The sequence below is a fragment of the Bradyrhizobium sp. 27S5 genome, assembly GCF_037217225.1.
In the GTDB taxonomy this organism is placed as follows: domain Bacteria; phylum Pseudomonadota; class Alphaproteobacteria; order Rhizobiales; family Xanthobacteraceae; genus Bradyrhizobium; species Bradyrhizobium septentrionale.
The window spans coordinates 2,053,864-2,976,609 of sequence record NZ_CP147714.1; the positions used below are offsets into that span (position 1 = coordinate 2,053,864).

Here is a 922,746-nt window from a genome sequence, read left to right on the forward strand (position 1 = left end):
CAAATTTGGCTTGCTGTCGTTTTGATGCCGAGAACCTAGGACCGGTTCAAAACCCGGTATGTGACATAAGTCACAGTTGGATGTGCAGGACCTGGCTTGTGCCAGCCAGGGCAGCGGAGAGGGTGAGCACCATGGCCCAAATCAATCGCGTCCTCCGCTCGATCAATGACGAGCATGCCGCGCGCTGCGTCGATATCTTCCTTCGCCCTGAAGGGACCACCGGCTTCGAAGAATACCGGCGGGACGTCGAAGACATCAGCGGCTGGTTTCCGGTTGGCGGTCATGCGTCCCGGGTGTTTCAAGAGGAGAGCGCCGCACTCGAGGCAGCGATGCGGGACGTTCCCTGGTTGCGGCGGGTCGTCGGATCGGCGTAGCCGGTCCTGCTCGCCCGCAAACACCGAAGCCTGCATGATTGTGCGCGAGCAGATTTCCGTCGCCCGGCTCTCCACAGCGGCGCGAATCTCACTACATTGCTGGCGCAATGCCCCGCGCCGAAGAACCCCTTTCGCTGAACAATGCCGCCGCCCGCCATATCTGGCTGCGCGCGCAGCGGCTCGATACCCAAGCGCCGTTCGGGCAGGGGGCTTCAGCCGTGGCGGCCGCCGTCGACCACCTCGGCTATGTGCAGATCGACACCATCAACGTGATCGAGCGCTGCCATCACCACATCCTGTTCACCCGGATTCCAGACTATCGCCGCGCCGACCTCAAGCAGGCGCAGAGCACCGACAAGAGCGTGTTCGAATACTGGACGCACGCGCTGTCCTACATTCCGTCCAAGGACATCGGAATCTTCCTGCCGGCGATGAAGGCGCACAAGCGCGACGGCCACAAATGGTTCGCATCGGTGACGCCGGCCGATACGCGCAAGGTGTTGCGGCTGTTGCGGGCCGGTCCGCTGACCATTCGCGACATCGAAGACGACGTGCTGACCGAGAAGGAGCATCTCTGGCAGAGCCGAAAACCCTCCAAGCGTGCGCTGCAGCTCGCCTTCTATGGCGGCGTGGTCACGATCAGCGAGCGCGCCGGCATGCTGAAGACCTATGAGCTGATGAGCAGGCACTTCGGCTGGGACAAGCCGCCGAAGCCGGCCCCGGTCTCGGCCAGAACAGCCTATCTGCTCGACCGCGCGCTGCGCTCGCAGGGCATCGTCAGCCTGGATTCGATCTGCCATCTGGACGCGCCGAGCAAGAAGGCGGTGCGCAGCCTGATCGAGGCGAGGGTGCGCCGCAAGGAATTGGTCCGGATCGCGCTCGACGGCGCCGGCAAGCAGGAGCATTGGGCGCGCCCCGAGGTGCTGGAGCAGACCGGCGAGGGGGATCCCGCCCTGGTCCACATCCTGTCGCCGTTCGATCCCCTGATCATCCAGCGCAAGCGCACCGAGCTGTTCTTCGGCTATGGCCACCGCTTCGAGGCCTATGTGCCGAAGCAGAAGCGTCTGTTCGGCTATTTCGCGCTGCCCGTGCTGGTCGGCGACGACATCGTCGCCGCCCTCGACCTCAAGACCAACCGCCAGAACAAGAAACTCCTGATGCAGAAATGGAGCTGGGTCGGCAACGGCAAGAAACAGGCGTCGCGCAAGGAGCTCAAGCGCCGCATCGAGGAGGAGCTCGACCGCTTCGAGCGCTTTCAGCTGGCCGAATAAGTCCAGCTCGATCCGTCGTCACCCGCCGCCGGCCGCCGCGTCGGTTCCCGTTTGACGCTGTGTGCTATGAGTTTTTGCCATTGCTCAATGCGGAGCCAGCCAATAATCCTCTGGGCAAGCAACACCCTGGGGGAACTGATGAGCCAGACCGCAACCATTGCGCCAAGCACCGGCGCCCGCAGCGAGATCGAGACGACGACGATCCGCGCGATTTCCTGGCGGCTGATTCCGTTCCTGATCCTAGCCTACTTCTTCTCCTATCTCGACCGCGTCAATCTCGGCTTCGCCGCGCTCACCATGAACGCGGAGCTGAAATTCTCGCCGGTGGTGTTCTCGTTCGGGGCCGGCATCTTCTTCATCGGCTATTTCATCTTCGAGGTGCCGAGCAACCTCGCGCTGGAGAGGTTCGGTGCCAGCAAGTGGATCGCCCGCATCATGGTGAGCTGGGGCATTCTCTCGGCCCTGATGGCGGCGGTCTATGACGAGCACAGCTTCTACGCGCTGCGCTTCTTCCTCGGCGTTGCCGAGGCCGGCTTCTTCCCCGGCATCATCCTCTATCTCACCTACTGGTTTCCGGCCGAATACCGTGCCCGCTTCCTCGCCGCCTTCGCGCTCGCAGTTCCGATCTCCACCGTGATCGGCGCGCCAATCTCCGGCCTGCTGCTCGGGCTGGACGGCGTCATGGGGATGCAGGGCTGGCAGTGGCTGTTCATCATCGAGGGCGTGCCCTCGGTGCTGCTTGGTATCGTCACCTGGTTCTATCTCACCGACCGGCCGGAGAAGGCCGATTGGCTCTCGGCCGAACAGAAGGCGTGGCTGAAGGCGAAGCTCGACGCCGAGGTCGCGGCCAAGCAGGCGGCGAAGCATTTCAGGCTCGGCGAGGCGCTGTCTTCGCCGAGGGTGCTGGCGCTCAGCGCGATCTATTTCGGCTTCGTCGCCTCGCTCTACGGCATGCAGTTCTGGCTGCCGCAGATCGTCAAGGCGTTCGGTCTGACCAATGCGCAGACCGGCTTCGTCACCGCGATCCCCTATGCATTCGGCGCCGCCGCGATGATCCTGTGGGCGCGGCATTCGGATGCCACGCGCGAGCGTGTGTTCCATGTCGGCGCGCCGCTGTTGCTGACGGCGCTGGCGCTCGGGGTCTCCAGCTACATCACCGATCCGACCATGACCATGGTGGTGCTGACCGTCGCCGCGATCGGCGTGTTCTGCACCTTCGCGGTGTTCTGGACGCTGCCGACCGCCTGGCTGTCCGGCACCGCCGCCGCCGGCGCGATCGCGCTGATCAACTCGATCGGCAACCTCGCTGGTTTCGGCGGGCCCTATCTGATCGGCTGGGTCAAGGAGGCCACCGGCAGCACATCGACCGGCCTGCTGGTGCTGTCGCTGTTGCCACTCGCGGCGGGCCTCTTGGTTTTCCTCGGCAGCCACGAGACCAAGACCGAGTTCGCCGACGCGAAGTAAGGATAACGCCAGCGTAGCCGAGCCTTCGCCGCAAACATAGCTGTCATCGCCCGGCTTGACCGGGCGATCCAGTACGCCGCGGCGTCTCGTTTCAGGTACGACTGTCTCTGGAATACTGGATCGCCCGCTTTCTCGGGCGATGACAGTTTTGGGCGCAGCGATCGCCCTAGCCCGGATGGAGCGCAGCGCAATCCGGGGACTGTCCCTCGATTCGCGAGATCCCGGATTTCGCTGCGCTTCATCCGGGCTTCTGTAACGGGCCTTTGTAAGTCAATCCCTTTTTGCGTGATCCACTCGCCGGGCACTTGCTTCTGTACGGGATCGGCGCGAAGGCCGTCGCCTGATGGGGTGCATTGAGGAGCCGGCCGGCCAATCTACGGAAGCGTGGTTGTGAGCCACTTCCCGGATGGCGGCCTGACCGGATCCATCGTCCCGGCGCAGGGACCTCGCTCAGGGAGAGCCTGGTGTCGTGGCCCGCCCAGAACCGATTGCTGCTCCTTGCTTAGGTTGCCGAGGCCTTGGCCATCGGGTTGAACGGTTTGGCGTCGGCGAGCATGCGATGCAGAACGACGGCGAGCTTGCGTGCGAGCGCCACCTTGGCCTTGCGCAGGCCTGCGCGCCGGGCGATCCGCATCGCCCAGCCTTTCAGCGCCGAGCAGTTCCTGACCGGCTTGGTCAGCATGACGTGAGCCGCCTGATAGAGCGCCTCGCGCACGGAGGCATCGCCGATCTTGCTGATGCGGCCGGTATAGTCGGTTTCGCCCGATTGGTACTTCTTCGGGGTGAGGCCAAAATGCGCTCCCGTCGCCTTCGAGGACCGGAAGCGCTTCGGGTCGTCGACCGCCGAGGCGTAGGTAAGCGCCACGATCGGGCCGACGGACGGTGTCGTCATCAGGAGGCGGGCTTGAGGGTGCGACCTGGCGAGCTTTTGGGTGTGCTTATCCAGGCCATTGAACTCGCGCCGCAGCACGGCGTGGGCTTCGAGCAGCGCCTGTGCCACGATCTCAAGTCCGGGATGGCCCGCTACGAGCTCCCGGATGCGTTCGGCGAACGTGCGCTCGGTGGTCGTGCCGACCTTCAGACCGAAGCCACGGAGCACGCCGCGCAGGCTGTTCTCGATGTCGCGCAGCTTGGACTGCAGCAGCTTGCGTGCCGTCAGAACCGCCCGCGTCTCCTGCGCTTCGATCGACTTGCAGTGCACCGGCCGGAACCAGCCCAGCCGCATCAGTTGCGCGATCCCGCGGGCATCGTTGCGGTCCGACTTCACCGGCATCGCCTTGAAGGCATCGCGGACGTGCCGCGTCTCCAACAGTTCGACTGCCAGGCCCGCATCCCGCATCGCTGCGTAGAGCCATTGCGACAGCGGACCAGCCTCCAGCCCGATCCGTTCCAGCACCAACCCCAGCGACCGCAACCAGGTGATCAAGGCCTCCGGCTCACTCGCAACCCTCGCCTCGCGCAAAATCTTACCTGTCCCATCGACAAGGCAGACGCTCGAGCATTCCAAAGACACGTCGATTCCTGCATAGTGGTACATGGTCGTCCCTTAATGATGCTTGGAGCGGGCTTGCCCGACTCCGTTTATTGACACCATCAGTTTGAGGGACGACCGCCTTCCAACCAACAGGCCGCTCGCGAGCGCGCTTCCAAATCGCGCCGTAGCGAGCGGGCGGCCGGCCCGTTACCCCATCTACGCATCTTGAGCTGCTGCCGGTTTGATGGACACCGAGATTAGGTGTTTCATGAAGCCGGAGGTGGCGATGAAAAGACGGAAGTTCAGCCGCGAGTTCAAGGTCGAGGCGGTCAAGCTGGTGCGGGAACGTGGGGTGTCGGTGGCGCAAGCTGGCCGTGACCTGGATGTTCATGAGAATGTTCTCCGCAAATGGGTGAAGGAGTTGGGCTCCGACCCGGCGCAAGCCTTTCCCGGCCACGGGCAGATGAAGCCGGAGCAGCAGGAGATCGAGCGGCTGCGCCGTGAGGTCGCCAAGCTGAAGGCCGAGCGGGATATCCTAAAAAAGGCCGCAGCCTACTTCGCGAAGGAAGCGACATGAAGTTCGCCTTCGTCGCGAAGCACCGGACGATCTGGCCGGTGGCATGGCTATGCGATGCGCTGGGAGTGTCGCGGTCGGGCTTCCATGCCTGGCTGAACCGCTCTCCCAGCGCCAGATCCCGCAGCGACGAGGAGCTCGGCGGCAAGGTCAAGGCCAGCTTCGCCGCCAGCGACCGCACCTATGGCGCACGCCGGGTGTGGCGTGACCTGCTCGCCGACGGGGCGGATTGCGGCCTGCACCGGATTGAGCGGCTGATGCGCCTGCAAGGCTTGCGGGCGCGGCCGCGACGTCGGCGCTTACCGAAGGACAGCGGCGATCGACAGCTCGAGACCGTACCGGCGAACCTCCTTGACCGGCAGTTCGCCGCCGAGCGGCCGAACCAGAAGTGGATCGCCGACTTCACCTATCTCTGGACGGCCGAAGGCTGGCTCTATGTCGCAGCGGTGATCGACCTGTTCTCACGCCGCGTGGTGGGCTGGTCGATGAGTGCCGCCATGACGGCACAGCTCGTGACGGACGCATTGTTGATGGCCGTCTGGCGGCGCGGCAAGCCGGATGCGCTGTTGCATCACTCCGACCAGGGCAGCCAGTACACCAGCGAGCAGTTCCAGCGCCTGATGGCCGACCACGGCATCGTTTGCAGCATGAGCCGCTCCGGCAACGTCTGGGACAACGCGGCGATGGAGAGCTTCTTCTCCTCGCTCAAGACCGAGCGTACGGCCAACAAGATTTATCAAACCAGAGATGAGGCACGCGCCGATGTGTTCGACTACATCGAACGATTTTACAACACGACCCGCAGGCACTCGACCATCGGCTATCTCAGCCCGGTTGAGTTCGAGCGCAAGGTGGGATTAGCTTAAGCGGGTGTCCATCAAACCGGCAGCAGCTCATCTTCCACGTTCCAACTCCAACTCCAACTCCAACTCCAACTCCAACTCCAACTCCAACTCCAACTCCAACTCCAACTCCAACTCCAACTCGAACATCGCCGATCCCGCGCCCGACTCCGGCCCGTCCTCACGAATTGGTTATCGCTGACGAATATTGACATTTATCAGTGATAAATCGATACTCTTCATCAGTCGTCAGCCCGATGGAGATTCCCGATGTTCGCCCGTTCCATTTTCTCGAGCTATTACAGGCTCTTGACGGGAGCCACGTTGGCTTTTGCGGTGTTCGCGCTGACCGGCTGCAACGAAAAGGCGGCCGAAAAGGCCGATCCGGGACGCCCCGTTCTGGTGGCGACCGTCCATTACGAAGCCGAAACCCCTGAGCGCAGTTTTGTCGGCACGGTGAAGCCCCGTATCGAGGCCGATATGGGCTTTCGGGTTGCCGGCAAGGTGGCCAAGCGGCTGGTCGAGGTCGGACAGACAGTCGACGTCGATCAGCCCTTGGCCACCCTCGATGAGATCGACCTGAAGCTGCAGGCCGAGCAGGCCGAGGCCGAGTTCCGCGCCGCCACCGGCGTGCTGGCCCAGGCCGCAGCTGCCGAGCAGCGCGCCAAGGATCTGAAGGCCAAGGGCTGGACCACCGATGCGCAGCTCGATTCCGCCAAGGCTGCCGGCGACGAGGCCCGCGCCCGGCTCAACCGCGCCGAGCGTTCGGTCGAGCTGACCAAGAATTCTCTCTCCTATGCAACGCTGGTGGCCGACACCCGGGGTGTCGTCACAGCGACCATGATCGAGCCCGGCCAGGTGGTTGCCGCGGGCCAGGCATCGATCCGTGTCGCCCGACTTGGCGAGAAGGAAGCTGTCGTCGCGATCCCAGAGACGCTTCTTGCTCGTGCCAGGTCGGGCGTTGCCACGGTGACGCTGTGGTCGGATGCGAAGAAGACCTATGCCGCCAAGCTGCGCGAGGTCGCGCCGCAGGCCGATCCCGCCACCCGCACCTATCTCGCAAAATTCTCGCTGCCGGACGCCGACGAGGCCGTCTCGCTCGGCATGACCGCAACGCTGACGCTGGCCGACAAGGCGAGCGAGCGCGTGGCGAAGCTGCCGCTGTCGGCGCTGTACAGCCAGGGCGGCGATCCCTCGCTCTACATCGTCGACGACAAGGGCGAGGTCGCGCTGAAGCCGGTCAAGGTGAAGGCCTATGAGAGCAACAACGTCGTCATCTCTGATGGCGTCGACGAGGGCGCCAAGGTTGTCGCCCTCGGTGTGCAGAAACTCGATCCGACCCAGAAGGTGCGGGTCGTGTCGTCGCTGTCGTTCTAACCCTCGCAATATCAGCGCAAACGGTTCTGGGACTTGGTCTAGAACTTGGAGAGTTCGATGAAGCGCTTCAACCTTTCGGCCTGGGCGGTCAGCCATCCGACGCTGGTCCTGTTCCTGATGCTCGTGCTCGGCGTCGCCGGCTTCTTCTCCTACGAGAAGCTCGGCCGCGCCGAGGACCCGTTCTTCACCGTCAAGGTGGTGAACGTCTCGGTGATGTGGCCGGGCGCGACCTCGCAGGAAATGCAGATGCAGGTCGCCGATCCGATCGAGAAGAAGCTGCAGGAGCTGCCGTTCTTCGAGAAGGTGCAGACCTATTCCAAGCCGGGCTTCACGGCGATGCAGGTCACCTTCCGCGACTCGACCCCGCCGAAGGACGTGCCCTATCTGTTCTATCTCTTGCGCAAGAAGCTGGTCGACGTGCAGGGCCAGCTGCCGTCGGGCATCCTCGGCCCCGTCGTCAACGACGAATTCTCCGACGTCGATTCGATCCTCTACATGATGACCGGCGACGGCGCCGATTACGCGCAGCTCAAGAAGGTCGCCGAAGGCTTCCGCCAGCGCCTGCTGAAGGTGCCCGGCGTAACCAAGGTCGACCTCTACGGCACCCAGGACGAGCGCATCTATGTCGAGTTCTCGCATGCCAAGCTTGCGACGCTCGGCATCACGCCGCAGGCGCTGTTCGACTCGCTCGCCAAGCAGAACAACGTCACGCCGGCCGGCACCGTCGAGACCTCGTCGCAGCGCGTGCCGCTGCGCGTCACCGGCGCGCTTGACGGCGTCAAGGCGGTTGCCGAGACGCCGGTCGAGAGCAACGGCCGCGTGTTCCGGCTCGGCGATATAGCGACCGTCAGCCACGGCTATGTCGATCCGCCGAGCTTCACCGTGCGCCAGGAAGGCAAGCCCGCGCTCGGCATCGGCGTCGTCACCGCCAAGGGCGCCAACATCCTCGATCTCGGCAAGGAGGTCGAGAAGGCCACCGCCGACTTCATGAAGGCGGTGCCGCAGGGCGTCGAGGTCGAGCAGATCGCGGACCAGCCCAAGGTGGTCGAGCACGCCGTCGGCGAGTTCGTGCACTCCTTCGTCGAGGCGCTCGCGATCGTGCTGTTCGTCTCGTTCGTCGCGCTCGGCTGGCGCACCGGCATTGTGGTGGCGCTGTCGGTGCCGCTGGTGCTCGGCATCGTCTTCATCGTGATGAATGCGATGTCGCTCGATTTGCACCGCATCACGCTCGGCGCGCTGATCATCGCGCTCGGCCTCTTGGTCGATGACGCCATCATCGCGGTCGAGATGATGGTGGTGAAAATGGAGCAGGGCTGGGACCGCTTCAAGGCCGCATCCTTTGCCTGGGAATCTACTGCGTTTCCGATGCTCACGGGGACGCTGGTCACAGCCGCTGGCTTCCTCCCCATCGGCTTTGCCAATTCGGCGGTCGGCGAATATGCCGGCGGCATCTTCTGGATCGTGGCGATCTCGCTGGTCGCCTCCTGGTTCGTCGCGGTGATCTTCACGCCCTATATCGGCGTCAAGCTGCTGCCCAACATCAAGGTGCACCAGAACCACGATCCGCACGCGATCTACGAGACGCGGATGTATCGCGGCCTGCGCAGCGTGGTGCAGTGGTGCGTCGATCACCGCGTCAAGGTGGTGGTCGCGACCGTCGGCGTCTTTGTCGCCTCGATCGTCGCGTTCGGTCACGTCCAGCAGCAGTTCTTCCCGCTGTCGGAGCGGCCCGAACTGTTCCTGCAGCTCCGGCTGCCCGAGGGCACCGCCTTCGGCACCACCGAGAAGGCAGTCAAGAAGGCCGAGGGCTTGCTGAAGGACGACAAGGACATCGAGACCTACACCGCCTATGTCGGCCAGGGTTCGCCGCGCTTCTGGCTCGGCCTCAACCCGCAGCTGCCGAACGAGGCGTTTGCCGAGATCGTGATCCTCGCCAAGAACGTCGATGCGCGCGAGCGCGTCAAGGCGAAGCTCGAGCAGGCCGCCGCCGACGGCGCGCTGAACGAGGCGCGGGTCCGGGTCGACCGCTTCAACTTCGGTCCGCCGGTCGGCTTCCCGGTTCAGTTCCGCGTGATCGGGCCCGACGCCAACAAGGTGCGCGACATCGCCTACCAGGTGCGCGACGTCATGCGCCAGAACCCCAACGTCAAGGACGTCCAGCTCGACTGGAACGAGCAGTCGCCCTACCTGAAGCTCGCCGTCGACCAGGATCGGGCGCGGGCGCTCGGCCTCACCCCGCAGGAGGTCTCGCAGGCGCTGGCGATGCTGATCTCGGGCGCGCCGGTCACCACGATCCGCGACGGCATCGAAAAGGTCGGCGTGGTCGCCCGCGCGGTGCCGTCGGAGCGGCTCGATCTCGGCCGGGTCGGCGATCTCACCATCACGTCACGCAATGGTGTAGCCGTGCCGCTGCAGCAGATTGCCAAGATCGAGTACGCGCATGAGGAGCCGATCCTGTGGCGGCGCAACCGCGACATGGCGATCACCGTGCGGTCCGACGTCGTCGACGGCGTGCAGGCGCCCGACGTCACCAACCAGATCTCGCCGAAGCTGAAGGACATCCAGTCCCATCTCGAGCCGGCCTACCGGATCGAGCCCGGCGGCGCGTTCGAGGAATCGGCCAAGGGCAATGCGTCGATCTTCATCCTCTTCCCCGTGATGGTGATGGTGATGCTGACGCTCCTGATGATCCAGCTGCAGAGCTTCTCGCGTCTGTTCCTGGTGTTCCTGACCGCGCCGCTCGGCATCGTCGGCGCCTCGCTCGGGTTGAACGTCGCCAACCAGCCGTTCGGCTTCGTGGCGCTGCTCGGCCTGATCGCGCTCGCCGGCATGATCATGCGCAACGCGGTGATCCTGGTCGATCAGATCGAGAGCGATGTGTCCTCCGGCCTGACCCGGCGCGAGGCGATCGTCGAGGCCACCGTCCGGCGCGCCCGGCCGGTGGTGCTGACCGCGCTCGCCGCGATCCTCGCCATGATCCCGCTGTCGCGTTCGGCGTTCTGGGGCCCGATGGCGATCACCATCATGGGCGGTTTGTTTGTTGCGACTTTCCTGACCTTGCTGTATCTGCCGGGCCTTTACGCCCTCTGGTTCCGCAAGACCCTCGAGGAGAGCGGCCCTGAGCAAACCGATACTGCGCCGCAGCATGCAGGAAAGGGACAACTCGCATTTCCGCTTGCTGAGGCTGCCGAATAATTGAAGATTGAGCAGGCCAACATGACGCTGATCCAGGAACATAGCGAAACCGACACCCGCGAACGGATTCTCGTGGTGGCGGAGCGCTTGTTCCGGCAGATCGGCTACCAGAAGACCACGGTGGCCGACATCGCCAAAGAGCTGCGGATGAGCCCCGCCAACGTGTATCGCTTCTTCGATTCGAAGAAGTCGATCCACGAAGGCGTGGCGCGCGGCCTGATGGGCGAGGTCGAGATCGAGGCGCAGCGCATCGCGCGCTCGGAAGGGCCGGCCGCGCCGCGCTTGCGCCAGATGATGACGACCATCAATCGCATGAACACCGAACGTTATGTCGGTGATTCCAAGCTGCATGAGATGGTCGAGGTCGCGATGCAGGAGGACTGGGACGTCTGTGTCGCCCATATGGAGTGTATCGCCGCTATTATCGGCGAGGTGATCGCGCAGGGAGCCGCGTCGGGCGAGTTCGAGGCCCCGGACCTGCAACTCGCCTCGCTGTGCGCCTGCACCGCGATGATGCGCTTCTTCCACCCCCAGATGATCGCCCAATGTGCGACCAAGCCGGGCCCGACCATCGACCAGATGATCGATTTCGTGATCGCCGGCCTGTCGCCGCGCGTCCGCGCCAATTGAGCGCCAGCACTGACGTTTTCGTCAGTTGACTTCCTTGTCATTCCGGGGCGATGCGTAAGCATCGAACCCGGAATCTCGAGATTCCGGATCTGGTGCTCACGCACCATCCCGGAACGACGAGGCCCCACCGTGACCGCAAAAGACCTGCACTTCTACGAGCCGAAGAACGGCCACGGCCTGAAGCACGACCCGTTCAACGCCATCGTGGCGCCGCGGCCGATCGGCTGGATCTCCTCGCGCGACAAGGGCGGCAACGTCAACCTCGCGCCCTACAGCTTCTTCAACGCCTTCTGCTACGTGCCGCCGATCATCGGCTTCTCCTCAACCACCTGGAAGGACAGCGTCGCCAACATCCAGGACACCGGCGAGTTCGTCTGGAATCTGGCGACCATGGATCTGGCCAAGCACATGAACGCGACTGCGGCGCATGTCGCCCGCGACGTCGACGAGTTCAAGCTCGCAGGCCTCACGCCGGTCGCCGGCAAGCTCGTCAACGTGCCGCGCGTCGCCGAAAGCCCGGTGTCGTTCGAATGCAAGGTCAGCCAGATCGTCCAGCTCCAGGGCGCCGACGGCAAGAAGGCCGAGGCCTGGCTGACGCTCGGCGAGGTCGTCGCCGTCCACATCGACAAGGCCTTCATCAAGGACGGCGTCTATCAGACCGGTCTCGCGCACCCGATCGTTCGTGCCGGCCGCCGCGGCGACTATTTCGAGATCAAGCCGGAAAACATGTTCGAGATGATCCGGCCGGATTAAGTGCTGCTCTATCCTCTCCCTCTCCCGTTCTTCACGGGGAGAGGGCTTGGGTGAGGGGCCGTCTCCGCGAGCCGTGAGCGTCGTGAGACCTGTACCCCCTCACCCGGAACGCATCTGGCGATGCGTTCCGACCTCTTCCCGCAAGCCGGGAGAGGTAAGGAACGTCGCTCTCTGCGGTGCATTCGCACGCTCCGCGACGACGGCCCGGACCACAACAATGTGAAATTTCAGCTTGCAGTGATGAAAAACCGTCACTCGCAACCTCCAAGCGAGCAGTCTAACCTCCCGCGCGCCAGGCCGGATCAACGGCCGGCCAACAGAGTGGGAGGATGTGATGACACATCAAGAGCGGCGCGATCCGAACGTGTCACGTCGAACGCTTGTCCAGGGTTTGGCGGTTGGGGCAGCCGCCGTCGCAACCGGCGTCAATAGTGCGCTGGCCCAGAACGCCCCCGCGCCGGTCGGGCCGCCGACCACGATCACAACCCCGCCGCGCGACTTCAGTCCGCGCGGTGCGCCGACCACCTATTTCTGGGACCCCGACATTATCGCGGTCGATCCGTCCTTCAACGACCTCGCCCAGCCCAACACCTCGATCAAGCGGCTTCATACCGGTCTGTTGTGGGCGGAAGGCCCGGCCTGGAGCGCGCAGGGCCGCTATCTGCTGTGGAGCGACATCCCCAACAACCGGCAGATGCGCTGGTCGGAGGATGACGGCCATGTCAGCGTCTTCCGCACGCCGTCGAACTACTCGAACGGCAATTCGTTCGACTTCCAGGGCCGCCAGCTGTCCTGCGAGCATCTCACCCGCCGCGTAACGCGTTACGAGAATGACGGCACCGCGACGGTGCTCGCCGATTCCTATCAAGGCAAGCGGTTGAACTCGCCGAACGACGTCGTCGCGCATCCCGACGGCAGCTACTGGTTCACCGATCCGCCCTATGGCGGCCAGCTCTATGAGGGCGAGCCTGATGCCGCCGGCGGACCAGGCAATCCGGCCGGCAAGCTCAATCCGCGGATCGGCCAGCCGGCGGGCTTCGTGCCGGCCAAGCGCGAACTGCCGACCAATTGCTATCGCATCGATCCCTCCGGGCGTATCGATCTTGTGGTCAGCGAGGACCAGGTGCCGGATCCGAACGGTCTCTGCTTCTCGCCGGACTTCAAGAAGCTCTATGTGGTCTCGACCGGCAAGGGACCGGGCGACACCGGCCCCGGCGGCAACGGTGACGTCTTCGTGTTCGATGTCGGCGCCGACAACAAGCTCGCCAACGGCAAGCGGTTCAGCGATTTCACGATCGACGGCGTGAAGTGCGGACCGGACGGCATCCGCTGCGACGTCAACGGCAATGTCTGGTGCTCGAGCAATGCCGGCCGCGCGGTCGGCTACAGCGGCGTGACGGTATGGTCGCCGGAAGGTAAGCTGCTCGGCCGCATCCGGCTGCCCGAGGTCTGCGGCAACATCACCTTCGGCGGCCCCAAGCGCAATCGCCTGTTCATGGCCGCAAGCCAGTCGCTCTACGCGGTCTACACCGCGACCCAGGGCGCCGGGCCTGCCTAAAGTATCCGCGTAGGAAACTGCGCTCCCTCTCCCGCTTGCGGGGGAGGGCTGGGGTGGGGCTCTTTCCACGAGTCGCATTGTGGAGAGAGCCCCCACCCGCATCGCATCTTCGATGCGATGCGACCTCCCCCGCAAGCGGGAGAGGTGCAGGGAGTCTGCCGCGAGACCGATCGAACTTGGTTTCACCCGCCGGCGCCATCTCCCGCTACCTGATTGTCGTACCTCAGCTTTCGGAACTGAACGCGTGGCGTGCCGTTAACAAAACGGCGCCTTGGCCGCGTCAATTTCGCTTTATCTGCAAGGCGAAGTGTTCACCCGTGACCGGCACTTTCGGATAACATGGAGCATGATCCGAAAAAGTGGAGACCGGTTTTTCGAGAAGATCATGCTCCCAACATAAATCCTATCCGCGCCGCCGATCCATGAGGGCCCCACCATGAGCTTCCGCCGCGACTTCATCACCAAGCCGATCTTCTCCTGGGCGCGTGGCGTGCTGCCGACGATGTCGGACACCGAGCGCGAGGCACTGGAAGCCGGCGACATCTGGTGGGATGCCGATCTCTTCACCGGCAATCCCGATTGGTCGAAATTGCTGGCGTTCGCGCCGGCCAAACTGACCGACGAGGAGAACGCCTTCCTGCACGGTCCAGTCGACGAGCTCTGCGGGATGCTCGACGAGTGGAAGATCAACTGGGAATGGCGCGATCTGCCGCCCGAGGTCTGGGCCTTCATCAAGGCCAAGAAATTCTTCGGCATGATCATCCCGAAGGAATTCGGCGGGCTCGGCTTCTCGCCCTATGCGCATTCCGAAGTGGTGCGCAAGATCTCCTCGCGCTCGCTGACCGCGGCCGTCACCGTGATGGTGCCGAACTCGCTCGGGCCGGGCGAACTCCTGATGCGCTTCGGCACCAGGGAGCAGCAGGACAAATGGCTGCCGCGGCTGGCTTCCGGCCAGGACATTCCGTGCTTCGGCCTGACCAGCCCGGAGGCCGGCTCGGATGCCGCCTCGATGATCGACACCGGCATCATCTGCAAGGGCAATTTCGAGGGCAACGAGGTGCTGGGCTTGAGGCTGAACTGGCACAAGCGCTACATCACGCTCGGCCCGGTCTCAACGCTGCTCGGCCTCGCCTTCAAGGCCTATGATCCCGATCACCTGGTCGGCAGCGAGGAAGAGCTCGGCATCACCGTTGCGCTGATCCCGACCCATCTGCCCGGCGTCTCGATCGGCCAGCGCCATCTGCCGGCGATGCAGGTGTTCCAGAACGGCCCGAACTGGGGCCGCGATGTCTTCATCCCGCTCGACTACATCATCGGCGGTCAAGAGCGGCTCGGCCAAGGCTGGAAGATGCTGATGACGGCGCTCGCCGCCGGCCGCGGCATCTCGCTGCCGTCGCTGTCGGCCGCCGGCGCCGCCTACGCCGCGCGCACTACCGGCGCCTATGCCCGGATCCGCGAGCAGTTCGGCATCTCGATCTCGAAATTCGAGGGCATCGAGGAGCCGCTGGCGCGCATCGCCGGCACCGCCTATCTGCTCGACGCCGCGCGGCGGCTGACCTGCGCCGCATTGAACGAGGGGCATCATCCCGCCGTCATCTCCGGCATCATGAAGCTGCACGCCACCGAGCGGATGCGGATCGCGATCGACGACGCCATGGACATCCATGGCGGCAAGGCCGTGATCGACGGGCCGCAAAACTATCTCGGCGGGCTCTACCGATCGGTGCCGGTCGGCATCACGGTCGAGGGCGCCAATATCCTGACCCGCAATCTGATCGTGTTCGGGCAGGGCGCGATCCGTGCGCATCCTTATCTTTTGCAGGAGATGAACGCGCTCGGCGAGGCCGATCGCGACAAGGGCCTCACTGCGTTCGACGCCGCGTTCTGGAAGCATGTCGGCCACAGCTTTGCGACCATGTTCCGCGCCTGGGGCCGCAGCTGGAGCTTTGGTCTGTTCGCACCGGCGCCTGACGCCGGCGAGGCCACCGAATTCTATCGCCAGCTCTCGCGCTATTCGTCGGCGTTCGCGCTGTGCGCCGACATGGCGCTGCTGACGCTCGGCGGCGCGCTGAAGCGCAAGGAGATGCTCTCCGCGCGCTTCGGCGACATCCTGTCCGAACTGTACTTGCTCTCTGCCGCGCTAAAACGCTGGCAGGACGAGGGCCGGCAGGAGGAGGATCTTCCGGCGCTGCAATGGTGCATGGCGTCGGGCTTCAAGACCATCGAGAACCGCTTTGCGGAAATCCTCGCCAATTTGCCGAACCGCTTTGTCGGCTGGATGCTGAAATTCCTGATCCAGCCGTTCGGCGCTCGCGTCACCGGTCCGTCTGATCGTGTCGTGCATCTCTGTGCGCAGCTCGTGCTGTCGCCGTCGGCGGCGCGCGACCGCCTGACGCCCGACCTCGCCTTTGTCGAGGATGACGGCGGTATCGCGCGGCTGGAGAAGGCCTTCCGCCTCGTCACCGAGGCCGACGATGCGGCCAAGCAGCTGCGTGCGGCGCGGCTGCATGACTGGAAGGAGGGCGTCAAGAAGGGCGTCATCACCGAGGCCGACGGCGAGAAGCTCGCGGCCGCCCATGAGGCCGTCGCAAAAGTCATCGAGGTCGATGATTTTGCGCCGGAGGCGCTGTCCCCGATTTACAAGAAAACCGCCGACGTGCATCAGTTCTTCCAGGAGCTGGGTGAGCAGAGGGCGGCGAGCTGATGGCGCGGCAGGTCTTTATCGTCGACGGCAGCCGGACGCCGTTCCTGAAGGCGCGCTCCGGTCCCGGCCCGTTCACCCCGGTCGATCTCGCCGTGCAATGCGGCCGGCCGCTGCTGGCGCGACAGCCTTTCGCGCCCACCACCTTTGATCAAGTCATCCTCGGCTGCGTCAACGTGATCGCCGACGAGATGAACCCGGCGCGGGTCGCGGCGCTCCGGCTCGGCATGGGCGAGAAGATGGTCGCCTTCACGGTGCAGATCAATTGCGGCTCCGGCATGCAGTCGATCGACACCGGCTACCGCTATATCCGAGAGGGCATCTCCGATCTGATCCTCGCCGGCGGCGCCGAGGCGTTGAGCCACGCGCCGCTGGTCTGGCCCAATTCAGGCGTGCGCTGGTTTGCCGGCTTTGCCGGCGCCAAGGGCATCGGCGCCAAGATCGCCGCCGCGCTGAAGGTCAAGCCGAGCTACTTCAAGCCGATCATCGGCCTCGAGCGCGGGCTCACCGACCCGATCACCGAGCTCAACATGGGGCAGACCGCCGAGAAGGTCGGGCACCTCTTCGGCATCACCCGCGCCCAGTCCGACGCTTACGCCGCCGAGAGCCACCAGCGGCTGGCCAACGCGCAAAAGGAAGGCTTCCTCAAGGGCGAGGTCGAGACCGCATTCGCCCGCGACGGCAAGTTCTACGACCATGACGACGGTGTCCGCCCGGACTCCACAGCGGAGACGCTGGCGAAGCTGAAGCCGGTGTTCGAGCGTCCCTGGGGCCAGGTCACCGCCGGCAATTCCTCGCAGATCACGGACGGCGCCTCCTGGGTGATCCTGGCGTCCGAGGCGGCGGTGGCGAAGTATGGGCTGACGCCAAAGGCCGTCATTCTCGACAGCCAGTGGGCGGCGCTCGATCCCTCGATCATGGGCTTGGGTCCGGTGCTGTCGGCAACCGCGCTGCTCAAACGCAACGAGCTGACGTTGCAGGACGTCGAGACCTGGGAGTTGAACGAGGCCTTTGCGACCCAGGTGCTCGGCTGTCTCGCGGCCTGGAACGACGACAAATTCTGTCGCGAGATTTTGGGACTTGACGGCGCGGCCGGCGAGATCGACCGCGCCAAGCTGAACGTCGATGGCGGCGCGATCAGCCTCGGCCATCCCGTAGGCTGCAGCGGCAACCGCATCGTGCTGCATCTGGTCAATGCGATGAAGCGGCTCGGCACCAGGCGCGGCGTCGCCACCGAATGCATCGGTGGCGGGCAGGGCGGCGCGATGTTGATAGAGACGGTGTGATCATGGATTCACGGATCATGGACGTTCTCGCCGACCGCGTGCTCGAACTCGGGCCGACCCCGGCCGCCGACAGCCCGTACAGGAACTTCAAGCTGACGCGTGACGAGGACGGCATCGCCTGGCTGCTGTTCGATCGCGCCGGCGCCAGCGCCAACACATTGTCCGCCGATCTGCTCGAGGAGCTCGATGCCATCGTTACGGCGCTGGAGAGCCAGCGGCCGGCCGGCCTCGTGGTGCGCTCGGCGAAAAAGAGCGGCTTCATCGCCGGCGCCGACGTCAACGAGTTTCGCGGCGCCAGCGACCCGCGCGCGGTCGAGACCGAGATCGGCAGGGCGCATGCCGTGATCGACCGGCTAGAGGCGCTGCGCGTGCCGTCGGTCGCCGTCATCCACGGCTTCTGCCTCGGCGGCGGCCTCGAGGTCGCGCTGGCCTGCCAGATGCGGATCGCGATCGATGATGCGCGGTTCGGCTTCCCCGAGGTGATGCTCGGGCTGCATCCCGGCCTCGGCGGCACGGTGCGCTTCACCGAGCTGGTCAATCCGATGCAGGCGATGACCTTGATGTTGACCGGCAAGACGATCGACGCGCGCCGCGCCAAGTCGCTCGGTCTGGTCGATGCCGTCACCCAGGAGCGCCATGTCCGCAACGCGGTGAAGGACGCGGTGTTCGGCCGGCTGAAGCGCGCCAAGCCGGGCGCGCTCAATACCATCCTCAATTTCGGTCCGGTCAGGGGCTTCCTGGCCTCGCGAATGCGCAGCGAGGCCGAGAAGGCCGCGCCGCGCAAGCACTATCCGGCGCCCTCAGCGCTGATCGATCTCTGGGAGAAGCACGCCGGCAACCGCGCGGCGATGCTGAATGCGGAGAAGGCCTCGTTCGCCAATCTGATGGTGACGCCGACCGCGCAGAATCTGATCCGCGTCTTCTTCCTGCGCGAGCAGATGAAGAAGGCGGCGGGCGGCGGCAACAAGGTTGCGTACGTCCATGTCATCGGCGCCGGCGCGATGGGCGGCGATATCGCGGCCTGGTGCGCCAACCAGGACATGCGCGTCACGCTCGCCGACATGAAGGCCGAACCGATTGCGGGCGCGATGAAGCGGGCGTCGGAGCTCTTCGGCAAGATCATGCGCAGGAAGATCGACCAGCGCGACGCGCTCGACCGGCTGATCCCCGACGTGGACGGCGAGGGCGTCCGCAACGCCGATGTGATCATCGAGGCGGTGCCGGAAAAGCTCGAGCTGAAGCAGAAGGTCTATGCCTCGCTCGAACCGAAGATGAAGCAGGGCGCGATCCTCGCCACCAACACGTCGAGCATTCCGCTGCGGGATCTGCGCACCACGCTGGCACGGCCGGAGCGGCTGCTCGGCCTGCACTTCTTCAACCCGGTGTCGCGGCTGCAACTCGTCGAGGTCGTCAGCCATGATGGCACCGATGCGGCCATGCTCAAGGAGGCGCTGGCCTTTGTCGGCGCCATCGACCGCCTGCCGCTGCCGGTGAAGAGCTCGCCGGGCTTTCTCGTCAACCGCGCGCTGACACCCTACATGCTGGAAGCGATGATGATGCTGGACGAAAAGACCGACCAGCGCCTGATCGATGCGGCGGCCGTCGAGTTCGGCATGCCGATGGGCCCGATCGAGCTCGCCGACCAGGTCGGCCTCGATATCTGCCTCGATGTCGGCGACATGCTGCGCTCGAAGTTCGGCGATACGCTGCCGCCGACGCCTGCGTGGCTGCGCGAAAAAGTCGCCAAGGGCGAGCTCGGCCGCAAGACCGGCAAGGGTTTCTACACCTGGAAGGACGGCAAGGCGGAGAAGGCGCCGTTGCCGGAGACCGGTCCGAAGGTGACGGACGAGATGATCGACCGTCTGGTGCTGCCGATCTCGAACGTCTGCGTCGCCGCCTTGCGCGAGGGCATTGTCGACAATGCCGACATGGTCGACGGCGCGATGATCTTCGGCACCGGCTATGCGCCGTTCCGCGGCGGCCCGCTCAATTATGCGCGCAGTCGCGGCGTCGACAATGTGGTGTCGACGATGCAGGCGCTGATGCGTAAGTTTGGCGGACGGTTTGCACCGGATACCGGCTGGGAGGCCTTCAAGTGACCGAGACCCAAGCGCCCGAAACTCATCTCCGCGCGCCGCCGATCAACGGCAACGAGCCGCAGGGCGATCTCTGCATCCGCACGCTGGCGATGCCGGCCGACACCAACGCCAATGGCGATATCTTCGGCGGCTGGCTGCTCAGCCAGATGGACGTCGGCGGCGGCGTGTTCGCTTCCAAGCTGGCGAAGTCGCGCACCGTGACGGTTGCGATCGAGGCGATGAATTTCCGCAAGGCGGTCTATGTCGGCGATCTCGTCTCGGTGCACGCCAACCTCGTGCGCGTCGGCCGCACCTCGATCACGGTGCATCTCGAAGCCTGGGTGCTGCGCCGCCGCGAGCAGCAGTCGATCCTCGTGACCGACGGCAATTTCACCTACGTCTCGATCGACGAGCAGGGCCATCCGCAACCGATCCAGCGCGACGGCGCGACGATCGAGACCTGAACTCTACGCGCGCCTGTGTCGCTGATTCGGCGCGAGAGCAAACGCGACGAAACTGAGTCCGGAGCGTGGTTTGATTGCAAAGGACCGGAGCTGCGGCGCTTCGCCTCGCAAAAATACCCGAGGAACAAACAGCCAGTCTCTCCGTTGTCGGCCCGAGTCAAATCGAGGCCGACAATGTCCGACAGTTACGTGATCGAAGTGAGTTCTCAGACAGCGGGTATCGTGGTGCGCGATACGCGGGGTTATCAGTTCTTTGCTGCGTCGCAACTTTTCCAGCGCCTGGAAGGCCAGATCTTCCGCAACGCCCGCGAGGCTGAGCGCGCGGCGCGCCGGCTCCTCACCGGTCAGCCCGTGCTGATGGCGTCGTAACTGACCTTGGCGCGTCATTTGCGCGTGCCGCAATTGCCTGCATTGATGCATCCGGGCTCACGGAAACATCTCTCGGATGTCGCAGGCACATGGCAGAGCGTCGCAGACACAAGGCAAGGCGCTGCTGTTCGATATCGACGGCACGCTCGCCGATACCGATCCGCTCCATCTGGCAGCGTTCAACCGCGTGCTCGGTCCTCACGGGCATGTGTTCGATCACGCGCGCTTCGGCAAGGAGCTGCAGGGCTTCTCCAACGCCTCGATCGGCGATCGCTTCCTCGCACATGAGCCGCCGGATCGCCGCGCAATCATCCTTGGCGAGAAGGAGCGGACATTCCGCGAACTGGTCAGCGGCCAGATCGTGCCGGTGCCGGGATTGATGACGCTGCTCGACCGGGCTGATCACGCCGGCGTGCCCATGGTAGCGGTGACCAATGCGCCGCGCCCGAATGCTGAGCTGCTGCTCTCGGGACTGGGCATCGCGCATCGCTTCAAGGCTGTCGTGATCGGTGACGAATTGGCACACGGCAAGCCGCATCCATTGCCCTATCTCGAAGGACTGCGCCTCGCAGGCGCGTCGGCATCGGCCTCGCTGGCGTTCGAGGATTCGCGGTCCGGCGTGCAGTCCGCGACGGCCGCAGGCATCGCGACGATCGGGATGCGAACCGGGCTCAGTCATGCCGATCTGCTCGCGGCCGGCGCGGTCGCGAGCGCGGCGGCGTTCGACGATCCCGAATTGATCCGCCGGGTTGCATTGGCCATGTCTTGGTAGGGGCTGCGTGGTGAGGAATCGCGCAGGCACCCACCGCCTCGACATTGCTGCAACGCAGTTCTTAACCCCACTGATGCTTGCTCGTTGACCTCGGTGCCGAACGGTCGCAACATGGGAGACTCGCCGTTTCAAGGGGGCCGCCGTGGCCGGACTCTCCCATCGCCAGACTGAAATCCTCAACATCGCGCGCGCATTCGGCCGGGTCATGGTCGAGGATCTTGCCAGGCGATTCGAGGTGTCGGCGCAGACCATCCGCAAGGATCTCAACGACCTCTGCGACCAGCGCTCGCTGACCCGCATCCATGGCGGCGCGATCATCGCCTCCGGCGTCGAGAACCTTGCCTATGAGGCGCGCCGCTTCGTCGCCGCCGAGGAGAAGAAGGCGATCGGCGCCGCCGCGGCCGCGCGGATTCCGAACGGCTGCTCGCTGTTCATCAACATCGGCACCACCACGGAGGAGGTCGCGAGCGCGCTGACCTCGCATGAGGACCTGCTGGTCATCACCAACAACCTCAACGTCGCGATGCTGCTGTACCGCCATCCGCGCATCGAGGTGGTCGTCGCCGGCGGCACGGTGCGCCGCGCCGACGGCGCGGTGGTCGGCTCCACCGCGACGCAGCTGATCGGCCAGTTCAAGGTCGATTACGCCATCATCGGCGCATCCGCGATCGACGAGGAGGGCGCGCTGCTCGACTTCGATTATCGCGAGGTGCAGGTCGCGCAGGCGATCATCGCCAACGCGCGCAACGTCATGCTGGTCTCGGATTCGACCAAGCTTCGCCGCAGCGCGCCGGTGCGCATCGCGCATATGAGCCAGATCCAGACCTTCGTGACCGACTCGCCGCTCCCCGCGGGCCTCGCCAACATCTGCCACAGCCGCGGCATCGAAGTCGTCGTCGCGATGGACAAGCCGCAGAGCGATCTCGACGACAATGCTGAGCCCGCACCGGCGACGCTGCGCAGCGCGTAAGCCGAGGCCGTCCTCTCCGCTTAGGCGAATTAGCCGCGCCTTCTATTTTAATCCCGTCACCCTGAGGAGCGCGTAGCGCGTCTCGAAGGGTCGACGGCCACCAGCGGGGCCGTGCACCCTTCGAGGCTCGCTCCGCTCGCACCTCAGGGTGACGGGGTGCTGTCGTCGCATGGGGTAACGGCGAGAGGTTTGTGGACTCGCTGCCCCAGCCGCGATCACCTCGCCCAAAAAATCCACAGCCGAAGTTCCCTGTTTTCACTTTGCTTTCGTTTTTGGTTATGATCTACTCCAATCCGAAAGTAAAACCGTCAAAGCGAAAACGGTTGCCGGGGGAAGCGTTCTTTGGACCAGATTTACGACCTCGCCATCATTGGAGGCGGCGTTAATGGCTGCGGCATCGCGCGCGATGCGGCGGGCCGGGGTAACTCTGTTTTCCTCTGTGAAATGAATGACTTGGCCAGCGGGACGTCGTCCTGGTCGACCAAGCTCGTGCATGGCGGTCTGCGCTATCTCGAATATTACGAGTTTCGTTTGGTGCGCGAGGCGCTGATCGAGCGCGAGATTCTCTGGCAGATCGCGCCCCATATCATTCGTCCGCTGCGTTTCGTTTTGCCGCACCACGCCGGCCTGCGCCCGGCCTGGCTACTGCGGCTCGGCCTGTTCCTTTACGACCACATTGGCGGCCGTCACTTGCTGCCGGCGACGCGCTCGGTCGATCTGACGCGCGACGTGGTCGGCAAGCCGCTGATCCCGGGCCGCTACACCAAGGGCTTTGAATATTCCGACTGCTTCGTCGACGACGCGCGGCTGGTTGCGCTGACCGCGCGCGATGCCGCCGATCGCGGCGCCGAGATCCGCACCCGCACCCGCGCGGTCGAGATCAGGCAGGTCGACGGCGTCTGGCATCTCACGGTCGAGGACAGCGTCAGCGGTGCGCGCAACACCATCAAGGCACGCGTGCTGGTCAATGCCGGCGGTCCCTGGGTCGAGCAGGTGCTGGCGTCGGGCGCCGGTGTCAACGCGCGCGCCAAGGTGCGGCTGGTGCAGGGCTCGCACATCGTGGTGCCGAAGCTCTACGACCACGACCGTGCCTACATCTTCCAGAACGCCGACGGCCGCATCATCTTCGTCATTCCCTATCAGGACGATTTCTCGCTGATCGGCACAACCGATCGCGACTATGACGGCGATCCGGCCAAGGTGAAGGCGTCGCAGGAGGAGATCGAATATCTCTGCGCCTCCGCCAGCGCCTATCTTGCCAAGCCGGTGAAGCCCGAGGACGTGGTCTGGAATTACTCCGGCGTGCGTCCGCTGTATGACGACGGCGCCAGCGATGCCAAGGCGGCGACCCGCGATTACGTGTTCGAGCTCGATACGCCCGGCGGTGCGCCGCTACTGTCGATCTATGGCGGCAAGATCACGACCTATCGCCGTCTCTCCGAGGAGGCGCTGGAGCGGCTGTCGCCTTACCTCCGCGGCACAAAGGCGCAGGAGGGTTGGACCGGCAAGGCGCCGCTGCCCGGCGGCGACATGGATGTCTCCGCGGTCGCGGCGCTATCGGCCGAATTGGTTCGCAACTACCCGTTCCTTACGCAACAGCACGCCAATCGTCTCGCGCATGCCTACGGCACGCGCGCCAGCAAAGTCTTGGGCAATGCAGCATCGGCCGAAGATCTCGGCCGCTCGTTCGGCGCCACCTTGACGGAGAGCGAAGTCAGGTACCTGATGGCAAACGAATGGGCTCGGACTGCAGACGATGTCGTCTGGCGACGATCCAAGCTGGGCTTGCGGATGACGGCGGGTGAAATCGCCGCGCTCGACGAGTGGATGCTCGCCAACCGCGTGTCCGGTGAACGTCCCCTCCGCGAAGCGGGAGGACGGGCATGAGCGTCACACTGCAGAATGTCACGCGGACCGTGGATGGCATTGCGACCATCCGCGACGTGTCGCTGACGCTGGAGCGCGGCACGCTCAGTGTGTTGCTCGGGCCGACGTTGTCGGGCAAGACCTCGATCATGCGGCTGCTCGCCGGCCTCGACAAGCCGACCACCGGCCGCGTGCTGGTCGACGGCAAGGACGTCACCGGGGCGGACGTGCGCCAGCGTTCGGTCGCGATGGTCTATCAGCAGTTCATCAACTATCCCTCGCTCACGGTTTACGAGAACATCGCCTCGCCGCTGCGGGTGCAGGGCAAGCCGCGCGCCGAGATCGAGAAGCGGGTGGCGGAAGCCGCCGGCCTGCTGCGGCTCGAGCCGTTCCTAAAGCGCACGCCGCTGCAGCTCTCCGGCGGCCAGCAGCAGCGCACCGCGATTGCCCGCGCGCTGGTCAAGGGCGCCGATCTCGTGCTGCTCGACGAGCCCTTGGCCAATCTCGATTACAAGCTGCGCGAGGAGCTGCGCGCCGAGCTGCCGCGCATCTTCGAGGCCTCCGGCGCGATCTTCGTCTACGCCACCACCGAGCCGTCGGAAGCGCTGCTGCTCGGCGGCGACACCGTGTGCATGTGGGAAGGAGAGGTGCTGCAAATCGGCGCGACGCCGAAGGTCTACCGCCATCCCGACACGCTGCGCGTCGCCCAGGTGTTCTCCGATCCGCCGCTCAACATCATCGGCATCGAGAAGAAGGGCGCCCAGGTGATCTATGCCGGCGGCGAGCAGGCGCCCGCGGCCGGCCTTTACGCCACGCTGCCCGACGGCATCTACAAGATCGGCTTCCGTGCGCACCAGCTCGAGGTCGGTAGCTCCGCAGCCGGCCGCCACAAATTCTCCGCCACCGTGACGGTGACCGAGATCACCGGCTCGGAGAGTTTTGTGCACGTCCATGTCCACGATTCGAACTGGGTCGCGGTGCTGCACGGCGTGCATGAATATGAACCCGGGCAGGTGCTTGAAGCCGCGCTCGATCCCGAAAACATCTTTGTGTTTGACGCCGCTGACCGCCTGGTCGCGTCGCCCGCGACCGCGTTTGCAAGCGAATTGTATGGCGATTCGCTTGCGGCACGCGCGTCGGCCAGCAAGAGCAATTGAGGGAGATGCCCGATGGCCCGCATTGACCTCGTCGATCTCGCGCAGTCCTACAGCGGCAATGATGCGCCGCCGGAATCCTTTGCGCTGAAGCCGGTGACGATGACCTGGCGGCAGGGCGGCGCCTATGCGCTGCTCGGGCCGTCCGGCTGCGGCAAGACCACGCTGCTCAACCTGATCTCCGGCATCGTGATCCCGTCGCGCGGCAAGATCCTGTTCGACGGCCAGGACATCACGCCGCTGTCGACGCAGAAGCGCAACATCGCGCAGGTGTTCCAGTTCCCTGTGATCTACGACACCATGACGGTCGGCGAGAACCTGGCCTTCCCGCTGAAGAACCGCGGCGTCGCCAAGGCCGAGGTCGATACGCGGGTCAGGCAGATCGCCGATCTGCTCGACCTCACGCCGTACCTGAACCGCAAGGCGACCCGGCTCACCGCCGACGCCAAGCAGAAGATCTCGCTCGGCCGCGGGCTGGTGCGCTCCGACGTCGCCGCGGTGCTGTTCGACGAGCCGCTGACCGTGATCGATCCCGAGCTGAAGTGGCAGCTGCGCTCGAAGCTGAAGGCGCTGCATCGCGAGCTCGACCTCACGATGATCTACGTCACCCACGACCAGACCGAGGCGCTGACCTTTGCCGACACCGTCGTCGTGATGCATGACGGCCGTGTGGTGCAGAGCGGCACGCCGGCCGAATTGTTCGACAAGCCGGCGCATACCTTCGTCGGCTATTTCATCGGCTCACCCGGCATGAACATCGTGCCCGCCGAGGTCAGTGGCCACGAGGCGCGGGTCGACGGCCATGTCATCGGCCTGAATCGAAACTATGGTGTGCTGCCGGCGGGCAAGAAAATCGAGATCGGCGTGCGGCCCGAATTCGTCGACGTCGCGGCGCCGGCACCTGGCCTGCTGTCGGCCACGATCGAGCGGATCGACGATCTCGGCCGCATCCAGTTTGCCCGTGTTCGCGTCGGCAACACCAAATTCGCCGCGCGCGTGCCGCCGGGCTTCTCGGTCTCCGGCGATACCGCCGGGCTGATCTTCAATCCCGCGCATGTCCACGTCTATGCCGACAGCCATTTGGTGGAAGGGGTCGCCTGATGGACAAGACGATCAACCAAAAAGCCTGGTTCCTGGTGCTGCCGGTGTTCCTGGTGGTGGCGTTCTCGGCGGTGCTGCCGCTGATGACCGTCGTGAACTATTCGATGCAGGACACCTTCGGCAACAACCAGTTCTTCTGGAACGGCGTCGGCTGGTTCAAGGAGCTGCTCGATCCCTCGACCGATCTCGGCGGCCGCTTCCTGGCCTCGCTCGGTCGCAATTTGTTGTTCTCGGCGATCATCCTCGCGATCGAGGTGCCGCTCGGCATCATCGTCGCGCTGTCGATGCCGCGCGAGGGCTGGAGCGTCGCGGCCTGTCTCGTCATCCTCGCGCTGCCGCTGCTGATTCCGTGGAACGTGGTCGGCACCATCTGGCAGATCTTCGGCCGGCCCGACATCGGCCTGCTGGGCTATACGCTGAACCATCTCGGTATCAACTACAATTACGTCTCCAATGACCTCGACGCCTGGGTCACGGTGATCGTGATGGACGTCTGGCACTGGACCAGCCTCGTCGCGCTGCTGTGCTACGCCGGCCTGAAGTCGATCCCCGACGCCTATTACCAGGCGGCGCAGATCGACGGCGCCTCGCGCTGGGCGGTGTTCAAGGCGATCCAGCTGCCGAAGATGAACCGCGTGCTGCTGATCGCGGTGCTGCTGCGCTTCATGGATAGTTTCATGATCTACACCGAGCCGTTCGTGGTCACCGGCGGCGGCCCGGGCAACTCCACCACCTTCGTCTCGATCGAGCTCGTCAAGATCGCGCTCGGCCAGTTCGACCTCGGCAAGGCCGCGGCGCTGTCGCTGGCCTACAATCTCATCATCCTGATCGTGTGCTGGGTGTTCTACACCGTGATGACCAATGCCGGCGCCGAGCGTCCGGTCAAGGGAGGAGCGGCATGATGCATTCGATCCCCGGCCGCCGCCTCATCATGGCGCTGTTCCTGATCTTCCTGCTGTTGCCGATCTACTGGCTCGTCAACATGAGCTTCAAGACCAACGCCGAGATCGTCTCGACGATGACGCTGTGGCCGCATACGCCGACGCTGCAGCACTACAAGCGCATCTTCACCGACGAGAGCTGGTATTCGGGCTATATCAATTCGCTCGAATATGTCGTGCTCAACACCATCATCTCGATCGCGGTGGCATTGCCGGCGGCCTATGCGTTCTCGCGCTACCGCTTCCTCGGCGACAAGCATTTGTTCTTCTGGCTGCTGTCGAACCGCATGGCGCCGGCGGCGGTCTACGCGCTGCCGTTCTTCAACCTGTATTCGGCGATAGGCCTGTTCGATACGCCGTGGGCGGTTGCGCTCGCGCACTGCATCTTCAACGTGCCGCTGGCGGTGTGGATCCTCGAAGGCTTCGTCTCCGGCGTGCCGCGCGAGATCGACGAGACCGCCTTCCTCGACGGCTATTCGTTCCCGCGCTTCTTCATCAAGATCCTGGTGCCGCTGATCGCGAGCGGCATCGGCGTCGCCGCCTTCTTCTGCTTCATGTTCTCCTGGGTCGAGCTCCTGCTGGCGCGCACGCTGACCTCGGTGCAGACCAAGCCGATCGCGGCGATCATGACGCGCACGGTCTCCGCCGCCGGCATGGACTGGGGGCTGCTTGCCGCCGCCGGCGTGCTCACCATCATTCCGGGCGCGCTGGTGATCTGGTTCGTCCGCAACTACATCGCGCGCGGCTTCGCGCTCGGCCGGGTCTAGGATGATGATGAAGCAATCAGGCAGCATCTCAACGCCGGACTTCACCTCTCCCATGGGGAGAGGTCGGATTTGGCGCGGAGCGGCAAATCCGGGTGAGGGGTTTCGCTCGATCGATAGACCGTACCCCCTCACCCCAACCCTCTCCCCATGGGAGAGCGGGCGCAGCGCATCGTGTGGAGGGATTTGAGTCATGGAATCCATCGCATGGATGGCCTGGACGCTGCCGACCGCGATCTTCTTCGCGCTGTTGGCCTCGACGCTCGGCGCCATGACCTGGCTCGCGGCGGTCTATCCGGAGGCCGAGCGGGTCGGCGTGCTGCGCATCCCGACCACGCGCGGCGATCGCTTGTTCATTTCGCTGGTGCTGGCGGCGGTGATCCACCTTTTGTGGATCGGCCTCGTCGGCACCGATACGATCTTCACGCTGCCGATCGGGGAGGGCGTGGAGATTTCGAGCCTGTGGCTCGCAACGCTGATTTCGCTTCTTTCAGCCGTCGCGATTTTTCGCACCGTCTGACGAAAGCGAAGAAGAGCAGATCCGGGGTCTACCCGGGCCTGAGGTTTTGGTTTGTCGCTGCAACCGGAGGAAACTATATGCCACATTTGAGAACGACAAAGGATAGTCTTTTGACTATGACCAGCGCCGCCGCGCTGATCGCAGCTTCGCTCGCGGTCGCCGCGCCGGCGCGTGCGGCCGATGAAGCCGTGATCCAGAAGTGGATCGCGGAATTCCAGCCCTCGACGCTGTCGAAGGCAGACCAGAAGAAGGAGCTCGATTGGTTCGCCAGGGCCGCCGAACCCTTCAAGGGCATGGAGATCAACGTCGTGTCGGAAACGATCACGACGCACGAATATGAATCGCAGACGCTGGCCAAGGCGTTCTCCGAACTCACCGGCATCAAGCTCAAGCACGACATCATCCAGGAAGGTGACGTGGTCGAGAAGCTGCAGACCCAGATGCAGTCCGGCAAGAATGTCTATGACGGCTGGATCAACGACTCCGACCTGATCGGCACGCACTTCCGCTACGGCCAGACCATCGTGCTCTCGGACTACATGAAGGGTGAGGGCAAGGACGTCACCGACCCGATGCTCGACGTCGACGACTTCATCGGCAAGTCGTTCACGACCTCGCCGGACGGCAAGCTCTATCAGCTTCCCGACCAGCAGTTCGCGAACCTCTATTGGTTCCGCTACGACTGGTTCACCAACCCCGACTACAAGGCCAAGTTCAAGGCCAAGTATGGCTACGAGCTCGGCGTGCCCGTGAACTGGTCGGCCTATGAAGACATCGCCGAGTTCTTCACCAACGACATCAAGGAGATCAACGGCGTCAAGGTCTATGGCCACATGGACTATGGCAAGAAGGATCCCTCGCTCGGCTGGCGGTTCACCGACGCCTGGCTGTCGATGGCCGGCAACGGCGACAAGGGTATCCCGAACGGCCTGCCGGTCGACGAGTGGGGCATCCGCATGGAAGGCTGCCGTCCGGTCGGCTCCTCGGTCGACCGTGGTGGCGACACCAACGGCCCGGCCGCGGTCTACTCGATCACCAAGTACCTCGACTGGCTGAAGAAGTATGCCCCGCCGCAAGCCCAGGGCATGACGTTCTCGGAAGCCGGCCCGGTGCCTGCGCAGGGCAACATCGCCCAGCAGATCTTCTGGTACACCGCCTTCACCGCCGACATGGTGAAGCCGGGCATCGCCGTGATGAACGCGGACGGTACGCCGAAGTGGCGTATGGCTCCGTCGCCGCACGGCTCGTACTGGAAGGAAGGCATGAAGCTCGGCTATCAGGACGCCGGTTCTGCCACGCTCTTGAAGTCGACTCCGCCGGATCGCCGCAAGGCAGCCTGGCTCTATCTGCAGTTCATCGTCTCCAAGTCGGTGTCGCTGAAGAAGAGCCATGTCGGTCTCACCTTCATCCGTGAATCCGACATCTGGGACAAGTCGTTCACCGAGCGTGCGCCGAAGCTCGGCGGCCTGATCGAGTTCTACCGCTCGCCCGCGCGCGTGCAGTGGACCCCGACCGGCAACAACGTGCCCGACTATCCGAAGCTCGCGCAGCTGTGGTGGCAGAACATCGGCGATGCGTCGTCCGGTACCAAGACGCCGCAGCAGGCGATGGACGCGCTCGCCGCGGCCCAGGATTCGGTGATGGAACGTCTTGAGAAGTCCGGTGTGCAGGGTGCCTGCGGACCGAAGCTGAACAAGAAGGAATCCGCCGAGTTCTGGTTCAAGAAGGCCGAGAAGGACGGCACCATCGCTCCGCAGCGCAAGCTCGCGAACGAGAAGCCGAAGGGCGAAACCGTCGACTACGACGCGCTGATCAAGTCGTGGCCGGCCACCCCGCCCAAGCGCGCCGAAGCCAAGTAAGGCAGGCGTACCAGCCCACGCCATCCGAAGACGACGAAAGGCCGGGAGCGATCCCGGCCTTTTTTGTTTTCTCCGTTGTCATCGCCCGGCTTGACCGGGCGATCCAGTACGCCGCGGCGTTTCGATCAATCGCTGGCGTCTCTGGAATACTGGATGCCCCGCCCTCGCGGGGCATGACAGTCTTTGGTCCACTCTACTCCGCCGCCTCGGTCGCCTTCAGCGTCGGGTAATCCGTGTAGCCCTTGGCGCCGCCGCCATAGAAGGTCGTCTTGTCCCACTCGTTGAGCGGAGCGCCGGCCTTGAGCCGCTCGACCAGGTCGGGGTTGGAGATGAACGGCTTGCCGAACGCGATGAGGTCGGCGGCGCCGGCTTCCAGCACCTTCTCGGCCAGCGGGAAGTCGTAGCCGTTGTTGGCGACATAGGCCTGCTTGAAGCGCTTGCGCAGCGAAGCGTAGTCGAACGGCGCGATGTCCCGCGGGCCGCCGGTCGCGCCTTCGATGACGTGAATATAGGTCAGCTTCAGCGCGTTGAGCTGATCGACAATGTAGTCGAACAGCAGCTGCGGATTGGAGTCGGAGACGTCATTGGCCGGCGTCACCGGCGAGATGCGGATGCCGGTGCGATCGGCGCCGGCCTCGGCGGCGACCACCTTGGAAACCTCAAGCATCAGCTTTGCGCGGTTCTCGATAGAGCCGCCGTAAGCGTCGGTGCGCTTGTTGGTGCTGTCCCTCGCGAACTGGTCGAGCAGATAACCATTGGCGCCGTGGATCTCGACGCCGTCGAAGCCGGCAGCCAGCGCATTCGCGGTGCCGCGCTTGAAGTCCTCGATGATCCCGGGGATTTCCGACAGCTCGAGCGCGCGCGGCTCGGAGACGTCGGCAAAGGTGCCATTGACGAAGGTCTTGGTCTTGGCCTTGAGCGCGCTCGGCGCCACCGGCGCACCGCCGTTCGGCTGCAACGCGACATGCGAGATGCGGCCAACATGCCAGATCTGGATGAAGATGCGGCCGCCGCGCTCATGCACGCGGTCGGTGACCTTGCGCCAGGCCGCGACCTGCTCCTTCGAATAGATGCCGGGCGTGTCCTGATAGCCCTGGCCCTGCTGCGAGACCTGGCTCGCCTCGGATATCAGCAGGCCGGCGGAGGCGCGCTGGCCGTAATAGTCCACCGCGAGCGGGCTCGGCACCATACCAGGCGGCACCGCGCGGTTGCGCGTCAGCGGCGCCATTACCAGGCGGTTCGGCAGCGTCAGCGCGCCGAGCTTGAAGGGTTCGAGGAGTTTGGTCGGTTGGCTCATGGATATGTCCCAGGGAGTGACGAATGGAGAAGACTTGTGCATTGCGGCGACATGCGCAATGGCCGAGGCATTCGCGCACCGCAGGTTAGCTGCGCACAATCCCGCCCATGTGGCCGGCATCGAGGAACAGGGTGTGCGCGTTCACATAGGAGGATTCATTCGAAATCAGGAACAGCGCAGTATAGGCGACCTCCCAGCCGGTGCCCTGGCGGCCGAAAGGCACCGTCACGGCGCGGTCGGTCCGCCTTCGGCTGGCGTCGCGGCCCATCGGCGTATCCATGAAGCCGGGCGCGATCACATTGCAGCGAATGCCCTTGTCCTCGCCGGCTCGCGCGATCGCCCGTCCCAGCGCGATCTGCGCCGCCTTGGAGGATTCATAGGCCGGGTTGCGGCCACCGGCGCGCTGGCTTGCCATCGAGGAGATCAGGATGATCGCGCCACCGAACGCCATCACCTCGAGCGCCTTCTGCGCGAACAGCATGTGGCTGCGCACATTGACCGCATAGTCGCGGTCCCAGGCTTCTGCCGTCATTTTGGGCAGCGACAGGCCGGAGGAAATGCCGACATTCAGCGCCAGCCCGTCGAGCCCGCCGAGCGTTTGCGCGCAGCGCTCGACCGAAGGCGCGATCGCTACAACGTCGGAGACATCGACCACATCGGTGAAGGCCTTGCCGCCTTCCTTGCTGATCTGCGCGACGGTGTCGTCGGCGGCTTCCTTGTTGACGTCGAGGCAGGCGACCGAGGCGCCCTCGCGCGCGAACAGCACGCTCATCGCGCGGCCGTTGCCGATCGGCGGCTCAGCGTCCACGGTAGTGCGCTGTCCCGCGCCGACCACGATGATGCGCCGGCCGTTGAGGCGGCCATGGTTCTTTGCCAGTCCCAGCGCTTCCGCATGCAGCGAGGCGGACGGGTCGATGGCTTTCGGTGCGTGGGTTGTGGTCGACATGGCGTGCTCCCTGACGTCTTGTTGTTGTCAGGGAGCAGTAGCACGGCCGTGCGTGCGAGGCTAAAATCCCGCGGCGGGGAATATGTTTGTGCCACGTCATTCCGGGGCGATGCGAAGCATCGAACCCGGAATCCAGAAGTTGTGTGGCTCGAGATTCCCCGGTGCGCAATTGCGCACCTGAGGTTCTCGCTTCGCGAGCCCCGGAATGACGCGCGAAGCGCGTCAGCTCACGCCGAGGAAATCGCGCTTGCCGATCTCGACGCCGTTGTGGCGCAAGATGCCGTGCGCGGTGACGGCGTGGAAATAGAAGTTCGGGAACGAAAACGCGTTGAGGAATTGCTGGCCCTTCAGGGTCATAGTGCGGCCGGGGCCGACCGGGAAGGTGACGTCCTTGGCGTCGCCGCCGTCGAACTGCTCCGGCTTGAACGACTTCACATAGTCGATCGTGTTGGCGAGCCGCTGCTTCAATTCGGCGAAGGTGGTCTCGGTGTCGGGCGTCGACGGCACCTCGCTATGCGTCAGCCGCGCGCAGCCCCTTGCGGCGTGATCGCAGACCAGCTGCACCTGCTTGGTCAGCGGCAGCATGTCCGGATAGAGCCGCGATCCCAACAGCACCTCGGGCGCAATCTTCTTCGCCTCGCAATGCGCTTCGGCCTTGCTGAGCAGGCCAGTGAGGCTGTTGAGGATCTGAAGATAGGCGGGGACGACGGCGTCATAAAAGGACATGTGTTGCTCTTCTTGGTTCTGATGAAATCCAAATCTGCCGAACGGCGATGCTGCAAATGGGGCCGCGAAGGGAAGAATACAACCGCGGAAGGCTGTAACACTTGGTCAAATATTTCCCGAGGGGCCCTCGTAATCCGTCATCCTGAGGAGCCGCGAAGCGGCGTCTCGAAGGATGCACGGCCCCACTGGTGGCCGTCGACCCTTCGAGACGCGCTACGCGCTCCTCAGGGTGACGGGATTACCAATGCGCGCGCGGCTGAATGGTGCGTCCTACCGCATCCCCGGCATCGCGGCTTCCGCCGGCTGCGCCCGGGGCCCGCGCATCCGGGCCAAGAGCTCCGCGGTCGGCCAGGAATCCGCCGGCAGGCCGTACTTGATCTGCATCGCCTTGACCGCGCTGCGGCTCGCCTGTCCGAGCACGCCGTCGACCTTGCCGACGTCGTAGCCGGCGCGCGCCAGCAGCGACTGCAGCTCCTTGATCTCGTTGAACGGCAGCTGCGCGACCGGCGCGTGCGGGCGCTGCATCGGCGGCGCGCCCGCGATGCGGCCGGCGAGATAGCCGGCGGTGGTCGAATAGATCAGCGAGTTGTTCCACTCGGTGTAGGCGGCGAAATTCGCGTAGGCGAGGAATGCCGGGCCCATCCGGCCCATCGGCAGCAACAGCGAGGCCGGCATCTCGTCATTGGCAAGCGGCTTGCCGTCGGTGGTGGTGACGCCGAGCGCAGCCCATTTCGCGCGCGGCAGCTTGATGGTGAGGTCGGCCTGGTCCCAAGGGAAGTTTGCGGCCTGCGGCACGCGCACCTCCTGAAGCCACGGCTCGCCGCGCCGCCACTTCAATCCGTTGGCGATGTAGTTTGCGGTTGAGCCGATCACGTCGGGGCCGCTGGCAAGCAGATTGCGATGGCCGTCGCCGTCATAGTCGACGGCGTAGTTGAAATAGTGCGTCGGCAAGAATTGCGTCTGGCCGAGCTCGCCGGCCCACGAGCCGATCATCTCGTCGGGCGTCAGGTCGCCGCGCTCGATGATCTTGAGCGCCGCGATGGTCTCGCCCTGGAACATCTCCGAGCGGCGGCAATCATAGGCCAGCGACACCAGCGATTTCAGCGTCGGCAGATTGCCCATCTGGACGCCGAAGTCGCTCTCCAGTCCCCAGAACGCGGCGATCACCGCCGGCGGCACGCCATACTCCTTCTCGGCGCGCGCGAACGCGGCCGCATATGTCTTGATGTATTGCTGGCCCTGCTGCATCCGATAATTCGCGGCCATGCGGCCGGCGAACTGGGTGAAGATCTGCCCGAACACGCGCTGGCCGCGGTCGCGGTTGACGATGCCCTGGTCATAGATCAGGTACGGCGCGCTCTCCGCGATCGTGCGTTGCGAGACGCCGGCGGCCACCGCCTTCTGCTTCAGCTCAGTGAGGAAGCGATCAAAGCTCTGCCCGGCATGGCAGGACGCAGCCCGCGGCGAGGCAGCGACCGCCGGGCGTGGCCTGACGGGCGCGGGACCCGCAGGGTTGGGCAGCGGCTGCTGCGCCGAGGCGGCCGTCGAGAGCGCCAGCGCCGCCGCTGCTACAGCGATCATGATCGGGGCGCGGAGGGGAGATGCTGGCATCGATGTCACCGGCTGGATCGGGGATAGGGCCCGCCCTGCATACACCAGGGCGACACCGGGCAACAACGGGGGTGCCGCCGCTAGACCAATTGGCCTTCGGCAGTGTGAAGTGCCGCCGCTATGATCGGCCGGTGATTCGCGGGCAGGAGTGTCGGCGGATCGATCACGCCCGGAGGGAGCCATGAGGAGTTTTCTCGAGCGTCTTTTGGATTCGTCGACGTTTTCGCCGCACGGCATCTGCCTGCTGTGGGAGCCGGAGCTGATCTGGCTCCACGTGATTTCCGACGCACTGATTGCCGCTTCGTATTTCTCGATCCCGTTTGCGCTGGCGATCCTGGTCTCCAAGCGGCGCGATTTCCAGTTCGGCTGGATGGCCTGGCCGTTCGCCGCCTTCATCCTCGCCTGCGGGCTGACCCATGTGTTCTCGATCTACACGCTGTGGGTGCCGATCTACGGTCTCGAAGGCCTGCTCAAGGCGCTGACCGCGATTGCCTCGATCTTCACCGCGGTCCTGCTCTGGCCGCTGATCCCGAAAATCCTGGCGATCCCGACCGAGGCGCAGCTGCGCGAGGCGCATGTCGCGCTCGCCGAGGAGGGACGGCAACGCCAGCGCTCGGAAGTCCTGCTTGAGCGCTTCCGCGAGGCCGAAGCCAATGAGAGCAAGATCCGCCAGGCGCAGAAGATGGAGGCGGTCGGCCAGCTCACCGGCGGCATCGCCCACGACTTCAACAACATCCTCACCGTCATCACCGGCACCATCGACATTTTGTCCGAAGCGGTCACCCATAACCGGCAGCTGGTCGAGATCACCTCGCTGATCCGCGACGCCGCAGACCGCGGTGCTTCGCTGACGCGGCATCTGCTCGCGTTTGCGCGCAAGCAGCCGCTGCAGCCGAGCGACGTCGACGTCAATGCGCTGATGGTCGATACCATCGAGCTGCTGCAGCCGACCATCGGCGACCATGTCGACATCGATTTTCGCGCCGCACTCGATCTGCCGCGTGCGCTGGTCGATTCCAACCAGCTCGTCACCGCGATCATCAACCTCGCGCTGAACGCGCGCGACGCGATGCCGAAGGGCGGCCGGCTCACGATCGAGACCCGCACCGCCGAGCTCAAGCCTTCAGACGTGCACGGCCATGACGGGCTCGCCGCCGGCGACTATGTCGCGATCGCGCTGACCGACAACGGCCAGGGCATCGCGGAAGCCGATCTGGCAAAAGTGTTCGAGCCGTTCTTCACCACCAAGGATGTCGGCAAGGGCACCGGACTCGGGCTTTCCATGGTCTATGGCTTCGTCAAGCAGTCCAACGGCCACATCGTGCTCGACAGCGAGGTCGGCCGCGGCACCCGCGTCATGCTCTATCTGCCGCGTGCGGCAGTGGTCTCGCCGGCCGCGGCGCCGGAGCGGCGGCAGCCGGATGTTCGCGGCGCGCAGGAAATCGTGCTCGTGGTCGAGGACGACAAGCTGGTGCGCTCCTACGTGCTGACCCAGATCGAGAGCCTCGGCTACACCACGCTGTCGGCCAACAGTGGCTCTGAAGCGCTCGCCGTGCTCGACAGCGGCGCGCCGGTCGATTTGCTGTTCACCGACGTCATCATGCCCGGCGCGATGAACGGGCGCGAGCTCGCCACCGAGGCGCAGAAGCGGCGGCCCGGCCTGTGCGTGCTGTTCACGTCGGGCTACACCGAGAATGCCATCGACCAGGACGGCAAGCTCGAGCAGGGCATCCTGTTCCTCGGAAAGCCCTACAGCCGGGCCCAGCTCGCCCGCATGCTGCAGGTGGCGCTGCGCGAGGGGGAGCGGCAGCTCGCGCGGCAGGAGCCGGCGGAGTAGGCGCGATCCCGCAGCCCGGATGAAGCGAAGCGATATCCGCGGCGGTGGTCCCGCATGTCGCTTTCGCTCATGCGGGTTACAATCTGCCGCAGATGACCGATCGTTAATCCCCGCCGCGTCGCTGCGACGCACTGGTTCCCCTTGCGGCGCGCGCAGCAAAATCCCTACCTCAGCGGCGTCAGTTGTGGCAGCATTCCGCTCGCCGTGAGGGAACCACGATGAACTATTTCCGCACCGCGCTCCTGCTTGCCGGCCTCACCGCCCTGTTCATGGGCGTCGGCTATCTGATCGGCGGCGGCACCGGCGCCGTGATCGCGCTGATCGTCGCGGCTGCGACAAACCTGTTCGCCTACTGGAATTCCGATCGCATGGTGCTGTCGATGTACGGCGCCCATCAGGTCGATGCGCGTTCCGCGCCCGAACTCTATGACCTCGTCGCTGAGCTCGCGCAACGCGCAAGCCTGCCGATGCCGCGCGTGTTCCTGATGGACGAAGCGCAGCCCAATGCATTTGCGACCGGCCGCAATCCGGAGAACGCCGCCGTCGCCGTCACCACGGGTCTGATGCAGCAGCTCAGCCGCGAGGAGCTCGCCGGCGTGATCGCGCACGAGCTTGCGCATATCAAGCATCACGACACGCTGACCATGACCATCACGGCGACGATCGCCGGCGCGATCTCGATGCTGGCGCAGTTCGGCATGTTCTTCGGCGGCAACCGCAACAACAACGGCCCCGGCATCATCGGCTCGATCGCGATGATGATCCTGGCGCCGCTCGGCGCTGCGCTGGTGCAGATGGCGATCAGCCGCACCCGCGAATATGCCGCCGACAATTATGGCGCGCGCATCGTCGGGCAGCCGATGTGGCTGGCGTCCGCGCTTGCGAAGATCGAGAACGCCGCGCATCAGATGCCAAACATGGAGGCCGAGCGCAATCCGGCCACCGCGCATATGTTCATCATCAACCCGCTGTCGGGCCACGGCGTCGACAATCTGTTCAGCACCCACCCCTCGACCGCGAACCGCATCGCGGCGCTGCAGCAACTCGCCGCCGAGCTCGGCACCCAGACCGCGCCGCTTTCCACCGGCGCAAGCTATCCGCCGCGCAGCCCGTGGGGCGGATCACAGGGCCAGCGCGGCCCGTGGGGCTGAAGGTTCTGGGCTGAATATCCTGGCGCTGAAGATTCTGGGCTGAAGATGGCAGGCGAGGTCACGCCTTTGCCGTCAGCACCACATCGTCCATGAACAGCGCGTCGATGCCGGACTTGCGGAACGTGACGATTGCGTCGGTCGGGGCGCAGACGATCGGCTCGCTGTCATTGAAGGACGTGTTGACGACAAGGGGCACGCCGGTCTTGGCAAAGAAGCAGGAGATCAGCTCGTGAAAGCGCGGATTTGATCTGCGGCTGACGATCTGGACCCGGGCGCTGCCGTCGCGGTGCAAAACCGCCGGGATGAGATCGCGCCGATCAGGCTTGACGGGACATGCAAACAGCATGAAGGCGTGACTGGCCGTCGGCGCGCCGACCTCGAACCATTCCTCGGCGTGCTCGGCCAGTACGCTCGGCGCAAAGGGGCGGAAATCTTCCCGGTGCTTGACCTTTTGATTGAGGATATCGCGCATGTCCGGCCGCCGCGGGTCGGCGAGCAGGGAACGGTTGCCCAGCGCGCGCGGCCCGAACTCCATGCGGCCCTGGAACCAGGCGACGATCTTGCCGTCGGCGATCATGTCGGCGGCATCGCGCGCCGGCGATGTGCTGCGCCGTGCCTTGAGCCCGGCCGACTTGACCGCGGCCAGAATCTCGCGCCGCTTGAAGGCGGGCCCGAGATACGGCGTGTCGTTGCCGCGTTCGGGAGGACGCTTGTGCTTTGCGCAATGCACGGCGAAGGCGGCGCCGATCGCCGTGCCCGCGTCGTGCGGCGCGGAAGGGATGAACACGTTGGTGAATTCGCCGGATCGCCTGACCAGTTCATTGGTCACGCAATTGAGCGCGACGCCTCCGGCAAGACACAGATTGTCTGATGGCACCCTGCGCTTGAGGCGGCGGGCGGCCGCGACGACCGCGGCATCCGTCGCCGCCTGCAACGCGGCCGCCATGTCGGCATGCCGCGGCAGGATTTCGCCGTCCTCGTAGCGCGGCGGCCCGAACACTGCTTCCATTCTGGCGTGACGCTCCGGGCTGTTGCCGAGATACTCCGGCGACACCCCGTAGTTCACCTCATCGGCACGCATGATCGACTGGAATTGCTGACGGAAAACCTCGGGATCGCCGTAAGCCGCGAGGCCCATGACTTTCGACGCGTCGTAATGCGAGAAGCCGAGATAGCCGCTGAACACCTCCCACAGGAAACCGATCGAATGCGGATATTCGAATGTCTCGACGGTCTGGATGCGGGTGCCGGCGGCCTTCGCCAGCGAGGTGCCCGCGGTCTCGCCGATTCCATCGATGGTGAGGATGGCCGCGTGATCAAAGCCGGACGGGAAGTAGGCGGATGCGGCGTGCGCCATATGGTGAGGCACGAAATGCAGCCGCTGCCGCAGTGAGCGTCCGAGCAGGTCGTCGATGGCGCCGGGCACCTGACCAAGCCGGAGCCGAAAGGTCTCCTCCAGCCGCGGATCCCACCACTCGGCGCGATATCGCTTGCGGCGCTGCCTCGGATCGAACGAGTATGCGACGTGATCGATATCGCGCGCGGTGAGCCCGGCATGGTTCAGGCAAAAGCGGATTGCGCGTTCGGGGAGTTGATGCGGGTTGTCGAACTCGGCTGGCTTGCCGTGCTTGATGCGGTTGAACCGCTCCTCCTCGGCGGCCACCACGAGCCGGCCGTCAACCAGCAGCGCGGCGGCGGACTCGTGATACACCGAGTTGATCCCAAGGATATTCACCTGCGTCCCCCCATACGCCTGACCGTCACGGCAGACTAGAGCGTTTTCGAGCGAAGTGGATACCGGTTCGCGTGAAGAAAACGCGTCAAACAAAAATCTAGAGCCCCGTTCCGATTTTATCGGAACGGAAATGGCTCTAGTCAAGCTGTCCGGAACAGTAAGGCAGTATCGAGGCTGCGCACTGAAGACCAAAAGCCGCAGTTCGCGCCGCTTGAAAACGCGCTATGTGCTCGCTGCGTTGAGCCGCTCGACCTGGCCCTTGGTCAGCTCGAGTTTGGTTGCAGCGACCAGCGTCGCGACCTGCTCGGGCCTGGTTGCGCTGGCAATCGGCGCGGTGATCGAGGGCTTTGCCATCAGCCAGGCCAGCGCGACCGCGGCCGGCTCGGCGCCGGTTTCCGCGGCGACCTCATCGAGGCCGGCCAGGATGCGCATGCCGCGCGGGTTCATGTATTTTGGAATGCTGCGCGAGCCGCGCGGGCTCTTGGCGAAGTCGCTCTCCGAGCGGTACTTGCCGGTCAAAAATCCCGCGGCGAGCGAGAAGAACGTGATCACGCCGACGTCGTTCTCTTCGCACACCCGTTGCAGCGCGCCTTCGTAGCTCGAGCGCTCCATCAGGCTGTATTCGGGCTGCATGCTCTCGTAGCGCGGAAGCCCGTTCGCCATGGAGATATCGAGGGCGTTCTTGAGCCGCTCCGCCGAGAAATTCGAGGCGCCGATCGCCCTGACCTTGCCAGCCTTGATCAGTTTGTCGTAGGCCGCCAGCGTCTCTTCCTGCGGGGTCGTCTCATCGTCCTTGTGGGACTGGTAGAGATCGATGAAATCGGTCTGCAGCCGCCGCAGCGAGTCCTCGACGGCGCGCGCGATATAGTCCGGCTTCAGCCCGACATTGTCGTTGCCCATGTCCATACCGACCTTGGTGGCGAGGATGACGCGGTTGCGGTTGCCGCGCGCCTTCATCCATTTGCCGATGATCGTCTCGGATTCGCCGCCGCTATGGCCCGGCGCCCAGCGCGAATAGACGTCCGCCGTATCCAGGAACGTCAGCCCGTGCTCCAGCACGGTGTCGAGCAGGCGGAACGACGACGTCTCGTCGACGGTCCAGCCGAACACATTGCAGCCGAAGCACAGGGGAGGAACGGTGAGGCCGGAGCGGCCGAGCGCGCGATGCTTCATGAGTTTTCTTTCGCTTGTTCTTGAGGGCAGGCACCGGACACTGAGGCAGATCGCCTTTGTTTGCAAGGCGCTGAGCGACGCCCACACCGCTCTGGTTGCATCACAAACGTCGTGCTCGCTCGTGCGTCAGGTCAGGCAGGCTGCCCCTCGGCGCCGCGTCGATCACGGCGCGACTTTCGCAACGCGCAGGAACGCGATTTCATTTGTCGGGCGCTTGATGTAGATTGCCCGGCGAGCTGCCACCGGTCGCGCCGAATTCCGGAGAATGAGCGGCAGCGCACATGGCCATCGGCAGGCCACCTCTTCTCATTTCAGTACGAAATCTGCTGCTGCCCGGGTCACGCCCGGGTGAAACGCTTTTCTCATTTCAGCCAAATGGAGCGATTGCCATGCATTTCTGCTTCTCAGGTGAATACACCCCGCGTGCTCTCAACAACATCATGGAGAACCCGGCGACCAATCGCTATGAGGCCGCCAGGAAGTTGATCGAAGCGGCCGGCGGCAAACTGATTTCGATGTACAGCACGTCGGTCGATGGCCCCGGCGTGATGGTGATCTTCGACGTGCCGGATCCGACCGTCGCGCCTGCCATCAGCGGCGTGGTCGTGGCAGCCGGCACCATGCAGAATGTGAAGCTGACCCGGCTGTTTACCCAGGACGAGATCAAGGTGGTGCGGCAGCACGCGAGCAAGCTGAAGGCTGCCTACACCCCGCCCGGCGGCTAGCAGGCCGGAGGATCAAGCACCGCTGATCGTCTGACGTCCGGTGTCACTCTCGCGCGGCGGCGCTACCCGGCGCTCCGCGCGAAGGCGAGGGCCGTTGCGCGCGTCGCTGATCCGGGGCGCGTCAGCGGATGGGCAACACGCTCAGGCGGATGTCGCGGGCACGTGCATGCCGGTTCGCAAGCCCCGGCCGGTTGTGCCGTCGCCTGACGTCCGCCGCCTCGTGTTTCAGCATTCGGCATCAGCGTCGCAGCCGCCCCTCAAGCAGGCGGCGCGTCCAGGTAGACGTAGAGCGCCGCGATCTTGCCATCCCGCGCGATGATGAAGTCGACGCCGGTGTACGCAGGCTTCTCGCCTTGCGGCCCGGAGCCCCATGCCAGGCGTCCCGAATTGTGCAGGACCTGCGGCGCGCCATGAGGCGTGTAAGCAAAGTGCGGATGCGTCGATCGGAGATCGCCGGCGAACTTGTCGAGTGCATCGTGGCCTACCAGAATGCCTGATGGCGCGTAGAGCACACAATCCTCAGTGTAGAGTTGTTGAATTGCGGCCCTTCGGCGCACCGGATCGCCTTCGCCGAAAACCTCCGGAAGGTTGCGGGTGAGCAGCGTTTCGATGCCGCTCACATCTGCGCCCACCGAGGGCGGTGCGCCTGTCTTGCTGGCATGCTGGTTCATTGGGGACCTCCTTGCCTGTCCCTACATCATGTGGTCGCAGCCGCCGTTGCGGAACGGCAATGGCGGAAAGTCATCGTTTCCCGTTTTGATGCATCGGCATGGCGGACGCGGGTGCTCTAGCTAGCGCGCCTCGTGCCGATCGCACCCATGCGCGTCCTCACCACATCTGTCATCGCCCGGCTTGACCGGGCGATCCAGTACGCCGCGGCCTCTCGGCTCAACAACGGGTGTCTCTGGAATACTGGATCACCCGCATGCGCGGGTGATGACAGCGGTGGCGATGGCGAAAACGATCCATTGTTGTGCAGGCGGCGAAATGGATTGCTTCGCGTCGCTTGCAATGACGGCTACTATGACGATAGGCAACAAATGGAGAAACAACTCCAATGACCAACCAAGGCCGCCGTTCGCGCCGTACCTTCATCAGCGCCGCCACCGCAGGACTTCCCGCAGCGTTCTTCCTGCGGCCCGCCTCTGCGTCCGACAAGATGACCAAACCCCAAGCCGAATATCAGGACACGCCGAACGGCATCTACTCCTGCGGCGCGTGCACGCTGTTCGTCGAACCCGACGGCTGCAAGGTGGTTGAGGGCGCAATCAGCAAGGACGGCTGGTGCAAGGCCTTTGCGGCAGTGGATTGAGCTCACAGCTCCCGCGCATTCGAGAATGCGAACGACGACACCCGCCGCGTGGTCTCGTCGAGGATCAGGGTGCGCGTGATCGGCGGCTCGGCGCGCTGGCTGCAGTTCTCGCGCTCGCAGAGCCGGCAGTTGACGCCGATCGGGGTGCCTTCGACCTTCTCCAGATCCATGCCGGTCGCATAGACGAGCTTGGCCGCATGACGGATTTCGCAGCCGAGCCCGATCGCAAAGCGCGGCTGCGGCTGCGGATAGGGCGCGACCGGCCGGCGCACCGTCTGCGCGATCGAGAAGTAGCGCGTGCCGTCGGGCAGCTCGATCACCTGGCTGAGCAGGCGGTCCGGCATGTCGAAGGTCGAGTGCACGTTCCAGAGCGGACAGGTGCCGCCGAATTTGGAGAACGGGAAGGTGCCGGAGGAAAACCGCTTCGATACGTTGCCGGCATTGTCGACGCGGAGCAGGAAGAACGGCACGCCGCGCGCATTCGGCCGCTGCAGCGTGGTGAGGCGGTGACAGACCTGCTCGAAACCGGCGTTGAAGCGCTGCGCCAGCACGTGGACATCGTAGCTCAAGGCTTCGGCGGCGGAATGAAACGCCTGATAGGGCATCATCGCCGCCGCGGCGAAATAATTGGCGAGCGTGATGCGGTAGAGCCTGCGCGCGGTGTCGTCGAGCGGACCGGCGCGGCTGACGATCGCGTCGATCGCTGTGCCGCATTCGACAAAGCCGATCTGCAGCGCGAGCTGGAAGCTGCGGCCGGCACTGTCGACCAGCTCGGAGATCAGGAGCTGCCGGCGATGCCGGTCGAAGCGGCGCAGCGTCTCGCGCATCACGTCGACCGGCATCACGCGGGTGACGGTCGAATGTTTTTCGCGCAAGCGCGCGCTGAGTGCCGTGAACAGGCCTTCGGTCGGCACGTTGAGCTCGTCGCGCAGATTTTCCGCCGCGGTCTCGAGCTCCGGAAAATAGTTGCGGTTGGCCTCGATCAGGTCGCGCACCCGCTCGATCGGGTTGGCGTCGAACTGCGAGCCCTCGCGATCGGCCATCTGCGCCGCCACCAGCGTCTCGCCGCGGCGCGCCTCGGTATAGGCGGCATAGAGCCGCTGCAGCGCGTGGGTCACGCCGGGGCAGAGCTCGGCGAGGTCGCGCAGCTCCTGCTTCGGCAGGTCGATCTGGCGGAACAAGGGATCGGAGAAGATCTCGTTGAGCTCCGCGAAGAAGCGGTCCTCGTCGGCGGTGGCGAGGTCGCGCAGATCGAGATCGTAGGTCTCGGCCAGCCGCAGCAGGATCTGCGCCGTCACCGGGCGCTGGTTGCGCTCGATCAGATTGATGTAGGAGGGCGAGATGCCGAGCCCCTCGGCGATCTGGGTTTGCGACAGTCCCAGTTGCTGGCGGATCCGCCGGAACCGCGGACCGACGAACAGTTTTTTTCCGGATTCGCCAGGCATGACAGCCTTCCTGACCTATTATGTGACAAAATTTACAAATCGACATTTATTACAAGTTCAGATGTTACATGACATCACCAATAAAAAACAAGGCATCTATACGAGCTTCCTGTTTTCGCGTTTAGCTCTTGGCAGGCGGTTCGCAACACGCTGTCAAGAATGTCGATTGGAGGGAGAGCAGGCAGCACGCCGGCCTGCCCACGATCGACCTCTCTGACGGCAGGGTGCGGCGATCAAGGTTTCGGCGGCTCGGCAAAGGCAGGCCGATTTTTTAGAGGAGACTGACGATGAGCAAGGGCAGCAATTTCTGGGTGATCGGCGGCGAGTTCGGCTCGATGAACTTCCACAAGCTCGTCGAAGGCTCGGCCCAGGTGCAGGGTCCGTTCAAGACCCGCAAGGAAGCCGAGGATGCGTGGCGCGTGGTCTCGGAAGAGAACCGCCACAAGGCCGGCGTGCGCTTCTCCATCGTCGAGGAGCCGTCGCGGGTTTCGGCCTGAGCGAGCATGATCCGGAAAAGTGGGAACCGGTTTTCCGAAAAGATCATGCTCAAACAAGAGATGAAGTCACGATACGCAATCGCATTGTGACGCAGCTAAGAAACGTCCAAGGACGGCAGCCCCATCCGGTTCATCCGGGTGGGGCTGTCCGCTTTCGGAACACTGCCGGGGTCTTTGATCTGGGGATAAGCGGCCGCCTAAGTGCTTGGGAACCAACGTGCTTTGCGGACGGCATGGTTGCTGATAGGTTAATGGATAAGGCAACCCGTCACTACGAGGCCGCAAGGCATGTCCGATCCGCACAACACCGGCAGCGAGGCGCGCGAGATGCGGCCGACGCTGCGAGAGGCGCTGCGGCGGGCGCGGATCGAGGCGGCCGATCGCACCGGCGTCGTCGTCGAGTTACGCGACGCCGAGGTGGCGCGGCTCGAGATCCTCAACGATGCGCTCGATCCCTTGTTCGCGCAGGTGCCGGAGAAGGTCGATCTGTTCGACCGCGGCATCAGCCAGGGCGAGACGCCGCGGCTGTGGATCGACGTCGTCGCCCATGTGCTGATGGGGCGCGACAAGCGCATCTACCGCTTCGTGCAGGACACCCGCTTCGGCCGCATCGTGCTCGCCGAATCGCACGACGTGCCCGTGATCGTCGACGCCGTCACCGATTATGTCGCGCGCCGCATGATCGAGCGCGAGCATGCGATGGTGGCAACGCCGCTTCCGGCTGCCGAGCCGGCGCCGCCGCCGCCCGTGCCGGTGGTGGCGCCGAAGCGCCGCGGCGGGTTCGGCATGTTCGTGCTCGGCTTCATCATGGGCGCGCTGGCGCTGTTCGGCTACGCGCTGTTTGCGAGCTGGCAGAATTTCTAAAGCATGATCCGGAAAAGTGCGAAGCGGTTTTCCCTCGCGACAAACGCGGAACGCGTTTGCGCGGAGATCATGCTCAAATAAGGGAAGGGCGGGGGGCATCGTGGTCGTAACACCCGCCTCGGCATTCCTGGGCGTCCTGGCGGCGGCTGCGGTGGTCGGCAGCGCCGTGCTGTTCGGCAAATGGCAGAGGCTGCGGCGCGCCGAATATGTCCGCACCTTCAAATGGCCGGCGGGCCTGCTGGCGCGGCTCGAGAAGCGTCACCCGGGTTTCATGCGCAAGGACAGCGCGCTGGTCTCGCGCGGGCTACGGCAGTTTTTCCTTGCCTATCTGATGAGCGGCAAGCGCTACGTCTCGATGCCGTCGCAGGCCGCCGACGATCTCTGGCACGAATTCATTCTCTACACCCGCGAATACGATGCGTTCTGCCGCCGCGCCTTCGGCGGCTTCCTGCATCACACGCCGGCCGTCGTGCTGGTGAAGGAGCGACGCCGGAGCAATGAGGGACTGCGGCGGGTGTGGTGGTATTGCTGCAAATACGAGAACATCGATCCGGTCAGGCCGACGCGGCTGCCGCTGTTGTTCGCGCTCGACGCCAAACTGAACATCGCCAACGGCTTCGTCTATCACACCGATTGCGAGGCGCTGCGCCGCAGCGGCATTGCCGGCGATAGCCCCTATTGCGGCGGCGATTTCTCCGACTCTTCGATCGATGGATCGTCTGCCGGCTTCGGCGATGCCGGCAGCGATGGAGGTGGCGGCGGGGATGGTGGCGACGCTGGCGGCGGCGATGGTGGAGGTGGTGGCGACAGCGGAGGCGGCTGCGGCGGTGGTTGTGGTGGCGGCGGAGGTGGGGATTAACGTCAGGACAATCGCGTTTGCTTCAACTCGTGAATGCCATCGTGCTTGCCGAAGCCGCGCACGGTCTGCTCGCAGCGCCAGGCGTTGCCGTCGCGCTCGATCGAGAACAGGTTGTAGGCCGCCGCCGGATAATGCTTGCGCGCCAGCGCCGATGCCGACGGCACGCCGATCGCGGGAATCTTGCGCTCGGGGCCGTCGAACCACATCGTCGAGTGGATGTGGTCGTGGCCATGCAGCACCAGCTCGACGCCGTGCCGCTTGAGCAGCGCCAGCAGCTGATGCGAATCGGTCAGCCGCTTGGCGCGCCCGTCGGAGTGCAGCGGATGATGCACCAGCAGCACGCGGAAGGCGTCCTCCCGCGACAGCTGCGCGAGGATCGTCTCCAACGCGCCAAGCTGGGCATGGCCGAGCCAGCCAGTTGCCATCAGCGGCGGCGTCGGCACCGCCGAGGAGACGCCGATCAGCGCCACCGGCCCGCGGCGGCGCACGAACGGAAAATGCGTCGCTGCGCCATCGGCGTCGCCGCGCAGATAGTCGTCGAAGTGACTGACGAAGCGATGCCGCGTCGCGCGCACATAGGCATCATGATTGCCGGGGACCACGGTCACACCGGAGGGATCGCCGACGCCCTCCAGCCATTGCCGCGCCGGATTGAACTCGGCATCCAGCGCCAGATTGACGAGATCGCCGGTCACGGCGACATGGTCCGGCTGCTGCGCCTGCATGTCGGACACCAGCGCATCGAGCACGTCGCGGCGATGATATTTGTGACGGTTGCGCGTCCAGTTCAAATAGCCGAAGGCGCGCTTGCCGGCGAGATCGCGCAGCCGCGCCGCCGGCAGCGGCGGCAGATGCGGATCCGACAGATGCGCGAGGCGGAATGCCGCCATCATGCGATTCCCTTAGGATTGTCCGTGAAAAGTGGCCGGCAACCGGTCATGTCATGCTATCCCGAACGTCCTGCCCTGTATTGGCAAGAGCTGCGCGGGCGCGCAAGGATCAAAGCACGGATCAAACACCATGATGTCGAGGGTTCAGTGACGATCCTTGAGGATTTACGCAAGCGCTACGAGCCGCAGATCAGGTGGGTGTTTCATTTCTACTGGCGGTTGGCCCGCAGCATGACGCTCGGCGTCCGCGCCGTCGTACTCGACGCCGACAACAAGGTGTTCCTGGTCAAGCACAGCTATGTCCATGGCTGGTATCTGCCGGGCGGCGGGGTCGAGGTCGGCGAGAGCTTTCTCGAGGCGCTGCGGCGCGAGCTGGAGGAGGAGGGCCGGATCGAGCTCGCCGGCGAGCCGGTGCTGCACGGCATCTTCCACAACAGCCACGTCTCGCCGCGCGATCATGTCGCGGTCTATGTCGTTAGAAACTACCGGCAGGACCGGCTGCCGGAACCGAATCGCGAGATCGTGGCCTGCGGCTTCTTCGATCCGGCTGATCTGCCCGAGGAGGCCACCCCCGGGACGCGGCTGCGGATCGCGGAGGTGCTCGACGGCAAGCCGCCGACGGCCACATGGCGGTGATGGACCGCGCCCACGCCAGATGCTATCCCGCGCTCCACAATGACTGAACTGTCCCTGACCATCCTGCCCGAGACCCCGAAAGACGCCCAGGCGATCGAGCGCCTGCATGAGCGCACCTTCGGGCCCGGCCGCTTCGTGCTCAGCGCCTACCGGCTGCGCGAGCATGTCGATCATCTGCTCGATGTCTCCTTCACGGCACGGATCGGCACGCTGCTGGTCGGCTCGGTGCGCCAACTGCCGGTCACGATTGGCGATACGCCGGCCCTGATGCTCGGGCCGTTGACTGTCGAGCCGCCGTTCCGCAGCCGCGGCGTCGGCCGTGCGCTGCTCGAACGCGCGATCAACGACGCACGCGCCAAGGGCCACCGGCTCATCGTGCTGGTCGGCGACGAACCGTACTATGCACGCGTCGGCTTCAAGCCGGTCCCGAAGGGGCGGATGACGATGCCCGGACCGGTCGACTACAGTCGCGTACTTGTCATGGAACTGGTCGATGGCGCGTTCGAGGGCGTGTCGGGGCCGATCCAGCCGGATTGGAGCAAGGCGATCTGACATTCCCGCGAGCGACGCCGGAACGGTTGCGCACCTTCGGAAACTGAAGCACAGTTGAGCCAAGCGCCGGGACAAGACCGGCGCATGTCATATCAACAGGGAGAGTGCGCGCCATGATCAAGGTCAGTGTGATGTATCCGAACAATCCAGGCGCACGCTTTGATCACGATTACTATCGCGACAAGCACATGCCGCTGGTGAAAGCGCGGCTGGGCGACGCCTGCAAATATTACACCGTCGACAAGGGCCTCGCCGGCGGCGCACCGGGGACGCCAGCAACTTATGTCGGGATGTGCCACATCTTCTGCGACTCGGTTGAGGCCTTCGCGGCCGGCATGGGGAAGCACGCTCAGGAGATCATGGGCGACATTCCGAATTACACCGATCTGCAGCCAGTGATACAGATCAGCGAAGTCGTCGTCGGCCACTGACGAGGCGGGTTCTCGAGGCATGATCCCTCTGCCGCAGCGGCGGAGGGATACGCTTGTCTCAGAACTTCAAATTGGCGAACGCCCGCACGCCGATGCCCGGCATCAGCACCTCGTCCTTGGTGTAGGAGACCGAGTTGCGGATGTTCTGGTTGAGCAGATTGTTGCCGACCAGGCCAAGCGTCATCTCGCGCGCCCCGATCCATGATTGATTGAGCTTGGTGTTGTAGGTGATCTCCGCGTTCAAGAGATTGTAGCCCGCGGTCGGGGTCTCGCCGATCACAGCGATGTCGTTCTGCGCGAAGGCGTGCACCAGATTGATGCGGGTGAACCAGTTGCTGTCGCGCCAGTACACGCCGCCGCCGAGCCGCACCGGCGGAATCCGCGGCACGTTGGTGCCGTCGGTGAAGGTGGCGCGCACCACATCGAACTGGTCCTCGATACCCCAGATGCCGCCGTTGAGCGGGCCGATGTCGAGCTGGCTCTGGAACTCGGCGCCGCGGAAGGTGGCGTCGCGCTGCGCGTATCTCGCCTGGTTCAGCTCAAGCTGGTCCGGATTGGCTATATCCACGCAAGCCGCACTGTCGCACGTGTTGCCAGTCAATTGGCGGTAGATAAAGCCGTTGAACTTCGTGTAGTAGCCGGTGAGTTCGAATCGCAACGGCCCCGTTGCCCGCCTTAATCCCACCTCGATCGATTTTGCCGTCTCGATGCCGAGATTGGGATTGCCGATGTCGAAGGTGGCGGTCGCATCATGGGCGCCGCGCGAAAACAGCTCTGCCGGTTTCGGCGCGCGTTCGACGTATTGACCGGTAATGCTCGCAACCAGATCCCACGGCAGGTTCTGGATCAGGCCAATGCTCGCACTTTTCGGCGTGAAGTGCAGATTGCGCGGCGTGGCGGGACCAATACTGGCAGGGTCGATGTTGACGTCGAACACGTCAGGTATGAATGCCGGCGTTGTCCCGAAGAGGTTGAGGTGTTCGATGCGTCCGGCGATCTGCGCCTTGGTGGTCTCGCTGAATTTCAGCTCGTTGAAGACGTAACCGGCGACCCTGTTGTTGTTGTTAGGGTCCCACAATCCGTTGAGCGGGCTGCCTGGATCGTCCGGACTTGGGGCCGTCAATTCCTGATGGCCGGCCTGCAGGCCGAACGCCGTCGTCACGGCCGCGAAGCGCGCGTTGAACGGCATCATTTGCACTTCGAGCCGGGCTTCTTGCTCCTTGTTGGTAAAAGTCTGCCGCACGCCGTCGCTTGAGAGATCAACCGGATCGGCAAGACCGATTTCGTTGTGGCGATAGTCGGTCGCGCCGACCCAGAACCGCACGGCGTCGATCGCCGCAGCATCGGGCCGGTACTCGCCCTTGACGGCGATCTTGGTCTGGTGCGCGTCGATCCGGGTCTGGTGATCGGCACCGTCGATGCCGGGGATATGGTAGAGCGAGTCGTTCTGGGTGATCGATGCGCCGATATAGCCGCCCTGGAAGAAATACGAGCCACCGACCGAGGCGCCGTCCGACTGCGTCGCGGAGTTCGGCTGGCGGCTGCCCACCGGCCGCGTCTGGTCGAACAGATACGGATAGCTCGGGATGCTGTAGTCGCTGGTGGTGCGGCCATAGACGTCGGCGTGCACGGCGACATTGTTGCCGCCAGCGTCCAGCAGCATGCCGCCCTCGACGCCGCGATTGACCGAACTGACCGATGTGCGGGTCTCGACGTTGAGGCAGCCCGGCGAACCGGCATCGGCCAGCGGCGCCTTCACCGGCAAACCGTAGGTCTGGAACGGCGCTGCCGCGCAGGTCGGCATCGCGTCGGGAATTCGATTGTTGCTGGCGCTGACGACGCCACCGATCGAGGTCGAGCCGTAGCGCAGCGCGGCAGGTCCCCGCACCACCTCGATCTGGTTGGTCGAAAGCGGATCGATTGGCACGAAATGATCCTCGCCGAGATCCGACACGCCGCCGCCGCCGAGACCGTTCTCGACGATGCCGACGCGGTTGACGTCGAGGCCGCGGATGATCGGCCGGCTCGATGCGCCGGGCGCGAAGCTCGAACCGGTGATGCCGGGCTTCGAGAACAAGAGATCGCCAAGCGTGGCGCCGCCGGAGCGCCGCAGCTCCTCGTTCGGTATCACGGTGACGGTCGCGAACTGGTCGGTGACGACGGGCAGCACGCCTTGCTGCAGTGCCGGCGCTGGCGCCGCGGGCGCCGGCTGCACTGCTGTGGCGCGTTCGCGGTTCCGGCTCGGCGCAGCCCGGACAACGTGTGTCGGGGTGCGTGCTGGCGCTGTGCGGTGCCGCTGGATCGGGCTTGGTGCCGTCACGGTGATGTCAGGGAGTTGCGTCGGCGTGTCATCGGCGAGCGCGCCGCTATTCATTGCGCCCAGCAACAGCCAGCTCGCGCCCCCGATGTGGAGTGCTCGTTTCTTCTGAAGTGTCATTGTCCCGATCCAGCCCCGTCGAAAATGACGGATCGATTCCGATTTGCCCCGCTGGCGCAGCCGCAAATGTGACGCGGCTGTCCGCTCAGGGCGTGCGGCAATCAGTCGATGTCAGGACAGGGGAGGTGCGCGGGAGTGAAACGCGGCAGGCGCCGACTTCAGATGGACGAATTCGGCATTGGTGGTGCGGAACAGAAGCTCGACGGCTTCCGGCAGCAACAGCACCGGCGGGGCCGTGAACAGCATGCTGCTCGCGAGCGAGATGACGGCGCAGATCGCGCAATTATCGGCCGGATGCCGGTCGTTGTCGTGCCTGGCGGGCGGCTCGGTCCCGGTCACCTGGACCGCGAGGTCCGGGGTTGCGGAGGTCCCGATATAGGCGAGATCGACCAGCGACAGGCCGGTCTGGGACGCGGGCGCGGCTTGCGCGGCCGCTATCGGATGGAAGTGCCCGAACGACAGCACGAACTGGACGGCGAGCGCGAACAGCGCCAGCCGCGAGCCAGTCTTGATGTGTCTCCGGAACCACTTCATGCGATAACGCCCACCCCATCGGGAGCGCGCCATCACCCCAGCGGCCCGATGTTACATTATAACATCGGACGGCAATCGCGGTGTCAACCACAGTTGGGGCGAACTGTGTCGATCCGTTGCCGGTGTGTGTTTGAAGCAACGGAGCGCCGAGCCACCAGGCTCAGCGTCCCTCGCGCAGCCAGGTTGCCGCGAATGCGCCGAGCAGCAGCAGCAGGCCGACCAGGCCGGCGAACATCGGCAGCACGCCGACGCCCTTCACGACGCTGGCGTCGCGCATCTTGACGCCGAGCCAGCCGTCGCCGCGGAAGATCGAGGAGGCGCGTATCGGCACGATGCGCGGCATGTCGAGGCTCGATCCGTCGACGATGCGCCGCGCGTCGCCGCCGGTTGCCTGCGCCAGCGGCTTCAGCGTGTCGGTGGTCGAGGTGACCTCCGAGAATTCCTTCGGATTGGTCGGGCCGACATTGATCAGCGCCTTCAGCGTGCCGTCGGTGGCCTGCCACAGGCCGAGCTCGCTCGCGGGCAGCGTGGCGCGCCACTCGCCGGGATCGCCGGCGGCGAGCGTCAGTTCGCGCGTGGTGCCGCTCGGCGACGTCACGGTAACAGGCGCGACGGTATCGGCCATGGTCTGCCGCACCACGATCAGGTCCTTGCCCTGCACCTGCATGCGCAGCGCCTCTTCGTCGAGGTCGGGCTGCTTCATCAGCCAGTGCGACACCCGCCGCAACAAATCGAGATGCGGGCCGCCGCCTTCATAGCCGCGCGCCCAGAGCCAGATGTGGTCGGAGAGCAAGAGCGCGACGCGGCCTTCGCCGAAGCGCGACAGCAGCAGCAGCGGCTTGCCGTCGGCGCCGGTCATGACCGGCGGGTTGATCGCGTTGCGGGTGTCGACGGTGCGGAAGAACCGGCTCCAATGCGGCGGCTCGGCATTCGAGCCTTCCAGCCCGCGCGTCACCGGATGGCGTTTCCCGGCATCGCTTAAGTGCGCATAGAACGGCTTCTCGGTGACGCCGACCGGCTCGGCCGGCAGCACCGAATCCAGCGGCGTGCGCCAGATGCTGGTGGTCGAGGCGTAGTCGGGACCGGCGGAGACCAGCACCGCGCCGCCGGAGCGGACATAGCGCGCGATGTTGTCGAAATAGGCGATCGGCAGCACGCCCTGGCGGGCGTAGCGGTCGAAGATGATCAGCTGGAATTCGTTGATCTTCTGCTGGAACAGCTCGCGGGTCGGAAACGCGATCAGCGACAGCTCGTTGATCGGCGTGCCATCCTGCTTCTCCGGTGGACGCAGGATGGTGAAGTGCACGAGATCGACGCTGGGATCTGACTTCAACAGGTTGCGCCAGGTGCGCTCGCCGGCATGCGGTTCGCCTGACACCAGCAGCACGCGCAGCTTGTCGCGCACGCCGTCGATCGCGACCACGGCGCGGTTGTTGACCGGGGTCAGCTCGTTCTCGAGCGGCGAGGCCTCGATCTCGACGATGTTGGGCCCGGCATGCTTGATGTCGATGTCGATGCTTGAGGTCTGGCCGCTGCTCAGCATGCGCTCGTTGATCACCTCGCCGTCGCGGCGGATCGTGACCTTGGCGCGCTCGCCGGTGACGCCCTGGTCGTCGAGCCGGTAGGTGATGGTCTGGGTCTGGCCGACAATGCCGAAGCGCGGCGCGGCGGTGATCGCGATGCGGCGGTCGCGCTCGTCCTTGCGGCCGGTAATCAACGTATGCAGCGGCGCCTGGAAGCCGAGCGCCTGGGCGTTGGCGGGAATATCGTGCACGCGGCCGTCGGTGATCATGAACGCGCCGGCGACGCGTTCGACCGGAACGTCCGACAGTGCCGACGTCAGCGCGCCGAACAGCTTTGTGCCGTCGGTTTCGCCGTCGGCCTGGCCGGCCTCGACGACGCGGACCTCAAGGCCCTTGATCTGCTTCAGGCTGTCGACCAGCGCTTGCCGCGCCTTGTCGGTCTCCTGGTTGCGCGTGCCAAAGTTCTGGCTCGGGCTCTTGTCGACCACGACGGCGGCGACCGAGGACAACGGCTCGCGGTCCTCGCGGGTGAAGGAGGGGTTGGCCAGCGCGAGCAGGATCAGCGCCAGCGCGGCGACGCGCACCGCGGCGCCGCGCGCGCGCGACAGCAACAACAGCGCGGCGATGACGACGATCGCGCCGAGCCCGATCCACAGCACGAGCGAAGGAACCAGCGGTGTGAACGCGATACCGTAGTTCATGACGCAGACCTATCTGCATCGTCATGCCCGGCCTGGTGCCGGGCATCCACGTCTTCCTTGCCTTCGAAAGAAAGGCAGACGTGGATGGCCGGGCCAAGCCCGGCCATGACGGGGAGAATGAACGGAACGCTAGCGGACGTCATGTTCATGCTCATTGTCCCAGCCGCTCGATTAGCGCAGGCGCGTGCACCTGGTCGGCCTTGTAGTTGCCGGTCAGGGTGTACATTACGATGTTGACGCCGGCGCGGAACGCGAATTCGCGCTGCCGCGGCTCGCCCGGTGTCAGCGGCAGCATCGGCTGGCCGTCGGGACGGATCGCCCAGGCGCCGGCGAGGTCGTTCGACGTGATGATGATCGGCGAGACGCCGTCGCCGCCGCGCGCCGGGCGCTGTGCGGTCTCCTCGTCGTCCTCGCGCGGCAACGTCTCGACCCAGGTCTGGCCGGAGTTGAAGCGGCCGGGGAAGTCGCGCAGCAGATAGAACGTCTTGGTCAGCACGTGCTCGCGCGGCACCGGCTCGAGCTCGGGAACGTCGAGGGTCGACAGCAATTCGCGCAGCGTCTGCATGCCCGGCGTCTGCGAGGCGCCATTGTCGCCCGGCGGCGCCTCGACGGCGTCGCGGGTGTCGAAAATCACGGTGCCGCCCTGCTTCATGTAGGCGTCGATCTTGTTGATGGCGTCCTGCGGCGGCTTCGGCGCGCCCGGCACGATCGGCCAGTAGATCAGCGGGAAGAACGCCAACTCGTCGCGCGCGGGGTCGATGCCGACGGGATCGCCGGCTTCGAGCGCAGTGCGCTGCCCGAGGAACAGCGTCAGTCCGGACATCCCGGCCTTGACGATGGAATCGACGTCGGCGTTGCCGGTGACGACATAGGCCAGCCGCGTCTGCGACACCGACTTGATGGCGAAGTCGTCGTTGCTCTCGGCGCGTGTCGACGACGGCGCGAACGTCAGGAGGATGAAGGCGAAGGCGAGCACCGCCGGCGCGGCGCGGCGCCGGATCAGCGCGGCGAGGCCGCCGCCCAGCATCGCGACCACGATGGCATCGAGCAGGAACAGCGCCAGCGCCGTCGACAGCATGATGCCGCGCAGGTCACGCGGTTCGGTGTTGGTGTAACTCGCATGTTTCGCGCGGAGGCCGGAAGTGTCGAGCGGCGCGATGCGGTCGGCGGAGGCAAGCGTGTTGACCGCGATCGGGCTCTCGGCGGTGCCGTAGAAGCCGGGCGGATGATCCGCCGTGCCGCGGTCGCGATAGTCCGCCGACATCGGCTTGGCAGTCGCAGGCGGCGGGCCGAAGGCGCCGAAGCCGTCGAGGGTGCGCAGCGGCGCAACCGTCTCCGCGGTGGGATCGCTGGCGACGCCGGGGCCGGGCTTCGAGGTGTAGCCGGACATATCGATCAGCCGGCGCAGCATCTCGACGAAGGTGCCGGACATCGGCAGGTCCGACCAGCGCATGTCGGCACCGACGTGGAACAGGCTGACCACGCCCTTGCCGCGATGCTCGCCGGTGACGAGCGGGGTGCCGTCTTCAAGAGATGCCCAGCTCTTGGTCGCGAGCACGGCGTCGGGCTCGGCCAGCACCTGGCGGCTGACGGTGATGTCCTTCGGCACGGTGAGGCTTGCGAATGGACCATCTGCGGCGAACGAGGCCATGTGTTGTGGCTTCTCCCAGGTCAGGCTGCCGCCGAGCGTGCGGCCGCCGCGGCGCAGCTTGACCGGAACGAGGTCGTCGTCGGCCTGCGCGAGGCGCGGGCCGGCGAAGCGCACCAGCACGCCGCCCTGCTCGATCCAGGCGTTGAGCCGGTCGCGGATATCCGGCGACAGCGTGCCGACATCGGCCATCACGATCATCGGCAGCCTCTGGTCGAGGAATTGCCCGATCACCTGCTGCGGCGCGCCGCGATCGCCGAGCCGGACGTCGGCGAACGGCGACAGCGCGCGGGACAGATAGAAGGTCGACGCCAGCAGCGGCTGCGCGGTGTCGTTGCTCGCACCCGAGACCACGCCGATGGCGCGGCGGCGCCAGCGCCGGTCGAGCAGTTGCACGGCGCCGGCCGAATGCTCGCCGGAGATTTCGAGCCGCGAGATGTCGTTGCGCAGTTCGACCGGAAGATCGAAGGCGGCTTCGGTCTCGCGCTCCTGCGGGCCGAACGTGTAGCGGGCCTCGCCGATCGGCGAGCCCTTGGCATCGACCGCGCGCACCGTGCCGGCCGCGAAGCCGCTTTCGGTGCGCAACACCTTCACGGTCATCTTGGCGGCGGCGTTCTCGGCCGCGACCAGCGCCTGCGCGGACTGCGCGCCGCCCGAATAGATCGTCAGGTTGCGGCTCTCGATCACCTTGCCGAGACCTTCGGTGAACTCGCTGCCGCGGCCGGTGTCGACGCCGTCGGACAGCCAGGCGATGTCGCAGTCGCCGGTCGATTTGAGGAAACGTCCAAGCGAGGTCAGGGTTTCAACGCGATCGATCGAGTAGGGTTTTGGCGCGATCTGGCGCAACGCGACGCGCGCGGTGCCGGCCGGCATCAGCGTGATGTCACGCGTAGGCTCCGACAGCGGCACCAGCGCGACGCCGCGGCGGTCGCTGTCGGCATCGGCGATTAGCTCGTCCGCGGCCTTGACCCGCGCATCCCAGCTCGAGGCCGCGCTCCAGCCGTCGTCGAGCAGGATCACCAGCGGGAATTTGCCCGCGGCGACGCCGGTCTGCGGATTCCAGATCGGGCCGGCGGCGGCAAGGATGACGAGCGCGGCGGCAGCGAGCCGCAGCAGCGTCAGCCACCACGGTGTGCGCGCCGGCGTCTCTTCCTTGGGCGCGATGTCGAACAACAGCCGCGTCGGCGGGAATTCGATGCGCCGCGGCCGCGGCGGCATCACGCGCAACAGCCACCACAGCACCGGCAGGCTGACCAGCCCCAGCAGCAGCAGCGGTTCGGCAAAGGAGAGGGGGAGACCTGCGATCATGCGCTGCGTCCCGCCTTGACGGTTGAGCGGCCGCCGCCCTTGCTCACCATCATGCCGGCATGCAGGAACAGTAGCAGCTCGGCCGCGGAGCGGCTGGTGGTGTGGGTCGAGAACAGCCAGTCGAGCCGGTTGGTCTCGGCGCGGATCTGGTCGCGATGCAGCGCGACGCGGGCGACGTAATCGGTGGCCCAGCTTTCGGCGCGGCCGGCGGTGATGACGCTGCCGGCCTCCGGCTCGACGAACTCGACCCGGCCGGAATAGGGGAAAGTCTCCTCGGCAGGATCGACGACCTGGATCATGGTGCCGTGCGCGCCCGACGAGGCGAGCCCGGCCAGCATGGTCGTGATCTCGGCCATCGGCGACCAGAAGTCCGACAGCACCACGATCTCGGCGAGCGACGACGGCACGAAGGAGGGCGGCAGGCTGGCGCGTGTCGCCTCGTCATGCAGCATCGCCTGCGCCATCTTGTCGATCACGGCGCGGCGGCCGGTCGGGTTCATCAGGCCGGGAACGCCGACGCGCTCGCCGCCGGCAACCAGCAGCTCGGCCAGCGCAAAGGCAACGATCAGTCCGCGCTCGAGCTTGGAGTCGCGCGCCTCGCGTGAGGCAAAGGCCATCGACGGCGAGCGATCGGGCCAGATCCACACGGTGTGCGCGGCCTCCCACTCCTGCTCGCGGACATAGAGGTGGTCGTCGCGTCCCGAGCGGCGCCAGTCGACGCGCTGCGACGGTTCGCCCGACACGAAGCGGCGATATTGCCAGAAGCTCTCGCCGGTGCCGGCGCGGCGGCGACCATGCATGCCATGGATGACGTTGGCAGCGATGCGGCGAGCCTCAAGCACCAGGCGCGGCAGCGATGCGGCGAGCGTTCGGCTTTCGCCATCTGCACGTCGAACCGCAAGGAGCTCCTCGTTCTGGTGCCTGTTGTCAGCCGCCATCAACCGATCCGGGTTTTCAATTGCTTGATCACGTCGGGAATGGTGCGGCCCTCGGCGCGCGCCGAGAAGGTCAGCGCCATGCGGTGCTTGAGCACGGGCTCGGCGAGATCGAGCACGTCGTCGATCGACGGCGCGAGCCTTCCGTCGAGCAGCGCGCGGGCGCGGACTGCGAGCATCAGCGACTGGCTGGCGCGGGGACCCGGTCCCCAGGCGATCAGCTTGCCGGCCTCGCCACCCTCGGGACCGGGACGCGCGGCGCGCACCAGCGTCAGGATCGCCTCGACCACGGAATCGCCGACCGGCAGCCGCCGCACCAGCCGTTGCGCGGTGATCAGCGTCTCTGCGTCCATCGACGCCTTGGCAAGCGTCTCTTCGGCGCCGGTGGTTTCGAACAGGATGCGCCGCTCGGCGTCGCGATCGGGGTAGTCGACGTCGATTTCCATCAGGAAGCGGTCGAGTTGCGCCTCGGGCAGCGGATAGGTGCCTTCCTGCTCGAGCGGGTTCTGCGTCGCCAGCACGTGGAACGGCTTCGGCAGGTCATGCCGCGCGCCGGCAATGGTGATGTGCTGCTCCTGCATGGCTTGCAGCAGCGCCGACTGGGTGCGCGGGCTGGCGCGGTTGATCTCGTCGGCCATCAAGAGCTGCGCGAACACCGGACCCGAGATGAAGCGGAACGAGCGCTTGCCGGCCGAGCTCTCGTCGAGCACTTCGGCGCCGAGAATGTCCGACGGCATCAAGTCGGGCGTGAACTGGATGCGCTTGGCGTCGAGCCCGAGCGTAACGCCGAGCGTTTCGACCAGCTTGGTCTTGGCGAGGCCGGGCACGCCGATCAACAGCGCGTGGCCGCCGGACAGGATCGTCACCAAAGTGTTTTCGATCACCTGGTCCTGGCCGAAAATGACAGTGGAAACCGCTTCCTTGGCGGCCTTGATCTGGCCCGCGACCTGCTCGGCCGAGCGGACGATCACATCCTCCAGTTTCTCGACGCTGTCTGCACCAGCCATTCGGTCCGCTCCTTCTCGACGATCCCGGTGATTCCCGCGTCGTCATCTGTCGTCATCTCTTGGCCCTCATGCTAAACCTGCGCGAAAGCCATGTATTCGTTGAATTAAACTATCCCCACCTTATCGGTATTTCAGGGTATGAACGGCATCACGATGTGGCGAGAAAGACACCCCGACCACATCTCAGGATACGTGCACCAAATGTGCCAGATTGAGGGTCGGAAGCTTTAAGGTAAACAATGGCGAAGCAAGGGCAGAGCGAATCCGGCAGTGAAACTACGGGCCTAGGAAGCAAGGGCCTCGAAGGGCTGACCACCGCCGCCAATCGAGCTGCGACATCAGGGCCGGCCGGACGCAAGGGCCTGCCGCCGGTTCACCTCTGGAATCCGCCATTCTGCGGCGATCTCGACATGCGAATCGCGCCCGACGGCACCTGGTTCTACATGGGAACACCGATCGGCCGTCCCGCGCTGGTGCGGCTGTTCTCCACCATCCTGAAGCGCGAGGACGGCAAGCACTTTCTCGTGACACCGGTGGAGAAGGTCGGCATTCGCGTCGATGACGCGCCGTTCCTTGCCGTGGAAATGCAGACCGACGAAGACGCGCGCGGCCGCTTGCTCAGATTCCGCACCAATGTCGACGATTGGGTCGATTGCGAAAAGGGCCACGGTCTCAGATTCGAGGCCGCCGAGGACGGCGGATTGACGCCCTATCTGCATGTCCGCGCCGACCTGTGGGCCAAGGTCACCCGCGCGCTCTACTACGATCTGGTTGACATGGGCGAGGCGCGGATGGTCGATGGTCAGGAGATGTTCGGCATCGAGTCCGGCGGCGAGTTCTTCGCGATGGCCGACGCCAGCCAGGTGAGGGACGCACTTTGAACGAGCCGTTGCTGAAGGTGAGGCCGGCGACGATCAGCTCGACGGAATTCTTCGCGCGGGCCCGCACGCGGCTCGATTTCGAAGTGCCGCCAGGGCTGGTCGATCCGCATATCATTCCGCGCACCGGAGACTCCGGCAACGATCGCATGCTGGAGATCGTGGCGCAGGAGCAGCCGGTGCGGCCGGCCGCGGTGCTGATCCCGGTGGTCGATCATCCCGAGCCGACCGTGCTCTTGACGCAGCGTTCGCCCAATCTGTCGAGCCACGCCGGTCAGATCTCGTTCCCCGGCGGCAAGATCGACGCCACCGATGCCTCGCCGCTCGATGCCGCGCTGCGCGAGGCCTGCGAAGAAGTCGGGCTGAAGCGGGAATTCATCGACCCGGTCGGCTATCTCGACCTCTATGGCACCGCATTCGGCTTCCGTATCCTGCCGACGGTCGCCAAGGTGAAGCCGGGATTCACACTTGAGATCAATGAAGCCGAGGTCGTCGATGCGTTCGAAGTGCCGCTCGCTTTCCTGATGAATCCCGAGAATCATCAGATCCACGTCAAGGAATTCCGCGGCATCGACCGGCACTATTATGCGATGCCGTTCGCCGAGCGCTACATCTGGGGCGCGACCGCGGGCATCCTGCGTGTGCTGTATGAGCGGATCTATCTGTCATGATCCGCACGGTGTTGACCGAGATCGGAATCTTTCTTGTTCCTTTCGCGGTCTATGCCATCTTCCTCATCGCGACGCGGTCCGGCGTGACGCTGCCGGCGTCATGGCCGCTCGACATGCTCGCGAAGCTGACGCTGGTGGCGCTGGTGCTGGTCATCGTGAGCTTCGTGCTGCTCGCCGAACTGACCGGCGCGCCGCCGAACTCGACCTACGTTCCCGCCCATATCGAGGACGGCAGGCTGGTGCCGGGAGTTGAGAGATGAGCGAGGTGCGCCTGTTGTCCGACGCGCCATGGCTCACTGAGGGGCCAGCGGCACGGGTGCTCGGCCTGCTCAATGCCGATGGCGAGGAAGCGCGGGCGATCGGCGGCGCGGTGCGCAACGCGCTGATGAAAATTCCGCTCGCCGACATCGACATCGCGACGACGGCATTGCCGGACGAGGTGGTGCGGCGCGCCAGGCGCGCGGGCATCAAGAGCGTGCCGACCGGCATCGAACACGGCACCGTAACCCTGGTCGTCGACAGCCAGCCCATCGAGGTGACGACGCTGCGCGAGGACACCGAGACCTATGGCCGCAAGGCCAAGGTCGCGTTCGGGCGCGACTGGGTGCGCGACGCCGAGCGGCGCGACTTCACCATCAACGGCCTGTCGGTCGATGCCGACGGCATCGTGCATGATCACGTCGGCGGCCTCGCCGATATCGCGGCGCGGCGGGTGCGCTTCATCGGCGATCCGGCGCAGCGGATTGCCGAGGATTATTTGCGCATCCTGCGCTTCTTCCGTTTCCACGCCGCCTACGCCGCAGGCGAGGTCGATCGCGCCGGCTATCTCGCTTGCATCTCCGGACGCGCCGGACTTGCCGGCCTGTCGGCCGAGCGGATCCGCATGGAGATGCTCAAGCTCGTGGTCGCGAACGGCGCCGCGGGCGCGGTGGTCGCGATGGGGGATGGCGGGTTGCTGCTGCCGCTGTTCGGCGGCCTCGCCTATACCGGACCGTTCGCGGCGATGATCGAGATCGAGAGGCTGATGGAGCTTAAGCCGAGCGCGACGCGCCGGCTCGCCGCGCTGACGGTCGCCGTGACCGAGGATGCGCGGCGCATCGCGAGCCGGCTGCGGCTCTCCAATGCCGAGGCCAAGGCGCTCGACTCGATGGGCCATCGCTGGTGGCGGTTGCCCGGCATGGACGAGGCGCGTGCCAAGCGCAGGCTCTACCGGCTCGATGAGGAGCCCTATCGCGACCGGCTGCTGCTGGCCTGGGCGCGAACCGGCGCGAACCGTGATGTCGATCAGTGGCGCGCGCTCGCCACGCTGCCGCAGCGCTGGCGCGCGCCTCACTTTCCCTTGAGGGCGTCGGATTTCATCGCGCGCGGGATTGCCGAGGGACCGGCGTTGGGGCATGTACTGACCCTGGCCGAGGATGCTTGGCTTGCCGCGGATTTTCCGCTCGATCCGCAGGTGTTGTCTGGCATCGCCGACCAGACCGTTTCCCGTTTCACCCGCGACCATCGGCTGTGAATTTTCTCTCGGGCATCGAAGACATCTCGCTCCTTCAAATTTGTCTCGTCGCCGGCGTTGCCCTGTTTGCGTCCGTGATCGGCGGCCTTGCCGGCTATGGCACCGGCGCCTTGATGCCGCTGGTGCTGGTGCCCATGGTCGGCGCCGAGCCGGTCGTGCCGATCATCGCGATCTCGTCGATCTTCACCAATTCCAGCCGCTTCATCGCCTTTGTCAGGTTTGCCGACCGCCGCAAGGCGATCATCGTGATCGCGGCGGCGCTGCTCTCCACCGCGCTCGGCGCCTACGGCTACACGCGGCTGACCAGCGCCGGCGCCTCGCTGGTGATCGGGAGCATGCTGATCCTGAGCGTGCCGGTCAGGCGGCTGTTGCGCAAGCACAGCGTCAGGATCGGTGAACGCGGGCTTGCGGCAGGCGCTGTCGGCTATGGCGTGCTGGTCGGCGGCACCGCGGGCTCCGGCGTCATCCTGCTCTCGCTGTTGATGGCGGCGGGGCTCGAAGGCGCTGCGGTGGTCGCAACCGATGCGGTGATTTCGCTCACGAGTGCCGCGGTCAAGATTTCGGTGTTTGGTCTCGCCGGCGTCATCACTGCGCAGGTGCTGGCCCTTGCGCTGCTGATCGGCCTGGTCGCCATTCCCGGCGCGTTCCTGGCCAAGGCCTTTGTCGAGCGGATGCCGGTGCACATCCACACCGCGATCCTCGACGCCGCGGTGATCGTCGGCGGCGCGGTCATGATCGTCACCGCGATGCGCGCCTTCTGACGCGAAGCGGAGGCGATGCTGCCGGCGGCTCGCCGGGCAGCATCGCCTGAGAAAACTTATGCAGCCTCTTCTTACGCAGCCTTGCGCTTCTTGCGGCTGCCGTGCTCCTTGTCGTCGTCCTCTTCTTCCTCGTCATCCTCTTCTTCGTCGTCGTCTTCCTCGTCATCTTCCGGATCGATTTCGGTCGATTCGAGCGCGACGAGCGGCAAGGTTTCGCGAAACAAATCGCCGTCCGTGCCCATCCACAGGCACTCGACCTTGTCCTCGTCGACTTCAACGACCGTGATCGGATGGCCGCCGGATTTCAGCATGACGACATCGCCTGGCTTCAGTTCCATGATTTTCCCTCCGCGCTTGATGACGCGGACGGCAGGCTAGCGACCTGTGATGACAGTCAAATCACGGCCGACGCTCGGTGCTGTGGATTTGCTGTGAAAACAGCCGTTGCGGCTATTAGCGCGCTGCAGGAACCAGTTCGGTCAGCGAACGGATGATGCGGTCGGGCTTGATTGTCGATCCCGGCGGCAGTCCGACACCATGCACGTCCATCCAGATCGCATAGATGCCAAGCCGCTGTGGCGCCACGACTTCCCACTCGAGATTGTCGCCGATCATCCAGGTATCAGGTGCGCTGACGCCGAGCGCTTCCATCGCGTGCAGATAGGCGCGCTCCTCCGGCTTGCCGAAGCCGTGCTCGCCCTCGATCTGGATGTGATCGAAGCGATGGCCCAGCGCGAAGCGCTCGACCTTGGCGCGTTGCATCTCGGCGGCGCCGTTGGTGACCAGCGCGAGCTTGATGCCGAGCGCCTTGAACGCATCGATCGCCTCATGCGCGCCGGGGAAGACGAACATCTCCTCTTCGCGATAGGCGGTGAAACGATCTGCGATGCGGTCCGCGAGATCGTCCGGCAGCGCGCGGTGGCCGGCCGCCGCGAGCGCCGCGAAGCCGCCCTTCACGGTCAGCCGCCGCGCCTCGCCGAGCTTGATCCGCCAGATCGGCTCGGCGGTCGACCAGAATTGCCGTGCATAGGCCAACAGCGCGGTCGCGACCATGTCCGAGGGCAGGGGAGCCAGCTCCTCGGCGAATTCGGCGGTGATCGTGTTCCAGGCGATCTCGGGGCGGCCATAGGCCGACAGGATGGTGTCATCCATGTCGATCAGCATTGCACGCGGCAGTTTGGTCACGGCCATTTCACCTCCGGCGGCAGCGACGACAGGATCGAATCCACATTGCCGCCGGTCTTCAGGCCGAAGATGGTGCCGCGATCGTAGAGCAGGTTGAACTCGACATAGCGTCCGCGGCGGATCAGCTGCTCATCGCGATCCTCGGCGCTCCAGGCGGCCGCGAAATTACGCCGCACCAGGTCGGGATAGATTTTCAGGAAGCTGCGCCCGACGTCCTGGGTGAAGGCGAGGTCGGCATCCCAGTCGCCGCTGTCGTGCCAGTCGTAGAAGATGCCGCCGATGCCGCGGGCTTCCTTGCGGTGTGGCAGATAGAAATAGTCGTCGCACCATTTCTTGTACTTGTCGTAGTCGGCGACGCCGTTCGGCCCGCTGCACGCCTCTTTCATCGCGGTATGGAAGGCGACCGTGTCGGGGTCCTCCTGGGTGCGCCGCCGGTTCAGCACCGGCGTCAAATCGGCGCCGCCGCCGAACCAGGCCTTGGTGGTGACGACGAAGCGGGTGTTCATATGCACCGCGGGCACGTTCGGATTGCGCAAATGTGCGATCAGCGAAATGCCCGAAGCCCAAAACCTGGGATCATCGGCGGCACCGGGAATCTGCGCGCGGAATTCGGGGGCGAACTCGCCATGCACGGTCGAGCAGTGCACGCCGACCTTCTCGAACAGCCGGCCCTTCATGATCGACATCACACCGCCGCCGCCGGGCTTTCCGGTGTGGTCGGTGCGGTCCCAGGGGGTGCGCACGAACCGGCCGGCGTCGCCGGGATAGAGTGCTGCGGGGGCATCGTCCTCGAGCGTCTCGAAGGCCGCGCAGATGTCGCTGCGCAGCGCCTCGAACCAGCTGCGCGCACGCGCCTTGCGGTCTTCGATGATGGCGGGGTCTGTGGGCAGCATGATTAGCCTTGCGGTCCGAAATAGGTGCAGCTCTCGTTGCAGCTGTCGCGATGGACGGCGACGCGCGTCAGCTTGCCGGTGTGTTGCAGCCGCTCCCAGATGAAGCGCGAGAGATTCTCCAGCGTCGGCACGCCGATGGCCTCGATCTTGTTCAGGAACTTGTGGTCGAGCGTTTTCTGCACCTCGGCCATGGCGCGCTCCAGCAGGCCGAGATCGATCACCATCCCGGTTTTCGGGTCGGGCGTGCCGCGCACCGTGACTTCGGCGCGGAAGGAGTGACCGTGAATCTCCTCGCTGTTCACACCAAACGTCGTTCCGGAAAGCGCATGCGCAGCCTCGAACCGAAACGCTTTCGTCAATTCCCACATCTCGTTCAACAATCCAGTTCTGCCAGAGTAGTTATCTGATACCGAGCGTCTTGTGCGTCTGCACGCTGAGGCGCCATTGCGGGTGCTTCAGGCAGTAGTCGATCGCCCGCTCGGTATTCGCGATCACGTCGGGGCCGTCCATCGGCTGCAGCGAGAAGCGCTCGAAGGCGAGCCCGGCGAAATCCTCCGGTGCGTTTTCCACCTGCGGATAGACCAGCTTGAGCTCATGCCCCCTGCGCACCACGAGCTCGGCCGCGGCCTTCGGGCTGACGCAAATCCAGTCGAGCCCGTCGGGCGGGGCGATAGTGCCGTTGGTCTCGATCGCGATCGCAAAGCCGTGCCCGTGCAGGGCCTCGATCAGGGCGGTGTCGACCTGCAGCAGCGGCTCGCCGCCGGTCAAGACCACGTAGCGGTCGGCCGCGCCGGCGGTCCATTGCGCGGCGATGGTGCCGGCGAGCTCGGCCGCGTCGGCATAGCGGCCGCCAAGCGTTCCGTGGGTGCCAACGAAATCGGTGTCGCAGAACCGGCAGACGGCGCCGGCGCGGTCCTGTTCGCGGCCGCTCCAGAGGTTGCAGCCGGCGAAGCGGCAGAACACGGAGGCGCGGCCTGCATGGGCGCCTTCGCCCTGCAGGGTGAGAAATATCTCCTTGACCGCGTAGCTCACCAAAAATCCCTTAAGTTACCGAACCGGCAGTTGCAAAACCGGTCTGCCGCAGCGCCTCGCCGACGGCCATGGCCGCCGTGACCGCCACATTGAGCGAGCGCAGGGGCGGCTTGATCGGAATCACCAGCCGCGCGTCCGCGGCGGCCGCCACCGCGTCGGTTACCCCCGCCGTCTCGCGCCCGAACAGCAGGACATCGGAGGCCGTGTACTCGAAATCAAGATAGGATTTCGCTGCCCTGGTCGTGAACAGGACCAGCCGGCAGGCGGCCTCGGCCCGCCATTCCTCGAATTTCGACCATGAGTCGTGACGCTTCAACCGCACATGGTCGAGATAGTCCATACCCGCCCGGCGGAAATTCCGGTCCGAGGCGTCGAATCCCGCCGGTTCGATGATATGGGCTGCCACGTCCAGGCAGGCGCAGAGGCGCAGAATCGTTCCCGTATTCTGGGGAATGTCGGGCTGGAACAGCGCGATCTGCATGGTGCTGACGACCTGTGAAAACCGGATGAAATTGTCTCAATAAAACATCGCCCGGCGCGGATTTCGTGCATTGCACGTTTGCGAGCCGATAGCGGGCTTGCGCTCGTCCGGCAAGGGTGCCAATAGAACGATTCTGGACTGCTGTTCCGCCATTTGGGGTGGGGAATAGCGGTTTTCTGCCGCCGCGGGGGCCGCGGGCGCCGGCAGCCTTTCTCGGGACGCGTTCCGCGTCTTTGGGGCGGTTCCACCGGCTGCAGAAAAGAAAGGGCTAGGAATCGTGACGACAGCGTCTTCGGCGGACCATCCGACACGCCGTGATTTTCTTTTTGTTGCAACCGGAGCTGCCGCCGTGGTCGGCGCAGCCGCCACCGTGTGGCCGATGGTTGCCCAGATGAACCCGGATGCCGCGACGATCGCGGCCGGCGCGCCGATCCAGGTCGACCTGGCGCCGATCGCCGAGGGCCAGGACATCAAGGTGTTCTGGCGCGGCAAGCCGATCTACATCAGCCACCGCACCAAGAAGCAGATTCAGGAGGCCCAGAGCGTGCCGCTCTCGAGCCTGCCCGATCCGCAGCCCGACTCGGCCCGCGTCAAGGCTGGCCACGACCAGTGGCTGGTCGTGATCGGCATCTGCACCCATCTCGGCTGTATCCCGATCGCCCATGAGGGCAATTACGACGGCTTCTTCTGCCCCTGCCACGGCTCGCAGTACGACTCCTCCGGTCGTATCCGCCAGGGGCCGGCGCCCGCCAACCTGGCGGTGCCGCCCTACGCCTTCCTTTCCGACACCAAAATCCAGATCGGCTAAGTCCCGGACCCTCCGGGACTTCGGCTTCCCCTTGGACCCATCGCGTCGTTTTTCTTCTTCAGGATCGCATCAATGAGCGGACCATCTGATTTTCAACCAAGCAACCCCGCCTTGAAGTGGATCGAACGGCGCCTTCCGATCTTCGGCCTGGTCCACTCTTCCTTCGTGGCCTACCCGACGCCGCGCAACCTGAACTACTGGTGGACCTTCGGCGCCATCCTTTCGCTGATGCTGGGTCTGCAGATCCTGACCGGTGTGATCCTGGCGATGCACTACACGCCGCACGCCGACCTCGCCTTCAAGTCGGTTGAACTGATCGTCCGCGACGTCAATTACGGCTGGCTGCTGCGCAACATGCATGCCTGCGGCGCGTCGATGTTCTTCTTCGCGGTCTACATCCACATGTTCCGCGGTCTCTATTACGGGTCGTACAAGGAACCGCGCGAGGTGCTGTGGATCCTCGGCGTCATCATCTACCTCTTGATGATGGCGACCGGCTTCATGGGCTACGTGCTGCCGTGGGGCCAGATGAGCTTCTGGGGCGCGACCGTCATCACCAATTTGTTCTCGGCCGTGCCCTATTTCGGCGAGAGCATCGTGACCCTGCTGTGGGGCGGCTATTCGGTCGGCAACCCGACGCTGAACCGCTTCTTCTCGCTGCACTATCTGCTGCCGTTCGTGATCGCCGGCGTGGTCGTGCTGCACGTCTGGGCGTTGCACGTCGCGGGCCAGAACAACCCGGCCGGCGTCGAGGCCAAGACCGAGAAGGACACCGTCCCGTTCACGCCCTATGCGACGATCAAGGACGCGTTCGGCGTGTCCTGCTTCCTGATCTTCTTCGCCTGGTTCATCTTCTACATGCCGAACTATCTCGGCGACGCCGACAACTACATTCCGGCGAACCCCGGCGTGACCCCGGCGCACATCGTGCCTGAATGGTACTACCTGCCGTTCTACGCGATCCTGCGTTCGATCCCGAACAAGCTCGCCGGCGTGGTGGCAATGTTCGGTGCGATCGTCATCCTGGCGTTCCTGCCCTGGCTCGACAACGCGCGGACCCGTTCGTCGAAGTATCGTCCGCTGGCCAAGCAGTTCTTCTGGATCTTCGTGGTGGTCTGCATCCTGCTCGGCTATCTCGGCTCGCAGCCGCCGGAAGGCATCTATGTGATCGCCGGCCGCATCCTGACGGTTTGCTACTTCGCCTACTTCCTGATCGTGCTGCCGCTGCTCTCGCGCATCGAGACGCCGCGTCCGGTGCCGAACTCGATCGCCGACGACGTGCTGGCAAAGAGCAAGGGCAGGGTCGTGACCGCAGCCTCCGTGATGCTTGCGCTGGTGGTGGCTGGCGGCCTGTTCGCCGGCAGCACCCAGAACGCCAGGGCCGAGGAGGGTGGCAATGCGCCGCCGGCACAGAGCTGGTCGTTCTCCGGCCCTTTCGGCAAGTATGACCGCGGCTCGCTGCAGCGTGGCCTCAAGGTCTACAAGGAAGTCTGCTCGGCCTGTCACGGCCTGTCCTATGTCGCGTTCCGCAACCTCGCCGATGCCGGCGGCCCCGGCTATTCGGTGGCGCAGGCGGCGGCGTTCGCGTCGGAGTACAAGATCAAGGACGGCCCGAACGACCAGGGCGAGATGTTCGAACGTCCGGGCCGCCCGGCGGATTACTTCCCGTCGCCGTTCCCGAACGAGCAGGCCGCGCGTGTGGCCAATGGCGGCGCGGCACCGCCCGATCTCTCGCTGATCACCAAGGCGCGGTCCTACAAGCGCGGCTTCCCGCAGTTCGTGATCGACTTCTTCAGCCAGTACCAGGAGCAGGGCCCCGACTACGTCGATGCCATCCTGCAGGGCTTCGAGGACAAGGCCCCGGCCGGCGTCACGATCCCGGAAGGCTCGTACTACAACACGTACTTCCCGGGCCACTCGATCAAGATGCCGAAGCCGCTGTCCGACGGTCAGGTGACCTTCGATGACGGTTCGCCGGCGACGGTGAAGCAGTATGCGCACGACGTCACCACGTTCCTGATGTGGGCCGCCGAGCCGCGCATGGAGGAGCGCAAGCGGATCGGCATGCAGGTGTTCTTCTTCCTGATCGTGTTCGCGATCCTGATGTACTTCACCAAGCGCAAGGTCTGGGCCGACGCCCACTGATCGCGGCTACGGCAGCGAGTTTGAAAAAGCCCCTTCGGGGGCTTTTTTGTTGTGCGGGACGCACGCGGCGCCAACGCGCGGAGATGACGAGTGCGCGAGCCCGCCGCAGGGCGATTGCGTCCGTCACCGAGTGCGGACAAGATGCCGGCCAATCAGCCGGCAAACATTGCGGAGGAACTCATGGGTACCAGCATCAGCTTCAAGCGTCCGGACGGCAAGGAAGCGTCGGGCTATCTTGCCAATGCCGCGCGCGGCAACGCGCCGGGCGTCGTCGTGATCCAGGAATGGTGGGGCCTTCAGGACCAGATCAAGGGCATGTGCGACCGCTTCGCGCTGGCCGGCTTCGATGCGCTGGCGCCCGATCTCTACAAGGGCAAGGTGGTGCCGTATCACGACACCGACGCGGCCGGCAAAGAGATGAACTCGCTCGACTTCATGGATGCCACCACGCAGACCGTGCGCGGCGCCGCGCAATACCTTGCCAAGAGCGGCACCAAGGTCGGCCTGACTGGCTTCTGCCTCGGCGGCGCGGTGACCATCATCGGCGCCACCAAGATCCCGGAGCTGACGGCCGGTGTGGTGTTCTACGGCATTCCGCCGGAGCAGGCGGCCAAGCCGGCGGACGTCAAGATTCCGCTGCAGGGGCATTTTGCGACCAAGGACGACTGGTGCACGCCGGCGCTGGTCGATGGTTTTGAGAAAGCGATGAAGGCCGCCGGCAAATCGCTGGAGCTGTTCCGCTATGACGCCGAGCACGGTTTCGGCAACGAGCAGCGCCTGTCGGTGCACGACCGGCATTGTGCAGAACTGGCCTGGGGCCGGGCGACGGAGTTTTTCAGGAAGCATTTGGGGTAGCGCGTTTGCGAAAACCACCGGCGTCGTCCCGGCCTAGGTGGTGTGGACACTTATCGCATCCATAAGACGATGGCTGCGAGAGTGACGACGGCCAGGTAATTTCGGGCGGTCTTTTCGAAGCGGGTTGCAACGCGGCGGAACTGCTTGAGCTTTGAGAAGCAGCATTCGACGAGATGACGCTGGGCATAGAAATGCTTGTCGAGTGGATATTTGAGCGCCCGTGACGGGTTGTTGGGGATCACGGCGAGCGCGCCTTTGGCGGCGATGGCTTGGCGCAAGTGATCGGCGTCATAGGCCGTATCGGCCATGACGACCTCGGCGGATAAGCCTTCGATCAATGCGGCGGCTTGCGGTGCATCGCCCTTCTGACCTGCGGTAAGCGTGAACCGCACCGGACATCCCAAGCCTCGAACGGCCATATGTATCTTGGTGCTCAGGCCGCCGCGCGAGCGGCCGATCGCTTGATCTTCCGCTTGATCTTCAGCCCCCCCTTTTTGGCGCCGGCGGCGTGCTGATGCGCCCGAACAATGGTGGAATCGACGATCAGATATTCGAAGTCCGGATCATCGGACATCGCCTCGAAGATCCGCCACCAAACACCCTTGATGCTCCATCGACTGAAGCGCCGGAACACGCTGTTCCAGTCCCCAAACACCTCCGGAAGATCGCGCCAGGGAGACCCCGTACGCACGATCCACAGCACACCTTCCACGAACATCCGGTTGTCGCGCCCGGTGGAGCCCTTCTGATCGGGGCGCCCTATGATCAGCGGCGCTATCCGCTCCCACGCCGCGTCGCTCAATACCAAACGGTCCATCACACCCAAGGCGGCCTCCCCAAAAGCAGCCTTGAATCTGATTTGCTCCTAAAAGGGAATCCTTAGAGTCCACACCACCTAGTGCGCAATTGCGCACGGGGGCCGGGACCCATACGCCGCGGCAGTCGTGATTAGAGGAAGCTGGTCGACGGCTTTGCCAAACAACTACGCCCTGTGGTTATGGGTCCCGGCCTTCGCCGGGACGACGGCGAGACTTAACTCTCCGCCTTCACCCCGTCCCACCACGGGCAGGTCCCCGACATCAGCTTGAAATTGCCTTCCAGCACCTGCACCGGTGCGCGCTTGCCCTCGGCGGCGGCGCGCATGCGCATCTCGCGCGCAACGGCGCGGTCCTCGGCTGACAGCCAGACGCGCTCGTGGCCCCACAAGCTCGGACCATCAACCATCTCGAACGGCGTCCAGTTTGCTGGGTCGATTTCGCGGCCGCCCCAGCCGCACTCGACCATGAAGGCCGACGGCGACTTGGCGTAGAACGACGTCATCAAATCGTTGGTGTGACGGCCGAGCGTGACGTTGACGCGGTCTTCCTTCATCGCGACGTCGTAGGCCTGGCCGACATCGTCGAGCGAGAACAGCTCGACCATCAGATGGTGCATGCCGTTCGTCCCGGTCTCGATCAGCGCGAGCGAGTGGTGGCGAGCATTGACGTGGAAGAAATACGCGCGGAACGGTTTTTCGATGTAGTCGCTCAGGGCGAAGCCGAGCACGTCGACATAGAAGCTCATGACCGGCGCGATGTTCTCGACGGTCAGCACCGCGTGGCCGAGGCCGAGCGCGCCGGTGCGGAAGCCGGAGATCGAGCGCCCCGGCTTGAACGGCGTGTCGTCGATCTCCGGGCCGTGGAACGCTTCGAGCCGGTTGCCGGCCGGGTCCTGGAACGAGATCAGGCCGCGCACCCGCCTGGCATCGGCGAGCGCCTGCGGCTCGGCGGTCACGGCAACGCCGGCATGCTCGAGCCGCGCCGCCAGCGCGTCGAGCGTTGCGGCGTCCGCCACCTCCCAGCCGAAGAACCTGGTGCCTTCGCCCTGCGCGCGGTCGATCACAATGCGTTGCTTGCGGTCGTCCATCCGGAACGCGAGCAGCGAATTGCCGCGCTCGATTGCCTGCAGCCCGACCAGGCCGGTGCCGAATTGCCGCCAGTCGTCGAGCGCGTTGGAGCCGAAGCCGGCATATCCGAGACCCAAAATCGCCATCTGCGCCTCCGCCATCTGTCTGTTTTTTGGGCGGCCGATCGGCCGCCATTTCCACAAATCCTACGCGGATTCCCCGCCGTGCGAACTGGAAAAAGGCCGTCCCGCCTTGGGGCAGGGGCAGGAGCAAGGGGACCGGCCATCCCTTGACACGGCCCGCGCCGGGTGGTGTGTAACGGCCATGCGCACCGTTGCCAGCCCATCCCGTCGTTGGTGGCCCACCTTCTCATAGGTGGCCGGTGCGATTTCATTTCCAAAAGTCGTCGAAGGTCGCCATCGCAGTGCGACGGCCCTTCGTTTGTCCTGTGTGGCGCTCTCTTCCCAAGTCTCGTAAGAGGATCACATGAACAGGACAGTCTTCTCCCTGCCGGCCAAGAGCGAATACCTGACCAATGGCGGCCTTGCCGTCGCACGCGTGGTCGAGCAGTTCACCGGCGGCGCCAACCGTCTCGACGATCTGATCGCGCTGTTGGACCGCCGCCGCGGCGTGGTGCTGTCCTCGGGCACAACCGTGCCGGGCCGCTACGAGAGCTTTGACCTCGGCTTCGCCGACCCGCCGCTGGTGCTGGAAACGTCGGGCACCGATTTCTCATTGCAGGCGCTGAACCCGCGCGGTCAGGTCTTGATCGCCTTCCTCGGCGACGTGCTGCGCGAGCCCTGCGTCGTGATCTCCGAGCGCAGCGCGACGAAGCTCGCCGGCCATATCATCCGCGGCGCCGCGCCGGTCGAGGAAGACCAGCGCACCCGCCGCGCCAGCGTGATGTCGCTGGTGCGCGACATGGTGGCGGCGTTCACCTCCAATGCCGATCCGCTGCTCGGTCTGTTCGGCGCCTTCGCCTACGACCTCGTGTTCCAGATCGAGGATATCGTGCAGAAGCGCGCCCGCGAGGCCGACCAGCGCGACATCGTGCTCTACGTGCCGGATCGCCTGCTCGCCTACGACCGCGCCACCGGCCGCGGCGTGGCGCTGAACTACGAATTCTCCTGGAAGGGCAAATCCACCGCCGGCCAGTCGCACGAGACCGCGCCGAGCCTTTACGCCAAGGCCGGGCGGCAGGGCTTTGCCGATCACGCCCCGGGCGAATACCAGGCCACGGTCGAAGTCGCGCGTGCTGCGTTCGCCCGCGGTGACCTGTTCGAGGCGGTGCCCGGGCAATTGTTCGCCGAGCCCTGCGAGCGTTCGCCGGCGGAAGTGTTCCAGCGGCTCTGCCGCATCAACCCGTCGCCCTATGGCGCGCTGATGAATCTCGGCGACGGCGAATTCCTGGTCTCCGCCTCGCCCGAGATGTTCGTGCGCTCCGACGGCCGCCGGGTCGAGACCTGCCCGATCTCGGGTACCATCGCGCGCGGCTCGGACTCGATCGGCGATGCCGAGCAGATCCGCAAGCTGTTGAACTCGGAGAAGGACGAGTTCGAGCTCAACATGTGCACCGACGTCGACCGCAACGACAAGGCGCGCGTCTGCGTGCCCGGCACCATCAAGGTGCTGGCGCGGCGGCAGATCGAGACCTACTCAAAGCTGTTCCACACCGTCGATCACGTCGAGGGCATGCTGCGGCCTGGCTTTGACTCGCTTGACGCCTTCCTGACCCACGCCTGGGCCGTCACGGTGACCGGCGCGCCGAAATTGTGGGCGATGCAGTTCGTCGAGGACCACGAGCGCTCGCCGCGGCGCTGGTATGCCGGCGCGATCGGCTGCGTCAATTTCGACGGCAGCATCAACACCGGGCTCACCATCCGCACCATCCGCATGAAGGATGGTCTCGCCGAGGTGCGGGTCGGTGCGACCTGCCTGTTCGACTCGGACCCGGCCGCCGAGGACCGCGAGTGCCAGGTCAAGGCGGCGGCGCTGTTCCAGGCGCTGCGCGGCGATCCGCCGAAGCCGCTGTCCGACTTCGCGCCTGATGCCACCGGCTCCGGCAAGAACGTGCTTCTGATCGATCACGACGACAGCTTCGTGCACATGCTGGCCGATTATTTCCGCCAGGTCGGCGCCAACGTCACCGTGGTCAGGCATATCCATGCCCAGGACATGCTGAAGCAGCGGGGCTGGGACCTGCTGGTGCTGTCGCCCGGGCCGGGTCGCCCTGAGGATTTCGGCATCGCGAAGACCATCCGCACTGCGCTCGAGAAGAAGCTGCCGATCTTCGGCGTCTGCCTCGGCGTGCAGGCGATCGGCGAATACTTCGGCGGCCAGCTCGGCCAGCTCGGCCAGCCCGCGCATGGCCGTCCCTCGCGCGTCCAGGTGCGCGGCGGGCGGTTGATGCATAATCTGCCCAATGAGATCGTAATCGGCCGCTATCACTCGCTCTATGTCGAGCGTGACAGCGTGCCCGAGGTGCTGGCGGTGACCGCGACCACCGAGGACGGCGTCGCGATGGTGATCGAGCACAAGACCCTGCCGGTCGGCGGCGTGCAATTCCATCCGGAGTCGCTGATGTCGCTCGGCAATGAGGTGGGCCTGCGCATCGTCGAGAATGCATTCCGGCTTAATCCGCCGGCCAAATGAGGATTGCGAGACCAATGACCTTCGACCACGACATCAAGGCGACCGTTCGCAACATCCCGGACTACCCGAAGAAGGGCATCCTGTTTCACGATATCACGACGCTGCTCGCGGATGCCCGTGCCTTCCGCCGGGCGGTCGATGAACTGGTGCATCCCTGGGCGGGAGCGAAAGTCGACAAGGTCGCAGGCATCGAGGCCCGCGGCTTCATCCTCGGCGGCGCGGTGGCGCACCAGCTCTCGGCCGGCTTCGTGCCGATCCGCAAGAAAGGCAAGCTGCCGCACACCACGGTGCGGATCGCCTATTCGCTGGAATACGGCATCGACGAGATGGAGATGCATGCCGACGCCGTGCTGCCCGGCGAGCGCGTGATCCTGGTCGACGATCTGATCGCGACCGGCGGCACCGCGGAGGGCGCGGTGAAGCTGCTGCGCCAGATCGGCGCCAATGTGGTCGCCGCCTGCTTCATCATCGACCTGCCCGATCTCGGCGGCGCCGCAAAACTGCGCGCGATGGACGTCCCGGTGCGCACGCTGATGGCGTTCGAGGGGCATTAAGAGTCACCTCGCCCCGCTCTTCGCGGGGAGAGGTCGGCGCGAAGCGCCGGGTGAGGGGAGTCTCCGCGCACTCCAATCCCGATTGAATTTGCGGGGTACAGACCGGATAGATACCCGACAGTTTAGACCGGCATGATTGCCGACAGGTTTCTAGAAGCATCGGCGGGAGGGCCCGACGATGCCGTTCAGAGAGACCAGTCGGATGGAAGAGCGTATCCGGATGCTTATGGAGTACGAGAGCGGGAACTGGAGCGTGTCGGAGTTGTGCCGCCGTCACGGTATCTGCCGCGACACGTTTTACGCATGGCGCCAGCGGAAGCAGAGCGGCGATCCGGAGTGGTTCAGGGACCGTTCGCACGCGCCGCAGCAATGCCGACAAACGACCGATGCGGCGATTGCAGAGAAGGTGATCGCGGCTCGGCAGCGCTTTCCCTATCTGGGACCGCGCAAGCTGCTCGCCCTGCTTGACCGCCAGGCGCCGGAGATCGATTGGCCGGCGGCGTCGACGATTGGGAGCATTCTCAAGCGCGCGGGGCTGATCTCGCCGGTGAAGCGCCGCCGCCGTCCGCTCGACCAGCGGCGTCCCTGCACGCCGGTGCAGGAGCCGAACGACGAGTGGAGCGTGGACTTCAAGGGTTGGTTCCGCACCCGCGACCAGTGCCGGATTGATCCGTTGACGGTGGCTGACAGCCACAGTCGCTTCCTGATCGAACTGCAGATCGTCGCACCGACGACCGAGGGCGTCCGCCCCCGCTTCGAGAGGGCTTTCCGCGAGCATGGCCTGCCGCGGGCAATCCGCTGCGACAATGGTTCGCCGTTCGGCTCGCGCGGCGCCGGCGGTCTCACCACATTGTCGGTCTGGTGGCTGAAGCTCGGCATTACGCCGCACTTCATCCGTCCGGCCTCGCCGCAGGAGAACGGTCGCCATGAGCGCATGCATCGCACCTTGAAGGCGCAAACATCGAGCCCACCGGCAGATAATGCGTCCGAGCAACAGGCCCGCTTTGACGCCTTCCGAGAGCATTACAATAAGGAACGTCCTCACGAAGCGCTGGGCCAACGGCCGCCGGAGGACGCCTATCGAGCATCTCAACGCACCATGCCGGATCGCGAGCAAGACCCCTGGTATGACGCCGATCACCAGGCCCGCCGTGTTCGCGGCAATGGGGAGATTAAATGGAAAGGCAAGTTCGTCTTTATCGGTCAGGCGCTGGTGAACGAACTTGTCGGCATCGCCGAACTCGATACCGGTGACCACGTCGTCCGCTTCTGCGACCTCGACGTCGGTCTCATCGACCGCCGCGGCCTGTTCACCCGGTTCGCTCCGCCTCGTGAGGGGCTGCGCGAACCGGGCGAACAGACCGCTTAACCCAAACTGTCGGGGATCATGCCGGTCCAAAATGTCGGGAATCATGCCGGTTGAACACGGAGAAAGCCCCTCACCCCAACCCTCTCCCCGTAAGAACGGGGAGAGGGGGGCAGCTACATCCGCTGCAGCAGCATGCTCAGTTCGAGATCGCGGAAGGTGGTGTAGTTCTTCCGGATCCATTGATGCAGCTCGGTCGATGAGTCCCTCTCCTGGCGCAGATAGCCGGTGAAAGAGAAATTCAGCCGGTCGATATAGGTCTTCAGGAACACCGGCAGCGCACGGAAGCGCAGCACCCGGCTGGCGGTCATCACAGGCGGCAGCTCGCCACGCACCACGAACTCATTGTCGATGACGACGAGCCCGTTCGGCGGGATCTGGCCCTGGAGCATCTGGTAGCCGCGCACCGAGGCGCGGTCGGTATCCGCCACGTAGAGGATGACGGGCGCGACGCGGCGGCGCAGCGCCTCCTTCATCAGCCCGATCTGGTCGGCCATTTTGAAGAATTCGTCGAAGGCGTGGTAGCCGAGGTCGATCACCTTGGCGATGCCGTCATTGACGATGACGCGGTCCATCAGCTGCATCTTGCCGTAGGTGTCGATCACGTCGGCGGTTTCCGTGATCCGCGGCAGATAATCGAGCAGTGACGGCTCCTTCAGATTGATGTCGAAGCAGACCACGTCGCCGTTCTTGAGCAGCAGGAATTCGCCGAGCAGCCGTGCGATCAGCGTCTTGCCGACCTGCGGGCGGGGCGAGCAGATGATGTAAACGGGCGTGGACGACATCGCCCGCTATATCAGGCCAAATTTTCGCCTAATCCAGCCCCATCGCCGCCCCGGGCGCGACTTTTTTCGCTGCCCCGGGCGCGATCTTTCGCTGCCCCTGGCGCGACCTTTCGCTGCCTTGGACGCGACTATTTTTCGCCCTTGCCCGACTTGCCGCCGACCAGGTCGGTCAGCTTGATCCGGTCGAACTCGCTCCAGACATTGGCCAGCCAATGCCGGACATAGCCGCGCAGCACGAAGGAGTAGTTCGCGGCGTCGTCGTTGATGCCCTTGTTGGCGACGAATTTCAGGAACGGAACCGAGGAGACCTCGACCTGCTCATAGGCCATTTCGTTGAGCTTCGGGATGGTGAGGTCGACGGCATCCTTGATGCGGTGGAAGTAGGAATTGTAGGTCGCCTGGTCCCACTGGAAGAACTGGGTGTCGTTGATGAAGTTCTTCACCAGGAAATATTTCGCGCCGCTCATGAAGTTGGCGGTCTCGGCGATCTCGTCCAGCGAGGCGATCGAGGGGCCGAGGATATGGAACACGGCGAAGGTGATCTGGCCGGAGCGCGCCGCGTCGAGGAAGCCGATGTCGCGCAGCGAGGCCAGCGCGGGCGACAGCAGGCCGGCGCGGACGTCGATCACGGTGACCGAGGAACCGGCGTTCAGCGTATCGAAGATCTTCATCTGGTCCGCGGTCGTCGTCATGTCGACGATCTCGGTGATGTCGGGGTGGAAGCGCTTCAGCGTGCCGCGCGGCGACTCGGTGTCGAACGCCCGGGTCTGCACATTGTTGGCGCTGAAATAGTCCAGGAGCGTCCGCGAGACGGTGGTCTTGCCGACCCCGCCCTTGTCGGCGCCCACCACGATCACAACCGGCTTTGCCATGGAAATCCCTTGAAGCGCGCTCCCGACCGCGATGGCGATCGGCAAGTCCCCACACTGCTTTGGGCGCGAACATGGCAGAAACGAGGGAGAATTCAATTCCTTAAGGTGCCCGCGAACGGTTTGGTGGGGATTTCCTTAATGGACTGAGTAAGCTAGGGGCATGATCCGGAAAAGTGCGAAGCGGTTTTCCGAAGAGATCATGCCCAAATCAAAGAGCTGGCGGGATCAGCGGTGCCGGCCCCAAGGTCCCTGAAGAGGTCCCTGGAGCGGGCCCAGCGGTCCCTGTGCGGGGCTGGTGCCCGGCAGCGCCGGCGGGTTGTTCGCCGGTGCAGGCGGCGTATCACCCCACGGGCCGTGGGTGACCGGCGGCGGCTGGTCGCCCGCCAGAGGCGCCTCATCCTGCGTCTCCGTCTGGTCCGATGTCTCGTCCGGCAGCGCCAGCGGTCCGGGGTCGTGGCCGCCGGCATATTTCACCAGCGCATCGACCCGGGACTTCACCGACGGGTGGGTGGCGAACAGGTCGGCAAAACCCTCGCGCGGATTGTCGACGCAGAGTTCCATCACCGCCGAGGTGGCGTCCGGCAGCTCGCCGCGGTTCTCGATCTTGCGCAGCGCGGTGATCATCGCGTCGGGATTCTTGGTCAGCTCGACCGATCCGGCATCGGCCAAGAATTCGCGCGAGCGCGACAGCGCGAGCTTGACCACCTGCGACAGCAGCCAGGCCAGCACGATCAGCGCGACCGCGATGATGATCACGACGATCGCGCCGCCGCCCGAGCCCTTGCTGTCACGGTCAGAGGACGAAGATCGAGAGGATGACGAGGACGACCAGCCGCCTCCGCCGCCGCTCGAGTTCCACGACAGGTTCGTGAACAGGCGGAAGAACAGCTCGCCGAAGAAGCCGACCGCGCCGGCGATGATCACGGCGACCACCATCAGCTGCACGTCGCCGTTCTTGATATGGGTGAGCTCGTGGCCGAGCACGGCCTCGATCTCCTGGTCATCAAGCGCGTTCAGCAGACCCGTGGTGACGGTGATGGCGTATTGGCGCGGGTTCAATCCGGTCGCAAACGCATTCAGCGCCGGGCTGTCCATCACCTTCAGCTTCGGCATCGGGATGCCGCGCGAGATGCAGAGATTTTCCAAGAGATTGTAGAGCCGCGGCTGTTGCTGCCGCGTGACGCTTTCGCCGCCGGTGACGGCGTCGATCATCTTCTGGTGGAAGAAATAGGCGATCACGATCCAGGCCACTGCAGCGATCGTCGCCCATGGGAAGGCGGAGACGAGATCGCGCGAGGCGTGGGTCAGGTAATAGTCGACCGAGCGGCCGCTATCGATCATCACTTCCGCAATCAGCGCGCCGGCATAGACCAGCACGTAGATCAGCAGGAACAGCCCGCCAAGCAGCAGCATCGAACGAAACTTGTTCGATGCGATGTGCGTGTAGAGACCGTAGGCGGCCATGATGCGCTTCCGCTAACCACTGTCATTCCGGGGCGCGCGACACGCGCGAACCCGGAATCTCGAGATGAGTGTCCGTAACGAGATTCCGGGTTCGATGCTTCGCATCGCCCCGGAATGACAGGGAAAGCGGAGCGCGACCACGGCGGGAGCTGTCAGAACTTCACGCTCGGTGCCGCCTCGACCTCCGTGCGGCTGGCGCCGAGGTCGAAGAAATCCTTGCGGGTGAAGCCGAACATGCCGGCGAACAAGGCGGCCGGCATCTGCTGTATGCCGGTGTTGTATTCCTGGACCGCGTTGTTGAAGAAGCGGCGGCTGGCGGCGATCTTGTTCTCGAGATCGGAAAGCTCGGAGGCGAGCTGCTGGAAATTGGCGTTGGCCTTGAGATCCGGATAGGCCTCCGACAGCGCGATCAGCCGGCCGAGCGCGCCGGAGAGCTGGTTCTCTGCCGCCGAGACCTGCGTCGGTCCCTGCGCCGACATCGCCGAATTGCGCGCCTTGATGACGTCGTCGAGCGTGCCGCGCTCGTGGGAGGCGTAGCCCTTCACGGTCTCGACCAGGTTCGGGATCAGGTCGTGGCGCTGCTTGAGCTGCACGTCGATGTCGGCAAAGGCCTGGCCGACCCGCTGGCTGAGCGCAACGAGGCGGTTGTAGGCGCCGAACGCAAACAGCACGAGAAGAACGATGACGCCGATAACGATCCAACTGGTCGACATGACGAGGCGGCTCCTGATGGGACGAAACGGCGGCACCGTAGCCCAAGATCGGGGCGCAGGGCAGCCCGCCGCGGAAAGGTGAGCATTGCCTTGGTCGGTGGCGGACGCGAACTGGTTCAACATCGTCGATGCCGTCGTCCCGGCGAAGGCCAGGACCCATACGCCGCGGCCCGCGGAAGCGGCACGTGGGGCGTCGGCTTCGCTTCACAACCGGGATCGGTGGTTATGGGTCCCGGCCTTCGCCGGGACGACGCAAGGATCTAGATTGCATCACCCCAGCGCCATCGCCGGGCGCTGGCGTAATCGGCCTTGGCGCGGCGGGGCACCTTCGTGACAACGACCCCATCGGGTGTGCAGAGCTTGGCCGCAATCTCGACCTTGCCGACGTCAGGCTGCGCCAGCACGCGGGACGGGCGCGCCGCGACCTTCGTGCGGCTCAGCGCGACATAGGCGAAACGCTCATCCTCGAACGGCAGCTCGGCGCCCTTGACCTGCTTGTGCGCGCGCGAGCGTTGCAGGCGCTGTGAGAAATGGCACCAGTCGGGCGCAACCAGCGGACAGGCGCCGTCATGCGGGCAGGGGGCTGCGACATGGGCACCAGCTGCGATCAGTCGTGCGCGGAGTGCGATGATCCGCGCGTAGCCCGCAGGTGTGCCGGGTTCGACCACCAGCAGCGTATCCCTGGTCTTGTCCCACATCGCATCGGTGAGCGCGGCGCGCTCGGCATCGCCGATCTCGTTGATCACGTAGCTTGCGATCACGAGGTCGGCTGTATCGGCATGCGTGACGTAGGTGCGCGCCTGTCCGAGCTCGTATCTGACGCCGCGCAGCCGGCTGCTCTTGCGGGTGAGGTCCAGTGCCAGTGTACGCAGGGCCTCATTGGCGTCCAGCAGGGCGAAATCCTGGAGCGACGGGAATGTCTCAGCCGCGGCCCAGCTTGCCGTACCCGGCCCGGCGCCGACATCGAGCAGGCTTGTGGGCGCGAAGTCCGGTCGGATCTCGGTCAGCGCGTTGAGGCTCGCGACAACGGCCGCATAGGTCGCCGGCATCCGCGCCAGCGCATAGGCCAGCGCATCGCTCTCGGACTTGATCGTGCCGCCGGAGCCGCCGCCGGCGCGATAGGTCTCCGAAATCGCGGCGGCGCGGCCGGCCGCCTCGTTGCGCGACAGGCCTTCGAGCCTGGCGTTGAGTGCCGTTCTGAGCTCGGCGGGGAGGTCGGGCGAGGTCATCGTCTGCCGTCATCCTGAGGTGCGAGCGTTTGCGAGCCTCGAAGGATGACGATCGCATATTGTGGCCCATCCTTCGAGACGCCGCGCGAACGCGCGGCTCCTCAGGATGACGCCAAGATACCCTACGCCACGTTCTGGTCGAGGATATCAACCGCGCCCTGCAGGTCGACCGAGACCAGCTGCGAGACGCCGCGCTCGGCCATGGTGACGCCGAACAGCCGGTTCATCCGCGCCATCGTGATCGGGTTGTGCGTGATGATGATGAAGCGCGTCTCGGTCGAAGCGGTCATCTCGTTCAGCAGGGTGCAGAACCGTTCGACGTTGTGGTCGTCGAGCGGCGCGTCGACTTCGTCCAGCACGCAGATCGGCGACGGGTTGGTGAGGAACACCGCGAAGATCAGCGCGAGCGCCGTCAGCGCCTGCTCGCCGCCCGACAGCAGCGACAGCGTCTGCGGCTTCTTGCCGGGCGGCTTGGCGATGATCTCGAGACCGGCTTCGAGCGGATCGTCGCTCTCGATCAGATGCAGCGCCGCCTCGCCGCCGCCGAACAGCTCGGTGAACAGCCGCTTGAAGTGAGCGTTGACGGTCTCGAACGAGGTCAGCAGGCGCTCGCGGGCTTCGCGGTTGAGGCTCTGGATGCCCTGCCGCAGCCGCTTGATCGCCTCGACCAGGTCGTCGCGCTCGGTGGTCAGCGCGGTGTGCTGGGTCTCGACTTCCTTCAGCTCTTCCTCGGCGCGCAGATTGACGGCACCGAGCCGCTCCCGGTCGCGGCGCAGCTTTTCGAGCTCCTCCTCGACCTGGGCGACCGGCGGCAGCTCCGCGCCGGGCTCGATCTCTGCCATGCCGACGACCGCGCTCGGCTCGACCTCGAGCATGTCGTGGATCTCGCGCTCGATGTCGGCGAGGCGGCGGCGGGTGCCTTCCATGCGCTCTTCCGCGCGCGCGGTGGCTTCACGGGATGACGACAGCGCTTCGAGCGAGGCCTTGGCGAGGCGATCGGTTTCCGCCATCGCGGCCTCCGCAGTCGCCAGCGCATCGGCGGCGATCCGGCGATCACCCTCGGCGTGCTCGATCTCCGTGATCAGCGCGCTGCGCTTCTCGGCGAACACTTCCGGCGCGTTGGCCAGTTCCTCGCGCTCGATCGACACTTCGGCGATGCGCGCCTCGATGGTCTCGACCTGTGAGGAGGCGCTGGTCTTGCGGTTCTGCCACTCGCTGCGCTCGGCAAGGATCGCCTGCACGCGGCGGTCGGCGAGCTCGGCCTCGCGGGCGAGCGCCTGCGCCTCGGCGCGAACTTGCGCAGCGGCACGGCGTTGATTGTCGATCTCGGAACGAACCGCAGCGAGCTGGGCCTCGGTCTCGACGCCCGGCGGAAGTTCGGCGAGCGCAGCAGCAGCGCTCTCATGCGCGGCTTCGGCCTCAGCGCGGTCGGCGGCGACGCGGCTGTGCGCCTCGGTCAGCGCCGATTTGCGGGCGGCATGGCGGTTGATCTCGCGCTCGGTCGCGGCATGGCGTTCGCGCGCGGCATCAGTCTCGCGGCGGGCGGCACGCACGGCTTCACGGGAGGCACCCTCGGCGGCGGACGCCGACCGCAGTTCCTCTTCGGCAGTCTCCAGCGCCTGGCGCTTGGCGGCGGCATCGATGCGGGCCTGTTCCAGCTCGTGCTCGATGTCGACCAGGCGCGCTCGTTCGGCGAGACGGCGCGCCGCGCCGGTCGGGGCATGCGCGTCGGCGACGAAGCCGTCCCAGCGCCAGACGTCGCCTTCGAGCGACACCAGCCGCTGGCCGGTCTTGAGCTGCGACACCAGTGCGGCGCCGCGGTCCTTCGCCACCACGCCGATCTGGGCGAGACGGCGCGCCAGTTCCGGCGGCGCCTGCACGTGATCGGCCAGCCGCTCGACGCCGTCGGGCAGGGCAGGGTCGCCGGCGGCTTCACCGACATTGGTCCAGCGCATCGGCGCGGACGAATCCACGGGCGCGTCGAGGTCGTCGCCAAGCACGGCGCCGATCGCCTTCTCATAGCCCTTGGCGACGGTGATGCCGTCGATGATCGGCGGCCACAGATTCTTGGTCTCGCTGGTGACGAGCTTGGAGATGGTACGGGCTTCGGTCTCAAGCCGCTGCACGCGCTTCTCGGCTTCGGCAAGCGGATTGCGGGAGGCTTCCAGCGTTTGCCGCGCGGCAGCGTGATGCGCCTCGCTGGATTGCACCGCGGCCTCGGATTCGGCGAGCGCCTGCTGTGCCATCTCCATGGCGGCGGCGAGCGCGTCGATGTCGCCGAGATTGCCGGTCTCCTGCGCGAGCTTGGTTTCCTCGGCCTGAACGTTGGCGATTTCGTGATCGAGCCGCGCCAAGCGGTCGCGATGCGTGCGGACGCCGGCCTCGAGCTGGTTGCGCTTGGCGGTGAGGTCGGCGAGCTGCGTGGTCAGCTCGGAGAACTGGCGCTCGGTCGCAGCCAGGATCTCCTCGGCCTCGGAGACGCGCTCGTCGACGCCAGAGCGCTTCTCGACCCGCGACTTGATCTCTTCCTTCAGCTCAGCGTCTTCGGTGTCGAGCCGCTGCAGCGCGACGTCGGCATCCGAGGTCTGCTGCTGCTCGCGCGCGATGTCCTGGGCGAACTGGGTGAGACGGCGATCGAGCTCGCCGACGCGCTCCTTGGCGCGCTGCTCCTCGCGGTCGAGCATCTCGCGCGCATTGGTCAGGCGCTGCAGGCCGGCGGCGGCGCGAGCCTCGGCATCGCGCAGCGCCGGCAATTCGGCGGCGCGGATCGCCTGGATGCGGGCGGATTCGGCCTGCTCGCGGGTGCGCTCGGCCATCTCGCGCACGGACAGATCATGGTTATGCGCGGCGTCGTTGACGTCGGCATTGGCCTCGATCCAGCGCAGATGGAACAGCATGGCCTCGGACTTGCGCACCTTGGCCGCGACCTCGCGGTAGCGGATCGCCTGGCGCGCCTGCTTCTTCAGGCCTTCCATCTGGCCGCTGAGCTGGCCGATCACGTCCTCGACGCGGGTGAGGTTGGTTTCGGCCGCCTTGAGCCGCAGTTCCGCCTCGTGACGGCGGGCATGCAGGCCAGCAACGCCCGCGGCGTCTTCCAGCACGCGGCGGCGCTGCTCGGGCTTGGCCTGGATGATCTCGCCGATCTTGCCTTGGTGGACCAGCGCCGGCGAACGCGCGCCGGTGGCGGCGTCGGCGAACAGGATCTGCACGTCGCGGGCACGCACGTCGCGGCCGTTGATGCGGTAGACCGAGCCGGCCTCGCGCTCGATGCGGCGGGAGATTTCGAGCAGCTGGCTGTCGTTCACCGCGGCCGGCGCCGAGCGATCGGAATTGTCGATCGTCATCACGACTTCGGCGTGATTGCGCGCCGGACGGTTGCCGGAACCGGCGAAGATCACCGCATCCATGTCGGCCGCGCGCAGCGACTTGTGCGAGGTCTCGCCCATCGCCCAGCGCAGCGCTTCGACGAGATTGGATTTGCCGCAGCCGTTCGGTCCGACGACGCCGGTCAGGCCCGGCTCGATCATGAAATCGGTGGGTTCAACGAACGACTTGAAACCGTGCAGGCGGAGGCGCGTGAGCTTCATGTACACAAATCTCGTTTGGCCGGGCGCGAATCTCCCTGCCGTGACAGTACCATGGAAGGCAGTGTCGTGTTTGGGGCGAATAGCTGCGTGCAGCTCTCATGAGCGGCGACAATGGCGATGCCCGTGCGTCAGGGCAACCGCTTGACCTAGCTTTTCCCAAGGGATTTGCAGGGTTTTATGACCTCTGCATGTCCTGGAAGATTCGCATCACGCGAATCAGGTTTTCAACAAGCAAATATTGCGACGGCCGCGCGCCGTGATCGCAAATCATCCACAATTATCGTGCCCGGCGCGATGCGGGCACGAACGACGTCAGGTTTGTCGACTCGCGATCAGCTCTTCAGCAGTGGATCGATGCGCTTGCTGAACTCCTCGAACGAGGTCTCGCCCTTCACCATCTCGCCATTGACGAAGAAGGTCGGCGTCGAGTTCACCTTCAGCACTTCGTTGGCGTATTTCTGGTCGGCGGCGATCTTGTCGAGCAGCTTCTGATCCTTCAGGCAGTCCTCGACCTGCTGCTGGCTGAGGCCGGCCTGCTTGCCGATCCGCGTCAGCGTCTCGGTGGTGTTCTTGACTACCCAGTCGTTCTGCTGACGGAACAGCAGGTCGATCACGGCAAAGAACTTCGGCGCGTCGTCCTTGGCGATGCAGCGTGCCAGCATCGAGCCGGCGGCGGCCTTGATGTCGAGCGGGAATTCGCGGAACACGTAGCGGACCTTGCCGGAGTCGATGTAGGTCGACTTGATCTGCGGGAACACGGTCTCGTTGAAATTGGCGCAATGCGGGCAGGTCATCGAGGCGTATTCGACGATCGTCACCTTGGCGCCCTGCGGGCCGAGCCCCATGTCCGGCAGCGACTGCGGCTTGGCGACCTCTGCAGCGGTCTGCGCGAACGCCTCCGTGATCAGGCGCAGCGGCGACAGGCCGGCGAGCCCGGTCAGCGAGAGAGCGGTGGTGAAAGCGCGGCGCGTGATGATCAAGGTCAGCTCCCGGATTGGCGCATTCTCGCCAGCATGAAGGGGTCCCGAAAAGAAGCCTTCGCTAGCTTGAAACGACCATTGTGGCAATGCCGGGGTCTCGCGGCCGACCCCGCGAAAAGCGTCAATTTCGCTTGATCGTGGCACCCAGCCGGGCCAGCGCCGCGCGCAGATCGTCGTCCTCGACGGCGGCGAGGTTTGCCGCCTCCCGGGCCACGGTTTTGGGGTCGGGCGGGCGCGGCCGGGTGGGGCGGCTGCGGCGCGAAAGCGGCGCCTGCCGGATGGTCAGGCGGCCCACCGCATGCCAGCCGAAGAAGCGGTTCACCCGTTCCAGGATGACATCGGAGGAATGCTGGATCTCCAGCGCCATCGGTCCTTCGACCCGCAGCACCAGCGTCGCCGGCTCCTGCGGCTGCCCCTCCACCGGCCGCGGCCACTGCATCTTCAGCGGCTCGCAATAGGCCGCGATCCGCTCGCCCGCGATTTCGGTCCAGCGCGTCACCAGTTCGCGCGCGGCGAAGCCCTGCTTGGCATAGGCGTCGTTGAAGACGTCGCTGAGCAGGATCGACAGGGGTTTTGCGCTGATCGGACCGGGTTTTGCCATGGGAGGGGTTATAGCAGTGGAGCCGATGCGGCTGAAACCGTGTTCATCATTATGGCGGCGTTTCCGTCCCGGAGGAAGAAAGACGTGGATGCCCGGGTCAAGCCCGGGCATGACTTGGAGATATCTGTCTTAAAGTAACGCCATGAGCTCTCGCGCGGCCGCCAAGACCAAATTGACCGACCAGCAGGCCGACCGCCCGGCACGGCTGCTGGCCTGGTATGACCGGCATCGCCGCAAGCTGCCGTGGCGCGCGGCGGCAGGGGAGCAGGCTGATCCATACCGTGTGTGGCTGTCGGAGATCATGCTGCAGCAGACCACGGTGCGGGCGGTCGGACCTTATTTCGAAAAGTTCCTGTCGCGCTGGCCTGATGTGACGGCGCTCGGCCGCGCCTCGCTCGACGACGTCCTGAGGATGTGGGCCGGGCTCGGCTATTATTCGCGCGCGCGCAACCTGCATGCCTGCGCGGTCGCGGTGCTCAATGACCATGGTGGGGTGTTTCCGGACACCGAGGACGGCCTGCGCGCGCTGCCCGGCGTCGGGCCCTACACCGCCGCGGCGATCGCCGCGATCGCGTTCGACCGCCGCACCATGCCGGTGGACGGCAATATCGAGCGGGTGGTGTCGCGGCTCTACGCCGTCGAGGCGGCGCTGCCGCAGGCCAAGCCGCTGATCCAGCAAATGGCCGCGACGTTGCTCGGCCCGTCTCGCGCCGGCGACAGCGCGCAGGCCCTGATGGACCTCGGTGCCACGATCTGTACGCCGAAGAAGCCGGCCTGTGCGCTGTGTCCCCTGAACGACGATTGCGCGGCCCGCGTCCGCGGCGACCAGGAAAGCTTCCCGCGCAAGGCGCCGAAGAAGAGCGGCACCTTGCGCCGCGGCGCCGCCTTCGTGGTGACGCGGGGCGGCGAACTCCTGGTGCGCTCGCGCCCGGAGAAGGGCCTGCTCGGCGGCATGACCGAGGTGCCGGGGTCGCAATGGCTTGCCGGGCAGGAGGATGCGGCCGCGCTCACGCAGGCGCCGGAACTCAAGGGCGTCACGCGCTGGCACCGCAAGGCCGGTGTCGTCACCCACGTCTTCACGCACTTTCCGCTCGAGCTCGTGGTCTATACCGCCAGCGTTCCGCCGCGGACCCGCGCGCCGGAGGGCATGCGCTGGGTGCCGGTCGCGACCCTGGATGGCGAGGCGTTCCCCAATGTGATGCGCAAGGTCATCACGCACGGGCTGGATCTCTAGAAGATGACGGCCTGCTGACACCATGCTGGCAGCAGGGCTTCGCTATCACCTCCGGCACACGGAGGCCGCCATGATCGCAACCGCACTCGACCGCATCCCGATGCCGCCAGTCGCAAAACTGCTGGGGTGGCGCGTGGTTGACGCGCGTCCGCAGGAGGGCTGGATCAGGATCGTGTTCGACGGCAAGCAGGAGTTCTGCAATCCGGCCGGCTTCATCCAGGGCGGTATGCTCTCGGCGATGCTCGACGACACGATGGGACCTGCGGTGTTCGTGATGACCGAGGGCAGGCTGTTCACCACCACCATCACGATGAATGTGAATTTCCTGGCGCCCGCAAAGCCCGGGCCGATCACCGGCGAGGCCACCGTGACGCAGCTCGGCAAAACCATCGCCTTCGTCGAGGGCCGGCTGACTGCCGCCGACGGCACGCTGCTCGCTACGGCGACGAGCAGCATCCGCCTGGTGGAGGCGGCGCGGGCGCTGCGGTAGCGCCGCGCGCACCACTGTTGGAGCCGTCACCCTGAGGTGCGAGCAGAGCGAGCCTCGAAGGGGCGACGGCCACTGGCGTTCCGCGCTCTCCAGCGACAACGGCAAAGCCGTTGCGCGGGCATGACGGGGATAGGCCTCGCGTTCAGCCCGTCCGCTGCACGATCGGCGGCTTGGCGTTCAGCCCTTCGACCTGGAAGCCGGCGACGCGCTTGTAGTTGGCGGCGATGTCTTCCAGCTCCTGCTGCGACAGCACGTCGGTGACGACCTTGAAGCCATCGGGCGCGCGCTCCTCGACCAGCTGCATCACCTGCTCCGGCCCGTTGCGGCGGTTCAGCATTACGAGATCCGTTGTCGCCGGCCGCCGCTCGGCCTCATAGGCACTGAGCGCAGCCTGCGTCGCGCCATGCGCCAAAATCTCGCGCGTCAGCACGCGCGCATCCAAAATCGCCTGCGACGCGCCATTGGAGCCGATCGGGTACATCGGATGCGCGGCGTCGCCCATCAGCGTGACGCGGCCGAAGGTCCATTGCGCGATCGGATCGCGGTCGACCAGCGGATATTCATAGGCGTGCGGGCAGTTGCGGATCAGGCCCGGCACGTCGAGCCAGTCGAAATTCCAGCTCTCGAACCACGGCAGGAACTCATCGAGCTTGGCGGTGCGGTTATAATCCTCGCGGCGCCACTGATAGGTCGGCGGCATGTGCCGCTCGGCGACCCAGTTGATGTCGAACTTGCCGTCGGCGCCGGCCTGCTTCGAGATCGGGTAGCAGACGAATTTCAGGATCTCGTGGCCGGCCATGATCATGGTACGGCCGGTCAGGAAAGCGTCGCCGCGGGTGATGCCGCGCCACAGGATGCGGCCGTTCCAGATCGGCGGTCCTTCCTGCGGATAGAGCTTTTCGCGCACCGCCGAATGGATGCCGTCGGCGGCGATCAGCACCACGCCGTCGAAGCTGCCGGCGGGCTTGCCGGTGGCGCGGTCGATGAAATCGGCGCGCACGCCATCCGCGGTCTCGGTCCAGCCGGTGAGGTGATGGCTGGTCAGGATGTTTTCACGTCCCAGCCGTTCGGTCGCGGCGTCGAGCAGCAACTGTTGCAGCCGGCCGCGATGGATCGAGAATTGCGGCCATTTGTAGCCGGCCTCGAGCCCGCGCGGCTCGCTCCAGATCGGCTTGCCGTGCTTGGAGAAATAGGCGAGCTCGCGGGTCCGCACCGCCGATGCGTCGAGCACGTCGTGCAGGCCGAGCTCGATCAATTCGCGCACCGCATGCGGCAGCACGTTGATGCCGACGCCGAGCGGCCGCAGTTCGGGCACGCTCTCGAACACGCGACAGGGAACGCCGATCTGGTGCAGGCTGAGCGCCAAGGTCAGCCCGCCAATTCCGCCACCTGCAATGAGGACAGTCATGAAAATCCCCTCTCGATCGGCATGGTCATCGCACGGCGGCCCCGCTGCGGGCAAGCTCCGCGGTACCGCGGGGTGGACGGCAGGGGGAGGTGCCGCTAACGTCCGCCGCATCTGATAAAAAGGGCCGGGTTCAGAGCGAACCGACAAGGCCCGGAGAGGACATCGACATGCTCAAGCTCTATTTCGCGCCCGGCACCTGCGCGCTCGCCTCCCACATCGCCCTGGCCGAGGCCGGCGCGCCCTACACGACCGAGAAGCTCGACTTCAAGATCAACCAGCAGAACAGCCCGGAGTATCTCAAGATCAATCCGAAGGGCCGGGTGCCGACGCTCGTCACCGAGCGCGGCGTGTTGACCGAGACGCCGGCGATGCTCGCCTACATCGCGCAGACTTATCCGCGGGCGAAGCTCGCGCCGCTCGACGACGCCTTCGAGTTCGCGAAGCTCCAGTCCTTCAATTCCTATCTCTGCTCGACGGTGCATATCTGCCACGCCCACAAGATGCGCGGTGCGCGCTGGGCGACGCAGGAGACTTCGTTCACCGACATGAAGGCGATGATCCCGAAGACCATGGGCGCCTGCTTCAATTTGATCGAGCGCGACATGCTGAAGGGCCCGTGGGTGATGGGCGAGAACTACAGTGTCGGCGACGCCTATCTCTACACGCTGACCCTCTGGCTCGATGGCGACGGCGTCGACATCGCGACCCTGCCCAAGGTGAAGGCGCATCGCGCCGCAATGGAGAGCCGCCCGGCGGTGCAGAAGGTGCTCGCCGAGCAGAAGGCATAGGGCCAAAAATTCGGTGTCGTACCGGCTTCCGCCGGGACGACGCGGGGAAACAGCGGGCGCTTACCCCGCCCTCCCTTTCTCCAACTCCCGTCCCGTCTCCAGCATCAGCCTCCGCAGCCACAGCGAGCCCGGGTCCATTTGGGCCCGCGTCGGATAGAACATGTGCTGCTCGTCGATCCCGGGATCGAGCGGCGGCGTCACCGTCACCAGCGACAATTGTTTCGACAGCGCGGCGATCAGCCGGCGCGGAACGAAGGCGACGAGGTCGGTGCGCGCGGTGACGTGCAGCGCCTCGATATAGCCCGGCACCACCAGTGCGATCCGCCGCTCGATGCCCTTGGCGCGCAGCCAGGTGTCGATCAGATCCTCATTCTGGCCGCGGATGATCACGGCGACATGCCGCGCGGCGAGAAACGTCTCGCGCTTATTCAAATTGGTGCCGCGGGATGGCCGCGCCGCACCGCGAGCGCATCGCTGTCGGTGTAGAGCCGCTGGCGGTGAAAGCCTTTGAAGGCGTCGCCGATCGAGATCACGAGATCGATGGTGCGGGCGAACTCCGGCGTGAAGATCGCAGGTCCCCGCCACGGCACCACATCGATCGTGACGTTCGGCGCCAGCCGGGTCACCTTCTCCATCAGCGGCGGCATCAAGAGCTCGACCGCGAGGTCGGGCATCATCAGGCGGAAATGCCGTTCGCTGCGCGCCGCGTCGAAATCGTCGGAGACGAACAGCGTGCGCACCTGGTCGAGCGCCTGTGCCAGCGGCGAACGCAGCGCCTGCGCCCGCGGCGTGAGCTCCATCCGCGCGCCGTTGCGCACCAGGAGCGGATCGCCGATCAGGTCGCGCAGCCGCTGCGGCGCGTGGCTGGTCGCCGGCTGCGACAAATTGAGCCGCATCGCTGCACGGCTGACATTGGCTTCGCGCAGCAGCGCGTCGAGCGCGACCAGGAGATTGAGGTCCAGCGAATTCAAATTCATCAAGTGAATATACATCATAGCAGCTATCGATTGGAAGAATGCGCGCCGGTGCCGCAGGGTGGGAAGCAAGCGTTTTCGAGCGAAGTGGGTACCGGTTCGCGTGAAGAAAACGCGTCAAATCAGAGCAACCCATCGCAAGGAGACGCGCCATGAGCGCAGCCGACAACAAGAAACTGGTGCAGGAGATGTTCGTGATCGCGGGCAGTCCAGATCCGGCGGTGCGCGAGAATTCGCTGTTCATGGCGATGCTCGCCGACGACGCGATCTGGACCGTGACCGGGCAATATTCCTGGTCGCGCACCTTCACCGGCAAGCCATCGATCATGAATGACCTGCACGGCCATGTCCGCTCGAAACTGGTCGAGCGCGGCCGCACCGTCGCCCATCGCATCATCGCCGACGGCGACATCGTCGTGGTCGAGGCCAAGGGCAACAACCTCACCAAGCAAGGTCAGCGCTACGACAATGATTATTGCCTGGTGTTCCGCTTCGACGGCGGCCGGATCAAGGAGGTGCGGGAATATTGCGACTCGGTTCTGACCGAGAAGGCGCTCGGCGCGTTTCCGGCATAGAGCGTTTTCGAGCGAAGTGGACGCCGATTCGCGTGAAGAAAACGCGTCAAGACAAAAAGCTGGAGCTTCGGTTCTGATTCAATCAGAACCGAAGCTCTAGCCGCGCGCGGCACAAACGAGAACGGCGCCCGTGAGGGCGCCGTTCTGTTGTCGATGGCCGGTCGGCTCACGCCACCTTGGTCGTCATGTGCTTGAACATGTTGCGGCGGGCTTCGTCGTCCATCTCGGCCTTGAAGGTGAATTGGTCCTTCAGCGCGATCGCCCGCGCGGCCGCGGGACGCGCCGAGATCTCGTCGACCAGGCGCTTGACATGCGGGTAGTTCGCATAGGCGCCGTCACCGAGCTTGAAGGGCACCATCCGCGCCCAGCCCCACAGCGCCATGTCGACGATCGAGTAGCTGTCGCCCGCCATGTAGCGGCGGCCCGCGAGATGGCCGTCGAGGATCTTGTAGTGGCGGTCGGTCTCGTACTGGTAGCGGTTATGGGCGTAATCGTGGTTCTGGTCCTTCGGCGCAAAATGCTTGAAGTGCACGGCCTGCCCCGAATACGGCCCGACGCCGGTTGCGATGAACATCAGCCAGGACAGCAATTCGGCGCGGTTGGTCGGCAGGAATTTGCCGGTCTTCTCGGCGAGATAGAGCAGGATGGCATTGGAATCGAACACCGTCGTCCCGTTGTCGTCGATCGCCGGCACCTTGGCGTTCGGGTTGATCTTCAAATAGTCCGGCGTGAACTGGTCGCCCTTGCGGGTGTCGACCGCGATCGGCTCGAACGGCAGTCCGGACTCCTCGAGAAAGAGCGCGACCTTGGTCGGGTTCGGCGAGCCGTTGAAATAGAATTTGAGCATGAAAGGGGTCTCCTTTGGGGTGTGACCGGCACGCAGCCTGCGAGGACCGCGGACGGCCCCTCATGCGCAAATTTCACCGCGCTTCGCAACCGACGAGTTTGTGAGGCAGCTGCGCGCGGCGCGCCGGTCAGCCGAACCAGCAGAAGCCGACGATGCCCGCTGCGACCAGGGCTGCGCCCGCGATCTCCAGCACGACGGCGGAGCGCATCGCGGCGTGCAGGTGAGAGAGCTGGGTCGCGCGCTCGGAGCCGCGAGCATAGCCGTGGACGATGACCTCCTGGTTGAACTCGCCATGCGCCTCGAGCCCGAGCGTCAGCCCGACAGAGACCAGCAGGATGCCGAAAATGATCAGGCCGAAAGATCCGAGCAGGCCGATCAGCAGCATCGGAAACATGCTGAGCAGGAAGACCGGCAGCAGCGGCACCAGCAGCAATGTCTCGGATTGTCTTCGCATCGGACGACCAATCGAAACGGCAAGTGACTGACACAAATGTAGGCCCGCCGCTGCGGCGTCACAAGGTGGCCGCGTTCAAGACGACGTCATCTTTCTCCACTCGTCATTCCGGGGCGCCGCAACGCGGCGAGCCCGGAATCCATCAGGCCGCCGCTGATGTGGTCCGATGGATTCCGGGCTCTCGCTTCGCGAGCCCCGGAATGACGGGAGAAAATCGTTTTGGATTGCGGCGGGGCGCTCAGGAACCGTAGCAACCATTAGCTCTTTCGGTTGTGTGCGATTGAATTGTCCGATCGCCGTTGATGCTGACGCCGTGCTCGCGGCCATCAAGGCGTGGCCTGTTGAGGGTGAGGATGTGGTGGCATTTGAGCGACGGCCATCCTTGACGGCCGCTGTGCGCGACGTCCTGGTGACGGCAGGTCGGGACGAAGAAACGGCGCCCCGGTCGAACAAAGAAACGCTTCAGGCTGCTGGAACAGCTGACATGTCAGCTTGCCAAGGGGTGCCTCGGGCCACTACGGCGTTGATGAAGACGAGCAGCTTCCTGGCGCAGGCGATTAGCGCGCGCTTGTGACCCTTACCGGCGGCGATCAGTCGCTTGTAAAGGGCGATGAGCTGCGGATTCCAGCGGAACGACGCCGCCAGCGCTGCAGCATAGAGCGCCTCTCGCAGGCGCTTGCGTCCACCGATGATGTGACGAGCGCCAATATGCTCTCCGCTGTCGTCATCATAAGGCGCAAGGCCCGCAAGAGCTGCGGCCTGCTCGCGGCTGATTTGGCCGATCTCCGGCATGCGCACCAGAATGGCGACCGCAGTCGGCAGCCCGGCCCCGCCGACGCTGTAGATCAGATCGAGCCGGGCAGCGAGATCGTGATGTTCGCGGATCGCTGCCACCAAAGCCTTGAACTCGACGCGTTCGCGCTTGGCCAGGCGGACGATATCTTCCTTCCAGAGCTTTTGGATACGCGCATCGCGACAGCTCTCGAGCCGGTTCTTGAACCGCGTGATATCCTCTCCGATCTGATCGATCAGTGTCAGCTGCCCGGCCAAGGGCGATAATCTTGCGTCAGGGGCCGGGTGGATCTTGTTGACCGCAGCGGCGCAGGCGGCGATCAGAGCCGCGTCGATCCGATCGTTCTTGGCACGTTGCCCGCGGTATTTGGCATAGGCACGCACTTGCGCCGGCTGGAACACCACGACGACAAACCGCATGCGCCGTAACTCGGCGACGACGGCTTGCTCATAGCCACCGCTCGCCTCGATCCCAACCCGCTTGACCTTGCGCCGCCCAAGCCACTCCAGCAGCGCCTTGTGACCTTCTGCCGTGTTCTCCACCTGCAGCTGCTCCGAGTTGCCGTCGAGCGCCACGTCGAGCTTGCGCTTGCCGGTATCGATCCCGGCACAGATTGTGGTACGCTTGGCCATCTTCCTCGACCCTCCCTTGTGATGCGAACCTAAAGTTCGTTCAACCATGCGGGTCCCGATGAAGTGCCGATCGCGATCTTGCTACGAACGACAGCCCTCAAGGCTTCGATGGGTAACGATCCGATCGATCAGCGGCCCAGCCCGGGCGGCTACCCGAGCTGGGCCATTCCTCACGGAACGAGGCCAGTCTAACCCAGCGCGCTAATACAAGGATGGGTGGAGCGAAGCGATACCCATCATTCGTGCCGCGGATCCGAGGTGATGGGTTTCGCTTCCGCCTTCGCTCTTCGAGCTACGGCGGACAAGTCGCTCTACGCATCCTACGACGCCGCAATCGCGAAAGGATCGCGGGCTCAGCCCGCCGCCATCCCGGAGCGGATCTCGGCGCGTAGCTCGTCGATCAGCCTGAGCCCGGTCTTGGTCTCGACGTGCCAGAAGGTCCAGCCGTTGCAGGCGCCGGAGCCCTGCGCGACCGCGCCGATGCGGTGGATCGAGCCGACCTTGTCGCCGAGCATGATGGCGCCGTCGGCGCGCACCAGGGCGCCATGGCGCTTCTTGGCGTCGACCAACTTGGCGCCGGGCACGATCATGCCGCGCTCGATCAGTTCGGAGAATGCGACGCGGGGCGCCTCGCGCGCGGTCATGAACGGCGCCAGCGTTGCTTCCGGCAGCGGTTCGATCGCGGCGATCCGCGCTTCGGCGGCGGCCGCATAGGTCTTGTCGCGCTCGAAGCCGATATAGCTACGGCCGAGCCGCTTGGCGACGGCGCCGGTGGTGCCGGTGCCGTTGAATGGATCGATCACGAGATCGCCGGGCTTCGACGACGACAGCAGCACGCGGGCGAGCAGCTGCTCCGGCTTCTGCGTCGGGTGCACCTTCTTGCCGTCATCGCCCTTGAGGCGCTCCTCGCCGGTGCACAGCGGGATCAGCCAGTCGGAGCGCGCCTGCACGTCCTCGTTGGACGCCTTCAGCGCTTCATAGTTGAAGGTGTAGCCCTTGGCCTTCTCGTCGCGCGCGGCCCAGATCATGGTCTCGTGCGCATTGGTGAAGCGGCGGCCGCGGAAGTTAGGCATCGGATTCGACTTGCGCCACACGATGTCGTTCAGCAGCCAGAAGCCGAGGTCCTGCATGATGGCGCCGACGCGGAAGATGTTGTGATAGGAGCCGATCACCCACAGCGTCGCCGACGGCTTCATCACGCGGCGGCAGGCCAGGAGCCAGGCGCGGGTGAAATCGTCATAGGCGGCGAACGACGAGAACTTGTCCCAGTCGTCGTTGACGGCATCGACATGCGACTCATCGGGGCGCTTGAGATCGCCCTTGAGCTGCAGATTGTAGGGAGGATCTGCGAACACCAGATCGACCGAGCCGGACGGAAGCTTCGACAATTCGGCGACGCAATCGCCAATGACGATTCGGCTCGACGGGGCATTCTCAAATTTAGTGCGGGGCGCCCTTGCAGACGCCCCGCGACGCGACACTACCATGACTCAAGAACTCTGACTCAGGCGACGCTGTCGGCGACGCGGGACTAAACAACCGACTGGCGCCACATTGACCCGGCAAAGTAAAAATCGACTTAATTGGAAATCTTCATGCAAAAGATTGCAGCATCTTTCGAACGCTGTGGCGCAATGCCATCAGCGTTGTGCTGCAACATCAGCGCGTTCTGCGAAAAAATTTGCGGATCATCAAACCGGCACGATTCGACCGGTAAATTGCCCGCTGCCTGCGGCCGTTCGCACTGCAAACGATGCGCGTCTTGGACTAGGCAATTTTTGCCGGGCAGGATATTGATTAACAGAATGGAAATTTTAGGTTGGAGTGTCCCGCATTGGGGCGCCGACTGGATAAAGGGAAACCGCCATGCGCTACGATGATTTCCGCCGCAGCGATGACATCGAAGACCGTCGCGACGACAGCGGAGGAGGCGGCGGAGGTGGCGGCTTCGGGATTCCAATGGGCGGCGGCGGGCTCGGCATCGGCACTGTCATCGTGCTCGGGCTGCTCGGCTACGCCTTCGGCATCGATCCGCGCATCCTGATCGGCGGCGCCGAGATTCTCACCGGCGGCGGCCAGGCGCCGACCTATCAGACCGACCGGCAGTCGTCCGGCGCGCAGACCAAGCGCGGCGCGCCGACCGACGAGATGGGCAGCATGATCGCCGGCATCCTCGGTGAAATCGACGATCGCTGGAGCGAGATCTTCCAGGCCTCGGGCCAGACCTACACCGGTCCGAAGATCGTGCTGTTCCGCAACGCCACCAATGGCGGCCGCTGCGGCATGGCGCAGTCGGCGATGGGGCCGTTCTACTGCCCGCCGGACAAGACCATCTTCCTCGACACCGGCTTCTTCCGCGAGGTCGAGACCCGCTTCCGCGGCTGCTCGGGCAACGCCTGCAAGTTCACCGCGGCCTATATCATCGCGCATGAGGCCGGCCACCACATCCAGAACCTGCTCGGCATTATCCCGCGCGTGAACCGGCTGCAGCAGCAGGCCGGCAGCAAGGCCGAGGCCAACGCGTTGCAGGTCAAGGTCGAGTTGCAGGCCGATTGTCTCGCCGGCGTCTGGGTCAATCGCGAGGAGAAGAAGCGGCCGGGCTTCCTTGAAGCCGGCGACATCGACGCCGCGCTGACCACCGCGAATGCGATCGGCGACGACACGCTGCAACGGCAGGCGACGGGCAGGGTGGTGCCTGACTCCTTCACCCACGGCTCCGCCGCGCAGCGCAAGCAATGGTTCATGACCGGCTACCAGCAGGGCACCGTGCAGGCCTGCAACACGTTTGGCGGCGGGTAGCCTTGATGCTCTCGTGCCCCGGATGCTGTGCAGCATGAAATGCTGCGCTGCTGTTCCGGGGCCTGCCGCAAAGCAAGATGGGTTCCGGCTCTGCGGTGCAGCGCTGATGCTGCACCGCGTCCGGGACACGAAGGTGATCGACATGTCCTCAATCGACGAATCCAAATCATTCATCCCGCTCAACATCGCGGTGCTGACGATTTCCGACAGCCGCACGCTGGCGGATGACAAGTCGGGCACCACGCTCGCCGATCGGTTGACCGCGGCCGGCCACAAGCTCGCGGCACGCGAGATCGTCACCGACGATGTCGAAGCGATCAGGGCGGTGATCCGGCGCTGGATCGCGGATGACGGCGTCGATGCCGTCATCACCACCGGCGGCACCGGCTTCACCGGCCGCGACGTGACGCCTGAGGCGGTCGAGCCGCTGTTCGAGAAGCGGATGGACGGTTTTTCGATCGCCTTCCACATGCTGAGCCACGCCAAGATCGGCGCCTCGACGATCCAGAGCCGCGCCACCGCCGGCGTGGCCGGCGCGACCTTCATCTTCTGCTTGCCCGGCTCGCCCGGCGCCTGCCGCGACGGCTGGGACGGCATTCTGTCCGCACAGCTCGACTACCGCACGCGGCCCTGCAATTTCGTCGAGATCATGCCGCGGCTGGACGAACATCTGCGCCGTCCGAAGGCGAAGGGGGCGAGCGCGTAGCGAATCTCCTCGTCATTCCAGGGCGCGCGAAGCGCGAACCCGGAATCTCGCGCCGCATCTTCGAGATTCCGGGTTCATCGCTGACGCGATGCCCCGGAATGACGGGGTCACAAATCCAGCTCCCAGGTCTCGCCGACCAGGTCGACGCCAAAGCTGTGGTGCTTCTCTTCCTTCACCCGCTGGAAGCCGGCGCGGACGTAGATGCTGCGCGCGGCGAGCAGGATGCTCTGGGTCCACAGCGTCATCCTTGTGTAGCCCATCTCACGTGCAGAGCGGATGCATTGCTCGACCAGCGCGCCGCCGACGCCGAGCCCGCGCGCTTTCTCCTCCACCAGCAGCAGCCGCAGCTTGGCGAGGCCGTCGCCGCCGTTGACCAGGAAGACCGAGCCGACCGGCTCGCCGTCGACCTCCGCGATCCAGCAATGCTCGCGAGCCGGATCGAACGATCGCAGGAATTGCGCACAGATCTCGGCTACCAATGCCTCGTAGCTGATGTCCCAGCCATATTCCTCCGCGTAGGCGCGTCCCTGTCGCGAGATCACCCAGCCGATGTCGCCGACGCGATGGCTGCGCAGCAGGAAGCCGGCCGGCTTTTCGGCCGGCGGCTCCAGCGACTGCTCGATCGTGCCCATCGCGCGCACCACGGCGGCGCGGCGGTCGCCGTCGATCTGCTTCAGCAGCGCCCCGACCTCGTTGCGCGAGCGGCGGTCGAGGTCCGCGGCAGCAGTGCGGCCCTTGGCGGTCAGCGCCACCTCATTGACGCGCTTGTCGGCCTTCGACGGCTTGCGCGTCACGATCTGGCGGCGCTGCAGCGCAGCCAGCGTGCGGCTGACGAAGCCGGCATCGAGGTCGAGCTCGCGCACCAGATCGGTCGCGGTGCAGTTCTCGCGATGCGCGAGCTCGTAGATGATCCGCGCTTCCTGCAGCGTGAACGGGGAGTGCAGCAGCTTCGGCTCGATGATGCCGAGCTTGCGGGTGTAGAACCGGCTGAAGCCGCGGATCGCGGCGACCTGGCTCTCGAGGGTCGTGTCATGGGAATTTGATTTCATCAAACATATTATTTGATGGAATCAAATAAATGGCAAGGCCGATTTGCACGGCCGGTCAGGGCATCTCGAAGCTCACCGCGGGTCGGAAACCCTACGCCACCATGATCCGGCTGCGCAGCATGGTGCGGGAGGAGCGGCCGAGCCGGCGCAGCAACCGTGCCTCGGAGCGTCGGGCGTCCGGCCGGTAGCCGCCGATCCGCTCGTAATGGTCGCGCGCGATCAGAAGGCCCTGTTCGGCCGAAGGGCCCACGATCATCCGGGCGACGAATTTGATGCCGTCGCGCAGGCCGGGGTCGGTGTAGGGCGCGCGGGCGTAGCGGAAGATGCCGGCGCGGTCCTTGCCGCTTGCCGCCACCATCTGGATGAACTGGGTGGTCTCCTCGATCCAGCCGGCGTCGAGCACCGCGCCCGGATGCAGGAACATCAGCCACGGCGAGCGCGCCTGCTTTGCACCGGCGGCAAGTGCCGCGGCGCGCGTGCCTTCAAACCGCAGGAAACCGCAGCCCGCAATGTCGGCAACCCGCTCCATCACATCGCTGTTGGTGCGGTCGACCAGCAGCACCTCGCGGATGACGCCGGCGGCTGCGCCGGGCACCAGCGCCGCCAATGTCGCGACCGCGGTGCGCTCGACGCCGTCGGTTGGAATGATCACGCTCAGCATGATTTGAGGCTTCGGTGGCCCAAGCGGTTGAAAAACTCCGGCCGTGTTATCACCTTGTCATATTCAAAGCAGCCTGTTCGCCTGCAGAATTTTACGCCATCAGTTTGTGGATTTTCTCAGGTGATGTTCTTGATTTGTTCTCAGGCTGTGTTAGCTTCACAGCATGAGCCGAGCATCCTCTCATGCCCTCAAGCACCCGCCGGTAACGGCGCCCTCCGATAACCCGGCGGGTGCACCCACCCCTTTTCCTGAGGTCGCGATCGAGCGCGAGCGGCGGCGCGGCCGCGGCGCACAGTCCAATGCGAGCGGTCGCTACGAGGCCGAGGCGCGGACAGCCTTCGACGACGGCTGGCAGAGCCTCGACGACCTGCCGCCGTTCCAGACCAGCGTGGCGCTCGACACCTCGCGCAAGGTGATCACCCGCAACGACTCGCCCGACATCGGCTTCGACCGCTCGATCAATCCCTATCGCGGCTGCGAGCATGGTTGTGTCTATTGCTTCGCGCGGCCGACCCACGCCTATCTCGGCCTCTCGCCGGGGCTGGACTTCGAATCCAAGCTGTTCGCCAAGCCGGACGCGCCCGCGCTGCTCGAGAAGGAGCTCGCGGCGCCGGACTACGAGGCGCGGATGATCGCGATCGGCACCAACACCGATCCCTATCAACCGATCGAGCGCGAGCGGAAAATCATGCGCGGCATTCTCGAGGTGCTGGAACGCGCCGGCCATCCGGTCGGCATCGTCACCAAGTCGGCGCTGGTGACCCGCGACATCGATATTCTGGCGCGGATGGCCAAGCGCAATCTCGCCAAGGTCGCGCTGTCGGTGACGACGCTCGACCCAAAACTCGCCCGCACCATGGAGCCGCGCGCGTCGACGCCGCCGAAGCGGCTCGAAGCGATCAAGCGGCTTGCCGACGCCGGCATCCCGACCACTGTGATGGTCGCGCCCGTGATCCCGGCGCTGAACGATTCCGAGATCGAGCGCATCCTCGATGCCGCCGTGCATGCCGGCGCCAAGGAGGCGAGCTACGTGCTGCTGCGGCTGCCGCTCGAGGTCCGCGATCTCTTTCGCGAATGGCTGATGGCGAACTATCCCGACCGCTACCGCCACGTCTTCACGCTGATCCGCGACATGCGCGGCGGCCGCGATTACGACTCGCAATGGGGCACGCGGATGAAGGGCACCGGCCCGATGGCCTGGATGATCGGCCGTCGCTTCGAGATCGCCTGCGAAAAGCTCGGCCTCAACAAGCGGCGCACCAAGCTGACCACCGATCATTTTGCCAAGCCGAAGCGCAACGGCGAGCAGTTGAGCTTGTTCTAGATGAGGTCCGTAGCCCGGATGAAGCGCAGCGCAATCCGGGACGCTTCGTCCGCGGCCAAACTTTACCAGATTGCGCTACGCTCCATCCGGGCTACGAAGAAGTAACCAAGGGCGTCATTGCGAGCGAAGCGAAGCAATCCATCTTTCTGCATATGCGGAGCGATGGATTGCTTCGTCGCTTCGCTCCTCGCAATGACGGGAAAGGTAAACATGAGTAACGCGCCCGCCGCCCCGACCCCACGCTTCACCGTCCTCACGCTTGGCGTCAGCGACATGCGCGCCAGCATCGCCTTCTATGAATCGCTCGGCTTCACCAGGAAGATGCGCGTGACCGGCGAGGAGGTCGCCTTCTTTGACACCGGCGGCACTGTGCTCGGGCTGTTCCCGTGGCATCTGCTCGCCGCCGATGCCGGGCTGCCCGATCAGCCGCGGCCTTCAGCGTTCCGCGGCGTTGCGATCGCCTGGAACTGCAACGACGATGCCGAGGTCGATTGTGTGATGGCGTTCGCGCTGTCGAAGGGCGGCAAATTGCTGAACCCCGCGCAGCCCACCAGCTATGGCGGCTACTGCGGCTATTTCGCCGATCCCGACGGCCATGCCTGGGAAGTGGTGCGCGCGCCGGGGTTTGAGGTGCTCGATAACAGGCGCGTGTCGATTCCCGACTAAAGCCGGCCGGATTGAATTGCGGGGAAGGGCGCCAGGTTCCCGGTTGCGCCGCGGGGCTGGCTTGATCACCATCCCCGCATGATTCGGGACAAATCCAAGAGCACGTCGAAGAAGGCGCCGGCCAAGTCAGCCAAGCCGGAGAAGCGCATCGTGACGCGGCCGAGCTTCCGGCGCGAGCGGACGCTGATCAAGCGCGGTGTCTGGCCGGTCGCCGGCTGCGACGAGGCCGGGCGCGGTCCGCTGGCAGGTCCCGTCGTCGCCGCCGCCGTGGTGTTGGACCCCGATCGCGTTCCAAAAGGCCTCGACGATTCGAAGCGGCTGACCGCCGAGCGGCGCGAGGAACTGTTCGAGGAGATTTGCGCCACCGCCGCGTTCTCAGTCGCGGTGGCGTCGCCGGCGCGAATCGACCGCGACAACATCCTGCGCGCCTCGCTGTGGGCGCTTGCGCGCGCGGTGCATGCGCTGCCGGAAATGCCAAAACACGTCTTCGTCGACGGTCGCGACAAGCTCGCCACGCCCTGCGAGTGCGACGCCGTGATCGGCGGCGACGGCATCGTGGCCTCGATCGCGGCGGCCTCGATCATCGCCAAGGTGACGCGCGACCGCCTGATGTGTGCGCTGGCGCTGGACTGCCCCGGCTACGGGTTCGAGCAGCACAAGGGCTATGGCGTGCCCGAGCACCTCGAGGCGCTGGACCGGCTCGGGCCCACCACCCATCACCGCAGCTTCTTCGCCCCCGTCGTCGCCGCGCGGCTGAAGCATTTTCCGGTCCCGGCCGAGCCCGACCTGTTCACAGTGGACGCGACAAGCGAAGCCGCGTCAGCTGCTGCTTAGCGCGCGACTGCGCCAACCCACCCAACGCTGTCATCGCCCGGCTCGACCGGGCGATCCAGTATTCCAGAGGCAGCTGTGCTTGAGCCCAACCGCCGCGGCGTACTGGATGCCCCGCCTTCGCGGGGCATGACACCTGAGTTTGACTTTGCAGCGCTGGCCCACCAACGCCGGTTGCCTCCACCGCCGCCGCCCGTTATCAAAACCACCGGGATCAGATGGCGCCGCTGACGGGTGGCTGGGGCATTTCAGGCGTTTCATGCGGTTTACCTCCCTGGTTGTCGAACTGATTCGCGCCCGGCCGCGCCTCGTGGTCTGGGTGGTGGTGCTGGTGCAGGCCGCGATCTGGCTGTTGCTGCCGCTGATCTTCTACGGCAGCCCGCCCGGCAATCTCGCCGCCATCCTCGCCTTCGGCCGCGAATATCAGGTCGGCACCGACATGGGGCCGCCGCTGGCGTTCTGGCTCGCCGACATCGCCTTCCGTGCCGCCGGCAATCATGTGTTCGGCGTCTATCTCCTGGCGCAGGCCTGCGAGATCGCCACCTTCATCGCGTTCTACCAGCTGGCGCGTGCCATCGTCGGTGGCCCGCAGGGCGTGCTGGCGGTGCTGCTGTCGATGACGGTCGTGGTGTTCTCCTCGCCGAGCGTCGAGTTCGGCCCGCTGATCCTGGCGCGTCCGCTCTGGGCGCTGCTGCTGCTGCACTCCTGGCAGCTGATCGGCCAGAACCGGCGTGCCGCCTGGTTCGCCTGGTCGATCGATTGCGGCCTGTTGCTGCTGACGACGCCGGCGGCCCTCGGCATGATCCTGCTCGTGATCGGCTTCGCCCTTGCAACCGAGCGCGGGCGGCGCGCGCTCAAGGCGGTCGATCCGCTCTATGCGGTGCTGGTCATCATCGTGCTGGCGCTGCCTTATCTGATCTGGCTGATCCGCGCCGACGTGCTGGCGCTGCCGGCCTTGCCCGCGCTCGCCGATGTCAAGGCGCGCGCGCTGCACTGGGGCGTCGTGCTCGGCGGGCTGATCGTGGCGACCGCCGCAATCGCACTGCTGGCGATCCTCAATTCGCGCTGGTTCGCCCGCGAGGCCGAGGACGCGCCGATCATCTATCGTCCGTCGGTCAGTCCGCTGGCGCAGCAGTTCGTCTATTTCTTCGCCTTCGCGCCGGCGATTGCGGGCAGCTTCGTCTCAGGCCTGTTCGATCTCGATCGCGCCTTCGGCGGCGCCGGCGTCGCGCTGCTGATGTCGGGGCTCGCCGTCGTCGTCGCGACCGGTGATCTCATTCCGCTCAGGCGGCAACGGCTGTTGCGCTCGGTCTGGGCGTTCGCGGTCGCGGCGCCGGCGGCCGTGGCGCTGGCGGCGGCGCTGTTCCTGCCCTGGACCAGCACCACCGAGGTGCCGACCTCGCTGCCGGCAGCCGCGATGGGCCGCTTCTTCGACGACAGCTATGAGCGCCGCACCAACCAGCGCCTGCGCGCGGTGGCCGGCGACCCTGAAATCGCCAGCCTGGTTGCGATGAACGGCCGCCGTCCGCATCTACTGCTTGACGCCGCGCCGCAGCGGACGCCGTGGCTGTCGATCCCGAAGTTCAACGAGACCGGCGGCGTCGTGGTCTGGCGCGCGCAGGACACCGCCGGCACGCCGCCGCCCGAACTCGCGCAGCGCTTTCCCGGCCTGGTGCCGGAAGTGCCGCGCTCGTTCGACCGGCTGGTCAATGGGCGGCAGCCGGTGCTGCGGATCGGCTGGGCGATCGTGCGGCCGAAGTAGTGTGAGATCTGTAAGGTGGGTAGAGCGAAGCGAAACCCACCATTCTCTCCGCGGCGGGAGAAGCGATGGGTTTGGCTTCGTTCTACCCATCCTTGTATTAGCGCGCTGGGTTAGACTGGCCTCGTTCCGTGAGGAATGGCCCAGCTCGGGTAGCCGCCCGGGCTGGGCCGCTGATCGATCGGATCGTTACCCATCGAAGCCTTGAGGGCTGTCGTTCGTAGCAAGATCGCGATCGGCACTTCATCGGGACCCGCATGGTTGAACGAACTTTAGGTTCGCATCACAAGGGAGGGTCGAGGAAGATGGCCAAGCGTACCACAATCTGTGCCGGGATCGATACCGGCAAGCGCAAGCTCGACGTGGCGCTCGACGGCAACTCGGAGCAGCTGCAGGTGGAGAACACGGCAGAAGGTCACAAGGCGCTGCTGGAGTGGCTTGGGCGGCGCAAGGTCAAGCGGGTTGGGATCGAGGCGAGCGGTGGCTATGAGCAAGCCGTCGTCGCCGAGTTACGGCGCATGCGGTTTGTCGTCGTGGTGTTCCAGCCGGCGCAAGTGCGTGCCTATGCCAAATACCGCGGGCAACGTGCCAAGAACGATCGGATCGACGCGGCTCTGATCGCCGCCTGCGCCGCTGCGGTCAACAAGATCCACCCGGCCCCTGACGCAAGATTATCGCCCTTGGCCGGGCAGCTGACACTGATCGATCAGATCGGAGAGGATATCACGCGGTTCAAGAACCGGCTCGAGAGCTGTCGCGATGCGCGTATCCAAAAGCTCTGGAAGGAAGATATCGTCCGCCTGGCCAAGCGCGAACGCGTCGAGTTCAAGGCTTTGGTGGCAGCGATCCGCGAACATCACGATCTCGCTGCCCGGCTCGATCTGATCTACAGCGTCGGCGGGGCCGGGCTGCCGACTGCGGTCGCCATTCTGGTGCGCATGCCGGAGATCGGCCAAATCAGCCGCGAGCAGGCCGCAGCTCTTGCGGGCCTTGCGCCTTATGATGACGACAGCGGAGAGCATATTGGCGCTCGTCACATCATCGGTGGACGCAAGCGCCTGCGAGAGGCGCTCTATGCTGCAGCGCTGGCGGCGTCGTTCCGCTGGAATCCGCAGCTCATCGCCCTTTACAAGCGACTGATCGCCGCCGGTAAGGGTCACAAGCGCGCGCTAATCGCCTGCGCCAGGAAGCTGCTCGTCTTCATCAACGCCGTAGTGGCCCGAGGCACCCCTTGGCAAGCTGACATGTCAGCTGTTCCAGCAGCCTGAAGCGTTTCTTTGTTCGACCGGGGCGCCGTTTCTTCGTCCCGACCTGCCGTCACCAGGACGTCGCGCACAGCGGCCGTCAAGGATGGCCGTCGCTCAAATGCCACCACATCCTCACCCTCAACAGGCCACGCCTTGATGGCCGCGAGCACGGCGTCAGCATCAACGGCGATCGGACAATTCAATCGCACACAACCGAAAGAGCTAATGGTTGCTACGAAGCTACGAAGCTACGAAGTTGCGAAGCCGCTACGCCGTCGCTGGCTGCAACACCTTCGCGATCGCGCGCAAATCCTGCCAGGACAGCCTTTTGTAGGACGGCGAGCGCAGCAGATAGGCCGGATGGAACGTAGCGACGGCGCGGATCGTGCGGGTGCCGGTGTCGTAGTCGATCCATTTGCCGCGCGTGCGCATGATGCCCTCGCGCGTGCCGAGCAGCGCCTGGGTCGAGGGATTGCCGAGCGTCACCAGCACGTCCGGATTCACCAGCTCGATATGGCGCTGGATGAAGGGCAGGCACACCTGGGTCTCCTGCGGCGTCGGCGTGCGGTTGCCCGGCGGCCGCCACGGAATGACGTTGGCGATATAGGCCTTGCTGCGATCGAGCCCGATCGCCGCGATCATGCGGTCGAGCAGTTTTCCCGAGCGGCCGACGAACGGCAGGCCCTCGATGTCCTCGTCGCGGCCCGGTGCCTCGCCGACGAACATCACCCGTGCCTCTGGATTGCCGTCGGCAAACACCAGCCGGGTCGCGGTGTGTTTCAGCGCGCAGCCGTCGAATGTCTCCATCAGCGCGCGCAAGGCTTCCAGCGTCGGCGCGGTGCGCGCGGCCTCGCGCGCCGATGCAATCGCGGCGTCCGGCGCGACGGTGATTTCGCTGCGCGGAACTGAAGGCATCGCCAGCGGCGGGGGACGTAGCGGATTGAGCGCAGCAAGCGGCCGCGGCGCGGCGGGCGCGGGAACTGGCTCGGGCTCCTCCAGCCGGTTGATCGGCGCATCGCCAAGCGCGCAATCGACCCCGGCCTCGAGGTAAAAGGCAAGCAATTGCTGCAGTGTAGGGGCGGGCTCGGGCGTCAGGGCCATGATGGCTGCAATCTAGAGCATGATCGGGAAAAGTGGAGGCCGGTTTCTGGAAAAGATTATTCTCTTAAGGTATCCGGGCCGTGCAACCCCATGGAAGTGCGATTCCATGGTTGTTCTTCGGTCAAAAATCGGAAACAACGACTTTTGAAAAGCTTAGAAGCGTTCTCAATGGGCTGAGACCAGGATCATGAGTGCTGAAGACCTTCCTCCGCGCGAGTCTATGGAATTCGATGTCGTCATCGTCGGCGCCGGCCCCTCGGGCCTGTCGGCCGCGATCCGGCTGAAGCAGCTCAATCCGGAGCTCTCGATCGTCGTGGTGGAGAAGGGCTCCGAGGTCGGCGCGCACATCCTGTCCGGTGCGGTGATCGATCCGGTGTCGCTCGACAAGCTCGTGCCGGACTGGCGCGACGACGCCGATTGTCCGCTGAAGACGCAGGTCAAGGAGGACCGCTTCTACTGGACGACGTCGCAGGGCTGGTTCCGCCTGCCGAACTTCATCATGCCGCCGTTGATGTACAATCATCATTGCTACATCGGCTCGCTCGGCAATGTCTGCCGCTGGCTGGCGCCGAAGGCGGAAGCGCTCGGCGTCGAGATCTATCCGGGCTTTGCCGCCACTGAGGTGCTCTATGACGACAGGGGCGCGGTGCGGGGCATCGCGACCGGCGACATGGGCATCGCCAGGGACGGTAGCCACAAGGATTCCTACACCCGCGGCATGGAGCTGCTCGGCAAGTACACGCTGTTCGCCGAAGGCGCGCGCGGCTCGCTGTCGAAGCAGCTGATCGCGAAGTTCAAGCTCGACGCCAACAGTGAGCCGCCGAAATTCGGCATCGGGCTGAAGGAGGTCTGGCAGATCGATCCGGCGAAGCACCGCAAGGGACGCGTTCAGCATACGCTGGGATGGCCGCTGAACGACAAGACCGGCGGCGGCTCGTTCCTCTATCACTACGACGACAACCGCGTCGCGGTCGGCTTCGTCGTGCATCTGAACTACACCGACCCGTATCTGTCGCCGTTCGACGAATTCCAGCGCTTCAAGACTCATCCTGATGTCCGCGAGCTGTTCGAGGGCGGCAAGCGGCTGGCCTATGGTGCACGCGCCATCACCGAGGGCGGCTATCAGTCGGTGCCGCGGCTGTCTTTCCCGGGCGGCGCGCTGATCGGCTGCGCGGCGGGCTTCGTCAACGTCCCGCGCATCAAGGGCGTCCACAATGCGATGGGTTCCGGCATGCTCGCCGCAGAGCACGTCGCGGCCGCGCTCGGCGCCGGACGCACCAATGACGAACTCGTCGACTACGAGAATGCCTGGCGTTCGTCTGCGATCGGCAAGGACCTGTTCAAGGTCCGCAACGCCAAGCCGCTGTTGTCGAAGTTCGGCAACATGCTCGGAATGGTGCTGTCCGGCTTTGACATGTGGTGCAATACGCTCGGCTTCTCGCTGTTCGGCACCCAATCGCACGCCAAGCCGGACCGCAAGACGCTCGATCCGTCCAAGCAGCACCAGCCGATCGCCTATCCGAAGCCGGACGGCAAGATCTCGTTCGACAAGCTGTCCTCGGTGTTCCTGTCCAACACCAACCATGAGGAGGACCAGCCGGTCCATCTCAGGGTCGCCGACATGAACCTGCAGAAGACGTCGGAGCACGATGTGTTCGCCGGTCCCTCCAACCGCTATTGCCCGGCCGGCGTCTATGAATGGGTCGAGGAGGGCGCCACACCGCGCTACCAGATCAACGCCCAGAACTGCGTCCACTGCAAAACCTGCGACGTGAAGGACCCCAACGGCAACATCACCTGGGTTCCTCCGGAGGGCGGCGGCGGTCCGAACTACGAGGCGATGTAAGGCACGGCGGCCGGCCACATTTGCGTGAGGTAGATCCCCCTTTGCCGCAACTTCTACTTCGCCTCTCCCCCTGTGGGAGAGGTCGGATTGCATCGCTAGATGCAATCCGGGTGAGGGGTACCGGTCCATCGAGGGACTTCGATCGACGGGGTAGACCTGGACCCCTCACCCGGAATTCAAGCTGGCGCTTGAATTCCGACCTCTCCCACAAGGGGAGAGGTGGAACTGGCTATGCGTTGCCAGCATCCCGCGGCTTTTTGCGTCTGCACGCGAATGTGCCCGGCCCGGTCACGATACCGCCATAGTGGGAGGCTTTTGCGGTGGTGCTGGCTGGATCGGCGGGCGTAAAGGCCTAATCTGCCAATTGATTCGTCATGGGCTATCCTTGCGGTAGAGCGCCAAAAGCGGCATTGTCCGCTCGCCGTGATGCCGCCGCTTGGGTTCGCATTTTGAGACTGATCGCAAGATCTTGTCGCGAGGATCTTGGCCGTAAATCCTTCGTGGCCTTAAACCCCTGGAGCAAGGCGACCGTGATGCTGTCCACCCGTTTCAACCGCCTGACGATTGCCCTTCTTGCTGCGGCGGCGCTTGCCGTTCCTGCGCAGCTGTCGGCGCAAACGCCGGACCATCCGACCGACAATACCGCGCAATTCCCGAGCAAGACCGACCTGAAATCGCTGACCACCGCCGGCAGCTATCTGGCGGCTCGCCACGCCAGCGTCGAGCGCGACGCGACCTCGGCTGCGGCGTTCTACCGCTCGGCGCTGCGCACCGATCCGAAGAACTCCGAGCTGCTCGACCGCGCCTTCATTTCCTCGCTCGCCGACGGCGACATCGAGGAGGCGGTCAAGCTCGCCGACCGCATCCTGACCCAGGACAAGGCCAACCGCGTCGCCCGCCTCGTGGTTGGCGTGCGCGACCTCAAGCAGAAGAAATACGCCGCCGCGCAGTCCAACATCAACCAGTCGGTCCGCGGCCCGATCACCGACCTGGTCGCGACGCTGCTGTCGGCCTGGGCCGCCCAAGGCGCTGGCGACAGCAAGGGTGCGGTTGCCTCGATCGACAAGCTAACCGGCCCGGAATGGTATCCGATCTTCAAGGACCTGCATGCCGGCATGATTTACGAGCTCGCCGGCAAGGACAAGGATGCCGGCGCCCGCTTCGAGCGCGTCTACAAGCTCGACGATTCGATGCTGCGCACGGTCGACGAATATGCGCGCTGGACCTCGCGCAACAAGGATGCGGCCGCTGCGACTGCGATGTACGAGGCCTTCGACAAGAAGCTGCCGCGCCATCCGCTGGTGCTGGAAGGCATCAAGGAGACCAAGGCCGGCAAGAAGCTGCCGCCGCTGGTCGATTCACCGCAGGCCGGCGCCGCCGAGGCGCTGTACGGCATCGGCGCCACGCTGACCCGCCGCGGCGGCGAGGACCTCGCGCTGGTCTATCTGCAGCTTGCGCTCTATCTGCAGCCGAACCATCCGCTGGCGCTGCTGTCGCTTGCCGATCTCTATGAATCGGTGAAGAAGCCGCAGATGGCGATCAAGGTCTATGAGCGGATGCCGGCGTCGTCGCCGCTGAAGCGCAACGCCCAGATCCAGCTCGCGACCAATCTCGACGCCGCCGACCGCAGCGACGAGGCGATCAAGATCCTGAAGGAAGTCACCACCGAGCAGCCGAAGGACGTCGAGGCGATCCTGGCGCTCGGCAATATCGAGCGCGGCCGCAAGAAGTTCGGCGACTGCGCCACCACCTATTCGCAGGCGATCGACGCGCTGCCCGCCGGCGGCGACAAGAACGCCTGGGTCACCTATTACTACCGCGGCATCTGCGAGGAGCGTTCCAAGCAGTGGAACAAGGCCGAGGCCGACATGCGCAAGGCGCTCGAGCTACAGCCCGAGCAGCCGCATGTGCTGAACTATCTCGGCTATTCCTGGATCGACCAGGGCATCAACCTCGACGAAGGCATGAAGATGATCAAGCGTGCCGTCGATCAGCGCCCTGACGACGGCTACATCGTCGATTCTCTCGGCTGGGCCTATTACCGGATCGGCAATTTCGAGGAGGCGGTGAAGAACCTCGAGCGCGCGATCGATCTGAAGCCGGAAGATCCGACCATCAACGACCATCTCGGCGACGCCTACTGGCGCGTCGGCCGCACGCTGGAAGCCAAGTTCCAGTGGGCGCATGCGCGCGACCTCAAGCCCGAGCCGGACGAGCTGCCGAAGATCCAGGCCAAGATCGACAACGGCCTGCCGGACGATGCCAACTCCTCCGCCGCTTCCGCCGACAAGAAGAAGGACGACGACGGCAAGGGCGGCTAGGCGCATAAGTCGCCAGCGTTGCATTTTCAGTTGAAGCGTCATGCCCGGGCTTGTCCCGGGCATTTTCGCCTCTTCACTCCGTCATTCCGGGGCGCCCGAAGGGCGAGCCCGGAATCTCGAGATTCCGGGTTCGATGCTGCGCATCGCCCCGGAATGACGGTAAGAGTGTCTCAGGCGTGTCCCAGACCCGGAATTTCCGCGCCAACAAAGGGATAGGATCATGGTGCGATTTACGCTAATCGCATCAAGATGTTTGTTCCTTTAGGGGTTTATCGCCGTGCCGGCGCTGATTGAAGAAGGGCGTGCCAAGGTCAACCTGACGCTGAAGGTTGTCGGGCGGCGCGTCGATGGGTTTCACGACCTGGAGAGCGTCGTCGCATTTGCCGATTGCGCCGATCGTCTCACGCTCGAGCCGGGCTCGGCGCTGTCGCTGGCGATGTCAGGACCGCTCGCCGATGCCTGCGGCGATACGTCGGACAATCTGGTGCTGAAGGCGGCGCGCCTGCTCGGCGAGCAGGTCGTCGACCTCAAGGTCGGCCACTTCACGCTGGAAAAGGTGTTGCCGGTGGCTGCCGGCATCGGCGGCGGTTCGGCGGACGCCGCGGCCGCGCTGCGGCTCTTGGCGCGGCTCAACGAGCTCTCGCTCGACGATAGCAGGATCATGGCGGTCGCGCTGCAGACCGGCGCCGACGTGCCGGTCTGCGTCGCCTCGCGCGCCTGCGACATGACCGGCGTCGGCGAAGGGCTGCTGCCGCTCGACCTGCCGAAAATGCCCTGCGTGCTGGTCAATCCGCGCGTGCCGGTTGCGACCAAGAACGTCTTCAATGCGCTCGGCCTGCGTCACGGCGAACTCCTGATCGGCGCCACCGACGTCATGATGCAGGCGCCGTCCTGGCCGGAGGGCCACGCGGTCGACGACTGGATCGCGGCGCTCAAGCGCGGCACCAACGATCTCGAAGCCCCCGCCGCGCGGATCGAGCCCGTCATCAGCGAGGTGCTGTCCGCCTTGCGCGCGGCGAAGGCCGTTCGTCTCGCCCGCATGTCGGGCTCCGGCGCGACCTGCTTTGCGATCTTCGAAACCGACGCCGACGCCGAGGCCGCCGGCGAAAAGCTCCGCGCCGATCACCCCCGCTGGTGGGTGCACGCGGGCACGCTGAGCTAGCGCGTCGTCTCTCCATCGTCATTCCGGGGCGCGCCTCTTGGCGCGAGCCCGGAATCCATTTTGCCACCCGTGATGTTGCCTGATGGATTCCGGGCTCTCGCTTCGCGAGCCTCGGAATGACGGCTGGGGTGCGACAAAACAACCCGACGGGCAACTCAGTAAAACCTGTCAATGCTCGCGCGAAAATATTTCGCTTTATCAGAAATGCAACTCCGTGTATGAATTGCCCATCTCACCCGATCGAGGGGGGCGCTTCGCGATCGTCACGAACGCGGTGTGAGATGCGGTGGACGCTGACGTCACGACTGACGAGTGTGACGGATGCGGACGGCGAAGTCGCGTGGTCCTGACGCCCTAGCGGCCGGTGTCCCCTCCTAAAGAAGCTAGCGCTTCTCAGGGAAGGCGGTGACAAACAAGCCCAGTCTCACCGGGGAGAGCGCGAAGTAAGCCGTAACCCGTCGCGCAGGGAAAGCCGGGATGTTTCCGGTTACACCTGTGGTCCTACCTCCCGTGCTTTTTGTTGCACGGGACCCATGGGTGCAATCGGCACCCGGCTTTCCCTGCGCCCTCTGATCGAGAGAGGGTGGAACGAAAGAGCAAAGCTCGGGCAAATCATGTCGCGAGAATATGAAGCTGCGTCCCCATCCGCCCCTGTCATCGCCCGGCTCGACCGGGCGATCCAGTACGCCGCGGCCTCTCGGCTCAAGCACTGGCGTCTCTGGAATACTGGATCACCCGCATGCGTGGGTGATGACGCCGAACAAGCTGTTTGGCAGGATGAATCGAGAACCATCTTCATCGTCGTCCTGGCGAAAGCCAGGACCCATTGCCCCAAATGAGAATTGCTGCGCGATGCCGGGGCAACGATCCCGTTCATCATCAAATTCGGTTGGTATGGGTCCTGGCTTTCGCCAGGACGACGCCGTTGGTGTGGTCATGATGGAGCCCGCCACCTCAACGCCGGGCAGCGTTGCGCCGCTGATTGCTTGGCAAGCCAAACCCACTTTGCCATAACAGGATGAACAACAACGTTGCGCGTGCGGGGCCGTTCGGAGTCCGCCTGCAGCCCAAGAGCCGGGAGGATGCCATGGCCAATATCCGAGTTCTCGCCACCGATCTGGAGTTTCCCGAAGGTCCGGTCGTCATGCCGGACGGTTCGGTCGTGCTGGTCGAAATCCGCGGCCAGCGGCTGACGCGAGTCTATCCCGACGGGCGCAAGGAGATCGTCGCCAAGGTGCCGGGCGGCCCGAACGGTGCCGCGCTCGGTCCCGACGGCAAGATGTACATCTGCAACAATGGCGGCTTCTCCTGGATCCCGACAAAGAACATGATCATGCCGGGTCCGCAGCCCGAGGATTATCTCGGCGGCTCGATCCAGCGCGTCGATCTGCAATCCGGCAAGGTCGAGACCGTGGTGACGAAATGCGGCGAGCATGAGCTGCGCGGGCCGAACGATCTGGTGTTCGACAGGCAGGGCGGCCTGTGGTTCTCCGATCTCGGCAAGCGCCGCGCCCGCGACATGGATGTCGGCGCGTTCTACTATCTGAAGCCGGGCATGAACGAGATCGTCGAGGCCGTGCACGGCATCCTGCCGGCCAACGGCATCGGCCTGTCGCCGGACGAGAAGACCGTCTACATCGCGGAGACGCCGACCGCGCGGCTGTGGGCCTATGAGGTGTCCGAGCCCGGCACCGTCAAGCCGCGCGACATCATCTATCGCGGCGAGCGCGGCAAGCCGATCGCGGGCCTCGGCGGCTATCAGATGTTCGACTCGCTCGCGGTGGAAGCATCAGGCAATGTCTGTGTCGCGACGCTGGTCTCGGGCTGCATCTCGGTGATCGCGCCCGATGGCACCGTGGTCGAGCAGGTGCCGACCGGCGATCGCGTCACCACCAACATCGCCTTCGGCGGCCCCGATCTGAAGACCGCGTACATCACGCTGTCGGGCAAGGGCGAGCTGATCGCGATGGACTGGCCGCGGCCGGGATTGCCGCTGAATTTTCTGAACAAGTGATGATTGCGCAAAAGCGCAATCGTCATCCCGGGGCATCGCGCAGCGATGAACCACAGATGCGCAATTGCGCATCGGGTGATCTCGAGATTCCGGGTTCGATGCTGCGTATCGCCCCGGAATGACAAAGGATGGAGTTGCTAATATGCCCTGGCTTGAACCTGTCACCCTTCGCGGCACGCATGCGCGGCTTGAACCGCTGTCGCACGCTCACGTCGATGGACTGACGGAAGCCGTGAAAGACGGCGGTCTCTCGAACCTCTGGTACACCGCGATTCCGCAGCCGGAGAACATGACGAAGGAGATCGACCGCCGGCTCGGCCTGCAGACCGCGGGCACCATGCTGCCGTTCACGGTGTTCGATGCCGACGGCAAGATTTCCGGCATGACGACCTACATGAATGTCGACACGCCGAACCGCCGCGTCGAGATCGGCTCGACCTGGTACGCCAAGCGTGTGCAGCGCAGCGCGGTCAACACGCAGTGCAAGCTGCTGCTGCTGCAACATGCCTTCGAGAAGATCGATTGCATCGCGGTCGAGTTCCGCACGCACTTCTTCAATCACCAGAGCCGGCGCGGCATCGAGCGTCTCGGCGCCAAGCAGGACGGCATCCTGCGCAGCCATCAGATCGCGCCCAACGGCACGTTGCGCGATACCGTGGTTTACAGCATCATCGCCAGCGAATGGCCGACGGTGAAGGCCCATCTCAACTATCAACTCAACGAAAAGCCGCGCTGACAGTTTGGTCGGCGCCAGAAACGAGACGATGGAAACGTTCGATTATGTGATCATCGGCGCAGGCTCCGCCGGGAGCGTGCTGACCAACCGGTTGAGCGAGGACGCAGGCAGCAGGGTATGCGTGCTCGAAGCGGGACCGAGCGACTGGCATCCCTACATCCATCTGCCGGCCGGCTTCATCAAGACCTTCCACATGAAGAGCGTGAACTGGGCCTATCAGCAGGAGGTGGGTCCCTACACCGGCGGCCGCAGCATCTATGCGCCGCGCGGCAAGACGCTCGGCGGCTCGTCGTCGATCAACGGCCACATCTACAACCGCGGCCAGCGCCAGGATTTCGACACCTGGGCGCAGCTCGGCAATCGCGGCTGGGGCTATCCCGACGTGCTGCCGTATTTCCGGCGTATGGAGCGAAGGATCGGCGAGGGCGACGATACCTATCGCGGCCGTGACGGCAATCTCACCGTCACCACGATGGACTGGCAGGATCCGCTCTGCGAGGCCTTCATGGCGGGCGCGGTCAGCCTCGGCATTCCGCGCAACCCTGATTACAACGGCCAGATCCAGGAGGGCGTGTCGTACTGCCAGCGCACCATCCTGAACGGCCTGCGCGTCAGTGCGGCGACCGCCTATCTGCATCCGGCGCGCAAGCGGCCGAATGTCGACGTGCGCACCCATGCCCATGTCACCGGCATCATCTTCGAGGGCAAGCGCGCGGTCGGCGTGCGCTACAACCGCGGCGGCAAACACGGCGATCCGCTCGAGATCCGCGCCACCAAGGAGGTCATCCTCTCCGGCGGCGCCTACAACTCGCCGCAACTGCTGCAGCTCTCCGGCGTCGGCTCGCCCGAGCTGTTGCAGGCGCACGGCATCGAGGTGCGTCACGCGCTGCCCGGTGTCGGTGAAGGCCTGCAGGATCACTACGCGCCGCGCTCGGTGGCGCGGGTCAAGAACATCCGGACCATCAACGAAATGCGCCGCGGCCTCAGCCTGTGGGGCGAAGCAATCAAATGGGCAACGACGCGGCGCGGTCTGCTGTCGCTGTCGCCGACCATGGTCTACTGCTTCTGGCATTCCGGCGAGACCACCGAGAGCTCCGATTTGCAGCTCACCTTCACGCCGGCGAGCTACAAGGAAGGCGTGCAAGGCCAGCTCGAGGACGAGCCCGGCATGACGGTGGCGTCATGGCAGCAGCGGCCGGAGAGCCGCGGCTATGTCCGGATCCGCTCCGCCGATCCGTTCGCGCCGCCGATCATCCAGACCAACTATCTCGCCGAGGAGATCGACCGCCGCGTCGTCGTCGCCGGCATGAAGCTGGCGCGGCGCCTGCTCGCCTCCGAGCCGCTCGCGCCGTATTATGCCTATGAGGATTTTCCGGGTCCCAAGGTGACGAGCGACGACGAACTGCTCGCGGCTGCGACCCAGCGCGGCACCACCACCTTCCATCCCGGCTGTACCTGCCGGATGGGTCCGGCGGACGCGCCGTGGGCCGTGGTCGACGACCAGCTCCGGGTCCACGGCATGGAAGGCCTGCGCGTGATCGACGCCTCGATCATGCCGCGGATGATCTCCGCCAATCTCAACGCCTCGACCTTGATGATCGCCGACAAGGCCTCCGACATGATCCGCGGCAAGACCCCCGAGGTGGCGGCGAAACTGCCGGAGTATGCGTGAGGAAGGAGAGGTGCGATGATCTTTCTTGATCAGCGCGCTCTTTCTCACATCGTCACCCTGAGGAGCCGCGAAGCGGCGTCTCGAAGGGTCGACGGCCCCGCTGGTGGCCGTGCATCCTTCGAGGCCCGCTTCGCGGGCACCTCAGGATGACGGAACAAGCATGAGGGAGCTCAGCCGTAGACGAACGCCTTGTCCTTGAGATCGATCGCCGGGAATTCGTCCTTCTCGGCCCAATAGTCCTGGTTGTGCTGCCACTCGGGCTTGTCACCGCGCTTCGGCAACAGGTGCATGCCGCGCATCATGTAGCCGGGGTTGAAGTTCTCTGGATCGATCCACGGCTGCAGCGGCATGTTGTGGTCTTCGGGGCGCAGCGCCGGCGTCACCTTGTTCGCGCCGGTTGCCTTCATGTGCTGCAGCAGGCGGCACACGAAGTCGGCGACCAGGTCGACGCGCAAGGTCCAGCTCGCGCGGAAATAGCCGAACACCCAGACCAGGTTCGGCACGCCGGTGAACATCATGCCGCGATAGGTCACGGTGTCCTTGAACTCGAGCGGCTTGCCGTCGATCTCGAAGTCGATGCCGCCGTTGGCGGAGAGGTGGAAGCCGGTCGCGGTGATGATGATGTCGGCCTCGAGCTCCTTGCCGGACTTGAGCAGGATGCCGTTCTCGGTGAAGCGGTCGATCTCGTCGGTGACGACGGAGGCCTTGCCGCCCTTGATGGCCTGGAACAGGTCGCCGTCCGGAATGAAGGCGATGCGCTGCCGCCACGGACGGTAGCGCGGCGTGAAGTGGGTGGCGATGTCGTAGTCCTTGCCGAGATAGGCTTCGACCGCCGACAGCAGATCCTTCTTGGCAGCCTCGGGCTCCGCAAAGGTCTTGCGGGTAAAGGTGTCCTGGTCGAGCAGGATCTTGCGGCGGGTGATCTCGTGGATCCAGCTCTCGTCGACCTGCAGCTTGCGCAGTTCCTCGGCGATCTCGATCGCGTTGCGGCCGGTGCGGAAATAGGTCGGCGAACGCTGCAGCATTGTGACATGGCCGGCATCCTTGGCCATCGCCGGGATCAGGGTCGCAGCCGTAGCGCCAGAGCCGATCACGACCACGCGCTTGCCCTTGTAGTCGAGGTCATCGGGCCAGGTCTGCGGATGGACGATCGGACCCTTGAACTTCGCCATGTCGGTCCACTCGGGGGTGTAGCCCTCGGTGTGGCTGTAATAGCCCTGGCACATCCAGAAGAAGTTGGTGGTGAAGCGCAGCCTCTCGCCGGTGTCGATGCGGACCGCATCGACGGTCCAGAGGTTGGTCTCGTTCGACCACTTCGCCGCCGTGATGGTGTGGCGATAGCGGATGTGGCGCGCGAGATCGTTCTCCTCGATCACCTCGCCCATGTATTTCAGGATCTCGGCCGCGCTGGCGATCGGTGCGCTGGTCCACGGCTTGAAGCGATAGCCGAAAGTGTGCAGATCGCTGTCGGAGCGGATGCCGGGATAACGGTGGGTCGACCAGGTGCCGCCGAAGGTCTTCTGCGTCTCCAGCACCACGAAGCTGGTGCCCCTGCATTGCGTGGTGAGGTGGTAGGCGGCGCCGACGCCGGAGATGCCGGCGCCTGCGATCAGGACGTCGAAATGCTCGGTCGTGACAGGCTCGGCAGCGCGGATTTGGGTCTGGACGTTCATCTTCCCTGGTCTTCTTTTTGTTTGAGCTGTGGAAGCAAAACGCCGGAGCGAATGCCCCGGCGGCTGCCGATATCGGAACTAGACTTCGCGGCGGCTGAGGAACGCCAGCCGCTCGAACAAATGGACGTCCTGCTCGTTCTTGAGCAGCGCGCCGTGCAGCGGCGGGATCAGCTTGCGCGGGTCGCGCTCCCTCAGCATCTCCGGCGTGATGTCCTCGTTCAGCAGCAGCTTGAGCCAGTCGAGCAGCTCGGAGGTCGAGGGCTTCTTCTTCAGGCCGGGCACCTCGCGCACCTCGAAGAATATCCGCAGCGCCTCTTCCACCAGCCGCTTCTTGATGTTGGGGAAGTGCACGTCGACGATCCTGCCCATGGTGTCGGCGTCGGGGAACTTGATGTAGTGGAAGAAGCAGCGGCGCAGGAAGGCGTCCGGCAGTTCCTTCTCGTTGTTCGACGTGATCATCACGATCGGGCGCAGCTTCGCCTTGATGGTCTCGCCGGTCTCGTAGACATGGAACTCCATCCGGTCGAGCTCGAGCAAGAGGTCGTTGGGGAATTCGATGTCGGCCTTGTCGATCTCGTCGATCAGGAGCACCGGGCGCTTCCCGTGGGTGAAGGCATCCCACAGCTTGCCGCGCTTGATGTAGTTCTTGATGTCGGACACGCGGGCGTCGCCAAGCTGGCTGTCGCGCAGCCGCGACACCGCGTCGTATTCGTAGAGGCCCTGCTGCGCCTTGGTGGTCGACTTGATGTGCCAGGTCAAAAGCGGCGCGTCGATCGCCTTGGCGACTTCCTCGGCCAGCACGGTCTTGCCGGTGCCGGGCTCGCCCTTCACCAGCAGCGGGCGCTCGAGCACGATGGCGGCATTGACGGCGACCTTGAGGTCATCGGTGGCGACGTAGTCCTTGGTACCCGTGAATTTCATCGATCTCTTTGCCTTGCTTGGTTCGTTGGCCGCATGAGCCGCCACTTGGGCCTCAACATGAAACGACCGCTCTCGCAGCGGTCGTTGGGAATGCAAATTTTCTGGTCACGCGCGTCTGATCAGCGACACGATCACCAGCACGACCACCGCGCCGATCGTCGCGTTCACGATGTCGCGGATCGCGCCGCCGCCGAGGCTGATGCCGAGTTGCGGCAACAGCCAGCTCGCCACCAGCGCGCCGACGATGCCGACGACGATGTTGCCGATCAGCCCGAAGCCCGCGCCGCGCACGATCAGCCCAGCGAGCCAGCCGGCAATCGCACCGATCACCAGTGCCGCAATGATGCCCATTCAAACGTCCTGCCCAATGTCTTGTCAGGCGCAATTGTAATTGAAAAAGCCGGACGGTCTAGGGCGGATTCCGCAGCGCAGCGGTACCCTGAACGGCACCGGGCGCATGGAATGTCGGGCATCATGTTTCCGCCCTGCGGAATGACTGCGGCACAGATGCGCGGCGGCGACGTCGTTGGGGTGCCCCCGGCAAGATATGGCTGCAGGCGGCCAGATCAAAGCGGATCGCCGGTCCCGGCATGGCTGTGCCCCTTGACGTCACCGGTCCAGCGGGCGATCTAGGTAAGTATGTTCCTGCAGTTCTTCACATCGCTGCGCGACGCCCAGGTCCCCGTGACGCTACGGGAATATCTGACCTTGATGGAAGCGCTCGACGCCGATCTCGCCGAACAGACGGTCGAGAACTTCTACTATTTGTCGCGCGCCGCCCTGGTGAAGGACGAGCGCAATCTCGACAAGTTCGACCGCGTGTTCGGCACCGTGTTCAAGGGGCTCGAGAGCCTGCTCGACGCCATGGGCAAGGCGGAGATCCCCGAGGAGTGGCTGAAGAAGCTCGCGGAGAAATATCTCACCGAGGAAGAGAAGAAGCAGATCGAGGCCATGGGCTGGGACAAGCTCATGGAGACCTTGAAGAAGCGGCTCGAGGAACAGAAGGGCCGCCACCAGGGCGGCAGCAAGTGGATCGGCACCGCCGGCACCTCGCCGTTCGGTGCCCATGGCTACAATCCCGAAGGCGTCCGCATCGGGCAGGAGAAGAACCGCAACAACCGCGCCGTGAAGGTGTGGGACAAGCGCGAGTTCAAGGATCTCGACGGCAATGTCGAGCTCGGCATCCGCAACATCAAGGTCGCGCTGCGGCGCTTACGCAAGTTCGCCCGCACCGGCGCGCCCGACGAGCTCGACCTCGACACCACGATCAAGGAGACCGCCAACCACGGCTACCTCGACGTGCACATGCGGCCCGAGCGGCGCAACGCGGTCAAGGTGCTGGTGTTTTTCGATATCGGCGGCTCGATGGATTCGCATATCGAGCAGGTCGAGGAACTGTTCTCGGCCGCCAAGAGCGAATTCAAGCACATGGAATATTTCTACTTCCACAACTGCCTCTATGAAGGCGTCTGGAAGCAGAACAAGCGGCGCTTCACCGATCGCACGCCGACCTGGGACGTGCTGCATAAATATCCGCACGACTACAAGGTGGTGTTCGTCGGCGACGCCTCGATGTCGCCGTACGAGATCATGGTTCCCGGCGGTTCGGTCGAGCATGTCAACGAGGAGGCCGGTTCGGTCTGGCTCGACCGCATCACCCGCACCTATCCGCACGCGGTGTGGCTCAATCCGGTGGCGCAGAAGCACTGGGACTATTCGGAATCGACCACCATCATCCGCCGCCTGTTCTCCGAGCGCATGTATCCGATCACGATCGAGGGTCTGGAGCATGCGATGCGGGAGTTGGTGCGGTAAAACGCGCAATGCGTCGCGCGCCTGTGGGCGCGCCAATAACGTCAGGGAGAGCGCCATGCCCCAGAACATCCACCGCGGCATCAAGGTGATGATCGACGAGGCCAATGCCGAGATCGAGACCATCAGCGCGGCCGATGCGATCACGCTGATCGGCAAGAACGACGTCGTGATCGTCGACATCCGCGACCCCCGCGAGATCGAGCGCGACGGCAAGATCCCCGGCGCGTTCTCCTGCACCCGCGGCATGCTGGAATTCTGGATCGATCCGAACAGCCCCTACGCCAAGCCGATCTTCCAGGAAGACAAGAAGTTCATCTTCCACTGCGCCGGCGGCCTGCGCTCGGCGCTCGCCGCCAAGACCGCGAAAGACATGGGTCTGAAGCCGGTCGCGCATATGGGCGGCGGCTTCGCCGCCTGGCGCGAAGCCGGCGGGCCGATCGAGGCGTGGGAGCCGAAGAAGAAGGGCTAGTGGATGTCACACGCGGGCTTGACCCGCGTGTCCATCGTTTCAAAAAGAAGATGGATTGCCGGATCAAGTCCGGCAATGACGATGGAGAGATATGTAAGATGACGACCACCGACGATCCGCTCGTTTCGACCGAATGGCTGGCTGCGCATCTCGGCGATGCCAACGTCAAGGTGCTCGACGCGACCTTCAAGCTGCCGGGCGTGCTGCCGCTGCCGAAGGACGATTACCTCGCCGCGCATCTGCCGGGCGCGGTGTTCTTCGACGTCGACGCGGTGTCCGACCATTCGAATCCGCTGCCGCATATGTTTCCGAGCGCCGAGCAGTTCGGCCGCGACATCGGCGGGCTCGGCATCGGCAATGCCGACACCGTCGTGATCTACGACGCCGGCGGCTGGGTCGCGGCGCCGCGCGCCTGGTGGATGTTCCTGTCCTATGGCCATCGCAACGTGCGCATCCTCAACGGCGGTCTGAAGAAGTGGCGCGCCGAGGGCAGGGCGGTCGAGAGCGGCGAGGTGAAGCCGAAGGCTGCGGCGTTCAAAGCAAGCTATGATCCAAAGCGCGTGCGCGGTATCGAGCAGATGATCGCCAATGTCGAAAGCCGCAAGGAGCAGGTGATCGATGCGCGCGCTGCAGATCGGTTCGAGGGCCGCGCGCCGGAGCCGCGGCCGGGCATCCGCGCCGGCCACATCCCGGGCGCGCGCAACGTGCCCTACAACAACCTGTTCGATGCTGCGACCGGCGAGATGAAGCCGCTCGACGATCTGCGCAAGTCGTTCACCGGCGCCGGCGTGAAGCTCGACGCGCCGATCGTGACGAGCTGCGGCTCGGGCGTCTCGGCCGGCGTGCTGACGCTCGCGCTCTACCGGATCGGCGTCACCGACACCGCGCTCTATGACGGCTCGTGGTCGGAATGGGGACAGGCCAGCGGCCCGCCGATCGCGACCGGACCTGCCTGATTGCCAATCCCTAACGCCGGGTGAGCGGCACCGGCTGGCCGAACGGATCGAGCTGCTGAACGACCTGCCGGGCGGGAGGCGTGCGGACAATCCGGCGTCGCTGCTTCCGGTGCTCCGGCTTGCTGGCCGCGCTGCGCTCCGGCTTCTTCGCCTCAATGGCCTTCGGCGCCGCCGGCTGTGCGACGACGACCTCCGGTCCACCCAGCGTTGCGATCTTGGTCGCGGCCGCGATCGCCTCGGGTGAGGGCGGCGGTGCCGGCTCGGGCTGAGCCATCGCCGGGGTCGGTGTCGCAGGCGCGGGCTCGCTGGTTGCAGCGGGCGGATCGGCCACTGCGGCGACCTTGGTCTCGGTGCTGGCCGGCGCCGCTTCGGTGGGTGCGGGCTGGGATGTCGGCGAAGGATCCGCGGCAGGGGCTTGCGAGGCCGTCTCGGCGGATTGCGCTGGCGCTGACGTCTCCACCGCCGCCGCTTCCGGCTTGGGCGGGGACGGATCGTCCGCTTTCACGGCGGCGAGCTTCTCCGGCTCGGCCGGAGGCGCGGTCTCGGCGGGAGTGGCAGGTTCGGACGCGGCCAGGGTCGCGGGGGGCGCAATATCGGCCGTCACCTTTTCGGCGGCGGGCGGCTCGACGCGCACCATGGCGAGCACCGGTGATGGTTCCGGCTGCTGCGCGAACTGCGGCTCGGGCGGCGCCCGGCGGGCCGGAATGCTGGCGAATTCCTCATGTGCGGCGCGCAGCAGCGCGGCCGCACCTAACCCGAACACCAGAAGCGACGTCGCCAGCACGATCGCAGCGAACAGGAAACGAAGGCCGGGGAGCATGGGCGCGGGTTCCCCCTTCTGCGGGAGGGTCTTTGATGTCGAGGGAACGCGGTGACCACACGAGAAAGCCGGCGTCGCGAGCGCGAATCAGGCCGATTCGAGGATATCGCAACGCCCGGAGACTGTTTGTTACAAAATACGGGTGATTGATGACTTTGGGCACGTGGACAAACATTCCCGACCCATGAGACATCTTTGCCGCAACGATAACGCGACGTCACAAAAGGCCCGAAACAGCCCGGGTTTCGCGGATTTGTCTTGAATGCGCCGCTATCTTCCTGCATTGGCCGTTAACGGTCCGGTGTGGCTTGGGGACTATACAAGAGCAATGATGATCAACCGCATTCTGACGATTTGCGCTGCCGCGGCTCTCGGCGTGGCAGGAACTTCGCTTGCGCATGCGCAGCAGGGTTATCCGGCGCCCCAGGGCCCGGCCTATTCGGCCGCGCCGCAACCCTACTCGCAGGGCAGCATGCCGGACTTCGATGGGCTCGACGATGAAGACGCGCCGCGCAATTCGGCTGGGCTGCCGCCGCCCGGCCCGGTGATCTCGCCGGACGACCCGCGCTATGGCCGCCCGATGAACGCTCCGCCGGTTTATTCCGACCGTGGCGCACCGACCGGTCCGGTGATGTCGCCTGACGATCCGCGCTACGGCCGTCCGATGAACGCTCCGGTCTATTCCGACCGTGGTGCGCCGACTGGCCCGGTGATGTCGCCCGATGATCCGCGCTATGGCCGGCCGATGGGACCGCCCCCGGTGATCTATGGCGATCGCTCGCCAAACGCGCCGCCGCAGGGCTATCGCGACAACGGCGTTCCGGCCGCCGGCGTTGCCTATGGCGACGACCGCAACGGCATGCGTCCGCCCGAGGCGGTTGGTGCCGCCGGTGTCACCGGAACGGTGCCGCAGCAGCAGGCGCCGGTCGATGCCAATGGCAAGCCGCTGCGGATCGCGTCGCTGCCGGCGGACGAGCAGCCGGAAGACGGGCCGGCGCAACTGGCGCCGAACCTGCGTCGGCAGGAAGTGGCGTTCGCGACCAAGGAGCCGGCTGGCACCATCGTCGTCGATACGCCGAACACCTACCTCTATTACATCCTCGGCAATGGCCGGGCGATCCGTTATGGCGTCCGCGTCGGCCGCGACGGTTTCACCTGGACCGGCGTGCAGAAGATCACCCGCAAGGCCGAATGGCCGGATTGGCATCCGCCGACGGAGATGATCGAGCGTCAGCCCTATCTGCCGCGCTTCATGGCCGGTGGACCCGGCAATCCGCTCGGCGCTCGCGCGATGTATCTCGGCTCGACGGTGTATCGCATCCACGGCACCAACCAACCGTCGACCATTGGCAAGTTCGTCTCGTCGGGCTGCATCGGCATGCTGAACGAGGACGTCTCGGACCTGTTCGAGCGCACCAAGGTCGGCACCCGCGTGGTTGTGCTGCCTGGCGGTGCCGCCCCGGGAACAGCGACGGCCTCCGCCGCGCCGATGCCCGCCAACCCGATGGCGCCGACCCAGGCCCAGGCCGCGCCGCTGCCCGGCACGCAGCCGACTTCGGTGCAGCCGCTGCCCGCGCCGGTGACGGTGCGCTAGGCCCATCTGCAATTCATCATGAAAAAGGCGCGCGAACAGCGCGCCTTTTTTGTTGCTGATAAACGCCTGGTCTCAGCCCAGTCGCCGCGGCGGCTCGGCGCCCGTGGTGAAGGCGTCGATGCATTCGACCATCTGCTGATAGTGCATCTGCAGGCTCTCGCGCGTCGCGTAGCCGAGATGCGGCGTGATCACGACGTTGTCGAGCTTGCGCAGCGGGTGATCTGACGGCAGCGGCTCGACCGAGAACACGTCGATGCCGGCGCCGGCGATCTTCTTCTCACGGAGAGCGACAAGGAGTGCGTCTTCGTCGACGATCGGCCCGCGCGCGGTGTTGACGAGATAGGCTGACGGCTTCATGCGCGCGAGATCGGCGGCGCCGACCAGTCCGCGTGAGCGCGGGCTCAGCACCACATGGATGGTGATGATGTCGGCGGTCGCGAACAGCTCGTCCTTGCTCGCGTAGCCGACGCCGGCCTCCTTGCACTTCTCCGGCGTGAGGTTGGGGCTCCAGGCGATGACGTTCATGCCGAACGCCATGGCCATGCCGGCGACCTTGCTGCCGAGCTTGCCGAGGCCGATGACACCGAGCGTCTTGCCCTCGATCTCGGTGCCGGCAAAGGTCTGCCAAGGCTCGCCGGCGTGCATGCGCGCATTCTCGCGGCCGATGCCGCGCGTCAATTCCAGGATCAGGCCCATGGTCAGGGGCGCGGTGGGATCGTGGCTATATTGCGTGCCGCACAGCACCACCTTGCGGTCCTTGGCGGCCTCCATGTCGATTGCGGCGTTGCGCATGCCCGAGGTGATTAGGAGCTTGAGCTTGGGCAGCGCGTCGAGCAGGCTGCGCGGGAACGCCGTGCGTTCGCGCATCGCGCAGACGATCTCGAAATCCTTCAGCTTCGCTGCGGCATCCGCCTCGCTCGTGAACGGCTTGTCGAACACGGTGACGTCGACCCGGTCCTTGATCGCCGGCCAGTCGGCCACCGAAAGCGCGATGTCAAAATAGTCGTCGAGGATTGCACAGCGCAGCCGCGTCATCGGGGAGATCCATTCAGGGTGAGGGCGACGGCAAGGACATCAACCGCCGGGGATCCCTGATGGTCGCGCGCAATCGGCAGGCGCGCAAGCGGGTGCGGTTTCAAAAAGCGGCGATTGTCACACCGGCCGAGACGGCCTCTCGGCCTTGGTGGAGCGGATGTCGGCCAGCATCGTCCGGACCACCGGCGACAATGCCATCTGCTTGGCGCGGCAGGCCGGACCCGGACCACGCATATAGTGCAGTTCCGGCCGGTAGGGGTTGAAGGCCTTGGCGACGAAGGCGCGCAAAAAGGCGCGGAATTCGGCGAACGGCGTCGCGTCGCCCTTGATCGCCGGACGCGAAAGAGGTGCTGAAATGATGGTAGCCATGACGCGGCCTCTGCTGTCTTGCTCGCGGTTCTGCCGCGAAAAACGCCATTTTTCGGCGTTGAGAACGAGTTTTCGCCTGATTTATTAAAAGATGGTTTCAATTGTCATGATCGGGCGCACACATGGTGGCGAACCCGTAGTCACCCGTGGTGAACAGACGAAACGTGGTGAACGGACGGAAAACAGAGGACCCGCGGTTGCGCTTTCGGGGGCCGGCCGCTACATCGGCGGCAGCAAAATTTCCACAAATCGGATCAATTCCAGGGACAGCGGATGGCTCGCCAGTTCATCTATTTCATGCAGGGTCTGACCAAGGCTTATCCGACCCGAAAAGTGCTCGATAACGTCCATCTGAGCTTCTACCCGGACGCCAAGATCGGCGTGCTCGGCGTCAACGGCTCGGGCAAGTCGACGCTGCTCAAGATCATGGCCGGCCTCGACAAGGAATATAACGGCGAGGCCTGGGTCGCCGAGGGCGCCCGCGTCGGCTATCTTGAGCAGGAGCCGCACCTCGATCCCGCGCTCAACGTCCGTGAAAACGTCATGCTCGGCGTTGCCAAGCAGAAGGCGATCCTCGACCGCTACAACGAGCTCGCCGTCAACTATTCGGACGAGACCGCCGACGAGATGACCAAACTGCAGGACGAGATCGAGGCGCAGGGCCTGTGGGATCTCGACAGCAAGGTCGATCAGGCGATGGACGCGCTGCGCTGCCCGCCCGACGATGCCGACGTCACCAAGCTTTCGGGCGGTGAGCGCCGCCGCGTCGCGCTGTGCCGCCTGCTGCTCGACCAGCCGGAATTGCTGCTGCTCGACGAACCGACCAACCATCTCGACGCCGAGTCGGTGTCGTGGCTGGAAGGCCATCTACGGAATTATCCGGGCGCGATCCTGATCGTGACCCACGACCGCTACTTCCTCGACAACGTCACCGGCTGGATCCTCGAGCTCGACCGCGGCCGCGGCATCCCCTACGAGGGCAACTATTCGTCCTGGCTGCAGCAGAAGCAGAAGCGGCTGGAGCAGGAAGGCCGCGAAGACGCCGCCCACCAGAAGACGTTGGCCCGCGAGCAGGAGTGGATCGCGTCCTCGCCAAAGGCGCGTCAGGCCAAGTCCAAGGCGCGCTACCAGCGCTACGAAGAGCTGCTGAAACAGGCCAGTGAAAAGCAGACCCAGACCGCGCAGATCACGATCCCAGTCGCCGAACGGCTGGGCCAGAACGTCGTCGACTTCGAAGGCCTCAGCAAGGGGTTTGGCGACCGCATGCTGATCGACGACCTTACCTTCAAGCTGCCGCCCGGCGGCATCGTCGGTGTGATCGGTGCCAACGGCGCCGGCAAGACCACGCTGTTCAGGATGATCACCAAGCAGGAAGAGCCGGACAAGGGCTCCATCACGGTCGGCGAAAGCGTTCATCTCGGCTATGTCGACCAGTCGCGCGACGCGCTCGACGGCAAGAAGACAGTGTGGGAGGAGATTTCAGGCAACAACGAGCTGATCCTGCTCGGCAAGAAGGAAGTCAACTCGCGCGGCTATTGCTCGTCGTTCAACTTCAAGGGCGCCGACCAGCAGAAGAAGGTCGGCGCGCTGTCCGGCGGTGAGCGCAACCGCGTGCATCTCGCCAAGATGCTGAAGTCGGGCGCCAACGTGCTGCTGCTCGACGAACCGACCAACGACCTCGACGTCGACACGCTGCGCGCGCTGGAAGAGGCGCTGGAGGATTTTGCCGGCTGCGCCGTCATCATCAGCCACGATCGCTGGTTCCTCGACCGCATCGCGACCCACATCCTAGCCTTCGAAGGCGACAGCCATGTCGAATGGTTCGAGGGCAACTTCCAGGACTACGAAAAGGACAAGATGCGCCGGCTCGGCCAGGACAGCATCATTCCGCATCGCGTAAAGTACAAGAAGCTGACGCGCTGATCGGTTCGAGCGGTCGAGCGCGGCCATCGCGCCGCGTTCGTCCGCTCTTCGTTTGCAGGATCGTGACGGCATCGCGGCGCAATCTGCGGCCAGTTGTCGCTTTTCAACGGCGCGGGATTGCGTAGATAAAGCGTTCCGCAAATCGAATCCCGCGAGCACTCCAACATGTCCGCTATCTCAGACGCGCGCGCGCCCGCGAAGGGCCGGTCGCTGCGTCCCGTTCCCATGCTGATCTTCGGGTCGCGCTGGCTGCAATTGCCGCTCTATGTCGGCTTGATCATCGCCCAGGGCGTCTATGTCGTGCTGTTCCTGAAGGAACTCTGGCACCTGTTCGCCCATGCCTTCGATTTCAGCGAACAGCAGATCATGCTGGCCGTGCTCGGCTTGATCGACGTCGTCATGATCTCGAACCTGTTGGTGATGGTGATCGTCGGCGGCTACGAAACCTTCGTGTCGCGGCTCAATCTGCAGGGGCATCCCGACGAGCCGGAATGGCTCAGCCACGTCAACGCCAGCGTGCTGAAGATCAAGCTGGCGATGGCGATCATTGGCATCTCCTCGATCCATCTGCTGCGCACCTTCATCGAGGCCGGCGCGCTGTCGTCGGGCAAGGGCAACTACACCGAAACCGGCGTGATGTGGCAGACCATCATCCACTGCGTCTTCATCCTGTCGGCCATCGGCATCGCCATCGTCGACAAGCTGTCGAACGACTCGATCGAAGGTGCCAAGCAGCAGGTCACGCACTAGCTAACGGCGGCGCGGCGTCACCGCGCCGCGCGTGAGCCGAACAATGCCGGCGCGGATTTGCCGAGCCATTCGGGGATCTGCGCCGCGCCGCGCGGAAATCCGCGGGCCATGGCGAGGATGAACGCGGTCTGCCAGACGCCGAACAGCACCAGCCAACCCAGCAAGGTCGGCAGCCTGACGATCGCGCCGTAAATGATTCCGGCAGCGATGGCCGCGATCCATGTCACCACGACGCTGTCGATCCGCCTGAACGCCGGGTTGGTCAGCAGCACGCCGAGAATGGTGATGGCTCCGCCGACGGCGCCGCCGATGCCGCCGATCAGATAACCCATGTAGGGATTGTTGCCGAGCGTCCCGGTGATCTGCGCCGAGTTGGCGGCATTGCCGTCGATCGGGACGGTCCTCGCATACTGGCCGAGCGCCTGAAGCGTGACGGCGCTGGCATCGTAAGCCGCGATCCATGCCGTCGTCGTGATTGCGACCACCAGCGCCAGCTGAAACCGGTCCCTGGCGCCAAACATGACGTTGCACGTTGCAACCGCCATGCCGAAGACCACGCCGGGCAGGATCGTGATCCCGCCGGCGTCGGAGACGACGAACGAATATTGCAGGACGTTGAGCGCATAGGTCGCGATTAGGCTGCAGATGACGGCGGATGCAAGCGCCAGCACGACGAAGGGCAGACTGGGCCGGCCGCGCGACTGCGCGCTTTCGGCCGCCAGCATCCGGTCCACCGCGGCCCGCGTCTCGGCGGCGGCGCTGCCCTGCGGTTCGAGGATCGTGACCGCCTTGAGATAGGTCGGAACCTGGTCGAGCGGGGTCGGCGCCATCATCACCGGCAGCACGCGGTTGCTCGGGTTCGGCCATTTGGTCCGGGCAAAGGCGAGTTCGCTCAGCGTGTAGCGCCCCTTGGTCACCGATTCCGGACTGATCAGGAACACCATAAAATCGCTGCTTTCGATGGCTTTCTCGACGCGCGCATCGAAACTGTCGCCCGGCGGAAGATCGTCGTGCGAAAAGAAAACGTCATGATCGCAATTGCGCAGCGACTGGGCGATGCTGTCAGCCTGCGATTCCAATTCGGAGGGAAACGACAGAAATATGCGCATGGCAAAACTTACCACCCAGAATTGAATTCTGACAATTGCCGAGTTCACATTGCAATGCCTGTTTCCGCGGGATGAGATCGATCATGAAATGGCCAGCAACCATTGCCGCATTCGCGCTGCTGCTGTGTGCGCCGCTGCAGCGGCCCACCTACGCCGCCGATGCCGCGTTCACCCAGTTCATCGCCTCGCTGTGGCCGGAGGCCAAGGAGGCCGGCGTGTCGCGCGAAACCTTTGATCGCGAGACGCGCGCGCTCGAGCCCGACTACAAGCTGCCCGATCTGATCCTGCCCGGACGTCCCAAGACCGGCGCGCCGGCGCAGGCCGAGTTCGTGCAGGTGCCGGCCGATTACGTCAAGGAAGCCTCGATCGCGCGGCTCGCGGCGGAGGGGCAGAGGCTGTTGCAGAAGTATCGTCCCTCGCTCGATGCGATCGAGAAGCGGTTCGGCGTTCCCTCGACCATCGTGCTGGCGATCTGGGGCCGCGAGACCGACTACGGCCGCTATTCGCTGCCCTACGACACGCTGCGCGTGGTGGCGACGCAGGCCTATGTCGGCCGCCGCAAGGATCAGTACCGCACCGAGTTCATCCTCGCGCTGAAGATCCTCGGCGAGGGCGCGGTGACGCGCAAGGAGCTGCGCTCGTCCTGGGCGGGTGCGACCGGCTACACCCAGTTCCTGCCGTCGGAATACTACAAGCACGGCGTCGATCTCGACGGCGACGGCCGCGTCGACATCTGGCACTCGGTGCCGGACGCGCTCGCCTCCGCCGCGCAGCAGCTTGTCAACAAGGGCTGGCAGCCCGGCGTGCGCTGGGCTTACGAGGTGCAGGCGCCGGCCAGTGCCGATTGCACGATGGGCGTGCCTGAAGTGACCAAGCCGATCAGCCAGTGGCTGCGGGCAGGCTTCGTGCCGGTACGCGGGCAGAAGCTCAACGCCGCGGAGCAGGCGCAATCGGCCTCGCTGCTGCAGCCCGAAGGCATCTACGGTCCGGCCTTCCTGACCACGCCGAACTACTTCGTGATCAAGGAGTACAATTTCTCCGATCTCTACGTGCTGTTCGTCGGCCATCTCGCCGACCGCATGACGAGCCCGCAGCCCTTCGCGACGCCATGGGCGGCCTCCAAGCAGCTGCGCTCGGCCGATGTCGAGGCGATGCAGCAGCAGCTGACGCGGATCGGCCTCTACAAGGACAAGCTCGACGGCAAAGCCGGGATGCAGACCCGCGCGGCGCTCGGCGCCTATCAGAAGCAGGCCGGGCTGAAGGTCGATTGCTGGCCGAGCGAGGCGGTGCTGCGCGCGATGAACGGAGCGCGCTGAGGCTCTAGCTTTTTGTTTTGACGCGTTTTCTTCACGCGAACCGGTGTCCATCCCGCATCAAGTGCGGGACAGGCTTCGCTCGAAAACGCTCCAGAAAACAAAAACCCGGCCGTGAGGCCGGGTTTTCGAGGGGGATGCAGATAGCCTGTCGAACGATCAGTCGCAAACCTGGATGCGACGGAAGCGCCAGCCGTAGCCGTCCCAGAACCGCTCGCGAACCCAGCGGCAGGGAGCTTCTTCGACGTAGGTCGGCGCCGGTGCAACATAGACCGGGGCCGGACGGGCGCCTGCAATCGCGCCGCCCAGCAGGGCGCCGCCGATCAGGCCGCCGGCAACGCCGGCAGCGACGGCGCCGCCGTCACCAGCCTTGGCAGCCGGAGCAACCGCCAGCGAACCGGCAATCGTGGTAACGGCAACGAGGGCAGCTAAAGTCTTCTTCATGTCTTTGGCTCTCCTGGAAAGGTGGTGGCGTCTTGGTTCGACGCCGGGCTTGGGTGACTCAGCACGCTGATCTCGAACTGCTGTCTTGCTAAACAGCGCAGAACAGTCAACCGAAAGTAAACGTCCGCAGGCTCATCGCGTAGAAAAGCGGTTTTTTCTGGCCTTCAACAGCAGATGTCCCGGAGAACAGTCGGTTTTCCGGGACATCTGGTTCGATTTAATCGAGATGAACGGCGATCAGTCGCAAACGCGAACCCTGCGCACGCGCCAGGAGTAGCCGTCCCAGAATCGTTGGCGCTGCCAGACACAATCGGCACCGTAGCCGGGCTCGGCGACATAGGCCGGACCGGGCGCGTAACCGGGCGCGTAGTAGCCGGGAGCGTATCCCGGACCATAGTAGCCGTTCTGCGATGCGATCGCGCCGCCGACGATGGCGCCACCGATCAATCCCGCGGCGACGCCGGCGGCGACTCCGCGTTGTGCCTGGGCCGGGGCGGGCATCGCCACAGCCGAAATCGCCAGAGTGGCGGCGGCGCCGAGCGCCAGCAATGTCTTCTTCATGGCATGACCTTTCTCACGGGAGCCGAGGACAGCGTATGCAAGCAATCTGTCGAGCTCAAGGGTTCCATATTCTGCTTGAATGATCAATGAACGAGGCTGCCGCAATCGCGACCGAATCCCTGCAGTCACTTGACTACCTTGCAGCGCACAAACCGAGCCAGGCGGTGGAGCCGGGAATTGAGCCGCAAACTGCCCGGAATCCGCGGCGAGTCCGCTTTCGATTTAGACTCGTTCCAATATGAATCCCGCATCAGTTTGGAATTGCTACAAGAACTGGTTTTTCCTTTTGCATCCCGCCGGGGGCGACAATATCCATATTGCCAAGCATCACCGATGGACCCGCCTTTCTCCGATGATTGTCTGTTCCTGTAACGTCCTCAGCGACCACGATGTCCGCAATGCCGTGAGTGCCGGCGGGCCCGTGACACGAAATGCCAAGCAGGTGTACGGCTGCCTCGGCTGCAGTGCAGAATGCGGCCGCTGCGCGCGCACGATCAAGGCGATCATCGACGAGGCGCTCGGTCCCTGCGCCAAGGCCTGCTGCGCCGGCTGTCCCCATGCCGGCCATCCGCATGCTGACAATGAGGACGACGCCGAGTCGACCGAATTCGCGCTCGCGGCCTGCTAAAGCTGCTTTTTTCGACGCTTTTTCTTCACGCGAACCGGCTTCCGCTTCGCGCGAAAACGCACGGCAAATCCACCCGAATCCGGCTATCCACGCGCCGTTTCTGCGCAGGGTTGCTCTTGCCGTGAATCTGATTTAGAAACATTCTAAATTCAAACCGGCCAGCGTTGGCCGCGACAGGTGGAGTGGATCATGCAAGGCGACCCGAAGGTCATTGATTATCTGAACAAGGGGCTGCGCAGCGAACTGACCGCCATCAATCAGTACTGGCTGCACTACCGGATGCTCAACAATTGGGGCCTCCTGGAGATGGCCAAGGTCTGGCGCAAGGAATCCATCGAGGAGATGGAGCATGCCGACAAGTTCGTCGATCGCATCCTGTTCCTCGACGGCTTCCCGAACCTGCAGGTACTCGATCCCTTGAAGATCGGCCAGGACGTCAAGGAGATCATCGAGTGCGACCTGGCCGCCGAGATCGGCGCCCGCACGCTCTATCAGGAGGCGGCGACCTACTGCCACGGCGTCAAGGATTACGTCAGCCGCGACCTGTTCGAGAAGCTGATGAAGGACGAGGAAGACCACATCGACTTCCTCGAGACCCAGCTCGACCTGATCAAGCGCATCGGTCTTGAGCTCTACACCCAGAAGCACGTCGGTCATCTGAAGGGCGAGGAGTCCTGATCGCCTCCGTCGCTCGGAGAGCGGCTCCCAAACTGCGAGAGGCCGTCCTTGCGGGCGGCCTCTTTTGCTTTCGCGCTTCCGATTGCAGCGGCGCGGGTCAGTAGCACCTGATGATGTTGATGGTGCGGTCGCCACCGCGCCCGGGCACCGTGACGCTCTCCGTCGGGCAGCTCGACACATAGGGGCGATCCGACGGCACCACGGCCGGCGGATATCGATGCGCCCAATCCCAGGGCACGTCCTGGGTGTAGGTGTAGCGAACGTCGTTCGAGACCGGAGGGGGGACGTCGGCGGCGAAGGGCACGCCGGCGGCGCCATCATAATATCCGCCCGCATCCGGCAGGACGATGCCGGGCACGCGCAGGTGATGGCGGAAGGCCGGATGGTGCGAGCTAAACGTGCCGCGCGGCGCCGTCCCGGATCTCGCATAGGTCTCAGTCGAGGAAGCAAGCAGCAGCGCTGCAACGCCAAAGGACGCAATCAGCGCCCCACAAGTTCGATACGCCGTTGTTCGACAAGCCATGGCACGCACCAATCGGTTACGGAGCATTGTGCGGACGCTAGGACGGGCCGCGTTGCGCCCGCAAACTCATCCTTAATTATTGGTTAAAAAGTAAGGTTAACAGGAGGTAAATGTTTCAAATTGGCGCGATCTGATCGCGCCGTCGCGCGGCGCAGCCGGCGGGGGCTGTCAGACCGCATCGGCAGGAACGAAGCAACTGATGATGATGCCGCCGCGGTGATGCACGTACCACACCACGGCTTCGCCGACCGGATTGCCGCGATCGCGGATCACGGCGCGTTCCGGCACCATCATCCATTCGCCCTCGATCGGCACCCAATAGGCGCCGCCCCGAACGTCGTAGCTGGTGCGATGGCCGTCGGAGATGTCGCAGCACGGCACGCCATTCGGTGCGATCACGCTCTTGAACCAGGCGCGGATATCCGGCGGCACGTTCTCGTATTGACCGTTGTCGAAAGCCAGCGCAGCGCCCGCCATCATGGCGAGCCACCCAAGCACCGCGAGATGCGTGCGCCTTCGCATTGCCTTCCTCCGGCGAAAACTTCTGCGTCACCCGCGCGGGTCGTGCGCGAATCCGGTGTTTGCGCGATTAGGCACGAACCGCGCGCGAGATGCATGCTCAAAGAATGAGCGAAGCAACGCGGTACGGCTTGATGCGGTGCGAGATCGATGCGTTCAGGATGCCGTCTTCGCGCGTGCCTTCTTCGCGGGCTTCACCGCGATATTGTCCCGAGCCATGCTGAGCGCGCTGCGCAGCGTGACCTGATCGGCTTTCGCGAGACGGACGTTGGTGCTGCCGCTTTTGCCCCAGCCGCCCGGCACCGGCCGGAAGATCTCCGGCTCGGCCTCGACCACCATCGCTTGTTGCTCCGGCGTCAGCTTCACCATGCCCCAATCCTGGTCGGGATAGCCGAGCGTTGCGAAGATGCGTTTGCCGACACGGAAATCGGCGTGGCCGTGATGCGCGCCTTCGACCACCTCGGGCAGGCTCAGCGCAACGCGACGGAAGCCATTTGCCGACATCGCCTGACCTCGATCGCTACGTCGCGTGTTGCGGCGCGGTCTGCAGCAATTCCAGCAATTGCCTGGAATAGAATTTGGCGTCGCCGGTCGTGAGGTGGCCGCGCGTCTCGGTGCTCGCCGGGATCAGATAGATCTTGCCGTTCCCGATCCGCTTCACCGCGGCCTCGGTGACGCCGGTCTCCGGTGGATTGCGTTCATCGTCGGCAGCGTTGATCGCGAGCAGGGTGGCATCGATCTTCTCCATCCCGGTGGACGGATCATAATCGTGCGAGGCCTCCCACTGGTAGATGTAGTCGTTGGCGTCAGCCGTGACCGGCAGGGCCAGCTGGTCATCGACCATCTTGTCGGCCTGCGGTGCCGATGGCGCCAGCGTCTGATAGCCGAGCGTGCCGCCGGCGCTCGCGAAGCGATAGGCCGCGATGGCGTATTTCATCATCCGCGGCTGGCTGGTGTAGTTGCCGCCATTGTAGTCGGGATCGCTGCGGATTGTTTCCAGCATGGTCCGCCGCAGGATCCAGTTGCGCGCGGCCATCGCTGATGGCTGCGAGGCCATCGGTACCAGAATGTCCATCATCTGCGGATAGCGCACGCCCCAGATCCAGGTGTGCATGCCGCCCATCGAGTTGCCGATCACGAGCCGCAGATGCTTGATGCCGAGCCCCTCGGTGACGAGCCGGTACTGCGCATCGACCATGTCGTTGTAGTCGTATTTCGGAAAGCTGGTCCGCATCGCATCCGACGGCTTCGAGGATTTGCCGTGCCCGATGCCGTCCGGAATGATGATGTAGTATTTCGACGCATCGAGCGGCTGGCCCGGGCCGAACAGCTGGCCGGCAAAGGTCGGCGTCAGCATGCTGGCGGCCGAGCCGCCGGAACCGTGCAGCACCAGCACCGGCTGTCCGGTCGGTGCGCCGAGCGTGGTGTAGTGCAGCCGCAGTTCCGGCATCACCTCGCCGCTGTGAAACCTGAAGTCCTTCGCGATCCACTCGCCATCCTGCGGGGCGGGATAATCTGCAGCCATGGCCATTACCGACATCGAGACGAAAGCGGCCACAAGCGCCGCGCACCAACGGAACATCATGCTTCTTCCCACCCGCGGCGCGTTTGTCCAGCCGCTTGGCCGCAAGCCTAGCATGACGGCAAGCGATGTCCGAGAGCTGCCCGGCGCGGCTGGCGAAGAAGTGTTCGGCTAGCTCTCCCTGAGCACGTTCAGCGCATACCATCCCCAGTAGACGCGGTGACGCTGGATCAGGCCGTCCTCGATCTCCATGATCTCGACGAGATCCATCTGATCGCCGTCGGGCGATTGCCGCGGATATTCCCAGGTGAGGATCCGGCCGTCGCTGAAGAAGCCCTGCTTGAAGCGGCGGCGCTGCGGCGGGTTGGTTCGGAACACGCGCGTGATGAACTCGCGCAGCGCGTCCCGGCCGCGGACGATCCCATCCCTGGTCTGCATCAGGTGCTGGACCAAGGGGCTCTCGATCGAGGCGTCGGATGCGTAAAGCGCTAGTGCCGCCTCGAGGTCCTTGTTGCCGAGGGCTTCGTCCCAGAGCTTGTAGATGCGTTCCGCGTCGGTGCTGTTGGCCGTCATGATTGTTCCCTTGGGCTTCGTTGAACGGCGCCGATCTGACCGGATCAGGCGGCCGCGACGTTTCAGGAAAATCTGAAATGAGTTTCGCGGCCTTGCGAATGCTTGTAGGACGTTCCGGTCCGATACGGAGGACGATGCGGTGGGATCATCCCAATCGGTGCAGACGGGATTTTCGCGGATCGCCGAGGCACTGGGCGATCCGGTGCGGGAGGCGATGGTCAGTGCGCTGGCCGACGGCAAGGCGCTGCCGGCGGGCGAGCTTGCTGCGGTCGCCGGCATTTCGCCGCAAGGCGCCAGCGCGCATCTGCAGAAGCTGGTGGACGCGCGCGTGCTCTCGGTGTGGGCACAGGGCAGGTTCAGATATTACCGGATCAGGGACGACGATGTCGCGGCGCTGATTGAGAGCCTGGTCGATCTCGCCGCCAAGAGCGCTGCCAAGACTTCCGCCGGGCGCCGGCGTGCGATGCCGGCCGAGCAGCTCAGGCAATCGCGCACCTGCTACCATCACCTTGCGGGCCAGCTCGGGGTGCTGCTGTCCAATGCGCTGATCCGCCGCCGGCTTGTCGTCATCGACGGCCGCGATGGTCGCGTGACGGAGCAGGGGCTGGCCTGGTGCCGGGCCGAAGGGATCGATTTCGATCCGGCGCGGCAGCCGCATCTGCGGCTCTGCAATGACTGGACCGAGCGCGTGCCGCATCTCGCCGGTCCCTTCGCCAATGCCGTGCTGACGCGGCTGGTCGAGATGCGCGGCGTTGCGTTGCATCGCATTCCGCGCGCGTTGCGGATCACCGACCGGGGACGGGCGTTCTTCGATCGGCTTGGCGTGCAGGTTCCGTTCTGAGCCGCGGAAGCAAATTAGCGTCCGTCTTCAACCTCGGTCTCCGGGCGGTCGTTGCCGGCGGCGGTTTCGGTCAGCCATTTGCCGTCCGACGTCTCATACTGAATCGCCTCGGTGCGCCCGGGAACACGTTGCTCATTGGCGGCGCGCCGGGCGGCGGCAAGCGCCGCGGCATGGGTTGGAAACGGTTCCGAGAACACCCCGTTGACGGTATAGGCCCAGCCGCCATCGTGCTGGACGACCTTGTAGATCACGTGGCTCATCCGGAACCTCGCTGCGCCGTGGGACGATGAGGGTGCCAGAATAGCCCACGATGTCGTATTTTGCAGCAGCCGATCGTCTTTGAGAGAGCCGCCCCGCTGCTGCGGGCGAGGGAGACCGACATGTGCCGCAATATCAAGACGCTGTTCAACTTCGAGCCGCCCGCCACCGAGGACGAGATCCGAGCTTCCGCGCTGCAGTTCGTGCGCAAGTTGTCCGGCTTTAACAGGCCGTCGCAGTCCAATGAAGCCGCCTTCAATCTTGCGGTGACCGAGGTCTCGGACGCCGCGCGCAAGCTCCTGATCTCGTTGCAGACCGCGGCGCCCACCCGCGATCGCGAGGTGGAGGCGGAGAAGGCGAGGGAGCGTTCGCGCCTGCGGTTCGGCTGAGGCCACAGCCAGTCCGTGACGCAGGTCACGGTAAGGCGTCCTACCCCGGGGCATGATTTGCCGTTCATCCCGGCCCCGGAGCAACACGATGAAGCCTGCCGTCCTGCTCGCCCTCTGCTCGATCGCGTTCGCCGTCCTGTGGACGAGCGGCATGCTGTGGTCGAGCGGGACGATCGACCTTGCCAACGTCATCATCCTGTCGGTCTGCGGGGCGTTCGCCGGCGTTGCCTCGTACTACGCGATGCGCTGGGTTTTCCAGCTCGTGCACCCCGTCCGGCCCCCCGATCCTCCGGCCAATCCGGACCCGGAGCGATAAACAGGGCGTCACACAGGGCGTCACCCTTGCAAACCGGCTGCAACGGGCGTTGTTTGTTGCGACCTGAGGGGGCACCATGCGCATCATCATCGCGCTCGTCGTCGCGCTGACGTCGTCAGCGGCTTTTGCCGGCACGTCCGAAGGCTACGGCATGGGCGGCTGGATCGCGAAATTCCAGCCCGAGATCGATCGCGCCAACGCCTCCGGCGAGCTGTTCCGCATCAAGGGGCATTGCCAGTCGAACTGCACGCTGTTCCTGGGGCTGCGCAATGTCTGCGTCGAGCGCAGCGCGACGCTGTTGTTTCATGCCGGCCATGACCGTCAGCGCAACATCAATGCGATGTCGACCCAGCGGATGCTGGACGCCTACAAGCCTGCACTGCGACAATACGTTCTCGCGCACCACTACATGGACACGCTGGAATTCCACGCGATCCCGGGCGCGATGATCATCGACCGCTTCGGTTACAAGGAGTGCCCGCGCGGATAAGAGAGACAGGAACGATTACTTCTTGTCCTTCTTGCGGTGCTTCTTCTTTTTCTTGTGATCGTCGTCTTCGTCGTCATCTTCCGCGAAGTCGATCGCATCGACATCGAGCGCGATCGCCTCCGCGGCGGCGCGCTCGGCGGCATCGCGCTCGGCGAGCTCAGCGGCTTCGTGCTCCCTGGTGCGCTTGTAGTCTTCCCAGGCGTCGAAGATCATGTGCAGCCACGGCATCACCTGCTCGATCGACGGCAATTGTCCGGGCGGGCCGGCTTCACCACGCGGGCCGGCCGGACCCTGCGGCCCCTGCGGACCGGCTTCGCCACGCGGACCCTGCACGCCCGCCTTGCCCTGCGCTCCCGGCTTGCCCTGCGGGCCTGGCTTTCCGACCGCTCCGGCCTTGCCCTGCGGACCAGGCTTGCCGCGCACACCTTCCGGCCCCGGCCGGCCCGGATGTCCTTGCGGACCGGGCCGTCCCGGCTCGCCCTGACGACCCTGCGGCCCCTGCGCTCCTCGTGACCCCTGGCGGGAAGTTGTTTCGTCAGCCACTGATATGCTCCGTCGCGATGTGAAGCCGCTTGTAACAGAGGTTGGACGACGGCTTCAATTCTGCCCGTCCGCACGGATGGAAGCGATCAACAGTCATAATTCCATGTGCATATGACAACGGAGGGCGGGTTGCGGTTTCCGAACGACAGGCACGGCGAGGCCGCGGGCGAAGGACCGCAACCGCTCGACATTGTCGTAACGCGACGCGATGTGCTTGACGAAGCGAGCTTTCGCAGCACGGGCGTGCTCGATCTCTATGAGGAGCTGTTTCCCGCAAGTGAGCGCGACAGCGCTGACGACATTGTGCGCTGGCTGCTGTCGGATGATGTCGGCGAGCGGCGGCATTTCAGCGTCGGCGGCCGCAAGATGTCCTATCGGCTCGACTCGCGCTGCTTCATCCTCCGCGCCGCCGGGCGTGCGATCGGGCTCGGCTTCTTCACTTATGATCATGCAAGCGATTTGATCTATTGCAACCATGTCGGCATCGGGACGGCGTGGCGCGGCGGCGGCCTGGCGCACGCGTTCTATCGCCAGATGGTCGGCATGCTCGATGCGCTGTTTCCGCGCAACATCGGCGTGGTGCTCGAAGTCGAGCCGTTCGATCGTGACCGCCTGCAAACGATCATCGCCGATCTCGAACGAGCGGGCAGGCGGCAACTCGAGGCGGATGAACAGGCCGAGCTCCGCAGATTGCTACGCGTCAGCTGGTATGATAGGCTCGGCTATTCCGTGTTCTGCGACGCGCGCACGATGCGGCCGCTTGAATGCTGCTCGCCGTGCCTCTATCCGTCCCTGCCGTCATCGGATTGGGCAGCAGGAGAGGAGAGCTACTGGCTGATGTGGCAGGCACGGACCGGCGCGCCCTCTGCGGAGATGCGCGCAGGTCTGCTGTGGCACCAGGCCACGACCGCGATCTATGTCGAGATCCTCGCAAAATCCCTGGTCGCGGCGGACCCGATCGGCCGCCGCTTCTATTGGGACTATGCGACCGCACTGGTCGCCCGGACGCTGCAACTGACAGCGACGACCGACGTGCATCTCGCACGCTGTCTCGGTGACGATGACCGCCAGCTGTTGTCGCGCTGGCGGCGCCTTGTGATCGACCTGATCTAAAGTCCACTCAGGCTGCGGCGTGCTCGCTCAACGGCACGTCGATGCCTTCGGCGGAATATTCGCGGATCTTGTTCCGCAAGGTCCGGACCGATAGCCCGAGCACGCGGGCGGCGCGGGTGCGGTTGCCGTCGCAGCGCGCGAGCGTCTGCAGCACGAGTTCCCGCTCGACTTCATCGACGGTCGCGCCGATCAGAAGTGGAACGATTTCATTTGGAGCCAGCGACGGCAGCATAACTTCCGGCGACGGCACGGTGGACGCGTAGGACATGTACTCCTCCCGATCAACGCCCGCTTCGTCGGTGAAGCGAAGACATCGAGAAACAACTACCCCGTATATCCACGGTGTGCCGGTTTGGTTAACAAGTCCTTAATATCCACCTAACTCCCTGCTCTGTAAGCAAAATACCTAGAAATCGCCACGATTGCGGTTCCATCCGTCACAATGTCCGGTAACCGCCATCGACCATCACGATCGATCCCGAGACGTAGGCCGACAGGTCCGAGGCGAGGAAGATCGCTGGGCCGACGATGTCCTCCGGCTTGCCGGCGCGGCCGAGCGGGGTGTGGTCGATGAAGACCTTGACCAGGTCGGGATTGGTGGCGCGCACCTTCTCGTTGAGCGGCGTCTCGATGAAGCCGGGGCCGATCGCATTGACGCGCACGCCATCCTTGCCGAGCTCGGCGGCCAGCGCCTTGGTGAAGCCGAGCACGCCATGCTTGGAGGCGGTATAGGCCGGCGAGCTCGGCGTGCGCAGATGCACGAAGGACTGGATCGAACCGATATTGACGATGCGTCCCTTGTTCTTGCGCAGCGGCGCAAGGAACGAATGCGTCACGTTGAAGACGCCGGTGAGATTGATCGAGATGATGTCTTCCCAATCCTTGATCACGGCCTCCTCAGTGCCGAGCATGCCGTTGCGGCGCGCGATGCCGGCATTGTTGACCAGGATCGAGACGGCTCCGACCTTGTCGGCCACCTGCTTCGCCATCGCGATGCAGGCGTCGCGATCGGTCACGTCGAGCACAAAGCTCTCCGCCTTACCGCCGGCGCTGCGGATCTCCCTGGCCGCCTCCGCCGCCGCATCGCCGTTCATGTCGAGCAGCACGACCCGCGCACCCTCGCGGCCGTAGCCCAGCGCGATGGCGCGTCCGATGCCCGAGCCTGCACCGGTGATGACGGCGATGTGATTGTCGAGAAGGGCCATGGCGTTTCCTCGTTCTGATTTTTGAGCGTTGTCGACAACACTATTCAAAACTGCGCCAAGCGAAACGCCAAGCCGCGTTTGCGCGTTGCTGTTATCCGGATTCGGATGACAGGACGGACGGCGGAGATGGACCCGCATATCAGACACTGGAAAGTTGCGATCGAGCGCTTCTGCGCGGCGCCGGACCCCGACTATCGCGAGATGGCCAGGATGATCGCCGAGATCGCCGCGACCGACCTCGACGAGACGCTGCGGCATGCGGCCGCACAGGTGCTGCCGATCCTGCGCCAGGCGGCGCTGAAATCGGCCGACCGCCGCACCAGGTCGATGGCGCTGCGCCGTCTCGGCATCGTCAGCGATGCGCTGCACACGCTGTCCGCGCCGCGGTTCGGCCGGCGTGGCCTGACACCGAAGGTGCTGACTCAGGAAGAGCGGTACCGGCAATTGCTCGGCCTGCCGTTTGGCCGCCACCTTGCAGCGAACGAAATCCATCAGGCTTTCAAGCGCGCCGCCAAGACGGTGCATCCCGACGGTGGCGGCAACGGTCCGGCATTCCTCGAACTCGCCGCCGCCCGCGACGCCTTGATCAAGCATCACTAGAGAATGCTCTGGCCGTCAGGCGCTCACGGCGGAATGGATGGCGCGGCAATGCTGCACGATGTTGTCGTGGGCGACGACGAACTGCTTCAGCGGCGTCTCGATATCGTAGAAATAGATGTTAGCGATGAAACCATAGAGTCCGGCATCGATCGCGGTCGGCGTGTCGCCGTGCACATAGCCTTGCTGCGGGATCAGCGCAGCGATCGCGGCAAGATCTGCAAGGCCGCGCGCCATCGCCGCATCGGGATCGAAGCGGCCGATGCCCTGGTAGTAGTAGCGCTGGGCATTGTATTCTTTCGCCTTGAGCAGACCCTCGTCCGTCAGCGCCGGGTGCTCTTGCTTCAACGCATCGCGGAACAAGTGCCAGTAGCGCTCGTCCTTCCAGCGCGAATACGACATCACCCAATAGAGGTCGTCGAGCATTCGTGTGATCAGCAAGTTCTGCGTTCGCTGTTGCGGCGTCAGCGAGGCATCAATCGAAAGGCGATATTTCCGGGTGAGCCAGGCGAGGATGGTCTCGCTGTCGCCGACCGTGTCAGTGCCGTCGACGATATAGGGCAGCTGGCCGCGCGGCGCCTTCGAGGCGTCGAAGATGTGCTCGTGGCGGAACGGCACGCCGGCGAGCCTTAGGAAGGCAAACACCTTCAAGCCGTAGCCGTTGTTGTCGGCGACGCCGAACAGCGGCGGGTAGGAATAGAGTGTGAGCATGTCGCACCGTCCCAAAGGTTGAACAGGGGGCTCTACGACAGGATAACGCAGTGTGGGCAAATCGCCAGCGTGCCTACCATCTCACGTTCGAACGGGAATGGTGGGCACGGCGCGAGCGCGCCTTTGCCCACCCCGCAGTTCGAATACGGCTCAGAACGCGCAGGTGCCGTTGTTCAGGAGGCCGGTCTTGTAGACGAACGCGGCATCGAAGGTCGGCAATTCCTCGCTGACGACCGAGAAGTTCGCCGGCCACGGCGTGGTCGGGATGCTCTGGTCCCAGATCTGGCAGAAGCCGGTGTCCTGCCAGCGGATCAGGTGATAGGGGTTGGCGCTGGCCGGGCTTGCCGCGGCAAGCACGGTGGCGGCAATGGCGGCACAGGCAATCGCAAGACGACGCATGGGGAAATCTCCGGTGTGAAAAAATGCACGCTCCGCAAGGCAATTGTGGAGCTCTGGGGCCGATCGCCCCGGACATGCAGTGAGTGTTACAACCCCGGGAACAGGTTCAACGCCGATTGCGCGGAAATATCCGGCCGGCGCTGTGCCAAATTGCGCCGGATGATGCGCTTGCTACAGTCGGCGCGTTGCGATTCGCACCGTCGTCGCGACGCGTGCAAATCGATTTGAGCAAATCGGCTGAGTAACTCCTGGGGAGACCGTACATGAAACTTTCATCCACCTTTCGCGCCGCGCTGGTCGCGCTGATGGCGTTCATCGGCCTTGCCTTCTCTTCGGCGGCCCGTGCCGACAGCGGCTTCGTGACGCTGACGATCTACAAGGCGGGATGGATCATCGGCGGCTCCGGCGGCAGTGGTGTCCTGACCTTCCGCGGCCGCTCCTATGCGCTCTCGACCGGCGGTCTCGACTACGGTCTGGTGTTCGGCGGCTCCAAGACCGTGCTGCGCGGCCGCGTCAGCAACATCAACCGTCCGTCCGACGTTGCCGGCGTCTACGGCGCAGCGGGCGCGGGGCTTGCGGTCGGCCGCGGCGCCCGCGCGATCGTGCTGACCAATCAGAAAGGCGCGGTGCTCGAATTGACCGGCCACCAGGTCGGTCTGATGGCCAATGCCGATCTGAGCGGCCTTGCGATCACGATGCGGTAGAGCATTGAGTGCACGCGCGATGCCGTCCCGGCAACAGGCCGGGACGGAGGGCGTTTCACCTGAACAGATGCAGCGCCGCGTATTGCAGCAGCATGATGGTCTTGGCATCGACGATGCGGCCGTCGCCGATCATGGCGAGCGCGTCGTCGATCGGGAGTTCGAGCACCTCGATGTCCTCGCCCTCGTCGGCGAGTCCGCCGCCTTCGCCAATGCGCATCGCGGCGTCGTATTCGGCGACGAAGAAATGCAGCTTCTCGGTCACCGCGCCCGGCGTCATGAAGGCTTCGAACACCTTCCGCACGTGGTCGAGCCGGTAGCCGATCTCTTCCTCCGCCTCGGCGCGAATGCGTGCCTCCGGCGCGGCGTCGTCGAGCATGCCGGCGGCGGCCTCGATCAGGAGATCGTCATAGCCGTTGGCGAAAGCGGGATAGCGGAACTGGCGCACCAGCACGACGCTGCGGGTCTTCAAATTGTAGGGCAACAGCACCGCGCCGTTGCCGCGGTCATAGCTTTCGCGGACCTGGGTCTGCCACTCGCCATTGCGGCGGCGATAGTCGAAGGTGGTGCTGGTGAGCAGGTATCGGGCCTTGGAGAGGACGCGGACGTCCTTGACGCGAACGCGGTCGGCGATGCTCATGCGTAACCCTTCAACTCCCTCACGGCGTCGCTTCGCGGCCGTCGAGCCATTTCGCCAGCATGACCGAGGTCGACTCCTCGTAGCCGAGCGTCTGGTAGAACGCGCTGGCCTTGGCGTTCTCGCGGCGGATCAGCAATTGCAGCTTCGGCACGCCGGCCTGGCGTAGCCAGTCCTCGACCGCCTGCATCATGGTGCGGCCAAGCCCCTTGCCCTGGCGGCGAGGGTCGACCGCGACGTAATAGACCCAGCCGCGATGGCCGTCATGGCCGACCATCGCGGTTGCGACGATCGCGCCGGCGTCGCGGCCGACCAGTACGGCCGAGTTCGGTCCGCGGCGCGCCAGCGCGATGTCGGCTGAGGGATCGTTCCACGGCCGCGTCAGACCGCACGCCAGCCACAGTGCGACGACATCGGCGACGTCGGCATCGGCAATCGGAGCAATGGCGAGGGAGGGCATCGTCGCCTGCGCGGTCACAGCACCTTGCCCGGATTCATGATGCCGAGCGGATCGAGCATCGCCTTGACCTGCCGCATCAGTTCGATCGCGACCTTGTCCTTGACGTCGGGCAGTTCGTCGCGCTTGAGCACGCCGATGCCGTGCTCGGCCGAGATCGAGCCGCCCATCCGCAGCACGATCTCGAACACCACGGCGTTGACGTCGTGCCAGCGCGCCAGGAAGTCGGCCGTATTGGCGCCGACCGGCTGGCTGACATTGTAGTGGATGTTGCCGTCGCCGAGATGGCCGAACGGCACCGGCCGCGCGCCCGGGATCAGCTTCACCGCCGCCGCATTGGCCTCCTCGATGAAGGCGGGCACGGCTGCGACCGGCACCGAGATGTCGTGCTTGATCGAGCCGCCCTCCGGCTTCTGCGCCGCCGACATCTCGTCGCGCAGTTTCCAGAACGCCTGGCGCTGGCTCAAATTGGCCGCGATGACGGCGTCATCGACGATGCCGTCCTCCATGCCCTGGGCGAGGATCGCCTCCAGCGTGTCGCGCGCGTCGTCGCGCGACGACGACAATTCCATCAGCACGTACCAGGGGTGCTTGCTCTCGAGCGGATCGCGGATATCGATGCCGTGGCGGATCGAGAAATCGACCGCGACGTCGGCGAGCAGTTCGAAGCTCGTCAGGCTGCCTGCCGCCTCGTTGCGCGAGATCGACAGCAATTTGAGCGCCGCCGCCGGCGACTTCAGGCCGACATAGGCGGTCTCGATCGCGCGCGGCCGCGGAAACAGTTTCAGCGTCGCCGCGGTGATGATGCCGAGCGTGCCCTCGGCGCCGATGAACAGGTTGCGCAGGTCGTAGCCGGTGTTGTCCTTCTTCAGCTTCGACAGCGCGTTCAGCACGCGGCCGTCGGCCAGCACGACTTCGAGCCCGAGCGCCATTTCGCGGGCCACGCCATAGGCGAGCGCCGTGGTGCCGCCGGCATTGGTCGAGAGGTTGCCGCCGATCGTGCAGCTGCCTTCGGCGCCGAGCGACAGCGGAAACAGCCGATCGACTTCGCTGGCTTTCTGCTGCGCGATTTGCAGCACCACGCCGGCCTCGCAGGTCATGGTGTTCGATTCGACGTCGATGTCGCGGATCTTGTCGAGGCGCCGCAGCGACACCACGACCTCGCCATTATGCGGTGTCTGGCCGCCGACCAGGCCGGTGTTGCCGCCCTGCGGCACCAGCGCGATCTTGTGTTCGGTCGCAAGCTTGCAGATCGCAGCGACCTCGGCGGTCGAGCCGGGGCGCAGCACCAGCGGTGAGCGGCCCTGGAACAGGTCGCGCTCCTCGGTGACGTAAGGCTTGATGTCGGCGGCGTCGGTCACCGCATATTTCTCACCGACGATGGCGCGGAATTTTGCAAGCAATTCGGGCGGAAGCGGCGGCACCGCTGATTGGACGATGTTCATTTTTTCTTGGTCTTTCACGTGTGTCGGGATTTACCGCCCAACCGCTGCACGGCGCAGCCGGTCATTGATGGCTTCGCCCAGCCCGTCCTCGGGAATGGGCATCACCGCGATTGCGTCCGCGTTTCTCTTGTCGAGGGTGCGGAGGTAACCGAACAGATTGGCGGCGGCCTCGGCGAGATCGCCGCGCTCGGACAGGTTCATCTCCACCGAGGCGCATTCGCGCCGCGCTACCTTGGCCGGCCCGAACGCCAGCAGGGCTTCGCCGACATGGACGTCGCTGGCATTGAGCCGGACCGGCGTCCGCGGCGCGTAGTGCGAGGCGAGCATGCCGGGGGCGATCGGCTGGGCGTCGGTCTCGGCGTCCGGCGGCGGCGACTGCAACGGGTGGCCGAGCACGCGCTCGATCTCGGCGCGGGTCAGCCCGCCCGGCCGCAGCAGCACCGGATCGGAGAAGCAGCCGACGATGGTGGATTCAACGCCGACCTCGACCGGCCCGCCGTCGACGATCAGGTCGATGCGGCCCGCGAGATCGCCGTTCACATGCTCGGCGGTGGTTGGCGAGACATGGCCGGAGAGATTGGCCGACGGCGCTACCACGGCACCGCCGAACGCCTTGATGATGTCGCGCGCCACCTTGTGGGCCGGGATGCGGATCGCGACCGTATCGAGCCCGGCGGTCGCGAGTTCCGCGACCGGGCAGGAGAGGGCCTTCGGCAGCACCAGGGTGAGCGGACCGGGCCAGAACGCTTCCGCGAGCCGCAGGGCCTGGCCGTCGAACAGGGCGATCCGGCGGGCGGCGCCGAGATCGGCGACATGGGCAATCAGCGGATTGAAGGCCGGCCGGCCCTTGGCCTCATACAGCCGGGCGATCGCGGCGGCGTTGCCGGCATCGGCGCCAAGGCCATAAACCGTCTCGGTCGGGAAGGCCACCAGACCGCCCTCGGCCAAAACCCCGGCGGCGGTCGCGGTGGCGGCTGCGCCGGCCGGCAGAACGTGTGTTTTCAGGCCTGTTTCCACTGTGACTAGATTCCTCAATTCGGTGCCTTGTCGTCCCTTGCGGTCCCTGAAGCCCGACGCTATAAGCCGGCCTCTTAGTCGGAGTGTGGCTCAGCCCGGTAGAGCACTGCGTTCGGGACGCAGGGGTCGCAGGTTCGAATCCTGCCACTCCGACCATTCTTCCAAGCACTTATAGTTTCTGTGTTTTTCGCGTGCAACGAAATGCGCGATGATTTCGGGCGCGGCAGCCATGTCCGCCGATTTCCGGACCCAAGTCCTGGAGGTCGGCGAGTCGCAAGACAGAGCCGCTACGATCTTGCGCCGCTCGGAACCGGAGACGGGGCGATTGGGGAGCGCAAGGGAAACGGCCCCTGGCGCGACGTTGCGCGGGACATCGCCAAGCACCACACGTCCTCCCTTGGACCTTGAGCTGATTTTCGGTTCGCATCAAAGCACGAATACCTCGCGGCGAGTAGTGCTCAACTTCAGGCGCCTGTCTCCCCGCCCGGCGAGCGAGTCCATTTTTAGCGTCGGCCGCACCGCCACCGGAACTGCCGGGCGCAACCGAAGCGCTTCCAGCCGCAGAACCCTCGTGCTCGCCGGACCGTATCGGATGGATACTGGCCAAATGCGGACCGGTACGACGCCGCAAAGCGGCCCATGTGGGTAAAGCCCCACTTCAGTGCAACTTCGCTGATCGGAAGCAGGGTCTCCGGTCGCGACAGCTCATCATGGATCGCTTCAAGTCGAAGTGGCCTCATCGGCGGCGTCATCGCGGCCGGTGCAGCCAACGCCGCCGCGCAGCAGGAAGCCGCTGCGGCCCAGCAGCACGCGGCGTCTTGCGCGCAACGCTATCGCTCGTACGATCCAGCGTCGAACACGTTCGCGGCAAAGGAAGGCCGGCGGTATCCCTGCCAGTAAGTGTTTCGGATATAGCCGCGGCTGTATCCGCTGTGGGGCTGCGGTGTGACAACCGCAGCCCTTTTGATTGCCAGGGTGATTGCCGGGGCTCGCGCGCACTTTACGTTGGCCGATCGGCCCTTGCCATGGGCGTCAATCCCCGTCGGACAAGTCACGAAACCAACCAGACACTGACAGTCACGCCGAGTTCGCCTGCGGGGTCGCCCTAGATGTAAAGATCGTAATGAATCGAACCGCTCGCGTGCCGATGCCAACACACCTGCATCGGCAACTGCTCCGAGCGTACGACAATGACAAACTACAACTTCTACAAGATCGATATTCCCGGCGGGTACGGCAGCAACGGCTTTGTCTATATCAGCGTCGATGGTGTCGATGCCTCAGGGCTTGCGGTCGGTAACGTCGGCGATATGGACGGCGATTGGCACGGCATTACCGCCGCCCATAACGGTTCGGTCACCCTCTACGATCCCCCGGCATCAAGCAACCAGACGGATGTTGTCGGTGTCACGTCGTCCGGCGAGCTTTATGGCGATTTCACCGACTGGTCGAACATACAACACGGCTTTATCGAGAGTGGCGGCGTCACGACGACGATCGACTTTCCCTTTGCCGCCACCACCGTTATCTCGGGCATCACCGCAGCCGGCGAGCTATTCGGCAGCTATGTCGGCACGTTCACCGGCGTTCACGGATTCCTCGACGACAACGGCTCGTTCGAGACGATCGACGATCCCCTGGCAACGTCAACGTCGGTCTTCGGCGTCAATGCATCAGGCGTCATCGTCGGAGCGATCACCGATGCCAGCGGGACGCATGCCTTCTTCAACAACAACGGCACCTTCACCGCGCTCTATCCGCCCGGATCCTATTCGAGCAGCGCAGTCGGCGTCACCGCCTCCGGCGAGGTGGTGGGCACCTATGAGACCAGCTCCAACGCCCAATACGGGTTCGTCTACAATAACGGTGCTTACACAACGATAGCCGGTCCCGGCTCGACCTACACTTCCATTTCCTATGTCGGCGACAACGGCGAGATCGCCGGCTATTACGCCCAAGCCAGCGGCCATCTGGATGGTTTCCTGGATCAGGGCGGGGTATTCACGACCGTCGATGTCCCGGGCGCCACCGACACCGAAATCCTCGGGGTCAACGCCGCCGGCGAGATCTATGGCGACTACAATGATTCCACCGGTCAGCACGGCTTCGTCGGCATTCCAGGACCGCAAGTCGTCGCCTCCAATGTGACCGCGACCCACGGCGAGACGTTTGCGATGTCGAGCCTGTTCAGCGCCAGCGATCCGACCGGCGCAGGGATCACGGAATATGTAGTGTACGACACTGGCAGCGGCGGCGCGCAGATTCTCGTGAATGGAATTGCGCAGCCGAGCCAGACCGATCTCTATCTGACGCCGGCGCAGCTCGCGCAGACCACGTACCGATCCGGCTCCGGCCCCGATGTGATCTGGGTCGAGGCTTCTAATGGCTCGGAGTGGAGCCCTTGGACGATCTTTCAGGTCTCGGCTCCGGTCGATGCCGGGCCGGTGGTGACGGTCTCGAACCTGGCCTGGACGTCCGGCGAAACCTTCGCCGCAACATCACTGTTCTCTTACAGCGATCCGTTCGGCAGCCCGGCCACCGAATACGAAGTTTGGAATGCAGCGACCAATGACGGGGAGTTCGAGCTCAATGGCACACCACTGCCTGCAAACCAGGACAACACCGTCACGCCAGCGCAGCTTTCGCAGCTGAGCTATGTCGCGGATTCAGCCAGCGACATCGTGTGGGTGCGCGCCAATGACGGCACCGTCTGGGGGCCGTGGACGCAGGCCGGTGGCAACGCCAACGACGTCTTCTATGCAGGATCGGCCAGCGACCTCATCGAGGCCGGCAACGGCAACGACACCTTCTATGGTGGCTCCGGCAATTCGACGATGTATGGCGGCACGGGCAATGACGTCTATGTCGGCGGCAGCGGCGAGAGTCTCGAGGTCGGCCGCGGGACGGCAACATCGCTGGACTATTTCTATCTTTCCAGCGCTGCGGGTTCGGAGGCCTTCGGCGGGCCTGCCGGCGAAGACGTCTTCGTCGCGGGCCCGAACGGCTCGGTGATGATCGGCGAAGGCGCCACCAACTTCATGTACGGCGCCGCGGGCGGCAACAACTACTTCTACGGCGGTTCCGGCGATAGCGAGTTCTTCGGCGGCAGCGGCGTCGACGTCATGATCGGCGATTCCGGCAGAGACTATTTCGATGGCGGCACCGGCGTGAACTATTACTTCGGCGGCGCCGGCGGTGGTCCGAGCAGTGGCATCGGCGTCGACACGTTCAACATCAGCCAAGGCGGCATCGACGTCGTGCAGGACTGGACCGAAGGCAAGGACACCGTGCAGTTGAACGGCTCGGGCTTTCACTCCTTCTCCGACGTCCTGTCGCATTCGTACCAGAACGGCGCCTATTTCGTGGTTCAGGTCGATGCCGACACGGCGGTGTGGCTGAACGGAGCGACCGCCGCGACCGTGACGGCGAGCGATTTCAGGATCGGAAGCTAGACCGCTTTCGAAGGAAATGGATACCGTCAATCCGCCGAGAAACCGAACGGGACGCTCGAGGTCCTGAAATCGTCGGGAAGAATCTCGCGTCCGATTGGTGGCGCCGAGCGCGCCGCGCATCTTGGGCGATGGCAGACACGGCATGCGACGCCGATCGGCGTCGGCTCATCTGCGTTCGGCCCCTGTCCGTCGCGGGTGTAGATCAGCTGGCCCGCATATTCGGCCGCGCAGCCGATCGCGATGGCGCGCTCGACGCGGATTGCGCCGAACGCGCCGCCGCCGGCGGTCACCGTGCGGGCGATCGAGAAGAACCGCTGTCCGTCGGGCAATTCCAGCCATTGCGTGACGATCTGGCGTGGCGTCTTGAAGATGCCGTGGACCGACCACAGCGGACACGCGCCGCCGTGCTTCGCGAACGGGAAGCCGGCGCCATCGAGCAGCTTGGAAATGTTGCCGGCGGGATCGACGCGGATCAGGAAGAACGGAACCTTCTCGAGCCCCGGCCGCTGCAAGGTCGTGGCGCGGTGCGCGGTCTGCTCGAAGCTGGTGCCGAATTGACGCGCCAGCGCCTCCAGATCGTAGCGGCGCGTTTCGACCGCCTTCGCAAACACCGAGTAGGGCATGATGAGCGCGGCGGCAGCGTAGGCTCCAAGCGCGCGGCGGGCCAGCAGCTCGGCGCTTTTGGAGGTAAACTTGCCGGCTTCCACCGCGGCGCTGATCTCGTCTTCCAGTTCGAGATAGGCTAGTTGCTTGGCCAACTGAAAATTGAGGCCGGCGGTATCGAGCGAGTCCTCGATCAGCAATTGCCGGCGATGAAGGTCCAGCCGCCTGACCGAGCCGAGCATGACGTTGGGCGGCAGATAGCGAACCTGGAGGTTATGGCGCTGGCGAAGCCGTTCGATAAATCCGGCAGGTCCGGCCGGTTCATGGACGAGGCGCTCGGCTGCGTCGTCGAGGCTGGCGAAATTGTTGCGGCGTGCGGCGAGAAAGCGCCTGACCTCCGCGACCGGATCGTTGGCGTCAAAATTCTCCTGACCCGGAAATGATGCGGCGCCTGCCAGGTCCGGCGCGCTGCGCTCCGCCAACGCCAGCTGCTCCTCGCGGTAAGCGGTGTAGAGACGCAGGAACGCTTCCGTCATTCCGGGATAACTGACCGCGAGGTCGCTCACTTCGAGCGTGGGGATGTCGATGTCGGCAAACATCGGTTCCTTCAGGACGGACTGCATGCGCGCGGTGTGGTCGGCGCCGCCATCGCCGGCGAGATCGGCCAGATCGATCTTGTAGGTGCGGGCCAGGCGAAGCAGCATGTCCGCCGTCACCGGCCGCTGATTGCGCTCCAAAAGCGCGACATAGGGGGCGGAGATTTCGAGATCGGCCGCCATGTCGGCCTGGGTCAGCCCCAGGTCGCGCCGGAGCCGACGCAATCGTGGTCCCATGAAGACGGAACGGGCGCTCGACGTTGCCATCGCCTAATCCATTGTAATATTCTTACAACAATACATCGGTTTCTTGTAAGTTATGACAAGTTTTCCGCGCTAGGTCTAGCTCCCGGTGAGGCCGGGCTTACAAAGAGACCAGTTATTTCGTCACCGAAGGGATCATGGACATGAACTTCCAACCGCGCGGGATCAGCGACCGGGTCATCCAGGGACCGGCTTCGTATCAGAGCGAGATCGAGGCGGCCGAAGCGCTGCTCAAGGACAAGGACACCTGGAACGGCGTGACCGCCGAAGCTGTGGCGCGCATGCGCTTGCAGAACCGCTTCAAGACTGGTCTGGACGTCGCCCGCTACACGGCTGCGCTGATGCGCGCCGACATGGCCGCCTATGACGCCGACAGCACCAAGTACACCCAGTCGCTCGGCTGCTGGCACGGCTTCATCGCCCAGCAGAAGCTGATCTCGGTCAAGAAGCACTTCGGCAATACCGATCGCCGCTATCTGTACCTCTCCGGCTGGATGATCGCGGCGCTGCGCTCCGAGTTCGGACCGCTGCCCGACCAGTCGATGCACGAGAAGACCTCGGTGCCGGCCCTGATCGAGGAGCTCTACACCTTCCTGCGTCAGGCCGACTCCCGTGAGCTGAACGACATTTTCCGCAGCCTCGATGCTGCCCGCAAGGAAGGCGACAAGGCGAAGGAAAAGGCGCTGATCGAGAAGATCGACAACTTCCAGACCCACGTCGTGCCCGTCATCGCCGACATCGACGCCGGCTTCGGCAATGCCGAGGCGACCTATCTGCTCGCCAAGAAGATGATCGAGGCGGGTGCCTGCGCCCTGCAGATCGAGAACCAGGTCTCCGACGAGAAGCAGTGCGGCCACCAGGACGGCAAGGTGACCGTGCCGCACGAGGTGTTCATCGCGAAGATCCGCGCCTGCCGCCACGCCTTCCTCGAGCTCGGCGTCGAGGATGGCGTCATCGTGACCCGCACCGACTCGCTCGGTGCCGGCCTGACGCAGCAGATCGCCGTGAGCCACAAGCCCGGCGACCTCGGCGACCAGTACAACAGCTTCCTTGATTGCGAGGAAGTGACGGCCGCCAATGCGCGCAATGGCGATGTCATCATCAACCAAAACGGCAAGATGATGCGTCCGAAGCGGCTGCCCAGCAACCTCTACCAGTTCCGTCCCGGTACTGGTGCGGATCGCTGCGTGCTCGACAGCATCACCTCGCTGCAGAACGGCGCCGATCTGCTGTGGATCGAGACCGAGAAGCCGCATATCGAGCAGATCGCCAGCATGGTCGATCGCATTCGCAAGGTCATTCCGAACGCGAAGCTGGCGTACAACAACTCACCGTCCTTCAACTGGACCCTCAACTTCCGTTGGCAGGTCTACGACGCCATGAAGGAAGCCGGCAAGGACGTCAGCAAGTACAATCGCGCCGAACTGATGAAGGCGGAATACGACGGCACGCCGCTGGGGATCGAAGCCGACGAGCGTATCCGCACCTTCCAGGCCGATTCAGCCAAGCGCGCCGGCATTTTCCACCATCTGATCACACTGCCGACCTATCACACGGCTGCGCTGTCGACCGACAATCTCGCGAGGGAGTATTTCGGCGAGCAGGGCATGCTTGGATACGTCAAGAACGTGCAGCGTGCGGAAATCCGTCAGGGCATCGCCTGCGCGAAGCATCAGAACATGGCGGGCTCCGACATCGGCGACGATCACAAGGAGTACTTCGCTGGTGAGGCTGCCCTCAAGGCGGGCGGCGCCCACAACACGATGAACCAGTTCGGCTAATCGATCGAACGGATCATTCAAAATATCGGCTGGACGGGCTGGCTTGCGAGCAGCCTCCCTGTCCGCCGGCGGCGGGGCGATTTTTGACCACGGTGACGCGGTCGAGATCGCCCCGCAACGTTTTGCAAAGACGTTTCCCGCCAGGCGGAGCTCCCGCATTCCGCGCGAGCGTGGTATTTGCATTGCCGCGATCTCGAGGGCATGCCACGCGATGAGTGTCGGGCACTACGCATCCGCCGTCACCAACTCTGCTGTGATGGAACTGCTCAGGCCGTTCGATCCGCGCATCGTCGGAACGCTGCCGCTCGGGCTTGCCGTGCCGGGCAGCGACATCGATATCGTCTGCCATGCGCCCGATCCGAACGCTTTCGCGGAAATCGTCTGGAGCCACTATCAATCGGCCGATGATTTCGTCCTTTACCGATGGACCTCGGGATCGCGGCCGGCGATTGCCCGCTTTGTGTGGGACGGCTGGCCGTTCGAACTGTTCGGTGAGCAGCGTCCCGTGCACCAGCAGCAGGGCTGGATCCATTTCGAGGTCGAGCGGCGGCTACTCGCGCTTGATGACGGACGGCTGCGGCGCGCCGTCGGCAGGTTGAGGGCACATGGCCTCAAGACTGAGCCTGCCTTTGCCGCCGTGCTCGGGATCTCGGGCGATCCCTATCGCGGATTGCTCGAGCTCGCGGCCGAGACGGACGCCGAATTGCGCGTCCGGCTCGCGACGTGCGGCCTCGGCTGATCGCGGTTCATTCGCCCGGAACGAGGTGACCGACCGGCTGCCGCGCGAGGCGGCGGTGTCTGCGACGCGACAGATAGAGCAGGAGACCGGTCACGGCGAATAGCGGCATCATGGCGGCGGCCAGCATGAAGGCGAGCTTGCCGGGCCACCCCAGGATGGCGCCGCGGTGGATGTCGAGCACGCTGGCTAGGATGCGCTCGCCAAACGTCTTGTCGCCGTAGCGATCCGACGAGATCACGCGTCCGGTGAGGGCATCGATGCGGAATTCGTCACGCACGCTCTCGAGCGACGAATTCCGCGGCCATGACCGTACGCGCACCGACGTACCGGCACCGGCCGGCATCGTCAGCAGAGCCCTGCCGTACTGGTCGCCCTCCTGCGCCAGGAATGCCGTCCAGACACGATCGAAGGTGAGCGGCCTCGCGTCGGCGTTTGCATCCGCTTTGCCGTCGGCTGCGGCGGCGCGCGACGGCTTGGGCTGCATCGCAGCCGTCGTCGTTGCGGGCCGCGCCAGCAGCCAGTTGGCGCCGGCCTTGTACCATTCGAACGAGTACCACAGGCCGGTCAGCGTCATCACCAGATAGACCGGCAGTACCCAGGTGCCGATCACGGCGTGCAGCGAGCGGTGCAGGCCGCGCCCGCGCAGTGCGAGGTTTGGCTTCAGCCACATCTTCACGCTGCGCGCACGATGCGGCCAGCGCAGCACGAGGCCTGATATCAGCATCACGATCAGGCAGATCGCGGCGGACCCGGTGATCTTGCGGCCGATGCCATTGCCGTCGCCGGGCAGCAGCAGCCAGCGATGCAGCTTGCGGACGGTAGCGAAAAAGTCCTCGCCGCGCGGCGACCCGAGCAGATGTCCGTCATAGGGGTCGACATAGACCGAGGACGGCCGCGACCCGCCTTCGCTGCCCGCGAAGCGGATGCGTGCGGCCGCTGACGGGTCGCTCGACATCGTCACGGCGGAAGCCCGGCCGAAGTCGCCAGCCGCCTGCAGCCGTGCGACCAGCTCATCCGGCGTCAGCCGCCGCGTCGTGCTGGCGTCCACGCGCATGATGTGGCTGTTCAGGCTGGCCTCGATCTCGTCCTCGAAGGCCATCGTCGCGCCGGTGATGCCGACCACGGCCCAGAGCAGCGCCAGCGCAAGGCCGGCGAGGGAATGGACCTGCAGCAGCGCGGCCTTGATCGGGCGTCGGACATCACTCATCAGAACTTCACCGTCGCCGACAGCGAGAAGCGCCGCGCGTCGCCCATCGCGACTGTCAGAATGCTGTTGGCGGAAGGATAATAGATGGTGTCGAACAGGTTCTTGACATTGAACTGGTAGATCACCGGGAAGGTCTGGACCTTGGTCTCGTAGGTCGCAAAGACGTCCGCCACCGTATAGGCCGGCAGCACGAAACTGTTGGCGGCGTCGCCCGGCCGGTCGCCGACATAGCGCGCGCCGCCGCCGAGACGCAGCCGGCCGGGCAGCGCCGTGCCGAAATCATAGACGAGGTAGAGCGAGGCGGTGTTGAGCGCAACGTTCTGCAGCGCCTTGCCGGCGAGCATCGGATCCTCGGTCACGCGCGCATCGGTGTAGCCGTAGCTGCCGATCATGCTCCAGTTGTCGGTGAGCCGGCCGGTGACGTCGAGCTCGACGCCGCGCGAGCGGACCTTGCCGGCCGTGCGGTACTCGACGATGCCAGTCGCGGGATTGAGCTGCGAGACCAGCACGTTCTTCTTGTTGATGTCGTAGAGCGCAAGTGTGCCGGAGATCCGCTTGTTGTAGTCGAACTTGACGCCGGTCTCCCACTGGGTGCCCTCTTCGGGGGCGATGTTGGAGCCGATCACGACGCCTCCGGTGAGCGGCGCGATGGTCGAAGTCGGTTTCAGCGACTGCGTATAGCTCGCATAGAGCGAGACCTCGTCGGTGAGCTTGAGGATCGCGCCGCCGAGCGGCAGCGCCTTGTCTTGCGAGACATTGGTGTTGGTGATGAACGGGCGTCCCTTGCCCGCGATCTGGTCGTAGTCCGTGTAGCGCACGCCGCCGACCAGCACGAAGCGTTCGGTCAGATGCAGCGTGTCCTGGAAGAACAGCGACCACTGGCCGAGCTTGTCGGTTTGCGCGCTGTCGACGGCGGACACTGTGGTGCCCGGCGTGATCAGCCCGTAGACAGGATTGTAGAAGTTGAAGCTCGGCGTCGCCTGCCGGATCAGATTGTCGCGGTAGATCGTGCGGTACTGGCCATCGCCGCCGAACAATATCTCGTTGCGGAAATTGCCGAGCCAGACATTGCCCTGCAGATAGGAGGTGCCGTAGCTCGCATTGCTGAGCGAGCCCTGCGTGCCGTCATTGCTGCGGGTCTCGACGCCGGTCGTGGCATTGACGCCGGTGATGCGGAGCTGGTTGGCGCTGAAGGTCTCGGTGTTGTAGCTGTAGGCGGCGAACAACTTCCAGTCCTGGTTCAGGCGGTGCTCGACCGACGCCTGCATCAGGTCGGAGGTTCCCCACATGTTGTTGAAGGGCTCGTCGAGCCGGCGCGTCGCGGGGATCGCCAGCGGGGCATTGTTGACGAACGCCGTGCCGCGGTCGAACGGCGTGATGAACTCACGGTGCTCGTAGTTGAGTTGAACAGTGGTGTTCTCGCCGTACCAGGCCAGCGACGGTGCGACCAGCATCTCGCGGTGGCGTCCGAAATTGCGCCAATAGTCCTCGCTCACGCCATAGCCGATGAAGCGATAGGCGAGGCCGCCATTACCGATCGGGCCGGTGACGTCGATGGTGCCGTCGGCGCCGGTCTTCGAGTTGGCGTAGGTCGAGCCGAGCAGGGTCACCGAGCCGTGCTGATAGAGCTCGGGGCGCTTGCTGATCGTGTTGACGATACCGCCGGGATCCATGATGCCGTAAAGCAGCGACGCCGGACCCTTCAGCACCTCGACGCTCTCGACCGACGCATTGAGGCTGCGGCCCTGCACCAGCGGCATGCCGTTGCGCATGATCGAGCCGTCGCGATTGTCGCCGAAGCCGCGGCGCATCACCGCGTCCTGGGTGCCGGCCAGTGTGTTGGCCTGGGTGACGCCGCTGACATTGGCGAGCGCATCATCGAGGTTCCGCGGCAGCTGATCCCTGAGCACCTGCTCCGGCACGACGTTGACGGTTTGCGAGGTGTCGAGCGGCGAGGCGCCGCTGCGGAGCGTGGTCGCGCTCGGCATCGCGCGATAGTGCAGCTTGGCTTCGTTGAGCACTGCGGCGGCAGCCGCTGCCCGCTCCGACGGCGTCGGTGGCGCTGGCTGGGCATTCCGCATGCGCTGGCGTGCCGCGGCGGCTGCCTGCGTCCGCTGCGCCGATCTCGCAGGTTTGCGCTTCAGCGTCGGCTGGTCGACCGTAACAGGCGGCAACGGGACGCTCGATTGTGCGTTTGCCGGCGTCACCACGGCGGAGATATCGGTGAGCAGGAATGCCGCCCCAATCAACAGATGGGTGCGGCCCTTGTCGGCGGCATTTCGACGGTCGTCGACAACGCGGCCATCAGCATTCACAGGCACTCTGGTACTTCCGATTCACGCGAGCATATTCACGCCGCGCCTCTAGCAGTCGCCGCGCGCGAAAAGAACCGGAGCAGACTTGAATCTCTCTAACTGGATTGGATTTGAATCGTTCTAAGAAACAGCAAGGCTCGCGTGTCTGCGCGAGCCTTGCACCTCATGACTTGATTGTCGCGTCCGCGCGTTAAATGGTTGCGCGAGCTGAGGCCGCGGTCGTTGTCCTGTCACACCTCAAGCGTAAGCGATGGAGCGCGCGATGCGCCTCACGACATCGCCAGGCTGACGGGCGCCGAGCCGACCACTCCCGTGCTCACGCCGTCGCGCGCCATCGATTCGATTGCGCTCCAGTTCTCGCGAAAGATCCGCGCCGCCTCGTTGGCGCTTTCCGCCTGGATCGTCAGACTGCACGCGCGTCTGGTGCCGTTGCTGGCAAGCTGGAAGTAGAGAACATATCCAGACGAATCCGCGCTCCGTGCGCCCGACGGTGCCTGCTGCATGTCAGTTTTCCCCGATAGTGTTTTTGTTGCGCCACCCGCAGGCAGGATTTGACAGAGATGCGGCACAGTCGTGATTCAAGACGTGCAATCTGCACGATCGCGCATTTTGTTTGCGTGTGTTGCCGGGATTCAACAGACGATGGAACCGATGACGCGCGGCGGCTGCAACCCGGCCGCGATCACGGCGTGCGCTCAACTGTCCCGGCGCGACCTACGCATCGCCGTCCGGATACACCATCAGGGTTTCCTGGATCGAGGTCGCGAGCATCGATCCATCGCGGTCATGGACGCGCGCAATCGACAGTCCACGGCCGCCATCGGCGCAGGGGCTCTCGGTTTCGACATGCATCCAGGCGTCGGGTGAAAATGCACGATGAAACCAGATGCAATGGTTGAGGCTCGACAAATAGAGCGGGGCGCGCGACTGCAAATCGCGGAGATGTCCGCCGACGCTGGAGAAGTTGAGCCACCAGTCCGAGAGATAGGCGAACACCGCGGCCTGGGCGCGGGAACCTGCCGTGAGTGGCTGCCTGCATCTGATCCAGAAGCGCAGGCGCGGCTCAGCCGTCGCAGCCGAGAGCTGACGTTCGATCTCGGGGATCCGGAAATCCATGCTGGGCTTGATGTGCGGAGAGTAGGGACCGAGCGGCCGCAGCTGCTCCATCAGCGCGTCGGGGATCATGGTCAGATCGGGCAGGCTCTCCGGATCCTCCGATGGTGCGAACGGCATCGCGTGCCGCGGACCCGGCTGCGGTGCACAGAATGTGGCCTGTGCGCTCAGCACCGTCCGTCCGTCGCCCTGGCTGCCGACGATATGGCGCGAGGAGAACCGCTTGCCGTCCTGCAGCACTTCGGCGTCAAAGGTGATGCGCCTGATAGGATCGGCGCCGCGCAGGAACACCAGCTGCAGCATCGCCGCCGGGCGATCCTCCGGCGCGCTGAGGGTCGCTGCCATCATCGCCTGCCCGAGGATCTGGCCGCCATAGGAGCGGCCGTTGAGATTGCCGTCGCCGAAGCGGCTGCGATAGCGCAGCGGTGCGACGGTCTCGAGCGAGACCAGCGCCTCGGCCGCCTTGCCGTCCCACGGATCGCACGCGGCTTCGTTACCCTCCGCGACGCGGATGCCTTGCCCGTCCATCACATCGCCGGGAATTTCTGCGGTCCCGGATAGAGCGGATAGCCGGCGGCCACGCCGTATTCGCTGATGCCAAATCCGGTCTCGTTGCCGCTTTCGAGCCGGACGACATGATCCGACAGCGTGCGCGCGACGGCGCGGGTTGCCGCGTCGTCGAGATTCCAGACGTCGTGCGCGGCATGGTTCTCGCCGCGGTCGTCGCCATGGGTCCACCCCTGCAGGCCGCCATACATGCCGGCCTTGAGATAAAATCGCGTCGGCAGTCCATGCATCCTGACGCGGCGCGGCTCGCCGCGCTCGAAGGCGAAGGTAAAGTCGGCTACCGCGATGGTCTGGCCAAGCGGATCGTCGGCCCATTCGATCCTGTGCTCGACCGAGGTGACCTCGCGATGCGACACCGATCCGTCGGTCTCGCGGCGGAACTCGGTGCCCGAGAGGTAATGCGGCTTGCCCGGTGTGCGCTCCTTGATGAAGATCGACAGCGCCGACTGCTCGAACTGGAACATCGACCAGGTCCAGAAGAAATTGCGATGGGTCGCAACCGGTGGCCTGGTCTCGTCGGTGCGCATCTCGGAGCGCAGGCCCCAGGAGCGGTCACGCTGTCCCCACCACAGCTCGGGTTCGATGTTGGTGCGCTTGCCGTCGACCACGATCCACCCGCGCCAGCGGCCGAATTGCGAGACGCGTGCGAGATCCTCTTCGACCACGCCGTTGCGCTCGCGGAAATTCTGCTTCTCCTGCGCCGCCGGGAAGCTCGCCTTGAACTCGAGCTGAAAGCTGATCCCGGACGGGTTGTCGGCGAGTGAGACCGGTGCAGGCCCATGCCCTCCACGATCTCGATTCTGAGCCCGCCGACCTCCGTCTCCAGCGGGCGCGTCCCGAGCCGGCGCGAGGCGCGGAAATTGTGCTGGCGGCGGCCGACGGTGATGCCGGCAAAACCGTCCATCACGTTGCGGTTCGGATAATAGCCGAGCCCGATATCGATCAGCAGCTCGGCGCCGTCGATCGGGTGCGCGGTGTACCAGTAACGCTCGGTAAACCTGGCATCGCCGCCGCCTGCCTTGGCAAACGGTTCGGGCGTCTGGTGGCCGATGAGATCGTCCTGGGTTGTCAGCATTGTTCTTGTCCTTGGTGTTTGAGCCGGTTCGGTCGGCCGGATGAGTAGCGCAGGTCAGTCCTTGGCCGCGCCCGCACCCACGATGTCGCCGAACAGCACCCAGGTCTTGCCGTCGAAGCGGGCGAAGCGGCGTTCGATGATCGCCGCGTAATCCTGCGGCGTGGTCTGGATGGTGATGCCCGGCAGCAGCATCGGCAGCTCGATGCCGCTCAGATTGGTAGCTTGCTTCAACACGTCCTCCCGCGTGAGGTTGTCGCCGCAGCGCTGCAGGATGATCGCGCCGAGTTGCGCCGTGGTGTAGCCGGTCACCGCGATCACGTCGTTGGGATCGATGCCTGGCATATAGTTCGCGGCGAAGGCGAGATAGTCGATCATGCCCTTGTCGCTGGCCCAGGCCGGATCGTTCGGCGTCTTGTAGGAGGTCGTGGTCAGGATGCCGGTCGATGCCTCGATCCCGGCGGGCACCAGCACGCCGGCGATCGAATTCGCGGTCGAGCCGAGGAAGATCAGCGGCTTCCAGCCGAGCTCGTGGATCTTGCGGATCGCCATCGAGGCGAACTTGTTCTGCGCGGCGATCAGGATGGTATCGGCGCCGGAGGCCTTCAGGTTGACGATCTGCGAGTCGATCGTCGGCTCGGTCGATTGATACATCGCCTCCTTGACGATCATCGTGTCAGCTTTCGGGCCGAGCCCCTCCTTGAGGCCGAGCACAAAGTCCTTGCCGATGTCGTCGGCCTGCAGCAGCACGCCGATTTTTGCGTCCGGCTTCTCGCGCAGCACGTAGCGCGCGATGATCCGGGATTCGTTGACGTAGGTCGGCGAGTAGGGTGTCGTCCAGGGAAAATGCTTCGGATCGTTCCAGCGGGTGCCGCCGCTCTGCACCAGCAGATGCGGGACGCCGTTGCTGTTGAGATATTTCTGGATCGCGGCGTTGGTCGGCGTGCCGAACGGCGCCATGATCGCGAGCACCTTGTCGTTCTCGACCAGCGCGCGCGTCACCTCGACGGTCTTGGGCGGGCTATAGGCGTCGTCGCGTGTCACGAAGTTGATATGGCGGCCGTTGATGCCGCCTTTCTCGTTCAGCATCGCGAAATAGGCGAGCATGGTTTTCGGGAAGCTCGCATAGATCGACGCCGGGCCGCTGTAGGGCGCATTGGCGCCGAGCATGATCTCGGTGTCGGTGACGCCCGGCCCATAGGCCTTCTGGGCGTTAGCCGTTCCGAGCGCACCGGTGAGCGCGAACGCCCACACTGCAAGCGTGACCACTGGCTTTCGCATCTTCCCCTCCCATGACGCCCTCTTTTGCGGGGCTGGTTGATCCGGCGGTGGAAGCCTTCAAAGGCTTTACCCGTCGCGTCGGTTGTGTAATAATAGACCGTCTGTCCGGATTATCAACTTAAATCTCCGGGCGGCATATCGGCTTCACGTGCGACGGAAACATCCGCGCGCGTACGCGGCCGCATGACGGCGAGGAGGAAACATGAAGCTGACGCAGGCGCTGATCTCGGCGGTGCAGTTGCGCAAGGATGCGCCCGGCACCATCCATGCCGGACGGTCGCGGAGCTGGAAGGAGATCGGCCGGCGCGTCGCCTGTGCCGCGGGCGGGCTGCGGCGGCTCGGCATCGAGGCCGGCGACCGCGTCGCGATCCTCGCGCACAACAGCGATCTCTACATCGAGGCGCTCTATGCCATCGCCTGGGCCGGCGCGGTCGCGGTGCCGCTCAACACGCGCTGGGCGGTCGCCGAGAATGCCTATGCGATCGACGATTCCACGCCAAAACTTCTGCTCGTCGACAACGCGTTCGCCGACATCGCGTCCGCCCTGCGTGGCGCAAAATCACTCACCGCAATGATCTATCTCGACGAGGGGCCGGTTCCCGACGGCATGCAGAGCTTTGACGAGCTCATTGCGCACGCGCCGGTCGAGGACGCTTCCGGCGCCTACAACGATCTTGCGGGAATCTTCTACACCGGCGGCACCACCGGCTTTCCCAAGGGCGTGATGCTGTCGCACGCCAACATCATCTATGAATCGCTGGTCTGGATCTACGCGCTCCGCTTCCGCGAAGACACCAGATATCTGCACTCGGCCGGTATGTTCCATCTCGCCGGGACCTCGCCGATGATCGCGCTGACCTTGGTCGGCGGCACCCATGTGACGATCCCCAAGTTCGAGCCCGAGCTCGCGATGAAGACGATCGCCGAGCACAAGGTCGATTACTGCCTGTTCGTGCCGACCATGCTCAACATGATGCTCAATCAGCCGTCCTTCGGCAGCTATGATCTGGGCAGCGTCAGGGATTGCGAATATGGCGCCTCGCCGATGCCGGACGCGCTGCTGGTTAAGCTGATGCGCGTGCTGCCGAGCTGGCGCTTTCACCAGGGCTACGGGATGACCGAGAGCGCGGCGCTGGCGACGATCCTGCCCTGGGAATATCACGCGCTGGAAGGGCCGCTGGCGGCAAAGCGCAAATCGGCGGGCCGGGCGGCGCCGGGTGTCGAAATCCGCATCGTCGATGCGGCGGGCAACGAGGTGCCGCGCGGCACGGTCGGCGAGATCGCGATCCGCGGCGCCGGCGTGATGCTCGGCTATTGGCGCAAGCCCGAGGAAAGCGCGCGCGTGCTGCGCAACGGCTGGCTGCACACCGGCGACGGCGCCTGGATGGACGAAGACGGTTTTGTCTATATCGTCGACCGCCTGAAGGACATGATCGTTTCCGGCGGCGAGAACGTCTATTCCGGCGAGGTGGAGAACGCCATCTTCCAGCATGAGCATGTCAGGGAATGCGCCGTGATCGCGGTGCCCGATCCGCAATGGGGCGAGGCGGTGCACGCGATCGTGGTGCCGAAGGACGGCGCGCGGCTCGATCCGGAGACCGTGATCGCGCACTGCCGCACCCTGATCGCGGGCTACAAATGCCCGCGCTCGGTCGACATCCGTCTTGAGCCATTGCCATTGACCGGCTCCGGCAAGATCATGAAGTCGGCGCTGCGCGAGGAAAAGTGGCAGGGCTACACGAGGTCGGTGAATTGAAGCAAGAGGCGACCAAACGATTCGACGATGTGCCGGGTGCCGGACCGGAGCCGGTTCGTCCGGTCGAGGTGAATGACGATGCGGTGCGGTCGGCGCTTGCGCAGCATCTGTCGCGGATATCCGGACAGCAGACGGAGATCACGAGCTTCGGGCGAAAATCGTCGGGCTTCTCCTGGATCACCTACGCCTTCGTGGCCCGCTCAGCCGCCGATGGGGACCGCAAGCTGATCCTCCGCGTCGGCCCGCCGAACGGGCTGTTTGCGCCTTACTCGGTGCTGCCGCAGGTCACTGCGCTGCAGTCGCTGGCCGGCACCGGCGTTCCGGTTCCGGCGCTGGTGTCCTCGGCGCAGGATGGCGCCGAGATCGGCTTTCCATTCTTCATCTGCACGCATGTCGAGGGCGACGTTCCCGCGCCCTGGGCGGCGAGCGAGCTCGATCCGGACCACAAGCGCGCGATCGCCCGGCAGTTCGTCGAGATCCTCGCCTCGCTGCACCGGATCGACGCAAGCACAACGCCCTTCGCGTCGCTGCAGCAAAGCGGGGAACGCGCGGAGTTGCGCGCGATCGCCGGTTGGCGCGCCTCGCTCGCCCGCCCGACCGGGCGCTATTATCCGCTGCTCGATTGGGGCGGTCGCTGGCTGCACGACAACTGTCCGCCGCCGCCGCGCCGCACCATCGTGCATGGCGACTACCGGATCGGAAACTTCATCGAGCACCAGGGACGGATCACGGCCATTCTCGATTGGGAGCTCACCCATCTCGGCGATCCTCACGAAGACCTGGCCTGGGCGATGATGCCGACCTTCAACGCCAGGAGCCGGAAGCTCTATGGCGTGCTCGAGCGCGCCGAGGTGATCGATCTCTATCAGCGCGCCTCCGGCATTCCGGTTTCGGACAAGAGCCTTGCCTTCTACGAGGCCTATGCGCTGTACCAGGCGGCAGCGATCCAGATGTGCGCGGTGCGCGCCTTCGAGGTCGATCGCTTCAACGACATGCGGCTTGCGGTGATGGCAAGCCAGATGCCCTCGATCGTGCGGGCGTTCGAGCGCACATTGGAGGCCGCGGCATGAGCGCATCTTTCGAGCGGCTGATCGACGGCATCATCGATGCCCTGCAAAGCCATGTTGTGCCGAACAGCAGCGATGATTTCGTCCGCGGGCAGGTGTTCTCCGCGATCTATGCCCTGAACGGCATCAAGCTCGCGGCCGACTGGAAGGCCGGGCCGCTGCTCGAGCAGGTGCGGCTACAGGACGATACTTTCGCGGCGGTCGCGCGATTGGCCGATGGCATGACGCATCCGGAGATTCCGGCGACGCCCCGCATCCAGGGCGAGATGTCCGACCCTGCCGCGATCGAGGCGTTGCGCGACGATGGCGACCGGCGGCTCGGACAGCTTCTGCTCTGGGCGAGCGGCGCGGATGCGCGTGCGGCGGACCGCGACATCGCGACAGGAATCGAGCGCCTGCTGCGGCGGGCGATCTGCGACCAGCTCAAGATCGAGCTTGCGACGACGCCGAAGTCGATGCTGCAGCAGATCGCAGGCGGCGAACGCGACGGCGGCGCGGCGCAGGGCTGACGCTGCCGCACAGCTGGCTACCGGGAATTGCTCTTTGTGTGCCGCCCCGGGGATAAGCGGCAGCGTTCGCAAAGACGCTTGCCGGCCCGCGGCGACCGTGTTATTAATTGACCGAACGGTCGTTCGGATTATTATTGACGGCCGGCGAAGGCATCCGCGGCAAGCGGCCGGCGAGGGAGACGGAGCGATGAACATGATGACCGGCGTCCCGCCGTGGGAACGGCTGATCCGGCCCGACCGGGTCCATGGATCGCTCTACACCGATCCCGAGATCTTCGAGGCCGAACTCAAGAGCATCTGGTACCGGACCTGGGTCTATGTCGGCCACGAGAGCGAGGTCCCGAACGCCAACGACTACGTCGTCAAGTCGATCGGCCCGCAATCGGTGATCATGACGCGCGACGAGCAGGGCAAGGTCAATCTGCTGCTGAATCGCTGCTCGCATCGCGGCAACCAGGTTTGTTCCTTTGAGCGCGGCAATGCGCGCTCGTTCACCTGTCCGTTCCATTCCTGGACCTTCGCCAATGACGGCCGCTTGGTAGGCTATGCCTTCCCTGATGGTTACGAGGGACAGGACAAGTCGCAACTCGCGCTCGGGCGGGTGACGCGGGTCGAGTCCTATCGCGGCTTTGTGTTCGGCTCGTTCGCGGCCGATGGGCCGACTTTGAAGGAGCATCTCGGCGCCGCCGCCGAGACCATCGACCGCCTGGTGCGCACCTCGCCGGAGGGCGAGGTCGAGATCACCGCGGGCTTCCTCAAGCATCGCGTCAAGGCGAACTGGAAGTTCATCCTGGAGAACGAGTGCGACGGCTATCACCCGGCCTTCGTGCACACCTCGATCTTCGGCGTTGCCGACAGCATGATCGGCAAGCTCTATGGCGGCGCCTCGACCGCGCTGACGCGCGACTACGGCAATGGCCACACCGAGATCGACCTGCGGCCCGAGTTTCGCAAGCGCGACGCGCCGATGAGCTGGTTCGGCACCAGCGAGGAGCGGTTGCCCGACTACACGGCGCGGATGAAGGCCGCCTATGGCGACACCGCGGCGCGCCAGATCATGATCGACGGCACGCCGCATGTGATGATCTTCCCGAACCTGTTCATCGCCGAGATCCAGATGTTCGTGATCCAGCCGCTCGGCGTCGACGACAGCGTGCAGCATGTCACCGCGCTGCAATTCAAGGGCGCGCCCGATCTGAACCGAAGGCTGCGCCAGCAGACCATGGGCTCGGTCGGCCCGGCCGGTTTCCTGCTCGCGGATGACTCTGAGATGTACGAGCGCTGCCACCGCGGCGTGCTGGCGCGCAACCCGGAATGGATCTTCCTCGGCCGCGGCGAGAAGCGCCAGCGGCAGGACGAGCTCGGCTTCACGGTCGGCCACGTCACCGATGAGGTGCCGTCGCGCGGGATCTGGACCCACTATCGCAAGCTGATGGAGCCTGCCTGATGCTGTCGCGCGAGAGCAGCGCCACGTTGATGAGCGCCATCACCGCCTTCCTCTATCGCGAGGCGCGGCTGCAGGACGAGCATCAATACGAGGCCTGGGAAAAGCTCTGGACCGACGACGGCGTCTATTGGGTGCCGGCCAATGGCGCCGACATCGATCCGGAACGGCAGATGTCGATCATCTACGACAACCGCTCGCGGATCGCGCTGCGGGTCCGCCAGCTGATGACCGGCAAGCACTTCACCCAGACGCCGCAGTCGAACCTGCGCCGGCTGATCTCCAACATCGAACTGATGGACGAGCAGCCGGACGACGGCGACATCGCGGTCGCCAGCAACAGCCTGATCTTCGAATCGAGCCTGCGCGACGACACGCTATGGGCGGCGCGCAATGAATACCGCTTGCGCCATGTCGATGGCGAATTGCGGATGGCCTCCAAGAAGGTCATCCTCGTCAACAACGACAAGGCGATCTACACGCTCTCGTTCCTGGTCTAGGGCAAGATGAATTTGAATCCCATCGAGCAACGGATCCCACTTCACCTCGCCCCGCCTGCGGGGAGAGGTCGGAACGCATCGCAAGATGCGTTCCGGGTGAGGGGGAGTCTCCGCGAATCTATCTGTCACCGTTTACGAGGAGGCGGCCCCTCACCCCAACCCTCTCCCCGTAAGAACGGGGAGAGGGAGCACACCAGCGCAATTCGCCTCAATCTGACCTCGCTCTAGGGAAGGTCTCGCCATGATCGACAAGGGTCCCGTTCTGCTCGACATCACCGACGGCATCGCGCGGTTGCGGCTCAACCGTCCTGATGCGGCCAACGGCATGAGCGCCGAGCTGTTGAGCGCGCTGTGCGACGCCATCATGGTCTGCCACGGCCATCCGGATCTGCGCGTCGTGCTGCTGAGCGGCGAGGGCACGAACTTTTGCGCGGGCGGCGATGTCCGCGCCTTTGCGTCCAAGGGCGAGAAGCTGCCGGACTATATCCGCCAGGCCACCGCGTATCTGCAGAACGCGGTGACCGGCCTGCTGCGGCTGGAGGCGCCCGTCATCGCCTCGGTGCAGGGCTTTGCCGCGGGCGGCGGCGGCTTTGGCCTGGTCTGTGCGTCTGACATCGTGATCGCGGCGGAATCGGCGAAATTTCTGGCGGGCGCCACGCGGGTGGCGATGGCGCCGGATGCGGGCGTCTCCGTGACGCTGTCGCGGCTGGTCGGCCTGCGGCGGGCGATGTCGATCCTGCTGACCAACCCTGTGATCCCGGCGGCGGAAGCGTTGCAGATGGGCATCGTCACCAAGGTCGTGCCCGATGCCGAGCTTGCCGACGCATCGCTGGCGCTGGCACGCGAGCTCGCGGCCGGCGCGCCGAAGGCGCTGGCGGCGACCAAGCGGCTGGTCTGGGCCGGCACCGGCACCAGCATCGAGCAGTGCCTGTCGGAAGAGGCGCGCACGGTTGCCGAGCTCTCGGGCATGGCCGATGCCCGCGAAGGGCTCGCCGCCGTGATCGAGCGGCGCAAGCCTGTCTTCACGGGGCGCTGAGGTGGCGACCTTGCCATTCGGGCGTCTCGATGGCCGCCGTGCCTTCGTCTCCGGCGGCGCGCGTGGCATTGGCGCGGCGATTGTCCGCAGCTTTGCCGGGGCCGGCGCCAGGGTCGTGATCGCCGATCTCGACGTCGCTGCGGCCTCGGAGCTCGCGCGTGAGACCGGCGCTGACGTTGCTGGGCTTGACGTCAGCGATGCAACGGCGGTGCAGGCCGTGATGGCGCAGGACGGCCCGTTCGACATTGTCGTCAACAACGCCGGCGTCGATCAGCACGCTTTCTTCACCGACACCACGGCGGAGGATTGGGCGCGGCTGATCGCGGTCAATCTCACCTCGGTGCTGGCCTGCACCCACGCCGCGTTGCCGGCGATGCAGGCGGCGAGATTCGGCCGCATCATCAATGTCACCTCGGAGGCGGCAAGGCTGGGCTCCAAGGGCGGCGCGGTCTATTCTGCGGCCAAGGGCGGCGTGATCTCGTTTACCCGGAGCATTGCGCGGGAGAATGCGCGCTTTGGCATCACCGCGAACGCGATCGCGCCGGGGCCGATCCGGACGCCGATGCTGGAGCAGGCGGTGGCGAAGGGCGGCGACAAGATCCTGCAGGCGATGACCGGCGCGACGCTGCTCGGCCGGCTCGGCGAGCCGGAGGAGGTTGCGGCTGCGGCGCTGTTCCTGGCCTCCGACCAGGCCGCCTATATCACCGGCGAGACGCTCGGCGTGTCGGGCGGCATGGGTATCGGCGGCTGAGATGAGTAGTGCGGGCGACGATATTGCAATCACGCCGGTCGATCGTGCGATCGTGCGCCTGCACGCGATCTATCGCAACTGGACCCGCGAGACGTCAGTGGCGCAGATGCGCAGCGATTGGGACGTGGCCTTCGCAGGCTGCTCGGTGCCGGTGATCTGCCGGCAGGTCTCCGCCGGCGGCGTCGATGGCGAATGGATCGTGCCGGCGGATGCGCCGCGCGACAAGGCGATGCTCTATTTTCACGGCGGCGGCTTCCGGATCGGTTCGGTCGCCTCGCATCGCGATCTCGCCGCGCTGATCGCCGATGCATCCGGCTGCCGTGTACTTACCATCAACTATCGTCTTGCGCCGGAGCATCGCTTTCCCGCCGCGCTGGATGATGCGCTGATCGCCTATCGGTATCTGCGAGATCAGGGATTGCGTCCGGCGGACATTGCCTTCGCCGGGGACTCTGCCGGCGGCAATCTCGTGCTTTCCGCGATGCTGGCGGCGCGCGACCGAGGCTTGCCGCTACCAGCCGCCGGCGCGCTGATGTCGCCCTGGACCGATCTCACTGCTGCCGGCGCGAGCTATCAGAGCAGGGCCGAGGTCGATCCGATCCACCAGCGCGCGATGATCCTGGCGCTGGCGAAGAACTATCTCGGCAAGGACGGCGATCCCCGTGATCCGCTGGCCTCGCCGCTTTACGCCGATCTCGCCGGCCTGCCGCCGTTGCTGGTGCAAGTCGGCGACCGCGAGACCGTACGTGATGACGCAACGGAACTGGCCGCAAAAGCGAAGGCCGCCGGCGTCGACGTCGAGCTGCAGATCTGGGACGGCATGATCCACGTATTCCAGATGTTCCCGGAGATTCCGCAGGCGGGCCAGGCGATCGCATCCCTCGCGAAATTTCTGCGCAAGCATCTTCACATCGGCCATCAGAGGGCGCCACAATGAACGTCATGACCTCGGACCCGCGCCAGCTCACCGAAGCCGAGTTCCATTTCTCGGAGCAGCCCAATCTGCCCGAGGAGCTGCGCATGCTGCGCGAGCAGGTTCGTCGCTTTGTCGAGAAGGAGGTGGTGCCGCATGCCGAGGCGTGGGAGCGCGACGGCAAGATCCCGCGCGAGATCTATCGCCGCATGGGCGCGCTCGGCTTTCTCGGCATGCGCCACGCCGCCGAATATGGCGGCACCGACATGGGGCCGCTGGCCTCGATGGTGTTCGCCGAGGAGCTGGGACGCTCGAGCTTTGGCGGCTTCACCTCCTCGATCCTGGTGCACACCGACATGTCGGCGGTGCACATCTCCTTGCGCGGCACGCCGGAGCAGAAGCAGAAGTATTTGCCGGCGATCATCCGCGGCGAGACGGTTTGTTCGATCGCGGTGACCGAACCGGACGCCGGCTCCGACGTCGCCGGCCTGAAGACGCGTGCGCGGCGCGATGGCGATAGTTGGGTGATCAACGGCGCCAAGATGTTCATCACCAACGCGGTCTATGGCGACATCCTGATCGTCGCCGCGCGAACCGATCCGCATGCCAAGGGCAGCCGCGGCATCTCGCTGTTCATCGTCGAGCGCAACACGCCGGGTATCACGGCAACCAAGCTCGACAAGCACGGCTGGCTCTGCTCGGACACCGCCGAAATCGCATTTCAGGACGTGCGCGTGCCAGCGGAAAACCTGCTCGGCGAGGAGAACAAGGGCTTCTATGGCATCATGGAGACCTTCCAGAACGAGCGCATTTGCATCGGCGGCATCTGCGCCGGCGAATCCGCTAAGGCGATCGAGCTGACGGCGAACTATGTAAAGACGCGGCAGGCGTTCGGCGGTCCGCTCTGGAATCAGCAGGCGGTGCGATTGAAGCTCGCCCAGCTTGCCGCCAAGGCAGCGGCGGCGCGGGCGCTGGCCTATCAGGCCGCCGAACTCGCTGCGGCCGGACAGGAGTGTCTGCGCGAAGTGTCGATGGTCAAGGCGCTGTCGCCGGAGGTGCTGCACGAGGTCGTGCATGGCTGCCTGCAACTGCACGGCGGCTCAGGCTTCATGCGCGGCACTCCGATCGAGCGCATGGTGCGCGACGCCCGCGTGCTGACCATCGGCGGCGGCGCCACCGAGGTGATGCTGGAGGAAGTCGCGAAGCGGATGTGAATGGGCGCGCGCAGGCGTACCTAAAATGCGTGCACGGCAGTGTGACGCGCTATCCTTGCGAAGCGTGGATAGCACGAGTCTCAAGGCACATCGCTGGCAGCCGTTGCCTGCGGTCCGGCATTTTGTTGTACTACGGCTTTTTCGAGCCGCTCGATATTTTCCAGCAGGCGCCGGCTGGTCAGGATGAGGAAATAATAGCCGAATTGCGGATTCTGAAAGTAGAGTTCAAGCAGCCTGTCATAGGTGATAGTGAGAACTTGTCCGTCGTCTATGCATTCGACCGTCCCGGTCCGTCGGTTATTGGGCGTAAGGAAGCCAAGTTCTCCCATGAGACGTCCCGGCGGAAGCTCGACGTTGATCTCCTTGACCAGAAACCTCCCCGTGACGGTGAGAAACATTTCGGTCGCCGCATCACCCTTCTTGAATAATCTGTCGCCCCGCCGGTATTTGCGTTCGGTCATGAACGGTTTGAGCCATTCCATCGACATGTCACCCTGCGCCGCGTCACGTGCCTTTCTGACGAGCCTGAGCATTTGACGGAGGCGAACGGCATTGATCGGCACCATCAGGAGATACAGGAGAAAAGTGCCGACGTTTCCGGAGAGCGCGCCAAAGGTCGCGAAGAATGAACAGCCTGCCATATTCGCGATGCGCAGCGGCACCATTGTCTGCATCAGCAAGGTGGCGACAAAGAAGATGGCGCCGACCAGTGCAAACATGTTGGCAAGCGTTATGTTGGCCAGCACAATTTCGAGCAGCCGATTGAACAACGCATCATAGGTGATGTTGTTGGGATCGAGACCCAGTTGAACCAAGATCTTTGCGACCCTGAGATTGTCCGCGGCCGTATCCAGCAGGCGGTTCAGGATTGTCGAAAGATCTGCGCTGTTGAGCTCCATTGGATGATCTCTTTGCGAAGCTGATGTTAGATTTCTCAATTCGGCAGAAACGCGTAGGCGGCGATCAGGGCCACCATGGCTGCGAAAATCAGCAGGGCCGGTACGGATATCCGGGCGGCCGGTCTATCGGAAGCGCCGGCGGCCAGCCGAGCCGCCGGAGGCCTACGCGGTCTCTGGGACTGCACGGTGTCGTTATCCCCGGATTTGGCGGGGGCATCCAGTTCTGGCGCCGCGCCACAGCCCCCCATCTCGCCATAATAACTGACGTAGACTTCTTGAAGTGCCACTACTTTCGACTCGGCCTCGCTCATCCGCTCGAGCCTGGCTCGATAGCTGAGCAAGAACCCCTGCGCATTTGGCGGCAAGTCATCGAAACTGCCGAGCTTGGCCATCATAAGCCAGGTGGCAAAATCCACCTCAGCTTTGGAGCGGGCTTTTCGAGCGATCCGGGTGCCCGAGCGTGAGGCCATGACTATCTGACCGATTTGCAATGCAAAATCAAAATCGCGGGCATTGAAGGCGTCGTTGGTCCGCCTGGGTGTGCGGGTTATCCAAGCGGACGTCAAGCACCTCGCGTCGACTTGCTTCCTGCCTGAGCTCAGGTCAACGCTCCCGACGCCTATTACTTTCCTATAATAATGCCGTAACGCCCGTCTCGAAAGCATATATGTGACGCACCGCCAGCCAGCGGGCCCTCTCTGGATGGCTGCAATACGCTGCCGTCGGGTGGAAAGAGGAGGTCGCAGCGCTTTTGCGCGTCACAGATTCGGGAATACACGCTTAGCTGGCAGGCCTGCCCTGACCGACCGCCTTCGCCATCACGCCCGGCTCGAGGCGCCAATTCGGGCCAAAGTCCTGTAGCGGATGGAAGAACAGCGGCTCGGTGGCCTCGAGCTGCCGCAGCCGCGCGGCGTACTCATCGAGATAGCGGTGCCGCGTCGCCTCGTCGACGAAATTCACTGAATACGACACGAAGGGCGGCAGCACCTTGCAGCCGGCATAGGCCAGTGTGCCGTTCTGGATCGGCCATAGCACCACATCGAGCGCGCCGACCAGTCCGTCCGGCGCGCACATGCCGGGGTAGGCGGCGGTCGAGGTCACGACCATGGCGCGGCGGCCGGCCAGGCCGCCGGTGTCGTAGCGGCGGCCGGCGCCATAGATCGCGCCGTTGACGAACACACGGTCGATCCAGCCCTTCATGATGGCGGGGACGGAGAACCACCACAGCGGAAACTGCAGGATCAGGAGGTCGCACCATAGCAGCTTCTCGATCTCGGCCGTGATATCGCCGCTGAGTGACTCCTGTTGCAGATTATACTTCTGCTCGCGGTCATATTGCAGCCGGTCGGGAAACCGCCGTTCGCCAAAATCGTCGGCGGTTGCCACCGGGTTGAACCGCATGGCGTAGAGATCGGAGATCCTGACCGTGTGCCCGAGCGCGGTCAGCTCCGCCACCGACCGCGCCAGCAGTGCCGCGTTGAAGGACTGCGCCTCCTGATGGGCAAAGACGATCAGGACCTTCATCGTTCTAGTTCACCGGCTTGAAGCTGAGGGTCGCTGCATCGGCCTGCATGATCTGCAGCTTCTGGTTGGAGAAGCGGACGCCGGGGCCAAAGCTGATCGGCGCCATCACGCCGGTCTCGACATTCTTGGTCTTCTCCAGCTCCGAAATGGTGCAGGCCCAGGTCGGCTGCTTGCCGCAGCGCTCGATCGCCGCGATCAGGACCTTCGCCGCGGCATAGCCGGTCATCGTGTAGCGGTTGATGCCCTTGAACTCGGCTTCCGAGACCAGCGGCTTGGCTTTCTCCAGGAACGCCTTGCCGGCCGCGCCCGCGAACGGCTCGACATAGTCGACCGCGTAGATGCCGTCGCCCGCCGGGCCCATCAGTTTCAGCACCGGTTCGATGCGGCCGGGCCAGAAGATGCCGGTCACCGGCTTGATGCTGAGCTTCTCCAGCTCCTTCATCATCGCGATGTTCTCCGCGATGATGCCGCCGGCCAGGAATACCTCGGCGCCGGAATCCTTCAGCTGCAGCATGTCGGACGAGAAGTCCTGCTGGCCCTTCTTGTAATTGCCGCTGTAGACGACGTTCAGCTTCTTGGCCTTCACCACGGAATCGAAGCCGTCGCGCACGGTGATGCCGTAATCGTCGTCCTGGGTGATCAGGCCCCATTTCTTGCCGGCATTCTTGTCGGCGAGGAAGTTGACGAGGTGGACGATGCCTTCCTCGTAGGACTGGCCGACCACGAACACGTTCTTGCGCGGCGGCTCCCATAAGAATTTCACCGGCGCGACGTCGATCACGGTCGGGATACCGGATTTCTCCAGCACCGGCATCACCGCGATCGACTGGCCCGAGCCCGAGATGCCGATCATCGCGAACACCTTGTCGACATCGATCACCTTCTTGACGCCGTGGATGGTGCGCGCGGTGACGTAGCCGTCGTCCTCCAGCACATATTTGATCTTGCGGCCGTTGATGCCGCCGGCGGCGTTGGCCTCGGCGATCGCTATTCTGTGGCCGATCGAGGCGGCGACACCGAGCAGCGCCGGCGGGCCGGTCAAGGGCTCGACGTCGCCGATCAGGATCTCGGTGTCGGTGATGCCGGGGTCCGCGGCACGGGCCGGGCCGATGGCAAGACACGCCGTGGAAAGCAGCAGCGCAGCCGCCGCCAGATGTTTGATCATTGTCTCCTCCTCAGGTGTTGCGTCTTTTTTTGATTAGTAGCGCAGCGGCCAGTGCACCCAGGTCCGCCTGATGTCGTGCCAGGCGCCGACCAGCCCGCGAGGCTGGAAGCGCAGGAACAGGATGATGACGAGGCCGTAGAGCATGCTCTTCAGCTCCTGCGCGCCGGTCGTGAAGCTCGCGTCCAACTGTGCGCTGAACAGGCTAAAGACGAGCCTTGTCGCCTCCGGCAGCAGCACGATCAGGATGGTGCCGAGCACCGCGCCGAGCGCGGAGCCGAGCCCGCCGACGATCAGGATCGCCAGCGCCTCGATCGAGAGCAGGAACGGAAAGCCCTCGACGCTGACGAAGGAGAGATAAATGCCGTAGAGCGCGCCGGCGATGCCGGTGATGAAGGCTGACGTGACGAAGGCGAACAGCTTGTAGGCGTGCAGATTGATGCCCATGACGCGCGCCGCGGTGTCGTTGTCCCGGATCGCGACAAAGGCGCGGCCGACCCGGCTGCGGCGGATGTTGAGGGTCGCGAGCAGCGTCAGAACGGCGATGCCGAGGCAGAGATAGGTAAAGGCGGCCTCGCTATCGAAGGTGATGCCGAAGATCTCCGGCCGCTGCACCTGGATGCCGCGGGCGCCGTTGGTGAGCCAGCGCATCTCCAGGATCACGGTGTTGATGATGAAGGAGAAGGCCAGCGTGGTGATGGCGAGATAGAGCCCCTTGAGCCGCAGCGACGGCGCGCCGACGATCAGGCTGGCCAGCGCCGGCACCAGCCCGGCCCCGAGGAAGCCGACCAGCGGCGGCATGTGGTACTTCGAGACCAGCACGGCATAGGCATAGGCGCCGGTGACCAGGAAGCCGACATGGCCGAGCGAGATCAGGCCGGTGTAGCCGGTCAGGATGTTAAGGCCGAGCGCGCCGGTCACCGTGATCAGGATGATCATCAGGAACGACAGCGCGTAGGAGTTCAGCAAATGTGGCGCCGCGATCAACGCCAGCAGCAGCACCGCCGACCACAGCCAGACCGGCGGGGAATCGATCAGCGCAACCAGCTCGCCATAGCTCTGCTTGTAATCGCCGGTGCGCATCAAACCCTCTCGATGTCGCGTTCGCCGAAGATGCCGAACGGGCGGACCATCAGCACGACGATGATCATGGCAAAGCCCGCTACCTCCTTCATGCCGGAGCCGACATAGCCGCCGGCGAGATTTTCGGTGATGCCGATCAGCAGGCCGCCGAGGCCGGAGCCGAGCACGGCGTCGAGGCCGCCCAGGATGGTGGCCGGAAACGCCTTCAGCCCGAGCTGAAACATCGCCGGCGACAGATCGTAGGACAGTGCGAAGAACACACCACCGATCCCGGCGATCACCGAGGACGCGGCCCAGGCCAGCGCATGCACCCGCGTGGCGCTGATACCCATCAACAGCGCGGTGCGGTCGTCGGCCGCGACCGCGCGCATCGCCACCCCGACCTTGCTGTAGCGAAAGAACGCCCAGATCGCGGCCAGCAGCAAAAGCAGCGTCGCAATGACGGCAAGCTGGCCGGTGCGTGCGCCGATGCCGCCGAGATGCACGATGCCGCGGCCCATGCCGATATCGAGCCCGTGCGGATAGGCGTCCCAGATGAAGTTGATCGCCGAGCGCAGGATCACCGCGAGCCCGATCGTCACCATCACGGTCGCGAACACCGGCTCGCCCAGCATCGGCCGCATCACGAAGCGCTCGATGATCAGGCCGAGCAGGATCGCGGCGAAGATCGCGCCCAATGCGACGACGAACACATTGCCGCTGACCGTGGTCGAGATGGTCCAGGCGATATAGGCCGTGATCATGGTCATCTCGCCCTGCGCGAAATTGACCAGCCCGGTGGACTTGTAGATCACTGCAAAGCCCATCGCGATCAGGCCGTAGATCGCACCGATCGCGAGCCCCGAGATCAGGAGCTGGATGAGATACTGCATTCAGCCCTCCGCCCGGTAGATGATGGCGAGCTCGCGCGCGAACTTCTTCTCGATCATGGCGCGGCGCACCTTCTGCGTGGCGGTCAGCTCGCCGTCGTCGTGGTCGAGCTCCTTTTCGAGGATGGCGAAGCGCCTGACGTTCTCGACCCGGGCGAAGCGCTTGTTGGTCTCGTTGACGATACGCTCGACCAGCTCGTGCACCTCCGGCAGTTGCGACAGCGACTTGTAGTTGGTGTAGGCCAGCGCGCGGTCACGCGCCCAGCGGCCGACATTGTCGTAGTCGACCTGGACGATGGCGCCGAGATACTTCTTGGCTTCACCGACCACGATCGCTTCCTTGATGAACTCGGAATCCTTCAGCGCGTTCTCGATCTCCGAGGGCGCAATGTTCTTGCCGCCGGCGGTGATGATGATCGCCTTCTTGCGGTCGACCACGGCGATCTCGCCATTGTCGAGGACGTCAATGATGTCGCCGGTACGCAGCCAGCCGCCTTGTTCCAGCGAAGCCGTCGAGGCCTTCTCGTCGAGGAAGTAGCCCTTGAAGACGCCGGGATTGCGCAACAGGATCTCGCCGTCGGCGTCACACTTCCATTCGGTCTGCGGCAAGGGCACGCCGCAGCCGCCGATCCGGTGGTGGCTTCCGGTCTGGATGAAGGCAACGCCGCCGCTTTCGGTGAGGCCATAGCCCTGTGACACCGGGCGGCCGATGATGTCGAAGAAGCGCAGCGTCTCCGGCGAGATCGAGGCGCCGGCACAGAGCCGATGCCGGCTGGTGGCGAAGCCGAGATGGCGCTGAAGGTTGCGGAACATCAGGAGATAGAGCAGGCCGTAAGCGATGTGATCGAGCCAGTTGTCCTTGCCGGCCTGCCGGCGATCCGACAGTGTGCGGCCCCAGGCGAGGCAGGCCCTGGTAAAGCCCTGCCGCAGCCGGCCGCTCTCGCCGAGCCGGAACAGGAAGCCCTGCTGCAGTTTTTCGTAGATGCGGGGCACGCCGACGAAGAAGGTCGGCGCAATCTCGCGGATGTTGATCGCTACGGTGTCGATCGATTCGGCAAAGGAGACGGTGCCGCCGAGCACGAGATGCGTCACCGTGCCGTAGCAGCGCTCTGCGACATGGCACAGCGGCAGATAGCTGACCGCCTCGAACGGCTTGTCGGCAATGCCGACGGTCGTCGCGTAGGCATAGGCCGCATAGACCAGATTGCGGTGGGTCAGCATCGCGCCCTTGGGCGGACCCGTCGTGCCCGAGGTGTAGACCAGGATGCAGACATCGTCGGGCGCGCCTTGGCTGATCAGCCGGTCGAGCGTGGCGTTGGCCTCCGGGTTCGCCTCGGCGTAGGCCTTGCCGCGCTCGCAGAGTGCCGCGAACGACATCAGTTCCGACTGCCGGTAGTGCCGCAGGCCCTTCATGTCGATGCAGACGATGGCCTCGAGATCCGGCAGGCCGCCATTGTTGGCCATCGCGTCGAGCACCTTGTCGGTCTGTTCCTGATCGCCGGTGACGACGATCCGCGCGCCCGAATGCTTGACGATATACTGCAGCTCGACCCAGGGGTTGGTCGGATAGATGCCGACTGCGACCGCGCCGATCATCTGGACGCCGAGATCGGCATAAAACCATTCCGGTGTGTTTTCGCCGGCGATGGCGACGCGGTCGCCCGGCTTGATGCCGAGCGAGAGCAGGCCAAGCGCGACCGCGCGCGCGGTCTCGTAGTAATGCCGCCAGGAATAGGGATTCCAGATCCCAAAATCCTTCTCGTGCAGCGCCAGCGCCTCGCCATGCATGGCGGCACGCTGCCGCAGCAATTGCGGGATGGTGATGGCGGCGTCCGTAAGCGCCGCCTGGAACGGATCGGCGCTCGTTGCCGGCGGGTTGCGAGTGGCGCTCGCCTGCATCGGCGGGTGAGCGGTGCGCAGGCTGTCCATCGTCGACATCACGCGCCCACCTTCATCGCCTCAGTGCGCTGGCCGCCAAGATAGGCCTCCGCGACCGCAGGATCACGCCTGACCTCGTCGGGCGTGCCTTCGGCGATCTTGCGGCCGAAATTTAGCACATGGATGCGGTCAGAGATGTCCATCACGATGCGCATCTCATGCTCGATCATCACGACGGTGATGCCGAGCTCGTCGCGGATGTCGAGCACGAAGCGAGCGATGTCCTCGGTCTCTTCCTGGTTCATGCCGGAGACCATCTCGTCGAGCAGCAGCAGTTTCGGCTCGCAGGCGAGTGCGCGGGCGAGCTCGACGCGCTTCTGCTGGCCATAGGACAGCGTGCCGACCACGGCGTCCCTGATATGCTCGATCTCGAGGAATTCGATGATGTGCTCGACCCGCTGCCGCGCCGCGATCTCCTCCTTGCGGGTGCGGCCGAAGAACACCACGGCATCGAGTACGGTCGAGCGGAGATGGGTGTGGCGGCCGGTCAGGATGTTCTCGACCACGGTGCCGTGCTTGAACAGCGCAAGGTTCTGGAAGGTGCGGCCGATGCCGACGGCCGCAAATTTCCACGGCGAAATGGTCGAGAGGTCAATGCGATCGAAGGTGATGCGGCCGCCGCTCGGCCGCAATACGCCCGAGATCATGTTGAACAGCGTGGTCTTGCCGGCGCCGTTCGGGCCGATCACGCTGCAGATCTCGCCCGAGCTGACTTGAAAGCTGACATCGGCGACCGCCTGCAGGCCGCCGAAGCGTTTTGACAGGTTCTCGATCGCAAGCAGCGCGGTCACGACAGCCACCGCTTGCGGCGCTTGTAGTGCTTGACATCGCGCAGGCTCTTGCGGCCGGCGGAGGAGACCCCGAGATAAAACTCCTGGACGTCCTCGTTGGCACTGAGCTTTTTTGCCGTACCGTCGAGCACGACGCGGCCGGTCTCCAGGATGTAGCCGTAGTCGGCGATATCGAGCGCGCGCTGTGCGTTCTGCTCGACCAGCAGCACCGTCATCTTCAGCTCGTCGCGCAGCCGAACGATCACCTCATAGATGCGGTCGATGATCAAGGGCGCGAGGCCGAGCGACGGCTCGTCGAGCGCCAGCAGCACAGGATCGGTCATCAGCGCGCGGCCGATCGCGAGCATCTGCTGTTCACCGCCGGACATGTAGCCCGCGATCTGGTCGCGCCGTTCATGCAGCCGCGGAAACAGCTCAAACACCTTGTCGCGCCGCTCGCGGGCCTCGGCGCCGGTCCTGGTATAGCCGCCCATCTGCAGATTTTCGTCGATTGTCAGCGCCGCGAACACGCGGCGGCCCTCCGGCACCTGCACGATGCCGCGGCGGACCAGCTCGTCCGGCGCAAGATGATGCACTTCATCATTGCGGAAGCGGATGCTGCCGTTCTCGATCACGCTCTCCTCGGTGTAGAGGATGCCGGACATCGCCTTCAGCAGCGTCGACTTGCCGGCACCGTTGGAGCCGAGCAGGGCGACGATGTTGCCCTCGGGCACCGCGATCGAGACGTCGCGGATCGCCTCGATCGCGTTGTCGTAGACGATCCGGATGTTGCGGAATTCGAGCAGGCCGTCCCGCGCCGGCGCAGTGAGCGGCGCTGCTTGCGGCCTCGGATGCGGGATGGTCGTCGGCATCTTGCTCAGACCCGGGCGGCCGCGAGGTGCGGCCGTGCGGCGAGGATCGCATCGGTGACGATCTTGGCGGTCTCGGCGCAGGCCTGGGTGCCGCCATTGCCATATTGCTTCACCGCGTCGCCGACGCACCACAGGCCTTCGATTCCGGTCTCGCGCGGCAAATCGTAACCGGCGCAGCTGCGTTGTGCCGGCCAGTCGTCGCGCATCACGCGGATCGACAGGATTTTGGCCTGGTCGAAATTCGCGAACTGCTCGCGCAGATCCTCGAGCGCCAACGCGACCTCGGCATCCGAGTCGAAATCGCCGAGCGCCGGCACCGGCACGGCATAGGCGACATAGAGGTGCCAGCCGGGTGGTGCCAGTTCCGGACAGGTCGCGGAAAGGTTCGCCATGTTGCAGAGCCGGCGCGTCTTGCCGAAGGTGACGATGCCGGGATGGTTGATCAGCGGCTCGCTGCTCGCGACGTTGATGACGATGTTGGCGGCCGGGCGAAGGTCGTTCTTCACCTTGGCGAGATAATCCGCCGGGAAAGCTTCCCTGCCGGCCAGCGCGACGGTGGCCTTCGGGCCGGCATTGCTGATGACGAGATCGGTGTCGATCCGCACCTTCTCGCCGTTCCTGAGGACGGTGACGCCTTCGACCTTGCCATTGGATGTGTGGATCGTGGTCGCCGGCGTGCCGAGCCAGATGTCGCCGTTGCGCCTGATCGCGGTACCCAGGCTGTTCCAGACGCCGATCGTGCCCCGCGGGCAGAAGCCGAACTTCTTGAAGGCGCCCTTGCTGGTGAAATAGGTCAGGAAGGCGCGGGCCGGCAGCTCGGCGGCGTTGCAGGCGAAGATCGCCGCGCAGAGATTGCGGAACAGCGCGTGCACCGTGGCGTTGCTGGTGTAGCCCTTCAGCCAGTCCTCGGTGGATTGCCGCCCGTCGGGTAGATTGCCGGAGCGGGCATCGGCAAATTTCTCCAGGATGCGCGAGGCCTGTTTCGTGAGTTGCCCGAGCAGCAGCGACCAGCCGCCGCGGCCGACGTCGATCACCTTGCCGTCGAGGAAGAACGAGCTCGCGGGCTCCGGCGCGCGGATCTCGAGCGGCGCGCCGACGGTGTGGAAGGTTTCCTCGAACACGCCGCCGAACTCGATCGCGATCGCGCCGATATTGACCTTGAAGCCGTCGATCTCCTCTGTCGAGGCGCGTCCGCCGAGCCGGTCCTTGTCGTCGACGACGAGCGTATGCAGCCCGCCATGGGCGAGCCGCGCCGCGGCGCACAGCCCGCCGGCACCGGCACCGATCACGACAGCATCGACCTTCTGAGAATCCACGCGCAACCTCCCTCGATGCCGCCGGGTTGGTCCCGGCGTGCGCAATCTGCTTGCTTGATGACGGGCACGATAATATAATCCGACCGGTCGTTCAAATTATTTTTTGACGCAGGTCGCCGATGCCGCGAGCGATGGAAGAGTTCTGGTGGATGGCGCCCGCAAGGGGGAGGAGCGCGCGGGGCGGCGGTAGTATAGAGAGACGGCGGCCGCCCGATTCCGGCGGCGCCGATGGTGCACGAGAGAGACTGTAATGGCGCGGACGCGCTCGGAAAACTATGACGAGATCCAGCAGGGCATCCTCACCACCGCCTGCGGCCTGTTCGCGCGGCAGGGCTATATGCGTGCCTCGATCGCCGACCTTGCGGATGCCTGCAAGCTGTCGCGCGGCGCGCTGTACCATTATTTCGACTCGAAGGAAGCGATCCTGTTCGCGATCCTCGATGCGCATATTCGCGAGATGATTGCCGATGTCGAGGTTGCGATGGCCGGCAAGGCGACGACGCTGGAGCAGTTCCGCGCCGCGATCCAGGCCATCGTCGCGCTGAACGCGCGCTCGAGCGACGAGCAGCGCGTGATCCTCAACGACCTCTCGTTCCTCGGTGAGACCGAGCAGGATGCGATCAAGGCGCTGGAGCGCCAGCTGGTCGATACTGTCTCGGATCTTCTGGTCAAGCTCGACAAGGAAGGCAAGATCGTCAAGCGGACCAAGAAAATCTACAGCATGATGCTGTTCGGCATCCTGAACTTCAGCCACACCTGGTACGACCCGAAGGGCGGGATCGACCCTACGGAATTCGCCGACATGGTGGTGGACCTGTTTCTGTACGGTTTCACCATGCCGGTGCCGGCCAAAGACGCTGCGCGGGCGCTGCGCCAGCGCGCCTGAGTTTGTCGCGGCTGGCGACGATCTTCATCACCTCGTCTGCACATCATCGTGAAGGCGCGCCCCTGTCCCGCGCGTAACACACGCGCGACGCGCTGCGTAGTTTGCCACGAACGCCGCAACAGCGGCCGATGGTGGCATCGCAGCGAGGGAAGAAACATCCGTATGAATCTGTCGTTCAACATCGCCGAACAAGGCGAGGGGTCTTATCGTCTGCTTGCGATCCTGCGCTGGGTCATGGTCGTGATCTTCGTGTCGTTCGGCATGCAGAAGTTCACGCTGCAGTCCGCCCAGGGCATCGCGCAGTTCATCAGCAACAGCCCGTTCATCTCGTGGCTCTCGGTGTTCGGCCTTCGGGGCGAGGCCTATGTGCTTGGCGTGGCCGAGTTCGGCATCGCTGTGCTGCTTGCCGCCGGTGCGTTCAGCCCGCTCCTGTCCGCGATCGGTTCGCTGATGGGCGTCATCACCTTCGCCGTCACGTGGTCGTTCTTCTTCACGACACCGGGGGTGGTCAAATGGAGCCTGTCGACCGACCCGATGGCCTGGAACCTGGCCGGCGAGTTCCTGTTCAAGGACATCGTGCTGCTCTGCGTCTGCCTCGTGCTGCTGTTGGCGTCGTTGCCGCGGTCGATCGTCCGATCACGCGCCGCATAGTCTCGCGCCGCGCGATCAATGGTTAAGCCATGCTTAATCAGGCAGCGCGTGCATCCGGCATCTGGAACCGGACAATTCGCCGCAGGCCGCCATGTCTTGTCACTCGAATCCAATAGGCCTATGCAACCGTTGATTGACGAATTGTTGCTAGTAAGAAACGGTCCCGGTTGGGAGCGGAATGTGACGAAGTCAGACATATCGACGGTCGGCCCGGCACGCGCTGGTTCCATCTTCCCGTCGAATCACGCTCCCGACATTTTCAAACGTCCCGCATTTTTTAGTTCGATTGCAGTTCCCGCGCCGTGGCTGGAGTGGGAGGGCGGTCGCGGGCGCGGTTTCCGGCACTGATCGCCGGAACTGCAATCGCGCCGCCCCTTCCCCGGCGGGGCGGGGCACGGCACAACACGCGCAATCGTGAATTCGGACGCACAGGTTCCATCGCTTAAGATCGCGATGTCGCCATCTCGCGATGGCTGAACAGATCCGCCCGCGGGTCGAATCGCAACATCGTCCCGATTTCGTTCTTCATGAGACGTCTTCGTTCCTTATGAGACCATCGCCCTCCGTCCGGATCGCGGCCGTCCTCTTCGCCGTCGCTGCTGGCGTGGTTGCGGCGGCGCGCGCGGATTCGGACATGGATGCGCAGATCAGGGACATCGTCACTTCAGAGCTTGCGCCGACCGCGACCGCGGCGGATCCGGGCGGTCTCGCCGCGGCGGTCTATGCCGGTGGCCAGGTCACGTTCTTCACCTACGGTTTCGCTGACGCGGCGGCGAAGCGGCCGGTCACCCCGGACACGCTGTTCAACCTCGCCTCGCTGCGCAAGCTGTTCGAGGCGACGCTGGTCGCGCTCGGCACCGAGCGCGGCGAATTGCGGCTGGACGATCCCGTTGCGAAGTATCTGCCCGAGCTCAACGGCGACTACATCAGCCGCGTCACGGTCGGCGACCTCGTCACCCATACGTCCGGGCTGCTGCTGCCGACCGACCATCCGCCATGGCCGAACGAGACTTTCAGCCGCGATCAGTTCATCGCGATGCTCAACGCATGGACGCCGCCGGCGGGGGAGCAGCCGGGCAAGCAGCGGATCTACAGCCATGCCGGCTATGTGCTGCTGCAGCTGGTGCTGGAGCAGCGCTATCGCATGCCGATTGCGACGTTGATCGAGAGCCGCATCCTCAAGCCGCTCGGCATGACATCGACCTTCGTTCCGGATCGCGGCGAAGACGACCGCGCGTCAATTGTGCCCGCGATCATGCAGCGCATGGTGCAGGGATACGCCCATAACGGCACGCCGATCGGCCCGCCAGGCAATCAGCAGAGCTATTACGATTTCCCGGGTACCGGCCAGATGTTCTCGTCGGCGCGCGATCTCGGCATCCTGCTGCGCGCCTGCCTCGACAACGCGGTGATCGATCCCGAACTGCGTGCGGCATTGCAGATGACCGAGCGCGAGAGCTTTCGCGTCGATGCGAAGTTCGGCCAGGCGATGGCGTGGGAGCATGTGCGCCTCGATGACGTCACCGTCATCGACAAGCCCGGCGGGCTCAACAATGCCTCGGCCTATATCGGCCTGGTGCCCGCGCGCAGGCTCGGTATCGTGCTGCTCGCCAATCGCGGCGACTATCCGCACGAGATCGCGCGCTACAAAATCCTTCCGGCACTCGCGCGACTCTAACGCGTTTTCGAGCGAAGTGGACACCGGTTCGCGTGAAGAAAACGCGTCAAAGAAGGAAGCTGGAGCTTCGGTTCTGATTTTGATCAGAACCGAAACTCCAGCTGCTCGGTGTGCCACTCCGACGACACGGCTCGCGCGGCCGCGGCAGAGGAAGCATGCGAAATTGTGATGGCGCGGCATCCTGATCGGCTGTATAAGCCAGTAGCTTCTTCTCCAATTTGAAGAGGCTGATATGACCGACCTGAATCCTGATCTGCACACAGATCCTGATCTGCATAGTTGGCTTTCGCAGCAGCCGCACGGCCTGCGAACCTTCAGGACCTTCCAGCAAAAACTCGAGACTCTGAGCAAGGACGACCCGCAGCAACGCGGCGTTTGCCGGCTGCTGAGCGGTCTCGTCGGCAATTACGTCGAAACCTTCGACGAGGAGCCGCTGCCGGTGGCGGTCGCCGACCGCGCCTATGGCCGGCTGCTCGACCTCGTCGCAAGCCTTGATCTCAAAGGAAATTCCGACCGGCGGCTGGCCGACATCAACCGCATCGCGGCCTGCGATCTGCTGAACTGATTGCGCCTTGTCTTGAGCATGATCTCCGCGCAAACGCTCCGCGTTTGTCGCGAGGGAAAACCGCTTCACACTTTTCCGGATCATGCTCTAGCGCCGCGCCGCGGCGAGCTCGCGATAGAGCGCGGCGTAGCGGCCGGCGCGGTTGTGCCAGGAGACGTCGGCGGCCATGCCGGCCTGCTGCAGTCGGCGCCAGGTCACCTTGTCGTTGAACAAGAGGTTTGCCTTGCGCAAGCCGCGCGCGAGCGCGTCCGAGGTGACGGGCGCGAACTTGACGCCGGTCGCCGCATCGCCGGTGATCGCGGCTTCGTCGAAGTCGAGCACGGTGTCGGCAAGGCCGCCAACATTGGCAACGATCGGGACCGCGCCGTAGCGGAGCGCACACAACTGGGTAAGGCCGCACGGCTCGAAGCGCGACGGCACCGCGAGCGCATCGGCGCCGGCCTGGATCAGATGCGCCAGCGTCTCGTCATAGCCGATCACGACCCCGATCCGCCGGGGATTGTCCTGCGCCAGCGCGGCGTAGCGATCCTGCAGATCGCGGTCGCCGCTGCCGAGCAGCGCGAGCTGGATGCCTTCGCCGAGCAGCGCTGGAATATTCTCGAGGAGCAGGTCGAGGCCCTTCTGCCACGACAGCCGGCTGATCACGCCGAGCAGCATCGCATCCGGCGCGGGATCAAGGCCGAAGCGCTGCTGCAGCGCCGCCTTGTTGGCCGCGCGCGCCGCCGGCTGCCCGGCGCTGTAACGCGCAACGATGTTCGGATCGGTGGCCGGATTCCACACCGTGATGTCGATGCCGTTGAGGATGCCGCTCAGCACGTCGGCGCGTTCGCGCAACAGGCCGCCGAACCCCATGCCGCCTTCATCGCTCTGGATCTCCTGCGCATAGGTCGGCGACACCGTGGTGATGCGGTCGGCGAATTGCAGGCCGGCCTTCAGGAGACTGATGGTGCCGTAATATTCGACGCCGTGCAGCGCATAGGCCTCGCCCGGCAGGCCGAACGTCGTCAGCATGTCCGGCGAGAACTGTCCCTGATAGGCGAGGTTGTGCACGGTCATCACCGTGCCCGGCCGCGGTCGTCCACCATAGTGCAGATAGGCCGGCGCGAGGCCCGCCTGCCAGTCATGGGCATGCACGATGTCGGGCACGAAGGTCTCGATTGCGCCCTGGCCGATCTCGGCCGCCATCCGCGACAGCGCCGCAAAGCGGACGCCGTTGTCCGGCCAGTCGCGTCCGTCGGGACCGACATAGGGATTGCCGGGGCGGGCATAGAGATGCGGTGCGTCGAGCGCAAGGAGATCGAGGCCGTCATGCGTACCGCCGAGCACGCGGATTGGCCCGCCATAAAATTCCGGCCAGTGCAGCAGCGTCTCCGCCGAGGCCAGCGCCTTGAGCACATCGGGATAGCCGGGCACCAGCGTTCGCGTTGCGACGCCGTGCTCGTTGAGCGCCGACGGCAGCGCGCCGACGACGTCGGCGAGGCCGCCGGTCTTGACGATTGGGTAGACTTCCGAGGCGACCGCGAGGACGCGGATGGGCGTCATGTCCCGAGCCTGTCGATCATCGACTGGGTGATCAAGGTAACGCCCTGCTCGGTGGTGCGGAAGCGCTTGCCGTCGAACGCGGGATCCTCGCCGACCACAAGCCCCTCCGGAATCCGCACCCCGCGATCGATCACGACGTTCCTCAGCCGCGCGCCGCGGCCGACATTCACATAGGGCATGATCACCGCGTTCTCGATACTGGCGTAGGAATTGACGTGGACGCCGGTGAACAGCAGCGAGCGGCGTAGCGCCGCGCCGGAGATGATGCAGGCGCCCGAGACCAGCGAGGTCACCGCCTGTCCGCGCCGTCCGTCCTCGTCATGCACGAACTTGGCGGGCGGGGTGATCTCGGCATAGGTCCAGATCGGCCACGTGCGGTCGTACAGATCGAGCTCCGGCACGACATCGGTGAGATCGAGGTTGGCGCCCCAATAGGCATCGACGGTGCCGACGTCGCGCCAGTAGGAGCGGGGATCGTCGCCGGAGCGGACGCAGGAATCGTTGAACTGATGCGCCACGGCGCGGCCGTGCTTGACGATATAGGGAATGATGTCCTTGCCGAAATCGTGGTTGGAATTCGGGTCGGCGGCATCGCGGCGCAATTCGTCGAACAGGAATTGCGAGTCGAACACGTAGATGCCCATGCTGGCGAGCGACTTGTCGGGCTTGCCGGGCATCGGCGGCGGATCGGCCGGCTTCTCGAGGAAGGACTGGATCAGGCCGTTGTCGTCGACATGCATGATGCCGAAGCCGCTGGATTCCGCGCGCGGCATCTCGAGGCAGCCGACCGTGACGTCGGCGCCGCTCTCGACATGCTGCTTCAGCATCACCTCGTAGTCCATCTTGTAGATGTGGTCGCCGGCCAGCACCAGAATGTACTTGGTGCCGTGCGCCTCGAGGATGTCGATATTCTGGTAGACCGCATCGGCCGTGCCGAGATACCAGTTGGTCTCCGAAACGCGCTGGCTCGCGGGCAGGATATCAAAACTCTCGTTGCGTTCCGGGCGGAAGAAGTTCCAGCCCATCTGCAGATGCCGGATCAGGCTGTGCGCCTTGTACTGGGTCGCCACCGCGATGCGGCGGATGCCGGAATTCACCGCGTTCGAGAGCGCGAAATCGATGATGCGCGACTTGCCGCCGAAATAGACCGCCGGCTTGGCGCGCCTGTCGGTCAGCTCCTGGAGTCGGCTGCCGCGCCCGCCGGCCAGCACATAGGCGAGGGCGTGACGCGACAATGGTTCATTTCCGACTGCTCTCATGGACATCCTCCCAGAACTTCAGGCCGCCAAGTCTTCAGCTGTCAAGGCTTCAGACTGTCAAGGCCTCAGGCGCGGCCCCGCTGCCTTCTCTTGTCCGGAAGGCCTGATCGGGCGCCAGCGGGGCCGATGGGGAACGTAGCAAGGCGCCCCGGTTGAGCAAAGCGGGATGGCGGGTTTTCGTTCCTTGGATCTCAGCTCCCGGGCAGCGGGGTTGCGACTTGGTTAAGCCTATTGACGACGCGCGAATTCGGCCTAGAGCAGGCCTGCCGATTTTCCTGCCCAGGCCAGCATTCCATGACCCTTGCTTCCGTCACGCCCCAGACCATCCGCACAACACTGCTGCTGCGCCAGGAGATTGCGCTGCTCGACGTCAGGCATGAAGCGCAATTCGCCACCGGCCATCCGCTGTTCGCCGCCAATATGGCGGCCGGCCGGATCGCGCTCGAAGCCGAGCTGCGATTGCCGCGAAAGGACGTGCCCATCGTGCTTTATGATAATGGCGAGGGGCTGGTCGCTGCTGCGGCCGACCAGTTGCGGGCGTTGGGCTACAGCAACGTCGCTGCGCTCGCGGGCGGCCTCGAGGCCTGGAAGGCGGCCGGCTACGAGGTGTTCGAGGACGTCAATTCCTACGCCAAGGCGTTCGGCGAGCTGGTCGAGTCGCGCAGGCATACGCCCTCGCTGAGCGCCGACGAAGTCGCCGCGCTGATATCTGACAGGGCCAACATCGCGATCCTCGACGTCCGCCGCTTCGACGAATATGCCACCATGAACATCCCGGGCTCGGTCAGCGTGCCCGGTGCGGAGCTGGTGCTGCGCGCCGGCGGCGCGGCGCCCGATCCCGACACCACCATCATCGTCAACTGCGCCGGCCGCACCCGTTCGATCATCGGGACGCAGTCGTTGATCAATGCCGGGCTGCCCAACAAGGTGCGGGCGCTGCGCAACGGCACGATCGGCTGGACCCTCGCCAGGCACGATCTCGAGCACGGCGCCGGCACGCGCGGTGGCATCGGGCCGTTCGAGGGCGCCGCCGACAATGCGCGTGATGTTGCCTATCGCGCCGGCGTCCGTCACATCGGCACGCATGAACTCGCCGCGCTGGAGAACGACAGGCAGCGCACGCTGTACCGCTTCGATGTGCGCGACGCCGAGGAATATGCCGCCGGCCATTTGGTCGGCTTCCGCCATTATGCCGGCGGTCAGCTGGTGCAGGAGATCGACATGGCCGCCCCGGTGCGCGACGCGCGCATCGTGCTGAGCGACGACAAGAGCATCCGCGCCGACATGACGGCGTCCTGGCTCGCGCAGATGGGCTGGGAAGTTTACGCGCTCGAGGGCGGCTATGACGGCCCGCTGGAAAAGGAACCGCCGCGCGTCGTGCCAAGGCCCGATCCCGCGCACCGCTACCGTCGCCCCTATGAAGGCACCGACGTCGCTGAAAAGGCGATGCAGGCCTATCTCGATTGGGAGTACGGCCTGGTCGAGCAGCTGCGCCGCGACGGCACGCACGGGTTTTATGTGATCTAGCGCATGGTGTGAGAGAGTTTCCGTCATGCCCGGGCTTGGCCCGGGCATCCACGTCTTGGCTTCCGAACAAGAAAGATGTGGATGGCCGGGCGCAGGCGAGCGGAAGCGACGCCGTTCTTCGAACGGCTATGCCCGGCCATGACGAGTCACGCGGTCACTTCGGCAGCGCCACCGGCGTCAGCGTGAACGGGCCGGGGTCCTTCCCCTTGTTGTCGCCGATGATGTAGGACAGCTTGCCCTCGGCGATCCAGCCAGTGCCGCCGACCGCGGTCACCGAGACCGGCTCGGCAAGCCCGTCCTTGATGGTGTCGATCTCGGCCTGGTCGCCCTTGACCGTGACCTTGTCGAGTTTGCCGTTGCCCTCGATCAGCAGCAGGCTGCTGCCATGGGCGCGCAGCGCGTCGGCATGGTCGAGCGGCCGCGACGGCTTCAGCTCGGTCACCGCGCCGGCCTTGCCGTCCTTCATCTCGATCTTGAACAGTTTTGCCGAATGAAGGTCGTGACATAGAGGTTGCCGTCGGCGCCGATCGCGATGCCGTCGAGCCCGACGCCGTCCTTGGCCGGCGCGAGCTGCGGGTCGGTGGCGAAGGTCGCGAGCGCGGTGCCGCCCGGCTTCAGGCTATAGACGATCGGCGTGAAGGAATCGCTGACATAGGCGGTGCCGTCGGCGCCGACCACGATGTCGTTGCAAAGCGATTTCGGATCGCTCAGGGCGAAACTGCCCTTCGGCGCACCGCTCTTGAGGTCGAAGGTCTTCAGCCAGGCGCCCTTGGTTTCGCTGGGACCTGCGACGCCGAAGCCAGAAATGTCGTTGGAGCAGACATAGAGCGTGCCGCTCTTCTCGTCGGCGAGCACGCCAAGCGTCGAGCGGCTGTCGCCGGCACCGGGCTTGACCAGCTGCTCGGCCTTGCCGCCCGCGATCTTCGTCACACCGCCCTGATTGAAGCTGCCGACGTAAAGCGTGCCGTCGGAGGTCGAGGTCACGCTCTCCGGGAAACTCTTGTCGGGAACGCCGACCGGAGCCGTTTCGGCGCTGGCTGCGCCGGCCGTGCCGAGCGCGAGGATGATGACCGTCGCGCTCAGCGATGCGCGGCGGATATTGAGCGAGCCTCCCTTCGCGCGCGGGCATGCCGCGTCGCCATTGTTCTTTATCATGATCTCGTTTCCTCAATGAGCCTGGTTGGACCAAGCAGGAGTTCTTTAGGCGATCGTCTCCGGTCGATGCTTATTGTCTGCAGGGTTCCCGACCGGATTGTTCACCCGCCTGCCTTGTCGCGATCGATATATACGATAGTATATAGCGGAAGGGAAGCTGCGGAGAGGGAAGCCGCGATGACGGGAGGGCGCGTCATGGAACGAGAGCTCGCAGCGCAGCACCGGTGCTTGTGTTGCGGCGGCGTTATCGACGGTCTCGCCGACGATGCCGCCGTTGGATTCGATGCACGGATCGGCCTATTCACCGATGAGTGTGCGTTCGTCTGCGACGAATGCACCACAAGCCTGATCGCGGCCGCAGCACGTCGCAGGCAGGAGGCGGTTCGGCGCAAGACGTAAGGCGAGATACTTCCAATCCGTCATTGCGAGCCACCGGGTCGCGCGAATGCGCGCCCGATGACAGGCTCCACGAAGCAATCCATCTCTCCGCGTGCGCGTGGATAGGTGGATTGCTTCGTCGTTTCACCCCTCGCAATGACGGAGCAACAATGGGAACTCAGTCCGCGGCGAACGCGTCGTAGACCAGCTTCCGGAACGCCGGCGTGATGCGCTGGCGCTCGTTCTGGGTCTGCTCGAGCATGATGTAGATCATGTCGAGCTTTGGATCGACGCCGAAATAGGTGCCGCTGCCGCTGTCCCATTTCAATTCGCCGATCGAGCCCGGCGGCGGCGGTTTTGCGATGCCGGGATCGGTGCGCACGGCGATGCCGTAGCCATAGCCAAAACCGTCGCCGGGAAAGTACCAGTAATCGCGGCCGACGCCGGAGCCCGGCCCGATATGGTCCGTCGTCATGGTCTTGAAGGCTCTGGGGCTGAGATAGCGCTTGCCGTCGAGCTCGCCGCCGTTGAGCAGCATTTGCGCGAAACGCGCATAGTCGAGAATGGTCGAGACCAGGCCGCCGCCGCCGGATTCCCACTCCGGATGCGCGCGCCGATCGCGCTCGCCCTCGATCAGGATCGTATCCGTCGGCAGCGGCTCGGCGAGCCGCGTCCGTTCGGTCTCCGCATCGAGCACGTATCTGGTGTCGTTCATCTTCATTGGATCGAAGATGCGCTCCTTCTCGAATTGATAGAGCGTCTTGCCCGAGACGATCTCGATGACGCGGCCGAGCACGTCGGTGGAATGGCCATAGCGCCACAGCGTGCCGGGCTGCCGCGACAGCGGCAGCTTGGCCAGCCGCGCGGCGAATTCCTTGTTGTCGAATTGCCCGTCGAACAGATGTCCTTCGTGGTAGATTTTCTGGATCCAGTCGGCGCCGATATATTCGTAGGTGATGCCCGAGGTATGCCGCATCAGGTCCTCGATCGTGACCGGGCGGATCGGCGGCACCAGCTCCACCTTGGCCGGATCGTTTCCGCCGTCCGGTTCGATGGCGACCTTCACATCGGCGAACGCCGGGATGTATTTCGACAACGGGTCCTGCGGCGACAATTTGCCTTCGTCGACCAGCATCATCGCGGCGGTGTTGGTGATCGGCTTGGTCATCGAATGCAGTGCGAACATCGTATCCGGCCGCATCGGCGACCTGGTCGTGACGTCACGATAGCCAAACGTCTTGAGATAGACCTGCTTGCCGCGCTGCTGGATCAGGATGACCGCGCCGGGAATTTTTCCTGTCGCAACCTCGTTGTTGAAGAACGCGGTGATGCGTTCGAGCCTCTCCGGCGACGGGGCAGGGGCTTCAGCGGCGCGCGCTGCGCCTGATGTGACAAGCGCAAGGCACCCGATTGCAAGACACAAGATCGCGGTCATTGCCTCACGAAAGGTCCGCACAGCAATGTGGACTGCCCGATCATACCCGCACGACATTGAAAGCCTGCCCCTGCCTGATGCCTGGAACGCCCGCGTTTTGACACGAGCGCTCCCGCGCACAATAATCATTTTCGGGCGATATTATTCCCTGACGACGGTCGAAATTTACACAATTTGCGTGGCGCCGGCCGGCGTGCGCACCGCATGCGACAGCACCTGCAGCGCCTGGCTCAGTTCGGCGCGGTTACGCGCGGCGCCCAGCGACACGCGAAGGCCGCGCGGCGCCGCATCGCCCACCGCAAAGGCATCTTCGCCGACCACGGCGAGGCCGTTGCGCATCAGATGCGACAGCAGGTCGGTGCCGTCGAAATGCTTTGACAGCGGCATCCAGAGATGATGGCTCGCCGGCCGCGCCGCATAGGCGACGCCCTTGAGGAAGCGACCCGCAAGCTGCTGGCGCGCCGCCGCCTCGTTGCGGATGGCGCGGATGACGTCAGTGGCAACGCCCGAGCGCAGCCATTGCGTGACCAGCGCGACCATCAGCGATGGCGGCATCTGCATGGTGGCCTGCATGCTGGCACGCATGCGCTGCTCGGCGCTCGCATCGGGCGCCAGCAGATAGGCGACGCGCAATGCGGGCGCGATGCATTTCGCGATGCTTGCGGCGAGGTAGGTGCGCTCCGGAATCAGTGTAGCGATCGGCGCGACCTGCGGCTCTAGTGGACCGTAGACGTCGTCCTCGATCAGGACGCAGCCGCGCTTGCTGATGATGTCGGCGATCGCCTTGCGCCTGACAGCGCTCATCGTCGCCGTGGTCGGGTTCTGCTGCGTCGGCACCAGATAGACCGCCTTCGGTCTGTGCTTGCGGCAGGCGTCGTCGAGCGCGTCGGGCCTCGCGCCCTCCGCGTCCATCGCAACGCCGACCAGGCGGACATCGAGCCGCGCCGCCGCGGCCTTGATGCCGGGAAACGTCAACGCCTCGGTCAGCACGACATCGCCAGGCGAGGTCAGCGCCAGCAAGGCGTTGAAGATGATGGCCTGCGATCCCGGATAGATCACGATCCGCTCGGCTGATGCCTGCGGCACCCGCGGTTGCAGCCACGCGGCGCCGGCGTCGCGCTCCTCAGTCGTGCCGCCGGGACGCGTATAGCCGAGATAGGCGGAAAACCCGGCCTCGGAGCGGATGGTCGCAAGTCCCTGTGCGATGCGCAGGTCGAGATTGGCCTCGACCGGCTGCGGCGGCAGGTTCATCGACAGGTCGATGTTGACGGGTGCGGGCAGGTCGGACGCCGCGCGCGCGGTGGTCTCCGAGACGAAGGTGCCTTGGCCGACGCGGGCGTCGAGCAGTCCGCGCCGCCGCGCCTCGCCATAGGCGCGCGTCACCGTGGTGAGGTCGATGTCGAGCGCGGTCGCCAGCGCGCGGTGGGTCGGCAGGCGCTGACCGCGCACCAGCCGGCCGCTGGCAATATCGGCGGCCAGCGCATCGACGATGCGCAGGAACATCGGGCCGTGCCATTCCGAAACTGTAGGGATCCAATCCATGCAATCCAACGCTTTGTCTTTGATTGTATGCCTTCTAGTTCATATTGTATGGATCATCAGATCAGGTCAAGGACGACGACAATGACCGAGACGGTTTCCCTGCCAAAGGCGATGTGGCGCGGCTTCACCATGAAGTGCCCGAACTGCGGGCGCGGCCATCTGTTCGGCCGCTTCCTCAAGGTGGCCGATCATTGCGAGGTGTGCGGCGAGGACTTCACCCCGCAGCGCGCGGATGATTTCCCGGCCTATCTCGTGATCGTGGTGGTCGGCCACGTCGTGGTGCCGGCGCTGCTGTGGCTCGAGATGAACTACGCGCCACCGGCCTGGCTGCAACTCGCAATCTGGCTGCCGTTCACGCTGTTCAGCGCGCTCGGGCTGCTGCAGCCGACCAAGGGCGCGATCGTCGGTTTGCAGTGGCAGCTGGGGATGGAGGGATTTGCAGCGACGCGGCAGCGTGTGGCTCCGGCGCGGGCCAACGTCGGACGGACCCGGCAAGCCTGACGAGGTCGCAAGACTTGTAGCCCGGATGGAGCGAAGCGTAATCCGGGACGGTTGTGCCAGTACGACGAACCCCGGATTTTGCTTCGCTGCATCCGGGCTACGGATTATCACACCGGATGGTGATGCGGCCGGAACATGCGGCCCTTCTCCGTCACCAGCACGACGGCGAGCGCGGCCAGCGTGCAGAGGAAGAAGCCGGTGGCGAACGGCAGCAAGGTGCCGTCGTAATCCTGTCCGATCGTGGTGCCGATGCCGATCCCGAGCAGGGTGGTGATCGTGCCGTAGAGCGAGGAGGCGGTGCCGGCGATCTTGCCCTGCGGCTCCATCGCGAGCGCGGTGAAGTTCGCCATCATCAGCCCGAACGCGAACATCATCAGGCCCGCCAGCACCATGAACAGCGGCAGCGACAGCGTGTCGGTCTTCACCGCGAGCAGCAGCGCGCCGGCGACGACGGCAAAGCCGGTCAGCGCGGCGTGCGAGATCACGCGCATGCCGATGCGGCCGACGATGCGCGAATTGAGGAAGCCGGCGATCGCGACGCCGACCGCGCAAGCCGCGAAGGCGACCGGGAAGTAATGGCCGAGCTTGAAGACCTCGGTAAAGATCTGCTGCGAGGAGAACACGAAGGCAAACAGCGAGCCCTGCACGCCGCCGGCGGCGAGCGCATAGCCGAGCGTGGTGCGGTTCGTGATGGTCTGGCGGAATGCTGCGAGCACGTCGGGGATCGCGAGCGACTTGCGCAGCTCCAGCGGCAGCGTCTCCGGCATCCGCAGCGCGCTCCAGGCCAGCGCGATGACGCCATAGATCATCAACAGCACGAAGATGCCGCGCCAGTGCGTCAGCAGCATCACCGCCTGGCCGAATGACGGCGCGATCACGGGGACTGCGATGAACACCATCATCGCGAGCGACATCACGCTCGCCATCCGCCGGCCGGCGTAGCAGTCGCGCACGATCGAGGTCGCGATCACGCGGGTTGCCGCGGTGCCGAGCCCTTGCAGCGCGCGCGCCAAGAGCAGCGTCTCGAACGAGGGCGCCATGATCGCGAGCAGGCCGGCGATGGTGTAGACGGTCATGCCGCCGAGTAGCACCGGGCGACGGCCGAAGCGGTCCGATAGCGGGCCCATCACGAACTGGCCGACGCCGAAGCCGAGCAGGAAGATCGACAGCACCATCTGCGGCCGGTTGGCGTCGGCGATCTGGAACGCAGAGCGGATGTTCGGCAGCGCCGGCAGCATCATGTCCATCGCCAGCGGGTTCAGCGCCATGATGGATGCGATGACGACGACGAATTCGGGAAAGCCCATCGGGCGGTGGCCTGAAGAAACCCAGGCATCGGCATTGATATCGGACACTTAGCAACCTCTTGGGAATCCGCGCATCGTAGCAATCTTGCTGCGGTGCACAATCGGCGTTTCGGGATGGCTGCCCGCCGATCGCGGGTGAGGTAGCTAGGTCCGGGACCGGTGGCATACGTCATACCGTTGCATGTGCAACTATTTTACTCGCGCCATGCGCGAAGTTCTGCTATCGCGGCGACCAGCATCGTGCGGGGGTGTGCCGTGGCGGCAGTTGAAGCGCCCCCTCACAGACAAAACGGATACAGGGGAGGCCACATGTCCATCGAACTGTCCGCGCGCTCGCGCGGCGCTGAACTGTCGGATGAGGAGCGCAAGGTCCTCACCGCAACGCTCGTCGGCACCACCATCGAGTGGTACGACTTCTTCGTCTACGCCCAGGCGGCGGGCCTGGTGTTCGGCGCGCTGTTCTTCGCGCCGATGAACGCGAACAATCCGCTGCTGGCGCAGATCGTGTCGTTTGCGACGCTCGGCCTGTCATTCCTGTTCCGCCCGTTGGGGGCCATCGTCTGCGGCCATCTCGGCGATCGCTTCGGGCGCAAGAACATGCTCGTGGTCACGCTGCTGTTGATGGGGGCGGCGACCGCGCTGGTCGGCCTGCTGCCGACCTACGCGCAGATCGGTGCCTGGGCGCCGGCGCTCCTAATTCTTCTCCGCATCCTGCAAGGCTTCTCGGCCGGCGGCGAGTGGGGCGGCGCGGCGCTGATGTCGGTGGAATCCGCGCCCGTCGACCGGCGCAGCTTCTTCGGCTCGTTCCCGCAGATCGGCACGCCGCTCGGCATGATCCTGGCGACCGGCGTGCTCTGGGTGCTGACCGCGACGCTCGGCAAGCAGGCGATGATCGAATGGGGCTGGCGGATTCCGTTCCTGCTGTCGATCCTCCTGATCGTTGTCGGCATCGTGATCCGCCGCACTGTCGAGGAATCCCCGGTGTTCAAGGCGATGCAGCGCCGGCACAAGGAATCCTCGGCGCCGCTCAAGGATCTGATGCGCAATCACAGCAGGGAAATCCTGCGCACCGCGTTGATCTTCATGGCTAACAATGCGGCCGGCTACATCCTGATCGCGTTTCTGATAAGCTACGGCACCAACACGCTGAAGATGCCGTCCGAGCAGCTGCTGCTGATCGGCACGCTGGCCGCGGTGAGCTGGTTCATCTTCACGCTGGTCGGCGGCATCCTCGGCGACAGAATCGGCCGCGTGCGCTGCTTCCAGATCGGCTACACCCTGATGGTGCTGTGGGCGGTGCCGATGTGGTTCTTGATCGACAGCAAGAATTTGCTGCTGTTCTTCGTCAGCGCGGTCGGCCTCACCATCGCGCTGGGTCTATCCTACGGCCCGCAGGCGGCGCTTTATGCCGAGCTGTTTCCGGCCAAGGTGCGCTACTCCGGCGTCTCGATCGGCTACGCGCTCGGCGCCATCTTCGGCGGCGCCTTCGCGCCGATGATCGCGCAATGGATCATCGGCACCTACGGCCAATCCTGGCGCGTCGGCGTCTATATCGGGGTGCTGGCACTGATCTCGCTGATCACGGTGTCGACGATCAAGGATCCGCAGGGCGTCGATTTGAACGTCCACGATGCAGGGACGTAGGCGCCGTGGCTCAGGGGCGGATTAGCCGGCCGAGTGGGTGAAGGGTGAAAGCCGACTATGTGTTGGAGTTCTCCGCGATAAAGTCACAGCTTTCAATCACGTAGCCTTCTCGTCTTGCGGGCCGCGCGCTGTGCGGGGAGCCGATGCTTCCCTTTCGTGTTGGCTGAGGCCGGCTCCGTCGGGCGCGTGATCGGAAACGTCTCGCGCATATGCTCTGCGAGCATTGCACAATAGTCGGTCGCGAAACGAGGCAAGGGGCGCCGCTTGTCCCAAGAGATGGTCAGGGGCTCCTGCAACACCCGGCGCCTGTGCGTGAGACCGACAATCCTCAATTCGTAGCGCTGGCACTTCAGCTGGGAAGGAACGATCGCTATGCCGTGCCCTGCCTCGGCGAGTGCCAGCAAGGTGTGCGGGTTCCGGCTCTCGAATGCGATCGCAGGCTTCAGTCCCGCCATGCGGGCTGCCGCGTCGAAAGCACGCCGAAATCCGAATCCGCTGTCCATCAGCAGCAGCGGAAACTCGCCAAGGTCGGCTACCTCGATCGTCGTTTGAGGGCCAAGCGGCATCGAGGGATGGCAGGCAGCCAGCAGCTCTACAGATCCAAGCGGAAGGCTGCCGTAGTGCTGTTCGCTCAACTTGACTGCGTGCAGCAGGTTTTGGCCGAGATGAATTTCACCGCGTTCGAGCATCGTCAATATTTCGTTGCCCGTCCCCTCCCTGATCCTTACTTCAACGCGGGGATAGCGCTTCGCATATCGGTGCAGAAATTGCGATAGGACACTCTCGATGTGTTGCGGCGACCCGGCTATCTTTAGAACTCCCGTGTCTCCCTGGCGGAGCAACTGAGCCTGCTCTTTCAGTGAGCTGGCGCTGTTGAGCAGCAGTCGGCAGCCTGCAATCAACTGCTCGCCTTCACCGGTCAGCAAAAGGCGGCGCCCGACCCGATCGAACAGCCGAAGGCCGAGCTCCTGCTCAAGTCCGATGATTTGCCTGGACAGGGCCGGCTGAGCGACCCGCAACCGCAACGCAGCTTTCGAGACGGTGCCGAGCTCGGCCACGGTCAGGAACGTGAGGGCCTGTCGAAGGTTCATGCCCGCTTATACCATTACGGCATGAACTTTCAGAGAATATATGCATTGGACACGTTTTGGGCCCGGGCGGACAGTCCTGTCGGCTGCTGCTCGTGGGGGCGGCGACATCGAGGGAGGCCCGCATGAATGCTCGAAGCAAGATCGGTCTCGTCATGCTCACATGCGCCACTTTGGGTGCTCTAGGCAGGGAAGCACTCCATGGCGAACCGGGGCCACCCGCCTATCTGATCGGGCAAATCGACGTCATCAATCCCGATGGCTATGCCAAGGAATATCTGCCCAAGGCGAGGGAGATTATCAAGGCGCACGGCGGGAAGCTGGTTGCGGCCGCAGGCGCGGCGGCGACCGGTTCGCAGGTCGTTGCCGTTGACGGAGAGCCACCCAAACGCGTGGTCATCTACATGTATCCAAGCATGGCGGCGCTTCGGGCTTGGCGAAACGATCCGGCCTACGTGCAGGTCCGAGCCGTCGGCGAAAAATACGCCACGTATCACACATTCGCTGTCGAGGGCTCTGTCGCCAACTAGAGCATTTTCCGACCGGAAAGAATCGGGTGGGGATTCCCAAAACGGCGCGAGTCAGATTCAAGCTGCATGCTGGCGAGGGAGGCCAGCATGTATGGCCAGGGCGCTTTCGGTTGATCTTCGCCAAAGGGTGGTAGCCGCGATTGACGGTGGCATGTCCTGTCGACAGGCTGCTGAGCGCTTTGGTGTCAGCGCGGCCAGTGCGATCCGCTGGCGCGGTCGCCTCAAGAAAGTTGGCGACATCGTTCCTAAACGCCAGGGCGGTGACCGCAAATCGCAGCGCATCGAAGCGCATTCGCAATTGATTCTGGAGGCGGTGACAGCGAGGCCGGATATCACGCTTGCCGAGTTGCGAGAACTGTTGAAACGTCGTGGAATATCGACTGGCATCGCGTCGCTCTGGCGTTTTTTCCAGCGCAGAAAGATCACACTTAAAAAAAGACAGCGCACGCCGCCGAGCAACGGCGCGGCGATATAAATGCCGCACGTGAGGAGTGGTTCGAAGGGCAAATCGACCTTGACCCTGAGCGTCTCGTCTTCATCGACGAAACCAGCGCCAACACCAAAATGGCGCGGCGTTACGGGCGCTCGCCACGCGGCGAGCGATGTCGTGCAGCTATCCCACACGGACATTGGAAGACGACGACGTTCACCGCTGGATTGCGCTCCGACGGTCTGATCGCGCCGCTTGTTCTGGACGGTCCAATGGATGGCGACGCTTTCCTGGCCTACGTCGAGCAATTGCTCGCCCCATCGCTGCGGCCGGGCGATACCGTTATCATGGACAACTTGCCCGCTCACAAGGTCCATGGCGTTCGAGAGGCCATCCAGGCGGTCGGAGCTAGCCTGCTCTATCTTCCGCCCTACAGTCCAGACTTCAACCCGATTGAAATGGCCTTCTCCAAACTGAAAGCGCTGTTGCGGGCCGCCGCAGCGCGCACCATGCCCGATCTCTGGCAAGCAATCGCCAACGCTCTCAAACGCTTCTCACCCGAGGAATGTCAAAATTATCTCGTCGCGGCTGGTTACGACGCAACGTGATCGGAAAACGCTCTAGTCCCGATCGTCTCGAACACAGGGATCAGGAAAGCAACGGTCCTGCGCGGTGGACGGGACAGCATTCCTGGTGATGTCGCGCGCAAGTGGTCCACGCGGCGAACGTCTGTGAGTGCCGGCCTAGCTAATCCCCAGCATCGCCTTCAGCTTCAGCACGGCACTGTCGGGTGTCGTCAGCACCTCGCGGCCGGTGGCTTCAGCGACGCGTTCGGCCGCGGGGGCCATGCTGTACTGCGCGAGCGCGATCAGATCGCAGTCGCGCAAATCCCTCGACGCCTCGACCACGATGCGGTCGTGCTCGGCGCGGTCGCCGCGGTCGAGCGCCGCCAGCGCGCCCTCGGCGAGTTTTGGCACCAGCGTGACCGACGATCGAAATTCCGGCGGCATCGACACCAGCGTCGGCGGGAAGGTCGAGAGCAGGCCGATGCGTTGTCCCTTCGCCACCGCCTGCTCGATCATCGCCTCGTTCGGCTTCAGCACCGGGATCGGCGCGTGCTCGCGCGCCACCGCCTCGATGCAGGGACCGAACGCCGAGCAGGTGAACAGGATGCCGTTGGCGCCGGTGCTCACCGCGTAGCGGCCGATGGTGAGAAAGCGCTCGGTCATGCGCTCGTTAAGCTTGCCGTCGCGCGCGAGGTCGGCCGACAGGCTGTCGTCGAGCAGGTTCATCAGCCGCGCCTCCGGCCAATGCTTTGCGAACGACGCCTCGATCGGGACGATCGAGTGCTTCAGGGCGTGAATCAGGGTGATGCGCATCGGGTCGCTTGTTCTACTCCCTCTCCCCGTTCTTCACGGAGAGAGGGTTGGAGTGAGGGGCCCTCTCCCCGTAAACGGGGGCGAGGAAAAGTCATTACTTAAACGGGATCGCGTACATCAACCCGCCCTTGCTCCAGGTGGCGTTCAGCCCACGCTCGAGCTTCAGCGGACTTGCCTTGCCGACATTGCGCTCGAAAATCTCGCCGTAATTGCCGCCGGCCTTGATCGCCGCGACCAGCCATTTGTTGTCGAGGCCGAGCCGCGACCCGAGATCGCCGGAGACGCCGAGCAGGCGCTGGATAGCAGGGGTCTGCGACTTCGTCATCTCGTCGGTATTGGCCTGGGTGACGCCGAGCTCCTCGGCCTCGACCAGGCCGTAATGCAGCCAGGTGATGATGTCGCTCCAGACCTCGTCGCCGTTGCGGGTGAACGGGCCGAGCGGCTCCTTGCTGATGGTCTGCGGCAGCACGACGTAATCGTCGGCCTTCGGCGCGGCGGTTGCGACCGCGCCGGCGAGCGCGGAGGCGTCCTGGGTCATGGCATCGCAGCGGCCGCCGAAGAAGGCCTGGTACATGGTGTCGGGGCGGTCGAACACCAACGGCTTCCAGTCGATGCCGTTGGCGCGGCCGTAGTCGCCGAGCGTCACCTCATGCGTGGTGCCCTGCGCGACGCAGACCGTGGCGCCCTTGAGGTCCTTCACTTCCTTGACGCCGAGGTCCTTCTTCACCACAAAACCCTGGCCGTCGTAGAAATTGACCGGGCCCTGGCGCAGCCCAAGCGTGGTGCCGCGCAGATAGGTCTGCGTCGAGTTGCGGTAGAGCACGTCGATCTCGCCGGACTGCAGCGCGGTGAAGCGGTTCTGCGCGGTCAGCGCCACAAAGCGCACCTTGGCAGGATCGCCGAGCAGGCCGGCGGCCAGCGCACGGCAATAGTCGACGTCGAGGCCCTTGAAGTTGCCCTGCGAGTCCGGCGCCGAAAAACCGGCAAAGCCGGTCGAGACGCCGCACACCAGCGTGCCGCGCTGCTTGACGGTGTCGAGCGTCGCCGCGCTTGCGCCCGCGATGCTTGCGGCGAGAACGGTTGCAGTGATCAATCCTCTGTACATATTACTCCTCCCTCCTGTTTGAGCATGATCCATGCGCAAACGCTTCGCGTTTGTCGCGGAAAACCGGTGCCCACTTTTCCGGATCATGCTCCGTGACCAACATCTTTCAAGGCGCTGTCCACTGCAGCCCCGAGCCTTTCGACGATCATGTCGATGTCGCCGGGCGTTGCGATATAGGGCGGAGCGAGCAGCACGTGGTCGCCGCGCTGGCCGTCGGCAGTGCCGCCCGAGGGATAGCAGCCGAGGCCGCCGGCGAAGGCCGCGGATTTGATCCGCTGATGCAGCTTCAGCTTGGGATCGAACGGCTGCCTTGTGCCGCGGTCGGCGACCAGCTCGATCGCCCAGAACAGGCCGCGGCCCCTGATGTCGCCGACATGGCGGTGATTGCCGAAGCGTTCGACGAGGCGCTGCTCGAGCTGCCTGCCGCGCTCCTTGACCTGATCGAGCAGCTTTTCCTCAGCGATCGTCTTCTGCACCTCGAGCGCCGCGGCGCAGGCGAGCGGATGCGCCAGATAAGTGTGGCCATGCTGGAACGCGCCGGAGCCGTCGCGCACGGTGTCGACGATGGTGCCGCTCGCGAGCATCGCGCCGATCGGCTGATAGCCGCCGCCGAGGCCCTTGGCGACCGCCTGGATGTCGGGCGCGATGCCTTCCTGCTCCCACGCATGCAGCGTGCCGGTGCGGCCCATGCCGCACATCACCTCGTCAAGGATCAACAGCGCGCCGTGGCGGTTACAGATCTCGCGCACCGCCTTGAAGTAGCCGTCCGGCGCCGGCACGCAGCCCGCGGTGGCGCCGACCACGGGCTCGGCGATGAAGGCCGCGACGGTGTCGGGGCCGAGCCGCTGGAATTCGGCTTCGAGCTCGGCGGCGAGGCGGCTGACGAACGCAGCCTCGGATTCATCGTCGCGCTTCTCGTGATAGGCGAAGGCGGGCGTGACATGGCTGAACGACGGCGACAGCAGCGGCGCGTAGGGCTCGCGGCGCCAGGCGTTGCCGCCGGCCGACAGCGCGCCCAGCGTGTTGCCGTGATAGCTCTGGCGGCGTGCGATGAAGCGCGCGCGCTTCGGCTCGCCGCGCTCGATGAAATATTGCCGCGCCAGCTTGATCGAGGCCTCGATCGCCTCCGATCCGCCGCTGACGAAGTAGACATAAGAGAGACCGCCGGGCTCATGGCCGACCAGCCGCTCGGCGAGCTCTTCCGCCGGCGCGGAGGAGAAGAAGCCGGTATGGGCATAGGCGAGGGTCGAGGCCTGCTTGGCGATCGCGGCGAGAATCCGCGGATGCTGATGGCCGAGGCAGGAGACCGCGGCGCCGCCGGAGGAATCCAGGATGCGGCGGCCATCCTCCGCGATCAGAAACACGCCGTCGCCGCCGATTGCTTTCGGCGGAGTTTCGCGCAGGCTGCGATGCATCACGCGGCTCTTGGGGGCTGCCATGACACTCATCCTTTCTCGGAAAAATATTGCGACATTTCGGCAAGCCGGCCCTCGGTCTCCTCCAGCTTGCGTTTTGCACCCGCGCCACCCAGCGTGAAGCTGACGGCGGCGAGCGACTGCGCTACCGCGATCGCGCCGGTGAGGCTCGGGAAGAAACCGGGCGAGGCGGCGGCCTCGAACAGCAGCAGATGATCAGCGCCCTCGGCCATCGGCGCGCTGATGGTGTCGGCGATCGCGATCAGCGTGGCGCGCGCCTGATGCGCCGCGCGCGCGGTCTCGACGCTGACCAGCGTGTAGGGCGCAAAGCCGATCACGACCACGGCGTCATCGGCGCGGAAGGCGCCGTGATCGAGATCGAACGGGCCGGAACCGCCGACCAGCTGCACGGCGTCGGGGCGGAACAGGCGAAGCTGATAGGTCAGGAGTTCCGCGACGCTGCGGCAGCTGCGAAAGCCCGTGATCCAGATCCGGTTGGCCGCATGCAGCGCACGCGCGGCTTCCGCAATCGCACTCGCGGAAATGCGCGCAAGTCCCGCAGCTTCCGCCTCCAACTTGTCGTGCACCAGCCTGACATCGGCATTCGGCCCGGCGCGGCGGCTCTTGGCGCGGCCGGAAAAGGGCGAGCCCTGCGCCGGCCTTCGCGCCTCGGTGAGCGCGGCGCGCAATTCGTCCCAGCCGGAATAGCCGAGCGCCTTGGCAAGACGGGTGAAGGAGGCGGGGTCGGCGCCGGCGACCGAGGCTAGCTCGCGCATCGAGCGGGTGGTGGCGTCGTAGTCGTTGGCTGCGACAAACCGCCCGACCTCCTGCAACCGCATTGGCAGCGATGGCAGCGCGCTGCACAATTCGTTCAGGGGCGATGGTTTCGGCTGAGCCTGGGCCATGAAACATATGTTGCATGAATCCAGATTTGGTGCAACATATGAAGTGCGCAGCCGCGAATACGCTCTTGCGCATGGCAGAAGATCGCTTCTCAGAGGATCCTGTGCTGTGACGACATCGACGCCGAAACGCCCTCCCACACGTCCCTGGCAGCTTTCGCTCGGCGATCCCCGCGTCGCCGGCCTGTTCTGGCAGATCCTGGTGGTCGCCATCGCGGTCGCCATCGTCGCCTTCCTGTGGTCGAACGCGCTGCATAATCTCTCGGTGCGCCGCATCTCGACCGGCTTCGCCTTCCTCGGCCGCGAAGCCGGCATGCCGATCGCCGACAGCTGGATCGACTACACGCCGAAGAACAATTATCTGCGCGCCTTCATCGTCGGCGTCGTCAACACGCTGCGCGTCGCCGTGATCGGCATCGTGCTGGCGACCGTGATCGGCACGCTGGTCGGCATCGCACGGCTGTCGTCGAACTGGCTGCTGGCGCGGCTCGCCGCCGTCTATGTCGAGGTGCTGCGCGACCTGCCGCTCTTGCTGCAGCTGCTGTTCTGGTACGTGCTGATGCAGGGCCTGCCGGCGGCGCGCCAGGCGTGGAAGCCGGTCGAGGGCGTCTATCTCTCCAATCGCGGACTGATCCTGCCGTCGATCCCGCTGCATGAGGCCAATCTGTGGACGATCCTCGCGGTGGTCGCCGGCCTGGTCGTGTTCTATCTCGTCAGGCGCCGCCTGATCGCGCAGCAGATGCTCGACGGCAAGGCGCGGCCGGCCTGGCCTTACGCGCTTGGCCTCGTTTTTGCGCTGCCCGCGATGGTGTCGTGGCTTCTGGGCGCGAGCTGGAGCATCACGCTGCCCGAGCTGCGCGGCTTCAACTTCGTCGGCGGGCTGACCCTGGCGCCGGAATATTTTGCGCTGCTGATCGCGCTCGTCACCTACACCTCGGCCTTCATCGCCGAGATCGTGCGCAGCGGCATCCAGGCGGTGCCGCGCGGGCAGTCGGATGCCGCCAAGGCGCTCGGGCTGAAGCGCAGTTTTGTCTTGCAACACATCGTGCTGCCGCAGGCGCTGCGCGTCATCATCCCGCCGATGACGAGCCAGTATCTCAACCTGACCAAGAATTCCTCGCTGGCGGTCGCGGTCGGCTACCAGGACATCGTCTCGATCGCCAACACCACGCTGAACCAGACCGGGCAGGCGATCGAGTCGATCGCGCTGATCATGATGGTGTTCCTCACCATCAGCCTCGGCATCAGCCTGTTCATGAACTGGTACAATGCGCGGATCGCGCTGGTGGAGCGCTGACATGAGCTCGGTCGCCCACCTTCCGCAGGATCCGCTGCCGATCGGTCCGCGCCCCGCGCCACGGGCGCTTGGCGGTCAGTTCACCGCGTGGCTGCGCGCCAATCTGTTCCCCTCTATCCCGTCTGGTATCGTGACCTTGCTGCTGCTGCTCGTGCTCGGCAAGGCTTGCATCAGCCTCTGGCAGTGGGGCATCGCCAACGCGGTGTGGATCGTCCCCGGCAGCGACAGCAGTGCCTGCCGCGCGCTGCGCGGCGTCGGCGCCTGCTGGGCGGTGATCCCCGAGAAATACCGCTTCATCCTGTTCGGCACCTATCCGTTCGACGAGCAGTGGCGGCCGGCGCTCGCGGTTTTGATCTTCATCGCGCTGTTCGTGGTCTCGAGCCGCCGCAGTTTTTGGCGCAAGGAGCTGTTCCTGCTCTGGGCCGCGGCCCTGATCGTGATCGGATGCCTGATGTGGGGCGGCTTCCTTGGTCTCAGCTTTGTCACGCAGGACCGCTGGGGCGGGCTGCCGGTGACGCTGATCCTCGCCACCTTCGGGCTCGCCTTCGGCTTCCCGCTCGGCATTCTGGTCGCGCTCGGCCGCCGCTCGAAACTGCCGGCGATCCGTTCGCTTTGCGTGCTCTATGTCGAGCTGATCCGCGGCGTGCCGTTGATCAGCCTGTTGTTCATGGCGAGCGTGATGTTCCCGCTGTTCATGCCCGACGGCGTCAACATCGACAAATTGCTGCGCGCGCAGATCGCCTTCATCCTCTATGCCGGCGCCTATCTTGCCGAAGTGGTGCGCGGCGGATTGCAGGCGGTGCCGCGCGGGCAGTATGAGGCGGCTGATGCGCTCGGCCTGTCCTATTGGGAGAAGAACGCGCTGATCGTGCTGCCGCAGGCGATCCGCCACGTCATCCCGCCGCTGGTCAACACCTTCATCGCCTTCTTCAAGGACACCAGCCTAGTCCTGATCATCGGCATCTTCGACCTGCTGACCACCGCCAAGACCGCGATCGTCGATCCCGCCTGGCAGGCGTTCAGCGTCGAGGTCTATGTGTTCGTAGGCGTGATCTACTTCGTGTTCTGCTTTGCGATGTCGCGCTACAGCCGCGGCCTCGAGGCGCAGCGCACGTCCGGCTGAGGTGGAGCCTGCCGTGATGGATCGATCCGCCTTGCGCGGAACCTGATATGCCCATTTGGATAAGCTTGAGAAAGTGGAAAACATCTCCGTGAGTGCGTGAACCCCGGCAGCGGCAACTTGCACTCATGTGGTGCGATCACGCAGCTCATGAGGAGATCGATGCCATGGCGCCCCCGAAACGCTCGCCTCATCCAATCGAGCGACCGCCGAAGGGCATGGCCGTCCCGCGCAATTGGGGATTGATGCAAGGCGGCATTCCCTACCGGCCGCACGGCCCTGTCCGACCGGGAGATACCCGGCCTCAGGAAGACTGGTACACCGTCGCTGAGAAGTTCAGTGTCGGAGTCAAGGAGCTGATCTATTTCAACTTCATGACCGACGACCCCGATGTCGTGAACTGGTACCTCAGCCACTATGTGGGATGCGTCAAGGTCAGCCCCAGCGGCAACAACTGGATGTTCAGCAATTCGGCCAACCCCGGGATCATCTACATCCCGCCCGTCGATCATGATCCAATCGATTTCGAGGCCGAGGATATCTGCGTCTGGACTCCAAACGATGCGAAGACGTTTCTGATGCGCCTGTTTGCGCTTGCGCAGGGCATGAAGGGCTACAAGGGGCAGCGCATCAAGAAGCTCGTGCAAGTGATCCTGAACGCTGGGTATCCGGCGTGCCTGGACCTCTGGTACTACAACGATATGGTCATATCGGTGTATGTCGACATCAAGGAAGGCAACGCCAAGCGCCGCGAGATGATCAAGGCGACGCGCGGCGCGTTTCCGTTCAGTGGAGAGTCGGGGGTCTACGGGCAGCAGGGCAGCGAAGAGCGCCATCGCGGCATGTGGCAAATCCATCCGGTCAGAAGCCTGTTCACCGACTCTTGCGGCGCTTTCAATGCTCAGGCCATGAAGGACCGCCTGGAAAGCATCGACGAGGAAATGTACAGGGGCTGGCACGAGCTTGATATGGTATCCGCCAAGTCAAGCCAGGGCGGCGGCAGTGCCTTCGGAGAGATGGTCTGGGACTTTATCAACCATGTGAGACTGTTGTCGGAAGACGAGAAGCACCTTTACTGGGCGTTTTCACAATAGCGGCCCATCGCTCGCCTGCCGCAACCATGCCGGCGCTTGTCTCACCGAAGTCGTGCGCGGCGGATTGCAAGCCGTGCCGCGCGCGGACCAAGCGAGGCGGGAGACGCGCTCGGGCTGTCCTGCCGCGAGAAGCACGCGCTGATCGACACGCCCAGAGTATGCAGGGCGATCGCACAGACATCAGAGCGCTGGCGTGCTGTTCCGCATCCGTCATGGCCGGGCATAGCCGTCCGAGGGACGACGTCGCTTCCGCTCGCCTATTTCCCGGCCATCCACGTCTTTTCCCGCTGCGGTCGCCAAGATGCCCGGGCCGAGCCCGGGCATGACGAGACGAAGGGCGGATCGAAACGCCTTGCCAAGCCGTCCCGGACCTATTTATGATCATAAAATGGATAAATCGGCTTTACCCTCCCTCGACCCCTCCCGGCGCGCCTCGATCAAGCGCAAGCGCTCGGACGCCGTCGCCGACCTGATCCGCAGCCACATCTTCCAGGCCGGGTTGCAGCCCAACGACCGGCTGCCGCAGGAGGGTGAGCTGATCGAGATGTTCGGCTGCAGCCGCTCGACCATCCGCGAGGCGCTGAAATCGCTCGAAGTGCAGGGGCTGGTGCAGAACACCACCGGGCCCGGCGGCGGGGCGCGGGTGGCGCCGGTGTCGATCAACCGGATCGTCGGCCTGCTCAGCAACTACTTCTATTTCCAGTCAGTCTCTACCGCGCAGATCTACCAGATCCGCCGGCTGATCGAGCCGGAACTCGCCTTCAGCGTGGTCGGCCACCTCACCGCAGAGCATTTCACGGCGCTCGACAAGGCGATCGCGGTTCAGGAGCATCATCCTGGCGGCATCGCGGATTGGGAGCACCACCGCCATGCCGAGATCGATTTCCACGACATCCTGATCGAGGCCTGCCCCAATCCGCTGCTCGGCCTGGTGGCCCGGTTCGTCAACGAGGCGATCCGCCATTTGATCGGCAGGCTCGGCGTGCAGGAATTCGCATCGAGCTTCACCTGCGAGAACATCGAGTTTCACAAGCGCCTGATGGCTGCGTTCCGCTCCGGCAACGCCGCGCGCGCGAAGCGCGTGATGCTCGACCATGTGCTGAGCGCCGAGGCGGTGGTCGTCCCCAAGGAGGACCACCGCACGGATCAGCCGGTGTTTTATGAGCCGTTGCGGCTCGACTGAACCAACCAGCAAAAACAAGCGGAGGAACGACACGTGACGAACGCACCCATTTGGCAATGGTCGGCCGTGGAGACGGCTGCGGCGATCAGGAACGGCGAGGCGACCTCGGAGCAGGTGGTCCGCGCCCATCTCGACCGCATGCACGAGGCCAACCCGGCGCTCAACGCCGTCGTCGTCGACCTCGGCGCGTCAGCGCTGCAGGCGGCGAAGGCCGCGGACGCGACGCTGGCCGCGAGCAAGCGTCAGGGTGGAAGCGTCGGGCCGCTGCACGGCGTGCCGGTCACGATCAAGATCAACATCGACGTCGAGGGCCAGGCCAATTCGAACGGCGTGGTGGCGTTCAAGGACAATATCGCGCCGGGCGACTCGCCGGTGACGGTCAATCTCAGGAAGGCCGGCGCTGTGATCATCGGCCTGACCAATACGCCGGAATTCTCGCTGCGGGGCTTCACCGACAATCCGTTGCACGGCCTGACGCGCAATCCCTGGAACGCGGATGTGACCTGTGGCGGATCCTCGGGCGGCGCCGGCGCCTCGATTGCGGCCGGCATCGGCACCATCGCGCATGGCAACGACATCGGCGGCTCGTTGCGCTGGCCGGCGCATTGCAACGGCATCGCCACCATCAAGCCGACCCAGGGCCGCATCCCCGCGTTCAATCCGAGCGCGACCGCGGAGCGGCCGCTGATGGCGCAGTTCATGTCGTCGCAGGGACCCTTGGCGCGCCACGTCGCGGACGTGCGACTCGGCCTCGAGGTGATGGCGCAGCGCGATCCGCGCGATCCCTGGTTCGTGCCGGCGCCGCTGACGGGGCCGAAGCCTGCGGCGCCGGTCAAGGTCGCGCTCGCAAAGATCCCTGAAGACATGGCGACCGATCGCGGCGTGATCGCGCTTCAGCGCAAGGCCGCCGATCATCTGGCCAATGCCGGCTATGCGGTCAGCGAGGTCGAGCTCCCCGACCTCAACAAGGTCTGGCAGCTCTGGTGCGATCTGATCATGACCGAAGTCCGCGTCCTGCAGCAGGACCAGATGCTGGCGACCACCAGCGCCGACTTCCAGAAGTCGTTCCGCGGCTTCATCGCGATGGCCAACCCGCTCGACCAAGCCGGCTACATGAAGGCGATCGCCGAGCGCTCGCGCCACATCAGGAACTGGATGACGTTCCTCGAACAATATCCGCTGGTGCTGATGCCGACCACGGTGCGCAAGACGCCGGAGGTCAATGCCGATCTCGGTGGCGATCAGCGCGTCAAGGAGCTGTTCTGGAACGACCTCCGCTTCATCTCGTCGATGAACGTGCTCGGTCTGCCGGCGGCTGTGGTGCCGGTCGGCCTGCATGAGGGATTGCCGGTCGGCGTCCAGATCGTCGGCTCGCGCTATCGCGAGGACATGTGTCTCGACGCCGCCGAGGCGATCGAGCGCAAGGCCGGCATTCTCGCACGGCAATTGTGGGAGCGGCGATGAGGCGATCTCGACGCCACCTCGCATAATCCAATCGTGTGATTCACGGCACGCCGCGGCGAAATCTCGTCGCGGCGTTTGCATGATCGGCGACGCGCGCGTGTCGGCACTGCGGTCGTGTTCCTCCTCCCGGAATTTCTGCGCGGAATCGCAGAGCGCCATGTCGGCGATGGGGTTGTCGGCGATCCCTGATTCCTTCAGGAGATCGTCCGAAACATCCGAACCGTTGGGAAAGAAATGTCCATTACCAAACGCTCGCATTTCCTGGTCGCAATTGCTGCCGTGTGCCTCTCATTTGCGGCCGGCGCTGCCCGAGCGGAGGATGGCGTGCTGCGCGTCGGCATCATCACCGACATGAGCGGGCAATATTCCGACGGCAACGGCCCCGGATCGGTGATCGCAGCGCAGATGGCCGCCGAGCAAATCGGCGGCACGGTCGCCGGACGCAAGATCGAGATCATCTCGGCCGATCACCAGAACAAGCCGGACGTGGCGACCGGCATCGTGCGCAACTGGATCGACAACAAGGGCGTCGACGTGATCGCCGAGGGCGTCAACTCGGCGGTGGCGCTGGCGATCCAGACCGTGACGCGCGAACGTAAGAAGCTGTTTCTGATCTCGGGATCCGGCTCGTCCGATCTCACCGGCAAGCAATGCTCGCCGACCAGCGTGCAGTGGACCTATGACACCTACGCATCCTCGAACGCGACGGCCAAGGCCGTGGTTGCGCGGGGCGGCACGCCCTGGTTCTTCCTCACCGCGGATTATGCGTTCGGCCAGGCGCTGGAGCGCGACGCCAGCAAGGCGGTGACATCAGCCGGCGGCAAGGTGCTGGGCGCGGTCCGCCATCCGTTCGACACCGCGGATTTTTCGTCGTTCCTGCTGCAGGCGCAGTCCTCCGGCGCCAAGATTCTCGCCCTCGCCAATGCCGGCTCCGACTTCCGCAACGCGGTGTCGCAGGCCGACGAGTTCAACATCCGCGCCAGCATGCAGCTCGTCGCGCTGCAGGTGACGCTCACCGACGTGCCTGCGCTTGGGCTGGCGCATGCGCACGATCTGCTCTTTACCGATTCCTTCTATTGGGACCGTACGCCGGAGACGCGCGTGTTCGCCCAGGAGTTCTTCAAGCGGCACGGCGCGATGCCGACCGCCTACCAGGCAGGCGTCAACTCGGCGCTGCGGCACTATTTCAAGGCGGTCGCCGCCACCAATTCGGTGGATTCGGAGACCGTGATCGCGCAGATGCGGAAGACCCCGGTCAATGATTTCTTTGCCCAGAATGGCGTCGTGCGCGAGGACGGCCGCATGGTGCATGACATGTATCTGATGCGTATCAAGAAGCCGGAAGAGTCCAAGGGCAAGTGGGATCTCTACGAGTATCTCGCGACGGTGCCGGGCGACCAGGCCTTCCGTCCGCTCGACGAAGGCGGATGCCCCTACGTCGCCAAGGCGCATTAGGGCGCGGCGATCGAGGACAGGGCAGGCGCTCCGGTACGGAAATCGCGGAGCGGGGGTGAGGTGAGCACGCTCCCCCGGCTCCCTCCCCCCTTGCGGGGGAGGGTTGGGGAGAGGGGTGGCCCCGGGCGCGATGCAAGAGATCAGCGTCGTTGCATTAACTCCGCGCGCTTGCGGGAAGAGAGTCCCTTCAACAGCAACGGAGCAAGCGGCACCCCTCTCCCTAACCCTCCCCCGCAAGGGGAGAGGGAACCCTGCCGCTGTGCGTCCCTTACGCGCGCGTGACACTGAGTTGCCCGACGTGGCAAGCCCCCGCAGTAAAAATATTTCGCTTTATCAGAAGTGCAACTCGGTGTATGGTCCGCCCGTCTCACCCGATACGGGTGGGCGCTTCGCGGTCGTCACGAACGCGGTGTGAGATGCGGTGGACGCTGATTGCGCAACTGACGAGTGCGCATGAAGCGGACGGTGAAGTCGTGTGGTCCTGACGCCCTAGTGGCCGGTGTCCCCTTGTAAGACGCAGTTGCGTTTTGCGAAGGCGGTGACAAACAAGCCCAGTCTCGCCGGGGAGAGCACGAAGTAAACCGTAAAACCATCGCGCAGGGGAAGCCGGGTTGTTCCCGGTTACACCTGTGGTCCTACCTCCGGTGCTTTTTGTTGCACCGGACCCATGGGTGCGATCGGCACCCGGCTTTCCCTGCGCCCTCTGCTAGAGGAGAGGGCGGAACGAGAAGCAAAGCTCGGGCAATCATGTCGCGAGAATGCGAAGCTGTATCCCCACCCACACTGTCATCGCCCGGCTTGACCGGGCGATCCAGTACGCCGCGGCCTCTCGGCTCAAGCACAGGCGTCTCTGGAATACTGGATCACCCGCTTTCGCGGGTGATGACACCGTGTTGTTTGACATCCTTAATCGAGAGTATTCTCCATTGCGAGACACAGCGACGACCGCATCCACCTCACGTCACGAGGCAACATGACCAGCACCATCGAGGCTCCCGACGGCGGCTACCGCTTCATGCCCGGCGTCAGCCAGTATTCCTGCGGCATCGGCGCGCTGCCCGGCTTTGCGATCGAGCGCGTCAGGTTCTCGGAGCCGGTGCCGTTGAGCGCGGGCTTTAACAGGATCGCGGATATCCTCAAAGCCGCGGGTCGTCCGCTCACCGCGTTCGGCGCCTGCGAACTGCGCTCGCCGGCGCCGTTCACCGAAGACGGGTTCAAGGCCTTCAACGCGATCTACATCAAGACCTTGATCGAATGGGGCGTGATGCGCGACGGCGTCAATCCGGTGGCGCGCAGCAACGTCTGTCCAAAACTCGATCCGCCCGGCGAGCCGTCGTTCCACGCCTTCTCCTACACGGTGCCGGCTGCCAAGAACGCAGCGACGAGCTTCGTCGTGGCCGGCAGCGGCGAGTCGGTCGAGGGCAAGGCCAATTATCGCGATCACACTGTGGCCCTCGGCGACACCAGTCCGGCCGGCATCCTGGCGAAGGCGAAATTCGTGGCTAGCGAGATGGAACGCCGGATGAGCGCGTTCGGCGGCACCTGGCAGGACACCACCGCAGTGCAGCTCTACACCGTCCACGACGCCTATCCGGTGCTCGAAAGCGAGCTCGGCCGCCGCGGCGTGCTGCGCAACGGCTTAACCTGGCATTTCGACCGGCCGCCGGTGATTGGGCTTGACTTTGAAATGGATTGCCGGCGCGTGCATCGCGAGCGCGTGGTGTGATGCATCGATCAGGTGGCGCATCAAAAGCGCGTGTGGGTGCATGGCGAAGCGTGTGGCTTTCCTTGACACGGATCGCGTCAACCGTTTCCCTTCGCCATCGAAATCAGCGGCTGGGTGAACGCGGGTGCAGAACGAATCTGTGATCAGGCGGCGGGATCTGCTCGCGCTGATCGGCACCATCGCCGGCAGTTCGGCGATGTATCACGCGATGACGAGCCTCGGCTTTGCATCCGAGTCCGCCTACAAGGGGCCGCTCAAGCTCGCCGGCGACGTGAAGAGCACCTCGGTGCTGATCCTCGGCGCGGGGCTTGCCGGCATGACGGCGGCGCTGGAACTGCGCAAGGCCGGCTACAAAGTCCAGATCCTCGAATTCAACAACCGCCCCGGCGGCCGCAACTGGTCGATCCGCGGCGGCGACAGCTTTACCGAGCTCGGCGGCTTCAAGCAGACCTGCCAGTTCGAGCAGGGGCTCTATCTCAATCCCGGCCCGTGGCGGATTCCCTATCATCACCGTGCGCTGCTCGATTACTGCCGCCGGCTCAACGTGACGCTGGAACCTTTCCTCCAGCTCAACCACAACGCCTATCTGCACGCGACGCGCGCATTCGACGGCAAGCCGCAGCGCTTCCGCAGCATCAAGGCGGATTTCCAGGGCCAGGTGTCGGAGCTGCTCGCGAAAGTCACCCAGCAGGGCAGGCTCGACGAGGTCGTCACCAAGGAAGATCAGGAGATATTGCTGCAGGCGATGCGCGACTGGGGCGCGCTGGACCGCGACTACAAGTACAACGCCAACCTGGTCTCCGCCGAGTTCCGCGGCTATACGCGCGATCCCGGCGGCGGCCTGATGGACGATCCGCTGCCGAGCGACCCGATCTCGCTGCAGGAGCTCTTGCGGTCACGGATGTGGCGCTATCTGCAGAGCTATGCGCGCTACGACTTCCAGACCACCATGTTCCAGCCGGTCGGCGGCATGGACATGATCGGCAAGGCGTTCGCGCGCGAGGTCGGCGATCTCATCCGCTACAACGCCAAGGTGACGCAGATCCAGCAGAACGGCTCCGGCGTCACCGTGAGCTATGTCGATACAGCCAGTCCATCCACGGTGCAGCAGGCGACCGCCGACTGGTGCATCTGCACCATCCCGCTGCCGATCCTGAGCCAATTACCGGTCGACGTCAGCGGGCCGATGAAGAATGCGATCGATTCCGTGCCCTATGCCGCCTCGGTGAAGATCGGGTTGCAGTTCAAGCGGCGGTTCTGGGAGGAGGACGAGGCGATCTATGGCGGCATCAGCTACACTGACCTGCCGATCCGGCAGATCGCCTATCCGAACTATGGCTTCAACCGCGGCGGACGCGGTGTCCTGCTCGGCGGCTACATGTATGGTGGCGCCAATTCCTTCGAGTTCACGGCGATGACGCCGGCCGAGCGGGTCGCCAGTGCCGTCGAGTTCGGCGCCAAGATCCACCCGCAGTACAAAAGCGAATTCGAGAACGGCGTCGCGGTGGCCTGGCATCGCGTGCCGTTCACGCTCGGCTGCGCCGGCGAATGGACCGACGCCGGGCGCGCGCAGCATTACCGAAATCTCTGCCAGATCGATGGCCGCATCGCGCTGGCGGGCGAGCACGCCTCGCAACTGCCGGCTTGGCAGGAGGGCGCGATCCTGTCCGCGCTTGACGCCATCTCTCGGCTGCACGAACGCGTGGTGAAGACGTGATGATGCGTACCAGCATATCAGCGGTTGCAGCGTTGACGCTGCTGTCCGCCACCACGGCGGTCGGCCAGGACAACGCGACCGGCAAGCGCACCTTCTCCTCGGGCTACCGCTTCGTGGAGATGACCGGCGAGGAGCTGTTCGGCAACGTCTGTCAGGGCTGCCACATGCCGGATGCCACAGGCGCGAGCGGCGCCGGCACCTATCCGGCGCTCGCCAGCAACAAGAATCTCGAATCCGCCAGCTATCCGATCTTCCTTGTCATCAATGGCCGCCGCGGCATGCCGGGGTTCGGCGACATGATGACCGATGGTCAGGTCGCTGCCGTTGTGAATTATTTGCGGACGCACTTCGGCAACACCTATCAGGACGCGGTGACGGCCAAGGACGTCCAGGACGCCCGCCGCTAGAAGCGTTTTCGAGCGAAGTGGGTACCGGTTCGCGTGAAGAAAACGCGTCAAAACAAGAGTTATTCTGGGGAGAGTTTGATGAAATTCATCGGTATCGTGCTGGGCGCCGCGCTGTCGGTGGTGGCAAGCGCTGCCTCGGCTGACGTGATCAGGCATCCGATTCCCAATTCGACATTCCCGATCGCGCAGGCGGTCACCGTCACCGGCAACACCACGACCGTCTATGTCAGCGGCCAGGTACCGCCGGTCGCCAACAAGGATGCCGATCCGTCGAGCCCGCAGGCCTATGGCGATACCAAGACCCAGACCGTCGGCGTGCTCAATCGCATCAAGAGCATCCTGGAGGGCCAGGGGCTTGGCATGGGCGACGTCGTCAAGATGCAGGTGTTCTTGGTGCACAACGCGTCAGCGCCGATGGACTTCAAGGCCTTCATGGAGGGCTACACCCAGTTCTTCGGCGGCAGCCAGCCGAACCTGCCGGCGCGCTCGGTGGTCGGCGTCGCCGCACTCGCCAATCCCGGCTTCCTGGTCGAGATCGAGGTGATCGCGGCCAAGGATGCCAAATAAGGACTCCAAATAGCGTGCGCGAAACTGCGGAGCATGCGCGCGGAAATTGAAGGGCTCGCCGTCTTGCCAAAGCGCGTGTCGCCTGTCTGAATTCGCTCCTGAGACGATGGAATTCCGGGAGAGTACGATGTCGCACAAGGCCCGAAACATGGTTCGATCGCTGCGGCTCGCAGCAGCACTTGGTCCGGTCCTGCTCGCCACCGGCGCCGCGGCGCAGGGGCTGACCGAGCAGCAGCAGTTTGCCCGTGGCATCTACCAGGAACTGATCGAGATCAACACCACCACCGCGACCGGCGATACCCAGAAGGCGGCGGAGGCGATGGGCGCGCGGCTCCGCGCGGCGGGCTTCTCTGAGGCCGACGTGCACGTGTTCTCGCCGGCGCCGCACAAGGGCAATCTGGTGACGCGGCTGCCCGGCTCTGGCGCGCGCAAGCCGATCCTTCTGGTTGCCCATCTCGACGTCGTCCCTGCCCTCCGTGAGGACTGGACGGTCGATCCGTTCAAGCTCACCGAGCAGGACGGCTATTTCTACGGCCGCGGCTCCAGCGACGACAAGTTCATGGCGTCGGCCTTCATCACCAACCTGATCCGCTACAAGAAGGAGGGCTACAAGCCCGACCGCGACATCATCGTCGCGCTCGAGACCGACGAGGAGATCCTCGATGCCAACGGCCTCGGCATGCAGTGGCTGATCAAGAACCACCGTGACCTGATCGATGCCGAGTTCGCGCTGAACGAAGGCGGCGGCGTCGGCCTCAAGAATGGCAAGGCGATCCGCAACAGCGTGCAGACCAGCGAAAAGGTTTCGGTCGGCTACCAGCTCACGGTGAAGGATCGCGGCGGCCACTCATCGCTGCCGCGCAAGGACAACGCGATCTACCACCTCGCCGAAGGCCTCGTCCGGCTCTCCAATTACAGCTTCCCGATGAATCTCAACGAGACCACGCGAATCTATTTTGCGAAGATCGCCGAGGTCGACAAATCGCATGCCGACGACATCAAGGCGATCCTGGCGCCGCAGCCCGACCCGGCGGCGCTGGCGCGCTTGTCGGAAAATCCCGGCTATAATGCGCAGCTCCGCACCACCTGCGTCGCGACCATGCTCGAGGGCGGCCACGCCATCAACGCGCTGCCGCAGCTTGCGACCGCCAAGGTGAATTGCCGGATCCTGCCCGGCGAGCCGGTCGACGGTGTCCAGGCCACGATCGAGCGCGTGCTCGCCGACAAGCAGATCGAGGTGACCCCGACCGGCAAGGCCGTACTGAGCCCACCGTCGCCGCTGAACGAGGAGGTGATGGGATCGATCGAGAAGCTGTCGAAGGAGTTTTGGCCGAACGCCGAAATCGTCCCCACCATGAGCACCGGCGCGACCGACGGCAGCTATCTGCGCAATGCGGGGATTCCGACCTATGGTCATTCCGGGCTCGGCGCCGATGTCGATGACAATCGGAACCATGGCAAGGACGAGCGCGTGCTGGTCAAGTCGTTCTACGAGGGCGAGGAGTATCTCTATCGCCTGGTCAAGATGCTCGCCGGCGGAAAATGATGGCTGACGGCAAGACAAGGCTGCGAGTGGCGGTCGCCGGCCTCGGCGCGATCGGCACTGACGTCGTCAAGGCGCTCGATCAGGGCATCGAGGGCCTGACCTTGGTTGCAGCGTCGGCGAACAGTCCGGACAAGCACCGCGGCTGGATTGCAGAGCTCAACTCTGCGCCGAAGCTGGTGCCGATCGATGCGCTCGCCGATGTCGCGGACATCGTGGTCGAGTGCGCGCCGAGCAAGCTGGTGCGCTCGATCGTGGCACCGGTGGTCGAGCGCGGCAAGACCGCGGTCGTGCTCAGCGTCGGCGCACTGTTGCAGAACGAGGACCTGGTCGATCTCGCTCGCGCGCATGGCGGCCAGATCATCGTGCCGACCGGTGCGCTGATCGGGCTCGATGCGGTGACTGCGGCGGCGATCGGGACCATTCATTCGGCCAGGCTGGTGACCCGGAAGCCGGTCGCGGGCCTCGTCGGCGCGCCGCATCTGCTCGAGAACAACATTCACATCGAAGGGATCACCGAGCCGCTGCGCATCTTCGAGGGCAGCGCGCGCGACGCCGCCAAGGGCTTTCCGGCCAATCTCAACGTCGCGGTGGCGCTGTCGCTCGCCGGCATCGGCCCCGATCGCACCCGGGTCGAGATCTGGGCCGATCCGACGGTGACGCGCAACACCCACCGCATCGAGGTCGATTCCGACTCTGCGCGGTTCTCGATGATGATCGAGAACATCCCCTCGGAGAACCCGAAGACCGGCCGCATCACCGCACTGTCGGTGATCGCCTGCCTGCGCAAGCTGCGCGCGTCATTGCGGATCGGGACATAATGAAGATTTTGCCCGACGATCTCTTCCTGATCATCGACGTGCAGAGCGATTTCTGCCCGGGCGGCGCGCTCGCGGTCGCCGACGGCGACGCCGTCGTGCCGGTGGTCAACCGGCTCGCCAGCCGCTTTGACCATGTCGTGCTGACCCAGGACTGGCACCCGGCGGGCCACAGCTCGTTTGCGACCTCGCACCCGGGCGCGGCGCCGTTTTCCTCGATCGCCATGCCCTATGGGCCGCAGACGCTGTGGCCGGATCATTGCATCCAGGGCACCGCGGGCGCCCGGTTTCACCCCGACCTCGCAACCGACCGCGCCGAGCTCGTGATCCGCAAGGGCTTCCGCGGCGCGATCGATTCCTATTCGGCGTTCTTCGAGAACGACCGGACAACGCCGACCGGGCTCGCCGGCTATCTGCGCGAGCGTGGCCTCAAGCGCGTCGTGATGGCGGGGCTCGCGACCGATTTTTGCGTGCAATATTCGGCGCTCGATGCGCGGCGGCTCGGTTTCGAGACCGCGGTCGTGCTGTCGGGCTGCCGTGCCATCGATCTTGGCGGCTCGCTGGCCGCCGCCACCGCGGCGATGCGCGAGGCCGGCGTCACGCTTGTCGAGGAGATTGCCTGAGCGGAGCCGGCTAAGGGCAAAAACCGTTGTTTTGACTAGCCTTTTGTTCTAATCCCAAGCCGTTGATGTTGACGCGCAGCGGAGATTTCGTGTCGGGACAGGTTTTGCGGATAGGGACGCGCAAGAGCGCGATGGCGCTCGCGCAGACGGACGAGGTCGCGCGGCTGCTGCGCGCCTCGGCGCCGGACCTTGCCGTCGACATCGTCAAGTTCGAGACCCGCGGCGACCAGGACCAGACCAGCAAGCTGTTGCGTCACGGCGGCAAGGGTGGCGCCTTCGTCGCCGAGATCCGCGAAGCCATGCGCGCCGGCAGGCTGCAGGCTGCGATGCATTCGCTGAAGGACGTGCCGGGCAATGAGGAGACGCCGGGTCTGGTCCTCGCCGCGATGCTGGCGCGCGATGCGGCCAATGATTCGCTGGTGTTGCGGCCGGGTCTGACGCTGGATGCGTTTCGCGCCTCGCGCGGCAAGGGCTTCATGATCGGCACCAACGCCGTGCGCCGCGCCGCCTATCTGCGCCGACTGTTTCCGGAAGCGACCGTGATCCATTATCGCGGCGCCGCCGACACGCGAATTGCAAAACTCGATCGCGGCGCCAAGCAGCGGCTGCCCGATGGCGGCGAGGTGGGGCCGGCGGACGCGCTGGTGATGGCGCGCTCCGGTCTCGAGCGCATCGGCATGACCGCGCGCATCGCGCATGACTTCTCGGTCGATGAGATGCTGCCCGCGGTCGGCCAGGGCGTCGTCGCGGTCGAATGCGTCGAGACCGACTGGGCGACGCGTGCGCGGCTCGGGCGGATCGACAACGCGCCGTCGCGGCTCGCCGCCGAGGCCGAGCGCGAGGTGCTGTGGGTGCTCAACGGCCACTGCAATTCGCCGATCGCCGGCCACGCCACGCTTGCGGGGGCTGAGATGACGCTGCGCGCCTCGGTGCTCGACGAGGCCGGCGCCGGCTTCATCGAGGTGACGCGGAGCGGACCGGCGGACCGCCCGCGCGAGCTCGGCCGCGCCGTCGGCATGGAGCTATTGGAAAAGGGCGCCGCCGAGATCATCGCCCGCACCCGGGTCGAGGAATAGCGCCGCCGCTATGCCCGCAGCGGCCAGTTGCCGATGATGCGGAAGCGGGATGCGCTGTCGTCCTGCTTGAACAGCGCGATGCGGTCGACTGCGAGTGTCGCAAGCTCGATCGCGGCGAACCGCTCGCGCAGCCGTGCCACGATCGGGCCGCGCCGCTCGTCGCTCAGCCGCCCGGTCAACGTCATGTGGAAGCGGAATTCCTCCATGACGTAGGGATAGCCCCAGCGGTCGAGATAGTCGCGCTGCCGTTCCGTGAGCCGTTCGGGCTTGCGCCGCGCGCGATCGTCCGGGGTGAGCGGCGCGCGGAAGGCGTCGAACTCGGTGACGCAATCGGCGGCGAGCTGCTGGAGTTCGTCGGAGCGCTTCGCCGGGATCACGGCGATGAAACCGCTGATGGCATCGACAACAGGCTCGATCACCGGTATGCGCCGCGCGCGGCCTGCGAAGGCGGCGCAGGCGCCGAGAAGCTCGGCCTCGCTCCTGCCGTCGGCAAGCGCGGTCGGCGCCTTCAGCGTGGCGTGGAAGCCGTATTTGCGCGGGTCCTCCGTGACCTCGCGCCAATCGGGCGTGACGCCATCGGGAAACGGCAGATCGTCGCCAGACACGGCGTCACAGCCGAGCAGCCTCGAGCCGAAGCGGTGCAGGGCGCTGTCGGGTGACGGCGCATAGTAGATCGCGTAGCGCGGAGTGGGGGCCATGGCAGCAGAATAGAGCCTGACTATGCCGCCGCAACCGTCTTGCGCGGCGCGAGCGAGTGAACGAGGCAGCTTGCATCCGCCAGATGCACCAGCCGTCCAGCTGATATCACGGCGACGATGCGCGGCCGCAGCGGCACCTTGTCGTCGACGACGATGATGTCTGCGCGGCGGCCTGCGGCGAGCATGCCGCGATCGGTGAGCCCTGCGGCGCGCGCCGGCGCCGACGAGATCAGGTCCCACGCCCTGGCGAGTGGCAGGATGCCGTCGGCAACGAGGCGGAACGCTGCGAGCAGCTGCGCCGGATAGTAATAATCCGACGCCAGCACCGAGCAGAGGCCCTTGGCGATCATGTCGGACGCCTTGGTCCAGCCGGTGTGGCTGCCGCCGCGCACCACATTGGGCGCGCCGAACACGATGAAGTCATCAGCATCAGCGGCATCGCGCGCGGTCTCCTCGTTGACGGGGAATTCGGCGATCGCCGCGCCCAGCGCGCGAAACTCCTGACGCATCGCCGGGCTGTTGTCGTCATGCGACAGCATGCGGATATCAGCCGCGCGCGCCGCGGAGGCCAGCCTTGCGATCGAGGCCGGCACCTCGGGGCGGCGAGCCACGACCCGGTCGAGCATGTCGTTGACGGCCTCGACGGAGAGCCCGGTGCGTTCGGCCAGCTGGTTGCGCTTCTTCGGCTTGACGTTGCTGTGGTCGTTGAAGGCGAACAGGTCGATGCGGCTTTCGGTGAGCCATTGGATGATCTCGGCCTCGGCGTCGAGATTGTGGGTCTCGTGACGCAAATGGAAGCGCGTGTCGGCGGCGAGAAGCGGCCGCAGCGCCTCGATCGCATCGAGCAGCTTGCGAGCGTTCTCCGCGCTGCGCAGGCCGGGCTCCCACGACCAGGTCGTGCCGTGGAACACGGTGGTGATGCCGTTGGCGATCGCCTGCCGGTCGCTGTCAACAAGCGCGACGTCGGTCGGGAAGTCGACGCCCGGGCGCGGCATCATCTGCCGCTCGAACGCATCGCCGTGCAGATCGATGATGCCGGGCAATACCAAGAGCCCGCCGGCATTGATGTGAAGCGCGGCGCGGCCTTGCTCGGCGCCGAGCGCGCCGATATCGCGGCCTGCGGTCCGCAGCGAGGTTTCGACCAATCCGCCGTCAACCAGCGTGCGTCCGCCCTCGATGAAAATGTCCGTCACGATGCGGCACTCCGTTGTTTGGCCTGTGCTTGGGATACGGCCTCGGCCTCATACTTGTCGAGGAATTCCTCCACCGCGAGCTTGCGAAAGTCGGGCAGGACACGGCGGAGTGTTTCGTGATCCCAGTCCCACCACGCCAGCGCAGCGAGACGATTCGCGACCGCTTCCGAGAAGCGCCGCTTCACCGGGCGCGCCGGATTACCGGCAACGATGGTGTAGGCGGGCACATCCTTGGTCACGATCGCGCCGGCGGCAACAACAGCGCCGGTTCCAATGTTGCGGCCCGGCAGCAGGATCGCGCCGTGACCGATCCAGACGTCATGGCCGATATGCACGTGATGCGCACGTCGCCAGTTGAAGAAGTCGGTGTCGTCGCTCTCGCCGGGAAAATAGGCGCTGGCGCGGTAGGTGAAATGCGCCTGCGTCGCGCGATGCATCGGGTGGTTGCCGGGATTGATCCGGGTCATCGCCGCGATCGAGCAGAACTTGCCGATCGAAGTGTAGGTGATCTGGCTGTCGTTCACGACGTAGGAATAGTCGTCCATGCTGACTTCAAGCAGGATCGTGCGCGCACCGACCTCGGTATATTTGCCGAGCTTGCTCTCGCGGACCGACGCAGTCGGGTCGATGGTCGGCACAACCGAGAGTGTTTTTCCGGCCATCAGGGCCTCCGCAATTCATGTAAATCGTTGGCGTTCAGGGAGATGCGCGCTCGTCATCGGGATGCTTGATGACAACATCATGACGTCACGATGACGGCAAAAGAGCGGGTGTGGACGATCGCCGCACCGCAACGTCGCGTCACATAACTGTAAAACACCGGGGATAGCGATGGCCCAACACGGCGCGGTTGGAGCATTACATGCTGGTGGTGGAAGGTTTGACGTGCCGGTTCGGCACAAAAGCCGCAGTCGACAACGCATCCTTCTCGATCGCGCCGGGCAGCTTTGTCGGTGTGATCGGCCGCTCCGGTGCCGGCAAGTCGACCCTGTTGCGGATGATCAACCGTCTCGCCGATCCGACCTCCGGCCGCATCCTGTTCGAAGGAACCGACGTGACTGCATTGCGCGGCAAGGCGCTGCGGCAGTGGCGGGCGCGCTCGGCGATGATCTTCCAGCAGTTCAACCTTGTCGGCCGTCTCGACGTGCTGACCAACGTGCTGATGGGCCGGCTGGCCCAGATCCCGTCCTGGCGCTCACTGGCGCAAGCCTGGCCGGAGCAGGACAGGGCGCTCGCGATGTCCGCGCTCGATCAATTCGACATCGCCCAACTCGCGGCGCAGCGCGCTGACCAGCTTTCGGGCGGCCAGCAGCAACGTGTCGCGATCGCCCGCGCGCTGGTGCAGGAGCCCGACATCATCCTCGCCGACGAGCCGATCGCCTCGCTCGATCCGCGCAACACCAAGATCGTGATGGATGCCCTGCTGCGCATCAACAAGCATTTCGGCATCACCGTGCTCTGCAACCTGCACTCGCTCGACCTGGCGCGGACCTATTGCGATCGCCTGGTCGGCATGGCGGCGGGTCGCGTGGTGTTCGACGGCGCCCCGGCGGCGCTGACCGATCATATCGCCCGCGAGCTCTACGACCTCGAGGCCAACGACGTCATGGGCGGCGCGCCAATGCCCGCGCCCGACGGCGCGTCCGTTCCGGCACTCGGCACCGCAGCGGCGGCTTGAGCGTCGCGCGTTTTCCGATCTGAATGGCCGGGCATTTTGCCCGGCCAACAGGTGCAACCATAATAAAGAGGGGTAGCCATGTTCACTCGTCGCATCATTCTGGCCGGCGTCGCCGCGCTGGCGCTCACCGGTTCCGCATCCGCACAGGACTGGAAGGCAAAATATCCGGAGCTCACCTTCGCGGTGGTGCCGGCGGAGAACGCCTCGGGCGTCACCGAGCGCTGGACGCCGTTCGTTGCGTATCTGTCGAAGGAGCTCGGCGTGAAGGTCACGCTGCGCATCGCCAATGACTACGCCGCCGTCATCGAAGGCCAGCGCGCCGGCAACATCCAGATCGCCAGCTACGGCTCGGCCTCGTTCGCGCGCGCGCGCCTGACCGGCGTCAAGACCGACGCGTTCGCCAACGACATCAACGCCGACGGTTCGACCGGCTACTACTCGGTGTTCTTCGTCAAGGCTTCGAGCCCCTACAAGAGCGTCGACGATCTGAAGGGCAAGAACCTCGGCCTGGTCGATCCGAACTCGACCTCGGGCAACAACGTGCCGCGCTTCGAGCTCGACAAGATGGGCATCGCCGACGCCGACACCTATTTCGGCAAGGTCGTGTTTACCGGCAGCCACGAGAACGCGGTTCTGGCGCTGGCGCAGGGCACCGTCGACATGGCCGCCAACCAGTGGACCAGCGACGACGATTCGACGCTGGCGCAGATGCTGACCAAGGGCATGCTGAAGAACGCCGACGGCTCGGCGATGAAGAAGGACGATTTCCGCATCATCCACAAGTCGGCGCCGATCATCAACGGACCCTATGCGTACAACGCCGATCTGCCCGAGGACCTGAAGGCTGCGATCGCGAAGGCCTTCTTCGAAGCCCCGACCAAGGACAAGGCCGCGTTCGACCGTCTCTCCGACGGCCAGAAGAAGGGCTTCCATCCCGCCACCACCAAGGACTGGGATGGCACGATCGAGCTGATCAAGTTCGTCGACGCTCTGCGCAAGAAGAAGGCGAGCTGATCGTTCGCCTGACGTCACGAGGCCGGGCCTGACAGCCCGGCCTTTGTTCTCAACTCCGAACCGGACTGGCACGCGTCGATGGCGACCGCCGTATCCATTCTTCCGGCGCAGCAACTGGCAATGCTGGAAGAGGCCTACCGCAGGTCGGTCTCGCGCAAGCGGCTGAAGGCCGCGCTGGCGGCGGCAGTATTCTGCGCGGCCCTGGTGATCGCCGCGTTCGGCGCGGAAGTGAACCTGCGCACGCTGTTCACCTATTTCGGCAACTTCGTCAGCTATTTCGACCGCATCCTGACGCTCGAATCGGGCGCACGGGTGTGGACCGATTTTCCCGAATGGTTCTGGGGCTGGAAGAAATGGCTGAGGATGCTCGGAGAGACCGTGCTGATCAGCTATGTCGGCACGCTGACCGGCGCGGTGTTTGCCTTCGCTCTGAATTTCTTCGCGGCCCAGAACACCTCGCCGGCGCCGTGGCTGCGCTTCACGGTACGCCGGCTGCTTGAATTCGCCCGCACGGTGCCCGGCATCGTGTTCGCGCTGATCTTCGTGATCGCGTTCGGCCTCGGACCGATGGCCGGCGTGCTGGCGATTGCGATCCACTCGACCGGCGCGCTGGGAAAACTGTTCGCCGAGATCGTCGAGAACGCCGACATGAAGCCGGTCGAGGGCATCCGCTCCACCGGCGCGAGCTGGCTGTCCTGCATGCGCTTTGCCGTCCTGCCCCAGGTGTCGGCGGGCTATGCCAGCTACGCGCTGCTGCGCTTCGAGATCAACGTCCGCGAAGCCTCGGTGATGGGCTTTGTCGGGGCCGGCGGCATCGGCCAGGAGCTCGTGGTCGCGATCCGCAAGTTCTACTATTCCGACGTCAGCGCCATCCTGGTCACCATCATCATCACCGTCTTCATCATCGACATCTCGACCGGCTGGCTGCGCGGCCGGCTGTTCGGCAAGGAGACGCGGCGATGAGCCAGCTGCCGAAGCCGGACACCGGCGCGCTGCGCACCAAATATCCCGACGCATTCAACCGGCCCGCCGCGGCGCGGCTGGCGTTGCCGGCCATGATCGTGGCGGCGTTTGCGGTCTTTGTGTACGGCCTGGTCGATCTCGACTTCTCGCCGTCCAGGCTGATCGCGGGCCTCAGCCAGCTCGGTTGGATCACCATGCTGATGATCCCGCCGAATCCCGGCGCGTCGTTCTCGCTCTACATGCAGGCGCTCGGCGAGACGCTGTCGATCGCGCTGCTCGGCACCACGCTTGCGGCGGTGCTGGCGCTGCCGGTCAGCCTGCTGGCGGCGCGCAACATCATCCCCTCGAACCTGATCCGTTTCCCGGTGCGCCGCTTCCTGGATTCGATCCGCGGCGTCGACACGCTGATCTGGGCGCTGGTCTGGATCAATGTCGTCGGACTCGGCCCGTTTGCCGGCGTGCTCGCGATCATGGTCTCCGACTTCGGTGCGTTCGGAAAGCTGTTCTCCGAGGCGATCGAGGCGGCTGACCGCAAGCAGGTCGAGGGTATCCGCGCCTCCGGCGGCAATAGCTTGCATGAAATCCGCTTCGGCCTGTTGCCGCAGGTGCTGCCCGTGATCGCCGGCCAAGTGCTCTATTTCATCGAGTCGAACACGCGTTCGGCCACCATCATCGGCATCGTCGGCGCCGGCGGCATCGGGCTACAACTCGCCGAGCAGATCCGGGTGCTGGAATGGCAGAAGGTGTCGTTCCTGATCCTGATGATCCTGATCGCAGTCGCGGCGATCGACTTCATCTCGAGCAAGCTACGCTTTGCGATTATTGGTCAAAGGGCGGTGGCCTAGCTCGCCGCGCGCTCAATCATCCTTCTCCCCTTGTGGGAGAAGGTGGCGTAGGCGGCCTTTGGCCGCCGTCTTCTAGAAGGACGCCGATGCCTTGGCATCGGCTACGGCGCCGGATGAGGGGTATCTCTCAGCGAAATCAGAAGCCGATGTGTTCGCGGAGAGATACCCCTCACCCGGATCGCATCTGGCGATGCGATCCGACCTCTCCCACAAGGGGAGAGGTGCACCGCCAGTGTGGCGGCACATTCAACCGTTCTCGACCAGAAACTCCACGCGCTCGGCGGCGAAGCGCGAGCGTTTGGTCACCAGCGGCTGGTCCAGCATATCGACGTCGGTTGCGTCGACTACCAGCACCGGCCGTCCCAGCGGCAGATCGAGTCGCGCGGCATCAGTGGCATCGGCGATTGCCGCGGTGATCCGGGTCGAGGCGCGGTGGTAATCCCTGACGCCGTAATGCCCGAGCAGCTTCGTCATCGAGTGCACGTTGGCGAACACGCTGCCGGCATCGGGAAACCGCTCGGCCGACAGCCATGTGGTGGAGACGCAGATCGGCGTCCGGTCGGCGAGGCGCACCGCTTCGATCCGGATCAGCCGCGCACCGATCTTCAGGCCGAGCTCACGCGCGATCTCGCGGTTGGCGATATCCTCGCCGGCCTCGATCAGCTGGCCGCGCGGTTCGTGGCCGCCGGCGCCGACGATCTCCGAAAATCTTGTGCGTGAGCGCAGGGGATAGGCGAGGCGCTGGGCCTCGACATAGGTGCCGCTGCCGCGCTCGGCGCGCACCAGGCCGCGCTCGGCCAATGCGGCGAGCGCCCGCCGCACGGTGTGGCGGTTGACCCGGTAAGTCTCGGCGATCTCCATCTCGCCGGGCAGCTTTTCGCCCGCGGCAAAGCGGCCGTCAGCGATGCCGCGCTCGATGCCGTCGGCGACCTGCCGCCACAAGGCGACGCCGGAACTTTCCTGCATGCTCATGGCGCGGTGATACCAGAAATCGTCGGTTTGTCACGAAGCAGTCATGGCGCTCGGCTATCAAGTTGTCTAGTATCATAGACAACTTGATGCAAGCAAGGTTGCCCATGAGTTCGACCGGACCAAACAGCAAACAGGCCCAGCGCAAGGCCGCGATGACGGTGCTGGCGCACGCCGCCGCTGCCGAGATCGCAGGCCGGCTCGCGGCGATCGCGGTGCCCGCGCATGAGAACCTGCGCGAGCCGGAGAACGGCCTTGTGATGCTGCGCGGGCGGATCGGCGGCGACGGCGCGCCGTTCAATCTCGGCGAGGCGACGGTGTCGCGCGCGGCGGTGCGGCTTGCGACCGGCGAGGTCGGCTTCGGCTACACGCTCGGCCGCGATGCGCAGAAGGCGCAGATGATCGCGCTGTGTGACGCCATGGTGCAGTCGACGGAGTTGTCCGGCGAGGTGGAGGCGAAGGTGATCGCGCCGCTGCGTGCGGTCATGAACGCCGAACGCGCCCGCAAGGCCGCCGAGACCGCGGCGACGCGGGTCGATTTCTACACGATGGTGCGCGGTGAGGGGTGATGCAATGACGACGATTGCCGAAATGCCCGCAGGCTTTGCCGACAAGGTGCTGTCGGCGCAATCAACCTTCCGTTCCGTGATGGAGGCGATGGCGCGTCCGGGCAGCGTGCAGCGCGTTGCGGCGAGCGCAGGCACGCCCGCCGGCATGATGCGCGGCGCGGCTGCGATCGCGCTGACGCTGTTCGATCACGACACGCCGATCTGGCTCGACGCGGCGATGTCGGCGGCGCCGGATGTCGCCCGCTGGCTGAAGTTTCACGCCAGCGCGCCGGTTGTCACGGACTCCTCGATCGCGAGCTTCGCGCTGATCGGCGATGCCGCGAATCTGCCGGCGCTCGAGCGTTTCGCGTTCGGCAGCAGCGAATATCCGGATCGTTCGACCACGCTGATCCTGCAGGTCGACAGCCTGACGCAGGGCCCGGCCTTCGAGCTGAAGGGGCCCGGCATCGACGGCAGCGCGCTGTTGCAGGCGATGATCAGGCCGAGCGACCTGTTTGAGCGGCTGTCGATCAACGAGGTCCTGTTCCCGCGCGGCATCGATGTCGCGCTGGTCCATGAAGATGCCATTGTCGCGATCCCGCGCACCACGCGGCTGATCGCAAGCGGAGTGTGAGCGATGTATGTAGCGGTCAAGGGAGGCGAGCGCGCCATCGAGAACGCCCATCGCCTGCTCGCGCATGAGCGGCGCGGCGATCGCGACGTGCCCGAGGTGACGCTGGCGCAGATATCCGAACAGCTCGCGCTCGGCGTCGATCGGGTGATGACCGAGGGTTCGCTTTACGACCGCGAGCTCGCGGCGCTGGCGATCAAGCAGGCGCGCGGCGACATGATCGAAGCGATCTTCCTGGTCCGTGCGTTCCGCGCCACGCTGCCGCGTTTCGGTGCCACCGAGCCGGTCAACACCGGCGAGATGCTGGTGCGGCGGCGCATCTCCTCGACCTTCAAGGACGTTCCGGGCGGCCAGATCCTCGGCCCGACCTTCGACTACACCCATCGCCTGCTCGACCCGCAGCTTGCGGAAGGCTTTGTGCCGGAGCAACCGGCGACGTCGGAAGCCTCGCAGGCGGCAACGCCGCGGGTCACCGACATTCTCGGCCGCGACGGCCTGATCGAGTCTTCGCCGCAGGCCGAGGCCGACGCGCCGGTCGGCGACCTCACGCGCGAGCCGTTGAGCTTTCCGGCCGATCGCGATCTGCGGCTGCAGAATCTCGCGCGCGGCGACGAGGGTTTCCTGCTCGCGCTCGGCTACTCGACGCAGCGCGGCTACGGCCGCAACCATCCCTTCGCCGGCGAGATCCGCTTTGGCGAGGTCGAGGTCGAGTTCTCAGCCGAGGACGTCGGCTTTGCCGTGCCGCTGGGTTCGATCGCATTGACCGAATGCCAGATGGTCAACCAGTTCAAGGGCTCGACCACCGAGGCGCCGTGCTTCACCCGCGGCTATGGGCTGGCCTTCGGCCAGAGCGAACGCAAGACCATGTCGATGGCGCTGGTCGACCGCGCGCTGCGCGCGCGCGAGTTCGGCGAGGAAGCCGCTGCACCGGCGCAGGACGAGGAGTTCGTGATGTCGCACTCCGACAACGTGCAGTCGACCGGCTTCGTCGAGCATCTCAAGCTGCCGCATTATGTCGACTTCCAGTCCGAGCTCGGCCTGCTGCGCAAGCTGCGGCAAGAATTCGCCGAGGCCAATCAAGAGACGGCACTGCAGGAGGCCGCGGAATGAACGCGCCGACGTACAACTTTGCCTATCTCGACGAGCAGACCAAGCGGATGATCCGCCGCGCGATCCTGAAGGCGATCGCGATCCCCGGCTATCAGGTGCCGTTCGCGAGCCGCGAGATGCCGATGCCCTATGGCTGGGGCACCGGCGGCGTGCAGGTGACGGCCGCGATCCTCGGTCCCGACGACGTGCTGAAGGTGATCGACCAGGGCTCGGACGACACCACCAACGCGATCTCGATCCGCAAATTCTTCGGCAAGACCGCGGGCGTCGCGACCACGACCTCGACGACGGATGCGACCGTGATCCAGACCCGGCACCGCATCCCCGAAGCGTCGCTGCACGCCGGACAGGTGCTGGTCTATCAGGTGCCGATCCCCGAGCCGCTGCGTTTCCTCGAGCCGCGCGAGACCGAGACGCGGCGGATGCACGCGCTTGCCGAATACGGGCTGATGCATGTCAAGCTGTACGAGGACATCGCGCGCTTCGGGCACATCGCGACCGCCTACGCCTATCCGGTGAAGGTGAACGCGCGCTATGTGATGGACCCGTCGCCGACCCCGAAATTCGACAATCCGAAGATGGACAATTGCGCGGCGCTGCAGCTGTTCGGCGCCGGCCGCGAGAAGCGCATCTACGCGATCCCGCCCTACACCACGGTGGTCTCGCTGGATTTCGAGGATCACCCGTTCACGCGCTACCGCTTCAATGCGCCCTGCGCGCTGTGCGGCGCCGACTCCTCCTATCTCGACGAGATCGTCACCGACGACAAGGGCGGGCGGATGTTCGTCTGCTCCGACACCGACTTCTGCGAGCAGCGCCAGGCGGCCGGCCATCACGGCACCGAGAGCGCAGCGCCGCACAAGGAGAAGGCGCATGTCTGAGCTCGCAAGCCTCGACACCGACCAGCCGCTGCTGGTGGCCGAGGAGCTCGGCAAGAATTACGGCCGGCTTCCGGCCTGCCGCGATGTCTCGTTCGCGCTCTATCCCGGCGAAGTGCTGGCGATCGTCGGCGAGTCCGGTTCGGGCAAGTCGACGTTGCTGCAGCTGCTGTCGGCGCAGCTTGCGCCGAGCGCGGGGCGGGTGTCCTACCGGATGCGCGACGGCGTGCTGCGCGATCTTGCCGAGCTCGGCGAGGCGGAGCGGCGCTTCCTGTTCCGCACCGACTGGGGCTTTGTGCACCAGGATCCGGCGCAGGGACTGCGCATGGGCGTTTCGGCCGGCGCCAATGTCGGCGAGCGGCTGATGGCGGTCGGCTGGAATCACTACGGCCGGATCCGCGACACCGCCTCGACCTGGCTGGAGCGGGTCGAGATCGATGTCGGCCGCATCGACGATGCGCCAAAAACCTATTCCGGCGGCATGCGGCAGCGGCTGCAGATCGCGCGCAACCTCGTGACCGAGCCGCGGCTGGTGTTCATGGATGAGCCGACCGGCGGCCTCGACGTCTCGGTGCAGGCGCGCCTGCTCGACCTGATGCGCAACCTCGTCAGCGAGCTTGGCCTTGCCGCCATCGTCGTGACCCATGATCTCGCGGTGGCGCGGCTATTGTCGCATCGCGTGATGGTGATGAAGGGCGGTCGCGTCATCGAGACCGGCCTCACCGACCAGGTGCTCGACGATCCCCGCGAGCCGTACACGCAGCTGCTCGTCTCCTCGATTCTCCCGCCATGAGCTTGCCAATGACCGCGATGATCGAACTCACCAACGCCGAGAAGACCTTCACCATGCATCTGCAGGGTGGCGTCGAGCTGCCCGTGGTGCACGGCGTCTCGTTCCACGTCGTATCAGGCGAATGCGTGGTGCTGTCGGGCCCGTCGGGCGCTGGCAAATCCTCGATCCTGAAGATGATCTTCGGCAATTATCGCTGCGACAGCGGCCGGATCGGCATCCGCCACCACGGCAAGGTGATCGACCTCGCCACCGCCGAGCCGCGCCAGGTGCTGAGCATCCGCCGCTCGACGATCGGCTATGTCAGCCAGTTCCTGCGTGCGGTGCCGCGGGTGGCGACGATCGACGTCGTCGCCGAGCCGCTGATCGTCAACGGCGTGGCGCGCGAGGAGGCCCGCGAGCGTGCCGGCCGTCTGCTGCGCCGGCTGAATATCCCGGAGCGCCTCTGGACCTTGCCGCCCTCGACCTTCTCCGGCGGCGAGCAGCAGCGCGTCAATATCGCGCGCGGCTTCATCTCGGAGCTGCCGATCCTGCTGCTCGACGAGCCGACCGCTTCGCTCGATGCGGCGAATCGCGCAGTGGTGGTCGAGCTGATTGCGGAGAAAAAGACCAGGGGCGTCGCGATGGTCGCGATTGTCCATGACGACGAAATCCGTCATCTGATTGCCGATCGCATCGTCGACGTGACCTCGTTTGGCGCTGCTGCCTGAAGGACCGTTTGAAATGACCGCCAAGCAAGACACCATCATCGGCAACGCCCGGCTGGTCCTCGCCGACCGCGTGATCGAGCAGGGCTGGGTCGCGATAGCGGACGGCAGGATCGCGGAATTCGGCGAGGGCAGGGCGCCCGAGGCAGCCGAGGACGCCGGCGGCGATCTCCTGATGCCCGGGCTGATCGAGCTGCACACCGACCATCTCGAAATGCACTACGTGCCGCGGCCAAAAGTGTTCTGGAACCCGATCGCGGCCGTGATCTCCTATGACGGGCAGCTCGCGACCTCGGGCATCACCACGGTGCTGGATTCGCTGCGGGTCTGGCGCGAGGACGGCGCCGAGGATGTCGACGGCCGTGCCGGCGTGCTGGCGGCGGCGATTTCGGCCGCGCGCGAGGAAAATCTGCTGCGTGCCGATCACTTCTTGCATCTGCGCTGCGAAGTCCCGATGCCGGATGTCGTCGCCGAGGCCAAGGAGCTGATCGACCGGCCGGACGTGCGGCTGATGTCGCTGATGGACCACACGCCGGGGCAGCGCCAGTTCCGCGACGAGGTAAAGCTGCGCGACTACTACCGCGGCAAGGGCGGCGGCATGACCGACGCCCAGCTCGACGTGCTGTTCGCGCGGCGCTTCGCCTATCAGAAGGAATATGCCGTACCCAACACCCGCGCGATCGTCGCGCTGGCGCATCAATACAAGATTCCGCTGGCGAGCCACGACGACACCACGGATGAAAACGTGGCCGACGCCGTCAACGACAAGGTCGCGGTCGCGGAATTCCCGACCACGATGGAAGCCGCGCGCGGGCTGCACGCCGCCGGCATCGACATCCTGATGGGGGCACCGAACGTGGTGCGCGGCGGCTCGCACTCCGGCAATATCGCCGCCGTCGATCTCGCCAATGAGGGCATGCTCGATATCCTGTCGTCGGACTACATCCCGTCCAGCCTCTTGATGGCGGCGCTGCAGCTGCCGCTTCATGTGCCGGCGATCGATCTCGCCTCCGCCGTCCGCACCGTGACCAAGACGCCGGCCGAGGCGGTTGGCCTTTCCGATCGCGGCGAGATCGCGGTCGGCAGGCGGGCCGATCTGATCCGTGTGCATGTCGCGCGCGACCTGCCGGTTGTGCGCAGCGTCTGGCGCGAAGGAGCCAGGGTCGCATGAACGAACTCCCTGCCGTGGCCGCCCAACACGCCACCACGATCGGTCCCGGCCGGTTGATCCTGGTGGTCGGCCCGAGCGGCGCCGGCAAGGATACGCTGCTTGGCCTGGCGAAGGTGGCCTGTGCCGACGATCGCGACATTGTCTTTGCGCGCCGGCTGATCACCCGCCAGGCCTCAGTGTCGGAAGACAATGAGGAGGTCAGCGCGGACACCTTCCAGCGCGCGGCTGCCGCCGGCGACTACGTCATGCACTGGGATGCGCACGGCCATCGCTACGCGCTGTCGCGGACGATCGACGACGATATCAGGGCCGGGCACACCGTGATCGCGAACGTCTCGCGCACGGTGATCGCAGCCGCCCGCCGCAACTATGCCAATGCCATTGTGGTGTCGGTCACGGCGCCGCCGGACGTGCTGGCTGCGCGACTGGCGGCGCGGGGGCGTGCCAGCGACGGCGGGCTCGCGCAGCGGCTGGGGCGCACCGTCGACGAGAGCGCGGCGACGCCTGATTTCACCATCATCAATTCCGGCACCGCCGAATATCACGCGCGACAGCTTGTCCGCATCATCAAGGGCGAACGCTGGGACGGTTAACACCAAAGGAGAACAGCACGAATGTCGGTGATCTCTACGATCGAGCAGCTTGAGGCGATCTACGGCTTCCCGAACGACGCGTCGACCGTGAAGGTCGCCGATCACGTGACGCCGCTCTATCGTGTGCTCATCGAGAAATCGCCGTTCGTGTCGCTTGCGACCTCGGGCCCCGAGGGGCTCGACTGCTCGCCGCGCGGTGACCTGCCGGGCTTCGTGCGCATCCATGATGCGAAGACGCTGATGATGCCGGATCGCCGCGGCAACAATCGCTGCGATTCGCTGCGCAACATCGTTCGCGATCCCCGCGTCGGGCTATTGTTCCTGATCCCGGGCTCGGGCAGCACGCTGCGTGTCAACGGCCGCGCCTATGTCTCGGCCGAGCCGGAGCTGCTCGCCTCCTTCAAGATGGAAGGCAGGGCGCCGCGCACGGTGATCGTGATGAATGTGGACGAGATCTACTTCCAGTGCGCCCGCGCGATCGTGCGCTCCGACCTCTGGAACCCGGACAAGCAGGTCGATCCGAAGGCCTTGCCGACGCCGGGGCAGATCCTCGCCGAAATGAGCGAGCACACGGTCGGCGGCGAAAAATACGATCGCGAGTGGCCGGAGCGCGCACGCCAGACGATGTGGTGATACCCGTGACGGCCTGGATTGAACCTAGGACATAGCCCGGTCTTCCCAGTCTTCCCAAGTCACGTCGTCATTGATCTCGAGGTAGCGCGAAACGGCGACGCCGATGGTCGGGAAGAAGTTGTTCTCGCCAAGCTGCGCCAACAAGCCGAATTTCTTCAGCTTGTCCTTGACGGGATCCTTGAGCTCGGCAAAACACAGCTCGATCCCTTGTGCGTGCAATGCCTCGTCCAGTTCGGCGAGAATGTCGCCGGCGGTAACGTCCACGCTGGTGACCGGCTCGGCCGCAACGACCAGCCAGCGCACCGGCGTCGAAGATTTCGCCACGGCATCCAGCGCACGTTCCTTGAAGAACTCGGCATTGGCAAAGAACAGCGGCGCATCCCACCGGAACAGGACCAGCCCGGGGATTTGGCGCGCGTCCGGATATCGCGTAATGTCGTGATAACCCTTCACGCCGGAGGCGCGACCCAGCACGGCGGAATGGGGCCGCCAGCCATCCCACAAGAACTCGATGATCGCGATCACGATGGCGAGGCCGATTCCCGGAATCACCCCGAGTACGGCAACGCCGACGAAGCAGACCACCGATAGCCAGAACTCCCACTGCTGAATGGCGTAGATTCGCTTGAGATTGCCGACCTCGAACAGGCTGAGCGCGGCGGCGATGACGACGGCGGCCAATGCGGCGTTGGGCAAGTGCTGAAGCAGGTTCGGCGCCATCAGCAGCAGAAGGGCAATGGCAAGCGCGCCGATGACGCTGGTGAGTTGGGTGCGCGCTCCGGCGGCTTCCGCAACGGGCGTGCGCGATCCGCTGCTGCTGATCGGAAAGCCCTGGAAGAAGCCGGCCGCCAGATTGGCCGCGCCGAGCCCCACCATCTCCTGGTTGGGATCAACGCGATCGCCCAATCGTCCCGCATAGGCCCGCGAGAGCACGCTGGTGTCGGCGAATGACACCAGCGCGACGGCGCAACCGCCGATCAGCACCTGCACGATATCGCCATAGCCGATCCAGGGAATCGCGAATCCCGGCAGGCCCTGGGGAAGCGAACCCAAAACTGTCACGTTAAAGCGCGCTCCAAGATCGAGCACGCCGGTGACGACCGTCGCCGCAACGACGGCAATCAGGATGCTGGGAAGCCGCTTGTTCCGCGCGAGCAGCAGGATCACCGCCAATGTGGCAAGGCCGATCCCGAGCGCGATCCAATTCGTCTTTCCGTCAAGAACCGCTCCGACGACCGCCCAGAGGCTGCGCAGAGGTCCATCGCTTTCGATGGAGAAGCCGAACAGCTTTGGCAGCTGGCTGATCAGCACGGTCAGGGCAATTCCATTCATGTAGCCGTAGCGGATCGGCTTGGAGAGAAGCTCTGTCAGGAATCCCAACCGCGCGATGCCCGCCACGATGCATATCGTTCCGGAGACGATAGCCATCATCGCGGCGAGGGCCACCGCGCGCATGGGATCGCCGCCCGACAGCGGAACGACAACGCCGAGGATGATGGCTGCAAGCGCCGAGTCCGGTCCCAGGACGAGGATGCGGCTCGGCCCGAACAACGCGTAGACGAGCAGCGGGATGATCGTCGCGTAAAGTCCGTAGATGCCCGGCAAGCCGGACGCTTCCGCATAGGCGATGCCGACCGGGACCAGCATGGTCGCGAGCAGAAGCCCCGCGACGATGTCGTGTGGAAACCACGCCGCTTGGTATCGACGGAGCGTGTTGAGACCTGGCAGCCAGCTGGTCCAGTGATGCATTGCCGGTCACTCCCAACTGCGTTGGGGCTCGCGTGCGCATGACTTGAACCGCTCTAGCCCTTCGCCTGTTCATCAAACGCCTTCAGCGACACCGCCGCAATCTCGCGCAGCGCGTTGCGGTCGGCGCCCGAGGAGGCCATCACGCACATGCCTGATGTGACCGCGGAGAGATAGCGGGCGAGCATGGCCGGATCGGCGCTTTCGTCCAGGTCGCGTTCGGCCTTGGCCCGGACAAAGCGTTCGCGCAACTGGTCTTCGGTGTGGGTGCGGCGCGCCGCCAGTTCGAATGGAACATTTTCCGAGCCGGTGCCGCAGGCAAGGCCGCCCTGGACCAGCAGACAGCCGGGCGGGTTGGCGGGATCGGTCTGGGCGTCCGCGTGCTCCATCAGAAATCGTTCGGCCACCTCGCGGGCGGTGGCGGCGCCCAAAACCGTTTCCATCCAGGCGTCACGGCGCTCGGTGTAGCGGTCGAGGGCGGCCTTCAGCAGGCCTTCCTTGCTGCCGAAGGCGGCATAGAGGCTCGGCGGATTGATGTTCATCGCCTCGGTGAGCTGCGCAATCGTCGCACCCTCGTAACCATGGCGCCAGAACACGTCCATCGCCTGGTCCAAAGCGGCATCCGCGTCGAAAGCGCGGGGGCGTCCCATACCCATTTTCGTTACTCCGTAAGCCGGGTGCCGTTTCTGTGACGGATTGTCCCTGGCTTATCCTCTTGTTGCACGTGATGTTTTTCCGCGGCTTCTCATTTCCCCACGAATGCGCTAAGAAAATCATAGTGCTCGATACATAAGTATCTTGCGAACCGGCGTCCAGCTCCACATCTGTAGTGAACACTACAGATATCTGGAGCGCGTGAATGCCCTCGTCAACCCAAAATCCCCGTTCCGGCCGTTTCCGACGCGTCGTCGGCGGTATTGTGATCCTCGGCGCCCTCGCTGTCGCCGGTTCGATCGCGACCGGCCACTATTTTCATGCCGCCCAGGCGACCGCCACAGCGGCCGCGCCCGAACCGGCGGTGCCGGTGACCGTGGCCGTGATCCAGCCGCGCCCGACCACGCTGTTTGATGACTTTTCGGGCCGGCTCGAGGCGGTCGACCGCGTCCAACTCCGGCCGCGGGTGGCGGGCGCGATCCTGGCGACCAACTTCACCGAAGGCGCGCTGGTGAAGTCCGGCGACATCCTGTTCAAGATCGACCCCGCGCCCTACGCCGCCGAGGTCGACCGCGCGCAGGCGCAGCTCGAGGCCGCCAAGGCCCGCGCCGTATTCACCGCGAGCGAGGTCGAGCGCGGCGCACAGCTGGTCGGCAACAACATCGTCACCAAGCGCGACTTCGACCAGCGCGACAACACCAATCGCGAGGCGATCGCCAACGTCAAGGCGGCCGAAGCCGCGCTGCAAACCGCAAAACTCAATCTCGATTACACCGAGGTCCGCGCACCGGTCGACGGCCGGGTCGGCAGGATCGAGATCACGGTCGGCAACCTGGTCGCGGCGGGCACCTCGTCGCCGGTGCTGACCTCGCTGGTCTCGGTCAATCCGATCTATGCGAGCTTCGATGCGGATGAGGAGGTCGTGCTGCGTGCGCTGAACTCGATCGCAGACGCCTCTGGCAAGCGCGGCAATCTCGATCAGATCCCGGTCGACATGGTGACGTCAGGCGGCCTCAGCGCCAAGGGCCACATCCAGCTGATCGACAACCAGGTCAACGGGCAGAGCGGCACCATCCGCGTCCGCGCCGTGTTCCGGAACGACGACGGCCGGCTGATCCCCGGGCAGTTCGCCCGCGTGCGCATGGGCCAGCCGAAAGAGCAGACGATGGTGCTGATCGACGAGCGCGCCGTCGGCACCGACCAGGACAAGAAGTTCGTCATGCTGGTCGGCGACGACAGCCGCGCGGTCTATCGCCCGGTCACGCTCGGCGGTGCGGTCGACGGCCTGCGGATCGTGACCGCCGGCCTGAAATCCGGCGACCGTATCGTCGTCAACGGCCTGCAGCGCGTGCGTCCCGGTGCGCTTCTGAAGATGGAAGTCGCCGAAATGGGCGCGCGCGGCATGCAGCAGGCATCCACTGAAACCAACCAGCACGTCGTGCAGCGCTAGGCGCTGCGCGCGGGGGCGGAGCCATGAATCTCTCAAAATTCTTCATCGACCGGCCGATCTTCGCCGGCGTGTTATCGATCCTGATCTTCCTGGCCGGCCTGATTTCGCTGCTGGCGATGCCGATCTCGGAATATCCCGACGTGGTGCCGCCGTCGGTCGTGGTGCGCGCAACCTATCCCGGCGCCAATCCGAAGGTGATCGCCGAGACGGTGGCAACGCCGATCGAGGAACAGATCAACGGCGTCGAGGGCATGCTCTATATGTCGAGCCAGGCGACCACCGACGGCGCGATGACGCTGACGGTGACGTTCCGGCTCGGCACCGACCCCGACAAGGCGACCCAGCTGGTGCAGAACCGCGTGCAGCAGGCCGAACCGCGCCTGCCGGCCGTGGTGCGCCAGCTCGGCATCATCACCAAGAAGAGCTCGCCCGACCTCACCATGGTCGTGCATCTGCTGTCGCCGAACAACCGCTACGACATGACGTATCTGCGCAACTACGCGGTGCTCAACGTCAAGGACCGGCTGGCGCGGATCGACGGCGTCGGCGACGTCCAGCTCTATGGCGCCGGCGACTATTCGATGCGGGTCTGGGTCGATCCCCAGAAGGCTGCCGAGCACGCCCTGACCGCAAGCGACGTCGTCCGCGCGATCCAGGCACAGAACGTCGAGGCCGCCGCCGGCGTGGTCGGATCATCGCCCAGCGTCAAGGGCCTCGACCTCCAGCTCTCGGTCAACGCCGAGGGACGGCTGTCGACGGAAGAGCAGTTCGGCGACATCGTGGTCAAGACCGGCGCGAATGGCGAGGTGGTGCGGCTGCGCGACGTTGCCCGGATCGAACTCGGCGCCTCCGAATACGGCCTGCGCTCGCTGCTCGACAACAAGCAGGCGGTCGCGATCCCGATCTTCCAGGCGCCGGGATCGAACGCGCTGGAGATCTCCGACCACGTCCGCGCCACCATGGCCGAGATCAAGAAGAACATGCCGGAAGGCGTGTCGTACCAGATCGTCTACGATCCCACCCAGTTCGTGCGCTCGTCGATCGAGGCCGTCATCCACACCCTGCTCGAGGCGATCGCGCTCGTCGTGTTGGTCGTGATCCTGTTCCTGCAGACCTGGCGCGCTTCGATCATTCCGCTGATCGCGGTTCCGGTGTCGATTGTCGGCACCTTCGCGGTGATGCATGTGTTCGGCTTCTCGATCAACGCGCTCAGCCTGTTCGGCCTGGTGCTGGCGATCGGCATCGTGGTCGACGACGCCATCGTCGTGGTCGAGAATGTCGAGCGCAACATCGGATCCGGCCTGTCGCCGCGCGACGCCACCAATCAGGCGATGCGCGAAGTGTCGGGCCCGATCATTGCGATCGCGCTGGTGCTGATCGCAGTGTTCGTGCCGCTCGCCTTCATCTCCGGCCTCACCGGACAGTTCTACAAGCAGTTCGCGCTGACGATCGCGATCTCGACCGTGATATCAGCGATCAACTCGCTGACGCTGTCGCCGGCGCTGTCGGCGCTGCTCTTGAAGGGCCATCACGAGCCGAAGGACTGGCTGACCCGGATCATGGAGAAGTCGCTGGGCTGGTTCTTCCGCGGCTTCAACAAGGTCTTCACGAAATCCTCCGAGAACTACGGCCGGACCGTCACCAAGGTCATCTACGGCAAGGCTGCGGTGATCGGCCTCTATGTGCTGCTGGTCGGTCTCGCCGGCGTGCTGTTCAAGCAGGTGCCGAGCGGCTTCGTGCCGGGCCAGGACAAGCAGTACCTGGTCGGCTTTGCCCGGCTGCCCGACGGCGCCACGCTCGACCGCACCGAGGAGGTGATCCGCAAGATGAGCGACATCGCGCTGACGCAGCCGGGTGTCGAGAGCTCGGTGGCGTTTCCCGGCCTGTCGATCTCCGGCTTCACCAACTCCTCCAACGCCGGCATCGTGTTCTCGACGCTGAAGCCATTCGACGAGCGCAAGGATCCGTCGCTCAGCGGTCCGGCGATCGCGGCGGCGCTGAACAAGAAATATGCCGGCATCCAGGATGCCTTCATCGCGATGTTCCCGCCGCCGCCGGTCAACGGCCTCGGCACCATCGGCGGCTTCAAGCTGCAGATCGAGGACCGCGCGGGCCTCGGCTATGAGGCGCTAAACGACGCGACCAAGGCCTTCATGACGGCGATGCAGAAGGCGCCAGAAATTGCCGGCGTGTTCTCGAGCTTCCAGGTCAACGTGCCGCAGCTGTTCGCCGACATCGACCGCACCAAGGCGCTGCAGCTCGGCGTGCCGGTCACCGAGGTTTTCAACACGCTGCAGATCTATCTCGGCTCCTACTATGTCAACGACTTCAACAAATTCGGCCGCACCTATTCGGTCTATGTGCAGGCGGACGCGCCGTTCCGCGCGCGTGCCGACGACATCAGGCAGCTGAAGGTGCGTTCGTCGTCCGGCGACATGGTGCCGCTGTCGGCCTTGCTGAAGGTCCGCCAGAGCGCTGGGCCGGAGCGTGCGATCCGCTACAACGGCTTCCTGTCATCGGACATCAACGCCGCCGCCGCGCCCGGCTATTCCTCCGGCCAGGCGCAAGAGGCGGCAACGCGAATCGCCGCGGAAACGCTGCCGCCAGGCTTTGCCTTCGAATGGACCGACCTGACCTATCAGGAGTTCATTGCCGGCAATTCCGGGCTCTGGGTGTTTCCGTTGGCGATCCTTCTGGTGTTCCTGGTGCTCGCCGCGCTCTACGAGAGCCTGGCGCTGCCGCTCTCGATCATCATGATCGTGCCGATGGGCCTGTTGGCCGCGATGTTCGGGGTCTGGCTGTCGAAGGGTGACAACAACGTCTTCACCCAGATCGGCCTGATCGTGCTGGTCGGATTGTCGGCCAAGAACGCCATCCTGATCGTCGAATTCGCGCGCGAGCTCGAATTCGCCGGACGCTCGCCGATCCGCGCCGCGATCGAGGCGAGCCGGTTGCGCCTGCGGCCGATCCTGATGACGTCGATGGCGTTCATCATGGGCGTGCTGCCGCTGGTGCTGTCGACCGGCGCGGGCTCGGAGATGCGGCGCGCGATGGGCGTCGCGGTGTTCTCCGGCATGATCGGCGTCACGATCTTCGGCCTGTTCCTGACGCCGGTGTTCTATGTGCTGCTACGGAGCCTCACCGGCATGAAGCCGCTGACGCAGCATGGCGAGGCGACCATTCCCGGAAAAGCACACGCGGCATGATGCCGCGTGTGTAAACTTCTTGTCAGCTTCGAAAGGATCAGGCTGCGATATCGAGCAGCAGAAGTGACGAGCCGCGGACCAGCACCTTGCGGCCCGCGGGGGTCAAGGCAAACGCATCTCCACGCACTGCGACATAACCGAGCGTGATCAGGCTTTCGACGGCAAACCGGTTCAGCCTCGAAGGGTTTGCTGCGGGAGCCCGCAACGCTTTCAGCGCATCCCACTGATCGGGTCTGAATTCGAATTCTTCGCTCATGGTCTTGGCACTCCAGAAATCTTGGGGTGCGAGATACAGAGCGCAGATGAATTTCGTGCGACCAGAACGAGTCAGGATTTCGATTTATGTGGACGCGCCGTCACATCGCCGTGTCATTGGAATACTTCAAGTTTTTCGAATCATTGCGGCGCATTGACGCGTGATTTCGTCACAGTGATTAACCGCACGCCGTCACACAGGTTAATCACCTGGATTAACCGGGTTAATCATCTCGATTAGCCGCGTCGCACGCTTGCACCGCCATCGACCGGCAACGTCACACCGGTGATGAAATTGGCTTCATCCGATGCAAGAAACAGCGCGGCATTGGCGACATCCCAGCCGGTCCCCATCTTGTGACGCAGCGGCACCTTGCTGTCGCGTTCCGCCTCGACCTCGGCGCGGCTCTTCTTGAATTCGCGGGCGCGCGTGTCCACCGCCATTGGTGTGTTCATCAGCCCGGGCAGGATCACGTTGGCGCGAATGCCATATTGCGCATTCTGGTAGGCGATCTGCTCGGTGAAGGCGATCATTGCCGACTTGGTTGCCTTGTAGGCGACGTAAGGATAGGTCGTGATTGCGGCCATCGACGAGATGTTGATGATCACGCCGCCTCGCTGGCGCCGCATGATGGGGATCACATGCTTGGTGGCCAGGACGCAGCTCTTCAGATTGATCGCCACGCAGCGGTCGAATGCCTCCTCGGTGATGTCGAGCAGTTCGGCATCGCCGCCGGAGAGGCTGACGCCGACATTGTTGTGCAGGATGTCGACGCTGCCCCAGTGGGCGTGCGCGGCGACCACCATTCTCTCGATGTCGACGCTTTTGGTGACGTCGGCCTTGAAGGCTATCGCAGTGCCGCCCTTAGCCGCGATCAGGTCGACTGTTTCCTGCGCCGATGCCAGATTGTGATCGACGCACAGCACCTTGGCGCCTTCGCGGGCGAAGGTCAGCGCGGTGGCGCGGCCGTTGCCGATGCCCTCGCCGGGGCTCTGGCCGGCGCCGACGACGATGGCGACGCGATCTTGCAGGCGCATCTCACTTCACTCCCTGTAACGGTACTGTTGCAGTACGTCTTTGTAATAAGGTTCGTTGTCGATCTGCATGGTGGCGAGCACCCGCACCACGGCGCAATAGAACGCAATCGTCAGCACCAGGTCGGTCATGTGCTCGTCGGACAGCTCTCGCTTGATCTCGGCGAAGGTCGCATCCGACATCGCAAGCTCGCGCACCATCTCGCGGGCGCCCCTGAGGATCGCTTTCGCCAGCGGCTCGAGTGTCGACGGCCTGCCGTCGGTTTCCGCAATCAGGCCCTTTATGTCCTCATCGGTGACGCCGAACTCCTTGCCGATCTTCACATGGTGGGTGAACTCGTATTCGGACTTCTCGAGCCAGCCGACCTGCAGGATCGCAAGCTCGCGCAACCGCGGATCGAGCTTGCTCTTGAAGCGGATATAGCTGCCGATGCCGTTGAAGGCGCGCGCCATCTCCGGCGAATTGACCAGGAGCTTGTGCAAATTGGTATTGCGCTTGAGCATGTCGCGATATTCGGGTGCGACCTGATCGGCTTCGAGATAGGGCAGGCGGGCCATTGTTGTTGTCCTTGGTTCGGCGGCTTGCGGAACAGGCGGCTGTCGCTTCAGCCGTAGAGGGCTTTGTGCTCGCTTTCGTAGTTGGCGTAGGAGTCCTTCATGCTGGCGCCGTTGAGCAGCATGGTCGCAACCACAGCATTGTCGGCATCGAACACGGTCGAGCGCACCCACATGCTCTCGGTGCGCTTGCTGCCCGAGAGCGCGACGACCTCGCGCTCGACCCAATAGGTCTCGCCCGGGAATAGCGGCCCGCGCACCAGCCGAATCTCCTGGTCGGCGAACAGCCCGACGGCGGGACCGCGGACCGGCAGCCGATCTTCGCGCGCGCGGTACTGGAACAGCACGCTCAGCATCTCCATCGGGATGATGACGCGGCCCCAGGGATTATGCTCCAGCGAATAATAGTCTGATGGTTCGGTGATCACCTTGAGCTTGTCGGCCAGCGAAAACGGATAGAGGTCACCCATGTTCTGGTCGAAATCCATCTTGATCGCCTGCCGCGGCGTCTTCATGCCGACCTTGATGTCGGCGAGGATGACGGAATCGGTCAGCGGCTTCAATTCGCCGAGCCTGTGGGAGAGCGCGGTCTCCGTGCCGTCGCCATCTATGGAGGCGGTGCCGCGTAAAATCTCGGTGCCGTCGCGCTTGATCATCCCGATTGTGCAAACGGTCTGGCCCGGCTTCGGCTTCTCGATCTGGGCCTGCACCTCTTCGCCTTCGAACACCGGATTGCGGTAATGCGCCGACAGGCATCCGGTCATGAACCAGGCCCGGCCCCAGATCCGCTCGCATAATGGCGCGAACTGGCTGAAATGGGTCGGTCCCTCGATCGTGCCGCCGCGGAAGCCGAGCTTCTGCGCGGTTGCATCGTCGTGGATCGACGCGTGCGAGTCGTAGGTCTGGGCCTGCAGCATCTGCTTCGGGCTGCGCCACGGACCCACCAGCAGATTGCCGTTCTCCACGATTTCCGTCGTGAACGCGGATTCGACTGTAATCATCCTTGGTCTCCCTTTGCGCGCCACCGTTTCAAAGAAGCCGGGGTTCGGCAAGACCTCGCATGTGCAACATCGAGTTATGTGCTGCGGCCATGGAACGGGGCTGTTCATGCATAACAAAACCGGTGCATGCTGATGCATGATCATTCGGAAGATAATGAGACCGGTTCGGACCGGCGCGACTAACCGGCGGGGAGCCTGAGACTGATGGCGTTGATGGACGTTGGACTGGACGACAAGTACCGGTTGGACACGAAACGAATCTTCCTCTCCGGTACCCAGGCTCTGGTCCGATTGCCCATGTTGCAGCGCGAACGCGACCGCGCGCACGGGCTGAACACCGCGGGTTTCATTTCCGGATATCGCGGCTCGCCGCTCGGCATGTACGACCACGCGCTATGGCGCGCGAAATCGTTCCTCAGAGAGCACGACATCGCCTTCGTTCCCGGCCTCAACGAGGATCTGGCGGCGACCGCGGTGTGGGGCAGCCAGCAGGTCGGCATGTTCCCGGCGCCAAGGTCGATGGCGTGTTCGGCATCTGGTACGGCAAGGGCCCCGGCGTCGACCGCTCGCTCGATGCGCTCAAGCATGCCAATTCGGCCGGCACCTCGCCGAATGGCGGCGTGATTGCGCTCGCCGGCGATGACCATGGCTGCCAGTCCTCCACCCTCGCGCACCAGAGCGAGCAGGTGTTCGCCTCGGCGCTGATGCCGGTGGTCAATCCGGCGACGCTGCAGGACTATCTCGACCTCGGCATCCTCGGCTTTGCGCTGTCGCGCTATTCCGGCTGCTGGGTCGGCTTCAAGGCGATCTCGGAAACCGTCGAAAGCTCGGCCTCGATCGTCAGTGATCCCGATCGCATCAGGATCATCACACCGGATGATTTCGAGATGCCGCCGGACGGGCTCTCGATCCGCTGGCCGGATCCGCCGCTGGAAGCCGAGCGCAGGCTGCACGGGCCCAAGATGGAGGCAGTCGCGGCCTTCGCGCGCGTCAACCGGTTCGACCGCATCGTGCTGGATTCGAAGCCGGCGCGGCTCGGCATCATGGCGACCGGCAAGGCCTATCTCGATCTGCGCCAGGCGCTCGCCGATCTCGGCATCACCGATGCCGACGCGCAGGCGCTGGGCCTGCGCATCTACAAGGTGGCGCTGACCTGGCCGCTCGAAGCACGCGGCGCGCGCGCCTTCGCCGAAGGCTTGCAGGACGTGCTTGTCGTCGAGGAGAAGCGCGGCTTCATCGAGGACCAGCTGGTCCGCATCCTCTACAACATGGACGCCTCCAAGCGTCCCTCCGTGGTCGGCAAGCGCGACGAGAGCGGCGCGCCTCTCTTGCCGAGCGAGGGCGAGCTGACGCCGACCATGGTGGCGGCGGCCGTCGTCGCGCGTCTGCGCAAGCTCGGCCACCGTAGTCCGTTACTGGAGCAGCGCCTGGCAAAGCTCGAGGCGTTCGATCGCCCAGTCGAGGGCACGGGCACCGCGAAGCTGCAGCGCACGCCGTATTTCTGCTCGGGCTGTCCGCACAACTCGTCGACCAAGATCCCCGAGGGCAGCCGCGCCATGGCCGGCATCGGCTGTCACGGCATGGCGCTGTCGGTGCCGAACCGCAACACCCAGACCATCTCGCATATGGGCGCGGAGGGCGTGAGCTGGATCGGGCAGGCGCCGTTCACCAGCGAACAGCACGTGTTCCAGAATCTCGGCGACGGCACCTACACCCATTCCGGGCTTTTAGCTCTACGGGCCGCTGCTGCGGCCGGCGTCAACATCACCTACAAGATTCTCTACAACGACGCGGTCGCGATGACCGGCGGCCAGCCGGCCGAGGGCGGCTTCACGGTGTCGCAGATCGCGCACCAGGTCGCGGCCGAAGGCACCAAGCGGCTTGCGATCGTCTCCGACGATCCGGACAAATATCCCGCCAACTATTTCCCGTCCGGCGCCACCATCCACCATCGCCGCGAGCTCGATGCCGTGCAGCGGACCTTGCGCGAGATCGAGGGCCTCACCGTCCTGATCTACGACCAGACCTGCGCCGCCGAGAAGCGCCGCCGCCGCAAGCGCGGGCTGTTCCCCGATCCGGCCAAGCGCGTCTTCATCAATGAGCGCGTCTGCGAAGGCTGTGGCGACTGCTCGGTGGCGTCGAACTGCGTCTCGGTGCAGCCGCTGGAGACCGAGCTCGGCCGCAAGCGCCGCATCGACCAGTCGAACTGCAACAAGGATTTCTCCTGCATCGAGGGATTTTGCCCGAGCTTCGTGATGGTGCAGGATCCCAAGCTGCGCAAGGCGGACCGCACCGCCGCCGATCCGAAGGCGCTGTTCGCCGACCTGCCGACGCCGCCTGCGGCTGCGCTTGCCGCCCCCTACAACATCCTGATCACCGGCATCGGCGGCACCGGCGTCATCACCATCGGCGCGCTGCTCGGCATGGCCGCGCATGTCGAGGGTCTCGCCTGCTCGACGCTCGACTTCACCGGCCTGTCGCAGAAGAACGGTGCAGTCATGAGCCACGTCCGCCTCGCGCCGGCGTCCGACATGCTGACCACGGTCCGCATCGCGCCCGGCAATGCCAATCTCATCCTCGGCTGCGACCTTGTCGTGGCCACCAGCGTGCCGGCGCTGAGCCGCGCCGAGCGCGGCGTCACCCGGGCCGTCGTCAACGCCGATCTGTTGCCGACCGCGAGCTTCGTGATCGATCCCGATATCGATTTCGAGGCTGGTGCGATGCGCGACGCGCTGAACGGCGCGGTGCGGCCCGATGATCTCGACATCCTCGACGCCACCGGGCTTGCGACCGCCCTGATGGGCGACAGCATCGCGACCAACGCCTTCATGCTCGGTTTTGCGTTCCAGCGCGGCGCGATCCCGCTGTCGCTCGATGCGATCCTGAAGGCGATCGAGCTCAACGGCGCCGCGATCGAGATGAACAAGACCGCGTTCTCTTGGGGTCGGCTTGCCGCGCATGATCTGCAACGCGTGGTCAGCGCCGCGCGCTTCAAGAGCGCAGGCACAGCGCCGGCAAAGAAGACGCTCGACGAAGCGATCGCGTTCCGCGCCAAATTCCTCACCGACTATCAGGACGCGGCCTATGCAAAACGCTATCTCGACGACGTCGCGCGCGTCCGCACCGCTGAGGCCGCGGCCGCGCCGGGCTCGCAGGACCTGACCGAGGCCTTTGCAAAGGGCCTGTTCAAGCTGATGGCGTACAAGGACGAATACGAGGTCGCGCGGCTCTATTCGGACGGCGAGTTCGGCAAGGCCTTGAAGGAGCAGTTCGAGGGCAATTCCGGTTTGAAGGTCCTGCTGGCGCCGCCGCTGCTGGCGCAGCGCGATCCCGTCACCGGGCGTTTGCAGAAGCGCGAGTTCGGCCCGTGGATCTTCAAGGCGTTCGGCCTGCTGGCCGGGCTGAAGGGCCTGCGCGGCACCGCGTTCGACATCTTCGGCTATACCGCGGAGCGCAAGATGGAGCGTGCCCTGCCGATCGAGTATTCGGCGATGATCCTGCGTCATCTCGACGGCACGAAGCCGCTCGACCTGCCGCGGCTGGTGGCGCTGGCCAAGGCTGCAGACCTCGTGCGCGGCTACGGCCACATCAAGGAGGGCAACGTCGCCCGCTACCGCACCGAATGCGCGCGGCTGGAGCGCGCGATCGGCCAGCCGCTGGCGCAGGCGGCCGAGTAGGGCAGGCGGCGGGCCGCGGGAACTTTCCACGGCCGCCTCGGTTGATCGGTAACCCTGCCCGCAACAGCGGGGTGGATTCGCGCGGCCGGGCTCCTACATGATGGCTGTTCTATTCGAGTGATTTCAGGAGGCCCTTTGATGGTCCTGAAAAGCGCTTTGGTTGCAATCGTTTGTACCGCGTGCCTGGCTGTGGGTGGCGTGGCGCTGGCTGACGAGTACCGCCCCAGCGAGTTCTTCAGCCTCGATCTTTCCCAGGCAGTGCTGTCGCCGAAGCGACTCGGGCCGCCGGCGCAGTTCGAGCCGGTTCCGGTCGAGGCGAAGACCGACCACGGTCCGGATCAGCGTGCCAATGTCGAGCCGATGGTCGAGCAGCCGAAGGTCGCATCACAGAAGGCCGCCCGGACGGCCAGGGTAACGGCGCAGCCTGAGCGGAAGCGCGCGGCGGCGCCTGCGCCAGCCCGCGCCAGGCTCGCGCGGCGGCACGCGAACCCGCTCGATGCGGAAGCGCGCGACACACGGATCCAGACCTGGCCGTGCCGCACCGGCGGCATCTGCAACTGGCGGCGGTGAGAGGCGCCACTTCCTCGTTTTGATCCACGCGCCAACATCCAAACCCGTCAGCCTGAGGAGGCCGCGAAGCGGCCGTCTCGAAGGATGAATCGGCGCCGTCCTTGGCCGATTCATCCTTCGAGGCTCGCTCCGCTCGCACCTCAGGATGACGGGTTTGGATTTGGCTCTGAAGCGCCGGTGTTTCCATCTCCCCCGAGTCATCCCGCCGTCGCAAAACCGTCGGCGGAGAGTCAAGAAACCGTAAGGGCGGAGTCAAACGGCGCAGGCAAAACCTTCGTTGCGATTCGACGAAGGTTATTCGATGCCGACAGCGATCTCCGCGAGGGGACGAGGCCCTACAAGGCGTCAGCTTCTGGTGCGCTCGGCCTCGACGGCTGCGCTGGCGGGATTGGGCTCGCTCGCAAAACCCTATCTGAGCCGTGCTGCGGATCGTCCCGCGATCGCGGGTATCCAGTCCGGCGATGTGGCGAGCGATTCCGCTGTCATCTGGGCCCGCGCCGATCGCGCCGCGCGGATGCAGATCGAATGCGCTAGCGTCGAGAGCTTTGCCACGATCCTGCGCACCGCATCCGCCGATGCGCTGCCCGAGCGCGACTTCACCGCAAAGCTGCTGCTTGACGGGCTGCCGCCGGGCCAGGACCTGTTCTATCGCATCAGCTTCGCGGATCGCGACGGCACCGCCGGCGAAAGCCGTGTCGGGCATTTCCGCACCGCGCCGGTCGACCGGCGCTCGATCTCGTTCGTGTGGTCCGGCGACGTTGTCGGGCAGGGCTGGGGCATCGACCCCGCGCGCGGCGGCTTGCGCAGCTACCGCACCATGCTCAACGAGCGCCCGGATTTCTTCATCCATTCCGGCGACCACATCTATGCGGATTGCACGGTGCCGCCGCAGCAGACGCTGCCGAACGGCGAGATCTGGCGCAACATCGTCACTGAGGAGAAATCCGTCGTCGCGCACAGCCTCGACCAGTTTCGCGGCAACTACAGATACGACTGGCTCGACGAGAATTTTCGCGCATTCCACGCCGACGTGCCGATGTTCGCGCAGTGGGACGACCACGAGGTGGCCGACGACTGGTCGCCGGTCGGCACCGCCGACGCCACCGGCTATGATACCGACGGTACCTCGCGTCTGGTGGCGCGGGCGCGCCGCGCTTTCCATGAATTCATGCCGATGCGGTTGATGCCGGAGCGCGACGGCCGCGTCTATCGCAAGATCCCCTATGGGCCGCTACTCGACGTCTTCATCATCGACATGCGCTCCTATCGCGATTCCAGCTGGAACAGGCAGGGCGATCCGGACCAGGCATTCATCCTCGGCGAGAGCCAGCTCGCCTGGCTGAAGCGCGAACTGGTGGCGTCGGATGCTGTCTGGAAGGTGATCGCGGCGGATCTGCCGATCGGCCTGGTCAGCCTGGATGCGGTCGCGCTCGGCGACGGCCCGCCCGCGCGGCGCGAGCACGAGATCGCCGATTTGTTGTCATTCATGAAGCGCGCCGGTGTCCGCAACACGGTGTGGCTCACCGCCGACATGCACTACACCGCCGCGCATCACTACGATCCGAACCGCGCGGTGTTTCAGGAATTCGAGCCGTTCTGGGAGTTCGTCTCCGGTCCGCTGCATGCCGGCACCTGGTCGCCGGGCGAGCTCGACAACACCTTTGGCCCCAAGGCGATGTACCAGAAGGGCTGCTCGGCCGAGCAGGGCGACAATCTCGCGCCGTGCTTCGGCCTGCAATTCTTCGGCCGCGTCGACATCGACGGCACGACCTCTGTGATGACGGTGACGCTGAAGGACGTCGACAACCACGACCTCTGGTCAGTCGACATCGAACCACGGTCGGACGCGCGGCCCGGCCAGATCATGGCGGAACACATTTAGACCCATCGCGACATCTTGATGATGGGTGCCTTGCCGGAGAGGGCAATTTGCGGGCACACTGTGGCTTGGCAGTTCTGCCAATTTCATTCCTTCCAGACAATTTGCTGGCGTGACGTCGTCGATGGCATCGGCGCCCCACGCGTCAGGAGCTATCCATGGAAAATCTGCAGACACAGGGCATCCACCTGCCGCAGCTCGGGCTCGGCACCTTCCGCATGCAGGGCGACGCCTGCCGTGCGGCGGTCGAGAGCGCGCTCGGGCTCGGTTACCGGCATATCGACACCGCCGAAATGTACGCCAATGAAGAGGCGATTGGAGCGGCGATCGCGGCCGCGAACGTCGCGCGCAAGGACCTGCACGTCACCGCCAAGGTCTGGCACGAGAACCTGGCGCCGGACGCGATCCGCAAGGCGTTCGACACCAGCCTGAACAAGCTGCGGCTCGATCATGTCGATCTCTATCTGGTGCACTGGCCGTCGCGGAGCATGAAGCTGCCGGCGGTGTTTGAAACGCTGATGCAGCTGAAGGAGGAGGGCCGCACCCGGGCGATTGGCGTCGCCAATTTCAACACCGCGTTGCTCAAGACCGTGGTCGAGGACATCAAGGCGCCGATCGCCTGCAACCAGATCGAATACCACGCGATGCTGGATCAGACGCCGGTGCGCAAATATCTCGCCGCGAAATCGATCCCGCTGGTGGCCTATTGTCCGCTGGCCCAGGGCCGCTTCGCCACCGACGAGACCCTTGCAAAGATCGGCAAGAAGCATGATGCGACCGCAGCGCAGGTGGCGCTGAAATGGCTGCTCGACCAGGACGGCGTTGCGGCAATCCCGAAAGCCTCGCGCGCCGAAAGCCAAAAGGCCAATCTCGATGCGCTGAAGGTCAGGCTCGACGACGACGACCGCAAGGCGATCGCTGCGTTGCGCAAGGACATGCGCTGCGTCAATCCAGGATTTGCGCCGGCGTGGGATTGAGCCCGGCGGATATTTGATGAGAACGTAGAAAGAGAAAATGGCTCCGCGAGGAGCCATTTTCCGTCTGTCGATTTAGTAGCGATCCCGCCTGATGACCACCGTGCGGTCATGGTCGTGGTGCCAGCCGCGATGCCAGCCACGGTCATGGCGCATTCCGCGGTCATGGCGCATCTCGGCGCGCGCGCCCCAGCCACGATCCCAGTGATGGTGGCCGCCGCGCTTGATCACGACGGTCTCGGCGCTCGCGATCGACGGAACGGCCACTGCAAGCGCACCGACAGCCGCAAGAACAAAGCCAAATTTTTTCATTTCATCCTCCTCAATGATGCGTGGAGGAAACCGTACAGGCATCGAAACGTTCCTGAGGAAACGGAGGAGTTTTCTGAACGGTTGTTCAGGCAATTGCAGTTGCTGCTGTGCGTCGCGTGTTGTCGCGCACAATCGATGGATGAGCGCTGCGCGTCGCTTCGATGGCCTTGCCTAAGGGCCGCGTCCGACGCATCATCGCGCCATAAAAATCATACTGGGGGGCGTCGCCGTGAGCGGATTTTCGCGCCGGGATTTTTTGAAAGTTTCAGGATCGGCCGCTGCCGCCGTCATCGCAGGGCCGGCCTTTGCGGCGATGGGGCCGGACGACAAGTTCGACCTCGTGATCAAGAGCGGCGACGTGATTGATCCCAGCCAGTCGCTGCGCGGCAAGCGCGACATCGGCATCCGCTGGGGCATCATCGAGGCAATCGAAGACGAGATCACGGCCGCTCGTGCCGCCAAAACCATCGACGCCTCGGGCAAGCTCGTGATGCCGGGCCTCGTCGACCTGCACTGTCACGTCTATCCGTACGGGTCGGCGATCGGCATTCCCGCCGACGAGCTGGTGCAATTCCAGGGCACCACGACGGTGGTCTCGGCCGGCGATGCCGGCGTCAACAACCTCGCGGCGCTGCGGCGCTTCATCGTGGCGCAGTCGCGGGCGCGGATCTACGCTTTCCTCCATATCGCCAACAACGGCCTGTCGGCCTTCCCGGTGGCCGAGCTCTACAATATCGACAACGCCCAGGTCGAAGCCTGCGCGATGGCGCTTGCCGAGAACCCGGACTTCCTGATCGGGGTCAAGGTGCGGATGTCGGAGAACGTCATCTTCAAGCACGGCATCGAGCCGTTGAAGCGCGCCATCCAGGCCTGCGAAATGTGCGGCTGGCCGGCGCGGATGATGGTGCATATCGGCGGCGTCGAGACCAAGGAGCTAATGTCCGACATTCTCGATCTGCTGCGGCCGGGCGACATCCTCACCCACGCCTATTCCGGCGCGCCGAACATGTCCGGCGCCTTCACCAATATCGTGCAGGACGGCAAGCTGCTGCCGGCGGCGCTCGAAGCCAAGCAGCGCGGCGTGCTGTTCGATGTCGGCCATGGCGGCGGCAGCTTCGATTTCACGGTGGCGGAGATCGCCATTCCGGCGGGCTGCACGCCCGACACGATCTCCTCCGACATCCACGTCTTCTCGGGCAACTCGCCCGGCATCCCGTTCCTGCCGAACGTGATGAGCAAGTTCCTGGCGATGGGCTCTTCGCTGGATCAGGTGGTGGCGATGGCAACCTCGGTGCCGGCGCGGATCATCAAACGCGCCCCCAAGATCGGCACGCTGCAGCGCGGCGCGCCCGGCGACGTCGCGATCATGGACCTCGTCGAAGGCCCGGTCACCTTCGTCGACACCCGCAACAACAAGCGCGACGGCAATCTGCAGCTGAAGCCCGTGCAGACCGTGGTCAACGGTGTCCCGTTCGGCCGGCCGTATCAGGCGCCGTTTTCGGTGCGGTGACTCGGTCTCTCGATCACCTCTCCTCGTTGGGGAGAGGTGAACCGATAGCGCGGCTGCAGCCTGACGCGTTCAATTAGCCGCGCTTCTCCACATTGCTGCTCCGCGCCGGCACGCCGAACTCCTTGCGGCACACCTCGGCCAGCACCGCGACGCCCTCGCGGATCTGCTCGTGCGAGGGGCTGGCGAAGCAGAGGCGGAGCCGGCTGCCGGAGTGCGCCTTGCTGGTCGACCATTCCGGTCCAGGATTGATCGAGACGCCGGCGGCGAGCGCCGCCTGATAGAGCTTCAACGTGTCGACATTGTCGGGCAGCTTGACCCAGAGGAAGATGCCGCCCTTGGGGGCCTCGAATTCGGCCGCGGTGCCGAATTGCTCGTTCAGCGCCTCCATCAGCGTGTCGAGTTTTGCGCGCAGTCCTCGCGTCAGTTTGGGCACGTGGGTCGCAAAATGCGGCGCGCAATATTCTGAGAGTACCATCTGTTCCAGCGCGCCGGAGCCGGCGTCGGTCTTCAGCGGCATCATCCGCGACATGATCTCCCACGGCGCGACGATGAAGCCGACCCGCAGCGCCGGCGCGATCGACTTGGAGAACGAGCCGATATGGATCACGCCGCCATGCTTGCTCATGGCGTAGATCGCGGGCGGCCGTTCACCGCTCCAGATCAAATCGGCGTAGCAATCGTCCTCGAAGATCGGCACGCCGTATTCTTTTGACAGCTTCAGCATCTCGGCGCGCCGGCTCTCGGGCAGGATCGAGCCGGTCGGGTTCTGCACGGTCGGGATGGTATAGATGTATTTCGGCGTGATGCCGCGTCGCTTGTGATCGGCGAGCGCTGCGGCCAGCGCATCGATCCTGATGCCCTCGCCATCGAGGGGAATGCCGATCGTGTTGACGCCGAGCCGCGTCAGCCGGTTCAGCGAGCCCTGATAGGTTTCCTGCTCGATCAGCACGGTGTCGCCCTTGGCGAGCAGGGTCTGGTTGACCAGATCGAGCGCCTGCAGCGAGCCGGAGACGATCATGATCTCATCCGGCGTGCAGGCAATCCCCGCGTCGCGCTTCAGCTTCTCGGTCAGGAATTGGCGCAGCGGCAGATAGCCCTGCGGCCCGTGCGCGAGGTTGTAGGTCGCGAGATTCCTGCCTTCGCGCTTCAGCACGGCATTGACCGCCTCCAGCAGTCCGTCGACCGGGACCTGGTCGGGATCATTGTTGCCGCCGACGAAGCTGTATTTGGCGAGCCCGGTCCATCGCGCCGCCGGCGCAGGCAGGCCGGCCGGGAGCAGCGGTGCAAAGTCGAACTGGGCTGAGGTGGACATGGACGTTTCGCTCCGTGTTGTTGTCGTTGAGAAGGCCGCGCGTAAGCGGCCCTCTATGCAGTCAGTTCTATGCAGTCAGTTCTTGCCGGGCAGCCTGATCGGCCGGCCCTGGCTGATGAAGGCGTAGTGCCCGGGGCCGACGCTGCCGACCATCAGGGCCTCGACCGCCGGTTCCGCGATCTCGCCCGCGGCCGCCCAATCGACCACGAAGTTCGCGCCGGTGCCGCCGCGGGTATCGGTCGTGGCGATAGCGACCTCGACGGTGGCAAACGGTTTTAGCGCGATCGGCGATTTGAGGTAGCTCTCCACCATCTTGCCTGATGTGTCGAAATAGGCGATCCGCTTCAGCACCAGCGGCCTCGTTTCGGAGGCGTTGTGCACGCTCAGCGTCACCGAGAAATCCGCCCTCAGCTTGCCCTGGCTCATCGACACGCTGGAATAGACCGGCACGTAGAACGCACCGGAGGCCGTGAGCCCTTCCGTTGGCACCGCGGTCAGCGAATTCGCAAAGTTTTGTTCAATACTTCCGGGGGATTGTGCTAGCGCCTTTGACATGCGCACGGTGAGCAGGCAGAGCAAAACTGCCAGAAAAATGCCGCCTGCGCGGATGTGACACATTGCTCGGTTGATCCTCACGCCCGGCCCTCTAGGTTGCGGCAACAGGAAGTCTTTGACGCATGCATGAACTGATCCCCGACATCACGCTCTGTATCCTGTTTGCCTGGGGGCTCGGGCTGCTCGCCCATTTCTCCCGGCAACCGCTGATACTGGCGTACCTTATCGCCGGCTTTTTCATTGGTCCATTCGGCATGGGCTGGGTCAAGTCCCAGGAGTCGATCAGCATCATCTCCGAGCTCGGTCTGATCTTCATGCTGTTCATGATCGGGCTGGAAATCGACCTCAAGAAGATCATCCGCGCCGGCAAGGTCATCCTGTTCGCCGGCGCCGGCGAGCTGCTGGGCGGCTGCCTGATCGGCGTCGCGTTCTTTGCAGCCATCGGGCTTGCGATCGGCGGCGGCAAGTTCGACGCGGTCTATCTCTGCGTCGCCTGTGCGCTGTCCTCGACCGTGATCATCGTCAAGGTGCTCTACGAGAAGCGCGAGCTGGATACGCTGCCGGGCCGGATTACGCTGGGCGTGCTGGTGTTGCAGGACATCTTCGCGATCCTGTTCCTGGCGGTGCAGCCGAGCCTGGACAATCTGCAGATCAGCGTCGTGTTGCTGTCGATCGCCCGCGTTGCGGTGCTGGTCGCGACCGCGCTGGTGCTGAGCCGTTACGTGCTGCCACGGCTGTTCCACCAGATCGCGCGGCGGCCCGAGCTGGTGCTGCTCGGCGCGCTGGCCTGGTGCTTCCTGATCGGCGAGATCGCCGAACGGCTGCATTTGTCGCGCGAGATGGGCTCGCTGGTCGCCGGTGTCTCGATCTCGACCTTCCGCTACGCGCTCGACGTCACCGCCAAGGTCACGACGCTGCGGGATTTCTTCATCACGCTGTTCTTCGTTGCGCTCGGCATGACGATCCCTGTTCCGGGCTTACAGGTGATCGGGCTGGCGCTGGTGATCGCGGCCTTCACGGTCGCAAGCCGCCTGGTCACGACGTTCACGCCGCTCTATCTGATGAAGCAGGGCCTGCGCGCCAGCCTGCTGCCGGCGATCAATTTGGCGCAGGTATCCGAGTTCTCGCTGGTGGTGATCCAGACCGGCGTCGCCGCCAACCATATCGCGACCCAAACCGCGAATGCAGTCTCGTTCGCGTTCGTGGTGCTGGCGGTGCTCTCGACCTTCGCGATGGGCCGCAGCGACCAGATCGTGCGCGGCCTGATCGGTCCCTTGAAGCGGATCGGGCTGCGCGACCTCGACCAGGAGGGCGAGGGCCGCGGCGAGGCCGGGCAAGAGGGCGAACATGGCGAGATCCGCCGCATCGTCATCCTCGGTTTTTTCCGCGCCGCGAGCGCGCTGATCAGCCAGATCGAGCGGCAGAACCAGTCGCTGCTCGAGCAGATCAGCGTCGTCGACTTCAATCCGCTGGTGTTCCGCACGCTGACCGATCGCGGCATGCACGTGATCTATGGCGACATCAGCAATGTCGATACCCTGGTCCATGCCGGCATCGGCAAGGCCGAGATTATCATCCTGAGCGTGCCGGATTTCCTGCTGGTCGGCGCCGACAACGAGAAGCTGGTGCGTCATGTCCGCGCCCTGAACCCGACCGCGAAGGTTGTCGCCACCGCGGACCTCTTGTCCGGCGTCGACGACCTCTACGCCGCCGGCGCCGATTACGTAACGGTGACCCGCCTCAGCGACGCCGGCGAGCTCTATGCGGTGATCGAGGCCACCGATGCCGGCCTGCTCGACGACAAGCGCGCCGAGCTGGACGCCCAGTTGAGCGACCGGCGCGAGGTGTTGCCGTAGGCGAGCATGATCCGTTGGAATGCGGTACCGGTCACCGTCCTGGTATGCCTGCCGGACGCATGGCGGGTTGCATAATGATACTGGCGCTGACATCGGAACCCGGCTAATCCACTGCCTGCATATAACGAGATGTCAGGACAATGGCCGATACGATCCAGGAAGTGCTGCAAGCCTTTGCGAAGGGCGAACTTGTCGTCGTCACCGACGATGACGATCGGGAAGGCGAGGGCGACCTGATCGTCGCGGCGTCGTTCTGCACGGCGGAGAAGATGGCCTTCATCATCCGCCACACCTCCGGCATCGTCTGCGCGCCGATCACCACCGAGGACGCCCGTAGGCTTCGGCTCGACCCGATGGTGGCGCACAACGAGTCCAACCACACCACCGCCTTCACCGTCTCGATCGACTACAAGCCCGACGGCGGCACCGGCATCTCGGCCGAGGAACGCGCCTCCTGCTGCCGCGCGCTCGCCAATCCCAATGCCGGTGCCAACGACTTTGCCCGCCCGGGCCATATTTTCCCGCTGATCGCGCGTGACGGCGGCGTGCTGCTGCGCTCCGGCCATACCGAGGCCGCGGTCGATCTGTGCCGGCTCTCGGGCCTGCCGCCGGTCGGCGTCATCAGCGAACTGATGAACGACGATGGAACCGTGATGAAGGGCGAGCAGGTCGCGAAATTCGCAACCGCCCACAAGCTCAAGCATGTCACGATCGCGGACATGATCGCCTATCGCCAGGCGCGCGAGAAGCTGATCGAGCGGGTCGCGACCTTCACCACCGAAAGCCCGATCGGGCCGCTCCAGGGCTATGCCTATCGCTCGCCGTTCGACGAGATCATGCACGCCGCCTTCGTCTATAACGGCATCGGCGACGGCCGGGACGTGCTGACGCGGCTGCACAAGCCCAACATCGTCAAAGACCTCTTCACCGGGCCGGCGCGCATGGAAGCCGTGCTGCGGCACTTCAAGGCTGCCGGCCGCGGCGTTCTGGTCTATCTGCGCGATGGTGCCGCCGGAGTTCCGGTGCAGCCGGTCGAAGAGTCGAAAACCGCGGAGGCCGATCGCCACAAGCAGTGGCGCGAGGTCGGCGTCGGCGCGCAGATCCTGCGCGATCTCGGCGTCACCTCGATCCGGCACCTCACTTCGTCGGTCCACGACTACAAGGGGCTGTCCGGTTTCGGCATCGAGATCGTGTCGAACGAGAAGCTGGAGACCTGACGTTCGTCATTCCGGGATGGTCCGAAGGACCAGACCGCAGGGGCGCAACGGCGCCCCGGGGAATCTCGAGATTCCGGGTTCGATGCTCACGCATCGCCCCGGAATGACAATGATCCCAATTCAATTGCGCTTCGCAGCATAGCGCTTTAATTTATCCGCCAATTTCCGAGTGACGATGCGAAAGGATGTTTCATGAGCGTGCGCCCCCAGGCCAAGGACAAGCCGGCTGCCGCCAGCTTCCAGTGGGATGATCCGTTCCTGCTCGACGAGCAGCTCACCGAAGACGAGCGCCTGATCCGCGACACCGCGCGGGCCTATGCGCAGGACAAGCTGGCTCCACGGGTCACCAAGGCCTATCTGGAAGAGAAGACCGATCGCGAGATCTTCAACGAGATGGGTGAGCTTGGCCTGATCGGCGTCACGCTGCCCGAGGAATACGGCTGCGCCAATGCGAGCTACGTGGCCTACGGCCTCGTCGCGCGCGAGATCGAGCGCGTCGATAGCGGCTATCGCTCGATGAACTCGGTGCAAACGTCGCTGGTGATGTATCCGATCTACGCCTATGGCGACGAAAACCAGCGCAAGAAATATCTGCCCAAGCTCGCGACCGGCGAATGGGTCGGCTGCTTCGGCCTGACCGAGCCGGATGCCGGTTCCGATCCCGGCGGCATGAAGACCCGGGCCGAGAAGGTGGCCGACGGCTACAAGCTCAACGGCGCCAAGATGTGGATCTCGAATGCGCCGATCGCCGACGTCTTCGTGGTGTGGGCCAAGTCGGCCGCGCATGACAACCAGATCCGCGGCTTCATCCTCGAGAAGGGCATGAAGGGCCTGTCGGCGCCGAAGATCGGCGGCAAGCTGTCGCTGCGCGCCTCGATCACCGGCGAGATCGTGCTCGACAATGTGGTGGTGCCGGAAAGCGCGCTGCTGCCCAACGTCTCCGGCCTCAAGGGTCCGTTCGGCTGCCTCAACCGCGCCCGCTACGGCATCTCCTGGGGCGCGCTGGGCGCCGCCGAGGACTGCATGCACCGCGCGCGGCAATACACGCTCGACCGCAAGCAGTTCAACCGGCCGCTCGCCGCCACGCAGCTGGTGCAGAAGAAGCTCGCCGACATGGAGACCGAGATCGCGCTCGGCCTGCAGGCCTCGTTGCGCGTCGGCCGCCTGATGGACGAGGGCAAGATGGCCCCGGAGATGATCTCGATCGTCAAGCGCAACAATTGCGGCAAGGCGCTCGACATCGCCCGCATGGCGCGCGACATGCACGGCGGCAACGGCATCCAGATCGAGTATCACGTGATGCGCCACGCCGCGAACCTCGAGACCGTGAACACCTATGAGGGCACGCACGACGTCCACGCCCTGATCCTCGGCCGCGCGATCACCGGCATTCAGGCGTTCTCGTAAGGAGCGCTCACCCAAACGCCGTCATGGCCGGGCTTGTCCCGGCCATCCACGTCTTGGGGCTCGCAACGGAAGACGTGGATGCCCGGGACAAGCCCGGGCATGACGAGGTCAAAGAGAAGCCGGACATCACGGACAAGAGCCATGGCCGACAACGACGACATCCCGTTCAACCGCGATTTTCCGCTGCAGCCCGGCGTGGTCGAACAGGTCCGCCCCGGCGTGCGCCGCGTCCTCTGCAACAATCCGAGCCCGTTCACCTTCACCGGCACGGTCAGCTACATCATAGGCCAGGGCAAGGTCGCGATCATCGATCCCGGTCCCGATGACGAGGCGCATGCGAAGGCGCTGCTCGATGCGGTCAAAGGCGAGACCGTGACCCACATCCTGGTCACCCACACCCATCGCGACCATTCGCCGAACACGCCGCGGATCAAGGCTGCGACCGGCGCACCGGTTTACGCGGAGGGGCCGCACCGCGCCTCGCGCCCGCGCTTCGAGAGCGAGAAGCACAATCCGGAGTCCGGCGCGGACCGCGATTTCCGGCCCGACGTCGAGGTCAAGCACGGCGACGTCATCGAGGGCACAGGCTTTGCGCTGGAGGCGGTCGCCACCCCCGGCCACACCGCCAACCATCTGGCGTTCGCATGGGCCGAGCGCAGCATCAATTTCGTCGGCGACCATGTGATGGGCTGGTCGACCTCGATCGTGGCGCCGCCCGACGGCTCGATGATCGACTACATGGCCTCGCTGGAGCGGCTGGAGCAGCGGCCCGAGCAGCTCTATTTCTCCGGTCACGGCCCGGAGATTCCGGAGGGCCCGCGCTATGTCCGCTTCCTGGCGCGGCACCGCCGGGCTCGTGAGGCGTCGATCCTGCATCGCCTCGGCAAGGGCGAGGCCGACATCCCGACCATGGTGCGGGCGATCTATATCGGGCTCGATCCGCGCCTCGCCAACGCCGCCGGCTATTCGGTGCTGGCGCATCTGGAGGATCTGGTCGCGCGCGGCATCGTGGCGACCGATGGCGATCCGGTGATCGGCGGCACGTACAGAGTGGCCTAGCCTGTCATTCCGGGGCGTGCGAAGCACGAACCCGGAATCCATTTCACCATGGAGTCTGCGGCCCGATGGATTCCGGGCTCGCGCGGAGCCTGTCATCGGGCCGCGCTTTGCGCGGACCCGTTGGCGCGCCCCGGAATGACGAGAAGATTACTTCTTCACCGTCTTCGCCGGCGGCGTCTTCGGCGGCGCGGCAGGGACCGCCTTCTTGGCCGGTTTGGCGTTGTCGTTGTCGGCGGCGGTGTTGAGGTCCTCGATCAGCCTCTTAACCCGCGCAGCGTTGCTGCCGAGATCGGCGTCGAAATAGCGCGAAGCCGATCGGATATCGACACGCGAGTCCTCGTCGTCGGGCGTGATCCGGATCGAGACGTCCTCGCGGAAACCCATGATCGGGGTGCGCGCCACCGCCTCGATCCGGCCGATGTGGCGCGGCGGCTGCGGCGCGCGGGCGTCGATGACGAGCCATTTGCGGCGGTTCACCAGCCGCAAGGTCATCTCATAGGCGCGGTCGACCGGGGCCTCGAGCTCGACGGTTTCGATATCGGGCCAGGCCGCGCGCTGCTGCTCGGCCGAATAGAGGCCGGCATAGGCGGCCGGGTTGGTGCCTTCCCCGGTGCGCAGCCGGGCCAGCGCCTCGAATTTCGGCGGGTCGATCGCGTCGGTGGTGATGTCGTAGATCCGCGGCAGCTTGCGGTACTGGTAGGTGAGGTAGGCCGGGTAGGCGAGGATCGCGGCGTTGATCACGAGCGCGAGCAGGATCCGGCCCATGCCGCGGGTGCCGTTCTGCCAGATCGCGGCGAAGGCGGCGAGCCCGAGCAGGATCGACAGGCCGGCCAAGCCCAGCGCGCCGAAGAAGGTCATAAGCGCCGGTTTGACCTCCAGGAACCCGAAGCGGACGATGAGGATCGAGACCACCACCGCGACGACGGCAAAGATGGCGAGGTTGCGCGACCAGGTGGCGAGACCGGACACGGGCTCCTGCTGGTAGGGAGCGGAAAACCTGCGCGCCATCGTCGAAAAATCTGCCGGTTGAGATGTCCTTGGGCGACCTCAGCCGCCGCCAATGATCGTGTGAGACCACGGACCTGCGGCGAATTCAAGGGATTTGGGCATCACCCCCAGATCGTCATGGCCGGGCTTGACCCGGCCATCCATGTCTTGCGGCACACGAAGGCGTGGATGCCCGGGTCAAGCCCGGGCATGACGAGCGTTAGCTTCACGCCGCGGCGGTCGGGAAGGTGTAGTCCTTGAACTGGTCGCGCAGCGCGGTCTTCAGGATCTTGCCGGTCGCGGTGTGGGGAATGCCGTCGACGAAGGCGACGTCGTCGGGCATCCACCATTTGGCGATCTTGCCGTCCATGAACTTCAGGATGTCCTCACGCGTGGCGCTCTCGCCCTGCTTGAGCTGCACGATCAACAGCGGCCGCTCATCCCATTTGGGATGATGGACGCCGATCACGGCGGCTTCGGCGACCGCCGGATGGCCGACCGCGAGGTTCTCCAGATCGATCGAGGAAATCCATTCGCCGCCGGACTTGATCACGTCCTTGGAGCGGTCGGTGATCCGCATATAGCCGTGCTCGTCCATCGTCGAGACGTCGCCGGTGTCGAAAAAGCCCGCATCGTCGAGGATGTTGCTGTCGACCCGGAAATAGGCCTTCGCGATCGCGGGACCGGAGACCTTGAGGCGGCCGAAGGTCTTGCCGTCCCACGGCAGCTCCTTGCCGGCATCGTCGGTGATCTTCATCTCGACGCCGAACGGCGGGTAGCCCTGGGTCTGCAGGATGTCTAGCCGCTCCTCGCCGCCGCGATCGTTGAAGGGCGGCTTCAGCGTGGCCAGCGTGCCGAGCGGGCTCATCTCGGTCATGCCCCAGGCGTGGCGCACCTGGCTGCCCATGTCGAGGAAGGCCTTGATCATCGAGCGCGGCATCGCCGAACCGCCGCAGATCACCATCTGCAGATCCGGCAGCTTGAGATTGTTGGCGGCCATGTATTGCAGCAGCATCAGCCACACCGTCGGCACACCCGCGGTGTGGGTTACCTTCTCGGTCGACAGCAACTCGTAGACCGAGGCGCCGTCGAGCTTCGGGCCGGGCATCACGAGCTTGGTGCCCATCGACGGGGCGGAGAAGGCAATGCCCCAGCTGTTGGCATGGAACAAGGGGACCACCGGAAGCATTGTGTCCGACGCGGAGGTGCCGAGCGCGTCCTTCGAGTTGGCCATCAGCGCGTGCAACACGTTGGAGCGGTGCGAATAAAGGACACCTTTGGGATCGCCCGTCGTGCCGGAGGTGTAGCACATCGCCGCGGCGGTGTTCTCGTCGAAGGTCTTCCATTCGAACTTGCCGTCGGACGCCGCGATCCAGTCCTCATAGGCGACCGCGTTCTTCAGCGTGGTCTGCGGCATGTGCGCCTTGTCGGTCAGCACCACGTAGCGTTCGACGCTCGGCAGCTGGCCGGCGATCTTCTCCAGCACCGGAACAAAGGTGAGGTCGGTGATGACGATGCGGTCCTGGGCGTGGTTGACGATCCAGGCGATCTGTTCCGGAAACAGCCGCGGATTGACCGTGTGGCAGATCGCGCCGATCCCCATGACGCCGTACCAGACCTCGAGGTGGCGCCAGGTGTTCCAGGCGATGGTGGCAACGCGGTCGCCGAGCTTGATGCCGTCGCGCTCCAGGCTCTGCGAAACTTTCAGCGCGCGGGCATGGATTTCGGCGTAAGTGGTGCGATGAATCGGGCCTTCGACCGACCGCGTCACGACTTCCTGCGTGCCGTGATATTTGGCGGCGTGCTCAATAATCTTGTGGCACAGCAAGGGCCAATCTTGCATCAAACCAAGCATACGCAAATCCCTCCTCGATCCTCACGCATGATCCACCGGCATCTTGGGCGGCCGGCAGTAAAATCATGGAATTGACATGAACTGTAGCGCGGAGAAAGCAAGCCGAAAATGGCCTGATGGTGCGTTTCGTCGCGCCAGCGCGGCAATGGTTACCGCTGCCGCTGCGCTAATTTGCCTTGGCATGCAAGCAGGATCCGCCGAAGCTGCCCGCCGCGCCCCAGGCTTTCCGTGGGACGATCTGTTCGGCACCAGGCCGCTGCGGCCGCACAAGACGGCCCGCCGCGCAGCAGTGCCGCTGCCGAAGCCGCGCCCGGCCGAGGCGCCAGCAGTTGACACGCCTGCGGCAGCCGAGCCGCCTGCCGCCGCGCCGCAGCCTCCAGCGGCGCCTGCCGAGGCCGCCAGGCCCAGCGAGACGGCGAAGCCGGCCGAAGTCGCAAAACCGGCCGGGCCCGCCGCGCCGCAACTGTCGGCCTGCCGGCAGGCCCTCACCGAGGAGATCGCGATCGCGCCGAGCATTCCCGACATCCACGGCGCCGGGGGCTGCGGCGGCGAGGATCTGGTGCGGCTGGAGGCGATCGTGCTGCCCGACAGGCGCAAGGTCGCGGTCAAGCCCGCGGCGATCCTTCGCTGCAAGATGGCCGCCGCTGTCGCCGACTGGGTCCGCACCGATATCGCGCCGCTGGCGCAGAGCCTTGGCGGCGGGATCAGCAATCTCGACAATTTCGACTCGTTCGAGTGCCGCGGCCGCAATCGCATCGCCGGTGCCCAGCTCTCCGAACACGGCCGCGCCAATGCGCTCGATGTGCGCGCGTTCGGTCTCGCCAACGGCAAGTCGATCTCGCTGACCGACCGCAGCGTTGCGCGCGACCTGCGCGAGACCGTGCTGCATTCGGTCTGCGCCCGCTTCTCCACCGTGCTCGGTCCGGGCTCGGACTGGTACCACGAGGACCATGTCCATCTCGACCTGATTGAGCGTCGCAACAATTACCGGATCTGCCAGTGGAATGTGTACGACCCGCTGCCTCAGACAGCGCCGCTATTGCCGGCCGAGCGCCCCGAAGAGGCGCCGCCGCGCGAAGTCGCGTCCAAATCCGATGCGTCCAAATCGGACAAGACTGACGACGCCAAGGCCGATGCCGCGAAATCAGATGATGCGGCCGCCCCCGACGGCGCTGCCGAGACCAAACCGCAGCCAACAAAAAAGCGCCGGCAAAGCCGGCGCCTTTGATCGCGATTGCGGTGTGATCGGGATCAGTAGGGGACGTTGCCGCCGCCCTGCAGCGCCATCTGCGGCTTGTAGGGCGAGTCGCCGTGCTTCGGCTCCAGCACCACGACGATGGTGCCGAGTTTGACCCGGCCGTAGAGGTCGATGACGTCCTCATTGGTCATGCGGATGCAGCCCGAGGAGATCGACGAGCCGATGTATTCCGGCTGGTTGGTGCCGTGGATGCGGAACAGCGTGTCCTTGCCGCCCGAATAGAGATACATCGCGCGCGAGCCCATCGGATTGTCCGGGCCGGGTGCCACGAAGGTCGGAACGCCGAGGCGCGAGATTTCGCCGGGGGTCGGGTGCCAGGCCGGCCATTCGGTCATGCTGCCGACCTTGGCGATGCCGGACCAGGCCATCGCCTCTTCGCCGACGGTGATGCCGTAGCGGATCGCCTTGCCGTCGTTCATCACGTAGTAGAGGTAATGGTTGTCGGAATCGACCACGATGGAGCCGGGCGCTTCCTTGCGGTGATACTCGACGATGGCGCGGCGGAACGGCTCGGCCACCGGGGTCTTGACGTAGGTGGTCTTGGCCAGGAGTTCCTTGTCACGCGGTTTGAAGTTCGCGGTGTTGGTTGCCTCAAAGGTCGTGGCCTGCATGCAACCCGACAACATCAGGCCCGCGGCCAGGATTCCAAAGGTAACTTTGAACGACATGATTACATTCCAATCGAAAACCCGCGTCTCAAAGCGTCAAAAGTGCGCCCAAAACGCCACGATTCCATGAAGGGCATTATTGCCGAAACCTGCCATTATTCCCAGACTTTAGATGCCTTTCCCGCATCGCGGGACGTCGTCTGTGGCTTTTTTGCCGCAAGTGTTCTGGCGCGAGGCTGGTTTTTGTGCAAACAGGCAACGGTCACCGAGTCGAAGCCGCGTCGCGTCACATTCACCGCCACTTGGCTGCCACAAAGATGGACGCCCGGTTAATGCCCCGGTCATGAAGCGCCAGCCAGAATCGCGCTAAGTCGGCGGGTCCTGCCAGCCCTGTTTGTCGGCCCTGTTTCTTGGAGTTCCTGATGCTGTCGGCGTTCGTTCCTTCGGATTTCTCCCTCAAGAAGGCCGCCATCACCGACCTGGCGTCGCTGCCCGAGGGCGCGGTCTGGGTCGATCTGGTGAATCCGACCGTGGAGGAGGACCGGGCCGTCGAGAAGCTGGCGGGGATCGCGGTTCCGACCCGGGAAGACATGCAGGAGATCGAGATCTCCAGCCGTCTCTATATCGAGAACAGCGCGCGCTACATGACCGCGACGCTGATGTGCCAATCCGACACCGACATGCCGCGCACCACGGCGGTCACCTTCATCCTGACCGGCCATCGCCTGGTCACCGTGCGCTACGACCTGCCGAAGCCGTTCGCGCTGGTCGAGAACAAGCTGGCGCGCGCCTGCGCCCCCAGCATCACCGGCGAGCAGGTGCTGATGGAACTACTGGACGCGGTGATCGACCGTTGCGCCGACATCCTGGAGCGCTGCGGGGCCGACATCGACCAGGTCTCCCACGACATCTTCGAGCCGGAGAGCGAGCGCCACGGCCACGCCAAGCAATATTCGCAGATTCTGATCACGATCGGCCGCAAGGGCGACCTGACCTCGAAGGTCCGCGAAAGCCTGGTCTCGATCGGCCGCCTCGTCACCTTCCTCTCCGCAATCGTGGAAGGGGTGAAATGGTCCAAGGACATGCGCGAGCAGCTCAAGACCATGCAGCGTGACGTCGCCTCACTGACCGACCACGCGTCCTATCTTTCCAACAAGATCACCTTCGTGCTCGACGCCATGCTCGGCGTGGTCAATCTGGAACAGAACAACATCATCAAGTTGTTCTCGGTGATGGCTGTTGTCCTGATGCCGCCGACGCTGATTGCCTCGATCTACGGCATGAATTTCAAGCTGATGCCGGAACTCGAGTGGACGCACGGCTATCCGTACGCGCTGGTGCTGATGCTGATTGCGGCGATCGTGCCGTACTGGATCTTCAAGTGGAAGAAGTGGCTGTAGGGCCTGTTTTTCAGGGCACGCGTCGCATTTTGGGATTCGGGCAACTGCCTTATTTCCTCTGCTAAAATTTGAGTGTTGCGCTGAACGTTTGGGCGAAACTTGTCTGCGATAACGCCCGCCTCGAAGCCGGAGGACAGCAATGGTTGAGAAGATCATAACGCCACGGCGTAACGTCATCGACTTTGCGCGCTATCAACAGGACCGCGCAGCAGGCAAGGTGCAGGCGATCTCGCCGAGACTTTGCCGTTACTGTGGCGCGGCGCTGCTTGATGGCGAGGACGAAGACGATTGCTCCAGCGCGTTGAACGACATCGCGCTGCAGCCTGAGAAGAAGTCGCGCCGGTTTTACGCCGACTAGAGGCCGAAGCCTCGGAGGCAGAAGCCTCGTTTGCCTTGTTACGCCTGCAAGTGAAGCTATCCCAAAGTGACGGCCGCGGCGGCGGCCGGGATCGCCTCGAAACTTCCTTCGCCAAAATAACGGCTCATCCCAAGCTCAGACGTGCTGACCACCGTTAATGTGGATTTCCGCACCGTTCACGTAAGAGCTGGTCTCCGTACAGAGAACGTAAATGATCTTGGCGACCTCGTCCGGCGTGCCGAGGCGATGCATCGGGATTTGCTGGTCGACGATCTTCTCGGTGCCCGGTGACAGGATCGAGGTGTCGATCTCGCCCGGTGCGATCGAATTGACGCGGACGCCGACGCGGCCGAAATCGGATGCCATTTCCCGCGTCAATGATGCCAGTGCGGCTTTCGAGGTCGCATAGGCTACGCCGGCGAACGGATGCACGCGCGAGCCTGCGATCGAGGTGACGTTCACCACCGCGCCCCTGGCGTGCTTGAGCTCGTCGATCAGTCCACGGGCCAGCATAATCGGCGCGAAGAAGTTGACGCGGAACACGTGCAGCCATGTCTCGATATCGGTGTCCATGGTCCCGAGCCGCGCGCCGCCCGCCCCCTTTGGCGAGATCGCGGCGTTGTTGACGAGCGCGTGCAACTCGTCGTTCACCAACCGCTTGCGGATCTCGGAGATGGCGCGAACCGTGTCGTCATGATCGCCGAAATCGACCTCGATGTGATCTTCCGGTCCCGCGCCCCAGGGGCAGACTTCCGGAAATGCATGCCGTGAGCAGGTGATGACGCGCCAGCCGGCGGAAGCAAACCGGATCGCGGTGGCGTGGCCGATGCCGCGGCTGGCACCGGTAAGGAGCAGGGTACGGCGCGGCGCGTTGGAAGGAGGGGACATGGTGTCTTTCAGGCTGTCGTATCAAGGATAGAGCCGCACCTTCGACCAGGCGCTGCCGGCGCCGTCGCGGCGGAATTCGATGCGGTCGTGCAGGCGGAACGGGCGGTCGTGCCAGAACTCGAAGCGCTGCGGCGTGATCCGCCAGCCGCTCCAGCCCGGCGGACGCGGCACCTCGCCGATCACGTATTTCGCGCCGGTCTTGGCGATCGCCTGCTCGAAGGCGAAGCGGCTCTCCAGGGGCTGCGACTGCTTGCTGGCCCAAGCGCCGATCTGCGCCTGTTTCGGCCTTGTGGCGAAATAGGCGTCGGCCTCGGCATCGGTCACCGGCGCGACCGGCCCCCGTATGCGCACCTGACGGCGCAAAGATTTCCAGTGGAATAGTAAAGCGGCCTTAGGATTTGCGGCCAATTCGCGGCCCTTGGCGCTCGCAATGTGGCTGTAGAACACGAAACCGTCGGCGTCGAAGCCCTTCATCAGCACCATCCGCACGTCCGGCAGTCCGTCGGCGTCGACGGTCGCGAGCGCCATCGCGTTCGGATCGTTCGGCTCGGACTTGACCGCTTCCGCAAACCATTCGCCGAACAGGGCAAACGGCTCCTCCGCCGCGGTGAAATCACCCGATGTTAACGGTGTCGGGTGTTTGATGGAGGTCGTGTCGGTCATGTCAGGAGTCCCGATTTGCATCCGCCCGCGTCCGAGAGCGCGCTACTGGCCCTATATAGGGCATGGGGGCGCGTTGGCCTATCGGCGATCCACCCCGCGGGCGCGGCGGTGACATTGATTCTGATCGGCGTTGGCGCCAGCGGCTGCAGCCTGTCGCGCAGCGATGCTTTCGCCAAGATGGACGACAAGGATGTGACTGGCTCGATCAACCCGACCCAGGTCAGCGCGGCGATGCCGACCGAGAGCGATCTTGCCTTCGCCCGCAATGCGGCTTCCGACGTGCTGACCAAGGGCGACAAGGATTCCAGCCAGTCCTGGGAAAACCCTGAGACGGGTGCGCGCGGCTCGGTGACGCCGCTGGCCCAGGCCTATTCGGGCGAGGACGGCAAGACGTGCCGGGACTTCCTCGCGAGCTATGTCAATGGAGTCACCGAGAGCTGGCTACAGGGTGCCGCCTGCAAGGGTGGACAAGGACGGTGGGAAATCCATAACCTGAAGCCGTGGAGAAAGTCCTGAGAGGTCCGGCAGAAGCCGGCCGATAATGGACGGGCGCTAGTTGCAAAAATGCCACTGAGCCCCCACATGAAGGTAAAGTGGGCCCCGATGGGTTCCATCCAGGACTGATTTTTCCCGTGAAGGAGACGTGACGGATGCGCGACCCCTATGAGGTCTTGGGGGTGCAGCGGAGCGCCAGCGCTGCGACGATCAAGAGCGCCTATCGCAAGCTCGCCAAGAAGCATCACCCTGACAACAACAAGAACGACCCGAAGGCGGCCGCCCGCTTTGCGGAGATCAACACGGCCAATGAGATCGTCGGCGACGAGGACAAGCGCAAGCAGTTCGACCGCGGCGAGATCGATGCCGAAGGCAAGCCGCGCTTCCAGGGTTTCCCAGGCGGCGGCGCCGGTGGCCGTACCGGTCCGGGCGGCTTCGAATACAGCTTCCGCGGCGGACCCGGCGGCGGCGTGGGTGGCGGCAGCTTCGAGGACATCCTCAACAGCATGTTCGGCAACGCCGCGCGCGGCGGCGGTGGCGGCCGTGCGGGGCGGTCCAGTCCGTTCGAGTTTGAGGGCGGCGGGGTCGGGGTCGACCTCGATCTTTCGGTCGCCATGACGGTGTCGCTGGAGGAGTCGGTCAGGGGCGGCGACAAGCGCGTCCGCCTGCCGACCGGCCGCGAGCTCAACGTCAAGATTCCGCCGGGCGTGACCGCCGGGCAGCAGATCCGGCTGAAGGGCCAGGGCGAGACCGCACAGGGCCACCCGCCCGGCGATCTGCTGATCACGATCTCGATCGCGCCGCATCCGTTCTTCAAGATCGACGGCAACGATCTCAGGATCGATCTGCCGGTGACGCTCTACGAGGCGGTGCTGGGCGGCAAGGTCCGGGTGCCGACGCTCGGCAGCGCGGTCGAACTGTCGATCCCGAAAAACACCTCCAGCGGCCGCACCTTCCGCCTCAAGGGCAAGGGGCTGTCGAAGGCGGGTGTATCAGGCGATCTCTACGTCACGACCCGGATCATACTTCCCGACGGGAACGATGCCGAGCTTGAGGCATTGATGCAGACGTGGCGGGATCGAAACCCCTATAATCCGCGCAGCGATCTCGGCTGACCGCCGATAACGCGCCCCAACGACGCGACGAAGACGCGAAACTGCACCTACCCCGGACTCTATCGGGGTAGACGCGGGCGTTGCGAGCGGGTCAAACAATGACCGGCCGCCGGAGGTCCGGGTTCTGCGGCGTGCAGACCGGATGGCGGAAAAGGAGTGCGGCCTCGAGAGGGGGACCAGCGCGGTACCAAACCCCAATCGAGGCCGCGTGCGCCGATCGGCGGATCGGGCGCAGATCATCTTCGCGTGAATATCCGGTGCGATAATGAGACGCCGCAATGACGCGAATCGAAATTTTCAATGTCGGAATTGGGACGCCGAGTGAGGCCGGATTCACTTTCCCGCCATGACGCAGTTTGCGCGGAAATTTCTTCCGTAGAATTACGGAAGATCAGCCGCCGCTCTTCTCCATCTGATCGTAGACGGCCTGCGCGACCTGGGTCAGGCGGCTGCGGTCGGTGCCGCCGCTGACGACATAGGCGACGCCGCGATCGGCCCAGAACAGCGCGCCGTCGCTGCCCTGGACGGCATAGCGCATCTGGGTCGCATCGGTCTTCGCCTTGGCGGTGTAGACCGTGAAGCGCTCGCCGGACGTGCTCTCGTACATCAGGAACGACGCCGGCCCGCTCGGCCCGGGCAGCAGGCGGCCGCCGACCAGCTTCAGCCCAGTGAGCTCCGGCGCGCGGACGTCCCAGCCGCAGCGCTTGGTCAGCCATTGCTGCAGGTGGTCGCGTTCGCTGCCGGGCACCTCGACCGGGTGACGGACCTCGACCACGTAGAGCCGGTGCGCATCGAGCGCATCGACCGTGAAGCTCTGGAAGGCCGACGGCGTCGCCGCGGCGCCGTGCGCGATCCAGCCGACGCCGCCGCCGGCGATGAAGGCGGCCAGCGTTGCCGCCACCGCGCCATAGACCCAGCGGCGCGGCTGGCGCACCAGCCGCTCGAGCTCGAGCCGATTCGGCACCGCCTCGTCCAGCACGGTGTCGTAGCGCGCATGCAGCCTCTCGGCCATCGCGCGCCATGACTGCACCCGCGCCGCGTCGTCAGGATGCGTGGCGAGCCACGCCTCGACATCCCCGCGGCGTTCGGCCGGCAGCTCGTTGTCGACGTAAGCGTGCAGCTCGTCTTCGGTGACGGGGATGTTCGGGTCGGTCATATCATTCGTCTCTGCCAAATCTTGTTCGAAAATCGTTCATCGTAACACCTGCTGTTGCGCAGCCTATCATTTCACCCGCCTGAGCGTCGGGCGCTGGCCCTCGATCGATGCCCGGACATGGGCGCGGGCGCGGGCGAGGCGGGACATCACCGTGCCGATCGGCACGCCCTGGATGTCGGCGACCTCCCGGTAGCTCATCCCCTCCAGCATCACGAGCAGCAGTACCGAGCGCTGCTCCTCGACCAGCGTCGACAGCGCGCGCTCGATGTCGCGTCCCTCGGCCTCGGTGCCGCTGGCGTCGGCATTGTTGTCGAGCAGCGGCATGAAGGCCGGCCGCCGCGCGAGCGAGCGCCGGCGGTTCTTGTTCAAATTGGTCAGGATCGTGTAGAGCCAGCTCCTGACGTCGCCGCCAAGAAACAGCCGCTCCGAGCGCAGCGCCCGCACCAGCGTGTCCTGCACCAGATCGTCGGCGATATCCGAGTCACGCACCAGCGCGCGCGCATAGCGGCGGAGCGCCGGGATCATGGCTTCGACACTTTGACGAAACGCGGTCATGCATCCCAGTCTTCGATGGTCGCGGCGCTAGCCGCCTCATCAAATATAACACCCTAACGTCGCGGCTATTCCGGTTGCGCCGATCTGCATGCATAGCGCCTCAGCTGCGGCCGATTTGGGCTTGTCGCCAGCCGAAGTGCTGGTGTACCTCCGGACCGGAAATATTCGAAGCGAATGCCGGTGCCAACGATCTACTACATCCGCCACGGCGAGACCGCATGGAATGCCGAAGGCCGGCTTCAGGGCGTGCAGGACATCGGCCTCAACGAGCGCGGCCGTGCCCAGGCGGCGCATGCCGGGCGCATCCTCGCCGATCTGCTGGCACGCGACGGCCGTGACAAGACGACGCTGCCGTTCGTCGCAAGCCCGCTGATCCGGGCGCGCGCGACCATGGAGCTGGTCCGCGCCGAGCTCGGCCTGCCGCCCGGCGACTACGCCCTCGACGCGCGGCTGCGCGAGATCGGCTACGGGACATGGGAAGGCTCGACGCTGGCGCAGGCGCAGGCCGCCGACCCCGCCGTGTATGCCCGCCGCCTGGCCGAGAAGTGGACGGTGTCGCCATCCGGCGGCGAGAGCTATGTCGACGTGCAGGTGCGGATGACCGAGTGGTACCGCTCGGTGACCTCAGACACGGTCGCGGTTGCCCATGGCGGCACGGCGCGGGCGCTGATGGTGGCGCTCGGCTTCGAGACCCCGGCCTCGGCCGCGGACCTCGCTATCGAGCAGGGCGCGGTCTACGTGTTCGGCGCAGCGGGCCTGCAGAAGTATAGTTAAGGTAGGCCGTCATTCCGGGGCGGTCCGCAGGACCGAACCTCAGATGCGCAATTGCGCATCGGGGAATCTCGAGATTCCGGGTTCGATGCTTTGCATCGCCCCGGAATGACGGCTTAGCTGTTTGACCCCGCTGCCTGCGCGCGTTACGACACGCCATGTCCTTCAATACGTTCGGCCATATGTTCCGCGTCACGACCTTCGGCGAGAGCCATGGGGTTGCGATCGGCTGCGTGGTGGATGGCTGCCCGCCGCTGATCCCTCTCACGGTGGAGGAGATCCAGCACGACCTCGACCGCCGCCGGCCCGGCCAGTCGCGCTTCACCACCCAGCGCCAGGAGCCGGATGCGGTGAGGATCCTGTCCGGCGTGATGGCGCATCCGGAGAGCGGGGTGCAGGTCACGACCGGCACGCCGATCGCGCTGTTGATCGAGAACACCGACCAGCGCTCCAAGGACTATTCCGAGATCAAGGACAAGTTCCGGCCAGGGCACGCCGACTTCACCTATGAAGCGAAATACGGCCTGCGCGACTATCGCGGCGGCGGCCGCTCTTCCGCGCGCGAGACCGCGACCCGCGTCGCCGCCGGCGCGATCGCGCGAAAAGTCCTGCCCGAGGTCAAGGTGCGCGGCGCGCTGGTGCAGATGGGCCCGCACAAGATCGACCGCGAGAAGTGGGACTGGGACGAGATCGCCAACAACCCGTTCTTCTGTCCCGACAAGGACAAGGCGGCGTTCTTCGAAAGCTATCTCGACGGCATCAGGAAAAGCGGGTCCTCGATCGGCGCCGTCATCGAGGTCGTTGCCGAGGGCGTGCCGGCGGGCCTCGGCGCGCCGATCTATGCCAAGCTCGACAGCGACCTGGCATCCGCGATGATGAGCATCAACGCGGTTAAGGGCGTCGAGATCGGTGCCGGCTTCGGCGCCGCCGAGCTCACTGGCGAAGAGAACGCCGACGAGATGCGGACCGGCAACAACGGCACGCGTTTCCTGTCCAACCATGCCGGCGGCGTGCTCGGCGGCATCTCGACCGGCCAGCCGGTGGTGGTGCGCTTTGCGGTCAAGCCGACCTCCTCGATCCTGACCACGCGCCGCACCGTGGACCGCAAGGGCGCCGATACCGACATCCTGACCAAGGGCCGCCACGACCCCTGCGTCGGCATCCGCGCGGTGCCGGTCGGCGAGGCCATGATGGCCTGCGTACTGGCCGATCATTTTCTGCGCGACCGCGGGCAGACCGGGCGCTGATCCCCTATATAGTGGCGGTCGCCAGATCGCCCCGGGGAATTGCCAATGAATGCGTCGGAGCTACGGGACATCATCGAATGGATGATCGGTGGCGCGCGGTCGGCGCCGACCCCGCCGCAGATGATGGCGGAATGCTGCGAACGCCTGGTGCGCGCCGGCCTGCCGTTGTGGCGGGTCGGCGTCTTCGTGCGCACGCTGCATCCCGAAATCTACGGCCGCCATTTCTTCTGGACGCCTGGCGCGGAGGTCGAAACCGGCACCGTCGATCACAACATTCTGGACTCCCCGGAATTTGCCGTCAGCCCGCTGTCGATCGTGTTCAGGCAGGGACTTGAAGTGCGCGCGCGGCTCGACGACCCCGCCAGCGCACGCTTTCCGATCGTCGTGGACCTGCAGGCGGAGGGCGTCACCGACTATGTCGCGATGCCGCTGGTTTACACCGACGGCTTCGTCAATGCGTCGAGCTGGACCACCAGGCAGCCGGGCGGCTTCACCGAGGAGCAGCTCGATGCGATCCGCTCGATCACCGTGCCGCTGGCGCGCTACATCGAGATTGTGACGCTGCGCCGCACCGCCACGCTGTTGCTCGACACCTATGTCGGCAACCGGGCCGGCGAGCGCATCATGGGCGGCCAGATCCGGCGCGGCCACGCCGACACGATGGACGCCGCGATCTGGCTGTCCGACCTGCGCGGCTTCACAGCGCTGTCGGACCGCTTGCCGTCCGAGACGGTGGTGGAGATCCTCAACCTCTACTTCGACTGCCAGGTCACCGCGATCCGCGACCATGGCGGCGAAGTGCTCAAATTCATGGGCGACGGCCTGCTCGCGGTGTTCCCGGTCGATGAATATCTCGGCGACGAGGTGCAGGTCTGCTCGCGCGTGCTGGACGCCGCGCGCGCATCCCGCGCCGGCGTCGAGGCGCTGCAATTCGCCAACGGCGATGCGGTCGAGCGCTTCCGCTTCGGCGTCGCACTGCATCTCGGCCGCGTGCTCTACGGCAATATCGGCGGCGGCAACCGGCTCGACTTCACCTGCATCGGTCCGGCGGTCAATCTCGCCGCGCGGCTGGAGAAGATTGCCGGCCGTCTCGGCCGCACCGTCGTGGCCTCCGAGCGCTTCGCTGGCATCTGCGACGGCGGCTGGAGCGATCTCGGCGAGTTTCCGATTTCGGGATTTGCCAAGGCCGAACGGGTCTACGGCCTGTTCGACGAGGCGCCACGCGCGGCCGCCGGCTAATGCATGATCCGGAAAAGTGCGACGCGGTTTTCCCTCGCGACAAACGCGGGACGCGTTTGCGCGGAGATCATGCGCAAAGAAGGAGCTAAGGCGCGATGATGATTCAATCTTGTCTCATCGCGCTTTAGCGGCAGTGCGACGTGACTGACAACGACGCGCAGCATCGCACCGGGATTGCGCTGGTCGTTGCTGCCGCGGCGGCCTGGAGCACCGCGCCGTTCTTCACCCGGCTGCTGCACTTCGATTCCTGGACCATCCTGTTCTGGCGCGGGCTGTTCGGCGGCGGCGCGATCGCGCTGTTCCTGCTCGCCACGCAGGGCTGGCGCGGCGCGCGCGATCTCGTCGTGATGCCCGCGCGCGGATGGCTGGTGGCCGGCCTCTCAACCCTGGGCATGGTGACGTTCATTCCGGCGCTGCAACTGACCAGCGTCGCCAATGTCGCGATCATTGTCGCGATGCAGCCGTTTGCGGCGGCCGCGATCGCCTGGCTGTGGCTCGGCGAGCGGGCGCGCCCCGGCACATTGCTGGCAAGCCTCGTCGCCCTCGCGGGCGTTGCCGTCACCGTCAGCGGCGCCGGGGATATCACGGACTACCGGGGCATCGGCCTTGCATGCATCATGGCGCTGGCGATCGCGCTGATGACGGTGACGATCCGCCGGCACAAGGGCACCCCGATGGTCGCCGCCGCGGCGCTCTCGAATGTTCTCGGTAGCGTCGTGAGCCTTCCATTCGCGCAGGGCATCGGCGCGGTCACCGGCGCCGATCTCGACGTGCTTGCGATGTTCGGGGCATGCCAGGTGGGTCTCGGTCTCACCCTGTTTACGATCGGCTCCAGATTCCTGCCATCCGGGCAGGCCTCGCTGATCGCCACCCTCGAAACCCCGCTGATGCCGTTCTGGGTGTGGCTGGCGTTTGCCGAGGTGCCGTCGCTCCGCGCCCTCATTGGCGGCGCGCTGGTGATGGGAGCCGTCGTCGCCGATATTGTGGCTAGCCAGCGGACGTAGCTCGCGCGGCCGGCGGAACGGTGATTACAGCTACTCTTCCGGCTCGGTGGTGAACAGCAGTGGATAGCCCTTGGCGCGGCCGGCGTCGGTGGCGCGCGTCGCCTTGGTCTCGGCGACGTCCCTGGTGAACACAGCGACCACGCAGACGCCGCGCTGATGCGCGGTCAGCATCACCTTGTAGGCCTGGTCGTCGGTCATCCGGAATTCGCCCTTCAGGATGGTGACGACGAATTCGCGCGGCGTGTAGTCGTCGTTGACCAGGATCACCTTGTGCAGGCGTGGCCGCTCGACCTTGGTCTTTGTCCTGGTTTTCGGCTTGACGACGGTATCGGGCATCGCCCGGCACTCCCTCGCGATTACTCCGTAAGAATACCGTCTTCCGGCGCGCCTTGGAACCGGTCGAATTGCACGGCGTCATTGCGGCAACGGCACGGCGCGTTTTGTCTCATTCGAGATAGGTGATGTCTAACCTGCAAGTGACTAACCTGAATGTGAAGGACAAATGATATCAGCGCTTTTCGCCGCCGGATTTGCGTGTCACCATGACACCCATACGACGGGAGGGCCGCAATGCGCTGGTATGTCTCGATCGGAGCGGTGCTTGTCGCGGGCATGCTGGCCAGCGGCGATGTGGCCGGTGTTGCCGCGCCGGGCCCGGGACCACAGACCGGCCGGCTGGCCGAAAAGGAATCCACACCGAGCGTCGACATCGAGCTGATCATCGCGGTCGACGTCTCCTATTCGATGGACATGGACGAACTCGCGATCCAGCGCGAGGGCTATGCGCAGGCGATCGTCTCCAAGGATTTCCTGCAGGCGCTGAAGGCCGGGCCGAACGGCAAGATCTCGATCACCTATTTCGAATGGGCCGCTTCCAATGACCAGAAGGTCATCATTCCCTGGCGGGTGATCGACGGCCCTGAATCCGCCGATGCGGTCGCCGCCGAGATCATGAAGACGCCGGTGCGCCGCGCCTCGCGCACCTCGATCTCGGGCGCGATCTATTTCGCAATCCCGATGTTCGACGAGAATCCGCATCGCGGCCTGCGCCGCGTGATCGATATTTCCGGCGACGGGCCCAACAACAACGGCGCGCCGATCACGCCCGCGCGCGATGCGGCGCTTGACAAGGGCATCGTCATCAACGGGTTGCCGATCATGGTGAAGGAGCCGTCCTACTCGACGATGGATATCGAGAATCTCGACCTGTACTACGAGGATTGCGTGATCGGCGGGCCGGGCTCTTTCGTGGTGACGATCAAGGACCGCGAGAAGTTCAAGGAGGCGATCCGCACCAAGCTGCTGCTCGAAGTCGCCGGCCGCACCCCGGAGCGCCCGATCGTGCGGACCGCCGAGAAGGAGCCGCGGGTCAGTTGCACGATCGGCGAGAAGATCTGGCAGGACCGCTGGGGGCGGTGAGGGCTCGTTTTGTGATCTCGTAGGATGAGTTAGCGACCTGTTCGCCGAAGCTCGAAGAGCGAAGGCGGAAGCGAAACCCATCATTCTCGTTCCGCTGCGATGGGTTTCGCTGCGCTCTACCCATCCTTGTATTAGCGCGCTGGGTTAGACTGGCCTCGTTCCGTGAGGAATGGCCCAGCTCGGGTGGCCGCCCGGGCTGGGCCGCTGATCGATCGGATCGATACCCATCGAAGCCTTGAAGGCTGTTATTCGTAGCAAGATCGCGATCGGCACTTCATCGGGACCCGCATGGTTGAACGAACTTTAGGTTCGCATCACAAGGGAGGGTCGAGGAAGATGGCCAAGCGTATCACAATCTGTGCCGGAATCGATATTGGCAAACGGAAGCTCGACGTGGCGCTCGACGACGGCTCGGAGCAGCTGCAGGTGGAGAACACGGCGGAAGGTTACAAGACGCTGTTGGAGTGGCTTGGGCGCCATAAGGTCAGGCGAATTGGGATCGAGGCGAGCGGTGGCTATGAGCAGCCGGTCGTCGTCGAGCTGCGGCGCAAGCGGTTTGTCGTCGTGGTGTTCCAGCCGGCGCAAGTGCGTGCCTATGCCAAATACCGCGGGCAGCGTGCCAAGAACGATCGGATCGATGCCGCGCTGATCGCCGCATGCACCGCTGCGGTCAAGAAGATCCACCCGGCACCCGATGCAAGATTGCCGCCCTTGGCCGGGCATCTGACGCTGATCGATCAGATCGGAGAAGATATCGCGCGGTTCAAGAACCGGCTCGAGAGCTGCCGCGACGCGCGTATCCAAAAGCTCTGGAAGGACGACATCGCCCGTCTGGCCAAGCGCGAACGAGTCGAGTTCAAGGCTCTGGTGGCAGCGATCCGCAAGCAGCACGATCTCGCCGCTCGGCTCGACCTGATCTACAGCGTCGGTGGGGCCGGGCTGCCGACTGCGGTCTCCGTCCTGGTCCGGATGCCCGAGATCGGCCAGGTCAGCCGCGAGCAGGCCGCAGCACTTGCGGGCCTTGCGCCTTATGACGACGACAGCGGCGAACACATCGGCGCTCGTCACATCGACGGTGGACGCAAACGTCTGCGCCATGCGCTCTATGCTGCGGCGCTGGCGGCGTCTTTCCGCTGGAATCCGCAGCTCATGGCCCTGTACAAACGATTGATCGCCGCCGGCAAAGGCCACAAGCGTGCCCTGATCGCCTGCGCCAGGAAGTTGCTCATCTTCATCAACACCGTGGTGGCCCGAGCGACCCCTTGGCAAGCTCACTTGCCAGTCGTCGCCCCGGCGACCTGAAGCGTTTCTTTGTTCGATCGGGGCACCGTTTCTTCGTCCCGACCTGCCGTCACAAGGACGCCGCGCACAGCGGCCGTCAAGGATGGCCGTCGCTCAAATGCTGCCACATCCCACCCTCGACAGGCCACGCCTTGATGGCCGCGAGCACGGCGTCAGTCTCAACGGCGATCGGGCAATTCAATCGCACACAACCGAAAGAGCTAATGGTTGCTACGGTTCTGCCGATATCTCGCCTCTCGTTCGCAGATCAGCGCGCAAACCGCGCCACCAACTCGACATGCGGCGTATGGCGGAACTGATCGACCGGGGTGACGGCCGTCATCTTGTAACCGCCATCGATCAGGATCTTCGCGTCGCGCGCAAAGGTTGCGGCATTGCAGGAGACCGCGACGATCACCGGCACCTTGCTCGCTGCCAGCTGGGTGACCTGCGCCTGCGCGCCCTGCCGCGGTGGATCGAACACCAGGGCATCGAAGTCGCGCAATTCCTGCGGCATCAAAGGGCGGCGGAACAGGTCGCGCGCCTCGGCCTTGAGCGGCTTCAACCCCGATGTGGATTGCGCGGCCTTCTGCAGCGCGGTGATCGCGCCGGCATCGTTGTCGAAGGCCGCGATCCGCGCCTTCTCCGCGAGGCGAAGCGCGAACGGGCCGACGCCGCAGAACAGATCGGCGATGTGCTTGGCGCGTCCGCAATGCTCGCGAATCAGCGCCGCAAGCGTCTCCTCGCCCTTGACGGTCGCCTGAAGGAACGAGCCCGGCGGCAGCACCACCTTCACCTTGCCGATTGCAACCTCCGGCGAGCCGCGCTGCAGCACCAGCTCGCTTTGCCGCGTCAGCCGCGCCAGCCGATGTTTCTCCGCGACGCGCGACAGCGTGGTGATCAGGCTCGTCGGCAGCGCGCCGGAGCCGCGCACGTCGATGTCGAGGCCGTTTAGCGTTGCGGTGACCTGGATGTCGAGCGGTTTGCCAATCGAGATCAGCGGCTCGGCGACCGCCCAGGCCGCCTCGAGCGCGCCATCGAGCGCCGGATCGAGGATCGGACAGCGATCCACCGGGATGATGTCGTGCGAACCGGAAGCGGCGAAGCCGACCTTCAGCCCCCCATGGGTGCCCATCCGCCCGTGCAGCGTGATGCGGCGGCGGCCCGCGCCATAGGCATCGAGCAGCGGCGCGACCTCGGCCGAAACTCTCGCCTGCGCCAGCGTCTCGACCACGATGTTGCGCTTCCAGGCCTGGTAGGGCGCGTCGTTCCAGTGCTGGATCGCGCAGCCGCCGCAGACGCCGAAATGCGGACAGAACGGCGCGATGCGCTCGGGGCTTGCGCGCGCCACCCGCAGCAGCCGCCGCCGGTCGGGATGCTGACCGGGGACGTCCTCGACTTCGACCGTTTCGCCGCCGAGCGTGTAGGGCACGAAGATCGACTGCGAGCCGTCGATCGCGACGCCGTCGCCGCGGTGGCCGACATGGTCGATGGTGATGAGCTCAGCCACGGCGCGCGCCGAGGAAGAATTCGATATTGCCGTCGCCACCGGTGATCGAGGACGGAAACACCTGGATGTCGGTGCAGCCGAGCGAAGCGGCAAAGGCTGCGATATCGTCGCAGATCTCCTGGTGCACCATCGCGTTGCGGATGACGCCGCGCTTGGCGTGTTTGCGCGCTGCCTCGAATTGCGGCTTGATCAGCGCCAGGAGATGCATTGGTGCTGCCGCCAGCGACAGCGCCACCGGCAGCACCAGCTTCAGCGAGATGAAGCTGACATCGATCACGACGATGTCGGGCCGCGCCGGCAGGCGCTTGCCCTCGAAGCTCCTGATGTCGGTCGCCTCCATGGAGACGATCTTCGGATGGCCCTGCAGCGAGGGATGCAGCTGGCCGTGGCCGACGTCGATGGCGAACACCAGGCTCGCGCCATTGGCGAGCAGCACTTCGGTGAAGCCGCCGGTCGAGGCGCCGACATCGAGGCAGACATGGCCCTCGATATCGATCGGATAATGCTCGAGCGCGCCGGCGAGCTTGACGCCGCCGCGCGAGACATAGGGATGCGCCGGCTCGGCCGTGAGTGTGGCACCGGGCGCGACGATCTCGGACGCTTTTGCAATCGGCTTGCCGTCGGCGGTGACGAGGCCGGCGTCGATCGCGGCGCGCGCCCGCGCCCGGCTTTCGAACAGGCCGCGTTCGACCAGCAGCACGTCGATGCGCTTGCCGGCGGATGCGTCGTTGTCGTTGTCGCCCGGCTTGGTCACTTGTTTGGTCACTTGGCGCCCTGACGGCGCTGCGTGGCGGCAAGCCGCACGCAGGCCTCGAAGGAGGTGAGGTCGTGCCAGAGATCGGCCGACGGCTCGCGCGGCGTCACCAGCGGACTGCCGTGCAGATCGAGCGCGTGCATCATCATCAGATTATCAGGCAATCCAAACTCTTCCACCGTCAGCCCCTCCGTGTCGATCAGGCGTCCGTCGGATGCCGGCACGACCTGGCTCAGCCGCGCCACGCGATTGGCGTAGGACGTGGGATCGTTCGAATAGGCGAGACACAGTTTGCCGCGTCCCGCCATGTAGCCGAGTTCGTAGACGGTGCCTGCGTCGGCACTGGGGCCGCGAAACGGCGTCAAATTGGCGATGATGGCGTCGGCAGACTCCATCATCGCCTCGTTGCTCTTGAAGATGGTGAGAGAGGCGCCGGCGGCAGTGGGATCGATGCTGTTGTCGAGCGGATACAGCCCGGTCAGCCCGTGATAGGCGCAAACCTCCGCCTTGCGGCGGCCGATCTCCACGGCATCCGGCAGGAACACGTCAGGACCTGCCAGATAGATTTTCATGGACTTGCCGGGGATGAGATCGACTTGAAACCTCTCCCATAGGGAGAGGTCGCGCCGGAGGCGCGGGTGAGGGGTTATGCTCGTTCATGGGACCTCACCCCCTCACCCGGATCGCTCACGCGATCCGACCTCTCCCTGCGGGGAGAGGTGGAACGATTACGCGAGCTTGACGGTCTCGGTCTTGTAGTCCTTGCCGAGGGTTTCGAACACCTTGGCAACGATGCTCTTGGCGTCGAGACCCGCGCGGGCATACATCGCCGCCGGCGAGTCGTGGTCGAGGAACACGTCGGGCAAAATCATCGAGCGGAACTTCAGCATGCCGCTATCGAGCATGGCGTTGTCAGACAGGAACTGCATGACATGCGAGCCGAAGCCGCCGATCGAGCCTTCCTCGATGGTGATCAGGATATCATGCTCGCGCGCGAGCTTCATGATCATCTCCTCATCGAGCGGCTTCATGAAGCGCGCGTCCGCGATCGTGGCGGAGAGGCCGTGGGCGGCGAGCTCGTCGGCCGCCTTCTCGCACTCGGCGAGGCGGGTGCCGAACGACAGCAGCGCGACCTTCTTGCCTTCGCGGATGATGCGGCCCTTGCCGATCGGCAGGGGAACGCCGACTTCCGGCATCTCGACGCCGCGGCCTTCGCCGCGCGGATAGCGCAGCGCGCTCGGACGATCGTTGATCGCAACCTGCGTCGCCACCATGTGGACCATTTCCGCCTCGTCGGAGGCGGCCATGATCACGAAGTTCGGAAGGCAGCCGAGATAGGCATTGTCGAACGAGCCGGCGTGGGTCGCGCCGTCGGCGCCGACCAGGCCGGCGCGGTCGATCGCGAAGCGGACCGGCAGGCTCTGGATCGCGACGTCGTGGACCACCTGGTCATAGCCGCGCTGCAGGAAGGTCGAGTAGATCGCGCAGAACGGCTTGTAGCCTTCGGTGGCGAGGCCGGCGGCGAAGGTCACCGCGTGCTGCTCGGCGATGCCGACGTCGAAGGTGCGGTCCGGGAACGCCTTGTTGAAGATGTCGACGCCGGTGCCGGACGGCATCGCCGCGGTGATGGCGACGATCTTGTCGTCCTTCTGCGCTTCCTTGACGAGGCTCTGGCCGAACACGTTCTGGTAGGCCGGCGCATTCGGCTTGGCCTTGGCCTGGGTGCCGGTGGCGACGTCGAACTTGACGACGGCGTGGTACTTGTCGGCGGAGGCCTCGGCCGGGCCGTAGCCCTTGCCCTTCTGGGTCACGACGTGAACCAGGATCGGCCCGGTCTCCATGTCGCGGACGTTCTTCAGAACCGGCAGCAGATGGTCGAGATTGTGACCGTCGATCGGGCCGACATAATAGAAGCCGAGCTCCTCGAACAGCGTGCCGCCGTCCATCATGAAGCCGCGGGAATATTCCTCGACGCGGTTGGCGCGGTTGGCGAGGATCTTGGGCAGGCGCTTGTTGATTTGCTTGGCCGCCTCGCGCAGCGAGCGGTAGGTCTTGCCGGAATAGAGCCGCGACAGATAGGCGCTCATCGCGCCGACCGGCGGGGCGATCGACATGTCGTTGTCGTTGAGGATCACGATCAGGCGCGAATTCATCGCACCCGCATTGTTCATGGCTTCATAGGCCATGCCCGCCGACATCGCGCCGTCGCCGATCACCGCGATCACGTTGTTCTTGCCGCCCGAGAGATCGCGCGCCACGGCCATGCCGAGGCCGGCCGAAATCGAGGTCGAGGAGTGTGCGGCGCCGAACGGATCGTAGTCGCTCTCGGTGCGCTTGGTGAAGCCGGAGAGGCCGCCGCCGGTGCGCAGCGTGCGGATGCGGTCGCGGCGTCCGGTCAGGATCTTGTGCGGGTAGGCCTGGTGGCCGACGTCCCAGATCAGGCGGTCGCGCGGGGTGTCGAAGATGTAGTGGATGGCGGTGGTCAGCTCGACCACGCCGAGGCCTGCGCCGAAATGGCCGCCGGTCACCGACACCGCGTCGATGGTTTCCTGGCGCAGCTCGTCGGCGACTTGCCGCACCTGCTCGACCTTCAGCTTGCGCAGGTCATCCGGCGTGTGAATCGTGTCAAGAAGCGGCGTTTTACTAAATGTGGTCACAGCGAATTTCCAATTTTTGCCTGTCGGAACGAACGGCCCGACGCGAGATGGGTTGGCGCGCTCACCGCGCAGCGAATGCCAGACACTGGGTGCCGCCCCGGCAGGCCGTGCCTGGTTGTCAGCCTAGATTCACTCCGGATTGGACCACGTGATATGCATCACCTTGGTCGCTGTTCACCCGTCCCGGTTCAGTTTTATCGAACCATTTGAGTTGCTTGCCGCCCGAATAATTCGGGCCGCCCGCCACCCTCAAATGCCCATAGAACTGGAAGCATTACACCAAAGCCGCGGTCAAAGCCAACCCGCTAGGGGCGCTGGGTTCCTATGCCTTCTACCGAAAAAGCCAGACTTTTCAATGCTAGAGGCCGCAGGCGGGTTCCAATCCGCCCATTTTTGCGGCAGCCGGCCGGCCCGGATCGGGCAGATTCGTGACAGCACCGGACCGCTGCGGTCGTCCCGCGGCGGGGTCAATTGCCGGAAATACGGAGCAACAATTGTCCGCTGTCGCGGACATCCTGTCGCAGGATCGCGATGGGCGGCGCTACTGCACGTCGAGCGGCTCGGTGCCGGTCGGCTGGCCCGAGGCGTCGGTGGTGATCTTGTCGACGCGGGCTTCGGCCTGGCGCAGCAACTCCTCGCAGCGCCGCTTCAGCTGTTCGCCGCGCTCATAGATCGCGACCGATTCCTCAAGCGGGACCTTGCCGTCCTCGAGCCGCTTGACGATCGATTCGAGTTCCTCGATCGCGCGCTCAAAGGAGAGTTTCTTGACGTCCGCCTGGGTGTTTTCGGCCATTCTTTGCGTTCCTGATTGCGCCGATCAGATCGCAACCTGATCTTGTTCGTCCGGGCATGACCTGTCGCAGGCATGCTCGCCCCGGCGCAGAATCAATCGAATTTTTGCGGGCGTATTGTGGCGGGTATTTAGACGCCCATCAATGCGGTGACGTGAGATGCCACCGACTCTTTCAGGCCCTGCAGGTCGTAGCCGCCCTCCAGCACCGAGACCACGCGGCCGCCGGCGCTCTTGTCGGCCACATCCATCAGCTTGCGCGTGACCCAGCCGAAATCCTCGCCGGTCAGGTTGATCGAGGCCAAGGGATCGCGGTGATGCGCGTCGAAGCCCGCCGAGATGACGACGAGTTCGGGGGAAAACTTCTCGAGCTGCGGCAGGATCAGGTTCTCGAAGGCTGCGCGGAACCTGGCACCGCCGTCGCCGGGCGCCAGCGGCGCGTTGACAACGGTGTCGTGCTCGCCGCGCTCGCCGGCGGCGCCAGTGCCGGGGAACAGCGGCATCTGGTGCGTCGAGCAATACATCACGGTGGGATCGGCCCAGAAGATGTCCTGCGTGCCGTTGCCGTGATGGACGTCGAAATCGATGATCGCGGCGCGCTTGATGCCGTATTTGCGCTGCGCGTGGCGCGCGGCGATCGCGACATTGTCGAAGAAGCAGAACCCCATCGGCGTCGATTTCTCGGCGTGATGGCCGGGCGGGCGCACCGCGACGAAGGCGTTCTGGTGGGCGCCGGTCATCACCGCATCGGTGGCGGCGACCGCCCCGCCGACGCCGCGCATCACGGCTTCCCAGGTGCCGGGCGACATCGAGGTGTCGCCGTCGATATAAATCATGCCCGAGGTCGGCGCGATGTGGCGCAGCTCGCCGACATAATGCTCGCCATGACAGAGCAGCACGGTGTCGAGGTCGCCTTCGGGCGCGAGATCGCGCACCAGCGCCTTGAAGCGGTCTTCGCCGAGCACCTCGGCCACCGCGCGCAGCCGGTCGGGGCGTTCCGGATGTCCTGGAGGGGTCAAATGGTCGAAGCAGGCGGTGTGCGTCAGAAGCAGTGTCATGCAAATTCCCGGCGCAATGGAGGCGCGTGCGAGGAGGGTCTAATTTAGGCGGTTACCGGCTCGCCGGAAAGGGCCGCGTTTGATCTTGCGGTTCCGTTGCTCGTTCTTCGAGAATCCTGCCAAGGCTTCCTATTAGAGGCCGCTCGGCTGATCCCCGGACTCGTCATGCCCGGCCTTGTGCCGGGCATCCACGTCGTTGCTCCGAGTGCGCAAGAAAGACGTGGATGGCAGGGACATAGGCGAGCGAAAGCGACGCCGTCCTTCGGACGGCTATGACGAGGGCTGAACTCACCCCGCTCAATTGATCCGCTCGATCCGCTTTCCGGCGGTCGGGCCGACCGGGCTGTTGGCCTTGAAATAGGCATAGAGCGCATCGACGTCGTAGATGCCGAACTGCTGCGCCGTTCCCTCCTTGAACACCGTGAAGCCGTCGCCGCCTTCGGCGAGATAGTTGTTCACGGTGACGCGATAGCTCGCGGCGGGGTCGATCGGCCTGCCGTCGAGCGACATCCGCGCGGCGATGATGCGCGCGCCGTCGGGCTTGCTCGCATCCCATGCATACGCAAAGCCCTTCGAGACCTGCAGGGCGCGCGGCCGTTTCGGGTCGGCCCATTGCTGCTCCAGCACGTCCTTGAGCTGCTTGCCGGTCAGCGTCATCGTCACCAGCTGGTTGCGGAACGGTTGGCTCGCGAAGATGTCGGCATAGGTGACCGCGCCGTCCTCGCGCCTGGTGATATCGGTGCGCACGCCACCGGGATTGGTGAAGGCGATCACCGCGCCGCCATTCGGCTCCGAGCTGGTCGCGCGCAGTTGCGCGTCGGCGACGATGTCGCCGAGCGGGCTCTCGCCGGAATCATTGGGCACGCGCGACAGCGTTTCGATGACCGAGCCGGCCGGGCGGTTGGCGATCGGCGCCGCCAGCCGGTCGTAGGATTCCAGCAGCGCGCTCTGCTCGGGATCCTTGGCCGTGCCGGCGATCTTCACGATGGTGTTGTCGGCCCTGGCGCTGGTCACGTCATGAGTCTTCGGATCGAGCTCAAGATCGATCGCGGTGACCAGCGTGCCGTATTTGTCGCCTGAGGTGACGAGACGTCCGTCGATCTCGCAGACATAGGCCTGGTGGGTGTGGCCGGAGATCACGACGTCGACCGCCTTGTCGAATTTCTTGACGATATCGACGATCGGCCCGGAGATGCCGGGGCATTCATTATAGTCGCCGGTCGGAAAGCCGCCTTCATGGATCAAGACCACGATCGCCTCGACGCCGCGTGCCTTTAGCTCGGGGATCAGCGCATTGACGGTCTCGGCCTCGTCGCGGAAGTCGAGGCTCGCGACGCCGGCCGGCGACACCAGATTCGGAGTGTTCTTCAGCGTCAGCCCGATGAAGCCGACCGGGATGCCGTCGAATTCCTTGATCTCGTAGGGCGGAAACACCGGCTTGCCGGTGGCCCTGTCGATCGTGGAGGCGGCGAGATAGCGGAATTTGGCGCCCAGGAACGGGTGCGGCCCCTGGCACTTGTCGACCGGGTGGCAACCGCCATTCTGCATCCGCAGCAGTTCGTCCTTGCCCTCGTCGAATTCGTGATTGCCGACCGAGGAGATCGCAAGCCCCATCATCGACAGCGACTCGATGGTTGGCTCGTCATGAAACATCGCCGACAGGAACGGGCTCGCGCCGATCAGGTCGCCGGCCGCAACGAAGATGTTGTTCTTGTGTCCTTCGCGCAGCTGCTTGACGACGGTCGCCATCCGCTCGGCACCGCCGGCCGGCACCATGATCTTCTTGCTGGCGTCGGCGGGATCGGTGATGCGGATGCCGCCCGGCGGCGGCCGCAGATAGCCGTGGAAGTCGTTGATCGCGAGGATGCGCAAGTTCACCGGCGCCGCGGTCTGTGCCCGACCGGGGCTTGCCGCGACCAGACCGAGTGCGCAAAGCGCGGCGAGAGGCGCAAGAGGCTTAAGGCGGGGGCGGGGTTGTCTCATGACCTGTCCATGGAGCGCATAATCATGGCGTGCACGATCATGGAACACACGATCATGGCCCGGCGCCACTACAATTTTGCGACGCTTCGTTTCAATCCTTCGTGCGCGCCATGAAGGCCCTGAAGGCGTCGACCGCTTCGCTGGAGCGCATCCGTTCGCTGAACAGATGGTTCTCCTGTTCGATGCGGCGGGTGACGTCCTCCGGCGGCAGCCGGATCAGACGCCGCGAGATCGCCACCGCCTCGGCCGGCAGCGCGCAGATCTCGCGCGCCACCTTGTGCGCCTCGACCTCGGCATGGCCCGGCGCCACCACGGTGTTGACGAAGCCGGCGACGCGGGCGTCGTCGGCCGACATGGTGCGGCCCATCACCAGCATCGCGAAGGCGCGCTGGTGGCCCATCGTGCGCGGCATCAGCAGGCTGGAGGCGCCTTCCGGCACCAGGCCGAAATTGGAGAACGGCGTCGAGAACGACGCGGCCTTGCTGGCCAGCACATAGTCGCAGTGGAACAGCATGGTGGTGCCGATGCCGATAGCGACGCCGTCGACCGCGGCGATGATCGGCTTCACATTGTGGGCCAGCGAATACAGGAACTTGACCAGGTCGGAGGCGGGTGGCATCTCGCCGGTTGAGGTGCCCTGTGCGAGCAGGTCCTCGACGTCGTTGCCCGCGGTGAACACACCGGAGCCGCCGGTGATGATCAGGCAGCGGATTTTCGGATTGTTCTGCGCCTTGTCGATCGCGTCGCTGATCGCGCGAAACATCTCCTGGGTGATCGCGTTCTTCTTCTCGGGCCTGCGCAGCCGGATCACGCGTGTGGCGGCTTCGTCGGTCACTATGACATGCGCGGTCATCAAGCGGTCCCAGGGTCGGCCGGCATCGTCGCCGGCGGGGTCGTGCCGCTATCCTACATGATCCCGCGCAAGCCCCAAGTGTTCGCGGAGGCTTTTCCTCTTCTGCGAGCATGAGGACGGCGCAATGCAGTTAACCGGAATTCACCTTTCCTGCGCAGGGGACCTTGGTCGTAGGAAAGGGCCGCGCGATGATGGCACGCAGTGATCGCGCGCCCGGTTCGGGGATGCGGTCGATCGTCACGGCGCATTGCGCTTTCGTTCGGCGCTCGATGCGATGGAGATACGCGCGCTCGAGATCGCTCTAGCCGCGACCGACGAACGAGCGGATGCCGCGGCCGATTGCGGCGCCGTGCTCCAGCAGCGCGCCGAGATGGTCGCCGGGGACCGACATCGCGTACAGGCCGTTCTCCGCGGCGAAGCGCTGCATCGGCGCATGCGGGCCGTCGTCCTGTCCGTTCCACAGCAGCACCGGCACGCGCGAGGAGAGCACGGCATCCTTTGCGCCATCGAGCTGGCCAAGCGCGTCGAAGCAGGCGCGCACGCCGCCTTCGAGATCGGGCGTCACCCATTCGGCGAGCTGCGGCGCGGTGCGGCGGGCAAAGGTGATGAAGGCGCCATAGGTCAGCGGGCCGGCATTGCCGCGCGGCAAGCCGGTGAGAAAGTCCCAGCCGCCGATCGCCAGCGATGCCAGCCGCGCCGGGAAGAATCTGGCGACGCCGACCGCAACCCAGCCGCCCATCGAATGTCCCACCACATGGGCGCGCTCGCCGCCGAGATCGTCGATCACGGCAACGATGTCGCCGGCGCGCTGCGCCTGGTTGTAGAGCGCCGGATCGGCCGGCTTGTCGCTCAAGCCATGCCCGAGTGAATCGACGCAGACGACGCGAAAGCGATCGGCGAGCGCATCGACCACGCCGCATTGCTTCCAGCTCGCCGCGTCGAGCAGCAGGCCGTGCTGCAGCACGATCAGCGGCCCCGTTCCCTCGACAGTGTAATGGATGCGCTGGCCCCGATGATTGGCGAATGGCATTGATAGAATTCCCCACGTTTCACCGACAGGTGAGCGCGGAGATGGCGGTATTCAAGACCCTTGTTCCGAATCGGGAACCGGTTCGTGCAGCCCGGCAGCGGGCGAAACTTCGGCTCAGCCGCCCCACACGGTGGTTTCGCTCCAGCCGAGCTCCTTGAACTCGGCTTCTCGGAGCGGGGCTTCGCCGGCGGCGAAGAATTCGTCGAGCTGCGGCGGCTTGACCGTGGTTTCGGAAAGCATCGCATGGGCCTGGCCGCGATGATGGATCTGGTGCTGGAACAGATGCATCAACAAGCGGTCGCGCCGCTCGGTCTGCACGGAGGTGTCGCGATTGACCTTGACGTCTTCATCGAGCCGCGCAGGCGTCAGCGCGTCGCAGTGAGCGATCAGGCGCTGGTCGATCGCGCGCTGCGCAGCTTTCAGCGCGGCGACCGCCGGGTAGGGCACCTCGTCGGCCCACGCTTTCGGCCCGAGCCAGCCGCCTTCGAGCGCGTCGACATAGAAGAGATCGATGACATGGATGTGGTTCAGCGTCGCCTGCAGGCTCGGAAAGAACCCGGTTCGCGCGGCGGCAAATTCCGCCTGGCTGAGACCGGCGCAGGCCGTGAGCAGGCGATGATTGGCCCAGGCGTTGTTGTAGGCAAAAGCGCGAAGAGTCTGAACGAGGCTCGCCGGCATATCGGTCCTCACTGTGCTTGGTCTGTGAAAAGCTTCACAATCTCGCATGTCCTTCGATGGTAGCATTGTGTCGATTTACAACTTCCATTGAATAGCTGCCATTTTAGGGAGTCATTTCATGCGCGCCACTTTCGCAGCTGCCTTCTTGCTCGCAACCGTGTTGCCGTGCCACGCCCAGCAAGCGGTTTCCGGAACGCTGACCCAGGTCCGGACCGGCTGGAACGACGACTCTTTCGGCATCATGCTCAACGTCCCGCAGATAAATCCGGCGCATTGCACGGAAAATACCTTGGGGTATATCAGCACGATCAACAACGCCGGATATCATACGTATTATTCGGCGGCTCTCACCGCATACGTTGCTCGAAAGCCGGTCACGGTCACTGTCCACAACACCGAGTGCGTCGGCGGATTTCCGAAGATCATCGGAATAAACATGCCCTGAAACTCGGCGAGCCCGGTTCATCGCTTCCGATCTGAACTCGATTGACCTCAAGGAGCATGCTTGTGTCTCCGATCAATTCATCGCGATTGTGCGCCAGACTAGCGCTACTGTTGTTGATTGTCGCTTGCTCGCCGACGATAGCAACGTCGGCCCGGGCGCAGGACATTCAGGGCGTTGTGGTTCTTCCAGCTGCGCCGGATCTTAACGTGGTGACGTCCACCACGCCGGACGCCGTTGCGGCCACGGCTGCACCTGCGCTGCCGTTGGTCATCGTTCCCATCCTGTCGGACTACGTCTTTCCAGTCCCGCAGTCGGAAGATGTCCTGACGCAACGCAATGACAACAATCGCACCGGCACCTCGCACGTGCCGGGCATCAATCAGAACACGGTTCAAAGGTTCAAGCGGCTCGGGTCCTTTGCGGTCCATGGCACCGTGCTCTCACAGCCACTTTTTGTGAAGAATGCCATGGTCGGGAACGTGCGGCAGCCCGTGCTGATCGTCGCGACATCTCACAATGATGTTTACGCATTCTCGCCGTCGGAAGCGCGACCCGACTTTCTGTGGCATACGTTCCTGGGGCGGCCGGTGGTGAGCAAGACGACTACTGCTCCTCCACCCCAAGAGCCGCCCCCAGCCGAAGGAGCAGCTTGTGCGCCAAACGCCCTGGCTGCCTGGCAGGAGGGAGCAACCCTTGACGGGATCGAGACTGGCCTGGTCGGGGTCGAGTCGACGCCGGTGGTCGATCCGGCGCTTGGCCGCGTCTTCGTGAGCTACAAGACCTTCGAGGGCCTGCAGCATATTGCGGCGATATCGCTGAACGACGGCACAGTGGTCAAATCCGTTGTTGTGCCGGCGCCAAATCAGGAGTGGCACAAGCTGCATCGCAACCGCGCCAGTCTGGTGCTGGCCGATGGCGTCGTCTTCGTTGGTTTCTCGAGCCTGTGCGAGGGCTCGCAGATCCGGATGCACGGCTCGATCAGCGCATTCGACGCCGCCACGCTGGAGCCGGTCGGCCGCTACCAGGTGACGGACGACAACACCGACGGCGGTGGCATCTGGCAGGGATCAACCGGTCTCGCGGCCGATACCGCGGGCAATCTCTATTTCACGACCGGTAATCGCCGGCTCTGCTTCGGTGTTCCGCCGGGAGAACTGGATCACCCGGACAAGGCTAGTCTCGCCGATAGCGTGATCCGTGTTCATACCGAACGCGCCGCGCCGCACGGCAGCGAACCCTATCATCTGAATATGGAGGCGGCCGACTACTTCACGCCCTATCGTCGAACCATGGAGGATTGCTTTGATCTCGACATGTCGGCCGCAGGCGTGTTGCTTATTCCGGGCACGCGCTATCTGGGTGCGGGCGGAAAGGAGGGCATCTTCTATGTTCTCGATCGTGCCGACATGGGCGGGCCGGACACTTCGGATCCGCTGTGGATTTTCAACAGCGTAACCACCGTTCAGGAGCGGGTGAAGCACAAGGACTCTCTCGATGATCCGGCGCGCGATCATGTGCATCAGAAATTTCAAGCGACCGAGGTTCGTTGGCCGGGCGGTCAAAACTACCTGTTGAACAGCTGGATGGAATGGCCGCACATCCACGGCACACCTGCGTTCGCCAGTTTCGGAAATGACCAGTTCATGTTCCTGTGGGGCGAGAAGGACAAGCCGAAGCGGTATCGCTGGCGTGACGGCAAGTTCGAGCTATCTCCCCTGGAAGGCGAGCCGATCGCGCCTCCTTATGTGAACATGGGATTGAACGGGATGCCTGGCGGCTTCATCTCGGTCAACGTCGATCCGACCGGCAGCGGTTTGGGCGTCGTGTTCGCATCGGCCCAAATCTGCGACGAACCCGGATACCCGGCCTGCAACAAGAGCCAGGATAACGGTGTGCTCAGGGCCTACGATCCCTTTACGATGCGACAAGTGTGGAATGATACCGGTGAAGCGCAGAAGTATTGGTTCGCAAAGCTGGTGCCGCCCACCGTCGCCGGCAATCGGGTCTTTCTCGCGACGAGGTCCGGTAAGGTCCTGATCTACGGCGTGCCGCAGTAGACCACGACAAGGTACAGGCGCAGACCTTTCATTAGCTAGGCAGGCGCTGCGGCCAGCCGGCCGACCCGCGACAGCAACAGCTTCAGGATCGGGGATTTGTTGGCCTTGTGATAGGCGATCACGAGGTCGAGCGTCGGCGCCTCTCCCTGCACCGGCCGTGTGGTGATGGTGTCAGGTAGATAACGCGCCGTGTAGGCCGGCAGCAGCATCACCGCATGCGTCGAGGTGATCATCGATATCGCGTGCACGACATTATGCACCTCGTGGTCCGGCCTGAGATCGATGCCGGCGCGGCTGAAATACTCCAGCACGACACGGCGCACCGCCGGCGCCGATTTGGACGGCAGATAGAAGGTCTCGTTGACGATGTCTTCGGGGGCGACGGCAGCCTGCGCGGCCAGGCGATGGTTGCTCGGAAACACGAACACCAGCGGGTCGGTGCGCACGCGCTTGCAGGCGAGATCCTCCGTGTTGTCGTCGGCGCGAATGAAGGCGGCATCGAGCTTGCGCCGCATCAGTGCTTTGGCGAGCACCGGCGAGTAGTCGCTCGACAGGCGGATGTCGATGCCGGGAAATTCGTCGCGCAACACGCGGGTCACCTCGGGCAGCAGATCGATCTCGGCACCGGACAGGAAACCGAGCGCGAAGCTCGGCTTCGGTGGCTGCGCCGCGCGCAGCGCCGCCTCCTTGGCGGCCTCCGCCTGCAGCAGCGCCATTCTGGCGTGATCCAGAAAGGCCTTGCCGGCCGCGGTCAGCTCGATGCCCTGCGCGCCGCGGTTCAACAGTTGAACGCCGACCTCCTGTTCGAGATCGCGGATCTGCCGGCTCAGCGAAGGTTGCGAGGTGTGGAGTTTTTGCTCGGCGGCGACCGTCAGGCTGCCTGCATCGGCCACGGCAACGAAGTAGCGCAGATGCCGGAGCTCCATCACCGTCTCCCGATCACGGCCTGTCATATCCGGCAGGCATGGGGCCAGCCTACAAAGTCTTTTTCGCGCCGGCCAGCGCTCTCTATAGCAGTACGCATTCTGCGCGGGGTCTGCCTGGCAGGCAGAGGACGTTCCTTCTGCCCGGCACGAAGGCCTGCGCGTCGCCCGCCGGAGCCTGCGCATGTGGAGAAGCATCGGAGCGTCGCTGTTCTTGCTGGCGGCGGTGACGGGATGCGGCGGCGCCGCGGCCCAATCTCCCGGCAATCAACCGAAGGCAAGCGCCATGGAACAGGACGTCGCGACCATCAAGCAGGCCCTCGCCGGAAACTGGGAGAGCATCGCGCCCGAGATCCGGCCGAGCAAGAATCCCGACGGCTCGATCAAGCCGTTCTATCTGAAGCGCGCCTTCATTTATCAATCCTCCGACCGGTTCGAGCTCGTGGTCGTCAACTCGGCCGATCCGTATGGCAAGGTGCCGCTGGCGCGGATCAGGATCGTCGGGCACATGCAGTGGCAGGGCGCGCATCCGATCGCGCCGGGCGCGCAGAAGGTCGATTTCGTCGCCGACGAGGCCTATGAGGTGACGCCGTTGGCGCAGGGCTTTGTCGACGTGCTCAACAAGGTCGCCGCGGTCGGCTACGCGCCGTGGGCGGTCGATGCACCGCAGAGCATCTTCGGCAAGTCGTTCCTCCCCTTCGGCCTCAAGGAAGGGACCCACTTCATGGAGTACGACCTGGTCTATCTCAGGGGCGACCTCTTGTTCTGGGGCGCCCGCAATGTCGACGGCCGCGGCTTCGACACCGAGCAGAACCGGCCGACCAATCTGCAGATCCCGCTGGTGCGGAAGTGATCGTGGTGCTTGCGCGAGGACCTGATCCTCGCATAGCTAGTCCAGTCCATCGCGGGCACCTGATCTAAGGGCGACAGCACATGCAGCTTGCGAAGAACGTGATCGACGTCGGCCTTTCCACGAACAATCGCGAGCCGATGCTGCGGTTCTGGCAGCAAGATGCCGGGCTTCGCTTCGATCATGTGCAGCCGATCCGCCGCGGGCAGAAGCAGTACAGGCACGACGCGCATGGTTCGGTGATCAAGCTCAACCATCATTTCGAGCCGCTGGGCGACGCCGCGCCGAGCGGCTATCGCGAGCTGATCATCGCGCGCGAGGGCATCGAGACGCCGCGGCACATGGTCGATCCCGACGGCAACAGCGTTTGCCTGGTGGCGCCGGGACATGACGGCATCACCCAGATCGCCGTCGCGATGGCGGTGCGCGACCTCGCCGCGCATTGCAGGTTCTACGGCGACATTCTCGGCTTCCCCAAGCAATCCTGGTCGGGCGGTCCGGCCTTTCGCCTTGGCGACAGCCTGATCCTGCTCACGGAAGATCGCGCCGCGACCGTCGATCCCATCAGGCAGGCGCGCGGCTGGCGCTACATCACGCTCCAGGTCGCCGACATCGACGCCGTGCATGACGAGCTGCGCGCCAAAGGCGTGCGCGAGGGCCTCGCGCCGGTGACGCTTGGCGAGGTCGCGCGGATTTCCATGATCCTCGATCCCGACGGCAACTGGATCGAATTGTCCCGCCGGGCATCGATCGTCGGCAGCCTGTCCGACCACAAGGCGTGATCGACCGGCGCGGGGTGCCGTCCTGGGGTGTCACAAAGCTGAGGCATATTTCGTGGCAATCTGGCGCTTGCCGGGGGATTTCAGGGGCCCGGTGCCGAACCAACGCCGCCAAGCGATCCATATTCCGCTTGGGCGGCGTTGTGCTTTCGATGGGTCGAAGGGTGCCTAGCCTCGATATTGACGTCTGCCACGACAAGACGGAGTGCCGACCTCTCAGGAACATTCGCCCGCCAAGTGTGGCGTTCCGTGGTCTGTGAGAGCGGGCATCTCGCATCATCGGGGCCGGTCGCTGCTCTGTGCCCTCGCCAGGAACGATCGACAGTTCGGCCTCTTATCAGTGATGACACGCTACTATTTCGATCTTCGTGACGGCGGTGGCTTGGCGATCGACGAAGAGGCCTGGTGATGCCCGATCTCGCGGCGGTTCAAGAAGAGGCCGCGCGCGCTTTAGCCGACATGGTGCGCGATTCCGTCCGCGGTCACAGTCTCGATCAGATTGCGATCGAAGTCCGGGATGGCGACGGGCTCGTGCTTGAAGTGGGCATCGCGTGGCGCATTCGCCGGTCGAATTCTTGAGTTTGGCGCCGACGTGCCTAGCGTCTCGTTATGCCCAGATCGAGACTGACCTGAAACAATGGCCCTTCGTCGGTGCGGACCTCAAACGCCAGCAGCTTGTGTTTGTCTGGAGGCGGATTGTCTTTCGCCATGCCGAGCAATGACTGCATCGCTTCGTGCGCGGCAGTCTCCTCGTCGCGCAGCTCGATGCCCTGCCTGTCGGCATATAGTTCCTCGCCGTTGCGGATATCGAAATAATAGCGGGTTGCCATTTGCGGCTCCCTTTTGTCGCGGGAGCTGCCCAGGCTCTCGAGTGCCGGCGCCCTGAAATCACCCGGCAGCGCCGTAGTCTGCGTCAGACGGTCCTAATTTGCCACTCTACAATGACATTGATGCAGGGAACCGCGCGGGCCAGGCGCTGTCGTCTTCGCCGACGATCTCGAACGCGCTTGATCCGTCAGAGATAATTCCCGGGATTTGCAATTGCGCCTTGCATAGCTGGGATAAGTGTATACTTGTGGTGTATCGACTGGCCTTGAGCCTTGTAGATCGGTCCCACTGGACCCTTTTCCAAAGACATCGTCGGATGAAAGTGAGGACGCGTGCTTGCAGCACTGCGGCTAAAGCTTTCGTCATGCTGTTGATCGGCTGCCGTTTCACGGATGTACTGGAATGGCAGTGCGGCCCGCTCTGTCACCGATAGAGCGGGCTTTCGTATTTGCTCGTCAACGTGCCCAAAGCGTTTTCGAGCGAAGCCTGTCCCGCACTTGATGCGGGATGGATACCGGTTCGCGTGAAGAAAACGCGTCAGAACAAGAAGCTAGAGCTTCGGTTCTGATTCAATCGGAACCGAAGTGCTCTAGTGACGCGAGAGGTGATCCGTTTGCAGGTTCTTGTCAGGGACAACAACATCGACCAGGCGCTGCGCGTTCTGAAGAAGAGGCTGCAGCGCGAGGGCGTGTTCAGAGAGATGAAGCGCCGCCGATCGTTCGAAAAGCCTTCGGAGAAAAGGATTCGAGAGAAGGCCGAGGCCGTGCGGCGCGCGCGCAAGCTTGCCCGCAAGCAGGCGATCCGCGAGGGATTGATTGCAGCTCCGCCGAAGAAGCCCAGATTGTCGGCGCCAAAATTTCCGGCACCAGGGCAATCGCCGGCGCGAACAAACGGCTCGCCGGAGCGTTAGTCCGTACGCAATCCTGTTGGAGGGAGCGTGCAAGATGAAGCAGCGACCTTATCGAGGCAACGGATGCCTCCAGGAACGTCTCTCCGATGAAATCTGTCGTCGGCGAGACCAAGATCGGGATGTTCGATCGAGGGACGAGCGACGGCAACGTGCGCAGAACCTGGCCGGCACGGCCATCAACGCAATGGCAGATCATTCGGCCAGCCGGATCGAACAGTCTGCCCGCAAGCATGATCTGCTGGACGGCCCCAGGGAGTTTCGTTCGTTGCGCCGGGATCGCTGACAAGCGGTCGCGCGACGGCTGGGCGGCTTTGCCGTGACCGCGAAACAGGTTGCATGCGACGAGAGTCTCGCAAAACATTCATCGTCGTCCCGGCGAAGGCCGGGACCCATTACCCCAAATGCTTATTGTTGCGCGTCGCTGGAACGACAGTCCCTTTCACAACATCCGCTGCGGCGTATGGGTCCCGGCCCTTCGCCGGGACGACGTTGCGATGAGGACGGCGGAAAGTGTCCTAACCCGCCAACACGGCGTCCGCGCCGGTCACGGCCTCGGCGCTCTCGGTCACGGTCTTCTCCAGCGACGGCGCCTGCACCGAGATGTTCTCGGCGAAGAAGCGCGCAAGCGCGACGTAGCGCTGCGGCTCGGCCTCGCCGTTGGCTTTGGCGGCCAGTGCCTCGCCGGCGAGCATGCAGCCGCCGAGCGTCGCGGCGAACAGCCGCAGATAGGGCGTAGCACCAGCCAGCGCATCGTTCGGCGCGGAGGCAAGCCGCTCCAGCAACCATTTGCTGGTGCGCTCCAGCGCGGCGTGCGCGTCGCGCAGCTTGGCGCCGGTGGTGCCGAACGCCGGGTCGTTGGAGGTTTCGACCTGCTTGATGGTTGCCGCGAGTTCGTCGAGCAACGCCCACACCCAGGCGCCGCCATTGGCGCCGAGCTTGCGGGTGACGAGGTCGATCGACTGGATGCCGTTGGTGCCTTCATAGATCGAGGTGATGCGGGCGTCGCGATAGTGCTGCGCGGCGCCGGTCTCCTCGATGAAGCCCATGCCGCCATGGACCTGCACGCCGAGATAGGCGACCTCGTTGCCGACGTCGGTGGAGAACGCCTTGGCGATCGGGGTCAGCAGCGCGCCGCGTGCGGCGGCGTCCGCGCGGACCTTGGCGTCCTTGGCGCGCGCCGCGACGTCGAGCGCGACCGCGGTGGCGTAGCAGATCGTGCGCGCCGCCGCCGTCATGCTGCGCATCTGCATCAGCATGCGCTTGACGTCGGGATGCACGATGATCGGATCCATCCCGTCGCCCTTGTGGCCGATAGCCTTGCCTTGCCGGCGCTCCTGCGCGTAGGCCAGCGCCTGCTGATAAGCGCGGTCGGCGATGCCGACGCCTTCGAGGCCGACGCCGAGGCGCGCCTGGTTCATCATCGTGAACATGCAGCGCATGCCCTGGTTTTCCTCGCCGATCAGGTAGCCGATCGCGCCGCCTTGGTCGCCCATCGTCATGGTGCAGGTCGGCGAGGCGTGCATGCCGAGCTTGTGCTCGACGCCGCTCGCATGGATGTCGTTGCGCGCGCCGAGCGAGCCGTCGGCATTGACCAGGAATTTCGGAACCAGGAACAGCGAGATCCCCTTGGTGCCGCCGGGTGCATCGGGCAATCGCGCAAGCACGAAGTGCACGATGTTGTCGGTCATGTCGTGCTCACCATAGGTGATGAAGATCTTGGTGCCCTTGATGCGGTAGGTGCCGTCGCCCGCGCGTTCGGCACGGGTGCGCAGCGCGCCGACGTCGGAGCCGGCATTCGGCTCGGTGAGCTGCATGGTGCCGGTCCATTCGCCGGTGACCATCTTCTCGAGATAGATCGTCTTCAATTCCTCGCTGCCATGGGCGTCGAGCGCCTCGATCGCCGACAGCGTCAGCAGCGGGCAGAGGCCGAAGGCGACGTTCGATGCGCTCCAGATCTCGGTGCAGGCGGCGTTGACCGCGAGCGGCAGGCCCTGGCCGCCGAACGCTTCCGGCCCCGACACCGCGTTCCAGCCGGCGGCGGCCCAGCGCTGATACGCGTCGGGCCAGCCGGGTGCGGTGGTCACCTTGCCGTTGTCGAGCTTGATGCCGTGCTCGTCGCCGACCTTGTTGAGCGGCGCCAGCACATCGGAGGCGAACTTGCCGGCTTCTTCCAGCACCGCGGCGGTAATATCGCCGTCGAAATCGCCGTAGTGGCCGGCCGCCACGGCGGCGGCGAGCCCGGCGCCATGATTGAGCGAGAGCAGGATATCGTTGATCGGTGCGCGGTAGGTCATGGCGTTACTCCCGACGAGGCGTTTGGAAATTGTCTTCCCATGAAACCAGCGGCCTCTCAACTGTCCGAGCGGACATCGCGCGGTCCGTTCCGGCCAGCGCAGCGTCGCTCTATAATAAGGACGACGGCGCCATCCTGCGGCTTTCCTGCCTTTTCGATCGCCGCCCTGTTGAAATACCCGCCCTCACTCTATAGACCGGCGAGGCCTTCGATCGGCGCGTTGGGGCGTAGCCAAGCGGTAAGGCAGCGGATTTTGATTCCGCCATTCGGAGGTTCGATCCCTCCCGCCCCAGCCATATTCAAGCCATTGATTTTACTACTAAAATGTAAGCGGCCAGCTTGGCTGGCGGCCCGTTTGGAAATCGGCTCCGACCGCCTTGTTCCAGGCTCCGTCATTTGTTAGGTATTTTGATACCGTCCGGTTTCGCGTCCCGCAGATGGTGCCTGCGTTTCTGATGTGGACGATCACGTTGTGCTATTCACCCTGCCACCGGCGATGCAGTGATCGAAGTTGTGCATGGTAGCTCTTCCAGAGCGAGCCCGGAATGACGAAGGCGAATCTCGACGATGTTGTCTCTCCCTAAAACCAAGATACGCGTCCTGCTGCTGGAGGGCGTGAACGACTCGGCAGCACGCATGTTCGAAGGCAATGGCTATACCGAGCTGCAACGTCTGCCGAAGGCGCTGGGTGCTGGCGAGCTCAAGCAGGCACTTTCCGGCGTCCATATGTTGGGGATCCGCTCGCGGACACAGTTGACCGCGGAGATCCTTGAGGCTGCCGACCGGCTGATGGTGATTGGCTGCTTTTCGGTCGGCACCAACCAGGTCGATCTTGATGCCGCGCGACGCTTTGGGATTCCGGTATTCAACGCTCCATACTCCAACACCCGCAGCGTGGCTGAGCTGACCATCGCTGAGATCGTGATGCTGTTGCGCCGGATATTTCCACGGTCGATCTCCGCTCATGCTGGCGGCTGGGACAAGTCCGCCGAGGGTAGCCGCGAGGTGCGCGGCAAGACGCTGGGCATCGTTGGCTATGGCAACATCGGTTCGCAGTTATCGAATCTCGCAGAAGCCATGGGCATGCGCGTCATCTATTTCGATCACACCGACAGATTGCGTCACGGCAATACCGAGCCGGTTGAGACACTGGACGATCTGCTCGCGGCCAGCGACGTCGTTTCACTGCATGTGCCGGAGACGCCGGCCACCGCCAACATGATTGGCGCGGCCCAGCTTGGGCTGATGAAGCCGGGGGCCTATCTGATCAATAACTCGCGCGGCACCGTGGTCGATCTCGATGCGTTGGCAAGCGCCCTGCGTGAGGACAGGCTGGCAGGTGCTGCGGTCGACGTGTTTCCGGTCGAGCCGGCGTCGAACAACGACCACTTCGTCTCGCCATTGCAAGGCTTGTCCAACGTGATCCTCACGCCGCATGTCGGCGGTTCGACGGAGGAGGCGCAAGATCGTATTGGCGGGGAGGTTGCTCGCAAGCTGATTGATTATTCCGATGTCGGCTCGACCTTCGGTGCGGTCAATTTTCCGCAGGTGCAATTGCCGGCGCGGCCGACCGGCACGCGCTTCATCCATGTCCACCGCAACGTTCCCGGCGTGATGCGTCAGGTCAACGACGCAGTGTCTCGGCACGGGATCAACATCCTGGCGCAATACCTGCAAACCGACCCGGAAGTCGGCTACGTCGTGCTCGAAACCGACGTTGTCGGCGGCGAAGGCGAGGAGCTGTTGGCCGAGCTGAAGGCTATTCACGGCACGATCCGCGTGCGGGTGCTGTACGACCAGAACCGGCCGCAGGGGTGATGAGATGGCGGTGCGTGGCGAAATGTTGTCCTGCTGGCGGTAAGTCGAAAGGGCTTCCATCCGCCTTTGGACGGGTTCGTGATTCGAAATTCGGATTTGGGAGCCAGGTGCGTGCACGAGCTTGACGTTGTGAACGGCACCCGATGCGACCAAGATGCCAGGAGGTGGTGCGTCGTTTGCCGCACCACCGGTCGTCTCAGGGTGGATTACTTGCGCTCAACGAAAATGCCCTGACAATCCGACTCGCTGGCATTTTCAGCGGTGTGCGAGGCTGTAATGGGTCCCGCAAAGGCCGTTCCGGCCTTGGTCTTGTTCTCGCGAACTGTGCCGTCCGGATTGTGAAGCCGCAGGACGCAATCGCTAAGCGCGTAGACCACGAAGGGGACGGGGTGGGAGTGTGGCTTGTCAGTGGTGCCCTTCTTCCAGGTGCCGGCGATCACGCGGAAGTTCTGATCCTCGAAGATGACTTTGTAGGTCGTCGGGTCTGCCTGGTAAGAGGGCGGGGACTCCTGTGCGGCGGCCGAAGCGATCCAGACCATTGCTGCACCCAAACCAAGCACTGTGCGTCGAATCATAACCAAATTCCTTCTTGAGGGGATCGAGAAAAGAAAACTGCACACCAGGCACAGACGAGGGCTCCTGCGCCTGACGATGGGTGAGTTGCGACACGCGAAGTAAAACGATGACGCTTGGTCTCGAACCGAGCGTTGCTAGAGAATGCCTTGAGCGGCCGCGTTATCACGGTCGACTTGCTTCTGGCGGATGATCGCCAGCTGTCTGCTGCACGCGGCGAAGGCGGCATTGTCCGAGCGCATTCCGAACATCTCACAGGATTGGCGGTCCTCATCGGCAATAGCGCGCTCACGCTGTTCCTGGGCGGCTATCCGCATGGCAGGGCCGGAGATGAAAACTGCGTACAGGCCGCAGGCTGCCAGTACGGCAAGGAGCAGCGGATATCCGAGAGCAGGGAGCGGCAAGCGTTCGGAATCGGGAGTATTGGTTTTGGCTTCGGCCATAAAAATCTCTCTTGAGCGATCAAAATGCCTTGGGGGATGCCGTTCGCGAGCAGGCAGCCTCCAGTGAGGGAGTAGGATTACCCTCGGAGAGCGACGAGCGTTCGGAAAACTTTGCGCGGATCTCGTCTCGCGCGAGACGCAGGTGGAATCAATCGGATCCGTCGCCAGCCGCCGTGGTTGACGCCGACATCACGCTTTACGCGGACGATCCGCTCAATATCTCAGCTTCCCGAAAGCCAGCACGGTGCGGCCGTCGGCCGGCATGACGTATCCGGAGCCGCTCGCGTACGGCACGAAGTAGCGGTGATCGGCGAGATTTTTCCCGGTCACGCCCAGGCTCCAGTGATCCGTCTCGTAAGCGACCTTGCCGTCGAACGTGACATATCCCGGCGTGAAATAGAGGTTGTCGAGCGCGACCGCCTGCGCGGAAGCCGCGTAAAGGCCGGCACCGACCGCAACATTCCGCAGCCATCCATCCTGGAACTTGTAGTTCACCCAGAGCCGGCCGGAGTCGCGCGGGACGCGCTCGAGCACGGTGCCGGGCGCGAATAGCTGATCCTGAACCACAATGGCGTTCACATGCGCGTAGCTTGCAAGGATCGAAAGACCTGCGGACGGCTGCCAGGTCAGGTCCGCATCGACCCCCTCTGCGCGCTGCTCGCCGACCTGCGTGGCGAGGAAAAGGCTTCCCGGCAGCAGGTTCGTGACATTGCGCCGCGTGTTGGTGAACCATGCGATGGTGCCGGCAAAGCCGGACGGCAGCGCGAGCTTCAATCCGGCTTCGGTCTGTTCGGCCGCCTCGGGCTTGGGTGCGCCGGCGGCATTGAAGAATGGCACGCCACGGTAGCCCTGCGAGTAGTCCGCGAAAGCCGATACGCCTTTGACGAGATCGACCACCGCGCCGAACCGCGGCAGCGGCTTCCACGCATCGGTAATGAAATCGCTGCCCGCCACCGCATCGGTGCCGTGGATATAGACATTGGCGAGACGCACGCCCGCGAGCAGGTGCAGCCGCTCAAAGATGTCCGACTGCCACTGCGTCGTCAGCCCGCTGTTGACGTAGAGGTTGTTCGAGTTGAACGCGCTCACGGTCGGCGGCGTGTATGCCGGAAACACCGGGTTGGCGAAGTCGACGAGGCCGGCGAAGCCGACATCGTCGCGGATATTGTCGGCGACACGATCGCTGTCCGCCCCGAACAGAACCGTGTTCCTGGTCGGTCCGATCGCGAATTTGGCAACCAGGTTGGCGTTCGACGCGATCTCGCGCGTATCGACCGGCAAGTGGAAGCTGAGAAACGGAAACGTCGAACCGAACAGCGGGGTGTCAGTGCCGAGGAAATGCCCGAACTGCTCGAGCCGCATCTCGCTGACGCGGGCCGTGGCATTCGCCGACCAGACCGCATTGAACTCGTGATCGATGCGCGCCGTCACGCCGTTGTAGGTCGTCCAGCTGCGGCCGAGATCAGGCCGGTCGGGAAACAGCGTCGGCGCGATCGTGAACAGCGACCGGTCGACCGTGCCGGCGCCGGGCAGCCCGGTGTAGTTCTGGAACGAGCGCGACGAGAAGCTGCCCTGGATGGTGAGGCGTGTGCCGTCATTGTCGTTGAAGAGGAGCGTCGGATTGAGCGCGTAGCGGCGGTGCTCGATCACATCGACGAAGTCGCCGGATGTCTCGACATCGCCGGTCATGCGGAACAGCGCCGTGCCCCCGCTCGCAATCGGCTGGTTCACGTCGAACCAGGTGTCCCACAGCCGGTAACCGCCCGCCGTGACGCCAATCTCGGCGAAACGATTCTCGGTCGGCAGCTTCGAGACCGTGTTGATGATGCCGCCGACCGGACCGATGCCGCCCTGGTAAAGGATGCCAGCGGGGCCCTTCAGCACCTCGATCCGCTCGGTGTTGACGAGCGAGGTGTTGTCGCCGCCGTCATAATAGTTCGGCAGGCCGTCGACATAGCGGTCGGCCGGAAAGCCGCGCACCTTGTAGGCATAGCCGATGAAGGTGTTGGCCGACATCGGCGTCACAGCCGAGATGTTGCGCAGCGCATCCATTAGCCCGAGCGGTTGCTGGTCATCGAGCACGGCGCGCGGCACGACCGCAACCGCCTGCGGAATGCGCTCGATCGGTGTCTCGGTCCTGGTCGCCGAGACCGATGTGAGGGCGCGATAGCCGCTCACCGGCCCGGCGGTGGTCTGCGTCACGGGCGGCCCGCCGTTCAGCACGACGCCGTCGGGCAGCGCCGGCGCGTTGGTGCGTCTCGTCGTGGGCGTGGCAGGTGTGACCGCAACCGCCGGCTTGGCGGGCCTCGGTTTGGGCTTGGGCTTGGGATTGGGATTGGCGATGCGCTTGCGGCTGGAGTAGACCGTCACGGGCGGCAGCCGCGCTGCCGGCTCAAGGCTGCCGGATGAACGTGTTGTGTGATCGGCAGGCACATCTTGCGCCCGGACCGCACCGAACTGCCCGACCGCAATGACGGCCGCGAGCGCCGCGCGTCGCGCCAAACGACGAGAAAAGCGCGCGTCACGCCGATCCGGGACGGCCTGACAAGCGCCCGAACTCAAGCCTTTCCCCATCAGGCTGCCCCAGCCATCTTCCGATCCAGTCAAGGATCGGCCCCCTTACGGGAACCTATGGGATCAAGGCGAACAGCGCAAATCCAAGTCGCTGATCTTCCGTAGTCTCACGGTGACGCGGCCGTTCTGACCGCGATCCTCACCGCACCGACCTTTGTGCGGTAGGTGGTCGCCGAAGCCCAACTCGGTGATCGATCTGATCGCCGCGCGCCGGCAGTGAGGGGCAAACTTAGCGTTTTGGCCCTAGGACGAATAACTGGCAGCCTCCGTACGATCAGGCGGGGCAGTCGGGCCGCCATCCGTGGCGCCCTTCGTCCACTGGCGCATCGCGACGAGGTTGACCGCGTCGTGTAGATACATCCCTACAGTCAGGCCGCGATCGTAGCTGGCCCAAAAGCGCGGCAGGATCAATATGCTGTGGCCACCGTGCCCGGTGATCTTGACCAGTCCCGCCGATTCCGCACTGGCCATCAGGTTGCGGACATGGGTCCGGGAGACGCCGAAACGATCGGCGGCGTCGATGTAGGGTACCGCAGCGGCCGGATCGGCGGCATCCATTGCAGCCTTCAGCACCGCATTCTGGATCAGTGGTCCCGCGGCGTGCGTGAAAAACAGCAGGGTGTCCGGCAGCGTCATCATCAGGCGAGCAGCCACGGGATTGAATGGAAAGCCCGTGCTGCAGTGCAGGACGTGAAATGCGCGATTGCGCGACAGCACCGGGCTGTAATCATGATCGGGGTAAAGCGCCGCAAGCGGGATGAAGTGCGTTGCGAGCCATTCGGTGTGATGCGTGCGCAGCTTGTTCGTCGACGCAAGCAGCCGGAGACGCCCGTCGCCGGGAGCTCGATGCTGCTCGATAAATCCAACCTCGCGCAATCGCGCGACGAGATGATCCACTTGCCGGCCACTCGCATAGCCGAACATGGCGAGCTGCCGTTTCAGGGCGGCCACAGTGAACCAGGTCTCGCGTCTCGACGGATCCTGCGCTGCCTCGAGTACCGCAACGCAGTGAAAGACGAGGAATCGGCCCGCCTCAAGCAACAAACGAACCAGAAACGGATCGCCTTCGTACAGATGGACGAAGCTCTCGAGATAGGCGCGACGCGCTTCCGGCAGGCGGGGATGGTTCAATATCTCGTCGAATGTCAGCCGCAACGGGCCACCGACAAGGCGCTCAAGTTCGTCCTGCTCCACGGCTGCCCCTCAGCTTAACCCTTAGGAGCCTATTAGCCGGCTGCGATCCGCGCAATGTTTTCCGCCAGCCACGCCGCGATTGCACCTAGCGTGTCGTGATGGTCCGTTTCGGGCCTGGGCGGGTGAGATATACGGGCAATTTTTTCGCAGTGGCGCCACGCCAATCTGTGCCGTGCCCCCGGTTGACGGGGCAGCAATGGATCAGGCTCGGCCCTCAAACCTTGATCGCGCTAACAGCCCCGGCAAGGCCGCCGGCCGCTTCCGCTCGCTCATTTGAACGACAACGCATTGCCGCGCCGCATCAACGAATTGGAGCACGAAATGAGTTATTTCACCAACTTCACGGCGAACCCCGGATCGAACGTAAGCAACGGCACATTCCAGGACTTCGAGAACGACGTCACCGGCAACAACAGCTGGGTCCAGGTCCTGGGTTCAATGAATTACACGACGGCCACCGGATTTCTATCTGGTCCGGCAAGCGTGACCTCCTTTGACGCTCACCTGTCAACGCAGACCGGCTCCGACTATCTGACGATCATCAGCGGCTACTCCGCCACCTGGGACGGAGTCCAGGAGACCGTCACCACCTCCGGCAGCAATGTCTATGTCAACAATGCTTTGGTCGGCAGCTTTAGCTTTTCCGGCCAGGACCTGAATTTCAGCTTCACCTCCGCAAACTCGAACCCCGACATCCTCGGGGTCCTGTTGCAGTCCGTGGCCTATGCGGACACTTCGACAAATCGTCCGGCCTTCAACGAGCAGGTCTCGTTCACGTTCGGCACCTCGAACGGCACCGTGAGTGCGCCCACCGCCAACATCGCCGTCGGCAATGTTCCGGACGTTGTGATTCCCGCGCAGATCACGTTCACCGCGCCGGTCGGCAACACGCTGACCGGATATGCCAACGTCCCGACCACCGTCATGCCAGGGGCGTACGTCCAGAGCACCAATGGCTCATGGACATCGAATGCCCCCGGCATCACCCACCCGTACTCCTACCAGGACGTGACGACTGTCGACATTTCGATCGTAAATCCCCAAACGGGCGATCAACTGCTGATCAATCCTGCGCTCATCAGCAGCCCGACGAACGCTATCCAATTTGACAGTGCTCATGGGCGATATTCGATCTTGAGTGGAGCGGCCACTGCCCAGATCGGAAGCCAGGGCACCACCATCAACGCGCATCAGGCAGATGAGACCGTATTAAGTACCGATTGGGTCACCGACATTCTGGATACGATCCAATACGAAAATACGTCGGGCTCTGCGCCGTCCTCGGTTCAGATTTCTGTTTCATTCACGACGGCGCCGGAGTCGGGCGATAATTACGGCGCGATCACGCCTCCGACGCAGTATTTCACGATCAACCTGACGCCGCTGCCCTCGGTCCAGGCGGGGACCGTGAGCGTCACCTCCGGTGGTTCCGTCGCGGGCACGGCCGGCACCGCCGGCAGCGGCGCGCTTGCCGGCGACAGCGACGCCAATGGTTACGACCTGAGCGTTTCCGCCGTCAGCGGCGGTTCGCTCGGCAGCCCGGTGCACGGCACCTATGGCGATCTTACGCTCAACGCCGACGGCTCGTTCGCCTATGTGTCGGGCGCCAATGCGACCGAGCTTGGCAACCTCGCCGGTGCCACAGGCCAGGTCACCGACAACTTCACCTTCACGGTGAGCGATGGCCACGGCGGCAGCGTGGCCGCAACCCTTTCCGTCAACGTCGACGACAGCAAGCCTGATGTCACCGGCATCGGCTTCGCGTTCCCAAGCACGCAGCTCAGCGCCGGCGAAAGCGGCACCATCGTGCTCGCCGTGAGCAATGTCGGCGCGATCGACACTACCAAGGGTATCCCGACCCTCACGCTCAATGATGGTGGGACCGCCACCTTCGATGCCGCCAAGTCGAGCTCGAGCGAGCTCGTGTTCGACTACACGGTCTCCGCAGGCGACACCGACGTGGGCTCGCTCGCCGTGTCGAGCGTCAATCTCAACGGCGCGGTCGCCAATGCGTCGGGCGTTGTCGCCACGAGCGCGGTGTCGATTGCCGGCCTCACCCAGCATGGTCCGCAGGTCGGCAGCGGTGGCGGAGCGCCGGCGGATATGAGCACGCTCGTCACGTTCACCGGCGGCGCCAGCTCGCTGCCCCAGACAACGCTCGTCATCGACGCAGCCGGCAACCTGTATGGGGAGACGACGGGACCGCAAGGCAGCACCGGGACGATCTTCGAGATCGCGAAGACCGGCGGCCTCTACTCGGGCACGCCCGGCCCGATCAACACGGGTCTCATGGTGGTGGATCCGAACGATCACCTTGTCGGTAATGCTACCCAGACCTTGGGGGTTGTTCCCCAGTCAGCCCTGCTCATCGACGCGGCTGGAAGCGTGTTATTTTCGAACACGGTGCGCGCCGGCCTCTTCACCCCATCCCAGCAGGATGCAAGCGTTCAGATGGCCGGCGCGAACTTCGTCGCCCCGGACGTGTTGGCCGCCAAGGTCGGGCAATGGGCCCCGCAAATCGCCCTCGTCACCGGCAACGAGATGTTCGTCGAAGACGAGCTCACCGGTCGTCTGGACGTGTTCAAGGGCGTCAACGCCTCGGCTTTCGAGCAGGTGAACCTCGGCAATATAACCGACGTCATCCTGCCCGTCACCGGCGTGAAGGGCGCCATGGCGGTGGACGGCGCCGGGAATGTCTTCGGCACGACGGCTAATGGTGCGGGCTCGATATTCGAGCTGCCTAACAACGGCGGCACGATCGGTGCGCCCATCACGCTTGCGACCTTCAATGGGCTCAACGGCGCCGATCCGGAAGCCGGCCTCATCGCGGACAGTGCCGGCGACCTGTTCGGCACGACGTTCTCGGGCGGTGCGTTCAACAACGGCACCGTGTTCGAGCTTGTCAAGAGCGGCAGCTCCTACACGCTGGTGACACTGGCGAGCTTTAACGGCACGAATGGCGCCAATCCGCTCGGCGCCCTCATCGAAGACGGCGCCGGCAACCTGTTCGGCACCACCGAGGCCGGCGGCGCCAACGGCGACGGCACGGTGTTCGAAATCGCCAATACGAGCACGGGTTACGCCTCAACGCCGACGACGCTCGTTAGTTTCAACGGCGCCAATGGCGCCATGCCGGAGACCGGCCTCACTTTCGATGCCGCCGGAAACCTGTTCGGCACCACAACGCTGGGCGGTGCGAACAACGCCGGTACCGTGTTCGAGCTGAGCAATGTCGGCTTCGACGCCACGATCGCGCCCTGGGTGACGACCGAGCAGGCGGCGGTGACTTCAGGAAGGAGCGTGTCCGGCACCGCCGGCGCGTCGGGCACCGGCGCGGTTGCCGGCGACGTCGACTACGACGGCCTCGTCCACAGCGTCTCGGCCATTGCCGGCGGCACGCCCGGCACGGTGGTTCACGGCACCTATGGCGACCTCACGCTCAACGCCGACGGCTCGTTCAACTACGTCGCCGCGGCCAACGCAACCGAAGTCGCCGCAATCCGGGCCGCGACCGGAGCGCTGACCGACACCTTCGCCTATACGGTCACCGACGGCCACGGCCACTCCGGGGGCGCGACACTCGACATCAGCCTCGATCGGAATGAGCTGAACCTCGGACCGCAGCTGACCGGCGCGGTCACGACGCCGTCGAGCGGCGCGTTCAATGCCGGCAAGACCATCACGATCCTGCTGGAGATGAACGAGGCCGTCACGGTGACCGGAACCGACGTGACGCTCACGCTCAGCAACGGCGGTACCGCGACGCTCGACGCCGCGAGCACGGCATCGCTGCAGCATCTCGGCGTGGTGGCCTTCGACTACAAGGTGGCCTCGACCGACCAGGATGCGGCCGGACTTTCGATCGCCTCCATCAATCTGAACACGACGACGATCAGCGACAGCTCGGGCTTTCCGGGCGTCTTCCCGGCCACGCTGTCGAATTTCTCGAACGTCGACATCGAGACCACAGCGCCGACGATTGCGCTGACCGATCCGACCCAACCCGTCCAGGGGACGAGCGCTGCGGGCGCCGCGGTGACGTTTTCCGCGACCACGACGGATTTCCTCGACGGCACCAGCGATCCCGTGGTGTTCACGGAAGGCCAGAACGTCGTCCATTCGGGCGACACATTCAGTTTTGGCAACCACACCATCACGGCGAGCGCCACCGACACGGCCGGCAACACGACCTCGGAAACCTTCACCGTCACCGTGCAAGGCTCCACGCCACCGGTGCTGACGCCCGTCGCCAATCAGACCGACGAGGCCACCAGCGCAGCCGGGGCGACGGCAATATTCTCTGCGATCGCGACCGATCTGGTCGACGGCACCGATCCGGTGGTGTTCAAGGAGGGCAGCACGGTCGTCCACTCGGGTGACACCTTCGCGCTCGGGGCCCACACCATCACCGCCAGCGCAACGGATACGGCTGGCAACAGCTCCTCCGAGACTTTTACCGTCACCGTGCGTGACACCACGCCGCCGATGCTGACGCCGGTCGCCAATCAGACCGACGAGGCCACCGGCGCAGCCGGGGCGGCGGCAGTATTCTCCGCGACGGCGACCGATCTGGTCGACGGCACCGATCCGGTCGTGTTCAAGGAGGGCAGCACGGTCGTCCACTCGGGCGGCACCTTCGCAATCGGAACGCACACCATTACCGCCAGCGCCACCGATGCTGCCGGCAACAGCTCCTCCGAGACTTTTACCGTCACCGTGCGCGACACCACGGCGCCGGTGCTGACGCCGGTCGCCAATCAAACCGACGAGGCCACCGGCGCAGCCGGCGCTGTGGCAACATTCTCCGCGACCGCGACCGATCTGGTCGACGGTCCCGACACGGTGGTGTTCAAGGAGGGCAGCACGGTTGTCCATTCGGGCGGTACCTTCGCAATCGGAACGCACACCATCACCGCCAGCTCCACGGATGCAGCCGGCAACAGCTCCTCCGAGACTTTCACCGTCACCGTGCGTGACACCACGGCGCCTGACACGTCGATTGTGACCGGACCATCCTCGCTCTCCAACAGCAATCAGGCCGCCTTCACGGTGAAGGGGACCGACGCCGTCGGTGTGACCGGCTTCGCGTACAAGATCGACAACGGCAGCTGGGCATCCACGGCGTCGAGCTCAATAGCGTTGACCGGCCTGTCCGATGGCAGTCACGTCTTCCAGGTCGCGGCGTTTGATGCCGCCGGCAATTTGGACGCGACGCCTGCGAGCTTCAACTGGACAGTCGATACCAAGGCGCCCACAGTGAGCGAGCACCTGCTGACCGACACCGGTACCTCGTCGACGGACAAGATCACGTCCAACGACGCGCTGACGGGATCGGGCGATCCGAATGCGGTCGTGCATTTCACGGTTGATGGCGTCGCAATCGGCGCGACGGCCACGGCCAGCGGGACCGGTGCCTGGTCGTTTACTCCGACAGGTCTTTTGGATGGCGTCCACACCATCGTTGCCAGCGAAACGGATCTGGCCGGCAACACCGGAAGCAGTTCGCTGACCTTCACGCTGGATACGAAGGCGCCGCAATCCGAGGTCACCAGCATCGCTCAAAACGGCAATGCAGCGAAGGCGACGGTGACATTCGGCGGGCTCTCCGAAGCCGGCAGTACCATCCTCAAGATCGTCGAGAGCCAGATCGGCGGCGGCGTCATCGGCACCGACGGCAACGGTAGTTCGACGGTCCTTGCGACCGCATCTGCAAGCGGCGGCTGGAGCGTCACGACGGGTACCGGATTTTCCTATTCATCCAGCAATGACTATAAAATCGACGTCACGGCGAAAGACGTCGCGGGCAATGTTTCCACCATCAGCACGTTCATCGGCACCGCCAAGGCGGACACTCTCGTCGGGACGTCCGGCAACGATTTCCTGTACGGCGGCGCGAAGGGAGATGTTCTGACGGGCGGAGCCGGCAGCGATACGTTTGTTTACAAGGCCATTACAGATTCCCAACCTGGCATGGGCAACTTCGACACCATCAAGGATTTTACGCATGGGTCCGACCACTTCGATTTCTCGGGCATCGCTGGCCTGAACAGCAACAATCACAGCGTTGCGATCAACATCCTGACCGGCAATGCGCCCGCCAGCATTGCTGCGCATACGATCGATGTGGTGATCAACGGCGGCAATGCAGTCCTGTATGCGAACGCAAGCGGCTTCAGCGAATCGATCAGCACTGGACATGAAGACATGCAGATCAATCTGACGAGCGTGACCTCAATGAGCGCGTCCGATTTCCTTCTTCATTTCTGAACGCGGCGAAACCGATCTGGACCTGATTGAGTCCGATCATAGCAGAGCGGGCCTTCCGCAAACCCGCGATGGCTCAGCACGTTGAATCTTGCGCGCATCGGACCGGTGCTGGTTTGTATCTTCGATCCGTTGTCGTGGTTGAAGAGTGCCGCGACGCACGATTTCCCGTTCGAGGCGCCGCTCGACGTGCCAAGTTATGTCTAACTGCTCGCCTCCGGGTAACCAGTGCACGTCCTCTGAGGCCTGCCCCATTTTGGCAGGAGCGCTGGTATCCCCAACTGTGGCGGAAGTGGAGATCTTCCGCGAGTGAAGCTCCCGCGGTGGCCGCCAATTGTCTCGTCAAACCCGCTCTACCGGAACGGCGAATACATATCCGACACCGCGCTCGGTCTGGATCACGCGTGGCGCGCTTGGATCGCGCTCAAGCTTGCGCCGCAGGCGGAGAATCTGCACATCAATGCTGCGGTCGAAGACATCTTCGTGGACGCGGGTCGCCTGCAATAGGTGCTCGCGGCTCAGCGGACGTTGTGGCGCTTCGAGAAAGGCCAGCAGCATCGCATACTCGCCCTTAGTCAATGCGACGGGGGCGCCGGCCGGGTCGGTAAGCTGCCGGATCCTGCGGTCGAGCTGCCAGCCGGAAAATCGAAACCGGCCACGCTCTGGATCGCGCGCCGGCGTGGCCCTCCCGGCGTCGAACCGGCGCAAGATCGCGCGAACACGCGCGAGCAATTCGCGCAGGTTGAATGGCTTCGTCAGATAATCGTCGGCGCCAAGCTCGAGACCGACCACTCGATCGATGTCGTCGCGGCGGTGACCCGTGATGATGATCACGGGCACTTCGGAGTTCAAGCGGATCTCGCGAAGAAGATCCAGTCCGTCTTCTAATCCAAGCCGGAGATCAAGGATCACCAGATTGACCTCGGCACTGCCAAGCCGACCGACCATTTCCTGCCGATTGCTTGCTGCCAGGGTCTGGATGTTGTTCTCCGCGAAATAGTTTAGGATCATGCGCTGCAAGGCAGGATCATCTTCCACGACGAGGACGCACACTTGGCGATCAACGCTTCCGCGAGGACCCGGGTCATTCAGTGATGAGCCGCTCATTGCATCCAGTTCCTTCAACGGCACCGCCGGTGGCGACAGCGGCCGCGTACGGCTGCGGTTTCGCGTGTCTGCTGCTCGCGCTCGTTTGTCTCAGCGCGTTCTCGCCGGCAGACGCTCAATCGCCGGGCTTCGAGGCGCGCGCCGACCGCGAGCCTATCACGCCAATTCCCGCGCCGCGTGCCCAAGACCCACAGCGTGTCCTGCTCGGAGAACGATTGTTCGGCGACCGACGTCTGTCTCACGATAATACACACAGTTGTTCGTCGTGCCACGATATAGCAACCAATGGCGCCAGCGCCAGGATCCACGATACGCGTGAGGGCCAACCGATCGCCCTCAATACGCCGACGGTCTTCAATGCGAGTCTGAACTTCCGCCTGAATTGGGAAGGCAATTTCCGCTCGTTGGAAGACGGAATCGAGGGCAGTCTTCGCAATCCAGCGATTATGGCGTCGAGCGTTGACGAAGCCCTCGGCAAACTGCGTGCTGACCCCGAAATCGTGGGGCAGTTTCGTGATGCCTATGGAAGGGAGCCTGATGTCGCCGCCATGCTGGATGCGATCGCGACATACGAGCGGACATTGGTTACGCCCGATAGCCGCTTCGACCGATGGCTTGCCGGGGAAACCAACGCCATGACGCCGGACGAGTTGTCGGGTTATCAGGTTTTCAAATCGCTCGGTTGCATCGCCTGCCATCAGGGTGTCAATGTGGGCGGCAATCTGTTTCAACGGCACGGCATCTTCCATCCATTGGGCTCGCCGGAGCCGGCATTGGTTCGCGTGCCCAGCTTGCGAAATGTGGCGACGACAGCGCCATACTTCCATGATGGCAGCGCGGCCACGTTGCCGGACGCGGTCAAAGCGATGGGCGTCGCCCAACTCGACCGCGTTCTAACCGATCAGCAAACAGCCGCCATCGTCGCCTTCCTCAACACCCTGACCGGGACATATCGAGGTCAAGCCGTAAGGCCGGCCACGGCCACACCACGCACTGGCTCGCAGATGCCATGAGGAATCTGCCGTTTATTCTCGGGGTTTCATTTCTGCTCGCGCTGCTGACCTGGCTGTTGTTGCGCGGCATAGATACCAACGCGTCCGCCTATGCGGTGACGCTCCAGACGCTCGACGAATATGCGCTTGCCGAGGCCTCGCTTCACCGCGACGTGCTTCAGGCGCGAGCTGGCCTGCTTCGTGACTACGATGCATTTGCTGTTGATGCGCGAGCGATGGCCGATGCGGTCAGTCGGCTCCGATCTCACGCACGGGCCGAAGGTCTCGATCCGAAGCCAATTGACCAGCTGGCAGCGGCGGTTGTCGAGCAGGAAGAGCTGCTGGAGCGTTTCAAGACCAGCAACGCCTTGCTGCAGAATTCACTCTCCTATGTAGGCCTGCTCAGCACGAGCCCGGCGTTCCTTGCCAACGACGTGCAACTCGCGCCGGCAACGGGCGCATTGGCGGCTGCGATCCTCTATTTGTCGCGAGACACCTCATCCGCTGCGATGCGAGCGCTCCAGGAAAAGATCGGCCAGTTTGCTCAGCAAACGCCCACCACGGGACCGGACGCGGAACCGGCGCGCGCGATGCTGGCGCATGCACGGCTGCTCTATGAACAGCTCCCTGCGGTCGATGAAACGCTGAAGGCCTTCATCGCCGCGGCCAGCACGCATGCCCTGGAGGAGGTCCGCGAACTGTTTTCCCGCCATCGGTCCGTGGTCGAAGCCGGGGAGCAGCGCTATCGGCTGCTGCTCTACGTTGTCTCCCTGTTGTTGCTCGTCTTGCTCGTCATTCTCGGCCTTCGGCTACGAGCTCGGGCGGTGGCGTTGCGTCGGCGGGCAGCATTCGAACACGTCATTGCCGAGAATTCGACGCGTCTGATCAATTGCTCGCCGGCCGAGACCGGAATGCGATTGAAGCAGGTGCTGGGCGAATTCAGTCGGATCATCGACGCGGATCGCGCGTATGTGGTGTTGGACGAGCGGCCGATCCGGGTCCACGCATGGTCGAAGGACGGAGTGACGTTTCCGCCGGGTTGGCCTCGACGGGCGTTGGCGGTAGCCGAGCAGCTTGGCGCAGGGGACGGCGTCACCATTGCCGACGCGAGCGCATTGCCGCCCGGCGCTATCAGGGATGCATTGGCGGGTACTGGCGTGCGCGCGTGGGCCTGTTTGCCGCTGGTTCGGCCGGGTCGGGTCCAGGGCATCATGGGTTTTGACCGCTTCCGCCCGATACGGAACAAGATCTCTCCTATCCCGCTCGCGAGGCTTGCCAGTGACGCCGTGGCTAATGCGCTCGAGCGCGAATTCCTGGAACGCGAGAGGACCAAGCTTGCCATGCGGCTGGAGCGGGCACGTCGCATGCAGATGATAGGATCGCTGGCCAGCGGGATCGCGCATAACTTCAACAATATCATCGGCGCCATCCTTGGCTATTCGGAGATGGCGGAGCCGCAAATCACCCGCGGTTCCAAACCGGCACAGCACATCGACGAGATACGCCGGGCCGCCGAGCGCGGTCGCGACCTCGTCGACAATATCCTCACCTTCGGCCGGCGGACCGACGGGCGTGCTCGTCCGGTTCAGGTGCGCACTTTGCTCAACGAGGCGGCCTCGTTGTTGCGTGCCTCGTTGCCGTCGGATGTAGAGCTTGTCTTCGAAGACGTTCCGGCCGACGTCGCCGTGTCAGGCGAACCGGCGCAGCTTCAGCAGGTCATCCTCAATCTCTGCACCAACGCTGCGCAAGCAACGAACGATGGCGGTTGTGTCCGCGTGGCCGTGAAACAGGAACAGATGGCCGCTTTCGTGGAGATGAGCGAGGGTGGGCTCTCCCCGGGTCGCTACGTATGCCTTTCCGTCAGCGACAACGGGAGCGGAATCGATGAACGCGTGGCGCGGCGGATGTTCGAGCCGTTCTTCACGACGCGCGTGGCAGGAACTGGCCTTGGTCTCGCAACGGTTCGCGAGATCGTCCGCGATCATGATGGAGCGATCAACGTTCAGAGCGAACCTGGCTGTGGAAGCCGGTTCGAAGTGTGGCTGCCTGCTGTGGCGGCGGACTCCATCGCGGCTGACGGATTGTCGGCGCTTCCGCTTGGGCGCGGCGAGACGGTGCTGATCGTCGAAAGCGAGCGGGAACGCTTGCTGCGCGATGAAGAGAAGCTGGCGGCGCTGGGATACGAGCCGGTCGGGTTTGAGGTTGCGGCGGATGCCCTCGCTGCATGCCGTTCCGACTCTGCGCGATTCGATATCATCCTGGTCGGTCACGCCTCGCGGCCCCAGGGCGGGGTGGAATTGGCGCGAGCCCTGCACGAGGTGTCGCCGTTGCAGCCTGTGTTGCTTGCCGTCGCGACCGCCGCCGATGTCAGCGTCGATTTGCTGACGGACGCCGGTATCTCTGAAGTGCTGCACTGGCCACTGGATAACGCAGAACTTGCTGCGGCATTGGACCGCTGCCTGCGAACGCCGGCCAGGTTACAGCCGTAACACGATTACCCTTGCCTGAAATACTTCCGTAGCGCAGGGCCGCCATTTCTGGTGGCCCGCAGCCGTGCATGCGCGCGTCAAGATGACGGAGGTGACAACGGCGACCAGATCGAGCGTTAGCACCAACGAAACCACCACCCCAGGAATGAGCGTTCGCGCTGATTCATCAATCCTCGAAAGGACCGCTTCAATGGCAATCACAGCCAGTTTTTCGGCAGGCTCCGGCGTGCTGACGGTGTTCGATGACGCCCTCGACAACTCCATCGTCGCCAGCCGCGATGCGGCCGGCAACATTCTCATCAACGGCGGCGCGGTGACCATCCTCGGCGGCCGACCGACGGTTGCCAACACCGCGACGATCCAGGTGTTCGGTCAGGCCGGAAACGACACGATCTCGGTCGACGAAGCCAATGGTGCGATGCCGGCGGTGCAACTGTTTGGCGGCGCGGGTAACGACATCCTGATCGGGGGCTCGGGCACTGATCTGCTGTTCGGCGGCGCCGGCAACGATGTCCTGCAAGGCAAGGGTGGGGACGATCTCCTGTTTGGCGGAGACGGTAGCGACACCCTGACCGGTGGCACCGGCAGCGACCAGATGTTCGGCGGGGCCGGCAACGACCGCATGATCTGGAATCCGGGCGAGGGCACCGACCTGATGGAAGGCGGCGACGGCATCGATACCGCCGAGGTCAATGGCGGCAACGGCGCCGAAGTCTTTTCGATCACGGCCAACGGCACCCGCGTGCGCTTCGATCGGATCAACCCTGCGCCGTTCTCGCTTGATATCGGAACCACCGAGAACCTCGTGCTCAACATGAACGGCGGCGACGACGTTTTCACCGCCGGAAACGGCCTCGCCAACCTGATCCATCTCACCATCGACGGCGGCGACGGCAACGACACCATTACCGGCGGTGACGGCAGCGACACGCTGATCGGCGGAGCCGGTAACGACGTCATCATCGGCGGCCGCGGCAACGACAGCCTGCTCGGCGGCACCGGCGACGACACCTTCATCTGGAATCCGGGCGACGGCAGCGACACCGTCGAAGGCCAGGACGGCACCGATACGCTGGTCTTCAACGGCGCCAACGTCAGCGAGAACATCGATATCACCGCCAACCACGGCAGGGTGACGTTCAGCCGCGACATCGCCAGTATCACGATGGATCTCAACGGCATCGAGCAGATCGATTTCAATGCGCTCGGCGGTGCCGACAACATCAATGTCGGCGACCTCACCGGAACCGGCGTCACCCAGGTCGCGATCGATCTCGAGTCGACACCTGGCAGTGGTGTCGGCGACGGCGCGGCCGATACCGTGACCGTCAACGGCACCAACGGCAGCGACAACATTCAGGTGGCGGGAGCGGGAGGCTCGGTCACGGTCGCCGGACTGCCCGCAACGGTTACCCTTGCCGGATCAGAGGGGGCCAACGACCAGCTCATCGTCGAGGGCGGTGCTGGCAACGACGTCATCACCGCTGCCGGCCTTGCGGCCGGTGTCATCGGTCTCATCATCGATGGCGGTGCCGGCAACGACACCATCACCGGAAGCCAGGGCAACGACACACTGATCGGCGGCGACGGAAACGACACCGTGATCGGTGGTCGCGGCAATGACGTCGCGTCGCTTGGCAATGGCAACGACACCTTCGTCTGGAATCCGGGCGATGGCAGCGACACGGTCGATGGCGGGGCAGGCACCGATACGCTGGTGTTCAACGGCGCCAATGTCGGCGAGAACATCGACATCTCGGCCAATGGCTCGCGGGTGAGGCTGTTCCGCGATGTCGGCAACGTGACCATGGATCTTGGCGGCGTCGAGCACATCCAGCTCGCTACCCTCGGCGGCGCCGACACAGTCACAGTCAATGACCTCTCCGGAACCGACGCCAAGCAGATCGCAATCGACCTGTCGGCGACGCCGGGCAGCGGTCAGGGCGACGGCGTGGCGGACACCGTGAACGTCAATGGCACCGCCGGTGACGACCGCATCAGCGTCGTCAGCACGGGCTCGTCCGTCGTCGTCAACGGATTGGCGGCACAAGTGATGGTCAGTGGTATGGACGCGGGGCTCGATCGGCTTGTCGTCAATGGCGGCGATGGCAACGACACCATCACCGGCAGCGCGGGCAACGACACCGTCATTGGCGGGCGCGGCAATGACGTGGCGAAAATGGGTGCCGGCGACGACACCTTCGTCTGGAACCCGGGCGATGGCAGCGACACCGTGGACGGAGGGGCCGGCAACGACACCCTGCTGTTCAACGGCGCCAACATCAACGAGAGCATGGATATCACGGCCAGTGGCAGCCATGCGATCTTCAGCCGCGACGTCGGCGTCGTCACCATGGATCTTGATCGCATCGAGACCATCGACGTCAACGCGCTGGGTGGTGCTGATACCATCACGGTGGGCGACCTGTCCATGACCGACGTGAAGCATGTTGCGATCGACTTGTCCGCGCCTCTCGGTAGCGGGCAAGGCGACGGTCAGGTCGACACGGTCGTGATCAACGCCACCAATGGCGACGACGCGATCTCGATCAACGACAACAACGGCGTGATCACGGTGTCGGGTCTGGCTACCGACGTCACGATCACCGGCTTCGAGGCCAACGATCGCATCGTGATCAACGGCCTCGGAGGCGATGACGTCGTCAACGCCTTCGGGCTCGGAGGGGCGATGCAGTTCATCGCCAATGGCGGCGACGGCAACGACATCCTGATCGGCAGCCGCGGCAGCGACACTCTGAGCGGCGGCGCAGGGGATGACACCCTGATTGGCAACGGCGGAACCGACGTTCTCGACGGTGGCACCGGCAACAACCTCCTATTCCAGGCGGTGATGAATCCCGGCAGTGCCGTGAGTAACGCTTCGTCTGTGGCGAGCGCTGCCCTGCTGGGCCAGTTCATGGCCTCAAGCCTGGTCTCGACGGGGGCTGCACTCGGCGGCATGCCGCTTGCCGATCCTGCGCCTGACCAGCAGCCGCTGCTGACGCAGCCGCACGCGGCCTGACGCAACGTCACCCTGGAGAGCATCCATGAGCAACGAAACCAACAGCACGGGACCGGTCGATCAAGGTCTCGAAGCCCTTGTGACGCTGCTGCACCTCCAGGGGGTTGCGGCCGATGCCGGACAGATCGCGCATCGGCTGGGCACGGAGAAGATCGGCACACCGGAGATGCTTCGGTGTGCCAAAGACCTCGGGCTCAAGGCGCGTGCCTGCCGGACCGACTGGTCCCGGCTCGGCGGCACGCCCTTGCCCGCCATCGCGGCCCTGCGCAACGGCGGATTCCTGGTGGTCGCCAAGGCCGCCGAAGGCAAGGTTCTGGTGCAAGCGCCGGCGTCCCGGCCCGCACTGATGACGCAGGACGAACTGGTGTCGGTCTGGGACGGTCAGCTGATCCTGATGACCCGTCGCGCCGGTTTGTCGGATATCACCCGCCGCTTCGGCATCGCCTGGTTTCTGGGCGCGATTCACAAATATCGTCATCTGCTCGGTGAGGTGCTGGTCGGATCGTTTTTCCTGCAACTGTTCGGCCTGGTTTCGCCGCTGTTCTTCCAGGTGGTGATCGACAAGGTGCTGGTGCACCGGTCGCTAGCCACCCTCGACGTCCTGGTTCTCGGACTGGTGTCGATTTCGCTGTTCGAGACCGTGCTGGGGATCCTGCGCACCTATCTGTTTTCCCACACCACCAACCGGATCGACGTCGAACTCGGCGCACGCCTGTTTCACCATTTGCTGGCTTTGCCGATGGCCTATTTCCAGGCGCGTCGTGTCGGGGATTCGGTGGCACGGGTGCGCGAACTGGAGAACATCCGCAATTTTCTCACCAGCTCGGCGTTGACCCTGCTGATCGACCTGTTCTTCACGTTCGTCTTCCTGGGCGTGATGTACTTCTATTCGCCGCTGCTGACGTGGATCGTGATCGGCTCGTTCCCCTTCTATATCGCGATATCGGCCGGGGCGACGCCGCTGTTCCGGCGGCGGCTCGACGAGAAATTCCGGCGTGGTGCCGAGAACCAGGCTTTTCTGGTCGAGAGTGTCAGCGGCATCGAAACACTCAAGGCGATGGCGGTCGAGCCGCAGATGCAGCGCCGCTGGGAAGAGCAACTGGCCGGCTACGTGGCGGCAAGCTTCCGGGTCCTCAGTCTCGGCAACAGCGCGAGCCAGACGGTACAGCTGGTCAGCAAGATCGTCACGGCCAGCATCCTGTATTGCGGCGCCAAGCTCGTCATCGGCGGCGATCTCTCGGTCGGCGAACTCGTCGCCTTCAACATCCTGGCCGGCAGGGTGAGTGCACCGGTGCTGCGCCTGGCGCAGATCTGGCAGGATTTCCACCAGGCACGGTTGTCGATCGCGCGGCTCGGCGACATCCTCAACACCACCGCCGAGCAGACCTATTCGGCCGGCGGGCGCGGCTGCCGTCGATCCGCGGCGACATCAAATTCGACCACGTCTCGTTTCGCTACCGCGTTGACGGACAGGAAGTGCTGCACGATGTCTCGTTCGAGGTGCCGGCCGGCCAGACCGTCGGCATCGTCGGACCCTCGGGCTCGGGCAAGAGCACGTTCGCCAAGCTGGTGCAGCGGCTCTATGTCCCGGAGCGTGGGCGGGTGCTGGTGGACGGCATGGACCTTGCCATGGCCGATCCAGCGTGGCTGCGCCGCCAGATCGGCATCGTGCTGCAGGAGAACGTGCTGTTCAACCGTTCGGTGCGCGACAATATCGCGCTTGCCGATCCGGCGATGCCGATGGAACGCATCGTTGCGGCGGCGCGGCTCGCCGGGGCGCACGACTTCATCCTCGAACTGGCCGAGGGCTACGACACCGTGGTCGGCGAACGCGGCTCGACGCTTTCGGGCGGTCAGCGGCAGCGCATCGCCATCGCGCGGGCGCTGGTGGGCGATCCGCGCATCCTGATCTTCGACGAGGCGACCAGCGCGCTGGACTACGAGAGCGAGCGCATCGTTCAGCAGAACATGAAGGACATCGCCAAGGGGCGGACGGTGCTGGTGATCGCACACCGGCTCTCGACCGTCCGCGCGGCGGACCGCATCGTCACGCTCGATCGCGGTCGCCTGGTCGAGGACGGCAGCCACGACACGCTGATCAAGACCGGCGGCCGCTACGCGTCGCTGCACCGGTTGCAAGGAGGATTCCATGAAGTCGTCTGAAGCGGCTGTTGCCGCCGGATCCGCGCCACGCGTGATCCCGTTCCGCCCTGCGCAACGCAAAAGCAGCGAGGAGCTGGCGTTTCTGCCGGCGGCGCTCGAGATCGTAGAGACGCCACCGTCGCCGGTGGGGCGCGCGACCGCGGCCAGCATCGCCCTGATGTTTTGCGCGGCCTTGCTCTGGGCCTGGTGGGGCACCATCGACATCGTGGCTTCGGCGACCGGAAAAATCCTGCCGGGCGACGGCACCAAGGTGGTGCAGCCGTTCGAGACCGGCGTCGTGCGGTCGATCAGGGTACAGGACGGGCAGGCGGTCAAGGCCGGCGACGTGCTGATCGAACTCGACCCGACCGTAAACGCGGCGGAGCGCGATCATTTGGGCAATGATCTGCTGGCCGAGCGGCTCAACATCGCGCGCGTGCGCGCGGCGCTCGCCGGCAGCGACGATCCCGCTGCCGACTTCACGCCGCCCACCGGGGCCGACCCGGAACTGGTTGCGACCCAGCGTCAGTTGTTGCTCAACCAGGTGACCGAGCATCGCGCCAAGATCGCGGCACTCCTGCGCCAGCAGGCGCAGAAGGAGGCCGAGCAAGCCACCGCATCGGCGACAATCCACAAGCTTGAGACGATCATTCCAGTGATCCAGTCGCGCGTCGACATTCGTAAGACGCTGGTCGAGAAGGAGCTGGGCTCGAAGCTCGGCTATTTCGAGGTGCTCCAGCTGCTGGTCGAGCAACAGGAAGAGTTCAACGTGCAGAACAGCCATCTGCATGAGACCGAGGCGGCGATCGCAGCGATCCGCGAGACCCGCGGGCAGGCGGCGGCGGAGTATCGGCATACGCTCTCCGACGAACTGGCCAAGTCCGAGCAGAAGGCGAACGGGCTCGCGCAGGACCTGATCAAGGCCGAGCAGAGGACCAGGCTTCAGCAGCTGACGGCTCCCGTCGACGGCGTGGTGCAGCAGCTCGCGATCCACACCATCGGCGGCGTGGTCACGCCGGCGCAGTCGCTGCTGGTGGTCGTGCCGAGCGACAGCCGGCTGGAAATCGAAGCCATGGTGTCGAATCACGACATCGGCTTTGTCCATGCCGGGCAGCAGGCCGAGATCAAGATCGATACCTTCAATTTTACCCGCTACGGGCTCCTGCATGGTCAGGTGCTTTCGGTCTCGCAGGATGCTGTCGTCCGCGATCGCCAGCACGATCGCGCCAACGATCGCGCTCTGGTGACGCAGAGCGAAACCAGCGAGCCGAGGGGACAGGAACTGAACTACAGCGCGCGCATTTCACTCGATCGCACCGAAATGCAGATCGACGACAGGATCGTTAATCTTTCGCCCGGCATGGCGGTGACCGTGGAGATCAAGACGGGATCGCGGAAGGTCCTGAGCTATCTGCTTTCACCGCTGCTGCGCTACCGCCAGGAAGTTTTGCGCGAGCGCTAGGCCGGCGAGCACTCCGGCTTCGCCGCCGTCAGCCGACCCGTTACGATTAAACTGCAACCAAACCGAGAATAACCGATGAAGATTCCGACTGCTTTCCTTCGCGCCGTTTCGTTTGCCGCCCTCTGGCTCGTCAGCAGGGCGGCCGCGCAAGAGCCGTTGGCGATTGCGGTGCGCGACAGGACCGTCATCACCACCCTCCATGCCGAGGGCGCGCAGGTCTACGAATGCAAGCCGGACACCGGGAAATCCCAATCGCGAGTTCGCGCGCTGACTTGGCAATTGCGCGAGCCGATTGCGACGCTCATGCTGGATGGAAAGTCGATTGGACGGCATTACGGCGGACCGAGTTGGGAACTCACGGACGGTAGTGCCGTGAAGGGCAAGGTCGTCGCCAGCGCGCCCGGCGCAACCTCGAACGACATTCCGTCGCTCGAGCTCGAAGTGGTCGACCAGCGCGGCAACGGTGTGCTGTCGGCCGCGACCGTTGTCCAGCGCATCAACACCGAGGGCGGGGTCGCGCGGGGATCGTGCGAGAGAGCCGGGGATTACCGCAGCGCGCCCTATTCCGCGGACTACGTGTTCCTGCGCAAGAGCGGCTGATGGTACCGGTCCCACGGTACCTCATGGCGCAAAGCTGTCGTCCTTTGACGCACCTTAGTATCTTTGGATAGGTGATCGCCTGCGCGCGTCGACGTGAATATCGAAACCATCAAGGACAGTCTTACCTGAAATCAAGGTGACCTTGCGAAAGGCGCCGGCCATTATTTCATTTGAGTTGGCATTTCCTGCCATTTCTTTTTGAGAACTAAGCTATCGAAGTTATGAGAGCGCATTTTGGTGCTTTTTTCCAAACGCGCCTTGATTTCGTTGCATATTCCAACTGATTTTGATTCCGCTATTCGGAGGTTCGATCCCTCCCGCCCCGGCCTGCAAGCGAATCATTGATTTAATAAAGAAATTGAGACACCTCCCAGACTGGGGCGTCACCGGCATTTCGAGCGATTTGCCCCGCTATCTGGAAATCTGTGCCGGTTTCGTTTCCATGCCGGTAGGCGACAAGCGCCTAGTCGGCCCCCGACGTACTGACGAAATAGCGATGGATCCGACGTGGCGAAACCCAAGAAAGCCCGTGCCGCTGCTGGCGCGAAGAAGAAAAGCAAGGGATTGGCGCGTTCCGGGATCTCGTCTTCCTCGCCTCTCGGCATGTTGGCCCTCCATCTCCTCGAGCAATGGAAGAAGTCCCGCCGTGACGGCATCGTTTTCCTTTCGGAAAGCGAGAACAGGGCCGAGCGGTTGGGCAGCGTGCTCCATTCGATCGACCCTTCACTCGAGGTGCTCGTATTCCCGAGGCTGAATACCTTGCCATTTGACGGGCTGGAACCGTCTCCGGAGATCGCCGGCAGACGGAGTTCGGTGTTGAGGCGTCTCGCCAGGAGCAAGAAGCCGGTCTTCCTGGTGTCGACGGCGGAGGCGATCATGGAACGGCTGCCGTTACCCGCCAGCTGGGGCCGCCTCAGCATCAGCCTGAAGGTGGGGGCGAGCTATTCCGAGCCGGATCTCAAGGATCGTCTGGAAGCGTTGGGGTACGATCTCGACGAAGAGGCGGATTATCCCGGAAGCGTGCTGTTCCACGGAATGACGTTCGAAGTGTTTCCCGCCGGCGCCCTTGGGCCGTTCAGAATTGAGCATTCCGGTGGCGTGATCCGCAGAATCGCAGGCGTCGATCCGGTCGAACATGACGTCGTCTTCGACACGCAAGAACTGCTTATCGATCCGATGTCCGAACGGATCGCGTTGAGAGGCAAGCGGGCGCAGCGCGCGGCGCTGCCGGATTATTGCCCTCGCGCTCGCTGGATCGCGGACGCAGGAGTTTTGGGCCACGCCGACAGCTGGCTGAGTACGATCAACGAGGCCGCCGGCCGCAGAGAGGCGGAGCGCGAGTACTTTGGGCCCGGTGACTGGAAGCGGCTGACCAAGCGCATGAGTGCGCTGCCTCGAAAGGCGGCGTTCACCCCCACGCCCGATTTCTCGACGGTCGCGTCGTTGCGCAAAACTCTCCGCGCATTCGTCGCCGACACGCAGCGCGCCGGATCGCGGCTGCTTTTTGTCGCGGCGGTGGAGGACGATTTGCGCGCGATGGAGCGAATGAGCGGGATCAAGACGGAGCGCTTCGCCGACTGGAACGAGGCCACGAAGGGACGCGGTGGCGAAGCCGCATTGCTGGCTGACTTCGATACCGGCTTCATCGGCTCTGGCCGCAAGCCGCTCATCGTCGTGACGGCGACCGACGTGCTCGGCAGCAGGGCCCATCATCCGCAACCCATGGCAAGGGCCTGGAGTGCGGCTTTCGATCATCCTGATGTGCCGGAGCGAGGCGCGGTCGTCGTTCATCTGCACCGGGGGCTCGCCATGCTCGATGGCTTGCAGACCCTCGACATGGGGAAGGGGTCATCGCGCGAGATGGTCAGGCTGGCATTTGCGGGAGATGACGCCGTCCTCGTTCCGCCGGCCGATCTCGCCCTGATCTGGCCTTATGCGGCGGAGCGCGGCAAGCTGACATTGGACCGGGCCGATGGAAGTACCTGGTGGGCGCGGCGTACCGAGGCGGAGAAAGACATTCAGATTGCCGGCAGGGAGCTTGCCAAACATATCGCCCAACGGCGTCGCCGGCGTGCTCCCAGGCTGGTCGCTCCCGGTCCCGCATACGAGCGGTTTGTCGCGCGCTTTCCGTATTTCACGACGGTCGACCAGGCGAAGGCAATTCGCGACGTGCTGGATGATCTCGCATCTGGTCACCCTATGGATCGGGTGGTCTGCGGCGACGTCGGGTTCGGAAAGACGGAGGTTGCGCTGCGCGCGGCGGCGGCCGTTGCGCTGTCGGGCAGACAAGTTGCTGTCGTTGTGCCGACGACCGTTCTGGCAAGGCAGCACGTTGCAACCTTCCGCAAACGGTTCGCCCCGCTTGGCATCGAAGTGGGAAGCTTGTCGCGCGCTACGTCGGCTCAGGAAACGAGGGAGACCAAGGAGGGCCTTCGAAGCGGTAAAATGAAGGTCGTGGTCGGCACACAGGCGATCGCATCCAGGGACGTGAAATTCGCCAAGCTGAGTCTGGTCATTGTCGACGAAGAGCAGCACTTCGGGGCAGCGGAGAAGGTAAAGCTCTCGGGCCTGGCGAAGGGGGTCCATACGCTCTGGATGAGTGCCACGCCGATCCCGCGCACGCTTGCGGCGGGTCTCGCGGGCTTCAGGGATCTCAGCGTGATCGCATCCCCGCCCGTGCATCGGCTGCCGATCGTGACCAAGATCGCGCCACTTTCGGACGCTGCCATTGCCGCTGCATTGCTGCGCGAGCAGCGACGTCACGGGCAAAGCTTTTTGATCTGTCCGCGTATCCAGGATCTGGAGCCGCTATTGGCGCGCGTGCAGGCGGTCGCCCCGGAGCTCCGCATCGTTTGCCTGCACGGCAAGCTGCCCGCCGACGAGATTGACGACCGAATGATGAGTTTCGTCGAAGGCGAGGCGGACGTTCTGCTGGCGACCAATATCGTCGAAAGCGGTCTCGACATTCCGCGGGCGAATACCATCGTGGTCTGCTGGCCGGAAAAGTTCGGTCTGGCACAGCTCCATCAGCTCCGAGGACGGGTCGGGCGTGGCGGGACGCGCGCCTTCGCCTCCATGCTGACTGAATCCAGTTCGGAGCAATCCGGCAAGCGTTTGGCTGTTCTCGAGGAGTTCAGCAAACCGGGTGCCGGCTTCGCCATCAGCGAGCGCGATCTGGACCTCAGAGGTGCCGGCGATCTGCTCTCCGAGCGGCAATCCGGCCACGTGCAGGTTTTCGGCCCCGTGCTTTATAGCCACCTGCTGAAACAGGCCTCGGAGAAGACGAACGACCGGGCCGCCGATCTGTGGGTGCCCGACCTCAACCTTCCGCTCGCGGATCTGCTGCCCAAGAGCTACGTGCAATCGGAAACGATGCGCCTTGAAATCTATGGCCGCGCCGCCAGGTGCCGGAGCGAGGACGATCTGGAAGATCTGGAGGAAGAGACCTCGCGCCGCTTCGGCGGACTGCCATCGGCCGGCCGGGATTTCTTCGCGGCGGCGCGCCTCAGGATCGATTGCAAGCGGCGAGGTATTGTGAGGCTCGACGTCGGACCGGAGGCCGTCGCGGCGACGTTCTTACCCGGCAGGCTGCCGAAATCCAGAGCGCGATCGCTCCAGCGCGACGGCGATCGCGTGTTCTACTCAGACAAGACCAACGAACCGCCTTTCGAGCGGATCGAGCATCTGCTGGATATTCTGGACGAGTGAGTACGGTGTTACTTCAGCGCGTCCAGCCAGTGCAGCGCGCGCAGTGGAGATTTTTCGCCGCGCGCCGGCTGCGGAGAACAAACCAATCGTCGCTTGCGCTGACATCTCGCTGACATGGAAAGCCGCTAGTGCGCATCTGCGGCGATCCGCCGGCTATTGTCGGCCTATCCCGCCGACCCGGATACCGCCTGTCCGAGCGAGAATCGGCGGTATCCAGACCCCGGCTATGTTGTTCAGATACCGTTGGTTTTAGGCGTGAGGGGCGGTCCGACCCGGGAATCAGCCCCGCTGAAACGGGGCCCGCTTCCGACCATCTTCGTAGGATTACGCGTTTTGCACACCGTTCCGCCCCGTGTTGCCCAAAGTTACGCCGGCTAACGGTATTATAAATATTCGTCTTATATTTCAGAGGCTTGCGTGGGCATCGCAGTTCAAATGCCCGTGATATTTGTGCAACATTTGCCCGAAAACAGCCGCAACTCGCCCCAAACCGAGCGGTCTTTTGTTGCGTGATCGGGGGCCTTCTGTCTCATATGGAACTGCGACGGAGGGGGGCATCCCAAGGTCGTCCCGTTTTAGGTGGTTCGCTTAAGTCCCTCGCGTTCATGCGGGTGTGTCCGAAGACGCGAAGCGACTAGGCGGGGATTTAAGGGACAAAGGGAACCAACCTAGGGTGTTTACCCGGCGGATCCGGAACCTTCCCTGAGATAGAGCAACTTGGAGGTTTAACATGAAGATGGTTAAGAGCCTTATCCTCGGCTCGGCGGCGGCACTCGTCGCGGTCGGCGGAGCTCAGGCGGCCGATCTTCCCGTCAAGGCCAAAGCGGTCGAGTACGTGAAGATTTGCTCCCTGTATGGTCCCGGTTTCTACTACATCCCGGGCACCGACACCTGCATCAAGCTGGGCGGCTACCTGCGCGCAGACGTCGTCATCAACACGAACTCGGATCACACCGGCAACACCTCGGGTGCCGCTGGTGCGAACAACCGTTTCACCAACGGTTACACTTGGCGTTCGCGCGAAGACCTGAACATCGATACGCGCACCGCGACCGAATACGGCGTGGTCCGCACCTTCTTCGATGCGACCTTCTCGTGGACCTCGGACACCTACGCCGGTCAGGGCAACGGCGCGACCGTCTACTCGCCGATCGGCGCGGTTTCGGCTCCGAACAACGCCAACTCCGGTGCTGTCGCTGCTGGTACGGTCGGCGTGTACTACGCCTTCATCCAGTTCGCCGGCTTCACCATCGGTAAGGCGGTCTCGCAGTTCTCGGCTCCGTGGGCCAACTACCCGGGCAACAACTTCGACGGTCTCGTCGGCGGCGGCGGCACGATCACTGGTGTGAACCAGTTCACCTACACCGCGCAGTTCGGCAACGGCGTGTCGCTGTCTCTGTCGGCTCAGGATCAGACCGCCTACTATCAGGCTGGTGTCTCCAACCTCGGCGCTCCCGTCACCTTCGGCGTGCCCGGCAACACCAACGTGTTCGGCACCAGCGACTACGCCGGCACGATTGCTCCGGACCTCGTCGCGATGCTGCGCGTCGATCAGGCCTGGGGTCTGTTCCAGGCGTCGTTCGCGGCGCATGACAACCACGTAGCCTACTATGGCGGCACCGAGTTGACCGGTCATCCGGACGACAAGTGGGGCTGGGCTGGTCAGTTGGCCTTGTCGATCAAGAACATCCCGACCGGACCTGGCGATACCATCAACTTGCAGGGCGTCTACACCAACGGTGCGACGCGCTACAACATCCAGGACCTCGCCGGTTCGGCTGGTGGCAACACCATCTTCGGCGGCACCAACGTCCCCGGCGCCTACCAGAGCATCGGCTTCGGCATCGCGCCTGACTCGGTGTTCATCAACGGTGGTTCGCAGCAGCTGATCACGACCTACGGCTTCCGCGGTGCCTATGTGCACAACTGGAACCCGAACTGGAACACCAGCATCTACGGTGCCTGGGCCCAGGTTAACTACAACAGCACTGCCAAGGGCTACATCTGCGGCCCGGCCGGCAATGGTGTTGGTGGTTCGCTCAGCAACTTCTTTGGTGCTGGTTCCAACCTGACGTCCTGCAACCCCGATTACAGCATTGCGCAGATCGGCACGCAGACCCAGTGGACCCCGGTCAAGAACCTGACCTTCTCGGCCGACTTCACCTACACCCGTCTGGACCAGAGCTTTGCTGGTACGGTCGCTTTCCCCGGCAGCCCGACGATCGGCAAGCCGGGTGCGATCTACGAGCTGAAGGACCAGAACACCTACACCATGCTGCTCCGCGCTCAGCGCAACTGGTAATACCGGTTGATCTGACTGCGATCTAACAGAGCCCCCGGCGCCAAAACGCCGGGGGTTTTGCTTTATTCGCCGATGCGGCAGCTCTCATAGACAGCCATTTTTTTGTACGATGTCGATGTCTCGGTTCGGGCTCAGCGTTGTCATCCATGGGCAACGTGCAGGCGATTGGCCCTCAAGCGATCCCTCTCCGTTGGAGTACGACTGGTTGGAGCCTGTGGCGGTGCTATGGACCCTGTCGCGCGCCGACGTGCAAGCCGCGGTCGACAATCTCGGCATTGAGCTTTCTCACCACTACGGCAACTACCCGTCGTCCCTTGATGGTTCTGTCTGCGCGACCTCTCTCACCACCAAGAGACGCGCGTGGATGGCGCAGCGATACCCAAGGAGTCAGGGGTGGCCGAGGGACTCCATACGGAGGTCCGCAAAGCGGCCATCGCAGCGCTCGACGGAGACAACACAACGAATGCCTACACCGGTGACATAGGCGCACCGACGACCTACTAGGGCCTGTACTCATACACTCGGGATGTCCGCCTTCGACGGGTAAGGCGGACATTCGGCCGCGCCCCCGGAATGTCGCCTTGTGGACCCAACTTGGACATGTCCGCACGCCTGCGGAGTGTCTGTTGGCTGATTGCGTTGCTGCCGACGCGCCAGATTGATCCTTCAGCACGGCGCCGGTGGCAGCGTCACCGGCGCTGCTACTTTGTGAATCTGGGCCTTGTGGATGTCGGCGGCGTTGGCGCCGCGGGCTGAAGATTGAACGTCAGCCAGACGTTCCAGCCTGCCGGCCGATTTTCATTGGCGAATTCGCCGTAGCCCTTCAGGTTCAGATATCCCTGCATGTCGCCGACCGGGAAAATGTAGCCGACCTGCGGGCCGACGCCGACCACGCGCGACCGGAAGCAGCCGACGCGATCGCCGGAGCCGCTGTCGCATCCGAGCCCCTGATAGACGTAACCGACGAGGCCGACCTGCCACTGCTTGGTCAGGAATTGCGACGCGCCCCAGTCGAGGTGCATGTCGACGCCGCTTTGATAGTCAGTGGAGGGATTGACGAAGTTGTAGGTGAATCCCAGCACCGTCGAAAATTCATGCCCGGTCTTTGGATCGAAATAGGTGTAGCCGCCGCCCGCGTCGATTGCCCAGTGCCCAATCCCCATATTCGCCAGGCGGGTCGACTGGTAGGCGCCAGCCGGGAGGTCGGCGGTAACGTACGTCATGTAATTGTTTACGCCGGCATTCCAGCGCAGCGCGAACTGCGGGATCAGGTCGCCGAATGCAATGAGCGAGCTGTCGATGCTGTCAAACCGGGAGAAGGGGGACGTGGCGCCGCCCGGTCCCGTCAATGTCCCCACAAGCGATCCAGCGAGCGAGGTGGAGTTGGATCCGTAGGCCGCCAACAGGGTGGCAGAGGCCTGACCGCCAAGCACCGGTGTCGCAAAAGTATAAGTCCCGGCCAGAAAGCCAATATTCACATTCGCATTGACGTTCGCGTTCACGTTGGCCGTCAGATTCGCGGGAAAGCGACCAATCGTGATTTCGCGCGACCGCGCCACGTCGCCGCCGGCGGAAACAGAGGTGTGATAATAAATCGAGGTCATCGACCAGCCCGGCGCCTGCTGCGGAACAGCCGCGAGGCTGCCAAAAAATCCGGGTACCCAAAAGCTGATGCCATTTTCATCGGCGCGAGCCGCTTGGGTGGAAAGCACCAGCAGAGCGGCAAGCGCCCCAACACTGAAATGCCACTGCGAAAAAAATCCGCGTCCCAAACCAGGTCCAAGGTACCGCATCGCCGATCCCCCCGACTCTCGCGATCCCGCCATTACTCCGGCGGGGTAGAAACTCTCGGAAATAATAAGCTGACGCCGCCGTTGGTCCATGCGAAATCGGCATACTTGCGTTCAGCCGGCCTTTTATTGAAAGGCTGTGTCCATGACGCTACAGCCTTGGCAGTTTTTGCATAGTCGTCAGGGGCTCTCGATAATGAAGAGGCGACCTGGCTCGATTGATCCAGATCAATATGAGGATGCGTTGCTGGAAGCATCTTATCTTGTCTAGTTCGTAGACGCTGTGTAGTCGGCCTCGCACTTCAGATACTCGATCGTCTTTTGACTGACCAAGGCGTGAAACCGTCCCCCGAAGCAATCGGCGAGCTAGAACGCTGCCTAGAGATTCTTGCTCGGGGCGGCGTTCGTAACTTTGAAACTCGTTCAGTGCGAGTAGCCTATGCACGACGTTGGCGTTGCGGCAGGCGTACCTTTGTCGGATGGGCCCAGCCAAAGGGGCATGATCTGGATTCCGGGCGGCACTTTCCGCATGGGCTCCGACAGGCACTATGCCGAAGAGGCGCCGGTCCATCGCGTCTCGGTGAGCGGCTTCTGGATGGACCGGACGCCGGTCACCAATCGCGATTTTCGCAAGTTCGTCAACGCAACAGGCTACGTGACATTCGCGGAGACGCGACCTGACGCAAAGGACTATCCAGGCGCACTGCCGCACATGCTCAAGGCAGGCTCGCTGGTTTTCACGCCACCGAAGTGTCCGGTCGATTTGCGCGACTGGTCGCAATGGTGGAGTTTCAAATTTGGCGCCAACTGGCGCCGGCCATACGGCCCCCGCAGTTCGATCAGCGGCCTCGACGATCATCCCGTGGTCCACATTGCCTATCGTGATGCTGAGGCCTACGCGGCGTGGGCTGGCAAGGACTTGCCGACCGAAGCCGAATGGGAGTTTGCCGCGCGTGGCGGACTCGACGGCGCGGAATTCGCTTGGGGTGACGAGCAACTTCCCGGCGGCAGGCACATGGCGAATACCTGGCAGGGCAATTTCCCGCACCAGAATCTGGTGGCTGATGGCTTCGAACGCACCTCGCCCGTCACCGCATTCCCGGTCAATGGCTACGGCCTTCATGACATGATCGGCAATGTCTGGGAATGGACGGCTGATTGGTATTCACAGAAGCACGACGCAGACGCCCTGAAAGCCTGCTGCATCCCGCAAAATCCTCGCGGCGGGTCCGAGGGCGCGAGCTACGACTCTCGTCAGCCGAACCTCAGGATTCCACGCAAGGTGCTTAAAGGCGGCTCGCATCTTTGCGCCCCCAGCTACTGCCGCCGCTATCGTCCGGCCGCGCGTCATGCCGAGCCGATCGACACCTCAGCAAGCCATGTCGGCTTCAGGTGCATCACCAGGAAGAGGATCACCTCATGAGTAACGATACGATTCCGGAAAAGCCTGAGATGAGTACGGGAGCCACCAGCGCAGGATTGAAACGCCGCGATCTCTTGTTGAGCGGTAGTTCGCTCGTCGCCGCTTCAGCACTCTCTGCCGTTGGTGCGACAAGCTTCGCGCAAGCGCAGCAACCTACGCCGGCCCCGGTGCCCGCGCCGGCCGGACAGCGGCCCAATATCGTCGTCATCATGGGGGACGATATCGGCATCTGGAATATCGGTGCTTACCATCGTGGCATGATGGCCGGCCGGACGCCGAACCTCGACAAGATCGCCGCAGAAGGCATGCTGTTTACCGATTATTACGCCGAGGCGAGCTGCACCGCAGGCCGCGCCAACTTCATCACCGGCGAGCTACCGATCCGCACCGGCATGACCACGGTCGGCCAGGCCGGCGCACCCACAGGCATACCCGCGCAGGCCGTAACCATCGCTACCGCGCTGAAAGGAATGGGTTACGCCACCGGCCAATTCGGCAAGAACCACCTTGGCGACAAAAACGAGTTTCTGCCGACGGTGCACGGTTTCGACGAGTTCTTCGGCTACCTGTATCACCTCGATGCGATGGAAGATCCAGCGCATCCCGCCTATCCTCAGGAGTTGCTGAACACCGTCGGTCCACGCAACATGCTCCATTGTTATGCGACCAATGTCGACGACGCCACCGTGGATCCGCGCTGGGGCAAGGTCGGCAAACAGAAGATCGAGGACGCGGGCACGCTCTATCCCAAGCGGATGGAAACCGTGGACGACGAAATCCGCGACTTTGCGCTCAAGTTCATCGACAAGGCCAAGGCCGACAACAAGCCGTTCTTCCTGTGGCTCAATCCGACCCGCATGCACATCGTCACCCATCTGTCGCCGAAGTACGAAGCGCTGCGCAACTCCAAGAACGGCTGGTCGATTCATGAAGCCGGCATGGCGCAGCTCGACGACGATGTCGGCATAGTAATGCAAAAGCTCAAGGACATGGGCGTGGATGACAACACCATTGTCATCTTCACAACCGATAACGGCACCGAGGTCTTCACTTGGCCGGATGGCGGACAGACGCCTTTCGCGCAGAGCAAAGGTACTGTCATGGAAGGCGGCTTCCGCGCGCCGGCGATGATCCGCTGGCCGGGCAAGGTGCCGGCCGGCAAGGTCGAGAACGGCATCATCTCCGGGCTGGACTGGTTTCCGACCCTCCTTGCGGCGGCCGGCAACCCGAACATTGTCGAAGAGCTGAAGAAGGGCAAGCAGATCGGTGACACGACCTACAAATGTCATTTGGACGGCTATAACCAGATGGACATGATTACCGGCAAGGGGCCGTCGAACCGGCACGAAATCTGGTACTTCGGGGAAAGCGAACTGGGTGCCGTGCGCATCGACGACTACAAGTATCGCTTCATCGACCAGCCTGGAGGCTGGCTGGGTGAAAAAACCAAGCCTGACGTGCCCTACCTGATTAACCTTCGCCTCGATCCTTTCGAGCGAACGGGATGGCCCGATAGCGGGACCAAATACGGCGCGCAACAATACTTCGACTGGTTCAAATTCGAATTCTGGCGCTTTGTGTTTGTTCAGCAGCAGGTGGAAAAGCTGGCGATGACGGCGATCGAGTTTCCGCCGATGCAGAAAGGCGCGAGTTTCAATCTCGATGCCGTGAAGGCGAAAATCGAGGCCGCCAGGACGGCGATGGCAAAATAACATGTATTCATGATCAGCATGGTGGGGGCGGCCTCTAGGCCGCCCCGCTCCGCGCTCAGCGCAACTGGTAATACCGGTTGATCTGACTGCGATCTAACAGAGCCCCCGGCGCCAAAACGCCGGGGGTTTTGCTTTTCGGGCTAGCGATCGTGCGTCACGCGGCGAGCAGGTCGCGCACCATCGGCGCCACCTTGCTGCCGTAGAGCTCGATGCTCTTCATCAGCTTCTCGTGCGGCAGCGGGCCGGCAGAGTATTTCAGCTGGAAGCGCGCAGCGCCGAGCGCCTTCACGGTCGCCGCGATCTTGCGGGCCACGGTTTCGGGGGAGCCGACATAGAGCGAGCCATGCTCGGCTTCAGCCACGAACTCGTCGCGGCCCATTGGCGGCCAGCCGCGCTCCTTGCCGATGCGGTCGCGCATCACCTTGTAGTCCGGCCACAGCTCTTCCCTGGCCTGCGCGTCCGTCTCGGCAACGTAGCCCGGCGAATGGACGCCGATCGGCTGCGGCGCGCGGCCGAACTGCTGGTAGGCGCGCTGATGCAGGTCGACATAGGGCGCAAAGCGCCCGGGATCGCCGCCGATGATGGCGAGCATCAGCGGCAGGTCGTAATGCGCCGCGCGCACCACCGATTCGGGGCTGCCGCCGACGCCGATCCAGGTCTTCAGCCGGCCGTGCTCGACCGGCGGATAGACCGACTGGTTGCCGAGTGGTGACCGCAGCTTGCCCTGCCAGGTCACCGGCTCCTGCTTCAAGAGCTCGGTGAACAGGTCGAGCTTCTCCTCGAACAGCTCGTTGTATTGCTTGAGGTCGAAGCCGAACAGCGGGAACGATTCGGTGAAGGAGCCGCGGCCGAGGATCACCTCGGCGCGGCCGTTCGAGAGCGCATCGACGGTGGCGAAGCGCTGGAACACGCGGATCGGATCGTCCGAGCTCAGCACGGTCACCGCGGAGCCGAGGCGGATGTTCTGCGTGCGCGCGGCGATCGCCGCCAGCACGGTCTCGGGGGTGGAGATCGCAAAGTCGGCCCGGTGGTGCTCGCGGAGCCCGATGAAATCGATCCCGAGCTCATCGGCCAGCACCGCCTCGTCGACGACGTTGCGGATCACCTGGGCATGCGGCAGTGGTGCCCCGGCGGCGTCCTTGGTGACGTCGCCGAATGTATCGAGCCCGAATTCAGGGGAGGTGGTCATCAGTCAGTCCGGTTGTCGGCGCGGCGGAGCATCCGCCGCGGGCCACCCATCGCACGCAGGTTGAGAACGCTGCGGATGTGTCCGCAAACCCGCGCTGTGGAGCCTTCGGTTGGAGATGGAGTAGACGTATTGCCTGTTCGTGGCCCGACAAGGTCACGCCGCGAAACGCAGCGTTTCCGGGTCGCGGGTGTAGGGCCGGCGGCCGAGCCTGCCGCGATCAGCCCGGGACAACCAGGAAGCCGGCCCGCGGAAAATGCAGCACGACTTCGCCGACGCGTTCGTCGGACCGGCGGATTGCGATGTGCTGCGCCGACAGCGAAACGATCTCGCCGCGCACCGGGATTTTGCCGTAGTCATCCGGCGTCACGTCGACGACGTCGCCGGGCTTGCGACCGTTCGGATCCGCAGGGTCGTCGAAAACGGGCGACTCCGGCCGCGCCTTCGCCGCGATCTCGAGCGCATCGCCCGACGACATCTCTGTGCGCGTGCCGTGGCCGATGGCGCGGATGCGAGCCTCCCAGGCCGCAGCGCGCTGCAAGGGCTTCATGATCTCGTCCATCGTGGCGACACTCTGCCGTGCGTACCACACGTTCATGTAGGCGCTGATATCGGCGAGGCTGAACTCGCCGAACAGCCACGGCCGGCCGTCGCCGAGTTGCGCCTCGATCCAGTCGACATTGGCGCGAAACTGGTCGCGCATCTGCGGTAGCGCGGCGGTCATGGCGGCGACGTCGAACTTGGCGCCGCGCAGCTTCTCGCGATCCTCGATGAAATCCTGGGGGACCTTGTCCCCGATGAAGCCGAACGCCAGGTTGACCGTGTTCTGGAAGAACGGCCGGTCGGCCCACATGCCGAGCGCCCAGGGCATTCCGGCATTGCCCGCGGGAAACAGCGTCGGCGTCGGATAGCGGCGCTCCAGCTCGCGGATGATGATCTGGGTGTCACAATAAATGTCCGCGCCGATCTGCATCGTCGGCGTGCGGCGATAGCCGCCGGTCATCGGCATCAGGTCCGGCCGCGGCATGATCCGGGAAATCCGCACCGAGTTCCAGGCGAGATTCTTGAATCCGAAGATGAGGCGGACCTTCTCGGAGAAGGGCGACTGATCAAAATGATGCAGGATCGGCGTGGGCTGCGACATGGCCTTCTCCCGGGATATGGTGCGATCTCCTCGGACCTTGTCGCATAACCTGACAAGATTTCGGCGGATCGCAACCGATTTCCCTGATGAAGGGCGGCGGTGCCGCCGTCAGAACGACTCCGCCCACGGCCGCAGGTCGAGCTCCAGCGTCCAGGCGCTGCGATGCTGGTGGTGCAGCACCCAATAGGCCTCCGCGATGGCCGCGATGTTGAGCAGCCCATCCGGGCCGCGATCGTCCTTCAACTGCGGACGCATGCTCAGCAGCCGATCGCCCTCGATGCCGCCGTCGACCACGACATGGCCGACATGGATGCCCTGCGGCCCGAATTCGCGCGCCACGCTCTGCGCCATCGCGCGCAGCGCGGCCTTCGCCGAAGCGAACGGCGCGTAATTGGCCTTGCCGCGCAGCGAGCCGCTGGCGCCGGTGAAGACCAGCGTGCCGCCGCCGCGCGCCAGCAAAGCTGGGATCGCGGCCTGCGCCAGTTGGAAACCGCCGAGCGCATGTTCGCGCCAGTGCTCCTCGAAGCGCTGTTCGCTGACCTTGAGGAACGGTGCCGGCCGGTTCGAGCCGGCATTGTGCACGGCCATCGCAAGCGGCGCGAGCTTCCCGGCAGCCTCGACGAAGCGGGCCACATCCGCGGCAATCGAAGCATCGCCCACGACATGGGCGACCCTGGCGCCATCAGCTGCGAGTTCGGCGGCGGTCGCGGCGAGCTTCTCGGCATTGCGGCCGGCGATCGCGACGGGATAGCCGCCGGCGGCAAAGCGCCGCGCGATCGCGGCGCCGAGGCCGTGCGATGCGCCGACGCCGGCAATCAGCACGCTTCCCTCCACGGCGGTCGGCTCGAGCGCGGTTCGGTCGTTCATGGCTCTCTCCATCATGCTGCCCGCGGTGCGGGCGAAATCATTCGTCCGAGGCCATCGCGACGATGCGGTCGCGCACTGTGCGCAGGATGGCGTCGGACCGCTTTTGATCGGTGAGGACGCGCGAGACCGCGAGCGCACCGACCATTGCGCTCACCGCCACGATTGCGCGGGCATCGTCATCATCGCCGAACGCATCAGCGACCTTGGCGATGAAGGCTTCGATGTGCGGTTCCATCACCGCGCGGCATTGCTCGTCGGCGCGGCCGACATCCGAGATCAACGCGCCGATCGCGCAACCCGTCTCGCGGGAGTCGCGATGGGTGCGGCTGAGATAGCTTCGCGCCAGTGAATTGACGCTGACCGGCTTGTCGGGATCGCGCGACGCGCGCGCCGTCGCTTCGCCTGCATTCAGCGCCTGTTCCAGCGCCGCGGCGATCAGGTCCGACCGCGAGGCGAAGTGCCCGTAGAAGCCGCCATGGGTCAATTTCACCTGCTGCATCAGGCTGCCGATGCTGAGCGCGTCCAGCCCCGCGTCGCGGATCTGCGTCGCCGCCTCGTTCAGAATGCGCTCGCGGCTCCTGGCCTTGTCGGCCTGGGAATGGCCCATCTCGCATCGCCCCCGTTTGACTCTCTTTCTGGATTATGGCCATCATGCATCTGGATGACAACCATCATTCACAATATTTGTCAGTCACAAAGCAGGGAGGAGCAGATGTCCGGCAGCGCGAGCGAAGGGCGGGTCCGTCACGAGCGGCATGACCGCATCCTGAAGATCATCATCGACAATCCCGCGAAGAAGAACGCCTTCAGCCCGGAGATGATGGCCGAACTGTCCGACGCGCTGACGCTGCTCGACAATGACGACGGCCTCTGGGTCGGCGTGCTCTGCGCCGCCGGCGGCAGTTTCACCGCGGGCCTCGACATGCCGAAATTCTTCGGTCCGAGCGCATCGCGCAAGCCGTTGCCGGAAGGCAATGTCGATCCGTTCGGCTTGTCGAAGCGGTGCCGGAAGCCGATCGTCACGGCGGTGCAGGGCATCGTGTTCACCGTCGGCATCGAGATGATGCTCGCGGGCGATATCGTTATTGCCGCGGACGACAGCCGTTTCTGCCAGATGGAGGCCAAGCGCGGTATCGCGCCGCTGGCGGGCGCGCATTTCCGCTACATCAGCCGCGCCGGGTGGGGCAATGCGATGTATCATTTGCTGCTGTGCGACGAGTTCGCCGCCGCCGAGGCTCATCGGATCGGCCTCGTGCAGGAGGTCGTGCCCGCTGGTCAGCAGATCGAGCGTGCGATGGAACTGGCAGCGATCATCGCGCGCAACGCGCCGCTCGGAATCCAGGTGACGAAGGAGGCGGGCCGCAAGTTCATCGAAGCCGGCGAGCAGGCGGCGATCGCGATCATCCCGCAGATCCGCGAACGCGTGCTCAACACCGCCGATGCGGCCGAAGGCATCAAGTCGTTTGTCGAACGGCGCGCCGCGGTGTTTCAGGGACGCTAGCTGCAGGGATGCTATTCCCGGGCGCGTTCATTGCGTTCACGGTACGTGCTCTGACAAGGCTGTGGTTGTGACAATGATGTCGCAACCGCATCAATTTCGATCACGACGATCGTGCGACGACTCTTGTCGAGATTCGTCGAATCAGTGAGATTCGATTCCATACTTAAATTCAATTGCGTCCTGCTTTGACTCCAGCGTCGGGTGAGGAATCTCATGACAAGCGCACGCGTCATCGTCGTCGGGAACAACAAGGGCGGCTCGGGCAAGTCGACAATTGCCATGCACGTCGCCATCGCGCTGATCAAGGCGGGTCAGCGTGTCGCCACCATCGATCTCGACAACAAGCAGAAGTCGCTGACGCACTATGTCGAGAACCGGCGCGACTGGGCGCGGGAGTCCTCGCTCGATCTCGGCATCCCGACGCATATGTGCTTCGAGACGGTCGGCGGCAGGAGCAGCGAGGTCGAGACGCTCGGCCGCAGCGCGCTTGCCGAGATCGTCGAGCGGCTCAGCCGGTCGCATGACTTCGTCGTCATCGACTGCCCCGGCCATGACACTTATCTGACGACGTTCACGCATTCGCTGGCGAATACGCTGATCACGCCGCTCAACGACAGCTTCCTCGATTTCGACGTGCTGGGCACCGTCGATCCGAACGACTTCAAGGTGACCGGCATCAGCCACTATTCGAAGATGGTGGAGGAAGCGCGGCGCGAGCGCAGCGCGCATGAGCAGGCGGCATTCGAATGGGTGGTGCTTCGCAACCGTCTCTCCACGCTCGGCTCGCGCAACAAGCGCCTGGTCGGCGAGGCGCTGAGCGAGCTGTCGAAGACGCTGAATTTCCGCCTGGTCGATGGACTGGCCGAGCGGGTGATCTTCCGCGAATTCTATCCGCGCGGACTGACGGCGATCGACGACATCGATCAGTTCGCGCGTGGTGGCCGGCCGACCATGTCGCATGTCACCGCATGGCTTGAGATGGAGCGGCTGATGACCGCGATCATGCTCGGCCATCTTGTGGTACGCCCGCTCGAATCCGCCGACGCCGGCCGCGACGCCGCGTAAGACGGCGTCGCGGCTACGGGCAATGGGTGTTGCCGGCATCGGCGACGGTCAGGAACGTGATCGTTCTGGGTGCGAAGACCATTGTCCCGGGAGCGGTCGCGTCGCCGTGCAGCGCGGGAATCCGGTCCGCGGTCCCAAGCAAAAGCGTCGCGCCGTTGAGCTGGACGTTGCCGTCTGCGGGCGTGGCGCTCGCCAGAGTGTAACGTTGCGAGCCGGCCGGCAGCGTCAGCTTGCGCCTTATTCGCCGATCATTGTTGATGACGAGCAGGGCAATTCCGCCCGGCATGTCGCGCGCGCAGTGCGCATAGACGTGGAAGCCGTGACGCTCGGCGATGCCGGCATCCAGCACGGTGGTTCCCATCAGCCGGCGCCATAGCAGCGCCGCCCAGTAGTTCGGCCGCGGCAGATGGGTTCGTTCGTCGAGCAGCCCATAGTCGCTCGCGGCAAGCGTGTTGTGCATCACCACCTGAACGCCGGCCTTGGCGAGGCGCCCGAGCTGATCGAGGTAGCGGAACGTATCGATGAACGTCGCGGCCCAGCGGTTGCCGCCGCACGCAGTCTCTGCGGTCTCGGTCAGCCAGATCGGCTTGCCCGGTGCAAGCTCATCGCGCAGCGCCTGGTAGAAGCCAAATGTCTTGCCGGAGCGTGCCAGCCATTCGTCCGACAATGCTCGCTTCGGCGTGCGATCGCCGGCGCATCGGGCCGAGAGCGCGCCATAGTGATGATAGGAGACCGTGTCGATGCCCACAGCCGTTGCCGCGAACAGCGCTTGAGCATCCGCACCTGTGCCGATCGTGCCCGGGCCGAGGATCGTCACGTCAGGCGCGGTGGCCTTCATGAAGGCGCGGAACGCGGCAAAGTCCCGGCCGTAGGCCGCGGCGTCGTAACCCTCAGGGGCGCCGCCGATGGCCGGCAGATCGGGCTCGTTCATGAACTCGGCAGCGGCGATGTGGCCGCCGGCTGATCGGGTGATGTCGAGAAAGCGGCGGGCCTGCTCCGGAAGCCATTGCCCCGCAGCGTCACGCGTGCCGGCGCTGATCGCAAAGGACGTGACGATAGGCGCGTCGACGGCGTGCGAGAAATCGATCGCGTCGCGCCATTGTTGCCGTGTCAGCACGCCGTTGAAGCCGGCCGGTGGCGCGGATGGCGGCGTCTCGGACTCCGCAACGAACGTGCTGTTGGCCCAGGTTCCGCTGATGCGGAGACAAGCCGGAGCGAGCGCCGCGGCGAGCTTTCGCAGCCTGGCATCATGCAGATCGATCGGCGTCCGCGCCGCGAACCGCTCCGCGTCTGGACGCGAACGCGTTCTGGCGGCTGCATAGGGCTTCCAGAACCGTCCGCCGGTGACCTCGACCATCTCGATATTGTAGGACTGGAAGCGCGGGTCGATCGTCGCGACGCGCGGCATGGTCGCGACCTCGAGCCTCAGCTCCGCTGCGGTCGTCGTCGTGCAGACGAAGGCGGCCATGGCCGAGACGGCAACGGATGCGAGGCATCGAAGCGGGTAGGCGCAGTGGTCGCGCACGGGCCCTCGCGGCGTTCCGGATTGCGGTTGGGTCAGAATGCCGCCGCGGCCCGTTTGAATCAACGCGGCAGCGGGCCCTGCGGCGCATTCGCGATGCGCTCCCACAGTGCGCGGATCATGTCCTTCATGACCAGCGCGTCCTGCCAGCGGTCGGACAATTCCCTGCCGTCGGGTCCGGTGATGGCGTAGGGCGGGGGACCGAGCTCGCACAGGAAGGTCAGGGTCGCATCGGGGCCGGCACGCTTGCGCCAGGAGCGGATGGCGTAGGCCCACCAGTCCATGAACAGCGACACCCAGCCCCGGTGCTGCGGAAAGCCGAGCGAGATCTGGACCTGCTCGCGGCTCGCGATGCGGCCGTGGATGCCCCAGGCATTGTCGAGGATGCGGTGGATCATGCCGTGGTTGACGTCGTCGACCGGCCAGGCGAATTCACGCCCGACCAAATAGTGCGAGAGATCGGCGGTCAGCCGCAGATCGGGAAAGCAGTCGAGCAGATCGAGCATGAAGAACAGGTCGGTCGTCATGCGGTCGCGGTGGGTCTCGACATGCACGGCAACGCCGGCTTCCGCGGCAAGCCGCCGCCAGCCTTCGAGCAGGGGAATGCAATCGGCGAGCCGGCGCAGACGAATGTCCGGCTGCAGGTTGACATGATCGGCGCCGAGCTGCGCCACCAGCTCGAGCACCCGTTTCAGGTCGTCGACGCCCTTCGGATAGCATTGCGCCTGCCAGATCATGCCGTGCGCGCGAAGGAAGCCCGTCACCTCGCGGGCGAAGGCGGGATCGATGAAGCGCACGCCGGCGCCGTCAAACCCGGCATCGCGGATCATCGCGAGCTGGGTTTGCAGCGGCCATTCGCCCTCATCGGCCAGCCGTCGCTCCATCGCCCAGAGCGACTGCAGGACACGCAGTTGCTGCGCCACCGATCAGGCTCGCGCGGGGAGCGCCGCGGGCAGCTCGGCTTGTTCGCTCGCGTCGGCGGCGATGTTCTCCTGATAGGTCTCGGGCCCGATCCAGATCGCAACCACCGTGCAGGCCGACAGAAACATCGCGTAGCAGGCGACCGGCCACCAGGTGCCGTAGGCAGCCACCAGCGCGGTGGCGACGAACGGTGCCGGGCCGCCCGACAGCAGCGAACCGAGCTCGCGCGCGAAGGCGAAGCCGGCGAAGCGGCGTTGCGGCGGGAACAGTTCGGCGAAATACGCCGCCTGCGGCCCGAACATCGCCGCCGTCACCACGGCGCGCGCCAGGATGAAGGCGAGCGCGATCATGATCCACTGCTTGGTGCCGACCATCCAGAAGAACGGGAAGGCGAGCGCGACGCCGGCCAGCGCGCCGAACATGTAGACCGGCCGCCGTCCGATCCGGTCCGACAAGGCCGCAAAGCCGAGGATCGCAAACAGCTCGACAGTGAAGGCCAGCATCAAGGCGCTGAGCGCATCGGCTTTCGGCACGCCCAGCGTGGTGATGACGTAGCTCAGCCCAAACACCGGGAAGAAATAGCCGAGCCCGTTCTCGGCCATGCGGGCGCCGAGCACGACGAAGAAGTTGCGCGGATGCTGGCGCAGCGCCTCCATCGCCGGATTGCTCTCGACCTTGCCGCGCGCGACCACCGCCTCGGTATAGACCGGCGTCTCGGTGATCCGCATGCGGACGAAGATGCCGACGACGATCAAGAGGAAGCTCGCCAGGAAGGGCAGGCGCCAGCCCCAGCTCATCAAATCCTCGCGCGGCAGCATCGTCACCATCGCGAAGGCGGCGGCGGCGAGCAGATTGCCGACCGAGACGCCGAGTGGCGCGAAGCCGCCCCAGAAGCCGCGATGCTTCGGCGGCGCGTTCTCGACCAGGTAGATCACCGCGCCGCCATACTCGGCGCCGGCGCCAAGACCCTGGATGACGCGCATCGCGACCAGCAGGATCGGCGCCCAGACACCGATCTGCGCATAGGTCGGCAGGAAGCCGATCGCGGTGGTGCCGATGCCGATCATCAGGAGCGTCGCGACCAGCACCGGCTTGCGGCCATAGCGATCGCCGAGGATGCCGAACACCAGGCCGCCGATCGGCCGCACCACGAAGCCGACACCGAAGGTCAGGAACGACAGCAGCGTGCCGACGACCGGATCGCTCTTTGGAAAGAACAGCTCGCCGAACACCAGCGCGGCCGCGGTGCCGTAGAGGAAGAAATCATACCATTCGAGCGCGGAGCCGATGCTTGCGGCCAGGATCACACGCAGGCGCGATGTGCTGGCACCCTCTCTTGCCATCTTGGTCATTCGTTTCCCCGTTATGTCTGTTTTTATGGTCGTTTTGATCGAGCGCGATCGCGTGGTTCCGGATCATGCTCGTGAAAGCAGCAATGCCCGCGGCTTGGCCCGCGGGCATTGTCGTCGGACTTAAGCGGCGCGCGTGAAGTAGGATTTCTTCGCGGCTGACTGGGTCTCGTAGATCGATCCCTGCCGTTTGGCGGGCGGCAGTGGCATCCGCACCGGCACGTCGGTGAGCCGCGGTGCGACCACCGGAGGACCAGCGAGCAGGCGGCTGTTGAACTCGTCAAAATCCTTCACGCCCATCAGCGGCCAGGCGTCGCTCGCGGCCACTTCATAGAGCAGCAGGTTGCGCGGCCGATTCGATGTGTTGGTCGCCGAGCCGTGCAGCGCGCGCACATGGTGGAACGACATGCTGCCGGCCTTGCCCATGCAGGGCACCGCGCGCTTGATGTCGCCCTCGATCTGGTCCGGATCGATCAGCCCCGCGAAGTGGCCGTCCTCGCCGTGGTGATCCCACATCGTGCTGCCGGTGTGCGATCCCGGCGTCACCAGCATCGGGCCGTTCTCGATATCACAATCGTCGAGCAGCACGCCGATCGCGAGGATGTCGTCATTGGTGTGCGGATAGAACGCCCAGTCCTGATGCCACTCGACCGGCGAGCCGTATTGCGCCGACTTCATGTTGAGTTTTGAGCCGTGCAGGCGAAGCCCGGGGCCGATCAGTCTGGTCAGGATCGAGATCACGGCGGGGCTGCGGACGATCTCGTCGAAGATCGGATGCACCTTGTGCGGTGCCTTGATGCGGCGGACGCGCGGGGTCTCCGGCGTATGGCCCGGCTCGAGGTCGTAGACGTCGGTGTGCTCGCTGACCGAGGCTGCGCCGGCCACCAGCTCTGCGAGCACCGTGCGCACTTTGGCGAGGGTCTCCCGGTTGAGCACCTCGGGGACCACGATCACCCCGTCGCGCTTGTAGGCTTGGGCCTGCTCGTCCGAAATCATGCCGTTTCTCCGATTTTGTTCCATGTTAGCGATAACATGTGGCGATGCTAGCGCTAACATCATGGCTTGGCAACCTGGAATCGTGCAGGGTCCTGTCCATGAGCTCCGATGTGACTGCCCCCAGGACTGGCCCAGCGGATGCCGCACCCACCCTCTCGGAGGTGGCCAAGCGTGCCGGCGTTTCCTCGATCACGGTGAGCCGGGTGGTGCGGATGCCCGACCTGGTCGCCCCGGAGACAAGGGCGCGGGTCGAACTGGCGATGCGCGACCTCGGCTATGTCCCGAACCTGGTGGCGGGCGCGCTGGCGAGCGCGCGGACCAATTCGGTCGGCGTGCTGGTGCCGACCATCGCCAACTCGATCTTCGCCGACACGGTGCAGGGCCTCTCCGACAAGCTCGAGCCGCTCGGCTTCTCGGTGATCCTGGCGCAGTCGCGCTACGACGCGGTGCGCGAGGACCGCGTGCTGGCGGCGCTGCTGTCACGGCGGCCCGAGGCGATCATCATGGTCGGCTCACCCGCCACGGAGGAGGGCAGCCGCCTGCTGCGCAATGCGCGCATCCCGATCGTCGAGACCTGGGATCTGCCGGCAAACCCGATCGACGCGGTCGCGGGCTTCGACAATTACAAGGCTGGTGTTGCCGTCGCGAAACATCTGGTCGCGCAGGGACGCAAGCAGCTTGCCTTCATCGGCGGTGACGATCCGCGCGGCACCCGCCGCTGGCTCGGCTTCAGGGATGAGGCCCTCGCAAGCGGCCTCGCCGAGCCGCGCCGGCTGATCCTCGACCGCAAGGATTCGGGAAGCGTGGCGGCGCATGCCCGTCTGCCTGGTGTCGATGCGGTGTTTGCCGCCAACGATGCGCATGCGATCGGCTTCATGTCGGGGCTGCGCAAGGCCGGGGTGCTGCGCGAGGGGCCGGCATCGGCGCAGCCGGTCGCCGTGATCGGGCTCGGCGATCTCGAAATGGGTCAGCTGATCTCGCCGACGCTGAGCACGATCAGCGTGCATGGTGATGCGATCGGCCGCACCGCGGCGACGCTGACGCTGGAGCGTGGCGGCGAGCGCCGTATCGATCTCGGCTTCGAGCTGGTGCTGCGCGACAGCGGCTAGAGCGTTTTCGAGCGAAGTGGACACCGGTTCGCGTAAAGAAAACGCGTCAAAACAAGAATCTAGAGCCTTGGTTCTGATTCAATCAGAACCGAAGCTCTAACGATGCTGGAGCGGCCTAGCCCTTCTTGTCTGCGGTCCAGCGGTCGATGCCGGCGAACATTGCCGCGACCAGGCACCCGGCGATGATGCCGAAGGTCAGATCCTTGAACACCGTCAGCCCGAAGGTCGTGATCAGCACCGCGGCGCTGCGCCGATCCCTGATCAGGCGCAGGAATTCCTCCTTCTCTGCCATGTACCAGCACACCACGACCAGGACCGCGGCCAGCGCAGAGAGCGGAATGTAGCTGGCAAGCGGCGCGGCGAGCATCATGAACGACAGCAGAAAGGCCGAATGCATCATGCCGGAAAGAGGGCTGCGCGCTCCGGCGCGGATATTGGTCGCGGTGCGGGCGATCGTGCCGGTGACGCTGATGCCGCCGAACAGGGCGGAGGCGATGTTGGCGATGCCCTGCGCCACCAGCTCCATGTTGGAGCGGTGCTTGCGGCCGGTCATGCTGTCGGCGACCTTTGCCGAGAGCAGGCTCTCGACGCCGCCGAGCAGCGTGAAGGAGAGCGAGGCCGGCAGGATTTGCAGCAGCAGCGCCCACGAGAACTCCGGCATATGCGGCACCGGCAGGCCGCGTGGGATTTCACCGAACCGGCTGCCGATGGTTTCGACCGGCAGATGCAGCAGCACGACCGCAATCGACGCGAGCACGATTGCGATCAGCATCGCCGGCCAGGTTGGCTTCACCGCGCGCAGCACGAAGATCACGGCGGCCGAGCCGGCGCCGATGCCGAGCGCGGACCAGCTCAAGGTCGGAAGCGCGTGGCTGAGCGCTGCGAGCTTCGGCAGAAGCGGCCCGGGCTCGGCACCGGCAAGCGTCAGCCCGCCCAGATCGCGCAGCTGGCTCGCCAGAATGGTGACCGCGATTCCGCAGGTGAAGCCGACCGTGACGGGGTGCGGGATGTAGCGGATCAGCGATCCAAGTCCCGAGGCGCCGATCAGCGTCAGCATCAGGCCGGACACCAGCACGGTAAGCATGAGGCCCTCGACGCCGAACTGCGCGGCCGTTGCGGCGACGAGGACGATGAAGGCACCGGCCGGTCCGCCGATCTGAAAGCGGCTGCCGCCCAGCGCGGAGACCAAAAAGCCGCCGACGATGGCGGTGAACAGCCCGCGCTCCGGCGTCACGCCCGAAGCCACCGCGATCGCCATCGAGAGCGGCAATGCCACCACCGCCACCGTGAGCCCGGCCATCACATCATGCCGGAAGGGGGCAACGCCGTACCCTTCGGTCAGCGTGGTGACGAGCTTGGGACGATAGAGATGTGCCGTGGAGGAGCCGTCAGGCATGGGGATGACCGCAGGGAAGGGGATGAAGGAAATTGGCAGAGCGGGAGCGGGCAGTTGCTTTCATTCGGCAATCTTCCGGTAGATCGCCGCGGCGCGGCGCAGCAGCTGGCTCTTGCGTTTGCGCTCGTGCACCCGCTGGTGCCTGGCCTCGCGTTCGTCGGCGCCCTGATCCAGTGCATCGGCACTTTCGAACAGCTTGCGGCGGACCTCGTCATCGTTCAGTTCGCCGAGCAGCTGCTGTCCCTTGCGCAGATGCTTCAGCACGTCGCGCCACGATGCATAGACGTCGGCAGGCAGTCCGCCTTCCGAGAACTCGATGGCGTAACGCAGCCGCTTGCTGGCGAGGCGGACGCGGTGGCGCTTGTTCTTGCCCATGCCTTGCAGCCCGCGGCTCTTGTGACACAGCTTGCCATGCCATCGCGCCAGCCGTCGCGCGTGAAACACCGAGACCGGCACGGCGCGCCTTTGCGCCGCGCGAGGATCCTGCCGTGTGGTCCAGGGGCCGCTGCCGACCCAGTCCCACATGCCGTCGAACCATTGCCAGTACCGGTCGCTTTGCAGCGCCTCCCTGAGGGCTTCGAACGCATCGGTTCGTGCCGTCATCAGCATGCGCTCTTCGGGCAAGCCTTTGCTGTTCTCGATCGCGACGTCGAGATCGCGCGTTGCGCCGAGATAGGCGCTCAGCCATTTCAGTTCGGATTTCAGTCGCGTCCATTCGCTGTCCGCCACCATCGGGCCGTAGAAGGCGATCGCCGCCTTCAGCCGCGTCAGCGCAATACGGGTCTGGTGCAGGGCGGTGGGATCGCCGGAGCTCAAGGCCTCGTGGTTGGTCGAGACTTCCTCGAGGCATTCGGACAGGATCAGGCGAAACGCGGTTTCACAACGCATGGCCTCGCTGAGATGCCGCGGCCGCTTCGGGCGGACAACGCGCTCCCTGGCCGGACTTGCCGCTAACGTCATGACACTCTCGTGACCCCGCCGGAACCGCGAGGCAACGGGCGGCTCCCGGACGGAAAGATTTCCCGTTTGATCGATCGCGATCAAGGGTTTTCTGCTGAACCGCAGCGCAACGATCCGGCGACGCGATCAAAATGTCGCAATACGCCCGGTGGAAGGCGCCCGTTCCGGCCGGTATGCTGCGCGCGCTGTGCTGGAGGGCGAAAATTCGCCAGATATTTCGCGCACGAAGTATCTTGATATTTCGCATGCGAAATATATAACGACGGCATGAAAGCGGAACACCGGCTGATCTTTCTTCTGACCGTGGCCTATCGGCGGCTGCAGCGCGCCATCGACCAGGAGACGGCCGCGCACGATCTGACGTCGGCCCAGGCCGGCGTGCTGTTCTTTCTCGGGCGTAATGACGGCGCGCTGATCGGCGACGTTTCGCAGGCGCTCGACATCGTGCCGTCGGCGATGACCGGGCTCGCCGACCGGATGGAACGTGCGGGCCTCGTGAAGCGCCGGCGCGACGGCGAGGACGGGCGCAGCCAGCGGCTCTATCTGACCGTGGCGGGGCAGGAACTCGGCAAGCGCGCCGCGACCCGGACCAGGGTGATCAACAACCGCCTGATGGACGGATTTTCGGAAGCGGAAATCGACGTGGTGTCGCGCTGGCTAACCAGCCTGCAGGAGAAATTTCCGAAGGACAAAGACGGCTAGGGCGTTTTCAAGCGAAGTGGGTACCGGTTCGCGTGAAGAAAACGCGTCAAACAAGAAGCAAGCAACAGGAGTGAGGCATGAGTGAAGTGGTCGTAGCGCTGGACAATGGCGTTCTCACCGTGACGATGGCGCGTCCGGACAAGAAGAACGCGATCACCAACGCGATGTATGGCGCGATGGCGGACGCGCTCGAGCGCGCGGAAGGCGACTCCTCGATCCGCGCCGTGCTGTTGCAGGGCGACGGCGACAGCTTTACCGCGGGCAACGATCTCGCCGATTTCGCCGCGGTGTCGCGTGGCGTACAGGGCGAGCGTCACGTGACGCGCTTCCTTGCCGGCCTCGCCAGGGCGACGCGGCCGCTGGTTGCCGCCGTGCAGGGCAATGCGGTCGGCGTCGGTACCACCATGCTGCTGCATTGCGACCTCGTTTACCTCGCGCCGACCGCGCGGCTGATCACGCCGTTCGTCAACCTCGCGCTGGTGCCGGAGGCGGCGTCGACCTATCTGCTGCCTCAGCGGATCGGCTACGCACGGGCCTATGCGATGTTCGCGCTCGGCGAGCCGCTCGAGGCGGAGACGGCTGTTGCGATCGGCCTTGCCAATGCGGTCGTGCCGCTCGAAGATCTCCGCGCCAAGGCCCGCGCGGCGGCCGACGCACTGGCGAAGCGGCCGTTCGGCTCGCTCCAGCACACCAAGGCGCTGATGCGCGACCCCGCCAGGATCAGCGCGCAAATGGCGCGCGAGGGCGAGATCTTCCAGGAACGGCTGATGAGCGCGGAGGCGCGCGAGGCGTTTGCCGCCTTTGCCGAGCGCCGCCAGCCTGATTTCTCCAAGATCGCTGGCTAGCCCAGAGCTTGGGGCCCCCCGCATGGACGGCCCCATCGCTTCGGGGTTGACGGCTTCGCCGCCATCGCACATCTCGTGTCACAGCACAGCGCAACCCGGCGAGGCGAGCATGAGCGACAGTCATACGTTGCGCGGCGACAAGATCGCCGCGACCATTTCGGCACAGGGCGCCGAACTGTCGTCGCTCAGCAATGCCGAAGGGACCGAACTACTGTGGCAGGCCGGCCCGCAATGGCCGCGCCACGCGCCGATCCTGTTCCCGATCGTCGGCCGATTGAAGAACGACACGCTGCGCCACAACGGCAAGACCTATCCGATGACGCAGCACGGCTTTGCGCGGGACCGCCGCTTTGCCTGGGTGGAACAGGGACCGCGATCCTGCAAGCTCGCGCTGACCGACGATGCCGACACACGTGCACGCTATCCCTTCGCCTTCAGGCTCGAGGTCACCTACACCGTTGATGGCGCCGATCTCGACGTCGCGTTCGACATCATCAACACCGGCGCCGAGATGCTGCCGGCCTCGCTCGGCGGTCATCCCGCTTTCAATTGGCCGCTGGTGCCGGGGCTGCCGAAGGAGGCTTACACGCTGACCTTCGGCAAGACTGAACCCGCGCCGATCCGGCGGTTGAAGGATGGATTGATGCGGCGGCAGCCTGAACCCAATCCGGTCAAGGGCAGAACGCTTGCGCTGTCGGAGGATCTGTTCGATGACGACGCGATGGTCTTCGATCAGGTCGCAAGTACATCGATCCTCTTCACAGCGACACTAGGCCCGGCAGCAGCCACGCAAGGCGCGGCGATCGAAATGTCCTGGCGCGGCTTTCGCGAACTCGGCATCTGGTCGAAGCCTGGCGGCGCGCCGTTCCTCTGCATCGAGCCGTGGCACGGCTTTGCCAGCCCCGCGGATTTCGACGGCGAGTTCGCGGACAAGCCGGGCCTGATGCAGATTGCTCCGGGCGCGCGTCAGTCGCTGAGCTGTCGCATTCGGGTCAGCTGACGGCCTGCTCTCGCGATCAGCTCAATGCGCGCGGGGGCCGAGCGCGCTCGTGAGCGCGCCGACCGACGGCGGATTTTCGTGAGCCCAAGCCTCGTGCGCGGCGAGATCGCGGTAATGCTCGGCCATGCGCAGCAACCGGTCGCGGATGCCGGTATCTTCCTCGCCCTTGGCCTGATCGGCCAGCTGCGCGGCGCGTTCGAGAAGCGCTTTCGGATCGATCACGACATGCTCCAAATCCGGTTTCGCCAAGCGGGCAACTGTTACAGCCAAGCACAGTTCCTGCCGTGGTTTGATGACAGCGGCGTTCAGAGCTGGAACAAGCCAAGTCCTTCCAAACCAAGCCCTTCCATGACATCGCGCTTGGTGCGCTCAGTGATCTCGCGCGCCCTCAGGGTTCCGCGCCTGATCACGTCAGCGACGTAGTCGCGATCGGTCGCCAGCTCGGCGCGTCGGGTTCGGATTGGTGCGATCAGGGCTTGCAGAATGTCCTCCAGCCGCCGCTTGATGGTTGCATCGCCGAGTCCGCCGCGTCGATAGCGCGCCTTCAGTTCCTCGACGGCATGATGATCGTCGTCGAATGCGTCGAGATAGGTGAAGACGACATTGCCCTCGACCTTGCCGGGGTCGGCGACGCGCAGGTGATCCGGATCGGTGAACATCGCGCGCACCGCGGACGAGATATCATCGGGCGCGGCCGAAAGCGGAATCGCATTGCCCGCGGATTTGCTCATCTTCGCGCGCCCGTCGACGCCGGGCGGCCGTCCCGCGCGCGGGATGATGGCTTCGGCTTCGGGCAGCAATGGCCCGCCGGCCAGCGCGTTGACGCGCCTGACAATCTCGTTGGTCTGCTCGATCAGCGGCGCCTGGTCCTCCCCGACCGGCACGACCGTGGCCCGGAACGCCGTGATATCGGCGGCCTGCGCCACCGGATAGCACAGGAAGCCGGCCGGGATATCGCGTCCGAAGCCGCGGGCGCGAATCTCGTCCTTGATGGTGGGATTGCGTTCCAGCCGCGCCACGGTGACGAGGTTGAGATAGAGCATCGATAGTTCCGCCAACGCCGGTAGCTGCGATTGCAGGCAGATCGAGGTGCGCTCGGGATCGATCCCGACGGCAAGATAGTCCAGCGCGACCTCGATGACGTTGCGGCTGACCTTGCCGATGTCGTGCGCATTGTCGGTCAAAGCCTGCATGTCGGCGAGCAGCAGGAACTGCTGATGGGTGTCCTGAAATTTCAGGCGGCTGCGCAGAGAGCCGGCGTAGTGGCCGAGATGCAGCGGCCCGGTGGTGCGGTCGCCGGTGAGGATGATTGGTTTGGTCATGATATCTCCATTCGGTTGAATGGGGACACCGCATGCGGGCTGGATGAGATGAAAAAGGCCGCCCCATGCGGCGGCCCCGAAAATGCATGAACGCGTTTCGGCCCGCCTGTCAGTCGGGGAGCCACCAGAGATGGGCGATCAGGATCGAGCGGTTCATGCCGCAAGCGGTAGGGCAATCGCGCGATGCGGTCAAGATGGCGGGCGCCCTAGAGATGAGTTTGGGTTGAACCGTCGTCGCGATGGCGCTGCGCTCCCTCTCCCCGTCCTTACGGGGAGAGGGTTGGGGTGAGGGGCCGCCTCCGCGTATCCGGTGATAGCTGTATTCGCGGAGACTCCCCCTCACCCGGAGCGCATCTAACGATGCGCTCCGACCTCTCCCCGCACGCGGGGCGAGGTGATACCGAGTCCGCGGCTCGATTCAAAAAAGTCACCATGGGCTAGTTGAACGCCATGCCGCCGCTCATCGCAATGGTCTGTCCGGTCATGTAGGGATTGTTGACCAGCAGCATCACGGCCTGCGCGACCTCTTCGGCGGTGCCGAAGCGGCCGATCGGGATCCGGCTGACCAGGCCGCTCTGTCCCTTCATCATGTCGGTCTCGATCAGCGAGGGCGCGACGGCGTTGACGGTGATGCCCTCCTTGACGAGGCGCGCGGCATAGCCGCGGGTCAGGCCTTCCATCGCCGCTTTCGATGCGTTGTAGTGCGGGCCGATGGAGCCTGCGCCGCGCGCAGCACCGGAGGAGATGTTGACGATGCGGCCCCATTGTCGCGTCCGCATCACCGGCAGCACCGCCTGCGTGCAGAGAAACGCCGATTTGAGATTGACCGTGATGGTGCGGTCGAAATCCTCTTCGGTGAGATCGTCGACGCCCCGCACGATGGCGATCCCGGCATTGTTGACGAGGATGTCGACCGGGCCGAGCTCGGACTTGGCGCGCTCGACCAGGCGGGTGACAGCGGCAGCTTCCGAGACGTCGGCGGCGACAGCGACGGCCCGGCCGCCGGCGGCAATGATGCCCTTCGCCAGCGTCTCCGCCTCGGCCGAGCGCTCGCGATAATTGATCGCGACGGCGGCGCCGGCGTCCGCCAGCTGCTTTACGATCGCCGCACCAATGCCGCGCGAACCGCCGGTCACCAGTGCCACATGTCCGTGCAGACTGTTTTTTGTCATCGCCTCACCCTGTTTGACGTGCCGCGGCAGGTTCGCAAACAGGGAGGCGAGGCGCAACGCAACCCTGCTCAAATCTGCGTTGCCGCGGGCCGCCTGCGCCGAAAAACCGGCGTTCCCAGCCGGAATCGGCCTTGCGTCCGGCGCGGGGCGGCGGCAATGGTTGGAGCGTCACTCCTTCCAGCAGACCCACGAGAGATCGATGAGCAAATTGATTGTCCGCGCCGGCGAGTTCACCTTTGACGCCCGTTTCGAGGAGCAGCTGGCGCCGAAGACGGTCGCCGCCTTCCGCAAGGCGATGCCGTTCGAGAGCCAGGCGATCCATGTGCGCTGGAGCGGCGAGGGCGTCTGGATGCCGCTCGGCGATCTCGATTTCGGCGTCTCCTACGAGAACCACACCAGCTATCCGGCGCCGGGCCAGATCATCCTCTATCCCGGCGGCATCAGCGAGACCGAGATCCTGCTCGCCTATGGCGGCGTGCACTTCGCCAGCAAGATGGGCCAGCTCGCCGGCAATCATTTCATCACGCTGACCTCGGGGCTGGAGAACCTCACCGCCTTCGGCAAGACGGTGTTGTGGAAGGGCGCGCAGCAGATCCGCATCGAGGAAATCTGATGTGACCGAGGCCCGCTACCCGCGCGATCTCCGCGGCTACGGCCGCAATCCGCCCGATCCGAAATGGCCCGACGCTGCGCGCGTCGCCGTGCAGTTCGTGGTCAATTTCGAGGAAGGCGGCGAGAACAACATCCTGCATGGGGATCGCGCCTCGGAAGCATTCCTGTCCGACATCTTGGGCGCGCAGCCCTGGGTCGGCCAGCGTCACGCCAATATCGAGACCATGTTCGAGTATGGCTCGCGCGCGGGCTTCTGGCGGTTGTGGCGGATGTTCACCGAGCGCAAGCTGCCGGCCACGGTGTTCGGCGTCGCGATGGCGCTGAAGCGCAATCCGGATGTGGTTGCGGCGATGCAGGAAGCGGGCTGGGACATCGCAAGCCACAGCCTGCGCTGGGTCGAGCACAAGGACATGTCGGAGGACGAGGAGCGCGCCGAGATCGCGCGCGCCATCGCCGTGCACACCGAGGCGACCGGTGCGCGCCCGCTCGGCTGGTACACCGGCCGCTCCTCGATCAACACGCTGCGGCTTCTGATGGAGGCCGGCGGCCTGCGCTATCTCTGCGATTCCTACGCCGACGATCTGCCGTACTGGATCAAATCACCCGGCAGCGAGCCGCATCTCGTGATCCCCTACACGCTCGACGCCAACGACATGCGCTTCATCAACGCGCAGGGTTTTGGCGGCGGCGACGAGTTCTACACCTATCTGAAGGACAGTTTTGACGTGCTCTATGCCGAGGGCGCGACGCGACCGAAGATGATGTCGATCGGCCTGCATTGCCGGGTCGTCGGCCGTCCGGGCCGTGCCGCCGCGCTGATGCGCTTCCTCGATTACATCCAGAGGCACGAGCGGGTCTGGGTGCCGACCCGGCTTGCGATCGCCGAGCATTGGCACGCCAATCTGAAGCATCTCGCCGCGCAGGCGTTCGAGATCGGCTAGCGCAAAATGAAGGCACGTTGAATCGGTCTTGCGGCAAACTGGCTGCACCTCTCCCGCTTGCGGGGGAGGTCGGATTGCATCGGAGATGCAATCCGGGTGGGGGCTCTCTCCACAATGTGACTCGCGGAGAGAGCCCCCACCCCAACCCTCCCCCGCAAGCGGGAGAGGGAGCGCACCGTCATTGTGGCCGGCAGCTCAACTTGACGTCATCATGCTTTAGCGCGCGTCAATGCCCGGCCATGTGGCGGCCGATCTCGGTGAGGTCGGCCTCGCTGGCGCTGATATCGTGGACGAAGGCGCCGTGGAACATCACGACCAGCCGGTCCGACAATTCCAGCAGTTCGTCGAGATCTTCGCTGACCAAAAGCACCGCCGCGCCGCGGTTGCGGGCGGCCATGATCTCGGCGTGGATCTGCGCCACCGCCGCGAAGTCGAGCCCGAAGCACGGATTGGCGGCGATCAGCACCTCGACATCGCCCGAGAGTTCGCGCGCCAGCACCGCGCGCTGCACGTTGCCGCCCGACAGCGCCGCGATCGGCGTATCAGGCGTGCGGGTCTTGATCTTGTAGCGGTTGATCTTGCGCTCGGCATCCTGGCGGAATGCTGCGCGGTTCAGCCACCAGCCGCCGCGTGCGAACGGAGCGCGGTCGAATTCACGGAACGCGATGTTGTCGGCGACGCTCATGCCGCCCACGCAGGCGTTCTTCAGCGGCTCCTCCGGCAATAGCGACATCTTGTGGCGGCGCATCTCCTCGCGGCTCGCCGAGTAACTCTCGCCCTGGACGCGGATCACGCCGCTCTCGGCCTCGCGCTGGCCCGCCAACACCTCGACCAGCTGGCGTTGGCCGTTGCCGGAGACGCCGGCGATGCCGACGATCTCGCCGCTCTTCACGGTCAGCGACACGCCATGCACGGCGATTGCGCCGGCATCGTCGCGCGCGGTGAGCTTGTCGAGCTCGAGCTGCGGCGCGCCGGTCTCGCCGGTGCGCGGCGGCTGCACCGTCAACTGCTCCGCGCCGATCATGGTGCGCGCCATCTCGTCGGGCGTCAGGTCGGCGACCCGGCCGGTGCCGGCGAGCTTGCCGCGGCGCAGGATCGTGACGTCGTCGGCAAACGCCATCACCTCGCGGAACTTGTGCGTGATCATCAGGATGGTCAGTTCGCCCGCGACCACCATCGCGCGCAGCATGCCGAGCACCTCGTCGGCTTCGCCCGGCGTCAGCACCGAGGTCGGCTCGTCCAGGATCAGGAATCGGCGCTTCAGATAGAGCTGCTTGAGGATCTCGCATTTCTGGCGTTCGCCCGCTGAGATGTCGGAGACTCGTGCGTCGAGCGGCACCTTGAACGGCATTTTCGCCAGGAAGGCTTCGAGTTCGGTTTTCTCCTTCCGCCAGTCGACGACGGCAGGCACATGATCGCGCGCCAGCACCAGGTTTTCCGCGACTGTCATCGCAGGCACCAGCGTGAAGTGCTGGTAGACCATGCCGAGCCCGAGCGCATGAGCGTCCTTCGGGTTGGCGATGGCCTGTTGGCGGTCACCGACGATGATCTCGCCTTCGGTGGCGTGGTAATAGCCCATGATGCATTTGACGAGCGTGCTCTTCCCGGCGCCGTTCTCGCCGAGCAGCGCATGGAACGAGCCGGGACGCACCTTGAGCTCGACATTGTCGAGCGCTGCGAAATCGCCGAACCGCATCGTCATGGCGATGGCGTCGACGCCGAATGCGCCTGATGGTAGCGGCGGCTCGCCGATGATCACGACAGCGCCCCGATCAGGTCGGCGGATTTCGTCACCGCGCCGAACACGCCGCCCTGCATCTTGATCATCTTCAGCGCGTGGTCGTGGTTGCTCCGGTCGGTCGCGCCGCAGCAATCCTCGACCAGCACGCATTCGAAGCCGCGGTCATTGGCCTCGCGCATCGTGGTGTGGACGCAGACGTCGGTGGTGATGCCGGTCAGCACGATGTTCTCGATGCCGCGCAGCCGCAGCATCAGCTCGAGGTCGGTGGCGCAGAACGAGCCCTTGCCGGGCTTGTCGATGATCGGCTCGCCCGGCAACGGCGCGAGATCGGGAATGATGTCCCAGCCGGGCTCGCCGCGCACAAGGATGCGGCCGCAGGGGCCGGGATCGCCGATCCCGGCGCCGATCTGGCGTGAGCGCCAGCGCTTGTTGGCGGGCAGGTCGGCCAGATCAGGCCGGTGGCCTTCGCGGGTGTGGATGATGTGAAAGCCCTGCGCCCGCATCACGGCGAGCAGCCTCTTGATCGGCTCGATCGGCGCCCGGGTCAGCGAAAGATCGTAGCCCATCTTATCGACATAACCGCCGACGCCGCAGAAATCGGTCTGCATGTCGATGATGATGAGCGCGGTGTTCTGCGGCCGCAGGTCGCCATTGTAGGGCCAGGCGTAGGGCTCGGACTTGATGAAGCGCTCGGGCATGGAATGATCTCGCTGGGTCTATCGGGTGATGGACAATTCGGCGGGCGCGCCGGTCAGCGTGCGCTTCGGCGAGCAGGTGATGATCATGATCGCAAGGGTCAGGATGTAGGGCGCGGCGTTGAACAAATGATAGCCGGAGGTGATGCCGACCGATTGCAGCGCGGGCCCGAGCGCGGCGGCGCCGCCGAAGGCGAGCGAGGCCCACAGGCAGAGCATCGGATCCCAGCGCGCGAAGATCACCAGCGCCACTGCCGTGATGCCCTGGCCCGAGGAGAGGCCTTCGTTCCAGCTGCCGGGATAGAACAGCGACAGGAACGAGCCGCCGATGCCGGCGAGGAAGCCGCCGACCATGGTGGCGCGCAGCCGGATCAGCAGCACGGAATGGCCCATCGCGCGTGCCGCGTCCGCGCTTTCGCCGGCGGTGCGGATCAACAGGCCCCAGCGCGTGGTCCTGAAGGCCCAATAGAGCAGCGGCGCGATCGCAACCCCGATCAGGAACAGCACGTTGATGCGCAGCGCGGCGCGCACTTGCGGCACGTCGCTCCACCAGCCGAAATCGATCGCCGGCAATCTTGGGGCAGTGGGCTCGATCAGCGGCTTGCCGAGGAAGAAGGCAAGCCCGGTGCCGAGCAGCATCAGCGCGATGCCGACCGCGATGTCGTTGACCCGCGGCAGCGAGCAGATGCCGGCATGCAGCGCGCCGAACAGCGCGCCGGTGATCCCGGCGGCGAGCACGCCAAGCCATGGCGAGCCGGAGAGATAGGAGATGCCATAGGCACTCATCGCGCCCATCACCAGCGTGCCCTCGAGGCCGAGATTGATGCGGCCGCTTCGCTCGGTGATGCATTCGCCGAGGCTGACAAACAGGAAAGGCGTCGAGACACGGATGGCGCCGCCGAACACGGCGAGCGGAACGGTCCAGAGCCCGATCGATGCATCCGCCATGTCAGGATTTTCCCTTCAGGAAGCCGATGCGACCGTAGAGCGCGTCGCTTGCCAGCACGAACACGAAGATGATGCCCTGCAGCACCAGCACCGAGGCGTCGGGCAGGCCGAGCCGCCGCTGCAGCAGGCCGCCGGAGGCCGAGATGCCGCCGAGCAGGATCGCCACCGGAATGATCGCGAGCGGATTCTGCCGCGCCAGGAACGCGACGAGAATGCCGGTGAAGCCGTAGCCCGCGGCGAGATTGGCATTGGTGCGGCCCTGCACGGCGGCGACCTCGATCATGCCGGCAAGCCCGGCGCAGCTGCCGGCAAGGAAGCAGACGGTCAGGATCAGCTTGCCGACGGAAAGCCCCACGATCTTGGCGGCGCGGATGTTGCCGCCGGCGACGCGCGCGGCGAAGCCGAAGGTGGTGTGATAGATCAGGACGTAGGCGGCGACGGCGGCGATCAGCCCGAACACCAGGCCCCAATGCACGTCGGTGCCGGGAATGCTGCCGATCATGTTGGCGGCGCCGATCTCGCGCGTCGAGGGTTTGTTGAGGCTCGCCGGATCGCGCATCGGTCCCTCGACCAGATGGTTCAGGACAGCGAGCGCGATATAGACCAGCAGCAGGCTCGAGATCGTCTCGTTGACCCCGCGATATTGCCGCAGGCCGCCTGACAGCGTGATCCAGAGGCCGCCGCCGATCATGCCCGCGATCACCATCGCGATCTGCACCACGATCGGCGCCGCGCCTTGCACGGCCAGGGCGGCCGCGGTCGCCGACAGCGCGCCGATCAGCAGCGCGCCTTCGCCGCCGATGATCACCATGCCGAGCTGCGCCGGCAACGCAGTGCACAGCGCGGTCAGGATCAGCGGTGCGGCGCGGGTCAGCGTGTTCTGCCACGAGAACCAGGTGCCGAACGCGCCGTAATACATGTAGAAATAGAGATCGAGCGGGTTCTTGCCGTAGAGTGCGACAAAGCCGCCGAACACCGCGAGCGCGCCGACCAGCGCCGCGCCCGGGATCAGGATGTACTCGATGCTCGCGCCGTAGCGCTGGAGGAATCCGGGATCGGCGGCCGGAGCAACGCCGCCGGCCGCCTCCACCGATTCCGCCGCCTCGGTCGTCACGCGGTGGCTCCGATCACGCCCTCGACCAGATAATCCATCTTCTCGAGTTCAGGGTCCTGCTGGCCGCGGTCGGTGCCACCGGCGATCACGGTCTTGCCCTTGTTGTCGGCGATCGGGCCCTTGAAGATGGTGAACTCGCCGGCCATGAACTTGGCCTTGACGTCGTCGGCGTGCTTGCGCGCTTCCGCCGAAACCATCTCGCCATAGGGCGAAACCTTGACGATCTCTTCCTTCAGGCCGCCGCGATAGAAGTTCGGGATCGCTTCGCCTGACGTGATCATCTTGACGAATTTCGGATAGAGCGCCTCCCAATTCCATTCGGCGCCGGTCAGATAGGCCTTCGGCGCCAGCGGCGACTGGTTGACGTGATAGCCGCACACAAAAGCGCCGCGGCGCGCGGCGTTTTCGACCATCGTCTTCGGTCCGTCGACATGACAGGTCAGCACGTCGACGCCCTGGTCGATCAGGCTGTTGGTCGCCTCGGCTTCCTTGACCGGCATCGACCAGTCGCCGGTGAAGATCACCTGCGTGGTTGCCTTCGGGTTGGCGAGCCGGGCGCCGAGCGTGAATGCGTTGATGTTGCGCAGCACCTGCGGGATCGGCTTGGCCGCGACAAAGCCGAGCTTGCCGCTCTTGGTCGAGTAGCCGGCGACGATGCCGGAGATGTATTGGGCTTCGTCGATGTAGCCGAAATAGCTGCCGGCGCTTTTCGGGTCCTTGTCGGACCACAGGCCGCCGCAATGCTCGAAACGCAGCTTTGGAAACTTGGCCGCCATCTTGAGAACGTGCGGGTTGTAGTAGCCGAACGAGGTCGGAAATAGCAGCGTCGCGCCGTCGAGGTTGATCATGGACTCGATGGTCTTCTCGACCGCATCGGTTTCCGGCACCTTCTCTTCCTCGACCACCTTGATGCCGGGCAGCTTCTTCACCGCCGCCGCGCCCTGGGCGTGGGCCTGGTTGTAGCCGTAGTCGTCACGCGACCCGACATAGATGAAGCCGATCGTGGTTTCCGCTGCCGCCGCGCCGCGAATGCCGAGCGTGCTGCCGAGCGCCACCGCGGCGCTTCCCTGCAATAAATTCCGTCTTGAAATCCTGCCAAAATCCATCGCGTGCTCCCTCCGGCGGGTCCGGCCCGCCTGTCCTTGTCGCAGCCGCCATGACGGCCGCGCTCAGACGGAGTGTCGCAAGCTTCGTGCCAGAGCATGTTTGGCAATCATGATTCGGTAAGCGATTGAATATGAAAAGAAATGGCGACCAGCTTGGGAGGCGTCGGAAGTCGACCAGGGCCGATCTGCCTATTTTATGAGCGATCACCCGCCGTTGTATGCAATGCCGTTAAGCAGTCGCTAACCGCCGGGCGGCCGCTGCGCTCTCGCTCGGGATCGGCGCACGGCGCCCGATTTGCCGGCTGGTGAATCGGACCGGGCCTGCTACGAGTGAAGCGGCTGCGGTGCCGGGTTGGACTGATGGGAAACAGTATGAGCGAGAAGAAACCGTCCTCGAGACCGTCCTTCCTTGGCGACGAGATCGTGGCGCGGATCGACCGGCTCGCCGCGATCTCCGAGACCCCCGAGCATCTGGCGCGCGTCTTCCTCACCGACGAACACCGCAAGGCGGCCGATCTCATCCTGTCCTGGATGCGTCAGGCCGGCATGAGCGCGCATCTCGACGCCATCGGCAATGTCTGCGGCCGCTACGAGGGCGAACGGCCGCACCTGCCGGCCCTGATGCTCGGCTCGCATTATGACACCGTGCGCGACGCCGGCCGATGGGACGGCCCGCTCGGCGTCATCACCGCGATCGCCTGCGTCGCCGATCTGAACCGGCGCGGCAAGCGGCTGCCGTTCGCGATCGAGATCGTGGGTTTTGCCGACGAGGAGGGCGTGCGCTTCGCGTCGACCTTGCTCGGCAGCCGCGCGGTGGCCGGCACGTTCGACGAGAGCGTGCTCGACACGCGCGATCGGGCGGGAACGTCGATGCGCGACGCGCTGATCGCCTTTGGGCTCGATCCCGATCACATCGGCAAGGCGGCGCGCGCCCGCCGCGAACTGCTCGGCTATGTCGAACTGCACATCGAACAGGGCCCCGTGCTGGAGGAGAAGGCGCTGCCGGTCGGCGTCGTCACCGCGATATCAGGCGCGACCCGGCTCGCCGCCAATCTCACCGGCGTCGCCGGCCATGCCGGCACCGTGCCGATGCCGCTGCGGCGCGATGCGCTGGCGGGCGCCGCCGAATGCATTGTTGCGATCGAGGCGTTTTGCCGGAGCGACGAAGCCGGCTTGGTCGGCACCGTCGGCTACATCAACGCGATGCCCGGCGCCACCAACGTGATATCAGGCAAGGTGTCCTTCACGATGGATATCCGCTCGCAGAGCGACATGCACCGCAAGCGCGCCGTTGCCGACATCGTGCGGCAGATCGAGGCGATCGCAAGGCGCCGCGAGCTCGCATTGCAGATCGACGTCACCCACGAGAATCGCAGCGTGCCCTGCGCGCCGTGGCTGAAAACCCAGATCGCCGAGGCCGTCGCGGCCGAGGGCCATGCCGTGTTCGAGCTGCCGAGCGGGGCAGGGCATGACGGCATGGCGATGGTCGATGTCGCCGATGTCGGCATGATCTTCGTGCGCTGCCGCGGCGGCATCAGCCACAATCCAGCCGAGCACGTCGAACTCGTCGATGCCGACACCGGCGCGCGGGTGCTGCTGCGCTTCATCGAGAATTTCCGGCCGCGCGACGCGGCGAACAGCTGAAGCTGGCGCGCTTGGCGGTCCCATGTTTGGGACCTGCGCTATCGGTGCCGTATCAGAATGCGCGGTACTTCCGCCTTGATTCCGCCATCGTCCGGCCCGTGCCGAATTTGGACAGGTCTGACCGCCGCTCCCGGCCTGGTTGAGCCTATTTGCGGAGCGCCCGTGAAGCGCTAGACTTGCGTCAACGGGGGAAAGGACATGAGGTCGTCCGTCGTCCAGGACGTTCAGTTCCCAAAACAACCGGCGCTGCAGCTGATCTATGACACTGCGCCGATCGGTCTTGCCTACCTCTCTCCCGATTGCCGTTACCTTCAGATCAACCAGCGCCTCACCGAGATCTGCGGTATCTCGGTCGAAGGTCATCTCGGACGTACGGTGCACGATTGCGTGCCCGCGCTGGCCACGGCAGTCGAGGGTATCGTCCGATCGATCATGGAGACCGGAGAACCCGTGACCGGCGTGGAGGTTTACGGTCAGCGTCCGGGCCACAATGACGAGCGATGCTGGATTACGCATTGGCACCCGCAGCGCGAACCGAACGGCAGCATCGTCGGCGTCAATGTCGCGGCCGAGGAGATCACCGACCGCAAGCGCAGTGAGCGCGAGATCCGTGCCGCCCGTGACGCGGCCGAGAAGGCCTTGCACCATCTGCAGGAGACCCAGGCGTCGCTGATCGAGGCGGAAAAGCTTGCGGCGCTGGGACGGCTGGTGGCGGGCGTCGCGCACGAGATCAACAGCCCGGTCGGCACCAGCCTTACCGTCGCCTCGGTCCTTGAGCAGAAATGCGCCGACTTCGCCGCCGAGGCTGCGCGCGGCAAGCTGAAGCGCTCCAGCCTGAGCGATTTCATCGAGGTTGTCGAAAGCGCGTCGTCGCTGCTGGTCGGCAATCTCAAGCGCGCCGCCGATCTGGTGCAATCATTCAAGCAGGTGGCGGTCGATCGAAGCTATTTCGACCGCAGCCGGTTCGATCTCGGCAAGGCGACCGAGCAGGTGCTTTCCAATCTTCGTCCGGCATTGCCGAAGAACAATCTGGCGCTCGAGGTCGATTGCCCGCCCGGTCTTGCGATGAACAGCTATCCCGGCCCTTACGGCCAGGTGCTGACCAATCTGTTCGTCAATTCGGTCGCGCACGCCTTTCCGGACGGCAAGGGCGGCACCATTGCGATCCGGCTACGTGCGTCGGGCGCGGACCAGGTGGAAATCCTGTTCGCCGACGATGGCTGCGGGATGGACTGCGGCGTGCTGCGGCAGGCCTTCGATCCATTCTTCACCACGCGCCGCGACATCGGCCGTATCGGGCTCGGCCTCCACATCGTCCACAACATCGTCACCAACCGGCTGGGCGGAGAGCTCCATCTCGACAGTGCTCCGGGCAGGGGGACGAGCGTACGGATCACGCTGCCACGCGTGGCGCCGCAGCGCGGGACCGACAGTTGACGCCCAAAGGGGGCGTCGAGAAGGAAATGCTCCCCGGCCTCCGGACCGGAAAAGGTCCTTCCAAGTAACCGCCGCAAAAGGCATTCCACGACCCTTGCTTCTGCCCCCGTCGTCGCGACATTCTCCTGACATTCCAATGGTCACGACATGAGCCAATCCGCATTCGATCCCTTCGGCGAGCCGGTCCCCGCGGTCGATCCTTCGATCGCGAGCGAGGGCGTGTCGAAATGGCTGAAGACCGCAGGCACCAGCGTGTTCTGGGTGCTGGTGGCCGGTATCGTGCTGGCCCGCGCGGTGTATTTCGAGCCCGGCGTGTTCAGCTTCGAGCGTGCCGTTGCCTGGGCGCAGGGTCTGTTTGCCGCGCTCTGAGGCGGGATGAGTCTTGGTCTCGATTCACCTCTCGGGTGAGGGCTCTTGCTCTCCCGATAGACCGTAACCCCTCATCCGATTTGCTGCGCAAATCGACCTCTCCCAAGGGAGAGGTGAACTTTCGACGCCGCTGCAGCTCAATCTACGGCGTGTATCCATAAATCTGTCCGCCGGACGCACGTCCGCATTGCCAACGGAAGCCGACAAAAAGCGGCGCTTGGTCACCTCGGCTAAGGGCCAATTGCAGACGTCAGTTCAGTATGAGATACAATGGCATAGTTCTTTTATGGGACATTTGCGGATACTCGATGAACTCAGCCCTGTACGAGGATTATTTGGCGCGGCTGTCCGAGGGACGACGGAAGGACGCGGGGTTGATTCTCGTCGCATTTCTCCGATCGTTCAATTCTTCCGAGGAGCGAGAGGACTGGACCCACACGTTCTTGGAGACCCATACCTATGGGGCGAGAGTTCGGCATGAAATCTACGCCGAACTCATATTCCCGGTTCTGTTGGCCGGAAACAAACGAAACGATGCTTGGAGTCTCTACTGGTTGGCTGGAACCTGCGAGAATTTGTACACAGCGCGCGGACTGCATGAGCAGATCAAGTTCAAAAACAAGATTGATCTGCTCAAAGACGCATATGCGATAGAGCGCAACTCAAGCGAGGTGTGTGAAGCATTGCTGAAAAGTCTGCTGGATTATTTTGATTATGCCAGCCATGAGTGGCCAGCCGGTATATTATGGGGCCATGACGGGGCTACACTGAAGCAGTGCAACGAAATCATGTCCGAGGTGACCTTAGCGCGAGAGCTTGACCGTGAATGTGCCCATGCGCTGTCGATCGACGAGTTTGAGAGCAAGGTCAACCAGTACAAAAAGCGACTGATGTCTAATTTGGGGGCGAGCAACAATTTCGAGACCCGCTGATCATGACCGGTATGGGTCACAAGACCATATAGCTTGGGTCGGATCGCGTGTCCGCTTCGCCCCCGAAAGCGGGTGTCCCAGATTAGTTATGAGTACGCACCCTGGTCTCATCGCGCCTTAGTCGCCGGCATCCGCGGCGCCGTCTTGGCCGCTTGCGTCTCCCGAATGATCCCCTCGAACGCGACCGCCGCCGGCACGTCGAGCCGGCCGGGCGATTTCAATTGCCAGAGCGTGCGCTCGATGTGGACGCCCTTGATCGGGATCACCCGCAATTTCCCGAGCCTGACCTGATCGTCGATCGTCGCAACAGACACGATGGCGACGCCGACACCTGATGCCACCGCCTGCTTGATCGCCTCGGTGCTGCCGATCTCGAGCGTACGCTGCGGCTCGACGCGGTGGGCGGCGAGCGCCTGCGCGACCACCTCGCGGGTGCCCGAGCCCGGCTCGCGCACGATCAGGATCTCATCGTTCAGCGAGCGGATGTCGATCGGTGCTTGAACCGCTGCGAAGCGGTGATCGGGAGCCGCGATCAGCGCCATCACGTCGGTGCGCCAGGCTGCGCTGGTCAGGTTTTCGTCCTCGACCGGCCCCTCGACCAGGGCGATTTCGATCTCATGCCCCAGCATCAGCGCGGCGATATCGGAGGTGTTGGCGCTCACGACATGCAGGTCGATGCCGGGAAAGGCGCGGTGAAAGACGCCGAGATATTCCGGGATCATGTAGGTCGCGATCGTCGTGCTGGCGCCGATGCGCAACGAGCCGCTGTCGAGGTTGCGCAGCGCCTGCAACTCGTCCTCGGCGGCGCGCTCGGCCGCGAACAGCGTCTCGGCATGCCGCGCCAGCGCCGCGCCCTCCCGGGTCGGCCGCACGCCCTTCGGCGTGCGGTCGAGCAGGCGGCAGCCGACCTGCAGCTCGAAATCCCGCACGCCCTTGGAGATCGCCGGCTGGCTGATGTGCAGGAGCTCGGCGGCGCGGGAGAAACTCCCCGTTTTCGCCACGGCCGCGAACAGGCGGAGCAGGTGCAGGTTGAGGGACATAACTTCTCTCTATCGGGGCAGTCCGAAAATATATTAGCCAAGTGGCGGGCTCTGGCGCATAAAATCTTCTCCGAAAAGAGGATTCCGTGCCGGAACAAGAACGAGACCAGGGGCAGAAGCAGGGGGCGCTGAAGCGCATTTTCCGGCTCGTTCCGGGCATTCTGCTCTGCGGGGTGGTCACGGTCATCTCGCTCGGCGTCCAGGCCGTCGAGGAGCGCGTTTTCGACCATCCCTATATCGAGGCCCTGGTGGTCGCGATCCTGCTCGGCATGGCGGTGCGCACCGCCTGGGAGCCCTCGGAGCGTTGGCGCTCGGGCATTGCCTTCAGCGCCAAGCAGTTGCTCGAGGTCGCGGTGATGCTGCTCGGCGCGTCGATCAGCTTCGCTGCGATCATGGCGTCGGGCTATGTCCTGATCGGCGCCATCGCTGTCACCGTCGTGATCATGCTGGCGGTGAGCTATGGCCTCAGCCGCCTGCTTGGGCTCAAGACCAAGCTTGCGATCCTGATCGCCTGCGGCAATTCGATCTGCGGCAACTCCGCCATCGCGGCGGTGGCGCCCGTGATCGGGGCCGATGGCGACGACATCGCCTCGTCGATCTCGTTCACCGCCATTCTCGGCGTGCTGATGGTGCTTGGCCTGCCGCTGCTGATCCCGCTGTTGAAGCTGACCGCGACGCAATACGGCATCCTCGCCGGGCTCACGGTCTATGCCGTGCCGCAGGTACTGGCGGCGACCGTGCCGGCCGGCATCGTCTCGACCCAGATCGGCACGCTGGTGAAGCTGGTGCGGGTGTTGATGCTGGGCCCGATCGTGGTCGGCCTCTCGCTGTTCGTGGCGCGGCGGCGCAAGGCCGATACCGCCAAGACCGGTACCGCCAAGGCCGGCAACACAAAGACGGCGTCGATCAGCCCGTTCAAGCTGGTGCCCTGGTTCATCATCGGCTTCCTGGTGCTGGCCGCGCTGCGCTCGTTCCAGCTCGTGCCTGATATCGCGATTGCACCGGTCACCAAGACGGCGGTGATCCTCACCGTCGTCTCGATGGCCGCGCTCGGGCTCGGCGTCGATGTGCGCGTGCTCTCGACCGTCGGCGGGCGGGTGACCGCGGCGGTCACGCTGTCGCTGCTGCTACTGCTGGGCCTCAGCATCGGCCTCGTGCACTTCTTCAAGTAGCCACCACCCGGCCAACTACTCGGCAGCCTTCGCGGTCTGGCCGAACATCCGCGTCGGCGCAGCAAAGCCGCAGGATGTGCCGTCTGTGACCTTGACCTGATCTTCCCAGGGCAGGCGGAAGCGGCCGGACACCATGTCCTGCATGAATGTGTACGGGCAATCCATCGCGCCGCCCTTCACCGCGACATAGCCGCGGTGCCAGAGCTGATAGATGTTGTTCTCGACACCCCAGTTGATCCGCGCCTCGCGCACGAGATCGGGCCGCACCTCGGCGGTGATGATCTCGTCGGCGCGTCCCGTGGTCCCGTGCGCGATGATGCTGCCGTCGAAATTGACGATCATGCCTTCGCCCATCGAATCGAACGATCCATCCGAGCCGCACATGCAGACATTGGCCGTCACCATCAGGTTCTGGAACGCGTTGGCCTGGTTGGTGAAGCGCCAGCTGTCGCGGATTGGGGCCGTGTAGCCCGCGGTGCGGATCATGATCTCCGCGCCCTTGTAGGCGCATTCGCGTGCCATTTCCGGGAACATGCCGTCGTGACAGATGATCAGCGCGATCCTGGCGCCTTTCGGTCCGTCGATCACGGGAATGCCGATATCGCCCGGCTCCCACGGCTCGACCGGAATCCAGGGATGCAATTTGCGATAATAGAGCTTGATCTCGCCGTGATCGTCGATGATCAGCCCTGAATTGTAGGGATTGCCGTGCGGGTTGAACTCCATGATGGAGAAGCAGCCCCAGATCTTGTTGTCGATGCAGGCCTGCTTGAAGGCCGCGACTTCAGGCCCGTCGAGCCGGCACATGATCTCCGGATTGGTATCCATCGACAGGCCGTGCAGCGAGTATTCGGGGAACACCACAAGGTCCATGGTGCCGAGATTGCGCCGCGCCTTGCCGACCATCCAGACGATGCGTTCGGTCTGCCGCGCCAGATCGGCCTTGGTCGCCACCACGGGCAGTTGCAGCTGCACCAGTCCGATCACCACGCCGTTGGGTGATTTGTTGAGACCGCCAAGTCCATTCATGCCTGTCCTCCCGCTCATTTTGCCGCTTATTTGAAACGCGCTGTCATTTCGCGAACGATCGTCGTCGTCCGGTCGGGCTCCCGCCTGGCAACGAACCAGCTAGCAACGATCATGCCAGCAAGGTTGAACGATGCGCAAATCAACAAGGTGAGCGCGGCGTCATTGCGCAATGGCATGCGGTTTGCTTAATCAGGCGCGGGTCTTTTCGCATTCGAGGCATGCGTCATGGCGGATTCAAGCGGGACAATCGCGGCGGAGCCGGAGCCGATCAAGCTCGACTGGAGCAAGACCGCGCTCGTCATCATCGACATGCAGCGCGACTTCATGGAGCCCGGCGGCTTCGGCGAGACGCTCGGCAATGACGTCAGCCAGCTTGCCCGCGCGGTGAAGCCGATCGCCGCCGTCCTCGCGGCGGTGCGCAATGCCGGCTTGCTCGTGGTCCATACCCGCGAGGGACATCTGCCCGATCTCTCGGACGCGCCGCCCGCGAAGCTCGAGCGCGGCGCGCCGTCGCTCCGGATCGGCGATCCCGGACCAATGGGGAGAATCCTGGTCCGCGGCGAGGCGGGGCACGACATCATCCCGGAGCTCTATCCGCTCGACAGCGAGATCGTGATCGACAAGCCCGGCAAGGGCGCGTTCTATGCCACCGAATTCGGCGACATCCTGCAGAAATACGGCGTCGAGAATTTGCTGGTGTGCGGCGTCACCACCGAAGTCTGCGTCAACACCACGGTGCGCGAGGCCAACGATCGCGGCTACCGCTGCGTCGTGATCTCCGACGGCTGCGCGTCGTACTTCCCGGAATTCCACGAGATGGGCCTGAAGATGATCAAGGCCCAGGGCGGCATTTTCGGCTGGGTCGCCGATTCTGCCGCCGTGTTGAAGGCGCTCGCTGCCTAGAGCAAAATGAGATTGGGACGCGGACTCATTAACGCGCTGCCATAGCCAGATCGATGCAAGCTGGATGAAGGCGAGGTAGTTGGCCGTCACGCCGCGCGGTCGTTGCGTTCAGTGCGGAAGAATGCGACGCGTCGTGCCGAACAGTTGAGGCCTCGTACCTAGCCCTTCGCGGCGGGTACGGGCGGCACCGGCAGAATGATTTCGGAAGCGACCTTCCAGTCCTTCCCGACGCGAAGCCAATTGATGATCATTAGAAACGGCCTGGCTGTTCCATCCTGCCCTGCATAAGAGACCGTGATGTTCATCGGCACGTAGGACTCGGCGACGTCGCGCGTCAGGCCGACAACCTTGAGCTTCGAATAATCTGGCTCGAGCACGACCGGACCGGAGCTACCGATATCATGCAGCTTTTGATCAACCGCCTCGTTACCCCAAAAACCGGCCCAGTTCCCCTCGGACTGGATCGCGCTCTTGGCCACCAACAGGGTCGAGGGCGATTGCCAGAACATCCCATGCAGAGCCTTGAAATCGTGGTTGTTGGCCAATTCCATCAGCCTGCCGAACTTCGATTTTATCGCGCTGAGGGTAGCAGCATCCAGCGGCTCTTTCCTGACGGCGGGAGTAGACGCGACAGCCCCGGTGGCAAGAGCCGAGGCAGCGAGAGTGACAAGAAGTGTCTCGTACATGCAGGAATTTCCCTTCGAACGTCTGGCTCGCGTCATGACAACGCCCGTTGCGTTCCGCGATTGGTATGAGTTACGACTTCCATCGGCGGAAGACTTCATCAGGACGTTTTAGCTTGCACATTCGCGTAGCAAGGCTGTGATTTCCGCATCGAGATTTCGGGCAACGTTCCGCGGCTTTGGCTGGTTTGCGCCATCGCGGTTCCGATGCGTTCTGCATTCTCTGAGCGAGCGTGGGCGCTCCCGGCGCGAAAGCGCCGGGAGCGGTACCGTCACTTCGCGAGTGTTGCCTTTTCGATGACCTCAGCGACTTGCTTCGCATGGACCACGAGCGACGCATGGCTGCCGGCGACTTCCGTCGTTTGAGCCTTGATCCGGGCTGCAAATGACTTCTGGGCCTCGGGCGCGAGGACTTTGTCCTTTGTGCTGATGACATAGAACGTCGGCTTGTCATGCCAGGCCGCAACGGTGACTGGAGCTTCAAACGCAACGTGATTCAGCGGAAGCTGCGAGTTGGCGAGGTGCTCAGCGATTTCCGGAGGAAGGTCAGCCGCGACGGCTGACGGAAACACCTTGGTGTCGATGTACAAATTGCCCTTCGCGTCGGGATGAATCGCGTTGCCGCCTTCGGTGGGCGGGCCGGCCTTTGCCAGCGACGCCAGGGATTCGCCTACCTCCGGCGCGAAGGCGGAAACATAGACCAGCGCCGAAACCTTGGGATCGTTACCGGCTTGCGTGATGACCACGCCACCCCAGGAATGGCCGACGAGGATGGTCCTGCCGTTCTGCTTCGCAAGCGCCTGTTTGGTGGCATCGACGTCGGCGGCAAGGGAGGTGAGCGGATTTTCGACGAGCGTGACGTTGTAGCCTTTCTTCGTGAGAATATCGGCAACGGGCTGCCAGCTCGTCTGGTCCACGAAAGCGCCGTGCACGAGCACGATGTTGTGGGCTGCTCCCTTGGGCAGTTCGGCGGAGTGAACGGAGCCGACCAATGTCGTTCCGGCCAGGAGTACGGTGGCGGCTGAGAGGAAGATATTTCGCATTGATTGTTCCTGTTGGCATGTCGGACGAACACAGTCCGGGGGAATGGACAGGCGTTTCCAGCAAGGTCGCGGTTTTTCCATCTGCCGTTGGCGAAATGGTTGCCGCACGTGACGTCGGCCCGCCGCGACGTGACCTATTCCGCCGGCCTTTCGGACGATAGGGATCAATCGTCCGTATGTTGTGTCCGATCGTCCGCCAGTCTAATCTCGGCGGCATGGATATACTCGCCCAAGTGCTCGATCGCGTTCGTCTCGGCGGGACGCTGCTCTTTCACTTCGAGCTCGGCCATCCCTGGAAGCTGGAGTTGCCGGCGCGCCCCTACGCCCTGTTTCACTATCTCAGCCGGGGCTCGGCGACGCTTGCGCTCGGACAGGGACAAGAAATCCAGATGACGGAGGGCGATTTTGTCGTCATCACGCGCGGCGAGCCCCATGTGTTCTATTCGGATCGCCGGGCCAGGCCTTTGCAGATTATTGATATCGATCGATCGTCGCCGCGTCTTGGCGTCGTTCGTCACGGCAGTCGTGCAAAGCCGCTCTCGACCATGATCTGCGGCAATTTCACCGTCTCGCGGCCGCTGTTCGGTAGCGTGCTGGAGCTACTTCCGCCCGTGCTCCTGCTGAAGCCAACGGCGGACGGTGAGTGGCTTGAAGCGATCCTGCGTCGCATGGTCAGCGAGTCCGCGCTCGAGCGTCCCGGCCAACGCGTCGCGCTCTCACGACTGACGGAAGTGCTCTTTGTCGAGGTATTGCGAAACTGGATCAAGTCTCTCGGTCCCGGTGAAGGCGGGTGGCTCGGGGCGATATCGGACCCGCACATCGGGCCCGCACTCAAGCTGATCCACGAAAACCCGGAGCGGCCCTGGGCCCTGAGCGACCTCGGCCACCGCGTGGGGCTCGGCCGTTCGGCATTTTCGGCCCGTTTCACCAGGCTCGTCGGCCAGTCCATGCATCGTTATGTCATCGAACGCCGGATGGCAGAAGCGGCGTTCCTGCTCGAAACCAGCGACGAGCCGATCGCACGAATTGCGAGCCGGGTCGGTTATGAGACAGCGGCGGCGTTTTCGAAGCTGTTCCACCGGCATCACGGCCTATCGCCTGGCCGGTACCGAGCGGCTCGACGATCTGACGGCGGAGGAAGGCAAGGGGACGTTCAGGAAGCAGAAGTTGCCGAATGACCTTGGCCAAGATGTACGCTCATGGCCCCATAGATGACGGTCTGGATGACCCCTGAGAACGTCGGCTCTCCGAAGAGAACCGGAAGTCCCTAGGTTCGGTCGCTATCGGCGGCTTTTGACCCTGGGCGGAAGTCGGGACCGCCACCATCTCGGGCCGCCGGACACCTGATGTTCGAGCAACGCAAGCTCCCGCCAATTTCATCAGCTGTCAGTGTGCCTTATTGTGCGAGTACGCCGCGTTGCTCCCATGGTCCCGGATTGAGAACCGCGCCGTTGACCTTGCCGACGGCGTCTCTGACGAAGGCGATCCGCGTATGATCGCCGCTCTCGACATAGAATTCATCCTTCGAAAGGAACGACACGGGCATCGGCTTGCCCTTGTCGAAATCAAGGATCGACCAACCGCCCGTGGCTTCAACGACAGGCTTGCCGTCCGCGACACGGACTTGAAGCGTGACACTGTGCGCAGGAACCGCCTCCCGAGCAAAGGCGACGACGAGCGGATCGCTCTGCGTTGCGCGGATGATCTTGAGCTTGATAGCGGCGTTGACCGGACCTGAAATCCGACGAAAGGCCGCCTCCAAGGTCAGGCCCTTGATCGACTTGTTGTCGATCGCTGTGATGAGATCTCCCGCCATGACGCCTGCTTTCGCGGCAGGGCCGGTGTCGGCCAATTTGATCACCCTGAGGCCATCGGTGCCCGCGATAACGGACTCAAGACCGGTCCAACCATTGCCGTCGGCGACCGAGGTCTGCCTGTCCAGCGAACTTGCAGACCCGCCGAAAACGTAACGTCCGACATATTCGGCGAGCGCGCCGGCATTTCCTTGCCCGGAGGCAACCGGCGCCGGCGCTTCAGGCACATTCAGCGCCGCATAGGGTAGGCGACGGATGGCGTCGAAATAGAAGCCGTTCTCACTGTGCTCGCTCCGCTGCATCATCATGATCAGGATCAGCTTCTGTGCCGGATCGATCGAGAAGAACGTGCCCCAGCTTCCCTGCCAGTTGAAGCTTCCGACTGCGCCCGGAATGTAGCTGAAATCGGGGCTGGTGCGGACTGCGAAACCGAGCCCCCAGCCCGTACCGAAGGCCGGACCGACTTCATGCCCCGCAATGTACATTTTGGGTGGCAGCGAATTCGTCGTCATCAGCCTGACCGTTTCGGGCTTCAAGATACGCACGCCGTCAAGCTCGCCGCCGTTGAGCAGCATCTGGCAGAAGCGCAGAAAATCAGGAACCGTGGAGACGATGCCTCCGCCGCCCGAGAAGAACGTCTGCGGCTTGCCGACGTCGCTATTCGCGAAAGGGGGTTGGGGCTGCGGCCCCGGCACGGCGACGAGACGGGCAAGCTTGTCCTGCGGTACCGAGAAGCCGCTATCGACCATATGCAGCGGCGCGAAGAGGCGGCTTTGCAGAAACTGATCGAAGGGCTGTCCCGACACGACTTCAATGACGCGGCCGAGCACGTCGTAGCCGATGGCATATTCCCAGACTTCGCCCGGCTGGTGCAGAAGCGGCAGGGCGCCGAGGCTCGCGACGAAGTCCGCGATAGGCTTGTCGCGCCGGAACGGCGCCCTGGCGCCGTACAGTACGTGAATCGCGGCATTCTCAAATCCGGGATCGGCGTAGTCCGGCGAAGCATAAACGAGGCCGGACGTATTGCGCAGCAGGTCCCGGATCGTCATCGCACGCTTCGCCGGTTCAAAAATATTCCGCGCAACATCCGAGAGGATCGGATCCCCGGTGACCGGATCCTTTTTGACGACCTGCATATCCCTGAGCTCCGGCAGATACTGGGCCACGGGAGCATCAAGGTCGAGCTTGCCTTCATCGACCAGTATCATGGTGGCGACGCTGGTGATTTGCTTGGACATCGATCCGATGCGAAAGATCGAATCCGGCCGCATCGGCATTTTCTTGTCGTGGTCCTCGAAGCCGGTGGCTTGCAAATAGGCGAGCTTGCCGCCCCGAGCGATCCCCACGACAAAACCGGAAGGATCGCCTTTTTCGCTCTGCGCTTCGAACCAGGAGGTCATGCGCGCCAATCGCCGCGCCGAAAAGCCGAGCGCGCCCGGGTCGCCGACAGTCTGCAAATCGTCGGCAAGCGCCGCCCCTGCCGGACAGAGTGTAAGCGCCGCCAGCACGGCCAATAGAACGACAAACCGCTGATTTCGCATGGGGAGCCCCGTTGGCGCAACTACTGCGAGGAAGGATCGCCATCAGTCTGTCGAATGTTTTCGATTCCTTCTCGCCGAATCCCGCAAACCGGCTGGCCGATTCCTCAACTCGACTGGCCGATCTTCAATCGATCGTTTACCGGGGCCGCATTTCCCGCCATGGCGAGGCGGCGAAATTCAGTTGGGGTTAAATTTGTCGCGGCCTTGAAGGCGCGGTTGAACGGCCCGATCGACTGGAAACCTGTGTCCATGGCAATTGTCAGCACCGGGACTTCTACTTGTTCGGGGTCGACCAGCGCTGCCTTGGCTTCCCCGATCCGGTAATGATTGAGAAACGCATTGAAATTGCGGTAGCCGAGGCCCTCATTGATGAGCTGCCGCAACCGGTAGTCCGGCACGCCCAACTCGGCGGATAGCAATCCAATCGTCAATCGCTCACGCCGGTAGATACGCTCGACGGTCATCAGCTGTTCCAACCGGCGCAAGAGAGCCGGTTCAATCGTGGCAGGCTTGCTCTGATCGTCAGACGCCTTGGCTAGCGCGCCGAAGCGGACATTTGTCGCGGGCAGCAGGATCGAACCTCCTCGCGTCCCCGCTTCTAGCAGATTCCACGCGCTCAAGCCGACCAACACGAACAGAGCGAGAACGTTGGCGACGCTAGTCATGGAAAAAGTGGGATTCGAGGGCTGCTGCAAGAAGCTCAAGTAAGAGTTGAGAACGATTTGGGCCGACGCCCCTATCAATACGACCAGCCGGAGCCCACGCCGGCCCTGCATCAGGTCCGCCGGCCAGGTGACAAGCGCCTGCGCTACCGCCAACAACGTTAGGCCGAGAGAGGTGAACGACAGCGTGCGTTCGATCGCAAGCTCGAGCGCGGCCGATCGTGTGATGCCGCTGGCGTCCAGCCATTGCGCGACGACGACGGCTGCCCACAAGACGCCATGCCAGAACCGCGGGACGAAATCATCGTCGAAGGCAGCACGCGCCCATAGCCAGAACACAACACAGTTCGCGCTGGACAACGCCAGTAGCAATAGGCCCCACCACGCAAACGGCCGCGGGAATGTCGGCGTCGAGCAGATCATCGAAGCCGCGGCGCCGATCGCGAGCGCGGCTCCCAGCAGTGCGGCAGTGCTGTCACGGCGATCGCGCAGCGCCAGGGCTGCGATCAGCAGACACAGTGCGACGACGGCGCCCCGTAACCCTAGATCGACCGACATCAAACCGTTGGTGCCCACGATCGGAAATACTCCGAATGCCATTGTTGAGCCGCGTAGGCTCGCTCATACGCCCTGGGCGCAACTGGTGTCGAGTCGTCAGATAATCTCGAAGCGGCTACGAACTGAAAGAGCCCCGATCCGGCTCAGAAGTTGATGTCCGAAAGCCAGCTCGCAATGGCCACTTCGGGTTTTGGCCCGGCTCGGACCTTCCGCAATGTGCGCCTTTGGGCAGCTGTTGGAGGATGAGCGGACATCACACTGCGCCTTTCTCGGCTTCCCATTTTATGAGTACACGACCTGGGCTGCGGCCGCGAATAAGGCGCGTTCCCTCTCCCGCCTGCGGCGTGGAAGCGTCAGTTGCAGAAGCCCCCAAATGCCATATGCGATAGCCTTGGGGCGACGGGACGTTTGCGCAATTTCGGAATATTAGAAGAATGCCCCTGAGTTGCCCGACCTGTCAAGTTGCTTGGTCGAACGCTGGCCGCCGCCGGCTACTTTGCATGGGGTTGTTTTCGATATTTTGCCAGCGCCCCCCGCGGCGGCCCCATAACTCATATTGCTCTAGCCGCCTTTCACCGCGCCCGCGGTGAGCCCGGCGACGATCTGCCGTTGCGCCAGCACGGTGAGCAGCAGCACCGGCGCGGTCACGATCAGCGCGGCGGCGGCGAGCGGGCCCCAGCTCAGCTGGTCGAACGAGATCATGTTGTAGACCGCGACCGGCAGCGTGCGGGTCTCGCGCCCGGCCAGCACGATGCCGAACACAAAATTGTTCCAGGAAAAGATCACAGCGAGGATGAAGGCGACCGCGAGCCCGGGCCTGGCGATCGGCAGCGCGACATGGCGGAACACCTGCCAGCGCGTGGCGCCGTCGATCAGCGCGGCTTCCTCCAGCTCCAGCGGCGTGGTCTCGAAATAGCCGATCATGATCCAGATCACGATCGGCACCGTGACCACGAGATGGATGATGATCTGCGGCACCAGCGTGCCGAGCAGGCCGAGCCACTGGAACAGCAGGAACAGCGGGATCAGGTAGGACAGGCCCGGCGTGATGCGCGCGATCAGGATCACGATCGCCGACTTATGTGCGGCCATCCGCGCAATGCCGTAGCCGGCGGGCACGCCGACCAGCATCGCAAGGCCCGTGGCGCAGCCGGTGACAACAAGGCTGTTGGTGAAATAGGTCAGGAAGCGGTTGGAGGCGAACACGTCGGCGTAGTTCTTCCAGGCGAAATGCTCCGGGATGAACACCGGCGGATAGGAGGCGTTGTCGATCTCGAATTTCAGCGACAGCGAGGCCATCCAGAGGAAGAACAGGATCGCCGGCGAGACGATGACGAACACCGACAGCCACAGCCCGATCCGGCCCAGAATCTGACGCAAGGCTATCTGACGCGGGTTCATGCGCCGTCTCCGAGCTCTGATGTCCACAGCATGCGCTTGCGCAAATAGAGCAGCAGCGCCGCCAGCGCGACGATCAGCAGGAAGAACACCACCGCGATCGCCGAGCCGTAGCCGAGGTCGTAATAGACGAAGGCGACGCTGTAGAGATAGACGTTGATGGTTTCCGACGCCGAGCCCGGCCCGCCCTGGGTGATCGCGAAGATGATGTCGAAGCTTTTCACCGCGTCGATCATGCGGATCATGCCGGCGATGAACAGGAACGGCATGATCAAAGGCAGCGTGATGAAGCGGAACACCTGCCAGAAATTGGCGCCGTCGATCTGCGCGCTTTCATAAGGTTCGGTCGGGATCGCGGCGAGGCCGCCGAGCACGATCAGCATCACCAGCGGCGTCCATTGCCAGGTCTCGACCAGCACCAGCGACGGGATCACGGTCGCCGGGTTGAACACCCAGAGCTGCGGCGGCAGGCCGACCAGCGAGAGCAGATAGTTCAGCACGCCGAGCTGCGGGTGGAACATCATGGTCCAGACCAGCGCGATCGCCACCGGTGTCGCCATCATCGGCATGATGAAGATGCCGCGCCAGAAGCCGCGCGCGGCGAATTTCTGGTGAAACACCACGGCCGCCAGCGTGCCGAACACCAGCGGCAGCAGCACCGACAGCGCGGTGTAGGACAGCGTGTGCCCGACCGCCTCGACGAAGCGCGGATCGGTCGGCAGCCGCAGGTAATTGGCCAGCCCAACGAAGGTGGTGGGCGAGCCGACCTTCCACTCCTGCATGCTCATCCAGATCGTGAACACCCACGGGAAGATGATCACCGCCAGCACCACGACGAGCGCCGGAATCACGAACGGCCAGTAGGACGGCGGACGCCATTCACGCGCCGGCGCGGCATCTCCAGAGCCTCCGGCTCTGGAGTCTTGCTTTGACGCGTTTTCTTCACGCGAACCGGTACCCACTTCGCTTGAAAACGCTTTGGCCTCCGCCGCCGACTCAGCCTGTGTCACCACGCTCACGCTTTTTCGCTACGCTCCAGGATCGGGCGGAATTGCTCGTGCGCCTTTTTCAGCTCGGTGGCGGGATCGGCGCCCGACAGCGTCGCGGTCAGCGCCGCACCGACGATGTCGCGGAATTCAGCAACCGGGATGACGACGGGCAGGCCGAGCTTGGAGATCTTGGCGGAGTCGATCACCGATTGCAGCCATTCCTTGGTCTTCACGCCCTTGGCGACCTCGGTATCGTCGACGATCGAGTTGCGGAACGGCACGCCGCCGCCGGCTTGCAGCAGGCGGGCGCCTTGTCCCCGCGAGACCACCCATTGGCAGAGCAGATAGGCGGCTTCCTTGTTCTTGCTTGCGGCAGCGATGCCGATGCCGTCGCCATAGGTCGAGGAGAACTTGCCCTTGGGTCCGGCGGGCACCAGTGTGTAGCCGACCTTGCCGACGACGCGCGAGGCGGCGGGGTCTTCCAGCGGCGGCGCCCAGCCGTCCGCGTCGATCCACATCGCCGAGCGGCCTTGTGTGAACGAGGCCATCGACTCCATCCAGTTGAAGCCGGCGACGCCGGGCGGCGCGGATTTCGTCAGCAGCCGCTGATAGAGCTTTGTCGCCTCGATCGCCTCGGGGCCATCGGTCAAAATGTTGCCCTTGGCATCGAGGAATTCGCCGCCAAAGTTCAGATAGAAGTTAGTCCACATCGCCATGTTGGCGTTGCGCAGGCCGCGGCCGACGAAGCCATAGATGCCTTCCTTCGGATCGGTCAGCTTTTCGGCGGCGACCGCCATCTCCTCCAGTGTCTTCGGGACCTCGACGCCCTTCTTCTGGAACAACTCCTTGTTGTAGTAGAGGATGAAATAGTCGACCGACCACGGCAGCGAGAACATCTGGCCCTTGTCGTTGCGCGCATATTGCAGGCCGGCCGCCGAGAAATCGCTTTCGATGAGGTCAGGCGGCGTGAGGCTCGGGTCCTTGAGATAGCCGCTCATATCGGCGAGCCAGCCGCCCTTTTCGAATTGCCGCTTCTGCACGTGATAGCTCAGGTGAACGACATCGAAGCTCGGCTTGCCCGAGGACAGCTCGATCACGCATTTCTGGCGCTGCTGCTGCTCGGGAATCTGCTCCGACTCGACCTTGATGCCGGAAAGCTCGGTGAATTCCTTGATGTACTTCTGCAGATTGTCGCCGCGCGGCCCCTTGGCGAGGATCACCTCGAGCGTGGTGCCGGAATATTTCTTCCAGTTGACCTCGGCGCGGGCTGGAAATCCGGTCAATCCAACCGCGCCGGCGGCGGCGGTGCCGGCCAGCATCTGCCGGCGCGAGATCAGGTGATGCGACATGTTTCTCTCCCAGGACGGTTCTTGTTTGGGAGGGATACTAGCGTCTCGACTTGCTGTGCCTAGCCCCCACATGCGCGGCGCCGCTGCATAACGCTGCGCCGCGCATGGTATGGCAGCTATGCCTTGACGAAGGCGAGCAGGGTGCCGTTGCCGGCAGCCGGCGGCACGGTGATGCTGCTGCCGCTCTTCACGCCGGTTGCGGCCAGTGCTTTCTCGGTCGCCGCCAGGTCGGCCGCGATCACGAGGCCGGCGCCGCCGCGCTCAGACAGCCCATCCAGCGATACGCCGGGATAGCGCTTGCCGAGCTGATCCCTGGTCAGGAACACGAAGTCAGCGCGGTCGCCGCCGGACGGCACCGCAACAGCGCCGTCGGCATCGTGCCTGACTGCGATATCGATCATCTTGGAGAGATGCGCGGCATCGGTCGCGGGATCGGGCGAGACGATCAGCACCTGCTTGAGGCGTTTTGCCCCATTGGCGTGCGTCATCAATTCGGGAATCCAAACCGTCTCGCGCGTCTTGTGCTGGCAGGCAAAGATGCGGACGCCGCCCGGCGCTTCCGCGGTCGGCCACTGGAAGGTGCGGAATTTCGCCGCGGAGACGGTGCCGTTCGGCAGCGTCACCGGGCGTTCGAAATCGGTCGGCCCGATCGGCGTGTAGCCGCGGGCGCGAATCTCCTCGGCACCGGCGGCGGAATCCACCGCGGTGAATGCGATGCGTTCGATGCCTTCGCCGCGCTTCTCGAGGAAGGCGCGCGCCGGAGCATTGTGTTCTGTCGGCGTCAGCACGCCGAGCAATTCCATGTAATCGGGATCGAACATGATGGTGTAATTTCCCGATCCCATATGCGCGCTGTGGGTGCCGCGCGGCGACACGGTGAAGCCGAGCCGCTTGTAATTCTCGGCGGCCTTGTCGAGGTCCTTGACCATGACCACGGCGTGATCGATTCCGATGACGTTCTTGAGTGCCACTTCTTGTCTTCCCGGCTGGAATGAGGGATTGGCTTTTGTTTTGACGCGTTTTCTTCACGCGAACCGGTATCCACTTCGCTCGAAAACGCTATAAATCTAACCAGAACGCGCAGGCCCCTGCAAGAAAGGATCATGATGAACAGCAATGCCGTGCGCTGGCCCAATTCGCTCTGGGCAGCAGTGACGCCGCCGGGCCCCGATTGTCCCGAATTGACCGGCGCGCAGCAGGCCGATGTCGTCATCATCGGCGGCGGCTTCACTGGTCTATCGACCGCGCTGCATCTGCGCGAGGCCAATGTCGACGTCGCGATCGTCGAGGCCGCCGAGCCGGGCTGGGGCGCCTCCGGCCGCAACAACGGCCAGGTGATCCCGACGCTGTCGCGCCCCGATCCCGATGACATCATTGCCAGGCACGGCGCGGCCGGCGAGCGCTTCGTCGCGATGCTGCGCGACAGTGCCGCTGATCTGTTCGACGTCGTCAGGCGCTACAGCATCGCGGCCGAGCAGGAGCAGGCCGGCTGGGTGCAGCCGGTGCATTCGCTGGGCCGCATCAAGATCGCGGAGCGGCGGGTGCAGCAATGGTCGAAATTCGGCGCGCCGGTCGAACTGCTGTCGCGCGATCAGACCAGGGACATGCTCGGCTCGGATTCGTGGTACGGCGGCTTCTGGAACAGGAGCGGCGGTCACATCAATCCGCTGGCGCTGGCGCGCGGCCTTGCGCGCACCGTGCTCGGCCTCGGTGCGCGTATCTACGCCCGTTCGCCGGCGCTCAGTTTCGAGCGCCGCGGCGATCGCTGGGTGGTGAAGACCGAGCAGGGCGAAATCTCCGGCCGCGCGCTGGTGGTCGCGACCAATGCCTATAGCGGCGAGTTCACGAAATCGCTGGTGCCGGAGATCGCAACCGAGGTGATGCCGGTGCTGTCCTGGCAGATGGCGACCCAGCCGCTGTCGGACAATGTTCGCAAGACTATCATCCCCGCCAGGCAGGCGATGTCGGACACCCATGGCGAGCTCTATTTTGCGCGCTACGACGCCCGCAATCGCCTCGTCACCGGCGGCGCCGTGCTCGGCCCGGGCGACAAGACCGAGCGGCTGAAGGCGTGGGTGGCCGAACGGCTGCAGCTGATTTGGCCGCAGATCGGCGATGTCTCCTTCGACTATGTCTGGAACGGCTATGTCGGGATGACGGCGGATTTCCTGCCGCGCATGCACCGGCTGGGACCGAACGCCTATGGCTGGACCGGCTGCAACGGCCGCGCCGTCGCGCTGACGATTCCGCTCGGCCGCGAATTGGCGCGGGCGGTGCAGGGCGTGCCGGAAAGCGAGCTGGCGCTGCCGTTCACGGAGCCGGTGCAGTACATGGCGCACGGATTGCTGCGCAAGCTCGCGCCCTGGATGCTGGTGCTCTACCGGCGCCGCGATGCGCAGGAGCTGGTCAAGGGCGATCGCTTCGAATTGCTGCGCTGGGCGGAGTATTTCCTCGCCTCGCGCCGGTCGCGGTGACGCGGATCAACGTCGCGCCTAGCGCGCGAGATATACAGCATGGAGGGGCCAGCCGCCCGAGGTGAGGACTGGTCAGGCAACACCGTGCTCCGAAGAATGGGAGCCCAAACTGGTCCGGTGGAACGCCGCGATCACGAGGATTCCGCCGTTGGCGGATAGCGTTGTGGAAACCCCGACGCGACGCAGGCATTATTGCCATATACCGATTCCTGGGAGGTGGGCATGGCGAGGAAGCGCATTGGTATTCTCACGGGCGGTGGAGACGTCCCCGGCCTTAACGCGGTGATCAAGAGCGTGACTTATCGCGGCAGCGAGGACGACATCGAGGTTGTCGGTCTCCGCCGCGGCTGGGAGGCCCTCACACACCTGAACCTCGACGACCCGGCCAGCAAGTCCCATTACATCATCCCGCTGAACCGCGAAAACACGCGCGTCATCGACCGGCGCGGCGGCACCGTGCTGCACTCGAGCCGCACCAATCCCTCCAAAATGAAGAAGTTGCCCGATCATCTCGCGGGCCACGACTTTCCGGTTTCCCGGAGTACCAAGGGTGGCATCGCAACCACGACGTGGGACCTCACCAGTGAGGTGCTGGCGAATCTCGCGGGGCTCGGTATCGAACATCTGATCGCCATCGGCGGCGACGATACTCTCAGCTACGCGGACAAGCTCAACGGGCGAGGCGTCAAGATCATTGCCATCCCGAAGACGATGGACAACGACGTTCGCAACACCGAATACTGCATCGGCTTCTCGACCGCGATCACCCGTGCCAGCGATGCCATCCAGCGCCAGCGCACCACCGTCGGCTCGCACGAGCGAATTGGCATTTTCCGCGTCTTTGGTCGCGATGCCGGCTTTACGGCACTCTATACCGCATACGCAACCTCGATCCGATGCGCCATACCGGAGTACAAGGTCAATCTCGACAAACTGATCCAGCTTCTCCTCGATGATAAGCACCGCAACCCAAGCAACTACGCGCTGATCGTGCTCAGCGAGGGCGCCGAGTGGGAGGGCTACAAGGTGCAGGAATTCGGCGAGCCTGACGCCTACGGTCACCGCAGGAAGGCGAGCGTGGCCGAAGCGTTCGCGGACGAGATCAAGCGGCGCACCGGCGAGGAGACCATCGTCTCTGACCTCACCTACGACCTGCGGTCAGGCGATCCGGACTTCATCGACAAGCTTGTGGCGCTGACGTTCGGCAACATGGCTTACGATGCAATCCTGGAAGGCAAGACCGGCCTCATGTCGGCGCTGGTCGAGGGCCGCTACGACCTCGTGCCGATCCCTGACGCCAAGCTCGGGCCGCGCAAATTGGACGTCGCAAGCGCGTACAACACGGAGCGCTACCGTCCTCTCTATTCCAACAAGCGGGGCTTGCCGATCTTTCTCAACCGCGCTTTCTAGCGCGGCAGGTGGTAACCCCATCGAGCATGGCTGGCCATTCCGAATGTGTCGTTGGCGCGCATCGACACAAGCCGGCAGCGGGGCCATAATCCCGCGTGGATCCTGCACAGGGAACCTGTCGCACCACACAATGTTCTTTTTGCGAATGAGCGCGCCGTCGCCGGCGCAGCGAGCGCCGAGGCGAAGGCGCTGAGCTGCGGTCGGAGGGATGCTCATGAAACTCACAATTTCGGTCATCAAGGCTGACATTGGCTCCGTTGGGGGCCATACGAAACCATCTGCGCGCATGATGGCGGCTGTCGAAGGGGAGGTCGCGAAAGCGATCGACAACGGTCTCCTGATCGACGGTTTCGTCCGCCATACCGGCGACGATATTGCGATTATCATGACACACACGCGGGGCGAAGGGAGCTCCGAGGTCCATCAATTCGCCTCGAAGACGTTTCTCGCGGCCACTGCGGTTGCGAAGACCTCCGGGCTCTACGGCGCCGGCCAGGATCTTCTCGTCGACGCCCCTTCCGGAAACGTTCGCGGCGCGGGTCCGGCCGTCGCCGAACTCAGCTTCGACCACAGCCTCTCTGGCGCGAGACCCGCGGAGTCCTTCATGGTGTTCGCCGCCGACAAATGCGGCCCTGGCGCCTACAACCTGCCGCTCTATCTGGCCTTTGCCGATCCCATGTATTGCGCCGGGCTAATGCTGCCCCCGATGATCAAGGGCTTCCGTTTCCATATCATCGATATGGACAACACGGCCGGCGACAGCGTGATCGAACTCGATGCGCCCGCGGACGGCTACCACATTGCGGCGCTGCTTCGCGACAACGAGCGCTTCGGCATTGATCGCATCGTCTCGAAAACCTATGGCGAGGTCGCCGTCGCCGTTTCGGCACAGCGCCTTCACTCCATCGCGGGCAAGTACACCGGCAAGGATGATCCGGTCGCGATCGTCAGGAACCAGGGCATTTTCGCGGCGCCCGAAGAAATCATCTCGCCATTCGCCAAGGCGCACTTCGTGGGCGGCGATGCGCGCGGCTCGCATGTGATGCCGCTCATGCCCGTGCCGCTCAACACCCCGGTGACGGGGATGTACTGCCTGCCGATCGTTTCCTGCGTCGGCTTCTCGGTCGACCGGGACGGGAAGTTTTCGGAGTCTTATACCGATTTCTTTGACAACCTTGCGTGGGACGAGGTCCGCCAGCGCGCCCAGCGCAAGGCGATCGAGATGCGCAGCCAGGGCTGGTCCGGTGCCGCGATGCTACCCTATTCCGAGTTGGAATATGGCGGCTTCCGCGACACCGTATCCGGATTGCTGAAGCGCTTCCGGCTGCGCGAGGAGTCCAAGCCACAAGCGGCGGAGTAGGGCCGCGCGTGCCCGGCTACACGGTTGCGGTGTCGTGCTCGCGCGCGAACGCGCCGCCGGGGATCGCCGCGAGCAGCGCCTGGGTATAGGGATGCTGCGGTTGGCCGAACACCTCGGCCGTCAGCCCTTGCTCGACCACGGCGCCGTCCTTCATCACGGCGACAAGATCGCAGATCTGCGCGGCAACCCGCAAATCGTGGGTGATGAAGATGATGGAGAGGCCAAGCTGCTGGCGCAGCCCGGCAAGCAGCTTCAGCACCTGCGCCTGCACCGAGACGTCGAGCGCCGAGACCGGCTCGTCGGCGACCAGCACGTCCGGCTTCAGCGCCAGCGCCCGCGCAAGCCCGATGCGCTGCCGCTGCCCGCCGGAGAATTCGTGCGGGAAGCGGTCGCCGGCGGATGGGTCGAGGCCGACCAGTTCGAACAGCTTTCGTGCTTCCGCGATCGCCGTGGTGCGGTCGGTGCCGTGCACGATCGGTCCTTGCGCCACCAGCTCGGCCGCCTTGCGGCGCGGGTTGAGCGAGGCGAACGGATCCTGGAACACCATCTGGATGTGGCGGGTCTCGCGGCGTACTTCCTCGCGCGTCAGCTTCGCCCAATCCTTGCCGTCGAGCACGATCGAACCGGTGTCGGGATCGATCAGCCGCACGATGCAGCGGGCGAGCGTCGATTTGCCCGAGCCAGACTCACCGACGATGCCGAGCGTCGCGCCGCGTGGCAAATGCAGCGAGACGTTCTTGACTGCTTCGGTGACCCGCGCGCCGCGGCCGAGGAAGCCGCCGGTGCGGTAGGTTTTGGAGACGCCGTCGATGGTCAGGATATCCTTGCCGGAAAGGATACGCGGCGGCGGCGCCTTCAGCGGCGGAACGGCTGATATCAGCTGCTTCGTGTAGGCATGCTGCGGATCGTTCAGCACCTTGTCGGCCGCGCCTTGCTCGACGATCACGCCGTGCTGCATCACCACGACGCGGTCGGCGATCTCTGCGACCACGCCGAAATCATGGGTGATGAACAGCACTGCCGTCTTCTTGCGCTGCTGCAAATCACGGATCAGTTTCAGGATCTGCGCCTGCGTCGTGACGTCGAGCGCGGTGGTCGGCTCATCCGCGATCAGGAGTTTGGGATCGAGCGCCAGCGCCATCGCGATCATGGCGCGCTGGCGCTGGCCGCCGGAGAGCTCGTGCGGGTAGGCTTTTGCGGCGGCCCTGGGATCGGGGATGCGTACGTCCTCGAGCAGCGCTTGCACCCGCGCAGCGATCTCGGCCTTGGACAGGGCGGTGTGGATCGCAAACATCTCGCCGATCTGGTCGCCGATGGTGCGCAGCGGATTGAGCGCCGTCATCGGCTCCTGGAAGATCATCGCAATCCCGGCGCCGCGCACCTCGCGCATCTCTGCGGCATCGGCCGCGCAGAGGTCGCGGCCGTCGAACATCATCCGGCCCTGTTCGATGGTCACCTCATTCGGCAGCAGCCGCATGATGGCGTTCGCCATCATCGATTTGCCGGAGCCGGACTCGCCGACCACGCAGAGGATCTCATTCGATGCAATCGACAGGGAAACGTCGGACAGCGCCTGCGGCCGGTCGGCGCCTTTGGGCAGGCGCACCGTCAGTCCGTCGAGCGAAAGGACCGTCTCGCTCATCGGCTCTTCAGCCTCGGATTGAGCGCATCGTTGAGGCCCTGGCCGACCAGCGACACCGCCAGCACGGTGACGAGGATCGCGATGCCCGGGATGGCCGAGACGTACCATTGCACCCGGAGCACATCGCGGCCGAGCCCGATCAAATTGCCCCAGGACGCGACGTTGGGGTCGGACAGTCGCAGGAACGCCAGCGCGCTTTCCAAGAGGATCGCGACCGCCATCACCACGCTGGCATAGACGATCACAGGTGGCAGTGCGTTGGGCAGGATCTCGCCGAGGATCAGCTGGACGTCCTTCATGCCGAGCGTCTTGCCCGCCTGCACGAATTCGCGGTTGCGCAGTGACAGGAATTCGGCGCGGGTCAGCCGCGCCGGCGCCGGCCACGACACCACGCCGACCGCAATTGTCACCGTGGTCAGCGTCGAGCCGAACACCGCGACCAGCACCAGCAGCAGCACGAAGTTCGGCAGGGTCTGGAATGCCTCGGTGATCCGCATCAGCACATTGTCGACCCAGCCGCCGTAATAGCCGGCGAAGGCGCCGACCAGGATGCCGATCAGGATCGCGATCACGGTGGCGACCCCGCCGATCAGGAGCGAGATCCGCGCGCCGTAAAAGATTTGAGCTGCGATGTCGCGGCCGGAATTGTCGGTGCCGAGCAGGAAGCGTGGGTTGGAAAACGGCCAGACCAGCGGCCGGCCCGCCAAAGCGAGGGGATCCCGCGGATAGAGAATGCCCGCGCTAACAGCCATCGCGATCACGAGCAGCAGCAGGATCAGGCCGATCACCGCGGCCGGGCTGCGGAAGTAGCGTTTCACCGCGTCCATCGTCAGCCCTCCGCCGCGATGCGCGGATCGAGCCGCGCGTAGAGCAGGTCGACGACGAAGTTCACGACGATGACGAGCAGCGCGGACACGAAGACGATGCCGAGCAGGGTGTTCAGGTCGCGCTGCACCACCGATTCATAGGCAAGCCGGCCAAGGCCGGGCAAAGAGAACACGCTCTCCACCACGACCGAGCCGCCGAGCATGGTGCCGGCCTGCAGTCCGATCAGCGTCACCATCGGCAGCAGCGCGTTGCGCAGCACGTGGCGGGTGATGACATGTGTCTCGTCGAGCCCCTTGGCGCGGGCGGTGCGGACGAAATCGAGGTTCAGCACCTCCAGCATCGAGGCCCGCATGATGCGCAGATAGATCGCGAGGAAGATCAGCCCGAGCGTCAGCGTCGGCAGCACGAGGTGCGCCGCGATATCGAGCACGCCCCGGATTCCGGTCTGCACCGTGCCGATATCCTGGAAGCCGCCGGATGGCAGCCATTGCAGATAGACCGAGAACACCACGATCGCCATCAGCCCGAACCAGAAGGAGGGGGTGGCGTAGAAGATCAGGCCGAGGGTGGAGATCATGGTATCCGGCCAGCGGTTGACGCCACGCGCGGCGATCACGCCGAACAGCAGGCCGAAGAAGAACGCGAACGACAGCGACGCAGTCATCAGCAGGATGGTCGGCGGCAGCCGTTCCAGGATCACGGTCGCCACCGGCTTGCCGTAGATCGAGGAGAAGCCGAGATCGAGCCGCACCAGCCGCCACAGATAGTTGGCGAGCTGCGCCGGCACCGAGAGGTCGAGCCCGTAGAACTTGCGCAATTCCTTTGCAGTCGCGGCATCGCCGCCGCCCATCTGCGCCATCAGCGCATCGACGGTGTCGCCCGGCGCGAGCTGCAACAGCAGGAACACGCCGATCAGGATCAGGAACAAGGTCGGGATCGAGGCGGCAAGCCGCCGCCCCGCAAGGCTCAGGATACGCATGCGTTATCTATAGCGCTTTCGAACGAAGTGGACACGGGGGCGCGTCGGATTGGGCTCTGCCTCTCGCTTACCTCGCCCCGCTTACGGGGAGAGGTCGGATCGCATGCAGCGAAGCGAAATGCGATCCGGGTGAGGGGGTACAGGTCTATCGTAGATTAATCCGGCGGAGAGAGCCCCTCACCCCAACCCTCTCCCCGCAAGAGCGGGGCGAGGGAGAAGGCAACACCGCCTTGGCCGGAAGCGGCCTCAGGCACTGAGCCAAAGATCGTGCCAGCTCGCCGAGCCCCAGCGCGGCGTGTTGGAGTGGTTGCGCGCCTTTGCCGTGATCACGGTGACGAAGATCTGCTCGATCGGCATCCAGACCGGCAGCTCGGTGTTCACCTCCTTGACGAAGTCGGCATAGAGCGCCTTGCGCTTGGCCGGATCGACTTCGGTCGCGGCATCGTCGATGGTCTTGTCGACGGTCTTGTCCTCCCAGCCCCATTGGTTGGTCCACGGCGCGCCCTTGGGCTGGCCGGAGCGGTACCACACCGTGGTGGAGACCGCGGGGTCGTTGCGGTACTGGTGCCAGCCGGTCGCGAGATCGAAGGCGTGCTCGTCATAGACCTGCTTGAGGAAACCGCCGCCGTCGTTGCGCACGATATCGACCTGGATGCCGACTTCTCCCAGCGACTGCTGGATGAAGGTCGACCACAGCGAGATGTCCTCGCCCCACGGCGCCGGCAGCAATTTGAGCGAGAAGCGGTTGCCGCCGGAGGCCTTGAAGCCGGCCTCGTCGAGCAGCGTGATCGCCTTGGCCTTGTCGTATGGATATTGCGGCGTGTTGGGGCCGGGATAGAAGTCGGTCGAGGTCGAGGGGATCGGGCCGGTGCCGAGCTTGGCGAAATCGCCGAGGAAATTGTCGATGAAGAACGGCACGTTGATCGCGTGCGCGATGGCGCGGCGGACGCGGATGTCGGACAGTTCCTTGCGGCGGAAGTTGAACTCGATGGTGTTGGTGCGGGCGTTGCCCTCATTGCCCTTGGTCGCGACGATGAAGCGCTTGTCCTTGCCGAGCCGCGCCATGTCCGAGATCGTCAGCCCCGAGAACGGGCTGTAGTGCAACTCGCCGGCCTCCATCTGCGCGGCCGCGGCGGCGCGGTCGGTGATCACCTTCCAGACGATGCGGTCGAGATAGGGCGCGTTCGGCCGCCAATAGTCCGGGTTGCGGTCGGCGATGATGTATTGCCCGCGCTCATATTTGACGAATTTGAACGGGCCGGTGCCGACCGGCGCCAGATTGGTCGGGTTCTGCCTGATGTCGCCGCTCTCATAGAGATGTTTTGCGGAGACATAGCCGAGGTCGGGCAGGGCGCGCAGCAGGAGGTTCAGCGGCATCGGCCGCTCGTAGCGGAAGATCGCGGTCTGCGGATCGGGCGTATCGACCGCGGTGAGGAAGAGCTGCAGCGTCGATCCGTAGTTGAGGATCTTCTTCCACATGTTCATCGCGGTGAAGGCGACGTCTTCCGAGGTGAACGGCTTGCCGTCGTGCCAGGTGACGCCCTTGCGCAGCTTGAAGGTGACGGTCTTGCCGTCAGGTGCCGCCTCCCAGCTCTCGGCGAGCACGCCGACCGGCTGTCCCTGGGCGTCGAGGTCGACCAGATTCTCCTGAATCTTGCCGCCGATGATGTAGACGCCGGTCGAGGCCTGGATGCTCGGGTTGAGCTGGCGCTGCTCGGCGCCGTAATGGACGTTGAACACGCCGCCCTTGCGCGGTGTTTCCTGCGCGAATGCCCGCATCGGATTGATGACATTGGCCGCAATCGCGGCCGAGGTCAGCAGGGCCGTGCGGCGGTTGATCTCAAGGCGGGTCAAATCCATACGCGGGTCTCCAGAACTTACATAAAGGCTTGTATCGGCCGGCCAGCTGGTCGGTCGTGGCGGCCTTTGACGATGTTACCTTGGAATGGGAACCCGAGTCATTTTCTAATGCCTCGCCCTTTTGGAGGATCATTTCCGAAACCTGAAGTGGCGTGTCGCAGCGCGTCGCAACCCGAATTGCGCGCCGCATTGTCGCTCCCGGACGCTTCATGATGTGTGCGGTGATTCTCTCGGGGGCCTGTTTCGGGAGCCCCGAAGCCGCGCAAACCCTGTAATTTTAGGGGTCGGAAGCACCTTGACTTGAAAAAACACTGGAAAAATCCCTGATTCGGGGGCTGTCCACAGCGATATTGCTGTGGGGAGTGCAGAAAACACTGTTTTTCTCGGCGTTTTCCGCCATATCGTGCCCATTCCAGAATCAATGGAGCAACCATGGCTACCCAATTGTCGAAGTCGCAAGTGATCGAGAAGATCGCGACCACCACCGAACTCTCCAAGCGCGACGTCAAGAACGTCTTGGACTCGCTTGTCGATGTCGGCCACAAGGAGCTGAAGAAGGCCGGGGTATTCCTCGTCCCCGGCTTCGCGAAGTTCGTTGTGGTCAAGAAGCCTGCGACCAAGGCGCGCAAGGGCACCAACCCCTTCACCGGCGAAGAGATGATGTTCAAGGCCAAGCCGGCCCGGAAGATCGTCCGCGCACGGCCGGTCAAGGCCGCCAAGGACGCGGTTTAAGATGAAAGGCCTCCGGTGACGGAGGCCTTTTGCTTTTGAGCCGTCGCTTCCTGCCGTAGGTTGCCAGCTGCGTTTTCGAGCGAAGTGGACACCGGTTCGCGTGAAGAAAACGCGCCAAAGCAAAATCTGGAGCTTCGGTTCTGATTGAACCGGAACCGGAGCTCTAGACCACCGGCGATCGGCCACCATCGACATTGATGGCGGTACCGGTGATGTAGGAGCCTTGCTCCGAGGCCAGGAAGCAGGCGAGATTGGCGAACTCCTCTGCCGTGCCGATGCGGCCGAGCGGCGTGCCCTTGGCAAGGCCCTTGGCGAACTCTCCGAAATCCGTGTCCGGCGCCTGGGCGGCATGCCGCTTGACCCATTGATCGCTCATGATCAGGCCGACCAGGAGCGCATTCACCAGGATGTTGTGCTCGCCGCCTTCGTTGGCCATGACCTTGGTCAACGCCATGCCGGCGGCGCGCGACACCGAGGTCGGCGCGGAATTGCCGGCCGGCGCCTTGGCGAAGGTGTTGAGCACGTTGATGATGCGGCCCCATTTGCGCTGCTTCATGCCGCCCCAGACCAGCCGGCTGAATCGGATCGCGGCGAACAGCTTCAGGTCGAGGTCCTCCTGCCAGGCCTCGTCGCTGATGCTCTCGAAGGCCAGCGTGCGTGCCGTGCCGGCATTGTTGACCAGCACGTCGATCTTGCCGAGATCGGCGACGATCTGGTCATGGGCTTTGGTGATGTCGGCGGCCTTCGCGACGTCGCAGACGTAATCGCATACCACGAGGCCGTCCTTGGCAAGAGCCTCGCGCGCCGCGGCGAGATCGGCGGCGCCGCGGGCGAGGATCGCGACCTTGGCGCCGGATTCCGCAAACCGCCGCGCCACCGCGATGCCGATGCCCTTGCTGCCGCCGGTGACCACGGCGACGCGGTCTTTCATTGATAGGTTCATTGTTGTTCTCCCTGGGCATGATCCCGAGGGAGAACGCTATCAAACCGACAATGCGACCAACAAGGTCATGCAGAGCAGGTGTGCCGTGACGATTAATGCGAGATGGAGCGGGCCGGACATCGGATGTCTCCCTTGTGGGACGCGGACGAATGCCAAGTGAGGTGAGCACCGCCGCCTAGACTCCCTCCCCCTGAAAGGGGGAGGGCGGGGTGGGGGTTGCTCTCCACGGACGCCGGCGTCTGCGGAGGCAGGATCCCCACCCGGTTTGCTGCGCAAACCGACCTCCCCTTTTCAAGGGGAGGTGGAGAAGGCGCTAGTTCGAATTGGCGCCCGCCGTGAAGCTGCGGTCGACGGCCTTGCCGACGTCGAGCGTCTTGCCGAGGATGCCGTAGCGCGTGGCGCGATCGGAGGCGGCCTGCACTTCCTTCACCACGGCCTCGTCGATCGCGATCGGCGAGGTCTTCTGCGCGGTGTAGGCGGCGAGCAGCACGTCCTCCGGCAGTTTGGTCAGATCGGCCGTGTTCCTGGCGTATTCGGCGACATGGTCGAGCGACCACAGCCGCGCCTTGTTGAGCCGCTGCACCAGATCGTGCACGGCCGCGCGCTTGGTCGCGATCGCGGTGTCGGAGGCGACGATGAAGGTGATGGTCGGCGTCAGTCCCTCGCCGTCGGCGACGACCCGCGCGTTGTCCTTCAGCGTCGCGTAGGAGATGTAGGGCTCCCACACCGCCCAGGCATCGATCGAGCCGGCGAGCAGCGCGATCTTGGCGTCGACCGGGCCGAGCGGCGCGAAGGTCGCGTCCTCGATCTTGCTGCCGGCCTTTTCCAATGTCGCATTGATCAGGAACTGGCCCCAGCCGCCTCGCGTGCCGGCGAGCCGCTTGCCCTTCAGATCGGCCGCCGTCTTGATCGGCGAATCCCCGCGCACCAGGATCGCCTGCGTCCGCGCATCGGACCGCGTGCCGCCGATCGCCTTGATCGGCGCGCCCGACGCATAGACCGTGAGGAAGGACAGGTCGCCGGTGTAGCCGACGTCGAGCGCGCCGGCATTGATCGCCTCCAGGATCGGGGCTGCGGCCGGAAATTCCGACCACTCGATCTTGTAGGGTAGGTCCTTGGCGAGGCCGGAGATCTCGAGCAGCGAGCGGTTGCCACCCTTCTGGTCGCCGACCCGCAGCACGATCGCGTCAGTCGCGAACGCCGCTGCCGATGTGGACAACGTGATCGCCGCCGCGAACAGCGCGGCCGCGGTGCGGCGGGTGAAGGTAGAAGGAGGGCCCGAGCGGGTCAGTTTGCGCATATGACTTTTCTTTCCGATTCATTCGCTGCGCGGCGGAACGCGCGGCAGCGTTTGATCGAGTCTATGAGCAAGCCGTTCGTCGTCAACGAAACGGAAATCTGAATTCGTCGCCCGCACGACAAGGATGATCTCGTCAAGCGTGCCGCGCGTAGAAGACATCGCGCGTGCGCCCGCAAAACGCTCAAATTTGATGCAGTCGCGGTGACGACGCCGCATGTCGCGCGTCGCGATAACGGCAAAATCCTTTCATCGTTGCGCGATGCGATCGTGGAGATATCAGCTGCCGCGCCGACAACATTCGAAATTCCATTTCATTCACGATGAACTTGTCGCGCCGCATCATTTGCGCGTTGCTTTGAGTGCAATAGCGCCGGAGAAATCCGCTTTTTCTAAAACCATGAGCTTCGAACGACGGGGCGCGCCGATCGGCGCCTATAGCGCGCAGGCCTTCGCGCCGCGGGCAATCACGCCGGCGATCGACTTCTCGGAATTCCCGATCTGCAAGACCGCCTCCGATGCGCCGCCGTTATCAGGCGCGCCGCGCAAGCTAAAGCTGTCCTGGAACGCCGGCGCGGTCTGCCTCGCGCCGCTGCCGGTCGCGATCGACCACGGCTTCTTTCAGAAGCAGAATCTCGACGTCGAGCTCGTCAACTATTCCGGCTCGACCGACCAGCTGCTGGAGGCGATCGCCACCGGCAAGAGCGACGCCGGTCTCGGCATGGCGCTGCGCTGGCTGAAGCCCTTGGAGCAGGGCTTTGACGTCAAGATCGCCGCCGGCACCCATGGCGGCTGCATGCGCGTCCTGACCCGCATCAGTTCCGGCGTCGACAAGCTCGCCGATCTCAAGGGCAAGATCGTCGCCGTCGGCGACCTCGCCGGGCCCGACAAGAACTTCTTCTCGATCCAGCTTTCCAAGCTCGGCATCGACCCGGTCAAGGATGTCGACTGGCGCGCCTATCCTGGCAATCTGCTCAATGTCGCGGTCGAGAAGGGCGAGGTACAGGCCTTCCTGTCGTCGGACCCGCTGGCCTATCTCTGGCTGAAGGACGCGCAGTACAAGGAGGTCGCCTCCAACCTCGACGGCGAATACCGTGACAAGAGCTGCTGCATCGTCGGCCTGCGCGGCAGCTTGGTACGGGAAGAGCCTCACGTCGCGCGCGCCATTACCCAGGCGCTGCTCGATGCCGCGATGTTCACCTCGCAGAACCCGGACAAGGCGGCAAAATCGTTCCAGCCTTACGCGCCGAAGGCGGCGAGCCTCGCCGATCTCGAGGCGATGGCGCGCTACCACACCCATCACCATCACCCGACCGGCGAGGTGCTGAAGCGCGAGCTCAAGGGCTACGCCGACGATTTGAAATCGGTGCAGGTGTTCAAGCAGAGCACCGACACCGCCAAATTCGCGGAGCGGATCTATGTCGACGTATTCAGTGTCTGACGCGACGGCCGTGGCCGCGCCGCGCGCCGCGGTCACGTTCTCAAACCTCTCCGGCAGCTATGGCGTCGGGCTCGCGGCGAGCCTCGTCTGGCTCGCCTTCGGCCTGTCGTGCCTGTATTGGCCGGATGTCGGCGACTGGTCGCGGACCTCGTCGCTAGGCATCGGCGCCATCGTCATCGCGGCCTTCATCCTGTTCGGCACCGTTGCCGCCGATTATCTCGGCAGCGCCGGGCAGGCGCTGCGCAAGCGGGCGCCCTGGCTGGTGGCCTTCGGTGCATTCGTGACGTTGTGGGAGGTCGCCACCGCGAAATTCGCCTGGCTGCCGCTGCCGTTCTTCCCGCCGCCGCAGTCGATCCTGGAAGTCTATACCGACGATCTGCCAAAACTGCTCGATAGCGTGTTCGCCTCGATCAAGCTGCAGCTCGGCGGCTACATCATCGGCGCGACCGTCGGCTTCATCACCGGCGTCTCGATCGGTTGGTCCGAGAGGATCGGCTACTGGGTGCACCCGGTGCTGCGCTTCATCGGCCCGCTGCCGGCCACCGCCTGGCTGCCGATCGCCTTCTTCACCTTCCCGTCGAGCTGGAGTGCCTCGACCTTCCTGATCGCGCTTGCCACAGGCTTCCCGGTGACGGTGCTGACCTGGTCGGGCGTGGCGAGCGTCAGCAGTGCCTATTACGACGTCGCCCGCACGCTCGGCGCCAAGCCGTCGTTCCTGGTGCTGAAGGTCGCGATCCCTGCGGCGCTGCCGCACGTGTTCGTCGGCCTGTTCATGGGGCTCGGCTCGTCCTTTGCCGTGCTCGTTGTCGCCGAGATGATCGGTGTCAAGGCCGGGCTCGGCTGGTACCTGCAATGGGCGCAGGGCTGGGCGGCGTATTCCAACATGTATGCCGCGCTGATCGTGATGTCGCTGCTCTGCTCCGGCGCGATCACGCTGTTGTTCCGCACCCGTGATCGCCTGCTGGTCTGGCAGAAGGGCGTCGTCAAATGGTAGTGCAATCCGCCGCCGAGGCGATCACCTATCCCGCCGTCGGCGCCGAGCTCGACATCGAAAGCGTCAGCCATGCCTTCGACATCGATGGCGCGATGCTTCCCGTGCTCGACAATGTCAACCTCGCGATCGCGCCGGGCGAGTTCGTCGCGCTGCTCGGCCCGTCGGGCTGCGGCAAGTCGACCTTGCTGCGGCTGGTGGCAGGGCTCGAGAAGCCGCGCAGCGGCACGCTGCGCGAGGATGAAGCTCGCATCACCGGCCCGCATCCGTCACGCGTCGTCGTGTTCCAGGATCCGACGCTGTTTCCGTGGCGCTCGGTCTGGGACAATGTGGCGCTCGGACTTGAGGCGCAGGGCATCCTGAAGGCGCAACAGCACCGGGTCGATGCCGTGATCGAGCTGGTCGGCCTGTCGTCGTTCCGCAACGCCTATCCGCATCAGCTCTCCGGCGGGATGGCACAGCGCGTGGCGCTGGCACGCGCGCTGGTTAACGATCCGAAGATCCTGGTGCTCGACGAGCCGCTCGGCAAGCTCGATTCGCTGACGCGGATCGCGATGCAGTCCGAACTGGTGGCGCTGTGGCAGCGCAAGGGCTTTACCACGCTGCTGGTCACCCATGATGTCGAGGAAGCGCTGGTGCTCGCCAACCGCGTCATCGTGCTTTCCGACCGGCCGGCGCGGATCAAGGCCGATATCGCTGTCGCTCGGCCGTATCCGCGGCATCGCGGCGATCCTTATCTGGCCGAGCTGCGCAAGCAGATCCTCGGCCTGCTCGGGCTGGAGGCGACATGGTGACAGCGGCCAAGGAGCTGCCGCCGCCGAACGAGCCGGAGCATATCGCGCGCGCGTTGCGGCTCGCCGAGGTGTTTGCCGCGCGTGCGCCCGCGCATGATCGTGACGCCAGCTTCCCGTTCGAGAATTTCGTTGACCTTTCGCGCGAAGGCCTGCTGGCGCTGACCGTGCCCGCGGCGCTCGGCGGCGGCGGGGCGGGCGCCCGCGACGCCATCCGCGTGCTCGGCATCATCGGCAAGGCCGACCCGTCGACCGCGCTGGTGCTGTCGATGCATTACATTCAGCATCTGGTGATGGCGCGCAGCACGCGCTGGCCGGGACGGCTGTCGCGCAAGCTCGCCAGGGAGACGGTCGAGGGCGTGGCGCTGATCAACGCGTTGCGCGTCGAGCCCGAGCTCGGCTCGCCCGCGCGCGGCGGCCTGCCGGCGACGACGGCGCGCCGCACCGAAACTGGCTGGCGGCTGACCGGCCGCAAGATCTATTCGACCGGTGCGCCGATCCTGAAATGGTATTCGGTCTGGGCGAAGACCGACGAGGCCGAGACCCGTGTCGGATTGTTTCTGGTTCCCGCCGGTTTGCCGGGAACGTGGATCGAGGAAACCTGGGACCATCTCGGCTTGCGCGCCAGCGGCAGCCACACCGTGATCTTCGACGACGTGGTGTTTCCGCTGGATTACGAGATCGACGTCCGCAAGCCCGACGACTGGAAGGTTCCTGACGTCACCCATGCGACCGTGCACGCGATCTTCGTCGCCGCGATCTATGACGGCATCGCCCGTGCGGCCCGCGACTGGCTGGTCAAATTCCTCAGGGAGCGGGTGCCCGCCAATCTCGGCGCGCCGCTGGCGACATTGCCGCGCATGCAGCAGGTCGTCGGCGGGATCGAGGCGCGGCTTGCGGTCAATGCCCGCCTGATCGACAGCTTTGCCGCCGATTTCGATAACGGCTTCCAGCTCTCCGCGATCGAGTCTAACATCATCAAGCTGACGGTGACCAATAACGCCGCAGCAGTGGTGGAGGATGCCTTGTCGCTGACCAGCAATCACGGCCTGTCGCGAACCAATCCGCTGGAGCGGCATTACCGTGACGTGCTGTGCGGCCGCGTCCATACCCCGCAAGACGATGCCACCCGTGTCTCCGCCGGACGCTTCGCGCTGGGCGTCTGAAAACAATAGCCAACAACAACGGAGTTCCACGTCATGCCGGTCGAGTTCATCGGCTTCATCACCAACAACAATGCCTCTGAGACCATCGTCCGATCAGGCCCGGTGCTCGATCCGCCCTATATCGAGACCGTCGCCAAGGCGCATGAGCTCGCCGGCTTCGATCGGGCGCTGCTGGCATTCCACTCGACGACGCCGGACGCCTTGCAGGTCGCGCAGCATGTCCTGACCATCACCAAGCAATTGAAGGTGATGATCGCGCAGCGCCCGGGCTTCACCGCGCCGACGCTGCTGGCGCGCCAGCTCGCGACGCTGGACCAGTTCTATGGCGGCCGCGTCTCGCTGCACGTCATCACCGGCGGCAACGCCATCGAGTTGCGCCAGGACGGCAACACGCTCGACGACAAGGACGAGCGCTACGCCCGTACCAGCGAATTCCTCGACGTGGTACGGCTGGAATGGACCAGCGAGAAGCCGTTCAACTACAGCGGCAAGTACTACAACGTCGAGAACGGCTTCTCGCAGGTGAAGCCGTTGCAGAAGGGCGGCATCTACACCTTCGTCGGCGGCGGCTCGGACGCCGCGGTCGAGGTCGCCGGCAAGCACGCCGATACCTTCGCGTTGTGGGGTGAATCCTACGCCCAGGTGCGCGACGTCACCGCGCGGGTGCGTGCGGCCGCCGCGAAACACGGCCGGCCGACGCCGCGCTTCAGCCTGTCGGTGCGGCCGATCCTGGCCGACACCGAAGAGAAGGCGTGGGCGAAGGCGGAGCATATCCTCGAGCGCGCCACCGCGCTGCAGGACCAGACCGGTTATCGCCGCCCCAATCACGCGACCGACGGCGCCAAGCGGCTGCTGGCGCTCGCCGATCAGGGCACCCGCATCGACAAGCGGCTGTGGACCGAGATCGCAAAGCTCACCGGCGCGAACAGCAACACCACCGCGCTGGTCGGCACGCCCGAGCAGGTCGCCGAGGTGTTCGGCGACTACTACGACCTCGGCGTCAGCCACTTCCTGATCCGCGGCTTCGATCCGCTGGTCGATGCCATCGACTACGGCCGCGAGCTGATCCCGCTGACCCGCAAGCTGATCGAAGCCCGCGACCAGCAACGTGGGATCGCCGCCGAATGATCCGTCTCATTGTCGCGGCGGCGCTTGCGCTCGCCGCCATCGACGCGGCCTTCGCGCAGACCACGCTGCGCGTCGGCGACCAGAAGGGCAATTCGCAGGCCGTGATGGAAGCAGCCGGCGTATTGAAGGACGTTCCCTACAAGATCGAATGGAAGGAGTTCGCCGCGGCGGCGCCGCTGCTGGAGGCGCTCGGGGCGGGTGCGATCGACACCGGCCTGGTCGGCGATGCGCCGTTCACCTTTGCCGCCGCCGCGAAAATTCCGGTCAAGGCGATCGCGGCTGTCAGGCAGTCGCGCGACGGGCTCGCGATCGTGGTGCCGGAGAATTCTGCGATCAAGAGTTTTGACGATCTGCGCGGCAAGAAGATCGCAACCGGCCGCGGCTCGATCGGCCATCAGCTGATCCTGGCGGCGCTGGAATCCAAGGGCTGGCAGGCGAGCGACGTGCAGATCGTGTTCCTCGCACCGTCGGACGCCAAGGTCGCCTACACGCAGGGCTCGGTCGACGCCTGGTCGACCTGGGAGCCCTATGTCAGCCAGGAGGAGGTGCTGTTCAAGTCGCGCCGCGTCATCACGGCCGACGGCATCACGCCCGGCCTCGGCTTCCAGGTCGCAACGCCGGATGCGATCAAGGACAAGCGCGCCCAGCTCGAGGATTTCGTGCGCAGGCTGGCGGCCGCGCGCGCCTGGTCGCAGAGCAATGTCGAGGGGTACGCGGCGACCTGGGGCAGGCTGATGAACATTCCGCCCGCAGTGCCGCTGAACTGGCTGACGCGGGCCAAGATCCGCATCGCGCCGATCGACGACGGCGTGGTGGCCGACGAGCAGAAGACCATCGATCTCTACGACCGCTGGGGCCTGATTCGGCAGAAGATCGACGCCGCCGACATCGTCGACCGCTCCTTCGCCGCGGCGGTGGAGAAGGGCGCTGGGCTATAGCGCGCGCACAGGCGGTACGGGTGATCACGCACAATTCGCGATGCAGACTGTTCCGTCACCCTGAGGAGCCGCGAAGCGGCGTCTCGAAGGGTCGACGGCCACGGACGGGGGCCACGCATCCTTCGAGGCTCGCTACGCTCGCATCTCAGGACGACGTGGTGAGATGCCTGCCGCCGTTTCGCTGCGCGCTCACTCCCGTGAGCAGATACCTCCGTTAACGAATCCGTGATCCCAGAATGTCCATTCGTTGACCGACGGCGCTGCGACAAGGATTTTCCCCGTTCGGCGCCTTCCAAAACCGCAACATTGCTATTTTCGCCGCGGCCTTGCCGCACCCACCGGCGCTGCCAAGATCAAAAGCACGAACAATCGAGTCCGGGAGATCACCATGGGCCTTCAACAAACTCGCATCGAGTCGCTGCCGTTTGTGACCGCTGAACTGAACTATCTCGCGCCGACGCCGGGCAAGCCCCGGACCTACGCTTTCGATCCGCCGCCCGGCGAGCCCAAATCCACCGCGCTGCCCGAAGCCCACAATGTCCCGATCTTTGACGGGCGCCTGATCGCCGACAGTTTCTCGCTCGACCGCGAGGGCTTTGCGCTGGTCAAGCATCCGACCAGCGTGAAGGACTATTACGACGACAACGAAGTCCGCAACGTCTACTACCCCGCCGTCGAAGCCTTCCTGAAGGCGACGCTGAAAGCGGACCGCGTCTTCATCTTCGACCACACCGTGCGCAAGCGCGTCCAGGGTGCGGCGGATATCCGCGGCGGCGGACCGCGCCAGCCCGCGACCCGCGTCCATGTCGACCAGACCGCCATCTCCGGCCGCAACCGCGTCTTCGAGCATCTGCCCAATGAAGCCAACGAGCTCGTCAAGGGCCGCGTCCAGGTGATCAATCTGTGGCGTCCGATCCGCGGTCCGCTGCGCGATTCACCGCTCGCGATGGCCGACGGCACCACGGTCGCGCCGGAGGATCTGATCGCCTCCGACCTGATCTATCCGAACCGCAGCGGCGAGACCTATTCGGTGAAGTACAATCCGAACCATCGCTGGTTCTACATTCCCGAGATGACGCCGGACGAGGCGATCCTGCTCAAATGCTACGACTCGGCGACCGACGGCCGCACCCGCTTTGGGCCTCACACGGCGTTTGTCGATCCGACCACGCCGGCGGACGCCGCGCCGCGCGAGAGCATCGAGCTGCGCACGCTGGTGTTCCATAAGCAGTAAGGGCGAAGTGTAACCGCGAGCTAGGTGCGCTCCCTCTCCCGCTTGCGGGGGAGGGTTGGGGTGGGGGCTCTCTCCGCGAGTCGTTCGGTGGAGAGAGCCCCCACCCACATCGCATCTGGCGATGCGATGTGACCTCCCCGCAAGCGGGAGAGGTAAAGTTGCACTGCCTCTAAAGTTGGCACCTCGCATCCAATAATGTTACGCCCTCCCGAAAGCGCTCAGGGAAGAGGCGATTCGTGGATGGCGTGGTGACGAAGGAAGAGGCGGGGATCGGTTTCCGCGCCCTGGTTCTTGCGCTTCTGGCGTTGGCCTCCGGCCACATGCTGTCGACGCTGCTGCGCACGATCCCGGCGATCAGCCTCGATCTGATGGCACGGGATTTCGGCACCTCGCCGCAGGCGCTGGCGAGCCTCACCTCGATCTATCATTTCTCCTTTGCCGCCTCGCAAATCCCGGTCGGCGCCGCGATGGACCGTTTTGGCGTGCGGCCGGTGTCGCTCAGCCTGCTTGCCGGTACCGTGGTCGGAACGCTGGTCTCGGCGATTGCGATGGGACCGGCGAGCTTCGTGCTCGGGCAACTGATGCTCGGCGTCGCCACCTCGGGCATGCTGATGTGCCCGATGACGCTTGCGGCCAAGCAGATGTCGGCGGCGAAGTTCGGCCTGTGGTCCGGCCTGATCCTCTCGATCGGCAATATCGGCATGCTGTTGTCGGCGAGCCCGCTGGCCTTCGTGGTCGATCAGTTCGGCTGGCGCGCCGGCTTCTGGGTTTCGGCCGGTTTCGGCATTGCGGTGCTGATCGCGGTGTTCGCGCTGGTGCCGCGGCAGCCGGCAGCGCATGCGGACGATTCCTCGCCGCTGCAGCAGATGGCCGAGGTGCTGCGGCTCGGCCTGTCGCGCGGCCTGCGCGGATTGATCGCGTTATCGCTGGTCTCGCTCGGCGCCTCGCTGGTGCTGCGCGGCTTGTGGGGCGGACCGTGGCTGATGGATGTGAAGGGGTTGAGCCGCATCGAGGCCGGCAATGTGCTCGGCCTGTTCACGCTGGCGATGATCGTTGGACCGGCCTGCATCGGCGCCTTCGATCGCAAGTTCGGGCACCGCCGCGCCATGGTGGCATCAACGCATGCCGTTGCCGCGCTGCTGCTCGTGCTTATGGCGGCCGGCGCGCCGCATTTTCCGCTCTCCAACCAGCTCGGCGTTGCCGTGATGCCGTCGCAATATGATCTGGTGCTGCTGATCCTGATCGGGCTCGCGACCTCGGCGCAGCCGCTGATCTACGGCATGACGCGGCAACTGGTCGACGCCCAGAACACCGGCAAGGCGCTGTCGTCGGTCAATCTCGCCTTCTTCCTCGGCGCGGCGCTGCTGCAATCGAGCACCGCCGGCGTCGCGGCGCTGTTCGGATTGCCGGCGGTGCTGCTGTTCATTGCGGGCGCGCTGGTGATCGGGATCGTGTTGTTCCTAGTTTACACCAGACCTTAGAGCATCGGTCCTGATTGGATCAGAACCGATGCTCCAGTTTTTGTTTGACGCGTTTTCTTCACGCGAACCGGCGTCCACTTCGCTCGAAAACGCTTTAGATCGTCTGCGCCTGCTTGCGGATTTCGTCGGCAAGCGGTTTCAAGGCATCGAGCCCGCGCGGCCCCACGAGGCTATAGCCGGTGCCATCGTCAGCCCAGGACAGGCCGGCGACGTCACCGCCCGAATGCGGGGCCATCGGTGCGTTCTTGTCTGAGGTCATCGGACGGGTCAGGACCACAAGCCGGTCGCCGCGATCGTCGTCATACATGAACATCGCCGCAGGGCCGTGCGCGGTCGGCACCACGCGTCCGCCCATGAAGCGATAGCCCGACTTCGTCAGGTCCGGCAGCTTGACCGGCTGACGCAACCGGTTGGAGACCCATTGCACAAGCTCGGCGCTGTCGCGCAGTTCGACTGGCCGCGTGCGATCGGAGGCGTACACCTTGTAGGAATCGCTCGCTTCCTCAGCGAGCGCTGCAATCCCGCCGGCTGGCGCCAGTGTCGCGCCACGGATCACCCAGCCGCCGAGGCCGCCGATCGAGATCATCAGCATGGCCGCGATGGCCCAGCGCCATGACGAGGGACGGCGGCGCCGGCTCTCGATCATCCTGGCGAGGTTGAGCTGCGGCGGCAGCGGCTCCTCGGCAATCGGCAGCAATGCCGATCGCAAAAGGTTACGCTCACCGGAGTAGGCTTCTATTCGCCTGGCCACATCAGGATGCTTCTCCAGATAGGCGCCGACTTCGGCCTCGCGCTCCGGTTCGAGCGCGCGATCCACATAGGCGTGCAGATCGTCTTCGGTAATGGGTCGATTGCTCATGTCCTGTTCCGCAATTGCACGACATTATGTTCCGGATGGCCTGACGTTCCCTCCAGCTCGTGATGCAGCCGCTCGCGGGCGCGCGCCAGGCGCGACATCACCGTGCCGATGGGCACACCCAGCACCTTGGCGGCGTCGGCATAGGACAAGTCCTCGACGCCGACGAGCAGCAGCACTGCACGCTGGTCATGCGGAAGCCTCGCGAGCTTCGCCATGACATCGCGATACATCACCTTATGCTCCTGTTCCGCCTCCTGACCGAATGTGTCCTCGTTGGTTTCGTCGATCGCGACATGGACGCCGCGCCCCGTTGCGCGGCGAAACTGGTTGATGGCGAGATTATGCAGGATCGCGAACAGCCACGGGCGCGGATTGTCCGACCGCCGCTGCTCCCAGTGAATGACGGCGCGTTCGAGGCAGTCCTGCACCAGGTCGTCGGCCGCCGCGTGATCGCGGACCAGGGCCCGCGCATACCGCCGCAAGGCGGGTATCAGCGGCTCGACCAGGCGCAGCATGTCGTTCATGGCGTTTGCACCTGGATGACCGCGCCGAGCTTGGCCGGTTCGCCTGACGTGATGACGAGATAGCGTCGTTCGGCCTTGGCGGCGCTTTGCACGATCTGGCGGATCGGTCCCGTGACGTTGACGATGGCGGAGCCGGCGGGATTGGTCATGAAGGCCGCCAGAGGCTCCACCGATCCCATGCCATCGGCATGGTCGGCCCATCCTAGCACGTAGCGCTGCTTGGGTTCGAGCCCGGTGACCGATGCCTGCAGCACCTGGATCAGCCCCTGATCGAACAGCGAGACGCTGGTCGGCGGCTTGTCGCCGTTGGCGTTCTTCTTCGGCGCGAGTGCGAGGTGGGCGGCCTGGCCGGCGATGCCGAGCGCCTGCAGGTTCTGGCGGTCATCCGGATTTGGCGCGGCGTTCGGCACATAGGCGATCGCCTGGGGTGCCTGGCCGATCGGGATGTTGGCGATCACCTTGTTGGTCGCGGTGTCGATCGCGGCCAACGCATCGGCATTCTCGAGACCAACATAGATCCTTGTGCCGTCGCCGGACGGCCAGACGCCATGCGGGAGATTGCCCACGGGAATGGTCGCGACCTCCGAGAAGTCGTCGGTTCGAAACACCTTGACCTGGTTGGTGCCGCCGATGGTCACATAGGCGAAGGTGCCTTTGGAGGTCTTCGCGAAATTGACGTGATTGGTGATCGGGCCGGTGTCGATGGTCTTGATCGGATTGAACGGCGGCTTGGCGTTGAACACCTGCGTCTTGCCGGTATCCTTCAGCGTGAACCACACCTGCTCGCCATCCGGGGTGGCCGCGATGTTCGGGCAGAACGGGCTTTCCTGCTTCACCTTCGCCACGATCTGGTGATCGGCCACCGAGACCACGTCGGTCTCCGGATTGAACGACGAGCAGATGTAGCCGTACTTGCCGTCCGGCGAGAAGATCTGCATGCCCGGTCCGGCTGGCACCTCGATCCGCATCGTTTCCTTGAACGTCTTTGCGTCGATCACCGAGATGTAGTTTTCGCCGCGAACGGTGACCCAGACCTCCTTGCCGTCGGGCGTGAAGAAGGCCTCGTGCGGCGAGCGCCCGACGTAAGTGGTGTGCTTGACCGTGTTGGTTGCTGTGTCGATGAAGGTCACCGAGTTGGAGCCGATCGAGACCACCGCGAGGGTCTGGTGGTCGGGCGAGTAGCCCATGCCGTGCACCAGCACCTGGCCCTTGTAGAGCGGGCTGAAATTGCCCGGCTGCGGATCGCCGAGCCGGATCACGCCGAGCAGCTTGTTGTCGACCGGATCGGTGACGGACACCGTGTTCGAGAACTGCTCGGCGGCATAGACGCGGTCGTGATGGCTGATCGCCATGTCGGGCGAGGATGCCGCGCCCGGCGCCTGTCCGGCGAAGGCGGAGGTCGATATCGCCAGCACGGTCGTGGCCAGCAGGCACTTCAGGACTTGACGGTTCATCGTTCGAAAACTCCTAGTTCTTCATTCCGTGGGACATGTTCATGTGATCGTGAGCCGCGGCGGGCGCCGGGCTCGGTTGTGTCGGCGCGGGCGCGGATGCCGTCACCGGGTCACCGATCGCAAGTTTCATGGCGTCGATCTCCTGCTGCTGCTCGACGATGATCTCCTGCGCGATCCGGCGCAGTTGCTCGTTCTTGCCGTAGCGGAGCTCGATCACGGCCATGTCGATCGCGCCCTGATGATGCGGCGCCATCATCGCAACGAAATCGCGATCGATATCGCCGGTCGGCTTGGCGGCCATGTCATTCATCATCTTGGTCATCGCGGCATCGTTTTCCGCGAGGAAGGCGCTCTCCTCAGTCGACTGCGCGGTCTGGTCCGGATGATGGGCGTCTTGCGCGTATGCAGCGGCGGCAAAGGCGAGCAGGACGGACGCGCCGAGCGGCACGAGAGCGGATCTGAAGGATCGAGGAAGCATCTACGTTTACCCTGGGGTTGTCGGGGAAGCCCGAGCGGTCCGGCCTCGGGCCGGCTTGCATGGGTGGGACGCAGCAGCGTGAGTTCTATTCCGTCGCCCGGTGGTTTCTTCTCGATCACGACTTGCTGATCGACGGAATGACGCGCTGCGGCCGAGCCGGCCGGTTTGCGATCGGCAAGCCGCTGGCTATAAGAAGGAATTCCGGTTCCGGTCGGCCGGTTCCCCGATCCTCCCTGCGCAAGCCCCCCGCGCCAACAAGGGCCAAGATGTCCGCCAAGATCGATCCGATCACCCGCTCCGTCGTCCAGCACCGCCTGTCGTCGATCGTGAAGGAAATGGGCGAAGCCATGCTTCGCACCTCCTATTCGCAGATCCTCAATTCCAGCCGCGATTTTTCGCTGGCGATCTGCGACACCGGCGGGCGGCTGATCGCGCAGGCCGATCACATCCCGGTGCATGTCGGCGCGTTGCCGTGGGCGACACTCGCGGTCGAGGAACGCTTCAAGGATGTCGCCCCGGGCGATGTCATCCTGCTCAACGATCCCTATCAGGGCGGCAGCCATTTGCCTGATCTCACCGCCTTCGTGCCGGTGTTCGACGGCGGAAAAAGGCTGCTCTGGACCATCGTGCGTGCGCATCAGAGCGACATCGGCGGCGCCACCCACGGCGCCTACAATCCAGCCGCCACCGAGATCTATCAGGAAGGCATTCGCATTCCGCCGATCAAGCTCTACGAGGCCGGCAAGCCGCGCGAGGATCTGCTCGACCTTCTGGCGCTCAACATCCGCAACCCCAGGGAATTCCGCGGCGACCTCGCCGCGATGCTCGGCGCCGCACATCTCGGCGAGCGTCGCGTCTCAAAGCTGTTCAGCGAGTTCGGCGCCGAGACGGTCGAGGCCGCGATCGAGGCCATTCTCGACGCCACCGAGCAGCAGACCCGCGCCGTGGTGTCGACCTGGAAGGACGGCGTGTTTTACGGCGAGGCGCTGCTCGACGATGACGGCCACGGCCGCACCGACATCAAGATCGCGGCTAAAGTGACCAAGAAGGGCAGTGACATCGAGGTCGATCTCACCGGCTCCGATCCGCAATCGACCAGTTTCGTCAACTCCTCGCACGCCAACATGCAGGCCGCGGTCGCGATGGCCTTTGCCTATCTGATCGATGCCGACATCCCGAAAAACACCGGCGCGCTGCGGCCGCTGAAGGTGGTGGCGAAGCAGGGCACGATCGTGTGGGCTGATCCCGGCCGTCCTGTGACCTTGTGCACCAGCCATCCTTCCAACGAGATCGTCGAAGCGATCATCAAGGCGATGTCGGCGTCCTGTCCGGACCGCGTGATGGGCGGCTGGGGCCGGAGATTCCGCATCGCGATCCAGGGCGAAGACCCGCGCAACGGGCGCAACTTCATCTGGCACATGTTCCAGGCGCGGCCCGGCGGCGGCGCATCGCCCGGCGGCGACGGCTATTCCTCGATCGGCGAGTGGCACTCGGTCGGCGGCCTGAAGTTCGGCAGCATCGAGGTCGCCGAGGTGCGCTTTCCCCTGCATTTCCGCCAGCACGAATTCCGGCCGGATTCCGGCGGCGACGGCCAGCATCGCGGCGGCCTCGGCGTCGCGCTCGACATGGTGTTGGAGACGGCAAAGCCGGCCAAGGGTAACACCGCCGGCGACGGCGCGCGTCACGGTCCCTGCGGCATGCTCGGCGGCAAGGACGGCGAGCCGCATCATTATCGTCTCTTGTCGGAGGGCCGCGAGCCGCGCGTCCTGAAGACCAAGGAGGTCGGCATCGAGCTGCGTCCCGGCGATTGCCTTGAGGTCCGCTCGTCCGGTGGCGGCGGCTGGGGGCCGCCGGAGAAGCGCTCGGCGGAGGCGCGGGCGCGCGATGTCGCGCAGGGTCTGGTTTCGAAAGCGGTATAGGGCAGCGATGTACACGATTGGGGTTGACGTCGGCGGCACCTACACCGACCTGGTTGCAACTGACAAAACCGGGCGCACGGTTTTCGCGAAATCACCGTCCACGCCGGCCGATCAGTCGATCGGCGTCATGGCGGGACTGGAAGAATTGGCGCGTCGGCTCGGCGTGACGCGCGCGGCGATGCTGGCCGCGACCGATCGCCTGGTGCATGGCACGACGGTTGCGACCAACGCGCTGCTGGAACGCAAGGGCGCCAGGGTTGCGCTGTTGACCACCGAGGGCCATCGCGACGTCGTCGAGATGCGCGAAGGGCTGAAGCCGGATCGCTATGATCTGCGTACGCCGCCGCCCGAGCCGCTGGTGCCGCGCGAGCGCCGCTTTGGCGTGCGCGAGCGGCTGAAGGCCGACGGCAGTGCCGCGGTTGCGCTGGATGCCGCAGCCCTCGGCGATGTCATCGCCGAGGTGAAGCGATCGGGCGCGAACTCGGTCGCGGTCTGCTTCCTGCACGCTTATCTCAACCCGGCGCATGAGCTCGCTGCGGTCGAGCGGCTCGCCAGCGAGCTGCCCGATGTCAGCGTGTCGCGCTCCAGCGACGTGCTGCCGCAGATCAAGGAATATGAGCGCGTCTCGACCACGATCGTGAATGCCTATGTCGAGCCGACGGTACGGCGCTATCTCACCAATCTCGAGCGCAGCCTGCATGAGGCCGGTTTTGCCGGCTCGCTGTTCGTAGTGCTGTCGCATGGCGGCATGGCGCCGGTGGAAGAGGCCTCGCGGCTCGCTGCGGGCACCGTGCTGTCGGGCCCGGCCGGCGGCATCTCCGGCAGCCGCCGCTGCGCGGAGATGCTTGGGATTCCCGACCTCGTGCCGTTCGACATGGGCGGCACCTCGACCGACATTTCGTTGATCGCAGACGGCGAGGCCTCGCTCTCGGCCGACGGCATGCTGGCGGGTCAGCGCATCGCGCTGCGCAGCCTCGATATCGCCAGCATCGCGGCCGGCGGCGGCTCGATCGCCGGTGTCGACGGCAGCCGCACGCTGCGCGTCGGCCCGGAGAGCGCAGGCTCGGTGCCGGGCCCGGCCTGCTACGGCAATGGCGGCCTAGCTGCCACCGTCACCGACGCCAATGTCGTGCTCGGTTATCTCGATGCCGCCGCCTTCATGGGCGGCGCGCGCCCGCTCGATCGTGCGGCCTCGGAAGCGGCCGTCGATCGGATCGCCGAAGCGCTGGAGCTGTCGCGGATCGAGGCCGCCGCCGGCATCTACAAGATGATCAATCTGAAGATGGCCGACGGCATCCGCCTGATGACGCTGCGCCGCGGCGTCGATCCGAGGCGCTTCGCGCTGCTGAGCTTCGGCGGCGCCGCCGGGATGCATGCCGCCGAGGTCGCGCGCGAACTCGAGATCAAGCGCATCATCGTGCCGACGGTTGCTTCGGTGCTGTCGGCCTGGGGCATGCTGACCAGCGATCTGCGTTACGAGGTCAGCCGCACCCACTACGGCGCGGGGCGGATTTCCGCCGGCGAGGTGCGGGCGCTGTTCGCGGGGCTGGAAGAGCAGGCGGCCGGCCGGCTGCGCGACTGGTTCAAGGGCGATATCGCAATCGAGCGCTCGGCCGAGGTGCGCTATGGCGAGCAGGTGTTCGAAATCGACGTGCCGCTCGGCGACCTCGATCTCGGCGCCGCCGACCTTGTGGCGCAGATCGAGGAGCGCTTCCATCGCCGCCACGAGGAACTCTACACCTATGCCTCGCGCGGGCAGGAGGTGGTGTTCGTCAACGCCCGTGTCGCTGCGGTCGGCAAGGTTGCGCGCGGCGGCGGCGATGTCGGCCAGGCTACGTCAGCTGTGCCCTGCGCGCCGCGCGGCAAGCGGCAGGCCTGGCTCAGTGCCTGGCGCGAGGTGCCGGTCTATGCGCTCGACGATCTCAAGCCCGGCCATTCGCTGGCCGGCCCGGCTGTTATCGAGGCCGAAACCACGACGGTTCTGGTCGGCGATGGCGACCGCGTCGCGGTCAACCCGCTCGGCTGGCTCGACATAACATTGCGCTGATCGCCATGCGGGAACTGCGCTCCCTCTCCCGCTTGCGGGGGAGGGTTGGGGTGGGGGTCTCGCCACGAGTCGGACGGTTTTTATGCGGAGAAAGCCCCCACCCGGATCGCATCTTTGATGCGATCCGACCTCCCCCGCAAGCGGGAGAGGTGAACCGCGCCCTTGGCTTGCTCCGCCATCAACATTTCATTTTCCCGGCATTGCCTTGGGCGATAAGGTCGCGTCCTCGGGAGGGAGCGCCGGCCGTGGCCGGCGTTTGTGGCGATGTTGATGCAAACAAAAAGACAAACCGCGCGTTCGATATTGCTCGTCCTCGCCGCGATGATCGCGGCGGCGCCGCTCGCCGCGCAGCAGGCGCCCGAAGCGGCCGGCAGCGAGATCCGCGTCGGCAACGTCATGCCGTATACCGGGCCGCTCGCTGCGTTCGCCACCATCGGACGGGCGGAAGCGGCCTATTTCGACATGGTCAACGAGCATGGCGGCATCAACGGCCGCAAGGTCAAGTTCGTCTCGGTCGATGACAGCTCCAATCCGAAGACCGCGATGGAGCAGACCCGCGATCTCGTCGAGAAGCAGGATGTGCTCTTGATGTTCGGCTCGTTCGGCACGCCGAGCAACCTCGCCGTGCGAAAATACCTCAACGAGAAAAAGGTCCCGCAGCTGTTCGTCGCCTCCGGTGACGAGGAATGGGCGCATCCGAGGACGTTTCCCTGGACCATGGGCTGGCAGCCGACCTTCCGCGCCGAGGGGCGGATCTACGCCAACTACATCCAGGCCGCCTATCCGTCACGCAAGATCGCGGTGCTGTGGCAGAACGACCAGTTCGGCCGCGATCTGTTCAGGGGATTGCAGGAGGGCCTCGGCGACACCGCCGGCATGATCGTCGCCGATCTTGCCTTCGACGCGTCGGAGACCAGGATCGAGAACCAGCTCGGGATATTGAAGGACTCCGGCGCCGACATCCTGGTGTTCGACGGCGCGCCGGCGATCGCGGCGCGCGCGATCCGCATCGTGGCCGGGATGGATTGGCATCCGGTGTTCATCCTCGACAATGCGTCGGCCTCGATCGCCAGCGCTTTGCAGCCGGCCGGCCTGCAGAATTCACTCGGCGTGATCTCGACCTCGTTCCTCAAGGACGCCGGCGACGCCTCCTGGAAGGACGATCCGCATATCAAGGCGTGGTCCGACTTCATGGACAGATATTTCCCCGACGGTGGCAAGGACGACATCTACGCCATGTTCGGCTATGCCGCCGCCGATACGCTGCACCAGGTCTTGCGCCAATGCGGCGATGATTTCTCCCGCGAGAACATCATGCGGCAGGCAGCCTCGCTGAAGGACTATCAAAGCCCGATCGCGCTGCCGGGGATCGTGATCAACACCGGGCCGAAGGATTTCCGCCCGATCAAGCAGATGCGGCTGGTGCAGTTCGACGGCAACGCCTGGCAGCCGATCGGCGACGTGGTCGACAGCGCGTTCACGGCTGTCAGGGATGATAATTGAGGCGCGGTGATTGAGGGTTGCGTCGTCCCGGCGAAGGCCGGGACCCATTACCCCAAGTGCTCGTTGTTAGGCGACGCTAGGGCCTCGATCCCTTTCACAACCAACGCCTGTGGTTATGGGTCCCGGCTCCCGTGCGCAATTGCGCACTAGGCCGGGACGACGGCGTGGAGAGAGTTACTTCTTCAACCCATAATTCAACAGCCCGCCCTTGTTCTTCGGCGGATGCGCGCGCAGGCCTTCCTCGTTCGGCTCGGTGCCCCAGCCCGGGCGATCCGGAATCACGAGATGACCGTCGATAAACTCCGGCACGTGGGTGAACAGCTCATGGTCCCAGGCCAGGCGGTCGATATCGGTCTCCATGATCCGCAGGTTCGGCACCGCGGCGCAGAAATGCGCGTTCATCATGGTGCAGAGATGGCCGTAGAAATTATGCGGCGCGACGTTGACCTCGAAATGCTCGGCGGCCGCGGCGATCTTCATTGATTGCCACACTCCGTTCCACGGCGTGTCGATGATCGCGACGTCCATCGCCTGCTCGGTGAAGTAGGGCAGGAATTCGCGTAAGCCCAAGAGCGTCTCGCATGACGAGATCGGGTGCGGGCTCTGGCGGCGGATGTAGCCGAGCGCCTGCGGGTTGAAGGTGTCGATCTCGACCCAGAACATGTCCATCTTCTCGATCGCGCGCAGGATCTTCAGATAGCCTTCGGTCTTGGCGTTGAAGTTGAGGTCGAGCAGGAGATCGACATCCGGCCCCGCGCCGTCGCGGATCGCCTCCAGATGCATGCAGAGATTGCGCAGCACATTGCGGTCGACATTGATCTCGGGCTGGAACGGCGCGCCGAAGCCGGGGCGCCAGCCTATCGGCTTGCCGTCGGTGTAGACGAAGATGTTGGTCTTCATCGCCGAGAATTTCTTCTCGCGCACCTCGGCCCCGATCGCTTTGACGCCGTCGAGATCGGTAATCGCCGGCTTGTACCAGTCGGGATGATTGATGCGCCAGGTCGCGCAATGCGACCAGTAAACCCGCACGCGGTCGCGGATCTTGCCGCCGAGCAAATCGTAGCAGGGCACGCCGAGCGCCTTGGCCTTGACGTCGAGCAGCGCGTTCTCGATGGCCCCGAGCGCCAGCGCCACCACGCCGCCGGCGGCGGGACGCGTCGCGGCAAACAGCTCGACATAGATACGCTCGTGCTCGAACGCGTTCTTGCCGATCACGCGCGCCGACAGCCGCTCGATAGCCGCCGTGACGCCGGGCGCGCCAAAACCCTCGTCATATTCGCTCCAGCCGACCAGCCCGTCTGACGTCGTCACCTTGACGAAGTGATAATTCCGCCAGCCGGCATCGCAGGCGAGCGTTTCGACGCTTTTGATTGTGGCTGATATGCTCATGGTTTCCTGCCCGGCATGTTGTTGGTGTTGAGAGATACCAACAACGGATCGGCGGACGCGTCAATTCGCGCCAGGGCAGGGCGACAATGCGCATAGGTTGGTGCTGCGACATACGATCGCTTGCACGAGCCAGCTCACTCGATCCGTCACCCTGAGGAGGCCGCGCAGCGGCCGTCTCGAAGGGTCGACGGCCCGGCTTTCGCAGTACGGATAGGGCGGGGCCGTGCATCCTTCGAGGCTCGCAAGAGCTCGCGCCTCAGGATGACGGGGAGAGTTTGGTGCCCGGCCGAAACAGCGTCGGCTTTTGCCGTTCGAACGTCTTGCGGCCGCGCCTGAAGCCCAAGAGCACGTCGGGCAGTTCGGCGATCGCGTTGGTTGCGCTGTCGGTGTCGAGCACGACGATGTCGGCGGGGTTGCCGACCGCGATGCCGTAGTCTTTCAAATTCATCAGCCGCGCCGGCAGCTCGGTGACGAGATCGAGGCAGGCATCGAACTCGCCGATCCCGGCATGGGCGGCATTGGCATAAAGATTGGCCATCCGCAGAAGCGATGCATCGCCGAACGGCGTGAAGGGGTTTTGCACATTGTTGGTCGCGACCGAGCACAGCACGCCATCGGCGACCAGCCGGTGCGCCGCGGTGAGGCCGCGCGGGGCATTGTGGGTGGCATCGCGCCCCATCAGATAGAGGTCGGTCGCCGGCAGCACGGTGACCGCGACGCCGGCCGCGGCGAGGCGCGCGCTCGCCGCCTTCAGCCGCTCGGGCGGCAACGCGGAGAGTTTTGTCGCGTGCCCGATCGCGACGCGCCCGTGATAGTTGCGCCGCTCGGTCTGCCGGCAGACCTCCTCCATATGCCACCAGGACGGATCGAGGTCGAAATCGAGATGCAGGTCGACATCGATATCGAACTGCTGCGCCAGGTCGAAGATGCGCGCGATCTGCGCGTTCGGATCGCTGTCGACATAGGGGCAGCCGCCGATCGCCTCGGCGCCGTCGTTGAGCGCCGCGACCAGCAGCTCATCAGTGCCGGGATCGTTGGTCAGGCCTTCCTGCGGGAAGACACAAAGAGAAAGATCGAGCGCCCAGGCATAGTCGCGCTTCAGCGCCTTGACCGCTTCGAAGCCGCGCAGCCCGATCCGCGGGTCGATCTCGACATGGGTCCGCATCCGCGTGGTGCCTGCGGTGATCGCGCGCTCGATCACTTTTGCGCCGCGGGCATAGACGTCATCGACCGTGAAGTCGCGCTTCATCGCCGCCACCGCACGGATGGCGTCAGCGACGCCGGCATGGTCGTGGCCGCAGCGGCCGAGCAGGCAGGCCTTGTCGAGGTGGATATGGGTGTCGACGAAGCCGGGCAGCGCCAGCCGTCCCGCGAGGTCGATCTCGGCGGCCTCGCAGGAGAGCTGCGGCGCGATCGCGGCGATCCGGCCGTCAGCGATGCCGATATCGACCGTCGACGCGGAGGTGCGCGTCACGGCATGACGGAAGACCAGGTCGAAGGCAGGTTTCGCAATCATCGAGAGCAGATTTCAGGTTGGTCGCAGCCTAGCGGAAGGGCAGGGAAGCGGCAGCACCAGATTGTGTGCAGTTTGTCGGTCAGATTGTCCAAAAAATATGCATACACTTTGGCGACCAGATTGTAGAGTTTTACGAATTCCTGGAGACCCGCCATGTCAGTCACCGCCAAAGCCGATGCCCGCCCGCTGTCCGATGCCGAGATCGTCGAAGCCTACTTGACCGCGTCCATGGTCCCCGATCCCGACGCGGCGGCGGCCTATATGAAGCCCGGCACGGTGATTACCTTCACCGGCGGGCGCGAGTTCGACCATCCGCGCGGGCCGACCGGCTTCAATGCCAAACGCTATCGCTGGGTGAAGAAGCGGATGGACCGCTTCGACGTCTGCCCGGGCGCAGGCGAGACCGTGGTCTACAGCGTCGGCACGCTCTACGGCGAATGGATCGACGGCACACCGTTCGAAGGCAACCGCTATGTCGACCGCTTCGTGGTCAGGGGTGGCCAGATCGTCAAGATGGACGTCTGGAACGACAGCGCCGAGCGGATCCTAGTGCAGCGGGGGATCGAGGGGTAGGCGGCAAGCGCGCCTCATCTCGGTCCGTCATCCTGAGGTGGCCGCTTCTTCAGCGGCCCTCGAAGGATCGACGGCCACCAGCGGGGCCGTTCATCCTTCGAGGCTCGCTCCGCTCGCACCTCAGGATGACGGGGATACAGCGAACCTCGTCGTTAGCGCCGCACCACCTTCGGCAGCTTCACCATCCGGTCTGCACCCGCCTCGTCCGCCGCCCCATAAGGGCAATATTAACCGCATCTGCCTTACCTGTTCTCCCGTTCAGCGGGAGAGCCGTCCAGTGCGCAATCGTGATGGTGTTCGAGACACCATAGGCCTGAAGAGCCGGATTCTGGTCACGGCGATCTTTCTGGCATCGGGCGCGGCATCCCTGATCCTTCAGGTTCTCTGGTTCAAGCAACTGCAATTCGTGCTGGGAAGCGCCACCGTCTTGGTCAGCGTCACGGTGGCAAGCTTCTTTTTCGGTCTCTCGCTGGGCAGCGCGCTCGGCGGCCGGATCGCCGACACTGTCAGCCGCCCCCTGAAAATCTACGGCTTCCTCGAACTCGCCCTCGCAGTCGTTTCCCTGGCGGTGACCGCGTTCCTGTCGCACTGGTCGACATGGGTGGGCTGGCTGTCGCCGATGCTGGACCTGGAGTCGCCATTCCGGCTGCCTCTGATGGTCGCGCTGTCGCTCGCCATCCTGTCGCTGCCGACGATGTTGATGGGCGCGACCCTGCCGTTCCTTGTGAAATTCCTGACCCGCACCCAAACCGACCTCGCCAATCGCATCGGCCTGCTCTACGGGTTCAACACCCTGGGCGCCGCTATCGGCACGCTCGTTGTCGGCTTTGTCCTGATGGGCCTCTGGGGGATCACGGGATCGAGCCTGGTTGCCGCGGCGCTGTACATCTGCGTCGGCGGCGTGGCCCTCGTAGTTGCGCGCAACGCAAGCCCGCTGTCGCCGGTCACGGCAGCAGCGCCGGTGCAAACCGAAGGGCGGGAGCACGGCAGGACGTCCATCCTGATTGCGATCTTCGCGTGCTCCGGTTTTGTGTCGATCGCTTATGAAGTCGTCTGGTTCCGCTTCCTGACCAATGTCAGCACCTCGAGCGTTTTCGCTTTCTCGGGCATGCTCGGCGTTTACCTGCTGGGCCTGGTGACCGGTGCGCTGATCTGCGCCAGGCTGCTCGCACCCCGCAAGGATCAATTGCTGCGCTACTTCGCCGTCACGCAGTTGCTGATCGCGGTTGCGGCCACGCTCACCGTCGCAATCCTCGGCAAGGCGCGTACTGTGGGAGCAGTGCTGTCTCCCATCGTGTCGGGCCTGCTCCCGGTCCCGGTGCAGGAGCTTTTGGGCGGTGACGTTTCATTCTTCCTGATCTGCGCCGTTGCCCTGCTGCTGCCGACCACGCTGATCGGCATCAGTTTTCCGCTGGCCAGCGAATTGACCGTGATGCAGATGAGCGCGCTGGGCCGCAGAATAGGCACGCTCTACGCCTTGAACACGATTGGTGGCGTGCTGGGCTCGCTGGCGGCGGGATTCCTTCTGATCCCCTACCTGGGCAGTCAGGGGGCGCTCACCGCACTGATTGTCCTGAACGTCCTGCTGTTTGCCGCGACGACCGTATCGCAACCGGGTCTTCTGAGAGAAGGCAGCCTGTGGCGGCAAGGGACGATCGCCGCAAGCGTCATCGCCGTCGCGCTGCTGCTCCTCACGCCACACTATCTGGAACATGTCCTGACCGCGATCGAAGGCGCTGATGTACTCGAGCTGCGGGAAACCCGGCAAGCGACATTTGCGGTGGTCGAGTATCGCGAAAAGGCGGCGGGGACTTACCAGCAATTGGTGGTGAACTCGAAAAGCTACGCCAACAACCGTCCCGAGGGCAGACGCTACATGGCCGCGATGGGGCACTATCCCATTCTGCTGCACCCCGGCCCGGTTGAAACGGCTGTCGTGATTTGCATCGGGACCGGCACCACGGTTGGTGCGGTCAGCACCCACAAGGAATTAAAATCCATCGACGCGGTCGACCTGGCCTCGACGGTTTTCGAGTTCGCGCCGCATTTCGTGCCGATCAACCAGCAATTCTATCAGAATCCCAGGGTTCATCAGATCGTCGCGGACGGGCGCCACTTCCTGCTCGGGACCAAGGAAACATTTGACGTCATCACCCTCGAGCCACCGCCGCCCCATGACGCCGGCGTCATCAACCTCTACACCGAGGAATTCTATGCGCTGGCAAAGCAGAAGATGCGCCCCGGCGGCGTTCTCGCGCAATGGGTGCCGCTGGATTTCAACCGCGGCATTCTTCCGAAGATGATCCTCAAGGCCATGATGGGCCAGTTCAAGCATGTCTCGCTGTGGTTGCCGTCCAGAATGGAAGGCGTGGCGATCGCTTCCGATGAACCCTTGAACATCGATCCTCGCGCGCTCGCGATGCGGATGTCCGCGCCCGCGGTGGCTGAAGACCTGACCGCAAACGGCCTGCGCTCGCCCGAGGATTTTCTGGCGACATTCATCGCCGCTGATGAAAAACTCGCGGCCTTTGTCGGGGATGTGCCGAGCCTCACGGATGATCGGCCGCGCCTCGAATATTATAACTGGTATCCGCTGAGTTCGATCAGCGTGGACGAATTGAAGCGTCTCCGCGAGCCGGTCGAAGACTATCTTGCCCCTCACTCCATCGACGAGGCTCGTCTCGACGCCGCGCGCACGGTGGCCGACGCGATTCTGGATGAGCACAAAGCCACGGCTGACGGCGACAAATCCGCCGCCCGTGCAGCGCTTCGCCTGGCCGTCAAGCTGCAGCCGGACAATTCCTATGTCGGCTTCCTGGACCGCAAGCTGCGGGAGTGAGCAGGCGGCCTCCGGGTGACGACCGCCGAGCGGATTTTGGTGCAGCGGGCGATCGAGGTGTAGGAGGCGCCCACTCTCTCCCCGTCATCCTGAGGTGGCCGCTTCTTCAGCGGCCCTCGAAGGATCGACGGCCACCGGCGAGGCCGTGCATCCTTCGAGGCTCGCAAGGGCTCGCACCTCAGGATGACGGCGATAGAGCGCAGCAGTCGTCAGCGCCGCGCCGCCTTCGGCAGCCTCACCACCCGATCGCCGGTCGCCTCATCCGCGTAGGGCGCCAGAATATCCAGCAGGTCCCGCCCGCGCTGCGGGCTCGGCGCGACCAGCGCGCGGGTGGCGACGGAGTCTAGATGGTGGTGCATCAGCTCCATCACCTTGGCGACGTCGCCCTTCACCAGCGCCGCGATGATCGCGCGGTGCTCGGTGATCGCGCATTCGGTTGAATGCGGCCGGCTGTACAGCGACAGCGTCAGGCAGCAGCGATAGGCGACTTCGCTGACATAACGCACCAGGATCGGGCTGTTCGTCATCTGGGCGAGCAGGATGTGGAATTCGGTGGCGAGCCGGATCGAGACCGCGTCGGTGCCGTCGCGGGCGCGATCCTCGGCGTCGATATGGGCGGTGAGCTCCGCGACCTGCGCCTTGGTCAGCTTGCCCGCGAGCTGCCGCACCACCAGCCGCTCCAGCTCGATGCGGATGTCAAACGCATCGCGCGCCTCCTGCCAGCTCGGCGTCGCCACCACCGCGATGCGGTTGCGGCGCAGCTCGACCAGGCCTTCAGCGGCCAATTGCCCGAGCGCGTGTCGCGCAATGGTGCGGCTGACGCCGAAACGCTCGCCGAGCGAATCCTCGGGCAGTTTTGCGCCGGGCTCCAGCGCCTGCTCGATGATCGCCCGCCGCAGCGCGCGGCAGATCACGCTGACCTTGTCTGACGATTCAGCCGTCTTGCTGCTGCCGGCGCGTCCCGCCATTGCCGCGAATCCCTCTTCAAAGGTGCTTCGAACGCCTGTTTATCATACCGGCGAAACAATCGGGCGCTCGAATTGCATGCAGTTTGGGCCGCCGATTGCCTAAAAGGAATCCCGCGCTCCGCCTGGAAATCGCGCGATCCCCTTGATTTTCAACGGGGCGGCCGCTGGCATCCAGCTTGCATGCACTTTGCTCGTGATGCGCATGCAACCAAACACCGAATTTGCCGGCGAGCCTGTCGCCGCCGGATCGGCGCCGACCGCGATCGAGCTGTCGGAAGCCTCCGTGACCTTCGGCCGCGGCGCCCGCGCCGTGCCGGCTCTGTCCACAACCACGCTGCGGATTGCCGACGGCGAGTTCGTCGCACTGGTCGGTCCGTCCGGCTGCGGCAAGTCCACCATCCTGCGGCTGGTGTCGGGCCTGGTGCGGCCGACCACCGGCGTCGTCATCGTCGGCGGCCGCGAGGTCGCGGCGCGCGCGATGCGGGTCGGCATGGCGTTCCAGAACCCGACCATGCTGCCGTGGATGACGATCGAAAAGAACATCATGCTGCCGCTGAAGATCGTCGAGCCGTTCCGCTCGCAGTTCCGCCGGCTGCGCAAGACCGAGTTCCGCGACAAGGCCAATGCGCTGCTCGAGCAGGTTGGGCTGAAAGGGTTTGGCGGCCGCTATCCCTGGCAGCTCTCCGGCGGCATGCTCCAGCGCGCCAATCTGTGCCGCGCGCTGATCCACGAGCCGCGCATGCTGCTGCTCGACGAGCCATTCGGCGCGCTCGACCAGTTCACCCGCGAGGAGCTGTGGGGAATCCTGCAAGAGCTCTGGATGACGCACAAGCCGACTGTGCTGCTGGTCACCCATGACCTGCGCGAGGCCGGCTTCCTCGCCAGCCGCATCTGCGTGATGAGCGCGCGGCCCGGCCGCGTCCTCGACGACTCCAGCGTCGACTTCGCCCGCCCGCGCACCGTGGCGATGACGTTTGAGCCCGAGTTCGTCGCGCTCAACCAGAAACTCCGCGCCTTCATCGTCGATGCGCGCACCGCTGCGCAAGGGGGAGCCTGACCATGTCCGTGTCAGATATCAGGCAGAAGGCCTGGTCCGCGGCCCTGATCGTGCTGTTCTTCGTCGCCTGGGAGCTGTTCTGCCTGATGACGGGGATGTCGGACCTGGTGCTGCCGCGGCCGTCGCAGATCTTCGTCACGCTGTTCGAGAAATTCCCGATCCTGTGGCCGCACATCATCCAGACCTTGGTGACGACCATGATCGGCTTCGTGCTCGGCGTGGCACTTGGCGTTGCGCTCGGCGCGGTGATCGGCGTGTCAAAGACCGCCTACGACACCTGCTATCCGCTGCTGGTCGGCTTCTCGTCGATCCCGAAGGTCGCTGTGGTGCCGATCTTCGTGCTGTGGTTCGGCTCCGGCACGGTGCCGGCGGTGTTGACCTCGCTGTCGATCTGCTTCTTCCCGATCGTCGTCAACATCGCCACCGGCCTTGCCACCACCGAGCCCGAGCTCGAGGACGTCCTGAAGGCGCTCGGCGCCAGCAAGTTCGACATCCTCTGGAATGTCGGGCTGCCGCGGACGATGCCGTTCTTCTTTGCCTCGCTGAAGGTCGCGGTCTCCTACGCCTTCGTCGGCGCCGTGCTGTCGGAGACCGTCGCCTCGAACCGCGGCATCGGCAATGTGATGATGACCGCGTCCTCCAATTTCAACGTGCCGCTGGTGTTCGCCGGGCTGTTCGTGCTCGCCGGCCTCGGCGTCGCGCTCTACGTCCTGTTCTCGCTGATCGAGGGCCAGGTCACGGGCTGGGCGACGCGCAAGGACAATGTCATCGCCACCTGAAGGTTGTTTCGTCCATCGCCGTTCACTGGAGTTGAGGAGGTCGTCATGCTGAAGACAATAAGCGCTGCGCTCGTGGGGTTGGCTCTGGTCGCGGGAGCGGCGCGCGCCGAGGAAACCACCATCAAGTTCACGCTGGGCTGGAAGACGCAAGGATCGGACGCCGCGTTCTTCTATGCGAAGGACAACGGCTACTTCAAAGAAGAAGGCCTCAACGTCGTGATCGACCAGGGCGAGGGCTCCGGTGCGACCGTGACGCGCATCATGTCCGGCGCCTATGACGCCGGCTTCGGCGACGTCAACGCCATCATCCAGAACGCCTCGACCAAGCCGCAGGATGCGCCGGTGATGGTCTACATGATGTGGAACCAGCCGCCGTTCGCGATCGTCGCCAAGAATTCGAGCGGCATCAAGTCCATCAAGGATTTCGAGGGCCATACGCTCGGTGGCGCGCAGGGCACGCCGACCACGCGGCTCCTGCCGGTGTTCGTGCACAAGAACGGGCTCGACGGCGAGAAGATCAAGATCTCCAACATGGCGCCGAACCTGCAGGAGCCGATGCTGATCAAGGGCGACATCGATGCCGCGCTGGTCTTCAACATCACGAGCTACTTCAACCTGGTGCTGAACCGCCAGGATCCCGACAAGGACTTCAAATGGTTCTCGTTCGGCGACTACGGGCTCGACCTCTATTCCAACGGCGTGATGGTGTCGCGCAAGCTGATCGCCTCGAACCCGAAGGCGGTGGCCGGCCTGGTCCGCGCCATCAACAAGGGCGCGATCGCGGTTGCCAAGGATCAGAATGCCGGCATGAAGGCGGCGCTCAACTATGACAATCTGATCAATGTCGATGTCGAGAAGCGCCGGCTGCAATACTCCTTCGAGAAGCTGATCGTCTCGCCGGAGATGAAGGACATCGGTGTCGGCGACATCAAGGACGACCGCATGGTGCGCAACATCGGTTTCATCGTCGAAGGCTACCAGCTCGCCCGCGCGCCGACCCCGGCCGAAGTGTTCTCGCGCGAATTCCTGCCGCCGCGCGCGGAGCGCGAGCTGGTGTACACTGCGAATTGACGCAGGTGAGCCAAGCTCCCGTCGCATCGGAAGTATGCTCCCTCTCCCGCTTGCGGGGGAGGGCCGGGGTGGGGGCTCTATCCACTGTTCAACCGGCATGATTCCCGACATTTTGGACCGGCATGATCCCCGACAGTTTGGGTTAAGCGGTCTGTTCGCCCGGTTCGCGCAGCCCCTCACGAGGCGGAGCGAACCGGGTGAACAGGCCGCGGCGGTCGATGAGACCGACGTCGAGGTCGCAGAAGCGGACGACGTGGTCACCGGTATCGAGTTCGGCGATGCCGACAAGTTCGTTCACCAGCGCCTGACCGATAAAGACGAACTTGCCTTTCCATTTAATCTCCCCATTGCCGCGAACACGGCGGGCCTGGTGATCGGCGTCATACCAGGGGTCTTGCTCGCGATCCGGCATGGTGCGTTGAGATGCTCGATAGGCGTCCTCCGGCGGCCGTTGGCCCAGCGCTTCGTGAGGACGTTCCTTATTGTAATGCTCTCGGAAGGCGTCAAAGCGGGCCTGTTGCTCGGACGCATTATCTGCCGGTGGGCTCGATGTTTGCGCCTTCAAGGTGCGATGCATGCGCTCATGGCGACCGTTCTCCTGCGGCGAGGCCGGACGGATGAAGTGCGGCGTAATGCCGAGCTTCAGCCACCAGACCGACAATGTGGTGAGACCGCCGGCGCCGCGCGAGCCGAACGGCGAACCATTGTCGCAGCGGATTGCCCGCGGCAGGCCATGCTCGCGGAAAGCCCTCTCGAAGCGGGGGCGGACGCCCTCGGTCGTCGGTGCGACGATCTGCAGTTCGATCAGGAAGCGACTGTGGCTGTCAGCCACCGTCAACGGATCAATCCGGCACTGGTCGCGGGTGCGGAACCAACCCTTGAAGTCCACGCTCCACTCGTCGTTCGGCTCCTGCACCGGCGTGCAGGGACGCCGCTGGTCGAGCGGACGGCGGCGGCGCTTCACCGGCGAGATCAGCCCCGCGCGCTTGAGAATGCTCCCAATCGTCGACGCCGCCGGCCAATCGATCTCCGGCGCCTGGCGGTCAAGCAGGGCGAGCAGCTTGCGCGGTCCCAGATAGGGAAAGCGCTGCCGAGCCGCGATCACCTTCTCTGCAATCGCCGCATCGGTCGTTTGTCGGCATTGCTGCGGCGCGTGCGAACGGTCCCTGAACCACTCCGGATCGCCGCTCTGCTTCCGCTGGCGCCATGCGTAAAACGTGTCGCGGCAGATACCGTGACGGCGGCACAACTCCGACACGCTCCAGTTCCCGCTCTCGTACTCCATAAGCATCCGGATACGCTCTTCCATCCGACTGGTCTCTCTGAACGGCATCGTCGGGCCCTCCCGCCGATGCTTCTAGAAACCTGTCGGCAATCATGCCGGTCTAAACTGTCGGGTATCTATCCGGTCTGTACCCACGAGTCGCATCGTGGAGAAAGCCCCCACCCGCCGCGCTCTGGCGCGCAAGAGCGCTGCCGAGCGCGTCGACCTCCCCCGCAAGCGGGAGAGGTGAAGCGAGCCCGCGGAGGAGAAGAGAGACCATGACGATGGACGTCACGGCAACCCGCTTGTTCTCCGGTCCTGACCGCGGCATCCGCCATAATGTCGTGCTCCGTCACGACGGCGGCGTCATCACCGATATCTCCGAAGCCGCGAGCCCAGCGGCAGGCCCGCGCTCCCTCATCCTTCCCGCCTTCGTCAACGCCCACGACCACGCCCGTCCGCGGGCATCCAGCTTCGGCGCGGTCGGCATGCCGCTGGAGAGCTGGATCCTGCGCACGGTGGTCGGCACGCCGGTCGATCCTTACCTCACCGCGGCCTCGGCGCTCGCGCGCGCCGCGCAGGCCGGCTGCGCGGCGATGATGGTGCATTACACCCGGCCGAGCGGCACCATGCCGCTGCTCGACGAAACCAGGGCGATTGCGCGGGCCGCCGGCGATGTCGGCATCCGGATCGCCTTCGCGATCGCGGTGCGCGACCAGAACCCGATCGTCTATGGCGACGGCGAGCCGGTGCTGTCGGCCCTCGACAGCGACGATCGCAAGACGATCGAAAAACTGTTCGTCCGCGCGCCGATGTCGCCGAAGGCCTATATCGAGCTGACCGACGCCATCGCCGCGGCGATCGGCGGGCCGAAGGTCGATGTGCAGCTTGGACCGGCGGGCGTGCAGTGGTGCTCGAAGCCGCTGCTGGAGGCGGTCGCGGAGAATTCCGCGCAGACCGGCCGCCGCATCCACATGCATCTGCTCGAGACGATCTATCAGCGCGCCTGGGCGGATGAGCATTTTCCTGATGGCATCGTCCGCTATCTCCATGACATCGGCTTTCTCTCCGAGCGGCTGACGCTCGCGCATTGCATCCATGCCCGGCCCGACGAGATCGAGATGATCGCGGCGTCAGGCGCGCGCATCGTCACCAATTTCTCCTCCAATTTGCATCTGCGCTCCGGGCTGGCGCCGATCGCGGCGGCGCACGCTTGCGGCTGCGCGATTGCGGTCGGCGTCGATGGTCTGGCGCTCGATGAGGATGACGATGTGCTGCGCGAGATGCGCCTCGTGCAGATGATGCACGGCGGTCTCGGCTTTCAGCGCACCTGGACCCCGCACGAATTCTTCGCGCTCGCGATCCGCAACGGCCGCCGTGTCACCGGCGGGCCGGGGACAGGCGAGCTTGCCGTCGGTGCGCCGGCCGATTTCGTCAGCATCGATCTCGACCGTCTCGAGGGCGATCAGATATTGCCGGCTGATCCGCTGGATTTGCTATTCGCGCGCGGCAATGCGTCGCTGGTCCGGGACGTGGTCGTCGACGGACGCACCATCGTCAGCAATGGTCGGTGCGTGGGTGTCGACCTTCCTGCTATCGAGCAGGAACTGCGCGGCCTCTACCGCGCGAGCGCTGCTACATACGCGCATGTGCTGCGCGCATGGCCGCGTCTTTCAGTATCGTTGCAAAACTGGTTCGAGACACAACTCACCTGCAACTAGGCTGAGAGCATTCGCCTCGCATCGCGCGGCAAGCGCGGTCGGCCTCGCGCGAATTCCGTCAAACGGAAGAAAATTCCACTTGCAACACTTTCGGCGCACGGCTTCAAGTTCAAACAGAAGCGCAAGGCTGGAATCGATCATGTCCTTCAAGAAATTGCTGATTGCCAACCGCGGTGAGATCGCCATCCGCATCGCCCGTGCCGCGGCCGAGAGCGGCCTTGCCACGGTCGCCATCTATCCCGCCGACGATGCGGCCTCGTTGCACGTCCGCGCCGCCGACGACGCCCGCGAGATCCCCGGCCGCGGCGCGCGCGCCTATCTGGACATCGAGGCGGTGATCGCGGCGGCCAAGGCTGCGGGCTGCGACGCTCTGCATCCGGGCTATGGCTTCCTCAGCGAGAACACGCAGCTGGCGCGGCGCTGTGCCGAGGAGAAGATCATTTTCGTCGGCCCGTCGCCGGAGGCGCTCGATCTGTTCGGCGACAAGGCCAAGGCAAAGGACCTCGCGAAAAAATGCGGCGTGCCTGTTATCGCCGGCACCGCGGGCGCGACCTCGCTCGACGAGGCCAAGGCCTTCTTCGCCTCGCTCGGCGCGAACGCCGCCGTGATGATCAAGGCGATCGCCGGCGGCGGCGGGCGTGGCATGCGCGTGGTCGAGGATGCCGCAAAACTCGAGGAGGCCTATGCGCGCTGCCAGTCGGAAGCCAAGGCGGCGTTCGGCAACGATGCCGTCTATGTCGAGCGGCTGATCCGCAAGGCGCGCCATATCGAGGTGCAGATCATCGGCGACCGGCACGGCGCGATCAGCCATCTCTGGGAGCGCGAATGCACCATCCAGCGCCGCAACCAGAAGCTCATCGAGGTGGCGCCGAGCCCATCGCTGAGCGACGGCTTGCGCGCCCGCATCATCGAGGCGGCGAAGCAGCTTGCGTCGGCCGCGCGCTACGACAATCTCGGCACCTTCGAATTCCTTGTCGATGACGAGGCCGGGGAGGGTGAGGGCGCCTTCGCCTTCATCGAGGCCAATCCGCGGCTGCAGGTCGAGCACACCGTCACCGAGGCGGTGCTCGGCGTCGATCTCGTCCGATCGCAGCTCGCGGTCGCCGCCAGCGTCACGCTGGCCTCACTTGGGCTGGCGCAGCCCGCGGTACCGCTGCCGCGCGGCTATGCCATGCAGCTCCGCGTCAACATGGAGGTGATGGACGAGCAGGGCGTGACGAAGCCAACCGGCGGCACGCTCAGTGTGTTCGACCTGCCGTCCGGCCCCGGCGTCCGCGTCGATACGTTCGGCTATTCCGGCTATCGCACCAGCGCCGCGTTCGACTCGCTGCTGGCAAAAGTCATCGTGCACTCGCCGAGCCAAAAATGGTCCGACGTGGTGCACAAGGCGTCGCGCACTCTGCGCGAATTCCGCATCGGCGGCGTTGCCACCAACATCCCGTTCCTCGGCGCAATCCTGGCGCATCAGAGTTTTGCCCGGAACAAGATCAGCACCAATTTCATCGATACCCATGTGGCGGCGCTGGTCGGCACGGCCAAGGACCTCGCCGCGCCCCTGGTCGAGGTGAGCGAGGCGCACGCGACCAAAGCTGTCGCCACCGAAGTGGCACCCGAGGGCTCGCTGCCGGTGCCCGCGCCGTTGCAGGGCACGATCGTGGCGATCGAGGTTGCGGAAGGCGATCTGGTCCGTCCCGGCCAGCAGATCGCCGTGCTGGAATCGATGAAGATGGAGCATCTCGTTGCTGCGCCACATGGCGGCCGCGTCACGAAGATCGCGGGCGGTCCCGGCGTCACCCTGATGCATGGCGAGCCGATCCTGTTCCTCGAGCCTGCCGAGGTAGACGGCCATCACGCCGCGGAAGAGGCCGCGATCGATCTCGATCACATCCGCCCTGATCTGGCCGAGCTGATCGCGCGCAAGGCGATCACGCTGGACGAGAACCGCCCGGCCTCGGTCGAGCGCCGCCGCAAGACCAACCAGCGCACCGCGCGCGAGAACATCGCGCAGCTGGTCGATGAGGGCTCGTTCGTCGAATACGGCTCACTCGCGATCGCGGCGCAGCGCCGCCGCCGCAAGGTCGAGGACCTCATCAAGAACACGCCGGCCGACGGGTTGATCTCAGGCGTCGCCACCGTCAACGCGAAAGACTTCGGTCCCGAAGGCGCGCGCTGCATGGTGATCTCCTACGACTACACCGTGCTGGCCGGTACCCAGGGCCATATGAACCACAAGAAGATCGACCGCATGCTCTCGCTGACCGAGCAGTGGCGGCTTCCGCTGGTGTTCTACGCCGAGGGCGGCGGCGGCCGCCCCGGCGATACCGACCGGCTCGGCATGACCGGCCTCGACGGCCCGTCCTTTGTGCAATTCGCAAAGCTCTCCGGGCTCGTGCCTGTTGTCGGCGTGGTCTCCGGCTATTGCTTCGCCGGCAACGCCGCGATGCTCGGTGTCTGCGACGTCATCATCGCGACGAAGAATGCGTCGATCGGCATGGGAGGCCCCGCGATGATCGAGGGCGGCGGGCTCGGAGTCTATCATCCGGCCGAGGTCGGCCCTGTCTCGTTCCAGTCGCCGAATGGCGTGATCGACATCCTCGTGGAGGACGAGGAAGAGGCGACGGCGGTGGCGCAGAAATATCTGTCCTACTTCCAGGGCGCGGTGAAAGACTGGACCGCGCCGGACCAGCGGCTGCTGCGCCGGGCGATCCCGGAAAATCGGCTGCGGGTCTACGACATCCGCACCGTGATCGATCTGATCGCCGACGAAGGCTCGGTGCTGGAGATCCGGCGCGATTTCGGCGTCGGCATGATCACCGCCTTCATCCGCATCGAAGGCAAGCCGTTCGGCCTGATCGCCAACAATCCAAAGCATCTTGGCGGCGCGATCGATGCTGCGGCCGGCGACAAGGCCGCGCGCTTCATGCAGCTGTGCGACGCCTTCGACATCCCGATCGTCTCGCTGTGCGACACGCCGGGCTTCATGGTCGGCCCGGAGGCCGAGAAGACCGCGATCGTGCGCCATGTCGCGCGGATGTTCGTCACCGGCGCCAGCATCACGGTGCCGCTGTTCGGTGTGGTGCTGCGCAAGGGCTACGGTCTCGGCGCGCAATCGATGATCGGCGGCGGCTTCCACGCCTCGTTCTTCACGGTGGCGTGGCCGACCGGCGAATTCGGCGGCATGGGTCTCGAAGGCTATGTCCGCCTCGGCTTCCGCAAGGAGATGGAAGCGATCGCGGATCCCCTCGAGCGCGAGAAATATTTCCAGACCAAGGTCGCCGAGCTCTACGCCAACGGCAAGGCGGTTTCGATCGCCTCGGTCTTGGAGATCGACGAGGTGATCGACCCCGCCGACACCAGGCACTGGATCATGGCCGGCCTGCGCTCGGTGCCGAAGCCGGAGCCGCGGACCCACCGCAAAAGGCCGTGTATCGACGCGTGGTGAGTGCTTCTACGTGAGGTAAGCACGCTGCGCAGATGCGTAGGATGGGTAGAGCGAAGCGAAACCCATCAATTCTTCATCCGCGGCGCAAATGATGGGTATCGCTTCGCTCCACCCATCCTTGTATTAGCGCGCTGGGTTAGACTGGCCTCGTTCCGTGAGGAATGGCCCAGCTCGGGTGGCCGCCCGGGCTGGGCCGCTGATCGATCGGATCGATACCCATCGAAGCCTTGAAGGCTGTTATTCGTAGCAAGATCGCGATCGGCACTTCATCGGGACCCGCATGGTTGAACGAACTTTAGGTTCGCATCACAAGGGAGGGTCGAGGAAGATGGCCAAGCGTATCACAATCTGTGCCGGAATCGATATTGGCAAACGGAAGCTCGACGTGGCGCTCGACGACGGCTCGGAGCAGCTGCAGGTGGAGAACACGGCGGAAGGTTACAAGACGCTGTTGGAGTGGCTTGGGCGCCATAAGGTCAGGCGAATTGGGATCGAGGCGAGCGGTGGCTATGAGCAGCCGGTCGTCGTCGAGCTGCGGCGCAAGCGGTTTGTCGTCGTGGTGTTCCAGCCGGCGCAAGTGCGTGCCTATGCCAAATACCGCGGGCAGCGTGCCAAGAACGATCGGATCGATGCCGCGCTGATCGCCGCATGCACCGCTGCGGTCAAGAAGATCCACCCGGCACCCGATGCAAGATTGCCGCCCTTGGCCGGGCATCTGACGCTGATCGATCAGATCGGAGAAGATATCGCGCGGTTCAAGAACCGGCTCGAGAGCTGCCGCGACGCGCGTATCCAAAAGCTCTGGAAGGACGACATCGCCCGTCTGGCCAAGCGCGAACGAGTCGAGTTCAAGGCTCTGGTGGCAGCGATCCGCAAGCAGCACGATCTCGCCGCTCGGCTCGACCTGATCTACAGCGTCGGTGGGGCCGGGCTGCCGACTGCGGTCTCCGTCCTGGTCCGGATGCCCGAGATCGGCCAGGTCAGCCGCGAGCAGGCCGCAGCACTTGCGGGCCTTGCGCCTTATGACGACGACAGCGGCGAACACATCGGCGCTCGTCACATCGACGGTGGACGCAAACGTCTGCGCCATGCGCTCTATGCTGCGGCGCTGGCGGCGTCTTTCCGCTGGAATCCGCAGCTCATGGCCCTGTACAAACGATTGATCGCCGCCGGCAAAGGCCACAAGCGTGCCCTGATCGCCTGCGCCAGGAAGTTGCTCATCTTCATCAACACCGTGGTGGCCCGAGCGACCCCTTGGCAAGCTCACTTGCCAGTCGTCGCCCCGGCGACCTGAAGCGTTTCTTTGTTCGATCGGGGCACCGTTTCTTCGTCCCGACCTGCCGTCACAAGGACGCCGCGCACAGCGGCCGTCAAGGATGGCCGTCGCTCAAATGCTGCCACATCCCACCCTCGACAGGCCACGCCTTGATGGCCGCGAGCACGGCGTCAGTCTCAACGGCGATCGGGCAATTCAATCGCACACAACCGAAAGAGCTAATGGTTGCTACGGGGGTGAATTCGGATAGCGCGCGTCGTGCGGCACCCCTCTCCCTAACCCTCCCCCGCAAGGGGGGAGGGAACCCTGCCGCCGGTGCGTCCCTCACGCGCCAATCACTGAGTTGCCCGACGTGGCAAAGCACGGATAATCATGTCGCGAGAATGCGAAGCTGTGTCCCCATCCTCATCTGTCATCGCCCGGCTTGACCGGGCGATCCAGTACGCCGCGGCCTCTCGGTCGAAGCACCGCTGCCTCTGGAATACTGGATCACCCGCATGCGCGGGTGATGACACCGAATGCTTGGCTGTTTGACGGTTAAATCAGCTCTAAGCTCTGTCATGCCCGCGCAAAGGCTTCGCCTTTGTCGCTGGAGGTGCGAGCGGAGCGAGCCTCGAAGGGTGCACGGCCCGGCTGGTGGCCGTGCATCCTTCGAGACGCGCTTCGCGCTCCTCAGGATGACGGGTCTGCGCTCCGAACTACCCCAGCCGCAACTCGACATACCCCTGCGCCGCGACCGCGTCGCAGCGTTCGCGATAAGCGGGCGCGCTGCCGCTGTAGCGGGCGACGATGTGGATCTGCTTGCCCTCGACGTTGCGGTTGATGCCGGTCATCCAGGAATCGACCTCGTTGGACAGCAGGCCTGTGCCGAGCGCCTTGACATGATCGGTCCAGGCGGCGGTGCCCTCGGGCGTGGCGTCGAGCAAGGTCAGGCCGTTCGCCTGCGCAAAGCGGATCAGGCCGGTGACCCAGTCGACGCTGTATTCGATGCTGCGCGGGATGTTGCCGAGCGCGGTGTGCGGGCCCATCAGCATCATCATGTTGGGGAAGCCGTCGACCATCAGTCCGAGATAGGTTTCCGGGCCGTGCGTCCACTTCTCCTTCAGCCGCGCGCCGTGCGCGCCGCGGAGATCGATCTTGTCGAAACTGCCGGTGATGGCGTCGAAGCCGGTGGCGTAGATGATGATGTCGAAGGCGTAGTCCCTGTCGCTGGTCTTGATGCCCTCGGGCGTGATCTTTTCGATCGGCGTCTCCGAGATGTCGACCAGCTCGACATTGTCGCGGTTGTAGACCTCGTAATAGAAGGTCTCGAGCGGCAGCCGCCGCGTGCCAAAGCCGTGGTTCTTCGGGATCAGTTTCTCGGCTACCGCCTGGTTCTTCACGCGCTCACGGATCTTGCGCGCGACGAAATCGCTGATCGTGGCATTCGCCTTGCGGTCGATCAGGATATCCCTGAAATTGCCCTGCCAGATGCCGAAGCCGCGCTCGCCATAGAGTTTTTCGTAGAACGCCTCGCGTTCGGTGTCGCTGACCTCGAAGGCGCCGCGCGGATCGGGCGTGTGCACGAAGCAGGCGAAGGTCTCCTTGCAGCGCGCAAAGATCTCGGGATAGCCGGCCTTGATCCTGGCTTGCGTCTCGGCGTCGATCTCGCCGTTGTGCAGCGGCGCCGCCCAGTTGGCGGTGCGCTGGAACACGGTGAGGTGCCCGACCTCGCCGGCGATGGTCTGGATGGTCTGGATGCCGGTCGCGCCGGTGCCGATCACCGCGACGCGCTTGCCGGTGAAATCCACCTTCTCTTTCGGCCAGCGCGCGGTGTGAAACGACTGGCCCTTGAAATCGTCGCGGCCCTCGAGGCGCGGCAGGGTCGGTGTCGACAACGGGCCGATCGCGGTGATCAGGAAGCGGCAGGAGTGGCGCGCACCGTTCTCAAGCGTGATCTGCCAGCTTCGTGTGTCGTCCTGGTAGATCGCGGCGGTAATCCGGCTCTCGAACTGGATGTCGCGGCGCAGATCGAACTTGTCGGCGACGTAGTTGCAGTAGCGCAGGGTCTCAGGCTGGCCGGCGAAATGCTCGGACCATTCCCATTCCTGCAACAGCTCCTTCGAGAACGAGTAGCCGTAGGAATAGCTCTCGGAATCGAAGCGCGCGCCGGGATAGCGGTTCCAGTACCAAGTGCCGCCGACGCCGGTGCCGGCCTCGAACACCCGCGTCTTGAGGCCGAGCTCGCGCAGCCGGTAGAGCTGGTACATACCGGACAGGCCGGCGCCGATGATGATGACGTCGTAGTCCAGCGCAGCCGTCTGGGGGGTGTTGTCCTGGCGCAGTGCGGCCACCTGTCGTTGCTCCCTGATCGGTTGATTGCCGGCAAGGCTAGCCGGTCTCACCGCTGTCGACAAACATCGAGGAGCGGGTCAGCCATCGGGATTTGCCGGGTGCGTCGGCCTGTCCACGACATTCCGTGAGGCGGATCGCGGGCTCCACAGCTTTACTCGGCCGCGGGATTCCCTTTATCGTCGGTCCGACAACACGATCGCCCGCCAAGCGGCGACGGAACCAGCGGGAGTGAAGCGATGGGAGAGGCGCTGCCCAGACCCACGTCGATCGACGTCAGCAACCCCCGGCTTTATCAGGACGACATTTGGCGGCCGTTGTTCGCACAGCTCCGCCGCGACGATCCCGTGCATTATTGCGAGGCCTCCGCCTACGGGCCGTACTGGTCGGTGACGCGCTACGACGACATTTTTGCGGTCGAGCTGGATCACGACAACTATTCGTCGGAAATCGGCGGGATTCAGGTGGTCGATCAGCCCAAGGGCCAGGAAATCGCAAATTTCATCAGGATGGATCCGCCGGGCCATACGGCGCAGCGCCGCACGGTGGCCCCCATCGTGGCGCCGTCCAACCTCGCCAATTTCGAGCCGCTGATCCGCAAACGCACCTCTGCTGTGCTCGACGCGCTGCCGCGCAACGAGACCTTCGACTGGGTCGAGCGGGTCTCGACCAATCTCACCAACATGATGCTGGCAACCTTGTTCGATTTTCCCTGGGAAGATCGCATGAAGCTGACCTGGTGGTCCGATGTGGCGATTGCCAACGTCGATTCGCCCGACGCTGTCGTGCATTCGGAGCACGAGCGTTTCGAGGAGATGGTCAAGATGGGCGAGTATTTTCGCAAATTATGGGATGCGCGCGCCGACGCGCCGCCGACCTTCGACCTGATCTCGATGCTGGTGCATTCGGAGGCGACGCGAAACCTGCAACCGCGCGAATTCCTCGGCACGCTGGCGCTTCTGATCGTCGGCGGCAACGACACCACGCGGAATTCGATGTCGGCCGGTCTGATGGCGCTGTGCGAAAGCCCCACGCAGTTCGAGCTGGTCCGCGCCCGCCGCGAGCTGATCCCGAACCTGGTCTCCGAGACCATCCGCTACCACACGCCGGTCCTGCATATGCGCCGTACCGCCCGCAACGATGTCGAGCTCGCCGGCCGCCGGATCAGGAAGGGCGACAAGGTCGTGATGTGGTACATCTCCGGCAACCGCGACGAAGACAAGATCGAGCGTGCCGATGAATTCATCATCGACCGCGCCAAGCCGCGCCAGCATCTCGCCTTCGGCGCCGGTATCCACCGCTGCGTCGGCGACCGCCTCGCCGAGCAGCAACTCCGCATCCTCTGGGAGGAGGTTTTGGCGCGCGACCTCCGCTTTGAGATCATGGGCCCACCACAAAGGCTCTATTCCAATTTCATCCGCGGTATACGAAGCTTGCCGGTGAGAATCGTGAATTGAGGTTGTGGGTTTGTCATTCCGGGATGGTCCGAAGGACCAGACCCGGAATCTCGAGATTCCGGGTTCGATGCAGCGCACCGCCCCGGAATGACGGGATCTCAAGAACAAGGAATCGGAATGAACGATCCCGTTGACGTCCTGATCATCGGCGCCGGCGCCTCCGGTGCCGCGGTGGCCTGGAGCCTCGCCGATACCAGGATGCACATCCTCTGCCTCGATCAGGGCGGCTGGATGAACCCTGCCGAATATCCGAGCACCGGGCGCGACTGGGAGGCGAAGTTCTACGGCGAGTGGTCGTCCAGCCCGAACATCCGCAAGCGGCCCGAGGATTACCCTGTTAACGACGACAATTCGCCGATCAAGGTCGTCAACTTCAACGCGGTCGGCGGCTCGACCGTGATGTACACCGCGCACTGGCCGCGGCTGCATCCGTCCGACTTCAAGGTGAAGACGCTCGACGGCGTCGCCGACGACTGGCCGATCGATTACGACGCGCTGACGCCGTTCTTCGAGGAGAACGATCGCATCATGGGCACGTCGGGCCTGTCGGGCGACCCGCTGTCGCCGCTGTCGCATCCGCCGATGCCGCCGCAGCCGCTCGGGCTGTCAGGCCCGCTGATCGGCAAGGCCATGAACAAGCTCGGCTGGCACTGGTGGCCGTCGGACACCACGGTCGCGACGATGGATTATGAGGGCAGGGCGCGCTGTATCAATCTCGGCCATTGCACGCCGGCCTGCGCGCAGGGCGCCAAGGCCTCGACCGACATCACCTATTGGCCGCACGCGATCCGCGCCGGGGTCGAGGTCAAGACCCATTGCCGGGTGCGCGAGATACTGACCAATGAGCACGGCATGGCCTCCGGCGTCGTCTACTACGACAAGGACGGCGTCGAGCAGTTTCAGCCGGCCGAGGTCGTCATCATCGCCTGCAACGGCGTCGGCACGCCGCGGCTGCTGCTGAACTCGGTGTCAGGGAAATTTCCGAACGGGCTGGCGAACTCGTCCGGCCTGGTCGGCAAGAACCTGATGTTCCACCCCTATGCGCAGATTTACGGCTATGTCGAAGAGCCGACCGATTCCAACCGGGCGCCGCCGACCTGCCTGTGGAGCAAGGAGTGGTATGACACGGATCTGTCGCGCGGCTTCGTCCGCGGCTACGGCGTCCAGTTCGTCCGCGGCGCGGGGCCGGTATTCGAGGCCGTGACGAGCGAGCAGAAGGGCATTCTGCCCTGGGGTAAGGATCATCACCGCGCGTTCCGCAAGCTCAACGGTCATCGGCTCGGATTCTCGGCGATCTGCGAGGACCTTCCCGAGGAGCACAACCGCGTCACGATCGATCCCGTGTTGAAGGACAGCCACGGCATTCCCGCGCCCAGGATCGACTACACGATCAGCGAGAACAGCCGGAAGATGATGGACCATGCGCTGGCGCGTGGCCGCGAAGTGCTCGAAGCCGCCGGCGCAACCGATTTCTGCATCAATGCGCCGATCCCGTGGGGCGGCTGGCATCTGCTCGGCACCGCGCGGATGGGCACCGATCCCGCGCGCTCCGTGGTCAACGAATGGGGCCGCTCGCACGACGTGAAGAACCTCTTCATCGTCGACGGCAGCATCTTCGTCACCTCGGGTGGCGTGAACCCGACCTCCACCATCCAGGCCCTCGCGCTCTACATCGCCGACCAGATGAAGCAGCGCCTCGCCAACCTGTTCGACTGAGACCGCCAGAGACCGACATGTCCGATAGCAAAGAACTGACCGCAGCCCAGCGCGCCGATCTCCGCACCGTCGCCGCGATGATCGTTCCCGCCAGTGACGAGTACAAGGTACCGGGCGCGGACGATGCCGCGATCCAGGCCGACATGCTGGCAACGCTCGGCCGCGATACTGCGCTGGTCGCGCAGGCGCTGGATCATCTGGCTGATCTCGCCGGCAAGCCGCTCGCCGAGCTCGACGATGCCAGGCGCGACGCGGTGGCGCAGGAGTTTCGTGCCCGCGGCGACGCTGCCGCGGCGACGCTCGTTCGCGTCGTGCTGCAATGCTACTACCGTGACGACCGCGTGTTGCGATCGCTAGGGCTCGATCCGCGCGCGCCGTTTCCCAAGGGCCATGTGCTGCCGGATGGCGACTGGTCGCTGCTCGATCCGGTCAGGGAGCGTGGCGGGACGCTGCGGCGGGCGCCCTAGAGCATTTTCCGACCGGAAAGAATCGGGTGGGGATTCCCAAAACGGCGCGAGTCAGATTCAAGCTGCATGCTGGCGAGGGAGGCCAGCATGTATGGCCAGGGCGCTTTCGGTTGATCTTCGCCAAAGGGTGGTAGCCGCGATTGACGGTGGCATGTCCTGTCGACAGGCTGCTGAGCGCTTTGGTGTCAGCGCGGCCAGTGCGATCCGCTGGCGCGGTCGCCTCAAGAAAGTTGGCGACATCGTTCCTAAACGCCAGGGCGGTGACCGCAAATCGCAGCGCATCGAAGCGCATTCGCAATTGATTCTGGAGGCGGTGACAGCGAGGCCGGATATCACGCTTGCCGAGTTGCGAGAACTGTTGAAACGTCGTGGAATATCGACTGGCATCGCGTCGCTCTGGCGTTTTTTCCAGCGCAGAAAGATCACACTTAAAAAAAGACAGCGCACGCCGCCGAGCAACGGCGCGGCGATATAAATGCCGCACGTGAGGAGTGGTTCGAAGGGCAAATCGACCTTGACCCTGAGCGTCTCGTCTTCATCGACGAAACCAGCGCCAACACCAAAATGGCGCGGCGTTACGGGCGCTCGCCACGCGGCGAGCGATGTCGTGCAGCTATCCCACACGGACATTGGAAGACGACGACGTTCACCGCTGGATTGCGCTCCGACGGTCTGATCGCGCCGCTTGTTCTGGACGGTCCAATGGATGGCGACGCTTTCCTGGCCTACGTCGAGCAATTGCTCGCCCCATCGCTGCGGCCGGGCGATACCGTTATCATGGACAACTTGCCCGCTCACAAGGTCCATGGCGTTCGAGAGGCCATCCAGGCGGTCGGAGCTAGCCTGCTCTATCTTCCGCCCTACAGTCCAGACTTCAACCCGATTGAAATGGCCTTCTCCAAACTGAAAGCGCTGTTGCGGGCCGCCGCAGCGCGCACCATGCCCGATCTCTGGCAAGCAATCGCCAACGCTCTCAAACGCTTCTCACCCGAGGAATGTCAAAATTATCTCGTCGCGGCTGGTTACGACGCAACGTGATCGGAAAACGCTCTAGCCAACAGGGCAGGGCTGCGCGGGGCGTAACCACTTGCGGCGGTGGGAGCCGGTCACCATCTGAGGAGACCAAAGGACTCTCGCCATGCTGGATTTTACCTCAGATGCCGCCGGTGACACGCCATCATCGCGGGCGGCTGACGCTGCCCGTGATGATGGCCGGGTTTTGCTGGATGCCTATTCCAATGCCGTGATCGATGTGACCGAACGCGTCGGCCCAGCCGTGGTCCGCGTCGAAACCGGGCCGAAGCTGCGCAATGCGCGCGAGCGCGGCGGGCTCGGTTCGGGCATCGTGATCTCGCCCGACGGGCTCGTGGTGACCAACAGCCATGTGGTCGGATCGTCGAAGGAAATCCGCCTGCGCGACACCGAGGGCTTCGACACCGACGCCCACGTGCTCGGCGTCGACCCCGACACCGACCTCGCGCTGCTGCGGGCCGATGGCGCGCGCGATCTGGCCTATGCCTCGCTCGGCAACTCCAAGACGCTGCGGCGCGGCCAGTTGGTGGTCGCGATCGGCAATCCGCTCGGGTTTGAATCGACGGTGACCGCCGGCGTGGTGTCGGCGCTGGGACGCTCGATCCGCTCGGTCAGCGGGCGCACCATCGAGGACGTGATCCAGACCGACGCCGCGCTCAACCCCGGCAATTCCGGCGGGCCGCTGGTGTCGTCGAAGGGCGAGGTGATCGGGATCAACACCGCGATCATCAATGGCGCGCAGGGCATCTGCTTTGCGGTAGCCAGCAACACCGCGCAGTTCGTGCTGTCGGAGATCATCCGCCACGGCTATGTCCGCCGTGCCTATATCGGCGTCGCAGGGCAAACCGCGCCGGTGCCGCGGCGGCATGCGGTGCTGGCCGGCGTCGAGAACAAGATGGGCGCGCTGTTGATGCAGATCGAGCCGGACAGTCCGGCCGCGCGGGCGGCGCTGCTGCCGGGCGATGTCGTGATCAGGCTCGACGGCGTCGAGATCAACGGTGTCGACGATCTGATCCGTGCGCTCGATCACAGCCGGATCGACCGCACCCTGGCGATGGACGTGCTGCGCCTCGGCCGCCTCCGCGCGATCGACATCCATCCGATCGAGCGCAAGCCGGCGAAGCAGTGACTGCGACGCTATCCACGCGTGAGATGCACCCTCTCCCCTTGTGGGAGAGGGTCGCTTCGCGCAGCGAAGCGGGGTGAGGGGTCTGCCTCCGCGGATAGAGACCCCTCATCCGGCTCGCATCTGTCGATGCGAGCCACCTTCTCCCTCAAGGGGAGAAGGGAAGTGCAGGGCCTCGAGCGCTACTACTGCAGCGCCGCCAGCAGTTCGTCCGGCTGCTTGATCATCATCATGTCGCCCGCGCCCGGTAGCACCACAATACGGGCGTTCGGCGTCGCAGCATCATCCACCAAACTGCACCTGCGCCGTCCGACGCGTGCCGCAAGCGGCCGCTCGGAAATTCTTTCCGACCGCCTGAGTGGTCGTGCTCTTGCAAAATGTCGGGTCTTGGAGGCGAGGCGGAAATCTTGCGCTCATCCTGAGCTTCACCGGTTGTGACCCGAGGCGGACGTACCGTCTCTGTTGACCCGTGGCGTGTCTGGTTTCCTCGCCGAAGCTTGACGTTTTGGGAGTTGTGGAATCTTTCTCGCGCTGGTGGCTTCGTGTTTCTAACCGATCCCACCGACGGGCAACTTTGACCTAAGCCATTAACCCGACCAATAGGGTTTTCTCTTATCACGCCGGGGGCGGCGTTTCCTGATCTGGGCTTGGCAAATGAGGGCTCTACTCGCACGGCTGGTGATCGCCTGCGCGGCAGCATGTCTCTGCATCGACGCAGCAGCAACCGCAGCCGTTCCCTATTCCTTTTCTGATCATCCGTCGCAAGACGGCCGATGCATCGGCGACTATGGCGCAGGCGATATTGATCGCTCAGAGAAAGCTTGTCTGGAACAGATTGGCGAACTGGCCCGACGCGTAGGTCCCGGTTTGCAGTTGGCGTTCAGGAACGGGAAGACGCGAATTTATCTGAACGAGGAAGCGAAGTGTCAGAGCAGTGACGCCGATGGCTGCGTCAAATATCAACTGACCGGCTATTTTCCCGAGCACGATCTGTTGCTGATCGAAGTCGATTATTGGGAAGGTGTGAGTTGGCGGCTTGTATGGGTGGACACGGGCGATGATACAAGCATCGTTGCACCTCCGCACTATTCTCCCGACAAACGCTGGCTGGCCTCCGTTGCCTCGGGGGAGGGTCCTTCCGGACCTCCCAACGGAATGGATATCGTTCCGAGCAAGCCCAGTTCGTCTTTCAAGGAATGGCACTATCGCACTCCCGACGACGGGCAATGGCTCTACGAATTCATTGGTTGGGACGGGAATGCCCGGGTCGGCCTTCTTGCATCGTCGTTGGGAGCGCCGCAACGAAGGTCTCCGACCTCTATCGAGCGTCGAAAGGGAGATTGGCATCTGAGAGAGCCACAATAATCGGCGCGTTTCGCAACTTCGGCTGTTGGCCCGAAGCCGCCACCGCCGCGTCCGTCAGGGAACGATCACCACTTCTCCCGGAATGCAATCTGTTTGGCGTGATCGCTGTTCACCACCAGTATGGCCACCGCCACCCTTCATAGAGGCGCCAAGACGACACCAGGGGCGGCCCGTATGGATCGACCCGATCGTCTTCAGGGCGATAGCGATATCGTGGAACAATATAATAATCCCACGGGGTCGGCCTTATCACGGGCGTCGGGATAACGACCCTCGTTCGTTCATGAACGACTTGTGCCTTCCGTGCCCGGGCTTCAGCACCGGACGCCCCGAGGTTACACAGCACCAGGGCAGCTCCGAGAGTGCACACGACGGTTATAATCTTCATCTTCATGCATCGGCCTCCCAACCTGAGAGTGCAAAAGGACTCAAAGCAAGGCAAGCTAATTCGCTCTTGGCTGGCTTGAATCACCGCTTCTGGCCCCTCTCGGACTTGCGGCAATGCCCGCTGTCGCGCTCCTGTCAGGGCCATGGCAGACGTCCAACACGCGTGATCCGAGCCGCCTCGAATTATGAGAACACGCCCCAGCTAGTGGTAGTCGATTATCTCCACGCCCGCCGGACCGGTGTCGGTTCACCGGAATACGACCCGCCATTGGTGATTGATATGAATCGAGTGCTTACCCGGCAAGTCGCCCTCGCACTGGCATGGTGGGTGAGAATCGCGACGGACGCCTACGCTCTTGCGCCGGGATGTCCGCGGGATTTCGGAATAATAGAAGATATCGCTGATTTGCCCGACGCGTCAAGTTGCTTGTCCGGTTGCCGGCGGCCGCCCTGCTACTTTGCATGGGGTTGTTTTCGATATTTTTGAGTTCCCAACGTCACCAGCAGTAGTGGCGGCAGGGCACTTCGAATGCGAAAGCATCGGAGCCGGCTGAGAGGTCTCTCTCCGCGGAGACAGACCCCTCCATCCGGCGCCGTAGCCGACGCTATGCGTCGGTGTCATTTAATTGACGGCGGCCGTAGGCCGCCTACGCCACCTTCTCGCACAAGGGGAGAAGGGAAGAGGGCTGTTACCGCAGCGCCGCCAGCAGCTCGTCGGGCTGCTCGACCATCATCATGTGGCCGGCGCCCGCCAGCACCACGGTCCGCGCGTTCAGCGTCGCGGCGGCCAGCGCCTTGCCGGCCTTGGCGGGGGTCATCATGTCGCGCTCGCCGAGGATGAAGGTCGCGGGCACCTTGACCGCGGCCGCGGCGGTCAGCGCGTTCTGGTAGGCGTTGCAGGCGTTGAGGTCGTTGTACAGCACGCCGGGCTTCGCCTCCTGCAGCACCCGCTGCGCGCCTTGGTGCATCCACATCCCCGGCGCGAGGCTGCCGCCGAGCTCGGCCTTGAAGCCGAGGCCCCAGATCGAGACCATGTCGATCGCGTCAGCATCATTGGCCTCGGCGGCCTTCAGCAGGTCGGGGCCGACCGTCATGGTCGCGGCGGTGCCGATCAGCGCAAGGCCGGAGACCTTGTCGGGATGCCGCGCCGAGGTCTCGATCGCGATCAGCGACCCCATCGAATGGCCGATCAGCCGGGCCTTCGCTGCGCCGGCCGCGGCAATCAGCGCCGCGATCCAGTCGGCCATCTCGGCGATTGTCTTCAGCGGCTTGCCGGAGGAGCGGCCATGCCCGGGCAGGTCGGGCGCCAGCACGGAATAGCCGTGATGGGCGAACCAGCGGCTGTGCAGCGCCCAGGTCGAGGAATCGAAGCCGGCGCCGTGGATCATCACCACGGCCGGCAGCGATGCATCGAACGGCTTGCCGCCGGTCGCGATGAAGGTGTCTGTCCCGTTGACGGAAAGCTGCATGGCTCAAGTCCTTTGCGAGGCGCGCAGCGCCTGGCCGAGATCGTCGATGATGTCCTGCGCGGTCTCGATGCCGACCGAGAGCCGCACCAGCTCCTCGCCGATCCCGGCGGCCTTGAGCTGATCGGCATCCATCTGCTGATGCGTGGTGCTGGCGGGGTGGATCACCAGCGTCTTGGCGTCGCCGACATTGGCGAGATGGCTGATCAGCTTCAGGGACTCGATGAACTTCTTGCCGGCGGCGCGGCCGCCCTTGATGCCGAAGCTGATGATCGAGCCGGCGCCGCGCGGCAACAGCTTCTTCGCCAGCGCGTAGTCCGGATGCGTCTCCAGCGACGGATGCAGCACCCAGTCGACCGCCTTGTTGGCGGCGAGGGCGTCCAGCACCGCATGGGTGTTGCTGACATGGCGGTCCATGCGGACGCCGAGCGTCTCGATGCCCTGCAGCAGCTGGAACGCGTTGGTCGGCGACAGGCAGGCGCCGAAATCGCGCAGGCCCTCGGTGCGAGCGCGCATGATGAAGGCGGCCTTGCCGAACTGCTCGTCGAAGACGATGCCGTGATAGCCGGCATAGGGCTCGGTCAGCTGCGGGAATTTGCCGGAGGCGCGCCAGTCGAACCGGCCGCCATCGACAATGACGCCGCCGATCGCGATGCCGTGACCGCCCATCCATTTGGTCGCCGAGTTCATCGTGATGTCGGCGCCGAGCTCGATCGGCTGGCTGAGATAAGGCGTCGCGAAGGTGTTGTCGATCAGAAGCGGAATCTTTGCATCATGCGCGATTTGCGCCACCGCGGGGATATCGAGCACTTCGAGGCCGGGATTGCCGATGGTCTCGCCGATCACGAGCCGCGTGTTCGGCTTGATCGCGGCGCGGAATTCGTCGAGCGCGCGCGGCTTCACGAACGTCGTGGTGATGCCGAAGCGCGGCAGCGTATGCGCCAAAATGTTGATGGTGCCGCCATAGAGCGAGGCGGAGGCGACGATGTGGTCGCCGGCATTGAGCAGCGTTGCGATCGCCAGATGCATCGCGGCCATCCCGCTGGCGGTGCAGATCGCGCCGACGCCGCATTCGAGCGCAGCGATGCGCTCCTCCAGAACCGCGGTGGTCGGGTTCGAGATCCGCGTATAGATGTGGCCGGCGCGTTCCAGGTTGAACAGGGCGGCGGCGTGGTCGGCGTCCTGGAAGACGTAGGACGTGGTCTGATAGATCGGAACCGCGCGCGCGCCGGTCGCGGGATCGGGGCGCTGGCCGGCGTGCAGGCTCAGGGTTTCGAAGGCAGGCGGCTTGGGTGCGGGCATGCAAAACTCGTCAGGTCAGTCGATCGGAGTGATCGGTGCGTTGATTTAGACGTGAACTGCGGTGCGAACACGGCCGACATTGCCGAACACGCGCAAATAGCGCTCGACCTCGGACGGAATGCCGGTCGCCTTCTCCGGATTGTCGGAGAGTTTGACGGCCGGGCGTCCGTCGACCGACGTCACCTTGCAGACGATCGAGATCGGATCGAGCGCGGCGGTGCCGTCGGGCGCGCAGCCGACGAAATCGTTGGTGAGGTTGGTGCCCCAGCCGAAGCTGACGCGCACGCGGCCCTTGAAGTGATGGAACGTCTCCTCGATCGAGCCGACATCCATCGCGTCGGAGAACACCAACAGCTTCTCCTTGGGATCGCGGCCCTTCTGCTTCCACCACTTGATGATGTCTTCCCCGGCCGTGATCGGCGGCGCGCTGTCGGGACGAAAGCCGGTCCAGTCGGCGACCCAGTCGGGCGCATCGCGCAGGAACGGCTTGGTGCCGAATGCATCGGGCAGGGCGATCAGCAGGTTGCCGCCATAGGTGTGGCGCCATTGATCGAGGATGCGATAGGGCGCCCAGCGCAGCGCCTCGTCGTCGTTGGCGAGCGCCGCCGCCACCATCGGCAGCTCATGGGCGTTGGTGCCGATCGCCTCGAGGTCGTTGTCCATCGCGAGCAGCACGTTCGACGTTCCGGTGAAGGAGGGACCGAGGCCTTCCTTCACCGCCTCGACGCACCAGCGCTGCCACAGGAAGCCGTGGCGGCGGCGCGTGCCGAAGTCGGACAGCCGCAAGCCATCCAGCTTGCGCAGCCGCTCGACCTTGGCCCACAGCTTGGCCTTGGCGCGGGCGTAGAGCACATCGAGCGCGAAGCGGCCGTAGGTCTTGGTCGCCGCGCGCGAGCGCAGCTCATTGAGGATCGCAAGCGCCGGGATCTCCCACATCGTGGTGTGGGTCCACGGCCCGTGGAAATGCAGCTCATACTGGCCGTCGACCTTGTTCAGCTCATATTCGGGCAGGCGGAAGGTCGAGAGCCAGTTGATGAAGTCGGGCGAGAACATCTGGGTCTTGCCGTAGAACGTGTTGCCGGCGAGCCAGATCAATTCCTTCTTGGCGAAGCGGATGGTGCGAGCGTGGTCGAGCTGGGCGCGCAGCTCGCCCTCGTCGATGACCTCGGCGAGCCGGATATGGGTCGAGCGGTTGATCACCGAAAAGGTCGTGCGGGTGTCCGGATAGCACTCCCGGATCATCTGCAGCATCAACAGCTTGTAGAAATCGGTGTCCAGCAGGCTGCGCACGATCGGGTCGAGCCGCCAGCCATGGTTGTAGGTCCGGGTCGCGATATCTGTCACGGTCATGCGGGAACCTTAGCCTGCCGGGCGCCGCCCGCCCAGTGGGTTTTGCCCGGAACATGGCAGGTCAGCGCGCTATGGTCCGCCGTATACGGCCCACGGTTGCGGCAACATCGGTCCAGGCCGGTTTGCCTGGGGCAAATTGCCGCCGCAGGAACGTGACGAGCTCGGCGATCTGGCCGTCGCTCATGCTGTCCCTGAAGGCCGGCATGTAGCCGAGATCGGTCACGGCAGGCTTGGCGATGCCGTGCAGGATCACCTGGATCAGATTGTCAGGGACGTCGCTGTGCAGATTGCTGTTGAGCGCCAGCGACGGCCGGCTGCCGAACAGCGGCGGTCCGCCGACCTCATGGCAGACGGCGCAGGCGCCTTGATAGATCCGGCCGCCCGCGGACGCGGCGGTGGTGACGGCGCTGGCGGTTTCGAGCTTGGCCACCAGCGCAGCATGGGCCTGCCGATCGGCGGTCTCGTTGAACGAGGCGAGGTAGACCGCCATCGCGCGGATGTCCTGATCGGGCAGCGCGGCGAGCTCCTGCACGACCGGCGCCATCGGGCCCGCGGCAACGCCGTGGAAGCGGGACTCGCCGGTGCGCAGATAGGCGTAAAGCTCATCCTCGCTCCAGGGCACCGGCGCCTTCGACAGCGATATCAGCGCCGGCGCCTCCCAGCCCTCGGCGAAGCCGCCAGCGAGATAGGCGCGCTGCCGCTCGGCGCCGAGCGCATTGCGCGGCGAGTGACAGGCGCTGCAATGGCCCAGACTTTCGATCAGATAGGCACCGCGATTCCAGATCTCCGATTTCGATCGATCGGGCTGGAACGTACCCGGCTGATGGAACAGCGCATTCCATCCGGCGAGCAGCGGCCGCAGGTTGAACGGAAATGCCAGCGTGTTCGCCGGCGTCTCGGTGCGCACCGGCGCTTGCGCCATCAGATAGGCATAGAGCGCCTGCAGATCGGCATCATTGGTCTTGGCGAAATGCGTGTACGGAAAAGCCGGATAGAGATGGCGTCCGTCGCGATGAATGCCCTCGCGCATCGCGCGCTCGAAGGCGGGATAGGACCAGGCGCCGATGCCGGTGTCGACGTCGGGCGTGATGTTGGTCGTAGTGATGATGCCGAACGGCGTTTCGAGCGGCCGGCCGCCGGCGTTGGTGACGCCATGTTCCGACGTGTGGCAGACGGCGCAGGCGCCGAGTGCTGCGAGCTGCTTGCCGCGGGCGATCGTTGCGGCGGAATAGACCGCGGCATCGGGCCGGGCAATCGGCGCGATCGCGCGCCAGGGCAGCACAGCTGCGCCGACACCGATGGCCGCGGCGCAGAGCGCGGCAATGCCGGCGAGCACGCCGCCGCGCTTTGCAAACGGATTCTGCCATCTGTTGAGGTCAGCCGTCTGCGCGGGCGGTGGAAGCGGCGCGGGCGCGACGGGTGGCTCGCCGCGCAATCCCTTCAAAATGCGTTCCGGCGTGAACGGCAATTCGCGGAAGCGCACGCCGGTCGCGTCATAGATCGCGTTGGCGATCGCGGCGGCGCTCGGCACCGAGGCGGACTCGCCGACGCCGAGCGGCGGCTGGTCCTGCCGCGGCAGCATCAACACATCGACCTTGGGCAGATCGGGGAATTGGATGATGGGGTAGGCGCCCCATTCCCGCGCCGCCACCGCGCCGCGTTCGAAGGAGACTTCTTCCATCAGCGCGCGGCTGGTCGACTGGATGACGTTGCCTTCGATCTGGTGCCGTATCCCTTCCGGATTGATCATCAGTCCGGAATCCTGACCAGCTACGACGCGGGTCACGCTGACATCGCCGGTCGCCTTGTTGACGGCGACGTCGGCAATCCACGCCGACCATGCCGCGCCGTAGCCGGGAAACTTGCTGTGCACGTAGAGCGCATAGGCAAAGCCGCGGCCGCGCACGATGTCGCCTTCCGCCTCGCGCCCCTCGCGCACCGGGCGCGGCGTCCAGCCGGCGCGTTCGGCGACCGCGTTGACGAGGTCGATCGCGCGCTTGTCCTTCAGGTAGCGCAGCCGGTACTCGATCGGATCGACCTCGGCCTCAGCGGCAAGCTCGTCGATATAGGATTCGTGTGCAAAGGTGTTCGGCAGCGCGGACACGCCGCGGAACCAGGAGGCGCGCACGATCGGCGGCATGTCGTTGGCGACGACGCGCAAATTCTCGTAGTCGTAGGGCGGGATCGCGGTGCGATCGCCCATCTCGAACACGGCGGCTTCAGGTGCGATCCGTCCGGTGAGCAAGAGCGCGAGCGTCGGTGCGCCGTTCGAAGGATAATGCGTGGAAAAATCGTAGCCGGCGACGTTGCCGTCGGCGTTGAGGCCGCCATTGACGTCCATCAGCTGCGCGGTGCCCTTTGGCTCCCACGCGTGTTCCTGCTCGCGGGTCAGCTGGACGCGCACCGGGCGGCCGACCGCGCGCGACAGCAACAGCGCATCGGCGGAGACGTCGTCGGCGCAGTTGCGGCCGTAGCAGCCGGCGGCCTCCATCCTGATCACGTCGATCTCGGATTCCGGCCGCTGGATCAGCAGCGCCAGATCGCTGCGCAGGATGTGCGGGTTCTGGGTGCCGGACCAGACGCGGATCGCGCTCTCGCTATAGTCGGCAACCGCACAGGACGGCCCGATCGAGCCGTGCATCTGGTAGGGCCAGAGATAGGTCCGCTGCATCGGCTTGGCCGCCGCCTTGATCGCGGCATCGACGTCGCCCTTGTCGATCAGCTGGCGCGGCGTCGAGGGATTGGCGCGCAGCGCCTTCTCAATGTCGGCAAGATCGGTCAGCGCCGGTCCAGGCTTCCAGCTCACCTTGAGCTGCGCGGCGGCCTTGATCGCGTTCTCCTCGCGCTCGGCGATGACGCCGACGAAATCGCCGATCCGCACCACCGCGAGAAGGCCGGGAATGTCGCGCACCGAGGCGTCATCGACCGCGATCAGGCTGGTGCCGACGAACGGGCCGGCATCGACGCCGGCGTAAGGCGGGCGGACGACGCGGCCGTGCAGCATGCCGGGTACGCGGACGTCGTGGACATAGACGAGCTCGCCGGTGGCCTTCGCCGGCAGGTCGACGCGCGGCACCGACTTGCCGACGACGGAATAGGCGCTGACGGCCTTGACCGGAACGTCGTCGGCGAGCTCGAGCCGGATGGTCTCGTCAGCGATCAATTCGCCATAGCTGACGCTGCGGTTGTCGTGACCGCGGACCAGGCCGTCCTCGATCGTGAGGTCGTCGACTGGCAGTTCGAGCCGCTCCGCCGCGCGCGAAAGCAAAAAGTGCCGCGCCTGCGCCGCGGCCTTGCGCAGGGGAACGGCGGTGATCTGGATGGTTTCGCTTGCGATCGTCGCGCCCTGGTTCGGCACCACGGCGGTGTCGCCGAGGATCACGACGACGCGGGCAAACGACACGTCGAGCTCTTCGGCGACAATCTGCCCGAGCGCGGTGCGGATGCCGGTGCCGAGATCGACATGGCCGTTATAGGCATTGACCGAACCGTCGGCGGTGATGGTGATGAAGGTCTCGAACGCGCCTTCCGCGCCGAGCACCGCGGGGCGAACGACGGACAGCGAGCCGCGTATGCGTTGCTCCGATCCCGCCATCAATCGCGCGCCTCGAGCGCGTGGCCGGCGGCACGCATCGCCGCGCGGACGATCTCGATGTGCGCACCGCAGCGGCAGAGATTGTAGCGCAGCGCTTCCAGCACCTCATGCTCGGAAGGGTTCGGGTTGCGGGTGAGCAGTGCCTTGGTGGTGATGATCATGCCGTTGAGGCAATAGCCGCACTGTGCGGCCTGCTCGCGGATGAACGCATCCTGCACGGGATCGGGATGCTCGCGACTGCCGAGACCTTCGAGCGTGACGATGCTGCGCCCGGCGCAGCCTTCGATCGGAATCACGCAGGCGCGCGCGGCGACGCCGTCGATCAGCACCGCGCAGGCGCCGCACTCGCCGAGCCCGCAGCCGTATTTCGGTCCGTTCAATGCGAGGTCGTTGCGCAGCACGTAAAGCAATGCGGTGTCGGGAGCGGCGTCGACATCGTGATTCCTGCCGTTCACGGTCAGGCGCATTGCCCCGGTTCTCCCCTGATGTTTGCGCTGCAACGGCAGCGTCAGATCGCGGATGAGGATAACGTTTGTATACAAACGTGCAAGCGGCGGCATGCCGCGCTGCAGCGAGTGCACGCTTTATGAACAGGGTGCGCAAGCGAATGGCAGGGTTTGATTGCAAAGGCCGCTTGACAGGTCCCAAGCTCGCGCGCAGGATCATTCGTATACGAACGATGTAGGCGGGGAGGCGGAAGCGCAGTATGATCGACCGTCCCCGCAAGTCCAGGCTTGGTCACGATGGCTGACACAATGACCGTCGCCGCCGGCGACAAGATACGTTGCGATGCCTGTCCGGTGATGTGTTACATCAAGCCGGGCGCGGCCGGCGCCTGCGATCGCTACGCCAACCATGATGGCACGCTGGTGCGGGTCGATCCGCATGTCGTGCTGGAGCGGACGGTGTCGCATGGCGGCAAGCTGGTGCCGTTCCAGGTGAGCGGCGACTGGGACGGCAAGATCGTCCGCCAGCCCGATCTCTTCGTCACCGCGATCGGCGCCGGAACCACCTATCCGGACTACAAGCCTGCCCCCTTCATCGTGTCGTCGGAGGTTGACGGCGTCGACATGGTCACGGTGGTGACCGAAGGCATTTTCTCCTATTGCGGCGTCAAGGTGAAGATCGACACCGACCGCTATCTCGGCCCCGAAACCGCTATTGTCCGCGCGGAGGGCGAGGCGGTCGGCCACGTCACGACCAGCGAATATGGCTCGCAGATGCTCTCGCTCGGCGGCGTGCATCATCTGACCGGCGGCTCCAAGAAGGAAGGCCGCGTCACCTGCGACACGCTGATGGATCTCTCCAACTGCAAGGCGGTGGAGCTTGTGATTGACGGCGGCGCCACCGTCGTGGTGCAGGCCGGCCAGCCGCCGATCGTCAATGGTGTGGCGGAAGAGCGGATGCGGGTCGGCTGCGGCTCGGCGACCATCGGCATGTTCGCCAAGCAATGGCACGGCAAGGTCGATGAGGTCGTGGTGGTCGACGACCACATCACCGGCGTGCTCAGCGAGCATCAGGCCGGCAAACTGCTCGACATCGCCGATACCGGCATCAAGATGAAGGGCCGGCGCTCGACGCCCGGCCGCTATTTCCAGGTCGCCGATCCCGGCACCGGATGGGGCGGCACCAACATCTCCGATCCGCTGTCGATCCTCGGTCCCTTCAATGCCAAGGAGGCGCGGCCCGGGCTCACCATGCTGATGGTCTCGACCACCGGCGAGCATGCGTCCTACTACGTGCTCGACGAGGCGCTGAAGCCGGTCGAGACCGAGATGCCGACGGACCTCAAATTTTCGGTCGAGCGCATCCAGGAGAATTGCGAGCCGGCACTGTGCACCGTGCTGTTCATGGGCGGCGCGGGCGGATCGCTGCGCGCCGGCGTCACCGACAATCCGGTGCGGCTGACCCGCTCGGTCAAGGACGCGCTGACGCGGGTGACCAGCGGCGGCGCGCCGGTCTATGTCTGGCCCGGCGGCGGCATCACCTTCATGGTCGATGTGACGCAGATGCCGGCCGGCGCCTTCGGCTATGTGCCGACCCCGGCATTGGTGGCGCCGATCGAGTTCACGATGCGGCTGTCCGACTATGCGGCGCTCGGCGGCCACATGGATTATGTCCGGCCGCTGTCCTCGCTGCGGGACAGCGCCGAGGTCCGGCCGATGCCGTATCTTCCCGGGCGGCGCGCATGACCAGGCTCCCGCAAATCGCGCTTCTTCCTGACGGCAAGCGGCTGCATTTGCAGGATGGCCCGATTGATCTGGTCGTCGAGGCCAAGGGCAGGGATGTGGACGTGACTGCCGCCTATCAAGCCGCGGCGGCGCGATTCACGGGCTTGCTTGACGAATTGTGCGCGGAACTTCCCGAGCTGCGCAGCGCGGCCGATCCCGACCGCTGCTTGCTGAAAGGCGTGGTCGCGCGGCGGATGCATGCGGCGGTCGCGACGTTTGCCGCCGACTGCTTCATCACGCCGATGGCGGCGGTCGCGGGCTCGGTCGCCGAGGAAATCCTTGGCGCGATGCTTGAGGCGGCAACGCTCGATCGCGCCTATGTCAACAATGGCGGCGACATCGCCCTGCATCTTGCCGATGGCGAACAATTCAGTGTCGGCCTGATGGACCGGCCGGACCGCCATGGCGTGATGCGCACGATGACGATAGATAGCGACATGCCGGTCCGCGGCATCGCCACCAGCGGCCGCCACGGCCGTAGCTTCTCGCTCGGCATCGCCGATGCCGTCACCGTGCTGGCGCGGACGGCGTCGCAGGCCGATGCGGCGGCGACCGTGATCGCCAATGCGGTCGATCTGCCTGACCATCCGGCGATCCTGCGCGTTCCGGCGAGCGAGTTGCAGCCCGACAGCGACCTCGGCGCACGGCTGGTGACCCGCGATGTCGGACGTCTGGCGGAACACGAGATCGAGCAGGCGCTCGAGGCGGGGGCGGCGCGGGCACGCGACCTCCTGATGTCGGGATTGATCGAGGGCGCGGCATTGCGTCTACTGGGCGAAACGCGAATTGTCGGTGCAACTGGGGACGGGGCGCCGGCTGCGCACGCGTTTCAGGGACAAACGACAGACAACATGCTGCGGGCATGACCGGGAGCGAGGCTGATACGATGAGCGCCGTCATTCGCAAGATCGTCACCGTGGTCGAGGAGACCCATCTGGAGATGGGCAAGACCATTGCGCCGCCGACCCGGCGCGCCGCCGCGATCGCGGTGATCGAAAACCCCTTTGCCGGCCGCTATGTCGAGGATCTGTCGCCGCTGATCGCGATCGGCGAGGAGCTTGGCGAATTGCTTTCGAAACGGGCGGTGGCCGCGCTCGGCATCGACGGCGCCAAGGCGCACAGTTACGGCAAGGCGGCCGCCGTCGGCGAGAATGGCGAGCTCGAGCACGCGGCCGCGATCCTGCATCCCAAGATGGGCGCGCCGGTGCGCAAGGTGCTGTCAAAGGGCGCGGCGCTGATCCCGTCGTCGAAGAAGCGCTCGGGGCCCGGCACCACGCTGGATATTCCGCTCGGGCACAAGGACGCGGCCTTCGTGCGCAGCCATTTTGACGGCATGGAGGTGCAGATCAACGACGCGCCGCGAGCCAACGAGATCATGGTCGCGGTTGCGGTGACCGACAGCGGACGGCCGCTGCCGCGCGTCGGCGGGCTGACGGTCGATGAGGTCAAGGGCGAAGACGGATTGCGATAATCTTTTGCAGAACAACTGGAGGACGGGATGCGTGGTTATTTCGTAGGGGCGGGATTGGCGATCGCGGTTGCGACGATGGCAACGAGCGCCATGACAACGCAGGCCTTGGCGCAGAGCGAAATCAAGGTCGGAGAGATCAACTCTTATTCCTTGCTGCCGGCGTTCACCGAGCCCTATCGCAAGGGCTGGCAGCTCGCGGTGGAAGAGATCAACGCGGCCGGCGGCATTAACGGCAAGAAGCTCGTGGTCATCTCCAAGGATGACGGCGGCAAGCCGGCGGATGCGCAGACCGCGGCGAACGAACTGGTGTCGAGCGAAAACGTCGCGATGCTGACCGGCACGTTCCTCTCCAATATCGGCCTCGCCGTCAGCGACTTCGCCAACCAGAAGAAGGTGTTTTTCCTTGCGGCAGAACCTCTGACCGACGCCATCACCTGGTCGAAGGGTAACCGCTACACGTTCCGCCTGCGTCCCTCCAACTATATGCAGGCCGCGATGCTGGTTGAAGAAGCGGCGAAGCTTCCCGCAAAACGCTGGGCGACGATCGCGCCGAACTATGAATACGGCCAGTCGGCGGTCGCGGTGTTCAAGAAGCTGATGTCGGAGAAGCGGCCCGACATCCAGTGGGTCGACGAGCAGTGGCCGCCGCAGGGCAAGATAGACGCGGGCCCGGTGGTGCAGGCGGTGGCCGCGGCAAACCCGGAGGCGATCCTCAACGTGACCTTCGGTGCCGACCTCGTGAAGCTCGTGCGCGAGGGCAACACCCGCGGTCTGTTCAAGGACCGCAAGGTGGTGAGCTTCCTGACCGGCGAGCCGGAATATCTCGATCCGCTGAAGGACGAGACGCCGGAGGGCTGGATCGTCACCGGCTATCCCTGGTACTCGATCAAGACGCCCGAGCACGACGCGTTCCTGAAGGCCTATCAAGCCAAGTACAACGACTATCCGCGGCTCGGCTCGATCGTCGGCTACCAGACCATCAAGTCGGCGGCGGCGATCCTTGCGAAAGCCGGCTCGACCGATCCGGAGAAGCTGATCGCGGCGGCCGAAGGCATCTCGGTGCCGTCGCCGTTCGGCGAGATCACCTTCCGCAAGATCGATCACCAGTCGACGCTTGGCGCCTTCACCGGCAAGACCGCGCTGAAAGACGGCAAGGGCATCATGGTCGACAGCACCTATCGCAAGGGCTCGGACTATCTGCCAAGCGATGCCGAAATCGAGAAGCTGCGGCCGAAGGATTGATTTCTCTTCTCCCTCGCCCCGCTCTTGCGGGGAGAGGGTTGGGGTGAGGGGCTTTCTCCACGAGTCGTGCTCGCGGAGAGTCCCCCTCACCCGAATTCAAGCTGGGGCTTGAATTCGACCTCTCCCCGCAAGTGCGGGGCGAGGTGAAGTAAACGACGCGGCGATCTCGATCGTCGCGACCACTCCAACGCGGACCGCCCATGGCCTTCTATATCGTCCAGTTCCTGACCGGTCTTGCCAGCGCGGCGTCGCTGTTCCTGGTCGCTTCGGGTCTGTCGATCATCTTCGGCGTGACGCGGATCGTGAATTTCGCGCATGGCGCGTTCTATATGCTCGGCGCCTATGTCGCGTTCACGCTGACCGAACGTTTCTCGGGCGCGCTGGGCTTCTGGGGCGGCATCGTCGTCGCGGCGCTGGCGGTTGCTGCGATCGGCGTGCTGGTCGAGATGGTGTTGCTGCGCCGGATCTATCACTCGCCCGAGCTGTTCCAGCTGCTCGCCACTTTCGGCCTGACGCTGATGGTCGAAGACCTCGTGGTGTTGATCTGGGGCCCGGACGATCTGGTCGGGCGCCGCGCGCCGGGCTTCAAGGGCGCGGTCGATTTCTTCGGCCAGAACATTCCGAGCTACGATCTGTTCCTGATCGTGCTCGGCCCCGTCGTGCTCGGCGTCCTCTGGCTGCTGTTCCAGCGCACCCGCTGGGGCATCCTGGTGCGCGCGGCGACGCAGGACCGCGACATGGTCGCAGCGCTCGGCGTCAATCAGAAATGGCTGTTCACCAGCGTGTTCGCGGTCGGCGTCTTCCTCGCCGCGCTCGGCGGCGCACTGCAGATTCCGCGCGATGCCGTTCATCACGCGATGGACCTGCGCATCATCGTCGAGGTCTTTGTCGTGGTCGTGATCGGCGGCCTCGGCAGCATCATCGGCGCCTTTGTCGCGGCGGTGCTGGTGTCGGAGCTCAACGCCTTCGGCATCCTGATCTTTCCGAAGATCTCCATCATCCTGGTGTTCCTGGTGATGGCGGTGGTGCTGATCGTCCGTCCGTGGGGCCTGTTCGGCAAGCCGGAAGCGCCGGCGCGGCGCACGCCGGGCCTCACCGTCAATCCGTGGCGGCCGCTGACGGCGAACGAGCGGCTCGCCGCGATTGCCGTGCTCGTCGTCGCCGCCGCGCTGCCGTTCGTCGCCGGCAATTACGTGCTCACCGTCGGCTCGGAGATCGCGATCTTCGTGATCTTTGCGGTCAGCCTGCATTTCCTGATGTCGGTCGGCGGGCTCGCCTCGTTCGGCCACGCCGCCTATTTCGGCCTCGGCGCCTATGGCGTGGCCCTGCTCGCCAAGATGGCGGGCCTGCCGATGATCGTCTGCCTGCTGCTCGGCCCGCTGCTTGGGCTAGTGGGAGCCGCTGTGTTCGGCTTCTTCGCCGTGCAGCTCTCCGGGGTCTATTTCGCGATGCTGACGCTGGCGTTTGCCCAGATCGTCTGGTCGATCGCGTTCCAGTGGGTGTCGGTGACCGGCGGCGACAATGGCATTCTCGGGGTCTGGCCTTCGAACTGGGCGGCGAGCCCGGCGCACTTCTACTGGCTGTCGCTCGGCATCGCCGCGCTCGCGGTCGTGATCCTCCGCATCATCGTGTTCTCGCCGTTCGGCTTCGCGCTGCGCGCCACGCGCGACTCTCCGCTGCGCAGCGAAGCGATCGGCATCAACGGCAAGCGCATCCAGTGGACCGCCTTCGTGATCGCGGGCACGGTCGCCGGTCTCGCCGGCGCGCTGTTCGCCTACCTCAAGGGCAGCGTATTCCCCGATAACATGGGCATCTCGCTGTCGGTCGATGCGCTGGTCATGGTGCTGCTCGGCGGCGTCGAGACCGTGTCGGGCGCGGTGGTCGGGGCGATCGTCTACAAGGCGCTCAATATCTGGCTGGTCAGCCAGACCGATCTCTCCAAGCTCGTGCTCGGCGGCTTCGTCGTGCTGATCGTGGTCGCCTTCCCTAAGGGTATCGTCGGCACGCTGGAAGCATTGCTGCATCGCCGGCGCAAATCCGGATCGTCATCGTCACCGCTGCTCACCTCACGCATCGAGACCGCCGAATGAGCATGGCCCCCACATTGCTATCGGTCGAAGGGCTGACGAAGTCCTATGGCGGCGTGCATGCCGTGCGCGGCGTCTCCTTCGAATTGCGCGCCGGCGAGATCCTGGCGCTGATCGGGCCGAACGGCGCGGGCAAGAGCACCTGCTTCGACATGCTCAACGGCCAGAATATTCCCGATAGCGGCCGCATCCGCGTGCTGGGGGCGGAGACCACCGGCAAGAAGCCGCGCGTGATCTGGCGCATGGGCGTCGGCCGCACCTTCCAGATCGCGGCGACGTTCCCGACCATGACGGTGCGCGAGAACGTGCAGGTCGCGCTGGTGTCGTATGGCGGGCAATTGTTCAATCTGTGGGCCTCGACCGCGGGCCAGGCGCGCGGCGAGGCCGGACGGCTGCTCGATCTGGTCGGCATGGGCGCCTATGCGGAGCGGCCCTGCGGCGAGCTCGCCTATGGCGACGTCAAGCGGCTGGAGCTTGCGATCGCGCTCGCCAATCAGCCGAAGCTGCTGCTGATGGACGAGCCGACCGCCGGCATGGCGCCGCGCGAGCGCGTCGAGCTGATGCGGCTGACGGCGCGGATCGCGCGCGAGCAATCGATCGGCGTTCTCTTCACCGAGCACGACATGGATGTGGTGTTCGAACATGCCGACCGCATCCTGGTGCTCAACCGCGGCAGCCTGATCGCCGAGGGCTCACCCGAAGAGGTGCGCGGCAATGCCCAGGTGCGGGCGATCTATCTCGGCGAAGGCTTGCTTTACGATGCGCGGCATCGCGAGGGAGCATCCGCATGAAGCTCACGGTGAAGGACCTCAACAGCTTCTACGGTACGGCGCACATCCTGTTCGACATCGCGCTCGAGGTCGGCGAGGGCGAGGTGGTTGCTTTGCTCGGGCGCAACGGCGCCGGCAAGTCGACCACGTTTCGCTCCATCGTCGGGCTGGTCGAGAACCGCTCGGGCCGCATCATGTTCGAGGGCAGGGACGTGTCGGAGCTGCCGACGCACGCGATCGTGCGCGGCGGCCTCGGCTACGTGCCGGAAGAGCGGCGCATCTTCACTGACCTGACGGTCGAGGAAAATCTCGAGGTCGGCCGCCAGCCGAAACGGGCGGGCGCGCCGCAATGGGACCGCGACAAGCTGTTCAAGCTGTTTCCGAACCTTGGCGAGATGCGGGGACGGCCCGGCGGCCGCATGAGCGGCGGCGAGCAGCAGATGCTGACGATTGCGCGCACGCTGATGGGCAATCCGTCGCTGGTGCTGCTCGATGAGCCCTCGGAAGGCCTGTCGCCGAAGATCGTCGAGCAGATGGTCGATGCGATCCTGGCGATGAAGAAAGAGGGCGTCAGCATCGTCGTCTCCGAGCAGAATCTGCATTTCGCCCGGCTGATCTCGGATCGCGCCTACATTATCGAGCGCGGCCGGATCTGTTTCGGCGGCACCATGGCGGAGCTCGATGCGCGTCCGGATGTCCGCGACGCGCATCTGTCGCTGTAAGGGCGGGGTAAAACAATGGCGAGGAGTGCTGCACAGAAGCGAAACGGGAAGGCGGCGAAGCCGGGTTACGTGCTGGACGAGCAGATCGGCTTCATCCTGCGTCAGGTGTCGCAGCGCCACGCCACGATCTTCGCCCGCGAGATCGGCATCAACCTGACGCCGACGCAATGGGCCGCGCTCTCGAAGCTGTCGGAGGTCGGCGCCTGCTCGCAGAACCAGCTCGGGCGGCTGACCTCGATGGACGTTGCGACCATCAAGGGCGTGATCGATCGCCTGACCGCGCGCGGCCTGACCGAGACCTCGCCCGATCCCGACGACGGCCGCCGGCTGATGGTCAGTTTGACGCGCGCGGGCCAGCAGATGGCCGACAAGGCCGCGCCGAACGCGTTTGTGATTTCGAAGGAGACGCTGGCGCCGCTCGACGCCAAGGAGCGCGAGACGCTGATGGCGCTGCTCGGTAAGTTGCGGTGATCTATCTATCACCGTCACCCCCGCGCAAAGGCTTCGCCTTTGTCGCTGGAGGAGCCGCGCGGAGCGCGGCGTCTCGAAGGGTCGACGGCCCGGCTGTCTGCCAAGGGCCGTGCATCCTTCGAGGCTCGCCCAGCGCCGCAAGGCTCGCACCTCCAGCGACAACGGCAGAGCCGTTGCGCGGGGATGACGGGTCATCTATCGCGCCTACGTCGCCACGACCTCCGCCACCTTGCTTGCTGACGGGCGCATCACGCGCGAATTATGTCGCAACACCAAGGGCCAGCGCGACGGCGCCGACCAGCACCAGGCTGAGCGCCCAAACCGCGTCCAGATTGAACCAGCTCCGCGCCACGAATTTGAGACCCAGATAGCGGTAGACCAGCCACGCCAGACATCCACCGGCGGCGATCATCGCGCCGGCATGGACGAGGGAGACCAGCACGGCCATCGTGAGGCTGGTGTCGATCAGGCTGTTGGCGGCGGCGTGGCCCTGGTCCGGCGCAGCCTCGCGGCACAGCCCCAGATAGATCGGCACCAGCATCAGCGCCGCGCCGTGGGCGATCGCCACCGCGAAGGACCACAAGGCGAGTTGCGTCGGTGGTATCCGCGCCAGGGCCCGTGGATGGCGCCGGTCGATCAGCCGATAGAGGCCGAACAAGATCACAAGCAGGCTGGCGCCGATCCGGATCGTGCGCTGCCATTCGACAAGAGTGACGAGCAATGCAAAGGGCAGGATCACGAGCAGCATCGCCAGCAGGTGGCCGATTGCCAGCGGGCCGAGCGCGGCGAGCAGCGCGCGCGAACTCCTTTGCATCAAACCCGCTGAAACCGCGAGCGGCCAGCCCATGCCCGGGTTGATCCCGTGGTAGAGGCCGCTCGCGATGACCGCCAGCCAGAGCCAGGCCGGTGTCCAGTGGGCTGCACTCACATTCAGGCCGACGGATAGCAGAACGAATCCGTCGAGCAGTCGCCGCCGTCGAGCCGGATCTGGTGGGCGCGGTAGCCGTCGGGGAAGGTGACCCAGTAGTTCTTTGCCAGTTCAAGGCCGCCGCCCGGGCTCGCATTCGCCATCACCTGGGCGCCGGGAATGCCTTGCGGATAGAACTGGTCGTCCCAGGTCGAGTAGAGCGAATTGGTCCAGTAGACCCGCTTGCCGTCGCGGCTGATCTCGACCATTTGCGGACCGCCGGCAAATGGCTGGCCGTTGGGGTGAGGAGTGCGGCTGACGATACCGCCGATGCGGACCGATCCGGCGAGCTTTGGCTTGCGCGGATTGCTGACATCGTATTGGCGCATCTCGCCGGTGGCCCAGCAGGCGACATAAAGGAATTTGTCGTCCATCGACAGATCGATGTCGGTCACCAGCGGCGGCACGGCGCCGAAGCCTTGCAGCAGCGGCGGCAGTTGCTCCTTCGGTGCGGGCTCGGGCGGTATCGTCACCGTCTTCTCGATGTGAAACTTGCCGCCCTCGCGCCACCAGGTCCAGATCGAACCTTCGAGGTTGGTGGTATCGACCACGACCCCGACGAAGCCGTATTCGCGAACCGGATCGTGCGCGGGACGTACCTCCAGCGCCATTTGATGGTTGGCGCCGAGATCGATGGTTTGGACATTGCGCCGCGCGCGCAGATCCCAGAAGTGGAGGCGATGTCCGTATTTGTTCGAGAGCAGGTCCTCCGGCACGATCCCGTTCTCGAATTGCGGCGGCAGCGCCCATTCGCTGCTCACCATGTAGTCGCGCGGCAGGTTCCACCAGAAGTCATAGTGCTTGGTCTGGGGACCGCGATCGATCTCCCAGCGTCCGAGCACCTCGAATGTCTCGCAGTCCATGATGAAGACGCCGGGCGGCCCATCGGTGCCGTCCTTGCCGCCGCCGCCGAGCGTGGAGACGTAAATGCCGTCCGGTCCGCAGTGGATCGTATGCGGCCGCGAATAGCCGGTCTTCCTGAACACCTCCTCGGGCTCGATGATCTTGTGGATCTTGGCCTGCGTCGGATCCGGCTTGGTGTCGATGATGTAGATCCGCGACGACCGCATGCCGGGGACGATGAGATAGCGACGCTCGATAAAGGCATGTCCCGCAAGCGGCGACAACGCCGACGAACACGCGTTCCAGCCGAAATGGTGAAACTCGTCGCCCTTGTTGGGCATCGTCACGGTGTGGACGATCTTGCTGTAGGTCGGCGAGCCCGGCTTGACGTCGATGACGGCGAGCGCGTCGGGCTTTGAAAAGTCCGGGCTGAGCAGCACGGTGTAGGCGAAGTTCTCTGCCGGAGCTTCCATCGCAAGCTTCGGCGACGCGTGAAACGTGGGATCTGGCCTGATCGTCATCGTGCTGCCTCCTGTTTGTCTGCTGTGGACCAACACGGCGCGGCGGCATGCGGCAGGAACTAATCCGGATCGTCGCGTGTCTCTTGTGAGTGCCGCCGGCTAGGTTCGCGTGGCGGCACGATACACCCCAATGGTGACAGGTGAAAACAAGGTTCAGCTTCGGAGGCGGCGCGGCAAAGACGCGCGGCGCCGTGCCCGTGATCCAGCAGCTTCTTCAAGAGGTTGGATAAGCGCCGCTTTGCTGTCCTCTACGGACCAATCTTTCACCGTCACCCTGAGGAGCGCGCAGTGCGTCTCGAAGGGTCGACGGCCCGGTTCTTGGCCGCGGGCCGTTCATCCTTCGAGGCACGCTGCGCGTGTACCTCCAGCCACAACGGCGAAGCCGTTGCGCGGGGGTGACGAGGCCACTTATCGCGATTACTTCGCCACGATCTCCGGCACCTTGCCCGCGGGCGGGGTGTTGCGGCTGCGCTGGGTACGGACGATGCCGTCGATGATGGTCATGCCGATGCCCGGGAGATCGCCGAGCTGAACGCTCTCCAGGATGTTCCTGCCCGGCGAGTGCTGGGCCTTGTCCATCAGCACGAAATCGGCGGAGCGGCCGACCTCGATCAGGCCGCAATCGAGCTCGCGCATCCGCGCGGTGTTGCCGGTGGCGAGGCAGAACGCCAGCTCGGCGGGCAGTTCCCCCAGCGAGGACAGCAGCGAGACCATCCGCAAAATGCCGAGCGGCTGCACGCCGGAGCCGGCCGGCGCATCGGTGCCGAGGATGACGCGGTGCAGGTCGCCCATCTCGCGCGCGATGCGCAGCGTGAACAGCGCCGAGCGCTCATTGCCGTTATGCACCAGCTCGAGCCCGCGCTTGCAGCCCTCGCAGATGCAGCGGATCTGGTCGTCCGGCAGCGCGGTGTGGCCGCCATTGATGTGGCCGACCACGTCGGTGTCGGCCTCCAGCACCACGTCCTTGTCGATCAGGCCGGAGCCGGGGATCGAGGGGCCACCGGTGTGGATCGTGCTCTGGATGCCGTATTTGCGGGCCCAGCCGACCATCTTCCGCGCGGTGGGGCCGTCCTTGACGCCGCCGAGCCCGACCTCGCCGAGCAGCTTGACGCCGGCGGCGGCCAATTCCTTGAAATCGTCCTCCACCATCTCGCATTCGATCACCGGCGCGCCGGCATGCACTTTCACGCCGCCCGGCCGCAGCGTCCAGAACGCGCGCTGCGCGAAGATCGCCATCGCCTTCAGTCCGACCACGTCGCGCGGACGCCCGGGCATGTGCACCTCGCCGGCGGAGATCATGGTGGTGACGCCGCCATGCAGATAGCTGTCGATCCAGTTGGTCTGGTTCTGCCGCGGCGTCCAGTCGCCGGCGACGGGATGGACATGGCTGTCGATCAGGCCGGGCGCGACCGTCGTGCCATTGGCGTCGACGATGGTGGTGGCGCCTTCGGTGTCGACGTCCTTGAGCCGGCCGATCGCGGTGATCTTGCCGTTCTCCGCGACGATGGTATCGGCGTCCAGAATCGGCCTTTCCAGGGCTCCCGACAGCAGTAGCCCGATATTGCGGACCACCAGCTTGCTGGGGCCGGTGGCCTGGGGCGCGTCGTGAGCCATGGGTGTTTTCCTTCTGTTTTCTTTCCGAAATTGCCCGGGAATTTGAGCCCGGCTTGACTTTCGGATCAAGCCGGATTATTCGTTTGTATACGAATGATCGTATACAAACGATCCGGCCGGTCAACGGGGTTCAAGTCCTCAACCCGCCGCAGCACAGATCAGGGATTGGTGCGATGAGCAATTTCAACCAGGAAAGCGTCCTCAGCGTTCATCACTGGACCGACACGCTGTTCTCCTTCACCACCACCCGCAACCCGTCGTTCCGCTTCCGCAACGGCGAGTTCACCATGATCGGGCTCAAGGTCGGCGAGAAGCCGCTGCTGCGGGCCTACAGCGTCGCCAGCGCGAATTACGAGGACACGCTCGAGTTCTTCTCGATCAAGGTTCCGGACGGCCCGCTGACCTCGCGCCTGCAGCACCTCAAGGAAGGCGACGAGATCATTGTCAGCCGCAAGGCCACCGGCACGCTTGTCATCGACAACCTTGAGGACGGCCGCAACCTCTATCTGGTCGGCACCGGCACCGGCCTCGCCCCGTTCCTCAGCGTGATCAAGGATCCCGAGACCTATGACCGCTTCGAGAAGGTCGTGCTGCTGCATGGCTGCCGCCGCGTCAAGGAGCTCGCCTATGGCGAGATGATCACCGAGCGGCTGCCGCAGGACGAACTGATCGGCGATCTGGTGCGCGACCAGCTGATCTACTACCCGACCGTGACGCGCGATCCGTTCCGCAACCGCGGCCGCATCACCGACCTCATCACCTCGGGCAAGCTGTTCGCCGACATCGGCCTGCCGGCGCTCGATCCCGCGCATGACCGCGTCATGATCTGCGGCTCGCCGGCGCTGGTCGCCGACACCCGCACGCTGCTGAATGGCCGCGGCTTCGTCGAGGGCAATCACGGCGAGCCCGCGCAGTTCGTGGTCGAAAAGGCCTTCGCCGAGCGTTGATCTTCGCACTGATCTCCAGCCCCGTCAGTGCAAGGGGAGCGACGACTTGTCCGCCGAAGCCTTTGGCGAAGGCGGAAGCAATCCATCTTCCGGTACAGCCGGAAGCAATGGATTGCTTCGCTCCGCTGGATAAAGCCGATGCGGCTTACGGCCGGACCGCCGGCGTCTCGATCGACATGCCGTGCGCCCGCGTCATCAGGTAGAGCTCGATCTCGACCAGCTCCGGCGAGCCGTAGTCGTAGGCCTGCGCGCGGATGCCGGTGATGCAGGCGCGCAGCCGCCGCTGCAACGATCCGAGCGATTGCCATTCCAGCCGGTAGAGCGGATAGCCGGTCGGCTGCGCCTGCGTGATCGTGCTGCCCGCGAGCTTCTTGTCCCAATTGTCGTCGTGGCAGTTGGTGCAGCCGAGATTGAGCTGGCCCTGCCGCTGCATGAACAGTGCGTGCCCCTTCTCGATGAACGGCGCGAGCTCCGGATCGTCGCCGGCCGCGATCGGCGCGCCGCGCGACTGCTGTGCGACATAGGCTGATAGCGCCAGCAGCTCGCGGCTTTCATAGGCGAATGGCGACGCCTGCTGGTGGTTGGTGCGGCAGAGGTTGATCCGCCCTTCGAGGTCAACCGGCTTTCCCAACGCCTTCTCGAACGCCGGATAGTGTGCCGCGACGCCATTCATGCTGACGCGGGCATCGTTGTGGCAATCGGCGCAGGCCTTGTCCGCGCTGCCGGCCTTGCGCTTCCACAGCGCCTCGCCGTCGAGCACAAAGAGCATGCCGGGATTGGCGGTGTCTTCGTCCTGCATCGCCCTGGTGTCCGCGCTCATGAAGCTATAGCCGGACCGGCGCTCGACTTGCGGGATCTCGGTGGCCAGCGCCGCGCCCGCCATCGCCGTCAGCAGCGCGATGCAGCCGGCAATCCTCATTCGACCGTGATCGAAGCCTGCGCGGTCTCCGAAAATCCCTTGTCGCCGATCCACTCGAATTCGAACTTGCCGCTTTCGGCCACGGTGGTGAAGAAGGTGATGAACGGATTGGCGGCGATCGCCGGATAAAGATCGGCGCGGAAGATCTCGGTGCCGTTGAAACGGCAAATGAAGCTCGTGATGATGTCGCGCGGCACCACGTCGCCCGACGCGGTGTGGCGATAGCCGGTCTCCATGATGTGCGACATCAGCGTCTTGATCTCGATGACGCTGCCGCGCCTGGCCTTGGCCGGCACGTTGATCAAAGCCGACGGCATCAGATCGCCTCCTCGGTGCAGGCGGCGAGCGTCACCACGACATCAGCGGTCGCCGACCAGAACGTGTCGTCGGAGAGCCGTGCAATGGCCGTGACCTTCTGGCTGTCGGCGAGGCGGATGCGGGCCGACACCTGAGCGCGCCCGGCGCGCGGTGTGAGATAGAAATTGCCGATGTTCGGCTGCGGGTTCTTCTCGTTGAAGACATGGATGCTCTTCACATACTCGTCCGCCGTCATCGGGCTGGTGACGCTAACCGTCATCGGCACGGTGTTACCGTTCTCGACCAGCGGCGGGATGTCGAGCTTGACCTTGCCGGTCCGCACATTGGCTTCGCCGACGACATTGCGGATCGCGGACTGCAGCGTCGCGGGCGTGGCGTCGGCCGGCCGCACGATCACCAGCGCTGCGGCACCGCCGGTGAGGCTCAGGAATGTGCGACGTGTGGTGTGCTCCGAATTCGTCATTCCTAGGTCCTAGTTCCGTAGCGTTACCAGATAGGCCACGATGTCCTCGATCTGCTCCGCCGACAGGATCGGCTTGTCGCGCCATGAGGTGCCGACGCGCGTGAGCCCATCGACGCGATAGTAGGACGGCATGATCGTCGCCGCGTTGAGATGCGCCGCATCGACCAGCCGGAGCCGCAACTGCCCTTCCGACCAGCGGGCGCCGCTCCCAGTGAGGTTCGGCGCGAGGTCGCCCTGGAACGCCTGCTCCGGAAATGGGCCGCTGTGGCAGAGGATGCAAGTCGAGGAACGCTCGACGATCAGCGCACGGCCACGCGTGACGTCGCCTTTGGTTTCCGTCAGCGGTTGCGGGATCGCATCGCCGACCACGGTATAGGGGCGCAAGGCCTCGGCGCCGGCAGGCACGTTAGCTGCGAACGCGGCTACTGCGAGCAACGCCATGAGGGAGAGCCTAGCCAAAGGCGTCCCTCGTGATGGTCCTGAACCAGTCCAGCGCCTGATCGGCCTCGCGCTGGCGCACCTCGCGCGGCGCGTCGACCGGGCTCGTGGTCACCTCGGCCTCGGCATATTGATCTTCCTTCGGCTGATAGATGCCCTTCAGGGAGAAGGCATAGCCCGGCGCCACCGTGTTGTAGCAGGCGCCATCGAGCCGCGGCGTCTCCGGCGCCTTGCCTGCAAGTGAATTCACGATCGCCGCCGCACAGGCGCGGCCTTGCGCCGCCGCCGCGGAGGCGGATTTCGGAATCCCGCCGGCGATCGCGGCGTCGCCGATGACATGGATGTTGGGCACGAGCTTCGAGGCAAAGCTGACCGGATCGATCGGGCACCAGCCGGTGTGGTCGGCGGCACCGGCGATCTCGGCGATGCGGCCGGCTCGCTGCGGCGGGATCACATTGGCGACCGCGGCGGTGTAGTTGCCGAAGTCTGTGACGATCTCATTGGTCGCCGGATTGACCGACGTCACCCGGCCGCCTTGTGATAGCGCGATCCGTTCAATCATGCCGGGATAGAGTTCCGCCCAGGCTCTCTCGAACAGCTTCTGCTGCGAGTAATTGTCCTTGGCGTCGAGCACCAGGATTTTTGAGCGGGGCTTCTTCGCTTTCAGATAATGCGCGATCAGGCTGGCGCGCTCGTAGGGTGCCGGCGGACAGCGCAGCGGCGCGGCGGGGACGGCGATCACGACGAGGCCGCCATCATCCATGGCTTCGAGCTGCCCGCGCAGCAGCATGGTCTGCGCGCCGGCCTTCCAGGCGTGCGGCATCTTCTCCGCCGCCGCCTCGTCATAGCCGGAGAGCGCGTCGAAGCGCATATCGATGCCGGGCGCGAGCACGAGCCCGTCATAGAGGAGCGTTGTACCATCAGAGAGAACGATGCTACGCGCTTGCGCATCGACTTTAGTGGCTGCCTGTGCGGCAACCGCGATGCCGTCGGCTGCGACCTTGTCGTAGGTGAATTGCTGCGCGGAAAGCTCGCGCAGGCCTGCGATCACCTCGTTGCTGAACGGGCAGGCGGTGAAAATCTTGTTCGGCTCGATCAGCGTGACCTGGAATTTTGCATCGAGCCGCCGCAGCGCCCGCGCGCAGGCCGCACCGCCGAAGCCGCCGCCGATCACCGCGATCCGCGGAGCGCCTTGCGCCAATGACGGACGCGCCAACGCGGCCGCCGCTGCGATGGCAGCGGCGCCACGGACGACATCCCTGCGCGTCTGAAGACGCGAGACGGCCATGCACGATAATCCTGGGGAGGGGGCGGCGGCCGCTCGGGCCGCCGCTTCTGGTTTGATCAGGCGAAGCTGATGTTCTGGTTGCGCAGCGGGAAAGTGCGGATGCGCTTTCCCGTCGCCGCGAAATAGGCGTTGAGCACCGCCGGCGCCGCGACGCCGATGGTCGGCTCGCCGACCCCGCCCCAGAACCCGCCGCTCGGCACCATCACCGATTCCACCTTCGGCATTTCGTTGATGCGCATCGAGTTGTAGGTGTCGAAGTTGGTCTGCTCGATGCGGCCGTCCTTCACGGTGCAGCCGCCGTAGAACAGCGCGCTGAGGCCGTAGACGAAGGAGCCCGCGATCTGCCGTTCCACCTGCGCCGGATTGACGACATAGCCGGGATCGGTGGAGGCGACGATGCGATGCACCTTGATCTTGCTGCCGTCGGTCACCGAGATCTCGGCGGCGCCGGCAACATAGCTGCCATAGCCCATCACCTGCGCGATGCCGCGATAGACGCCCTGCGGCGCCGGCGTGCTCCAGCCGATCTTCTCGGCCACGGCGTTGAGCACCGCGAGATGCTTGGGGTTCTTGCCCATCAGCTTGCGGCGGAATTCGAGCGGGTCCTGGCCTGCAGCCAGCGCCAGCTCATCCATGAAGCATTCCATGTAGATCGCGTTGTGATTGACGTTGACGCCGCGCCAGAAGCCCGGCGGGACGTGCGGGTTGCGCATCGAATGCTCGACCAGCAGGTTCGGCACCGAATAGCCGATCGCGGCCTCGCCGGCTTGCGCGACGCCCTGGAACGCGGCGGGGTCCATGCCGTTTTGCAGCGCTTCCGGGCGCACCGAGAACAGGATGGATTGGCCCGACAGCCGGTAGTGCAGCGCGACCAGATTGTTGTCGGCATCGAACGCGCCGGTCAGCTTGCACTGCGTGATCGGGTGATACTTGCCGTGCTGCATATCCTCTTCGCGCGACCACAGCAGCTTGATCGGCGTGCCCGGCATCTGTTTGGCGATCGCCACCGCCTGCCGCACATAGTCGGTCATGCCGCGCCGGCCGAAGCCGCCGCCGAGCATCAGCTTGTGCACGTCGACCTTGTCTGCCGGCAGGCCGGAGGCCTCGAGCGCCGCGGCGAACGCCGCCTCGCCATTCTGTGTGCCGCACCACACCTCGCATCTATCAGGTGTGTAGAGCACGGTGGCGTTCATCGGCTCCATCGTGGCGTGGTTCTGGTAGGGGTAGCTGTAGACCGCCTCGACCTTCTTGGCTGCGGTGGCGATGGCCGCCTTTGCGTCGCCGTTCTGGTTGCCGACATAGGCCGGCTGCGCATTGTCGAGACCCTCGGCGAGCCAGCTCGCAATCGTCTCGCTGGAGACCTTTGCGTTGGGGCCTTCGTCCCAGACGATCGGCAGCGCATCCAGCGCGGTCTTGGCGTGCCACCAGGTGTCGGCGACGACGGCCACGGCGCTGTCGCCGACCGGCACCACCTTCTTGACGCCCTTCATGCCGGCGATCTTGGCTTCGTCAAAGCTCTTCACCTTGCCGCCGAACACCGGGCAGTCCTTGATCGCGGCGTTCAGCATGCCCGGCAGCTTGACGTCGATGCCGTAGGTCATCTTGCCGGTGGTCTTGTCGACGGTGTCGAGCCGCTTCAGGCCCTTGCCGGCGATGGTCCAGTCCTTCGGGTCCTTCAGCTTGACGTCGGCCGGCGGCTCGAGCTTGGCCGCGGCTTCTGCAACCTTGCCGTAGGTCGTTGTCTTGCCCGACGGCGTGTGAGTGATGACGCTGTTCGCCGCCTTGCATTCGGAAGCAGGCACTTTCCACTCATTGGCCGCCGCCTGGATCAGCATCACGCGTGCGATGGCGCCGCCCTTGCGGACATAGTCCTGCGAGGTGCGGATGCCGCGGCTGCCGCCGGTCGAGAAATCGCCCCAGGCGCGCTTGCGGGCGACGCTCTGGCCGGGCGTCGGATATTCGGTGGTGACCTTCGACCAGTCGCACTGCAATTCCTCGGCGACGAGTTGGGCGAGGCCGGTGAGCGTGCCCTGGCCCATCTCGGAGCGGGCGATGCGGATCACCACGGTGTCGTCGGGCCGGATCACGACCCAAGCGTTGATTTCGGGTGTGCCGTCGGCCGCGCGCACCACGGAGGGGCCGCCGAACGGAAGATCGAGGCCGAGCGCGAGACCGGCGCCGGCGGTTGCCGTGCCGATCACGAAGGCGCGGCGATTGAGCCGAGAAGAATGATTTGGCATGACGTGCTGATTCATTGCTGCTTCCTCATGCGTTCGCGGCAGCATGAATCGCCTCGCGCACCTGCTGGAAGGTGCCGCAGCGGCAGATATTGGTGATGGCGTCGTTGATGTCGTCGTCTGATGGCTTCGGGTTCTCCTTCAGCAGCGCCGCCACGGCCATGATCATGCCGCTCTGGCAATAGCCGCATTGCGGCACGTCGTCGGCGATCCAGGCGAGCTGCACCTTGTGCATGACGCCGTTGGCCGCGAGGCCCTCGATGGTGGTGATGTCCTTGCCGGCGGCTTCGCTCACCGTGACGCCGCAGGAGCGCATCGCGACGCCGTCGATATGAACGGTGCAGGCGCCGCATTGCGCGATGCCGCAGCCGTATTTGGTCCCTGTCAGTCCGACATTCTCGCGAATCGCCCACAGCAGTGGCGTGTCGTCCTCGACGTCTACATTGATTGTTTTGCCGTTTATTTTGAGATTTGCCATCGCTTTTCCCTGAATAGTCCAATCCACCGATTGGACTGCAGCGCGATGGTGGCCTTGAAACTGGAACGGTTCAATCAAGAAAATGCGCTCGCAGCGCGGAAGAAAGTTGATGGCGCGGTGTTTGGTCGCGCATCGCGCTTTGCATGCCTGTTATGTCTTTTGCGACGAGGCGACCGCCAGGCGCAGGAAACTCATGACACTGCCGAGCGCGGCAAATCCGGCACCCAGTGCCAGCGCGACGGTGGCGCCCTCGCGGTCGGCCAGCGCAAAGCAGAGTGCGGCGAGTGCGGCACCCGTGGTCTGCCCGGTCAGCCTCGCGGTTGCGACAATGCCGCTGGCGCTGCCGCTGCGATGTGACGGGGCGCTCGACATGATCGCCTTCATGTTCGGGGTCTGGAAGAAACCGAAGCCGATGCCGCAGATCATCGTGCGCCAGACGATGTTGGCGACGCTGGGCTCGGCCGGCAGGGTCGCGAGCAGCACCATGCCAAGCCCGAGCAGCAGCATGCCGATGCCGCCGAGGATGCCGGCCGGATAGCGGTCGGACAGCCGGCCCCCGATCGGCGCCATGAAGGCGACCACCAGCGGCCACGGCGTCATGAAGAAGCCGGTCTCGACCTGCGAGCGGTGCAGTATGTCCTCGAAGTAGAACGGCAGCGAGACGAAGGCGAGTCCCTGCACAGCAAACGAGCAGACGGCGGTCGCGGCCGACAGCGCGAAAATCGGCCGGCGAAACAGGTCGATCGGCAGCATCGGCGCCGGATGATCGGCATGCCGCCGGGTCAGGATCCAGCCGAACAGGATCGCGCCGACAAGCTCGGCGATGACAAGCGCAGGCGCCGTCTTGTGGGCGGCGCTGCCGATGCCGATGATGAAGAGGCCGAGGCAGGCGCAGGCAAGCGCGGCGCCGGCGAAGTCGAAGGCGTGGGTGGCGCGCGGTGTCTTGGGCAGCGTCTTCATGCCGATCAGCAACGCTGTGATGCCGAAGGGAATGTTGACGGCGAACAGCCAGGGCCACGGGCCAAGCGCGAGGATTCCGGAGGCGATGGTCGGCCCGAGCGTAAAGGCGGTCGCGACCACGAGCGCATTGTGGCCGAAGCCGCGGCCGAGCATCCGACTTGGATAAACGAAGCGCACCAGCGCGGTGTTGACGCTCATCAGGCCGCTGGCGCCGAGCCCCTGCAAGGTGCGCGCGACCAACAGGCTCGGCAGCGACCACGCCAGCGCGCAGCCGAGCGACGCCAATGTGAACAGCAGGAGGCCGCCGAGATAGATCCGCTGGTGGCCGACGATTTCGCCGAGCGCGCCGAGCGGCAGCAGCGTCGCGACCAGCGCGATCTGATAGACGTTGACCACCCATACCACTTCGGCGGGGCTGACATGCAGATCGTTGGCGATCGCGGGCAGTGCGATGTTGGCGATCGCGGTATCGAGTGAGGCCATCGCCAGCGCGGTGAAGATCGCCGCCACCGCCCAGCGCCGGGTTTCCCACGGCAATCCATCGGTGATCGGCGCCGCAGCTGCGCCGGTGGTGGGGGTCTTTTCGAGCATGCCTGACAATGTCTCCGGGGCGCCATGTACTACGCCGGCACCCCGTTCCCCAGCCGCGCCGCTGCATGATGCGTATGCGAAGCGGCCTTGCCGGGAGCGCTCAAAGGTCCGCGTGCGGCCCGAGCAGATATCCCTCGATGGCGCGCAGTACCCGGCGGCTGGCGGCGGCCTGCGAGAGGTCCTTTTGAAGCGCATGGTCGACCATGGCGCGACTGATCACGATCAGGTCCTCGATGATTTCGTCGTCGACGGGCCTTGCGATCTCGCGACGGTGCCGGGCGAGCAGGGCGGCGACCAGCTCCTTCAATTCGCTGGCCGCCGCGGAGTCTGATGACGCCGGACGCAGGCGATCCTCCTCGGTCTCCAGGATGCGGTTGAGCCCGGCCCGCTCGGCATGCGCCTCGAGCTGGGCGCGAATGATGAGGTTGAGCGACGCGGTCAGGCTCTTGCCCTCGGACGCTGCGACCGCGTCCCGCACCTTGGCCAACAGCGCGTCCTCGAACCCGGCGATCAAAGCCAGCGTCAGCGCGTCCTTGTTGGGAAAGTACTGGTAGACCGAGCCGACGCTGATCCCGCCGCGCTCGGCCACCGCGTTGGTGTTGTAACCCTCGAGCCCGCGTTGCTCCAAAACGCGAGCCGCCGCTTCCAGAATGACCGCCACGGTTTCCCGTGAACGCTGCTGCAGCGGCTGTTTCCGGGCCTTTATGCGCCGCTTCGCCGGCATGGAGAGCCGCTCCTGAACGCGAGTTGCAGAATATGAGTAATTACTCACATTATGGACGCGAAAGGAGAACCGATCAATGGTTACACTGCAAACGACGTCGTCCCCCGTGATTCCCGAGCACGAGGACGATCCGCACAATTTTCACATCTTCGTCATGGTCAAGACCACGCGGCACTGGCTCGATCTGAAGACCGAGCAGCGCCTCGCCTTCCTGCACGAGGAGGTCATTCCGCTGCTCCGGCGCCGTCCCGAGCTGAGGGTGCGCTGGTTCGAGCCGGAGGCCTTCTCGACCAGGGCAACCGACGTCATGATCTGCGAAACAAGCGACCTCTCGGCCTGGGCCTGGTTCTGCGACCATTTGCGCGAGACGAGGTTTTGGGATCATTACTTCGAAGTGCTCGACATCATGCCGGCGCTCGAAGGCAATTATCTCGCCTAGAGCCGAACACCGGCCCGGATCGTTTCGGGCGGGCGCGTCGGCAGGGTGCGGCCGAGGGCGGTCTTGCGGAAGTTTTTTCGCTTGTTCCGAATTGTTCCTCTGATCGAGAGAGGGTGAAACGAGAAGCAAACCTCGGACAAATCATGTCGCGAGAATGCGAAGCTGCGTCCATCCACAGCTGTCATCGCCCGGCTTGACCGGGCGATCCAGTACGCCGCGGCCTCTCGGCTCAGGCACCGGCGTAAGGAACACTGGATCACCCGCATGCGCGGGTGATGACACCGAACTAGCTGGTTGACAGTCGAATCAGAAAAGGCTGGACGGCCCCGCCGGTGGCCGTCGATCCTTCGAGGGCCGCCGAAGAAGCGGCCACCTCAGGATGACGGGTCCGATGGTCGCGTGTGCTGGGCGATAACCATGCCAGTGTCGTCCCCGCGAAAGCAAGGCCGCGCCCCCGCTGCGTCACAGAATCGCGCCGAGACGACTTTCGGATAGCTTGCGTCACAGTCGCGATCGACTACCCTTGGTATGCAAGCAGGCGCGACGTCAGATCGCGCCGCAAGAGGGACGCGCGCATTGCACGGACAGGCCGACGGGCGCAGCGATGCCATGCGAAGCGCCAGCGAGGGAACTCGGCGCCGCGCATTCACCGGCCTTTGGGTCGCAGCACTGCTGGCGATCCTCACCTTCCTGGTCATCTATCCCGTTTTCATGCTGCTGCTCGGCGCGCTCACCGACACCAATCCGGTGGTCGACGGCATCCGTCTCAGCCTGAGCCATCTGTCGATCGCCAATTTCCTCGCCGTGCTCGCCAATCCGAATGTCGCCGAAGCGCTGCTCAACACGCTGATCGCCTGCGGCGGCGGCACCGTGATCGCGGTCGCGATCGGGCTGTTGTTCTCCTGGATCGTGGTTCGCACCAACACACCCTTCAAGGGCTTCATCGCGGCGGCCAGCATCCTGCCGCTGTTTGCGCCGCCGCTGGTGGCCGGCGTGGCCTGGGCCATCCTCGGCTCGCCGAAGACCGGGCTGATCAACACGATGTTCAAGTGGCTGGGCTCCGACCTGCGCATCGATCTCTATTCGATGTGGGGCCTGGTGTTCGTGTTCGGCATCTACTACGCGCCCTATGTCTACATGTTCACGTCCTCGGCGCTGCGCAACATGGACCCGAGCCTGGAGGAGGCCGCGGAGATTTCCGGCGCCAGCGCGTTCGCCACCCTGTTCACGGTGACGTTCCCGCTGATCATGCCGGCGATCGTCTCGGGCATGCTGCTGTCGTTCATCGTGATGCTCGGCATCTACGGCATCCCGGCCGTGCTCGGCGCGCCGACCAACCTGAACGTGCTCACGACCTACATCTTCAAGCTCACCAACTGGTCGCCGCCGCTCTACAACACCGCAGCCGCCGTGGCGATCATCCTGATGGTGGTCACGGGCCTCCTGGTCTATCTCCAGCAGAAATTGCTGAGCGGACGCAGCTACACGACCGTGGCGGGCAAGGCGTTCCGGCCGCGCAGCCTCGATCTCGGGCCGTGGCGCTGGCTGACCTTCGCGCTCGGGATCGGTTATCTCCTCATCGTCGTGGTGCTGCCGTCGCTGGCGCTGATCGTCGCGGCGTTCCGCAAGTTCATGTTCATCCGCGACGCCGCGAGCCTGTTCGACATGCGGCAATATTCCTTGGTGCATTTCGAGAGCATCTTCGACAATCCGCTGACGATGCGGTCGATCTACAACGCGGTCGAGGTCGGCGTCATCACGGCGGTGGTCGGCGGCGCGCTCGCCTTTGCGATCGGCTATACCATCCATCGCACTCGCGTCACCGGCCGCAGCGCCATCGACCTGATCTCGACGATGCCGGTCGCGATCCCCGGGCTCGTGGTCGGCGTCGCCTATCTCTGGGCCTGGATCGGCGTGCCCGGCGGGCTCTACGGCACGATCTGGATTCTCGCGCTCGCCTTCATCGCGCGCTTCATGCCCGACACGGTGAAGGCGCTGTCGACCTCGTTCCTGCAGATCCATCGCGAGCTCGAGGAGGCCGCCTGGGTCTGCGGCCGGGGCATGCTCGGCACCATCAGGACGATCGTGCTGCCGCTGGCGCGGCCGGGCGTGCTGGCGTCGATGACGCTGCTGTTCGTGCTGGCGATCCGCGAGCTCGGCTCGTCGCTGTTCCTTTACACCAGCAACACCATGGTGATGTCGGTGCTGCTGCTCGACTATTACGAGGGCGGCAATATCGGAAAGACCGCGGCCTTCAGCCTGGTGCAGACGGTGCTGCTCGGCGTCCTGATCGGCGGCGCCAACTGGCTGTCGCGCGGCGCCGCGCAGGGCAATGTGGCGCGGACCGGATAACAACAAGAAGAGGGAAGGATTGGCGATGGATAGACGGACCTTCACCACACTGGCCACTATAACCGCCTTGGCGGGCGTCGCGGCATTCGCGCCGACGCCGGCCGCGCGGGCGCAGGAGTTCGGCTCGCCGGAATTGATCGCCGCCGCGAAGGCCGAAGGCAAGCTCGTCTTCTACACTGCCAACTTCGCCGAGATCGAGCAGCAGGTGATCAAGGCCTTCAACAAGCGCTTTCCGGAGATCAAGGTCGAGATGGTGCGCGCCCCCGGCGGCCAGCTCATCACCCGCGTGAAGACGGAGGCCGCCGCCGGCAAGCTGATCGCCGATGTCGTCGACCACTCCGATCGCGCGCTGATGCAGCCGCTCGAGGATCTGTTCCAGGATTACGCACCGCCGAATGCGGCCGATTACGATCCGCATGCGCTGATCTCGCCAAAATTGTGGCCCCGTGCCACGATCGCCTGGTCGATCGGCTACAACACCGAGCTGGTGAAGGATCCGCCGAAATCCTGGATGGATCTGACCAAGCCGCAATATGACAAGCTGATCGGGCAGGTGTTCGCGCAGTCCGGCGGCACCACCTGGACCCGGATCATGTTCGAGCGCCAGGTGCTCGGTGAGGGTTACTGGGCCAAGCAGGCCGCGACCCATCCCGTGCTCTATCCCTCCGGCGCGCCGACGGCCGATGCCCTGGTGCGCGGTGAGATCGCGATAGCTCCGCTGCTCTACAACGTGATCTATCAAAAGAAGAAGGACGGCGCGCCGATCGAGATTTTCTTCCCGCCCGAGGGCGCTCCGGTCAATCCCTACGCGTCCGGCATTCCGAAGACGGCCGCCCATCCCAACGCGGCAAAGCTGTTCCTGAACTGGTGCCTGTCGAAGGAAGGGCAGACCTTCATGATCAAGGAGCTCGGCAATCTCACCTCGCTCAAGGAGCCGCCGGCGTTCCCGGAGGGATTCGATCCCAAGGTGGTCAAGCTCTGGTATCCGAAGTTCGACGACTATGTGAAGCTGCACGCGGCGTGGGTCGCGGAGTGGGACAAGACGTTCGGTTACCGGCAATAGGTGCGGGTGAAGCGATGACGGCGACGCTCGAGGTCACCGATCTCAGGAAGCAATTTGCGATCGGCCGCCCGGCGATCGACGGCGTCAGCTTTGCCGTGCCGGGCGGCGAGATCGTGGTGCTGCTCGGCCCCTCCGGCTGCGGCAAGACCACGACGCTGCGCTGCGTCGCCGGGCTCGAGCATCCGACCGGTGGCGAGATCAGCATTTCCGGGCGGGTGGTGTCGTCGCCGGCGCGCGGCATCCTGGTGCCGCCGCGCGCGCGCAACCTCGGCATGGTGTTCCAGTCCTATGCGGTGTGGCCGCATATGACGGTGCGGCAGAACGTGGTCTATCCGCTGAAGCACCGAACGATCGGGCGCACCGATGCCAACCGCATGGTCGAGGAGGCGCTGGCGCTGGTCGGACTGTCCGACTATGCCGACCGGCCGGTGGTGGCGCTGTCGGGAGGCCAGATGCAGCGCGTCGCGCTGGCGCGCAGCATGGTGTACCGACCGCAACTCCTCCTGCTCGACGAGCCGCTGTCGAACCTCGATGCCAAATTGCGCCTGCGGCTCCGCGACGACCTCCGCATCATTCTCAAGCAGACCGGGATGACGGCGCTCTATGTCACCCATGATCAGGCCGAGGCGGTCGTGCTTGGCGACCGGATCGGCGTGATGCGCGACGGCAAGCTGCTGCAGATCGACACGCCCGACGTGATCTACAACCACCCGGCCGATCTGTTCGTCGCCAATTTCACCGGCGCGACCAACGAGCTCGCGGGCACGCTGGTCGCGTGCAATGACCGGTTTGGCGTGGTCGATTTCGGCGACGGCAGGCGAGGCGAGGTCGCCCTGTTCCAGACGCTGAAGCCCGACGAGAAGGTCCGCGTCGCGCTGCGGCCGGAGAATATCGCGATCGGCCGCCCCAATGGCGCCAACACATTCTCGGCAAAGGTGCTCGACCGCCGCTATCAGGGCACCCAGACCGCCTACGGCATCGAACTGTTCGGCAAACGGCTGGAAGCCATCGAGCTCGGCACCGCCGCGCGCCATCAGGTCGGCGTCGAGGCACAGGTCGCGCTGCCGCGTGAATGCTTGTGGGCCTATCGCGACAACGGGCAGTCATCGCATGATTAGCTGTGCGGAATCCGCCCCCTTCCGCAATCGTATTGACATCGGTTAATCTGCCACGGAACAGACATAAGAAACGGCTGAAACGAGGCGCCTTCCGATGACGATGACCGAGCAAGCCCGCGACGCAAAGCCCTCCGCGATCGACAAGGAACGGTTGCGCCTGAAATATCAGGAGGAGCGCAACAAGCGGCTGCGTCCCGACGGCAACGACCAGTATCTCCAGATCAAGGGCCGGCTCGCGCATTATCTGGACGATCCCTACACGCCGGTCACCGAGCGTGCGCCGAAGACCGACCACGTCACCTTCGCCTTCATCGGCGGCGGCTTTGCCGGGCTCGCCACAGCGGCGCGGCTGACCGAGGCCGGTGTCAAGGATGTCCGCATTGTCGAGAAGGGCGGCGATTTCGGCGGCACCTGGTACTGGAACCGCTATCCCGGCGCGCAATGCGACACCGCGTCGATGGTCTATATGCCGCTGCTCGAAGAGACCGGCCACATGCCGTCGGAGAAATACGCGCACGCGCCTGAAATCCTCGCGCATTGCCAGCGGATCGGCCGGCAATTCAATCTCTACGACAATGCGCTGTTTCACACCGAGGTGACGAGCCTCGATTGGGATGCGGCGCAATCGCGCTGGGTCATCCGCACCACAAGAGGCGATGCCTTCACCGCGCAATATGTCGGCATCGGCACCGGCCCGCTGCATGTGCCGAAGCTGCCCGGCATTCCCGGCATCGAGCGCTTCAAGGGCCACTCGTTCCATACCAGCCGTTGGGATTACGACTACACCGGCGGCGATCCCAAGGGCGCACCGATGACGAAGCTCGCCGACAAGCGCGTCGGCATCATCGGCACCGGTGCAACGTCGGTGCAGTGTATTCCGCACCTCGCGCGCGCCTGCAAGGAGCTCTACGTGTTCCAGCGCACGCCGTCGTCGGTCGACGTGCGCGGCAACGGCCCGATCGATCCCGACTGGTTTGCCGATATCGCGACGCCGGGCTGGCAACAGCGCTGGCTGGAGAATTTCACCGCCAACCAGGCCGGTGGATCGGCCGAGGAAGATCTGGTGCAGGACGGCTGGACCGACCTGTCGAAGCGGATCCGCGCCAAGGTCATGTTGCTGCCGCGCGAGCAGCGGACCCTGGAAAACATGCGGGCCGCCTTCGAGGATTCCGACTTCGAGAAGATGGAGGAAATCCGCAACCGGGTCGACACCATCGTCCGCGATTCGGAGACGGCCAAGAACCTCAAGGCCTGGTACGGCCAGCTTTGCAAGCGGCCGTGCTTTCACGACGCCTATCTTCAGGCCTTCAACACGCCGGGCACGCATCTGATCGATACCGACGGCAAGGGCGTCGAGGAGATCACCGAGAACGGGATCGTCATCGCGGGCAAGGAATACGCGCTCGATTGCATCATCTACGCGTCGGGATTCGAGGTCGGGACCGAATATCGCAGGCGTGCGGGCTTCGATCTGACCGGCCGTGACGGCATCAAGCTGTCGGAGCATTGGGCCGAGGGCATGCGCACCAAGCACGGCATCCACGTCCACGGCTTTCCGAACGTGTTCTTCGTGCAGCCGACGCAGGGCGCCAATCTCATTTCCAACGTGCCGCACAATCTGACCGAAGCGGCGCGGACCATCGCCCTGATGGTCGGCCATGCCAGGGATAACGGCTTCAAGGAGATCGAAGTCAGCAAGGAGGCTGAGGATCGCTGGGTCGCGCTGCTGTTGACCAGCGTCGGCCGGATGATCGGCGGCCCCGATTGCACGCCGGGCTACTACAACAATGAGGGCCGCGAGCCGGGTCCCGCTGCCAAGCTCAATGTCGGCCACCCGGCCGGCGCGTTGGCCTACTTCAAATACATCGACGGCTGGCGCAGCAGCGGCCAGTTCGAAGGCGTGCAATTCCGCTGAGTACAGCGCGATCGGGACTGTCCGTGAGGTATAGGGAGTGCTTGAGTATGACCCAGACAACCGCAGCTGAAACGTCGCACGAACTTCCGAAGGCGGCGTCCGCGTCCGTCATCGCGCAGCACGAGGCGACGCTGAAGGCGCTGCCATTCGCCGACACCAGGGATTTCGACGATGCTGCGCGCGGCTTTCTCGGCACCATCGAGAACGCGCGCGTCACCTCGGCCCAGGGCAGGGTGGTCTGGAGCCTCGAGCCCTACGGCTTCCTCTCCGACGAGAAAGCGCCTGCGACCGTCGATCCGAGCCTGTGGCGGCAGTCGCGGCTCAATATGCATCACGGCCTGTTCGAGGTGGTGCCTGGCGTCTACCAGGTGCGCGGGCTCGACATCGCCAACATGACGCTGATCGAAGGCGACAAGGGCGTGATCGTGGTCGACACCCTAACCTCGATCGAAGGCGCACGCGCCGCGATGGAATTGTATTTCCAGCATCGCGGCAAGCGGCCGGTCGCCGCCGTGATCTTCACCCACACCCACACCGATCATTGGGGCGGTGCGCGCGGCGTGCTCGACGACGCCATGCTGGCGGCGGGCGTGCCGATCATCGCGCCGAACTTCTTCATGGAGCACGCGGTCTCCGAGAACATCATCGCGGGTCCGGCAATGCTGCGCCGCGCGCAGTACCAATTCGGGCCGTTCCTCGCCAAGGGCGTCCGCGGCCAGGTCGATTGCGGCCTCGGCAAGACCATGGCGGCGGGCGGCGTGGCGCTGCTGCGGCCGACCGACCTGATCATCGCGACCGGCGATACGCGCATCATCGACGGCGTCGCGTTCGAATTCCAGATGGCGCCGAACAGCGAGGCGCCGGCGGAGATGCATTTCTTCATTCCGCGCTACAAGCTGCTGAACCTCGCCGAGAACTGCACGCATAATTTCCACAATCTGCTGCCGTTCCGCGGCGCCGATGTGCGCGATGCGTTGGCCTGGTCGAAATATCTCGGCGAGGCGCTGCAGATGTGGGGCGGCAAGGCGGAGGCGATGTGCGGCCAGCACCATTGGCCGGTGTGGGGGCGGGAGCGGATCGACACCATGATCCGCCAGCAGCGCGATCTCTACAAATACGCCCATGACCAGACCATCCGGCTGATGAATCACGGGCTCAACGCGGCCGAGATTGCCGAAACGATCCGGCTGCCCTCGAGCCTCGAAGGCGCCTGGCACGGCCGCGGCTACTACGGCCACATCAGGCACAATGTGAAGGCGATCTACCAGAAGTATCTCGGCTGGTACGACGCCAATCCGGTCAATCTCGATTCCTTGCCGCCGGTCGAGGCCGGCAAGAAGTATGTCGAGTATATGGGCGGCGGCGACGCGATCCTGAAGCGGGCCGCGGCCGATTTCGCCAAGGGTGAATTCCGCTTCGTGGCGCAGGCCGTCAGCCATCTGGTGTTCGCCGAACCGGATAAGCAGGCGGCCCGCGCATTGCTGGCCGACACGTTTGAGCAGCTCGGCTACGCCGCGGAGAGCTCGACCTGGCGCAACGCCTATCTGTTCGGCGCCCAGGAGCTGCGGCAGGGCATGCCGAAGACACCGCCGCGCTCGCCGATGCCGCGCGAGACGCTGGCCGCGCTGTGCACCGAGCAGCTCTGGGACGTGCTCGGCATCCGCCTCAACGGTCCCAAGGCCGAAGGCAAGCGCATCGTGCTGAACTGGAGTTTTACGGACACGGGTGAGACGTTTGTGCTCAACCTCGAGAATTCAGCGCTGACCTACGTCAAGGGTGCGCAGGCCGCCGATGCGCACGCGAGCTTTACCCTGGCGCGGGGTGTGTTGGACGAGGTGATCGCCAAGCTGATCACGTTTCCGGAAGCGGTCGGCGCCGGCAGGATCAAGGTATCAGGCGAGCCGCAGCGGCTCGATGAGTTGATGGCGCTGATGGACGAATTCCCGCGCATGTTCGAGATCGTCGAGCCGAAGCGGACGGTGGTGACTTAGGGCCGCACACTAAAAACGTCGACCGTCACCCTGAGGAGCCGCGCAGCGGCGTCTCGAAGGGCGACAGCCCGGCCGTGCATCCTTCGAGGCTCGCTCCGCTCGCACCTCAGGATGACGGGATGACCACGTGTGGGCAAGGCGTCATTGCGAGGAGTGCAGCGAGGAAGCAATCCAACTATCCCCGGGTCGAGCACTCCCGTCACCGTCACCCTGAGGAGCGCGCATCGCGCGCGTCTCGAAGGGCCGACGGCCACCAGCCGGGCCGTTCATCCTTCGAGGCTCGCACCTCAGGATGACGGTTCGAGTCCTCTCAAATCCCCAGATACGCCGCCTGCACCTGCTTGTTGTTGGCTAGCTCGGCGCTGCTGCCCTGCATGATCACGTTGCCGCTTTCCAGCACATACGCGCGCTGCACCAGCGACAGTGCGCGGCTGACATTCTGTTCGACCAGCAGGATCGCGGTGCCCATCTTGTGGATCTCGCCGATCTTCTCGAAGGTGACGTCGGTCATCACGGGGGCCAGGCCGAGCGAGGGCTCGTCGAGCATCAACAGGCGCGGCTTGAGCATCAGGCCGCGGCCGACCGCGAGCATCTGCTGCTCGCCGCCGCTCATGGTGCCGGCGAACTGTTTCTTGCGGTCGGCGAGCCGCGGGAAGATGCTGTAGACGAGCTCCATCGTGCGCGCGCGGTCGGCCTTGGCCTTCGGCGTATAGGCGCCGATCTCGAGGTTTTCCTGCACCGTCATTTCCGGGAACACCTGGCGTCCCTCCGGGACATGCGCGATGCCGAGCTCGGGGATCCGGTAGGGCGGCAGGGTTGCGAGATCGACTCCATCGAACGTCACCTTGCCGGCGAACAGTTTGACGAGGCCGGAGACGGCGCGCAGCGTTGTGCTCTTGCCGGCGCCATTGGCGCCGAGCAGGCCGACGGCTTCGCCCTCGCCAATGGAAATGCTGACGTCGGTGATGGCGGGAACGGAGCCATAGCTGGCGCTGACGCGGGAGAGCTCAAGCATGGGCGTCTCCCTGCGCCGGCGGATGCACGTAGGAGCCGAGATAGGCGCGGATCACCTCGGGATTCTCCACGATCTCCTTCGGCGCGCCCTCGGCGATCTTCTGGCCGTGGTCGAGCACCACGATGTGGCGCGCGACCGCCATGATCGCGCGCATCACATGCTCGACGATCACGATGGTCAGGCCGCTGGCGGAAAGTTTTTTCACCAGCGCCACCGCCTGGTCGATCTCGGCCGGGTTGAGCCCGGCCATCACCTCGTCGAGCAGCAGGATCTTCGGCTGCGTCGCCAGCGCGCGCGCCATCTCCAGCCGGCGCTGGTCGATGGTTGTGAGGTCCTTGGCCGGCGTCTGCTCCCTGGCGCCGAGGCCGACAAACTCGATCGCCTCCAGTGCCTTGGTGCGTGCGGCAGCGACATGCCGATCGCGCAGGAAGGCCCCGGTCATCACATTGGCGAGCACCGTCATCGCACCGAATGGCTTTGCCACCTGGAAGGTGCGGGCGAGGCCGAGCGCGCAGACGTCATGCGGCTTGAGCCCCACGACCTCCTGGCCGAAGGCGAGCACCGAGCCGGAGTCCGGCCGGTGAAATCCCGTGATCAAGTGAAAGCTCGTGGTCTTGCCGGCGCCGTTCGGCCCGATCAGCGCCACCGTCTCGTTCTCCTGCACGGTGAAGCTGACGTCCTGCACGGCGCGCAAGCCGCCGAAGCGCTTGCTGAGGCCCTTGATGACCAGTGCTTCTGCCATCGCAACGACCTCAGGCGCGCGCCGGCTTGCGCCGGGCATAGCGATGATAGACGTCGGTCGCGAAGCCGATCAGCCCGGTCGGCCGCCACAGGATCACGGCCATCAGGATCAGGCTGTAGACCGTGAGCTGGATGCCGCCCACCGAGCTGCCGAGCCAGCTTTGCAGCAGCGCCGAGGTGGTCTCCAGCAGCACGGTGCCGATCACCGGACCCCACAGCGTGCCGATGCCACCGACGATCGACACCAGCGCGGCCTCGATCGAGACGCTGAAGGAGAACGCGGTCGCGGGATCGATGAAGTAGATGTACTGGGTGTAGAAGGTGCCGGCGAGTGCGGTCAGGAACGCGCTGATCATGTAGATGTCGCGCTTGACCTTCGGCGCGTTGACGCCGATCGCCTCGGCCGCGTCCTCGTCCTCGCCGATTGCGACGAGGTAGTAGCCGATCCAGGATTTCTCGATTCGGTGGGTGATCCAGAGGCCGACGACGAGCAGTCCGAGCACGACGTAGTAATAAGACGACTTCTCCTCGAACTGCATCATCAGCGGCGCGCTGCCGAGGTTCGGGATCGTGGTGCCTTCGGCACCCCAGGCGAAGTCGCGGAACTTCAGGAAGATCAGCATCAGCACTTGCGCTGTCGCGATGGTCGCAATCGTGAAATAGGGGCCGCGCAGGCGGAAGCAGAGCCAGCCGATCGGCAGGCTCGCCAGCATCGCCACCACGCCGCCCGCGACCATGCCGATCCAGGGCGAGATGCCGTAGTTCACCTGCATGATCGTCGAGGTGTAGGCGCCGAGCCCGAAATAGGCGGCGTGCCCAAGCGACAGCTGCTTAGCATAGCCGCCCATCAGGTTCCAGGCGACGCCGATGAAGGAGAACAACAGGATGCGGATGAAGATGTCGATCGCAAACGACGAGGTGACGAACTGGGGCAAAGCGAGCATGACGACGGCCCCGATCGCCAGCCACAGCCATTTCATGTTGCCTGACGTCTGCATCAGCGGCCCCTCCTGGCGCCAAGGCCGCTCGGCCTGAAGGCGAGCGTCAGCAGCAGCAGCGCGAACACCACGATCAGGCCGGAATCGGCGCCGACGAACTGGATGCCGAGCGATTCCGCGACGCCCATCATCAGGCTCGCGACCAGCGCGCCCATCACATTGCCGAGCGTGCCCATCACGACCGCGACGAACGCCATCAGCACGAACACCTGGCCGACGAATGGATAGGCCGAATAGAACGGCATCAGCAGCGAGCCGGCGGCACCGGCGAGCGCAAGCGCAGTGCCGAACGCGACCGCGAACACCCGGTTGGGATTGATCCCCATCAGCATCGCGACGTCGCGGTTCTGCGAGGCCGCGCGCATCGCGCGGCCGAGGTCGGTGGTGTGCAGGAAGACCCAGAGCAGGCCGCTCAGCGCCATCGCGACCGCAAAGGCGATCAGTTTTGCGACCGGGATATAGAGTCCGCCGATGTGGAACGCTTCATCGGAGTAGGAGGTGTGGACGGTGCGGTAGTTGGCGGTGAAGAGCATCAGCGAGAGATTGAGCAGCAGCAGCGACAGCGCAAAGGTCAGGAAGATCTGCGGCATGTCGTTCGGCCCAAGCACCCTGCGGATCAGGAAGTGCTGGATCAGGACGCCGGCGAGGAACAGAACCGGCATCGAGAGAACAAGCGAAACCAGCGGATCGATGCCGAACTGGGTGGCGAGGAAGAACGAGATATACATCCCGATCATCACGAACTCGCCCTGGGCGAAATTGACGATCTTGACCACGCCGAAGATCAGCGTGACGCCGATGCTGACAAGCGCGTAGATGCCGCCGATGAGCAGGCCGTTGATCACGGCCTGGGCCAGTGTCTCCCACATGCGATACGACCGCGGCTCAGGTCTTGATCAGCGGGGCGCGGGCGTCTTCCTTGGGGAAGATGCTGGCGAGGTCGGCGTTCTGCCACTGCACGCCGACTGGACGGCCATAGACGTTCTTGCCGTCGGGGCCGAACTTCACCTTGCCGCCCGGCGCCATCGCGGCAAAGCCCGAGGAGACGTCGAGCGTCGAGAGCGCCTCGCGCACCTTCTTGGGATCGGCGGAGGCGGCGCGCTCCAGCGCGTCGGCCAGCATGAAGGTCTGCGCGACCAGGCCGCCGGCATATTCGAAGGCGAACTCGCCGGTGCGCTTCTTGAATTCGGCGTTGACCTTTTGCGCGTCGTCGTTGACGTCGTGGTTCCAGTGCGCGACGCCCTGCAGGCCTTCGGCTGCCTTGCCGACATTCTTGTAGAAGTCCGGCATCACGAAGCCGCCGGAGCCGCCATTGATCGCGATGTTGAGCCCGACCTGCTTCACGGTGCGGACGATCAGGATGAGGTCGTTGAGATAGGACAGCGAGAACAGCGTGTTGGCGCCGGAGGCCTTGACCTTGTTGATCAGCGGGCTCGCATCGGTGAAGCCGGCCGAGTAGGGCTCGAACATCACGATCTCGACGCCTTCGCCCGGCGCCAGTTCCTTCAACCCGTTGGAGGTCGAGGTGCCGAACGCGGTATTCTCGAAGATGACGGCGACCTTGGCCTGCTCGCTGACCAGCTTGGCCATCTGCAACTGTGCCTTGGCGAATTGCGAGGCGCGCGCGAACGGCGTGAAGGTGTAGGTGCGGCCCTTGTTGAGCTGGTCGGAGCTCGATCCTGATATGATCGGAACCTTGGCGCGCTCGCAGACCTCGCTCGCGATCAAGGTCAGCGCGCTGGCGTAGCAGCCATGGATCGCCGACAGCTTGTTGCCTGATATCAGGCGGTCGGTCTCGGTGCGCGTCACCGTGGTGTCGCTCTGCACGTCGGAGACGATCAGGTTGAGCTTGGCGCCGCCGAGCGACTTGATGCCGCCGGCCTCGTTGACCATGTCGACCGCGAGTTTGGCCGCGGCGACGCAGCCAGTGCCGATCTGCGCCATGCTGCCGGTGGTCGGATAGAGCGCCCCGATATTGATCGGATCGGCGGCCCAGCCCCGCAGTGGAACGGCGCCGAACGCGCCGGCAGCCAGCACGCCGCCGGTTTTGACCAGGAATTTGCGGCGGTTCAGCTTGTTCTGCGAGGCTTTGGCCGGCTCGGCATTATTAATGGCCGACGGCTTGCGGTCCCCTGTCATGGCGTTCCCCCTGCGCGACCGCGGCACGGTTGTCCCGTCCGCTCGCTTACTATTTTTTGCTCAAGCAGGAAGCATAAGAGCACGTAATTCGGCAATCGCAAAGGCGATATCGGCCAAACGCATGGGGAAAGCTGTCACGACTGGTGCGTCGCAGCAATCGCGCGGCGCGCGCAGGCGGATGGCTTCGCTGCGCGGGAGTTGTCGCCGGTTACGGCGGTATTATTGACAATCGAATGACCCGACGGACCGGCACGGTGGTGCCGGCCGGCCCGCCGGATCATTCGATCGGCCGCTGCAACTCCTACTCCGCGCTCGACACCAGCTTGAAGCGCGGCTTGGCTTCCATCAGGCCGCGATAGGCGGCGAGATAGTCCAGCGCCATCCGGCGCGCGGTGAAGCGGGTCTCGAACTGCTTGCGGATCGCGTCGCGATTGAGCGTCGCAAGGCGGCCGACGGAGGAGATCGCGCTGATCTCGTCCTCGACGATGAAGCCGGTCAGGCCATCCTCGATAATCTCGGGCACCGAGCCGCGGTTATAGGCGATGACCGGCGTGCCGCAGGCCATGGCTTCGATCATCACGAGGCCGAACGGTTCCGGCCAGTCGATCGGAACCAGGAGCCCGATCGCGCCGCTGAGAAAATCCGGTTTCTCGCGATCGCTGATCTCGCCGATGAACTCGACCAGCGGATTGCTCGTGATCAAAGGCTTGATCAACTCGTCGTAATATTCCTGGTCGGCACGATCGACCTTGGCTGCGATCTTCAGCGGAATGCCGCAGCGGGTCGCGATCTTGATCGCGCGATCGACGCCTTTCTCCGGCGCGATGCGCCCGAGCACGGCGAGATAGGATGGCTTGACCGGTTGCGGCGTCAGCAAATTCTCCGGCAGGCCGTGATGGATGGTGCGCACCCAATGCGCCTGCGGCACCGGTCGCCGCTGCGCGTTGGAGATCGAGATCACCGGGATCTTGGAGAAGGTGTTGAAGACGGGCTGGTGCTCCGGCAGGTCGAGCCGGCCGTGCAGCGTGGTCACAAACGGCGTCGGCTGCCGCGAGAACAGCGACCACGGATAATAGTCGAGATGGAAATGCAGGAAGTCGAACTCGTCGTCGTCGGCTTTCTGCCGCACGCGTTCCAGCATCACCATGTGCAGCGCGTTGGGATCGCGGACGGAGCCGTCGAGGCGCAGTGCCTTCGGCCAGGTCGCATCGAGCTTCGCGGAGGTTTGTGAATCCCCACTGGCAAACAACGTCACGTCATGTCCAAGTGTTACAAGTTCTTCGGTCAGCCAGTGCACGACCCGTTCGGTGCCGCCGTAGAGTTTCGGGGGAACAGCCTCCGTCAGCGGGGCAACCTGCGCGATGCGCATTTCTCCGTCTCCTGTTTTGTAGTGTGGGATGAAACAGACCCCTCAGCCCTGTGATGGCACTGACATGCCGAAGACGGGAACGTTCTCGCACGTGCGAGGTTCCTTATGGTGGGTGAATTCCCGCTTCTTTCTTCCATCACACTGTGGTCTTGCTGATGCCATCACGCTCCAACACGTTTTTGCCGACGCCAGCGTTGCAAAATTGTTGCGCAGTGATGGCTGCATCAAGGAACCCCGCCGCTGCTCTTCACGTCATCGTGCACGAGAGTTTCGACTAAAAATTTCTCGTTCACCCTCAACAGGTTTTGCAGGACGTCATGGACCATCTGTCAGGCTATGCGCATCGCCCCTTTCCCTTCGTGCTGCGCTATCTGCGCCGAAGGCTCCCGTCGCATGTCGTCATTCTGTCGGCGGTCGTCGCGGCGGTTGCCTGCTCGGTAGGCACGCAATACGGCGTCAAGAACCTGGTCGACGCCTTGTCGGCGGGGCCGTCGGCCGCGAATGGCGTATGGCTGGCATTCGCTCTGCTCATGTCGCTGATCGCAGCCGACAACTTCATGTGGCGGATCGCGAGCTGGACCGCGAGTTACACCTTTGTCAGCGTCACCGGCGATCTTCGCCGCGACATGTTCCGCCATCTCACCGGCCACGCGCCGAGCTATTTCACGGATCGGCTGCCGGGCATGCTGACCAGCCGGATCACGGCGACGTCGAACGCGGTGTTCACGGTCGAGAACATGTTCGTATGGAACGTGTTGCCGCCTTGCATCGCGACCTTCGCGGCCATCACCCTGGTTGGAACCGTCAGCGTGACAATGTCAGCAGTGCTGATCCTGATCGCAGGAACCATGGTGGCGATCATGTTCCGCTTGGCGGCCGCCGGCCGGCCGCTGCATGACGATTTCGCCAACAGAGCCGCGGCCGTCGACGGCGAAATGGTCGATGTCATCAACAATTTGCCGCTGGTGCGCGCGTTCTGCGGCCTCGGCTACGAGCACGACCGCTTCGACGCGACCGTCAATCGGGAACTCGTCGCGCGCGGCCGTTCCCTGCGCTACCTTGAGAAGCTTCGCCTTTTTCACGCCGGCGTGACCGTGATCCTGACGATCGCGATGCTGGCCTGGGCCCTCTCGCTCTGGCAGCAGGGCGCGGCGACCACCGGCGACGTCGTGCTGGTCTGCACGCTCGGCATCTCGATCCTCAGCGCCACTCGCGATCTCGCCGTTGCGCTGGTCGACGTCACCCAGCATGTCGCCCGGCTCACCGAGGCGCTGGCGACACTGCTGCAGCCGCACGAGCTGAAGGACCATCCGGAAGCCGAGGCGCTGGTGAAAAGCGGCGCGGCGATCGCCTTCAACAATGTCGGGTTCCGTTATCCCGGCGGACTTCAGGTGTTCGATCGCTTCAGCCTGCGCATCCAGCCCGGCCAGCGCGTCGGCCTGGTCGGCCAGTCCGGTGGTGGCAAGTCAACATTGTTTACCCTTCTGCAGCGCTTCTACGACGTCGAGCAGGGCAACATCACGGTCGACGGCCAGGACATCTCCCGCGTCACCCAGCAGAGCCTGCGCGCGGCGATCTCGGTGGTGCCGCAGGACATCTCGCTGTTCCACCGTTCGATCCTGGAGAACATCCGCTACGGCCGGCCCGATGCCACCGACGACGAGGTGCTGCGGGCGGCGATCGCGGCGCGCTGCGATTTCATCGAAACCCTGCCCGAGGGCATGAACACCATCGTCGGCGATCGCGGCGTCAAGGTCTCCGGCGGCCAGCGCCAGCGGATCGCGATCGCGCGCGCCTTCCTGAAGGACGCGCCGATCCTGCTGCTCGACGAAGCCACCGCGGCGCTCGATGCGGATTCCGAGGAGGCGATCCGCGAGGCGTTGTCGCGGCTGATGCGCGGGCGTACGGTGGTGGCGATCGCGCACCGCCTCGCGACGCTGCGCAGCTTCGACCGCGTGCTCGTGCTGCAGGGCGGCCGCATCGTCGAGGATGGTCCGCCCGATATCCTCGTGAAGGGAAGGGGCCCCTACCGCGACCTGGTCGCGCGCGAAATGGGCCGCCTGTCCACCAGCGCGGCCTGACCCCGCGTCATCAGGCCTGTTCTTGCGTTCCGGTGCGTTCGTTCGAGTCAGGAAAACGGCAATAGAAGTCGCCAGAGGTTCAGATGGCAGCTGACGTCGTTACGCAGATCATCACTGCTCGCATCACTGAGCACGTCGCCGAATCGCCGTTCTACATTCCGATGACCGGGCCCGCGGCGCGGCCGCGGCGCTCGCTCAAGCATGACGACACCTTCATCGTGCTCGACAGCCATGGCGATATCGGCGCATCGGCCGGCGGGCCGGACGGCCTGTTCAACGCCGACACGCGCTACCTCGCGCGGCTGGAAATGGTGCTGGAGGACGTGCAGCCGCTTCTGCTCGGCTCCAACATGCGCGACGACAATTCGGCGCTGACGGTCGACCTCACCAATTCCGACGTCTATCGCGACGACCGCCTGACGCTGCAGAAAGACACGCTGCACATCGTCCGCTCGATCTTCCTGTGGCGCGGCACGTTCTATCAGCGCATCGGCCTGCAGAACCACGGCGATCATACCGCGAGCTTCGATCTCACCCTGTTGTTCGACAATGATTTCGCCGATCTGTTCGAGGTGCGTGGCGAGCGCCGGCCGAGGCGTGGCATCGGCTCGAGCAAGCTATTGGGGCCGACCGACGTCGTGCTGGAATATTGCGGGCTCGACGAGCAGTCGCGGATCACCGCACTGCATTTCGATCCGCGGCCGACGCGGCTGTCGGTCAATGCGGCGACCTATCATTTCGAGCTCGAACCCGGGCACGTCACCTCGCTGTTCGTCGCGGTCTCCTGCAACAAGCCGATCATGCAGAAGCCGGTGCCGTTCTTCCGCGGGCTCCTGGCGCACCGCCGCGAGATGCGGAATTCAACGGCCGGTGCGGCCAGCATCGAGACCTCGAACAACATCTTCAACGAGGTGCTTTGCCAGGCGATGGCCGACCTCAACATGCTGATGACGGAGACGCCGCAGGGCCGTTACCCGTATGCCGGCATTCCCTGGTATTCGACGACATTCGGCCGTGACGGACTGATCACCGCGCTGCAGATGCTGTGGCTCGATCCGCGGATCGCCAAAGGCGTGCTGAAGCGGCTCGCGCTGTTTCAGGCCAAGACGGTCGATCCGCTGGCCGATGCTGCGCCGGGCAAGATCCTGCACGAGATGCGCGGCGGCGAGATGGCCGCGCTTCGCGAGGTGCCGTTCGCGCATTATTACGGCAGCGTCGATTCGACCCCGCTGTTCGTGCTGCTCGCCGGGCTCTACCTGGAGCGCACTGGCGATGTGGAGACGCTGCGCGAGCTGTGGCCGGCAGTCGAGGCCGGCTTGCAATGGATCGACGGCCCGGGCGATCCCGACCGCGACGGTTTCGTCGAGTACCAGCGCGCGACCGACGATGGCCTTCGGAACCAGGGCTGGAAGGATTCCTTCGACGCCATCTTCCATGCCGACGGAACGCTTGCCGAAGGCAATATCGCGCTGTGCGAAGTGCAGGCCTATGTGTTCGCGGGCAAGCAGCTTGCCGCCCGTGCGGCGCGCAAGCTTGGCTTTGCCGAAAAGGCCGCAAAGCTGGAAGCCGAGGCCGAGCGGCTGCGCGAGCGGTTTGAGGCGGCGTTCTGGTGCGAGGAGCTCGGTACCTATGCGCTTGCGCTCGACGGCGCCAAGCGGCAATGCAAGGTGCGCACGTCCAATGCCGGACAAACCTTGTTTTCCGGCATGGTGCGCGAGGACCGCGCGCGACGGGTCGCTGCCGACCTGATGAGCCAGAAATTCTTCTCGGGCTGGGGCATCCGCACCGTTGCCGCGGGCGAAGCGCGCTACAACCCGATGTCCTATCACGACGGTTCGATCTGGCCGCATGACAATGCGCTGATCGCGCTCGGATTGGCCCGATACGGCCTCAAGCATTCGGTCGCGCATCTGTTCAAGGGCCTGTTCGACGCCGCGAGCTATATGGAGCTGCGGCGGCTGCCGGAGCTGTTCTGCGGCTTCCGCCGCGAGCGCCGGCGCGGCCCGGTGCTTTATCCGGTGGCTTGCGCGCCGCAGGCCTGGGCGAGCGCGACGCCGTTCACGCTGCTGGAGGCGGCGCTGGGCCTCGAATTCGATACCACGCGCGGCGAGATCCGCCTGCGCGATCCGCGGCTGCCGGAATTCCTCAACGACGTGGTGTTGCGCGACCTCAGGCTCGGTGCGTCCAGCGTTGATTTGAGGCTGCGCCGCCACGGCGACGAAGTGTCACTCGAAGTGTTGCGCACGCGCGGCCAGATCCAGGTGTCGATCGTGCTGACGCATTGAGCGTCGTCACACGGCACGCGCGCGCCAGGAAATCGCGGGGAGAGGTACATGGGTCCGAGGTTCATGCTCATGCTGGTCGCAGCCGCGCTGCTGACATTCGCTGGTGTCCGCGCCGCCGACGATGAGACGCCGCCGGCAGCCCAGACGCCGCCAGCGGCTCCTGTGGTACCGAAGGAGCAGGCCAAAGAGCCGTCGAAGGAGCCTTCGCCGCCGCCGTCGGTCACCGTGATCGGCGCGCGCGATGCGCACGGCATTCTCGGGCGCGATGTGCGCAGCTCCGCCAATGAGGACATGGGCCGCATCGTCGACGTCATCGTCGATCGCGACGGCAAGGTCCGGGCCGCCGTGATCGATTTCGGCGGGTTCCTCGGCGTCGGCAGCCGCAAGATCGTGGTCGACTGGAACGCCCTGCGTTTCGCCGGCGTTTCCAGCAAGAGCGACAGCATCACGCTGGACCTGAACAAGCAGCAGGTGAGCGCTGCGCCGGAATACAAGGAAGATACGCCGCTGATCGTGCTGGGCGCGGCCGGCAGTCTCCATCCATGGGATTACGAACATTAGGGGGCTCGAGCTGGTCGCGCGTCCGAACTCTTCCTTCGAGACGGTTGGCGACGGTCGTGGCGAGCGATCAGCCGGCGGCACCAAAATTGTGCCGCGTGTCCCCGATCAGCCCAGTCCCGAGGAATCGCGCACGCCGTCGCGCGAAAGCCAGCGCGGGCTCGACTGGTTCATCTTCTTTCTGGCCGACGTGCAGACCGGCTTCGGCCCGTTCATCGCGGTCTATCTGACGACGCAGAAATGGACCCAGGTCGAGATCGGCTTCGTACTTTCGATCGGCGGTATCATCGGCCTGCTTGGCCAGATGCCCGGTGGGGCGATCGTCGATGCGGCGCGCTCGGAGCGGGTGGTGGCCGGCTGTGCGGTGGCCGCGATCGGCGCCAGCGCGCTGGCCTACGCGCTGTGGCCGATCTTTCCCGTGGTGACGCTCGCCGCGACATTGCACGCGCTCGCAAGCTGCGTGCTCGGTCCGGCGATCGCCGCGATCAGCCTCGGGCTGGTCGGACCGCTTGCGATCGGCGAGCGGCTCGGCCGCAACGCACGCTTCGCCTCGCTCGGCAGCGGCTCGGCCGCGGCGCTGATGGGCGCCTGCGGCTACTTCCTGTCGAGCCGCTCGGTGTTCCTCGTCACCTTCATCCTGGTGATCCCGACCCTGTTGTCGCTGGTGCGGATCCGCGAGCGCGAGATCGACATCGCGCAGGCCCATGGTGAGGTGAAGCGCGAGGTTCCGGACAAGCGCGCCACCAGCGTCGTCGGCCTGGTGCGGCAGCGGTCGCTGCTGATCTTTGCCGGCGCGATGATGCTGTTCCAGCTCGCCAATGCCGCGATGCTGCCGCTGATGGCGGGCGTGGTCACGACGCGGTCGAGCCAATGGGCGCCGGTCCTGATCGCCGCCTGCATCATTGTGCCGCAGGCGATCGTCGCGTTGTGCTCGCCCTCGGTCGGTCGCAAGGCTCAGGCCTGGGGCCGCCGGCCGCTGCTCCTGATCGCGTTCGCCTCGCTGGTGATCCGCGGCCTGCTGTTCGCGACGGTGCGCGATCCCTATCTGCTGGTTGCGGTGCAGATTTTCGACGGCATCACTGCGGCGATCTTCAGCGTGATGGTGCCGCTGATCGTGGCCGACGTCGCGTTCGGCAGCGGCCATTTCAACCTGGCGCAGGGCATTGTCGGCACCGCGGTCGGCATCGGCGCCTCGCTCAGCACGGTGCTGGCCGGCTATGTCAGCGACAAGCTCGGCAGCAGCACGGCCTTCATGGGCCTGGCCGGCGTTGCGGGGTTCGGGCTGTTCGTGATCTGGCTGGTGATGCCGGAGACGCGGCGGACGGCATGACGGCGAGGCACTGCCGCGGCGCCATGCGCCGATACCTTCCAGACCAGGGATATCGGCGACGATGGGGCGGTTTTGCCGTGCCGCACCCTTCCTCCTGCATGCGCCGTCATATATGAGTGATTTGCTGCTGGAACGCGCCGATGCTCCGCCGGATTAATCAATCCAAAATCGCGATCTGGTACGGATCGACGCAGCGCGAGCAGGCATTTCGACCGAGGAATGGCATGGTAAATCGAACGACGACGGCGCAGACCACCGGAGCGATGCGGCGTTGGGGGCATCCCGCCTTTGTGACCTTCGCGGCGATGGTCACATTTGCGGCACTGACCGGTGGCGCCGCTGCGAAGCAGCAGCGTCCCGAGCCAACCGTCGAGGCAACCGCGCCGCGCACCGCGGGCGAGCCGATCATGGCGATCGTGTCGATCAAGGCCCAGAAGGTCACCTTCTACGACGCCGACGGCTGGATCTACCGCGCGCCGGTGTCGAGCGGCGTCAAGGGCCGCGAGACGCCGGCCGGCGTCTTTGCGCTTCTTGAAAAGGACAAGGACCACCACTCGACCCTCTATGACGATGCCTGGATGCCGAACATGCAGCGCATCACCTGGAACGGCATCGCGCTGCATGGCGGGCCGCTGCCGGGATATGCGGCCTCGCATGGCTGCGTGCGGATGCCCTACGATTTCGCCGAGAAGCTGTTCGACAGGACGCGAATCGGGATGCGGGTGATCATCGCGCCGAACGATCCGGCGCCGGTCGATTTCACCCACCCGGCGCTGTTCGTGCCGAACGCGCAAGCCATCGCGGCTGCTCCGGCGCGCGCCCAGACGCTTGCTCGCGAGGCCGCGGATGCCGCGAAGGCGGCCGACGAGGCGAAGAAGGCCTCCACGGCCGCGACCAAGGAAGCTGCACTGTTCACGCCTGCGTCACTGCGCAAACTGGAAAAGGCCAAGACTCGTGCCGATGCCGAGGTTGCGTTCGCCGACAAGACGCTCGCCAATGCCAAGACCGATCAGACCCGGGCGCGCGCCGAGGATCTGAAACAGAAGGCCGCCGCCAGGGCCGCGGAAGCGACCACGCAGTTCGAAGCGGCCCAGGGCGACGCCAAGCCGAAGCTCGACGCCGCGGCAGCCGCAAAGGACGCCGCCAAGGCGGCCGAGACCAAGAAGGCCGACACCGCGAAGGCGGCGACCGAGGCGAAGCTCGCACTCGAGCCGGTCTCGGTCTACATCAGCCGCGCGACGCAGAAGCTCTACGTCCGCCGCAACACCCACAAGCCGTGGGCTGATGGCGGCGAGGTGTTCGATTCAAGCATCGAGGTTCCCGTCACGATCCGCGATCCGGACAGGCCGATCGGCACGCATATCTTCACGGCGATGGCGCGTAACGACACCGGCCTGCGCTGGACCGAGGTGACGATCGACGAGGGCGACAACGCCAAGGATGCGCTCGACCGCGTCACCATCCCGCAGGACGTGCTGGATCGCATCGCGCCGACCGTGGTGCCGCGGTCTTCGATCATCATCTCGGACGAGCCGCTGAGCAGCGAGACCAACTACCGCACCGAATTCGTCGCCGTGCTGAGCAACCAGCCGCAGGGCGGTTTCATCACGCGCAAGCCCACCCGGCCCATGATGCCCGACGACATGGTTGCGAGCAACGAGGACGGTTTCGGCTTCTTCTATCAGCGCAGCTGGAATCCCCAATCCGGCACCCAATACGGCGTGCCCCAGTACGGCAGCCGCCAATACAGCAATCCGCAGTACGGCAATCCTCAGATTTATGGCAATCCTCAAGCCGCCAATCCGCGCCGGCGCGGCGGCCAGCCCTACTGGCAATCGCAACAGGACTGGTAGCAGGGCGCCGACGGCGTAGGACGCCAGCCGAGGAATCCGACTAACCCTGTGTGCATTGGACGGCGGCGTGATGCCGCCGTCCAACTGCGCAGTCCGGTAGCCTCCGCGTTACGGGCGAGCTTCCAGGATCAAATTGAACGGCGTTTCCGCCGCGCGGCGGAAGCGGGAGAAGCCACCCTGGCGCGCCACCTCGCGCAGTCTTGCCTCTCCGGCTTGGGCGCCGAGCGCAAGCCCGACCTCCTGGTCCAGCGAGGCAGGGGTGCAGATCATCGTCGAGGCGGCGTAGTAGACGCGTCCGATCGGATTGAGGTTGTCCTCCAGCCGGTCGTTGGCGAACGGCTCGATCAGCAGGCAGGTGCCGTCATTTGCGAGGGTGGAGCGGGTGTGCTTGAGGGCGCCGACCGGATCACCCATGTCGTGCAGGCAGTCGAAGAAGCAGACCAGGTCATACCCCTTGGCCGGGAATGTCTTCGCGGAATGCGTTTCGAAATGGACGCGGTCCGACAATCCCGCCTCCTTCGCCGACATCAGCGCCGCCTGGATCGAGCCGTCGTGATAGTCGAAGCCGTAGAAGGTGGACTTCGGAAACGCCTCCGCCATCAACCGCGTCGAGACGCCGTGGCCGCAGCCGACGTCGGCGACGACGGCACCTTTCTTCAGCTTGTCGACGACGCCCTCGAGCGCCGGCAGCCATTCCTGGACCAGATAGTGCTTGTAGCTGGTGCGGAAGAAGCGGGCGGTGCCGCAGAACAGGCACTCGCTGCGCTTGTTCCAGCCGACGCCCTTGCCGGTCTTGAACGCGTCGGTAATTTTCGGCTCGTCGAGGAAGGTCGCGCCGACCAGGCTTCCGACGGCACCGAGGAACACCGGGCTCTCCTCGTCGGCGAGCGCGAGCGCCTGCTCGGGCAGCATCGAGAATTTTCCGGACGCCTTGTCGTATTCGATGTAGCCGGAGGCGGCCTGCGCCGAGAGCCATTCCTGAACGTAGCGCTCGGCCGTTCCGGTTGCCTTGGCCAGCGCCGCGGCATTCATTGGTCCTTGCTGCGCAAGAGCCTTGTAGAGTCCGAGCTTGTCTCCCAGCAGCATCAGCGAGGCGTTCATCGCCGCGCCGACATCGCCGATCATCTTTCCCATGAATGAATTAAGGCGCTCCTCGTTGACGTCCATGATGTTCCTCCATCGCAATCGCGTTTGGCCAAAAGTCCATCATTCGCAATTTCACGCATGCGTCGTCGTACAGCCATGGGGCGACGCGATCGCATGAAAGGTTCGGCGCAATGAAGCGATTGTTACTGGGCTGCTGGGATCCCAGATGGGCTCGATGTCACAGGCCTGCGAGGCGGGCGGCCTACGCCGCCGCCCGCAGCATGACCAGCCTCTTGTACAGCGCGCTGTAGCAGGCGGCCGACAGGTCCCAGCTGTAGGATTTGGCCATCGCGCTGGAGCGCATGGCGTTGAGGCGGTCCTTGGCGCGATAGGCGTCGAAGGCGCGCCTGACCCCGCCGAGGAAGGATTCTGCCGACGGCTGCGGGAACAGGAAGCCGGTCTCGCCGTCGGCGATGGTTTCGGCAAGGCCGCCGGTCTGGTGGCCGATCGGCAGCGAGCCGAAGCGCTGCGCATACATCTGGCTGAGACCGCAGGGCTCGAAGCGCGACGGCATCAGGGTGAAATCGCTGCCGGCGAAGATCCGGCGCGCCTGCGCGTCGTTGAAGCCGATGATGACGCCGATCGCGTCCGGGCGGCGCCGGTGTGCGGCAACCAGCGCGTCCTCGAGGGCGGGCTCGCCACTGCCGGTGACCACGATCTGGCCGCCATCCCTGATGATCTGATCGGCGGCCGACAGCACGAGGTCGACGCCCTTCTGATGCACGAGCCGCGCAACCAGGCCGAAGATCGGCCCGCGTGAGACCGCAAGCCCGAACTGCCGGCGCACATAATCGGCGTTGGTCTGCTTGCCTTTCCAGTCGCCGGCGCCGAACGGCTGCGCCAGCTGCGCGCAATGACGCGGGTCCCAGCTCTCGTCGATGCCGTTCAGGATGCCGGTCAGCTGGTCGGCGTCGGAGCGGACGCGCAGCACGCCCTCCAGCCCGCAGCCGAGCTCCGCGGTCGTGATCTCCTTCGCATAGGTCGCGCTGACCGTGGTCAAATGCGAGGCGTAGATGAGGCCGCCCTTGAGGAAGGAGAGCTTGTCGTAGAACTCCAGCCCGTCGATGTGGAAGGAGCTTTCCGGTGCGCCGATCCGCCGCAGCGAGTCCTTCGGAAACAGGCCCTGATAGGCGAGATTGTGGATGGTCAGGATCGACGGAATCCGCAGCTGACGCCATGCAAGGTAGGCCGGTGTGAGCGCGGCCTGCCAGTCGTTGGCGTGAACGAGGTCGGCTGCCCAATTCTTGTCCAGCGTTCCGGCTGCAAGTTCGGCAGCGGCGGAGGCGAAGCGACCGAAGCGGATGTCGTTGTCCGGCCAGTCGCGGCCGGACTCATCGCCGTAGGGATTGCCCGGCCGGTCGTAGAGTTGCGGGCACAGCAGCACGTAGACCGGCATGCCGTCCTTGGTCGATGCGCGCCCGAGCGTGCAGGCGGGCATCTCGGCGAGCGCAGGGCATTGTCCAACGATTTCAATGTGAGTGAATTGCTCGACCACGTCCCGGTAGCCAGGAAGCATGATCCTGACGTCGCTCCATGGGCGGAGCGCCCGGGGGAGTGCAGCGGAAACGGCGGCAAGCCCGCCCACGCGGACGAAATCGTCCATCTCCGTCGTGACGAATAAGACCTTCAACAAGCGCCCTCGTTCCAGCCCGTGACAGGGCTATGCAAGATCGGGTCCAATCTGCCTTTGAGTAAAATGCAAGACGGCCCGCGGGTCCGGTCTGGACGAGACGCTTTCCTGTCAGGGCGGCTCACTTTAGGGTCGCGCGGCGCCGAACAATGAGAACCACGCGGTGGAGGAAGCCTTGGCCACGACAATAGCTGCTGACGATGAGGGGAATTTGACACGAAGCTTCGACGGCCTTCGAGTGCTGGATTTTTCGACCACGATCGCCGGACCTCATTGCACGCGGATGCTCGCCGACATGGGCGCGGAGGTGATCAAGATCGAGTCCGCCGAAGGCGAGACGATGCGAACGCGGCCGCCGCTGCGCAACAATTGCTCGACGGCGTTCGGCCAGCTCAATGTCGGCAAGAACAGTCTTGTGCTCGACCTGAAGTCGCCCTCCGGCGTCGAAGCCGTGCGCCGGCTGATCGCGACCGCAGACGTGCTGGTGGAGAATTTCCGCCCCGGCGTGATGCGGCGGCTGAAGCTCGACCATGCCTCGATCAGGGACATCAACCCGAAGCTGATCTACTGCTCGATCTCCGGCTACGGCCAGACCGGCCCGTCGGCGGAATTGCCGGCCTACGCGCCGGTGATCCATGCGGCTTCGGGTTATGAGATGGCGCATCTCGCCTATCAGCCGGGCCGCAGCCGGCCGGACTATTGCGGCATCTATCACGCCGATGTGCTCACCGGCGTCTATGCCTTCGGCGCGATCTCGGCGGCGCTGTATCAGCGCAGCGCCAGCGGCAAGGGCCAGCATATCGACGTCTCGATGCTGGAATCGATGCTGAGCCTGACCCTGAACGAGTTGCAGTGGTCACAATTCGAAGTGAAGCAAACGCAGCGCCCGATGTTCGGCCCGATCGAAACCACCGACGGCTATGTGATGGTGGCGATCGCCAGCGAGAAGACGTTCCAGAACCTGATGCGGGTGATCGGCCATCCCGAATGGGTCTCCGATCCGCGCTTCGCCAGATATTCCGATCGGCGGGAGAACTGGGCGGGCCTGATGGAGGGCGTCGAAGCGTGGTCGCGCGCGGTGAGCACGCAGGCCTGCCTCGCCGCGCTCAATGAATATGGCGTGCCGTCGTCGGCCTATCGCACCGTGCGCGAAGCGCTCGCCGATCCGCAAATCGCCCATCGCGGCGCGCTGGCCGAGGTCGAGGACGGCGGCGGCGCCTTCAAGGTGCTCAACCTGCCGTTCCGCATGTCGGGCGCGACGGTCGGCGCCGCCAAGCGGATGTCGACGCTCGGTGAGCACACGCTGTCTTATTTGAAGGAGATCGGCCTCTCCGACGATCAGATCGCGGGCTTCGCAGCGCAACCGGCAAAAGCCGCGCGCAGTTAGAGCATGATCCGGACCCGGAGGGCCGCGTTAGCGCAAAGTGGATACCGGTTTTCCGAAAGATCATGATAAAACAAGTCGACGAGATCATGATGCGATCTTGCGTGATCGCATCGTGATCTCCCTGCGGCCTTTCATCCGTATTACGGTCTTGTCGCGCGCGGCGATTCCGGACAAGCTGCCGCCCAACACACGACGATCCGGAACACCGGACGTCGCCCACCTGGGAGGGAGCATCGATGAATCTGGCCGGGCGCGCGCACGCCGTTGCGCGCATATTTCTTGTGGCGGGATTAGCTGCAGCAGCGTTCGCTGTGCCCGCCAGCGCGCAGAAGCAGGGCGGCACGCTCTCCGTCGGCCAGGAGCTGGACATTCCAGGCTTCGATCCGCTCAAGGTCGGCGTCTACGACACATCGGCCAACACCGCAGCAGCCGCGATCTTCGATACGCTGACCTCGCTCGACGCCAAGGGTGAGGTGCAGCCGAAGCTTGCCGTATCGTGGGCGCATTCCGAGGACTTCAAGACCTGGACCATCAAGCTGCGCCCCGGCGTCAAATTCCATGACGGCACGCCGTTCAATGCGCAGGCGGTGAAGGAGAATTTCGACCGCCAGAAGGACCCCGCCAACAAATGCCGCTGCGCGTTCTACATCACGAACATCATCAGCGTGAACACGGTCGACGACCTGACGGTGGTCTACAATTTCACCGACCCGGCGGTGAACTTCCCGGCGACGCAGACCATTCAAAGCTCCAACAACGTCATGCAGTCGCCGACCGCATGGAAAACCAAGGGCGACGACTACAACCGCAATCCGGTCGGCACCGGTCCCTACATCCTGAAATCCTGGACCGCCGGCGACCGTATGGTGCTGGAAAGGAACCCGGACTACTGGAACAAGGGCAAGCCTTATCTCGACCGCATCATCCTGAAGCCGCTGCCGGACGCGCAATCGCGCTTTGCTTCGCTGCAATCCGGCGAGGCCGATATTATCTGGGACGACGAGTACGACGCTGACAATATCGTCAAGGCGCAAAAGGATCCGAGCCTGTTCGTGAATTCCTATGCGGGCTCCGGCGCACAGGTCTACGCGTTCAATACCAAGACGCCGCCGTTCGACGACATCCGCGTGCGCCAGGCGCTGGTGATGGCGCTCGACCGCAAGAAGATATCGCAGGCGATCACCAACGGTCTCGCCCGTCCAGCCAGCAATCCCTATGGCGACGGCTCCTGGGTCAAGTGCAAGGACGACGGCGCGCTGCCGGAAGACGCCGCGAAGGCCAAGGCGTTGATTACGGACTACGGCAAACCGGTCGAATTCAAGATGATCGTGTCGGCGACGCCGCGCGGCCGCACCGTCGGTCAGGTGCTGCAGCAGCTCTGGAAGCGGGTCGGCGCCAACATGGAGATCGAGCAGGTCGACCAGGCGACCATCGTGCCGCGGGCCTTCATGCGCCAGTTCCAGCTGACGCCGTGGCGCATCGTCGATCTCGCCGATCCCGATCCGCAGATGTATGCCAATTTCCGCACCGGCAGCCCGGTGGCGCTCGCGAACTACTCCAATCCGGAGCTGGATCGGCTGCTCGAGCATGCGCGAACCACGGCCGACGTCGCCCAGCGCACCGAGGACTATTGCGCGATCAGCCGTCTGATCAACAAGGAGGCGATCTGGTTCTGGACCTTCCAGAACACCTACTACTCGATCTCGAGCGCGAAGGTGAAGGGCGTACCGAAGATGTTCAACGGCGTGCTCGACGTCTCCGAGGCCTGGAAGGAATAGCGCTTCATGCTGTTCTTCGTCGCGCGAAGGCTCCTTTACCTGGTGCCGGTGCTGATTGCCGTCTCGGTGTTGACCTTCGTGATTGCGTCGCTGTTGCCGGGCGATCTCGCTTACGTGATCCTCGGCGACCAGGCGACGCCTGAGAACGTCGCGGCCTTGCGTCACGACATGGGACTCGATCAGCCGATCTGGCTGCGCTATCTCGGCTGGCTTTGGCATATCCTGCAAGGTGATTTCGGGCGTTCGTTCCGCACCGGGCAGACCGTGTTGCAGGCGGTCAGCGAGCGTCTGCCGGTTTCCATCGAGCTGATGATTCTTGCCGAACTGATTGGGCTTGCGATCGGCGTGCCGCTCGCGATCGCCTGCGCGGCCAAGGCCGGCAGCGCGTTCGACCGCCTGATGACCGGCTCGGCCTTCGGCATGCTGTCGGTGCCGACCTTCCTGTCCGCGATCCTGCTGATCTATCTGTTCGCGGTCGAGCTGCGCTGGCTGCCCGCGACCGGCTACGTGCCGTTCAGCGAGGATCCGATCGCCAATCTGCGCTTCATGGTGCTGCCGGCGCTGACGCTGGCGCTTGCGGAGTGGCCGGGCATCATGCGCGTGCTGCGCTCCGACATGATCGCAGCGCTGCAGGAGGATTATATCGCGCTCGCCAAGGCGAAAGGCCTGAAGCCGTCGCGTATCCTGTTCGTGCATGCGCTGAAGCCGTCGTCGCTGACGCTCGTCACCATCACCGGCATCAATATCGGCCGCCTGATCGGCGGCGCGGTGATCGTCGAGACCATCTTCGCCTTGCCCGGGATCGGCCGTCTCCTGGTCGGCGCGATCTATACCCGCGACCTCATCATCCTGCAGGGCGTGGTGCTGCTGGTCGCCGCGGGCTTCGTGATCATGAACTTCATCGTCGACCTGCTCTACGCCGTGCTCGACCCGAGGATCCGCCATGGCCACGCTTGAGCTCAGCCTCGACGAGACCACCGCGGCCCCGGCACGGCGCAGGCGCCGGGTCGGCACGCTGTTCTGGTGTGCGATCGGCTGGATGGTGCTGGTGTTCGCGGTCGCGATCCTTGCCGATTTGTTGCCGCTGCCGAGCCCGACCGACATGGACATGCTGGAGCGGCGGGCGCCGTTTTCCGCCGAGCATTGGCTCGGCACCGACGGCCTCGGTCGGGACGAGTTGTCGCGGCTGATCCATGGCGCGCGGATATCGCTGATTGTCGGCCTTTGCGCGCCGGTGATCGGGGTCACCATCGGTGGCGCGCTCGGCATGCTCGCCGGCTATTTCCGAGGCCGTTTCGAATCCATCGTGGTCGGCAGCATGGACGTGCTGCTGGCGTTCCCGCCGCTGATCCTGGCGCTGGCGGTGACCGCCTATCTCGGCCAGTCGGTCTTCAACCTGACCTGCATCCTCGGCGTGCTCGGCATTCCCGCCTTCATGCGGGTGGCGCGGGCATCGACCCTGACGCTGGCGCGGCGCGAATTCGTCATCGCGGCGGAGGCGCTCGGCGCCTCGCATGCGCGCATCCTGCTACGCGAATTGTTGCCGAATGTGCTGCTGCCGCTGCTCGCCTTCTTCCTGCTCGGCGTCGCCGTCACCATCGTGGTCGAGGGCGCGCTGTCCTTCCTCGGCCTCGGCGTGCCGCCGCCGATCTCGAGCTGGGGCAGCATGATCGGGGAGGGCCGTGAAAGCCTCGACGTGGCGCCGCGGCTCGCCTTCATTCCGGCGATTGCGATGTTCCTGACCGTGCTCTCCTTCAACCTGATCGGCGACACTATTCGCGCGCTGACCGACCCCAGGCAGGGTGCGCTATGAGCGGCACGCTGCTTTCGGTCGAGAACGCGGTGGTCGACCTGCCGACGCCGCGCGGCAATCTGCGGGCGGTCGATCACGTCGATCTCGCCGTCGGTGCGGGCAGGACGCTCGGCATTGTCGGCGAGTCCGGTTGCGGCAAGACCATGCTGTCGCGCGCTGTCCTGCAACTGCTGCCCAAGAAGGCGAAATTGTCCGGCCGGGTGATGTTCGACGGGCAGGACCTGACAAGACTGCCGCCGGAGAAACTGCGCAAGCTGCGCGGCCGCTCGCTCGCAGTGGTGTTCCAGGATCCCATGACCTCGCTCAATCCGGTGCTGACCATCGGCACCCAGCTGATCGAGACCATTGTGGAACATCTCGAGCTCGATTTTGCCGAGGCTAGGCAGCGCAGCGTCGAGCTCCTCGCAGCCGTCGGCATTCCCGCGCCCGAACAACGCCTGACGCAATATCCGCATCAGCTCTCCGGCGGCATGCGCCAGCGTGTCGCGATCGCGGTTGCGCTGTCCTGCGAACCAAAACTCCTGATCGCCGACGAGCCGACCACCGCGCTCGACGTCACGATCCAGGCGCAGATTCTCGACCTGCTGGCACGCGAGCAGCAGCGCCGTCATATGGCGATGATCATCATCACGCATGACCTCGGCGTGGTCGCCGGTCGCACCGACGAGGTCGCGGTGATGTATGCCGGGCGCGTCGTCGAGCGCGCGCCGACACCTGCCCTGTTCAAGCAGATGCGGATGCCCTACACCGAGGCGCTGCTCGCCGCGCTGCCGAAGCTCGACGTCCCGCCACATACGCCGCTGCCGGCGATTTCGGGGCGGCCGCCCGATCCGACCCGGCCGCTCAAGGGCTGCTCATTCTCGCCGCGCTGCCGCTATTCCGCCGGGCGCTGCGGCACCGAGAAGCCGCCGCTCTGCGCAGCGGAGACATCAGACCATCTCTATGCCTGCTTCCATCCGATCGCGGCGGGGGTCGGCGCATGATGCAGCAGGCCGCATCCGATCCGCTGATGAAGGTGGAAAACCTCGTCGTCGAGTATTCGGTAGGGGGCAAGACCATCCATGCCGTGTCCGACGTCAGCCTCGAAATCGCCCGTGGCGAGACGCTGGGGCTGGTCGGCGAATCCGGCTGCGGCAAGTCCACGCTCGGCCGCGCCGTGCTCCAATTGCGCCAGGCCGTTTCGGGCAAGGTGCTGTTCGACGGCCACGATCTCACCGCCCTGCGCGGCGAGGCGCTGCGCATGATGCGCCGGCGCGTGCAGCTGATCTTTCAGGATCCGATCGCTTCCCTCAATCCGCGGCGCCGGATCGGCGATATCGTCGCCGAGCCGCTGGTGATCGCGGGCGTCAAGGATCCCGAGGAACGAGGGCGCCGCGTCAACGAGGTGCTGTCGGCGGTCGGCCTCGATCCGGTGCTGGTGAGCGGACGCCTGCCGCATGAATTCTCCGGCGGACAGTGCCAGCGCATCTGCATTGCCCGCTCGCTGGTGCTCAATCCGGAATTCGTGATCTGCGACGAGCCGGTGTCCGCGCTCGACGTCTCGATCCGTGCACAGATCCTCAACCTCCTGGAGGAGATGAAGGCGCGTTACGGCCTGACCCTGCTGTTCATCGCCCACGACCTCGCCGTGGTGAAGGCGGTCTCAGATCGCGTCGCGGTGATGTATCTCGGCCGGCTCTGCGAGGTCGGTGCGTCGGAACAGCTGTTTGCACAGCCGGCGCATCCCTATACCGCGCTGCTCATCGAAGCGATCCCGGTGCCCGATCCGGATGTCCGCCCGACCCGGAGCGTGCCGGTCGGCGAGCCGCCGTCGCCGATCGCGCCGCCGTCGGGCTGCCGCTTCCGCACCCGCTGCCCGCGGGCCGATGCGCGCTGCGCCAGCGAGGTGCCGGAACTGCGCACGGTTGCGCCCGGCCAGTTCGCGGCTTGCCATCATCCGTTGATCTAAATATGGGGAGACCAACACCGCGTTTGTCCCCGGCGGGCAGGCGTGGCAAGGTCCGCCGCAAGAACAAGCTTCGGGAGAGCAGCGATGAAGAGTTTCCAGGTCGTCGATTTCAACGCCCCCTTGAAAGAGGTCGATCAGCCGACGCCGCAGCCGTCGGGCACGCAGGTGCTGATCAAGGTCAAGGCCGCCGGTGTCTGTCACAGCGACCTGCATATCTGGGAAGGCGGCTATGATCTCGGCCATGGCCGCAAACCGCTGTCGCTGAAGGATCGCGGCGTCTCGCTGCCGCGCACGATGGGCCACGAGACAGTCGGCGAAATCGTCGCCTTCGGGCCCGACGTCAAGGATGCCGACAAGGGCGGTCTCAAGCTCGGCGATGTCGCGCTGGCATATCCCTGGCTCGGCTGCGGCAAATGCCCGACCTGCCTCGGTGGCGACGAGAACATGTGCGCGATCAAGCCGAATGCGCTCGGCGTCTACTGCGACGGCGGCTACGCCGACCACATGACGGTGCCGCATCCGAAATATCTGCTCAACCTCAACGGACTCGATCCGGTCACGGCGGCGCCTTACGCCTGCTCCGGCGTCACGACCTACAGCGCGCTGAAGAAGGTCGAAAAGGACCTCGATACGCCGATCGTGATTTTCGGCGCCGGCGGTCTTGGCCTGATGGCGCTCTCGCTGTTGAAGGCGATGGGCGGCAAGGGCGCGATCGTGGTCGATATCGACGCCAGGAAGCGCGAGGCGGCCGAGGCCGCCGGCGCGCTCGCCACCGTCGACGGCAAGGCGCCCGACGCGCTGGAGCAACTCGTCAAGAAGGCGGGCCAGCCGATCCGTGCCGCGATCGATCTGGTCGGCAACGCCCAGACCTCGCAGCTCGGCTTCGACTGCCTGACCAAGGGCGGCAAGCTCGTGATCGTCGGCCTGTTCGGCGGCGGCGCGACCTGGGCACTGCCGCTGATCCCGATCAAGGCGGTCACCATCCAGGGCAGCTATGTCGGCAATCTGCGCGAGACGCAGGAGCTGCTCGATCTGGTCCGGACCAAGAAGATTCCGGCGATCCCGGTCACGCCGATGCCGCTGGCGAAGGCGAACGAGGCGCTGACCAATCTGCAGAAGGGCCAGCTCGTCGGCCGCGCGGTGCTGACGCCGTAATCTCTCTGCCGTCATTCCGGGATGGTGCGCCAGCACCAGACCCGGAATCTCGAGATTCCGGGTTCGATGCTGCGCATCACCCCGGAATGACGATTGTGTTCAGGAGATCTCCATGTCCGCCAACGACGCCCTTCACATCGCAGTTCTCGGTGGCGACGGCATCGGCCCCGAAGTGATGGCGCCGGCGCTCGAGGTGCTGCGCAGCATCGAGGCGTCGGCCGGCCTCAAATTCCGCTTCACCGAGGCGCCGGCCGGTGCCGGTCATTACAAGGAAACCGGCAAGTCGATGCCGGAGAGCACGATCCGGCTGTGCGAGGAGGCCGATGCGATCCTGCTCGGGGCCTGCGGCCTGCCGTCGGTGCGCTACCCAGATAACACCGAGATCGCGCCGCAGATCGAACTGCGCATGATCTTCGATCTCTATGCAGGTGTGCGGCCGGCGCGATTGATCCCTGGCGTGCCGAGCACGATCGTCGGCGCCGATCAGAAGGGCATCGACCTTGTCGTGATCAGGGAATCCACCGAGGGCCTGTTCGCCTCGATGGGCAAGGGCGTCGTCACCGACAGCGAGGCGCGCGAGACGATGGTGATCACGCGCCGCACCTCCGAGCGGCTGTTCGAGTTCTCGTTCAGGCTTGCCGAACGCCGGAAGGCGCGCGGCCGCGTCGGCGGTGGGCTGACCTGCGTCGACAAGGCAAACGTGTTCAAGGCGTTCGCGTTCTTCCGCAACATCTTCGACGAGACGGCGAAGCGTCATCCCGACGTCAGGGCAGATCACCTCTACATCGACGCGACTGCGGCCGCGCTGGTGAAGCGTCCCTGGGACTTCGACGTCATGGTGACCGAGAACATGTTCGGCGACATCCTGTCCGATCTCACCGCCGGCCTGATCGGCGGCATGGGCATGGCGCCGTCGGCCGATATCGGCGATCGCTACGCGGTGTTTCAGCCTTGCCATGGCACGGCGCCCGACATCATGGGGCAGGGCAAGGCCAACCCGACCGCGATGATCCTCTCGGCCGCGATGATGCTGGACTGGCTCGCCGACAAGCACGGTCTCGAAGGCGCTGCAGAAGCCGGAGAGCGGATCGAGCGCGCGGTCGACAAGGTCTATGCCGACGGCATCAAGCCGTTCGAGTTCGGCGGCAGCAATGGCACGGCCGATGTGGCGAAGGCAGTGCTGGCGGCGCTTTAGCGCGCTGGCGCGCTCAATCCCCAACCCGTCATCCTGAGGTGCGAGCTCTTGCGAGCCTCGAAGGATGCACGGCCCGGCTGGTGGCCGTCGATCCTTCGAGACGCCGCTTCGCGGCTCCTCACAGGATGACGGGAGGGTGAGGGGGCCGGAGCCCCCTCGTTGATGATCAGCGCCGGTGTCCGCCGTGATGCCCGCCGCCATGGTGTCCGCCGCCGTGATGGCCGCCATGATGCCGCGGCCCGTGATGATGGTGGCGATGGTGGTAGTGCGGACGATGATGCCATCCGTGATGGCGCGGTCCGTAGTAGCCGTAACCGCCCGGCTGCCAGGTGCAGCGGCCCCAGCGATCGCAGACCTGGCGGACCTTGTCGATATTGGACGTTTCGCCTGCGATGTGGCCGGCCTGCGGCAGCCCGTTCGGCATCGCTGACGCCGCACCCGACATCAGCGCTGCGCTTCCGAGCGCGGCCAGTCCAATAACAGCAAGCTTGATATTCATCGAGATCTCCTTGGTTGAGGCCTGAAAACGTCCATGCGGCCACTTCGTTGCTGCGACAAAAAAGACGCTGCACTTGGTTCTAAGGGACGCCGGTTGAACGCAGGGAATGCGGGAGTTGTGAGGTCGCGCTATGTTCGGGCGGCAATTGGCCGCGCGACAGAATGGCGGCGCGTCCCTCGTGCGGTGCCGCATGAGATGTGCAGTCAAAGCGTGAGCTGGAAAGGCCTGCGCTGATACGCAACGGTGTGCACGAAGACCGTGCTCAAGTCGAGTTGCGAGATCATGACGCCATGCTTGCCGTCGCTTCATGACCGCGCATTCGGACGCGAGACTGAAGAAGCTCGCCTCGATCACAAATCCTTGAGTGACTGCCTCGGCAAAAGAAAAAGCGCCGCCATCGCCGATGGCAGCGCTTTGTCATTTCCCGGCCCGACCGGCGTATGGCGGCCGCGGTGACCGGCAACCGGCCGATGCGGCGTGGTGGATCGCGTTCGCGGCGTCGCGACCCGACCCGCGGCTCAGTCTTCGTTGGCGGCGATCGATTCCATCAGCGACACCAGCTGGCGCTGCACGGTCTGATCCTTGATCTTGCTGTAGGCGCGCAGCAACCGGAGGCTGAACGCGCTGTCGAGGAACAGCAGGCTCTCGACTTCGCGGGCCTTGTTGTCGCCGTCGTAGAAGAAGGTGACCGGCACGTCCAGCGCGCTCGCGATCTGCTGAAGACGGGCGGCGCCGACGCGGTTGACGCCCTTCTCGTACTTCTGCACCTGCTGGAAGCTGACGCCGAGCTTGTCGCCGAGTTCAGCCTGCGAGATCTTCTGCTCGACACGGCGCAGGCGAATCCGCTTGCCCAACTCGATGTCCGGCTTGCCGGCACTGCGCTGCTTCATCTTCTTTGCTGCTGATCTGTTCATTCTTGTGACCCGTCCTTCAATCGGGAATCCCTGGCCCGGCTGGGTCAGGGACACGTTCATGATGTACCGCGTTAAGCTCGAGTGGATCGTCAGTTCGTCGTGAACCACGAAAATCCAAGAAGATCGCGGGATGGTATCCAAACGCACATCCTTGTTGGAAGCATGCGTATTGGAAGCACCCTTTACCGACACAGCCAACTACCTGAAGTCGACCGCGCCTAGGTGTCTCTCGACACCCCGCCCTCTACATTTGGCAAAATATTGACCAAACCACAACTAGCGCGAGTTTGATCGCCACAGATTTTGCACGCATGCTTACCGGGCGGCCGTGCACTGCGCCCGTAGTTCTACGGGCAACTATATTGTACGGGCGTCTTTGCGTGGATGCAACCCCAGCTAGTGCATCCTGAGGTCGCGCAGACGGGTCGGCGGTTGCTTGACGGAACGGCCCGCTAGGCGAAAAGTTTGACCTAAGTCCAAGTCGGGCTTTCGGAATGTTGCTGGACAATTGCCTGAAAGTTCTCGATCATCGGGAACCAATGTGCGCCTACGACAAGCCGGCGAACTCTGGCGGGAGAGGCCAATGAAGCGGAAGAGGGGAACGCCTCGACTCTACCTCGCGGCTTCGGGAGTGGAAGATATGCCGGTCGCAAATACGGAAGAACGGTTGCTGGCGCTGCTCGCAACCCTGGAAGAGTGTCAGGCCTTCTTGACCGACCGGACCAATAGGGAGACGGCGCGGCTTTTGTCCCTTGCCATCCTCGAGCTCCGGATGGAGCTCCACAAGGTGACCGATTCCGAGTTGAAGGCCCTGTGTGACATGATCGCGTCGGACGAGCCGATGCCGGAACCGGCGACCCGGCAATTGCCGCCGTATCTGAGGCTGGTCAAGTAAGCCAGCGCCCCGCGCCAGACGCGGGACGCTGCCGGTCCTGTGCCGTGCCGCTTAGCCGGCGGTGACGTCGACTGCCTCTGCGCCTTCAAGCACGCGACGGGCCTTGTCACGGTCGAGGTCACCCTCCCATGCCGCGACCACGACGGTGGCGACGCAGTTGCCGATCAAATTGCCGACCGCGCGCGCCATGCCGATGAACCAGTCGACCGAGAGCACCAGCACGAGGCCGATCGCCGGGATGCTCGGCACCGCATTGAGCGTCGCCGCCAGGATGACGATCGCCGAGCCCGGCACGCCATGCGCGCCCTTCGAGGTGATCAGCGACACGCCGAGCACCAGCAGCAGGTCGCCGAACGACAGCGGCGTGTTGGTCGCCTGCGCGATGAACACGACCGCAAGCGTCAGATAGATCGAGAACGCATCGAGGTTGAAGGAATAGCCGGTCGGGATCACGAGGCCGACCACAGAGTCCTTGACGCCGAGGCGCTCCAGCTTGCGCATGATCTGCGGCAGCACGGCGTCGGAGGATGCGGTGGCGACCACGATCGTCAGCTCCTCGCGCAGGTAGCCGAGGAATTTGAGGATGTTGATGCCGGCGAGCGCCATGACGCCGCCGAGCACACCGAGCACGAAGATCGCGACCGAGACGTAGAACAGCGCCACCAGCGACAGCAGCTGCTTCAGCGAGCCGACGCCGTATTTGCCGACCGTGTAGGCGACGGCGCCGAGCACGCCGATCGGCGCGATGCGCACGATCAGGCCCATGGCGCGGAACAGCACGGTCGAGACCGCGTCGATGAGGGACGAGATCTTCTCGCCCTTCTCGCCGCCGACCAGCGCCAGGCTGACGCCGAAGATGATGGCGAAGAACAGGACCTGCAGCACGTCGTTGCGCGACAGCGCGTCAAACGAGGTGGTCGGGATGATGTTGAGCAGGAAGCTGCCGACGCCTTCGCCCTTCAGCTTCTGCGCATTGCTGGCATAGTTGCCGAGCGCCTTGGGATCCAGCGTCGAGGTGTCGATGTTCATGCCGTGACCGGGCCCGAACAGGTAGGCCAGGATCAACCCGACCACCAGCGCGACCGTCGTCATCACCTCGAAATAGACCAGCGCCTTGACGCCGACGCGGCCGACCTTCTTGAGGTCGCCGGCGCCCGCGATGCCGTGCACCACCACGCAGAACACGATCGGCGCCACGATCATCGAGATCAGCTTCAGGAAGGTATCGCTGAAGATCTTCAGCCCGATCGCGAAATCGGGCGCGGCCATGCCGATGATGATGCCGAGCAACAGCGCGACGAGCACCTGCACGAACAGTGACGTGTAAAGCGGCTTTCGTGCCACACTGGCTTCCGCTGCGATGGTCGACATGAACTTCCCCCTGTTTCTGGCCGGCCGAACCCACCCAATCTTAGCAACTTGCGTGCCAAGATGTCGCAGGTTCGGCCGCCATTATCAGGTCAATCGCCGGGTTCGAGGGAGCTGGTCACGGTGTAGACGACGCCCCGGGGCAGGAAATCCACCGTGGCTTCGCCGCCGAGCTGGTCGCGGGCGCTGCGCTCGATCAGCCGGGAGCCGAAGCCGCGCTGCACCGGCGCGGTGACCGGCGGACCGCCGGCCTCGGTCCAGATCATCCGGAGCTTCGGTCCGGCGCCTTCCTCCAGGATCTCCCAGTCCAGCGTCACCGTGCCGGTGTCGTTGGACAGCGCGCCATATTTGGCGGCGTTGGTCGCCATTTCGTGCAGCAGCATCGACAGCACCAGGGCAAGCCGCGGCGACAGCGGCACGCGCGGTCCGAACATCTTGACCCGCTCGGAGGCGTTGAGCAGATAGGGCCGCAACACCCGGCTGACCACGTCCTGCAGGTCGGAGCCCTGCCATTTGTCGGTGGAGAGCAGGTTGTGCGCCTCGGCAAGCGCGCCGAGCCGCCCCTCGAACTTGTCGCGCTCGGCGCGGCTCGCGGTGCGAAAGGTCTGCGTGGCGATCGATTGCAGGATCGCCAGCGTGTTCTTGACGCGGTGGTTGAGCTCCTCGATCAGGAGGTCGTGCAGCATCTCGGCGCGCGCGATCGTGGTCGCCATCCGTACCGCGAAGCCGAGGCCGACCAGCAGCAGCACGCCGCCGATCACGCTGGTGATCGCAAGCGAGCGCCACAGCGGCGCCACCAGCGAGTTCTCGGCTATGCCCGCGGCGACGGTCCAGCCGGTGACGCGCGATCGCGTGAAGCCGGTGATCAGCGCCACGCCTTCGAGCGAGACGGTCGGCAGCGTCGCCTCGCTGCGGAGGAACATCTCGGCGAACAGCGACGGCGCGGCGCGCTGCCCGATGGTCGCCTGCGGATTCGGCTCGCGGGCCAGGTTGACGCCGTCGCTGTCGAAGATCGAGATGGTCCAGTCCTGGTTGAGGCGCTGCTTCTCGATGATGGCCTGGAAGACCTCGATCGGCGGGCTGAACGAGATGTCGTAGAGCACCTCGCCGTCGCGCATCACCGGCACCTCGACGGTGATGATCAGGCGTTGCTTCACCGCGCCGAAGAACAGGTTCGAATATTGCGGCTGCCTTGTCGCAAACACCTTGCCGAGGATCTCGAGATTGTTGCGCGGCAGCAGGCTCGCCGTATCCGCCGTCAGCGAGGAGAACACCTGGCGTCCGCTGCGGTCGGCCACCAGCACCACGCCGTCCTTGCCGTACTGGTCGATGAAGCCGGCCGCGACGCGGCGGAAATTGTCGAAGTCGCTGTTGCGCAGCGAATTGGTCAGCGCCAGCACCTGCAGCCCGCCTGTCATGCGCTGCATTTCCGCATCGAGCAGCAGGCGGATGTTGCGCGCGGTCTCGAGCACGCGCTGCGTGGCGGCCCGGCGGTCCTGCTGGTAGTTGTGGAAGACTATGCCGACCGCGAAAACGATCAGCGGCAACATCGTTCCCGCGACCAGAAGCGCGAGACGCACTGGCAATGTCAGTTTCGGCACGAAGTCCCCGGGTCGGTGCTGCTCTGAGCTTAGGGGAAGCGGGAAAAGTCCGCCAAAGGAAATAGCTGGATATCAGAAAGGTTCCGCGGCGCTTAGAGCATGATCCGGAAAAGTGTGAAGCGGTTTTCCGAAAGGATCATGCTCAAACGAGGGGTGTGCGCCGCGGAAAAGCGCTGGCTCAGAGATTGCTCTCGGTGATCGCGGCGTAGACCATGGTGCGCAGCTCGCGCCGCAGCGGATAGGCTCGACGGCAGCACCTGGGTCATGAAGATCGTGATCAGCTCCTCGGCCGGGTCGATGAAGAACGACGTCGTCGCGGCGCCGCCCCAGTTGAATTCGCCCGGGCTGCCCGCGATCAGCGTCTGCGCCGGATGCATCGTGACGGCGAAGCCGAGGCCGAAGCCGATGCCATTATAGGCGGCTTCGGAGAACAGCGAGCGCGACATCGCCGGCAGGTCGACGCCGCCGGGCAGATGGTTGGAGGCCATCAGCTTTAACGTCTTCGGGCCGAGCAGCCTTACGCCGCCGAGCTCGCCGCCGTTGAGCAAGGCGCGGCAGAAGGTGAGATAGTCTGAGGCGGTCGAGCACAGACCGCCGCCGCCCGAGATCAGCGAGGGCGGTGACAGGAACGAGCTGGTCGTCGGGTCGTCCTGCAGCGTCAGCGTGCCCTTGCGCTCGGTGGCGAGCGGGTTGAAGCCGCCCTGCGGGTCAGCCGAGTAGCAGGCGGCGAAGCGATGCACCTTGTCGGCCGGCACGAAGAAGTCGGTGTCGTTCATGCCGAGCGGCTTGAAGATGCGCTCCTTCAGGAACTGCTCGAACGGTATCCCTGAGATCTTGCCGACGAGATAGCCGAGCACGTCGGTGGCGACCGAGTAATTCCAGGCTTCACCCGGCGAGAACTCCAGCGGGATTTTCGCCAGATCCTCGATCATGCTGTCGAGCGTGCCGGCCTTGATGACTTCGCCGATCTTGTTTTCGCGATAGGCCGCATCCACATTGGAGCGCTGCTGGAAGCCGTAGGTGAGGCCCGAGGTGTGCCGCAACAGGTCGACGATCAGCATCGGCCGGCTCGGCGGGCGGGTCAGGAAGGCGGGCGCGGTGCCGGCGACGAACACGCCGAGGTTCTTCCACTCCGGAATGTATTTGGCGACCGGCTCGTCGAGCGCGACCTTGCCTTCTTCGACCAGCATCATGAAGGCGACCGACGTGATCGGCTTGGTCATCGAATAGATGCGGAAGATGGTGTCGTCCTTGACCGGCACCTTGCGCTCGAGATCGGCAAAGCCCTGCACCGTGGAATGCACGATCTTGCCGCGCCGGTAGATCAGGAGCTGGGTGCCGGGAAAGCGGCCGCCGTCGATGTAGCGGGTCTTCAGATGCGCTTCGAGGCGGTTGAGGGCAGTGGTCGACATTCCCGCGGATTCGGGCGAGGCAGGCGTGGGGGCTAACATCGGGCGTTTCTCCGGCTGGCAAGGCCGTCTTGATAGCCGAAAAGTGTCCGCTGCACCAAGTGGCTGGCGCTTACCGGCAACGGGCCGGTGGTGTACGGTCGCCGTTGCAATCGCGCCCTTCAGGGGCTCCAGGGAAACGCCGAGATGACCCAGTTCAACGAAACCGAGCTCACCACCGCCGTGATCCGCAGCTTCGACCAGACACCCGATCCGCGGGCCAAGTTCCTGTTGCAGGAATTGGTGAAGTCGCTGCACGATTATGTGCGCAGGACCGATCTCACCTTCGAGGAGTGGGACCACGCGATCGGCTTCCTGACCTGCACCGGGCAGAAGTGCACCGATATCCGCCAGGAGTTCATCCTGCTCTCAGACGTGCTCGGCGTGTCGATGCTGGTCGATGCGGTCAACCACCGCGATCGCGACGGCGCGACCGAGACCACCGTGCTCGGCCCGTTCTATGTCGGCGAGCACAAGGTGACGCCGCACGGCACCGACATCTCGGCAAGCCTGCCCGGCGAGCGCATGTTCGTGCAGAGTCGCGTCACCGATCTCACGGGCAAGCCGTTGGCCAATGTGCCGGTCGATGTCTGGCACGCGGACGACGACGGATTCTACGACTCGCAGAAGCCGAGCTATGCCACCGAAGGCCCGTCGTCGCGGGCGCGCTTCGTCACCGATGCCGACGGCCGCTTCTTCTTCCGCACCATCGTGCCGTGCAGCTATCCGATTCCGACCGACGGTCCGGTCGGGCAGATGATCACGCAGACCAACCGTCACCCGATGCGGCCGGCGCATGTGCACTTCCTGGTCAATGCCAAGGGCCATGAGCCGCTGATCACGCACGTCTTCATGGAAGGCGACAAATATATCGACTCCGACGTCGTGTTCGGCGTGAAGGACGAGCTGATCGCCAAGGTTGAACGGCGCACCGATCCTGACATGCCCGATGGCCAGCGCTCGGATGGTCCGTGGCATCTGATGAGCTACGAATTCCATGTGAAACCCGGTGGCGGAATGGCGCCCGCGCCGCTCGGCACCAAGGTCGCCGAGGACGCCTGATCGCTATCGTCGAAGTCGCCTGCTCAATTCTTGTGCGTCGCACAAGAATTGAGCGAATCGCAAATTTTGGGAGCGCGCGGAAAGTTTGCGCGCGCTGCGACATGTTGCGCAAGACTTTGCAATAAAATCAATTTTTGCACTGCGGTAGCTTGGCACAAGGCTTGAATAGTCAGGTGCCGACGCCATTGAAGCCGTCCCTCGAGGCCACCCCATCGGATTTCTGACGCCGCCAGACCGGGGCCTCCCCGGTGCATGCCCTTTTGCGCCCTGCGCGCGTCGCCACCCGAAGGAGGGCGCTCGACGCAAAGACGCAACACCGCAACGCAACGACGCAAAGGACGACCGATGACCAAGCCCACCAACAAGCCCTCAGGCCGTGGCCTCAGCCGCCGTCAGCTCCTGAAGGCAAGCAGTGGCGCCGCCGCGCTGCTCGCCGCAGCCAAGCTCAACTTTCCCGCCGGTGCATTCGCGCAAGGTGCAGGCCCCGAGGTGAAGGGCGCCAAGGTCGGATTCATTGCCCTGAGCGACGCCGGTCCGCTGTTCGTCGCCAAGGACAAGGGCTTGTTCGCCAAATATGGCGTGCCCGATGTCGATGTGCAGAAGCAGGCCTCATGGGGCACCACGCGCGACAATCTCGTGCTCGGCTCCGAAGGCAACGGCATCGACGGCGCGCATATCCTGACCCCGATGCCGTATCTGATCTCGGCCGGCAAGGTGACGCAGAACAACCAACCGACGCCGATGTACATCATGGCGCGGCTCAATCTCGATGCGCAGTGCATCTCGGTCGCAAAGGAATATGCCGACCTCAAGCTCTCGACCGACGCATCGCCGTTCAAGACGGCGCTGGAAAAGAAGAAAGCGTCGGGCAAGGCGGTGAAGGCCGCGATGACCTTCCCGGGCGGCACCCACGATCTCTGGATTCGCTATTGGCTCGCCGCCGGCGGCATCGATCCCGACAAGGATATCGAGACGATCGTGGTGCCGCCGCCGCAGATGGTCGCCAACATGAAGGTCGGCACGATGGACTGCTTCTGTGTCGGCGAGCCCTGGAATCTGCAGCTGATCCACCAGGACATCGGCTACACCGCGGTCAACACCGGCGAGATCTGGAACAAGCATCCGGAGAAGTCGTTCGCGATGCGCGCCGCCTGGGTCGACAAATATCCGAACGCGGCGAAGGCGATCCTGATGGCGGTGATGGAAGCCCAGCAATGGGCCGACAAGGCCGAGAACAAGCAGGAGCTCGCGGCAATCATGGCCAAGCGGCAGTGGATCAACTGTCCGGTCGAGGACGTCTATGACCGCACCGCGGGCAAGTTCGACTACGGCACCGGCAAGGTGGTCGAGAATTCGCCGCACATCATGAAGTACTGGCGCGACTTCGCGTCATATCCGTTCCAGAGCCACGAGCTCTGGTTCCTCACCGAAGATATCCGCTGGGGCAAGTTCGAAGCGGGATTCGATACCAAGGGCCTGATCGACAAGGTCAACCGCGAGGATATCTGGCGTGCGGCCGCCAAGGATCTCGGCGTGCCCGCATCCGAGATTCCAACCTCGACCTCGCGCGGCAAGGAGACCTTCTTCGACGGCAAGGTGTTCGATCCAGAAAATCCGGCCGCATACCTGAAGTCGCTGTCGATCAAGCGCGTGGACGTCTGATTTGAGCAGGGCTGCGCGCTCGTCGCGCGCGGCCCACCCATTTGACCACGGAGATACTTTGTCGATGTCAATGCCTGCCATGAAGACCGAAGTCACCGCAGCGATCGTTCCGGCTGCTGCAACCGCGGCGCCGGTCGTGACGATGACGCCGAAGCGGCCGCCGCGTGCCGAGACATACGCCAAGATGGCGAAGGAGGCGGCGGTGCGCGTCGTGCCGCCGCTGATCGTCCTCGCGCTGCTGCTGCTCGTCTGGGAGCTGGTGTGCCGCCGCGCCGGCTCGGCCCTGCCGCCGCCTTCGCGCGTGTTCAAGGACACCAAAGAGCTGATCCTTGATCCGTTCTTCGATCACGGTGGCATCGACAAGGGCCTGTTCTGGCACCTGTCGGCGAGCCTGCAGCGCGTCGCGTTGGGCTATTCGCTGGCGGCGATCGCGGGCATCGCGCTCGGCACGCTGGTCGGCCAGTCGGTCTGGGCGATGCGCGGTCTCGACCCGCTGTTTCAGGTGCTGCGCACGATCCCGCCGCTTGCCTGGCTGCCGCTGTCGCTCGCCGCATTCCGCGACGGCCAGCCTTCGGCGATCTTCGTCATCTTCATCACCTCGGTGTGGCCGATCATCATCAACACCGCGGTCGGCATCCGCAACATCCCGCAGGATTACCGCAACGTCGCCGCCGTGGTGCAGCTCAATCCGCTGGAGTTCTTCGCCAAGATCATGATCCCGGCGGCCGCGCCCTACATGTTCACCGGCCTGCGTATCGGCATCGGCCTGTCCTGGCTCGCGATCGTCGCGGCTGAGATGCTGATCGGCGGCGTCGGCATCGGCTTTTTCATCTGGGATGCGTGGAATTCCTCGCACATCAGCGAAATCATCCTGGCGCTGTTCTATGTCGGCATCATCGGCTTCGTGCTCGACCGCCTGATCGCGGGATTGGGCAAGATCGTGACCCGCGGCACGGCTGCGAATTGAGGGGACAAGTCATGCAGGCCTATCTGAAGCTCGACCACATCGACAAGATTTTTACCCGCGGCAGCGCCACCACGGAGGTTCTGAAGGACATCAACCTGACGATCCAGAAGGGTGAATACGTCTCGATCATCGGCCATTCCGGCTGCGGCAAGTCGACCTTGCTCAACATCGTCGCGGGCCTCACCGGCACCACCAATGGCTGCGTGCTCTTGGAGAACCGCGAGGTCAATTCGCCGGGGCCCGACCGGGCCGTGGTGTTCCAGAACCACAGCCTGCTGCCGTGGCTGACCGTCTACGAAAACGTCAAGCTCGGCGTCGACAAGGTGTTTGCCAAGACCAAGAGCAGGGCGGAGCGCGACGCCTGGGTGATGCACAATCTCAGCCTGGTGCAGATGGCGCACGCCAAGGACAAGCGGCCGAGCGAGATTTCGGGCGGCATGAAGCAGCGCGTCGGCATCGCGCGTGCACTCGCCATGGAGCCGAAGGTTCTGCTGCTCGACGAGCCGTTCGGCGCGCTCGACGCGCTGACCCGGGCGCATCTGCAGGATTCGGTGATGGCGCTGCATCAGAAGCTCGGCAACACCATCCTGATGATCACCCACGACGTCGACGAAGCCGTGCTGCTGTCGGACCGTATCGTCATGATGACCAACGGCCCGAGCGCACGGATCGGCGAGGTGCTCGAGGTGCCCTTGGCGCGCCCGCGCAAGCGGCTCGAGCTCGCGAACAACCCCGGCTATCTGAAGTGCCGGCAGCGCGTGCTCGAATTCCTCTATGAGCGCCACAGCTTCGTCGAGGCGGCTTGAAGATCATGTCGACATCAGGCGTTTCGGTCTTGAACCGAAACGCCGTGGTCCACGACCAATGCTCGGATTTTGCAAAGTCATTCAGAACCACGGAGAGTTGAAATGAATCCGGCCCAAATCAAGCTGGTTCAGGATAGCTTTGGCAGGGTCGCCCCGATTGCGGAGCAAGCCGCGGTCATTTTCTACGATCGCCTGTTCGAAGTCGCGCCCGCCGTGAAGGCGATGTTTCCGGCAGACATGAAAGAGCAGCGCAAGAAGTTGATGACGACGCTCGCCGTCGTCGTCAACGGGCTGAGCAATCTCGACGCGATCCTGCCCGCCGCGAGTGCACTCGCCAAACGCCATGTCGGCTATGGCGCCAGGCCCGAACATTATCCGGTGGTCGGCGGCGCATTGTTGTGGACGCTGGAGAAGGGCCTCGGTGATGGCTGGACGCCTGACGTCGCCGCCGCGTGGACCGCGGCCTACGGCACGTTGTCCGGTTACATGATTTCGGAAGCCTACGGCGCGCAGGCGGCGGAGTAGGAAGGCCGCATAGGCACCGGCTGCTGCGGACCAAGCCGCAGCTGGCGGCGGCGAACTGAAGCCTTCCGCGTCGCTGCGAGGACCTGTCCGGTCCGGCCATCGCCCAAGCGGATAGGTGGATTGCTTCGCGGAGCCTGTCATCCGGCGGCGCTTTGCGCCGACCGGGTGGCTCGCAATGATGCAGGCAAGCAACTAAGGTTCGCCCGCTCCGCCAATGGGTGAACCAAAAAAATGATGTTCCTGGAAACGCCGCCGAAACTGATCCCGACCGAGATCTTCTCCGCAGTTCCCGCCGAGTTTCGCCGCAAGGTGGCGAGCGAATGGGCCGACGCCAACCGGCCGGGCGCGGTGACCGACTGCTTCATCGAGGGGCCGTCGTTCGATGCTGCGGGAAATCTCTACATCGTCGACATTCCGTTCGGCCGCATCTTCAGGATCGCGTCGGACAAGTCATGGTCGCAGGTCGCCGAATATGACGGCTGGCCGAACGGGCTGAAGATCGACGCCAAGGGCCGCATCCTGATTGCCGACTATCGGCACGGGCTGATGGAGCTCGATGCCGGATCGGGCAAAGTCACGCCGCTGCTGCGTTCGCGCAATTCGGAATCGTTCCGCGGCTGCAACGATCTGCACATTGCCTCCAACGGCGACATCTATTTCACCGACCAGGGCCAGACCGGCCTGCACGATCCGACCGGCCGCGTCTACCGCCTGCGCGCGAGCGGCGCGCTCGACTGCCTGATCGACACCGGCATCAGCCCGAACGGCCTGGTGCTCGATCCGCACGAAGCGGTGTTGTTCGTCGCGATGACGCGGGACAATGCGGTCTGGCGCGCGCCGTTCATGAAGGACGGCAGCGTGTCCAAGGTCGGCCGCTTCTGCTCGCTGTTCGGCCCGAGCGGTCCCGACGGTATGACGATGGACAGAGCCGGGCGGCTGTTCGTCGCGCACGCCTCGCTCGGCCATGTCTTCGTGTTTGCGCCGAACGGCGAGTGCGTCGCCCGGATCAAGTCCTGCGCCGGACAAAGCTGCACCAATGTCGCGATCGGCGGCGCCAACCGCGACCGGCTCTACATCACGGAATCGCTGACGGGGTCGGTGCTGGTCGCCGACATCAGCGGGCTCGGCTGATCCGTCTATCCGGCAATCATCGCCTATGCAGCGAGGTTCGGACGCTCAGGAAAGGGCGAGTCGTACAGCCACGCCAGATTATCGCAGAACTGCTCGAGGCTGGTGTCGCGGATCAGCTGATTGCGCAGCAACGCGTGCACGCCGGCCGGATGATAGACATGGGTGCCGAGTTCGCGCGCCTGCAGCTGAACCCGCGCCGTGCGCATCAGCCGAACCTGTCGGTATTTCTCCAGCGCGTGTTCGAAGGCATCAGGTGTTGCGCCCAGTAACTCCGCGAGCCAGACCGCGTCCTCCAGTGCCATGCAGGCGCCTTGCGCGAAATATTGCAGCATCGGCTGCGCGGCGTCGCCGAGCAGGACCACGCGTCCGTCGACCCAGCGTTCGGTTGGATCGCGATCGCAGGTCACCCACGCCTTCCAATCCTTGCCGTGGTGAATGATCGCCTTGGCGCGCGGATGGACATCGCGAAAGCCCTCAAGCACCTCCTCATGGGTGACCGGCCTGGCGGCAAAGGCTTCCGGCGGGTCGTTGTGGCAGGTGATGGCAAGGTTGAACACCTTCCAGCCCGAGAGCGGGTAGTGCACCAGATGGCACTTGGCGCCGGCCCATAGGGTCGCGGCGTTCCAGCGCAGATCCTCCGGCATCTGCTCGGTCGGAATCACCGATCGATAGGTGGTATGGCCCGCGATCCGCGGCGGGCCGTCATCGACCATCTGCTGACGGATCCGGGACCTCAGCCCGTCGGCGCCGATCAGGAGGCAGCCTTTGACACGCTCGCCGGATTTCAGCCGCGCGACGACGGCCGCGCCGTCCTGGTCATATCCAACGACATCGCAATCGCTGCGCAGCGTGATGCCGGGATGCGCCTCGCATGCGCGCAGGAAGATGCCGTGCAGATCGCCGCGATGGACCACCGCATAGGGATTGCCGAAGCGCCGGCGGAAATAGCTGGTCAGATCGATGCTGGTGATCTCTTCCGCCGAGATCGCGTCCATCAGCCGCAACTGGTCGATGAACACCGCGATCGCGCGGGCGGCATCGCCGAGCTCGAGATGGTCGAAGGCATGGAAGGCGTTCGGGCCGAGCTGGATGCCGGCGCCGATCTCCTGATAGCGCGGCGCGCGTTCCAGCACGGTGACCTGAAATCCCTTGCGGGCCAGCGCGACCGCCGCGGCCAGTCCGCCAATGCCGCCGCCTGCAATGATGATCGGATCCCTGCGCATGTCCTCTCCCTGAAGTTGGTGCTATTTCCTCGGTATCTTGCGTCGACGGCCGGTCGTCCCCTTGGCGTCGGACTTCTGTTCGTGGGCATCTTTCGACGCCGCGGGGTGGGGCACCTCGATCAGACCGGCCTCGACCTCTTGCTCGAGCCGATCGAGATTCTTGTAGAGTTCGACCAGCACCTGCTTGAGCTCGGCAGCTTCCTTCGCCGACATCGCGCCGGTTGCGACCTCTTCATAATATTGCGCGATCGGCATCAGCCGGCCGGCGAGCTCGGCGCCCTTCGGCGTCAGCGCGACCTGCAGGCTGCGCTGGTCGTTCTCCGGCCGGTCGCGCGTCAGGAGGCCGGCGCGGCTCATCTCGGCAACGATGCGCGACAGGGTCGAGACGTCGGCCGACGTCAGTTCGGCGATTTCGCCGAGCCGCAGCGGCTGTCCCTGCTCCGACAGCGCGGCAAGCACGCGGTACATCGGCAGCGTCAACTTCTCGTGACGGATCACGCGAACGAACAGATCGCCCATCCGCACGCCGAGCCGGGCGAGCAGATAGGGCAGCGAATTCGAAAATCGGTACATGGGCTTAGGTCCGGGCTTCATTCCTGGTGGCAGACGTCCGCCCGGAATAGCCGTCGGTCCTCGCATCGACAACAGTTGCATCTCAATCATTTGCATTTGCAATTTTATCATTGACAAATAATTGGACCGGATGGTTTGCTCTGTCAACACGGAAACGAGGGCACCAGCCCGAAGGGAGCAACCAATGCAGGGAAAGATCGCGCTGGAAGAGCACTTCGCCATCGAGGAAACGGTTCGCGACAGCGCGGGCTTCTCGCCGGCCGATGACTGGGTCGAGCTCAAGGCCCGGCTGCTCGACATCCAGGACCGCCGCCTTGCCGAGATGGACGCGCACGGCATCGAGCTGATGCTGCTGTCGCTCAACGCGCCGGCGATCCAGGCTATCCCCGACCGCAGCCGCGCGCTGGAGCTGTCGCGCCGCGCCAATGATTTCCTCGCCGAGCAGGTGGCGCGGCGGCCGCAGCGCTTCCAGGGCCTGGCTGCGCTGCCGATGCAGGACCCGGAGGCCGCCGCGCGCGAGCTCGATCGCTGCGTGAGTGCGCTGAAATTCCGCGGCGCGCTGGTCAACGGCTTCAGCGAGGTCGAAGGCCACGACGGCGCGGTCTACTACGATCGCAAGGAGTTCTGGCCGTTCTGGTCGGACGTCGAGCGCCTCGACGTGCCGTTCTATCTGCACCCGCGCAATCCGCTGGCGAAGGATGCCGCGATCTACGAGGGCCATCGCTGGCTGATGGGGCCGACCTGGGCCTTCGGCCAGGAAACCGCGGTGCACGCGCTGCGCCTGATGGGCTCGGGGCTGTTCGATGCTTATCCGCGGCTGCAGATCATCCTCGGTCACATGGGCGAAGGCCTGCCGTATTCGATGTGGCGCGTCGACAACCACAACAAGTGGATGCGCGCGCAGAACGTCTATCCCGCCAGGCGCAAGATCGCCGATTACTTCCGGGAGAATTTCTACATCACGACATCAGGCAATTTCCGCACCCAGGCGCTGATCGACGCGATACTCGAGATCGGCGCCGACCGCATCCTGTTCTCGGCCGACTGGCCGTTCGAGAACATCGACCATGCCGCCGAATGGTTCGACACCGCGACCATCGCCGAAGGCGACCGTCTCAAGATCGGCCGCGACAACGCGCTCCGGCTGTTCAAGCTCTAACGACACGCTGTGCCAACCTGCCGCAGAGCAGGGCGCATCATCAACAAGGGAGGAAACCGTGGGCACTTCGCCCGATATCGACGTGCACGAGGAATTGTCCGGTGCGGCCATCGGTCGGCTGCACATCGTGCTCGGCATCCTGATCACGCTGATCACGCTGTTCGACGGTTATGACACGTTCAATCCCGCCTATGTCATCCACTACGTGGCCAAGCCCTGGGGACTGTCGCCGAGCCAGGCGGGGCTGCTGGTGAGCTCGGGCCTCGTCGGATTCCTGTTCGGCGCGGTCGGACACGGCACGGTCGCCGACCGGCTCGGCCGGCGCGGCACGCTGCTGGCCGGGCTCTGGGTCGTCAACCTCTTCACGCTCTTGACTGCAACGGTCGCGAGCGACTTCTGGAGCTTCTGCGCGCTGCGCTTCGCGACCGGCCTCGGCCTAGGCGTGTTGTTGCCGCTGGGCACGACCTTCGTCAACGAACTGGCGCCGCGCCGCGTCAGCAACGCGTTCTCGCTGTGGGGCGTCACACTTGGCTGGTCGCTCGGCGGCGTCTGTGCCGGGCTCGTCGGCGTCTATCTGACGCCGCATTATGGCTGGCAGATCCTGTATTATCTCGGCGCGCTGTCGATCCCGCTGACGTTTGTGGCGCACGCAGTGCTGCCCGAAAGCCCGCAATTCCTGGCGGCGCGGCGCCGCACCGAGGAACTGCGCATGCTGCTCGCGCGGCTTCGCCCGGAGCGGGCCGCCGCCTATCGCAACGCGACCTTTGCCTCAGCCGGCGCCGCCAGCGTGTCGAACCCGATCGCGGCGCTGCTGAGCCCGCGCTATCGCCGCGTCTCGCTGACGATCTGGATCACCGCATTCCTGAGCCTGTTCGCGATCTTCGGCCTCACCGGCTGGATCCCGACGGTGATGCAGAAGCGCGGCGAGACCTTTGCGGCGTCGTTCGGCTTCGGCGCGCTGATGCAGGCGATGTCGTTCGTCGGCGGGCTCACGCTTGCGATGCTGGCCGACCGCAATCTGTCGCTGACGCCGCGCTACCTCGCCACATGGTGGCTCGCCGGCGGCACTGCCGTGCTGGCGCTGGTGTTCGTCAGCGGTCACGGCGTCAATCTCGCGATCGTCGCCGTCGCCGGCTTCTGCATCATCGGCGCGCAGCACGTGCTCAACAATTTCACCGCGGGCTCGTACGAGACGCTGCTGCGCGCCAGCGGCGTCGGCATGGAATTGGGCGTCGGCCGGGTCGGCGCGATCCTCGGTCCCTATGTGATCGGACTGCTGCAACAGATGACCGGCGGGCCCGACATCGTGTTCTGGGTGATCGGCGGTGCCGCGATCGTCGGCGCCTTCGCGATCGGCTCGCTTGGCCTCGCCGCCGCGGCCCGGCCCGCGGCCATCGATACTGCGCCCGCGGAGTGACGACGGATCCATATCAAACGCCGCATAGGCAAGTTTAGAACCAACGGAGACAACGCATGTCCACGACAACTCACATTGCGGCCGATGACAAAGCCGCGCGGCTTTCCACTTCCTGGGTCCTGCTGTTTGCCCGGCTCGCTATTGCGCCGCTGTTTCTCTACAGCGGCATCGGCAAGCTGATGGCTTTCTCTGCGACCGCAGGACGCCTCGGCGGCGCCGACGGCATCGGCGCGGTTCTTGCGGCCAGCGCGACGGCGGTCGAGCTCGGCTGTGGCATCGCGCTCGTGCTCGGCCTGTTCGCGCGCCAGGCGGCCATCGTCCTGTTTCTGTTCACGATCGCCGCGACGCTGATGTTTCACAATTTCTGGGCCGCGCCGGAGGCGCAGGTCGTGACCCAGACCATCAACTTCCTGAAGAATCTCGGCCTGCTCGGCGCGCTCGCGTTGATCGCGGTCTACGGGCCCGGGAGCTATGCGGTTGGTGCGGGGACCGGCGTGAAGTGCACCTAGCTTCGCCAGACGATCCGCTTTCGAGGCACGCCGAGTCCAGCCGCCACCGCGCGTGGCTGATCAGCGGTCGGAATGCATCTTCTCGAGAAACTCCTTCACGCCGCTGACGGCGCCGGTATTCGAGGCGACATAGCCGGGTAGGGCGCCCACCGCCTTGTGAAACTCGCTGCTCTTCATGATGTCGAGCACCCGCTGCATCGGCTCGGTCTCGAGGAACGCACGCTTGCAGACGAAGAAGTAATCTTCCGTGAGCAGGCGGATGAAATCGAGGCCGAATTGCCGGGCGGCGGCCTCGACGCCAAAACTCGCATCCGCCATGCCGCTTGCGACATAGGCGGCGACCGCGGCATGAGTGAACTCCATGTGCTGGGCGCCGTTGATCTTGCTTTCCGGGATCTTGTGCTGCGCCAGCAACTGATCGAACAGCATCCTGGTGCCGGAATCATGGTCGCGGTTGACGAAGCGGGCCTTGCGGTCGACCAGGTCCTTCAGCGAGGTGATCTTCAAGGGATTGCCGCGCTTGACCATCAGGCCCATCTCGCGCGTCACGAAATTGATCACGCGGTCCTCGCGCGGATCGAGCCATTCCCGGCAGGCCTTGATGCCCTGCGCCCGCAACTCGCCGCGCGGCAGATGCACGCCGGAGAGATCGCAGGCGCCCTGCGCCAGCGAGACCAGCGAGTTCTGGTTGCTGACGTAACGCAGATCGACGCCGACGCCGCCCTCGCGATCGAGGAATTCGCGCAGCTTGGAGACCGCGAAGCCGTGGCTGGCATGGACGCGGATCACTGACGGCCGCTGCTCCAGGAACGGCTTGATCTCGGTGACCAGTTCCTGCGCGAGGTTCTCGAGCTGCAGCCCGAGCCGCGCCTGCATGCGTTCGCCGGCCCACACCAGCTTCTCGCCGAACGGCGTCAGCTTCGAGCCCTTGCCGCGCTGGGTTTCCACCAGCGGCACGCCGAAGAATTCGGTCCACTGCTCGATCAGGTTCCAGACATGGCGATAGGACAGATGCGCATCGCTGGCGGCGCTGGTGATCTTCCCGGTCTTCCTGATCTCGTTGAGGATGCCGAGCATCACCACCGCGGTCTGTGGTGAATTCTCTTTCCGAAAGCGCCAGACGGTCTCGATCTCGATCTGCAGCATCGTGGTCACCACTTATGAAGTTGACTTCATATCCTGGTATACCAATAGGCACAAGATATCATATTTACTGCCGATCAAAGCCTCCTAGGTTGGAGCACAACACCAGGAGGAAATATGATGTCGGTTGCATATGACTATGAGCGCGACGCCCGCCACACCCCGACCGTCCGGGACGAGTTGCTGCTGATCGACGGCGCCCGCGTCCGCTCGCTCTCGGGAAAAACCTTCAAATCGCTCAATCCCGCCACCGAGCAGGTGATCGCCGTGATCGCCGAAGGCAATGAGGCGGATGTCGACCGCGCGGTCGCCGCCGCCCGCCGCGCTTTCGAAGGACCTTGGCGCACCATGCGTGCCGCCGAGCGCGGCCACATTCTCCTGCGATGGGCCGAGCTCTTGAAGCAGCACGCCGACGAGATCGCAGCGCTCGAGAGCCTCGATGCCGGCAAGCCGATTGCAGCCGTGCTGCGGCAGGATCTTCCGGCCGCCATCGACACGCTGACCTATTATGCCGGCTGGGCCGACAAGATCAGCGGCGATGTCGTCTCGACGCGCGACGACGCGCTGACCTATACGGTGCGTGAGCCGGTCGGCGTGGTCGCCGCGATCGTGCCGTGGAATTTCCCGCTGATGATCGGCATGTGGAAGCTGGCGCCGGCGCTGGCCTGCGGCTGCACGGTGGTGATGAAGCCGGCCGAGCTGACTTCGCTGTCGGCGCTGCGGATCGGCGAGCTGGCGCTCGAGGCCGGGTTGCCGAAGGGCGTGCTCAACATCGTGACCGGTCCCGGCCGCGTCGTCGGCGACGCGCTGGTCAATCATCCCGACGTCGACAAGGTGACGTTCACCGGCTCGCCCGGTGTCGGCCGCGGCATCATGAAGGGTGCCGCCGGCAATTTCAAACGTGTCTCGCTCGAGCTCGGCGGCAAGTCCGCCAATGTGATCTTCGACGATGCCAATCTCGAAGCCGCCGCCAAGGCCGCCGCCGCCGGCATCTTCTTCAACGCCGGGCAGGTCTGCTCGGCCGGCTCGCGCGTGCTGGTGCAGGAGAAGGCCTATGACGAGTTCGTGGAACGCCTGGTCGCCCGCGCCGAAGGCCTGCGCATCGGCGATCCCGCGGATCGCGCCACCGTGCTCGGGCCTGTCATCTCCGAGAAGCAGATGCGCTCGATCCTCGATTATGTCGAGATCGGAAAGAATGAAGGTGCGCAGCTCGCCACCGGCGGCGAACGGGTGGGCGACCGCGGTTATTTCATCAGCCCTGCGGTGTTCGCCAATGTCGCGCACGAGATGCGCATCTCGCAGGAGGAGATATTTGGCCCCGTCGTCAGCGTGATCAAGTTCAAAGACGAGGCCGACGCGCTGCGCATTGCCAACGGCACCGCCTACAGCCTCGCCGCCGGGGTCTGGAGCGCCGATATGGGCCGCGTGCAACGCTTCGCCAAAAAGGCCCGCGCCGGCACGGTGTGGATCAACACCTACGGCTACACCGATGTGCGGTTGCCCTGGGGCGGCGAGCGCGACTCCGGCCTCGGCCGCGAGCACGGCACCGCCGCGCTCGACAATTTCACCGAGCCGAAGGCAGTGTGGATGAATCTTAACGTGTGACCGCGCGTAACGCGGGCATCACGGGCGCGGATCGGAGGATCCGCGCTGATGAGATTGTACGAGGGCGCACCACAAACAGCTGTCGTCCCGGCGAAGGCCGGGACCCATACGCCGCACCAGTTGTAGTGAACGGGACTCGTCGTTCCAGCGACGCTCAACAATATCATTTTGTGGTTATGGGTCTCGGCCTTCGCCGGGACGACGGTGTGGAGACATTGTCGCCCGTTTGCTTTATCGTCCTGCGCGGGGCCAAAAGCGAACCACGCAAGACGAGGCGATCGTGCAGACAAAAAAGTTCGGCAACAACGGCCCGCAGGTCTCGGTGATCGGGCAGGGCACCTGGTATCTCGATCGCGGTGACCGCAAGACAGCCGTCGCTGCGCTGAAGCGCGGCATTGATGCCGGCATGACGCATATCGACACCGCCGAGATGTATGGCGACGCCGAGCTCGTGATCGCGGACGCGATCGCTGGCCGGCGTGATGAGCTGTTCCTGGTCTCGAAGGTCTTGCCGAGCAACGCCTCGCGGCGCGGCACCATCACCGCCTGCGAGCGCTCGCTGAAGCGGCTGAAGACCGATCGGCTCGATTGTTATCTGCTGCACTGGCGCGGAACCTATCCACTTGCCGAGACGGTCGCCGCCTTCGACGAATTGATCGCCGCGGGCAAGATCCGCTCCTGGGGCGTCAGCAATTTCGACGCAGACGATCTCGATGAACTGCGCGATGTCGCGGGCGAGGGCAAGATCGCCTGCAACCAGGTGCTCTACCATCTGCGGGAGCGCGCCATCGAGCACGCCGTGATCCCGTGGTGCGAACAGCATGGCGTCGCCGTCGTCGCCTACTCGCCGTTCGGCCACAATGATTTTCCCGCGCCGTCGAGCAAGGGTGGAACGGTTCTGCAATCGATCGCGGAGGCGCATCAGGCGACGCCGCGCCAGGTCGCACTGAGCTTCCTGACGCGGTTGCCGTCGGTGCTCACGATCCCGAAGGCGTCGAATGCGGAGCATGCCGCGGAGAACGCAGCGGCAGGAACGCTCAAGCTCAGTGACATCGAGATATCAGCGCTCGACAAGGCGCTCCCGCGCGGGCCAAAGCCGCGCTCGCTGCCGATGCTCTGAACGGGATGCGCAAAATCAGAGGTTTGCGCCGCTTCGCTCCACACAGTTCTTAACAAACTGTTGCAGTTGCGGCCGCGCACCGGCTGCGGCAGGCCGTCGCGCACCCCGATGCATATCGGAGTCCCGTTTTCGGGCATTGTCCTTGCGGCGGAATTGGCGTTTTGTGACAGCAGCAGATTTCCCCTTGTTGCTTTCGAGATTGCCGTGACTCCGCCTCCCGCAGCCGCCGCCAGGCTGGACAGCGTTTCATTTCCATTGCCCGAGAAGACGGCGCCCGCAACGATAAGCATCGCGCAAAAGGCGCTTGCGCGCACCGACCGGCCGTTCAAGGGCATTGCGCTGATCCTGTTGTCGACGGTGTTTCTCGGTACCTCCGACGTGACAGCGAAATATCTGTCGAAGACGCTCCCCCCGATCGAGATCACCTGGATCCGCTTCGTGGTGTTCGCGCTGATCATGGTGCCGGCGATGCTGCCGGGCTCGCCGTTGTTCGCGCTGCGCAGCAACCGTCCCGGGCTGCATGTGTTGCGCGGCGCTGCGTTGCTCGGCTCGTCCCTGATCTTCATCACCGGCTTGAGCTTCCTGCCGATCGCGGAGGCCTCCGCCACCAGCTTTGTGTCGCCGCTGTTCGTCACCGCGCTGTCGATTGCATTCCTCGGCGAGCGGGTCGGCATGCGCCGCTGGATCGCGACCGCGGTCGGCCTCGCCGGCGTGTTCATCATCCTGCGGCCGGGCACCAGCGCTTTCCATCCCGCCGCGATCTTTCCGATCGTCTCCGCGCTGGCCTGGGCCGGCACGCTGATCCTGACGCGCATGATGAGCGGCAGCGAGCGCCCGATTACGGTGATGACTTATTCGTCGATTGTCGGCGTCGCCATCGTCAGCGCGCTGGTGCCGTTCGTCTGGGTCGCGCCGAGCTGGCACGACGTCATGTTCGGCATCCTGATCGGCGTCGCGTCCACTGTCGGACAGTGGATCGTGGTGCTGGCGTTCCGTTATGGCGATGCCTCGGTGCTCGCGCCGTTCTCCTACACGCAGCTGCTGTGGGTCAGCATTCTCGGCTTCCTGATCTTCGGCGAACTGCCGGACAGCTGGACCATCCTCGGCGCCGGCTTCATCGTCGCCTCGGGCCTCTACACCGCGCATCGCGAGCGAATCCGCCGCTCGCAATTGCTAACCGTGGCGAGCGAGCCGTCGCCCAACGCCTGACCGCGGTACCGCAAATCATGCGCTGGTTGCGAACGCAGCCTCCGCTAACGTTGCGCGGGTACAACAGCCGGGCCGAAACTTCGATTTCCGGAAGGCGCAATCGAAGGATTTTGGAAACAATCGGCAATCGCGCAGTTCGCCGCATGCTAACCTGACCCCAACAGCGCCGCAGAGCGCTTGGGGGCAGTGCACGTGCATTTTGGTTTGTTCTTTGTCTTGTTGGGTCGGTCGTCTCGTCGTGCGGTGGCCTCGGCGGCCTTTGTCTCGGCGGCCGTCAGCCTGTTTCCGGTCAGCCCGGCACAGGCCCAGAGCTTCACCTGGGGCGGCAGCGGCAGCACGACGAGCAGCGCCGACTACCAGCTCCCGACCAACTGGTCGACGACTTCGCCTGGCGCGCCGCCGATCCTCCCGACCCAATCCGCCATTTTCGATTCGATGGGATCGGCGACGGTCACCATCGGCCCTGGTCCGATGCTGCCGGACTCCTGGACCTTCACCGCCAATTCGCAGTCGTACACGATCAGCGGCAACCCGGTTGGCTTCGCTGTGACGGGGCCGAGCGGCGGTCTGATCAACCGGGCCAACAGCGGCCAGACCATCACCATCAGCGCCAACATCAACGACGGCCTTGCGCCCGGGGTGATGGTGCAGCAACTCGGCAACAGCACGCTGGTGCTCGCAGGCACCAATGGCTACACCGGCGGCACGCTGATCTCGGCCGGCACCGTGCAGGTGACCAATGCGGATTCGGTCGGCACAGGCACCATCACGCTCAACGGCGGCACCTTCCAGATGCAGTCGCCGACCGTCTCGAGCGTCGCGTTCTCCAACAACATCGCGGTCAACGCCGCCGGCGGCACGGTCGATGCGAACGGCGCGCAGGTCAATCTGCTGGGCGTCATCGCCGACGGTGCCGGCGGCGGCGTGCTGCGACTGATCGACTCCTCCGCGTCAGGATTCTCCAACATTCGGCTCTCCGGTGTGAACACTACAGCGGAGGCACGCTGGTGGTCGATACGACCGTCGTCGTCACCAACAACAAGTCGGTCGGGTCAGGCACGGTCACGCTGGACAATGCGGCGTTCCAGGCCGACGGCCTGAGCAACCTGACCTTCAGCAACAATTTCAGGATCAACACGTCGCCGATCGGCAGCGCGATCGACGCCAACGGCGCGATCCTTACGATCGCCGGCAACATCGCCGATGGCAACGGCCCCGGCAAGCTGACGGTGCTGGACAGCTCGGGCGGCCTCGGCCGTGTGGTGCTATCAGGCACCAACACCTATACCGGCGGCACCACGATCTGCGATTGCGCGACGCTGCAACTCGGCGACGCCACCCATACCGCCTCGATCGTCGGCGAGGTCACCGTCGACGGCAAGTTCGACATCGTCAACGCGAACACGTCTGGAATCACCAAGATCGTCAACGACGGCTTCAATGGAATTGCCACCACGACGTTCTACAATGCGACGTCGGCGTCGACAGCGACGATCGTCAACCAGAATTTCGCCATCACGGAGTTTCGCGACAGCAGCACCGCGGGCAATGCCACCGTGAGCAACACCAACGGTGCGCTCACGATCTTCCGCGACACGAGCTCCGCCGGCAGTGCCACGTTCACCAACAGCACTGGCGGCGCCGTGGTGTTCGGCGACGCGCTTGGTCCTCCTGGTGGCACCGACACCAGCACGGCCGCCAAGGCCGTGATCGACAACCATAGCGGTGGCAGCGCCGTGTTCCTGGGCCACACCAATGCGGGCCAGGCGACCATCATCAATCGCGATAGCGGTTTGACCGAGTTCTTCGAATTCTCGTCGGCTGCGTCGGCAACGATTATTGTCGAAGCCAATGGCGGTCTCGGCTTTGTCCAACACAGCACTGCGGCGAACGCCACGATCGACAATAGCGGCACTACGATTTTCGGTGGGTTTAGCGGTGTTGACACGCCGACCGCGGGCAATGCCAATATCACCAACCGTTCCGGCGGCGCGCTGTACTTTGAGCACTATGCGACGGCCGGCAACGCCACCATCACGACCGAGAGCGGCGGCACGGTCACCTTCCTCGGCAATTCGACAGGCGGTACCGCGCAGTTCATCACCCAGGGAACCGGCTCTGTGGACTTCGGCGGCACCGTTGGTCCGAATGGCGACGGCCGCATCGCGGCAGGTTCGATCGCAGGGTCGGGCACCTACTACATCGGCGGTGGCAACACGCTGACCGTCGGCGGCGACAATCTGTCGACCACTGTCAGCGGCGTGATCGCCGATCACAGTTTTTGTTGCTTCCTGGTCCGGGATGGCAATCTGGAGAAGACCGGCAGCGGCACGCTGACCCTGTCGGGCTTCAACACCTATTCGGGCACCACCACGGTCAATGGCGGCATACTGCAAGTCGACGGCGGGATCGCTTCGTCGTACCTGACCACCGTGAATGCCGGCGGCACGCTCTCGGGCATCGGCACCGTCAACAATACGACGATCGCAAGCGGCGGCATCCTGCTGCCCGGCAATGCGACGCCAGGCACTTACCTGACCGTGGGAGGCAATCTCGCGTTCCAGTCCGGTGCGCTGTACCTGGTGAGCATCGGCTCGACCGCATCGACATCAGCCAAGGTGACGGGCACCGCGACGCTTGCCGGTTCGGTCGGCGTCAGCGCCGCCGCCGGCAGCACGGTTGCCAAGCAATACACCATCCTGTCGGCGGCCGGCGGCCGCAGCGGAACGTTTGCAGGCGTCGATTCAACCGGGCTGCCGTCCAATCTCGTGGCGACGCTCGGCTACGACGCGAATAACGCCTATCTCAATTTCGCGCTCGATTACGGCGCGGCATCGAAGCTCAACATCAATCAGCAGAACGTCGCCACCACGCTGCAGAACTTCTTCAATGCCAATGGCGGCATCAGTGCGGTGCTCGCGGGGCTCTCGCCGAACGGCCTGACCCAGGCCTCGGGCGAGGGCGCGACCGGATCGCAGCAGACGACGTTCAATGCGATGAACCAGTTCCTCGGCCTGTTGACCGATCCGTTCGTCGCCGGACGCGACGGTAGCTTCGGTGGTGGCGCGGGCGCCATGCCGTTTGCCGAGGAGAGCGCGGCGCTGGCTTACGCGGCGCGCAAGACCTATCCGCGCGATGCGCTGGCCGCGATCTATGCCAAGGCGCCGCCGCAGCAGGTCGACTTCGCGCAGCGCTGGAGCGTGTGGGCGGCCGGCTATGGCGGCTCGCAGGTGACCAGCGGCAACGCGGTGCTCGGCTCTAACAACACCACGAGCAGCCTCTCAGGCACCGCGGTCGGCGCCGACTACCGCTTGTCGCCGAACACCATTGCCGGCTTTGCGCTCGCCGGTGGCGGCACCAGTTTCAGCGTCAACGGCCTCGGCTGGGGCCGTTCGGATCTGTTCCAGGCCGGCGGCTTCGTCCGCCACAGCGTCGGCGCGGCGTATTTGAGTGCGGCGCTCGCCTATGGCTGGCAGGACATCACCACGGACCGGATCGTCACCGCCGCAGGCGCCGATCACCTGCGCGCCAACTTCAATGCCAATGCGTGGTCGGGCCGGCTCGAGGGCGGCTATCGATATGCGACGCCATGGATTGGGCTCACGCCTTACGCCGCCGCGCAGTTCATCAGCTTCGAGCTGCCGAACTACGCCGAGACCGTGGTCTCCGGCGGCGGCGCCTTCGCGCTCAACTATGCCGCAAAGAGCGTCACCGACACCCGCAGCGAGCTCGGCCTGCGCTCCGACAAATCCTTCGCGGTCGACGGCGGCATCGTGACGCTGCGCGGCCGCCTCGCCTGGGCGCATGACTTCAACCCGGACCGCAACGTTGGCGCCGTGTTCCAGACGCTGCCGGGGGCAGCCTTCGTGGTCAACGGTGCGGCGCAGGCGAGCGACTCCGCGCTGACCACGGCCTCGGCCGAGCTGAAGTGGCGCAACGGCTGGTCGGCGGCCGCGACCTTCGAAGGCGAATTCTCCAGCGTCACGCAATCCTATGCCGGCAAGGGTGTGGTGCGTTACGCCTGGTAAGACTCCTGCACTTGCGTTTTCGCCTGAAGCGGCTATCCCTTCCTGAAGAAAACGCAACAATGAGTGGGCCAAACCCACGCGGGAGGTACGATGCGCGCAGCGATCTTCAGGAACGGCGAGATTGTCGTAGGCACCATGCCGGAACCGAAACCGGGCGCCGGGCAAGTGCTGGTCAAATCGCTCGCCTACGGCATCTGCGGTTCCGATCTGCACGCGCGCAAGCACGCCCACCGCATGGTGGAGCTGAGCAAGTTCCTTCCGGGACGTACGCCGATGGATCTGTCGCGCGACGTCGTGTTCGGCCACGAGTTCTGCTGCGAGATCCTCGATTACGGCGCTGATACCACGCGCAAGCTGAAGCCGGGCACGCGGGTGTGCTCGCTGCCGGCGGTGCTGACGCCGGAGGGCCCCAAGGGCATCGGCTATTCCAACGATTATGTCGGCGCCTATGCCGAACAGATGCTGCTCAGCGAGCCGCTGCTGCTCGAAGTGCCGAACGGGCTTGCCGCCGAGCACGCCGCGCTGACCGAGCCGCTTGCGGTCGGCGTGCATGCGGTGGCGATGGCCAACATCAGAGGCGGCGAGGTGCCGCTGGTAATCGGCTGCGGGCCGGTCGGCCTTGCGGTGATCGCGGCGCTGAAGATCAAGGGGATCGGCCCGATCATTGCCGCCGATTACTCGCCGGCGCGGCGCCTGCTCGCCGAGAAGATGGGCGCCGATGTCGTGGTCGATCCTGCCAGGACGCAGCCCTATGCGAGCTGGGCCGAGCACGCCCAGATGACGGAAGCGGAGAAGGCGGCGCGGCCGCCGATGCAGGCGCTGCTGCCGCCGCTGAAACCCGCGCTGATCTTCGAATGCGTCGGCGTGCCCGGCGTGTTGCAGCAGGTGTTCGAGGGCGCGCCGCGCAGCGCCCGCATCGTCGTGGTCGGCGTCTGCATGGAGACCGACAAGTCCGAGCCGATGCTCGGCATCATCAAGGAGCTCAACGTCCAGTACGTGCTCGGCTATACGCCGGAGGAGTTTGCTTATTCGCTGCGCCTGATCGCGGAAGGCCAGGTTGATGCCGCCTCGCTGGTCACCGGCCGCGTCGGCATCGACGGCGTCGCGCAGGCCTTTGCCGACCTCGCCAATCCCGAGGCGCACACCAAGATCCTGGTCGAGCCGTGGCGGTAGTTAGCGGTGAGCGCATGGTGGCGCACGGTTTGCATTTCATGACACCGAACCTATAGTTCGTTGTCCCTGGAATACTGACAGCCCAGCACCTCATGCGCGTTTCAATCATCACGGGAGGCGGCTCCGGCATCGGCGCCGCGATTGCACGCCGGCTCGCCGGCCCCGATCAGTGCCTGATGCTGCACGGACAGGGCGCCGAGGCCGCCGGGCTGGCGCGGCTGAATTCGGTTGCGGAGGAATGCCGCAGCAAGGGCGCCAAGGTCGAGCTTCTCACCGGCGATCTCGCCAGGGCCCGCGCGGGCGCGGCACTGGTCGCGGCAGCGCGCACGGCGTTCGGGCCGATTGATGCGATCGTGCACGCTGCCGGCTTTGCCGACCGCCGCGACTTCGCCAGCCTGCCGCGCGAGGCGCTGGAGCGCGCGTTTGCGGTGATGGCGGCCGCGTTCCACGAAATCGCGGCGGCCGCGCTGGCCGACCTCGCGCGCAGCGCAAAGGGCCGCGTCGTCGCGGTCTCGAGCTTCGGGCCGCATCGTTTCGTGCCCGGCGCCACCTATCCGGGATCGGCCGCGGCGAAGGCCGCGCTCGAGGTGCTGGTGAAATCGCTGGCCATCGAGCTCGCCGCATCCGGCGCCACCGCCAACGCCGTGATGCCCGGCTACACCCGCAAGGACCCCGGCCTGTTCGGCGCGCTTGACATCGCGACCTGGGAGCGCGTGGCGAAAGCCAATCCGATGCAGCGCCTCGCCGAGCCCGACGAGGTTGCCGCCGTCGTCGCATTCCTGCTGTCGCCGGAAGCGGGCCACGTCACCGGCGCCACGCTGCCGGTCGATGGCGGCCTGACCTTGATGTGACGGCATGAGCGAGGGCGTTGCTGCGCAACAAGCTGACGTCGTCGTGCTCGGCGCCGGCATGGTCGGCGTCTCGGCAGGCCTCGCCGCGCGGCAGCGCGGGCTCTCCGTCATCATCGTCGACCGCCGCGAGCCGGGTAGTGAAACCTCCTACGGCAACGCCGGCATCATCTCGTCGGGCTCGATCCTGCCGCTCAACACGCCATCGCTGCTGAAGAACCTGCCGAAATATCTCACCAACACGCATCCGGCGCTGCGCTGGAATCTGCCGTGGGCGCTCGCCAACGCTGGCTGGGTGATCCGCTTCCTCGCCGCCGCGACACCGTCGCAGACCAAACCGCGTGCCGCCGCGCTGCACGGCCTGATCGGCACCTCGCTGCAACTGCATCGCGACTGGATCGTGCGGGCCGGCGCCGGCCATCGCATCCGCGAGACCGGCTGGCTCAAGGCCTGGCGCAGCGATGGGCTCGCGGCCGCCAGGGCCGAGCAGGCGGCGCTCGCCGAATTCGCCATCAAAAGCGAGGTGCTGGATCGCCAGGCGATCTCCGCGCTCGAGCCTGGCATTATCCCTGCCTACAGCACCGGCCTGCTCCACACCCAGACGGCATCGGTGGATTCCCCCGGCGCGGTGGTGAAGGCCTATGCGCAGATGCTCGCCGGTCACGGCGGCACAGTCAGGCAATCCGAAATCCGGCGGATCGAGCAGCAAGGCGACGGCTGGCGCGTGCAGCTTGCCGACGGCGAGATCGCCACGCGCCATGTCGTGGTCGCGCTCGGCCCGTGGTCGGCCGAATTGCTGCGGCCGCTCGGCTATCGGGTGCCGCTGGCGTTTGAGCGCGGTTGTCACCAGCATTTCGTGCCGAACCAGGCACGCAAATTGCTGCGGCCGATCCATGATGCGGAGGGCGGTTTTCTGATGACGCCGATGGAGCAGGGCATTCGCGTGACCAGCGGCGTCGAGCTCACCGCGCGCGACGCGCCGTCGAATTATGCGCAGCTCGAGGCGGTGGTGCCGATGGCGCGCAGCGTGGCCGAATTCGGCGATGCCATCGGCGAGCGCTGGCGCGGCGCGCGGCCGACATTGCCCGACAGCCTGCCGATGATTGGCCCGGCGCCGCGGCATCGCGGCCTCTGGCTCGCCTTCGGCAACCAGCATATCGGCTTCACCACCGGCCCGGGAACAGGCGCCGCGGTTGCGGCGATGATCGCGGGCGATGCGCCGCCATTCGACGTGAAGGCGTTCTCGCCGGACCGGTATATCGCGTGACTCGCGTGAGGCCGCCTGCGATGCTGAGGCGTCCAAAGCGTTTTCGAGCGAAGTGGGCACCGGTTCGCGTGAAGAAAACGCGTCAAAACTAGAGTCAACCGAGGGGCAGGATGAACTACGTTTGGGATTTCGCGATCCTTGGCAAGTACAGCCACCTGTTCTGGCTCGGGCTCGGCTGGACCATGGTCTACACGATCGGCACCATCATCTTAGGCACCTTGATCGGCCTGATCGTCGGCATGCTGCGGCTGCGGCGGATTCCCGTGATCGACTGGCTTCTGATCGCCTATATCGAATTGTTTCGCTGCACGCCGCTGCTGGTGCAGATCATCTGGTTCTACTACGCGTTTCCGGTCGTGATCGGCGTCAACATCCCGGCGCATGTCGCGGCCGTCAGTGTGCTCTCGCTCTATGGCGGCGCATTCTATGCCGAGATCGTGCGCGGCTCGATCGAGAGCGTGCCGGTCGGACAGTGGGACGCGGCGAAGGCGCTCGGCTTCCGCGGCTGGCGGCTGATGCGGCTCGTGATCCTGCCGCAGGCGCTGAAGCCGATGATGGCGCCCTACGTCAACCAGTCGGTGACGCAGCTGAAGAACACCTCGCTGGTCTCGATCATCGCGGTGCCCGACCTCGTCTACAACGCGACCTTGATCAACGCCGACACCTACCGGCCGCTCGAGGTCTACACCATCGTGGCGCTGATCTATTTTGCGATCCTGTTCCCATCGACGCTGGTGGCGCGGCGACTGGAGCGCGGGCTGACGTACGACAAGGTGTGAGTAGCTCTTAGATGCTCCGGCATCGGCGGTTCACCTCTCCCGCTTGCGGGGGAGGTCGCGGTGCATCGAAGATGCACTGCGGGTGGGGGCTCTCTCCAAGGAAAGAGCGCCGCTTGTGGCGATACCCCCACCCCGACCCTCCCCCGCAAGCGGGAGAGGGAGCGCAGTGCCGATGTTGGCGCAGCCTTACCTCAAATACTCAACTCCACCGGCACGTCCTCCGGCTTGACGCCGGCAAGCCCGAGGCCCTTGACGAACCATTCGCGCATCTGGCCGATGCCCCGGTTGTAGTCGACCCACACCGAGAGGAAGTCGCGCCAGCGCTTGTCGCCCTCGCGGCGCACCGCCATGCCGCTCGCGATCGTCACCGAGGGCGAGGCCAGGATCTTGTAGGTGCCGAGATTCGGGTTCTTGGCGATCGCGGTCAGGCCGAGCACCAGCGCGTTGACCACGCAATCGACGCGGCCCGACGACATTTCCAGCATCACCTCGTCGCGCGACTTCAGCGACTTGATGGTGGCGTTCGGCGCGAAGCGCCGCGCCACCGCCTCGTTGGCCGAGCCGACGTCGACCGCGATCCTGACCTCCGGCTTGTTGATGTCGGCCCAGGTCTTGGCCTCCAGCCCCTTCTTCAGCATCGCGCCGAACGGATGCGGGAACACCAGATTGGTGAAATCGACCACCAGTGCCCGCTGCGGCGTCGGGTTGAGCGCGAAGCCGAGATCGATCTTGTTGGCCTGCAGATCGAGAATTGAATTGCCATAGGTCGATTCGACATACTCCAGCTTGACGTCGAGCAGCTTTGCCAGGTCGTTGGCCATCTCGATCGAGAAGCCGGACCAGGTGCCGGAGGCGAGATCCTTGTTGAAATAGGGCAGCTCGCCCGGCAGCACGGCGATCCGCAGCACCTTGTTGGCGCGGATACGATCCAGCGTGTTGTCGGCAGGCGTCTGCGCCGCGGCCGGGGTTGCCATCGCGGCGACCAGCGCGGCGCCGCTGCCGATCCCGAGCGCATAGCGCAGCGCGTCACGGCGATCTTCGGAAATTGTGATGTCGTCGGATTGAGTCAAGCGGGCCTCCCTGCACCAGATCGGGGAAGCCTAGCGTCGGGATTTGGCCGCAGCAATAGTACGGGCCTGCGCCAATAGTAGGCGAGGCGAGGGCGCGGTTGCCCATGTTCTGAACTTCACCTCTCCCGCTTGTGGGGAGGTCAAATAAGGCCTCGAACCGCGCCCTTTGGGCTTAGCAACGATAGGTCATGTTCGCCCCTGTGACCGAAGAAAAGAAAACGGCGGGGAAGCTTAGTTCGGCGACCCAATCGAGCACTTGGTTGTCGGTCTGGGTTTCGGGGCTTGAAAGGTGTGGAAACTGAAAAAGGACCGTCCCGTGAATATCCAAAAGAACGAGACGATCGATAACCCAAACATCACCGTCGTCAGTTGAGAAAAATTTTGCCAACAATTCCGCTGTTCCGTCAGAACGAAGCCTGAGAGTTGGGCCGTTGTTCAGGGTGCCGTTCAAGAAGCCGGACAGCTTGCAATCGCCATAACGGATAGGCGCGCTCCAACTGAGGTCAAGGGTTTGGACAGCATGTGTCGCAACACCCTTATGAGCTTCTGGCTGGTCGGTCGATGAACTCTTGCTTTCGCGATGTTCCTTCAACATAGCCTAGGCCTCCTTTTAGCCCGCGAATTGCGGGCAACCTCTGGTTTAAGGGGGGTGTGCAAGAAGACCAGTGAGATGCCTCACAATCTACAATCGCGATTTAGTGATCTTCCCCCGCAGCAGGGGGCGGAGCGTGCATGTGGTTAGATCAATACCGTCCCGGCACGTACATCTCCGGCGGGATCGGGCCGCGGTGATAGTCGGGGTTGCGCACCCGCGGCGGCAGCACGACCGGCTGGTGTACGACCTGCTGATACGGGATCTGGCTCAGCAGATGCGAGATGCAGTTGAGCCGGGCGCGCTTCTTGTCGACGGCGTCGACGATCCACCACGGCGAGTCCTGCAGATGGGTGCGCTCCAGCATCGTCTCCTTGGCCTTGGTGTACTGCTCCCAGCGGGTGCGCGCCTCGACGTCCATCGGGCTCAGCTTCCACTGCTTCAGAGGGTCATGGATCCGCATCGAGAAACGGAACGCCTGTTCCTCGTCGGTGATCGAGAACCAGTATTTCAGGAGGATGGTGCCGGAGCGGATCAGCATGCGCTCGAATTCCGGCACCGAATTGAAGAATTCCTCGTACTGCTCGTCGGTGCAGAACCCCATCACCTTCTCGACGCCGGCGCGGTTGTACCAGCTGCGGTCGAACAGCACCATTTCGCCGCCGGCCGGCAGATGCGACACGTAGCGCTGAAAATACCATTGCGTGCGTTCGCGCTCGTTCGGCGCCGGCAGCGCCGCGACGCGGCAAATGCGCGGGTTGAGCCGCTGGGTGATGCGCTTGATGACGCCGCCCTTGCCGGCGGAATCGCGACCCTCGAACAGCACCACGACCTTCTTCTTCTCGTGCTGCACCCAGTCCTGCAGCTTCACCAGCTCGCCCTGCAGCCGCAGCAATTCGCGGAAATAGATCTTGCGGTCGATCGACGGATGTCCAGCGGCCCCGTCATGGTCGAGCCCGTTGAGCCTGTCGTCGTCGAGCTCAAGCTCAAGTTCCTCATCGAGGCTGTCGGCCATCTCCTGGTGGATGCGGGCGCGCAAGGCTTCGTCGCGCAAGGCTTCATCTCGGGAGGCTTCGTCGGTGAGGTGGGGGGCGGTCATGCAGGTCCGTCTTTCAGTGTGTTAGATGGATCGACGGGAGCATTGACGGGCGATGTTACCCCTCTATGACAATGGCATGACCGCTGTTTCACGCAGTCGGCGGGACTGTGCTAACAAGCGCCAACAACAATGGGAGACGCCGATGATTTCGCTCACGCCAAAAGACGTCCTGCCGGAGGACGCGACCGCCGGCACGCTGGTCGGACGGGTCTGGCTGCCGCAGGCCGGCGGCCCGGCCGTAGTCGCGGTGCGGACGGACGGCGTGTTCGATGTCACGGCACGGTTCCCGACGGTGAGTGCGCTGTGCGAGGAGAGCGATCCCGCCGCGGCGCTGCGCACGACCAAAGGCGAGCGGCTCGGCGATTTCGACGCGATCCTCGCCAACACGCCGCCGGATCGCCGCGACGGCGCAAAACCGCATCTGCTCGCGCCGGTCGACCTGCAGGTGCTGAAGGCCGCCGGCGTCACTTTCGCGATCTCGATGCTGGAGCGCGTGATCGAGGAGCGGGCGCGCGGCAATCCGTCCTCGGCGGAGGCGATCCGCACCGAGGTGGTGCGGCTGGTCGGCGACGATCTCTCCAAGCTGAAGCCCGGCTCCGAGCAGGCGATGAAGCTGAAGCAGGTGCTGATCGACCAGAACGCCTGGAGCCAGTATCTGGAGGTCGGCATCGGCCCGGACGCGGAAGTGTTCACCAAGGCGCCGACGCTGTCCTCGGTCGGCACCGGCATGGATGCCGGGCTGCATCCGAAGTCGACCTGGAACAATCCGGAGCCGGAGGTCGTGCTCATTGTTTCCGGCGCCGGCAAGATTGTCGGTGCCGCGCTCGGCAACGACGTCAATCTGCGCGATTTCGAGGGCCGCTCGGCGCTGCTATTGTCGAAGGCCAAGGATAACAACGCCTCTTGCGCGATCGGCCCGCTGCTCAGGTTGTTCGACCAGACCTTCTCGCTCGACGACGTCAGGAAGATGGATGTCGGCCTGACCGTGAAGGGCGCGGACGGTTTCGTGCTCGAAGGCCATTCCTCGATCTCAAAGATCAGCCGCGACCCGACCGACCTGGTCGCCCAGACCATCGGCCCCGTGCATCAATATCCCGACGGGTTTGCGCTGTTCCTCGGCACGATGTTCGCACCCGTCAAGGACCGCGACGCCAAGGGTGAGGGCTTCACCCACAAGCGCGACGACATCGTCACCATCGAAGCCCCTCAGCTCGGCAAGCTCGTCAACCGCATGCGCAGCAGCGACGAATGCGAGCCCTGGACCTTCGGCGTCGGAGCGCTGATGAAGAATTTGGCGCAGCGCAAGGTACTGTGAGGGCGCGGGCAGAGCGCAGGGTGGGTTAGCCGACCACGTCCGCCGTAGCTCAACGAGCTAAGGCGGAAGGCGTAACCCACCATCTTCGCCGCGAGCGACACGGTGGGTTGGATTGCTTTTGCGTCTCCGGAGACTCGCGCAGCGCAAGCGCACTTAGCTCGAACATGTTCGGAAACCTGCGCGGCAGGTTGATCGCGCGCTGGAACTTGAGGGCGCCGCGCGGGGGAACTTTGGCATTGCCACTTTTTCCCGATTTGTGTGATCTGCTTCATGCTCGCCCGCGCATGATCCGTGTCAGCATATCGGCTGGGACGCGAACAGAAGGAGTCGCGGACATGCGCGAATGGTCAAAGGGACTGCCCGATTGGCTTGCAACGGATATGCTGGTGATTGCCGTCGCACTGGCCATCATCGTGACCGGCGTATGGATCGCGCCGTAGCTGGGTTGTTGCGCCGTCGTTCAGCCGATCTGGCGACCAGCTTCATGCCGACGGTCGGACGCCTGCTCAGTCGTAGCCCTGGACCTTCGGCGCCGGTGCGCTGATGAGGACCATGGCGCAGCGCAGCTGCTCTAGCGAGCGCTGCCTTCGCCCTCAGCGAGACGGGGAAAGCTCGGTCAGCTTGAGCGACCGCACCATGTGCGCGGTCGCGGCCTTGTATGTCAGGAAGTGCGGCGTCACGAGATGCGCCTGGTAGGCTTCGGCATTGGCGTACATCTCGAAGATGACGATGCGGGCCGGATCGTTCCTGTCCGGCACCGCATGCAGTGTCAGAACGCCGGGCTCGATGCGCAGCGCGGTTTCGATCTCCTGGCTGAGCGCCGCCATGTAGGCGTCGCGATGCACAGGATCGATCTCGATCTCGGCGAGGCGGATGCAGGGGATATCGGGCGCCTCTCGCATGGCCGCGTCCGTCCGCGTTGGCCGGTCAGTGCGCAACGAAGCCGCCGTCGACGGGCAGCGCAACGCCAAGGATCAGGCTCGCGGCAGGACTGCATAGCCAGAGTACGGCGGCGGCAACCTCGTCGGGCTTGCCCATCCGGCCGATCGGCTGCTGCTTCAGAAATTCCTTCATCGCGTCGGGATCGATGGCGTCGCCCATCGGCGTCTCGATGCAGCCTGGGCAAATCGCGTTGACCCGGATGCCTTCGGCGGCGACATCAAGCGCGGCGCTCTTGGTCAGGCCGATCACACCGTGTTTGCTGGCGTGATAGGCCGCGCGGCCGGGCAAACCCACCAGCCCACCGAGCGACGAACAGTTCACGATGGCGCCGCTGCGCTGCCTCTTCATCTGAAGCAACTCGTGCTTCATGAAGGTCCAGACGCCGCGCAGGTTCACTTGCTGCACGTCGTCGTACCCGTCGCCGGTTTCCTCGCTCATCGGGCACATTGGGCCGAGAATGCCGGCATTGTTGTAGGCCATGTCGAGCCGGCCGAACTGCGCGACCGCGCGATCGACCGCAGTCTTGGCGAGCCTCTCGTCCGACACGTCACCAACGATGGCGATCGCTTTGGCACCGGCGGACGTCAGCTCTCCTGCGACGGCATTCAGTTGCTCCTCGCTGCGGTCGACCAGGACGACGGCAGCCCCGGCCTCGGCGAACGCCCTGGCGGTGGCGGCACCCATGCCGGAGCTCGCGCCGGTGACGAGGGCGACTTGGCCGGCGAAGTTATATGTGGGGTTCATGGTGGATTTCCTTTCATGCCGTCGCGCCCGGATCACTTGCGGTATTGCTCGTCGCTGACCTTCTCCAGCCAGTCGACATTCTTGCCGTCGCGCGATTCCGTGATGGCGATATGCGTCATTGCGGTCGTCGCGGTCGCGCCATGCCAGTGCTTCTCGCCGGGCGGAAACCAGACGACGTCACCGGGACGAATCTCCTCGACGGGGCCGCCCGCGCTTTGCACCCAACCGAGACCTGACGTGACGATCAAGGTCTGGCCGAGCGGATGGGTGTGCCACATGGTGCGGGCGCCGGGCTCGAAGGTGACGTGGCCGCCGTTGATGCGGGCGGGATCGCCGACCTGGAACAGCGGATCGACGCGGACCGCGCCGGTGAACCAGGCCTCAGGCCCCTTGCCTGAGGGGCGTGAGCCGCTGCGTTTGATTTCCATCACTCCGATCCTTTTCTCGGTCATGTCCAGTGCGGCCGCAGTGACGGCAAGGCCGCGGCGTGAAGCCCCAACCAGGAGGCCACCCGCAACCGCCAGTACGTGCCTTCGCGTCACCGCAGCGCCTTTGCCGCGCGTCCGATCGATCCATGGACCATGGTTCCGTCTGCTCACGCGGCGACACTATCGAGGTCGCCGCCTGCGCTGGATTTAATGCATGCGGCTATGGCGACTAGCCGCTATAATCGGCATGGACTTAGAAACAGGCTCGATAAATGAAGCGCGGCCATCTCGATGATCTCTCGGCCTTCGTAATCGTCGCCCGCGAGGGCAGCTTCACCAAGGCCGCCGCCAAGCTCGGCGTTTCGCAATCCGCGCTCAGCTACACCATCAAGCAGCTCGAGGCGCGCCTGAAGCTGCGTCTCCTGACCCGCACCACGCGCAGTGTCTCGCCGACTGCGGCAGGCGAGCGGCTGCTGCGCAGCATCGGTCCGCGCCTCGCGGAAATCGAGGCCGAACTCGTGGCCCTGAGCGAACTGAGCGAAAAGCCCTCCGGCACCATCCGCATCACCGCCACCGAATACGCCACCAACGCCGTGCTGCTGCCGAAGCTTGCCAAGCTTCTGCGCTCGTATCCGGACATCAAGGTCGAGATCATCTGCGACTACGGCCTGACCGACATCGTCACTGAGCGCTTTGACGCCGGCGTGCGCGATGGCGAGCAGGTCGCCAAGGACATGATTGCCGTGCGCATCGGCCCCGACGCACGCATGGCGGTGGTCGGGTCTCCGTCCTATTTCCGGTCTCGACGCGAACCGAAGAAGCCGCAGGAACTGGTCGAGCACAATTGCGTCAATCTGCGCCTGCCCACCCATGGCGGGCTCTACGCCTGGAAATTCGAGAAGGGGGCGCGGGAACTCAAGGTGCGTGTCGAGGGCCAGCTGTTCTTCAACACCACGAGCCAGATGCTGGAAGCTGCGCTCGCGGGTCTCGGTTTGACCTACCTGCCGGAAGGCCTGGTTCAACCGTACATCAACAAGGGCCGCCTCAAGCGGGTGCTCGAGGACTGGTGCGCTCCCTATCTGGGCTACCATCTCTATTACCCGAGCCGGCGCCAGCCGTCTGCGGCATTCGCGCTGCTCGTCGAAGCGCTACGGCATCGCGACTAGCGCGCTGGTTATTCGCTCGCTGCGGGCTTGGTTCACCTCAAGGGAGAGGTAAAGCTCCGATGGCTGCTCTCATCGGATCGTATACCCGCCATCCACCGTCAGCGCATGACCGACCATAAAGCTTGCGGCCGAGCTGCACAGCCAGAGCACGGCGTTCGCGATCTCCTCGGGACGGCCGAGCCGGCCGATCGGGACGTCCTTCAGCATCGCGCCAAGGGCGTCGGCCTGGGTTTGCATCATCCTGTCGAGCATCGCGGTATGGATGATGCCTGGGCAAACGGCGTTGATCCGGATGCCTCTTGCCGCATAGTCCAGCGCCGCGCTCTTGGTCAGGCCAAGCACGCCGTGCTTGGAGGCCTGGTAGCTTCCGCGTTTCGCGCCGCCGACCAATCCTCCGATCGACGAGCAGTTGACGATGGCGCCATTGCCTTGCCTCAGCATCTGGCGCAGCTCGAACTTCATGCAGCTCCAGACACCGCGGAGATTGACACCCACGACGCGGTCAAAATCCTCCCGCGAGGCCTCCGCGGCTTCCGCGATCACGTTTTGAACGCCGGCGTTGTTGTAGGCGGCATCGAGCCGCCCGAAGGTGGCGACCGTCTGCTCCACCGTTGCTTCGACCTCCGCATCGTCGGCGACGTCGCATCGAATGGCGAGAGTTTTGTGCCCCCGGGCGGATAATTCCGCGGCGGCGGACGCCACCGCCATTTCGTTGGTGTCGGCCAGCACCACCGCTGCGCCCGACTCGGCAAAGGCCTTCGCCGTCGCAAGGCCGAGCCCCGATCCCGCGCCGGTGACAAGGACAACCTGGTTGTCGAACGATATGTTCATGACGGGTTCCTTTGGCCTCAGCGGGGACGTTTTGCGAACACATCTTTCGCGACGGGCATCGCCGAAAACACATTCGGCCAGCCGACATAGAACGCCAGTTGCGTGATCGCCTCCGAAGCCTCGGTCTGGGTCAGGCCGTTGTCCAAGGCACGGTTGAGGTGCGGCGTCAGCTGCGCGGTCTGCCCGTTGGCGATCAGGGCGCTGACGGTGACCATGCTGCGATCTCTCGGTGCGAGATCCGGTCGCAGCCACAGATCGCGGAACAGTACGTCGGTGGTGTATTGCACGACCCCCGGAAACGTCGCGCCGAACTGCTCCTCGACGAATGTGGCGCGTTGTGCTTCGGCCGCTTCGTTGATCGGCAGCAGGGTCACGGCAACGGCGGGCAGCTCTTCGGCGCCGATGTTGCGGGCGGCGAAGACGTCCTTTGCAACAGCGACCGCCGACATCGCATTCGCCCAACCGGCATAGAAGGCGAGGTGCGTGATGATCTCCGAAATCTCGCGAGGTTTGACGCCGTTATCGAGCGCCAAGTTGAGATGATACGGCAGCTCGATGGTCTGGTTGCGCGCGATCAGGGCCGCCAGCGTGACGATGCTGCGGTCGCGCGGCGCGAGCCCGGGGCGTTTCCAGACATCGCCGAGCACGCGGTTATGAGTGTAAGCGTCGAGCGCGGGAGCGACCTTGCGCACATCGTCGGAGGTCAGCATCGGCTTCGATCCGGTCATGACGGTCTCCGTTGTGGTCGCTGGTGCCATTGACGCCAGCGACAGCAATGCGATGGCGGCGATGTGAAGCTTCACGGGGAATCTCCTGTGATGGACATCCCGGGTAACGGTCTGCTCGGGTGGATTTTCGGCGAACCAAGTTCCCGCCGTCGCGAGAGGAATTGTCCTGCGAACCGATCGAGGCGGTCGTTGTCTGTCGGAGCTGTTATATGGAACGGCCCGCCATGCGATTAGATGGGTGAATTCGTATGGACTTATGAAAACGGCTTATGAATTGCCGTGGAGACCGCGAGATTGAATATCGGATTCCCGGCACGCGATTGGATTTCGGCCAAGCAAATGAGCCTTGCGCCCGTGCCGATGCTGCAGCGGGTGTGTTGCCGAATGCCAATCACTGAGTTGCCCGACGGCGCAAGCCCCCACTGCAAAAATATTTCGCTTTATCAGAAGCGCAACTCGGTGTTATAGATTGCCCCGTCTCACCCGATCGAGGGGCGCTTCGCGATCGTCACGAACGCGGTGTGGGATGCGGTGGACGCCGATCATGCAGGCGACGAACGCATGTGAGGCGGACGGTGAAGTCGTGCAGGCCTGACGCCCTAGTGGTAGGTGTCTTATTAGCGGGAAGCGAAGTCTCTCGCTGATGACGGTGACAACCAAGCCAAGTCTCGCCGGGGCGAGCACGTATAAACCGTAACCCATCGCGCAGGGAAAGCCGGATTGCTCCGGTTACACCTGTGGTCCTACCCCCGAGCTTTCTACCTTTTGCTCGGGGCCCATGGGTGCAATCGGCACCCGGCTTTCCCTGCGCCCTCTTCGAGAGAGGGCGGAACGAGATGCAAAGCTCGGACAGATCATGTCGCGAGAATGCAAAGCTGCGTCCCACCTACACCGTCATCGCCCGGCTCGACCGGGCGATCCAGTACGCCGCGGCCCCTCGGCTTAAGCGCAGGCGTCTCTGGAATACTGGATCACCTGCAAGCGCGGGTGATGACACTGAACAAGCTGTTTGACAGTTGAATCAGAACTCACTCCGTCATCCTGAGGAGCGGCCTCTTGGCCGCGTCTCGAAGGATCGACGGCCACCAGCGGGGCCGTGCACCCTTCGAGGCTCGCTGCGCTCGCACCTCAGGATGACGGGTTGACTGTGATGCGCGGGAAGCCAGCCCTACACCGGCAGCGCGGTCGAGTACTTCACCTGGCTCAGCGCAAAGCTCGACTCGATCGAGGCGATGCCGTCGAGCCGGGTCAGCTTGTTCTTCAGAAATGCTTCATAGGAGGAGAGGTCGGCGGCGACGACGCGCAGCAAATAGTCGCGGTTGCCGGTCATCAGGTAGCACTCGAGCACCTCGTCCCATTTCGAGATCGCGCGGGCGAAACGATTCAGGTCTTCCTCCTTCTGCCGCGCGAGCTTGATCGAGATGAAGACCGAGACATGCAGCCCGATCGATTTCTGGTCGACGGTTGCGATGTAGCGAGAGATCACGCCGCGTTGCTCGAGCAGCTTGACCCGCCGATGGCACGGCGACACCGACAGCCCGACCTTGTCGGCCAATTCCTGCATGGTCATGCGGCTGTCGGTCTGGAGCAGACTCAGGATCTTGCGGTCGATGGCGTCGAGGGCAGGCATTGAGATGAACTCGTTGGTTGCGGCCGGATCGTGGGAATTTATCCCAATTTTTCCTGTGCTGTCGCGTAGAATTGAGATTTTCGTCGGCCCCCGCAGCAGTAACATCACAGATATCGCCCGGAGCATCGCCAGGAACATCGTCATGGGAATCGCGCCTGAACGCCTCGACATGCTCACAGCCCTGGCCCGCAAGGTGCTGTGGCTGTCGTCGTGGACCATCCATCACGCCAACCACGTCAGGCAAAACACCGACGGGTTGAAGGTCGGCGGCCACCAGGCCTCATCGGCCTCACTCGCCAACATCATGTCGGCGCTGTATTTCTCCGTGCTGCGGCCGCAGGACCGCGTCGCGGTGAAGCCGCATGCGAGCCCGGTGTTCCACGCCATCCAGTATCTGTTCGGCCACCAGACCCGCGACAAGCTGGAGAATTTCCGCGGCTACAAGGGCGCGCAGTCCTATCCGTCGCGCACCAAGGACGTCGACGACGTCGACTTCTCCACCGGCTCGGTCGGTCTCGGCGTGGCGCAGACCTTGTTCGCCTCGCTGGTGCAGGACTACGTCAAGGCGCATGGCTGGATGAAGGACCGGCCCGAGGGCCGCATGATCGCGCTGGTCGGTGACGCCGAGATGGACGAGGGCAACATCTTCGAGGCGCTGCTGGAAGGCTGGAAGCATGGCCTGCGCAACACCTGGTGGGTGGTCGACTATAACAGGCAGTCGCTCGACGCCGTGGTGCGCGAAGGGCTGTGGGCCAAGTTCGAGACCATGTTCCGCAATTTCGGCTGGGACGTGGTGATCGTGAAGTACGGCAAGCTGATGCTGGAAGCGTTCGCCGAGCCCGGCGGCGAGGCCTTGCGGCGCTGGATCGATAATTGTCCGAACCAGATGTACGCGGCGCTCTGCTTCCAGGGCGGCGCGGCGTTCCGCAAGCATCTGCACGACGATATCGGCGACCAGGGCGAGGTGACGGCCCTGATCGATCGCCGCAGCGACGACCAGTTGCTGGCGCTGATGTCGAACCTCGGCGGGCACGACATGGCGAGCATGATCGAGGCCTTCGAGGCTGTCGATCACGACCGCCCGGTCTGCTTCATCGCCTACACCATCAAGGGCGTCGGCCTGCCGATGCAGGGCCACAAGGACAACCACGCCGGCCTGATGACGGTCGCGCAGATGGAGAAGTGGCGCGCCGCGCAGAACATCCGCACCGGCCACGAGTGGGACAAGTTCGAGGGCCTGTCGCAGGAGCCTGCGAAGCTCGAGGCGTTCCTGGCGCAAGCGCCGTTCAACCGCGAGGGACGCCGCCGCCTGTCGGCGCCTGAAATCGATGTGCCGGAGCGGCTCGCCTTCAAGGCCTCGGCGCAGATGTCGACGCAACAGGGCTTTGGCCTCGTGCTGCACGAGCTGGCCCGCGGCGACAGCGAGCTGGCCTCGCGCATCGTCACCGCGTCGCCCGACGTCACGGTGTCGACCAATCTCGGCGGCTGGGTCAACCGCCGCGGCCTGTTCGCGAAGGCGGAGAACCACGACCTGTTCCGGCAGGAGAAGATCCCGTCCGCCTTCACCTGGGAATATTCGCCGAAGGGGCAGCACCTCGAGCTCGGCATCGCCGAGATGAACTTGTTCATCATGCTCTCGGCGCTCGGCCTGTCGCACCAGATCAATGGCGCGCGGCTATTGCCGGTCGGCACGCTGTACGATCCCTTCATCGAGCGCGGCCTCGATGCGCTGAACTATGCCTGCTACCAGGACGCCCGCTTCATGGTGGCGGCGACGCCGTCGGGCATCTCGCTGGCGCCGGAAGGCGGCGCGCATCAGTCGATCAAGACGCCGCTGATCGGGATCGGGCAGGACGGACTCGCCTCGTTCGATCCGGCCTTTGTCGATGAACTTGCCGTGATCATGGGCTGGGGTTTTGGCCACATGCAGCGCGAGGGCGCCGAGGGCGGTTCGGTTTACTTGCGGCTCTCGACACGAACGCTGGAGCAGCCGCAACGGATCATGACGCCGGACCTGCAGCGCGACATCACTGATGGCGCCTACTGGATGCGCAAGCCGGGGCCGAACTGCGACATCGTCATTGCCTATACCGGCACCGTCGCGCCGGAGGCGATCGAGGCGGTCGGCCTGATCGGCGAGAGCCACCGCGACGTCGGTCTCCTGGCGGTAACCTCGGCCGACCGGCTCTATGCCGGATGGTCCGCCGCACGGAATTTGCGGCGTGACCGCCGCGGCGTGCAGCATTTGAGTCATATCGAGCGCATGCTGGCGCCGCTCGGCCGCGACTGCGGCATTGTGACCGTGATCGACGGCCATCCGGCCTCGCTCGGCTGGCTCGGCAGCGTGCGCGGCCACCGCCTCGAGGCGCTCGGCGTCGAGCATTTCGGCCAGACCGGCACGATCGGCGACCTCTATCGCCACTACGGCATCGATGCCAACGCCATCATCGACGCGGCGGAAAGCCTCTCCGTCGGAGCGCCGGTGCGGCATCGCAAGATGGCGGTGTGATTTGCAATGGGCCCCGGACCAGCGTCGCAACGCTTCGCGCTGCGCCGCATCCGGGGCACCAAAGCGGTCGGCCAGGGAGGTGTTTGTGTCCCGGACGCGTCGCGGTACGGAGTGACGCGACGCAGAGCCGGGACCCATTTGGCGCATGCCTTGCCACCACTCGGGCGGCTACCTTATATCCCGTGGGCGTGCACGAGCCGCGCCCCGCATATGGCGGGTTCAATTCGCCGGGCTTTCGTGCAAGGATGCCTGCCGAACGCTTTCGTTCCCCATTCCATACGCCCCGTACAAGAGGTTTCCGATGGTCAATCGCATGCAATTCTACATCGACGGCGCCTGGGTCGATCCCGTCGTCAAAGGCAAGTCCACCCCTGTCGTCAATCCGGCGACCGAAGAAGCGATGTACGAGATTGCGCTCGGCTCCAAGGCCGATGTCGACAAGGCAGTCGCCGCCGCCAAGCGCGCGTTTGAGACGTTTTCCCAGACCAGCCGCGAGGAGCGCGTCGCGCTGCTCACCAAAATCATCGAGGTCTACAAGGGCCGCATGAAGGAGATCGGCGCCGCCGTCTCCGACGAGATGGGCGCGCCGCTGCCGATGGCGGAGAAGCTGCAGGCCGGCGCCGGCCTCGGCCATCTCATGAACACCCTCGAAGTGCTCAAGAAGTACGAGTTCGAGGAGACCATGGGCACCGCCGTGATCGTGCGCGAGCCGGTCGGCGTGATCGGCATGATCACCCCCTGGAACTGGCCGCTCAACCAGATCGCCTGCAAGGTCGCGCCCGCGCTCGCCGCCGGCTGCACCATGATCCTGAAGCCGTCGGAGTTCACCCCGACCTCAGCGCTGATCTTCGCGGAAATCCTCCATGAAGCCGGCGTGCCGAAGGGCGTGTTCAACCTCCTCAACGGCCTCGGCCCGGAGGTTGGTGCTGCGATGAGCGAGCACCCGGACATCGACATGATCTCGTTCACCGGCTCGACCCGCGCCGGCGTCGACGTCGCCAAGCGTGCAGCGCCGACCGTGAAGCGGGTCAGCCAGGAGCTCGGCGGCAAGTCGCCGAACGTGATCCTCGAAGGCGCCGACCTTGCCAAGGCGGTGACCGGCGGCGTGATGCACATGTTCAACAACTCGGGCCAGTCCTGCAACGCGCCGTCGCGCATGATCGTGCCGCTCTCCAAGATGAAGGAAGTGGCCGCGATCGCGAAGGGCGTCGCAGACAAGACCAAGGCCGGCGATCCGCGCGCCGACGGCACCACGATCGGCCCGGTGGTCAACCGCGGCCAGTGGGACAAGATCCAGGCGCTGATCCAGAAGGGCATCGACGAGGGCGCAACGCTCGTCGCCGGCGGCCCGGGCCTGCCCGAGGGGGTCAACAAGGGCTTCTATGTCCGTCCGACCATCTTCGCCGACGTCACCAACGACATGACGATCGCCCGCGAAGAGATCTTCGGACCGGTGCTGACCATCCTCGGCGCCAAGGACGAGGCTGAGGCGGTGAAGATCGCCAACGACACGCCCTATGGTCTCGCCGGTTACGTCTCGGCCGACACCGTGGAAACCGCGCGCCGCGTCGGCCGCCAGATCCGCGCCGGCAACGTCAACCTGCAGGGCGTGCCGAACGAGCGCTCTGCGCCGTTCGGCGGCTACAAGCAGTCCGGCAACGGCCGCGAGTGGGGCCGCTACGGTCTGGAAGAATATCTCGAGGCCAAGGCCGTCGCCGGCTACAACGCCGCGTAGGCCGATCCACGAGAGACACGATTTCTGGCGCCGGGGCGGATCACCGCTCCGGCGTCAGATGTTTAGAGTGTGTAATTTTAACCGTCGTCCCGGCGAAGGCCGGGACCCATTACCACAGGCCCGCGTTTTGCGAATGATGCGGCCCCAGCCTACCAAGCCAAGATCCATCGGGGGCTATGGGTCCCGGCTCCGTGCGCAATCGCGCACTCGGCCGGGACGACGAAGAGACTTAACCGCCGAGCGCGCCTTGGGTGTTGACGTAGAGCGCATAGATCGACTGGCTCGCCGCCATGAACAGGCGGTTGCGCTTCACGCCGCCGAAGCAAAGGTTGGCGCAGCGTTCCGGCAGCGCGATGCGGCCGATCATGACGCCGTCGGGCGCGAACACGACGACGCCGTCGAGCTCGGGATCACCCATGCCCCAGCCGCACCACAGATTGCCGTCGATGTCGCAGCGCATGCCGTCGGGCGTGCCGGGGCCGGCATCGATGAAGACGCGCTTGTTGGAAATCGTCGTGCCGTCGGCGGAGACGTCATAGGCCAGGATCTTGCGGTTCGGCTCGCCGCGGGATTCCACGACGTAGAGGATCTTCTCGTCCGGCGAGAAGCACAGCCCGTTCGGGCCGAGCACTCCCTCAGCGACGATGCTGGCCTTGCCGGTCGCGGGATCGAGCCGGTAGACGTTGGGCGCGATCTCGGGATCGGCCTTGTAGCCCTCGTAATTGCCGAGCAGGCCGAAGATCGGATCGGTAAACCAGATCGCACCGTCGGATTTCACCACGACGTCGTTCGGCGAGTTCAGCCTTCCTCCCATTTGAGGATGCGCTGGTTCGGGATGTCGCTGCACAACAAATAGCGGCCGTCGCCGAACCACACCGGACCTTCGGCCCAGCGCAGGCCGGTGGCGATGCGTTCAACGGCGGAGAGTTTCAGCCAGTATTTCTCGAAGCGCGGATCGAGCGCGTGGATCGCTGGATCGGGATAGTAGGTCGCGGGACGCCAGCCGGCGGAATGGACATCGGACATTTGCTGTTCTCGTTGTTGTGTTTCGATGGTGTTTCCTTGAGCGCATGGTTTGCTATCATTGTCGGCCTGCGACCGCAATTCGGTCCAATGAATCACTTGGCCAACAGGAAAGACGAGGGACGGAATGGCACGCATATTGATGACCGGCGCATCCGGTGGAATCGGCACGAGCCTGCGCAGGCTGCTGCCGCCGATCTATCCGGACCTGCTGTTGAGCGACATCAAGCCGCCGGCCGATCTCGGCAACAACGAACAATTCAAGGCGGCCGATCTCGCCGACCTCGCAGAGGTCGAGGCGATCTGCGAGGGCGTCGACGGCATCCTGCATTTCGGCGGCTATTCGGTCGAAGGCCCCTGGGATGCGATCCTGCAGTCCAATATCATCGGCTGCTACAATCTGTTCGAGGCGGCGCGCAAGAAGGGCGTCAAGCGGGTGATCTTCGCCTCGTCCAATCACGCGGTCGGCTTCTATCCGCGCCATCACCGCATCGGCACCGAAGTTACCGCGCGGCCGGACAGCCGCTACGGGGTGAGCAAGGTGTTCGGCGAAGGCGTCGGTGCGCTGTACGCCGACAAGCACGGCATCAAGGTGACCTGCATCCGGATCGGCAATTTCGGCGAGGTGCCGCTCGATCACCGCAGGCTGTCGATCTGGCTTAAGCCGGAAGATCTGGTGCAGCTCTGCCGCATCGGGCTCGAGCATCCCGACCTCCATTTCGAGGTGCTGTACGGTGCGTCCTACAATGAGCGCTCGTGGTGGGACAATCACCGCGCCTACGATCTCGGCTATCGCCCGGTGGGCCGTGGCGAGGACTTCCGCGAGCACGCGATGGCCGAGCAGGCCAAGCTGCCGCCGGATCCCGTCGGCGACTATTACCAGGGCGGCGCGTTCTGCAGCATGGAGTTCGACGGCGACAAGGGCAGGGTGATCGACTGGAAGAAGTGATCAGTCCTCGCATTGCGGCAGCTGCTTCACCGCTTCGGTGTGCTCCCGCTGCGGCTCCTTGGAGCCTTGCCCTGACGTCTTGGGCGGGCTCCCGGGCCCGTCGAAAGTCTCGGCGAAATGGGTGAGGGGGAAGTTGAGGCTGATGGTCTGCCCGGTCAGGCTCTTGGCCTCGACGGCGATGGTTTGCGCATGCTTCAGCCGCTCGAGCATCTCGCCGTCGGCTTCGAGCGCGCCGCCGCAGCCGAGCGTGTAGCAATGCGGCCTGGCGATCCGGATCGGCTCGTCCTGATCGATCCGCAGGCTGATCGTTCCTTCCAGCATGGTCCGCGTTCCGACATTCGCGCTGACGATCGCGCGCTTGCTGGTCTGCGGCGAAATGCTGATGCTGCCGCCCGACGGCGAACACTGGCCGCGGGCGGCGGCGCCGACGAAGCAGCTTGCCTGGGTCAGGCAGGTCTTGGTCCAGGGCTCGTAGCTGAGCTGCGTCGCGCGCGGGTCGGCCGCTTCACCGACAGTGCCAAGCGCAAGCAGCGCGGCGAACGATCCAATCAACAAGGCCACATGACGCATCGCCGTCTCCTTCACGAGGAGGCCGGGTATCGCGCTATTGCGGCTTTTTGTCGTTGGAGATGCGGACGAGATAGTCCGCCTTGCTGTACTGCATGTGATCGACGCAGAGCTGCGCCAGCGCCCAGCTGTCGCGGCCCTTCAGCAGCTCGATCATCAATTCGTGCTGGCGGCGCGACAGCGCAAGGCCCTCGCTGTCGGCAAGATTCTTCGCGCGCATCGGCAGCGTCAGGTTCATGTAGTCCTGCAATGAGCGCACGAGGTAGGGATTGCCGCAAGCGGAGAACAGGGCGAGGTGGAACGCATCGTTGGTCTCATGGATGCCGCGCATGTCCTGCGCGTCGGCCTTGATGCAGTAGTGCCGTTGCAGCTCGCTCAATTGGTCGATCAGGCCTTCCGGTGCGGGCAGCGCGATCATCAGCGCGGCCTGGCGCGTCAGCATCTCGCGTACCTGGTAGATCTGCCGGACTTCTTCGGCCGAATAGAACCGCACCGTGGCGCCGACATTCTTCTCGCGCAGCACGATGCCCTGGCGCTCGAGCTGGAACAGCGCCTGGCGGACGAAATGCCGGCTCGCGCCGTAGCGCTGCATCAGGGTATCCTCGACCAGCCGCAGGCCGGGCGCGAAGCGGCCGAAGATGATGTCCTCCTCCAGCCGGCGGATCACTTCCGCCTGCTCCTCCTCGCGCGAGGGGGCCTGGATTTCGGGCAATGTGGGCTGGGCTTTCATGTGCTCTGGGCTTCGGATCGATGCCTGAGGTCAGCATGGCGCAATGGTTATTGTCAATAATGGGGGTAATTTTGCCGCAGAGCAGCTACGCCGTCGCGCCGGATTATCTCATATTGACAATAATTCCCACCGCTCCTTAAGTGCGGGCGAACAACCACGGGACACAAGAAAATGGCCGACGGACTTCGCAAGGGACTGACAAGCTATGGTGACGCCGGCTTCTCGCTGTTCCTGCGCAAGGCCTTCATCAAGGCGATGGGCTACTCGGACGATGCGCTCAACCGCCCGATCGTCGGCATCACCAACACCTACAGCGACTACAATCCCTGCCACGGCAACGTGCCGCAGATCATCGAGGCCGTGAAACGCGGCGTGATGCTGTCGGGCGCGATGCCGTTCGTGTTCCCGACCATCTCGATCGCCGAGAGCTTTGCGCATCCGACCTCGATGTATCTGCGCAATCTGATGGCGATGGACACCGAGGAGATGATCCGCGCCCAGCCGATGGATGCGGTGATCGTGATCGGCGGCTGCGACAAGACCTTGCCGGCGCAGCTCATGGCCGCCATCAGCGCCGATCTGCCGACGGTGGTGATTCCGGTCGGGCCGATGGTGGTCGGTCATCACAAGGGCGAGGTGCTCGGCGCCTGCACCGACTGCCGCAGGCTGTGGGGCAAATATCGCGCCGGCGAGATCGACGATGCCGAGATCGAGGCGGTGAATGGCCGTCTCGCGCCGTCGGTCGGCACCTGCATGGTGATGGGCACCGCCTCCACCATGGCCTGCATCACCGAGGCGCTCGGCCTGTCGCTGCCGATGAGTGCGACGATCCCGGCGCCGCATGCCGAGCGCTTCCGTTCCGCCGAGGCCAGCGGCCGCGTCGCCGCCGAGATGGCGAAGACCAAGGGACCGAAGCCGAGCGAGATCCTGACGCCATCGTCGTTCCGCAACGCCCAGGTCGTCATGCAGGCGATCGGCGGCTCGACCAACGGGCTGATTCACCTCACCGCCATCGCCAACCGCTCGCCCTACAAGATCGACCTCGAGGCGTTCGACAAGCTGGGCCGCGAAGTGCCCGTGCTGGTCGACCTCAAGCCGTCGGGCGAGCATTACATGGAGCATTTCCATCACGCCGGCGGGGTGCCGAAGTTGATGGCGCAGCTCGGTGACCTCATCGACCTCGATGCCCGGACCATCACCGGTCAGACCTTACGCGAAGTCGTCGCCGGCGCGGAGGAGGTCCCCGGACAGGATGCGATCCGCTCCAAGGCGAACCCGATCAAGGCCGAAGGCGCTATGGCGATCCTGCACGGCAATCTCGCGCCGCGCGGCGCCGTGATCAAGCAGTCGGCGGCAAGCCCAAAGCTGCTGCAGCACACCGGCCGTGCCGTGGTGTTCGAGTCGGTCGAGGACATGACGCTGCGGGTCGACGATCCCGCGCTCGACGTGACCGCCGACGATGTGCTGGTGCTGCGCAATGCCGGCCCGAAGGGCGCCCCGGGCATGCCCGAGGCGGGCTACCTGCCGATCCCGAAGAAGCTCGCGCGCGCCGGCGTGAAGGACATGGTGCGCATCTCCGATGCGCGGATGAGCGGCACCGCGTTCGGCACCATCGTGCTGCACATCACGCCGGAGTCCGCCGTCGGCGGTCCGCTCGGCCTGGTGCGGAACGGCGACATGATCCGGCTCGACGTTGCCAAGCGCAGCATCGATCTCCTCGTCGACGAAGCCGAGCTGCAGAAGCGTCGCACGGCGCAGGCGCCGGCCGGCACGCCAGATTGGGCCAAGCGCGGCTACGCACATCTGTTCAACGAGACGATCCTCCAGGCCGACGAAGGCTGCGATTTCGACTTCATGCGCGCCAGGGGGAAGTAACCGGCAAATAGCTGGCGTTGTTCGTCACAGCGGTCGTATTGTCGATAATTCCGGCGATGCGGCGCTCAATGGGGCCGGAAGCTGCCTGATTTCTCCTGTTTTATTGATAATCCCGCGGGACTGGTGGGATGATCGCGTCAATCAAAAGCAGGGGGAACGTCGCGATGGGCTATCCAGCCAGAATCGTCGGGATCGCCATGGCCGCGGCAGCGTTGCTGCTGCCGGCGAGCGCTGGCGCGCAGGAGGTCAAGCATTTCCGCTTCGCCTATGACCAGCCGCGCAACACCGGCTATTCGGTCGCCGGCGATCTGTTCGCCGACAAGCTCAAGGAATTGAGCAAGGGGACGCTGATCGTCGATCAATATCCCGGCGCGCAGCTCGGCCAGGAGCCGCAGCTGCTGCAACTTGTGAAATCAGGCGACATCGAGTTTGCCATCATCTCCTCCGCCAACACCGCGACGATCTCGCCGCAGGCCGGCGTGATGTCGCTGCACTTCCTGTTCCGCAACGACGCCCATGTGATCAAGGCACTGGCGGACCCGCAGGTGTTCGACGCCATCAGGACGATGATCGATGAGACCGCCCAGGGCCTGCATGTGATCGGCACCGGCTCGCAGGGCGTGCGGCACATCTACAGCAAGAAGGAAATCCACAACGTCGGCGACCTCAAGGGCATGAAAGTCCGGGTGCAGGCCACCGCGACCGAGGACACCATGTTCCCGGCCTATGGCGCGCAGACCGTGCACATGCCGTTCGGCAGCGTCTATACCTCGCTGCAAACCGGCGTGGTCGAGGCCGCCGAGAACAGCATCAACGTCTATCTCGTCAACAAGCACTATGAGGTCGCGCCCGTGCTGTCGATCACCGAGCACGAGGCCAACAATGCCCTGCTGTTCGTCTCCGACAAGCTCTGGCAGAGCCTCTCCGCCGAGCAGAAGCAGTGGGTGCAGGCCGCTGCGAACGAGGTGAGTGCGAAGGAGCCGCAGAAGGCCTTCGAGCTGGAACGCAACGCGCTGACCAAGCTGAAATCGTTCGGCGTCAAGGTGGTCGAGGACGTGGACAAGAAGGGCTTCACCGCGATCGCCGATCCCTATCTCGACAAGCTCGCCAAGGACCTCGGCCCGCATGCGGAGAAGATCAAGAATCTGATCCGCGCGATCAACTAAAAGCCCGGGTCGACGGGAGCGCGAGCCATGGCGATTGCCGACCGACTGGTGCTGCAACGGCAGCGGCATCTGAAATGGCGGGCGCTGGATCGGCTCGAGCTGATCCTGATGATGCTGTGCGGCCTGTTGTGCTTCGGCTTCTCGCTCTCGGTGACCGCCGATATCGTTACCCGCACCATCGGTCATCCCTGGCTGTGGCTGCAGGAGGTAACCTCGACGCTGTTCATCTATGCGATCTTCATCGGTGCTGCTGTCGCGACAAGGCGCAACGATCATCTGTATCTGACAGCGATTTCGGAGGCGATGCACGGGACGCCGCGGCTGATTGTCGAGATCGTCATCCGCCTTGTCGTGCTGGGCGTCGCCTTCTGCCTGGTCTGGTATGGCTACCAGAACTACCTCCGCGGCTTCGGCAGTTTCCGCCTGCCGTCGGGCACGCCGATCGCGTCGCTCTACGCGGTGATCCCGCTGTCGGGCATCCTGATCGGCCTGTTCACGATCGAGCAGCTCGTCAACGGCGTCCGCAACGGCTTCGATCATCCGGAACCGCCCGATGACGACCTTCCGATTCCGGCGATCAACACCGGCGCGACCACGGGAGCGCAGCCGTGAGCGCACCGGTCGTGCTTGTGCTGATGTCGTCCTGCTTCCTGTTCTTCGGCTATCTCGGCGTGCCGGTGCCGTTCTCGCTGATGGCCGGCGTGTTCGTCGGCGCGCTGCTGTCTGACGTCTCGCTGGCGGCGATCATCCAGAAGATCTTCGACGGCGTCGATTCCGAGGCGCTGCTTGCGATCCCGTTCTTCCTTTTGGTCGGCGAGCTCATGAGTTCGGCCAACGTCGTGGTCCGCATCGCCAACCTGTCGGTCTCGCTGGTCGGCCACATCAGGGGCGGGCTGTCGCAGGTCGTCGTCGTCTTCAGCATGTTCTTCTCGGAGATGTCCGGTTCGACCACCGCTGACGTCGCGGTGATGAGCCGGGCGCTGGGCGGGCCGATGAAGCGGGAAGGCTACGAGCCGGCGTTCATCGCCGCGATCATCGCCTCGGCGTCGACCATCGCGGCGCTGGTGCCGCCGAGCATCACGGCGGTGGTCTATGGCGCGGTCGGCAATGTCTCGATCGCCGGCCTGTTCATGGCGGGCGTGGTGCCGGGGCTGATGATCGGCTTCGGGTTGATGATCTATTGCTATTTCTTCGGACCCTCGGGCCTGCGCAAGCCGCGCGCGCCGCTGCGCCAGATCGCGTTCGCCGCCGGCGACGCCGCGCTGCCGTTGATGATCCCGGTGATCCTGCTGGGCGGCATCCTGACCGGCTGGTTCACGCCGACCGAGGCCGGCGTGGTCGCGGTCGTCTACATCATCGTGGTCGTGATCCCGGCGCTGAACCGCGGGCACTTGAAGAAGATCCCATATGACTTCTGCCTCGCCGGCCTGATCTTCTCGCTGCCGCTGATCACGATCGGGGCGGCGAACGCATTTGGCTGGATGCTGGCCTATCTCCGCGGCGCGATCTACATCGCTGACTGGATTACTTCCATCGCCGGCAACGATCCGCACCTCATCATGCTCTTGATGGTGCTGCTGTTCACCGTGGTCGGCGACTTCATCGAGCCGGTGCCGACCATCATCATCTTCATGCCGCTGGTCAACGCGCTGACGCAGGCCGGCGACATCAACGGCGTGCACATGGGCGTGGTGCTGATCGCAACCCTCGCCTTCGGCCTGATCACGCCGCCCTATGGGCTCGTGCTGCTGATGGCCTCGAAATTCGTCGGCATCAGCTTCGCAAAAGCGCTGCGGGCGGCGCTGCCGATCTACGTCGTGTTCCTGGTGACGATCTGCTTCACGATCTATTTCCCGAAGGTCGTGCTGTGGCTGCCCAAGCAGGTGATCCCGGAATCGGTCGGCTGCTTCAAGGCACCCGGCGGCACCGGCTACATCTGCCCGAACTAACCAACCTCTATTTCGATTTGCTGGTGAACCTCTTCACCGCGATGCGGAATTCGTCCGTGTTCATGCAGCCGATGATCGCGTCGCGCTCGGCGTCGAGTTGCGCCTCGATCGGCGTGGTCGGCGCCTGATGGACCAGCGCCTTGGTGGCGGCGAGCCCGGCCGGGGCGTTCTGCGCCAGCCGCAGCGCGAATTCGCGGGTCGCGGCCTTCAGCTCGGCCGCCGGCACCACCTTGGCGACGAGACCCCATTGCTGGGCCTGCTGCGCGGTAAAGCCGTCCTCGGCCAGGAAGATCTGCAGCGCGCGGCGCGGGCCGACGCTGGCGGCGAGGCCGACGGTGCCGCCGCCGTCGGGCGACACGCCGATCTTGGCGTAAGCCGGCGTGAAGCGGGCGTCCTCGGCGGCGATGCAGAGATCGGCGACGAAGGCCAGTGACAGGCCGGCGCCGGCCGCCGAGCCGTGCACGCTCGCCAGCACCAGCTTCGGCATCCGCCGCAGCGCGGTGATGAAGGCGTGGTAATGCGCGAGCATCTCGCCGACCACCGGGGCGATATTGTTGGCTTCGGCCGCGGCGCCGATGGTCTGCAAATCGCCGCCGGCGCAGAAGGCCCGGCCTTCGCCCTCGATGACCAGCACGCGGACGTCCTTGTTGGCCTCGACCTCGGCGCCGAGCTGTTCGAGCTTTTTGGCAATCGCCATGTCGATCGCATTGAACGCGGCCGGCCGGTTCAGCGTGATGGTTGCGATGGCGCCGTCGATCTGGAGCAGGGCGGGGTCGTTGGGGGAGGTGGGTTCTGGCATATTGAAGACCTTGGGCTTGTTGTTCCCGGCATTTAAGGCCCTGCCGGGAGAGGTGGCAATCCATCCCCTGGCGCGAGGAACGTTTCTGCGCCCCGGATTCGCCCAGAGACCCCCTTGCATCGGCGCGAGCCATGAGGCCAAATAGCGCCGCCTTCGGTACGCAGACACGAGCGCTGTGGGGACGGAGGCAAGCAAGCTAACATCGACAAGAGGAAACGGCATGGGTCACTCCTGCTCGCTCGCATTTGGGTTGTTCCGATGACAGGTGGGGTCATCATCGTCGGCGCCGGACATGCCGGCTTCCAGCTCGCGGCGTCACTGCGCCAGGCCGGATTTTCAGAGCGCATCGCGCTGATCAATGACGAAGGCCATTTGCCGTATCAGCGGCCGCCTTTGTCGAAGGCTTACCTGAAGGGGACCGGCGGGCCGGAGACCCTGATGTTCCGGCCCGAGAAATTCTACCAGGACAACAAGATCGAGCTGATCACTGATCGGGCGCACGCGATCGACCGTCATGCGCGGAAAGTGGCGCTCGGCTCCGGCGCATCGCTCGACTACAGCCATCTGGTGTTCGCGACCGGCGCGCGGAACCGGCTGCTCGATATCCCCAACGCGAAGCTCGACGCGGTCCGCTACCTGCGCATCCTCGACGAGAGCGAGGCGCTGCGCCATTTGATCGCACCCGGCATGCGCGTCGTCGTGATCGGCGCCGGCTTCATCGGGCTCGAATTCGCGGCGACCGCGCGTGGCAAGGGCCTCGAGGTCGACGTGGTCGAGCTCGCCTCCCGGGTGATGGCGCGGGCGGTGACCGCGGAGATCTCCGAGTTCTCGCAGTCTCGCCACAGCGCGGCCGGCATCCGGATTCATCTCGGCGTGCAGGTCACGGCGATCGAGGCCGACGGTGCCAAGGTCACCGGCGTCAGCCTGAGCAACGGCACGCATATCCCGGCCGATCTCGTCGTGGTCGGCGTCGGCGTGCTGCCGAATGTCGAGCTTGCGGGCGAGGCCGGGCTGCCGGTCGCATCCGGCATTATCGTCGATGAGCATCTGTCGACCGCCGATCCGAACGTCTCCGCGATCGGCGATTGCGCGCTCTACACCAGCAAGCGCTTCGGCGGATCGCTGCGGCTGGAGTCGGTGCAGAACGCGACCGATCACGCGCGCTGCGTGGCGGCGCGGCTGACCGGCAAGACCGAGGTCTATGACGGGCTGCCGTGGTTCTGGAGCGACCAGGGCCCCGACAAGCTGCAGATGGCGGGCCTCACCACCGGCTACGATCGCGTCGTGCTGCGTGGCGACCGCGCGCAGGGGGCGTTCTCGGCCTTCTGCTATCGCGGCGACAGTCTGCTCGGCATCGAGTCGGTCAACCGCGCCGGCGACCACATGTTCGGCCGCAGGCTGCTCGGCGCCGGCGGCTCGATCACGCCGGAGCAGGCGGCGGATCCGGGTTTTGATCTCAAGAGCGCGCTGGCGTGACGAACAGATTCGTCGTCCCGGCGAAGGCCGGGACCCATTACCTCAAATCTCAATTGTTGCGCGACGCTGGGGCGGGATCCCGTTCATCACTGAATGCGGTGGTTATGGGTCCCGGCCTTCGCCGGGACGACGTGTGGAAAGAGCGTCCTCCACTTCCCGCGCCGTCGGCATCGCCGGCGCAGCGCCCATCCGTTGCACGCAAATCGAGGCGGCGACGTTGGCGTAGGCCAGCCCGTCGCCGAGCTGCTTGCCGATGGCAAGCTGTGAGGCGAGGGCGCCGACGAAGCAGTCGCCGGCGCCTGTGGTGTCGACGGCCTTGACCTTGCGCCCGGGCACCAGCAGCGGTTGATCCTCGACGAGCGCCAGCACGCCGCGCTTGCCGAGCGTGACGCAGACAATCTTGCCGCGCCCCAAGGTCCGGGCCGCCTCGGAGAAACGCTCCGGCGTGTCGTTGTCCCGCAGCTCCGTTCCGGCGAGGGCGCCGAGTTCGGTCTCGTTGAGGATCAGGATGTCGACGAGATCGAGCAGCGCCCTGTCGGCCTGTTTCGCCGGCGCCGGATTGAGGATCGTGGTGGCGCCGGCGGCGCGGGCGCGCCTGAAGAACGCAGCGATCGCCGGCAGCGGAATCTCGAACTGGCTGACCGCGACGTCACCCTTTGTCAGCACAGGTGCAGCGACATCGTCGGCATCGACCAGCCCGTTGGCGCCGGGAACGACGACGATCGTATTGTCGGCATTGGCAATCGTGATGATCGCGGTGCCCGAATGCGTGCCGGCCGTGTCCTTGACGAGGCTGAGATCGACGCCTTGCGCGGCAAGGAAGGTTCGCAGCTCCTTCCCGAACGCATCGGTGCCGAGCCGGCCGATCAGCGTGGTCGGTATGCCCTGCTTGGCTGATGCCACTGCCTGGTTGGCGCCCTTGCCGCCCGGAAAATACAGCACGGCCTCGCCGGCGACGGTTTCGCCGACCCGCGGATGGCGCTCGGCGGTCGCCACCACGTCCATATTGATGCTGCCGGCGACGAAGACCCGCCCCATGGGCTAACCTCGCCAACGCGCGATGATCGCGCTTTGGCTCCTTTGTTTGCGCATGATCTCCGCGCAAACGCGTTCCGCATTTGTCGCGAGGAAAAACCGCTTCACACTTTTCCGGATCACGCGATCAGCCCGGTCAGGCCTCGGTGCGAAACTCCTGCTTGACCGCCGCGATATCGGCGAGCGTAGGCAGGCCGGCCTCGTTGCCGAGCTTCTGGATCTTGAAGGTCGAAGCGGCGCGCGCGAACTTGAAATGCTCATGCCAGCCTTTGCTCGGGTTCGAAAGGTAAGAGTAGATGTAGGCGCCGTGGAAGACGTCGCCCGCGCCGTTGGTGTCGATCACCCGCTCGCGCGGGATCGGAAACGCCGGCAGCGTGCGCACCGTGCCCGCCTCGTCATACCAGAGCAGGCCGCGCTCGCCCATGGTGATGCCGCCGACCCGGCAGCCGCGGCTCTTCAGATACTCAAGCATCTGCTCCGGCGTCTTGTCCATCTGCTCGCAGAGCCGCTCGGCGACGATCGCGATATCGATAAATGCGAGCAGCTCATGGGTGTTGGTGCGCAGGCCGCCGCCGTCGAGCGAGGTCATGATGCCGTCCTCGCGGCAGAGCCTTGCGTAGTGGATCGCGGCGTCCGGCTGATGGCCGTCGATATGCAGCGCGCGGCAGCCCTTGATGTTCAGCAGCGGAAAGGGATGGATGTGCTGGTCGTCGCGGCAGCGGACAATTGCGCGCTTGCCGTCGTTGGGCATGATGAAGGACAACGAGGAGGAGTTGACCTTACGGGGATGGAACGAGATGCCGTACCTGTCGGCCATGTCCCAGAACATCCGCCCCAGCCAGTCATTGGCCATGGTGGCGATCAGGTCCGGCTGGATGCCGAGCTTGGCGCAGCAGAACGCCGCGGTCACCGCGTTGCCGCCGAACGACACCGCATAGGCGTCGGCGACGTGTTTTTCGTCGCCAACGGGCATGTGGTCGGTGATGAAGGTGACGTCGATATAGGTCTGTCCGATGAAGAGAGCCTGCATTCGCTTTCCGTCGTGGCTTGCTGTGGTCCCGGCCACCATCCAGACTAGAGCATTTTCGGTTCTGATTGAAATCAGAACCGAAGCTCTAGATTCAGGCATTTGCGCGTTTTCTTCACGCGAACCGGTGTCCACTTCGCTCGAAAACGTTTTGGCACCGCTGGTCGGCCGGTATCGCTGAAATTATTCGCATCCCTGCTTGGTTTGCGGGTAGAGATGTGGCGGGCGAGCGGATCGAGGGCCGCTCTGGCATGCGGCATAACGGCCGGCCGCGGTCCACGGTTCCTGGTTGCACAGGGGAGAGCACAATGACGGCAGATTCGGGGAGGCCCCTTCCATGATCACCGGCCTCGATCACGTCGTCGTCCTGACCGGCGACATCGCCTCGGCCAGCGCCGCCTACGAGACGCTGTTCGCGCGGGCGCCGGCCTGGCGCAACAGCGGCGACGGCGCGGACCGCGTGCTGTTCACGCTCGACAACACCACGCTGGAATTGATGGCGCCGCGTGGCGATGATGCCGCCGCGCAGCGTGTCCGCAGCGCGCTCGTGACCCAGGGCGAGGGGCTCGCGAGCCTCTGCTTCCGCACGAGCGATATCGCCAGGACACACCGCAGGCTCGAGCGGCTGACGCTGAAGCCCGAGCCGATCGCCGAGGTCGAAAGCCGCGACGAGACCACCGGCGCCACGCTGTCGTGGAAGCGGACGCGCGCTGCGACCGATACGACGCGGGGCGTGCGTATGTTCTTCCTGGAACGCCAGCAGGAGCGGCCGCTGTCGGTGCGCACCACGCCCGGCTCGATCACCGCGATGGATCATGTGGTGGTCTCGACCGCCGATCCCGAGCGCGCCGCCGCGCTCTATGGCGCGCGGCTCGGGCTCGACATGGCGCTTGACCGGTCGCATCCCGAATGGGGCCGGCTGATGTTCTTCCGCTGCGGTGACCTCGTGGTCGAGGTCACGCACCGGCCGGGCAAAGCGGAGGCGGACGCGCCGGACCGGCTGCGCGGCATCTGCTGGCGCGTTACCGACATCGATGCCACCCGTGCGCGACTGATTGCCGCTGGCGTCGACGTCTCCGAGATTCGCACCGGCCGCAAGCCGGGCACGCGCGTGATGACGGTGCGCAACGGCACGTGCGGCGTGCCGACGCTTCTGGTGCAGCCTTCGCAGGGAAAACCAGACTAGGTCGGATTTCATCCGCGCGTCGTCCCGGCAACGTGCGCGGCGGGCAAATGAATTTCATTTGTCATTCCGGGGCGTGCGCAGCACGAACCCGGAATCCATCGAGCAACATGTTCCGTGGATGACTGGATTCCGGGCCCGCGCCAAATAGCGCGCCCTCAGGTGCGCAATTGCGCACCGGGGAATAACGAAAGCGGCAGCTGCGACAAATATTCCCGCGCGACCATCACAACAACATTCGTTCTCAAACGTCGCGTGTCATGCTACATTCATCAACCCAGCATCACGGGCGATCGATTTGGCCAAGGCAAAGCGAATACAGCGATGGCAGCGCGACCCCGCGGGGATGCGGCTGCGGATTCTCGAGGCGGCCAAGCAGGAATTCGCCGCCCATGGCCTCGCCGGCGCGCGGGTCGACCGCATCGCGGCCAATGCCGACGCCAACAAGCGCATGCTGTACTACCACGTCGGCAACAAGGAGGACCTCTATCTCGAGGTGCTGGAAGGTGCCTATGAGAAGATCCGCGCCGAGGAGCGTGCGCTCGATCTCGAACACCTCGATCCGCCCGAGGCGATCGGGCGCCTGATCGACTTCACGTGGAACTACTTCCTGCGCAATCCCGAGTTCCTGGCATTGCTGAACACGGAAAACCTCGCCAAGGCAAAGCACCTGAAGCGCTCGACCAAGGTCAAGTCGATGCACTCGCCGTTTGTCGAGATGATCCGCACCGTGGTGACGCGCGGGGTCGAAAGCGGCGATTTCCGCGTCGCGGTCGATCCGGTGCAGCTCTATATCTCGATCGCCGGGTTGGCGTTCTTCTATCTCTCCAACAGTGCCACCTTGAGCGTGATCTTCGGCCGCGACCTGCTCAAGAAGGACGCCCGCGACGAGCGCCTCGAGCACATGACTGCGCTGGTGCTGGCGGCGCTGACCGGCAAGTCCACGGCCGCCTTTAGCGGCGCGATGCCAGTGCTGCGCGCGGCGGAACACCGGGTGGTGTGAACGCTGGCAGCCCGCAGCCCGGATGAGCGAAGCGACATCCGGGGAGCTGCATCCGCGGATAATCCCGTCCCGGATTTCGCTTCGCTCATCCGGGCTACAGAGCATTCAGGCCCAAAAAATCTCGCCTGACGAAAGTAGCGTGCTTCGCCGCGATTTTACCGCGCGCGAGGGGCTGGACAGTATTTATCCAACGGGTTAATTTCGTCGCGAACAGAAAGACTGCAAGAAAGACTGTGAGGGAGCGTGACGTGGCGGAGGCAAAAAACCCTTCGGGTGTGTCGAAGGTGCTGAATGCGGCGTGGCTGCGCCCGTTCCTGTTCCTGGTCGTCATCGTGGCCGCCTGGGACCTCGCGATCCGCCTGTTCCACATCCCGGCCTATCAGATCCCGTCGCCCGGCGACGTCGTCGCGGTGCTCTGGAGCGACTGGCCGGAGTTGCTGCGGCAGTCCTGGCCGACCACTTACGCAACGATCTGCGGCTTCCTGCTCTCGGCGCTGTTCGGCATTCCCACAGCGATGCTGATCGCGGGCTCGAAGACGGTCGAGAGCTACGTCTACCCGCTCCTGGTGTTCTCCCAATCGGTGCCGAAGATCGCGATCGCGCCGCTGTTCGTGGTGTGGTTCGGCTTCGGTATCATCCCCAAGGTGATCTCCGCATTCCTGCTCGGCTTCTTCCCCGTCGTGGTCTCGGCGGTGCAGGGCTTCAAGTCGGTCGACCCCGACATGGTCGATCTGGCGCGCGCGATGCAGGGCAGCCGCTTCCAGGTGTTCCGCGCGGTCAACCTGCCGCATGCGATGCCCGCGATCTTCTCCGGCCTGAAGGTCTCGGTGACGCTCGCGGTGGTTGGCGCCGTCGTCGGTGAGTTCGTCGGCTCCAATTCCGGCATCGGCTACGTGATGCAGCGCTCGATCGGCACCTTCGACCTGCCGACGATGTTTGCGGCGCTGGTGATCCTGGCGCTGCTCGGCGTCATCCTGTTCTGGATCGTCGACCGCATCGAGCGGCTTGTGATCCCCTGGCACGTCAGCCAGCGCGACGACATCAGCTTCGCTTCCTAGCGCAGCAACCGGACAAGCGGCCCACACAAGGGCCGCCGCACAATAAAGGGAGAACAACCATGAAGCGTTTGATTGCGGTCGCCGGCGTGGCGCTGGCCTGGACCGCGCTTGCGGTGGCTCCGGTATCCGCGGCCGACAAGGTCGTGCTGATGCTGAACTGGTACGTCTACGGCGAGCACGCCCCGTTCTATTACGGCAAGGCCAAGGGCATCTATGCCGCCGAAGGCATCGACCTCGAGATCCAGGAAGGCCGCGGCTCAGCTGCGACCACGCAAGCCGTGGCGGCCAAGACCGCGGATTTCGGCTATGTCGATGTGCCGACGATGATGCGCGCGGCGGTGAAGGGCGCGCCGGTGATCGCAACAGGCGTGCTGCTGCAGACCAGCCCGATGTCGGCGATGAGCCTTGCCGACAAGAACATCCGGAAGCCCGAGGACATCAAGGGCAAGACGGTTGCGATCACGCCGGCGGATTCGATGACGCAGATCTGGCCGCTGTTCCTGAAGAAGACCGGTCTGAAGGAGAGCGACTTCCAGACCGTCGCCGGCGACGGTCAGACCAAGCTCAACGCCGTCATCAACGGCCAGGCCGATCTGCTGCTCGGCTACGTCATGGACCAGTCGATGAAGATCAAGGACGCCACGGGTAAGGACGTCTACCCGATCAAGTTCGCCGACTACGGCATCAACATGGTGTCGTCGGGCATCATCGCCAACGCCGACTATGTGAAGGCCAATGCCGATCTGGTCCGCCGCTTCATGTCGGCGACGACAAAGACGGTGGAAGCCGCGGAGAAGGAGCCGAAGGCCGCCGCGCAGTCGATCCTCGACGCCAATCCGAAGGGCGGCAAGATCGACACGTTGACGCAAGGTTTCGAGCTCACGATCCCGCTCTATCGCACGCCGGAGACCAAGGCCAAGCGGCCGTTCCATGTCACCGACCAGAACATGACCGAGTCGGTCAACCTGATGGTCGAATATGGCGGCCTCGACGCCAAGGCCAAGGCCAATCCGAAGGCGTTTTACACCAACGACTATCTGCCGAAGGGTGACTCGTAAGCCATGAAATCGGCGATCAAGAGTGCTGCCGAGCAGCCCGCCGCGCATCTGCGCCTGGTATCGGACCGCGCGGCCGACGCTGCGCCGGGCATCAAGCTCTCGGGCGTGTCGAAGACGTACCGGTCGCGCGACGGCGACGTGCCGTCGCTGCGGCCGCTTGACTTCACCATCAATGACGGTGAGTTCTTTGTCGTGGTCGGGCCGTCCGGCTGCGGCAAGTCCACGCTGCTCAAGATGATCTCGGGCCTGTTGCCGCCGACGACCGGCGAGGTCCTGGTCGATGGCGAGCCGGTGACCAGGCCGCACGGCAATGTCGGCATCGTGTTCCAGAACGCGTTGCTGCTGCCGTGGCGCAACATCCTCTCCAACGTGATGCTGCCGATCGACATGAAGCAGCTGCCGCGGGACAAATATCGTGCTCGCGCCGGGCAACTGCTGAAGCTGGTCGGCCTCGAAGGTTTTGAGAAGAAGCTGCCCTGGCAGCTCTCCGGCGGCATGCAGCAGCGCGCCTCGATCTGCCGCGCGCTGGTGCACGATCCCAAGATCATGCTGATGGACGAGCCGTTCGGCGCGCTCGACGCCATGACGCGGGAGCGGATGAATGTCGAACTGATGCGGATCCAGCGTGAGACCGGCAAGACCGTGCTCCTGATCACGCACTCGATTCCCGAGGCCGTGTTCCTCGCCGACCGTGTGCTTGTCATGACCGAGCGGCCCGGCGCGATCGCTGCGATCTACGACGTGCCGCTGCCGCGGCCGCGCTCGCTCGATACGATGTCCGATCCCGTCTTCACCGAGCTGGTGCAACGGATCCGGAAGCATTTCTTCACGCAGGGGACGCTGGATTAACGCTTGAGCCTCCGATGACGCTTCGCCTTCGAGTCAGTGATATCGCCTTCTTCGAACGACCGCTGGTGTTCGCGCGGCCGTTCCGCTTTGGTGCCGTGACGATCACGGCGTCGACGCAAATGTTCGTGCGGGTCGAGATCGAGGTGGAGGGCAAGGGCCGGGCGACCGGCGCCAGCGCCGAAATGCTGGCGCCGAAATGGTTCGACAAGCGGCCGCATTTGACGGAAGCGCAGTCGCTCGACGGACTTCGCCGCTCACTTGCGATTGCGCGCGAGCTCTATCTGGCGAACAAGGGTTTTGATACCGCGTTCGGCCTGCACGCCCGATGTATCGGCCCGCAGCTTGCGGCCTGTGCTGCAGAAGACATTCCGCCGCTCGCCGCCAGCTTTGGCCCGGCCGAGATCGACAAGGCGATCCTGGATGGGCTTCTGCGCGCGGCCGGCGTGAGCGTTTTCGATGGCATCGCCGGAAACATCGCCGGCATCGACGCGCGGTTGACGCCCGATCTCGATGATCGGGCAATCACGGGCTTCCTTTCGGCGCGCAATCGGCTCGATCGCGTCGCGGTCAGGCACACCGTCGGGATGGACGACAAGGTTGAAGGCGAGGGCGGCGTCGCCGACACCAACGAGAATGCCGGCGCGCGCTATTTCAAGCTCAAGCTGAACGGCGATCCCGCGCACGACGCGGCGCGGCTCGCGCGGATCGGCAACGAGCTCGCACGGCTGCCTTACGGCATCAAGGTCACGCTCGACGCTAACGAGCAGTATGCCGACCTCACCGCACTGAACGCGCTGGTCGACCGGCTCGACCATGACGTGGCGCTTCAGCCCATCGCCGCAAACCTGCTCTACATCGAGCAGCCGATGCCGCGCGATATCACAAAGACGTCGCCGCTCGGGAAGCTGGCTACACGCAGCTTCATTATCGACGAAGCCGACGATTCCTATGACGCGTTTCCGGCGGCGCGCGCGCTCGGCTATCGCGGCATCTCGTCGAAATCGTGCAAAGGCATCTACAAGTCGATCATCAACGCCACGCGCGCCGCTGCGTGGAGCGCGGACGACGCCGGGTATTTCATCAGCGGCGAGGACTTGACCTGCCAGGCCGGGCTTGGCGTGCAGCAGGACCTCGCGCTCGGCGCGCTGATCGGCGTCACCCACGCCGAACGCAACGGACACCACTATGTCGACGGCTTTGCCGACACGCCAGCGAACGAAGCGGATGCCTTCCTCACCGCGCATCCCGATCTCTACACCCGCGCGGGCGGCAAGGTGCGCCTCGCGATCCATGACGGCGATCTCCTGACGGGATCGATCGCTGCCGCACCGGGCTTTGCCAGTTCGGTCCATCCGGACTGGTCCATCATGCAGCCGCTCAAGCGGCCAACACCACGCGTTTCGCAGGAGCAGACAGCATGACGACCAAACGCCTCGGCCTGATCATGAACGGCGTCACCGGCCGGATGGGGCTGAACCAGCATCTGATCCGCTCGATCGTCGCGATCCGCGAGCAGGGCGGTGTGCAACTCGCGAACGGCGACCGCATCATGCCCGATCCGATCCTGGTCGGCCGCGACGCCGAGAAGGTCGCCGCATTGGCCAAACGCTTCAACATCGAACGTCATACCACCGACCTTGATCGCGCGCTGGCCGACAAGGGCGACACCGTGTTCTTCGACGCCGCGACCACGCAAGCGCGGCCCTCGCTGCTGACCAAGGCAATCAACGCCGGCAAGCATGTCTATTGCGAGAAGCCGATCGCGACCAACCTCGAGGAAGCCGTTGCGGTCGTGAAGCTTGCGAACGCAAAAGGCCTCAAGCACGGCACGGTGCAGGACAAGCTGTTCCTGCCGGGCCTGAAGAAGCTCGCCTTCCTGCGCGACTCCGGTTTCTTCGGCCGCATGCTCGCGGTGCGCGGCGAGTTCGGCTATTGGGTGTTCGAGGGCGGCTGGCAGGAAGCGCAGCGGCCGTCCTGGAACTACCGCGCCGAGGACGGCGGCGGCATCATCCTGGATATGGTTTGCCACTGGCGCTACGTGCTCGACAATCTGTTCGGCGAGGTCGAGAGCGTGGTCTGCATCGGGACGACCGATATCCCCGAGCGCTTCGACGAGAAGGGCAAGAAGTATGAGGCGACGGCCGACGATTCCGCCTACGCGACCTTCCGCCTGAAGGGCGGTGTGATCGCGCATATCAACATGAGCTGGGTGACGCGGGTCTACCGCGACGACCTCGTCACCTTCCAGGTCGACGGCACCCATGGCTCGGCGGTGGCGGGCCTGACCGACTGCGTGATCCAGGCCCGCCAGGCGACGCCGCGGCCGGTGTGGAATCCGGACGAGAAGCGGCTGCACGACTTCTATGCCGATTGGCAGAAGCTCCCTGAGAACGTCGTCTACGACAACGGGTTCAAGGAGCAGTGGGAGATGTTCATCCGCCATGTCTGCGAGGACGCGCCCTACAAATACACCCTGCTCGAAGGCGCCAAGGGCGTGCAGCTCGCCGAATGTGCGCTGAAGAGCTGGAAGGAGCGGCGCTGGATCGACGTCGCGCCGATCGTGGTCTGAGAAAGGACCCTGCCATGAACAAGCCAGTCCTGCCCAAGCCTGCCCTGACAAAGTCATCGCTGTCGCTGAAGCTGCCGACCGCTGATGGAGGCCTCGAGACTTATCGCCTGGCGGCGTCGCGGACCTTTCCGGCGAAGCTCGCGGGCACACTGAACCGCGTCGCATTCTCGGCGGCGCATGTGGCGGCCGATCCGCGCGCCGACGTCGATCCGTGGCTGACGGCTGCGATCGACTGGGACAGGACCATCGCGTTCCGCGAGCACGTCTGGGATCTCGGCCTCGGCGTCGCCGAAGCGATGGACACCGCGCAGCGCGGCATGGGGCTGGACTGGGCGACCTCGCTCGAACTGATCCAGCGCTCGGTGAAGGCGGCGAAGGCCAAGGGCAACGCGCTGGTGTTCTCGGGCGCCGGCACGGATCATCTCGCGGTGGAAGATGCCCGGTCGATCGACGACGTGATCCGGGCCTATGAGGAGCAGATCGAGGCGGTGGAAAAGGCCGGCGGCCGTATCATCCTGATGGCCTCGCGCGCGCTGGCAAAGCTTGGGAAGAGCGCGGACGACTACGCGAAGGTCTATGACCGTGTGCTGGCGCAGGTCCGCGAGCCCGTGATCATCCATTGGCTCGGCGACATGTTCGATCCGGCGCTGACGGGCTACTGGGGCACCGCCGATCTCGACAAGGCGATGGATACGGCGGTCAAAATCATCAACGCCAGTGCGGCCAAGGTTGATGGCGTGAAAGTCTCGCTGCTCGACAAGCAGCGCGAGATCGACATGCGGCGGCGGCTCGACAGCAGCGTGAAAATGTACACCGGCGACGACTTCAACTATGCCGAACTGATCGCCGGCGACGACAGGGGATTTTCCCACGCGCTGCTCGGTATCTTCGATGCGATCGCACCGGCTGCGTCCTACGCGCTGTCGCGGCTGGCTGCGGGCGATGAGGCCGGCTTCCACGACGTGCTGGGACCCACGGTGCCGCTGTCGCGCCACATCTTCAAGGCGCCGACGCGGTTCTACAAGACCGGCATCGTGTTCATGGCTTACCTCAACGGCCACCAGGATCACTTCACGATGGTCGGCGGACAGGAGAGCGCGCGTTCGACCTTGCATCTCGCCGAGCTGTTCCGGCTCGCCGACAAGGCGGGGCTGCTCGCCAATCCGGAAGCCGCGACGCGCCGGATGGCGACGATCCTGGCGACGCGCGGCATCGACGCCTGATGCGCGATTTTTCCAGAGATCACCGCTGGCTGTCGCTGAACACGGCGACGGTCCGCAAGCAGGGCGATCTCACAGCCATCATCGAGGCCTGCGCGCGGCACGGCATCCGCGCCATCGATCCTTGGCGCGACCAGGTCGCCGCTGTCGGCCTCGATCGCGCCGTGCGCGCGGTCAGGGATGCCGGGCTCGATCTGTCAGGCTATTGCCGCGGCGGCATGTTCACGGCTGATAGCGCGCATCGCAGCGAGGCGCGCGACGACAACCGTCGGGCGGTCGATGAGGCAGCCGCGCTCGGCGCGCCCTGCATCGTGCTCGTCGCCGGCGGGCTGCCGCAATATTCCCGGCCGGGCAGCGTAGCGTCCAGGAATATCGCTGCGGCACGGTCGCAGGTCCATGACGGGATCGCCGAGATGCTCGAGTATGCAAAACAGGCAGGGCTGCCGCTTGCGATCGAGCCGCTGCATCCGGCCTATGCCGCCGACCGGGCCTGCGTGAACACCACAAAGCACGCACTCGATATCTGCGACGCGCTCGATCCTGACAGAACCGGCGCGCTTGGTGTCGCGCTCGACGTCTATCACATCTGGTGGGATCCGGAGCTGATGAGCCAGATCGCGCGCGGCGGCAAGGACCGCCTGCTGGCGTTCCACGTCTGCGACTGGCTGGTGCCGACCAGGGACATCCTCAACGATCGCGGCATGATGGGCGACGGCGTGATCGACATCAGATCAGTGCGCGCGGCCGTCGAGGCGCAGGGCTTCGCCGGCTATTCGGAGATCGAGATCTTTTCTAATGACTGGTGGACGAATCCGATGGATGAGGTCTTGACGACATGTATCGAGCGGCACCGCTCGGTGGTTTGACCCAACGAGAGGTTCGGTGGACAAGGCGAAGCGTGCCCGTTATTCCGGGTGCTGCGGGTGTGAACGGCACTGGGGGCCGTTGAACTCCCCGGTCCGGACCTTCGGAGCACGACATGCGTTTGAGCGATTGCCACAATTTCCATGACTTCCGTGAGCTGGCGAGGCGGAGGCTTCCGGGGCCGATCTTCGATTATATCGACGGCGGGGCGGACGATGAGGCGACGCTTCGGCAGAACACCGCGAGCTTTGAGCGTTGCGATCTGGTGCCCAATGTCCTGCGCGGCGTGGAGAACGTCGATCTCTCGGTCACCGTGATGGGACAGAAGCTGGCAACGCCGTTCTATTGTTCGCCAACCGCGCTGCAGCGTCTGTTCCATCATCAGGGCGAACGGGCCGTCGCTGCCGCGGCGGCAAAATACGGTACGATGTTTGGCGTGTCCTCGCTCGGCACCGTGAGCCTGGAGGAATTGCGCAAGGCCTACACTACGCCGCAGGTCTATCAGTTCTATTTCCACCGGGATCGGAGCCTGAACACGGCGATGATGCAGCGCGCCAAGCAGGCCGGCGTCGACGTGATGATGTTGACCGTCGACAGCATCACCGGCGGCAACCGCGAACGCGATCTGCGCACCGGGTTTTCGATTCCTTTCAGGCTCACGCTCGGCGGCATGCTGCAATTCGCCATCAAGCCGGCGTGGGCCATCAACTACGTCACCCATGAAAGCTTCAAGCTGCCGCAACTCGACGAGCATGTCGACATGAGCGGCGGTGCCATGTCGATCGGGCGCTATTTCACGGAGATGCTCGATCCGGCCATGACATGGGACGACGTCGCGCAAATGGTCCGGCAGTGGAATGGCCAGTTTTGCCTGAAGGGCGTCATGTCGGTTGAAGATGCCAAGCGCGCGGTCGAGATCGGCTGCACCGGCATCATTCTGTCCAACCACGGCGGCCGGCAGCTCGACGGCTCGCGGGCGGCGTTCGATCAGCTGGCCGAGATCGTCGATGCCGTGGGCGACCGGATCGATGTGATGATGGACGGCGGCATCAAGCGGGGCAGCCATGTGCTGAAAGCACTGTCGCTGGGTGCCAAGGCCGTCGGCCTCGGACGCTTCTATCTCTATCCGCTGGCATCGGCCGGCCAGGCCGGAGTCGAGCGGGCGCTTGGCCTGCTGCAGGCGGAGCTGGTGCGGGACATGCGGCTGATGGGGTGTTCCTCGATCAGCCAGCTCTCCCGTGCGAACTTGCGCTTCAGATAGCCGCTGATCCTGCCGACCTCGCGGTCACGAGAGGTCCTGCGTCAACGCGGCGCCGATCTGCTCCAGTGCCCAATCGACCTGATCGCTGGTAATCACCAGCGGCGGGGCGATGCGGATGGTGTGGTCATGGGTGTCCTTGGCAAGGATGCCTTTCTCGCGCAGCACCTCGCAATAGCGCCGGGCAGGGCCGGCCTCGGGGTGAAGCTCGACCGCGAGCATCAGCCCGCGACCGCGCACCTCGCTGATGGTGTTGGCACGGATGCTTCGCAGGCCTTCGAGGAAGCGCGCACCCTGGGCGGCCGCGTTCTCGATCATCCCTTCGTCGACCAGCACGCGGAGCGCCGCGCGTGCCACCGCGCAGGCGAGCGGATTGCCGCCGAAGGTCGAGCCGTGCTGACCGGGCTTCAGTGTGCCGAGGACTTCGTTGTTGGAGAGCACCGCGGAGACCGGGTAGAAGCCGCCGGACAGCGCCTTGCCGAGCAGCGTCACGTCGGCCTCGACGCCCTCGTGCTGTTCCGCCAGCAGTTTGCCGGTGCGGCCGAGCCCGGTCTGGATCTCGTCGAGGATCAGCATGATGTTATTGCCAGTGCAGAGTTCGCGGACCCGGGTGAAATAGCCTGACGGCGGGATGATGACGCCGGCTTCGCCCTGGATCGGCTCGACCAGGAACGCGACCGTGTTCGGCGTGATCGCATCCTCCAGTGCCCCGGCATCGCCGAAGGGAATGATCTTGAAGCCCGGCGCAAACGGTCCGAAATGCGCGCGTGTGTCCGGATCGGTGCTGAAGCCGACGATCGCAAGCGTGCGTCCGTGGAAATTGTCGGCGCAGACGATGATCTCGGCCTGGCCATCAGGCACGCCCTTGACCTCGTAGCCCCATTTGCGCACCGACTTGATCGCACTCTCCACGGCCTCGGCGCCGCTGTTCATCGGCAGGACCTTGTGGGAGCCGGTCAGCTCGGCGAGTTCCTCGTAGAACGGGGCGAGCTGGTCGTTGTGGAAGGCCCGCGAAGTCAGTGTCAGCCGGCCGGCCTGTTCCACCATGGCGGCAAGGATTTTTGGATGGCAATGGCCTTGATTGACTGCCGAATAGGCCGACAGGCAATCGAGGTAGCGCTTGCCGTCGGTATCCCAAACCCAGACGCCTTCGCCGCGCGACAGCACGACGCCGAGCGGCGCGTAGTTCTGGGCGCCAAACTGCGCCTCCCTTGCGATGAAATCGGTGACTGGCGGACGCATGTTTCGTCACTCCAGCTGTGCCGGCACCATCGAGGTGCCGTCCTGCATCCTATCACTGATTTGGGCATCGGCCCGCGCGCCTTAAAGGATTGCTGTGGACCAAATTCGGTTCATCCTGGCTGCGTTGCGCGTCAGTCCTGATCGCGGTGCGCGATCTCGAGCGTGACGAGCCGCGCCAGCAGCGTCGCGGGGTAGAGCTGGCCGAAGATCGCCTCGACATTGCAGAGGCTGCGCGCAATCGGGTGCAACGGCGCGACGTCGCCATAGCCGGTCGTCGTCAGCGTGGCAAAGGAGAAATAGATCAGCTGGCTCGCGAGCGACGGACGGTCCTCGACCTTCATGCCGGCAAACGCATTCGGCACCAGCGTGCCGATGAAGGTGTAGAGCGCCGCGAAGATCACCGCGACCGCGAGGTAGAGCAGCACCGCGCCGATGACCCGGTGATAGGTGACGCGTCCCGGCGCGAAGGTTGCCTGCGCGACCGTCACCGCCATCGTGATGCCGACCAAAAGCCAGGCGCCGGCGAACAGATTGAGGTCGAGGATCGAAGGCGAGCGCAGGCGGAGGATCGCGCCGGTCACGATCATCGCAAGCGCGATCAGCATCGTGACGCCGGCAAGCGCGCTGCCCGACATCACGAACACGCCGCCGACCAGGAAGACGGCGAGCAGCAGCTCGAACACCTGAAACTCGAACAGGCCGAGCGCTTGCAGCGGCGCCACCACGAACATCATGACCAGCAGGAGGACGGTCAGCACCGTCAGCAGCGAATCGCCCCAGCGCTCGCGTATTTGCCTTGTGGTCATCGGATCACGCGTCGCGCCGGCATGGCACGCTGAGGAAGCCGCGGAAGCGCACCCGTCCGCCCCGCACCGGCTCGCCGTCGAGCACATAGTTCGGCAAACGCTTGAGGAATCGCGAGATCGCGATGGCGCCTTCGAGGCGCGCCAGCGCCATGCCCGCGCATTGATGCGCGCCGGTGCCGAAGGCGAGATGGCGGTTCGGCGTGCGCGCGACGTCGAAGCGTTCTGGGTCGGGGAATTGCGCGGGGTCGCGGTTGGCGGCGCCGATGCACAGCGTGACCAGCGTGCCGGCCGGCAGCTTGATGCCGCTGAGCTCGGTCTCCTCCACGATCATGCGGTTGCCGAGCTGGTTCGAGCTTTCGTAACGCAGCATCTCCTCGACCGCGGTCTTGATCAGCTCGGGCTGCGCGATCAGTCGCTGCTTCTCGTCGGGGTATTGGGTCAGCGTCACCAGCCCGTTGCCGATCAGATTGGTCGTGGTCTCGTGGCCGGCGTTGAGCAGGAAGATGCAATTGTGCAGCAATTCCTTCGCGGTCAGCCGCTCGCCATTGTCCTCACCCTGGATCAACCGGGTCAGCACGTCGCGCTCGGGATTGCCCGGTTTGGCGCGGCGGCGTTCGACCAGGGTTTCGAGATAGGCGAGGAAGTCCTTCACCGCGTCGTTGCCGCGGTCGAACGCCTCCTTGCCGATCACCGGCTCCAGCGCCCCCAAGATCGCCAGCGACCAGTCGCGCAGCGGCTCGCGTTCGTCGTGCGGCACGTCGAGCAGATTGCCGATCACCTCGACGGGAATAGCGGCGGCGAAGTCGCCGATCAGTTCGAAGCGGTCTTTGGTTTCGATCCGGTCGAGCAGGCTGTCGACCAGCGCGATCAGGTCCGGCTCCATGCCGGCGATGGCGCGCGGCGACAAGGCGCCCATGATCAGCCGCCGCACCCGGGTGTGCGCCGGCGGATCGTTGAAGACGAGGCTCGTCGTGTGGTGCTCGTAGAGCAGCGAGTTGCCGTATTTCGGCAGGAACTCCTTCTTCTTGTCGGAGGAGAACGCCTTGGTGTTCTTGTAGGCGGCGATCAGGTCGTCGTAGCGGGTGAGAAAATAGCAGCCGTTCGGCAGCCGCTTGACCGGCGCAGTCTCGCGCAGCGCCCGATAGGTCGGGTAGGGGTTGGCGTAGAAGTCCGGCGTCAGCTTCTCCAGGTCGAAACCGTCAGCCAGCTCTCGCGCGTGCCCGTCCATGGCGGATATCCAACCCTTATTAGTTTCATTTGCAACTATCGTAAGCCGCAGGCGGCGACCGCGCAACACAATTTGCAGGCCGCGGGAACAGCGCGGCGGGCGCGATCCGATGCGAGTAAATCGCAGAGCCATATGCGGTTTTGCGCTTTGATGAAGCGCGCGCGCCCCACTACAGTCGCGGCCAAACAATAGAGACCGGAAACGCCGATGCATGCCCGTGCCGAGACCGCGGCCTCCTGGCCCGAGGAGATCTTCTCGATATTGCAGCGCTTCGAGGTGCGCCAGGTGCCTTACGTGCCGGACGCCGGGCACTCAGAGCTGATCGAGCGCGTGCTGGGCTCGTCCTCGATGCGCGGCATTGCGCTGACCACCGAGGAGGAGGGCGTGGCGCTGCTCGCAGGCGCCTGGGCCGGCGGCCAGCGCGGCGTGCTGCTGATGCAGTCGAGCGGGGTCGGCAATTGCATCAACATGCTGTCGCTGGTGCAGATCTTCCGCTTGCCGTTCCTCACGCTGGTGACGATGCGCGGCGAATGGGGCGAGTTCAATCCGTGGCAGGTGCCGATGGGCTCGAACACCCAAGGCATTCTCGAATTGTCAGGGATCAAGGTGCTGCGCGCCTCGCATCCGGATGAGGTGCGCGAAGTCGTCGAGGCAGGGGCAGCCCAAGCCTACAACGCCTGCACACCAACCGCCGTGCTGCTGTCGCAGCGCCTGATCGGGGCAAAGGTTTTCACCAAATGAGCAAAGCCAATCTCCTCGACCGCCGCGCCGTCGTTTCCGAGCTGCTCAAGAATCGCAACGGCGCCTTCGCCGTCGGCGGCCTCGGCGCCTCCACCTATGACATCGCCGCCGCCGGCGACCATGACCGCAATTTCTATCTCTGGGGCGGCATGGGCGGCGCCGTCATGATCGGGCTCGGGCTGGCGCTGGCCCAGCCAACGCTGCCGGTCGTCGTGATCACCGGCGATGGCGAGATGCTGATGGGGATGGGGAGCCTCGCGACGGTCGGGCTGCAGCAGCCCAAAAATCTCTCGATCATCGTGCTGGACAACGAGGCCTATGGTGAGACCGGCGGCCAGACCAGCCACACCGGCGGGTCCGCCGACCTCGTCGGTGTTGCCAAAGCCTGCGGAATCGGGGATAGCCGTTCGATCAGCACGATGGCCGAGGTCGAGGCTTTTTCTTCGACTTTGCAAGATGTTACGGCGGGGCCGCGGTTCGCCAGCGCGAAGATCGACGGGGCCAACCTGGAACGCGTGCTGTCCAGCCGGGACGGCACCTACATCGTCAACCGCATCCGCGGGTCAGTCGGCCACACTCCAATTTAAAGTGGCTTTCGCGGTGCAATAGAACCTTGACTTTTGGTAAAGTGAGTGATTACTCACGACCCAAATGTCTACCTTACGCATGACGAGTGACTTGCGGCGTCAGTTGATCCTGAGCGCTGCCAAGCGATGCTTCGCCCGGAACGGCTTTGCCGGCACCACGACAAAGAGCGTGGCGGCCGCGGCTGCCATTTCGGAAGGGCTGTTGTTCAAGCACTTCCCGTCGAAGGCGGCGCTCTACGCCGAAATCCTTGCCGAAGAGTGCGAGGCCGATCCCGACCTCGCGCATCTGCTCGGCCAGGAGCCGTCGACCGCGACGCTGGTCGAACTGGTGCAGGGCATGGTCGGCCACTTCATGCAACTGCGGGATGCGCCGGACCAGGAAGAGGCGCAGCGGATGCGGCTGATGGTGACGAGCCATCTCGATGACGGCGAGTTTGCGCGCCTGCTCTACGACAAGGTCGGCAAGCTGATCGGTCCGACCTTCGCCGCCTCGCTCGAACGGGCGATCGCTGCCGGCGACGCCACGCAGATCGGCGACCAGCCGCTCAACCTGTTCTGGTTTGCGCACCACACCGTGCTTATGAGCGCGCTGACACAGCTGCCTGCGACACCATGTCTCCCCTACGGCGATGCCGCAGCGGCCGAGCGGCAGCTTTGCCAATTCATCCTTCGCGGCATCGGACTTACCGAGGCCGCAATCTCAACTCATTTGGGCCGCCAGCCGTCGCCGATCGCAGGACCGTCGGTAACTGCAGAAAGTGCATGACATGAATATCCAGACCGAAAGTCACATCTCGGGACAACCGCTCAAGGAAAAACAGGCCAGGCGCCCCGTCCGCATGGTGCGCTGGTTCATCATCGTAGGCCTGTTGCTGACTCTGCTGGTCGGCGCACTGGTCGGCTTCAACGCCTTCCGCAGCCACATGATCGCGCAGTTCTTCGCCAACAATAAGCCGCCGCCGTCGAACGTGACCGCCGTCGAGGCGAAGTCCGAGGTGATTCCGAACCTGTTGAGTGCGGTTGGCGATCTCGTCGCCGTGCACCAGGTCAATGTCACCACCGACGTGTCGGGCCGCATCATCGAGATTCTGTTCACCGCCGGCAGCCATGTGAAGGCGGGGACGCCGCTGGTGCAGCTGTTCGATGCGCCTGAGCAAGGCGACCTCGCCAGCTTCAAGGCGCAGGCGACCGTCGGCGAGCAGCAGCTCGACCGCGCCAAGCAACTCGCGTCACGCCAGTTCGGACCGCAGTCGACCGTCGACACCGCGCAGGCGACCTACGACCAGGCCAAGGCGGGCATCGCCAGGACCGAAGCGCTGATCTCGCAGAAGCTGGTGCGCGCGCCGTTCGAAGGCGACCTCGGCGTTCGCCAGGTCGAAGTCGGCCAGTATCTGACAGCCGGCACGCAGATTGTGTCGCTCACCGATCTGTCGGTGCTGTACGCCAACCTGACCGTGACCGAGAAGCAGAGCTCGCAGATCAAGGTCGGCCAGACCGTGCGGATCGCGGTCGATGCCTATCCGGGCCGCACCTTCGAGGGCAAGCTCACGACCATCGAGCCGCAGATCTCGACCGACACCCGCAACATCCGGGTCCAGGCCACGATCCAGAATCCGGACAGCATCCTCAAGCCCGGCATGTTCGCGACCACCACGATCGTGCTGCCCGAGAAGCCGCCGGTCGTCACCGTCCCTGAGACGGCGGTCGACTACACGCTGTACGGCGACTCGGTGTTCCTGATCACCGAGAAGAAGGGCGACGACGGCAAGACCACGCTGACCGCGGACCGCACCTTCGTGAAGACCGGCAACCGCGTCGAAGGTCGCGTCGAGATCCTCAAGGGTCTCAAGCCCGGCGACAAGGTCGTCGCGGTCGGACAGATCAAGCTGCAGTCGGGCATCGCGGTTGCGATCTCGACCGATCCGCCGCCGCCGATTCCGGCCGAGGCGCCGCGTTACTGATCTCCATTATCTGAACTCGGAGGGCCGATTGGCCCTCCGCCCCATGCCGCAACCGGCAGATAACACGAATCGAGTTGGCGATGGCCTTCACTGATATTTTCATCAAGCGCCCGGTGCTGTCGGTCGTCGTCAGCCTGCTGATCCTGCTGATCGGCTTGCGCGCGGCGATGGTGCTGCCGATCCGGCAATATCCGAATCTCTCGAACACCGTGGTGACGATCACCACGTCATATCCCGGTGCGTCGCCGGAGCTGATCAACGGCTTCATCACCACGCCGATCGAGCAGGCGGTCGCTTCGGCTGAGGGCGTCGACTACATGACGTCGAACTCGGTGCTCGGCACCTCGACGATTCAGGTCTACGTCAAGCTCAACCACGATCCGAACCAGGCGCTGACCGAGGTGCTCGCCAAGGTCAACTCGGTCAAATATTTGATCCCGAAGGAAGCGTTCGACCCGGTCGTGAGCAAGGCGACCGGTGACACCATCGCGGTGATGTATCTCGGCTTCTCCAGCGAAGAGCTGACCGGATCGGCGATCTCCGACTATCTGACCCGCGTCGTGCAGCCGGTGCTCTCGACGGTCGACGGCGTCGCCTCGGCCGACATCCTGGGCGGCCAGACCTTCGCGATGCGCGTCTGGCTCGATCCGACCCGCATGGCCGGACGCGGCGTGTCGCCCAACGACGTTGCCGCCGCAATCGCCGCCAACAACTTCCAGGCGGCCGCCGGCCAGACCAAGGGCTTCTTCATCGTCTCCAACGTCTCGGCCAATACCGACCTTCAGAACATCGATCAGTTCAAGCGCATGATCGTGAAGTCGAAGGACGGCGGGTTCGTGCGTATCGAGGACATCGCGACGGTGGAACTCGCGGCGCAGAGCACGGATGCCAGCGTCGCCTTCAACGGCGAGCATGCGATCTTCATCGGCATCAAGGCGACGCCGCAGGGCAACCCGCTGACCCTGGTGCAGGGCGTGCGGGCGCTGTTTCCCAGCCTCGAGCGCAACCTGCCGCCGTCGATGAAGATGAAGGTGGCCTATGACTCCACCAAGTTCATCCAATCGTCGATCGACGAGGTCGAGAAGACGCTCACCGAAGCGGTCCTGATCGTCGTCGTCGTGATCTTCCTGTTCCTGGCGTCGCTTCGCTCGGTGATCATCCCCGTCGTCACCATTCCGCTGTCGCTGATCGGCGTCTGCATCCTGATGCTGGCCGCAGGCTTCAGCTTCAACCTGCTGACGCTGCTGGCGATGGTGCTGGCAATCGGCCTCGTGGTCGACGACGCCATCGTGGTGGTGGAGAACATCCATCGACATCTCGAGGAGGGCCTGCCACCGGTGCAGGCATCGCTGAAAGGTGCCCGCGAGATCGTCGGCCCGGTCGTCTCGATGACGATCACGCTGGCGGCGGTGTACGCGCCGATCGGCTTCCTTGGCGGCGTGACCGGTACGCTGTTCCGCGAATTCGCCTTCACGCTGGCGGGCTCGGTGATTGTGTCGGGCGTGATCGCGCTGACGCTGTCGCCGATGATGTGCTCGGTGTTCCTCAAGAGTGCGGAAGAGGGGCGTTTCGCCAAGCTGGTCAATCGCGTGTTCGGCGCGATCACTCGCGGCTATGGCCGTCTGCTCGACCGCTCGCTCGACTATCGCCCGATCACGGCGCTGTTCGCCCTCACCATCCTCGGCCTGGTCGGCTTCCTCTATATGCATATCCAGAAGGAGCTAGCGCCGCAGGAAGACCAGGGCATCGTGTTCGCGATCACCAAGGCGCCGAAATACGCCAACATCGACTACATCGATTTCTACAGCGACAAGATGGACAAGGAGTTCCAGAAGTTCCCCGAGACCGACCTGCGGTTCATCCTGAACGGCATCACCGGTCCGCAGGGCGGCTTCGCCGGCGCACTGCTTAAGCCGTGGGACGAGCGCAAGCGGAGTGCGCAGGCGCTACAGCCGTTAATGCAGGCCGAGCTGTCCAAGATCGAGGGTGTCAGCGCGTTCGCGTTCAGCCTGCCGCCGCTGCCCGGCGGACCCGGCGGTCTGCCGGTGCAGATGGTGATCAGCTCGACGGCCGGCTTCCAGCAGGTGTTCGACCAGATGAACAAGCTCAAGGATGCCGCGCGCAAGAGCGGCCTGTTCATCGTCACCGACAGCGATCTCGACTTCAACCAGCCGGTGGTCCGGGTGAAGGTCGATCGTTCCAAGGCGAGCGACCTCGGCATCACCATGCAGTCGATCGGCGGCGCGCTGGCGACGCTGCTCGGCGGCAACTACGTCAACCGCTTCAACCTGGAAGGACGCTCCTATCAGGTGATCCCGCAGGTGCCGCGCGCCAGCCGGCTCGCGCCGGAATCGTTCGACAACTACTATGTCCCGACCGCGACCGGGCAGCTGGTGCGGCTGTCGACCGTGGTTACGGTCGAGACCGGTGTCGATCCGAACGCGCTGACCCACTACAACCAGCTCAACTCGTCGACCTTCCAGGCCGTGCCGATGCCCGGCGTCTCGATGGGGCAGGCGGTGGAGTTCCTGCAGGGTGAAGCCAAGAAGCTGCCGTCCGGCTTCACCTACGACTTCCTTGCCGACTCCCGGCAATACGTCCACGAAGGCAATCAGCTGCTGGTCACCTTCGCGTTCGCCATCATCATCATCTTCCTGGTGCTGGCGGCGCAGTTCGAGAGCCTGCGCGATCCGTTCGTGATCATGATCTCCGTGCCGATGGCGATCGTCGGCGCCTTGATCCCGCTGTTCTTCGGCGTCGCCACCATGAACATCTACACCCAGGTCGGCCTGCTGACGCTGGTCGGACTGATCACCAAGCACGGCATCCTGATGGTGGAGTTCGCCAACGAGCTGCAGCTCAACGAGGGACTGGACCGCCGCTCGGCGATCGAGATGGCGGCCCGGATTCGTCTGCGTCCGATCCTGATGACGACGGCGGCCATGGTCACCGGCCTGCTGCCGCTGCTCACCGCCTCGGGCGCCGGCGCCGCCAGCCGCTTCTCGATCGGGCTCGTGGTCGTCACCGGCATGACGATTGGCACGCTGTTTACCCTGTTCGTGCTGCCGATGGTCTACACGGTGATCGCGACCGACCACCAGGCCGCGGCCCGTTCCGACCGCGCCAAGCAGATCGCCGATTACGAACTCGGCGGCGGCGGAGCGCTGAAACCGACCTGAGCCCTCCAAGCTCATGCTCGCAGGAAGGCGGCACTGGCGAAAGCCACTGCCGCCTTTTTTTGTCCTGTGACAGGCTTTGCCGACGGGCGGGCAGAAGACTCCGTGGTTTGACGCCTTTTTCTTCACGCGAACCGGGAGACCACTTCGCTCGAAAGCGCTATGCTCCGCACAAGATCTGGAGGAAACAGGCGAGGAAACAGGCATGGCGAGCGAGTTTGCGGCGGGCAATTACCGGTTCATTCCGGCGGTGTTTCAGTATTCAAGCGGCGCGCAGGCGAACGCGGGCTATGAGATCGAGCGGGTCCGCTTCGATCGATTTCTGCCGCTTGCGGAAGGTTTTGCGCAGATCGCGGCCTACATCCGGGATGCCGGCCGGCCGCTGACCTCGTTCTGCGCCTGCGAGTTGCGCTCGCCGGCCGCATTCACCGAAGAGGGCTTCCGCGCCTTCAACCAGCACTATGTCAAGACGCTCGCCGAATGGGGCCTGTTCGACGGCACCATCAATCCGGTGGCGCGCAGCAATGTCTGTCCCGAGATCGATCCGCCGGCCGAGCCGTCGTTCCATGCGTTCTCGTTCACGCGGCCGAGCACGAGCGCGTCGCCGTCCTTCGTGATCGCGGGTGGCGCCGAGGCACGCGGCGGCGCCGGCAGCTATCCCGAGCGCATCGTTTGCTATCGCGATCTCAGTCCCGGCGCGTGGCGGGAGAAGGTCCGTTTCACCACGGGCGAGATGGAGCGGCGTCTTGCCGAGTTCAGCTTCGGCTGGCCGGAGACGACCGCGGTGCAGGCCTACACCGTGCACGATGTCCATCCCGTCATGGTCGACGAGCTGGTCCGCCGCGGCGCCACCCGCTCGGGCCTGACCTGGCACTTCTGCCGCCCGCCGGTGATCGATCTCGAGTACGAGATGGATTGCCGAAGGGTGCTAAGGGAAGTGGTGATTTAGGCGGAAGACATCCGGCTTTTCCGGCCCCGTCATCCTGAGGTGCGAGCGGAGCGAGCCTCGAAGGATGCACGGCCCGGCTGGTGGCCGTCGACCCTTCGAGACGCGCAAGATGCGCTCCTCAGGGTGACGGGGAGGGAGTGGTTGCCCGCTTCTAACTACATTACCGCGCCTTCGGGTCCAGCGCGTCGCGCAGGCCGTCGCCGATCAAATTGAACGACAGCACGACCAGGAAGATCGCAAGTCCCGGCCAGACCGCTATCCATGGCGCATTGGTGAGGAAGCGCTGCGCGGCGTTGAGCATGCTGCCCCAGGACGGCGCCGGCGGCTGCTGGCCGAGGCCGAGGAAGGAGAGTGCGGCTTCCGCAATGATCGCAGCCGCGATCGACAGCGTCGCCTGCACCAAAAGCGCCGGCAGGATGTTCGGCAGGATATGGACCAGCGCGATCCGCCAGCGCGGATTGCCCATCGCGCGCGCGGCTTCGACATAGTCCTCGACCTTGACGCTCATCACCTGACCTCGGGTCAGGCGAACGAAGATCGGGGTCGCCGAGATGCCGATCGCGATCATCGCATTGCCGAGGCTCGGGCCGAGGAAGGCGGAAAGCGCGATCGCCAGGATCAGGAACGGGCAGGCCAGCATCGCATCAGTGATACGGCCGATCAGCGCGTCGATGAAGCCGCCGCGATAGCCGGCGAGCAGGCCGAGCGGCACGCCGATCGAAAGCGCGATGCTGACCGAGATGAGGCCCGCCAGCAGCGAGGCGCGGGCGCCGTACACGACACGCGCCAGCACGTCGCGACCGAGTTCGTCGGTGCCGAACCAGTGCTGCGCCGACGGCGCCTTGCGCACCAGCGACCAGCTCGTCGCGATCGGATCGTAGGGCACGATCAGCGGCGCGAACACCGCGAGCAGGATGAAGGTCGCGATCACGACGAGGCCGGCGACGGCGCCCTTGCGCTTCATCAGCCGTCGCCAGGCGCGGCGCGACGGGCTCTCCAGTGCTTCGGAGGCAGCAAGCGGGACCATGCCGAGAGCGGTGTCGGTCACAGGGTCAGCCCCTCAGTCGCGGGTTGACGAGGATATAGGCGATGTCGGCAATCAGATTGAGCGTGATGTAGATCGTCGCGGTGGTCAGCACCACGCCTTGCACCACGGCGTAATCGCGGTTGAACACCGCATCCACGATCAGCTTGCCGAAGCCGGGGATCGAGAAGATCTGCTCGGTGAGGACCGCGCCTGATAGCAGCGTGCCAAGCTCGAGCGCGCCGAGCGTGATGATCGGCGTCAGCGCGTTGCGCATCGCATGCTTGAGGATCACCGTGCGCTCCGAGAGCCCCTTGGCGCGCGCGGTGCGGACATAGTCGCTCTCCAGCACCTGCAGCATGGCGCTGCGGGTATGCCGCATCAGGATCGCTGCGATCGCATTGCCGAGCACGAAGGCCGGCATGATCGACGCCGCAAGACTGGCGCGCCAGTTCTCGCTCAAAGGCACGTAGCCGGAGGCCGGCAGCCAGCCAAGCTCGATCGAGAACAGGAAGATCAGCATGATGCCGAGCCAGAAATTCGGCGTTGAGATGCCCCACAGCGCGAACAAATTGGCGCCGTAGTCCCAGGCGGAGCCCTTCTTCACGGCCGAGACGATGCCGGCAGGAACCCCGATCAGGAAGGCGATCACGATCGCCATGCCGCCGATCTGCAGCGTCACCGGCAGCTTCTGCGCGATCAGGCTGAGCACCGGCATCTTGTTGCGCAAGGACTCGCCGAAATCACCCGACAGCACGCCCTTGATCCAGTAGACATATTGCACCGGGATCGGCTGATCGAGGTGATACTGCTGGCGGATCTGCTCGATCACGGCCGGATCGCGCTCCTCGCCGGCCATCACCAGCGCGGGATCGCCCGGCAGCAAATGTTGCAGCGAGAAGATCAAGATCGACACGAAGAACAGCGTCGGGACGAGCTGAACCAGCCGTTTGCCAAGGAAGTTCAGCATTGCCAGCCCTGCGTCTCTGGTGGCGCGACGGTCATTTCAGCTTCAGCCCGACCACGCGCACCAGGCCATCGGGCATCTGCCGGTAACCGTCGACCTTGGCGGTGTGCGCGATCAGCAGCTTGCGGTGATAGAGGTAGATGATGGGCTCGTCATTGAGCAGGATCTTGGTCAGCTTCTCGTAGATCGCCTTGCGCTGCGCGGGATCAGCGGTCAGCCGCGCGTCCTCCATCAGTCTGTCGGCTTCCGGATTGGAATAGCCGCCGTCGTTCTGCGGGGCCTTTGCGTGCATGAAGATGTAGGAATTGCCGTCGGGATCGATCCGGCCGCTCCAGTTGATCTGGAATATTTGGAATTCGCCGGCCTGGGCCTGCTTGAAAGTGGTGGCAAACTCGACAACACGGATCTTGATGTCAAAGCCGGCTTCGGCCGCCATCGACTGGACCACCTGTGCCACCGCTTCATACTCCGTGCCCTTGGGCACCATGTAGTCGACGGTCACCGGCAGCGCGACACCGGCCTCCTTCAACAGCGCCTTGGCCTTGGCGACGTCGCTGCCGCGAACCGGAAACGCCTTCTGGTAATAGGGATGGGTGGGAGAGACCCATTGATTGCCCGGCGTGAACTCGCCGTTGAACACGACCTGGTTGAGCGCCTCACGATCGATCGCCAGATCCAGCGCCTGGCGCACCTTCTCCGACTGACTGAGCGGTCCCTTGGCCTTGTCGTTGGCGATGTTGATGGTGAGGCCGAGATAGCCGAGCTCGGGCGCCGTCGACAGCACGAGCTTCGGGTCGGCGCGAACATCCTTGATATCGGTCGCCAGCACCCGCTCGATCAGATCGAGCCCGCCGGATTTCAGATTGGCCAGCCGCACGGTGGCATCCACGATCGGCAGATACACGATGCGGTCGATGAAGACGTTGTCCTTGTTCCAGTAGTCGGCGAATTTCTCGAACACGATGCGGTCCTGCTGCACGCGCTCGACGAATTTGTACGGTCCGGCGCAGACCGGATGCAGGCCGAACTTGTCGCCGGCCTCCTTCGCCGCTTTCGGCGACACCATCATGCCGGCACGGTCGGTGAGCTGGGCGATCAGGGGAGAGTATGGCGTCTTCAGCACCAGCTTGATGGTGAGCGGATCGATCACCTCGACATGATCGAGGCTCGCAAGCTCCGACTTGCGGAACGAGGTCGGCAGCGTCATGTGGCGGTCGAGCGAGAACTTGGCCGCTTCCGCATCGAACGGTTCGCCATCCTGGAACTTGACGCCGGGCCGGAGCTTGATCGTGACCTCCTTGCCGTCGGCGGATGTCTCGTGCGACAGCGCGAGCTGCGGCACGATGTTGAGCTTTTCGTCGATGTCGAACAGCTTGTCGCAGAACGCGGCAAACACGATACGGCCGACATAGGTGCGTGCGGTCGAGGGATCGAGGATGTCGGGATCCTCGGCAAGGCCGATGCGCAGCGTGGTCTGGGCTTGAGCCCGGGTTTGGGCGCCCGCGCCGAGCGCGAGCAACAGCGCGGCTGCCGCCGCCAAACGAAGCATCTTCATCACACCGTTCCCCATGTTCACGCGCCGACCTTAAGTCCCGACTGTACCAACCCCGGGACGTCCGGCTCCTTCCGCCGCGCCAAAGGCCGCCAACAGTTTTTCCAGCGTCGGCGAGAAGCCGCCGTCAGACGGGACGATCGCATCGTCCCGCGGCAGCTCCGCCGTCCGGTGACACGCCGTTGCATGTCCGGTGCCATCTTCAGCGAGCTGTGGCGCTTCGCTGCGGCAGCGCTCGATCGCATAGGGACATCTTGTGTGGAATCGGCAGCCCGCGGGCGGATGCAGCGCACTCGGCAGCTCGCCCTGCAGCACAATCCGGCTGCGCTTTGCCTTTGGTTTAGGCACCGGGATCGCCGACAACAGCGCGCGGCTGTAGGGATGGCGTGGGGCGGCGAACAGCGCCTGTGCATCCGCCGTCTCGACGATGGTGCCGAGATTCATCACGGCGACGCGATCGGCGATGTGCTTCACGACCGCGAGATCGTGCGACACGAAGATGTAGGCGAGCTTCAGGCGATCCTGCAGGTCGCGCAGCAGGTTAAGGATCTGCGAGCGGATCGAGACGTCCAGCGCCGACACCGGCTCGTCGCAGATGATCAGCTTCGGCTCGACCGCGAGCGCCCGCGCAATCGCGATGCGCTGGCGCTGGCCGCCGGAGAATTCGTGCGGGTAGCGGCGCGCAAAGCGCGGCTCGAGGCCGACCAGGCGCAGAAGCTCCTCGACCCGCTCGCGGCGGCGTGCCGGCGGTACCAGGTCGTGCAGCGCCAGCGGCTCGGTCAGGATCTGGCTCACCGTCATGCGCGGGTTGAGCGAGGCGTAGGGGTCCTGGAAGATCAGCTGCGCGTCGCGGCGGAACGCGCGCAACTGCTCGGCATTGAGCGCGCCGAGGTCGCGGCCCTCGAAACGGACGCGCCCGGCGTCCGGCTCGATCAGCCGCAGCACCAGGCGGCTGACGGTAGATTTGCCGCAGCCGGATTCGCCGACCAGTGCCAGTGTCTTGCCGGCCTCGACCGTGAAGCTGACGCCGTCGACCGCTTTCACATGGGCGGTCGGCCGCCCGAACATCGACCGTTCGGCGACGAAATGCTTCACCAGCCCTTCGACCTCGAGCAGCACGGTCATCGGTGTTGCCCTCCGTGTCCCGGGCGCAGTGCAACGCGAAGTGTTGCGCTGCTGAACCGGGACCCATGTCTCGTGACGCTCGCTGTGGGCCCCGGTCCAGCAGTGCACCACCGCGCTGTGCTTGTGCTGCACTGCGCCCGGGGCACGAGAGTGAGGAGCCCAGCGGTCATGACACCAGCCGCTCCAGCGGCGCCCTGATGCAGCGCGAGGCGTGGGTCGCGCTCAGCATCGCGAGTGGCGGCGGCGATTTGGTGCAGGCATTCTCCACGAACGGGCAACGCGCAGCAAAGCGACAGCCCGCGGGCGGGTTCGCCATGTTCGGCACCATGCCCTCGATGGTGGCGAGATGGCTGGTGCGGCGGTCGAGCCGCGGGATCGAGCCGAGCAGGCCGACCGTGTAGGGATGCTGTGGATTGGCGAACAGCTCGTCGACCGGCGCGCGCTCGACGATCTCGCCGGCATACATCACCGCGACCTCGTCGCAGACTTCGGCGACGACGCCGAGATCGTGGGTGATCAGGATGATCGCGGCGCGGCTCGCGGCTTTCAGCTCGCGCATCAGATCGAGAATCTGCGCCTGCAACGTGACGTCGAGCGCGGTGGTCGGCTCGTCGGCGATCAGGAGCTGCGGATCGCAGGCCAGCGCCATCGCGATCATCACGCGCTGGCGCATGCCGCCGGACAGCTTGTGCGGGAATTCGTCGATGCGCTTCTCGGGCGAGGGGATATGCACGCGGCGGAGCAGCTCGATGGTGCGCTCGCGCGCCGCGCGCCGCGAGCCGCCGCGGTGGCGCAAGATGGTCTCGGCGATCTGGTCGCCGATCGTGAAGCTCGGGTTGAGCGAGGTCATCGGCTCCTGGAAGATCATGGCGAGGCGATTGCCGCGCAGGTCGCGCAACGTCGCGTCCGGCACGTCGAGCAGGTCGAAGCCGTCGAAGCGGATCGCGCCGGAGACTTCGGCCGATTGTTTCGGCAACAACCCCATGATCGCGAGCGAGGTTACGCTCTTGCCGCAGCCGGACTCGCCGACCAGGCCGAGCGTGGCGCCGTTGGCAACCGACAGATCGACGCTGTCGACGGCATTGGTGGTACGGCCGTCGTCGCCGTGGAACGTGACGCGCAGGCCTTCGATCTCGATCAGCGGGCCTGCCGTCATTCGCGGCTCGCGGTTGCCGCTGCAATGCCGGCGTCGATCTTGGCGCGGTCGCTGGTTCCGGCCGGATTGCCCCGGGTCGGCATGAAATTCCGGAACGGCACCCAGTGCTCGCGGCTGACGGCTTCCAGCCGCTCCAGCTCGCGCAGGGGATCGGTGTGGTCGTCGACCCGCAGGTCGAGCAGCGGCCATTCCTCCGCGCCGTGGATCAGCAGTGCGGCCGATTGCTTGCCGCGCTTGTCGCCGCCGGCCGCTTCGCCGGCGAACATCGCCTTGATCAGCCGCTCGGCGAACGGGAGTTTTTCGCTTGCGGAATACACACGCGCGGTCTCGTCGAGCACAGCGGGGCCGGCCAGCATGTTGCCGGCGATCGAGAAGCCGTCGCCCGGGATATGCCCGAACCAGTCGATGCAGTCCTTGCCGGAATGTGCCGCGATGCGACCCTTGCTGTCCATGACATGCACCTGCCGGCTCTCGCGGCCGCTGTCGGTCGCAAGCAGCGCCGCGATCACCTCATGCGGGCTCTTGCCCTCGCGCAGCAGCGCGAGGCCGTCGATGCCGTAATAGGGATTGACCAGCGCCTGCGTCGCGACCGCGCCGATCCCGGGGGCGATGTGGGGCACCAGCGCGCCGACCGCAAAGAACCGCGTCGCGACCGCGATGCCGAGCTGGCCGGTGGCGCTGTCGCGGGCGATGATCGACCAGGTCATCTCAAACCTCTAGCGGCCTGCGGCATAACCCTGCATGCCGCGCGGGTTGGCCGCGGCACGGCGACGGGGGCCAACCTTGGAGGCGGCGGTGAGGCGGCCCTCCGACCAATCGGGGCCGATCTCCACCACATGGCCGCGGCGCTTCAATTCATCGATGGTCGATTTCGGCACGCGATTTTCCAGCACCAGCACGCCGGGCCGCGAAGTGCGCGGCCAGAACGAGATCGGGAAATGCTCGGAGTGCCACGCCGGCGCGTCGATCGCCTCCTGCAGATTGAGCCGGGCGTGGACATGGCGCAGGAAGAACTGCGTGATCCACTGGTCCTGCTGGTCGCCGCCGGGCGAGCCCCAGGAGAGGTACGGCTCGCCGTCGCGCAGCGCCATGGTCGGCGACAGCGTGGTGCGCGGCCGCTTGCCCGGTGCGAGCGCGGCAGGGTGGTTCTCCTCCAGCCAGAACATCTGGGCGCGGCTGCCGAGGCAGAAGCCGATCTCGGGAATCACCGGCGAGGATTGCAGCCAACCGCCGGATGGCGTCGCCGAGATCATGTTGCCGGCCATGTCGATGATGTCGAAATGCACGGTGTCGCCGCGCACCTCGCCGAACCGGCCAACAGTCGGCTCGCCCGCGCCCATGGCGCCGACCGCCTCGCGATGCCCCTCGGCGCGCCGCAATTTCACGACGCCGCCGAAGCCTTCGAGCGAGCCGGGGCGGAAGTCGAGCGAGGCATGCTCCTTCGAGATCAGCTTGCGCCGTTCGTTGTTATAGGCATCGGACAGCAGCGTTCCGATCGGGATATCGGTGAACTTGGGGTCGCCATAGAATGTCTCGCGATCGGCATAAGCGAGCTTGGCAGCTTCGATCTGCAGATGGATGAAGTCGGGGCCTGCCGGATCGAGCCCGTCGAGTTCAAAACCCTTGAGCAGCGCGAGCTGCTGCAGCATCACCGGGCCCTGGCTCCAGACGCCGGCCTTCTGCACGGTGTAGCGGCCGTAATCATAGGTGAGTGGCGCCTCGATGGTCGGTTGCCAGCGCGCCATGTCGTCGGCCGACAGCACGCCGCGATGCGGCGAGCCGGAGACGTCCATCACCTCCTGGGTGCGGCAGAACTTGTCGATCGCCTCGGCGACGAAGCCCTTCGACCAGGCCTGCCGCGCGCGCTCGATCTGCGCGACGCGGTCGTGGCCTGCGCTCTCCGCCTCGCTCAGGATACGGGTGTAAGTCTCCGCGAGCTTCTTGTTGGTGAAGATGGTGCCGGGCTTCGGCACCTCGCCGTTCGGCAGATAGACGTCGGCCGACGTGGTCCAGTATTTCCGGAACAGCTGCTCGACGGTCTGGATGGTCGCAGACGCACGCTCGACCAGCGGATAGCCGTCACGGGCATAGGCGATTGCAGGCTCCAGCACGTCGCGCAGCTTCATCGTGCCGTAGTCGCGCAGCAGCAGCATCCAGGTTTCGAACGTGCCAGGCACGCAGGCCGCGAGCAGGCCGGTGCCGGGCACCATATCGAGGCCCTCGCTGCGGTAATGCGCGATGGTTGCCTTCGCCGGCGCCGGGCCCTGGCCGCAGATCACCTCGCTTTTGCCGCGCTTGACGTCGTGCACGATAACAGGCACGTCGCCGCCGGGCCCGTTCAGATGCGGTTCGACCACCTGCAGCGTGAAGGCGGTGGCGACCCCCGCATCAAAGGCGTTGCCGCCTTTCTCCAGCGCCGCCATGCCGACCGCGGTGGCGATCCAGTGCGTCGAGGTGACGACGCCGAAAGTGCCTTCGATCTCGGGCCTTGTGGTGAACGGATCGGGGTTGACGTTGCTCATGACGATTGACCGTTTGGCGGCTTGTTGGGTTTCTTGTGCGCGCGCACTTGATCACAGGCGGGCTGGTATGCCAACCGCTTGGTAGACATGGCCGCTCCCATCCGCGTGATCATGCCGGAACGGCGGCGGCAGCATTGTTGACGGCGTGGCAGGCGACGCCATCAATCAGTTCCGGCGTCCTCTCACGGCAGAGATCGAAGGCGAGCGGACAGCGCGGGTTGAACGAGCAACCCGGCGGCGGATCGATCGGGTTGGGAATCTCGCCCTTGACCGGGATGCGCTGGCGCCCGGACATCGCAAGATCGGGAACCGCGCCGAGCAGCATCCTGGTGTAGGGCATCCGCGGGGTCTCGAACAGTTTTCGGCCCTCGGCGATCTCGACGATGCGGCCGAGATACATCACGCCGATCCGGCTCGCCATATGACGGACCACCGCGAGATTGTGACTGATGAAGAGATAGGTCAGGCCGAACTTGTCCTGCAAATCGCGCATCAGATTGAGGATCTGCGCCTGCACGGAGACGTCGAGAGCCGAGGTCGGCTCGTCGCAGACGATGAACTCGGCCTCGGACGCCAGTGCGCGGGCGATCGCGATGCGCTGGCGCTGGCCGCCGGAAAATTCGTGCGGGAATTTTTGGCCGTCGTCGGGGTGCAGGCCGACCAGCGAGAGCAACTCGCCGACCCGGGCCTTGATGTCGCGCTCGCCCTGGATCAGGTCGAAGGCGCGGATCGGCTCGGCGACGATGGCGGCGACCCGGTAACGCGGATTGAGGCTCGCATAGGGATCCTGAAAAACCATCTGGATGCGCCGGCGCAGCCGGCGGCGCGCCTGGGCCTGCCGCGGATCGGTCATCGAGACGCCGTCGATCATGACTTCGCCCGAACTCGGCGGCAGCAGGCCGACGACCATGCGTGCAACTGTGGTCTTGCCGGAGCCGGATTCGCCGACCAGCGCAAAGGTCTCGCCGCGCTTGATGTCAAAAGAGACGCCGTCGACGGCCTTCAGGAATTCGAGATGGCCACCCTCGATCACGCGATTGAGCCACGGCTTCGAGACGTCGAAGACACGGCGCAGGTTCTTGACCTCGATCAGCGCCGTGCTCATGCCGCCGTCTCCTTGGCGGGCTCGAACAGATGGCAGGCGACGGATTGTGTGCCCTGCTGGATCGGCTCGGGCCGCTCGACGCGGCAGCGATCGAAGGCAAACGCACAGCGCGGATTGAATGGGCAGCCCGGCGGGATCGCCGACAACCGCGGCATCGAGCCGGGAATCTGCACCAGGCGCTTGTCCTCGCCCGCGAGCGTCGGGATCGCGCCCATCAGGCCCTTGGCGTAGGGATGCAGCGGATTGCGCACCACCTCCTGCACCGGGCCGATCTCGGCGATGCGGCCGGAATACATCACCGCGACGCGGTCGCAGGTCTCGGCGATCACGCCCATGTCGTGGGTCACCAGCATCACGGCGGTGCCATGGTCGCGGCCGAGCCGCTTGATCAGCGCGATGATCTGCGCCTGCACGGAAACATCGAGTGCGGTGGTCGGCTCGTCGGCGATGATCAGCTCGGGCTCGGCGCAGATCGCGAGCGCAATGACGACGCGCTGGCGCATGCCGCCGGAGAATTCGTGCGGGTAGCCGTCGATGCGCTTCTCCGGCGCGGGGATTCCGACCTCGGCCAATAGATCGATCGCGCGCTTGCGCGCGGCGCTTTCGCTGAGATTGGTATGGGTTCGGATGGTCTCAATGATCTGGTCGCCGATCCGGTAGAGCGGATTGAGGCTGGTCAGCGGATCCTGGAAGATCATGCCGATCCGCTTGCCCCTGACGCGGCGGATCTCCTCCGGTGGAAGATGGTCGATGCGGGTGCCCGACAGCTCGATCTCGCCGCTGGAGATGCGGCCGGGCGGATCGATCAGCCCGATCACCGCAAGGCCCGTGACCGATTTGCCGGCGCCGGATTCGCCGACCACGCCAAGCACCTCGCCCTTGGCGATGTCGAACGACACGCCGTTGATGGCGCGCAACGTCGCGCGGCGGGTGACGAATTCCACCTCGAGGTTGCGTACGGAGAGGACGGGCTTACTCATCGGAGCTTCGGATTGAGGGCGTCGCGCAGCCAGTCGCCGACGAGGTTGATGGAGAGGATCAGGCCCGCCAGCGCAATGCCCGGAAAGGCGACGATCCACCATTCGCCGGCAAACAGGTAGTTGTTGCCGATCCGGATCAGGGTGCCGAGCGAGGGCATGGTATCCGGCATGCCGGCGCCGAGGAACGACAGCGTCGCCTCGGTGATGATCGCCAGCGCCAGATTGATGGTGGCGATGACGAGGATCGGGCCCATCGTGTTCGGCAGCACGTGCCGCAGCATGATCGTCGGCGCCGGCAGCCCGATCAGCTGCGCCGCCGCCACGTAATCCCTGTTCTTCTCGACCATCACCGAACCGCGCACGGTGCGGGCATATTGCACCCAGAAACTGAGACCGATCGCGACCACGAGCACGCCAAGTGTGCTCATCTCGTCGAGCCGGTTACCAAACAGCGATTTGGCGACGCCGTTGACCAGCAGTGCGATCAGGATTGCCGGGAAGGTGAGCTGCACGTCGGCGATCCGCATGATCACGCTGTCGACCGCGCCGCCGAAATATCCGGCAACCAGCCCAAGCGCGATGCCGAGCGTGCCGGCGAAGATGACGCCGGCGACGCCGACCGCAAGCGAGATGCGCAAGCCGTAGAGGATCGCGGACAGCACATCGCGGCCCTGCTCGTCGGTGCCGAGCAGGAACGGGCTTTGGCCGTCGGCGGTCCACAGCGGCGCGATTCGCGAGTTCATCAGCTGCAGCTGTGCCGGATCGAACGGGTTCTGCACCGCGAGCCACGACGCGAAGACCGCCAGCAGGAAAAACAGCAGCGTGATCAAGGCGGCGACCATCGTCAGCCGGGAACGGCGGAACGAATAGAAGATATCGCTGTCAAGCGCGCGCCTGAACCAGCCGGCAGGTACATGCGCCTGGTCTTCGGAGCGATGCGGGACGACGGCGTCGGACATCGGTCAGCCCCTCACGCCGCACGGCCGACGGTCGACCGCAAGCGCGGGTCGACCACGGTGTAGAGGATGTCGACCACGAGATTGATGGTGACGAAGATCAGCGAGACCATCAACAGATACGCAGCCATGATCGGGATATCGACGTTTTGCACGGCCTGTACGAACAGAAGTCCCATGCCCGGCCATTGGAACACGGTTTCCGTGATGATCGAGAAAGCAATAACCGAGCCAAACTGCAGCCCAGCCACCGTGATTACCGGGACCAGGGTATTCTTGAGCGCATGGCCGAAATGGATCGCGCGCGTGGTCAGCCCGCGGGCGCGGGCGAAGCGGATATAGTCGGTCCGCAGCACTTCCAGCATTTCGGCGCGCACCAGCCGCATGACCAGGGTCATCTGGAACAGCCCGAGTGTGATCGACGGCATGATCAGCGCTTTGAGGCCGGAAACGGTCAGCAGTCCGGTGGTCCACCAGCCGAGCTTCACCACCTCGCCGCGGCCGAAGGAGGGCAGCCAGCCCAGCGTCACCGCGAACAGATAGATCAGCAGGATGCCGATCAGGAAGGTCGGCAGCGAAATGCCGATCAGCGATATCGCCTGGAATAATTTGGCGAGCACGGTGTCACGGCGCAGCGCCGAATAGACCCCCATCAGGATGCCGGCCACCATGGCGAACAGCGTCGCGCAGATCGCAAGCTCCAGCGTCGCCGGCAGCCGCTCCGCCAGCAGTGAGGAGACCGGCAGGCGGAACTGGTAGGACACGCCGAACTTGAACTGCACGGCATTGATGAAGTAGCGGCCGAACTGCACCAGCACGGGATCGTCGAGGCCGAGCGATTGCCGTATCTCGGCGCGCTGCGCGGCCGAGGTGTCGATCGAGACGATCTGGTTCACCGGGTCGCCGGCAAAGCGGAACATCGAGAACGCAATGACGCCCACGGCGAGCATGACGCCGATCGCCTGCAGCACGCGGCGAAGAGTGAAAGCCAGCATCTCTACCTTTCACTGCTCTTGGCACTTGTCAGCACACTTGGCACGCGGCATTGCGCGCCCGGAAAGCAAGAGGTCCCGGAAGCAGGGGCTTCCGGGACCCAATTCGCCAAAACTACTATTCACCCTGTTTGGTCGCCCAGTAAAGCAGGACCTGGTTGTCCGCACGCTGGGTCAGCTTGACCTTCTTCGATACGCCCCATGCCAGCGACTGCTGGTGCAGCGGGATGTAGCCGTAGTCCTTGATGACGATCTCGTAGGCCTGCTTGATCAGCTGGTTGCGCTTGGCATCGTCGGGCTCGACTAGAACCTTGTCGGTCAGCGCGTCGACCTCCTTGTTGCAATAGCCGCCCAGATTGGCTTCGCCCCTCGTGGAATCCTTCGGGTCGGGGCGGCAGCCGAAAATGTCGTGCAGCACGTTGTGGGAATCCGAGGTCGCCGGCGTCCAGCCCAGCATGAAGAACGAGGTCCGGTAGCCGCCGGGCTTCAGCACCTTGGCGAAATACTGCGCCTTCGGCTGCGCCAGCAGGTTCACCTTGATGCCGATGCGCGCCAGCATGCCGACCACCGCCTGGCAGATCGCGGCGTCGTTGACGTAACGGTCGTTCGGGCAATCCATCGTGACTTCGAAGCCGTTCGGATAGCCGGCGTCGGCCAGCAGCTTCTTGGCGCCGTCCGGATCGAGCTTGGGCCGGGTGAACTCCTTCGACAGCGGATAGAGCTCGGGGGCGATCATCAGCGTCGAGGGCGTCGACATGCCGCGCATGACGCGGGTCTTGATCAGATCGACGTCGATCGTCTTGTAGAAGGCTTCGCGGACGCGGATGTCCTTGAACGGGTTCTTGCCCTTGATATTGGAGAACAGCAGCTCATCGCGCGCGATGTCCATGCCGATGAAGATGGTGCGGATCTCCGGCCCGGTCAGGACGGTTGCGGTGCCGCTCGAATTGACCCGCTGGATGTCCTGGATCGGAACCGGCTCGATGACGTCGACTTCGCCCGAGAGCAGCGCGGCGACGCGGGTGGCGTCGGAGGCGATCGGGGTGAAGATGATTTCCTTGAGATTGTGCTCCGGCTTGCGCCAGTAGTCCGGGTAGACCTTGAAGACGGTCTTGACGCCGGGCTGGTGGCTCTCGATCGTGAAGGGGCCAGTACCGTTCTCGTGCAGCGTCGCGTAGCTCGGCGTGGTCGCGGAGGCCGGCGTCGGTGCGACGGCGTTGTTCTCCTCGCACCATTTCTTGTCCATGATGTACCAGCCATCCCACTGCGCGGTCAGGATGGGATTGGGCGAGTCCAGCGTCACGTCGACCGTGTAGTCGTCGACCTTGGTGAACTTGGCGTCGGCCGGGACGTTGCTGAGGAAGTTGGAGCCCTTGGCGCGGACTCGTTCGGCGGAGAACAGCACGTCGTCGGCGGTGAAGGGGTCGCCATTGTGAAATTTCACGCCCTTGCGCAGATGAAAGCGCCATTGAGTCGGGCTCAGCGCCTCCCAGCTTTCCGCCAGTGCCGGAATGATCTTCAGGTCCTTGTCGCGCGCAACCAGTCCCTCATAGACATGGCCATGATGCGCGATCGTCGTGGTTTCCTTCAGTGTGTAGGGATCCAGTGACTTGAGCTCGCCCTGGTTGGCATATTTCAACGTCTGGGCCGATGCCGGCAAAGCAAAGGCAACGAGTGCGACGGCAGCCGCCGCAAACAAACTCCAACGTACCGACATGTGATCCCGCGTCCCCGTTTTTGTCCGCCGGCTGCTTTGTCCGGCTGGTATTGTTGGCCATGTTGCCAGAGTTTGCAGGCCACGCAAGCGCGATTTCCCAAAGGGTTAACCGGTTTGCGCGGGTGCAGCGCAATGAACAGGATCGTGAGAATAGGCGGTCGGCGCGAACGCGTGACATTCGACTTTCGGAGTGCCGTATTGGCCGCAATGGCGATCACCGGCGGGCGCCGTTTGCGCCGGCCACGGGTGAACGGTTTAGTTGACCATAACGGATGATTGAGGCCGACTGTACCTCGGGGCAGATACGGCTCGCTTGCGTGACTCCCCCGGTCGCGGTGATACTGAGGCGGGCCAGGCGCATTTGAGGAGGCGGATATGAAAGTCAACGTCGAGATAGATTGTACGCCCCTTGAAGCGCGGCAGTTCTTCGGCCTGCCGGATGTGGCGCCGATGCAGAACGCCGTGATGGACAAGCTGCAGCAGCAGATGCTGTCGAACATCGACAAGATTTCACCGGAATCGCTGATGCAGAGCTGGTTCACCTTCGATCCCAAGCTCGCTGAGCGCTTCCAGGATATGTTCGTGGCGATGGCCGGCTTCGGCGGCACGGCCAAGAAGAAGTCGTGACTGACATGGACAGGAGCGTCGATGGGACCGGACGCCGGCTGCGTGCGCCAAGCCTGTTCCTGATGCTGGCGGAGGGGCGCGGCGTGCTCGAGCTCAATTCGAGCCTGCTGCTCTCGCCGCTGCTGATGCAGGCGCCGAAGGGCGACGGTCATCCGGTGCTGGCGCTGCCGGGCTTCCTCGCCAGCGACCTTTCGATGGCGCCGATGCGGCGCTATTTGAAGGAGCTCGGCTACGACGCCTACGCCTGGAACATGGGCCGCAATTTCGGCGGCATCGCCTCCAGGCGCAATGCGCTGCGCGACCTCCTGAAGCGGATACACGAGGCTTCCGGGCGCAAAGTCTCGATCATCGGCTGGAGCCTCGGCGGCGTCTACGCGCGCGACCTGGCGTCGCAGATGCCGGAGCTGGTGCGTTCCATCATCACGCTGGGCTGCCCGTTCGCCGACGACATCCGCGCCACCAATGCGACACGGCTCTATGAGCTGTTGTCCGGCGAGGGGGTGGACGACATCCCCGAGATCCGCGCCGCGATCGCCGGCGACATGCCGGTGCCGACCACCTCGATCTATTCCCGCACCGACGGCATCGTGAACTGGCGGACCTCGCGGCTGCGGCCTTCGGCCACCGCCGAGAACATCGAGGTGCATTTCGCCAGCCATCTCGGCCTCGGCGTCAATCCCGCAGCCTTGTGGGCGATCGCGAACCGGCTGGCGCAGCCGGAAGGGGAGTTCCGGCATTTTGACCGGTCGGGCCCCTTTGCCATTGCCTACGGGGCGGCAGAACAGGCACTATCCTAAACCAGACGACGAGAAGCGCCGCCAAGGCGCCCGCGTCAATTGGCTCTCGGGAGGAGATCATGAGCGACGCCAAGAAGCTGTCCTCGCTGGACGCATCGTTTCTCTATCTGGAAACGCCGGAAATGCCGATGCATGTCGGCAGCATGGCGATCTTCCGCCTGCCCGACGGCTACAAGGGTGACTTCTTCGAGGAGTTCAAGGCGATGATCGCCTCGCGGCTGCACGTTGCGCCGATCCTCAAGGCGCGCCTGCAGAAGGCGCCGCTCGATATCGATCATCCGTCCTGGGTCGAGGACGACCAGTTCGACATCGACCGCCACATCTTCCGCGCCAGCCTGCCTGCGCCGCGCGACCGCGCCACGCTGGAACGTATCGTCGGCTGGATGCACGCCAAGCTGCTGAACCGCGCCCGCCCGCTGTGGGAGTTCTACGTCTTCGAGGGCATGAAGGACAACGAGATCGGGCTCTATTCCAAGATGCACCACGCCTGCATCGACGGCGGCGCCGGTGCGGCGCTGACCAGCATGATCTACGACCTGACGCCGGTGCCGCGGCAGATCGATCCGCCGAGCGCGAAAAAGGTCGCGCAGGAGCCGCGCGACATCGCGGCCAATCTGATCGACGCCTATCAGCAGCTCTGGACCCAGCCGTTCGAGGCGGCCGCCGCCGCGCAGAAGAGCCTCGAGCTGCCGCGCTCGGGCAAGAGCGACCTCGGCTCGATCCTGTTCGACAATGCCATGTTCCAGATCGAGAGCGCGGTGAAATTCGCCGGCTCGATGCCGACCGTGCTCAAGAGCCTGTCCGACGTCGTCGCCAAGGTCGCCGATCCCAGGTCGCGCGAGAGCCTGCAGGCGATGGCCTCGCCGCCGACCATCCTCAACAAGGCGATCTCGTCCGAGCGCAGCTTCGCCGGCACCTCGATCTCGCTGTCGCGCGCCAAGGCGCTGGCCAAGGCCTCGGGCGGCAAGCTCAACGACGTCGTGCTGGCGCTCGCCTCCGGCGTGGTGCGGCGCTATCTGATTGGCCAGGGCGCGCTGCCGAACAAGTCGCTGACGGCCGGCGTTCCGATCTCGCTGCGCGAGGAGGGCAATGCCGAATCCAACAACCAGGTGTTCGGCATGATCTGCTCGATCGCGACCGACGTCGAGGACCCCAAGAAGCGGCTCGAGACCATCATCGCGCAATCCACCAAGTCCAAGGAGATGTCGCATCCGCTGCGCGCCCTGGTGCCGCAGGTCTCCAACATCTCGCTGTTGGGCGCGCCGATTGTCGTGCAGGTCTTGGCGCTGCTCTACAGCCGTTCCGACCTCTCCAACGTGCTGCCGCCGGCGACCAACATCACGGTGTCGAACGTGCCGGGGCCGCGGCAGACGCTCTACGCCGCGGGTGCGGAGCTGCTGCACATCTTCCCGGTTTCGATCTCGACCCATGGCGTGGCGCTCAACATCACGGTGCAGAGCTATCGCGATCAGCTTGATTTCGGCTTCATTGTCGGTGCCAACATCATTCCCCATGTGCAGGTGATGTGCGACATGCTGCCGCTCGAATTCGATGCACTCGAGGCGGCGTTCGCGCCCCCGCCTGCTGACATCAAGGGCGCGGCCGAATAGGAATTTCACAATGATCGAGATGCCACCGCTGCAGTTCGCCGAGACGAACGGCATCCGCATGGGGTTTTACGAATCGGGCCCCAAGACCGACACGCCGCCGGTGGTGCTGTGCCATGGCTGGCCCGAACTGGCGTTCTCCTGGCGCCACCAGATCAAGGCGCTCGGCGAGGCCGGCATCCGGGTGATTGCGCCGGATCAGCGCGGCTACGGCGCGACCGACCGGCCGGAGCCGGTCGAAGCCTACGACATGGAGCACCTGACCGGCGATCTCGTCGGCCTGCTCGACCATCTCAAGATCGACAAGGCGATCTTCGTCGGTCACGACTGGGGCGGCTTTGTTGTCTGGCAGATGCCGCTCAGGCATCCTTCGCGGGTCGCCGGTGTCGTCGGCGTCAACACGCCGCATTGGGACCGTGCTCCGATGGACCCGATCGCGCTGTTCCGCCAGCGCTTCGGCGACCATATGTACATCGTCCAGTTCCAGGATCCGGCGCGCGAGCCCGACCGTATCTTCGGCAGCCGCGTCGAGCAGACTTTCGACGCCTTCATGCGCAAGCCGGTGGCGCGCCCGCCCGGGACGCCGGAGGAACAGCCGATCGCCGGCGTCGGGGCGTCGGCCCGACTTAATCTGGCGTTTCCGCAGATGATCGCGAACTACGACGCCAAGCACGACCCGCGCACGCCGATCCTGTCGGCGGATGAGAAGAAGGTGTTCGTCGATACGTTCTCCAAGACCGGCTTCACCGGCGGCATCAACTGGTATCGCAATTTCACCCGCAATTGGGAACGCTCGGCCGGGCTGGACCATCATGTGCGGGTGCCGTCGCTGATGATCATGGCCGAGAACGACGCGGTGCTGCCGCCGTCGGCCGCCGACGGCATGGAGAAGCTGGTGCCGGACCTCGAAAAGTATCTGGTCCACGACAGCGGCCATTGGACGCAGCAGGAAAAGCCTGACGAAGTCAGCGCCAAGCTGATTGAGTGGCGTAAGCGAAAATTCGGACAGGCGTCATCCTGAGGTGCGCGCCGGCCTCGGCGCGCCTCGAAGGATGAGAGGGACAGGAGCAAGCGGCCATCCTTCGAGACGCGCGCGTTGCGCGCTCCTCAGGATGACGCGCATAGTGAGGGGGCACTTCCGAAGATGGCGTCCGGCAACAGACTGAGTCCGATCCCGCATCCGCCGACGAAACCGGTGGTCGGCAACATGCTGTCGCTGGATTCGACCGCGCCGGTGCAGCATCTGGTGAAGCTCTCCAAGGAGCTCGGGCCGATCTTCTGGCTCGACATGATGGGTTCGCCGATCGTGATCGTCTCCGGCCACGATCTGGTCGACGAGCTCTCCGACGAGAAGCGCTTCGACAAGGCGGTGCGCGGCTCGCTGCGCCGCGTGCGCGCGGTCGGCGGCGACGGGCTGTTCACCGCCGACACCAAGGAGCCGAACTGGAGCAAGGCGCACAACATCCTGATGCAGCCGTTCGGCAACCGCGCCATGCAGTCGTACCACCCGAGCATGGTCGATATCGCCGAGCAGCTGGTCAAGAAATGGGAGCGCCTCAACGCCGACGAGGAGATCGAGGTCGTCCACGACATGACGGCGCTGACCCTCGATACGATCGGGCTCTGCGGCTTCGACTATCGCTTCAATTCGTTCTACCGCCGCGACTACCACCCTTTCGTGGAATCGCTGGTGCGCTCGCTCGAGACGATCATGATGACCCGCGGCCTGCCGCTCGAGGGCCTGTGGATGCAGAAGCGGCGCAAGACGCTCACTGACGACGTCGGCTTCATGAACAAGATGGTCGACGAGATCATTGCGGAGCGGCGCGGCAATGCCGACGTGACCAGCGACAAGAAGGACATGCTGGCCGCGATGATGACCGGCGTCGACCGCGCGACCGGCGAGCAGCTCGACGACGTCAACATCCGCTACCAGATCAACACCTTTCTGATCGCCGGCCATGAGACCACCAGCGGCCTGTTGTCGTGCACGATCTATGCGCTGTTGAAGCATCCCGAGGTGCTCAAGAAGGCCTATGAGGAGGTCGACCGCGTCCTCGGTCCCGACCTCGATGCGAGGCCGACCTATCAGCAGGTGACGCAGCTCAGCTACATCACGCAATGCCTGAAGGAGGCGCTGCGGCTGTGGCCGCCGGCGCCGGCCTACGGCATCGCGCCGCTCAGCGACGAGACCATCGGCGGAAAGTACAAATTAAAGAAGAACACCTTCATCACCGTGCTGGTGATGGCGCTGCATCGCGACCCCTCGGTCTGGGGAGCGAAACCCGACGTGTTCGATCCGGAGAATTTCAGCCGCGAGGCGGAGGCAAAGCGCCCGATCAACGCCTGGAAGCCGTTCGGCAACGGCCAGCGCGCCTGCATCGGCCGCGGCTTTGCCATGCACGAGGCTGCGCTCGCGATCGGCATGATCCTGCAGCGCTTCAAGCTGCTCGACGTGCATCGCTACCAGATGCATCTGAAGGAGACGCTGACCGTCAAGCCCGACGGCTTCAGGATCAAGGTACGGCCGCGCGACGACAAGGATCGCGGCGCGTTTGCCGGAAGCACGGGCGCGGTTGCGGCCGCGCCAAAGGCGCCGCGTGCCCCGATCACGCGCCCCGGCCACAACACGCCGATGCTCGTGCTCTACGGCTCCAACCTCGGTTCGGCCGAGGAGCTCGCGACCCGGATGGCGGATCTGTCCGAGATCAATGGTTTCTCGGTGCGCCTCGGCCCGCTGGATGACTATGTCGGCAAGCTGCCGGAGGAGGGCGGGGTCCTGATCATCTGCGCCTCCTACAATGGCGCAGCGCCCGACAACGCCACGCAATTCGTCAAATGGCTCGAAAGCGATCTGCCGAAGGACGCCTTCGCCAAGGTGCGCTATGCGGTGTTCGGCTGCGGCAACAGCGATTGGGCCGCAACCTACCAGTCGGTGCCGCGCTTCATCGACGAGCAATTGACCAGGCATGGCGCGCGCGCCGTCTATCCGCGCGGCGAGGGCGATGCGCGCAGCGATCTCGATGGCCAGTTCCAGAAATGGTTCCCGGAGGCGGCGAAGGTCGCGACCAAGGAATTCGGCATCGACTGGAATTTCACCCGCACCGCCGAGGACGAGCCGCTTTATGCGATCCAGCCGGTGGCGCAGGGCGCGGTCAACACCATCGTGACGCAGGGCGGCGCGGTGCCGATGAAGGTGCTCGCCAACAACGAGTTGCAGAACAAGGAAGGCGCCCATCCGTCGGAGCGCTCGACCCGGCACATCGAGGTCGAGCTGCCGGCTAATCTGAAGTATCGCGTCGGCGATCATCTCAGCGTGGTGCCGCGCAACGACCCGACCCTGGTCGATTCCGTGGCGCGCCGGTTCGGCTTCCTGCCGGCCGACCAGATCCGCCTGCAAGTCAGTGAAGGCCGCCGCGCGCAACTGCCGGTCGGCAACGCGGTGTCGGTTGGGCGGCTGCTCACCGAGTTCGTCGAGCTGCAGCAGGTCTCGACCCGCAAGCAGATCCAGATCATGACGGAGCACACCCGCTGCCCGGTGACCAAGCCAAAGCTGATGGCCTATATCGGTGACGACGAGGCCTCGGCCGGGCGCTACCGCACCGAGGTGCTGTCCAAGCGCAAATCGGTGTTCGACCTGCTCGAGGAATATCCGGCCTGCGAGCTGCCGTTCCATCTTTACCTTGAGATGCTGTCGCTGCTGGCGCCGCGCTACTACTCGATCTCGTCGTCTCCGGCCGGCGAGGCACAGCGCTGCAGCGTCACGGTCGGCGTGGTGGAAGCCCCCGCAAGCTCCGGCCGCGGCATCTACAAGGGCGTCTGCTCGAACTACCTGGCGCGCCGCCGCGCCGGCGACACCGTCCACGCCACCATCAAGGAAACCAAGGCCGGCTTCCGCCTGCCCGACGACAACGCCGTGCCGATCATCATGATCGGGCCGGGCACGGGCTTGGCCCCGTTCCGCGGCTTCCTGCAGGAGCGCGCCGCGCGCAAGGCGCATGGCGCGACGCTGGGCCCTGCGATGCTGTTCTTCGGCTGCCGCCATCCGGAGCAGGATTTCATCTATGGAGATGAGCTGAAGGCGTTTGCAGCCGACGGCGTCAGTGAACTCTACACCGCCTTCTCGCGTACCGATGGGCCGAAGACCTATGTGCAGCATCTCGTCGCTGCGCAGAAGGATCGGGTCTGGGAGCTCATCGAGAAGGGCGCAATCGTCTATGTCTGCGGCGACGGCAGCAAGATGGAGCCCGACGTCAAGGCGACCCTGATGTCGATCTATAGCGAGCGCACCGGCGTCGACGCCGATGCCGCTGCGCGCTGGATCGAGGAGATGGGCACCAGGAACCGCTACGTGCTCGACGTCTGGGCCGGTGGCTAGCCTCGGCGCCGGGGACGACGGTGATGCGGTTGAGGGCGGGTTTCTTCCCCATCGTCGTCCCGGCGAAAGCCGGGACCCATAACCACGGGGTTGAGTCGTTGAAGAGGGCTGTGGCCCCAGCGGTGCGCAACAATTACCTTCGGTGGTTATGGGTCCCTGCTCCCGTGCGCAATTGCGCACTAGGCAGGGACGACACTGAGCTTGTTGCGCCATTCGTGAGTCACTATTTCGCATTCTCTGGGCGCTAGCTTCGCCCGCCCTGACGCCCATGTTACAAGCCGCCGCATGATTCCATGGGAAAAGATCGATACCGCGCGCATTCCCGGCACCGAAGGTGAATTGCGTCTGATGCGGCGCGGCCGCGAATTCTCGATCATGCTCGGCACCAACGAGCTGATGAACAGCCGCCTGTCGGGCTCGGAAGCCGCACTGGCGACGCTTGCTGCGAAGAAGATCGAGAAGACCGCGAAGCCGCATTTGCTCATCGGCGGCCTCGGCATGGGCTTTACGCTGCGGGCGGCGCTCGCCGTGCTCGGCCCCGAAGCGCAGATCATGGTGGCCGAACTGGTGCCGGCAGTCGTTGCCTGGGCGAGGGGCCCGATGGCGGAGATCTTCGGCGACAGCCTGAACGATCCGCGCGTCAGCTTTCAGGAGGTTGACGTTGCCGACGTGATCGAGCGCCATCCGCGCACCTTCGATGCTATTCTCCTCGATGTCGATAACGGCCCCGAAGGCCTGACCCGCAAGGCCAACGACGCGCTGTATGATGTCTCCGGACTCAAGGTCGCGCACACCGCGTTGCGGCGCGGCGGCGTGCTCGCGGTCTGGTCATCAGGGCCGAATGCCAAATTCCCGAAATCCCTGTCCCGGGCCGCGTTCGCCGTCAACGAAGTTGCCGTGCGCGCCACCGGCCGAGGCCGCGGCGTACGCCACGTGATCTGGATCGCGGTCAAGCAATAGCAGGCGTCGCTATTGCGCCGCAACAAGGCTGCCGGGGCTCCCCGTTCGGTTCGATTGTATTGATAATCAAGGGCTGTTGGGCTTCACTCGACGGCACCGAAGCCTCGAGCCCTTGGTCTGTCGGATGCAGGCGACGTCGAATTTTGGGGTGCAGGAGACGCACGGGATCCTGAACCGCTTCCAGGCCGAATTCCGCGGCTCGAGCGAGGGGCTCGGCTGGTCGTCCGCCTATGCCTCGGTCCAGCGTGAACGGCCGTTTGACGGGCACTTCCACGCGCTATCCGACAATCTGATGGTGCTGCATCGGGGCGGCCCCGTCGACATCACCTATGTGATGGACGGCAAGTCGGTCGCCCGACAGATTCCGCGCGGCGGCGTGTTCTTCCTGCCGGCGGGACATGCCTGCAACGTCGTCCTGCGTGAATCGCTGGAATCCACCCACATCTATCTGCGGTCCGACCTGTTCGCGGGCCGGGACGGGGCCCCCAGCCTGATCGGCGGGCTCGCGCCGATGCTCGGCGATCAGGACGCCGTGCTGGAGCATCTGGCTGCGGCGATCGGCGACACCATCACCAGCAGCCTGCCGGCCTCGTCGCTGTTCGTCGATCCGATCGCGCAGGCGATCGCCAACCGCTTTGTTGCGATCAATTTCCACAAGCCGAGCGTCGAGGCCGGCAAGCATCCGAACCTGCTCAGCAACAGACAGATGGCGCGGATCCGCGAATTCGTCGACACCAATCTCGAGACCGATATCCGGCTCGACCAGCTGGCGGAGCTTTGCGGCCGCAGCACCGAATATTTCGTGCGCCTGTTCAAGGCGACCAGCGGCATCTCGCCCTACCAATATGTGATCAATCTGCGCATCGAGCGGGCCAGGGCGCTGCTCGCCGACGAAACGCAGAGCCTGGCCGACATCGCGCTGGCCTGCGGCTTCTCCCACCAGGAGCATTTTACGCGCATGTTCCGCCGCTTCACCGGCGTGACGCCGGGACGATACCGGCGCAGCCACTAGGGGCGTACTCATAGATCTGGTACGCGCGTGCGCGGGATAGCGAGGTCCGAGGTGCCCTCAAAATCAGACATCCACGATGCCTAAGTGAATGTCTGCAAAGGGCCATTAGCGGACATTGATTGGCCTTCCGCGTTCTCCGGAAAACGGAGTAGGCTACGCCAGCTTCCGGCTATGGACCAGAAGCTGACGCGCGCAGCGTCCCGCCGACCAGAGTCATTTTGTGAGTTAGGAAATCCCTACTCGTGGCCTATGAGCCGACCTTGACCACCTGCGGCACTTTCCAGCTTCCGTCGATGATCGAAGGGGCAGTGTCCTTGGGCCAGTACATTCGCAGCATCAGGACAAAATCGCCCTTGGGGGCCGGCAGCCAGTTCGACTCCTTGTCAAGACCCGGCGACTCGTTCTGAAAGTAGAGGGTCAGCGAGCCGTCCGGATTGAACTTCGGATTGTCGCGCATGCTAACGGTGAACCTGTTCAGCGGATTGGGAACGAACCACCAGCCCTGGTCGATCATGTACATGGTGAACGACCAGAAGCCGTTGACGGGTGGTGTTGCATCCTTTGCAAACGTCAATGTGTATTTGTTTGCACCGCTCAGCTTTTGTCCTGTCGAGTCCTTCTCGGTATTCGGATAGACCGCATCACGCTCCTGATTTGCGGGCCAACCGAAGGCCGCTACCACTGCGCGTTTCATGTAATCGGAGGGGCCGTAGGTGCCGAGACCCTTCGTGATCGACCAACCGTTGACGATCCCACCGAGGTTCTCCTTGTTGGCTTCGATTTTTTTAAGAGCGATATTGGGGATGTCTTTCAGTGCTGCTTGTACTGCCGGATCGAGCTTGCTCATCTCAAACGGCTTGCCGGGCACGATGCCGATCTTCGCCATGCTTGCGAGCATCGGTGTATCTGCCGCGGCTGCAGGTGCCGTCGAAGCCATGAGCTTGGCCATCAGATTGAAGTACCCCTCCGTTCCCATGGCGAGAATGACCGTCTGCGGCTTGTCGGTCATGCTGAAGCCCGGATTGGGATTCACCGGGGGCGCGACCGGCGTGTATGGCTTGCCCCACGCCGAAAGCGGCGTGATCTTGTATTGCGCCTGCAGCGCGTTGACGGCCTTGTAGTCAGCCTCCGTGCCGTCCGCATAGGTGCGACCGAGAATGACCATGTTGCGCGTCGCCATCGGGAAATGTTTCATGTCCGCTGGCACCTCGCCCTTCCAGCCCGGGCCGGTGAAGAGGTAGTTGGCGGCCTTGCCGCTGGCCGTCCGCTTGCTCGGTGAGTGCTCGGAATCCGACATCCACAGATCAGTGATCTCAAAGAGATAGAAGCGATCGCCCATATCCGGATGACTGAATACCTGCGGCTCGGTAAGGTCGAGCCAGGCAACGGAATACAGCGTATCGGCATTGGGCGCGGAAACGCCGCGATAATCCGCAGGCGGATAGCGGGGAACGTTGACGAACTGACCGGTGGGACTGTTGAACCCCTCGACCTTGGGCACGTTGCTCATCTGCACGCGGGTTACTTCAGTCGTAATCAACGAATAACCGTAGACATAAGCATCGACGGCAATCTGCTGGGCATCCGCGGGCGATAGGGATTGGGCGTTTGCCGGCGCAGCCGCTGTGAAGCACGTCGATACGGCAAGGGTGATGGCGAGAAGAGAACGTCGATTAATTGCGTTCATAAAATCTACCTCTTTGCTTTTTGTCCGATGCGAAGGTCGGTGGCGGTAATCGGCTCCGCTGGCAGCCTGAAGCAAATTCATTCGAACAACAGCGCCGATGAAAGCCCATTGATTCAGATCAACGACGTCCGGTTTGGGTCAAAAGCGCCGGTTTTCCCCTTTGGCGTTGACTTCCGATCTCCCCCTAATCAACGGACATTCTCGTGGCCGGGTCGGCACGTCTCAAACGGGCCAACAGCGGAAGTCGTACTGATCCGTTAGTTCATCAAACAAGCTTAGAGAGCACGACCTCGTTCCGCCTGAACGAAAGGTGATCCGCCGCTAATGCCTTTGGTGAAGCTGTCGGGAAAATGCAAGCCCGCCGGCGCATCCTGCAAGGCCCCCTATGACAAAGACGGAAATCCATGACCTGAAGTACAAGTTGCCGGCTGGTCCGGTCGACGATAGCCCGAGCCAGATTAGCGTACCAACTACGAAACCAACGACACCGAACGCCCAATGATTAACAGTCCGAATAGTATTCAGGAACGGATATGCGCAGGCGCCCATAACCAAGCTTACAGGAACGGTAATAGCGAAGCTGAAAAGTAGCGCGAGCACAAAGGTAGTCGCCCCGCCCACCACGACGCCCGGCAGGTCCGCAACTTTTGTGTGCCCTTCGGCGACCTCGTATATCCCGAACGCCAAGTTAGCGAGGGTGAACAGGGTAGCCAACGATGCCGCGCCGACCGCTGACGCTGACCACGCCGCAAGCATCATTGCTCGCACACTACTCGTCATGATCGAACCTCGCAGCGACGGTTTTACATCACATGGCTGTTCTACTTTAGAGCGTCGATATTTACGGACTATTGCTGAGGTCGAGATAGACCAATCGATGACAATGTCCGTTCTGGGTCACAAGGCGGCATCCCTGCGATCGGGCCGCCCTCCGCTTTACCTCTCGAAAGCGGACATGCCGGATTTACGAGTACGCGCCCTAGCTCCCGGCGATTGGCGACTGGGTCAGGCGCGGGCGCACAGCCGGCCCCCTCTCGACGGATGATTTTTCCGGTTTTGTGCAGATTTTCTCCGGTTTCATGCAGGCCCGCCGCGGCCGCCCGCCGCTAGCATTCTCCCAACAAGACGAGATCGCCGGTTCGCCGGCCCCGGGAGGAATGCCATGAGCGTCGCAATGCCCGATGCCGGAGGCGCATCCATTGCGCCCGTTGCGGCGGCCGGTGATGCCGGCCATGGCGCCTTTGCCTATTGCTCGCAGCAATATCGCGTGGTGTTCGGCGCCGGCACCTCAACGCGGCTTGGCGAGGAAACGGAGCGCCTTGGCATCAAGCGGGCGCTGGTGCTCACGACCCGCGAGCAGCAGGATCTCGGACGTCAGTTAGGCGCCGGCCTCGGCGACAGGCTCGCCGGCCTGTTTGCCGGCGCGCGCATGCACACGCCGGTCGAGGTCACCAACGAAGCGCTTGGCATCGTCGAATCCCACGACATCGACGGGCTGGTCGCAATCGGCGGCGGCTCGACGGTCGGGCTCGGAAAGGCGCTGTCGCTGCGCACCGGGCTGCCGCACATCGCGATGCCGACCACCTATGCCGGCTCGGAGATGACGCCGATCCTGGGTGAGACCACCAACGGCATCAAGACCACACAGCATTCCCAGGATCTGGTGCCAGACACCGTCATCTACGACGTCGATCTCACCGTTAGCCTGCCGCCGCACATCTCCGCCGCCAGCGGCCTGAACGCGATTGCCCACGCGGTCGAGGCGCTTTATGCGCCCGACGCCAATCCGTTGACCTCGCTGATGGCGGAGGAAGGCATCGCCGCGCTCGCCCGTGCGCTGCCGCGCATCATGACTGCGCCCGCCGATCCTGGCGCGCGGCGCGATGCGCTCTACGGCGCCTGGCTGTGCGGCGTCTGCCTCGGCGCGGTCGGGATGTCGCTGCATCACAAGCTCTGCCACGTGCTGGGCGGCATGTTCGACCTGCCGCACGCCGAAACCCATGCGATCGTGCTGCCGCACGCCGCCGCCTACAACGCAGCCGCCACGCCCGAGGCGATGACCCGCGTCGCGCGAGCGCTGCACAGCGCCAACGCACCGCAGGGCCTGTTTGATCTTGCCCGGCAGCTCGCGCTGCCGCGTGCGCTCTCCGACATCGGGATGCCCGAGGGCGGCATCGCACGCGCCGCGGAGATGGCGGTGCGCAACCCCTATGCCAATCCGAGACCGGTCGATCGCGCCCCGATCGAGCAGCTGATCGCGGCGGCCTGGCGCGGCGACGCGCCCGTGCAGCACTGAACCTCAGAGATCAAGGACAACATGATGGCCAATTTCAACGAGCATGACCTCACCGACGAGGTGCTTCGCAGCATCGCCAACACGCCGAACAAGCGGCTCAAGTTCCTCATCGAGGAGACGGTCAAGTCGCTGCACGATCTGGTGCGCCGCACCGAGCTCACCTTCGAGGAATGGAATCAGGCGATCGAATTCCTGACCCGCACCGGCCAGACCTGCACGCCGCTGCGCCAGGAGTTCATCCTGCTCTCCGACGTGCTCGGCGTCTCGATGCTGGTCGACGCCGTCAATCACCGCGAGCGCGAAGGCGCGACCGAGACCACGGTGCTTGGCCCGTTCTATGTCGGCGAGCACCGCGTCACGCCGCACGGCGCCAACATTTCGGAAGGCATCGACGGCGAGGTGATGTTCGTGCAGAGCCGCGTCACCGACCTTGCCGGCAAGCCGCTCGCCGCCGCCGAGATCGACGTCTGGCACGCCGACGACGACGGCTTCTACGATTCGCAGAAGGCCGACTACGCGACCCACGGCCCATCGCTGCGCGCACGTTTCGTCACCGATGCCGATGGCCGCTTCTCGTTCCGCACCATCCTGCCGTGCAGCTATCCGATCCCGACCGATGGCCCGGTCGGAGATCTCATCACCGCCACGCAGCGTCATCCGATGCGGCCCGCGCACGTCCACTTCCTGGTCAAGGCCGAGGGCTACGAGCCGCTGATCACCCACGTCTTCCTCGATGGCGACCAATATCTGCGCAGCGACGTGGTGTTCGGCGTCAAGGACGAGCTCATCGCGCGCGTCGAGCCCCGCAGCGAACCGGCGTTGCCGAATGGCGACCGCGTTTCCGCACCGTGGCACCTGATGACCTACGACTTCCAGATGAGGCCCGGAGCTGGGCTGGTGCCGAAGCCGATGATGGCCGCGGAATGACGATCGCAACCAACAAGACGACCAGGGAGAGCAACATGACCAGCAAACCGATCGAGACCGACGTGCTTGTCGTCGGCAGCGGCCCGGCCGGCGCGACGGCGGCGGCGCTGCTCGGCATGTACGGCGTCAAGCACATCATGGTGACCAAATACGGTTGGCTGGCCGATACCCCGCGCGCCCACATCACCAACCAGCGTGCGATGGAGGTGCTGCGCGATCTCGGTCTCGAGGACAAGGCGGTCGCGCAGGCGGTGGCACAGCATCTGATGGCCAACAACGTGTTCTGCGAGAGCCTCGCCGGCGAGGAGTTCGGCCGACTCTATTCCTGGGGCAATCATCCCTCGCGCAAGGCGGATTACGATCTCGCCAGCCCGACCCGGATCTGCGACCTGCCGCAGAATTTCCTCGAGCCGATCCTGATCGAGGCCGCCGGCCAGCGCGGCACCTCGCTGTGCTTCAACACCGAGTTCGTCGACCTGGTGCAGGATGCCGACGGTGTGACCGCGACGGTGAAGGATCGGCTATCCGGCGAGACCTACCAGATCCGCGCCAAATATCTGATCGGCGCCGATGGCGGCCGCAGCCGCGTCGCTGAGGTGATCGGGCTGCCGATGGAGGGCCAGATGGGCCGCGCCGGCAGCATGAACATCATCGTGCAGGCAGATCTGAGCAAGTACGTCGCGCACCGGCCGAGCGTGCTGTACTGGGTGCTGCAGCCCGGCGCCGAGATCGGCGGCATCGGCGCCGGCCTGATCCGCATGGTGCGGCCGTGGAACGAATGGCTGATCATCTGGGGCTACGACATCGAGCAGGGCGAGCGCAAGCTCAGCAATGACGAGGCGATCTCGATCGTGCGCAATCTCGTCGGCGACGAGACGCTCGAGGTCAAGGTGACCTCGACCTCGACCTGGACCGTGAATGAGATGTATGCCGGCCACTACACGTCTGGTCGCGTGTTCTGCGTCGGCGATGCCGTGCACCGGCATCCGCCGACCAACGGGCTCGGCTCCAACACCTCGATCCAGGATGCCTACAATCTCTGCTGGAAGCTCAAGCTGGTGCTGGAGGGTCACGCCGCGCCATCGTTGCTCGAGACCTATTCGGCCGAGCGCCAGCCGGTCGGCAAGCAGATCGTGACCCGCGCCAACAAAAGCATCGGCGACTTCCCGCCGATCTTCGAGGCGGTGGGGCTCGTCGCCTCGACCGATCCGGCCGAAGCGCGCAAGGCGATCGCCGCGCGCAAGGCCCCGACCGCCGAGGGCAAAGCGCGCCGCAAGAAGCTCTATGAGGCCATCGCCAACAAGAGCTACGAGTTCAACTGCCACGGCGTCGAGATGAACCAGCGTTACGGGTCGACCGCCGTGGTGTCCGACGGCACGCCGATGCCGGCCTTCACTCGCGATCACGAACTCTATTATCAGGCCACCACCTGGCCCGGCGCGCATTTGCCGCATGTCTGGATCGAGCATCAGGGCCAGCGCAAGTCGACGCTCGATCTCGCCGGCAAGGGCCGCTTCACGCTGCTCACCGGGATCGGCGGCGACGGCTGGAAGACGGCCGCTGCCGCGGTCGAGAAGGCCTACGGCCTGCCGGTCGATGTCGTCACCATCGGCCCGCAGGGCTGCGACGCACTCGACATCTATGCGGACTGGTATCGCCAGAGCGAGGTCGACGAGGACGGCTGCGTGCTGGTGCGTCCCGACACGTATGTCGCCTGGCGCGCCAGGGAGGCGGCGGCTGACGCCTCCGATGTGCTGCTCGACGTGTTCGGCCAGATCCTTGGCCGCAGCGCGAAGGCGCAGACGAAGTCCATCGCCGCCGCGTGATGCGGCGCGACGCCGGTAATTTCTCAGAACGGAATGAACGGCAGCCGGTGTGAAAACCGGCTCGCCTCAAGGGAGAGGAAAATGACCAAGGACCACTTGAACGCCAAGGATCACTTGAACGTAATGTCTTTCGATCGCCGCCGCGTGCTGCAGGGCATCGCCGGTGGTTTCGCGGCCGCAGGTACGACGACATTGTTTGCGCCGGCGGTGCGGGCGGCCAACAAGCCGATCAAGATCGGCTATGTCTCGCCGAAGAGCGGTCCATTGGCGGCCTTCGCCGAAGCCGACGATTTCGTGCTCGGCGAGTTCCGCAAGTTCATCAAGGATGGCGTCAAGGTCGGATCGCAGACCTACTCGGTCGAGGTGGTGACCAAGGACAGCCAGTCGAATCCGAACCGCGCCGCCGAAGTCGCCAAGGAGCTGATCACTCGCGACAATGTCAGCCTGATCGTGGTCGGCGCCACGCCCGAGACCAACAATCCGGTGGCGACGCAGTGCGAGCTCGAGCAGGTGCCGTGCATCTCTTCCGTCGCGCCGTGGCAGACCAACTTCATCGGCCGGCAGGCCAATCCGGGCGATCCGAAGAGCTGGAAGCCGTTCGACTACACCTTCCACTATTTCTGGGGGCTTGAGGACGTCATCGGCGTCTTCACCAGCATGTGGAGCCAGGTCGCGACCAACAAATCGGTCGGCGCGCTGTTCCCCAACGATGCCGACGGCAACGCCTGGGGCGACACCACGATCGGCTTCCCGCCTGTAATGGCCAAGCAGGGTTTCAAGCTCACCGATCCCGGCCGCTTCCAGAATCTGACCGACGATTTCAGCTCGCAGATCGCCGCGTTCCGCGGTGCCGATGCCGAGATCATCACCGGCGTGATCATCCCGCCCGACTTCACCACGTTCTGGAACCAGGCGCGGCAGAAGGGGCTGAAGCCGAAGGTCGTGTCGGTCGCCAAGGCGCTGCTGTTCCCCGCGTCAGTGCAGGCGCTCGGCAAGGGCGGCAACAACATCTCCACCGAAGTGTGGTGGACGCCGACGCATCCCTACAAGTCGAGCCTCAGCGGCGTCAGCGCAGCCGATCTCGCCAAAGGATATGAGCAGGCGTCCGGCAAGCAATGGACCCAGCCGATCGGCTTCGTGCATTCGCTGTTCGAGGTCGCGATCGACGCGATCAAGCGCTCCGGCGACCCGGCCGACGGCGCGGCGCTCGCGAAGGCCATCGGCGCCACCAAGCTCGATACGATCGTGGGCCAGGTCGCGTTCGGCTCCAGCGCGGTGCCGCCGTTCGCGGCGAAGAACATCGCCAAGACACCACTGGTCGGCGGGCAGTGGCGGCTCAATGGCGACAAGTACAACATGGTGATCACGGACAACAAGCTAGCGCCGCAGATCCCGCTTGGCGGCGACATGCAGGCGCTGAGCTAGCGCGAGCCAGCTGCTTCATCGAAGGCAGGAGATGCGCGGCAGTGCTGCGCATCTCCTCTCCGCCGAAACCATACAATGGACGACCATGCTCGAACTCCATGCCATCTCGAAAAAATTCGGCGCCATCGTCGTTGCCGACGCGATCGACCTGACGCTTGTGTCCGGCGAGGCGCTGGGTGTGATCGGGCCGAACGGCGCCGGCAAGTCGTCGCTGTTCAATTTGATCACCGGGCTGCTGCGCCCCGATGCCGGCCGCGTCGTCCTCGATGGCGTCGACATCACAGGTCTGTCGCCCGAGGCACGCTGTCGCGCCGGCATCGGGCGCTCGTTCCAGATCCCGCAACCCTTCGATCACCTCTCGGTATTCGAGAACCTTGCGGTCGCCGCGTTGTTTGGCGGCGGCCTGTCGGAGGCGGATGCGGTCCAGCATTGCGGCCGCATGCTCGATCTGACCGGCCTCGAGGCCAAGGCCAACCGGCTTGCCGGGAGCCTGCCGCTGCTCGATCGCAAGCGGCTCGAACTGGCGCGGGCGCTCGCTACCCGACCGCGCACGCTGCTGCTCGACGAGATCGCGGGCGGGCTCACCGATGCCGAATGCCACGAACTGGTCGAGACCATCCGCACCATCCACGCCGAAGGCGTCGCCATCATCTGGATCGAGCATGTGGTGCACGCGCTGCTCGCCGTGGTGCAGCGGCTTGTTGTCTTGAACTTCGGCAAGGTCGTCGCCGAGGGCGTGCCGGCCGAGGTGATGCGCTCGCGCGAGGTCGAGACCATCTATATGGGCGTGCCGGCATGACCGCGCTGCTCAACGTCACCGCGCTCGATGCCTTCTACGGCGACTTCCAGGCGCTGTTCGGGATCGACTTCGAACTGCAAGAGGGCGAGGCGGTCGCGGTGATCGGCGCCAACGGCGCCGGCAAGTCGACCATGCTGAAGTCGCTGGCCGGGCTCGTGAAGAGCCGCCCCGATGCGATCCGCCTCGGCGGACGGGCGATCGGCGATGCGTCCGCCGCTACCATCGTGCGGCTCGGCCTCGCGCTGGTGCCGGAGGGCCGACAATTGTTTCCCTCGCTCAGCGTCGAGGAAAACCTGCTGATCGGCGCTTACGGCGGCGAACGCAGCGCGCCGTGGGATCTCGCCGCGGTCTACCGCATGTTCCCGGTGCTGAAGGAGCGACGGCGCGGCGCCGTGACGGCGCTGTCGGGCGGCCAGCAGCAGATGGTCGCGATCGGCCGCGCGCTGATGTCCAACCCGTCGGTCCTGCTGTGCGACGAGATCAGCCTCGGTCTCGCGCCGATCGTAGTGGAGGACATTTACCGCATGCTGCCGCAGATCCGCGCCGGCGGCACCGCGGTCGTGCTGGTCGAGCAGGACATTGCCCGCGCGCTGCGGGCGGCGGATCGCTTCTACTGTCTGCAGGAGGGACGGGTGACGCTGAGCGGACGGCCAAAGGATGTGGGTCAGGACACGATCCGCGCGGCCTATTTCGGAACGTGAGGGAGCGATGAGCGGGTTCGACACCATCATCGAAGGCGTGCTGCTCGGCGGCGTCTATGCGCTGTTCGCGCTCGGCCTGTCGCTGATCTTCGGCATCATGCGCCTTGTCAATCTGGCGCATGGCGATCTGATCCTGCTTGCGGCCTATCTGGTGCTCAGCGCCACCACCGCGCTCGGCCTGCCGCTTGCGGCCGCATCGCTGCTGGTCGTCGTGGCGATGTTCGCGCTCGGCTTCGTGCTGCAGCGGCTGGTGCTGGAGCGGGTGCTCGGCGACGACATCCTGCCGCCGCTGCTCGTCACCTTCGGCCTGTCGATCGTGATTCAGAACGGGTTGCTGCTTGGCTACGGCGCCGACAGCCGCCGGCTGCAGGCAGGCGCCTTCGAATCCTCATCGGTGATGCTCGCGCCCGGCCTGAGCGTCGGACTGGCGCCGCTGACGGCGCTGGTGACGGCGATCGCCGCCGTCGCGCTGCTGCAACTCATCTTCTATCGCACCTCGCTCGGCCGCGCCTTCCGCGCCACCGCCGACAATCCCGCGATCGCGCAATTGATGGGCGTCAACGAGCGCAATGTCTACGCCATCGCGGTCGGACTATCGCTCGCGGTCTCGGTGATTGCCGCGATCGTGTTCGGCATCCGCGCCAGCTTCGATCCGTCGATCGGCCCGGCGCGGCTGCTCTATGCGTTCGAGGCGGTGATCATCGGCGGCCTCGGCAGCCTGTGGGGGACGCTGGCCGGCGGCATCGTGCTCGGGCTCGCCCAGGCGATCGGAGCGCGGATCAATCCGGAATGGCAGATCCTGGCCGGCCATCTCGCCTTCCTTGCCGTGCTGATGGTGCGGCCGCGCGGTCTGTTCCCGGCGAGGCGGACATGAGTGTCGAAAGCATCCGTATTCCGGCAGGCCGCGACGACCGCCCGGTGGATGCGCCGGTGTGGCAGGTTCGGGTCGGTACGCGGTTGTCGCGCATTGCGGCCGTGGCCGGCATCGCGCTGGTCGTGGCGCTGGCCGCGCTGCCCGCGGTCGCATCGCGCAACCTGATCCAAGACCTGATCTTCGTCTTCACCATGCTGACCTTGGCGCAGCTCTGGAACGTGCTGGCCGGCTGGGGCGGGCTGGTGTCGGTCGGGCAGCAGGCGTTTGTCGGGCTCGGCGCCTATGCGCTGTTTGCCGGCATCGTGATGGCCGGACTCGATCCTGTCGCGGCGATCCCGCTGGCCGGACTGTTCGCGGCGCTGGTCGCGGCGGTGCTCGGGCCGCTGCTGTTCCGGCTGGAAGGGCCATATTTCGCGATCGGCAGCTGGGTCGCCGCCGAAGCGCTGCGGCTGATCTGCGCGCAGTTCAAGTCGCTCGGCGGCGGCACCGGGATGTCGATCTCGCCGAACGAGCTGTCGCAGATGGTCGGGCTGAAGGCGGTGCAGGCGCTGCTCGGCCTGCGGCCGGCGGCAGCGCGCGACGTGCTGGTGTACTGGCTTGCGCTGCTAATCGCCGTGCTGGTGACGCTCGGCATCTACGCCTTCATGCGCTCGCGGCTTGGGCTCGCGCTGGCGGCAAGCCGCGACAATGCGGCGGCGGCGCGCAGCGTCGGCGTCCGCACCGCGCGGATTCGCCACGTGCTGTGGATCGCGGTTGCGTTCGCGACCGGCATGGTCGGCGCGCTGGTCTATCTGCAGAAGGCGCGGATATCGCCCGACGCCGCGTTCAGCGTCACCGACTGGACCGCTTATGTGATCTTCATCGTGGTGATCGGCGGTGTACGCACCATCGAAGGACCGATGGTCGGTGTGCTCCTGCTCTGGGGGCTCCTGACCTATCTCGCCCAGTATGGCAGCCTGTATCTGGTGGTGCTCGGGACGCTCGCCATCCTGATCATGCTGTTCATGCCGAGGGGTGTGTGGGGCGAGGCCGCGCGTCGCTGGCAGCTGCAGCTGTTTCCGACACAGCGCTGGCTTGGCCGTACTCCTGGCGCGAGTTAGATGGTCCTCCTCGTGAGAGGATGTGAGGCCATATCCTTGTCCACCGCTGTCATCGCCCGGCTGGACCGGGCGATCCAGTACGCCGCGGCCCCTCGGCTCAAGCACTGCGGTCTCTGGAATACTGGATCACCCGCATGCGCGGGTGATGACACTGAGCAAGCTGAGCAATCACCCGTCGTCCCGGCGCAAAGGCTTCGCCTTTGTCGCTGGAGGAGCCCGCCGGAGCGGGCGTCTCGAAGGAGGAGGCCACAGATCGGGCCTCAAGGTTCGAGACGCTCGGAGCCTGTCATCGGGCCGCGCTTCGCGCGGACCCGTTGGCGCTCCTCACCATGAGGAAATCCGATCCCGTCGCAACAAATCAGAACATCGTGTTGCTGTTCGCCGGATTTTCCGGAACGGGCTGCACCACGTCCCAATGCTCGACGATCTTCCCGCCCTCGAGCTTGAAGATGTCGACGATCGCATTGCCGCGGGTGCCGGGCTCGCGCACGGCATGGACGTGCAGGATCACGTAGTCGCCGTCGACGAACGAACGCTTGATCTCGCTGTGCGAGTTGGGAAACTTCTCGCGCAGGAAGCCGATGAACTTGCGGAAGCCGTCGGGGCCGTCGGCAGCGCCGGGATTGTGCTGCACATAGCGGTTGCCGACATAGGCGAGCGCCGCGTCGGCGTCCTTCTGGTTCAGCCCCTTCTCGTAGAAGGCCAGCACCGCCTTGCGGTTGGCTTCCTGCTGCGCTTCGCTGGTGGCGGCCATCGCGGTGGATGACGCGAGCGCGAGGAGGAGAGCGGCGACCGCTGTCCGCGGCCGGAGGATGGTGTTCATCTGGGGACTCCCGAGGCTGATGGCGCGCGACCCGCACGCTGCACCGCGTTCTCTACAGCCTCTACGCGGCGCCCGGAAGAACGCACCCCTGGCTCACATGGTTACCGGGAGATACCAGAGCCCTTTCCGTTCCGATTGAATCGGAACGGGGCTTTATCACGCGAACCGGTATCCACTTCGCTCGAAAACGCTCCGGCCTCACGCGGCCTTGGCCGCCGCGCCATGCGCGTGCTTGTCGATGGCATCGATGATCTGCGGCCACATTGGGATCGGCAGCGCATGGCCCATGCCCTCGACCATCACGAGCTTTGCACCCGGGATCGAGACGGCGGTGTCCTTGCCGCCTTCGGGATGCACCAGCGGATCGACGGTGCCGTGGATCACCAGCGTCGGCGCCTTGACGCCGCGCAGCCGTTCCTTGCGGCTGCCGGAGGCGAGGATGGCGCGCAGCTGGCGGCCGACGCCTTCCGGATTGAGGCCGCGCTCGTAGGTGCGCCGCGCGCGCTCGGGGTCGAGCGCCTCATCCTCGGGGAACGAGCCGTTGCGCAGCACCTTCCAGGTCTGACCGAAGCGCGCGAAATACTCTTCCTTACTTTTCGGCGGCGGCGCCATCAGCACCGCGGTCGCTTCGCGGGTCGGCCCGGGTATCTTCGGGTTGCCCGTGGTCGACATGATCGAGGTCAGCGAGCGCACGCGCTCGGGGAAGGTGATCGCAACCTCCTGCGCGATCATGCCGCCCATCGAGGCGCCGACCAGATGCGCGGTGCGGATGCCGAGTGCGTCCATCAAGCCGACGGTGTCCCGCGCCATGTCGATCAGCCGGTACGGCGCCGCGACCGGGATCTTCAGGAAACGCAGCTTGAGCAGCTCGAGCGCGGACAGCCGCTTGCCGCCGCTCAGGCGGGAGGACTTGCCGATATCCCTGTTGTCGAATCGGATCACGCGAAAGCCGCGCGCGGCGAGTTGGCGGCAGAATTCGTCGTCCCAATGGATCATCTGGGCGCCGAGCCCCATGATCAGCAGCAGCGGCTCGGCATTCGCATCGCCAAAAATCTCGTAGCAGATGTCGATGCCATTGGCGCGGGTGAGCTGCGGCGGCTGATGGGCGAGCGTGGTCACGGGCATCCCCTGCTGGTATCGCGGTCAGGAGCCTCTATGCCACGCTTTGATGCGGCGCAGAAGGGCTTCGACGCCGTGGGCGCGCCGCGCTGTTGACCGATCCACGGCAACAGTGTCGTATGGCGGAAACAAGCGGAAGCGCGGCAAGCGCTCGGATTTGGTGTGGAGGAGCGCCGCATGGCCGACAAGGGCAACGACCCTGCCGTGATCTGGCAGACGATGATGGGTGAGATGGAGAAGGGGTTCAACTCCTTCGGCAACCAGTTAATGGCATCGCCGGAATTCTCCAAGTTGATGAATCAGGCCGGCGGTGCCGCGGCGGGCGCGCAGCGGCAGCTCGGCGAGCTGATGGAGAAATATCTTCTCGCGATGAACCTGCCGAGCCGCGCCCAGCTCGTCGGCATGGCCGAGCGCCTGCAGTCGATGGAGAACCAGCTCAACGAGATCAAGACGCTCTTGCAGCAGGTGCACCACAATTCGCTGGCGCCGGGGGATGGCTTCGGCGCAACGCCACGGCCGCCGCGCACCAAACGCCCGCCATCCGAGGGAGAGCCCAAATGAACGCTTCCACGGGGTTTGATGTCGCCTCGATCGCGGAGCGGGTGCAGTCCGAGGTGCAGCGCGCGATCCAGCGCAGCATCAAGGGCGTCGAGTACATCTCGAGCTCCGGTCCCTCGCTCGGCTCGACGCCGAAGGACGTGCTGTATTCGCGCGGCACCATGAACCTCTATCACTACCGGCCGATGGCGAGCGAAGTCTATCGCGTGCCGATCCTGATCGTGATGGCGACCACCAACCGCGGCTACATCCTCGATCTGGTGCCGGGCCAAAGCTTCATCGAGTTCATGCTCAAGCGCGGCTACGACGTCTACATGCTGGACTGGACCGCGCCGAAGCCGGAGGAGAAAACGCTGAGCATGGAGGACTACGTCCTGGATTTCATCCCGGAGTCGGTCCGCCGCGTGCAGCAGGACTCCGGCGAGCAGGACGTCTCGGTGATCGGCTATTGCTTCGGCGGCGTGCTGTCGCTGCTCTACGGCTCGATCTTCAACGACGGGCCGATGAAGAACCTGATCTGCTTCACCACGCCGATCGATTTCCGCGAGATGAAGCTGTTCCAGAATTTCTCCGACCGGCGATATTTCGACGTCGACAAGCTGGTCGACAGCGTCGGCAACGTGCCGGGCGACATGATCATGACGTCGTTCGATATGCTGCGGCCGGCGTCGCGCGTATTCAGCCAGGTGCAGTTGTGGGACAACATCTGGAACGACGAATACGTCAAGGGCTACCGGATGATGGATCGCTGGGGCACGGACACGCTGCCGCTGGCGGGCGAATATTTTCGCCAGACCGTCAAGAACCTGATGTGGGACAACAAGCTCTACAACGACAGCATGACGGTCGGCGGCCGCGAGGCGAAGCTTGCCAACATCAAGGTGCCGATCCTGCACGCGGTCGCCGAGCACGACCACATCGTGCCGTATGACGCGGCAAAGCACCTCATCCCCAAGATCGGCTCCGAGGACAAGGAGGAGGTGATGCTGAAAGGCGGTCACGTCTCGCTGGTCGCCGGCGCCAATGCAATCAAGCGGCTGTGGCCGAAACTGGACTCCTGGTTGGGCAAGAGATCGACATGACCGAACAACGTTCCTATCCGCGCCAGGTCAAGACCGAGGCCGGCGATATCGAGTTCCGCTTGATGGCGAGGGCCGACGAGGCCGCGGTGCTGGCCTTCGCGCAAAAGCTGCCGACGCACGATCTGCTGTTCCTGCCGCGCAACATCAGCCAGCCGAAGGTGCTGTCGGCCTGGGTCAACGAGATCGATCGCGGCGACATCACGAGCCTGCTCGCGATCAAGGATGGCAAGGTGGTCGGCTGCGGCACGCTGGTGCGCGATCCGCACTCCTGGTCGCCGCATGTCGGCGAGATCCGCATGGTGGTGTCGCTCGACGTCCGCGGGCAGGGCGTCGGCCGGGCGCTGTCGCAGGAGACCTTCGCCATCGCGCTCGGCGCCGGCTTAGAGAAGTTCTCGGTGCAGATGACAGTCGACCAGCGGGCGGCGATCGCGTTGTTCGAAAGCCTCGGCTTCAAGGCGGAGGCCCTGCTGCGCGACCATGTCCGCGATGTCGAGGGCAAGACCCACGACATCGTTGTGCTTGGGCACAATGTGGCGCAGGTCCGCGCCCAGATGGAGGCTTATGGGCTGCCCGGCGCGGTTGGGGGTGGCTAAATACCTTAAGCTGCTGGTTCCGGAGGCAGTTTGCCGGATATTCTCGCTGCTCACGTGTTCGTGATATCGCGCTGCAACATCTATGTTGCGGCGCACCATAGGATGTGTCATAACACTTTTGCCCCGGGCCAATCCGGACGGGGTGAGCCCATAGCTCAAACCTGAGGATGGAGAGACCCCAATGACCACCGAAACCAATTCCGTGCTGAACAGCGTCAAGGAAGCCTTCGCGCCCGTCACCGAGGCGTTCACCAAGCTCCAGAACCTGGAAGTTCCGGAAGCCGCCCGTGAGTTCGTGAAGAAGCAGGCCGAGGCCGCCAAGACCCGTGCCGCCGACGCGTATGCCGGCTCCGAGAAGGTGACCAACGTGATCGAGACCGCTGTTGCCGGTTCGGTGACCGAAGCCGCCAAGATCAGCCGCAACATCCAGCAGGCGCTCTACCAGGACGCCGAGGCGTTCTTCGCCGGCATCGACAAGCTCGCGTCGGCCAAGTCGCTGAGCGAAGCCGCCCAGATCCAGTCGGACATGGTCCGTGCGCGTGGCGAACTGTTCGTCTCGCGGGCGAAGGCCACGACCGAGTATCTCGGCAAGCTCGTCACCGACGGTGCGAAGACCGCGCAGGACAACTTCGCCAATGTCTACAGCAAGACCGCCTGATCGCGCTTGCACCGACCACTGCCCTTTTCGAAGGCCCGCCATTTTGCGGGCCTTCTTTTTTGCCCCCTCCGACGTCATCCTGAGGTGCGAGCGGAGCGAGCCTCGAAGGATGGGAGCTAGCGACGGTGCTTGTGGCCATCCTTCGAGGCGCGCAAAGTGCGCGCACCTCAGGATGACGCCCGGGCGTGTGGCACCTAGGTAAACTAGCGTTCACTCGAAAGTCCCGATGACCCTTCCCGCCGCCCTCATCGCAACGCCCGTCGACGCCGAACGCGCGGCCGAGCTGCGGCGCGTGAAGTGGCTGGCGACCGGCGTGCTGGCGGCAACCTTCATCATTTTCATCGCTTCGAAGGCGCTGTTGTCGACGCATCCGGTGTTCGGCTTCATCGCGGCGTTTGCCGAGGCCGCGACCATCGGCGGGCTCGCCGACTGGTATGCCGTCGTTGCGCTCTTCAAGCGGCCGCTGGGGCTGCCGATCCCGCACACCGCGATCATCCAGAGCAATCAGAAACGCATCGCCGAGAAGCTCGGCGAATTCATCGAGAACAATTTCCTTGAATCCGGTCCGGTCGAGGCCAAGCTGCGCGAGATCGACTTCGGTTCGTTCATCGCCGACTGGCTGCGCGACCGCAAACGATCCGAGGATCTTGCCCGCTTCGTGCTGCGGATGCTGCCCGAGGCGTTCGCGGCGACCGAGAGCTCAGGCTTGATGCAATTCATCAGCCGTCGCATCACGACGCAGGTGCTCTCGATTGATCTCGCGCCGCTTGCCGCCGGCGCGTTGCGCGGCTTCGTGCAGGAGGGCAAGCATGCCGGCCTGCTCGACGACATCCTGCGCGTGCTGCATCAGACGCTGACGCAGCAGGAGACCATGGCCGTGATCCGCGACAAGGTCCGCGCCGAGATGCCGACGCTGCTGAGACTTTATCGCGCCGACAAATTCGTGGTGAACCGCATCATCGCCTCGGCCACGAAATTCTTCGAGGAAGTGCGCAACGACCCCGAGCATCCGTTCCGCGGCGAGTTCGACCGCATGCTGCTGTCGTTTGTCGACCGGCTCGGCAGCGACAAGGCATTTGCCGATCGCATCGAGGGTCTCAAGCGCGACCTCTTGGCGCGGCCGGAGCTCGCCAATCTCGGACGCACCATCTGGGCCAACGTCAAGGACTTCATCGAGCGCAGCGCTTCGGGCGAGTCGCAGGTGCTGCAGCATCAGCTGGCAAGAATGTTCAGCGAGGCCGGCGAGGCGCTCGGCGGCGACGCCGACATGCGCGGCGAAATCAACCAGGGTCTGGTCGCGATCCTGCGCACGGTCGTGGCCGAGCAGAAGAGCGGCGTCTCGACCTTCATCGCCGACCAGATGAAGAGCTGGGACATGGAGCAATTGCTGCAGCTGATCGAGGTCAATGTCGGCAAGGATCTGCAATACATCCGCTTCAACGGCTCGCTGATCGGCGGACTTGCCGGTCTCGCACTTTACACCCTGGAATATGTGCTTCGGCTGCTGTGACCGATTGGGCACGGAGGTCACTTAAGTTGTGGCAAGTGTGACCCGGACCGCTTGCACGGAAGTGATCGGTTCCCTAGCTTTTCAAGGTTGATTGTTGCGTTGCGGAACGATTCCGCCGGGTTTGCGTCAATCCTGTTGACCCATTCCCGCTGATCCCATTGCCGGCCGCCGCGACGTCAGGGGCCGTGCCAAAGAGGAGTTGAAATGTCCGTTGCTGCGCAGACGCTACGCCCGCCGTCCAGGACGCTGATGTTTCTGGAAGGCCGCGCCATTCATGAGCTCGGTGCCTTCCTTGGTGCATTGCCGCTGTTGAGCCTCGCGCCGCGCGGCGATGCGCATCCGGTGCTGGTGCTGCCTGGGCTGATCGCCTCTGACACGTCGACCCGGCCGCTGCGCTCCTTCCTCAGGAGCAAGGGCTACGCCGTCAGTGGCTGGCGCCAGGGTCGCAACCTCGGGCTTCGTTCTGGCGTGCAGGACGGGATGGTCGAGCTGCTGCAGGAGATGAATGAAACCAGCGGCCGCAAGGTCTCGGTGATCGGCTGGAGCCTCGGCGGCCTCTATGCGCGCCAGCTCGCCAAGATGATGCCGGAGCGCGTGCGGCAGGTGATCACACTCGGCAGCCCGTTTGCCGCCGGCCCGAAATCGACCAACGCCTGGCGCGTCTACGAGATGGCCAGCGGCCGCCGCGCCGAGCAAGAGGACCAGCGTTTCGGCGGCTCGCTCGCCAGCACGCCGCCGGTGCCGACCACCGCAATCTTCAGCCGCACCGACGGCGTGTGCGCCTGGCAGGGCTGCCGTGAGCAGAGTTCGTCGATGACCGAAAGCATCGAGGTCGAGAGCAGCCATTGCGGCATGGGCCATCATCCGGCCGTGGTCTACGCGGTCGCCGATCGCCTCGCGCAGAAGGAAGGCGAGTGGGCGCCGTTCGATCGCAGCGGCTGGCGCAGCGTCGTCTATCCGGATCCGAATCGATAAGCGTTGCGAAGGTCTCTCTTCACCTCGCCCCGCTTGCGGGGAGAGGTCGGATTGCGCAGCAATCCGGGTGAGGGGGACTCTCCACGTCTCGTCTCTCACCATTCTCGCGAAGGCAGCCCCTCACCCCAACCCTCTCCCCGCAAGAGCGGGGCGAGGGGGGCAGCGGCGCTTCCCGCGTGTCGGTATTTCTGTGAATCGACAAAACGCGCTATGCGTTGACACATGCCGCAGCCGCTTGCCCGCATCGTCGACCAGCTGAAGCGCGAGCCGTCACGCACGGGCTCAATCATCATCACCGTGTTCGGCGATTCCATCGTGCCGCGCGGCGGCTCGGTGTGGCTCGGCACGCTGCTCGAATTCTTCAAGTCGCTCGACATCGACGGCAATGTGGTGCGCACCGCAATGTCGCGGCTCGCCGCCGACGGCTGGCTCGAGCGCAACAAGGTCGGCCGCAACAGCTTCTATCGGTTGAACGCCAGGGGACGGCAGACCTTCGACACCGCGACGCGGCACATCTACGATCCGCCGCCGTCGGACTGGACCGGCCGCTTTGAGCTGCTGTTGATCGGCAATGCCGAGGACCGCGACGCCGCGCGCGAGGCGCTGAAGAATGCCGGCTTCGGCAGCCCGGTGCCCGGCGTGTGGGTCGCACCCTCGGGCGTGCCGATCCCCGATGAAGCGTCGCGCGCGATCCGTCTCGAAGTCTCCGCGGAGGATGACAGCGGGCGCCGGCTGCTCAGCGAAAGCTGGCCGCTCGATCGCACCGCGGACGCCTATCTGAAGTTCATGAAGACGTTCGAGCCGCTGCACGGCTGGATCATCCGAGGCGAGAGGCTGAGCGACGCCGACGCCTTCACCGCACGCATTCTTCTGATCCACCACTACCGCCGGGTCGTGCTGCGCGATCCGCTGCTGCCGTATCAATTGCTGCCGAAGGATTGGCCGGGCAGGGCCGCGCGGAAACTCTGCGGCGAGATCTATCGCGGGCTGCTTTCGCCGTCGGAACAATGGCTTGACGACCACGCCACCAACGAGGCCGGGCCGCTGCCGAAGCCCAACGGGGCCGTGGCGCGCCGTTTCGAGGGCACCTGAACATATTACAAAAAATTCTTGCATTTTAAAATTTGTGTTATATATTCCTGCCCGACAACACACTGGGAGGTCGGCCATGTATACGCAGGCGCTCAACTCATCCGACGGCGACGATCGCGGCGTCGAGGATGTCGCCCGTGCCAGTCAGTTCCAGGCCCGCATCGATGCCGATGAGCGTATCGAGCCGAACGACTGGATGCCCGCGGCCTATCGCAAGACGCTGACCCGGCAGATTTCCCAGCACGCCCATTCCGAAATCGTCGGCATGCTTCCCGAGGGCAACTGGATCACCCGCGCGCCGTCGCTGCGTCGCAAGGCCGCGCTGCTGGCCAAGGTGCAGGACGAATGCGGCCACGGGCTCTATCTCTACGCCGCCGCCGAGACGCTCGGCACCTCGCGCGAAGAGCTCGTCGACGCGATGCTGTCGGGCAAGGCGAAATATTCCTCGATCTTCAATTATCCGACGCTGACCTGGGCTGACATCGGCACCGTCGGCTGGCTGGTCGACGGCGCGGCGATCATGAACCAGATCCCGCTCTGCCGCTGTTCCTACGGGCCCTATGCGCGCGCGATGATCCGCGTCTGCAAGGAGGAGTCGTTCCATCAGCGCCAGGGCTTCGAGATCATGGTGACGTTGTGCCGCGGCACCGCGGAGCAGAAGGCGATGGCGCAGAACGCGCTCGATCGCTGGTGGTGGCCGGTGCTGATGATGTTCGGTCCGCCGGACCAGGTGAGCCAGCACAGCGACACCTCGACCAAATGGAAGATCAAACGCTTCTCCAATGACGAGCTGCGCCAGAAATTCATCGACGCCACCGTGCCGCAAGCCGAGTTCCTCGGGCTGACGATTCCAGACCCCGGCATGAAGCAGAACGACAACGGCAATTGGGAGCACAGCCCGATCGACTGGGACGAGTTCAAGCAGGTGCTGGCAGGCAACGGCCCCTGCAACCGCGACCGCCTCGCAGCGCGCCGCAAGGCGCATGAAGAAGGCGCCTGGGTGCGTGAAGCCGCGATGGCCTATGCCGAGAAGCGCAAGAGCCGCCAGCTCGCGCAAGCCGCAGAATAGGGAGCGCCGCCATGGCCACGCCGAACGTTCCGCTCTGGGAAGTCTTCATCCGCAGCCGCAACGGGCTTGCGCACAAGCACGTCGGTTCGCTGCACGCGGCCGACGCGACGCTCGCCCTGCAGGCCGCGCGCGACATCTACACCCGCCGCGGCGAGGGGCTGTCGATCTGGGTGGTGCCGTCGAATGCGATCACCGCGTCCGATCCGTCCGAGAAGGGCATGATGTTCGAGCCGGCGGAATCCAAGATCTACCGCCACCCGACCTTCTACGACGTACCCGACGAAGTCGGGCATATGTGACTCTCATCCGTCATGGTGAGGAGGCGCGTAGCGCCGTCTCGAACCATGACGCCCCGATCGCAATCGCGGCCATCCTTCGAGACGCCTGCTGCGCAGGCTCCTCAGGATGACGTCGAGCAAGTGGATGCAGGTGGAATAGAGAACATGGCAACCGCCAACATCGAAGTCTCCGAAACGCCGCTGGTGCTCTACGCGCTGCGCCGCGCCGATGATGCGCTGGTCCTCGGCCATCGGCTGTCCGAATGGTGCGGCCATGCGCCCGCGATGGAAGAGGACATGGCGCTCGCCAATATGGGTCTCGATCTGCTCGGCCAGGCCCGCGAGCTCTACACTTATGCTGCCAAGGTCGAAGGCCGCGGCAATGACGAAGACAAGTTCGCCTATCTGCGCGACGTCAGGCAGTATCGCAATCTCCTGCTGGTCGAGCAGCCGAATGGCGACTTTGCCCGCACCATGGTGCGGCAGTTCTTCTACGCGGCGTTTGCCGATCTCTACTGGCGCGCGATGATGGCGTCGTCAGATCCGACCTTCGCCGCGATCGCGGCGAAGTCGGAGAAGGAGAGCGCCTATCATCTGCGGCATTCGTCGGAATGGATCGTCCGTCTCGGCGACGGCACCGAGGAGAGCCATCGCCGTGCGCAGGACGCGATCGATGACCTCTGGGCCTATACCGGCGAGATGTTCGCGGTCGACGACGGCGAGCGCAGCCTGATCGATGCCGGCATCGCGATCGACCCGGCGGCGCTGCAGCCGCGCTGGCTGAAGACGGTCACCGGTATCGTCAACGAAGCGACGCTGGCGCTGCCATCCGGCAACTGGATGCAGCAGGGCGGCCGCAGCGGCCGGCACAGCGAGCATCTCGGCCATCTCCTCAGCGAGCTGCAGTCGATGCAGCGGACCTTTCCGGGGGCAACATGGTGACGGCGGCAATCAGCGATGCCGATCTGCGCCGGCGCGCCTGGAGCGCAGCCGCGCAGGTGGTCGATCCCGAGATTCCGGTGCTGACCATCGCCGATCTCGGCGTGCTGCGCGACGTTGCCGTCCACGACGGTCATGTCGAGGTCGCGATCACGCCGACCTATTCCGGCTGTCCGGCAATGAACATGATTGCGCTCGAGATCGAGCTGGCACTGGAGCGCGAAGGCATTCACCGGCCGAAGGTGCGCACCGTGCTGTCGCCGGCCTGGACCACCGACTGGATGAGCGAGGACGGCCGCCGCAAGCTCAGGGAATACGGCATCGCGCCGCCGCTGCCAGGCTCCTCGCGCCGCGCGCTGTTCGGCGAGCAGCAGGTGGCGTGCCCGCAATGCGGATCGGGCGATACCGAACTGCTGTCCGAATTCGGCTCGACCTCCTGCAAGGCGCTGTGGCGTTGCAAGAGCTGCCGTGAACCCTTCGACTACTTCAAGTGTCATTGACCATGTCGACTCCGCGCTTTCACCGTCTGTCCGTCAGCGATCTGCGCCGCGAGGCGTCGGACGCCATCTCGATGAGCTTTGCGATCCCCGACGATCTGCAAGGCGACTACCGCTTCACGCCGGGACAATATCTGACGCTGCGCACCACCATGGACGGCGAGGAAGTCCGACGCTCCTACTCGATCTGCTCCGGCCCCGACGATAGCGAGCTGCGCATTGCGGTGAAGAAGGTCGATGGCGGCGCCTTCTCGAATTGGGCCGCCGACGAGTTGAAGGCCGGCGATGAGCTCGACGTGATGACGCCGACCGGCCGTTTCGGGGTCGCGCATGCACCCGGCGAGGCGCGGACCTATGTCGGCTTCGCCGCCGGCAGCGGCATCACGCCGATCCTCTCGATCGTCAAGGGCATGCTGGCGCGCGAGCCGGACAGCCGCTTCTTCCTGTTCTACGGCAACCGCTCGACCGAAGGCGTCATGTTCCGTGAGGCGCTGGAGGAGCTGAAGGACCGCTTCATGCAGCGGCTGTCGGTGTTCCACGTCATCTCGGGCGAGGAGCAGGACATTCCGATCCTGCACGGCCGGCTCGACGGCGAGAAGGTGCGGGTGCTGCTGCGCTCGCTGGTTCCGGCTGCGACCGTCGATCACGTCTTCGTCTGCGGCCCGGCCGCGATGAGCGAGACCATCGAGGCCACCTGCCGCGAGATCGGCATCGCCGACGAGCGCATCCATGTCGAACGCTTCGTGTCGGAATTCGGCGGCAAGCCGCGTCCGAAAGTAGTCGTTCCCGCCGGCGCGCCGCCGAAGGCAATCGCCGGATTGATCATCGACGGCAAGCGCCGCGAGGTCCCGGTCGCCGACGGCGAGTCGATCCTCGACGCCGCGCTGCGCGCCGGCATGGATCTGCCGTTCGCCTGCAAGGGCGGCATGTGCTCGACCTGCCGCGCCAAGCTGGTCGAAGGCGAGGCCCCGATGGATCTGAACTATTCGCTGGAGCCGTGGGAGCTGAAGGCGGGGTTCATCCTCACCTGCCAGGCCAAGCCGTGCTCCGGCAAGGTCGTGGTCGACTACGACCACGTCTGATTGTTGATCGTCATTCCGGGGCGATGCGCAGCGTCGAACCGCAGATGCGCAATGGCGCATCGGGGAATCTCGAGATTCCGGGTCTGGTCCTTCGGACCATCCCGGAATGACGGAAGTCGCGTTGACGCCTCACGCGTTGCGCTTGAAATTGATGTGACACCAAGAGGCCCGTTGCAACGGGCCCGCGCACAGGGAGTTCGATGTGAACGTGAAGGCCACGCTATCGCCCGAGGACGTCGCCCGCGCGTGCGCGGATGCGATGTGGAAGGAAGACGACGCCAGCAAGGGCCTCGGCATGGAGCTCGTCGAGATCAAGCCGGGGCTGGCTACGATGGCGATGACGGTGCTGCCGCACATGGTCAACGGCCAACGCATCTGCCATGGCGGCTACATCTTCACGCTGGCCGATTCCGCCTTCGCCTTTGCCTGCAACAGCCGCAACGATCGCGCGGTGGCGGCGCAGGGCAACATCACCTTCATCCGGCCCGGTAAGCTCGGCGACCGTCTGGTGGCGAGCGCGCGCGAGATCTCGCGCAGCGGCCGTTCTGGAATTTACGACGTGCGCGTCACTGCCGGCGATAGCGTGATCGCCGAATTCCGCGGGCATTCGCGGGTGATACAAGGCACCTGGCTGCCGGATACGGACATCAAGGCATCATGATTTCGGGAGACATGTGATGGTGACGGCAAAGCTCAAGGTCAGGGATGGCGGCTATCACGCCGAGCTCGACGCCGCCGAACGGGCCTCGCGCGACGAGATCATGGCGTTGCAGACCAGGCGGCTCGCATGGTCGCTCAAGCACGCCTATGACAATGTCGCGCATTACAAGAAGAGCTTCGACGCCGCGGGCGTGCACCCCACAAACTTCAGGCAGCTCTCCGATCTCGGCAAATTCCCGTTCACCGTGAAGACCGATCTGCGCGACAATTACCCCTTCAACATGTTCGCGGTGCCGCGCGAACAGCTGGTGCGGGTTCATGCCTCGTCGGGCACGACCGGCAAGCCGATCGTGGTCGGCTACACCAGGGCCGACATCGACACTTGGGCGGATGTGATGGCGCGCTCGATCCGCGCCGCCGGCGGCCGCACCGGCATGCTGATGCACAATGCCTACGGCTACGGCCTGTTCACCGGCGGCCTCGGCGCGCATTACGGCGCCGAGCGACTCGGCTGCACGGTGATCCCGATCTCCGGCGGCATGACCGAGCGGCAAGTGCAGCTCATCAACGATTTCAGGCCCGACATCATCACGGTGACGCCGAGCTACATGCTGGCGATCCTCGACGAGTTCAAGCGGCAAGGGCTCGACCCGCGCAAATCGTCGCTGAAGTTCGGCATCTTCGGCGCCGAGCCCTGGACCAACGCGATGCGCGTCGAGATCGAGCACGCCTTCGACATGGACGCCACCGATATCTATGGTCTGTCGGAGGTGATCGGTCCCGGTGTCGCGCAGGAATGCGTGGAGACCAAGGACGGCCTGCACATCTGGGAGGATCACTTCTACCCCGAAGTGATCGATCCCGTGACCGGCAAGGTGCTTGCCGATGGCGAGAAGGGCGAGCTGGTGTTCACCTCGCTGACCAAGGAAGGCTTTCCGATCATCCGCTACCGCACCCGTGACCTGACGCGGCTGTTGCCCGGCACGGCGCGGCCCGGCATGCGGCGGATGGAGAAGGTGACCGGCCGTTCCGACGACATGATCATCCTGCGCGGCGTCAACGTGTTCCCGACCCAGATCGAGGAAGCGCTGCTGGCGACCGACTGGTGCGGCGGCCATTTTGTGATTGAATTGACCCGCGAGGGCCGGATGGACGAGATGACGGTGCTAGCCGAAGCCCGTCCCGAAAGCTGGGACGGCGAAGGGCTGACCGCGCACGCCGAGAAGCTCTCCGCCTTCATCAAGAACACGATCGGCATCTCCACCCGCGTCCGCGTCGTCGCCCCCGAGACGCTAGAACGGTCGCTCGGCAAGGCGAAACGTGTTTACGACAAGCGGCCGAAGGCCTAGCCTTGCGCCCACAGCAAGAGGGCGCAGGGTTCGATGGCAAATTCGACTGAAACCACCGCCGCTGAGATCGTGGCGGCGATCCGCGACGGGAAGGTGACGGCGGTCAGCGTCGTCGAGGCGGCGCTCGATCGCGCCGAGCGGCTCAAGGACCTCAACGCATTCATCGTGCTGAACCGCGACGGCGCACTTGCCGCCGCGCGCCAGGTCGATGCCGGGACGCGGACCGGCGTGCTGGCCGGGCTTCCGATCGTCGTCAAGGACAATATCAACACTGCCGATCTGCCGACATCGGGCGGCACGCCGGCACTGCAACACGCGCGGCCTGCACGCAATGCACCGTCGCTGCAGAAGCTGCTCGACGCGGGTGCCGTCGTCATCGGCAAGACCAATTTGCACGAGCTCGCCTTCGGCATCACCAGCACCAATCTCGCGCCGTTCGCGGGGCCGGTGAGGAATCCGTACGACACCAGCCGGATTCCGGGCGGGTCATCCGGCGGAACGTCGGCGGCGATCGCCGCGCGCATCGTCAGCTGTGGCCTCGGATCCGATACCGGCGGCTCGACTCGCGTGCCCGCGGCGCTGACTGGGACCGTTGGCCTCAGGCCTTCGGTCGGCAATGGCGGCGCCGAGCGGCGCTACCACGATGACAATCAGGTGGTTCCGATCAGCCATACCCGCGACACCGTCGGCCCGATGGGCCGCACGGTCGCCGACGTCGCGCTGCTCGATGCCGTGATATCAGGCACGCCGCTGGCCACTAGCATTCCGTTACGCGGCGTGCGTCTCGGCATTCCCGCCTGTTTCTGGGCCGGCCTCGATCGCGATGTCGAGGCCGTCGCCCGCGCAGCCTGCGCCCGGCTCACGGCGGCTGGCGTGGTGCTGGTCGATGTCGATATGCCTGATCTGTTCGAGCAGAACGGCAAGGTGTCCTTCGTCGTCGCACTGCATGAGCCGATCGCCGATATCCCGGCCTGGCTCGCCGCATCCGGGATCGAGGGAATCACGCTTGCCGATATCGCCGCCAAGGTCGCCAGCCCCGACGTCGTCGGCGCATTCGGCGCCATCACCACGGACGCCTTCGGCGCCGCCTATGACGATGCGATCAAGGTGCAGCGGCCGGCGCTGCAGGCGATCTATGCCGCGTATGTCAGGGACAACAAACTGGATGCCATCCTGTTTCCGACCACGATCGCGCCTGCACCGGTCATCGACGAAAAGAGCGGGTCCGGCGATATGTCGATCAATGGCGGCGAGCCGACGCCGACTTTCGGCTCCATGATCCGGAACACTGATCCCGGCAGCAACGCCGGCCTTCCCGGATTGTCGCTCTATGCCGGCATGACGCCGGGCGGCCTGCCGGTCGGGCTCGAGATCGATGGTCCGGTCGGGAGCGATGCCAGACTGCTCGGGCTTGGCTTGTCGATCGAGGCGATCCTGGGCACGGCGCCGCCGCCGAAGCTCTGAGTCCGCCGGCCGCAACAAGCCCCTTGAATTGATTGGTCAGTCGATTAGTCATGGCGTTGGAGCGTGGCCTCGCGTCACGCAACACGACCAAGACTGGATTCTCCATGCCGTCGGCTCTCCATCCCAATCCCAATCCTGATCAGGTCGAAGCGCGTTGCGTGCGCCTGTTGACCAAGGCGGAGAACGCGGCTGCGGTGGCGCCGGTGGTCGAGACGCACGCGCTGTCGCGCGGCCCCGACGATCTGCTGATCGAGGTGAAGGCCGCCGCGGTCAATCCGTCTGATGTCAAGGCCGCAACCGGGCTGATGCCCTATGCCGTGTTCCCGCGCACGTCCGGCCGCGACTACGCCGGTGTCGTGATCGATGGCCCCTCGGACCTGATCGGCCGCGAGGTGTTCGGTTCGTCCGGCGACCTCGGCATCCGCCGCGACGGCACCCATGCCACGCACCTGGTGGTCGAGCGTGATGCGGTGGTGGAAAAACCCGCCGGCATCTCCTGGGACGAAGCCGCCGGGATCGGCGTGCCCTTTGTCACCGCGATGGAAGGCCTGCGCCGCGCCGGACTGCCGAAGACGGGTGAGACCGTGCTGGTGATGGGCGTCAACGGCAAGGTCGGCCAGGCTGTGGTGCAGATCGCAAGCTGGCACGGCGCGCACGTGATCGGCGTGGTGCGCAAGCGCGAGCCCTATGAGGGCCACAGCAATTCGCCGGTCGAGGTGATCGATGCCTCCACCACCGATGTCGCGGCGCGGGTGCGCGAGCTGACCGGCGGCAAGGGCGCGGACATCGTCTACAACACGGTCGGCGATCCCTATTTCCAGGCCGCGCACAAGTCGCTGGCGCTGCGCGGCCGGCAGATCCTGATCGCCGCGGTCGACCGCATCGTGCAGTTCAACATCCTCGAATTCTACCGCGGACAGCACACCTATGTCGGCATCGACACGCTCGCGCTGTCGTCGGGTGCGACCGGCGATGTGCTGCGCGAGCTCGCGCCGGGCTTTGCCAGCGGACATCTGAAGCCGTTTCCGATCAGGCAGAGCGCGATCTATCCGCTGGAACAGGCCAAGGCGGCGTTCGTTGCCGTGGCGGGATCGTCGCGCGACCGCGTGATCTTGCGACCGTAATTCACCGTCATTGCGAGGAGCGAAGCGACGAAGCAATCCATTCTCTCCCGTTGTGGTGATATGGATCGCTTCGCTCGCAATGACGAACTCTTGAGGACCCTTGCATGGACCCCGCCACGATCGTCATCCTCGCCGCCTTGATCATCGGCCTGATCTACGGCTCGGTCGGGCTCGTCAGCGGCTTCTGCATGATGAGCGGCCTGCGCGGCTGGTGGGCGGAGGGCGACGGCCGGCTGGCGCGTACCTACGCGTTGGCGATGGGCGTTGCGATCGCGGCCTCGCAGCTGCTCGCGGCGGCGGGCCTCGTCGATCTCGGCAAGTCGATCTATCTGCAACCGTCATTTTCGGCGCCGGTGATGTTCGTCGGCGGGCTGCTGTTCGGTTACGGCATGGTGCTGTCGAATGGCTGCGGCTCGCGGGCGCTGGTGCTGCTCGGGCGCGGCAATCTGCGTTCCCTGGTGGTCGTGATCGTACTCGGCATTTTCGCCGAGATGACGCTGAAGGGCCTGATCGCGCCGGCGCGGATCGCGATGGTGCAGGCCTCGCAGGCCACGGTCGCCGCCAATTCGGTGCCGTCACTGCTGACAAGCGCCGGCCTCGGCGCGGTGCCGGCGCGGATGATCGCGGCCTCGGTGCTCGCAGCCGTCCTGATCATCTTTGCCTTCGCCCATGCGCCGTTCCGAAAATCGCCCGGCCAGATCGCGGCGGGGCTGATCGTCGGCCTGCTGGTGGCGGCAGGCTGGTACGCGACCGGCTATCTCGGCGCCGATGATTTCAATCCGGTGCCGGTGACGTCGCTGACCTTCATCGCGCCGATCGCCGACGCGCTGCAATATGTGATGCTGTCGACCGGCTCGACGCTCAATTTCGGCATCGTCACCGTGTTCGGCGTGTTTGCCGGCAGCCTGATTACGGCGCTTGCCACCGGACGCTTCGAGCTCGAAGGCTATCGGTCGCCGCAGCACATGCTGCGCTCGGCCGGCGGCGCCGCGCTGATGGGGGCGGGCGGCGTGATGGCCTTCGGCTGCTCGGTCGGGCAGGGGCTGACCGGGCTGTCGACGCTGTCGCTGTCGTCGTTCATCGCTATCGCCGGCATCCTGCTCGGCACCGGCGCAGGTCTGCGCGGGGCCTTGCGGGTCAGGCCGCTTGCGACGGCCTAGGGCGCTTACTCATAACCGGCGGCTTCCGGTCATAAAGCGGAAGTTGCCCGGTTCGGTAGTTATCGGCGGCTTATGACCCAGAGCTGTCATTGTGCCGCCGGTAGAAAAGGATAGGCTTAGCGTCGAAACGAGGTCGGTTGTGGGCCGTATATCCGCTGCCGCATCACGAATTAGATCGGTGGGGCCATGGCAGTAAAAAAAGACACGGGAACGCCACAGGCAAAAAGTGTCGAGCTTCTGGTAGCGATGACCGGCAAGGCGAGTCCCGCGAAAGCGGCCGAAGGCGACAAGCCGGTATTTGCCTATATCGAGAGCCTTCCCGAACCGCAGAAGAGCATCGCCAAACATGTCGATGCCTTGGCCGCCAAGGCAATCCCCGACCTCAAACGCGCGGTGAAATGGGGAATGGCTTACTATGGCGTTCCCGATGGGTGGTGCTTCTCTTCCGGCGCCTTCGTCGGTCACCTGAAGCTGATGTTCATCCGAGGCAACGAACTACAACCGGAACCCCCAGTGACACCGTTCAGAATGGGCAAGGCCACCCGCGGCGTCGAGTTGACCGCCATGGACGAGTTCGACGACGACCAGGTGCTTTCGTGGATGGCTCAGGCCGCCAAGAAACCGTACGTCACGGCGGCGATGAAGAAGAAGAAATAGGCCTCCTGGCGGCTGCCGCTTCTGGCCCAAGGCCGACATGCAGCGACGTCGGTTTTGACGTCAGCTTCCGAGACCGAAGCGGACGTGACGAATCCATGAGTACAGGCCCTAATTACGCACGCGCCGGTGCATCCGCGAACGAGCTCAGCGCGATGCCGCCGACGATCAGGGCCGCGGCAATCGCGAGCGACAGATCTATCGGTTCGCCGAGCAGCAGCGCCGCGGTGACGATCCCGACGATCGGCGTCCCCGTCGTGCCGAGTGAGGTCGTGAGCGCCGGCAGGCTCTTGTTGACAACAGACATCGCCCAATAAGCCAACGCCGTGCCGATGAAGCCGGAATAGAGGAACAGCAGCACGAGGTGCGGCGACCATGTCACCGTGGGCACGCCCTCGGTGACCAGCGCCGTCGTGGTCAGTACCAGCGTCGCGACGAGCACTTGCCACAGCAAGAGCTGCAGCGGCGTCGCGATCCAGCGGTGTGAGCGGATATAGATGATGTTCGCGGCCCAGCAGATCGCGGCGACGATGATCATGCCGGCGCCGGCAATGATGTGCAGATTGCTCCAGTCCAGCGACGCCGGGTTGAGGATCACGCAGAGGCCGGCGAGCCCCAGCGCGACGCCCACGAGCTTGAGCATGCCGAGCCGTTCGGTTCGCGCGGCACCGGCAGCCAGCGCGACCCAGAGCGGCGTGGTGTAGCCAAGCACCACGCCCTTGCTCGCCGGCAGATAGCGCAGGCCAGCGGCGACCAAGGTCGAGAAGAACGTCATGTGCAGCAGCGCCACGCTGAGCACCACCGGGATATCGGCGATCCGCGGAATGATCAGATTGCCGCTGGCGCGCAGGATCACAAGGAGGGCGATCAGGGCGACCCAACTCCGGATCGATGCGGTCCACAGCGGCGGCACCGCCTGGACCAGCGATTTCGTCACCGACCAGTTGATGCCCCAGGCCAGCACCACGACGACGAACAAAGCGGCGGCTTTGGCAGGCGACAGCGATTGATTCACGGCGGCATCCTTGCAGGCGATACCGCTTGTGAATAGGATCAGGCTGGCTCTCTCGAAAGGGCCAGATTGGATAGACTGAAGGAGCCAGATTGATCCTCGCCGAATTGCTCGTGCTGAAGCGGTCGGATGATGCCGGGCTAGCCGCGCAGCTGACGGGGCAGCTGCGCGCGCTGATGGCGAGTGGCCGGATCAGGAGCGGGGCCATGCTGCCGTCGAGCCGCAGCCTTTCGGCCGAGCTCGACGTGTCGCGCAACACGGTGACGCATGCCTATGAGCAGCTCGCGGCCGAGGGCTATCTGCGCGTCGCCGCGCGGCGGCGGCCGGTGGTCACCGACGATATCGAGGCACGCTTTGCCAAGGCTATGCCGGCGCCACGGCGAGACGCCGCCCGCAAGCCGCTGCTGTCGCCCTGGGCCTTGCAGCTCTCCGAGACGGATTGGCCGCTGTCGTACCAGGCCGAATTCCGGCCGCTGCGTCCCGGGTTTGCGGACGCGCGCGAGTTTCCGCACGAGCTCTGGGCGCGCTGCCTGCGCCGCAGCGCGCTGCGCCGCCGTTTCAACGACCAGACCATGGTCAACCGGCCAGCGCTGCGCGAAGCCTTGCGCGACTACCTCGAAATCAACCGCGGCGTGCACGCCGAGGCCGACCAGATCCTGATCCTGCCGACCGCGCAGGCGGCGCTGACGCTGATCGCGGCGACCACCATCGTCGCCGGTGATGCGGTGTGGACCGAGGATCCCGGATATCCCGGCGCCGCAGCGGCGTTTCGCGCGGCCGGCGCCGACGTCGTCGGCGTCAGGCTGGATCAATGGGGCATGATGCGGGTGCGCGCGGTGCGCGCGCCGAAGCTGATCTTCACGACGCCGTCGCATCAGCACCCGACCGGACGAGTGATGCCGGTTGCGCGCCGCACCGAGCTGCTGGCGACGGCCGAGCCCGGCAAGACCTGGATCGTCGAGGACGATTACGACGGCGAATTTCACTATGACAGCCGCCCGATGCCGGCCCTGCAAGGGCTCGACCGCGAGGGGCGCGTGCTCTATCTCGGCACCTTCGCCAAGGCGATGACCGCCGATATCCGCATCGGCTATCTGGTGGTGCCGCCACAGCTGGCGCGGACGATGGAGATCGCGCAGCGGCATCTCGGGCTGATCGCCTCCGTGCATGTCCAGGAGGCGCTGGCCGGCTTCATAGCGGACGGGCATTTCCTGGCCCATGTCAGGCGGATGCGGCGCATCTATCGCGCGCGCCGGGACCACCTCGCCGCGGCGCTGGCGCGGCAGCTCGGCGAGGTGCTCGCGGCCGAGGTCCCGCCCGGCGGCATGCAATTGATCGCCCGCTTCAAGGACGGCGGCGCCGACCAGAGCGCCGTGGCGCGGCTGGTTGCCGCCGGCGTCGAGGTGCGCGCGCTGTCGAGCCTCGCGCTGGAACGGCCGCGCGACCATGGCTTGTTGCTCGGCTTCGCCGCCTGGCGCGAGAACGAGATCGGCGCCGCGGTCCGGATCATGGCGAACTGCCTGACGGGGAAGCGCGCGGCGCGTGGGTAGAGGGGCGCTCTCACGATTTCGGAATATTGGAAGAATGTCCCTGAGTTGCCCGACGTGTCAAGTAGCCTTGTCGAACGCCGGCCGCCGCCTGCTACTTTGCATGGGGTTGTTTTCGATATTTTGGTAGCGCGCGCCTGCGACGGCCCGCAAGCGGGAGGGGATGCAGCTGACATGCTGCTACGGCTCTGCCCGTCTCGCTGCGTCGAGGGCTTAATCCGCTGCCTTGGTGACGATCCGCACCTCCGACGTCAGCGTCTTGTGCACCGGGCATTTGTCGGCGATCTCCATCAGCCGCTTGCGCTGGTCGAAATCGAGATCACCCTCGATCCTGATGACACGGTCGATCTGGTCGAGCATGCCTTCGCGTGTCTCGCACTCCTCGCAATCCTTCGCATAGATCTTGTTGTGCGTGAGCGTCACGGTGATGCGATCGACGGGCAGCGACTTGCGGTCGGCGTACATCCGCATCGTCATCGAGGTGCAGGCGCCGAGCCCGGTCAGCAGAAAATCATAGGGGCCAGGGCCGGTATCCTGGCCGCCAGCCGCGACCGGTTCGTCGGCCACGAGCCGATGTGGCCCGGTCGTGACGATTTGCTGGAATTTGCCGTTGCGCGTCTCCTGCACGACAACATTGCGCGGGGTGCTGCCGGCATCAGCTACTGGCTGCGGCGCGAGATCGACGTAGCGTTCCGCCCAGGCGCCGATCACGTCGGCGACATAGGCGGCGTCCTGCTTGCCGCTCAGGAGATGGTCCGCACCCGCAAGCGAGACGAAGCTCTTGGGATGCTTGGCGGCGATGAAGATATTGGTGGCGTTGTCGATACTGACGGTGTCGTCGGTCGGCGAGTGCATGACCAACAGCGCCTTGTGCAGCGTTTTGACCTGCGCCATCAGATTCTGCTCGGCGACGTCGTCGAGGAATTCGCGCTTGATGCGGAACGGTCGGCCGGCGAGCGACACTTCGCCTTCACCCTGCGTGCGGATGTCCTCGAGGCGGTCCTTGAAAAAATGCGTGACATGGGCGGGATCGGAGGGCGCGGCGATGGTGGCGACCGCCTTCGCCTCGGGGATCCGGCCTGCGGCTGCGAGGATCGCGGCGCCGCCCAGGCTGTGGCCAATCAGGATCGCGGGCGCCTTGCGCGTCTCGCGCAAATGGTCGGCGGCGCGGACGAGGTCGGCGACGTTCGACGAGAAGGTCGAGTTGGCGAAATCGCCCTCGCTGGAGCCGAGGCCGGTGAAATCGAACCGCAACGTGGCGATGCCCTTGGCGGCGAGCGCGACCGCGATGCGCTTTGCCGCCAGCACGTCCTTGCCGCAGGTGAAGCAGTGCGCGAACAGCGCATAGGCCTTGATCGGCCCGTCGGGCGCATCAAGTGCTGCGGCCAGCTGATGGCCGTCCACACCGGTGAATTGAAAGCGTTCGTGCGGCACGGGCAGGCTCCATTTTTCTTGGTGGTTGTCAGTCGCCAGAATAGCGCTGTTCGGCCCAGGGATCACCGCGATTGTGATAGCCGCGCACCTCCCAGAAGCCCGGCGCATCTTCGGTCAGGAATTCGATGCGCTGCAGCCATTTGGCGCTCTTCCAGAAATAGAGATGCGGCACCACCAGCCGCACCGGCCCGCCATGCTCATGCTCCAATGGCTTGCCCGACCAGCTATGGGCGAGCAGCGCGTCCTCGGCGGCAAAATCCTCGAGTGGCAGGTTTGTCGTATAACCGTCATAGGACTGCAGCGCGACGAAGCGCGCGTCCTCGCGCGGCTGGCAGGCGGTGAGCAGGTCGCGAGTGGCGAGCCCCTCCCACTGATTGTCGTAGCGCGACCAGGTGGTGACGCAGTGGATGTCGGAGACGAATTGCGTCTGCGGCTGCGCCATGAATTGCGGCCAGCTCCAGTAGATCGTCTGCTCCACCGCACCGTAGACATCGAGCCGCCAGCGCTCCTGCGTGACGTTGGGCATCAGCCCGAGATCGAGCACCGGCCAGTCCGCCGTCAAATGCTGGCCCGGCGGCAGGCGCTGCTCCTCCGGCCGGGTGATCTTGCCGGTGAGGAACTTGCCTTCGCGCGCCCAGCGCTGCTTGCTGCGCGTCAGCTTGCTCTCGGGCGGTTCCTGGTCCTCGGTCATTGGCGTTGCGCCATCATTCGTGGCGATGCATCGCGGATTCGTGCTTGGTGTCGCGCATCGTCGAGTAGATCAAGAGCGACAGGAAGATCATGCCGCTGAGGTAATAATAGAACCAGTCCTCGTGCCCGACGCTCTTGAAATAGAGCGCGACCGCGGGCGCGGTGCCGCCGAAGATCGATACCGTGATGGCATAGGGTAGGCCGACGCCGAGTGCGCGGACGTTGGTCGGGAACAGCTCGGCCTTCACGATTGCATTGATCGAGGTGTAGCCGGCGACGAAGATCCAGGCACCGCAGATCAAGAGGAAGGCGATGAACGGCGACTTGGTGTCCTTCAGCGCTGTCAGGATCGGCACTGTCGAGATCGTGCCGACGACGCCGAAGAAGATCAAAAGCGGCTTGCGGCCGATGCGGTCGGAGAGGCCGCCATAGATCGGTTGCAGGATGGTCGCGAAGATCAGCGAGCCGAAGATCACGAAAGTGGTCTGGTCCTCGGTCAGCCCGACCGACAGTTTGACGAAGGTCTGCATGTAGGTGGTGAAGGTGTAGAACGCCGCGGTGCCGCCGGCGGTGAGGCCGACCACCAGCAGCAATTCGCGCGGGTAGTTCAACAGGCCGATGATCGAGCCGGTCGGCTTGGAGACCTTCTTGGCCTCCTCGAACGCCTCGGTCTCGTGCAGGCCGCGCCGCATCACCGCTGCGAAGATCGCAAGCCCGGCGCCGATCACGAACGGAATCCGCCAGCCCCAGGCCTTCAGCTCGTCCGAAGTCAGGAATACCTTCTGCAGCAGCAAGAGCACGATGATCGCGGTGAGCTGGCCGCCGATCAGGGTGACGTATTGGAAGCTCGAATAGAAGCCGCGGTGCTTGGGGTCGGCGACCTCGCTGAGATAGGTGGCGCTGGCGCCATATTCGCCGCCGAGGCTCAACCCCTCGATGATGCGGGCCAGCGCCAGGATCGCCGGCGCGGCAATGCCGATGCTGGCATAGGTCGGCGTCACTGCGATGATCAGCGAGCCGAAGCACATGCAGACCACGGATAACGTCAGCGACAGCCGGCGGCCGTAGCGGTCGGCGATGTAGCCGAACAGCCAGCCGCCGAGCGGGCGCATCAGGAAGGTCGCGGCAAACAGCACGGCGGCATTGAGCTGCTGCACCACCGGATCGCTGTGCGGGAAGAACGCCGGTGCGAAATAGAGCGCGAAGGCGGTATAGGCGTAGAAATCATACCACTCGACGAGATTGCCGACCGAGCCGATGAAGATCGCCTTCACCCGCCGCTCGACGTCGTGGATGTCGAGATGATCGCTCGCGGATTGAGCGGTTTGATCGGTCATAAGCTAGCCTCCCGGACTCGTCGGTTCGATTCCGGGGCAAGCTACCTCATTGAATGGTGCGATGTAACTGCTGTGTCCGGCCGCTCAGGCGGTCTTGCCGAACAGAACAGGCAGTTGACGCGGCCCGCGCACCGTGCCTTCGGACCAGGTGACCTTGCCGGCTGGATCGAGCCGGAAATCCGGAATCCGCTTCAGCCATTCCTCGATCGCGACCTGCATCTCCATCCGCGCCAGATTGGAACCGACGCAGCGGTGAATGCCGAGGCCGAAGGCGGCGTGGCGGTTCTCCTTGCGGTCGATCACCACCTTGTCCGCGTTGGGGAACATGGCGGGGTCGCGATTCGCCGCCGGGAACGACAGCAGCACCATGTTGCCGGCCTTCACCGGGCAACCGGAGATCGTGGTCTCCTTCATCACCTCGCGCGCCATCGTCACCGGCGCATAGGCGCGCAGGAATTCCTCGATCGCAGTCGGGATCAGTGCCGGCTCCGCAATCAGCCGCTCGCGATCGGCCGGCGTCTTGGCGAGGTGCCAGAGCGAGGAGCCGATCGCGCTCCAGGTGGTGTCGATGCCGGCGATCAAAAGCAGCCGCAGCGAGCCGAGCACGTGCTCGTCGGTGAGCGGCTGGCCGCCGGGGCCCTTGGCCCGCAGCAGCTGCGAGATCAGGTCGTCGCCCGGCGCAACCTTGCGCTGCTCGAGATGGGCCATGAAATAGCCGGTCATCTCGCGCACGCCGTTCATCAGCTCGTCTTCGTTCTTGATGCCGAGCTCGAGGATCTGGTGGATCCATTTGATGAAGAGGTCGCCGTCCTTCTCGGGGATGCCGAGCATGTGGGCGATGGCGCGCACCGGGATGTGCTTGGTGTAGCGCGCCGCGGCGTCGCAATGGCCATCGGCGATGAATTCGTCGATCAGCTCGTTGCAGATCGCGCGCACCCGCGGCTCCAGCCGCGCCATCGCGTCCGGCGTGAACGGCGGCAGCAGCACCTGCTTGGCGGGCTTGTGCTCCGGCGGATCCGAGGTGATCGGCGGCGCGCGGGCGGTGATCTCGGGGCGGACGTCGCGCACGATGACGCGGCGCGAGGAGAAATGTTCGGTGTCGTAGGCGATTTCCTTCACCGCCTGATAGGTGGTCGGCATGTAGCAGCCGAGGAAGCGCTCGGTATGCACGACCGGCGAGGCTGAGCGCAGCGTCTCCCAGATCGGGAACGGATCGTCGGTCCAGACCGGGTCGGTGTGGTCGAAATCATGGACCCAGTCGGTGACCGGGGGATGCTCGGGCAGATAGGTTGCGGACGGGGAATCGGACATCAGCTCGTTCCTTCTCGTTCGATCAAACGCTTGGGCTCAACGGGAGGCGCGCGGCCGCCCCGGCTGGCCGTCATTCCTCGGTGACTTCGATCGCGATTTCCGGGCAATTGGTCTGTGCGAGCCAGGCCTTGTCCTCGAGCCCGGCCGGAACGGTCCCGTCGCCGGCCTCATGGGCATTGCCGTATTCGTCGAGCTCGAACAGTTCGGGGGCGAGTGATTTGCAGCGGGCGTGACCCTGGCATTTGTCCTGGTCGACGCGGATTCTGAGCTTGGACATGCAAGCACTCTCCCTCGGCTCTGGCGCACCGCAGGGCGCGCCGGGTTCCTCATGTCTTGATTACGCAAGTTCTAGCTTGCTTGGGCGGCCGGCCTCTTAACCTGACCGCCAAGTTATAGCATATTACATTATCGTCGCGCTTGCGCGTCAAGCAAAAATTCAGCGATCATTGCCGCAATGGGACAAATCGTTCGGAAGCCGTTCAAAACCTACCACCATGGCGACCTCCGCGAAGCCCTGATTCAGGCCGCGTTGCGCGAGGTCGAGCTTGGTGGTCCCGAAGCGATCAGCATCAAGGCGCTGGCCAAGCAGCTCGGCGTCTCGCAGCCGGCGCCGTACCGGCATTTCGCCGACCGCGAGGCGCTGCTCGAGGCGGTGACCGCGGAAGCGTTCCGGCAGTTCAACGTGATCATGCGCGAGGCGATCGAGCAGCCGGGCAAGGGATCGAAACTGTCGCGGTTTGCCCAGGCCGCACTGGCCTTCGGGCTCCAGCGCCACGGCATCTACCGGCTGATGTTCGCATCGCGCACCATGGCCTGCGCGCCTGTTGGCAGCGAGCTGCACACCGCAGCGATGGAAACGCTCGCGCTGCTGATCGAGTCGTTCGAGGCGCCGGCCGTCGGGCTGTTGCGCGAGCGGCAGGCGCTGAAGATCTGGGCCGGGCTGCACGGTATCGTGATGCTGGCCGAGCAGGGCCTGCTTACCGGCGAGTCCGCCCAGATCAGCCGTGAGGAGCTGTTGGACGAGATCGTCGAGCAGACCAAGCTCGCACTCACCGTCGCGCTCAAGGCGACGGAAGACAAGGCATAAAGCATGATCCGGAAAAGTGCGAAGCGGTTTTCCGAGAAGATCATGCTCAAACAAAGACCTAAAGCACGGCGATGATTCAACCCAATCTCATCGCGCTTTAGGCTGCTTTATCTCGGCGGCCGCGGATCGATCGGGGTGGTGCCGCGCACGCCCAAAATATCCTCCAGCACCTTCGCACCGGCCAGAAGCTGCGCCTCGGCACGCGGTTTGGCGACCACCTGCAGGCCGACCGGCAGACCCGACGCGGTGAAGCCGCAGGGCAGCGACAGCGCCGGACAGCAGGCCAGCGTGATCGCATAGACGATGCCGAGCCATTCGACGTAGTTGTCGAACGTCTTGCCGTCGCATTCGGCAACATAGCGGTTCTCGACCGGGAATGGCGGCACGATGGTCGCGGGCGCCAGCAGCAGATCGTAGGTCTCGAAGAATTCGAGCGCACGCGCGGTCATCGCGACGCGCTGCGCTTCAGCGCGCTCGAGCTTCTCGACCGTGAGCTTGAGGCCCTCCTCGATGTTCCAGACCTCGGGCTTGAGCAGGTCGCGCTTGGTGCGCAGCAATTCGGCCTTGCTGATCGCAAAATCGAACGCGCGCAGCACGTGGAAGCATTCATGGGCCTCGCGCAAATCGGGATGCGCCTCCTCGACGATCGCGCCGGCTTCGGCAAAGCGCTCCGCCGCCTTGCGGGTCACCGCCTTGACCTCGGGATCAACAGGCGTGATGCCGAGATCGGGCGAATAGGCAATGCGCTTCGGCTTGCTGCCGGAGCGTGTCGCCGAGAGGAACGACGTCGGCAGCGCGGGCAGCGACAGCGGATCGGCGGCATGCTCGCCGCTCATTGCGTCCAGCAGCAACGCGAGGTCTTCGACATTGCGCGCCATCGGTCCCTGCACGCCGAGCGTGCGGTCGACGCCGAATTTCGGCGTGTGCGCGACGCGGCCGATTGACGGCCGCAAGCCCACGATGCCGCAGAAGCTTGCGGGGTTGCGCAAGCTGCCGCCCATGTCGGAGCCGTGGGCGAGCCACGCGGTGCCGCTCGCCAGTGCCGCCGCGGCGCCGCCGGAGGAGCCGGCGGCCGAGCGCGACGTGTCCCAGGGATTGCGGGTCGGGCCGAACACCTCGTTGAAGGTGTTGGCGCCGGCGCCGAATTCCGGCGTGTTCGACTTGGCGTAGATCACGCCGCCGTTCTGTTCGAGACGCTCGACCAGAATGTCGGACTTCGCCGGGATGTTGTCCTTGAAGATCGGCGAGCCCAGCGTGGTCAGCACGCCTGACACGGCGGTGAGATCCTTGATCGGAACGGGAAGGCCGGCGAGCAGGCCGCGCTCGCTGACCGGCTTCTGCATCAGGGCCTTGGCGTGGCTGCGGGCGCGATCGAAGCAGAGTGTGGGCAGGGCGTTGACCTTGCCGTCGACCTCGGCGATGCGCTTTTCCAGCACATCGAGCAGATCGAGCGGCGTGACGTCACCGGCCTTCAGTTTCCCGACGACGGCACACGCCGTTTCCTTCACCAAGCCCTGATCAGCCATGCACCGTTGCTCCTATGTGTTCTGTTTGCTTGTGCTGTAGAACATTTCCTGCCGTTGTGGCAATGCGACGAGAACCGAAGGGGCAGAGATGGCAGCGTTGTTTTCCGCGCTGGACTGGCGCGCGATGAGCCAGCAGGAGCGCGACCTCGGCCTGAACAACGGCGTTGCCGTCAAGGGCAGCGCCGAGATCGCCGCCGGCTGGGAGCAGCGCTCGGCGGCACTGCGGCAGCAGCATTCCGACCATCTCGATCTCAGATACGGCCCGCGTGAGCGCAACCGGATCGACTTCCTCAAAGTCCGCGACGGCGCGCCGACGCTGCTGTTCATCCACGGCGGCTACTGGCAGACCCGTGCCAAGGAAGTGTTCACGATCTTTGCCGAGGGGCCGATGGCGCACGGCATCAATGTCGCGCTGATCGGCTACACGCTGGCACCGGATGCGATGGTCGATGAGATCGTCGCCGAGATTCATGCCGGGATCGATTTTCTTGCGCAGCAATTGCCGGGCCTCGGTGCCGCTGCCGATGGTATGGTCGTCTCCGGCTGGTCGGCCGGCGGGCATCTAACCTCGATGGCGCTGTCGAACCCCAATGTCCGGGCCGGCATGGCGATCTCAGGCATCTACGACCTCGAGCCGATCAGGTACTCCTACCTCAACGACAAGCTCCGACTTGATGAGGCGATGTCGCGGCGCAATTCGCCGATGATGCAGCAGGGCGGCACGGCAAAGCCGTTGTCGCTGGTGGTCGGCAGCGCCGAGCTGCCGCTGCTGCGCAAGCAAACCGCCGATTTCGCCGGCCATCGCGCCCACTACGGCTTGCCGCTGACCTATGAAGAGATCCCCGGCGCCGATCATTTCTCGATCATGCACCAGATGCAGGCGCCGCAGGGCCGGATCACGACGCTGATCCGGCAATTGTTCGAGCGGACCGCGTCATCCTGAGGTGCGAGCCTCTTCGGCGAGCCTCGAAGGATGACGCAGCCCGTGGCCCATCCTTCGAGACGCCGCTTCGCGGCTCCTCCAGCGACAATGGCGAAGCCATTGCGCGGGGATGACGGTGGAACAAGTGGCACGATCTCGGACTAGCCCCACCCCGACGTAAGCCCCCCATCGACCGTGTAGATCACGCCCGACGTATACCCGGCGCGGTCGGACGCCAAAAACGCCATCAGATCGCCGATCTCGCGCGCATGCGCGGGACGGCCGAGCGGCATGCCTTTCTGGAATTCCTTGTAGCGGTTCTCGTCGCCGAACTGATGCTTGGCGCGGGTCTTGAGCAGGGTGACGTGGCGGTCGGTGCCGACCGGACCGGGATTGATGCCGACGACGCGGATGTTGTCGGCGAGGCTCTTGCCGCCGAGCGCGCGGGTGAACGCCATCAGTGCCGCATTGCCGGCGCTGCCGCAGATGTAGTTGGCGTCGAACTTCTCGCCGGCCGCGCCGATGTCGTTGACGATCACACCGCCGCCGCGCGCCTTCATCTGGGCATAGATCGCGCGCGTCAAATTGACATAGCCGAACACCTTGAGCTCCCAGGCGTGCCGCCAGGTCGCCTCGTCGATCTTGTCGATCGAGCCGCCCGGGATGTCGCCGGCATTGTTGACCAGGATGTCGATGTCGACGGCCTCTTTTGCCAACCGCGCCAGGTCTTCCGATTTGCGCAGATCGACCACGCTGGTCGCGGCGTCGATCTGGTGCGCGGAGCGCAGCCGCTCCGCCAGCGCCTTGAGCTGGTCGCCGTTGCGGGCGGCGAGCAGCAGGTTGGCGCCTTCCTCGGCAAAGGCTTCGGCGGCGGCCGCGCCAATGCCCTTGGAGGCGCCGGTGATCAGGACACGTCTGCCGCGCAGATGCAGATCCATGGGATGTCTCGCTTGTTATGAGGAACGGATATCGGCGAATTTGGTGGGGCAGGGTCGCGCCGCGGTCAACACTGCACTGCAGCGTTGCGCTGGCGCGAAGTTTGGTCCATTGCAGGGCCATCAGGATAGGCGGCATTGCCGGCCGGGCAAATCACAAGGGTGTTCTCGATGAGCAGCAAGAAGCAGTATCGGATTGCGGTCATTCCCGGCGACGGCATCGGCAAGGAAGTGATGCCGGAGGGCCTGCGCGTCATCGAAGCGGCGGCGAAGAAGCACGGCGTCGACGTGAAGTTCGACCATTTCGACTTCGCCTCCTATGATTACTACGAGAAGCACGGCGAGATGATGCCGGCCGACTGGAAGGACAAGATCGGCAAGCATGACGCGATCTATTTCGGCGCGGTCGGCTGGCCGGCCAAGATCCCGGACCACATCTCGCTGTGGGGGTCGCTGATCAAATTCCGCCGCGAGTTCGACCAGTACGTCAATCTGCGACCGGTGCGGCTGATGCCCGGCGTGCCGTCGCCGCTGGCGAACCGCAAGCCCGGCGACATCGACTTCTGGGTGGTGCGCGAGAACACCGAGGGCGAGTATTCCTCGGTCGGCGGCCGCATGTTCCCGGACACCGACCGCGAATTCGTGACGCAGCAGACCGTGATGACCCGCATCGGCGTCGACCGCATCCTGAAATTCGCGTTCGACCTGGCGCAATCGCGGCCGAAGAAGCATCTGACCTCGGCGACCAAGTCGAACGGCATCTCCATCACGATGCCCTATTGGGACGAGCGCGTGGAGGCGATGGCCAAGAAGTATCCGGGTGTGAAGTGGGACAAGTACCACATCGACATCCTCACCGCGAACTTCGTGCTGCATCCGGACTGGTTCGACGTCGTGGTCGGCTCCAATCTGTTCGGCGACATCCTCTCCGATCTCGGCCCGGCCTGCACCGGCACGATCGGCATCGCGCCGTCGGGCAACATCAATCCGGAGGGCGATTTCCCGTCGGTCTTCGAGCCGGTGCACGGCTCGGCGCCCGACATTGCGGGCCAAGGCATCGCCAACCCGATCGGCATGATCTGGTCGGGCGCGATGATGCTGGAGCATCTCGGCGAGAAGCAGGCGGCGGACGCCATCGTCGGCGCGATCGAGCGCACCCTCGGCGAACGCACGCTGCGCACCCGCGATCTCGGCGGCAACGCCGACACCACGGCCTGCGGCAAGGCCGTTGCGGAGATGGTGGATTAAGGGCTCCTCCGCAGAAGCGTGGGGGAGTAAGGAGGAAGCGCGGCGGGGAATCCCCGCTTCGCTTGTCTCGCGCCACTGCGGGGGTACGACTCTGCGCTTCGCCAGATTTTTTTCGGCGTACCTCGAACCGCATAGCGACAGGTTTCGACTGAGTAGGGGATGACCAAGCCGCGGCGCAACTCTTCCTCAAATCCAACCGTGAAACTGCAATGAAAAATCCTGCCGTCTTCGCCTTCGTATTTCTGGCGCTGACGCCGATTAGAGTCTGCCTGGGCCAGACTGCGGAACGCCAGGCCTGCAATGTGAACGTTGACGTTACCGATACCGACCCAAAAGGTACCAATGTAAGAGCAACTCCGGGCGGAGCGGCTATCGCGTCGCTGAAGAACACCACGGTTGACGGATGGATCGGCGTGCATGTCACCGGCCAACTCGGGGATTGGTACGAGATCGACCGCGCCAACCTGATCGGCGCCGATCAGCCAGCCGGCGGCAAGGTCATGTTCCGAGGCAAGGGGTATCTACACAAGAGCGTGGTGGGCGTCAGCGGCATGCAAAATGGCGGTGCAGTCTATCTCGATCACGACATCAGAAGCGGTCTGGTTGATCCTCGCGCCGCAGGCGACCAGCGTGTTGACCTGTTGGGCTGCTGGGGTGAATTCCTCAAGGTTCATATCAAGAAGGGCACCGGCTGGACCACGGCCGTCTGTACCAACATGAACACGACCTGCAGCTAACCATCCATACGGCTCCATCGAGCGACTGGCGTCTTCTCTGGAGAATTCGAACATGAAATCGTTTGCCGCAGCCATTGCTTGCCTGGTGCTGGCCGCTGTGCCTGCGCTTGGCGCGGACTACGAGACGAAAGAAAAGTCACCGCTCTATGAGTTGCATCTGCGGGTGCCCGCGAGCGCGATGGCGATCGCAGCGCTGAAAGACAAGATCCTGGCGTTGTATAAGGCCGACGCCGATCAGGCCAAGAGCGACGCCAAGGATGACAGGGAAGGCAATCCGCACTTCCACGCCTACAACATCGACACCAACTGGCGCGTGACCTTCGAGAGCGACGCCGTGCTCAGCCTTTCAGCCGAGATAAATGCCGACACCGGGGGCGCTCATCCCAACGAGGCCTTCCAGACCATCGTCTGGGACAAGAAAGCCGGCCGCGCATTGCCGATCGACGGGCTGTTCCAGCCGGACCATGTCAAGGATGCGCTGACGGCGGTCGCCAGTGCCGCCGTCAAGGCTTGGGCCAAAGTGTATATCCAGCGCAGCGGTCAGAGGCCAGGACCGGACACCGACCTTGCCAAGGATGGCATTGGTGCAGACCCTGACAAGCTCAAGACCTATGCGTTGACCTACGCCGAGGGGAACCCAGCCGCCAACGGGATCGTGTTGCTGTATGGCGCAGGCCAAGTATGGCCGCATGTGCTGGGCGATTTTCGGCTGGCCGTGCCTGCAACGGTCTTCGGGAAATATCTCAAGCCGCAGTGGAAAGCTCTATTCAACGTGCCCTGACCGAAGAGCCGCCGTATCGTAACGCTCTTGCCTCATTTCCTTGCCGGAGAAAAAGACAAGGCGGCGCCTCATCCCTCCACGATCCTTCGGCAATGCTCCCATGCCGCGTGGATCAAATTCTCGCTCGCCTCCGGCGTGCGGAAGGCGGAATGCGCCGACAGCGTCACGTTCGGGATCTTCGTCAGCGGGTGATCCTTCGGCAGCGGCTCGATGTTGTAGACATCGAGACCGGCGTGACGGATGTGGCCGGAGTTGAGCGCATCGATCATCGCCTGCTCGTCGACGATGGCGCCGCGCGCGGTGTTGATCAGCACCACACCCTTCTTCATCTTCGCGATCCTGTCGCGCGTGATCATCCCGCGGGTCTCGTCGTTCAGCAACAAATGGATCGAGACCACGTCGCTCTTTGCCAGCACCGTGTCGAGATCGACGAAGTCGATGCCCGGATGGCTCTTGGGCGACCGGTTCCAGGCGATCACCTTCATGCCGCTGCCGAGCGCGATGCGGGCGACCTCGGCGGCGATGCCGCCGAAGCCGACCAGGCCGAGCGTCTTGCCGGTCAGCTGCATGCCGTCCTCGCGCAGCCAGTTGCCGGCACGCATCTCGCGGTCCATCTGTGCGATCACGCGCGCCGACGACCACATCAGCGCGATCGCGGACTCCGCGACCGCCGTGTCGCCATATCCCTTGATCAGGTGCACGGCGATGCCGAGCTCGGCAAGTTCTTCGGGGTTCATGTAGCTGCGCGCGCCGGTGCCGAGGAACACGACGTGCTTCAGGCCGGCGCACTTCCTGGCAATGTCGGTCGGCAACGCGGTGTGATCGACCACCGCGATCTCGGCGCCGTCGAGCACCGCCGGATAGTCTTCCGGCTTGATGTCGGGGTTGCGGTTGATCCGCATCCTGGGATCGCCTGGTTTCTCCAGCCGCTCCGTGATCACCGCAAGCGATTCATTGGCGTCGACGAAAACTGCGCGCATGCGCACCTCCACGTAAGGGGGATCAGCGGATCACGACGCGACGCCGGCGAGCGCCAGCACCGTATGCATCAGGACGTTGGCGCCGGCGGCGCAATCGGCCTGCGTCGCGTCTTCCAGCTCGTTGTGGCTGATACCGTCCTTGCAGGGCACGAACACCATCGCTGCCGGCATCACCGTGTTGAGGTTGCAGGCGTCGTGGCCGGCGCCGGAGGTGATGCGGCGATGCGAATAGCCGAGCTGCTTGGCCGCGTTCTCCACGGCGTCGACCAGCTTCGGATCGAAATGCGTCGGCGCCTTGCGCCAGACCAAGTCGAGCTGAACCTCGACCTTGCGCCGCGCGGCGATCTCGGCGACCGCGGCCCGCAGGTCGCGATCCAGCGCATCCATGATCGCGGCATCGGCGCTGCGGCAATCCACCGTGAAGGCGATCTCGCCGGGGATCACGTTGCGCGAGGGCGCTGCGATCACCGCCTCGCCGATGGTGCCAACCGCCTTCGGGCCATGCTTTTTGGCGATGCTTTCCATCGCCAGCACGATCTCCGACAGCGTCGCCAGCGCATCGCGGCGCAGCGGCATCGGGGTCGAGCCGGCATGGCTCTCGAAGCCGGTGATCTTGCCGTCGTACCACAACACGCCCTGGCCGGAATCGACCACGCCGATGGTCTTGCCCTCGGCCTCCAGGATCGGGCCCTGCTCGATATGCAGCTCGACAAAGCTGGTGAATTTCTGGCGGCCGACCGGGGCATCGCCGCGATAACCAATCGAGTCGAGTGCCTGCGCCACCGTGACGCCTTCGGCGTCCTTGCGCGACAGGATGTCGTCGGTGGTGAAATCGCCGACATAGGCGGCCGAGGCCATCATCGCCGGCGCAAAGCGCGAGCCTTCCTCATTGGTCCAGTTGCAGATGCAGATCGGCAGCTCAGTCTCGATGCCGGCATCGTTGAGCGTGCGCACCAGTTCGAGCCCGGCCAGCGTGCCGAGGATGCCGTCATATTTGCCGCCGGTCGGCTGGGTGTCGAGATGCGAGCCGACGCCGATCGGCGGCTTCGACATATCCCGTCCTTTCCTCAACCCGAACATCGAGCCGAGCGCATCGACCTGCACTTCGAGGCCGGCGTTCTCGCACGCCTTGCGGAACCAGTCGCGCACCTGCTTGTCCTCGGCGCTCAGCGTCAGGCGTCGCACGCCGCCCTTCTGTGTTGCGCCGAACTGCGCGGTTTCGTGGATGCTGCCCCAGAGGCGGGCGGAATCGATCTGCAGGTTGGTCGCGGCTCGGCTCATTTCGTCAGTCCATTTCAGCTGTCATTCCGGGGTGGCTCGAAGAGCCGAACCCGGAATCTCGAGATTCCGGGTTCGATGCTGACGCATCGCCCCGGAATGACGTTTGATTATCCGGCACTTGTTCAATGACGCGCCGCTTCCACCGCGTCAACCGCCACGCTCGCCTGCGCGATCTGCCTGGCGAGATGAGCGACGCGCTCGATGGCGACCGCATCGGGGGAGGCGAGCCAGCTTGCGGTGAAGGTGAGGGGCGGCAGCTTGAGGTCGGTATCGAGCAGTTGCAACCGCCCGTCGGCAAGCTCGTTCTCGACGATCGCCGATGGAATCACCGCAATGCCAAGGCCTTCATTGGCCATATGGATCACGGTTGCGAGCGAGGTCGAGGCATGCAGCCGGATCGGCGGCAGATCGGGGGCGTTGAACAATGCGCGCACGGTCTCATAGGGCTGGGTCTTGCGCGGAAAGGTGATGATCGGAAACCGCGCCAGATCCTGCCGCGCCACCGGGCCGTCGCCGAGGCCGAGCGCCGGGCTCGCCAGGAAGCCGATCGGATAATCGCACAGCACATGGTTATGCACGCCGGAGGCCGAGACCGGTCCGAGCACGAAGGCGAGCTCGATCTCCTGCGCCAGCAGCCGCGGGGTCAGGTTCGGCGTGATGTCGACCTCGATCTCGAGCGACAGGTTCGGATAGATTTCGTTGACGCTCTTGACCAGCCGCGGCAGCCAGGTGTGCACGATGGTCTCCGCGACACCGAGCCGCAGCGCGCCGCGCATCGCCGAACGGTCGCCGACCTCGGCCATCATCTCCGAGCGCAGGCCGATCAGCTTCTCGGCATAGGTCATCATCAGCCGGCCGCTCGGCGTCGGCGAGGCCACGCGGTGATCGCGGTTCAACAGCTTGACGCCCATCTCGCGCTCGAGCTGGGCAATGCGCTGGGAGATCGCCGGCTGGGTGGTGTTGAGCCGCTGGGCGGCGCCGCGGAAGCTGCCGAGCTTGACGACCCAGAGGAAGGTTTCGATCGAGCGGAAGTCCGTCATTGGAAGCATATCCCCGATCGATAAATTAGACTTATCGATTTTGATTAGAAAGGACGATTAGACATTATATCACGCTTGGTGTTGGTTTGTCCTTGTCGAGATTATGGGCAGGAGGCTCCCATGACTGTTTTTGCGGCAGTGCAGCGATCTCAAGGTGAAGCGGCGCTCGCTAGCGCCGAGGCGCGGCGCGCCTGCCGTGACGGTGTGGCCTCGGCCACGACAGCCGGTCTCGCCAACGGGTTCGTCCAGGGCAATCTCGCGATCCTGCCGGAAAAGCTTGCCGGCGCCTTCCACCGGTTCTGCCAGCTCAATCCGAAACCGTGCCCGATCATCGGCATGTCCGATGTCGGCGATCCCCGTATCCCCGCGCTCGGCCTCGACCTCGACATCCGCACCGACGTGCCGCGCTACCGGGTCTGGCGCGACGGCGAGGTGGCCGACGAGCCCACCGACATCACGAAATACTGGCGCGACGATCTCGTCACCTTCGTGCTCGGCTGCTCGTACTCGTTCGAAGAGGCGCTGCTCGATGAGGGACTGCCGATCCGTCATATCGAACGCAATCTGCGTGTGCCAATGTACCGCACCAACATCGCCTGCAGCCCGTCGGGGCCGTTCGCGGGACCCATGGTGGTGTCGATGCGCCCGTTCAAGCCGGCAGATGCGATCCGCGCGGTGCAGATCACCTCGCGCTTCCCGTCGGTGCATGGCGCGCCGGTCCATCTCGGCCATCCGCATGCGATCGGCATCAAGGATATCGCCAAGCCCGACTATGGCGATGCGGTGCCGGTGGCCGACGACGAGATCCCTGTGTTCTGGGCCTGCGGCGTGACCCCGCAATCGGTGATCGCAAGTGCGAAGCTGCCGTTCGCGATCACGCATTCGCCCGGCCTGATGCTGGTGACCGATCTCAGGAACAAGCAGCTCGCTGTGCTCTGAATAGGCAATTCGTGCAATTCATTGAGGCTTTACTGCGCGCTACAAGCATCACATCGATAATAGCAAGCTGATCAAGGGGAATTTCGAATGACGATCTCTCGCCGTAACGTATTGCTTGGCGCCTCCGCCGCCGCGCTGGCACCGATCGTGGCCCGCGCGCAAACCTCCGAAGTCGTCATTGGCATCATCTATCCGTTCTCCGGCGGCAGCGCGCAGCAGGGCGTCGATGCGCAGAAGGCCTATGAGACCGCGCTCGACGTCATCAACAAGGACCATGATTTCGACCTGCCGCTCGCGAAGGGCGAGGGCCTGCCGGGCCTCGGCGGCGCCAAGATCCGTCTCGTGTTTGCCGACCACCAGGCCGATCCGCAGAAGGGCCGTGCCGAAGCCGAGCGCCTGATCACGCAGGAGAAGGTCTGCGCCGTGATCGGCACCTATCAGAGCGCGGTCGCGGTCACCGTCAGCCAGATCTGCGAACGCTACGGCGTCCCGTTCCTCTCGGCCGACAATTCCTCGCCGAGCCTGCATCGCCGCGGTTTGAAGTTCTATTTCCGTGCGGCGCCGCATGACGAGATGTACTCGGCCGCGATGTTCGATTTCTACGATGCGATGAAGAAGAAGGGCACCAAGATCGAGACGCTGTCGCTGTTCCACGAGGATACCATCTTCGGCACCGACTCCGGCAACGCCCAGACCAAGATCGCCGGCGAACGCGGCTACAAGATCGTCGCCGATATCAAGTACCGCGCCAATTCGCCGTCGCTGTCGGCCGAGGTGCAGCAGCTGAAAACCGCGAATGCCGACGTGCTGATGCCGTCGAGCTATACGACGGACGGCATCCTGCTGGTCAAGACCATGGCCGAACTCGGCTACAAGCCGAATGCGATCGTCGCCCAGGATGCGGGCTTTTCCGAGAAGGCGCTGTATGACGCGGTCGGCGACAAGCTGGAAGGCGTGATCTCGCGCGGCACCTTCTCGCTCGACCTCGCCACCAAGCGTCCGATGGTCGGCAAGCTCAACGCCATGTTCAAGGAACGTTCGGGCAAGGACTTCAACGATCTCACCTCGCGCCAGTTCATGGGCCTGATCGTGATGGCCGACGCCATCAACCGCGCCAAGTCGACCGATGGCGAGAAGATCCGCGAGGCGCTGGTCGCGACCGACATTCCGGGCGAGCAGACCATCATGCCCTGGAAGCGGGTCAAGTTCGACGACATGGGCCAGAACAACGACGCCGATCCGGTGCTGCTGCAATATGTCGGCGGCAAGTTTGTCACCATCTTCCCGCCGCAGGCCGCGATCGCCGACGCGGTCTGGCCGATGAAATAGGCCGGGATGGCGCAAGGGGCGGGGGAGCGAGCACTGTGACAGCGAACGAGATCATTCAGCGCACTACGCATTTCGTCATTGCGCGGAGCGAAGCGGCGGCGCAACGCAATCTTGCTCGCGGGGCGATGGCTTGCCCCGCTTCGCCGGCAACGACACGTGATGGCATGGCAGGCGTCGCGAGGCGCCGGCCGTGACCGCCCAAGCCATTATCCAGAGTCTGGCGAGCGGCCTTCTGATGGGGCTGCTCTACGGACTGATCGCCGCCGGTCTCGCATTGATCTTCGGGCTGATGGACGTCGTGAATTTCGCGCACGGCGAATTCCTGATGATCGCGATGTACGCGACCTTTTTCTTGTTCGCGTTCTTTGCGATCGACCCGTTGCTGTCGGCGCCGCTGGTCGCCGCCGCCTTGTTCGTGTTCGGCGCGGTGGTTTATCTCCTGATCGTCCGCTTCGCGGTGCGGGCGAAGGCCAATGCCGGCATGGTGCAGATCTTCTCGACCTTCGGCCTTGCCATCGTGATGCGGGGTCTGGCGCAGTTCTTCTTCACGCCCGATTATCGCAGCGTCACCCACTCCTGGCTCGGCGGCAAGACGATCTCGGTTGCCGGCATTTATCTGCCCGTGCCGCAATTGGTCGGCGCGCTGGTCTCGATCGCGGCCTTCGTTGCGCTCTACTTCTTCATCAACCGCACCGATTTCGGCCGTGCGCTGGAAGCGACGCGCGAGGATGCCGGGGCGGTGGCCCTGGTCGGCATCGACAAGAACCGCGTGTTCGCGCTGGGCTGGGGCCTTGGTGCGGCGCTGGTCGGGCTTGCGGGCGCGATCATGGCGACCTTCTTCTACATCTATCCTGACGTCGGAGCTTCCTTTGCCCTGATCGCCTATGTCACCGTGGCGCTCGGCGGCTTCGGCAGCGTGTTCGGCGCCTTTGCCGGCGGCATCATCGTCGGCCTGGTGGAGGCGAGCACCGCGCTGATCCTGCCGCCGTCGCTGAAATCGGTCGGCATCTACGCCGTCTATCTGCTGGTCGTCTTCATCCGCCCGCGTGGCCTGTTCGGATCGATGTGATGGACACCCACTTCGCCCAACGCCGCAGGCGTGACCTGATCGTGGCGCTTTGCCTGGCGGTGATCGCCGCGATCGTGCCGCTGTTCGTCAAGGACGTCTACGTCCAGAACATCATGGTGCTGACCCTGATGTATGCCGCGCTGTCCCAGAGCTGGAACATATTGTCCGGCTATTGCGGGCAGATCTCGCTCGGGCATGCGCTGTATTTCGGGCTCGGCGCCTATACCACCGCGCTGCTGTTCACCAAGTTCGGCGTGCTGCCGTGGTTCGGCATGCTGGCGGGCGGGGTGATCTCCGCCTTGATAGCGATGGCGCTCGGCTATCCCTGCTTCCGCCTGCGCGGGCATTATTTCGTGATCGCGACCATCGTGATCGCCGAGATCGCGCTGTTGTTGATCCAGAACTGGGATTGGGCGGGTGCCGCGCTCGGCATCACGATTCCGATGCGCGGCGACAGCTGGCTGAAATTCCAGTTCGCCCGATCCAAGCTGCCATATTTCTACTTCGCGCTGGCGCTCGCCTGCGTCGCCTGGTTCGTCACCTGGTGGCTGGAGGACTCCAAATGGGGCTATTGGTGGCGCGCGGTAAAGGACAATCCCGATGCCGCCGAAAGCCTCGGCGTGGTCGTGTTCAATTCCAAGATGGGCGCCGCGGCGGTCTCGGCATTCCTGGTCGCGGTCGGCGGCGGCTTCTACGCCCAGTTCGTCTCCTATATCGATCCTGAAAGCGTGATGGGCTTCCAGTTCTCGCTGCTCATGGCACTGCCCGCGGTGCTCGGCGGCATCGGCACGCTGTGGGGGCCGGTGCTCGGCGCTGTCATCCTGATCCCGCTCACCGAGCTGACGCGCTCGTTCGTCGGCGGTTCGGGGCGAGGCGTCGACCTGATCGTCTACGGCACGCTGATCGTCTTGATCTCGCTGGCGCTGCCGCGCGGCCTGGTCAGCGTGTTCGGCAAGGTCCCTTGGCGCAAGGAAGCCGCACGATGACGGCACTGTTGGAAACCCGCGGCGTCTGGCAGCGCTTCGGAGGCCTCGTCGCCAACAGCGATGTCTCGATCTCGGTCGGGCGCGGCGAGATCGTCGGCCTGATCGGCCCGAACGGCGCCGGCAAGTCGACGCTGTTCAATCTGATCGCGGGCGTGCTGCCGCCGACCCAAGGTTCGATCATCTTCGACGGCGAGGACGTCACCCGGCTGCCGGCGGCGGAACGCTGCCAGCGCGGCGTCGGGCGTACCTTCCAGGTGGTCAAGAGCTTCGAGACCATGACCGTGATCGACAACGTCATCGTCGGCGCGCTGATCCGCAACACGAAGATGCGTGTTGCGCGGCAGAAAGCCTACGAGGTGCTGGAGTTCTGCGGCCTTGCGGCGCGCGCCGAAAAGCTTGCCGCCGACCTCGTTCCGTCGGAGAAGCGCCGGCTCGAAGTCGCCCGCGCACTCGCCACCGAGCCGAAACTCCTGCTGCTCGACGAAGTTTTGACCGGTCTGACCCCGGTCGAGGCGCAGACCGGCGTCGAACTGGTGCGCAAGGTCCGCGCCACCGGCGTCACTGTGCTGATGGTCGAGCATGTGATGGAGATCGTGATGCCGCTGGTCGACCGCGCCATCGTGCTCAATCTCGGCAAGGTGCTCGTCGAGGGCAAGCCCGCCGAGGTCGTCCGCAATCCAGAGGTCATTTCTGCCTATCTCGGGGATCGTCATGCTGTCGGTGCGTGAAGTCACCACCGCCTATCAGGGCCTGGTTGCGATCTCTTCGGTGTCGATCGACGTCACCAAGGGTGAGATCGTCTGCGTCGCCGGCGCCAACGGTGCGGGCAAGTCGACGCTGCTCAAATCGATCGCCGGTGCCGAGCGGCCGCGCGCAGGGACCGTCACCTTCGACGGCAAGCGCATCGACGGCCAGCCGCAGCACGTCATCACGTCAAGCGGCATCGCCTTCGTGCCGGAAAACCGCCGGCTGTTTCCGCGGCTCTCGGTGCACGACAATCTGCGGCTCGGCAGCTACCTCTATCGCAGCGAGGCCAATCGCGACGCGCCGCTCGATCTGGTGTTCCAGCTGTTCCCGCGGCTCGCCGAGCGGCTCGACCAGCGCGCCGAGACGCTGTCCGGCGGCGAGCAGCAGATGCTCGCGATCGGCCGCGCGCTGATGACGCGGCCGCGGCTTCTGATGCTTGATGAACCGTCGCAGGGCATCATGCCGAAGCTGGTCGACGAGATCTTCCAGGCCGTGAAGCGCATCCGCGACGCCGGCATGACGGTTCTGATCGTCGAGCAGCGCATGGCCGAGTGTTTGGAGATCGCCGACCGCGCCTACATCCTGCAGACCGGCCGCGTGCTGATGCAGGGCACCGCCGCCGAGATCAGCGGCAATCCCGACGTGCGCAAGGCGTATCTGGGATTGTAGCGGAAAAATATCTCCGCGCACTCCGACGTCATCCCCGCGCAAAGGCGAAGCCTTTGTCGCTGGAGGTGCGAGCCTTGCGGCGCAATTGCGCCGCTGGGCGAGCCTCGAAGGATGGCCACAAGTGCGTCCGCGGCTATCCTTCGAGGCGCGCCGAAGAGGCGCGCACCTCAGGATGACGCCGGAATTTGTGGCGCGGTGTTCGGCTCGTAGCCCGGATGAGCGACTTGTCCGCCGTAGCTCGAAGAGCGAAGGCGGAAGCGACATCCGGGGCGTCCCGCATATTGCTGCGCTCATGCGGGCTACGAATCCAGCCCACGCATCCTACTTGCCCTGTTCGACCTTTTCGACTTTGGCCGCGAGGTCGGGCACGCGGCTGACGCGGTAGGTCGCGTTGCTGCAGGTCAGGGTCCAGGCCTCGTTGTCGGGCTTGGAGAGCTTGTCGTCCCGTTCGGCCTTGAGCGGCTTGTCGCAGGCATAGCCCTGCGCGCGCAGCTGGACCGCAAGCAGGTCCTGCAAGGTCTCCTCGGCCTGCGCAGTGGATCCCGCCAGGCCGCCGACGAACAGAGCCGCGAATGCCAAGCCTGTGAACTTCGTCATGACTGTCCTCCGCATGTCTCACCTCTGCTAGGTCTAGTCAGTAGATCCCTACACCTGTTGCAGTGACGCGCTTCTTTCCATGAGGGTGAGGGGCGTTCCGTTGTATTCGATCCGTTCGAAGGTCTTCCAGCCCAGCCGCGCATACATCGCTTCGCTGTGCGGGGTGAACAAGTACAGCCGGTCGAATCCCAGTTTGGCGCTTTCATCGATGGCGCGCAGACTCAATGCGGAGGCGATTCCCTGTCCGCGATGTTCCCGGGGCACGTATACCGAGGACAGCCACGGCGTCAGATGCTTGTGGATGATGCTCGCCGCAAGGATGCCGGCCGATCCCAACGGCGTCCCGTCCTCGCTCAATGCCACAATCGCCATCGGCAGCGCGTCTTTCTGGAGCGATCGACGGAGCCTCTCGGTTCGATCTTCGAGCGTGGCCGCCGGCGTGAGGTAGCCGAATTGCGCGTGCTGCCATGCCGCGATCGTTGGCACGAGTGCTGGATGGTCAGCCAGATATTCGATCGTTGCTTTCGGTTGTCCGATCAAATGTTCAATCATGCCCGTGTTCCGGCAACGTCAACCCGAACACCTTGGTCAACTCCTTGACCTGTTCCGGCGACAGATACCGCGGGTTCAGCCCGCGCAGCAGCAGATAAAGCTTTGCGGTTTCTTCCAGCTCCTCGGTTGCGAACACCGCGGCCTCCAGCGTGTCGCCCGACACGACGGGGCCGTGATTGGCGAGCAGCACCGATGAATATTTCCCGGCCAGCCCCCTGATCGCGTCGGCAACGGCGGGATCGCCGGGGCGATAATAGGGCACCAGCGCGGTCTGGCCGCATTTCATCACGTAATAGGCCGTCATCGCCGGCAGTGCGGCGCGCGGGTCGATCTCGGGCAGCATCGAGAGCGCGACCGAATGGGTCGAGTGCAGGTGCACCACGGCGCCGGCGCTCGTGCGGGTCTGGTAGAGCGCGGTGTGCAGCGGCACTTCCTTGGTCGGGGCATCGCCGGAGACCAGCCGGCCGTTGCCGTCGAGCCGCGACATTTTCGCCGGATCGAGGAAGCCGAGCGAGGCGTTGGTCGGTGTCACCAGCCAGCCGCCGTCGTCGAGCCGGACGCTGATATTGCCCGAGGAGCCCGGCGTCAGCCCGCGCTCGAACAGCGAGCGGCCGAAGCGGCAAATGTCCTCACGAAGCTTTGTCTCGCTCATCCGGTTTCGCCTGTTCCGGCTCGCTCATGGCGCCATCCGTTTTCCGCTTTGTCTCATGCTTTGGCAGCGCGGCCAAGCCGTGTTAGGCAAGCAGCAACGAGCATGATCCGGAAAACGGCAATCATGCTCTAACAAGTAAGAATTTGAGGATCGCCGCATGTCCAGTTCCGCAACACCACGCGTCGCCGTCATCGGGCTGGGGTCGATGGGATACGGCATGGCGACCTCGCTCAGGCGGGCCGGTCTCGAGGTGATCGGCTGCGACGTCTCGTCCGATGCCGTCGCACGCTTCGTGGCCGATGGCGGCAAGGGCGCCAGCTCGCCGGCCGAGGCGGCCAAGGATGCCGATATCGTCGTCAGCGTCGTCGTCAATGCGGCGCAGACCGAGGCCATCCTGTTCGGCAAGGGCGGCGCCGCCGAGACCATGGCCAGGGATGCGGTCTTCATCTCCTCGGCGACCATGGACCCCGATATCGCGCGGCGGCTGGCAAAACAGCTCGAGGCGACCGGCCGGCACTATCTCGATGCCCCGATCTCCGGCGGCGCGCAGCGCGCGGCGCAGGGCGAACTCACGATTCTCGCTTCCGGCAGCGCGGTCGCGTTCGCAAAAGCACGGCCGGCGCTGGATGCGATGGCGGCCAAGCTCTACGAGCTCGGCGATGCGGCTGGCCAGGGCGCCGCGTTCAAGATGATCAACCAGCTGCTGGCCGGCGTGCACATCGCGGCGGCGTCGGAGGCGATCGCGTTTGCCGCCAAGCAGGGACTCGACATCCGCAAGGTCTATGAGGTGATCACCGCCTCCGCCGGCAATTCCTGGATGTTCGAGAACCGCATCCCGCACGTGCTCGACGGCGATTATGCGCCGCGCAGCGCGGTGGAGATTTTCGTCAAAGACCTCGGCATCATCCAGGACATGGCGCGCACTGCGCGCTTCCCGGTGCCGGTCTCGGCCGCGGCCTTGCAGATGTTTTTGATGACATCGGCCGCTGGCATGGGCCGTGACGACGATGCGTCGGTGGCGCGGATGTATGCGCAGGTCACCGGCACCAAGCTTCCCGGCGCGAAATAACAGGAGTTTGCAATGCCCCGTTTTGCCGCCAACCTCACCATGATGTTCAACGAAGTCCCGTTCCTCGACCGCTTCGAGGCGGCGGCGAAAGCGGGCTTCACCGCGGTCGAGTTCCTGTTTCCCTATGACCATCCGGCCGAGGAGGTCGGCAAACGGCTGAAGGCCGCCGGGCTGACGCAGGCGCTGTTCAACCTGCCGCCGGGCGACTGGGCCGCCGGCGAAAAGGGATTTGCCGCGCTGCCGGATCGCTTCGCCGATCTGCAGCAGAGCCTGAAGACCGCGCTGCCCTATGCAGCGGCGACCGGCGTCAAGCGGGTGCATCTGATGGCCGGCATCGCCAGTCGTAGCGATGCCACGGCGGTCGCGGCGTTTCGCAAATCGGTCGCATACGCGGCCGAGTTCTTCGCGCCGCATGGCCTCGACGTCGTGATCGAGCCGATCAATCCGCGCAACGTGCCCGGCTACTTCCTCAACGATTTCATTTTCGCGCGTGACCTGATCAACGAGCTTGGTCTCGCGAACCTGAAGCTGCAGTTCGACATCTATCACTGCCAGATCATCCATGGCGACGTCACGATGCGGCTGCGCGAGATGATGCCTGTCGTCGGCCACATTCAGATCGCCTCGGTCCCGTCACGCAACGAGCCCGACGGCGAGGAGCTGAACTATCCGTTCCTGTTCAATGAGCTCGACCGGCTCGGCTATGGCGGCTTCGTCGGCTGCGAATACAATCCGCGGGCCAAGACCACCGACGGCCTCGCCTGGTTCAAGCCCTATGCCGGAGTGAAGCCGTGACATCAGCAACGAAACTGTCGCTTGGCTGTGTCGCCGACGACTACACCGGCGCCTCGGACCTCGCCAACACGCTGACCCGTGCGGGTCTACGCACGGTGCAGACCATCGGCGTGCCCGCCGACGATCTGGCGCTGCCCGAGGTCGACGCCGTCGTGGTGTCGCTGAAGAGCCGCTCGATCGAACCCGGCCTCGCCGTGACGCGCTCGCGCGCGGCGGAAAGCTGGCTGCGCGGCCGCGGCGCTTCCCACATCCTGTTCAAGATCTGCTCGACCTTCGATTCCACCGATGCCGGCAATATCGGCCCGGTGATGGACGCGCTGCGCGCCGATTCCTCTGACAGCATCGTGCTGGTGACTCCGGCGTTCCCGGAGACCGGCCGCACCGTCTACCAGGGCAATCTGTTCGTAGGCTCCGTGCCGCTGAACGAGAGCCCGCTGAAGGATCACCCGCTCAACCCGATGCATGATTCCAATCTGGTGCGTGTGTTGGCGCGCCAGAGCAAGACCAAGGTCGGCCTGGTCGATCTGGCGACGCTGAGCCGCGGCGCTGAGGCGGTGCGCGCCAGGCTGGCCGAGCTCGCGCGCGGCGGCATCGGCGCTGCCATCGTCGACGCGGTGTTCGATCGCGACCTCGAGACCATCGGGCAGGTGGCGCTGGATCATCGCCTGTCGGTCGGCGCCTCCGGCATCGGGCTTGGTCTGGCGCGGGCGCTGGTCGCTGCGGGCAAGGCCAAATCGGACGCCGCGACTGCGATGTCCGAGGCCGCGATCGGCGGCCCGGCCGCCTGCCTCGCCGGCAGTTGCTCGCAGGCGACCCTGCGCCAGATCGCCAACGCCGGGAAGGTGATGCCGGTGCTGCACCTCGACCCCGAGCGGGTGATCGCCGGACGGGAGGAGGCGCAGCGCGCTCTCGCCTGGGCCCGAGACCGGTTCGGCGCCGGGCCGATCCTGATCGCCAGCAGCTCGACCCCCGAGGAGGTGGCAGCTCTGCAATCCCGTCATGGCCGCGATGCAGCCGGACATGCCATCGAGCAGGCGATGGCCGATATCGCGGAGGGGTTGATGCAGTCGGGTGTGCGCAGGCTGGTGGTCGCCGGTGGTGAAACTTCAGGCGCCGTGGTCGACCGCCTGCGCATCCCGGGATTCCTGGTCGGTGCGGAAATCGCTGCAGGCGTGCCCGTTCTGCGCGCCGTCGGCGCCGGAAATGGCGAGATGGTACTTGCCCTGAAGTCGGGCAATTTCGGCGGGCCTGAGTTCTTCTCGGATGCGCTGGCATTGATGCCCTGATGCGCGCAACGCGCCGCGTGTGGCGGCGGCGAGGGACGTCTCCGTAGTTGAACGGGGAACCAAATTAACCCTGCCGAAGGAGGGGGGCTGGCTTTGATATCCGCGGCGTCCCGCAGCGCCCCCAGCCATTCGATCGGGCCTCGCGAGCCCGATATCCAAGAGACCTCACGATGTTCGCCAAATTCTCGATCCGCGCCAAGATCATTGCCGTGGTTGCGTTCCTGCTTGTCGCGATAACGGGAATGGGCTTGCTCGCGGTCAAGAACATGCGGGCGATCAATGCCAACACCGTCGACATCATGACGAGCTGGCTGCCGAGCGTACGGGCGCTTGGCGACCTGCGCGCCGGCGTCATCACTTACCGCAACGTGATCCGCGAGCACATGCTGGCCGAGACGCTGGAGGAGAAGCTGGCTGCGGAAAAGACCCTGGCAACCGTGGTCGAAGCCAACACGAAGGTCCGCGCGGTCTATGAACCGCTGATCACGTCCCCCGAGGAGCGGGCGCTCTACAATCAGTGGGTCGATAGCTGGACGCGCTACAAGAAGGGTACCGAGCAGGTGATGGAATTGTCGCGCAAGGAAGCCGGCAAGATCCCGCACGAGGCGCATGAGCTGAATGCCAAGACGGTGAACAAGATCGGGCTCGAGGCAGACGAGATCCTGCGCAAGGACATCGACCTCAACAACGCCGGTGCCGACAAGGCGGCGCAGGATGCGGCCAGCAGCTACGATTGGGGCTTCATGCTGCTTGCGATCATCCTGGGTGCCGCCATCGTCGTCGGCGTCGGCGTCAGCTTCCTGATGATCCGCGACGTCTCGGCCGGCATCGCCTCGATCGTGAGCCCGATGCAGGCGCTGGGCCGCGGCGACCTCACCGCCGTCGTGCCGCATCAGGGCGAGAAGACCGAGATCGGCGCCATGGCCGATACGCTGCAGGTGTTCAAGGAAGCCCTGGTCGCCAAGAAGGCGGCCGATGAAGCCGCGGCCGCCGATGCCGAAGCCAAGATCGAGCGCGGCCGCCGGGTCGACACCATCACCCGCAATTTCGAACAGATGATCGGCGAGATCGTGCAGACGGTGTCGTCGGCCTCGACGGAGCTCGAAGCCTCGGCGGGCACGCTGTCGTCGACCGCGCGGCGTTCGCAGGAATTGACCACCTCGGTTGCCGCGGCATCCGAGGAGGCCTCGACCAATGTGCAGTCGGTGGCATCCGCAACCGAAGAGCTGTCGTCGTCGGTGACCGAGATCAGCCGTCAGGTGCAGGAATCGGCGCGGATGGCCGGCGACGCCGTCGGTCAGGCGCGCACCACCAACGATCGCGTCAGCGAGCTGTCGAAGGCCGCCGCGCGCATCGGCGACGTCGTCGAATTGATCAACACCATCGCCGGCCAGACCAACCTCCTTGCGCTGAACGCCACCATCGAGGCGGCGCGCGCCGGCGAAGCCGGCCGCGGCTTCGCGGTGGTGGCTTCCGAAGTGAAGGCCCTGGCCGAGCAGACCGCAAAGGCGACCGGCGAGATCGGCCAGCAGATCGCCGGCATCCAGGCCGCGACCCAGGAGTCGGTCGGCGCGATCAAGGAAATTTCGTCGACCATCGAGCGGCTGTCGGAGATATCGTCCACCATTGCCGCCGCAGTCGAACAGCAGGGCGCGGCGACGCAGGAGATTTCCCGCAACGTGCAACAGGCGGCGCAGGGCACCCAGCAGGTCTCGGCCAACATCACCGACGTGCAGCACGGCGCCAGCGAAACCGGCTTGGCCTCAAGTCAGGTGCTGTCGGCGGCGCAATCGCTGTCCGGCGACAGCAGCCGTCTCAAGCTCGAGGTCGGCAAGTTCCTTGACGCCGTCCGCGCCGCCTGAACACTGCTTTGGCGCGTTGATCAAAAGCCCGGCCGTGATGGCCGGGCTTTTTTTATCTCCGATTGAAGCTTGCTCCGTCTTTAGCGCATGGATCGACTGCACAGCGACGAAAAGTTGTGTCGGGGCGAACGCTGCAATTATTCAGAGGTGTCCGAGGTTTGCGTCGTCCGTAGTCATACTGAAATTCACGTTAACCTTGTTCTAGCGGGGTACGTGTAGCGTTTTCGAAAACCTGCCGGCAGTTCGGTTGAGAACATGCCGTTGTCGCGTTTCCTCCGCCCTTATGCCGCTCGAGTGGGCCTGCGATCAGGCCCTGCGTCATGTCGATTCGCTTTTTGAAGGCGGAGCGATCGCGAAGCACGTCCGGAATTCCTTAAGTCATTAACAGCATCGGAAGATGAGAGATGTCCTGGCTGGATAATTTCAAGATCGTCGTGAAGGTCGGTCTGATCGTTGGCATTCTCGGCGTCGTCATGATCGGAGAAACGCTGTTTGCAGCGCGACGCATGAGGGCGATGGACGATGCCAACACCGATGTCGTGACGCGCGTCGACAAGTACACGACGCTGGCCACGCGCATGACGCGTCATGCCGAAGCCTATCTTTCCGCGGCGTTTCAGCTCGCCGTGGAAACCACCGACGAAGGCAACGTCAAATATCTGGCCAAGACCAGGTCCAGCGAAAAGGCCTATAAAGCAGGCATGTCGGAGGTGCTCGACCGCATGCCAGAGAAGGGGACGGCCATCAAACCCATCCTTGCCGGTTTCGAGAAGGCTTTCGTGGTCTGCGATCCCGGGATCGAATACGCGGCGACGACCACCTCCCCCGAAGAGAACATGAAAGCCGCCGCGCGTCTCAAGGCGGAGTGCGTTCCGCTGATGGAGGCCGCGATTACCGACCAGGTCAAACTCGTCGACGATCTGCTGGCGGATGCGCACAGGATATCCGATGCGATGACGGCGGAGGCCGATTCTTCGATCAGTACCGTGCAGATGACGGCTGCAGCCGGTCTCTTGCTGGGCCTCGCGGTCGCGATGTGGATTGGGATCGCGGGAATGTCGCGGCCCATCGCCCGCCTGAAGGCGGCGATGGAGGCGCTCGCTCGCAACGACCTCAGTGCCGATGTCCCGGGCAAGCAGCGTCGCGACGAGATCGGCGAGATGGCCCGCAGCGTCGAGGTGTTCAAGGCGAACGGGCTCGAAGTCGAGCGTCTGAAGCGTGAGCAGCAGGAGGCCGACCAGCAGGCCGCCGTGCGGCGCAAGGCCGACATGATGCAACTCGCCGATGGCTTCGAAAGCGCGATCGGCCATATCGTCGAGACGGTGTCGTCCGCTTCGACCGAACTGGAGGCCTCCGCCAACACCCTGACCGCCACGGCCGAACGCTCGCAACAGCTGGCGACCGTGGTGGCGGCGGCTTCCGGACAAGCGTCCGCCAATGTCCAGTCGGTATCTTCGGCCACCGAAGAGTTGTCGTCGTCCGTCAACGAGATCAGCCGGCAGGTCCAGGAATCGGCCCGGATGGCCAACGACGCGGTCGACCAGGCCCGTACCACCAACGATCGGGTCAGCGAGCTGTCGAAGGCCGCCGCGCGCATCGGCGACGTCGTCGAGCTGATCAACACCATCGCCGGCCAGACCAACCTGTTGGCGCTGAACGCTACCATCGAGGCGGCGCGGGCCGGCGATGCCGGCCGCGGCTTCGCGGTCGTGGCGTCCGAGGTGAAGGCGCTGGCCGAGCAGACCGCGAAGGCAACGGGCGAGATCGGCCAGCAGATTTCCGGCATCCAGGCCGCGACGCAGGAGTCGGTCGGTGCGATCAAGGAGATCTCGTCGACCATCGAGCGGCTGTCGGAGATATCCTCGACGATCGCTGCCGCCGTGGAAGAGCAGGGCGCCGCGACCCAGGAGATTTCCCGCAACGTTCTGCAGGCCGCGCAGGGTACCCAGCACGTCTCGGCCAACATCACGGACGTGCAGCGTGGCGCCACCGAGACCGGCTCGGCCTCCTCGCAGGTTCTTTCGGCAGCGCAGTCACTTTCAAGTGACAGCGCGCGCCTCAAGATCGAGGTCGGCAGGTTCCTGGGCACGATACGCGCGGCCTAGCGCACAGGGGGCGATCAGGCGCGCCCATTTCTGGAGCTATGCCAAGGAAGTGAAGGCCAACTGCGTTTCCCGCGTTGGCCTTTTTGCCATGCTTCGGGTAAATCGGCCTTTGCGGAACGGCATTTGGAACGCCGATTCCTCTGCCTGGGCGGGCTCTATTTCGGGAATATCTCTTTTATGATCGCACTGGTCCGTATCGCGCTGAGCCGGCCGTATACTTTCGTCGTGCTCGCGATCCTGCTGCTGATTATCGGACCGCTGGCGGCGCTGCGCACGCCGACCGACATCTTTCCAGATATCCGCATCCCCGTGATCGGCGTGGTGTGGCAGTACACCGGCCTGCCGCCCGACCAGATGTCCGGCCGCATCACCACGCCGTTTCAGCGCGCGCTGACCACGACCGTCAACGACATCGAGCACATCACCGCCAACTCGTATAACGGGTTCGGTATCATCAAGATCTTCTTCCAGCCCAGTGTCGACATCCGCACCGCCAACGCGCAGGTCACTGCGATCTCGCAGACCCTGCTCAAGCAGATGCCGCCGGGCGCGACGCCGCCGCTGATCCTGAACTACAGCGCCTCGACGGTTCCGATCATCCAGGTCGCGCTGTCGGGCGAAGGCCTCACCGAGCAGAACCTCGCCGATATCGGCATCAACCAGCTGCGCACGCCGCTGGTCACGGTGCCCGGCGCCGCGATCCCTTATCCGTTCGGCGGCAAGCAGCGCCAGGTTCAGATCGATCTCAATTCGACGGCGCTGCAGGCCCGCGGCCTGTCGGGCCAGGACGTTGCCAACGCACTCGCCGCGCAGAACCTGATCACGCCGGTCGGCACCCAGAAGATCGGCAATTTCGAATACACCGTAAACCTCAACAACTCGCCGCTCCGGATGGAGGAACTCGGCGATCTGCCGATCAAGCAGGTCAACGGCGCAATGGTCTATGTGCGCGACGTCGCCACCGTCCGCGACGGCAACCCGCCGCAGACCAACATCGTTCATGTCGACGGCAACCGTTCGGTGTTGATGATGGTGCTGAAGGCCGGCGCCACCTCGACGCTCGATATCATCTCCGGCATCAAGCAGAAGGTGATCGACGTCAAGGACCAGATGCCCGACGCGCTCAAGATCGGCTTCATCGGCGACCAGTCGGTGTTCGTCCGCGGTGCGATTACCGGCGTCGCCTTCGAGGGCGTGATCGCAGCGCTCCTGACCAGCGTGATGATCCTGCTGTTCCTCGGCAGCTGGCGCTCGACCGTCATCATCGCGGTGTCGATCCCGCTGTCGGTGCTGGGCGCCATCATCATGCTGTCCCTGATCGGCGAGACGCTGAACATCATGACGCTCGGCGGCCTCGCGCTCGCGGTCGGCATCCTGGTCGACGACGCCACGGTGACGATCGAGAACATCAACTACCACCTCGAGCAGGGCAAGCCGGTCGAGCAGTCGATCCTCGACGGCGCCAACCAGATCGTGACGCCGGCCTTCGTCTCGCTGCTCTGTATCTGCATCGTGTTCGTGCCGATGTTCTTTCTGTCAGGCGTGGCGCGCTTCCTGTTCGTACCGATGGCCGAAGCGGTGATGTTCGCGATGATCTGGTCGTTCATCCTGTCGCGCACTCTGGTGCCGACGATGGCGAACTATCTCTTGCAGCCGCATGTGCATCACGAGGGCGCGCCGCCGAAATCGCGCAATCCCCTGGTCTGGTTCCAGCGCGGCTTCGAGGCGCGGTTCGAGCGCATCCGCAGCGGCTATCGCGGCCTGCTCGCAATGGCGCTCGGTCATCGCACGGTGTTCGTGACCGGCTTCCTTGCGGTCGTCGCCGCATCGTTCCTGCTGGTGCCGTTGCTCGGGCGCAATTTCTTCCCGTCGGTCGATGCCGGCAACATCCTGATGCATGTCCGCACCCAGGTCGGCACCCGCGTCGAGGAGACCGCCAATCAGCTCGCCGACATCCAGAAGGCGATCCGCAAGCTGGTCCCCGGCGAGATCGAGACCATGACCGACAACATCGGCATGCCGATCTCCGGCATCAACATGACCTACAACAACACCGGCGTGATCGGTCCGCAGGACGGCGACATCCAGATCCGGCTGAAAGAAGGCCACAGGCCGACCGAGGAGCATGTCCGCACACTGCGTGAGCAATTGCCGCGGCTGTTCCCGGGCACCAGCTTCGCGTTCCTGCCGGCCGACATCGTCAGCCAGATCTTGAACTTCGGCGCGCCGGCGCCGATCGATTTGCAGATCCGCGGAACCAATCTCGACGCCAACTTCGCCTATGCCAACAAGCTGCTCGCCAGGATCAAGCGCATCCCCGGCATCGCCGACGCCCGGATCCAGCAGTCGCCGAACAACCCGACCTTCAACATCGATGTCGACCGCACCCGCGCGCAATATGTCGGCCTGACCGAACGCGACGTCACCAACTCGCTGGTGGTCAACCTCGCCGGCTCGTCGCAGATCGCGCCGACCTACTACCTCAACCCGGACAACGGCGTGTCGTATTCGATCGTGATGCAGACGCCGCAATACCAGATCGACTCGCTGAGCGCGCTGCAGACGCTGCCGATCACCGCGACCGGCAACACCCAGGCGCCGATCCTCGGCGGCATCGCCGACATCAAGCGCGCCACCTCGAGCGCGGTGGTCTCGCAATACGACATCCAGTCGCTGGTGCAGATCTACGCGACGACGCAGGGCCGCGATCTCGGCGGCGTCGCCACCGACGTGCGCCAGCTGATCGCCGACACCGCCAAGGAAGTGCCGAAGGGCTCCTCGGTGGTGCTGCTCGGCCAGGTGCAGACCATGAACTCGGCCTTCACCGGTCTGCTGTTCGGCCTGCTCGGCGCGGTCGTGCTGATCTACTTCCTGATCGTGGTGAACTTCCAGTCCTGGTCGGACCCGTTCGTGATCATCACGGCGCTGCCCGCAGCACTTGCCGGCATCGTCTGGATGCTGTTCACGACCGAGACCACGCTGTCGGTTCCGGCGCTCACCGGGGCCATCATGTGCATGGGCGTGGCGACCGCCAACAGTGTGCTGGTGATCAGCTTCGCGCGCGAGCGCTATGAGGAGCTCGGCGATCCTGTCGCGGCGGCGCTGGAGGCCGGGTTCGTCCGGTTCCGCCCGGTGCTGATGACCGCGCTCGCCATGATCATCGGCATGGCGCCGATGGCGCTGGGGCTGGGCGAGGGCGGCGAGCAGAATGCGCCGCTGGGCCGGGCCGTGATCGGCGGCCTGATCTTTGCAACCTTCGCGACGCTGATGTTTGTTCCCGTGGTATTCAGTATGGTACACAAGAAGCAAGGCGCCAAAGCCGCCGCCTCATCGGAGATTCCGCATGCCGCCCACTGAACAGCGCCCGCCGGTTTCGCGCCGGAAACTGGGCATCTTCGGCGTGGTGGCGCTGGTCGGCGCCGGCCTGATCGTCGGCACCGGGATCCGTGCCCGCGAGGAGCAGGACTCACGCTTAAAGGAATGGACCGACGACCAGGCCGTTCCGACCGTCGCGGTGGCACTGCCGACCGCCAAGGCGCTCACTCCCACCATCGACCTGCCGGGCCGGCTCGAGGCCTATTCCCGCGCCCCGATCTTCGCCCGGGTTTCCGGCTACCTGAAGACCTGGGACGTCGACATCGGAGCCCGCGTCAAGGCCGGCCAGGTGATCGCCGAAATCGAGGCGCCCGACCTCGACCAGCAATTGCTGCAGGCGCGCGCCGATCTTGCCAGCGCCCAGGCCTCAGCCAAGCTCTCCGAAGCGACGCTGAACCGACGCAAGACGCTGGTCGCCTCGAACTTCGTCTCCGCCCAGGAGATCGACGAGCGCACCGCCGACCTCTCCAACAAGAACGGTGCGGTCAAGGCCGGCCAGGCCAATGTCGAGCGGCTCGAAGCGCTCGCCGGTTACAAGAAGATCACGGCGCCGTTCGACGGCGTGGTGACCTCGCGCGACACCGACGTCGGCGCGCTGATCAATGCCGGCGGCAACTCCGGCCCGGCGATGTTCACGGTTTCCGACATCACCAAGCTGCGCGTTTATGTCAACGTGCCGCAGAATTACGTCCCGGCGATCAAGATGGGCGCCAAGGCCGCTCTGGTGTTGCCGGATTACCCGAACCGCACCTTCCAGGCGACGGTGGAAGCTTCCTCGCAGGCGGTCGATGTCGCCTCCGGCACGACGCGGATGCAGCTCGGGCTCGACAACTCCTCCGGCGAGCTGATGCCGGGCAGCTACGCCAGCGTGAAGCTCAATCTGCAGCGCGACTCCACGCCGCTCAGCATTCCCGCCAGCGCGCTGATCTTCAACAGCAACGGCCTGCGGGTCGCGACCGTCGGCCCTGACGACAAGGTGCTGTTCAAGACCGTGAAGATCGGCCGCGACCTCGGCAAGGAGATCGAGATCGCCTCGGGCCTCGCCCCCGACGACCGCATCATCACCGCCCCGCCGGACGGCCTCGCCGACGGCGACCACGTGCGCGTGACCGGCGCCGGCGCCAAGGGCAAGCCGACCACGGCGTCCGAGAAGCAGGACGCGAAGGGGTAGGGCGTTCGTCGCCCTTACTTCGTCATGCCCGGGCTTGTCCCGGGCATTTTCGTTTTTGGCTGATGCGTAGGCAGCCCTGACCTCGCCCCGCTTGCGGGGAGAGGCGTAGGCCGCCTCCGGCGGCCGTCTCTTAAGAACGCTGAAGCGAAGCTTCAGCTACGTTGCATCGTGAGATGCAATCCCGGTGAGGGGGTACAGGTCTAACTGCGCTCACGTCTCGCGGAGAGAGCCCCTCACCCCAACCCTCTCCCCGCAAGAGCGGGGCGAGGGAGCCTTACACCGCGCCTGCGGCGAGAGTTCCTACCTCACCCGCCATTCCAGCACGCCGTCAGCCGCCGTGACGATGTCGCCGAGCGTGCCGACCGGCGTGCGATCCATATCCTGCAGATACGCCAGGGTCGCGGTGTCGCTTGCCGGGATGCGGCCGAGCGTGCGGCGGCCGTCCTCGGTGCGCAGCATGGTGACGCCATGCTCGACCTCGCCATTGGCGCGATAGATCACGGTGAAGGCCTCGACCTTGCCCTTGCCCGCGGCCTCGGCGGTGAAGTCGGGCACGTCGCGCCTGTTGCGGTCGGCTTCCGCCTGCACGGAGGTGTCCTGCTTGAGTGCGGCCGTCGGCGCCGCGCGCGACAGCACCAGGCCGTGATGTTTGGTGACGAAGCCGCCCTGGCCGTAGAGCAGGCCGAGCGTGCCGCCGCTGCGGAGCTTGCGCACCATCGCGCAGGCCGAATGCGTCATGTAGGTGTTGAGCGGCGCGCCGAAGAACGTCAGCCCGCCGGTCACGGTCGGCTGCACGTCGGCTCCGAGGCCCAGCGTGCGGCGCGCCATCTTCGGCACGCAGGGGAAACAGCTATAGAGCTCGATCGCGTCGAACTTCCTGCCGTCGCCGCCGACGAGGTCCATCACCGCCTTCAGCACCGCATTCTGCGCGTGGCTCTCGACGAACTGGTCGCGGATCAGATAGTCGCGCGGCTCTTCCGCCGAGGCGCCGCCGAGCGGATAGATCAGCTTCTCTTCCGGCACGCCTGCGGCGCGCGCTTTCGCAAGGCTGGTCAGGATCAGCGCGCCGCCCATGTTCACCGTCGGGTTCGCCACCATCAGTTTTGTATACGGCCACGCGATCATCCGATTATCAGGCGTTGCGGTGGTAATCTCGTCGCCGGTGAAGCGCTTCTTCAGCCAGGAGTTCGGATTGTCGGCCGCAACCCGCGCATAGGTCGACCACAGGTCGCCGGATTCCTTCAGCGCCTCGCGCGGCGTCTGGCCCCAATGCGCCGAGGTTGCGGACTCATAGAGCGGATAGACCGTGATCGGCCTGAAGACGCCAAGCGCCACGGCCAGCGGCTTCTGGAACGCGGCGCCGCGCTTCGGCTCCTCGACGTCGTGCGCGAACGGCGTCCACGGCAATTCGACGCCGGCGCGCTGCGCCTTGGTCGCGGTCGACTGCGCCTCCGCACCGCACACCGCGGCAACGCTGCATTCGCCGCGCGCGATGCGCTGGGCTGCCTCGTGCAGATAGCGGATCGGGCTCTCGCCGCCGACCGGCCCGTAATAGAGATGCGCCGGCGCAACGCCGAGCCGCTGCGCGAGCTGCTTCTCGGGATCGCGATAGCGCCAGCTCAGGAAGTTGACGACGTCGAGCGACTGCAACTCGGAGAGCAGCTTGGCCCCGCTGTCGGCTTCGGCGCGCTTCAGCGCCTGTTCCAGCAGCGTGAGCGGCTCGAGGCCGGCGGCGATGTCCTTCGGACGATCGACGATCTCGCCGACGCCGACGATGACGGGAATGCGGTCTTCGGGGATAGAGGATGTGGTCATTTCTTCTTGCTTTACTTTCTTTGGTACGCCGCCGCCCTTCGAGGCTCGCTGCGCTCGCACCTTCAGCGACAACAGCTTCGCCGTTGCGCGGGGGGACGGCTACGGGGTACGCGTCATCCTGAGGTGCGAGCGTAGCGAGCCTCGAAGGATGGGCCACGTACTCTACTCCGCCACCAGCGCATTCATGTGCTCGACGGCTTCGACAAAGTCTTCCTTGAACTCCTGCACCACGACGCCGGCCGACTTAACGCTGTCGATCAGGCCGACGCCCTGGCCGACGAAGTAGGTGACGAGATCGCGCGCCTTCTCGTTGCCGGCCGCGGCGGCGCGGTCGATGGCGTTGAAGGCGTCGCGGCTGATGATGCTTTGCAGCGGCATCGGCAGCGCGCCGGGGCTGTCCGGCGAGCGGTCCCAGGCGTCGGTCCAGACCGAGCGGAGCTGCCGCGCCGGCTTGCCGGTGCGGCCCTTGGAGCGGATCGCATCGCGCGAGGACGCCGCGATCATCTTCTCGCGGAAAATCTCCGAGGTCTCAGACTCCACGGTGGCAAGCCACACCGAGCCGGTCCAGGCGCCAGCCGCGCCCATCGCCATGCAGGCCGCCATCTGGCTGCCGGTCATGATGCCGCCGGCGGCGAGCACCGGCACGTCACGGATCTTCCTGACCGCCTTGATCACCTCGGGCACCAGCACCATGGTCGAGACCTCGCCGCAATGGCCGCCGGCCTCGGTGCCCTGTGCGACCAGGATGTCGACGCCGGCCGCGACCTGGCGCAGCGCGTGCTCCTTGGAGCCGACCAGGGCTGCGACCGGCACGCCGTGCTTGCGGCCCATCTCGATCATCGCCTTCGGCGGCACGCCGAGCGCGTTCGCAATCAGCCTGATCGGATGCCGGAACGAGACCTCGAGCAGTTGCAGCGCGGTCTCGGCATCGAACGGCTGCGGCTGGTTGTCGGCGACATTCCGGCTCGTCAGCTCGATGTCGTACTTCTTCAGCAGATTGCGGGTGAAGTCGCGGTGCTCCTGCGAGACGCGCGCCTCCAGGCTCTTCCAGGTGACGTTCTTCTCACCCGCGGTCGAGATGTTTTCCGGGATCAGCACGTCGATGCCATAAGGCTTGCCGTCGACATGCGCATCGATCCACTTCAGCTCCTGCTCTAACGTGTCCGGCGTGTGCGCGGTCGCGCCGAACACGCCAAAGCCGCCGGCGCGGCTGACCGCCGCCACCACGTCGCGGCAGTGGCTGAAAGCGAGCAGGGGGAAATCGATTCCCAGCATGTCGCAGATCGGTGATTTCATGGAGCGGTTCTCCCGGCAGCCGTTTTTGTGCTTGTTGGCATCAGGCTTCCGCGACGCTAGCGCATCCTGGATGGCTAAGCCAAGCCGGTTTCGGCTACGGCGATCTTGCGTGCAAGCGCTGCTCTGGCTGCATCCCTCGCGGCGCATTCCGCAAGGTAGAAAATGCGAGAGAGCGGGGTGGGCAAAGCCAGCTGTGCCCACCATCTAGTGCGGGCATGCACGGCGGTCGCCGCGCCACCTTGGAAAAACGTAAATCGGGAGCCAATGACGTGACTGACACCCCTGCCTACGAGCCGCCGAAAGTCTGGACCTGGAACAAGGAGAGCGGCGGGCGTTTCGCCAGCATCAACCGGCCAATCGCCGGCCCGACCCATGACAAGGAACTGCCGGTCGGCCGCCATCCGCTGCAACTCTACTCGCTGGCGACACCGAACGGCGTGAAGGTCACGGTGATGCTGGAGGAGTTGCTCGCCGCCGGCCACAAGGGCGCGGAATACGACGCCTGGCTGATCAAGATCGACGGCAACCAGTTCGGCAGCGGCTTTGTCGCGGTCAATCCGAACTCGAAGATCCCGGCGCTGATGGACCGCAGCTCTCCGGAGCCGATCAGGGTGTTCGAGTCGGGCTCGATCCTGGTTTATCTGGCGGAAAAGTTCGGCGCGTTCCTGCCGACCGACGCCAAGACCCGTGCCGAAACCTTCTCCTGGCTGTTCTGGCAGATGGGTGCCGCGCCCTATCTCGGTGGCGGCTTCGGGCATTTCTATGCCTACGCCCCGACCAAGATCGAATACGCCATCGATCGCTTTGCGATGGAGGTGAAGCGCCAGCTCGACGTGCTCGACCGCCGTCTCGCCGACAACGAATATCTCGCGGGCGATGTCTATACTATCGCCGACATGGCGGTTTGGCCGTGGTACGGCGGCCTTGCAAAAGGCTTGCTCTACGGTGGCGGTGAATTCCTCTCGGTGCAGGACTACAAGAACGTGCAGCGCTGGACCGATGCGATCGCGGCGAGGCCTGCGGTGAAGCGCGGCCGCATGGTCAATCGCACCTGGGGCGAGCCCTCGAGCCAGCTCCACGAGCGCCACGACGCCAGCGATTTCGAAACCAGGACGCAGGACAAGATCGGCGAGCTGGCGGCGTCGTAGCGTCGCCAGTAAGCTTCGGCCTCTCGGTGAAACTCGTCATGCCCGGCCTTGTGCCGGGCATCCACGTCTTTGCTTCAATGCGGCCTGAAAGACGTGGATGGCCGGGACAAGCCCGGCCATGACGACGAACTAGCGAATCGCAATCCGCCCTCGTGCGCGGAAGACATCGGCGGGTTACGCTTCGCTAACCCGCCCTACGCATCATTGAAGCAAATCGTCGTACTCCGGATGCTTCTTCATAAAACCCTGGATGAACTCGCACTTCACGACGAGCTTAATGCCCTGCGCGCGCACCGCGTCCAGCGTGGCGCGAGCGAGCTTTGAGCCGATGCCGCGGCCGCCGAGCTCCGGCGGCACCTCGGTATGAACCAGCGTGATCGTATCCGGCGTCTTGCGATAGACCACGAAGGCGGTGGCGCCGTCGACTTTGAGCTCGAACCGGCTCTGCGCCTCGTTGTCGCGGAATGCTTCACTCATTTTATCGTCCTCGGCTATTTCTTCTGCGCGCCCTCGGCCGAGGGAAACACCACGCGGTCGTCGGTGCGGCAATAACGATCGGCGAACATGCGGCCGATCGGGTGGTAGCGCTCCATGTGCACGCGCATCGCCTCGTGGTCCCACAATTCGTCGCGGATGTGGAAGTGGATGCCTTCGCCCATGATCAGCTGGCGGTCGCCGTTGACGTCGATCAGCTTCCAGGTCTTGCACTCCATCGCGAACGGCGTGTCGGTAAGCCGGGGCACCGCAATCTTGCTTGAGGGCGCGAGCTTGAGGCCGAGATAATCGGGCTCGCCGATCTCGGGCGGGAAGTCGCCGCTCGTCTCGTGCATCGCGCGCGCCAGCGGCTCGTCGGTGAGATTGACCACGAACTCACCTGTGCGCTGGATGTTGATGAAGGTGTCCTTCTCGCGGCCGTCGGGCCTTCGGTTGACCGCGAACATGCAGAGCGGCGGGTCTTCGCAGAACACGTTGAAGAACGAAAACGGCGCCGCATTGACCACGCCATCCGGCCCGATGCTGGTCACCCAGGCGATCGGCCGCGGCAGCACGAAGGAGGTCAGCACCTTGTAGCGTTCGCGCTGGGTGAGGTCGCTTGGGGAATATTCCATGGGGTGATCCGACAATGTGTAGGGGTTAGCGACCTGTCCGCCGTAGCTCGAAGAGCGAAGGCGGAAGCGTAACCCGCCGCCAGCCGGCAAGAAAGCAAAAGGCGGGTTAGCTTGCGCGCACCCGCCTTGCAAACTTGCTCTCTTGCTTACCTCGCCCCGCTTGCGGGGAGAGGTCGGATTGCGCAGCAATCCGGGTGAGGGGGTACAGGTCTCAACGTTCGGCTCGCTCGCGGAGGCAGCCCCTCACCCCAACCCTCTCCCCGCGAAGAGCGGGGAGAGGGAGAGGATAGACTACGGCATGCTCAGCTCGTGGCGGCCGACCACCATCCAGTGCACCTCGTCCGGACCGTCGGCGAAGCGCAGATGGCGGACGTCCTGGTACATCTCGCCGAGCGGGCTCCATTGCGAAATGCCGGTGGCGCCGTGCATCTGGATCGCCTGGTCGATGATCTTGCAGGTGCGCTCCGGCACCATGGCCTTGACCATGCTGACCCAGATCCGCGCTTCCTTGTTGCCGAGCACGTCCATCGCCTTGGCAGCCTTGAGCACCATCAGCCGCATCGCTTCGATCTCGCAGCGCGCCTGCGCGATGATCTGCAAATTGCCGCCAAGATGAGCGATCTTCTTGCCGAAGGCTTCGCGGGTCAGGCCACGCGACACCATCAGGTCGAGCGCCTTTTCGGCCTTGCCGATCGTGCGCATGCAGTGATGGATGCGGCCCGGGCCGAGGCGAACCTGCGAGATCTCGAAGCCGCGGCCTTCGCCGAGCAGCATGTTCTCCTTCGGCACCCGGCAATTGTTGAAGCGCAGATGCATGTGGCCGCGCGGCGCATGGTCATGGCCGAACACGTGCATGGGGCCGAGGATCTCGACGCCGGGGGTATCGATCGGGACCAGGATCTGCGACTGCTGCTTGCTTGGCGCGGCGTCCGGATTGGTCTTCACCATCACGATCATGATTTTGCAGCGCGGATCGCCGGCACCGGAGATGTAGTACTTCTCGCCGTTGATCACCCACTCGTCGCCGACCAGCTTTGCGGTGGTCGAGATGTTCTTGGCATCGGAGGAGGCGACGTTCGGCTCGGTCATCGCATAGGCCGAGCGGATCTCACCGTTGAGCAGCGGCTTCAGCCACTTCTCCTTCTGCTCCTTGGTGCCGACGCGCTCCAGCACTTCCATGTTGCCGGTGTCGGGCGCGGAGCAGTTCATGGTCTCCGACGCCAGCGGATTCTTCGCAAGCTCGACGGCGATATAGGCATAGTCGAGGTTCTTCAGGCCCTGGCCGGTCTCGTCATCGGGCAGGAAGAAGTTCCACAGCCCTTCCTCCTTGGCCTTGTCCTTGGCCTTCTGCAGTACCGCGAGCTGCTCCGGCGTGAAGCTCCAACGGTCCTTCTTGCCCTCGGCGAGCCGCATGAACTCGACCGACATCGGATCGACGGTCTCACGGATGAACTTCTTGACGTGCTCGTAAAGCGGACGAACCTCGTCCGACATCCTGAGATCGTTGAGTTCTTCTCCAGGATTGAGATTGTAGGTCGTGGTTCGCGGGATATAGGCGTGTTTCATTCTTGGTCCTCCCATCAGCGAGATTTCGCGTTGCGGCCGACAATAGACTTAGGATTTGCGAAGCGCGAGCATGCTTTTCGGCGTGATCCCTGCCGCATCGCGGAATATCGCGACAGCGTTTAAAACGTTGTTTAAACGCCGTCGGTCTCAAGATCGAATTTGGCGGCAGGCGCTCAGGCTATCCGGTGCATCGCGCAGATCTTGTTGCCGTCGAGATCGCGCAGATAGGCGAGGTAGAGCTTGACGCCAGAACCTTCCCGCACGCCGGGCGGGTCCTCGCAGGGCTTGCCGCCATTGGCGACGCCGGCCGCGTGCCAGGCGTCGACCTGTTCGGGCGAATTGCAGGCAAAGCCGATCGTGCCGCCATTGGCGTGCGTCGCCGGTTCGCCGTTGATCGGCTTGGAAACCATGAAAATGCCGGCCCTGGTGAGGTACATAATGCGGTGACCGTCGACCCGGGCCGGCCGGACATCGAGCGTGGCCAGCAACGCGTCATAGAACGCCTTGGCCTTGTCCAGATCGTTGGTGCCAACCATCACGTGTGAAAACATCTGAAATATCCTCCCTGCTTGTCTTGGCGCGCCGCAATGCTGCGCGATGTCCCGCACGCCGCGTGCATGCCGGTCGAACGCTAGCAGCAGATTTGCCGCGGCGGAAGCGGCCTCACGTCGCGCGGCAGTGCTGAAGCTTCGTCATTCCCCGGTGCGCAATTGCGCACCTGAGGGCTCGCGAAGTGAGAACCCGGAATGACGGCGAGGTGAGCACGCCGCTTAGGCTCCCTCCCCCTTGCGGGAGAGGGTGGGGAGAGGTAGCCCCGGGCTTTCCCTGCGCCCTCTGCTTGATGAGGGAGCAAGTTAACGCAAGACTCGGACGCTTCAGCGCCGCGAGGATGCGGATGTATGACCCACAAACCGTGCAACACACTCAGTGTCGTCCCGGCGAAGGCCGGGACCCATTACCCCACGCATGTGTTGCTGCGCGACGCTGGAGCCACGATCCCGCTCATAACCAAATGCAGTGGGTTCTGGGTCCTGGCTTTCGCCAGGACGACAGTTGCGGACGTGGCGGCAGCAACGTCGTCAGAACGCCGTGTACCCGCCATCGATCACAAAACAATCCGCCGTATGATAGGACGATGCCTTGCTCATGATGTAGACGGCGATGCCGCCGAAATCGCTCGGCTCGCCGAAGCGGCGCAGCGGGATGCGCGGCATCACGTTGGCGACGAATTTGTCGTTGGCCATGATGCCCGCGGTCATGTCGCTCTTGATCCAGCCGGGCAGGATCGCGTTCGCGGTGACGCCGTGGCGGGCGAGCTCGACGCCGAGCGCGCGGCACAGCGCGTTCAGCGCGGCCTTGGTGCCGGCATAGTGCTCGTTGCGCGCGGTGCCGAACAGCGAGGCGAGGCTCGAGGTCGCCACCAGCCGGCCGAATCTGTCGCCCGCCTCGGCGCGCTCGGTCATGTGGCGCGCCGCGGCCTGGAACACATGAAACACGCCGTCGAGATTGGTCGCGAACATTTTTCGCCATTCTTCCTCGGTGCGGTCGATGAAGGAGCGGCGTCCGCCGCCGCCGATGCCGGCATTGGCGAAGCAGCCGTCGACGCGGCCGAAGGTGTCGAGCGTCGCCTTCATCGCGGTCTTGACCGAGCCGGGATCGGTGACGTCGCAGAATTGCGTTGCGACCTTGCCGGGCCCGGCCTTCATCGAAGCCGCCGCGTTGGCATTTTTCTCGGCGTTGCGGCCCCAGATCGCGACGTTGCAGCCGGCGGCGTTCAGCGCCTGCGCGATGCCAAGGCCGATGCCGCCATTGCCGCCGGTGATGACGGCGACGCGGCCGGTGAGATCGAAGATGCCACTCATTGGGGTTTCCATTTGGTTTGGCGCGCGTTAATCGTGCGCCTCGGGACGAGCTTGGCGGCAACCATGGACAAGCCCGGCACAAAAATCAAATATGGGTCGAAGCATCGACCTACCGCGGTACCAACCGCCGAAGCAACGTAAAGAGGAAACCATGCAGTTCAAACACGTCACGCTCGACTTCGACGGATCGGTCGCGATCCTCAAGCTCGACCATCAGGAAGTCATGAACGCGGTCTCGCTCGACATGCTGGGCGGGCTTGCCGAGGCAATGGATGCGATCGACGACAAGCGCGACGAGGTGCGCTGCCTGGTCATCACCGGTGCCGGCCGCGCCTTCTGCACCGGCGCCAATCTGCAGGGCCGCAACACGCAAGCGAAGCCGGGCAAGAGCAACGCCGGCGCCGCGCTGGAGACCGCATTCCATCCGTTCCTGCGCCGATTGCGTAAGCTGCACTGTCCGATCGTGACCGCGGTGAACGGTCCGGCCGCCGGCGCCGGGATGAGTTTTGCATTGATGGGCGATTTGGTGCTGTGCGCGCGCTCGTCGTATTTCCTGCAGGCGTTCCGCCGCATCGGCCTGGTGCCGGATTGCGGCTCGACCTGGCTGCTGCCGCGGCTGATCGGCAAGGCGCGCTCGGTCGAGCTGTCGCTGCTCGGTGAGCGGCTGCCGGCCGAGAAGGCGCTGGAATGGGGCCTCGTCAACCGCGTCTATGACGACGGCGCGCTGATGGAGGAAACCATGAAGCTCGCGCATGAGCTCGCCAATGGCCCGACGGTCGCGCTGTCGCTGATCCGCAAGCTTTACTGGGACAGCCCGGAGAATTCGTTCGAGGAGCAGCTCAATCTGGAATTCGAGTCGCAGCGCATCGCGGGCAGCGCCGAGGATTTCAAGGAAGGCGTCGCCGCATTCCTCGAGAAGCGTCCGGCGAAGTTCAAGGGCAAATGATCGAGACCGAGCTCACCCGCTGCGTCGCCTCCTTTCATCCCGGCGCGACCGGCGTCAGTGGCGCCGCAAAGCTCTCCGGCGGCGCCAGCCAGGAGACCTGGACGTTCGACATCGTCCACCCGAGCGGCACGATCGGCGCGATCCTGCGCCGCGCGCCGCCGGGCTATGGTGCGGCGCCGGGCCGTGCCGCCGGCCTCGATGCCGAGGCCACGCTGATGCAGCTTGCGCACGACGCGGGCCTGCCGTCGCCCAAGGTGTTGCATGTGCTGACGCCGGAGGACGGCCTCGGCCGCGGCTTCATCATGGCGCGGGTCGAAGGCGAGACCATCGCGCGGAAAATTTTGCGCGACGAGGAATATGCCGGCGCCCGCCCGATGCTGGCCCGCCAGCTCGGCCGCGTCATCGCCGGCATTCATGGCCTGCCGCAGGCAAAGCTGCCGCAGCTGCGCAGCCTGACCGCGACCAGGGAGATCGAGGATCTCGCCCGCGAATATCACAGCTTCAACTGGCCGCGGCCGGTGTTCGAGCTGGCGCTGCGCTGGCTGCGCGATCACGATCCCGGTCCGTCGTCTGACGTCACGCTGGTGCATGGCGATTTTCGCCACGGCAATCTGATCATCGGCCCCGACGGGGTGCGCGCGGTGCTCGACTGGGAGCTCGCGCATACCGGCGATCCCATGGAGGACCTGGGATGGATCTGCGTCAACTCGTGGCGCTTCGGTGAGATCGACAAGCCGGTCGGCGGCTTTGGCACCCGCGAAGACCTGTTCGCAGGCTATGAAGAAGCCGGCCGCAAGGCTGACCCCGATCGCGTGATGTTCTGGGAAGTGATGGGCACGCTGCGCTGGGGCGTGATGTGCTGCGGCATGATGCAGCGCTTCCGCTCCGGCCCCGATCATTCGATGGAGCGCGCGATGATCGGGCGGCGGGCGTCCGAGACCGAGATCGATCTGTTGCGCCTACTTGTTCCGCGAGAGAAGTAAGATGCAGGACGAACCGACACCCACCGAACTGATCAAGGCCGTCGCCGATTTCCTGCGCACCGAGATCGCGCCTGCGATCAAGGGGCACAACAGCTTCAAGCTGCGCGTCGGCATCAACGCTCTCGATCTGGTGACGCGGCAGCTTGCGCTTGCCGAGGCGGGCGATACGACCGAGGCCGCGCGGCTGAAGCAGCTCCTTGGTGCGGATGGTACGCTGATGGAGCTCAACGGCGCGCTGTCGGCGAAGATCGCAAGCGGCGAGGTCGATCTGAACACGCCGGGGCTATCGGAGCATCTCTGGCAGACCACGATGGACAAGCTCGCCGTCGATCAGCCGAACTACGCGTCCTACAAGCGGGAGTTGGGGAATAAGTAACTTTGGGTGCGTTCCCCGGACGCTGCGCAGCGCGAAGCGGTGCGCTGCTGATCCGGGGTCCATCAGCCGCAGGTCCCGGCTCTGCGGCGCAGCGTTGCACGCTGCACCGCGTCCGGGACGCGACAGTCCGTTACCGCCCCAGCCATTTCGGCGGCCGCTTCTCCGAAAACGCCTTCGGTCCCTCGATGTAATCCTGCGAGGCGGCCATCGCCTTCACCGCCGGATACTCGCGCTGCTCGGCGATCGCCTGTTCCAGCGATACTTCGAGACCGCGCTGGATTGCCTGCTTGGAGGCGCGGATCGACATCGGCGAGTTCTTGGCGATGGTCTCGGCCCAGCGCTCGGCGGCAGAAAGCGCCTCGCCCTGCGGCACCACCTCGTTGACGAAGCCAAGCTCGAGGCCTTCCTTGGCGCTGACATGGCGCGCGGTCAGGATCATGCCCATGGCGCGCTTCAGCCCGATCTGCCGTGGCAGCCGGTGCACGCCGCCGGCGAGCGCGGCAAGGCCGACGCGCGGCTCGGGCAGGGCGAAGGTCGCATTCTCGGAGGCGATGATCAGGTCGCAGGCCAGCGCGATCTCGAACCCGCCGCCCATCGCGACGCCGTTGACGGCGGCGATGATCGGCTTGTCGCAGTCGAAGCGGCTGGTGAGGCCGGCGAAGCCGCCCTTGTCCCAGCCGCGCTTGCCGCCGGCGGCCTGCCATTTCAGGTCGTTGCCGGCGCAGAACGCCTTGTCGCCGGCGCCGGTGACGATCGCGACCCACTGCTCGGGATCGGCGGAGAAATCGTCGAACACCTTGTTGAGCTCGAAATGCGCGTCGATATGCAGCGCGTTGTAAACCTCGGGCCGCGACAGCGTCACGATGGTGATGGGACCCTTGCGCGTCACCCTGGAGAATTTCAGATCCATGTTGGCTCCCGTCGATTTTCTGTGGCGAAGAATATGTTGCGTATCCTAACGCCTGCGCGCCGTCCCGTGCCATCCAATTACGCAACGCGACCGCGCGCGCAGGCGCCATCGGCCTGCTTGACTTGGCCTGTCGCTTCTCACCTTAATCGATCCGAACGCGTGTTTGCGATAGCGCCTAGACGCAAAATCAAAATCAACGAATTTTCCGGGAGAGACGACCTTGGATTTCAATCTGCCGGCTGACCTGACAGCCTATCTCGCCGAGCTCGACCGCTTCATCGAACGTGAGATCAAGCCGCTGGAAGCGGCCGACGACAACATCCGCTTCTTCGATCACCGCCGCGAATGGGCGCGCACCGATTTCGACAAGGGCGGTCTGCCGCGCCATGAATGGGAGCTCTTGCTGCGCAAGGCCAAGAACCTGGCCGACGCCGCCGGCCATCTGCGCTTCGCGATCCCGAAGCGCTATGGCGGCAAGGACGGCTCCAATCTCTGGATGGCCGTGATCCGCGAACATTTTGCCTCAAAAGGTCTCGGCCTGCACAATGATCTGCAGAACGAGCATTCGATCGTCGGCAACCTTCCGATCGTGACCATGCTCGACCGCTATGGAACCGACGAGCAGAAGGCGATGATCGACGGCTCGATCACCGGCAAGTACCGCATCACGTTCGGCCTGACCGAGCCCGAGCACGGCTCGGATGCCACGCATATGGAAACCAGGGCGGTGCAGGCGACGCGCGACAACGTCAAGGGCTGGATCATCAACGGCGAGAAGATGTGGACGACAGGCATGCATGTCGCGACGCATTGCGCGCTGTTTGCCCGCACCTCGGGCAATGACGGTGATGCGCGCGGCATCACCTGCTTCCTGGTGCCGGCGAAATCGGCCGGCGTGAAGGTCGAAGAGTATATGTGGACCTTCAACATGCCGACCGATCATCCGCGCGTCAGCTTCACCGACGTGTTCGTGCCTGAAGATGCGCAGTTCGGCGAGGTCGGTCGCGGCCTGTCGCTGGCGCAATGTTTTGTCCATGAGAACCGGATCCGTCAGGCCGCAAGCTCCCTCGGCGCCGCCGTGTATTGCATCAACGAAAGCGTGAAATATGCCCGCGAGCGAAAACCGTTCGGCAAGGCGCTGGCCGAGAACCAGGCGATCCAGTGGCCGCTGGTCGAGCTTGCGACCCAGGCCGAGATGCTGCGGCTGTTGATCCGCAAGACCGCCTGGGAGATGGATCAGCTGACTCAGGCGCAGGTCGAGCACACGCTGTCGGACCGGGTCTCGATGTGCAACTTCTGGGCAAACCGTCTGTGTTGCGAGGCCGCCGACCGCGCGATGCAGGTGCATGGCGGCATGGGCTATTCGCGCCACAAGCCGTTCGAGCACATCTATCGCCACCACCGCCGTTATCGCATCACCGAAGGCAGCGAGGAGATCCAGAAGCGCAAGGTGGCGGGCTTCCTGTTCGGCTATATGGGAGCCGGCAAGCACTGAGGGATAAACGAGGGAGCGGGTCGACATGGAAGGTGGATGCACCTGCAGAAACGTCCGCTACCGCCTGACCGGCAGGCCGCTGATCGTGCATGCCTGCCACTGCACGTGGTGCCAGCGCGAGACCGGCACCGTGCATGCGCTCAACGCGATGTACGAGGCCGAGCGGGTCGAGCACATCGCGGCCGAGCCCGAGATCGTCGACACGCCGTCGGCGAGCGGCAAGGGGCAGAAGATCGCGCGCTGCCCGATCTGCAAAGTCGCGGTGTGGAGCAATTATCCGGGCTCGGGACCGGCGGTACGCTTCGTCCGCGTCGGCACGCTGGATGATCCGAGCCAGTTCCCGCCCGATGCGCACATCTTCACGTCGTCCAGGCAGCCCTGGGTGACGTTCTCGCCCGGCGCAAAGGTGTTCGCCGAGTATTACGATCGGAAAGCGGTCTGGCCGGAGGAAGCGCAAGAACGCTGGCGCGTCTTGCGGGAGAGGATGAAGAAGGCGTGAGGGGAGCCTCTCCCTCTCTCTCTCTCTCTCTCTCTCTCTCTATCGTCGTCCCGGCGAAGGCCGGGACCCATAGCCACGACAGGCTATTGGTTGAACGAGATGTGGCCCCAGCGTCTCACCACCACAAACAACGGTGGTTATGGGTCCCGGCTCGCGCTTCGCTTGGCCGGGACGACAGAGGAGGCTAATTCACCTGCCGGTCCTTGCCCGTCCAATACGGATCACGCAAATTCCGCCGCAGGATCTTGCCCGACGGATTGCGCGGCAGCGCGGCGATGAAGTCGACCGATTTCGGCGTCTTGTAGCCCGCGATCCGCTCGCGGGTGAAGTTGATGATGTCGGTGGCCGTCGCACTCTTGCCCGGCTTCATCACCACCACGGCCTTCACCGCCTCGCCCCATTTGTCGTCGGGGATGCCGATCACGGCGGCTTCGGCCACGTCGGGGTGGTCGCACAGCGCGCTCTCGACCTCGGCCGGATAGATGTTCTCGCCGCCGGAGATGATCATGTCCTTGATGCGGTCGTGGATGTAGAGATAGCCGTCACTGTCCATGTAGCCGGCATCGCCGGTGCGCAGCCAGCCGTCATTGTCGATGGTGCGCGCGGTGGCCTCGGGCAGATTCCAGTAGCCGACCATGTTGGAGCCGGAACGGGTGGCGATCTCGCCGACTTCGCCCGGCGGCAGCGGCTTGCCGTCCGGATCAAGGATCGCAAGCTCGATACCGGGCAGCGCCTTGCCGGCCGAGCGCATCCGCTCGAGCCCCTCGATGTGGTCTTCCGGCGGCAGTGCCACGATGGTGCCGGTGGTCTCGGTCATGCCGTACATCTGCACGAAGCCGCATTTGAAGACCTCGATGCATTCCTTGAGCAGCGCCGCCGGGATCGGCGAGGCGCCATACAGCATGTACTTCAAACGGGAGAAGTCGACCTGCCGCGCGCGCGGCTGCCGCACCACGAACTGCATTGCGGCCGGCACCATGAACAATTTGGTGATGCCGGACTGCTCGAAGAAATCGAGCACCTTGGTCGGGTCGAATTCGCGCGCGATCACGCCACGGGCGCCGTGATAGAGCCCCATCACGCCCCAGCCGGAGCCGCCGATGTGGAAGATCGGCATTGCCACCAGCGAGACGTCGTCGGTGGTCCAGCGGTTCCATTCCGGCTTCTCGGCCTCGTTGCCGCTCTGCACGAGGTTGAGGAAGTTGGCGTGCGACAGCATCGCGCCCTTCGGCTTGCCCGTCGTGCCCGAGGTGTAGAGCTGGATCGCGATGTCCGTCGGCTCGAGCGGGACGCGCGGGTCATCGTCGCTCTGCGCGCCGCGCCAGGCGAGATAGTCGGGCCATTCCGGCGCGCCGCCCTCGGTCGTGATGACGGTGCGAACGCTGGGCAGCTTGTCCCTGATGTTGCGCGCTTGCGTGACGAATTCGGGGCCGACAAACAGGATCGGTGCCTTGCAGTCGTCGACGATGAAGGCGACCTCGGGGCCCGCCAGCCGCCAGTTCACCGGCGCCATCACCACGCCGGCCTTCATCGCGCCCATCAACAGCTCGAAATAGAAGTCGCTGTTCTTGCCGAGATAGGCGATGCGCTCGCCTTTTTTGACGCCCATCGCGATCAGCGCGTTGGCGACACGGTTGGTCTTGATGTCGAATTCGGCGAAGCTGGTTTGCCGTCCCTCGAACTCATAGGCCAGCGCATCGCCGAGACTGCTGGCGCGGTCGCGCACCATGTCGGCAAGGTTGGTCAGTTTCGGCGCAGCGGACATGTTTCCCCCGTGACGACTTGTTTTGGTTGCGCGGAGTGTGGCGGCATCCGGCAGCAAAGACAATACGGGGGAAGTGGCTGCGATGTTTCAACATCGTCGTCCCGGCGGAGGCCGGGACCCATTACCACAAATGCGAGTGTGGTGCGATGCTGGGGCCCCAGCGAGCTCAACGACGCGCAGCGGTGGTTATGGGTCCCCTGAGTTCACAAACGAAGTGCAACACTTCCTTGAGGAGGTGTTGCGATGGGGCGGAGTTACGAGCAGCTATCCCTGGACGAGCGATGCGAGATTGCCCGGCTTTCGGCCAATGGCAGCTCGGTCCGGCAAATCGCGGCAGCTCTGGATCGCTCGCCATCAACGATCTCTCGGGAGCTGACCCGCAATCGAGGCGTCCAGGTCGGCTACAAACCCGGCTATGCCCAGCAACAGATGCGAGCACGGCGCTGGACGGGCGTACGCCTCGAACGGGAGCCCGGCCTGCGCCGTGCGGTGTTGGAACGCCTGGGTCGGGGCTGGTCGCCCGAGCAGGTCGCCGGCCGGCTGGCCCGCGAACACGGCCGCAAGGTGATCTCCCACGAGACCATCTACCGCTTCATCTACGCCCAGATCCGACGCACCTCGGACTTCAGCTGGCGGCGTTATCTGCCGCGCGGCAAGAGCAAGCGCGGTTACCGCGGCAAGAAGGGCGGCAGCCCCGCAAGCTTCATCGAAGGCCGTGTTTCCTTGGATCAACGGCCTATCGAGGCCGCCGATCGCAGCACTCCCGGTCATTGGGAAGCCGACCTGATGATGTTCTCCAAATACGGTCAGGCCGTCCTGACTGTGCATGAGCGCACCTCGCGCCTGCTGCTCGGCATCCGCCTCGCCAGCAAGGTTGCGCGCGGGGTCGCCCGTCATCTCGTTCGCTTGTTCGCATCCCTGCCACAGGACCTGTGCCAGACCGTCACCTTCGACAATGGCACCGAGTTCGCCTGCCACACGGCGCTGCACCGCCTCGCGATCGAGACCTTCTTCTGCGATCCGCACGCGCCCTGGCAGAAGGGCGGCATCGAGAATGCGATCGGTCGAATGCGGCGCTTCATCCCGCGCAAAACCGACCTCGCAACCCTCCCGACCCGCCGCTTCCATCAGTCCTTCAACGCCTACAACAACACCCCGCGCAAATCTCTTGACTTCCAAACTCCCGCCGAGGCCTTCTCCCAAGTGTTGCACTTCGAGTGTGAATCCACCTCCCTGCTTTCGCAGGGACGACAGGAGAGGTTGAGGCGCGAGCTGTCGCGTCAGCCGCGCGCCGCGCGGTCCTTCTCGTTCTGCGCCTTGATCGACTCGCGCGCCTTGGTCCAGTCATCGTCGCTCCAGTCGCGCAGCTGGTAGAAATTGCCGCCCATCGCGAGCGCCTGGGCGCCGTCCATGGCGATGGTCTCGCCGTTGATCCAGTCGCAGCCGCCGGAGATCAGGAACACCGCGAGGTTCTGCAACTCCTCCATGGTGCCGACGCGGCCCATCGGGTTCATCGCCTTGGTGCGCGCGCCGGCCTCGTCGCCGGGCTTGATACGCTTGCTCATGCCTTCGGTCGGGATCTCGCCGGGCGCGATGGTGTTGAGGCGGATGCCGTGGCGGCCCCATTCGATCGCAAGCGACATGGTCATGGCGTGGATCGCCGACTTGCTCATCGCCGACGGCACCACATAGGGCGAGCCGTTGCGCACCCAGGTCACCGTGATCGACACCACATTGCCGCGATGGCCGCCGGCGATCCAGCGCCGGCCCACCGCGTGCGTGACGTAGAAGGTGCCGTGCATCACGATGTTGGCCACTGCATCAAATCCGCGCGCGGAGAGCTCTTCCGAGCGCGAGATGAAATTGCCGGCGGCGTTGTTGATCAGATCGGTGAGCGGACCGCTGGTGGTCCAGATCGCCTCGATCATCTCGTCGACCGCCATGGCATTGCGGATGTCGACGCCATGGCTGACCACGCGTCCGCCATGCTCGGCCATCAATTCGGTGGCGGTTTCGTCGCAGACGCTCTTGCGGCGGCCGCAGATGTGCACCTCGGCCCCGAGCTGCAGGAACCGCGAGGCCATGGCCTTGCCGAGGCCGGTGCCGCCGCCGGTGACCAGGATGCGCCGCCCGGTAAGAAGCTGATCAGAGAACATCGTTTCCTCCACGGGGGTTGTCAGTTAATTGGTCGATTGACTAAAAGCGGACAACGGCCTTTGTGTAAAGCGCCATCAAGGAACAGCGGAGGAGATTTCAATGCAAGATCGCGTTTCGATATCGATTTCGGACGGTATCGCCGATGTCCGCCTGGTGCGGGCCGACAAGATGAACGCGCTCGATGCCGCGATGTTCGAGGCATTGGTCGCCGCAACCGACCGGCTTTCAAAGGAAAAAGCCGTTCGGGTGGTGGTGCTATCAGGCGAGGGCCGGGCGTTTTGCGCCGGGCTCGACATGGGGCGGTTCGCCGCCATGAAGGACGGCGGTAACGGGGTGCCGGGTGGCGAGAACCGTGACCTCACGATCCGCACCCATGGCAAGGCCAATTTCGCGCAGCAGGCGGTCTGGGGCTGGCGCCAGCTTCCGGTGCCCGTGATCGCCGCGGTTCATGGCGTCGCGTTCGGCGGCGGTTTCCAGCTCGCGCTCGGTGCGGACATGCGCTTCCTTTCGACTGATGCGCGGATGTCGATCATGGAAATCAAATGGGGCCTGGTGCCCGACATGGCGGGCACGCCGATCCTCGCGAGCCTGGTGCGCGACGACATCCTGCGTGAGCTCACCTACACCGGCCGCATCTTCTCGGCGCAGGAAGCGCAGAGCTACGGCCTCGCGACCCGCGTTTGCGACGACCCGCGCGCTGCCGCGCTGGAAGTCGCGCGCGAGATCGCCGGCAAGAGCCCGGATGCCATCCGTGCCGCCAAGCGGATGCTGAACAATCTGTCGGTCGATCCGGCCGCCGCGCTGCTGGCGGAATCCGTCGAGCAGCAGAAGCTGCTCGGCCGCCCGAACCAGACTGAATCCGTGCGCGCCAATCTGGAGAAGCGCGCGCCAAGGTTTGCGGATGCGTGAATCTCTACGCCGTCATGGCCGGGCAAAAGCGCGAAGCGCGTCTTCGCGCAGATGTCCCGGCCATCTACGTCTTCGTTGCGGCGGTGAACACGTGGATCACCGGGACAAGCCCGGTGATGACGACAACTTCCAGCGTCGCTAACCAACAACGAAGAACAAGAACAACAGATGAGCGAAACGTCCCAACCCTTCCTCGGCATTATCAGCGGCGAGCGCCGGCGCGATCACGCAGGGGTGGCCGAGCGCACTGAGCGCATTGCCAGCGGCCTGAACAAGCTCGGCGTCAAGCCGGGCGACAGCGTCTGCATGCTGATGCGCAACGACATCGCCTTCATCGAGGCCGCCTACGCAGCGATGCGGCTTGGCGCCTATGGCGTGCCGATCAACTGGCACTTCAAGCCGGAGGAGATCAACTACGTGCTGACGGATTCCGGCACGCGCGTCCTGATCGGCCATGCCGACATGTTGCATCCGCTGCGCGGCGCGATCCCGCCTGACGTCACCGTGCTCAGCGTGCCGACGCCGCCGGAAATCCTCGCCAACTACAAGATCAATCCCGATCATCTGACGACGCCGGATTTCGCGATCGATTTCGAAGCCTGGCTCGCCCAGTTCCCGCGCTATGACGGCCCGGTGGTGCCGCAGCCGCAGAACATGATCTACACCTCGGGGACGACAGGCCACCCGAAGGGCGTGCGCCGCTTCGCGCCGACGCCCGAGCAGACCGCCAATGCGGAAGCGATGCGGGGGATGATCTACGGCCTGAAGCCGAGGGCACGCGCGATCCTGCCGGGGCCGTTGTATCATTCCGCGCCGAATTCGTTCGGGCTGCGCTCGGGCAAGCTCGGCGGCGCGCTGGTGCTGATGCCGCGCTTCGACGCGGAGGAATTTTTGGCGCTGATCGAGCGCGAGCGGATCGACACCATCTTCATGGTGCCGACGATGTTCATCCGCCTGATGAAGCTGCCGGAGGAGGTGCGCAGCAAGTACGACATGTCGTCGCTGCGCCACATCATCCACGCCGCGGCGCCGTGCCCTGCCGACGTCAAGCGCGCCATGATCGACTGGTGGGGACCGGTGATCTACGAATTCTACGGTTCGACCGAGTCGGGAGCGGTGACGTTTGCAACTTCGGAGGACGCGCTGAAGAAGCCGGGCACCGTCGGAAAAATCTCGCCCGGCGCCGAGCTGCGCTTCATCGGCGACGATGGCCAGGAGGTGGCGCAGGGGCAGATCGGCGAGATCTATTCGCGGATCAAGGGCAATCCCGATTTCACCTATCACAACAAGTCCGAGAAGCGGGCCGAGATCGACCGCGAGGGATTCATCACCTCGGGCGATGTCGGCTATATCGATGCCGACGGCTACGTCTTCATCTGCGACCGCAAGCGCGACATGGTGATCTCAGGCGGCGTCAACATCTACCCGGCGGAGATCGAGGCGGTGCTGCACGCGGTCCCCGGCGTGCACGATTGCGCGGTGTTCGGCATTCCCGATGCCGAGTTCGGCGAGGCGCTGATGGCGGTGGTCGAGCCGCAGCCGGGCGTCACGCTGGACATCGCAGGGGTCCGCGCCCAGCTGAAGACCGCGCTGGCCGACTACAAGGTGCCCAAGCACATCGAGATCCAGACCAACCTGCCGCGGGAGGATTCCGGAAAAATCTTCAAGCGCCGGCTGCGCGATCCATATTGGGAGCGGGCGGGGCGGAGGATTTAGGAGCACAAACTCGCTGTCGTCCCGGCGAAGGCCGGGACCTATAACCACGGATGCCTCCGCTTGCACGAGCCGTGGCCCCATCGGATGCCAACCTCGGGCATCGGTGGTTATGGGTCCCTGCTTTCGCAGGGACGACGGGCAGTGGTGCACCGCCCCCAAGTTCATCTTGCGCTGCGGCAAAAAATGCGCACATTTGGAGCGAGCCCGGCAGCCTCTGGAGTAGCCAGCCATGTCTCCCCAGATCTTGCCTCCCCAGACCATGCCTTCCGAGACCGATCTCCAGGCCAGGCGCGCGGCAGAAGTGCAGGCGCAGGAGGAGGATGCACGGCTCCGGAACGACATCCGCCTGCTCGGCCGCGTCCTCGGCGACACCGTGCGCGACCAGGAGGGGGCCGACGTGTTCGACCTGGTCGAACGCATCCGCCAGACCTCGGTCCGGTTCCATCGCGACGAGGACAAGCTGGCGCGGCGGGAGCTGGAGGGCATCCTCGACGGCATGTCGATCGCCGAGACGCTGCAGATCGTCCGCGCCTTCAGCTATTTCTCCCACCTCGCCAACATCGCCGAGGACCAGAACAACATCCGCCAGATGCGCAGCCGCGGCCCGAGCGGGGCGCCGCGCCCGAGCACGCTGGAGCAGACGCTGGTCCACGCCCGGCAGGCCGGCATCAGCCCGGCCGACCTGCGCGATTTCTTCAGGAGCGCGCTGGTCAGTCCGGTGCTGACGGCGCATCCGACCGAGGTCCGCCGCAAGAGCACGATGGACCGCGAGATGGAGATCGCTGACTTGCTCGACCGCCGCGAGCGGCTGCAGATGACCCCGGAGGAGAGCGAGGCCAGCGACGAGCAGCTCCGCCGCGCGGTCGTGACGCTGTGGCAGACCAATCTCTTGCGCCGGACCAAGCTGACCGTGCTCGACGAGGTCGCCAACGGCCTGTCGTTCTACGACTACACCTTCCTGCAGGAGGTCCCGCGCGTGCATTGCGCGCTGGAGGACCGGCTCAACAAGGAGGGTGGCGAAGCGGGCGAGCTCGCCTCGTTCCTCAGGATGGGAAGCTGGATCGGCGGCGATCGCGACGGCAATCCGTTCGTCACCGCCGAGGTGATGCGCGGCACGCTGCGGCTGCAGTCGAGCCGGGTGCTCAGCTTCTATCTCGAGGAGCTGCACGCGCTCGGTGCCGAGCTGTCGCTGGCGGCGTTTCTCGCCGACGTGTCGGACGAACTGCGGACCCTTGCCGAGCGCTCGCCCGATACCTCACCGCATCGAAGCGGCGAGCCTTATCGGCTGGCCGTCTCGGGCATCTACGCGCGGCTCGCGGCGACCGCCAGGAGGCTCGAGGTCGAGACCACGCGGCCGCCGGTCGGCAAGGCCGAGCCCTATGCCAGCGTCAAGGAATTCCAGGCCGATCTCGACGTGCTCAATCGCTCGCTGATCGCGAACAATTCCGGCGTGATCGCGCGCGGCCGGCTGCGGCTGTTGCGGCGCGCGGTGGATTGCTTCGGCTTCCATCTGGCGCGGCTCGACATCCGCCAGAACTCGGCGGTGCATGAGCGCACCATCGCCGAGCTGCTCGATACCGCGAATTCCGGCATGTCCTATCTGGCGCTCGGCGAGGACGCCCGCGTCAGCCTGCTGCTCGGCGAGTTGCGCAGCGCGCGGCCGCTCGTCTCGCCCTTCGTCAAATATTCCGAAGAGACCCAAAGCGAGCTCGCCGTGTTCCGTGCCGCGGCGGAGGCACATGCCAAATTCGGCCCCGAGGTGATCCCCCAGTGCATCATCTCGATGTGCAAGGGCATGTCCGACATGCTCGAGGTCGCGGTGCTTCTGAAGGAGGTGGGGCTGGTCAATCCGTCCGGCCGCAGCGCGATCAACGTCGTGCCGCTGTTCGAGACCATCGAGGATCTACAGGCCTCGAGCGGGATCATGGACCGCATGCTGGTGCTGCACGACTATCGCAAACTGGTCGACAGTCTCGGCAGCGTGCAGGAGGTGATGCTCGGCTATTCCGACAGCAACAAGGATGGCGGCTTCGTCACCTCGGGCTGGGAGCTCTACAAGGCCGAGATCGGACTCGTCGAGGTGTTCGAGCGCCACGGCGTGCGGCTGCGCCTGTTCCACGGCCGCGGCGGCTCGGTCGGCCGCGGCGGCGGCCCGAGCTATGATGCGATCATCGCGCAGCCCGGCGGCGCGGTGAACGGCCAGATCCGCATCACCGAACAGGGCGAGATCATCTCCTCGAAATATTCCAATGCCGAGGTCGGCCGCAGCAATCTGGAAATTCTCGCCGCGGCGACGCTGGAGACCAGCCTGCTGCAGCCGCGGCAGAGCGCGCCGCGTACCGAATATCTCAAGGCGATGGAGCAGCTCTCCGCGCTCGCCTTCAAGGCTTATCGTGGCCTCGTCTATGAAACCGAAGGCTTTGCCGACTATTTCTGGGGCTCCACCGTCATCAGCGAGATCGCGACCTTGAACATCGGCAGCCGTCCGGCCTCGCGCAAGAAGACCCGCGAGATCGAGGACCTGCGTGCCATCCCCTGGGTGTTCTCCTGGGCGCAATGCCGGCTGATGCTGCCGGGTTGGTACGGTTTTGGCGCGGCGGTGGAGACCTGGATCGCGGAGCATCCGGAGCAGGGCATGCCGTTCCTGCAGGAACTCTACCGGGAATGGCCGTTCTTCCGCACGCTGCTGTCCAACATGGACATGGTGCTGGCGAAGAGCTCGATCGCGATCGCCTCGCGTTATGCCGAGTTGGTGCCCGACGTCGCGTTGCGCGAGAAGATCTTCGGCCAGATCCGCCGCGAGTGGCATCTGTCGATCGAGACGCTGCTCGACATCATGGGCCACGACCGGCTGCTGCAAGGCAACCCGCTGCTGGACCGCGGCATCCGCAACCGTTTCCCCTATCTCGATCCGCTCAATCACGTGCAGGTCGAGCTCTTGAAGGAGCATCGCGCGCAGAACCCGGACGAGCAGGTGTTGCGCGGGATTCAGATCACGATCAACGGGATTTCGGCGGGGTTGAGGAATAGCGGCTAGCCACAGTGTCGTCCCGGCCCCCGTGCGCAATCGCGCACTAGGCCGGGACGACGGTTAGATCAGCAGTTATGCGCGCCTCTGGTCTCGACATAGACCGCATAGAGCGATTGGCTCGCCGTCATGAACAGGCGGTTGCGCTTCCTGCCGCCGAAGGTGAGGTTGGCGCAGGTCTCCGGCAGCAGGATCTGGCCGATGCGCTGGCCGTCGGGCGCGAACACCTGCACGCCGTCATAGCCCGGGCCGACCCAGCCGGCGCCGACCCAGATGTTGCCGTCGATGTCGACGCGCATGCCGTCCGGGAAGCCCGACTTGCCGTCCAGCGTCATGTCGATCAGCGTGCGCGGGTTGGAGAGCTTGTCGCCGTTGAGGTCGTACTGCCAGACAATGTTCTTGGCGTTCGGATAATGCGTGATGCCGGTGTCGCAGACATAGACCTTCTTGTAGTCGTGGCTGAAGGCGATGCCGTTCGGCTTGAACGGTTCGTCGGCGACCTTGGTGACCTGGCCGGTCGATGTGTCCAGGCGATAGACCGCTTCCTTCTGGTAGGGCTGTTTCGATCCGGTGTTGGCCAGTTGGCCTTCATAGATCGAGATCGCGCCATAGCCGGGATCGGTGAACCAGATCGACTTGTCGTTTGGATGCACGACCATGTCGTTCGGCCCGTTGAGCTGCTTGCCATTGGCCTGCTCCGCCAATGACGTGACGGTTCCATCGTGCTCGTAGCGCACGAGGCGCGTTCGCTCGGCCGTGATCTGCCGGCCCTCGAAATCGAAGGTCGAGCCATTGGCCTCGTTCGACGGCTTGTGGAACTGCTCGGAGATGTGGCCGTCGTCGTCGAGATAGCGCAACTGCCGGTTGGCCGGGATGTCGCTCCACACCAGATACTGGCCCTGTGCGTTCCAGGCCGGGCCTTCCGCCCACAGACAGCCGGTGTAGAGCCGCTTGATCGCGGTGTTGCCAACCTTGGCCTTGAAGCGCTTGTCGTCGATCACGACGATATCCGGGTCGGGATAACGCTGCGGCTCCGCGTTGCGGCCGAAGTCGCGCGCGGCAGCATCGGATGCAGCCATCGCAGTTGCAGCAAGCGCGGTTGCGCCGCGCAAAATGGTTCGACGGTCGAACGCCTTCGCGCCCTCGTCCTCGTGTTTCTGAATGTTGCTTGGATTTGCCACGAAAGTCCTCCCAGGTTTTTTGTTATCGGGAGGGCGATCATGCACCCGCAATTCTGGCACAATGCGGGCACGCGATGATGAAACAACCAAAGAGTGTGTCGCCCCAGGCTCGTGCGCGATTGCGCGCAGAGTTCACCGAGGCGACTTTTTCATAAAACTGTCAGATCGGATCCCAAGATCAGATCAGTTCAGTTCAGATCGGATCCCAGGTGAAGACGTCGGCCGAGCGGTCGAGCTTGGCGAACGATCCCCTCAGCGCCGGCATGCCGTGTTCGGCAATGGTCTCGGGCGTCCAGCCTTCGCCGCGATGAACCGAGCGCACCGGACGATGCTGGCCGAACAGGAAGATCTCATTCATGCGCACGCCGAAGATCTGCCCGGTGACATCCTTGGCGGCGTCGGAGAGCGGATAGGCGCAGACCGGCGCGATCTTCTCCGGGCCCATCTGCTTGATCTTCTCGACCCGCGCCTTCTCGGCATTGGTCTCGGTCGGGATGGTGCCGATCATGCGGGTCCAGGCGAACGGCGAGACGCAGTTCGAGCGCACGTTGAAGCGGCCCATGTCGAGCGCGATCGACTTCGACAGGCCGACGATGCCGAGCTTGGCGGCGGCGTAGTTGGCCTGGCCGTAATTGCCGATCAGGCCGGAGGTCGAGGTGAAGTGCACGAACGAGCCCGACTCCTGCTCGCGGTAGATGCGCGCTGCGGCGTGGCTGACATAGAACGAGCCCATCAGATGCACCTTGATGACGGCCTCGAAGGCTTCCACGCTCATCTTGTGGAAGATCATGTCGCGCAGGATGCCGGCATTGTTGACGACGCCGTCGAGCCGGCCGAAGTGGTCGGTCGCGGTCTTCACGATCTTGCTGGCGGGAATCGCTTCCGCCACCGACTCGAAATTGGCAACAGCCGTTCCGCCGCGCTTCTTGATCTCCTCGACCACTTCCTCGGCAGGCGCGGCGCTCGAGCCGCCACCGTCGGCGGCGCCGCCGGGATCGTTGACCACGACCTTGGCGCCCTCAGCCGCGCAGAGCAGCGCGATCTCGCGGCCGATGCCGCGGCCCGCGCCGGTGACGATGATGACTTTATCCTGCAGTGATTTTGCCATGTGGGTTCTCCTTGTTGCTCTATGTTCGCAGGCCGATGCGGAGCCCCACTTGTCATGCGCGGGCTTGACCCGCGCATCCACCCTTCTTCAGAAGATGGATTGCCGGGTCAAGCCCGGCAATGACAGATTGGGCGCTGCGCTTGCGCCGGCCATTGCTATCGTTCGTTCGTAAAGATGACCGTGCCTGACGCGGCGAACATGCCGCCGACGCCGTGGCAGACCGAGATCTTCGCGTTCGGCACCTGCGCCGGCGCGATGCCGCGCATCTGCCGCACGCTCTCCTGCAGCGCGTACATGCCGTACATGCCGGAATGCATGTAGCTCAGCCCGCCGCCATTGGTGTTGAGCGGCAGCTTGCCGCCGGGACGGGTGTTGCCGTCGGCGATGAACTTGCCGGTTTCCTCATGGGGCATGAAGCCAAGGTCGCCGAGGCCGTAGAGCGGCAGATGCGCGAAGGCGTCGTAGATCATCAGATGGTCGACGTCCTTGTGCGCGATGCCGGCCTCCTTGAAGGCGAGCGGACCCGCCACCTTGAAGGCGCGCGATGAGTCAAACGTCTTCATCTGGCTGACCATCGGCGTTTCCACGCTCTCGCCGGTGCCGAGGATGTAGACCGGCTTCTGCGGGAAATCCTTGGCGCGGTCGGCCGAGGTGAGGATCAAGGCGCCGCCGCCGTCGGTGACGAGGCAGCATTGCAGCAGCCGGAACGGATAGGCGATCATCCGTGAGTTCAGCACGTCGGCAACCGTGATCGGGTCCTTCATGGTCGCCCGCGGATTCTTCGCCGCCCATTCGCGCTGCACGACCGCGACCATCGCAAGCTGCTCATGGGTGATGCCGTGCGTTTTCATGAAGCGCAGCACGGGAATCGGGAACATGCTCGGCGGTCCATAGACGCCGAACGGTGACTCGAACTGGCCGTTGAGGCTGTCGGCTGCGGTGAAGCGCGGCTGCTTGCCGATCATCGACTTGCCGCTCTCGGCATGGGTGATCAGCACGGTCTTGCAGAGGCCGGCCTCGATCGCCGCCGCGGCGTGGCGGACATGCAGCATGAAGGAGCAGCCGCCGACCGAGGTGCCGTCGACCCAGGTCGGCCTGATGCCGAGATAGTGGGCCATCTGCTGCGGGGTCTCGACCGCGGTGGCGAAGCCGTCGATGTCGGACAGCTTTAGGCCAGCATCCGCGATCGCGTTCAGTGCGGCATCCGCGTGCAGCTGGATCTGCGACATGTTCGGGATGACGCCGAGTTCGGTGGTCTCTGCCGCACCGACGACGGCAACCTGGTTTCTGCGCATCGCGTTACCCCTTCGCCGGACGGAACAAGGGAAGGGTGATCTTGTCGTCGAGCACCTCGAAGGCGACCTCGAGCGGCATGTCGAGCTCGAGCGCTTCCGGCGTCTGCGGACAATCGATGATGTTGCTCATCAGGCGCGGGCCCTCGTCGAGCTCGACGATAGCGATCGCATAAGGCGGCGTGAAGCCGGGCGCCGCAGGACGATGATTGATGACATAGCTGTAGAGCTTGCCCTTGCCGCTGGCCTTGAAGACGGAGACCTTGCGCGAGGCGCAGGACGGGCAGAACGGCCGCGGCGGAAAGTAGACATTGGCACAGGCGTCGCAACGCTGCAGGCGCAGCTCGCCGGCCTTGGTGCCATCCCAGAAATGCTGGGTCTCAGGCGTCGGTTTTGGTTTTGCGCGCGCGGGCTCGGCCATGTCTGATGTTTCCTCCCGAAATCGTTACAGACTTGATGCGCCATTGGACCGAGCCCCGTCAACGGTCCATCCGTGCCCCGCGCAGCGGCCTGTGTTTCGCGCATGCCGCATATTCCGCCCCTCGCACAATTGCTAAGGCCGCGATGCTTGTGTCGCTCCGATCCGGCGCGTAGAAGGGCCGCGGTCCAAGATACGTCAAGGGCACGTTCAAGATACCCGGGAGGAATAATATGATGCTGAGGATCATCGGCGCGGCACTCGCTGCCAGCCTCGCATTCGCCACACAAGCCACGGCCGCCGACGCACCGTCGGAAATCAAGATCGGCACGCTCTACGCGTCCTCCGGACGCTACGCCTCGATCTCGATGCCGGTCTACAGCTCGCTGAAATTGTGGGTCGAGCAGAAGAATGCCGAGGGCGGCGTCTTCGTGAAGGCGTTCGACAAGAAGATCCCGATCAAGCTCGTCTCCTATGACGACCAGAGCAACACCGCGACTGCGTCTACGCTTTATAACCAGCTCGTCACCCAGGATAAGGTCGACCTTTTGGTCGCCGATTCCGGATCGGTGCTGACGGCGCCAGCGGTTGCGATCGCACGCGATCACAAGATGTTCCTGTTCGACCAGACCGGCACCGGCGCGAGCTTCTTCTCCAAGGACAATCCCTACATCGCGCTGATGGCCGATCCGGTGTCGACCGTCTGGCCGAAGCCGGTCGCTGACTTCATCAGCCAGGACGGCCCTGGCCTCGGCATCAAGAAGGTCGCGATCCTCTACGCCACCAACGAATTCACCGGCACCCAGGCCAACGCTTTCAGAAAGTTCGTCAAGGATTCCGGCGCGCCGATCGAGATCGTCTACGACCAGGGCGTTCCGACCGAGACCACCAACTACAACGTGATCATCAACAACATCAGCAAGACCAATCCCGACGCGGTGATCCATTTCGGCTATGCGCCGAACGACATCGCCTTCCTGCGCAACGTCCAGGACGTCGGCACCAAGTTCAAGATGCTGTTCGCGATCTATGCCGGTCTCGAGACCGAGCTGCTCGAGAAGAATGTCGGCGCCAAGGGGCTGGAGCACATCTGGACCTATGTGCCGCCGTCCGAGCTGGATTATCCCGTCAATTTCGGGATGACCATGAAGGATTTCCGCGACGCCTGGCTGAAGAAGTACAACGACGGCAAGATGGAGTTCGGCTTCAACGCGGTGGCCGGCTACACCACCGCGCTGGTGGTCGAGAAGACGCTGTCGGTTGCGACCAGCCTCGATCAGATGGAGCTGCGTCGCGCCGTGTTCTCGCTCAGCGGCCAGCTCAAGACGCTGGACGGCACCTTCGCGCTGGACGAGACCGGCGGCCAGATCGGCGAGCTGACGCCGCTCGGCCAGCTCACGGTCGACGAGCACGATCACATCAAGTTCGTCTCGATCTATCCGCACGAGACCGCCAACGGCAAGCCGATCTATCCGGCGCCGTGATGCGATTTTCGGCGGCAGGCGTAACCTTCGGCGGCGAGCGGTAGCATGACCTATGCGCTCGTTGCCGGCGTGCTGTTCGGGCTGTATTTCAGCCTGGTCGGCATCGGCCTCAATCTCGTGTTCGGCGTCATGCGCATCGTCAATCTTGCGCATGGCGACATCCTGATGCTGGGCGCCTTCATCGCGCTCGGCGTGGTCGGCATCGCCGGCATCGATCCGCTGTTCGCGGTGCCGCTGGCCTTCGTGGTGTTCGTGCTGGCGGGCGTGCTGCTGTACTGGGTGCTGGTGCCGCGGCTGCAGGGCTCGGCCAATCCGGAAATGCTGTCGATCATCCTGTTCTTCGGCTTGTCGCAGGTGATCGAGGCCGTCACCACGATCTTCGCCGGCACCAGCGAGCGGTCGATCCAGAGCCGGCTGCTCGGCACCGTGTTCACGACCATCAAGGTGAAGTGGTTCGGCGGCAAGGCCGGCGGGGCAGGGCCGATCCAGATCTTCGGCCAGGGCTTTCCCGCGCCCTGGGTGATCGCGGCCTGCACCAGCCTGATCGCGATCGCGCTGGTCTACCTTTATCTCTATCACACAAGGCTCGGCACCCTGACCCGCGCGGTGATGTCGCGCCGTGACGAGGCGCTGGCGACCGGCATCGACGTCGATCGCGTTTCGGCGGCGGCGTTCGGCATCGGGCTCGGCATCGCGGCGGTCGCCGGCGTGTTCGCGCCCTTCATGTTCGGCTCGGTGACGCCGGCCTTCGGTGCCGATGCGACGGTGACGTCGTTTGCGATCGTCGTGCTCGGCTCGCTCGGCAATCCGCTCGGCACCGCGCTCGGCGGTGTCGTCTATGGCCTCTGCTACATGCTGGTGCAGACCTATCTCAGTTCCTGGGCCGACCTGTTGCCCTATGTGTTGCTGATCGTGATCCTGTTGTTGCGCCCGAGCGGTCTGCTCGGAAGGCGGGTGCGCGTTGCCTAGCGTATCGAAGCACCTGCTGCTCATCCTGGCGCCGCTGGTCGTGGTGTTCGCACTGCTGCCCGGCGTCTATCAAAACCATTTGCTGCTGTTCAACTTCGTGATCTTCCTGATCCTCGCGCAGGGCGTGAACATCATCTATGGCTTCACCGGCTATCTGCCGTTCGGCTATGTCGGCTTCTTCGGCGCCGGCGCCTATGGCTTTGCCATCATGGTAATGCATCTGCAGACGCCGGCGCCGTTGGCCGTGGTGGTCGGCGGCCTCGTTGCGGTGGCGCTCGGCCTGTTGCTGACGCCGCTGCTGCGGCTGTCGGGCGCCTATTTCGCGATCGCCAACCTCGCGGCCTCGCTCGCGGTGCTGCACTTCGTCGCCAACCCGGCGCTGGAGGGGATCACCAAGGGCCCCTATGGCGTGTCGCTGACCGGCACGTTCAACCCGACCCACGCCTATTACGCCGCCGTCGTCGTGATGGCGCTGACCGTCGGTGCCGTGGTCTATCTGAAGAACTCGCCGTTCGGGCTTGCGCTGCAGGCCGTGCGCGAGGATGCGGTGTCGGCCTCGATGGCCGGCGTCAACATCATCAAGATGCGGGTGATTGCCTGGCTCGCCTCGGCGCTGGTCGCCGGCCTCGCCGGCGGCATCTACGCCTGGTACGTCTCGGTGTTTTATCCCGACAACGTGTTCTCCGGCGAGTTCAGCATCTTCGCGATCGTGTTCGCGCTGTTCGGCGGCGTCGCCACCATCACCGGACCGATCGTCGGCGTGCTGATCCTCTACGGCATCTACAACCTGATCGGGTTCACGACGCCGCAATATTTCCAGCTGATCTATGGCCTCTTGATCATGGGGCTGGTGCTGTTCCTGCCCGCAGGGCTGGTGTCGCTGGCAACGCGCAGGGGGTGGCATGTCCCCTGAGAAAACCCCCATTCTCAAGGTCTCCAAGCTGGTCAAGCGCTTCGGCGGTTTCCACGCGCTCGACGGCTTGAGCTTCCATGTCGTGCCGGGCGAGATCCTCGGGCTGGTCGGCCCCAACGGCTCCGGCAAGACCACGGCGATCAACGTGATCTCGGGCCTCTATGCGCCCGACGGCGGCGAGGTCGTGTTCGACGGCACGTCCTCTGGCGGCGTCGCCTCGCACAGGCTGGTTCATCGCGGCATCAACCGCACCTTCCAGGTGCCAAAGCCATTCCTGTCGCTCACGGTGCGCGAGAACATCCAGGTCGCGCTGGCCTATGGCGGTGCGACCGGCGCACCGTCGATCCCCGAGCTGCTCGAGGATTTCAGGTTGAAGGAGGTCGCCGACCGCCCCGCCGCCGATCTCAACAGCGCGCAGCAGAAGATGCTCGATCTGACCCGCGCGCTCGCGACGCGGCCCCGGCTATTGCTGCTCGACGAACTCGCGGCCGGTCTCAACCCGGCCGAGCTCGACTGGATCGCCGGCCGCATCAAGGCGCTGGCCGCAACCGGCATGGCGATCATCGTGGTCGAGCACCTGATGGGCTTCATCGAGCAGATCACCGACCGCGTCATCGTGCTCAATGCGGGCAAGGAGATCTTCGAGGGCACGCTTGCGACCGCGGTGCGCGAGCCGCAGGTGATCGAGGTGTTTCTGGGAGGCGAGCATGCCCACTGATGCAGCGCCGCTTCTGGACGCCAAAGGCGTCGATGCCGGCTACGGCACCATGCAGGTTCTGTGGGGCGTCGACCTCGACGTCCGCCCCGGCGAGACCGTGCTGCTGCTCGGCGCCAATGGCGCGGGCAAGACCACCTTCCTGAAATCGCTGGTCGGCCTGATCGAGGCCCGCAGCGGCCATATCAGGCTCGGCGGCGAGGACATCACCAAAATGCGATCTTCGGACCGCATGAAGCGCGGCATGACCTACATGTCGGAGCTTGCGGTGTTTCCCGATCTGTCGATCGAGGAGAACATCCGGGTCGGCGCGCAGGCGCTCGGCCATGTCAATCCGGGCGGGCGGGTCGACGAACTCTACGGCCTGTTCCCGGTGCTGCGCGACAAGCGCCGCGACCCGGCCTCCAGTCTGTCCGGCGGCCAGCGCAAGATGCTGGGCATCGCCAAGGCGCTCTCGGCCGAGCCGAAGCTCCTGGTGATGGACGAGCCCTCGGCCGGGCTGTCGCCGCTGTTCGTCAAGGAGGTGCTCCGCGCCTTGTCGAGCCTGCAGGGCCACGGATTGGCACTCTTGATCGCAGAGCAAAATATCGGTTTCCTTGAGATTGCCACCCGCGTATTCGTGCTGGAAGGCGGGCGCATCCGTTTCTCCGGCACGGTTGCCGAGATGAGCGGCAATGAAGACCTGCACCGCGCCTACTTCGGGTTGAAGTGATCCGGATCGGTGCGGCTATTCGGGCGACAACAAGGTCCAACTGTGAAGTGAAAACCATGCCCAAAAATCCGACACTCGCCTCCCTTGCCGCCGATCTCGAAAGCGGCGCGACCTCTGCCCGCAAGCTCGTCGAGCAATGCATCGCCAGGATTGCCGATCCGGCCGGCGAGGGCCAGCGCACCTTCATCCATGTCGACCGCGACGCCGCGCTGGAAGCCGCCGATGCCATGGACCGGCTGCGCAAGGCCAATGCCGCGCCGTCGCCGTTTGCCGGCATTCCGGTCTCGATCAAGGACCTGTTCGACATCAAGGGGCAGGTGACGCGCGCGGGCTCGCGGGCGCTGGACGATTCGGCGCCAGCGGATGCCGATGCGCCTGTGGTGGCGCGGCTCAAGCGCGCCGGCTTCATCGTGATCGGGCGCACCAACATGACCGAGTTCGCCTATTCCGGCATCGGCATCAATCCGCATTACGGCACGCCGAAAAGCGCCTGGAACCGCAGCGTCGGCCATGTGCCCGGCGGCTCGTCCTCGGGGGCTGCGGTCTCGATCGCCGACGGCATGGCGTTCGGTGCGCTCGGCACCGACACCGGCGGCTCCTGCCGGATCCCGGCGGCGTTCAACGGCATCGTCGGCTACAAGCCGACGCAGCGCCGGATTCCACTCGATGGCGGCGTGCCGCTGTCGTTCACACTGGACAGCTACGGCCCGCTGGCGAATTCGGTCGCCTGCTGCGCCGCGCTCGACGCCGTGCTGGCCGATCAGCCGGTGACGCCGCTCGCGCCGCGCCCGGTGAAGGGCATGCGGCTCGCGGTGCCGACCACGGTTGCGCTCGACGACCTCGATGATGCCGTCGCAAAAACCTTCGAGCGTGCGCTGGCCGCGCTGTCGCGCGCCGGCGCGCTGATCGAGCGGATCGAGGTCCCTGAACTGCTCGACGTCGGCGTCATGAACGCCAAGGGCGGCTTTGCCGCCGCCGAGAGCTATGCCTGGCACCGCTTCCTGCTCGCCAGCAAGGGCGACGTCTACGATCCCCGCGTCGCCGTGCGCATCCAGCGCGGCGAGGGCTTTCCGGCCGCCGACTATATCGATCTGCTCAATGTGCGGCGCTCTTTCATCGCCCGCACCGAACAGCGCATCGCGCCCTATGACGCGATGGTGCTGCCGACCACGGCGAACCTGCCGCCGACGATTGCCAGCCTCGCCGATGACAAGGCATTCGGCACCGAGAACCTGCGCGCGCTGCGCAACTGCACGCTGATCAATGTGCTCGACGGCTGCGCCATCTCGCTGCCCGCGCATCGCGAGGGCGAGGCCCCGGTTGGCCTGATGCTCGCGGCCGCGGGCGGTTCGGATCGCCGCATCTTCGAGCTTGCGGCCGGAATGGAGACCGTCATCCGTGTTTGATCTCACCTTCAATGTCGACGACAAGGGCGTCGCGACGCCGCTGACGCTCGAAATCAAGCAGGCCGTGATCGCCGGCTGGACCGGCCGCGATCCGGTGGCGCGCGACAAGCACATTGCGGAGCTCGAGGCGCTCGGCATCGCACGGCCCGCGACCACGCCGATCTATTACCGCTGCTCGGCGCGCCGGCTCACCTTTGCCGACACCATCGAGGTCTGCGGCGAGGAGTCGAGCGGTGAGGTCGAGTTCGTGCTGATCGGCTGGCAGGGCCGTATCTTCGTTGGCTGCGGCTCCGACCATACCGACCGCAAGGTCGAGAGCTACAGCGTCACCGTCTCGAAGCAGATGTGCGACAAGCCGATGGCGTCTGAACTCTGGGAGCTCGAGGACGTCATCGGCCATTGGGACCAGCTGGTGCTCCGCGCCTGGGCCACAATCGGCGGCCAGCGCGTGCTCTACCAGGAGGGCACGCTCGATCACATGCTGCCGGTCAAGGACCTGATCGCCCGCGGCTTCGACAAAGGCGCGCTGCCCGACGGCTGCGCCATGTTCGGTGGCACCTTCGCGGCCAAGGGCGGCATCCGCCCGGCCAGCCGCTTCGAGTTCGAGCTGGAAGACCCGGTGCTGAAGCGGAAGATCGGCCACGGCTACGACGTGGTGACGCTGCCGGTACGGGGCTGATCTCAGAGCGCTTGCTGCTGCATCGTCTTGACGGGAGGCGGGTCGCGGAATGCCAATGGCCGTTCTCGCGCGGCCATGGCCTCGGCATCGCTGATGATGCCCGTGTGTTGCATTCGAGCGATGACGAGGTTTCGCCGATCGAGCGCGATGTCTCTCCGCCGATTAAGCAGCGCTGGCATTCGCGGCAGAGCAACGATAAACGCGATTTCGTCAACAGCTAGCAGGCCGAGTGGTCTCCCGAAATAGGCCAGTGACGCGGAGCCGACGCCATAATTGCCGCGACCGAAATAACTTTCGTTCAAGTAGATTTCGAGGATTCTGTCGCGTGACAAGGTTCGTGCGACGCGCTGCATGAGCACGATAGTGGCAATGTGCATGTCGATCCCACGGCAACAGTCGGTGGAAAAGGACATCAGGCAACGCGTGACGGATTGTATTATGCCCGACGGTGGTCCTTTGCCTCCGTTTGCGGCGGCATGTGCGATGCCGATGATTGGACTTAGCGACCGCGCTTCGTAGAAGTCTGGTTGCTCATAGGCAATCGCGGCTTTGCGAAGCAGCGGTGGTATGTCGGCGAGGGAGATGTAGGTCCGATCCGGGGCAGCCGTGCAGGCGGGGCCCGTCGTCGATATCGAGGCAAGCCCATCCTCGCTCGGGAGCCCCAGAGCGTACTCGTAGTGCCACACGAGCCAGCCCGCGAAAAGCAGCAGTCCGATACCGACCAGCGAGACTGCCGACAGGATCAATTTTGCGGCAACGATGACAAATTTTCGCATCGATGATCGGTCGATCCCACAGGTCGGTCTGTCCGTAGCCAATCTGGTGCTGGAACAAGTCGAAATTTGGCCGGTTTGCGTGAAGGAAGAAGGAATGAGGGCGGCTCGCCGGAAATCGGGTGGCGTGAGCCCCGATCATGGGCGAGACTCCACCTCATGACAGCAACCGCCAAAACCATCACCCGCCCAGCCACCGGCATTCCTGCCCGCGTCGACGGGCTCGACTGGGACCAGATCACCGCCGACCTCGACGGGCAGGGCTGCGCCGTCCTCAGCGGCTTGCTGACGCCTGGGGAATGCGATGCCATCGCCGCGCTCTATCCCGATGACGGCCGGTTCCGCAGCAGGGTCGTGATGGGCCGTCACGGTTTTGGCCGCGGCGAATACAAATACTTCTCCTATCCGCTGCCGGACCTGATCGCGGAGCTGCGGCCGGCGCTGTATGCGCGGCTGACCGCCACGGCCAATCGCTGGAACGAGACCATGGGGATCGATATCAGCTATCCCTCGTCACACGCGACGTTCCTGAAGCGCTGCCATGATGCCGGGCAGACGCGGCCGACGCCGCTGCTGCTGCAATATGGCGAGGGCGACTATAATTGTCTGCACCAGGATCTCTATGGCGAACACGTGTTTCCGATCCAGGTCGCGATCCTGCTGTCGGAGCCGGGGCGCGATTTCACCGGCGGCGAATTCGTGCTGACCGAGCAGCGGCCGCGGATGCAGTCCCGGCCCGAGGTGGTGCCGCTCACCAAGGGCGATGCTGTGGCGTTTGCCGTGCACCACCGTCCGGTGCAGGGGACACGCGGACCCTATCGTGTCAATCTGCGCCACGGCGTCAGCCGTATCAGGTCGGGCCATCGCCACACCGTTGGCGTGATCTTCCACGACGCAAAGTGAGTGCGCTGACGCGTGGCCGCTGATCTGTTCGAGACAATTGGCGATGCAAGGCCGCCGCGCGAGACGATCGCCGACGGCGCGGTGCTGTTGGGCGGCTTTGCCAAGCCGTTCGAGGCCGAGCTGATCCCGTCATTGCGCATCATCATCAAGCAGGCGCCGTTCCGGCATCTGATCACGCCGGGCGGTCACCGGATGTCGGTCGCAATGACCAATTGCGGCAGCGTCGGCTGGGTCTCCGACCCCAACGGCTACCGCTATGATCCGATCGATCCTGACACCGGAAAACCCTGGCCGGCGATGCCGGAGGTGTTGCGCAGGCTCGCTGCCGACGCTGCGGATGAGGCCGGCTTCACTGGCTTTGCGCCGGAGGCCTGCCTGATCAATCGCTATGTGCCGGGCGCAAAACTGTCGCTGCATCAGGACAAGGACGAGCTCGACTACGCGGCGCCGATCGTCTCGATCTCGCTCGGGCTGCCGGCGATCTTTCTGTTCGGCGGCTTGAAGCGTAGCGATACGCCGCGCCGCTACCGGCTCGAACATGGCGATGTTGCGGTATGGGGCGGACCGTCACGGCTATTTTATCACGGCGTGGCGGCGCTCGCTGATGGCGAGCACAGCGTGCTCGGCCGCCAGCGCATCAATTTGACCTTCCGCAAGGTAGCTAAAGCGCGATGAGATTGGGTTGCATCGTCATCGCGCTTTAGCTCTTTGTTTGAGCATGATCTCCGCGCAAACGCGTTCCGCGTTTGTCGCGAGGGAAAACCGCTTCGCACTTTTCCGGATCATGCTTTAGCTCCCCCTCCCGCAAATCGGAGAGGTGGTCTAAACTCCTGATATGACCACCAAGGCCGACCGCGCCGTCAACCGCACCGGCGTCTATCTCGCCGTGCTGCAGCTCGTCTTCACGCTGGGCTGGACCACATACCTGATCTATCTGCCAAAGCTGTGCGCCGAAGTCGGCATTGCGCCGACGACCGTCATCCTGATCCTGATGATGGACCAGGGCATCTTCACCATCACCGACACGGCGATGGGCATGGCTGCCGACCGGATCTCGAGACTGGTCGGCCGCCTCGGCGTGTTCGTCGGCATCCTCGCCGCGATCTCCTGCGCCGCCTTCATCGCGCTGCCTTACGTGGCGGGCACCGGGCCGGGCGCCAAGATCTGGCTGATCGCGCTGATCGTAATCTGGGCGGTGACGTCGTCGGCGTTGCGCGCGCCGCCGCTGACGCTGCTCGGCAAGTATCGGGCCGAGCCGTCGGTCCCGTTTCTCGCCGCGCTGGCGATGCTGGGCTATGGCATCGCCGGTGCGGTGTCGCCCTATCTCGCCGTTGTGCTGCGCGATCACGATGCGCGTCTGCCGTTCGTGTTGTCCGGTGCGGTGCTGCTGCTGACCGCGCTGGCGTTCTCAGGGATCGAGCGCCGCATCGCCGAGGAGGCGCAGCCGGAGCGGCTTGCGCCACCGGCCAAGCGGCTCGGGGCGGTGCCGATGTTCCTGATCGCGTCGATGGTGCTGCTTTCGCTCGGCTATCAACTGCACTTCAATATCAACAGCGCCCCGTTCTACCTGCGCTTCGCCACGGCGGATAATCTGCAATGGCTGATGCCGGTGTTCTGGATCGGCTTCAACATCGCGATGTTTCCGGCGAGCATCGTCGTCAGGCATCGCGGCGGCCTGATCGTGATGGGTGCGGCGGGGCTGCTCGGCGCATTAGCCATCATTGCCGCGGAGATTGCCGGAAGCCTCAACGCCCTGATCGTGGCGCAGTTCCTGGCGGGGGCTGCCTGGGGCTGCATGCTGATGAGCGCGGTGTCCGCAGCACTTGCGATCGGGGAGACCGGCGCGGAAGGCAAGGTCACCGGCCTCGTGTTTTCGGCGCTGGCGCTGGCGACCCTTGCGCGGATGGCGGCGGTCGCCGGCGGCTTGCAGAAGATACCGGACTATGCGCCGCTGGTGCACTGGGCGCCGGTCGCCTGCTGGTCGGTCGCCGGCGCCGGCCTGCTCGTGATCGCCGCGTCGCGGCTGCAACGCGGCGTGAAGCAGACTTGATTAGCATCGTCATTCCGGGGCGCGAAGCGAACCCGGAATCTCGAGATTCCGGGTTCGATGCTTCGCATCGCCCCGGAATGACGAGCATTTGGCTTAGTTATTCCGCGCCGGATGGATGAACGCCCAGGGCGAAACCTCGGAATCTGTCGGCACCTCCACCGAGATCACGTAAGGGCCGCCGTCGGCCAGCGCCTTCTCCAGCACCGGGCGGAAGTGGTCGGGCGAGGTGACGCGCGCGGCGCCGACGCCGAAGGATTCCGCGAGCTTGACGAAATCGGGGTTGACCAAATCGGAGGCGACGACGCGGCCGTCGAAACGCTCGCGCTGGTCGCGGCGGACATTGCCATAGGCATTGTTGTTGAACACCAAGGTCACCACGCCGATCCTGAACTGCACGGCGGTGGCGAGTTCCTGCACGCCGAACATGAAGCCGCCATCGCCGGTGATCGCGACCACCGGCTTGTTCGGGTTGGCGACCTTGGCGCCGAGCGCGGTCGGGAAGCCCGAGCCGAGCGTGCCCTGATAGCCCGAGGTGACGAAAGTCCGCGGCTCGTAGATCGGAAAGCCGTACCAGGAGGCGAAGCCGACCTGCGACAGCTCGTCGGTGACGATCGCGTTTGCCGGCAGCACCTCGCGCAGGATCTTCAGATAGGCCATCTGCGGCTGGACGCGCTGGATCTCCTGCTCGGTCGCAGCGGTAGCCTCGCGGATCGCTGTGCGGCGGCCTGAGGTCTTGCTGTAGCCGGCCTTGCGGACGGCGGCGACGAGATCGGAGGTCGCAGCCTTGGCGTCCGCGATCACGGCGGCGTCAGCCGGCCAGCGCCGCAGCTCGACCGGATCGATGTCGATCCGCACGCATTTCAGGCCGGCCGGCTGATAGGGCCAACGCGACATCGTCGGCAGCTCCATGCGGGTGCCGATGCCGATCATCAGGTCGGTCTTCGGCCACAGTTTGTAGGCCGAAGCCATCGTGAGTCCGAGCTCATGCGCGTTGGAGACGATGCCGCGGCCGCTGCGGAACGCGACCACCGGCGCGTCGATCATCTCGGCGAGCTCGAGGATTTCCTCGCGCGCCTCGATGGCGCCGCTGCCGACGAAGATCATCGGCGCCTTGCTGCCGGCGATCAGATCGGCGGCCGCCTTGATACGGTCCGGATCGGGCTGCGGCGCCGGCAGCGGGTCGAACGGCTTGACGGCCGCGACCTGGGTGCGCTGGGTGAACACGTCCCAGGGCATTTCCAGCGAGGCCGGGCCGCGCCGGCCCGACAGCATCTCCTGGAACGCACGCGACACCATCGCGGGCGCGTTGTCGGGGTATTCGATCCTGTCAGCCCATTTCACGAAGCTGCGCAGCGTTGCGAGTTGGTCCGGCATCTCGTGCAGATGGCCGCGGCCCTTGCCCAGGAATTGCGTCGGCACCTGTCCGGTCAGGCACAGCACCGGCTCATTGCAGCCGAAGGCGGTGAGCAGCGCCGCCGAGGCGTTGAGCACGCCGGGGCCGGGCACCACGCTGAACACGCCGGGCTTGCCACTGGAGCGGGCGTAGCCGAACGCCATGTAGCCGCAGGCCTGCTCGTGCCGGGCGCCGATCACCTTGAGCTGCGCCTGGTGGAACGCATCGAACAGGCCATAGATCTGGGCGCCGGGCAGGCCGAACACGGTGTCGACGCCGTGGGCGACGAGGCCGTTGACGATCGCTTCGCCGCCGGATGTTGAGGTCATGGCACTGTCCACTTGCTTCTCGGGTTAGATCGCTTCGTCGACGACGCCGTTGCGCAAAATGCCGACGCCTTCAGCCTCGACCTCGACGACGTCACCGGGCCTCAGATAGCGCGGCGGATCGAACCGTGCACCTGCGCCGGTTGGCGTCCCCGTGACGATGATGTCGCCGGGAACCAGCGTCGTGAAGGTCGAGATGTAGTTGATGAGGTAGCGGAAGCCGAAGATCAAGCGCGAGGTGCGGTCGTCCTGCCTGACTTCGCCGTTGACCCGCGTGGTCAGGCGGATATCGGCGATCTGCGCTTCGCCGGTGTAGGGCACGATCCACGGGCCGAGACTACCGGTGGAATCGAAGTTCTTGCCCTGGGTGACGTTGAATTTGGCGTGGCGCACCCAGTCGCGGATGGTGCCTTCATTGCACAGCGTGATCGCGGCGATGTGATCGAGCGCGGCGCTCTCGGCAATGTGCCGGCCGGCCTTGCCGACCACGAGCACCAACTCGCCTTCATAGTCGAGCTGCGGCGAGATGCGGGGGCGCACCACCGGCGTGTTGTGGCCGACGAAGGAGCGCGGCACCCGCAGGAACATGCTGGGATATTTCGGCGCGTCCGAGCCGTCCTTGTACTCTGCGTTGCGGTCCGGATAGTTGACGCCGATGCAGATGATCTTGTCCGGCGCCGGGATCGGCGGCTGCCAGGCGACTGCGTCCAGCGCATGGTCGGGCGCGCGCTTGGCGGCGTCCTCCACGAGCTTCGTCAGCGCGCCGGCGGCGATCGCCTCGCGCAGGGTCGGATAGTCCTTGGCGAAGCGCGACGAGAGGTCGACGATGCCGGTGTCGGTGACGGCGCCATACTTGGTAGCGCCGTTGACGGAGTAAGTGGCGAGGCGAGGAGCTGACATCGGAAATCCCTCAATCCGCAACCAGCACGTCGGCGACGAAGCGCGGCTCGCGCACGGTTTGCCCTGCGAAGGTCGAGCCCTCCTCGAACCAGGAGCGCGGCGCCGGCGCGCCCCACAGCGTCTGGCGGCGCGGATCGCGTAGCGACCAGCGCAGCGGCTCATGGTCATGATCGCCGGTGAAATAGTCGCTGGTGTAGAGCTCGATGCGGTGGCCATCGGGATCGCGGATATACAGGAAGAACGCGTTGGAGATGCCGTGCCGGCCCGGGCCGCGCTCGATATTCGCAAGGAAGCCGGAGGAGGCCATCACGTCGCAGAGATGCACGATGTTCATCGCGGTCGGTACCCAATAGGCGATGTGGTGCAGGCGCGGTCCCTTGCCGTTGGTGATGGCGAAGTCGTGGACGTTGCCCTTGCGATGCATCCAGGCGGCTGCGATGCGGCCATTGTCGCCGTCCTCCTCGGCATATTCGGTGAGGCGGAAGCCGAGCCGCGCGTAGAAATCGACAGTGTCCTGCACCTCGGCGGCGAACACGTTGAAATGGTCGAGCCGCTGCGGATGGCAGCCCTTGTAGAGATCGTAGCGCCGCAAGAGATGCGGGCGCTTCTCCATCGTGGCATAGAGTTCGATCTGGAAGCCGAACGGATCGGTGAATTGCAGGGTGCGGCCCTGGAACGGCTGGTCGACGAAAGCATAGGCAACGCCATTTTCGGAGAAGAAGGCGGCCGCCTTGTCGAGATCGCCGTCATTACCGACCTTGAAGCCGAGCCGGTTGCAGGCGGCCTTCGGCGCCTTGCGCAGCACCACCGAGTGATGCTGGTGCTCCTCGCTGGCGCGCAGATACACCGCCTTGTTGTCGCGATCCTCGATATGGAGGCCAACTGTGTTCGAATAGAAAGTGGCGCTCTTCTCCAGGTCCGTGACGTCGAGCACGGCATGGCTGCAGCGGATGATGTTGAAGGGCGGATCGAAGACGTGTGTCGGAACGGGCATCGGCGTTTCCTCTATTTGTTCGTCATTCCGGGGCGGTCCGCAGGACCGAACCTCAGATGCGCGGTTGCGCATCGGGGAATCTCAAGGTTCTACAATGCGCAATTGCGCATTGGGGTTCGCTGCGCGCCCCGGAACGACGGGTTCAAATTCCCAGTTTCTGAATCTTGTGCGTCCCGCGGGCGAGCGAGACGTGCTTGGTTTCCATGTAGAAGTCGAACGAGTAATCGCCGCCGTCGCGGCCGATGCCTGATGATTTCATTCCGCCGAACGGGGTCGGCAGATGGCGGACGTTTTCCGAGTTGAGCCAGATCATTCCGGCTTCCAGCGCATCCGCCACGCGCAACGCGCGGCCCATGTCGCCGGTCCAGACATAGCCGGTCAGGCCGTATTGCACGCCGTTGGCGATTTCGATGGCGTCAGCCTCGTCCTTGAACGAGATCACGGTCAGGAACGGGCCGAACACCTCTTCCTGCGCGACGCGCATGGTCGGGTTGGCGCCGGTCACCAGCGTCGGCTGCACATAGTGTCCGCCGCCGGGGCCGTCATGCGGCTTGCCGCCGACCGCGATCGTGGCGCCGTCCTTCTTTGCGACGTCGAAATAGCTGCAGACCTTGGCCAGATGCCGTTCATGGATCAACGGCCCGATCTCGGTTGTGGGATCGAGGGGATGACCGACCTTGAGTGCCTTGACGCGCGCGGTCAGCTTCTCGATGAACTTGTCGGCGATGCTCTGCTGGACGAGGAGTCGGCTCGACGACGTGCAGCGCTCGCCGTTGAGCGAGTAGATCATGAACACGACGGCATCGAGCGCGCGGTCGAGATCGGCGTCGTCGAACACGATCACCGGATTCTTGCCGCCGAGCTCGAAATGCACGCGCTTCAGGGTCGGGGCACCCTGCGCCATGATCGCCGAGCCCGTCGTGCTCTCGCCGACAAAGCCGATCGCCTTGATGGCGGGGTGTTCGGTCAGCGCCTTGCCGGCCTCTTCGCCGAAACCGTGCACGGTGTTGAGCACGCCGTCGGGGAGGCCGGCCTGTTTTGCAAGTTTCACCAGCAGGTCGGCCGTGACCGGCGACCATTCCGCCGGCTTGTGCACCACGGTGCAGCCGGCGGCAAGCGCAGGTGCGATCTTCCAGGTCGAGAGCATGAACGGCGTGTTCCACGGCGTAATCACGCCGACCGGACCGATCGGTACGCGGGTCGAGATGTTCCAGTGTTCGTCCGACGGCGTGTTGAGGCCGTCGCGCGCCTCAGTGCATTTGTCGGCGAAGAAGCGGAAATTCTCCGCGGCGCGGATCGCGGCCTTGGCCATGAAGCGGTGCGCCTGACCGGTGTCGATGCATTCGAGCACGGCGATGTCGTCGGCGCGCTCCTCGATCGCGTCGGCGACGCGATGCAGCAGCTTGCGGCGCTGCGCCGCCGGCATGTCGCGCCAGGCCTTGAACGCCTTGGAAGCAGCGGTCGCGGCGCGGTCGATATCCTCGGCATTGCCGCGCGCGACGGTTGCCAGCACGGTGCCGTCGATCGGCGATTTCGTCTCAAAAGTCTGGCCGGAGGCCGCCGGGACGACCTTGCCGTCGATCACATTGCCGATGCCCTCTGCCTTCAACTTGGCGAGCAGGGGGCCGGCGCGATCGCGATTGGCCTGGAATACGTCGGCGGCGGATTTCGAGGTGGCTTTATCCATTGACCGTCTCCACCTTCAGTGCCTCGTGGATGTTGTTGCGTTTCCAGCTGGTTTCCTTGTCGTTGATCTGCATGTCGAACGACAAGGCGAATTTGCTCTTTGCAAATACCGGATCAAGATGCGCCGACAGCGCCTTGAAGATGTGTTCGCCGGCCTTCTTGCGGGTGGCGAGATCGCGGCCTTCGCCAAGCCGCAGCACCATGTCGAGGAAGCCGTAATTCGCGCGACCGTCGGCGATCGCGTAATGCTCGCATCTGACGGCGCGGACGCGGATGCCGCCGAGCGGGAAGATGCCGGTCTCGATCGCAGCCTTGCGGACCAGTTCGACTGTTACGCCGATGTCGACGAGGCCGTCGAGGTTGGCGGAATATTCAAGCGTGAAATGCGGCATGCAGCGCTCCTGCTGAGTGCGTCAGGCGAAGTAGCAGCTCACGGAACCGTACGGTCCGTAATCGGCCTGAATGGTGTCACCCTTGCGGGTCTCGATCGGGCGGATGAAGGAGCCTGCCAGCACGACCTGTCCGGCCTCCAGCGCCAGCCCGTTCGGGGCGATCTTGTTGGCGAGCCACGCCACCGCGGTCGCCGGATGATTCAACACGCCGGCGGCGAGTCCGGTTTCCTCGAGCTGGCCATTTCGGTAGCAGAGCGCGCCGATCCAGCGCAGATCGGCTTCCAGCGGACGGACCGGCCGGCCGCCGAGCACGATGCCGGCATTGGCGGCGTTGTCGGCGATGGTGTCGAAGATTTTTCGCGTTGCCTTGGTCTCGGGGTCGACGCGTTCGACCCGTGTATCCAGGATTTCCAGTGCCGGCACCACGAAGTCGGTGGCGTTGAGCACGTCGAACAGCGTGCAGTTCGGCCCAGCCAGGCGATGCTTCATCACGAAGGCGAGCTCGGCCTCGACGCGGGTTGCGATGAAGCGGTCGGTCGGCACCAGGCCGCCATCGGTAAAGAACATGTCGTCGAGCAGAATGCCGGAATCGGGCTCTTCGATGTTGAGCGCGCTCTGCATCGCCTTCGAGGTCAGGCCGATCTTGTGGCCCTTGACGACGCGGCCCTGCGCCACCTTCATCTCGACCCAGGCCTTCTGAATCGCGTAGGCATCTTCGAGGGTGATACGGGGGTATTCCAGCGACAGCTGGCGGATCTGCTTGCGGGTCTTTTCCGCAGTGTCGAGCCGTTCGGCGGCAGCGCGGATATCGTCCTTGGAGAGGGCCATGCGTGATACACAAAAGTGGATGCTGGGGAGATGATTAACATGTTAAGTGAATTCCCGCAAACTGAATCGGGGCATGCTGCAACGCAAAAGATCGTTGTGGTGGATTGAGCGATGGCGCGAAAAAATAACGACACGCGGTCGGGGCAGGGTGATGAAGGATCGCCGCGTCGCACGCCGATGCGCGAGTTTTCGCGCTCGCTGCCGATGTCGCTGCTCCGCGCCCGCGAAGCGGTGATGCGGCAATTCCGTCCGTCGCTGCGCAATCACGGGCTGACCGAGCAGCAATGGCGGATCCTGCGTGCGCTCACCGCGGTCGACGAGATCGAGGTCACCGAGCTCGCCCGTACGGCGTTTCTGCTCGGCCCGAGCCTGTCGCGAATCCTGCGCGATCTCGAGGCGCGCCAGTTGATCGAGCGCAAGGCGGCGGCGACAGACGCGCGACGTGCGGTGGTTTCGATCTCCGCCAAGGGGTTGAAGCTGATCGAGGCGGTGGCGCCGACCTCGGAGGTGATCTACGCCGCCATCACCAGGCGCTATGGCGCGCGCAAGCTCGCGGAACTGCAGGAGATGCTGGGCGCGTTGGAAGCCAGCCTTGCCGGAATGAGCTCCACGGATGATGTCGAGCTCGATGCGGACGAGTAGCCGGCAATTTGCGCGATGGCGCGCAGCAGTGCCGGTCAGGCCATGTAGGGAACGCGCGAAATCACGTTGATGGCACGGAATTCGGCGATCCAGCCGGCGACCTTCGAGTGGGACCACTCGATATGCCGGCGCAGGGTCGCGGCCGCCGCATCGCCGTCGCGGGCGCGCAAAGCTTCGATGATCACCAGATGCTCGTCCATGAAGGAATCGATCTGCGGCGCGGTCAGGGCCACCTGAATGTGCTTGCCGATCACGAAAGCGCAGTGGGTGCGCTTGAGGGCTTCGAGCATCTCGCGATTGACGCCGTAACCCAGGCACTGGATATGGAGGTCGCCCTCGATCTCGTCGAGTTCGCCGACGCCGACCCGGTCGCGATATTGGATGCCCTCGCGCAGCCGCTCGGCCATCCGGTCGAGCAGCGCCGCCGGTATCTTTGCGGCAGCCGATTTCAGCAGCAGCGGTTCCAGCGTCGCGCGCATCTCGAAGATGTCGCGAACGCGGTCCTCGTCCAGCGGCACCACGTACCAGTGGGCCTTGGCGCCTTTCTCCAGGATTCCGATCGCCTGCGCGCGTAGCAGCAGGTTGCGCGCAACCGTGCGCCCGACCCGGAAATGCCGCGCCAGTGCGAGCTCGCTGACGCGGAAGCGTCCGAACAGCGACCGGTAGATGATCTCGCGTTCGAGCTTGTAATAGAGGGCGTCCCAGGCGTCGCTGCGCACCGCCTCGACCGGCCCGTCGGTCAGCCCCAGCATCTCCGGCGTGATCGGGACGCGACGCGGTTCGACCTGGCGCTTGCCGGCGATAACGCCGCGGCCGTCGAACCGGCGCACCAGGCCGATAAGCTCCAACTGCTCGAAGGCCTGCCGCACCGGGGAGCGGCTGGAGCCGAACATGGTCGCAATCGCCGATTCGGAGAGAACCGTGCCGGGCGGCACGTCACCGGTCCGGATGCGCTTGGCCAACGCGGCCTTGATCAGCGCATAGGCCGGTTGTTTCCGTCTGGTCTGCGATTTCGCTCTTGGTATCGACATGGATGGGTGCTCGGCCGCCACACTAACACGTGATCGCGTCGCGGTCGCTCGCAACAGGCATTTACGCACCGCCTGTGCCGAACTTTTGACTATTGCGTGCAATGTACAATCATGGTTAGCTGTCCCATACGCTTGGATTTGATGATCGTCGTTGCACGTCGGGTGCGCTGCAGCGGCGCTGATGTTTGTTCGTCACGCTGCGATTGCTGTGGACAGGGCAACGAGTCTACGCGTCCAGCTCGTCTCAACGCAGCCGACAAGCAAGTTCGGCGCAATACAGGGAGGATTGAATGAAACTGACGAGGCGTGAGTTTTCCGCCGGTTTGGCGGCAGGTCTCGCTGCTCCCGCGCTGATGCGGAGCGCTTGGGCGCAAGGCGCGACCATCAAGATCGGCATGTGCGTGCCGGTGACCGGACCGGCCGCGGAGCAGGGGCTGTGGGCACAGAACGGCGCCAAGCTGGCGCTGGCCGCGGTCAACAAGGCTGGCGGCGTGCTCGGCAAGCAGGTCGAACTGGTCATCGAGGACGACCAGACCACCAATCCGGGCATCGTGCTGGCCTTTTCCAAGCTCGCTGCGCAATCCGACATCGTCGCCTTCCTCGGCTCGATCCGCTCGACCCAGGTGCAGGCGATGGCGCCCGACGTGATCAAGGTCGGCAAGCCGGTGATGATCGGCGGCACCAATCCCGACCTTACCCATTCCGGCAATCCGTGGCTGTTCCGCTTCCGTCCGAATGACAATTATTCCGGCCGCGTGATCGCCGATTTCGGCGTCAACACGCTGGGCAAGAAGAAATGGGCGATCGTCCATTCCACCGATGCCTTCGGCACCGCGGGCGGCAAGGCGCTGTCAGAAGCGCTGACCAAGCTCGGCGCGCCGCCGGTGCTCGACCAGGGCTATGCCAACCAGAGCCAGGACTTCACCCCTGTGGTGCTGGCGGTGAAGCAGTCCGGCGCCGATGTGCTCGGCACCTACTTCACCTTCGAGAACGACCTCGGCATCTTTGCCCGGCAGCTGCGTCAGCTCGGCGTCAACATCCCCTGGGTCGGCTCGCCCTCGGTGGTGGCGGTCTCCTCGACCAAGCTCGCCGGCCCCGCGCTGTTCGGTACCTTCGGGGTCGCCGACTTCGCCGAAGACTCAAGCGACGCCGCAAAGACGTTCGGCAAGGCCTATCGCGATGCCTACAAGACCGCGCCCGACAACCAGAGCGCCTGGCCGTACGACGCGATCACCATCCTGTCGGCCGCGATCAACAAGGCGGGCTCGACCGATCCGAACAAGGTCCGCGACGCCATCCTGGCGACGCAGAAATTCGCCGGTGCCGAAGGCGAATATAATTTCGACAAGAACGGCGACGGTCTGCACGGCTACAACGTCGTGAAGAACGAGAAGGGCACGATCGTCTACGACAAGCACATCGACTTCAACGATTGATTGCGGATCGGCCTCGCCGTTGAACCCGGCGAGGCCGCTTCCCCCGCGCACACTGTTCTGATCGGGCGCTGTCATGGATCTGGTCCTACAACTTCTGTTCACGGGCATCGGCATCGGCGCGGTCTACGCGCTGGTCGCGCTCGGCTTCGTGCTGATCTTCCGCGCCACCAATGTGGTGAACTTCGCGCAAGGCGAATTCTCGATGGTCGCCGCCTATCTGATGGTGGTGTTCTCGGTCGATCTCGGCTGGCCTTACTGGCTGTCGTTTCTGATCGCGCTCGCCGGCATGGCGCTGTTCGGCGTCATCTTCAATCTCGGCGTCTACTATCCGCTGCGCCACCGCACCTATCTGCCTGTCATCATCGCCACCATCGGCGCCTCGATCCTGCTGTCGAACTCGGTGCTCGCGATCTACGGCCCGCAGCCGCAGGTGCTGCAGGGCTGGTTCGATACGCCCGGCATCCAGCTCGGCCCGGTCTATCTGGACAGCCAGTATCTTTTGATCATCGGCGTCACCATCCTGCTGGTGCTGTTCAATTTCTGGTTCTTCGAGAAGACGCTGCTCGGCAAGAAGCTGCAGGCGACCTCGCAGGACAAGGAGATGGCCTCGCTGCTCGGCATTTCCGTCTCCACCATGATCATGATCACCTTCATCTATTCGGCCGTGCTCGGCGGCCTCGCCGGCATTCTGGTCGCGCCCGTCCTGTTCGTCTCGATCCAGATGGGCTCGACGATTGCGCTGAAGGCGTTTGCCGCGACCATCATCGGCGGCTTCGGCGATGTCGCCGGCGCCATCGTCGGTGGGCTCGCGCTCGGCGTCATCGAGACGTTCGGCGCCGCCTACATCTCGGTGCCGTACAAGGACGGCTTTGCCTTCCTGGTGCTGATCGCCTTCCTGGTGTTCCGGCCGCAGGGCATCTTCGGCGAACGTGTCGCGGAGAAAGCATGAGCGCCAGCGACAACATGATCCCGGCGCCGGCCGTGCGCTCCAAGCCGCTGATCGTCCGTCATCTGCCGTATTTCGTCGGCGCCGCCGTACTGGTGGCGCTCGCCGCCGGCATGCGGTTCGACGGCTACATCCTCAACATCCTGCTGCAGGCCACGACCTTCTCGATCGCGGTGTTCGGGCTTTCGGTCGTGCTCGGCCTGTGCGGCCAGATCAACCTGGCGCAGGCCGCATTCTTCGGCTTCGGCGCTTATGCGGTCGGTCTCGGGACCGCCGACCTGCATTTGAACTTCTGGCTCTGCCTGGTTGCGGCCTGCGTCATCACGCCGGTCGCCGGCGCGTTCCTCGGCATGTCGACGCTGAGGCTGGGCGGGCATTACTTGGCCATGGTGACGATCTCGTTCCAGCAGATCGTGACGCTGGTGATGATCAATGCCATCGGCCTGACCCACGGGCCGGACGGTGTCGCCAATATTCGCCGGCCCGAACTGTTCCAGTCGTCGCAGAGCTATCTCGCCTTCTGCGTCGCGATGCTTGCGATCGTCGGCTATCTGGTCTGGCATCTGCCTGACACCAAGCTCGGCCGCGCCATGCGCGCGGTGCGCGACAATGAGCTCGCGGCTGGCGTCAACGGCATCGACGTGTTCCGCACCAAGATCTACGCGTTCGGGCTCTGCGCGCTGCTCGGCGGTCTGGCCGGCGGCCTGTTCGCCGGCGGCTTTGCCTATGTCAGCCCGGACCAGTTCTCGTTCGCGGAATCGATCGTATTCCTGACCATGTCGCTGCTCGGCGGCGTGGCCTCGCCGATCGGCTCGGTGATCGGCACCGGGCTGTTGATCCTGATCCCGGAATGGTTGCGCTTCCTGAAGAGCGTGCCGGGACTTTATCTGGCGATCTACGGCCTGTCGGTGATCCTGATCATCCGCTTCATGCCCGACGGCATCTGGGGCTTCGTGTCTGATGCCTTCACGCGCTTGCGGGCGAAGGCCAAGGCGCCGCCGGCTGCGGCTGCCTTGCAGCTCAAGCCCGCGACGACAGGCGGCGACATCGTGCTCGAGGTGACCGGGCTCTCGAAGCATTTCGGCGGCCTGAAAGCGGTCGACGGCGTCGACATCGCGGTGAAGCGCGGCGGCGTGCATGCGCTGATCGGACCCAACGGCTCCGGCAAGACCACGACGCTGAACGTGTTGTCCGGCCTCTACAAGGCAACTGCCGGCAAGATCGTGCTCGACGGCACCGACATCACCAATATGGCGCCGCATCAGCGCACGGCGGCGGGTCTCGGCCGCACCTTCCAGAACATCCGCCTGTTCCGCTCGATGACGGCGCTGGAGAATGTCGAGATCGGCGCCGAGCGGCCCGGCAACACCATGATCGGGAAGGGCGAGGACGCGCTGACAGAGCGGGCGATGGAAGCATTGACCTTCGTCGGCCTCGGCAATCGCGCCAACGAGCTGATCTCAAGCTTCTCCTACGGCCACCAGCGCCTGATCGAGATCGCGCGGGCGCTGGCGTCGAACCCGACGCTGCTGCTGCTCGACGAGCCGGCCGCTGGCCTCAACTCGACCGAGAAGCTCGAGCTGCACGAGCTGCTGAAGCGCATCGCAGCGCAAGGCCTCACCATCCTGATCATCGATCACGACATGACGCTGGTCTCGGAAGCCGCCCAGCACATCACCGTGCTGAACTTCGGACGCCGCATCGCGGACGGCGAGTCGATGGCGGTGCTGCGCCATCCCGACGTCGTCTCCGCCTATCTCGGGAGCGAATGATGCCGCTGCTCGAAATCCGCAATCTCGTGGTCCGCTACGGCGAGATCGAGGCGCTGCGCGGCGTCACCATCGCCGTGGAGCAGGGGCAGGTGGTCACGCTGCTGGGCGCCAACGGCGCCGGCAAGTCGACCACGCTGCGTGCGATCTCAGGTCTCGCCAAGCCCGCCTCCGGCGACATCATGTTCGACGGTCACTCGATCGCCGGCCTCGGGCCGGAGGCGATCGTGCGGCTCGGCATCTCGCATGTGCCGGAAGGTCGCCGCGTGTTCCCGGGCCTCACCGTGAAAGAGAACATCATGCTCGGCGCGTCGAACCGGAAGGTATCGGCGTCGCAGATCTCGCGCGAGGCCGACGCGATGTTCGACCTGTTTCCGGACATCCGTGCCTTTTCCAACGCGCTCGGCTGGACATTGTCCGGCGGCCAGCTGCAGATGGTCGCGGTGGCGCGCGGCCTGATGGCCAAGCCGCGATTGTTGCTACTGGACGAGCCCTCGCTCGGGCTGGCGCCTGTCATCGTGCAGGCGGTGTTCCGCATCATTTCGCAGATCAGGAAGGACACCACGGTCTTGCTCGTCGAGCAAAATGCGCGCATGGGACTTTCAGTCGCCGATCACGGTTTTGTCCTCGAGACCGGGCGGATCGTGCTGGGCGGCAAGCCTGACGAATTGTGGGGCAACGAAGCCATCGCCGCGGCCTATCTCGGCGGCCACGCCAAAACCCACGCCTAACAACGCACCGTGCTTTATCAAGCGAGCTAGTCTTTCATGGTCACCATCAAGGTCGATAACCTCATCAACTTCGTCTCCGAAGTGTTTTCGCATTCGGAGTCCGCTCCGGACGAGGCGAAGCGCATCGCGACTTACCTGACGACGGCAAACCTCACCGGCCACGACAGCCATGGCGTGATCCGTGTGCCGGTCTATGTCAGGTGGAAGAAGATGGGCTCGATCGTGCCGAACCAGACCCCCGAGGTCGTGGTCGACACGGCCTCGCTTGCGGTGGTCGACGGCAAGTTCGGCTATGGCCAGACCGTCACGCCGATTGCGGTCAAGCTCGGCATCGAAAAGTGCAAGAAGGCAGGCCTCGCCGCGGTCGCGCTGCGCAACTCCGGCCATCTCGGCCGCGTCGGCGACTGGGCCGAAATGGCCGCCGCCGAAGGTCTGGTCTCGATCCATTTCGTGACTGCGGCGGGCTCGCTGCTGGTCGCGCCTTGCGGTGGCGTCGAGAAGCGGCTGTCGACCGCGCCATATTGCGTCGGCATTCCGCGCCAGGGCCAGGATCCGATCGTGCTCGATTTCGCCACCTCCGTTGTCGCGGAAGGCAAGGTGCTGGTGGCGAGCCGCGGCGGCAAGAAGCTGCCGCATGGCGCGCTGGTCGATGCCGACGGCACGCTGAGCGAAGATCCGCACGTGCTGTATGGTCCGTACACGCCAGACGGGCCGCGCGACCACACCAAGGGGACCGGCGCGATCCGCGCCTTCGGCGATCACAAGGGCTCGGGCCTTGCCTTCATCTGCGAGCTGCTCGGTGGCGCGCTGACCGGCACCGGCGCGACGTCGTCGGACCGGCGCTTCGCCAACGGCATGATGGCGTTCTACATCGATCCCAAGGTGATCGACACCAGCAATTTCTTCGATGGCGAGATCACCCGCTACACCGATTTCATCCGCGCCACCAAACCGATTGCGGGCACAGAGTCCGTGCTGGTTCCAGGTGATCCCGAGCGGAAAACCCGCGCCGACCGCACCAAAAACGGCATCCCCTTGCCTGACGACACCTGGGCGGCGATAGTGAACACCGCGCGCGAAGTCGGCGTCAGCGAAGTCTCGATCCAGCGGGCGACCAGCTGAGGTCCGCCCTCCAAGAAACCTGAAGAAACACAAAGGAAACGTGATCAATGGCAAACAAGGTCAAGCAGGTCTGGGCATCGGGCAAGGCGGTGGTGAACGCGTGGCTCGCGATCCCCTCCGGGTTTTCGGCCGAAGTAATCGCGCAGTGCGGCTTCGACAGCGTCACCGTCGACATGCAGCATGGCGTGCAGGATTATCTCTCGATGGTGCAGTGCTTCCAGTCGATGCATGCCCATCCGGTGACGCCGATGGTCCGCGTGCCCTGGAACGAGCCGGGCATCATCGGAAAGGTGCTGGACGGCGGCGCCTATGGCGTGATCTGCCCGATGGTCAACACGCCGCAGGAAGCCAAGAACCTCGTCTCCTATGCGAAGTATCCGCCGAAGGGCGTGCGCTCCAATGGCCCGATCCGCGCCGGCATGTATGGTTCCGCCGGCACCTATCAGCAGACGGCGAATGACGAGATCGTGCTGCTGCCGATGATGGAGACCAAGACCGCGGTCGAGAACATGGAAGCGATCCTCGATGTCGAAGGCATCGACGGCGTCTATATCGGCCCGTCCGATCTCGGCTTCTCCTATGGTCTGGTGCCGAAGCTCGATCGCGACGAGCCCGAGATCCTCAAGATCTACGAGAAGATCATCAAGGAATGCGGCAAGCGTGGCCTCAACCCCGGCATCCACTGCTCCGGCGCCGATGGCGCAGTGCGCGCGATCAACATGGGCTTCAAGCTCGTGACGCTGTCGAACGAAGTCGGCCTGATGCAGACCTACGCCAAGATGCAGGTCAACGCGACCCGCGAGAAGTCCGGCGGCAAAGCCTGATTGTCACTTCTCCCTCGCCGCGCTCTTGCGGGGAGAGGGTTGGGGTGAGGAGCCTCTATCCGGCGAGCACCATCGTTGGAATTGACATTGTGCCTTGCCCCTCACCCGGATCGCTGACGCGATCCGACCTCTCCCCGCAAAAGGGCGGAGAGAGCTGAAGAACTCCGAAGGAGAACTCCCATGGCCTCGGCACAAGTGATCCGCCTGCACGCCGACGACAGCGTCCTGATCGCACGCGCGAGCCTGCCGCCGGGGCTCGAGGTGGCCGACGGTGTCACCACGGTCGACCGCATTCCGGCCGGCCACAAGGTCGCGATCAAGCCGATCGCGTCAGGTGAGCCGATCAGGCGCTACGGCCAGATCATCGGCTTTGCGACGCAGCCGATCGCGCCCGGCCAGCACGTGCATACGCAGAACTGCGGCATGGGCGACTTTGCCAAGGACTATGCCTATGGTGTCGACGTCAAGCCGGTGCCGAATTTCGATCTGCCGGCGACCTTCGAGGGCATCCGCCGTGCCGACGGCCGCGTCGCCACCCGCAACTATATCGGCATCCTCACCTCGGTGAATTGCAGCGCCCATGTCGCCGGCATCGTCGCCGACATGTTCAAGAAGAATCCGTTCACCGGCGACAACCCGCTCGCCGATTTCCCGAATGTCGACGGCGTCGTCGCGCTGACCCACAAGACCGGTTGCGGCATGACCCAGGACGAGCCCCTGGCGCTGCTCCGCCGCACGCTCGGCGGCTATGCGCGGCACGTCAATTTCTCCAACGTCATCGTGCTCGGCCTCGGCTGCGAGGTGAACCAGATCGGCGGGTTGATGCAGGAGCAGAAGCTCGCCGGCCGGCTGCGCGCGATGGACATCCAGGAGGTCGGCGGCACGCGCAAGACCGTGGAAGCCGGCGTTGCCTTCGTGAAGGAAGCACTCACCGATGCCAACAAGGTCAAGCGCGAGGCGGTGCCGGCGAGTGAGCTCACCGTAGCGCTGCAATGCGGCGGCTCGGATGGTTACTCCGGTGTGTCGGCCAATCCGGCGCTCGGCGCCGCGAGCGATCTGCTGGTCCGTCACGGCGGCACCGTGATCCTCTCGGAAACGCCGGAGACCTACGGCGCCGAGCATCTGTTGACCCGCCGCGCCGTCAGCCGCGAGGTCGGCGAGAAGCTGGTCGGCCTGATGCGCTGGTGGGAGGAATACACCCAGCGCGAGGGTGCCGAGATGAATGCCAATCCGAGCCCGGGCAACAAGGCCGGCGGCCTCACCACGATCCTTGAGAAGTCGCTCGGCGCGATGGCGAAGGCCGGCAGCACCAACCTCGTCGACGTGCTGCACTATGCCGAGCCTGTCACCAAGAAGGGTTTTGTGTTCATGGACACGCCCGGTTACGACCCGGTCGCCGCGACCGGGCAGGTCGCCGGCGGCGCCAACCTCGTCTGTTTCACCACCGGCCGCGGCAGCGTGTTCGGCTGCAAGCCCGCGCCGTCGATCAAGCTTGCGACCAACACGCCGATGTACAAGCGGATGGAAGACGACATGGACGTCAATTGCGGCACCATCCTCGACGGCGAGGAGAGCGTGCAGGAATGCGGCCAGCGCATCTTCGACCTCATCCTCAAGACCGCCTCGGGCCAGCCGACCAAGAGCGAGAGTTTTGATTTCGGCGGCGCCGAGTTCGCGCCCTGGGTACTCGGCGCGACGATGTAGGTGCGGAGGACACATGCGCGGGCGTCGATTCGGAACGATTGGATGCCTCGCATTTCTGGCCGCCTTGAGTGTTGGCGTCGGTTCGGCTGACGCCGCAAACATTGTCGCGCTTGGCGCGAGCAATACCTACGGCAAGGGCGTGGCGCGCAACCAGGCCTATCCCGCGCAGCTCGAAGCGATCTTGCGGGCGAAGGGATTGAACGTCCGCGTCGTGAACGCCGGCATCAATGGCGACACCACGGAAGGGATGCTGCAACGCCTGGACCGGGCCGTCCCGAACGGCACCAGTGCGGTTATCTTGCAGCCGGGCGGCAATGATCGGCGCAAGGGCAGCCCTGACCGGACAGCCGATATTCAAAGTCGCCTCAGTGCCTGTGGCATCGCGGTGATCATGCTCTCCAACGGGATGTTGAGCGGTCTCCCCCATCAGCCCGACGGCCAGCATTTGACCCCCGAGGGCTATCATATGCTCGCCCAGTCGCTGGCTTCGCAGGTGTCTGGGGCGATCGGCCGCTAGCCGGTGAGGGTCTCCGGCCGCGCCAATTGCTGACATCGGGACAACGCGCGGATATTTCCTGGGCAATCGCTGCCCGTTGTTAGTGCTTGATGTCGACCGGCAGCAGTGTTCTGCTCAAAAAAGCTGCTGGAGTCCTCGGTCCGTGTCGATCTTCGTCGCACTGCATCACGTCACGCACTACAAATACGACCGGCCGATCGATCTCGGGCCCCAGACCATTCGGCTCCGGCCCGCGCCGCATACCCGCACGCCGATCCTGAGCTACTCGCTCAAGGTCACGCCATCAAATCACTTCGTGAACTGGCAGCAGGATCCGCAGGGCAACTGGCTGGCGCGCTACGTCTTTCCGGAGAAGACGACCGAGCTCAAGGTCGAGGTCGACTTCACCGCCCAGATGACGGTGGTCAATCCGTTCGACTTCTTCGTCGAGCCCTATGCCAGCAGCTTTCCGTTCGAATACGACGGCGATCTCAAGATCGAGCTCGCGCCCTATCTGGAAACGGACGAGCCCGGGCCGTTGCTCGCCGCCTACCTGAAGGACATTCCGCGCAAGGCCGATAGCACGGTCAATTTCCTGGTCGAACTGAACGCGCAGCTGCAGAAGAAAATCAGCTACGTGATCCGGATGGAGGCCGGCATCCAGACGCCGGAGGAGACGCTTGCCGCCGGCTCCGGCTCCTGCCGCGATTCGGCGTGGCTCTTCATCCAGGCGCTGCGCCATCTCGGGCTCGCCGCGCGTTTCGTCTCCGGCTATCTCATCCAGATAAGGCCGGACATCGATCCGATCGAAGGACCGCGCGAGGTCGAGAGCGATTTCACCGACCTGCACGCCTGGGCCGAAGTCTATCTGCCGGGCGCGGGCTGGATCGGCTTCGACGTCACCTCCGGCATGCTGACAGGCGAGGGGCACATTCCGGTCTGTGCCACGCCGCACTACCGCTCGGCCGCGCCGGTGACCGGCACCGCAGGCTTCGCCAATACCGAGTTCGGCTTCGAGATGACCGTCAAGCGGATCCGCGAGGCGCCGCGGATCACGAGGCCGTTTTCGGATGATTCCTGGGCGCGGCTCGACCGGCTCGGCGAGGAGGTCGATGCCGACCTGACGAAGGACGATGTGCGGCTGACCATGGGCGGCGAGCCGACTTTTGTTTCGGTCGACGATCTGGAATCTCCGGAGTGGAACGTCGCCGCGGTTGGCCCGACCAAGCGCGCACTCGCCGACGAATTGATCCGTAAGCTGCGCACCCGGTTCGCGCCCGGCGGCCTGCTGCATTACGGCCAGGGCAAATGGTATCCCGGCGAAAGCCTGCCGCGCTGGGCGTTCGGCCTCTATTGGCGCAAGGACGGCAAGCCGATCTGGAACAATGCCGACCTGATCGCTTCAGTCGAAAATCCGCGCAAAGCTGAGATCGCAGACGCAGAGCGCTTCGCAATCGGCATCGCCGCGCGGCTTGGCCTGAAGGCGGACTACGTCATGCCGGCCTTTGAGGACACTGCGTTCTGGCTCGAGCGCGAGGCAGGCCTGCCGGCCAATGTGAGCCCGGCCAACTCCAAATTGGCCGATCCGGAAGAGCGCGCACGGATCGCGCGGGTGTTTGACGAGGGGCTGACGTCACCGAAGGGCTTTGCGCTGCCGATCCAGCGCTGGTCTCCGCTCGGCGACCGCGTGCCGGCGCGCTGGCGTAGCGAGCGCTGGAAGATCCGGCGCAGCCATTTGTTCCTCTTTCCGGGCGATTCCCCCCTGGGCTTGCGCCTTCCGATCGGCTCGCTCGAACACGTCCCGCCCGATGATTTTCCCTATGTCGTCGAGCAGGACCCGATGGCACCACGCGATGCACTGGGGGAGATCGATCCGGAGCTGAAGCAGGCACTCAAGGACATTGAAGAGCCGCTGCCGGTGCGCACCGCGATGTCGATCGAGGTGCGCGACGGCGTGCTGTGCGCCTTCATGCCGCCGGTCGAGAAGGTCGAGGATTATCTCGAGCTGATCGCCGCGATCGAAGCCGCCGCCGAGGAACTGCAACTGCAAGTCCACGTCGAGGGCTACGCACCGCCGTTCGATCCGCGCATCGAGGTGATCAAGGTGACGCCGGACCCCGGCGTGATCGAGATCAACGTGCAGCCGGCGCAAAGCTGGCGCGAGGCTGTCGATATCACCCTCGGCCTTTATGAGGATTCCGCGAAGACGCGGCTAGGGGCCAACCGTTTCCTGATCGATGGCCGCCACACCGGCACCGGCGGCGGCAACCACATCGTGGTCGGCGGCAGCAAGCCTGAGGACTCGCCGTTCCTGCGCCGGCCCGATCTGCTGAAGAGCCTCGTGCTGTACTGGCAGCGGCATCCGTCGCTGTCCTATTTGTTCTCCGGCATGTTCATCGGCCCGACCAGTCAGGCGCCGCGCATCGACGAGGCGCGGCATGATGGGCTCTATGAGCTCGAGATCGCGCTGTCGCACGTGCCGCCGGCGGGCATGGACGCGCCGCTGTGGCTGGTCGACCGGCTGTTCCGGCATATCCTCGTCGATATCACCGGCAACACCCATCGCGCGGAAATCTGCATCGACAAGCTCTACTCGCCCGACGGCCCGACCGGCCGGCTCGGCCTGGTCGAATTCCGCGCGCTCGAAATGCCGCCCGATCCGCGGATGTCGCTGGCGCAGCAGCTTCTGATCCGCGCGCTGATCGCAAAACTGTGGCGCGAGCCACAGCAGGGCAAATTCGTGCGCTGGGGCACCGCGCTGCATGACCGCTTCATGCTGCCGCATTTTCTCTGGGAGGATTTCCTCGGCGTACTCGCCGAGCTCAAGCAGTCCGGCTACGACGTCGAACCGGAATGGTATCAGGCCCAGCTCGAATTCCGTTTCCCTGTCTTCGGTCGCGTCCATCACGGCGGCGTCGGTCTGGAGTTGCGGCAGGCGCTCGAGCCCTGGCACGTGCTCGGCGAGGAGGGCACTGCGGGCGGCACCGTGCGCTACGTCGATTCCTCGGTCGAGCGTCTGCAGGTGAAGGCGACCGGATTCGTCGAGGGCCGCCACGTCATCACCTGCAACGGCAGGCGGATGCCGATGACCGAGACCGGCCGCGCCGGCGAGGCGGTCGCCGGCGTCCGCTTCAAGGCCTGGCAGCCGGCCTCCGGGCTGCATCCGACCATTCCGGTGCACGCGCCGCTGACGTTTGATCTGATCGATACCTGGAACGGCCGCTCGCTCGGCGGCTGCGTCTATCACGTCGCCCATCCCGGCGGCCGCAACTACGAGACCAAGCCGGTCAATTCCTACGAGGCCGAGGCGCGGCGGCTGGCGCGCTTCCAGGATCATGGCCATACCCCCGGCAGGATCGAGACACCGCCGGAGGAACGCACAATTGAGTTTCCCTTGACCCTCGACTTGCGGTCGCTGCTCCTGCACTAATTGTGTCAAGGGGAAGTGGAATGACCGTATCGGGTGGGCAAGGCAGCAGTCAGGAGAGCAGGGCCCGTCCCGGTCAGCGCCGGATGGCGCAGTGGACCCGTGACTATGTCCGGCTGCCCGGCATTCCCGACGAATATATTGCCGAGAACGGCGCACCGCGGCCGGTCTGGGCCCGCTTCTTCGATGCCTTTGCCGCGCTGTCGCCGGCCGATATCGAGCGCCGCTTTGCCTCCGCCGACCGTCATCTGCGCGAGGCCGGCGTCACCTATCGCGCGCCCGGCGACACCTCGGACCGGATCTGGCCGCTCAGTCATCTGCCGCTGATCATCGACGCGGCCGACTGGCGGCAGCTCGCCGCCGGCGTCGCGCAACGCGCACAGCTTCTGGAAATGGTGCTGCGGGATCTCTACGGCGAGGGCCGCCTCGTCGCCGATGGCGCGATTCCTGCGGCGGCGATCGCCGGCAGCAGCGAGTATCTGCGCGCGGTCAGCGGCGTCAAGCCGCCGGGTGGCCGCTATCTGCATCTTTATGCCGCCGACATCGGCCGCGGGCCTGACGGCCGCTGGTGGGTGCTCGGCGATCGCACCCAGGCGCCGTCGGGCGCCGGCTATGCGCTGGAAAACCGCCTGGTGCTGTCGCGCGCCTTTTCCAATCTCTACAAGTCGATGAATGTCGAGCGCGTCGCGCCGTTCTTCGAGGCCTTCCGCGATTCGCTTCGCGCCAGCGCCGACCGCGACGAACCGCGGATCGGCCTGCTGACGCCGGGCGCCTTCAGCGAGACCTATTTCGAGCATGCCACGCTCGCGCGCTATCTCGGCTTCCTGCTGGTCGAGGGTGACGATCTCGCGGTCTCCGGCGACCGCATCCATATCCGCACCGTCGCCGGGCTGAAGCGGCTCGACGTGCTGCTGCGCCGGGTCGATTCCAACATGCTCGATCCGCTCGAGCTCGACGCGTCCTCCTATCTCGGTGTGCCCGGCCTCGTCGAGGTCCTGCGCAAGGGCGGTGTCGTGGTCGCCAACACGCCGGGCTCGGGCGTGCTGGAAGCGCGGGCGCTGCTCGGCTTCCTGCCCAATCTCTGCCGCCGTCTGCTCTCCGAAGACCTGATGATGCCGCACATCGCGACCTGGTGGTGCGGCCAGAAGTCCGCCCGCGAAGAGGTGCTGTCGCGGCTCGACGAGTTCGCGATCGAGGGCGCCTATGGCCGCGGCGTTCCGGATTTTCCCGGCCACGGGCCGGTGCTCCCCGGCGAATTGTCGGCGGCGGACCGCGATCGCCTGAAGGACGCGATCAGCCATCGCGGCATCGACTATGCCGGCCAGGAACTGGTGCGGCTGTCGACCACGCCGGTGTGGGAAAACGGCCGCATCGCGCCGCGCCCGTTCGTGCTGCGGGTGTTCGCGGCGGCGACGCCGAACGGCTGGACCGTGTTGCCCGGCGGCTTCTGCCGGATTGCCGATCGGGCGGATGCGCGCGCGGTGTCGATGGGCGATGGCGCGGTGTCCGCCGACGTCTGGGTGGTCTCCGACAAGGCGGTCGCGACCTCGACCTTGCTGCCGGCGGTCGACACCGTGCGTATCCGCCGCATTGCCGGCGTGCTGCCGAGCCGCGCCGCCGACAATCTGTTCTGGCTCGGCCGCTATCTGGAGCGTGCCGAGGCCACCATCCGGCTGATCCGCGCGCTGTGCACGCCGCTGCGCGATCCCGCGCGAGCGAATTCGACCGGCGCCGCGCCGGCGATGCATTCGACCGAGCGCATCCAGCGCATGCTGGTCGCCTGGGGCGCGGCCTCGCAGACCGCGCGCGCCAATCCCGCCAAGGTCGCGCTCGAGGCGTTGCAGAACGAGGAGAAGTTCGGCTCGGCGCTGTCGCTGGTGCGATCGGCGCAACGCACCGCGACCTCGCTCCGCGAGCGGCTGTCGCCGGATGCCTGGCAGGTCATCACCGAGATGGCCGAGCGGCTCGCGATCGAGGTGCATGACGACGACGGCGTCGTCAGCGCCGCCGAGCTGACCTTGCAGGAGCTCGCAAGCTTCGCCGGCCTCGCGCAGGAGAACATGAACCGCGCCGCCGGCTGGCGCTTCCTCGAGATGGGCCGCCGCGCCGAGCGCGCCATCAACACCACGCGCTTTGCCCGCCAGTTCGCCTATGACGAAGCCGGCGACGAGGATCTCGACGTCCTGCTCACGCTGGTCGACTGCCAGATCACCTACCGCTCGCGCTATCTGGTGCAGCCGCTGCTCACGCCGGTGCGGGATCTCGCGGTGCTCGACCCCTACAACCCGCGCTCGGTCGCATTCCAGGTCGCCGCGCTGAACGAGCATATCGCGGCGCTGCCGAGCCTGAAGGAGCACGGCCTGATCGAGCGGCCGCAGCGGCTCGCAGTCGCCGTGGAGGCGATGTTGACGACGGCGGAAGCGGCCAGCCTCGACGTCAAGACGCTGTTCGCGCTGGAGCAGGACCTGCTCAACATCGCCGATGCGGTCGGGCTGCATTATTTCCCGCATGGACCGAACGCCAGCCGGCCGGAGAAGCTCACGGGGCTGGCGTGATCTACGACATCCGTCACGTCACGACCTACAGCTATGAGACCCAGGTCAGCTTCGCGCGCTGCTCGCTGCGGCTGGAGCCGGTCAGCGGCGACGGGCAACAGCTGATCTCGCATTCGGTCGATATCCGCCCCAAGCCCGCGGAGCGCACCGTGCGGCGCGACTTCTTCGGCACGCTGACCGAAAGCGTCCTGATCGAGGCCGCGCATCGCAGCCTTCGCATCGATTCCCGCTCGCGGGTCTCGGTGGCGCGGCAGCCGCCGGCGCGTGGCGCCGCGAGCCCGCCCTGGGAGAGCGTGCGCGATCACGCGTTCGAAGGGGTGAGCCTCGGTGCGGCCTCGCCGGTCGGCTACGTCTTTGCCAGCGCGCTGGTGCCGGTGCTGCGGCCGGTGACGGCCTACGCCTCCGCGAGCTTCTTGCCCGGTGGCGGCATCCTCGCCGGCGCGGCCGACCTGATGCGCCGCATCCGCAGCGACTTCAAATACGATCCCAAGGCGACCGTGATCTCGACACCGCTTCGCGACGTGTTCGAGAAGCGCCATGGCGTCTGCCAGGATTTTGCCCATGTGATGATCGCAGGCCTGCGCGGCCTCGGCCTGCCCGCGGCCTATGTCTCAGGCTATCTGCGCACCATTCCGCCGCCGGGCCAGCCGCGGCTGCAGGGCGCGGACGCAACCCATGCCTGGGTGTCGGTCTGGTGCGGCAGCGAGCTCGGCTGGGTCGGGTTCGATCCGACCAACGATCTCATGGTCGCCAACGACCACATTATTCTCGCCATCGGCCGCGACTTCGCCGACGTCTCGCCGGTCGACGGCGTCATCGTCGGCGCGCGCAAGCAAAAGCTCAGCGTCGCGGTCGACGTGCTGCCGGTGGAGTGAGCGGGGGGCGGTCGCGCGTTCGACCGCGCTAGAGCCTTTTCCGTTCCGATGGAATCGGAACGGGGCTCTAGATTCTTGTTTTGACGCGTTTTCTTAACGCGAACCGGTATCCACTTCGCTCGAAAACGCTCTAGCGTGATCTCGATCAGGCGACGTGCCGCTTGCCCGATTTATCCCACCCGATGGGACTGACGACGACGCGGTCGCGGCCTTCATGCTTGGCCTGATAGAGCGCGAGGTCCGCGGCCTTGAGCAGATCGCGCGATGTGCGCTCGTGATCAGGGACGAGGCAAGACAATCCGATGCTGACGGTCGGTAACTCATGCTCGGATTCGCGCGCAGCCGTCAGCTTTGCGCGAATCTTTTCGGCAACTTCCAATGCGCCCGCCTTGCCGATGCCAGGCAGCAGCACCGAGAACTCGTCACCGCCATAACGCGCGCCGAGATCGGTTGCGCGCTTTGTGCTGGCTGCGATGCAGCGCCCCACGGTGGCGAGCACGGCGTCGCCGGCCTGATGTCCGTAGGTGTCGTTGAACGCCTTGAAATGATCGACGTCGATCATCAGAAGCGAGACCGGCGCCTTTGCGCGCATGCCGCGACGCCATTCGACGTCAAGGGTATCGTCGAGGCGGCGGCGGTTGGCGAGACCGGTCAGTGCATCGGTGCTCGCGAGGTGTGCGAGCCGGTCTTCCGCGGCGGCGCGTCGTTTGAGCGCGGCCAGCAGATAGAACATCAGGATGATCGCGAAGCCGCCGAGCGCGGCCACCACGCCGCCGATCAGCCACAGCTGCTGCCACCAGTCGGCATAGATGCCGTCGAGTGAGAGACCCTCGGCGATGATCAGGAGGCGGTGTCCGACCTCCTGAAAGATATAGAGCCGGTTGACATGGTCGACGACCGATTTCGTCATGTAGGAGCCGGACTGCCGTGCCGGATACTGTTTGAAGACCAGGGAGTCCTTGATGCTTTGCCCGATCTTGCTGATGTCGAACGGTGCCCGCATCACCATGACGCCATCAGTGTTGAACAACGCCATGCTATCGCCGGCGCCGAAATTCAGTTTGCGAAACAGATTGTGGAAATAGCTGAGCCGCATGCTGCCGGCGACCACGCCGGCGAAAGACCCGTCGTCATTGCTGATGCGGCGGCTCAGGCTGATCAAATATTCGCCGTCCGAAGTGACCCACGGAGGACTGATGAACAGTCCGCTGTCCGCTCGCGTCCGATGTGCCCGGAAGAAGTCCCGATCTGCGAAATTTGCGGCCCGCGGCGTCAATGTTCTGGAATCGCGCGTGACGTCTCTTGCTGCATTCAGCACGAGGATCGAGCCGAGATCCTTGGCCGTGGCGGCGCGGTCGAACAGCACGACCTGGCGAAGCTCGGGACTGATCTTGCCGAGCTCCGGCAGCTTGACGCCGTCGGCGACAGCCTGCAGCGAGAGATCATAGAGCTCGATGGTGCGGTCGATCTCGCTGGCGATGGAGGCGATGAGGTTGGTCGCGCCTTCCTTCGCATGCCGGTAGTCCTTGTCCGCCATCTCCCAGAGAATGGCGGCGCAGATCCCCGAAAAGCACAGGATGAGGCCTATTCCGAGCGCGAGCAGCCGTTTGGTCGGCACCGCCTTCGGCTTTTGTACAAGCCCGTTCATTGCTCGCTTCCACTTCCCCGCGCCCCCGCGCTCCGGGACTTTTTATAGGGGGATCAAATTGAGAAAGGCGGCCTGAAGCGTGTGTAATTTGGGCCCGTGCGTTGGGAGAGTCTTTACCATCTAGATTGGCCAGGATCTGCCGCACGGTCTCGGCGCATCGCTGATTCGTTCAGGTTCCGGTCCGCCACAGGTCTAGGCGGCGTCGCTGCGCAGGTTGCGGAAGAACTGCTCGACCTCGCGCGACAGCGTCTCGGCGGTTGTGGTCAGATCGTTCGATGCCGCGAGCACCGATTCCGCCGCCTTGCTGGTCTGGTCCATATCGTCGCGGAGCGAGCCGACGTTGGTCACCAGGGTTTCATTACCCTGCGCGGCCATGTGCGCGTTGGCGGAGATTTCGCGCGTGGCGGCGTCCTGCTGGCCGATCGCGCTTGCGATGTTGGCGGTGACGTTGCTGATCTCGCGCACCGCCTGGCCGATCTCGCGCACGGCGGCCACCGAGTTGCGGGTCGAAGCCTGGATCAGGCCGACATTCTCGCTGATCTCGGCCGTTGCCTTCGCGGTCTGCCCGGCCAGCGCCTTGACCTCGTGCGCGACGACGGCGAAGCCGCGGCCGGCATCGCCGGCGCGGGCCGCCTCGATGGTGGCGTTCAGCGCGAGCAGGTTGGTCTGCTCGGCGATCGCCTGGATCAGGTTCAGCACGCCGTCGATGCGCTGGGTGGTGGCGGCAAGCCCCTCGATCTCGGTGATCGAGCGGTCGGTGCGCGCACCGGCCTGATCGACCGCGCCGGACGACTGCTTGACCTGACGGCCGATCTCCTCGACCGAGGCGGAGAGTTCTTCGGCCGCGCCCGCCACCGCGGCAACGTTGCTCGAGGCCTGTTCGGTCGCGCCTGCCGCCGCCGCCGCGCGGCCGCTGGCGCCTGCCGCGACGTTTGCGATGGTCTGCGCAGTGTCGCGCATCGTGGTTGCGTTGTCGTGCACCGCGCGGAGCACCGATCCGATGGTGCTGCGGAACGTCTCGAGCGACGTCTCGATATGCCGGCCGCGTGCATCGCGCGCCTCGGAATCCTGCGCGACCTGGGCGTTCAGGCTGCGGTTGCGGTCCATCGCCTCCTGGAAGACCTTGATGGCGCCGGCCAGCGCGCCGATCTCGTCGCGGCGGCCGACATGCGGCACTTCAACATGGTCGGCGCCCTCGGTGACACGCTTGATGGTCGTGGTGATTTGCGACAGCGGGCGGGCCACCGAGCGGGCGATGATCAGCACGCCCAGCACGACCACGATCAGGGCCGCCGCGCCGAGCCCGGTCAGCAGCAGCGCCATTGCGCGGTTGGTGTCGGTCTGCTGCGCCAGCTTCTTGCTGCGCTCGGCGTAGACCTTGGAAAGCGCCTCGAGATCCTTGTTCAGCGCTGTGCGCACGTTGCGGTTGGCGTCGTTGTCGCCCCATTCACGCCCGGCTGCGGCGCCGATCTCGATGCCGCGGCGAACCAGCTCCTTGCGAAACTCGACGAACTGCTCGATGCGCTGCTTGAACACCGCGAACTGGCTGGTGTCGTCGGCCTGCACCAGGTTTTCCCAGTTCTTCACCACGCCGAGGATGCGCTCGTTGAACGCCAGCAGCCCGTCGCCGTATTTCTTCACCGCCGCCGGATCGGTCGACATGTAGATGCCGCGGGATTCCATCACCACGGCATAGACCAGCGAATTGACCCGCTCGACATTGAGCGCGGCACGGCTGGCGAGGTCGACGGCCTCGGTCAGCTCGGCGTTGCGCCGCGCGTTGTAGTCGGACAGCACGGTGATGGCCGCGGTCAGCGCCGCGATCAGCGCAAACGTCGAGTACAGCCTGGCAGCAAGCGAGAATCGGGATGCCATTGGAGGCCCGGATGTGGAGACGGGAGATGTGATGGGGGCGGGCATTGCGGGCACTCCAAGAGGCCGGGGAGCACCTTCGGCCGATTAAAGCTTATGCAAAACCTTCATGGACAATTTCTTAACGCGTGCGTTTTTTGTGGCCGCAACCCTTAAAATCTCTAAATAATACCAATGTCTTATAAGGCGTTCTGAGTCCGCCGGGGGCCGGCGGCTTGCCGCGGCGACGATGATGCGCCGCCATCACCATCAACACCTCCGGCGCGGAGGGCGAAGCTGGTGGCACGACTTTCGCAAAGAGGTGCTAGGCTATGCCGTCCCCAGCCCGCGACGCGAACTCCCCATGCTCTATCGTCACACAATCGATGCCACCAACTATGCATTCGACGATCTGCGCATCCTGCTTGCCAAGGCCTCGCCGCCGCGTTCCGGCGACCGATTGGCCGGCATTGCGGCCGACAGTGCGGAGGAGATGATCGCCGCGCGGCTTGCGCTTGCCAACGTTCCGCTCAAGCAATTCCTCGATGAGCCTGTGATCCCCTATGAGGACGACGAAGTCACCCGGTTGATCCTCGACAGCCACGACGTGGCCGGCTTCCTGCCGGTGTCGTCGCTCACCGTCGGCGGCTTCCGCGACTGGCTGCTGTCGGATGCCGCCACCCGTGATTTGATCAAGAAGATCTCGCGCGGCATCACGCCGGAGATGGTGGCGGCGGTGTCGAAGCTGATGCGCAACCAGGACCTGATCCTGGTCGCGAAGAAATGCGAGGTGACGACCCGCTTCCGCAACACCATCGGTTTGCGCGGGCGAATGAGCACGCGGCTGCAGCCGAACCATCCGTTCGACGACGCCAGGGGCATCACCGCCTCGATCCTGGACGGCCTGCTGCTGGGATCGGGCGATGCCTGCATCGGCATCAATCCGGCGAGCGACGATCCGAATGTCATCGGCACCCTGCTGCGGCTCTTGGACGACATCATCACGCGGCTGGAGATTCCGACGCAGGGTTGCGTGCTGACCCATGTCACGACCACGCTCGGATTGATCGGGCAGGGGCTGCCGGTCGATCTCGTATTCCAGTCGATCGCCGGCACCGAGGCAGCCAACCGCAGCTTCGGCGTCGACCTGTCGCTGCTGCGGGAGGCCCGCGAAGCCGGGCTGTCGCTGCGCCGCGGCACGGTCGGCGAAAATGTGATGTATTTCGAGACCGGGCAGGGCTCGGCGCTGTCGGCCAACGCCCATCACCAGGTCGACCAGCAAACCTGCGAGGCACGGGCCTATGCGGTGGCGCGCGCGTTCGATCCACTGCTCGTCAACAGCGTGGTCGGCTTCATCGGTCCCGAATACCTCTACGACGGCAAGGAAATCATCCGCGCCGGGCTCGAGGATCATTTCTGCGGCAAGCTGCTCGGCCTGCCGCTCGGCATCGACGTCTGCTACACCAACCACGCCGAGGCCGATCAGGACGACATGGACAATCTCCTGACGCTGCTGGCGGCCGCCGGTGTGAACTTCATCATGGGCGTGCCGGGCGCGGATGACGTTATGCTGAACTATCAGTCGACATCGTTTCACGATGCGCTCTACATCCGCGACCTGTTCGGCCTGAGGCGGGCGCCCGAATTCGACGATTGGCTGCTGCGCGCAGGCCTTGCCGGGCCGGACTTTCGCCTCGTTGCCGATGCGGAGCGGCTGCCCGATCTCGCTGCCAGGCTCTTGACCTGAGGGGATAGCGCAATTCTGCAGAGCAACTATCTCGGTAGTGTGACGTTGGTAAGTGCCACAATGTTGAAGAATTTCTGGCCCAGCGTTCCGCGCTATGGTTAGATTTGAGGGTGCTTCGGGGTCATTCGATGAGAGCTGAGGGCATAAAGACAGCACGGCGTATCCTCTGCGTCTTTCCGCGCTATACGTCGTCGTTCGGGACCTTCGAGCACTCCTATCCCCTCACGGAGGGCGTCAAGGCGTTCATGCCGCCGCAGGGACTGCTGCTGATCGCGGCATACCTCCCCGAGAGCTGGCTGGTCCGCTTCGTCGACGAGAACCTGCGGCCGGCGACGGCGGAGGACTTCGAGTGGGCAGAAGCCGTATTCGTCAGCGGTATGCACATCCAGCGCCAGCAGATGAACGACATCTGCCATCGCGCGCATGACTATGACCTGGCGGTCGCGATCGGTGGCCCGTCGGTCAGTGCCTGTCCGGACTACTATCCCTCATTCGACTACCTTCATGTCGGCGAACTCGGTGACGCGACCAACGAACTGATCAAGCGCCTCGCGGAGGACACCAGCCGTCCTGCCGAGCAGGTGGTGCTCAAGACCCTCGATCGCCTGCCGATGACGGAATTCCCGCTGCCGGCCTACGAGCTCGCCGAAACCAAGAAGTACTTTCTCGGCAGCATCCAGTTCTCCTCGGGCTGCCCCTATCAGTGCGAGTTCTGCGATATCCCCGGGCTCTATGGCCGCAATCCGCGCCTGAAATCGCCGCAGCAGATCATCGCCGAGCTCGACAAGCTGCGCGCCTGCGGCGCGACCGACACCGTCTATTTCGTCGACGACAATTTCATCGGCAACCGCAAGGCTGCCAGCGAATTGCTGCCGCATCTGATCGAGTGGCAGAAGCGGACCGGCTATGTCACCCGGCTGGCCTGCGAGGCGACGCTCAACATCGCCAAGCGGCCCGAGATCCTGGAGAAGATGCGCGAAGCCTTCTTCGTGACGATCTTCGTCGGCATCGAGACGCCGGATCCTGACGCGCTGAAGGCGATGCACAAGGATCAGAACATGATGGTTCCGATCCTGGAGGGCGTGCGCACCATCAATTCCTTCGGCATGGAAGTCGTCTCCGGCATCATCATGGGGCTCGACACCGACAAGCCGCAGACCGGTGATGCGCTGCTCTCCTTCGTCGAGGAGTCCCGGATTCCGCTCCTGACCATCAACCTGCTGCAGGCGCTGCCGAAGACGCCGCTGTGGGATCGCCTCGAAAAAGCGGGACGGCTGATCGATGACGACAGCCGCGACTCCAACGTGCAATTCCTGCTGCCTTACGAGGACGTGGTCAGTTCCTGGCGCAAATGCATGGAGCTCGCCTACGAGCCCGAGACGCTGTTTAGGCGCTACCAGCATCAATGCGACTACACCTATGCCAACCGCATCAAGGTGCCGGTCAGCCCGGAGATGAAGAGCTGGGCCAACATCCGGCGCGGCCTGATCATGCTGCGCAACATCTTCTGGAAGGTCGGCGTGCTCGGCGACTACAAGCGCGTGTTCTGGAAGTTTGCGCTCGGCCGGCTCAAGCGCGGCGACATCGAGGGGCTGATCTCGGCGACCCTGGTGGCACATCACTTGATCACGTTTGCGCGTGCAGCCTCCAGCGGCCGGCAGAACGCCTCGAACTACTCGCTCCGGCTGCGCGAGGCTTCCGTTCCCGCCGAATAGCAGCATGACAACACCGCCGGCGCCATCGTCCCCTTCGCCAATGCCCGCTTCGCTTGCCGATCTGCGCGAGCTCACGCCGGCGCGCGTCGGTCTCGGCCGGTCCGGGGCCAGCCTGCCGACCAGTGCGCTGCTCGCATTCACGCTCGATCACGCCCGCGCCCGCGATGCCGTCCACGCGGCGTTCGATCTCGGCGGGATTGCCGCCGGTCTTGCCGGCCTCGGCATCACGCCGCTCGAAGTGTCGAGCCAGGCGCGCAGCCGGCGCGACTATCTGCGCCGGCCCGATCTCGGGCGCATGCTGGATTCCGCATCGAGGCGGTGGCTCGAGAGCAGCGGCGTCACCGCGTGCCCCTGTGCCATCGTGATCGGTGACGGCCTGTCGCCGACCGCGGTCAATGTGCACGCCGTCGAATTGATCCGGCATCTCGTGCCGCGGCTTAAGGCCGACGGGATCGACGCCGGCGCGGTGATCGCAGCATCGGGCGCGCGGGTCGCGCTGGGGGACGAGATCGGCACGATCCTCGGCGCGCGCATGCTGGTGCTGCTGATCGGCGAACGGCCCGGCCTGTCGGCGCCGGACAGTCTGGGCGCCTATCTCACCTTCGCGCCGCGAATCGGCCTCACCGATGCCGACCGCAACTGCATCTCCAACATCCACCGCGCCGGGCTGAGTTATGCGGAAGCCGCATTCAGGATCTCTTGGCTTGTGCGTGAGGGCCTGGCACGCCAGATCACGGGGGTCGCGTTGAAGGATGAAAGCGGCGCAGGATTGTCCAGGAATACGCTACCGGGGTGTGACAAATCCGATACTTAGCGGCGGTTTTCGGCAGTTCCCGGCCGATTTAACATGTCGCTCGCGCTTGCGAGCAAGGGGGCGGACCTGTAAAACCGCGCCGGTCAATATTTGCGTGTTTTCAAGGACTAGCGCCGATCAGTCGCGCTCGCGAGCCTCATTCGCGCCCTATAACCCAAGCTAGACAGATCGCGCCGCTTCAGAACTGGACAGGGCATGCTCGAAAAGAATTCCGAAAGTCGGGTCCACGTCGAGAAGATCGAGGAGCCGCGGCCGGGGACTAGCATCGCATTCGGGTTGGAGCGTATCGGCCTGATCGCGATCAAGGCGCCGGTCCTGTCTGTCATCATTCTGCTGGCGCTGATGGTCGCGGCCGTTTTCGGCATCGAGCGCATCAAGATCGACGACTCGCTCAGCCAGTTGTTCCGTTCCAATTCCAAGGACTACAAGCAGTACGAAGCGGTCACCAAACGCTTCCCGGCAACCGAGTTCGACGTGCTGGTCGTGGTCGAGGGCAAGACGCTCCTCGCGCGCGAGAACCTCGAAAAGATCCGCGACATGGTCACCGACCTGCAGCTGGTCGAGGGCGTGCGCGGCCTGGTCTCGCTTTTTTCGGCGCGCCAGGCGCCCGAGCCTGGCAAATTGCCGGCCGCCCTGTTCCCGTCCGAGCTGCCGCAAGGCGCCGCCTACGACAAATTCGTCGAGACCGTCAAATCCAACGAGATCATTCGCGGCAAGCTGCTGTCCGAGGATGGAACGCTCGCACTGATCGTGTTGTCGCTCGAGCCTGAGGTTGTCGGCAGCAACAAGCTCTCCAAGGTCGTCGCGGACATGAGAAAGATCATGGCCGATGATCTCAGCGGTAGCGGGCTCAACGCCCAGCTCTCCGGCGTTCCGGTCATGCAGCTCGAAATCCGCAACGCGGTCAAGCGCGACGGGCTGACCTACAATATCCTCGGCATTCTGGCTGGCTGCATCATCGCCATCATCTTCTTCCGCAAGATATCGTTCATGGTGATCGCCGCGTTCCCGCCGATCATTGCGATCCTGCTCGCGCTCGGCGGCCTCGGCTGGGCCGGCTTCAATCTCAACATGTTCCTGAACGTGATGACGCCGCTCATCATGGTGATCAGCTTCTCCGACTCGATGCAGCTGACGTTTGCGGCACGCGACCGCCTGATCGCCGGCCAGGACAAGTACACCGCGTTCAAGAACGCGGTGATGGTGGTCGGTCCGGCTTGCGTGCTTACTCATGGCACCGCCGGCATCTCGTTCATCGCGCTGCAATTCTCGAATTCCGAACTGATCCGCAAATTCGGCGAGGCCGGGCTCGCCGCTACCATCATCGCGCTGATCGCGGTGCTCTCGCTGGTGCCTGCGTTCGGAGTGCTTCTGGTACGCAACGAAAAAGTGTTTGCGGTCAAATTCCAGGGCGCCGACGCCGGTGTCCAGGCGCTGCGCAATTTCTGCTACTGGATCGCGGTACGCATGGTGGGCCGTCCCGGGCTGTTCAGCCTGCTCGCGCTGATCGTCGTCGGCGGCCTCGGCATCATCTACGCCAATCTCGAACCGCGCTACCGGCTCGCCGATCAGGTGCCGGACAAGCGGCAGGCGGTGGCGGCGTCAAGCCGGCTCGACGCCAAGCTGACCGGCGCCAATCCGGTCGATGTGCTGATCGAATTCCCCAAGGGCCAATCGCTGTACTCGCCGGAGACCTTGAAGACGATCGCCGACGTCCACGCGATGGTCGAAACTGCGGCGGGCGTCGGCAACGTCTGGTCGCTGGAAACCTTGCGGCGCTGGCTCGCCGAAAAGGCAGGCAGCAATGACGTCGCGACGCTGAAGGAATATGTCGGCGTGATTCCCGAGCATCTGGTTCGCCGCTTCATCTCGGCGGATCAGGATGCGGTCGTGGTGTCCGGCCGGGTCCCGGATCTTGACTCGAGCGAGCTGCTTCCGGTGGTGAACAAGCTTGATAGCTCGCTGGACAAGGTGCGCGCCGAGCATCCCGGTTACGAGATCGCAGTCACCGGCCTGTCGGTGATCGCCGCGCGCAACAGCGCCAACATGATCGAAAAATTGAACCGTGGCCTGACCGTCGAATTTCTGCTGGTGGCGGTTTTCATCGGGCTGGCATTCCGCTCGGTCGTGGTGATGTTCTCCTGCATCCTGCCCGGCATCTTCCCTGTGGTGCTGTCAGGCACCGTGCTGTGGCTGCTCGGGGAGGGGCTGCAATTCGCCAGCGTGGTGGCATTGACGGTGTCGTTCGGCCTCGGCCTCAGCGCCACCATCCACTTCCTCAACCGGTTGCGGCTCGAGACCAAGCCGGGGGTCTCGCCGGAGCTCGCGGTGGAGCGCGCCACCGTGCTGGTCGGCCCCGCACTGATCCTCACTACGGTGGTGCTGGCCTGCGGCCTCGTCGTCACCGTGTTCTCCGACCTGCCGTCGCTCCGCCTGTTCGGCTGGCTCAGCGCGTTCTCGATGGTCGCAGCGCTGGTCGCGGACCTCTTCATCCTGCGGCCGACCTCGATGTTCCTGATCAACCTGTCGCAGAAGCTCCGCGGCAAGGGCGGGCAACCGGCGCCGATCGAAAAGGCTTGATCGGCGGACAATAAAAGGCCGCAACAAAAGGCCCGGTTCCGAGTGTTCGGAACCGGGCCATTTTTGTTCGCCGGAGAAATCGGTCGGGGAGCGTCAGCTCTTCGTCATCGTGATCGAGACGCCGCGGATCTCACCCTTGGAGTCGATCTGTACGACCTGCTTGGAGCCGTTGGTCTGCAGGTTCAGGTTTGCGGCAAAGCCGGACGCCTCGACGAACACGTCGATCCGCCCGCCGCCGGCGGTGCCCTGCAAATTGCCGAAGATATTGCGGCTGGCCTCGCTCCAATTGCCGGAGATCCGGTCGCCCTGGCTGGTGACGTCGCTGGAAAGGTCGAATTTGTAGCTGTCGCTCGCGCAATGCAGGCTCTGCTTCAGGCTCAGGCCCGAGGGCGCGACCTTGTAATCCGCCTTGCAACGAATGCGTTCGGTGGTGCCGTTGGACAACGCCACCGTGCCGGTTCCGCTCCAGGAGCCGGCAAAACCGGCGAACGGGCCGCTGGCCTGGGCATGGACTGCGGAGGCGGACAGCATGAGTGCGGCGCCGACGCCCACAGCCCTGAGAGCCTGCCCAGAAAGGCTGGAACCAAACAGTGTCATTGTGAATTTTCCCATCAAAATCAGCGCTTCCTTCGCAAGAAAGCGTCTCGCCGCATCGAAAGTTTAGTGTCACCGAAGAATGTTAGGTTCAAACGACAGTACGGCGTGCGCGACGCCGATATTGTCATCGAACAGAATCAGAAGCCTCCGGCTCGTGTGGCATCTAGCTACGCGCAAGCGCGATCCGCAATTGCCAAACGCGACAAAGTGATGGCACAAATCGTCGTTTGGAATCAATAGTTTATGCGGGGGTTTACAGCGCCGCAAATTTAGCCGCATTTAACAGTGCTTGTCGTCAATCCGTTGCCGCGTTACGTGGCGTCTGCAATCCCCAAAATCCGTCCCGGCCATGCCGAACCGCTTTTCGGGAACAGATTTTCTGCTGTCGGAAATGAAGGAATACGATGCGTAAATTTCTCCTGGCACTTGCCCTGTTGTCGATCCCGCTCTCATCCGGCGCCTCCGCCCAGCAGCAGCAGCGCGGCACGCCCGACGAGCAGAAGGCCTGCACGCGCGACGTGCAGCGTCACTGCCGCTCCGTGATCGATCAGGGCGATTTCACCATTCTCGCCTGCCTGCAGCAGAACCGCACCAAGATCAGCGCGGCCTGCGACCAGGTGCTGAAGACCCACGGCCAATAAGGCCCTCAAGGCCGCTTCAGGTCTCTTGGACCGCCGCAAGGCCCGTGAACGGCATTCCTGCCGGCCACGGGCCGGATATGCTGGCGGTCACAGATAGCATTGGTTTTGGTGGCGTATTCCCCTATATGGGGCTCGCAAATCCCCGCATGCGCCTGACCATTCGCGCCTGCGTCGTGCCATGACCAGTGTAGCCCAAATTTCCCATGACCACCGCGAGCGACCTGCGATCCGGAAAGACCCACCGCGACGAGAATTTCCCAGTCGCGTCGTGGATCATTCATCCGCGGCATCGCGGCCTGATCCTGGCCTTCTATAACTTCGTCCGCACCGCCGACGATATCGCCGATCACGCGACGCTGCCGGCCGAGGAGAAGCTGCGCTACCTCGACCTCATGGAGGCCGAGCTGCTCGGCAATGGCGATACCCAGAGGGAGGCGGTCAATCTGCGCCGGGCGCTTGCCGAGCGCGGAATGCCGCCGCGGCATGCGCTCGACGTGCTGGTGGCGTTTCGCCTCGATGTCACCAAGCTGCGCTACGAAAACTGGGATGATGTGATCGACTATTGCCGCTACTCGGCGATGCCGGTCGGGCGATTCATGCTCGACGTGCACGGCGAGGACATCTCGACCTGGGCGGCATCGGACGCGCTCTGCGCCGGCCTGCAGATCAACAATCACCTGCAGGACTGCGGCAAGGACTACAGGAATCTGAACCGCGTCTACCTGCCGCGCGATGCGCTGGCCGCGGCGGGCGCGACCGTCGAGATGCTCGGCGAGGCGAAATCACCGCCGGCCTTGCTCGGATGCCTGCAGGCGCTCGCGGTGCGCACCGCGGCGCTGCTCGACGAGAGCAAGTCGCTCGCCGCCGAGGTGAAGGACTTCAGGCTCGGGCTCGAGATCTCGGTGATCCAGGCGTTCGCCGACAAGATCGTCAACCTGCTGAAGGTGCGCGATCCGCTCAGCGAGCGCGTGCATCTCGGCCCGGTCGAACTGCTGCTGCAGAGCCTTGGCGGCGTCGCTGGCGAGACCGCCCGGCGCGCGATCGGACGGCGTGCGGTCTCAAGGACGGCGGCGGGCGCATGAGTGTCGAGGCGGCGGCCAACGCAAATTACGGAAGCACCGCATCGGGCAGCTCGTTCTATGCCGCGATGCGCGTCCTGCCGCGCGCGCAGCGCGAGGCGATGTTCCAGATCTACAGCTTCTGCCGGCAGGTCGACGACATCGCCGATTCCGACGGCCCGCGGCCGGAGCGGCTAGCCGCGCTGCAGCAGTGGCGCGACGACATCGACGCGCTCTATGCGGGGCATCCGCCGGAGCGGCTGAAGGATTACGTGGCCTCGGTGAAGACCTTCGGGCTCAAGCGCGAGGATTTCGTCGCGATCGTCGACGGCATGGAGATGGACGTGCCGCAGGATATCCGCGCGCCGGATCTCGCGATGCTCGACCTGTATTGCGATCGCGTTGCGAGCGCGGTCGGCCGGCTGTCGGTGCGCGTGTTCGGCCTGCCCGAGGACGACGGCATCGAGCTCGCCTATCACCTCGGCCGCGCGCTGCAGCTCACCAACATCCTGCGCGACATCGACGAGGATGCCGGCCTCGGCCGCCTCTATCTGCCGCGCGAATGGCTCTGGCACGCCGGCATCACCAATAACGATCCGGCCCGCGTCACCGCCGACCGCGCGCTGCCGAAAGTGTGCGCGCCGCTCGCCGAGCGCGCCAAGATGCATTTCCAGAAGTCCGACGAGATCATGAAGCGCAATTCGCGCCGCGCGGTGCGCGCGCCGCGCATCATGTCGAAGTACTACCGCGCGATCCTCGATCTCCTGATCGCGCGCGGCTTCACTGCCCCGCGTGCGCCGGTGCGTGTGTCCAAGGCGGCCAAGATCGGCATTCTTCTTCGTTACGCGATCATCTGATGCAAAAGACAGTTCATATCATCGGCGCCGGCATTTCCGGCCTCTCCGCGGCCATGCGGCTTGCCAATGGCGGCTACAAAGTGTGCGTCCACGAGGCGACGCAGCAGGCCGGTGGCCGCTGCCGTTCCTATTTCGACGCCGCTACCAATCTGACTATCGACAACGGCAACCATCTCTTGCTGTCGGGCAACCGCCATGCGTTGAGCTACGCACGCTCGATCGGCACCGAGGCCGGTCTCGTGGGACCCGCGCGCGCGCAGTTTCCGTTCGTCGATCTTGCCGGCGGCCAGCGCTGGCAGCTCGACCTTGGCGACTCCCGCTTGCCGCTGTGGGTGTTCGACGAGGCGCGCCGCGTCCCGGACACTACCCTGCGCGATTATCTCGCATTGGCGCCGCTGGCCTGGGCCGGCACCGGGGCGCTGGTCGGCAACACCATTCCCTGCAAGGGCACGCTGTACGATCGCCTGGTGCAGCCGCTGCTGCTGGCTGCGCTGAACGTCGATCCGCCGGAGGGCTCGGCCGGGCTTGCCGGCGCCATCGTGCGCGAGACGCTGCTCGCGGGCGGGCAGGCCTGCCGTCCGCTGATCGCTCGCGACGGCCTGAGCTCGGTCCTGATCGAGCCGGCCGTGAAGCTGCTGCAGGAGCGGGGCAACAGCGTCCAGTTCAGTCACGAATTGCGTGCACTGGTCATGTCGGGTGATCGCGTCGGCGAGCTCGACTTCGGCGGCGGCGACAGGATCGCGCTGGCGGCCGGCGATGCCGTCGTGCTGGCGGTGCCGCCGCGCGCTGCGGCCACGCTGCTGCCCGGCCTGAAAACGCCGACCAAATTCCGTGCCATCGTGAACGCGCACTTCCGCATCGATCCGCCGCGCGATGCCGCGCCCATTCTTGGCGTGGTCGGCGGGCTCGTGGAATGGCTGTTCGCCTTCCCGCAACGGCTGTCGGTGACGATCAGCAATGGCGATCGCCTGGTCGACATGCCGCGCGAGGAGCTCGCGCAGGCGATCTGGCGGGATATCTGCAAGGCATCGGGCGTGTCCGGTGACCTGCCGCCTTGGCAGATCGTGCGCGAGCGCCGCGCTACATTCGAGGCGACGCCGGAGCAGAATGCCCTGCGTCCGGGGCCCGCGACGGCGCAAAAAAACCTGTTCCTTGCGGGCGACTGGACTGCTACCGGGTTGCCGGCAACCATCGAGGGATCGGTGCGATCGGGGGATCGCGCCGCCGATCTGGTTCTGGCCAGGCGCTAGATTCGACCTGTTAAGCGGCCGCGGCCTTCGATCAGCCGCCCCGCGATGTAGAGGATATCGAGCGAAATGCTTTCGAGAGATCACAGCGTCGCAGTCGATCCGGTCGCGCTGGAGAAGCGCATCTCCAAGGCAACCGAAGCGCTGCTCGGCTATCGCCAGTCCGACGGACACTGGGTATTCGAGCTCGAGGCCGACAGCACCATTCCGGCCGAGTACGTTCTGCTCCGTCACTACCTTGCCGAGCGGGTCGACGCCGGGCTCGAGGCCAAGATCGCCAACTATCTGCGCCGCACCCAGGGTGCGCATGGCGGCTGGCCGCTGGTGCACGACGGCCCGTTCGACATGAGCGCCAGCGTGAAATCGTACTTCGCGCTGAAGATGATCGGCGATTCCGTCGACGCGCCGCATATGGTGCGGGCGCGCGAGGCGATCCGTTCGCGCGGCGGGGCTTCGGGCAGCAACGTGTTCACGCGCTTCCTGCTCGCGCTCTATGGCGTCGTGACCTGGCGCGCAACGCCGGTGCTGCCGATCGAGATCATGCTGCTGCCGATGTGGTCGCCGTTCCACATCAACAAGATCTCCTACTGGGCGCGCACCACCATGGTGCCGCTGATGGTGCTCGCTGCGTTGAAGCCGCGTGCGAAGAATCCGAAGGGCGTCGGCATCGACGAACTGTTCCTGGAAGATCCGAAGTCGGTCCGGATGGCGCCAAAGGCGCCGCATCAGAGCGCGGGCTGGTTCTATCTGTTCCGCTCTCTCGACGCCGTGCTGCGCGCGATCGAGCCGATGTTTCCGAAGCGCCTGCGCCAGCGCGCCATCGACGCCGCGCTCGCCTTCACCGAAGAGCGGTTGAACGGCGAAGACGGCATGGGCGCGATCTATCCGCCGATGGCCAACATCGTCATGATGTATGAGGCGCTCGGCGAGGACGAGAATTTCCCGCCGCGCGCCATCACCCGCCGTGGCATCGACAAGCTGCTCGTGATCGGCGACGACGAGGCCTATTGCCAGCCCTGCGTCTCGCCGGTGTGGGACACCGCGCTGGCTTGCCATGCGCTGCAGGAAGCCGGCGGCGAGGACACCCTCGCCAAGGCCAAGCAGGGCCTCGACTGGCTGAAGCCGCGCCAGGTGCTGGAGCTGAAGGGCGATTGGGCGGTCAAGGCGCCCGACGTCCGTCCCGGCGGCTGGGCGTTCCAGTACAACAACGACCACTATCCCGATCTCGACGACACCGCTGTGGTCGTGATGGCGATGGATCGTGTGCGGCGGCACAGCGGGACCAGGGAATATGACGAGGCGATCGCGCGCGGCCGCGAGTGGATCGAAGGGCTGCAGAGCCGCGACGGCGGCTGGGCCGCGTTCGATGCCAACAACCTCGAATATTACCTCAACAACATCCCGTTCTCCGACCACGGCGCGTTGCTCGATCCGCCGACCGAAGATGTCACTGCGCGCTGCATCTCGATGCTGGGCCAGCTCGGCGAGACCGCCAAGAGCAGCAAGGCGATGGCCGACGGCATCGCCTATCTGCGCCGCACCCAGCTGCCTGAGGGCTCCTGGTACGGCCGCTGGGGCCTGAATTACGTCTACGGCACCTGGTCGGTGCTCTCAGCGCTAAATGTCGCAGGGATCGATCGCAACGACCCGATGATTCGCAACGCGGTCGACTGGCTGGCGTCGGTCCAGAATCAGGACGGTGGCTGGGGCGAGGACGCCGTCAGTTACCGGCTGGATTACAAGGGTTATGAAGCTGCGCCATCGACTTCCTCGCAAACGGCATGGGCTTTGCTTGGATTGATGGCGGCCGGAGAGGTCGAAAATCCCGCAGTTGCGCGGGGGGTGGAGTACCTAAAGGCAACACAGACGGAAAAAGGGCTGTGGGACGAGCAGCGATACACCGCTACGGGGTTTCCGCGGGTATTTTACTTGCGATATCATGGCTACTCGAAGTTCTTTCCGCTCTGGGCGCTGGCGCGGTATCGGAATTTGAGAAGCACCAATAGCAGGGTGGTAGGGGTCGGGATGTGATTGTTGAGGCGGGGGCCGCCGAGACCGTGGGCAATAGAATTGATCCTCGGCCGGTATTGATTGTGACTGGATTGGTGCAGGAGGCCCGCATCGCGGCAGGGCCCGGCATGATCGTGATCTGCAGTTCGAGCGATCCGCAGCAGCTGCGTGCATTGCTGGCGACGTTGGATCCGACGACGTTCCGCGGCGTGATCTCGTTCGGCGTGGCCGGCGGGCTCGACCCGTCGCTCAAATCCGGCGATGTGGTGGTCGCGACCGAAGTGATGGCCGGCGATACCCGTTTTCTGGCGGCATCCGCGCTGAACGAGGAGATGATCGCCAGCGCCGCGCTGAAGCGCCGCAGGATCGTCCGTGGCGGCCTCGCTGGCGTGGAAGAGGTGATTGCGGCGAAGGCCTGCAAGGCCGCCCTGCGCTCGATTACGGGCGCGGCTGCGGTCGATATGGAGAGCCATATCGCGGCAGCCTATGCCGCAAAGGCAGGCATTCCGTTCGCCGCGCTGCGCGTGATCAGCGATCCCGCGCACCGGGCGCTGCCCGAGCTTGCGAAATCCGCGGTGAAGCCGAACGGCGACATCGACCTGCGCAAGGTGCTGAGCGGCATTGCGCGCAATCCGCGCACGCTGCGGGCGCTGGTGTCGACCGGTATCGACTTCAACCGCGCGCTGCGCTCGCTGCGCAGCTGCCGCGGCTTCCTGCTCGGCAACGACGCGCTGGTGCCGGTGGAGGCCTGACAGGCCACCGGCGAGGCGCTGACGCCGAGATACACTTTCAAAAAAAGGCCCGGTCGCATCGCGATCGGGCCTTTTGTTTTGGTCGCTCATGAGCCGGCTTGATGCCGCGCCGTCCGGCTCCGCGCGTTGCTTGGCGCGGACTTGTCCAGCCGGGTAGGGATCCCGCTGTTCCCGTTCCCGCCGCCTCAGGGCGTGGCGCTGGTCTCCACCGGCCACGCCCGGCGGCCTCCGGGGCGCCTGGTGCTGTGCTGCGACCTCAAGGCTCCGCCGAATGCTTGACAAGCACTGGCATTCGATCGACTATGAATTATGATCCTCTATTCATGAATTAAGGTTCATTATGGCAATCGCTGCGGTTCGCCTCAATCAACTCGTCGAAACCAAGGCGCGGATCCTGGATGCCGCCAAGGAGGCGGTGGCGTTGAGTGGCTGGAAGGATGCCCAGATCGCCCTGATCGCCTCACGGGCCGGCGTGGCCACCGGCAGCGTGTACCGCTACTTCGACTCCAAGGCGGACCTCTACGCGCAGGTGCTGGGGCTCGTTTCGGAGCGCGAGGTGGCCGTGGTCGCCGCCATCGTCGAGGCCGAAGGATCTGCGTCGCAGTGTCTGGTGGACGCGATCTACACCTTCTCGGTCCGCGCGATGCGCGGCCGCCGTCTGGCCTACGCGCTGATCGCCGAACCCTGTGAACCCGAGATCGACGCGGCGCGCCTGAAATACCGCGCGGCACTGGCCGATCAGATCGCACGGCTGGTCCGGCGCGGCATCGCCAGCGGTGAATTCGTCGAGATCGACGCCAACGTCGCGGCGTCCTGCGTGACCGGCGCTTTCATGGAGGCGCTGGTTGGTCCTCTGGCGCCCGAAGCGGCTCCCGATTCCGACGCGGCCAAGGCGATCGCACAATCGATCGCAGGGCTTTCCGCCCGCATGCTGTTTCGCCACGCCACGCCTGAATTGACCCCTGTATCGAGAGTCTCCGCATGAATGCGCGTGTCCAGCCGGTTGCCGTCGCGGCAACGAAAGCCAGTTCGTTTGCGACCCACGAAGTCCGCAATCAGGCGCGGCCGGCGACAGGCTTCAACGCGTTCGACGATGATCGCGCGTTGAGCGGCCTGATCGCAAAGTTCACGCCGTGGGCAAAGGATAAGCTCTCTACGCTCGGAGCCCATGCCGGCTGCGAACCCGTGCAGGAAGCGGCGAGGCTTGCCAACGAGCACAAACAAAACTCTTGACCCATGACCGGTATGGCAACCGAAACGACTGGGTCGAATTTCATCCGGCCTGGCATCAATTGATGGCGCTGGCGTTCCAGAGCGAGGTCCATAGCCTCGCCTGGTCGACGCGCGAACCGCATGGACATTTGGCCCGCGCGGCGCTGAGCTATCTCTGGAATCAGATCGAGAACGGCGTCGGTTGCCCCACGGGAATGGCTTACGCCGCGATCGCCGGATTTTCCGGCAAGCCGCAGTTCAGCCTGTGGCGGGAACGCACGCTGGGTGCCGACTACGATCCGCGGCGGCTCCCGATCGAGGAGAAGCGCGCGGCAGTCATCGGCTACGCGATGACCGAGAAGCAGGGCGGCTCCGATCTGCGTGAAACTCAGACCACCGCGCGCTTCGTCGAGCGCGGCGCGCACGGCGAGATCTATGCGATCACCGGCCATAAATGGTTTTTCTCGGTGCCGGTCGCCGACGGGTTCTACACGCTGGCGCAGACCCAATCCGGTGTCAGCTGCCTGTTCGTGCCGCGCCTGCTGCCGGATGGCAGCGCCAACCGCGTGCACATCCAGCGCCTGAAGGACAAGTGCGGCAACCGCTCGAACGCGTCGAGCGAGATCGAATATCACGACACCTGGTCGATCCTGGTCGGTGAAGAAGGGCGCGGCATCCGGGAAATCCTTTCGCATGCGCATCTGACTAGGCTGGACTTCGCGGTCGGCTCCGCCGGCCTGATGCGGCAGGCGTTGAGCCTGGCCTTGAACCACGCGCAAACGCGAACAGCGTTCGGCAAGCCGATGGCCGAGCTTCCGATGCAGCGCAACGTGCTCGCCGACCTCGCGCTCGAGAGCGAGGCGGCGATGCTTGGCGCATTCCGGGTCGCGCGTGCGACCGATGGCCTGCAAACCAGCGAGCACGAACGGCTGCTGGCGCGGGTCGCCACTCCAGTGATGAAGTTCTGGAATTGCCAGCGCGCCCCTTCGTTCACCTACGAGTGCTTGCAGGTGCATGGCGGCAACGGCTTCATCATGGAGAACCCGATGGCGCGGCTCTATCGCGAGGCGCCGCTGAACTCGATCTGGGAAGGCACCTCGAACATGATGTGCATGGACGTGCTGCGGGCCATGCAACGCGATGCAAACTGCCGCGATGCATTCGTCGACGAACTGCGCGCGAGCAGGGGCCTCAACCCGACCTATGACAGGAGCACGGACGATCTCGCCGATCGACTGTGTGCGCGCTATCCGGACGACGGGCATGCGCGGGCGCTGGTCACCCGCATGGCGCATGCGTTGCAGGCTGCCGAGATGCTGCGGCATGGCGACGCCGCTGCCGCCGATCTGTTCGTGCAATCCAGGCTTGGCGCAGACGGCGCGCACGTGTTCGGCGCGCTGCCATCGTCGGACGGCCTCAGCCGTATCGTCGCGCGCGCCTCCGTCATCCGTCACTAGGGAAGCCCAGTCACATGCGTCAGAGCGAAGTTTGTGCCGTCAACGACATCAGGGCCGTTGTGGGCGAAGAGGAATGGGCGACACGGGTCGATCTCGCGGCGTGCTACCGTCTGGTCGCGCTCTATGGAATGACCGACCTGATCTACAACCACATCAGCGCGCAAATCCCGGGGCATGACGATCAGTACCTGATCAATCCCTACGGCATGCTGTACGAGGAAATCACGGCGTCGAGCCTCGTCAAGATCGACATCGAGGGCCGCACCCTGCTGCAGCCCGACCACGGCTACAACGTCAACGTCGCCGGTTTCTATCTGCATGCCCCGATCCATCGCGCGCGGCCCGACGTGAAGTGCGTCCTGCATACCCACACCAGGGCGGGCACGGCGGTCAGCGCGTTGGCCGAGGGGCTGCTTCCACTGTCGCAGACGGCGATGCGGTTTCACGGGCGGATCGGCTATCACGATTTTGAGGGGCCGGCGATCGATCGCGACGAATGCGATCGGGTCGTCGCCGATCTCGGCGGCAACAACGTACTGGTGTTGCGCAATCATGGCCTCTTGGTCTGCGGCAACACGATTCAGCAGGCGTTCAACGCGATCTACTGGCTGGAGCAGGCGTGCCGGATCCAGGTCGATGCGCTTGGCTGCGGCCGGCCGCTGCACGCGCCGACCGAACTCGCGATCGACAACACGGTGACCTGCTTCGCCGGCACCGAGATCACGCTCGACAACGAGCGCGACACCAATCCGGTGTTGAATGAAACAGCGCAAAATCTGCAGGCCGGTTACGGCCTGCTGGAATGGCCGGCGTTGCGGCGCCGGCTCGACCGCATCGACGGGAGCTATGCGCAATGAGCACGTCGCTGGCAGCGCTGCGGATCGGCTTCATCGGCGCCGGCCGCGTCGCGCAAACGCTCGCGCCGGCGTTCGCCGGCGCGGATCTGAACGTTGCGGCCTTCTACAACCGCGGCCGTGATGCCGCGCAGCAGCTCGGATCCCGCGTGCCGTCGGCGCGGTCGATGACGCACGCGCAGCAGGTCGTGGACAGCTGCGATATGGTTTTCCTGACGGTGAGCGATGACGCGATCCTGCCGGTCTGCCGCGATTTGCACTGGGAGCCGCGTCACCGCGTGGTCCATTGCAGCGGCGCGACCGAGCTGACGGCGCTCGATCATGCGAAAGCCGCGGGCGCAGCAACCGGCGGATTTCATCCAATGCAGATGTTTGCAAATCCCGACGTCGCGCTCGAGGGATTGCGCGGATGCACCGTCGGCATCGAGGCAGAACCCGACTTCAGGCGCGACCTCGAACATCTCGCTGTCAGCATCGGCTGCGAACCGTTGGCGCTGCCGGCCGGCGTGCGGGCGCTCTATCATGCTTCGGCCTATTATGTCGGTCCGTTCCTCATCGCGCTGCTCAAGGAGGGCGTCGAGCTCTGGAAGAGCTTTGGCGCCAGCGAGGCCGACGCGCTGCGTGCGATGATGCCGCTGTTGCGCGGGACGGTCGCGGCGGTTCTCGACGGTGGCCTCGCCAACGGCATGGGCGGCTGCGTGGCGCGCGGCGACGTTGGAACGATCCTCAAGCACCTCCGAGCCCTGGACGAGCGCTTTCCTCCCTCGGGCGCGCTGTATCGCGAACTGGCCTTGCGCAATGTCCCGCTCGGGATCGAGCGCGGCACACTCAGCGCACCGCGCGCGGCAGAGATCGAGAAGGTGCTTCGACGGAGTAGCCGGGAAGAGCAGGCCGTCTCCTGATCGAAAAAAGGCCCCGGTTCGCTGAACCGAGGCCTTTCATCATTCTGCTCACACAAAGCCTTAGGCGGCGGTGGAAGCCTTCTGCTGCTGCTTGGCGGCGGCAGCCGCGGCCTCGTCGCGGCGGATATCCGAGAGCTTCTTCTGGACCTGCTCGGCGAAGATGTACTGCGCCGGACGCTGCTTCGACATGTCGATCTCGGGCGCCATCGGGCCGGTCGTTCTGATGCCGCGCAGTGCCACCCACATCGCCTTCAGCGGATTGTTGATCGCAGCGGTCGCCGCGGTCGGCTCGTAGCCGCAATGCGCCATGCAGTCGGCGCACTTCTCATACTTGCCGGTGCCGTAGGTCTCCCAATCGGTGGTGTCCATCAGCTCCTTGAAGGTCTTGGCGTAGCCTTCACCGAGCAGATAGCAGGGCTTCTGCCAGCCGAAGATGTTGCGCGCCGGCATACCCCAAGGCGTGCACTCGTATTCCTGGTTGCCGGCGAGGAAGTCGAGGAACAGGCCGGAATGCATGAAGTTCCACTTCTTGCCCTTGCCGAGCGCAAAGACGTCGCGGAACAGCTTCTTGGTCTTGGTGCGGTTCAGGAAGTGCTCCTGGTCGGGCGCACGCTCATAGGCGTAACCCGGCGACATCGAGACGCCGACGCCGAGCTCGGTGGTGAAGTCGAGGAACTTTGCGATCTCCTCGGCCGGATGGCCGTCGAAGATGGTGGCGTTGACGTTGACCGTGAAGCCGCGCGCCTTCGCCGCCTTGATCGCGGAGACGGCTCGATCGAACACGCCCTTCTGCGACACCGCCTTGTCGTGATGATCCTTCAGGCCGTCGAGATGCACCGAGAAGAACAGGTAGGGCGACGGCTCGAACAGATCGAGCTTCTTCTCGAGCAGCAGCGCGTTGGTGCACAGCGAGACGAACTTCTTGCGCGCGACGAGGCCGCGCACGATCTCGCCGATCTCCTTGTGGATCAGCGGCTCGCCGCCGGGAATTGCCACCATCGGCGCGCCGCATTCATCGGCTGCGTCCCAGCATTCCTGCGCAGTCATGCGGCGATTGAGGATCGCATCCGGATAGTCGATCTTGCCACAGCCGACGCAGGCGAGGTTGCAACGGAACAGGGGTTCCAGCATCAGCACGAGCGGATAGCGTTTGCGGCCAAGCAGCTTCTGCTTGATCAGATAGCCGCCGATACGCATTTCCTTGAAGAACGGTATAGCCATTAGACGATTTTCTTTCTGCACTTATCAAAGGGAAGTGGGTTCAGATCAGCCCGCAGTCAGTTCGGCCGGCAGCCGGAATTCGATATTCTCTTCGCGGCCCGGAACGACCGAGACCGACACCGGTCCGATGCGCCGCAGGGCCTCGATCACATCGTCGACCAAAACTTCGGGCGCTGAAGCGCCCGCGGTGATGCCGACGGCCTTCGCATCCTTCAGCCAATCCGGGTTGAGCTCGCTCCCATCGGCAATCAGATAACTCGCGACGCCAACCTCGGTGCCGATTTCGCGAAGCCTGTTCGAGTTGGAACTATTGGCGGCCCCCACCACCAAAATGACGTCCACCAGCTTGCTTAGGTCCCTTACCGCAGATTGGCGGTTCTGTGTCGCATAGCAGATATCCCTGATGTCCGGGCCTTGAATATCTGTAAATTTTGCCTGAAGGGCCGCGATTATGTCCCTGGTGTCGTCCACGGACAACGTGGTCTGGGTGATGTAGGCGACCGGGGCGTCGGTCGGCAGCCTCAGTTCTGCCACATCCTGGACGCTCTGGACCAGCAGGACCGGCCCTGGAACCTGCCCCATGGTGCCCTCGACCTCGGGGTGGCCGGCATGCCCGATCAGGATCAGGGCGCAGCCCTTCGAGATATAGCGTTTGCCCTGGTTGTGGACCTTCGTCACAAGCGGGCAGGTGGCATTGAGCACGGGCAGGTCGCGCTCGGCGGCCTCCTGCTCGACGCTCCTCGCCACGCCATGGGCGCTGAAGACGGTCACGGCTTTGGCCGGCACTTCCGACAGGTCCTCGACGAAGATCGCGCCCTTCTTCTTCAGGCTTTCGACCACGTATTTGTTGTGAACGATCTCGTGGCGGACATAGACCGGCGGGCCATACTTCTGCAGCGCGCGTTCGACGATCTCGATCGCGCGCACCACGCCCGCACAGAAGCCGCGCGGCTGAGCAAGAAAAACTTCCATCGGACTTTCGCTACGCAAATTGCACCAATCTCATTCAATGCCCTGCGGCCGTTTCGGCAACGCACTCCACACGTCGGACGCCGCAACGTCAGTTGCAATGTCCGCACCAACACAGGTCCTGCACGGGATCCGTGCCCCAAGCGCATGGAAATACAGGCTTTTGTGGCAAAAAGGTAGCGCCTCACGCGGGTGGGCGGTCAACCAGGAGGGGTGTATGAGGTAATATGGTGTGGATTCCGGGCCCTGCGACCCTCCGTCCCCCTCACTTGTTCGTCACTTTATCGCCCTCTGATGCGGTTTATACCGGCCACTCGTGGCCGTTCCCTGTCGTTTGGAACCTCCTCGCCATCGCGTCGAGGAAAGTAACCAAAACAACATTAGATCGGTCCCGGGAACTCCGCTACAGAGCGAGCGTTTTCGGCCATGCTTCCCCGAGATTAGAAAGAAACGAAGTGCTGACAAATATTGTCGTCTCCGTTGTTCGAACCTGTACGCGTTTTGCCCTTCCGGTTGTGATCCTTGCTGTGCTGCTGTCGATCGGCGCCGGCTTCTATACGGCCCGCAACTTCTCGATCAACACCGACATCAACAAGCTGATCTCGCCCGATCTGGATTGGCGCAAGCGCGACAACCAGTTCGAGGAGGCGTTTGATCGCGAGCGGCTGATCCTGGCCGTGGTCGAGGCCGCGACGCCGGAGCTGACCAGCTCGGCCGCGAAGGCGCTCACCGCGAAGCTGCAGGCCGACAAGAAGAACTTCGAGGCGATCACCGCGCTCGGCTCCGGCGAGTTCTTCGAGAAGAACGGCTTGCTGTTCCTGCCCACCGAAGAGGTCGGCAAGGTCACCGGACAGCTCGGATCGGCCGCGCCGCTGATCGAGATCATGGCGGGCGATCCTTCGATTCGCGGGCTGACCGGCGCGCTCGAGACCGGCCTTGCTGGCGTCAAGCGCGGGCAGGTCAAGCTCGACAATGCCGCTCCGCCCTTCAACCTGATCTCCCAGACCATCGAGACCGTCCTCGCCAAGGGCAACGCGACCTTCTCCTGGCGCGAACTCACCAGCGACACGCCGCTGACCGATTCGGACAAGCGCGCCTTCATCGAGGTCAAGCCGATCATCGACTATTCGGCGCTGGAGCCGGGCAAGGCCGCAACCGACGCGATCCGGCAGGCGGCCGCCGATCTGAAATTCCCGACCGAATATCACGCGCGCGTCCGCCTGACCGGACCCGTGCCGATCGCCAACGAGGAGTACGCCACCGTGCAGGACGGCGCGATCACCAACGGCATCGGCACCGTGGTGATCGTGCTGGTCATCCTCTGGCTGGCGCTGCATTCCGGCAAGATCATCTTCGCCGTGTTCGTGAACCTGTTCATCGGCCTTGCGCTCACCACGGCGGTCGGCTTGATGATGGTCGGATCGCTGAACCTGCTCTCGATTGCCTTCGCGGTCCTGTTCATCGGTCTCGGCGTCGACTTCGGCATCCAGTTCAGCGTTCGCTACCGCTCCGAGCGCTTCAAGAACGATAATCTCACGCTGGCACTTGAGAACGCGGCGCGCCGCTCGGCGGTGCCGCTGTCGCTTGCGGCGATGGCCACCGCCGCCGGCTTCCTCTGTTTCCTGCCGACCGACTACAGGGGCATCTCCGAGCTCGGCAAGATCGCCGGCGCCGGCATGTTGATCGCATTCCTCACCAGCATCACGGTGCTGCCGGCGCTGCTCGATCTGCTCAACCCGCCCGGCGAGAAGGAGCCGGTTGGCTATGCCTTCCTGGCGCCCCTCGACCACTTCCTGGAGAAGCACCGCATCCCGATCATCGTCGGCACGATCTTGATCTCCGTCGCCGGTCTGCCGCTGCTCCACTGGATGAAGTTCGACTTCAATCCGATCAACCTGCGCAGTGCGAAGGTGGAATCGATCGCGACCTTCCTCGACCTGCGCAAGGATCCGAACACCGGCGCCAACGCCATCAATGTGATGACGCGCTCGGAAGCCGACGCCAAGAAGATCGAGGCCAAGCTCGAGAAGCTGCCGGAAGTGTCGCGCGTGATGTCGCTCGACAGTTTCGTGCCGGACGACCAGCCAGCCAAGCTGAAGCTGATCGCGCAGGCGGCCAAGACGCTCGGCCCCGCGCTCAACCCCGACTCGGTCGATCCGGCGCCGTCAGATCAGGAGAATGTCGAGTCGCTAAAGAGCTCGGTCGACAGCCTGCGCAGGACCGCCGGCGACAACAAGGGGCCGGGTGCGGTTGCGGCGCGCCGGCTGGCCGACGCGCTGCAGAAGCTTGCCGATTCGAACCAGGCGACCCGCGACAAGGCGCAGGAGGTGTTCGTCGCGCCGATGAGGATCGTGTTCGACCAGCTCAAGAACACGCTGCAGGCCCAGACCGTCACGCTGCAGAACCTGCCGCCGGAACTGGTCGCGAGCTGGAAGACCAAGGATGGCCTGATGCGCGTCGAGGCGGAGCCGAAGGGCGATCCGAACGACAACGACAATCTGCGCCGCTTTGCCGACGCTGTGCTCGTTGCCGAGCCGACCGCGATCGGTGGACCGATTTCAATTCTTAAATCTGGCGATGTCGTCGTGGACGCCTTCATTCACGCCGGCATTCTGGCGCTTGTGGCGATCAGCGTGCTGCTGTGGCTGGCATTGCGCCGTGTCGTCGACGTGCTGCTGACGCTGGTGCCGCTCCTGGTCGCCGGCATCGTCACGCTGGAGATCTGCGTGCTGATCGGGCTGCCGCTCAACTTCGCCAACATCGTCGCGCTGCCGCTGCTGCTCGGCGTCGGCGTGGCGTTCAAGATCTACTATGTCACGGCGTGGCGCCAGGGCAGAACGAATCTGCTGCAGTCGAGCCTGACGCGCGCGATCTTTTTCAGCGCGCTGACCACGGCGACCGCGTTCGGCAGCCTGTGGCTGTCCAGCCATCCCGGCACCGCGAGCATGGGCAAGCTGCTTGCGCTATCGCTGGTCACCACGCTCGCGGCGGTGTTGCTGTTCCAGCCGGCGCTGATGGGCAAGCCGCGCGAGGTCGGCAAGGAGGAGGATATCGCCAACGACGTCACCTGACGTCTTCGTCATCTGACGCCCTGGCGGTCCGCTTTCGATCAGGCTTCGGTGGCAAGCGCCGCCGAGGCCTGAATTCAGGACGGAGCGAGCCGGTCGTCCCGGCGCGCGCGAGAAGCGACCTGTGCTCTCGCGCGCGACCACACCGCTTCACGGTGTGGTCAGCGCGCCTTCGTTAACGCGTCGGCTTTGCGATGTCCGGGAGCAGGCAGATATCGCCCACGAGGTCGGCCGACGCATTGGCGTTGGCTGGCGGGTTGACCGCCTGCTTTTGAGCCGGCTTGGTGGCAGGCGCCACGACGCCGGTGGTTTTCGGAGTCTGCGGTGCTGCCGTTTTGGGCAGGGCGCCCTTCGCAGCAGGGTTGCCGGCGACGCTGACCGGGATCGGCGGACTGACGCGGGTCCAGGTCTCGCCGCCGCACAGGAAGCCGAGCACGCAGCCCTGGATCTCGAGCTGATCGGTGCCGACGGGCTTGATGGTCGAGCTGTAGAGCTGGCCATCCTTGGCGTTGTAGACCTGACCTTCCCACGCATCGACGCCGGCCTTCTTCTTCATGTCGATCAGGATCGGCATGCCGAGTGTCGGCCGGCTCTGCTTCGCGGGATCAGGATTGTTCTTATCCTTGCCGCCGGGGGTTTTTTCCCAGGACACCGCACCCCACATGTTGCCATTACACTGGGCGACGCGGATGGTTGCGACACCGTCTGCGACCTTCCAGTCGCCGGTTGGGTCCGCAGCAAGTGCCGGTGATAATACGGTGGCCAAAAATAAACCTGAAAAGGCTATTGTACGCGCGAAAGTTCTTGGGCAGTGCAACATGGTCCAAACCTGTGCTTAACTGGACGATCCGAGCGGGGGTCAAAACGCCGCGAGCGAGCGTTTTAAGTTGACGAGATGGCCATCAACCGACGTATGTAACGAATGGTAAGTTCCAATTTAGACGTTTCCGAGATTTTTGTGGAGCGGGAGGGGCAGCGCGGTGCCATGCACACGCGTCACCTCAACGAGCAGCTCGTTCGCGTCCTCAAGACCATCGGCTACGACGTCGGCTTCCAGAAGGGGCAAGGCCAATACCTCTTCGATCGTCAGGGGGCTCGTTACCTAGATCTATTGAGCGGATTTGGCGTTTTTGCGATCGGTCGTAATCATCCGGACCTGCGCAAGGCGCTGAAGAGCGTGCTCGACGCCGATCTGCCGAATCTGGTGCAGCTCGACGTCTCCACGCTCGCCGGCGTGCTCGCGGAACGGCTTCTGGAATATGTTCCATATCTGGACAAGGTGTTTTTTGCTAATTCCGGCGCCGAAACCGTCGAAGCCGCGATCAAGTTCGCGCGCGGCGCCACCGGCCGTCCCGGCATCGTCTATTGCGGGCATTCGTTCCATGGCCTGTCCTACGGCGCGCTGTCGCTGACCGATGATTCGAATTTCCGCAGCGGCTTCGAGCCGCTGCTGCCGGGCTGCACCCCGATACCCTACAACGATCTCGAGGCGCTGGAGAAAGCGCTGTCATCGCGCCAGGTCGGCGCGTTCATCGTCGAGCCGATCCAGGGCAAGGGCGTCAACATGCCCACTGACGAGTTCCTGCCCGGCGCGCTGGCGCTGTGCCGCAAATACGGCACGCTGTTCATCGCCGACGAGATCCAGACCGGCATCGGCCGCACCGGAAAGTTCCTCGCGGTCGAGCACTGGGGCATCGAGCCCGACATGGTGTTGCTGGCGAAGGCGCTCTCCGGTGGTCACGTGCCGATCGGCGCGCTGCTGACGCGCAAGAACATCTTCGACAAGATCTTCAACCAGATGGACCGCGCGGTCGTGCACGGTTCGACCTTCGCGAAGAACGATCTGGCGATGGCCGCCGGCATCGCCACGCTCGACGTCATCAAGGCCGAGAAGCTCGTCGAGAACGCCGCCAAGCGCGGCGCCGAGCTCCGCCTGGCGCTGACCCGCATGGTGCCGGGCTACGAATTGATGAAGGAAGTCCGCGGCAAGGGCCTGATGATCGGCGTCGAGTTCGGGCCGCCGAAATCGCTGCGCCTGAAGGCATCGTGGAATCTGCTGGAGACCGCCAACAAGGGCCTGTTCTGCCAGCTCATCACGGTGCCGCTGTTCAAGGATCACAAGATCCTGACCCAGGTCGCGGGCCACGGCCTCCACACCATCAAGCTGTTGCCGCCGCTCGTGATCACCGAACAGGATTGCGCCTGGATCGAGAAGTCGTTCGACGAGGTGATCGCCGGCAGCCACAAGGTGCCCGGCGCGATCTGGTCGCTCGGCAAAACGCTGGTCGACAACGCGGTGCGCAAGTCGGCGTAAGCCTGAAGCTGACTCATCGGTCATTGCGAGCTGCGTAGGGCGGGTTAGGCGAAGCCGTAACCCGGCATCGCGCGCGAGAAATTTGGTGGATTACGCCTCCCGCTAGTCCACCCTACAAATCATCCCTCCTTGTTGGCGCGCATCGCGCTCTCGAACTTGTCGCCGAATTCGGTCAGCTCGTCGGCGCCGAGGTCGCTGACCGCCCAGTAGTTCAGGCCGCGGTCGCTCCAGCGGCGGATGTTGAAGCCTTGCAACGTCGAGATCTTCGCCGGGTGCCGTTCGGTGTTCGCGGTCTGCGCCACGAACAGGTTGATGACGTGCTGGCGCCGCTTGTAGACCACGGCGCCGATCTCGCGGGTGTTGACGTAGTCGAGCCGGCCGCCGATCAGGGTGAAGCCCTGCGCGGTGAGGTCGATCACCGGTGGCGAGACGTCGAGCTTGCCATTGAACCAGGGCTTGACCGTGTGCTGATCGGTCGAGATCACGTCGGTGAGGTGGCCGGCCTGCAGCGAGCGCAGATGCGCCGACACCACCTCGCTCTCGATGCGCTGCTCGTCGTCATTGCGCAGCACGACCGCGACAAGGCCGGTCGCGGCCATCGCCGATACCGCGGAGCCGAGAGCGAAGCCGCGCAGCACCGAGCGCCGGCTCGGCGCCGCCTGCACCTGCGGCTGCGGCAATGCCTTCTCGATCTTGCGGCGCAGCTCGAGCGGCGCCTTGTAGCGCACGTCGCTCTCGGCGATCGCCTGGCGGATCTCCTGATACTCCTTCATCAGGACGGCGCAATGCGCGCAACCCTCGATATGGGCTTCCACTTCGCGTGCATGGCCGGCGTCGAGTTCGCCATCGATCAGCGCGTGGACCAGCACTTCGGCTTCCTCGCAGGTCATTTCACTTGCTCCTGTTCCGCAAGCCAGGCCGATCGCAGCATGGCGCGGGCGCGCGCGAGGCGCGACATCACGGTGCCGACCGGCACCGCGGCGACATCGGCGATCTCGCGGTATGAAAGATTCTGGATTTCCCTGAGCACAAAGGTCTCGCGAAACGGCTCGGCGAGCGCCGCGACCAGCTTGCGCACGGTATCGCCGTCGAAACGGCGCAGCAGCTGCTTTTCCGGTGTCTCCGGAGCTTCGCTCCACAGCGGGGTCTGCTCGCCGCCTTCGGGCAGCTCCTCGACCGCGGTGGGGGCGGTCTTGCGCCTTGCATATTCGGCGCGGCAGACATTGCGCAGGATCGCGAACAGCCACGGCTTCATGGCAGGTCCCCGGTAGCTGTCGAAATGCTTGTAGGCGCGCAGATAGCATTCCTGCACCGCATCTTCGGCGTCGGCGGCATCGCGCAGCAGGTAGCGCGCCAGCGTATAGGCGTCGTCGAGATACGGCAGCGCCGCCTCGCGGAAGCGCCGTGCCTTCTCGGGATCGTCTTGCGACGCTTTGACAACCATCGTGTCCTGCCCGGCATCTCGAGAGACGGCTTGTACCCGGCCGGGGGCGGAGGGCCACCGGCCGGGCATGGCTGTGATTGTATGGCTGGTCACGTTACCCAACCTTGATACTGCCTGTCATGTGCGGATGCAGCGAGCAGAAATACTTGTACTCACCGGCTTCCGTGAAGGTGAACGAGAAGGTGCCGTCGGTATCCATGGTCTTGGAGCGGAATTTGCCCGCACACACCACGGTGTGCGGGATGTCGTCGCGGTTGGTCCAGGTCACGGTGGTGCCGACCTTCACGTCGAGCGGGTTCGGCGTGAACGAAAAGTTGTCGATGTGGACCGCGGTGTCTTCGGCGCGGGCCGCCGTGACCGGCAGCAGCATGGTCGCGACCACGGCTATACCGAAGTCGCGTCGATTGATCGAACTCATCGCTCTCTTCCCTCAACCCTGCAGCGGCGTGTCGATGATGGCCAGCGGCTGGCTGTTCTGCTTGAAGTTGATGCTGGCGACGCCGAGCATGCTGCGCAGCTTGGCATCCTCGACCTTCATCGGGCCGGGCGAGGGCGCGGAACCGGGCGCCGGCTGCGGGAAGGCGGTCGAGCGCGCGGTGTGGAAGGTGACGTTGCCCTCGACCTTCTGCATCACCTGGTGGATGTGGCCGTTGAGCACGGTGACCGAGCCGAAGCCCTTGACGTATTCGAGCGCGCGGGCGCCATCCTCGGTGCCCCAGCCCCATTGCGGATAGACCGTCCACAGCGGGATGTGGGCGAACAGCACGATCGGCGTCGACTTCGAACGGCCCTTGAGGTCGTTCTCCAGCCATTCCAGCTGCTCGTTGCCGAGATTGCCGAGGCCGCCGCCCTTGAGATCGACGACGTTGACAAGGCCGATGAAATGCACGCCGCCGGCATCGAACGAATAGTAGCCCGGACCCTTGGTGCCGCGGCCGTAGCGCTCCTTGTAGAGCTTGACCTCCTCGTCGATGAAGTCGTGCTCGCCCGGCACGTAATGTACGTCGAGCTTGGCCTGCGAGATGATGCGATCGGCGTCATCGAATTCGGACGCCTTCGACAGATGCGTGATGTCGCCGGTGTGGATCATGAAGGACGGCTTGACCTGCATCGCGCGGACCTTGTTGATGGCCTCTTCCAGGGTGCCGATCGCATTCGGGTTGGCCGGCTTATCGAAGCCGACATGGCTGTCGCTGATCTGCATGAAGGTCATGCCCGTCGCAGCCTCCGCGGCCTGTGCCGAGCCGACGATGCCGAGCGAATGCGGCACGCCGCCGGTGACAGTCCACAGCACGCCGGTGCCGGCCCAGGTCATGCATTCCAGCACCTTGCGTCGGCTGACGCCCTTTTCCTCATCGTGGTGATCGTGATCGTGTCCGCTCATGACATTGTCTCCCGTGGGCCCCAGGGATTGGGTTTCCGGGTAGGTGATCAGCGGTGCCGGGGCTTTATTCCCGGGACTGCGGCGGTGCGTCGGGACGCGATGACGATTTCGTGAGGGTCCGCGCGACAGGTGGACGCAAGGGCAAGATGCGCCATTGCCGCCCAACGGCTTGCGGCGCTATCGACCCATCAAACCACTGATCGGCCGGAGGAAACCATGGGCGACGTGACCGGCGGCTGTCACTGCGGCGCGATTCGTTATGAGGTGACCGGGGAACCGATCGTCCATGCGCTGTGTCATTGCAGCGATTGCCGGCGTCATGCCGGCGCGCCGATGGTCGGCTGGGTGATGGTCGCCGAGGACATGGTCAAGCTGACCAAGGGGCAGCCCAGGATCTACCAATCCTCGGAGCATGGCCGGCGGCACTTCTGCGCGGATTGCGGTACCGGGCTTTTCTACACCAATGGCAACATGTTGCCCGGGTTCATCGACATTCAAAGCGGCACCTATGATGACCCCGGCGCGGTGCCGGCCGTCGTGCATATCCAGGTCGCCGAGCGGCTGCGCTGGATGGAAGATGCGCATGAGCTGCCGACCTTCGACCGCTTTCCGCCGCCGACATGACCGGCGACCGGCGATGATGCGCGCCGCAGCATGGACATGTTGCGCAACATAGATGAACGGCCGCAACAAAGCTGTCTTGCAGCCGTCAGCATAATGTCAGCGCTGCTGCGTAATGATGCCGGACTTCATTCGCCACATCGGGAGAGCATCATGAGCGACCACGCAGGCGTTGAGCATCACCACAAGGCAGCTGAGCATCACGAGCACGCGGCGCGTCATCACCGCGAGGCAGCCAAGCACCACGAGGCCGGCGACCACCACAAGGCGGCGCATCACGCCCACAGCGCCCATGGTCACGCCAGCCATGCCCAGCATCACCACACCGAGGCGAGCCGGCATCACGCCGAGCACCACGGCAAGCACTAGTAACCGTTCCAGTACTGCGTGAGTTGGCTTCCGCCGTCCCCGCCAGGGGACGGCGTTTTTCTTTTTGACCTACTCCGCGCGTCTTGCAAACGTTCTGACCGCCGCAACCTTCAGCGCCGGCGCTTCCTGCGCGACGCAATGCCCGACGCCGTCGAACGTCCAGCGGCTCGCGTGCGGGAGCAGCGCCGCGGCTCGGTCGGCCATCAGCTTGTAGACCGATCCTGACTGCTCGGTGGTGGCGATGCAGACCGGGCAGGTGATCTCGGAGAGCCACGGGAATGGATTGCCGCGGGCATCGCCGGTGTAGATCTGTTCCATCGCCTGGACGATCGGCAGCAGCAGCGCGGACTCGATCTCGGGCGTGCAGCGCAGCCGCACGCGGCCGTCGTCGAGTTTTGCAAACCCGTGATGGACATAGGCCCAAAGCGATCGCTCGGTCCATGGCGCGAACGCGGGCGCGGTGCGCAGCCGCTGGAACAGCGCATCCGCGCTGTCGAACTCGGCCCGGCGGCGCAGCGCGCCCTGCACGGACGCGCTCGACATCTCGCTCAAGCCACCGGTCCGTCGCGCGTGCGGGTCCATCACGGTCGGCTCCGTCACGAACAGCCGCGCGAAGCGGTCCGGCATCAGCTTCGTTGCGAGCAGCAGGTCGGTCGCGCCGGCGCTGTGGCCGATGCCGTAGATGTTATGCAGGCCGAGGCGTTCGACCACCATGCAGATGTCTTCGGCGAAATCCTGGAAGTGGTAGCAATCGGCCGCCGGTTTGTGGCTCAGGCCATGGCCGCGGCGGTCGAGCGCATAGACGGTATGGTCGGCGGCCAGCGCCTCGGCGACCTCGCTCCAGACCTCGGCGACAAAGCCGGTGCCGTGCAGCAGCAGCGCGGGCGGCTTGCCGGAAGCGGGCTCGCCCCATCGCGCCACCGCGATCGCGGTGCCGGCATCGCCAACGAGAATTCGCTGCGGCTGCGTCATCGTCGCTCTATCGCGCGTCCTGCAAAATGATCGCCGCGGCCTTCTCGGCGATCATCGCGGTCGGCGTGTTGGTGTTGCCCGAGGTGATGGTCGGCATCACGGAAGCATCCGCGATGCGCAGGCCGTGCAGCCCGTAGAAGCGCAGCCGCTCGTCGACGACAGCCATCGGATCGTTGGCCATTCCCATCTTCGCGGTGCCGACGGGGTGGAAGATCGTGGTGCCGATGTCGCCGGCGGCCTTGGCGAGCGAGGCATTGTCGTCGCCGACCGCGGGGCCGGGCAGGAATTCCTCGGGGTGATATTTCGCAAGCGCCGCCTGCTTCATCAATTTGCGCGTGGTGCGGATCGCATCGGCTGCGACCTGGCGGTCGTCTTCGGTCGACAGATAGTTCGGCGCGATCGACGGCTTGTCGTCGGGCGCGGTCGATTTGATCCGCACGGTGCCGCGCGAGGTCGGCTGCAGATTGCAGGCGCTCACCGTGATCGCCGGGAAGCGGTGCAAGGGATCGCCGAACTTGTCGAGCGACAGCGGCTGCACGTGGAACTGGATGTTGGCGCGCGAGCGCGTCGCGTCCGAGCGGGTGAAGATGCCGAGCTGCGACGGCGCCATGGTCAAGGGACCGCGGCGGCGGAATGCGTAGTCGAGGCCCATCAGGCCGCGGCGGACCAGGTTGTAATAGGTCTCGTTCAGCGTCCGCACGCCCGATACCTTGTAGATCGCGCGCTGCTGCAGATGGTCCTGCAGATTGCGGCCGATGCCCTGCACATCGGCGACGATGTCGACGCCGAGCGGCGACAGCCATTCGGCCGGGCCGATGCCGGAGCGCTGCAGCACCTGCGTGGTGCCGATCGAGCCGGCGCAGAGAATCACTTCGCCCTTGGCGCGCGCTTCCACGACCTCACTGCCTTGCTCGTTGCCTTGGCGGAACAGCACGCCGGCGGCGCGGCCGCTCTCGATGATCAGGCGGTCGACCAGCACGTTGGTCTCGAGCCGCAGATTGCTGCGGTTCAGCACCGGCTTGAGGAAGCCGCGCGCCGACGACCAGCGCCGGCCGCGCTTCTGGTTGACGTGGAAATAGCTGGTGCCCTCATTGTCGCCGGTGTTGAAATCGGGAATGCGCTTGATCCCCATCTCTTCCGCGGCATCGCCGACCGCGTCGAGGATCTGCCATGACAGGCGCGGCGCCTCGATGCGCCAGCCGCCGCCGACACCGTGATGCTCGCTCTCACCGAGAAAATGATCCTCGAGCCGCTTGAACGCCGGCAGCACGTCGCTGTAGCTCCAGCCGGTGAGGCCGAGCTGCCGCCAGTGATCGTAATCCGCGGCCTGGCCGCGCATCGAGATCATGGCGTTGATCGCCGAGGACCCGCCGATCACCTTGCCGCGCGGATAGGCGAGTGCGCGCCCGTTGAGGCCGGGCTCTGCCTCGGTCTTGAACATCCAGTCCGAGCGCGGATTGCCGATCGCGAAGAGATAGCCGACCGGGATGTGAAACCAGATCCAGTTGTCCTTGCCGCCGGCTTCCAGCAGCAGCACGCGCTTCTTCGGATCGGCCGACAGGCGGTTGGCCATGATGCAGCCCGCCGTGCCTGCGCCGACGATAATGTAGTCGTAATCACCCTCGAGCCTTCGCGGCATGTCCTCGTTCCCGGCAAGCGTCTTTTGTTGAGCCCCTATTAGTCAGACGTAGCCGGTCGAGACAAGCCCGGCGGAGGACGCCGGGCGTGCGCTGGGTGATCAGGGACGGCTGGGTTCGGCGGGTGTGACCTCGGGTTTCGGCCGCGGGACACAGAGAATCAGGGTCAGCATGCCGATCGCGAGCAGCGCACCGACGACGGCTAGCGGTGCGTAGATGCTCCCGGTTGCGACATTCATCCATCCGATCAGGGCAGGGCACACCGCGCCGCCGAACGAGCCTATCGCGCTGATCAGCGCGATACCGCCGGCCGCGGCGCTGCCTTCCAGCATCGCGTTCGGGATGGTCCAGAACAGCGAGAGGATCGCGAAGATGCCGATCGATGCGATCGCGAGCAGCGTCACGGTCAGGAGGATGATGCCCTGCGCCGCCTGCAAGGCGATGAAGCACGCTGCCGCGACGAGACCGCAGCACACCACATGCCAGCGCCGCTCCCTGGTGCGATCGGAACTGGTGCCGATCGCGACCATGCCGATCGCCGACGCCACCGAGATCACTCCGCTCAGCCAGCCGATCTCGGTGGTGGTCGCGACGCCGACGCGTTTCAGCAGCGTCGGCGTCCACAACAGGATGGTGTTGAGCGAGCAGAAGAACGCGAAATAGATGAAGGACAGCAAATAGACGCGCGGCTCGCGCAGCGCCGCCGCGAAGCTCCGCGTGGTGCCGGGCGTGGCGGCGCGGTCGCGGGCGAGATCGCTTGCGACCTGCCGCCGCTCGTCAGTGCTGAGCCAGCTCGCGGCCTGCGGCCCGTCGGCGAGATAAAGATAGGCGGCGATACCGAGCAGCAGGGCGGGAACACCTTCGAGGATGAACAGCCACTGCCAGCCATGCAGGCCATGGACGCCCTGCATGCGATCCATGATTAGGCCCGACAGCGGTCCGGCGATCACGCCGCCGAGCGGCACGCCATCACGAACAGGCTGGTCATGCGGCCGCGCACGCGGTCCGGAAACCACAGCGTCAGATAATACAGGATACCGGGAAAGAATCCGCCTTCGGCGGCGCCGAGCAGGAAGCGCAGCAAATAGAGATGATACTGGTTCTGCACCAGCGCGAGCAGCACGGTGACGGCGCCCCACAGCACCATGATCCGCAGCAGCGTCTTGCGGACGCCGATCTTGACCAGCAGCAGATTGCTCGGCACTTCGAGCGCGACATAGCCGACCGAGAAGATGCCGGCGGCAAGCCCGAATACCGCGTCGTCGATGTTCAGGTCGTGCAGGAATTGCAACTTGGCGAAGCCGATGTTGAAGCGATCGATGATCGCCACCGTGTAGCACGCCAGCAGGAACGGGATCAGGCGCCAGGCGATCCGTCGATAGAGCCGCGATTGGGCCGCATCCTGCATCGAAATCTCCTCATTGATTATTTTGATTGTTTGTTGGCGCGGCGACGGCGGTGCGCTCCCTCGCCCCGTTCTTACGGGCAGAGGGTTGGGGTGAGGCGCTGTCTCCGCATACTCGGAGAACGCCCGCGGAGGCTCCCCCTCACCCGGAATGCATCTGGCGATGCGTTCCGGCCTCTCCCCGCAGGCGGGGCGAGGCGGAGCGCGCTGCTCGACCTGAGCGCAGTTCGCTAGTTCGCCGGAAACTCCACCATCGCTTCGCCGGCCGCGACCGTCTCGCCGCGCTGGTTCTGCACGACGACGTCGACCAGCACCCAGCGCGATCTGGCTGATATCTGCTTGGCCTTGATGGTGCCTGCGGGGCGGATGGTGTCGCCGGGCTTCACCGGCTTCAGCCAGCGCGTCTCGAGCCTGCGATGGATCGCGCCCGCGGGAAGAGCCCAGTCGGTCAGCATGCGCGAGATCAGGCCGAAATTGTTCATGCCATGCATGATGATGCCGCCGAAATTGGTCTTGCCGAAATCGCCCTTCATGTAGTTGTCGTCGAGATGCAGCGGGTTGTGGTCGAGCGATGCATCGCAGAACAGGCGGATCGATTCGCGCGAGACCGCGAATGCGGGGCCGTCGATGCTGTCGCCGGCCTTGAGAGTATCGAAATTCGCTGTGGTCATCGTGATCCCCCTTAGATCGGACGGATGGTCTGGCCGCGACCCGAGCAGATCACGTCGCCATGCTGGTTGAAGAAGACGTTGTCGTGCACCACGAACAGCCGCTCGCGCTTGATGAATTTGTCGAGCGCGCGGGCCTGCAAGGTGATGGTGTCGCCGGGGCGGGCAGGGACGTTGTAGCTCCAGGACTGCCCGGCATTGACGGTGCCCGGCGAGCGCATCCAGTCGTCGGCCGGTGTGCAGGCGAACATCAAGAGGATGTGGATCGCGGGCGGCGCGATCAGCCCGCCATAGGGGCCGGCCTTGGCGGCGGCTTCGTCCAGATACAGCGGATTGGTCTCGCCGACCGCGCGGCAGTACAGCGCGATTGCTTCTAGCGTCAGCGTGTAGGGTAGCGTCTTGCGCGGTTCGCCGGGGACGATCTCGTCCCAGACCTTACGCAGCTTCGCGTCCTTCCAGAAATCGGTTTCGAACGGGGTGGTCGCAGAACTTTCCGCTTGCGCCATCGGGCATCCTCCTGCTATTCAGTTCGTCAGGCGAACAATTTATTCGCTGTATGAACTGACGCTAGCGCGGTCGGGGGCCCCTGACAAGCGCGCAGCGCCGCGTTATGTGCAGGCAGCCATGCGGGCTGCGATGTCATGAACAATAACAACGCCCGAGCATGACCGGAAAAGTGCGAAGCGGTTTTCCGAAAAGGATCATGCTCAAACGAAAAGCCAGAGCGACGGGATGAGCAAAGAAAGTGACGGCTTCGTGCGCGCGATCGCGCGCGGCTTCTCGATCATCGAGGCGCTCGGCAAGCCGCCGGGCCGGCACACGCTGGCGGAAGCCGCCGACACCGCCGGCCTCAACCGCGCCACCGCGCGCCGCATCCTCGCGACACTGGTGGCGCTGAAATACTGCGCCTCCGACGGACGCTATTTCAGCTTGCGGCCGCGCGCGCTCGGGCTCGGCCTGTCCTATCTCAACGCGCTGCCATACTGGGCGCATGCTCAGCGCGCGCTGGAAAATCTGCGCAACGAGATCGGAGAATCCTGCGCGATGGCGGTGCTCGACGAGGACGAGATCGTCTATGCGCTGCGCCTGCCGGCGCGGCGGATCCTGTCGGCCAATCTCGGCGTCGGCAGCCGGCTGCCCGCGCATCTGGTGTCGCTCGGCCGCGTCATGCTCGCGGCGCTGCCGCCTGTTACCCGCGGGGCCTATCTCTCAGGCAGCGCCTTCAAGCAGGTGACGCCGCGCACGGTCACCGATCCGGAGCGTCTCGGCGAGTTGCTCGCGCGGGTCGAGAGCGAGGGTTATGCCTGGGTCGATGGCGAGCTTGATCCCGCGATCTGCGGCATCGCGGTGCCGCTGCGCGATCCGGCAGGCTCCGTGGTCGCGGCGCTCAGCGTCAACACGATCTCGGGGACCGTGAGCGAAGCCGGCGCGCGCAAGAAATTCCTGCTGCCGCTGCGGCGCACCGCGCAGGAGATCCGCAGCCAGATGCTGACCTCGGGCTAGGGCGCGGCCGTCATCGACGCCTTTTCAGCCGTTTCGGACCTGGATGGCTTTTCACGCCCGTGCCGAATGAATAGGCTTTCTCTTTGTTGGCCGGCTGAATTGCCAGGAAAAATTCCGGCCGCGTCAAACGTTGCTCAACTTGCCGGAGGATTCCCGTGGCAGACCCGGTCCGCGCCCCTTTCTACCACGACGGAATGCGTGAGTTGCAGGACCGCTTCGACGGTCGTCGTGTCGCCGACGGCCTCGAGAAGCATCGCCTCCACTTCGAATTCTGGGAACAGGACCGCAAGCTCATCGAAGAGTCGCGGTTCTTTTTCATTGCGACGAGCTATCAGGACAACGTCGATTGTTCGATGCGTTCCGGCGATCCCGGCTTCGTGAAGATCACTGGGCCCGACACGCTTGAATTCCCTGAGTACGACGGCAACAACATGTACCGCACGCTCGGCAATATCCACCGCAACCCGAACATCGGCTTGCTGTTTGTACGCCTCGACGGCAAGACGTTTCGTACGCGCATCCGAGGCAAGGCAACGATCCACGACAGCGCTGAAGCGCTTGCCGGGCATCATGGCGCGAAGGTTGTCGTGCGCGTCACATGCGAAATCTTTCCAAATTGCCCGCGCTACGTTCCGGACCTGATGGGTGCTTCAGCTGATGTGCCGGCGAATCTGTTCGTTCCTCGGCCAGGCTACGAGCCGCCCGCACCGGAATGGAAAAGCCGGGATTACCTCAAAGACGTCCTTTCGAAATACGATCCGCACCGGAAACGTGAATAGGGGAGCAACCCCCGATCAGGGCAGCGGCGCCATGTAGGGAATGCTGGCGACCAGCGCGAACACCTGAACCGCATTGCATAGCATGCCGCCCCAATGCAGCCGGCGCAGCCGCCGCACCGCGGTGGGATCACCTGAGTCCCGCGCGTCCGCCTCGGCATCGAGCCGCCGCAGAAACCAGCGGCGCGCCAGCACCGCAAATCCCGCGATCAAGGCGATGCCAAGCGCGACGGCTGGCCGGCCAGCCGCGGCAAAGGCCAGTGTTCCGATCACACCGGAGACCGTGAGCACGAGGAAGTAGGCATTGAACATGCCGCGCAGCAGGCGGGTCACCGGTGGGACGTCGAGCTTCACAAGCAGGAACGCCGGCGCCGCCAGTAGGAAATAGCCCATCGGCACCAGCAGGATGATGGTGGAGAACAAGACCGCCTGATCCGGCGTCATGCAGCCGCCCCTTTTTTGAAGGCCTGAGGATTCTCGGTGCGGAAACCTGAGGTAGTATCCGCGCGGGATATCTCCGGCACTATTAGGCTTTGGTCGGATGCGATCGTATCAGGCCTGACGTCGGTGCAAAGTGCCGCGAGAAGCATTCTGCCTCCTGTTTGCGAATGCAGGCCCCAGCCGCAGGCATGCCACATCTGTTGGGTGGACCGGCTCTTGCATGCTAAACAGGCACAAGTCGTCCAACCCTCTGAGGCCAGAATTCTCATGCCCATCGTCAACCGCGTCGCCGATCTGCAACCCGATATCCAGGCTTGGCGCCGCAACATCCATGAAAACCCCGAGCTGCTCTATGATGTGCATCGCACCGCATCATTCGTGGCCGATCGTCTCAGGGAGTTCGGCTGCGACGAGGTCGCCACCGGCCTCGGCAAGACCGGCGTGGTTGGGGTCATCAAGGGCAAGAAGGGGCCGGCCAAGGGCGACGTCAAGGTGATAGGCTTGCGTGCCGACATGGACGCGCTGCCGATCCATGAACAGACCAACCTGCCTTACGCCTCGAAGACGCCTGGCAAGATGCACGCCTGCGGCCATGACGGTCACACCGCGATGCTGCTCGGCGCGGCGCGCTATCTGGCCGAGACGCGCAATTTCGCCGGCGATGCGGTCGTGATCTTCCAGCCGGCCGAGGAGGGCGGGGCCGGCGCCGCCGCGATGATCAAGGACGGCCTGATGGATCGCTTCGGGGTCGAGCAGGTCTACGGCATGCACAATGGCCCGGGGATACCGATCGGCTCGTTCGCGATCCGCTCCGGCCCGATCATGGCCGCAACCAACGCGATCGACATCAAGATCGAGGGCCTTGGCGGGCATGCCGCCCGGCCGCACAAATGCATCGATACCGTGCTGGTCGGTGCGCAGCTGATCACGGCGCTGCAGCAGATCGTCTCGCGCGCCGTCGATCCGCTTGACTCCGCTGTGATCTCGATCTGCGAATTCCACGCCGGCAACGCCCACAATGTGATCCCGCAGACTGCGGAATTGCGCGGCACCGTGCGCACGCTGACCAATGAGGTTCGCCAGCTCGTCGAGAAGCGCGTGCGCGAAGTCGTGGATGGCGTCGCCAAGATGACCGGCGCCAGGATTGAGCTCAACTATGAGCACGGCTATCCCGTCACCGTCAATCACGGGCCGCAGACCGAATTTGCGACCCGCGTCGCGCGCGAGGTCGCGGGCGCGGCCAATGTGCACGAGATGCCGCCGTTGATGGGCGCCGAGGATTTTTCCTACATGCTGGAGGCGCGGCCCGGCGCCTTCATCTTTTGCGGCAACGGCGACAGCGCCGGCCTGCATCACCCCGCCTACAATTTCAACGACGAGGCGATCGTCTACGGCACCTCGTATTTCGTGAAGATCGTGGAGAACGCGCTGGCGGCGTGATGTCGCGGTCCGCGTCACCTTGGTTCAACGAACGCCTCATGGCCGGGCGAAAGCGCGAAGCGCGTCTTCGCGCCGGATGTCCCGGCCATCCACGGGTTTCCTTACTCGAACCGAAGAGGTGGATGCGAAGCGCACACGTGTGCGGTCCTAGTCCGTCGGGAGCCGCGAGAATCGGAAATTGCAGTGGCTCGCGCCGCCAGCCAGCGTTTGGGTCCTTTGCAGGTGGATGCCTCGGGTTGCATAGGCGTCGAAATCGAGCCCGCAAATGTTCGGCAGGATGTCTTTATCGCCATGGCGAGCCGCGAATTTGCAAAAGCCGCAAGCCTTGTAGTCGATGCCGAATTCAAAGCTGTCACCCGGACCCGGCTCGACGAAATCGTACACGAAATCTTCCGGAAATTCTTTCTGATGGCTTTTTGTAGCGCTTTGTGTCGCCTGCTCGCGCAGCAAAGCCTGATTCTCCGATGACATGAACTGACGCCCCGAGGCGAGACGTTCCGCTTCGGGCACCGTGAGCAGTTGCGCCTTGTAGGTTTCTCGCTCGATTTCGCCGATCACCGAGAGCGACACGCCGTGCCGCCGGAGTACGCGGCTGATAGCCATAAATCCGATCAGACGCATGAAGAAATCGCTCATGCGACTAGCCGCGCCTCCGACATAGGGCATTTGGGTGAGCACGATTTCGAATTCGTCCATCACCTCCTGCCTGATCCCGGCAATACCGGACAGATGCGCGCACTCGCGCAACATCGCTTCCGCAAGGTCGAGGCGATGGCACATTGCGGCCTCCATGGCACCGCGATGCGACTCGTAAAAGGGATGGATGATCTCAGCCATTGGACATCCTCTCTCATCAAACCCCGGCGCGGCATCCACGCTTCACTCGGCAGCGATCGCCTCGATCTCCAGCAACCATTTGCTGTCGACGGTTTCGGCAATCATGACCGTCGATGCAGGTTCGTTTCCTTCGAGCATCTTGCGGCGAATGGCGCGGTTGGGGACCAGCTGGCTCTTGTCAGTCAGGAACGTGTTGATCTTGACCAAATGCTCGACGCCGAGGCCGGCGGAGGTGAGCACTTCGATGACATTGCGCCAGGACTGCTCGCATTGCGCCTCGAACCCTTCGGGCACGCTGCCGTCGGAATTCTCCGGCACCTGGCCGCTGATGAACAGCAGCCGGCGGTGCTGGCCAACTTCCAGCCCCATGCTGTAACCGCTGGAGGGAGCGTGGACGGCAGCGGGATTGTGACGGACGAGATGAGCCATGTCAGATTTCCTCATGTTCGACGAATTCCAGAGCCAGGCCATGCGACGCGGCGGGTGCAATCAGTAACGCATTGTCGATCAGCTGGAACGCGACGCCGTTATTCTTCAAGAGCCGCCTGGTCGCATCCAGATCGGTGACCGCCACGCGCGCCGCGCAAAAGCGCGGCGAGCCATCGGCGACGACGTCAGGTAGCCGGCGCGCGATCTCAGACGGACCGAGCACGGTGATCCGATTGCCCCTCTCGCCGACCGTCAGTTGTCCGGGCGCGTGCTCGGCCGCACTCTCCGTCAGGCTTTCGAGGAACGCGCGATGTTGCTCAGGCTCCGGCGCCGACATGACGACCTCGATCACGCGCAAGGCGCCGTTGGGATGGTGCTGGTATTCCGCCTTCCAGAACAGTTCTGGCGGATGGCGTTGCTGGCAGGTAAAGAAGGCGATCCCGGGCATCGCGGCATCGGTGGCAAAGGCCAGTGAGAATGCGACACGGGCAGTGCCGCCGCCCGGCAGCACCGCGTCACGGCCGAAATCGAATGGTGCATAAGCGCCGATGCGCATCGCGCGGAAGCGTGCTGCGTCGGCGTGTGCGTCGGTGCTGTGCAAGGCCAGCATCGACATCCCTTCAGCGTTCCTGAGAAAATCCTGCTGATGTGCGGCAAAGTTGAAGTGGCCGCTCTCGGCCGGCGGTATCGCTGCGACATTGGTAACGGCCAGCAATTCCAGAAAATTGTTCCCGAACATCGCCAGGCGGTTGCTGGTTCCGAAGGGATGGACACCGGTTGGCGTCAGGCTGAAGCCGAGCGTCTGCCAGTCCAGCGCGGCCTGCGCCAAATCGTGGACACAGATAACCAGATGATCGAGGCGGTGAGGCATGGGATCTCCGCAAATGCTGCGACCCAACCGTAGCTGCGGCCACCAAGCCGGCGCAAACCATGTTTCCTTCGGTCCAGCACAAGAAAATCTATTGCAAGGTCACGGCCCATCGGTGTCAAACTGCAGTGCGATGACCTACGCCCTTCCACCACTCAACGCGCTCCGCGCATTCGAAGCCGCCGCGCGGCATCTCAGCTTCAAGCTGGCCGCGCACGAGCTGCACGTGACGCCCGCCGCCGTGGGGCAGCAGGTGAAAGCGCTGGAGGCGCGCCTTGGTGTGCGTTTGTTCGAGCGGCTGCATAAGCAGCTCATCCTGACGGCGGCCGGCCAGGCCTACCTGCCCGGGATATCCGATGGTTTCCGTCGCATTGCGGAAGCGACCTCGCAAATGAAACCGGCAGGTGCAGTGCTGCTGCAGTTGGGGGGCCATGGCAGCTTCGACCTGCGTCGCCTCGAACTGGCGGAGTTTCGCAGCGCGCATGCGGACATCGGTTTGCGGGTGCTGCAGCCCGCCGGCTTGCATGAGTTGGTCGAGGGCAAGGTCGACCTGCTGATAGCCCGCGGTCTTGGCCACCATCCGGGCTATCGCTCCGACCGGGTCAATGAGGGATCCGGTTTGGGTGATTGGCTGATTGCGCCCGAAGGTACCGCGGATTGTCCCGAGGTCATAAGCTTCCGCCAGTGGCTGCGCGCCCTGGCGGCCGAGAAGGGGCTCGCAAACCACCGCCGCCCTCGTCTGGTCGGCAGCATCGGGAGTTGAGGCGACCGCAAGAGCGCGTTCGCAGCGCTACGCTGACGCAGACGCGTTCGTCACGAATCCCACCGCACTGGCAACGACACCGGACCGCGGAACACCCAGCCGCGGACAACCGGCGGAGCCTCCTCGCGGAGGCGCAGATTGCGCAGGCGTTCGAACAGCATCGGCGCCACGATCTTGCCGACGGTGAGCCGCGACACCCAGGTGCCGGCGCAGAAATGCGGTCCGGCGCCGAACGCCAGATGCGATTGCTTTGGCCGCATCACGTCGAAACGATCGGGATTGGCGAAGCGGCTGCCGTCGCGGTTCGCGGCGCCGACGCAGAGGCCGATCTGAAGGCCCTCGGGCAGCGCGGCGCCGGAGAGATCGACGCTGCAGGTGACGCGGCGCGGATACATGCCGATCGGCGAGATCCAGCGCACCGCCTCCTCGAGCGCTGACGGCCATAGCTCCGGCTTCGCCAGCACGCTGTCCTTCTGCACGGGATTTTCCAGCAGGCCGAGCACGAGGGTCAGGATCGCGTCGCGCGGCTCGTTCAGTCCGCCGCCGATGATCACCTTGATGTTGGCGCGGATGGCTTCGATCGGCATCTGCGGATCGGCATTGACCATCGAGGACAGGATCGAGGGATTTGGATTGCTGCGGTGAAGTTCGAGCACCACGTCGATCGCGGTATCGACATCGGCGCTCGCCTGCATCGCCTTGCGCTCGATCTCGGCATCGGCGGCATAATTGCCCGCGCCGTCGATCAGCGCCTGCGACCACTCGGCCAGGATCTGCCACGGCATCTCGTGAAAGCCGATCATCGCCATCAGGCTGAGCGAGGCCATCGGCGCCGCCAGCGCGGCGAACAGATCGGCCTCGCCGGTCACGGACAGATCATCGATCAGCTCTTGCGCGATCGCAGAGAATTTGGGCGCCCAATGCTCCTTGATGGTGGCAGGACGAAACGAGGGCTCGATCGCCTTGCGGCCGATCGCGTGCTCGGCGCCGTCCTTGCGCATGAAGGTCGGCCCCATCACTCTGTTGACCAGCGAGGCGGGATTGTCGGCCGAGTAGGTCGCGGGATCGCGCTCGATCCGCGTGATGTCGTCGAAGCGCGTCACCAGCGTCAGCTTGGCGGGTTCGACGAAAACCGCCGGCGCCATCTCGCGCAGGCGGCGGAAGACCGGGTAGGGGTCGTCGAGCAGGTCCTGATACGCGATGTCGGTGACGACAGGCACGGTGCTGGTCATTAATCCTCCCGGGAGCGTCTTTTCGCCAAATCTAGCGCCGGGTGCGCAATCGCTCAATTCGATGGGGCCGATCTGCTACATCGAAATCTCGCATGACCTTGTGATAGGCTGGGCCGCCAGCAATGGGGGAGGTGCAGCGTGGCGGTCAATTCCTCGATCGATCCGATCGACATCGGGACCTTGCGGACGCTGGTGCTGGTGTACGACCTGCAATCGTTCTCGGCGGCAGCCAAGCGGCTCGACGTCAACCAGTCCACGATCAGCTATGCGATCGAGCGGCTGCGCGGCGCGCTCCGTGACCCGCTGTTCGTCCGCAACGGCAATGGCGTGACCGCCACGGAGCGCTGCGCGGCACTGGTCGGCTGGGCGCGAGACATGATCGGCGAGATCGACGGGCTCGCCGCACCGGCGGAATTCGATCCGGCGACGGCGCGGGGCAGCGTGACGATCTCCTGCAACTATCACGAACGCCAGACCCTGATCCCGCAATTCACTGCGCGGCTGCGGGCCGGCGCGCCGCAGGTTCGTCTTGTCTTGCTCGACGCCGCCGGCCACGGCGACGTCCATCTCAAGCAGAACCAATGCGACATCGTGCTCGGTCCGGTCGGCATCGTCGGCGACAACTTCTTTAGACGCCACATCCTCACCGATCACTATGTCTGCGTGATGGATCCGGCCCATCCGCTGGCGCGCGGCCGGGTCGCGCTGTCGGCCTATGCGAAGGCCGAGCATGTCTTCATCACCCACAGCGGCGAGTGGCAGCCGCTTTATCTCGAGGCGCTGAGGGCGAAGCAGATCGAGATCGAGCCGGTGGTCAGCCTTCCGAACCACGACAGTCTGGAGCGCATCATCGCCGGCACAAGACTGGTCGCGACCATCCCGCATCATCTGGCGCGGGCGATGCGCGGCGGCCTGCATGTCGGTGCGCTGCCGTTCCGCGTGCCGGTCTCGATCGACATGTACTGGAGTGCCAGGACGGCCAAATCCGGCCTGCACAAATGGGCGCGCGGCCTGCTCGCCGAGGAAGCCCGGGCTTATGCTGCTTGAGCCGCAGTCTTTGAAGACGGCCGTCGCGAAACGTCCTCCATCACGCAGCAAGGCCCGTGCTGGCGGCGCGGGCCTTGCGTGTTTCTTGCGTGTCTTGCGAGAGCCGCCGCGGCTCCCGCGGGTCAGAACACCCGCGAGAAGATCACGTAGAGGCACCCCGACAGCAGGATCGCGGCGGGGAGCGTCAGCACCCAGGCCATCACCATGTTTCTGATGGTGGCGACCTGGAGGCCGGAGCCGTTGGCCGCCATCGCGCCGGCGACGCCTGACGACAGCACGTGTGTGGTCGAGACCGGCAGGCCGAACATGTCGGCGGCGCCGATGGTGGCGGCGGCAACGAGTTCGGCCGATGCGCCCTGTGCGTAGGTGAGATGGGTCTTGCCGATCTTCTCGCCGACCGTGATGACGATGCGCTTCCAGCCGATCATGGTGCCGAGGCCGAGCGCGATCGCGACCGCAACCTTCACCCAGGTTGGGATGAACTTGGTGGCGCTGTCGAGCGAGGCCTTGTAGGCGTTCAGGGTGGCGACCTCTTCCTTGCTGAGGTCGTTTTCCTTGTCCTTCATCAGGAAGCGGATCGCCTCCGAGGTCAGGTACATGTCGTTACGGGTGTTGCCGACGACTTCCGCCGGCACCTTGTTCAGCGAACCGTACTTCTGCACCTGGTCGCCGACGTCCTTCACCAGCACCGACAGCGAGGGATAGGTGCCTTCGCTGATGTGGTGCGACGAGACGTATTGGGTCACCGCCGGGCGGGGATCGCCGATGATGCTGTGGCCGGCGCCCTTGGCCGCGACCACCTTGGAGGCGGCCTCCGAGGTCTTCTGGAACTGGGCCACCTGGCTCTCCGGCAGCGCGCGGTTCAGCGCGTAGGCGGTCGGCACGGTACCGATCAGGATCAGCATGATCAGGCCCATGCCCTTCTGGCCGTCGTTCGAGCCGTGGGCGAAGCTGACGCCGGTGCAGGTCAGGATCAGCAGGCCGCGGATCCAGAGCGGGGGCGCCTTGTTGCCTTCCGGCGCGGCGTAGAGCGCCGGGTTCCTGACGATCACCTTCAGCAGCAGCAGCAGCAGGGCGGCGCAGATAAAGCCGACCAGCGGAGACAGCAGAAGCGCGTAGCCGATCTCGGTGGCCTTGCCCCAATCCACGCCCGAGGTGCCGTCACGGCCGCGCAACAGCGCGTTGGCGACGCCGACGCCGATGATCGAGCCGATCAGCGTATGCGAGGAGGAGGCGGGCAGACCGAAATACCAGGTGCCGAGATTCCACAGGATCGCGGCGATCAACAGCGCGAACACCATGGCAAAGCCGGCGCTGGAGCCAACCTGCAGGATCAATTCCACCGGCAGCAGCGAGACGATGCCGAACGCCACCGCGCCGGTCGAGGTCAAGACGCCGAGGAAGTTGAACAGGCCGGACCACATCACCGCAGCTTCCGCCGGCAGCGAGTGGGTGTAGATCACGGTGGCCACCGCGTTGGCGGTGTCGTGGAAGCCATTCACGAACTCGAAGCCGAGCGCGATCAACAACGCGACCAGCAGCAGCAAGTAGGGCAGGTAGGAGGTGACCCTGGTGCCGGTGGCGTCGACGTCCGAATAGATGCTGTAGGCAACGTACAAAAGTCCCGCGGCAAGGATGCCGAAGAAGATGATCATCGTGAGCGGGTTAAAACCCTTGTCGAGATTGGGCCGCGACGCCGGCTGTATCGGCGCTCCATCGGCCAGCGATGAATTGAGTGTAATGTCGGTCATTCTGACGCCCCTCGTAGTTGGAGGGGCATTTTTGACTGATGGAGTTGAAGGTTAGATGACAAGCTCAACGTTGTTTTGCGCAGCGCAAGCAGGTGCTTGAATCCGCGTCATGCGTCATGTGCTGAATCTTGCTGCTTCTCCTTGAAATCGTTTGAACAGTCCCGCGAATACGGACACGACGGGACTGGCGCGGGTGGTGGATATCGCACGATCATTCGTGCGCATCGTCGGTCCAGGACGGCTGTTTCGGGAGTGAGGATGGAGGTGGCGCGCCGCACGATCGGGGCTAGCAAACCGCGCAGCGCGCCCGCCTCAGGGTACGTCATGGCGTGAACATGACGCCCGATGCCCGTAGACACGTGAGGGTATCACGGATCAATTCAAGGTTGTAGGGATTTATCAGCGTTTTGAACAATTTCACGTTGAAGTGTGATCCTGCAGTTCCCCCGGAACTCAAGCCGCGTGGGCTGAATTGCGCAGCTGATTTGCGGCGATTTTCAGATCGTCGATAAAGCGTTGATATTCCAGCGCCTTGGCTTTCTCGTCGGGCAGCCGCAACAGATAGGACGGGTGTACGGTGACCAGCACCCTGGTTCCGTCATGCTCGATCAGCTGGCCGCGGTTCCTGTGGATAGGTGTGATCTTGCCGAGCACGCTCTGCGCGGCCGTGGCGCCGAGCGCCACCACGAGCTCCGGCTTGATGGCGGCGAGCTCGCGCTCATACCACTGCCGGCAGGCGCGGATCTCCGGTGTGCCCGGCTTCTGGTGCAGCCGGATCTTGCCGCGCGGCACGAACTTGAAGTGTTTCACCGCATTGGTGATGTAGACCTTGGCGCGCGCGATGCCGGCTTCCTCAAGCGCGCGATCGAGCATCTGCCCGGCGGGACCGACGAAGGGATGGCCGGCGAGATCTTCCTTGTCGCCGGGCTGCTCCCCGACCAGCATCAGCGTCGCGCCTTGCGGCCCTTCGCCGAACACGGTTTGTGTTGCGTCCTTCCACAGCGGGCAGGCGCGGCAAGCGGCGGCCTCGTCGCGCAAGGCTGCGATCGCGTCACGAGTTTGCTTGTCCTGAGTTTGCTTGTCTTGGGTATGCATGTCGCGAGCTTGCTTGCGGGGCATCGGCATATCCTGCCGCTGCTGCGGCTCGGCGGCCTTGCGTGCGATGAAGGGGCCGCTGGTCATGCGCATGGCGTCTTCGATCAGAGGTTTAATGATCGAGTCCTCGGGCAGGTTCCTCCAATAGGCCTGCGGCATCTCCATCACTTTCAGCCGCGCGGGATTGAAGCGGCCGTTGTCATGCCGCCGCCAGACCTCCTCGAGCCGGTCCTCGCTCGGCACCTCGGATTTGGCAACGCCCGGCGTGATCGAGATCGCGTGCCCGTCCCAATGTGCGCAGGCGTCGGGGGTCAGGATCGACCACGGCATGTCGGCGAAGCGGCCGGCGAAGAACGGTGCGGCGTGCTCGACGATGCGATGCTCCGGCTCGAACCAGGCGACGTAATGCGCCTTCTGCTCGCGGCCGATCTCGCGGAAGCGCAGATGCGCGTGCATCCTGTCGATATCGCGATAGACCGCGCGCGCCATCGCGTGGACCTCGGCGACGTCGGGATCATCAGTCGCGCTGAGCAGATCATGATGGCTGCGCAGCCGCCACAGCAGGCGATAGAGCAGGACGAAGCGCGTGTCATTGCGATGCAGGATCGCGGTCCTTGCCAGCTCGACGAATTTCGCTGTGACGTTGAACTGCGCCTGCGGCGTATCAGGCAATTCATTCACGCAGGATGCCGAAAACAGTTCGTCGTCGCTGCGCACCGTCCACGTGACGTCCGACGGCTTCACGTCATTCAGCACCAATCGCCGCGCGGCCTTGCGCCAGCCTTCGAAATCGGTGTCGTTGTCGAGCACGATGATACGCATGCGATTGCTCCGTTTCCGTCACGCCGCCATTTTCCGGGCCGTCGCGCCGGACGCCGCGGGCGAACCGGCGGCGTACAGTTCGGCCGCTCCTGAATCCCATTGATTCCGCTCATGAATCACGGAACTCACCAATCCGATTGACTCCGCCGGCCCTGTTAGCTTTATATTAGAACATACCATGAACAAATGAGCCAGTCCCTGGTTCTCTGTTCGGATCAGTGACGGCCTCAAATTTTGGTTGGGAAGGAGCGGCGCATATGAACGGCGCACGCACGGGTACGCTTGCGTCTCTGCGCGGCAGCATCGCGCGCATCGAGGCGCCATCGGAGGCGGCGATGCCGAACCGCATCGCGCTTGGACACGCCAGCGCGGACGCGATGCTGCGCGGCGGGCTTGCGGCGGCAACGCTGCACGAGGTGTTCGCGGCCGGCCATCAAGGCGGGGCGGCGACCGGCTTCATCGCGGGGCTTGCCGGACGGCTGTCTGCGCGCAAGCCGCTGGTCTGGGTGCGGCAGGATTTTTCCGATCGCGAAAACGGCGCGCTGTCGATGCGCGGGCTTGCCGAACTCGGCCTCGATCCGCGCCTGCTGGTCACGGTGCGCGCCGCCGATGTCGACAACGGCCTGCGCACCGCGGCCGACGCGCTCGCCTGCGATGCGCTCGGCGCCGTGGTGCTCGAGGTCTGGGGCCATGCGCGCCAGCTCGATCTCGTCGCCAGCCGCAAATTGACCCTGGCCGCGCAGGCCTCCGGCGTCACCGCGCTGGTGCTGCGGATCGCGGCGACGGCGATCCCCTCGACCGCGGAGACGCGCTGGATCGTGCGCGCGGCGCATTCGCCGCCCGGCAATGCCGCAAGCGTCTGGGGCGCGCCGCGCTTCGACGCCGAACTCGTGCGCAATCGTCATGGCCCGGTCGGGCGATGGATCATGGAATGGAAATGTGATGAGTGCCAATTCAGTGAACCGTCGGCGTATCCTCAGCCTGTGGCTGCCACGTCTGCCCATCGACCGCATCAAGCGCAAGCTCGCGCAGAACATCGTCTCGCAAGCTGATGCGCGGGACATTCGGCAGGTGGTAGGGCTCCCTCTCCCGCTTGCGGGGGAGGGTTGGGGTGGGGGTCTCGCCACGAGTCCCGCTGAGGAGAGAGCCCCCACCCGGATCGCATCTAACGATGCGATCCGGCCTCCCCCGCAAGCGGGAGAGGCGAAGAAAGAATCTCGCTTTCCGCAGCAATCGACTGAGGCCCCCAGCGTCGTCGTCGCAAAGGACCACAACGCGATCCTGCTGCACGCGATCGACGAGGCGGCGGTGCGCGCCGGGCTGTCGATCGGGCTGCCGCTCGCCAATGCGCGGGCGATCTGTCCGGAGCTCACGGTCTACGACGCCGATCCCGCCGCCGATCTGAAGACGCTGAACGACATCGCCGACTGGTGCGACCGCTTCACGCCGCTGGTCGCGCTCGATCCGCCTTACGGACTGTTTCTCGACATCACCGGCTGCGCGCATCTGTTCGGCGGCGAGCGCGCGCTGCTGCAGATCGTGACCAATGCGCTGAGCCGGCGCGGCTTTGCCGTCAGCGCTGCGATATCAGGCACCTCGACCGCGGCGCGCACGCTGACGCGTTACACTTCCGGGCAGATCGTCGCCAGCGGCGCGGAAGCAGAGGCGGTCGGCCCGCTGCCGGTGTCGGCGCTCGGCGCCGATCCTGCCGTGACCACCGGCCTGCGCCGCGCGGGCTTGAAGACCATCGGCGATGTCGCCTCGCGCGCCCCGCATGAAATCTCGGCGCGGTTCGGCGCCGCCTTCACCACCCTGCTCAGCCACGCGCTCGGGCAGGGCGATGCCCCGATCAGCCCGCGCAAGCCGCTGCCCGATTACATCGTCGAGAAGCGTTTCCCCGAACCGGTCTCCACCGACACCGTGATCGCGCTGACGTTACAAAGCCTCGCCAAGATGCTGATGACGGCGATGGACAAGCAGGGCAAGGGCGCCCGGCAGCTGGAGGCGAGCTTCTTCCGCACCGACGGCGCGGTGCGCGCGATCATGGTCGAGACCGGGCGTCCGGTGACGCGGCCCGAGATGATCGACCGCCTGTTCCGCGAGCGGCTCGATGCGCTCAATGATCCCCTTGATCCCGGCTTCGGCTTCGATCTCATCCGCCTTGCCGCCGGGCGTACCGAGATCGTGGTGCAGCAACAGCGCGATCTCGACACGTCAGTGCACGACAATGACGAGCTCTCGGCGCTGATCGACCGCATCGCCGCCCGCATCGGGGGAAAGCGCGTCGTCGTGCATCTGCCGCTGGAGAGCCACATCCCGGAGCGCGCTGCGCTCGCGCTGCCGGCGCAGCATCATCTGACTGCTGCCAGCGCCGCCGCCTGGCCGGAACGCGTCGCCGGCGAGCCGCCGCTGCGTCCCCTGCGGCTGTTCGATCGGCCCGAGCCGATCAAGGTGCCGTTCGCGAGCGTGCCCGACGGTCCGCCGCATCAATTCACCTGGCGGCGCGCGCAGCACGACGTGGTGCGGGTCGAGGGCCCCGAGCGCATCGCGATGGAATGGTGGAAGCAGGACGGCGCATCGCTGACCCGCGATTACTTCCGCGTCGAGGACGCCGAGGGCCAGCGCTTCTGGATCTTCCGCGACGGTCTCTATGAGAGCGAGCTGCGCGACGAGCAGGGCAAGCCGGTCCCCGCTAACTGGTATGTGCATGGGCTGTTCGCATGAATACGCCAACGCCTGATTATGCCGAGATCGGCATCACCAGCAATTTCTCCTTCCTGCGCGGCGGTTCCGATCCGCGCGCCTATGTGCATCAGGCGAGCGAACTCGGGATCCCCGTGATCGGGCTCGCCGATCACAACACGCTGGCCGGCGTGGTGCGCGCCTGGAAGGAGCTCGACAGCGAGAAGGTCGCTCATCCGCCTAAACTTTTGATCGGCGCCCGCATCGTCTTCATCGACGGCACGCCCGACATCCTGGTCTATCCGCGCGACCGCGCCGCCTACGGCCGGCTGTGCCAGCTGCTCACCCGCGGCAAGCGCGGCGGCGAAGGCGTGCGCATCGAGAAGGGCGATTGCCGGCTCACCCTGTCCGATCTGCTCGACTTTGCAGAGGGCCAGCTTCTGGTGCTGGCGCTGCCGCATCGTTTCGAAGCGGCTGACGCGCTCGATCTGCTCGCGCAACTAAAGGCAAGCGCCGCCGATGGCGTCTGGCTTGCCGCAAGCCTGCTCTATCGCGGCGACGACAGGCGCCGCCTCGCGCGGCTGCATGGTCTCGCCACTGATGCCGGCGTGCCGCTGCTCGCCACCAACGAGGTGCTCTATCATCATCCCGCGCGCCGCCCGCTGCAGGACGTGCTGACCTGCATCCGCGAAAAGACCACGATCGAGGCTGTTGGCCGCAGGCTCGAGGCCAATGCCGAGCGGCATCTCAAGCCGGCGCATGAAATGATCAGGCTGTTTCGCGATCTCCCTGATGCGATCGCGGAAACCATACGCTTCGCTGCGCGCATCTCCTTCGCGCTCGACCAGCTCAAATACCAGTATCCCGACGAGCCGGTGCCGCCGGGCAAGACCGCGCAGCAGCATCTGGAGGACCTGACCTGGGCTGGCGTCGACAAATATTTCGGCGGCGAGATTGACGAAAAGCTTCGCACCACCCTGAACAAGGAGCTCGCGCTGATCGCCGAGCTGAAATACGCGCATTACTTCCTCACCGTGCACGACATCGTGCACTATGCGCGCAGCCAGAACATCCTGTGCCAGGGGCGTGGCTCGGCGGCGAATTCGGCGGTCTGTTATGTGCTTGGCGTCACCTCGGTCGATCCGACCAAGGTCGATCTGCTGTTCGAGCGCTTCATCTCCAAGGAGCGGCTGGAGCCGCCCGACATCGACGTCGATTTCGAGCATTCGCGGCGCGAGGAGGTGATGCAATATGTCTATCGCCGCTACGGCCGCCACCGCGCCGCCATCATCGCCACCATCATCCATTATCGTCCGCGTAGCGCGATCCGTGATGTCGGCAAGGCGCTCGGGCTGACCGAGGATGTCACCGCGGCGCTCGCCGACACCGTGTGGGGCAGCTGGGGCAAGGGCCTCAACGACATGCAGGTGCGCCAGGCCGGGCTCGATCCGAAAAATGCGATGATCAACCTCGCGGTCGAGCTCGCCACCGAGCTGATCGAGTTTCCTCGCCATCTCTCGCAGCATGTCGGCGGCTATGTGCTGACCCAGGACCGGCTCGACACCTATGTGCCGATCGGCAACGCCGCGATGGACGACCGCACCTTCATCGAATGGGACAAGGACGACGTCGACGCGCTTCACATGATGAAGGTCGACGTGCTGGCGCTGGGCATGCTGACCTGCATCCGCAAATGTTTTGACCTGATCGATGACCACAAGGGCGAGCGCTGGGAGCTCGCCTCGGTCCCGCAGGACGAGGAAGAAGTTTACGACATGCTGTGCCGCGGCGAGTCGCTCGGCGTGTTCCAGGTCGAGAGCCGGGCCCAGATGAACATGCTGCCGCGCTTGAGGCCGCGCACCTTCTACGATCTCGTCATCGAGGTCGCGATCGTGCGCCCCGGTCCGATACAGGGCGACATGGTGCACCCTTATCTGCGGCGACGAAACAAGCAGGAGCAGGTGACCTATCCATCGCCGGCGCCGGACCAGGGCGACAAGAACGAACTTTACAATGTGCTGCACAAGACGCTCGGCGTGCCGCTGTTCCAGGAGCAGGCGATGCGGATCGCGATCGAGGCGGCCCATTTCACCTCGGAGGAGGCCAACGGCCTGCGCCGCTCGATGGCGACCTTCCGCAACCTCGGCACCATCGGCAGCTATGAGGAGAAGCTGGTCGGCAACATGGTGGCGCGCGGCTACGATCCGGACTTCGCCCGCAGCTGCTTCGACCAAATCAAGGGTTTTGGCTCCTACGGCTTCCCGGAAAGCCATGCCGCGAGCTTCGCCCAGCTGGTCTACATCTCCTCTTGGCTGAAGCACCATCATCCCGATGCGTTCTGCTGCGGCCTGCTCAACTCGCAGCCGATGGGCTTCTACGCCCCGGCGCAGATCGTCGGCGACGCCCGCAACAACGGCGTCACGGTGCACGAGGTCGATGTCTCCCATAGCTTTGCGCAGAACACGCTGGAGGAGCGCGACGGAGACTACTGCGCGGTGCGGCTCGGCTTCCGCCAGATCGACGGGTTTCATTGGCTCGATGAGGATGAGGAGAGGTTGAAGCAACTACAACTGTCATTCCGGGGCGCGCCTGTGCTCCCTCTCCCGCTTGCGGGGGAGGGCTGGGGTGGGGGTGTCTCCGCAAGCGACACTCTTTGTGAGGAGAGAGCCCCCACCCGGATCGCATCTGTCGATGCGATCCGGCCTCCCCCGCAAGCGGGAGAGGCGAAGCAAGAGAAAGACTGGGCCGACCGCATCGTCGCCGCGCGTAACCGAAAACCCTTCACGTCGCTGGAAGACTTCGCCCGCGACACCGCTCTGCCCAAGCGCGCGCTGATCCTGCTCGCCGACGCCGATGCGTTCCGCTCGCTCGGGCTCGACCGCCGCGAGGCGCTGTGGGCGGTGCGGCGGCTGCCCGACGACGTGCCGCTGCCGCTGTTCGAGGCCGCCACGGCGCGCGAGCAGCCGGATGAGGGCGCAAAGCCGCTGCCGGAGATGCCGCGCCCTGAGCAGGTGGTCGCCGACTACCAGACCATCCGCCTGTCGCTGAAGGGCCATCCGATGGAGTTTTTGCGCGAGATGTTCACCAGGGAGCGCGTGGTCGCCTGCCACACCATCAACCAAAGCAACGACCGCCGCCGCGTCAGCTGCGCCGGCGTCGTGCTGGTGCGGCAGCGGCCGGGCAGCGCCAAGGGCGTCGTGTTCATGACGCTGGAGGACGAGACCGGCATCGCCAACATCGTGGTGTGGCCGAAGGTGATGGAGCAGTACCGCAAGGAGGTGATGGGCGCGCGCCTGATCTTGGTCGAGGGCTATATCCAGAGCAGCCCCGAGGGCGTCACGCATCTGGTGGCGCAGCGCATGACCGACCGCTCCCACGATCTGATCGGCCTCGCCAACGAATCCGCTGTCAGCAAGCATCCGGTGCCGGCAGGCCCGGCGCTGATCGAGCCGCTCAACGACGACCGCCGTGATCACGGCGACAACTCGCCGCAAAAGATCCGCCACCCCCGCAACGTCCGCATCCTGCCGCCGTCACGGGATTTTCATTGAGGGTCGTGCTACGGCGACGCTCTCTCACCGTCACCCTGAGGAGGCCGCGGAGCGGCCGTCTCGAAGGGCGAACGGCCCGGCTTTCTCCGTGCGGCTGCCAGCGGGGCCGTGCATCCTTCGAGGCGCGCAAGTGCGCGCACCTCAGGATGACGGGGCGACCATGAATGTCGTGTTCCTCTAAAAATTCACCCGGTTCGAGATCGCGCCGTCGACGACGAGGTTCGAGCCTGTTGTGAACGAGGAGATCGGGCTCGCCAGGAACACCGCTGCGCTCGCGATCTCCTGCGGCGTCGCCATGCGGCCGGTCGGATTGCGCGCCAGTGCGTCCTGGTACATCTTGGGCGCGTTCTGCTCGACCATGTTCCAGACGCCGCCCTTGAAATACACGGTGCCCGGCGACACCACGTTGACGCGGACTTTCTTCGCCGCGTATTGCCGCGCCAGTCCCTTTGCCATGTGCACCAGCGCCGCCTTGATCGGGCCGTAGGAGCCGGCGCGATCGGCTTGCGCTGCCGAGATCGACGAGATGAGGACGAAGGCCGCATCGCCGGTCTTTTCGCCGCTTGCTTCGAGGAACGGACGCGCTGCCTCGAAGGCGTTCACCGCGCCGAGCACGTCGAGCCGGAAATTCTGCTCCCACGATGCCGGATCGCCGCCTTGCGCCATGGCGCCGGCGTTGGAGAACAGCATGTCGATGCTGCCCAGTTCGGCCGCGGCATCCGCAATCCACGATTTCAGCGCCGCGCCGTCGGTGATGTCGACGGCGCTGCCGGTGGCGCGCACGCCGGCAGCCTTCAATTCGGCAACGCTGGCCGCAACCTGCTCGGCATTGCGGGCGCAGACCGCCACGCCTCCGCCTTCGCCGGCCAGCGTCGCCGCGATCGCCCGCCCGATGCCGCGCGTACCGCCGAGCACGACGGCGTTTCGTCCCTTCAAACCCAGATCCATTCGCATATCCTTTGCTGATGCGCGCGGACTGTAGCTTCCATCGTAGCACTGCGCGACCTCGATATTCCCTCGCGTCACGCGATTTTCATTGTAGTCAGGCGAATATCGCGGTGCACCCAATCCGATCTCGCCTTGTACGCCACAACTCAATTGCTATCGTCCCGCCGCCCGGACGATCGATCCGGGATCTGAATAACAACCATTCGGGAGCACTCATGCGTTATTTCACTGCGCTCATCGGCGCGGCCTGCGTCGCGTTCGCTACCGCCACCGGCACCTTGGCCCAGGTGGCCCCCAATCCCGACAACCCGAACGACGTCGTCGCCGATGCCTTGACGCCGCCGCCCTATGGCGAGCCGATCAGCCTCGAAACCGCCAAGAAGGTTGCCGCCGCGGCGGTCGCCGAGACCCAGAAGCGACACTGGAATGCGTTCTGCATCGCGATCGTCAATCCGGCCGGCGAGCTGGTCTATTTCGAGAAGCAGGACAACTGCCAATATGCCTCGATCGGTGTTTCGCAGCATAAGGCGCGCACCACGACGCGCTATCGCCGGCCCACGCTGGCGTTCGAAAACCTGATGGGCAAGGGAGCATACTTTTCCTATCTCGCGACGCTCGACGATGTGGTCGCCTCGCGCGGCGGGAATCTTCTTATCGTCGGCGGCAAGGTCGTCGGCGCCATCGGCGTCAGCGGCGGTTCGGGCTCGCAGGACAACGTGATCTCGCTCGCCGGCCAGGCCGCGCTGGAGTAGGGGCAACGACGTGATGCTTCTGCCGGGCTTCGGTCTGGCAGAAGTCCTCCGGCGCATGAATTGAGCGGGAATGTAGCAACCATTAGCTCTTTCGGTTGTGTGCGATTGAATTGTCCGATCGCCGTTGATGCTGACGCCGTGCTCGCGGCCATCAAGGCGTGGCCTGTTGAGGGTGAGGATGTGGTGGCATTTGAGCGACGGCCATCCTTGACGGCCGCTGTGCGCGACGTCCTGGTGACGGCAGGTCGGGACGAAGAAACGGCGCCCCGGTCGAACAAAGAAACGCTTCAGGCTGCTGGAACAGCTGACATGTCAGCTTGCCAAGGGGTGCCTCGGGCCACTACGGCGTTGATGAAGACGAGCAGCTTCCTGGCGCAGGCGATTAGCGCGCGCTTGTGACCCTTACCGGCGGCGATCAGTCGCTTGTAAAGGGCGATGAGCTGCGGATTCCAGCGGAACGACGCCGCCAGCGCTGCAGCATAGAGCGCCTCTCGCAGGCGCTTGCGTCCACCGATGATGTGACGAGCGCCAATATGCTCTCCGCTGTCGTCATCATAAGGCGCAAGGCCCGCAAGAGCTGCGGCCTGCTCGCGGCTGATTTGGCCGATCTCCGGCATGCGCACCAGAATGGCGACCGCAGTCGGCAGCCCGGCCCCGCCGACGCTGTAGATCAGATCGAGCCGGGCAGCGAGATCGTGATGTTCGCGGATCGCTGCCACCAAAGCCTTGAACTCGACGCGTTCGCGCTTGGCCAGGCGGACGATATCTTCCTTCCAGAGCTTTTGGATACGCGCATCGCGACAGCTCTCGAGCCGGTTCTTGAACCGCGTGATATCCTCTCCGATCTGATCGATCAGTGTCAGCTGCCCGGCCAAGGGCGATAATCTTGCGTCAGGGGCCGGGTGGATCTTGTTGACCGCAGCGGCGCAGGCGGCGATCAGAGCCGCGTCGATCCGATCGTTCTTGGCACGTTGCCCGCGGTATTTGGCATAGGCACGCACTTGCGCCGGCTGGAACACCACGACGACAAACCGCATGCGCCGTAACTCGGCGACGACGGCTTGCTCATAGCCACCGCTCGCCTCGATCCCAACCCGCTTGACCTTGCGCCGCCCAAGCCACTCCAGCAGCGCCTTGTGACCTTCTGCCGTGTTCTCCACCTGCAGCTGCTCCGAGTTGCCGTCGAGCGCCACGTCGAGCTTGCGCTTGCCGGTATCGATCCCGGCACAGATTGTGGTACGCTTGGCCATCTTCCTCGACCCTCCCTTGTGATGCGAACCTAAAGTTCGTTCAACCATGCGGGTCCCGATGAAGTGCCGATCGCGATCTTGCTACGAACGACAGCCCTCAAGGCTTCGATGGGTAACGATCCGATCGATCAGCGGCCCAGCCCGGGCGGCTACCCGAGCTGGGCCATTCCTCACGGAACGAGGCCAGTCTAACCCAGCGCGCTAATACAAGGATGGGTAGAGCGAAGCGAAACCCATCGACTTATGCCGCGGCGCAAATGATGGGTATCGCTTCGCTCCACCCATCCTACAAGGCCGTCAATTATTTTGTTCTGATTTTCAGAATTTCGCTTGACGCCTGACCCAACTCAGATGTTCAATGCGTCCGTCTCACCCGATTGAGGGGCGCTTCGCGGTCGTCACGAACGTGGGTCGAGATGCGGTGGACGCCGATTGCGCAACTGACGAGTGCGCATGAGGCGGACGGCGAAGTCGTGTGGTCCTGACGCCCTAGTGGCAGGTGTTCCCAAGCAAGGCGCGACAGCGTTTTGCGAAGGCGGTGACAAACAAGCCCAGTCTCGCCGGGGAGAGCACGAAGTAAGCCGTAAAGCCATCGCGCAGGGAAAGCCGGATTGCTCCGGTTACACCTGTGGTCCTACCTCCCGTGCTTTTTGTTGCACGGGACCCATGGGTGCAATCGGCACCCGGCTTTCCCTGCGCCCTCTGATCGCAAGAGGGCACGACAAAACGCAACGCTCGGACAGATCATGTCGCGAGAGTGCTGAAGTGTGCCTTACACGAGAATGCTGACGTGGGGCTTACAAGTGGCTCAAATTCGGTGTCGTCCCATAACCACAAATGTTGATTGTCTCGAGACGCTGGGGCCACAGCGTCGTATAACGATGATCACCTGTGGTTATGGGTCCCTGCTCCCGTGCGCAATTGCGCACCAGGCAGGGACGACGGTTGAATGCGGTCTTGCAGCCGCAGCTACTCCACCGCCGCACCGACCGGCGGTCCGCCCGGCGGACGGTGCAGGAAGGTGATCGATGCATAGGCGCCGACCCACGAGCCAAGTGCGGCGAAGGCGACATACACCCAGTTTTCGGTGTAACTGATCACCGCATAGGAGGAGAGCAGATACCAGATGCTGCTCCAGGTCGCCGCCGGCACGCGCTTGCGCGCCACGACCGCCGAGGTGAACATGACATAGACCGCGTCGGTGGCCGCGGTCGCGATGAAGACCGCGCCGGCGGTGAGGGGATCGATGGCAGCCATTGCAACTCCTGCAAAGCTAAGTATGACGGTCGGGTTCGGGCACCGCCTTATTGTCATCATGCGCAGGCATAGAATAATCGCAAAGAGGAATGCGCATGCAGGGCATCCGTGAAATCCTCGCCGATATCTGGACCGGCGCCGGCGGCGCGCCGTCCGCGCTCGACGCGGTCCGGCTGACCGGCAGCGAGCCGCAGCTGCCGTCGTCGTTCCGGGTCGCAGCCGCGGCGCAGGCGCCGATCGCCGCAGCCGGGCTTGGCGCGGCCGAGATCTGGAAGGCGCGCAGCGGCGAGCGGCAGGAGGTCGCGGTCGACATGCGTCACGCCGTCGTCGAATGCCGCAGCGAGCGTTATCTGCGCGTCGACGACAAGCCGCCGCCGCCGGCCTGGGACAAGATCGCCGGCGTCTACCGTGTCAAAGACGGGCGCTTCGTCCGCCTCCACACCAATTTCCCGCATCACCGCGACGCCGTCTGCAAGGTGCTGGGCTGCAACGCCGAGCGTGACGACGTCCAGGCCGCGCTGACGCGCTGGGACGGCGAGGCGTTCGAGACCGCGGCCTATGCCGCCGGCGGCGTCGTCGCCCTGATGCGCTCGCACGACGAATGGTCGGCGACGCCGCATGCCAAGGAGCTTGCAAAACTGCCGCTGATCTCGATCGAGAAGATCGGCGAGGCCGCGCCAAAGCCGTGGCCCGCCGGCGACCGCCCGCTGGCCGGCATCCGAGTGCTCGATCTGTCACGCGTGATCGCAGGTCCGGTCGCCGGCCGCACGCTCGCCGCGCATGGTGCCGACGTGCTGCTGATTTCCGGCCCCGATCTGCCTGATATCCCCTGGCTGACCATCGACACCGGCCGCGGCAAGCTCGCGAGCTTCGTCGAGCTGAAGAGCGAGGAGGGACGGCGGGTGATGCGCGGTCTGGTGGCGCAGGCCGATATTCTCTCCCAGGGCTATCGTCCGCGGGCGATCGCGCGCCTCGGCTTCTCGCCGGAGGACGCCGCGCGCATCAACCCCGGGATCGTCTATGTGACACTCTCGGCTTATGGCCATGCTGGCCCATGGGCGGAGCGCCGCGGCTTCGATTCGCTGGTGCAGACCACGACCGGCTTCAATCATGCCGAAGGACAGGCGGCCGGCGTCGAGGGTCCGAAGGAATTGCCGGCCCAGATGCTCGACCATGCCACCGGATATTTCATGGCGTTCGGCGCCATGATGGCCAGGGCACGCCAGGCGCGCGAGGGCGGCAGCTGGCACGTTCGGGTGTCGCTGGCGCAGACCGGGCGCTGGCTGTGGAATCTCGGCCGCCTCGAAGCAGGCCTTGCGACCGCGGATCTGACCGCGGATGCGGTGCAGCCCTTCATCGAGCAGCTGCCATCAGGCTTTGGCACGCTGAGCTCGGTCCGGCACGCGGCCGTCCTGTCGAGGACCCCGGCCCATTGGTCCCGTCCGGCCATGCCGCTTGGCAGCCATCCTCCGGAGTTTCCTGCCCCGGAGTTTCCCGGATGAGACATTCAGCAGCCATTCAGGGTATCCAAACTTTAACGACAGGCACCGCCGAAGTGCGATTTTTAGGTTGTTTGAAACGCCAATTCGGCACTATTAGCGCACCGCTGGGGCTGTCCCGCCGGAAGCTGCAACGATCGACCCCGCGGACCGCATGCTGAAAGAGTTTACCAAGAGAATGCAGAGCTTTAGCCGTCCGCGCCTGCTCGTGGCCGCGGCGGTGCTGGCGGCTGCCTGCGCGGGCGCCTACGGCTATACGCGTTTCGGCTCGGACAAGCAGACATCGTCAGAAGTCTCCAGCCAGTCCCGCAAGGGGGGGACGCGTTATTCGCCATCGCCGGCCGAGTGGGCCAGCCTGACCTTCCAGAACGTGACCGAGCACACCTTCCGCTCCGAACTGGTGACCGAGGGCAAGATCGGGATCGATGAGGACCGTTCCACCCCGGTCTACTCGCCCTACACCGGGCGCGTCACCCGCCTGCTGGTGCGGCCGGGCGATTCTGTGGTGAAGGGGCAGCCGCTGTTCGTGATCGAGGCGGCCGACACCGTGCAGGCGCAGAACGATTACGTCGCGGCGATGACCGGCCTCAACAAGGCACAGTCGGCGCTCGACCTCGCGCAGATCCAGGAGAAGCGCGCCAAGGACCTGTCCGAGGGCAAGGCGATCCCGCTGAAGGACTATCAGCAGGCGCAGACGGCGCTGGTGCAGGCGCAGAACGATGCGCGCTCGGCGCAGACGCTGTTGGAAGCGGCGCAGAACAAGCTGCACATCCTCGGCTTCGGCGACGATGCGATCGTGACGCTGCAGCAGAAGGGCCGCCTCAATCCGGAGACGACGGTGTTCGCGCCGATCGGCGGCACCGTGGTCCAGCGCAAGGCCGGCCCCGGCCAGTATGTCTCGACCGGCGCCAGCGACCCGGTCTACGTGATCGGCGATCTCTCGACGGTCTGGCTGATCGCCTTTGTCCGCGAATCCGACGCCGACAGCGTTGCGGTCGGGCAGGACCTCTCCTTCAGCGTGATGGCGTTGCCGGGCAAGGTGCTGACCGCTCGCGTCAACTATGTCGCCGCCGCGATCGACGCGACCTCGCGCCGGCTTCTGGTCCGCGCCACCATCGACAACGCCGACAATCGGCTGAAGCCCGAGATGTTTGCCAATGTGACGCTTTATTCGAAGGGCGACCATCCGGCGGTCGGCGTGCCGAAGCAGGCGCTGATCTACGAGGGCGACCAGGTGCGGGTCTGGGTCGCGAGAGCCGACGACAAGACGATCGAGCTGCGCCAGATCAAGCCCGGGCTCATCAATGGCGACCTCGTCGAGGTGGCCGGCAATCTCAAGCCGGGCGAGCAGATCGTGACGAAGGGAAGCCTCTTCATCGACCGCGCCGCGTCAGGCACGTAAGAGCATGATCCGGAAAAGTGGGAACCGGTTTTCCGAATAGATCATGCTCAACAAGAAAAGTCCCTTCCAGTTGAAAGCGCCGATCTGAATGGATCGCCTCGTCGCCCTTGCCGTCAATCGCCGCTATTTGATGGTGGCCATGTTCGTCGCCGTCTTCATCGGCGGCCTGCTTGCGTTCAAGCAGCTCAACATCGAGGCCTATCCCGATCCGACCCCGCCGATGGTCGACATCGTGACGCAGAGCCCGGGTCTCTCGGCCGAGGAGATCGAGCGCTACATCACGATCCCGATCGAGACCCAGGTCGCCGGCATCAAGAACCTCAAGACCATCCGCACCATCTCGCTGTACGGTCTCTCCGACGTCAAGCTGCAGTTCTCCTTCGACTACACCTATGACGAAGCGCTGCAGCAAGTGCTCAACCGCCTCTCGCAGCTCGCGCCGCTGCCGGGCAACGTGCTGCCGGGCATCTCGCCGCTCAGCCCGATCGGCGAAATCTTCCGCTACCGGCTGAAGGGGCCGCCGAACTACAGCGTGCTCGACCTCAAGACGCTGCAGGACTGGGTGCTGCAGCGCCGCTTCCGCGCGGTGCCCGGCGTGATCGACGTCACCGGCTGGGGCGGCAAGACCAAGACCTACGAGATCCAGGTCGACTTCAACAAGCTGGTCGCCAACGGCCTGACGCTGCCGCAGGTCTTGCAGGCGGTTTCCAACGCCAACATCAATGTCGGCGGCAACACCGTGAACATCGGCTCGCAATCGGCCGTGGTGCGCGGCGTCGGCCTGATCCGCTCGATCGACGACCTCGCCAACACCATGGTCTCGCAGTCCGGCGGCAACCCGGTGCTGGTCCGCGACATCGCCCATGTCACGATCGGCGAGAAGCCGCGGCTCGGTATCGCCGGCCTCGACAATGACGACGACATCGTGCAGGGCATCGTGCTGATGCGGCGCGGCGAGCAGAGCTCGCCGACCATCACCCGCGTCGAGCAACTCGTCCACGAGATCAACCATTCCTCGATCCTGCCGCCGGGCGTCAAGATCGAGCGCATCTACGACCGCAAGGACCTGATCGAGCTCACCACCCACACCGTGCTGCACAACATGGTGGTTGGCATCCTCCTGATCGTGCTGCTGCAGTGGATATTCCTCGGCGATCTGCGCAGCGCGCTGATCGTCGGCGCGACGATCCCGTTCGCGCTGTTCTTCGCCGTGATCATCCTGGTGCTGCGCGGCGAGTCTGCCAATCTGCTGTCGGTCGGCGCCATCGATTTCGGCCTGATCGTCGACGCCACCGTGATCATGGTGGAGGCGATTTTCCGCCGGTTGTCGCAGACAACGGCGCTGTCGGACGCCGAGCAGGCGCATATCTCCGACGACACGATGATGGGGATGAAGAGCCACGCGATCCTGTCGGCGGCCGCCGACGTGTCGCGCTCGATCTTCTTTGCAGCCGCGATCATCATCGCGGCGTTCCTGCCGCTGTTCACGCTGAGCGGCGTCGAGGGCAACATCTTCGGCCCGATGGCGCGCACCTATGCCTACGCGCTGGCCGGCGGCCTGCTTGCGACCTTCACGGTGACGCCGGCGCTGAGCGCGATCATCCTGCCGGCGCATATCCACGAGACCGAGACCTGGATCGTCAAGAAGCTCGACGCGATCTACGTGCCGGTCCTGAACTGGGCGATCGCCAACCGCAAGATCGTGATGGCCGGCGCGGCCGGCCTCGTGGTCATGACCATCATCTTCGCGCGCTTCCTCGGCCTCGAATTCCTGCCCAAGCTGGAAGAGGGCAATCTGTGGATCCGCGCCACGCTGCCGCCGACGATCTCGCTGCAGGAGGGCAACGCCTACGTCAACGAGATGCGGAAGCTGATCCGCAGCCGCCCCGAGGTGGTCTCGGTGGTGTCGCAGCACGGCCGACCCGACGACGGCACCGACGCGGCCGGCCTGTTCAACGCCGAATTCTTCGCGCCGCTGAAGCCGGCCGGCGAATGGCCCGATACCCACGACAAGGACGTGCTCACCGCGCAATTGCTGACGCAACTGCAGGAGAAGTTCCCGGGCGTCGAATTCAACTTCTCGCAATATCTGCAGGACAACGTCTCGGAAGCGGTATCCGGCGTGAAGGGCGAGAACTCGATCAAGCTCTACGGCAACGATCTGCAGGCGCTGACCGACACCGCCAACAAGATCAAGTCGGTGCTGTCGACGGTGCAGGGCGTCACCGACCTTGCGGTGTTCACCTCGCTCGGGCAGCCGACGATCCAGATCGACGTCGATCGGGCGCGTGCCGCGCGCTATGGCCTGTCGCCGGGCGACATCAACGCCACGATCAGGGTCGCGGTCGGCGGCGACAGCGCCGGGGACCTCTATGAGCCCGGCAGCGACCGGCACTTCCCGATCATCGTCCGGCTTGCGCCGGAATATCGCAAGAGCGCGGAGGCGATCCAGAACTTAAGGATCGGGGTGGCGAACGCCAATGGCGGCATCACCCAGATCCCGCTCAGCGAGGTTGCCTCGATCAAGCTGATCTCCGGCGCGGCCTATATCTACCGCGAGCAGCAGGAGCGCTATTTGCCGATCAAGTTCTCGGTGCGCGAGCGCGACCTCGGCAGCGCGATCCGAGAGGCGCAGCAGAAGATCGAGGAGCAGGTGCAGCTGCCGCCGGGTTCGCGTGTCGAGTGGGTCGGCGAGTTCGGCAATCTGCAGGATGCCATCAAGCGGCTGTCGATCGTGGTGCCGATCAGCCTGGCGCTGATCGCAGTGCTGCTGTTCTTCAACTTCGGCTCGATGGTCGACACTCTGCTGGCGATGAGCGTGATCCCGATGGCGATCTTCGGCGGCGTGCTCGGGCTGCTGATCTCGGGGATTCCGTTCAGCGTGTCGGCGGCGATAGGCTTCATCGCGCTGTTCGGCATCGCCGTGATGGACGGCATCATCATCCTGTCGCAGTTCAACCAGCTGATCGACGAAGGCTATGACCGGATGCGCGCGGTGATCCGCACCGGCGAGTTGCAGCTGCGTCCGGTGCTGATGACCTGCGTCGTGGCCGGCGTCGGCCTGCTGCCGGCGGCGGTGTCGGAGGGCATCGGCTCCCAGGTGCAGAAGCCGCTCGCCATCGTCGTCGTCACCGGCATGATGCTGGCGCCGCTCGTTATCCTGATCACGCTGCCGGTCCTGATCTCCTATTTCTCACGCCGGCCGAAGGACAACGTCAGGTGAAGCCGTAGAGCCGTGCCGGATTGTCGACCAGGATGGTCTTGCGGACTGCGGCGTCCGGCGCCCAGACCGGCAGCTGGTTGAGGAGGCGGCCGTCGTCGATCTGGTACAGCGGCGTCACGTCGGTGACATTCTTGCCTTGCGGCGTCACCGAATCCGGGTGCGGCCAGTCGGTGCCCCAGACGATGCGCTCGGCATTGGCCGCGATCAGTGCCTGCGCCAGCGGCGTGGCGTCGGCATAGTCGGGTGCGAGCTTGGAGGCGCGGTAGGCGCCGGAAATCTTGACGTAGGCCTTGCCCGACTTGACGAGCGCGAGCAGGTCGGCAAATCCCGGCTGGCCGGTGCCGAGCGCGGCCTCGGCGCCGCCGAAATGGTCGAACACGACCGGCACCGGAGCTGTCGCGACCAGATCCTTGATCGCGGTGATCATGGCGAGGCTGGTGAACAGCTGCACGTGCCAGCCGCGCGCCTTCATCCGCTCGATCGCTGCCGTGAAGCGCTGCCGGCCGACATTGGGATCGTTGACGCCGCCGGTCGCGAGGTTGAGGCGTATGCCGCGGAAGCCGGCCTTGTGCATGGCGTCGAGATCGCTCTCGCTGGTCTTGTCGTCGATCACCGCGACGCCGCGCGCCGTCGGCCCGCGCGCCGTCATGCCGAACAGCGACGACGAATTGTCGGGGCCGTAGACGCTCGGCGTCACGATCACCACGCGCTCGACATGCAGCGCCTTGTGCAGCGCGCTCATCTCCTCCGGCGAGGCCGGCTCCGGCGTATAGACGCGGCCGGCGAAGAACGGGAACTTGTCGGGATCGCCATGGATGTGGGTGTGGCAGTCGCACGCACCGGCAGGCACGTCGAAGTTCACCGGGGTGGATGGTTGCGATGGCTTGGAAAAAGCGTTGCTGCTGGTCATGGTCACTCCGGCTGCGATGGAAGCCAGCATCATATCGCGTCGCGTCAGCATTGGACGTCTCCCTGCGTGCTCGGCTGTTATGCGCGTGAACCGCGCGCCGGCATTATCGGTTGCCGGCGGGGGCGGAGGTTATCGGCGGAGAGTGCGGGCGGGAAGGGCCGGTTCGATGTTCGAACGGTTCCACAAAGCCTATTGTCCCGACGGCGTGCGCAGGCCGTGCCAGGCGTCGCGGACTTGATGGTAGTGCACCTCGGGCAGATAGTCCGGCGTCTTGAGATTGAGCGTCTTGACGTCGAGCCGTCCGGTCGCGCTGAGCAATGTGTAGGAAGCGATCACGCGGTCGCGCTGCGCGCCGATCAGGCGTGCCCGGGCCGTGATCAAATCCTGCTGGGCGTTGAGCACGTCGACGGTGGTGCGCTGGCCGCCGGCGGCTTCCTTCTGCACGCCGGCCAGCGCAACCTCCGCAGCTTTCACCTCGGACTCGGAGGCCGACACCGCGATCTTGGCCCCTTCATTGGCGACCCACGCGCTGACCACGGCGGTCTTGGCCTGATTGCGGACCTGATCCAGCACGAGCCGGCTCTGCGCCGCCACTTCCTTGGCCTGCCGGGTCTGCGACGCCGCGGTGCCGCCGTCGTAGATCGGCTGCGTGAGCTGGCCGATCACCGAGGCTTGATCGGTGCCGAAGGTGCCGAGCGTGGGGTCGCTGTCGCGGCTGCGGCTGACGCTGCCCTGCACCGAGACATTCGGCATCAGGCTGCTCTCGGCGACGCGGATCGAGGTGGAGGCGACGTCGACGTCGAAGCCGGCCGCGGTCACGGCGGGGTGTTCGCGCAACGAGAGCACTATCGCATCTTCACGGTTGCGCGGCAGCAGCCGGTCGATGGTCTCGGCGGGACGCAATTGGGAGGGCGGGTTGCCGACCACCTGGGCATAGGTGGCCTGGCTGATCGCGAAGTTGACCTCGGCGGCGTTGAGATCGGCGAGGCCGCGGTTGAGCCGGGCCTCGGCCTGGGCCGTATCGGTCGGCGTGACGTCGCCGGCATTGAGGCGGCGCTGCGTGATCGCCTGGGTCTCCTTCAGGAAGTTCACGTTGGCGCGCTGCGCCTCGACCAGCGTCTGGTTGGCCAGCACGTTGGTATAGGCGGTGACGGCGTCGAGCAGCACGCCCTGGCCGACATTGCGCAGGGCCTCGCGGCCGGACTGCACCTGCAGTTCGGCGACGCGGACGCTGTTGGCGGTCTTGAAGCCGTTGAACAGGGTCTGGGTCACCGTGACCCCGATCTGCCACGGCTTCAGCGTCGCGGTCTGGATAACGTTGCCGGGCAGCTGGTCGCGCACCGCCTGAAGGCCGACCGAGAGGCCGGCGATGATCTGCGGGCGGTAGGCGGCCAGCGCCTGCGGCACGTTCTCGTCGGTCGCACGCTGCCGCGCCCGCTCGGCATTGAGCTGCGGATTGGTCTGATACGCCTTGACCAGGGCTTCGGGCAGGCTCTCGGCACGGGCAGCGGTATCAGCCAGCAGCGCACATGCCAGGGCGCCGAGGCCGATGCCCGACAAAAGCACGCGCCTCGCTACGTCGCCAACCCTCGCGGCACGCTCAACCATGTGATCCCGCAAACCAAAACCGCGGCAGTCCGCCTCCGCCGACGCCGCCGACACATCTACCTGTTTAGGGGGCCGTGCCGCCACAGGCAAACCGCCACGCGACATCTGCACATCATTTCAGTTCTTGTCTGTTGCCGGTTCGTCACAGGCGAACGCAACGGTCATATGAAGTATAAGCTCGGACCGTCCGCCGCCGATTCTGTGGCGCCGGTTATCCGCTGCCTGCTCCGGGTTCATTGCTGATGCCCATATTCTTCTCCGACCCCGAGGCGATCGCGGAGCACATCGTTCGTGACGTCGGAACCGAGCTGGTGGTCGGGCTGCCGCTCGGCCTCGGCAAGGCCAACCACATCGTCAACGCGCTGTACGCGCGCGCGGTGGCCGACCGCTCGATCAATCTGACGCTGTTCTCCGCGCTGACGCTGGAAAAGCCGAAGCCGAAGAGCCTGCTCGAACAGCGCTTCATCGGTCCGGTGATCGATCGCCTGTGCGGCGGTTATCCGGATCTCGCCTATGCGGAGGCGCTGCACCGCGGCGCGCTGCCGCCCAACATCAAGGTGATCGAGTTCTTCTTCCTCGCGGGGCAGTGGCTGCATCAGCCGTTCGCCCAGCAGCACTACATTTCTGCCAACTACACCCATGCGGCGTCATATCTGCTGTCGCGCGGACTGAATGTCGTGCCCCAGCTGGTCGCCAAGCGCGTGGTCGACGGCGTGCCGCGCTACAGTTTGAGCTGCAATACCGACACGACGCTCGATGTGCTGCGTGCGCGCGCGCAGGGGCGGGCGTCGTTCAAGCTGATCGGCCAGGTCAATTCCGAGCTGCCGTTCATGCCCGGGCCCGGCGATTTGCCGGCGGATGAGTTTGCGGCGGTGCTCGACAGTCCCGACACAGACTTCCCGCTGTTCGCGCCGCCGTCGGAGCCGATCAGCGACACCAAATATGCGATCGGGTTGCATGCCGCCGGTCTGGTCCGCGACGGCGGCACGCTGCAGATCGGGATCGGGCAAGTCGGTGATGCGCTGGCGCAGGGGCTCGTGGTCCGCCACCACGACAATGCGCAATTCCACGACATCATGCAGCGCCTTGCGCCCGGTCGCGCACAGCTCGGGGCGGCCGAGACCGCGCCGTTCGAGAAGGGCCTCTATGGTGTCAGCGAGATGTTGTTCGAGGCGTTCCTCGGGCTGATCGACGCCGGCATCCTCAAGCGCGACATTGGCGGCGTGATCCTGCACGGCGCATTCTTCCTGGGCCCGCAATCGTTCTACCGGGCGCTGCGCGAGATGCCACCGGAGCAATTGGCGCGCATCCAGATGATGCCGGTGTCCTTCACCAACGAGATCTTCGGCGACGAGGAAGGCAAGCGCCGCGCCCGCGTCGATGCGCGCTTCGTCAACAACGCGATGATGGCGACGCTTCTCGGCGCTGCGATCTCGGATGGTCTGGAGAATGGCCAGGTCGTCAGCGGCGTCGGCGGCCAGTACAACTTCGTCGCGCAGGCATTCGCGCTCGAAGGCGCGCGCTCGATGCTGGCGCTGGAGGCGACCCGGCAGTCCGGTAAACAAGCGCAGTCGAACATCCGCTGGTCCTACGGCCACGAAACCATTCCGCGGCACCTGCGCGATATCTTCGTCACCGAATATGGCGTTGCTGACGTCAGAGGGAAATCCGATGCCGATGTCATTGCAGCGATGCTGCAGGTGACGGATTCCCGCTTCCAGGGCGAGCTGATGCGGCAGGCCAAGGACGCCGGCAAGCTGCCGCGCAACCACGAGATCCCGGCGGCGCATCGCGAAAACTATCCCGAGCGCATCAGCGACGCACTGAAGCCCGCGCGCGACGCCGGGCTCCTGCCGTCATTCCCGTTCGGCAGCGACTTCACCGACGTCGAGCAGCGGCTGATTCCGGCTTTGCAGATATTGCAGCAGGCGCAGCGCACGCCGCTGCAACTCGCCGGCCTGCTGTGGCAGGGCATGCGGCACCCGCCCAATTCTGCCGACCGCGAATGCCTGGCGCGGCTTGGTCTCGACAAGCCGACGCATTTTGCCGAGCGCGCCTATCGCGCGCTCGTCACCGCAGCATTGCAGCGAAGCCGAACGGGTTAGCGGTTCTTGTTGACCGGCTTGCGCTTCTCGATGAAGGCCGCCATGCCCTCGGCGCGATCCTCGAGCGCGAAGGTCGAGTGGAACAGGTTGCGCTCGACATTCATACCTTCCGCGAGCGGCGTCTCGAACGCGCGGTTGATGGCTTCCTTGGCCATCGCGACGGCCGGACGCGACATCGAGGCGATCTTCTCCGCTGCGGCGAGCGCCTCTTCCATCAGCTTGTCGGCCGGAACGATCCGCGACACGAGGCCCGAGCGCTCGGCTTCCGCGGCATCCATCATCCGCCCGGTGAGGCAGAGGTCCATCGCCTTCGACTTGCCGATCGCGCGGGTCAGGCGCTGCGTGCCGCCGATGCCGGGAATGGTGCCGAGGGTGATTTCCGGCTGGCCGAACTTGGCGGTGTCGGCGGCGATGATGATGTCGCACATCATCGCCAGCTCGCAGCCGCCGCCCAGCGCATAGCCCGCGACCGCCGCGATGGTCGGCTTGCGGCAACGGGCCACGCGGTCGCCGCCGATCGCGGTGAAGTCGCTGTTGAACATGTCGATGAAGCCCTTCGGCTGCATCTCCTTGATGTCGGCGCCGGCCGCGAAGGCCTTCTCGCTGCCGGTGATCAGGATGCAGCCGATCTTGTCGTCGGCCTCGAGATCGTCGATCGCCGCGGCGATCTCGCGGAACACGCCGAACGACAGCGCATTCAACATTTTCGGCCGGTTCAGCGTGATGACGCCGACCGGTCCCTTGCTTTCGACGATGATGAATTCGAACGTAGCCATAGACGCAACCCCCATGCTGATTTGGCGGGCAATGTGCCCGCTGGCGGGATGCGCTTCAAGTGGCTGAAACGAGGCACCGGGCCGCGGTGCGGCGCACCCCGCGCCGCAGCCGCAAGCACTCTGGCTAGGCCATGAACATGCGCGCGGCGGAGGCCACCGTGAGCAGGGCGCCGAAGCCGATGAAGATCTTCCCGATCAGCGACGTCTGGTCCAGGCTCGAGCTGTCGCTGCTCGCCAGAACCGGCGCCGGCTTGGGTGCAGCTACGGCGACCGCCGGCGGCTGCGCCGGGGGCGCCTCCTGCTGGGCGGTCTGCGGTTGAGCCTGCGGCTGTTCCGCCGGCTGCTCCTGCTGCAGGGCCCGGTCGACATCGTTGAGCTGGTCGGATGCGACCACGTTGCTGTCAGGCTGCGCGTCAGCGGGCTTGTCGGCCGCGGCAATCAACGCGTTGGCCTTCACCGTCGTCGCGGCCGCGTTGTCGTCGCCCGAGGTCAGCTCCGCATTGGCATTGGCGACCGTGGCAGGCATGCCTGTCGAGGTGACGCTGCCGGCGTCGTTACCGGCGGTCTTCTTGCTCTCGGATTTGTCGGAAGACTGGTGACGCGCATGGCGCCGGCCATGCCGCGAACTCTGCACCGCGGACTTGTCGGTGGTCGCGGTGTCGGATTTCGCCGCCGATGCGTCCGAACCGGCCGCATGCGCCGGCAACGGACCGGCAAGACCCATGAAAAGCCCGGTAAGCCCTGTCGCTACCATCAAGGCCAAGCGCCCGCTGGCTTTGATCCTCATTTTGGTGATCTCCCCATTTCGCCCGCCCGAGGGCGAAAAAAGACCCCGCTGCGTGTCCACACCGGGGCAGAAAAAGGGAATCTTCGGGCTTCCGGGGGCAAAAGCTGGGCAATTTCGTCCCAGTGCGTGATCGACGGCAGCAGCACCGATGCTTGTCGAAGCGATCAATGTTATGAGCCGTGACGTCTGGAAACCCGCCGGAGCGATTCTTTGGAGCTGATCCTCGGCGCGGTCTTGTCGGAGGATGATGATCACGAACTCGTGATCTCTTGGCTTGCCGCGTAACGAACTGAAAGATCGGCCGAATTGCAATTCAGGAGCCTGCGTGCGCGAACGTGAGGATGAATGGACCGACCTGATGCGGTCGGCCATTTCAGGCGATGACGCGGCGTATCATCGCCTGCTCAAGGCCATCACGCCGGTACTCCGTGCCGCGACGCGCCGTGGCTTGGCGCGCGCGGGACAACCGGTCGATCAGTCCGAGGACATCGTGCAGGACATCTTGCTGGCGGTACATTTGAAGCGGCAGACCTGGGACACCAACGCGCCGTTCGCGCCGTGGCTGTTCGCGATTGCGCGCAACAAGCTGATCGACGCACTACGCCGCCGCGGCAGGCGCATCTTCGTCAACATCGACGATTTCGCCGAGACGCTGCCGGGGGAAACGCCGGAGCCGACGGCGTCGCCGAGCGAGGTGACCGCCCAGCTGCAGGCGTTGCCGGCACGGCAGCGCGACGTGCTGCAGTCGATTGCGGTCGACAGTGCCTCGATCAAGGATACCGCGGCGAAGTTCTCGATGAGCGAGGGCGCGGTGCGGGTCGCGCTGCACCGCGGGCTTGCGAGCCTGACCGCGAAATTACGGGACCGATGAGCATGGATACGGATCAACTCATTCGAACCCTTGCCGCCGACAATGCCTATCGTGCGCGGCCGGTCGGTCTTGCGCTGATGCTGGCGCTGCTGGCGGCGGCGCCGGTCTCGCTCCTGATCTTCTTCGCCGAGCTCGGCGTGCGGCCCGACGTGATGACCGCAATGCGCAATCCGTTCTTCGACCTGAAGTTCGCGGTCACGCTGGCGCTCGCCGCCTCGGCGATCGCGGTCAGCCTGCATCTGTCACGGCCGGAAGCCTCGCTGCGCGGCTTCGGCTGGTGGCTGCTGATTCCGGCCGGCATCCTCGTTGCTGCGATCAGCGGCGAGATGATGATGCCGCAGCGTACGCCGATGATGACGCGGCTGATCGGCAGGAACTCGATGGCGTGCATGACTGCGATCCCGGCGATGTCGCTGCCGCTGTTGGTCGGCGCGCTGTACGGGCTCCGGCAGGGCGCCCCGGCGCGGCCCGCGGTCGCCGGTGCAATCGCAGGCCTGCTCTCGGCCGGACTGGCGGCGACGATCTATGCGTCGCATTGCACCGATGACTCGCCGCTGTTCGTCGCCACCTGGTACACGCTGGCGACCGCGATCGTCGCGAGCGTCGGCGCCCTGATGGGACAGCGGGCGCTGCGATACTAGAGCGTTTTCGAGCGAAGCGGGTACCGGTTCGCGTGAAGAAAACGCGTCAAAACTAGAGTCTAGAGCTCCCGTTCCGATTCAATCGGAACGGCAAGGGCTCTAGGCCGCGGGCGCGGACTGCTGCATGCGATGGAAGCGGAGCACCTGCTGCGCGGTGGATGGCCGCAGCCGCTCATAGGTGTCCTTGCAGGCCTGCAGGTCGGTCGGCTCGCCGCCCGAGATTTCGTCGCGCAGATTGATGATCGCCCGCACCGTCGACCATGACAGGCTCGAGACCTTGGCCAGGATCATCACGCCCTCGGCGCGGGTTTCGATCATCATGTTCTCGGCGACGCTGACCGAGACATTGGCGAGCGCGGCGAGCGAGGCGTTGGTTTCGTCGAACTTGCCGGCCTCGGCGAAGGCTGCGAGCTGGAATTCGTCGAGCCGGCCGTCCTGGTAAAGCGACTTGACCAGCGCATGCGCGATCGCGGTGTCGGGCGTCACGGCTGCCGACGCCGAGCGCGCGCGTCGCGTGGCTTCCTTCACCGCGATCGGAATCTCCTTGGCCTGCTGCGGGATGGCAGCTTCGAGCCGCTGCCTGACCGCGTCCGAGGCCTTGGCGACCAGCTTGAGATAGAGATGCCGCGGGATGTTCGGCCGCAGGCCGACGCAGGTCGACAGATTGTCGTCGCCCTCGGCGCGGCTGACCAGGCGGGTGAAGCCGCGCTCGGTGAATTCGGCGCCCGGATTGTTGACCGCGCTCTGGATCACCTCGTCATTGCCACGCAGCACCAGCACATCGGTGACGGCGCCGCTCAGCGACTTGCGGTTCGAGATCGCGAGCAGATGCGCCTGGCTCTTGCTGCGCGCGGTCTCGATCAGGGTGTCGTCGTCAAGCCGCGGCGACAGCGTCAGCACCGGGCCGGCGATCTCGATCAGGTCGTCGAACGCCAGGGTGCGGATGGTCTGCGGCGGTGCGGTGTCGATCGGGGCGAGGCGGTTGGCGAGCAGCGCCTTGGCCGAGTTCTCGATGTGCTCGAGCAGGCATTGGAAGACGTCGTCGAACAGCACGATCTGCTCGTCCGAATAGTTCACGGAGCCGTTGATGAAGAGGTCGGTGACGCGACGCAGCGTCTCGACACGGCGGGCGACGGTGCCGTGGGCGAGGGTTGTCTGCAGCTCATCGAGCAGACTTTCGGGGGCGGTCGCGGGCTTCGAACTCATGACTCTGTCCTGGAGCGGTGGCGACGGCTTCTCCGGCGCCGAATAGGGAAATGAAAGGGTTCAGGCGCTGGCGATGCGGTTGCGTCCCCGGGCCTTGGCTGCGTAAAGCGCGCCATCGGCGCGGGCGAGTAATGTGTCGGAGTTTTCGCGCGGCTTCAGCGTCGTGACGCCGGCGGAGATCGTCACCTGCATGCCCGGCGAGAACGCGCTCCAGTCGAGATCGGCGATGATCTTGCGCAGCCGTTCGAGCGCGCGCATCGCCTGATCCTGCGACAGGTCGGGCAGCACGAGCAGGAATTCCTCGCCGCCGTAACGGCCGAAGCGATCGATGCTGCGGAGATTGGCGAACATGCCGATGGCGAAGGTGCGCAGCGCCTCGTCGCCGATCGGATGGCCGTAGACGTCGTTGATCCGCTTGAAATGGTCGAGGTCGATCAGCGCGACCGCGCAGGAGCTGCCGTTGCGGGCGCAGCGCGCGATCTCCTCTTCGAGCGTACGCATGATGCTGCGGCGATTGGAGGTGCCGGTCAGTTCGTCAAGCTCGGCGAGCTCCTCGATGCGCCGGTAGGCCTCCTTCAGCTTCAGTCCGCTCTGATACAGCGATTGCTGCATCGAGCTGGAGAAGATGCCGAGATACATGCAGCGCCCGATCGTCAGCGCGAACACCAGCATGGTGGCGAGGCGGTCGATCCGCGTGCCGGTCGGCATCCCGATCGCCTTGTCGGTTCCGAGAAAGAGTGCAGCGAGGCCCAGCACCATGATGGTCCAGACGATCGCGGTCTGCCGTGCCGAGGTGCGCAGCGCGCCGAAGCCGAACACCACGAACAGGTTGCAGAGGAACAGCACGCCGACTTCCGGCGCGATGTAGGTGAATACCAGTAGGTTCACCATGTTGATCGCCGATTGCGGCGCGACCAGATAGTGGTCGCGGAAGCGCTCGTGGAAGCCGCGCTCCGACAGCAGCACATAGACGGCGACCAGCGAGAGGCCGGTCAAGGCGTAACTGGTCGCGACCAAAACGGATGTGGTGCCGGCATGCGCGTAGATCAGCAGCACCACGGCATCGAGCACGAAGCAGGCGGCGATCATCGATTGGATCTGGCGGCGCTGCCGGGCGCGGCGCGCGAGGCGGTCGACCGTCAGCCTGGGACGGCCGCTTTCCGATGCGCCCGTGATCGGGCCGGGAAGTGACGACGCAGCGCTGCCCATGGTCTCGCCGTTGGTGAAATCCGGCAAAAATCTAAGTGGGAAAGCCTTTAGGTTTGGTATCTTTGGGAACCGAATCTGCTCCGGTGAAATGCGGGCATCACCCTTGTTTCGTAAGGGGAATCCGTGTCCCGAGGCTGGCTGCGAGCGATCCTGCGAAGGGCCGGTGCCGGTGCTGACGTCGCGAGGGCGCTGGCTTGCGGGCAAAGCCTTGATATGGTCGCGCCGGACGGTGGGCGTCCGCGAGAGTTCTAAGTATTATGATACCGCTTCCTGAGTCTCGGGCGATTTTTCCTTATTGTGATCGCCGACTGTGTCATAGATCACACATGCGGTATGGACATTGCCGTATTGTGAAGAATCTTGCCTCTCGCGTCGAACCACGCACCATCCCCCTCAGACCAACTTTGCGAGACGGCCATTGAGCGCGACACAGGCGGCTTCAGACGAGGTTCTGATCGCTCGGATCGCTCAAGGCGACCGGCTCGCCATGCAGGTGCTGTACGGACGGCATCATGTCAGGGTGTACCGCTTCGGGCTTCGGCTCGTGCGGGACGAACAGGTGGCGGAGGACCTCATCAGCGAGGTCTTTCTGGACGTGTGGCGTCAGGCGGGCAAATTCGAGGGACGATCCGCCGTTTCGACCTGGCTGTTGGCGATTACCCGGTTCAAGGCTTTGTCTTCGCTACGGCGGAGGAAAGACGCCGAACTGGACGATGAGGCCGCGAACGCGATCGAGGACACGTCCGACGATCCGGAAACGGTAGTGCAGAAGAAGGACACCGGCGATACGCTGCGTAAATGCCTGAGGGGGCTATCGGCGGAACACCGGGAGATCGTCGATCTTGTCTACTATCACGAGAAATCCGTGGAAGATGTCGCTGAGATCGTGGGGATTCCGGAGAATACCGTGAAGACGCGCCTGTTCTATGCGCGCAAGAAACTTGCCGAGTTGCTGAAGGCAGCCGGTGTCGAGCGAGGTTGGCCATGATGGCTGCGAGCAAGAAGATGCTGGGTCAAGAACCCGATGATGTCGAAATGCTGCTGCCCTGGCACGCGGCCGGCACGCTGAACGCGCGCGATGCGCGTCGCGTCGAGGACGCGCTGGTGTCCGACCCGGAATTGGCCCGGCAGTATGCCGTCATCCGCGAGGAATATGCCGAGACCATCGGCCTCAACGAGAGCCTCGGTGCGCCCTCGGCGCGCGCCATGCAGAAGCTGTTTGCCGCGATCGATGCCGAGCCGGAGCGCAAGCCGTCGATGGGGGCGCGGATGTCGTCCGGGGTCTCCGAGTTCTTCGCAAAATTGTCGCCGCGGACACTGGCCTGGTCGTCCAGCCTTGGTGCGGTCGTGGTGTTGCTGCAGGCGGGCGTGATCGGCGCGGTGCTGATGCGCGACCAGCCGGCTTCGATCCAGACCGCGTCGCTGGATGTCGCCGAACGCAGCGCGCCGGCACCGAGTGCGCCCAGTGCGGCGGCACCGATCACCCGTGACCTCGGCGCCGGCGTCGCGGCGGCGCCGACGCGGCTCCTGGTGCGCTTTGCGCCCGAAGCCAGGATCGCCGACATCTCGACGCTGCTCGATAATTACCAGGCCTCGATCGTCGACGGTAAGGGCGGCATGTTCCGCCTGCAATTCCGTGCAATGGACAAGAGCGGCGTCGCCGCGCTGATTGCCCGTTTGCAGAAAGAGAAGATCGTCAACCTCGCGGTCGAAACGCCGTAGCCGGCGTTGGGCCGCTTTGCGCCTGGTTGAGCTCGCCACGACCGCCGTGCTGGCGGGACGTTGCCATCACCGCCGACGACTGGACCAGGGCGCTCCGTTGCAGCACCCGTGGACAAACCGCCGCAGCCCTCGCAGACGCCTGCCGGCAATAACACTTCCGTGAGCCGCGCGTTGCATGAACCCGCGCCGTCGATCGCAGCGATGATTCCGCTTTAAATCACAGTGATTTTCGGCGTCGAAGGCCGGCAATGGTGCGATGGAACCGGGTCGCCAAAGGTTAAAAAAATCGCTGAGGATTTGAACGTCCGCCATCCTGTCACGACTTATGTGTGTGGGAGCGGTTTATCCCTCCCCGGCTATATCAGGCGCGAGCGCCCATCCACCCCAAGCGCCCATATGGCTTTGACCCGTCCGGTTGTCCCCCCGGGCGGGTCTTTGCTTTGGGGCACCCCTGCATGACGGGCTCGCCGAACGCGGCCGACAATTGCAACGGCGCGCAGCGCGATCGCGACGCGATGGATGCCGCGGGCGACGGCATGCGACGGATTGCTGTGGATCATTCGGCTGCGCGGTGTCCGGACGCGCTTCGCATCGTCACCATGCAAGTCGATGACTTGACGGGGGTTCGCGCGAGAAACTCCGTAGTCGAGCGGACTTCTCTCATCGCCCGTTCGCGATTAAGAATTTAGTTAGACTTTATTTACCTTTTCCACAGAATATCAGCGTCGCGTCCAGTTGATTCGGTTCGGTTGCGTCTGCGTCCGTTTCTTTCTCTACGGGCAAGTTGAATGACACATCGGACCGACGTGGCCAGGGGCCAGCAGATCGTTGCACGCTGGTGCAACCTGGCCGAGCAAAGGCTGGAACACCTTACCGAACTGTTCGAAACCGGACGCTGGCGCCGCTACCATAGCGAGCAGGCCTTTCTCGAGAACATCAGGGAAGCACGGGCCGCGGTCGAGATCTGGCGGGAATTGCTGTCGCGCGAGGCCTCGCTCGACAATTCGCCGATCGATCTGTCTTGGCTTGGCCGCGGCAAGTCGACATTGCCGCCGCCTTACATCTCGTCGGCGCCCTACGTCTCGCCGGCGCCGGAGCGCCGGTCGGAGGCTGCGACATTGGCGGAGGCCGCGATGAATGCGGTGGCGGCCGCGCTGGAGACGGCGACCGAAGTCCTGGAGGAGCCGCCCACCGTGGCCGACGCGCCGCCGCTGGAGATGCCGCCGCCGGTGATGCGGCCGCCGGTGCTCGACCTCGACACCATCCAGCGGCGCTATCCCTTGCTGCGCAACGCGCTGTAGCCGAACGGTCGGCCAATTCGCTCGAAACGCGCTAGCGACGCACCGCGTTCGCGCCGACCACGAGCTGCGCATATTGCTGGGCGCCACCTACTGACAGGTCGGTGGTAACCGGGCGGGCATGGTCGAGCCCGACCACCGCGCCGCGTGGGGTTTCCGAGATCATGTTGTTGTTGATCAGCGCGGTGCCGGCGCCCGGCACCACCGAGACACCGATGCCGACAAAGGCGTTGCGAACGACATTGCCTGAAATCGCGACGTCGCGCAGATATTTGCCCCAGCCGGCGACGATGCCGAAGGTCGGCGCGTTCTCGATCACGTTGCCGGTGACGGCGCTGTCCGCCTCGACATAGATGCCGATGCCGGCGCCGTCGTTCGGGTCGGTGCCGACAGGGCGCTTCGGCAACAGATTGCGGATGATGTTGCCCTGGACCACCGCGATGCGGCCGCCTTCGTTGAAATTGCACACGGAGACGCCGATCGCGGCGCCGTCGACCGTGTTGTTGGCGATCACAGCGGCCTCGAACGCGAACTCCGAGTAGAGCGCGACCTCGCGGACATTGCTGACGCTGTTGTCCGTGATGTGGATGTTGGAGGCGGAGTTGCCGCGCACCGCCGAGAAGTCGCAGTTCCTGATGCGGTTGCCGCGCACGATCACGTTGCCGGCGCGGAACGCGTTGATCGCGTTGCCGTACTGCCCGGAGCCGCCGGGGCCGGCCTTGATGTCCTCGATCCGGTTGTCGGCGACGATCGAGCCGTCATCGCCGATCGCGCTGCGCAGGATCTCGATGCCGTTGTCATTGGCGCCCTTGATGGTGTTGCGCGCGACCATCAGGCCGAGCGCGTCGAACGACACCAGCGCCGTGGTCGCGATGTCGGTGAAGATGTTGTTGCTGACGTCGCCCGACATCTGCTCGAACCAGATGCCGTTGCCGCCGCTGCCGATGAACTGGCAGTCGGTGATGCGGATGTCGCGGCCGGACAGGCAATGCACGAGGCCGCGCCGCGTCGGCAGCGGGACGTTGCCGCCGTCGAAGCTGAGGCCCATCAGGACGATGCCGCCGGCGCCTTCGCCTTCCAGCAGCGAGGCGCCGCCGTTGAACACCAGGCGGCTGGCGCCGCGCACGCCGATCAGCTGGCTGCCGGGCGCAAGCCGCAACAGCCCGGTGCGGTAGACGCCGGGCGGGAAGGCCAGCGGCACCTGCGCACGCGCGGCATCATCGATCGCGCGCTGCAGATTGCGGGTCTGGTCGTCGGGGCTGCCGGGGCGGACGCCATATTGCGTGACGTCGCGGCCGAGCGAGCCGGTAGAAGCCGCGGCGCGCGCAGCATCCGGCGACATCGCAAGCGCGCCGGCTGCGCCGGCGGCAGTTGCTCCGATCAGATGGCGGCGGTTGACGTCCATGGTGCATGCCCTCGCAGGAAGACGCGAGCGGTGGCGTTCGCGCCCGAGTGGTAGCGCGAAATGCGGCGCCGCATGGTGAACACGCCGACGCAGCAGGGCGATTGTTGGCGGTAGGGTTAATCGCCGGTGCAGCCGATTCACATTGTCAAACAGCCCAGCACTCGGTGTCATCACCCGCGTATGCGGGTGATCCAGTATTCCAGAGACGCCGGTGCTTGAACCAAGAGGCCGCGGCGTACTGGATCGCCCGGTCGAGCCGGGCGATGACAGTGTGGGTGGGGACGCAGCTTCGCATTCTCGCGACATGAATCGTCCGAGCTTTGGATTTCGTTTCACCCTCTCTTGAACAGAGGGCGCAGGGAAAGCCGGGTGCCGATCGCACCCATGGGCCCCGAGCAAAAGTTAGAAAGCTCGGGGGTAGGACCACAGGTGTAACCGGAGCAATCCGGCTTTCCCTGCGCGATGGGCTACGGCTTATACGTGCTCTCCCCGGCGAGACTGGGCTTGTTTGTCACCGCCTTCGCATCACGCCTTCGCGTATTGCGACGAGACACCTGCGCTAGAGCATTTTCCGACCGGAAAGAATCGGGTGGGGATTCCCAAAACGGCGCGAGTCAGATTCAAGCTGCATGCTGGCGAGGGAGGCCAGCATGTATGGCCAGGGCGCTTTCGGTTGATCTTCGCCAAAGGGTGGTAGCCGCGATTGACGGTGGCATGTCCTGTCGACAGGCTGCTGAGCGCTTTGGTGTCAGCGCGGCCAGTGCGATCCGCTGGCGCGGTCGCCTCAAGAAAGTTGGCGACATCGTTCCTAAACGCCAGGGCGGTGACCGCAAATCGCAGCGCATCGAAGCGCATTCGCAATTGATTCTGGAGGCGGTGACAGCGAGGCCGGATATCACGCTTGCCGAGTTGCGAGAACTGTTGAAACGTCGTGGAATATCGACTGGCATCGCGTCGCTCTGGCGTTTTTTCCAGCGCAGAAAGATCACACTTAAAAAAAGACAGCGCACGCCGCCGAGCAACGGCGCGGCGATATAAATGCCGCACGTGAGGAGTGGTTCGAAGGGCAAATCGACCTTGACCCTGAGCGTCTCGTCTTCATCGACGAAACCAGCGCCAACACCAAAATGGCGCGGCGTTACGGGCGCTCGCCACGCGGCGAGCGATGTCGTGCAGCTATCCCACACGGACATTGGAAGACGACGACGTTCACCGCTGGATTGCGCTCCGACGGTCTGATCGCGCCGCTTGTTCTGGACGGTCCAATGGATGGCGACGCTTTCCTGGCCTACGTCGAGCAATTGCTCGCCCCATCGCTGCGGCCGGGCGATACCGTTATCATGGACAACTTGCCCGCTCACAAGGTCCATGGCGTTCGAGAGGCCATCCAGGCGGTCGGAGCTAGCCTGCTCTATCTTCCGCCCTACAGTCCAGACTTCAACCCGATTGAAATGGCCTTCTCCAAACTGAAAGCGCTGTTGCGGGCCGCCGCAGCGCGCACCATGCCCGATCTCTGGCAAGCAATCGCCAACGCTCTCAAACGCTTCTCACCCGAGGAATGTCAAAATTATCTCGTCGCGGCTGGTTACGACGCAACGTGATCGGAAAACGCTCTAGGGCGTCAGGACCACACGACTTCACCGTCCGCCTGATGCGCACTCGTCAGTTGCGCGTTCGGCGTCCACCGCATCCCGCCGCACGTTCGTGACGATCGCGATACGCCCCTCATGTCGGGCGGGACGGCGGATTCATAGCCGTGAGTTGGGGTGTGCGTCAAGAAGATTTATGATAATCGGAAATCGGAAGGTTGGGCGGCGGTCACTCGCGGGGCGAGCACACAGGATGGACCGCCGGTTACTAATATCCGCAACACGTCGCGCCCGACCGTCCTGTTGGGAATCCGAGCTAACGCAACGAATGCTTCTCCAGGGCCACAGCAATCTTCTCCAGGACCGCGTTCCTGCGCTGCATTTCGGCGACCTGTTCTTCGCAAATCTCAATGACTGTCCGCCCGGACAACCGTCCGCGCGCACGCGTGCCTGTTCGGCAACAAAGTCATACCCCTACCGCCAGAAAGACAACAGCAGCGAGCCATGACAGTGCCCGACCCAGACCGGAGTCCGCGATAGCCCGACGGAAGTCGCCCTTGGATAGGTACGCACTGGCGCGATTGCTGTAGGCGTCCTTATCCGTCGGATCGAGCGCGATCATCTGGTCGTAGTCGGCGATGGCGCGGTCGAAGTCGCCCTTGGTTTGGTAAGCGTAGCCGCGGTTGAAGTAAGCATCCCTATATTTTGGATAGAGCGCGATCGCCTGACTACAGTCGGCGATGACGCGATCGAGGTCACCCTTCGCCCTGTACGCAAGGGAGCGGTTGTAGTAGGCGAGCACATATGTCGGATCGAGTTGGATCACCTGGTCGTAGTCGGCGATGGCGCGATCAAAGTCGCCTTTGGCCCAGTAGGCGTTGCCTCGTGCCGTGAGGGCGGCATTGTTGTTCGAATCCAGTTGGATACTGCTAGTATAGTCCGCGATGGCACGGTCGTTGTCACCCTTGGCTTGACAGGCGTAGCCGCGCTCGCCGTATCCGACCCGCTTTCCATAGTCCGACAGACCGCTTTCGAACGCCTGGTTGGCGTCCGTTATCGCGCGGTCGTAGTCGTGCCATTGGTTGTAGATATGCGACCGGTTGAGCAGTGTGCCAGCAGCTTTCGGATCAAGCCGGATCGCCTCAGTGTAGTCTTTGAAGGCCCGGTCGACACGATCTGCGAAGCTTGTCCACGACCAAGAGTAACCGCGCTGATGATACAAGCTGGACAAGTCGCGGTCATTGTAGTCTCCGCTCTGGATCGCGCGTGTACAGGCGGCGATAGTCGCGGCAGCGGTTTCCTTCGATCCTTTCAAGCACTCTTGTTGATCGTCGGCCGCGGCTGCCCGGCTGACGGCTGCGGCTGTTGCCAATGCCAAGGCAACTATCCAGACATGCGCGGAAATCCTCGAGCGCATACCCTTCCTCCCCCGATGCGCCAGTGTTTGAGCTAACCCGGAGACGGAGACAGTTCTTCCAGAGCCGCTGCGATCCTCTCCAACAAAGCATTCGTGCGCCGGGATTCGGCGACCTGTTGCTCACAGAGATCAACCCAACTCGTCCCGGATGACCCGCGCCAATTCCTGCGCGAGAGCCACAACCAGACGCCGATCAGCACCAAGAACGGTAACCAGGACACAATCAGACTAACCACCCAGGACGGCGAACCACCGCCCGGTGCATTGACGAGCGTGAACCATACGACGAGAGCACCGACGAGAATGATCCACAGAGCACCTAACAGAAATCGAAAGCGAGGCTTGGTCATTCCAGTCACGGTCGTCTCTCTTTGATTGATCCAAAGAAACGCTATGCTACCATTGGTTGATTGACCTTCCCATGCCTCACATATGCAGCCGTCGCAACGTGGTTAGCCGTTCCTTTGCGAGGTCCGCCACGAAAAGCTCGGTGCAAGCTGGCGCATTAGCGCGGGTCACGACTGCACGCCCACCTGCGAGACCTTTACACCTGCAAGGAGTGCGGCACGATCGAGCCAAAACGGAGAGAATGCGGACCCCGCGCCCGCACTCGGTTCGAGACCTGTTCGCGCTCACGCGCGCACGGCCTGCCGCGTCAGTTTCACCAGCTCCAGCAGCATGGCTTCGCCGGCATCGACGAGTTGCTCCAGCGTGATCTGTGATCTGCCTGATGCAGCCGTTCCGTCATGCGCAAGCGGCGGAACATGGATGAATTGCGCGAGGTACAGGCCATTGTTGCCGTTCACGGCCTCGATCGCGCGCCAGCTCAGATAGTTGCAGAGATAGCTGCCGGCGTCGCGCGACAGCCGTGCATCGATGCCGGTGGCCAGCGCGGCACGCAGCAGCTTTTCGCTGTGCGGCCCGAACATTTGCGCATCGGCGCCGCCCTCGATCGATCCCTTGCGGGCATGCTGGCGGCCGGCATCGGGAAATCTGGTCGTCACCGCGTTGCGGGCGCGGCTTTCGATCCGCAGGTATTCGGTGCGGCCGGCGAGGCCGAACATCAGGAGCGCCTGCGGGCGGTGCGTTGCGATCAGCTCCGGCAATTCGCGATCGACGGCAGCATAGGTGACGTGGAAGATGTGGCTCGTCAGCGCGACATCGTCGAACGCCGGCCGGCGCAGCGTGGTCAGCCGCTTGACCAGCGGCATGGTCGGGTTGAGCGGCGCACCCGGGAACGGCCCGAAGCCGGTGAGGAGGATGCGCAGCTTCTCGCTCAATGCAGCATCTCCGCGATCTGTTCGGCGGCGACCGCGGGCGAGATGCGGCCGGCGGCGACCTCGGCTTCCATCTTCTTCACCCTGGCGCGGATCGCAGCGTCCGCGCGCAGCCGCGCCATCATGCGGCCCTCCAGCATCGACCACATCCACTTCACCTGCTGCTCGCGGCGGCGGGCCTCGAATTCGCCGGAGGCGTTCATCGCGGTGCGGTGATCGAGGATCTTCTGCCAGAGCCGGTCGAGCCCGGCGCCGGTCAGCGCGGAATAGGTCTCCACCGGCGGATGCCAGTGCTCGGAGCGCGGCGCCAGGATGTGCAGCGCGCTGCGATAGTCGGCGGCGGCAAGGTTGGCGCGCTTGAGGTTGTCGCCATCGGCCTTGTTGATCGCGATCATGTCGGCGAGCTCGACCAGGCCCTTCTTGATGCCCTGCAGCTCGTCGCCGGCGCCCGGCAGCATCAGCGCCAGGAAGAAGTCGGTCATGTCGCAGACCGCGGTCTCGGACTGGCCGATGCCGACGGTCTCGACCAGCACGACGTCGAAGCCGGCGGCTTCGCACAACAGCATCGCCTCGCGGGTTTTCGCCGCGACGCCGCCGAGCGTGCCCGACGAGGGCGAGGGGCGGATGAAGGCCTGGTCGGAGACGGCGAGCCGCGCCATTCGCGTCTTGTCGCCGAGGATCGAGCCGCCGGTGCGCGCCGAGGACGGATCGACCGCCAGCACCGCGACCTTGTGGCCGCGCTCGATCAGGAACATGCCGAGCGCATCGATGGTGGTCGACTTGCCGACGCCGGGCGAGCCGGTGATGCCGACCCGCACCGCCTTGCCGGTGTCGGGCAGCAGCGCCTGCACCAGCTCGCGCGCCGCCGCCTGGTGGTCGCTGCGCCGGCTCTCGACCAGTGTAATCGCCCGCGCCAGCGCGGCGCGGTGGCCGGCGCGAAGGTCTTTGGCGAGGGCGCGGATGTCGGGGGAGGCAGGCTTCGACGCGGTCATGGCACTGGTTTACAACGGCTGGCCATTGCAGGCGAGGGGAACGCGGAGTGGCGCCAGCGAGGCTTGTTGATGACGCCTATTGCTGATCGTCCGCATCGCCCTTCGGCCGCGCGCCGGCAAAGATGCTGGCGCCTTCCGGCGTCAGATACGGCTTCAGCGTCTCCCACGGCACGAAGACGACATACTGGCCTTCGGCGTAGGGGCCGACCGCATAGGGCGGGTAGTGGAAGGTCAGGCCGGAGCTCTTTCCGGCTTCGGTCGACGGCGCCAGCGTCACGGCGCCGATCTTGAGCAGGGTCGGCTTCAGCTCCTTGTACCACTCGGCGGTGGCCGTCTCGCCGGCACCGCGCCGCTTCTTCTCGGCGTTCAGCGCCGAGACGATGGCCTTGCGCATCGCCGTCAGGGTCGGGCCGTTGTCTGCCGTCTCGGTGAAAAAGGGACGGATGCTGATGCGCTTCTTCGCCGTCGTATCCCACAGGATGGTGTTGACGTCGGTGTTCGGGTGCGCGCCGAGCGTGTCCATGTAGTCGTCGCGCAGCACGCTCACATAGCGGCCGTCGACGACGGAGCGCACGGAATATTTGCGTTCGAACGAATAGCCGCCGCGGTCCTTGAAGAGGTCAGGCTCATCCTTCCGCGCGGAAGCCGCCTCGGCGGCGTTCTTGTCGATCCACTTTTTGCCCTCGGCGAGACAATCGGCCGCCAGTGCTGGATCGGCCTTGATCTTGTCGTCGAGATAGACGTTGGCCTCGATGCTCGCGGTCTTGATCGTGGCGTCCGGCTTGGGATCGGCGGCGCGCGCGGGAAGCCAGAGGCAGGCCAGCAGGCTGGCAAGGCAAAGCAAGTGAACCGGCGTCACGAGCCGCGCGGCGCGCATGGAGAACTCCCTTCGGAGGGCAGGCAATCGCGTATAACGCTGGTGGGGTTCTGGAGCCACCAATTCCGCGTCGTCATGGCCGGGCTTGGCCCGGCCATCCACGTCTTTCTTCCGTTAGAACCAAAGACGTGGATGCCCGGGACAAGCCCGGGCATGACGAGTCTTGTGGACGGGGACGCGGCAGCGCTACTCCGCCGCCTCGCTGTGGCCGAGCCGCGCGTTGAGCTTGCGGATCAGCTCCTCTGCGGCATCGGAGATCACGGTGCCCGGCGGGAAGATTGCTTCAGCCCCGGCGGCGTAGAGCGCGTCGTAATCCTGCGGCGGCACCACGCCGCCGATGATGATCATGATGTCCTCGCGGCCGTGCTTCTTCAGCGCGGCCTTCAGTTCGGGTACTGCGGTGAGATGCGCCGCGGCGAGCGAGGAGACGCCGAGGATGTGGACGTCGTTCTCGACCGCCTGGCGGGCGGCTTCGTCGGCGGTTGCGAACAGCGGCCCGATATCGACGTCGAAGCCGACATCGGCAAAGGCGGATGCGATCACCTTCTGGCCGCGGTCATGACCGTCCTGGCCGATTTTTGCCACCAGGATGCGGGGACGCCGCCCTTCGGCCTCCTCGAAAGCGTCGATCAGGGCCTGCACTTTTTCGACCTTGTTGGACATCGCCGCTGCCTCTCGCTTGTAGACGCCGGTGATGGACTTGATCTCGGCGCGGTGGCGGCCGAACACCTTTTCCATTGCGTCCGAAATCTCGCCGACGGTGGCCTTGGCGCGCGCGGCGTCGATCGCCAGCGCCAGCAGATTGCCGTTGCCTTCGCCGGCCGAGCGGGTGAGCGCGGCGAGCGCCGCATCGACGTCCTTCTGGTTGCGCTCCTTCTTAAGCCGGCCGAGCTTGTCGATCTGCAAACGGCGCACGGTGGAGTTCTCCACCTTGAGCACGTCGATCGGCTTCTCGTTCTCCGGCTTGAACTTGTTGACGCCGATAACAGCTTGGCGGCCGGCATCGATCCGGGCCTGGGTCTTGGCGGAGGCTTCCTCGATCCGCAGTTTCGGCACACCGGCCTCGATCGCCTTGGCCATGCCGCCGAGTTCCTCGACCTCCTGGATGTGGCCCCAGGCCTTCTGCGCGAGATCGCGGGTCAGCCGCTCGACATAGTAGGAGCCGCCCCAGGGATCGATGATGCGGTTGGTGCCGCTTTCCTGCTGCAGGAACAGCTGGGTGTTGCGGGCGATGCGCGCCGAGAAATCGGTCGGCAGCGCTAAGGCCTCGTCGAGCGCATTGGTGTGCAGCGACTGGGTGTGGCCTTGCGTTGCCGCCATCGCCTCGATCGTGGTGCGCATCACATTGTTGAAGACGTCCTGCGCGGTCAGCGACCAGCCCGAGGTCTGGCAGTGCGTGCGCAAGCTGAGCGAGCGCGGGTCCTTCGGGTTGAACTGCTTGAGCAGCTTGGCCCACAACAGCCGCGCCGCGCGCATCTTGGCGACTTCCATGAAGAAGTTCATGCCGATCGCCCAGAAGAACGACAGCCGCGGCGCGAAGCGGTCGACGTCGAGACCCGCGGCAAGCCCGGCGCGCAGATATTCGACGCCGTCGGCCAGCGTATAGGCGAGCTCGAGGTCTTGCGTCGCGCCGGCTTCCTGCATGTGGTAGCCGGAGATCGAGATCGAATTGTATTTCGGCATCCGCTGCGAGGTGTAGGCGAAGATGTCGGAGATGATCCGCATCGATGGCGCCGGCGGATAGATGTAGGTGTTGCGCACCATGAACTCTTTCAGAATGTCGTTCTGAATGGTGCCCGACAGTTTTTCCGGCGGCACGCCCTGTTCCTCGGCCGCGGCAACGAACAACGCGAGGATCGGCAGCACCGCGCCGTTCATGGTCATCGACACGCTCATCTGGTCGAGCGGGATGCCGGCGAACAGCGTGCGCATGTCGTATATGGAATCGATCGCGACACCGGCCATGCCGACGTCGCCGGAGACGCGCGGATGATCCGAGTCATAGCCACGGTGGGTGGCGAGGTCGAACGCGACCGACAGGCCCTTCTGTCCCGCGGCAAGGTTGCGGCGATAGAAGGCGTTGGAATCCTCCGCCGTGGAGAAGCCGGCATATTGCCTGATGGTCCAAGGCTGGTTGACATACATGGTCGGGTAGGGGCCGCGCAGATAGGGCGCGATGCCGGGCCAGGTCTCGAGGAAATCGATGCCTTCGAGGTCGGCCTCGCTGTAGGCGGATTTCACCGGAATGCCCTCCGGCGTCAGCCACGGCTCGGCGTTTCCGGCCGGTGCACCTGCGGCGACGGGCTGGAACGCGACATCAGCGAAATTGGGAATCCGGGTCATTCCTTGCAGTCCTCAAACTCTCGGCTTCGCTCGATCAACCTTTGCAGGTTCTGCTTGTAGACGGGATCGCGGAATCCTGGATTCCGTTCAACCCTGTCCTTGAACCTCTCTTCGTCCTTGAACCTCTCTTCGTCGGTCACATCTTCGCTCAATTTCGTCGGAGGTCTATCTTGCTATCGAACCGCAAGAAAGACCCCAATATCAACCCGACAAGTTCTAAGGCAGAGTCTATCATCGTTTGCTCACGCGCAACCTGCCTCTCAATCATGGTCCGGATGCTGGTGGCTGGTGATGGTCGCCATCTTCTCCGGTCCATAGTTCTGCATCGTGGTCTGGCTCGGCAGATTGGCGATGCCGACCACCCAGCCGTGCCGGGACTCGGTTCCGAATTGCTGCGTCGGGATCACCCGGTCGGGCCGGTCGAAGGTGCCGGTCATGATCTCGATGCGGGGACCGTCGATCCGGCGGAAGCTGAGCGGCGTGCCGCAGGCGGCGCAGAAGTCGCGCTCGGCGATCGAGGAGGATTTGAACGCCGCCGGCTTGCCGCGGGTCCAGGTGAAGTTCTCACGCTCGATATCGGCGAAGGAAGCGAACGGCGCGCCGGAGGCCTTCTGGCACATCCGGCAGTGACAGATGCTGATCTTGGCCGGGACGCCCGTGACCGCAAAGCGGACGGCGCCGCACTGGCAACCGCCGGTCAGGACGTGTGTCGATGGTGCTTCTGCCGTCATGCCTGCTCCATCCGCCGATAGGCCTCGCGCAACGTCGCCAGCGCATCACCGCCGGCGAACACGAACTCGCCGATGCCGGCGGCCCGCAGCGCCGCTTCCTGGTCGCCGGGCCGCCCTGCCAGATAGATATGCCTTGCTCCGGCGCCTTGAAGGGCCTTGGCGGCGTCAGCGGCGCTCGTGGCATAGACCTTGTCCGAGGAACAAATGCACGCCATCGCGGCGCCCGAGGCCTTGAAGGCCGCGGCAAGCGCCGCCGCATCGGCAAAGCCCTCGCTGTCGACGGCCTCGATCCCGCCGGTCTCGAAGAAGCTTTTTGCGAACGTCGCGCGCGCGGTGAAATCAGCTGCTGTGCCGAGATTGCCGAGAAAGACCTTCGGCCGGGCGCCGCGCCCCTTCAGTGCGGCGTCCGACTTGTCGCGCAGCGCCTCGAACGGTTCGGCAAGCCGCATCGGCGCGAGCGCATCGAACTTGATCTTGGCATCGACCTTGGCAGCCAGCGCTGCCGGTTTCACATCCAGCACCGCGATGTCGGCCTCGTGCAGGTTGGGGAATTCGCTGGCGCCGGTCAGCACGTCGCGGCGCTTCGCCACATTGGCTTCGCGCTGGGCCCGCGTCGCGGCGACCTTGTTCTGCAGCAGCCCCTGCTGGAGTGCAGGGAAGATGCGGCCGGCCTTTTCGATCTCCTGGAACAGCGTCCACGCCGCCTCGCAAAGCTGCGCGGTCAACGTCTCGATGCTGCCCGAACCCGCCGCGGGGTCGGAGACTTTTGCAAGGTTGGATTCCTCGAGCAGCACGAGCTGCGTGTTGCGCGCCACGCGCCGGGCGAAATCATCCGGCAGGCCGAGCGCCAGCGTATGCGGCAGCACGGTGATCGCGTTGGCGCCGCCGAGGCCAGCGGCAAAGGTCGCCATGGTGGCGCGCAGCAGGTTCACATTGGGGTCGCGCTGGGTCAGCATCCGCCAGGCCGTCTGCGCGTTGACGAAGATCGGCTTCGGCTTAAGACCGCAGGCCTCTTCGATCCTTGCCCAAAGGCGTCGCAGCGCGCGGAATTTCGCCATGGTCAGGAACTGGTCGGCGTCGGCGCTGAGGCGGAACGAGACGCCCGCGCGCGCCGCATCGAGATCGATCCCGGCGGCCTCCAGCATGCGCAGATAGGCGAGGCCCAGCGCGAGCGTGAAGGCCAGTTCCTGCACCTCCGAGCCGCCGGCATCATGCACCGGCCGGCCATCGGCCAGCACGAACGGCCCCTTGAAGCCGCGCTTGATCAGCCCGTTGACCACCTGGCCGAACGGCTTTTCGTAGTCGGCCCAGGCGCTGGGCGCGGCACCGCGCACCGCAACCGTGCTGAGCGCCTGGTAATTGAAATGAAGATCGAGCTTGGCCGGATCGAGCTTGCGGGCCTCGACCATGTCGGCAAAGGTCTCGCCGGCGTTCTCGCGCCCGAGCACCGGGTTGAGCGCGATCATGATGCCGGCGTCGAGATGGATGCCGCCGCAGGCCCGCGCCAGCGTCTTCTTGCTGGCATCGGCAAGACCGAAGCCGCGCGTGCCGGGACCGCCGGCGAACTCGAATTCCAGGCCGGTCGCCCCGTTCTCGAGATCCTCCAGTGCCTGCGCATTGGCCTGCGCGGCATCGGGATGGTCGACCCGCTGCAGGATCTGCCAGGGGGCCGCAGCGGCGCGGCCGGGAAGCGGGCTTAAGTTGGTGGCGCGGCGGTAGATCGGATCGATCTTGAGCCCATCATAGGTCTTGCCGACCAGCTTCTCGAACGGGGCGCCCTTCAGCACGCCGTCGACCAGCTTGCGCCAGTCGTCGTAGGTGGCCGATGCAAAATCCGAAGCCAGAGGCAAGTCGTCAGTCGAGGTCGTCATCCGCCCAGAATATCCTTCACCGGCCCCACGAGGGGTCCCTTGATTTGGCCGGAAATTGCCACGGGCGGGCGGCCAAGCCAAACGGTTGTTTGCGGTGGGTCGGCTTTAATCGAGGTCCGCTAGACGGAAAATACCGTCGGCGGAGACCTTTTCCAGCGCGTCCGCGACGCGGCGGCCGGCGATGACGCGGTCCGGAACGATCTCGGCCAGCGGCACCAGCACGAAGGCGCGCTCGAACAGGCGCGGGTGCGGCAGCGTCAGTTCCGGCTTGTTCAGCGTGACGTCGTCATAGGCGATCAGGTCGAGGTCGAGGGTGCGCGGGCCCCAGCGCTGCTCGTTCTTGCGGTCGCGGCCGAATTTGGTTTCGATCTTGTGCAGCGTGAACAGCAGCGCATGCGGATCGAGGCTGGTCTCGATCTCGATGCAGGCATTGATGAAGCTGTCCTGCTGCTGATCGCCCCAGGGCGGCGTCGAATAATCCGACGAGCGCGCCAACAGCGCCGCCTGCGTCATGCCGCAGATATTTGCGATCGCCTTGCGAAACGTGGTGCGGACGTCGCCGACATTGCCGCCGAGTGCGATCAGGACGTCAGCCATCGGGGGTCACCCATGGGGCGGTGAATGCGGCGCTGGATGGCGCGAGCGGGTCAGCACCACGCCGACATCGTCGAAGATCGCGGCGATCGGCGCATGCGGCTTGTGCACGGTGACCTTGACCGCCCTGACGCGCGGGAAGGTGACCAGGATGTCGTCGGCCACCGCGCCGGCGGCGCGCTCGAGCAGCTTGTAGTTGGTGTTCTTGAATGCCGACGTCGCGGTCGCCACCACGTTGGAATAGGAGACCGTGTCGGAGAGGCGGTCGGTGCGCGAGGATTCCGAGAGGTCGGTGTAGAGCTCGAGATCGATCACGAAGCGCTGCCCGACCTCGGTCTCATGTTCCATCACGCCATGGCGGGCATGGATGACGATCCCGGTAATGAAGATCGTGTCGGTCATTGCTGTCCCTTGATTGCTGCGGCCACCCGCAGCGCCTGAACGGTTTCCGCGACGTCATGCGCGCGGATGATGCGGGCGCCATTCTGCACGGCGATCAGGTGCGCGGCGATCGAGCCGCCGATCCGCTGTTGCGGCTCCGCAGGCACGACCGTGCTGATGAAGCGCTTGCGCGAGGCGCCGACCAGCACCGGCAGGCCGAAGCAGTCGAGCTCGGCGAGCCGCGCCAGCGCCATCATGCTCTGCTCCGGCGTCTTGCCGAAGCCGATCCCGGGATCGAGCACGATCCGGTCGTCGGCAATGCCGGTGCGCGCGGCAATCTCGAGCGAGCGCTCGAAGAAGGCGGTGATATCGCGCATGATGTCGATCGCCGGATCGGCCTGCTCGCGATTGTGCATGATGATCACGGGCACGCCGCGCGCGGCGACCATTGACGCCATGCCGGCATCGCGCTGCAGGCCCCAGACGTCGTTGGCGATCGCAGCGCCCTGATCGAGCGCCCAGGCCACGACCTCCGATTTCATGCTGTCGATCGAGACCGGCACGCCGAGCGCGATCACCTCGGCCAGCACCGGCTTCAGCCGCGCCATCTCGGCATCGGCGGAGACCGGCTGCGAGCCGTAGGGACGGGTGGATTCCGCGCCGATGTCGATGATGTCGGCGCCCTCGGTGACCAGCCTGCGGGCCTGCGCCAGCGCCTGCTCGGGTGCGACGAACTGTCCGCCATCGGAGAATGAATCCGGCGTCACGTTCAGGATGCCCATCACGGCCGGATAGGGCATCGACAATAGCGCCGGCAGCACCGCTGATACGGCCGTGCCGGCCCCCGCCGATGCTATGGGCTTGGTCGCCATCATGCGGTGGCTTTGCGCTGACGACAGCGGCAAGTCAAGATGTCGCAGGGATGCGTGGGCGCCGGCGGCCGCTGAGTGCCTTTAAGGAAGGCTAATAGATCACCCTAATAGGTGATTTTGGGAGGCAGCTTGCGTGCCTGCTCGATCAGCAACTCGACCGATTTCTCCGACGGCATCAACCGGACGAGCTTCCGCCGCACATTGGCGTCCTTCATGCTCTGCGCCAGCCGCGACGGGTTGCGGTGGGCGAGCTCGCGCACCGTGGTGACGCCGGCGGCGCGGACCAGCCCGACCTTCGCCTTGCCCATGCCGGGAATCCGCATGTAGTCGGAGATGTTGGCCCACTCGAGCAGTTGCTGTTCGCTGATCCCGGTCTTGGCGGACAGCTCCTTGCGTCCCTTGACGGTGCGGGCGGCTTCAAGCAGCGCTTCGGTCGTGCGGATACCCTGCGATTTCAGTTTGTTGGCGCAATAGGCGGACAGGCCTTCGATCTCGGAGAGGGGGTATGTCATGATACTCGTATGCAGGTAGAAGGGAGCGCACGCGCAAAAGGCGTTGGGAAAATGCTTCAGGCGAACTGGCTGAGGCCCGGCGTCCCCGAGATGATCTCGCCCATTTGATCCGCTCCGATTTTGTCGCGGCCAAACCTAAAAAGTTCACGCGCGACGTTCTGTATCTCACTCATGCTCAATCCGAGCGCCATCAGCCGGGTGCCGACGGCCATCAGCCCGCCACCCATCAACCGCGATAGACCACCGCTGGTGTTAGCGCTGGCGATTGCCGCTTCGGCGCCGGGGATTTGGTCGATCAGAGCCTGGACCTTGTCGGAAGGTCCCTCGTTACGGAGGAAACCCAGAACGATGCCGATGGTTTTTTCAGCGACAGCACCATCGATGCCGGCCTTCGCGGCCAGCCGTCCAACCAATTCGTCCATATTGCCCCGCCTCAACCGGCTTTAGCCGGATCGTTCTTGAGGATTTATCTTGAGCGCCTGTGTCACGAAATTCAAGCGATCCGCGCATTTCAGTTCGTTTTCTTTTTCGATCGCGCCGTGACTGTTGCCTCGCTGCAAGAGTGAGCGGCGGATTCACACTATCTTGTCGCAATGCGCAATGCCTTTCGTCACTTGGCCGGGAATAAAGTATGAGGAACTGGTGAAGCGCCAATCTACGTCGGCACGCGTCGATGGTTTCAATCGACCTGCAAGATGCAATATGATGGCGTAGGTTCGACACATCGAACCGATCTAATCCGCGCGAAGAGGCGAAGCGATGGCGACCTCCGACAACAAATTGGCCGATACGGACGAGAAGATTTTTATCGGCAAGGGCGAGGAGACGGCGTGGCTGACGCTGGCGCTGGCCAACCGGCATGGCCTTGTCACCGGCGCAACCGGAACCGGCAAGACCGTCTCGCTGCAAGTCATGGCCGAAGGATTTGCACGCGCCGGCGTTCCGGTTTTCGCAGCCGATATCAAGGGCGATCTCTCCGGTATCTCCGAAGCCGGCGAGGCCAAGGACTTCATCGTCAAACGCGCCAAGGACATGGGGCTGACGTTCCAGCCGGATCAGTTCTCGACCGTGTTCTGGGACGTGTTCGGCGAGCAGGGCCATCCGGTGCGCGCCACCGTCACCGAAATGGGGCCGCTGTTGCTGTCGCGGATGCTCGACCTGAACGACGTGCAGGAGGGCGTGCTCAATGTCGCCTTCCGTGTCGCCGATGAGAACGGCCTCACGTTGATAGACATGAAGGATCTGCGTGCGCTTCTGGATGCGATCGCGCCCAACGGCAGCAAGAAAGCGGCCGACGACGAGGAAGATCCGCTGGCGCCGATCCGCAAGGCGGCCCAGGGCTACGGCAACGTCTCCAAGGCGACGGTCGGAACGATCCAGCGTCAGCTCCTGGTGCTCGAGAACCAGGGCGGCGCGAAGTTCTTCGGCGAGCCGGCGCTGACGCTGAAGGATTTCATGCGCACCGACCGCGACGGCCGCGGCATGGTTAACATTCTCGTTGCCGACAAGCTGATGCAGAGCCCGCGGCTTTACGCCACGTTCCTGCTCTGGATGCTGTCGGAATTGTTCGAGGAATTGCCGGAGGCGGGCGACCTGCCGAAGCCGAAGCTGGTGTTCTTCTTCGACGAGGCGCATCTGTTGTTCACCGACGCGCCGAAGGCGCTGATGGACAAGATCGAGCAGGTGGTGCGGCTGATCCGCTCCAAGGGGGTCGGCGTCTATTTCGTCACGCAGAATCCGATCGACGTGCCGGACAAGGTGCTGGCGCAGCTCGGCAACCGTGTGCAGCACGCGCTGCGGGCCTTCACGCCGCGCGACCAGAAGGCGGTCGCCGCGGCCGCCCAGACCTTCCGGCCCAATCCGAAGCTCGACACCGCGCGGGTGATCATGGAGCTCGCCAAGGGCGAGGCGCTGGTGTCGTTCCTCGAAGGCGGCGGCACGCCGTCGATGGTCGAGCGCATCATGGTGCGGCCGCCGTCGGCGCGGATCGGGCCGATCACGCCCGAGGAGCGCAAGGCGATCATGGATGCGAGCCCGGTCAAGGGCAAATACGACACCGCTGTTGACGCCGAATCCGCCTACGAGATCATCCAGAAGCGGCTGTCCGGGGCGGCGGCAGCGCCGGCGGATGGCGGCGGCGAGGGTGGCGGCATCCTCGGCCAGATCGGCTCGATCGCGGCCACGATCTTCGGCACCAACGTCAAGCGCGGCCGGCTCTCGACCGGGCAGGTGATCGCGCGCAACGTCACGCGCTCGGTGACCGACAAGGTGATCGGCGGTGTGGTTGCCGATCTCGGCAAATCGGTCGGCGGTTCGGTTGGCGGCTCGATCGGCCGTGCCCTGGTGCGCGGCGCGCTCGGCGGAATTCTGCGCCGATAGCGTCGCGCCGCTCCGCGTGGGGCGGGCGAGCGGCTTTGCCTCCGCCGGCCGGCGCGCTACAAGTTGGCGCAACGTCCAACCAATAGGATATCCGCGATGTCCAATGCCAAGCTGCAGCCCGTCCTCGACCGCATCGACGCCGATTTCGACAACAGTCTGGAGCGGCTGTTCACGCTCCTGCGGATCAAATCGATCTCGGCCGATCCGGCCTTCGCCAATGACTGCAAGGCGGCCGCCGATCATCTCGCCAAGGATATCGCAACCCTCGGCTTCAAGACCGAGGTGCGGCCGACGGCGGGCCATCCGGCCGTGGTCGGGAAGCTGAACGGTTCGACCGACGGCCGTCCGCATGTGCTGTTCTACGGCCATTACGACGTGCAGCCGGTCGATCCCTTGAATCTCTGGCACCGTCCGCCGTTCGAGCCTGTGGTGACCGACCATGCCGACGGGCGCAAGATCATCGTTGCGCGCGGTGCCGAGGACGACAAGGGACAGCTGATGACCTTCGTCGAGGCCTGCCGCGCCTGGAAGAACGTGACGGGATCGCTGCCGGTCGACATCACCATCGTCATCGAGGGCGAGGAGGAGATCGGCTCGAAGAATTTCGTGCCGTTCCTGGAGGCCAACAAGGATGACCTGAAGGCCGACTTCGCACTGGTCTGCGACACCGGCATGTGGGACCCCAACACGCCGGCGATCACGACGTCGCTGCGCGGCCTGGTCTATGACGAGGTCAAGATCAAGGCCGCCAATCGCGACCTGCATTCCGGCGTGTTCGGCGGCGGTGCGCAGAACCCGATCCGCGTGCTGACGCGGATCCTCGGCGGCCTGCATGACGAGAACGGCCACATCACCATCCCCGGCTTCTATGATGGGGTGAAGGATCTGCCGCCGGACATTCTGGCGCAGTGGAAGCAGCTCAATCTGACGCCGGACAGCTTCCTCAAGCCGATCGGCCTCTCGCTGCCGGCCGGCGAAAAGGACCGGCTCCTGATCGAGCAGGTGTCCTCGCGGCCGACCTGCGACATCAACGGCATCGTCGGCGGTTACACCGGCGAGGGCTCGAAGACGGTGATCCCGGCCGAGGCGTCGGCGAAGGTCTCGTTCCGCCTGGTCGAGGGACAGAATCCCGAGAAGATCCGCCAGGCATTCCGCGATTACGTGAAGGCGCGCGTGCCGGCGGACTGCAAGGCCGAGTTCACCGATCATTCCTCTGCGCCGGCGATCGCGCTCGACTGGAACATGAAGCCGCTCGCGGCCGCCCGCCGCGCGCTGACCGATGAATGGGGCAAGGAGGCGCTGCTGGTCGGCTCCGGCGCCTCGATCCCGATCGTCGCAGACTTCAAGCGCACGCTCGGTCTCGACAGCGTGCTGGTCGGCTTCGGGCTCGACGACGACAACATCCATTCGCCGAACGAGAAGTACGACCTCAAGAGCTACCACAAGGGCATCCGCTCCTGGGCGCGGATTCTGGCGGCGTTCGCCGACGCCAAATAGCGCGAGGCACCCTGAACGTAAAAACGCCGCCCGGAATTGGGCGGCGTTTTGATTCTGAACGTGCAGAGGGTGTTGCCGAATATTCTACCCGAAGATTGTGAAATTTCAATCGCGGTAGCCGGGGTTCACCCGGTCGAGCTTGCGCAGCAGCGGCGGCCAGACCAACTGGGTCGAGCGCAGTTCGGCACGGTCCGGGTTGGACAAGAGCTCGGTGTTCTTGTCGATCGCCTCCGCCTCGACCGGATAGGCGATCGGGCCGAGTGCGCGGGTCGCCACCTGCATCGAGCAGGCGCGCTCCAGATGGTACATCCGCTCGAAGGCCGATGCGACAGAGCGGCCGACCGTCAGCGTGCCGTGATTGCGCAGCAACATGTGGTTCTTGCCGCCGAGGTCGCGCTGCAGGCGCGGGCGCTCGTCGTGATCGAGCGCGATGCCTTCATAGTCGTGATAGGCGAGGTCGTGGGTGACGAGCTGCGCGGTCTGGTTCAGCGGCAGCAGTCCCTCCGGGCTCGACGATACCGCGGTGCCGTCGACGGTGTGCAGATGGAGCACGCAGCCGGCGTCCTCGCGCACCTCGTGGATCGCCGAATGGATGGTGAAACCGGCCGGGTTGATGCTGTAGTCGCTCTGCGAGAGCTGGTTGCCATCGAGGTCGACCTTGACCAGGCTGGAGGCGGTGATCTCGTCGAACATCAGCCCGTAGGGGTTGATCAGGAAGTGATGCTCGGGTCCGGGCACGCGGGCCGAGATGTGGGTATCGACCAGATCATCCCAGCCGTAGAGCGCGACCAGCCGGTAGCAGGCGGCGAGATTGATCCGCTGTTGCCACTCCGCGTCCGTCATGCCGGACGGAATTTCCTTCAAGCGTGCTTCGGCCGGCGACATGGGTGGGGTCTCCCGTGAATATTGGTTGTCCGGGAAGGATAGCTCCGTGTGCTTCCCCCAGCAAGGCACGGGCGGGGTGGCAGTCATGCGTCGGCGGCGTTTCGCGCGGAATGTGCGAGATTGTTGACGAAGTTCGCCAGCATGTTCGCGCCGATCACCGTAGCGATCTCGACGATCTCGGCGTCGCCGAATCCCGCGTCGCGGACGGCCGCGAATTCCACGGCATCGACACCGCCGCGCGCAGCGATCACGGCCTTGGTGAACCGCAAGACCGCGGCCGCAGCCCGGTCCCGCGAGCCGAATGCTGTTGCCGCATCGAGCTCCTGATCGCTGACGTCGGCGCAACGCGCAAGGTGGCGGTGGTTGACAAGGCAGGAGTTGCAACCGTTTGTGTTGGCGACCGCAATGGCGATCCGTTCGCGCAAGGCTGCCGGCAGCACTCCGCCCTTCAAGGCGGCGCGCAGTGCGAGGTAGCCGTGCAGGGCCGCCCGCGAATGCGAGAGCACGCGCATCAAGTCAGGCACGAAACCCAACTCCCGCTCGATCGCCGCAATGGATATTGCGCTGTCGCCCGTCAGTCTCTCGATAGCGAGGGGCTTCAGATCAGACATTGTGCTGCTCCCGCGCAACGGGGGCCGTCTGGTCGACGGCCCCCGGATCATCGTCAACTGGCCGGCGGCTTGCAGGCCGAGCAGCCCTCGACGATGAAGGACCGGAAGTTCGAGGCTTTGTCGCGGATCGCCGCGAGCTCCGCTTGCTCGGGCGCATCGTGCCAGGCCTGCGCCTTCGCCAGGCTGTCGAAGAGATAGATCGTAATACGATGCGGCAGCGGAGTTCCGGCGACGGCTTCGGCCTTCCCGCCGCGCGCCAGGAAGCGGCCGCCGAATTTGTCGATCAGTTCGCCCTGCCGCTTGGCGTAAGTGGCAAAGCCTGCCTGATCGGTCACGTCGACCTCGTTGACGACATAGGCGGGCGCAGAAGCCGTGCCTTGTGCGTGCAGGCCGGACAACGCGAGGAAGCCGAGGCTCACGGCCGCGGAAGTGACGCACGCGAATTTCGAAGTCGGTGTCATGGCGGTCTCCGTCGAGAGGGGCGAGCATGTTGGTGCTCAACGGCCGTCACCTTGGTACGACAGGGCTATAATCAGAATGGCGAAATATCGCATAGGGGTATAATAATATCTGATGGTTGGGAAACTCACGGATTGGGAACAGCGCATCGGCCGCCGGCTTCGGCTGCGCGACCTGCATGTGCTGGCGTCGGTCACCAAGCTTGGCAGCATGGCGAAGGCGGCTGCGGAGCTTCGGCTCACCCAGCCGGCGATCTCGCAGGCCATCGCGGATCTCGAAGCCGCGCTCGGTGTCCGCTTGCTCGACCGTTCACCGCGCGGTGTGTCGCCGACCGCCTATGGCGAGGCGCTGCTCCGGCGCGGCACCGAGGCGTTCGACGCGCTGGCGCAGGGAATCAAGGACATCGAGTTTCTGTCCGATCCCGGCAAGGGCGAGGTATGGGTCGGAACGTCGGAATCCTATATCTCCGGCGGGCTTCTTTCGGCCGTCATTGCCGGACTCGCCGCGCAATATCCACGCATTGTCGTTCACGTCCTCGAGGCGAATACGGCTGCGATGGAATTTCGCGAGTTGCGCGAGCGCAAGGTCGACATGATGCTTGGTCGTATCTCCGGCCCGGTGCGCGACGACGATCTGAAGGTCGACGTTCTCTATGACGAGCCAATCGTGGTTGCCGCCGGCACGAACCATCGTCTCGCCCGGCGCAGGCAGCTCACCCTCGGGGATCTGACCGATGAATCCTGGATTCTTGCGCCGCCGGGTACGGCGGTGCGCGACCTCGTGAGCGGCGCGTTCAGCGCGCAGGGACTTCCGGTGCCGCGATTGGGCGTCACGACCTATTCGATGCAGTTGCGCATGCAACTGATGGCGACCGGTCAGTATCTTACACCGGTGCCGGCTTCATTGCTGCAGTTCAATGCCGAACGCTGGTCGCTAACGGGCTTGCCGGTGTCGCTCGGAAAGCCCTTGCCGGTCGCCATCGTTACGTTGAAGCACCGGCTGCTTCATCCGGCTGCGCAACTGCTGATCGAGCAGGCGCGGAAGGCGACGGCTTCGAAGGCCGGCACGACAAAACGTGCCACGCGAGGCTAGAGCATTTTCGGTTGCGATTGAATCAGAACCGAAGCTCTAGCTTTTTGTTTTGATGCGTTTTCTTCACGCGAACTTCGCTCGAAGACGCTCCAGGCGGTCCTGGTATCGCGCGCTACGGCGCCGGGATCGCCAGCAGGCTCGAGATGCTGCGGCCGCGGATGTCGTAGACGCGGGCGAACACGACGTCGTCGCGCTTGATCTCGACCATCACAGGGGCGGTGAGGCCCTTGCAGTAGAATTCGCCGAGCGTCATGGCGAAGTCGGCGGCATTGCTGTCCCAGCCGATCGTGAAGTCGGGCCCGAGCGCGACCTGCGCGGGGCGCTGCGGTCCGCACACAGCGACCTTCCACTTGCGATGCTGCGGCGGCACTTCCTGCCGCTCCGCCAGCTGCTCACGCAGCCCGTCCGACGCCTGCTTCAGCGCCAGGCCCCAATAGTCCAGCATGAAGAAGTTGTCCGCGGTCCGCACCGTGCCGGCGATGTGGTTGAAGTGCGTGTACTGATAGGGATGCAGGCGGATCATTTCGCTGAACGGCAGCAGCAGGCCGAACGCGAACACGGCGAGCGCCGCAGGCTGCCAGGCGCGGCGGTTCTCGCCGAGCCAATCCATGCCGCGGGCGAATGCGACGCCGGCGAGCACCGCCATCGGCGGGATCACGAAGATGAAATGGCGGATGCCGTTGTAGAGCGCCGGCCGCTTCACCATCGCGATCACCAGCGGCAGCGTCGCCGCCAGCGTCAGCATCAGCATGATCGACTTGCGCTTCGCCGGCACCTCGGTGCGCGACAGTGACATGAAGGTGATGACGATGGCTGCGGTCAGCAGCACCAGCAGCACTTCGGGCAGTTGCAGCGCGAACAGGGTGGGCAGATAGGACCACGGCATGTCCGGCACCGACACCAGCGCGCCGTCGAACATCTCCTTCCACGGCTTCTCGAAGAAGTGCGAGAAATAGGTCACCGCTTCGAACGGATGCCCGGGCTCCATGATCGACCACGGCCAGATCAGGCCCATCACGAGATAGCCGAACACAAGCCCCGGCAGCAGCACATAGATGACATGGGCAAAGCGATGGGTGGCCTCGCGCGCGCCCTGCTTGCGGAGTTCCTCGATCCACAGCGGAGCGAAGCCGACGACGGCGTAGATCAATGCGAGCCCGCCGAGGACGCGGCAGCCGATCGACAGGCCGGCCCCTAAGCCCACGATCAGGATCGTGCGCGGCGAGGGCGCCGGATATTCTTCCATCAGGCGGACGAGGCCCATGATCAGGATCACCATCGCCACGGCGAACGGCGCATCCTTCGGATTCATGAACATGTGGCCGTAGAAGGTCGGGCACAGCGCCAGCAGCAAGAGCGCCGCCAGTCCCGCCAGCGGACCACCGACGCGGCGCGCCAGGCGCCAGGTGACCGCAAGGCCGATCACGCCGACGATCGCGCCGAGCAGGCGGCGTGTCTCGAACAGTTTGAGCGGGATGATCTTGTGCAGCAGGGCAGCTGCCATATCGAAGCCGCCGCCGTACATATAGAGGTTGGCAAACGACAGCGCGCCGGTGTCCTTGAACCCGGACCCGTACATGCGCAGCAGCAGGTCGGCGTATTCAGCGTGGGTGTAATCGTCCCAGCCCAGGCCGTAATCGCGGAATGTGAGACCGGCGACCACGGCGACCACGCCGAGGACGAGGAATGCGAGATCGTCGCAGGTCTTCTCCATCGAGCGCCGCGCAGGCGCCTCGAATGCAGACGTCGTAATCGATGACATAGCTAGTGGTACCGGCGTGCCTGTGGCCCTGTTTGGCGCTTTAGGGCCTCATTCCCCGGCATCCATAGCGCAGTTCCGTTTCCAAGTAATTGGTAATTGTGGCGTAATTTCCCAGATGCATTGCAATATATTGGCAGCAATTCGTCGTCAGTAAATTTACGGGAGCTGTGCTGCGGCGCAGTCGTTGGGAGCGCGATCTGCCGCGCGGAGCGCCGGTTAAGCGGGATGTTAGGGAACTCTGCCTACAATTGGCGGTTGGCGGTGTGGGCACTATGACGGTATCGTGGCGTCGGTGGCTCGCGCCGATTTTCGGTCGGGTCTCCCGGGGGTTAGTTCGATGAAGGTTGGTCTGTTGGTCGTCGGTGCGGGCCTGGTTTTGGCAGGCTTGGCGGCGGTCGGCTTGGGAATCCAGGACAAGGAGTTCAGCTTCGGCAGCACCATGATCCTGGTCGGCGTGACCGGTGTATGCTCGGGCGCGATCGTCCTGGGCCTCGCCGCGGTCGTACGCGAGCTCCAGGCCATGGGCGGACGGCTCGACGCGGTTGTTGCCACGGGTATCCGGTCCGGGGGCCCGTCGCCGTCTGCAACTTCCCCGCGCAACGCTCCCGACGATCCGGTGTTCCCGCCGCCGCGTGAGCCAAAGGTCGCGGCGCCTCCGCCGCTCGCTCCATCGGTCCAGCCATCCGCGCCCGCGGCGCCACCGCCCTGGCACGACGAAATCCCCCAGCGTGGCGCGTCTGGCGAGCTGCCGCCGCCGGGCGCAACGCCCACCGACGGCGAAGGGCCGCCCAAGCGGCGCAACCTGCTGTTCTCGTCCTCGCGGAAGGAGCGCGACAGGACCCAGGGGCGCGCTGCCGAGCCGCTCACGCCGGATCTGTTGTCGCCGGAACTGCGTCCAAATCCTTCCGCTGCGGCCGAGGCTGCGCCGGCAACCTTCGACGATGCCTGGCCGAAGGCCGAGCGACCGAGATCGGTCGATGTCGCCCCGCGGCGCACGCCCCGGCCGTCAACCTTCGGCGAGACCCAGTCGGCCGCCGCCGCGCCGTCGCCGTCGCCGTCATCAGGCCATCCGCCGGCGCCGCAGGAGCAGCCCCCGGTCACCGTGCTCAAATCGGGCGTCGTCGACGGCATGGCCTATTCGCTCTATTCGGACGGATCGATCGAAGCGCAGATGCCCGAGGGCATGATGCGGTTCGCCTCGATCGACGAGCTCAGGTCGCATCTCGAGCAGCGGCCGTAGATCCGCGCCAATACTTGCGAGCCGCCGGCGCGAAGCCTAAAATTCGGCCGTTCTTGTCAGGCTTGCTGCAATCCGCTCATATTCGCCAAGTAGTACGCGATTTCATTTATGTATTGCTGCACATGGATACTGTCCGGTGGGCGCCGGGCCGTCGCTAGCACGGGGAAGATTGAGCCATGTCCGATATCTCAGGCAAAACGCCGGTCGAGCTGACCGCAAACATCGTTTCGGCCTATCTCAGCAACAATCCGACGCCGGCCTCGGATATTCCGAACCTGATCAGCCAGGTCCACGCCGCCTTGCTGCGGGTGTCGAGCGGGCGCAGCGACACGCCGAGCGAGCCGGCCAGGCCTGCGGTGTCGATGAAGAAGTCGATCACGCCGGAATATCTGGTGTGTCTCGAAGACGGCAAGCGCTTCAAGTCGCTCAAGCGCCATCTGCGCACCCAGTACAACATGACGCCGGAGCAATATCGCGACAAATGGGGGCTGCCGGCGGATTATCCGATGGTGGCGCCGAACTACGCGGTGGCGCGATCGCAACTCGCCAAGAAGATGGGACTGGGCCAGCAGACCCGGAAGCGGAAGTAGGGGTTTACGCGGCGGACGCCAGCGCCTCGCGCGCATCGTTGCGGATGCGATCGACCATCGAGCGGAGACCGTTGGAACGCTGCGGCGTCAGATGGTCGCGGAAGCCGAACTCGTCGAACAGCGCGAGCGCATCGGTGGCGAGGATGTCCTTCGGCGTCTGCCCGGAAAACAGCGTCAGCACGATCGCGACCAGGCCGCGCACGATGTGGGCATCGCTGTCGCCGACATAGATCAGGCGGGGTTCGCCATGGGCATCGCCCTCGACCCGTTTCGACAGCCAGACCTGGCTGACGCAGCCCTGCACCTTGTTCTCGGCCGAGTGCTCCGCTTCCGACAATGGCTCGAGCGTGCGGCCGAGCTCGATGACGTAGCGGTAGCGGTCGTCCCACTCGTCCAGCAGCGCAAAATTGTCCCTGATTTCGTCGATCGTCGTCATCGTGGCCCGCGTCCTATGCTTAACGGCTTATATAGGGAAGGCGGGCCGCGAAAGCGACGAAAATGGAACCGGTTCCGCGGCTATTATTGTTTCGACGCGTTTTCTTCACGCGAACCGGCACTCACTTCGCTCGAAAACGCTCTCATTTTGCGCCTACGGCGTCGGCGGCAGGCGGAATTCGATCGTCTGATCGTCCGCGGTCAGCGTGTCGCGGGATGCGGCAAGGGCTGACGCGGTATCGTCGCCGCCGATCGAGCCGGTGTGGTCCGGCGGCTTCTTGTCGGTGATGATCTGGTAGAGCTTGCGCGCGCCGTCGGTTGCGCGCTGACCGATCGCGGTCGCGGCCTGGCCGCCGACTTCGCAGGCGGAAGGCTGGCGCTTGCAGAACTGACCCATGTCGTTGATCGTCGCCGTCGCGGCCGACACCGCGTCCGACGCGTTGATCTGCGGCACCTTGTCCGCTTCGGGTGTTTTGTCTCTCGGCAGCAGCACGAGCACAAGCCCGAGCCAGAATGCCAAACGCAGCAGGAAGAACATGGCGCGATCCCGGTCGTCTATCTTGTCTTTTGCTTCTTGCGCGGTCGATGCCGCTATTGCCCTCAGGCTTAGCAGCGGTCGATAAACCGGAAGTATCCGCATTGAAGTAAATCCGCCCAAAAATCGCGGAAAATCCGCCTGAATTGATTCGCCGTAAATTTTCGATTGATGGCTGCATGTGCGCGCCGAGTGCGCAGATTGCGCCGCGTCCACCCTTTCGAAACCATAGATTGTCGCATCCGGAAACCAGTCGTTCACCATCCCCGACAAATGGGCGGTGAATGGCTGCGTCAAAGCCTCGCCAATGCACGGTGTTTGGCAGCAGGCCGCATTGCCTTAGCGTTCGCTTAAGTTCGCTCTGACACGTTGACCTGCAATCACCAAGGAGGCGTTCCGGCGCGTCTGTCTGACGACTAAGCCGAAGCGCGAGTGCTGTGAGTAGTTTGAGTCTGATCCGCGATTGCCTGGATGCGCTGCTGCATCCGTCGGCGCAATATGATGCGCTGACGCGTGCGCGCCATCGTGCCTTCATGGCGCCGCGGCTGCTCGGCAGCCTGGCGGCGCTCGCTTCCTTTCCGGCCTTCCTGGCGATGCGCGGTGCGCCCACAGCGATCGAGGTCGCGGCATTTGCCTGGCTGATCGCGCCGATCCTGCTGTCATGGTTCCTGTCGCGCACCGGCCGCTATGAAGGCGCGCATGTGCTGTCGTCGCTGGCGCTCGCGGGTCTCGTGATGATGATCGCGGCGTCCACCGGCGGCATCGCGTCGTTCGCCACGGTTTGGCTCGTCGTGATTCCGATCGAGGCCGCATTGTCGGCCTCGCGGCGCGTGGTCGCCTTTGCGTTCGCGTTGGCGATGATCTGCGCGGCGTTGCTCAGCGTGCTCGGCCATTATCACCTGCTGCCGTTCGCCGATCCCGCGGTCGCGACCAACAGCACGCTGATCGGGTTCGGCGTCGTGTCGGCGATCTTCTATGCGGCCGGGCTCGCCTTCGGCGCGGAATCGCTGGCGCGCACCAGCGTGGCGCTGCTCTATGTCGAGGAGGAGCGTTACCGCCTGCTCGCGCACAACATGAGCGACGTGCTGTCGCGGCACAGCCGCAACGGCGCGGTACGCTTCATTTCGCCTGGGGTCGAGATCATGCTCGGCGTGCCGGCATCGCGGCTGTTGGGCCACGGCCTGTTCGACCGCGTTCATGTCGCCGATCGCCCGGCCTATCTCACCGCGCTGTCGGACGCGGCACGCGGCGAGTCCCGCAGCGTCGAGTTCCGGGTGCGCCGCGACGCCGCGCGCGGCGAGACCGCCGAATTCATCTGGGCCGAGATGCGCTGCCGTCCGCTGGAGCAGACCGCCGCCGATGCCGAGGTCGTCGCGGTGATCCGCGATGTCACCGATCGCAAGGTGCAGGAGCAGGCGCTGGAACAGGCGCGCAACGCGGCCGAGCAGGCCGATGCCTCGAAGACGCGCTTCCTCGCCACCATGAGCCACGAGCTGCGGACCCCGCTCAATGCCATCATCGGCTTCTCCGAGATGATCGCGCAGGAAGACGTGCTCGGGCTCGACGCGGCGCGCCGGAAGGAATACGCGCAGCTGATCAACGACTCCGGCCAGCATCTGTTGTCCGTCGTCAACGGCATCCTCGACATGTCGAAGATGGAGTCCGGCAATTTCGAGATTTCGCCGGAGCCGTTTGCGCCGCGGCCGGCGCTAATCAATTGCTGCAATCTGGTGGCGCTGAAGGCGCGCGAGAGCGGTGTGGACCTCGTCACCCGCGTGCCCGACGATCTGCCGATCGTGAATGGCGATCCGCGCGCGTTCAAGCAGATCGTCCTCAATCTGGTTTCCAACGCCATCAAGTTCACCGAGCGCGGCGGCAAGGTGACCGTATCGGCCAGCGTCGAGGGGGCGCGCCTGCTGCTGCGCGTCTCGGACACCGGCGTCGGCATCGCCGCCGACGATCTCAAGCGGATCGGCGATCCGTTCTTCCAGGCCGGCAAGACCTATCAGCGCCGCCACGAAGGCACCGGCCTTGGCCTGTCCATCGTCAAGGGACTGGTCGGCCTGCATAACGGCGAAATGAACGTGGAGAGCAAGGTCGGCGAGGGCACCATCGTGTCGGTCGCGCTGCCGCTGGCGTTCACCCCGCCGGCCGCGGTCGAGCCGTCCAGCAATGTCTCGACCCTGAAGCCCGCGCTGCGGTCCGGATTACAAGAGCAAACCCATCAGGTGAAGAAGAGTGCCTAGACAGACTTTGGATGACGATGAAACGCCGCGCCGTCGCCGCGGCGCCAAGGCAGTGGCCATCGCGGCCGAGGAAGAACGTGGCCTCGTGCTGCGTCTGCTGCTGCACAGTCCGAAGGATCTCGTTGCGGGCGTGCTGGCCGTTTCCGCCATCGTTGCGATCCTGATCAATGCGCTGTTCCTGCAGGCCGGCCGCCATCCGTCGCCGATGTTCGGCGGTTCGGTCGTGACGCTGCCGCCGCCGGCACCGCCTGTAGCGGCCGCCAGTCCGTTGCCGCGTCCGCGCCCGGCCGAGGCCGCCGCTGCCATGGAGCCACCCAGGCCGGTCGAGGTGAAGCCCGTGGAGACCAAAGCGGTCGAAGCAAGGCCTGTCGAATCCAAACCCGTTGAAGCAAGATCCGCCGAACCCAAGCCGGTTGATGCGAAGCCGGTCGATCCGATGGCGAGCCTGGTGATGAAGTCGACCGCCGCGCCGCCGGCCGCCGCACCGTCGAGCGTCATTCGTCCGCCGGCACCGATCCCGACGGCGCATCTGAGCCCGGCCGGAAAACGCATCGCCGCGGTCCAGCGTACGCTGACCGAATATGGCTACGGCCAGCTCAAGCCGACCGGCACGATCGGTGCGGACACGCAGACTGCAATCGCGAAGTTCGAGCGCGCCCGCAAGCTGCCGGTGACCGGGCAGATGTCCGATCGCCTGGTGCACGAACTCAGCGTGATGATCGGGCATTCGATCGAGTAGTTCTCCGCGACGGCATTGAAAAAGTGTGTTCGTCATGCCCGGGCTTGTCCCGGGCATCCACGTCTTTGAGAGTTGTTGAAGCGAAGACGTGGATGGCCGGGTCAAGCCCGGCCATGACGAGCTAGGGTTTTTCGCCCAGCAGAACGTCCCTGACCTCGTCGGAGAACAGCTTCTTGCGGCCGGCCAGCAGCACCCATTCCGGATCGTCGCGATCCGGAACGGCGCGCGGCATGCCGTGATCGAGCAGGGCGTGCGCGCAGCCCACCCAATCGCCGCCACTGACCGGCTCATTGCAGGAGGCCCACGACAAGCTGCCGGAGGCATTGTCGCCAAAGCCGTGCTGCTCGGTCCACTCTGCACCGTGCTCGAGCAGGAAGCGCGTCAGGGCGGCGTTGCCGCGGAATACGGCGTGATTGAGCGCCGAGCCATCCCAGTCGCCGCCGCGTACCGCGATGGGCCAGCCCAGCTCGACCATTAGCCGCACCGCGTCATCGCCACCCGCCGCGGCGAGCTCCGGAAGCAGGCGCAATTGCTGTGGTGAAAGCGCGCCGGGAAGGTCGGGCCGGCTGGCCTGGATCCGCCGTGCCTCGCGCGCGTCGCCGCTGCTGCACGCTGCGACGAAGCGTTCGTCATCGGCCAGCGTCTCGGCACCGGTGCGCTCCCGCAGCAGCTCGGCGACCTCGGTCAGTCCGAATTGCAGCGCGTAACGGTAGGCGCTGAGACCGTCCGGTGTCGTGATGTGCGTGTCGGCGCCGGCGTCGAGCAAGGCCGCGATGCACGTCCGCGACCGCCGCCGCCGGATCGCCCACATCAGCGGCGAGCCGCAATCGGTCAACGGCGCATTGCGGGCGGGCTCGTTCGGATTTCCACCATGCCGCAGCAGCAATTCGAGTGCCGCCACGTTCTCGTCGTCGAGCACCTTGTACATCGCGTTGGTGCCGGCGATCCGCGCGCCATGCGCGAGCAACACGCCGGTCGTCACGAAGCCTTCCAGCGAGTGGTACAGCGATTCATTGTCGTTGGGATTGGCGCCCGCTTCGAGCAAAAGCCTGGTCAGCTCGAGATCGTGATTGCGCCCCGCGGCGCCATACAGGGCCGACAGCGGATTGCCGTCGTCGGGCGCATCGAGCGATCCCGGCGGCCAGCGGCTACCGATATGCTGGTCGGGACTGGCACCGGCCTGCAGCAGCAGGCGCGCACAGCGATGCAGCCGCGGCTGAAATTCCGGAATCTGCAGCAGGCTGGAATGCGTGACCGCGACCAGCGGCGGCAGCTTGAGCGGACCACCGGGACGGTTGACCCATGCGGGATCGTTGGTTGCGGTGCGCCGTATCGTTTCCTCGTCGCCAATGGCGCAGGCAAGATAGGGATCATCGGCCACAAGGCCGGGATCCTCTTTGAGCATCCGTACCGCAACGCGCGGATTGGCGCGATCGGTGGTGCCGTCGACGTCGGCGGCATAGACCAGCTGCAGCCACCGCCGCACGCGATCGTCCTTGCTTTTGCCGGGCGGCAATTGCGCCTCGACGTAACGCCGCAAATCCGGCCATGAGGCAAAGCCAAGATCGCGTGCCACGCAGGACTGCGCGTCGTGGAGCCGCAGATCGAGCGCGGCGATGTCGGCGTCGCTGCGGCCGGCCGCGGCCGGAAGCGCGTGGCGGAAACGGGCGTAAGCTTCCGGCGCCTGCCGCCGGTAAAGGCGGATCAGCTCCTTGGCCTGCTTCTTCAGATGTTCGAGATTCAATCGCGCGCGCGATCGGTCCATGGAAACCTCCGTGCATCAATCGCCGATGGTCCACAAAACCGGCTGCACAAAGGCTTGATTTGCTGCTTCAATGTTGCAAGTGGGTTCAACCCTTCCCGTGGACCCGGGCGCGGCTTGCACGCAAGCTGAGGATATGAGCGGCCGGCGCGCCGGTCAACCCGCCGTTTGGCGTGCGGCGATTGGACGGCGTCACGCCGCTGGCCTATAGGTCTGCGCATGCGATTGAAAACAAGTATTTGGGTCGCGGCCTATCTGCGCCGCTGCCAGACCGAGGGCGTGTTCGGCGCGATCCGCAAGAAGGGCGCGGAGGAGGCCGGTGCCGTCTTCGTCAAGGTGGCGCTGATGGACGGCAACGCGATGCTGTACGCGCCGGCGCCGCAGACGGTCTATGACGACAGCCGTCCGGCCGAGCGGTTGTTCGTGCCGTCGGCGTTGCAGCCGGTGCCCGAGCCTTCGGTCGAGGAGCGCTTGACCAAGGAACTTCGCTTCGATCCCGACGCCTGGATCGTCGAGACCGAGGACCGCGCCGGGCGGCATTTTCTCGATCTGGCGAAAAACTAGCTTCCGGATTTCTGGTTGCGGATGGCCGGTGCGCTGCCGGGCTGCACCACGGATCGCGTCTGCGAGGCTGCTGCACGCACGCGGTGACGCTCATCGTCATAGAGCGACGAGCGATACTTGGCGCGCGCCACCGCCATGGTCGAGCCGCGCCACGCCGCCAGCATCACCAGCGCCGAGCGCTCGCTCAGATGATCGTACAGCCGCGACAGGCGGTAGACATAGTTGACCGACGAGCCGGCTTCCGGATTGAGGAACATCAGGATGCGCTGGAACGCGGCGCTCGACACATCAAGCGCCCGCATCGCGCAGGCGAGCGGCTCGCCGCCGGGATCATTCACCACGTCGGCGGCGATCCGCGACGGCAGGATCAGCGCCTCGCCGAGCTCGAGCGTGAAGTTATCGATGTCTTCGGCAAACGCCGCCATCTCCAGGATATGGATCGCCCGCGCGGCGCGGGCGGCCGGAATCCGCGCCGCCGCCTTCAGCGGCGTCTCCTGCAGATTGTGCAGGATCTGCGCGCGTTCCTTCGCGTTGGCGGCAAAGAACATGTCGGAGATCTCGGCGGCATCGTTCGGCCGCATCGCGAGGCTCGCCGCCATCCGCAGCTCGGCTTCGGTCGGAATCTTGGCGGGCAGCGCGGACGGTGACGGCGCGGGAATTGGACCGGCAGCCGGCATCGGCTGGTCTGGACCGCCGCGCCGCAGCCCGAGCTTGTCCATGATCCCAGCGGGCGTTGCCGGATAGATCGCAAGCCGTGCGCGGACGGCGGCGCGTGTCGCGTCGTCGACCTCGTCGATCAGGCGCGAGGTCAGCTCGACGAACTGGCGCTCTTCGTCCGCCGAGTGTGCGCTGGCCTGCACATAGAGGTCCGTCAGGACGCGCAGCAAGGTGGGGCGGATGTCGACGCCCTCGCGGCGGGAGAGCGTCATCAGCCCATCGAAACCAGGAAATAACGGAGCTGCGCTCATCTCGGGCGTACGCACTTGCCAGTAAGGAATCGGTTTGAAAACCTTGTGGCAGCGAGCCTACGCAGGCTGCTTTAAGAGCCGGTTAAGGAAAACAAGCCGTGAAGGCGAATGCTCGCATTTGCGCGTGTCCATTAAGGCACAGCGCCATATCCGTAACCGTCCGTATCGGCGGCTTAAGATGTCATTAACCATGCGCGTTCTTAACTCGGCAGGCGCGGGGCAAATCATGTCCGTGCGGGGCCAGAGAGAACGGAACATGGGCACCATCGTTGAGTTTCCGGCGGATGCGGCTGCGCGGCGGCCGAGCATGGCCGGTGCTGCCGGCGAAGGCATGGGGACCGTGCTGATCCTACCCGTCGTCCGGATCGAGCGAACGACGGAGGAGACCGGTGGCGATCGCGGACCGGAGCAGGGCACTGCGCAGGGCCGCCGTCGCCGACGCCGCTCCTGATCGCGGACATCGCGCAATGCCGGAGCTTGTGCAGCGGATCGCCGCGTGGCGGCCATTCCCGGCGCTGATCCTGCTGCTGGCGGGCTCGGCGCTCGCGGGTTGCAGCGGCGGCGATTTCGGCCGCACCCGCGCCGATTTCCGCAACGACGACATGCATCGCTGGATGGGCGCGGAGGCGACCGGCAGCGTCGGCAGGAACGCCTCGCAATTCCAGCTCACCGAACACGAACGTCAGCTACGCGATCTCGCCTATCAGTTCATCGAGCCGCCGCTGTCGCGTCCGGCGTGGAAGAGCGTGTTCGGCGACTACCAGCCGCTGCCGGCGCCCTGGCGGCAGAGGGTCGTGTTCGACCGCACGGCGTATGGCCGCAATCTGATCGACGAGCCGCATCGCTCGTTCGCCTCGCGCTATTCGCTCTTGATCGACGAGGTCCGCGACGACATCACCCGGTTCGAGCCGTTCTTCGCCGTCGCGATCCAGGTGATCGAGCTCGACCGCAAGCGCAATGCCAGCCTCAAGATGATCGCGGACCTGTCGCCGCGCGAGAAGGCCGATGCGGTCGCGCGGATGGAAGAGAATGCGTTGATCGTGCAGTGGGTCGGGCAGAGCCTGGAGCGGCGGATCGCGTCCTATCGCTGGGCCCTGGAGCGGCTGGTGATCCAGGCGCCCGACGGCATGGCTGCCGACGCCGAACGCCAGATCAACGAGCTCGCCCGGCTTACCGCCAATGCGCCGCTGGTGTCCGCGCCGGTTGCTGGGCAGGCCGTGGTGTCGAAGGGCTAGGCCCGCCTCGCTTTCCTCGTTGACGATCTGACGCGGCGACTGCTCGGTTGCCGCGGCAGGCTCGCGATGAACGCCTTCAGCGCATCCGATGGCGGGTGGGCCGCGGGATAGGCGAGGCCGACCTGGCGCGTCACGTCGATATCGAGCGCCCGCACCGCGACATCAGCATTGCCGCGCGCGACGCCTTCGGGGACGATCGCAACGCCGACCCCGGCCGCCACCAGCGCCATCGCCCATTCCTCGGATTCCGCGATCGCCACCGGCTTGCGCGGCGGTGACGTGCGCTTGAAGAATTCCTGCTGCTCGCAATGGCAGCGATCGATCATCGGAACGCCGGCGAAGTCGGTGGTCCGGAGCGTCTCCTTCAAGGTCAGGCGATGCGACGGCGGCAATGCCGCGACATAGCGCTCGCTCCACAGCGGGACGAAGTGCTCGCCGGCGGTGATCATGGTCCTTGCGACGATCCGCGCGTCGGCCTTCTCGTTGGCGCCGACCAGCCGGAGCGCGAGGTCGGCATGGCTCGTCAGCGGCTTCAGCAGCGCGATGGTCCGGGCCTGATCGAGCGTCCGCAACAGTCCGAGCGTCAGCGCCTGCCTGGTCGCGGGCTTGCGAAACAGGTTTCGCGCGGCGTCCGCCTCGTCGATGATCTTGCGGGCGATGCCGTGAAACTGCGCGGCTGACTCGGTCGGGGCCATGCCCTTCTTGTGCCGGATGAACAGCGTGGTGCCGAGCTCGGCCTCGAGATTGGTGATCGCCGCCGAGATCGACGGCTGCGAGATGAAGCAGCGCTTCGCGGCGGCGGTGAGATTGCGCTCGCGGTAGACCGCGGCGAAGTAGCGGAGTTCGCGTATATCCATAGGTAAATCCTATCGTATAGATAGAGAGACAATATTTTACCTATGGAAAGGCGGGTGGCAAGCCTGCGCTGACTTCAGCGGAGGACTGGTCATGCGCATCCACCATCTCAACACCGGCACCATGTGCCCGATCGGCAAGCGGCTCGTGAACGGCAGCGGCAGCATCTTCCAGCGGGCGCGGATGGTCTGTCACTGCCTGCTGGTCGAGAGCAATGACGGCCTCGTGCTGGTCGATACCGGGATCGGGCTCGGCGACATCGCCGACCCGCCGCGGCTCGGGCGCAAATGGGTGCGGCAGACCACGCCGCGGCTCGATCCGGCCGAGACCGCCGTCCAGCAGGTGAAGGCGCTCGGCTTCTCGCCTGATGACGTGCGCCATTTGCTGCTGACGCATCTCGATCGCGACCATGCCGGTGGCGTGCCGGACTTTCCGAAGGCCAAGGTGCACGTCCATCGCAACGAATACGACATGGCGGTGACGCACCAAGTCGCGCCGCCGCAAGGACGCTACATCACGGCGCAGTGGCAGCACGGGCCGGACTGGGCGTTCTACGGCGCCGATGGTGAAGACTGGTTCGGCTTCAAGGGCGTGCGCGCGCTTGGTGACAGGGAACCGGACATCTTGATGATCCCGCTGCCGGGGCACACGCTTGGCCATTGCGGGATCGCGGTGCGCGACAAAGACAGATGGCTGCTGCACGCCGGTGATGCCTATTTCCATCACGCGCAGCTCCACGCCAGGCCGCGGATCCCGCTGGTGCTCGGCATGTTCCAGCGCCGCGCGGATATGGATCGCGCGAGGCGCATCCAGAACCAGGAGCGGCTGCGCCAATTGAAGGCGGCGCATGGCGCTAGCGTCACGATCGTCAACAGCCACGATCCCGTCGACTACGAGACCTGCCGCTGCGGCCGGCACGCGCTGGCAGCGAGCTAGCGCTTGCGCGCCGCGGGCGGTGGGGCCGGAGCGGGCAGCGGCGGCGGCGCCTCCGGCTTGGCCGCGACCGGCTCGGTCTGCGGCTTGCAGGAGGAGGCCGCGAGCGAGGCCTGCGCCTGCGGCATCAGGCCGGGCTCCGGCGCCAGCGCCTTCAGCAGGATCAGGCCGGTTGATGTCGGGGAGTCGATGATCAGCCGGTCGGCGGCGGTGACTTCCTCGTCCTCCGGCAGCTCGTTGTGCTGGGCTTCCGTCATCAAATAGAGCTCGATCACCTTCTTGCCGGCGGAGCGGTCGTTGATCGCGTAATAGGCGACCTCGTTGCGCGTGTAGAACGATACCGACGTGTAGGCCTGGCTGACCGGCACGGTGAGCTTGAGCGGCGCGCTGGAGAGATCGTAGCGGCAGATCGCCATCGCGAACGCCGGATCCATCAGCGGCATCGGCGAGTGGGTCGGGTCGGCCAGCGGCAGCTGCGTGACCTCGTTGAGCTTGGTCATCGGCGTCAGCCGCGAATAGGCGTCCTGCGAGGCGATGCGCGGCAGCGCCAGCACGCTGACGAGATGCACCACGCCGCCGAGCAGCACGCCTGCGAGGATGGTGAACAGCAGCCGGATCATGGGCAGCCCGTCGTTGCGATCGAGGGCATCGGCGCGTCGCGCTGGGTGCGGGTCGCGACCCCGACCGGCGTGTCGTAGAGGCGCAGCATCAGCGCGTAACGTTCGATGCCGCCGGTCGGCAGCCAGTTGCCGGCGCGCGAGCGCGAGGCGATGTGGATCTCGAACGTGCCGTCGGAGGCGCGCATGATCTCCTGGCTGGTGAAGCCGTAGCGCTGCAGCGAGTTGGCGACCAGATGGCCCTTGCGGTCGAACAGCGTCAGCGTCCAGAACCGCGCCGCCGGCGTCACGCCGCTGACCACGATGTCGCAGCGGCCGTCGAGCGGCTTGTTCTTGTCGTCTGATGTCGCCGAGAAGGCGATGCCGTCGCCGGTGCCGATCGGCAATTCGCCGCTGCGCGCGATGGTGGCGCGCGAATAGGGGTCGACGTCGGAGGTGCCGTTTTTCGGCCGCGCGGTCCAGGCGCCGATCTTCAAGGTGCCGAGATCGGTGCCGCGCGTCGCCGTCGCGTAGGTCAGGCCGAGGCCGACCGCGGTGGCGATGACGAGTGCCAGCAGGGTGGTGAGGAGGAGCCGCACGTCAGTTCTTGCGTGGCGCAGGAGTTGTTGTCGCGCCGTCCGGCCCGGCCGCGGCAATGTAATTTTCGGGGAACGCCAGCGCGCTCGAGGATTCCGGCTTGCCGGCCTTCGAGGGCTCGTTCAGCGTGGTTTTGTTGGCGGTCTTGGCGGCGTCATCGAGCAGCTTCTCGACCCGCACCAGGATATCGGCACCGCGCTTGGTCAGCACCGGCGGCGGACCCGGCTTGGTCTCCAATATGCGCGGCGCTGCGTTGGCCTGGGCATTGGCCTGCGCCGGCTGCGGCGGCAGTTTCTGGCCCATGCCGACGCCGTTGAGTTCTTTCACCTCAACACCCTGATGCGCGGCGACCATGATGTCGTGCCAGGTCTGCGCCGGCAGCGAGCCGCCGGTCATGCGGTTGGTCGGCGAATAATCGTCATTGCCGTACCAGACCGCGCAGGTGAAGTTGCCGGTGTAGCCGACGAACCAGGCGTCGCGATAGGCGTTGGTGGTGCCGGTCTTGCCCGCGGTCGGAATACCGTCGAGCGCGGCGCGCCGCGCGGTGCCTTCGCTCACCACGTGGCTCATCATGCCGGCCATGTCGGCGGCGATGTTCGGCGGAATGGCCTGCCGCGGCTTCGGCCCGTCGCGGTCCCAGCGCCACACCAGGTCGCCGGCGCCGGTGCGCACCTCGAGCACCGAATGCGGCGTCACCGCCTTGCCGCGGTTCGGGAAGGTCGCATACGCCACCGCGTGCTCGATCACCGTGACTTCGTCGGAGCCGATCGGCAGCGACGGCGTATCGGGCAGCGGCGCCTTGAGGCCGAAGCGGCGCGCGACCTCGACGATCTTGGCGCGGCCGGCCTTCGGGCCACCAATGTTTTTGCCGAGCTCGATCGAAAGCTTTACCGGCACCACGTTGATCGACCGGGTGATCGCCTGCGTCAGCGTCACCGAGCCGGAATAGGAGTGGCCATAGTTCTGCGGGCACCAGTTGCCGATGCAGACCGGGCCGTCGACGATCTTCGAGTTCGGCGTGTAGCCGTTCAATAGCGCCGTGGTGTAGACGTAAGGCTTGAACGACGAACCGGGCTGGCGATAGGCGTCGACGGCGCGGTTGAACTGGCTCGCGCCGTAGTCGCGTCCGCCGACCATGGCGCGGATGCCGCCGTCGAGATCGGACACCACGGTCGCCGCCTGCGTCGCGTGATAATCACGCCCGAACTGCCGGAGCTGGTTCTCGATCGCTTCCTCGGCCGCCTTCTGCACGTTCATGTCGATCGCGGTGCGGACCACGAAAACACGCTCGGTGTAGGATTTCGGGAAGGTGTCGACCAGCTTGCGCATCTCGTCGAAGGCGTAGTCGAGATAGTAGTTCGGCGAGTTCTCGTCGCGCCGGTCGACCGCGATCGCCGGGTTGCGGCGGGCGCCGAACACCTGGCCCTCGGTCATGAATCCGGCATCGACGAGGTTGTCGAGCACGACGTTGGCGCGGGCGCGCGCCGCGGGCAGGTTGATGTGCGGGGCGTATTTGGTCGGCGCCTTGAACAGGCCGGCGAGCATCGCGGCTTCCGCGAGGTTCACGTCGCGCACCGACTTGTTGAAGTAGAAATGCGCCGCGCCGTCGACACCGAAAGTGCCGCCGCCCATATAGGCGCGGTCGAGATAGAGCTTCAGGATCTCGTTCTTGGTGAGGCGCGTCTCGAGCCAGATCGCGAGGAAGGCTTCCTTCACCTTGCGCTCGATGGTGCGCTCGTTGTTCAGGAACAGGTTCTTGGCGAGCTGCTGGGTGATCGACGAGCCGCCCTGGCGGACGCCGCCGGCCTGCGCGTTGGTGACGAGCGCGCGGGCGAGGCCCGGAAAGTCGATGCCGAAATGGTCATAGAAGCGGCGGTCTTCGGTAGCGAGCGTCGCCTTGATCAGATTGTCCGGAAAGTCTTCCAGCGGGATCGAGTCGTTATGCTTGATGCCGCGGCTGCCGATCGGGTTGCCGTAGCGGTCGAGGAAGGTCACCGCGAGATCGGACTTCTTCAGCCAGTCCTCATCTGCGGTCTCGCGGAAGGCGGGGATCGCGAGCGTCAGCATCAGGATCATGCCGCCGAGCCCAATGGTTGCGGCTTCCGACAGCGGCTCGATGAACACCCACCGCTTCCAGCGGCCGACATAGAAGCGGTCCATGAAGGTGGAATAGCGCTCGTAAAGCTCGCGCAGGCCCTTGCCCGACGAGAACAGCGTCGAGTCGATACGCGCATCGAGGTCCAGGAAGAAGTTCCGAACCTTCTGTTTCCAATGCGACGGCATGATCTGGCGGACCGGACCCTTGATCAGTTCGACAGCGCTGCGCCTGCCCAAAACGGGCACAGGCCAGCGTCTTGCTTCGATGTTGCGGCAATCCCAAGGCGCTTTTGCGTCGTTGGGGACTCGTTCGTTGTTCTATCCGAGCGGCTGCCATAAACCAATGGCGCGGCTGGCGAATTTAATGAAAGCCCTAACGCTGCCCACCGGCTTTTGCGACCCCGCAGGTGCTCCCCCTTGCGGAGCCGGCGCCGGCGTCCCAAGAAGAGCTGTACCGCCATGTCAGGGATATCATGACCGCACCGCCCAAGCGCCCGTCGGACCAGGATGGATTCTTCTGGAAAACCAAGACGTTGGAAGAGATGTCTGGCGACGAATGGGAGAGCCTGTGTGACGGCTGCGCACGTTGCTGCCTGGAGAAGCTCGAGGACGAGGACACCGGCAAGATCTATTTCACCCATATCTCCTGCAAGCTGCTCGATGCCGGCCTGTGCACCTGCAAGGACTATCCGAACCGCTCCGACCAGGTTCCGGATTGCATCCGCCTGACGCCCGAAAACGTCCGGACCCTGAACTGGCTGCCGCCGAGCTGCGGCTACCGGCTCGTGGCCGAGGGGCGGGACCTCTATTGGTGGCACCCTTTGATTTCGGGCGACCCCAACACCGTTCATGAAGCCGGCGTGTCGGTGCGCGGGCGGGTGCAGGGCACCGAGATCGACGTCAACGACGCCGATCTCGAGGATCACATCGTGCGCTGGCCGGGATTGTTGCCGAAGCAAGCACGGCTGAAGAAGCGGCCGAAAGCGCTGGGCAAGACGACCAAGGCGTGACGTCGCAACGAGCGCTGCGATCACGTCATCGCGAGAAGGTCGCGGCGGGATGCACCCATGCGCTGGGGGGCCTGCCTCAGCATCGATTTGCTGCATAAATTGCGAAGCAGAGAATGATTCCATCGCGGGATCAGCCCGCGCAGCAGCATTACGCCTCAAATGAACAAGTATGAACGGCAGAGCCGGATTCCTGCCGACCAAGCAACATTGCCCGACGACATTGCCGAAGAGCTGTCCCGCCTTCCGAGCGAGGTGATCGAACTCAGCGACGCGCCGCCGCTGGCGCCGCCGGCACCGCTCAATCCGGATGAAGTTCGCACCATCGTGATCAGCCTGATGCTGACGATGTTCCTGGCCGCGCTCGACCAGACCATCGTCGCGACCGCGCTGCCGACGATCGGACGCCAGTTTCACGACGTCACCAATCTGTCCTGGGTGATCACGGCCTATCTGCTCGCCTCCACCGCGGTGGCGCCGGTGTTCGGGACGCTGAGCGACATCTACGGCCGCCGCGTCATGATCATCACCTCGCTCAGCCTGTTCGTGGTCGGCTCGGTGCTGTGCGCGATCGCCCCCAGCATGACCATGCTGATCGTTGCCCGCGGCCTGCAGGGGCTTGGCGGCGGCGGCATCATGCCGGTTGTCCAGACCGTGATCTCCGACGTGGTCACCCCGCGCGAGCGTGGCCGCTATCAGGCTTATTTCTCCAGCGTCTGGATGGCCGGCGGCATTCTCGGCCCCGTCGTCGGCGGCGTGTTCGCCGAGCATCTGCACTGGTCGATGATCTTCTGGATCAACCTGCCGCTCGCGGCGGCGGCGCTGGCGCTGCTGCTGCCGAAGATGAGCAAGATCCCGGTGTTCCACCGCAAGCGCAAGGTCGACTGGCTCGGCGGCGTGCTGCTGATGGCCTCGGCCGTCGTGCTGATGCTGGTGCTGACCTGGGGCGGCACCCGTCTGTCCTGGCTGTCGCCGACCATCACGGCCATGATCGGCGCCTCGATCGCGCTCGCCGGCGCCTTCGTCTGGCATGCGCGCCGGGCTGACGAGCCGTTCCTGCCGTTGTCGCTGCTCGGCGGCTCGGTGGTGCCGTTCGCAATGGGCGCGGGCGGCTGTGCGCTCGGTGCCATGGTCGGGCTCACCGTGCACCTGCCGCTGTATTACGAGGTGGTCTATCACCTCACCGCCAGCGAGGCCGGCCTTGCGCTGATTCCGCTCGCGGCGATCTCGACCTTCGGTGCGGCGATCGCCGGCCGCACGATGGCGAAGGCCAGGCACTACAAGCGTGTCGCGATCGTCGGCACCTCGGTCGCCGCGATCTGCGCCGTCGGCATGGCGGTGACGACGCTGCCGCTGTGGGGATTGCTGCTGTTGATGAGCGTGTTCGCGCTCGGGCTCGGCACTACGTTCCCGATCTGCGTGGTGTCGCTGCAGAACGCGGTGGCGCGCCCGCAGGTCGGCACCGTGACCGGCGCGATGAACTTCTTCCGCGCGATGATGGCTTCGTTCACGGTCGCCGCCTTCACCACGATTTTGCTGATGACGCTGGGCCCCGATATTTCGCTCAACGGCGAGCATCATGCTGCGGCCGCAGGCGCCGTGAGCGCGATCCCGATGGCCGACATGATCACGGCGTTCCGCTACGTATTCGGCGCCGCCGCCGTGCTGCTGACCACGGCTTCGATCTGCATGATCACGATGGAAGAGCGCCCGCTCGCCGGCCCCGCCGCGCGGCCGCCGGCGGAGATGGCGGAGTAGGGCGGGAGCCAAGCTTACCGCTGTCGTCCCGCTGAACGAACGCAGGGATGATCCTGTGACCACGCCAAGTCCACCGCTGTCGTCCCGGCGAAGGCCGGAAGGTGACCCATAACCAGCGTGTTGGTTGCCGTAGGGATCGCGGCCCCAGCATCGCGCAACAATTGGCATTTGGGGTAATGGGTCCTGGCTCCCGTGCGCAATTGCGCACTAGGCCAGGACGACGATGAGGATGGTTCTCGATTCAACCTGTCAAACCACTTGTTCGGTGTCATCGCCCGGCTTGACCGGGCGATCCAGTATTCCAGAGACAGTTGTGCTTGAGTGGATGGGCCGCGGCGTACTGGATCGCCCGGTCGAGCCGGGCGATGACAGGTGAGGATGGGGATACAGCTTCGCGTTCTCGCGACATGATTTGTCCGAGCTTTGCATCTCGTTCCGCCCTCTCGTTGAGCAGAGGGCGCAGGGAAAGCCGGGTGCCGATCGCACCCATGGGCCCCGAGCAAAGGGTAGAAAGCTCGGGGGTAGGACCACAGGTGTAACCGGAAACTCCGGCTTTCCCTGCGCGATGGGTTACGGCTTACTTCGTGCTCTCCCCGGCGAGACTGGGCTTGTTTGTCACCGCCTTCGCAAGACGCAATTGCGTCTTACAAGGGGACACCGGCCGCTAGGGCGTCAGGACCACACGACTTCACCGTCCGCGTCAGTCACGTTCGTCAGTTGTGACATCAGCGTCCACCGCATCTCACCGCAACACCCGTGACGATGCGCAGCGCCCCTCGATCGGGTGAGACGGGAAATTCATACACTGAGTTGGGTGTGCCGATAAACAGAAATATTTTTGCGCGAGGGGCTTGCGCCGTCGGGCAACTCAGTGATCGGCGCCCCGCGCTCATATTCCCCCACTGCCTCATCTTTGTTCAGCCTGAAAGCGCCGACCCACTACTTTAGTTGCCGTCGATGCATGGCGATCTGCGCGCAGTTTCACTTGCTGCGCATTTTGTCGCAGCTATAGTCCCGCCCCAAGAGCTGGAAGCGGCCGAAGAAGAACAAGAGGAGTGAAACAGGGTGAAAACAACATCGCGACTGCCTTTTCATGCGATGCAGCAACTTGCCGGAGTGGCCGTGTTGGGCCTGCTGGCCGCGGCGCCGAGCGGAGCGCAGGCCGCCGATACCCTCAAGATCGGCGTGATCGCCGAGGCGCAGGCGATCGCCGGGGCGTCGATCCCGCAGGCAGCGCAGCTCGCTGCCGAGGAGATCAACGCCAAGGGCGGCATCGACGGCCGCAAGATCGAAATCGTCTCTTACGACAATCACTCATCCTCGGCGGATTCGGTGCGCGCATTCCAGCGCGCGGTCAACGAGGACAAGGTCAACGTCGTCATCTCGAGCTATATCAGCGAAGTCGTGCTGGCGTTGGAGCCGTGGGCCTCGCGCCTGAAGACGCCGTTCGTCACGCCGGGCGCCGCCTCCAACGAGATCAGCAAGAGCGTTCACGCCGATTACGAGAAGAACAAGTACACCTTCCACGGCTACCTGACCTCGGCGGCGCTGGCGCTGTCGGTGTGCGATGCCGCCAAGGACCTGCTGGTCGATCAGAAGCACATGAAGACCGCAGTCATCATGAGCGAGGACGCGGCGTGGACCAAGCCGCTCGATGTCGGCTATGAAGAGTGCCTGCCGAAGATCGGGCTCAAGGTCGTCGACCATATCCGCTTCTCGCCCGATACCACCGACTTCACGCCGATCTTCAACAAGGTCGAAGCCGCCAAGCCCGACGTGATCATCACCGGCATCTCCCATGTCGGCGTACAGCCGACGGTGCAGTGGAAGAACCAGCAGGTGCCGATCCCGATGTTCGGCATTTCCTCGCAGGCGACCAACGAGACCTTCGGCAAGGACACCAACGATGCGGCGGAAGGCGTGCTGTATCAGGGCGTGTCGGGCCCGAACGTCGCGGTGACGCCGAAGTCGGTGCCGTTCGCGGAGGACTTCAAGAAGCGCTACGGCAACTATCCGTCCTACGCCGGCTACACCGCCTATGACGAGGTCTACTACATCGCCGATGCGGTGAAGCGCGCCGGCTCGGTCGAGGCCGACAAGATGGTCGATGCGCTGGAGAAGACCGACTGGGAAGGCACCATCGGACGCGTCCAGTTCTACGGCAAGGACGACCCGTTCACCCATTCGATCAAGTACGGCAAGGGCCTGATCACCGGACTGATGCTGCAGTGGCAGGGCGGCAAGCAGGTCGCGGTCTGGCCGAAGGAGGTCGCCAAGAGCGATCTCAGGTTCCCGAGCTTCGTCAAGGTCCCCACGAACTGACCGGTCAGCATGCTCCCGGGGCCCTCCCGGGAGCATCCGTCTTCGGTTTCGCGTCCTCCACAACAGGCAGCCTTGCTGCCGCGGCCAATCTGAGATGCTCGCCTTACAAATCCTGATCGATGGCTTTGCCATCAGTGCGCTCTATGCACTCGGCGCGACCGGCTTCACCCTGATCTTCGGTGTCTCCGGCGTTCTCAACCTCTCCCACGGTGCCATCATGGTGGCCGCAGCGGTCGCGGCCTGGGCCGCGGCCAGCGTGTTGCACCTCGACATCTACACCGGCGCGTTGTTCGGTGTCGGCGTGGCGCTGATCGTGTCGTTCGCGACCTATTTCGCGGTCGTGAAGCCGATCCAGAATTCCAGGCGGATCCCCAACGAGGAGAAGGAAATCTTCGTCCTCACCGGCACCTTGCTGTGGGGCATCATGATCCAGGAGCTGATCGCCTATTTCTTCACCAACAACGCCAAGACGGTGCTGCCGATCGTCGAGGGCGTCGTCGATATCTTCGGCAACCGCACGCCGCGCAACAACATCTTCACCGCGCTGGTGTGCTGCCTCGTGATCGGTCTGCTCTGGCTTCTGGTGAACCGCACCCGGACCGGCAAAGCGGTGCTGGCGGCCTCGATGAACCCGCGCGGCGTCACCTTGCTCGGGCTCGAACTCACGCAGATCTATATCGTGGTGTGGGGCATCTACGGCATTCTCGCCGGCATCGCCGGCGTGCTGCTCGGCATGTTCCTCGGCGTCAGCTCCTACAGCGTCGGGCCGCTGACCGCGAGCGCGTTCTCGATCGTGGTGCTCGGCGGCCTCGGCAGCGTCTCGGGCTCGCTGATCGCGGCCTTCGTCGTCGGCTATCTCGAGACCATCACGGCCTACATGATCTCGCCGGCCTATCGCACCATCCCCGCTCTGCTGCTGCTCGTGTTCGTGATGTATATCCGGCCCCAGGGCCTCTTGGGGAGGCGCTGACATGGCCAACTTCTTCACGTCGCGCCTGTTCTTCATTTCGCTGGTTAGCGTAGTGGTCGCCGCTACGCTGCCGTTCTACGTCTCGGGCTACATCCTTGGCCTGCTCACCGTTGCGTTTTATTTCGGCGTGTTCGCGATGGCCTGGGACCTGCTGTTCGGCTTTGCCGGCGAGGTCAATTTCGGCCCGACCTTCCTGATCGGCACCGGCGCCTACACGGCGGGCATCCTTAACAACCAGTTCGGCTGGTCGGTCTATCTCTGCATCCTGCTCGGCGCGCTGGCGTCGGTTGTCGCGGGCTTCGTGCTGGCACTGCCGGCGCTGCGGGTGAGGGGGCCGTATTTCGGCCTGACCACGCTGGTTGCGGTGCTGATGCTGCAGAATTTCATCGTGGTGTTTGCTGACCTGACCGGTGGCGAGATCGGGCTCACCATCCCAGATGTCATCACCATCAATGCCGGCGCCAATTACTGGATCGCGCTCGGCTTCATGACCATCAGCGCGGCCATCCTCTATGGCCTGTCGCAATCGCCCGTCGGCCTCGTGCTGCAGGCGAGCGGGCAGGACCCGGTGCAGGCCGGCGCGCTCGGCTTCAACATCGTCAAGCACAAGCTCGCGGCGTTCATCGTCAGCGCGTTCTTCTCAGGCCTGTCGGGGGCGCTTTTGGTGTTCTACTTCGGCACCGCCTCGGTCGGCACCGTGGTCGACGTCGCGGTCGGCGTGAACGTGATCGTCTCCGCCGTGCTTGGCGGCCGGCGCACCGTGCTGGGGGCTGCGTTAGGTGCGATCTTCCTGATCGTGGCCGGCGAATTCCTGCGCCCGACCGGCGAGCTTGCGACCTTCATCGTCTCGGCGGTGGCGCTGCTCGTCGTGCTGTTCTTCCCCGGCGGTTTCCTCGGAGCGGCCCTGTCACGCGAGGCGCGCTCCTGATGGACCAGACTGTGATCACCACCCCGACGCTCGCGGTGCGCGGCCTGACCAAGCGGTTCGGCGGCCTGACCGCGGTGAAGAATCTGAGTTTCGAGCTGCGCCCCGGCGAGATCCTCGGCCTGATCGGGCCGAACGGCTCGGGCAAGTCGACCGCGATGAAGAGCGTGATGGGCATCGAGCGCCCGACCGCGGGCGAGGTGCTGTTCGAAGGCGAGAACGTGGCCGGGCTGCCTGCGCACAAGATCGCGCGCAAGGGCTTTGGCATGGTGTTCCAGCACTCGCGGCCGTTGAACCGGCAGACTGTGCTGGAGAACATCATGGTCGCGCTATTGCCCGACAGCCTGTTCATGCTGTTTCCCGACAAGGCGCTGACCGAGCGCGCCAAATGGATCGCCGACCGCGTCGGCCTTGGCGCGGTGATGAACCGTCGTCCACCGACGCTGCCATTCGCGGATCTGCGCCGGCTCGAATTGGCCAAGGCAATCGCGCGCGATCCAAAAGTCGTGCTGGTCGACGAGCCCTTCGCCGGCCTCACCAGCACCGAGGTCGGAACGTTCTCGCAATTGATCCGCAGCTTCCGCGACGAGGGCCGCGCGGTGATGCTGGTCGATCACAACGTCAAGAGCGTCGCGGCGCTGGTCGACCGCGTGCTTGCGATGTATCTCGGCGAGGAGATCACGACCGGCCGCGCCGATGAGGTGATGAAGAACGAGACCGTGCGGCGGGTCTATCTCGGCGGCGCGATCGAAACCCATGCGCGGCCCGAGACCTCGTTCAAGGACAAGGTGCCGCTGCTGCAGGTCGAGAATGTCAGCGTGCATTACGGCAAGGCGCAGGCGCTGGAGAACGTCTCGATCCACGTCCATGAGGGCGAGTTCGTCTCCATCGTCGGGTTGAACGGCGCCGGCAAGACCACGCTGTTCAACACCATCTCGGGCTTCCTGCCCTATACCGGCGAGATCCTGCGCGGCGGCGAGAAGTTGCGCGGCACGGGGCCGGCCAAGATCGCCCGCTCGGGCCTCGTGCAGTGCCCGGAATCGCGCGAGCTGTTCGGCGAGATGACGGTGCGGGAAAATCTCGATCTCGGCGGCCAGCATCTCGACGACGCGGCGCGGGCGAAACAGCTCGCCTGGCTGTTCGAACTGTTTCCGATCCTGAAGGAGCGTCAGGGCCAGATGGCGCAGACGCTGTCCGGCGGCGAGCAGCAGATGCTGGCGATCGGCCGCGCGCTGATGATGCAGCCGCAGATCCTGATCCTCGACGAGCCGACGCTTGGACTTGCGCCCGTCATCCTCGAACTGCTGTCGAAGGCGCTGGAGAAGCTGCGCCAGACCACCAAGATCACGGTGCTGCTCGGCGAGCAGAACGTGACGTTTGCGCTTCCGCATGCCGACCGCGTCTATGTGCTGGAGCACGCGCGGATCGTCTGGGAGGGCGACCCCGGCCGGTTCGCCGCGGAGGCCGGCAAAGACTTTCTCTGACGTTCGAAAACTTCAAGCAAGAAAGCAAAGCAAGGGAGATCATGATGACAGGATATTCAACCGCTACCCGCGTGAGCTTTTTGGCTTCCGCGCTCGCGCTCTGCCTCGCGGCGCCGGCCTATGCGCAGTCCAACGATCCGATCAAGATCGGTGTCATCGCCGAGGTGCAGTCGATCGCAGGTGCGGCAACGCCGGGCGGCGCGCAGATCGCGGCCGACGAGATCAACGCCAAGGGCGGCGTGATGGGCCGCAAGATCGAGATCGTCACCTACGACAACAAGAGCTCGTCGGCCGACTCGGTGCGGGCCTTCCAGCGCGCGGTGAGCGAGGACAAGGTTTCCGCCGTGATCGCAAGCTACATCAGCGAGGTCGTGCTGGCGCTGGAGCCGTGGGCGTCGCGGCTGAAGATGCCGCTGATCACGCCCGGCGCCGCCTCCAACGAGATCACCAAGGCAATCCACAACGACTATGAGAAGAACAAGTACACCTTCCACGGCTATCTGACCTCGGCGGCGCAGGCGCAGCTCGTTTGCGACGCCGCCAAGGAGCTCCTGGTCGACCAGCTCAAGTTCAAGTCGGCGGCGATCATGAGCGAGGACGCGGCCTGGACCAAGCCGCTCGATGTCGGCTACGAGGCCTGCCTGCCGAAGGCCGGGTTGAAGGTGGTCGAGCACATCCGCTTCTCGCCCGATACCACCGACTTCACGCCGATCTTCAACAAGATGGAGAGCGCAAAACCCGACGTGATCGTGACCGGCATCTCCCATGTCGGCGTGCAGCCGACGGTGCAATGGAAGAACCAGCAGGTGCCGATCCCGATGTTCGGCATCAGCGCGCAGGCGCTGAGCCCGTCGTTCTGGGGCGACACCAACGGCGCCGCCGAGGGCGTGCCGTCGCTCGCGGTGGCGACGCCCGATGTCGCGGTGACGCCCAAGACAAAGCCGTTCGCGGCCGCCTTCAAGGCCAAGTTCGGCACGCCGCCGGCCTATACCGGCTACACCGCCTATGACGAGGTCTACATCATCGCCGAGGCGATCCAACGCGCCGGCTCGACCGATCCAGACAAGATGGTCGCCGAGCTCGAGAAGACCGACTTCGACGGCACCATCGGCAAGATCCAGTTCTACGGCAAGAACGACGAGTTCACCCACGGCATCAAGTCCGGCCCGGGCGCCGTCACTGGCCTCGTGTTCCAGTGGCAAAGCGGCAAGCAGATCACGGTGTGGCCGAAGGCGATCGCCGAGGGCAAGCTGAAGTTTCCGAACTTTGTGAAGCTGTCGCAGTAATCGCGCGAGCATCAAGAGAAACGAAGGGCGGTCACACGGTGGCCGCCCTTCTTACTTGCGCGTCGGCGGGGCCGCCTGGATCGTCGGCGCCGCGGCCGCAAGCAGTGCGGCGCGATCGCCGTTGCGCGGCGGATAGATGCGCCGCTGGTTGATGGTCTGCTTGGTGAGTTTTGCGGCGGCGCCCGTGGTGTGCACCTCGCGGTCCCAGCCGGTGGTGTAGAGCGCGCCCCAGGCGCCGAGATCGAGCACCGTCACATACCAGTCGATGGTGAGCGGCAATAGCTTTTCACCGAACAGATCCGCCATCACATTGTGGCCGGCAAAGCGGCCCATCGGCCGCGCGAACTGGCAGGACATCACGGTCGGATGCTCGCCGTCGATCAGGCAGGCCGCGATATCGCCGGCGGCGAACACGTCCGCCATGCCCTCGGCGCGCATGAAGTGGTCTACGGCGAGGCGGCCGAGCGCGTCGCGCTTGACCGGCAGCGTTGCGGCGAGGTGGCTGGCGCGCATGCCGCCGCACCACACCACGGTCTCCGTCGGAATGATCTCGCCCGAGCTTAGCGTGATGCTCGTGGCATCGACGGCGTTGACCCTGACATTCAGCCGCGTCTCGACGCCGAGCGCGGACAGCGCTTCGTTGATGACCGGGCGGCCATGCGCGCCGAAGGTCGCGCCGACCACGGGGTTGGGATCGATCAGGATGATGCGGCGGTCGCTGGAGATGCCGGCGTGGGCGAGCTTGGCCTGCATCTCGGCCGCGACCTCGATCCCGGTGAAGCCGGCGCCGACGACTACGACCGTCGTGCGGGCCTGCGACGGTGGTTGCTTGCCGAGCGCGGCCAGATGCGCGTCGAGCTTGATGGCAGCTTCATAGGTGTCGACGTCGAAGCCATGGGCGGCAAGGCCGGATATGGCGGGGCGCACCAGTTCGCTGCCGGTGGTCAGCACCAGCCGGTCGTAGCTCAGCTGCTCGGCGCCTGCGCCCGTCCTGACCGTGACCTCGCGCTTCGCCGGATCGATCGCCGCGACATCGGCCACCCTATGCCCGACGCCGACCGGATCGAGCAGGTCCTTGAGCGGCAACGCGACGTCGGCGAGATCGACCTCGTAATTGCGCACCCGGATGTTGTGGTAGGCGTTGCGGTCGACGACGAGGATCTCGGTGTCCGCCGCCCGCGCGCCGATCTCGTCGCGCTTACGCGCAGCACCAAGCGCCGCCCACAGCCCGGCAAAGCCGGCCCCCAGCACCAGGATGCGCGCCATCTCTCCCTCCGATCTTCCGTCGGAGGCAGCTTGCCTGCGCAGGCAGGGTCAAATCAAGTGGGTGAGGGGTGTGCGAAGTGCCGTCACGTCCCCGGCCGCGACACCTCGGTCTCCTTGCTGGTGATGAATTCCAAGAGCACCGGCACGCCTTCTTTGGTCTTCTGGATGCCGCGCTTGATCGCGGGGATGATGTCTTCGGGCCTGGTCACCCGCTCGCCATAGCCGCCGAAGGCACGCGCCATCGCCGCGTAATCGCCGGAGATGTCGGTCGAGCGGTATTTCTCGGTCGAGATCGGCATCACCTTCAGTTCGATCGCCATCGAGAAATTGTTGAGCAGGATCGACATGATCGGAATCCGCTCGCGCACCGCGGTCTCGAAATCCATCCCCGTGAAGCCGATCGCGGCGTCGCCCCAGACATTGATGCAGAGTTTGTCCGGTTTTGCCAGTTTGGCGCCCATCGCGAGGCCGAGGCCGTAGCCGAGCTGCGTGGTCTTGCCCCAGCCGATATAGGACAGCGGCTCGACCGACTTCCAGAACGGCGAGAGCTGGTCGCGCGGGCTGCCGGCGTCGTGGGTGATGATGGTGTTGTGAATGTCGACGGTGTGTTGCAGGTCCCACAGCACGCGGTAGGGATTGAGCGGCGCGTCGTTGTGCGTCAGCTTCGGCATCCATTTGGCGAGCCACTCCTTGTGGGACGCGGCGATCTCCTCGGCGACGGCGTTCGCGTTGCGGTCCGCGGTCACGGTCTTGCCGATCTCCTCCAGCAGCGCATCGAGCACGAGCCCGGCATCGCCGACGAGGCCAATCCTGGCCTCGACATCCTTGTTGATGTGGTTCGGATCGAGCGTCGAATGGATGATGGTCTTGCCCTTCGGCATCGCGATGCCGAACGACGTCTCGGTGAAGGAGCAGCCGATGCCGAAGATCACGTCGGCTTCGGCGAGGAATTTCGGCACCGCGCGCGGCACCGCAAGGCCGCCGGAGCCGAGCGACAGCGGATGCGTCTCCGGGAAGGACGACTTGCCGCCGAGGCTCGTGGTGACGGGGATCGCGAGCCGTTCGGCGAGGCGCTTCAGCTGCGGCCAGGCCTTTGCATAATGCACGCCCTGGCCGGCATAGATCACCGGACGTTTTGCATTCACGAGCAGCGCCGCGGCCTCTTTCACATGCACGGGGTCGGCGCCATAGCGGGTGCGCAGCACCGGCGTGTAGTTCAAGGGCTCCGGCACCTCCTCGTTCCACATGTCGGCCGGGATTTCGACGATCACCGGCCCGCCACGGCCGTTCTTCAATTTGGTGAAGGCGCGGCGGAAGATGTTGCAGACCTCCGCGGCGATGTTGATCGGCTCGGACGACTTCGAGAACGCCTTCATCGCCTGGCTGGAATTAAAGTTCGGATCGATGTTGGCAAGCCTGCGCGCATAGCCCATCGGCAGCACCAGCACCGGCACGGATTCGCCATAGCACTGCGCGACGCCGCCCATCGCGTTCTCAGCGCCCGGGCCGTGCTGCATGCAGAAGGCGCCGATCTTCTCACCCGAGGTGACGCGGGAGATCGCGTCTGCCATGTGCACGCCGATGCGCTCCTGGCGCACCATCACCGGGCGGATGTCGGCACTGGCGGCGTATTCGATCAGGTGGTTGACCGGGTAGCCCGTGAGGATCTCGATGCCCTCGCGCTTCATGATTTCCGCGATCGCGGTGCCGAGCTTCATGACGGTCACTCCCTCTGGATGCGGCCGGTTTGGTCCGGCCTCGTTGTCGTCCTGTCCGATAAAGGAACAGGATTCCGTCGACCGGTAAAGCGCGGCCGGGGCCGGATCAGGTAGTCCTGATATGCGTTTACGCCCAATCGCGGCTTGGCGCCTTGCCGGCTGGCGGGAAGCTGCAGGCAGAACTAGCATCCAGTTTCTGTGCAACCTTTAAGCGACCGTTCATCCTGTCCCTCAACGGGCCGTCAACCAATGTGACCTAGTTTTGCTGGCATATTGCTACGGCGCGGGAGAAAAAGCCGCGAGCGTCGGACAGGAGCTTTTCATGCGCGCTTTGCTTGCAAGATTTCTGGGTGATGAGGTCGGCGCGACGGCGATCGAATACGCCATCATTGCTGGCGGCATCAGCATCGTGATCGTCGCCGGCGTCAGGGGCATCGGCACCAGTGTGAGCGGTCAGTTCAACGCCGTCAGTTCGGCCTTCAAGTAAGCGCGGTCGGAAACGCTTCGCATTCTTCCGGATTCAATCGTCCCCGTTCAACGCGCGCAACATCGCGATGTGCACAAACATCAGCCAGCCCCTCGTTGCGCAGCGTTGATCAGATGCTCGACCGCGATCGACCAGCGTGCCTCCTGCTGGGCGTCTTCAAATAATCTTATGATGTAGCCGGCGGCCTGTTGCTATCGCCGGGTGACGCCCGCTCAGCCCGCCTTCTTGCGCGCCGTGGTGCCTTGCGCGCGCGCCGGCTTCTCGGCCTTCTTCGGCTCGGGCTTGACCGCCTCCTTCGGCTCGCGCTTGCCGCTGCCCGAGATCGGCAGCAGCATCTCGCGCTGGCCCTCGATGCGCTTCTTCGGCTTCTTGTCCTTCGCCGCCTTGGCCTCAGCCTTGGCAGGAGCCGCCTGCTTCTCGTTGGCGAGGCTCTTCTTCAGCGCGTCCATCAGGTTGATGACGTTGCCGCTGGTCTTCGCCGCGGGCTTGGCGATCTTGATGCCGTTGCGCTTCTGGTTGATCAGATCGATCAGCGCCTGCTCGTAGCGGTCCTCGAAATCCTCCGGATCGAACTCGGCGGACTTCTGCTCGACGATGTGCTTGGCAAGATCGAGCATGTCCTTGGTGATCTTCACATCCTGGATGTCGTCAAAATACTCCTTCTCGCTGCGCACCTCATAGGGGTAGCGCAGCAGCGTGCCCATCAGCCCGTTGTCGAGCGGCTCGAGCGCGATGATGTGCTCGCGGTTGGTCAGCACCACGCGGCCGATCGCGACCTTGTTCAGGCTGCGGATGGTCTCGCGGATCACCGCAAAGGCGTCGTGGCCGACCTTGCCGTCGGGAACGAGGTAATAGGGGCGGATCAGATAGCGGCTGTCGATCTCGGTGCGCGGCACGAATTCGTCGATCTCGATGGTGCGGGTCGAATCCAGCGCGATATCGTCGAGCTCTTCCTTGGTGACCTCGATATAGGTGTCGGTGTCGACCTTGTAGCCCTTCATGATGTCGTCGGTGGCCACTTCCTCGCCGGTCTCCGCGTCGACCTTGGCGTATTTGATCCGGTGGCCGGTCTTGCGGTTGATCTGGTTGAAGGAGACCTTTTCGGTATCCGACGTCGCCGGGTACAGGGCAACGGGGCAGGTCACGAGCGAAAGGCGCAAAAAGCCCTTCCAGTTGGCGCGGGGGGCCATAGGCAAAACTCCGATAACGCAACCGACGGAACGGTCGAGGATAACACCGGGAACCCCAGTTTGAAACAACACGGCTTGGTGAATCTCGCAACGGCGTTAACCGTGGCCTCGAGCCTGCGCCGGTTTGACGCGGTCCGCGGCGGGATCGCCGGCCGCCCGCCCATGGACGGCCCGGAACATCGCTCCCGATCAGGCGTTGGGTTTTCGAAGGGGAGCGGCAAGCGCCGGAATTACAGGCACTTAAGCAATGAGGTCGGCATGGCAACGGAACGACACGGTCAGATCATCGAAACCCCGACCGAGGCGCGCCAGGCCGAGCCCGGACCTTCGGTTCTCGCGCTGCTCACGGCCTCGACAGGGCTCGCGGTCCTGATCCTCGGCATTGTCTGGTTCGTCTCCTTCCGCGTCTGAAGCCCCTATCGTTAACTGCGCATGTGAGGCTCATTGCTCATCGAGATGTGGCGGAACACTCCACCGACAACTCGCGGACCCCTCACGAATCGTCCATGCCAAAAGTCGCCGCGAGGAGACGTGAGGTGTGCAGCCGCCCCGATCCGCCACGGCGTTCTCGTGTTCGATCGCCTTGACTCAAGACAGGTTGCGGTCGACGCCGATGTTACGATGATGCACGCGAAAAGTTCCGGCGTGCGGGCCATCGCCGCCGCTGCAGTCCGACCGCGGATCATGTCGAGTAGAATTTTCTTGAGCCAAGCACATTTTTTCTTGAGCGATCGCTCGCGGCTCGCAGTCTCACAAAATTCCACAATGACGATCAGTGATGCGCGGGGCGAATAGCTGCCTCGCGCCGCGTCACGAGATCATCGAAATTGACTGCTAGCTGATTTGAATCAGATCTGCCTCGAGCTTGAGATGTTCTATCAACAAGAAGAAAAAACCTCGCTGCTGGCGCGCTTCAAGGAGAAAAGCGTTTCAGGCGCGTTCGTCGGATTGACGGTTCTGGCGATGGCGGGGTGGATTTATCTTCTCAGCTCGATGTTCCTGAAATTCATGCTCTGGTGGTTTTCCTGAGACGTCGCTGCCGAGAACGCTTCTCTCTCGAGAACACTTGTCTCTCGCCAACACTTGTCGCGCGAGAACACCTGGCGTCGGCGCCTGATTATTGTCGCGCCGTTCCGTTGCACAAAAATTTCGGCCGCTGAACAATCTTTCGGCGCGCTCAATCATGATGTCGTCACAACTCGGAATGTTAATAACATCGAGGCTGATGTGGACGACTGTGATGCTTTCTTCTGTTGTTATTCTCGCGGCGGTGTTCGTCGCAGGCTTTTTCGCCGGTTTCGCCGCGCGTTCGTGGCGATCGCACAAGCGCCGCGCGCGGTACCGAATCTATGCGCCGTATGTGGCGCCGTCAGCCGCCAGATCGTCGAGACCGAAACAGCCGGTCACGGCGTTCGGGCACATGCGTCGCGCGTTCTAAGGCATGATCCGGAAAAGTGCGGAGCGGTTTTCCGAAGAGATATGCCTAAGGACGGGTTAGTTCGATCGAGGTAGCGCGACGTTGTGGTGAGTTGGGGTTGGCGGGCGACATGCAATCGGTCATCCTGTCTTCGTTGCGGCAGCCGGGCTGGGTTCGGGTCCCGGCCTCTTGTCGCCGTTGGCCCTGCGCATCGTGAGGGAACTTGCACAACATGAGTGATCTCAGGGGTCATTCGCCGAGGCGGTATGTCGTCGATGTCAGTGGCCGGCGCGTGCTGGTTGGTCTTACGCTCGAAGAGACGTCGGAATTCGAGGGGTTGGACACCTCCCTGCCGCAGCTGCCGGACCTCGGAGAGCGAGATGCGGAGCCGGGTGCATCGGACGTCGAGGGACGGTGGCTCGAGCTCTACGACAAGCACGACAAGGCCTGGATCAAGTGGAAGGCCGACCTGAGGGCCGGGCAGCAGGTCAATTCACCCTTTTTTAACTAAGACCGGGCGATTTTGATCTATGCCGCCTGAATGGGCCCGAACCGGATACTGACAGATGTTTCAGCTGTTTCTGCGGGCTCGCGCGCACGACCTGACCCGGTCGCGGCGTGGCGAGGAAGGCTTCAAGGCACGCTCGGCCGAGCGGGATGCCGAGACCGATCGCGCCCGGATCGGATCGATCATGGCCGCAATCGAGGCCGCGCTGCAGGCCGCCGAAAGCGAGCAATCCGGCCTTGGCCGCCGTGTCGATGATGTGCTGGCCCGTGCCGCAGTGACGCTTGGTAACGGCACCGACGAATATCTGGAACGCGAGGCGCTTGACAACCATCATCAAGACCTGTTTGACGCCGAGATCTTGAACGGCCAGCGCCGGCTGAAGGAATTGGCGACCGAGATTGCGCACTTCAAGTTCGTGAAGGCCGCAGTCCTGAGCCGCTTTCCGGACTACAAGGCTCCGGCCGCCAGCAACTGACGCGCCATCCGAGGCGCCTTGCGGCCGGAATGCACAGCCAGCCGTTGCGGCCGCGTTTGACGGCGCATCCGGCCGGCTCCGGCGCAAGGCGAAAGGCACAGGCAGGACGTGGTGATCGCAGGCAATCTACTCGTCACGGGCTGCGCCGGCTTTATCGGCTTCCATCTGGCAGAGCACCTGCTGAGGGCAGGGCAGCCGGTCATCGGCATCGACAATCTGAACGATTATTATGACCCGGCGCTGAAGCGTGCGCGGCTCGACCTGCTCAAGCAGCACCGTGGCTTCACCTTCCAGCAACTCGACCTCGCCGACCGCGCCGGGATGAAGGCGCTGTTCGAGCGTTATCGCTTCGAGGTCGTGGTGCATCTCGCCGCCCAGGCCGGCGTGCGCTACTCGCTGCAGAACCCCCATGCCTACGCGGATTCCAATCTGGAAGGGTTCATCAATGTGCTGGAGGGCTGCCGGCATACCGCGTGCCGGCACCTGCTGTTTGCCTCCTCATCGTCGGTCTACGGCGCCAATACCAAGCTGCCGTTTTCGATCCACGACAATGTCGATCATCCGGTCAGCCTGTACGCCGCGACCAAGAAGGCCAACGAGCTGCTCGCCCATTCCTATAGCCACCTCTATCGCATCCCGACGACCGGGCTGCGCTTCTTCACCGTGTATGGGACGTGGTATCGGCCGGACATGGCGCTCTATGCCTTCGCGGACGCGATCACCAAGGGGAAGCCGATCCAATTGTTCAACAACGGCCAGATGCGGCGCGACTTCACCTATGTCGATGACGTGGTCGAGGCGATGGTGCGGCTGATCGGCCGCGCGCCTGAGGGCGATGCCAACTGGTCGGGCGGGCATCCCGATCCAGGGTCGAGCAGGGCGCCCTGGCGGGTCTATAATATCGGCAACTCCAGGCCGGAAGAACTGATGCATGTGGTGGGGCTGCTGGAGCAGGGCTTCGGCCGGCAGGCGGAAAAGCAGTTGCTGCCGATGCAACCTGGGGATGTTCTGGAGACGGCAGCCGATGTCTCCGATCTCGAGCGCGAAATCGGCTTTCGGCCGCAGACGCGGATCGAGGACGGCATCGCCAGATTTGTCGATTGGTATCGGGCCTATCACAACGTCGATCGGACGTAGTGCGCTGCTTGCGAATCCGGGCGCGAGAAAAGCTGGTTCGGCGTGGAACGGAGTTTCACAATGAGAGTTATCATCGGTTTTGCCGTCGTTTCGGCCGCGACCATCGTCTCCAGCGCAATCGTTCCGGCGCGCGCGATCGACGTCAAGGTGGCACGCGCCTGCGATGCGCTGGTGGCGAAGGCATTTCCGCCCCGGCAGCCGGGCAATCCGGCATCCAGCAGCGCGAACGGCAATGCGAAGGTCCAGCGCGACTACTTCAACAAATGCGTCGCCAATGGCGGCAAGATGGACGACGCCGCCGCTGCCAAATCGAAATAGCGTGCGATCGCGACGCCGTTACGAATTAGCGATGCTTATGGCAGTTGGCGCACGAATTGCCGCTCGTCGCGATGATCGTGCCATGCGCCAATGCGGGGACGAAGCGCGAAGGCGTTCGCTCCATCCGTCCAGGGCCGAAAACGCATCGATGCCATCTCTCGAATTGGAATAGCATTGTCGCGTTCGGCTCCGGTTCGAGGCGAATATTGTGCGTGGCCGGACGTCGCGCGTTGAAAGCTTCCGGTGCATCGTCAGAGCCGATCAGAACGGATCAAATCAGACGATGTCTCACTATCCGTAATGGATCGAAACATTCTGCGATCCGTGCAGACCGCGGCGTTCGCTGCCCACATCCATGCTGCTCGGTTCAACCTGTTATGCGCAGAGCGAGTCCCATCAATCGGCAGCAGCAGATTTAGTGTGTGCGCGCTGCCTTTGGTGGAATATCTGGTTCGGCATCGGAACTCCTCTTCAACGCGCGAGCCTTTGACGCGGCGACATTTTGATCGCTCGAACGCGCGCCTCCGGTTTCAATAGCGATCGCTGCAATCAACGATCGCCGAATGATTTCATGCGCTTGGTTGCGTTCAACGCTCGGCGCCACCTGCGCCGTTTCGCCGCGCGTCTCATCACTTGCCGCTATTTCCCATCGCGACGACACAATACGGCCATCGATTAAATCTTTCGCGATCTGGTTGTGGAACCCGAGTGGGAAAATTTCTGTCAGAGCCAAGTTGGTCGCAAACCTGCCCCATTAATTTCCTTCGATGTGCGCGGTCGGTCTCTGTCATTCAAACTTCAATCACATCGCTCATACCCGTAACCGCAGAGCGAGGGCGCGCCATGAAGCAGCACAAGATTCAACATTTGCATCAGCCGATCGAAGAGGCGTTGCTCGCGACCAATCGATCGCTGCGCGACGAGGTCGTTGCGCTGATGCTGGATATCGCTGAGTTGCGTGAGCTGCACGAAGGCCCGGTTGCGTCTCGTTCGTTCGGTGCATCCTGTGAGCAGACCCGCCCGCGCGTCGCGTTGCGCCGGGTTCATCGCTGACATTCGTCCGCGGACGCCTCCCCGAGCAGTTGTGTCTAGTCAGCGCCGGCACTAGCGAAGGCCGCCGGCTCGCATATGGTTGCGGGTTGTTCAATCTATAGTTGAATAGTATTCGGCCCTCTCCGCAATGCGGCCGGGCCCCCTGACGGCTTTTCCCGGCAAGTCCGCGTATGAGGGAGGGCAGCTGGAGCGGTCAGTGCTCTTGCGGTACGGACTTGTGCGCCCCGACATCGGACAGACGCTCGCGCAGGATCCAAGTCTGCAAGACCAGCTCGACGGCGGTATGTCGGAGTTCGAAATTCTCCGCGACGAGCCGTTCCAGGGCGTCGGTCGCATCGCTGGAAGCGGACTGGTTCCCCTCGAAGACCTTGAGACGCGCCATAGTGTCGATCCTCGCAAAAATGTTGATCAGAGACGGGCTCTGACAAGCGTCAGCACAGAATAGTTCGCAGACTCTCAGGCGGCCGTGGTTCCGCCTGATCGCCAAGGGTGGGAAAGCGCTTAATCGTTAATTTGGGTCGAGCGATCAACGTTAGGTTTCGTGAAAATAATCCTCAAATATGTTGAAACCCTCATGACACCCAGTGTCTTCGTACGTACCGCTGCGCGTGCGTGCCCGCAAGCCGCCGGACGCGAAGGTCGAGAGATTAATTTGTTAGGATTTTGTGAAAGTCTTGCTTGACTGGCTGGCAGGGTAACACAGTGAGACATGGGGCACTCACAATCTGTCAACGGACTGATTGAGTATTTCTCATTTGCTCTCACTCGGGAATGCAAACGGTGCGCCAGTTATCCAGCTCAAATTCTCATACGTAGAAAGTCGTATAACTTTTTCTCCCTGATGCCTTCTGCGGGGGAATCTTGCGTACATATTCCGGGTAAATACCTTGCAGCTTCGGCGTTTCTTCGCACAATGCGTCGCTGCCGACGGCAAGTTCGAGGCTCCCGAAGGCCCCCGGGATATCCTCAATTTGAATTTCCTGTTGCATTTACATAGCTTATAGGCCATGCGATTATTGCTAATCTAGGGGGCAACGAGATGACCAATGAGGCGTCATTCTACTGAGGAGATCACTTCCAAGGTCAAACAGGCCGAGGAACTCATGGCGCGGGGGCAATCACAGGCCCAAGCGTGCAAGGTGCTGGGCGTGAGCGTGATGACGTTTCACCGCTGGCGCAAGCAGGAGGCCGCGCGCGGTCACCATGGGAATGGTACTGTTACCGAGCTCGTCGCTCGTACCGATGATCGAGATGGAATCCCCCCTGTCCGCAACCGTATTGACGAATTGCGGCTGGAAAATGAACGGCTGCGTCGGATCGTAACCGACCTGCTCCTCGAGAAAATGAAGATTGAGGAGAAGCTTGCGCTCAGGTCCAGCGGCGGCAGCGGTTTGCCCCGCCGTGGTGAAGTCCAAAGCTAACGTAAGCTGATCCGTTAATGGATACGTGAGGGCCTGGGCGCCAGCAGCAGCTGGTCGCTCAGATGTGCTTTCTCAGATCGTGCGCGCAGCTCCTCGAAGATCGGACGTAGTCTGGCCTGCGCCAGGTCCAGACCTCCGACAATGTCCTGATTCGGCATTTCTGCCGGGAATCGGGCCGCTCTCAGCTTTGTTTCGATCGCCTTGACCAGCACCTCGACATCGTCGCGATGCTGGCCTGCGACCAGCTCGGCGCCCACAGGCGGATCAAATGGAGGAGGGCCACCAGCGCGGCCTCGGTTTCGCCAGCTGACGAACTCATGGTCGTTCTCTGCCCGATATGTGCGGCAGGTCTTGCGAGCTTATCACCTGCCTGATAATAGAGATATGAATTGTTAACACGAATGTTAATTCCCGATGCCCGACCTTTCGGACGCTCGATTAGCGAAGGCACCGGTTAGCTTCGGCGCCTTTTCATTCGCTTTTGCCTCTCTCGAGGCGTTCGCCGTCACCTTCGAGATGATCATCGTCGTGCTGTCCAGCATCATCGGCGGCGCGGCCTATCATCTGTTTTACTACCACACGGTTTATAGCAACAGCTTCGAGGGTTTTCTAGGGATCGGCGTCCTCGCCGCGATCCTTCACATGTTCGTCGCCAAGTCGCAGGGCCTCTACAATGCGCAGGTGCTGGCCGGCCTCGACCGGCGCTGGAGCAGCCTGCTTGGCGGGTGGCTGCTGGTCGTCCTGCTGATGACCCTGATCATCTTCCTCTTGAAGGTGGGTTCCGGCGTCTCGCGCGGTTCGGTGATGTCGTTCGGGCTGATCGGCGGCCTCGGGCTGGTGACCGGACGGGTGCTGCTGCAGGCGCCGCTGCAACGGGCGATCGACCGCGGCATGCTGGCGACGCGCCGCGCCGTCGTGGTCGGGATGGCGGACGAATTGTCCCGGGTGCGGCAATCGAGCCTGCTACGCGATTTCGGTCTCAGCGAGGTGCGACGGGCGCAGCTTTCCGGCACGTCGGACGACGACGGCGACCGGGCGGCGGTCGCGTCAGCCATTCGCGCCGCGCGGGAGTGCGGCGCCGACGAGATCGTCCTGGCGATGCCATGGCAGCAGGAGCCGCGCATCCAGTTTGTGTGCGACCTGCTGCGGGCGTCGCCGCTGCCGGTGCGGCTCTTGCCCGACCGGACGGCTGAACGGTTCCTGGCGCTGCGGATGGTGGCGTCTGGCCCGATCCCGACGCTGGAAATGCAGCGCTCGCCGCTCACCTCGTTCGAGCGCGCCGGCAAGCGGCTGTTCGACATCGTGGCGTCCAGCGGCCTGCTGCTGCTGTTCGCGCCGCTGCTGATCGGGACGGCGATTGCGATCAAGCTCGACTCCCGAGGGCCGGTGCTGTTTCGGCAGCGCCGCAACGGGTTTGACGGCAAGCAATTCCACATCCTCAAATTCCGCTCCATGCATGTGCTCGAGGATGGCGATGTCATCACGCAGGCCCGTCCGAACGATCCGCGGCTGACCGGGATCGGCGCGACGCTGCGCCGCCGCAGCATCGACGAGCTGCCGCAGCTGGTGAACGTGCTGCGCGGCGACATGTCGCTGGTCGGGCCGCGGCCGCACGCGCTGGCGCATGACGACAAATATTCCAAGCTGATCGCGAGCTATGCGCAACGCCAGCACGTCAAGCCGGGCATCACCGGTCTCGCGCAGGTGCAGGGCCTGCGCGGCGCGACGCCCGCGATCGAGGACATGCAGCTGCGCGTCGCCCACGACCTCGTCTACATCAAGAGCTGGAGCTTCATGCTGGACCTGCGCATCTTGTTGCGCACGATCGGCGCAGTGCTGCGGCACAAGGGCGTTTGAAGGTTGGGTGTTTGAAGGTCGGGCGTCTGCCGGGTGCTTGCGCTTGCGCGCTACTGCGGAATGCTTTGATTGGCGTCCCTGAATTCCTGCTCGATGATGCGCCGGTTGGCGTCATCAGCCACGCGATAGGCCTGGCCGATCGCGCCCTTGAGCTCCGGCGCGCGGGTGAGGATCAGGCGGATCTGCCGCCGCAACAGATCGACCAGCTCGACATCGCGCGTCGTGTCGACCTGCGCCAGCAGGATCAGGCGCGGGCCGATCAGATCGCTGCGGTTGAAGCCGGTATAGTAGGACATCTTCAGCGCCCGCGACGCGGTCGGATTCAGCCAGTCGAACCGGCCGGTCGCCGAGGCGAGGCCGAACCATGCGCCGGCGTCCATCGGCGAGAGCCGAAGCGCGCGGGTGAAGGCGGCTTCGGCCGCCTCCGGCGATGCCGGCAATTCGCTCCAGCCGTCGGCGAGCCACAGCTCGCTCCTGACCACACCGATCTCGGCAGCGAGCCCAGGCTTGCCGCGCAACGCATCGGCGACGAGCCACCAGGTCGACAGCGCCAGCGTCGCGGCACCGATTGCCACTGCGGCCGGCAGGAAAGCCGGCGACAGGCGTCGCGCGTGCCGGCGGACCGCGTCAGCCATTGTGTTAGCCATCGTTATAGCCATGGCGCGCTGCCCGGTTGCCGGTCATCAGCAGGCTTCGCCGCGGTCCCTCCAGCTTGACGCAGGTCAGGCGGCCGGTGGCGTAAGCGCCGGTGTCGACATTGATGCGGTTGCGCAGCAACTCGGCCTCGCGCACCGGCGTATGGCCGTGGACGACGACCTTGCCGAAATCATCTTCCGACACCAGGAAATCGTCGCGGATCCACAGCAGGTCCTCCTTGCGCTGTTGCTTGAGCGCGATGCCGGGCCGGACGCCGGCATGCACGAAGAAGTAACGGCCGTAGGAAAAGGTGATCGGCAGCGCGCGCAGGAAGGCGAGATGCGCCGGCGGCATCTGACGGATCAATTGTTGCGCCAGCGCCCTGCGTTCGGCGGCGTCGGGATTGGGCGAGGGCGACAAGCCATAGGACATCAGTGTTTGCAGACCGCCGAACTGCCGCCATTGCGCGAGCATGTCGGGATTGACGAGAAACTCCAGCAGGCAAGCCTCGTGATTGCCGAGCAGGCAGACCACGCTGTGGGTTCGGCGGCGTTGATCGAGCATCGCGATCACATCGCGCGAATCCGGTCCGCGATCGATGTAGTCGCCGAGGAACACCTGGATCGGCCGTGCCGGCCGGAACTTGCGGATATCGGCATCGATACGTGCGCAGATCTCGTGCAGCAGCTCGGCGTGTCCGTGGATGTCGCCGACGGCGTAGATGCAGGTCTCGTCGCCCTCATGTTCGAGGTCGCCGGGCTGGCCGACAAGGCGCCGGAGGAGGCTGCGCATCTTTGGTCTAGCCCGCCTGCAACCGTGAACGGCTGATCCGCTGTGCCAATCCTGTTCCGATCACGGCTCCCAACACGATCACTCCGGGCAGCGCCGGTAATTCCGGCAAGGTGAAGGCGGCGAGCAGCAGCGTCAGCAGGACGGCTGCAGCGGATGCGGGATAGGACCAGTCGCGGCCGCGATTGCGCGCACCGGCCGTGAAGGCAGCGATGCAAGCGACCGTAACCGCGAGTAAGGTCCAGAACATGGCGGAACCGAACTGGGCGATCAAGGCGGCGGCGCTGGTCGCCACCACGGGGCGCGTGGCTGCGCCTTGCCAGTCCATATAGGTCGACGCCAGCGTTGCGGTGGTACCGGCGCCGCTGCCGAGCGCGGGCAGGTCGGCGAGCAGAGTGTGCGTCGACTGCACGAGGTCGGCCGGGGCACCCGCGAAGGCGACGGCAAAGGCCACGTCGGGATGGCGGTTGGCGACCGCCGTCGCCAGCGCAATCAGCGCGACCGCCGTGGCCGCGCCGGCGCTGCTCCAGCGATGCAGATGAAGCTTTCGCGCGGCGAAGGTCATCAGGACGAGCGCGATGCCCGCAGCGAGTGCGATCGCGGCGCCGCGATGCCCGTACCAGCAGGCGCTGGCGGCGCAGAACAGCGCGCTTGCGGCGAACAGCGCGCGCTGGGCCGCGCTGCGGCCATCGGCGTGACCGCCGACGTCGAGCGCGCGTGCGAGGCCGAGCGGAGCGCCCACGAGAACGAGCATCAGAAATCCGTTTGCTGTCTCATCACGCGCAGCTCCGGCTGCGCCAAGCCAGGCCTTGAGCGGATCGCTGTGCAGCACGAGGATCAGTGCGGCGACCACGGCCGTTGCCGCAATGCTGCGGCTCATCATATCGGCGCGGCGGGCATCGATCGCGATCGCGGCGGCGGCGATCATCACCGACAGCAGCGACAGCCAGAGCAGCAGCACGCCAATGCTTGCGCCGGTATCGATCGTGATGCTGCCGCTGAACGGCGCGCCCAGTGTTTCGCCGGCGAACTTCCACACCGGGTGCGCCCAGAACGATAGCGGAAGCATCTGCAGGATGATCCAGGCCGCCGGCACCAGCGCCGCCGCAACCGCAGGGCCGGCAATTTGTTTCAGGAAGGACAGTTCACCCGGACGGATCGCGGTCAGGCTTGCCAGCAGGCCAAGCGACGTTGCGGCGCCGACGAGGCCAGTGGCGAGCGAAGCGTCGAGCAGACCCAGGGGAATCGATGCCCCGATCAAGATGCAGATGAAAGCCGTGACGTTCCACACGAGAGGGGCAGATCCTGCGGAAGATGACAACGCAAGGCAGCGGGATGCCCCGGGCTCGTCGCGAGGTCAACGGAAATCAGGCGCGCCAACTGAGGCAGCGTTATGCCGCGCTAGAGATTTTCGGTTCTGATTGAATCAGAACCGAAGCTCGAGCTTATTGTTTTGACGCATTTTCTTCGCGCGAACCGGGGTCTACGTCGCTCGAAAACGCTCTAATGCGGTCGGCGCAGGGCGAGGACAGAGATACGCGGGCGGGACCAGAGCAGCGGGGCGAACGTGCTCGCGAGATATCCGCTTTGCAGCGATACGATGGCGATGACCATGAGCAGCATGATCTCCGACCACGGGCCTCCGATGGCGGCCAGCAGCGCCAGTTCCGCAAGCGCCACCGGCACCAGCACCAGACAGTGCTGGCGCAGCCCGAGAACGCCGCCGCCGATCAAATTGCCAAGGAAGACAAATAACATAACCAAACCCTGTGCCCGCATCATATCGGGCCGGGTCCTAAGTCGGGGTTAACCCGATCGCCGCAAACCGCCGGCATGACGGCCGGCGCTCGCATGACGGGCTGTTATGTTAGTCGATTAACATTCAGAACGGGCGCAAGTCGCCGTAACTGTAGGCGGCCCAATAGTCGCGGCCGCCATAGGGTCCGTAGGCGCCGTAGAGCGGGGCGCAGGAGTAGCGGTCGGGACAGCCGTGCCAGCAAACCCGTTTCCACTGGCAGACGTCGCCGTGGCAATATTGCAGCCGCTGGCAGTGGCCGCCGACGCGCTCGGCGACGCGCGGGGCTTTGGTAATGCTCAATTCAGCGGCATTTGCGCCCGATCCGCCAAGCAAAACCACAGAGGTTGCCAGCGCGATCGCCAGGGGCTTCAGGCGGGTCATCACACCCTCAATCAGTTAACTCAAACCATCTCATTCAGAGATAACGGGGACATCACACGAAAGCAAAGCCGGAGTGGCGTCATGCGGAGCTTTGTCCCGCGATGATGTTGCCGGTGTCGCCGAATTGCCTCACCTTGCTAACATTCTCTATCAATTGCATCGCAATATATCACGGAACCTTGTGATTTTGATAGTCGACATGTTACGGCACGGTCGGAGTATTTAGATGTCGCGTGCGAATTTCATTCGAGCATTGTTATTGCTTGCGGCCGCCGGATCGGTCAGCGGTTGCCATTACATGCCGACCAACGGTCCGACGAGTTCTGATGTCGTGGCCGGGCAGAAGGATCCGGAAAGCCTGCCCTATGCGATGGTCAAGATCACGCCGCAGGTCGAGAACGTGCTGGCGTCGTTCGCGCCGCAGCTCGCCGGAGGCATTCAGGGCCCGCCGCCCAAGGACATCCACTTCGGCATCGGCGACGTCGTCAGCGTCACGATCTTCGAGGCCGCCGCCGGCGGTCTGTTCATTCCGGTCGAGGCCGGCGTGCGCCCCGGCAATTACATCACGCTGCCGAACCAGAACGTCGATACCGACGGCAATATCTCGGTGCCCTATGCCGGCGCGATCCGCGCCAAGAACCGCACCCCGACCGAAGTGCAGCGCTCGATCGTCGATGCGCTGAAGAACCGCGCGATCGAGCCGCAGGCCGTGGTCGCCCTGATCGAGCAGCGCACCTCGCTGATCTCTGTGCTCGGCGAGGTCAATACGCCGAACCGCTTCCCCGCCAATGCCGCAGGCGAGCGCGTGCTCGACTCGATCACGCGCGCCGGCGGCCCGAAAGGGCAGGGCTTCGATACCTGGGTGATGCTCGAGCGCGACGGCAAGCGCACCACGGTGCCGTTCGGTCAGCTGGTCTACGAGCCCAAGAGCAATATCTACGCGCATCCGGGCGACACCATCTATGTCTACCGCGAACCGCAGACCTTCGTTGCCTTCGGCGCCTCGGGCGCACAGGGCCAGTTCAACTTCGAGGCCTGGCGCATCTCGCTCGCCGAAGCGGTCGCCAAGGCCGGCGGCCTGAACGATTCATCGGCCGATCCGGCCTCGGTGTTCGTCTATCGCGGCGAGCTGCCGGAAGTCGCCGCCAAGCTCGGCGTCGACGTCAGCAAATATTCAGGGCCGATCATCCCGGTCGTCTACAACATCAATTTCCGCGATCCGGCCGGCTATTTCCTGGCCACGCGTTTCCAGTTGCGCAACAAGGACGTACTGTATGCGTCGAATGCGGCGTCGGTCGAAGATGCCAAGGTCATGCAGCAGATCCGCCTCGTGACCGCAACGGTGAACGATCCGATCGTGGCCGCCTACAACGCAACCTTACTTCGCAATTCGATCAAGCTTGCGCCCTGATTTCGGGGCGTGAGCCGGCCCGGCCGGCTTCATGACAAATTCACGATTACCTTCCGGCTCGCGCGAGGCGACGGCATTGCCTTGGCCGGTCCGATGGTCGTCGTGGCTGTTCTGCGCCGTTGTCGCCTTGGCGCCATTGCCGCTCGGCTCGGTCGGTGCTGTCGCGCCCGCGATCTGGTCGATCCTGCTCGCCGTCGCGCTGCTCGGGGCGTTGCCGATGCGCCTGCGCGACGGCCAGCTCGCCATCCTCGCGGCGACGGTGCTGCTGACGGCGCTCGCCCTGCTGGTGCTGCACGAGCAGTCGGCGGTCCACCCCTGGCTCGGTGTGGCGCCGAACGCGCTGTGGGCGGAGGCCGGAAAATTGTTGCCCGCCGAGCTGCCGCCGATCGCGTCGATCGCACGCCATCAGCCGTTTTATTCCGCCGGCCTTGGGATCGTCTGCCTGCTCTCCTTTTCCGTCGGTGTCGTGCTCGGCGCCGATCGCGCCATAGCTCGCGGGCTGTTGCGGACCGTGGCCGCGGCCGGCCTCGTCTATGCGATCGCCGGTATCGTCACGTTCGCGATCGATCCCACGCGGATTTTCCTGCTCCATGAGAAGGAGGCGCATCTGACGTGGCTGACGTCGCCCTTCGTCAACCGCAACACCGCGGGCATCTACTACGGCTGCTGCGCCCTGATCTGGCTGCTGTTTGGCTGCGAGCTGATCGAGCGCAACTGGCCGCCACGGCGTTTCAGCCCGTCGCGCCTGCTGGCGCGCCTCGATCGGCCGGCACGGCGCCGGCTCGCCGGCCATGCGCTGGGCTGGCTGGTCTGCCTGCTGGCCATGTTTCTGACCGGATCGCGCGGCGGCGTCGGGATTTCGCTGCTCGCCGCGGTCGTCGCGGTCGCGATCTTCTTCCGCAAGCGGATGCCGCCGCGCTACGGCCTGATCATGGCACTTTGCGTCGGCAGCCTGGTCGCGCTCGCCCTGCTGCAGCTTCTCGGCGGCGGCGTCGGCGCGCGCTTCAGCACCATGGGGCTGTCGGATGAGGGTCGGTTCTCGACCTATCGCGCGACGCTGCGGATGATCTTTGACCATCCCTGGCTCGGCGATGGTTTCGGGAGCTTCGAATGGGTCTATCCGGCCTATCGGACCGATGACATCTCGCTGCGCGGGACCTGGAACCGGGCGCACAACAGCTGGCTCGAACTGGCGTCCGACGGCGGAATGCTAATGGCCGGCGCCGTCATTGCCGCGCTGCTCGCAGCGTTCAGTGTGCTGGCGCATGGCGTGCGCAGCCGCCGCCGCGACGTCATTGTGCCGCTTGCGGCATTGTGCGCGTCGGGCGCCGGCGCCATCCATTCGATGATCGATTTCTCGGTCCAGATCACCGGCTACGCGGTCGTCATGGCGGCCTTGCTCGGGGCGGGACTGTCACAATCCTTCCGCTCCAGACCGGGCAATGGCCGCGGCGGTGCCAATGTTATGGCGGGGCCGCCGGTTAACGTTGATTTCGCCGGGCGTGCCGGGGCCGCGGCCGGCGAGGCTATTTAATTGGCGCGATAACTCCGATTATGCTAACGAACTGTTAGTATTCGTTAGGGAGATAGCGGTGTTCACATTTGAGCGATCGGGCGGCTTTTCCGCCTCGCGCGTGGCGGTGTTGATGATCTTGGCGTTCACGGCGTCCGGCGGTGACGCACTGGCGCAAGCCGCCGGCGGGCAGAGCCAGCTCTCCCAGGCGATCACGAATTTCAAGGGCTCTCCGGAGCTGCTGCTGACCCAGTATCCGAACGCGGGGGTGGAATTGACCTCACGGGCGCGCGATTTCGCCATCAACGATCCGACCACGCTGGATACGATCATCGGGCTGCTCGCCAAGGCGAGCAAGGACCAGAAGACGGCGATCGCCGCCGGTCTCGCCCAGGCCGCGCGCATCGTGGTGCGCAGCAACCAGCCCTATGCGACGCGCATCCAGCAGGCGATTGCCGACACCAAAGACCTCGACACCGTGATGGCGTTCGCCGCGGCGTCGGGTGACAGCGGCACCGCTGCGACGGGTGGCGGCGGCGCGGGCAGCGCCGGCGCATCCGGCGGCCAGACCGGCGCGCTCGGTGCCGGCGGTGCGGGAGGCGGCGGCACGCTCGAGGCCATCAACGGCAACAGCGTCAACACCGGCATTTTCAGCTTCACGTCATCGGTTACCGGATCGGGCAACGGAACGACAGGTACGACCACCGGCACCACGCTTCTGACAACAGTTACTCCCTGAGCCGGCTTCCGATCGTCAATGGCGAACTCTCTGCAGCAATGCGCTTCGGTGTCGGCGGCGGGACGCTTCCCAGTTTCATTGGAGGGCGCGAGGGCAGGCTCCGGCCTGCCGGCGCGGCGATAGGACGAGATGCTTCAGCGCAACCAGATTTCGCCGTCCGTCGATCTGAGAAATCGTCCGGCCGAACTGCCGTCGCTGGCGGAAACGTTCGACGCGTTCGTCACCTATCTGCTGCGGCAGTATTGGGTCATCCTCGGCACCGCCGCGCTCTGCCTGTTCGGCGGCATCTGCTACTTGGCGACGGCGGCGCCGAGCTATACCGCGCTTGCCACGATGATCATCGACACGCGCAAATTCCAAGTCTTCCAGCAGCAATCGCCGGTCAGTGACGTCCCGGTGGATTCCTCCGCGGTCGAGAGCCAGGTCGAGATCCTGAAGTCGGAGAACGTGGCGCTCGCGGTGATCCGGGACCTCAAGCTCACCGACGATCCGGAATTCGTCGGCTCCAAGGCCGGCGCGGCGGGAGCGGTGCTGGATTTCGTGACCGGCCTGTTCGCCGGCAGCGGGCCGCCCAACGAGTTCGACCGGACCCGGCGCGCGGTCCGTACCTTGCAGAAGCAGCTCGAGGTCCGCCGCCGCGGCCTGACCTATGTGATCGAGGTCTCCTTCCGCTCGCTCGATCCCGAGCGCGCCGCGCAGATCGCCAACGCCGTCGCCGACGCCTACATCGTCGATCAGCTCGATTCCAAGTTCCAGGCGACGCGCCGCGCCAGCGTCTGGCTGCAGGACCGCATCCAGGAGCTGCGCTCGCAGGCATCCAGTGCCGAGCGTGCGGTGCTCGACTACAAGAAGACCAACAACATCGTCACTTCCAGCGGCAAGTTGATGAACGAGCAGCAGCTCGGCGAGCTCAACACGCAGCTGCTTCACGTGAAGTCGCAGGTCACCGACGCCAAGGCCAAGCTCGACCGCATCGAGGCGGTGGTGAAGAGCGGCGTCCCCGATGCGACGGTCGCCGATACCCTGAACAACCAGGTCATCACCAAGCTGCGCTCGCAATATCTCGAGCTTGCCAACCGCGAGGCCGACTGGTCGTCGCGCTATGGCTACAATCATCTGGCCGCCGTCAATCTGCGCAACCAGATGCGCGAGATCCAGTCGTCGATCATGGATGAGCTGAAGCGGCTCGCCGAAAGCTACAAGAGCGACTATGCGATCGCCCTGCAGCGCCAGAGCGAGATCGAGCGCGCCGTGAACGATTCGGTGTCGCAGTCGCAGTCCACCAACCAGGCGCAGGTGACGCTGCGCGAGCTCGAGAGCTCCGCGCAGACCTATCGCTCGCTGTACGACAATTTCCTGCAGCGCTACATGGAGAATGTGCAGCAGCAGTCGTTCCCGGTCAGCGAGGCGCGGGTGATTACCCGTGCCTCGCGTCCGCTCAGCAAGAGCCACCCTCAGACCTTCGTCGTGCTGGCGCTCTCGATGCTCGGCGGCCTGATTGCCGGGCTCGGGCTCGGCGTGTTGCGCGACCTCTATGACCGGGTGTTCCGCACCGCCGAGATGGTCGAGACGATCCTCGACACGGATTGCGTCGCCATCGTTCCCCGCGTGCCGGCGGGCCAGATCAAGGCCGCGGTGGCCGTTCGTCCCAATCTGCCGGCCGGTCCGCGGACCATCCGGCGCGGCGACGAACCGGTGCTGTGGGCGGCGATCGACTCGCCATTCTCGCGGTTCTCGGAAGCGATCCGCTCGATCAAGGTCAATGCCGACCTCAACGTCACCAAGCCGTCAAAGATCCTTGGCCTGACCTCGGCGCTGCCCAACGAGGGCAAGTCGACGCTGGCCTTCGTGTTCGCGCAGCTGGTGGCGCAGAGCGGTACGCGCGTGCTGCTGATCGATTGCGACCTGCGCAATCCCTCGCTCAGCCGCAAGGTCGCGGCCAATGCCGAGCGCGGCATCCTCGACGTGCTGTCGAACAATGCGACATTGCAGGACACGATATGGCGCGATCCCGAGACCGGGCTTGCCTTCCTGCCGGGCGCCACACGATCGCGCATCGCGCATTCGCACGAGGTGCTGGCCTCCGACCAGATGAAGGACTTTATCGACGCAGCCCGCAGCCAGTATGACTACGTGATCGTCGATTTCCCGCCGCTGACGCCGGTGGTCGACGTCCGCATCACCGCGCACTTCGTTGACTCTTTCGTGTTCATCGTGGAGTGGGGCAAGACCCAGGTGCAGGTGGTCGAACGGGCGCTGCGCAGCGCCCGTGCCGTCAACGAGAACCTGCTCGGCGTCGTGCTGAACAAGGCCGATATCGCCGCGATGAGCCGCTACAGCGGCTATGGCGGCAAGAACTACTATTACAACTCTCACTATGGACGCTATGGCTACACCGAGTGAGCCGCGTGGTGAGGCGATCAAGCGTGCCGCCGTCTGGCTGGCGCGCGGCTTGCTGGCCGCGGCCGCATGCTCGTCGGTCGCCTGGGGCGCGACCACCTTGCCTGACTTTGTCGACCAGACCCGGCTTGATGGCGCCAGGGACGTGATCCTGCGCAACGTGCCGATTAGCGATGCCGAGCTCGATGCGCTGGGTCCGGCCCTCGCGCGTGCCGTAGCGCGAGCGGACTGCATGCCGGCGATCGATCGCAGCACGGCGGTGATCCGCTGCGGCTTGCCGAGAATGCGCTCGCATCCGGCGATCGGGTGGACGCCCGGATGGGCGAGCTCGACGCGGCCATTCACAAGTCGCTCGGCTGCGCGCCAGCTGACCCTTACCTCTGGCTCGTGCTGTTCTGGCTGCGTAATATCAGGCAGGGCCTGACCGACGCCAATTTCGACCTGCTGCGCATGTCATACCGGCTCGGCCCCAATGAGGGCTGGATCGTGGTCAAGCGCAGCGCCATGGCGCTCGCGATGTTCGATGCCCTGCCGCCCGACCTCTCGGGTGCGGTGGTTGCCGAGTTCGCGCGGCTCGTGAAGACGGAGCTGTATACCGAGGCCATCGACCTATTGAAGGGACCTGGATGGGCGCACCGGGAGAAGTTGCTGGCCGGCCTTGCAGCTGTCCCCAAACGGAACGTCGACGTCCTGACCCGCACCATGGCTGACATCGGATACGATCTCGATCGCCGCTCGCCGGCGGAACGGCGCAGCCTGGAGCGCGAACCGGATTCCCGCCGTGACGAGCCTGCCCGAATGCCATCAGGAGCTGTGGCTAGACCATGACGATGGAATTCAGCGTCGGACAGCACAACGCGCATTATGAGGGTGTCTATTCGGCACGCGAGCGCGACTGGCGGCGGGTCTGTGCGGTCGACAAGGCCGATCATATCGCGGGCTTGCTGGGCAGCTCCGCCGCCGCGATCGGCAACGTGCTCGAGGTCGGCTGTGGCACCGGCGCCGTGCTGGCCCGGCTGTCGGCGATCGGCATCGGCCGCGATTTCACCGGGATCGACGTCATCGATCCCGCGACCAATCTGGAAACCGACGGCGCGGCGGCGGTCCCGTTCCACTGGTTGAGCTATGACGGTGTGACGATCCCGTTTGCGGACGGATCGTTCGATCTGGTCTACGCCAGCCATGTCCTGGAGCATGTGCCTGAGCCGCGCGCATTCCTGCACGAGCTTGCCCGCGTCGCGCAGGGGTTCATCTATGTCGAGGTCCCCTGCGAGCTGCACGCGCGCACCAGCCGCCGGGCGCTGCAATCGACGCTCGATATCGGCCATATCAATTTCTACACACCCGACACGTTTCGCCTGTTGCTGGAGACCGCGGGACTCAAGGTCATGGGCTTTGGCACCTATGACCACAGCCTGCCGGTGCACGCGTTTCATGCGTCGCGGGTGAAGGGGCTTGCGAAGAGCATCGTGCGGAAGACGCTGTTGTCGGTCAGCCCGGCATTCGCGACGAGGCTTGCGACCTATCATTGCGGGGCGCTCTGCCGGCGCGACGAGGCGCCGCCGCTGCCGCAGGACCGCTGAGCCATGGCCCCGCGCGTGGTCGTCTTCAACAACATGATCACACCCTACACCAACCGTCTCTACAACGAGCTGGTCAGTCGTGGATTGGATATCGCCGTGCTGTCCTGCACCGCGCAGGAGGCCGACCGCTCCTGGGCCGGCTCCTTCACGCCGCGTTACACAACGCGGACGGTGCCCGGCATATCGATCCCGCTGTCGCGGTCGCGGCACACCCATGTCAATGTCGGGATCGCGCGCGCCTTGAAGAGGCTCGCGCCCGACCTGCTGTTCGTCAACGGCCTTTATCCCTCGATGCTGGCCGGCGCGGCGTGGGCGCGCGCCAACGGCAAGCCGCTTGCACTGACGATCGACGGCTGGCGTGAGACGATGCCCGATACCGCCTATCATCGTCTGGCGCGGCCCTGGCTGCTGCGCCAGTGCGACGCGGTGGTATGCTGCAGCGACAAGGGCAGGGATTATTTCCGCGGCGAGGGCGTCCGCGACGCGGATCTGTTCGTGGTGCCGCTGGTGCCGGCATGGGATCCGCCGAAAACTGTGCCTGATTTTCAGGAACGTCCGTTTCATCTGCTGTGGTGCGCCCGCATCAACGATGACGCCAAGAACGCGATCTTCTTCGAGAACGTCGCGATCGCGCTCGGCCGCATCCTGCCGGGGCTGAAGGTCCGCGTGGTCGGGTCCGGCGTCGCCGAACAGCGCATGCTGGCGCGGCTTGCCGCCGCCGCGATCGAGGTCCGTCACGACGCCTATGTGCCGTGGCCGTCGATCTCGGAGGTCTATCTGCAATCACGCCTGCTGCTGCTGCCCTCGCTGCTGGAACCTTGGGGGCTGGTGTGCAACGAGGCCTTGCAGTGCGGGGTTCCCTGCCTGGTATCGCCCCATGTCGGGGCCGGCGGCGAGCTGGTGCGCGACCACGACAATGGCCTTGTTTGCGCGCTCGACGAACAGGCATGGGTCGATGCGGCGCGCGCCTTGCTGGAGCATCCCGCGCGCTGGCGGACGATGTCGCAGAACGCCCGGCAAAGCGTGCGAAGCGATGCGCTTCAGGACGCGGCCTCGCGTTTCATCGCCGCCGTCGATCATCTTGTGGACGCGCCAGCCCGACAGGAAGCCGCGCAATGATCGGCAGATGGTGGTCCCGAACTGACGTCTTCCTGCACGCCTATCTGGTGATGGTGCTCGGCTGCATCTATTTCCTGTTCAATTTCGTCGAGGGGATCTCGTTTGCGGAACGGGCCGGCGAATCCACCCTGTTCCGCGGCGCGTGGCTGTTGCTCTACATCCTCCTGATGCTGCATATCGCGGTCGATCGGAAGCGCTTCGGCCTGCTGCTGCTGCATTCGCATCTTTATCTGGCATTCGTGGCCTTCGCCGCCGTCTCGCTCGCTTTGAGCGCCGACCCCGCCGGCTCGTCGATCAAGTTCGCGATGTATGTGCTGACCACGATGTTCTCGGCGTGGGTCGTGATCAGCTGCCCGGTCGATCGCCTCGTCGACACGCTGTTCCGGATCGGGATCGTGGTGCTGATCGTCCACGTCCTGCTGTTTCCGGTGATCGGCTCGGAATGGAACTACGATGCGCTGAATCGGCCGACGGTGCTCGGAACCCAGGCCTATGCCGGCGTGTTCGGCCACAAGAATCTCGCAGGCGCATTCTTCGGGCTCATGGTGCTGATCTGCTTCGTGCGCATGCTGGCAGGGCCGCGGCGCCAATTCGGCTGGTCGCTGTTGCTGATGGGATGCCATTTTGTTGCGCTCGCCGCGGCAGGCTCGGCAGGACCGCTGATCAGCATGTTGACGACGGTCGCCGTGACCTTCGGGTTGTTGCTGGTGGTGCTCGGGCGCCGCGGGGCGGCGTCGATCTACTGGCTTGGGCTCGCGTCGTTCGCGCTGGTCGTGCTCGTCGTGCCCAGCGACTATTTGTATGGGCTGGTCGGCCGCAGCGGAAACCTGACCGGACGCTCGTTCCTCTGGTCGGTATGGCCGCACTTCTTCTGGCAGCATCCCTGGCTCGGCTACGGGTTTTCCGGATTCTTCAACGAGCTGCCGAACTCGCCCGCCAACGAGCTGACGAGCATGGCGCCATGGAACACGGAGTTCGGCTCGTTCGAGAATTCCTATCTCGACGCCTTCCTCCAGTTCGGTCTGCTCGGCGGCGCGCTCTACGTGCTGCTGCTGGCACGGGCGTTGTGGAACAGCATTGTCTTCACATTCGAGCGGCGTGGGATGTATTGGCTGGCGCCGTTCGCGATGCTGCTGTTCGTCGTGATCGCATCCGCTAACGACTCCAGCCAGCTGCTGCACAATTATTTCGGCTGCGTGCTGGTGTTCTGGTGCTATTTCGGCCCGGAGGCCAGGCTGCAAGTGGCGCCGCGGCGGGCGTTCACCAGACTGCGTGCGAGTGAGGCGTGAGTGCATTGACCGACAGGCTGGACCGCGTGGCGGCCCCAAGGCGGCTCGCGGGTGCCGTGCGCGGATCGCTCCGCCGGCTGCGGCGCGCCGGAGGCAATGTCGCGCTCGGCCTGGTCGATCAGGCGCTGCTCAGCGGTTCGGCCTTCGTGCTGACGATCGTGCTCGCCAATGTGCTCGATGTCAGCTCGTTCGGCAGCTTCAGCGTCGCCTGGTCGTTCTCGATCCTGATCGAGGCGGTGTTTTTGCGCGGCCTGTTCGACGACGGGCTGCCGGCGGCCGCGCATCGGATTCCCAAATCTTTGTGGCCGCAGCTGCGGCTCGGCCTCTATCTGTCCTCGTTGCTGGTCTCGGGTGCGCTCGGCCTGCTGCTCGTAATGGCGGGCCTTGTGATCGTTGCGTTCGGCGGGGGTGCCGGCGGGCTCGTGATCGCAACCGGGCTCGCAATCCCGGCGGTGCGTTTGCAAAGCATGTTCCGCCGCATTTGCTATCTCGACGGCCGGCTGCCGCGCGCGGTGGCGTCATCGCTGACCTACTGCGTGGCGCTGGTCGTCTCGGCCGGGCTGATGATCGCCTTCGGGCTGACCGGCGCCGCGGCGGCGATGACGTGCATTGCGATCTCGGCGGCGTTCGCAGCCAGCCTTTTGCTTGCCCACACCAGCGAGCTCGCCCGGCCGCAAGCCAGAATCTTCCGCGGCTCGCTGCGGCGGCTGTTCCGCAACGGCCGCTGGTTCGTCGCGACCTCACTCACCTACTGGATCGGCAGCATCGGGCTGATCCCGGTGTGCGGCCTGCTGATCGGGTTGGAGGCGAGCGCGTCGCTGCGCATCCTGCTCCTGGTGTTCGCGCCGCTCAGCCAGTTCTGCGCGACGATGTTCTCGGTCCGCCTGCCGGAGATCGCGGCCGAGCTGCGCGCGGGGAGGCGCAGCGCGGTCGCCGCTGCCGCGCGCGAAAATGCGCTGCTGCTCGGGTCGATCGCAGTCGCTTATGGTGCGGTGATCGTGTTGCTTGGCCAGCGCATTCTCGCGCTTGTCATCCATGGACAGAGTTACGACATCGGCGCCGGCAGCCTCGGCCTGATGGCGGCTGCGATGGCGCTCGATGCGGTGTGGCTCGGCCTCGCGCTGCCGCTGTTTGCGACCGGCAAGCCGCAGCGGTTCATGCTGAGCCGGATCGCGGGCCTCGCCGCGCTGTGCTGCGTCCTGCCGTTCGCGGCCCATGCCTGGCAAATGATGGGCGCGGTTGCGGCGATGGTCGCCTCCAGCGCAGCGTCGGTGGTCACAGTGGTGCTGACCAATTCGGTGCGGGAGCGGACATGACCGACGACACAGCCGGCCGCGCGCTATCCAAGTTGCATATCGGTGCCTTCAATTGCGGCATCGAGGGCTGGATCAACACCGACATCACCACGCATCTGTGGATCGCGCGCGTGCCGTTTGCGGCGAGGGCGCTGCATCTTGCCGGCCTGCTCAGCGATGCCCGCTATGCCGAGCACCGCCAGGGCAAGTTTGCCGGGCTGCGCTACATGGATCTGACAAAACCGCTGCCATTCGCGGACGGCAGTCTCTCGGCGGTGTTCAGCGCACACGTCTTCGAGCATCTGTTTCCCGATGAGGTCGAGCGACTGGCGCGCGAGATCGCGCGGGTGCTGGCGCCGGGTGGAGTGTGCCGCATTGTCGTCCCCGACATGGAAAGGATCGTCGCGCTCTACGATCCGGCCGCGCCGCAGGCCTTCCTCAAGGGCGTGTTCGAGGTCGAGCGGCGCTCCGAGGTCGCGTTCGCGCATCACTGGGGTTATACCCGCGCGTCGCTGGCAACGCTGTTCCGCGCCGCGGGGTGTTCAGAGACCCACACCCGGGCCTACCGGGAGGGCGTCTGTCCCGATATCGACCGGCTCGACAACCGGCCGGACGAGTCGATCTTCTTCGAGGCGATCAAGTAAGGCAGGAGACTGACATTGCTGGGCGCAATTCAAGCCCGATTTTCCAGTGCAGCGCGCAAGCGGCGCGGCGAGTTCCTCGTTCGCACCGTGAATCTGCCGCTCGACGCCAAGATTCTCGATCTCGGCGGCGGGACCGGCCGGCATATTCGCGCGATCCTGCCCCGCCATCGCGACATCACGGTGTGCGACATCTCGGCCGACGACCTCAAGGCGGCGCGCGAGCGCTTTGGCTTCAAGACCGTGCTGCTGCAGGAAACCGAGCGCCTGCCGTTCGACGATCAGGCGTTCGACTTCTGCTTCTGCTCGTCGGTGATCGAGCACGTCACCGGGCCGAAGCAGGAGGTCGTGACGATCGAGGATGGGGCGGCTTTCCTGAGCATCGCGCGTCAGCACCAGAACCGCTTTGCCGGCGAGATCTCGCGGGTGGCAAAGTCGTTTTACGTGCAGACGCCGTACCGTTACTTTCCGATCGAGAGCCATACCTGGCTGCCCGGCATCATCGTGCTGTTGCCGAGGCGGCTGCAGATCGCGCTGATCGGGGTGTTCAACCGCTTCTGGTTCAAGCGGACCGCGCCCGACTGGCACCTGTTCGACTGGCGCGAGATGACGGAGACGTTTCCGGACGCGACAATCTATCGCGAACGATATCTCGGCATGACCAAGTCGCTGATGGCGGTCAAGACATGAGGCGGGTGTCCGCCGGCCGCATCAATCGTCGCGCCGCGCCAGGATATTGATCAGCGTGCCCAGTGCGGGCCGGCGATCGAGTGCCGGCGGCAGCGGGGAGCCGGCAAAGCTCGTTCGCAGCATTGTGAGGCCATGTTGCCGCAGCAGGTCCTGCATGGCGGCCGGCGAGGCGTCGAATTTGGAAAAGGCGAGGTAGCGGAACAGCGGCCGCGCCGACAGCCGCGAGGAGGCCGCGTGCGCGAGCTTGTAGCTCTGGCGCAGCAGCGATCCGCGGTTGGGGATCGAGACCAGCAACAGCCCGCCGGGCCTGAGCACGCGATGGATCTGGGCGAGGCACTGCGCCACGTCGGGGACATATTCCAGCACGCTCGCGCAGAGCACGCCGTCGAAGGATCGATCGGCAAACGGCAGGCTTGCGATCGTCGGGATCTGCTGGAACGCGAGCCGTCCGGCCGGCGTATCATCGGCCGAGCCGCCGCGTGCCGCCGCGATCATCTCCGACGACGCGTCGACCCCGGTGACGTCGCAGCCGCGCGCGGCGAGCACGCGGGACAGCGTCCCGGTGCCGCAGCCGGCGTCCAGCCAGTGCTGGCCGGCGAGGTCCATCTTCCCAAGCAGATCGAACATCGCAGCGGTGCGCGCCTTGAAGGTGCGGCTCTGATGCAGCGCCTCCCACCCGGACGAAATCTCGTCGTGAAAGCGGATTTCAGGGCGGTCGATCTGGGCCATGGTGGCCATGCTGTTCCCTACCAGTGGAAGCCGCTCACTCTGGCCCGCACCTCGTCGGGCAGTGCGATATCAGACAGTTCGAGCACGACCTGGTCGGAGCGGGTTGCCTTCAGCGCCGCGACGAAGCGCGGATCAGGCGTCGTCAGCACGATGATATCGGCCCATCCGATGGTCGCGGTGACATCATCATGCAGCAGGCCGACCAGCTCCGGGTTGCGCATCAGGAAGTCCCGGTTGGCGCCGATCAGCTGCGACAGCCGCACGTTGGGGTCATAGATCCGGATGTCGCGCTGCTCGCCGCGCAAGCTCTTCACGAGCTCCACGAACGGGCTGTCGCGGACATCGTCGGTGCCGGCCTTGAAGCTGATGCCGAGGAAGGCAATACGGCGACCGTCATGCGACAGGATCCAGTCGGCGCCGCGCGACATGATCATATCGTTGCTGGGCAGGATGCTTTCGAGCACCGGCGTCGACAGCCCGCGGCTGTGCGCCAGATGTTTCAGTGCCTTGACGTCCTTGGGCAGGCAGGAGCCGCCGAAGGCAAAGCCCGGCCGCAGATAAGCCGGCGAGATGTTGAGCCTTGTGTCCTGCAGGAAGATGTTCATGACATCGCGGCCGTCGATGCCGAGCGTCTTTGCTATCGTCCCGATCTCGTTGGCGAAGCTCACCTTCAGCGCATGCCAGCTGTTGTCGACATATTTGACCAGTTCGGCGGTCTCGACCGGCGGCGTGATCTTGGCGCCCGGCAGATCCTTGTAGAGCGCCATGACGCGGTCGGCGGTCTCCTGGTTGAAGGCGCCGACCACAGTCTTGGAGGGTGCGTTGAAATCCGCAATGGCGCTGCCTTCGCGCAGGAATTCCGGATTGAAGGCGAGGTCGAAATCGCGGCCGATCCGGTTGCCGGATGCTTCCTCGATCAGCGGTCCGACGGTGCCGCGGGTGGTGCCGGGCAGCACGGTGGAGCGGATCGTCACGGTATGCGGCGCATTCTTCGCGCGCAGTCCGCGGCCGATCTCGATCGCGACCTGTCGGATCGCGGTCAGGTCGAGGTTGCCGTTGCCGGACGAGGGCGTGCCGACGCAGACCATCGATATGTCGCTATTGACGATCGCCTCGGTGGCGTCGGTGGTCGCGGTCAGCTGACCCGTGGCAACCGCGCGCGCCACCTTGTCCGAGATGCCCGGTTCGATCACCGGCGATCTGCCTTCGCGGATCAGGTCGACCTTGGCGACGCTCTTGTCGACGCCGATGATCTGGTGGCCGAGTTCGGTGAAGCAGGCGGCGCAGACCGTTCCGACGTAACCGAGGCCGAAAATGCTCACATTCATGCTTCGACCTTCAATAACCCTGGGACCCGCGCGTGACCGCGGCGGCGTCGCGGTTGACGCGAGTGGAGCGGCAGGCCGTTCAAGACGATGCCCGCCCGGCGACAGCGTTCGCGCTGGAATGCGAGGTTGACCGCTCGGCGGTCGCATTTGCGCGCGGCGCAAGGCTTTGCGAGGGGGCTTTCGCGGCGAACAGCGCCTCATAGGCCGCAAGCAGCTTCGGCTCCTCATGCGTCCAGGACAGCGCGCGCTCGACGCGGCTGCGGCCGAATGCCCCCATCGTCTCACGCTGCGACGGATCGTCGATCAAGGTAATGATTTTGCTGGCAAAATCCTTCGGATCGTTCTTCGCCGCATAGAGCGAGGCGTCGAGCGCCGAGCGGCGGCCTTCGCGGACGTCGAACTGAACGATCGGCCGTCCCAGCGCCATGTACTCCATGATCTTGTTCATGGTGGAGATGTCGTTCATCGGCGTGACGCGGTCCGGATTGACGCAGACGTCCGCGGTCGAGAGCATCGTGAACAGCGGCTCATCGGCGACAGCGCCGGTGAAGTTGACGTAGTCGGAGAGCCGCATCTCCTCGCAAAGCTTGACGACTGCGTTCCATTCCGGCCCGGTGCCGGCGATGTTGAACTGGATGTCGGTGCGTCCGAGATCGTGCACGATGTGGCGGATCGACTGCAGCAACAGATCGATGCCTTCCGACTGGCCGATCACGCCGACATAGCCGACGCTGTAGCGCCGGCCACGGCGCCAGGCCGGATCGGCAGGGCGGGAGCGCACCCGGTCGAGATTGGGGCCGGAGCGCACCACGAAGACACGGTTGGCCGGCATGCGGCCGCGCGTGATCGCGATCTCACGATAGGATTCGTTGGTCGCGATCGAGATGTTTGCGGTCTTGAAGGTGAGATATTCGACCAGCCGCAGCAGATGCCAGAACATGTCGCGGCGGCCGAACTTCGCCTCGTAGAGCTCGGGATTGACGTCGTGATGATCGAACACGAAGCGCTTGCCGCCGAGCTTGAACAAGAGGCCGATCAGGAAGATCAGATCGGGTGGATTGCAGCCCTGGATCACGTCGAAGCCGTGCTTCCACGCCACCTTGATCGAAAGCCACATCTCCCAGAACAGCGCGACGGGATATTCGATGAGGTAGGCAGCTATGCCACGCGCTTCCACCGGCATCGGATGGCGGTAGATGTGAATGCCCTCGAGGCATTCGTAGGATTCGTCATGGCCGCGGCCCTTCGGGCAGATCACCGAGACCGCATAGCCTGCCTTGCGCAGCGACGTTCCTTCGCACCACACCCTGCGATCGAAAGGAACCGGAAGGTTCTCGACGATGATCAGGATCCGCCGCGGTGATGGTTCAGCTCTCGACATCTGCGATGATCTATACCATTGACCTAACAACATCACAATCTGACTAACATCGGCATTAACATGCGCGGCTTGCATTATGCAATCCCGGCACCGATGTGACGGCGACGAGACGCGGACATGGCAGGCAAAGCGAGGGATTGGGGCCACAGGGCATTGATTGCCCTGATTTTGAGCGCGGTGGTGCCGCTGGCCCACAAATGGCCGCTGCAGTGGGGCGGTGCATCGGCAAACGATGCGCTGAATGCGAGCCGCGAGAATGTAGTGATCCCGCCGACGCTGTTCGGCATGACGATCAACGCGATCGGGCAGTCGCAGCCGCAGTCGCCACCTTGGCCCGAGCTCAAATTCGACGGCGTTCGGCTGTGGGGCGCGATCTATTGGGCGCAGGTCAATCCGGCGCCCGGCATCTACAATTGGGCGCGCTTCGACGCCATCCTCGCGGCGGCCGAGCGCGAGCATGTCGATATCGTTCTCAATCTCGCCTACACGCCGCGCTGGGCCGCTTCGGTGAAGGATGCGCCGCCGGCGTTCACGCCGGGCGCAAGCTCGCCGCCCGGCGATCTCGCGTCATGGGATGACTGGGTGCGCGCAGCCGTCACGCGCGCTGCGGGGCGCATCAAATATTGGGAAATCTGGAACGAGCCCGAGGATCCCAAATATTACTCGGGTGATATCGCCACCATGGTCCAGATGCAGAAGCGGGCCTATCAGATCATCAAGGCCAGCGATCCCGGCCTGATGGTGCTGACGCCGCCGTCCAACGGCACGCCGGACGGCTATCGCTGGCAACAGGCCTTCATGGCGCAGGGCGGCGGACAATATGCCGATATCTTCGCCTTCCACGGCTACACGAGCGAACCGGAAGCCGTGATCGGCATCATTGCGCGCTTCAGGCAGATCCTGGCTGCGCACGATCTTTCCGCAAAGCCGATCTGGGACACCGAGGCCGGCTGGTCGTCCTACGAGGACAATCCGGATGGCTGTCTGGCGCGGGCCTATATCCTGAAATGGATCAATGGTGTCGACCGCTTCTATTGGTATGAGTTTGCCGGCGGGGGCAGCGATTTTGGAAAATTATGGGACCCGGCGCGCGGGCTGCTTCCGGGTGGCGTGGCCTACCGCACGGTCCAGTCATGGCTGGTCGGCGCACGCATCGTGACCGCCATCCGGACCTCGCCGTCGACCTGGCGCGTTGCGCTTCATATGCAGGATGGCCGCGACGGCTTGATCCTGTGGACCACCAAGGGGCGGTCCGTTTACCGGGTCGACCCGCGCTTTAGCCGCTATCAGGGCCTGGATGGCGGCGAGGGACCTGTCGCCAACGGCGAGGTCGAGATCTCGCCAAAACCGATCCTGTTGCTCGAATGATACGATGTTAATTCACGAACAACAGGATAACTATGATGATGTTCCTGGCTTCATTGCGGGCGGCAGGCGCGATACAAGGAGCGCTGTTAACGTGAGGCGATTGACCGACTGTGAAGCAGATCGCGCAGAACTATAAGAGCGGCGAGCTCAAGCTGATCGATGTGCCGTCGCCACGCTGCCGCCCCGGCGGGGTTTTGGTGCGCACGGCGTTCTCGGCGGTGTCGACCGGCACCGAGATGATGAAGTTCACCGAAGGGCGCCTGTCGCTGCTTGGCAAGGCGCGCGCGCGACCCGACCAGGTCGCCAAGGTGGTGCGCTCGGTCCGTCAGCAGGGATTGCTTGCGACCTATCAGAAGGTGATGAACCGCCTCGATTCCTACACGCCGCTCGGTTACTCGCTGTCGGGCACCGTCGTGGAAGTGGGTGAGGGCGTCGGCGGCTTCTCGGTCGGGCAGCGCGTCTGCTGCGGCGGCAATCAATATGCGACCCACGCCGAATATAATTGGGTGCCGGTGAATCTCTGCGTGCCGGTGCCGGACAGTGCGGCACTCGACCAGGCCGCCTTCACCACGATCGCCTCGATCGCGTTGCAGGCGATGCGTCAGTCGGAGATCCGTTTCGGTGAGACCGCCTGCGTGATCGGCCTCGGCCTGATCGGGCAGATCATGGTGCGCCTGCTGCGCAGCGCCGGCGTCGTGGTGGTAGGGCTCGATCGGCTTGAAGCACGCTGCCGCCAGGCCGAGGCTGCGGGCGCCGCGGTCTGTGCGGTCGCGTCGGACGATGCAACGGCTGAATTTCACGCCCGCATCGACCAGTTGACCGCGGGCAACGGCGTCGATTGCGTGTTCATCACGGCGGGTAGCGACGATCCCGATCTCGCATCGCGTTCGGCAGCATTGCTGCGCGACCGCGGCCGCATCGTCGACATCGGCAAATGCACGCTGAACCTGCCTTGGAACGAATTCTATGACAAGGAGCTCGACGTTCGCTTCTCGCGCTCCTACGGCCCCGGCCGCTACGATCCGCTCTACGAGGAGGGCGGTATCGATTACCCTATCGGTCATGTGCGCTGGACCGAGAAGCGCAACATGGAGGCCATCGTCGCGCTGCTTGCCGACGGACGGCTCGATTTTTCGTCGCTGATCTCCGAAGTGGTGCCGCTGGAACAGGCGACGTCGGCCTTCGAGCGCATGAGCCGCGGCGAAGTCGGCCTCGGCATGGTGTTCGCCTATCCGGATGCCGCTCCCCGCGCGCTGCAGATGACGTATCGCCCGGTCGCCGCCCTGCGCAGCGGCCGGGTGCGGCTCGGCGTCATCGGCGCCGGCAATTATGCCTCCAGCATGCTGTTGCCGCAGCTTGCGAATAACCAGCGCGTCGATCTCGTCGAGGTCGCCACCAATACCGGCCTGAGCGGCGCGACCGCCGTGCGCAAGTTCGGCTTCGCGCGCGCCTCGACGGAAGCTGCCTCGGTGCTCGAGGCCGACGATATCGATGCCGTGCTGATCGCGACACGCCATGCTTCTCACGCCGACCTTGCGGCGCGCGCGCTGCGCGCCGGCAAGGCGGTGTTCGTCGAAAAGCCCCTGGCGATCGACACTGATGCGCTCGATCAGCTGGAACAGACTATCCGCGAGACCGGCAACAACAGGCTGATGGTCGGTTTCAACCGCCGCTTCTCGCCGCTGCTGCGAGGCATGCGCACGGCGTTCGTGCCGTCCGGGCCGCAGACCCTGCAATATCGGGTCATCGCCGGCCCGCTGGACAAATCATCCTGGTATCTGCAGGCGGAGACCGAAGGCAGCCGCTTCGTCGGCGAGGGCGGGCATTTCATCGACGTGTTGTCCTGGTGGCTGGGCGCGGAGCCCGTGCGTGTCTCCGCCAGTACCGCGGGCAAGGACGTCGACAATCTGGTCGCGACCTTCGACTTTGCCGACGGCTCGGTCGCGAGCCTCAGCTATCTTACCGGCGGCGATCCGCGCGTGCCGAAGGAGGCGCTTGAAGTATCGGCAAGCACAGGCTTTGCCGCCTTTGACAATTTCTCGCGCTTCGAGATCTGGCACGCCGGACAGCGGACAGCGCAGAAAGCCCGGCTCGACAAGGGCCAGCGGCCGATGCTGGATGCCTTCATTGCGGCGGTCGCATCGGGGGCCGCGATGCCGATTGCGCTCGACTCGCTGCTTGCAACCACCCGCGCAACGCTTGCCGTGCAGGAAAGCGCCGCCTCCGGGACGCCGGTCGATCTGACGATTGGCGCCGCGGGGCAGGGCGCTGTGCGCGCCGCGACCGGCGCGAGATGAATCCGGCCTGGTATCTGCGCAGACTGCAGCGCATGGAGCCGTCCGAGCTTGCCGGACGGGTGAACGACCAGGCGCTGCGCCTGCTCTGGCGGATCGCTCCGCCCGACATCGCGCGGCGCGCGGGCGCCAGGCTGATGGCGGGCGCGCGGCAGCCGCGCCTGAAGCCGCTGCCCTTGGCCGCCAATGCCCCGCAGCACGCTGCCGAGCGGCTGATCCATAGCGCCGATCAGATTCTCTCCGGACGCTGGCGGGTTTTCGCCAGAGATCATGAGGCGCTGGGCGAACAGCCCGACTGGTTCGTCGATGTCCGCAGTGGCAAGCGGGCGCCGGGCGACACATACGCGTTTGCGGTTCCCTATCGCGACGAAGCGGCGGTCGGAAACATCAAATACATCTGGGAGCCGTCGCGTCACCACCATCTCACGGTGCTCGCATCGGCCTATTACCTGACCTCGGACGAAATTTACGCCCGGCGCGTGGCCGAGCATTTCACGAGCTGGTGGCGCGAAAATCCATTCCCGTGCGGCCCGCACTGGATCAGCGGCATCGAGCTTGGCGTGCGACTGATCTCATGGACCTGGGTGCGCCAGCTGCTGCAGAACTGGCCCGGCGCGCCCGCATTGTTCGAGGATAATGAGCTGTTCGTGACACAGCTCCATGCCCATCAATACTGGCTGTCGCGGTTTCCGAGCCGCGGCTCGTCCGCCAACAACCACGTCATCGCTGAGGCCACCGGGCAGTTCGTCGCGGCCTGTGCGTTTCCTTTCTTCCGCGACAGCGCGCGATGGCGCCAGGATGCAGCCGCCACGCTGGCACACGAAGCCATCGCGCAAACCCTCGCCTGCGGCAGCAACGGCGAGCTCGCGACCGATTATCACGGCTTTGTCCTCGAACTCCTGCTGGCGGCGGCGGTACAGGGCGAAGCGTCCGGGCACCCGCTCGACGACGCGGTCTGGACCACAATGTGCCGCATGAGCGATGTCATTGCCGCGATGCTCGACGATCGCGCTCGTCCGCCGCGTCAGGGCGATGGCGATGACGGCATTGGCCTCTTGCTCGACGATCACGGCGGCAATCGCTGGCTTGGCCTGCTCAGCACGGGCGCGCGCCTGTTCGGCGGTCTGCCCTGGTGGCCCAGCTTGCCGGAGCCTGATCTGCGCACGTTTGTTCTGACCGACGGCATCAAGCCGCGTGCGATCGCCGCGCGGCCCGCCCGCCGCCCGCATTTGCTTGACAGGGCGGGGCAGACTTTTCTCGTCGATACTGAGCGAGCAGTGTGGTGCCGCTGCGACCATGGCCCGCACGGCTTCGGCCGCATTGCGGCGCATGCCCATGCGGATGCGCTGTCGATCGAATGCCGGATTGCCGGCGTCGAGATCTTTGCCGACCCCGGCACCTATTGCTATCATGGCGATCCGCGATGGCGCGCCTACTTCCGCTCCACGCTGGCCCACAACACGCTCTGCCTGTTCGCGCGCGATCAGTCGGTGTCGGGCGGGCCTTTCCTCTGGACCCGGCATGCGCAGAGCCGGCTCGTCGCATCCAGCGGCCTCGACGAGCGTGATGCGGACGCAGACTGGGTCGCTGAGCACGCGGGATATCAGGGCGGCGCAGGCCTCGTGCATCGCCGTTCGGTGCAGTTGCAGCGTCAGGCAGCGCGGCTCGTGGTCACCGATATTGTGCTTGGCAATGAAGGGCTTACCGCTCCGGCGAGCCTCAGCTGGCATCTCGGTCCCGAGGTGGAATGCACGCTCGACGGGCGCACGGCGCTGCTGTCGTGGCCTGGCGGGCGCGGCGAGCTGGATCTGCCGGCAGAACTCAGCTGGATGTCGTATCGCGGCGACGAGACCCTGCCTGCCGGCTGGTATTCGCCGTCGTTCGATCTCAAGGTGCCGGCGACGACCTTGATCGGCGCCGGTACGCTCGCCGCCGGGCAAAATCTGGTGACGGAGTTGCGCTGGTTCTCAGACCCGGCACGCCGGTCATGAAGATTCTCGTCGCGCACAACAGGTATCAGGGACGCGGCGGCGAGGACGTCGTCTTCGAAGCGGAAGTCGACCTGCTGCGCAATGCAGGACACAGCGTCGAAACGCTCACCGTGAGCAACGAGGCGATCAATTCGCTGGCCGCGCGCATCGCGACGACGCTGTCGATCGCCGATAATGCGCAGGGAAAGCGGGTCGTGGCGGAGGCGATCGATCGCTTCCGCCCCGACATCGTCCACGTCCACAATTTCTTCCCGCTGCTCTCGCCGGCGGTGTTCGATCTGTGCCGGCAAAAGCGCGTGCCGGCCGTGGTCACACTGCACAATTATCGCACGATCTGCACCGGCGGCATGCTGCTGCGCGACGGCCGCATTTGCCACAAGTGCCTGGACGGCGGTCATCTGTGGGGCGTTGTGCATCGCTGCTACCGCGGATCGCTGCCGGGTTCGCTGGCCTCCGCCTACATGATCGCGCAGCATCAGCGCCGCGGCACCTGGACGCGTCCCGGCCTGCGCCTGATCGCGCTGACGCAGTTTGCCCGAAATCTGTTCACGCAGGCCGGCTTCGACGCTGGCCGGATCGACGTGAAGCCGAACTTCATGGCCGATCCGGGGGCACCTGATCCGGCGACGCCGCGCGACGGGCTGCTCTATGTCGGGCGGCTGAGCCGCGAGAAGGGCATCGGCGTGCTGCTCGAAGCCGTTGCGGGCACGGCTGTGCCGTTGCGGATTGCGGGGGAGGGGCCGGAGGCGACTGCGCTGAAGGCCCGGGCGAGCGGCAACGTCACGTTCCTCGGCGCCATCTCGCGCGAGGAGGTGTTTGCGGAAATGGCCAAAGCGCGGGCGCTGGTCGTGCCGTCTCTCTGGTACGAGGGATTTCCCATGGTCGTGCTCGAGGCCTTCGCGCGCGGGACGCCGGTAATTGCGTCCGAGATCGGCGGGCTTGCCGAGGTGGTGAGCGACGGCGGAACGGGCGCGCTGGTCCCGCCGGGCGACGCGGCCGCGCTCCGGCAGCGGATCGCTGACGTTGTCAGCGCCCCCGATCTGGCGGCTGCATGGGGACGGGCCGCACGGGCCGCCTATCTCGAACTCTATGCGCCGGACGAGAACCGCCGGCTGCTCGAGGCGATCTACGCGCGTACCGTCGGCGGATGACCGCCGCTGGTCGGTGCTCCGCGCGTGATCGGGCATCGTCGCTCCGTTTCCACGCCGGCGTCGTTAACACATTGCGGCAAATCTATTGTTAATTTGTTATATCGTGGCGTCCGTCGGGCGACGCGCCAGGTTTGGCCTGGTGGTCGAGCGGCCCTGATTCTGCGGCTGATTCCACGAATTTCGCCCGATTGAAGCTCACAAATTGCAACCAGGCAGCGTCATAACACTTGGCTGACGGCCCGCCGGTTGTGAAGTTTGACGCTTTTTTGGAAAAGCTCTCACGCGGTGCAGAAATATTTTTTCAGAACAGAAAATCGCGTCGAAGCGCGCACAACATCTGCGAAATTCGGTCCGCTCGCGCCAACCCGAGCCCCCGTGAAACCCCGTATAATCGCTACCCTTTTTTGCGCCGCGGCTAACATTGGCGGCTTGCCTGCGCTGAATGTTAGTGCGTGCCTGAAATTGCGTTAAGTCTCGCAAAAGCCTCATGGAACCAGACGTTAATAGCACATTGCTGATTGACTCTCGGATACCGCGGACTTAACAATGGACTTAACAAGTTCGTAACGTGTGTCCACATTTGAGCTGCGTCGCAACAAACGGGTTGTGATTCAACAGCTTACGTGTGGGCGAGCGGCTTGAATCCTCGTATCCCAGCAGGGGCTACCTCGATGGCGACTTACAATCTCGACCAAACCGACCTCAAACACGCGATCAACTCGACGATCGATCACGCGACCCAGCAACAGATCATTGACTATTTGATCAATGCAGGGGTCGGCTACACCAGCCCCGATGACGGAACGGAGATCCCGGTCCAGGTCGGCGCCGGAATCTCCAGCCCGGATCCGGCTGCCAATGTTCTCATCGAGACCAACGCCAATAACGTTGTTAACACTGACGCCAACCTGAAGGCGATCATCGAGGCCACCAGCCAGGATGTCACGCTGACGGTCAACGGCAGCACCCCGGTGCTGGTCGCGACCGGCGACGGCAACGATCAGGTCTTCATCAACAACACCGGCGATACGACGGTTCTCACCGGCGCCGGCAATGACACCGTCTTCGGCGGGTCGGGGCACGATTCAATCAGCGGTGGCGCCGGCAATGACGTGCTCGTCGATAATGCCTCCGGTCACAGCACGCTGGACGGCGGCACCGGCAACGATCTGCTGTTCGGCTCTGGTTCCGATACGCTGCTCGGCGGCTCCGGCAACGACACGCTCTACGGCGGTACCTCGTCTGATCTGGTCGGCGGTCGCGGCAACGACGTGCTGGTCGGCGGCACGGGCAACAATCTGCTCTCCGGCGGCGCCGGCAACGACGCGCTCTACTCGAACTCGGATGCGTCGCACGGCTCGGTCCTGAGGGGTGGTGACGGTGCCGACTCGCTCTACGGTGGCGCCGGCGCTGATACGCTGTATGGCGGCAACGGCAACGACCTGTTCGTTGGCGGCACCGGGACCGTCGCGGAGTATGGCGGCAACGGTAAAGACATCCTCTACTCCGGTAGCGATGCTTCGCACGCGACCTCGCTCTACGGCGGCAACGGCAACGACTCGCTCTACGGCGGCGCGGGCAACGACACGCTGTATGGCGGCAATGGCAGCGACACGCTGGTCGCCGGTTCGGGCACGCAGACGCTGATCGGCGGCAACGGTAGCGACTCGTTCGTCGGCTCCGCCACCGGCACGGCCTCGATGGTCGGCGGCAATGGTCAGGACTACTTCTACCTGTCCAACGCCACCAGCAGCGACACCATCGACGGCGGCGCCAGCAACAAGGACTCCCTGACCTTCCTCGATCACGCCTCGACCGACGTGACCGACATCAGCGCCGGATCGAACGGCTCTCTGGACATCACCTTCAGCAGCGGCCAGGTGACCCAGATCAGCAACATCGAATACCTGATCTTCAACGATGGTCACTCGACCAAGCTGTAAGATCCCAGGTCTTCACAAACTAGGTCTTCACTAAACGAAGGCGCCGCCTCAACCCTGGTTGAGGCGGCGCTTTTTTGCGATTGCAGGTGGTGTTCTGAAATGCTGTCTGATAATCTCGGAGTGTTGCAGCCTGCTCCAATTGTGAGTCATCGAGATAATTTAAGCGTTTGCTTAGCGATGATGTAGCGCGTCGAAGCAGGAGCTCCATCGATGGTGACGCAAAACCTGAACCAGACGGGGCTCAACGCCGCGATCGGCTCCACGATCGATCACGCAACCCGGCAACAGATCCTCGACTATCTGATCACGGCGGGGATCGGGTACACCTCGCCGGATGACGGCAGCACGATCCCGGTGCAGGAGGGCGCTGGGATCAGCAGCCCGGATCCGGACGCCAATGTTCTGATCGAAACCAACGCCAACAATACGATCAAGCTTGACGCCAAGCTGAAGGCGATCATCGAAGCCACCAAGAGCGAAGTGACGCTGACGGTGAACGGCGCCGCCCCGGTGCTGGTCGCGACCGGCGACGGCAACGACGTTGTCACCTTCAACAACAACCGCGGGACGACGGTCCTCGTCGGTGCCGGCAACGACACGGTGTACGGCGGTGGCGTGGGTCACGAAACGATGGACGGTGGCGCCGGCAACGACTGGCTTTGGGGCGGTAGCTCAGCGCAACTGTTTGGCGGTAGCGGCGACGACACGCTGCTGTCCGGCGGCCCGGTGTTCGATACGAGCATTTCCAGTACGCTTTACGGCGGTACCGGCAACGATGTGCTGTTCGGTGGCTGGGGCAACGATCAACTGTTTGGAGGCGCCGGTGACGACTGGTTGAGCGCAGGTTTCAGCAACGAGATTCTCGACGGCGGCGCGGGCAATGACACGCTGGTCGCAGGCATGGAGAGCTGTCAGCTCTACGGTGGCGCCGGCGACGACATACTCTATGCGGACCTGTTTGCGTCCCAGGGCTCGATGCTGTCGGGCGGTGACGGCAACGACACGCTGGAGGGCGGTGCCAGTGGCGTCGCCGACACGCTGGATGGCGGCGCCGGCGACGACTTGCTGCAGGGCGGCGTCAGCACTGTTGCGGAGTACGGTGGCAACGGTGACGACGTTCTCAAGTCAGGCGCCGGCTATTCGCTCGGGACGTTGCTCGATGGCGGTGCGGGCGACGACACGCTGGTTGCCGGTGCGGGGTATAACCCCGCTAATATCGGTTCCGACACGCTGGACGGCGGTGCCGGCAACGACCTGCTGATCGGCGCTGCCGGGACTGTTGCGGAGTATGGTGGTCGCGGTAACGATGCGCTCTACTCGCACTCGGATGCATCGCACGGTTCGCTTCTCGACGGTGGTGCCGGCAGCGACTCGGTGTATGGCGGTGCGGGTGCCGACACGCTCTACGGCGGTGCCGGCAACGACCTCCTGGTCGGCGGCGCCAGGACTGTCGCGGAGTACGGTGGCGACGGCAAGGACGTGCTTTACTCCGGCAGCGACGCGTCGCATGCGACCTCGCTCTATGCCGGCGATGGCAACGATTCGCTCTACGGCGGCGCGGGCAACGACACGCTGTATGGCGGCTCCGGCAGCGACACGCTGGTCGCCGGTTCGGGCACGCAGACGCTAATCGGCGGCAACGGCAATGACTCGTTCGTCGGCTCCGCCACCGGTACGGCCTCGATGGTCGGCGGCAGTGGTCAGGACTACTTCTACCTGAAGAACGCCACCAGCAGCGACAGCATCGACGGCGGTGGGGGCAGCAAGGACTCGCTGACCTTCCTGGATCAGGCCTCGACCGACGTGACCGACATCAGCTCCGGATCGAACGGCTCTCTGGACGTCACCTTCAGCAATGGCCAGGTGACACAGATCAGCAACATCGAATACCTGATCTTCAACGATGGTCACTGGACCAAGCTGTAAGATCCTGGGCCTGCACCAAACGACGACGGCGCCTCAACCCTGGCCGAGGCGGCGCCTTTCTTTTGCATCCGAGCATGCTGAGCTTTGTCGATCGACCCGCTCGAATGGCCGATCTGCATTACAAGTCCCGCGCCAGGCATTTCCCGTCGACGGATGTTAGAAGTTACTTTGTCACATTCGGACCACGTAGCTTTTGTAAAGCCGGAAAGCTTGCTTGACCCGATGGAACTATGGCCAATAGCTTTCCGCGGCCTTGGTAACATCAGTCAAGATAAGCGATTGCTGTAGAAATCAGCCGCTTAACGGACCAACGCCTGGAGCTCTCGAATTGGCCAAGAAGAAGATGCTGAATGCCGGTGCTGGATTGACGGTTGCCAAGCGGATCCAGCCGCTCCTGACATCGCCTGAATGGGAAGAGATTCGATTGGATGTCGACGCAGACGTCGATCCGGACATCGTCGGATCGATCACCGATCTCTCCGAACTGTTCCCGCCGGCCTCGTTCGACGCGATCTGGTGTTCCCACTTGATGGAGCACCTCTATGCCCATGAGATTCACCCGACCTTTGTCCAGTTCCGCGAGGTCCTCAAGCCGGACGGATTCGCGCTGATCATGTCGCCCGATCTCGAGGCGGTGGCCCAGCACATGTTGACTCAAGGTCTCGGTGCGATCGCCTATGTCTCGGCGGCCGGTCCGATCCGGCCATTGGACATGATCTACGGACATTCCGGCGCAATCGAGCAGGGGCGCCATCATATGGCGCACAAGACCGGCTTTTCGAGCGACCGGATGGGGAACCTGCTGCTCGGCGCCGGGTTTCCGACCGTCTCCGTGCGCAGCGGGAATTTCGAGATCTGCGCATTGGCGCTGATGCCGGAGGCCGATGATGGGCGGATCCGGCCGCTCCTGGAGGCCTGCGGGTTCGACTTCCGGGAGACCGTCAGCGCCGCTTGACGGTTGTCGATGTTAAACAATGTTACAAGGTTCCGTGGTTAAACCCGGTCCGCAGCAGTGTCGAGACAGGCTTCTCAAACCTTCTCGATACATATATTTTTGGCTGGCTTGCTGAAAATGCTGCGTTAGCGAACTAACAATGATAAGTTATAGTTCGCTGAGAACCGGATCTGCGCAGTCGAAACTTCGAGGCATCCATGACCACACACCTCTCGCTCGTCGGCGCTGCTTCGGTGGACGACCTGCCTCCCACGGGCCTCGCCTGTCTCGTCATCGTGGCAAGACAGCATGGTTTGCACCTCACCACATCCCAGCTCATCCATGACAATCTCCTGCGCGATCAGGAAGTCACGCTCCCCGAGCTCCTGAAGTGTGCGAATTCGTCGGGCATGACGGCAAAGGCCGTCAAGCTGGACTGGAAGGGCCTGAGCCATCTCAAGCGGGCGCTGCCGGCAATCGTTCGCCTGCGCGACGGCAGCCACATGGTGTTGCTGCGCCTTGAGGGCGATGAGAACAACACCCGGGTGGTGTTGCGGGATCCGAACGCGAGCGAGGATGCCCTGCTCGTGATCGACCAGCCGCGCTTCGAGGACATCTGGTCGGGCGATGTCGTCATGGCCAAGCGCGATTACGAGATTTCCGACGAGACCCGGCCGTTCAGCTTCGGCTTTGTCGTCGCGTTGCTGTTCCGTGAACGGCGCATCCTGCGCGACGTCGCGATCGCGGCGCTGATCCTGGGCTTCATGGGCCTGGCGCCGATCATGTTCTGGCGGCTGCTCTCGGACAAGGTCATTTTCTACAAGGCCTACAACACGTTCTACGTGCTGTGTGTTGCGATGTTCGTCGTCATCCTGTTCGAGGCGGCATTCACGTTCCTGCGGCAGTATCTGGTGCAGCGCCTGACGGCACGCCTCGACGTCAAGCTGTCGACCTACGTGTTCGAGAAGGTGCTCAATCTGCCGATTGATTACTTCGAACAGAACCCTGTCGGCCTGATTTCCCGGGACATCCGCGAAGTGTTCCGGATTCGCGGCTTTCTGACCGGGCAATTGTTCGGTACCGTTCTCGACTCGACAACGCTCTTCTTCTTCCTGCCCGTCATGTTCTTCTTCAGTCCGACCATGACGCTGATGGTTCTGGCCTTTGCTGGAGCGATCGTGACCTGGCTCGTCTTGATGCTGCCGGCCTACCGAAAGAAGTCCTCGGCAACTCTGGCGGCTGAAGGCGCGCAGGGGGCGTTTCTGATCCAGAGCCTGAACGGCATGAGGACCATCAAGTCGCTGGCGCTCGATACGCGGCAACGGCACATGTGGGATGTGCTGGTGGCGCGCGTCGCCAAGGCGCGTCTTGCGGAAGGCCTGACCGGAACTGCGATCCAGACGCTGGTGCGTCCCTTGGAACGGCTGGCGGTGAGCGCTCCCTATGCGCTCGGTGTCTACCTGGCGGTGAGCAGCGGCGATCCGGTCTATGTCGGGGCGCTGTTTGCCTTTTTGATGCTGTCGCAACGTGTTGCCGGCCCGCTGATGCAGATGGCCCAGCTCATCAACCAGTATGACGAGGCGCGCACCGCAGTCACGATCGTCGGCAGGCTGGTGAATCAGCCGGCGGAAGAGGGACGTTCCGGCCATGGCGTGAGGGACCCGCTGAAGGGTTTGATCGAGTTCTCCGGCGTTACCTTCAAGTACAAGGGCGCGGTGTCGCCGGCGTTGAACAATGTCTCCTTCGAGATTCCGCTCGGCACCACGCTCGGCGTGATGGGCAAGAGCGGCTCGGGCAAGACCACGATCACGCGGCTGTTGCAGCGCCTGCACTCCGATTATGGTGGCTTGATCAAGGTCGACGGTATCGATGTCCGCGAATACGATGTCGACCATCTCCGGCGCAACGTGGGCGTCGTGCTGCAGGAGAACTTCCTGTTCAGCGGCACCATCCGCGAGAATATTTCCGCCGCAAAGCCGGATGCGACCTTCGACGACGTTGTCAGGGCGGCGCGAATGGCCGGCGCCGAGGAATTCATCGACAAGCTGCCGCGAGGCTACGAGACCTATATCTACGAGGGTTCCACCAACCTCTCCGGCGGCCAGCGTCAGCGCCTCGCGATCGCGCGTGCGCTGATCGTCAATCCCCCGATCCTGATCCTGGACGAAGCGACCAGCGCGCTCGATGCGGAGAGCGAGACCATCGTAAACGCGAACATTTCGCGGATTGCGCACGGCCGCACGCTGATCATCATCTCGCACCGCCTGTCGTCGCTCACCAAGGCCGATGCGATCCTCGTGCTCAATCGCGGCGTGGTCAACGATATCGGACGTCATGATGAACTTCTGGAACGAAACGACATCTATAGCTCGCTCTGGTACCAGCAGAATACACACCTTGTTCCGACGGGCCGCAGCGACAAGAACTTCAGGAGCCCGACCCTTGTCTCCTAACCAAGCTTCGCTCGCGACCGTTCGCCAGTTCCAGTCCGAGACCGACGCGATCCGCGAGGCCGCCGAGCCGCTACTGGCCCGCGCGACGCTGTTCGTGCTGTCGGCGTTCCTGGTATCGCTTGTGGCGATCATGTGTCTCACGCGCCTCGATCGGGTGATCACGAGCGTGGGCGGCAGGATCGTTCCCGTCGATTCGATCAACGTGCTGCAGGCGCTCGACGCGTCGATCATCAAGACGATCGATGTTCGGGACGGTCAGCAGGTTGAGAAGGGGCAGCTGCTTGCGACCCTCGACTCGACCTTCACCGCGGCCGACGTCACGCAGTACAAGTCGCAGGTTGCGAGCCTTGACGCGCAGGTCGCCCGCGATGAGGCCGAACTGTCCGGAAAACCGTTGTCATTTGGTGGGACCAAGGATCCGGAGGCCACCAAGTACAACGCTTTGCAAAAGGCGCTCTACGACCAGCGCGTTGCCCAGTACAACGCGCAGGTGACGAGCTACGATTCCAAGATCAGTCAGACCGAAGCGACGATCCAGAAGGCGAAAAAGGACGACGAGCGGTATGGTCAACGCGCCGAGATCGCCGGCAAGATCGAGGACATGCGCTCGACGCTTGCCGAAAGCGGCAGCGGCTCCAAGCTGAACCTGTATCTCTCGCAGGACAGTCGGCTGGAGCTGTTGCGTCAGATCGACAACACCCACAACACCTTGCTGGAAGCGCAACACCAGCTGGAATCGCTGAAGGCGGACCGCAAGGCCTTCATCGAGCAGTGGAACGCGCAGCTGAGCCAGGATCTGGTCACGACGCGCAACAGCCTGGATACGGCCCGCGCATCCTTTGACAAAGCTACCAAGCATCAGGACCTCGTGCGGTGGACAGCTGCAGAGCCCTCGGTCGTGCTGACCCTCGCCAAGCTCTCGGTTGGATCCGTGCTGAAGCCGGGCGATCCCTTCATCACGCTGATGCCGCTGAAGACACGGCTCGAGGCCGAGATCCAGATCCTGTCGCGCGACGTCGGCTTCGTTCGGCCGAACGACCCCTGCACGATGAAGGTCGATGCCTTCAACGCGGCCGAGCACGGTACGGCACAAGGCAAGATTCGCTGGATCAGCGAAGGCGCCTTCACGACCGATGATGACGGAAAGGTTGTCGATGCCTTCTACAAGGCGCGGTGCTCGGTCGACGAGACCAACTTCAAGGATGTTCCGAAGAACTTCCGCCTCATCCCCGGCATGACGCTGCAGGGCGATGTCAATGTCGGCACCCGCTCGGTGGCGATGTATCTGCTCGGCGGCATGCTGCGCAGTGCCAAAGAAGCTATGCGTGAGCCATGACGGTATCGGCGCGATCCCTGCTTGACTTGTTCCGATCCGGTTCGTCCCGTTCAGAGTCACAGCCGTTTGAACGGGGATTGGCGGCTTACGAGAACCGGCAATATCTCGAGGCGTTCCGCCTTTGGAGGCTTGCGTCGGAAGCGGGCAATCCGGAGGCGGATTACCGGATCGGACTGCTCTATGCGAAGAACGAGGGTGTTATCGGCAGCCTTCCGGACGCAGTCGCGTGGTATGACCGCGCCGCCCTGAGCGGACACACTGATGCGCAATTCCAGCTTGGCTTGATCTACTTCCACGGCGTCCAGGCTGCCGTCGGGCCGAACAGGCCCGAGATGTGGCGGCAATCCACTGCGGCGCGTCTGGGTGACAAGGCCGCCAGCGTCCACGATCTGGTGTTCCCGAACGGGACCGGCGTGCCCAGGGATCTCGACATCGCCTTCCTCTGGATGTCGGTGGCGGCGGAAGCCGGCAAGGCGGAGGCGCAAGCGATCCTTGGTGACATGTACGCCAACGGGCAAGGCTGCGCGCGGGATCACGCGACTGCCCTGCGTTGGTACCAGGCCGCGGCCGAGCAGAACGCGGCGTCAGGTCAATTCGCTCTCGGTGACGTGCATTATCAAGGGCGCGGCGTTGGCGTTGATTTCGCGCAGGCCGCGGCCTGGTATCAGAAAGCTGCGGAGCAGGGGCATGTCCGCGCACAGGTTGCGCTCGCGTTCATGAGCCTGAAGGGCACCGGCCTCCCCGCGAACGCCGAAGAGGCCGCGCGGCTGTTCCAGAGTGCGGCTGCCCATGACGATACGATCGCGCTGTACAACATCGCGCTGTTGCGGCTGAGCGGCAAGGGGGCCGTCAAGGATCTCGACAAGGCCGAGACCGCGTTGCGCAAGGCGGCACGGAAGGATTACCTGCCGGCGATCCAGGCGCTGGCTGAATTCTATGCGCTCGGCACTGCTGCGGAGCCGGATCTGCGCGAGGCGGCGTATTGGTACGAGAAGGCGGCCGAGCGCGGCGACGCGCAGGCGCAGTTCTTTACCGGGCGCTTCTATGCCACCGGCACCGGCGTTGCGCCCAGCATCCGCCAGGCCGCGAAGTGGTTCGAACGCGCGGCCGAGAACGGCCACGCCACGGCTGCCCACAACATCGCGGTGTTCTATCTCAACGGCAACGGCGTGACGCGCGACGTCGCGACCGCGATCAAGTGGTTCGAGCGTGCGTCCGAGGGCGGCATCAGCGCCGCGGGCGTGCAGCTCGGCCGGCTCTACTCGGCGGGCAACGGCGTGCCGCGCGACCAGGCGCGGGCAGCCGAATGGCTTAGCAAGGCGGCCGACGGCGGCGACGCCGATGCGAAGACGGCCTATGCCGTGTTTCTGATCCAGGATGACCCATCCGAAGCGCGTCTTGCACAGGCACGCACGCTGTTGACCGACGCCGCTGAGGTCGGACATTCCGCCGCGGCATTCCAGCTGGGCGGGCTTCACATGGGGGGATCAGGTGGTCCCGTCGATCTACCGGCGGCCGCCCAATGGTTCAAGCGTGCGGCAAGTGCCGGCCATGTCGAGGCCCAGCACAGCCTGGCGCTGCTGTATTCCGATCCCAAGAGCAGCATCAAGGATGCGCAGGCCGCCACGAACTGGATCGTCAAGGCTGCAGAAGGCGGCAACGCCGCAGCGCAGTTCAAGCTGGCGGTGATGTATTGCACCGGGCAGGGCGTCGAGCAGGACCTTGCCCAGGGCGTCACGTGGTACGAGGCGGCGGCGCGCCAGGGCCACACGACGGCGCAATACAACCTTGCCGCGATGCTGGGGCGCGGACAGGGCTGCGAGGCCGATCCGGCGAAGGCGGCCGAATGGTTCAAGGCAGCTGCGGAGCAGGGCATGGTGGAAGCCCAACTCGCGCTTGGCGATGCGCTGCGCGCCGGCAGCGGCGTCGAGCAGGACCGCGATTCTGCGCTGCGCTGGTATCGACAAGCGGCACAGCAGAACAACGAAGGGGCGCTGCGCCGCCTGCAGGCGATGGGCGAGAGCGTCGGCTGATGTTGCTGGATGCGTGCCTCTCGTCGTGCGCAGCTAAAGCAGAGACGATCGGCGGCTTTGTTGTTGGGCGCGAAGGCACGGAAGCGGGCACGTCTGGATGACAATCTGGGCAAGGCGAACGATGACTTTCATATCGACGACAGAGAGATTGCGTTAATGTTGCGGTCGCGGAGCAAACCTTCCATGTATCATTGGTTGTGTGAAGATGACCGATAGCACCGGGAGGTCATCGATCTTGGGTGTGCTTGAACAACAACGTGATCTCGGAAGCGAACTTTTGGTTCACCGAGAAAGAACTGGGACCAACGTTAAACGTTGGCAGGAGATTGAGTGGCAATGAACAAGATTGTTGAACGGAGCGTCAGGGACACAAGGGACATGCAGCCCGTTGCCAGTCCGGTTCAGCAGGACGATCATTCGCAGAGCGTGTTCCTGGATCCGGATGTAAGCGATCTTCAATCCGGACCAAGATTGCGCGGTGCGATCCTCGAGTATTCGGGGCGGGCGATTTCCGGCTGGATCGTGGATGCTCAGTCGCCTGCTGCGACCGTTTCGATCGCGCTCTTTGTCGCTTCACATTGTGTCGAAGAGGGACGGACGGGCCGACCGGCGCCGGCCAGCATCGGCAAGCAGAGCGCGATCGGGCGTCCCGGATTTCGGATCAATCTATCGACGCGGGGCGTGCGCCGTCGCCTCGCACGCGCGCTGAGAAACGCGCTAATCGAACCCAAGCATGCGCAGATCTATCTCCGAGTCAGCCTGAACGACGGCGAGTACTACGAGATACCCCTGTTCGAAAACTTCGCCCCAAGCGAGGTGGTTGTTGCGCTCGGCTTCTCGACCGAAGACTACGACGATCTTCTGTTTCCGAACAACGACGGCAGGATCGGTACCGGACTTGCGGAGGGCACCAGCAAGGAGGTGCGCTACATCTGTTTCTACCTGCCGCAATTCCATTCATTTGAAGAAAATGACAGGTGGTGGGGACCGGGGTTCACCGAGTGGACCAACGTCGCGCGCATGCGTGCGCAATTCCCCACGCACGAATCGCCATGGCTGCCGGCTGATCTCGGCTTCTATGATGTCCGGTTGCCGGAAACGCGTCGTCAACAGGGTGAACTGGCGCGCAAATACGGCATCGACGGGTTCTGCTACTATGTCTACTGGTTTCAGGGTCGAAGGCTGTTGGAAAAGCCGCTCCAGCTCATGCTTGAGGACGGAGAGCCGAACCTGCCGTTCTGCATCTGCTGGGCAAACGAGAACTGGTCCCGCCGGTGGGACGGTTCCGATGCCGAGCTTCTGCTGGGGCAGAATCACTCGCTGGACGATGATGTTCGCTTTATCGACGACATGGCCGATCTGCTGCTCGATGAGCGCTACATAACCGTCGATGGTCGAAAGATCATCGTCATCTACCGGCCGTCATTGTTGCCGGACAAGCAGCACTTGTTCGAGATCTGGCGCAAGCGAGCGAGAGAGCTCGGAATCGGCGAGCTTCTGATCTGCAATGCGATGACGTTCGGAGAGTTCGACCCGCGAGATGTCAATTGCGATGCCGCCATCGAATTTCCGCCGCATACGGTCTCGACGAGAGAGGTGCCGCCGACCGACGTCGACGCACCGGCGACCTTCGCCGGCAAGGTGTACGACTATGTCGACGCCATGCGGTCGTCTCTCGGCAAGAGCTACGATTTCCCGTTTTTTCCTGCCGTGATGCCGCGCTGGGACAATACGCCGCGCAAGGGCGCGCGCGGTCACGTCTTTACCAGGTCGAGCCCGGAAGCGTTCGAGGTCTGGCTTCGCGACGCGACCCTGCGGGCCAAGGGCAACAGCTTTACCGAGTCACTGGTCTTCATCAATTCCTGGAACGAGTGGGCGGAGGGTGCTCATCTCGAGCCGGACTCGCGCTATGGACGCGCGTTTCTGGAGGTCGTGAGGCGGGTCGCTTCGGCGGAGCCTATTTCGGTCCAGATTCGAAATACTCCGGACCTTCTGGATTGCCTGAGCAGGCAGGAGCTCGAATGGGCGGTGAAGGAATCATCTGCGCATGTCGAGGTGCTGGCAAACCTGCATCGATCGGGTCTCGGTCAGTCGGGTGTGCAGCGCGTCAGAAGCGGCGTCCCGGTCGAGGCAGAAGGCGCGTCCGATGGTCCGGTGGGCTCGTTGCTGGTCATTGAAAACATCAATTCCCAAACGAGCGAGCGGGTGATCGCCGATCCGCGATACGAGATAGTGGTGCGCGGATGGATCTGCGCGGGCACTGCTTTCGAAGCAAGCAGGCAAAGAACAGGATTCCTGGTCCTGTCGTCGCTTGCCGCGGAGAATGCAGCGAACAGCGGGTACTGTCTGATCGTCGACTGGCACGAGCGCGTCGACGTGAAGGAATACATGAAGGCCGAAAGCAAGGACTCTTATTTCGGTTTTCAGGTGTCCTTCTCGATTCGGGATCTGGCGGATGGCGAGTATCAACTCGCCGTCCTGGAGGTCGGCGACGGAGCCAGCCTCCTCGTGAGGTCGCGTCACTCGATCATCGTGAGACGTTGAGGCCGGCTATGCTCGCAAGTGTCGTCATCGCCTGCTACAAGCACGAACAGTACCTCGAGGAATGCCTCGAGACTGTCTATCAACAGACCTTCGCCGACCTCGAACTCGTCATCGTGGACGACAATTCGCCGGACAAGAGTTTTGAGGTCGCGCAGAAGGTCATCAAGAAGAAGTCGTTCGGGAAGCGCTTTGTTTCCTGCAAGCTGCTCAAGAACCCGCAAAATCTGGGCGCCCACTACACCTGGAACAGAGCGTTGTCGCTGACCGGCGGCGACCTGATTTTCCTTTTGAACTCGGACGACGCCTTTTCCAAGGATCGGGTTCGGCAGTTCGCGGACAAGTGTGGCAAGGAGCGGCTGTTTTTCGGCTTCTCGGCGGTCGAGCCGATCGACGAACATGGCAAGTCGATCGCCAACTATCAGTTCCCGACGCGCCTGCGTTATGCAATCGACCGCGCTCAAATTGCCAGCACGCCATTGTCATGGACGTTCCTGGATTCCCAGATTGCGGCCTCAACCGGAAACTTTGTCTTCAGCCGTGAGCTGCTGCGGCAGGTCGGCTGGCTCGCCGATCTCAAATACTGCCATGACTGGGATTTCGCCCTGCGCGCCGTAACGAAAGTCGAGCCGACCTACCTCGAGACCGACCGCTATCTGTATCGGCTTCATTCAACCAACAGTTTCCGAAGTCTTAGCAAGGTGGCGGAGAGCGAGACCAAGGCCTGCATGGAGTCGTATTGTCTGAATGCGATCACGTCGAGGCCTCAGAACAAGACCTGCCTCAGTCCGTCGAATTTCGGTGATTCCTTCTATGACTTCGTGAAGCTGCATCCTAATTTCAATTATTGGGTCAAGCAGATCTACGCGCCCTATCATGTGGAGCATCGGACCGTGGAGTCGAACGATCGGACCAGGCCGCTTCGCTGGCGCTGATCGAGGCGCGTAAGGCCGGCTCTGTCCGTTCCGATGGAATCGGAACGGAGCCGGGCTTCAGGTTCGGCGCACCTGCGTCACGGATGCCGGCGCGCGGTTCGCGCGAAGGCGATCTAACACAGGTTCTTGGACGGCGACTGCGCGGTCGCTTTCAGCACTTCGCGCAGCGCTTCGAGGCGATCGGTTTGGCAAGGCATGGTCGGGACCAGCCAGCCGCCCTCGTCATTTTCGTTCCAGGCATAGATCAGCACTGCGGGCGCCCGGCGATCGGGTGCGCGGCTGTTCACCC

803 protein-coding genes, 2 tRNA genes and 11 pseudogenes (1 of these 816 only partly in view) are annotated in these 922,746 nt (G+C 64.7%); 462 read left to right on the plus strand and 354 right to left on the minus strand.

The annotated features are described in order from the left end of the window. The first annotated feature begins 131 nt into the window (after positions 1-131). From WDM24_RS09740 to WDM24_RS09750, 3 genes are all read left to right on the plus strand, one after another. Positions 132-374 carry a hypothetical protein gene (locus tag WDM24_RS09740; protein ID WP_338697157.1) on the plus strand — a complete coding sequence of 81 codons (243 nt, stop codon included), beginning with the start codon at positions 132-134 and terminating at the stop codon, positions 372-374. 107 nt (positions 375-481) lie between these two features. Then, a complete protein-coding gene (locus WDM24_RS09745) occupies positions 482-1,645 on the plus strand; it encodes a winged helix-turn-helix domain-containing protein (RefSeq protein ID WP_338831029.1) in 1,164 nt (387 codons plus the stop codon). Between the two features lie 138 nt (positions 1,646-1,783). Next, positions 1,784-3,109, plus strand: coding sequence for an MFS transporter (locus tag WDM24_RS09750; RefSeq protein ID WP_338831030.1), 1,326 nt, complete (start codon positions 1,784-1,786; stop codon positions 3,107-3,109). Between the two features lie 502 nt (positions 3,110-3,611). Here WDM24_RS09750 and WDM24_RS09755 read toward each other — a convergent pair. After that, on the minus strand, positions 3,612-4,646 hold the full coding sequence (locus tag WDM24_RS09755; RefSeq protein ID WP_166294930.1) for an IS110 family transposase: 1,035 nt from the start codon (positions 4,644-4,646) through the stop codon (positions 3,612-3,614). Positions 4,647-4,869: 223 nt separating this feature from the next. Here WDM24_RS09755 and WDM24_RS09760 point away from each other — a divergent pair. From WDM24_RS09760 to WDM24_RS09860, 21 genes are all read left to right on the plus strand, one after another. Next, positions 4,870-6,023 (plus strand): IS3 family transposase gene (locus WDM24_RS09760; RefSeq protein WP_338832275.1). Its coding sequence is split into 2 segments (ribosomal slippage): positions 4,870-5,119 and positions 5,119-6,023, totalling 1,155 coding nucleotides; the frame shifts between segments, so codons are not numbered across the junction. A 4-nt stretch (positions 6,024-6,027) separates the two neighbouring features. Further along, the gene (locus WDM24_RS09765) at positions 6,028-6,201 is read left to right on the plus strand and encodes a hypothetical protein (RefSeq protein ID WP_338831031.1); all 174 of its coding nucleotides are present in this window, start codon (positions 6,028-6,030) and stop codon (positions 6,199-6,201) included. A 68-nt stretch (positions 6,202-6,269) separates the two neighbouring features. After that, complete coding sequence (locus tag WDM24_RS09770; protein ID WP_338831032.1) at positions 6,270-7,376, plus strand: efflux RND transporter periplasmic adaptor subunit; 1,107 nt, start codon at positions 6,270-6,272, stop codon at positions 7,374-7,376. 57 nt (positions 7,377-7,433) lie between these two features. After that, positions 7,434-10,571, plus strand: a complete 3,138-nt coding sequence (locus WDM24_RS09775; protein WP_338831033.1) for an efflux RND transporter permease subunit — start codon at positions 7,434-7,436, stop codon at positions 10,569-10,571. Positions 10,572-10,592: 21 nt separating this feature from the next. Next, positions 10,593-11,201, plus strand: coding sequence for a TetR/AcrR family transcriptional regulator (locus tag WDM24_RS09780; protein ID WP_338832359.1), 609 nt, complete (start codon positions 10,593-10,595; stop codon positions 11,199-11,201). Between the two features lie 129 nt (positions 11,202-11,330). Beyond that, complete coding sequence (locus WDM24_RS09785) at positions 11,331-11,954, plus strand: flavin reductase family protein (protein ID WP_338831034.1); 624 nt, start codon at positions 11,331-11,333, stop codon at positions 11,952-11,954. A 334-nt stretch (positions 11,955-12,288) separates the two neighbouring features. Then, entirely contained in the window at positions 12,289-13,512 is a 1,224-nt protein-coding gene (locus WDM24_RS09790) for an SMP-30/gluconolactonase/LRE family protein (protein ID WP_338831035.1), read from the plus strand. A 436-nt stretch (positions 13,513-13,948) separates the two neighbouring features. Beyond that, on the plus strand, positions 13,949-16,216 hold the full coding sequence (locus tag WDM24_RS09795) for an acyl-CoA dehydrogenase (protein WP_338831036.1): 2,268 nt from the start codon (positions 13,949-13,951) through the stop codon (positions 16,214-16,216). After that, positions 16,216-17,499, plus strand: a complete 1,284-nt coding sequence (locus WDM24_RS09800) for an acetyl-CoA C-acetyltransferase (RefSeq protein WP_338831037.1) — start codon at positions 16,216-16,218, stop codon at positions 17,497-17,499. The genes WDM24_RS09795 and WDM24_RS09800 overlap by 1 nt, the downstream gene beginning before the upstream one ends. Before the next feature lie 2 nt (positions 17,500-17,501). Then, positions 17,502-19,598: a 3-hydroxyacyl-CoA dehydrogenase NAD-binding domain-containing protein gene (locus WDM24_RS09805; protein WP_338831038.1), complete on the plus strand. Its 2,097-nt coding sequence runs from the start codon at positions 17,502-17,504 to the stop codon at positions 19,596-19,598. An 89-nt stretch (positions 19,599-19,687) separates the two neighbouring features. Continuing rightward, complete coding sequence (locus WDM24_RS09810; RefSeq protein WP_051346527.1) at positions 19,688-20,041, plus strand: acyl-CoA thioesterase; 354 nt, start codon at positions 19,688-19,690, stop codon at positions 20,039-20,041. Between the two features lie 174 nt (positions 20,042-20,215). Further along, positions 20,216-20,410, plus strand: a complete 195-nt coding sequence (locus WDM24_RS09815) for a hypothetical protein (protein ID WP_338831039.1) — start codon at positions 20,216-20,218, stop codon at positions 20,408-20,410. A gap of 76 nt (positions 20,411-20,486) precedes the next feature. Continuing rightward, complete coding sequence (locus WDM24_RS09820) at positions 20,487-21,182, plus strand: HAD-IA family hydrolase (protein WP_338697178.1); 696 nt, start codon at positions 20,487-20,489, stop codon at positions 21,180-21,182. 142 nt (positions 21,183-21,324) lie between these two features. After that, positions 21,325-22,152 carry a DeoR/GlpR family DNA-binding transcription regulator gene (locus tag WDM24_RS09825; RefSeq protein WP_166214359.1) on the plus strand — a complete coding sequence of 276 codons (828 nt, stop codon included), beginning with the start codon at positions 21,325-21,327 and terminating at the stop codon, positions 22,150-22,152. 342 nt (positions 22,153-22,494) lie between these two features. Continuing rightward, positions 22,495-24,039, plus strand: coding sequence for a glycerol-3-phosphate dehydrogenase (glpD, locus tag WDM24_RS09830; RefSeq protein WP_338697182.1), 1,545 nt, complete (start codon positions 22,495-22,497; stop codon positions 24,037-24,039). Further along, positions 24,036-25,175, plus strand: coding sequence for an ABC transporter ATP-binding protein (locus WDM24_RS09835; RefSeq protein WP_338697184.1), 1,140 nt, complete (start codon positions 24,036-24,038; stop codon positions 25,173-25,175). Before glpD ends, WDM24_RS09835 begins: the two co-directional genes overlap by 4 nt. 12 nt (positions 25,176-25,187) lie before the next feature. Continuing rightward, complete coding sequence (locus WDM24_RS09840; protein ID WP_338697186.1) at positions 25,188-26,273, plus strand: ABC transporter ATP-binding protein; 1,086 nt, start codon at positions 25,188-25,190, stop codon at positions 26,271-26,273. Further along, entirely contained in the window at positions 26,273-27,175 is a 903-nt protein-coding gene (locus tag WDM24_RS09845; RefSeq protein WP_029082997.1) for a carbohydrate ABC transporter permease, read from the plus strand. The genes WDM24_RS09840 and WDM24_RS09845 overlap by 1 nt, the downstream gene beginning before the upstream one ends. Then, positions 27,175-27,981 (plus strand): carbohydrate ABC transporter permease, encoded by an 807-nt coding sequence (locus WDM24_RS09850; protein ID WP_029082996.1) that lies wholly within the window; start codon positions 27,175-27,177, stop codon positions 27,979-27,981. The genes WDM24_RS09845 and WDM24_RS09850 overlap by 1 nt, the downstream gene beginning before the upstream one ends. A gap of 190 nt (positions 27,982-28,171) precedes the next feature. Beyond that, positions 28,172-28,498 (plus strand): DUF2160 domain-containing protein, encoded by a 327-nt coding sequence (locus WDM24_RS09855; RefSeq protein WP_029082995.1) that lies wholly within the window; start codon positions 28,172-28,174, stop codon positions 28,496-28,498. Between the two features lie 116 nt (positions 28,499-28,614). Further along, positions 28,615-30,357 (plus strand): ABC transporter substrate-binding protein, encoded by a 1,743-nt coding sequence (locus WDM24_RS09860; protein WP_338832360.1) that lies wholly within the window; start codon positions 28,615-28,617, stop codon positions 30,355-30,357. Positions 30,358-30,550: 193 nt separating this feature from the next. Here WDM24_RS09860 and WDM24_RS09865 read toward each other — a convergent pair whose 3' ends face one another. The 4 genes from WDM24_RS09865 to WDM24_RS09880 all read right to left on the minus strand — a co-directional run bounded on the left by WDM24_RS09865 (position 30,551) and on the right by WDM24_RS09880 (position 34,937). Beyond that, positions 30,551-31,654 carry an alkene reductase gene (locus tag WDM24_RS09865; protein ID WP_338831040.1) on the minus strand — a complete coding sequence of 368 codons (1,104 nt, stop codon included), beginning with the start codon at positions 31,652-31,654 and terminating at the stop codon, positions 30,551-30,553. Positions 31,655-31,739: 85 nt separating this feature from the next. Then, positions 31,740-32,600 (minus strand): SDR family oxidoreductase, encoded by an 861-nt coding sequence (locus tag WDM24_RS09870; protein ID WP_338831041.1) that lies wholly within the window; start codon positions 32,598-32,600, stop codon positions 31,740-31,742. Between the two features lie 222 nt (positions 32,601-32,822). Further along, on the minus strand, positions 32,823-33,326 hold the full coding sequence (locus tag WDM24_RS09875; protein WP_338831042.1) for a DUF1993 domain-containing protein: 504 nt from the start codon (positions 33,324-33,326) through the stop codon (positions 32,823-32,825). Between the two features lie 270 nt (positions 33,327-33,596). After that, positions 33,597-34,937, minus strand: coding sequence for a lytic murein transglycosylase (locus WDM24_RS09880; RefSeq protein WP_338831043.1), 1,341 nt, complete (start codon positions 34,935-34,937; stop codon positions 33,597-33,599). 181 nt (positions 34,938-35,118) lie between these two features. Between WDM24_RS09880 and WDM24_RS09885 the strand changes: the two genes are divergently transcribed. After that, a complete protein-coding gene (locus tag WDM24_RS09885) occupies positions 35,119-36,774 on the plus strand; it encodes an ATP-binding protein (RefSeq protein WP_338831045.1) in 1,656 nt (551 codons plus the stop codon). Between the two features lie 218 nt (positions 36,775-36,992). After that, the gene (gene htpX, locus WDM24_RS09890) at positions 36,993-37,925 is read left to right on the plus strand and encodes a zinc metalloprotease HtpX (RefSeq protein ID WP_338697196.1); all 933 of its coding nucleotides are present in this window, start codon (positions 36,993-36,995) and stop codon (positions 37,923-37,925) included. A gap of 58 nt (positions 37,926-37,983) precedes the next feature. Here htpX and WDM24_RS09895 read toward each other — a convergent pair whose 3' ends face one another. Together WDM24_RS09895 and WDM24_RS09900 are read right to left on the minus strand one after the other, a co-directional pair. Next, positions 37,984-39,804 carry a carbamoyltransferase family protein gene (locus WDM24_RS09895; protein ID WP_338831046.1) on the minus strand — a complete coding sequence of 607 codons (1,821 nt, stop codon included), beginning with the start codon at positions 39,802-39,804 and terminating at the stop codon, positions 37,984-37,986. Between the two features lie 78 nt (positions 39,805-39,882). Continuing rightward, a complete protein-coding gene (locus WDM24_RS09900) occupies positions 39,883-40,833 on the minus strand; it encodes an aldo/keto reductase (RefSeq protein WP_338831047.1) in 951 nt (316 codons plus the stop codon). Between the two features lie 281 nt (positions 40,834-41,114). Here WDM24_RS09900 and WDM24_RS09905 point away from each other — a divergent pair, with 281 nt between their 5' ends. Further along, positions 41,115-41,558, plus strand: a complete 444-nt coding sequence (locus WDM24_RS09905) for a GYD domain-containing protein (protein ID WP_338831048.1) — start codon at positions 41,115-41,117, stop codon at positions 41,556-41,558. 257 nt (positions 41,559-41,815) lie between these two features. Here WDM24_RS09905 and WDM24_RS09910 read toward each other — a convergent pair whose 3' ends face one another. Next, on the minus strand, positions 41,816-42,229 hold the full coding sequence (locus WDM24_RS09910) for a nuclear transport factor 2 family protein (protein ID WP_338831049.1): 414 nt from the start codon (positions 42,227-42,229) through the stop codon (positions 41,816-41,818). Positions 42,230-42,615: 386 nt separating this feature from the next. Between WDM24_RS09910 and WDM24_RS09915 the strand changes: the two genes are divergently transcribed. After that, positions 42,616-42,870 (plus strand): iron oxidase, encoded by a 255-nt coding sequence (locus WDM24_RS09915; protein ID WP_166298739.1) that lies wholly within the window; start codon positions 42,616-42,618, stop codon positions 42,868-42,870. A gap of 2 nt (positions 42,871-42,872) precedes the next feature. On the opposite strand, the gene WDM24_RS09920 is transcribed toward WDM24_RS09915, so the two are convergent. Continuing rightward, positions 42,873-44,315: a helix-turn-helix domain-containing protein gene (locus tag WDM24_RS09920; RefSeq protein ID WP_029083692.1), complete on the minus strand. Its 1,443-nt coding sequence runs from the start codon at positions 44,313-44,315 to the stop codon at positions 42,873-42,875. A 287-nt stretch (positions 44,316-44,602) separates the two neighbouring features. On the opposite strand from WDM24_RS09920, the gene WDM24_RS09925 reads away from it, so the two are divergent. From WDM24_RS09925 to WDM24_RS09935, 3 genes are all read left to right on the plus strand, one after another. Beyond that, a complete protein-coding gene (locus tag WDM24_RS09925) occupies positions 44,603-44,812 on the plus strand; it encodes a DUF4170 domain-containing protein (protein ID WP_029083693.1) in 210 nt (69 codons plus the stop codon). 288 nt (positions 44,813-45,100) lie between these two features. Next, the gene (locus WDM24_RS09930) at positions 45,101-45,676 is read left to right on the plus strand and encodes a hypothetical protein (protein ID WP_338697213.1); all 576 of its coding nucleotides are present in this window, start codon (positions 45,101-45,103) and stop codon (positions 45,674-45,676) included. Between the two features lie 100 nt (positions 45,677-45,776). Beyond that, positions 45,777-46,535, plus strand: coding sequence for a hypothetical protein (locus tag WDM24_RS09935; RefSeq protein WP_338831050.1), 759 nt, complete (start codon positions 45,777-45,779; stop codon positions 46,533-46,535). 2 nt (positions 46,536-46,537) lie between these two features. On the opposite strand, the gene WDM24_RS09940 is transcribed toward WDM24_RS09935, so the two are convergent. Further along, positions 46,538-47,425, minus strand: coding sequence for a metallophosphoesterase (locus WDM24_RS09940; protein ID WP_338831051.1), 888 nt, complete (start codon positions 47,423-47,425; stop codon positions 46,538-46,540). Between the two features lie 147 nt (positions 47,426-47,572). Here WDM24_RS09940 and WDM24_RS09945 point away from each other — a divergent pair, with 147 nt between their 5' ends. The 3 genes from WDM24_RS09945 to WDM24_RS09955 all read left to right on the plus strand — a co-directional run bounded on the left by WDM24_RS09945 (position 47,573) and on the right by WDM24_RS09955 (position 49,044). Next, complete coding sequence (locus tag WDM24_RS09945) at positions 47,573-48,061, plus strand: NUDIX domain-containing protein (protein WP_338831052.1); 489 nt, start codon at positions 47,573-47,575, stop codon at positions 48,059-48,061. A gap of 39 nt (positions 48,062-48,100) precedes the next feature. Beyond that, positions 48,101-48,613 (plus strand): GNAT family N-acetyltransferase, encoded by a 513-nt coding sequence (locus WDM24_RS09950; RefSeq protein ID WP_166214374.1) that lies wholly within the window; start codon positions 48,101-48,103, stop codon positions 48,611-48,613. Between the two features lie 113 nt (positions 48,614-48,726). Then, positions 48,727-49,044 carry an EthD family reductase gene (locus WDM24_RS09955; protein WP_029083699.1) on the plus strand — a complete coding sequence of 106 codons (318 nt, stop codon included), beginning with the start codon at positions 48,727-48,729 and terminating at the stop codon, positions 49,042-49,044. Between the two features lie 58 nt (positions 49,045-49,102). Here the strand turns inward: WDM24_RS09955 and WDM24_RS09960 are convergent, their stop codons facing one another. The 6 genes from WDM24_RS09960 to WDM24_RS09985 form a co-directional block, all read right to left on the minus strand. Beyond that, positions 49,103-51,481, minus strand: a complete 2,379-nt coding sequence (locus WDM24_RS09960) for a TonB-dependent receptor (protein ID WP_338831053.1) — start codon at positions 51,479-51,481, stop codon at positions 49,103-49,105. A 111-nt stretch (positions 51,482-51,592) separates the two neighbouring features. Continuing rightward, positions 51,593-52,015, minus strand: coding sequence for a DUF2946 family protein (locus WDM24_RS09965; protein ID WP_338697225.1), 423 nt, complete (start codon positions 52,013-52,015; stop codon positions 51,593-51,595). A 160-nt stretch (positions 52,016-52,175) separates the two neighbouring features. After that, the gene (locus WDM24_RS09970; protein ID WP_338831054.1) at positions 52,176-54,239 is read right to left on the minus strand and encodes a hypothetical protein; all 2,064 of its coding nucleotides are present in this window, start codon (positions 54,237-54,239) and stop codon (positions 52,176-52,178) included. Positions 54,240-54,390: 151 nt separating this feature from the next. Next, positions 54,391-57,192 carry a DUF4159 domain-containing protein gene (locus WDM24_RS09975; RefSeq protein ID WP_338832361.1) on the minus strand — a complete coding sequence of 934 codons (2,802 nt, stop codon included), beginning with the start codon at positions 57,190-57,192 and terminating at the stop codon, positions 54,391-54,393. After that, positions 57,192-58,133 (minus strand): DUF58 domain-containing protein, encoded by a 942-nt coding sequence (locus WDM24_RS09980; RefSeq protein ID WP_338831055.1) that lies wholly within the window; start codon positions 58,131-58,133, stop codon positions 57,192-57,194. The genes WDM24_RS09975 and WDM24_RS09980 overlap by 1 nt, the downstream gene beginning before the upstream one ends. Next, complete coding sequence (locus WDM24_RS09985; RefSeq protein WP_029083705.1) at positions 58,133-59,137, minus strand: AAA family ATPase; 1,005 nt, start codon at positions 59,135-59,137, stop codon at positions 58,133-58,135. Before WDM24_RS09985 ends, WDM24_RS09980 begins: the two co-directional genes overlap by 1 nt. A gap of 239 nt (positions 59,138-59,376) precedes the next feature. On the opposite strand from WDM24_RS09985, the gene WDM24_RS09990 reads away from it, so the two are divergent. The 5 genes from WDM24_RS09990 to WDM24_RS10010 are packed head-to-tail and all read left to right on the plus strand — an operon-like array spanning position 59,377 to position 62,960. Further along, a complete protein-coding gene (locus tag WDM24_RS09990) occupies positions 59,377-60,018 on the plus strand; it encodes a DUF1285 domain-containing protein (RefSeq protein WP_338697229.1) in 642 nt (213 codons plus the stop codon). Positions 60,019-60,050: 32 nt separating this feature from the next. Then, on the plus strand, positions 60,051-60,686 hold the full coding sequence (locus WDM24_RS09995) for a CoA pyrophosphatase (RefSeq protein ID WP_371261233.1): 636 nt from the start codon (positions 60,051-60,053) through the stop codon (positions 60,684-60,686). Further along, positions 60,683-60,946 carry a DUF6111 family protein gene (locus tag WDM24_RS10000; protein ID WP_338697231.1) on the plus strand — a complete coding sequence of 88 codons (264 nt, stop codon included), beginning with the start codon at positions 60,683-60,685 and terminating at the stop codon, positions 60,944-60,946. The genes WDM24_RS09995 and WDM24_RS10000 overlap by 4 nt, the downstream gene beginning before the upstream one ends. Beyond that, entirely contained in the window at positions 60,943-62,199 is a 1,257-nt protein-coding gene (locus WDM24_RS10005) for a CCA tRNA nucleotidyltransferase (protein ID WP_338831057.1), read from the plus strand. The genes WDM24_RS10000 and WDM24_RS10005 overlap by 4 nt, the downstream gene beginning before the upstream one ends. Next, positions 62,196-62,960: a sulfite exporter TauE/SafE family protein gene (locus WDM24_RS10010; RefSeq protein ID WP_338831058.1), complete on the plus strand. Its 765-nt coding sequence runs from the start codon at positions 62,196-62,198 to the stop codon at positions 62,958-62,960. Before WDM24_RS10005 ends, WDM24_RS10010 begins: the two co-directional genes overlap by 4 nt. A 71-nt stretch (positions 62,961-63,031) precedes the next feature. Here the strand turns inward: WDM24_RS10010 and WDM24_RS10015 are convergent, their stop codons facing one another. The 6 genes from WDM24_RS10015 to WDM24_RS10040 all read right to left on the minus strand — a co-directional run bounded on the left by WDM24_RS10015 (position 63,032) and on the right by WDM24_RS10040 (position 66,551). Beyond that, positions 63,032-63,298 (minus strand): YodC family protein, encoded by a 267-nt coding sequence (locus WDM24_RS10015; protein ID WP_338831060.1) that lies wholly within the window; start codon positions 63,296-63,298, stop codon positions 63,032-63,034. A 115-nt stretch (positions 63,299-63,413) separates the two neighbouring features. Then, positions 63,414-64,151, minus strand: coding sequence for an HAD family hydrolase (locus WDM24_RS10020; RefSeq protein WP_338831061.1), 738 nt, complete (start codon positions 64,149-64,151; stop codon positions 63,414-63,416). Then, positions 64,142-65,038: an oxygen-dependent coproporphyrinogen oxidase gene (hemF, locus tag WDM24_RS10025; RefSeq protein ID WP_338831062.1), complete on the minus strand. Its 897-nt coding sequence runs from the start codon at positions 65,036-65,038 to the stop codon at positions 64,142-64,144. Before hemF ends, WDM24_RS10020 begins: the two co-directional genes overlap by 10 nt. Positions 65,039-65,040: 2 nt before the next feature. Then, positions 65,041-65,406, minus strand: a complete 366-nt coding sequence (locus tag WDM24_RS10030) for a 6-pyruvoyl trahydropterin synthase family protein (RefSeq protein WP_166216830.1) — start codon at positions 65,404-65,406, stop codon at positions 65,041-65,043. A gap of 31 nt (positions 65,407-65,437) precedes the next feature. Further along, complete coding sequence (gene queE, locus WDM24_RS10035; RefSeq protein ID WP_338831063.1) at positions 65,438-66,070, minus strand: 7-carboxy-7-deazaguanine synthase; 633 nt, start codon at positions 66,068-66,070, stop codon at positions 65,438-65,440. A gap of 10 nt (positions 66,071-66,080) precedes the next feature. Next, entirely contained in the window at positions 66,081-66,551 is a 471-nt protein-coding gene (locus tag WDM24_RS10040; protein WP_338831064.1) for a tRNA (cytidine(34)-2'-O)-methyltransferase, read from the minus strand. Between the two features lie 277 nt (positions 66,552-66,828). Here WDM24_RS10040 and petA point away from each other — a divergent pair, with 277 nt between their 5' ends. The 3 genes from petA to WDM24_RS10055 all read left to right on the plus strand — a co-directional run bounded on the left by petA (position 66,829) and on the right by WDM24_RS10055 (position 70,359). Then, positions 66,829-67,359, plus strand: coding sequence for a ubiquinol-cytochrome c reductase iron-sulfur subunit (gene petA / locus WDM24_RS10045; protein WP_029083716.1), 531 nt, complete (start codon positions 66,829-66,831; stop codon positions 67,357-67,359). Between the two features lie 72 nt (positions 67,360-67,431). Next, the gene (locus WDM24_RS10050) at positions 67,432-69,504 is read left to right on the plus strand and encodes a cytochrome c1 (protein WP_338831065.1); all 2,073 of its coding nucleotides are present in this window, start codon (positions 67,432-67,434) and stop codon (positions 69,502-69,504) included. Between the two features lie 180 nt (positions 69,505-69,684). Further along, positions 69,685-70,359: a dienelactone hydrolase family protein gene (locus WDM24_RS10055; protein ID WP_338831066.1), complete on the plus strand. Its 675-nt coding sequence runs from the start codon at positions 69,685-69,687 to the stop codon at positions 70,357-70,359. Between the two features lie 50 nt (positions 70,360-70,409). Here the strand turns inward: WDM24_RS10055 and WDM24_RS10060 are convergent. Both WDM24_RS10060 and WDM24_RS10065 read right to left on the minus strand, forming a co-directional pair. After that, a pseudogene (locus tag WDM24_RS10060) lies at positions 70,410-71,185 on the minus strand (IS5 family transposase). Positions 71,186-71,391: 206 nt separating this feature from the next. Then, on the minus strand, positions 71,392-72,390 hold the full coding sequence (locus tag WDM24_RS10065; protein WP_338697254.1) for a VOC family protein: 999 nt from the start codon (positions 72,388-72,390) through the stop codon (positions 71,392-71,394). Positions 72,391-72,730: 340 nt separating this feature from the next. Between WDM24_RS10065 and WDM24_RS10070 the strand changes: the two genes are divergently transcribed. From WDM24_RS10070 to WDM24_RS10080, 3 genes are all read left to right on the plus strand, one after another. Beyond that, a complete protein-coding gene (locus WDM24_RS10070; RefSeq protein WP_338831067.1) occupies positions 72,731-74,896 on the plus strand; it encodes an anthranilate synthase component I in 2,166 nt (721 codons plus the stop codon). A gap of 14 nt (positions 74,897-74,910) precedes the next feature. Then, positions 74,911-75,450 (plus strand): adenine phosphoribosyltransferase, encoded by a 540-nt coding sequence (locus WDM24_RS10075; RefSeq protein WP_029083721.1) that lies wholly within the window; start codon positions 74,911-74,913, stop codon positions 75,448-75,450. Between the two features lie 202 nt (positions 75,451-75,652). Then, entirely contained in the window at positions 75,653-76,819 is a 1,167-nt protein-coding gene (locus WDM24_RS10080; RefSeq protein WP_224496526.1) for an integrase core domain-containing protein, read from the plus strand. A 113-nt stretch (positions 76,820-76,932) separates the two neighbouring features. On the opposite strand, the gene WDM24_RS10085 is transcribed toward WDM24_RS10080, so the two are convergent. From WDM24_RS10085 to WDM24_RS10120, 8 genes are all read right to left on the minus strand, one after another. Continuing rightward, positions 76,933-77,601, minus strand: coding sequence for a hypothetical protein (locus tag WDM24_RS10085; protein WP_338697258.1), 669 nt, complete (start codon positions 77,599-77,601; stop codon positions 76,933-76,935). A 128-nt stretch (positions 77,602-77,729) separates the two neighbouring features. Continuing rightward, the gene (locus tag WDM24_RS10090) at positions 77,730-78,473 is read right to left on the minus strand and encodes a hypothetical protein (RefSeq protein ID WP_338831068.1); all 744 of its coding nucleotides are present in this window, start codon (positions 78,471-78,473) and stop codon (positions 77,730-77,732) included. 225 nt (positions 78,474-78,698) lie between these two features. After that, complete coding sequence (locus WDM24_RS10095) at positions 78,699-79,937, minus strand: M48 family metallopeptidase (protein WP_338831069.1); 1,239 nt, start codon at positions 79,935-79,937, stop codon at positions 78,699-78,701. A 152-nt stretch (positions 79,938-80,089) separates the two neighbouring features. Continuing rightward, positions 80,090-80,650: a LemA family protein gene (locus tag WDM24_RS10100; RefSeq protein WP_029083725.1), complete on the minus strand. Its 561-nt coding sequence runs from the start codon at positions 80,648-80,650 to the stop codon at positions 80,090-80,092. Between the two features lie 260 nt (positions 80,651-80,910). Continuing rightward, the gene (locus tag WDM24_RS10105; protein WP_338831070.1) at positions 80,911-81,879 is read right to left on the minus strand and encodes a small ribosomal subunit Rsm22 family protein; all 969 of its coding nucleotides are present in this window, start codon (positions 81,877-81,879) and stop codon (positions 80,911-80,913) included. A gap of 122 nt (positions 81,880-82,001) precedes the next feature. Continuing rightward, the gene (smc, locus tag WDM24_RS10110) at positions 82,002-85,466 is read right to left on the minus strand and encodes a chromosome segregation protein SMC (RefSeq protein WP_338831071.1); all 3,465 of its coding nucleotides are present in this window, start codon (positions 85,464-85,466) and stop codon (positions 82,002-82,004) included. Positions 85,467-85,798: 332 nt separating this feature from the next. Then, positions 85,799-86,446 (minus strand): DsbA family protein, encoded by a 648-nt coding sequence (locus WDM24_RS10115; RefSeq protein WP_338831072.1) that lies wholly within the window; start codon positions 86,444-86,446, stop codon positions 85,799-85,801. Between the two features lie 121 nt (positions 86,447-86,567). Continuing rightward, the gene (locus WDM24_RS10120; RefSeq protein ID WP_338831073.1) at positions 86,568-87,047 is read right to left on the minus strand and encodes a DUF721 domain-containing protein; all 480 of its coding nucleotides are present in this window, start codon (positions 87,045-87,047) and stop codon (positions 86,568-86,570) included. 142 nt (positions 87,048-87,189) lie between these two features. On the opposite strand from WDM24_RS10120, the gene mutY reads away from it, so the two are divergent. Beyond that, on the plus strand, positions 87,190-88,281 hold the full coding sequence (gene mutY, locus WDM24_RS10125) for an A/G-specific adenine glycosylase (RefSeq protein ID WP_338697270.1): 1,092 nt from the start codon (positions 87,190-87,192) through the stop codon (positions 88,279-88,281). A gap of 70 nt (positions 88,282-88,351) precedes the next feature. Next, positions 88,352-88,771, plus strand: a complete 420-nt coding sequence (locus WDM24_RS10130; protein ID WP_166298710.1) for a PaaI family thioesterase — start codon at positions 88,352-88,354, stop codon at positions 88,769-88,771. 142 nt (positions 88,772-88,913) lie between these two features. On the opposite strand, the gene WDM24_RS10135 is transcribed toward WDM24_RS10130, so the two are convergent. Then, positions 88,914-90,179 carry a flavin-dependent oxidoreductase gene (locus WDM24_RS10135; protein WP_338831074.1) on the minus strand — a complete coding sequence of 422 codons (1,266 nt, stop codon included), beginning with the start codon at positions 90,177-90,179 and terminating at the stop codon, positions 88,914-88,916. Positions 90,180-90,346: 167 nt separating this feature from the next. Between WDM24_RS10135 and WDM24_RS10140 the strand changes: the two genes are divergently transcribed. Then, entirely contained in the window at positions 90,347-90,967 is a 621-nt protein-coding gene (locus tag WDM24_RS10140) for a glutathione S-transferase family protein (RefSeq protein ID WP_338831075.1), read from the plus strand. Positions 90,968-91,027: 60 nt separating this feature from the next. On the opposite strand, the pseudogene WDM24_RS10145 reads toward WDM24_RS10140, so the two are convergent. Then, positions 91,028-91,944: pseudogene (locus WDM24_RS10145) on the minus strand (LysR family transcriptional regulator). A 149-nt stretch (positions 91,945-92,093) separates the two neighbouring features. Between WDM24_RS10145 and WDM24_RS10150 the strand changes: the two are divergent. Further along, positions 92,094-92,516, plus strand: a complete 423-nt coding sequence (locus WDM24_RS10150) for a nuclear transport factor 2 family protein (RefSeq protein WP_338831076.1) — start codon at positions 92,094-92,096, stop codon at positions 92,514-92,516. 166 nt (positions 92,517-92,682) lie between these two features. Here the strand turns inward: WDM24_RS10150 and WDM24_RS10155 are convergent, their stop codons facing one another. The 4 genes from WDM24_RS10155 to WDM24_RS10170 all read right to left on the minus strand — a co-directional run bounded on the left by WDM24_RS10155 (position 92,683) and on the right by WDM24_RS10170 (position 96,729). Further along, a complete protein-coding gene (locus WDM24_RS10155; protein ID WP_338831077.1) occupies positions 92,683-93,363 on the minus strand; it encodes a glutathione S-transferase family protein in 681 nt (226 codons plus the stop codon). Positions 93,364-93,490: 127 nt separating this feature from the next. Then, on the minus strand, positions 93,491-93,817 hold the full coding sequence (locus WDM24_RS10160; RefSeq protein WP_338831078.1) for a hypothetical protein: 327 nt from the start codon (positions 93,815-93,817) through the stop codon (positions 93,491-93,493). 462 nt (positions 93,818-94,279) lie between these two features. Next, entirely contained in the window at positions 94,280-95,242 is a 963-nt protein-coding gene (locus WDM24_RS10165) for an IS110 family transposase (RefSeq protein ID WP_338829190.1), read from the minus strand. A 353-nt stretch (positions 95,243-95,595) separates the two neighbouring features. Beyond that, positions 95,596-96,729 carry a site-specific DNA-methyltransferase gene (locus WDM24_RS10170; protein ID WP_338831079.1) on the minus strand — a complete coding sequence of 378 codons (1,134 nt, stop codon included), beginning with the start codon at positions 96,727-96,729 and terminating at the stop codon, positions 95,596-95,598. Between the two features lie 379 nt (positions 96,730-97,108). Here WDM24_RS10170 and ypfJ point away from each other — a divergent pair, with 379 nt between their 5' ends. Together ypfJ and moaB are read left to right on the plus strand one after the other, a co-directional pair. Then, positions 97,109-98,041 (plus strand): KPN_02809 family neutral zinc metallopeptidase, encoded by a 933-nt coding sequence (ypfJ, locus tag WDM24_RS10175; protein WP_166298704.1) that lies wholly within the window; start codon positions 97,109-97,111, stop codon positions 98,039-98,041. 142 nt (positions 98,042-98,183) lie between these two features. Next, positions 98,184-98,747: a molybdenum cofactor biosynthesis protein B gene (gene moaB / locus WDM24_RS10180; RefSeq protein WP_338697283.1), complete on the plus strand. Its 564-nt coding sequence runs from the start codon at positions 98,184-98,186 to the stop codon at positions 98,745-98,747. A 107-nt stretch (positions 98,748-98,854) separates the two neighbouring features. Here moaB and WDM24_RS10185 read toward each other — a convergent pair whose 3' ends face one another. Then, on the minus strand, positions 98,855-99,796 hold the full coding sequence (locus WDM24_RS10185; protein ID WP_338831080.1) for a helix-turn-helix domain-containing GNAT family N-acetyltransferase: 942 nt from the start codon (positions 99,794-99,796) through the stop codon (positions 98,855-98,857). A gap of 91 nt (positions 99,797-99,887) precedes the next feature. Next, a complete protein-coding gene (locus WDM24_RS10190; RefSeq protein WP_029083742.1) occupies positions 99,888-100,457 on the minus strand; it encodes a glycosyl transferase in 570 nt (189 codons plus the stop codon). Between the two features lie 163 nt (positions 100,458-100,620). Here WDM24_RS10190 and WDM24_RS10195 point away from each other — a divergent pair, with 163 nt between their 5' ends. The 5 genes from WDM24_RS10195 to WDM24_RS10215 all read left to right on the plus strand — a co-directional run bounded on the left by WDM24_RS10195 (position 100,621) and on the right by WDM24_RS10215 (position 106,305). Then, the gene (locus tag WDM24_RS10195) at positions 100,621-101,781 is read left to right on the plus strand and encodes a PA0069 family radical SAM protein (protein WP_338831082.1); all 1,161 of its coding nucleotides are present in this window, start codon (positions 100,621-100,623) and stop codon (positions 101,779-101,781) included. Between the two features lie 210 nt (positions 101,782-101,991). Continuing rightward, positions 101,992-102,447: a VOC family protein gene (locus WDM24_RS10200; protein ID WP_166298699.1), complete on the plus strand. Its 456-nt coding sequence runs from the start codon at positions 101,992-101,994 to the stop codon at positions 102,445-102,447. Positions 102,448-102,525: 78 nt separating this feature from the next. Then, on the plus strand, positions 102,526-103,281 hold the full coding sequence (locus WDM24_RS10205; protein ID WP_166298698.1) for a ribonuclease HII: 756 nt from the start codon (positions 102,526-102,528) through the stop codon (positions 103,279-103,281). Between the two features lie 256 nt (positions 103,282-103,537). Continuing rightward, positions 103,538-105,040: a glycosyltransferase family 39 protein gene (locus tag WDM24_RS10210; RefSeq protein WP_338831083.1), complete on the plus strand. Its 1,503-nt coding sequence runs from the start codon at positions 103,538-103,540 to the stop codon at positions 105,038-105,040. A 302-nt stretch (positions 105,041-105,342) separates the two neighbouring features. Next, positions 105,343-106,305, plus strand: coding sequence for an IS110 family transposase (locus WDM24_RS10215; protein WP_338829190.1), 963 nt, complete (start codon positions 105,343-105,345; stop codon positions 106,303-106,305). A 246-nt stretch (positions 106,306-106,551) separates the two neighbouring features. Here WDM24_RS10215 and WDM24_RS10220 read toward each other — a convergent pair whose 3' ends face one another. After that, positions 106,552-107,379 (minus strand): uracil-DNA glycosylase, encoded by an 828-nt coding sequence (locus WDM24_RS10220; RefSeq protein ID WP_166307339.1) that lies wholly within the window; start codon positions 107,377-107,379, stop codon positions 106,552-106,554. A gap of 193 nt (positions 107,380-107,572) precedes the next feature. Between WDM24_RS10220 and WDM24_RS10225 the strand changes: the two genes are divergently transcribed. From WDM24_RS10225 to WDM24_RS10250, 6 genes are all read left to right on the plus strand, one after another. After that, positions 107,573-109,231 (plus strand): electron transfer flavoprotein-ubiquinone oxidoreductase, encoded by a 1,659-nt coding sequence (locus WDM24_RS10225; RefSeq protein WP_338831084.1) that lies wholly within the window; start codon positions 107,573-107,575, stop codon positions 109,229-109,231. A gap of 533 nt (positions 109,232-109,764) precedes the next feature. Continuing rightward, positions 109,765-111,552, plus strand: coding sequence for a tetratricopeptide repeat protein (locus WDM24_RS10230; RefSeq protein ID WP_338831085.1), 1,788 nt, complete (start codon positions 109,765-109,767; stop codon positions 111,550-111,552). Between the two features lie 277 nt (positions 111,553-111,829). Next, on the plus strand, positions 111,830-112,714 hold the full coding sequence (locus tag WDM24_RS10235; RefSeq protein ID WP_338831086.1) for a 4-(cytidine 5'-diphospho)-2-C-methyl-D-erythritol kinase: 885 nt from the start codon (positions 111,830-111,832) through the stop codon (positions 112,712-112,714). 1,087 nt (positions 112,715-113,801) lie between these two features. Continuing rightward, the gene (locus tag WDM24_RS10240; protein ID WP_338697297.1) at positions 113,802-114,728 is read left to right on the plus strand and encodes an SMP-30/gluconolactonase/LRE family protein; all 927 of its coding nucleotides are present in this window, start codon (positions 113,802-113,804) and stop codon (positions 114,726-114,728) included. Positions 114,729-114,870: 142 nt separating this feature from the next. Further along, complete coding sequence (locus tag WDM24_RS10245; RefSeq protein WP_338831087.1) at positions 114,871-115,464, plus strand: GNAT family protein; 594 nt, start codon at positions 114,871-114,873, stop codon at positions 115,462-115,464. 28 nt (positions 115,465-115,492) lie between these two features. After that, positions 115,493-117,136: a GMC family oxidoreductase gene (locus WDM24_RS10250; RefSeq protein ID WP_338831088.1), complete on the plus strand. Its 1,644-nt coding sequence runs from the start codon at positions 115,493-115,495 to the stop codon at positions 117,134-117,136. Between the two features lie 170 nt (positions 117,137-117,306). On the opposite strand, the gene WDM24_RS10255 is transcribed toward WDM24_RS10250, so the two are convergent. The 3 genes from WDM24_RS10255 to WDM24_RS10265 all read right to left on the minus strand — a co-directional run bounded on the left by WDM24_RS10255 (position 117,307) and on the right by WDM24_RS10265 (position 120,081). Next, positions 117,307-118,809: an NAD(P)/FAD-dependent oxidoreductase gene (locus WDM24_RS10255; protein WP_338831089.1), complete on the minus strand. Its 1,503-nt coding sequence runs from the start codon at positions 118,807-118,809 to the stop codon at positions 117,307-117,309. A 78-nt stretch (positions 118,810-118,887) separates the two neighbouring features. Further along, positions 118,888-119,730 carry a MoxR family ATPase gene (locus WDM24_RS10260; RefSeq protein WP_338831090.1) on the minus strand — a complete coding sequence of 281 codons (843 nt, stop codon included), beginning with the start codon at positions 119,728-119,730 and terminating at the stop codon, positions 118,888-118,890. 105 nt (positions 119,731-119,835) lie between these two features. Then, a complete protein-coding gene (locus WDM24_RS10265) occupies positions 119,836-120,081 on the minus strand; it encodes a GlsB/YeaQ/YmgE family stress response membrane protein (RefSeq protein ID WP_338697301.1) in 246 nt (81 codons plus the stop codon). A gap of 288 nt (positions 120,082-120,369) precedes the next feature. Here WDM24_RS10265 and WDM24_RS10270 point away from each other — a divergent pair, with 288 nt between their 5' ends. The 3 genes from WDM24_RS10270 (at position 120,370) to sseA (ending at position 122,970) form a co-directional block, all read left to right on the plus strand. Continuing rightward, complete coding sequence (locus WDM24_RS10270; RefSeq protein WP_166216842.1) at positions 120,370-121,545, plus strand: vWA domain-containing protein; 1,176 nt, start codon at positions 120,370-120,372, stop codon at positions 121,543-121,545. Positions 121,546-121,600: 55 nt separating this feature from the next. Continuing rightward, positions 121,601-122,014 (plus strand): rhodanese-like domain-containing protein, encoded by a 414-nt coding sequence (locus WDM24_RS10275; RefSeq protein ID WP_016847778.1) that lies wholly within the window; start codon positions 121,601-121,603, stop codon positions 122,012-122,014. Between the two features lie 98 nt (positions 122,015-122,112). Further along, positions 122,113-122,970, plus strand: a complete 858-nt coding sequence (gene sseA / locus WDM24_RS10280; RefSeq protein ID WP_338831091.1) for a 3-mercaptopyruvate sulfurtransferase — start codon at positions 122,113-122,115, stop codon at positions 122,968-122,970. Positions 122,971-122,980: 10 nt separating this feature from the next. On the opposite strand, the gene WDM24_RS10285 is transcribed toward sseA, so the two are convergent. Further along, positions 122,981-123,790, minus strand: a complete 810-nt coding sequence (locus WDM24_RS10285) for a hypothetical protein (protein WP_338831092.1) — start codon at positions 123,788-123,790, stop codon at positions 122,981-122,983. A gap of 331 nt (positions 123,791-124,121) precedes the next feature. Between WDM24_RS10285 and WDM24_RS10290 the strand changes: the two genes are divergently transcribed. Continuing rightward, complete coding sequence (locus tag WDM24_RS10290; RefSeq protein ID WP_338697315.1) at positions 124,122-125,384, plus strand: L,D-transpeptidase family protein; 1,263 nt, start codon at positions 124,122-124,124, stop codon at positions 125,382-125,384. A 72-nt stretch (positions 125,385-125,456) separates the two neighbouring features. Here the strand turns inward: WDM24_RS10290 and WDM24_RS10295 are convergent, their stop codons facing one another. Then, positions 125,457-126,419 (minus strand): D-2-hydroxyacid dehydrogenase family protein, encoded by a 963-nt coding sequence (locus WDM24_RS10295; protein ID WP_338831093.1) that lies wholly within the window; start codon positions 126,417-126,419, stop codon positions 125,457-125,459. Positions 126,420-126,536: 117 nt separating this feature from the next. Further along, on the minus strand, positions 126,537-126,788 hold the full coding sequence (locus WDM24_RS10300; RefSeq protein ID WP_166298685.1) for a hypothetical protein: 252 nt from the start codon (positions 126,786-126,788) through the stop codon (positions 126,537-126,539). Between the two features lie 273 nt (positions 126,789-127,061). Here WDM24_RS10300 and ettA point away from each other — a divergent pair, with 273 nt between their 5' ends. Both ettA and WDM24_RS10310 read left to right on the plus strand, forming a co-directional pair. Further along, positions 127,062-128,711 (plus strand): energy-dependent translational throttle protein EttA, encoded by a 1,650-nt coding sequence (ettA, locus tag WDM24_RS10305; protein WP_166214427.1) that lies wholly within the window; start codon positions 127,062-127,064, stop codon positions 128,709-128,711. Positions 128,712-128,876: 165 nt separating this feature from the next. Continuing rightward, positions 128,877-129,461 (plus strand): TIGR00645 family protein, encoded by a 585-nt coding sequence (locus WDM24_RS10310; RefSeq protein WP_029084040.1) that lies wholly within the window; start codon positions 128,877-128,879, stop codon positions 129,459-129,461. Positions 129,462-129,478: 17 nt separating this feature from the next. Here the strand turns inward: WDM24_RS10310 and WDM24_RS10315 are convergent, their stop codons facing one another. Further along, complete coding sequence (locus tag WDM24_RS10315; protein ID WP_338831094.1) at positions 129,479-130,570, minus strand: toll/interleukin-1 receptor domain-containing protein; 1,092 nt, start codon at positions 130,568-130,570, stop codon at positions 129,479-129,481. Between the two features lie 83 nt (positions 130,571-130,653). On the opposite strand from WDM24_RS10315, the gene WDM24_RS10320 reads away from it, so the two are divergent. Next, positions 130,654-131,886 carry a lytic murein transglycosylase gene (locus WDM24_RS10320; protein WP_338831095.1) on the plus strand — a complete coding sequence of 411 codons (1,233 nt, stop codon included), beginning with the start codon at positions 130,654-130,656 and terminating at the stop codon, positions 131,884-131,886. A 156-nt stretch (positions 131,887-132,042) separates the two neighbouring features. Here the strand turns inward: WDM24_RS10320 and WDM24_RS10325 are convergent, their stop codons facing one another. Together WDM24_RS10325 and WDM24_RS10330 are read right to left on the minus strand one after the other, a co-directional pair. After that, positions 132,043-132,327, minus strand: a complete 285-nt coding sequence (locus WDM24_RS10325) for a hypothetical protein (protein WP_029084043.1) — start codon at positions 132,325-132,327, stop codon at positions 132,043-132,045. A gap of 237 nt (positions 132,328-132,564) precedes the next feature. Further along, positions 132,565-132,888, minus strand: coding sequence for a hypothetical protein (locus tag WDM24_RS10330; RefSeq protein WP_166214431.1), 324 nt, complete (start codon positions 132,886-132,888; stop codon positions 132,565-132,567). 352 nt (positions 132,889-133,240) lie between these two features. Between WDM24_RS10330 and WDM24_RS10335 the strand changes: the two genes are divergently transcribed. Together WDM24_RS10335 and bfr are read left to right on the plus strand one after the other, a co-directional pair. Next, positions 133,241-133,516, plus strand: a complete 276-nt coding sequence (locus tag WDM24_RS10335) for a (2Fe-2S)-binding protein (RefSeq protein ID WP_338831096.1) — start codon at positions 133,241-133,243, stop codon at positions 133,514-133,516. Between the two features lie 189 nt (positions 133,517-133,705). Continuing rightward, positions 133,706-134,194, plus strand: a complete 489-nt coding sequence (bfr, locus tag WDM24_RS10340; protein WP_029084046.1) for a bacterioferritin — start codon at positions 133,706-133,708, stop codon at positions 134,192-134,194. Between the two features lie 97 nt (positions 134,195-134,291). On the opposite strand, the gene WDM24_RS10345 is transcribed toward bfr, so the two are convergent. The 4 genes from WDM24_RS10345 to WDM24_RS10360 form a co-directional block, all read right to left on the minus strand. Next, entirely contained in the window at positions 134,292-134,717 is a 426-nt protein-coding gene (locus WDM24_RS10345; RefSeq protein WP_338831097.1) for a hypothetical protein, read from the minus strand. A 168-nt stretch (positions 134,718-134,885) separates the two neighbouring features. Beyond that, entirely contained in the window at positions 134,886-135,239 is a 354-nt protein-coding gene (locus tag WDM24_RS10350) for a hypothetical protein (protein WP_338831098.1), read from the minus strand. Between the two features lie 153 nt (positions 135,240-135,392). Beyond that, positions 135,393-135,740 (minus strand): MmcQ/YjbR family DNA-binding protein, encoded by a 348-nt coding sequence (locus WDM24_RS10355; protein WP_166298679.1) that lies wholly within the window; start codon positions 135,738-135,740, stop codon positions 135,393-135,395. Positions 135,741-135,756: 16 nt separating this feature from the next. Further along, positions 135,757-136,761, minus strand: coding sequence for an alpha/beta fold hydrolase (locus WDM24_RS10360; protein ID WP_414645704.1), 1,005 nt, complete (start codon positions 136,759-136,761; stop codon positions 135,757-135,759). Here WDM24_RS10360 and WDM24_RS10365 point away from each other — a divergent pair. Beyond that, complete coding sequence (locus tag WDM24_RS10365; protein WP_338832591.1) at positions 136,760-136,933, plus strand: hypothetical protein; 174 nt, start codon at positions 136,760-136,762, stop codon at positions 136,931-136,933. The two genes, WDM24_RS10360 and WDM24_RS10365, sit on opposite strands and share 2 nt — an antisense overlap. On the opposite strand, the gene WDM24_RS10370 is transcribed toward WDM24_RS10365, so the two are convergent. Next, positions 136,930-137,331 carry a nuclear transport factor 2 family protein gene (locus WDM24_RS10370; protein ID WP_338831099.1) on the minus strand — a complete coding sequence of 134 codons (402 nt, stop codon included), beginning with the start codon at positions 137,329-137,331 and terminating at the stop codon, positions 136,930-136,932. The two genes, WDM24_RS10365 and WDM24_RS10370, sit on opposite strands and share 4 nt — an antisense overlap. A gap of 139 nt (positions 137,332-137,470) precedes the next feature. Here WDM24_RS10370 and WDM24_RS10375 point away from each other — a divergent pair, with 139 nt between their 5' ends. Further along, positions 137,471-138,172, plus strand: a complete 702-nt coding sequence (locus tag WDM24_RS10375; RefSeq protein ID WP_338831100.1) for a metalloregulator ArsR/SmtB family transcription factor — start codon at positions 137,471-137,473, stop codon at positions 138,170-138,172. A 14-nt stretch (positions 138,173-138,186) separates the two neighbouring features. Here WDM24_RS10375 and WDM24_RS10380 read toward each other — a convergent pair whose 3' ends face one another. Next, a complete protein-coding gene (locus WDM24_RS10380) occupies positions 138,187-138,432 on the minus strand; it encodes a DUF2188 domain-containing protein (protein WP_029084053.1) in 246 nt (81 codons plus the stop codon). Between the two features lie 120 nt (positions 138,433-138,552). Between WDM24_RS10380 and WDM24_RS10385 the strand changes: the two genes are divergently transcribed. The 3 genes from WDM24_RS10385 (at position 138,553) to WDM24_RS10395 (ending at position 139,625) form a co-directional block, all read left to right on the plus strand. Continuing rightward, positions 138,553-138,819, plus strand: coding sequence for a DUF2277 domain-containing protein (locus WDM24_RS10385; RefSeq protein WP_166298675.1), 267 nt, complete (start codon positions 138,553-138,555; stop codon positions 138,817-138,819). A gap of 88 nt (positions 138,820-138,907) precedes the next feature. Then, positions 138,908-139,135: a hypothetical protein gene (locus tag WDM24_RS10390; RefSeq protein ID WP_338831101.1), complete on the plus strand. Its 228-nt coding sequence runs from the start codon at positions 138,908-138,910 to the stop codon at positions 139,133-139,135. Between the two features lie 76 nt (positions 139,136-139,211). Beyond that, on the plus strand, positions 139,212-139,625 hold the full coding sequence (locus tag WDM24_RS10395) for a hypothetical protein (protein ID WP_338831102.1): 414 nt from the start codon (positions 139,212-139,214) through the stop codon (positions 139,623-139,625). Between the two features lie 15 nt (positions 139,626-139,640). Here WDM24_RS10395 and WDM24_RS10400 read toward each other — a convergent pair whose 3' ends face one another. After that, complete coding sequence (locus WDM24_RS10400; protein WP_338831103.1) at positions 139,641-140,168, minus strand: collagen-like protein; 528 nt, start codon at positions 140,166-140,168, stop codon at positions 139,641-139,643. A gap of 129 nt (positions 140,169-140,297) precedes the next feature. On the opposite strand from WDM24_RS10400, the gene WDM24_RS10405 reads away from it, so the two are divergent. Continuing rightward, positions 140,298-141,281, plus strand: coding sequence for a hypothetical protein (locus WDM24_RS10405; protein WP_338831105.1), 984 nt, complete (start codon positions 140,298-140,300; stop codon positions 141,279-141,281). Positions 141,282-141,288: 7 nt separating this feature from the next. Here the strand turns inward: WDM24_RS10405 and WDM24_RS10410 are convergent, their stop codons facing one another. Together WDM24_RS10410 and WDM24_RS10415 are read right to left on the minus strand one after the other, a co-directional pair. Next, entirely contained in the window at positions 141,289-141,549 is a 261-nt protein-coding gene (locus tag WDM24_RS10410) for a helix-turn-helix domain-containing protein (RefSeq protein ID WP_166298672.1), read from the minus strand. A gap of 169 nt (positions 141,550-141,718) precedes the next feature. Next, positions 141,719-142,486: a 3-oxoacyl-ACP reductase FabG gene (locus WDM24_RS10415; RefSeq protein ID WP_338831106.1), complete on the minus strand. Its 768-nt coding sequence runs from the start codon at positions 142,484-142,486 to the stop codon at positions 141,719-141,721. Between the two features lie 126 nt (positions 142,487-142,612). On the opposite strand from WDM24_RS10415, the gene WDM24_RS10420 reads away from it, so the two are divergent. After that, positions 142,613-143,086, plus strand: coding sequence for a hypothetical protein (locus WDM24_RS10420; RefSeq protein ID WP_338831107.1), 474 nt, complete (start codon positions 142,613-142,615; stop codon positions 143,084-143,086). 15 nt (positions 143,087-143,101) lie between these two features. Here the strand turns inward: WDM24_RS10420 and WDM24_RS10425 are convergent, their stop codons facing one another. Beyond that, a complete protein-coding gene (locus tag WDM24_RS10425) occupies positions 143,102-143,794 on the minus strand; it encodes a glutathione S-transferase family protein (protein WP_338697346.1) in 693 nt (230 codons plus the stop codon). Positions 143,795-143,944: 150 nt separating this feature from the next. Continuing rightward, entirely contained in the window at positions 143,945-144,193 is a 249-nt protein-coding gene (locus WDM24_RS10430) for a hypothetical protein (protein ID WP_166298668.1), read from the minus strand. A 263-nt stretch (positions 144,194-144,456) separates the two neighbouring features. Between WDM24_RS10430 and WDM24_RS10435 the strand changes: the two genes are divergently transcribed. Beyond that, a complete protein-coding gene (locus WDM24_RS10435) occupies positions 144,457-144,897 on the plus strand; it encodes a hypothetical protein (protein WP_338831108.1) in 441 nt (146 codons plus the stop codon). Between the two features lie 55 nt (positions 144,898-144,952). On the opposite strand, the gene WDM24_RS10440 is transcribed toward WDM24_RS10435, so the two are convergent. The 4 genes from WDM24_RS10440 to WDM24_RS10455 are packed head-to-tail and all read right to left on the minus strand — an operon-like array spanning position 144,953 to position 148,450. Further along, on the minus strand, positions 144,953-145,534 hold the full coding sequence (locus WDM24_RS10440; RefSeq protein ID WP_338831109.1) for an NUDIX domain-containing protein: 582 nt from the start codon (positions 145,532-145,534) through the stop codon (positions 144,953-144,955). Between the two features lie 19 nt (positions 145,535-145,553). Beyond that, positions 145,554-145,991 (minus strand): GNAT family acetyltransferase, encoded by a 438-nt coding sequence (locus WDM24_RS10445; protein WP_338831110.1) that lies wholly within the window; start codon positions 145,989-145,991, stop codon positions 145,554-145,556. 14 nt (positions 145,992-146,005) lie between these two features. Then, entirely contained in the window at positions 146,006-147,433 is a 1,428-nt protein-coding gene (locus tag WDM24_RS10450; protein ID WP_338831111.1) for an FAD-binding oxidoreductase, read from the minus strand. A 30-nt stretch (positions 147,434-147,463) separates the two neighbouring features. Next, a complete protein-coding gene (locus tag WDM24_RS10455; RefSeq protein ID WP_338831112.1) occupies positions 147,464-148,450 on the minus strand; it encodes an L-threonylcarbamoyladenylate synthase in 987 nt (328 codons plus the stop codon). Between the two features lie 79 nt (positions 148,451-148,529). Here WDM24_RS10455 and WDM24_RS10460 point away from each other — a divergent pair. Continuing rightward, positions 148,530-148,606: transfer RNA gene (locus tag WDM24_RS10460), tRNA-Pro, on the plus strand. 347 nt (positions 148,607-148,953) lie between these two features. Here the strand turns inward: WDM24_RS10460 and WDM24_RS10465 are convergent. Then, complete coding sequence (locus WDM24_RS10465) at positions 148,954-149,202, minus strand: helix-turn-helix domain-containing protein (RefSeq protein WP_338831113.1); 249 nt, start codon at positions 149,200-149,202, stop codon at positions 148,954-148,956. Between the two features lie 97 nt (positions 149,203-149,299). Here WDM24_RS10465 and WDM24_RS10470 point away from each other — a divergent pair. Next, positions 149,300-149,350, plus strand: a pseudogene (locus WDM24_RS10470) (hypothetical protein); the annotation flags it as partial. Positions 149,351-149,640: 290 nt separating this feature from the next. Then, positions 149,641-151,902: a calcium-binding protein gene (locus WDM24_RS10475; RefSeq protein WP_338831114.1), complete on the plus strand. Its 2,262-nt coding sequence runs from the start codon at positions 149,641-149,643 to the stop codon at positions 151,900-151,902. A gap of 26 nt (positions 151,903-151,928) precedes the next feature. On the opposite strand, the gene WDM24_RS10480 is transcribed toward WDM24_RS10475, so the two are convergent. Beyond that, complete coding sequence (locus tag WDM24_RS10480; protein WP_029081491.1) at positions 151,929-153,368, minus strand: helix-turn-helix domain-containing protein; 1,440 nt, start codon at positions 153,366-153,368, stop codon at positions 151,929-151,931. Positions 153,369-153,508: 140 nt separating this feature from the next. On the opposite strand from WDM24_RS10480, the gene WDM24_RS10485 reads away from it, so the two are divergent. Further along, on the plus strand, positions 153,509-155,146 hold the full coding sequence (locus tag WDM24_RS10485) for an isocitrate lyase (protein WP_338831115.1): 1,638 nt from the start codon (positions 153,509-153,511) through the stop codon (positions 155,144-155,146). 211 nt (positions 155,147-155,357) lie between these two features. Further along, the gene (locus tag WDM24_RS10490) at positions 155,358-155,885 is read left to right on the plus strand and encodes a DUF4269 domain-containing protein (RefSeq protein ID WP_338831116.1); all 528 of its coding nucleotides are present in this window, start codon (positions 155,358-155,360) and stop codon (positions 155,883-155,885) included. A 7-nt stretch (positions 155,886-155,892) separates the two neighbouring features. On the opposite strand, the gene WDM24_RS10495 is transcribed toward WDM24_RS10490, so the two are convergent. From WDM24_RS10495 to WDM24_RS10515, 5 genes are all read right to left on the minus strand, one after another. Beyond that, the gene (locus WDM24_RS10495) at positions 155,893-157,092 is read right to left on the minus strand and encodes a PepSY-associated TM helix domain-containing protein (protein ID WP_338831117.1); all 1,200 of its coding nucleotides are present in this window, start codon (positions 157,090-157,092) and stop codon (positions 155,893-155,895) included. Further along, positions 157,092-159,407 (minus strand): TonB-dependent siderophore receptor, encoded by a 2,316-nt coding sequence (locus tag WDM24_RS10500; RefSeq protein ID WP_338832363.1) that lies wholly within the window; start codon positions 159,405-159,407, stop codon positions 157,092-157,094. Before WDM24_RS10500 ends, WDM24_RS10495 begins: the two co-directional genes overlap by 1 nt. A gap of 269 nt (positions 159,408-159,676) precedes the next feature. Continuing rightward, entirely contained in the window at positions 159,677-159,910 is a 234-nt protein-coding gene (locus WDM24_RS10505) for a hypothetical protein (RefSeq protein ID WP_338697369.1), read from the minus strand. 211 nt (positions 159,911-160,121) lie between these two features. After that, complete coding sequence (locus tag WDM24_RS10510) at positions 160,122-161,048, minus strand: acyl-CoA thioesterase (protein ID WP_338831118.1); 927 nt, start codon at positions 161,046-161,048, stop codon at positions 160,122-160,124. After that, complete coding sequence (locus WDM24_RS10515) at positions 161,048-161,752, minus strand: hypothetical protein (RefSeq protein ID WP_338831119.1); 705 nt, start codon at positions 161,750-161,752, stop codon at positions 161,048-161,050. The genes WDM24_RS10510 and WDM24_RS10515 overlap by 1 nt, the downstream gene beginning before the upstream one ends. Positions 161,753-161,856: 104 nt before the next feature. Between WDM24_RS10515 and WDM24_RS10520 the strand changes: the two genes are divergently transcribed. Next, on the plus strand, positions 161,857-162,210 hold the full coding sequence (locus tag WDM24_RS10520) for a hypothetical protein (protein WP_338831120.1): 354 nt from the start codon (positions 161,857-161,859) through the stop codon (positions 162,208-162,210). Between the two features lie 6 nt (positions 162,211-162,216). On the opposite strand, the gene WDM24_RS10525 is transcribed toward WDM24_RS10520, so the two are convergent. Next, positions 162,217-163,440, minus strand: a complete 1,224-nt coding sequence (locus tag WDM24_RS10525) for an ABC transporter substrate-binding protein (RefSeq protein ID WP_338831121.1) — start codon at positions 163,438-163,440, stop codon at positions 162,217-162,219. A gap of 202 nt (positions 163,441-163,642) precedes the next feature. Between WDM24_RS10525 and WDM24_RS10530 the strand changes: the two genes are divergently transcribed. The 9 genes from WDM24_RS10530 to WDM24_RS10570 all read left to right on the plus strand — a co-directional run bounded on the left by WDM24_RS10530 (position 163,643) and on the right by WDM24_RS10570 (position 172,630). Continuing rightward, positions 163,643-165,196, plus strand: a complete 1,554-nt coding sequence (locus WDM24_RS10530; protein ID WP_338831122.1) for a long-chain fatty acid--CoA ligase — start codon at positions 163,643-163,645, stop codon at positions 165,194-165,196. Continuing rightward, on the plus strand, positions 165,193-166,266 hold the full coding sequence (locus tag WDM24_RS10535) for a phosphotransferase family protein (protein ID WP_338831123.1): 1,074 nt from the start codon (positions 165,193-165,195) through the stop codon (positions 166,264-166,266). Before WDM24_RS10530 ends, WDM24_RS10535 begins: the two co-directional genes overlap by 4 nt. Continuing rightward, complete coding sequence (locus tag WDM24_RS10540; RefSeq protein WP_338831124.1) at positions 166,263-166,772, plus strand: hypothetical protein; 510 nt, start codon at positions 166,263-166,265, stop codon at positions 166,770-166,772. The genes WDM24_RS10535 and WDM24_RS10540 overlap by 4 nt, the downstream gene beginning before the upstream one ends. 187 nt (positions 166,773-166,959) lie before the next feature. After that, on the plus strand, positions 166,960-168,219 hold the full coding sequence (locus WDM24_RS10545) for an aromatic ring-hydroxylating oxygenase subunit alpha (RefSeq protein ID WP_338831125.1): 1,260 nt from the start codon (positions 166,960-166,962) through the stop codon (positions 168,217-168,219). Then, positions 168,219-168,716 carry an aromatic-ring-hydroxylating dioxygenase subunit beta gene (locus WDM24_RS10550; RefSeq protein WP_157340290.1) on the plus strand — a complete coding sequence of 166 codons (498 nt, stop codon included), beginning with the start codon at positions 168,219-168,221 and terminating at the stop codon, positions 168,714-168,716. Before WDM24_RS10545 ends, WDM24_RS10550 begins: the two co-directional genes overlap by 1 nt. A 241-nt stretch (positions 168,717-168,957) precedes the next feature. Further along, a complete protein-coding gene (locus WDM24_RS10555; protein ID WP_207835781.1) occupies positions 168,958-169,752 on the plus strand; it encodes an enoyl-CoA hydratase/isomerase family protein in 795 nt (264 codons plus the stop codon). A 1-nt stretch (position 169,753) separates the two neighbouring features. Next, positions 169,754-170,503, plus strand: a complete 750-nt coding sequence (locus tag WDM24_RS10560; RefSeq protein WP_338831128.1) for an SDR family NAD(P)-dependent oxidoreductase — start codon at positions 169,754-169,756, stop codon at positions 170,501-170,503. 1 nt (position 170,504) lies between these two features. Then, entirely contained in the window at positions 170,505-171,440 is a 936-nt protein-coding gene (locus WDM24_RS10565) for an alpha/beta hydrolase (RefSeq protein WP_338831129.1), read from the plus strand. Next, positions 171,437-172,630, plus strand: coding sequence for an acyl-CoA dehydrogenase family protein (locus tag WDM24_RS10570; protein WP_210297437.1), 1,194 nt, complete (start codon positions 171,437-171,439; stop codon positions 172,628-172,630). Before WDM24_RS10565 ends, WDM24_RS10570 begins: the two co-directional genes overlap by 4 nt. Before the next feature lie 80 nt (positions 172,631-172,710). Here the strand turns inward: WDM24_RS10570 and WDM24_RS10575 are convergent, their stop codons facing one another. From WDM24_RS10575 to WDM24_RS10620, 10 genes are all read right to left on the minus strand, one after another. Next, the gene (locus tag WDM24_RS10575) at positions 172,711-173,529 is read right to left on the minus strand and encodes a cyclic nucleotide-binding domain-containing protein (protein WP_338831131.1); all 819 of its coding nucleotides are present in this window, start codon (positions 173,527-173,529) and stop codon (positions 172,711-172,713) included. Between the two features lie 35 nt (positions 173,530-173,564). Continuing rightward, positions 173,565-173,999, minus strand: a complete 435-nt coding sequence (locus tag WDM24_RS10580; RefSeq protein WP_338832364.1) for a hypothetical protein — start codon at positions 173,997-173,999, stop codon at positions 173,565-173,567. Positions 174,000-174,309: 310 nt separating this feature from the next. Next, positions 174,310-175,053 carry an NAD(P)H-dependent oxidoreductase gene (locus tag WDM24_RS10585; RefSeq protein WP_338831132.1) on the minus strand — a complete coding sequence of 248 codons (744 nt, stop codon included), beginning with the start codon at positions 175,051-175,053 and terminating at the stop codon, positions 174,310-174,312. Between the two features lie 4 nt (positions 175,054-175,057). Continuing rightward, complete coding sequence (locus tag WDM24_RS10590; protein ID WP_338831133.1) at positions 175,058-176,218, minus strand: ABC transporter substrate-binding protein; 1,161 nt, start codon at positions 176,216-176,218, stop codon at positions 175,058-175,060. A gap of 33 nt (positions 176,219-176,251) precedes the next feature. After that, positions 176,252-177,298: a branched-chain amino acid ABC transporter permease gene (locus tag WDM24_RS10595; RefSeq protein ID WP_338831135.1), complete on the minus strand. Its 1,047-nt coding sequence runs from the start codon at positions 177,296-177,298 to the stop codon at positions 176,252-176,254. After that, complete coding sequence (locus WDM24_RS10600) at positions 177,298-178,170, minus strand: branched-chain amino acid ABC transporter permease (protein WP_338831137.1); 873 nt, start codon at positions 178,168-178,170, stop codon at positions 177,298-177,300. Before WDM24_RS10600 ends, WDM24_RS10595 begins: the two co-directional genes overlap by 1 nt. After that, positions 178,171-180,105 carry an AMP-dependent synthetase/ligase gene (locus tag WDM24_RS10605; RefSeq protein ID WP_338831139.1) on the minus strand — a complete coding sequence of 645 codons (1,935 nt, stop codon included), beginning with the start codon at positions 180,103-180,105 and terminating at the stop codon, positions 178,171-178,173. Next, positions 180,105-180,896: an ABC transporter ATP-binding protein gene (locus WDM24_RS10610; protein ID WP_338831140.1), complete on the minus strand. Its 792-nt coding sequence runs from the start codon at positions 180,894-180,896 to the stop codon at positions 180,105-180,107. The genes WDM24_RS10605 and WDM24_RS10610 overlap by 1 nt, the downstream gene beginning before the upstream one ends. Next, positions 180,893-181,747, minus strand: coding sequence for an ABC transporter ATP-binding protein (locus WDM24_RS10615; protein WP_338831141.1), 855 nt, complete (start codon positions 181,745-181,747; stop codon positions 180,893-180,895). The genes WDM24_RS10610 and WDM24_RS10615 overlap by 4 nt, the downstream gene beginning before the upstream one ends. 5 nt (positions 181,748-181,752) lie before the next feature. After that, positions 181,753-183,063: a phytoene desaturase family protein gene (locus tag WDM24_RS10620; protein WP_338831143.1), complete on the minus strand. Its 1,311-nt coding sequence runs from the start codon at positions 183,061-183,063 to the stop codon at positions 181,753-181,755. 250 nt (positions 183,064-183,313) lie between these two features. On the opposite strand from WDM24_RS10620, the gene WDM24_RS10625 reads away from it, so the two are divergent. From WDM24_RS10625 to WDM24_RS10640, 4 genes are all read left to right on the plus strand, one after another. Beyond that, complete coding sequence (locus WDM24_RS10625) at positions 183,314-183,949, plus strand: TetR/AcrR family transcriptional regulator (RefSeq protein ID WP_166298245.1); 636 nt, start codon at positions 183,314-183,316, stop codon at positions 183,947-183,949. 162 nt (positions 183,950-184,111) lie between these two features. Next, on the plus strand, positions 184,112-184,600 hold the full coding sequence (locus WDM24_RS10630; protein WP_166307198.1) for a DUF417 family protein: 489 nt from the start codon (positions 184,112-184,114) through the stop codon (positions 184,598-184,600). 634 nt (positions 184,601-185,234) lie between these two features. Continuing rightward, positions 185,235-186,278: a serine hydrolase gene (locus WDM24_RS10635; protein ID WP_338831146.1), complete on the plus strand. Its 1,044-nt coding sequence runs from the start codon at positions 185,235-185,237 to the stop codon at positions 186,276-186,278. A gap of 232 nt (positions 186,279-186,510) precedes the next feature. Beyond that, positions 186,511-186,843, plus strand: coding sequence for a hypothetical protein (locus WDM24_RS10640; protein WP_338831147.1), 333 nt, complete (start codon positions 186,511-186,513; stop codon positions 186,841-186,843). Between the two features lie 87 nt (positions 186,844-186,930). Here the strand turns inward: WDM24_RS10640 and glgA (WDM24_RS10645) are convergent, their stop codons facing one another. Further along, positions 186,931-188,385: a glycogen synthase GlgA gene (glgA, locus tag WDM24_RS10645; RefSeq protein WP_338831149.1), complete on the minus strand. Its 1,455-nt coding sequence runs from the start codon at positions 188,383-188,385 to the stop codon at positions 186,931-186,933. Next, on the minus strand, positions 188,382-189,644 hold the full coding sequence (glgC, locus tag WDM24_RS10650) for a glucose-1-phosphate adenylyltransferase (RefSeq protein WP_166298241.1): 1,263 nt from the start codon (positions 189,642-189,644) through the stop codon (positions 188,382-188,384). Before glgC ends, glgA (WDM24_RS10645) begins: the two co-directional genes overlap by 4 nt. Before the next feature lie 294 nt (positions 189,645-189,938). Between glgC and WDM24_RS10655 the strand changes: the two genes are divergently transcribed. Beyond that, on the plus strand, positions 189,939-191,171 hold the full coding sequence (locus WDM24_RS10655) for a rhodanese-like domain-containing protein (RefSeq protein ID WP_338831152.1): 1,233 nt from the start codon (positions 189,939-189,941) through the stop codon (positions 191,169-191,171). Between the two features lie 154 nt (positions 191,172-191,325). Here WDM24_RS10655 and WDM24_RS10660 read toward each other — a convergent pair whose 3' ends face one another. After that, positions 191,326-191,637 (minus strand): hypothetical protein, encoded by a 312-nt coding sequence (locus WDM24_RS10660; protein ID WP_338831154.1) that lies wholly within the window; start codon positions 191,635-191,637, stop codon positions 191,326-191,328. After that, positions 191,634-192,326 carry a hypothetical protein gene (locus tag WDM24_RS10665; protein ID WP_338831156.1) on the minus strand — a complete coding sequence of 231 codons (693 nt, stop codon included), beginning with the start codon at positions 192,324-192,326 and terminating at the stop codon, positions 191,634-191,636. The genes WDM24_RS10660 and WDM24_RS10665 overlap by 4 nt, the downstream gene beginning before the upstream one ends. A gap of 195 nt (positions 192,327-192,521) precedes the next feature. Between WDM24_RS10665 and WDM24_RS10670 the strand changes: the two genes are divergently transcribed. After that, positions 192,522-192,725 (plus strand): hypothetical protein, encoded by a 204-nt coding sequence (locus WDM24_RS10670; RefSeq protein ID WP_338831158.1) that lies wholly within the window; start codon positions 192,522-192,524, stop codon positions 192,723-192,725. A 157-nt stretch (positions 192,726-192,882) separates the two neighbouring features. Here the strand turns inward: WDM24_RS10670 and WDM24_RS10675 are convergent, their stop codons facing one another. Both WDM24_RS10675 and WDM24_RS10680 read right to left on the minus strand, forming a co-directional pair. Next, complete coding sequence (locus tag WDM24_RS10675) at positions 192,883-194,139, minus strand: serine hydrolase domain-containing protein (protein WP_338831160.1); 1,257 nt, start codon at positions 194,137-194,139, stop codon at positions 192,883-192,885. A gap of 165 nt (positions 194,140-194,304) precedes the next feature. Next, positions 194,305-195,681, minus strand: a complete 1,377-nt coding sequence (locus WDM24_RS10680; RefSeq protein ID WP_338831161.1) for a PLP-dependent aminotransferase family protein — start codon at positions 195,679-195,681, stop codon at positions 194,305-194,307. Between the two features lie 81 nt (positions 195,682-195,762). On the opposite strand from WDM24_RS10680, the gene WDM24_RS10685 reads away from it, so the two are divergent. Beyond that, a complete protein-coding gene (locus WDM24_RS10685) occupies positions 195,763-196,182 on the plus strand; it encodes a DUF983 domain-containing protein (RefSeq protein WP_338831162.1) in 420 nt (139 codons plus the stop codon). 107 nt (positions 196,183-196,289) lie between these two features. Here WDM24_RS10685 and WDM24_RS10690 read toward each other — a convergent pair whose 3' ends face one another. Beyond that, positions 196,290-197,489, minus strand: a complete 1,200-nt coding sequence (locus WDM24_RS10690; RefSeq protein ID WP_414645752.1) for a multidrug effflux MFS transporter — start codon at positions 197,487-197,489, stop codon at positions 196,290-196,292. A gap of 309 nt (positions 197,490-197,798) precedes the next feature. Here WDM24_RS10690 and WDM24_RS10695 point away from each other — a divergent pair, with 309 nt between their 5' ends. Further along, positions 197,799-199,133 (plus strand): MFS transporter, encoded by a 1,335-nt coding sequence (locus WDM24_RS10695; protein ID WP_338831164.1) that lies wholly within the window; start codon positions 197,799-197,801, stop codon positions 199,131-199,133. 92 nt (positions 199,134-199,225) lie between these two features. Here the strand turns inward: WDM24_RS10695 and WDM24_RS10700 are convergent, their stop codons facing one another. Continuing rightward, positions 199,226-200,224, minus strand: a complete 999-nt coding sequence (locus WDM24_RS10700) for a LysR family transcriptional regulator (protein ID WP_338831165.1) — start codon at positions 200,222-200,224, stop codon at positions 199,226-199,228. Between the two features lie 122 nt (positions 200,225-200,346). Here WDM24_RS10700 and WDM24_RS10705 point away from each other — a divergent pair, with 122 nt between their 5' ends. Both WDM24_RS10705 and WDM24_RS10710 read left to right on the plus strand, forming a co-directional pair. Beyond that, complete coding sequence (locus WDM24_RS10705) at positions 200,347-200,751, plus strand: DUF1330 domain-containing protein (RefSeq protein WP_210292685.1); 405 nt, start codon at positions 200,347-200,349, stop codon at positions 200,749-200,751. A 91-nt stretch (positions 200,752-200,842) separates the two neighbouring features. Further along, positions 200,843-201,789, plus strand: a protein-coding gene (locus WDM24_RS10710; protein ID WP_166081867.1) for an IS630 family transposase whose coding sequence is annotated in 2 segments (ribosomal slippage) — positions 200,843-201,182 and positions 201,182-201,789 — 948 coding nt in all. Because the reading frame shifts where the segments join, the coding sequence is not laid out codon by codon here. Positions 201,790-201,924: 135 nt separating this feature from the next. Here WDM24_RS10710 and WDM24_RS10715 read toward each other — a convergent pair. The 4 genes from WDM24_RS10715 to WDM24_RS10730 all read right to left on the minus strand — a co-directional run bounded on the left by WDM24_RS10715 (position 201,925) and on the right by WDM24_RS10730 (position 205,985). Further along, positions 201,925-202,560 carry an aspartate/glutamate racemase family protein gene (locus tag WDM24_RS10715; protein WP_338831166.1) on the minus strand — a complete coding sequence of 212 codons (636 nt, stop codon included), beginning with the start codon at positions 202,558-202,560 and terminating at the stop codon, positions 201,925-201,927. A 94-nt stretch (positions 202,561-202,654) separates the two neighbouring features. Beyond that, positions 202,655-203,665 carry an amino acid ABC transporter substrate-binding protein gene (locus WDM24_RS10720; protein WP_338831167.1) on the minus strand — a complete coding sequence of 337 codons (1,011 nt, stop codon included), beginning with the start codon at positions 203,663-203,665 and terminating at the stop codon, positions 202,655-202,657. A gap of 83 nt (positions 203,666-203,748) precedes the next feature. After that, positions 203,749-205,104 (minus strand): aspartate aminotransferase family protein, encoded by a 1,356-nt coding sequence (locus WDM24_RS10725; protein WP_338831168.1) that lies wholly within the window; start codon positions 205,102-205,104, stop codon positions 203,749-203,751. Positions 205,105-205,109: 5 nt separating this feature from the next. Beyond that, positions 205,110-205,985, minus strand: coding sequence for a MurR/RpiR family transcriptional regulator (locus tag WDM24_RS10730; RefSeq protein ID WP_338831169.1), 876 nt, complete (start codon positions 205,983-205,985; stop codon positions 205,110-205,112). A gap of 106 nt (positions 205,986-206,091) precedes the next feature. On the opposite strand from WDM24_RS10730, the gene WDM24_RS10735 reads away from it, so the two are divergent. The 14 genes from WDM24_RS10735 to hemC all read left to right on the plus strand — a co-directional run bounded on the left by WDM24_RS10735 (position 206,092) and on the right by hemC (position 222,072). Further along, positions 206,092-207,279 carry an ABC transporter permease subunit gene (locus tag WDM24_RS10735; RefSeq protein WP_338831170.1) on the plus strand — a complete coding sequence of 396 codons (1,188 nt, stop codon included), beginning with the start codon at positions 206,092-206,094 and terminating at the stop codon, positions 207,277-207,279. 1 nt (position 207,280) lies between these two features. Further along, positions 207,281-208,402 carry an amino acid ABC transporter permease gene (locus tag WDM24_RS10740; RefSeq protein WP_338831171.1) on the plus strand — a complete coding sequence of 374 codons (1,122 nt, stop codon included), beginning with the start codon at positions 207,281-207,283 and terminating at the stop codon, positions 208,400-208,402. A 164-nt stretch (positions 208,403-208,566) separates the two neighbouring features. After that, positions 208,567-209,493 (plus strand): hypothetical protein, encoded by a 927-nt coding sequence (locus tag WDM24_RS10745; RefSeq protein WP_338831172.1) that lies wholly within the window; start codon positions 208,567-208,569, stop codon positions 209,491-209,493. A 388-nt stretch (positions 209,494-209,881) separates the two neighbouring features. Continuing rightward, on the plus strand, positions 209,882-210,676 hold the full coding sequence (locus WDM24_RS10750) for a FadR/GntR family transcriptional regulator (RefSeq protein ID WP_338831173.1): 795 nt from the start codon (positions 209,882-209,884) through the stop codon (positions 210,674-210,676). A 33-nt stretch (positions 210,677-210,709) separates the two neighbouring features. Continuing rightward, the gene (locus WDM24_RS10755; protein ID WP_338831174.1) at positions 210,710-212,140 is read left to right on the plus strand and encodes an amidase family protein; all 1,431 of its coding nucleotides are present in this window, start codon (positions 210,710-210,712) and stop codon (positions 212,138-212,140) included. A 234-nt stretch (positions 212,141-212,374) separates the two neighbouring features. Then, positions 212,375-213,595 (plus strand): ABC transporter substrate-binding protein, encoded by a 1,221-nt coding sequence (locus tag WDM24_RS10760; RefSeq protein WP_338831175.1) that lies wholly within the window; start codon positions 212,375-212,377, stop codon positions 213,593-213,595. Positions 213,596-214,568: 973 nt separating this feature from the next. Continuing rightward, positions 214,569-215,321 carry a 2-amino-5-chloromuconate deaminase CnbZ gene (gene cnbZ / locus WDM24_RS10765; protein WP_338831176.1) on the plus strand — a complete coding sequence of 251 codons (753 nt, stop codon included), beginning with the start codon at positions 214,569-214,571 and terminating at the stop codon, positions 215,319-215,321. A 124-nt stretch (positions 215,322-215,445) separates the two neighbouring features. After that, a complete protein-coding gene (locus tag WDM24_RS10770) occupies positions 215,446-217,038 on the plus strand; it encodes an NAD(P)/FAD-dependent oxidoreductase (protein WP_338831177.1) in 1,593 nt (530 codons plus the stop codon). Beyond that, entirely contained in the window at positions 217,038-217,445 is a 408-nt protein-coding gene (locus WDM24_RS10775; RefSeq protein ID WP_166304702.1) for a c-type cytochrome, read from the plus strand. Before WDM24_RS10770 ends, WDM24_RS10775 begins: the two co-directional genes overlap by 1 nt. Positions 217,446-217,523: 78 nt before the next feature. Continuing rightward, positions 217,524-218,012, plus strand: coding sequence for a RidA family protein (locus WDM24_RS10780; protein WP_166304705.1), 489 nt, complete (start codon positions 217,524-217,526; stop codon positions 218,010-218,012). Positions 218,013-218,139: 127 nt separating this feature from the next. Beyond that, positions 218,140-219,558 (plus strand): M20/M25/M40 family metallo-hydrolase, encoded by a 1,419-nt coding sequence (locus WDM24_RS10785; RefSeq protein ID WP_338831178.1) that lies wholly within the window; start codon positions 218,140-218,142, stop codon positions 219,556-219,558. Then, a complete protein-coding gene (locus tag WDM24_RS10790; RefSeq protein WP_338831179.1) occupies positions 219,558-220,376 on the plus strand; it encodes an aspartate dehydrogenase in 819 nt (272 codons plus the stop codon). The genes WDM24_RS10785 and WDM24_RS10790 overlap by 1 nt, the downstream gene beginning before the upstream one ends. Continuing rightward, positions 220,376-220,996 carry a bifunctional nicotinamidase/pyrazinamidase gene (gene pncA, locus WDM24_RS10795; RefSeq protein WP_338831180.1) on the plus strand — a complete coding sequence of 207 codons (621 nt, stop codon included), beginning with the start codon at positions 220,376-220,378 and terminating at the stop codon, positions 220,994-220,996. Before WDM24_RS10790 ends, pncA begins: the two co-directional genes overlap by 1 nt. A gap of 65 nt (positions 220,997-221,061) precedes the next feature. Next, positions 221,062-222,072: a hydroxymethylbilane synthase gene (gene hemC / locus WDM24_RS10800; RefSeq protein WP_338831181.1), complete on the plus strand. Its 1,011-nt coding sequence runs from the start codon at positions 221,062-221,064 to the stop codon at positions 222,070-222,072. 8 nt (positions 222,073-222,080) lie between these two features. On the opposite strand, the gene WDM24_RS10805 is transcribed toward hemC, so the two are convergent. Genes WDM24_RS10805 through WDM24_RS10815 form a run of 3 tightly spaced genes read right to left on the minus strand, consistent with a single transcriptional unit; the run spans position 222,081 to position 224,625 of the window. Beyond that, the gene (locus WDM24_RS10805; RefSeq protein ID WP_338831182.1) at positions 222,081-222,770 is read right to left on the minus strand and encodes a DUF1045 domain-containing protein; all 690 of its coding nucleotides are present in this window, start codon (positions 222,768-222,770) and stop codon (positions 222,081-222,083) included. Positions 222,771-222,790: 20 nt separating this feature from the next. Then, the gene (locus WDM24_RS10810) at positions 222,791-223,963 is read right to left on the minus strand and encodes an alpha-D-ribose 1-methylphosphonate 5-triphosphate diphosphatase (protein WP_338831183.1); all 1,173 of its coding nucleotides are present in this window, start codon (positions 223,961-223,963) and stop codon (positions 222,791-222,793) included. Then, positions 223,960-224,625 (minus strand): chloramphenicol acetyltransferase, encoded by a 666-nt coding sequence (locus WDM24_RS10815; protein WP_338831184.1) that lies wholly within the window; start codon positions 224,623-224,625, stop codon positions 223,960-223,962. Before WDM24_RS10815 ends, WDM24_RS10810 begins: the two co-directional genes overlap by 4 nt. 200 nt (positions 224,626-224,825) lie before the next feature. Here WDM24_RS10815 and phnC point away from each other — a divergent pair, with 200 nt between their 5' ends. From phnC to phnE (WDM24_RS10835), 4 genes are all read left to right on the plus strand, one after another. Next, positions 224,826-225,641, plus strand: coding sequence for a phosphonate ABC transporter ATP-binding protein (phnC, locus tag WDM24_RS10820; RefSeq protein WP_029081436.1), 816 nt, complete (start codon positions 224,826-224,828; stop codon positions 225,639-225,641). Between the two features lie 78 nt (positions 225,642-225,719). Then, positions 225,720-226,655, plus strand: a complete 936-nt coding sequence (gene phnD / locus WDM24_RS10825) for a phosphonate ABC transporter substrate-binding protein (RefSeq protein ID WP_166304732.1) — start codon at positions 225,720-225,722, stop codon at positions 226,653-226,655. Between the two features lie 78 nt (positions 226,656-226,733). Next, complete coding sequence (gene phnE / locus WDM24_RS10830) at positions 226,734-227,618, plus strand: phosphonate ABC transporter, permease protein PhnE (RefSeq protein ID WP_338831185.1); 885 nt, start codon at positions 226,734-226,736, stop codon at positions 227,616-227,618. Continuing rightward, positions 227,615-228,463 (plus strand): phosphonate ABC transporter, permease protein PhnE, encoded by an 849-nt coding sequence (gene phnE, locus WDM24_RS10835; protein WP_338831186.1) that lies wholly within the window; start codon positions 227,615-227,617, stop codon positions 228,461-228,463. Before phnE (WDM24_RS10830) ends, phnE (WDM24_RS10835) begins: the two co-directional genes overlap by 4 nt. Before the next feature lie 246 nt (positions 228,464-228,709). Here phnE (WDM24_RS10835) and phnF read toward each other — a convergent pair whose 3' ends face one another. Then, complete coding sequence (gene phnF / locus WDM24_RS10840) at positions 228,710-229,435, minus strand: phosphonate metabolism transcriptional regulator PhnF (RefSeq protein ID WP_166304739.1); 726 nt, start codon at positions 229,433-229,435, stop codon at positions 228,710-228,712. Between the two features lie 104 nt (positions 229,436-229,539). Between phnF and phnG the strand changes: the two genes are divergently transcribed. Genes phnG through WDM24_RS10885 form a run of 9 tightly spaced genes read left to right on the plus strand, consistent with a single transcriptional unit; the run spans position 229,540 to position 236,493 of the window. Next, positions 229,540-230,001: a phosphonate C-P lyase system protein PhnG gene (gene phnG / locus WDM24_RS10845; protein ID WP_338831187.1), complete on the plus strand. Its 462-nt coding sequence runs from the start codon at positions 229,540-229,542 to the stop codon at positions 229,999-230,001. Positions 230,002-230,005: 4 nt separating this feature from the next. Further along, on the plus strand, positions 230,006-230,614 hold the full coding sequence (gene phnH / locus WDM24_RS10850; protein WP_338831188.1) for a phosphonate C-P lyase system protein PhnH: 609 nt from the start codon (positions 230,006-230,008) through the stop codon (positions 230,612-230,614). 3 nt (positions 230,615-230,617) lie between these two features. Then, complete coding sequence (locus tag WDM24_RS10855; protein WP_338831189.1) at positions 230,618-231,721, plus strand: carbon-phosphorus lyase complex subunit PhnI; 1,104 nt, start codon at positions 230,618-230,620, stop codon at positions 231,719-231,721. Then, positions 231,718-232,602: an alpha-D-ribose 1-methylphosphonate 5-phosphate C-P-lyase PhnJ gene (locus WDM24_RS10860; RefSeq protein WP_338831190.1), complete on the plus strand. Its 885-nt coding sequence runs from the start codon at positions 231,718-231,720 to the stop codon at positions 232,600-232,602. The genes WDM24_RS10855 and WDM24_RS10860 overlap by 4 nt, the downstream gene beginning before the upstream one ends. Beyond that, complete coding sequence (gene phnK / locus WDM24_RS10865) at positions 232,595-233,392, plus strand: phosphonate C-P lyase system protein PhnK (RefSeq protein WP_338831191.1); 798 nt, start codon at positions 232,595-232,597, stop codon at positions 233,390-233,392. The genes WDM24_RS10860 and phnK overlap by 8 nt, the downstream gene beginning before the upstream one ends. 8 nt (positions 233,393-233,400) lie before the next feature. Further along, positions 233,401-234,099 (plus strand): phosphonate C-P lyase system protein PhnL, encoded by a 699-nt coding sequence (gene phnL / locus WDM24_RS10870; RefSeq protein WP_338831192.1) that lies wholly within the window; start codon positions 233,401-233,403, stop codon positions 234,097-234,099. Between the two features lie 13 nt (positions 234,100-234,112). Next, the gene (locus WDM24_RS10875) at positions 234,113-235,267 is read left to right on the plus strand and encodes an alpha-D-ribose 1-methylphosphonate 5-triphosphate diphosphatase (RefSeq protein ID WP_338831193.1); all 1,155 of its coding nucleotides are present in this window, start codon (positions 234,113-234,115) and stop codon (positions 235,265-235,267) included. Continuing rightward, positions 235,264-235,860: a phosphonate metabolism protein/1,5-bisphosphokinase (PRPP-forming) PhnN gene (phnN, locus tag WDM24_RS10880; protein ID WP_338831194.1), complete on the plus strand. Its 597-nt coding sequence runs from the start codon at positions 235,264-235,266 to the stop codon at positions 235,858-235,860. The genes WDM24_RS10875 and phnN overlap by 4 nt, the downstream gene beginning before the upstream one ends. A 21-nt stretch (positions 235,861-235,881) precedes the next feature. Beyond that, positions 235,882-236,493 (plus strand): pyridoxamine 5'-phosphate oxidase family protein, encoded by a 612-nt coding sequence (locus WDM24_RS10885; protein ID WP_338831195.1) that lies wholly within the window; start codon positions 235,882-235,884, stop codon positions 236,491-236,493. A gap of 24 nt (positions 236,494-236,517) precedes the next feature. Here the strand turns inward: WDM24_RS10885 and WDM24_RS10890 are convergent, their stop codons facing one another. Together WDM24_RS10890 and WDM24_RS10895 are read right to left on the minus strand one after the other, a co-directional pair. Continuing rightward, the gene (locus tag WDM24_RS10890; RefSeq protein ID WP_338831196.1) at positions 236,518-238,242 is read right to left on the minus strand and encodes a SulP family inorganic anion transporter; all 1,725 of its coding nucleotides are present in this window, start codon (positions 238,240-238,242) and stop codon (positions 236,518-236,520) included. 53 nt (positions 238,243-238,295) lie between these two features. Further along, positions 238,296-238,895 carry a TetR/AcrR family transcriptional regulator gene (locus WDM24_RS10895; RefSeq protein ID WP_338697501.1) on the minus strand — a complete coding sequence of 200 codons (600 nt, stop codon included), beginning with the start codon at positions 238,893-238,895 and terminating at the stop codon, positions 238,296-238,298. A 203-nt stretch (positions 238,896-239,098) separates the two neighbouring features. Between WDM24_RS10895 and WDM24_RS10900 the strand changes: the two genes are divergently transcribed. Both WDM24_RS10900 and WDM24_RS10905 read left to right on the plus strand, forming a co-directional pair. Beyond that, complete coding sequence (locus tag WDM24_RS10900; RefSeq protein WP_338831197.1) at positions 239,099-240,343, plus strand: efflux RND transporter periplasmic adaptor subunit; 1,245 nt, start codon at positions 239,099-239,101, stop codon at positions 240,341-240,343. A 23-nt stretch (positions 240,344-240,366) separates the two neighbouring features. After that, positions 240,367-243,549: a multidrug efflux RND transporter permease subunit gene (locus tag WDM24_RS10905; RefSeq protein ID WP_338831198.1), complete on the plus strand. Its 3,183-nt coding sequence runs from the start codon at positions 240,367-240,369 to the stop codon at positions 243,547-243,549. A gap of 37 nt (positions 243,550-243,586) precedes the next feature. On the opposite strand, the gene WDM24_RS10910 is transcribed toward WDM24_RS10905, so the two are convergent. The 4 genes from WDM24_RS10910 to WDM24_RS10925 form a co-directional block, all read right to left on the minus strand. After that, entirely contained in the window at positions 243,587-243,805 is a 219-nt protein-coding gene (locus tag WDM24_RS10910; RefSeq protein WP_338831199.1) for a hypothetical protein, read from the minus strand. 236 nt (positions 243,806-244,041) lie between these two features. Beyond that, positions 244,042-244,842, minus strand: coding sequence for an SDR family oxidoreductase (locus WDM24_RS10915; RefSeq protein ID WP_338831201.1), 801 nt, complete (start codon positions 244,840-244,842; stop codon positions 244,042-244,044). 6 nt (positions 244,843-244,848) lie between these two features. Next, on the minus strand, positions 244,849-245,397 hold the full coding sequence (locus WDM24_RS10920; RefSeq protein ID WP_338831202.1) for a carboxymuconolactone decarboxylase family protein: 549 nt from the start codon (positions 245,395-245,397) through the stop codon (positions 244,849-244,851). A 47-nt stretch (positions 245,398-245,444) separates the two neighbouring features. Further along, positions 245,445-246,395, minus strand: coding sequence for a hypothetical protein (locus tag WDM24_RS10925; RefSeq protein ID WP_338831203.1), 951 nt, complete (start codon positions 246,393-246,395; stop codon positions 245,445-245,447). 204 nt (positions 246,396-246,599) lie between these two features. Here WDM24_RS10925 and WDM24_RS10930 point away from each other — a divergent pair. The 4 genes and pseudogenes from WDM24_RS10930 (at position 246,600) to WDM24_RS10945 (ending at position 253,498) form a co-directional block, all read left to right on the plus strand. Continuing rightward, positions 246,600-250,072: pseudogene (locus WDM24_RS10930) on the plus strand (indolepyruvate ferredoxin oxidoreductase family protein). 138 nt (positions 250,073-250,210) lie between these two features. Then, a complete protein-coding gene (locus tag WDM24_RS10935) occupies positions 250,211-250,642 on the plus strand; it encodes a hypothetical protein (protein WP_338831204.1) in 432 nt (143 codons plus the stop codon). Positions 250,643-250,943: 301 nt separating this feature from the next. Beyond that, complete coding sequence (locus tag WDM24_RS10940) at positions 250,944-252,524, plus strand: alkaline phosphatase D family protein (RefSeq protein WP_338831205.1); 1,581 nt, start codon at positions 250,944-250,946, stop codon at positions 252,522-252,524. A gap of 155 nt (positions 252,525-252,679) precedes the next feature. Then, positions 252,680-253,498, plus strand: coding sequence for an aldo/keto reductase (locus WDM24_RS10945; RefSeq protein ID WP_338831206.1), 819 nt, complete (start codon positions 252,680-252,682; stop codon positions 253,496-253,498). Between the two features lie 72 nt (positions 253,499-253,570). Here the strand turns inward: WDM24_RS10945 and WDM24_RS10950 are convergent, their stop codons facing one another. After that, positions 253,571-253,807 carry a hypothetical protein gene (locus WDM24_RS10950; protein WP_029081412.1) on the minus strand — a complete coding sequence of 79 codons (237 nt, stop codon included), beginning with the start codon at positions 253,805-253,807 and terminating at the stop codon, positions 253,571-253,573. Positions 253,808-254,036: 229 nt separating this feature from the next. Here WDM24_RS10950 and WDM24_RS10955 point away from each other — a divergent pair, with 229 nt between their 5' ends. Next, the gene (locus tag WDM24_RS10955; RefSeq protein WP_338831207.1) at positions 254,037-255,317 is read left to right on the plus strand and encodes an amidohydrolase/deacetylase family metallohydrolase; all 1,281 of its coding nucleotides are present in this window, start codon (positions 254,037-254,039) and stop codon (positions 255,315-255,317) included. Between the two features lie 73 nt (positions 255,318-255,390). Here WDM24_RS10955 and WDM24_RS10960 read toward each other — a convergent pair whose 3' ends face one another. Both WDM24_RS10960 and WDM24_RS10965 read right to left on the minus strand, forming a co-directional pair. Continuing rightward, positions 255,391-256,629: a PLP-dependent aminotransferase family protein gene (locus WDM24_RS10960; RefSeq protein WP_338831208.1), complete on the minus strand. Its 1,239-nt coding sequence runs from the start codon at positions 256,627-256,629 to the stop codon at positions 255,391-255,393. Between the two features lie 75 nt (positions 256,630-256,704). Beyond that, the gene (locus WDM24_RS10965; protein WP_414645705.1) at positions 256,705-257,247 is read right to left on the minus strand and encodes a DUF3124 domain-containing protein; all 543 of its coding nucleotides are present in this window, start codon (positions 257,245-257,247) and stop codon (positions 256,705-256,707) included. Positions 257,248-257,306: 59 nt separating this feature from the next. Between WDM24_RS10965 and WDM24_RS10970 the strand changes: the two genes are divergently transcribed. The 4 genes from WDM24_RS10970 to WDM24_RS10985 all read left to right on the plus strand — a co-directional run bounded on the left by WDM24_RS10970 (position 257,307) and on the right by WDM24_RS10985 (position 262,723). After that, positions 257,307-259,040 carry a cation:proton antiporter gene (locus WDM24_RS10970; RefSeq protein WP_338831209.1) on the plus strand — a complete coding sequence of 578 codons (1,734 nt, stop codon included), beginning with the start codon at positions 257,307-257,309 and terminating at the stop codon, positions 259,038-259,040. 140 nt (positions 259,041-259,180) lie between these two features. Continuing rightward, on the plus strand, positions 259,181-260,257 hold the full coding sequence (gene ribB / locus WDM24_RS10975) for a 3,4-dihydroxy-2-butanone-4-phosphate synthase (protein WP_166298229.1): 1,077 nt from the start codon (positions 259,181-259,183) through the stop codon (positions 260,255-260,257). A 192-nt stretch (positions 260,258-260,449) separates the two neighbouring features. Next, positions 260,450-261,664 carry an acyl-CoA dehydrogenase gene (locus tag WDM24_RS10980; RefSeq protein WP_029081406.1) on the plus strand — a complete coding sequence of 405 codons (1,215 nt, stop codon included), beginning with the start codon at positions 260,450-260,452 and terminating at the stop codon, positions 261,662-261,664. A gap of 141 nt (positions 261,665-261,805) precedes the next feature. Next, entirely contained in the window at positions 261,806-262,723 is a 918-nt protein-coding gene (locus tag WDM24_RS10985) for an MBL fold metallo-hydrolase (protein ID WP_338697517.1), read from the plus strand. A 147-nt stretch (positions 262,724-262,870) separates the two neighbouring features. On the opposite strand, the gene WDM24_RS10990 is transcribed toward WDM24_RS10985, so the two are convergent. Next, on the minus strand, positions 262,871-263,731 hold the full coding sequence (locus WDM24_RS10990) for a DUF1499 domain-containing protein (RefSeq protein WP_338831210.1): 861 nt from the start codon (positions 263,729-263,731) through the stop codon (positions 262,871-262,873). 205 nt (positions 263,732-263,936) lie between these two features. Beyond that, a complete protein-coding gene (locus tag WDM24_RS10995; protein ID WP_166298226.1) occupies positions 263,937-265,565 on the minus strand; it encodes a fatty-acid--CoA ligase in 1,629 nt (542 codons plus the stop codon). Between the two features lie 76 nt (positions 265,566-265,641). Here WDM24_RS10995 and WDM24_RS11000 point away from each other — a divergent pair, with 76 nt between their 5' ends. Further along, the gene (locus WDM24_RS11000) at positions 265,642-266,793 is read left to right on the plus strand and encodes an extensin family protein (RefSeq protein WP_414645706.1); all 1,152 of its coding nucleotides are present in this window, start codon (positions 265,642-265,644) and stop codon (positions 266,791-266,793) included. Positions 266,794-266,816: 23 nt separating this feature from the next. Here the strand turns inward: WDM24_RS11000 and WDM24_RS11005 are convergent, their stop codons facing one another. Beyond that, entirely contained in the window at positions 266,817-267,491 is a 675-nt protein-coding gene (locus WDM24_RS11005; RefSeq protein WP_166298224.1) for a L,D-transpeptidase, read from the minus strand. A 362-nt stretch (positions 267,492-267,853) separates the two neighbouring features. Here WDM24_RS11005 and WDM24_RS11010 point away from each other — a divergent pair, with 362 nt between their 5' ends. Together WDM24_RS11010 and WDM24_RS11015 are read left to right on the plus strand one after the other, a co-directional pair. Further along, positions 267,854-268,831, plus strand: a complete 978-nt coding sequence (locus WDM24_RS11010) for a magnesium transporter CorA family protein (RefSeq protein WP_166298223.1) — start codon at positions 267,854-267,856, stop codon at positions 268,829-268,831. Positions 268,832-268,970: 139 nt separating this feature from the next. Further along, the gene (locus WDM24_RS11015) at positions 268,971-269,189 is read left to right on the plus strand and encodes a hypothetical protein (protein ID WP_029081399.1); all 219 of its coding nucleotides are present in this window, start codon (positions 268,971-268,973) and stop codon (positions 269,187-269,189) included. A gap of 135 nt (positions 269,190-269,324) precedes the next feature. Here the strand turns inward: WDM24_RS11015 and WDM24_RS11020 are convergent, their stop codons facing one another. Together WDM24_RS11020 and pdxH are read right to left on the minus strand one after the other, a co-directional pair. Beyond that, the gene (locus WDM24_RS11020) at positions 269,325-270,077 is read right to left on the minus strand and encodes an SDR family NAD(P)-dependent oxidoreductase (RefSeq protein ID WP_029081398.1); all 753 of its coding nucleotides are present in this window, start codon (positions 270,075-270,077) and stop codon (positions 269,325-269,327) included. 21 nt (positions 270,078-270,098) lie between these two features. Beyond that, positions 270,099-270,740 (minus strand): pyridoxamine 5'-phosphate oxidase, encoded by a 642-nt coding sequence (gene pdxH / locus WDM24_RS11025; RefSeq protein WP_166298222.1) that lies wholly within the window; start codon positions 270,738-270,740, stop codon positions 270,099-270,101. Positions 270,741-270,848: 108 nt separating this feature from the next. Between pdxH and WDM24_RS11030 the strand changes: the two genes are divergently transcribed. Beyond that, complete coding sequence (locus tag WDM24_RS11030; RefSeq protein WP_338831211.1) at positions 270,849-271,256, plus strand: RT0821/Lpp0805 family surface protein; 408 nt, start codon at positions 270,849-270,851, stop codon at positions 271,254-271,256. A gap of 134 nt (positions 271,257-271,390) precedes the next feature. Next, positions 271,391-272,350 (plus strand): J domain-containing protein, encoded by a 960-nt coding sequence (locus WDM24_RS11035; RefSeq protein WP_338831212.1) that lies wholly within the window; start codon positions 271,391-271,393, stop codon positions 272,348-272,350. Between the two features lie 391 nt (positions 272,351-272,741). On the opposite strand, the gene WDM24_RS11040 is transcribed toward WDM24_RS11035, so the two are convergent. Next, positions 272,742-273,506, minus strand: a complete 765-nt coding sequence (locus tag WDM24_RS11040) for an anti-sigma factor (protein WP_338697530.1) — start codon at positions 273,504-273,506, stop codon at positions 272,742-272,744. A 66-nt stretch (positions 273,507-273,572) separates the two neighbouring features. Further along, on the minus strand, positions 273,573-274,061 hold the full coding sequence (locus WDM24_RS11045; RefSeq protein ID WP_338831213.1) for a sigma-70 family RNA polymerase sigma factor: 489 nt from the start codon (positions 274,059-274,061) through the stop codon (positions 273,573-273,575). Between the two features lie 174 nt (positions 274,062-274,235). On the opposite strand from WDM24_RS11045, the gene WDM24_RS11050 reads away from it, so the two are divergent. The 4 genes from WDM24_RS11050 (at position 274,236) to WDM24_RS11065 (ending at position 278,322) form a co-directional block, all read left to right on the plus strand. Next, the gene (locus tag WDM24_RS11050) at positions 274,236-274,835 is read left to right on the plus strand and encodes a histidine phosphatase family protein (RefSeq protein ID WP_166298217.1); all 600 of its coding nucleotides are present in this window, start codon (positions 274,236-274,238) and stop codon (positions 274,833-274,835) included. A gap of 155 nt (positions 274,836-274,990) precedes the next feature. After that, a complete protein-coding gene (gene aroC, locus WDM24_RS11055) occupies positions 274,991-276,079 on the plus strand; it encodes a chorismate synthase (protein ID WP_338831214.1) in 1,089 nt (362 codons plus the stop codon). Positions 276,080-276,124: 45 nt separating this feature from the next. Continuing rightward, a complete protein-coding gene (locus tag WDM24_RS11060; protein WP_338831215.1) occupies positions 276,125-277,318 on the plus strand; it encodes an adenylate/guanylate cyclase domain-containing protein in 1,194 nt (397 codons plus the stop codon). Positions 277,319-277,458: 140 nt separating this feature from the next. Further along, entirely contained in the window at positions 277,459-278,322 is an 864-nt protein-coding gene (locus WDM24_RS11065) for a DMT family transporter (RefSeq protein ID WP_338831217.1), read from the plus strand. A gap of 30 nt (positions 278,323-278,352) precedes the next feature. Here the strand turns inward: WDM24_RS11065 and clpS are convergent, their stop codons facing one another. Further along, a complete protein-coding gene (gene clpS, locus WDM24_RS11070) occupies positions 278,353-278,658 on the minus strand; it encodes an ATP-dependent Clp protease adapter ClpS (protein ID WP_338697541.1) in 306 nt (101 codons plus the stop codon). 234 nt (positions 278,659-278,892) lie between these two features. Between clpS and WDM24_RS11075 the strand changes: the two genes are divergently transcribed. Then, entirely contained in the window at positions 278,893-279,741 is an 849-nt protein-coding gene (locus tag WDM24_RS11075; RefSeq protein ID WP_029081387.1) for a DUF1194 domain-containing protein, read from the plus strand. 336 nt (positions 279,742-280,077) lie between these two features. Next, entirely contained in the window at positions 280,078-281,043 is a 966-nt protein-coding gene (locus WDM24_RS11080) for an IS110 family transposase (protein WP_338828278.1), read from the plus strand. A 247-nt stretch (positions 281,044-281,290) separates the two neighbouring features. Here WDM24_RS11080 and WDM24_RS11085 read toward each other — a convergent pair whose 3' ends face one another. The 10 genes from WDM24_RS11085 to WDM24_RS11130 all read right to left on the minus strand — a co-directional run bounded on the left by WDM24_RS11085 (position 281,291) and on the right by WDM24_RS11130 (position 292,335). Beyond that, positions 281,291-282,532 carry a class I SAM-dependent RNA methyltransferase gene (locus WDM24_RS11085; protein WP_338831218.1) on the minus strand — a complete coding sequence of 414 codons (1,242 nt, stop codon included), beginning with the start codon at positions 282,530-282,532 and terminating at the stop codon, positions 281,291-281,293. After that, positions 282,525-283,298, minus strand: a complete 774-nt coding sequence (locus WDM24_RS11090; RefSeq protein WP_338831219.1) for a TlyA family RNA methyltransferase — start codon at positions 283,296-283,298, stop codon at positions 282,525-282,527. Before WDM24_RS11090 ends, WDM24_RS11085 begins: the two co-directional genes overlap by 8 nt. After that, positions 283,295-283,858 carry a nucleoside 2-deoxyribosyltransferase gene (locus WDM24_RS11095; protein ID WP_338831220.1) on the minus strand — a complete coding sequence of 188 codons (564 nt, stop codon included), beginning with the start codon at positions 283,856-283,858 and terminating at the stop codon, positions 283,295-283,297. The genes WDM24_RS11090 and WDM24_RS11095 overlap by 4 nt, the downstream gene beginning before the upstream one ends. 156 nt (positions 283,859-284,014) lie before the next feature. After that, the gene (dxs, locus tag WDM24_RS11100) at positions 284,015-285,943 is read right to left on the minus strand and encodes a 1-deoxy-D-xylulose-5-phosphate synthase (protein ID WP_338831221.1); all 1,929 of its coding nucleotides are present in this window, start codon (positions 285,941-285,943) and stop codon (positions 284,015-284,017) included. Between the two features lie 541 nt (positions 285,944-286,484). Next, the gene (locus WDM24_RS11105) at positions 286,485-286,736 is read right to left on the minus strand and encodes an exodeoxyribonuclease VII small subunit (RefSeq protein ID WP_166203093.1); all 252 of its coding nucleotides are present in this window, start codon (positions 286,734-286,736) and stop codon (positions 286,485-286,487) included. A gap of 128 nt (positions 286,737-286,864) precedes the next feature. Further along, the gene (locus WDM24_RS11110) at positions 286,865-287,791 is read right to left on the minus strand and encodes a histone deacetylase family protein (protein WP_338831222.1); all 927 of its coding nucleotides are present in this window, start codon (positions 287,789-287,791) and stop codon (positions 286,865-286,867) included. Between the two features lie 297 nt (positions 287,792-288,088). Further along, the gene (locus WDM24_RS11115) at positions 288,089-289,774 is read right to left on the minus strand and encodes a bifunctional metallophosphatase/5'-nucleotidase (protein ID WP_338831223.1); all 1,686 of its coding nucleotides are present in this window, start codon (positions 289,772-289,774) and stop codon (positions 288,089-288,091) included. A gap of 91 nt (positions 289,775-289,865) precedes the next feature. Next, on the minus strand, positions 289,866-290,627 hold the full coding sequence (locus tag WDM24_RS11120; protein WP_166298207.1) for a crotonase/enoyl-CoA hydratase family protein: 762 nt from the start codon (positions 290,625-290,627) through the stop codon (positions 289,866-289,868). A gap of 301 nt (positions 290,628-290,928) precedes the next feature. Continuing rightward, a complete protein-coding gene (locus tag WDM24_RS11125; protein WP_338697556.1) occupies positions 290,929-291,657 on the minus strand; it encodes an alpha/beta hydrolase in 729 nt (242 codons plus the stop codon). Between the two features lie 114 nt (positions 291,658-291,771). After that, complete coding sequence (locus WDM24_RS11130; RefSeq protein ID WP_166298205.1) at positions 291,772-292,335, minus strand: DinB family protein; 564 nt, start codon at positions 292,333-292,335, stop codon at positions 291,772-291,774. 118 nt (positions 292,336-292,453) lie between these two features. Here WDM24_RS11130 and WDM24_RS11135 point away from each other — a divergent pair, with 118 nt between their 5' ends. Together WDM24_RS11135 and WDM24_RS11140 are read left to right on the plus strand one after the other, a co-directional pair. After that, positions 292,454-292,780 (plus strand): hypothetical protein, encoded by a 327-nt coding sequence (locus WDM24_RS11135; protein ID WP_166298204.1) that lies wholly within the window; start codon positions 292,454-292,456, stop codon positions 292,778-292,780. A gap of 206 nt (positions 292,781-292,986) precedes the next feature. Further along, positions 292,987-294,837 carry a hypothetical protein gene (locus WDM24_RS11140; protein ID WP_338831224.1) on the plus strand — a complete coding sequence of 617 codons (1,851 nt, stop codon included), beginning with the start codon at positions 292,987-292,989 and terminating at the stop codon, positions 294,835-294,837. 35 nt (positions 294,838-294,872) lie between these two features. Here WDM24_RS11140 and WDM24_RS11145 read toward each other — a convergent pair whose 3' ends face one another. Further along, positions 294,873-295,763: a LysR family transcriptional regulator gene (locus tag WDM24_RS11145; protein WP_338697563.1), complete on the minus strand. Its 891-nt coding sequence runs from the start codon at positions 295,761-295,763 to the stop codon at positions 294,873-294,875. Positions 295,764-295,944: 181 nt separating this feature from the next. On the opposite strand from WDM24_RS11145, the gene WDM24_RS11150 reads away from it, so the two are divergent. The 3 genes from WDM24_RS11150 (at position 295,945) to WDM24_RS11160 (ending at position 297,968) form a co-directional block, all read left to right on the plus strand. After that, entirely contained in the window at positions 295,945-296,613 is a 669-nt protein-coding gene (locus WDM24_RS11150; RefSeq protein ID WP_338697565.1) for a hypothetical protein, read from the plus strand. An 80-nt stretch (positions 296,614-296,693) separates the two neighbouring features. Beyond that, positions 296,694-297,392, plus strand: coding sequence for a VOC family protein (locus WDM24_RS11155; RefSeq protein ID WP_338831226.1), 699 nt, complete (start codon positions 296,694-296,696; stop codon positions 297,390-297,392). Between the two features lie 405 nt (positions 297,393-297,797). Beyond that, the gene (locus WDM24_RS11160) at positions 297,798-297,968 is read left to right on the plus strand and encodes a DUF6894 family protein (RefSeq protein WP_338831227.1); all 171 of its coding nucleotides are present in this window, start codon (positions 297,798-297,800) and stop codon (positions 297,966-297,968) included. A 17-nt stretch (positions 297,969-297,985) separates the two neighbouring features. On the opposite strand, the gene WDM24_RS11165 is transcribed toward WDM24_RS11160, so the two are convergent. Next, positions 297,986-298,219, minus strand: a complete 234-nt coding sequence (locus WDM24_RS11165) for a DUF6894 family protein (protein ID WP_166298200.1) — start codon at positions 298,217-298,219, stop codon at positions 297,986-297,988. Between the two features lie 611 nt (positions 298,220-298,830). Here WDM24_RS11165 and rpsU point away from each other — a divergent pair. Together rpsU and WDM24_RS11175 are read left to right on the plus strand one after the other, a co-directional pair. Then, entirely contained in the window at positions 298,831-299,127 is a 297-nt protein-coding gene (gene rpsU / locus WDM24_RS11170) for a 30S ribosomal protein S21 (RefSeq protein ID WP_338831228.1), read from the plus strand. A 34-nt stretch (positions 299,128-299,161) separates the two neighbouring features. Further along, the gene (locus WDM24_RS11175; RefSeq protein ID WP_338831229.1) at positions 299,162-299,410 is read left to right on the plus strand and encodes a hypothetical protein; all 249 of its coding nucleotides are present in this window, start codon (positions 299,162-299,164) and stop codon (positions 299,408-299,410) included. 232 nt (positions 299,411-299,642) lie between these two features. Here WDM24_RS11175 and WDM24_RS11180 read toward each other — a convergent pair whose 3' ends face one another. Continuing rightward, the gene (locus WDM24_RS11180) at positions 299,643-301,421 is read right to left on the minus strand and encodes an acyl-CoA dehydrogenase (RefSeq protein WP_338831230.1); all 1,779 of its coding nucleotides are present in this window, start codon (positions 301,419-301,421) and stop codon (positions 299,643-299,645) included. A gap of 220 nt (positions 301,422-301,641) precedes the next feature. On the opposite strand from WDM24_RS11180, the gene WDM24_RS11185 reads away from it, so the two are divergent. Both WDM24_RS11185 and serA read left to right on the plus strand, forming a co-directional pair. After that, positions 301,642-301,716: transfer RNA gene (locus WDM24_RS11185), tRNA-Gln, on the plus strand. Between the two features lie 271 nt (positions 301,717-301,987). After that, on the plus strand, positions 301,988-303,238 hold the full coding sequence (serA, locus tag WDM24_RS11190) for a phosphoglycerate dehydrogenase (RefSeq protein WP_338831231.1): 1,251 nt from the start codon (positions 301,988-301,990) through the stop codon (positions 303,236-303,238). Positions 303,239-303,444: 206 nt separating this feature from the next. Here the strand turns inward: serA and WDM24_RS11195 are convergent, their stop codons facing one another. From WDM24_RS11195 to WDM24_RS11210, 4 genes are all read right to left on the minus strand, one after another. Continuing rightward, positions 303,445-303,813 carry a hypothetical protein gene (locus tag WDM24_RS11195; protein ID WP_338831232.1) on the minus strand — a complete coding sequence of 123 codons (369 nt, stop codon included), beginning with the start codon at positions 303,811-303,813 and terminating at the stop codon, positions 303,445-303,447. A gap of 135 nt (positions 303,814-303,948) precedes the next feature. Beyond that, positions 303,949-304,254 (minus strand): hypothetical protein, encoded by a 306-nt coding sequence (locus WDM24_RS11200; protein WP_338831233.1) that lies wholly within the window; start codon positions 304,252-304,254, stop codon positions 303,949-303,951. Positions 304,255-304,467: 213 nt separating this feature from the next. Further along, a complete protein-coding gene (locus tag WDM24_RS11205) occupies positions 304,468-306,624 on the minus strand; it encodes a TonB-dependent siderophore receptor (protein ID WP_338831234.1) in 2,157 nt (718 codons plus the stop codon). Between the two features lie 447 nt (positions 306,625-307,071). After that, entirely contained in the window at positions 307,072-308,022 is a 951-nt protein-coding gene (locus WDM24_RS11210; protein WP_338831235.1) for a hypothetical protein, read from the minus strand. A 321-nt stretch (positions 308,023-308,343) separates the two neighbouring features. On the opposite strand from WDM24_RS11210, the gene WDM24_RS11215 reads away from it, so the two are divergent. Beyond that, positions 308,344-314,289, plus strand: a complete 5,946-nt coding sequence (locus WDM24_RS11215; protein WP_338831236.1) for a choice-of-anchor tandem repeat GloVer-containing protein — start codon at positions 308,344-308,346, stop codon at positions 314,287-314,289. A gap of 339 nt (positions 314,290-314,628) precedes the next feature. Here WDM24_RS11215 and WDM24_RS11220 read toward each other — a convergent pair whose 3' ends face one another. Beyond that, a complete protein-coding gene (locus WDM24_RS11220) occupies positions 314,629-315,393 on the minus strand; it encodes a response regulator (RefSeq protein WP_338832366.1) in 765 nt (254 codons plus the stop codon). 29 nt (positions 315,394-315,422) lie between these two features. Between WDM24_RS11220 and WDM24_RS11225 the strand changes: the two genes are divergently transcribed. The 8 genes and pseudogenes from WDM24_RS11225 to WDM24_RS11260 all read left to right on the plus strand — a co-directional run bounded on the left by WDM24_RS11225 (position 315,423) and on the right by WDM24_RS11260 (position 332,110). Then, positions 315,423-316,406: a cytochrome-c peroxidase gene (locus WDM24_RS11225; RefSeq protein WP_338831237.1), complete on the plus strand. Its 984-nt coding sequence runs from the start codon at positions 315,423-315,425 to the stop codon at positions 316,404-316,406. Then, a complete protein-coding gene (locus WDM24_RS11230; RefSeq protein ID WP_338831238.1) occupies positions 316,403-318,874 on the plus strand; it encodes a two-component system VirA-like sensor kinase in 2,472 nt (823 codons plus the stop codon). The genes WDM24_RS11225 and WDM24_RS11230 overlap by 4 nt, the downstream gene beginning before the upstream one ends. A 190-nt stretch (positions 318,875-319,064) precedes the next feature. Next, entirely contained in the window at positions 319,065-321,896 is a 2,832-nt protein-coding gene (locus WDM24_RS11235; RefSeq protein ID WP_338831239.1) for a calcium-binding protein, read from the plus strand. A gap of 25 nt (positions 321,897-321,921) precedes the next feature. Next, positions 321,922-324,059, plus strand: a pseudogene (locus tag WDM24_RS11240) (type I secretion system permease/ATPase). Beyond that, positions 324,046-325,500: an HlyD family type I secretion periplasmic adaptor subunit gene (locus tag WDM24_RS11245; protein ID WP_338831240.1), complete on the plus strand. Its 1,455-nt coding sequence runs from the start codon at positions 324,046-324,048 to the stop codon at positions 325,498-325,500. The pseudogene WDM24_RS11240 and the gene WDM24_RS11245 overlap by 14 nt, the downstream one beginning before the upstream one ends. Positions 325,501-325,575: 75 nt before the next feature. After that, positions 325,576-326,100, plus strand: coding sequence for a DUF3455 domain-containing protein (locus WDM24_RS11250; RefSeq protein ID WP_338831241.1), 525 nt, complete (start codon positions 325,576-325,578; stop codon positions 326,098-326,100). 603 nt (positions 326,101-326,703) lie between these two features. Continuing rightward, entirely contained in the window at positions 326,704-329,808 is a 3,105-nt protein-coding gene (locus WDM24_RS11255) for a helicase-related protein (protein ID WP_338832367.1), read from the plus strand. A gap of 730 nt (positions 329,809-330,538) precedes the next feature. Beyond that, complete coding sequence (locus WDM24_RS11260) at positions 330,539-332,110, plus strand: porin (protein ID WP_338831242.1); 1,572 nt, start codon at positions 330,539-330,541, stop codon at positions 332,108-332,110. Between the two features lie 701 nt (positions 332,111-332,811). Here WDM24_RS11260 and WDM24_RS11265 read toward each other — a convergent pair. Further along, positions 332,812-333,903 carry a SphA family protein gene (locus WDM24_RS11265; protein ID WP_338831243.1) on the minus strand — a complete coding sequence of 364 codons (1,092 nt, stop codon included), beginning with the start codon at positions 333,901-333,903 and terminating at the stop codon, positions 332,812-332,814. 496 nt (positions 333,904-334,399) lie between these two features. Between WDM24_RS11265 and WDM24_RS11270 the strand changes: the two genes are divergently transcribed. Beyond that, positions 334,400-335,323, plus strand: a complete 924-nt coding sequence (locus WDM24_RS11270; RefSeq protein ID WP_414645707.1) for a formylglycine-generating enzyme family protein — start codon at positions 334,400-334,402, stop codon at positions 335,321-335,323. Continuing rightward, the gene (locus WDM24_RS11275; RefSeq protein ID WP_414645708.1) at positions 335,320-337,035 is read left to right on the plus strand and encodes an arylsulfatase; all 1,716 of its coding nucleotides are present in this window, start codon (positions 335,320-335,322) and stop codon (positions 337,033-337,035) included. The genes WDM24_RS11270 and WDM24_RS11275 overlap by 4 nt, the downstream gene beginning before the upstream one ends. A gap of 154 nt (positions 337,036-337,189) precedes the next feature. Here the strand turns inward: WDM24_RS11275 and WDM24_RS11280 are convergent, their stop codons facing one another. The 4 genes from WDM24_RS11280 to WDM24_RS11295 all read right to left on the minus strand — a co-directional run bounded on the left by WDM24_RS11280 (position 337,190) and on the right by WDM24_RS11295 (position 340,839). Beyond that, positions 337,190-338,224 carry an LLM class flavin-dependent oxidoreductase gene (locus WDM24_RS11280; RefSeq protein ID WP_338831245.1) on the minus strand — a complete coding sequence of 345 codons (1,035 nt, stop codon included), beginning with the start codon at positions 338,222-338,224 and terminating at the stop codon, positions 337,190-337,192. A 217-nt stretch (positions 338,225-338,441) separates the two neighbouring features. Then, positions 338,442-339,365 (minus strand): glutathione S-transferase family protein, encoded by a 924-nt coding sequence (locus tag WDM24_RS11285; protein ID WP_338831246.1) that lies wholly within the window; start codon positions 339,363-339,365, stop codon positions 338,442-338,444. Between the two features lie 108 nt (positions 339,366-339,473). Then, a complete protein-coding gene (locus WDM24_RS11290; RefSeq protein WP_338831247.1) occupies positions 339,474-340,232 on the minus strand; it encodes an SDR family NAD(P)-dependent oxidoreductase in 759 nt (252 codons plus the stop codon). Between the two features lie 37 nt (positions 340,233-340,269). After that, positions 340,270-340,839 carry a TetR/AcrR family transcriptional regulator gene (locus tag WDM24_RS11295; RefSeq protein WP_166298021.1) on the minus strand — a complete coding sequence of 190 codons (570 nt, stop codon included), beginning with the start codon at positions 340,837-340,839 and terminating at the stop codon, positions 340,270-340,272. 105 nt (positions 340,840-340,944) lie between these two features. Between WDM24_RS11295 and WDM24_RS11300 the strand changes: the two genes are divergently transcribed. Both WDM24_RS11300 and WDM24_RS11305 read left to right on the plus strand, forming a co-directional pair. After that, the gene (locus tag WDM24_RS11300; RefSeq protein WP_338831248.1) at positions 340,945-341,733 is read left to right on the plus strand and encodes a crotonase/enoyl-CoA hydratase family protein; all 789 of its coding nucleotides are present in this window, start codon (positions 340,945-340,947) and stop codon (positions 341,731-341,733) included. A 213-nt stretch (positions 341,734-341,946) separates the two neighbouring features. Next, the gene (locus WDM24_RS11305; protein WP_338831249.1) at positions 341,947-342,798 is read left to right on the plus strand and encodes a division plane positioning ATPase MipZ; all 852 of its coding nucleotides are present in this window, start codon (positions 341,947-341,949) and stop codon (positions 342,796-342,798) included. Between the two features lie 13 nt (positions 342,799-342,811). On the opposite strand, the gene WDM24_RS11310 is transcribed toward WDM24_RS11305, so the two are convergent. The 4 genes from WDM24_RS11310 to WDM24_RS11325 all read right to left on the minus strand — a co-directional run bounded on the left by WDM24_RS11310 (position 342,812) and on the right by WDM24_RS11325 (position 347,586). Next, positions 342,812-344,323 carry a hypothetical protein gene (locus WDM24_RS11310; protein ID WP_338831250.1) on the minus strand — a complete coding sequence of 504 codons (1,512 nt, stop codon included), beginning with the start codon at positions 344,321-344,323 and terminating at the stop codon, positions 342,812-342,814. A gap of 59 nt (positions 344,324-344,382) precedes the next feature. Then, complete coding sequence (locus WDM24_RS11315; RefSeq protein WP_338831251.1) at positions 344,383-345,243, minus strand: sugar phosphate isomerase/epimerase; 861 nt, start codon at positions 345,241-345,243, stop codon at positions 344,383-344,385. A gap of 3 nt (positions 345,244-345,246) precedes the next feature. Continuing rightward, a complete protein-coding gene (locus WDM24_RS11320) occupies positions 345,247-346,593 on the minus strand; it encodes an MFS transporter (protein ID WP_338831252.1) in 1,347 nt (448 codons plus the stop codon). 120 nt (positions 346,594-346,713) lie between these two features. Beyond that, entirely contained in the window at positions 346,714-347,586 is an 873-nt protein-coding gene (locus tag WDM24_RS11325; protein ID WP_338831253.1) for a phytanoyl-CoA dioxygenase family protein, read from the minus strand. A 110-nt stretch (positions 347,587-347,696) separates the two neighbouring features. On the opposite strand from WDM24_RS11325, the gene WDM24_RS11330 reads away from it, so the two are divergent. Continuing rightward, entirely contained in the window at positions 347,697-348,695 is a 999-nt protein-coding gene (locus WDM24_RS11330; protein ID WP_338831254.1) for a LacI family DNA-binding transcriptional regulator, read from the plus strand. 157 nt (positions 348,696-348,852) lie between these two features. Here the strand turns inward: WDM24_RS11330 and WDM24_RS11335 are convergent. Both WDM24_RS11335 and WDM24_RS11340 read right to left on the minus strand, forming a co-directional pair. After that, positions 348,853-350,091 (minus strand): annotated as a pseudogene (locus WDM24_RS11335) (SulP family inorganic anion transporter); the annotation flags it as partial. A gap of 60 nt (positions 350,092-350,151) precedes the next feature. Beyond that, positions 350,152-351,051: a CHAD domain-containing protein gene (locus WDM24_RS11340; protein WP_338831255.1), complete on the minus strand. Its 900-nt coding sequence runs from the start codon at positions 351,049-351,051 to the stop codon at positions 350,152-350,154. A gap of 267 nt (positions 351,052-351,318) precedes the next feature. Here WDM24_RS11340 and WDM24_RS11345 point away from each other — a divergent pair, with 267 nt between their 5' ends. The 3 genes from WDM24_RS11345 (at position 351,319) to WDM24_RS11355 (ending at position 353,598) form a co-directional block, all read left to right on the plus strand. Next, positions 351,319-351,753, plus strand: a complete 435-nt coding sequence (locus WDM24_RS11345; RefSeq protein ID WP_338831256.1) for a MarR family transcriptional regulator — start codon at positions 351,319-351,321, stop codon at positions 351,751-351,753. Positions 351,754-351,830: 77 nt separating this feature from the next. Continuing rightward, positions 351,831-352,598: an enoyl-CoA hydratase-related protein gene (locus WDM24_RS11350; RefSeq protein WP_338697805.1), complete on the plus strand. Its 768-nt coding sequence runs from the start codon at positions 351,831-351,833 to the stop codon at positions 352,596-352,598. 109 nt (positions 352,599-352,707) lie between these two features. Next, positions 352,708-353,598 carry an aldose 1-epimerase family protein gene (locus tag WDM24_RS11355; RefSeq protein ID WP_338697807.1) on the plus strand — a complete coding sequence of 297 codons (891 nt, stop codon included), beginning with the start codon at positions 352,708-352,710 and terminating at the stop codon, positions 353,596-353,598. Positions 353,599-353,619: 21 nt separating this feature from the next. Here WDM24_RS11355 and WDM24_RS11360 read toward each other — a convergent pair whose 3' ends face one another. The 3 genes from WDM24_RS11360 to WDM24_RS11370 all read right to left on the minus strand — a co-directional run bounded on the left by WDM24_RS11360 (position 353,620) and on the right by WDM24_RS11370 (position 356,092). Beyond that, complete coding sequence (locus WDM24_RS11360; protein WP_338697809.1) at positions 353,620-353,820, minus strand: hypothetical protein; 201 nt, start codon at positions 353,818-353,820, stop codon at positions 353,620-353,622. A gap of 83 nt (positions 353,821-353,903) precedes the next feature. Then, positions 353,904-354,920 carry a tryptophan--tRNA ligase gene (gene trpS / locus WDM24_RS11365; RefSeq protein ID WP_338831257.1) on the minus strand — a complete coding sequence of 339 codons (1,017 nt, stop codon included), beginning with the start codon at positions 354,918-354,920 and terminating at the stop codon, positions 353,904-353,906. Positions 354,921-355,357: 437 nt separating this feature from the next. Beyond that, positions 355,358-356,092, minus strand: a complete 735-nt coding sequence (locus tag WDM24_RS11370; RefSeq protein WP_338831258.1) for a 3-oxoacyl-ACP reductase family protein — start codon at positions 356,090-356,092, stop codon at positions 355,358-355,360. Between the two features lie 199 nt (positions 356,093-356,291). Here WDM24_RS11370 and WDM24_RS11375 point away from each other — a divergent pair, with 199 nt between their 5' ends. Together WDM24_RS11375 and puuE are read left to right on the plus strand one after the other, a co-directional pair. Then, positions 356,292-356,705: a DUF3830 family protein gene (locus WDM24_RS11375; protein ID WP_338831259.1), complete on the plus strand. Its 414-nt coding sequence runs from the start codon at positions 356,292-356,294 to the stop codon at positions 356,703-356,705. Position 356,706: 1 nt separating this feature from the next. Beyond that, positions 356,707-357,645, plus strand: coding sequence for an allantoinase PuuE (gene puuE / locus WDM24_RS11380; protein WP_338831260.1), 939 nt, complete (start codon positions 356,707-356,709; stop codon positions 357,643-357,645). A 226-nt stretch (positions 357,646-357,871) separates the two neighbouring features. Here puuE and WDM24_RS11385 read toward each other — a convergent pair whose 3' ends face one another. The 5 genes from WDM24_RS11385 to WDM24_RS11405 are packed head-to-tail and all read right to left on the minus strand — an operon-like array spanning position 357,872 to position 363,249. Next, complete coding sequence (locus tag WDM24_RS11385) at positions 357,872-359,404, minus strand: ABC transporter ATP-binding protein (protein ID WP_338831261.1); 1,533 nt, start codon at positions 359,402-359,404, stop codon at positions 357,872-357,874. Further along, on the minus strand, positions 359,401-360,084 hold the full coding sequence (locus WDM24_RS11390; RefSeq protein ID WP_338831262.1) for an isochorismatase family cysteine hydrolase: 684 nt from the start codon (positions 360,082-360,084) through the stop codon (positions 359,401-359,403). Before WDM24_RS11390 ends, WDM24_RS11385 begins: the two co-directional genes overlap by 4 nt. 18 nt (positions 360,085-360,102) lie before the next feature. Continuing rightward, the gene (locus tag WDM24_RS11395; protein ID WP_338831263.1) at positions 360,103-361,029 is read right to left on the minus strand and encodes an ABC transporter permease; all 927 of its coding nucleotides are present in this window, start codon (positions 361,027-361,029) and stop codon (positions 360,103-360,105) included. 1 nt (position 361,030) lies between these two features. Continuing rightward, complete coding sequence (locus tag WDM24_RS11400) at positions 361,031-362,143, minus strand: ABC transporter permease (protein ID WP_338831264.1); 1,113 nt, start codon at positions 362,141-362,143, stop codon at positions 361,031-361,033. Next, on the minus strand, positions 362,140-363,249 hold the full coding sequence (locus WDM24_RS11405; RefSeq protein ID WP_338831265.1) for a BMP family ABC transporter substrate-binding protein: 1,110 nt from the start codon (positions 363,247-363,249) through the stop codon (positions 362,140-362,142). The genes WDM24_RS11400 and WDM24_RS11405 overlap by 4 nt, the downstream gene beginning before the upstream one ends. Before the next feature lie 372 nt (positions 363,250-363,621). On the opposite strand from WDM24_RS11405, the gene WDM24_RS11410 reads away from it, so the two are divergent. The 4 genes from WDM24_RS11410 to WDM24_RS11425 all read left to right on the plus strand — a co-directional run bounded on the left by WDM24_RS11410 (position 363,622) and on the right by WDM24_RS11425 (position 367,631). After that, complete coding sequence (locus WDM24_RS11410; protein ID WP_338831266.1) at positions 363,622-364,893, plus strand: allantoate amidohydrolase; 1,272 nt, start codon at positions 363,622-363,624, stop codon at positions 364,891-364,893. 198 nt (positions 364,894-365,091) lie between these two features. Continuing rightward, a complete protein-coding gene (locus WDM24_RS11415) occupies positions 365,092-366,330 on the plus strand; it encodes an ATP-binding protein (RefSeq protein WP_338831267.1) in 1,239 nt (412 codons plus the stop codon). Between the two features lie 147 nt (positions 366,331-366,477). Then, on the plus strand, positions 366,478-366,699 hold the full coding sequence (locus WDM24_RS11420; RefSeq protein ID WP_029078260.1) for a hypothetical protein: 222 nt from the start codon (positions 366,478-366,480) through the stop codon (positions 366,697-366,699). A gap of 308 nt (positions 366,700-367,007) precedes the next feature. After that, positions 367,008-367,631 carry a hypothetical protein gene (locus WDM24_RS11425; RefSeq protein ID WP_338831268.1) on the plus strand — a complete coding sequence of 208 codons (624 nt, stop codon included), beginning with the start codon at positions 367,008-367,010 and terminating at the stop codon, positions 367,629-367,631. Between the two features lie 107 nt (positions 367,632-367,738). Here WDM24_RS11425 and WDM24_RS11430 read toward each other — a convergent pair whose 3' ends face one another. Further along, complete coding sequence (locus WDM24_RS11430; RefSeq protein WP_338831269.1) at positions 367,739-368,671, minus strand: LysR family transcriptional regulator; 933 nt, start codon at positions 368,669-368,671, stop codon at positions 367,739-367,741. A gap of 86 nt (positions 368,672-368,757) precedes the next feature. On the opposite strand from WDM24_RS11430, the gene WDM24_RS11435 reads away from it, so the two are divergent. Continuing rightward, positions 368,758-369,843 (plus strand): YeiH family protein, encoded by a 1,086-nt coding sequence (locus WDM24_RS11435; RefSeq protein ID WP_338831270.1) that lies wholly within the window; start codon positions 368,758-368,760, stop codon positions 369,841-369,843. Positions 369,844-369,858: 15 nt separating this feature from the next. On the opposite strand, the gene WDM24_RS11440 is transcribed toward WDM24_RS11435, so the two are convergent. Further along, on the minus strand, positions 369,859-370,872 hold the full coding sequence (locus WDM24_RS11440; protein ID WP_338831271.1) for a formamidase: 1,014 nt from the start codon (positions 370,870-370,872) through the stop codon (positions 369,859-369,861). 225 nt (positions 370,873-371,097) lie between these two features. Here WDM24_RS11440 and WDM24_RS11445 point away from each other — a divergent pair, with 225 nt between their 5' ends. Beyond that, positions 371,098-371,775: an isochorismatase family cysteine hydrolase gene (locus tag WDM24_RS11445; RefSeq protein ID WP_338831274.1), complete on the plus strand. Its 678-nt coding sequence runs from the start codon at positions 371,098-371,100 to the stop codon at positions 371,773-371,775. Between the two features lie 158 nt (positions 371,776-371,933). Here the strand turns inward: WDM24_RS11445 and WDM24_RS11450 are convergent, their stop codons facing one another. Both WDM24_RS11450 and WDM24_RS11455 read right to left on the minus strand, forming a co-directional pair. Then, positions 371,934-372,461 (minus strand): hypothetical protein, encoded by a 528-nt coding sequence (locus tag WDM24_RS11450; RefSeq protein ID WP_338831276.1) that lies wholly within the window; start codon positions 372,459-372,461, stop codon positions 371,934-371,936. 269 nt (positions 372,462-372,730) lie between these two features. Next, positions 372,731-373,501, minus strand: coding sequence for an alpha/beta hydrolase (locus WDM24_RS11455; RefSeq protein ID WP_338831278.1), 771 nt, complete (start codon positions 373,499-373,501; stop codon positions 372,731-372,733). 215 nt (positions 373,502-373,716) lie between these two features. Here WDM24_RS11455 and WDM24_RS11460 point away from each other — a divergent pair, with 215 nt between their 5' ends. Beyond that, the gene (locus WDM24_RS11460; protein ID WP_166203202.1) at positions 373,717-374,679 is read left to right on the plus strand and encodes an AraC family transcriptional regulator; all 963 of its coding nucleotides are present in this window, start codon (positions 373,717-373,719) and stop codon (positions 374,677-374,679) included. Between the two features lie 218 nt (positions 374,680-374,897). Here WDM24_RS11460 and WDM24_RS11465 read toward each other — a convergent pair whose 3' ends face one another. The 6 genes from WDM24_RS11465 to WDM24_RS11490 all read right to left on the minus strand — a co-directional run bounded on the left by WDM24_RS11465 (position 374,898) and on the right by WDM24_RS11490 (position 382,783). Continuing rightward, positions 374,898-376,856: a serine hydrolase gene (locus WDM24_RS11465; protein WP_338831280.1), complete on the minus strand. Its 1,959-nt coding sequence runs from the start codon at positions 376,854-376,856 to the stop codon at positions 374,898-374,900. Positions 376,857-376,960: 104 nt separating this feature from the next. After that, positions 376,961-378,094 carry an AraC family transcriptional regulator gene (locus tag WDM24_RS11470; RefSeq protein WP_338831281.1) on the minus strand — a complete coding sequence of 378 codons (1,134 nt, stop codon included), beginning with the start codon at positions 378,092-378,094 and terminating at the stop codon, positions 376,961-376,963. Positions 378,095-378,637: 543 nt separating this feature from the next. After that, on the minus strand, positions 378,638-379,462 hold the full coding sequence (locus WDM24_RS11475) for a carbohydrate ABC transporter permease (protein WP_338832369.1): 825 nt from the start codon (positions 379,460-379,462) through the stop codon (positions 378,638-378,640). An 11-nt stretch (positions 379,463-379,473) separates the two neighbouring features. Beyond that, positions 379,474-380,325 (minus strand): carbohydrate ABC transporter permease, encoded by an 852-nt coding sequence (locus WDM24_RS11480; RefSeq protein ID WP_246709544.1) that lies wholly within the window; start codon positions 380,323-380,325, stop codon positions 379,474-379,476. A 164-nt stretch (positions 380,326-380,489) separates the two neighbouring features. Then, complete coding sequence (locus tag WDM24_RS11485) at positions 380,490-381,812, minus strand: sugar ABC transporter substrate-binding protein (protein WP_338831283.1); 1,323 nt, start codon at positions 381,810-381,812, stop codon at positions 380,490-380,492. Between the two features lie 116 nt (positions 381,813-381,928). Next, positions 381,929-382,783 carry a VOC family protein gene (locus WDM24_RS11490; RefSeq protein WP_338831285.1) on the minus strand — a complete coding sequence of 285 codons (855 nt, stop codon included), beginning with the start codon at positions 382,781-382,783 and terminating at the stop codon, positions 381,929-381,931. A 135-nt stretch (positions 382,784-382,918) separates the two neighbouring features. Between WDM24_RS11490 and WDM24_RS11495 the strand changes: the two genes are divergently transcribed. From WDM24_RS11495 to WDM24_RS11505, 3 genes are all read left to right on the plus strand, one after another. Continuing rightward, complete coding sequence (locus WDM24_RS11495; RefSeq protein ID WP_338832370.1) at positions 382,919-384,286, plus strand: FAD-binding oxidoreductase; 1,368 nt, start codon at positions 382,919-382,921, stop codon at positions 384,284-384,286. 222 nt (positions 384,287-384,508) lie between these two features. Then, positions 384,509-385,696 carry a 6-phosphofructokinase gene (locus WDM24_RS11500; protein WP_338697853.1) on the plus strand — a complete coding sequence of 396 codons (1,188 nt, stop codon included), beginning with the start codon at positions 384,509-384,511 and terminating at the stop codon, positions 385,694-385,696. 214 nt (positions 385,697-385,910) lie between these two features. Further along, the gene (locus WDM24_RS11505; protein WP_338831286.1) at positions 385,911-387,056 is read left to right on the plus strand and encodes a fructose-1,6-bisphosphatase; all 1,146 of its coding nucleotides are present in this window, start codon (positions 385,911-385,913) and stop codon (positions 387,054-387,056) included. Between the two features lie 16 nt (positions 387,057-387,072). On the opposite strand, the gene WDM24_RS11510 is transcribed toward WDM24_RS11505, so the two are convergent. The 4 genes from WDM24_RS11510 to WDM24_RS11525 all read right to left on the minus strand — a co-directional run bounded on the left by WDM24_RS11510 (position 387,073) and on the right by WDM24_RS11525 (position 392,365). Continuing rightward, the gene (locus WDM24_RS11510) at positions 387,073-388,698 is read right to left on the minus strand and encodes an ABC transporter ATP-binding protein (protein ID WP_338831287.1); all 1,626 of its coding nucleotides are present in this window, start codon (positions 388,696-388,698) and stop codon (positions 387,073-387,075) included. Further along, the gene (locus WDM24_RS11515; protein ID WP_338831288.1) at positions 388,695-389,525 is read right to left on the minus strand and encodes an ABC transporter permease; all 831 of its coding nucleotides are present in this window, start codon (positions 389,523-389,525) and stop codon (positions 388,695-388,697) included. The genes WDM24_RS11510 and WDM24_RS11515 overlap by 4 nt, the downstream gene beginning before the upstream one ends. Before the next feature lie 2 nt (positions 389,526-389,527). Further along, positions 389,528-390,505: an ABC transporter permease gene (locus WDM24_RS11520; RefSeq protein WP_166203220.1), complete on the minus strand. Its 978-nt coding sequence runs from the start codon at positions 390,503-390,505 to the stop codon at positions 389,528-389,530. Between the two features lie 246 nt (positions 390,506-390,751). After that, positions 390,752-392,365, minus strand: a complete 1,614-nt coding sequence (locus WDM24_RS11525) for an ABC transporter substrate-binding protein (protein ID WP_338831289.1) — start codon at positions 392,363-392,365, stop codon at positions 390,752-390,754. A 432-nt stretch (positions 392,366-392,797) separates the two neighbouring features. Between WDM24_RS11525 and WDM24_RS11530 the strand changes: the two genes are divergently transcribed. After that, positions 392,798-393,097, plus strand: a complete 300-nt coding sequence (locus WDM24_RS11530) for an HU family DNA-binding protein (protein ID WP_021077434.1) — start codon at positions 392,798-392,800, stop codon at positions 393,095-393,097. A 163-nt stretch (positions 393,098-393,260) separates the two neighbouring features. On the opposite strand, the gene WDM24_RS11535 is transcribed toward WDM24_RS11530, so the two are convergent. The 3 genes from WDM24_RS11535 to WDM24_RS11545 all read right to left on the minus strand — a co-directional run bounded on the left by WDM24_RS11535 (position 393,261) and on the right by WDM24_RS11545 (position 395,556). Next, entirely contained in the window at positions 393,261-394,040 is a 780-nt protein-coding gene (locus WDM24_RS11535; protein ID WP_338831291.1) for an SDR family oxidoreductase, read from the minus strand. Positions 394,041-394,353: 313 nt separating this feature from the next. Next, entirely contained in the window at positions 394,354-395,340 is a 987-nt protein-coding gene (locus tag WDM24_RS11540) for an ABC transporter substrate-binding protein (RefSeq protein ID WP_338831292.1), read from the minus strand. Positions 395,341-395,358: 18 nt separating this feature from the next. Further along, complete coding sequence (locus WDM24_RS11545; RefSeq protein WP_338831293.1) at positions 395,359-395,556, minus strand: hypothetical protein; 198 nt, start codon at positions 395,554-395,556, stop codon at positions 395,359-395,361. 181 nt (positions 395,557-395,737) lie between these two features. Here WDM24_RS11545 and WDM24_RS11550 point away from each other — a divergent pair, with 181 nt between their 5' ends. From WDM24_RS11550 to WDM24_RS11585, 8 genes are all read left to right on the plus strand, one after another. Next, positions 395,738-396,778 (plus strand): ABC transporter substrate-binding protein, encoded by a 1,041-nt coding sequence (locus tag WDM24_RS11550; RefSeq protein WP_338831294.1) that lies wholly within the window; start codon positions 395,738-395,740, stop codon positions 396,776-396,778. Next, positions 396,756-397,772 (plus strand): ABC transporter permease, encoded by a 1,017-nt coding sequence (locus WDM24_RS11555; protein ID WP_338831295.1) that lies wholly within the window; start codon positions 396,756-396,758, stop codon positions 397,770-397,772. The genes WDM24_RS11550 and WDM24_RS11555 overlap by 23 nt, the downstream gene beginning before the upstream one ends. Continuing rightward, positions 397,766-398,563 (plus strand): ABC transporter ATP-binding protein, encoded by a 798-nt coding sequence (locus tag WDM24_RS11560; RefSeq protein WP_338831297.1) that lies wholly within the window; start codon positions 397,766-397,768, stop codon positions 398,561-398,563. The genes WDM24_RS11555 and WDM24_RS11560 overlap by 7 nt, the downstream gene beginning before the upstream one ends. Continuing rightward, positions 398,557-399,726 carry an acyl-CoA dehydrogenase family protein gene (locus tag WDM24_RS11565; protein WP_338831298.1) on the plus strand — a complete coding sequence of 390 codons (1,170 nt, stop codon included), beginning with the start codon at positions 398,557-398,559 and terminating at the stop codon, positions 399,724-399,726. Before WDM24_RS11560 ends, WDM24_RS11565 begins: the two co-directional genes overlap by 7 nt. Before the next feature lie 33 nt (positions 399,727-399,759). Next, positions 399,760-400,854, plus strand: a complete 1,095-nt coding sequence (locus WDM24_RS11570) for an LLM class flavin-dependent oxidoreductase (RefSeq protein ID WP_338831299.1) — start codon at positions 399,760-399,762, stop codon at positions 400,852-400,854. After that, positions 400,851-401,792, plus strand: coding sequence for an ABC transporter substrate-binding protein (locus WDM24_RS11575; protein ID WP_338831300.1), 942 nt, complete (start codon positions 400,851-400,853; stop codon positions 401,790-401,792). Before WDM24_RS11570 ends, WDM24_RS11575 begins: the two co-directional genes overlap by 4 nt. 388 nt (positions 401,793-402,180) lie before the next feature. Continuing rightward, positions 402,181-403,026 (plus strand): CmcJ/NvfI family oxidoreductase, encoded by an 846-nt coding sequence (locus WDM24_RS11580; RefSeq protein WP_338831301.1) that lies wholly within the window; start codon positions 402,181-402,183, stop codon positions 403,024-403,026. A 245-nt stretch (positions 403,027-403,271) separates the two neighbouring features. Further along, complete coding sequence (locus WDM24_RS11585) at positions 403,272-404,507, plus strand: MFS transporter (RefSeq protein WP_338832371.1); 1,236 nt, start codon at positions 403,272-403,274, stop codon at positions 404,505-404,507. A gap of 94 nt (positions 404,508-404,601) precedes the next feature. Here the strand turns inward: WDM24_RS11585 and WDM24_RS11590 are convergent, their stop codons facing one another. From WDM24_RS11590 to WDM24_RS11605, 4 genes are read right to left on the minus strand one after another with little or no spacing between them, the layout of a single operon-like run. Beyond that, positions 404,602-405,366, minus strand: coding sequence for an anti-sigma factor (locus WDM24_RS11590; protein ID WP_338831302.1), 765 nt, complete (start codon positions 405,364-405,366; stop codon positions 404,602-404,604). Next, positions 405,363-405,890 carry an RNA polymerase sigma factor gene (locus WDM24_RS11595; RefSeq protein WP_166297971.1) on the minus strand — a complete coding sequence of 176 codons (528 nt, stop codon included), beginning with the start codon at positions 405,888-405,890 and terminating at the stop codon, positions 405,363-405,365. Before WDM24_RS11595 ends, WDM24_RS11590 begins: the two co-directional genes overlap by 4 nt. Beyond that, complete coding sequence (locus WDM24_RS11600) at positions 405,887-407,344, minus strand: YncE family protein (protein ID WP_338831303.1); 1,458 nt, start codon at positions 407,342-407,344, stop codon at positions 405,887-405,889. The genes WDM24_RS11595 and WDM24_RS11600 overlap by 4 nt, the downstream gene beginning before the upstream one ends. A gap of 13 nt (positions 407,345-407,357) precedes the next feature. Further along, positions 407,358-407,822: a DUF305 domain-containing protein gene (locus tag WDM24_RS11605; RefSeq protein WP_338831304.1), complete on the minus strand. Its 465-nt coding sequence runs from the start codon at positions 407,820-407,822 to the stop codon at positions 407,358-407,360. 266 nt (positions 407,823-408,088) lie between these two features. On the opposite strand from WDM24_RS11605, the gene WDM24_RS11610 reads away from it, so the two are divergent. From WDM24_RS11610 to WDM24_RS11620, 3 genes are all read left to right on the plus strand, one after another. Next, positions 408,089-409,741: a hydantoinase B/oxoprolinase family protein gene (locus WDM24_RS11610; RefSeq protein ID WP_338831306.1), complete on the plus strand. Its 1,653-nt coding sequence runs from the start codon at positions 408,089-408,091 to the stop codon at positions 409,739-409,741. 7 nt (positions 409,742-409,748) lie between these two features. Continuing rightward, positions 409,749-411,788 carry a hydantoinase/oxoprolinase family protein gene (locus WDM24_RS11615; RefSeq protein WP_338831307.1) on the plus strand — a complete coding sequence of 680 codons (2,040 nt, stop codon included), beginning with the start codon at positions 409,749-409,751 and terminating at the stop codon, positions 411,786-411,788. 270 nt (positions 411,789-412,058) lie between these two features. Continuing rightward, a complete protein-coding gene (locus WDM24_RS11620; RefSeq protein ID WP_166297967.1) occupies positions 412,059-413,291 on the plus strand; it encodes an ABC transporter substrate-binding protein in 1,233 nt (410 codons plus the stop codon). Between the two features lie 174 nt (positions 413,292-413,465). Here the strand turns inward: WDM24_RS11620 and WDM24_RS11625 are convergent, their stop codons facing one another. Both WDM24_RS11625 and WDM24_RS11630 read right to left on the minus strand, forming a co-directional pair. Further along, on the minus strand, positions 413,466-414,680 hold the full coding sequence (locus WDM24_RS11625) for a mandelate racemase/muconate lactonizing enzyme family protein (RefSeq protein ID WP_338697902.1): 1,215 nt from the start codon (positions 414,678-414,680) through the stop codon (positions 413,466-413,468). A gap of 256 nt (positions 414,681-414,936) precedes the next feature. Continuing rightward, positions 414,937-416,196, minus strand: coding sequence for an amidohydrolase family protein (locus tag WDM24_RS11630; RefSeq protein WP_338831309.1), 1,260 nt, complete (start codon positions 416,194-416,196; stop codon positions 414,937-414,939). A 153-nt stretch (positions 416,197-416,349) separates the two neighbouring features. On the opposite strand from WDM24_RS11630, the gene WDM24_RS11635 reads away from it, so the two are divergent. Both WDM24_RS11635 and WDM24_RS11640 read left to right on the plus strand, forming a co-directional pair. After that, positions 416,350-416,769, plus strand: coding sequence for a nuclear transport factor 2 family protein (locus tag WDM24_RS11635; RefSeq protein ID WP_338831310.1), 420 nt, complete (start codon positions 416,350-416,352; stop codon positions 416,767-416,769). Between the two features lie 277 nt (positions 416,770-417,046). Further along, positions 417,047-419,608, plus strand: coding sequence for a fused MFS/spermidine synthase (locus WDM24_RS11640; protein WP_338831311.1), 2,562 nt, complete (start codon positions 417,047-417,049; stop codon positions 419,606-419,608). 209 nt (positions 419,609-419,817) lie between these two features. Here the strand turns inward: WDM24_RS11640 and WDM24_RS11645 are convergent, their stop codons facing one another. Next, positions 419,818-420,576, minus strand: a complete 759-nt coding sequence (locus WDM24_RS11645; RefSeq protein ID WP_338831312.1) for a GntR family transcriptional regulator — start codon at positions 420,574-420,576, stop codon at positions 419,818-419,820. A 202-nt stretch (positions 420,577-420,778) separates the two neighbouring features. On the opposite strand from WDM24_RS11645, the gene WDM24_RS11650 reads away from it, so the two are divergent. The 3 genes from WDM24_RS11650 to WDM24_RS11660 are packed head-to-tail and all read left to right on the plus strand — an operon-like array spanning position 420,779 to position 423,483. After that, positions 420,779-421,633: an ABC transporter ATP-binding protein gene (locus tag WDM24_RS11650; protein WP_338831314.1), complete on the plus strand. Its 855-nt coding sequence runs from the start codon at positions 420,779-420,781 to the stop codon at positions 421,631-421,633. 2 nt (positions 421,634-421,635) lie between these two features. Beyond that, positions 421,636-422,412, plus strand: coding sequence for an ABC transporter permease (locus WDM24_RS11655; protein ID WP_029078219.1), 777 nt, complete (start codon positions 421,636-421,638; stop codon positions 422,410-422,412). Between the two features lie 45 nt (positions 422,413-422,457). After that, positions 422,458-423,483, plus strand: a complete 1,026-nt coding sequence (locus WDM24_RS11660; RefSeq protein WP_338831315.1) for an ABC transporter substrate-binding protein — start codon at positions 422,458-422,460, stop codon at positions 423,481-423,483. A 142-nt stretch (positions 423,484-423,625) separates the two neighbouring features. On the opposite strand, the gene WDM24_RS11665 is transcribed toward WDM24_RS11660, so the two are convergent. After that, entirely contained in the window at positions 423,626-424,792 is a 1,167-nt protein-coding gene (locus tag WDM24_RS11665; protein WP_224496526.1) for an integrase core domain-containing protein, read from the minus strand. Positions 424,793-425,025: 233 nt separating this feature from the next. Here WDM24_RS11665 and WDM24_RS11670 point away from each other — a divergent pair, with 233 nt between their 5' ends. The 3 genes from WDM24_RS11670 (at position 425,026) to WDM24_RS11680 (ending at position 431,204) form a co-directional block, all read left to right on the plus strand. Beyond that, positions 425,026-426,468, plus strand: a complete 1,443-nt coding sequence (locus WDM24_RS11670) for an amidohydrolase family protein (RefSeq protein ID WP_338831316.1) — start codon at positions 425,026-425,028, stop codon at positions 426,466-426,468. A gap of 139 nt (positions 426,469-426,607) precedes the next feature. Beyond that, the gene (locus WDM24_RS11675) at positions 426,608-429,910 is read left to right on the plus strand and encodes a carboxyl transferase domain-containing protein (RefSeq protein WP_338831317.1); all 3,303 of its coding nucleotides are present in this window, start codon (positions 426,608-426,610) and stop codon (positions 429,908-429,910) included. 328 nt (positions 429,911-430,238) lie between these two features. Then, the gene (locus WDM24_RS11680) at positions 430,239-431,204 is read left to right on the plus strand and encodes an IS110 family transposase (protein WP_338828278.1); all 966 of its coding nucleotides are present in this window, start codon (positions 430,239-430,241) and stop codon (positions 431,202-431,204) included. 680 nt (positions 431,205-431,884) lie between these two features. Here the strand turns inward: WDM24_RS11680 and WDM24_RS11685 are convergent. Then, positions 431,885-433,519, minus strand: a complete 1,635-nt coding sequence (locus tag WDM24_RS11685) for an NAD(P)/FAD-dependent oxidoreductase (RefSeq protein WP_338831318.1) — start codon at positions 433,517-433,519, stop codon at positions 431,885-431,887. Between the two features lie 237 nt (positions 433,520-433,756). On the opposite strand from WDM24_RS11685, the gene WDM24_RS11690 reads away from it, so the two are divergent. The 6 genes from WDM24_RS11690 to WDM24_RS11720 all read left to right on the plus strand — a co-directional run bounded on the left by WDM24_RS11690 (position 433,757) and on the right by WDM24_RS11720 (position 440,680). Beyond that, entirely contained in the window at positions 433,757-434,974 is a 1,218-nt protein-coding gene (locus WDM24_RS11690) for a cytochrome P450 (protein ID WP_338831319.1), read from the plus strand. Positions 434,975-435,091: 117 nt separating this feature from the next. Next, positions 435,092-436,690 (plus strand): GMC family oxidoreductase, encoded by a 1,599-nt coding sequence (locus WDM24_RS11695; protein ID WP_338831320.1) that lies wholly within the window; start codon positions 435,092-435,094, stop codon positions 436,688-436,690. Positions 436,691-436,707: 17 nt separating this feature from the next. Continuing rightward, positions 436,708-437,157: a hypothetical protein gene (locus WDM24_RS11700; protein ID WP_338831321.1), complete on the plus strand. Its 450-nt coding sequence runs from the start codon at positions 436,708-436,710 to the stop codon at positions 437,155-437,157. 91 nt (positions 437,158-437,248) lie between these two features. Then, positions 437,249-438,195 (plus strand): IS630 family transposase gene (locus tag WDM24_RS11705; protein ID WP_166081867.1). Its coding sequence is split into 2 segments (ribosomal slippage): positions 437,249-437,588 and positions 437,588-438,195, totalling 948 coding nucleotides; the frame shifts between segments, so codons are not numbered across the junction. Between the two features lie 100 nt (positions 438,196-438,295). Beyond that, positions 438,296-439,318, plus strand: coding sequence for a S1C family serine protease (locus tag WDM24_RS11710; RefSeq protein ID WP_338831322.1), 1,023 nt, complete (start codon positions 438,296-438,298; stop codon positions 439,316-439,318). A gap of 651 nt (positions 439,319-439,969) precedes the next feature. After that, complete coding sequence (locus tag WDM24_RS11720) at positions 439,970-440,680, plus strand: hypothetical protein (protein ID WP_338831323.1); 711 nt, start codon at positions 439,970-439,972, stop codon at positions 440,678-440,680. 1,076 nt (positions 440,681-441,756) lie between these two features. Here WDM24_RS11720 and WDM24_RS11725 read toward each other — a convergent pair. From WDM24_RS11725 to WDM24_RS11745, 5 genes are all read right to left on the minus strand, one after another. Beyond that, the gene (locus WDM24_RS11725; RefSeq protein ID WP_338831324.1) at positions 441,757-442,536 is read right to left on the minus strand and encodes an alpha/beta hydrolase; all 780 of its coding nucleotides are present in this window, start codon (positions 442,534-442,536) and stop codon (positions 441,757-441,759) included. A gap of 3 nt (positions 442,537-442,539) precedes the next feature. Beyond that, on the minus strand, positions 442,540-443,835 hold the full coding sequence (locus WDM24_RS11730) for an O-acetylhomoserine aminocarboxypropyltransferase (protein WP_166203294.1): 1,296 nt from the start codon (positions 443,833-443,835) through the stop codon (positions 442,540-442,542). Positions 443,836-443,880: 45 nt separating this feature from the next. Then, positions 443,881-445,185 (minus strand): nicotinate phosphoribosyltransferase, encoded by a 1,305-nt coding sequence (pncB, locus tag WDM24_RS11735; RefSeq protein ID WP_338831325.1) that lies wholly within the window; start codon positions 445,183-445,185, stop codon positions 443,881-443,883. Between the two features lie 61 nt (positions 445,186-445,246). Beyond that, entirely contained in the window at positions 445,247-448,780 is a 3,534-nt protein-coding gene (locus WDM24_RS11740) for a molybdopterin cofactor-binding domain-containing protein (RefSeq protein ID WP_338831326.1), read from the minus strand. Further along, entirely contained in the window at positions 448,780-449,247 is a 468-nt protein-coding gene (locus WDM24_RS11745; RefSeq protein ID WP_338831327.1) for a (2Fe-2S)-binding protein, read from the minus strand. The genes WDM24_RS11740 and WDM24_RS11745 overlap by 1 nt, the downstream gene beginning before the upstream one ends. 276 nt (positions 449,248-449,523) lie before the next feature. Here WDM24_RS11745 and WDM24_RS11750 point away from each other — a divergent pair, with 276 nt between their 5' ends. From WDM24_RS11750 to WDM24_RS11785, 8 genes are all read left to right on the plus strand, one after another. Continuing rightward, a complete protein-coding gene (locus WDM24_RS11750; protein WP_338831328.1) occupies positions 449,524-450,972 on the plus strand; it encodes a 6-hydroxynicotinate reductase in 1,449 nt (482 codons plus the stop codon). Further along, complete coding sequence (locus tag WDM24_RS11755; RefSeq protein ID WP_338831329.1) at positions 450,969-451,877, plus strand: UPF0280 family protein; 909 nt, start codon at positions 450,969-450,971, stop codon at positions 451,875-451,877. The genes WDM24_RS11750 and WDM24_RS11755 overlap by 4 nt, the downstream gene beginning before the upstream one ends. A gap of 20 nt (positions 451,878-451,897) precedes the next feature. Then, positions 451,898-452,482 (plus strand): amino acid synthesis family protein, encoded by a 585-nt coding sequence (locus WDM24_RS11760; protein ID WP_029078203.1) that lies wholly within the window; start codon positions 451,898-451,900, stop codon positions 452,480-452,482. A gap of 27 nt (positions 452,483-452,509) precedes the next feature. Continuing rightward, positions 452,510-453,724, plus strand: a complete 1,215-nt coding sequence (locus WDM24_RS11765; protein WP_338831330.1) for an ABC transporter substrate-binding protein — start codon at positions 452,510-452,512, stop codon at positions 453,722-453,724. A gap of 200 nt (positions 453,725-453,924) precedes the next feature. Next, a complete protein-coding gene (locus tag WDM24_RS11770; RefSeq protein ID WP_338831331.1) occupies positions 453,925-455,814 on the plus strand; it encodes an ABC transporter permease in 1,890 nt (629 codons plus the stop codon). Next, positions 455,811-456,602, plus strand: coding sequence for an ABC transporter ATP-binding protein (locus WDM24_RS11775; protein ID WP_166203310.1), 792 nt, complete (start codon positions 455,811-455,813; stop codon positions 456,600-456,602). The genes WDM24_RS11770 and WDM24_RS11775 overlap by 4 nt, the downstream gene beginning before the upstream one ends. Then, the gene (locus WDM24_RS11780) at positions 456,599-457,303 is read left to right on the plus strand and encodes an ABC transporter ATP-binding protein (protein ID WP_338831332.1); all 705 of its coding nucleotides are present in this window, start codon (positions 456,599-456,601) and stop codon (positions 457,301-457,303) included. The genes WDM24_RS11775 and WDM24_RS11780 overlap by 4 nt, the downstream gene beginning before the upstream one ends. A 15-nt stretch (positions 457,304-457,318) precedes the next feature. Continuing rightward, the gene (locus tag WDM24_RS11785; RefSeq protein ID WP_338697956.1) at positions 457,319-457,774 is read left to right on the plus strand and encodes a MarR family winged helix-turn-helix transcriptional regulator; all 456 of its coding nucleotides are present in this window, start codon (positions 457,319-457,321) and stop codon (positions 457,772-457,774) included. A gap of 259 nt (positions 457,775-458,033) precedes the next feature. Here the strand turns inward: WDM24_RS11785 and WDM24_RS11790 are convergent, their stop codons facing one another. The 3 genes from WDM24_RS11790 to WDM24_RS11800 form a co-directional block, all read right to left on the minus strand. Then, positions 458,034-458,702, minus strand: coding sequence for a hypothetical protein (locus WDM24_RS11790; RefSeq protein ID WP_338831333.1), 669 nt, complete (start codon positions 458,700-458,702; stop codon positions 458,034-458,036). Positions 458,703-458,704: 2 nt separating this feature from the next. Further along, positions 458,705-460,105 carry a selenium-binding protein SBP56-related protein gene (locus tag WDM24_RS11795; protein WP_338697960.1) on the minus strand — a complete coding sequence of 467 codons (1,401 nt, stop codon included), beginning with the start codon at positions 460,103-460,105 and terminating at the stop codon, positions 458,705-458,707. Between the two features lie 417 nt (positions 460,106-460,522). Continuing rightward, a complete protein-coding gene (locus tag WDM24_RS11800) occupies positions 460,523-461,719 on the minus strand; it encodes an amidohydrolase family protein (RefSeq protein ID WP_338831334.1) in 1,197 nt (398 codons plus the stop codon). A gap of 173 nt (positions 461,720-461,892) precedes the next feature. On the opposite strand from WDM24_RS11800, the gene WDM24_RS11805 reads away from it, so the two are divergent. After that, complete coding sequence (locus tag WDM24_RS11805; protein WP_338831335.1) at positions 461,893-462,666, plus strand: ferredoxin--NADP reductase; 774 nt, start codon at positions 461,893-461,895, stop codon at positions 462,664-462,666. 145 nt (positions 462,667-462,811) lie between these two features. Here the strand turns inward: WDM24_RS11805 and soxA are convergent, their stop codons facing one another. From soxA to WDM24_RS11850, 9 genes are all read right to left on the minus strand, one after another. Continuing rightward, positions 462,812-463,585: a sulfur oxidation c-type cytochrome SoxA gene (soxA, locus tag WDM24_RS11810; protein WP_338831336.1), complete on the minus strand. Its 774-nt coding sequence runs from the start codon at positions 463,583-463,585 to the stop codon at positions 462,812-462,814. Further along, entirely contained in the window at positions 463,582-463,902 is a 321-nt protein-coding gene (gene soxZ, locus WDM24_RS11815) for a thiosulfate oxidation carrier complex protein SoxZ (RefSeq protein ID WP_338831337.1), read from the minus strand. The genes soxA and soxZ overlap by 4 nt, the downstream gene beginning before the upstream one ends. After that, positions 463,902-464,366, minus strand: a complete 465-nt coding sequence (locus tag WDM24_RS11820; protein WP_338831338.1) for a SoxY-related AACIE arm protein — start codon at positions 464,364-464,366, stop codon at positions 463,902-463,904. The genes soxZ and WDM24_RS11820 overlap by 1 nt, the downstream gene beginning before the upstream one ends. Positions 464,367-464,375: 9 nt before the next feature. Further along, positions 464,376-464,807 carry a sulfur oxidation c-type cytochrome SoxX gene (gene soxX, locus WDM24_RS11825; protein WP_338831339.1) on the minus strand — a complete coding sequence of 144 codons (432 nt, stop codon included), beginning with the start codon at positions 464,805-464,807 and terminating at the stop codon, positions 464,376-464,378. 10 nt (positions 464,808-464,817) lie between these two features. Continuing rightward, positions 464,818-466,092, minus strand: coding sequence for an NAD(P)/FAD-dependent oxidoreductase (locus WDM24_RS11830; protein WP_338831340.1), 1,275 nt, complete (start codon positions 466,090-466,092; stop codon positions 464,818-464,820). A gap of 56 nt (positions 466,093-466,148) precedes the next feature. Next, positions 466,149-468,347: a xanthine dehydrogenase family protein molybdopterin-binding subunit gene (locus tag WDM24_RS11835; RefSeq protein ID WP_338831341.1), complete on the minus strand. Its 2,199-nt coding sequence runs from the start codon at positions 468,345-468,347 to the stop codon at positions 466,149-466,151. 10 nt (positions 468,348-468,357) lie between these two features. After that, complete coding sequence (locus WDM24_RS11840; protein WP_166297920.1) at positions 468,358-468,807, minus strand: (2Fe-2S)-binding protein; 450 nt, start codon at positions 468,805-468,807, stop codon at positions 468,358-468,360. 150 nt (positions 468,808-468,957) lie between these two features. Next, positions 468,958-470,358, minus strand: coding sequence for an MFS transporter (locus WDM24_RS11845; protein ID WP_338831342.1), 1,401 nt, complete (start codon positions 470,356-470,358; stop codon positions 468,958-468,960). A 100-nt stretch (positions 470,359-470,458) separates the two neighbouring features. Then, positions 470,459-471,082: a helix-turn-helix domain-containing protein gene (locus tag WDM24_RS11850; RefSeq protein WP_338831343.1), complete on the minus strand. Its 624-nt coding sequence runs from the start codon at positions 471,080-471,082 to the stop codon at positions 470,459-470,461. 76 nt (positions 471,083-471,158) lie between these two features. Between WDM24_RS11850 and WDM24_RS11855 the strand changes: the two genes are divergently transcribed. The 6 genes from WDM24_RS11855 to WDM24_RS11880 all read left to right on the plus strand — a co-directional run bounded on the left by WDM24_RS11855 (position 471,159) and on the right by WDM24_RS11880 (position 479,960). Beyond that, positions 471,159-471,521, plus strand: coding sequence for a darcynin family protein (locus WDM24_RS11855; protein WP_338831344.1), 363 nt, complete (start codon positions 471,159-471,161; stop codon positions 471,519-471,521). A gap of 609 nt (positions 471,522-472,130) precedes the next feature. Beyond that, positions 472,131-473,873, plus strand: coding sequence for an iron ABC transporter permease (locus WDM24_RS11860; RefSeq protein WP_338831345.1), 1,743 nt, complete (start codon positions 472,131-472,133; stop codon positions 473,871-473,873). Positions 473,874-473,898: 25 nt separating this feature from the next. Continuing rightward, the gene (locus tag WDM24_RS11865) at positions 473,899-474,936 is read left to right on the plus strand and encodes an ABC transporter substrate-binding protein (RefSeq protein WP_338831346.1); all 1,038 of its coding nucleotides are present in this window, start codon (positions 473,899-473,901) and stop codon (positions 474,934-474,936) included. A gap of 14 nt (positions 474,937-474,950) precedes the next feature. After that, complete coding sequence (locus tag WDM24_RS11870) at positions 474,951-476,054, plus strand: ABC transporter ATP-binding protein (RefSeq protein WP_338831347.1); 1,104 nt, start codon at positions 474,951-474,953, stop codon at positions 476,052-476,054. Positions 476,055-476,148: 94 nt separating this feature from the next. Continuing rightward, entirely contained in the window at positions 476,149-477,969 is a 1,821-nt protein-coding gene (locus WDM24_RS11875; protein ID WP_338831348.1) for an NAD(P)/FAD-dependent oxidoreductase, read from the plus strand. A 47-nt stretch (positions 477,970-478,016) separates the two neighbouring features. Further along, positions 478,017-479,960: an alkyl/aryl-sulfatase gene (locus tag WDM24_RS11880; RefSeq protein ID WP_338831349.1), complete on the plus strand. Its 1,944-nt coding sequence runs from the start codon at positions 478,017-478,019 to the stop codon at positions 479,958-479,960. Between the two features lie 310 nt (positions 479,961-480,270). Here WDM24_RS11880 and WDM24_RS11885 read toward each other — a convergent pair whose 3' ends face one another. The 6 genes from WDM24_RS11885 to WDM24_RS11910 form a co-directional block, all read right to left on the minus strand. Further along, a complete protein-coding gene (locus WDM24_RS11885) occupies positions 480,271-480,975 on the minus strand; it encodes an ABC transporter ATP-binding protein (RefSeq protein ID WP_338831350.1) in 705 nt (234 codons plus the stop codon). Beyond that, positions 480,968-481,717 (minus strand): ABC transporter ATP-binding protein, encoded by a 750-nt coding sequence (locus tag WDM24_RS11890; protein ID WP_338697987.1) that lies wholly within the window; start codon positions 481,715-481,717, stop codon positions 480,968-480,970. The genes WDM24_RS11885 and WDM24_RS11890 overlap by 8 nt, the downstream gene beginning before the upstream one ends. A gap of 10 nt (positions 481,718-481,727) precedes the next feature. After that, on the minus strand, positions 481,728-482,714 hold the full coding sequence (locus tag WDM24_RS11895; protein WP_338831351.1) for a branched-chain amino acid ABC transporter permease: 987 nt from the start codon (positions 482,712-482,714) through the stop codon (positions 481,728-481,730). Further along, positions 482,714-483,583, minus strand: coding sequence for a branched-chain amino acid ABC transporter permease (locus WDM24_RS11900; protein WP_338831352.1), 870 nt, complete (start codon positions 483,581-483,583; stop codon positions 482,714-482,716). Before WDM24_RS11900 ends, WDM24_RS11895 begins: the two co-directional genes overlap by 1 nt. Before the next feature lie 16 nt (positions 483,584-483,599). After that, entirely contained in the window at positions 483,600-484,853 is a 1,254-nt protein-coding gene (locus WDM24_RS11905; RefSeq protein ID WP_338831353.1) for an ABC transporter substrate-binding protein, read from the minus strand. A 301-nt stretch (positions 484,854-485,154) separates the two neighbouring features. Continuing rightward, the gene (locus tag WDM24_RS11910; RefSeq protein ID WP_338831354.1) at positions 485,155-486,222 is read right to left on the minus strand and encodes a glycosyltransferase family 4 protein; all 1,068 of its coding nucleotides are present in this window, start codon (positions 486,220-486,222) and stop codon (positions 485,155-485,157) included. A 317-nt stretch (positions 486,223-486,539) separates the two neighbouring features. Between WDM24_RS11910 and WDM24_RS11915 the strand changes: the two genes are divergently transcribed. The 5 genes from WDM24_RS11915 to WDM24_RS11935 all read left to right on the plus strand — a co-directional run bounded on the left by WDM24_RS11915 (position 486,540) and on the right by WDM24_RS11935 (position 494,329). Then, complete coding sequence (locus WDM24_RS11915) at positions 486,540-488,303, plus strand: ABC transporter ATP-binding protein (protein ID WP_338697995.1); 1,764 nt, start codon at positions 486,540-486,542, stop codon at positions 488,301-488,303. 83 nt (positions 488,304-488,386) lie between these two features. Further along, positions 488,387-490,588, plus strand: coding sequence for an amylo-alpha-1,6-glucosidase (locus WDM24_RS11920; RefSeq protein ID WP_338831355.1), 2,202 nt, complete (start codon positions 488,387-488,389; stop codon positions 490,586-490,588). 48 nt (positions 490,589-490,636) lie between these two features. Then, positions 490,637-491,149 (plus strand): PRC-barrel domain-containing protein, encoded by a 513-nt coding sequence (locus WDM24_RS11925; RefSeq protein WP_224741510.1) that lies wholly within the window; start codon positions 490,637-490,639, stop codon positions 491,147-491,149. Between the two features lie 88 nt (positions 491,150-491,237). Then, positions 491,238-492,476 (plus strand): MFS transporter, encoded by a 1,239-nt coding sequence (locus WDM24_RS11930; RefSeq protein WP_338698000.1) that lies wholly within the window; start codon positions 491,238-491,240, stop codon positions 492,474-492,476. Positions 492,477-492,700: 224 nt separating this feature from the next. Beyond that, on the plus strand, positions 492,701-494,329 hold the full coding sequence (locus WDM24_RS11935; RefSeq protein ID WP_338831356.1) for a L,D-transpeptidase: 1,629 nt from the start codon (positions 492,701-492,703) through the stop codon (positions 494,327-494,329). Positions 494,330-494,437: 108 nt separating this feature from the next. Here WDM24_RS11935 and WDM24_RS11940 read toward each other — a convergent pair whose 3' ends face one another. Beyond that, positions 494,438-495,496: a class I SAM-dependent methyltransferase gene (locus WDM24_RS11940; RefSeq protein WP_338831357.1), complete on the minus strand. Its 1,059-nt coding sequence runs from the start codon at positions 495,494-495,496 to the stop codon at positions 494,438-494,440. Between the two features lie 181 nt (positions 495,497-495,677). Continuing rightward, on the minus strand, positions 495,678-497,105 hold the full coding sequence (gene glgA / locus WDM24_RS11945) for a glycogen synthase GlgA (RefSeq protein ID WP_338831358.1): 1,428 nt from the start codon (positions 497,103-497,105) through the stop codon (positions 495,678-495,680). A gap of 211 nt (positions 497,106-497,316) precedes the next feature. On the opposite strand from glgA (WDM24_RS11945), the gene WDM24_RS11950 reads away from it, so the two are divergent. The 8 genes from WDM24_RS11950 (at position 497,317) to WDM24_RS11985 (ending at position 506,381) form a co-directional block, all read left to right on the plus strand. Further along, positions 497,317-498,492, plus strand: coding sequence for a CoA transferase (locus WDM24_RS11950; RefSeq protein ID WP_338831359.1), 1,176 nt, complete (start codon positions 497,317-497,319; stop codon positions 498,490-498,492). 236 nt (positions 498,493-498,728) lie between these two features. Beyond that, entirely contained in the window at positions 498,729-500,270 is a 1,542-nt protein-coding gene (locus tag WDM24_RS11955) for an ABC transporter substrate-binding protein (RefSeq protein ID WP_338831360.1), read from the plus strand. Positions 500,271-500,276: 6 nt separating this feature from the next. Next, positions 500,277-501,227 (plus strand): ABC transporter permease, encoded by a 951-nt coding sequence (locus tag WDM24_RS11960; protein WP_338831361.1) that lies wholly within the window; start codon positions 500,277-500,279, stop codon positions 501,225-501,227. Continuing rightward, positions 501,214-502,083: an ABC transporter permease gene (locus WDM24_RS11965; RefSeq protein ID WP_338831362.1), complete on the plus strand. Its 870-nt coding sequence runs from the start codon at positions 501,214-501,216 to the stop codon at positions 502,081-502,083. The genes WDM24_RS11960 and WDM24_RS11965 overlap by 14 nt, the downstream gene beginning before the upstream one ends. Further along, the gene (locus WDM24_RS11970) at positions 502,080-503,066 is read left to right on the plus strand and encodes an ABC transporter ATP-binding protein (RefSeq protein WP_338698015.1); all 987 of its coding nucleotides are present in this window, start codon (positions 502,080-502,082) and stop codon (positions 503,064-503,066) included. Before WDM24_RS11965 ends, WDM24_RS11970 begins: the two co-directional genes overlap by 4 nt. Continuing rightward, positions 503,063-504,031, plus strand: coding sequence for an oligopeptide/dipeptide ABC transporter ATP-binding protein (locus tag WDM24_RS11975; RefSeq protein ID WP_338831363.1), 969 nt, complete (start codon positions 503,063-503,065; stop codon positions 504,029-504,031). Before WDM24_RS11970 ends, WDM24_RS11975 begins: the two co-directional genes overlap by 4 nt. A gap of 84 nt (positions 504,032-504,115) precedes the next feature. Continuing rightward, positions 504,116-505,186 (plus strand): alcohol dehydrogenase, encoded by a 1,071-nt coding sequence (locus tag WDM24_RS11980; RefSeq protein ID WP_029078158.1) that lies wholly within the window; start codon positions 504,116-504,118, stop codon positions 505,184-505,186. A gap of 112 nt (positions 505,187-505,298) precedes the next feature. Then, the gene (locus tag WDM24_RS11985) at positions 505,299-506,381 is read left to right on the plus strand and encodes an isocitrate/isopropylmalate dehydrogenase family protein (RefSeq protein WP_338831364.1); all 1,083 of its coding nucleotides are present in this window, start codon (positions 505,299-505,301) and stop codon (positions 506,379-506,381) included. 166 nt (positions 506,382-506,547) lie between these two features. Here the strand turns inward: WDM24_RS11985 and WDM24_RS11990 are convergent, their stop codons facing one another. Further along, positions 506,548-506,880: a hypothetical protein gene (locus WDM24_RS11990; protein ID WP_338831366.1), complete on the minus strand. Its 333-nt coding sequence runs from the start codon at positions 506,878-506,880 to the stop codon at positions 506,548-506,550. A 518-nt stretch (positions 506,881-507,398) separates the two neighbouring features. Then, entirely contained in the window at positions 507,399-507,794 is a 396-nt protein-coding gene (locus WDM24_RS11995; protein ID WP_094194089.1) for a helix-turn-helix domain-containing protein, read from the minus strand. A gap of 583 nt (positions 507,795-508,377) precedes the next feature. Between WDM24_RS11995 and WDM24_RS12000 the strand changes: the two genes are divergently transcribed. Continuing rightward, entirely contained in the window at positions 508,378-508,689 is a 312-nt protein-coding gene (locus tag WDM24_RS12000) for a hypothetical protein (protein ID WP_338831367.1), read from the plus strand. 51 nt (positions 508,690-508,740) lie between these two features. Here WDM24_RS12000 and WDM24_RS12005 read toward each other — a convergent pair whose 3' ends face one another. The 3 genes and pseudogenes from WDM24_RS12005 to WDM24_RS12015 all read right to left on the minus strand — a co-directional run bounded on the left by WDM24_RS12005 (position 508,741) and on the right by WDM24_RS12015 (position 513,109). After that, a complete protein-coding gene (locus WDM24_RS12005; RefSeq protein WP_338831368.1) occupies positions 508,741-510,060 on the minus strand; it encodes a dicarboxylate/amino acid:cation symporter in 1,320 nt (439 codons plus the stop codon). Positions 510,061-510,149: 89 nt separating this feature from the next. Continuing rightward, positions 510,150-511,607, minus strand: a complete 1,458-nt coding sequence (locus WDM24_RS12010) for a sensor histidine kinase (RefSeq protein WP_338832372.1) — start codon at positions 511,605-511,607, stop codon at positions 510,150-510,152. A gap of 229 nt (positions 511,608-511,836) precedes the next feature. Then, a pseudogene (locus tag WDM24_RS12015) lies at positions 511,837-513,109 on the minus strand (serine hydrolase domain-containing protein). Positions 513,110-513,253: 144 nt separating this feature from the next. On the opposite strand from WDM24_RS12015, the gene WDM24_RS12020 reads away from it, so the two are divergent. From WDM24_RS12020 to WDM24_RS12045, 6 genes are all read left to right on the plus strand, one after another. Beyond that, positions 513,254-514,168 (plus strand): dioxygenase, encoded by a 915-nt coding sequence (locus WDM24_RS12020; RefSeq protein WP_338698030.1) that lies wholly within the window; start codon positions 513,254-513,256, stop codon positions 514,166-514,168. Positions 514,169-514,513: 345 nt separating this feature from the next. Further along, complete coding sequence (locus WDM24_RS12025) at positions 514,514-515,830, plus strand: CmpA/NrtA family ABC transporter substrate-binding protein (RefSeq protein ID WP_338831369.1); 1,317 nt, start codon at positions 514,514-514,516, stop codon at positions 515,828-515,830. Positions 515,831-515,894: 64 nt separating this feature from the next. Continuing rightward, positions 515,895-516,797: a nitrate ABC transporter permease gene (ntrB, locus tag WDM24_RS12030; RefSeq protein ID WP_338698034.1), complete on the plus strand. Its 903-nt coding sequence runs from the start codon at positions 515,895-515,897 to the stop codon at positions 516,795-516,797. An 11-nt stretch (positions 516,798-516,808) separates the two neighbouring features. After that, a complete protein-coding gene (locus tag WDM24_RS12035) occupies positions 516,809-517,603 on the plus strand; it encodes an ABC transporter ATP-binding protein (RefSeq protein WP_338698035.1) in 795 nt (264 codons plus the stop codon). 102 nt (positions 517,604-517,705) lie between these two features. Then, positions 517,706-518,128, plus strand: a complete 423-nt coding sequence (locus WDM24_RS12040; protein ID WP_166297889.1) for a globin family protein — start codon at positions 517,706-517,708, stop codon at positions 518,126-518,128. Between the two features lie 231 nt (positions 518,129-518,359). Continuing rightward, complete coding sequence (locus tag WDM24_RS12045; protein WP_338831370.1) at positions 518,360-519,259, plus strand: SMP-30/gluconolactonase/LRE family protein; 900 nt, start codon at positions 518,360-518,362, stop codon at positions 519,257-519,259. Positions 519,260-519,282: 23 nt separating this feature from the next. Here WDM24_RS12045 and WDM24_RS12050 read toward each other — a convergent pair whose 3' ends face one another. Further along, positions 519,283-520,482, minus strand: a complete 1,200-nt coding sequence (locus tag WDM24_RS12050; protein WP_338831371.1) for a 3-hydroxybenzoate 6-monooxygenase — start codon at positions 520,480-520,482, stop codon at positions 519,283-519,285. Positions 520,483-520,503: 21 nt separating this feature from the next. After that, complete coding sequence (locus WDM24_RS12055) at positions 520,504-521,055, minus strand: MarR family winged helix-turn-helix transcriptional regulator (RefSeq protein WP_338698041.1); 552 nt, start codon at positions 521,053-521,055, stop codon at positions 520,504-520,506. Positions 521,056-521,239: 184 nt separating this feature from the next. Here WDM24_RS12055 and WDM24_RS12060 point away from each other — a divergent pair, with 184 nt between their 5' ends. The 3 genes from WDM24_RS12060 to WDM24_RS12070 are packed head-to-tail and all read left to right on the plus strand — an operon-like array spanning position 521,240 to position 524,140. After that, complete coding sequence (locus WDM24_RS12060) at positions 521,240-522,214, plus strand: amidohydrolase family protein (protein WP_338698043.1); 975 nt, start codon at positions 521,240-521,242, stop codon at positions 522,212-522,214. 58 nt (positions 522,215-522,272) lie between these two features. Further along, on the plus strand, positions 522,273-523,631 hold the full coding sequence (locus WDM24_RS12065) for an MFS transporter (protein ID WP_338831372.1): 1,359 nt from the start codon (positions 522,273-522,275) through the stop codon (positions 523,629-523,631). A 56-nt stretch (positions 523,632-523,687) separates the two neighbouring features. Further along, on the plus strand, positions 523,688-524,140 hold the full coding sequence (locus WDM24_RS12070) for a DoxX family protein (protein WP_338831373.1): 453 nt from the start codon (positions 523,688-523,690) through the stop codon (positions 524,138-524,140). Positions 524,141-524,200: 60 nt separating this feature from the next. On the opposite strand, the gene WDM24_RS12075 is transcribed toward WDM24_RS12070, so the two are convergent. Beyond that, positions 524,201-525,286: a substrate-binding domain-containing protein gene (locus tag WDM24_RS12075; RefSeq protein ID WP_338831374.1), complete on the minus strand. Its 1,086-nt coding sequence runs from the start codon at positions 525,284-525,286 to the stop codon at positions 524,201-524,203. Between the two features lie 117 nt (positions 525,287-525,403). On the opposite strand from WDM24_RS12075, the gene WDM24_RS12080 reads away from it, so the two are divergent. The 9 genes from WDM24_RS12080 to WDM24_RS12120 all read left to right on the plus strand — a co-directional run bounded on the left by WDM24_RS12080 (position 525,404) and on the right by WDM24_RS12120 (position 537,312). Then, positions 525,404-526,888 carry an aldehyde dehydrogenase family protein gene (locus WDM24_RS12080; protein ID WP_338832373.1) on the plus strand — a complete coding sequence of 495 codons (1,485 nt, stop codon included), beginning with the start codon at positions 525,404-525,406 and terminating at the stop codon, positions 526,886-526,888. 280 nt (positions 526,889-527,168) lie between these two features. Further along, entirely contained in the window at positions 527,169-528,008 is an 840-nt protein-coding gene (locus WDM24_RS12085) for an aldo/keto reductase (protein ID WP_338831375.1), read from the plus strand. A gap of 255 nt (positions 528,009-528,263) precedes the next feature. Beyond that, on the plus strand, positions 528,264-529,217 hold the full coding sequence (locus WDM24_RS12090) for a DMT family transporter (protein WP_338832374.1): 954 nt from the start codon (positions 528,264-528,266) through the stop codon (positions 529,215-529,217). 243 nt (positions 529,218-529,460) lie between these two features. Further along, a complete protein-coding gene (locus tag WDM24_RS12095) occupies positions 529,461-530,318 on the plus strand; it encodes an autotransporter-associated beta strand repeat-containing protein (RefSeq protein ID WP_338831376.1) in 858 nt (285 codons plus the stop codon). Continuing rightward, entirely contained in the window at positions 530,225-533,245 is a 3,021-nt protein-coding gene (locus tag WDM24_RS12100; RefSeq protein ID WP_338831377.1) for an autotransporter outer membrane beta-barrel domain-containing protein, read from the plus strand. The genes WDM24_RS12095 and WDM24_RS12100 overlap by 94 nt, the downstream gene beginning before the upstream one ends. 90 nt (positions 533,246-533,335) lie before the next feature. Continuing rightward, positions 533,336-534,418: a zinc-binding dehydrogenase gene (locus WDM24_RS12105; RefSeq protein WP_338831378.1), complete on the plus strand. Its 1,083-nt coding sequence runs from the start codon at positions 533,336-533,338 to the stop codon at positions 534,416-534,418. Positions 534,419-534,510: 92 nt separating this feature from the next. Then, a complete protein-coding gene (locus WDM24_RS12110; RefSeq protein ID WP_338831379.1) occupies positions 534,511-535,269 on the plus strand; it encodes an SDR family NAD(P)-dependent oxidoreductase in 759 nt (252 codons plus the stop codon). 4 nt (positions 535,270-535,273) lie between these two features. Beyond that, entirely contained in the window at positions 535,274-536,533 is a 1,260-nt protein-coding gene (locus WDM24_RS12115; RefSeq protein ID WP_338831380.1) for an FAD-binding oxidoreductase, read from the plus strand. 110 nt (positions 536,534-536,643) lie between these two features. Continuing rightward, complete coding sequence (locus WDM24_RS12120) at positions 536,644-537,312, plus strand: amino acid ABC transporter permease (protein WP_338831381.1); 669 nt, start codon at positions 536,644-536,646, stop codon at positions 537,310-537,312. Between the two features lie 191 nt (positions 537,313-537,503). Here the strand turns inward: WDM24_RS12120 and WDM24_RS12125 are convergent, their stop codons facing one another. From WDM24_RS12125 to ppk2, 3 genes are all read right to left on the minus strand, one after another. After that, positions 537,504-538,382 (minus strand): transporter substrate-binding domain-containing protein, encoded by an 879-nt coding sequence (locus WDM24_RS12125; RefSeq protein ID WP_338831382.1) that lies wholly within the window; start codon positions 538,380-538,382, stop codon positions 537,504-537,506. A 172-nt stretch (positions 538,383-538,554) separates the two neighbouring features. After that, positions 538,555-538,977: a DUF6294 family protein gene (locus WDM24_RS12130; protein WP_338698063.1), complete on the minus strand. Its 423-nt coding sequence runs from the start codon at positions 538,975-538,977 to the stop codon at positions 538,555-538,557. Between the two features lie 148 nt (positions 538,978-539,125). Then, positions 539,126-540,073, minus strand: a complete 948-nt coding sequence (gene ppk2 / locus WDM24_RS12135) for a polyphosphate kinase 2 (protein ID WP_414645709.1) — start codon at positions 540,071-540,073, stop codon at positions 539,126-539,128. Between the two features lie 142 nt (positions 540,074-540,215). On the opposite strand from ppk2, the gene WDM24_RS12140 reads away from it, so the two are divergent. Then, positions 540,216-541,388 carry a fumarylacetoacetate hydrolase family protein gene (locus tag WDM24_RS12140; protein ID WP_338831383.1) on the plus strand — a complete coding sequence of 391 codons (1,173 nt, stop codon included), beginning with the start codon at positions 540,216-540,218 and terminating at the stop codon, positions 541,386-541,388. Between the two features lie 593 nt (positions 541,389-541,981). On the opposite strand, the gene WDM24_RS12145 is transcribed toward WDM24_RS12140, so the two are convergent. The 3 genes from WDM24_RS12145 to WDM24_RS12155 are packed head-to-tail and all read right to left on the minus strand — an operon-like array spanning position 541,982 to position 543,502. After that, positions 541,982-542,290, minus strand: coding sequence for a putative quinol monooxygenase (locus WDM24_RS12145; RefSeq protein ID WP_338698067.1), 309 nt, complete (start codon positions 542,288-542,290; stop codon positions 541,982-541,984). A gap of 25 nt (positions 542,291-542,315) precedes the next feature. Then, on the minus strand, positions 542,316-543,074 hold the full coding sequence (locus WDM24_RS12150; protein ID WP_338831384.1) for a glucose 1-dehydrogenase: 759 nt from the start codon (positions 543,072-543,074) through the stop codon (positions 542,316-542,318). Between the two features lie 32 nt (positions 543,075-543,106). Beyond that, positions 543,107-543,502 carry a (R)-mandelonitrile lyase gene (locus WDM24_RS12155; protein ID WP_338831385.1) on the minus strand — a complete coding sequence of 132 codons (396 nt, stop codon included), beginning with the start codon at positions 543,500-543,502 and terminating at the stop codon, positions 543,107-543,109. A gap of 272 nt (positions 543,503-543,774) precedes the next feature. On the opposite strand from WDM24_RS12155, the gene WDM24_RS12160 reads away from it, so the two are divergent. Then, on the plus strand, positions 543,775-544,668 hold the full coding sequence (locus WDM24_RS12160) for a LysR family transcriptional regulator (RefSeq protein WP_338831386.1): 894 nt from the start codon (positions 543,775-543,777) through the stop codon (positions 544,666-544,668). 69 nt (positions 544,669-544,737) lie between these two features. Here WDM24_RS12160 and WDM24_RS12165 read toward each other — a convergent pair whose 3' ends face one another. The 3 genes from WDM24_RS12165 to WDM24_RS12175 form a co-directional block, all read right to left on the minus strand. Beyond that, positions 544,738-545,499, minus strand: coding sequence for a glucose 1-dehydrogenase (locus WDM24_RS12165; protein WP_166297872.1), 762 nt, complete (start codon positions 545,497-545,499; stop codon positions 544,738-544,740). 17 nt (positions 545,500-545,516) lie between these two features. Continuing rightward, positions 545,517-546,302, minus strand: a complete 786-nt coding sequence (locus WDM24_RS12170; RefSeq protein WP_414645710.1) for a carboxymuconolactone decarboxylase family protein — start codon at positions 546,300-546,302, stop codon at positions 545,517-545,519. Between the two features lie 1,093 nt (positions 546,303-547,395). Continuing rightward, positions 547,396-547,857, minus strand: a complete 462-nt coding sequence (locus WDM24_RS12175) for an Lrp/AsnC family transcriptional regulator (protein ID WP_029078130.1) — start codon at positions 547,855-547,857, stop codon at positions 547,396-547,398. Positions 547,858-547,999: 142 nt separating this feature from the next. On the opposite strand from WDM24_RS12175, the gene WDM24_RS12180 reads away from it, so the two are divergent. Together WDM24_RS12180 and WDM24_RS12185 are read left to right on the plus strand one after the other, a co-directional pair. After that, complete coding sequence (locus WDM24_RS12180; protein ID WP_338831387.1) at positions 548,000-550,366, plus strand: transketolase; 2,367 nt, start codon at positions 548,000-548,002, stop codon at positions 550,364-550,366. Between the two features lie 301 nt (positions 550,367-550,667). Next, positions 550,668-552,101 carry an aldehyde dehydrogenase family protein gene (locus WDM24_RS12185; protein WP_166297870.1) on the plus strand — a complete coding sequence of 478 codons (1,434 nt, stop codon included), beginning with the start codon at positions 550,668-550,670 and terminating at the stop codon, positions 552,099-552,101. Between the two features lie 229 nt (positions 552,102-552,330). Here WDM24_RS12185 and WDM24_RS12190 read toward each other — a convergent pair. Beyond that, a pseudogene (locus WDM24_RS12190) lies at positions 552,331-553,127 on the minus strand (SMP-30/gluconolactonase/LRE family protein). 124 nt (positions 553,128-553,251) lie between these two features. On the opposite strand from WDM24_RS12190, the gene WDM24_RS12195 reads away from it, so the two are divergent. Further along, positions 553,252-554,073, plus strand: coding sequence for an NAD(P)-dependent oxidoreductase (locus WDM24_RS12195; RefSeq protein WP_338831388.1), 822 nt, complete (start codon positions 553,252-553,254; stop codon positions 554,071-554,073). On the opposite strand, the gene WDM24_RS12200 is transcribed toward WDM24_RS12195, so the two are convergent. Next, positions 554,074-554,643: an invasion associated locus B family protein gene (locus WDM24_RS12200; protein ID WP_338698091.1), complete on the minus strand. Its 570-nt coding sequence runs from the start codon at positions 554,641-554,643 to the stop codon at positions 554,074-554,076. A 34-nt stretch (positions 554,644-554,677) separates the two neighbouring features. Then, complete coding sequence (locus WDM24_RS12205; RefSeq protein ID WP_338831389.1) at positions 554,678-555,370, minus strand: GntR family transcriptional regulator; 693 nt, start codon at positions 555,368-555,370, stop codon at positions 554,678-554,680. 171 nt (positions 555,371-555,541) lie between these two features. Between WDM24_RS12205 and WDM24_RS12210 the strand changes: the two genes are divergently transcribed. From WDM24_RS12210 to WDM24_RS12225, 4 genes are all read left to right on the plus strand, one after another. Continuing rightward, positions 555,542-557,245 carry an IlvD/Edd family dehydratase gene (locus WDM24_RS12210; protein ID WP_338831390.1) on the plus strand — a complete coding sequence of 568 codons (1,704 nt, stop codon included), beginning with the start codon at positions 555,542-555,544 and terminating at the stop codon, positions 557,243-557,245. A gap of 164 nt (positions 557,246-557,409) precedes the next feature. Further along, positions 557,410-558,411 carry a TRAP transporter substrate-binding protein gene (locus WDM24_RS12215; RefSeq protein WP_414645711.1) on the plus strand — a complete coding sequence of 334 codons (1,002 nt, stop codon included), beginning with the start codon at positions 557,410-557,412 and terminating at the stop codon, positions 558,409-558,411. Between the two features lie 27 nt (positions 558,412-558,438). Then, positions 558,439-559,023, plus strand: a complete 585-nt coding sequence (locus tag WDM24_RS12220; protein WP_166297864.1) for a TRAP transporter small permease — start codon at positions 558,439-558,441, stop codon at positions 559,021-559,023. Then, complete coding sequence (locus WDM24_RS12225) at positions 559,020-560,360, plus strand: TRAP transporter large permease (RefSeq protein WP_166203448.1); 1,341 nt, start codon at positions 559,020-559,022, stop codon at positions 560,358-560,360. Before WDM24_RS12220 ends, WDM24_RS12225 begins: the two co-directional genes overlap by 4 nt. Positions 560,361-560,367: 7 nt before the next feature. On the opposite strand, the gene WDM24_RS12230 is transcribed toward WDM24_RS12225, so the two are convergent. Continuing rightward, complete coding sequence (locus WDM24_RS12230) at positions 560,368-561,159, minus strand: enoyl-CoA hydratase/isomerase family protein (RefSeq protein ID WP_166307077.1); 792 nt, start codon at positions 561,157-561,159, stop codon at positions 560,368-560,370. Between the two features lie 258 nt (positions 561,160-561,417). Between WDM24_RS12230 and WDM24_RS12235 the strand changes: the two genes are divergently transcribed. Next, positions 561,418-562,635 (plus strand): NAD(P)/FAD-dependent oxidoreductase, encoded by a 1,218-nt coding sequence (locus WDM24_RS12235; RefSeq protein ID WP_338831392.1) that lies wholly within the window; start codon positions 561,418-561,420, stop codon positions 562,633-562,635. A gap of 102 nt (positions 562,636-562,737) precedes the next feature. Here the strand turns inward: WDM24_RS12235 and WDM24_RS12240 are convergent, their stop codons facing one another. Together WDM24_RS12240 and WDM24_RS12245 are read right to left on the minus strand one after the other, a co-directional pair. Beyond that, complete coding sequence (locus WDM24_RS12240; RefSeq protein WP_338831393.1) at positions 562,738-563,673, minus strand: ribokinase; 936 nt, start codon at positions 563,671-563,673, stop codon at positions 562,738-562,740. 133 nt (positions 563,674-563,806) lie between these two features. Further along, positions 563,807-564,700, minus strand: a complete 894-nt coding sequence (locus WDM24_RS12245) for a sugar kinase (RefSeq protein WP_338831394.1) — start codon at positions 564,698-564,700, stop codon at positions 563,807-563,809. Between the two features lie 334 nt (positions 564,701-565,034). Between WDM24_RS12245 and WDM24_RS12250 the strand changes: the two genes are divergently transcribed. The 10 genes from WDM24_RS12250 (at position 565,035) to WDM24_RS12295 (ending at position 575,762) form a co-directional block, all read left to right on the plus strand. Continuing rightward, complete coding sequence (locus WDM24_RS12250; RefSeq protein WP_338831395.1) at positions 565,035-565,883, plus strand: VOC family protein; 849 nt, start codon at positions 565,035-565,037, stop codon at positions 565,881-565,883. Between the two features lie 343 nt (positions 565,884-566,226). After that, positions 566,227-566,883: a TetR/AcrR family transcriptional regulator gene (locus WDM24_RS12255; protein WP_166307074.1), complete on the plus strand. Its 657-nt coding sequence runs from the start codon at positions 566,227-566,229 to the stop codon at positions 566,881-566,883. Between the two features lie 248 nt (positions 566,884-567,131). Further along, entirely contained in the window at positions 567,132-567,941 is an 810-nt protein-coding gene (locus WDM24_RS12260) for an ABC transporter permease (protein ID WP_338831396.1), read from the plus strand. 59 nt (positions 567,942-568,000) lie between these two features. Then, a complete protein-coding gene (locus tag WDM24_RS12265) occupies positions 568,001-568,999 on the plus strand; it encodes an ABC transporter substrate-binding protein (RefSeq protein ID WP_414645712.1) in 999 nt (332 codons plus the stop codon). A gap of 3 nt (positions 569,000-569,002) precedes the next feature. After that, complete coding sequence (locus WDM24_RS12270; protein WP_338831397.1) at positions 569,003-569,848, plus strand: ABC transporter ATP-binding protein; 846 nt, start codon at positions 569,003-569,005, stop codon at positions 569,846-569,848. Between the two features lie 14 nt (positions 569,849-569,862). Beyond that, complete coding sequence (locus WDM24_RS12275) at positions 569,863-571,269, plus strand: hypothetical protein (protein ID WP_338831398.1); 1,407 nt, start codon at positions 569,863-569,865, stop codon at positions 571,267-571,269. Beyond that, entirely contained in the window at positions 571,266-572,417 is a 1,152-nt protein-coding gene (locus WDM24_RS12280) for a Gfo/Idh/MocA family oxidoreductase (RefSeq protein ID WP_338831399.1), read from the plus strand. Before WDM24_RS12275 ends, WDM24_RS12280 begins: the two co-directional genes overlap by 4 nt. A gap of 14 nt (positions 572,418-572,431) precedes the next feature. Beyond that, the gene (locus WDM24_RS12285; protein ID WP_338831400.1) at positions 572,432-573,640 is read left to right on the plus strand and encodes a dihydrodipicolinate synthase family protein; all 1,209 of its coding nucleotides are present in this window, start codon (positions 572,432-572,434) and stop codon (positions 573,638-573,640) included. Next, positions 573,640-574,503, plus strand: a complete 864-nt coding sequence (locus WDM24_RS12290; protein WP_338831401.1) for a sugar phosphate isomerase/epimerase family protein — start codon at positions 573,640-573,642, stop codon at positions 574,501-574,503. Before WDM24_RS12285 ends, WDM24_RS12290 begins: the two co-directional genes overlap by 1 nt. Before the next feature lie 113 nt (positions 574,504-574,616). Beyond that, on the plus strand, positions 574,617-575,762 hold the full coding sequence (locus WDM24_RS12295) for an alpha-hydroxy acid oxidase (RefSeq protein WP_338831402.1): 1,146 nt from the start codon (positions 574,617-574,619) through the stop codon (positions 575,760-575,762). A gap of 24 nt (positions 575,763-575,786) precedes the next feature. Here the strand turns inward: WDM24_RS12295 and rocD are convergent, their stop codons facing one another. The 3 genes from rocD to WDM24_RS12310 all read right to left on the minus strand — a co-directional run bounded on the left by rocD (position 575,787) and on the right by WDM24_RS12310 (position 579,035). Next, complete coding sequence (gene rocD, locus WDM24_RS12300; RefSeq protein ID WP_338698123.1) at positions 575,787-577,001, minus strand: ornithine--oxo-acid transaminase; 1,215 nt, start codon at positions 576,999-577,001, stop codon at positions 575,787-575,789. Between the two features lie 131 nt (positions 577,002-577,132). Next, positions 577,133-577,807 (minus strand): ion channel, encoded by a 675-nt coding sequence (locus tag WDM24_RS12305; RefSeq protein ID WP_338831404.1) that lies wholly within the window; start codon positions 577,805-577,807, stop codon positions 577,133-577,135. 4 nt (positions 577,808-577,811) lie between these two features. Next, complete coding sequence (locus tag WDM24_RS12310; RefSeq protein ID WP_338831406.1) at positions 577,812-579,035, minus strand: cytochrome P450; 1,224 nt, start codon at positions 579,033-579,035, stop codon at positions 577,812-577,814. 207 nt (positions 579,036-579,242) lie between these two features. On the opposite strand from WDM24_RS12310, the gene WDM24_RS12315 reads away from it, so the two are divergent. From WDM24_RS12315 to cnbZ (WDM24_RS12340), 6 genes are all read left to right on the plus strand, one after another. After that, positions 579,243-579,776, plus strand: coding sequence for a thiamine pyrophosphate-binding protein (locus WDM24_RS12315; protein WP_029078102.1), 534 nt, complete (start codon positions 579,243-579,245; stop codon positions 579,774-579,776). Further along, positions 579,773-580,363 carry a thiamine pyrophosphate-dependent enzyme gene (locus tag WDM24_RS12320; protein WP_338831408.1) on the plus strand — a complete coding sequence of 197 codons (591 nt, stop codon included), beginning with the start codon at positions 579,773-579,775 and terminating at the stop codon, positions 580,361-580,363. The genes WDM24_RS12315 and WDM24_RS12320 overlap by 4 nt, the downstream gene beginning before the upstream one ends. A gap of 64 nt (positions 580,364-580,427) precedes the next feature. After that, positions 580,428-581,129 carry a TetR/AcrR family transcriptional regulator gene (locus WDM24_RS12325; protein WP_338698136.1) on the plus strand — a complete coding sequence of 234 codons (702 nt, stop codon included), beginning with the start codon at positions 580,428-580,430 and terminating at the stop codon, positions 581,127-581,129. 1 nt (position 581,130) lies between these two features. Continuing rightward, entirely contained in the window at positions 581,131-582,324 is a 1,194-nt protein-coding gene (locus tag WDM24_RS12330; protein ID WP_338831409.1) for an efflux RND transporter periplasmic adaptor subunit, read from the plus strand. An 80-nt stretch (positions 582,325-582,404) separates the two neighbouring features. Further along, positions 582,405-585,503, plus strand: a complete 3,099-nt coding sequence (locus WDM24_RS12335) for a multidrug efflux RND transporter permease subunit (RefSeq protein WP_338831410.1) — start codon at positions 582,405-582,407, stop codon at positions 585,501-585,503. A gap of 202 nt (positions 585,504-585,705) precedes the next feature. Beyond that, positions 585,706-586,449, plus strand: coding sequence for a 2-amino-5-chloromuconate deaminase CnbZ (gene cnbZ, locus WDM24_RS12340; protein ID WP_338831411.1), 744 nt, complete (start codon positions 585,706-585,708; stop codon positions 586,447-586,449). Positions 586,450-586,609: 160 nt separating this feature from the next. On the opposite strand, the gene WDM24_RS12345 is transcribed toward cnbZ (WDM24_RS12340), so the two are convergent. The 12 genes from WDM24_RS12345 to WDM24_RS12400 all read right to left on the minus strand — a co-directional run bounded on the left by WDM24_RS12345 (position 586,610) and on the right by WDM24_RS12400 (position 600,545). Then, positions 586,610-587,476: an ABC transporter permease gene (locus WDM24_RS12345; protein WP_338701175.1), complete on the minus strand. Its 867-nt coding sequence runs from the start codon at positions 587,474-587,476 to the stop codon at positions 586,610-586,612. Between the two features lie 25 nt (positions 587,477-587,501). Then, entirely contained in the window at positions 587,502-588,443 is a 942-nt protein-coding gene (locus WDM24_RS12350) for an ABC transporter permease (protein WP_338831412.1), read from the minus strand. A gap of 31 nt (positions 588,444-588,474) precedes the next feature. After that, positions 588,475-589,995, minus strand: a complete 1,521-nt coding sequence (locus tag WDM24_RS12355; protein ID WP_338831413.1) for an ABC transporter substrate-binding protein — start codon at positions 589,993-589,995, stop codon at positions 588,475-588,477. 30 nt (positions 589,996-590,025) lie between these two features. Next, positions 590,026-591,117 (minus strand): dipeptide ABC transporter ATP-binding protein, encoded by a 1,092-nt coding sequence (locus WDM24_RS12360; protein ID WP_338831414.1) that lies wholly within the window; start codon positions 591,115-591,117, stop codon positions 590,026-590,028. Positions 591,118-591,283: 166 nt separating this feature from the next. Beyond that, on the minus strand, positions 591,284-592,273 hold the full coding sequence (locus WDM24_RS12365) for an ABC transporter ATP-binding protein (RefSeq protein WP_338831415.1): 990 nt from the start codon (positions 592,271-592,273) through the stop codon (positions 591,284-591,286). Then, positions 592,270-592,980 carry a DUF1028 domain-containing protein gene (locus WDM24_RS12370; RefSeq protein WP_338831416.1) on the minus strand — a complete coding sequence of 237 codons (711 nt, stop codon included), beginning with the start codon at positions 592,978-592,980 and terminating at the stop codon, positions 592,270-592,272. Before WDM24_RS12370 ends, WDM24_RS12365 begins: the two co-directional genes overlap by 4 nt. Positions 592,981-592,989: 9 nt before the next feature. Further along, complete coding sequence (locus WDM24_RS12375; protein ID WP_338831417.1) at positions 592,990-594,795, minus strand: gamma-glutamyltransferase family protein; 1,806 nt, start codon at positions 594,793-594,795, stop codon at positions 592,990-592,992. Positions 594,796-594,904: 109 nt separating this feature from the next. After that, the gene (locus WDM24_RS12380) at positions 594,905-595,900 is read right to left on the minus strand and encodes an oligopeptide/dipeptide ABC transporter ATP-binding protein (protein WP_338831418.1); all 996 of its coding nucleotides are present in this window, start codon (positions 595,898-595,900) and stop codon (positions 594,905-594,907) included. Next, positions 595,897-596,880 (minus strand): ABC transporter ATP-binding protein, encoded by a 984-nt coding sequence (locus WDM24_RS12385; protein WP_338831419.1) that lies wholly within the window; start codon positions 596,878-596,880, stop codon positions 595,897-595,899. Before WDM24_RS12385 ends, WDM24_RS12380 begins: the two co-directional genes overlap by 4 nt. Next, complete coding sequence (locus tag WDM24_RS12390; RefSeq protein ID WP_338831420.1) at positions 596,877-597,839, minus strand: ABC transporter permease; 963 nt, start codon at positions 597,837-597,839, stop codon at positions 596,877-596,879. The genes WDM24_RS12385 and WDM24_RS12390 overlap by 4 nt, the downstream gene beginning before the upstream one ends. A gap of 11 nt (positions 597,840-597,850) precedes the next feature. Continuing rightward, on the minus strand, positions 597,851-598,831 hold the full coding sequence (locus WDM24_RS12395; RefSeq protein ID WP_338831421.1) for an ABC transporter permease: 981 nt from the start codon (positions 598,829-598,831) through the stop codon (positions 597,851-597,853). A 115-nt stretch (positions 598,832-598,946) separates the two neighbouring features. Next, entirely contained in the window at positions 598,947-600,545 is a 1,599-nt protein-coding gene (locus WDM24_RS12400) for an ABC transporter substrate-binding protein (RefSeq protein ID WP_338831422.1), read from the minus strand. Between the two features lie 375 nt (positions 600,546-600,920). On the opposite strand from WDM24_RS12400, the gene WDM24_RS12405 reads away from it, so the two are divergent. From WDM24_RS12405 to WDM24_RS12435, 7 genes are all read left to right on the plus strand, one after another. Beyond that, entirely contained in the window at positions 600,921-601,172 is a 252-nt protein-coding gene (locus WDM24_RS12405; protein WP_029078084.1) for a DUF6489 family protein, read from the plus strand. A 5-nt stretch (positions 601,173-601,177) separates the two neighbouring features. Beyond that, a complete protein-coding gene (locus WDM24_RS12410) occupies positions 601,178-601,969 on the plus strand; it encodes an alpha/beta hydrolase (RefSeq protein WP_338701176.1) in 792 nt (263 codons plus the stop codon). Between the two features lie 59 nt (positions 601,970-602,028). Continuing rightward, on the plus strand, positions 602,029-603,579 hold the full coding sequence (locus WDM24_RS12415) for a wax ester/triacylglycerol synthase family O-acyltransferase (RefSeq protein WP_338831423.1): 1,551 nt from the start codon (positions 602,029-602,031) through the stop codon (positions 603,577-603,579). A 10-nt stretch (positions 603,580-603,589) separates the two neighbouring features. Next, a complete protein-coding gene (locus WDM24_RS12420; protein WP_338698162.1) occupies positions 603,590-604,597 on the plus strand; it encodes an alpha/beta hydrolase in 1,008 nt (335 codons plus the stop codon). Between the two features lie 123 nt (positions 604,598-604,720). Continuing rightward, complete coding sequence (locus WDM24_RS12425; protein ID WP_338831424.1) at positions 604,721-607,954, plus strand: bifunctional cytochrome P450/NADPH--P450 reductase; 3,234 nt, start codon at positions 604,721-604,723, stop codon at positions 607,952-607,954. 285 nt (positions 607,955-608,239) lie between these two features. Then, on the plus strand, positions 608,240-608,914 hold the full coding sequence (locus WDM24_RS12430; protein WP_338831425.1) for a spermidine synthase: 675 nt from the start codon (positions 608,240-608,242) through the stop codon (positions 608,912-608,914). 124 nt (positions 608,915-609,038) lie between these two features. Then, the gene (locus tag WDM24_RS12435; protein WP_338831426.1) at positions 609,039-609,926 is read left to right on the plus strand and encodes an AraC family transcriptional regulator; all 888 of its coding nucleotides are present in this window, start codon (positions 609,039-609,041) and stop codon (positions 609,924-609,926) included. Between the two features lie 247 nt (positions 609,927-610,173). Here the strand turns inward: WDM24_RS12435 and WDM24_RS12440 are convergent, their stop codons facing one another. Then, positions 610,174-611,613, minus strand: coding sequence for a DUF1254 domain-containing protein (locus tag WDM24_RS12440; RefSeq protein WP_338831427.1), 1,440 nt, complete (start codon positions 611,611-611,613; stop codon positions 610,174-610,176). Positions 611,614-612,787: 1,174 nt separating this feature from the next. On the opposite strand from WDM24_RS12440, the gene WDM24_RS12445 reads away from it, so the two are divergent. From WDM24_RS12445 to WDM24_RS12480, 8 genes are all read left to right on the plus strand, one after another. Next, positions 612,788-613,909, plus strand: a complete 1,122-nt coding sequence (locus WDM24_RS12445; protein ID WP_338832379.1) for a maleylacetate reductase — start codon at positions 612,788-612,790, stop codon at positions 613,907-613,909. Positions 613,910-613,933: 24 nt separating this feature from the next. Beyond that, on the plus strand, positions 613,934-614,836 hold the full coding sequence (locus tag WDM24_RS12450; RefSeq protein ID WP_338831429.1) for an intradiol ring-cleavage dioxygenase: 903 nt from the start codon (positions 613,934-613,936) through the stop codon (positions 614,834-614,836). A gap of 35 nt (positions 614,837-614,871) precedes the next feature. After that, complete coding sequence (locus WDM24_RS12455; RefSeq protein WP_338831431.1) at positions 614,872-616,662, plus strand: FAD-dependent monooxygenase; 1,791 nt, start codon at positions 614,872-614,874, stop codon at positions 616,660-616,662. 81 nt (positions 616,663-616,743) lie between these two features. After that, positions 616,744-618,087, plus strand: a complete 1,344-nt coding sequence (locus WDM24_RS12460) for an ABC transporter substrate-binding protein (protein ID WP_414645713.1) — start codon at positions 616,744-616,746, stop codon at positions 618,085-618,087. An 85-nt stretch (positions 618,088-618,172) separates the two neighbouring features. Then, positions 618,173-618,886, plus strand: a complete 714-nt coding sequence (locus WDM24_RS12465) for an ABC transporter ATP-binding protein (protein ID WP_338831432.1) — start codon at positions 618,173-618,175, stop codon at positions 618,884-618,886. Beyond that, a complete protein-coding gene (locus WDM24_RS12470) occupies positions 618,883-619,587 on the plus strand; it encodes an ABC transporter ATP-binding protein (protein ID WP_338831433.1) in 705 nt (234 codons plus the stop codon). The genes WDM24_RS12465 and WDM24_RS12470 overlap by 4 nt, the downstream gene beginning before the upstream one ends. A 7-nt stretch (positions 619,588-619,594) precedes the next feature. Next, positions 619,595-620,461, plus strand: coding sequence for a branched-chain amino acid ABC transporter permease (locus tag WDM24_RS12475; RefSeq protein ID WP_338831434.1), 867 nt, complete (start codon positions 619,595-619,597; stop codon positions 620,459-620,461). Next, on the plus strand, positions 620,458-621,561 hold the full coding sequence (locus WDM24_RS12480; RefSeq protein WP_338831435.1) for a branched-chain amino acid ABC transporter permease: 1,104 nt from the start codon (positions 620,458-620,460) through the stop codon (positions 621,559-621,561). The genes WDM24_RS12475 and WDM24_RS12480 overlap by 4 nt, the downstream gene beginning before the upstream one ends. Positions 621,562-621,919: 358 nt before the next feature. On the opposite strand, the gene WDM24_RS12485 is transcribed toward WDM24_RS12480, so the two are convergent. Next, positions 621,920-622,315 carry a nuclear transport factor 2 family protein gene (locus WDM24_RS12485; RefSeq protein ID WP_414645753.1) on the minus strand — a complete coding sequence of 132 codons (396 nt, stop codon included), beginning with the start codon at positions 622,313-622,315 and terminating at the stop codon, positions 621,920-621,922. Between the two features lie 267 nt (positions 622,316-622,582). Beyond that, on the minus strand, positions 622,583-623,509 hold the full coding sequence (locus tag WDM24_RS12490; RefSeq protein WP_414645714.1) for an alpha/beta fold hydrolase: 927 nt from the start codon (positions 623,507-623,509) through the stop codon (positions 622,583-622,585). 171 nt (positions 623,510-623,680) lie between these two features. Here WDM24_RS12490 and WDM24_RS12495 point away from each other — a divergent pair, with 171 nt between their 5' ends. The 18 genes from WDM24_RS12495 (at position 623,681) to WDM24_RS12580 (ending at position 640,250) form a co-directional block, all read left to right on the plus strand. Continuing rightward, positions 623,681-624,064, plus strand: coding sequence for a hypothetical protein (locus tag WDM24_RS12495; protein WP_029078068.1), 384 nt, complete (start codon positions 623,681-623,683; stop codon positions 624,062-624,064). Further along, the gene (locus WDM24_RS12500) at positions 624,061-625,143 is read left to right on the plus strand and encodes a PHA/PHB synthase family protein (protein WP_338831437.1); all 1,083 of its coding nucleotides are present in this window, start codon (positions 624,061-624,063) and stop codon (positions 625,141-625,143) included. Before WDM24_RS12495 ends, WDM24_RS12500 begins: the two co-directional genes overlap by 4 nt. Next, entirely contained in the window at positions 625,140-625,736 is a 597-nt protein-coding gene (locus tag WDM24_RS12505) for a GNAT family N-acetyltransferase (RefSeq protein WP_338831438.1), read from the plus strand. The genes WDM24_RS12500 and WDM24_RS12505 overlap by 4 nt, the downstream gene beginning before the upstream one ends. Before the next feature lie 181 nt (positions 625,737-625,917). Then, the gene (locus tag WDM24_RS12510) at positions 625,918-626,394 is read left to right on the plus strand and encodes a phasin family protein (protein WP_338831439.1); all 477 of its coding nucleotides are present in this window, start codon (positions 625,918-625,920) and stop codon (positions 626,392-626,394) included. Positions 626,395-626,620: 226 nt separating this feature from the next. Then, a complete protein-coding gene (locus WDM24_RS12515) occupies positions 626,621-627,904 on the plus strand; it encodes a DUF445 domain-containing protein (protein ID WP_338698196.1) in 1,284 nt (427 codons plus the stop codon). A gap of 204 nt (positions 627,905-628,108) precedes the next feature. Next, positions 628,109-628,879: an alpha/beta hydrolase gene (locus WDM24_RS12520; protein ID WP_338698198.1), complete on the plus strand. Its 771-nt coding sequence runs from the start codon at positions 628,109-628,111 to the stop codon at positions 628,877-628,879. Positions 628,880-629,101: 222 nt separating this feature from the next. Then, on the plus strand, positions 629,102-629,971 hold the full coding sequence (paaX, locus tag WDM24_RS12525; RefSeq protein WP_338698200.1) for a phenylacetic acid degradation operon negative regulatory protein PaaX: 870 nt from the start codon (positions 629,102-629,104) through the stop codon (positions 629,969-629,971). Between the two features lie 76 nt (positions 629,972-630,047). Next, on the plus strand, positions 630,048-631,040 hold the full coding sequence (gene paaA, locus WDM24_RS12530) for a 1,2-phenylacetyl-CoA epoxidase subunit PaaA (protein ID WP_166203565.1): 993 nt from the start codon (positions 630,048-630,050) through the stop codon (positions 631,038-631,040). Between the two features lie 11 nt (positions 631,041-631,051). Continuing rightward, positions 631,052-631,339 carry a 1,2-phenylacetyl-CoA epoxidase subunit PaaB gene (gene paaB, locus WDM24_RS12535; RefSeq protein WP_016842890.1) on the plus strand — a complete coding sequence of 96 codons (288 nt, stop codon included), beginning with the start codon at positions 631,052-631,054 and terminating at the stop codon, positions 631,337-631,339. Positions 631,340-631,483: 144 nt separating this feature from the next. Further along, on the plus strand, positions 631,484-632,260 hold the full coding sequence (paaC, locus tag WDM24_RS12540) for a 1,2-phenylacetyl-CoA epoxidase subunit PaaC (protein WP_338831440.1): 777 nt from the start codon (positions 631,484-631,486) through the stop codon (positions 632,258-632,260). Next, positions 632,254-632,757, plus strand: a complete 504-nt coding sequence (paaD, locus tag WDM24_RS12545) for a 1,2-phenylacetyl-CoA epoxidase subunit PaaD (RefSeq protein ID WP_338831441.1) — start codon at positions 632,254-632,256, stop codon at positions 632,755-632,757. Before paaC ends, paaD begins: the two co-directional genes overlap by 7 nt. Before the next feature lie 2 nt (positions 632,758-632,759). Beyond that, the gene (paaE, locus tag WDM24_RS12550) at positions 632,760-633,836 is read left to right on the plus strand and encodes a 1,2-phenylacetyl-CoA epoxidase subunit PaaE (RefSeq protein ID WP_338831442.1); all 1,077 of its coding nucleotides are present in this window, start codon (positions 632,760-632,762) and stop codon (positions 633,834-633,836) included. 202 nt (positions 633,837-634,038) lie between these two features. After that, complete coding sequence (gene paaI / locus WDM24_RS12555) at positions 634,039-634,497, plus strand: hydroxyphenylacetyl-CoA thioesterase PaaI (protein ID WP_338831443.1); 459 nt, start codon at positions 634,039-634,041, stop codon at positions 634,495-634,497. 16 nt (positions 634,498-634,513) lie between these two features. Then, positions 634,514-635,845, plus strand: a complete 1,332-nt coding sequence (paaK, locus tag WDM24_RS12560) for a phenylacetate--CoA ligase PaaK (protein ID WP_338831444.1) — start codon at positions 634,514-634,516, stop codon at positions 635,843-635,845. Between the two features lie 33 nt (positions 635,846-635,878). Further along, on the plus strand, positions 635,879-637,309 hold the full coding sequence (iaaH, locus tag WDM24_RS12565) for an indoleacetamide hydrolase (protein WP_338831445.1): 1,431 nt from the start codon (positions 635,879-635,881) through the stop codon (positions 637,307-637,309). A gap of 104 nt (positions 637,310-637,413) precedes the next feature. Next, the gene (locus WDM24_RS12570; RefSeq protein ID WP_338831446.1) at positions 637,414-638,433 is read left to right on the plus strand and encodes a zinc-binding alcohol dehydrogenase family protein; all 1,020 of its coding nucleotides are present in this window, start codon (positions 637,414-637,416) and stop codon (positions 638,431-638,433) included. Positions 638,434-638,537: 104 nt separating this feature from the next. After that, a complete protein-coding gene (locus tag WDM24_RS12575) occupies positions 638,538-639,593 on the plus strand; it encodes a YeeE/YedE family protein (protein ID WP_338831447.1) in 1,056 nt (351 codons plus the stop codon). Between the two features lie 186 nt (positions 639,594-639,779). After that, positions 639,780-640,250: a DUF1801 domain-containing protein gene (locus tag WDM24_RS12580; RefSeq protein ID WP_029078052.1), complete on the plus strand. Its 471-nt coding sequence runs from the start codon at positions 639,780-639,782 to the stop codon at positions 640,248-640,250. Positions 640,251-640,362: 112 nt separating this feature from the next. Here WDM24_RS12580 and WDM24_RS12585 read toward each other — a convergent pair whose 3' ends face one another. After that, entirely contained in the window at positions 640,363-641,262 is a 900-nt protein-coding gene (locus WDM24_RS12585; protein WP_338831448.1) for a DMT family transporter, read from the minus strand. 89 nt (positions 641,263-641,351) lie between these two features. Between WDM24_RS12585 and WDM24_RS12590 the strand changes: the two genes are divergently transcribed. Next, a complete protein-coding gene (locus WDM24_RS12590; protein WP_338831449.1) occupies positions 641,352-642,809 on the plus strand; it encodes a PLP-dependent aminotransferase family protein in 1,458 nt (485 codons plus the stop codon). 210 nt (positions 642,810-643,019) lie between these two features. Here WDM24_RS12590 and WDM24_RS12595 read toward each other — a convergent pair whose 3' ends face one another. The 5 genes from WDM24_RS12595 to WDM24_RS12615 form a co-directional block, all read right to left on the minus strand. Next, positions 643,020-644,240, minus strand: a complete 1,221-nt coding sequence (locus WDM24_RS12595) for a bifunctional alpha/beta hydrolase/OsmC family protein (RefSeq protein ID WP_338831450.1) — start codon at positions 644,238-644,240, stop codon at positions 643,020-643,022. Positions 644,241-644,268: 28 nt separating this feature from the next. Further along, a complete protein-coding gene (locus WDM24_RS12600) occupies positions 644,269-644,931 on the minus strand; it encodes a sulfite oxidase-like oxidoreductase (RefSeq protein ID WP_338831451.1) in 663 nt (220 codons plus the stop codon). Positions 644,932-644,944: 13 nt separating this feature from the next. Further along, positions 644,945-646,267, minus strand: coding sequence for an MFS transporter (locus WDM24_RS12605; protein WP_166297794.1), 1,323 nt, complete (start codon positions 646,265-646,267; stop codon positions 644,945-644,947). An 84-nt stretch (positions 646,268-646,351) separates the two neighbouring features. Beyond that, positions 646,352-647,578: a cytochrome P450 gene (locus tag WDM24_RS12610; RefSeq protein WP_338831452.1), complete on the minus strand. Its 1,227-nt coding sequence runs from the start codon at positions 647,576-647,578 to the stop codon at positions 646,352-646,354. A 70-nt stretch (positions 647,579-647,648) separates the two neighbouring features. Continuing rightward, complete coding sequence (locus WDM24_RS12615) at positions 647,649-647,855, minus strand: ferredoxin (protein ID WP_029078045.1); 207 nt, start codon at positions 647,853-647,855, stop codon at positions 647,649-647,651. A gap of 177 nt (positions 647,856-648,032) precedes the next feature. Between WDM24_RS12615 and WDM24_RS12620 the strand changes: the two genes are divergently transcribed. Then, positions 648,033-648,665 carry a TetR/AcrR family transcriptional regulator gene (locus tag WDM24_RS12620; RefSeq protein ID WP_166203594.1) on the plus strand — a complete coding sequence of 211 codons (633 nt, stop codon included), beginning with the start codon at positions 648,033-648,035 and terminating at the stop codon, positions 648,663-648,665. A 107-nt stretch (positions 648,666-648,772) separates the two neighbouring features. On the opposite strand, the gene WDM24_RS12625 is transcribed toward WDM24_RS12620, so the two are convergent. Next, positions 648,773-650,191, minus strand: coding sequence for an amidase (locus tag WDM24_RS12625; RefSeq protein ID WP_338831453.1), 1,419 nt, complete (start codon positions 650,189-650,191; stop codon positions 648,773-648,775). Between the two features lie 88 nt (positions 650,192-650,279). Here WDM24_RS12625 and WDM24_RS12630 point away from each other — a divergent pair, with 88 nt between their 5' ends. Next, entirely contained in the window at positions 650,280-651,134 is an 855-nt protein-coding gene (locus tag WDM24_RS12630; protein ID WP_166203598.1) for an alpha/beta hydrolase, read from the plus strand. 140 nt (positions 651,135-651,274) lie between these two features. On the opposite strand, the gene WDM24_RS12635 is transcribed toward WDM24_RS12630, so the two are convergent. Beyond that, positions 651,275-652,051, minus strand: coding sequence for an SDR family oxidoreductase (locus tag WDM24_RS12635; RefSeq protein WP_338831454.1), 777 nt, complete (start codon positions 652,049-652,051; stop codon positions 651,275-651,277). A 168-nt stretch (positions 652,052-652,219) separates the two neighbouring features. Here WDM24_RS12635 and WDM24_RS12640 point away from each other — a divergent pair, with 168 nt between their 5' ends. The 3 genes from WDM24_RS12640 (at position 652,220) to WDM24_RS12650 (ending at position 654,814) form a co-directional block, all read left to right on the plus strand. Beyond that, entirely contained in the window at positions 652,220-653,296 is a 1,077-nt protein-coding gene (locus tag WDM24_RS12640) for a tartrate dehydrogenase (protein ID WP_021076203.1), read from the plus strand. Positions 653,297-653,505: 209 nt separating this feature from the next. Continuing rightward, complete coding sequence (locus tag WDM24_RS12645; protein WP_338831455.1) at positions 653,506-654,033, plus strand: hypothetical protein; 528 nt, start codon at positions 653,506-653,508, stop codon at positions 654,031-654,033. A gap of 52 nt (positions 654,034-654,085) precedes the next feature. Then, positions 654,086-654,814, plus strand: coding sequence for a DUF4163 domain-containing protein (locus WDM24_RS12650; RefSeq protein WP_338831456.1), 729 nt, complete (start codon positions 654,086-654,088; stop codon positions 654,812-654,814). 68 nt (positions 654,815-654,882) lie between these two features. Here the strand turns inward: WDM24_RS12650 and WDM24_RS12655 are convergent, their stop codons facing one another. The 3 genes from WDM24_RS12655 to WDM24_RS12665 form a co-directional block, all read right to left on the minus strand. After that, the gene (locus WDM24_RS12655; RefSeq protein ID WP_338831458.1) at positions 654,883-655,794 is read right to left on the minus strand and encodes an NAD(P)-dependent oxidoreductase; all 912 of its coding nucleotides are present in this window, start codon (positions 655,792-655,794) and stop codon (positions 654,883-654,885) included. Between the two features lie 30 nt (positions 655,795-655,824). Beyond that, the gene (locus WDM24_RS12660) at positions 655,825-657,075 is read right to left on the minus strand and encodes a Zn-dependent hydrolase (protein ID WP_338831460.1); all 1,251 of its coding nucleotides are present in this window, start codon (positions 657,073-657,075) and stop codon (positions 655,825-655,827) included. A 122-nt stretch (positions 657,076-657,197) separates the two neighbouring features. Then, positions 657,198-658,115, minus strand: coding sequence for a LysR family transcriptional regulator (locus tag WDM24_RS12665; protein ID WP_338698250.1), 918 nt, complete (start codon positions 658,113-658,115; stop codon positions 657,198-657,200). A gap of 120 nt (positions 658,116-658,235) precedes the next feature. Between WDM24_RS12665 and WDM24_RS12670 the strand changes: the two genes are divergently transcribed. From WDM24_RS12670 to WDM24_RS12695, 6 genes are all read left to right on the plus strand, one after another. After that, positions 658,236-659,054 (plus strand): putative hydro-lyase, encoded by an 819-nt coding sequence (locus WDM24_RS12670; protein WP_338831461.1) that lies wholly within the window; start codon positions 658,236-658,238, stop codon positions 659,052-659,054. Positions 659,055-659,141: 87 nt separating this feature from the next. Beyond that, positions 659,142-660,383 carry an ABC transporter substrate-binding protein gene (locus WDM24_RS12675; protein WP_338831462.1) on the plus strand — a complete coding sequence of 414 codons (1,242 nt, stop codon included), beginning with the start codon at positions 659,142-659,144 and terminating at the stop codon, positions 660,381-660,383. Positions 660,384-660,618: 235 nt separating this feature from the next. After that, positions 660,619-661,452, plus strand: coding sequence for a branched-chain amino acid ABC transporter permease (locus WDM24_RS12680; RefSeq protein WP_234584006.1), 834 nt, complete (start codon positions 660,619-660,621; stop codon positions 661,450-661,452). Further along, positions 661,452-662,438 (plus strand): branched-chain amino acid ABC transporter permease, encoded by a 987-nt coding sequence (locus WDM24_RS12685; RefSeq protein WP_166297786.1) that lies wholly within the window; start codon positions 661,452-661,454, stop codon positions 662,436-662,438. Before WDM24_RS12680 ends, WDM24_RS12685 begins: the two co-directional genes overlap by 1 nt. Further along, on the plus strand, positions 662,435-663,166 hold the full coding sequence (locus WDM24_RS12690; protein WP_166203615.1) for an ABC transporter ATP-binding protein: 732 nt from the start codon (positions 662,435-662,437) through the stop codon (positions 663,164-663,166). The genes WDM24_RS12685 and WDM24_RS12690 overlap by 4 nt, the downstream gene beginning before the upstream one ends. Further along, positions 663,150-663,854, plus strand: coding sequence for an ABC transporter ATP-binding protein (locus tag WDM24_RS12695; protein ID WP_166297785.1), 705 nt, complete (start codon positions 663,150-663,152; stop codon positions 663,852-663,854). The genes WDM24_RS12690 and WDM24_RS12695 overlap by 17 nt, the downstream gene beginning before the upstream one ends. Before the next feature lie 321 nt (positions 663,855-664,175). On the opposite strand, the gene WDM24_RS12700 is transcribed toward WDM24_RS12695, so the two are convergent. From WDM24_RS12700 to WDM24_RS12710, 3 genes are read right to left on the minus strand one after another with little or no spacing between them, the layout of a single operon-like run. Next, positions 664,176-664,451, minus strand: coding sequence for a hypothetical protein (locus WDM24_RS12700; protein WP_166297784.1), 276 nt, complete (start codon positions 664,449-664,451; stop codon positions 664,176-664,178). 48 nt (positions 664,452-664,499) lie between these two features. Further along, positions 664,500-665,003, minus strand: coding sequence for a GNAT family N-acetyltransferase (locus WDM24_RS12705; protein WP_338698261.1), 504 nt, complete (start codon positions 665,001-665,003; stop codon positions 664,500-664,502). After that, entirely contained in the window at positions 664,996-665,655 is a 660-nt protein-coding gene (locus WDM24_RS12710; RefSeq protein WP_338831464.1) for an aldolase, read from the minus strand. Before WDM24_RS12710 ends, WDM24_RS12705 begins: the two co-directional genes overlap by 8 nt. 157 nt (positions 665,656-665,812) lie before the next feature. On the opposite strand from WDM24_RS12710, the gene ltnD reads away from it, so the two are divergent. From ltnD to WDM24_RS12745, 7 genes are all read left to right on the plus strand, one after another. Further along, on the plus strand, positions 665,813-666,724 hold the full coding sequence (ltnD, locus tag WDM24_RS12715) for an L-threonate dehydrogenase (protein ID WP_338831465.1): 912 nt from the start codon (positions 665,813-665,815) through the stop codon (positions 666,722-666,724). Positions 666,725-666,736: 12 nt separating this feature from the next. Beyond that, positions 666,737-667,519, plus strand: a complete 783-nt coding sequence (gene otnI / locus WDM24_RS12720; RefSeq protein ID WP_338698269.1) for a 2-oxo-tetronate isomerase — start codon at positions 666,737-666,739, stop codon at positions 667,517-667,519. Next, positions 667,516-668,805 carry a 3-oxo-tetronate kinase gene (otnK, locus tag WDM24_RS12725; RefSeq protein ID WP_338831466.1) on the plus strand — a complete coding sequence of 430 codons (1,290 nt, stop codon included), beginning with the start codon at positions 667,516-667,518 and terminating at the stop codon, positions 668,803-668,805. The genes otnI and otnK overlap by 4 nt, the downstream gene beginning before the upstream one ends. A 170-nt stretch (positions 668,806-668,975) precedes the next feature. Then, a complete protein-coding gene (locus WDM24_RS12730) occupies positions 668,976-670,667 on the plus strand; it encodes a methyl-accepting chemotaxis protein (protein WP_338831467.1) in 1,692 nt (563 codons plus the stop codon). A gap of 404 nt (positions 670,668-671,071) precedes the next feature. After that, positions 671,072-672,772, plus strand: a complete 1,701-nt coding sequence (locus WDM24_RS12735) for a HAMP domain-containing methyl-accepting chemotaxis protein (RefSeq protein WP_338831468.1) — start codon at positions 671,072-671,074, stop codon at positions 672,770-672,772. 177 nt (positions 672,773-672,949) lie between these two features. After that, positions 672,950-676,129: an efflux RND transporter permease subunit gene (locus WDM24_RS12740; protein ID WP_338831469.1), complete on the plus strand. Its 3,180-nt coding sequence runs from the start codon at positions 672,950-672,952 to the stop codon at positions 676,127-676,129. Then, entirely contained in the window at positions 676,116-677,318 is a 1,203-nt protein-coding gene (locus tag WDM24_RS12745) for an efflux RND transporter periplasmic adaptor subunit (protein WP_338831470.1), read from the plus strand. The genes WDM24_RS12740 and WDM24_RS12745 overlap by 14 nt, the downstream gene beginning before the upstream one ends. Before the next feature lie 300 nt (positions 677,319-677,618). Here the strand turns inward: WDM24_RS12745 and WDM24_RS12750 are convergent, their stop codons facing one another. Continuing rightward, a complete protein-coding gene (locus tag WDM24_RS12750; protein ID WP_338831471.1) occupies positions 677,619-679,133 on the minus strand; it encodes an acetyl-CoA acetyltransferase in 1,515 nt (504 codons plus the stop codon). 162 nt (positions 679,134-679,295) lie between these two features. Beyond that, a complete protein-coding gene (locus WDM24_RS12755; protein ID WP_338831472.1) occupies positions 679,296-680,429 on the minus strand; it encodes a nitronate monooxygenase in 1,134 nt (377 codons plus the stop codon). 269 nt (positions 680,430-680,698) lie between these two features. On the opposite strand from WDM24_RS12755, the gene yghU reads away from it, so the two are divergent. Next, on the plus strand, positions 680,699-681,577 hold the full coding sequence (gene yghU / locus WDM24_RS12760; protein ID WP_338831474.1) for a glutathione-dependent disulfide-bond oxidoreductase: 879 nt from the start codon (positions 680,699-680,701) through the stop codon (positions 681,575-681,577). A 201-nt stretch (positions 681,578-681,778) separates the two neighbouring features. On the opposite strand, the gene WDM24_RS12765 is transcribed toward yghU, so the two are convergent. The 5 genes from WDM24_RS12765 to WDM24_RS12785 all read right to left on the minus strand — a co-directional run bounded on the left by WDM24_RS12765 (position 681,779) and on the right by WDM24_RS12785 (position 686,114). Next, positions 681,779-682,054 carry a GNAT family N-acetyltransferase gene (locus WDM24_RS12765; RefSeq protein ID WP_338831475.1) on the minus strand — a complete coding sequence of 92 codons (276 nt, stop codon included), beginning with the start codon at positions 682,052-682,054 and terminating at the stop codon, positions 681,779-681,781. A 14-nt stretch (positions 682,055-682,068) separates the two neighbouring features. Continuing rightward, positions 682,069-682,686 carry a flavin reductase family protein gene (locus tag WDM24_RS12770; RefSeq protein ID WP_338831476.1) on the minus strand — a complete coding sequence of 206 codons (618 nt, stop codon included), beginning with the start codon at positions 682,684-682,686 and terminating at the stop codon, positions 682,069-682,071. 291 nt (positions 682,687-682,977) lie between these two features. Beyond that, on the minus strand, positions 682,978-684,252 hold the full coding sequence (locus tag WDM24_RS12775) for an acyl-CoA dehydrogenase family protein (RefSeq protein WP_338831477.1): 1,275 nt from the start codon (positions 684,250-684,252) through the stop codon (positions 682,978-682,980). Between the two features lie 173 nt (positions 684,253-684,425). Continuing rightward, entirely contained in the window at positions 684,426-684,803 is a 378-nt protein-coding gene (locus WDM24_RS12780; RefSeq protein ID WP_338698290.1) for a VOC family protein, read from the minus strand. Between the two features lie 528 nt (positions 684,804-685,331). Continuing rightward, a complete protein-coding gene (locus WDM24_RS12785) occupies positions 685,332-686,114 on the minus strand; it encodes an SDR family NAD(P)-dependent oxidoreductase (protein ID WP_029083964.1) in 783 nt (260 codons plus the stop codon). Between the two features lie 151 nt (positions 686,115-686,265). Here WDM24_RS12785 and WDM24_RS12790 point away from each other — a divergent pair, with 151 nt between their 5' ends. The 3 genes from WDM24_RS12790 to WDM24_RS12800 are packed head-to-tail and all read left to right on the plus strand — an operon-like array spanning position 686,266 to position 688,419. Continuing rightward, entirely contained in the window at positions 686,266-687,060 is a 795-nt protein-coding gene (locus WDM24_RS12790; RefSeq protein ID WP_338698294.1) for an enoyl-CoA hydratase/isomerase, read from the plus strand. Next, complete coding sequence (locus WDM24_RS12795) at positions 687,057-688,043, plus strand: phosphotransferase family protein (RefSeq protein WP_338831478.1); 987 nt, start codon at positions 687,057-687,059, stop codon at positions 688,041-688,043. Before WDM24_RS12790 ends, WDM24_RS12795 begins: the two co-directional genes overlap by 4 nt. 1 nt (position 688,044) lies before the next feature. Further along, positions 688,045-688,419 carry a DUF6285 domain-containing protein gene (locus WDM24_RS12800; RefSeq protein ID WP_338698298.1) on the plus strand — a complete coding sequence of 125 codons (375 nt, stop codon included), beginning with the start codon at positions 688,045-688,047 and terminating at the stop codon, positions 688,417-688,419. Between the two features lie 130 nt (positions 688,420-688,549). On the opposite strand, the gene WDM24_RS12805 is transcribed toward WDM24_RS12800, so the two are convergent. Continuing rightward, complete coding sequence (locus WDM24_RS12805; RefSeq protein ID WP_338831479.1) at positions 688,550-689,329, minus strand: enoyl-CoA hydratase-related protein; 780 nt, start codon at positions 689,327-689,329, stop codon at positions 688,550-688,552. A gap of 220 nt (positions 689,330-689,549) precedes the next feature. On the opposite strand from WDM24_RS12805, the gene WDM24_RS12810 reads away from it, so the two are divergent. Continuing rightward, on the plus strand, positions 689,550-690,824 hold the full coding sequence (locus tag WDM24_RS12810) for an acyl-CoA dehydrogenase family protein (protein WP_338831480.1): 1,275 nt from the start codon (positions 689,550-689,552) through the stop codon (positions 690,822-690,824). Between the two features lie 25 nt (positions 690,825-690,849). Continuing rightward, a complete protein-coding gene (locus WDM24_RS12815) occupies positions 690,850-691,323 on the plus strand; it encodes a GFA family protein (protein WP_166297766.1) in 474 nt (157 codons plus the stop codon). A gap of 184 nt (positions 691,324-691,507) precedes the next feature. Here WDM24_RS12815 and WDM24_RS12820 read toward each other — a convergent pair whose 3' ends face one another. Beyond that, entirely contained in the window at positions 691,508-693,088 is a 1,581-nt protein-coding gene (locus WDM24_RS12820; RefSeq protein WP_338831481.1) for a fatty acid--CoA ligase, read from the minus strand. 243 nt (positions 693,089-693,331) lie between these two features. Here WDM24_RS12820 and WDM24_RS12825 point away from each other — a divergent pair. After that, positions 693,332-694,318 (plus strand): annotated as a pseudogene (locus WDM24_RS12825) (IS30 family transposase); the annotation flags it as partial. A gap of 50 nt (positions 694,319-694,368) precedes the next feature. Here the strand turns inward: WDM24_RS12825 and WDM24_RS12830 are convergent. Next, the gene (locus tag WDM24_RS12830; RefSeq protein ID WP_166297765.1) at positions 694,369-695,244 is read right to left on the minus strand and encodes an SDR family oxidoreductase; all 876 of its coding nucleotides are present in this window, start codon (positions 695,242-695,244) and stop codon (positions 694,369-694,371) included. Between the two features lie 100 nt (positions 695,245-695,344). Between WDM24_RS12830 and WDM24_RS12835 the strand changes: the two genes are divergently transcribed. From WDM24_RS12835 to ppc, 3 genes are all read left to right on the plus strand, one after another. Then, positions 695,345-696,154 carry a crotonase/enoyl-CoA hydratase family protein gene (locus tag WDM24_RS12835; RefSeq protein WP_338831483.1) on the plus strand — a complete coding sequence of 270 codons (810 nt, stop codon included), beginning with the start codon at positions 695,345-695,347 and terminating at the stop codon, positions 696,152-696,154. A 168-nt stretch (positions 696,155-696,322) separates the two neighbouring features. Continuing rightward, positions 696,323-697,870, plus strand: a complete 1,548-nt coding sequence (locus tag WDM24_RS12840) for an acyl-CoA synthetase (protein ID WP_338831484.1) — start codon at positions 696,323-696,325, stop codon at positions 697,868-697,870. 244 nt (positions 697,871-698,114) lie between these two features. Then, a complete protein-coding gene (gene ppc, locus WDM24_RS12845) occupies positions 698,115-700,907 on the plus strand; it encodes a phosphoenolpyruvate carboxylase (protein ID WP_166307056.1) in 2,793 nt (930 codons plus the stop codon). Between the two features lie 59 nt (positions 700,908-700,966). Here ppc and WDM24_RS12850 read toward each other — a convergent pair whose 3' ends face one another. The 4 genes from WDM24_RS12850 to WDM24_RS12865 all read right to left on the minus strand — a co-directional run bounded on the left by WDM24_RS12850 (position 700,967) and on the right by WDM24_RS12865 (position 704,900). Beyond that, positions 700,967-702,079, minus strand: coding sequence for an SMP-30/gluconolactonase/LRE family protein (locus WDM24_RS12850; protein WP_338831485.1), 1,113 nt, complete (start codon positions 702,077-702,079; stop codon positions 700,967-700,969). Between the two features lie 193 nt (positions 702,080-702,272). Further along, a complete protein-coding gene (locus WDM24_RS12855; protein ID WP_338831486.1) occupies positions 702,273-703,187 on the minus strand; it encodes an SDR family oxidoreductase in 915 nt (304 codons plus the stop codon). 155 nt (positions 703,188-703,342) lie between these two features. Further along, positions 703,343-704,482: a thiolase C-terminal domain-containing protein gene (locus WDM24_RS12860; RefSeq protein ID WP_338831487.1), complete on the minus strand. Its 1,140-nt coding sequence runs from the start codon at positions 704,480-704,482 to the stop codon at positions 703,343-703,345. Positions 704,483-704,486: 4 nt separating this feature from the next. Beyond that, positions 704,487-704,900, minus strand: coding sequence for a Zn-ribbon domain-containing OB-fold protein (locus tag WDM24_RS12865; protein WP_338831488.1), 414 nt, complete (start codon positions 704,898-704,900; stop codon positions 704,487-704,489). A gap of 230 nt (positions 704,901-705,130) precedes the next feature. Here WDM24_RS12865 and WDM24_RS12870 point away from each other — a divergent pair, with 230 nt between their 5' ends. From WDM24_RS12870 to WDM24_RS12900, 7 genes are read left to right on the plus strand one after another with little or no spacing between them, the layout of a single operon-like run. After that, positions 705,131-706,381 (plus strand): amino acid ABC transporter substrate-binding protein, encoded by a 1,251-nt coding sequence (locus tag WDM24_RS12870; RefSeq protein ID WP_338698324.1) that lies wholly within the window; start codon positions 705,131-705,133, stop codon positions 706,379-706,381. 45 nt (positions 706,382-706,426) lie between these two features. Next, a complete protein-coding gene (locus WDM24_RS12875; RefSeq protein WP_166297761.1) occupies positions 706,427-707,350 on the plus strand; it encodes a branched-chain amino acid ABC transporter permease in 924 nt (307 codons plus the stop codon). Continuing rightward, positions 707,343-708,263 (plus strand): branched-chain amino acid ABC transporter permease, encoded by a 921-nt coding sequence (locus WDM24_RS12880; RefSeq protein ID WP_338831489.1) that lies wholly within the window; start codon positions 707,343-707,345, stop codon positions 708,261-708,263. The genes WDM24_RS12875 and WDM24_RS12880 overlap by 8 nt, the downstream gene beginning before the upstream one ends. Beyond that, a complete protein-coding gene (locus tag WDM24_RS12885; protein ID WP_338831490.1) occupies positions 708,253-708,981 on the plus strand; it encodes an ABC transporter ATP-binding protein in 729 nt (242 codons plus the stop codon). The genes WDM24_RS12880 and WDM24_RS12885 overlap by 11 nt, the downstream gene beginning before the upstream one ends. Continuing rightward, the gene (locus tag WDM24_RS12890; RefSeq protein WP_338831491.1) at positions 708,971-709,690 is read left to right on the plus strand and encodes an ABC transporter ATP-binding protein; all 720 of its coding nucleotides are present in this window, start codon (positions 708,971-708,973) and stop codon (positions 709,688-709,690) included. Before WDM24_RS12885 ends, WDM24_RS12890 begins: the two co-directional genes overlap by 11 nt. Before the next feature lie 56 nt (positions 709,691-709,746). Further along, positions 709,747-711,096: an amidase gene (locus tag WDM24_RS12895; protein ID WP_338831492.1), complete on the plus strand. Its 1,350-nt coding sequence runs from the start codon at positions 709,747-709,749 to the stop codon at positions 711,094-711,096. Next, the gene (locus WDM24_RS12900; RefSeq protein WP_166297756.1) at positions 711,089-711,775 is read left to right on the plus strand and encodes a DUF2848 domain-containing protein; all 687 of its coding nucleotides are present in this window, start codon (positions 711,089-711,091) and stop codon (positions 711,773-711,775) included. The genes WDM24_RS12895 and WDM24_RS12900 overlap by 8 nt, the downstream gene beginning before the upstream one ends. Before the next feature lie 2 nt (positions 711,776-711,777). On the opposite strand, the gene WDM24_RS12905 is transcribed toward WDM24_RS12900, so the two are convergent. Then, positions 711,778-712,551 (minus strand): transglycosylase domain-containing protein, encoded by a 774-nt coding sequence (locus WDM24_RS12905; protein ID WP_338831493.1) that lies wholly within the window; start codon positions 712,549-712,551, stop codon positions 711,778-711,780. Positions 712,552-712,707: 156 nt separating this feature from the next. Here WDM24_RS12905 and WDM24_RS12910 point away from each other — a divergent pair, with 156 nt between their 5' ends. The 3 genes from WDM24_RS12910 to WDM24_RS12920 all read left to right on the plus strand — a co-directional run bounded on the left by WDM24_RS12910 (position 712,708) and on the right by WDM24_RS12920 (position 715,501). After that, the gene (locus WDM24_RS12910; RefSeq protein WP_338831494.1) at positions 712,708-713,451 is read left to right on the plus strand and encodes a 2OG-Fe(II) oxygenase; all 744 of its coding nucleotides are present in this window, start codon (positions 712,708-712,710) and stop codon (positions 713,449-713,451) included. A 12-nt stretch (positions 713,452-713,463) separates the two neighbouring features. Beyond that, positions 713,464-714,126 carry a DNA oxidative demethylase AlkB gene (alkB, locus tag WDM24_RS12915; protein WP_338831495.1) on the plus strand — a complete coding sequence of 221 codons (663 nt, stop codon included), beginning with the start codon at positions 713,464-713,466 and terminating at the stop codon, positions 714,124-714,126. A 160-nt stretch (positions 714,127-714,286) separates the two neighbouring features. Continuing rightward, a complete protein-coding gene (locus tag WDM24_RS12920) occupies positions 714,287-715,501 on the plus strand; it encodes an MFS transporter (RefSeq protein ID WP_338831496.1) in 1,215 nt (404 codons plus the stop codon). 93 nt (positions 715,502-715,594) lie between these two features. On the opposite strand, the gene WDM24_RS12925 is transcribed toward WDM24_RS12920, so the two are convergent. The 6 genes from WDM24_RS12925 to hpaH all read right to left on the minus strand — a co-directional run bounded on the left by WDM24_RS12925 (position 715,595) and on the right by hpaH (position 722,020). Continuing rightward, positions 715,595-717,223, minus strand: a complete 1,629-nt coding sequence (locus WDM24_RS12925) for a thiamine pyrophosphate-dependent enzyme (RefSeq protein ID WP_338831497.1) — start codon at positions 717,221-717,223, stop codon at positions 715,595-715,597. A 24-nt stretch (positions 717,224-717,247) separates the two neighbouring features. Then, positions 717,248-718,120 (minus strand): fumarylacetoacetate hydrolase family protein, encoded by an 873-nt coding sequence (locus WDM24_RS12930; protein ID WP_166297751.1) that lies wholly within the window; start codon positions 718,118-718,120, stop codon positions 717,248-717,250. A 10-nt stretch (positions 718,121-718,130) separates the two neighbouring features. After that, on the minus strand, positions 718,131-719,114 hold the full coding sequence (hpaD, locus tag WDM24_RS12935; RefSeq protein WP_338831499.1) for a 3,4-dihydroxyphenylacetate 2,3-dioxygenase: 984 nt from the start codon (positions 719,112-719,114) through the stop codon (positions 718,131-718,133). A gap of 142 nt (positions 719,115-719,256) precedes the next feature. Next, complete coding sequence (gene hpaE / locus WDM24_RS12940) at positions 719,257-720,801, minus strand: 5-carboxymethyl-2-hydroxymuconate semialdehyde dehydrogenase (RefSeq protein WP_338831501.1); 1,545 nt, start codon at positions 720,799-720,801, stop codon at positions 719,257-719,259. After that, complete coding sequence (locus WDM24_RS12945; RefSeq protein WP_338831502.1) at positions 720,794-721,192, minus strand: 5-carboxymethyl-2-hydroxymuconate Delta-isomerase; 399 nt, start codon at positions 721,190-721,192, stop codon at positions 720,794-720,796. Before WDM24_RS12945 ends, hpaE begins: the two co-directional genes overlap by 8 nt. A gap of 21 nt (positions 721,193-721,213) precedes the next feature. Beyond that, positions 721,214-722,020, minus strand: a complete 807-nt coding sequence (hpaH, locus tag WDM24_RS12950; protein ID WP_338831503.1) for a 2-oxo-hept-4-ene-1,7-dioate hydratase — start codon at positions 722,018-722,020, stop codon at positions 721,214-721,216. Between the two features lie 111 nt (positions 722,021-722,131). Here hpaH and hpaR point away from each other — a divergent pair, with 111 nt between their 5' ends. Further along, complete coding sequence (hpaR, locus tag WDM24_RS12955; protein ID WP_338831504.1) at positions 722,132-722,662, plus strand: homoprotocatechuate degradation operon regulator HpaR; 531 nt, start codon at positions 722,132-722,134, stop codon at positions 722,660-722,662. Between the two features lie 35 nt (positions 722,663-722,697). Here hpaR and WDM24_RS12960 read toward each other — a convergent pair whose 3' ends face one another. After that, complete coding sequence (locus WDM24_RS12960; RefSeq protein WP_338831506.1) at positions 722,698-723,693, minus strand: GntR family transcriptional regulator; 996 nt, start codon at positions 723,691-723,693, stop codon at positions 722,698-722,700. 290 nt (positions 723,694-723,983) lie between these two features. Here WDM24_RS12960 and WDM24_RS12965 point away from each other — a divergent pair, with 290 nt between their 5' ends. From WDM24_RS12965 to WDM24_RS13015, 11 genes are all read left to right on the plus strand, one after another. Continuing rightward, positions 723,984-725,129: an ABC transporter substrate-binding protein gene (locus WDM24_RS12965; protein ID WP_338831508.1), complete on the plus strand. Its 1,146-nt coding sequence runs from the start codon at positions 723,984-723,986 to the stop codon at positions 725,127-725,129. Positions 725,130-725,202: 73 nt separating this feature from the next. Next, positions 725,203-726,078, plus strand: a complete 876-nt coding sequence (locus tag WDM24_RS12970; protein WP_029082157.1) for a branched-chain amino acid ABC transporter permease — start codon at positions 725,203-725,205, stop codon at positions 726,076-726,078. After that, positions 726,075-727,847 (plus strand): branched-chain amino acid ABC transporter ATP-binding protein/permease, encoded by a 1,773-nt coding sequence (locus tag WDM24_RS12975; RefSeq protein ID WP_338831509.1) that lies wholly within the window; start codon positions 726,075-726,077, stop codon positions 727,845-727,847. Before WDM24_RS12970 ends, WDM24_RS12975 begins: the two co-directional genes overlap by 4 nt. Further along, complete coding sequence (locus WDM24_RS12980) at positions 727,847-728,575, plus strand: ABC transporter ATP-binding protein (protein WP_026192494.1); 729 nt, start codon at positions 727,847-727,849, stop codon at positions 728,573-728,575. Before WDM24_RS12975 ends, WDM24_RS12980 begins: the two co-directional genes overlap by 1 nt. A gap of 36 nt (positions 728,576-728,611) precedes the next feature. Then, a complete protein-coding gene (locus tag WDM24_RS12985) occupies positions 728,612-729,697 on the plus strand; it encodes a malate/lactate/ureidoglycolate dehydrogenase (protein ID WP_338831511.1) in 1,086 nt (361 codons plus the stop codon). A gap of 47 nt (positions 729,698-729,744) precedes the next feature. Then, positions 729,745-730,521 (plus strand): HpcH/HpaI aldolase family protein, encoded by a 777-nt coding sequence (locus tag WDM24_RS12990; protein ID WP_139481981.1) that lies wholly within the window; start codon positions 729,745-729,747, stop codon positions 730,519-730,521. A 180-nt stretch (positions 730,522-730,701) separates the two neighbouring features. Beyond that, entirely contained in the window at positions 730,702-732,225 is a 1,524-nt protein-coding gene (locus WDM24_RS12995; protein ID WP_166297741.1) for a UxaA family hydrolase, read from the plus strand. A gap of 13 nt (positions 732,226-732,238) precedes the next feature. Continuing rightward, a complete protein-coding gene (locus WDM24_RS13000; protein ID WP_338831513.1) occupies positions 732,239-732,742 on the plus strand; it encodes a GDSL-type esterase/lipase family protein in 504 nt (167 codons plus the stop codon). A gap of 142 nt (positions 732,743-732,884) precedes the next feature. Further along, positions 732,885-736,151: a transglutaminase family protein gene (locus WDM24_RS13005; RefSeq protein ID WP_338831514.1), complete on the plus strand. Its 3,267-nt coding sequence runs from the start codon at positions 732,885-732,887 to the stop codon at positions 736,149-736,151. 20 nt (positions 736,152-736,171) lie between these two features. Then, on the plus strand, positions 736,172-738,703 hold the full coding sequence (locus tag WDM24_RS13010) for a circularly permuted type 2 ATP-grasp protein (RefSeq protein ID WP_338831515.1): 2,532 nt from the start codon (positions 736,172-736,174) through the stop codon (positions 738,701-738,703). Then, positions 738,700-739,578, plus strand: coding sequence for a transglutaminase family protein (locus WDM24_RS13015; RefSeq protein ID WP_166297736.1), 879 nt, complete (start codon positions 738,700-738,702; stop codon positions 739,576-739,578). The genes WDM24_RS13010 and WDM24_RS13015 overlap by 4 nt, the downstream gene beginning before the upstream one ends. 145 nt (positions 739,579-739,723) lie before the next feature. On the opposite strand, the gene WDM24_RS13020 is transcribed toward WDM24_RS13015, so the two are convergent. After that, positions 739,724-741,226, minus strand: a complete 1,503-nt coding sequence (locus WDM24_RS13020; protein WP_338831516.1) for a sensor domain-containing diguanylate cyclase — start codon at positions 741,224-741,226, stop codon at positions 739,724-739,726. Positions 741,227-741,418: 192 nt separating this feature from the next. Then, positions 741,419-743,101 carry a methyl-accepting chemotaxis protein gene (locus tag WDM24_RS13025; protein WP_338831517.1) on the minus strand — a complete coding sequence of 561 codons (1,683 nt, stop codon included), beginning with the start codon at positions 743,099-743,101 and terminating at the stop codon, positions 741,419-741,421. 340 nt (positions 743,102-743,441) lie between these two features. On the opposite strand from WDM24_RS13025, the gene WDM24_RS13030 reads away from it, so the two are divergent. From WDM24_RS13030 to WDM24_RS13045, 4 genes are all read left to right on the plus strand, one after another. Continuing rightward, positions 743,442-744,824: an ethanolamine ammonia-lyase subunit EutB gene (locus WDM24_RS13030; protein ID WP_166297730.1), complete on the plus strand. Its 1,383-nt coding sequence runs from the start codon at positions 743,442-743,444 to the stop codon at positions 744,822-744,824. Positions 744,825-744,952: 128 nt separating this feature from the next. Continuing rightward, the gene (locus WDM24_RS13035; protein ID WP_166297728.1) at positions 744,953-746,539 is read left to right on the plus strand and encodes a B12-binding domain-containing radical SAM protein; all 1,587 of its coding nucleotides are present in this window, start codon (positions 744,953-744,955) and stop codon (positions 746,537-746,539) included. A 4-nt stretch (positions 746,540-746,543) separates the two neighbouring features. Then, positions 746,544-747,353 (plus strand): ethanolamine ammonia-lyase subunit EutC, encoded by an 810-nt coding sequence (eutC, locus tag WDM24_RS13040; RefSeq protein WP_338831519.1) that lies wholly within the window; start codon positions 746,544-746,546, stop codon positions 747,351-747,353. Positions 747,354-747,548: 195 nt separating this feature from the next. After that, a complete protein-coding gene (locus WDM24_RS13045; RefSeq protein WP_338698393.1) occupies positions 747,549-749,933 on the plus strand; it encodes an efflux RND transporter permease subunit in 2,385 nt (794 codons plus the stop codon). Between the two features lie 93 nt (positions 749,934-750,026). Here WDM24_RS13045 and WDM24_RS13050 read toward each other — a convergent pair whose 3' ends face one another. Continuing rightward, positions 750,027-750,530, minus strand: a complete 504-nt coding sequence (locus tag WDM24_RS13050) for a hypothetical protein (protein WP_029082143.1) — start codon at positions 750,528-750,530, stop codon at positions 750,027-750,029. Between the two features lie 404 nt (positions 750,531-750,934). Between WDM24_RS13050 and WDM24_RS13055 the strand changes: the two genes are divergently transcribed. From WDM24_RS13055 to WDM24_RS13105, 11 genes and pseudogenes are all read left to right on the plus strand, one after another. Next, positions 750,935-751,171 carry a hypothetical protein gene (locus WDM24_RS13055; RefSeq protein WP_166297722.1) on the plus strand — a complete coding sequence of 79 codons (237 nt, stop codon included), beginning with the start codon at positions 750,935-750,937 and terminating at the stop codon, positions 751,169-751,171. Between the two features lie 203 nt (positions 751,172-751,374). After that, positions 751,375-752,253 carry a squalene synthase HpnC gene (gene hpnC / locus WDM24_RS13060; protein ID WP_166297720.1) on the plus strand — a complete coding sequence of 293 codons (879 nt, stop codon included), beginning with the start codon at positions 751,375-751,377 and terminating at the stop codon, positions 752,251-752,253. Then, positions 752,250-753,086: a presqualene diphosphate synthase HpnD gene (gene hpnD / locus WDM24_RS13065; protein ID WP_029082140.1), complete on the plus strand. Its 837-nt coding sequence runs from the start codon at positions 752,250-752,252 to the stop codon at positions 753,084-753,086. The genes hpnC and hpnD overlap by 4 nt, the downstream gene beginning before the upstream one ends. Beyond that, positions 753,086-754,336, plus strand: a complete 1,251-nt coding sequence (gene hpnE / locus WDM24_RS13070; RefSeq protein ID WP_338831522.1) for a hydroxysqualene dehydroxylase HpnE — start codon at positions 753,086-753,088, stop codon at positions 754,334-754,336. Before hpnD ends, hpnE begins: the two co-directional genes overlap by 1 nt. Positions 754,337-754,402: 66 nt before the next feature. Next, complete coding sequence (gene shc, locus WDM24_RS13075) at positions 754,403-756,364, plus strand: squalene--hopene cyclase (protein ID WP_338831523.1); 1,962 nt, start codon at positions 754,403-754,405, stop codon at positions 756,362-756,364. A 71-nt stretch (positions 756,365-756,435) separates the two neighbouring features. Further along, complete coding sequence (locus WDM24_RS13080) at positions 756,436-757,095, plus strand: phosphorylase (RefSeq protein WP_338832381.1); 660 nt, start codon at positions 756,436-756,438, stop codon at positions 757,093-757,095. A 340-nt stretch (positions 757,096-757,435) separates the two neighbouring features. Next, a complete protein-coding gene (locus WDM24_RS13085) occupies positions 757,436-758,080 on the plus strand; it encodes a TetR/AcrR family transcriptional regulator (RefSeq protein WP_166293570.1) in 645 nt (214 codons plus the stop codon). Then, a pseudogene (locus WDM24_RS13090) lies at positions 758,077-758,549 on the plus strand (acyl-CoA dehydrogenase); the annotation flags it as partial. The gene WDM24_RS13085 and the pseudogene WDM24_RS13090, both read left to right, overlap by 4 nt. A 108-nt stretch (positions 758,550-758,657) precedes the next feature. Further along, complete coding sequence (locus WDM24_RS13095) at positions 758,658-759,764, plus strand: acyl-CoA dehydrogenase family protein (RefSeq protein WP_338832382.1); 1,107 nt, start codon at positions 758,658-758,660, stop codon at positions 759,762-759,764. A 14-nt stretch (positions 759,765-759,778) separates the two neighbouring features. Continuing rightward, positions 759,779-760,621, plus strand: coding sequence for a class II aldolase/adducin family protein (locus tag WDM24_RS13100; RefSeq protein WP_338831525.1), 843 nt, complete (start codon positions 759,779-759,781; stop codon positions 760,619-760,621). Beyond that, positions 760,618-761,520: a Rossmann-like and DUF2520 domain-containing protein gene (locus WDM24_RS13105; protein WP_338831526.1), complete on the plus strand. Its 903-nt coding sequence runs from the start codon at positions 760,618-760,620 to the stop codon at positions 761,518-761,520. Before WDM24_RS13100 ends, WDM24_RS13105 begins: the two co-directional genes overlap by 4 nt. 60 nt (positions 761,521-761,580) lie before the next feature. Here WDM24_RS13105 and hpnH read toward each other — a convergent pair whose 3' ends face one another. Then, complete coding sequence (gene hpnH, locus WDM24_RS13110; RefSeq protein WP_166293577.1) at positions 761,581-762,741, minus strand: adenosyl-hopene transferase HpnH; 1,161 nt, start codon at positions 762,739-762,741, stop codon at positions 761,581-761,583. A gap of 45 nt (positions 762,742-762,786) precedes the next feature. Beyond that, positions 762,787-763,713: a 4-hydroxy-3-methylbut-2-enyl diphosphate reductase gene (ispH, locus tag WDM24_RS13115; protein WP_338831527.1), complete on the minus strand. Its 927-nt coding sequence runs from the start codon at positions 763,711-763,713 to the stop codon at positions 762,787-762,789. 452 nt (positions 763,714-764,165) lie between these two features. Between ispH and WDM24_RS13120 the strand changes: the two genes are divergently transcribed. Further along, a complete protein-coding gene (locus WDM24_RS13120) occupies positions 764,166-766,781 on the plus strand; it encodes an MMPL family transporter (protein ID WP_166293581.1) in 2,616 nt (871 codons plus the stop codon). Between the two features lie 172 nt (positions 766,782-766,953). On the opposite strand, the gene WDM24_RS13125 is transcribed toward WDM24_RS13120, so the two are convergent. Further along, positions 766,954-767,598, minus strand: coding sequence for a DUF2147 domain-containing protein (locus WDM24_RS13125; protein ID WP_166293583.1), 645 nt, complete (start codon positions 767,596-767,598; stop codon positions 766,954-766,956). A gap of 102 nt (positions 767,599-767,700) precedes the next feature. Here WDM24_RS13125 and hpnO point away from each other — a divergent pair, with 102 nt between their 5' ends. After that, entirely contained in the window at positions 767,701-769,092 is a 1,392-nt protein-coding gene (hpnO, locus tag WDM24_RS13130) for an aminobacteriohopanetriol synthase HpnO (protein WP_029082129.1), read from the plus strand. 119 nt (positions 769,093-769,211) lie between these two features. Here hpnO and WDM24_RS13135 read toward each other — a convergent pair whose 3' ends face one another. The 4 genes from WDM24_RS13135 to WDM24_RS13150 all read right to left on the minus strand — a co-directional run bounded on the left by WDM24_RS13135 (position 769,212) and on the right by WDM24_RS13150 (position 771,920). Next, positions 769,212-769,982 (minus strand): anti-sigma factor, encoded by a 771-nt coding sequence (locus tag WDM24_RS13135; protein WP_338831528.1) that lies wholly within the window; start codon positions 769,980-769,982, stop codon positions 769,212-769,214. After that, positions 769,979-770,536 carry a sigma-70 family RNA polymerase sigma factor gene (locus WDM24_RS13140; protein ID WP_338698423.1) on the minus strand — a complete coding sequence of 186 codons (558 nt, stop codon included), beginning with the start codon at positions 770,534-770,536 and terminating at the stop codon, positions 769,979-769,981. The genes WDM24_RS13135 and WDM24_RS13140 overlap by 4 nt, the downstream gene beginning before the upstream one ends. 94 nt (positions 770,537-770,630) lie before the next feature. Next, positions 770,631-770,954: a cupredoxin domain-containing protein gene (locus WDM24_RS13145; RefSeq protein ID WP_166203713.1), complete on the minus strand. Its 324-nt coding sequence runs from the start codon at positions 770,952-770,954 to the stop codon at positions 770,631-770,633. 12 nt (positions 770,955-770,966) lie between these two features. After that, positions 770,967-771,920, minus strand: coding sequence for a metallophosphoesterase family protein (locus WDM24_RS13150; protein ID WP_338831529.1), 954 nt, complete (start codon positions 771,918-771,920; stop codon positions 770,967-770,969). 216 nt (positions 771,921-772,136) lie between these two features. On the opposite strand from WDM24_RS13150, the gene WDM24_RS13155 reads away from it, so the two are divergent. After that, on the plus strand, positions 772,137-772,544 hold the full coding sequence (locus tag WDM24_RS13155) for a GFA family protein (protein WP_338831530.1): 408 nt from the start codon (positions 772,137-772,139) through the stop codon (positions 772,542-772,544). Positions 772,545-772,640: 96 nt separating this feature from the next. Here the strand turns inward: WDM24_RS13155 and WDM24_RS13160 are convergent, their stop codons facing one another. The 6 genes and pseudogenes from WDM24_RS13160 to WDM24_RS13185 form a co-directional block, all read right to left on the minus strand. Continuing rightward, positions 772,641-772,907 (minus strand): hypothetical protein, encoded by a 267-nt coding sequence (locus WDM24_RS13160; protein WP_338831531.1) that lies wholly within the window; start codon positions 772,905-772,907, stop codon positions 772,641-772,643. Between the two features lie 72 nt (positions 772,908-772,979). Then, the gene (locus tag WDM24_RS13165) at positions 772,980-773,882 is read right to left on the minus strand and encodes an alpha/beta hydrolase (protein ID WP_338831532.1); all 903 of its coding nucleotides are present in this window, start codon (positions 773,880-773,882) and stop codon (positions 772,980-772,982) included. A gap of 7 nt (positions 773,883-773,889) precedes the next feature. Then, the gene (locus tag WDM24_RS13170; protein ID WP_338831533.1) at positions 773,890-775,521 is read right to left on the minus strand and encodes a GMC family oxidoreductase; all 1,632 of its coding nucleotides are present in this window, start codon (positions 775,519-775,521) and stop codon (positions 773,890-773,892) included. 99 nt (positions 775,522-775,620) lie between these two features. Next, positions 775,621-776,927 (minus strand): annotated as a pseudogene (locus WDM24_RS13175) (MFS transporter). 227 nt (positions 776,928-777,154) lie between these two features. Then, the gene (locus WDM24_RS13180; protein ID WP_338831534.1) at positions 777,155-777,595 is read right to left on the minus strand and encodes a MaoC family dehydratase; all 441 of its coding nucleotides are present in this window, start codon (positions 777,593-777,595) and stop codon (positions 777,155-777,157) included. Between the two features lie 11 nt (positions 777,596-777,606). Continuing rightward, positions 777,607-778,098, minus strand: coding sequence for a MaoC family dehydratase (locus WDM24_RS13185; protein WP_166293601.1), 492 nt, complete (start codon positions 778,096-778,098; stop codon positions 777,607-777,609). 226 nt (positions 778,099-778,324) lie between these two features. Between WDM24_RS13185 and WDM24_RS13190 the strand changes: the two genes are divergently transcribed. Both WDM24_RS13190 and WDM24_RS13195 read left to right on the plus strand, forming a co-directional pair. After that, positions 778,325-779,095 carry an IclR family transcriptional regulator domain-containing protein gene (locus tag WDM24_RS13190; protein ID WP_338831535.1) on the plus strand — a complete coding sequence of 257 codons (771 nt, stop codon included), beginning with the start codon at positions 778,325-778,327 and terminating at the stop codon, positions 779,093-779,095. Positions 779,096-779,250: 155 nt separating this feature from the next. Then, a complete protein-coding gene (locus tag WDM24_RS13195) occupies positions 779,251-779,874 on the plus strand; it encodes a pyridoxamine 5'-phosphate oxidase family protein (protein ID WP_338831536.1) in 624 nt (207 codons plus the stop codon). Between the two features lie 15 nt (positions 779,875-779,889). On the opposite strand, the gene WDM24_RS13200 is transcribed toward WDM24_RS13195, so the two are convergent. Next, on the minus strand, positions 779,890-780,315 hold the full coding sequence (locus tag WDM24_RS13200) for a hypothetical protein (protein ID WP_338831537.1): 426 nt from the start codon (positions 780,313-780,315) through the stop codon (positions 779,890-779,892). A 264-nt stretch (positions 780,316-780,579) separates the two neighbouring features. Here WDM24_RS13200 and WDM24_RS13205 point away from each other — a divergent pair, with 264 nt between their 5' ends. Continuing rightward, positions 780,580-781,752 carry a M20 aminoacylase family protein gene (locus WDM24_RS13205; protein ID WP_338831538.1) on the plus strand — a complete coding sequence of 391 codons (1,173 nt, stop codon included), beginning with the start codon at positions 780,580-780,582 and terminating at the stop codon, positions 781,750-781,752. A 147-nt stretch (positions 781,753-781,899) separates the two neighbouring features. On the opposite strand, the gene WDM24_RS13210 is transcribed toward WDM24_RS13205, so the two are convergent. From WDM24_RS13210 to WDM24_RS13220, 3 genes are read right to left on the minus strand one after another with little or no spacing between them, the layout of a single operon-like run. After that, positions 781,900-782,589, minus strand: a complete 690-nt coding sequence (locus WDM24_RS13210; protein ID WP_338831539.1) for an L-2-amino-thiazoline-4-carboxylic acid hydrolase — start codon at positions 782,587-782,589, stop codon at positions 781,900-781,902. Between the two features lie 42 nt (positions 782,590-782,631). Further along, positions 782,632-783,018, minus strand: a complete 387-nt coding sequence (locus WDM24_RS13215) for a RidA family protein (RefSeq protein WP_166293609.1) — start codon at positions 783,016-783,018, stop codon at positions 782,632-782,634. Between the two features lies 1 nt (position 783,019). Continuing rightward, on the minus strand, positions 783,020-783,889 hold the full coding sequence (locus tag WDM24_RS13220) for a VOC family protein (RefSeq protein ID WP_338698451.1): 870 nt from the start codon (positions 783,887-783,889) through the stop codon (positions 783,020-783,022). Positions 783,890-784,019: 130 nt separating this feature from the next. Between WDM24_RS13220 and WDM24_RS13225 the strand changes: the two genes are divergently transcribed. Further along, the gene (locus WDM24_RS13225) at positions 784,020-784,649 is read left to right on the plus strand and encodes a LysR family transcriptional regulator (protein WP_338831540.1); all 630 of its coding nucleotides are present in this window, start codon (positions 784,020-784,022) and stop codon (positions 784,647-784,649) included. 50 nt (positions 784,650-784,699) lie between these two features. On the opposite strand, the gene WDM24_RS13230 is transcribed toward WDM24_RS13225, so the two are convergent. Further along, complete coding sequence (locus tag WDM24_RS13230; protein ID WP_338831542.1) at positions 784,700-785,881, minus strand: cytochrome P450; 1,182 nt, start codon at positions 785,879-785,881, stop codon at positions 784,700-784,702. 138 nt (positions 785,882-786,019) lie between these two features. On the opposite strand from WDM24_RS13230, the gene WDM24_RS13235 reads away from it, so the two are divergent. Further along, on the plus strand, positions 786,020-786,928 hold the full coding sequence (locus WDM24_RS13235; RefSeq protein ID WP_338831543.1) for a LysR family transcriptional regulator: 909 nt from the start codon (positions 786,020-786,022) through the stop codon (positions 786,926-786,928). A 122-nt stretch (positions 786,929-787,050) separates the two neighbouring features. Here WDM24_RS13235 and WDM24_RS13240 read toward each other — a convergent pair whose 3' ends face one another. Both WDM24_RS13240 and WDM24_RS13245 read right to left on the minus strand, forming a co-directional pair. Further along, the gene (locus WDM24_RS13240) at positions 787,051-788,679 is read right to left on the minus strand and encodes an inorganic phosphate transporter (RefSeq protein WP_338831544.1); all 1,629 of its coding nucleotides are present in this window, start codon (positions 788,677-788,679) and stop codon (positions 787,051-787,053) included. A gap of 453 nt (positions 788,680-789,132) precedes the next feature. Continuing rightward, a complete protein-coding gene (locus WDM24_RS13245) occupies positions 789,133-790,596 on the minus strand; it encodes a UdgX family uracil-DNA binding protein (protein WP_338831545.1) in 1,464 nt (487 codons plus the stop codon). A 257-nt stretch (positions 790,597-790,853) separates the two neighbouring features. On the opposite strand from WDM24_RS13245, the gene WDM24_RS13250 reads away from it, so the two are divergent. From WDM24_RS13250 to WDM24_RS13260, 3 genes are read left to right on the plus strand one after another with little or no spacing between them, the layout of a single operon-like run. Continuing rightward, entirely contained in the window at positions 790,854-791,648 is a 795-nt protein-coding gene (locus tag WDM24_RS13250) for a DNA repair protein (RefSeq protein WP_338831546.1), read from the plus strand. Continuing rightward, entirely contained in the window at positions 791,539-793,320 is a 1,782-nt protein-coding gene (locus WDM24_RS13255) for a DNA polymerase Y family protein (protein ID WP_338831547.1), read from the plus strand. Before WDM24_RS13250 ends, WDM24_RS13255 begins: the two co-directional genes overlap by 110 nt. Next, entirely contained in the window at positions 793,317-796,829 is a 3,513-nt protein-coding gene (locus WDM24_RS13260) for an error-prone DNA polymerase (RefSeq protein WP_338831548.1), read from the plus strand. Before WDM24_RS13255 ends, WDM24_RS13260 begins: the two co-directional genes overlap by 4 nt. A gap of 177 nt (positions 796,830-797,006) precedes the next feature. Here the strand turns inward: WDM24_RS13260 and WDM24_RS13265 are convergent, their stop codons facing one another. Beyond that, positions 797,007-797,777 (minus strand): SDR family NAD(P)-dependent oxidoreductase, encoded by a 771-nt coding sequence (locus tag WDM24_RS13265; protein ID WP_338831549.1) that lies wholly within the window; start codon positions 797,775-797,777, stop codon positions 797,007-797,009. A 215-nt stretch (positions 797,778-797,992) separates the two neighbouring features. Between WDM24_RS13265 and WDM24_RS13270 the strand changes: the two genes are divergently transcribed. Continuing rightward, on the plus strand, positions 797,993-798,529 hold the full coding sequence (locus WDM24_RS13270) for a GlcG/HbpS family heme-binding protein (RefSeq protein WP_338831550.1): 537 nt from the start codon (positions 797,993-797,995) through the stop codon (positions 798,527-798,529). A gap of 287 nt (positions 798,530-798,816) precedes the next feature. On the opposite strand, the gene WDM24_RS13275 is transcribed toward WDM24_RS13270, so the two are convergent. Together WDM24_RS13275 and WDM24_RS13280 are read right to left on the minus strand one after the other, a co-directional pair. Next, a complete protein-coding gene (locus WDM24_RS13275; RefSeq protein WP_338829190.1) occupies positions 798,817-799,779 on the minus strand; it encodes an IS110 family transposase in 963 nt (320 codons plus the stop codon). Between the two features lie 969 nt (positions 799,780-800,748). Beyond that, entirely contained in the window at positions 800,749-801,036 is a 288-nt protein-coding gene (locus WDM24_RS13280; RefSeq protein WP_166203732.1) for a hypothetical protein, read from the minus strand. 95 nt (positions 801,037-801,131) lie between these two features. On the opposite strand from WDM24_RS13280, the gene WDM24_RS13285 reads away from it, so the two are divergent. The 3 genes from WDM24_RS13285 to WDM24_RS13295 all read left to right on the plus strand — a co-directional run bounded on the left by WDM24_RS13285 (position 801,132) and on the right by WDM24_RS13295 (position 807,160). After that, positions 801,132-802,538 (plus strand): CoA transferase, encoded by a 1,407-nt coding sequence (locus tag WDM24_RS13285; RefSeq protein WP_338831551.1) that lies wholly within the window; start codon positions 801,132-801,134, stop codon positions 802,536-802,538. 151 nt (positions 802,539-802,689) lie between these two features. Then, complete coding sequence (locus WDM24_RS13290; RefSeq protein WP_338831553.1) at positions 802,690-803,937, plus strand: efflux RND transporter periplasmic adaptor subunit; 1,248 nt, start codon at positions 802,690-802,692, stop codon at positions 803,935-803,937. An 88-nt stretch (positions 803,938-804,025) separates the two neighbouring features. Further along, entirely contained in the window at positions 804,026-807,160 is a 3,135-nt protein-coding gene (locus WDM24_RS13295) for a CusA/CzcA family heavy metal efflux RND transporter (RefSeq protein WP_338831554.1), read from the plus strand. On the opposite strand, the gene WDM24_RS13300 is transcribed toward WDM24_RS13295, so the two are convergent. Then, positions 807,153-808,121 (minus strand): amidohydrolase family protein, encoded by a 969-nt coding sequence (locus WDM24_RS13300; RefSeq protein WP_338831555.1) that lies wholly within the window; start codon positions 808,119-808,121, stop codon positions 807,153-807,155. The genes WDM24_RS13295 and WDM24_RS13300 overlap by 8 nt on opposite strands. Before the next feature lie 138 nt (positions 808,122-808,259). Next, positions 808,260-809,678, minus strand: a complete 1,419-nt coding sequence (locus WDM24_RS13305) for a TolC family outer membrane protein (RefSeq protein WP_175619236.1) — start codon at positions 809,676-809,678, stop codon at positions 808,260-808,262. A 242-nt stretch (positions 809,679-809,920) separates the two neighbouring features. On the opposite strand from WDM24_RS13305, the gene WDM24_RS13310 reads away from it, so the two are divergent. Then, the gene (locus tag WDM24_RS13310) at positions 809,921-811,783 is read left to right on the plus strand and encodes an acetyl-CoA hydrolase/transferase C-terminal domain-containing protein (protein WP_338831556.1); all 1,863 of its coding nucleotides are present in this window, start codon (positions 809,921-809,923) and stop codon (positions 811,781-811,783) included. Here WDM24_RS13310 and WDM24_RS13315 read toward each other — a convergent pair. Then, on the minus strand, positions 811,780-812,559 hold the full coding sequence (locus WDM24_RS13315; RefSeq protein WP_338698488.1) for an enoyl-CoA hydratase: 780 nt from the start codon (positions 812,557-812,559) through the stop codon (positions 811,780-811,782). The genes WDM24_RS13310 and WDM24_RS13315 overlap by 4 nt on opposite strands. A 124-nt stretch (positions 812,560-812,683) precedes the next feature. Then, on the minus strand, positions 812,684-813,601 hold the full coding sequence (locus WDM24_RS13320; RefSeq protein WP_338831557.1) for a hypothetical protein: 918 nt from the start codon (positions 813,599-813,601) through the stop codon (positions 812,684-812,686). A gap of 70 nt (positions 813,602-813,671) precedes the next feature. Between WDM24_RS13320 and WDM24_RS13325 the strand changes: the two genes are divergently transcribed. Continuing rightward, a complete protein-coding gene (locus tag WDM24_RS13325; RefSeq protein ID WP_029082095.1) occupies positions 813,672-814,217 on the plus strand; it encodes a sigma-70 family RNA polymerase sigma factor in 546 nt (181 codons plus the stop codon). Positions 814,218-814,219: 2 nt separating this feature from the next. Beyond that, positions 814,220-814,858: an NrsF family protein gene (locus tag WDM24_RS13330; RefSeq protein WP_166293639.1), complete on the plus strand. Its 639-nt coding sequence runs from the start codon at positions 814,220-814,222 to the stop codon at positions 814,856-814,858. 99 nt (positions 814,859-814,957) lie between these two features. On the opposite strand, the gene WDM24_RS13335 is transcribed toward WDM24_RS13330, so the two are convergent. Both WDM24_RS13335 and WDM24_RS13340 read right to left on the minus strand, forming a co-directional pair. Next, positions 814,958-816,064, minus strand: coding sequence for a DUF2336 domain-containing protein (locus WDM24_RS13335; RefSeq protein WP_338831558.1), 1,107 nt, complete (start codon positions 816,062-816,064; stop codon positions 814,958-814,960). Positions 816,065-816,124: 60 nt separating this feature from the next. Beyond that, positions 816,125-817,273 carry a GGDEF domain-containing protein gene (locus tag WDM24_RS13340; RefSeq protein ID WP_029082092.1) on the minus strand — a complete coding sequence of 383 codons (1,149 nt, stop codon included), beginning with the start codon at positions 817,271-817,273 and terminating at the stop codon, positions 816,125-816,127. Positions 817,274-817,691: 418 nt separating this feature from the next. On the opposite strand from WDM24_RS13340, the gene WDM24_RS13345 reads away from it, so the two are divergent. The 3 genes from WDM24_RS13345 (at position 817,692) to WDM24_RS13355 (ending at position 820,296) form a co-directional block, all read left to right on the plus strand. Beyond that, a complete protein-coding gene (locus WDM24_RS13345) occupies positions 817,692-818,261 on the plus strand; it encodes a sigma-70 family RNA polymerase sigma factor (RefSeq protein WP_029082091.1) in 570 nt (189 codons plus the stop codon). Then, on the plus strand, positions 818,258-818,995 hold the full coding sequence (locus WDM24_RS13350; RefSeq protein WP_338831559.1) for a hypothetical protein: 738 nt from the start codon (positions 818,258-818,260) through the stop codon (positions 818,993-818,995). The genes WDM24_RS13345 and WDM24_RS13350 overlap by 4 nt, the downstream gene beginning before the upstream one ends. Positions 818,996-819,783: 788 nt before the next feature. Further along, positions 819,784-820,296 (plus strand): TIGR03809 family protein, encoded by a 513-nt coding sequence (locus WDM24_RS13355; RefSeq protein ID WP_338831560.1) that lies wholly within the window; start codon positions 819,784-819,786, stop codon positions 820,294-820,296. A 31-nt stretch (positions 820,297-820,327) separates the two neighbouring features. Here WDM24_RS13355 and WDM24_RS13360 read toward each other — a convergent pair whose 3' ends face one another. Next, complete coding sequence (locus WDM24_RS13360; RefSeq protein ID WP_338831561.1) at positions 820,328-821,698, minus strand: TIGR03808 family TAT-translocated repetitive protein; 1,371 nt, start codon at positions 821,696-821,698, stop codon at positions 820,328-820,330. 654 nt (positions 821,699-822,352) lie between these two features. Between WDM24_RS13360 and WDM24_RS13365 the strand changes: the two genes are divergently transcribed. Continuing rightward, positions 822,353-823,299, plus strand: a protein-coding gene (locus WDM24_RS13365; RefSeq protein ID WP_166081867.1) for an IS630 family transposase whose coding sequence is annotated in 2 segments (ribosomal slippage) — positions 822,353-822,692 and positions 822,692-823,299 — 948 coding nt in all. Because the reading frame shifts where the segments join, the coding sequence is not laid out codon by codon here. A 454-nt stretch (positions 823,300-823,753) separates the two neighbouring features. Here WDM24_RS13365 and WDM24_RS13370 read toward each other — a convergent pair. From WDM24_RS13370 to WDM24_RS13425, 12 genes are all read right to left on the minus strand, one after another. Then, positions 823,754-824,704, minus strand: a complete 951-nt coding sequence (locus WDM24_RS13370; RefSeq protein WP_338831562.1) for a tetratricopeptide repeat protein — start codon at positions 824,702-824,704, stop codon at positions 823,754-823,756. Positions 824,705-825,336: 632 nt separating this feature from the next. After that, on the minus strand, positions 825,337-825,984 hold the full coding sequence (locus WDM24_RS13375; protein WP_338698508.1) for a pyroglutamyl-peptidase I: 648 nt from the start codon (positions 825,982-825,984) through the stop codon (positions 825,337-825,339). Further along, positions 825,981-826,973: a methylmalonyl Co-A mutase-associated GTPase MeaB gene (meaB, locus tag WDM24_RS13380; protein ID WP_338831564.1), complete on the minus strand. Its 993-nt coding sequence runs from the start codon at positions 826,971-826,973 to the stop codon at positions 825,981-825,983. Before meaB ends, WDM24_RS13375 begins: the two co-directional genes overlap by 4 nt. A 76-nt stretch (positions 826,974-827,049) precedes the next feature. After that, positions 827,050-827,850, minus strand: coding sequence for an RsiV family protein (locus WDM24_RS13385; protein WP_338831565.1), 801 nt, complete (start codon positions 827,848-827,850; stop codon positions 827,050-827,052). A gap of 186 nt (positions 827,851-828,036) precedes the next feature. Next, positions 828,037-830,193, minus strand: coding sequence for a methylmalonyl-CoA mutase (gene scpA / locus WDM24_RS13390; protein ID WP_338831566.1), 2,157 nt, complete (start codon positions 830,191-830,193; stop codon positions 828,037-828,039). A gap of 260 nt (positions 830,194-830,453) precedes the next feature. Further along, positions 830,454-830,924, minus strand: coding sequence for a GFA family protein (locus WDM24_RS13395; RefSeq protein WP_029082078.1), 471 nt, complete (start codon positions 830,922-830,924; stop codon positions 830,454-830,456). Then, positions 830,921-832,795 carry a methylmalonyl-CoA mutase family protein gene (locus WDM24_RS13400; protein WP_338831567.1) on the minus strand — a complete coding sequence of 625 codons (1,875 nt, stop codon included), beginning with the start codon at positions 832,793-832,795 and terminating at the stop codon, positions 830,921-830,923. The genes WDM24_RS13395 and WDM24_RS13400 overlap by 4 nt, the downstream gene beginning before the upstream one ends. 105 nt (positions 832,796-832,900) lie before the next feature. Continuing rightward, complete coding sequence (gene folK / locus WDM24_RS13405) at positions 832,901-833,392, minus strand: 2-amino-4-hydroxy-6-hydroxymethyldihydropteridine diphosphokinase (protein WP_338831568.1); 492 nt, start codon at positions 833,390-833,392, stop codon at positions 832,901-832,903. A 6-nt stretch (positions 833,393-833,398) separates the two neighbouring features. Beyond that, positions 833,399-833,791, minus strand: a complete 393-nt coding sequence (gene folB / locus WDM24_RS13410; protein WP_166293682.1) for a dihydroneopterin aldolase — start codon at positions 833,789-833,791, stop codon at positions 833,399-833,401. Continuing rightward, the gene (folP, locus tag WDM24_RS13415) at positions 833,788-834,645 is read right to left on the minus strand and encodes a dihydropteroate synthase (RefSeq protein WP_166293684.1); all 858 of its coding nucleotides are present in this window, start codon (positions 834,643-834,645) and stop codon (positions 833,788-833,790) included. The genes folB and folP overlap by 4 nt, the downstream gene beginning before the upstream one ends. A gap of 101 nt (positions 834,646-834,746) precedes the next feature. Next, positions 834,747-835,154, minus strand: a complete 408-nt coding sequence (locus tag WDM24_RS13420; RefSeq protein WP_338831569.1) for a DUF4332 domain-containing protein — start codon at positions 835,152-835,154, stop codon at positions 834,747-834,749. 56 nt (positions 835,155-835,210) lie between these two features. Next, on the minus strand, positions 835,211-835,576 hold the full coding sequence (locus tag WDM24_RS13425) for a DUF2267 domain-containing protein (protein ID WP_338698525.1): 366 nt from the start codon (positions 835,574-835,576) through the stop codon (positions 835,211-835,213). 337 nt (positions 835,577-835,913) lie between these two features. On the opposite strand from WDM24_RS13425, the gene WDM24_RS13430 reads away from it, so the two are divergent. Continuing rightward, positions 835,914-837,533, plus strand: a complete 1,620-nt coding sequence (locus WDM24_RS13430; protein WP_338831570.1) for a helicase HerA-like domain-containing protein — start codon at positions 835,914-835,916, stop codon at positions 837,531-837,533. 96 nt (positions 837,534-837,629) lie between these two features. Continuing rightward, the gene (locus WDM24_RS13435; RefSeq protein ID WP_338831571.1) at positions 837,630-839,030 is read left to right on the plus strand and encodes a M20/M25/M40 family metallo-hydrolase; all 1,401 of its coding nucleotides are present in this window, start codon (positions 837,630-837,632) and stop codon (positions 839,028-839,030) included. 105 nt (positions 839,031-839,135) lie between these two features. Here WDM24_RS13435 and WDM24_RS13440 read toward each other — a convergent pair whose 3' ends face one another. The 3 genes from WDM24_RS13440 to WDM24_RS13450 all read right to left on the minus strand — a co-directional run bounded on the left by WDM24_RS13440 (position 839,136) and on the right by WDM24_RS13450 (position 840,987). Beyond that, a complete protein-coding gene (locus WDM24_RS13440) occupies positions 839,136-839,915 on the minus strand; it encodes a class II aldolase/adducin family protein (RefSeq protein WP_166203759.1) in 780 nt (259 codons plus the stop codon). A gap of 83 nt (positions 839,916-839,998) precedes the next feature. Further along, entirely contained in the window at positions 839,999-840,577 is a 579-nt protein-coding gene (locus WDM24_RS13445; protein ID WP_338832383.1) for a carboxymuconolactone decarboxylase family protein, read from the minus strand. A 2-nt stretch (positions 840,578-840,579) separates the two neighbouring features. Further along, positions 840,580-840,987 carry a DUF1330 domain-containing protein gene (locus WDM24_RS13450; protein WP_166203761.1) on the minus strand — a complete coding sequence of 136 codons (408 nt, stop codon included), beginning with the start codon at positions 840,985-840,987 and terminating at the stop codon, positions 840,580-840,582. A gap of 112 nt (positions 840,988-841,099) precedes the next feature. On the opposite strand from WDM24_RS13450, the gene WDM24_RS13455 reads away from it, so the two are divergent. After that, the gene (locus WDM24_RS13455; protein WP_338831572.1) at positions 841,100-842,077 is read left to right on the plus strand and encodes a LysR family transcriptional regulator; all 978 of its coding nucleotides are present in this window, start codon (positions 841,100-841,102) and stop codon (positions 842,075-842,077) included. 112 nt (positions 842,078-842,189) lie between these two features. Here WDM24_RS13455 and WDM24_RS13460 read toward each other — a convergent pair whose 3' ends face one another. Beyond that, complete coding sequence (locus tag WDM24_RS13460; RefSeq protein WP_338831573.1) at positions 842,190-843,839, minus strand: glycosyltransferase family 39 protein; 1,650 nt, start codon at positions 843,837-843,839, stop codon at positions 842,190-842,192. A 337-nt stretch (positions 843,840-844,176) separates the two neighbouring features. Between WDM24_RS13460 and WDM24_RS13465 the strand changes: the two genes are divergently transcribed. Both WDM24_RS13465 and WDM24_RS13470 read left to right on the plus strand, forming a co-directional pair. Next, positions 844,177-845,079: a DUF308 domain-containing protein gene (locus tag WDM24_RS13465; RefSeq protein WP_338831574.1), complete on the plus strand. Its 903-nt coding sequence runs from the start codon at positions 844,177-844,179 to the stop codon at positions 845,077-845,079. Positions 845,080-845,255: 176 nt separating this feature from the next. Continuing rightward, positions 845,256-845,669, plus strand: coding sequence for a MucR family transcriptional regulator (locus WDM24_RS13470; protein ID WP_166293705.1), 414 nt, complete (start codon positions 845,256-845,258; stop codon positions 845,667-845,669). 4 nt (positions 845,670-845,673) lie between these two features. Here the strand turns inward: WDM24_RS13470 and WDM24_RS13475 are convergent, their stop codons facing one another. Both WDM24_RS13475 and WDM24_RS13480 read right to left on the minus strand, forming a co-directional pair. Continuing rightward, positions 845,674-846,105 carry a SufE family protein gene (locus tag WDM24_RS13475; RefSeq protein ID WP_338698541.1) on the minus strand — a complete coding sequence of 144 codons (432 nt, stop codon included), beginning with the start codon at positions 846,103-846,105 and terminating at the stop codon, positions 845,674-845,676. Between the two features lie 153 nt (positions 846,106-846,258). After that, positions 846,259-846,642 carry a DUF5330 domain-containing protein gene (locus WDM24_RS13480; RefSeq protein ID WP_166215313.1) on the minus strand — a complete coding sequence of 128 codons (384 nt, stop codon included), beginning with the start codon at positions 846,640-846,642 and terminating at the stop codon, positions 846,259-846,261. Between the two features lie 434 nt (positions 846,643-847,076). On the opposite strand from WDM24_RS13480, the gene WDM24_RS13485 reads away from it, so the two are divergent. Beyond that, positions 847,077-848,885 (plus strand): ATP-binding protein, encoded by a 1,809-nt coding sequence (locus WDM24_RS13485; protein ID WP_166293707.1) that lies wholly within the window; start codon positions 847,077-847,079, stop codon positions 848,883-848,885. Next, positions 848,878-849,624 (plus strand): peptidoglycan-binding domain-containing protein, encoded by a 747-nt coding sequence (locus WDM24_RS13490; RefSeq protein WP_338831575.1) that lies wholly within the window; start codon positions 848,878-848,880, stop codon positions 849,622-849,624. The genes WDM24_RS13485 and WDM24_RS13490 overlap by 8 nt, the downstream gene beginning before the upstream one ends. A gap of 121 nt (positions 849,625-849,745) precedes the next feature. Here WDM24_RS13490 and WDM24_RS13495 read toward each other — a convergent pair whose 3' ends face one another. Then, the gene (locus WDM24_RS13495) at positions 849,746-851,389 is read right to left on the minus strand and encodes an ankyrin repeat domain-containing protein (RefSeq protein WP_166293711.1); all 1,644 of its coding nucleotides are present in this window, start codon (positions 851,387-851,389) and stop codon (positions 849,746-849,748) included. 216 nt (positions 851,390-851,605) lie between these two features. Here WDM24_RS13495 and WDM24_RS13500 point away from each other — a divergent pair, with 216 nt between their 5' ends. Beyond that, positions 851,606-851,950: a DUF1491 family protein gene (locus WDM24_RS13500; RefSeq protein WP_338831576.1), complete on the plus strand. Its 345-nt coding sequence runs from the start codon at positions 851,606-851,608 to the stop codon at positions 851,948-851,950. Here the strand turns inward: WDM24_RS13500 and WDM24_RS13505 are convergent. Further along, positions 851,947-852,879, minus strand: a complete 933-nt coding sequence (locus tag WDM24_RS13505; protein WP_224741735.1) for a DUF2336 domain-containing protein — start codon at positions 852,877-852,879, stop codon at positions 851,947-851,949. The genes WDM24_RS13500 and WDM24_RS13505 overlap by 4 nt on opposite strands. Before the next feature lie 295 nt (positions 852,880-853,174). Here WDM24_RS13505 and WDM24_RS13510 point away from each other — a divergent pair, with 295 nt between their 5' ends. Continuing rightward, positions 853,175-853,369, plus strand: coding sequence for a hypothetical protein (locus WDM24_RS13510; protein ID WP_029082055.1), 195 nt, complete (start codon positions 853,175-853,177; stop codon positions 853,367-853,369). A gap of 16 nt (positions 853,370-853,385) precedes the next feature. Further along, positions 853,386-854,153, plus strand: coding sequence for a hypothetical protein (locus WDM24_RS13515; RefSeq protein ID WP_338831577.1), 768 nt, complete (start codon positions 853,386-853,388; stop codon positions 854,151-854,153). Here the strand turns inward: WDM24_RS13515 and WDM24_RS13520 are convergent. Then, positions 854,150-855,010, minus strand: a complete 861-nt coding sequence (locus tag WDM24_RS13520) for a LysR family transcriptional regulator (RefSeq protein WP_338831578.1) — start codon at positions 855,008-855,010, stop codon at positions 854,150-854,152. The genes WDM24_RS13515 and WDM24_RS13520 overlap by 4 nt on opposite strands. 91 nt (positions 855,011-855,101) lie before the next feature. Between WDM24_RS13520 and WDM24_RS13525 the strand changes: the two genes are divergently transcribed. Then, positions 855,102-855,944: an MBL fold metallo-hydrolase gene (locus tag WDM24_RS13525; protein WP_338831579.1), complete on the plus strand. Its 843-nt coding sequence runs from the start codon at positions 855,102-855,104 to the stop codon at positions 855,942-855,944. On the opposite strand, the gene WDM24_RS13530 is transcribed toward WDM24_RS13525, so the two are convergent. Genes WDM24_RS13530 through WDM24_RS13540 form a run of 3 tightly spaced genes read right to left on the minus strand, consistent with a single transcriptional unit; the run spans position 855,941 to position 859,417 of the window. Then, complete coding sequence (locus WDM24_RS13530) at positions 855,941-856,561, minus strand: DUF1254 domain-containing protein (RefSeq protein ID WP_338831581.1); 621 nt, start codon at positions 856,559-856,561, stop codon at positions 855,941-855,943. The genes WDM24_RS13525 and WDM24_RS13530 overlap by 4 nt on opposite strands. Next, positions 856,558-857,136, minus strand: a complete 579-nt coding sequence (locus tag WDM24_RS13535) for a DUF1214 domain-containing protein (protein ID WP_029082050.1) — start codon at positions 857,134-857,136, stop codon at positions 856,558-856,560. Before WDM24_RS13535 ends, WDM24_RS13530 begins: the two co-directional genes overlap by 4 nt. Position 857,137: 1 nt before the next feature. Beyond that, complete coding sequence (locus WDM24_RS13540) at positions 857,138-859,417, minus strand: PBP1A family penicillin-binding protein (protein ID WP_338832384.1); 2,280 nt, start codon at positions 859,415-859,417, stop codon at positions 857,138-857,140. A 287-nt stretch (positions 859,418-859,704) separates the two neighbouring features. On the opposite strand from WDM24_RS13540, the gene WDM24_RS13545 reads away from it, so the two are divergent. From WDM24_RS13545 to WDM24_RS13575, 7 genes are all read left to right on the plus strand, one after another. Further along, entirely contained in the window at positions 859,705-860,241 is a 537-nt protein-coding gene (locus WDM24_RS13545) for a YcgN family cysteine cluster protein (protein ID WP_338831582.1), read from the plus strand. 159 nt (positions 860,242-860,400) lie between these two features. Then, a complete protein-coding gene (locus WDM24_RS13550) occupies positions 860,401-861,996 on the plus strand; it encodes an MDR family MFS transporter (RefSeq protein ID WP_338831583.1) in 1,596 nt (531 codons plus the stop codon). Between the two features lie 1,098 nt (positions 861,997-863,094). Then, entirely contained in the window at positions 863,095-864,318 is a 1,224-nt protein-coding gene (locus WDM24_RS13555) for an ABC transporter substrate-binding protein (RefSeq protein WP_338832385.1), read from the plus strand. A 94-nt stretch (positions 864,319-864,412) separates the two neighbouring features. Further along, positions 864,413-865,288, plus strand: a complete 876-nt coding sequence (locus tag WDM24_RS13560; protein ID WP_018270667.1) for a branched-chain amino acid ABC transporter permease — start codon at positions 864,413-864,415, stop codon at positions 865,286-865,288. A gap of 1 nt (position 865,289) precedes the next feature. Next, positions 865,290-866,216, plus strand: a complete 927-nt coding sequence (locus WDM24_RS13565) for a branched-chain amino acid ABC transporter permease (RefSeq protein ID WP_338698572.1) — start codon at positions 865,290-865,292, stop codon at positions 866,214-866,216. After that, positions 866,216-867,697: an ATP-binding cassette domain-containing protein gene (locus WDM24_RS13570; protein WP_166293729.1), complete on the plus strand. Its 1,482-nt coding sequence runs from the start codon at positions 866,216-866,218 to the stop codon at positions 867,695-867,697. The genes WDM24_RS13565 and WDM24_RS13570 overlap by 1 nt, the downstream gene beginning before the upstream one ends. Positions 867,698-867,738: 41 nt before the next feature. Beyond that, positions 867,739-868,983, plus strand: coding sequence for an ABC transporter substrate-binding protein (locus WDM24_RS13575; RefSeq protein ID WP_338831584.1), 1,245 nt, complete (start codon positions 867,739-867,741; stop codon positions 868,981-868,983). Positions 868,984-869,034: 51 nt separating this feature from the next. Here WDM24_RS13575 and WDM24_RS13580 read toward each other — a convergent pair whose 3' ends face one another. Together WDM24_RS13580 and WDM24_RS13585 are read right to left on the minus strand one after the other, a co-directional pair. Beyond that, positions 869,035-870,249 (minus strand): NAD(P)/FAD-dependent oxidoreductase, encoded by a 1,215-nt coding sequence (locus tag WDM24_RS13580; protein WP_338831585.1) that lies wholly within the window; start codon positions 870,247-870,249, stop codon positions 869,035-869,037. A gap of 83 nt (positions 870,250-870,332) precedes the next feature. Continuing rightward, positions 870,333-871,967, minus strand: coding sequence for a thiamine pyrophosphate-requiring protein (locus WDM24_RS13585; RefSeq protein WP_338831586.1), 1,635 nt, complete (start codon positions 871,965-871,967; stop codon positions 870,333-870,335). Positions 871,968-872,289: 322 nt separating this feature from the next. Here WDM24_RS13585 and WDM24_RS13590 point away from each other — a divergent pair, with 322 nt between their 5' ends. Next, complete coding sequence (locus WDM24_RS13590) at positions 872,290-872,454, plus strand: Flp family type IVb pilin (RefSeq protein ID WP_029084091.1); 165 nt, start codon at positions 872,290-872,292, stop codon at positions 872,452-872,454. Between the two features lie 212 nt (positions 872,455-872,666). Here WDM24_RS13590 and WDM24_RS13595 read toward each other — a convergent pair whose 3' ends face one another. Then, positions 872,667-873,644, minus strand: a complete 978-nt coding sequence (locus tag WDM24_RS13595; protein WP_338831587.1) for a Ku protein — start codon at positions 873,642-873,644, stop codon at positions 872,667-872,669. A 258-nt stretch (positions 873,645-873,902) separates the two neighbouring features. On the opposite strand from WDM24_RS13595, the gene WDM24_RS13600 reads away from it, so the two are divergent. The 6 genes from WDM24_RS13600 to WDM24_RS13625 all read left to right on the plus strand — a co-directional run bounded on the left by WDM24_RS13600 (position 873,903) and on the right by WDM24_RS13625 (position 877,499). Then, positions 873,903-874,055 (plus strand): hypothetical protein, encoded by a 153-nt coding sequence (locus WDM24_RS13600; protein WP_338698585.1) that lies wholly within the window; start codon positions 873,903-873,905, stop codon positions 874,053-874,055. A gap of 459 nt (positions 874,056-874,514) precedes the next feature. After that, positions 874,515-874,673: a hypothetical protein gene (locus WDM24_RS13605; protein WP_165128757.1), complete on the plus strand. Its 159-nt coding sequence runs from the start codon at positions 874,515-874,517 to the stop codon at positions 874,671-874,673. 620 nt (positions 874,674-875,293) lie between these two features. Next, complete coding sequence (locus WDM24_RS13610; protein ID WP_166293738.1) at positions 875,294-875,572, plus strand: hypothetical protein; 279 nt, start codon at positions 875,294-875,296, stop codon at positions 875,570-875,572. Between the two features lie 55 nt (positions 875,573-875,627). Continuing rightward, positions 875,628-876,044, plus strand: coding sequence for a hypothetical protein (locus WDM24_RS13615; protein ID WP_166293739.1), 417 nt, complete (start codon positions 875,628-875,630; stop codon positions 876,042-876,044). 108 nt (positions 876,045-876,152) lie between these two features. Then, the gene (locus tag WDM24_RS13620; protein ID WP_414645717.1) at positions 876,153-877,181 is read left to right on the plus strand and encodes an NAD-dependent epimerase; all 1,029 of its coding nucleotides are present in this window, start codon (positions 876,153-876,155) and stop codon (positions 877,179-877,181) included. Positions 877,182-877,241: 60 nt separating this feature from the next. Beyond that, positions 877,242-877,499 carry a hypothetical protein gene (locus WDM24_RS13625; protein WP_338831588.1) on the plus strand — a complete coding sequence of 86 codons (258 nt, stop codon included), beginning with the start codon at positions 877,242-877,244 and terminating at the stop codon, positions 877,497-877,499. A gap of 415 nt (positions 877,500-877,914) precedes the next feature. On the opposite strand, the gene WDM24_RS13630 is transcribed toward WDM24_RS13625, so the two are convergent. Beyond that, positions 877,915-878,232, minus strand: coding sequence for a hypothetical protein (locus WDM24_RS13630; protein WP_338831589.1), 318 nt, complete (start codon positions 878,230-878,232; stop codon positions 877,915-877,917). Between the two features lie 110 nt (positions 878,233-878,342). Here WDM24_RS13630 and WDM24_RS13635 point away from each other — a divergent pair, with 110 nt between their 5' ends. Beyond that, the gene (locus WDM24_RS13635; protein WP_166203788.1) at positions 878,343-878,552 is read left to right on the plus strand and encodes a hypothetical protein; all 210 of its coding nucleotides are present in this window, start codon (positions 878,343-878,345) and stop codon (positions 878,550-878,552) included. Positions 878,553-878,745: 193 nt separating this feature from the next. On the opposite strand, the gene WDM24_RS13640 is transcribed toward WDM24_RS13635, so the two are convergent. Both WDM24_RS13640 and WDM24_RS13645 read right to left on the minus strand, forming a co-directional pair. Then, complete coding sequence (locus tag WDM24_RS13640) at positions 878,746-878,934, minus strand: hypothetical protein (RefSeq protein ID WP_029084082.1); 189 nt, start codon at positions 878,932-878,934, stop codon at positions 878,746-878,748. Between the two features lie 424 nt (positions 878,935-879,358). After that, on the minus strand, positions 879,359-879,541 hold the full coding sequence (locus WDM24_RS13645) for a hypothetical protein (protein ID WP_338831590.1): 183 nt from the start codon (positions 879,539-879,541) through the stop codon (positions 879,359-879,361). Positions 879,542-879,598: 57 nt separating this feature from the next. On the opposite strand from WDM24_RS13645, the gene WDM24_RS13650 reads away from it, so the two are divergent. Continuing rightward, complete coding sequence (locus WDM24_RS13650; RefSeq protein ID WP_166293743.1) at positions 879,599-879,973, plus strand: helix-turn-helix domain-containing protein; 375 nt, start codon at positions 879,599-879,601, stop codon at positions 879,971-879,973. Between the two features lie 14 nt (positions 879,974-879,987). Here WDM24_RS13650 and WDM24_RS13655 read toward each other — a convergent pair whose 3' ends face one another. Beyond that, positions 879,988-880,230 (minus strand): hypothetical protein, encoded by a 243-nt coding sequence (locus WDM24_RS13655; protein ID WP_245284852.1) that lies wholly within the window; start codon positions 880,228-880,230, stop codon positions 879,988-879,990. Between the two features lie 157 nt (positions 880,231-880,387). Here WDM24_RS13655 and WDM24_RS13660 point away from each other — a divergent pair, with 157 nt between their 5' ends. Beyond that, positions 880,388-881,830 (plus strand): undecaprenyl-phosphate glucose phosphotransferase, encoded by a 1,443-nt coding sequence (locus WDM24_RS13660; RefSeq protein ID WP_338831591.1) that lies wholly within the window; start codon positions 880,388-880,390, stop codon positions 881,828-881,830. A 50-nt stretch (positions 881,831-881,880) separates the two neighbouring features. Here the strand turns inward: WDM24_RS13660 and WDM24_RS13665 are convergent, their stop codons facing one another. The 5 genes from WDM24_RS13665 to WDM24_RS13685 form a co-directional block, all read right to left on the minus strand. Further along, complete coding sequence (locus WDM24_RS13665; protein ID WP_338831592.1) at positions 881,881-882,465, minus strand: hypothetical protein; 585 nt, start codon at positions 882,463-882,465, stop codon at positions 881,881-881,883. A gap of 4 nt (positions 882,466-882,469) precedes the next feature. Next, on the minus strand, positions 882,470-883,258 hold the full coding sequence (locus WDM24_RS13670; protein ID WP_338831594.1) for a metallophosphoesterase family protein: 789 nt from the start codon (positions 883,256-883,258) through the stop codon (positions 882,470-882,472). 7 nt (positions 883,259-883,265) lie between these two features. Further along, on the minus strand, positions 883,266-884,546 hold the full coding sequence (locus tag WDM24_RS13675; RefSeq protein ID WP_338698609.1) for a hypothetical protein: 1,281 nt from the start codon (positions 884,544-884,546) through the stop codon (positions 883,266-883,268). A 212-nt stretch (positions 884,547-884,758) separates the two neighbouring features. Beyond that, positions 884,759-885,037, minus strand: a complete 279-nt coding sequence (locus WDM24_RS13680; RefSeq protein WP_338831595.1) for a hypothetical protein — start codon at positions 885,035-885,037, stop codon at positions 884,759-884,761. Between the two features lie 100 nt (positions 885,038-885,137). Continuing rightward, positions 885,138-885,434: a hypothetical protein gene (locus WDM24_RS13685; protein WP_338831596.1), complete on the minus strand. Its 297-nt coding sequence runs from the start codon at positions 885,432-885,434 to the stop codon at positions 885,138-885,140. Positions 885,435-885,660: 226 nt separating this feature from the next. Between WDM24_RS13685 and WDM24_RS13690 the strand changes: the two genes are divergently transcribed. The 11 genes from WDM24_RS13690 (at position 885,661) to WDM24_RS13740 (ending at position 898,114) form a co-directional block, all read left to right on the plus strand. Continuing rightward, on the plus strand, positions 885,661-886,845 hold the full coding sequence (locus tag WDM24_RS13690) for a polysaccharide biosynthesis/export family protein (protein ID WP_338698615.1): 1,185 nt from the start codon (positions 885,661-885,663) through the stop codon (positions 886,843-886,845). Positions 886,846-886,876: 31 nt separating this feature from the next. Further along, positions 886,877-888,379: an O-antigen ligase family protein gene (locus WDM24_RS13695; protein ID WP_338831597.1), complete on the plus strand. Its 1,503-nt coding sequence runs from the start codon at positions 886,877-886,879 to the stop codon at positions 888,377-888,379. 58 nt (positions 888,380-888,437) lie between these two features. Then, complete coding sequence (locus WDM24_RS13700) at positions 888,438-889,097, plus strand: hypothetical protein (RefSeq protein ID WP_338831598.1); 660 nt, start codon at positions 888,438-888,440, stop codon at positions 889,095-889,097. A 129-nt stretch (positions 889,098-889,226) separates the two neighbouring features. Next, complete coding sequence (locus WDM24_RS13705; RefSeq protein WP_338831599.1) at positions 889,227-891,500, plus strand: polysaccharide biosynthesis tyrosine autokinase; 2,274 nt, start codon at positions 889,227-889,229, stop codon at positions 891,498-891,500. Between the two features lie 315 nt (positions 891,501-891,815). Continuing rightward, positions 891,816-892,325: a hypothetical protein gene (locus WDM24_RS13710; protein WP_338831600.1), complete on the plus strand. Its 510-nt coding sequence runs from the start codon at positions 891,816-891,818 to the stop codon at positions 892,323-892,325. Continuing rightward, positions 892,322-893,080, plus strand: coding sequence for a class I SAM-dependent methyltransferase (locus WDM24_RS13715; protein WP_338831601.1), 759 nt, complete (start codon positions 892,322-892,324; stop codon positions 893,078-893,080). Before WDM24_RS13710 ends, WDM24_RS13715 begins: the two co-directional genes overlap by 4 nt. 3 nt (positions 893,081-893,083) lie before the next feature. Then, entirely contained in the window at positions 893,084-894,199 is a 1,116-nt protein-coding gene (locus tag WDM24_RS13720) for a glycosyltransferase family 4 protein (protein ID WP_338831602.1), read from the plus strand. Then, on the plus strand, positions 894,196-895,488 hold the full coding sequence (locus WDM24_RS13725; RefSeq protein WP_338831604.1) for an O-antigen ligase family protein: 1,293 nt from the start codon (positions 894,196-894,198) through the stop codon (positions 895,486-895,488). Before WDM24_RS13720 ends, WDM24_RS13725 begins: the two co-directional genes overlap by 4 nt. Then, the gene (locus WDM24_RS13730) at positions 895,485-896,804 is read left to right on the plus strand and encodes a polysaccharide transporter (RefSeq protein ID WP_338831605.1); all 1,320 of its coding nucleotides are present in this window, start codon (positions 895,485-895,487) and stop codon (positions 896,802-896,804) included. The genes WDM24_RS13725 and WDM24_RS13730 overlap by 4 nt, the downstream gene beginning before the upstream one ends. Next, complete coding sequence (locus tag WDM24_RS13735; protein ID WP_338831606.1) at positions 896,801-897,427, plus strand: class I SAM-dependent methyltransferase; 627 nt, start codon at positions 896,801-896,803, stop codon at positions 897,425-897,427. Before WDM24_RS13730 ends, WDM24_RS13735 begins: the two co-directional genes overlap by 4 nt. A gap of 15 nt (positions 897,428-897,442) precedes the next feature. Further along, positions 897,443-898,114, plus strand: coding sequence for a class I SAM-dependent methyltransferase (locus WDM24_RS13740; RefSeq protein WP_338831607.1), 672 nt, complete (start codon positions 897,443-897,445; stop codon positions 898,112-898,114). 21 nt (positions 898,115-898,135) lie between these two features. Here the strand turns inward: WDM24_RS13740 and WDM24_RS13745 are convergent, their stop codons facing one another. The 3 genes from WDM24_RS13745 to WDM24_RS13755 form a co-directional block, all read right to left on the minus strand. After that, positions 898,136-898,852, minus strand: coding sequence for a class I SAM-dependent methyltransferase (locus WDM24_RS13745; RefSeq protein WP_338831608.1), 717 nt, complete (start codon positions 898,850-898,852; stop codon positions 898,136-898,138). Between the two features lie 8 nt (positions 898,853-898,860). After that, complete coding sequence (locus tag WDM24_RS13750) at positions 898,861-900,171, minus strand: nucleotide sugar dehydrogenase (RefSeq protein WP_338831609.1); 1,311 nt, start codon at positions 900,169-900,171, stop codon at positions 898,861-898,863. Positions 900,172-900,250: 79 nt separating this feature from the next. After that, a complete protein-coding gene (locus WDM24_RS13755) occupies positions 900,251-901,552 on the minus strand; it encodes a glycosyltransferase family 4 protein (protein WP_338831611.1) in 1,302 nt (433 codons plus the stop codon). A 117-nt stretch (positions 901,553-901,669) separates the two neighbouring features. On the opposite strand from WDM24_RS13755, the gene WDM24_RS13760 reads away from it, so the two are divergent. The 12 genes from WDM24_RS13760 (at position 901,670) to WDM24_RS13815 (ending at position 922,457) form a co-directional block, all read left to right on the plus strand. Continuing rightward, the gene (locus WDM24_RS13760; RefSeq protein ID WP_338831612.1) at positions 901,670-902,920 is read left to right on the plus strand and encodes a glycosyl hydrolase; all 1,251 of its coding nucleotides are present in this window, start codon (positions 901,670-901,672) and stop codon (positions 902,918-902,920) included. A 110-nt stretch (positions 902,921-903,030) separates the two neighbouring features. Continuing rightward, the gene (locus WDM24_RS13765; protein ID WP_338831613.1) at positions 903,031-905,217 is read left to right on the plus strand and encodes a bi-domain-containing oxidoreductase; all 2,187 of its coding nucleotides are present in this window, start codon (positions 903,031-903,033) and stop codon (positions 905,215-905,217) included. Continuing rightward, positions 905,214-907,205, plus strand: a complete 1,992-nt coding sequence (locus WDM24_RS13770) for an alginate lyase family protein (protein ID WP_338831614.1) — start codon at positions 905,214-905,216, stop codon at positions 907,203-907,205. The genes WDM24_RS13765 and WDM24_RS13770 overlap by 4 nt, the downstream gene beginning before the upstream one ends. Further along, complete coding sequence (locus WDM24_RS13775; RefSeq protein ID WP_338831615.1) at positions 907,202-908,356, plus strand: glycosyltransferase; 1,155 nt, start codon at positions 907,202-907,204, stop codon at positions 908,354-908,356. Before WDM24_RS13770 ends, WDM24_RS13775 begins: the two co-directional genes overlap by 4 nt. 671 nt (positions 908,357-909,027) lie before the next feature. Next, a complete protein-coding gene (locus tag WDM24_RS13780; RefSeq protein ID WP_338831616.1) occupies positions 909,028-910,299 on the plus strand; it encodes a calcium-binding protein in 1,272 nt (423 codons plus the stop codon). 210 nt (positions 910,300-910,509) lie between these two features. Continuing rightward, on the plus strand, positions 910,510-912,225 hold the full coding sequence (locus tag WDM24_RS13785; protein WP_338831617.1) for a calcium-binding protein: 1,716 nt from the start codon (positions 910,510-910,512) through the stop codon (positions 912,223-912,225). A gap of 343 nt (positions 912,226-912,568) precedes the next feature. Further along, positions 912,569-913,180 carry a class I SAM-dependent methyltransferase gene (locus WDM24_RS13790; RefSeq protein ID WP_166306484.1) on the plus strand — a complete coding sequence of 204 codons (612 nt, stop codon included), beginning with the start codon at positions 912,569-912,571 and terminating at the stop codon, positions 913,178-913,180. A 197-nt stretch (positions 913,181-913,377) separates the two neighbouring features. Continuing rightward, entirely contained in the window at positions 913,378-915,612 is a 2,235-nt protein-coding gene (locus WDM24_RS13795) for a peptidase domain-containing ABC transporter (RefSeq protein ID WP_338831618.1), read from the plus strand. Further along, positions 915,602-916,948 carry an HlyD family type I secretion periplasmic adaptor subunit gene (locus WDM24_RS13800; protein WP_338698656.1) on the plus strand — a complete coding sequence of 449 codons (1,347 nt, stop codon included), beginning with the start codon at positions 915,602-915,604 and terminating at the stop codon, positions 916,946-916,948. The genes WDM24_RS13795 and WDM24_RS13800 overlap by 11 nt, the downstream gene beginning before the upstream one ends. Further along, on the plus strand, positions 916,945-918,981 hold the full coding sequence (locus WDM24_RS13805; protein ID WP_414645718.1) for an SEL1-like repeat protein: 2,037 nt from the start codon (positions 916,945-916,947) through the stop codon (positions 918,979-918,981). The genes WDM24_RS13800 and WDM24_RS13805 overlap by 4 nt, the downstream gene beginning before the upstream one ends. Positions 918,982-919,317: 336 nt before the next feature. Beyond that, on the plus strand, positions 919,318-921,525 hold the full coding sequence (locus tag WDM24_RS13810; RefSeq protein WP_338831620.1) for a glycoside hydrolase family 99-like domain-containing protein: 2,208 nt from the start codon (positions 919,318-919,320) through the stop codon (positions 921,523-921,525). An 8-nt stretch (positions 921,526-921,533) separates the two neighbouring features. Continuing rightward, positions 921,534-922,457: a glycosyltransferase family 2 protein gene (locus WDM24_RS13815; protein ID WP_338698662.1), complete on the plus strand. Its 924-nt coding sequence runs from the start codon at positions 921,534-921,536 to the stop codon at positions 922,455-922,457. A gap of 113 nt (positions 922,458-922,570) precedes the next feature. Here WDM24_RS13815 and WDM24_RS13820 read toward each other — a convergent pair whose 3' ends face one another. After that, positions 922,571-922,746: the 3' end of a hypothetical protein gene (locus WDM24_RS13820; protein ID WP_338831621.1), read on the minus strand. It continues 754 nt past the right edge of the window; only the last 176 of its 930 coding nucleotides appear in the window; its start codon lies off the right edge, out of view; it ends in the stop codon at positions 922,571-922,573.

Coding starts and splice junctions, on each gene's coding strand:
- WDM24_RS09740 (WP_338697157.1), top strand. CDS start 132: ATGGCCCAAATCAATCGCGTCCTCCGCTCGATCAATGACGAGCATGCC.
- WDM24_RS09745 (WP_338831029.1), top strand. CDS start 482: ATGCCCCGCGCCGAAGAACCCCTTTCGCTGAACAATGCCGCCGCCCGC.
- WDM24_RS09750 (WP_338831030.1), top strand. CDS start 1,784: ATGAGCCAGACCGCAACCATTGCGCCAAGCACCGGCGCCCGCAGCGAG.
- WDM24_RS09755 (WP_166294930.1), bottom strand. CDS start 4,646: ATGTACCACTATGCAGGAATCGACGTGTCTTTGGAATGCTCGAGCGTC.
- WDM24_RS09770 (WP_338831032.1), top strand. CDS start 6,270: ATGTTCGCCCGTTCCATTTTCTCGAGCTATTACAGGCTCTTGACGGGA.
- WDM24_RS09775 (WP_338831033.1), top strand. CDS start 7,434: ATGAAGCGCTTCAACCTTTCGGCCTGGGCGGTCAGCCATCCGACGCTG.
- WDM24_RS09780 (WP_338832359.1), top strand. CDS start 10,593: ATGACGCTGATCCAGGAACATAGCGAAACCGACACCCGCGAACGGATT.
- WDM24_RS09790 (WP_338831035.1), top strand. CDS start 12,289: ATGACACATCAAGAGCGGCGCGATCCGAACGTGTCACGTCGAACGCTT.
- WDM24_RS09795 (WP_338831036.1), top strand. CDS start 13,949: ATGAGCTTCCGCCGCGACTTCATCACCAAGCCGATCTTCTCCTGGGCG.
- WDM24_RS09800 (WP_338831037.1), top strand. CDS start 16,216: ATGGCGCGGCAGGTCTTTATCGTCGACGGCAGCCGGACGCCGTTCCTG.
- WDM24_RS09805 (WP_338831038.1), top strand. CDS start 17,502: ATGGATTCACGGATCATGGACGTTCTCGCCGACCGCGTGCTCGAACTC.
- WDM24_RS09810 (WP_051346527.1), top strand. CDS start 19,688: ATGCCGGCCGACACCAACGCCAATGGCGATATCTTCGGCGGCTGGCTG.
- WDM24_RS09815 (WP_338831039.1), top strand. CDS start 20,216: ATGTCCGACAGTTACGTGATCGAAGTGAGTTCTCAGACAGCGGGTATC.
- WDM24_RS09820 (WP_338697178.1), top strand. CDS start 20,487: ATGTCGCAGGCACATGGCAGAGCGTCGCAGACACAAGGCAAGGCGCTG.
- WDM24_RS09835 (WP_338697184.1), top strand. CDS start 24,036: ATGAGCGTCACACTGCAGAATGTCACGCGGACCGTGGATGGCATTGCG.
- WDM24_RS09840 (WP_338697186.1), top strand. CDS start 25,188: ATGGCCCGCATTGACCTCGTCGATCTCGCGCAGTCCTACAGCGGCAAT.
- WDM24_RS09845 (WP_029082997.1), top strand. CDS start 26,273: ATGGACAAGACGATCAACCAAAAAGCCTGGTTCCTGGTGCTGCCGGTG.
- WDM24_RS09850 (WP_029082996.1), top strand. CDS start 27,175: ATGCATTCGATCCCCGGCCGCCGCCTCATCATGGCGCTGTTCCTGATC.
- WDM24_RS09855 (WP_029082995.1), top strand. CDS start 28,172: ATGGAATCCATCGCATGGATGGCCTGGACGCTGCCGACCGCGATCTTC.
- WDM24_RS09860 (WP_338832360.1), top strand. CDS start 28,615: ATGACCAGCGCCGCCGCGCTGATCGCAGCTTCGCTCGCGGTCGCCGCG.
- WDM24_RS09865 (WP_338831040.1), bottom strand. CDS start 31,654: ATGAGCCAACCGACCAAACTCCTCGAACCCTTCAAGCTCGGCGCGCTG.
- WDM24_RS09870 (WP_338831041.1), bottom strand. CDS start 32,600: ATGTCGACCACAACCCACGCACCGAAAGCCATCGACCCGTCCGCCTCG.
- WDM24_RS09875 (WP_338831042.1), bottom strand. CDS start 33,326: ATGTCCTTTTATGACGCCGTCGTCCCCGCCTATCTTCAGATCCTCAAC.
- WDM24_RS09880 (WP_338831043.1), bottom strand. CDS start 34,937: ATGCCAGCATCTCCCCTCCGCGCCCCGATCATGATCGCTGTAGCAGCG.
- WDM24_RS09885 (WP_338831045.1), top strand. CDS start 35,119: ATGAGGAGTTTTCTCGAGCGTCTTTTGGATTCGTCGACGTTTTCGCCG.
- htpX (WP_338697196.1), top strand. CDS start 36,993: ATGAACTATTTCCGCACCGCGCTCCTGCTTGCCGGCCTCACCGCCCTG.
- WDM24_RS09900 (WP_338831047.1), bottom strand. CDS start 40,833: ATGAAGCATCGCGCGCTCGGCCGCTCCGGCCTCACCGTTCCTCCCCTG.
- WDM24_RS09905 (WP_338831048.1), top strand. CDS start 41,115: ATGGCCATCGGCAGGCCACCTCTTCTCATTTCAGTACGAAATCTGCTG.
- WDM24_RS09910 (WP_338831049.1), bottom strand. CDS start 42,229: ATGAACCAGCATGCCAGCAAGACAGGCGCACCGCCCTCGGTGGGCGCA.
- WDM24_RS09915 (WP_166298739.1), top strand. CDS start 42,616: ATGACCAACCAAGGCCGCCGTTCGCGCCGTACCTTCATCAGCGCCGCC.
- WDM24_RS09920 (WP_029083692.1), bottom strand. CDS start 44,315: ATGCCTGGCGAATCCGGAAAAAAACTGTTCGTCGGTCCGCGGTTCCGG.
- WDM24_RS09925 (WP_029083693.1), top strand. CDS start 44,603: ATGAGCAAGGGCAGCAATTTCTGGGTGATCGGCGGCGAGTTCGGCTCG.
- WDM24_RS09930 (WP_338697213.1), top strand. CDS start 45,101: ATGTCCGATCCGCACAACACCGGCAGCGAGGCGCGCGAGATGCGGCCG.
- WDM24_RS09940 (WP_338831051.1), bottom strand. CDS start 47,425: ATGGCGGCATTCCGCCTCGCGCATCTGTCGGATCCGCATCTGCCGCCG.
- WDM24_RS09950 (WP_166214374.1), top strand. CDS start 48,101: ATGACTGAACTGTCCCTGACCATCCTGCCCGAGACCCCGAAAGACGCC.
- WDM24_RS09955 (WP_029083699.1), top strand. CDS start 48,727: ATGATCAAGGTCAGTGTGATGTATCCGAACAATCCAGGCGCACGCTTT.
- WDM24_RS09960 (WP_338831053.1), bottom strand. CDS start 51,481: ATGACACTTCAGAAGAAACGAGCACTCCACATCGGGGGCGCGAGCTGG.
- WDM24_RS09965 (WP_338697225.1), bottom strand. CDS start 52,015: ATGAAGTGGTTCCGGAGACACATCAAGACTGGCTCGCGGCTGGCGCTG.
- WDM24_RS09970 (WP_338831054.1), bottom strand. CDS start 54,239: ATGAACTACGGTATCGCGTTCACACCGCTGGTTCCTTCGCTCGTGCTG.
- WDM24_RS09980 (WP_338831055.1), bottom strand. CDS start 58,133: ATGGCGGCTGACAACAGGCACCAGAACGAGGAGCTCCTTGCGGTTCGA.
- WDM24_RS09985 (WP_029083705.1), bottom strand. CDS start 59,137: ATGGCTGGTGCAGACAGCGTCGAGAAACTGGAGGATGTGATCGTCCGC.
- WDM24_RS09990 (WP_338697229.1), top strand. CDS start 59,377: ATGGCGAAGCAAGGGCAGAGCGAATCCGGCAGTGAAACTACGGGCCTA.
- WDM24_RS10000 (WP_338697231.1), top strand. CDS start 60,683: ATGATCCGCACGGTGTTGACCGAGATCGGAATCTTTCTTGTTCCTTTC.
- WDM24_RS10005 (WP_338831057.1), top strand. CDS start 60,943: ATGAGCGAGGTGCGCCTGTTGTCCGACGCGCCATGGCTCACTGAGGGG.
- WDM24_RS10015 (WP_338831060.1), bottom strand. CDS start 63,298: ATGGAACTGAAGCCAGGCGATGTCGTCATGCTGAAATCCGGCGGCCAT.
- WDM24_RS10020 (WP_338831061.1), bottom strand. CDS start 64,151: ATGGCCGTGACCAAACTGCCGCGTGCAATGCTGATCGACATGGATGAC.
- hemF (WP_338831062.1), bottom strand. CDS start 65,038: ATGCTGCCCACAGACCCCGCCATCATCGAAGACCGCAAGGCGCGTGCG.
- WDM24_RS10030 (WP_166216830.1), bottom strand. CDS start 65,406: ATGTGGGAATTGACGAAAGCGTTTCGGTTCGAGGCTGCGCATGCGCTT.
- WDM24_RS10040 (WP_338831064.1), bottom strand. CDS start 66,551: ATGCAGATCGCGCTGTTCCAGCCCGACATTCCCCAGAATACGGGAACG.
- WDM24_RS10050 (WP_338831065.1), top strand. CDS start 67,432: ATGAGCGGACCATCTGATTTTCAACCAAGCAACCCCGCCTTGAAGTGG.
- WDM24_RS10055 (WP_338831066.1), top strand. CDS start 69,685: ATGGGTACCAGCATCAGCTTCAAGCGTCCGGACGGCAAGGAAGCGTCG.
- WDM24_RS10065 (WP_338697254.1), bottom strand. CDS start 72,390: ATGGCGATTTTGGGTCTCGGATATGCCGGCTTCGGCTCCAACGCGCTC.
- WDM24_RS10070 (WP_338831067.1), top strand. CDS start 72,731: ATGAACAGGACAGTCTTCTCCCTGCCGGCCAAGAGCGAATACCTGACC.
- WDM24_RS10075 (WP_029083721.1), top strand. CDS start 74,911: ATGACCTTCGACCACGACATCAAGGCGACCGTTCGCAACATCCCGGAC.
- WDM24_RS10080 (WP_224496526.1), top strand. CDS start 75,653: ATGGAAGAGCGTATCCGGATGCTTATGGAGTACGAGAGCGGGAACTGG.
- WDM24_RS10085 (WP_338697258.1), bottom strand. CDS start 77,601: ATGTCGTCCACGCCCGTTTACATCATCTGCTCGCCCCGCCCGCAGGTC.
- WDM24_RS10090 (WP_338831068.1), bottom strand. CDS start 78,473: ATGGCAAAGCCGGTTGTGATCGTGGTGGGCGCCGACAAGGGCGGGGTC.
- WDM24_RS10095 (WP_338831069.1), bottom strand. CDS start 79,937: ATGGCCGCCTACGGTCTCTACACGCACATCGCATCGAACAAGTTTCGT.
- WDM24_RS10100 (WP_029083725.1), bottom strand. CDS start 80,650: ATGTCGACCAGTTGGATCGTTATCGGCGTCATCGTTCTTCTCGTGCTG.
- WDM24_RS10105 (WP_338831070.1), bottom strand. CDS start 81,879: ATGACCTCGCCCGACCTCCCCGCCGAGCTCAGAACGGCACTCAACGCC.
- smc (WP_338831071.1), bottom strand. CDS start 85,466: ATGAAGCTCACGCGCCTCCGCCTGCACGGTTTCAAGTCGTTCGTTGAA.
- WDM24_RS10120 (WP_338831073.1), bottom strand. CDS start 87,047: ATGGCAAAACCCGGTCCGATCAGCGCAAAACCCCTGTCGATCCTGCTC.
- mutY (WP_338697270.1), top strand. CDS start 87,190: ATGAGCTCTCGCGCGGCCGCCAAGACCAAATTGACCGACCAGCAGGCC.
- WDM24_RS10130 (WP_166298710.1), top strand. CDS start 88,352: ATGATCGCAACCGCACTCGACCGCATCCCGATGCCGCCAGTCGCAAAA.
- WDM24_RS10135 (WP_338831074.1), bottom strand. CDS start 90,179: ATGACTGTCCTCATTGCAGGTGGCGGAATTGGCGGGCTGACCTTGGCG.
- WDM24_RS10140 (WP_338831075.1), top strand. CDS start 90,347: ATGCTCAAGCTCTATTTCGCGCCCGGCACCTGCGCGCTCGCCTCCCAC.
- WDM24_RS10150 (WP_338831076.1), top strand. CDS start 92,094: ATGAGCGCAGCCGACAACAAGAAACTGGTGCAGGAGATGTTCGTGATC.
- WDM24_RS10155 (WP_338831077.1), bottom strand. CDS start 93,363: ATGCTCAAATTCTATTTCAACGGCTCGCCGAACCCGACCAAGGTCGCG.
- WDM24_RS10160 (WP_338831078.1), bottom strand. CDS start 93,817: ATGCGAAGACAATCCGAGACATTGCTGCTGGTGCCGCTGCTGCCGGTC.
- WDM24_RS10165 (WP_338829190.1), bottom strand. CDS start 95,242: ATGGCCAAGCGTACCACAATCTGTGCCGGGATCGATACCGGCAAGCGC.
- WDM24_RS10170 (WP_338831079.1), bottom strand. CDS start 96,729: ATGGTAGTGTCGCGTCGCGGGGCGTCTGCAAGGGCGCCCCGCACTAAA.
- ypfJ (WP_166298704.1), top strand. CDS start 97,109: ATGCGCTACGATGATTTCCGCCGCAGCGATGACATCGAAGACCGTCGC.
- moaB (WP_338697283.1), top strand. CDS start 98,184: ATGTCCTCAATCGACGAATCCAAATCATTCATCCCGCTCAACATCGCG.
- WDM24_RS10185 (WP_338831080.1), bottom strand. CDS start 99,796: ATGAAATCAAATTCCCATGACACGACCCTCGAGAGCCAGGTCGCCGCG.
- WDM24_RS10190 (WP_029083742.1), bottom strand. CDS start 100,457: ATGCTGAGCGTGATCATTCCAACCGACGGCGTCGAGCGCACCGCGGTC.
- WDM24_RS10195 (WP_338831082.1), top strand. CDS start 100,621: ATGAGCCGAGCATCCTCTCATGCCCTCAAGCACCCGCCGGTAACGGCG.
- WDM24_RS10200 (WP_166298699.1), top strand. CDS start 101,992: ATGAGTAACGCGCCCGCCGCCCCGACCCCACGCTTCACCGTCCTCACG.
- WDM24_RS10205 (WP_166298698.1), top strand. CDS start 102,526: ATGATTCGGGACAAATCCAAGAGCACGTCGAAGAAGGCGCCGGCCAAG.
- WDM24_RS10210 (WP_338831083.1), top strand. CDS start 103,538: ATGCGGTTTACCTCCCTGGTTGTCGAACTGATTCGCGCCCGGCCGCGC.
- WDM24_RS10215 (WP_338829190.1), top strand. CDS start 105,343: ATGGCCAAGCGTACCACAATCTGTGCCGGGATCGATACCGGCAAGCGC.
- WDM24_RS10225 (WP_338831084.1), top strand. CDS start 107,573: ATGAGTGCTGAAGACCTTCCTCCGCGCGAGTCTATGGAATTCGATGTC.
- WDM24_RS10230 (WP_338831085.1), top strand. CDS start 109,765: ATGCTGTCCACCCGTTTCAACCGCCTGACGATTGCCCTTCTTGCTGCG.
- WDM24_RS10240 (WP_338697297.1), top strand. CDS start 113,802: ATGGCCAATATCCGAGTTCTCGCCACCGATCTGGAGTTTCCCGAAGGT.
- WDM24_RS10245 (WP_338831087.1), top strand. CDS start 114,871: ATGCCCTGGCTTGAACCTGTCACCCTTCGCGGCACGCATGCGCGGCTT.
- WDM24_RS10250 (WP_338831088.1), top strand. CDS start 115,493: ATGGAAACGTTCGATTATGTGATCATCGGCGCAGGCTCCGCCGGGAGC.
- WDM24_RS10255 (WP_338831089.1), bottom strand. CDS start 118,809: ATGAACGTCCAGACCCAAATCCGCGCTGCCGAGCCTGTCACGACCGAG.
- WDM24_RS10260 (WP_338831090.1), bottom strand. CDS start 119,730: ATGAAATTCACGGGTACCAAGGACTACGTCGCCACCGATGACCTCAAG.
- WDM24_RS10265 (WP_338697301.1), bottom strand. CDS start 120,081: ATGGGCATCATTGCGGCACTGGTGATCGGTGCGATTGCCGGCTGGCTC.
- WDM24_RS10270 (WP_166216842.1), top strand. CDS start 120,370: ATGTTCCTGCAGTTCTTCACATCGCTGCGCGACGCCCAGGTCCCCGTG.
- WDM24_RS10275 (WP_016847778.1), top strand. CDS start 121,601: ATGCCCCAGAACATCCACCGCGGCATCAAGGTGATGATCGACGAGGCC.
- sseA (WP_338831091.1), top strand. CDS start 122,113: ATGACGACCACCGACGATCCGCTCGTTTCGACCGAATGGCTGGCTGCG.
- WDM24_RS10285 (WP_338831092.1), bottom strand. CDS start 123,790: ATGCTCCCCGGCCTTCGTTTCCTGTTCGCTGCGATCGTGCTGGCGACG.
- WDM24_RS10290 (WP_338697315.1), top strand. CDS start 124,122: ATGATCAACCGCATTCTGACGATTTGCGCTGCCGCGGCTCTCGGCGTG.
- WDM24_RS10295 (WP_338831093.1), bottom strand. CDS start 126,419: ATGACGCGGCTGCGCTGTGCAATCCTCGACGACTATTTTGACATCGCG.
- WDM24_RS10300 (WP_166298685.1), bottom strand. CDS start 126,788: ATGGCTACCATCATTTCAGCACCTCTTTCGCGTCCGGCGATCAAGGGC.
- ettA (WP_166214427.1), top strand. CDS start 127,062: ATGGCTCGCCAGTTCATCTATTTCATGCAGGGTCTGACCAAGGCTTAT.
- WDM24_RS10310 (WP_029084040.1), top strand. CDS start 128,877: ATGTCCGCTATCTCAGACGCGCGCGCGCCCGCGAAGGGCCGGTCGCTG.
- WDM24_RS10315 (WP_338831094.1), bottom strand. CDS start 130,570: ATGCGCATATTTCTGTCGTTTCCCTCCGAATTGGAATCGCAGGCTGAC.
- WDM24_RS10320 (WP_338831095.1), top strand. CDS start 130,654: ATGAAATGGCCAGCAACCATTGCCGCATTCGCGCTGCTGCTGTGTGCG.
- WDM24_RS10325 (WP_029084043.1), bottom strand. CDS start 132,327: ATGAAGAAGACTTTAGCTGCCCTCGTTGCCGTTACCACGATTGCCGGT.
- WDM24_RS10330 (WP_166214431.1), bottom strand. CDS start 132,888: ATGAAGAAGACATTGCTGGCGCTCGGCGCCGCCGCCACTCTGGCGATT.
- WDM24_RS10335 (WP_338831096.1), top strand. CDS start 133,241: ATGATTGTCTGTTCCTGTAACGTCCTCAGCGACCACGATGTCCGCAAT.
- bfr (WP_029084046.1), top strand. CDS start 133,706: ATGCAAGGCGACCCGAAGGTCATTGATTATCTGAACAAGGGGCTGCGC.
- WDM24_RS10345 (WP_338831097.1), bottom strand. CDS start 134,717: ATGGCTTGTCGAACAACGGCGTATCGAACTTGTGGGGCGCTGATTGCG.
- WDM24_RS10350 (WP_338831098.1), bottom strand. CDS start 135,239: ATGCGAAGGCGCACGCATCTCGCGGTGCTTGGGTGGCTCGCCATGATG.
- WDM24_RS10355 (WP_166298679.1), bottom strand. CDS start 135,740: ATGTCGGCAAATGGCTTCCGTCGCGTTGCGCTGAGCCTGCCCGAGGTG.
- WDM24_RS10365 (WP_338832591.1), top strand. CDS start 136,760: ATGGCCATTACCGACATCGAGACGAAAGCGGCCACAAGCGCCGCGCAC.
- WDM24_RS10360 (WP_414645704.1), bottom strand. CDS start 136,761: ATGGCTGCAGATTATCCCGCCCCGCAGGATGGCGAGTGGATCGCGAAG.
- WDM24_RS10370 (WP_338831099.1), bottom strand. CDS start 137,331: ATGACGGCCAACAGCACCGACGCGGAACGCATCTACAAGCTCTGGGAC.
- WDM24_RS10380 (WP_029084053.1), bottom strand. CDS start 138,432: ATGAGCCACGTGATCTACAAGGTCGTCCAGCACGATGGCGGCTGGGCC.
- WDM24_RS10385 (WP_166298675.1), top strand. CDS start 138,553: ATGTGCCGCAATATCAAGACGCTGTTCAACTTCGAGCCGCCCGCCACC.
- WDM24_RS10390 (WP_338831101.1), top strand. CDS start 138,908: ATGAAGCCTGCCGTCCTGCTCGCCCTCTGCTCGATCGCGTTCGCCGTC.
- WDM24_RS10395 (WP_338831102.1), top strand. CDS start 139,212: ATGCGCATCATCATCGCGCTCGTCGTCGCGCTGACGTCGTCAGCGGCT.
- WDM24_RS10410 (WP_166298672.1), bottom strand. CDS start 141,549: ATGTCCTACGCGTCCACCGTGCCGTCGCCGGAAGTTATGCTGCCGTCG.
- WDM24_RS10415 (WP_338831106.1), bottom strand. CDS start 142,486: ATGGCCCTTCTCGACAATCACATCGCCGTCATCACCGGTGCAGGCTCG.
- WDM24_RS10420 (WP_338831107.1), top strand. CDS start 142,613: ATGGACCCGCATATCAGACACTGGAAAGTTGCGATCGAGCGCTTCTGC.
- WDM24_RS10425 (WP_338697346.1), bottom strand. CDS start 143,794: ATGCTCACACTCTATTCCTACCCGCCGCTGTTCGGCGTCGCCGACAAC.
- WDM24_RS10430 (WP_166298668.1), bottom strand. CDS start 144,193: ATGCGTCGTCTTGCGATTGCCTGTGCCGCCATTGCCGCCACCGTGCTT.
- WDM24_RS10435 (WP_338831108.1), top strand. CDS start 144,457: ATGAAACTTTCATCCACCTTTCGCGCCGCGCTGGTCGCGCTGATGGCG.
- WDM24_RS10440 (WP_338831109.1), bottom strand. CDS start 145,534: ATGAGCATCGCCGACCGCGTTCGCGTCAAGGACGTCCGCGTCCTCTCC.
- WDM24_RS10445 (WP_338831110.1), bottom strand. CDS start 145,991: ATGCCCTCCCTCGCCATTGCTCCGATTGCCGATGCCGACGTCGCCGAT.
- WDM24_RS10450 (WP_338831111.1), bottom strand. CDS start 147,433: ATGAACATCGTCCAATCAGCGGTGCCGCCGCTTCCGCCCGAATTGCTT.
- WDM24_RS10465 (WP_338831113.1), bottom strand. CDS start 149,202: ATGACGCCGCCGATGAGGCCACTTCGACTTGAAGCGATCCATGATGAG.
- WDM24_RS10475 (WP_338831114.1), top strand. CDS start 149,641: ATGACAAACTACAACTTCTACAAGATCGATATTCCCGGCGGGTACGGC.
- WDM24_RS10480 (WP_029081491.1), bottom strand. CDS start 153,368: ATGGCAACGTCGAGCGCCCGTTCCGTCTTCATGGGACCACGATTGCGT.
- WDM24_RS10485 (WP_338831115.1), top strand. CDS start 153,509: ATGAACTTCCAACCGCGCGGGATCAGCGACCGGGTCATCCAGGGACCG.
- WDM24_RS10490 (WP_338831116.1), top strand. CDS start 155,358: ATGAGTGTCGGGCACTACGCATCCGCCGTCACCAACTCTGCTGTGATG.
- WDM24_RS10495 (WP_338831117.1), bottom strand. CDS start 157,092: ATGAGTGATGTCCGACGCCCGATCAAGGCCGCGCTGCTGCAGGTCCAT.
- WDM24_RS10505 (WP_338697369.1), bottom strand. CDS start 159,910: ATGCAGCAGGCACCGTCGGGCGCACGGAGCGCGGATTCGTCTGGATAT.
- WDM24_RS10510 (WP_338831118.1), bottom strand. CDS start 161,048: ATGGACGGGCAAGGCATCCGCGTCGCGGAGGGTAACGAAGCCGCGTGC.
- WDM24_RS10525 (WP_338831121.1), bottom strand. CDS start 163,440: ATGCGAAAGCCAGTGGTCACGCTTGCAGTGTGGGCGTTCGCGCTCACC.
- WDM24_RS10530 (WP_338831122.1), top strand. CDS start 163,643: ATGAAGCTGACGCAGGCGCTGATCTCGGCGGTGCAGTTGCGCAAGGAT.
- WDM24_RS10540 (WP_338831124.1), top strand. CDS start 166,263: ATGAGCGCATCTTTCGAGCGGCTGATCGACGGCATCATCGATGCCCTG.
- WDM24_RS10545 (WP_338831125.1), top strand. CDS start 166,960: ATGAACATGATGACCGGCGTCCCGCCGTGGGAACGGCTGATCCGGCCC.
- WDM24_RS10550 (WP_157340290.1), top strand. CDS start 168,219: ATGCTGTCGCGCGAGAGCAGCGCCACGTTGATGAGCGCCATCACCGCC.
- WDM24_RS10555 (WP_207835781.1), top strand. CDS start 168,958: ATGATCGACAAGGGTCCCGTTCTGCTCGACATCACCGACGGCATCGCG.
- WDM24_RS10565 (WP_338831129.1), top strand. CDS start 170,505: ATGAGTAGTGCGGGCGACGATATTGCAATCACGCCGGTCGATCGTGCG.
- WDM24_RS10570 (WP_210297437.1), top strand. CDS start 171,437: ATGAACGTCATGACCTCGGACCCGCGCCAGCTCACCGAAGCCGAGTTC.
- WDM24_RS10575 (WP_338831131.1), bottom strand. CDS start 173,529: ATGGAGCTCAACAGCGCAGATCTTTCGACAATCCTGAACCGCCTGCTG.
- WDM24_RS10580 (WP_338832364.1), bottom strand. CDS start 173,999: ATGGCCTCACGCTCGGGCACCCGGATCGCTCGAAAAGCCCGCTCCAAA.
- WDM24_RS10585 (WP_338831132.1), bottom strand. CDS start 175,053: ATGAAGGTCCTGATCGTCTTTGCCCATCAGGAGGCGCAGTCCTTCAAC.
- WDM24_RS10590 (WP_338831133.1), bottom strand. CDS start 176,218: ATGATCAAACATCTGGCGGCGGCTGCGCTGCTGCTTTCCACGGCGTGT.
- WDM24_RS10595 (WP_338831135.1), bottom strand. CDS start 177,298: ATGCGCACCGGCGATTACAAGCAGAGCTATGGCGAGCTGGTTGCGCTG.
- WDM24_RS10600 (WP_338831137.1), bottom strand. CDS start 178,170: ATGCAGTATCTCATCCAGCTCCTGATCTCGGGGCTCGCGATCGGTGCG.
- WDM24_RS10605 (WP_338831139.1), bottom strand. CDS start 180,105: ATGTCGACGATGGACAGCCTGCGCACCGCTCACCCGCCGATGCAGGCG.
- WDM24_RS10615 (WP_338831141.1), bottom strand. CDS start 181,747: ATGCCGACGACCATCCCGCATCCGAGGCCGCAAGCAGCGCCGCTCACT.
- WDM24_RS10625 (WP_166298245.1), top strand. CDS start 183,314: ATGGCGCGGACGCGCTCGGAAAACTATGACGAGATCCAGCAGGGCATC.
- WDM24_RS10630 (WP_166307198.1), top strand. CDS start 184,112: ATGAATCTGTCGTTCAACATCGCCGAACAAGGCGAGGGGTCTTATCGT.
- WDM24_RS10635 (WP_338831146.1), top strand. CDS start 185,235: ATGGATGCGCAGATCAGGGACATCGTCACTTCAGAGCTTGCGCCGACC.
- WDM24_RS10640 (WP_338831147.1), top strand. CDS start 186,511: ATGACCGACCTGAATCCTGATCTGCACACAGATCCTGATCTGCATAGT.
- glgA (WP_338831149.1), bottom strand. CDS start 188,385: ATGACGCCCATCCGCGTCCTCGCGGTCGCCTCGGAAGTCTACCCAATC.
- glgC (WP_166298241.1), bottom strand. CDS start 189,644: ATGAGAGCAGTCGGAAATGAACCATTGTCGCGTCACGCCCTCGCCTAT.
- WDM24_RS10655 (WP_338831152.1), top strand. CDS start 189,939: ATGACCCTTGCTTCCGTCACGCCCCAGACCATCCGCACAACACTGCTG.
- WDM24_RS10660 (WP_338831154.1), bottom strand. CDS start 191,637: ATGAAGGACGGCAAGGCCGGCGCGGTGACCGAGCTGAAGCCGTCGCGG.
- WDM24_RS10665 (WP_338831156.1), bottom strand. CDS start 192,326: ATGATAAAGAACAATGGCGACGCGGCATGCCCGCGCGCGAAGGGAGGC.
- WDM24_RS10670 (WP_338831158.1), top strand. CDS start 192,522: ATGGAACGAGAGCTCGCAGCGCAGCACCGGTGCTTGTGTTGCGGCGGC.
- WDM24_RS10675 (WP_338831160.1), bottom strand. CDS start 194,139: ATGACCGCGATCTTGTGTCTTGCAATCGGGTGCCTTGCGCTTGTCACA.
- WDM24_RS10680 (WP_338831161.1), bottom strand. CDS start 195,681: ATGGATTGGATCCCTACAGTTTCGGAATGGCACGGCCCGATGTTCCTG.
- WDM24_RS10685 (WP_338831162.1), top strand. CDS start 195,763: ATGACCGAGACGGTTTCCCTGCCAAAGGCGATGTGGCGCGGCTTCACC.
- WDM24_RS10690 (WP_414645752.1), bottom strand. CDS start 197,489: ATGGGCTTTCCCGAATTCGTCGTCGTCATCGCATCCATCATGGCGCTG.
- WDM24_RS10695 (WP_338831164.1), top strand. CDS start 197,799: ATGTCCATCGAACTGTCCGCGCGCTCGCGCGGCGCTGAACTGTCGGAT.
- WDM24_RS10700 (WP_338831165.1), bottom strand. CDS start 200,224: ATGAACCTTCGACAGGCCCTCACGTTCCTGACCGTGGCCGAGCTCGGC.
- WDM24_RS10705 (WP_210292685.1), top strand. CDS start 200,347: ATGAATGCTCGAAGCAAGATCGGTCTCGTCATGCTCACATGCGCCACT.
- WDM24_RS10715 (WP_338831166.1), bottom strand. CDS start 202,560: ATGCGCATCACCCTGATTCACGCCCTGAAGCACTCGATCGTCCCGATC.
- WDM24_RS10720 (WP_338831167.1), bottom strand. CDS start 203,665: ATGTACAGAGGATTGATCACTGCAACCGTTCTCGCCGCAAGCATCGCG.
- WDM24_RS10725 (WP_338831168.1), bottom strand. CDS start 205,104: ATGGCAGCCCCCAAGAGCCGCGTGATGCATCGCAGCCTGCGCGAAACT.
- WDM24_RS10730 (WP_338831169.1), bottom strand. CDS start 205,985: ATGGCCCAGGCTCAGCCGAAACCATCGCCCCTGAACGAATTGTGCAGC.
- WDM24_RS10740 (WP_338831171.1), top strand. CDS start 207,281: ATGAGCTCGGTCGCCCACCTTCCGCAGGATCCGCTGCCGATCGGTCCG.
- WDM24_RS10745 (WP_338831172.1), top strand. CDS start 208,567: ATGGCGCCCCCGAAACGCTCGCCTCATCCAATCGAGCGACCGCCGAAG.
- WDM24_RS10750 (WP_338831173.1), top strand. CDS start 209,882: ATGGATAAATCGGCTTTACCCTCCCTCGACCCCTCCCGGCGCGCCTCG.
- WDM24_RS10760 (WP_338831175.1), top strand. CDS start 212,375: ATGTCCATTACCAAACGCTCGCATTTCCTGGTCGCAATTGCTGCCGTG.
- cnbZ (WP_338831176.1), top strand. CDS start 214,569: ATGACCAGCACCATCGAGGCTCCCGACGGCGGCTACCGCTTCATGCCC.
- WDM24_RS10775 (WP_166304702.1), top strand. CDS start 217,038: ATGATGCGTACCAGCATATCAGCGGTTGCAGCGTTGACGCTGCTGTCC.
- WDM24_RS10780 (WP_166304705.1), top strand. CDS start 217,524: ATGAAATTCATCGGTATCGTGCTGGGCGCCGCGCTGTCGGTGGTGGCA.
- WDM24_RS10785 (WP_338831178.1), top strand. CDS start 218,140: ATGTCGCACAAGGCCCGAAACATGGTTCGATCGCTGCGGCTCGCAGCA.
- WDM24_RS10790 (WP_338831179.1), top strand. CDS start 219,558: ATGGCTGACGGCAAGACAAGGCTGCGAGTGGCGGTCGCCGGCCTCGGC.
- pncA (WP_338831180.1), top strand. CDS start 220,376: ATGAAGATTTTGCCCGACGATCTCTTCCTGATCATCGACGTGCAGAGC.
- hemC (WP_338831181.1), top strand. CDS start 221,062: ATGTTGACGCGCAGCGGAGATTTCGTGTCGGGACAGGTTTTGCGGATA.
- WDM24_RS10805 (WP_338831182.1), bottom strand. CDS start 222,770: ATGGCCCCCACTCCGCGCTACGCGATCTACTATGCGCCGTCACCCGAC.
- WDM24_RS10815 (WP_338831184.1), bottom strand. CDS start 224,625: ATGGCCGGAAAAACACTCTCGGTTGTGCCGACCATCGACCCGACTGCG.
- phnC (WP_029081436.1), top strand. CDS start 224,826: ATGCTGGTGGTGGAAGGTTTGACGTGCCGGTTCGGCACAAAAGCCGCA.
- phnD (WP_166304732.1), top strand. CDS start 225,720: ATGTTCACTCGTCGCATCATTCTGGCCGGCGTCGCCGCGCTGGCGCTC.
- phnE (WP_338831185.1), top strand. CDS start 226,734: ATGGCGACCGCCGTATCCATTCTTCCGGCGCAGCAACTGGCAATGCTG.
- phnE (WP_338831186.1), top strand. CDS start 227,615: ATGAGCCAGCTGCCGAAGCCGGACACCGGCGCGCTGCGCACCAAATAT.
- phnF (WP_166304739.1), bottom strand. CDS start 229,435: ATGAGCATGCAGGAAAGTTCCGGCGTCGCCTTGTGGCGGCAGGTCGCC.
- phnG (WP_338831187.1), top strand. CDS start 229,540: ATGAGTTCGACCGGACCAAACAGCAAACAGGCCCAGCGCAAGGCCGCG.
- phnH (WP_338831188.1), top strand. CDS start 230,006: ATGACGACGATTGCCGAAATGCCCGCAGGCTTTGCCGACAAGGTGCTG.
- WDM24_RS10855 (WP_338831189.1), top strand. CDS start 230,618: ATGTATGTAGCGGTCAAGGGAGGCGAGCGCGCCATCGAGAACGCCCAT.
- WDM24_RS10860 (WP_338831190.1), top strand. CDS start 231,718: ATGAACGCGCCGACGTACAACTTTGCCTATCTCGACGAGCAGACCAAG.
- phnK (WP_338831191.1), top strand. CDS start 232,595: ATGTCTGAGCTCGCAAGCCTCGACACCGACCAGCCGCTGCTGGTGGCC.
- phnL (WP_338831192.1), top strand. CDS start 233,401: ATGACCGCGATGATCGAACTCACCAACGCCGAGAAGACCTTCACCATG.
- WDM24_RS10875 (WP_338831193.1), top strand. CDS start 234,113: ATGACCGCCAAGCAAGACACCATCATCGGCAACGCCCGGCTGGTCCTC.
- phnN (WP_338831194.1), top strand. CDS start 235,264: ATGAACGAACTCCCTGCCGTGGCCGCCCAACACGCCACCACGATCGGT.
- WDM24_RS10885 (WP_338831195.1), top strand. CDS start 235,882: ATGTCGGTGATCTCTACGATCGAGCAGCTTGAGGCGATCTACGGCTTC.
- WDM24_RS10890 (WP_338831196.1), bottom strand. CDS start 238,242: ATGCATCACTGGACCAGCTGGCTGCCAGGTCTCAACACGCTCCGTCGA.
- WDM24_RS10895 (WP_338697501.1), bottom strand. CDS start 238,895: ATGGGTATGGGACGCCCCCGCGCTTTCGACGCGGATGCCGCTTTGGAC.
- WDM24_RS10900 (WP_338831197.1), top strand. CDS start 239,099: ATGCCCTCGTCAACCCAAAATCCCCGTTCCGGCCGTTTCCGACGCGTC.
- WDM24_RS10905 (WP_338831198.1), top strand. CDS start 240,367: ATGAATCTCTCAAAATTCTTCATCGACCGGCCGATCTTCGCCGGCGTG.
- WDM24_RS10910 (WP_338831199.1), bottom strand. CDS start 243,805: ATGAGCGAAGAATTCGAATTCAGACCCGATCAGTGGGATGCGCTGAAA.
- WDM24_RS10915 (WP_338831201.1), bottom strand. CDS start 244,842: ATGCGCCTGCAAGATCGCGTCGCCATCGTCGTCGGCGCCGGCCAGAGC.
- WDM24_RS10920 (WP_338831202.1), bottom strand. CDS start 245,397: ATGGCCCGCCTGCCCTATCTCGAAGCCGATCAGGTCGCACCCGAATAT.
- WDM24_RS10925 (WP_338831203.1), bottom strand. CDS start 246,395: ATGATTACAGTCGAATCCGCGTTCACGACGGAAATCGTGGAGAACGGC.
- WDM24_RS10935 (WP_338831204.1), top strand. CDS start 250,211: ATGGTCCTGAAAAGCGCTTTGGTTGCAATCGTTTGTACCGCGTGCCTG.
- WDM24_RS10940 (WP_338831205.1), top strand. CDS start 250,944: ATGCCGACAGCGATCTCCGCGAGGGGACGAGGCCCTACAAGGCGTCAG.
- WDM24_RS10945 (WP_338831206.1), top strand. CDS start 252,680: ATGGAAAATCTGCAGACACAGGGCATCCACCTGCCGCAGCTCGGGCTC.
- WDM24_RS10950 (WP_029081412.1), bottom strand. CDS start 253,807: ATGAAAAAATTTGGCTTTGTTCTTGCGGCTGTCGGTGCGCTTGCAGTG.
- WDM24_RS10960 (WP_338831208.1), bottom strand. CDS start 256,629: ATGTCCACCTCAGCCCAGTTCGACTTTGCACCGCTGCTCCCGGCCGGC.
- WDM24_RS10965 (WP_414645705.1), bottom strand. CDS start 257,247: ATGTGTCACATCCGCGCAGGCGGCATTTTTCTGGCAGTTTTGCTCTGC.
- WDM24_RS10970 (WP_338831209.1), top strand. CDS start 257,307: ATGCATGAACTGATCCCCGACATCACGCTCTGTATCCTGTTTGCCTGG.
- ribB (WP_166298229.1), top strand. CDS start 259,181: ATGGCCGATACGATCCAGGAAGTGCTGCAAGCCTTTGCGAAGGGCGAA.
- WDM24_RS10980 (WP_029081406.1), top strand. CDS start 260,450: ATGAGCGTGCGCCCCCAGGCCAAGGACAAGCCGGCTGCCGCCAGCTTC.
- WDM24_RS10985 (WP_338697517.1), top strand. CDS start 261,806: ATGGCCGACAACGACGACATCCCGTTCAACCGCGATTTTCCGCTGCAG.
- WDM24_RS10990 (WP_338831210.1), bottom strand. CDS start 263,731: ATGGCGCGCAGGTTTTCCGCTCCCTACCAGCAGGAGCCCGTGTCCGGT.
- WDM24_RS10995 (WP_166298226.1), bottom strand. CDS start 265,565: ATGCTTGGTTTGATGCAAGATTGGCCCTTGCTGTGCCACAAGATTATT.
- WDM24_RS11000 (WP_414645706.1), top strand. CDS start 265,642: ATGAACTGTAGCGCGGAGAAAGCAAGCCGAAAATGGCCTGATGGTGCG.
- WDM24_RS11005 (WP_166298224.1), bottom strand. CDS start 267,491: ATGTCGTTCAAAGTTACCTTTGGAATCCTGGCCGCGGGCCTGATGTTG.
- WDM24_RS11010 (WP_166298223.1), top strand. CDS start 267,854: ATGCTGTCGGCGTTCGTTCCTTCGGATTTCTCCCTCAAGAAGGCCGCC.
- WDM24_RS11015 (WP_029081399.1), top strand. CDS start 268,971: ATGGTTGAGAAGATCATAACGCCACGGCGTAACGTCATCGACTTTGCG.
- WDM24_RS11020 (WP_029081398.1), bottom strand. CDS start 270,077: ATGTCCCCTCCTTCCAACGCGCCGCGCCGTACCCTGCTCCTTACCGGT.
- pdxH (WP_166298222.1), bottom strand. CDS start 270,740: ATGACCGACACGACCTCCATCAAACACCCGACACCGTTAACATCGGGT.
- WDM24_RS11035 (WP_338831212.1), top strand. CDS start 271,391: ATGCGCGACCCCTATGAGGTCTTGGGGGTGCAGCGGAGCGCCAGCGCT.
- WDM24_RS11040 (WP_338697530.1), bottom strand. CDS start 273,506: ATGACCGACCCGAACATCCCCGTCACCGAAGACGAGCTGCACGCTTAC.
- WDM24_RS11045 (WP_338831213.1), bottom strand. CDS start 274,061: ATGACCGCGTTTCGTCAAAGTGTCGAAGCCATGATCCCGGCGCTCCGC.
- WDM24_RS11050 (WP_166298217.1), top strand. CDS start 274,236: ATGCCGGTGCCAACGATCTACTACATCCGCCACGGCGAGACCGCATGG.
- aroC (WP_338831214.1), top strand. CDS start 274,991: ATGTCCTTCAATACGTTCGGCCATATGTTCCGCGTCACGACCTTCGGC.
- WDM24_RS11060 (WP_338831215.1), top strand. CDS start 276,125: ATGAATGCGTCGGAGCTACGGGACATCATCGAATGGATGATCGGTGGC.
- clpS (WP_338697541.1), bottom strand. CDS start 278,658: ATGCCCGATACCGTCGTCAAGCCGAAAACCAGGACAAAGACCAAGGTC.
- WDM24_RS11075 (WP_029081387.1), top strand. CDS start 278,893: ATGCGCTGGTATGTCTCGATCGGAGCGGTGCTTGTCGCGGGCATGCTG.
- WDM24_RS11080 (WP_338828278.1), top strand. CDS start 280,078: ATGGCCAAGCGTATCACAATCTGTGCCGGAATCGATATTGGCAAACGG.
- WDM24_RS11095 (WP_338831220.1), bottom strand. CDS start 283,858: ATGAAAATCTATCTGGCAGGTCCTGACGTGTTCCTGCCGGATGCCGTG.
- WDM24_RS11105 (WP_166203093.1), bottom strand. CDS start 286,736: ATGGCCGAAAACACCCAGGCGGACGTCAAGAAACTCTCCTTTGAGCGC.
- WDM24_RS11110 (WP_338831222.1), bottom strand. CDS start 287,791: ATGACACTGCTTCTGACGCACACCGCCTGCTTCGACCATTTGACCCCT.
- WDM24_RS11115 (WP_338831223.1), bottom strand. CDS start 289,774: ATGAGACAACCCCGCCCCCGCCTTAAGCCTCTTGCGCCTCTCGCCGCG.
- WDM24_RS11120 (WP_166298207.1), bottom strand. CDS start 290,627: ATGACCGCGCATGTCATAGTGACCGACGAAGCCGCCACACGCGTGATC.
- WDM24_RS11125 (WP_338697556.1), bottom strand. CDS start 291,657: ATGCCATTCGCCAATCATCGGGGCCAGCGCATCCATTACACTGTCGAG.
- WDM24_RS11130 (WP_166298205.1), bottom strand. CDS start 292,335: ATGCCGGCGAGCCTCGTTCAGACTCTTCGCGCTTTTGCCTACAACAAC.
- WDM24_RS11135 (WP_166298204.1), top strand. CDS start 292,454: ATGCGCGCCACTTTCGCAGCTGCCTTCTTGCTCGCAACCGTGTTGCCG.
- WDM24_RS11145 (WP_338697563.1), bottom strand. CDS start 295,763: ATGGAGCTCCGGCATCTGCGCTACTTCGTTGCCGTGGCCGATGCAGGC.
- WDM24_RS11150 (WP_338697565.1), top strand. CDS start 295,945: ATGTGGAGAAGCATCGGAGCGTCGCTGTTCTTGCTGGCGGCGGTGACG.
- WDM24_RS11155 (WP_338831226.1), top strand. CDS start 296,694: ATGCAGCTTGCGAAGAACGTGATCGACGTCGGCCTTTCCACGAACAAT.
- WDM24_RS11160 (WP_338831227.1), top strand. CDS start 297,798: ATGCCCGATCTCGCGGCGGTTCAAGAAGAGGCCGCGCGCGCTTTAGCC.
- WDM24_RS11165 (WP_166298200.1), bottom strand. CDS start 298,219: ATGGCAACCCGCTATTATTTCGATATCCGCAACGGCGAGGAACTATAT.
- WDM24_RS11175 (WP_338831229.1), top strand. CDS start 299,162: ATGAAGCAGCGACCTTATCGAGGCAACGGATGCCTCCAGGAACGTCTC.
- WDM24_RS11180 (WP_338831230.1), bottom strand. CDS start 301,421: ATGACCTACCGCGCACCGATCAACGATATCCTGCTCTCGCTCAATCAT.
- serA (WP_338831231.1), top strand. CDS start 301,988: ATGTTGTCTCTCCCTAAAACCAAGATACGCGTCCTGCTGCTGGAGGGC.
- WDM24_RS11195 (WP_338831232.1), bottom strand. CDS start 303,813: ATGATTCGACGCACAGTGCTTGGTTTGGGTGCAGCAATGGTCTGGATC.
- WDM24_RS11200 (WP_338831233.1), bottom strand. CDS start 304,254: ATGGCCGAAGCCAAAACCAATACTCCCGATTCCGAACGCTTGCCGCTC.
- WDM24_RS11215 (WP_338831236.1), top strand. CDS start 308,344: ATGAGTTATTTCACCAACTTCACGGCGAACCCCGGATCGAACGTAAGC.
- WDM24_RS11220 (WP_338832366.1), bottom strand. CDS start 315,393: ATGAGCGGCTCATCACTGAATGACCCGGGTCCTCGCGGAAGCGTTGAT.
- WDM24_RS11230 (WP_338831238.1), top strand. CDS start 316,403: ATGAGGAATCTGCCGTTTATTCTCGGGGTTTCATTTCTGCTCGCGCTG.
- WDM24_RS11235 (WP_338831239.1), top strand. CDS start 319,065: ATGGCAATCACAGCCAGTTTTTCGGCAGGCTCCGGCGTGCTGACGGTG.
- WDM24_RS11245 (WP_338831240.1), top strand. CDS start 324,046: ATGAAGTCGTCTGAAGCGGCTGTTGCCGCCGGATCCGCGCCACGCGTG.
- WDM24_RS11250 (WP_338831241.1), top strand. CDS start 325,576: ATGAAGATTCCGACTGCTTTCCTTCGCGCCGTTTCGTTTGCCGCCCTC.
- WDM24_RS11255 (WP_338832367.1), top strand. CDS start 326,704: ATGTTGGCCCTCCATCTCCTCGAGCAATGGAAGAAGTCCCGCCGTGAC.
- WDM24_RS11260 (WP_338831242.1), top strand. CDS start 330,539: ATGAAGATGGTTAAGAGCCTTATCCTCGGCTCGGCGGCGGCACTCGTC.
- WDM24_RS11265 (WP_338831243.1), bottom strand. CDS start 333,903: ATGCGGTACCTTGGACCTGGTTTGGGACGCGGATTTTTTTCGCAGTGG.
- WDM24_RS11270 (WP_414645707.1), top strand. CDS start 334,400: ATGATCTGGATTCCGGGCGGCACTTTCCGCATGGGCTCCGACAGGCAC.
- WDM24_RS11275 (WP_414645708.1), top strand. CDS start 335,320: ATGAGTAACGATACGATTCCGGAAAAGCCTGAGATGAGTACGGGAGCC.
- WDM24_RS11280 (WP_338831245.1), bottom strand. CDS start 338,224: ATGACCACCTCCCCTGAATTCGGGCTCGATACATTCGGCGACGTCACC.
- WDM24_RS11285 (WP_338831246.1), bottom strand. CDS start 339,365: ATGTCGCAGCCCACGCCGATCCTGCATCATTTTGATCAGTCGCCCTTC.
- WDM24_RS11290 (WP_338831247.1), bottom strand. CDS start 340,232: ATGAACGACCGAACCGCGCTCGAGCCGACCGCCGTGGAGGGAAGCGTG.
- WDM24_RS11295 (WP_166298021.1), bottom strand. CDS start 340,839: ATGGGCCATTCCCAGGCCGACAAGGCCAGGAGCCGCGAGCGCATTCTG.
- WDM24_RS11300 (WP_338831248.1), top strand. CDS start 340,945: ATGTCCGGCAGCGCGAGCGAAGGGCGGGTCCGTCACGAGCGGCATGAC.
- WDM24_RS11305 (WP_338831249.1), top strand. CDS start 341,947: ATGACAAGCGCACGCGTCATCGTCGTCGGGAACAACAAGGGCGGCTCG.
- WDM24_RS11320 (WP_338831252.1), bottom strand. CDS start 346,593: ATGACCAAGATGGCAAGAGAGGGTGCCAGCACATCGCGCCTGCGTGTG.
- WDM24_RS11325 (WP_338831253.1), bottom strand. CDS start 347,586: ATGATTTCGGACGAGCAGGCCCAAGCCTACAAGCGCGACGGGGTGATC.
- WDM24_RS11340 (WP_338831255.1), bottom strand. CDS start 351,051: ATGACGTTAGCGGCAAGTCCGGCCAGGGAGCGCGTTGTCCGCCCGAAG.
- WDM24_RS11345 (WP_338831256.1), top strand. CDS start 351,319: ATGAAAGCGGAACACCGGCTGATCTTTCTTCTGACCGTGGCCTATCGG.
- WDM24_RS11350 (WP_338697805.1), top strand. CDS start 351,831: ATGAGTGAAGTGGTCGTAGCGCTGGACAATGGCGTTCTCACCGTGACG.
- WDM24_RS11355 (WP_338697807.1), top strand. CDS start 352,708: ATGAGCGACAGTCATACGTTGCGCGGCGACAAGATCGCCGCGACCATT.
- trpS (WP_338831257.1), bottom strand. CDS start 354,920: ATGACCAAACCAATCATCCTCACCGGCGACCGCACCACCGGGCCGCTG.
- WDM24_RS11370 (WP_338831258.1), bottom strand. CDS start 356,092: ATGACAAAAAACAGTCTGCACGGACATGTGGCACTGGTGACCGGCGGT.
- WDM24_RS11375 (WP_338831259.1), top strand. CDS start 356,292: ATGAGCAAATTGATTGTCCGCGCCGGCGAGTTCACCTTTGACGCCCGT.
- WDM24_RS11390 (WP_338831262.1), bottom strand. CDS start 360,084: ATGCCCGAGCGCTTCATCAAGTCCGAGCCCTACGCCTGGCCCTACAAT.
- WDM24_RS11395 (WP_338831263.1), bottom strand. CDS start 361,029: ATGGCGGATGCATCGATCGGGCTCTGGACCGTTCCGCTCGCCGTGTTC.
- WDM24_RS11405 (WP_338831265.1), bottom strand. CDS start 363,249: ATGGATTTTGGCAGGATTTCAAGACGGAATTTATTGCAGGGAAGCGCC.
- WDM24_RS11410 (WP_338831266.1), top strand. CDS start 363,622: ATGAGCGAGAAGAAACCGTCCTCGAGACCGTCCTTCCTTGGCGACGAG.
- WDM24_RS11415 (WP_338831267.1), top strand. CDS start 365,092: ATGAGGTCGTCCGTCGTCCAGGACGTTCAGTTCCCAAAACAACCGGCG.
- WDM24_RS11420 (WP_029078260.1), top strand. CDS start 366,478: ATGAGCCAATCCGCATTCGATCCCTTCGGCGAGCCGGTCCCCGCGGTC.
- WDM24_RS11425 (WP_338831268.1), top strand. CDS start 367,008: ATGAACTCAGCCCTGTACGAGGATTATTTGGCGCGGCTGTCCGAGGGA.
- WDM24_RS11430 (WP_338831269.1), bottom strand. CDS start 368,671: ATGTCCCTCAACCTGCACCTGCTCCGCCTGTTCGCGGCCGTGGCGAAA.
- WDM24_RS11440 (WP_338831271.1), bottom strand. CDS start 370,872: ATGAATGGACTTGGCGGTCTCAACAAATCACCCAACGGCGTGGTGATC.
- WDM24_RS11445 (WP_338831274.1), top strand. CDS start 371,098: ATGGCGGATTCAAGCGGGACAATCGCGGCGGAGCCGGAGCCGATCAAG.
- WDM24_RS11450 (WP_338831276.1), bottom strand. CDS start 372,461: ATGTACGAGACACTTCTTGTCACTCTCGCTGCCTCGGCTCTTGCCACC.
- WDM24_RS11455 (WP_338831278.1), bottom strand. CDS start 373,501: ATGCGAAATATCTTCCTCTCAGCCGCCACCGTACTCCTGGCCGGAACG.
- WDM24_RS11460 (WP_166203202.1), top strand. CDS start 373,717: ATGGATATACTCGCCCAAGTGCTCGATCGCGTTCGTCTCGGCGGGACG.
- WDM24_RS11465 (WP_338831280.1), bottom strand. CDS start 376,856: ATGCGAAATCAGCGGTTTGTCGTTCTATTGGCCGTGCTGGCGGCGCTT.
- WDM24_RS11485 (WP_338831283.1), bottom strand. CDS start 381,812: ATGTCGCATCACCTGATCTCGCGCCGGCAGATGCTGGCCGGCACCGCC.
- WDM24_RS11495 (WP_338832370.1), top strand. CDS start 382,919: ATGAACAGCAATGCCGTGCGCTGGCCCAATTCGCTCTGGGCAGCAGTG.
- WDM24_RS11500 (WP_338697853.1), top strand. CDS start 384,509: ATGGCGAGGAAGCGCATTGGTATTCTCACGGGCGGTGGAGACGTCCCC.
- WDM24_RS11505 (WP_338831286.1), top strand. CDS start 385,911: ATGAAACTCACAATTTCGGTCATCAAGGCTGACATTGGCTCCGTTGGG.
- WDM24_RS11510 (WP_338831287.1), bottom strand. CDS start 388,698: ATGAGCGAGACGGTCCTTTCGCTCGACGGACTGACGGTGCGCCTGCCC.
- WDM24_RS11515 (WP_338831288.1), bottom strand. CDS start 389,525: ATGGACGCGGTGAAACGCTACTTCCGCAGCCCGGCCGCGGTGATCGGC.
- WDM24_RS11520 (WP_166203220.1), bottom strand. CDS start 390,505: ATGCGTATCCTGAGCCTTGCGGGGCGGCGGCTTGCCGCCTCGATCCCG.
- WDM24_RS11525 (WP_338831289.1), bottom strand. CDS start 392,365: ATGGATTTGACCCGCCTTGAGATCAACCGCCGCACGGCCCTGCTGACC.
- WDM24_RS11530 (WP_021077434.1), top strand. CDS start 392,798: ATGGCTACCCAATTGTCGAAGTCGCAAGTGATCGAGAAGATCGCGACC.
- WDM24_RS11535 (WP_338831291.1), bottom strand. CDS start 394,040: ATGAACCTATCAATGAAAGACCGCGTCGCCGTGGTCACCGGCGGCAGC.
- WDM24_RS11540 (WP_338831292.1), bottom strand. CDS start 395,340: ATGCGCAAACTGACCCGCTCGGGCCCTCCTTCTACCTTCACCCGCCGC.
- WDM24_RS11545 (WP_338831293.1), bottom strand. CDS start 395,556: ATGCGGCGTCGTCACCGCGACTGCATCAAATTTGAGCGTTTTGCGGGC.
- WDM24_RS11550 (WP_338831294.1), top strand. CDS start 395,738: ATGAGCTTCGAACGACGGGGCGCGCCGATCGGCGCCTATAGCGCGCAG.
- WDM24_RS11555 (WP_338831295.1), top strand. CDS start 396,756: ATGTCGACGTATTCAGTGTCTGACGCGACGGCCGTGGCCGCGCCGCGC.
- WDM24_RS11560 (WP_338831297.1), top strand. CDS start 397,766: ATGGTAGTGCAATCCGCCGCCGAGGCGATCACCTATCCCGCCGTCGGC.
- WDM24_RS11565 (WP_338831298.1), top strand. CDS start 398,557: ATGGTGACAGCGGCCAAGGAGCTGCCGCCGCCGAACGAGCCGGAGCAT.
- WDM24_RS11570 (WP_338831299.1), top strand. CDS start 399,760: ATGCCGGTCGAGTTCATCGGCTTCATCACCAACAACAATGCCTCTGAG.
- WDM24_RS11575 (WP_338831300.1), top strand. CDS start 400,851: ATGATCCGTCTCATTGTCGCGGCGGCGCTTGCGCTCGCCGCCATCGAC.
- WDM24_RS11580 (WP_338831301.1), top strand. CDS start 402,181: ATGGGCCTTCAACAAACTCGCATCGAGTCGCTGCCGTTTGTGACCGCT.
- WDM24_RS11590 (WP_338831302.1), bottom strand. CDS start 405,366: ATGAGCAATCGACCCATTACCGAAGACGATCTGCACGCCTATGTGGAT.
- WDM24_RS11595 (WP_166297971.1), bottom strand. CDS start 405,890: ATGAACGACATGCTGCGCCTGGTCGAGCCGCTGATACCCGCCTTGCGG.
- WDM24_RS11600 (WP_338831303.1), bottom strand. CDS start 407,344: ATGAACCGTCAAGTCCTGAAGTGCCTGCTGGCCACGACCGTGCTGGCG.
- WDM24_RS11605 (WP_338831304.1), bottom strand. CDS start 407,822: ATGCTTCCTCGATCCTTCAGATCCGCTCTCGTGCCGCTCGGCGCGTCC.
- WDM24_RS11610 (WP_338831306.1), top strand. CDS start 408,089: ATGTCCGCCAAGATCGATCCGATCACCCGCTCCGTCGTCCAGCACCGC.
- WDM24_RS11615 (WP_338831307.1), top strand. CDS start 409,749: ATGTACACGATTGGGGTTGACGTCGGCGGCACCTACACCGACCTGGTT.
- WDM24_RS11620 (WP_166297967.1), top strand. CDS start 412,059: ATGCAAACAAAAAGACAAACCGCGCGTTCGATATTGCTCGTCCTCGCC.
- WDM24_RS11625 (WP_338697902.1), bottom strand. CDS start 414,680: ATGAGCATATCAGCCACAATCAAAAGCGTCGAAACGCTCGCCTGCGAT.
- WDM24_RS11630 (WP_338831309.1), bottom strand. CDS start 416,196: ATGATTGCGAAACCTGCCTTCGACCTGGTCTTCCGTCATGCCGTGACG.
- WDM24_RS11635 (WP_338831310.1), top strand. CDS start 416,350: ATGTCAGTCACCGCCAAAGCCGATGCCCGCCCGCTGTCCGATGCCGAG.
- WDM24_RS11645 (WP_338831312.1), bottom strand. CDS start 420,576: ATGGCGGGACGCGCCGGCAGCAGCAAGACGGCTGAATCGTCAGACAAG.
- WDM24_RS11650 (WP_338831314.1), top strand. CDS start 420,779: ATGCAACCAAACACCGAATTTGCCGGCGAGCCTGTCGCCGCCGGATCG.
- WDM24_RS11655 (WP_029078219.1), top strand. CDS start 421,636: ATGTCCGTGTCAGATATCAGGCAGAAGGCCTGGTCCGCGGCCCTGATC.
- WDM24_RS11660 (WP_338831315.1), top strand. CDS start 422,458: ATGCTGAAGACAATAAGCGCTGCGCTCGTGGGGTTGGCTCTGGTCGCG.
- WDM24_RS11665 (WP_224496526.1), bottom strand. CDS start 424,792: ATGGAAGAGCGTATCCGGATGCTTATGGAGTACGAGAGCGGGAACTGG.
- WDM24_RS11670 (WP_338831316.1), top strand. CDS start 425,026: ATGACGATGGACGTCACGGCAACCCGCTTGTTCTCCGGTCCTGACCGC.
- WDM24_RS11675 (WP_338831317.1), top strand. CDS start 426,608: ATGTCCTTCAAGAAATTGCTGATTGCCAACCGCGGTGAGATCGCCATC.
- WDM24_RS11680 (WP_338828278.1), top strand. CDS start 430,239: ATGGCCAAGCGTATCACAATCTGTGCCGGAATCGATATTGGCAAACGG.
- WDM24_RS11690 (WP_338831319.1), top strand. CDS start 433,757: ATGGGAGAGGCGCTGCCCAGACCCACGTCGATCGACGTCAGCAACCCC.
- WDM24_RS11695 (WP_338831320.1), top strand. CDS start 435,092: ATGAACGATCCCGTTGACGTCCTGATCATCGGCGCCGGCGCCTCCGGT.
- WDM24_RS11700 (WP_338831321.1), top strand. CDS start 436,708: ATGTCCGATAGCAAAGAACTGACCGCAGCCCAGCGCGCCGATCTCCGC.
- WDM24_RS11710 (WP_338831322.1), top strand. CDS start 438,296: ATGCTGGATTTTACCTCAGATGCCGCCGGTGACACGCCATCATCGCGG.
- WDM24_RS11720 (WP_338831323.1), top strand. CDS start 439,970: ATGAGGGCTCTACTCGCACGGCTGGTGATCGCCTGCGCGGCAGCATGT.
- WDM24_RS11725 (WP_338831324.1), bottom strand. CDS start 442,536: ATGCAGCTTTCCGTCAACGGGACAGACACCTTCATCGCGACCGGCGGC.
- WDM24_RS11730 (WP_166203294.1), bottom strand. CDS start 443,835: ATGCCCGCACCCAAGCCGCCTGCCTTCGAAACCCTGAGCCTGCACGCC.
- pncB (WP_338831325.1), bottom strand. CDS start 445,185: ATGACCGTGACAGATATCGCGACCCGGACCTACAACCATGGCTGGCGG.
- WDM24_RS11740 (WP_338831326.1), bottom strand. CDS start 448,780: ATGGCGGGATCGGAGCAACGCATACGCGGCTCGCTGTCCGTCGTTCGC.
- WDM24_RS11745 (WP_338831327.1), bottom strand. CDS start 449,247: ATGCGCCTGACCGTGAACGGCAGGAATCACGATGTCGACGCCGCTCCC.
- WDM24_RS11750 (WP_338831328.1), top strand. CDS start 449,524: ATGGCTGACACAATGACCGTCGCCGCCGGCGACAAGATACGTTGCGAT.
- WDM24_RS11755 (WP_338831329.1), top strand. CDS start 450,969: ATGACCAGGCTCCCGCAAATCGCGCTTCTTCCTGACGGCAAGCGGCTG.
- WDM24_RS11760 (WP_029078203.1), top strand. CDS start 451,898: ATGAGCGCCGTCATTCGCAAGATCGTCACCGTGGTCGAGGAGACCCAT.
- WDM24_RS11765 (WP_338831330.1), top strand. CDS start 452,510: ATGCGTGGTTATTTCGTAGGGGCGGGATTGGCGATCGCGGTTGCGACG.
- WDM24_RS11770 (WP_338831331.1), top strand. CDS start 453,925: ATGGCCTTCTATATCGTCCAGTTCCTGACCGGTCTTGCCAGCGCGGCG.
- WDM24_RS11775 (WP_166203310.1), top strand. CDS start 455,811: ATGAGCATGGCCCCCACATTGCTATCGGTCGAAGGGCTGACGAAGTCC.
- WDM24_RS11780 (WP_338831332.1), top strand. CDS start 456,599: ATGAAGCTCACGGTGAAGGACCTCAACAGCTTCTACGGTACGGCGCAC.
- WDM24_RS11785 (WP_338697956.1), top strand. CDS start 457,319: ATGGCGAGGAGTGCTGCACAGAAGCGAAACGGGAAGGCGGCGAAGCCG.
- WDM24_RS11795 (WP_338697960.1), bottom strand. CDS start 460,105: ATGACGATCAGGCCAGATCCCACGTTTCACGCGTCGCCGAAGCTTGCG.
- WDM24_RS11800 (WP_338831334.1), bottom strand. CDS start 461,719: ATGGCTCACGACGCGCCCCAGGCCACCGGCCCCAGCAAGCTGGTGGTC.
- WDM24_RS11805 (WP_338831335.1), top strand. CDS start 461,893: ATGAGCAATTTCAACCAGGAAAGCGTCCTCAGCGTTCATCACTGGACC.
- soxA (WP_338831336.1), bottom strand. CDS start 463,585: ATGAGGATTGCCGGCTGCATCGCGCTGCTGACGGCGATGGCGGGCGCG.
- soxZ (WP_338831337.1), bottom strand. CDS start 463,902: ATGCCGTCGGCTTTGATCAACGTGCCGGCCAAGGCCAGGCGCGGCAGC.
- WDM24_RS11820 (WP_338831338.1), bottom strand. CDS start 464,366: ATGACGAATTCGGAGCACACCACACGTCGCACATTCCTGAGCCTCACC.
- soxX (WP_338831339.1), bottom strand. CDS start 464,807: ATGGCGTTGCTCGCAGTAGCCGCGTTCGCAGCTAACGTGCCTGCCGGC.
- WDM24_RS11830 (WP_338831340.1), bottom strand. CDS start 466,092: ATGGCCGTCTCGCGTCTTCAGACGCGCAGGGATGTCGTCCGTGGCGCC.
- WDM24_RS11835 (WP_338831341.1), bottom strand. CDS start 468,347: ATGAATCAGCACGTCATGCCAAATCATTCTTCTCGGCTCAATCGCCGC.
- WDM24_RS11840 (WP_166297920.1), bottom strand. CDS start 468,807: ATGGCAAATCTCAAAATAAACGGCAAAACAATCAATGTAGACGTCGAG.
- WDM24_RS11845 (WP_338831342.1), bottom strand. CDS start 470,358: ATGCTCGAAAAGACCCCCACCACCGGCGCAGCTGCGGCGCCGATCACC.
- WDM24_RS11850 (WP_338831343.1), bottom strand. CDS start 471,082: ATGCCGGCGAAGCGGCGCATAAAGGCCCGGAAACAGCCGCTGCAGCAG.
- WDM24_RS11855 (WP_338831344.1), top strand. CDS start 471,159: ATGGTTACACTGCAAACGACGTCGTCCCCCGTGATTCCCGAGCACGAG.
- WDM24_RS11860 (WP_338831345.1), top strand. CDS start 472,131: ATGCGAAGCGCCAGCGAGGGAACTCGGCGCCGCGCATTCACCGGCCTT.
- WDM24_RS11865 (WP_338831346.1), top strand. CDS start 473,899: ATGGATAGACGGACCTTCACCACACTGGCCACTATAACCGCCTTGGCG.
- WDM24_RS11870 (WP_338831347.1), top strand. CDS start 474,951: ATGACGGCGACGCTCGAGGTCACCGATCTCAGGAAGCAATTTGCGATC.
- WDM24_RS11875 (WP_338831348.1), top strand. CDS start 476,149: ATGACGATGACCGAGCAAGCCCGCGACGCAAAGCCCTCCGCGATCGAC.
- WDM24_RS11880 (WP_338831349.1), top strand. CDS start 478,017: ATGACCCAGACAACCGCAGCTGAAACGTCGCACGAACTTCCGAAGGCG.
- WDM24_RS11885 (WP_338831350.1), bottom strand. CDS start 480,975: ATGCTTGAGCTCTCCCGCGTCAGCGCCAGCTATGGCTCCGTTCCCGCC.
- WDM24_RS11890 (WP_338697987.1), bottom strand. CDS start 481,717: ATGGCAGAAGCACTGGTCATCAAGGGCCTCAGCAAGCGCTTCGGCGGC.
- WDM24_RS11895 (WP_338831351.1), bottom strand. CDS start 482,714: ATGCAGACGTCAGGCAACATGAAATGGCTGTGGCTGGCGATCGGGGCC.
- WDM24_RS11900 (WP_338831352.1), bottom strand. CDS start 483,583: ATGTGGGAGACACTGGCCCAGGCCGTGATCAACGGCCTGCTCATCGGC.
- WDM24_RS11905 (WP_338831353.1), bottom strand. CDS start 484,853: ATGACAGGGGACCGCAAGCCGTCGGCCATTAATAATGCCGAGCCGGCC.
- WDM24_RS11910 (WP_338831354.1), bottom strand. CDS start 486,222: ATGCGCATCGCGCAGGTTGCCCCGCTGACGGAGGCTGTTCCCCCGAAA.
- WDM24_RS11915 (WP_338697995.1), top strand. CDS start 486,540: ATGGACCATCTGTCAGGCTATGCGCATCGCCCCTTTCCCTTCGTGCTG.
- WDM24_RS11920 (WP_338831355.1), top strand. CDS start 488,387: ATGGCAGCTGACGTCGTTACGCAGATCATCACTGCTCGCATCACTGAG.
- WDM24_RS11925 (WP_224741510.1), top strand. CDS start 490,637: ATGGGTCCGAGGTTCATGCTCATGCTGGTCGCAGCCGCGCTGCTGACA.
- WDM24_RS11935 (WP_338831356.1), top strand. CDS start 492,701: ATGGTAAATCGAACGACGACGGCGCAGACCACCGGAGCGATGCGGCGT.
- WDM24_RS11940 (WP_338831357.1), bottom strand. CDS start 495,496: ATGGACGTCAACGAGGAGCGCCTTAATTCATTCATGGGAAAGATGATC.
- WDM24_RS11955 (WP_338831360.1), top strand. CDS start 498,729: ATGAATCTGGCCGGGCGCGCGCACGCCGTTGCGCGCATATTTCTTGTG.
- WDM24_RS11960 (WP_338831361.1), top strand. CDS start 500,277: ATGCTGTTCTTCGTCGCGCGAAGGCTCCTTTACCTGGTGCCGGTGCTG.
- WDM24_RS11965 (WP_338831362.1), top strand. CDS start 501,214: ATGGCCACGCTTGAGCTCAGCCTCGACGAGACCACCGCGGCCCCGGCA.
- WDM24_RS11970 (WP_338698015.1), top strand. CDS start 502,080: ATGAGCGGCACGCTGCTTTCGGTCGAGAACGCGGTGGTCGACCTGCCG.
- WDM24_RS11975 (WP_338831363.1), top strand. CDS start 503,063: ATGATGCAGCAGGCCGCATCCGATCCGCTGATGAAGGTGGAAAACCTC.
- WDM24_RS11980 (WP_029078158.1), top strand. CDS start 504,116: ATGAAGAGTTTCCAGGTCGTCGATTTCAACGCCCCCTTGAAAGAGGTC.
- WDM24_RS11985 (WP_338831364.1), top strand. CDS start 505,299: ATGTCCGCCAACGACGCCCTTCACATCGCAGTTCTCGGTGGCGACGGC.
- WDM24_RS11990 (WP_338831366.1), bottom strand. CDS start 506,880: ATGAATATCAAGCTTGCTGTTATTGGACTGGCCGCGCTCGGAAGCGCA.
- WDM24_RS11995 (WP_094194089.1), bottom strand. CDS start 507,794: ATGAACAGATCAGCAGCAAAGAAGATGAAGCAGCGCAGTGCCGGCAAG.
- WDM24_RS12000 (WP_338831367.1), top strand. CDS start 508,378: ATGAAGCGGAAGAGGGGAACGCCTCGACTCTACCTCGCGGCTTCGGGA.
- WDM24_RS12005 (WP_338831368.1), bottom strand. CDS start 510,060: ATGTCGACCATCGCAGCGGAAGCCAGTGTGGCACGAAAGCCGCTTTAC.
- WDM24_RS12010 (WP_338832372.1), bottom strand. CDS start 511,607: ATGTTGCCGCTGATCGTTTTCGCGGTCGGCATAGTCTTCCACAACTAC.
- WDM24_RS12020 (WP_338698030.1), top strand. CDS start 513,254: ATGACCCAGTTCAACGAAACCGAGCTCACCACCGCCGTGATCCGCAGC.
- WDM24_RS12025 (WP_338831369.1), top strand. CDS start 514,514: ATGACCAAGCCCACCAACAAGCCCTCAGGCCGTGGCCTCAGCCGCCGT.
- ntrB (WP_338698034.1), top strand. CDS start 515,895: ATGTCAATGCCTGCCATGAAGACCGAAGTCACCGCAGCGATCGTTCCG.
- WDM24_RS12035 (WP_338698035.1), top strand. CDS start 516,809: ATGCAGGCCTATCTGAAGCTCGACCACATCGACAAGATTTTTACCCGC.
- WDM24_RS12040 (WP_166297889.1), top strand. CDS start 517,706: ATGAATCCGGCCCAAATCAAGCTGGTTCAGGATAGCTTTGGCAGGGTC.
- WDM24_RS12045 (WP_338831370.1), top strand. CDS start 518,360: ATGATGTTCCTGGAAACGCCGCCGAAACTGATCCCGACCGAGATCTTC.
- WDM24_RS12050 (WP_338831371.1), bottom strand. CDS start 520,482: ATGCGCAGGGATCCGATCATCATTGCAGGCGGCGGCATTGGCGGACTG.
- WDM24_RS12055 (WP_338698041.1), bottom strand. CDS start 521,055: ATGTACCGATTTTCGAATTCGCTGCCCTATCTGCTCGCCCGGCTCGGC.
- WDM24_RS12060 (WP_338698043.1), top strand. CDS start 521,240: ATGCAGGGAAAGATCGCGCTGGAAGAGCACTTCGCCATCGAGGAAACG.
- WDM24_RS12070 (WP_338831373.1), top strand. CDS start 523,688: ATGTCCACGACAACTCACATTGCGGCCGATGACAAAGCCGCGCGGCTT.
- WDM24_RS12075 (WP_338831374.1), bottom strand. CDS start 525,286: ATGCTGCAGATCGAGATCGAGACCGTCTGGCGCTTTCGGAAAGAGAAT.
- WDM24_RS12080 (WP_338832373.1), top strand. CDS start 525,404: ATGTCGGTTGCATATGACTATGAGCGCGACGCCCGCCACACCCCGACC.
- WDM24_RS12105 (WP_338831378.1), top strand. CDS start 533,336: ATGCGCGCAGCGATCTTCAGGAACGGCGAGATTGTCGTAGGCACCATG.
- WDM24_RS12110 (WP_338831379.1), top strand. CDS start 534,511: ATGCGCGTTTCAATCATCACGGGAGGCGGCTCCGGCATCGGCGCCGCG.
- WDM24_RS12115 (WP_338831380.1), top strand. CDS start 535,274: ATGAGCGAGGGCGTTGCTGCGCAACAAGCTGACGTCGTCGTGCTCGGC.
- WDM24_RS12120 (WP_338831381.1), top strand. CDS start 536,644: ATGAACTACGTTTGGGATTTCGCGATCCTTGGCAAGTACAGCCACCTG.
- WDM24_RS12130 (WP_338698063.1), bottom strand. CDS start 538,977: ATGTTGAAGGAACATCGCGAAAGCAAGAGTTCATCGACCGACCAGCCA.
- ppk2 (WP_414645709.1), bottom strand. CDS start 540,073: ATGACCGCCCCCCACCTCACCGACGAAGCCTCCCGAGATGAAGCCTTG.
- WDM24_RS12140 (WP_338831383.1), top strand. CDS start 540,216: ATGATTTCGCTCACGCCAAAAGACGTCCTGCCGGAGGACGCGACCGCC.
- WDM24_RS12145 (WP_338698067.1), bottom strand. CDS start 542,290: ATGCGAGAGGCGCCCGATATCCCCTGCATCCGCCTCGCCGAGATCGAG.
- WDM24_RS12150 (WP_338831384.1), bottom strand. CDS start 543,074: ATGAACCCCACATATAACTTCGCCGGCCAAGTCGCCCTCGTCACCGGC.
- WDM24_RS12155 (WP_338831385.1), bottom strand. CDS start 543,502: ATGGAAATCAAACGCAGCGGCTCACGCCCCTCAGGCAAGGGGCCTGAG.
- WDM24_RS12160 (WP_338831386.1), top strand. CDS start 543,775: ATGAAGCGCGGCCATCTCGATGATCTCTCGGCCTTCGTAATCGTCGCC.
- WDM24_RS12165 (WP_166297872.1), bottom strand. CDS start 545,499: ATGAACATATCGTTCGACAACCAGGTTGTCCTTGTCACCGGCGCGGGA.
- WDM24_RS12175 (WP_029078130.1), bottom strand. CDS start 547,857: ATGCCTGCCCTCGACGCCATCGACCGCAAGATCCTGAGTCTGCTCCAG.
- WDM24_RS12180 (WP_338831387.1), top strand. CDS start 548,000: ATGGGAATCGCGCCTGAACGCCTCGACATGCTCACAGCCCTGGCCCGC.
- WDM24_RS12185 (WP_166297870.1), top strand. CDS start 550,668: ATGGTCAATCGCATGCAATTCTACATCGACGGCGCCTGGGTCGATCCC.
- WDM24_RS12195 (WP_338831388.1), top strand. CDS start 553,252: ATGGCACGCATATTGATGACCGGCGCATCCGGTGGAATCGGCACGAGC.
- WDM24_RS12200 (WP_338698091.1), bottom strand. CDS start 554,643: ATGCGTCATGTGGCCTTGTTGATTGGATCGTTCGCCGCGCTGCTTGCG.
- WDM24_RS12205 (WP_338831389.1), bottom strand. CDS start 555,370: ATGAAAGCCCAGCCCACATTGCCCGAAATCCAGGCCCCCTCGCGCGAG.
- WDM24_RS12210 (WP_338831390.1), top strand. CDS start 555,542: ATGGCCGACGGACTTCGCAAGGGACTGACAAGCTATGGTGACGCCGGC.
- WDM24_RS12215 (WP_414645711.1), top strand. CDS start 557,410: ATGGGCTATCCAGCCAGAATCGTCGGGATCGCCATGGCCGCGGCAGCG.
- WDM24_RS12220 (WP_166297864.1), top strand. CDS start 558,439: ATGGCGATTGCCGACCGACTGGTGCTGCAACGGCAGCGGCATCTGAAA.
- WDM24_RS12230 (WP_166307077.1), bottom strand. CDS start 561,159: ATGCCAGAACCCACCTCCCCCAACGACCCCGCCCTGCTCCAGATCGAC.
- WDM24_RS12235 (WP_338831392.1), top strand. CDS start 561,418: ATGACAGGTGGGGTCATCATCGTCGGCGCCGGACATGCCGGCTTCCAG.
- WDM24_RS12240 (WP_338831393.1), bottom strand. CDS start 563,673: ATGGGGCGGGTCTTCGTCGCCGGCAGCATCAATATGGACGTGGTGGCG.
- WDM24_RS12245 (WP_338831394.1), bottom strand. CDS start 564,700: ATGCAGGCTCTCTTCATCGGACAGACCTATATCGACGTCACCTTCATC.
- WDM24_RS12250 (WP_338831395.1), top strand. CDS start 565,035: ATGATCACCGGCCTCGATCACGTCGTCGTCCTGACCGGCGACATCGCC.
- WDM24_RS12255 (WP_166307074.1), top strand. CDS start 566,227: ATGCGGCTGCGGATTCTCGAGGCGGCCAAGCAGGAATTCGCCGCCCAT.
- WDM24_RS12265 (WP_414645712.1), top strand. CDS start 568,001: ATGAAGCGTTTGATTGCGGTCGCCGGCGTGGCGCTGGCCTGGACCGCG.
- WDM24_RS12270 (WP_338831397.1), top strand. CDS start 569,003: ATGAAATCGGCGATCAAGAGTGCTGCCGAGCAGCCCGCCGCGCATCTG.
- WDM24_RS12275 (WP_338831398.1), top strand. CDS start 569,863: ATGACGCTTCGCCTTCGAGTCAGTGATATCGCCTTCTTCGAACGACCG.
- WDM24_RS12280 (WP_338831399.1), top strand. CDS start 571,266: ATGACGACCAAACGCCTCGGCCTGATCATGAACGGCGTCACCGGCCGG.
- WDM24_RS12285 (WP_338831400.1), top strand. CDS start 572,432: ATGAACAAGCCAGTCCTGCCCAAGCCTGCCCTGACAAAGTCATCGCTG.
- WDM24_RS12290 (WP_338831401.1), top strand. CDS start 573,640: ATGCGCGATTTTTCCAGAGATCACCGCTGGCTGTCGCTGAACACGGCG.
- WDM24_RS12295 (WP_338831402.1), top strand. CDS start 574,617: ATGCGTTTGAGCGATTGCCACAATTTCCATGACTTCCGTGAGCTGGCG.
- rocD (WP_338698123.1), bottom strand. CDS start 577,001: ATGCGTCCGCCAGTCACCGATTTCATCGCAAGGGAGGCGCAGTTTGGC.
- WDM24_RS12305 (WP_338831404.1), bottom strand. CDS start 577,807: ATGACCACAAGGCAAATACGCGAGCGCTGGGGCGATTCGCTGCTGACG.
- WDM24_RS12310 (WP_338831406.1), bottom strand. CDS start 579,035: ATGGACGGGCACGCGCGAGAGCTGGCTGACGGTTTCGACCTGGAGAAG.
- WDM24_RS12315 (WP_029078102.1), top strand. CDS start 579,243: ATGCATGCCCGTGCCGAGACCGCGGCCTCCTGGCCCGAGGAGATCTTC.
- WDM24_RS12320 (WP_338831408.1), top strand. CDS start 579,773: ATGAGCAAAGCCAATCTCCTCGACCGCCGCGCCGTCGTTTCCGAGCTG.
- WDM24_RS12325 (WP_338698136.1), top strand. CDS start 580,428: ATGTCTACCTTACGCATGACGAGTGACTTGCGGCGTCAGTTGATCCTG.
- WDM24_RS12330 (WP_338831409.1), top strand. CDS start 581,131: ATGAATATCCAGACCGAAAGTCACATCTCGGGACAACCGCTCAAGGAA.
- WDM24_RS12335 (WP_338831410.1), top strand. CDS start 582,405: ATGGCCTTCACTGATATTTTCATCAAGCGCCCGGTGCTGTCGGTCGTC.
- cnbZ (WP_338831411.1), top strand. CDS start 585,706: ATGGCGAGCGAGTTTGCGGCGGGCAATTACCGGTTCATTCCGGCGGTG.
- WDM24_RS12345 (WP_338701175.1), bottom strand. CDS start 587,476: ATGGTCCCGCTTGCTGCCTCCGAAGCACTGGAGAGCCCGTCGCGCCGC.
- WDM24_RS12350 (WP_338831412.1), bottom strand. CDS start 588,443: ATGCTGAACTTCCTTGGCAAACGGCTGGTTCAGCTCGTCCCGACGCTG.
- WDM24_RS12355 (WP_338831413.1), bottom strand. CDS start 589,995: ATGAAGATGCTTCGTTTGGCGGCGGCAGCCGCGCTGTTGCTCGCGCTC.
- WDM24_RS12360 (WP_338831414.1), bottom strand. CDS start 591,117: ATGACCGTGCTGCTCGAGGTCGAAGGGCTGGTGAAGCATTTCGTCGCC.
- WDM24_RS12365 (WP_338831415.1), bottom strand. CDS start 592,273: ATGACGGCAGGCCCGCTGATCGAGATCGAAGGCCTGCGCGTCACGTTC.
- WDM24_RS12370 (WP_338831416.1), bottom strand. CDS start 592,980: ATGACCTGGTCGATCATCGCCCGCGACAGCGCCACCGGCCAGCTCGGC.
- WDM24_RS12375 (WP_338831417.1), bottom strand. CDS start 594,795: ATGAGCAACGTCAACCCCGATCCGTTCACCACAAGGCCCGAGATCGAA.
- WDM24_RS12380 (WP_338831418.1), bottom strand. CDS start 595,900: ATGAGCACGGCGCTGATCGAGGTCAAGAACCTGCGCCGTGTCTTCGAC.
- WDM24_RS12385 (WP_338831419.1), bottom strand. CDS start 596,880: ATGAGTAAGCCCGTCCTCTCCGTACGCAACCTCGAGGTGGAATTCGTC.
- WDM24_RS12390 (WP_338831420.1), bottom strand. CDS start 597,839: ATGTCCGACGCCGTCGTCCCGCATCGCTCCGAAGACCAGGCGCATGTA.
- WDM24_RS12395 (WP_338831421.1), bottom strand. CDS start 598,831: ATGCTGGCTTTCACTCTTCGCCGCGTGCTGCAGGCGATCGGCGTCATG.
- WDM24_RS12400 (WP_338831422.1), bottom strand. CDS start 600,545: ATGTCGGTACGTTGGAGTTTGTTTGCGGCGGCTGCCGTCGCACTCGTT.
- WDM24_RS12405 (WP_029078084.1), top strand. CDS start 600,921: ATGAAAGTCAACGTCGAGATAGATTGTACGCCCCTTGAAGCGCGGCAG.
- WDM24_RS12410 (WP_338701176.1), top strand. CDS start 601,178: ATGGACAGGAGCGTCGATGGGACCGGACGCCGGCTGCGTGCGCCAAGC.
- WDM24_RS12415 (WP_338831423.1), top strand. CDS start 602,029: ATGAGCGACGCCAAGAAGCTGTCCTCGCTGGACGCATCGTTTCTCTAT.
- WDM24_RS12420 (WP_338698162.1), top strand. CDS start 603,590: ATGATCGAGATGCCACCGCTGCAGTTCGCCGAGACGAACGGCATCCGC.
- WDM24_RS12425 (WP_338831424.1), top strand. CDS start 604,721: ATGGCGTCCGGCAACAGACTGAGTCCGATCCCGCATCCGCCGACGAAA.
- WDM24_RS12430 (WP_338831425.1), top strand. CDS start 608,240: ATGATTCCATGGGAAAAGATCGATACCGCGCGCATTCCCGGCACCGAA.
- WDM24_RS12435 (WP_338831426.1), top strand. CDS start 609,039: ATGCAGGCGACGTCGAATTTTGGGGTGCAGGAGACGCACGGGATCCTG.
- WDM24_RS12440 (WP_338831427.1), bottom strand. CDS start 611,613: ATGAACGCAATTAATCGACGTTCTCTTCTCGCCATCACCCTTGCCGTA.
- WDM24_RS12445 (WP_338832379.1), top strand. CDS start 612,788: ATGCCCGATGCCGGAGGCGCATCCATTGCGCCCGTTGCGGCGGCCGGT.
- WDM24_RS12450 (WP_338831429.1), top strand. CDS start 613,934: ATGGCCAATTTCAACGAGCATGACCTCACCGACGAGGTGCTTCGCAGC.
- WDM24_RS12455 (WP_338831431.1), top strand. CDS start 614,872: ATGACCAGCAAACCGATCGAGACCGACGTGCTTGTCGTCGGCAGCGGC.
- WDM24_RS12460 (WP_414645713.1), top strand. CDS start 616,744: ATGACCAAGGACCACTTGAACGCCAAGGATCACTTGAACGTAATGTCT.
- WDM24_RS12465 (WP_338831432.1), top strand. CDS start 618,173: ATGCTCGAACTCCATGCCATCTCGAAAAAATTCGGCGCCATCGTCGTT.
- WDM24_RS12470 (WP_338831433.1), top strand. CDS start 618,883: ATGACCGCGCTGCTCAACGTCACCGCGCTCGATGCCTTCTACGGCGAC.
- WDM24_RS12475 (WP_338831434.1), top strand. CDS start 619,595: ATGAGCGGGTTCGACACCATCATCGAAGGCGTGCTGCTCGGCGGCGTC.
- WDM24_RS12480 (WP_338831435.1), top strand. CDS start 620,458: ATGAGTGTCGAAAGCATCCGTATTCCGGCAGGCCGCGACGACCGCCCG.
- WDM24_RS12485 (WP_414645753.1), bottom strand. CDS start 622,315: ATGGCCGCCACCAGCGAAGCGCAGCAGGAAGCCAACCGCAAGGCGGTG.
- WDM24_RS12490 (WP_414645714.1), bottom strand. CDS start 623,509: ATGCCCGTGACCACGCTCGCCCATCAGCCGCCGCAGCTCACCCGCGCC.
- WDM24_RS12495 (WP_029078068.1), top strand. CDS start 623,681: ATGGCCGACAAGGGCAACGACCCTGCCGTGATCTGGCAGACGATGATG.
- WDM24_RS12500 (WP_338831437.1), top strand. CDS start 624,061: ATGAACGCTTCCACGGGGTTTGATGTCGCCTCGATCGCGGAGCGGGTG.
- WDM24_RS12505 (WP_338831438.1), top strand. CDS start 625,140: ATGACCGAACAACGTTCCTATCCGCGCCAGGTCAAGACCGAGGCCGGC.
- WDM24_RS12510 (WP_338831439.1), top strand. CDS start 625,918: ATGACCACCGAAACCAATTCCGTGCTGAACAGCGTCAAGGAAGCCTTC.
- WDM24_RS12515 (WP_338698196.1), top strand. CDS start 626,621: ATGACCCTTCCCGCCGCCCTCATCGCAACGCCCGTCGACGCCGAACGC.
- WDM24_RS12520 (WP_338698198.1), top strand. CDS start 628,109: ATGTCCGTTGCTGCGCAGACGCTACGCCCGCCGTCCAGGACGCTGATG.
- paaX (WP_338698200.1), top strand. CDS start 629,102: ATGCCGCAGCCGCTTGCCCGCATCGTCGACCAGCTGAAGCGCGAGCCG.
- paaA (WP_166203565.1), top strand. CDS start 630,048: ATGTATACGCAGGCGCTCAACTCATCCGACGGCGACGATCGCGGCGTC.
- paaB (WP_016842890.1), top strand. CDS start 631,052: ATGGCCACGCCGAACGTTCCGCTCTGGGAAGTCTTCATCCGCAGCCGC.
- paaC (WP_338831440.1), top strand. CDS start 631,484: ATGGCAACCGCCAACATCGAAGTCTCCGAAACGCCGCTGGTGCTCTAC.
- paaD (WP_338831441.1), top strand. CDS start 632,254: ATGGTGACGGCGGCAATCAGCGATGCCGATCTGCGCCGGCGCGCCTGG.
- paaE (WP_338831442.1), top strand. CDS start 632,760: ATGTCGACTCCGCGCTTTCACCGTCTGTCCGTCAGCGATCTGCGCCGC.
- paaK (WP_338831444.1), top strand. CDS start 634,514: ATGGTGACGGCAAAGCTCAAGGTCAGGGATGGCGGCTATCACGCCGAG.
- iaaH (WP_338831445.1), top strand. CDS start 635,879: ATGGCAAATTCGACTGAAACCACCGCCGCTGAGATCGTGGCGGCGATC.
- WDM24_RS12570 (WP_338831446.1), top strand. CDS start 637,414: ATGCCGTCGGCTCTCCATCCCAATCCCAATCCTGATCAGGTCGAAGCG.
- WDM24_RS12575 (WP_338831447.1), top strand. CDS start 638,538: ATGGACCCCGCCACGATCGTCATCCTCGCCGCCTTGATCATCGGCCTG.
- WDM24_RS12580 (WP_029078052.1), top strand. CDS start 639,780: ATGGCAGTAAAAAAAGACACGGGAACGCCACAGGCAAAAAGTGTCGAG.
- WDM24_RS12600 (WP_338831451.1), bottom strand. CDS start 644,931: ATGACCGAGGACCAGGAACCGCCCGAGAGCAAGCTGACGCGCAGCAAG.
- WDM24_RS12605 (WP_166297794.1), bottom strand. CDS start 646,267: ATGACCGATCAAACCGCTCAATCCGCGAGCGATCATCTCGACATCCAC.
- WDM24_RS12610 (WP_338831452.1), bottom strand. CDS start 647,578: ATGTCCGATTCCCCGTCCGCAACCTATCTGCCCGAGCATCCCCCGGTC.
- WDM24_RS12615 (WP_029078045.1), bottom strand. CDS start 647,855: ATGTCCAAGCTCAGAATCCGCGTCGACCAGGACAAATGCCAGGGTCAC.
- WDM24_RS12620 (WP_166203594.1), top strand. CDS start 648,033: ATGGGACAAATCGTTCGGAAGCCGTTCAAAACCTACCACCATGGCGAC.
- WDM24_RS12625 (WP_338831453.1), bottom strand. CDS start 650,191: ATGGCTGATCAGGGCTTGGTGAAGGAAACGGCGTGTGCCGTCGTCGGG.
- WDM24_RS12630 (WP_166203598.1), top strand. CDS start 650,280: ATGGCAGCGTTGTTTTCCGCGCTGGACTGGCGCGCGATGAGCCAGCAG.
- WDM24_RS12635 (WP_338831454.1), bottom strand. CDS start 652,051: ATGGATCTGCATCTGCGCGGCAGACGTGTCCTGATCACCGGCGCCTCC.
- WDM24_RS12640 (WP_021076203.1), top strand. CDS start 652,220: ATGAGCAGCAAGAAGCAGTATCGGATTGCGGTCATTCCCGGCGACGGC.
- WDM24_RS12645 (WP_338831455.1), top strand. CDS start 653,506: ATGAAAAATCCTGCCGTCTTCGCCTTCGTATTTCTGGCGCTGACGCCG.
- WDM24_RS12650 (WP_338831456.1), top strand. CDS start 654,086: ATGAAATCGTTTGCCGCAGCCATTGCTTGCCTGGTGCTGGCCGCTGTG.
- WDM24_RS12655 (WP_338831458.1), bottom strand. CDS start 655,794: ATGCGCGCAGTTTTCGTCGACGCCAATGAATCGCTTGCGGTGATCACG.
- WDM24_RS12660 (WP_338831460.1), bottom strand. CDS start 657,075: ATGAGCCGAGCCGCGACCAACCTGCAGATCGATTCCGCCCGCCTCTGG.
- WDM24_RS12665 (WP_338698250.1), bottom strand. CDS start 658,115: ATGACGGACTTCCGCTCGATCGAAACCTTCCTCTGGGTCGTCAAGCTC.
- WDM24_RS12670 (WP_338831461.1), top strand. CDS start 658,236: ATGACTGTTTTTGCGGCAGTGCAGCGATCTCAAGGTGAAGCGGCGCTC.
- WDM24_RS12675 (WP_338831462.1), top strand. CDS start 659,142: ATGACGATCTCTCGCCGTAACGTATTGCTTGGCGCCTCCGCCGCCGCG.
- WDM24_RS12680 (WP_234584006.1), top strand. CDS start 660,619: ATGGGGCTGCTCTACGGACTGATCGCCGCCGGTCTCGCATTGATCTTC.
- WDM24_RS12685 (WP_166297786.1), top strand. CDS start 661,452: ATGGACACCCACTTCGCCCAACGCCGCAGGCGTGACCTGATCGTGGCG.
- WDM24_RS12690 (WP_166203615.1), top strand. CDS start 662,435: ATGACGGCACTGTTGGAAACCCGCGGCGTCTGGCAGCGCTTCGGAGGC.
- WDM24_RS12695 (WP_166297785.1), top strand. CDS start 663,150: ATGCTGTCGGTGCGTGAAGTCACCACCGCCTATCAGGGCCTGGTTGCG.
- WDM24_RS12700 (WP_166297784.1), bottom strand. CDS start 664,451: ATGACGAAGTTCACAGGCTTGGCATTCGCGGCTCTGTTCGTCGGCGGC.
- WDM24_RS12705 (WP_338698261.1), bottom strand. CDS start 665,003: ATGATTGAACATTTGATCGGACAACCGAAAGCAACGATCGAATATCTG.
- WDM24_RS12710 (WP_338831464.1), bottom strand. CDS start 665,655: ATGAGCGAGACAAAGCTTCGTGAGGACATTTGCCGCTTCGGCCGCTCG.
- ltnD (WP_338831465.1), top strand. CDS start 665,813: ATGTCCAGTTCCGCAACACCACGCGTCGCCGTCATCGGGCTGGGGTCG.
- otnI (WP_338698269.1), top strand. CDS start 666,737: ATGCCCCGTTTTGCCGCCAACCTCACCATGATGTTCAACGAAGTCCCG.
- WDM24_RS12730 (WP_338831467.1), top strand. CDS start 668,976: ATGTTCGCCAAATTCTCGATCCGCGCCAAGATCATTGCCGTGGTTGCG.
- WDM24_RS12735 (WP_338831468.1), top strand. CDS start 671,072: ATGTCCTGGCTGGATAATTTCAAGATCGTCGTGAAGGTCGGTCTGATC.
- WDM24_RS12740 (WP_338831469.1), top strand. CDS start 672,950: ATGATCGCACTGGTCCGTATCGCGCTGAGCCGGCCGTATACTTTCGTC.
- WDM24_RS12745 (WP_338831470.1), top strand. CDS start 676,116: ATGCCGCCCACTGAACAGCGCCCGCCGGTTTCGCGCCGGAAACTGGGC.
- WDM24_RS12750 (WP_338831471.1), bottom strand. CDS start 679,133: ATGACCACATCCTCTATCCCCGAAGACCGCATTCCCGTCATCGTCGGC.
- WDM24_RS12755 (WP_338831472.1), bottom strand. CDS start 680,429: ATGAAATCACCGATCTGCGACATGCTGGGAATCGATTTCCCCCTGCTC.
- WDM24_RS12765 (WP_338831475.1), bottom strand. CDS start 682,054: ATGAGTGAAGCATTCCGCGACAACGAGGCGCAGAGCCGGTTCGAGCTC.
- WDM24_RS12770 (WP_338831476.1), bottom strand. CDS start 682,686: ATGGAATATTCCCCAAGCGACCTCACCCAGCGCGAACGCTACAAGGTG.
- WDM24_RS12775 (WP_338831477.1), bottom strand. CDS start 684,252: ATGAAACACGCCTATATCCCGCGAACCACGACCTACAATCTCAATCCT.
- WDM24_RS12780 (WP_338698290.1), bottom strand. CDS start 684,803: ATGTTTTCACACGTGATGGTTGGCACCAACGATCTGGACAAGGCCAAG.
- WDM24_RS12785 (WP_029083964.1), bottom strand. CDS start 686,114: ATGAGTGGCATCTTCGATCTCACCGGCCGCGTCGCCGTCATCACCGGC.
- WDM24_RS12790 (WP_338698294.1), top strand. CDS start 686,266: ATGCAGTTCAAACACGTCACGCTCGACTTCGACGGATCGGTCGCGATC.
- WDM24_RS12795 (WP_338831478.1), top strand. CDS start 687,057: ATGATCGAGACCGAGCTCACCCGCTGCGTCGCCTCCTTTCATCCCGGC.
- WDM24_RS12800 (WP_338698298.1), top strand. CDS start 688,045: ATGCAGGACGAACCGACACCCACCGAACTGATCAAGGCCGTCGCCGAT.
- WDM24_RS12805 (WP_338831479.1), bottom strand. CDS start 689,329: ATGGATCTGAAATTCTCCAGGGTGACGCGCAAGGGTCCCATCACCATC.
- WDM24_RS12815 (WP_166297766.1), top strand. CDS start 690,850: ATGGAAGGTGGATGCACCTGCAGAAACGTCCGCTACCGCCTGACCGGC.
- WDM24_RS12820 (WP_338831481.1), bottom strand. CDS start 693,088: ATGTCCGCTGCGCCGAAACTGACCAACCTTGCCGACATGGTGCGCGAC.
- WDM24_RS12830 (WP_166297765.1), bottom strand. CDS start 695,244: ATGTTCTCTGATCAGCTTCTTACCGGGCGGCGCATCCTGGTCACCGGC.
- WDM24_RS12835 (WP_338831483.1), top strand. CDS start 695,345: ATGCAAGATCGCGTTTCGATATCGATTTCGGACGGTATCGCCGATGTC.
- WDM24_RS12840 (WP_338831484.1), top strand. CDS start 696,323: ATGAGCGAAACGTCCCAACCCTTCCTCGGCATTATCAGCGGCGAGCGC.
- WDM24_RS12855 (WP_338831486.1), bottom strand. CDS start 703,187: ATGGCAAAATCACTGCAGGATAAAGTCATCATCGTCACCGGCGCGGGC.
- WDM24_RS12860 (WP_338831487.1), bottom strand. CDS start 704,482: ATGCGCAGAAACCAGGTTGCCGTCGTCGGTGCGGCAGAGACCACCGAA.
- WDM24_RS12865 (WP_338831488.1), bottom strand. CDS start 704,900: ATGGCCGAGCCCGCGCGCGCAAAACCAAAACCGACGCCTGAGACCCAG.
- WDM24_RS12870 (WP_338698324.1), top strand. CDS start 705,131: ATGATGCTGAGGATCATCGGCGCGGCACTCGCTGCCAGCCTCGCATTC.
- WDM24_RS12875 (WP_166297761.1), top strand. CDS start 706,427: ATGACCTATGCGCTCGTTGCCGGCGTGCTGTTCGGGCTGTATTTCAGC.
- WDM24_RS12885 (WP_338831490.1), top strand. CDS start 708,253: ATGTCCCCTGAGAAAACCCCCATTCTCAAGGTCTCCAAGCTGGTCAAG.
- WDM24_RS12890 (WP_338831491.1), top strand. CDS start 708,971: ATGCCCACTGATGCAGCGCCGCTTCTGGACGCCAAAGGCGTCGATGCC.
- WDM24_RS12895 (WP_338831492.1), top strand. CDS start 709,747: ATGCCCAAAAATCCGACACTCGCCTCCCTTGCCGCCGATCTCGAAAGC.
- WDM24_RS12905 (WP_338831493.1), bottom strand. CDS start 712,551: ATGCGAAAATTTGTCATCGTTGCCGCAAAATTGATCCTGTCGGCAGTC.
- WDM24_RS12910 (WP_338831494.1), top strand. CDS start 712,708: ATGACAGCAACCGCCAAAACCATCACCCGCCCAGCCACCGGCATTCCT.
- WDM24_RS12920 (WP_338831496.1), top strand. CDS start 714,287: ATGACCACCAAGGCCGACCGCGCCGTCAACCGCACCGGCGTCTATCTC.
- WDM24_RS12925 (WP_338831497.1), bottom strand. CDS start 717,223: ATGACCTCAACATCCGGCGGCGAAGCGATCGTCAACGGCCTCGTCGCC.
- WDM24_RS12930 (WP_166297751.1), bottom strand. CDS start 718,120: ATGTCAGCTCCTCGCCTCGCCACTTACTCCGTCAACGGCGCTACCAAG.
- hpaD (WP_338831499.1), bottom strand. CDS start 719,114: ATGCCCGTTCCGACACACGTCTTCGATCCGCCCTTCAACATCATCCGC.
- hpaE (WP_338831501.1), bottom strand. CDS start 720,801: ATGGATAAAGCCACCTCGAAATCCGCCGCCGACGTATTCCAGGCCAAT.
- WDM24_RS12945 (WP_338831502.1), bottom strand. CDS start 721,192: ATGCCGCATTTCACGCTTGAATATTCCGCCAACCTCGACGGCCTCGTC.
- hpaH (WP_338831503.1), bottom strand. CDS start 722,020: ATGGCCCTCTCCAAGGACGATATCCGCGCTGCCGCCGAACGGCTCGAC.
- hpaR (WP_338831504.1), top strand. CDS start 722,132: ATGGCGCGAAAAAATAACGACACGCGGTCGGGGCAGGGTGATGAAGGA.
- WDM24_RS12960 (WP_338831506.1), bottom strand. CDS start 723,693: ATGTCGATACCAAGAGCGAAATCGCAGACCAGACGGAAACAACCGGCC.
- WDM24_RS12965 (WP_338831508.1), top strand. CDS start 723,984: ATGAAACTGACGAGGCGTGAGTTTTCCGCCGGTTTGGCGGCAGGTCTC.
- WDM24_RS12970 (WP_029082157.1), top strand. CDS start 725,203: ATGGATCTGGTCCTACAACTTCTGTTCACGGGCATCGGCATCGGCGCG.
- WDM24_RS12975 (WP_338831509.1), top strand. CDS start 726,075: ATGAGCGCCAGCGACAACATGATCCCGGCGCCGGCCGTGCGCTCCAAG.
- WDM24_RS12980 (WP_026192494.1), top strand. CDS start 727,847: ATGCCGCTGCTCGAAATCCGCAATCTCGTGGTCCGCTACGGCGAGATC.
- WDM24_RS12985 (WP_338831511.1), top strand. CDS start 728,612: ATGGTCACCATCAAGGTCGATAACCTCATCAACTTCGTCTCCGAAGTG.
- WDM24_RS12990 (WP_139481981.1), top strand. CDS start 729,745: ATGGCAAACAAGGTCAAGCAGGTCTGGGCATCGGGCAAGGCGGTGGTG.
- WDM24_RS12995 (WP_166297741.1), top strand. CDS start 730,702: ATGGCCTCGGCACAAGTGATCCGCCTGCACGCCGACGACAGCGTCCTG.
- WDM24_RS13000 (WP_338831513.1), top strand. CDS start 732,239: ATGCGCGGGCGTCGATTCGGAACGATTGGATGCCTCGCATTTCTGGCC.
- WDM24_RS13010 (WP_338831515.1), top strand. CDS start 736,172: ATGACCGTATCGGGTGGGCAAGGCAGCAGTCAGGAGAGCAGGGCCCGT.
- WDM24_RS13020 (WP_338831516.1), bottom strand. CDS start 741,226: ATGAACGGGCTTGTACAAAAGCCGAAGGCGGTGCCGACCAAACGGCTG.
- WDM24_RS13025 (WP_338831517.1), bottom strand. CDS start 743,101: ATGGCATCCCGATTCTCGCTTGCTGCCAGGCTGTACTCGACGTTTGCG.
- WDM24_RS13030 (WP_166297730.1), top strand. CDS start 743,442: ATGCTCTATCGTCACACAATCGATGCCACCAACTATGCATTCGACGAT.
- WDM24_RS13035 (WP_166297728.1), top strand. CDS start 744,953: ATGAGAGCTGAGGGCATAAAGACAGCACGGCGTATCCTCTGCGTCTTT.
- eutC (WP_338831519.1), top strand. CDS start 746,544: ATGACAACACCGCCGGCGCCATCGTCCCCTTCGCCAATGCCCGCTTCG.
- WDM24_RS13045 (WP_338698393.1), top strand. CDS start 747,549: ATGCTCGAAAAGAATTCCGAAAGTCGGGTCCACGTCGAGAAGATCGAG.
- WDM24_RS13050 (WP_029082143.1), bottom strand. CDS start 750,530: ATGACACTGTTTGGTTCCAGCCTTTCTGGGCAGGCTCTCAGGGCTGTG.
- WDM24_RS13055 (WP_166297722.1), top strand. CDS start 750,935: ATGCGTAAATTTCTCCTGGCACTTGCCCTGTTGTCGATCCCGCTCTCA.
- hpnC (WP_166297720.1), top strand. CDS start 751,375: ATGACCACCGCGAGCGACCTGCGATCCGGAAAGACCCACCGCGACGAG.
- hpnD (WP_029082140.1), top strand. CDS start 752,250: ATGAGTGTCGAGGCGGCGGCCAACGCAAATTACGGAAGCACCGCATCG.
- hpnE (WP_338831522.1), top strand. CDS start 753,086: ATGCAAAAGACAGTTCATATCATCGGCGCCGGCATTTCCGGCCTCTCC.
- shc (WP_338831523.1), top strand. CDS start 754,403: ATGCTTTCGAGAGATCACAGCGTCGCAGTCGATCCGGTCGCGCTGGAG.
- WDM24_RS13085 (WP_166293570.1), top strand. CDS start 757,436: ATGGCAATCGCTGCGGTTCGCCTCAATCAACTCGTCGAAACCAAGGCG.
- WDM24_RS13095 (WP_338832382.1), top strand. CDS start 758,658: ATGACCGAGAAGCAGGGCGGCTCCGATCTGCGTGAAACTCAGACCACC.
- WDM24_RS13100 (WP_338831525.1), top strand. CDS start 759,779: ATGCGTCAGAGCGAAGTTTGTGCCGTCAACGACATCAGGGCCGTTGTG.
- WDM24_RS13105 (WP_338831526.1), top strand. CDS start 760,618: ATGAGCACGTCGCTGGCAGCGCTGCGGATCGGCTTCATCGGCGCCGGC.
- hpnH (WP_166293577.1), bottom strand. CDS start 762,741: ATGGCTATACCGTTCTTCAAGGAAATGCGTATCGGCGGCTATCTGATC.
- ispH (WP_338831527.1), bottom strand. CDS start 763,713: ATGGAAGTTTTTCTTGCTCAGCCGCGCGGCTTCTGTGCGGGCGTGGTG.
- WDM24_RS13125 (WP_166293583.1), bottom strand. CDS start 767,598: ATGTTGCACTGCCCAAGAACTTTCGCGCGTACAATAGCCTTTTCAGGT.
- hpnO (WP_029082129.1), top strand. CDS start 767,701: ATGGTAAGTTCCAATTTAGACGTTTCCGAGATTTTTGTGGAGCGGGAG.
- WDM24_RS13135 (WP_338831528.1), bottom strand. CDS start 769,982: ATGACCTGCGAGGAAGCCGAAGTGCTGGTCCACGCGCTGATCGATGGC.
- WDM24_RS13140 (WP_338698423.1), bottom strand. CDS start 770,536: ATGGTTGTCAAAGCGTCGCAAGACGATCCCGAGAAGGCACGGCGCTTC.
- WDM24_RS13145 (WP_166203713.1), bottom strand. CDS start 770,954: ATGAGTTCGATCAATCGACGCGACTTCGGTATAGCCGTGGTCGCGACC.
- WDM24_RS13150 (WP_338831529.1), bottom strand. CDS start 771,920: ATGAGCGGACACGATCACGATCACCACGATGAGGAAAAGGGCGTCAGC.
- WDM24_RS13155 (WP_338831530.1), top strand. CDS start 772,137: ATGGGCGACGTGACCGGCGGCTGTCACTGCGGCGCGATTCGTTATGAG.
- WDM24_RS13165 (WP_338831532.1), bottom strand. CDS start 773,882: ATGACGCAGCCGCAGCGAATTCTCGTTGGCGATGCCGGCACCGCGATC.
- WDM24_RS13170 (WP_338831533.1), bottom strand. CDS start 775,521: ATGCCGCGAAGGCTCGAGGGTGATTACGACTACATTATCGTCGGCGCA.
- WDM24_RS13180 (WP_338831534.1), bottom strand. CDS start 777,595: ATGACCACAGCGAATTTCGATACTCTCAAGGCCGGCGACAGCATCGAC.
- WDM24_RS13185 (WP_166293601.1), bottom strand. CDS start 778,098: ATGGCGCAAGCGGAAAGTTCTGCGACCACCCCGTTCGAAACCGATTTC.
- WDM24_RS13190 (WP_338831535.1), top strand. CDS start 778,325: ATGAGCAAAGAAAGTGACGGCTTCGTGCGCGCGATCGCGCGCGGCTTC.
- WDM24_RS13200 (WP_338831537.1), bottom strand. CDS start 780,315: ATGACGCCGGATCAGGCGGTCTTGTTCTCCACCATCATCCTGCTGGTG.
- WDM24_RS13205 (WP_338831538.1), top strand. CDS start 780,580: ATGCCCATCGTCAACCGCGTCGCCGATCTGCAACCCGATATCCAGGCT.
- WDM24_RS13210 (WP_338831539.1), bottom strand. CDS start 782,589: ATGGCTGAGATCATCCATCCCTTTTACGAGTCGCATCGCGGTGCCATG.
- WDM24_RS13215 (WP_166293609.1), bottom strand. CDS start 783,018: ATGGCTCATCTCGTCCGTCACAATCCCGCTGCCGTCCACGCTCCCTCC.
- WDM24_RS13220 (WP_338698451.1), bottom strand. CDS start 783,889: ATGCCTCACCGCCTCGATCATCTGGTTATCTGTGTCCACGATTTGGCG.
- WDM24_RS13225 (WP_338831540.1), top strand. CDS start 784,020: ATGACCTACGCCCTTCCACCACTCAACGCGCTCCGCGCATTCGAAGCC.
- WDM24_RS13230 (WP_338831542.1), bottom strand. CDS start 785,881: ATGACCAGCACCGTGCCTGTCGTCACCGACATCGCGTATCAGGACCTG.
- WDM24_RS13240 (WP_338831544.1), bottom strand. CDS start 788,679: ATGACCGACATTACACTCAATTCATCGCTGGCCGATGGAGCGCCGATA.
- WDM24_RS13245 (WP_338831545.1), bottom strand. CDS start 790,596: ATGCGTATCATCGTGCTCGACAACGACACCGATTTCGAAGGCTGGCGC.
- WDM24_RS13250 (WP_338831546.1), top strand. CDS start 790,854: ATGAACGGCGCACGCACGGGTACGCTTGCGTCTCTGCGCGGCAGCATC.
- WDM24_RS13255 (WP_338831547.1), top strand. CDS start 791,539: ATGAGTGCCAATTCAGTGAACCGTCGGCGTATCCTCAGCCTGTGGCTG.
- WDM24_RS13260 (WP_338831548.1), top strand. CDS start 793,317: ATGAATACGCCAACGCCTGATTATGCCGAGATCGGCATCACCAGCAAT.
- WDM24_RS13265 (WP_338831549.1), bottom strand. CDS start 797,777: ATGGATCTGGGTTTGAAGGGACGAAACGCCGTCGTGCTCGGCGGTACG.
- WDM24_RS13270 (WP_338831550.1), top strand. CDS start 797,993: ATGCGTTATTTCACTGCGCTCATCGGCGCGGCCTGCGTCGCGTTCGCT.
- WDM24_RS13275 (WP_338829190.1), bottom strand. CDS start 799,779: ATGGCCAAGCGTACCACAATCTGTGCCGGGATCGATACCGGCAAGCGC.
- WDM24_RS13280 (WP_166203732.1), bottom strand. CDS start 801,036: ATGGCTGCCATCGATCCCCTCACCGCCGGCGCGGTCTTCATCGCGACC.
- WDM24_RS13285 (WP_338831551.1), top strand. CDS start 801,132: ATGCAGGGCATCCGTGAAATCCTCGCCGATATCTGGACCGGCGCCGGC.
- WDM24_RS13290 (WP_338831553.1), top strand. CDS start 802,690: ATGCTGAAAGAGTTTACCAAGAGAATGCAGAGCTTTAGCCGTCCGCGC.
- WDM24_RS13295 (WP_338831554.1), top strand. CDS start 804,026: ATGGATCGCCTCGTCGCCCTTGCCGTCAATCGCCGCTATTTGATGGTG.
- WDM24_RS13300 (WP_338831555.1), bottom strand. CDS start 808,121: ATGCTGACGCGACGCGATATGATGCTGGCTTCCATCGCAGCCGGAGTG.
- WDM24_RS13305 (WP_175619236.1), bottom strand. CDS start 809,678: ATGGTTGAGCGTGCCGCGAGGGTTGGCGACGTAGCGAGGCGCGTGCTT.
- WDM24_RS13310 (WP_338831556.1), top strand. CDS start 809,921: ATGCCCATATTCTTCTCCGACCCCGAGGCGATCGCGGAGCACATCGTT.
- WDM24_RS13315 (WP_338698488.1), bottom strand. CDS start 812,559: ATGGCTACGTTCGAATTCATCATCGTCGAAAGCAAGGGACCGGTCGGC.
- WDM24_RS13330 (WP_166293639.1), top strand. CDS start 814,220: ATGGATACGGATCAACTCATTCGAACCCTTGCCGCCGACAATGCCTAT.
- WDM24_RS13335 (WP_338831558.1), bottom strand. CDS start 816,064: ATGAGTTCGAAGCCCGCGACCGCCCCCGAAAGTCTGCTCGATGAGCTG.
- WDM24_RS13340 (WP_029082092.1), bottom strand. CDS start 817,273: ATGGGCAGCGCTGCGTCGTCACTTCCCGGCCCGATCACGGGCGCATCG.
- WDM24_RS13350 (WP_338831559.1), top strand. CDS start 818,258: ATGATGGCTGCGAGCAAGAAGATGCTGGGTCAAGAACCCGATGATGTC.
- WDM24_RS13355 (WP_338831560.1), top strand. CDS start 819,784: ATGACACATCGGACCGACGTGGCCAGGGGCCAGCAGATCGTTGCACGC.
- WDM24_RS13360 (WP_338831561.1), bottom strand. CDS start 821,698: ATGGACGTCAACCGCCGCCATCTGATCGGAGCAACTGCCGCCGGCGCA.
- WDM24_RS13370 (WP_338831562.1), bottom strand. CDS start 824,704: ATGCGCTCGAGGATTTCCGCGCATGTCTGGATAGTTGCCTTGGCATTG.
- meaB (WP_338831564.1), bottom strand. CDS start 826,973: ATGACCGCGTCGAAGCCTGCCTCCCCCGACATCCGCGCCCTCGCCAAA.
- WDM24_RS13385 (WP_338831565.1), bottom strand. CDS start 827,850: ATGCGCGCCGCGCGGCTCGTGACGCCGGTTCACTTGCTTTGCCTTGCC.
- scpA (WP_338831566.1), bottom strand. CDS start 830,193: ATGACCCGGATTCCCAATTTCGCTGATGTCGCGTTCCAGCCCGTCGCC.
- WDM24_RS13395 (WP_029082078.1), bottom strand. CDS start 830,924: ATGACGGCAGAAGCACCATCGACACACGTCCTGACCGGCGGTTGCCAG.
- WDM24_RS13400 (WP_338831567.1), bottom strand. CDS start 832,795: ATGACGACCTCGACTGACGACTTGCCTCTGGCTTCGGATTTTGCATCG.
- folK (WP_338831568.1), bottom strand. CDS start 833,392: ATGGCTGACGTCCTGATCGCACTCGGCGGCAATGTCGGCGACGTCCGC.
- folB (WP_166293682.1), bottom strand. CDS start 833,791: ATGACCGACACGATCTTCATTACCGGGATCGTCATCCATGCCCGCCAT.
- folP (WP_166293684.1), bottom strand. CDS start 834,645: ATGATGGCGACCAAGCCCATAGCATCGGCGGGGGCCGGCACGGCCGTA.
- WDM24_RS13420 (WP_338831569.1), bottom strand. CDS start 835,154: ATGACATACCCCCTCTCCGAGATCGAAGGCCTGTCCGCCTATTGCGCC.
- WDM24_RS13425 (WP_338698525.1), bottom strand. CDS start 835,576: ATGGACGAATTGGTTGGACGGCTGGCCGCGAAGGCCGGCATCGATGGT.
- WDM24_RS13430 (WP_338831570.1), top strand. CDS start 835,914: ATGGCGACCTCCGACAACAAATTGGCCGATACGGACGAGAAGATTTTT.
- WDM24_RS13435 (WP_338831571.1), top strand. CDS start 837,630: ATGTCCAATGCCAAGCTGCAGCCCGTCCTCGACCGCATCGACGCCGAT.
- WDM24_RS13440 (WP_166203759.1), bottom strand. CDS start 839,915: ATGTCGCCGGCCGAAGCACGCTTGAAGGAAATTCCGTCCGGCATGACG.
- WDM24_RS13445 (WP_338832383.1), bottom strand. CDS start 840,577: ATGATCCGGGGGCCGTCGACCAGACGGCCCCCGTTGCGCGGGAGCAGC.
- WDM24_RS13450 (WP_166203761.1), bottom strand. CDS start 840,987: ATGACACCGACTTCGAAATTCGCGTGCGTCACTTCCGCGGCCGTGAGC.
- WDM24_RS13455 (WP_338831572.1), top strand. CDS start 841,100: ATGGTTGGGAAACTCACGGATTGGGAACAGCGCATCGGCCGCCGGCTT.
- WDM24_RS13460 (WP_338831573.1), bottom strand. CDS start 843,839: ATGTCATCGATTACGACGTCTGCATTCGAGGCGCCTGCGCGGCGCTCG.
- WDM24_RS13465 (WP_338831574.1), top strand. CDS start 844,177: ATGAAGGTTGGTCTGTTGGTCGTCGGTGCGGGCCTGGTTTTGGCAGGC.
- WDM24_RS13470 (WP_166293705.1), top strand. CDS start 845,256: ATGTCCGATATCTCAGGCAAAACGCCGGTCGAGCTGACCGCAAACATC.
- WDM24_RS13475 (WP_338698541.1), bottom strand. CDS start 846,105: ATGACGACGATCGACGAAATCAGGGACAATTTTGCGCTGCTGGACGAG.
- WDM24_RS13480 (WP_166215313.1), bottom strand. CDS start 846,642: ATGTTCTTCCTGCTGCGTTTGGCATTCTGGCTCGGGCTTGTGCTCGTG.
- WDM24_RS13495 (WP_166293711.1), bottom strand. CDS start 851,389: ATGGACCGATCGCGCGCGCGATTGAATCTCGAACATCTGAAGAAGCAG.
- WDM24_RS13500 (WP_338831576.1), top strand. CDS start 851,606: ATGCGATTGAAAACAAGTATTTGGGTCGCGGCCTATCTGCGCCGCTGC.
- WDM24_RS13505 (WP_224741735.1), bottom strand. CDS start 852,879: ATGACGCTCTCCCGCCGCGAGGGCGTCGACATCCGCCCCACCTTGCTG.
- WDM24_RS13510 (WP_029082055.1), top strand. CDS start 853,175: ATGGGCACCATCGTTGAGTTTCCGGCGGATGCGGCTGCGCGGCGGCCG.
- WDM24_RS13515 (WP_338831577.1), top strand. CDS start 853,386: ATGCCGGAGCTTGTGCAGCGGATCGCCGCGTGGCGGCCATTCCCGGCG.
- WDM24_RS13520 (WP_338831578.1), bottom strand. CDS start 855,010: ATGGATATACGCGAACTCCGCTACTTCGCCGCGGTCTACCGCGAGCGC.
- WDM24_RS13525 (WP_338831579.1), top strand. CDS start 855,102: ATGCGCATCCACCATCTCAACACCGGCACCATGTGCCCGATCGGCAAG.
- WDM24_RS13530 (WP_338831581.1), bottom strand. CDS start 856,561: ATGATCCGGCTGCTGTTCACCATCCTCGCAGGCGTGCTGCTCGGCGGC.
- WDM24_RS13540 (WP_338832384.1), bottom strand. CDS start 859,417: ATGCCGTCGCATTGGAAACAGAAGGTTCGGAACTTCTTCCTGGACCTC.
- WDM24_RS13545 (WP_338831582.1), top strand. CDS start 859,705: ATGACCGCACCGCCCAAGCGCCCGTCGGACCAGGATGGATTCTTCTGG.
- WDM24_RS13550 (WP_338831583.1), top strand. CDS start 860,401: ATGAACAAGTATGAACGGCAGAGCCGGATTCCTGCCGACCAAGCAACA.
- WDM24_RS13555 (WP_338832385.1), top strand. CDS start 863,095: ATGCAGCAACTTGCCGGAGTGGCCGTGTTGGGCCTGCTGGCCGCGGCG.
- WDM24_RS13560 (WP_018270667.1), top strand. CDS start 864,413: ATGCTCGCCTTACAAATCCTGATCGATGGCTTTGCCATCAGTGCGCTC.
- WDM24_RS13565 (WP_338698572.1), top strand. CDS start 865,290: ATGGCCAACTTCTTCACGTCGCGCCTGTTCTTCATTTCGCTGGTTAGC.
- WDM24_RS13570 (WP_166293729.1), top strand. CDS start 866,216: ATGGACCAGACTGTGATCACCACCCCGACGCTCGCGGTGCGCGGCCTG.
- WDM24_RS13575 (WP_338831584.1), top strand. CDS start 867,739: ATGATGACAGGATATTCAACCGCTACCCGCGTGAGCTTTTTGGCTTCC.
- WDM24_RS13580 (WP_338831585.1), bottom strand. CDS start 870,249: ATGGCGCGCATCCTGGTGCTGGGGGCCGGCTTTGCCGGGCTGTGGGCG.
- WDM24_RS13585 (WP_338831586.1), bottom strand. CDS start 871,967: ATGAAGCTCGGCACCGCGATCGCGGAAATCATGAAGCGCGAGGGCATC.
- WDM24_RS13590 (WP_029084091.1), top strand. CDS start 872,290: ATGCGCGCTTTGCTTGCAAGATTTCTGGGTGATGAGGTCGGCGCGACG.
- WDM24_RS13595 (WP_338831587.1), bottom strand. CDS start 873,644: ATGGCCCCCCGCGCCAACTGGAAGGGCTTTTTGCGCCTTTCGCTCGTG.
- WDM24_RS13600 (WP_338698585.1), top strand. CDS start 873,903: ATGGCAACGGAACGACACGGTCAGATCATCGAAACCCCGACCGAGGCG.
- WDM24_RS13605 (WP_165128757.1), top strand. CDS start 874,515: ATGTTCTATCAACAAGAAGAAAAAACCTCGCTGCTGGCGCGCTTCAAG.
- WDM24_RS13610 (WP_166293738.1), top strand. CDS start 875,294: ATGAGTGATCTCAGGGGTCATTCGCCGAGGCGGTATGTCGTCGATGTC.
- WDM24_RS13615 (WP_166293739.1), top strand. CDS start 875,628: ATGTTTCAGCTGTTTCTGCGGGCTCGCGCGCACGACCTGACCCGGTCG.
- WDM24_RS13625 (WP_338831588.1), top strand. CDS start 877,242: ATGAGAGTTATCATCGGTTTTGCCGTCGTTTCGGCCGCGACCATCGTC.
- WDM24_RS13635 (WP_166203788.1), top strand. CDS start 878,343: ATGAAGCAGCACAAGATTCAACATTTGCATCAGCCGATCGAAGAGGCG.
- WDM24_RS13640 (WP_029084082.1), bottom strand. CDS start 878,934: ATGGCGCGTCTCAAGGTCTTCGAGGGGAACCAGTCCGCTTCCAGCGAT.
- WDM24_RS13645 (WP_338831590.1), bottom strand. CDS start 879,541: ATGCAACAGGAAATTCAAATTGAGGATATCCCGGGGGCCTTCGGGAGC.
- WDM24_RS13650 (WP_166293743.1), top strand. CDS start 879,599: ATGAGGCGTCATTCTACTGAGGAGATCACTTCCAAGGTCAAACAGGCC.
- WDM24_RS13660 (WP_338831591.1), top strand. CDS start 880,388: ATGCCCGACCTTTCGGACGCTCGATTAGCGAAGGCACCGGTTAGCTTC.
- WDM24_RS13665 (WP_338831592.1), bottom strand. CDS start 882,465: ATGGCTGACGCGGTCCGCCGGCACGCGCGACGCCTGTCGCCGGCTTTC.
- WDM24_RS13670 (WP_338831594.1), bottom strand. CDS start 883,258: ATGCGCAGCCTCCTCCGGCGCCTTGTCGGCCAGCCCGGCGACCTCGAA.
- WDM24_RS13680 (WP_338831595.1), bottom strand. CDS start 885,037: ATGATGCGGGCACAGGGTTTGGTTATGTTATTTGTCTTCCTTGGCAAT.
- WDM24_RS13685 (WP_338831596.1), bottom strand. CDS start 885,434: ATGACCCGCCTGAAGCCCCTGGCGATCGCGCTGGCAACCTCTGTGGTT.
- WDM24_RS13690 (WP_338698615.1), top strand. CDS start 885,661: ATGTCGCGTGCGAATTTCATTCGAGCATTGTTATTGCTTGCGGCCGCC.
- WDM24_RS13695 (WP_338831597.1), top strand. CDS start 886,877: ATGACAAATTCACGATTACCTTCCGGCTCGCGCGAGGCGACGGCATTG.
- WDM24_RS13705 (WP_338831599.1), top strand. CDS start 889,227: ATGCTTCAGCGCAACCAGATTTCGCCGTCCGTCGATCTGAGAAATCGT.
- WDM24_RS13710 (WP_338831600.1), top strand. CDS start 891,816: ATGGGCGAGCTCGACGCGGCCATTCACAAGTCGCTCGGCTGCGCGCCA.
- WDM24_RS13715 (WP_338831601.1), top strand. CDS start 892,322: ATGACGATGGAATTCAGCGTCGGACAGCACAACGCGCATTATGAGGGT.
- WDM24_RS13720 (WP_338831602.1), top strand. CDS start 893,084: ATGGCCCCGCGCGTGGTCGTCTTCAACAACATGATCACACCCTACACC.
- WDM24_RS13725 (WP_338831604.1), top strand. CDS start 894,196: ATGATCGGCAGATGGTGGTCCCGAACTGACGTCTTCCTGCACGCCTAT.
- WDM24_RS13735 (WP_338831606.1), top strand. CDS start 896,801: ATGACCGACGACACAGCCGGCCGCGCGCTATCCAAGTTGCATATCGGT.
- WDM24_RS13745 (WP_338831608.1), bottom strand. CDS start 898,852: ATGGCCACCATGGCCCAGATCGACCGCCCTGAAATCCGCTTTCACGAC.
- WDM24_RS13750 (WP_338831609.1), bottom strand. CDS start 900,171: ATGAATGTGAGCATTTTCGGCCTCGGTTACGTCGGAACGGTCTGCGCC.
- WDM24_RS13755 (WP_338831611.1), bottom strand. CDS start 901,552: ATGTCGAGAGCTGAACCATCACCGCGGCGGATCCTGATCATCGTCGAG.
- WDM24_RS13760 (WP_338831612.1), top strand. CDS start 901,670: ATGGCAGGCAAAGCGAGGGATTGGGGCCACAGGGCATTGATTGCCCTG.
- WDM24_RS13770 (WP_338831614.1), top strand. CDS start 905,214: ATGAATCCGGCCTGGTATCTGCGCAGACTGCAGCGCATGGAGCCGTCC.
- WDM24_RS13775 (WP_338831615.1), top strand. CDS start 907,202: ATGAAGATTCTCGTCGCGCACAACAGGTATCAGGGACGCGGCGGCGAG.
- WDM24_RS13780 (WP_338831616.1), top strand. CDS start 909,028: ATGGCGACTTACAATCTCGACCAAACCGACCTCAAACACGCGATCAAC.
- WDM24_RS13785 (WP_338831617.1), top strand. CDS start 910,510: ATGGTGACGCAAAACCTGAACCAGACGGGGCTCAACGCCGCGATCGGC.
- WDM24_RS13790 (WP_166306484.1), top strand. CDS start 912,569: ATGCTGAATGCCGGTGCTGGATTGACGGTTGCCAAGCGGATCCAGCCG.
- WDM24_RS13795 (WP_338831618.1), top strand. CDS start 913,378: ATGACCACACACCTCTCGCTCGTCGGCGCTGCTTCGGTGGACGACCTG.
- WDM24_RS13805 (WP_414645718.1), top strand. CDS start 916,945: ATGACGGTATCGGCGCGATCCCTGCTTGACTTGTTCCGATCCGGTTCG.
- WDM24_RS13810 (WP_338831620.1), top strand. CDS start 919,318: ATGAACAAGATTGTTGAACGGAGCGTCAGGGACACAAGGGACATGCAG.
- WDM24_RS13815 (WP_338698662.1), top strand. CDS start 921,534: ATGCTCGCAAGTGTCGTCATCGCCTGCTACAAGCACGAACAGTACCTC.